This is a genomic window from Streptomyces fractus (genome assembly GCF_049844455.1).
Lineage (GTDB): Bacteria > Actinomycetota > Actinomycetes > Streptomycetales > Streptomycetaceae > Streptomyces > Streptomyces fractus.
This window is the reverse complement of record NZ_JBMYHI010000002.1, coordinates 8,694,875-9,538,431: the sequence shown is the minus strand read 5'-3', so window position 1 is coordinate 9,538,431 and position 843,557 is coordinate 8,694,875. Positions and strand designations below refer to the sequence as shown.

781 protein-coding genes, 7 pseudogenes and 3 riboswitches (1 of these 791 cut by a window edge) are annotated in these 843,557 nt (G+C 70.9%); of the genes and pseudogenes, 341 read left to right on the top strand and 447 right to left on the bottom strand.

The window, feature by feature from the left end; genetic code table 11:
* Positions 1–203 precede the first annotated feature (203 nt).
* Positions 204–488, top strand: a complete 285-nt coding sequence (locus ACP4E5_RS45555; RefSeq protein WP_425841025.1) for a hypothetical protein — start codon at positions 204–206, stop codon at positions 486–488.
* Positions 489–1,223: 735 nt separating this feature from the next.
* Here ACP4E5_RS45555 and ACP4E5_RS45550 read toward each other — a convergent pair.
* Positions 1,224–1,832: a hypothetical protein gene (locus ACP4E5_RS45550; protein ID WP_425841022.1), complete on the bottom strand. Its 609-nt coding sequence runs from the start codon at positions 1,830–1,832 to the stop codon at positions 1,224–1,226.
* Positions 1,833–2,019: 187 nt separating this feature from the next.
* Entirely contained in the window at positions 2,020–3,108 is a 1,089-nt protein-coding gene (locus ACP4E5_RS45545) for an LmeA family phospholipid-binding protein (RefSeq protein ID WP_425841019.1), read from the bottom strand.
* Between the two features lie 297 nt (positions 3,109–3,405).
* Here ACP4E5_RS45545 and ACP4E5_RS45540 point away from each other — a divergent pair, with 297 nt between their 5' ends.
* A complete protein-coding gene (locus tag ACP4E5_RS45540) occupies positions 3,406–3,720 on the top strand; it encodes a hypothetical protein (protein ID WP_425841017.1) in 315 nt (104 codons plus the stop codon).
* A 38-nt stretch (positions 3,721–3,758) separates the two neighbouring features.
* Here the strand turns inward: ACP4E5_RS45540 and ACP4E5_RS45535 are convergent, their stop codons facing one another.
* From ACP4E5_RS45535 to ACP4E5_RS45520, 4 genes are all read right to left on the bottom strand, one after another.
* Entirely contained in the window at positions 3,759–5,177 is a 1,419-nt protein-coding gene (locus tag ACP4E5_RS45535) for an MFS transporter (RefSeq protein ID WP_425841015.1), read from the bottom strand.
* Positions 5,178–5,400: 223 nt separating this feature from the next.
* Complete coding sequence (locus ACP4E5_RS45530) at positions 5,401–5,937, bottom strand: hypothetical protein (RefSeq protein WP_425841012.1); 537 nt, start codon at positions 5,935–5,937, stop codon at positions 5,401–5,403.
* A gap of 65 nt (positions 5,938–6,002) precedes the next feature.
* A complete protein-coding gene (locus ACP4E5_RS45525) occupies positions 6,003–7,130 on the bottom strand; it encodes a DUF4037 domain-containing protein (protein WP_425841010.1) in 1,128 nt (375 codons plus the stop codon).
* Between the two features lie 118 nt (positions 7,131–7,248).
* Positions 7,249–7,665 carry an STAS domain-containing protein gene (locus ACP4E5_RS45520; protein ID WP_425841007.1) on the bottom strand — a complete coding sequence of 139 codons (417 nt, stop codon included), beginning with the start codon at positions 7,663–7,665 and terminating at the stop codon, positions 7,249–7,251.
* Between the two features lie 236 nt (positions 7,666–7,901).
* On the opposite strand from ACP4E5_RS45520, the gene ACP4E5_RS45515 reads away from it, so the two are divergent.
* Positions 7,902–8,645, top strand: coding sequence for a VOC family protein (locus ACP4E5_RS45515; RefSeq protein ID WP_425841005.1), 744 nt, complete (start codon positions 7,902–7,904; stop codon positions 8,643–8,645).
* Between the two features lie 40 nt (positions 8,646–8,685).
* Here ACP4E5_RS45515 and ACP4E5_RS45510 read toward each other — a convergent pair whose 3' ends face one another.
* Entirely contained in the window at positions 8,686–9,888 is a 1,203-nt protein-coding gene (locus ACP4E5_RS45510; RefSeq protein ID WP_425841002.1) for a Gfo/Idh/MocA family protein, read from the bottom strand.
* Between the two features lie 265 nt (positions 9,889–10,153).
* On the opposite strand from ACP4E5_RS45510, the gene ACP4E5_RS45505 reads away from it, so the two are divergent.
* The 4 genes from ACP4E5_RS45505 to ACP4E5_RS45490 all read left to right on the top strand — a co-directional run bounded on the left by ACP4E5_RS45505 (position 10,154) and on the right by ACP4E5_RS45490 (position 14,352).
* Complete coding sequence (locus ACP4E5_RS45505; protein ID WP_425840999.1) at positions 10,154–11,362, top strand: ROK family transcriptional regulator; 1,209 nt, start codon at positions 10,154–10,156, stop codon at positions 11,360–11,362.
* A 30-nt stretch (positions 11,363–11,392) separates the two neighbouring features.
* Entirely contained in the window at positions 11,393–12,955 is a 1,563-nt protein-coding gene (locus ACP4E5_RS45500; protein ID WP_425840996.1) for a purine-cytosine permease family protein, read from the top strand.
* Positions 12,956–13,024: 69 nt separating this feature from the next.
* The gene (locus tag ACP4E5_RS45495; RefSeq protein ID WP_425840993.1) at positions 13,025–13,813 is read left to right on the top strand and encodes an SAM-dependent methyltransferase; all 789 of its coding nucleotides are present in this window, start codon (positions 13,025–13,027) and stop codon (positions 13,811–13,813) included.
* 62 nt (positions 13,814–13,875) lie between these two features.
* On the top strand, positions 13,876–14,352 hold the full coding sequence (locus ACP4E5_RS45490) for a nucleoside deaminase (protein ID WP_425840990.1): 477 nt from the start codon (positions 13,876–13,878) through the stop codon (positions 14,350–14,352).
* A gap of 34 nt (positions 14,353–14,386) precedes the next feature.
* Here the strand turns inward: ACP4E5_RS45490 and ACP4E5_RS45485 are convergent, their stop codons facing one another.
* The gene (locus ACP4E5_RS45485; protein WP_425840988.1) at positions 14,387–15,433 is read right to left on the bottom strand and encodes an enoyl-CoA hydratase/isomerase family protein; all 1,047 of its coding nucleotides are present in this window, start codon (positions 15,431–15,433) and stop codon (positions 14,387–14,389) included.
* 172 nt (positions 15,434–15,605) lie between these two features.
* Here ACP4E5_RS45485 and ACP4E5_RS45480 point away from each other — a divergent pair, with 172 nt between their 5' ends.
* The 5 genes from ACP4E5_RS45480 to ACP4E5_RS45460 all read left to right on the top strand — a co-directional run bounded on the left by ACP4E5_RS45480 (position 15,606) and on the right by ACP4E5_RS45460 (position 21,560).
* Positions 15,606–16,478, top strand: a complete 873-nt coding sequence (locus ACP4E5_RS45480) for a MurR/RpiR family transcriptional regulator (RefSeq protein ID WP_425840986.1) — start codon at positions 15,606–15,608, stop codon at positions 16,476–16,478.
* Between the two features lie 63 nt (positions 16,479–16,541).
* Positions 16,542–17,411, top strand: coding sequence for an NAD(P)-dependent oxidoreductase (locus ACP4E5_RS45475; protein WP_425840984.1), 870 nt, complete (start codon positions 16,542–16,544; stop codon positions 17,409–17,411).
* A 13-nt stretch (positions 17,412–17,424) separates the two neighbouring features.
* Positions 17,425–18,981: an aldehyde dehydrogenase family protein gene (locus ACP4E5_RS45470; RefSeq protein WP_425840981.1), complete on the top strand. Its 1,557-nt coding sequence runs from the start codon at positions 17,425–17,427 to the stop codon at positions 18,979–18,981.
* Between the two features lie 10 nt (positions 18,982–18,991).
* Positions 18,992–20,209, top strand: coding sequence for a M20 family metallopeptidase (locus tag ACP4E5_RS45465; RefSeq protein WP_425840978.1), 1,218 nt, complete (start codon positions 18,992–18,994; stop codon positions 20,207–20,209).
* 4 nt (positions 20,210–20,213) lie between these two features.
* Positions 20,214–21,560, top strand: coding sequence for a DUF3100 domain-containing protein (locus tag ACP4E5_RS45460; RefSeq protein ID WP_425840975.1), 1,347 nt, complete (start codon positions 20,214–20,216; stop codon positions 21,558–21,560).
* 73 nt (positions 21,561–21,633) lie between these two features.
* On the opposite strand, the gene ACP4E5_RS45455 is transcribed toward ACP4E5_RS45460, so the two are convergent.
* From ACP4E5_RS45455 to ACP4E5_RS45445, 3 genes are all read right to left on the bottom strand, one after another.
* Complete coding sequence (locus ACP4E5_RS45455) at positions 21,634–21,945, bottom strand: WhiB family transcriptional regulator (RefSeq protein ID WP_425840972.1); 312 nt, start codon at positions 21,943–21,945, stop codon at positions 21,634–21,636.
* Positions 21,946–22,104: 159 nt separating this feature from the next.
* Positions 22,105–23,823: an adenine deaminase C-terminal domain-containing protein gene (locus ACP4E5_RS45450; RefSeq protein ID WP_425840969.1), complete on the bottom strand. Its 1,719-nt coding sequence runs from the start codon at positions 23,821–23,823 to the stop codon at positions 22,105–22,107.
* 48 nt (positions 23,824–23,871) lie between these two features.
* Positions 23,872–25,233, bottom strand: a complete 1,362-nt coding sequence (locus ACP4E5_RS45445; protein WP_425840966.1) for an NCS2 family permease — start codon at positions 25,231–25,233, stop codon at positions 23,872–23,874.
* 292 nt (positions 25,234–25,525) lie between these two features.
* Between ACP4E5_RS45445 and ACP4E5_RS45440 the strand changes: the two genes are divergently transcribed.
* Positions 25,526–26,503, top strand: coding sequence for a LacI family DNA-binding transcriptional regulator (locus ACP4E5_RS45440; RefSeq protein WP_425840963.1), 978 nt, complete (start codon positions 25,526–25,528; stop codon positions 26,501–26,503).
* Between the two features lie 58 nt (positions 26,504–26,561).
* On the opposite strand, the gene ACP4E5_RS45435 is transcribed toward ACP4E5_RS45440, so the two are convergent.
* The 5 genes from ACP4E5_RS45435 to ACP4E5_RS45415 all read right to left on the bottom strand — a co-directional run bounded on the left by ACP4E5_RS45435 (position 26,562) and on the right by ACP4E5_RS45415 (position 31,335).
* Positions 26,562–27,374, bottom strand: a complete 813-nt coding sequence (locus ACP4E5_RS45435; RefSeq protein WP_425840960.1) for an MOSC domain-containing protein — start codon at positions 27,372–27,374, stop codon at positions 26,562–26,564.
* Between the two features lie 20 nt (positions 27,375–27,394).
* A complete protein-coding gene (locus ACP4E5_RS45430) occupies positions 27,395–28,381 on the bottom strand; it encodes an aliphatic sulfonate ABC transporter substrate-binding protein (RefSeq protein ID WP_425840957.1) in 987 nt (328 codons plus the stop codon).
* A gap of 68 nt (positions 28,382–28,449) precedes the next feature.
* Entirely contained in the window at positions 28,450–29,259 is an 810-nt protein-coding gene (locus tag ACP4E5_RS45425; RefSeq protein WP_425840954.1) for an ABC transporter ATP-binding protein, read from the bottom strand.
* A complete protein-coding gene (locus tag ACP4E5_RS45420) occupies positions 29,256–30,068 on the bottom strand; it encodes an ABC transporter permease (protein ID WP_425840951.1) in 813 nt (270 codons plus the stop codon). The genes ACP4E5_RS45425 and ACP4E5_RS45420 overlap by 4 nt, the downstream gene beginning before the upstream one ends.
* Positions 30,069–30,087: 19 nt before the next feature.
* Positions 30,088–31,335: an ROK family transcriptional regulator gene (locus tag ACP4E5_RS45415; RefSeq protein ID WP_425842166.1), complete on the bottom strand. Its 1,248-nt coding sequence runs from the start codon at positions 31,333–31,335 to the stop codon at positions 30,088–30,090.
* 301 nt (positions 31,336–31,636) lie between these two features.
* Between ACP4E5_RS45415 and ACP4E5_RS45410 the strand changes: the two genes are divergently transcribed.
* The 4 genes from ACP4E5_RS45410 (at position 31,637) to ACP4E5_RS45395 (ending at position 34,632) form a co-directional block, all read left to right on the top strand.
* Positions 31,637–32,971 (top strand): family 43 glycosylhydrolase, encoded by a 1,335-nt coding sequence (locus ACP4E5_RS45410; RefSeq protein ID WP_425840948.1) that lies wholly within the window; start codon positions 31,637–31,639, stop codon positions 32,969–32,971.
* A 107-nt stretch (positions 32,972–33,078) separates the two neighbouring features.
* On the top strand, positions 33,079–33,285 hold the full coding sequence (locus ACP4E5_RS45405) for a DUF2180 family protein (protein ID WP_403841876.1): 207 nt from the start codon (positions 33,079–33,081) through the stop codon (positions 33,283–33,285).
* Positions 33,285–33,734, top strand: coding sequence for a Fur family transcriptional regulator (locus ACP4E5_RS45400; protein ID WP_425840944.1), 450 nt, complete (start codon positions 33,285–33,287; stop codon positions 33,732–33,734). The genes ACP4E5_RS45405 and ACP4E5_RS45400 overlap by 1 nt, the downstream gene beginning before the upstream one ends.
* Positions 33,735–33,873: 139 nt before the next feature.
* Positions 33,874–34,632 (top strand): class I SAM-dependent methyltransferase, encoded by a 759-nt coding sequence (locus ACP4E5_RS45395; RefSeq protein WP_425840941.1) that lies wholly within the window; start codon positions 33,874–33,876, stop codon positions 34,630–34,632.
* A gap of 6 nt (positions 34,633–34,638) precedes the next feature.
* Here the strand turns inward: ACP4E5_RS45395 and ACP4E5_RS45390 are convergent, their stop codons facing one another.
* Both ACP4E5_RS45390 and ACP4E5_RS45385 read right to left on the bottom strand, forming a co-directional pair.
* Positions 34,639–35,619, bottom strand: a complete 981-nt coding sequence (locus ACP4E5_RS45390; RefSeq protein ID WP_425840938.1) for an MASE1 domain-containing protein — start codon at positions 35,617–35,619, stop codon at positions 34,639–34,641.
* 108 nt (positions 35,620–35,727) lie between these two features.
* A complete protein-coding gene (locus ACP4E5_RS45385; protein ID WP_425840935.1) occupies positions 35,728–36,573 on the bottom strand; it encodes a PP2C family protein-serine/threonine phosphatase in 846 nt (281 codons plus the stop codon).
* 211 nt (positions 36,574–36,784) lie between these two features.
* Here ACP4E5_RS45385 and ACP4E5_RS45380 point away from each other — a divergent pair, with 211 nt between their 5' ends.
* Positions 36,785–36,862 carry a 50S ribosomal protein bL37 gene (locus ACP4E5_RS45380; RefSeq protein ID WP_370443954.1) on the top strand — a complete coding sequence of 26 codons (78 nt, stop codon included), beginning with the start codon at positions 36,785–36,787 and terminating at the stop codon, positions 36,860–36,862.
* 60 nt (positions 36,863–36,922) lie between these two features.
* On the opposite strand, the gene ACP4E5_RS45375 is transcribed toward ACP4E5_RS45380, so the two are convergent.
* Positions 36,923–37,582: a GNAT family N-acetyltransferase gene (locus ACP4E5_RS45375; RefSeq protein ID WP_425840932.1), complete on the bottom strand. Its 660-nt coding sequence runs from the start codon at positions 37,580–37,582 to the stop codon at positions 36,923–36,925.
* 207 nt (positions 37,583–37,789) lie between these two features.
* On the opposite strand from ACP4E5_RS45375, the gene ACP4E5_RS45370 reads away from it, so the two are divergent.
* Complete coding sequence (locus ACP4E5_RS45370) at positions 37,790–38,122, top strand: hypothetical protein (protein ID WP_425840929.1); 333 nt, start codon at positions 37,790–37,792, stop codon at positions 38,120–38,122.
* 5 nt (positions 38,123–38,127) lie between these two features.
* On the opposite strand, the gene ACP4E5_RS45365 is transcribed toward ACP4E5_RS45370, so the two are convergent.
* Complete coding sequence (locus ACP4E5_RS45365; protein ID WP_425840926.1) at positions 38,128–38,946, bottom strand: phytanoyl-CoA dioxygenase family protein; 819 nt, start codon at positions 38,944–38,946, stop codon at positions 38,128–38,130.
* Between the two features lie 163 nt (positions 38,947–39,109).
* Here ACP4E5_RS45365 and ACP4E5_RS45360 point away from each other — a divergent pair, with 163 nt between their 5' ends.
* A complete protein-coding gene (locus ACP4E5_RS45360; RefSeq protein WP_425840923.1) occupies positions 39,110–40,000 on the top strand; it encodes a helix-turn-helix domain-containing protein in 891 nt (296 codons plus the stop codon).
* 31 nt (positions 40,001–40,031) lie between these two features.
* Here the strand turns inward: ACP4E5_RS45360 and chcC2 are convergent, their stop codons facing one another.
* From chcC2 to ACP4E5_RS45340, 4 genes are all read right to left on the bottom strand, one after another.
* Positions 40,032–41,750 (bottom strand): 4-oxocyclohex-2-ene-1-carboxylate 5-dehydrogenase, encoded by a 1,719-nt coding sequence (gene chcC2 / locus ACP4E5_RS45355; RefSeq protein ID WP_425840920.1) that lies wholly within the window; start codon positions 41,748–41,750, stop codon positions 40,032–40,034.
* An 86-nt stretch (positions 41,751–41,836) separates the two neighbouring features.
* Positions 41,837–42,643, bottom strand: coding sequence for an IclR family transcriptional regulator (locus tag ACP4E5_RS45350; RefSeq protein WP_425840917.1), 807 nt, complete (start codon positions 42,641–42,643; stop codon positions 41,837–41,839).
* A gap of 57 nt (positions 42,644–42,700) precedes the next feature.
* Positions 42,701–42,997: a YciI family protein gene (locus ACP4E5_RS45345; RefSeq protein WP_425840915.1), complete on the bottom strand. Its 297-nt coding sequence runs from the start codon at positions 42,995–42,997 to the stop codon at positions 42,701–42,703.
* 38 nt (positions 42,998–43,035) lie between these two features.
* Positions 43,036–43,761 carry an SDR family NAD(P)-dependent oxidoreductase gene (locus tag ACP4E5_RS45340; protein ID WP_425840912.1) on the bottom strand — a complete coding sequence of 242 codons (726 nt, stop codon included), beginning with the start codon at positions 43,759–43,761 and terminating at the stop codon, positions 43,036–43,038.
* Between the two features lie 275 nt (positions 43,762–44,036).
* Here ACP4E5_RS45340 and ACP4E5_RS45335 point away from each other — a divergent pair, with 275 nt between their 5' ends.
* The 8 genes from ACP4E5_RS45335 to ACP4E5_RS45300 all read left to right on the top strand — a co-directional run bounded on the left by ACP4E5_RS45335 (position 44,037) and on the right by ACP4E5_RS45300 (position 53,303).
* Complete coding sequence (locus tag ACP4E5_RS45335) at positions 44,037–44,801, top strand: SDR family NAD(P)-dependent oxidoreductase (protein ID WP_425840909.1); 765 nt, start codon at positions 44,037–44,039, stop codon at positions 44,799–44,801.
* Between the two features lie 2 nt (positions 44,802–44,803).
* On the top strand, positions 44,804–45,598 hold the full coding sequence (locus tag ACP4E5_RS45330; RefSeq protein WP_425840906.1) for an IclR family transcriptional regulator: 795 nt from the start codon (positions 44,804–44,806) through the stop codon (positions 45,596–45,598).
* Positions 45,599–45,910: 312 nt separating this feature from the next.
* The gene (locus ACP4E5_RS45325; protein WP_425840903.1) at positions 45,911–47,434 is read left to right on the top strand and encodes a cellulose binding domain-containing protein; all 1,524 of its coding nucleotides are present in this window, start codon (positions 45,911–45,913) and stop codon (positions 47,432–47,434) included.
* Between the two features lie 117 nt (positions 47,435–47,551).
* Positions 47,552–48,316, top strand: coding sequence for an IclR family transcriptional regulator (locus ACP4E5_RS45320; RefSeq protein ID WP_425840900.1), 765 nt, complete (start codon positions 47,552–47,554; stop codon positions 48,314–48,316).
* Positions 48,317–48,362: 46 nt separating this feature from the next.
* Positions 48,363–50,057, top strand: a complete 1,695-nt coding sequence (locus ACP4E5_RS45315) for a hypothetical protein (protein WP_425840897.1) — start codon at positions 48,363–48,365, stop codon at positions 50,055–50,057.
* A 2-nt stretch (positions 50,058–50,059) separates the two neighbouring features.
* Positions 50,060–50,803 (top strand): hypothetical protein, encoded by a 744-nt coding sequence (locus tag ACP4E5_RS45310; protein ID WP_425840895.1) that lies wholly within the window; start codon positions 50,060–50,062, stop codon positions 50,801–50,803.
* Between the two features lie 4 nt (positions 50,804–50,807).
* On the top strand, positions 50,808–51,782 hold the full coding sequence (locus ACP4E5_RS45305) for a dipeptidase (protein ID WP_425840892.1): 975 nt from the start codon (positions 50,808–50,810) through the stop codon (positions 51,780–51,782).
* Between the two features lie 111 nt (positions 51,783–51,893).
* Positions 51,894–53,303: an MFS transporter gene (locus tag ACP4E5_RS45300; RefSeq protein WP_425840889.1), complete on the top strand. Its 1,410-nt coding sequence runs from the start codon at positions 51,894–51,896 to the stop codon at positions 53,301–53,303.
* 8 nt (positions 53,304–53,311) lie between these two features.
* Here ACP4E5_RS45300 and ACP4E5_RS45295 read toward each other — a convergent pair whose 3' ends face one another.
* Genes ACP4E5_RS45295 through ACP4E5_RS45280 form a run of 4 tightly spaced genes read right to left on the bottom strand, consistent with a single transcriptional unit; the run spans position 53,312 to position 57,779 of the window.
* The gene (locus tag ACP4E5_RS45295) at positions 53,312–54,709 is read right to left on the bottom strand and encodes a GH1 family beta-glucosidase (protein ID WP_425840886.1); all 1,398 of its coding nucleotides are present in this window, start codon (positions 54,707–54,709) and stop codon (positions 53,312–53,314) included.
* 8 nt (positions 54,710–54,717) lie between these two features.
* Entirely contained in the window at positions 54,718–55,542 is an 825-nt protein-coding gene (locus ACP4E5_RS45290) for a carbohydrate ABC transporter permease (protein ID WP_425840883.1), read from the bottom strand.
* A 5-nt stretch (positions 55,543–55,547) separates the two neighbouring features.
* Complete coding sequence (locus tag ACP4E5_RS45285) at positions 55,548–56,498, bottom strand: carbohydrate ABC transporter permease (protein WP_425840880.1); 951 nt, start codon at positions 56,496–56,498, stop codon at positions 55,548–55,550.
* A gap of 15 nt (positions 56,499–56,513) precedes the next feature.
* On the bottom strand, positions 56,514–57,779 hold the full coding sequence (locus ACP4E5_RS45280; protein WP_425840877.1) for an ABC transporter substrate-binding protein: 1,266 nt from the start codon (positions 57,777–57,779) through the stop codon (positions 56,514–56,516).
* A 332-nt stretch (positions 57,780–58,111) separates the two neighbouring features.
* Between ACP4E5_RS45280 and yicI the strand changes: the two genes are divergently transcribed.
* Complete coding sequence (yicI, locus tag ACP4E5_RS45275) at positions 58,112–60,340, top strand: alpha-xylosidase (RefSeq protein WP_425840874.1); 2,229 nt, start codon at positions 58,112–58,114, stop codon at positions 60,338–60,340.
* A gap of 39 nt (positions 60,341–60,379) precedes the next feature.
* On the opposite strand, the gene ACP4E5_RS45270 is transcribed toward yicI, so the two are convergent.
* Both ACP4E5_RS45270 and ACP4E5_RS45265 read right to left on the bottom strand, forming a co-directional pair.
* Positions 60,380–61,141 (bottom strand): sulfite exporter TauE/SafE family protein, encoded by a 762-nt coding sequence (locus tag ACP4E5_RS45270; RefSeq protein WP_425840871.1) that lies wholly within the window; start codon positions 61,139–61,141, stop codon positions 60,380–60,382.
* 58 nt (positions 61,142–61,199) lie between these two features.
* A complete protein-coding gene (locus ACP4E5_RS45265) occupies positions 61,200–61,925 on the bottom strand; it encodes a GntR family transcriptional regulator (protein ID WP_425840868.1) in 726 nt (241 codons plus the stop codon).
* A 327-nt stretch (positions 61,926–62,252) separates the two neighbouring features.
* On the opposite strand from ACP4E5_RS45265, the gene ACP4E5_RS45260 reads away from it, so the two are divergent.
* From ACP4E5_RS45260 to ACP4E5_RS45250, 3 genes are all read left to right on the top strand, one after another.
* A complete protein-coding gene (locus ACP4E5_RS45260) occupies positions 62,253–63,047 on the top strand; it encodes an SAM-dependent methyltransferase (RefSeq protein ID WP_425840865.1) in 795 nt (264 codons plus the stop codon).
* Positions 63,048–63,200: 153 nt separating this feature from the next.
* A complete protein-coding gene (locus ACP4E5_RS45255; protein ID WP_425840862.1) occupies positions 63,201–63,953 on the top strand; it encodes a hypothetical protein in 753 nt (250 codons plus the stop codon).
* Between the two features lie 78 nt (positions 63,954–64,031).
* A complete protein-coding gene (locus ACP4E5_RS45250; RefSeq protein ID WP_425840859.1) occupies positions 64,032–64,685 on the top strand; it encodes a dihydrofolate reductase family protein in 654 nt (217 codons plus the stop codon).
* Positions 64,686–64,711: 26 nt separating this feature from the next.
* Here the strand turns inward: ACP4E5_RS45250 and ACP4E5_RS45245 are convergent, their stop codons facing one another.
* The 3 genes from ACP4E5_RS45245 to ACP4E5_RS45235 form a co-directional block, all read right to left on the bottom strand.
* Positions 64,712–65,950: an NADH:flavin oxidoreductase gene (locus tag ACP4E5_RS45245; protein ID WP_425840856.1), complete on the bottom strand. Its 1,239-nt coding sequence runs from the start codon at positions 65,948–65,950 to the stop codon at positions 64,712–64,714.
* Between the two features lie 26 nt (positions 65,951–65,976).
* Positions 65,977–66,570, bottom strand: coding sequence for a TetR/AcrR family transcriptional regulator (locus ACP4E5_RS45240; RefSeq protein WP_425840853.1), 594 nt, complete (start codon positions 66,568–66,570; stop codon positions 65,977–65,979).
* A 72-nt stretch (positions 66,571–66,642) separates the two neighbouring features.
* Positions 66,643–67,866, bottom strand: a complete 1,224-nt coding sequence (locus tag ACP4E5_RS45235) for a styrene monooxygenase/indole monooxygenase family protein (RefSeq protein ID WP_425840850.1) — start codon at positions 67,864–67,866, stop codon at positions 66,643–66,645.
* 185 nt (positions 67,867–68,051) lie between these two features.
* Here ACP4E5_RS45235 and ACP4E5_RS45230 point away from each other — a divergent pair, with 185 nt between their 5' ends.
* The 3 genes from ACP4E5_RS45230 (at position 68,052) to ACP4E5_RS45220 (ending at position 70,085) form a co-directional block, all read left to right on the top strand.
* Entirely contained in the window at positions 68,052–69,041 is a 990-nt protein-coding gene (locus tag ACP4E5_RS45230) for an LLM class F420-dependent oxidoreductase (RefSeq protein WP_425840847.1), read from the top strand.
* 7 nt (positions 69,042–69,048) lie between these two features.
* The gene (locus ACP4E5_RS45225; RefSeq protein WP_425840844.1) at positions 69,049–69,624 is read left to right on the top strand and encodes a cysteine hydrolase family protein; all 576 of its coding nucleotides are present in this window, start codon (positions 69,049–69,051) and stop codon (positions 69,622–69,624) included.
* 134 nt (positions 69,625–69,758) lie between these two features.
* Positions 69,759–70,085: an aminotransferase class I/II-fold pyridoxal phosphate-dependent enzyme gene (locus tag ACP4E5_RS45220; protein ID WP_425842161.1), complete on the top strand. Its 327-nt coding sequence runs from the start codon at positions 69,759–69,761 to the stop codon at positions 70,083–70,085.
* Positions 70,086–70,093: 8 nt separating this feature from the next.
* On the opposite strand, the gene ACP4E5_RS45215 is transcribed toward ACP4E5_RS45220, so the two are convergent.
* The 4 genes from ACP4E5_RS45215 to msrA form a co-directional block, all read right to left on the bottom strand.
* Positions 70,094–70,249, bottom strand: coding sequence for a hypothetical protein (locus ACP4E5_RS45215; protein ID WP_425840841.1), 156 nt, complete (start codon positions 70,247–70,249; stop codon positions 70,094–70,096).
* A 116-nt stretch (positions 70,250–70,365) separates the two neighbouring features.
* Positions 70,366–72,102, bottom strand: coding sequence for an MFS transporter (locus ACP4E5_RS45210; protein WP_425840839.1), 1,737 nt, complete (start codon positions 72,100–72,102; stop codon positions 70,366–70,368).
* A gap of 59 nt (positions 72,103–72,161) precedes the next feature.
* On the bottom strand, positions 72,162–72,626 hold the full coding sequence (locus ACP4E5_RS45205) for a MarR family transcriptional regulator (protein ID WP_425840836.1): 465 nt from the start codon (positions 72,624–72,626) through the stop codon (positions 72,162–72,164).
* Between the two features lie 131 nt (positions 72,627–72,757).
* A complete protein-coding gene (msrA, locus tag ACP4E5_RS45200; RefSeq protein WP_425840833.1) occupies positions 72,758–73,267 on the bottom strand; it encodes a peptide-methionine (S)-S-oxide reductase MsrA in 510 nt (169 codons plus the stop codon).
* 250 nt (positions 73,268–73,517) lie between these two features.
* On the opposite strand from msrA, the gene ACP4E5_RS45195 reads away from it, so the two are divergent.
* Positions 73,518–74,882 (top strand): FAD-dependent oxidoreductase, encoded by a 1,365-nt coding sequence (locus ACP4E5_RS45195; protein ID WP_425840830.1) that lies wholly within the window; start codon positions 73,518–73,520, stop codon positions 74,880–74,882.
* Between the two features lie 131 nt (positions 74,883–75,013).
* Complete coding sequence (locus ACP4E5_RS45190) at positions 75,014–75,430, top strand: 5-carboxymethyl-2-hydroxymuconate Delta-isomerase (protein WP_425840828.1); 417 nt, start codon at positions 75,014–75,016, stop codon at positions 75,428–75,430.
* Here ACP4E5_RS45190 and ACP4E5_RS45185 read toward each other — a convergent pair.
* From ACP4E5_RS45185 to ACP4E5_RS45140, 10 genes are all read right to left on the bottom strand, one after another.
* Complete coding sequence (locus ACP4E5_RS45185; protein ID WP_425840825.1) at positions 75,427–76,800, bottom strand: FG-GAP repeat domain-containing protein; 1,374 nt, start codon at positions 76,798–76,800, stop codon at positions 75,427–75,429. The genes ACP4E5_RS45190 and ACP4E5_RS45185 overlap by 4 nt on opposite strands.
* A 76-nt stretch (positions 76,801–76,876) precedes the next feature.
* Positions 76,877–77,470, bottom strand: coding sequence for a bifunctional 4-hydroxy-2-oxoglutarate aldolase/2-dehydro-3-deoxy-phosphogluconate aldolase (locus ACP4E5_RS45180; RefSeq protein ID WP_425840823.1), 594 nt, complete (start codon positions 77,468–77,470; stop codon positions 76,877–76,879).
* 29 nt (positions 77,471–77,499) lie between these two features.
* Entirely contained in the window at positions 77,500–77,763 is a 264-nt protein-coding gene (locus ACP4E5_RS45175) for an HPr family phosphocarrier protein (protein WP_425840820.1), read from the bottom strand.
* Positions 77,760–78,863, bottom strand: a complete 1,104-nt coding sequence (locus tag ACP4E5_RS45170) for a DgaE family pyridoxal phosphate-dependent ammonia lyase (protein WP_425840817.1) — start codon at positions 78,861–78,863, stop codon at positions 77,760–77,762. The genes ACP4E5_RS45175 and ACP4E5_RS45170 overlap by 4 nt, the downstream gene beginning before the upstream one ends.
* Before the next feature lie 25 nt (positions 78,864–78,888).
* Complete coding sequence (locus ACP4E5_RS45165) at positions 78,889–79,632, bottom strand: DUF4310 family protein (RefSeq protein WP_425840814.1); 744 nt, start codon at positions 79,630–79,632, stop codon at positions 78,889–78,891.
* A gap of 13 nt (positions 79,633–79,645) precedes the next feature.
* Entirely contained in the window at positions 79,646–80,434 is a 789-nt protein-coding gene (locus ACP4E5_RS45160) for a DUF4311 domain-containing protein (protein ID WP_425840811.1), read from the bottom strand.
* 4 nt (positions 80,435–80,438) lie between these two features.
* Entirely contained in the window at positions 80,439–80,774 is a 336-nt protein-coding gene (locus tag ACP4E5_RS45155) for a DUF4312 family protein (protein WP_425840808.1), read from the bottom strand.
* Positions 80,771–81,139, bottom strand: a complete 369-nt coding sequence (locus ACP4E5_RS45150; RefSeq protein WP_425840805.1) for an SFCGS family glycine-rich protein — start codon at positions 81,137–81,139, stop codon at positions 80,771–80,773. The genes ACP4E5_RS45155 and ACP4E5_RS45150 overlap by 4 nt, the downstream gene beginning before the upstream one ends.
* 22 nt (positions 81,140–81,161) lie before the next feature.
* The gene (locus ACP4E5_RS45145) at positions 81,162–81,557 is read right to left on the bottom strand and encodes a hypothetical protein (protein ID WP_425840803.1); all 396 of its coding nucleotides are present in this window, start codon (positions 81,555–81,557) and stop codon (positions 81,162–81,164) included.
* 45 nt (positions 81,558–81,602) lie between these two features.
* Complete coding sequence (locus tag ACP4E5_RS45140) at positions 81,603–82,763, bottom strand: amidohydrolase/deacetylase family metallohydrolase (RefSeq protein WP_425840801.1); 1,161 nt, start codon at positions 82,761–82,763, stop codon at positions 81,603–81,605.
* A gap of 173 nt (positions 82,764–82,936) precedes the next feature.
* Here ACP4E5_RS45140 and ACP4E5_RS45135 point away from each other — a divergent pair, with 173 nt between their 5' ends.
* Positions 82,937–83,683 carry an IclR family transcriptional regulator gene (locus ACP4E5_RS45135; RefSeq protein ID WP_425840798.1) on the top strand — a complete coding sequence of 249 codons (747 nt, stop codon included), beginning with the start codon at positions 82,937–82,939 and terminating at the stop codon, positions 83,681–83,683.
* 105 nt (positions 83,684–83,788) lie between these two features.
* Here ACP4E5_RS45135 and ACP4E5_RS45130 read toward each other — a convergent pair whose 3' ends face one another.
* From ACP4E5_RS45130 to ACP4E5_RS45120, 3 genes are all read right to left on the bottom strand, one after another.
* The gene (locus ACP4E5_RS45130) at positions 83,789–84,073 is read right to left on the bottom strand and encodes a hypothetical protein (protein WP_425840796.1); all 285 of its coding nucleotides are present in this window, start codon (positions 84,071–84,073) and stop codon (positions 83,789–83,791) included.
* Positions 84,074–84,185: 112 nt separating this feature from the next.
* Positions 84,186–84,659: an SsgA family sporulation/cell division regulator gene (locus ACP4E5_RS45125; RefSeq protein WP_425840793.1), complete on the bottom strand. Its 474-nt coding sequence runs from the start codon at positions 84,657–84,659 to the stop codon at positions 84,186–84,188.
* 262 nt (positions 84,660–84,921) lie between these two features.
* Positions 84,922–85,128 (bottom strand): hypothetical protein, encoded by a 207-nt coding sequence (locus ACP4E5_RS45120; protein WP_306321985.1) that lies wholly within the window; start codon positions 85,126–85,128, stop codon positions 84,922–84,924.
* 111 nt (positions 85,129–85,239) lie between these two features.
* Between ACP4E5_RS45120 and ACP4E5_RS45115 the strand changes: the two genes are divergently transcribed.
* Positions 85,240–85,734 (top strand): peroxiredoxin, encoded by a 495-nt coding sequence (locus ACP4E5_RS45115; protein ID WP_425842158.1) that lies wholly within the window; start codon positions 85,240–85,242, stop codon positions 85,732–85,734.
* 13 nt (positions 85,735–85,747) lie between these two features.
* On the opposite strand, the gene ACP4E5_RS45110 is transcribed toward ACP4E5_RS45115, so the two are convergent.
* From ACP4E5_RS45110 to ACP4E5_RS45100, 3 genes are read right to left on the bottom strand one after another with little or no spacing between them, the layout of a single operon-like run.
* Positions 85,748–87,802: an iron ABC transporter permease gene (locus tag ACP4E5_RS45110; protein ID WP_425840789.1), complete on the bottom strand. Its 2,055-nt coding sequence runs from the start codon at positions 87,800–87,802 to the stop codon at positions 85,748–85,750.
* Positions 87,803–87,806: 4 nt separating this feature from the next.
* A complete protein-coding gene (locus tag ACP4E5_RS45105) occupies positions 87,807–88,790 on the bottom strand; it encodes an ABC transporter substrate-binding protein (protein ID WP_425840786.1) in 984 nt (327 codons plus the stop codon).
* Positions 88,787–89,659 carry an ABC transporter ATP-binding protein gene (locus tag ACP4E5_RS45100; RefSeq protein WP_425840783.1) on the bottom strand — a complete coding sequence of 291 codons (873 nt, stop codon included), beginning with the start codon at positions 89,657–89,659 and terminating at the stop codon, positions 88,787–88,789. The genes ACP4E5_RS45105 and ACP4E5_RS45100 overlap by 4 nt, the downstream gene beginning before the upstream one ends.
* A gap of 143 nt (positions 89,660–89,802) precedes the next feature.
* Here ACP4E5_RS45100 and ACP4E5_RS45095 point away from each other — a divergent pair, with 143 nt between their 5' ends.
* From ACP4E5_RS45095 to ACP4E5_RS45075, 5 genes are all read left to right on the top strand, one after another.
* Positions 89,803–90,360, top strand: coding sequence for a Dps family protein (locus ACP4E5_RS45095; RefSeq protein WP_425840780.1), 558 nt, complete (start codon positions 89,803–89,805; stop codon positions 90,358–90,360).
* Between the two features lie 131 nt (positions 90,361–90,491).
* The gene (locus ACP4E5_RS45090) at positions 90,492–90,656 is read left to right on the top strand and encodes a hypothetical protein (protein WP_385761637.1); all 165 of its coding nucleotides are present in this window, start codon (positions 90,492–90,494) and stop codon (positions 90,654–90,656) included.
* Between the two features lie 157 nt (positions 90,657–90,813).
* The gene (locus ACP4E5_RS45085) at positions 90,814–91,302 is read left to right on the top strand and encodes an HPP family protein (protein WP_425840776.1); all 489 of its coding nucleotides are present in this window, start codon (positions 90,814–90,816) and stop codon (positions 91,300–91,302) included.
* Between the two features lie 214 nt (positions 91,303–91,516).
* Entirely contained in the window at positions 91,517–93,151 is a 1,635-nt protein-coding gene (gene abc-f, locus ACP4E5_RS45080) for a ribosomal protection-like ABC-F family protein (RefSeq protein WP_425840773.1), read from the top strand.
* A gap of 83 nt (positions 93,152–93,234) precedes the next feature.
* Positions 93,235–94,884 (top strand): ABC-F family ATP-binding cassette domain-containing protein, encoded by a 1,650-nt coding sequence (locus ACP4E5_RS45075; RefSeq protein WP_425840770.1) that lies wholly within the window; start codon positions 93,235–93,237, stop codon positions 94,882–94,884.
* A 9-nt stretch (positions 94,885–94,893) separates the two neighbouring features.
* On the opposite strand, the gene ACP4E5_RS45070 is transcribed toward ACP4E5_RS45075, so the two are convergent.
* Complete coding sequence (locus tag ACP4E5_RS45070; protein ID WP_425840767.1) at positions 94,894–95,628, bottom strand: nitroreductase family protein; 735 nt, start codon at positions 95,626–95,628, stop codon at positions 94,894–94,896.
* 173 nt (positions 95,629–95,801) lie between these two features.
* Here ACP4E5_RS45070 and ACP4E5_RS45065 point away from each other — a divergent pair, with 173 nt between their 5' ends.
* From ACP4E5_RS45065 to ACP4E5_RS45055, 3 genes are all read left to right on the top strand, one after another.
* Positions 95,802–96,161, top strand: a complete 360-nt coding sequence (locus ACP4E5_RS45065) for a hypothetical protein (RefSeq protein WP_425840764.1) — start codon at positions 95,802–95,804, stop codon at positions 96,159–96,161.
* A 77-nt stretch (positions 96,162–96,238) separates the two neighbouring features.
* Positions 96,239–96,820 carry a carbonic anhydrase gene (locus ACP4E5_RS45060; protein WP_425840761.1) on the top strand — a complete coding sequence of 194 codons (582 nt, stop codon included), beginning with the start codon at positions 96,239–96,241 and terminating at the stop codon, positions 96,818–96,820.
* Between the two features lie 8 nt (positions 96,821–96,828).
* The gene (locus ACP4E5_RS45055; protein WP_425840758.1) at positions 96,829–98,310 is read left to right on the top strand and encodes a SulP family inorganic anion transporter; all 1,482 of its coding nucleotides are present in this window, start codon (positions 96,829–96,831) and stop codon (positions 98,308–98,310) included.
* A 63-nt stretch (positions 98,311–98,373) separates the two neighbouring features.
* Here the strand turns inward: ACP4E5_RS45055 and ACP4E5_RS45050 are convergent, their stop codons facing one another.
* From ACP4E5_RS45050 to ACP4E5_RS45040, 3 genes are all read right to left on the bottom strand, one after another.
* Complete coding sequence (locus tag ACP4E5_RS45050; RefSeq protein WP_425840756.1) at positions 98,374–98,781, bottom strand: RidA family protein; 408 nt, start codon at positions 98,779–98,781, stop codon at positions 98,374–98,376.
* 60 nt (positions 98,782–98,841) lie between these two features.
* Positions 98,842–100,179 carry a lipase family protein gene (locus tag ACP4E5_RS45045; protein WP_425840753.1) on the bottom strand — a complete coding sequence of 446 codons (1,338 nt, stop codon included), beginning with the start codon at positions 100,177–100,179 and terminating at the stop codon, positions 98,842–98,844.
* Positions 100,180–100,357: 178 nt separating this feature from the next.
* A complete protein-coding gene (locus ACP4E5_RS45040; RefSeq protein ID WP_425840751.1) occupies positions 100,358–101,215 on the bottom strand; it encodes a Cof-type HAD-IIB family hydrolase in 858 nt (285 codons plus the stop codon).
* A 180-nt stretch (positions 101,216–101,395) separates the two neighbouring features.
* Between ACP4E5_RS45040 and ACP4E5_RS45035 the strand changes: the two genes are divergently transcribed.
* The 5 genes from ACP4E5_RS45035 (at position 101,396) to ACP4E5_RS45015 (ending at position 105,202) form a co-directional block, all read left to right on the top strand.
* Positions 101,396–102,208, top strand: a complete 813-nt coding sequence (locus ACP4E5_RS45035) for an alpha/beta fold hydrolase (protein WP_425840748.1) — start codon at positions 101,396–101,398, stop codon at positions 102,206–102,208.
* Positions 102,209–102,217: 9 nt separating this feature from the next.
* Positions 102,218–102,985 (top strand): IclR family transcriptional regulator, encoded by a 768-nt coding sequence (locus ACP4E5_RS45030; RefSeq protein WP_425840745.1) that lies wholly within the window; start codon positions 102,218–102,220, stop codon positions 102,983–102,985.
* Positions 102,986–103,080: 95 nt separating this feature from the next.
* Positions 103,081–104,094, top strand: a complete 1,014-nt coding sequence (locus ACP4E5_RS45025; RefSeq protein WP_425840742.1) for an aromatic ring-hydroxylating dioxygenase subunit alpha — start codon at positions 103,081–103,083, stop codon at positions 104,092–104,094.
* Positions 104,091–104,261 carry a hypothetical protein gene (locus tag ACP4E5_RS45020; protein WP_425840740.1) on the top strand — a complete coding sequence of 57 codons (171 nt, stop codon included), beginning with the start codon at positions 104,091–104,093 and terminating at the stop codon, positions 104,259–104,261. The genes ACP4E5_RS45025 and ACP4E5_RS45020 overlap by 4 nt, the downstream gene beginning before the upstream one ends.
* Positions 104,258–105,202, top strand: a complete 945-nt coding sequence (locus ACP4E5_RS45015) for a PDR/VanB family oxidoreductase (RefSeq protein WP_425840737.1) — start codon at positions 104,258–104,260, stop codon at positions 105,200–105,202. The genes ACP4E5_RS45020 and ACP4E5_RS45015 overlap by 4 nt, the downstream gene beginning before the upstream one ends.
* Here the strand turns inward: ACP4E5_RS45015 and ACP4E5_RS45010 are convergent.
* The 7 genes from ACP4E5_RS45010 to ACP4E5_RS44980 form a co-directional block, all read right to left on the bottom strand.
* Positions 105,186–106,733, bottom strand: coding sequence for an MFS transporter (locus ACP4E5_RS45010; RefSeq protein WP_425840734.1), 1,548 nt, complete (start codon positions 106,731–106,733; stop codon positions 105,186–105,188). The genes ACP4E5_RS45015 and ACP4E5_RS45010 overlap by 17 nt on opposite strands.
* Before the next feature lie 106 nt (positions 106,734–106,839).
* Positions 106,840–107,325 (bottom strand): GNAT family N-acetyltransferase, encoded by a 486-nt coding sequence (locus ACP4E5_RS45005; protein WP_425840732.1) that lies wholly within the window; start codon positions 107,323–107,325, stop codon positions 106,840–106,842.
* 137 nt (positions 107,326–107,462) lie between these two features.
* Positions 107,463–108,920: an aldehyde dehydrogenase family protein gene (locus ACP4E5_RS45000; protein ID WP_425840729.1), complete on the bottom strand. Its 1,458-nt coding sequence runs from the start codon at positions 108,918–108,920 to the stop codon at positions 107,463–107,465.
* Between the two features lie 310 nt (positions 108,921–109,230).
* A complete protein-coding gene (locus ACP4E5_RS44995; RefSeq protein WP_425840726.1) occupies positions 109,231–111,516 on the bottom strand; it encodes an ABC transporter permease in 2,286 nt (761 codons plus the stop codon).
* Positions 111,513–112,196, bottom strand: coding sequence for an ABC transporter ATP-binding protein (locus tag ACP4E5_RS44990; RefSeq protein ID WP_425840723.1), 684 nt, complete (start codon positions 112,194–112,196; stop codon positions 111,513–111,515). The genes ACP4E5_RS44995 and ACP4E5_RS44990 overlap by 4 nt, the downstream gene beginning before the upstream one ends.
* The gene (locus tag ACP4E5_RS44985) at positions 112,193–112,717 is read right to left on the bottom strand and encodes a PadR family transcriptional regulator (protein WP_425840720.1); all 525 of its coding nucleotides are present in this window, start codon (positions 112,715–112,717) and stop codon (positions 112,193–112,195) included. The genes ACP4E5_RS44990 and ACP4E5_RS44985 overlap by 4 nt, the downstream gene beginning before the upstream one ends.
* A gap of 99 nt (positions 112,718–112,816) precedes the next feature.
* Positions 112,817–113,257, bottom strand: a complete 441-nt coding sequence (locus ACP4E5_RS44980; protein WP_425840717.1) for a tautomerase family protein — start codon at positions 113,255–113,257, stop codon at positions 112,817–112,819.
* Positions 113,258–113,420: 163 nt separating this feature from the next.
* Here ACP4E5_RS44980 and ACP4E5_RS44975 point away from each other — a divergent pair, with 163 nt between their 5' ends.
* Positions 113,421–113,879 carry a hypothetical protein gene (locus tag ACP4E5_RS44975; protein ID WP_425840714.1) on the top strand — a complete coding sequence of 153 codons (459 nt, stop codon included), beginning with the start codon at positions 113,421–113,423 and terminating at the stop codon, positions 113,877–113,879.
* Positions 113,880–113,925: 46 nt separating this feature from the next.
* On the opposite strand, the gene ACP4E5_RS44970 is transcribed toward ACP4E5_RS44975, so the two are convergent.
* Positions 113,926–116,319 (bottom strand): ATP-binding cassette domain-containing protein, encoded by a 2,394-nt coding sequence (locus ACP4E5_RS44970; RefSeq protein ID WP_425840712.1) that lies wholly within the window; start codon positions 116,317–116,319, stop codon positions 113,926–113,928.
* 347 nt (positions 116,320–116,666) lie between these two features.
* Here ACP4E5_RS44970 and ACP4E5_RS44965 point away from each other — a divergent pair, with 347 nt between their 5' ends.
* Positions 116,667–117,542: an SGNH/GDSL hydrolase family protein gene (locus tag ACP4E5_RS44965; protein WP_425840709.1), complete on the top strand. Its 876-nt coding sequence runs from the start codon at positions 116,667–116,669 to the stop codon at positions 117,540–117,542.
* A gap of 39 nt (positions 117,543–117,581) precedes the next feature.
* Here ACP4E5_RS44965 and ACP4E5_RS44960 read toward each other — a convergent pair whose 3' ends face one another.
* Positions 117,582–118,793, bottom strand: coding sequence for an alpha/beta hydrolase (locus ACP4E5_RS44960; RefSeq protein WP_425840706.1), 1,212 nt, complete (start codon positions 118,791–118,793; stop codon positions 117,582–117,584).
* Positions 118,794–119,076: 283 nt separating this feature from the next.
* Here ACP4E5_RS44960 and ACP4E5_RS44955 point away from each other — a divergent pair, with 283 nt between their 5' ends.
* The 5 genes from ACP4E5_RS44955 to ACP4E5_RS44935 all read left to right on the top strand — a co-directional run bounded on the left by ACP4E5_RS44955 (position 119,077) and on the right by ACP4E5_RS44935 (position 124,799).
* Complete coding sequence (locus tag ACP4E5_RS44955; RefSeq protein WP_425842156.1) at positions 119,077–121,281, top strand: FUSC family protein; 2,205 nt, start codon at positions 119,077–119,079, stop codon at positions 121,279–121,281.
* 96 nt (positions 121,282–121,377) lie between these two features.
* Entirely contained in the window at positions 121,378–122,151 is a 774-nt protein-coding gene (locus tag ACP4E5_RS44950) for a nucleoside phosphorylase (RefSeq protein WP_425840704.1), read from the top strand.
* Positions 122,148–123,443, top strand: a complete 1,296-nt coding sequence (locus ACP4E5_RS44945) for an amidohydrolase (protein ID WP_425840701.1) — start codon at positions 122,148–122,150, stop codon at positions 123,441–123,443. Before ACP4E5_RS44950 ends, ACP4E5_RS44945 begins: the two co-directional genes overlap by 4 nt.
* On the top strand, positions 123,440–124,051 hold the full coding sequence (locus tag ACP4E5_RS44940; protein ID WP_425840699.1) for a sulfite oxidase-like oxidoreductase: 612 nt from the start codon (positions 123,440–123,442) through the stop codon (positions 124,049–124,051). The genes ACP4E5_RS44945 and ACP4E5_RS44940 overlap by 4 nt, the downstream gene beginning before the upstream one ends.
* Positions 124,044–124,799, top strand: coding sequence for a ferredoxin reductase (locus ACP4E5_RS44935; protein WP_425840696.1), 756 nt, complete (start codon positions 124,044–124,046; stop codon positions 124,797–124,799). Before ACP4E5_RS44940 ends, ACP4E5_RS44935 begins: the two co-directional genes overlap by 8 nt.
* A gap of 3 nt (positions 124,800–124,802) precedes the next feature.
* On the opposite strand, the gene ACP4E5_RS44930 is transcribed toward ACP4E5_RS44935, so the two are convergent.
* From ACP4E5_RS44930 to ACP4E5_RS44920, 3 genes are all read right to left on the bottom strand, one after another.
* A complete protein-coding gene (locus tag ACP4E5_RS44930) occupies positions 124,803–126,125 on the bottom strand; it encodes a S28 family serine protease (protein WP_425840694.1) in 1,323 nt (440 codons plus the stop codon).
* A gap of 163 nt (positions 126,126–126,288) precedes the next feature.
* On the bottom strand, positions 126,289–126,780 hold the full coding sequence (locus tag ACP4E5_RS44925; RefSeq protein WP_425840691.1) for a peptidylprolyl isomerase: 492 nt from the start codon (positions 126,778–126,780) through the stop codon (positions 126,289–126,291).
* 130 nt (positions 126,781–126,910) lie between these two features.
* Positions 126,911–127,372: a DUF4188 domain-containing protein gene (locus tag ACP4E5_RS44920; protein WP_425842153.1), complete on the bottom strand. Its 462-nt coding sequence runs from the start codon at positions 127,370–127,372 to the stop codon at positions 126,911–126,913.
* 118 nt (positions 127,373–127,490) lie between these two features.
* On the opposite strand from ACP4E5_RS44920, the gene ACP4E5_RS44915 reads away from it, so the two are divergent.
* The gene (locus ACP4E5_RS44915; protein ID WP_425840688.1) at positions 127,491–128,132 is read left to right on the top strand and encodes a MerR family transcriptional regulator; all 642 of its coding nucleotides are present in this window, start codon (positions 127,491–127,493) and stop codon (positions 128,130–128,132) included.
* A gap of 76 nt (positions 128,133–128,208) precedes the next feature.
* On the top strand, positions 128,209–128,493 hold the full coding sequence (locus ACP4E5_RS44910) for a zinc ribbon domain-containing protein (RefSeq protein ID WP_425840685.1): 285 nt from the start codon (positions 128,209–128,211) through the stop codon (positions 128,491–128,493).
* Positions 128,494–128,709: 216 nt separating this feature from the next.
* Here the strand turns inward: ACP4E5_RS44910 and trpS are convergent, their stop codons facing one another.
* From trpS to ACP4E5_RS44895, 3 genes are all read right to left on the bottom strand, one after another.
* A complete protein-coding gene (gene trpS, locus ACP4E5_RS44905) occupies positions 128,710–129,792 on the bottom strand; it encodes a tryptophan--tRNA ligase (protein ID WP_425840682.1) in 1,083 nt (360 codons plus the stop codon).
* A 189-nt stretch (positions 129,793–129,981) separates the two neighbouring features.
* On the bottom strand, positions 129,982–131,205 hold the full coding sequence (locus tag ACP4E5_RS44900) for a cytochrome P450 (RefSeq protein ID WP_425840679.1): 1,224 nt from the start codon (positions 131,203–131,205) through the stop codon (positions 129,982–129,984).
* An 82-nt stretch (positions 131,206–131,287) separates the two neighbouring features.
* On the bottom strand, positions 131,288–132,322 hold the full coding sequence (locus ACP4E5_RS44895) for an NAD(P)-dependent alcohol dehydrogenase (RefSeq protein ID WP_425840676.1): 1,035 nt from the start codon (positions 132,320–132,322) through the stop codon (positions 131,288–131,290).
* Positions 132,323–132,650: 328 nt separating this feature from the next.
* Between ACP4E5_RS44895 and ACP4E5_RS44890 the strand changes: the two genes are divergently transcribed.
* Positions 132,651–133,643 (top strand): Dyp-type peroxidase, encoded by a 993-nt coding sequence (locus ACP4E5_RS44890; protein ID WP_425840673.1) that lies wholly within the window; start codon positions 132,651–132,653, stop codon positions 133,641–133,643.
* Positions 133,644–133,648: 5 nt separating this feature from the next.
* Positions 133,649–134,473: a family 1 encapsulin nanocompartment shell protein gene (locus tag ACP4E5_RS44885; protein ID WP_425840670.1), complete on the top strand. Its 825-nt coding sequence runs from the start codon at positions 133,649–133,651 to the stop codon at positions 134,471–134,473.
* A 4-nt stretch (positions 134,474–134,477) separates the two neighbouring features.
* Here ACP4E5_RS44885 and ACP4E5_RS44880 read toward each other — a convergent pair whose 3' ends face one another.
* From ACP4E5_RS44880 to ACP4E5_RS44860, 5 genes are all read right to left on the bottom strand, one after another.
* Positions 134,478–134,981, bottom strand: a complete 504-nt coding sequence (locus tag ACP4E5_RS44880; protein ID WP_425840667.1) for an FBP domain-containing protein — start codon at positions 134,979–134,981, stop codon at positions 134,478–134,480.
* 56 nt (positions 134,982–135,037) lie between these two features.
* Positions 135,038–135,916 (bottom strand): universal stress protein, encoded by an 879-nt coding sequence (locus ACP4E5_RS44875; protein ID WP_425840664.1) that lies wholly within the window; start codon positions 135,914–135,916, stop codon positions 135,038–135,040.
* Positions 135,917–135,961: 45 nt separating this feature from the next.
* On the bottom strand, positions 135,962–137,254 hold the full coding sequence (locus ACP4E5_RS44870; RefSeq protein WP_425840661.1) for a polysaccharide deacetylase family protein: 1,293 nt from the start codon (positions 137,252–137,254) through the stop codon (positions 135,962–135,964).
* Positions 137,255–137,462: 208 nt separating this feature from the next.
* The gene (locus ACP4E5_RS44865; protein ID WP_425840659.1) at positions 137,463–138,848 is read right to left on the bottom strand and encodes an FAD-binding oxidoreductase; all 1,386 of its coding nucleotides are present in this window, start codon (positions 138,846–138,848) and stop codon (positions 137,463–137,465) included.
* Positions 138,849–138,989: 141 nt separating this feature from the next.
* A complete protein-coding gene (locus ACP4E5_RS44860) occupies positions 138,990–139,439 on the bottom strand; it encodes an ATP-binding protein (protein ID WP_425840656.1) in 450 nt (149 codons plus the stop codon).
* 166 nt (positions 139,440–139,605) lie between these two features.
* Between ACP4E5_RS44860 and ACP4E5_RS44855 the strand changes: the two genes are divergently transcribed.
* From ACP4E5_RS44855 to ACP4E5_RS44845, 3 genes are all read left to right on the top strand, one after another.
* A complete protein-coding gene (locus ACP4E5_RS44855) occupies positions 139,606–141,564 on the top strand; it encodes a hypothetical protein (protein WP_425840653.1) in 1,959 nt (652 codons plus the stop codon).
* Between the two features lie 99 nt (positions 141,565–141,663).
* Positions 141,664–143,175 (top strand): SDR family oxidoreductase, encoded by a 1,512-nt coding sequence (locus ACP4E5_RS44850; RefSeq protein WP_425840650.1) that lies wholly within the window; start codon positions 141,664–141,666, stop codon positions 143,173–143,175.
* Between the two features lie 77 nt (positions 143,176–143,252).
* Complete coding sequence (locus ACP4E5_RS44845) at positions 143,253–144,614, top strand: cryptochrome/photolyase family protein (protein ID WP_425840647.1); 1,362 nt, start codon at positions 143,253–143,255, stop codon at positions 144,612–144,614.
* On the opposite strand, the gene ACP4E5_RS44840 is transcribed toward ACP4E5_RS44845, so the two are convergent.
* Entirely contained in the window at positions 144,589–145,587 is a 999-nt protein-coding gene (locus tag ACP4E5_RS44840) for a MerR family transcriptional regulator (RefSeq protein ID WP_425840645.1), read from the bottom strand. The genes ACP4E5_RS44845 and ACP4E5_RS44840 overlap by 26 nt on opposite strands.
* A 151-nt stretch (positions 145,588–145,738) precedes the next feature.
* On the opposite strand from ACP4E5_RS44840, the gene ACP4E5_RS44835 reads away from it, so the two are divergent.
* Both ACP4E5_RS44835 and ACP4E5_RS44830 read left to right on the top strand, forming a co-directional pair.
* The gene (locus tag ACP4E5_RS44835) at positions 145,739–146,341 is read left to right on the top strand and encodes an RNA polymerase sigma factor (RefSeq protein WP_425840642.1); all 603 of its coding nucleotides are present in this window, start codon (positions 145,739–145,741) and stop codon (positions 146,339–146,341) included.
* A 173-nt stretch (positions 146,342–146,514) separates the two neighbouring features.
* Positions 146,515–147,747, top strand: coding sequence for a GNAT family N-acetyltransferase (locus ACP4E5_RS44830; protein ID WP_425840639.1), 1,233 nt, complete (start codon positions 146,515–146,517; stop codon positions 147,745–147,747).
* A 23-nt stretch (positions 147,748–147,770) separates the two neighbouring features.
* Here the strand turns inward: ACP4E5_RS44830 and ACP4E5_RS44825 are convergent, their stop codons facing one another.
* The 4 genes from ACP4E5_RS44825 to ACP4E5_RS44810 all read right to left on the bottom strand — a co-directional run bounded on the left by ACP4E5_RS44825 (position 147,771) and on the right by ACP4E5_RS44810 (position 149,589).
* Positions 147,771–148,139, bottom strand: a complete 369-nt coding sequence (locus tag ACP4E5_RS44825; RefSeq protein ID WP_425840636.1) for a peptidase inhibitor family I36 protein — start codon at positions 148,137–148,139, stop codon at positions 147,771–147,773.
* A 22-nt stretch (positions 148,140–148,161) separates the two neighbouring features.
* Positions 148,162–148,680, bottom strand: coding sequence for a hypothetical protein (locus ACP4E5_RS44820; protein WP_425840633.1), 519 nt, complete (start codon positions 148,678–148,680; stop codon positions 148,162–148,164).
* A 7-nt stretch (positions 148,681–148,687) separates the two neighbouring features.
* The gene (locus ACP4E5_RS44815) at positions 148,688–149,059 is read right to left on the bottom strand and encodes a hypothetical protein (RefSeq protein WP_425840630.1); all 372 of its coding nucleotides are present in this window, start codon (positions 149,057–149,059) and stop codon (positions 148,688–148,690) included.
* Between the two features lie 95 nt (positions 149,060–149,154).
* Complete coding sequence (locus tag ACP4E5_RS44810) at positions 149,155–149,589, bottom strand: hypothetical protein (RefSeq protein ID WP_425840627.1); 435 nt, start codon at positions 149,587–149,589, stop codon at positions 149,155–149,157.
* A 245-nt stretch (positions 149,590–149,834) separates the two neighbouring features.
* Here ACP4E5_RS44810 and ACP4E5_RS44805 point away from each other — a divergent pair, with 245 nt between their 5' ends.
* Together ACP4E5_RS44805 and ACP4E5_RS44800 are read left to right on the top strand one after the other, a co-directional pair.
* Positions 149,835–150,335, top strand: coding sequence for a mycothiol transferase (locus ACP4E5_RS44805; protein WP_425840624.1), 501 nt, complete (start codon positions 149,835–149,837; stop codon positions 150,333–150,335).
* A 169-nt stretch (positions 150,336–150,504) separates the two neighbouring features.
* Positions 150,505–152,208, top strand: a complete 1,704-nt coding sequence (locus ACP4E5_RS44800; protein ID WP_425840621.1) for a chitinase — start codon at positions 150,505–150,507, stop codon at positions 152,206–152,208.
* Positions 152,209–152,246: 38 nt separating this feature from the next.
* Here the strand turns inward: ACP4E5_RS44800 and ACP4E5_RS44795 are convergent, their stop codons facing one another.
* Together ACP4E5_RS44795 and ACP4E5_RS44790 are read right to left on the bottom strand one after the other, a co-directional pair.
* Complete coding sequence (locus tag ACP4E5_RS44795; protein ID WP_425840619.1) at positions 152,247–152,774, bottom strand: OsmC family protein; 528 nt, start codon at positions 152,772–152,774, stop codon at positions 152,247–152,249.
* Positions 152,775–153,036: 262 nt separating this feature from the next.
* Complete coding sequence (locus ACP4E5_RS44790) at positions 153,037–153,516, bottom strand: cupin domain-containing protein (protein WP_425840617.1); 480 nt, start codon at positions 153,514–153,516, stop codon at positions 153,037–153,039.
* A 227-nt stretch (positions 153,517–153,743) separates the two neighbouring features.
* Between ACP4E5_RS44790 and ACP4E5_RS44785 the strand changes: the two genes are divergently transcribed.
* From ACP4E5_RS44785 to pgm, 3 genes are all read left to right on the top strand, one after another.
* Positions 153,744–154,778 (top strand): aldo/keto reductase, encoded by a 1,035-nt coding sequence (locus ACP4E5_RS44785; protein WP_425840615.1) that lies wholly within the window; start codon positions 153,744–153,746, stop codon positions 154,776–154,778.
* 63 nt (positions 154,779–154,841) lie between these two features.
* A complete protein-coding gene (locus ACP4E5_RS44780) occupies positions 154,842–155,585 on the top strand; it encodes a Clp protease N-terminal domain-containing protein (RefSeq protein WP_425840612.1) in 744 nt (247 codons plus the stop codon).
* Positions 155,586–155,670: 85 nt separating this feature from the next.
* Positions 155,671–157,305, top strand: coding sequence for a phosphoglucomutase (alpha-D-glucose-1,6-bisphosphate-dependent) (gene pgm / locus ACP4E5_RS44775; RefSeq protein WP_425840609.1), 1,635 nt, complete (start codon positions 155,671–155,673; stop codon positions 157,303–157,305).
* Here pgm and ACP4E5_RS44770 read toward each other — a convergent pair.
* Together ACP4E5_RS44770 and ACP4E5_RS44765 are read right to left on the bottom strand one after the other, a co-directional pair.
* Positions 157,298–157,987, bottom strand: a complete 690-nt coding sequence (locus ACP4E5_RS44770; RefSeq protein ID WP_425840607.1) for a phosphonatase-like hydrolase — start codon at positions 157,985–157,987, stop codon at positions 157,298–157,300. The genes pgm and ACP4E5_RS44770 overlap by 8 nt on opposite strands.
* The gene (locus ACP4E5_RS44765) at positions 157,984–158,772 is read right to left on the bottom strand and encodes a GntR family transcriptional regulator (protein ID WP_425840604.1); all 789 of its coding nucleotides are present in this window, start codon (positions 158,770–158,772) and stop codon (positions 157,984–157,986) included. The genes ACP4E5_RS44770 and ACP4E5_RS44765 overlap by 4 nt, the downstream gene beginning before the upstream one ends.
* A 127-nt stretch (positions 158,773–158,899) precedes the next feature.
* On the opposite strand from ACP4E5_RS44765, the gene ACP4E5_RS44760 reads away from it, so the two are divergent.
* From ACP4E5_RS44760 to ACP4E5_RS44750, 3 genes are all read left to right on the top strand, one after another.
* The gene (locus ACP4E5_RS44760) at positions 158,900–160,087 is read left to right on the top strand and encodes a TIGR03364 family FAD-dependent oxidoreductase (protein WP_425840601.1); all 1,188 of its coding nucleotides are present in this window, start codon (positions 158,900–158,902) and stop codon (positions 160,085–160,087) included.
* A gap of 261 nt (positions 160,088–160,348) precedes the next feature.
* Complete coding sequence (asnB, locus tag ACP4E5_RS44755) at positions 160,349–162,190, top strand: asparagine synthase (glutamine-hydrolyzing) (RefSeq protein WP_425840598.1); 1,842 nt, start codon at positions 160,349–160,351, stop codon at positions 162,188–162,190.
* 134 nt (positions 162,191–162,324) lie between these two features.
* On the top strand, positions 162,325–162,714 hold the full coding sequence (locus ACP4E5_RS44750) for a VOC family protein (protein ID WP_425840595.1): 390 nt from the start codon (positions 162,325–162,327) through the stop codon (positions 162,712–162,714).
* Positions 162,715–162,808: 94 nt separating this feature from the next.
* Here the strand turns inward: ACP4E5_RS44750 and ACP4E5_RS44745 are convergent, their stop codons facing one another.
* The 3 genes from ACP4E5_RS44745 to ACP4E5_RS44735 all read right to left on the bottom strand — a co-directional run bounded on the left by ACP4E5_RS44745 (position 162,809) and on the right by ACP4E5_RS44735 (position 164,033).
* Positions 162,809–163,153 carry a VOC family protein gene (locus ACP4E5_RS44745; RefSeq protein WP_389276215.1) on the bottom strand — a complete coding sequence of 115 codons (345 nt, stop codon included), beginning with the start codon at positions 163,151–163,153 and terminating at the stop codon, positions 162,809–162,811.
* 32 nt (positions 163,154–163,185) lie between these two features.
* Positions 163,186–163,422: a hypothetical protein gene (locus ACP4E5_RS44740; RefSeq protein WP_425840592.1), complete on the bottom strand. Its 237-nt coding sequence runs from the start codon at positions 163,420–163,422 to the stop codon at positions 163,186–163,188.
* A 74-nt stretch (positions 163,423–163,496) separates the two neighbouring features.
* Positions 163,497–164,033, bottom strand: coding sequence for an SRPBCC family protein (locus ACP4E5_RS44735; protein ID WP_425840590.1), 537 nt, complete (start codon positions 164,031–164,033; stop codon positions 163,497–163,499).
* 148 nt (positions 164,034–164,181) lie between these two features.
* On the opposite strand from ACP4E5_RS44735, the gene ACP4E5_RS44730 reads away from it, so the two are divergent.
* The gene (locus ACP4E5_RS44730; protein WP_425840587.1) at positions 164,182–165,153 is read left to right on the top strand and encodes a glutathione S-transferase family protein; all 972 of its coding nucleotides are present in this window, start codon (positions 164,182–164,184) and stop codon (positions 165,151–165,153) included.
* 37 nt (positions 165,154–165,190) lie between these two features.
* Positions 165,191–166,339, top strand: a complete 1,149-nt coding sequence (locus ACP4E5_RS44725; protein ID WP_425840584.1) for a dihydrofolate reductase family protein — start codon at positions 165,191–165,193, stop codon at positions 166,337–166,339.
* On the opposite strand, the gene ACP4E5_RS44720 is transcribed toward ACP4E5_RS44725, so the two are convergent.
* Positions 166,253–167,212 carry a DMT family transporter gene (locus tag ACP4E5_RS44720; protein ID WP_425840581.1) on the bottom strand — a complete coding sequence of 320 codons (960 nt, stop codon included), beginning with the start codon at positions 167,210–167,212 and terminating at the stop codon, positions 166,253–166,255. The two genes, ACP4E5_RS44725 and ACP4E5_RS44720, sit on opposite strands and share 87 nt — an antisense overlap.
* Before the next feature lie 95 nt (positions 167,213–167,307).
* Between ACP4E5_RS44720 and ACP4E5_RS44715 the strand changes: the two genes are divergently transcribed.
* From ACP4E5_RS44715 to ACP4E5_RS44705, 3 genes are read left to right on the top strand one after another with little or no spacing between them, the layout of a single operon-like run.
* On the top strand, positions 167,308–167,928 hold the full coding sequence (locus tag ACP4E5_RS44715) for a TetR/AcrR family transcriptional regulator (RefSeq protein ID WP_425840578.1): 621 nt from the start codon (positions 167,308–167,310) through the stop codon (positions 167,926–167,928).
* Complete coding sequence (locus ACP4E5_RS44710) at positions 167,925–168,353, top strand: protein-tyrosine phosphatase family protein (protein ID WP_425840576.1); 429 nt, start codon at positions 167,925–167,927, stop codon at positions 168,351–168,353. Before ACP4E5_RS44715 ends, ACP4E5_RS44710 begins: the two co-directional genes overlap by 4 nt.
* 55 nt (positions 168,354–168,408) lie before the next feature.
* A complete protein-coding gene (locus ACP4E5_RS44705) occupies positions 168,409–169,077 on the top strand; it encodes a DUF4230 domain-containing protein (RefSeq protein ID WP_425840573.1) in 669 nt (222 codons plus the stop codon).
* A 16-nt stretch (positions 169,078–169,093) separates the two neighbouring features.
* On the opposite strand, the gene ACP4E5_RS44700 is transcribed toward ACP4E5_RS44705, so the two are convergent.
* The 6 genes from ACP4E5_RS44700 to ACP4E5_RS44675 form a co-directional block, all read right to left on the bottom strand.
* Positions 169,094–169,834 carry a dienelactone hydrolase family protein gene (locus ACP4E5_RS44700; RefSeq protein ID WP_425840571.1) on the bottom strand — a complete coding sequence of 247 codons (741 nt, stop codon included), beginning with the start codon at positions 169,832–169,834 and terminating at the stop codon, positions 169,094–169,096.
* Positions 169,835–169,996: 162 nt separating this feature from the next.
* Positions 169,997–171,514 (bottom strand): GMC oxidoreductase, encoded by a 1,518-nt coding sequence (locus ACP4E5_RS44695; RefSeq protein ID WP_425840568.1) that lies wholly within the window; start codon positions 171,512–171,514, stop codon positions 169,997–169,999.
* A 70-nt stretch (positions 171,515–171,584) separates the two neighbouring features.
* Complete coding sequence (locus ACP4E5_RS44690) at positions 171,585–172,493, bottom strand: carbohydrate ABC transporter permease (protein ID WP_425840565.1); 909 nt, start codon at positions 172,491–172,493, stop codon at positions 171,585–171,587.
* 2 nt (positions 172,494–172,495) lie between these two features.
* The gene (locus ACP4E5_RS44685; protein WP_425840563.1) at positions 172,496–173,461 is read right to left on the bottom strand and encodes a carbohydrate ABC transporter permease; all 966 of its coding nucleotides are present in this window, start codon (positions 173,459–173,461) and stop codon (positions 172,496–172,498) included.
* 27 nt (positions 173,462–173,488) lie between these two features.
* Positions 173,489–174,889, bottom strand: coding sequence for an ABC transporter substrate-binding protein (locus ACP4E5_RS44680; protein WP_425840560.1), 1,401 nt, complete (start codon positions 174,887–174,889; stop codon positions 173,489–173,491).
* Positions 174,886–175,833, bottom strand: a complete 948-nt coding sequence (locus ACP4E5_RS44675; protein WP_425840557.1) for a sugar phosphate isomerase/epimerase family protein — start codon at positions 175,831–175,833, stop codon at positions 174,886–174,888. Before ACP4E5_RS44675 ends, ACP4E5_RS44680 begins: the two co-directional genes overlap by 4 nt.
* Positions 175,834–176,025: 192 nt before the next feature.
* Between ACP4E5_RS44675 and ACP4E5_RS44670 the strand changes: the two genes are divergently transcribed.
* On the top strand, positions 176,026–177,213 hold the full coding sequence (locus ACP4E5_RS44670) for an ROK family transcriptional regulator (RefSeq protein ID WP_425840554.1): 1,188 nt from the start codon (positions 176,026–176,028) through the stop codon (positions 177,211–177,213).
* 13 nt (positions 177,214–177,226) lie between these two features.
* Here the strand turns inward: ACP4E5_RS44670 and ACP4E5_RS44665 are convergent, their stop codons facing one another.
* The 3 genes from ACP4E5_RS44665 to ACP4E5_RS44655 form a co-directional block, all read right to left on the bottom strand.
* Positions 177,227–178,111: a PhzF family phenazine biosynthesis protein gene (locus ACP4E5_RS44665; protein ID WP_425840552.1), complete on the bottom strand. Its 885-nt coding sequence runs from the start codon at positions 178,109–178,111 to the stop codon at positions 177,227–177,229.
* An 84-nt stretch (positions 178,112–178,195) separates the two neighbouring features.
* Positions 178,196–178,582 carry a hypothetical protein gene (locus ACP4E5_RS44660; RefSeq protein ID WP_425840549.1) on the bottom strand — a complete coding sequence of 129 codons (387 nt, stop codon included), beginning with the start codon at positions 178,580–178,582 and terminating at the stop codon, positions 178,196–178,198.
* A 74-nt stretch (positions 178,583–178,656) separates the two neighbouring features.
* The gene (locus ACP4E5_RS44655; RefSeq protein ID WP_425840546.1) at positions 178,657–179,460 is read right to left on the bottom strand and encodes a putative protein N(5)-glutamine methyltransferase; all 804 of its coding nucleotides are present in this window, start codon (positions 179,458–179,460) and stop codon (positions 178,657–178,659) included.
* Between the two features lie 272 nt (positions 179,461–179,732).
* On the opposite strand from ACP4E5_RS44655, the gene ACP4E5_RS44650 reads away from it, so the two are divergent.
* Both ACP4E5_RS44650 and ACP4E5_RS44645 read left to right on the top strand, forming a co-directional pair.
* Positions 179,733–180,467, top strand: coding sequence for a 2OG-Fe(II) oxygenase (locus ACP4E5_RS44650; RefSeq protein WP_425840543.1), 735 nt, complete (start codon positions 179,733–179,735; stop codon positions 180,465–180,467).
* 95 nt (positions 180,468–180,562) lie between these two features.
* Positions 180,563–181,342: a slipin family protein gene (locus tag ACP4E5_RS44645; RefSeq protein ID WP_425840540.1), complete on the top strand. Its 780-nt coding sequence runs from the start codon at positions 180,563–180,565 to the stop codon at positions 181,340–181,342.
* 25 nt (positions 181,343–181,367) lie between these two features.
* Here the strand turns inward: ACP4E5_RS44645 and ACP4E5_RS44640 are convergent, their stop codons facing one another.
* The 3 genes from ACP4E5_RS44640 to ACP4E5_RS44630 all read right to left on the bottom strand — a co-directional run bounded on the left by ACP4E5_RS44640 (position 181,368) and on the right by ACP4E5_RS44630 (position 183,934).
* A complete protein-coding gene (locus tag ACP4E5_RS44640) occupies positions 181,368–182,765 on the bottom strand; it encodes an MFS transporter (RefSeq protein ID WP_425842150.1) in 1,398 nt (465 codons plus the stop codon).
* 8 nt (positions 182,766–182,773) lie between these two features.
* Entirely contained in the window at positions 182,774–183,229 is a 456-nt protein-coding gene (locus tag ACP4E5_RS44635) for a MarR family winged helix-turn-helix transcriptional regulator (protein WP_425840537.1), read from the bottom strand.
* Between the two features lie 78 nt (positions 183,230–183,307).
* Positions 183,308–183,934, bottom strand: a complete 627-nt coding sequence (locus ACP4E5_RS44630) for a TetR/AcrR family transcriptional regulator (RefSeq protein ID WP_425840534.1) — start codon at positions 183,932–183,934, stop codon at positions 183,308–183,310.
* 142 nt (positions 183,935–184,076) lie between these two features.
* On the opposite strand from ACP4E5_RS44630, the gene ACP4E5_RS44625 reads away from it, so the two are divergent.
* Genes ACP4E5_RS44625 through ACP4E5_RS44615 form a run of 3 tightly spaced genes read left to right on the top strand, consistent with a single transcriptional unit; the run spans position 184,077 to position 189,093 of the window.
* Positions 184,077–185,531: a cytochrome P450 gene (locus ACP4E5_RS44625; protein WP_425840531.1), complete on the top strand. Its 1,455-nt coding sequence runs from the start codon at positions 184,077–184,079 to the stop codon at positions 185,529–185,531.
* 38 nt (positions 185,532–185,569) lie between these two features.
* On the top strand, positions 185,570–187,333 hold the full coding sequence (locus ACP4E5_RS44620) for an ABC transporter transmembrane domain-containing protein (RefSeq protein WP_425840528.1): 1,764 nt from the start codon (positions 185,570–185,572) through the stop codon (positions 187,331–187,333).
* Entirely contained in the window at positions 187,330–189,093 is a 1,764-nt protein-coding gene (locus ACP4E5_RS44615; protein WP_425840525.1) for an ABC transporter ATP-binding protein, read from the top strand. Before ACP4E5_RS44620 ends, ACP4E5_RS44615 begins: the two co-directional genes overlap by 4 nt.
* A 61-nt stretch (positions 189,094–189,154) precedes the next feature.
* On the opposite strand, the gene ACP4E5_RS44610 is transcribed toward ACP4E5_RS44615, so the two are convergent.
* Positions 189,155–189,922, bottom strand: coding sequence for an MgtC/SapB family protein (locus ACP4E5_RS44610; protein WP_425840522.1), 768 nt, complete (start codon positions 189,920–189,922; stop codon positions 189,155–189,157).
* Positions 189,923–189,977: 55 nt separating this feature from the next.
* Between ACP4E5_RS44610 and ACP4E5_RS44605 the strand changes: the two genes are divergently transcribed.
* The 8 genes from ACP4E5_RS44605 to ACP4E5_RS44570 all read left to right on the top strand — a co-directional run bounded on the left by ACP4E5_RS44605 (position 189,978) and on the right by ACP4E5_RS44570 (position 199,549).
* On the top strand, positions 189,978–190,244 hold the full coding sequence (locus tag ACP4E5_RS44605) for a hypothetical protein (RefSeq protein ID WP_425840519.1): 267 nt from the start codon (positions 189,978–189,980) through the stop codon (positions 190,242–190,244).
* A gap of 292 nt (positions 190,245–190,536) precedes the next feature.
* Positions 190,537–191,883, top strand: coding sequence for a cytochrome P450 family protein (locus tag ACP4E5_RS44600; protein WP_425840516.1), 1,347 nt, complete (start codon positions 190,537–190,539; stop codon positions 191,881–191,883).
* A 278-nt stretch (positions 191,884–192,161) separates the two neighbouring features.
* Positions 192,162–193,328 carry a substrate-binding domain-containing protein gene (locus ACP4E5_RS44595; protein ID WP_425840513.1) on the top strand — a complete coding sequence of 389 codons (1,167 nt, stop codon included), beginning with the start codon at positions 192,162–192,164 and terminating at the stop codon, positions 193,326–193,328.
* A gap of 103 nt (positions 193,329–193,431) precedes the next feature.
* Complete coding sequence (locus ACP4E5_RS44590) at positions 193,432–194,772, top strand: ABC transporter substrate-binding protein (protein ID WP_425840510.1); 1,341 nt, start codon at positions 193,432–193,434, stop codon at positions 194,770–194,772.
* Positions 194,773–194,803: 31 nt separating this feature from the next.
* Positions 194,804–195,787: a carbohydrate ABC transporter permease gene (locus ACP4E5_RS44585; protein ID WP_425840507.1), complete on the top strand. Its 984-nt coding sequence runs from the start codon at positions 194,804–194,806 to the stop codon at positions 195,785–195,787.
* Entirely contained in the window at positions 195,784–196,662 is an 879-nt protein-coding gene (locus tag ACP4E5_RS44580) for a carbohydrate ABC transporter permease (RefSeq protein WP_425840504.1), read from the top strand. Before ACP4E5_RS44585 ends, ACP4E5_RS44580 begins: the two co-directional genes overlap by 4 nt.
* A gap of 23 nt (positions 196,663–196,685) precedes the next feature.
* Positions 196,686–197,666 carry a hydroxyacid dehydrogenase gene (locus ACP4E5_RS44575; protein ID WP_425842147.1) on the top strand — a complete coding sequence of 327 codons (981 nt, stop codon included), beginning with the start codon at positions 196,686–196,688 and terminating at the stop codon, positions 197,664–197,666.
* Positions 197,663–199,549, top strand: a complete 1,887-nt coding sequence (locus ACP4E5_RS44570; protein WP_425840501.1) for a DUF2264 domain-containing protein — start codon at positions 197,663–197,665, stop codon at positions 199,547–199,549. The genes ACP4E5_RS44575 and ACP4E5_RS44570 overlap by 4 nt, the downstream gene beginning before the upstream one ends.
* Here ACP4E5_RS44570 and ACP4E5_RS44565 read toward each other — a convergent pair.
* Positions 199,537–200,148 (bottom strand): TetR/AcrR family transcriptional regulator, encoded by a 612-nt coding sequence (locus ACP4E5_RS44565; RefSeq protein ID WP_425840498.1) that lies wholly within the window; start codon positions 200,146–200,148, stop codon positions 199,537–199,539. The genes ACP4E5_RS44570 and ACP4E5_RS44565 overlap by 13 nt on opposite strands.
* 4 nt (positions 200,149–200,152) lie before the next feature.
* Entirely contained in the window at positions 200,153–201,607 is a 1,455-nt protein-coding gene (locus ACP4E5_RS44560) for an MFS transporter (RefSeq protein WP_425840495.1), read from the bottom strand.
* A gap of 114 nt (positions 201,608–201,721) precedes the next feature.
* Between ACP4E5_RS44560 and ACP4E5_RS44555 the strand changes: the two genes are divergently transcribed.
* The 7 genes from ACP4E5_RS44555 to ACP4E5_RS44525 all read left to right on the top strand — a co-directional run bounded on the left by ACP4E5_RS44555 (position 201,722) and on the right by ACP4E5_RS44525 (position 209,054).
* Positions 201,722–202,672, top strand: coding sequence for a Gfo/Idh/MocA family protein (locus tag ACP4E5_RS44555; RefSeq protein WP_425840492.1), 951 nt, complete (start codon positions 201,722–201,724; stop codon positions 202,670–202,672).
* Between the two features lie 64 nt (positions 202,673–202,736).
* Entirely contained in the window at positions 202,737–203,930 is a 1,194-nt protein-coding gene (locus tag ACP4E5_RS44550) for a DUF4032 domain-containing protein (protein WP_425840489.1), read from the top strand.
* 430 nt (positions 203,931–204,360) lie between these two features.
* A complete protein-coding gene (locus tag ACP4E5_RS44545) occupies positions 204,361–205,182 on the top strand; it encodes a helix-turn-helix transcriptional regulator (protein WP_425840486.1) in 822 nt (273 codons plus the stop codon).
* Positions 205,183–205,282: 100 nt separating this feature from the next.
* Positions 205,283–206,323, top strand: a complete 1,041-nt coding sequence (locus ACP4E5_RS44540) for a beta-ketoacyl-[acyl-carrier-protein] synthase family protein (protein ID WP_425840483.1) — start codon at positions 205,283–205,285, stop codon at positions 206,321–206,323.
* A gap of 79 nt (positions 206,324–206,402) precedes the next feature.
* The gene (locus ACP4E5_RS44535; RefSeq protein ID WP_425840480.1) at positions 206,403–207,074 is read left to right on the top strand and encodes a TetR/AcrR family transcriptional regulator; all 672 of its coding nucleotides are present in this window, start codon (positions 206,403–206,405) and stop codon (positions 207,072–207,074) included.
* Positions 207,075–207,082: 8 nt separating this feature from the next.
* Positions 207,083–207,874: an SDR family NAD(P)-dependent oxidoreductase gene (locus ACP4E5_RS44530; RefSeq protein WP_425840478.1), complete on the top strand. Its 792-nt coding sequence runs from the start codon at positions 207,083–207,085 to the stop codon at positions 207,872–207,874.
* Positions 207,875–207,986: 112 nt separating this feature from the next.
* On the top strand, positions 207,987–209,054 hold the full coding sequence (locus tag ACP4E5_RS44525; protein WP_425840475.1) for an acyltransferase family protein: 1,068 nt from the start codon (positions 207,987–207,989) through the stop codon (positions 209,052–209,054).
* Here the strand turns inward: ACP4E5_RS44525 and ACP4E5_RS44520 are convergent.
* Positions 209,035–209,730 carry a DUF2470 domain-containing protein gene (locus tag ACP4E5_RS44520; RefSeq protein ID WP_425840472.1) on the bottom strand — a complete coding sequence of 232 codons (696 nt, stop codon included), beginning with the start codon at positions 209,728–209,730 and terminating at the stop codon, positions 209,035–209,037. The genes ACP4E5_RS44525 and ACP4E5_RS44520 overlap by 20 nt on opposite strands.
* A gap of 127 nt (positions 209,731–209,857) precedes the next feature.
* Here ACP4E5_RS44520 and ACP4E5_RS44515 point away from each other — a divergent pair, with 127 nt between their 5' ends.
* From ACP4E5_RS44515 to ACP4E5_RS44505, 3 genes are all read left to right on the top strand, one after another.
* Positions 209,858–211,435: an FMN-binding glutamate synthase family protein gene (locus ACP4E5_RS44515; RefSeq protein ID WP_425840469.1), complete on the top strand. Its 1,578-nt coding sequence runs from the start codon at positions 209,858–209,860 to the stop codon at positions 211,433–211,435.
* 269 nt (positions 211,436–211,704) lie between these two features.
* Entirely contained in the window at positions 211,705–212,001 is a 297-nt protein-coding gene (locus ACP4E5_RS44510) for a hypothetical protein (protein WP_425840466.1), read from the top strand.
* A gap of 130 nt (positions 212,002–212,131) precedes the next feature.
* Positions 212,132–212,533, top strand: a complete 402-nt coding sequence (locus ACP4E5_RS44505) for an ATP-binding protein (RefSeq protein ID WP_425840463.1) — start codon at positions 212,132–212,134, stop codon at positions 212,531–212,533.
* Positions 212,534–212,584: 51 nt separating this feature from the next.
* On the opposite strand, the gene ACP4E5_RS44500 is transcribed toward ACP4E5_RS44505, so the two are convergent.
* Both ACP4E5_RS44500 and ACP4E5_RS44495 read right to left on the bottom strand, forming a co-directional pair.
* Positions 212,585–213,223, bottom strand: a complete 639-nt coding sequence (locus ACP4E5_RS44500) for an MBL fold metallo-hydrolase (protein ID WP_425840460.1) — start codon at positions 213,221–213,223, stop codon at positions 212,585–212,587.
* The gene (locus ACP4E5_RS44495) at positions 213,223–214,308 is read right to left on the bottom strand and encodes an S-(hydroxymethyl)mycothiol dehydrogenase (protein ID WP_425840457.1); all 1,086 of its coding nucleotides are present in this window, start codon (positions 214,306–214,308) and stop codon (positions 213,223–213,225) included. The genes ACP4E5_RS44500 and ACP4E5_RS44495 overlap by 1 nt, the downstream gene beginning before the upstream one ends.
* Before the next feature lie 120 nt (positions 214,309–214,428).
* Between ACP4E5_RS44495 and ACP4E5_RS44490 the strand changes: the two genes are divergently transcribed.
* On the top strand, positions 214,429–215,208 hold the full coding sequence (locus ACP4E5_RS44490) for an ABC transporter permease (RefSeq protein WP_425840455.1): 780 nt from the start codon (positions 214,429–214,431) through the stop codon (positions 215,206–215,208).
* Here ACP4E5_RS44490 and ACP4E5_RS44485 read toward each other — a convergent pair.
* Positions 215,195–215,665: a MarR family winged helix-turn-helix transcriptional regulator gene (locus tag ACP4E5_RS44485; protein ID WP_425840452.1), complete on the bottom strand. Its 471-nt coding sequence runs from the start codon at positions 215,663–215,665 to the stop codon at positions 215,195–215,197. The genes ACP4E5_RS44490 and ACP4E5_RS44485 overlap by 14 nt on opposite strands.
* Positions 215,666–215,734: 69 nt before the next feature.
* On the opposite strand from ACP4E5_RS44485, the gene ACP4E5_RS44480 reads away from it, so the two are divergent.
* Positions 215,735–216,511, top strand: a complete 777-nt coding sequence (locus tag ACP4E5_RS44480; RefSeq protein WP_425840449.1) for an alpha/beta fold hydrolase — start codon at positions 215,735–215,737, stop codon at positions 216,509–216,511.
* 5 nt (positions 216,512–216,516) lie between these two features.
* On the opposite strand, the gene ACP4E5_RS44475 is transcribed toward ACP4E5_RS44480, so the two are convergent.
* The 3 genes from ACP4E5_RS44475 to ACP4E5_RS44465 form a co-directional block, all read right to left on the bottom strand.
* Positions 216,517–217,080: a DedA family protein gene (locus ACP4E5_RS44475; protein WP_425840446.1), complete on the bottom strand. Its 564-nt coding sequence runs from the start codon at positions 217,078–217,080 to the stop codon at positions 216,517–216,519.
* Positions 217,081–217,322: 242 nt separating this feature from the next.
* On the bottom strand, positions 217,323–217,544 hold the full coding sequence (locus ACP4E5_RS44470; RefSeq protein WP_425840443.1) for a hypothetical protein: 222 nt from the start codon (positions 217,542–217,544) through the stop codon (positions 217,323–217,325).
* A 49-nt stretch (positions 217,545–217,593) separates the two neighbouring features.
* Positions 217,594–217,788, bottom strand: coding sequence for a hypothetical protein (locus ACP4E5_RS44465; protein WP_425840441.1), 195 nt, complete (start codon positions 217,786–217,788; stop codon positions 217,594–217,596).
* Positions 217,789–217,996: 208 nt separating this feature from the next.
* Between ACP4E5_RS44465 and ACP4E5_RS44460 the strand changes: the two genes are divergently transcribed.
* The 13 genes and pseudogenes from ACP4E5_RS44460 to ACP4E5_RS44400 all read left to right on the top strand — a co-directional run bounded on the left by ACP4E5_RS44460 (position 217,997) and on the right by ACP4E5_RS44400 (position 229,533).
* Positions 217,997–218,293 (top strand): hypothetical protein, encoded by a 297-nt coding sequence (locus ACP4E5_RS44460; protein ID WP_425840438.1) that lies wholly within the window; start codon positions 217,997–217,999, stop codon positions 218,291–218,293.
* A 155-nt stretch (positions 218,294–218,448) separates the two neighbouring features.
* Positions 218,449–218,679 carry a chaplin gene (locus ACP4E5_RS44455; RefSeq protein ID WP_425842144.1) on the top strand — a complete coding sequence of 77 codons (231 nt, stop codon included), beginning with the start codon at positions 218,449–218,451 and terminating at the stop codon, positions 218,677–218,679.
* A 111-nt stretch (positions 218,680–218,790) separates the two neighbouring features.
* The gene (locus ACP4E5_RS44450; RefSeq protein WP_425840435.1) at positions 218,791–219,288 is read left to right on the top strand and encodes a glutathione peroxidase; all 498 of its coding nucleotides are present in this window, start codon (positions 218,791–218,793) and stop codon (positions 219,286–219,288) included.
* Between the two features lie 74 nt (positions 219,289–219,362).
* Complete coding sequence (locus ACP4E5_RS44445; RefSeq protein ID WP_425840432.1) at positions 219,363–220,940, top strand: ATP-dependent DNA ligase; 1,578 nt, start codon at positions 219,363–219,365, stop codon at positions 220,938–220,940.
* A gap of 112 nt (positions 220,941–221,052) precedes the next feature.
* Positions 221,053–221,538 (top strand): cation:proton antiporter regulatory subunit, encoded by a 486-nt coding sequence (locus ACP4E5_RS44440; protein WP_425840430.1) that lies wholly within the window; start codon positions 221,053–221,055, stop codon positions 221,536–221,538.
* Between the two features lie 4 nt (positions 221,539–221,542).
* Positions 221,543–222,868: a cation:proton antiporter gene (locus ACP4E5_RS44435; protein WP_425840427.1), complete on the top strand. Its 1,326-nt coding sequence runs from the start codon at positions 221,543–221,545 to the stop codon at positions 222,866–222,868.
* 146 nt (positions 222,869–223,014) lie between these two features.
* Positions 223,015–224,547 carry an MFS transporter gene (locus tag ACP4E5_RS44430; protein WP_425840424.1) on the top strand — a complete coding sequence of 511 codons (1,533 nt, stop codon included), beginning with the start codon at positions 223,015–223,017 and terminating at the stop codon, positions 224,545–224,547.
* A 207-nt stretch (positions 224,548–224,754) separates the two neighbouring features.
* On the top strand, positions 224,755–225,282 hold the full coding sequence (locus ACP4E5_RS44425; RefSeq protein WP_425840420.1) for a GAF domain-containing protein: 528 nt from the start codon (positions 224,755–224,757) through the stop codon (positions 225,280–225,282).
* A gap of 230 nt (positions 225,283–225,512) precedes the next feature.
* Positions 225,513–226,163 (top strand): annotated as a pseudogene (locus tag ACP4E5_RS44420) (ABC transporter ATP-binding protein); the annotation flags it as partial.
* Positions 226,164–226,234: 71 nt separating this feature from the next.
* On the top strand, positions 226,235–227,032 hold the full coding sequence (locus ACP4E5_RS44415; protein ID WP_425840418.1) for an ABC transporter permease: 798 nt from the start codon (positions 226,235–226,237) through the stop codon (positions 227,030–227,032).
* The gene (locus ACP4E5_RS44410) at positions 227,025–228,326 is read left to right on the top strand and encodes a sensor histidine kinase (RefSeq protein WP_425840416.1); all 1,302 of its coding nucleotides are present in this window, start codon (positions 227,025–227,027) and stop codon (positions 228,324–228,326) included. Before ACP4E5_RS44415 ends, ACP4E5_RS44410 begins: the two co-directional genes overlap by 8 nt.
* 75 nt (positions 228,327–228,401) lie before the next feature.
* Positions 228,402–229,061, top strand: coding sequence for a response regulator (locus tag ACP4E5_RS44405; RefSeq protein WP_425840413.1), 660 nt, complete (start codon positions 228,402–228,404; stop codon positions 229,059–229,061).
* Entirely contained in the window at positions 229,054–229,533 is a 480-nt protein-coding gene (locus tag ACP4E5_RS44400; protein ID WP_425840410.1) for an NUDIX hydrolase, read from the top strand. Before ACP4E5_RS44405 ends, ACP4E5_RS44400 begins: the two co-directional genes overlap by 8 nt.
* A gap of 14 nt (positions 229,534–229,547) precedes the next feature.
* Here the strand turns inward: ACP4E5_RS44400 and ACP4E5_RS44395 are convergent, their stop codons facing one another.
* Genes ACP4E5_RS44395 through ACP4E5_RS44385 form a run of 3 tightly spaced genes read right to left on the bottom strand, consistent with a single transcriptional unit; the run spans position 229,548 to position 231,470 of the window.
* The gene (locus tag ACP4E5_RS44395) at positions 229,548–229,970 is read right to left on the bottom strand and encodes an arsenate reductase ArsC (protein WP_425840407.1); all 423 of its coding nucleotides are present in this window, start codon (positions 229,968–229,970) and stop codon (positions 229,548–229,550) included.
* Positions 229,963–231,060: an ACR3 family arsenite efflux transporter gene (arsB, locus tag ACP4E5_RS44390; protein WP_425840404.1), complete on the bottom strand. Its 1,098-nt coding sequence runs from the start codon at positions 231,058–231,060 to the stop codon at positions 229,963–229,965. Before arsB ends, ACP4E5_RS44395 begins: the two co-directional genes overlap by 8 nt.
* Before the next feature lie 2 nt (positions 231,061–231,062).
* Positions 231,063–231,470: an ArsR/SmtB family transcription factor gene (locus ACP4E5_RS44385; protein ID WP_425840401.1), complete on the bottom strand. Its 408-nt coding sequence runs from the start codon at positions 231,468–231,470 to the stop codon at positions 231,063–231,065.
* A 79-nt stretch (positions 231,471–231,549) separates the two neighbouring features.
* On the opposite strand from ACP4E5_RS44385, the gene ACP4E5_RS44380 reads away from it, so the two are divergent.
* Positions 231,550–231,963: an ArsI/CadI family heavy metal resistance metalloenzyme gene (locus ACP4E5_RS44380; RefSeq protein WP_425840398.1), complete on the top strand. Its 414-nt coding sequence runs from the start codon at positions 231,550–231,552 to the stop codon at positions 231,961–231,963.
* A 122-nt stretch (positions 231,964–232,085) separates the two neighbouring features.
* On the top strand, positions 232,086–233,480 hold the full coding sequence (locus tag ACP4E5_RS44375; protein ID WP_425840395.1) for an NADP-dependent succinic semialdehyde dehydrogenase: 1,395 nt from the start codon (positions 232,086–232,088) through the stop codon (positions 233,478–233,480).
* Here the strand turns inward: ACP4E5_RS44375 and ACP4E5_RS44370 are convergent.
* From ACP4E5_RS44370 to ACP4E5_RS44355, 4 genes are all read right to left on the bottom strand, one after another.
* A complete protein-coding gene (locus tag ACP4E5_RS44370) occupies positions 233,455–234,306 on the bottom strand; it encodes an oxamate carbamoyltransferase subunit AllH family protein (RefSeq protein WP_425840392.1) in 852 nt (283 codons plus the stop codon). The two genes, ACP4E5_RS44375 and ACP4E5_RS44370, sit on opposite strands and share 26 nt — an antisense overlap.
* A 32-nt stretch (positions 234,307–234,338) precedes the next feature.
* Positions 234,339–235,802, bottom strand: coding sequence for a YlbE family protein (locus tag ACP4E5_RS44365; RefSeq protein WP_425840389.1), 1,464 nt, complete (start codon positions 235,800–235,802; stop codon positions 234,339–234,341).
* Positions 235,803–236,157: 355 nt separating this feature from the next.
* Positions 236,158–237,726, bottom strand: coding sequence for an acyl-CoA synthetase FdrA (locus ACP4E5_RS44360; RefSeq protein ID WP_425840387.1), 1,569 nt, complete (start codon positions 237,724–237,726; stop codon positions 236,158–236,160).
* A 248-nt stretch (positions 237,727–237,974) separates the two neighbouring features.
* The gene (locus ACP4E5_RS44355; protein ID WP_425840384.1) at positions 237,975–239,543 is read right to left on the bottom strand and encodes a PucR family transcriptional regulator; all 1,569 of its coding nucleotides are present in this window, start codon (positions 239,541–239,543) and stop codon (positions 237,975–237,977) included.
* Positions 239,544–239,745: 202 nt separating this feature from the next.
* Between ACP4E5_RS44355 and ACP4E5_RS44350 the strand changes: the two genes are divergently transcribed.
* The 5 genes from ACP4E5_RS44350 to ACP4E5_RS44330 all read left to right on the top strand — a co-directional run bounded on the left by ACP4E5_RS44350 (position 239,746) and on the right by ACP4E5_RS44330 (position 245,502).
* Positions 239,746–240,837 carry a carbamate kinase gene (locus tag ACP4E5_RS44350; protein ID WP_425840381.1) on the top strand — a complete coding sequence of 364 codons (1,092 nt, stop codon included), beginning with the start codon at positions 239,746–239,748 and terminating at the stop codon, positions 240,835–240,837.
* 112 nt (positions 240,838–240,949) lie between these two features.
* Positions 240,950–242,095, top strand: coding sequence for an acetamidase/formamidase family protein (locus tag ACP4E5_RS44345; RefSeq protein WP_425840379.1), 1,146 nt, complete (start codon positions 240,950–240,952; stop codon positions 242,093–242,095).
* A gap of 92 nt (positions 242,096–242,187) precedes the next feature.
* Positions 242,188–243,471: an amidohydrolase family protein gene (locus tag ACP4E5_RS44340; RefSeq protein ID WP_425840376.1), complete on the top strand. Its 1,284-nt coding sequence runs from the start codon at positions 242,188–242,190 to the stop codon at positions 243,469–243,471.
* Between the two features lies 1 nt (position 243,472).
* On the top strand, positions 243,473–244,042 hold the full coding sequence (locus ACP4E5_RS44335; RefSeq protein ID WP_425840373.1) for a DUF1097 domain-containing protein: 570 nt from the start codon (positions 243,473–243,475) through the stop codon (positions 244,040–244,042).
* 89 nt (positions 244,043–244,131) lie between these two features.
* Positions 244,132–245,502 carry an esterase-like activity of phytase family protein gene (locus ACP4E5_RS44330; protein ID WP_425840370.1) on the top strand — a complete coding sequence of 457 codons (1,371 nt, stop codon included), beginning with the start codon at positions 244,132–244,134 and terminating at the stop codon, positions 245,500–245,502.
* A 31-nt stretch (positions 245,503–245,533) separates the two neighbouring features.
* Here the strand turns inward: ACP4E5_RS44330 and ACP4E5_RS44325 are convergent, their stop codons facing one another.
* Together ACP4E5_RS44325 and xylA are read right to left on the bottom strand one after the other, a co-directional pair.
* On the bottom strand, positions 245,534–245,896 hold the full coding sequence (locus tag ACP4E5_RS44325) for a hypothetical protein (protein ID WP_425840367.1): 363 nt from the start codon (positions 245,894–245,896) through the stop codon (positions 245,534–245,536).
* A 119-nt stretch (positions 245,897–246,015) separates the two neighbouring features.
* Positions 246,016–247,182 carry a xylose isomerase gene (gene xylA / locus ACP4E5_RS44320; protein ID WP_425840364.1) on the bottom strand — a complete coding sequence of 389 codons (1,167 nt, stop codon included), beginning with the start codon at positions 247,180–247,182 and terminating at the stop codon, positions 246,016–246,018.
* 117 nt (positions 247,183–247,299) lie between these two features.
* Here xylA and xylB point away from each other — a divergent pair, with 117 nt between their 5' ends.
* The 7 genes from xylB to ACP4E5_RS44285 all read left to right on the top strand — a co-directional run bounded on the left by xylB (position 247,300) and on the right by ACP4E5_RS44285 (position 256,994).
* Positions 247,300–248,739 (top strand): xylulokinase, encoded by a 1,440-nt coding sequence (xylB, locus tag ACP4E5_RS44315; RefSeq protein WP_425840361.1) that lies wholly within the window; start codon positions 247,300–247,302, stop codon positions 248,737–248,739.
* 51 nt (positions 248,740–248,790) lie between these two features.
* On the top strand, positions 248,791–249,981 hold the full coding sequence (locus ACP4E5_RS44310; RefSeq protein WP_425840358.1) for an ROK family protein: 1,191 nt from the start codon (positions 248,791–248,793) through the stop codon (positions 249,979–249,981).
* Positions 249,982–250,472: 491 nt separating this feature from the next.
* On the top strand, positions 250,473–251,078 hold the full coding sequence (locus ACP4E5_RS44305) for an N-acetylmuramoyl-L-alanine amidase (protein ID WP_425840355.1): 606 nt from the start codon (positions 250,473–250,475) through the stop codon (positions 251,076–251,078).
* 146 nt (positions 251,079–251,224) lie between these two features.
* Positions 251,225–252,514, top strand: a complete 1,290-nt coding sequence (locus ACP4E5_RS44300) for a GAF domain-containing protein (RefSeq protein WP_425842141.1) — start codon at positions 251,225–251,227, stop codon at positions 252,512–252,514.
* A gap of 53 nt (positions 252,515–252,567) precedes the next feature.
* On the top strand, positions 252,568–254,091 hold the full coding sequence (gene exaC, locus ACP4E5_RS44295) for an acetaldehyde dehydrogenase ExaC (RefSeq protein ID WP_425840352.1): 1,524 nt from the start codon (positions 252,568–252,570) through the stop codon (positions 254,089–254,091).
* A 188-nt stretch (positions 254,092–254,279) separates the two neighbouring features.
* Positions 254,280–255,350, top strand: coding sequence for an isopenicillin N synthase family dioxygenase (locus ACP4E5_RS44290; protein WP_425840350.1), 1,071 nt, complete (start codon positions 254,280–254,282; stop codon positions 255,348–255,350).
* 120 nt (positions 255,351–255,470) lie between these two features.
* Positions 255,471–256,994 (top strand): sulfatase family protein, encoded by a 1,524-nt coding sequence (locus ACP4E5_RS44285; RefSeq protein WP_425840347.1) that lies wholly within the window; start codon positions 255,471–255,473, stop codon positions 256,992–256,994.
* 31 nt (positions 256,995–257,025) lie between these two features.
* On the opposite strand, the gene ACP4E5_RS44280 is transcribed toward ACP4E5_RS44285, so the two are convergent.
* Together ACP4E5_RS44280 and ACP4E5_RS44275 are read right to left on the bottom strand one after the other, a co-directional pair.
* Complete coding sequence (locus ACP4E5_RS44280) at positions 257,026–258,432, bottom strand: sensor histidine kinase (protein WP_425840344.1); 1,407 nt, start codon at positions 258,430–258,432, stop codon at positions 257,026–257,028.
* On the bottom strand, positions 258,429–259,133 hold the full coding sequence (locus tag ACP4E5_RS44275; protein WP_425840341.1) for a response regulator transcription factor: 705 nt from the start codon (positions 259,131–259,133) through the stop codon (positions 258,429–258,431). Before ACP4E5_RS44275 ends, ACP4E5_RS44280 begins: the two co-directional genes overlap by 4 nt.
* Before the next feature lie 132 nt (positions 259,134–259,265).
* Between ACP4E5_RS44275 and ACP4E5_RS44270 the strand changes: the two genes are divergently transcribed.
* Entirely contained in the window at positions 259,266–260,171 is a 906-nt protein-coding gene (locus ACP4E5_RS44270) for an alpha/beta fold hydrolase (RefSeq protein ID WP_425840338.1), read from the top strand.
* A gap of 18 nt (positions 260,172–260,189) precedes the next feature.
* Here ACP4E5_RS44270 and ACP4E5_RS44265 read toward each other — a convergent pair whose 3' ends face one another.
* The 5 genes from ACP4E5_RS44265 to ACP4E5_RS44245 all read right to left on the bottom strand — a co-directional run bounded on the left by ACP4E5_RS44265 (position 260,190) and on the right by ACP4E5_RS44245 (position 264,725).
* A complete protein-coding gene (locus ACP4E5_RS44265) occupies positions 260,190–261,017 on the bottom strand; it encodes an SCO6745 family protein (protein WP_425840335.1) in 828 nt (275 codons plus the stop codon).
* An 85-nt stretch (positions 261,018–261,102) separates the two neighbouring features.
* Entirely contained in the window at positions 261,103–262,128 is a 1,026-nt protein-coding gene (locus ACP4E5_RS44260; RefSeq protein WP_425840332.1) for an NAD(P)-dependent alcohol dehydrogenase, read from the bottom strand.
* Entirely contained in the window at positions 262,125–262,868 is a 744-nt protein-coding gene (locus ACP4E5_RS44255; protein ID WP_425840330.1) for an iron-sulfur cluster assembly protein, read from the bottom strand. The genes ACP4E5_RS44260 and ACP4E5_RS44255 overlap by 4 nt, the downstream gene beginning before the upstream one ends.
* A gap of 1 nt (position 262,869) precedes the next feature.
* Positions 262,870–263,871 (bottom strand): amidohydrolase family protein, encoded by a 1,002-nt coding sequence (locus tag ACP4E5_RS44250; RefSeq protein ID WP_425840327.1) that lies wholly within the window; start codon positions 263,869–263,871, stop codon positions 262,870–262,872.
* A 50-nt stretch (positions 263,872–263,921) separates the two neighbouring features.
* The gene (locus tag ACP4E5_RS44245; protein WP_425840324.1) at positions 263,922–264,725 is read right to left on the bottom strand and encodes an acetoin reductase; all 804 of its coding nucleotides are present in this window, start codon (positions 264,723–264,725) and stop codon (positions 263,922–263,924) included.
* A gap of 219 nt (positions 264,726–264,944) precedes the next feature.
* Between ACP4E5_RS44245 and ACP4E5_RS44240 the strand changes: the two genes are divergently transcribed.
* On the top strand, positions 264,945–266,747 hold the full coding sequence (locus tag ACP4E5_RS44240; protein ID WP_425840322.1) for a sigma-54-dependent Fis family transcriptional regulator: 1,803 nt from the start codon (positions 264,945–264,947) through the stop codon (positions 266,745–266,747).
* A gap of 25 nt (positions 266,748–266,772) precedes the next feature.
* On the opposite strand, the gene ACP4E5_RS44235 is transcribed toward ACP4E5_RS44240, so the two are convergent.
* Entirely contained in the window at positions 266,773–268,206 is a 1,434-nt protein-coding gene (locus tag ACP4E5_RS44235) for a DEAD/DEAH box helicase (RefSeq protein ID WP_425840319.1), read from the bottom strand.
* Positions 268,207–268,487: 281 nt separating this feature from the next.
* Between ACP4E5_RS44235 and ACP4E5_RS44230 the strand changes: the two genes are divergently transcribed.
* A complete protein-coding gene (locus ACP4E5_RS44230) occupies positions 268,488–269,186 on the top strand; it encodes a phosphatase PAP2 family protein (protein WP_425842139.1) in 699 nt (232 codons plus the stop codon).
* Positions 269,187–269,188: 2 nt separating this feature from the next.
* Here ACP4E5_RS44230 and ACP4E5_RS44225 read toward each other — a convergent pair whose 3' ends face one another.
* From ACP4E5_RS44225 to rpmB, 25 genes are all read right to left on the bottom strand, one after another.
* Entirely contained in the window at positions 269,189–270,523 is a 1,335-nt protein-coding gene (locus ACP4E5_RS44225) for a glutamate-1-semialdehyde 2,1-aminomutase (RefSeq protein WP_425842136.1), read from the bottom strand.
* Positions 270,524–270,539: 16 nt separating this feature from the next.
* The gene (gene rfbC, locus ACP4E5_RS44220; RefSeq protein WP_425840316.1) at positions 270,540–271,091 is read right to left on the bottom strand and encodes a dTDP-4-dehydrorhamnose 3,5-epimerase; all 552 of its coding nucleotides are present in this window, start codon (positions 271,089–271,091) and stop codon (positions 270,540–270,542) included.
* Positions 271,088–272,314 (bottom strand): polysaccharide pyruvyl transferase family protein, encoded by a 1,227-nt coding sequence (locus ACP4E5_RS44215; protein WP_425840313.1) that lies wholly within the window; start codon positions 272,312–272,314, stop codon positions 271,088–271,090. Before ACP4E5_RS44215 ends, rfbC begins: the two co-directional genes overlap by 4 nt.
* Positions 272,314–273,270, bottom strand: a complete 957-nt coding sequence (locus ACP4E5_RS44210; protein WP_425840310.1) for a glycosyltransferase family 2 protein — start codon at positions 273,268–273,270, stop codon at positions 272,314–272,316. The genes ACP4E5_RS44215 and ACP4E5_RS44210 overlap by 1 nt, the downstream gene beginning before the upstream one ends.
* Positions 273,267–274,586 (bottom strand): MATE family efflux transporter, encoded by a 1,320-nt coding sequence (locus ACP4E5_RS44205; protein WP_425840308.1) that lies wholly within the window; start codon positions 274,584–274,586, stop codon positions 273,267–273,269. Before ACP4E5_RS44205 ends, ACP4E5_RS44210 begins: the two co-directional genes overlap by 4 nt.
* A complete protein-coding gene (locus ACP4E5_RS44200) occupies positions 274,583–275,836 on the bottom strand; it encodes a DUF4910 domain-containing protein (protein ID WP_425842133.1) in 1,254 nt (417 codons plus the stop codon). The genes ACP4E5_RS44205 and ACP4E5_RS44200 overlap by 4 nt, the downstream gene beginning before the upstream one ends.
* Positions 275,837–275,868: 32 nt before the next feature.
* The gene (locus tag ACP4E5_RS44195; RefSeq protein WP_425840306.1) at positions 275,869–276,894 is read right to left on the bottom strand and encodes an NAD-dependent epimerase/dehydratase family protein; all 1,026 of its coding nucleotides are present in this window, start codon (positions 276,892–276,894) and stop codon (positions 275,869–275,871) included.
* Positions 276,895–276,897: 3 nt separating this feature from the next.
* Complete coding sequence (locus ACP4E5_RS44190) at positions 276,898–277,575, bottom strand: PIG-L deacetylase family protein (RefSeq protein WP_425840303.1); 678 nt, start codon at positions 277,573–277,575, stop codon at positions 276,898–276,900.
* Positions 277,572–278,366: a glycosyltransferase family protein gene (locus ACP4E5_RS44185; protein ID WP_425840300.1), complete on the bottom strand. Its 795-nt coding sequence runs from the start codon at positions 278,364–278,366 to the stop codon at positions 277,572–277,574. Before ACP4E5_RS44185 ends, ACP4E5_RS44190 begins: the two co-directional genes overlap by 4 nt.
* Entirely contained in the window at positions 278,363–279,613 is a 1,251-nt protein-coding gene (locus tag ACP4E5_RS44180) for a class I SAM-dependent methyltransferase (protein ID WP_425840297.1), read from the bottom strand. The genes ACP4E5_RS44185 and ACP4E5_RS44180 overlap by 4 nt, the downstream gene beginning before the upstream one ends.
* Positions 279,614–280,834: a glycosyltransferase family 4 protein gene (locus ACP4E5_RS44175; protein WP_425840294.1), complete on the bottom strand. Its 1,221-nt coding sequence runs from the start codon at positions 280,832–280,834 to the stop codon at positions 279,614–279,616.
* A 2-nt stretch (positions 280,835–280,836) separates the two neighbouring features.
* Complete coding sequence (locus tag ACP4E5_RS44170; RefSeq protein ID WP_425840292.1) at positions 280,837–282,165, bottom strand: O-antigen ligase domain-containing protein; 1,329 nt, start codon at positions 282,163–282,165, stop codon at positions 280,837–280,839.
* 1 nt (position 282,166) lies between these two features.
* On the bottom strand, positions 282,167–283,711 hold the full coding sequence (locus ACP4E5_RS44165) for a right-handed parallel beta-helix repeat-containing protein (protein ID WP_425840289.1): 1,545 nt from the start codon (positions 283,709–283,711) through the stop codon (positions 282,167–282,169).
* Positions 283,712–283,727: 16 nt separating this feature from the next.
* Positions 283,728–285,665: a heparinase II/III family protein gene (locus tag ACP4E5_RS44160; protein WP_425840287.1), complete on the bottom strand. Its 1,938-nt coding sequence runs from the start codon at positions 285,663–285,665 to the stop codon at positions 283,728–283,730.
* Positions 285,662–287,851, bottom strand: a complete 2,190-nt coding sequence (locus tag ACP4E5_RS44155) for a bi-domain-containing oxidoreductase (protein ID WP_425840284.1) — start codon at positions 287,849–287,851, stop codon at positions 285,662–285,664. Before ACP4E5_RS44155 ends, ACP4E5_RS44160 begins: the two co-directional genes overlap by 4 nt.
* Before the next feature lie 18 nt (positions 287,852–287,869).
* On the bottom strand, positions 287,870–289,804 hold the full coding sequence (gene asnB / locus ACP4E5_RS44150) for an asparagine synthase (glutamine-hydrolyzing) (protein ID WP_425840282.1): 1,935 nt from the start codon (positions 289,802–289,804) through the stop codon (positions 287,870–287,872).
* A 3-nt stretch (positions 289,805–289,807) separates the two neighbouring features.
* Entirely contained in the window at positions 289,808–291,334 is a 1,527-nt protein-coding gene (locus ACP4E5_RS44145) for a Wzz/FepE/Etk N-terminal domain-containing protein (protein ID WP_425840279.1), read from the bottom strand.
* Positions 291,331–292,698 (bottom strand): Wzz/FepE/Etk N-terminal domain-containing protein, encoded by a 1,368-nt coding sequence (locus ACP4E5_RS44140; protein ID WP_425840276.1) that lies wholly within the window; start codon positions 292,696–292,698, stop codon positions 291,331–291,333. Before ACP4E5_RS44140 ends, ACP4E5_RS44145 begins: the two co-directional genes overlap by 4 nt.
* Complete coding sequence (locus ACP4E5_RS44135; protein WP_425840273.1) at positions 292,695–293,960, bottom strand: glycosyltransferase family 4 protein; 1,266 nt, start codon at positions 293,958–293,960, stop codon at positions 292,695–292,697. Before ACP4E5_RS44135 ends, ACP4E5_RS44140 begins: the two co-directional genes overlap by 4 nt.
* Positions 293,961–293,964: 4 nt before the next feature.
* Positions 293,965–295,290, bottom strand: a complete 1,326-nt coding sequence (locus tag ACP4E5_RS44130; RefSeq protein WP_425840270.1) for a nucleotide sugar dehydrogenase — start codon at positions 295,288–295,290, stop codon at positions 293,965–293,967.
* A gap of 74 nt (positions 295,291–295,364) precedes the next feature.
* Complete coding sequence (locus ACP4E5_RS44125; protein ID WP_425840267.1) at positions 295,365–297,005, bottom strand: sugar transferase; 1,641 nt, start codon at positions 297,003–297,005, stop codon at positions 295,365–295,367.
* A 594-nt stretch (positions 297,006–297,599) separates the two neighbouring features.
* Positions 297,600–299,606 carry a glycoside hydrolase family 84 protein gene (locus ACP4E5_RS44120; RefSeq protein WP_425840265.1) on the bottom strand — a complete coding sequence of 669 codons (2,007 nt, stop codon included), beginning with the start codon at positions 299,604–299,606 and terminating at the stop codon, positions 297,600–297,602.
* Between the two features lie 151 nt (positions 299,607–299,757).
* Positions 299,758–301,587 (bottom strand): SpoIIE family protein phosphatase, encoded by a 1,830-nt coding sequence (locus ACP4E5_RS44115; RefSeq protein ID WP_425840263.1) that lies wholly within the window; start codon positions 301,585–301,587, stop codon positions 299,758–299,760.
* A gap of 152 nt (positions 301,588–301,739) precedes the next feature.
* Positions 301,740–302,045, bottom strand: a complete 306-nt coding sequence (gene rpsN / locus ACP4E5_RS44110; RefSeq protein ID WP_425840261.1) for a 30S ribosomal protein S14 — start codon at positions 302,043–302,045, stop codon at positions 301,740–301,742.
* Complete coding sequence (gene rpmB / locus ACP4E5_RS44105) at positions 302,045–302,281, bottom strand: 50S ribosomal protein L28 (RefSeq protein WP_425840258.1); 237 nt, start codon at positions 302,279–302,281, stop codon at positions 302,045–302,047. The genes rpsN and rpmB overlap by 1 nt, the downstream gene beginning before the upstream one ends.
* Before the next feature lie 95 nt (positions 302,282–302,376).
* Between rpmB and rpmG the strand changes: the two genes are divergently transcribed.
* The 4 genes from rpmG to rpsR all read left to right on the top strand — a co-directional run bounded on the left by rpmG (position 302,377) and on the right by rpsR (position 304,271).
* The gene (gene rpmG / locus ACP4E5_RS44100; protein WP_422481768.1) at positions 302,377–302,541 is read left to right on the top strand and encodes a 50S ribosomal protein L33; all 165 of its coding nucleotides are present in this window, start codon (positions 302,377–302,379) and stop codon (positions 302,539–302,541) included.
* A 61-nt stretch (positions 302,542–302,602) separates the two neighbouring features.
* Positions 302,603–302,857 (top strand): type B 50S ribosomal protein L31, encoded by a 255-nt coding sequence (locus ACP4E5_RS44095; RefSeq protein WP_425840254.1) that lies wholly within the window; start codon positions 302,603–302,605, stop codon positions 302,855–302,857.
* Positions 302,857–304,011 (top strand): CobW family GTP-binding protein, encoded by a 1,155-nt coding sequence (locus ACP4E5_RS44090; protein ID WP_425840252.1) that lies wholly within the window; start codon positions 302,857–302,859, stop codon positions 304,009–304,011. Before ACP4E5_RS44095 ends, ACP4E5_RS44090 begins: the two co-directional genes overlap by 1 nt.
* Before the next feature lie 23 nt (positions 304,012–304,034).
* Positions 304,035–304,271, top strand: coding sequence for a 30S ribosomal protein S18 (gene rpsR / locus ACP4E5_RS44085; protein ID WP_425840250.1), 237 nt, complete (start codon positions 304,035–304,037; stop codon positions 304,269–304,271).
* Positions 304,272–304,293: 22 nt separating this feature from the next.
* Here rpsR and ACP4E5_RS44080 read toward each other — a convergent pair whose 3' ends face one another.
* The 7 genes from ACP4E5_RS44080 to ACP4E5_RS44050 all read right to left on the bottom strand — a co-directional run bounded on the left by ACP4E5_RS44080 (position 304,294) and on the right by ACP4E5_RS44050 (position 312,143).
* Positions 304,294–305,274, bottom strand: coding sequence for an anti-sigma factor RsbA family regulatory protein (locus ACP4E5_RS44080; RefSeq protein WP_425840248.1), 981 nt, complete (start codon positions 305,272–305,274; stop codon positions 304,294–304,296).
* A complete protein-coding gene (locus tag ACP4E5_RS44075) occupies positions 305,271–305,615 on the bottom strand; it encodes an STAS domain-containing protein (RefSeq protein WP_425840246.1) in 345 nt (114 codons plus the stop codon). The genes ACP4E5_RS44080 and ACP4E5_RS44075 overlap by 4 nt, the downstream gene beginning before the upstream one ends.
* Before the next feature lie 104 nt (positions 305,616–305,719).
* Positions 305,720–308,488 carry an AfsR/SARP family transcriptional regulator gene (locus ACP4E5_RS44070; protein ID WP_425840244.1) on the bottom strand — a complete coding sequence of 923 codons (2,769 nt, stop codon included), beginning with the start codon at positions 308,486–308,488 and terminating at the stop codon, positions 305,720–305,722.
* A gap of 324 nt (positions 308,489–308,812) precedes the next feature.
* Positions 308,813–309,721, bottom strand: coding sequence for a DUF5753 domain-containing protein (locus tag ACP4E5_RS44065; RefSeq protein ID WP_425840242.1), 909 nt, complete (start codon positions 309,719–309,721; stop codon positions 308,813–308,815).
* Positions 309,718–310,236, bottom strand: coding sequence for an ATP-binding protein (locus ACP4E5_RS44060; RefSeq protein ID WP_425840240.1), 519 nt, complete (start codon positions 310,234–310,236; stop codon positions 309,718–309,720). The genes ACP4E5_RS44065 and ACP4E5_RS44060 overlap by 4 nt, the downstream gene beginning before the upstream one ends.
* 129 nt (positions 310,237–310,365) lie before the next feature.
* Positions 310,366–311,154: a class II aldolase/adducin family protein gene (locus tag ACP4E5_RS44055; RefSeq protein WP_425840238.1), complete on the bottom strand. Its 789-nt coding sequence runs from the start codon at positions 311,152–311,154 to the stop codon at positions 310,366–310,368.
* On the bottom strand, positions 311,151–312,143 hold the full coding sequence (locus ACP4E5_RS44050; RefSeq protein ID WP_425840236.1) for a C-terminal binding protein: 993 nt from the start codon (positions 312,141–312,143) through the stop codon (positions 311,151–311,153). The genes ACP4E5_RS44055 and ACP4E5_RS44050 overlap by 4 nt, the downstream gene beginning before the upstream one ends.
* Before the next feature lie 178 nt (positions 312,144–312,321).
* On the opposite strand from ACP4E5_RS44050, the gene ACP4E5_RS44045 reads away from it, so the two are divergent.
* From ACP4E5_RS44045 to ACP4E5_RS44035, 3 genes are all read left to right on the top strand, one after another.
* Complete coding sequence (locus tag ACP4E5_RS44045; protein WP_425840234.1) at positions 312,322–313,221, top strand: Lrp/AsnC family transcriptional regulator; 900 nt, start codon at positions 312,322–312,324, stop codon at positions 313,219–313,221.
* Positions 313,222–313,420: 199 nt separating this feature from the next.
* Entirely contained in the window at positions 313,421–315,058 is a 1,638-nt protein-coding gene (locus ACP4E5_RS44040; RefSeq protein ID WP_425840232.1) for an amidohydrolase, read from the top strand.
* A gap of 124 nt (positions 315,059–315,182) precedes the next feature.
* Positions 315,183–316,529: an MFS transporter gene (locus ACP4E5_RS44035; RefSeq protein WP_425840229.1), complete on the top strand. Its 1,347-nt coding sequence runs from the start codon at positions 315,183–315,185 to the stop codon at positions 316,527–316,529.
* On the opposite strand, the gene ACP4E5_RS44030 is transcribed toward ACP4E5_RS44035, so the two are convergent.
* Both ACP4E5_RS44030 and ACP4E5_RS44025 read right to left on the bottom strand, forming a co-directional pair.
* Positions 316,526–317,116 carry a hypothetical protein gene (locus tag ACP4E5_RS44030; RefSeq protein WP_425840226.1) on the bottom strand — a complete coding sequence of 197 codons (591 nt, stop codon included), beginning with the start codon at positions 317,114–317,116 and terminating at the stop codon, positions 316,526–316,528. The genes ACP4E5_RS44035 and ACP4E5_RS44030 overlap by 4 nt on opposite strands.
* Positions 317,116–318,210 (bottom strand): baeRF3 domain-containing protein, encoded by a 1,095-nt coding sequence (locus tag ACP4E5_RS44025; RefSeq protein ID WP_425840223.1) that lies wholly within the window; start codon positions 318,208–318,210, stop codon positions 317,116–317,118. Before ACP4E5_RS44025 ends, ACP4E5_RS44030 begins: the two co-directional genes overlap by 1 nt.
* 193 nt (positions 318,211–318,403) lie before the next feature.
* Here ACP4E5_RS44025 and ACP4E5_RS44020 point away from each other — a divergent pair, with 193 nt between their 5' ends.
* The 4 genes from ACP4E5_RS44020 (at position 318,404) to cynS (ending at position 323,941) form a co-directional block, all read left to right on the top strand.
* A complete protein-coding gene (locus ACP4E5_RS44020) occupies positions 318,404–319,855 on the top strand; it encodes a basic amino acid/polyamine antiporter (RefSeq protein ID WP_425840220.1) in 1,452 nt (483 codons plus the stop codon).
* A 39-nt stretch (positions 319,856–319,894) separates the two neighbouring features.
* Entirely contained in the window at positions 319,895–321,157 is a 1,263-nt protein-coding gene (locus tag ACP4E5_RS44015; RefSeq protein ID WP_425840217.1) for an arginine deiminase, read from the top strand.
* A 29-nt stretch (positions 321,158–321,186) separates the two neighbouring features.
* On the top strand, positions 321,187–323,373 hold the full coding sequence (locus ACP4E5_RS44010) for a phosphoinositide-specific phospholipase C-related protein (protein WP_425840214.1): 2,187 nt from the start codon (positions 321,187–321,189) through the stop codon (positions 323,371–323,373).
* 121 nt (positions 323,374–323,494) lie between these two features.
* The gene (gene cynS, locus ACP4E5_RS44005) at positions 323,495–323,941 is read left to right on the top strand and encodes a cyanase (protein WP_425840211.1); all 447 of its coding nucleotides are present in this window, start codon (positions 323,495–323,497) and stop codon (positions 323,939–323,941) included.
* A gap of 9 nt (positions 323,942–323,950) precedes the next feature.
* Here the strand turns inward: cynS and ACP4E5_RS44000 are convergent, their stop codons facing one another.
* A complete protein-coding gene (locus ACP4E5_RS44000; protein WP_425840208.1) occupies positions 323,951–324,214 on the bottom strand; it encodes a hypothetical protein in 264 nt (87 codons plus the stop codon).
* 357 nt (positions 324,215–324,571) lie between these two features.
* Between ACP4E5_RS44000 and ACP4E5_RS43995 the strand changes: the two genes are divergently transcribed.
* From ACP4E5_RS43995 to ACP4E5_RS43980, 4 genes are all read left to right on the top strand, one after another.
* Positions 324,572–324,838 carry an FCD domain-containing protein gene (locus tag ACP4E5_RS43995; RefSeq protein WP_425840206.1) on the top strand — a complete coding sequence of 89 codons (267 nt, stop codon included), beginning with the start codon at positions 324,572–324,574 and terminating at the stop codon, positions 324,836–324,838.
* 8 nt (positions 324,839–324,846) lie between these two features.
* Positions 324,847–325,036, top strand: a riboswitch (cobalamin riboswitch).
* 36 nt (positions 325,037–325,072) lie between these two features.
* On the top strand, positions 325,073–326,128 hold the full coding sequence (locus ACP4E5_RS43990; protein WP_425840204.1) for an ABC transporter substrate-binding protein: 1,056 nt from the start codon (positions 325,073–325,075) through the stop codon (positions 326,126–326,128).
* A 59-nt stretch (positions 326,129–326,187) separates the two neighbouring features.
* Positions 326,188–327,201 (top strand): FecCD family ABC transporter permease, encoded by a 1,014-nt coding sequence (locus ACP4E5_RS43985; RefSeq protein ID WP_425840202.1) that lies wholly within the window; start codon positions 326,188–326,190, stop codon positions 327,199–327,201.
* Positions 327,198–327,974, top strand: a complete 777-nt coding sequence (locus ACP4E5_RS43980) for an ABC transporter ATP-binding protein (RefSeq protein ID WP_425840199.1) — start codon at positions 327,198–327,200, stop codon at positions 327,972–327,974. Before ACP4E5_RS43985 ends, ACP4E5_RS43980 begins: the two co-directional genes overlap by 4 nt.
* Position 327,975: 1 nt before the next feature.
* Here ACP4E5_RS43980 and ACP4E5_RS43975 read toward each other — a convergent pair whose 3' ends face one another.
* Positions 327,976–328,596, bottom strand: coding sequence for an L-threonylcarbamoyladenylate synthase (locus ACP4E5_RS43975; protein ID WP_425840196.1), 621 nt, complete (start codon positions 328,594–328,596; stop codon positions 327,976–327,978).
* Positions 328,597–328,754: 158 nt separating this feature from the next.
* Between ACP4E5_RS43975 and ACP4E5_RS43970 the strand changes: the two genes are divergently transcribed.
* Positions 328,755–329,903, top strand: a complete 1,149-nt coding sequence (locus ACP4E5_RS43970) for a hypothetical protein (protein ID WP_425840194.1) — start codon at positions 328,755–328,757, stop codon at positions 329,901–329,903.
* A gap of 55 nt (positions 329,904–329,958) precedes the next feature.
* Here ACP4E5_RS43970 and ACP4E5_RS43965 read toward each other — a convergent pair whose 3' ends face one another.
* Entirely contained in the window at positions 329,959–330,321 is a 363-nt protein-coding gene (locus ACP4E5_RS43965; protein ID WP_425840191.1) for a hypothetical protein, read from the bottom strand.
* 75 nt (positions 330,322–330,396) lie between these two features.
* Between ACP4E5_RS43965 and ACP4E5_RS43960 the strand changes: the two genes are divergently transcribed.
* A complete protein-coding gene (locus tag ACP4E5_RS43960; protein ID WP_425840188.1) occupies positions 330,397–330,753 on the top strand; it encodes a DUF779 domain-containing protein in 357 nt (118 codons plus the stop codon).
* Positions 330,754–330,791: 38 nt separating this feature from the next.
* A complete protein-coding gene (locus ACP4E5_RS43955) occupies positions 330,792–332,024 on the top strand; it encodes a phosphodiester glycosidase family protein (RefSeq protein WP_425840186.1) in 1,233 nt (410 codons plus the stop codon).
* A gap of 69 nt (positions 332,025–332,093) precedes the next feature.
* On the opposite strand, the gene ACP4E5_RS43950 is transcribed toward ACP4E5_RS43955, so the two are convergent.
* Entirely contained in the window at positions 332,094–332,288 is a 195-nt protein-coding gene (locus tag ACP4E5_RS43950) for a hypothetical protein (RefSeq protein WP_425840184.1), read from the bottom strand.
* A 111-nt stretch (positions 332,289–332,399) separates the two neighbouring features.
* On the bottom strand, positions 332,400–333,257 hold the full coding sequence (locus tag ACP4E5_RS43945; protein WP_425840181.1) for a phosphatidylinositol-specific phospholipase C/glycerophosphodiester phosphodiesterase family protein: 858 nt from the start codon (positions 333,255–333,257) through the stop codon (positions 332,400–332,402).
* Between the two features lie 143 nt (positions 333,258–333,400).
* Between ACP4E5_RS43945 and ACP4E5_RS43940 the strand changes: the two genes are divergently transcribed.
* Positions 333,401–334,204 (top strand): aminoglycoside adenylyltransferase family protein, encoded by an 804-nt coding sequence (locus ACP4E5_RS43940; RefSeq protein ID WP_425840179.1) that lies wholly within the window; start codon positions 333,401–333,403, stop codon positions 334,202–334,204.
* A 176-nt stretch (positions 334,205–334,380) separates the two neighbouring features.
* Positions 334,381–335,283, top strand: a complete 903-nt coding sequence (locus ACP4E5_RS43935; protein ID WP_425840177.1) for a Vgb family protein — start codon at positions 334,381–334,383, stop codon at positions 335,281–335,283.
* 24 nt (positions 335,284–335,307) lie between these two features.
* Here ACP4E5_RS43935 and ACP4E5_RS43930 read toward each other — a convergent pair whose 3' ends face one another.
* From ACP4E5_RS43930 to ACP4E5_RS43890, 9 genes are all read right to left on the bottom strand, one after another.
* Entirely contained in the window at positions 335,308–335,961 is a 654-nt protein-coding gene (locus tag ACP4E5_RS43930) for an ABC transporter ATP-binding protein (protein WP_425840174.1), read from the bottom strand.
* Entirely contained in the window at positions 335,954–336,871 is a 918-nt protein-coding gene (locus tag ACP4E5_RS43925) for an ABC transporter ATP-binding protein (RefSeq protein WP_425842130.1), read from the bottom strand. The genes ACP4E5_RS43930 and ACP4E5_RS43925 overlap by 8 nt, the downstream gene beginning before the upstream one ends.
* A 41-nt stretch (positions 336,872–336,912) precedes the next feature.
* Complete coding sequence (locus ACP4E5_RS43920; RefSeq protein WP_425840171.1) at positions 336,913–337,785, bottom strand: ABC transporter permease; 873 nt, start codon at positions 337,783–337,785, stop codon at positions 336,913–336,915.
* Entirely contained in the window at positions 337,778–338,770 is a 993-nt protein-coding gene (locus tag ACP4E5_RS43915; RefSeq protein ID WP_425840169.1) for an ABC transporter permease, read from the bottom strand. Before ACP4E5_RS43915 ends, ACP4E5_RS43920 begins: the two co-directional genes overlap by 8 nt.
* Positions 338,767–340,356, bottom strand: coding sequence for an ABC transporter substrate-binding protein (locus ACP4E5_RS43910; RefSeq protein WP_425840166.1), 1,590 nt, complete (start codon positions 340,354–340,356; stop codon positions 338,767–338,769). The genes ACP4E5_RS43915 and ACP4E5_RS43910 overlap by 4 nt, the downstream gene beginning before the upstream one ends.
* Before the next feature lie 112 nt (positions 340,357–340,468).
* Complete coding sequence (locus tag ACP4E5_RS43905; RefSeq protein ID WP_425840163.1) at positions 340,469–341,590, bottom strand: acyl-CoA dehydrogenase family protein; 1,122 nt, start codon at positions 341,588–341,590, stop codon at positions 340,469–340,471.
* Positions 341,587–342,771, bottom strand: a complete 1,185-nt coding sequence (locus ACP4E5_RS43900; RefSeq protein WP_425840160.1) for an acyl-CoA dehydrogenase family protein — start codon at positions 342,769–342,771, stop codon at positions 341,587–341,589. The genes ACP4E5_RS43905 and ACP4E5_RS43900 overlap by 4 nt, the downstream gene beginning before the upstream one ends.
* Positions 342,768–343,757, bottom strand: a complete 990-nt coding sequence (locus ACP4E5_RS43895) for an NADPH:quinone oxidoreductase family protein (protein ID WP_425840157.1) — start codon at positions 343,755–343,757, stop codon at positions 342,768–342,770. Before ACP4E5_RS43895 ends, ACP4E5_RS43900 begins: the two co-directional genes overlap by 4 nt.
* A gap of 117 nt (positions 343,758–343,874) precedes the next feature.
* Positions 343,875–344,447 (bottom strand): helix-turn-helix domain-containing protein, encoded by a 573-nt coding sequence (locus tag ACP4E5_RS43890; RefSeq protein ID WP_425842127.1) that lies wholly within the window; start codon positions 344,445–344,447, stop codon positions 343,875–343,877.
* A gap of 179 nt (positions 344,448–344,626) precedes the next feature.
* Here ACP4E5_RS43890 and ACP4E5_RS43885 point away from each other — a divergent pair, with 179 nt between their 5' ends.
* The gene (locus tag ACP4E5_RS43885; protein WP_425840154.1) at positions 344,627–345,697 is read left to right on the top strand and encodes an NAD(P)/FAD-dependent oxidoreductase; all 1,071 of its coding nucleotides are present in this window, start codon (positions 344,627–344,629) and stop codon (positions 345,695–345,697) included.
* Between the two features lie 88 nt (positions 345,698–345,785).
* On the opposite strand, the gene ACP4E5_RS43880 is transcribed toward ACP4E5_RS43885, so the two are convergent.
* Positions 345,786–347,219 carry an MFS transporter gene (locus ACP4E5_RS43880; RefSeq protein ID WP_425840151.1) on the bottom strand — a complete coding sequence of 478 codons (1,434 nt, stop codon included), beginning with the start codon at positions 347,217–347,219 and terminating at the stop codon, positions 345,786–345,788.
* 74 nt (positions 347,220–347,293) lie between these two features.
* Between ACP4E5_RS43880 and ACP4E5_RS43875 the strand changes: the two genes are divergently transcribed.
* Positions 347,294–348,184, top strand: a complete 891-nt coding sequence (locus ACP4E5_RS43875) for a sigma-70 family RNA polymerase sigma factor (RefSeq protein ID WP_425840149.1) — start codon at positions 347,294–347,296, stop codon at positions 348,182–348,184.
* Here ACP4E5_RS43875 and ACP4E5_RS43870 read toward each other — a convergent pair.
* Complete coding sequence (locus ACP4E5_RS43870; RefSeq protein WP_425840146.1) at positions 348,168–348,404, bottom strand: helix-turn-helix domain-containing protein; 237 nt, start codon at positions 348,402–348,404, stop codon at positions 348,168–348,170. The genes ACP4E5_RS43875 and ACP4E5_RS43870 overlap by 17 nt on opposite strands.
* On the bottom strand, positions 348,404–348,895 hold the full coding sequence (locus ACP4E5_RS43865) for a DUF2975 domain-containing protein (RefSeq protein WP_425840143.1): 492 nt from the start codon (positions 348,893–348,895) through the stop codon (positions 348,404–348,406). Before ACP4E5_RS43865 ends, ACP4E5_RS43870 begins: the two co-directional genes overlap by 1 nt.
* A 161-nt stretch (positions 348,896–349,056) precedes the next feature.
* On the opposite strand from ACP4E5_RS43865, the gene ACP4E5_RS43860 reads away from it, so the two are divergent.
* Positions 349,057–349,962 (top strand): SDR family oxidoreductase, encoded by a 906-nt coding sequence (locus ACP4E5_RS43860; RefSeq protein ID WP_425840140.1) that lies wholly within the window; start codon positions 349,057–349,059, stop codon positions 349,960–349,962.
* 9 nt (positions 349,963–349,971) lie between these two features.
* Here ACP4E5_RS43860 and ACP4E5_RS43855 read toward each other — a convergent pair whose 3' ends face one another.
* The 3 genes from ACP4E5_RS43855 to ACP4E5_RS43845 all read right to left on the bottom strand — a co-directional run bounded on the left by ACP4E5_RS43855 (position 349,972) and on the right by ACP4E5_RS43845 (position 352,422).
* The gene (locus ACP4E5_RS43855; protein ID WP_425840137.1) at positions 349,972–350,403 is read right to left on the bottom strand and encodes a PPOX class F420-dependent oxidoreductase; all 432 of its coding nucleotides are present in this window, start codon (positions 350,401–350,403) and stop codon (positions 349,972–349,974) included.
* Between the two features lie 67 nt (positions 350,404–350,470).
* Entirely contained in the window at positions 350,471–351,310 is an 840-nt protein-coding gene (locus ACP4E5_RS43850; protein WP_425840134.1) for an enoyl-CoA hydratase/isomerase family protein, read from the bottom strand.
* Between the two features lie 143 nt (positions 351,311–351,453).
* Positions 351,454–352,422 (bottom strand): SDR family NAD(P)-dependent oxidoreductase, encoded by a 969-nt coding sequence (locus tag ACP4E5_RS43845; RefSeq protein WP_425840131.1) that lies wholly within the window; start codon positions 352,420–352,422, stop codon positions 351,454–351,456.
* A gap of 64 nt (positions 352,423–352,486) precedes the next feature.
* Between ACP4E5_RS43845 and ACP4E5_RS43840 the strand changes: the two genes are divergently transcribed.
* Positions 352,487–353,044 (top strand): TetR/AcrR family transcriptional regulator, encoded by a 558-nt coding sequence (locus tag ACP4E5_RS43840; RefSeq protein WP_425840128.1) that lies wholly within the window; start codon positions 352,487–352,489, stop codon positions 353,042–353,044.
* Between the two features lie 83 nt (positions 353,045–353,127).
* Here the strand turns inward: ACP4E5_RS43840 and ACP4E5_RS43835 are convergent, their stop codons facing one another.
* The 4 genes from ACP4E5_RS43835 to ACP4E5_RS43820 all read right to left on the bottom strand — a co-directional run bounded on the left by ACP4E5_RS43835 (position 353,128) and on the right by ACP4E5_RS43820 (position 356,277).
* A complete protein-coding gene (locus ACP4E5_RS43835; protein WP_425840125.1) occupies positions 353,128–353,772 on the bottom strand; it encodes a LysE family translocator in 645 nt (214 codons plus the stop codon).
* 221 nt (positions 353,773–353,993) lie between these two features.
* Positions 353,994–354,926, bottom strand: a complete 933-nt coding sequence (hemC, locus tag ACP4E5_RS43830; protein ID WP_425840122.1) for a hydroxymethylbilane synthase — start codon at positions 354,924–354,926, stop codon at positions 353,994–353,996.
* A 76-nt stretch (positions 354,927–355,002) separates the two neighbouring features.
* A complete protein-coding gene (locus ACP4E5_RS43825; protein ID WP_425840119.1) occupies positions 355,003–355,662 on the bottom strand; it encodes an HD domain-containing protein in 660 nt (219 codons plus the stop codon).
* A gap of 36 nt (positions 355,663–355,698) precedes the next feature.
* Positions 355,699–356,277, bottom strand: coding sequence for a TetR/AcrR family transcriptional regulator (locus ACP4E5_RS43820; protein WP_425840116.1), 579 nt, complete (start codon positions 356,275–356,277; stop codon positions 355,699–355,701).
* Positions 356,278–356,448: 171 nt separating this feature from the next.
* Here ACP4E5_RS43820 and ACP4E5_RS43815 point away from each other — a divergent pair, with 171 nt between their 5' ends.
* Positions 356,449–357,018 carry a hypothetical protein gene (locus ACP4E5_RS43815; protein ID WP_425840113.1) on the top strand — a complete coding sequence of 190 codons (570 nt, stop codon included), beginning with the start codon at positions 356,449–356,451 and terminating at the stop codon, positions 357,016–357,018.
* Positions 357,019–357,036: 18 nt separating this feature from the next.
* On the opposite strand, the gene ACP4E5_RS43810 is transcribed toward ACP4E5_RS43815, so the two are convergent.
* The 7 genes from ACP4E5_RS43810 to ACP4E5_RS43780 all read right to left on the bottom strand — a co-directional run bounded on the left by ACP4E5_RS43810 (position 357,037) and on the right by ACP4E5_RS43780 (position 370,257).
* Positions 357,037–357,789 carry a PIG-L deacetylase family protein gene (locus tag ACP4E5_RS43810; protein WP_425840111.1) on the bottom strand — a complete coding sequence of 251 codons (753 nt, stop codon included), beginning with the start codon at positions 357,787–357,789 and terminating at the stop codon, positions 357,037–357,039.
* 40 nt (positions 357,790–357,829) lie between these two features.
* Entirely contained in the window at positions 357,830–359,134 is a 1,305-nt protein-coding gene (locus tag ACP4E5_RS43805) for an alpha/beta fold hydrolase (RefSeq protein ID WP_425840108.1), read from the bottom strand.
* 63 nt (positions 359,135–359,197) lie between these two features.
* The gene (locus tag ACP4E5_RS43800) at positions 359,198–359,689 is read right to left on the bottom strand and encodes a nitroreductase/quinone reductase family protein (protein WP_425840105.1); all 492 of its coding nucleotides are present in this window, start codon (positions 359,687–359,689) and stop codon (positions 359,198–359,200) included.
* 90 nt (positions 359,690–359,779) lie between these two features.
* Positions 359,780–360,808 carry a LacI family DNA-binding transcriptional regulator gene (locus ACP4E5_RS43795; RefSeq protein ID WP_425840102.1) on the bottom strand — a complete coding sequence of 343 codons (1,029 nt, stop codon included), beginning with the start codon at positions 360,806–360,808 and terminating at the stop codon, positions 359,780–359,782.
* Positions 360,809–360,900: 92 nt separating this feature from the next.
* Entirely contained in the window at positions 360,901–364,092 is a 3,192-nt protein-coding gene (locus tag ACP4E5_RS43790) for a family 78 glycoside hydrolase catalytic domain (protein WP_425840099.1), read from the bottom strand.
* A 139-nt stretch (positions 364,093–364,231) separates the two neighbouring features.
* A complete protein-coding gene (locus ACP4E5_RS43785) occupies positions 364,232–367,609 on the bottom strand; it encodes a glycosyl hydrolase (RefSeq protein WP_425840096.1) in 3,378 nt (1,125 codons plus the stop codon).
* A gap of 59 nt (positions 367,610–367,668) precedes the next feature.
* Positions 367,669–370,257: a beta-L-arabinofuranosidase domain-containing protein gene (locus ACP4E5_RS43780; RefSeq protein ID WP_425840093.1), complete on the bottom strand. Its 2,589-nt coding sequence runs from the start codon at positions 370,255–370,257 to the stop codon at positions 367,669–367,671.
* A gap of 261 nt (positions 370,258–370,518) precedes the next feature.
* On the opposite strand from ACP4E5_RS43780, the gene ACP4E5_RS43775 reads away from it, so the two are divergent.
* Together ACP4E5_RS43775 and ACP4E5_RS43770 are read left to right on the top strand one after the other, a co-directional pair.
* Complete coding sequence (locus tag ACP4E5_RS43775) at positions 370,519–373,497, top strand: glycosyl hydrolase (RefSeq protein ID WP_425840090.1); 2,979 nt, start codon at positions 370,519–370,521, stop codon at positions 373,495–373,497.
* 68 nt (positions 373,498–373,565) lie between these two features.
* On the top strand, positions 373,566–376,658 hold the full coding sequence (locus ACP4E5_RS43770) for a family 78 glycoside hydrolase catalytic domain (protein ID WP_425840087.1): 3,093 nt from the start codon (positions 373,566–373,568) through the stop codon (positions 376,656–376,658).
* Between the two features lie 108 nt (positions 376,659–376,766).
* On the opposite strand, the gene ACP4E5_RS43765 is transcribed toward ACP4E5_RS43770, so the two are convergent.
* Positions 376,767–377,495: a TetR/AcrR family transcriptional regulator gene (locus ACP4E5_RS43765; RefSeq protein WP_425840085.1), complete on the bottom strand. Its 729-nt coding sequence runs from the start codon at positions 377,493–377,495 to the stop codon at positions 376,767–376,769.
* A gap of 249 nt (positions 377,496–377,744) precedes the next feature.
* On the opposite strand from ACP4E5_RS43765, the gene ACP4E5_RS43760 reads away from it, so the two are divergent.
* The 4 genes from ACP4E5_RS43760 (at position 377,745) to ACP4E5_RS43745 (ending at position 382,471) form a co-directional block, all read left to right on the top strand.
* The gene (locus ACP4E5_RS43760) at positions 377,745–378,692 is read left to right on the top strand and encodes a quinone oxidoreductase family protein (RefSeq protein WP_425840082.1); all 948 of its coding nucleotides are present in this window, start codon (positions 377,745–377,747) and stop codon (positions 378,690–378,692) included.
* Between the two features lie 148 nt (positions 378,693–378,840).
* The gene (locus ACP4E5_RS43755) at positions 378,841–380,001 is read left to right on the top strand and encodes an alpha/beta hydrolase (protein ID WP_425840079.1); all 1,161 of its coding nucleotides are present in this window, start codon (positions 378,841–378,843) and stop codon (positions 379,999–380,001) included.
* 21 nt (positions 380,002–380,022) lie between these two features.
* Positions 380,023–380,829 carry an amidohydrolase family protein gene (locus tag ACP4E5_RS43750; protein ID WP_425840076.1) on the top strand — a complete coding sequence of 269 codons (807 nt, stop codon included), beginning with the start codon at positions 380,023–380,025 and terminating at the stop codon, positions 380,827–380,829.
* A 136-nt stretch (positions 380,830–380,965) separates the two neighbouring features.
* A complete protein-coding gene (locus tag ACP4E5_RS43745; RefSeq protein ID WP_425840074.1) occupies positions 380,966–382,471 on the top strand; it encodes an FAD-dependent monooxygenase in 1,506 nt (501 codons plus the stop codon).
* Between the two features lie 36 nt (positions 382,472–382,507).
* On the opposite strand, the gene ACP4E5_RS43740 is transcribed toward ACP4E5_RS43745, so the two are convergent.
* From ACP4E5_RS43740 to ACP4E5_RS43705, 8 genes are read right to left on the bottom strand one after another with little or no spacing between them, the layout of a single operon-like run.
* On the bottom strand, positions 382,508–382,774 hold the full coding sequence (locus ACP4E5_RS43740) for a hypothetical protein (protein WP_425840072.1): 267 nt from the start codon (positions 382,772–382,774) through the stop codon (positions 382,508–382,510).
* Positions 382,775–382,801: 27 nt separating this feature from the next.
* Positions 382,802–383,839 carry a LacI family DNA-binding transcriptional regulator gene (locus ACP4E5_RS43735; protein ID WP_425840070.1) on the bottom strand — a complete coding sequence of 346 codons (1,038 nt, stop codon included), beginning with the start codon at positions 383,837–383,839 and terminating at the stop codon, positions 382,802–382,804.
* Positions 383,832–384,152, bottom strand: coding sequence for an L-rhamnose mutarotase (locus tag ACP4E5_RS43730; RefSeq protein WP_425840067.1), 321 nt, complete (start codon positions 384,150–384,152; stop codon positions 383,832–383,834). Before ACP4E5_RS43730 ends, ACP4E5_RS43735 begins: the two co-directional genes overlap by 8 nt.
* A gap of 22 nt (positions 384,153–384,174) precedes the next feature.
* Entirely contained in the window at positions 384,175–385,254 is a 1,080-nt protein-coding gene (gene rhaS, locus ACP4E5_RS43725) for a rhamnose ABC transporter substrate-binding protein (protein WP_425840064.1), read from the bottom strand.
* Positions 385,255–385,278: 24 nt separating this feature from the next.
* Positions 385,279–386,274 (bottom strand): ABC transporter permease, encoded by a 996-nt coding sequence (locus ACP4E5_RS43720; RefSeq protein WP_425840061.1) that lies wholly within the window; start codon positions 386,272–386,274, stop codon positions 385,279–385,281.
* Positions 386,267–387,322, bottom strand: coding sequence for an ABC transporter permease (locus ACP4E5_RS43715; RefSeq protein WP_425840058.1), 1,056 nt, complete (start codon positions 387,320–387,322; stop codon positions 386,267–386,269). Before ACP4E5_RS43715 ends, ACP4E5_RS43720 begins: the two co-directional genes overlap by 8 nt.
* Positions 387,319–387,549 (bottom strand): hypothetical protein, encoded by a 231-nt coding sequence (locus tag ACP4E5_RS43710; protein WP_425840056.1) that lies wholly within the window; start codon positions 387,547–387,549, stop codon positions 387,319–387,321. Before ACP4E5_RS43710 ends, ACP4E5_RS43715 begins: the two co-directional genes overlap by 4 nt.
* Positions 387,546–389,057, bottom strand: a complete 1,512-nt coding sequence (locus ACP4E5_RS43705; RefSeq protein ID WP_425840053.1) for a sugar ABC transporter ATP-binding protein — start codon at positions 389,055–389,057, stop codon at positions 387,546–387,548. Before ACP4E5_RS43705 ends, ACP4E5_RS43710 begins: the two co-directional genes overlap by 4 nt.
* Before the next feature lie 260 nt (positions 389,058–389,317).
* Between ACP4E5_RS43705 and rhaI the strand changes: the two genes are divergently transcribed.
* From rhaI to ACP4E5_RS43670, 7 genes are all read left to right on the top strand, one after another.
* Positions 389,318–390,484, top strand: a complete 1,167-nt coding sequence (gene rhaI / locus ACP4E5_RS43700; RefSeq protein ID WP_425840050.1) for an L-rhamnose isomerase — start codon at positions 389,318–389,320, stop codon at positions 390,482–390,484.
* Positions 390,485–390,536: 52 nt separating this feature from the next.
* Entirely contained in the window at positions 390,537–392,576 is a 2,040-nt protein-coding gene (locus ACP4E5_RS43695; protein WP_425840047.1) for a bifunctional aldolase/short-chain dehydrogenase, read from the top strand.
* Positions 392,577–392,760: 184 nt separating this feature from the next.
* Positions 392,761–394,203, top strand: a complete 1,443-nt coding sequence (locus tag ACP4E5_RS43690; RefSeq protein ID WP_425840044.1) for a rhamnulokinase — start codon at positions 392,761–392,763, stop codon at positions 394,201–394,203.
* An 85-nt stretch (positions 394,204–394,288) separates the two neighbouring features.
* Positions 394,289–395,062 (top strand): (Fe-S)-binding protein, encoded by a 774-nt coding sequence (locus tag ACP4E5_RS43685; protein WP_425840041.1) that lies wholly within the window; start codon positions 394,289–394,291, stop codon positions 395,060–395,062.
* Between the two features lie 5 nt (positions 395,063–395,067).
* Positions 395,068–396,555: a LutB/LldF family L-lactate oxidation iron-sulfur protein gene (locus ACP4E5_RS43680; protein WP_425842124.1), complete on the top strand. Its 1,488-nt coding sequence runs from the start codon at positions 395,068–395,070 to the stop codon at positions 396,553–396,555.
* Positions 396,552–397,199 carry a LutC/YkgG family protein gene (locus ACP4E5_RS43675; RefSeq protein ID WP_425840038.1) on the top strand — a complete coding sequence of 216 codons (648 nt, stop codon included), beginning with the start codon at positions 396,552–396,554 and terminating at the stop codon, positions 397,197–397,199. Before ACP4E5_RS43680 ends, ACP4E5_RS43675 begins: the two co-directional genes overlap by 4 nt.
* A 23-nt stretch (positions 397,200–397,222) precedes the next feature.
* On the top strand, positions 397,223–398,386 hold the full coding sequence (locus tag ACP4E5_RS43670; RefSeq protein WP_425840036.1) for an ABC transporter ATP-binding protein: 1,164 nt from the start codon (positions 397,223–397,225) through the stop codon (positions 398,384–398,386).
* Positions 398,387–398,416: 30 nt separating this feature from the next.
* On the opposite strand, the gene ACP4E5_RS43665 is transcribed toward ACP4E5_RS43670, so the two are convergent.
* The 4 genes from ACP4E5_RS43665 to ACP4E5_RS43650 form a co-directional block, all read right to left on the bottom strand.
* Positions 398,417–399,577, bottom strand: a complete 1,161-nt coding sequence (locus tag ACP4E5_RS43665) for an NAD(P)/FAD-dependent oxidoreductase (protein ID WP_425840034.1) — start codon at positions 399,575–399,577, stop codon at positions 398,417–398,419.
* Between the two features lie 75 nt (positions 399,578–399,652).
* Complete coding sequence (locus ACP4E5_RS43660; RefSeq protein ID WP_425840032.1) at positions 399,653–400,612, bottom strand: ABC transporter substrate-binding protein; 960 nt, start codon at positions 400,610–400,612, stop codon at positions 399,653–399,655.
* Entirely contained in the window at positions 400,612–401,286 is a 675-nt protein-coding gene (locus ACP4E5_RS43655) for an ABC transporter permease (RefSeq protein WP_425840029.1), read from the bottom strand. The genes ACP4E5_RS43660 and ACP4E5_RS43655 overlap by 1 nt, the downstream gene beginning before the upstream one ends.
* Positions 401,283–401,987 carry an ABC transporter permease gene (locus ACP4E5_RS43650; RefSeq protein WP_425840026.1) on the bottom strand — a complete coding sequence of 235 codons (705 nt, stop codon included), beginning with the start codon at positions 401,985–401,987 and terminating at the stop codon, positions 401,283–401,285. The genes ACP4E5_RS43655 and ACP4E5_RS43650 overlap by 4 nt, the downstream gene beginning before the upstream one ends.
* Before the next feature lie 119 nt (positions 401,988–402,106).
* Between ACP4E5_RS43650 and ACP4E5_RS43645 the strand changes: the two genes are divergently transcribed.
* Positions 402,107–403,072: a pirin family protein gene (locus ACP4E5_RS43645; RefSeq protein WP_425840023.1), complete on the top strand. Its 966-nt coding sequence runs from the start codon at positions 402,107–402,109 to the stop codon at positions 403,070–403,072.
* 701 nt (positions 403,073–403,773) lie between these two features.
* Here the strand turns inward: ACP4E5_RS43645 and ACP4E5_RS43640 are convergent.
* From ACP4E5_RS43640 to ACP4E5_RS43580, 13 genes are all read right to left on the bottom strand, one after another.
* Positions 403,774–404,849 (bottom strand): IS630 family transposase gene (locus ACP4E5_RS43640; protein ID WP_425840020.1). Its coding sequence is split into 2 segments (ribosomal slippage): positions 403,774–404,388 and positions 404,391–404,849, totalling 1,074 coding nucleotides; the frame shifts between segments, so codons are not numbered across the junction.
* Positions 404,850–404,909: 60 nt separating this feature from the next.
* Positions 404,910–406,040 (bottom strand): LLM class flavin-dependent oxidoreductase, encoded by a 1,131-nt coding sequence (locus ACP4E5_RS43635; RefSeq protein WP_425840017.1) that lies wholly within the window; start codon positions 406,038–406,040, stop codon positions 404,910–404,912.
* A gap of 72 nt (positions 406,041–406,112) precedes the next feature.
* On the bottom strand, positions 406,113–407,669 hold the full coding sequence (locus ACP4E5_RS43630) for a GMC family oxidoreductase (RefSeq protein WP_425840015.1): 1,557 nt from the start codon (positions 407,667–407,669) through the stop codon (positions 406,113–406,115).
* A gap of 49 nt (positions 407,670–407,718) precedes the next feature.
* A complete protein-coding gene (locus ACP4E5_RS43625) occupies positions 407,719–408,537 on the bottom strand; it encodes an alpha/beta fold hydrolase (protein WP_425840012.1) in 819 nt (272 codons plus the stop codon).
* A 40-nt stretch (positions 408,538–408,577) separates the two neighbouring features.
* Positions 408,578–409,342: an amino acid ABC transporter ATP-binding protein gene (locus ACP4E5_RS43620; protein WP_425840010.1), complete on the bottom strand. Its 765-nt coding sequence runs from the start codon at positions 409,340–409,342 to the stop codon at positions 408,578–408,580.
* The gene (locus ACP4E5_RS43615; RefSeq protein WP_425840007.1) at positions 409,339–410,271 is read right to left on the bottom strand and encodes an amino acid ABC transporter permease; all 933 of its coding nucleotides are present in this window, start codon (positions 410,269–410,271) and stop codon (positions 409,339–409,341) included. The genes ACP4E5_RS43620 and ACP4E5_RS43615 overlap by 4 nt, the downstream gene beginning before the upstream one ends.
* 5 nt (positions 410,272–410,276) lie before the next feature.
* Positions 410,277–411,158 (bottom strand): transporter substrate-binding domain-containing protein, encoded by an 882-nt coding sequence (locus ACP4E5_RS43610; protein WP_425840005.1) that lies wholly within the window; start codon positions 411,156–411,158, stop codon positions 410,277–410,279.
* A 124-nt stretch (positions 411,159–411,282) separates the two neighbouring features.
* Entirely contained in the window at positions 411,283–412,458 is a 1,176-nt protein-coding gene (locus tag ACP4E5_RS43605; protein ID WP_425840002.1) for an MFS transporter, read from the bottom strand.
* Positions 412,459–412,462: 4 nt separating this feature from the next.
* Complete coding sequence (locus ACP4E5_RS43600) at positions 412,463–413,929, bottom strand: aldehyde dehydrogenase family protein (RefSeq protein ID WP_425839999.1); 1,467 nt, start codon at positions 413,927–413,929, stop codon at positions 412,463–412,465.
* Positions 413,930–413,986: 57 nt separating this feature from the next.
* On the bottom strand, positions 413,987–414,919 hold the full coding sequence (locus ACP4E5_RS43595) for a TIGR03619 family F420-dependent LLM class oxidoreductase (protein WP_425839996.1): 933 nt from the start codon (positions 414,917–414,919) through the stop codon (positions 413,987–413,989).
* Positions 414,920–415,018: 99 nt separating this feature from the next.
* Positions 415,019–415,774: a RidA family protein gene (locus ACP4E5_RS43590; RefSeq protein WP_425839993.1), complete on the bottom strand. Its 756-nt coding sequence runs from the start codon at positions 415,772–415,774 to the stop codon at positions 415,019–415,021.
* The gene (locus ACP4E5_RS43585) at positions 415,771–416,196 is read right to left on the bottom strand and encodes a RidA family protein (RefSeq protein ID WP_425839990.1); all 426 of its coding nucleotides are present in this window, start codon (positions 416,194–416,196) and stop codon (positions 415,771–415,773) included. The genes ACP4E5_RS43590 and ACP4E5_RS43585 overlap by 4 nt, the downstream gene beginning before the upstream one ends.
* The gene (locus ACP4E5_RS43580; RefSeq protein ID WP_425839988.1) at positions 416,196–417,368 is read right to left on the bottom strand and encodes an LLM class flavin-dependent oxidoreductase; all 1,173 of its coding nucleotides are present in this window, start codon (positions 417,366–417,368) and stop codon (positions 416,196–416,198) included. The genes ACP4E5_RS43585 and ACP4E5_RS43580 overlap by 1 nt, the downstream gene beginning before the upstream one ends.
* 462 nt (positions 417,369–417,830) lie before the next feature.
* On the opposite strand from ACP4E5_RS43580, the gene ACP4E5_RS43575 reads away from it, so the two are divergent.
* Positions 417,831–419,453, top strand: a complete 1,623-nt coding sequence (locus tag ACP4E5_RS43575) for a 5-guanidino-2-oxopentanoate decarboxylase (RefSeq protein ID WP_425839985.1) — start codon at positions 417,831–417,833, stop codon at positions 419,451–419,453.
* 156 nt (positions 419,454–419,609) lie between these two features.
* Here ACP4E5_RS43575 and ACP4E5_RS43570 read toward each other — a convergent pair whose 3' ends face one another.
* The 7 genes from ACP4E5_RS43570 to ACP4E5_RS43540 form a co-directional block, all read right to left on the bottom strand.
* Complete coding sequence (locus tag ACP4E5_RS43570; RefSeq protein WP_425839982.1) at positions 419,610–422,792, bottom strand: glycosyl hydrolase; 3,183 nt, start codon at positions 422,790–422,792, stop codon at positions 419,610–419,612.
* A 432-nt stretch (positions 422,793–423,224) separates the two neighbouring features.
* Positions 423,225–424,736, bottom strand: coding sequence for a GMC family oxidoreductase (locus ACP4E5_RS43565; protein ID WP_425839979.1), 1,512 nt, complete (start codon positions 424,734–424,736; stop codon positions 423,225–423,227).
* A 29-nt stretch (positions 424,737–424,765) separates the two neighbouring features.
* The gene (locus ACP4E5_RS43560) at positions 424,766–425,266 is read right to left on the bottom strand and encodes an NAD(P)H-dependent oxidoreductase (RefSeq protein WP_425839976.1); all 501 of its coding nucleotides are present in this window, start codon (positions 425,264–425,266) and stop codon (positions 424,766–424,768) included.
* 124 nt (positions 425,267–425,390) lie between these two features.
* Positions 425,391–426,800, bottom strand: coding sequence for an ABC transporter substrate-binding protein (locus ACP4E5_RS43555; protein ID WP_425839974.1), 1,410 nt, complete (start codon positions 426,798–426,800; stop codon positions 425,391–425,393).
* 198 nt (positions 426,801–426,998) lie between these two features.
* On the bottom strand, positions 426,999–428,798 hold the full coding sequence (locus ACP4E5_RS43550; RefSeq protein ID WP_425839971.1) for an ABC transporter ATP-binding protein: 1,800 nt from the start codon (positions 428,796–428,798) through the stop codon (positions 426,999–427,001).
* A gap of 2 nt (positions 428,799–428,800) precedes the next feature.
* Positions 428,801–429,742, bottom strand: coding sequence for an ABC transporter permease (locus ACP4E5_RS43545; RefSeq protein WP_425839968.1), 942 nt, complete (start codon positions 429,740–429,742; stop codon positions 428,801–428,803).
* Entirely contained in the window at positions 429,739–430,692 is a 954-nt protein-coding gene (locus ACP4E5_RS43540) for an ABC transporter permease (protein ID WP_425839965.1), read from the bottom strand. The genes ACP4E5_RS43545 and ACP4E5_RS43540 overlap by 4 nt, the downstream gene beginning before the upstream one ends.
* 108 nt (positions 430,693–430,800) lie before the next feature.
* Between ACP4E5_RS43540 and ACP4E5_RS43535 the strand changes: the two genes are divergently transcribed.
* Complete coding sequence (locus tag ACP4E5_RS43535) at positions 430,801–431,433, top strand: riboflavin kinase (protein ID WP_425839962.1); 633 nt, start codon at positions 430,801–430,803, stop codon at positions 431,431–431,433.
* Between the two features lie 268 nt (positions 431,434–431,701).
* Here ACP4E5_RS43535 and ACP4E5_RS43530 read toward each other — a convergent pair whose 3' ends face one another.
* The 13 genes from ACP4E5_RS43530 to ACP4E5_RS43470 all read right to left on the bottom strand — a co-directional run bounded on the left by ACP4E5_RS43530 (position 431,702) and on the right by ACP4E5_RS43470 (position 444,210).
* Positions 431,702–432,700: an acyl-CoA dehydrogenase family protein gene (locus tag ACP4E5_RS43530; protein WP_425839959.1), complete on the bottom strand. Its 999-nt coding sequence runs from the start codon at positions 432,698–432,700 to the stop codon at positions 431,702–431,704.
* On the bottom strand, positions 432,697–433,818 hold the full coding sequence (locus tag ACP4E5_RS43525; RefSeq protein WP_425839956.1) for an acyl-CoA dehydrogenase family protein: 1,122 nt from the start codon (positions 433,816–433,818) through the stop codon (positions 432,697–432,699). The genes ACP4E5_RS43530 and ACP4E5_RS43525 overlap by 4 nt, the downstream gene beginning before the upstream one ends.
* A 70-nt stretch (positions 433,819–433,888) precedes the next feature.
* Positions 433,889–435,073 carry a thiolase family protein gene (locus ACP4E5_RS43520; RefSeq protein WP_425842121.1) on the bottom strand — a complete coding sequence of 395 codons (1,185 nt, stop codon included), beginning with the start codon at positions 435,071–435,073 and terminating at the stop codon, positions 433,889–433,891.
* 33 nt (positions 435,074–435,106) lie between these two features.
* Positions 435,107–436,225: an LLM class flavin-dependent oxidoreductase gene (locus tag ACP4E5_RS43515; RefSeq protein WP_425839953.1), complete on the bottom strand. Its 1,119-nt coding sequence runs from the start codon at positions 436,223–436,225 to the stop codon at positions 435,107–435,109.
* A 178-nt stretch (positions 436,226–436,403) separates the two neighbouring features.
* The gene (locus ACP4E5_RS43510; RefSeq protein ID WP_425839950.1) at positions 436,404–437,045 is read right to left on the bottom strand and encodes a TetR-type transcription factor C-terminal domain-containing protein; all 642 of its coding nucleotides are present in this window, start codon (positions 437,043–437,045) and stop codon (positions 436,404–436,406) included.
* Between the two features lie 44 nt (positions 437,046–437,089).
* Complete coding sequence (locus ACP4E5_RS43505) at positions 437,090–438,370, bottom strand: LLM class flavin-dependent oxidoreductase (RefSeq protein WP_425839947.1); 1,281 nt, start codon at positions 438,368–438,370, stop codon at positions 437,090–437,092.
* Positions 438,371–438,465: 95 nt separating this feature from the next.
* Positions 438,466–439,218, bottom strand: coding sequence for an enoyl-CoA hydratase-related protein (locus ACP4E5_RS43500; RefSeq protein WP_425839944.1), 753 nt, complete (start codon positions 439,216–439,218; stop codon positions 438,466–438,468).
* Positions 439,215–440,003, bottom strand: a complete 789-nt coding sequence (locus tag ACP4E5_RS43495) for an alpha/beta fold hydrolase (protein ID WP_425839941.1) — start codon at positions 440,001–440,003, stop codon at positions 439,215–439,217. The genes ACP4E5_RS43500 and ACP4E5_RS43495 overlap by 4 nt, the downstream gene beginning before the upstream one ends.
* Before the next feature lie 84 nt (positions 440,004–440,087).
* Complete coding sequence (locus tag ACP4E5_RS43490) at positions 440,088–440,543, bottom strand: MaoC/PaaZ C-terminal domain-containing protein (protein ID WP_425839938.1); 456 nt, start codon at positions 440,541–440,543, stop codon at positions 440,088–440,090.
* Complete coding sequence (locus ACP4E5_RS43485; protein WP_425839935.1) at positions 440,540–440,926, bottom strand: RidA family protein; 387 nt, start codon at positions 440,924–440,926, stop codon at positions 440,540–440,542. Before ACP4E5_RS43485 ends, ACP4E5_RS43490 begins: the two co-directional genes overlap by 4 nt.
* A 57-nt stretch (positions 440,927–440,983) precedes the next feature.
* Entirely contained in the window at positions 440,984–442,444 is a 1,461-nt protein-coding gene (gene mmsA / locus ACP4E5_RS43480) for a CoA-acylating methylmalonate-semialdehyde dehydrogenase (RefSeq protein ID WP_425839932.1), read from the bottom strand.
* 186 nt (positions 442,445–442,630) lie between these two features.
* Entirely contained in the window at positions 442,631–442,960 is a 330-nt protein-coding gene (locus ACP4E5_RS43475; protein WP_425839929.1) for a RidA family protein, read from the bottom strand.
* An 83-nt stretch (positions 442,961–443,043) separates the two neighbouring features.
* A complete protein-coding gene (locus ACP4E5_RS43470; protein WP_425839926.1) occupies positions 443,044–444,210 on the bottom strand; it encodes a flavin reductase in 1,167 nt (388 codons plus the stop codon).
* A gap of 230 nt (positions 444,211–444,440) precedes the next feature.
* On the opposite strand from ACP4E5_RS43470, the gene ACP4E5_RS43465 reads away from it, so the two are divergent.
* From ACP4E5_RS43465 to ACP4E5_RS43455, 3 genes are all read left to right on the top strand, one after another.
* Positions 444,441–444,824 (top strand): RidA family protein, encoded by a 384-nt coding sequence (locus ACP4E5_RS43465; protein ID WP_425839923.1) that lies wholly within the window; start codon positions 444,441–444,443, stop codon positions 444,822–444,824.
* 73 nt (positions 444,825–444,897) lie between these two features.
* Positions 444,898–446,034, top strand: coding sequence for an LLM class flavin-dependent oxidoreductase (locus ACP4E5_RS43460; RefSeq protein WP_425839920.1), 1,137 nt, complete (start codon positions 444,898–444,900; stop codon positions 446,032–446,034).
* Between the two features lie 166 nt (positions 446,035–446,200).
* On the top strand, positions 446,201–447,781 hold the full coding sequence (locus ACP4E5_RS43455) for an AMP-binding protein (protein ID WP_425839917.1): 1,581 nt from the start codon (positions 446,201–446,203) through the stop codon (positions 447,779–447,781).
* A gap of 120 nt (positions 447,782–447,901) precedes the next feature.
* Here ACP4E5_RS43455 and ACP4E5_RS43450 read toward each other — a convergent pair whose 3' ends face one another.
* Complete coding sequence (locus tag ACP4E5_RS43450) at positions 447,902–448,651, bottom strand: SDR family NAD(P)-dependent oxidoreductase (protein WP_425839914.1); 750 nt, start codon at positions 448,649–448,651, stop codon at positions 447,902–447,904.
* A gap of 204 nt (positions 448,652–448,855) precedes the next feature.
* On the opposite strand from ACP4E5_RS43450, the gene ACP4E5_RS43445 reads away from it, so the two are divergent.
* Entirely contained in the window at positions 448,856–449,506 is a 651-nt protein-coding gene (locus tag ACP4E5_RS43445) for a TetR/AcrR family transcriptional regulator (RefSeq protein ID WP_425839911.1), read from the top strand.
* 128 nt (positions 449,507–449,634) lie between these two features.
* Here the strand turns inward: ACP4E5_RS43445 and ACP4E5_RS43440 are convergent, their stop codons facing one another.
* The 3 genes from ACP4E5_RS43440 to ACP4E5_RS43430 form a co-directional block, all read right to left on the bottom strand.
* Positions 449,635–450,393 (bottom strand): dienelactone hydrolase family protein, encoded by a 759-nt coding sequence (locus tag ACP4E5_RS43440; RefSeq protein WP_425839908.1) that lies wholly within the window; start codon positions 450,391–450,393, stop codon positions 449,635–449,637.
* A gap of 244 nt (positions 450,394–450,637) precedes the next feature.
* Positions 450,638–451,441, bottom strand: a complete 804-nt coding sequence (locus tag ACP4E5_RS43435; protein ID WP_425839905.1) for an SDR family oxidoreductase — start codon at positions 451,439–451,441, stop codon at positions 450,638–450,640.
* Between the two features lie 91 nt (positions 451,442–451,532).
* On the bottom strand, positions 451,533–452,546 hold the full coding sequence (locus ACP4E5_RS43430; protein WP_483030443.1) for an alpha/beta hydrolase: 1,014 nt from the start codon (positions 452,544–452,546) through the stop codon (positions 451,533–451,535).
* A gap of 98 nt (positions 452,547–452,644) precedes the next feature.
* Here ACP4E5_RS43430 and ACP4E5_RS43425 point away from each other — a divergent pair, with 98 nt between their 5' ends.
* The 4 genes and pseudogenes from ACP4E5_RS43425 to ACP4E5_RS43410 all read left to right on the top strand — a co-directional run bounded on the left by ACP4E5_RS43425 (position 452,645) and on the right by ACP4E5_RS43410 (position 456,454).
* Entirely contained in the window at positions 452,645–453,526 is an 882-nt protein-coding gene (locus tag ACP4E5_RS43425; RefSeq protein WP_425839898.1) for a helix-turn-helix transcriptional regulator, read from the top strand.
* Between the two features lie 107 nt (positions 453,527–453,633).
* A complete protein-coding gene (locus tag ACP4E5_RS43420; protein ID WP_425839895.1) occupies positions 453,634–454,791 on the top strand; it encodes a low temperature requirement protein A in 1,158 nt (385 codons plus the stop codon).
* 271 nt (positions 454,792–455,062) lie between these two features.
* Positions 455,063–455,257, top strand: a pseudogene (locus ACP4E5_RS43415) (transposase); the annotation flags it as partial.
* Between the two features lie 381 nt (positions 455,258–455,638).
* Entirely contained in the window at positions 455,639–456,454 is an 816-nt protein-coding gene (locus ACP4E5_RS43410; protein ID WP_425839889.1) for a transposase, read from the top strand.
* 81 nt (positions 456,455–456,535) lie between these two features.
* On the opposite strand, the gene ACP4E5_RS43405 is transcribed toward ACP4E5_RS43410, so the two are convergent.
* The 4 genes from ACP4E5_RS43405 to ACP4E5_RS43390 all read right to left on the bottom strand — a co-directional run bounded on the left by ACP4E5_RS43405 (position 456,536) and on the right by ACP4E5_RS43390 (position 460,620).
* On the bottom strand, positions 456,536–457,456 hold the full coding sequence (locus ACP4E5_RS43405; RefSeq protein WP_425839886.1) for an alpha/beta hydrolase: 921 nt from the start codon (positions 457,454–457,456) through the stop codon (positions 456,536–456,538).
* 195 nt (positions 457,457–457,651) lie between these two features.
* Positions 457,652–458,584 (bottom strand): NADP-dependent oxidoreductase, encoded by a 933-nt coding sequence (locus ACP4E5_RS43400; protein ID WP_425842118.1) that lies wholly within the window; start codon positions 458,582–458,584, stop codon positions 457,652–457,654.
* Positions 458,585–458,664: 80 nt separating this feature from the next.
* Entirely contained in the window at positions 458,665–459,738 is a 1,074-nt protein-coding gene (locus ACP4E5_RS43395; RefSeq protein WP_425839883.1) for an alkene reductase, read from the bottom strand.
* A 42-nt stretch (positions 459,739–459,780) separates the two neighbouring features.
* Positions 459,781–460,620, bottom strand: a complete 840-nt coding sequence (locus ACP4E5_RS43390; protein ID WP_425839880.1) for an SDR family oxidoreductase — start codon at positions 460,618–460,620, stop codon at positions 459,781–459,783.
* 194 nt (positions 460,621–460,814) lie between these two features.
* Between ACP4E5_RS43390 and ACP4E5_RS43385 the strand changes: the two genes are divergently transcribed.
* The 3 genes from ACP4E5_RS43385 (at position 460,815) to ACP4E5_RS43375 (ending at position 463,387) form a co-directional block, all read left to right on the top strand.
* Positions 460,815–461,753 (top strand): helix-turn-helix transcriptional regulator, encoded by a 939-nt coding sequence (locus ACP4E5_RS43385; protein WP_425839877.1) that lies wholly within the window; start codon positions 460,815–460,817, stop codon positions 461,751–461,753.
* Positions 461,754–462,133: 380 nt separating this feature from the next.
* Positions 462,134–462,859: an SDR family NAD(P)-dependent oxidoreductase gene (locus tag ACP4E5_RS43380; RefSeq protein WP_425839874.1), complete on the top strand. Its 726-nt coding sequence runs from the start codon at positions 462,134–462,136 to the stop codon at positions 462,857–462,859.
* Between the two features lie 342 nt (positions 462,860–463,201).
* Positions 463,202–463,387, top strand: a complete 186-nt coding sequence (locus tag ACP4E5_RS43375) for a helix-turn-helix domain-containing protein (protein ID WP_425839871.1) — start codon at positions 463,202–463,204, stop codon at positions 463,385–463,387.
* 208 nt (positions 463,388–463,595) lie between these two features.
* Here ACP4E5_RS43375 and ACP4E5_RS43370 read toward each other — a convergent pair whose 3' ends face one another.
* Together ACP4E5_RS43370 and ACP4E5_RS43365 are read right to left on the bottom strand one after the other, a co-directional pair.
* The gene (locus ACP4E5_RS43370) at positions 463,596–464,753 is read right to left on the bottom strand and encodes a tyrosine-type recombinase/integrase (protein WP_425839868.1); all 1,158 of its coding nucleotides are present in this window, start codon (positions 464,751–464,753) and stop codon (positions 463,596–463,598) included.
* A 448-nt stretch (positions 464,754–465,201) separates the two neighbouring features.
* A complete protein-coding gene (locus ACP4E5_RS43365) occupies positions 465,202–466,356 on the bottom strand; it encodes a tyrosine-type recombinase/integrase (protein WP_425839865.1) in 1,155 nt (384 codons plus the stop codon).
* Between the two features lie 93 nt (positions 466,357–466,449).
* Here ACP4E5_RS43365 and ACP4E5_RS43360 point away from each other — a divergent pair.
* From ACP4E5_RS43360 to ACP4E5_RS43330, 7 genes and pseudogenes are all read left to right on the top strand, one after another.
* Positions 466,450–466,614 (top strand): annotated as a pseudogene (locus ACP4E5_RS43360) (pirin family protein); the annotation flags it as partial.
* 173 nt (positions 466,615–466,787) lie between these two features.
* Positions 466,788–468,011: a sensor histidine kinase gene (locus ACP4E5_RS43355; RefSeq protein ID WP_425839862.1), complete on the top strand. Its 1,224-nt coding sequence runs from the start codon at positions 466,788–466,790 to the stop codon at positions 468,009–468,011.
* Between the two features lie 65 nt (positions 468,012–468,076).
* Positions 468,077–468,808 carry a response regulator gene (locus tag ACP4E5_RS43350; RefSeq protein ID WP_425839860.1) on the top strand — a complete coding sequence of 244 codons (732 nt, stop codon included), beginning with the start codon at positions 468,077–468,079 and terminating at the stop codon, positions 468,806–468,808.
* Positions 468,809–469,036: 228 nt separating this feature from the next.
* Positions 469,037–472,696 (top strand): bifunctional glycosyltransferase/CDP-glycerol:glycerophosphate glycerophosphotransferase, encoded by a 3,660-nt coding sequence (locus tag ACP4E5_RS43345; RefSeq protein WP_425839858.1) that lies wholly within the window; start codon positions 469,037–469,039, stop codon positions 472,694–472,696.
* A gap of 44 nt (positions 472,697–472,740) precedes the next feature.
* On the top strand, positions 472,741–473,871 hold the full coding sequence (locus ACP4E5_RS43340; RefSeq protein ID WP_425839855.1) for an Ig-like domain-containing protein: 1,131 nt from the start codon (positions 472,741–472,743) through the stop codon (positions 473,869–473,871).
* Between the two features lie 160 nt (positions 473,872–474,031).
* Positions 474,032–474,889, top strand: a pseudogene (locus ACP4E5_RS43335) (winged helix-turn-helix domain-containing protein).
* A gap of 336 nt (positions 474,890–475,225) precedes the next feature.
* On the top strand, positions 475,226–475,783 hold the full coding sequence (locus ACP4E5_RS43330) for a TetR/AcrR family transcriptional regulator (protein WP_425839852.1): 558 nt from the start codon (positions 475,226–475,228) through the stop codon (positions 475,781–475,783).
* An 82-nt stretch (positions 475,784–475,865) separates the two neighbouring features.
* Here the strand turns inward: ACP4E5_RS43330 and ACP4E5_RS43325 are convergent, their stop codons facing one another.
* From ACP4E5_RS43325 to ACP4E5_RS43315, 3 genes are all read right to left on the bottom strand, one after another.
* Positions 475,866–476,756 carry an oxygenase MpaB family protein gene (locus ACP4E5_RS43325; protein WP_425839849.1) on the bottom strand — a complete coding sequence of 297 codons (891 nt, stop codon included), beginning with the start codon at positions 476,754–476,756 and terminating at the stop codon, positions 475,866–475,868.
* 57 nt (positions 476,757–476,813) lie between these two features.
* A complete protein-coding gene (locus ACP4E5_RS43320) occupies positions 476,814–477,242 on the bottom strand; it encodes a tautomerase family protein (protein ID WP_425839846.1) in 429 nt (142 codons plus the stop codon).
* 137 nt (positions 477,243–477,379) lie between these two features.
* Positions 477,380–478,507 carry a hypothetical protein gene (locus ACP4E5_RS43315; protein WP_425839843.1) on the bottom strand — a complete coding sequence of 376 codons (1,128 nt, stop codon included), beginning with the start codon at positions 478,505–478,507 and terminating at the stop codon, positions 477,380–477,382.
* A gap of 315 nt (positions 478,508–478,822) precedes the next feature.
* Here ACP4E5_RS43315 and ACP4E5_RS43310 point away from each other — a divergent pair, with 315 nt between their 5' ends.
* A complete protein-coding gene (locus tag ACP4E5_RS43310) occupies positions 478,823–479,758 on the top strand; it encodes a MerR family transcriptional regulator (RefSeq protein WP_425839840.1) in 936 nt (311 codons plus the stop codon).
* Between the two features lie 2 nt (positions 479,759–479,760).
* Here ACP4E5_RS43310 and ACP4E5_RS43305 read toward each other — a convergent pair whose 3' ends face one another.
* Entirely contained in the window at positions 479,761–480,723 is a 963-nt protein-coding gene (locus tag ACP4E5_RS43305) for a GlxA family transcriptional regulator (protein ID WP_425839837.1), read from the bottom strand.
* A gap of 70 nt (positions 480,724–480,793) precedes the next feature.
* Between ACP4E5_RS43305 and ACP4E5_RS43300 the strand changes: the two genes are divergently transcribed.
* On the top strand, positions 480,794–481,630 hold the full coding sequence (locus ACP4E5_RS43300) for an alpha/beta fold hydrolase (RefSeq protein ID WP_425839834.1): 837 nt from the start codon (positions 480,794–480,796) through the stop codon (positions 481,628–481,630).
* Here the strand turns inward: ACP4E5_RS43300 and ACP4E5_RS43295 are convergent.
* Both ACP4E5_RS43295 and ACP4E5_RS43290 read right to left on the bottom strand, forming a co-directional pair.
* Positions 481,627–481,935, bottom strand: a complete 309-nt coding sequence (locus tag ACP4E5_RS43295; RefSeq protein WP_425839831.1) for a winged helix-turn-helix domain-containing protein — start codon at positions 481,933–481,935, stop codon at positions 481,627–481,629. The two genes, ACP4E5_RS43300 and ACP4E5_RS43295, sit on opposite strands and share 4 nt — an antisense overlap.
* Entirely contained in the window at positions 481,922–482,458 is a 537-nt protein-coding gene (locus tag ACP4E5_RS43290; protein ID WP_425839828.1) for a hypothetical protein, read from the bottom strand. The genes ACP4E5_RS43295 and ACP4E5_RS43290 overlap by 14 nt, the downstream gene beginning before the upstream one ends.
* 151 nt (positions 482,459–482,609) lie before the next feature.
* On the opposite strand from ACP4E5_RS43290, the gene ACP4E5_RS43285 reads away from it, so the two are divergent.
* The gene (locus ACP4E5_RS43285; RefSeq protein ID WP_425839826.1) at positions 482,610–484,592 is read left to right on the top strand and encodes an ABC transporter ATP-binding protein; all 1,983 of its coding nucleotides are present in this window, start codon (positions 482,610–482,612) and stop codon (positions 484,590–484,592) included.
* Positions 484,593–485,011: 419 nt separating this feature from the next.
* Here the strand turns inward: ACP4E5_RS43285 and ACP4E5_RS43280 are convergent, their stop codons facing one another.
* Together ACP4E5_RS43280 and ACP4E5_RS43275 are read right to left on the bottom strand one after the other, a co-directional pair.
* Positions 485,012–487,066: a phosphocholine-specific phospholipase C gene (locus ACP4E5_RS43280; RefSeq protein WP_425839823.1), complete on the bottom strand. Its 2,055-nt coding sequence runs from the start codon at positions 487,064–487,066 to the stop codon at positions 485,012–485,014.
* 207 nt (positions 487,067–487,273) lie between these two features.
* Positions 487,274–488,002, bottom strand: a complete 729-nt coding sequence (locus ACP4E5_RS43275; protein WP_425839820.1) for a TetR/AcrR family transcriptional regulator — start codon at positions 488,000–488,002, stop codon at positions 487,274–487,276.
* A 124-nt stretch (positions 488,003–488,126) separates the two neighbouring features.
* On the opposite strand from ACP4E5_RS43275, the gene ACP4E5_RS43270 reads away from it, so the two are divergent.
* Together ACP4E5_RS43270 and ACP4E5_RS43265 are read left to right on the top strand one after the other, a co-directional pair.
* Complete coding sequence (locus ACP4E5_RS43270; RefSeq protein WP_425839817.1) at positions 488,127–489,002, top strand: SDR family oxidoreductase; 876 nt, start codon at positions 488,127–488,129, stop codon at positions 489,000–489,002.
* A 182-nt stretch (positions 489,003–489,184) separates the two neighbouring features.
* Positions 489,185–490,651: a glycoside hydrolase family 43 protein gene (locus ACP4E5_RS43265; RefSeq protein ID WP_425839814.1), complete on the top strand. Its 1,467-nt coding sequence runs from the start codon at positions 489,185–489,187 to the stop codon at positions 490,649–490,651.
* Here the strand turns inward: ACP4E5_RS43265 and ACP4E5_RS43260 are convergent.
* Both ACP4E5_RS43260 and ACP4E5_RS43255 read right to left on the bottom strand, forming a co-directional pair.
* Positions 490,639–491,136 (bottom strand): nuclear transport factor 2 family protein, encoded by a 498-nt coding sequence (locus ACP4E5_RS43260; protein ID WP_425839811.1) that lies wholly within the window; start codon positions 491,134–491,136, stop codon positions 490,639–490,641. The genes ACP4E5_RS43265 and ACP4E5_RS43260 overlap by 13 nt on opposite strands.
* A gap of 108 nt (positions 491,137–491,244) precedes the next feature.
* On the bottom strand, positions 491,245–492,348 hold the full coding sequence (locus tag ACP4E5_RS43255) for a saccharopine dehydrogenase family protein (protein ID WP_425839808.1): 1,104 nt from the start codon (positions 492,346–492,348) through the stop codon (positions 491,245–491,247).
* 146 nt (positions 492,349–492,494) lie between these two features.
* On the opposite strand from ACP4E5_RS43255, the gene ACP4E5_RS43250 reads away from it, so the two are divergent.
* Positions 492,495–493,106 carry a TetR/AcrR family transcriptional regulator gene (locus ACP4E5_RS43250; RefSeq protein ID WP_425839805.1) on the top strand — a complete coding sequence of 204 codons (612 nt, stop codon included), beginning with the start codon at positions 492,495–492,497 and terminating at the stop codon, positions 493,104–493,106.
* Here ACP4E5_RS43250 and ACP4E5_RS43245 read toward each other — a convergent pair.
* The gene (locus ACP4E5_RS43245) at positions 493,077–494,225 is read right to left on the bottom strand and encodes an LCP family protein (RefSeq protein ID WP_425839802.1); all 1,149 of its coding nucleotides are present in this window, start codon (positions 494,223–494,225) and stop codon (positions 493,077–493,079) included. The genes ACP4E5_RS43250 and ACP4E5_RS43245 overlap by 30 nt on opposite strands.
* Positions 494,226–494,293: 68 nt before the next feature.
* The gene (locus ACP4E5_RS43240) at positions 494,294–494,815 is read right to left on the bottom strand and encodes a transglycosylase SLT domain-containing protein (protein WP_425839799.1); all 522 of its coding nucleotides are present in this window, start codon (positions 494,813–494,815) and stop codon (positions 494,294–494,296) included.
* 489 nt (positions 494,816–495,304) lie between these two features.
* Here ACP4E5_RS43240 and ACP4E5_RS43235 point away from each other — a divergent pair, with 489 nt between their 5' ends.
* Both ACP4E5_RS43235 and ACP4E5_RS43230 read left to right on the top strand, forming a co-directional pair.
* Positions 495,305–496,735: an FG-GAP-like repeat-containing protein gene (locus ACP4E5_RS43235; protein ID WP_425839796.1), complete on the top strand. Its 1,431-nt coding sequence runs from the start codon at positions 495,305–495,307 to the stop codon at positions 496,733–496,735.
* Positions 496,736–496,800: 65 nt separating this feature from the next.
* Complete coding sequence (locus ACP4E5_RS43230; RefSeq protein ID WP_425839794.1) at positions 496,801–497,205, top strand: hypothetical protein; 405 nt, start codon at positions 496,801–496,803, stop codon at positions 497,203–497,205.
* Positions 497,206–497,253: 48 nt separating this feature from the next.
* Here the strand turns inward: ACP4E5_RS43230 and ACP4E5_RS43225 are convergent, their stop codons facing one another.
* The 8 genes from ACP4E5_RS43225 to hutH all read right to left on the bottom strand — a co-directional run bounded on the left by ACP4E5_RS43225 (position 497,254) and on the right by hutH (position 506,263).
* A complete protein-coding gene (locus tag ACP4E5_RS43225; RefSeq protein ID WP_425839791.1) occupies positions 497,254–498,618 on the bottom strand; it encodes an aspartate aminotransferase family protein in 1,365 nt (454 codons plus the stop codon).
* Positions 498,619–498,687: 69 nt separating this feature from the next.
* The gene (locus ACP4E5_RS43220) at positions 498,688–499,794 is read right to left on the bottom strand and encodes a phosphotransferase enzyme family protein (protein WP_425839789.1); all 1,107 of its coding nucleotides are present in this window, start codon (positions 499,792–499,794) and stop codon (positions 498,688–498,690) included.
* A 168-nt stretch (positions 499,795–499,962) separates the two neighbouring features.
* Entirely contained in the window at positions 499,963–500,913 is a 951-nt protein-coding gene (locus ACP4E5_RS43215) for an SDR family NAD(P)-dependent oxidoreductase (RefSeq protein WP_425839787.1), read from the bottom strand.
* A 120-nt stretch (positions 500,914–501,033) separates the two neighbouring features.
* Positions 501,034–502,467 (bottom strand): amino acid permease, encoded by a 1,434-nt coding sequence (locus tag ACP4E5_RS43210; protein ID WP_425839784.1) that lies wholly within the window; start codon positions 502,465–502,467, stop codon positions 501,034–501,036.
* A 172-nt stretch (positions 502,468–502,639) separates the two neighbouring features.
* A complete protein-coding gene (hutC, locus tag ACP4E5_RS43205; protein WP_425839782.1) occupies positions 502,640–503,416 on the bottom strand; it encodes a histidine utilization repressor in 777 nt (258 codons plus the stop codon).
* Positions 503,417–503,480: 64 nt separating this feature from the next.
* Complete coding sequence (locus ACP4E5_RS43200) at positions 503,481–503,885, bottom strand: nuclear transport factor 2 family protein (RefSeq protein ID WP_425839779.1); 405 nt, start codon at positions 503,883–503,885, stop codon at positions 503,481–503,483.
* Between the two features lie 99 nt (positions 503,886–503,984).
* Positions 503,985–504,554 carry a HutD/Ves family protein gene (locus ACP4E5_RS43195; protein WP_425839776.1) on the bottom strand — a complete coding sequence of 190 codons (570 nt, stop codon included), beginning with the start codon at positions 504,552–504,554 and terminating at the stop codon, positions 503,985–503,987.
* 173 nt (positions 504,555–504,727) lie between these two features.
* A complete protein-coding gene (gene hutH, locus ACP4E5_RS43190; protein ID WP_425839773.1) occupies positions 504,728–506,263 on the bottom strand; it encodes a histidine ammonia-lyase in 1,536 nt (511 codons plus the stop codon).
* Positions 506,264–506,391: 128 nt separating this feature from the next.
* On the opposite strand from hutH, the gene ACP4E5_RS43185 reads away from it, so the two are divergent.
* Both ACP4E5_RS43185 and ACP4E5_RS43180 read left to right on the top strand, forming a co-directional pair.
* Positions 506,392–507,177: an IclR family transcriptional regulator gene (locus ACP4E5_RS43185; protein WP_425839770.1), complete on the top strand. Its 786-nt coding sequence runs from the start codon at positions 506,392–506,394 to the stop codon at positions 507,175–507,177.
* A gap of 72 nt (positions 507,178–507,249) precedes the next feature.
* Positions 507,250–507,714 (top strand): VOC family protein, encoded by a 465-nt coding sequence (locus ACP4E5_RS43180; RefSeq protein ID WP_425839767.1) that lies wholly within the window; start codon positions 507,250–507,252, stop codon positions 507,712–507,714.
* Positions 507,715–507,756: 42 nt separating this feature from the next.
* Here the strand turns inward: ACP4E5_RS43180 and ACP4E5_RS43175 are convergent, their stop codons facing one another.
* The 3 genes from ACP4E5_RS43175 to ACP4E5_RS43165 all read right to left on the bottom strand — a co-directional run bounded on the left by ACP4E5_RS43175 (position 507,757) and on the right by ACP4E5_RS43165 (position 509,708).
* Entirely contained in the window at positions 507,757–508,527 is a 771-nt protein-coding gene (locus ACP4E5_RS43175; RefSeq protein ID WP_425839764.1) for an NAD(P)H-dependent oxidoreductase, read from the bottom strand.
* A gap of 119 nt (positions 508,528–508,646) precedes the next feature.
* Positions 508,647–508,853 carry a hypothetical protein gene (locus tag ACP4E5_RS43170; protein ID WP_425839761.1) on the bottom strand — a complete coding sequence of 69 codons (207 nt, stop codon included), beginning with the start codon at positions 508,851–508,853 and terminating at the stop codon, positions 508,647–508,649.
* A 129-nt stretch (positions 508,854–508,982) separates the two neighbouring features.
* Positions 508,983–509,708 (bottom strand): dienelactone hydrolase family protein, encoded by a 726-nt coding sequence (locus ACP4E5_RS43165; RefSeq protein WP_425839758.1) that lies wholly within the window; start codon positions 509,706–509,708, stop codon positions 508,983–508,985.
* 142 nt (positions 509,709–509,850) lie between these two features.
* Here ACP4E5_RS43165 and ACP4E5_RS43160 point away from each other — a divergent pair, with 142 nt between their 5' ends.
* A complete protein-coding gene (locus ACP4E5_RS43160) occupies positions 509,851–510,438 on the top strand; it encodes a GNAT family N-acetyltransferase (RefSeq protein WP_425839755.1) in 588 nt (195 codons plus the stop codon).
* A gap of 229 nt (positions 510,439–510,667) precedes the next feature.
* Here ACP4E5_RS43160 and ACP4E5_RS43155 read toward each other — a convergent pair whose 3' ends face one another.
* Positions 510,668–511,726, bottom strand: a complete 1,059-nt coding sequence (locus ACP4E5_RS43155; protein ID WP_425839752.1) for an aldo/keto reductase — start codon at positions 511,724–511,726, stop codon at positions 510,668–510,670.
* Between the two features lie 67 nt (positions 511,727–511,793).
* Between ACP4E5_RS43155 and ACP4E5_RS43150 the strand changes: the two genes are divergently transcribed.
* Positions 511,794–512,330 (top strand): TetR/AcrR family transcriptional regulator, encoded by a 537-nt coding sequence (locus ACP4E5_RS43150; protein ID WP_425839749.1) that lies wholly within the window; start codon positions 511,794–511,796, stop codon positions 512,328–512,330.
* Positions 512,331–512,396: 66 nt separating this feature from the next.
* Here the strand turns inward: ACP4E5_RS43150 and ACP4E5_RS43145 are convergent, their stop codons facing one another.
* Positions 512,397–513,857, bottom strand: a complete 1,461-nt coding sequence (locus ACP4E5_RS43145) for an MFS transporter (protein WP_425839746.1) — start codon at positions 513,855–513,857, stop codon at positions 512,397–512,399.
* A gap of 207 nt (positions 513,858–514,064) precedes the next feature.
* Between ACP4E5_RS43145 and ACP4E5_RS43140 the strand changes: the two genes are divergently transcribed.
* On the top strand, positions 514,065–514,712 hold the full coding sequence (locus ACP4E5_RS43140) for a TetR/AcrR family transcriptional regulator (RefSeq protein ID WP_425842115.1): 648 nt from the start codon (positions 514,065–514,067) through the stop codon (positions 514,710–514,712).
* On the opposite strand, the gene ACP4E5_RS43135 is transcribed toward ACP4E5_RS43140, so the two are convergent.
* Together ACP4E5_RS43135 and ACP4E5_RS43130 are read right to left on the bottom strand one after the other, a co-directional pair.
* Positions 514,709–516,550, bottom strand: a complete 1,842-nt coding sequence (locus ACP4E5_RS43135) for a serine/threonine-protein kinase (protein ID WP_425839743.1) — start codon at positions 516,548–516,550, stop codon at positions 514,709–514,711. The genes ACP4E5_RS43140 and ACP4E5_RS43135 overlap by 4 nt on opposite strands.
* 232 nt (positions 516,551–516,782) lie before the next feature.
* Complete coding sequence (locus ACP4E5_RS43130; RefSeq protein WP_425839740.1) at positions 516,783–517,772, bottom strand: helix-turn-helix transcriptional regulator; 990 nt, start codon at positions 517,770–517,772, stop codon at positions 516,783–516,785.
* 93 nt (positions 517,773–517,865) lie between these two features.
* Here ACP4E5_RS43130 and ACP4E5_RS43125 point away from each other — a divergent pair, with 93 nt between their 5' ends.
* Together ACP4E5_RS43125 and ACP4E5_RS43120 are read left to right on the top strand one after the other, a co-directional pair.
* On the top strand, positions 517,866–518,264 hold the full coding sequence (locus tag ACP4E5_RS43125) for a VOC family protein (RefSeq protein WP_425839737.1): 399 nt from the start codon (positions 517,866–517,868) through the stop codon (positions 518,262–518,264).
* Between the two features lie 39 nt (positions 518,265–518,303).
* Positions 518,304–518,597 carry a hypothetical protein gene (locus ACP4E5_RS43120; protein ID WP_425839734.1) on the top strand — a complete coding sequence of 98 codons (294 nt, stop codon included), beginning with the start codon at positions 518,304–518,306 and terminating at the stop codon, positions 518,595–518,597.
* 222 nt (positions 518,598–518,819) lie between these two features.
* On the opposite strand, the gene ACP4E5_RS43115 is transcribed toward ACP4E5_RS43120, so the two are convergent.
* From ACP4E5_RS43115 to ACP4E5_RS43105, 3 genes are all read right to left on the bottom strand, one after another.
* Entirely contained in the window at positions 518,820–520,004 is a 1,185-nt protein-coding gene (locus tag ACP4E5_RS43115; RefSeq protein WP_425839731.1) for an amidohydrolase family protein, read from the bottom strand.
* A gap of 116 nt (positions 520,005–520,120) precedes the next feature.
* The gene (locus ACP4E5_RS43110) at positions 520,121–520,795 is read right to left on the bottom strand and encodes a (2Fe-2S)-binding protein (protein ID WP_425839728.1); all 675 of its coding nucleotides are present in this window, start codon (positions 520,793–520,795) and stop codon (positions 520,121–520,123) included.
* Positions 520,792–520,917 (bottom strand): hypothetical protein, encoded by a 126-nt coding sequence (locus ACP4E5_RS43105; RefSeq protein ID WP_425839726.1) that lies wholly within the window; start codon positions 520,915–520,917, stop codon positions 520,792–520,794. Before ACP4E5_RS43105 ends, ACP4E5_RS43110 begins: the two co-directional genes overlap by 4 nt.
* Positions 520,918–520,978: 61 nt before the next feature.
* Positions 520,979–521,101, bottom strand: a riboswitch (cobalamin riboswitch).
* 141 nt (positions 521,102–521,242) lie between these two features.
* Positions 521,243–521,384, top strand: a riboswitch (cobalamin riboswitch).
* Between the two features lie 30 nt (positions 521,385–521,414).
* Between ACP4E5_RS43105 and ACP4E5_RS43100 the strand changes: the two genes are divergently transcribed.
* The 5 genes from ACP4E5_RS43100 (at position 521,415) to ACP4E5_RS43080 (ending at position 525,497) form a co-directional block, all read left to right on the top strand.
* Positions 521,415–522,491: an ABC transporter substrate-binding protein gene (locus tag ACP4E5_RS43100; RefSeq protein WP_425839723.1), complete on the top strand. Its 1,077-nt coding sequence runs from the start codon at positions 521,415–521,417 to the stop codon at positions 522,489–522,491.
* A gap of 86 nt (positions 522,492–522,577) precedes the next feature.
* Positions 522,578–523,630 carry a FecCD family ABC transporter permease gene (locus tag ACP4E5_RS43095; RefSeq protein WP_425842113.1) on the top strand — a complete coding sequence of 351 codons (1,053 nt, stop codon included), beginning with the start codon at positions 522,578–522,580 and terminating at the stop codon, positions 523,628–523,630.
* A complete protein-coding gene (locus ACP4E5_RS43090) occupies positions 523,627–524,418 on the top strand; it encodes an ABC transporter ATP-binding protein (RefSeq protein ID WP_425839720.1) in 792 nt (263 codons plus the stop codon). The genes ACP4E5_RS43095 and ACP4E5_RS43090 overlap by 4 nt, the downstream gene beginning before the upstream one ends.
* 94 nt (positions 524,419–524,512) lie before the next feature.
* Positions 524,513–524,947: a hypothetical protein gene (locus ACP4E5_RS43085; protein ID WP_425839717.1), complete on the top strand. Its 435-nt coding sequence runs from the start codon at positions 524,513–524,515 to the stop codon at positions 524,945–524,947.
* Positions 524,948–525,017: 70 nt separating this feature from the next.
* A complete protein-coding gene (locus ACP4E5_RS43080) occupies positions 525,018–525,497 on the top strand; it encodes a hypothetical protein (protein WP_425839715.1) in 480 nt (159 codons plus the stop codon).
* 65 nt (positions 525,498–525,562) lie between these two features.
* Here the strand turns inward: ACP4E5_RS43080 and ACP4E5_RS43075 are convergent, their stop codons facing one another.
* Positions 525,563–526,426, bottom strand: coding sequence for an alpha/beta fold hydrolase (locus ACP4E5_RS43075; protein WP_425839713.1), 864 nt, complete (start codon positions 526,424–526,426; stop codon positions 525,563–525,565).
* Positions 526,427–526,633: 207 nt separating this feature from the next.
* On the opposite strand from ACP4E5_RS43075, the gene ACP4E5_RS43070 reads away from it, so the two are divergent.
* On the top strand, positions 526,634–527,887 hold the full coding sequence (locus ACP4E5_RS43070; RefSeq protein ID WP_425839710.1) for an amidohydrolase: 1,254 nt from the start codon (positions 526,634–526,636) through the stop codon (positions 527,885–527,887).
* 28 nt (positions 527,888–527,915) lie between these two features.
* Here the strand turns inward: ACP4E5_RS43070 and ACP4E5_RS43065 are convergent, their stop codons facing one another.
* Together ACP4E5_RS43065 and ACP4E5_RS43060 are read right to left on the bottom strand one after the other, a co-directional pair.
* Complete coding sequence (locus tag ACP4E5_RS43065) at positions 527,916–528,431, bottom strand: DinB family protein (RefSeq protein WP_425839708.1); 516 nt, start codon at positions 528,429–528,431, stop codon at positions 527,916–527,918.
* 206 nt (positions 528,432–528,637) lie between these two features.
* Entirely contained in the window at positions 528,638–530,380 is a 1,743-nt protein-coding gene (locus tag ACP4E5_RS43060; protein ID WP_425839705.1) for a phosphatidylglycerol lysyltransferase domain-containing protein, read from the bottom strand.
* A gap of 167 nt (positions 530,381–530,547) precedes the next feature.
* Here ACP4E5_RS43060 and ACP4E5_RS43055 point away from each other — a divergent pair, with 167 nt between their 5' ends.
* Positions 530,548–531,759 carry an alpha/beta hydrolase gene (locus tag ACP4E5_RS43055; protein ID WP_425839702.1) on the top strand — a complete coding sequence of 404 codons (1,212 nt, stop codon included), beginning with the start codon at positions 530,548–530,550 and terminating at the stop codon, positions 531,757–531,759.
* A gap of 269 nt (positions 531,760–532,028) precedes the next feature.
* Here ACP4E5_RS43055 and ACP4E5_RS43050 read toward each other — a convergent pair whose 3' ends face one another.
* Positions 532,029–533,336 carry a glycosyltransferase family 4 protein gene (locus ACP4E5_RS43050; protein ID WP_425839699.1) on the bottom strand — a complete coding sequence of 436 codons (1,308 nt, stop codon included), beginning with the start codon at positions 533,334–533,336 and terminating at the stop codon, positions 532,029–532,031.
* A gap of 249 nt (positions 533,337–533,585) precedes the next feature.
* On the opposite strand from ACP4E5_RS43050, the gene ACP4E5_RS43045 reads away from it, so the two are divergent.
* Together ACP4E5_RS43045 and ACP4E5_RS43040 are read left to right on the top strand one after the other, a co-directional pair.
* Complete coding sequence (locus tag ACP4E5_RS43045; RefSeq protein WP_425842110.1) at positions 533,586–534,272, top strand: response regulator transcription factor; 687 nt, start codon at positions 533,586–533,588, stop codon at positions 534,270–534,272.
* Between the two features lies 1 nt (position 534,273).
* Positions 534,274–535,740 carry a sensor histidine kinase gene (locus ACP4E5_RS43040; RefSeq protein WP_425839696.1) on the top strand — a complete coding sequence of 489 codons (1,467 nt, stop codon included), beginning with the start codon at positions 534,274–534,276 and terminating at the stop codon, positions 535,738–535,740.
* Between the two features lie 23 nt (positions 535,741–535,763).
* On the opposite strand, the gene ACP4E5_RS43035 is transcribed toward ACP4E5_RS43040, so the two are convergent.
* On the bottom strand, positions 535,764–537,248 hold the full coding sequence (locus ACP4E5_RS43035; protein WP_425839693.1) for a glycosyltransferase: 1,485 nt from the start codon (positions 537,246–537,248) through the stop codon (positions 535,764–535,766).
* A gap of 226 nt (positions 537,249–537,474) precedes the next feature.
* Here ACP4E5_RS43035 and ACP4E5_RS43030 point away from each other — a divergent pair, with 226 nt between their 5' ends.
* Positions 537,475–538,950, top strand: coding sequence for a DUF6056 family protein (locus tag ACP4E5_RS43030; protein WP_425839690.1), 1,476 nt, complete (start codon positions 537,475–537,477; stop codon positions 538,948–538,950).
* Between the two features lie 183 nt (positions 538,951–539,133).
* Here ACP4E5_RS43030 and ACP4E5_RS43025 read toward each other — a convergent pair.
* From ACP4E5_RS43025 to ACP4E5_RS43015, 3 genes and pseudogenes are all read right to left on the bottom strand, one after another.
* Positions 539,134–539,802: pseudogene (locus ACP4E5_RS43025) on the bottom strand (HpcH/HpaI aldolase/citrate lyase family protein); the annotation flags it as partial.
* Positions 539,799–540,683: an HTD2 family dehydratase gene (locus tag ACP4E5_RS43020; protein WP_425839687.1), complete on the bottom strand. Its 885-nt coding sequence runs from the start codon at positions 540,681–540,683 to the stop codon at positions 539,799–539,801. The pseudogene ACP4E5_RS43025 and the gene ACP4E5_RS43020, both read right to left, overlap by 4 nt.
* 456 nt (positions 540,684–541,139) lie before the next feature.
* Positions 541,140–542,129 carry a LysR substrate-binding domain-containing protein gene (locus tag ACP4E5_RS43015; RefSeq protein WP_425839684.1) on the bottom strand — a complete coding sequence of 330 codons (990 nt, stop codon included), beginning with the start codon at positions 542,127–542,129 and terminating at the stop codon, positions 541,140–541,142.
* Between the two features lie 165 nt (positions 542,130–542,294).
* On the opposite strand from ACP4E5_RS43015, the gene ACP4E5_RS43010 reads away from it, so the two are divergent.
* Positions 542,295–543,509: a CaiB/BaiF CoA transferase family protein gene (locus ACP4E5_RS43010; RefSeq protein WP_425839682.1), complete on the top strand. Its 1,215-nt coding sequence runs from the start codon at positions 542,295–542,297 to the stop codon at positions 543,507–543,509.
* Positions 543,510–543,578: 69 nt separating this feature from the next.
* Entirely contained in the window at positions 543,579–544,748 is a 1,170-nt protein-coding gene (locus tag ACP4E5_RS43005; protein WP_425839679.1) for an acyl-CoA dehydrogenase family protein, read from the top strand.
* On the opposite strand, the gene ACP4E5_RS43000 is transcribed toward ACP4E5_RS43005, so the two are convergent.
* Together ACP4E5_RS43000 and ACP4E5_RS42995 are read right to left on the bottom strand one after the other, a co-directional pair.
* The gene (locus tag ACP4E5_RS43000) at positions 544,723–545,100 is read right to left on the bottom strand and encodes a recombinase family protein (protein WP_425839676.1); all 378 of its coding nucleotides are present in this window, start codon (positions 545,098–545,100) and stop codon (positions 544,723–544,725) included. The genes ACP4E5_RS43005 and ACP4E5_RS43000 overlap by 26 nt on opposite strands.
* A 94-nt stretch (positions 545,101–545,194) precedes the next feature.
* Positions 545,195–545,653 (bottom strand): ATP-binding protein, encoded by a 459-nt coding sequence (locus ACP4E5_RS42995; RefSeq protein ID WP_425839673.1) that lies wholly within the window; start codon positions 545,651–545,653, stop codon positions 545,195–545,197.
* 316 nt (positions 545,654–545,969) lie between these two features.
* Here ACP4E5_RS42995 and ACP4E5_RS42990 point away from each other — a divergent pair, with 316 nt between their 5' ends.
* The 3 genes from ACP4E5_RS42990 (at position 545,970) to ACP4E5_RS42980 (ending at position 547,985) form a co-directional block, all read left to right on the top strand.
* Positions 545,970–546,839 carry a helix-turn-helix domain-containing protein gene (locus ACP4E5_RS42990; RefSeq protein WP_425839670.1) on the top strand — a complete coding sequence of 290 codons (870 nt, stop codon included), beginning with the start codon at positions 545,970–545,972 and terminating at the stop codon, positions 546,837–546,839.
* On the top strand, positions 546,836–547,087 hold the full coding sequence (locus ACP4E5_RS42985; protein WP_389277250.1) for a DUF397 domain-containing protein: 252 nt from the start codon (positions 546,836–546,838) through the stop codon (positions 547,085–547,087). Before ACP4E5_RS42990 ends, ACP4E5_RS42985 begins: the two co-directional genes overlap by 4 nt.
* 82 nt (positions 547,088–547,169) lie before the next feature.
* The gene (locus ACP4E5_RS42980) at positions 547,170–547,985 is read left to right on the top strand and encodes an SAM-dependent methyltransferase (protein WP_425839667.1); all 816 of its coding nucleotides are present in this window, start codon (positions 547,170–547,172) and stop codon (positions 547,983–547,985) included.
* Positions 547,986–548,032: 47 nt separating this feature from the next.
* Here the strand turns inward: ACP4E5_RS42980 and ACP4E5_RS42975 are convergent, their stop codons facing one another.
* Positions 548,033–549,499: a hypothetical protein gene (locus tag ACP4E5_RS42975; protein ID WP_425839665.1), complete on the bottom strand. Its 1,467-nt coding sequence runs from the start codon at positions 549,497–549,499 to the stop codon at positions 548,033–548,035.
* 294 nt (positions 549,500–549,793) lie between these two features.
* On the opposite strand from ACP4E5_RS42975, the gene ACP4E5_RS42970 reads away from it, so the two are divergent.
* Positions 549,794–550,486 carry a DUF899 domain-containing protein gene (locus tag ACP4E5_RS42970; protein WP_425839662.1) on the top strand — a complete coding sequence of 231 codons (693 nt, stop codon included), beginning with the start codon at positions 549,794–549,796 and terminating at the stop codon, positions 550,484–550,486.
* Positions 550,487–550,498: 12 nt separating this feature from the next.
* Here the strand turns inward: ACP4E5_RS42970 and ACP4E5_RS42965 are convergent, their stop codons facing one another.
* From ACP4E5_RS42965 to ACP4E5_RS42955, 3 genes are all read right to left on the bottom strand, one after another.
* Positions 550,499–550,720: a hypothetical protein gene (locus tag ACP4E5_RS42965; protein WP_425839659.1), complete on the bottom strand. Its 222-nt coding sequence runs from the start codon at positions 550,718–550,720 to the stop codon at positions 550,499–550,501.
* A gap of 194 nt (positions 550,721–550,914) precedes the next feature.
* A complete protein-coding gene (locus tag ACP4E5_RS42960; protein WP_425839656.1) occupies positions 550,915–551,796 on the bottom strand; it encodes a universal stress protein in 882 nt (293 codons plus the stop codon).
* Between the two features lie 179 nt (positions 551,797–551,975).
* Complete coding sequence (locus ACP4E5_RS42955; RefSeq protein ID WP_425839653.1) at positions 551,976–552,818, bottom strand: alpha/beta fold hydrolase; 843 nt, start codon at positions 552,816–552,818, stop codon at positions 551,976–551,978.
* Between the two features lie 194 nt (positions 552,819–553,012).
* On the opposite strand from ACP4E5_RS42955, the gene ACP4E5_RS42950 reads away from it, so the two are divergent.
* The 6 genes from ACP4E5_RS42950 to ACP4E5_RS42925 all read left to right on the top strand — a co-directional run bounded on the left by ACP4E5_RS42950 (position 553,013) and on the right by ACP4E5_RS42925 (position 561,016).
* Positions 553,013–554,815, top strand: coding sequence for a PP2C family protein-serine/threonine phosphatase (locus ACP4E5_RS42950; protein ID WP_425839650.1), 1,803 nt, complete (start codon positions 553,013–553,015; stop codon positions 554,813–554,815).
* A 186-nt stretch (positions 554,816–555,001) separates the two neighbouring features.
* The gene (locus ACP4E5_RS42945) at positions 555,002–556,609 is read left to right on the top strand and encodes an AMP-binding protein (protein ID WP_425839647.1); all 1,608 of its coding nucleotides are present in this window, start codon (positions 555,002–555,004) and stop codon (positions 556,607–556,609) included.
* Between the two features lie 33 nt (positions 556,610–556,642).
* Positions 556,643–557,836, top strand: coding sequence for an acyl-CoA dehydrogenase family protein (locus ACP4E5_RS42940; protein WP_425839644.1), 1,194 nt, complete (start codon positions 556,643–556,645; stop codon positions 557,834–557,836).
* Positions 557,833–559,191, top strand: coding sequence for a phosphotransferase family protein (locus ACP4E5_RS42935; RefSeq protein WP_425839642.1), 1,359 nt, complete (start codon positions 557,833–557,835; stop codon positions 559,189–559,191). The genes ACP4E5_RS42940 and ACP4E5_RS42935 overlap by 4 nt, the downstream gene beginning before the upstream one ends.
* Positions 559,192–559,235: 44 nt before the next feature.
* Positions 559,236–560,066 (top strand): crotonase/enoyl-CoA hydratase family protein, encoded by an 831-nt coding sequence (locus ACP4E5_RS42930; protein ID WP_425839639.1) that lies wholly within the window; start codon positions 559,236–559,238, stop codon positions 560,064–560,066.
* 35 nt (positions 560,067–560,101) lie between these two features.
* Positions 560,102–561,016, top strand: a complete 915-nt coding sequence (locus ACP4E5_RS42925; RefSeq protein WP_425839636.1) for an enoyl-CoA hydratase-related protein — start codon at positions 560,102–560,104, stop codon at positions 561,014–561,016.
* An 83-nt stretch (positions 561,017–561,099) separates the two neighbouring features.
* On the opposite strand, the gene ACP4E5_RS42920 is transcribed toward ACP4E5_RS42925, so the two are convergent.
* The 3 genes from ACP4E5_RS42920 to ACP4E5_RS42910 form a co-directional block, all read right to left on the bottom strand.
* A complete protein-coding gene (locus ACP4E5_RS42920) occupies positions 561,100–562,134 on the bottom strand; it encodes a phosphotransferase family protein (protein ID WP_425839633.1) in 1,035 nt (344 codons plus the stop codon).
* Positions 562,131–563,681 carry an acyl-CoA synthetase gene (locus ACP4E5_RS42915; RefSeq protein ID WP_425839630.1) on the bottom strand — a complete coding sequence of 517 codons (1,551 nt, stop codon included), beginning with the start codon at positions 563,679–563,681 and terminating at the stop codon, positions 562,131–562,133. Before ACP4E5_RS42915 ends, ACP4E5_RS42920 begins: the two co-directional genes overlap by 4 nt.
* Before the next feature lie 133 nt (positions 563,682–563,814).
* Entirely contained in the window at positions 563,815–564,882 is a 1,068-nt protein-coding gene (locus tag ACP4E5_RS42910) for an AraC family transcriptional regulator (RefSeq protein WP_425839627.1), read from the bottom strand.
* A gap of 206 nt (positions 564,883–565,088) precedes the next feature.
* Here ACP4E5_RS42910 and ACP4E5_RS42905 point away from each other — a divergent pair, with 206 nt between their 5' ends.
* A complete protein-coding gene (locus tag ACP4E5_RS42905) occupies positions 565,089–566,219 on the top strand; it encodes an NDMA-dependent alcohol dehydrogenase (RefSeq protein WP_425839624.1) in 1,131 nt (376 codons plus the stop codon).
* A 64-nt stretch (positions 566,220–566,283) separates the two neighbouring features.
* Here the strand turns inward: ACP4E5_RS42905 and ACP4E5_RS42900 are convergent, their stop codons facing one another.
* A complete protein-coding gene (locus ACP4E5_RS42900; RefSeq protein WP_425839621.1) occupies positions 566,284–566,967 on the bottom strand; it encodes a GAF and ANTAR domain-containing protein in 684 nt (227 codons plus the stop codon).
* A gap of 110 nt (positions 566,968–567,077) precedes the next feature.
* The gene (locus tag ACP4E5_RS42895; protein WP_425839618.1) at positions 567,078–567,890 is read right to left on the bottom strand and encodes an acyl carrier protein; all 813 of its coding nucleotides are present in this window, start codon (positions 567,888–567,890) and stop codon (positions 567,078–567,080) included.
* A 361-nt stretch (positions 567,891–568,251) separates the two neighbouring features.
* Between ACP4E5_RS42895 and paaI the strand changes: the two genes are divergently transcribed.
* Positions 568,252–568,632 carry a hydroxyphenylacetyl-CoA thioesterase PaaI gene (gene paaI / locus ACP4E5_RS42890; protein WP_425842107.1) on the top strand — a complete coding sequence of 127 codons (381 nt, stop codon included), beginning with the start codon at positions 568,252–568,254 and terminating at the stop codon, positions 568,630–568,632.
* Here the strand turns inward: paaI and ACP4E5_RS42885 are convergent.
* The 10 genes from ACP4E5_RS42885 to ACP4E5_RS42840 all read right to left on the bottom strand — a co-directional run bounded on the left by ACP4E5_RS42885 (position 568,613) and on the right by ACP4E5_RS42840 (position 579,243).
* Positions 568,613–569,113: a nuclear transport factor 2 family protein gene (locus ACP4E5_RS42885; RefSeq protein ID WP_425839616.1), complete on the bottom strand. Its 501-nt coding sequence runs from the start codon at positions 569,111–569,113 to the stop codon at positions 568,613–568,615. The two genes, paaI and ACP4E5_RS42885, sit on opposite strands and share 20 nt — an antisense overlap.
* Before the next feature lie 98 nt (positions 569,114–569,211).
* Positions 569,212–570,372: a thiolase family protein gene (locus ACP4E5_RS42880; protein WP_425839613.1), complete on the bottom strand. Its 1,161-nt coding sequence runs from the start codon at positions 570,370–570,372 to the stop codon at positions 569,212–569,214.
* A gap of 40 nt (positions 570,373–570,412) precedes the next feature.
* Positions 570,413–571,171 (bottom strand): 3-hydroxyacyl-CoA dehydrogenase, encoded by a 759-nt coding sequence (locus tag ACP4E5_RS42875; RefSeq protein WP_425839610.1) that lies wholly within the window; start codon positions 571,169–571,171, stop codon positions 570,413–570,415.
* Between the two features lie 72 nt (positions 571,172–571,243).
* Complete coding sequence (locus tag ACP4E5_RS42870; RefSeq protein ID WP_425839607.1) at positions 571,244–572,401, bottom strand: acyl-CoA dehydrogenase family protein; 1,158 nt, start codon at positions 572,399–572,401, stop codon at positions 571,244–571,246.
* Between the two features lie 92 nt (positions 572,402–572,493).
* Positions 572,494–573,435: an acyl-CoA thioesterase gene (locus tag ACP4E5_RS42865; RefSeq protein WP_425839605.1), complete on the bottom strand. Its 942-nt coding sequence runs from the start codon at positions 573,433–573,435 to the stop codon at positions 572,494–572,496.
* Positions 573,432–575,108, bottom strand: coding sequence for a class I adenylate-forming enzyme family protein (locus ACP4E5_RS42860; RefSeq protein ID WP_425839602.1), 1,677 nt, complete (start codon positions 575,106–575,108; stop codon positions 573,432–573,434). The genes ACP4E5_RS42865 and ACP4E5_RS42860 overlap by 4 nt, the downstream gene beginning before the upstream one ends.
* 23 nt (positions 575,109–575,131) lie before the next feature.
* On the bottom strand, positions 575,132–576,277 hold the full coding sequence (locus ACP4E5_RS42855; protein WP_425839600.1) for a CaiB/BaiF CoA transferase family protein: 1,146 nt from the start codon (positions 576,275–576,277) through the stop codon (positions 575,132–575,134).
* Positions 576,274–577,041, bottom strand: a complete 768-nt coding sequence (locus ACP4E5_RS42850; RefSeq protein WP_425839597.1) for a crotonase/enoyl-CoA hydratase family protein — start codon at positions 577,039–577,041, stop codon at positions 576,274–576,276. Before ACP4E5_RS42850 ends, ACP4E5_RS42855 begins: the two co-directional genes overlap by 4 nt.
* 226 nt (positions 577,042–577,267) lie before the next feature.
* Positions 577,268–578,143, bottom strand: a complete 876-nt coding sequence (locus ACP4E5_RS42845) for a universal stress protein (RefSeq protein ID WP_425839594.1) — start codon at positions 578,141–578,143, stop codon at positions 577,268–577,270.
* A 131-nt stretch (positions 578,144–578,274) separates the two neighbouring features.
* Complete coding sequence (locus ACP4E5_RS42840) at positions 578,275–579,243, bottom strand: aldo/keto reductase (RefSeq protein WP_425839591.1); 969 nt, start codon at positions 579,241–579,243, stop codon at positions 578,275–578,277.
* Between the two features lie 83 nt (positions 579,244–579,326).
* On the opposite strand from ACP4E5_RS42840, the gene ACP4E5_RS42835 reads away from it, so the two are divergent.
* Together ACP4E5_RS42835 and ACP4E5_RS42830 are read left to right on the top strand one after the other, a co-directional pair.
* On the top strand, positions 579,327–579,944 hold the full coding sequence (locus ACP4E5_RS42835; RefSeq protein ID WP_425839588.1) for a TetR/AcrR family transcriptional regulator: 618 nt from the start codon (positions 579,327–579,329) through the stop codon (positions 579,942–579,944).
* 116 nt (positions 579,945–580,060) lie between these two features.
* Positions 580,061–581,086, top strand: coding sequence for a hypothetical protein (locus ACP4E5_RS42830; RefSeq protein WP_425839585.1), 1,026 nt, complete (start codon positions 580,061–580,063; stop codon positions 581,084–581,086).
* A gap of 15 nt (positions 581,087–581,101) precedes the next feature.
* On the opposite strand, the gene ACP4E5_RS42825 is transcribed toward ACP4E5_RS42830, so the two are convergent.
* From ACP4E5_RS42825 to benA, 5 genes are read right to left on the bottom strand one after another with little or no spacing between them, the layout of a single operon-like run.
* Complete coding sequence (locus ACP4E5_RS42825) at positions 581,102–583,897, bottom strand: helix-turn-helix transcriptional regulator (RefSeq protein WP_425839582.1); 2,796 nt, start codon at positions 583,895–583,897, stop codon at positions 581,102–581,104.
* Positions 583,898–583,925: 28 nt separating this feature from the next.
* On the bottom strand, positions 583,926–584,702 hold the full coding sequence (benD, locus tag ACP4E5_RS42820) for a benzoate diol dehydrogenase BenD (protein ID WP_425839579.1): 777 nt from the start codon (positions 584,700–584,702) through the stop codon (positions 583,926–583,928).
* Entirely contained in the window at positions 584,699–585,733 is a 1,035-nt protein-coding gene (gene benC / locus ACP4E5_RS42815) for a benzoate 1,2-dioxygenase electron transfer component BenC (RefSeq protein ID WP_425839576.1), read from the bottom strand. The genes benD and benC overlap by 4 nt, the downstream gene beginning before the upstream one ends.
* A gap of 40 nt (positions 585,734–585,773) precedes the next feature.
* Positions 585,774–586,295, bottom strand: coding sequence for a benzoate 1,2-dioxygenase small subunit (benB, locus tag ACP4E5_RS42810; protein ID WP_425839573.1), 522 nt, complete (start codon positions 586,293–586,295; stop codon positions 585,774–585,776).
* The gene (gene benA, locus ACP4E5_RS42805) at positions 586,292–587,716 is read right to left on the bottom strand and encodes a benzoate 1,2-dioxygenase large subunit (protein WP_425839570.1); all 1,425 of its coding nucleotides are present in this window, start codon (positions 587,714–587,716) and stop codon (positions 586,292–586,294) included. Before benA ends, benB begins: the two co-directional genes overlap by 4 nt.
* Positions 587,717–587,904: 188 nt before the next feature.
* Between benA and ACP4E5_RS42800 the strand changes: the two genes are divergently transcribed.
* The 7 genes from ACP4E5_RS42800 to ACP4E5_RS42770 are packed head-to-tail and all read left to right on the top strand — an operon-like array spanning position 587,905 to position 593,754.
* A complete protein-coding gene (locus ACP4E5_RS42800) occupies positions 587,905–588,813 on the top strand; it encodes a LysR substrate-binding domain-containing protein (RefSeq protein WP_425839567.1) in 909 nt (302 codons plus the stop codon).
* Positions 588,814–588,860: 47 nt separating this feature from the next.
* Complete coding sequence (locus ACP4E5_RS42795) at positions 588,861–589,964, top strand: mandelate racemase/muconate lactonizing enzyme family protein (protein ID WP_425839564.1); 1,104 nt, start codon at positions 588,861–588,863, stop codon at positions 589,962–589,964.
* 32 nt (positions 589,965–589,996) lie between these two features.
* Complete coding sequence (catA, locus tag ACP4E5_RS42790) at positions 589,997–590,851, top strand: catechol 1,2-dioxygenase (RefSeq protein WP_425839561.1); 855 nt, start codon at positions 589,997–589,999, stop codon at positions 590,849–590,851.
* A 6-nt stretch (positions 590,852–590,857) separates the two neighbouring features.
* Complete coding sequence (catC, locus tag ACP4E5_RS42785; RefSeq protein WP_483030439.1) at positions 590,858–591,154, top strand: muconolactone Delta-isomerase; 297 nt, start codon at positions 590,858–590,860, stop codon at positions 591,152–591,154.
* On the top strand, positions 591,151–591,951 hold the full coding sequence (locus ACP4E5_RS42780; RefSeq protein WP_425839558.1) for an alpha/beta fold hydrolase: 801 nt from the start codon (positions 591,151–591,153) through the stop codon (positions 591,949–591,951). Before catC ends, ACP4E5_RS42780 begins: the two co-directional genes overlap by 4 nt.
* Positions 591,952–591,997: 46 nt before the next feature.
* Positions 591,998–593,173 carry a pyridoxal phosphate-dependent aminotransferase gene (locus tag ACP4E5_RS42775; protein WP_425839555.1) on the top strand — a complete coding sequence of 392 codons (1,176 nt, stop codon included), beginning with the start codon at positions 591,998–592,000 and terminating at the stop codon, positions 593,171–593,173.
* A 59-nt stretch (positions 593,174–593,232) separates the two neighbouring features.
* Positions 593,233–593,754: a hypothetical protein gene (locus ACP4E5_RS42770; RefSeq protein ID WP_425839552.1), complete on the top strand. Its 522-nt coding sequence runs from the start codon at positions 593,233–593,235 to the stop codon at positions 593,752–593,754.
* An 18-nt stretch (positions 593,755–593,772) separates the two neighbouring features.
* Here the strand turns inward: ACP4E5_RS42770 and ACP4E5_RS42765 are convergent, their stop codons facing one another.
* Together ACP4E5_RS42765 and ACP4E5_RS42760 are read right to left on the bottom strand one after the other, a co-directional pair.
* Entirely contained in the window at positions 593,773–594,087 is a 315-nt protein-coding gene (locus tag ACP4E5_RS42765) for an EthD family reductase (RefSeq protein WP_425839549.1), read from the bottom strand.
* Between the two features lie 103 nt (positions 594,088–594,190).
* Positions 594,191–594,388, bottom strand: a complete 198-nt coding sequence (locus ACP4E5_RS42760; protein ID WP_425839546.1) for an antitoxin — start codon at positions 594,386–594,388, stop codon at positions 594,191–594,193.
* Positions 594,389–594,494: 106 nt separating this feature from the next.
* Between ACP4E5_RS42760 and ACP4E5_RS42755 the strand changes: the two genes are divergently transcribed.
* From ACP4E5_RS42755 to ACP4E5_RS42745, 3 genes are all read left to right on the top strand, one after another.
* The gene (locus tag ACP4E5_RS42755) at positions 594,495–594,671 is read left to right on the top strand and encodes a hypothetical protein (protein WP_425839543.1); all 177 of its coding nucleotides are present in this window, start codon (positions 594,495–594,497) and stop codon (positions 594,669–594,671) included.
* Positions 594,672–594,725: 54 nt separating this feature from the next.
* Positions 594,726–595,121 carry a VOC family protein gene (locus ACP4E5_RS42750; protein WP_425839540.1) on the top strand — a complete coding sequence of 132 codons (396 nt, stop codon included), beginning with the start codon at positions 594,726–594,728 and terminating at the stop codon, positions 595,119–595,121.
* A gap of 175 nt (positions 595,122–595,296) precedes the next feature.
* Positions 595,297–595,947 carry a Pr6Pr family membrane protein gene (locus ACP4E5_RS42745; protein WP_425839538.1) on the top strand — a complete coding sequence of 217 codons (651 nt, stop codon included), beginning with the start codon at positions 595,297–595,299 and terminating at the stop codon, positions 595,945–595,947.
* Here the strand turns inward: ACP4E5_RS42745 and ACP4E5_RS42740 are convergent.
* From ACP4E5_RS42740 to ACP4E5_RS42730, 3 genes are all read right to left on the bottom strand, one after another.
* Positions 595,913–597,055, bottom strand: a complete 1,143-nt coding sequence (locus ACP4E5_RS42740) for a hypothetical protein (RefSeq protein WP_425839535.1) — start codon at positions 597,053–597,055, stop codon at positions 595,913–595,915. The two genes, ACP4E5_RS42745 and ACP4E5_RS42740, sit on opposite strands and share 35 nt — an antisense overlap.
* A gap of 31 nt (positions 597,056–597,086) precedes the next feature.
* Positions 597,087–600,716 carry a bifunctional glycosyltransferase/CDP-glycerol:glycerophosphate glycerophosphotransferase gene (locus ACP4E5_RS42735; protein ID WP_425839532.1) on the bottom strand — a complete coding sequence of 1,210 codons (3,630 nt, stop codon included), beginning with the start codon at positions 600,714–600,716 and terminating at the stop codon, positions 597,087–597,089.
* Between the two features lie 181 nt (positions 600,717–600,897).
* A complete protein-coding gene (locus tag ACP4E5_RS42730; protein ID WP_425839529.1) occupies positions 600,898–602,268 on the bottom strand; it encodes a hypothetical protein in 1,371 nt (456 codons plus the stop codon).
* A gap of 211 nt (positions 602,269–602,479) precedes the next feature.
* Between ACP4E5_RS42730 and ACP4E5_RS42725 the strand changes: the two genes are divergently transcribed.
* On the top strand, positions 602,480–603,181 hold the full coding sequence (locus ACP4E5_RS42725) for a TetR/AcrR family transcriptional regulator (protein WP_425839527.1): 702 nt from the start codon (positions 602,480–602,482) through the stop codon (positions 603,179–603,181).
* Here the strand turns inward: ACP4E5_RS42725 and ACP4E5_RS42720 are convergent.
* Positions 603,151–603,900 (bottom strand): response regulator transcription factor, encoded by a 750-nt coding sequence (locus ACP4E5_RS42720; RefSeq protein WP_425839524.1) that lies wholly within the window; start codon positions 603,898–603,900, stop codon positions 603,151–603,153. The two genes, ACP4E5_RS42725 and ACP4E5_RS42720, sit on opposite strands and share 31 nt — an antisense overlap.
* Positions 603,901–604,053: 153 nt before the next feature.
* Between ACP4E5_RS42720 and ACP4E5_RS42715 the strand changes: the two genes are divergently transcribed.
* The 3 genes from ACP4E5_RS42715 (at position 604,054) to ACP4E5_RS42705 (ending at position 605,759) form a co-directional block, all read left to right on the top strand.
* Positions 604,054–604,467 (top strand): GNAT family N-acetyltransferase, encoded by a 414-nt coding sequence (locus ACP4E5_RS42715; RefSeq protein ID WP_425839521.1) that lies wholly within the window; start codon positions 604,054–604,056, stop codon positions 604,465–604,467.
* Positions 604,468–604,562: 95 nt separating this feature from the next.
* Positions 604,563–604,988 carry an SseB family protein gene (locus ACP4E5_RS42710; protein ID WP_425839518.1) on the top strand — a complete coding sequence of 142 codons (426 nt, stop codon included), beginning with the start codon at positions 604,563–604,565 and terminating at the stop codon, positions 604,986–604,988.
* 81 nt (positions 604,989–605,069) lie between these two features.
* On the top strand, positions 605,070–605,759 hold the full coding sequence (locus tag ACP4E5_RS42705) for a phosphoribosyltransferase (RefSeq protein ID WP_425839515.1): 690 nt from the start codon (positions 605,070–605,072) through the stop codon (positions 605,757–605,759).
* Between the two features lie 46 nt (positions 605,760–605,805).
* Here ACP4E5_RS42705 and ACP4E5_RS42700 read toward each other — a convergent pair whose 3' ends face one another.
* Positions 605,806–607,191: a hypothetical protein gene (locus ACP4E5_RS42700; RefSeq protein ID WP_425839512.1), complete on the bottom strand. Its 1,386-nt coding sequence runs from the start codon at positions 607,189–607,191 to the stop codon at positions 605,806–605,808.
* Between the two features lie 113 nt (positions 607,192–607,304).
* Here ACP4E5_RS42700 and ACP4E5_RS42695 point away from each other — a divergent pair, with 113 nt between their 5' ends.
* Complete coding sequence (locus tag ACP4E5_RS42695) at positions 607,305–608,528, top strand: molybdopterin-dependent oxidoreductase (RefSeq protein ID WP_425839509.1); 1,224 nt, start codon at positions 607,305–607,307, stop codon at positions 608,526–608,528.
* A gap of 5 nt (positions 608,529–608,533) precedes the next feature.
* The gene (locus tag ACP4E5_RS42690) at positions 608,534–608,995 is read left to right on the top strand and encodes a hypothetical protein (RefSeq protein ID WP_425839507.1); all 462 of its coding nucleotides are present in this window, start codon (positions 608,534–608,536) and stop codon (positions 608,993–608,995) included.
* On the opposite strand, the gene ACP4E5_RS42685 is transcribed toward ACP4E5_RS42690, so the two are convergent.
* From ACP4E5_RS42685 to ACP4E5_RS42675, 3 genes are read right to left on the bottom strand one after another with little or no spacing between them, the layout of a single operon-like run.
* Entirely contained in the window at positions 608,893–609,681 is a 789-nt protein-coding gene (locus ACP4E5_RS42685) for a class I SAM-dependent methyltransferase (protein WP_425839504.1), read from the bottom strand. The two genes, ACP4E5_RS42690 and ACP4E5_RS42685, sit on opposite strands and share 103 nt — an antisense overlap.
* Positions 609,657–610,295: a TIGR04282 family arsenosugar biosynthesis glycosyltransferase gene (locus ACP4E5_RS42680; protein ID WP_425839501.1), complete on the bottom strand. Its 639-nt coding sequence runs from the start codon at positions 610,293–610,295 to the stop codon at positions 609,657–609,659. The genes ACP4E5_RS42685 and ACP4E5_RS42680 overlap by 25 nt, the downstream gene beginning before the upstream one ends.
* A complete protein-coding gene (locus ACP4E5_RS42675; RefSeq protein ID WP_425839498.1) occupies positions 610,292–610,984 on the bottom strand; it encodes a glycosyltransferase family 2 protein in 693 nt (230 codons plus the stop codon). Before ACP4E5_RS42675 ends, ACP4E5_RS42680 begins: the two co-directional genes overlap by 4 nt.
* Before the next feature lie 134 nt (positions 610,985–611,118).
* On the opposite strand from ACP4E5_RS42675, the gene ACP4E5_RS42670 reads away from it, so the two are divergent.
* Positions 611,119–611,859: a response regulator transcription factor gene (locus ACP4E5_RS42670; RefSeq protein ID WP_425842102.1), complete on the top strand. Its 741-nt coding sequence runs from the start codon at positions 611,119–611,121 to the stop codon at positions 611,857–611,859.
* A gap of 2 nt (positions 611,860–611,861) precedes the next feature.
* Complete coding sequence (locus tag ACP4E5_RS42665) at positions 611,862–612,980, top strand: sensor histidine kinase (RefSeq protein ID WP_425839495.1); 1,119 nt, start codon at positions 611,862–611,864, stop codon at positions 612,978–612,980.
* Between the two features lie 10 nt (positions 612,981–612,990).
* Here ACP4E5_RS42665 and ACP4E5_RS42660 read toward each other — a convergent pair whose 3' ends face one another.
* Entirely contained in the window at positions 612,991–613,989 is a 999-nt protein-coding gene (locus tag ACP4E5_RS42660; protein ID WP_425839493.1) for an NAD-dependent epimerase/dehydratase family protein, read from the bottom strand.
* 214 nt (positions 613,990–614,203) lie between these two features.
* On the opposite strand from ACP4E5_RS42660, the gene ACP4E5_RS42655 reads away from it, so the two are divergent.
* Positions 614,204–615,949, top strand: a complete 1,746-nt coding sequence (locus tag ACP4E5_RS42655) for a chloride channel protein (protein ID WP_425842099.1) — start codon at positions 614,204–614,206, stop codon at positions 615,947–615,949.
* Between the two features lie 587 nt (positions 615,950–616,536).
* Here the strand turns inward: ACP4E5_RS42655 and ACP4E5_RS42650 are convergent.
* Both ACP4E5_RS42650 and ACP4E5_RS42645 read right to left on the bottom strand, forming a co-directional pair.
* Positions 616,537–617,076 (bottom strand): MarR family winged helix-turn-helix transcriptional regulator, encoded by a 540-nt coding sequence (locus ACP4E5_RS42650; protein ID WP_425839490.1) that lies wholly within the window; start codon positions 617,074–617,076, stop codon positions 616,537–616,539.
* Entirely contained in the window at positions 617,069–617,755 is a 687-nt protein-coding gene (locus ACP4E5_RS42645; protein ID WP_425839488.1) for a TetR/AcrR family transcriptional regulator, read from the bottom strand. The genes ACP4E5_RS42650 and ACP4E5_RS42645 overlap by 8 nt, the downstream gene beginning before the upstream one ends.
* A 162-nt stretch (positions 617,756–617,917) precedes the next feature.
* On the opposite strand from ACP4E5_RS42645, the gene ACP4E5_RS42640 reads away from it, so the two are divergent.
* Genes ACP4E5_RS42640 through ACP4E5_RS42630 form a run of 3 tightly spaced genes read left to right on the top strand, consistent with a single transcriptional unit; the run spans position 617,918 to position 621,431 of the window.
* A complete protein-coding gene (locus tag ACP4E5_RS42640; RefSeq protein WP_425839485.1) occupies positions 617,918–619,078 on the top strand; it encodes an FAD-dependent oxidoreductase in 1,161 nt (386 codons plus the stop codon).
* Positions 619,079–619,116: 38 nt separating this feature from the next.
* Positions 619,117–619,626 (top strand): nitroreductase family deazaflavin-dependent oxidoreductase, encoded by a 510-nt coding sequence (locus ACP4E5_RS42635; RefSeq protein ID WP_425839482.1) that lies wholly within the window; start codon positions 619,117–619,119, stop codon positions 619,624–619,626.
* Between the two features lie 26 nt (positions 619,627–619,652).
* Positions 619,653–621,431, top strand: coding sequence for a tetratricopeptide repeat protein (locus tag ACP4E5_RS42630; protein WP_425839480.1), 1,779 nt, complete (start codon positions 619,653–619,655; stop codon positions 621,429–621,431).
* A 90-nt stretch (positions 621,432–621,521) separates the two neighbouring features.
* Here ACP4E5_RS42630 and ACP4E5_RS42625 read toward each other — a convergent pair whose 3' ends face one another.
* The gene (locus ACP4E5_RS42625) at positions 621,522–621,761 is read right to left on the bottom strand and encodes a hypothetical protein (RefSeq protein ID WP_425839478.1); all 240 of its coding nucleotides are present in this window, start codon (positions 621,759–621,761) and stop codon (positions 621,522–621,524) included.
* Positions 621,762–621,849: 88 nt separating this feature from the next.
* Positions 621,850–622,671, bottom strand: a complete 822-nt coding sequence (locus ACP4E5_RS42620; protein ID WP_425839475.1) for a class I SAM-dependent methyltransferase — start codon at positions 622,669–622,671, stop codon at positions 621,850–621,852.
* 68 nt (positions 622,672–622,739) lie between these two features.
* On the opposite strand from ACP4E5_RS42620, the gene ACP4E5_RS42615 reads away from it, so the two are divergent.
* Positions 622,740–623,330: a TetR family transcriptional regulator gene (locus tag ACP4E5_RS42615; RefSeq protein WP_425839472.1), complete on the top strand. Its 591-nt coding sequence runs from the start codon at positions 622,740–622,742 to the stop codon at positions 623,328–623,330.
* 16 nt (positions 623,331–623,346) lie between these two features.
* Here the strand turns inward: ACP4E5_RS42615 and ACP4E5_RS42610 are convergent, their stop codons facing one another.
* Entirely contained in the window at positions 623,347–624,060 is a 714-nt protein-coding gene (locus tag ACP4E5_RS42610; protein ID WP_425839470.1) for an SDR family NAD(P)-dependent oxidoreductase, read from the bottom strand.
* Positions 624,061–624,182: 122 nt separating this feature from the next.
* Between ACP4E5_RS42610 and ACP4E5_RS42605 the strand changes: the two genes are divergently transcribed.
* The gene (locus ACP4E5_RS42605) at positions 624,183–624,791 is read left to right on the top strand and encodes a TetR/AcrR family transcriptional regulator (protein ID WP_425839467.1); all 609 of its coding nucleotides are present in this window, start codon (positions 624,183–624,185) and stop codon (positions 624,789–624,791) included.
* A gap of 30 nt (positions 624,792–624,821) precedes the next feature.
* Here ACP4E5_RS42605 and ACP4E5_RS42600 read toward each other — a convergent pair.
* A pseudogene (locus tag ACP4E5_RS42600) lies at positions 624,822–625,322 on the bottom strand (GntR family transcriptional regulator); the annotation flags it as partial.
* 162 nt (positions 625,323–625,484) lie between these two features.
* On the opposite strand from ACP4E5_RS42600, the gene ACP4E5_RS42595 reads away from it, so the two are divergent.
* Complete coding sequence (locus ACP4E5_RS42595; RefSeq protein ID WP_425842096.1) at positions 625,485–626,753, top strand: phytase; 1,269 nt, start codon at positions 625,485–625,487, stop codon at positions 626,751–626,753.
* Here the strand turns inward: ACP4E5_RS42595 and ACP4E5_RS42590 are convergent.
* Positions 626,731–627,201, bottom strand: coding sequence for a MarR family winged helix-turn-helix transcriptional regulator (locus ACP4E5_RS42590; protein WP_425839464.1), 471 nt, complete (start codon positions 627,199–627,201; stop codon positions 626,731–626,733). The genes ACP4E5_RS42595 and ACP4E5_RS42590 overlap by 23 nt on opposite strands.
* Positions 627,202–627,338: 137 nt before the next feature.
* On the opposite strand from ACP4E5_RS42590, the gene ACP4E5_RS42585 reads away from it, so the two are divergent.
* The 3 genes from ACP4E5_RS42585 to ACP4E5_RS42575 all read left to right on the top strand — a co-directional run bounded on the left by ACP4E5_RS42585 (position 627,339) and on the right by ACP4E5_RS42575 (position 629,993).
* Entirely contained in the window at positions 627,339–627,896 is a 558-nt protein-coding gene (locus ACP4E5_RS42585) for a quercetin 2,3-dioxygenase (protein WP_425839461.1), read from the top strand.
* Positions 627,881–628,765: an alpha/beta fold hydrolase gene (locus ACP4E5_RS42580; protein ID WP_425839459.1), complete on the top strand. Its 885-nt coding sequence runs from the start codon at positions 627,881–627,883 to the stop codon at positions 628,763–628,765. Before ACP4E5_RS42585 ends, ACP4E5_RS42580 begins: the two co-directional genes overlap by 16 nt.
* A gap of 70 nt (positions 628,766–628,835) precedes the next feature.
* Entirely contained in the window at positions 628,836–629,993 is a 1,158-nt protein-coding gene (locus ACP4E5_RS42575) for an alpha-hydroxy-acid oxidizing protein (RefSeq protein WP_425839456.1), read from the top strand.
* On the opposite strand, the gene ACP4E5_RS42570 is transcribed toward ACP4E5_RS42575, so the two are convergent.
* Positions 629,980–630,792 (bottom strand): N-formylglutamate amidohydrolase, encoded by an 813-nt coding sequence (locus ACP4E5_RS42570; protein ID WP_425839454.1) that lies wholly within the window; start codon positions 630,790–630,792, stop codon positions 629,980–629,982. The two genes, ACP4E5_RS42575 and ACP4E5_RS42570, sit on opposite strands and share 14 nt — an antisense overlap.
* 148 nt (positions 630,793–630,940) lie before the next feature.
* Here ACP4E5_RS42570 and ACP4E5_RS42565 point away from each other — a divergent pair, with 148 nt between their 5' ends.
* From ACP4E5_RS42565 to ACP4E5_RS42545, 5 genes are read left to right on the top strand one after another with little or no spacing between them, the layout of a single operon-like run.
* Positions 630,941–632,956, top strand: a complete 2,016-nt coding sequence (locus ACP4E5_RS42565) for a CocE/NonD family hydrolase (RefSeq protein WP_425839451.1) — start codon at positions 630,941–630,943, stop codon at positions 632,954–632,956.
* A 2-nt stretch (positions 632,957–632,958) separates the two neighbouring features.
* Positions 632,959–633,855 (top strand): ABC transporter substrate-binding protein, encoded by an 897-nt coding sequence (locus ACP4E5_RS42560; protein ID WP_425839448.1) that lies wholly within the window; start codon positions 632,959–632,961, stop codon positions 633,853–633,855.
* Positions 633,856–633,878: 23 nt separating this feature from the next.
* Positions 633,879–634,847 carry an ABC transporter ATP-binding protein gene (locus ACP4E5_RS42555; RefSeq protein WP_425839445.1) on the top strand — a complete coding sequence of 323 codons (969 nt, stop codon included), beginning with the start codon at positions 633,879–633,881 and terminating at the stop codon, positions 634,845–634,847.
* Positions 634,844–635,593, top strand: coding sequence for an ABC transporter permease (locus ACP4E5_RS42550; protein WP_425839442.1), 750 nt, complete (start codon positions 634,844–634,846; stop codon positions 635,591–635,593). The genes ACP4E5_RS42555 and ACP4E5_RS42550 overlap by 4 nt, the downstream gene beginning before the upstream one ends.
* Positions 635,593–636,237: an ABC transporter permease gene (locus tag ACP4E5_RS42545; RefSeq protein WP_425839439.1), complete on the top strand. Its 645-nt coding sequence runs from the start codon at positions 635,593–635,595 to the stop codon at positions 636,235–636,237. The genes ACP4E5_RS42550 and ACP4E5_RS42545 overlap by 1 nt, the downstream gene beginning before the upstream one ends.
* Here the strand turns inward: ACP4E5_RS42545 and ACP4E5_RS42540 are convergent.
* Positions 636,234–639,482: an amidohydrolase family protein gene (locus tag ACP4E5_RS42540; protein ID WP_425839436.1), complete on the bottom strand. Its 3,249-nt coding sequence runs from the start codon at positions 639,480–639,482 to the stop codon at positions 636,234–636,236. The two genes, ACP4E5_RS42545 and ACP4E5_RS42540, sit on opposite strands and share 4 nt — an antisense overlap.
* 261 nt (positions 639,483–639,743) lie before the next feature.
* On the opposite strand from ACP4E5_RS42540, the gene ACP4E5_RS42535 reads away from it, so the two are divergent.
* Positions 639,744–640,085, top strand: coding sequence for a tetratricopeptide repeat protein (locus tag ACP4E5_RS42535; RefSeq protein ID WP_425839433.1), 342 nt, complete (start codon positions 639,744–639,746; stop codon positions 640,083–640,085).
* A gap of 114 nt (positions 640,086–640,199) precedes the next feature.
* Positions 640,200–641,399 carry a methyltransferase gene (locus ACP4E5_RS42530; protein ID WP_425839431.1) on the top strand — a complete coding sequence of 400 codons (1,200 nt, stop codon included), beginning with the start codon at positions 640,200–640,202 and terminating at the stop codon, positions 641,397–641,399.
* Between the two features lie 6 nt (positions 641,400–641,405).
* Here ACP4E5_RS42530 and ACP4E5_RS42525 read toward each other — a convergent pair whose 3' ends face one another.
* Together ACP4E5_RS42525 and ACP4E5_RS42520 are read right to left on the bottom strand one after the other, a co-directional pair.
* The gene (locus ACP4E5_RS42525) at positions 641,406–642,041 is read right to left on the bottom strand and encodes an HAD family hydrolase (RefSeq protein ID WP_425842094.1); all 636 of its coding nucleotides are present in this window, start codon (positions 642,039–642,041) and stop codon (positions 641,406–641,408) included.
* A gap of 46 nt (positions 642,042–642,087) precedes the next feature.
* Positions 642,088–643,203, bottom strand: a complete 1,116-nt coding sequence (locus ACP4E5_RS42520; protein ID WP_425839428.1) for a PP2C family protein-serine/threonine phosphatase — start codon at positions 643,201–643,203, stop codon at positions 642,088–642,090.
* A gap of 158 nt (positions 643,204–643,361) precedes the next feature.
* Here ACP4E5_RS42520 and ACP4E5_RS42515 point away from each other — a divergent pair, with 158 nt between their 5' ends.
* A complete protein-coding gene (locus ACP4E5_RS42515) occupies positions 643,362–644,039 on the top strand; it encodes an AIM24 family protein (RefSeq protein ID WP_425839425.1) in 678 nt (225 codons plus the stop codon).
* 72 nt (positions 644,040–644,111) lie between these two features.
* Here ACP4E5_RS42515 and ACP4E5_RS42510 read toward each other — a convergent pair whose 3' ends face one another.
* The gene (locus ACP4E5_RS42510; RefSeq protein WP_425839422.1) at positions 644,112–644,570 is read right to left on the bottom strand and encodes an SRPBCC family protein; all 459 of its coding nucleotides are present in this window, start codon (positions 644,568–644,570) and stop codon (positions 644,112–644,114) included.
* A 176-nt stretch (positions 644,571–644,746) separates the two neighbouring features.
* Between ACP4E5_RS42510 and ACP4E5_RS42505 the strand changes: the two genes are divergently transcribed.
* Positions 644,747–646,264 carry an MFS transporter gene (locus ACP4E5_RS42505; RefSeq protein WP_425839419.1) on the top strand — a complete coding sequence of 506 codons (1,518 nt, stop codon included), beginning with the start codon at positions 644,747–644,749 and terminating at the stop codon, positions 646,262–646,264.
* Between the two features lie 87 nt (positions 646,265–646,351).
* On the opposite strand, the gene ACP4E5_RS42500 is transcribed toward ACP4E5_RS42505, so the two are convergent.
* The 3 genes from ACP4E5_RS42500 to ACP4E5_RS42490 form a co-directional block, all read right to left on the bottom strand.
* Positions 646,352–646,549: a hypothetical protein gene (locus ACP4E5_RS42500; RefSeq protein ID WP_425839416.1), complete on the bottom strand. Its 198-nt coding sequence runs from the start codon at positions 646,547–646,549 to the stop codon at positions 646,352–646,354.
* 164 nt (positions 646,550–646,713) lie between these two features.
* Positions 646,714–648,186, bottom strand: coding sequence for a sensor histidine kinase (locus ACP4E5_RS42495; RefSeq protein ID WP_425839414.1), 1,473 nt, complete (start codon positions 648,184–648,186; stop codon positions 646,714–646,716).
* Entirely contained in the window at positions 648,183–648,917 is a 735-nt protein-coding gene (locus ACP4E5_RS42490; RefSeq protein WP_425839411.1) for a response regulator transcription factor, read from the bottom strand. The genes ACP4E5_RS42495 and ACP4E5_RS42490 overlap by 4 nt, the downstream gene beginning before the upstream one ends.
* 127 nt (positions 648,918–649,044) lie before the next feature.
* Here ACP4E5_RS42490 and ACP4E5_RS42485 point away from each other — a divergent pair, with 127 nt between their 5' ends.
* From ACP4E5_RS42485 to ACP4E5_RS42475, 3 genes are read left to right on the top strand one after another with little or no spacing between them, the layout of a single operon-like run.
* Positions 649,045–650,415 (top strand): ferredoxin reductase family protein, encoded by a 1,371-nt coding sequence (locus tag ACP4E5_RS42485; RefSeq protein WP_425839408.1) that lies wholly within the window; start codon positions 649,045–649,047, stop codon positions 650,413–650,415.
* A gap of 7 nt (positions 650,416–650,422) precedes the next feature.
* Entirely contained in the window at positions 650,423–650,851 is a 429-nt protein-coding gene (locus ACP4E5_RS42480) for an FMN-binding protein (RefSeq protein ID WP_425839406.1), read from the top strand.
* Complete coding sequence (locus ACP4E5_RS42475) at positions 650,844–651,587, top strand: FAD:protein FMN transferase (RefSeq protein ID WP_425839403.1); 744 nt, start codon at positions 650,844–650,846, stop codon at positions 651,585–651,587. Before ACP4E5_RS42480 ends, ACP4E5_RS42475 begins: the two co-directional genes overlap by 8 nt.
* Here ACP4E5_RS42475 and ACP4E5_RS42470 read toward each other — a convergent pair.
* From ACP4E5_RS42470 to ACP4E5_RS42455, 4 genes are read right to left on the bottom strand one after another with little or no spacing between them, the layout of a single operon-like run.
* On the bottom strand, positions 651,559–652,110 hold the full coding sequence (locus ACP4E5_RS42470) for a hypothetical protein (RefSeq protein ID WP_425839400.1): 552 nt from the start codon (positions 652,108–652,110) through the stop codon (positions 651,559–651,561). The two genes, ACP4E5_RS42475 and ACP4E5_RS42470, sit on opposite strands and share 29 nt — an antisense overlap.
* 36 nt (positions 652,111–652,146) lie before the next feature.
* Positions 652,147–653,154: a 3-hydroxyacyl-CoA dehydrogenase NAD-binding domain-containing protein gene (locus ACP4E5_RS42465; protein WP_425839397.1), complete on the bottom strand. Its 1,008-nt coding sequence runs from the start codon at positions 653,152–653,154 to the stop codon at positions 652,147–652,149.
* Positions 653,151–654,263 (bottom strand): NAD/NADP-dependent octopine/nopaline dehydrogenase family protein, encoded by a 1,113-nt coding sequence (locus tag ACP4E5_RS42460; RefSeq protein WP_425839395.1) that lies wholly within the window; start codon positions 654,261–654,263, stop codon positions 653,151–653,153. The genes ACP4E5_RS42465 and ACP4E5_RS42460 overlap by 4 nt, the downstream gene beginning before the upstream one ends.
* Before the next feature lie 17 nt (positions 654,264–654,280).
* Complete coding sequence (locus ACP4E5_RS42455) at positions 654,281–655,681, bottom strand: spinster family MFS transporter (RefSeq protein WP_425839392.1); 1,401 nt, start codon at positions 655,679–655,681, stop codon at positions 654,281–654,283.
* Between the two features lie 274 nt (positions 655,682–655,955).
* On the opposite strand from ACP4E5_RS42455, the gene ACP4E5_RS42450 reads away from it, so the two are divergent.
* The 3 genes from ACP4E5_RS42450 (at position 655,956) to ACP4E5_RS42440 (ending at position 658,786) form a co-directional block, all read left to right on the top strand.
* A complete protein-coding gene (locus ACP4E5_RS42450; RefSeq protein ID WP_425842091.1) occupies positions 655,956–656,162 on the top strand; it encodes an EF-hand domain-containing protein in 207 nt (68 codons plus the stop codon).
* A 306-nt stretch (positions 656,163–656,468) separates the two neighbouring features.
* Entirely contained in the window at positions 656,469–656,987 is a 519-nt protein-coding gene (locus ACP4E5_RS42445; protein ID WP_425839389.1) for a lytic polysaccharide monooxygenase auxiliary activity family 9 protein, read from the top strand.
* Between the two features lie 332 nt (positions 656,988–657,319).
* Complete coding sequence (locus ACP4E5_RS42440) at positions 657,320–658,786, top strand: MFS transporter (RefSeq protein WP_425839386.1); 1,467 nt, start codon at positions 657,320–657,322, stop codon at positions 658,784–658,786.
* A gap of 21 nt (positions 658,787–658,807) precedes the next feature.
* On the opposite strand, the gene ACP4E5_RS42435 is transcribed toward ACP4E5_RS42440, so the two are convergent.
* The 7 genes from ACP4E5_RS42435 to ACP4E5_RS42405 form a co-directional block, all read right to left on the bottom strand.
* Entirely contained in the window at positions 658,808–659,335 is a 528-nt protein-coding gene (locus tag ACP4E5_RS42435) for a VanZ family protein (RefSeq protein WP_425842088.1), read from the bottom strand.
* A gap of 73 nt (positions 659,336–659,408) precedes the next feature.
* Positions 659,409–660,266 carry a M23 family metallopeptidase gene (locus ACP4E5_RS42430; RefSeq protein WP_425839383.1) on the bottom strand — a complete coding sequence of 286 codons (858 nt, stop codon included), beginning with the start codon at positions 660,264–660,266 and terminating at the stop codon, positions 659,409–659,411.
* A gap of 28 nt (positions 660,267–660,294) precedes the next feature.
* Positions 660,295–660,801: an ArsR/SmtB family transcription factor gene (locus tag ACP4E5_RS42425; protein WP_425839380.1), complete on the bottom strand. Its 507-nt coding sequence runs from the start codon at positions 660,799–660,801 to the stop codon at positions 660,295–660,297.
* A 94-nt stretch (positions 660,802–660,895) separates the two neighbouring features.
* On the bottom strand, positions 660,896–661,186 hold the full coding sequence (locus tag ACP4E5_RS42420; RefSeq protein ID WP_425839378.1) for a VOC family protein: 291 nt from the start codon (positions 661,184–661,186) through the stop codon (positions 660,896–660,898).
* Positions 661,183–661,767, bottom strand: a complete 585-nt coding sequence (locus ACP4E5_RS42415) for a dihydrofolate reductase family protein (protein WP_425839376.1) — start codon at positions 661,765–661,767, stop codon at positions 661,183–661,185. Before ACP4E5_RS42415 ends, ACP4E5_RS42420 begins: the two co-directional genes overlap by 4 nt.
* A 160-nt stretch (positions 661,768–661,927) precedes the next feature.
* The gene (locus tag ACP4E5_RS42410; RefSeq protein WP_425839373.1) at positions 661,928–663,115 is read right to left on the bottom strand and encodes a PucR family transcriptional regulator; all 1,188 of its coding nucleotides are present in this window, start codon (positions 663,113–663,115) and stop codon (positions 661,928–661,930) included.
* Between the two features lie 47 nt (positions 663,116–663,162).
* Positions 663,163–664,428, bottom strand: coding sequence for an RNA-guided endonuclease InsQ/TnpB family protein (locus ACP4E5_RS42405; protein WP_425839370.1), 1,266 nt, complete (start codon positions 664,426–664,428; stop codon positions 663,163–663,165).
* Positions 664,429–664,482: 54 nt separating this feature from the next.
* On the opposite strand from ACP4E5_RS42405, the gene tnpA reads away from it, so the two are divergent.
* Complete coding sequence (gene tnpA / locus ACP4E5_RS42400; RefSeq protein WP_425839368.1) at positions 664,483–664,911, top strand: IS200/IS605 family transposase; 429 nt, start codon at positions 664,483–664,485, stop codon at positions 664,909–664,911.
* A gap of 291 nt (positions 664,912–665,202) precedes the next feature.
* Positions 665,203–666,420 (top strand): FAD-dependent monooxygenase, encoded by a 1,218-nt coding sequence (locus ACP4E5_RS42395; RefSeq protein ID WP_425839365.1) that lies wholly within the window; start codon positions 665,203–665,205, stop codon positions 666,418–666,420.
* A gap of 59 nt (positions 666,421–666,479) precedes the next feature.
* On the opposite strand, the gene ACP4E5_RS42390 is transcribed toward ACP4E5_RS42395, so the two are convergent.
* The 4 genes from ACP4E5_RS42390 to ACP4E5_RS42375 form a co-directional block, all read right to left on the bottom strand.
* Positions 666,480–667,307 carry a family 43 glycosylhydrolase gene (locus tag ACP4E5_RS42390; protein ID WP_425842085.1) on the bottom strand — a complete coding sequence of 276 codons (828 nt, stop codon included), beginning with the start codon at positions 667,305–667,307 and terminating at the stop codon, positions 666,480–666,482.
* A complete protein-coding gene (locus tag ACP4E5_RS42385; protein WP_425824813.1) occupies positions 667,261–668,334 on the bottom strand; it encodes an IS110 family RNA-guided transposase in 1,074 nt (357 codons plus the stop codon). Before ACP4E5_RS42385 ends, ACP4E5_RS42390 begins: the two co-directional genes overlap by 47 nt.
* A gap of 222 nt (positions 668,335–668,556) precedes the next feature.
* Positions 668,557–669,621, bottom strand: a complete 1,065-nt coding sequence (locus tag ACP4E5_RS42380; protein ID WP_425839362.1) for a family 43 glycosylhydrolase — start codon at positions 669,619–669,621, stop codon at positions 668,557–668,559.
* A 65-nt stretch (positions 669,622–669,686) separates the two neighbouring features.
* Entirely contained in the window at positions 669,687–670,208 is a 522-nt protein-coding gene (locus ACP4E5_RS42375) for a hypothetical protein (protein ID WP_425839359.1), read from the bottom strand.
* Between the two features lie 90 nt (positions 670,209–670,298).
* Between ACP4E5_RS42375 and ACP4E5_RS42370 the strand changes: the two genes are divergently transcribed.
* From ACP4E5_RS42370 to ACP4E5_RS42360, 3 genes are all read left to right on the top strand, one after another.
* Entirely contained in the window at positions 670,299–670,544 is a 246-nt protein-coding gene (locus ACP4E5_RS42370) for a hypothetical protein (protein WP_425839356.1), read from the top strand.
* A gap of 91 nt (positions 670,545–670,635) precedes the next feature.
* Positions 670,636–670,773, top strand: a complete 138-nt coding sequence (locus ACP4E5_RS42365) for a hypothetical protein (RefSeq protein ID WP_425839353.1) — start codon at positions 670,636–670,638, stop codon at positions 670,771–670,773.
* A gap of 114 nt (positions 670,774–670,887) precedes the next feature.
* Positions 670,888–671,688, top strand: coding sequence for a hypothetical protein (locus ACP4E5_RS42360; protein ID WP_425839351.1), 801 nt, complete (start codon positions 670,888–670,890; stop codon positions 671,686–671,688).
* 467 nt (positions 671,689–672,155) lie between these two features.
* Here the strand turns inward: ACP4E5_RS42360 and ACP4E5_RS42355 are convergent, their stop codons facing one another.
* From ACP4E5_RS42355 to ACP4E5_RS42325, 7 genes are all read right to left on the bottom strand, one after another.
* Positions 672,156–673,334 carry a hypothetical protein gene (locus tag ACP4E5_RS42355; protein ID WP_425839348.1) on the bottom strand — a complete coding sequence of 393 codons (1,179 nt, stop codon included), beginning with the start codon at positions 673,332–673,334 and terminating at the stop codon, positions 672,156–672,158.
* Positions 673,335–673,338: 4 nt separating this feature from the next.
* Entirely contained in the window at positions 673,339–673,872 is a 534-nt protein-coding gene (locus ACP4E5_RS42350; protein ID WP_425839345.1) for a hypothetical protein, read from the bottom strand.
* A gap of 89 nt (positions 673,873–673,961) precedes the next feature.
* Complete coding sequence (locus ACP4E5_RS42345; RefSeq protein WP_425839342.1) at positions 673,962–675,212, bottom strand: putative T7SS-secreted protein; 1,251 nt, start codon at positions 675,210–675,212, stop codon at positions 673,962–673,964.
* A gap of 20 nt (positions 675,213–675,232) precedes the next feature.
* Positions 675,233–675,535, bottom strand: coding sequence for a WXG100 family type VII secretion target (locus ACP4E5_RS42340; protein ID WP_425839339.1), 303 nt, complete (start codon positions 675,533–675,535; stop codon positions 675,233–675,235).
* Positions 675,536–676,979: 1,444 nt separating this feature from the next.
* Complete coding sequence (locus ACP4E5_RS42335) at positions 676,980–677,327, bottom strand: hypothetical protein (RefSeq protein ID WP_425839336.1); 348 nt, start codon at positions 677,325–677,327, stop codon at positions 676,980–676,982.
* 12 nt (positions 677,328–677,339) lie between these two features.
* Positions 677,340–678,593 carry an IS256 family transposase gene (locus ACP4E5_RS42330; RefSeq protein ID WP_425839333.1) on the bottom strand — a complete coding sequence of 418 codons (1,254 nt, stop codon included), beginning with the start codon at positions 678,591–678,593 and terminating at the stop codon, positions 677,340–677,342.
* Positions 678,594–678,720: 127 nt separating this feature from the next.
* Positions 678,721–679,947, bottom strand: coding sequence for an IS110 family RNA-guided transposase (locus ACP4E5_RS42325; protein ID WP_425824645.1), 1,227 nt, complete (start codon positions 679,945–679,947; stop codon positions 678,721–678,723).
* A gap of 342 nt (positions 679,948–680,289) precedes the next feature.
* Between ACP4E5_RS42325 and ACP4E5_RS42320 the strand changes: the two genes are divergently transcribed.
* Together ACP4E5_RS42320 and ACP4E5_RS42315 are read left to right on the top strand one after the other, a co-directional pair.
* Positions 680,290–681,069: an MAB_1171c family putative transporter gene (locus ACP4E5_RS42320; protein ID WP_425839330.1), complete on the top strand. Its 780-nt coding sequence runs from the start codon at positions 680,290–680,292 to the stop codon at positions 681,067–681,069.
* Entirely contained in the window at positions 681,066–681,686 is a 621-nt protein-coding gene (locus ACP4E5_RS42315; RefSeq protein ID WP_425839327.1) for a hypothetical protein, read from the top strand. Before ACP4E5_RS42320 ends, ACP4E5_RS42315 begins: the two co-directional genes overlap by 4 nt.
* Positions 681,687–681,959: 273 nt before the next feature.
* Here the strand turns inward: ACP4E5_RS42315 and ACP4E5_RS42310 are convergent, their stop codons facing one another.
* From ACP4E5_RS42310 to ACP4E5_RS42270, 9 genes are all read right to left on the bottom strand, one after another.
* Positions 681,960–682,847 carry an aldo/keto reductase gene (locus ACP4E5_RS42310; protein WP_425839324.1) on the bottom strand — a complete coding sequence of 296 codons (888 nt, stop codon included), beginning with the start codon at positions 682,845–682,847 and terminating at the stop codon, positions 681,960–681,962.
* A 175-nt stretch (positions 682,848–683,022) separates the two neighbouring features.
* Positions 683,023–683,592 (bottom strand): TetR/AcrR family transcriptional regulator, encoded by a 570-nt coding sequence (locus ACP4E5_RS42305; RefSeq protein ID WP_425839322.1) that lies wholly within the window; start codon positions 683,590–683,592, stop codon positions 683,023–683,025.
* 202 nt (positions 683,593–683,794) lie between these two features.
* Positions 683,795–684,991 carry a glycoside hydrolase family 1 protein gene (locus ACP4E5_RS42300; RefSeq protein WP_425839319.1) on the bottom strand — a complete coding sequence of 399 codons (1,197 nt, stop codon included), beginning with the start codon at positions 684,989–684,991 and terminating at the stop codon, positions 683,795–683,797.
* Between the two features lie 22 nt (positions 684,992–685,013).
* On the bottom strand, positions 685,014–687,692 hold the full coding sequence (locus ACP4E5_RS42295; RefSeq protein ID WP_425839316.1) for a family 78 glycoside hydrolase catalytic domain: 2,679 nt from the start codon (positions 687,690–687,692) through the stop codon (positions 685,014–685,016).
* A gap of 37 nt (positions 687,693–687,729) precedes the next feature.
* The gene (locus tag ACP4E5_RS42290) at positions 687,730–689,085 is read right to left on the bottom strand and encodes an MFS transporter (RefSeq protein ID WP_425839314.1); all 1,356 of its coding nucleotides are present in this window, start codon (positions 689,083–689,085) and stop codon (positions 687,730–687,732) included.
* A 154-nt stretch (positions 689,086–689,239) separates the two neighbouring features.
* Complete coding sequence (locus tag ACP4E5_RS42285) at positions 689,240–690,010, bottom strand: SDR family NAD(P)-dependent oxidoreductase (RefSeq protein ID WP_425839312.1); 771 nt, start codon at positions 690,008–690,010, stop codon at positions 689,240–689,242.
* A 31-nt stretch (positions 690,011–690,041) separates the two neighbouring features.
* On the bottom strand, positions 690,042–691,577 hold the full coding sequence (locus ACP4E5_RS42280) for a class I adenylate-forming enzyme family protein (RefSeq protein ID WP_425839309.1): 1,536 nt from the start codon (positions 691,575–691,577) through the stop codon (positions 690,042–690,044).
* A complete protein-coding gene (locus ACP4E5_RS42275; RefSeq protein WP_425842082.1) occupies positions 691,574–692,656 on the bottom strand; it encodes an MFS transporter in 1,083 nt (360 codons plus the stop codon). The genes ACP4E5_RS42280 and ACP4E5_RS42275 overlap by 4 nt, the downstream gene beginning before the upstream one ends.
* Positions 692,641–692,931 carry a hypothetical protein gene (locus ACP4E5_RS42270; protein WP_425839307.1) on the bottom strand — a complete coding sequence of 97 codons (291 nt, stop codon included), beginning with the start codon at positions 692,929–692,931 and terminating at the stop codon, positions 692,641–692,643. Before ACP4E5_RS42270 ends, ACP4E5_RS42275 begins: the two co-directional genes overlap by 16 nt.
* 211 nt (positions 692,932–693,142) lie before the next feature.
* On the opposite strand from ACP4E5_RS42270, the gene ACP4E5_RS42265 reads away from it, so the two are divergent.
* Positions 693,143–694,060, top strand: coding sequence for a LysR family transcriptional regulator (locus tag ACP4E5_RS42265; RefSeq protein WP_425839304.1), 918 nt, complete (start codon positions 693,143–693,145; stop codon positions 694,058–694,060).
* An 18-nt stretch (positions 694,061–694,078) separates the two neighbouring features.
* Here the strand turns inward: ACP4E5_RS42265 and ACP4E5_RS42260 are convergent, their stop codons facing one another.
* A complete protein-coding gene (locus ACP4E5_RS42260; RefSeq protein WP_425839301.1) occupies positions 694,079–695,719 on the bottom strand; it encodes a tannase/feruloyl esterase family alpha/beta hydrolase in 1,641 nt (546 codons plus the stop codon).
* Positions 695,720–695,906: 187 nt separating this feature from the next.
* Complete coding sequence (locus tag ACP4E5_RS42255; protein WP_425842079.1) at positions 695,907–696,899, bottom strand: LacI family DNA-binding transcriptional regulator; 993 nt, start codon at positions 696,897–696,899, stop codon at positions 695,907–695,909.
* A gap of 320 nt (positions 696,900–697,219) precedes the next feature.
* On the opposite strand from ACP4E5_RS42255, the gene ACP4E5_RS42250 reads away from it, so the two are divergent.
* From ACP4E5_RS42250 to ACP4E5_RS42215, 8 genes are all read left to right on the top strand, one after another.
* Positions 697,220–698,731 (top strand): ABC transporter substrate-binding protein, encoded by a 1,512-nt coding sequence (locus tag ACP4E5_RS42250; RefSeq protein ID WP_425839298.1) that lies wholly within the window; start codon positions 697,220–697,222, stop codon positions 698,729–698,731.
* Positions 698,731–699,681 (top strand): ABC transporter permease, encoded by a 951-nt coding sequence (locus ACP4E5_RS42245; protein ID WP_425839295.1) that lies wholly within the window; start codon positions 698,731–698,733, stop codon positions 699,679–699,681. The genes ACP4E5_RS42250 and ACP4E5_RS42245 overlap by 1 nt, the downstream gene beginning before the upstream one ends.
* Positions 699,678–701,564 carry a dipeptide/oligopeptide/nickel ABC transporter permease/ATP-binding protein gene (locus tag ACP4E5_RS42240; RefSeq protein WP_425839293.1) on the top strand — a complete coding sequence of 629 codons (1,887 nt, stop codon included), beginning with the start codon at positions 699,678–699,680 and terminating at the stop codon, positions 701,562–701,564. Before ACP4E5_RS42245 ends, ACP4E5_RS42240 begins: the two co-directional genes overlap by 4 nt.
* Complete coding sequence (locus ACP4E5_RS42235; RefSeq protein ID WP_425839291.1) at positions 701,561–702,589, top strand: oligopeptide/dipeptide ABC transporter ATP-binding protein; 1,029 nt, start codon at positions 701,561–701,563, stop codon at positions 702,587–702,589. Before ACP4E5_RS42240 ends, ACP4E5_RS42235 begins: the two co-directional genes overlap by 4 nt.
* Before the next feature lie 25 nt (positions 702,590–702,614).
* A complete protein-coding gene (locus ACP4E5_RS42230; RefSeq protein WP_425839289.1) occupies positions 702,615–703,772 on the top strand; it encodes a serine hydrolase domain-containing protein in 1,158 nt (385 codons plus the stop codon).
* A 58-nt stretch (positions 703,773–703,830) separates the two neighbouring features.
* Positions 703,831–704,787, top strand: a complete 957-nt coding sequence (locus tag ACP4E5_RS42225; RefSeq protein WP_425839286.1) for an alpha/beta hydrolase — start codon at positions 703,831–703,833, stop codon at positions 704,785–704,787.
* A gap of 160 nt (positions 704,788–704,947) precedes the next feature.
* A complete protein-coding gene (locus tag ACP4E5_RS42220) occupies positions 704,948–706,513 on the top strand; it encodes a carboxylesterase/lipase family protein (RefSeq protein ID WP_425839283.1) in 1,566 nt (521 codons plus the stop codon).
* 297 nt (positions 706,514–706,810) lie between these two features.
* Positions 706,811–707,992, top strand: coding sequence for an alpha/beta hydrolase family protein (locus tag ACP4E5_RS42215; RefSeq protein WP_425839281.1), 1,182 nt, complete (start codon positions 706,811–706,813; stop codon positions 707,990–707,992).
* Between the two features lie 76 nt (positions 707,993–708,068).
* Here the strand turns inward: ACP4E5_RS42215 and ACP4E5_RS42210 are convergent, their stop codons facing one another.
* The 8 genes from ACP4E5_RS42210 to ACP4E5_RS42175 all read right to left on the bottom strand — a co-directional run bounded on the left by ACP4E5_RS42210 (position 708,069) and on the right by ACP4E5_RS42175 (position 720,549).
* Positions 708,069–709,010 carry an alpha/beta hydrolase gene (locus ACP4E5_RS42210; protein ID WP_425839279.1) on the bottom strand — a complete coding sequence of 314 codons (942 nt, stop codon included), beginning with the start codon at positions 709,008–709,010 and terminating at the stop codon, positions 708,069–708,071.
* 61 nt (positions 709,011–709,071) lie between these two features.
* Positions 709,072–710,499, bottom strand: coding sequence for an MFS transporter (locus tag ACP4E5_RS42205; RefSeq protein ID WP_425839276.1), 1,428 nt, complete (start codon positions 710,497–710,499; stop codon positions 709,072–709,074).
* A complete protein-coding gene (locus ACP4E5_RS42200) occupies positions 710,496–712,829 on the bottom strand; it encodes a glycoside hydrolase family 78 protein (RefSeq protein ID WP_425839273.1) in 2,334 nt (777 codons plus the stop codon). Before ACP4E5_RS42200 ends, ACP4E5_RS42205 begins: the two co-directional genes overlap by 4 nt.
* 33 nt (positions 712,830–712,862) lie before the next feature.
* Positions 712,863–714,020, bottom strand: coding sequence for a serine hydrolase domain-containing protein (locus ACP4E5_RS42195; protein ID WP_425839270.1), 1,158 nt, complete (start codon positions 714,018–714,020; stop codon positions 712,863–712,865).
* Positions 714,017–715,879, bottom strand: coding sequence for an AMP-dependent synthetase/ligase (locus ACP4E5_RS42190; protein ID WP_425839267.1), 1,863 nt, complete (start codon positions 715,877–715,879; stop codon positions 714,017–714,019). Before ACP4E5_RS42190 ends, ACP4E5_RS42195 begins: the two co-directional genes overlap by 4 nt.
* A 56-nt stretch (positions 715,880–715,935) precedes the next feature.
* Positions 715,936–716,856, bottom strand: a complete 921-nt coding sequence (locus ACP4E5_RS42185) for an alpha/beta hydrolase (protein WP_425839264.1) — start codon at positions 716,854–716,856, stop codon at positions 715,936–715,938.
* A 106-nt stretch (positions 716,857–716,962) separates the two neighbouring features.
* The gene (locus ACP4E5_RS42180; RefSeq protein WP_425839261.1) at positions 716,963–718,069 is read right to left on the bottom strand and encodes a serine hydrolase domain-containing protein; all 1,107 of its coding nucleotides are present in this window, start codon (positions 718,067–718,069) and stop codon (positions 716,963–716,965) included.
* Positions 718,066–720,549, bottom strand: a complete 2,484-nt coding sequence (locus tag ACP4E5_RS42175) for a beta-glucosidase family protein (RefSeq protein ID WP_425839258.1) — start codon at positions 720,547–720,549, stop codon at positions 718,066–718,068. The genes ACP4E5_RS42180 and ACP4E5_RS42175 overlap by 4 nt, the downstream gene beginning before the upstream one ends.
* Positions 720,550–721,026: 477 nt before the next feature.
* Here ACP4E5_RS42175 and ACP4E5_RS42170 point away from each other — a divergent pair, with 477 nt between their 5' ends.
* Both ACP4E5_RS42170 and ACP4E5_RS42165 read left to right on the top strand, forming a co-directional pair.
* Positions 721,027–721,638 (top strand): TetR/AcrR family transcriptional regulator, encoded by a 612-nt coding sequence (locus ACP4E5_RS42170; protein WP_425839255.1) that lies wholly within the window; start codon positions 721,027–721,029, stop codon positions 721,636–721,638.
* A gap of 743 nt (positions 721,639–722,381) precedes the next feature.
* Entirely contained in the window at positions 722,382–722,543 is a 162-nt protein-coding gene (locus ACP4E5_RS42165; RefSeq protein ID WP_425842196.1) for a hypothetical protein, read from the top strand.
* 150 nt (positions 722,544–722,693) lie between these two features.
* Here the strand turns inward: ACP4E5_RS42165 and ACP4E5_RS42160 are convergent, their stop codons facing one another.
* From ACP4E5_RS42160 to ACP4E5_RS42150, 3 genes are all read right to left on the bottom strand, one after another.
* Positions 722,694–723,260 (bottom strand): recombination directionality factor, encoded by a 567-nt coding sequence (locus ACP4E5_RS42160; protein WP_425839252.1) that lies wholly within the window; start codon positions 723,258–723,260, stop codon positions 722,694–722,696.
* A 261-nt stretch (positions 723,261–723,521) separates the two neighbouring features.
* Positions 723,522–724,973, bottom strand: coding sequence for a recombinase family protein (locus ACP4E5_RS42155; RefSeq protein ID WP_425839249.1), 1,452 nt, complete (start codon positions 724,971–724,973; stop codon positions 723,522–723,524).
* Between the two features lie 105 nt (positions 724,974–725,078).
* The gene (locus ACP4E5_RS42150) at positions 725,079–726,506 is read right to left on the bottom strand and encodes a dihydrolipoyl dehydrogenase family protein (protein WP_425839247.1); all 1,428 of its coding nucleotides are present in this window, start codon (positions 726,504–726,506) and stop codon (positions 725,079–725,081) included.
* A 151-nt stretch (positions 726,507–726,657) separates the two neighbouring features.
* On the opposite strand from ACP4E5_RS42150, the gene trxA reads away from it, so the two are divergent.
* Positions 726,658–727,077: a thioredoxin gene (trxA, locus tag ACP4E5_RS42145; protein WP_425839245.1), complete on the top strand. Its 420-nt coding sequence runs from the start codon at positions 726,658–726,660 to the stop codon at positions 727,075–727,077.
* Between the two features lie 101 nt (positions 727,078–727,178).
* Here trxA and ACP4E5_RS42140 read toward each other — a convergent pair whose 3' ends face one another.
* Positions 727,179–728,216 (bottom strand): LacI family DNA-binding transcriptional regulator, encoded by a 1,038-nt coding sequence (locus ACP4E5_RS42140; RefSeq protein ID WP_425839242.1) that lies wholly within the window; start codon positions 728,214–728,216, stop codon positions 727,179–727,181.
* 75 nt (positions 728,217–728,291) lie between these two features.
* The gene (locus ACP4E5_RS42135) at positions 728,292–729,365 is read right to left on the bottom strand and encodes a glycosyl hydrolase family 18 protein (RefSeq protein ID WP_425839239.1); all 1,074 of its coding nucleotides are present in this window, start codon (positions 729,363–729,365) and stop codon (positions 728,292–728,294) included.
* Positions 729,366–729,436: 71 nt separating this feature from the next.
* Here ACP4E5_RS42135 and ACP4E5_RS42130 point away from each other — a divergent pair, with 71 nt between their 5' ends.
* Positions 729,437–729,892 carry a type II toxin-antitoxin system PemK/MazF family toxin gene (locus ACP4E5_RS42130; RefSeq protein ID WP_425839236.1) on the top strand — a complete coding sequence of 152 codons (456 nt, stop codon included), beginning with the start codon at positions 729,437–729,439 and terminating at the stop codon, positions 729,890–729,892.
* Here the strand turns inward: ACP4E5_RS42130 and ACP4E5_RS42125 are convergent.
* The gene (locus ACP4E5_RS42125) at positions 729,877–730,737 is read right to left on the bottom strand and encodes a TIGR02452 family protein (protein WP_425839233.1); all 861 of its coding nucleotides are present in this window, start codon (positions 730,735–730,737) and stop codon (positions 729,877–729,879) included. The genes ACP4E5_RS42130 and ACP4E5_RS42125 overlap by 16 nt on opposite strands.
* 275 nt (positions 730,738–731,012) lie before the next feature.
* Here ACP4E5_RS42125 and egtA point away from each other — a divergent pair, with 275 nt between their 5' ends.
* Genes egtA through egtD form a run of 4 tightly spaced genes read left to right on the top strand, consistent with a single transcriptional unit; the run spans position 731,013 to position 735,392 of the window.
* Positions 731,013–732,311 carry an ergothioneine biosynthesis glutamate--cysteine ligase EgtA gene (gene egtA, locus ACP4E5_RS42120; RefSeq protein WP_425839230.1) on the top strand — a complete coding sequence of 433 codons (1,299 nt, stop codon included), beginning with the start codon at positions 731,013–731,015 and terminating at the stop codon, positions 732,309–732,311.
* Entirely contained in the window at positions 732,308–733,657 is a 1,350-nt protein-coding gene (egtB, locus tag ACP4E5_RS42115; protein ID WP_425839227.1) for an ergothioneine biosynthesis protein EgtB, read from the top strand. The genes egtA and egtB overlap by 4 nt, the downstream gene beginning before the upstream one ends.
* Positions 733,657–734,421, top strand: coding sequence for an ergothioneine biosynthesis protein EgtC (egtC, locus tag ACP4E5_RS42110; protein WP_425839224.1), 765 nt, complete (start codon positions 733,657–733,659; stop codon positions 734,419–734,421). Before egtB ends, egtC begins: the two co-directional genes overlap by 1 nt.
* Positions 734,418–735,392: an L-histidine N(alpha)-methyltransferase gene (gene egtD, locus ACP4E5_RS42105; protein WP_425839221.1), complete on the top strand. Its 975-nt coding sequence runs from the start codon at positions 734,418–734,420 to the stop codon at positions 735,390–735,392. Before egtC ends, egtD begins: the two co-directional genes overlap by 4 nt.
* Before the next feature lie 29 nt (positions 735,393–735,421).
* Here egtD and ACP4E5_RS42100 read toward each other — a convergent pair whose 3' ends face one another.
* On the bottom strand, positions 735,422–736,288 hold the full coding sequence (locus ACP4E5_RS42100) for a class I SAM-dependent methyltransferase (protein WP_425839218.1): 867 nt from the start codon (positions 736,286–736,288) through the stop codon (positions 735,422–735,424).
* Between the two features lie 138 nt (positions 736,289–736,426).
* Here ACP4E5_RS42100 and ACP4E5_RS42095 point away from each other — a divergent pair, with 138 nt between their 5' ends.
* The gene (locus tag ACP4E5_RS42095) at positions 736,427–737,014 is read left to right on the top strand and encodes a TetR family transcriptional regulator (RefSeq protein WP_425839215.1); all 588 of its coding nucleotides are present in this window, start codon (positions 736,427–736,429) and stop codon (positions 737,012–737,014) included.
* A gap of 29 nt (positions 737,015–737,043) precedes the next feature.
* Here the strand turns inward: ACP4E5_RS42095 and ACP4E5_RS42090 are convergent, their stop codons facing one another.
* Both ACP4E5_RS42090 and ACP4E5_RS42085 read right to left on the bottom strand, forming a co-directional pair.
* Positions 737,044–738,324, bottom strand: coding sequence for an extracellular solute-binding protein (locus ACP4E5_RS42090; RefSeq protein ID WP_425839212.1), 1,281 nt, complete (start codon positions 738,322–738,324; stop codon positions 737,044–737,046).
* A gap of 160 nt (positions 738,325–738,484) precedes the next feature.
* On the bottom strand, positions 738,485–739,009 hold the full coding sequence (locus ACP4E5_RS42085; RefSeq protein WP_425839209.1) for a hypothetical protein: 525 nt from the start codon (positions 739,007–739,009) through the stop codon (positions 738,485–738,487).
* A 153-nt stretch (positions 739,010–739,162) separates the two neighbouring features.
* Here ACP4E5_RS42085 and ACP4E5_RS42080 point away from each other — a divergent pair, with 153 nt between their 5' ends.
* Positions 739,163–739,381, top strand: a complete 219-nt coding sequence (locus ACP4E5_RS42080) for a dodecin (protein ID WP_425839206.1) — start codon at positions 739,163–739,165, stop codon at positions 739,379–739,381.
* Positions 739,382–739,428: 47 nt separating this feature from the next.
* On the opposite strand, the gene ACP4E5_RS42075 is transcribed toward ACP4E5_RS42080, so the two are convergent.
* Positions 739,429–739,917 carry a phosphatase domain-containing protein gene (locus ACP4E5_RS42075; RefSeq protein WP_425839204.1) on the bottom strand — a complete coding sequence of 163 codons (489 nt, stop codon included), beginning with the start codon at positions 739,915–739,917 and terminating at the stop codon, positions 739,429–739,431.
* 74 nt (positions 739,918–739,991) lie between these two features.
* On the opposite strand from ACP4E5_RS42075, the gene ACP4E5_RS42070 reads away from it, so the two are divergent.
* On the top strand, positions 739,992–740,999 hold the full coding sequence (locus ACP4E5_RS42070; protein WP_425839201.1) for an MsnO8 family LLM class oxidoreductase: 1,008 nt from the start codon (positions 739,992–739,994) through the stop codon (positions 740,997–740,999).
* On the opposite strand, the gene ACP4E5_RS42065 is transcribed toward ACP4E5_RS42070, so the two are convergent.
* Both ACP4E5_RS42065 and ACP4E5_RS42060 read right to left on the bottom strand, forming a co-directional pair.
* A complete protein-coding gene (locus ACP4E5_RS42065; RefSeq protein ID WP_425839199.1) occupies positions 740,996–741,988 on the bottom strand; it encodes an alpha/beta hydrolase in 993 nt (330 codons plus the stop codon). The genes ACP4E5_RS42070 and ACP4E5_RS42065 overlap by 4 nt on opposite strands.
* Before the next feature lie 31 nt (positions 741,989–742,019).
* A complete protein-coding gene (locus ACP4E5_RS42060; protein ID WP_425839196.1) occupies positions 742,020–743,630 on the bottom strand; it encodes a phosphodiester glycosidase family protein in 1,611 nt (536 codons plus the stop codon).
* A 170-nt stretch (positions 743,631–743,800) separates the two neighbouring features.
* On the opposite strand from ACP4E5_RS42060, the gene ACP4E5_RS42055 reads away from it, so the two are divergent.
* Positions 743,801–746,185, top strand: coding sequence for an ATP-binding cassette domain-containing protein (locus tag ACP4E5_RS42055; RefSeq protein ID WP_425839193.1), 2,385 nt, complete (start codon positions 743,801–743,803; stop codon positions 746,183–746,185).
* Here ACP4E5_RS42055 and ACP4E5_RS42050 read toward each other — a convergent pair.
* The 5 genes from ACP4E5_RS42050 to ACP4E5_RS42030 form a co-directional block, all read right to left on the bottom strand.
* Complete coding sequence (locus tag ACP4E5_RS42050; RefSeq protein ID WP_425839190.1) at positions 746,170–746,991, bottom strand: lysophospholipid acyltransferase family protein; 822 nt, start codon at positions 746,989–746,991, stop codon at positions 746,170–746,172. The two genes, ACP4E5_RS42055 and ACP4E5_RS42050, sit on opposite strands and share 16 nt — an antisense overlap.
* Positions 746,988–747,764 carry a GNAT family N-acetyltransferase gene (locus tag ACP4E5_RS42045; RefSeq protein WP_425839187.1) on the bottom strand — a complete coding sequence of 259 codons (777 nt, stop codon included), beginning with the start codon at positions 747,762–747,764 and terminating at the stop codon, positions 746,988–746,990. The genes ACP4E5_RS42050 and ACP4E5_RS42045 overlap by 4 nt, the downstream gene beginning before the upstream one ends.
* Positions 747,765–748,015: 251 nt before the next feature.
* On the bottom strand, positions 748,016–748,762 hold the full coding sequence (locus ACP4E5_RS42040) for a succinate dehydrogenase/fumarate reductase iron-sulfur subunit (RefSeq protein ID WP_425839184.1): 747 nt from the start codon (positions 748,760–748,762) through the stop codon (positions 748,016–748,018).
* Positions 748,759–750,717, bottom strand: coding sequence for a fumarate reductase/succinate dehydrogenase flavoprotein subunit (locus ACP4E5_RS42035; protein WP_425839181.1), 1,959 nt, complete (start codon positions 750,715–750,717; stop codon positions 748,759–748,761). Before ACP4E5_RS42035 ends, ACP4E5_RS42040 begins: the two co-directional genes overlap by 4 nt.
* A gap of 5 nt (positions 750,718–750,722) precedes the next feature.
* A complete protein-coding gene (locus ACP4E5_RS42030; protein ID WP_425839179.1) occupies positions 750,723–751,394 on the bottom strand; it encodes a succinate dehydrogenase in 672 nt (223 codons plus the stop codon).
* A 132-nt stretch (positions 751,395–751,526) separates the two neighbouring features.
* Here ACP4E5_RS42030 and ACP4E5_RS42025 point away from each other — a divergent pair, with 132 nt between their 5' ends.
* A complete protein-coding gene (locus tag ACP4E5_RS42025) occupies positions 751,527–752,417 on the top strand; it encodes a LysR family transcriptional regulator (RefSeq protein WP_425839176.1) in 891 nt (296 codons plus the stop codon).
* Positions 752,418–752,506: 89 nt separating this feature from the next.
* On the opposite strand, the gene ACP4E5_RS42020 is transcribed toward ACP4E5_RS42025, so the two are convergent.
* The 3 genes from ACP4E5_RS42020 to ACP4E5_RS42010 form a co-directional block, all read right to left on the bottom strand.
* Complete coding sequence (locus tag ACP4E5_RS42020) at positions 752,507–754,603, bottom strand: putative bifunctional diguanylate cyclase/phosphodiesterase (RefSeq protein ID WP_425842076.1); 2,097 nt, start codon at positions 754,601–754,603, stop codon at positions 752,507–752,509.
* Between the two features lie 140 nt (positions 754,604–754,743).
* Positions 754,744–755,559, bottom strand: a complete 816-nt coding sequence (locus ACP4E5_RS42015) for an SAM-dependent methyltransferase (protein ID WP_425839173.1) — start codon at positions 755,557–755,559, stop codon at positions 754,744–754,746.
* Between the two features lie 295 nt (positions 755,560–755,854).
* On the bottom strand, positions 755,855–756,814 hold the full coding sequence (locus ACP4E5_RS42010) for an SCO0930 family lipoprotein (protein WP_425839170.1): 960 nt from the start codon (positions 756,812–756,814) through the stop codon (positions 755,855–755,857).
* 258 nt (positions 756,815–757,072) lie between these two features.
* Here ACP4E5_RS42010 and ACP4E5_RS42005 point away from each other — a divergent pair, with 258 nt between their 5' ends.
* From ACP4E5_RS42005 to ACP4E5_RS41985, 5 genes are all read left to right on the top strand, one after another.
* Complete coding sequence (locus ACP4E5_RS42005; protein WP_425839167.1) at positions 757,073–757,615, top strand: hypothetical protein; 543 nt, start codon at positions 757,073–757,075, stop codon at positions 757,613–757,615.
* A 27-nt stretch (positions 757,616–757,642) separates the two neighbouring features.
* Positions 757,643–758,404 carry a bestrophin-like domain gene (locus ACP4E5_RS42000; protein WP_425839164.1) on the top strand — a complete coding sequence of 254 codons (762 nt, stop codon included), beginning with the start codon at positions 757,643–757,645 and terminating at the stop codon, positions 758,402–758,404.
* A 46-nt stretch (positions 758,405–758,450) separates the two neighbouring features.
* Positions 758,451–758,705, top strand: a complete 255-nt coding sequence (locus tag ACP4E5_RS41995; protein ID WP_425839161.1) for a hypothetical protein — start codon at positions 758,451–758,453, stop codon at positions 758,703–758,705.
* 141 nt (positions 758,706–758,846) lie between these two features.
* Entirely contained in the window at positions 758,847–759,359 is a 513-nt protein-coding gene (locus ACP4E5_RS41990) for a hypothetical protein (protein WP_425839159.1), read from the top strand.
* A 16-nt stretch (positions 759,360–759,375) separates the two neighbouring features.
* Positions 759,376–760,035: a class F sortase gene (locus tag ACP4E5_RS41985; RefSeq protein WP_425839156.1), complete on the top strand. Its 660-nt coding sequence runs from the start codon at positions 759,376–759,378 to the stop codon at positions 760,033–760,035.
* A 36-nt stretch (positions 760,036–760,071) separates the two neighbouring features.
* Here the strand turns inward: ACP4E5_RS41985 and ACP4E5_RS41980 are convergent, their stop codons facing one another.
* The gene (locus ACP4E5_RS41980) at positions 760,072–760,893 is read right to left on the bottom strand and encodes a polysaccharide deacetylase family protein (RefSeq protein ID WP_425839153.1); all 822 of its coding nucleotides are present in this window, start codon (positions 760,891–760,893) and stop codon (positions 760,072–760,074) included.
* 99 nt (positions 760,894–760,992) lie between these two features.
* Here ACP4E5_RS41980 and ACP4E5_RS41975 point away from each other — a divergent pair, with 99 nt between their 5' ends.
* From ACP4E5_RS41975 to ACP4E5_RS41960, 4 genes are all read left to right on the top strand, one after another.
* On the top strand, positions 760,993–761,454 hold the full coding sequence (locus ACP4E5_RS41975) for a universal stress protein (protein ID WP_425839151.1): 462 nt from the start codon (positions 760,993–760,995) through the stop codon (positions 761,452–761,454).
* Between the two features lie 109 nt (positions 761,455–761,563).
* A complete protein-coding gene (locus tag ACP4E5_RS41970) occupies positions 761,564–762,985 on the top strand; it encodes an amino acid permease (RefSeq protein WP_425839150.1) in 1,422 nt (473 codons plus the stop codon).
* A gap of 129 nt (positions 762,986–763,114) precedes the next feature.
* Positions 763,115–763,651: a sigma-70 family RNA polymerase sigma factor gene (locus ACP4E5_RS41965; protein WP_425839148.1), complete on the top strand. Its 537-nt coding sequence runs from the start codon at positions 763,115–763,117 to the stop codon at positions 763,649–763,651.
* Between the two features lie 147 nt (positions 763,652–763,798).
* Complete coding sequence (locus ACP4E5_RS41960; protein WP_425839145.1) at positions 763,799–764,320, top strand: hypothetical protein; 522 nt, start codon at positions 763,799–763,801, stop codon at positions 764,318–764,320.
* Between the two features lie 10 nt (positions 764,321–764,330).
* Here ACP4E5_RS41960 and ACP4E5_RS41955 read toward each other — a convergent pair whose 3' ends face one another.
* The 4 genes from ACP4E5_RS41955 to ACP4E5_RS41940 all read right to left on the bottom strand — a co-directional run bounded on the left by ACP4E5_RS41955 (position 764,331) and on the right by ACP4E5_RS41940 (position 768,520).
* Positions 764,331–765,524 (bottom strand): sensor histidine kinase, encoded by a 1,194-nt coding sequence (locus ACP4E5_RS41955; protein ID WP_425839142.1) that lies wholly within the window; start codon positions 765,522–765,524, stop codon positions 764,331–764,333.
* Positions 765,521–767,266, bottom strand: coding sequence for a sodium/solute symporter (locus ACP4E5_RS41950; RefSeq protein WP_425839139.1), 1,746 nt, complete (start codon positions 767,264–767,266; stop codon positions 765,521–765,523). Before ACP4E5_RS41950 ends, ACP4E5_RS41955 begins: the two co-directional genes overlap by 4 nt.
* Positions 767,263–767,604, bottom strand: coding sequence for a hypothetical protein (locus ACP4E5_RS41945; RefSeq protein ID WP_425842073.1), 342 nt, complete (start codon positions 767,602–767,604; stop codon positions 767,263–767,265). The genes ACP4E5_RS41950 and ACP4E5_RS41945 overlap by 4 nt, the downstream gene beginning before the upstream one ends.
* Before the next feature lie 172 nt (positions 767,605–767,776).
* Positions 767,777–768,520 carry a LytR/AlgR family response regulator transcription factor gene (locus ACP4E5_RS41940; protein WP_425839137.1) on the bottom strand — a complete coding sequence of 248 codons (744 nt, stop codon included), beginning with the start codon at positions 768,518–768,520 and terminating at the stop codon, positions 767,777–767,779.
* 79 nt (positions 768,521–768,599) lie between these two features.
* On the opposite strand from ACP4E5_RS41940, the gene ACP4E5_RS41935 reads away from it, so the two are divergent.
* On the top strand, positions 768,600–769,253 hold the full coding sequence (locus ACP4E5_RS41935; protein ID WP_425839135.1) for a zf-HC2 domain-containing protein: 654 nt from the start codon (positions 768,600–768,602) through the stop codon (positions 769,251–769,253).
* Between the two features lie 4 nt (positions 769,254–769,257).
* Here the strand turns inward: ACP4E5_RS41935 and ACP4E5_RS41930 are convergent, their stop codons facing one another.
* Both ACP4E5_RS41930 and ACP4E5_RS41925 read right to left on the bottom strand, forming a co-directional pair.
* Positions 769,258–770,121 carry an Fpg/Nei family DNA glycosylase gene (locus ACP4E5_RS41930; protein ID WP_425839132.1) on the bottom strand — a complete coding sequence of 288 codons (864 nt, stop codon included), beginning with the start codon at positions 770,119–770,121 and terminating at the stop codon, positions 769,258–769,260.
* A 13-nt stretch (positions 770,122–770,134) separates the two neighbouring features.
* Entirely contained in the window at positions 770,135–772,237 is a 2,103-nt protein-coding gene (locus ACP4E5_RS41925) for a SpoIIE family protein phosphatase (protein WP_425839129.1), read from the bottom strand.
* Positions 772,238–772,312: 75 nt separating this feature from the next.
* Between ACP4E5_RS41925 and ACP4E5_RS41920 the strand changes: the two genes are divergently transcribed.
* A complete protein-coding gene (locus ACP4E5_RS41920) occupies positions 772,313–773,722 on the top strand; it encodes a lipase maturation factor family protein (protein WP_425839126.1) in 1,410 nt (469 codons plus the stop codon).
* On the opposite strand, the gene ACP4E5_RS41915 is transcribed toward ACP4E5_RS41920, so the two are convergent.
* The 8 genes from ACP4E5_RS41915 to ACP4E5_RS41880 all read right to left on the bottom strand — a co-directional run bounded on the left by ACP4E5_RS41915 (position 773,683) and on the right by ACP4E5_RS41880 (position 781,754).
* Entirely contained in the window at positions 773,683–774,546 is an 864-nt protein-coding gene (locus ACP4E5_RS41915; RefSeq protein WP_425839124.1) for an amidohydrolase family protein, read from the bottom strand. The two genes, ACP4E5_RS41920 and ACP4E5_RS41915, sit on opposite strands and share 40 nt — an antisense overlap.
* The gene (locus ACP4E5_RS41910; protein WP_425839121.1) at positions 774,543–774,857 is read right to left on the bottom strand and encodes an L-rhamnose mutarotase; all 315 of its coding nucleotides are present in this window, start codon (positions 774,855–774,857) and stop codon (positions 774,543–774,545) included. Before ACP4E5_RS41910 ends, ACP4E5_RS41915 begins: the two co-directional genes overlap by 4 nt.
* The gene (locus tag ACP4E5_RS41905; protein ID WP_425839118.1) at positions 774,854–775,852 is read right to left on the bottom strand and encodes an aldo/keto reductase; all 999 of its coding nucleotides are present in this window, start codon (positions 775,850–775,852) and stop codon (positions 774,854–774,856) included. The genes ACP4E5_RS41910 and ACP4E5_RS41905 overlap by 4 nt, the downstream gene beginning before the upstream one ends.
* Positions 775,853–775,857: 5 nt before the next feature.
* Positions 775,858–776,637 (bottom strand): SDR family NAD(P)-dependent oxidoreductase, encoded by a 780-nt coding sequence (locus ACP4E5_RS41900; protein WP_425839115.1) that lies wholly within the window; start codon positions 776,635–776,637, stop codon positions 775,858–775,860.
* Positions 776,634–777,998, bottom strand: coding sequence for an L-fuconate dehydratase (locus tag ACP4E5_RS41895; RefSeq protein WP_425839113.1), 1,365 nt, complete (start codon positions 777,996–777,998; stop codon positions 776,634–776,636). The genes ACP4E5_RS41900 and ACP4E5_RS41895 overlap by 4 nt, the downstream gene beginning before the upstream one ends.
* 54 nt (positions 777,999–778,052) lie before the next feature.
* On the bottom strand, positions 778,053–779,006 hold the full coding sequence (locus ACP4E5_RS41890; RefSeq protein ID WP_425842070.1) for an ABC transporter permease: 954 nt from the start codon (positions 779,004–779,006) through the stop codon (positions 778,053–778,055).
* Positions 779,007–779,100: 94 nt separating this feature from the next.
* Positions 779,101–780,633: a sugar ABC transporter ATP-binding protein gene (locus tag ACP4E5_RS41885; RefSeq protein WP_425839110.1), complete on the bottom strand. Its 1,533-nt coding sequence runs from the start codon at positions 780,631–780,633 to the stop codon at positions 779,101–779,103.
* Positions 780,630–781,754 carry a sugar ABC transporter substrate-binding protein gene (locus ACP4E5_RS41880; protein WP_425839107.1) on the bottom strand — a complete coding sequence of 375 codons (1,125 nt, stop codon included), beginning with the start codon at positions 781,752–781,754 and terminating at the stop codon, positions 780,630–780,632. Before ACP4E5_RS41880 ends, ACP4E5_RS41885 begins: the two co-directional genes overlap by 4 nt.
* 209 nt (positions 781,755–781,963) lie before the next feature.
* Between ACP4E5_RS41880 and ACP4E5_RS41875 the strand changes: the two genes are divergently transcribed.
* Positions 781,964–782,647 carry a FadR/GntR family transcriptional regulator gene (locus tag ACP4E5_RS41875; RefSeq protein WP_425839104.1) on the top strand — a complete coding sequence of 228 codons (684 nt, stop codon included), beginning with the start codon at positions 781,964–781,966 and terminating at the stop codon, positions 782,645–782,647.
* 18 nt (positions 782,648–782,665) lie between these two features.
* On the opposite strand, the gene ACP4E5_RS41870 is transcribed toward ACP4E5_RS41875, so the two are convergent.
* Together ACP4E5_RS41870 and ACP4E5_RS41865 are read right to left on the bottom strand one after the other, a co-directional pair.
* The gene (locus ACP4E5_RS41870) at positions 782,666–783,277 is read right to left on the bottom strand and encodes a dihydrofolate reductase family protein (protein WP_425839101.1); all 612 of its coding nucleotides are present in this window, start codon (positions 783,275–783,277) and stop codon (positions 782,666–782,668) included.
* Positions 783,278–783,398: 121 nt separating this feature from the next.
* The gene (locus tag ACP4E5_RS41865; RefSeq protein WP_425839098.1) at positions 783,399–784,100 is read right to left on the bottom strand and encodes a TetR/AcrR family transcriptional regulator; all 702 of its coding nucleotides are present in this window, start codon (positions 784,098–784,100) and stop codon (positions 783,399–783,401) included.
* Between the two features lie 149 nt (positions 784,101–784,249).
* Here ACP4E5_RS41865 and ACP4E5_RS41860 point away from each other — a divergent pair, with 149 nt between their 5' ends.
* Positions 784,250–785,734 (top strand): APC family permease, encoded by a 1,485-nt coding sequence (locus ACP4E5_RS41860; protein WP_425839095.1) that lies wholly within the window; start codon positions 784,250–784,252, stop codon positions 785,732–785,734.
* A gap of 46 nt (positions 785,735–785,780) precedes the next feature.
* Positions 785,781–787,439, top strand: coding sequence for an amidohydrolase (locus ACP4E5_RS41855; protein ID WP_425839092.1), 1,659 nt, complete (start codon positions 785,781–785,783; stop codon positions 787,437–787,439).
* 50 nt (positions 787,440–787,489) lie between these two features.
* On the opposite strand, the gene ACP4E5_RS41850 is transcribed toward ACP4E5_RS41855, so the two are convergent.
* The 4 genes from ACP4E5_RS41850 to ACP4E5_RS41835 all read right to left on the bottom strand — a co-directional run bounded on the left by ACP4E5_RS41850 (position 787,490) and on the right by ACP4E5_RS41835 (position 790,161).
* On the bottom strand, positions 787,490–787,666 hold the full coding sequence (locus ACP4E5_RS41850) for a hypothetical protein (RefSeq protein ID WP_425839089.1): 177 nt from the start codon (positions 787,664–787,666) through the stop codon (positions 787,490–787,492).
* A gap of 469 nt (positions 787,667–788,135) precedes the next feature.
* The gene (locus tag ACP4E5_RS41845) at positions 788,136–788,978 is read right to left on the bottom strand and encodes a cytochrome c biogenesis CcdA family protein (protein ID WP_425839086.1); all 843 of its coding nucleotides are present in this window, start codon (positions 788,976–788,978) and stop codon (positions 788,136–788,138) included.
* Entirely contained in the window at positions 788,975–789,733 is a 759-nt protein-coding gene (locus ACP4E5_RS41840) for a DsbA family protein (RefSeq protein WP_425839083.1), read from the bottom strand. Before ACP4E5_RS41840 ends, ACP4E5_RS41845 begins: the two co-directional genes overlap by 4 nt.
* 59 nt (positions 789,734–789,792) lie before the next feature.
* Positions 789,793–790,161, bottom strand: coding sequence for a hypothetical protein (locus tag ACP4E5_RS41835; RefSeq protein WP_425839080.1), 369 nt, complete (start codon positions 790,159–790,161; stop codon positions 789,793–789,795).
* Between the two features lie 129 nt (positions 790,162–790,290).
* On the opposite strand from ACP4E5_RS41835, the gene ACP4E5_RS41830 reads away from it, so the two are divergent.
* Together ACP4E5_RS41830 and ACP4E5_RS41825 are read left to right on the top strand one after the other, a co-directional pair.
* Positions 790,291–790,854: an HD domain-containing protein gene (locus ACP4E5_RS41830; protein WP_425839077.1), complete on the top strand. Its 564-nt coding sequence runs from the start codon at positions 790,291–790,293 to the stop codon at positions 790,852–790,854.
* A 104-nt stretch (positions 790,855–790,958) separates the two neighbouring features.
* Positions 790,959–791,804, top strand: a complete 846-nt coding sequence (locus ACP4E5_RS41825) for an SDR family oxidoreductase (RefSeq protein ID WP_425839074.1) — start codon at positions 790,959–790,961, stop codon at positions 791,802–791,804.
* On the opposite strand, the gene ACP4E5_RS41820 is transcribed toward ACP4E5_RS41825, so the two are convergent.
* The 5 genes from ACP4E5_RS41820 to ACP4E5_RS41800 form a co-directional block, all read right to left on the bottom strand.
* Entirely contained in the window at positions 791,783–793,297 is a 1,515-nt protein-coding gene (locus ACP4E5_RS41820) for an SDR family NAD(P)-dependent oxidoreductase (RefSeq protein WP_425839071.1), read from the bottom strand. The genes ACP4E5_RS41825 and ACP4E5_RS41820 overlap by 22 nt on opposite strands.
* Before the next feature lie 165 nt (positions 793,298–793,462).
* Positions 793,463–794,830, bottom strand: a complete 1,368-nt coding sequence (locus tag ACP4E5_RS41815) for a wax ester/triacylglycerol synthase family O-acyltransferase (protein WP_425842067.1) — start codon at positions 794,828–794,830, stop codon at positions 793,463–793,465.
* Between the two features lie 176 nt (positions 794,831–795,006).
* On the bottom strand, positions 795,007–797,370 hold the full coding sequence (locus tag ACP4E5_RS41810) for a GH92 family glycosyl hydrolase (RefSeq protein WP_425839068.1): 2,364 nt from the start codon (positions 797,368–797,370) through the stop codon (positions 795,007–795,009).
* Between the two features lie 80 nt (positions 797,371–797,450).
* Positions 797,451–799,853: a beta-L-arabinofuranosidase domain-containing protein gene (locus tag ACP4E5_RS41805; RefSeq protein WP_425839065.1), complete on the bottom strand. Its 2,403-nt coding sequence runs from the start codon at positions 799,851–799,853 to the stop codon at positions 797,451–797,453.
* Between the two features lie 67 nt (positions 799,854–799,920).
* The gene (locus ACP4E5_RS41800; protein WP_425839062.1) at positions 799,921–802,566 is read right to left on the bottom strand and encodes a PA14 domain-containing protein; all 2,646 of its coding nucleotides are present in this window, start codon (positions 802,564–802,566) and stop codon (positions 799,921–799,923) included.
* Positions 802,567–802,827: 261 nt separating this feature from the next.
* Between ACP4E5_RS41800 and ACP4E5_RS41795 the strand changes: the two genes are divergently transcribed.
* Together ACP4E5_RS41795 and ACP4E5_RS41790 are read left to right on the top strand one after the other, a co-directional pair.
* Positions 802,828–803,805 carry an ATP-binding cassette domain-containing protein gene (locus ACP4E5_RS41795; RefSeq protein ID WP_425839059.1) on the top strand — a complete coding sequence of 326 codons (978 nt, stop codon included), beginning with the start codon at positions 802,828–802,830 and terminating at the stop codon, positions 803,803–803,805.
* On the top strand, positions 803,802–804,599 hold the full coding sequence (locus ACP4E5_RS41790) for an ABC transporter permease (RefSeq protein ID WP_425839056.1): 798 nt from the start codon (positions 803,802–803,804) through the stop codon (positions 804,597–804,599). The genes ACP4E5_RS41795 and ACP4E5_RS41790 overlap by 4 nt, the downstream gene beginning before the upstream one ends.
* 139 nt (positions 804,600–804,738) lie before the next feature.
* On the opposite strand, the gene ACP4E5_RS41785 is transcribed toward ACP4E5_RS41790, so the two are convergent.
* The 6 genes and pseudogenes from ACP4E5_RS41785 to ACP4E5_RS41760 all read right to left on the bottom strand — a co-directional run bounded on the left by ACP4E5_RS41785 (position 804,739) and on the right by ACP4E5_RS41760 (position 813,415).
* Positions 804,739–807,843: an ATP-binding protein gene (locus ACP4E5_RS41785; protein ID WP_425839053.1), complete on the bottom strand. Its 3,105-nt coding sequence runs from the start codon at positions 807,841–807,843 to the stop codon at positions 804,739–804,741.
* Positions 807,844–807,878: 35 nt separating this feature from the next.
* Positions 807,879–808,784, bottom strand: coding sequence for an MFS transporter (locus tag ACP4E5_RS41780; RefSeq protein WP_425839050.1), 906 nt, complete (start codon positions 808,782–808,784; stop codon positions 807,879–807,881).
* Positions 808,785–809,080: 296 nt separating this feature from the next.
* Positions 809,081–809,227, bottom strand: a pseudogene (locus ACP4E5_RS41775) (MFS transporter); the annotation flags it as partial.
* Between the two features lie 98 nt (positions 809,228–809,325).
* Positions 809,326–810,573, bottom strand: coding sequence for a M20 metallopeptidase family protein (locus ACP4E5_RS41770; protein WP_425839047.1), 1,248 nt, complete (start codon positions 810,571–810,573; stop codon positions 809,326–809,328).
* 78 nt (positions 810,574–810,651) lie between these two features.
* Complete coding sequence (locus ACP4E5_RS41765) at positions 810,652–811,851, bottom strand: acyl-CoA dehydrogenase family protein (RefSeq protein WP_425839044.1); 1,200 nt, start codon at positions 811,849–811,851, stop codon at positions 810,652–810,654.
* A 13-nt stretch (positions 811,852–811,864) separates the two neighbouring features.
* The gene (locus tag ACP4E5_RS41760; protein ID WP_425839041.1) at positions 811,865–813,415 is read right to left on the bottom strand and encodes an acyl-CoA synthetase; all 1,551 of its coding nucleotides are present in this window, start codon (positions 813,413–813,415) and stop codon (positions 811,865–811,867) included.
* A 143-nt stretch (positions 813,416–813,558) separates the two neighbouring features.
* Here ACP4E5_RS41760 and ACP4E5_RS41755 point away from each other — a divergent pair, with 143 nt between their 5' ends.
* Positions 813,559–814,182, top strand: a complete 624-nt coding sequence (locus ACP4E5_RS41755; RefSeq protein WP_425839038.1) for a TetR/AcrR family transcriptional regulator — start codon at positions 813,559–813,561, stop codon at positions 814,180–814,182.
* Here the strand turns inward: ACP4E5_RS41755 and ACP4E5_RS41750 are convergent.
* The 3 genes from ACP4E5_RS41750 to glgA are packed head-to-tail and all read right to left on the bottom strand — an operon-like array spanning position 814,131 to position 816,973.
* Positions 814,131–814,532 carry a hypothetical protein gene (locus tag ACP4E5_RS41750; RefSeq protein ID WP_425839035.1) on the bottom strand — a complete coding sequence of 134 codons (402 nt, stop codon included), beginning with the start codon at positions 814,530–814,532 and terminating at the stop codon, positions 814,131–814,133. The two genes, ACP4E5_RS41755 and ACP4E5_RS41750, sit on opposite strands and share 52 nt — an antisense overlap.
* 48 nt (positions 814,533–814,580) lie before the next feature.
* Positions 814,581–815,798: a glucose-1-phosphate adenylyltransferase gene (gene glgC, locus ACP4E5_RS41745; protein ID WP_425839032.1), complete on the bottom strand. Its 1,218-nt coding sequence runs from the start codon at positions 815,796–815,798 to the stop codon at positions 814,581–814,583.
* Positions 815,799–815,815: 17 nt separating this feature from the next.
* On the bottom strand, positions 815,816–816,973 hold the full coding sequence (gene glgA, locus ACP4E5_RS41740) for a glycogen synthase (protein ID WP_425842064.1): 1,158 nt from the start codon (positions 816,971–816,973) through the stop codon (positions 815,816–815,818).
* Between the two features lie 299 nt (positions 816,974–817,272).
* Here glgA and ACP4E5_RS41735 point away from each other — a divergent pair, with 299 nt between their 5' ends.
* Complete coding sequence (locus ACP4E5_RS41735; RefSeq protein WP_425839029.1) at positions 817,273–818,274, top strand: DMT family transporter; 1,002 nt, start codon at positions 817,273–817,275, stop codon at positions 818,272–818,274.
* 31 nt (positions 818,275–818,305) lie between these two features.
* Here ACP4E5_RS41735 and ACP4E5_RS41730 read toward each other — a convergent pair whose 3' ends face one another.
* Complete coding sequence (locus tag ACP4E5_RS41730) at positions 818,306–819,376, bottom strand: transglycosylase family protein (RefSeq protein WP_425839027.1); 1,071 nt, start codon at positions 819,374–819,376, stop codon at positions 818,306–818,308.
* A gap of 87 nt (positions 819,377–819,463) precedes the next feature.
* Positions 819,464–820,435 carry an acetylxylan esterase gene (locus tag ACP4E5_RS41725; RefSeq protein WP_425839024.1) on the bottom strand — a complete coding sequence of 324 codons (972 nt, stop codon included), beginning with the start codon at positions 820,433–820,435 and terminating at the stop codon, positions 819,464–819,466.
* A 149-nt stretch (positions 820,436–820,584) separates the two neighbouring features.
* Between ACP4E5_RS41725 and gndA the strand changes: the two genes are divergently transcribed.
* Entirely contained in the window at positions 820,585–822,024 is a 1,440-nt protein-coding gene (gndA, locus tag ACP4E5_RS41720) for an NADP-dependent phosphogluconate dehydrogenase (RefSeq protein ID WP_425839022.1), read from the top strand.
* 9 nt (positions 822,025–822,033) lie between these two features.
* Here gndA and ACP4E5_RS41715 read toward each other — a convergent pair whose 3' ends face one another.
* From ACP4E5_RS41715 to ACP4E5_RS41700, 4 genes are all read right to left on the bottom strand, one after another.
* The gene (locus tag ACP4E5_RS41715) at positions 822,034–822,243 is read right to left on the bottom strand and encodes a hypothetical protein (RefSeq protein WP_422429231.1); all 210 of its coding nucleotides are present in this window, start codon (positions 822,241–822,243) and stop codon (positions 822,034–822,036) included.
* A 91-nt stretch (positions 822,244–822,334) separates the two neighbouring features.
* Positions 822,335–822,778 carry a nitroreductase family deazaflavin-dependent oxidoreductase gene (locus tag ACP4E5_RS41710; protein ID WP_425839019.1) on the bottom strand — a complete coding sequence of 148 codons (444 nt, stop codon included), beginning with the start codon at positions 822,776–822,778 and terminating at the stop codon, positions 822,335–822,337.
* A 120-nt stretch (positions 822,779–822,898) separates the two neighbouring features.
* A complete protein-coding gene (locus tag ACP4E5_RS41705) occupies positions 822,899–823,549 on the bottom strand; it encodes an aspartate/glutamate racemase family protein (RefSeq protein WP_425839017.1) in 651 nt (216 codons plus the stop codon).
* Positions 823,550–823,593: 44 nt separating this feature from the next.
* A complete protein-coding gene (locus ACP4E5_RS41700; RefSeq protein ID WP_425839013.1) occupies positions 823,594–823,938 on the bottom strand; it encodes a GNAT family N-acetyltransferase in 345 nt (114 codons plus the stop codon).
* A gap of 177 nt (positions 823,939–824,115) precedes the next feature.
* On the opposite strand from ACP4E5_RS41700, the gene ACP4E5_RS41695 reads away from it, so the two are divergent.
* From ACP4E5_RS41695 to ACP4E5_RS41685, 3 genes are all read left to right on the top strand, one after another.
* A complete protein-coding gene (locus ACP4E5_RS41695; protein ID WP_425839010.1) occupies positions 824,116–825,315 on the top strand; it encodes a glycosyltransferase in 1,200 nt (399 codons plus the stop codon).
* An 88-nt stretch (positions 825,316–825,403) separates the two neighbouring features.
* Positions 825,404–826,423: an NAD-dependent epimerase/dehydratase family protein gene (locus ACP4E5_RS41690; RefSeq protein ID WP_425839008.1), complete on the top strand. Its 1,020-nt coding sequence runs from the start codon at positions 825,404–825,406 to the stop codon at positions 826,421–826,423.
* Complete coding sequence (locus ACP4E5_RS41685; RefSeq protein WP_425839005.1) at positions 826,420–827,736, top strand: D-arabinono-1,4-lactone oxidase; 1,317 nt, start codon at positions 826,420–826,422, stop codon at positions 827,734–827,736. Before ACP4E5_RS41690 ends, ACP4E5_RS41685 begins: the two co-directional genes overlap by 4 nt.
* Here ACP4E5_RS41685 and ACP4E5_RS41680 read toward each other — a convergent pair.
* Positions 827,715–828,485 (bottom strand): bestrophin-like domain, encoded by a 771-nt coding sequence (locus ACP4E5_RS41680; protein WP_425839002.1) that lies wholly within the window; start codon positions 828,483–828,485, stop codon positions 827,715–827,717. The genes ACP4E5_RS41685 and ACP4E5_RS41680 overlap by 22 nt on opposite strands.
* A gap of 66 nt (positions 828,486–828,551) precedes the next feature.
* A complete protein-coding gene (locus ACP4E5_RS41675) occupies positions 828,552–829,499 on the bottom strand; it encodes a LysR family transcriptional regulator (protein ID WP_425838998.1) in 948 nt (315 codons plus the stop codon).
* A 132-nt stretch (positions 829,500–829,631) separates the two neighbouring features.
* Here ACP4E5_RS41675 and ACP4E5_RS41670 point away from each other — a divergent pair, with 132 nt between their 5' ends.
* From ACP4E5_RS41670 to ACP4E5_RS41660, 3 genes are all read left to right on the top strand, one after another.
* On the top strand, positions 829,632–830,231 hold the full coding sequence (locus ACP4E5_RS41670) for a hypothetical protein (protein WP_425838995.1): 600 nt from the start codon (positions 829,632–829,634) through the stop codon (positions 830,229–830,231).
* A 10-nt stretch (positions 830,232–830,241) separates the two neighbouring features.
* A complete protein-coding gene (locus ACP4E5_RS41665) occupies positions 830,242–831,633 on the top strand; it encodes an MFS transporter (RefSeq protein WP_425838993.1) in 1,392 nt (463 codons plus the stop codon).
* A 168-nt stretch (positions 831,634–831,801) separates the two neighbouring features.
* Positions 831,802–833,079 carry a hypothetical protein gene (locus ACP4E5_RS41660; RefSeq protein ID WP_425838990.1) on the top strand — a complete coding sequence of 426 codons (1,278 nt, stop codon included), beginning with the start codon at positions 831,802–831,804 and terminating at the stop codon, positions 833,077–833,079.
* On the opposite strand, the gene ACP4E5_RS41655 is transcribed toward ACP4E5_RS41660, so the two are convergent.
* Positions 833,054–833,926 (bottom strand): fumarylacetoacetate hydrolase family protein, encoded by an 873-nt coding sequence (locus tag ACP4E5_RS41655; RefSeq protein ID WP_425838987.1) that lies wholly within the window; start codon positions 833,924–833,926, stop codon positions 833,054–833,056. The two genes, ACP4E5_RS41660 and ACP4E5_RS41655, sit on opposite strands and share 26 nt — an antisense overlap.
* Positions 833,927–834,006: 80 nt before the next feature.
* Here ACP4E5_RS41655 and ACP4E5_RS41650 point away from each other — a divergent pair, with 80 nt between their 5' ends.
* The 5 genes from ACP4E5_RS41650 (at position 834,007) to ACP4E5_RS41630 (ending at position 839,022) form a co-directional block, all read left to right on the top strand.
* Positions 834,007–834,753, top strand: a complete 747-nt coding sequence (locus ACP4E5_RS41650; RefSeq protein WP_425838985.1) for a FadR/GntR family transcriptional regulator — start codon at positions 834,007–834,009, stop codon at positions 834,751–834,753.
* Positions 834,753–836,003, top strand: a complete 1,251-nt coding sequence (locus ACP4E5_RS41645; RefSeq protein WP_425838982.1) for a DUF3500 domain-containing protein — start codon at positions 834,753–834,755, stop codon at positions 836,001–836,003. Before ACP4E5_RS41650 ends, ACP4E5_RS41645 begins: the two co-directional genes overlap by 1 nt.
* Positions 836,004–836,019: 16 nt before the next feature.
* Positions 836,020–837,288, top strand: coding sequence for an MFS transporter (locus ACP4E5_RS41640; protein WP_425838979.1), 1,269 nt, complete (start codon positions 836,020–836,022; stop codon positions 837,286–837,288).
* Between the two features lie 88 nt (positions 837,289–837,376).
* The gene (locus ACP4E5_RS41635) at positions 837,377–838,570 is read left to right on the top strand and encodes an FAD-dependent monooxygenase (RefSeq protein WP_425838977.1); all 1,194 of its coding nucleotides are present in this window, start codon (positions 837,377–837,379) and stop codon (positions 838,568–838,570) included.
* An 86-nt stretch (positions 838,571–838,656) separates the two neighbouring features.
* The gene (locus tag ACP4E5_RS41630; protein ID WP_425838974.1) at positions 838,657–839,022 is read left to right on the top strand and encodes a DUF1330 domain-containing protein; all 366 of its coding nucleotides are present in this window, start codon (positions 838,657–838,659) and stop codon (positions 839,020–839,022) included.
* Positions 839,023–839,036: 14 nt separating this feature from the next.
* Here ACP4E5_RS41630 and ACP4E5_RS41625 read toward each other — a convergent pair whose 3' ends face one another.
* The gene (locus tag ACP4E5_RS41625) at positions 839,037–840,386 is read right to left on the bottom strand and encodes a TIGR02679 family protein (protein ID WP_425838972.1); all 1,350 of its coding nucleotides are present in this window, start codon (positions 840,384–840,386) and stop codon (positions 839,037–839,039) included.
* Positions 840,377–843,557, bottom strand: partial view of a TIGR02680 family protein gene (locus ACP4E5_RS41620; protein ID WP_425838969.1) — the 3' portion only. 1,061 nt of this gene lie beyond the right edge of the window; the window shows 3,181 of its 4,242 coding nt (coding positions 1,062–4,242); its start codon lies beyond the right edge, outside the window; it ends in the stop codon at positions 840,377–840,379. The genes ACP4E5_RS41625 and ACP4E5_RS41620 overlap by 10 nt, the downstream gene beginning before the upstream one ends.

Genomic DNA, 843,557 nt, shown 5'->3' with positions numbered 1-843,557 from the left:
TGACGCATGGGGCACCGGCCACGCGGACACCCCGCCCCGCACGGACACATCCCGAAACAGCCGCTCGACACCCCGGCGGTCGAAACCATGAACTGCTCCTCCAGCTGGCGGGCCTACTGGAAGCAGCGGATCACACCACACGCATTCACCTGGATCGGCTAACCAACGCGACCACAACGCACACACAGCGCGATCGTGGACCCATGCCCCTCTGGTACCGAAGACACCGCCACCCCCACGCCCAGCACCTCAACAACCCCACCCTGAACCGCACCGCAGTCCTCGAACACGACACGCTGAACATCGAACCCGAACCAGGAACACCCGCAGCGTACGCCGCCCTCTCCCACCCCCTCGACCACGACACCTGCCCACACGAAGACGCCACCGACGTCATCCCCCTCAGCCAGAACCGTTCAACCGGGATCTGCGCAACCTGCCACATCGACATCATCGAAACCGACGAAGGACTCTGGGACCACCCCTGACGCCGGCGAGACACCGCCACACCCCACACCCCACACCCCACCGGGTGGACCGGGCTGTGCACTCCATGTCTGTGGCGACCTTGTCGTCGACTTCCAGATACACGCCGACAGTATCGACCAGGTTGCGCGACCCTCCCTGACCGCCCTTCGTCAGTCCTTCACACCCACCACCCCCGTTCGCAGAAACCGCCAACTGCGGCGCTCAGCACCTGCGTTCCCCACGGCATCAGCGTCCCTGCCGACGTTCTCTACGCTGCGGCCATACAGCAAGACGGAACCCCCGCGCCCCAAGCCCTCGCACTCCAAGCCGCCGGCCGAGAAGGCACGTCACGCCCCGGCCGGCGGCATCGCCCTGCCAGGACCGGACACACCAGCGAGCACAGCCGCGCCCACGGCGTCGCCCTCACCGACACGGAGGACGGCGCCCTGTTCGTGGACTGGTTCACCTCCCGCAACCTGCGCGAGACAGCACCCCACGAGCAGCCTGAGGCCATCGCCGCAGTGCAGCGCGGATACGGGAGCGCCTGCAGCAACGAGCAGCCGGCCCAGGGGCGGGGAATCGGGCCGTAACCGAATGACGACGTGTGCATCACCGGCATGGCCCCAGTCCAGCAGTCCATGCCGCCCCGCTCACCCCGGTACCGATGACCGGATCACTTCGGGTACGCGCGCAGAAGGGAGGGGCCGGCCCCAACGGGACAGCCCCTCCCGATCACCACGAGACGCCTCAGACGCCTACAGCGACGGCAGCGTCTGCGCCGGCGACACACCCGGCAACGAAGGCAACTTGGGCAGGCCCTTCAGGTCCGGCGCCGGCAGGTCACCACCGAGCACGATCGCGACCACCACGTTGACCGTGCCGGTCAGGGTCGCCTGCAGCGCCGCGGCGGTCGCCTTCGCATCTCCCGCGGCCGAGGCCTTCACCAAAGCATCCACCTTGACCTGCAGGTCCGCCGCAGCCTTCGCGACAAGCTCGGGACCAGGATCCTGCGCACGGGCCGCCTTGCCGGTCGAAGCCTTCGCGTCGGACTTCAGGCCGTCCAGAGCCTTCTTCACGTCGGCCGCGTGCTTGGTGGCCTCGTCCTTGGGCAGCTTGCCGTCGGGTGCCTTGAGTACCCCGGCGACGAGGTCGGTCACGGGCTGCACGACGGCGCCCGCTCCGGCCAGTGCCGTGTTCTGCTTGGCCAGTGCGTCGGCGCCCGGGAGCGGGGCGGCGGACGCGCTGTGGGCCGGTGAGTCCGTGACGGCCGAGAATGCCGGGCCGGCCGGGCCGGCTACGCCGAGGGCGAGGGCACCGCACAGCGTGCTGGAGGCGAGGAGGCCGGCTTTCCGGGAAATACGCATGAATCAGTCCTTCTACGCGGTTGTCGAGTGGTGCTCTCAGCAACCGTGCGAGGGGTGCATACGGTACGCAATCGGGACAACACGTTCGGCTGCATCCAGTCGGCCCAGCGAAAGGTTCCTGACCTCGTAATTCCTGGGGCTTCCGGGCGTGTCGAAGGTGCATCCGAACGGGGGCGTCTTCCCTCCGTCAGGTACCCAGCGGGACCTCCTCGCCGGTGACCCGGGCATGGATACCGTCGTGCCTCACCGAGATGTCGCGCAGGCGCAGGTCGCCCGGCAGGTCCTTGGGCAGCTGCGCCGAGAACTCCATCTTCTGCGCGACCTTCGGCTCCCGTACCTTCTGCAGGCCCTCGATCAGCGACGGGTCGATGCCGGCGGGCTTGAGCAGTGACGGGTGGTCGGCCAGGGCGTTTAGTGCGCCGCCCTTCAAGAGGGTGTTGGGGCGGAGTTGCCGTCCCGTGGCCTGTTCAGTCTGGCGTTCGTCCATCTTGTCGATGGTGGGTGCGGCCAGTTGCAGGCCGCCTCCCTTGCCCGGGGTGTAGGTGAGCAGGCCCGGCACCACGATCCGGGTGTCCTCCACCGAGAGGGCGAGGCCGTGGTCACCGGTACGTTCGAGGTGTGCCCGCGCCCGGATCTTGGCCTGTTTGCCGGCCACCGGCAGGTCGCCCTTGGCCCGCACCGTGTTCCTGTGTGGGCCGGGGGACAACTTCACCTGGGATGCGCCGACTTCGCGGTTCAGGTCGTCGAAGTCGAGGAGTATGTCGCCGCGTACCTTGCTCAACACCGCGCCCTTCACGGAGGACGGGAGGCTGCCCACGATCCGGATGTCGTCGATCGAACCCTTCACCTGCGCGATCGAGACGGGGCCCGCGGGGACGTGGGGCACGTTGACCTCCACGTGGTCGATGTGCCCCATGGCGACCTGTCCCAGGAAGGGGAAGGCGTCGATGTGCACCTCGGGCTCGGCGTGCAGCTTCAGCGCCTCCTGCACCTTCTTCGCCGCCATGTTCTGCGCGTAGAGCACCGCCCAGCGGTCGCCGAGCGCGAGAAAGCCGAGCACCACGCCCAGGGTGATGAGCACCTTCACCGTCGTGCGAGCGGGCGAGCGGCGCGCCCTGCGGGCCTTGCGGTCCTTGCGGTTCCTGCTGCGGTCCTGCGGCGTGTCGGTGTCGCCCGGGGGTGAGTCGGGGGCGTCGTCGGCCGGTTCGCCGCCGGTGGCGGTGCGGGTGGCCGGGATGTGGGCCGTGGAGTCTTCGGAGGGGCCGTTCTCAATCACCAGCACATCCGAACACAGGACCGCCGTCAGACCCAAGTGCCGATCCCGGCCCCGGCGCGGGCAGAGCGTGCACGGCGGCGCGCATCAACTGGCTTGGGCGTCGCACCTGTTGGGCGCAATCTACGACAGTGGCACTCACACCAAGTTCGCCGGTCCGGGACCCGTGCCGCACCCGTGAAGATTACGTATCGACCCCACGCCCGACAAGAAAGACCGCAGTTCACGATGCTTACCTGCGGGGGTACGGCCGACCAGCCGTTGGAAGACCGACCGACCGTAAGAACGGGGAGCGACAGCATGGCCAACCTCCACCTGAAGACGCTCAAGTGCATCAAGACCGAGGACTGGCTCCGCCACGACGAGCCCCAACTCGCCGTGAACGGACAGAACATTCTGCTCCCGAGCATGAGCGAGGGCCAGAAGTACGCCATCGACGAGTACTACGCCTTCGACGCCGAGGTCACCATCACGCTCCACGAAGTCGACGGCCTCCCGGGCGACGGCAACGACTTCCTGGGATCGCACACGCTGTCCGAAGAGGGCAGCGGCATCCTGAACTTCACCAAGGACGGCGCCGACTACCAGCTCTCCTACACCCTCACGCGGTCCTGACACCCCGGCACTTCGGCCTGCCTGGCCGCGCCCGACACCTACGCCTGTGCCGCCCGCGTGGGCGCGATCAGGTGGCGGCCGCGCTGTGCGCGGTGGCCGGTGTCCGTGAGCAGGCGGCCGTTCGTCTCCGGGGCCCAGGCGAGCGCGGTCACACCGCCGATGAGGGAGACCACGCCCATGCCGGCCATGCACCAGCCCAGGCCGAGGTGTTCCAGGCCAAGAGGCAAGAGGAAGGTGCCGATGGCCGCGCCGATCCTGCTCGCCGCGGAGGCGAGGCCCACGCCCGAGGTGCGGATCGCGGTGGGGAAGACCTCTTCGGGGTAGACGCCCGGCAGGATGCTCATGATCCCGTACGAGAAGAGGTAGCCGAAGAAGCACGTGGTGCCCGCCCACAGCGGCAGCCGGTGGCCGAGGGCCACCAGGAAGAGGGCGATCGCGCAGCCGAACATCGGCCAGATGAGGATCTTGCGGCGGCCCACCCTGTCGACCAGGAACCAGCCGGTGACGGCCCCGACCAGCGCCACGATCGTCCCGAGCAGCGCGCCGGCCAACGCCGAGCCGCCCATGCCGATCGCGGTGAGGACGGTCGGCTGGAAGAAGGTCAGGGCGAAGTACGGCAGCACGATGCATATCCAGAACGTGCACACGAACACGGTGCGCAGCAGGTAGTCCGGGGAGAACAGCTTCGAGTAGCGGGTGTCCTCGGCCTGCTCGGCGTGGATGTCGGCCGTGTCGGCGTCGAGGGCCGTGCGTGTCCCGGTGGCGCCGAAGGACTTGTTCAGGACCTCAAGTGCCTCTTCGCGGCGGCCCTTTGACATCAGCCAGCGCGGCGACTCCGGCAGTCCGTGCCGCAGCATCAGGCAGATGACCGCGGGTACGGCGCTCGCGGCGAGCGTGATGTTCCAGGCGGACGGCCAGTGGCTGTTGATGAGGTATCCGATGAGGTACGCCACCACGTAGCCGACGTTCCACAGGATCTCGAGGACACCGAGATAGTTGCCGCGCCGTACGCGCGGGGCGAATTCGGCGAGCAGCGGGGAGCCGATCGAGTAGTCGGCACCCACCGCTAGGCCCATCACCAGGCCGAGGACCATGACCTGCCAGGGGGCGGTCACGAACAGCATGAGCACGGCGCTGGCGAGGAACACCGACAGGTCGATCGTGAACATCGGGCGGCGGCCGACCCTGTCGGTCAGATAGCCGAGGAAGAGTCCGCCGAAGAAGGTGCCGATGAGTGTCGACGACGAGATCAGGGTGGCCCAGGTGAGGGTGACACCGATCTCGCGGGACATCGCGCTGCCGGCCAGCGCGGAGGCGACGGAGGCGAACACGAACCCGTCGATGAACATGCCGCCGCCGGTGGCGGCGGTCAGTCGCCACAGGAAGCGGCGGGTGTCACGGGAGCTGTCCTTGGGGCGGGAGAACCCCTCGGCTGGGTGCGCGGCTTGAGAGGACAAGACGGCGTGGGTCCTTTCCCTGTGCGATGGCCGGGTCGGCCCGGCCACCCAGTTGGATGTAGGACGCACGTGCCCCGAAGTCGCCGGGGCATTCCCGTGCTTCACGGGATCTCCCCGTGGTGACGAGCCGGGACATGCCGCGCATGCCGCGGGGCGGGGCACATCCACGCACAACAGGGTGTACGAGGGCGACCCGCCCCGGAGTCGTGTCAGCCCGCGTCCGTCAGTCCGTCAGCTCCAGGGCCAGCCGGGAGGCCACCGCGTCCGCGAGTGCCGTCGCCGCGTCCTCTCCGAGGCGTGCCGAGCGTGCGTGGGCGCGTACCAGATGGCGTACGGCGTCGAGTTGGGTCGCGGTGAGGGAACGGATCGCGGGAGGAGGCTGGGGCCGGCGGCGGAACAGCCGGCGCGCAAGCGGTGTGCGGTCGCGCGAGCGGCGGGTGGTGCGACGGGCCGCCTCGTCCAGTGCCAGCCACACCACTGGGGTGACCGGTGCGGTGACATCGACGTAACCGCATTCGAGTGGCTCCGTGTGCGGCTCCGTGTGTGGCCCTCTGTACGGCTCCATGGGTGGCCCTATGGGCGGCGCCATGGGCGGCTTCGTGGGCCGTTCCGCGTGCGGTTGTGTGTCTCGAACTCGCCGCTGGAATAGGCGAGTTACGCGTCCCTCGTCCAGGCGCGTCAGCTGGTCCAGCAGCAGGACCTCGTCCGGCGCCACCTCGGCGACCACGTCCCGCACCACGTCACGCACCTTCGCGCTCACGACGGTCCTCCCGTACGACCACCGGACCATGGTGCCCGGTGGCCCCCGGCTTCGTAAGGGCCAGTTCACGCCGCTCCTGCGCGGGTCCCGGTCCGTATCGCGTGCGTCGCCGCGCGCACGGCCCGGGGCTGGTCGAGCAGGTCGGTGCTGTCCGCCCACTGGTCCACTGCTCCCACCAGGGGCAGTTCGCGAAGAGCCGGGTGTGTGAGGGTGCGGGCCAGTGCCTGGGCGAAGCGTTCGGCGTGCAGCACCAGGAAGGGGCGGGAGTGGTAGGGGCGTCGGTGCGGGTCCAGTGGGGTGGCCAGTCCGGTCGCGTTCTGCAGCGTGGCGACGGCCTCGTAGGCGTCGCACAAGTGTCCTTCCCTGGTGGGATGATCCGTGGCGGTGAGCGCGCCGCGCAGTGACGGGGCGAGCTTGGCCGCCGCCGGCAGCCGGTTGAAGGCGCTCCCGAGCCACTTGCTGTACGGAACGTAGCGTCGGTCCAGGAGCAGGCACAGGCGCATCAGGTCGCGCACGATGCGGCCTGCCACCATGGCTGATCCGATGTCGTCGCCGCTCTCCGCGCAGCGTCCCACGAACGCCTCTTCCTGGGAGATGCGCTGCCACTGACACGCCAGCACGTACCGCCACACCTGTTCCGGGTACCACGCGAGGGTGCGTCGCAGGGCGGTGAGGGTGCCGGGCCCGTCGTGGAACACGGCGCCGCCGGTGGTCTCGGCGAGGCGCTGCTGGGGCATGGCCAGCCACTCGCCAACGCCCGGTTCCACGTCGGCGGCGGGCAGCCCGAGGCGTACGGACGCCCACTCGTCCACGGTGTGTACGTCGACGCGGTGGTTGACCGGGCCGTCGGTGGTTTGCATGCGGCCGACCGGGTCCAGCGGGTTCCCGCTCTCCTGGAAGTGTGTGGGCCAGCCCCGTACGTGCTTGGGCAGCCGTTGCGCGAGGACGTCGTGGATGCGTGTGCCGTGCTCGGCCCGGTCCTCGGGTGACAGGAAGAGTTCCAGCCGCGGGCCCCACTCGTGGTCCGCCGACCGTGGTGTGTCGAAGCCCAGGACCTCGGATCCGCTGCCGATGCGGGCGGCCGCGTGGCGCAGCCCGGGGAACGCCTCCCGCAGGATGGGCCGGACAGCCTCTTCGTACAGGGCCCTGGACAGTTCGATGCCGGGGATGAACCGGGCGTCGGGGTTCGTCATGGAACCACTGTGCTGTACGTCCATCGGTGACGGTGCCGGTCCGGGTGCCGGTATCGGTGTGGGCCCGGGTGTCGGTATCGGTGTGGGTCCGCGTGTCGGGCCTGTCCGGGGCGTGTGCCTATCGCAGTGCGGAGCCAGATCCCGCGTCCGCGTCCCGGTCCCCCAGTGGGTCGGCCGAGAGGTCCGAGACCTGTTCGAGGGCGGCGGCGACATCGTTGTGCACGCCAAGGGCCAGGCGGTCCGCCCCGGCGGTGCGCAGTACGGCCTGCTGGGCGGTGTCCGCCACGACGGTCAGCGCGCCGCCGTCCGCCGCCATGCTCAGGGCCGCTTCGACGAACTTCTGTGCCCCGTCGGCTCCGCAGTGTTCGGCGTCCTGGAAGTCGACGACGAGGCCGGAGTGGCCCGTGGCGTCCAGGCGTCCCATCAGCGCGCCCAGCTCTGCCGCGGCATCGGCGTCGAACCGGCCCACGACCTGTACGACCAGGACCCCTCCGTCCTCCCAGCGCACAGGGAACCGAACCCGAGCCTGCCCCATAACCGTCCCTTCAGCCGACGAGGTGCCCCTCACACGCGCACCGCTTCCGGCGGCGCGCCTACCCCCTCCCCGCCACTCCACGCATGCCGAAGGCCGTCCCTGCGCCGCTCCCCCGGCACACGGGTCTCATCATGCCCGCGTCGGGGCAACCACAACTCTGATGTTCTCGCTGCTCGCCGTGCTGTCCGGTGAGCGGATCCGGCCCGTGTGGCGGCGAGGTGCATAGGGTCTCCGGTATGGCATTGAGACCTGTTCAGGTGAACATCAAGGCGGTTGACGACGCGGTGGTCGGGCGGTTCTGGGCGGACGCGCTCGGCTGGGGTGTCTCCAGTGAGGCTCCCGGCGTGACCAATGTGGAACCCGGCGGCGGCTTCGTCTGGCCGGACGCGAGCGCGCTGTGCATCGACGTGGTGACCGTCCCGCACGCCAAGACGGCGACAAAGAACCGTGTGCACATCGATCTCGCGACGACCTCCGACGCTCACCACGCGGAGCTGGTCGCGCGGTTGCGGGGGCTCGGTGCGACGCCCGCCGATGTCGGACAGGGCTGTGTGCCGTGGACGGTGCTCGCCGACCCGGAGGGCAACGAGTTCTGTGTGCTGGAGCCCCGGAAGATCTACCAGGACACCGGGCCGATCGCCGCCGTGGTCGTCGACTGTGAGGATCCGCGGGCCATGGCCCGGTTCTGGGGCGGGGCGACGGACTGGGTTGTGTGTGAAGTGGCCGACGACCGGGCGGTGTTGCGTTCCTCCCAGGGCGTCGGCCCGTACCTCGAGTTCCTCCGCTCGGCCGACGGCAAGACCGTGGAGGACCGCGTCCACCTCGACCTGCTGCCGTACGCCGGTGACGACAGGGAGGCGGAGGTCGCCCGGCTGAGGACGCTCGGCGCCACTGACATCGACCTCGGTCAGGGCGACGTCCCGTGGACGTGCCTGACCGACCCGGAGCGCCACGACTTCTGCGTCCTCGGCCGGGGCTGACACCGTCCCGGCCCACGGGGCCCGCCGGGGGGCCTGGCGCTCAGGTTCCCGGCGCGTCCCCGAAGTCCGGGATCTGAAGGCGTGCCCCGCCCTGGCGCGCCGAGTCGTGGGCGACGATGCCCGGCAGGGTGTAGCGGGCCGCCACCCACGCGTTGACCGACGGCAGGGTTCGGGTGTTGACCGCGGTGACGAAGTCGTCCACCAGGAAGTGGTGGCTGCCCTCGTGTCCGTTGGGCATGTCGTCATAGACGCGGGGCAGGCGGGAGCGGTCGTGGACGGGGGCGGAGCCCGAGGTGAACGCGGCGCGCAGCGCGGGCGCGATCTTCTCGAGGGACGGGTCGTCCGGGCTGAGCGAGGGCTTCGGTTCGAGGAGTTCGGTGATGTCCCGCACCCCCTTCTTGTCCTGCCAGAAGCTGACCGTGGCGAGCTGCTCCATGCTGGCGTCGGTGCCGAAGAACCGGAAGCGTGACTCCCTGATGTGCGAGGGGTAGCCGACCCGCCGGAACTCGTTCGTGCGGAACGATCCGCCGCCGGCGACCTCGAACAGTGCGGTGGCGTTGGAGATGTCGTTGCCGAACTGGCTGACCTCGGTGTCGAAGACGCCGTCGCCGCGCCCGTCCTTCACCCCGATCGCGGACACACTCACCGCGTGTGTCCGCCACGCGCCGAGCACTCCGCCGACCGCGTGTGTCGGGTAGAGCAGCGGCGGATAACTGGCGGTCTCCTTCCAGCGTTCGCCGCCGCTGTACTGGTACGCCTCGTAGAAGCCGAGGTCCATGTCGTGGACGTAGTCGCCCTCCGCGTAGAAGAGCCGTCCGAAGGCGCCGTCGGCGATCTGGTTGCGGGCGTGGACGGTCGCCGGGTTGTACTCGCTGGTCTCGCCCATCATGTAGGTGAGTCCGGTGCGGCGGACGGCGTCGATGATCGCGGCGATCTCGTCCCGTGTGATAGCCATCGGGACGGCCGAGTAGACGTGCTTGCCGGCGTCGAGGGCCTGGACGACGAGCGGTCCGTGCGTCCAGCGCTGCGTGAAGATGGCGACGGCGTCGATGTCGCGGGACTCCAGCATCGCCTCGTACGAAGGGAAGGTCCCGGCGAGGTTCTCTTTCGCGGCCAGTTGCTCCGCTCGCTCCGGCAGCAGGTCGGTGACGTGGACGGCGTCGACGCCGGGGTGGGCGAGAAACAGCTTGGCGAAGCCGCCGGCGAACTGTCCGGCGCCGACGATGCCGAGGGTGAACGTCATGTGCGCATGCCTTTCGGTACGTGCTGGGTGGTCACTGGTGCGCGGTCACTGGTCACAATCACTGGTCACAGTCACTGGTCGAGCAGGAGAGTGAGGGCATCGCAGACTCCCTCGTCCGGGTTCGGCCTCGTCCTCGGCTCGGTTACTTTCGCGGCAGAACTTTCGGGTCGTCAAGATGCGTGCAGCGACTACCTGGAAGGGGTTGCTGCGGCTTACGGTGACGTAATTCCTTTTGCAGTGGAAGGAATGGGGAGAGGGGTTGGTGATGAACACGAAGGCGGACACCTGGGTGCCGCTCAGTTCGGGTGAGCGGGCAGTGGCCTTGGAGGTGCTGACCCGGGGGCCGTTGTCGCGCAGTGAGCTCGCGCGGCGTCTCGATCTGTCCGCGGGCAGTCTCACGCGGCTGACGAAGCCGTTGATCGAGTCGGGGCTGCTGGTCGAGGCGCCGGAGGGACCGGCGCGGGGGGAGTCCCGGCAGGGCCGGCCGTCGCGGCCCCTGGACATCGTCGCCGAGTCGCGCGCCTTCGCCGGGTTCAAGATCACTGAGGACACGGTCTACGGCGTCGTCACCACGCTCAGGAGCGACATCGTGGCTTGCCGCGACGTGCCGCTCGCGAGTCGCGAACCGGATGAAGTCGTGGCGGCCATCGGTGAGTTGAGCGACGCGTTCGCCCGTGAGTTTCCTTCGCTGTGCGGTATCGGGATCGGGCTCGGCGGCCGCGCGCAGGACCGCTCGGTTGTCGACGAGTCGGCGTTCCTCGGCTGGCGGGACGTGCCGCTCGGGCGGCTCGTGCGCGAGCGCACGGGGCTGCCCGTCGTCGTCGAGAACGATGTGAGTGCCCTCGTCGAGGCCGAGAGCTGGTTCGGGGCGGGCCGGGGCCTGGACCGGTTCGCCGTGCTCACCATCGGCGCCGGGCTCGGGTACGGCCTGGTCAGCGGGGGCCGGCGGGTGGAGACCGCCGAGGACGGGCTCGGTGTGGGGCGCTTCTGGATCGTCGATCCGTCCGGTCCGCTCTCCGCCGACGGCCGGCGCGGCAGTGCCGTCTCGCTCCTGACGATCCCCAGCATCCGTCATCAGGTGCGGGCCGCCACGGGCGAGGACGCCGGGTACGAGGAGATCCTCGCGCGCGCCGTCGAGGGCGAACCGCTCCCGGCCCGGGTGGTCGACGAGGCGGCCCGCGCGCTCGGCACGCTCGTCGCGCAGATCGCGAACTTCGCGATGCCGCAGAAGATCCTGCTCGCCGGGGAGGGCGTCGGCCTCGTCGACGTCGCGGCTCCCGTGATCGAGGAGGCGATCCGCGCGAACCGCCATCCGCGGGCCGACCCGGTCAATCTGGAGACCAAGGTGTCCGACTTCCACGACTGGGCGCGGGGCGGCGCCGTGCTGGCGATTCAGGTGCTGGTGCTCGGGACCGCCGGTCCGGGACCCGGCCCGCGGGCCGCCGGGCAGGCACGGATACCGTCTCCCAGTTGACGTCCGGCAAGATCCAGAAGGCGGTTACGCATGGTCGACGCGACACCCGAGGACGCAACGTCCCCCGGCCTCACGGAAGTTGAGACCCATGGTGTCGAGCGGATTCCCGACGCGGACCGCACGGCCCGCCCCCTCGACCTGTTCCGGCTCGCCTTCGGCGGCGCCAACACCTTCGCCACGTGTGTGCTCGGCGCGTTCCCGATCCTGTTCGGCCTGTCGTTCTGGCAGGGGCTGGCCGCGACAGTCCTGGGGCTCGTGGCGGGCGCCCTGCTGCTGGCGCCGATGTCCGTGTTCGGCCCGGCCAACGGCACGAACAACGCGGTCTCGTCGTCGGCACACCTCGGCGTGCACGGCCGTGTCGTCGGCTCGTTCCTGTCGCTGCTGACGGCGATCGCGTTCTTCTCGATCTCCGTGTGGTCATCGGGCGACGCGCTGATCGGCGCGGCGCACCGGCTGGCGGGGCTGCCCGAGTCGGATGTCTCGTACGGGGTCGCGTACGCGGTGTTCGCAGGGCTCGTCCTGACGGTGTGCGTGTACGGCTTCCGGTTCATGCTGTTCGTGAACAAGATCGCGGTGCTGGCGGCGTCGGCGCTGTTCGTGCTCGGTGTGTTCGCGTTCGCCGGTGACTTCGATCCCGGGTACACCGGCTCGTTCGCCTCGACGTCCACGCCCATGTTCTGGCCGTCGTTCATCGGTTCGGCGCTGATCGTGCTCTCCAATCCGGTGTCCTTCGGGGCGTTCCTCGGCGACTGGTCGCGCTACATCCCGGCGTCGACGCCGCGCGGGCGGGTCATGGGCGCGGCGTTCCTCTCGCAGCTCGCGACGCTGCTGCCGTTCCTGTTCGGGCTCACCACGGCATCCGTGATCGCCGCGAAGGCGGGGAAGTACCTGGATCCTGCGGCCCCGAACTACGTGGGCGGGCTCCTTGCCATCTCGCCCGGCTGGTACTTCCTGCCCCTGTGCCTGATCGCGCTGATCGGCGGCATGGCGACGGGCACGACCGCGCTGTACGGCACGGGCCTCGACTTCTCCTCGGTGTTCACCCGCTTCAGCCGTGTGCAGGCGACGGTGTTCATCGGTTCGCTGTCGATCGCGTTCATCTTCGTCGGCCGGTTCGCCCTGAATCTCGCCCAGTCGATCTCCACGTTCGCCACGCTCATCATCACGTGCACCGCGCCGTGGATGGTCGTCATGACGCTCGGCTACGTGACCCGTCGCGGCTGGTACGACGCGGAGGCCCTCCAGGTCTTCAACCGGCGCCAACGCGGCGGGCGTTACTGGTTCACGCACGGCTGGAACTGGCGCGGCCTCACGGCATGGCTCGTGTCGGCCTGCCTGGCGCTGCTGTTCACGAATCTGCCGGGGCAGTTCGTCGGCCCGCTCGGCAATCTCGCGGGCGGCACGGACATCTCCCTCCTGGTCGGCCTCGTCCTCGCCGCGGCCGTCTACGTCGCCCTGCTGTTCCTGTTCCCGGAACCGCGCGCGGTGTACGGGCCGGACGGGCCGCGTCTGGTGCGTGCCTCGGACGCGGAGGTGCCGCCGATCACGGGTGACGCCGGCCAACCCGTCGTACCCTCGGGCCAGTTGGGGTGACGACACACTGAGCGGCGGCGGGCAATGACATAATCGCGGAACCCCTTCGAGCACACGCTGGAGTCAGGCATGGCGGCACAGTCCTCCGAAAGGCGCATCGACACGAGCAGGCCGCACCCGGCCCGTGTCTACGACTGGCTGTTGGGCGGCAAGGACCACTACCCGGTCGACCAGGCGGTGGCGGAGAAGCTGCCGCCGGAGGCGCGCCACAACGCGCTGCGGAACCGGGCGTTCATGCACCGCGCCGCCGCCTGGCTCGCGGGAAACGGCGTCGACCAGTTCCTCGACGTCGGCACGGGCATCCCGACCGAGCCCAACCTCCACCAGATCGTGCAGGGCATCGTGCCGTCCGCCCGGATCGCGTACGCCGACAACGATCCGATCGTGCTGCGGCACGCGGAAGCGCTGCTGGTGAGCCACCCGGAGGGGGCCACCAGTTACATCGAGGCGGATGTCCGCCGGCCCGACGTCATCCTCGAACACGCGCGTACGTTCCTGGACTTCTCGCGGCCCGTCGCCCTGTCGATGATCGCGCTGATGCACTTCATCGGCGACGACGAGGACCCGTACGGCCTGACCCGGACCCTCGTCGACGCGCTGCCGCCGGGGAGTTTTCTGGTGCTGTCGCACGGCACCACGGACGAGCATCCGCATCTGGCGAAGTCGGTGACCGACACGTACCGCAAGGGCGAGATCCCGCTGCGGATGCGCACGCGGGCCGAGGTCGAGCCGTTCTTCGAGGGGCTTGAGCTGGTGGAGCCGGGGCTGGTGACCGCGACCCGGTGGTACAGGTCCGGGCCCGCGCCCGCCGAGGAGCTGAGCGGGTTCTACGTCGGTGTGGCCCGCGTTCCGCACTGACAGGATGGCGACGGACAACGGACAACGGACAAGTGGCTGTGGCATGAGTGGGAGAGGCCGCCGTGGAAGAACGTGAACTGGTCCATCTGCGCCGGTGCGTGGAGCTGGCCGCCGAGGCGCTGGACGCCGGTGACGAGCCGTTCGGCTCCGTGCTGGTGGACGGCGCGGGGACGGTGCGGGCCGAGGACCGCAACCGGATCGCGGACGGTGACTCGACCCGGCACCCCGAGTTCGAGCTCGCCCGCTGGGCGGCCGGACACCTCACCCCCGAGGAGCGCGCCGCCGCCACCGTGTACACCTCCGGTGAGCACTGCCCGATGTGCTCGGCGGCACATGCCTGGGTCGGCCTCGACCGGATCGTGTACGTGGCGTCGTCGGCGCAGTTGTCCGGCTGGCTGGCCGAGTGGGGGCGGCCCCAGGGCCCGGTGAACTCCCTGCCCGTGCAGGAGGTCGCCCCGTCGGTGAAGGTCGAGGGGCCGGTCGACGAGTTGGTGCCTGCCGTGAAGGAGCTGCATCGGCGGCTCGCCCAGGGCTCCTGAGGTTCGCCCCGGGGACGCCCCCGCCCCGCCGCTCTCAGCCCAGGCCCAGTTCCCGCTCCCCCAGCGGCGCGAAGTAGCGCTCCACGTCGGCGGAGTCGACCTCGGGCAGGGTCGCGGGGGCCCAGCGGGGGTCGCGGTCCTTGTCGATGATCTGCGCGCGGATGCCCTCGGGCAGGTCGTGGGTGTGCAGGGCCGCGCAGATCACCCGGTACTCCTGGTCGAGCGCCTGCTCCAGCGAGTCGAGGCGGGCCGCCCGGCGCAGGGACTCGAGCGTCGCCTTCACGGCCATGGGTGACCGGGAGAGGATCAGGTCCGCCGCCTCCTTGGCGGCGACGTCACCGGTGGCGAAGAGCCGCTCGACGATCTCCTCGACGGTGTCCGCGGCGTAGCACGCGTCGATCCATGCGCGCTGCTCGGCGAGGACTCCGGGCGGCGCCTGCCGCGTGTGGCGTGCGACGGTCTCGTGCGGCTCGGCGCCGGCCAGCTCGTCCAGGAGCCGGGGCAGTGCCTCGGACGGTACGTAGTGGTCGGCGAGGCCGCACAGCATCGCGTCGGCCGCGCCGACCGCCATGCCCGTGAGCGCGAGGTGGGTGCCGAGGTGCTCGGGGGCGCGCGTGAACAGGTACGTGCCGCCGACGTCGGGGACCAGGCCGATGCCGACCTCGGGCATCGCCACCTTCGAGCGTTCGGTGACGACACGGATGCCGCCGTGCGCGGACAGGCCGACGCCGCCGCCCATGACGATGCCGTCCATGACGGCGACGTAGGGCTTCGGGTAGTGCGCGATACGGGAGTTGAGGCGGTACTCGTCGCGCAGGAAGGCCTGCGCCGCATCGTGGTCGCCGCTGCGCGCGCAGTCGTGGAAGAGCCGGATGTCGGCGCCCGCGCACAGGCCCCGCTCCCCCGCCCCCTGGAACACGATCGTCTCGACGGCGGGGTCGCCCGCCCAGGTGTCGAGCGCCTCGGCGATCGACCGCAGCATGACGTGGGTGAGCGAGTTCAGGGCCCGGGGCCGGTTCAGGGTGAGGTACGCGGCGCGTCCCTCCACGGCCCGCAGGACAGGGGCGGCGTCGGAGCTCAACGGTGGTTCCTTCCGGTGAAGATCACGGCAGGACCATCTCTATCACCTGGGGTCGCGCGTACGACGGGCCGAACGCGGGGGTTCCCGCATGGGGGTTTCCGCAATTGAAATTGCGATGTACGTTTGTGCAATCGCACTTGCAGATTGCTCGCTCTCCCAGAAAGCAACGCCCGTGCCCTCACCTCGCACCCCCAGGAATCCCGGCCAGGCCGACTGGCTGGGCGACGCCCTGCCCGACGTGCCGCTGTCCAAGGCGCAGACCCGCGTCGTCGATGTCATCGTGCGCAACCCGCAGCTCGCCTCGTACGCCGAGATCGCGCAGATCGCCGAGCGGGCGGACGTGAACAGCTCCACGGTCGTCCGCGCCGCACAGACCCTCGGCTACCAGGGCTGGCCCGATCTCCAGCGGGAGTTGCGGGCCCGGTATCTGGTGCAGATCTCCACCGAGGACACGCTGACCGAGCACGGCGAGCACCGCAGCCCGCTGCACGACGCGCTCACCCACGACCTCGAGAATCTCCGCCAGACCCTCGAGAGCAACTCCGCGGCGGAGGCCGAGGCCGCCATCGCGGCGCTGGCCGGGGCCCGATCGATCCTCGTCGTCGGGGTCGGCTCCTTCGCGGGCCCCGCCACCGTGATGGCACACCTCGGCTCCACCATGGGATACCCGATCGCGCTGGAGAACCGGGCCGGTGTGCATCTGGCCTCGGCCGTGAACAGCGTGGGGCCGGGCGATGTGCTTCTGGTCGTCAACATGTGGCGTTCCACGAAGCAGGTCATCGCCGCCGCGGAGGCCGCCCGCGAGGCCGGAGCCACCGTCGTCGCGATCACGGACATGCGCCGTGGGCGGCTCGCCACGTCGATCGCCGATCACCTGCTGATCGTGCCGTCCGAGGGCATCTCGTTCTTCCAGTCCGTCACCGCCGCCACATCGGTGGTCTACGGGCTGCTGGCCGGCATGCAGGAGGCGCAGCCGGAGCGCAGCCGCGCCGCGATCCGCCGTACCCAGCAGCTGTGGCGGGACCTGGACATCTATCTCGACTGACATCCCGGGCGAAGGGGGCCTCACACCTGATTGCCCCCCCTCCCCCTCGCGCAAGGAGCACAGATGAGCAAGCACATCGCCGTCGTCGGACTCGGGTCCATGGGCGGTGCCATGGCCACGGCTCTGGTCGCCGCCGGCTGGCAGGTCCGCGGGTACGACCCGTCTTCCGCGGCGCGGGCCACGGCGCAGGAGGCCGGGGTGGACGCCGTCGACACACTAGAGGAGCTCGCCGGCACCCCGTACGTGGTGCTGTCGCTGCCGTCGGCCCAGGTCGTCGAGGCGAGCCTGCCCGTCCTGCTGGCCCGGCCCGGGACGGTGGCGGTCGTCGACACCACGACGTCGCGGCCCGACACCTCGGCGGCGTGTGCGGTGCTCGCGGCGGAGCATGGTGTGTCCTTCGTCGACGCGCCCGTCTCCGGTGGGCGCACCGGCGCCGTGGCCGGTCGGCTGACCGCGTTCGTGGGCGCCGAGCCGGACGCGCTCGACGCCGCGCGGCCCGTGCTCGACGCGCTCACCGGCGGACAGTTCCGGCACCTGGGCGGCCCGGGTTCGGGCAACGTGGTCAAGCTGCTCAACAACATGCTGGCCGCGGTCAATCTGGTGGCGGTCGGCGAGGCCCTCGCCGTCGCGCAGTCCTACGGCGTCGACCCGGCCGCGTCCGCCGCCGGCATCAGTGGCGCGTCCGGTGCCAGCAGGGCGTCCGCCGCCATGTATCCGGACTGGGTGCTCAGCGGCACCTACGACTCCGGCTTCTCGCTCGGGCTGATGGCGCGCGACGCCGCCCTGGCCGTCGAGACCGCACAGCAGCGCGGTGGGACACCCCAGCTGCTGGCCGCCGCGAGCGAGCGGTGGCAGGAGGCGCTGGCCGAACTGGGCCCGGCCGCCGACTTCTCCGAGATAGCCCGTACCGTCGCACCGACCCTCACGCGTTAAGGACCGACGCACCATGAACAGCACGACCTTCTCGATCGGCTCGGCAATGTCCGGTGCCGCCACCGCCCGCGCCGCCCTGGACGCCCATTTCCCGCAGGGGCTCGGCTCGTTCGTCGACGGACATGTCGTCGCCGGCCGCGGCGAGGCCGTCCGGCTCACGTCCGCCGCCACCTCGCAGTGGGTGGCCGACTACGCCGACGCCGGTACGGAGGGCGCCGACACGGTCCTCGCGAGCGCGGTCCGCGGCGCCGCGGTGTGGGCCGCCACGGATCCCTTCGAGCGGGCGGCGATCCTGCGCGAGGTCTCCCGCACCGTCGCCGAGCACGTCGAGGAACTCGCGGCGCTGGAGTCCGCCACCACCGGCAAGCCGATCCGCGACACCCGCGGAGAGGCGGCCAAGGTCGCCGAGATGTTCGGCTACTACGCGGGCTGGGCGGACAAGCTGCTCGGACACACCATCCCGGTGCCGGGCAACTGGCACACGTACACCGAGCGGGTCCCGTGGGGTGTCGTCGTGGCGATCACCCCGTGGAACGCGCCGCTGTTCACCGGCGGTTGGAACTCGGCGGCGCCGCTCGCCGCGGGCAACGCGGTCGTCGTCAAGCCCAGCGAGTTCACGCCCGCCTCCACGGTGCGCCTGGCGCAGTTGGCACACCAAGCCGGGCTGCCGGACGGTGTGTTCAACGTCGCCACGGGCCTCGGTTCCACCGTCGGTGCCACGCTCACCAGTGACCCGCGCGTCGGGAAGGTGTCCTTCATCGGTTCGGTGGGAACGGGGCGGCGGGTGGCCGTCGCGGCGGCGGCCGCGGGCATTCCCACGGTGCTCGAACTCGGGGGCAAGAGCGCCAACATCGTGTTCGCCGACGCGGATCTCGACCGGGCGGCGGACGGCGCCGTGTCCGCGATCTTCTCGGGGGCCGGGCAGTCGTGTGTGGCCGGTTCGCGGCTCCTGGTGGAGCGGTCCGTGCACGCGGAGTTCGTGGCGCGGGTCGCGGAGCGGGCGGCCCGGCTGCGGGTCGGCGATCCGCTCGACCCGGACACCGAGGTCGGCCCGATCATCACCGAGGCCCAGTTCGCCACGGTCACCTCGCTCGTCGAGGCGGGCATCGAGGGCGGCGCCCGCCGCGCCACGGCGGCGACCCTTCCCACTCGCGTCACCAACTCGGCTCTCGCGCAGGGGCGTTGGGTGCTACCCACCGTGCTGGACGGGGTCAGCCCCGCCAATGTACTGGAGACCACCGAGGTGTTCGGCCCGGTCGTCGGCGTGGACTCCTTCTTCACGGAGGCCGAGGCCATCGAGCGTGCCAACGCCACCACCTTCGGGCTGGCCGGCGCGGTGTGGACCCAGGATGTCGCCCGGGCCCACCACGTCGCACGTTCCGTCAAGGCCGGTACCTTCTGGATCAACTCGTACAAGACGATCCATGTGGCCGTGCCCTTCGGCGGCTTCGGCGACTCCGGGCACGGCCGGTCCTCGGGCCCCGGCGTGCTGGACGAGTACACCCAGACCAAGGCCGTGTGGACGCCCACCCGTGCCGCCGGTTCCCCGTTCCCTTCGCTGAGCTACTGAGGAGTCCTCGATGAGCCAGATCCACACCGTCGCCGAAGGCGACCGACTCAAGAAGGACACCTCGGCCGGTGTCACCGCCTGGGAGAGCCAGGTGCTGTCGCTGGCCCGCGGCCTGCACGCCCGCCCCGAGCTCTCCTTCGAGGAGACCGGGTCCGCGGCGGCGATCACGGCGCTGCTCGCCGAGGGCGGGCTCACGGTCGAGCAGGGCACGGGTGGTCTGCCCACCGCGTTCACGGCCACCGCGGGCAGTGGCGACCTGACGGTGGCGCTGTGTGTCGAGTACGACGCGCTGCCCGAGGTCGGCCACGCCTGCGGGCACAACCTCATCGCAGGTGCGTCGGTGGCCGCGGCCCTCGCCCTCGCCCCGCACGCCGACGAGTTGGGCATCACCCTCAAGGCCATCGGCACCCCGGCCGAGGAGCACGGCGGCGGCAAGTCGCTGCTCCTCGAGGCGGGCGCGTTCGACGGGGTGGGCCTGGCCCTGATGGTGCACCCGGTGCAGGACGGTGTCTCGTACAACCCGGCGGGGACGACCGCGCAGGCGGTCGGCCGCTACCGTGCCGTGTTCACCGGCCGTGCCGCGCACGCGGCGGCCGCGCCCCACCAGGGTGTGAACGCCGCCGACGGCGCCACCATCGCTCAGGTCGCCATCGGGCTGCTGCGCCAGCAGATCCCCGGTGACCATCGGGTGGCCCTGTTCGTGTCCGAGGCCGGTGTCGCCACGAACATCATCCCCGAGCGCGCAGTCGTCGACTTCGAGTGCCGGGCGTTCACCCTGCCCGAGTACGAAGCGCTCCTCGCCCGCGTGCGGCGCTGCTTCGAAGGGGCCGCGCTGGCGAGCGGCACCGACGTGGCGATCGAGGCGACCGAGCCGCTGTACGAACCGCTCGTCCAGGACGACGCGTTGGCCGCGTACTGGACGGCCGCGATGGAGTCGTTCGGGCGTGACACCACGTCGGGCGGCCGACTCGGCGGCGGGTCGACCGACATGGGCAACGTCAGCCAGGTGATCCCGAGTCTGCACCCGTGGCTGAGCATCCCCGGCGCCGAAGTACCCATCCACTCCCACGGGTTCGCCGCGGTGGCCGACACCGACGCGGCGTACGAGCTGATGCTCGAGGCGGCCCGCGCGCTCGCCTGGACCGTCGTCGACGCGGCACGCGATCCCGAGCAGCGTGCCCGGTTCGCGGCCGCCGCCTACCACCGTGACATCAGAAGGGCCGGGTGACGACATGTCCACCCTCGTGAAGCCGAACGACCCCGGCACGCGGACCCGTCAAACGCTGCCCATCGCGGGGCTCGCCCTGGTGATCGCGCTGGTCGTGCAGTTCATCGGTGAGCTCGACATCGACCTGGGCATCGGCTCGATCATCGTCTTCCCCATGGTGTGGGGCCTGTTGCTGGGCCTGCTGGTGTCGATCCAGAAGTTCCGGCCGCTCGGCATCGACCTGCAGAAGGTGGCGGCCGCGCTCGTCGGTGTCGCCGTGATGATCCTGGTCGCCCGGCTGGCGTTCAACATCGGCCCCAGCCTGCCGACGCTCGCCGACGCCGGTCCCGCGCTGCTGCTCCAGGAGATCGGGCATCTGCTCGGCACGGTCGCCATCGCGCTGCCGCTCGCCGTGCTGCTGCGCATGGGCAAGGCCACGGTGGGCGCGACGTTCTCGCTGGACCGCGAGCCGTCGTTCGCGATGGTCTCGGAGAAGTACGGGCCGGACTCCGATCAGTACCGCGGCGTGCTCGCCATGTACGTGTTCGGGACGATGTTCGGCGCCGTGTTCATCACGCTGCTGACGTCGCTGGTGTCCAACTGGAACATCTTCGACCCGCTGGCCCTGGCGATGGGCGCCGGTGTCGGCTCCGGGTCGATGATGGCCGCCTCCTCGGCGAGCATCGTGGCCGCCTATCCCGGTGACGAGCAGGCCATCCTGGGCATGGCCGCCGTGTCCAACCTGATCACGACGATCCTCGGTGTCTACGTCGGCATCTATCTCGCCCTGCCGCTGGCCGACCGCTTCTACCGCTTCCTGACGCGCCGTGGCCGCGCGGAGGAGAGCCGGCCCGCGCAGGCCACACCGGACGAGGTGGAGCGCGACGCCGCGGAGAACCGGGCCTTTCGCGAGCAAGTGGCCTCGGCCGCGGGCGAGATCAAGCTCCCGCTCTGGCTGTCGCTCGGTGTGCTGACGGTCCTCGGCATCGGCACCGCCTCCGTCGCGGCGGGACACATCAGCCTGGACATCATCGGCGGTTACGCCGTGCTGCTGGCGCTGGTGCTTGTCGGGATCGTGCTGGCCAAGGTCAGCCGGAAGATCTCGGCGATCGTGTGGATCACCACCGTCGGCGCGTACGTGTCCAGCCCGTGGTTCTTCGCCTCGGACACGCTGAACCGGCTTGTGTCGTCTGTGGACTTCCTGTCCATCGCGACGATCATGCTGACGCTGGCGGGGCTCTCCCTCGGAAAGGACCTGCCGCTGCTGCGCCGCATCGGGTGGAAGATCGTCCCGGTCGGACTCGTGGCCATCACGGCGTCGTTCCTGCTCTCGGTCGTCATCGCCGAGTTCACGCTCGGGGCGTGGGGTTAGCGGCCCGTCAGTCCCGTCAGACCTGCCAGAAGGGCCCGAGGGCCTGTCGTGTGGGCGTCCCTGACGGCGGCCCTCACGACACCCCCGCGTGCTCCGCCCGTACAGGCCGCTCGTGCTCGGCGCGGGCGGCCTCGAGCAGCCGGCGCCACGAGGTGACGGTCGGCCGCCGACGCAGCAGCGCGCGACGCTCGCGCTCGGTCATCCCGCCCCAGACCCCGTGCTGGATACGCTGATCCAGCGCGTGGGCCAGGCATTCGGTCTTGATCACGCATCCGCCGCAGATGCGCTTGGCGCTGCTCTGCGCGGCTCCCTCGACGAACAACTCGTCGGGGTCCGCTGTGCGGCATGCTGCCCGATCCCACCTGGAAACCTGCTCTTCGCGCACTGCTGCCGCCCCCTTTTCCGTGTCGCCTCTCAGCGTAGTCGAGTCGTCACTTTAGGCCATACGTGCAGCTCGCGCACCCCACCCCCTCTGAACACATGGTCAATTGCGGATTCGAAACGGACAAAAGGCGTGCAGTTATGGGCAGTTGCGCCTCGCCGGTCAGGCGCCCTTCGTCGCCCCCACGGCCTCGCGGCGCACGACGTCGACCAGGGAGCGGTCGGTGATCTTGAGGGCGGGTGAGACGGCGAGGGTCAGGGTCGACACGCTCATGAACGGGTTGAGGTGACGCCAGCCCCAGTTCTCCAGCGCCGCCCGCACCGCGGCCGCCTGGTCGGCGACGTCCCCGGCCGGGCGGGCCGACAGCACCCCGCCCACGGGCAGCGGCATGCGTGCCGCGAGCGACTCGCCCTCGGGTCCGGCGACGACGGCGACGCCTCCCCCGTCCGCGACGACGGTCGCCGCGGCGGCGGCCATGGCGGCACGGGAGGTGCCGATGGTCAGGAGGTTGTGGCTGTCGTGGGCGTACGTCGAGGCCACCGCGCCGTCGGTCAGTTCGCGGCCGAGGAGGGGTGCGAAGACCGCGCCGTCGCGTCCGTAGCGGTTGCGGACGCGGACGAGGGTGGTGCGGCCCTCCCACTGCACCTCCCCCGCGTGGACCGGGAGTTGGATCTCCGCGGCCTCGGTGTAGGTGTCCCGTTCGTTGACCCGCATGGCACGGAAGGTGTGTTCGCCGTCGGGCAGGTCGACGGTCCAGCGGAACGTGTCCGCGTCCTGGGGCTCGACGTCGACGCGGCTGTCGAGCGGTGCGACGGCAGAGGCCGCGGTGTCCGCCGTCGAGCGTGCGGGCGCACCGTCGCGGCCCACCACGTGCCCGCCGGAGAGCACCAACGCCGGGTCGAACGAGGCGAGTTCGCCGCGCAGCAGCACCAGGTCGGCGCGCTTTCCCGGCGAGACGACGCCGCGGTCATGGAGGCGCAGGCGCTGGGCCGGCGTCCACGTGAGCGCCTTCAGGACGACGTGCGCGGGGAATCCGGCGGCCACGGCCACCCGTGCGATGTGGTCGAGGTGGCCCTTGTCGACGATGTGGTCGGCGGCGAGGTCGTCGGTCACCAGGCACAGCGGCGGGAGCTGCGGCAGCGCGAGGAGTGCCTCGGCGACCTCGCCGCTGAGGCACTTCTCCTGGAGCATCATCGTCATGCCGAGGCGGGCCTTCTCCAGGACCACCTCGGTGCGGTTCTTGGTGTGGTCGGAGTCGACGCCGGTGGCCAGGTAGGCGCTGAGTTCGGCGCCGGTCAGGTTCGGGCAGTGGCCGTCGAGGACGACGTCCTGGGCGCGGGCGGCGGCGGTGATCTCGTGCATCCTGCGGTCGCCCGCGACGACGGCCCGGTAGTCCATGACCTCACCGAGCGCGATCACTCCGGGCCAGCGCAGCATCTCCGCGATGTCTTCGGCGGACAGTGCGGCCCCGGCGTGCTCCAGGCCCTCCAGTGCGGGCACGCACGAGGGCACACCCCAGAGTTGGGTCTGGGCGGTCTCCCGGCCGGCGTCGATCATCCAGCGCATGGCGTCGCGCCCGGCCACGTTGACGATCTCGTGCGGGTCGGCGAGGACGGTCGTGGTGCCGCGCGCGAGCGTCACCGCGGCGAACTCCTGCGGCGTCAGGAACGCGCTCTCGATGTGCATGTGCGCGTCGACGAAGCCGGGGACGACCAGCATGCCGGCCGCGTCGATCTCCTCGCGGGCGTCGGCCGGGGTGCCCGGGGGCAGCACCGCGCTGATGGTGTCACCCCGTACGAGGACGTCCGCGGCGAACTCCTCGCCGGTGAAGGTGGACACCACGCGCCCGCCGCTGATCCGGAGGTCGTGCTGCTCACTCATGGGGTCGTGCTCCTTCGCAAGGGGGTCGTCACGTGGGGCGGGGCGCCGTTACGGAACGAGTGTGTAGAAGTAGTAGCCCAGCGGGACCATGACGATCCACAGCGGCCAGGGCACCTCGCGGACGCGGCCGCTGACGGTCTTGACGAGGACGTGGGCCGCGAGCCCGACCGCGATGCCGGTCCCGAAGTTGCCGAAGAACAGGGTGGTCGCGACGGTGAGGGCCGCCGGGATCGCGTTGGTCGGGTCCTTGAAGTCGACGTTCTTGAGGGCGCCGAGCATGTTCAGGCCGATGTAGATCAGCACGGGTGCGGTGGCCGCCGAGGGGATCAGCGTTGCGAACGGCGTGAGGAGCAGCAGCAGCGCGAAGCCGCACGCCGCCCACACGGAGGCGAGGCCCGTCTTGCCGCCCGCGTCGGCCGCGGCGGAGGACTCCAGGTAGGCCGTCATCGACGGGGCGCCGACGGCCGAACCGCCCATCACGGAGACGGAGTCGACGAGGAAGGGGCGGCGGGAGCCGGGAATGTTGCCGTCCTTGTCGAGCAGCCCGGCGCGGCCGGAGACGGCGAGGAGGGTGCCGGTCATGGAGAAGAACTCGGACACGAAGAAGGCGAAGATGTACGGGAAGTACTCCGGCTTGAGCGCGCCGAGGATGTCGATGTGGAAGAGCAGCGGCCCGGGCGAGTCGGGGGCCGAGAAGAGGCTGTCCGGGACGTCCGTGACACCCAGCGGGATGCCGACGACCGTGACCGCCGCGATGGTGATGAGGAACGCGCCGGGCACCTTGCGCGCGGCCAGCGCGGTGAGCAGCAGCAGGCCGGCAAGGGCGAGCAGTCCGGCGGGCTTCGACAGGTCGCCGACGGCGAGTGCCGCCTTGTCGGCGTTGCCGACGACGAGGTCGGCGTCGCGGAAGCCGATGAGGGCGATGTACAGGCCGAGGCCGCCGCTGATCGCGTACTTGAGGTTCATCGGCATCAGGCGCGTGACGAGGTCACGGATGCCGAGCAGGGTCAGCACCAGGAAGGCGACGCCCGACCAGAACACCATGCCGAGCGCCGTGTCCCAGGGGACGTGGTCCTGGCCGACGATGGTGAAGGCGATCAGCGCCACCCCGCCGAGGCCGGGTGCGACGACGAACGGGAGGTTCGCGATGAGACCCATCGCCAGGGTCGCCAGCGCGATGGCGATGATGACGGCGGTGGTCGCGGCGCCGTGCGGCACGCCCGCGCCCGCCAGTTGGCCGGGGACCACGACGACGGCGTAGGCGGCGGCCATGAACATCGAGGCGCCGGCGACGAGTTCCGTGCGGGGTGTGCTGCCGCGGCCGCGGACGCGGAAGAGCCGCTCGACGAGCGAGGCGGGCTCGGGGGCGGCGTCGGCCTGCTCGCCGGAGGGCGGAGCGGTGGTGGACATGGGGACCTCGGCGGGATGAGGGGTGGGCAGGGCGGTCCGCGACGGCGTCGGCGCGAGGATGTGGCGCGGGGCGTGCGGGCACCCGGCTGGGTACGGTCTCTGCAACCGGTCTCTGCAACCGGTTGCAGAGACCGGTTGCAGGTATCATGGCACGGCATAAAGCGAAAGTGAACAGTGGCCCGGACAGAACCTCGGGACACCGGGCCGGACACACCGGCCGATAGAGACGGCCGGACCGTCGGCCGGACGGACGGCCGCGGCAGACGGTCGGGACGGCGAGCAGGGGGCAGCAGTGGCGACGCTCATGGACGTGGCGCACGCGGCGGGGGTGTCGAAGGCCACCGCCTCGCGGGCGTTGCAGCGCCCCGACATGGTCGCGGAGGGCACCCGGATGCGGGTGCGGGAGGCCGCGGACCGGCTCGGTTTCCAGCCCAACGCGGCGGCCCGCGCCCTGACCACAGGACGCACAGGACTGGTCGGCCTGATCGTGCCGACGCTCTCCAACCCCTTCTTCGCTCCCCTGGTCACGGGCGCGCAGCAGGCGGCGGAGGACACCGAGAGCCATCTGCTCATCGCCGTTTCCGAGTACGACGCGGAGCGCGAGGCCGCCCTCGCCGACCGGCTGTCCGAGCAGGCCGACGGGCTGATCATGGTGACTCCGGTGGGCACGGACGCGGCGCTGCGCGAGCGCTTCCGCCGTCGGCCGCTGGTGCTCGTCGACCGCCAGGTGGGGCGGCTGCCCGCCGTCGTGGCCGACACCGCGGCGGGCCTCGCCGAACTCCTCGGCCACCTCCTGGACCTGGGCCACCGCGAGATCGCCTACGTGTCCGGGCCCGCGGGCTCCTGGGCGGACGAGCAGCGTCGTTCGGCGCTCACCGCGCAGGCCTCGAAGGCGGGCGCCCACGTCCATGTGCTGGGCCCGCTGCCGCCCACGTTCGACGCGGGCATCGAGGCCGCGTGCTCACTGCCCGGGGCCGCGACGGCCGTTCTCGCGTACAACAGCTATCTCGCGCTCGGGCTGCTGCACGGGCTCGGCACGGCCGGGCGGCGTGTTCCGGGGGACATCAGTCTGGCGGCGGCCGACGACCTGAGTACGCTCGGCGCGACGACCCCGCCGGTGACCGCGCTGGACGTGCCGTTGCGGGAGGTCGGTACGCTCGCCGTCACCCGCCTCCACGAACTGGTCGCCGGGCAGCGGCGCACGGTGACCTCACGCGTGCCGGCGGCGCCGGTGCTCCGCGCGTCGACGGCGCCGCCGCGGCGGTCCTGACGGGGTGTCACCCACGGGTCGGCGGCGGTGGGGCGTCGTTCACAGGTCGGCGGCCGGCTCAGTCGTTCAACGCCGCCGTATCCGCGTCCAGTTCGAGTGTGTCGCCGACCCTGATCCGGCCCGGTGTCAGGACGTCCGCGTACACGCCGAACAGGACGCCGCGGCCCAGGGTGCTCCGGCCGAGGCCCCGGTAGCCCTTGATCAGGGACAGTGCGCGCACTCCCCCGGAGCCGTCGACCGGGTCGCGGTTCACCGCGCCGCACCGTTTCACCGGGCCCTCGACGCGCAGCACCGCCGAGCCGACACGCAGCGTCCGGCCCTCCCACGTGTCCTCGGCGTGGGGTTCGCCGCCGGAGAAGCCGAGCGTCATGCGGAAGCGTCGTCCGTCGACCGCGTCGAGGTCGGAGCGGTGGGCGAGTTCGGCCACGGAGGCGTCGCCGAGGAGTGTGACGGGCCGCAGGTCGACGCCGCCGTTGTCGGTGTCGGGGCGTATCAGCCGCACCGGTTGACCCACGCGGTCGGAGAAGAGCTCGGCCCAGGGCCCTTCGACCACGCGTCCGGGCACCGTGTGATGCCGGAAGAAGTCGACCTCCAACGGGTCACCGAGGCGCACGTCGCCGGTGACCTCGGTGCCGTCCGGGCAGGTCACCGTCAGGGTCCCGGACTCCGCCGCGTAGTGGGCGGTGTGTCCGGCCCAGGCGCCGGTGCGGGTCATGGACAGCAGGTTGCCCTCCGCGTCCACCAGGAGAAAGGCCCGGTCACCCGCCACCCCCGTCCTCGTCAGCTCGACCTCGTCGCGCCGCACGACCCCGAGTCCCTTGATGGCGGTGGTCGTCAGCGAGGTGACCTGGAGTGCCGGAACGGGTGTCATGGCCCTGTGCTCCCCTGCTTCTACTTCGCGTACGTCTCCGAGTACAGATCGGCCCCGTAATACTTCCCCGGGTCGGTGTTGTCGTCCAGTTGCTTGTTGCGGACGAAGAAGTCGCCGAGCTTCTTCAGCCACGTGTCCACCTCACCGCTCTTGGTCTTGGCGACCAGGTCCTTGGTGGAGAGGGTCTCGACGTGGGAGGCGTCGGCCTTGGCCTGGGCCTCGGTGACCTGGAGCATCTTGGCGGTGAGGGAGATGGTCTCGTCGGGGTGTTCCTGGCGCCAGTCGTTGGCCTGCTGGAGCACCTTGACGACCTTCTTGTTCTTGTCCTCGGGCACCTTGTTGCCGGCGACGAACGCGGTGGGGAACGAGTCCTTGGTGTCCTTGGTGCTCGCTATCTCGTTCAGGCCCGGGACCTTCTTCTTGATGGTGTCGATGGCGGGGTAGAAGAAGCCGGCGCCGTCGATCTTTCCGGAGGAGAACGCGGAGACGATGGTGGACGGGTCCATGTTGACCTTGGTGATGTCCTTCGTCGTCATCCCCGCCTTCGCCAGGGCGATGTTCAGGATCATGTCGCCGGAGGTGCCCTCGGGCACGCCCACCTTCTTGCCCTTGAGGTCCTTCATGGACTTCATGCCCGGCTGCCCGATGACACGGTCGGCGTAGGTGAGGGTGTCGATGGCGATGACCTTGGACTTGCCCGATGCGGGCAGCCACATGGCGCCGGGGCCGATGTAGCCGTAGTCGAGGCTGCCGGCGTTGAGCGCCTGGATCTGCACCGGGCCGTTGTTGAACGACTTCACCTTCGCGGTGAGGTCGGCCTTCTTCCACAGGCCCTGCTTCTCGGCGATGGCCAGCAGGCTGGCGCCGTTGTAGTCGGCGATGTAGCCGAAGCGGACCGTGTTGTCGTCCCCCGAGGAGCTGCCGGAGCAGGCGGTGAGGGAGAGCGGGAGCATCAGGGCGGCGGGCAGCACGGTGAGGGTGGTGCGCCTGATCCTGCTTCTGGGCATGCTGGATGTCCTCTCAGGTGGTGCGCGGGGAGTTCTGCTACGGGGAGCGAGTGGCGGGTGACGAGGCGTCAGGCGGCCTTGGGCGGTGTGTCCTGGTGGTAGACCGAGGTCCACACCTCGTTACGGATGCGCCGGAACTCGGGCGAGAGCCGGATCTCCTCGGTGCGCGGGTAGGGCAGGTCGACCTCGACGACGCGGTGGATGCGGCCGGGGCGCGCGGCCATCACGACGACGCGGCTGGCGAGATAGACGGCCTCGTCGACGTCGTGGGTGATGAACAGGACGGTGCGCTTCTCCTGGCTCCAGGTGGCGAGGAGCTGGTCCTGCAGCTGCACCCGGGTCAGGGCGTCGAGCGCGCCGAACGGCTCGTCCATCAGGAGGACTTGGGGGTCGACCGCGTAGGCGCGGGCGATGGCGCAGCGCTGCTTCATCCCGCCGGACAGCGTCTTGGGCAGGGCGTCGGCGAACTCGTCCAGGCCGACGAGGGCGATGGCCGCCTCGGCGCGGCGGCGCCGCTCCGCGGTGGGCGTGTGAGCCAACTTGAGCCCGAACTCTACGTTTTGACGGACCGTCAACCATGGGAAGAGTGCGTACTGCTGGAAGATGACGCCGCGGTCCGGACCCGGCCCCGACACGGGGGTGCCGTCGACCAGGACGGCGCCCGAGTCGGCCTCCTGGAGTCCGGCGGCCATGCTCATCAGGGTGGACTTGCCGCAGCCGGAGGGTCCGACGACCGTGACGAACTCCTGGTCCGCGATGTCCAGGCTGATGCCGTCGAGCGCGGTGAAGGTGGCCCCCTTGAGCGGGAAGGTCTTCACCACATCCCGGAAGCTGATCTTGCTGTCCGTCACCCTGTCCTGCACTGCCTTGCTGTTCATCGACGCTCCTGCCAGCCCGTGAGGCGTCGCTCGGCCAGCAGCAGGAGCCGGTCCATGACGAGCCCGAGGACTCCGATGGTGATCAGGGACACGAAGATCGTGTCCATTTCGAACCAGGTGGACGCCTTCTGCATCCGATAGCCCAACCCCTCCTGGGCGCCGATGAGTTCGGCGGCGACCACGGTCGCCCAGGACGCGCCGAGACCGATGCGCATGCCGACGAGGATGAACGGGGTGGAGGCGGGGACGACCACCTTGGCGAAGATGGTGCGGTCCGAGGCGCCGAGCACCCGGGCCGCGTTGATGAGTGTCTTGTCGACGTCGACGACCCCTTGGAAGGAGGAGACGACGCAGGCCATGAACGACGCCAGGAAGATCACGGCGATCTTCGGCACCTCGCCGATGCCGAGGAGCACCACGGCCAGCGGGATCAGCGCGAGCGGCGGGATGGTGCGGAAGAACTGGATGTACGGCTCGACCAGGGCGCGCACCGTCGGGTACCAGCCCATGAGGAAGCCGACCGGGACCGCCGCGAGCACGCCGAGGGCGTAGCCGGACAGGACGCGGCGCAGGCTGGCGAGGGTGTCGTCGGCCAGGGTGCCGTCGGAGATCATGGTGCCGGCCTTCTCGGCCACGGCCGCCGGTGTGGGCAGGTTCTCGACCCAGCCCAGGGTGGCGACGACGGCCCATAGGGCGATTCCCGCCGCCACGGCCACGACGTTGAGGATCAGGGGTCGGCCGCGGCCGCGGCGCGGTTGCTGCCGCCGGGTCTCGGCGGTGGTCTTCTGGGCGGGGGTGATCACAGCCATGGATTCCTCGCTGATGGCTTCACGCGTGCTCCTCGGAGACGGGCTGCGGGTACTGGGTGAGCAGGGGGGATTCGTGGAGGACGAGGGCGATGCCGCCGAGCGCGCTGCCGGCCTCGCCGAGCGTCGCGCGGCGCAGGTCCACGTGGTGGTGGGCCATCGGCATCAGGTGCCGGCGCAGGGTGCGTTCGACCGGGTCGAGGAGGGCGGGGCCCGCTTCGGCGAGTTCGCCGCCGACGACGATGACGCCCGCGCCGACGACGTGGCAGACCGCCGCCAGCACTCCGCCGACATCGCTGCCGACGCGTTCGAGGACCGACAGGGCCACCGGTTCCGCCGCGGTGACCGCTTCGAGGAACCCGGCCAGGTCCTCGGCCCGGCCGCCGGATTCGCGGTAGCGGGACAGCACCGCCTCGAGCGAGGCGCGGGTCTCCAGGCAGCCGGTGCCGCCGCATTCGCAGGTGCGGCCCACGGGGTCCACGGTGATGTGCCCGAACTCGCCGGACAGGCCGTACCGGCCGCGGTGCAGCGTGCCGCCGACGACCAGGCCGCCGCCGACACCGTGCGAAAGGCGCAGGTAGAGCACGTCGCTGCTGTCGGCGGCCGCGCCCCAGACCGCTTCGGCGAGGGCGGCGAGCCGGGTGTTGTTGTCCAGCAGGACCGGCACACCGAACCGCTTGCGCAGCAGGTCGGGCAGGCCGTCGATGCCCTGGGCGTGGGCGTGCTCGCTGCCGGGGTCGGCGATCGGTCCGACGACGCCGACCCCGATGGCGGTGAGCGCGTCGAGGTGTACGCCGCAGGAACGACCCTGGCCGTCGGCCGCGTCCGCATCGGCGTCGGGCGGGCCGGTGGCCAGGGCGTCGAGGAGCCGTTCCGCGAGCGCGACGCGTTCGGGCCAGGAGAGGTCCGGGGCGTGTGGCTCGCTCGCCGAACCGACTACCTCGTGGGCGAAGTTGACGGCCGCCACGTGCACGGCGCGGCGTGCGAAGTCGATGCCGACGGCCTCGCCCGCGGCCGGGTTGAGGCTGAGCTTCTCCACCGGTCGGCCGCGCTTGCGTGTCTCGACCTGCGGGGTGCTCGCGACCACGGCGCCGCGGCCCAGCAGGTCGGCGACGATGTCGTGGAGCGTGGTGCGGGAGAGTCCGCTGCGGATGCCCAACTCGGCGCGGCTCAGCGGGCCCTGCTTGCGCAGCAGCTCGAGAACGGACTGCTCGTGGCCGCGCCGGAGCCGCGTCAGCGGGCCGTCGTGTTCGTGCATGCCGCACAGCATGTGAGGGCCGACGATTTTCGTCAATGAGTCGGACTGAAATATCCGCGAGGCCTCTTTCCGCAACTGCACTACCCCGCAACGGACTTGACCTGCGACGACACAAGGGTGCGCCGTGCGCGACCGGGTCACGTCACGTTCGGGGAACGCCACACGACTGCAACATTCGCCGCTGACCAGCACCCTCGCCGCTCCCGGAGCGCCACTCCCGCGCCCATTTTTGTAGGAGCTCTTGACTTAAATGTTGGCCACGCTGAAGCATGCAGCGCACACCCGAGACCGACCAGCCGAGGAGCCACGCCTGATGACCCGGGAAGAGACCAACGCAGCGCACATCGGCCGCCGCGGAGTGCTGGCCGGCATCGCCGGGACGATGGGGGCGGTGGCACTCCCGGCGGGCTCCGCGCTCGCCGCCCAGTCCGCCCGGCCAGCCCGGCCTGCCCCGGGGCGGCCGTATCCGCCCAACTGGCCCACCCTCGAACCGTACGGGGTCGCGGACACCCGGAAGGATCTCTGGCCGCGCGAGGACAACTCCTTCGTCCTGCCGCTCGAACTCCGCCCTCGCGACAAGGAGTTGGGGCGTGTGTGGATGCGCGACACCTACGTCAACTGCTTCGTCGTGGACGGCCGTCCGCTGTACGTGGCCACCGGAACCACCCGCGTGCCCGGCCTCGCGGCGGCGGGGCCCTGGAACGACGGCATCTTCGTGTGGACCGCCCCGTCGCTGCACGGCCCGTGGCGCCTCGCCGACACCACCGGCATCCGGCCCGGCGCCGAGCGCGGCAAGGTCTGGTCGCCGGAGTTCGTGGACGAGAACCGGCCGGGGCGCACGGTGGTCGCGCCGTGGCAGGAGTACTGGTACGACGAGCAGTTCGGCAAGCGCGCCAACGCCTGGGCGCCCGAACTGCACCGCTTCCGCGGCAAGTGGTACATCGTCGCGTGCATGGGCGACCACTCCAAGAAGGTCGGCTCCTTCATGCTCGTGAGCGAGGGCGGGGTCGCGGGTCCCTACCGGCTCGTCGACGGCAATCTCGACAAGCCGTTCGGCGACCCGGTGCCCGGCGGGCCCGCCTTCATCGAACCCGGCGCGTACCACCACATCGACGGCGGGCTCTACAGCGAGGGCCCGGACGCCTGGCTGGTGCTGCACAACAACGTCTACGCGAAGTTCCGCGACGACATGGAGGACATCGTCCCGACGACGAACCTCCCGGCGTTCCAGCAGACCCCGTACGCGCCCGAGCCGTACCTGGAGGGCGCGTACGTCTTCAAGTACGGCGGCAAGTACTTCCTGGTGCACGCGGCGTGGGACCGCGCCTCCACGACCACCGACGGCGGCACACGCCACGCCTACGACCCGCCGGGCACCGGCCGCACGCAGTACCAGTACGACGCGGTCGTCGCCGTCGCCGACCGCCTCGAGGGCCCGTACTCGAAGCGGTGGACCGCGGGCGTCGGCGCCGGGCACAACAACTTCTTCGAGGACCACCACGGCGGCCTGTGGGCGACGTTCTTCCGCAATCCCGCCTTCGGCTACTGGGCCGACCCGTCCCGTTCCGGCGACGCCGCGGTCGCCGGTGTCGTACGCCTGGAGTGGACCGGACCGAAGGGCAACCGTCTGTACGTGAAGCGGACCTAGATTGGACTCGATCCAAACTGGGACGTACTTTGGAAGTGACCGAGGTACAAATCAGTGCAGCCAGTGACGCCTGCCACCTCCGGCAACAAATCACCACGGAGGCCCCCATGGCTTGCTACGACTGCATTCAGGAGAACCGTCCCGACTCGACCGGCATCGGCATCTGCACCCGCTGCGGCCTGGCCACCTGCCACGACCACTCGCGCGTGCTCGCCACGCACGTACAGCGGGCCAACGGCATGAGCCGCTCGACCAGCCGTCTCGCCGGACGGCGCGTCGTCTGCCGCACCTGCCTGGCCGCCGAGGCCGCGTAATGACCGGCCAGGACGCGGGCGAGCTGCTCAAGCGCAAGGGCCTGCGCAGTACGGCGCAGCGGCGCGCCGTACTGGCCGCGCTCCAGGGCCGGCCGCACGTGTCCGCGGCCGAGTTGGAGGAGCGCATCGCACGGTCCGGGCCCGAGGGATCCTCCGCGGGCCTGTCGCGCCAGGGGCTCTACAACGTCCTGGAGGACCTCACCCGGGTCCGCCTCGTGCGCTGCATCGAGCCGGCGGGCTCTCCCGCCCGGTTCGAAGTGCGCGTGGGGGACAACCACCATCATATGGTGTGCCGGTCCTGCGGCCGGATCGAGGACGTGGACTGCGCCGTCGGCGCGGCCCCCTGCCTCGAACCGGCCCGGGACAGCGGCTTCACGGTGGACGAGGCCGAGGTCACCTGGTGGGGCCGGTGCGCGGACTGCCGCAGCGCGTCGGAGCTGCCCGCCTGACACCAGGGCCCCGGTGTGCGGGCCTTGTGCACGCGCCCGAGCCGGCGCCGAGATCTTTGTGGCTCCTGCCAGTCGGCCCCTGTGGTGTTCCGCGAGAAGACTGCTCGCAGACATCACCGAGCCCTTACGGGGAGGCATCGTGAGCACGAGCGCGGAGCAGCAGTACGACCGGATCGGCGAGGCGTTCGAGGGCTTCAAGGCCCTCCATCTGGCCCGTTATGTGGAAGTGCCCAGCTTTCTGGAACTGGTCGGCGATGTGACCGGCAGGTCCGTCGTCGACCTCGCATGCGGCACCGGTTTCTACAGCCGCCTGTTCAAACGGCGCGGTGCCACCGAAGTGTGCGGCGTCGACGTGTCGGGCGAGATGGTCGACGTCGCCCGCCGCATCGAGGACGCCGACCCGCTCGGCGTGCGCTACGCCGTCGGCGACGTCGCCACCACCGACGTGCTCGGCGGGCGCCGCTACGACATCGCCACCGCGGTCAACCTGCTCAACTACTCGGAGACGGTCGACGCGATGACGGCCATGTGCCGCACCATCCACGCCGCCGTCCGTCCCGGCGGCACCTTCTACGCCCTCAACCAGAGCCCCGACTACGACTTCGACGGCCCGAGCCCGCGCCCGTACGGCTTCCACTGCGAGTTGGAGGGCAGCAGCATCGAGGTGGGCCCGCGGGTGCGCGTCACCGCGTATCTGGATCCAGAGCCGGTCTCCTTCGTCGCCGGCCTGCCGCGCCGCGAGGTCTACGCCGAGGCCCTGACCGGGGCCGGTTTCACCGACGTCGCCTGGTCGCCGCTGGCCGTCTCGGCCGGGGGCCGCGCGGCGTTCCCCGCCGGGTTCTGGGACGACTACGAGGCCAACCCGCCCTTCGAGCTGCTCACCGCCCGGCGCCCCTGACGCCGGTCAATCGTCGGACTCCTCGGGCGGGCGTCTGCCGGAGGACTCCGTCGGGTCCTCGCCCGCCGCGAGGTGTTCCAGCAGTTCGGCGAGTTCGTTGCAGGCGTGCTGCACCGAGTGCCGGGTGGCGCGCTGCTCCGTGACCAGCGCGGACAACAGGAGGGCCGTCAGCGCGGCGGCCCCGTTGAAGGCCTGGAGCTTGGTCAGGACCTCGATGTTGGTCAGGTCGAGGAACGAGCCCCGCTCCACGTGCGCCGCGTAGGTCGTGACCACGGAGGAGAACAGCGCGCACAGCATGCTCCCGGCGAGCTCGAACCGCAGAGCCGCCCAGATCAGCAGGGGAAACACGAGGAAGAGCATGCTCGGCGAGCTGAGCACGGAGAACGGTACGAGCAGCAGGACCGCGATCCCGAGGCACACGGCCTCCGCCCAGCGCTGGACGGGTATGCGCCCCGCCGCCCGCCGGCGGGGCAGGAGCGTGCCCCGGAACAGCACGAGCAGCAGCGGGGTCACGACCAGTACGCCCATGGCGTCGCCCACCCACCAGGCCAGCCACACGGGCAGGAAGTCCCCCGGGGCGAGCGATCCCGTCCACACCTGTGGCGCGACGCCTGCCGTCGCGCTGATCAGCATGGCGCCGAGGCCGCCGAGGAAGACCAGGCTGGTGCCGTCGCGCAGCCGTGACACATCGGGCCGGAATCCGACCGCGCGCAGCAGCAGAAGGGCGCAGAGCGGGCCCGCTGTGTTGCCGGCGACGGTGACGACCGAGATGAGATCGGGTGTGGTGAGCGAGGCGATCGCGAGGAAGGAGCCGAGGGCGATGCCGGGCCAGACGCCCACGCCGAACACCAGGAGGCCGGCGACGGCGACGCCGGTCGGCGGCCAGATGGGGGTGACCACCACGCCCTCGACGCCGACCCGGCCGAGCAGGCCGAGGCGCCCTGCCGCGTAATAGCAGGCAGCCACAGCGAGTGCCTTCAGGGCCATCTCCATGGCCGGCCGGAACCGCCGAGAAACCACCACAGCAGCCATCAGACACCGCCCCCGTCCCGTCGGCCACGTGAAGCCATCCGCCCGTGTGGGTGTGCGCGCCCCTCAGCCGGGCGGTGGCCGCCGCCCCACCGAGCCGACGTCGTGGCCGACGACGAGGACGGCGGCGTCGTCCTCGTGACCCACCGAATCCGCCAGCTTCATCACACCCGCGGCGAGTGTGTCGACGCCGAGACCGGCCGCGGCGGTGACCTCGGCGAGCCGCCGCACCTTGCCGAGTCCCTCGTCGAGGTCGAGGGAGGGGCCCTCGACCACGCCGTCGGTGGGCAGCACGAAGACACCACCCGTGGTGAGCCGGTGGCACGCGACGGGAAAGGAGGCGCCCTCCAGGACGCCGAGCGGGGGTCCGCCCTCCTCTTCGTCGATGCCGGACCGGCCGTCGGCGGTGGCCCAGATGTGCGGGATGTGGCCGGCCCGCGCGCACTCCAGGGTGCCGCTGGCCGGGTCGAGCCGCAGGAAGGTGCACGTGGCGAACAGGTCCGTGTCCAGGGAGACCAGGAGGTCGTTGGTGCGGCCGAGCAACTCCCCCGGATCCCCGGTGACGGAGGCCAGCGCGCGCAGCACGACACGGACCTGTCCCATGTACGCGGCGGCCTGGATGTTGTGCCCCTGGACGTCGCCGATGGACAGACCGATGCGGCCGTCGGCCATGGTGAAGGCGTCGTACCAGTCGCCGCCGACGTTGAGCCCGTGATTGGCGGGCATGTAGCCCACGGCGAGGCGGACGCCGTCGGGGCGGGGCAGGTCGCGGGGCAGCATGCCCCGCTGGAGGGCCACCGCCAGTTCGACCCGTGAGCGTTGCAGCTGCGCCAGTTCCCGAGCGCGGGCGGTGAGCGCGGTGAGCTTGGCCAGCAGCTCCTGACCGTCCTCGAGGGACTCGCTGCGGAACATCGTTCGCCCCGTTCCAGGAGATTTTTCCCCACTGTGCCCGCGCGCCGCCCCCATCGCACGTCAACGGGCCGTCCGTTCCGGCTGTCCCAGCCTCAAAAAACATGTGACCCAGAACACACATTAGGCACGCATGATCACGGGTATGAGCCCGTGCGCTGCCTGGACAGATCCAGGGAGAACGACAAGAAACACCACACCCTGGGAGGTATCGATGTCCTCGAAGCGACGCCGTAAGAAGAAGGCCCGCCGCAAGAACGGCGCCAACCACGGCAGCCGTCCGCAGTCCTGACGACTGACGGCAGCGAGAGAGCGGGGCGGCGGAGCACTTCCGCCGCCCCGCTCTCACATGTCAGGCGGAGCGCCCGGCGCGGCGTCCGTCCGCATGGCGGGCGACGCGCTCGGTCAACCCGGCCTTGACCCGCTGCCACTCCGCGGCGACGACGGAGTACATGGCCGAGTCCCGCAGCCGCCCCTCCTCCCCCGGGGCCCATGACATCGACCAGTTCCGCAGTACGCCCTCGAAGGTGGCGCCCAGGGCGCCCAGGGCATGTCGTGAACGTTCGTTGCGGGCATCGGTCTTGAGGTCGACCCGCGCCGCCCCGAGCGTCTCGAAGGCGTGCGTCATGAGGAGGAGCTTGGCCTCGGCGTTGATCCCGGTGCCCTGCGCGGACGCGCCGAGCCACGTGAAGCCGATCTCGACGGCGCGCAGCTCCCTATCCCGACCCGGCTCCGGGCCCGGCCAGAACCGCGGGTCCCAGTACGCCGTGCACCCCACCGCGCGTCCGTCGTCGCGCCGGATCTGAGCGAACGGGACGAGCCCCTGTGCGACGCGGGCGAACTGGCTCTCGATGTAGGAGCCGACCTGGTCGCCACGGGGAACCAGCGTGAAGTCGTAGCTGCCGCGGTGCTCCTCGGCCGCGCGAGCCAGGTCGTCGGTGTGTGAGGCCGACAGCGGCTCCAGAGCGACGAGGGTTCCTTCGAGCGCGGGCACCTCCAGCCAGGGACGCATGGCATCAAGCTCCTCTCGACGGCGTGGCTCTGAGGCCGCGACGCTATCGGAGCCCGCGCCGCCGCTCATCTCCTTTCCGCGCCTACCACCCACCGCCTACCGCCCATCGCGTCGGTGCGGAGGCTGAACGGGTCTGCCGGGGCGCGCGTATCTCTGTGCGACGCACTGCTCGCTACGCGCCGTGAGGCGTGGAGGAGGACCGTAGAGATGTCGGAATCCGGCCAACTACCGCTGCACGCACTGCCGGACGGTGAGGCGGAGCTCGCCGTGGTGTTGCGGTTGACGTGGGAGGACGTCGCCGCGATCGGGCAGGAGGCGAGCAGGCTCGCCGCGCGGGCGCAGCGGGCCGTGACGCTGGACGAGGCGGTGAGCCACCGGTTGCGCTCCCGTCCGCCCGCGCCGCCCGCCTCCCACGCGAAGCCGGCGCAGACCGGCGCCACGGCCCTTCCGGTGTCCGTCCCGAACGGGCGCGCTCCGGGCGAGCAGGCACGCCAGGCCATCGACAAGATCAACGGAAGGTCGGGGCCTGAGACGGCGTGAGGGTGTCAGTGCGGGGCCGGAGCGAACTCGTTTCCGCACGGGCCGCCGCCGGTGCTCTCCGCCGCCTCGACCGCCTGCCCGTCCATCGTCCGCAGGCCGTAGTAGCCGGCGATGCGCTCGGTGGACCGGCCGACGTAGTGGCAGATGAACGAGCGGCGGAAGCGGTCCGCCGTCCGGTTGGGGCCCGATCCGTGGACCAGTGTGCCGTTGAAGAAGAGGACGTCGCCGGGTTCCATGTCGACGGGCTCGGGGACGAGGCCCGGGGGCGGTGGCACGTACTCGCGTGCGAAGGACACGCTCGCGTCGGCCTCCTCCGGGCAGAACAGGTCCATCAGGTGGGTGCCGGGGACCACTTCGAGGCCGCCGTTGTCCCGGCCGATGCGGTCGAGGGCGACCCAGGCGGCGATGCAGGTTCCCGGTTCGACCCGCAGATAGAAGTTGTCCTGGTGCAGGGCCTGGCCGCGGGCGCCGGGCGGCTTGAAGTAGAACATGCTCTGCGCGGCCAGCGGTTCCTCGCCGAAGAGGCCGGCCAGGATGCGCGCGAGGCGGGGGTCGAGCAGTCGGCGCCGCGCCAGGTCGTTGAAGCGGTGCGGCTGCATGACGCGGGGGTACGCGAGGAGAGGGTCGAGGGGGCCGTCTGCCGGCTGCCGCGCGGGCTCGAAGTGGCCGGGCACGGGGCCCGAGGCCTGCAAGCGCATGAACTCGTCGGTGAGTTCGCGTGCCTCGGCGGCGTCGAAGAGGGCGGGGGCGATCGCGTAGCCACGGGTGCGGAACTGCTCCTCGAAGGCGACCGGGTCGGGGACGTCGAACTCTCTGGTCTGCACTGGATGTTCCTCTCGGCCGTCGGGCATCTCATGGAGCACACGTCTTGAGCACACGCGGACCGTGTGCTGCACTGCTGCGGACTCGCGGTCCGCGAGGAAGCGGAACCGATCCGAAACTACGGCCGGGGGCGGCAGACACCGAATGACGGGCACCAGCGCGCACATGCCTGAAACTGCTGCGGACACTCCGTCTCCGCCGGCGCAACTGCTCGTCGCCTCGCGGTTCTCGGAGCCGGCCGACTACCGGGTGACCCGCGCCGCGGGCGCCGCCAACTGGCTGCTCATGTGGACCTCGCAGGGGCGCGGCCAGGTGCGGGGAAGCGGTCCCTGGATCGCGCAGCGGCCCGGCGACCTCGCCGTGCTCCCTTCCCACCGCCGGCATGCCTACCGCACGGACGCCACCGTACGTTCCTGGGGCGGCTGGTGGGTGCACTTCCAGCCGCGCGCGGCCTGGCCCGCCTGGCTGCGCGGCCATGGCCGGGACGGCGGGGTGTACTGCGTCACGGGCGTGCCGGGAGCCGCGCGCGGCCGGGTCGACGCGGCCTTCCGGCGGCTGCACACCGACGCGCGCTGGGCCGGCGGGGAGGCGCCGCCCGCGCAGGACCCGGCGGGCATCGCGATCGCCTCCGCCGGGCCCGGCCGGGAACTGGCGCTCGGCGCGATCGAGGAGGTGCTGCTCCTGGCCACCGGGTCCACCGCCGCGGCGGGCCGGGCCGCCGCGGCGCCGCACGATCCGCGCGTGGGGCGGGCCGACGCGATCATCGCCGCGGACCCCGGCGGCCCGCACACGGTCGACTCCCTCGCGCGTCGAGTCGCCCTGTCCCCCTCGCGGTTCGCGCACCTCTACGCCGAGCAGACCGGCCGTACGCCAATGCAGGCCGTGCGCGCGGCGCGCCTCGGCCACGCCCAGCGGCTCCTGGACGCCACCGATCTGGACATCGGCCAGGTCGCCCGTGCCGCGGGTTTCGCGAGCCCCTTCCACTTCAGCCGCGCCTTCCGGGAACGCTTCGGGGTGCCGCCGAGCGTGTACCGGGCGGGCACGTCGGAGGGGTGAGGCAGCTGGCGAGGGGCGCGGCACCGCGGGGTCACGCCTTCGCCGCGCGCTCCGCCCGTTCCCGCGCGTGGTCCGCGATGTCGCGGCCGACCTGGTGGCCGAAGACCATCGCGGGGCCGATGTTGGCTCCGTAGCCGGGGTAGCCGCCGCCGAACACGGAGACGGCGGAGGTGCCGACCGCGTACAGGCCGGGGACGGCCTCGCCGGTCTCCGTGAGGACCTCGCTGCGGGTGTTGACCGACAGGCCCGCGTAGGTGCCGAGGTCGCCCATTTGGATCTTCACGGCGTAGAAGGGGCCCTTGTCGATGGGTGCGAGGTTCGGGTTGGGCTTGTGCTCCATGTCGCCCTTGAAATGGTGGAACCAGTTGGAGCCACGCCGGAAGGCGGGGTCCTCGCCGCGCGCCGCGCCTTCGTTGAACACCTCAAGGGTTCGGCCGAGGGTGCCGGCGGGGACGCCGATGCGGGCGGCGAGTTCGGCGACGGTGCGTCCCTGGACGAGGTACCCGACCTTCTTGAAGTACCAGGTGGGCAGCGGCCAGGGCTTCGCGTAGCCGATGCCGTAGGTGTGCATGGCCTTGCGGTCGGCGATGATCCAGCCGTGGGTGTCGCGCTCCCCCGCGTCCTCCTTGATCATTTCGACGCCGAAGTCGTGGTACGAGTACGACTCGTTGGCGAAGCGTTCGCCGCGGCGGTTGACGGCGATGAGGCCGGGCAGTCCGAAGGCGCGCAGGTGGGGGAAGATGCGGTCCTGTCCGCGCAGGTTCTTCCAGACCGTCACCGGGCCCCAGGAGGCGGGCTGGTGGGGCGCGGAGTTCATGACACCGCCGACGGCGTGGGCCAGCCGGTAGCCGTCGCCCTGGTGGCCGACGGTGGGCGTGATGTGGTTGTCGCCGCGCGGGTCGTGGCCGAAGTGGCGGCGCCGCAGTTCGCGGTCGCCGGAGAATCCGCCTGCAGCGATCACGACGCCGAGCCGGGCGTGCACCGTCCCGGTGCGGGCGCCCTCGATCTCGGCGCCGGTGACGACCCCGTTGTCGTCCTTGAGGATGCGTGTCGCCCGGGTGCGGGTCCACATCGGGATGCCGGCATCGGTGGCGGCGGCGATCAGCCGGGTCATCAGGGCGTTGCCGTTGGTGCGCACCAACGAGCGGCGGAACAGCAGGCTTTCGGCCCAGGTGCGGGTCAGCTTGCGGGTGACGTGGGCGAAGGCCTTCAGGGATCGGTTGGCCTTGATGAAGGTGGCGATGTCGGGGCCGATCTCCGGCATGTAGCCGAAGACGGTGTACGGGTACAGGTAGGGCTGCACGCGCAGCCGGTTGCGGCCGAGGATGCGGCCGTTGGTCGCGGCGACGGTGACGGCGCGCCCCGACTTGCGGGCGCCGGGCGTGTCCATCTGGTAGTCGGGGGCCATCTGCGGGTAATGCAACTCGATGCCCGCCTCGTTCTCGAAGAAGTCCATGGCGCGCGGCACTTCGTCGAGGAACGCGGCGACGGCCTCGGGGTCGTGGGACGGCCCGGCGAGAGCCTTGATGTACGTCTCCGCCTCCTCCCGGGTGTCACCTTCGGCGACGCCCTGCCGGTTGCCGGGCAGCCAGCCCCAGCCGCCGGAGATGGCCGAAGTGCCGCCCAGGTAGCGGTCCTTGTCGATGACGAGTACGTCGAGCCCTTGGCGCTGCGCCCTGAGCGCGGCGCAGATTCCGGCGGCTCCGGACCCGATGATCAGCACGTCGTACGTGACAGTGGCGTTGCCCATGATGTTCCCTCTCCGAGGTGCGGCCCTGGCGCTTGAGGCGCCGTGAACACCCTGCTGACATGCGGGAGTTGGGAACAACGACGCTTTCATTCAATGGAAAGCCGGGACGCTCCGCGGGTACGCACCGGCCGCTCGCCGGGCGCGGGGGCGCCGAGGGTGCGGGAGATGCCGCGGGCGGCGGCGAGCAGCGCGGGCACGCAGGCGCGCGGGTGCGGTTCGTCGCTCGGGAGCACGACGGAGAGTGCCGCGGTGACGTGTCCCCGTTCGTCGCGGACGGGGGCGGCGACCCCGGTGGATCCCACGGTGATCATTTCGGGGGCGACCACGTGTCCCTCGCGGCGGACCTGTGCGAGCAGGCGGCGCAGTTCCGCGGGGTCGGTGACGGTGCCGGGTGTGTGTCGCTCCAGGGGGCCCGTGAGCGCCTGCTCCCACACCTCGGGCGGGCTGTAGGCGAGGAGGACGAGGCCGGTGGAGATGGCGTGCGCGGGCAGGCGGCCCGCGATGCGGGCGACGTTGGAGACGGCACTGCGCGCGGAGAGGCGTTCCAGGACGAGGACGTCGGTGCCTTCGAGGACGCCGATCTGTGTGTGGTGGCGGACGACGGAGAGCAGGTCCTCCATGAACGGCATGGCGGCCTGGCGCAGGTCGAGGGTGCGCGAGGAGCGGGATGCCAGTTCCCACATCTGGACGCCCATGCGCACACCCTTGCCGTCGGTGCGGTCCAGGGCGCCCAGGTCGACGAGCTCGCCGACGAGACGGTGCGCGGTCGCCACGGGAAGGTCCGCGCGCCGGGAGATCTCCGAGACGGTGAGCACGGGGGCGGCGGCGGTGAACAGGCGCAGGATGCGCATCGCGCGGGTCAGCACCGACTCGCCGGATTCCGATCTTGCCATGAGGGTCATCCTCGGTATCCGGGCCCGGTCTGCCAAGACCCGGACGCCGAGGAGGGGTCAGCCGAGCCGCTCGGCGAGCGGGCCGAGCACGGGCGTCCATGCGCGGGCCTCGACGGCCGAGACGAGCCCCTGGACGCGGAAGGGATCCTGTGCGGTGGCGGCGAGCGCGGCCGCCTTGTCCGCGGCGCGTATCAGCAGCAGCGCGCCGGGGTCCTCGTCCTCGGCGAAGGGCCCGGAGCACAGGTTGACGCCCTGCTCGGCGAGGGCGCCGAGAAATTCCTTGTGGGCGGGGCGGTGGGTGTCGCGGCCGGCGGTGTCGTCGGTGTAGGTGTACGTCACTGCGTAGAGGGGCATGGGGCGTTCTCCGGTTCGTGGTGGGCGGGCAGGGTCGATCATCCGGCAGTGGTGTACCCGCCGTCGACGTACAGGGTCTGGCCGGTGATGAAGCCGGAGCGTTCGCCGTCCAGCAGGAAGAGGACGGCCTGCGCCACGTCGTCGACCGTGCACAGGCGGCCCAGCGGGACCTGCCGGATCATCGCGTCGAGGTCGAGGGCGCCGCGTTCGACCATGTCGCGGATCAGCGGGGTGTCGACCCAGGCGGGCCCGACGGCGTTGACGCGCACGCCCGCGCCCGCCCACTCGGCGGCCAGGGAGCGGGTGAGGCCGACGCCTCCGGCCTTCGCGGCGCTGTAGGCGGTGCGTCCGGGCAGGCCGCGGGCGGCGGCGATGGAGGCGACGTTCACGATCGAGGGAGCGTCGGCGAGGTGTGCGTACGCGGCCTGGCAGGCGAAGAAGGTGCCGTCGAGGTCGACGTCGACGACGGTGCGCCAGTCGTCGGCGGGCAGGGTTCGCGAGGGGCCGGGGCGGGTGAGGCCGGCGCTGTTGACCAGGCCGTGGACGGGCCCGAGCCGCCCGGCCACGGTGGCGAAGGCGGCGGCGAGTTCGTCGGGGCGGGTCACGTCGGCGGTGACGGCGAGGGCGCCGAGGTCCCGGGCGGCGGCGGACACCGTGTCCTGGTCCCGGTCGAGCAGGGCGACGCTCCAGCCGTCGGCGGCGGCGCGGGCCGCGAGCGCTCTGCCGAGTCCTGAGGCGGCACCGGTGATCACGACCGTACGCATGGGGTCTCCGAAGGTTCGTGGCGAAGGGGTCGCTCCGAGTCTCGGAGGGGCCGTCGACCGGCTCCACAGGAATTCCACTCAATGGAAAACGTGGTTCCCGCACCATTCCCTTTCCTCTACCGTCCCGCACAGAAGGACAAAGCCGAGGCGATCAATTCAGGGTGCCCGGCCTCGGGTGTACGGTCGAAATGAAAGAGCAATTCGATCCGAGAACACCGGATTCCAGCCTGTCCCGCACAGAGGGACAATTCGGCGGCGTCGATCGACTCGGAGGAATGGGAGAGCTGACGATGGGCGAGGGACGCGTGCAGGGCAAGGTCGCCGTGATCACGGGAGGCGCGCGCGGCATCGGTGCCGCGATCGGTGACGCGCTCGCCGAACAGGGCGCCACCGTCGTCGTCGCCGACCTGGCGCCGGCCGATTCGTACCGGGGCGATGCCGCGTACCGACAGGTCGACGTGGTGGACGAGGAGTCGGTGCGCGCGGCGTTCGACTCGATAGTCGAGGCCTACGGGCGCATCGACATCCTGGTCAACAACGCGGGCGTGCCGGGTCCGATGAAGCCGGCGCACGAGGTCGAGGAGAAGGAGTTCGACCTCGTTTTCTCCGTCGACGTCAAGGGGGTGTGGCTCTCCACGAAGCACGCGGTGCGTCACATGCTGGAGACCGGTGGCGGCTCGATCGTCAACATGTCGTCCATCTACGGTCTCGTCGGCGGTGCGCGCATTCCGCTTTATCACGCGGCAAAGGGAGCGGTTCGGTTGATGACGAAGGCCGATGCGGCGACGTACGCGAAGTCCGGAATTCGCGTGAACTCCGTTCACCCGGGTTCCATCGAGACCGAGTTGAGCAAGTCGCTGTCGGCCGACCCTTCCCCGGAGGCGGCGGCGTACGCGCAGCGCATGCTCGACAACACCCCTATGGGACACCGTGGTTCACCCGCGGACATCGCGAACGCCGTGGTGTTCCTGGCCGGCGACGAGTCCCGCTTCGTCACCGGCACCGAACTCGTCGTCGACGGTGGCTACACGGCGATCTGACCATGAACGAACCCGAGCGCTCGCAGCGCTATGTCATCGAGTCCCTGGATACCGGTCTGCGCCTGCTGCTCCTCTTCATGGAGCACGACTCGCTGTCGGTGACGGACGCGGCGCGCTCGCTCGGGGTGGCCCGTTCCACCGCGCACCGTGTGCTCAGCACGCTGGAGGGCCGCGGGTTCGTGATCCGCGAGTCCTCGGGGCGCGGCTACTGCGCGGGGCCCGAACTGGTGCGTCTGGGCAGGCCGGCGGGGTACGGGCCGGAAGCTCGGCGGGCGCTGGCCCCCGTCCTCGACGACGCGGCGGCCCGGACCGGCGAGACCGTCACGAGCGTCGCGCTGCTGGGCGACCAGATCCTCATCACGGACGGCCGCGAGTCCCGGCATCCGGTCCGCGTGATGCTGGAGGTGGGCCGCACGCACTCGGCCCACGCCACGTCGGGCGGCAAGATCCTCCTCGCGCACATGACGGACGACCAGATCCTGTCGCTGTACCCCGAGGAGCGGCTGCCGGAGGTCACCCCGCACACGATCACGTCGCGCACCGCTCTCCTCGCCGAACTCGCCCTCGTGCGCGAGCGCGGCCACGCGGTGAGCCGGGGCGAGTCCGTGTGGGGCATGAACGCGGTGGCCGTGCCGCTTCCGGGGCGCAGTTGGCGCGACCGGATGGCGCTGATGGCCGCGGTGCCCGCCGACCGGGGAGACGACGACGCGCTGGACCTGCTTGCGCGGCGGCTGCGGCGCGCGGCGTTGCTGTTCGGCGACGCGGCGACGCCCTCGAACGCCGAGGGTCCGTCCTGACCGGCGGATCGGCAAGGACGTTCAGCCGGTCGGCTATGTGACACATCCCTCACCCCGCGAGTCTGTACGGGTTGTGCAGCCCGGCGCGGATTCAACGCGCCACCGCCTGGCACATCAGCATGCCGGACATGCCCGATGTCGCACGTACACAAGACGATTCGCGCCAAGCATCCCGACACGTCACGCATGCCGCGTCAGATAACTCACAACAAGAAACGGGTAGTTGTGCGCGGAGCGCACCGGGCGGGCGCAAGTCGAACACAGCGCCTACGATGTGCCGCCGTGCCCCGCACCCGATCGTGAAGGACCCGCATGGCGCCCCCGCCCCGAGGCCCCGCCGGAAAGCGCCGCAGGCCGCGCACCTCGCCCGCCGCGTGGCTGTCCGCGCGCTCGGCCGCCGCGACGGAGCGCACGCGGGCGGCCCTCGCCGCTCACCGCACCGGTGCGTTCGTGGCGGGCGGCGCCGTGCTGGTGGCGGCCACGGCAGGCGGCATCCTGCTGAGCACGGGCGGCGACGAACCGGCCTCCTTCACCGCTCGCTACCAGGGCACGGCCACCGCGCAGAACGCCTTCACCGGCCGCTACGTGATTCACAACGGCGGCGGGTCCGCGGCCTCCGGCTGGAAGTTGTCCTTCACGCTACCGAAGGGCGCGACCCTCTCGTCCCTGTCGCACGCGCACTACGTGGTGCAGGGGCGACACGTCACCGCCGAAGCCCGCCAGGACGACACCCCGGTCGGCGCCGGGAAGTCCGTCACTCTCGCCCTCAAGGCCCGCTCGACGTCCGGCACGCACCGCCCCACGGACTGCTCCGTCGACGGCACCCCGTGCACCATCGACGCGGTACCCGCCCCGAAGCCGTCCCACTCCCCGCCGAAGAAGCACACCCCGGAACCGAAGCCGACCCACTCGCACTCCACCGCCCCACCCAAGTCCACATCGTTCGCCCCCTACGTCGACACCTCCCTCTCCCCCGCCTTCGACCTGCCCCGGGCCGCCCGCACCACCGGCGTGAAAACCTACACCCTCGCCTTCGTGAAGCCCAAGGGCGACTGCACCCCGCGGTGGGGCAGGTCGACGCTCGACGGGAACCCGGTCGCCGCCAGGATCGGCGCGCTGCGTTCCGCGGGCGGCGACGTACGTGTCTCCTTCGGCGGCCAGAGCGGCAGCGAACTCGCCCGCACCTGCACGTCGGTGTCCCGGCTCACCTCCGCGTACGAGAAGGTCATCGACCACTACAAGCTGACCAAGGTCGACTTCGACATCGAGGGCGACGCGCTGACCGACCGCGCGAGCGTGGACCGGCGTAACCGGGTCGTCGCCGCGCTGCAACGCCAACACCCGGGCCTGGACGTGTCGTTCACGCTGCCGGCCCTCCCCCGCGGCATCACCGCCGACGGCCTCGCCCTGCTGCGGAACGCGAAGAAGCACGGTGTCGACTTCGGCTCCGTCAACGCCATGGCCATGAACTTCGGCTCCTCCCCCGCGCCGCACCCGCGCGACCGCATGGGCAAGTACGCCATCGACGCGGCCGAGGCCACCCACGCCCAGCTCAAGGACATCGTCGGTGGCTCGGACCGCGCGGTGTGGAACCGTGTCGCCGTCACCCCGATGATCGGTGTCAACGACATCGACGAAGAGGTCTTCACGCTCTCCGACGCCGCCGAGCTCGGCGCCTTCGCCAAGTCGAAGGGCATGGCCTGGGTCTCCCTGTGGTCGGCGACCCGCGACCGCGCGTGCCCCGACGGCCCGGGCGGCCCTGCGGCGGCGACGTGCAGCGGGGTGGGTCAGTCGACCGGCGCGTTCATGAAGGCGTTCGTGTCACACATTCGTTGACGTGCGACGACGCACCAACCATCCCTGAACATTTGGCCGTTGTTTGCCTCTTGACTCAACTCCGGCGGTGGTCTTCATAATTGGCGTCACGAAATACGGGATGGTGTCCTACATTTTATGACGACCAATGAAGCGAACAACACGACCAAGCCCATGAGCTCCGCCCTCAAGCTGCTGCGCCTCCTGGACGTGGTGGGCGAGACCACCGACCCGGTACGGGTGGCCGAGCTGGCCCGCGCCGTCGGTGCCACACGCTCCGAGGTGCACCGCCAGCTGGTCACGCTCGTGGCCGCGGGCTGGATGGAGCAGCTGCCCGACGGCGCGTATCAACTCACCGTGAAAGCAGCCCACTTGGGGAACGCCGCGCTTCAGCACGCCGGGTTCGGCGAGCGGGTCTCGCGAGTCCTCGCCGACCTCGCCGAGCGCATCGGCCAGTCGGTGTGTCTCGCGGTCCTCGACGACGACGCGACCCGCGTGGTGAAGCGCGCAGAGCCTGGCACCGCCGCCCATGTGACGCTCGCGCTCGGCCGCCGGATGTCGCTGCGGGGCGGCGCGACGGGGCGGGTGCTCATCGCCCACGCCGACGACGACACCCTGGCGGCGCTGCGCGCACGCGGAGTCCCGCTCCCGGACGACGAGGAGCTCGTCGAGATCCGGGAGGCGGGCTACGCGCTGATCCCCGAGTACGCCGACGAGGGTCTCGCCGCCATCGCCTTCCCGCTCGTCGGCCGCACCGGCCGCCCGACCGTGACGCTCTGCGCGGTCGGCCCCGCGACCCGCTTCGACCCGCTGTCCGCCAAGGACGTGCTCGCGGACGGCGCCACCGACCTGGCTCGGCTCACCGCCGGCCTCGGCGACGGCCACGCCTCTTGGACGGCCTGACCCACCCGCTGCGTACCGCGCAGTCATCCCCTCCGAAGGGAGTCACATGACCACCCGGAGCGAACTCCGGCCCACCGAGGACGACCCCGAACCCGCCGCGGCCTTCATGCGCCCCGAACGGCTCGCCACCCTCGCCCCGAGCAGGCTCAGCGCCAGCCGCTCGCTCATGCACCTGATGACGCGGAAGCGGTGGACGGTCGACCTCGTCCGCTTCGACATCGACGACCGCGCCAGGGGCGAGGCCGTGTACCGCGTGCGTACGCCCTCGGCCGTCTTCGACTTCATGGTGTTCTCCTTCGAGCCGAAGCTCGAGGGGCGCACCGGACGCATCATCGGCACAGACTGGGACATGATGGGCGCGCTCGTCGAGGGCGAGACGGACGACGAGGACCTGCGGGCGACCCGCGAGGAGATGCCGAAACTGTACGCGGGGCGGGCCACGCCCGGCAGTCTCGTGTGGTGCCGCTCCAACCGCAGCCTGCGCCTGTTCGACCATGTCATCGACCACCTCGCGACCGGCCGCCAGCCGCGCGTCGCGGAGCTGTGGCCCGTCGGCTACCTGATGCGCAACACGGGCCTGGACGGCAACGGCACCTTCGGCACCCGCTCCTACGGGGCCCTGGAGGACGACCATCCGCTGCGGCTGCCGTACCACGCGCAGATGCTCGCCGCGTATCTGATGCGCGAGTTCTCCGTGGACCTGGTCGAGCACCTCGCCCGCTGCCGTGATCCGCGCGCCGCGCGGCTCGACCCGGAGCTGCGGCGCTTCCTCGGCCTCGGCAACGGCTCGGCGCTCGGCCTCGTGTTCTTCGCGAACAACCATCCGGTGCTGCTCGACCGCTGGCTCACCCTGCGCCGCACGGCGGTGACCGAGGCCCGCCGCATCCCGGTCGTGCCGGGCTCGGCGGAGGCGGACCGGGCCGCCGAACTCCTGGCGCGCGCCGTCGACTTCCACGATCAGGACCCGCTCACCTATCACGACTTCACCGCCCCGTCGGTGGTGGCGGACGGGCTGCGCGTCCTCGTCGAACGGCTGGCGGGCGCCGGGCCCGACGCCGTCTTCGGTGATCTGCTCGCCGGGCTTCCGGACGACCGAGTGTGTCAGGAGGCCGTCGAGGTGTTCGACGCCGTCCTGCTCGAACTGCGCCCCGAGCACACGGACGCGCTGCTGCGCCACCAGCCCGCGGACGAGACACTGCGCCACCGCCCGCAGGACACCGTCAGGGAGCTCCGGGACCTGCTCACCCGCGAGTACGCCTGGGCCCTCGCCCACGACCTGACCGACCCGGACCAGCGGCACTTCCGCTGGTACAAGTCGCGGGACGCCGAGGAGCCGCGCCGCGGTCCCGTCGATGAGGTGCCAGGCGGCTTCGAGTGGGCGCTGGACCTGCCCGGCGACATCCAGCGGCTCGCCGCCGCCCTCGACGAGGTACCGGGTGACACCCTCGTCGGCGAATTCCTCGCCGAGCACCCCGAGGAGCGGTGGACGGTGACCCGGGCGCAGGGCCTGGCGGGCCGTCACCACCACTCGCCGCACATGAACATGCTGGCGAAGGACTTCGTCCCCGTGCACATCGTGCGGCTGATGAACGCCGCGTTCCACGGCCTGGACAAGACCGTGGACGCGTTCGGCCGCAGCGTGCTCGGTCTCCTCTTCCACGGCGCGCCGACCCGCACGGATCTGGCCGAGGGGCGCGCCTTCGACTGGATCTACCCCCGCCGCCCCGAGGAGCGTGACTGACCGTGACCTCAACTGCCCCTGCCCGTAAGGACACTTCAGCCGTCAATGTGTCGCTGCGCGAGTGCCGCCTGGTGACCGGTCGTGTGCTGCGGGCGCTCGGTGTGCCGCGCGGCGCGGTGCCCGCCGCCCGTGACACTACGGTTGTCGCGCAGGCCCTCGGCCTCGACGCGCTGCGCCGGCTGCACGACGACGCGGACACACTCCGCGCGACAGCGGCGCTGCGGGGCCGCCGTCGCGCGGACGGCCCCGACACCGCCGTCGACGCCCGCGGCCGGCACGCGCTGGTCGCCGCACCCGACCTCCTCGACCTGGCCGTGGCGCTGACCCACCGCCATGTGAAGGCCCGCGTCACGGTCACGGATCTCGTACGACCGGAGCTGCTCGACGTCCTGCCCGTGCAAGCGGCCGACTTCGGTGTCGCCCTCACCGTCGGCGGCGGCGCGGGGCGCGGCGAGCGGGTCCTGGACTGCGCCCCGCTCCAGGACCCGGCGCCCGGCACCGAGCCCCCCTTGGACCACGTGCTGCGCCACGGACTCGACGTAGCCGCGGACCTGTGGTGGAGCCTGTTCCACCTCGGCAGCGAGGCCCTGACCCCGGACTCGGACCTGTCGCGGCAGCACACCGGGCGCTCGGTGTTCGACGAGAGCGGCCGGATCGTCGGCGAGGTCGGCGAGGACTGGGCCGACAAGGAGGCCGACCACGCAGTCGGCGAGGGCCCGGCCCCCATACTCAGCGACGGAAGGTGACCGCGTGCTCTACATCGACGGCCTCGAATGCAGCCTCTACGACCGTGAGATCTTCCAGGAGCTGAGGGCGGGTCAACTCGCCTGCGTGACACCCACGTTGGCGTTCTGGGAGAACGCCACGGAGACGATGGACGAGATCGGCCGCTGGCGCGACCTGGAGCGCGAGAACGCCGACCTGATCCGCATCGCCCGCACCGCCGACGACATCGAGCAGGCCCACCGCGACGGCCGCACCGCCATCCTCCTCGGCACCCAGAACTCCTCGCCGATCGAGGACCGCGTCCGCTTCCTCGAACTGTTCCACGACATGGGCCTGCGGGTCATGCAGCTCACCTACAACAACCAGAACGCCATCGGTGGTTCCTGCTACGAGCCCGAGGACAGCGGCCTGTCCCGGTTCGGCCGCGAGGTCGTCCAGGAGATGAACCGGCTCGGCATGGTCGTGGACCTCTCCCACGTCGGCGAGCGCACGGGGCTCGACGCCATCAGGGCGTCCGAGCGGCCGGTCGCCGTCACCCACGCCAACCCGCGCTCCCTGTACGACCACCCGCGCAACAAGGGCGACGAGCTGCTCAAGGCGCTCGCGGCCGGCGGCGGCATGCTCGGCCTCGCCACGTACCGCAACATCAGCGGGCCGTGGGCGGGCAGCCGCGAGGAGTGGTGCGACATGGTGCGCCGCACCGTCGACCTGATCGGCATCGACCACGTCGGCATCGGGACCGACCTGAGCCGCAAGAGCGGCGAGCCGGAGCTCCAGTGGATGCGCAAGGGCCGCTGGACGCGCACCGAACAGCGCGGCGCCGCCCTGTCCGGCACACCCGGCAAGGCTCCCGCGATCTCCTGGATGGAGTCCACCGCCGACTTCCCGGCCCTCGCCCAATGCCTTTCGGAGCACGCCGGGTTCGACGACGAAGAGGTCGCCAAGATCATGGGCGGCAATTGGCTCCGCTTCTACCGCCAGGTCCTCAAGCCGGCCTGACGCCCCACGTCTCGTACCACCCGCACCACCCGCACCACCGCAAGGAGACAGCCCCACCCCTCCCCCATCCCGTGCCGGGCTCGTCCGGCGTGGCCCCGAAGGGCGGTCACCGTGACCCCACAGACCTGCACCCCACCCCATCAACTGACCGGCGCGGCGCGGGAGGTGGCGGCCCGGCTCGACCGGCTGCCGTTCACCCGCGTGCAGCGCGGCATCCTCCTCAAGGGCGGCTTGAGCACCACCTTCGACGGCATGGACAACGGGATCGTGTCGTTCCTGCTGCCCATCGTGGGCGGTGTGTTCGCGCTGTCCGGCCTGGAACAGGGCCTGCTCGGCAGTTCCTCGCTCATCGGCGCCGTGATCGGCGCGCTGCTCGTCGGATTCATCGGCGACCGCACCGGCCGGCGGAACCTCCTCGTCTGGTCGATGACCTGCTACAGCGCCGCGATGATCCTCGGCGCCTTCTCGCCCGACGCGTTCGTGCTGGTCGCCACCCGCATCGTCGGCGGCGTCGCCATCGGCATCAACGCGAACATCGTGATGCCGTACCTGGCGGAGTTCTCGCCGCCGTCCCGGCGCGGTCACTTCGTCGGCTCGCTCGCCGGGTTCTTCGCGTTCGGGTACGTACTGGCCGCGCTGATCGGCTACTTCATCATCCAGGCCTTCGACGGCGGCTGGCGGATCGCGCAGATCGTCGTCGGGCTTCCGATCATCCTGGCCGTGTTCTGGCGACGCAGCCTGCCCGAGTCGCCGCGCTATCTGGTCTCGCGCGGGCGGGTGGACGAGGCACTGGCCGAGGTGGAGCGCCTGGAGGACAAGGTCCGCGGGGCCACCGGCAAGCCACTGCCCGAACCCGCTCCCGCGGGACCTGCCGCCACGGCCGAAACCCCGGCCGTGGACCGACCACGCGGCCTGCGACGGTTCCTGGCGCTGTGGAGGCCGCCGCTGCTGCGGCAGACCGGTCTCGTCTGGGTGCTCTGGTTCTGCTTCAGCTTCGTCTACTACGGCTTCCTGGTCTTCCTGCCGACGCTCCTCGTCGACCGGGGCTTCTCCATCAGCGAGAGCTTCGGCTACTCCATCCTCATCGAGGTCGCCCAGGTCGTCGGCTACTACCCGGCGGCCGTACTGTCCGAGCGTCTCGACCGCAAGTGGAGCATCGTCATCTTCCTGCTGGCGGGCGCGCTGGCCGCGCTCGGCGCCGCGACGACCCACAGCGACGCGGTGGTCATCGGGTGCAGTGTGGCGCTCGCGTTCTTCCTCAACGGCGCCTACGCGCCCCTGTACACGTACACACCCGAGGTCTATCCGACGTGGATCCGCGGCACCGGCGTCGGCGCGTCCGCCGTCTTCAGCCGCATCGGCGCGGCCCTGGCCCCGATCATTCTCGGCGCCGCCTACACCTCGCTCACGTTCGTCGGCGTGTTCCTGCTGCTGTGCGCCGTGATCGTGATCGCGGTGGTGGCGGTCGCCGTGTTCGGTACGTCGACGCGGGACCGTAGCCTGGAGGACATCACCGCCTGACGGGGAGCTCAGCCACGGTGCGCCGCGATCAGCTTCCGGTACCAGTGGTAGCTGTCCTTGGGGGTGCGCTCCTGGGTGTCGTAGTCGACGCGGACGACGCCGAACCGCTTCGCGTAGCCGAGGGCCCACTCGAAGTTGTCGAGCAGCGACCACACGTAGTAGCCACGCACGTCGACGCCCGCGTCCATCGCCGCGCGCAGCGCCGTGAGGTGGCTGTGCAGGTAGGCGACGCGGTCGGGGTCGTGGACCGCGCCGTCGGCGGCCGGTTCGTCGTGTTCGGCGGTGCCGTTCTCGGTGATGTGGAGGGGCGGGAGGGCGTCGCCGTAGCGGTCCTTCAGTGCGGTCAGCAGGTCGGTGAAGGACTCGGGGACGACGGGCCAGCCCATCGCGGTGTGGCGGACGTCGGGGTAGGGGCGTTCCTCGTACCGGTTGTCGGTGGCGACGCGGCGTGCCGGGTCCGGCTCGCGGTGTGCGGCGTCGGCGACCACGGTCGGCCGGTAGTAGTTCACGCCGAGGAAGTCGAGCGGCTGGCCGATGAGTTCGAGGTCGCCTTCGCGGCGGAAGTCCTGGCGTGCGATCAGATCGCCCCAGGTGTCGTCCTCCGTCGTCGGGTACCGGCCGGCGAGGATCGGTTCCGTCCAGACGAGGTTGTGCTGGGTGTCGGCGCGGGCGACGGCCGCACGGTCGGCGGCCGTGTCGGTGGCGGGGACGTTGCGGTCGAGGTTGAGGGTGATGCCCGCCTCTCGTACCCCTGCCGCACGGAGTGCCTTCATCGCCAGGCCGTGGCCGACGAGCAGGTGGTGGGCCGCCGCCAGCGCGCCGGTCCCTTCCTGTGCTCCGGGCGCGTGGCGGCCCACCGAGTAGCCGAGGAAGGCGCTGCACCAGGGCTCGTTGAGGGTGATCCAGCGCGGGACGCGGTCGGCGAGGTGCTCGGCGACGAGTCCCGCGTACTCACCGAACCGTTCGGCGGTCTCGCGGACCCGCCAGCCGCCCTTGTCCTCGAGGGCCTGCGGAAGGTCCCAGTGGTAGAGCGTGGCGGCCGGTTCGATGCCCGCCTCGAGGAGTGCGTCGACGAGCCGCGAGTAGAAGTCGAGGCCCTTCTGGTTCGCCGGGCCCTCCCCGGTCGGCTGGATGCGCGGCCAGGCGATCGAGAAGCGGTACGAGTCGACGCCGAGGTCGCGCAGCAGTGCCACGTCCTCCGGGTAGCGGTGGTAGTGGTCGCAGGCCACGTCCCCGGTGTCACCGTCGTGCGTGCGGCCGGGCGTGTGGCTGTAGGTGTCCCAGATGGAGGGGCCGCGGCCGTCCTCCTTCGCGGCTCCCTCGATCTGGTACGAGGCGGTGGCCGCGCCGAACACGAAGCTGGGCGGGAAGGCGGGGACGGCGGGCAAAGGGGTGAACTCGCTCATGTGTGGCCTTACTTGATGGATCCGCCGGTGATTCCGGCGGCGATGTACTTCTGGGCGAGGACGAGCAGCACGGCGGCCGGGATCGCCGACAGGACGGACGCGGCCATGACGGACCCCCAGTCCCCGACGTGCGCTCCGATGTACTGGTAGATGCCCAGTGTGACGGGCTTGACGTCGTCGGTGGTGTTCAGCGTCAGCGCGAACATGAAGTCGCTCCACGCGTACAGGAAGGAGAACAGACCCGCGGTGATCAGGGAGTTGCGGCTCATCGGCAGGACGACCTGCACGAAGGTGCGCAGCTTGCCCGCGCCGTCGGCCTCGGCCGCCTCGATGACCTCCTTCGGGATCGCCACCATGAAGGAACGCATGAGGACGATGGCGAAGGGAATGCCGAGCGAGGCGTCGGCGAGCATCAGGCCGAAGTAGGAGTTGACCAGGCCGAGATCGACGTACGCGCTGTAGAGGGCGTTGGCGATGACGATGCCCGGGACCATCTGCGTGATGAGGGTGCCGAAGACGATGGTGCGGCTGCCGCGCAGCCGGAACTGGGCGAGGCCGTACGCGGCGGGCGCGGCGATCGCCAGGCAGATGACGACGGCGCCGAGCGCGACGGCGAGCGAGGTGAGCAGGTGTCCGCCCTGCTCGGTGATCGCGGAGGTGAAGCCGGACAGGTCGAGCGAGTGCGGCACGGGTGAGACCTCGAGCAGTCCCGACTCCGGCTGCAGCGCCGTGTTGATCATCCAGTAGAGCGGGAACAGCATCACGGCGAGGATGACGATCCCGGCGACGGTGGCGCCCCAGCGGCGCCCGGACGTGGTGGCGGCGTTCGCCATGCCGGTCACTTCCCCTCGGAGCGGTTGGCCCGCAGGTAGAACACCGCGAAGACGGCGGAGATGAGAATGAGGACGTTGCCGACGACGGCGCCCGCGCCGAAGTCGAGCTGCACGAAGGAGTTCTGGTAGGTGAGGGTGCCGAGCGTCTGGGTGGCGTCGGCGGGGCCGCCGTCGGTGAGGGCGAGGATCAGGTCGAGGATCTTGACCGTCGACATGAAGCCCAGGACGAGCACGACCGTGATGACCGGCTTGAGCAGCGGCAGCGTGATCGAGCGGAAGGTGCGCCAGGCGGACGCTCCGTCCAAGGAGGACGCCTCGTACAGCTCCTTGGGGATCTCCTGGAGGCCGCCGTAGAGGATCACCATGTTGAACGGGATGCCGATCCAGATGTTCACCATGATCACGGAGAACAGTGCCATGCCGGGGCTGGTGAGCCAGGGGGTGTGGCCGCCGAGGCCGAAGAGCTCGGCGAACGAGTTGAGGACGCCGGTGTCCTGGTCGAGGATGCGGCGCCAAACGATGCCCGAGACGACCATGGGGACGAGCCACGGCAACAGGATCAGGGAGCGCAGGAACCCGTTCAGCGGGAACCGCTTGGTGAAGAAGACGGCGAGCGCGAGCCCGATGCCGAACTGGCCGATCAGCGAGCCGACGGTGAAGACGATGGTGTGCCACAGGGCCTTGCCGAAGAGGTCGTCGTGGAAGACCTTGCTCCAGTTGTCGGCTCCGTTGAAGGGGGACTTGCCGTCGAAGAACGTGGACGGCGAGAAGTCCTGGAAGCTCATCACGACGTTGCGGACGAGCGGGTAGCCGAAGAACAGCAGCATGAAGACGACGGCGGGGGCGATGAACCCCCACTGGCTCAGCCTGCGGCGGCGCCTGGCGCGGAGGGGGTCGGTCTTCTTCTGAACTGCCGTGCGCCGGACGGAGGGCGCGGTGGCCGTGGTGGTCGACATGGTGGTTGATCCCCCTCAGTTCCCGCTCGTGGCGCGGGTCTGCGCCTTCTTCAGCGCGGCCTCGCTGGACTGCCCGGTCAGCGCCGACTGGAAGGCGCTCTGCAGGGCGAGCGACACGGACGACCAGCGCGCGCCGACCTTCGCGGTGCGGGAGCGGGCGGTGGCCACCTGGTCGGCGAGCGCGTCGAGTTCGGGCACTTCCTTGCGCCAGGTCGCGGCGGCCTTCTCGTCGGCGGGGACCATCCAGCTGTTGCGGGCGTAGGTGATCTGCTCGCGTTCGGAGGCCATGCAGCGGATGACCTTCGCCGCGGTCTTCTGGCGCCCGGTGTCCTCGGTCTTCGGGACGGTGAGGACGGCGCCGCCGAGCGGGGCGACGGACTTGTCGCCGCTGTGCGGGACGGGTATCCGTGCGATGCCCCAGTGCAGGTTCTTCTTGGTGTTCAGCGTCTCCACCTGCCACGGGCCGTTGATCATCATCGCGGCGTTGCCGGCCATGAACTGGTCGTTGACGTCGGCCTGCGTCCAGTTGACGGTCGACCTGGACAGCGAGCCGTCCTTGATGAGGCCCTTCCAGTAGTCGAGGGCGCCCGCGACCTTCGGCCCGGCGAGGTTCGTCTCGTCGCCGCCGTTGGACCACATGAACGGCGCGAACTGGAAGACACCGTCCTCGGCGCCGCCCGCGCTCAGCGCGATGCCGTACTGGCTGCCCCGCGTGAGCTTCTTCGCGGTCGCTCTCATCTCGGCCCAGGTGGTGGGCACTTCGAGCCCCGCCTTCTTCAGGATGTCCTTGTTGTAGAAGAGGGCGAGGGTGTTCACCGTGCGCGCGGCCCCGTAGTACGTCCCCTTGTACGAGCCGAAGTCGACGATGCCCTTCGGGATGCCCTTCGTGGACAGGCCGAGGGAGCGCAGGTCGACGAGGCCGCCGGCCTCCGCGAACGTCGGCATCTCGGAGGCGTCGAACTGGATGACGTCCGGGAGCGACTTCGACGACGCCATGCGCAGCGACTTCTGCATGACCTGCGCGGCGGGCACGCTCTGCTGCTCGATGGTGAGGCCGAGCTTCGCGCTGCACCGCTTCAGCGTGGCGGCGTCCCAGCCGTGGTACGAGTCGTCGGTCGAGGAGTTGAGGACGGTGAACACACCGGGGTCGCGCCCCGCGCCGCAGCCGGTGAGGGCCGCGCCGGCGACGAGTGCGGAGCAGACGGCGAGTGCCGCGGTGGTGCTTCGGCCGCGGCGGCCGCGCCGGGGGCGCGGCGCGTCCGGTGGAAGTGCTGCTGTCACGGTGGATACCCAAGCCTTGAAGGTGTGGCCGGCCCCGACGGGACTCCCGTGTCCCGGCGAGGTGTTCGCATCAAGCGGTACGGCTCCGGCCCGCGCCGCACACGCAGAGCGCGTTTTTGTTTTCCGCCATGACTATTACGTCATCAAGCGCTTCGACACCAGACCCTGCGGCCGACTTCCTCACTCGTACACAGCCTGCTACACCGCGTTGTGATCGAATCGAAGCGCTTCGACGATTCCTGGTTCCGACCTCTTGATCTTTCGACGCCAGTGGGCTCAAATGCCGTGTAGAGGCGGCTTGCCCACGCACATTGCCCACCCCGAGGAAGATGATGAAGTTCACCGACGGCTTCTGGCTGATGCGCGACGGGGTCACGGCCTCGTACGCCACCGAGGTCCGTGACCTCCGCGTCGACGCCGACCGGTTCACCGCGTTCGCGGCGGACAAGCGGATCGAGCGGCGCGGCGACACCCTCAACTCCCCCTTGCTGACCGTCGATTGCTTCACCCCCGCCGAGGGCGTCATCGGTGTCCGCGTCACCCACCACGCGGGAAAGCGGAGCACGGGGCCGGACTTCCGGTTGCCGGGCGAGGGCGCGGGGACGGGTGCGGTGCGCCGCGACGGCACGCGGATCGAGCTGTCGAGCGGCCCGCTGTCCGTGTGCCTCGACGAGGCGGCGCCCTGGGAGCTGTCCTTCCGTGACGCGGACGGCCGCGAGGTCACCTCGTCCGGCCGCAAGGGCACCGCGTTCTTCCGGACGGGCGACGGCGGGCACCACATGGGCGCGCAGCTGTCCCTCGGCGTCGGCGAGCATGTCTACGGGCTCGGCGAGCGCTTCACCCCGTTCGCCAAGAACGGCCAGGTCGTCGACATGTGGCAGGCCGACGGCGGCACGAGCAGCGAACAGGCCTACAAGAACGTCCCGTTCAGCCTGCACGTCTCCCCCGCGGGTGCCTACGGCGTGTTCGTCGCGCACCCGGGACGGGTGAGTTACGAGATCGGCTCGGAGTCGGTCGGCCAGATGCAGTTCAGCGTCGAGGACCAGTCGCTGGAGTACTACGTCGTCGCGGGCCCGACCCCGAAGGACGTGCTGCGCCGCTACACCGCGCTCACCGGCCGACCCGCGCTGCCGCCGGCGTGGTCCTTCGGGCTGTGGCTGACGACGTCGTTCACCACGCAGTACGACGAGGAGACCGTGACGTCGTTCGTCGACGGCATGGCGGAGCGGGACATCCCGCTGAGCGTCTTCCACTTCGACTGCTTCTGGATGCGCGAGTACCAGTGGTCGGACTTCGAGTGGGACCCGGCCGTGTTCCCCGACCCGGTGGGCATGCTGGCCCGGCTCAAGGAACGCGGTCTGCGCATCTCCGTGTGGATCAACCCGTACATCGCCCAGAAGTCGGCGCTGTTCGACGAGGCCGTGACCCAGGGGTACCTGGTGAAGCGGGCGAACGGCGACATCTGGCAGTGGGACCTGTGGCAGGCCGGCATGGCCCTGGTCGACTTCACGAACCCGGAGGCCCGCGCCTGGTTCCGCGGCAAGCTCAAGGTGCTGCTCGACCAGGGTGTCGACTGCTTCAAGACGGACTTCGGCGAGCGCATCCCCACGGACGTCGTCTGGCACGACGGATCCGACCCGGAGCGCATGCACAACTACTACACGCACCTCTACAACCAGGTCGTCTTCGGTCTCCTGGAGAAGGAGCGCGGTCGCGGCGAGTCCGTCCTCTTCGCCCGCTCGGCGACGGCGGGCGGGCAGCAGTTCCCGGTGCACTGGGGCGGCGATTGCTGGTCGTCGTTCGGCGCGATGGCGGAATCGCTGCGCGGCGGCCTGTCCCTCTCCCTGTCCGGCTTCGGTTTCTGGTCCCACGACATCGGCGGCTTCGAAGGCACCCCGGACGCCGCGGTCTTCAAGCGCTGGCTGGCCTTCGGCCTCCTGTCCTCGCACAGCCGCCTGCACGGCTCGTCCTCGTACCGGGTGCCGTGGGAGTTCGGCGACGAAGCGGTCGACGTGGCCGGCAAGTTCACGAAGCTCAAGCACCGCCTGATGCCGTATCTGTACGGCGCCGCCGCCGAGGCCCACACGACGGGCGTGCCGCTGATGCGCCCGATGCTGCTCGACTTCCCCGGCGACCCCACGGCGCGCGCCCTCGACCGCCAGTACATGCTCGGCCCCGACCTCCTGGTGGCGCCGGTGTTCTCCGCGGACGGCGACGTCGAGTTCTACGTCCCCGAGGGCACGTGGACGCACCTCCTCACCGGCGAGCGGGTCGAGGGCCCGGCCTGGCGGCGCGAACGCCACGGCTTCGACAGCCTGCCGCTGTACGTGCGTCCTGGCGCGGTCCTGCCCATGGGCGCGGACGCCTCACGCCCGGACGGCGACTGGCTCACCGGCCTCACGCTGCTCGTCACCCCGGACGCGGAGGATGTGACGGTGACGGTGCCCGATCTGCACGGGAGCATGGCCGCGACGTACCGGGTGGTGCGCGACGGCGCGACCGGAAAGGCGGCGGTGACGGAGGGACACGGGACCGAAGAGGTGACGGTGCGCGAACTCTGACGCACCGTCACCCGGCTCGGGGTGGCTGTGGGGGGCGGGCTAATGCAGGGCCAGGAACGGTGCCGACGCCAGGAGGAACGCGACCATCGCGTACTTCAGGCGTCGCGCCGGGAGTGCGTGTGCGATGCGCCAGCCGATGAGCACGCCGACCAGCTCCGGAATGCCCACCAGCGCCGCGAGCCGCCAGTCGACGGCGCCGTGCAGGACGTACGCCACCGTGCCGACGCTCGCGATCACGATCGACTGGGCCTGGGCTGCGGCGAGCGACGACAGGACCGGCAGCCCGGCCACCACGAGCAGTGGCACGCTCAGCATGGGGCCGCCGAGCCCGAAGAGGCCCGCGACGACCGCGACGACGACGCCGATCAGGACCGTGCGGCCCAGCGGGACGTGCGCGCGCTCGGCCCCTTCCGGGGCGCGCCGGTCGCGCACCCACACCAGGATGCCGGTGACGACGACCGCGCAGGCCAGCAGGATCCCGAAGCCGCGTCCCGCGACCAGGGTGTTGCACAGCACGCCCACCGGCGCCCCCACGAGGGCGGCGCCGGCGAGCGCGGCTGCGCAGCGCCGGGTCCCGGGGTCGCGCAGCTGTCCCGACCGGGCGTACGCCGCCGTGCCGAGCAGGCCCGTGGCGACGTGGGTGACGATCGCGGTGCCCGCCACGCCCGAGGGCGTGAGGCCCGAGAACAGGAACAGGCCGATGGTGGGCAGCACGCCGCCGGGCCCGATGGCGGTGATCCCGATGCCGCCGAGCAGCCCTGCCACCGCCAGGAGGACGAGGTGTGTCGTGTCAAGCGTCATGTCCGTTCCCGCCCGCTCCACTGGTCGTTTCGTCGTTCGCTGCGCACGTGCGGTCCCTTCAGTCCCTCGGCAGGACGGCCCGCAGGGCGAACCGGTCCGCGCGCACCCGCAGTGACTCGGCGTCGACCGGTCGGCCGTCCGCGAGCCGGGTCAGGCGGTCGATGGTGAACAGCGCGGCGCCCTCCACCACGTCCAGCAGGCGCGCGGTGTCGGGGTCCGCGGTGACGGCGTGCACGGTCACCTCGGCGCTGCCGAGCCGGGTGCCGCTGGTCTCCTCGATGAGCGCGAAGAGATCGCGGCCCGCCAGGTGGCGGTCGAGCAGCGGGCGGCCGATGTCGGGGGCGAGCCAGGTCGAGTCCAGGGAGAGCGGAGTCGCGTCGAGTGATCTCAGGCGCTCGATGTAGACCGCCTCGGAGCGCTCCGGGAGGCCGAGGCGCTGAGTGATGGCGGGCGGTGCGTGCGGCACGACACGTGCCTCGCGCACCTCGTTGCTGACCGTGCCGTACGTGGTCAACTCCTCGGCGAGACCGACCAGTCGGGCGAGTCCGTGCGCGGCCTTGTGGCCGGTCACGAGGGTGCCGACGCCGCGCCGCCGGGTCACGACACCCTCGTCCCGCAGCAGGTTCAGCGCCCCGCGCACGGCGTTGCGGGTGGCGCCGAGGGACCGACCCAGGGCGCGCTCGTCCGGGAGCACACCCTCGTACGCGCCGTCGACGATGCGCTGCCGCAGCACGTCGGCGACGCGGCGTGCCCGGTCGGCCCGCGATCCGTCACGGTCTTCCATGCCCGTCCCTTCTCCGTTCTCGGTGGAGCATCCGCGGTGCTTCCGTGGTGCCTCCGTGGTGCATGTGACGGCAGACCGTACGCCCCCTGATGTTTCGCGGGTGTTACGCCACCGGCTCCGACCTGCACAAACGCCTGACCTGCGACGGAGCGGCAGCAGTCGGCGGCAACGCCGGTCACCGCCGCCACACCCACCGCGCGCCCCGCGCCCGGGCCGCCAGCCGCGCACACCGAGCGGCCCTGCACCACGCCGACGTATCAACTCCCGCATGGAATACCCTGGTTGACGCATGATCCACGGTGACCCATCGACCCTTCGGAGCGACTCGTGCCCCAGGACCGTCCGCTGATCGACAGTGACTCCCCGCATTCGGCCCGCATCTGGAACTACTGGCTCGGCGGCAAGGACTGCTACGAGATCGACCGCCAGGTGGGTGACGCGATTCAGCAGGTCAACGCGGAGATCGTGCACGTGGCCCGGGCCCAGCGCGCCTTCCTCGCCCGCACCGTCTCCCACCTCGTACGCGACGTGGGCATCGACCAGTTCCTCGACATCGGCACCGGGCTGCCCACCATCGACAACACCCACGACGTGGCGCAGCGGCACGACCCCACGGCGCGCATCGTGTACGTCGACCACGACCCGGTCGTGCTGCGGCACGCGGAGGCCCTGCTGACCAGCACTCCGCAGGGAGTCACCGACTACATCGAGGCCGATCTGACGGACCCCGCCGACATCCTCCGGCAGGCCGGGGACACGCTGGACTTCACGCGTCCCATCGCCCTGATGCTGCTCGGCGTCGTCGCCCATGTCACCGACGACCGGGCCTACGCGATCGTCGAGGAGCTCAAGAGCGCGCTGCCCAGCGGCAGTCACCTGGTCCTGTGCGACAGCACGGAGGTGTATCACCCGGAGGCCACGCGCGCGATGGTCGAGCAGTGGAACAGCACCAGTGACAACCCGCGGACCAATCGCACCCCCGAGCAGATCGGCCGCTTCTTCGAGGGACTTGAGCTGGTGGAACCGGGTCTGACCTCGGTGTCCCAGTGGCGCCCCGAGGTCGAGGGGGACGAACTCCCGGACCCTGTCAGCAGCTTCGGTGGCATCGGACGCAAGGCATGACCGGCGTCAACGCGCCAACTCCCGTACCGTAAAAGGTGACCGATCTGTGCTGACGTGCCACGCGATGGGCACCCGGGTGAGTAGCATCCGGCCCTACAGCACACACACGTACACACACCGACAGATCTCTCCTTGCCACGAAAGCGAGCCACCATGTCGGACACCACGCCCCAGACCGAACTCAAGTCCCGCTACGCCGACCGGATCCGGGACGACATCGCGCAGAACGAGAGCGAGTTGAAGCGCATCAGCGGGGAAATCTCCGCGCTTCAGGCCCAGTTGGGCACGCTCGAGGAGAATCGCGCGCTGCTGGAGAGCATGCTGAAGTCCCTCGGCAGCGGCGACGTCCTGCCGCCCCTGCCGGCGCCCGCCACCGAGAAGGCGGCCGGCAAGGCGGCGGGCAAGGTTCCGCGCCAGAAGGCACGGGACACGACGACCCCGAAGCCCGCGCAGGCCAAGAAGGCCCGCGAGACGGCCGCTGCCCCCGCCAAGGCAGCGAAGTCCGCGAAGCCCGCCAAGGCCGCGGCGGCCACCAAGCCCACCGCGTCCGCCGCGCCTGCCGCAGAGAAGACCGAGCCGCAGGGTTCCACGCTGGTCGAGCTCATCGTGTCCCAGCTGGGCGCCGAGACCAGCCCGCGCTCGGCCGCCGAGATCACCTCGACGCTCCAGAAGGCGTACCCCAAGCGGGAGTTCAGCACCAAGGTCGTCCGCAACACGCTGGAGGCCCTGGTCGCCAAGGCCCGCGCCGAGCGCACCCGGCAGCAGCGCTCGGTGTTCTACGTCGCTACGCCCGGCTCCGCCGCGCCGGCGAAGGAGGCCGCGGACACCAAGTCCGAGGCGGGCGCCAAGGCCGGGAAGGAGAAGGCGGTCGAGACCAAGGACGGGGCGAAGGACGGCGCCGCGTGACACCCCGCCCCGCGCCTGCGCGATGAGTCTCGTTCGCCGTGGCAGTCTCACAGTTGTCGATCACGCAGGAGGAGCGCCGTGACAGAGCAACTGTTGAAGGTCCAGAATTTCAACGTGTCCGCGGACGGGTTCGGTGCCGGTGAGGGCCGGAGCCTCGAGCGGCCGTTCGGCCACGCCGACCCTGGGCACATGTTCGCCTGGGCCGGGGCCACGGCGAGCTGGCCCAATCGCACGGATCCCGGGGGTTCCCGCGGCCTCGACGACTACCTGACGCGGGACTTCTCCCACAACATCGGCGCCGAGATCATGGGGCGCGGCAAGTTCGGACCCCAGCAGGGGCCCTGGCAGGATCACGAGTGGCGTGGGTGGTGGGGCGATGAACCGCCGTTCCACACACCGGTGTTCGTCATGACCCATCACACGCGCCCGTCGTTCACGCTCTCGGACACGACGTTCCACTTCGTCGACGCCGACCCTGGCACCGTCCTGAAGCAGGCCAGGGTGGCGGCGGAGGGAATGGACATCCGGCTCGGCGGCGGGGCCACCGTCATCCGCGAGTTCCTCGAGGCCGATCTCGTCGACACCCTGCACGTGGCGGTCGCGGACGGTGTCACGCTCGGCGCAGGATCCAAGCTGTGGGACTCCCCCGACGAGCTGCTCGACCGCTTCCACCTCGATGTCGTGCCGAGCCCCGCGGGCGGCGTGCGGCACCATCTGTTCTGGCGGAAGTGACACCCGGCGCGCGTGGGGTCACCTCGTCAGTGGCCGCGCGCGTGGAAGGGTTCCGGCTCGATCAGGACGCAGCGCGTACCGGTGTAGATGGTGGGCATGCAGCGGTTGCAGTGGATGCACAGCGAGTGCGTGGGCCGGTCCGCGGCGCGGTCCTTCGCGAAGCGGTCGATCAGGTCGGGTTCGCGCAGCAGCGCGCGGCCCATCGCCACGAACTCGAAGCCCTCGGTCATGGCCTGTTCGGCGGTCTCGCGGTCCGCGATGCCGCCGAGCAGGATCAGCGGCAGTGTGAGCGCGGCCCGGAACTGGCGTGCCGAGGACAGCAGGAACGCCTCCTCGTAGGGGTAGGCGCGGATGAACTTCTTGCCGACGCGCTCGATACCGAACCGCTGGGGTTGGGGGAATGTCGCGGCGAACTGTCGCACGGGCGCGCCCCCGCGGAACAGGTACATGGGGTTCAACAGGGAGCTGCCCGCGGTGAGTTCGAGGGCGTCGACGCTGCCGTCGGCCTCCAGCCAGGCGGCGGTGCGCAGGCTCTCGTCGAGCCAGATGCCGCCGGACACACCGTCGTCCATGTTGAGTTTGGCGGTGATCGCGATCTCGTCGCCGACCTCGTCGCGCACGGCGCGCGCGACTCCGCGGGCGACCTTGGCGCGGTTCGCGAGGGTGCCGCCGTACTCGTCCTTGCGCTTGTTGAGTTTCGGGCTGAGGAAGGCGCTGGCGAAGTAGTTGTGGCCGAGGTGGATCTCCACCGCGTCGAATCCGGCCTCGACGGCGGTGCGGGCCGCGCGGGCGTGGGCGCGGGTGACGCGCGCGATGTCGTCGCGGGTGGCCGGGCGGGCGAAGCGGAAGGACTGAAGGTTCAGGAAGCGGCTGGGCGCGAGGGCGGGCAGCCCGTTGGAGACCGGGTCGGCGACGGGTCCCGCGTGGCCGATCTGCGCCGAGATCGCGGCGCCCTCGGCGTGCACGGCCTCGGTGAGACGGCGCAGGCCTGGCACGGCGTCGGGGCGCATATGGATCTGGTCGCGTTCGGTACGTCCCTCGGGGGCGACGGCGCAGTACGCGACGGTCGTCATGCCGACGCCGCCGGCCGCGGGTCGCCGGTGGTACTCGATGAGTTCGTCGCTGACCAGTGCGCCGCGCGTGACACCTTCGAAGGTGGCGGCCTTGATCACGCGGTTGCGGAGGGTGAGGGGTCCGAGCCGCGCGGGGGCGAGCAGGTCGGGCGCGGCCTCGGCGGTGTCGCGGGTGGAGTCTGCTGTGCTCATGGCTGTGCAACTCCTCAACTGTCGGTTCACGGTGGGGCGTTGAGCCCCGCCGCGACGAAGGCGATGACCGTGTCCGCCGGCGGGCGGGGCGTGCCGCCGAGCTCGGCGGTGGCCAGTTGCGGCTCGCCGTAGAGCTGGAGCAGCAGGTCGAACGTCATGCGCAGGCGGTGTGCCGCCTGCGCCCGGGAGAGGCCGGGCCGTGCGGCGCACAGCAGCTCGCGCCACGAGCTGTGCCCGAACCACCGCTCGTCGAAGGGGAGTTCACGGCGGCTCAGCACGACGCGGGCGAGCAGGTGCAGCAGCATGCGGCCGTGCGGGGTCCTGGTCAGTTCGTCGAGCGGCCTGACGAGTACGTCGACGAACTCCTCGACGCGCGGAGCCTCCCCGGTGGCCGCCCTGCGCTCCACGTCGGCGAGCGGCGCGGCCCACAGCGGGCCGAGCCGGCTCTGCAGCAGCGCGGCGACCAGGTCTTCCTTGGTGCCGAAGTGGTAGTGGACCGCGGCCGGGTTCATGCCCGCCGCGGCGTTGACCGCGCGGACCGACACCTGCTCGTACCCCTTGGCGAGGAAGAGCCGTTCGGCGGCGTCGAGCAGTGCCGCCCGCGTGGTGTCGGTGGGCATGGGCACAGGACAGCACGGCGCGGCACACTTTTCAATCAGTGATGGGAAACTTCCCGCACCGGTCCGGGTCGGCTACGCGGCCTTGTGCCGCCGCAGGAAGGCGTGGGTGCGCTCCGGGGTCGCCACGACGCTCCATTGTCGGTCCGGATAGCCGAAGTTGTCGGTGAACTCGTCGGCCGCGCTCTTGTGGGTGCTCATCGCGCCGAGGAGTTCCAGGATGTGCTCGGCGGGCGGGCGGACCATGAGTTCGGACCAGCGGGCGGCCCCGAGGACGACCTCGGCGCGGCGCTGGGCGACGCGCCGGCAGAACAGTTCGTCGAAGGCCAGGTCCTCGGCGATGGCGTCGGCGACGACCTGGGCGGAGTACGAGGCCGCGTTGGCGCCCTGGCCGACGATCGGGTCGACGGTGATGTGCGCGTCGCCGAGAGCGAGCGCGTAGCGCCCCGAGGGCAGCTGCGTGTAGTCGGCGCGCACGGTCGGCACGATCGCGGTGCGCACCACGTCGAGGGGGCCGGTCAGGCCGAAGGCTGCGAGGTCGACGCGCTCGAACACGGTCGGGTGGTGGTGCGCGAGTTCGTCGAGGACCGCGCGCAGGAAGCGCCCCTCGTCCTCTCCGGCGTCCGCCGCGCACAGGCCGTCGGCCCCGCCGCCCGGCACGCACTCGAAGAGCAGCGCGGTGACGTGTCCGGCGGCGGAGTAGAGCGGGATCTCGATGACCTCGCCGCGGCCCGGTGCGATCGACAGGGTCACGCCCTTCGGATCGTTCGGTGCCACGCCGTGGTAGAGGCCGGCGCACAGGAGTCGGCGCGGCGCGTCGGCCGTCGCCGAGTCGGCCACCGTCGGGAAGAGCCCCGCGAGGGGGCCGCGCCCGGACGCCACGACCAGCAGGTCGTGCCGGGCCGCGACGTGCTCCAGGTCGGCGGGCGTCACCTGCCGCACCACGAGTTCGCCGCCGCGCTCCTGGAGGTCCGCGGCGAGCGCGGGCAGGTAGAGGCGGTTGTCGACGGCCCGCGAGGGCGCGACGAAGTCGCCGCGGAAGATCAGCGGCGTGGGTCCGCCCACGTAGTGGTGGTGGCAGCCGTAGCCGTACGTGTCCCCGGGCCAGCGCTGCACGCCGAGCGTCTCCTCCCGCAGCAGGGTCGGCGCGTGGTGGGCGACGGTGGCCGGGAGCCGCCCGGACGCGGCGGCTTCGGGGGGCCGGTCCGTGTAGAGGGTGACGTCGATGCCCCGTGCGCGTAACAGCAGCCCCAGATGCAGGCCCGCCACTCCGGTTCCCACGATCCCGATGTCCGGCATGCGCGCTCTCCCCCACGACGAGTTCGACTCGGTGACAGCTGCCACCGTTCCGGCGCCTGTGCCCCTACCCGACGCCGGGGCCCCACATGCGACACGGGCCGCACGGGAGCGCCTCGGCGTGGTCACGGGCCGTGCCCTGAGGTCGACAATGCCGAACAAATCATCCGAAATTGTTAGATCCGCGGATGATCGGGGACGCGGTGGTCATGGACATCGGATACACCTTGATGACCGAGCAGGCCGGGCCCCGCGAGCTGGTGGGCCATGCGGTCGGGGCCGAGGAGACCGGGTTCGACTTCTCGGTGACCAGCGACCACTACTTTCCCTGGCTGCGTTCCCAGGGCCACTCCCCGTACGCCTGGAGCGTGCTCGGGGCCGTCGCGCAGGCGACGTCGCGGCTGCCGCTGATGACGTACGTGACCTGCCCGACCTTCCGCTACCACCCCGCGGTGGTGGCGCAGAAGGCGGCGACCCTGCAGCTGCTCTCGGAGGGCCGCTTCCGCCTCGGGCTCGGCTCCGGGGAGAACCTCAACGAACATGTGGTGGGCCGTGGCTGGCCGGCGGTGGACGTGCGGCACGAGATGTTCGAGGAGGCCGTCACGATCATCCGCGCGCTGTTCGAGGGCGGTCATGTCACCCATCACGGCAAGCACTACGACGTCGACTCGGCCCGCCTGTGGGACCTGCCGGAGACCGCCCCGCCGATCGGCATCGCCGTTTCGGGCGAACAGTCCTGCGAACTGGCGGGCCGCCTCGCCGATCTGCTCATCGCCACCGAGCCCAAGGCGGAGCTGCTGACGGCCTTCGACCGGCACGGCGGCGAGGGCAAGCCGCGCATCGGTCAGCTGCCCGTCTCCTACGACCCCGACCGCGGGGCCGCCGTCGCCCGCGCGCACGAGCAGTTCCGCTGGTTCGGCGGCGGCTGGAAGGTCAACTCCGAGCTTCCGCACCCCGATTCGTTCCAGGGCGCGACCCAGTTCGTGCGGCCCGAGGACGTCGCCGCGTCGATTCCCTTCGGCGACGACGTGGACGAGTTCGTGAAGGCCGCACGGCCCTTCGCGGAGGCCGGGTTCACCGGTCTCGCCCTGGTCCAGATCGGCGGCGACCAGCAGCGCGGCTTCCTGGAATGGTCCGCCGGGAAACTGCTGCCCGCCCTGCGCGACGCCTTCGGATGACCGGGCGATGACCGAGCACGCACCGGCGCCGTCGGCCGGGAACTCCGCGCTCGTCGTGATCGACATGATCAACACGTACGACCACGACGACGCGGAGCTGCTGCTGCCCGCGTCCCGCGCCGCCGTCCCGGCCGTCGTGGACCTGCTCGGCCGGGCCCGCGCGGCCGGTGTTCCGGTGATCTACGTCAACGACAACTTCGGCGAGTGGCGTTCGCACCACGGCGAGTTGGTGGACACGGCGCTGGCCGGCCCGCACGCCGAACTGGTGGAGCCGCTGCGGCCCGACGAGGACTCCCTGTTCGTCGTCAAGGCCCGCCACTCGATCTTCTACGAGACCCCGCTCTCGTACCTGCTGTGGGAACTGGACGTCGGACACATCGTGCTGTGCGGCCAGGTCACCGAGCAGTGCGTGCTCTACTCGGCGCTCGACGCGCACATCCGTCATCTGCGAACCACGGTGCCGCACGACGCGGTGGCCGCCATCCATCCGAAGCTCGCGGACGCCGCGCTGGAGATGATGCGGCGCAACATGGGGGCGCACATCGTGGCGGCCTCGGAGGTGACGTTCGACGGCCGGGGCTGAGGGCGGGCGAGATTGGCCACGGACATGGCCTGCCCGACCTGCTGTGATCTCATCCGTGTCGGCGAAACGGACACCCTCGGCGCCGCTCGGCGGGCGATCCCTTCCCCAAGACGGTCGCCGCGCGCGAACGGCGGCTGCTCACCTGCCCGTTGGGCGACTGGGCGGAGCTGGAGCGGCTGCTGTCGCTGCCGGACAACGTGGCGGAGCGCCTGAAGGAGGCGTTCCCCGAACTCGGCTGGGCGCCGCCCGAGGCCGGCTATCTCGCCTGGATCGACCTGCGCCCCCTCGCCGTGGACGAGGAGGCGCTCCAGCGCGAGCTGGTCGAGCGGCAGCGGGTCGCGATCATGCCGGGCACGGCGTACGGCGCGGCCGGTCATGTGCGGCTCAATGTGGGCTGCCCGCGCTCGAAGGTGGAACGCGGGGTGAGCGCCCTCATCGACGGCCTGCGCGCCGTCCGCTGAGGGCCGGTTCAGCGTACGAAGGCGTACACGGCCCAGCCGATGAGGAACAGCACCACGATCCCGGTCAGGATCGCGGTGCCCTTCCCCGGCTCCTTCGCGCGCTCCCGCTCGAGTTCCTTCTCCTTGAGGAACGCCTTGGTGTCTGCCTCGGTGCGTGTGCGCACCCAACCGTTTCCAGGACCGAACATGCCCTTGTGCCTCCCCGTTTTGGCCTTCCTGACCTTGTTCCTTGCCGAACGGGGTCCCGGCAAACGCGTGTCACCTGCCGGGGCCCTTCGGCTCAGGCTCCGGCGCCGCGCAGTTCGGCCAGCGCCGCCGCGTTGAGCGGGCGCGGCGCGGAGTCCGTGCCGGTGCCGACGAGGACGACCGTGCACGCGCAGGCGTGGGTGAGGGCGGTGGTGAAGCTGCCGTCGGCGAACTGGGTGAGCGGGCCGCGCGGCGAGTGCCCGACGGCCACGACGCGGGCGCCGACGTCCGCCGCGTGCCGGGCCAGCGCGCGCCCTGCGGCGGCGTGGTCCCCGACGCTGTTGAGCACCTGTCCGGTGGCGGCCGTCCCCTGACCGGCGAGCCGGTCGAGGTGGTCCTGCACGGCGGCGCGGGCCTGGGCCAGGTCCTCGGCGTCGGCGGCCTGGTCGTCGACCACCGCGGTCTGCCGGACGTGCACGACCTCCAGCGGGCTGCCGGTGTCCCGGGCGAGGCGCGCGGCCGCGTCGACGATGGCGGGGGCCCGGTCGTGGTCTCCGACGGCGACGACGACGCGCGGGTCGGTACTCCGGGCGACGGCGCCGACGGGCGTGAACGAGGGCCGCACCGGCTCGCCCTCACCGAGGTTCGCCTCGGCCTGCCGCAGCAGCCGGTGCCCGCTGGCGAGGACCGGGATGGCGAGGACGAAGGTGAGCGCCGCCAGGTAGAAGGGCACGCTCAGATCCATGGCGTCGGCGAGCTTGCCCGCGACGTAGGGGGCGAGGCCGCCACCGATGAACCGCAGGAAGCCGTACGCGGAGGAGGCGACGGGCCGCTCCACCGGCGAGACCAGCATGACGGCCTGCGTGGTGAGCGTGTTGTTGATGCCGATGAAGGCGCCGCTGACGATGACCGCGACGATCACCACGGTCGGCGTCGAGACCCCGACGGCGATGACCGCCATCACCACGCCGAGGCAGAACAGATTCGCGTACAGGACGGCGGCGGTGCCGTAGCGGGCCTGGAGGCGCGGCGCGAAGTAGACGCTGAACAGGGCGACCAGGAGCCCCCAGCCGGTGAAGACGAGGCCGAGTTCGTGGGCGTCGAGTTCCATGGGGTACGGCGCGTACCCGAGCATCGTGAAGAAGCCCCAGTTGTAGAGCAGCGCCATGATGCCCATGGTCAGCAGGCCGCGGTGGCGCAGTGCCTTGAGCGGGGCGAGGGGCGACGTGATCTTTTTGGGCCGGGGCAGGTCGGGCACGAACGCGATGGTGGCGACCAGTGCGATGGCCATCAGGACGGCGACGCCGAAGAACGGCCCGCGCCAGCTGATCGCCCCCAACTCGCCGCCCAGCAGCGGTCCGACGGCGATGCCGAGGCCGAGCGCGGTCTCGTAGAGGATGATCGCGCCGCCGAATCCGCCGCTCGCCGACGCGACGATGACGGCCAGGGAGGTGGCGATGAACAGCGCGTTGCCGAGCCCCCAGCCGGCGCGGAAACCCACGATGCCGTTGATGGAGCCGGTGGCCCCGGCGAGCGCCGAAAAGACGACGATGACGCTCAGGCCTATGACGAGGGTGCGTTTGGCGCCGAAGCGGCTGGAGAACCAGCCGACGACGAGCATCGCGACCGCGGTGACGATCAGATAGCTGCTGAACAGCAGGGAGACCTGGCTGGGCGTGGCGTGCAGGCTGTCGGCAAGGGCGGGCAGGATCGGGTCCACGAGGCCGATGCCCATGAAGGAGATGACGCAGGCGAACGCGACGGCCCAGACAGCCTTGGGCTGCTTGAAGGGACTCGCTGACTTCGCCGCCTTCGCGGTGGGTGCACTCATGTGTGCTTCTCTTTCGCGACGTATGGACGAGTGGGACGACGCGGGTGTGCACGGCGTGGTCAGGGCCCCTGGTGCCGCTCCTGGATCACGCGCGCAAGGGCCGGCAGGGCGAGCCGGACGGCGGTCTGCTCGGCCGGTGTCAGCTCCCACACCAGGTCGTTCAGTGCCTGATCCCGTTCGGCCCTGCGCTGCCGGAAGACCTCCATGCCGCTGTCGGTGACGTCGACGAGGACGCCCCGGCCGTCGCTGTGGTCAGCGGTGCGGCGGACGAGGCCCGCGCGCTCCATGCGGGTCACCAGTTGCGACATGTTCGGCTGGGAGACGCCTTCCGCGCGGGCCAGGTCGGTGAGGCGCTGAGGCCCCTCGCGGCCGAGGCGGGCGAGGGCGGCGGACGCCGCGGTGCTCAGGCCGCCGGTGACGGCGCTTCTGCGGACGTGGCGGACCAGCTGCTCCACGGAGCCGATGAGGCTCTCCTGCGGGGCAGCCGCACAGCCGCCGCCGGGGTCCATAACCCGCTTATGCATGTAGCCATCATGCATTTACGTGTACGCGGAAACAAGATGTCGCCACACTTCTTTCCTGCCCAGAACATGTCAAGCCTCAAGGCAAGAAAACGGGCGCCACCCCCAAGGGGCGGCGCCCGGAATCCGGTCGCTCAGGCAGCCCGCTTCGGCAGCGTCCAGTTCGGCCGCGGGAAGTGGCAGGTGTACCCCTCGGGGTACCGCTCCAGGTAGTCCTGGTGCTCCGGCTCGGCCTCCCAGAAGTCGCCGACCGGCTCCACCTCGGTCACGACCTTCCCGGGCCACAGGCCGCTCGCCTCGACGTCCGCGATGGTGTCGACGGCGACCTGGCGCTGCGCGTCGTCGACGTAGTAGATCGCCGACCGGTAGCTGCGCCCCAGGTCGTTGCCCTGGCGGTCCTTCGTGGTCGGGTCGTGGACCTGGAAGAAGAACTCCAGCAGATCGCGGTAGGTGATCACGGAGGGGTCGTAGACGATCTCGATGGCCTCGGCGTGGTCGCCGTGGTTGCGGTACGTCGCGTTCGGCGTGTCACCGCCGGAGTACCCCACGCGCGTCGACAGCACGCCGGGCCGCTTGCGGATCAGGTCCTGCATACCCCAGAAGCAGCCGCCTGCCAGCACTGCCCTCTCGGTTACCTCCGACATACGCCACTCCCTGCACTACCTGACACGACGAACAGTTCCTACGGGTCCAACAGAGCGCGACCCACAGATCTTCCAGCTTAGGCCGAACCCCTCAAGCGAAGCTATCGACCCCCATAAGGCAGCCTTATGTGCCCATAGACCGGACCCGCCTACTTTCTAAGGCTTGCCTTACTTTAGGCTTCCCTCCAAGCACTCGTGGCCCGACCAGCACATACGGACCGCGGGAACCCACTCGAAGGGAACCTGAACCATGTCTCGCCCCCTGAGGGTCGCCATCGTCGGAGCCGGCCCCGCCGGCATCTACGCCGCCGACGCCCTGCTCAAGTCCGAAGCGGCCTCCGAGCCGGGGGTGTCCATCGACCTCTTCGAGCGCATGCCGGCTCCGTTCGGCCTGATCCGTTACGGCGTCGCGCCGGACCACCCGCGCATCAAGGGCATCGTGAAGGCCCTCCACCAGGTGCTCGACAAGCCGCAGATCCGCCTGTTCGGCAACGTCGACTACCCGCGCGACATCGACCTCGACGACCTGCGCGCCTTCTACGACGCGATCGTCTTCTCCACCGGAGCCACGGCGGACCGGGCGCTGGACATCCCGGGCATCGAGCTCGAAGGCTCCTACGGCGCCGCCGACTTCGTCTCCTGGTACGACGGCCACCCCGACGTCCCGCGCACCTGGCCGCTGGAGGCGGAGAAGGTCGCCGTCCTCGGTGTGGGCAACGTCGCGCTCGACGTGGCGCGCGTCCTCGCGAAGACGGCGGACGAGCTGCTGCCGACCGAGATCCCGGCCAACGTCTACGAGGGCCTGAAGGCGAACAAGGCCCTCGAGGTCCACGTCTTCGGCCGTCGTGGCCCCGCTCAGGCGAAGTTCAGCCCCATGGAGCTGCGCGAGCTCGACCACTCCCCGTCCATCGAGGTCATCGTCAACCCCGAGGACATCGACTACGACGAGGGCTCGATCGCCGCCCGCCGCAGCGAGAAGCAGACCGACATGGTCGCCAAGACGCTGGAGAACTGGGCGATCCGCGACGAGGGCGACCGCCCGCACAAGCTGTTCCTGCACTTCTTCGAGTCGCCGACCGAGATCCTCGGCGAGGACGGCCGCGTCGTCGGTCTGCGCACCGAGCGCACGGAGCTGGACGGCACCGGCAACGTCAAGGGCACCGGCAAGTTCACCGACTGGGACCTCGGCGCCGTCTACCGCGCCGTCGGCTACCTCTCCGACGAACTGCCCAAGCTGCCCTGGGACATCAAGTCCGGCACCGTCCCGGACGAGGGCGGCCGCGTCATCCAGGAGAACGGCGAGCACCTGCAGTCGACGTACGTCACCGGCTGGATCCGGCGCGGCCCCGTGGGCCTCATCGGGCACACCAAGGGCGACGCCAACGAGGCGATCGCGAACCTGCTCGCCGACCACGCGGGGGGCCGCCTGCAGACGCCGTCCGCGCCCGCCCCGGAGTCCGTCGTCGCGTTCCTCGGCGAGCGCGGCGTGCGGTACACGACCTGGGACGGCTGGTACAAGCTGGACGCCGCGGAGAAGGCGCTCGGCGAGCCGCACGGCCGTGAGCGCGTGAAGATCGTGGAGCGCGCGGAGATGCTCGACGCCAGCGAGGCGTGACACGACGGGGCCCGGCCGGGCTCGGCCGGGCCCTCACCCATACCCGTGGGTTCGAGGCACGACGGGCGACGGGATAAAGTGGCGTTCAGGTAGATGTAAAACCCACTCACCTTGTCCGCCGCGGAGGCGCCGTGCCTCAGATCACCGTCGACTACTCGCCCCGACTCACCGACACCCTCGACCGGGCCGCGCTCGCCACCGCGTTGCACGCCCTGATCGTCGAGGGGTCCGGCTCGCGCGGCACCTGCAAGACGTTCTTCCGCGCCGCCACGGAGACGTACGTCGTCGGCAGCGAGTACGACGACGTGCCGGTCGTGCACGTGGAGGTGGCGCTGCTCCCGGGGCGCAGCGAGCGGACCATGACGCGCCTGTCGCAGCGGATCCTGGCGCTGCTCCTGGAGCACGTGGGCGCGGACTCCGGTGCCGACGTGGTGTGCTCGGTGGAGGTGCGTCCCCTCGCGGCCTACAGCCTGTACCCGACGCGCCGCGCATGGAGCGCAAGGACGGGTCCCCGCCCCGAGCACCACGGGTGCACACCTGCCGCCTAACGTCGCGGCCGCGCCACCTTCCGTACGTCGAACGACTCCAGCCGTTCGCCCGAGCCGTCGACCACTCGCCAGGTCTTGTGCAGGGCGAGGACGAGTTCGTCGCGGCCGTCGCCGTCGACATCGGCGACGTCGATGAGGCGACCCGACGGCCGCGGCAGGGTGCGCCAGGGCTCGGAGCCCAGGCCCGGCGAGGAGCCGCCCCGCAGGATGTCGACCCGGTCGTGCCCGCCCTCCAGGTCGCCGTCGCTGCGCACGGCGAGGTCGTCGCAGCCGTCGCCGTTGACGTCGGCGGCCATCAGGTTGATGCCGAAGCCTCCCTTGCGGGTTCCCCCGTCGAAGACGACCGGGGCCTCCGGCGCCTTGCCGTAACGGATCGTCACCTTGCCCTTGCGGTCGCGCGGTGCGAACTCCTCGTCCATCGGGATGCCGCTGTCGCCGAGCGCGATGTCGGGCCTGTCGTCGCCGTCGAAGTCACCGACGGCGATGTTCCCGCCCGTCGGCAGTGCCACGGGCCGCGAGGCCAGGCCGCTCGCGGTGTCCGCTCCCCCGGCGAGCAGCAGGGGTGTCTTCGGCTCTCCGGGGTCGTGCACCAGCAGATCGGTGGCGCGGTCGCCGGTCACCTCCGCCGCGGTCAGCCCCAGTATGGTGATGAGCTCGGCGGCGTCGCCGTAGTGGTCGGCACGTTCGGTGATCCGCGCGGGCTTGCCGGTGCGGGTGAACGGGCCGTTCAGCACCACGAGATGACGCTTGTACATGCTGGTGCGGTAGGTGGCCAGGTCGATCCGCCCGTCCCCGTTGAAGTCACCGGCCACCGGCGGCGCCCGGTAGACGTCTTCGCTCTTGCTGATCCGGACCGGCTGCCACTTTCCCATGTGTGGCAGCGGGATGCGTGCGGGCTTGTTCCCGGGGTCCGGCCCATCGGGTCCACCCCACTGCACATGGGCGCTGCCACCCGCGACGAGGTCGAGGTGGCCGTCGGCGTCCAGGTCGGCGAGGAGCGGGCCGGTCCGCCGGTCGGTCATGGGGTCGTGCTCGGGCAGGTCGAAGTCGCTGGGCGTGAACACCGTGCGGTCCCCCGGCCGCGCGCCGTGCAGCAGGGCGATCCGGCCGGTCTGGAAGACGTCCCCGTTGCTCGCCGGCAGGGCGAGCGGCAGGTCCGGGTGGCCGTCGCCATCGAGGTCCGGTGCGGGCCTGCCGGTGTTCTTCGCGGTCGCGGCCGACGCCGCGCAGGGGCTGTCCGGGACCGGCGGATAGCCCTCGTGGTGGCGGGCCCCGGTGGCCGTGCACAGTAGCAGCGCGGTGGCGATGAGGGCCCTGCCTCGCCGCCACCGCGGACCGCCGCGCGCAGGTGCTGCCGGCTCGGATGTCATGCGGCCACTAGAACCGATGCGCCCCCGCGGATTCCAGCGACGAGATCGCTCCGTTACGTGGGACCGACTCCCGGCATCAGCCGATGCGTTCCTTCAGCCGCGCCACGTTCGCCGCTACGTCGCCGCGCGTGAGGTCGCTGCCGATGCTCACCGTGAAGGCGCCCGCGGCGAGCCACGTGGCGGCGTCGTCCACGCTCACGCCGCCGGTCGCCATGATCCGGGCGCCGGGCAGCACGGACAGGACCGACTTCAGGTAGGCGATGCCTCCGACGTGTGCGGGGAACAGCTTGGCGACACCCCGGTCCGCCGCGGTGCGCAGTTCGCTCGGGGTGAGGCCGCCCTCGACCAGGAGCCGGCCCGCGGCGTCGGCGACGGGCCGCACCTCAGGCACCTGGAACGGGCTGACCAGGAACTTCGCCCCGGCCGCCAGGGCGCGCTCGGCGATCTCGGGCGAGGTGACCGTGCCGAGGCCGAGTGTCACCTCGGGGAACTCCTTCGACCAGGCAGCGACGAGGCCCTCCCACCCCGGGGTGGTGGCGGTGAACTCGAAGGCGGTGAGGCCGCATTGGACGAGGGTGCGGGCCACCGCGTCGGCGGTGTCCGCGTCGGCCTCGCGCACGGTGGGGGTGACGCGCGCGGCGCGCAGGGCGTCGATGACTTCGGCGTGCATGGTGTGCTCCGGTCGGGTACGGGGTGTGGTCATGCCGGGGCCGCGATCTCGGCGAGGGCGTCCAGGGTCGACTCGGCGTCGGCCCCGCTGGCGCGCAGCACGATGGCGTCGCCGCAGCGGATGTTGAGTGTCATCAGCGACAGGACGCTGCGGGCGGGGACCTCGTGGCCGTCGTCCCGCGCGACGGTCACGTCGGAGGAGGCGCGGGAGGCGATCTGGGCGAAGGCGGTGGCGGGGCGGGCGTGCAGGCCGGCCTCCTCGGTGACCACCAGGCGGCGTTCGACGACGGTCATCGGTTGTTCTCTCCGTCCAGCAGTGCGGTCAGCCGGTCCACGAGCTGTTCCTCTTCGTCGGTGTTCATGGGGCGCGGGTCGATTGCGAGGCGTCCCGTCGCGGCGTGATGGTCCCTCAGATACACGCCGCTCGCGGCGAGTTCGGCGGCGAGAGCGGAGGCGTCGCGGCCCGCCGTCTCGGGGTCGACGGTGAGTTCGGTGCGGTGGATGTCGCGGCCCGCCTCGTCGCTGACGACCCGGGTGGTGAGGCCCGGCAGGTCCGCGAGGCGTGCGGCGAGCTTCTCCATGCGCGGCCGGTGGCCGCCGCCCTGGGCGCTGCCGTACTCGCGCAGGGCCTGAACCAGCCCGAAGAGGGTCTCCTTGCCGACCTTCATCGGGCGGGCGATGCCGCCGTACTGGGCGCGGCACGCCGTCATGAGCGCGGCGCTGCCGCAGATCATTCCGGAGGTGGGTCCGCCGACCGCCTTGCCGCCGCTGTAGACGACGAGGTCGGCGCCGGTGGCGGGCCAGTGGCGCAACTCGCCCTCGGCGGCGGCGTCGACGATGACCGGGAGTTCGTGGGCGCGGGCCACCTCGATGGTCTCGGCCAGGGAGACCATGCCCTTCTGCACGGCGTGGTGGGACTGGACGTACAGCAGGGCGGCGGTGCGCGGTCCGATCGCGCCTGCGAGGTGGGCGGCGCTCACCTTGTTCGCGGAGCCGACCTCGACCGGGCGGCCGCCGCCGAGCGCGACCATCTGCCGTACGGGCGCGCCGAAATGGACGGAGTGGCCGCGCGGAAGGATCACCTCGCAGGGGGCGTCGCCCGCGTCGGGCAGCGCCTCGATGCGGGACAGGTCGGTGCCCGCGATGACGGCGGCGACCGCGATGGCGATGCCGGAGGCGGCGCCCGTGGTGGGGCAGCCGTCCTCGGCGCCGGTGGCGCGGCCGATCTCGCGGCCGACGGCGGCCATCAGGTCGTCCATGACGACGTGGTGGCGGGCGGCCTCGCCCATCGCGGCGACGACGCCGTCACTCAGGACACTGCCGCCGAGCGCGGTCATCTTGCCGCTGGCGTTGATGGCGGGCGGTGTGCCGAGGTCGTGGTGGAGAGATTGCACGGTACTTCCTAAGGCCTGGGGGCGGTCACTTGCCGGGGATCGGGAAGAAGAGGCCCGCGACCATCGCGCCGATGATGGCCCCGCCGGTCAGCGGCTTCTGCCACTTGTAGAAGAGGGCGGCGCCGATGGTCGAGCCGATGCCGACGGGCAGCGACGCGGTGGCGGCGGAGATGATGACGAGCGGGCCCAGATAGCGTCCGGCGGAGTTGCCCGCGCCCATCATCACGTCGGCGCCGAACGTCGAGGTGCCGCCCGTCGAGTTCACGGTGGCGCGCCGGATCGCGAGGATGGCCACGCCGATCAGGCCGCCGAGCAGCGCGCCCACCGGGATCGCGAGCCAGAAGTGGTCGAGCGGCGCGGTGAATCCGGCGCCCAGCAGCATGGCGGGGATGCCGATGCCGACGCCGGTCTGGAGGGAGCCGCCGATGTCGAGGATGCCGACCATGGGCCCCTCGATGACACGGGCGAACAGGAAGCCGGCGCCGAAGGCGGCGGCCGCTCCGTAACTGCCGTTCTCGATACCGGCCTTGAGCATGGAGGCGACGGCTACGTCGCTGAACACGCCGGTGTGGTAGACGTAATAGAGGTGTGTGCCGGTGAAGATGCCTGCGGCCAGGCAGGCCACGAAGACGGGGAAGGCCCACTCGGCGAGCCAGAAGCTGCCTTCGCCCGGCACCTTGGTCAGGAATCCGCCCTTGGACCGCTCTTCGCCGGAGCCCGAGTTCTGCGCCGGTATGCCGCCCGATGCGGTGGTGGATGTCTCGGTCATGTCGCTGCCTGCCTCACTCGGGCTTGGTGCCGGTGGCGTCGTGGAAGTGCGCGAGCCAGTGCGGGATGTGCACGTTCATCTGCTCGAGCAGGGTGAGGTCGGCGCCGCGCAGGATCGTGCTGGCCGCGAACAGCGCGATCACCACGCCCGCGAGGGACTTGGTGACCTTCGTCCAGCCGAGGTCGTCGACACCCTTGCCGATGACGATGCCGAGCACGATGCCGGGGACGGCGTTGCCCATCACGAGGTGGCCGAGGCCGCCGAGGACGGTGCCCCAGGCTCCGGCCCGCCGGCCCGCGTCGACGGCGGCCATCCAGAAGATGATCGGCATGACGGGGTTGATCAGCCACTCCGAGGCGGGCCCGAGGACCTTGGCCGCTACGTCCTGCAAGGAGTGCGGGATCGAGGCGGCGGTGGTGTTGAGGAGGGTGACGAGGACCATGCCGACGACGGTGCCGGTGAGCGCCATCCGCCGGGGGTTGTGCAGGGTCTCGGCAAGCCTGCGGTTCTTGATCATCGCGACCGACGCGGTCCAGTGCGGGACGATGCGGTGGTCCACGTCGGAGGTGAGCGCACCGGTGCCGACCGCGCTCGACCAGGCGTTGAACAGGAAGCCGAGGCCGAACGAGAAGTGGGCGACCGGGTCGTTCTGACAGGCGTTCAGCTCGCCGAGTGTGCGGAAGGCGCCCATGCCCTGGACCTTCGGCGCGTGGAACATGCGGGCCACGCCCGCGGAGGCGCCGAAGCCGATGAGTCCGCCGATGACGAGGGACTCCAGCAGGACGGTGAGGGTCTCGTTCATCGGGTCACCTCATGTGCAGGGCGTGCTGGACCGGCGAGAGCCGCTCCTCGCGCACCGTGAAGTCGACGGTTTCCAGGTCGAGGGAGGCCACCTGCACCTCGACGCGCAGGGTGAGTTCGAAGCGCTGCCGGGGGCGGGGGAAGAGGAGCCCGAGGAAGCGTTCCGTCCAGCGGTGTTCGACCGCCGAGACGACATCGAGTTCGAGGGGCTCGACGCGGAAGCACACGCCGTCGGTCAACTTGTCGACCGACGACTGCACTTGACCGATGGCGGTGGCGAACGCCTTGTCCCTGGTGGGCCCCGAGCCGGTGAGCCGCAGGGTGTGCCGGGTCTGCTTCACGAGGCGCTCTCCCCCAGCTTCTTGAGGAGCGCCTCGGTGACCTTGAAGCCCAGTTCCTCGCTGTCGAGGAAGCCGAAGCCGAGGACGGTGCGGCCCTGCTCCACGGCGGTCACCCCGGCCTGCGCCGAGCGCATGCCGAACTCGATGTCGTGGCCGTACTTGGCCTTGGCGGTGACGGCTCCGGCGCCGCCGCTGCCGCAGAAGGAGATGCCGAGCGCGGCACCCTCCGCGGCCATCACGTCGCCGACCTTCATGTCGGCGCCGGGGCCCGCGATGAGGACGGGCTCGCCGCCCGCGGCACGTACGCCGTCGGCGACGGCCTGGCCCTTGCCGAGCCGGTGTCCGATCACGATCTTGACTGTCATGGCGGTGCTCCCTGGTGTGTGGTCAGGCCTGCGGTGTGGACTGCTGCTGGAGTTGGGCGGCCGCCTCGAAGTGCAGGGCGAGCAGCAGGACTTCGGTGTCCCCGGCGAGGAACTCGCGCGGGGCGCAGTAGGTGTCGATGAGGGTGCGGGCGGATTCCATCCGGTCCGCGGGCAGTTCGGAGGCGAGTTCCGGGTCGAGCGGGTCGAGGTGTTCGGCGGTGCGCACCCGGCGGACGAAGGCGAGCGCGTGCACGGCGAGGGCGAGCACGCGTGTCTCGTCGAAGTCGATCCCGGCGACCTGCGCGTGGGCCCGCGCGAGCGGCAGGAACTCCGCCAGGTCCGTCCGGTCCTCGTCGGTGACGGGCTGCGTGGTGTCCTGGACGGCCGTCGCGAGCCGTTCGATCAGGGGCGTGCTCATTCACGGGCCTCTCGGTGGTTCGGTGGTGCGGTCGATGGGCGGGACTCAGCCGGTGGCGGTCCCGGGGGTGTGGACATGTCCGGCGCGCACTGTCGCGACCGCCTCCAGGCGGGTGCGGGCGGCACGCGTGTCACCGTCGGCGTCGGTGAGTACTGCGGCGCTCTCGGTGAGGCGCAGCAGCGTCAGGTCGGCTACCGCACCGACGCGTAGCGTGCCCAACTCGTCGTCCAGGCCGAGCACTTGGGCGGGGTGCAGCGTCGCGCACCGGATCACCTGGTGCGGCGTGAGCCCGAGCGCGAGCAGCTTGTCGAGCGTGGTGACGAGCGAGTGCACCGGTCCCCCGACATTGCCCACGTGCACGTCGGTGCTGATGGTGTACGGGGAGAAGCCCGCGGCGAGGGCCCGTTCGGCGGTCGCGAAGCTCAGGCTGGCGCTGCCGTGGCCGACGTCGAGCCGCACCCCGCGCGCCACGGCCCGGCGCGCCGCGTCCTCGCTGCCGAACAGGCCGCCCGGCTTGCCGTGGAACGCGTGGGTGACGACGTCGCCCTCGCCGAGCAGGTCCAGCACGTCGGCGAGGCGCGGCGGCTCGTTGCCGACGTGCACCATCACCGGCCGGCCCACCCGCGCGGCGACCCGCTTCGCGGCCTTCAGGGGTTCGAGGCCGCTGTCGCCGAGCACCGAGGAACTCATCCGCACCTTGATGCCGCGCACCCGGTCGGGGTGCTCGCGCAGCAGCTTCTCGGTGGCGGCCTCGTCGATATCGCCGGGGCCGCCCGCGAGTTCGGTGCGGCCGTGGACGAGGCCGTGCCGGGAGATGTTGAGCCAGCTCAGGACGCGGGTCGCCGCGGCGTTGACAACGTTTTCCGCGAAGTCGTCCCAGTGGTCGCTGCCGCAACTGCCCGCGTCGACCACGGTGGTGACACCCTGCTCGACGCCGACCGTGTCGGCGGACACACCGAGCGAGGTGCCGGGCGCGTAGACGTGGGAGTGGAGGTCGATCAGGCCGGGTGCCACGAGCAGCCCCGTGGCATCGACGCGCCGCCCGCCGACCAGCGTGCCCGGCTCCCCCGTCGCGACGATGCGGCCGTCGCGCACGGCGAGATCGCCTGCGAAGGGCTCCGGGCGCAGGGGGTCGGCCAACAGCCCGCCCGAGACGACGAGATCGAATCGTTGCGGACCTGCGGCAGGAGCTGTGTGCACGGCCATGGACGGCGACCTTTCCCTGGCATGAAAGTGGTGCGTACGGGCGCGGCGGGGCGCGGCTGGGCACACCGTTGCTGGACACCCGGGCCGAGGACCCGAGTTCGTTCCGTGGAGTAGAATGGCGTTCCGCTCGGCGGATCGAGTGGAAACATAGCCCGCGTCTCCTCGGAGGGTCAATGGAACCGAGCAAGCCCGCGAATTCCGTCGTCAAGGCACTCCGTGTGCTGCACGCCGTGGCGCGTGCGGACGGACCGCACCGGCTCGGCGACATCGCGGATCGCTCCGGCGTCTCCAAGGCCAGCACGCACCGGGTCCTCGCCACGCTCGTCGAGGAGGGGTACGCGGCGGCAGACGGCGAGGGCCGCTACGGCTGCGGCAACCAACTGCGCGCGATGGCCGCTCAGGTACTGGCCGACGACGCGGTCGGCATCGACGCCGTGCTGCGCGCGCTGCAGCAACGGCTCGGACAGGCCGTGCACCTGGCGGTGCCGAGCGGGGACCATGCCACGTACACGCACAAGGTCGACCCGGGTCACGCCTACCGGATCGCCACCGACGTCGGCGCCCCGCTGCCGCTGCACGCGACCGCCGCGGGGAAGGCCCTCCTGGCCCATCTGCCGGCCGACGAGGCCGCGGCGATCCTCGACCGCACCGGACTGCCCGCCCGCACCCCGCACACGCACACCGATCGGGCGGCCCTCACCGGGGAGTTGGCCGCGATCCGCGATGCCGGGTACGCCACCGACTACGAGGAGGCGGACGCGTCGATCTGCTCGATCGCGGCCCCGGTGCTCGACGCGGACGGCTCACCGGTCGCCGCCGTCTCGGTATCCTCGCTCACGTTCCTCGTCACCGAGGAGCAACTGGCCGGGTTCGCCCCGGCGGTACGACAGGCGGCGCAGGACGTGTCACGGCGCCTGTGACGACACACCGGAGAGCGACGACACACCAGGGCCCCTCCACACCCGGTGTGGAGGGGCCCGTCCCAGTGGTGTCGTCAGTGTCGCCACCCGGTGTCACGGCGGGGCTCAGACGTGACATCCGCACTGCCCGCAACATCCCAGCCAGCGGCGCAGGGTGGTGTGTACGGCGTCCGGGAGCGCGCTGAGCTGCTCGATGGCCTCCGTGTCGCCGGGCGAGGGTGCGATGCCCGACGCCGTGAGCACCGCGTGCAGTTCGAGGCGGCGCATGTCCTTCGGGTCCACCCGGGAGGGCAGGCGGTGCGCCGGGTTCGGCGGGGCCAGCAGCCAGTCGTCGGCCCAGTCGGTGGCGTAGGTCTGCTCTTCGTCCAGCCCGGTCGTGATGGTGTGCATGCCGGCCTCCTTCGTGGCGTACGCCGTTGTCTCGAAGGCAGAGAGCGACGGGGGCCGTGCGCCGGTTGCGGTCGGGGCCGAGGATCACACGAAGGGCTCAATCCGCGGGTTATCACGTATTCCCCGCCTCCCCGGGCCGGTCCTTCTCGTCGAGGAAGAGCTCCAACTCCCGGTCCATCGCGCCCTGGTCGGCCTCTCTCCCGAACGGGACGAGGGCGTGGCTGCGCTCCAGGTACGTGAGCAGCGCCCGGTGCCCCATCGCGAAACGGGCCGGCGTGCCGATGTGCGCGTCGCCGCGGATCTCGATCTCCACGCCGAGCGGTTCGTTCTCCTGTGCCACGGGGCGCACCGTGACGTCGCCGATGCCCGCCGCGCCGGTGAGTCCGGCGGAGAGCAGATCGCGCGACAGCACCCAACTCCCGCCGCGCGCCGGACCGTTGGGGACGACGAGCCGGACGACCAAGGGGTCGTCCGCGCTGTACCGCAACTCGACCTGACATGCGAGCCGCTCGCCGTCCGGGTAGGCGAGAACTCCGGTCACCAGCGCCTCGAGGCGCCCATGCGTGTGCCGTTCGTCAGGGCTCACCCTGACACACCTCATCCCTGCTGTCGCACCTGCGCGGGAGCGCTCATCACTCCTTGCCCCGCGCCCGGCGGCACTGCCGGTGCGTGAGGTCGCCCGGCCCATCACCGCTCCCGCCGGACTGTGCTGCCGCCCGACATGGGCGACATTCCAAACCTTAGGCCAAGGGGCATACACCGGGTGGCATATGCGCGAATGACCCGACGGCCTTCACAACCAGTTCGACGCGAGGAGCCGACTCCGCAGGAACGTTCGACCGCGTCGCTCAGACGTCGTCCTCCGCTCCGGGCAGGTGGGTGTCACCGTCCGACCAGTGGTTGATCCAGCCACAAGCGCCGCACGCATAGCGGCCGTTGATGCCTGCCACCACGGTTCCGCAGCCACCGCACTGCTTCTCGGTGACCTGCTGCCCGGAGAGGAAGGCGGCGGCGGCCACCGCCGTCTCCACGTTCTGGTCATGCGACACATCCATGAGCGGCCCCTACCCAGCTCGCACCGGCTCAACATCCCTGGGGCACATTCTGTTCGGTACGACTTACCGTCCGGTATACGTGCCGGTATACGTGAATGGCACACGCGTCCACTGCCGAACCCTGGGAGGCCCCATGCCCACGTCCACCCGGATCCAGCCGGTTCCGTCGTCGAGGACTTCACGCTGCCCGACGAGACGGGGGCGCCGACGTCGCTGTCGTCGCTGCTCGCCGAGGGGCCGGTCGTGCTCTTCTTCTACCCGGCCGCGCTCACCCCCGGCTGCACCGCGGAGGCCTGCCACTTCAGGGATCTGGCGGCGGAGTTCGCGGCGGTCGGCGCGCGCCCGGTGGGGATCAGCTCCGACGCCGTCGAACGCCAGCGGGAGTTCACGCAGCGGCACACCCTCGGGTTTCCGCTGCTGTCCGACCCGGAGGGCGAGGTGCGCGGCCGGTTCGGGGTGGCGCGCGGCTTCGCCCCGTTGCCGACCAAACGCGCCACGTTCGTGATCGGCACCGACCGCCGGGTCCTCGAGGTGGTCCGCAGCGAGTTCAGGATGAGCGCGCACGCGGACCGGGCCCTCGAAGCGCTGCGTACGAAGGCGGGCTGAGGGCCGCCCGACCCTACCGGCGTCCGCGCACCAGCAGGTACACGAAGTACGGCGTGCCGACGACGGCCGTCATCAGGCCCGCGCCCAGCTGGGCCGGGGCGATGACGGAGCGGCCCAGCAGGTCCGCGACGCAGACGAGGACCGCGCCCAGGAGCATCGCGACGGGCACGACGCGCACGTGCTTGCGGCCCACCAGGGCGCGGGCCGCGTGCGGCGCGACGAGACCGACGAAGCCGATCGTGCCCGCCGCCGCGACCGCCGTGGCGCTGAGCAGCACGCTCAGCACCAGGAAGCCGAGGCGTCCGCGCGCGAGGTCCAGGCCGAGGAGGCGGGGCGTGTCCGCGTCGAGGGAGACGAGGTCGAGTTCCCCCCGCCGGGCGACCGCGATGATGGCAGCGACGACGAGCACGGCCGCGACCGGCAGCACGTCGGGGAAAGTGCGCCCGTACGTCGAACCCGACAGCCACACCAGGGCCTTGGTCGCGCTGAACCGGTCGGTGAGCACGATCAGGAGGCTGATCAGGGCCGCCGTCCCCGACGCCGCGCCGACGCCGACGAGGACGAGCCGGCTCTGCTGGAAGCCGCCCTTGGCCGCGAGGCCGAACACGATCGCCGCCGTGACGCCCGCGCCCGCGAACGCCGCGCCGGCGATGGTCCACGAGCCGGCGCCGGGCACGGTGGTGACCAGCAGGACGGCGCCGAGGGCCGCGCCGCCGGAGACGCCGAGGACGCCGGGTTCGGCGAGCGGGTTGCGGGTCACGGACTGCACGAGGGTGCCGGACAGGGCGAGCGCCGCGCCCGCGCACAGTGCGGCCAGGACGCGCGGCACCCGGGTGTCCAGGACGAACGTGATGGCCTGACCGGCCTGCCCGCCCGCCCAGTTGACGACGTCGCCGAGGAGCAGGGTGCTGTCGCCGAGGAGGACGCCGGCGACGGCCGTGCCGGCCAGCACCGCGACCAGGGCGACCACGGTGACCGTGAAGACCTTGCGGCTCGGGATGCGCATCCGGTCCGGCGGCGCGGCGGCGTCCCCGTCGCGCAGGCGCAGCGCCATCACGACGAGGAACATGGCGCCGACGACGCTGGTGACCACGCCCGTCGGCACGGTGACGGCCACCTGGGCGGAGGTCACGGCGCGCAGCAGCACGTCGGAGCCGAGCACGAGGGCGGCGCCGACGAGGCCCGCGACGGGGATGCGCACCCGGTGCCGTACGAGCGAGCGCACCCGGCGGGCCACCGGCCTGACCAGAGCCGGGGCGCACAGGCCCACGAAGCCGATCGGTCCGGCCAGGGTGACCGCTGCCGCCGAGAGCAGCGCGGCGAGCACGACGGCGGTGACGCGGGTGCCGCGCACCGGGATGCCGAGGCCGCGCGCCGCGTCGTCGCCGAGGGTCAGCCCGTCGACGCGGCGGGCGAGCAGCATCAGGCCGACGAGCGCGGCGAGCACGATGGGCGCCATGCGGGCCACACCGGCGAAGCCGTTCTGGGCGATGCTGCCCTGGCCCCACTGGTAGAGGCCGTCGGTTTGTTCGGGGAAGAGCAGGAGCAGCGCCTCGGTCACGGCGTTGAGCCCGAGGGCGAGGGCGCTGCCCGCGAGGACGAGGCGGACGGTGGTGGCGGCGCGTCCGGCGAGCCCGAGCACCACGGCGGCAGCGGCGAGTCCGCCGACGAAGGCGACCGCGGAGGACGCGAGCACGGAGGCGGTCGCGCCGGTGGCCGTGAGCACGCCGAGCGCGAGGTACGAACCGGCGTTGACGGCGAGGGTGTCGGGCGAGGCGAGCACGTTGCGGCTGACCGCCTGGAGCACGGCGCCCGCCGCGCCGAGCGCCACGCCGACGAGCAGCCCGGCCGCCATGCGGGGCAGCCGGGAGGCGACGACGACGGAGGCGTCGCCCGCCTCGGCGTGCCCGGTGAGGGCCTGCCACACCTGGCGCGCGCCGACGTCGGCGGTTCCGTAGGTGATGTCGACGACGGCGAGCACGGCGACGAGCAGCACGAGCCCGCCGGTCACCCCGACGGCGCCGATCGACGGCGCCGCCAGGGTGCGGGGAGGTGCGGTGACGGCCACGTGCCTACTTCTTCGTCAGGGCGGCGACGACGCCGTCGATGTAGTGCTCCATCGACTTCGGCCCGCCGAACAGCCAGGTGCCGTCGGGCAGTCGGTGCACGTCGCCGGCCTTCACGAAGGGCAGGGACTTCCACACGGAGTTGTCGGCGAGGTCCTTGGTGAAGACATCGGAGCCGCCGGCCTTCTTGTTGCCGATGTAGGTGAACCGCACGTCCTCGCCGAGTCCGGTGAGTCCCTCGACGTCGGTGGTGGCGAGGCCGTAGTCCTTGTCGCCCTTGACCTTCCAGGCGTTCTTCAGGCCGAGGTCCTCGTTGACGGAGCCGAGCAGGGAGCCGCTGGTGAAGGCGCGTACGGACACCTGGTTGGAGGCGGCATAGCCGTCGGCGGTGGCGATCCTCGAGCCGTCGGCGCCCGCGTCCTTGAGCGCCTTCTTGCCCTCGGCGAGCTTCGACTCGTACGCCTTCTTGGCGGCCTTCGCCTCGTCCTGCTTGCCGGTCGCCTTCGCGAGGACGTCGAGGGTGTCGAACATCTGGCCCACCTGGTCGGCTCCGTCGGCCGACTTCACCTGGAGGACCGGGGCGATCTTCTTCATCTGCTTGACCGCGGACGCCGACAGGTCGGTGGTGGCGACGATGAGGTCCGGGGTGAGGCCCGCGATGCTGTCCATGCTGGGCTCGCCCCGAGTGCCGATGTCCTTGGGCGAGTTGGTGAGCGGCGCGGCGGTGTCCCACGCCTTGTAGCCCTTGACGTCGGCGACGCCCGCGGGGTCGACGCCGAGCGTGACGAGGGACTCGACGACGTTCCACTCGGTGCCGACGACCTTGGTCGCCGGGCCGTCCAGGCTCACCTCGGAGCCGTTGGCGCCGGTCAGGGTGATCTTCTCGGACGTGGCGGCGGAGCCGGCCTTCGCGGGCTCGGAGGTGCCGCAGGCGGACAGGACGAGGGCCGCGGCGGCGGCCGTCGCCGCGGCGATCAGGGTGCGTCTCATGAGGTGCTCTGGAGCCTTTCGCTTCTGCTGTGGTGACGGCCTATCGCGCGGGTGCGCAGCCGTCCGGTGAAGGGGTCGGTGTCGACGTCGACGCGGATGCCGTACGTCTCGGTGAGGCGCTCGGAGCGCAGGACGTCCTCGGGGGCGCCGTCGGCGATGACGCGGCCCTCGCTGAGCAGCGCGATCCGGTCGGCGACGGCGGCGGCCTGGTCGAGGTCGTGCAGGACGACGCCGACGGCGATGCCGCCGTCGTCCGCCAGGTCCCGCATGAGGTCGAGAAGTTCGATCTGATAGCGCAGGTCGAGGTAGGTGGTCGGCTCGTCGAGGAGGAGCACGCCGGTCTGCTGGGCGAGGCAGCTCGCCAGCCACACGCGCTGCAACTGTCCGCCGGAGAGCTGGTCGACGCCCCGGTCCGCGAGCGTCTCGACGCCGGTCATCGCGAGGACCCGGTCGACGACCTCGGGCCCCTCCGCGTCGGCCTGCCCCCACCGTCCGCGGTAGGGATAGCGGCCGAACTCGACGACGTCGCGCACGGTGAGCCCGCCCGGCGTGGGCCGACTCTGCGTCAACAGGGCGACGCGGCGGGCGAACTGACGGGCGGTGAGGTCGAAGCCGTCGGCGGCGTCGGACGTTCCCGCGTCGAGGCTCAGCGTGCCGTGCCGGGGCTTCTGGAGCCGAGCGACGGTCCGCAGCAGCGTCGACTTGCCGCTGCCGTTGGGGCCGACGAGGGCGGTCACTTCGTCGGGCCTGAGGACGAGGGCCGCGTCGTGCACGACGTCGACTCCGTCGTACGACACGGTCACATGCTCGGCCGACAGTTCGTGACCGCGCGGACAAGGGGCGCTACCTGCGCGTTCACCAGATCTCACGCCCCGAAGGTTAGCCTAACCTAACCTTTTGTGGAACCCCGGGCGCCGCCTTCCGATCGGCGCCGACCATGAATGGATCTGTCATGCGGGGTAGTCCGGGAGTGCGGCTCATTCCGCTCGAAGTCCGAAGGGAGACACGCACCATGGCTCTGCGGAGCAACCCGAAGTACACCGTCCCCGGCCTGACCGTCGCCGAGGCGGGCGAACTCATCGACATCCTGCAGCTGCGCCTGCACGCCCTGAACGATCTGCACCTCACGCTCAAGCACATCCACTGGAACGTCGTCGGACCGCACTTCATCGCCGTCCACGAGATGGTCGACCCGCAGGTCGAGAAGGTCCGGGACATGGCGGACGAGGTCGCGGAGCGCGCCGCCGCGCTCGGCGGCGTCAGCCACGGCACGCCCGGCGTGCTCGTCGCCGCGCGGACCTGGGAGGACTACAGCGTCGGCCGGGCGGACGCGATCGCCCACCTCGGCGCGCTCGACGTCGTCTACACAGGCCTCATCGAGGACGTCCGCAAGGCGGTCGAGCAGACCGGCAGGATCGACGTGGCCACCCAGGACCTGCTGATCGGACAGCTGCGCGAGCTCGAGAAGTTCCAGTGGTTCGTCCGCGCCCACCTGGAGACGGCGGGCGGCGCCCTGCGCACCGGTGACGCCGACACCGAGGCGGAGGCAGCACACCAGGCCGTACGGTGAGGTCCACGGACCCGATCGTGTGACTGCGCCCCGCCGGTGCGCCCCGCGCACCACCGGGTGTGCCTACCGTGGGAGTTCGTCAATTGTTGAGTCGACGCGGCACAGCGCCGCGTCGACCGTGAGGAGCTCTCATGTCCGACGAAGAGCCGCAGCGCACAAGGAAGTTGGGCGTCGAGATGCGGCAGGTGTCGCTGGACGACGGCAGCGTGATGACGATCGTGTGCGACGCGGGCCTGTCCGAGGCGGACGTACGCTCGCGGGCGACACGGATCGCGGAGGACAACCGACGGCAGTAGTGGTCCGGCCGGCGACAGCCGCGCCGGCGGGCGGGGCAGGCGGGCAGGGCAGGTGGGCAGGGCGGGCGACCTTTTGCCCGAGAGGCAAGCAAAATGCCCGGGCTTCAACATTCTGTTTATGATCACCGGGTCCCCGCCCGCCCTGCCCGGAGATCGCATGTCCACGCCCCCGTCCGCCGTCCCCCGCCCCCATCCTCTGCACGCCCTGCGGGCCACCGTCTTCGCGATCGGCGCCCTGCTGGTCCTCGTCGGCGTCGGCGTGCTGCTGCGGCAGCCACTCCTGATACCCCCGCTCGCCGCGAGCGCCGCCCTGGTGCACGGCGCGCCCGGGCTGCCGATCTCGCAGCCCCGCAACCTCGTCGGTGGCCAGCTGATCTCCGCCGCCATCGGATTCGGGACGCTCGCGGTGACGGGGAGCAACGGATGGGGCGCGGCCGTCGCCGCCGGGCTCTCGCTCGGGGCGATGATGCTCACGCATCTCTCCCACTCCCCCGCGGCCGCCACCGCGGTGATCGTCGTGCTGCAGGCCCCGCACCCCGTCCCCTTCCTGTCTCTCCTCGCGCTCGGCACCGGGCTGCTGGTCCTGTGCGGACTGCTGCCGGGGCGGATCGGCGGACACCCGGTCCGCTATCCATTGAGCTGGTGACGGGACACCCGTAGCTGTTAGTGTTCTTGGACCTTTCGCCTCTTGAGGAGAACGAACATGGCGGTGGACGACGACATCTCCGGGTGATGACCCGGCTCTGACAGGCCAGTGGCCGGTGCGCTGACGCACCGCCTCGGTGGCCTCACAGTCGTCCCCTTTTCCTGTTCCGGGCAGCCGTATCGGTCTGCCCGTCTCCCACGCGAGGTCTGCTTCCGTGTCCGACGCTTCCGTCGTCTGCTCGAACCTGTCCTTCTCCTGGCCCGACGACACCCCGGTGTTCGACGGCCTGTCCTTCTCCGTGCCGTCCGGCCGCACTGGGCTCGTCGCCCCGAACGGCGCGGGCAAGAGCACGCTGCTCAAGCTGATCGCCGGTGAGCTGAGGCCCACCGGCGGATCGGTGACCGTGCACGGTCTGCTCGGCCATCTCCCTCAGACCCTGCCGCTGGCCGGCTCGCTCACGGTGGCCGAGGTGCTCGGTGTCGCCGAGATCGTCCGGGCCCTGGACGCCGTCGAGTCGGGGGACGTGAGCGAGGAGCACTTCACCGTCATCGGCGACGACTGGGACATCGAGGAGCGCACCCGCGCCGAACTCGACTCCCTGGGCCTCGGCGCCCTCGGTCTCGACCGGCGTCTCGACACGCTCAGCGGCGGCCAGATCGTGTCCCTCGGCCTCGCCGCCCAACTGCTGCGCCGGCCCGATGTGCTGCTCCTCGACGAGCCGACCAACAACCTGGACCTCGACGCCCGTCGCCACCTCTACGACGTGCTGGAGCGCTGGAACGGCTGTCTGCTGCTGGTCAGTCACGACCGCGCGCTCCTGGACCGGATGGAGCGGATCGCCGAGCTGCACCACGGTGAACTGCGCTGGTACGGGGGCAACTTCACCGCGTACGAGGAGGCGGTGAGCGCGGAGCAGGACGTCGCCGAGAAGAACGTCCGCAACGCCGAGCAGGAGGTGAAGCGCGAGAAGCGGGAGATGCAGCAGGCCCGTGAACGCGCCGAACGGCGCGCGAGCAACGCCGCGCGCAACCTGAAGAGCGCCGGACTGCCCAAGATCTTCGCCGGGACCATGAAGCGGGGCGCCCAGGAGTCCGCGGGCCGGGCCGGACAAACGCATGCGGCCCGCGTCGGCGAGGCCAAGGCGCGGCTCGACGAGGCGGAGCGCGCCGTGCGCGACGATCCGCGCCTCGTCCTCGATCTCCCCGACACCAAGGTGCCCGCGGGCCGCACCCTCGTCCTCGCCGAGCACGCGCAGGTCCGCCGGGGCGAGCAGGACCTGTTCGCCGCCGCGGGCGTGGACTTCGCGGTGCGGGGCCCCGAACGAATCGCGCTGACGGGGCCCAACGGGGCGGGGAAGACCACTCTGTTGCGGCTCGTGAGCGGCGATCTGGAGCCGAGCGGGGGCAGCGTGAAGCGGTCCGAAGGACGGATCGCCTATCTCTCGCAGCGCCTCGACCTGCTCGACCCCGAGCGCACCGTCGCGGAGAACTTCGCCGCGTTCGCGCCGGGGCGACCGGAGGCGGAGCGGATGAATCTGCTGGCCCGGTTCCTGTTCCGCGGCCCGCGCGCCCAACTGCCGGTCGGGGTCCTTTCCGGCGGGGAACTGCTGCGGGCCACCCTGGCGTGCGTGCTGTGCGCGGAGCCGGCCCCGCAGCTGCTGCTCCTTGACGAGCCGACGAACAACCTCGACCTGGTCGGCGTCGGCCAGCTGGAGAGCGCGCTCGGCTCCTACCAGGGAGCGTTCATGGTGGTCAGCCACGACGAGCGGTTCCTCGCGCGGATCGGAGTGGAGCGCGGGCTGCGGCTCGCGGACGGCGAGCTGACCGAGGTGGGTGCGCCCGAGATGTGATCCGTCGGCGTGACGACATTGGCCCGCCCCGAGGCGTACGTCCGGCGGGCCCCACGGCTCTCACGTCGAACGGAACACATCTCATGGCTCAGCCCGCCCTCATCGCCCACGACCTGACCCGCACCCTCGGCACCCGCCGCGTCCTCGACGGTGTGTCGCTCACCGCCGCCCCCGGCCGCCGCATCGGCCTGATCGGCGAGAACGGGGTCGGTAAGTCGACGCTGCTGCGTCTACTCGCCGGCGTCGACACCCCCGACTCGGGCAGCGTCGTGCGGCCGCCCGACCTCGGCTTCCTCCAGCAGGAGGCGCCGTACGACACCACAGCGACGATCGCGGACGTACTGGACGACGCGCTGCGCGAGACCCGCGCCGAACTCGCCGAGCTCGACCGGCTCGGTGACCGCCTCGCCCGGACACCGGAGGACTCCGCCGCCTACCCCGAACTGCTCGACACCTATGGGCAGTTGCTCGAGAGCGCCCGGGAGCACGAGGCGTGGGACGCGGACCGGCGCGCCGGGATCACCCTCGCCGGTCTCGGCCTCGGCGCGCTCGCGCACACCCGCACCCTGGGTTCGCTCTCCGGCGGCCAGCGCGGGCGGCTCGCCCTGGCCGCGCTGCTCGTGCGCCGTCCCACCGCGCTGCTTCTGGACGAGCCGACGAACCATCTCGACGACGACGCCGCGCTGTTCGTGGAGGAGCAACTGCGGGCGCTGCCCGGTGTCGTCGTCCTCGCCAGCCACGACCGGGCGTTCCTCGACGCCGTCTGCACGGACCTCGTCGACCTCGATCCGGCGGTGGAGGGGCCGGTGCGGTTCGGCGGCAACTACAGCGCCTACCTCGCCGAGAAGCGGGCCGAGCGGGAGCGGTGGGAGCGCCGATTCGCCGAGGAGCAGGAGGAGTTGGCGGAGCTGCGGCACGCGGCCGGTGTCTCGGCGCGCCGTGTCGCCCCGGACCGCGGTCCGCGCGACAACGAGAAGATGGGGTACGGCGTCCGCGCCAACCGGGTGCAGAGCCAGATCTCACGCCGGGTCCGCAATGCCACACGCCGCCTGGAGGAGCTGGAGCGCGCACAGGTCGCCGCGCCTCCGCCGCCGCTGCGCTTCCGCCCCGAGCGCCTCACCTGCGCCTCGGCCGACGAAGCCTCCGCTGACGTCGACGAGCCGCTCGTGTCCCTGCGGGCGGCGCATGTCCCCGGGCGGCTGACCCTGGACCGGCTCGACGTGACACCCGAGGACCGCCTCCTGGTCACCGGCGCCAACGGCAGTGGAAAGTCAACCCTGTTGGCGATTCTTGCCGGGCAGCTGACGCCCCGCGGCGGGACGCACCGGCGTACCGGTCTGTCGGTGGGGCTGCTCGCCCAGGACTCCGTGTTCGAGCGGCCCGAGCGCACCGCCCGGGACACGTACGCGCGCGAGCTCGGGTTCGCCCGGGCCGAGGCGGTGCCACTGGGTGGGCTCGGCCTGCTGCGCCCGGCCGACCTCGACAAGCCCGTCGGCCTGCTGTCGGTCGGGCAGCGGCGCCGGCTCGCGCTCGCGCTGCTCGTGGCGAGCCCGCCGGAGCTGCTGCTGCTCGACGAGCCGACGAACCATCTGTCCCCCACACTGTGCGACGAGTTGGAGGACGCGCTGGGCGCGGGGCCCGGCGCCGTCGTCGTCGTCTGCCACGACCGCTGGTTGCGCGAGCGCTGGAAGGGCCGCGAGATCCGGCTCGCGCGGGGCGCGGGCGACGACTGACCGCGTGACCTACCAGCGGTTCCGGTGCAGTACGTCCGCGACGGGCCTGCGGCGCACCGGGCCGAAACGGCCGAGCGGCCATCCGATCGGGATGGCGGCGAACGTCCGCATGTCGTCGGGGATGCCGAGCGCGGCCTTCCACTCGTCCTCCAGCATCAGGTGCCAGATGGTGAGGTTGGCGGCGAGGCCGAGGCCGCGCGCGGCGAGCAGCAGGTTCTGTACGCCGGGGTAGACGCAGGAGCCCTCCGCGAGCGCGGCGAAGCGCTCCTGCGTGCTCGCCATCGTGGCCGCCGCCGCGGGTCCGAGCGCGGCGACCGAGGCGCGCAGCCCCTCCTCGTCGACGCGCGACGGCGGGAACCGGTAGCAGGGGATGACGAGCGCCGGTGTCTCCGCGAAGTGGTCGCGCTGGTACTCGATGGCGGCGACCATGCGCCCGTACGCCGCCTCGTCCATGCCCTCGGGCGCGTGTTTGCCGGTGGTCGCCAGGTAGGCGTCCACACAGCGTGTCCACAAAGGTGACAGTTCCGCCATGACTGCCGGGTCGGTGACCACGACGTACTCGTAGCGCTGCATATTGCCCCCACTGGGCCCCCACACGGCTGCCTGAATCAGCCGTTCGAGCAGCTCGTCGGGAACGGGTTCCGGGCGCAGCCGGCGCATGGCGCGCATCGTGGCCATGGTGCCGAACAGGGCGGTGTCGTCGGCGATTTGGGGTGTCGGGGTGACGGTGGTGGCATCGGTCATGATCGTGAGTCTAGGGGTGCCATTCACGCCAAAACACCCCCACGTTTCACGCATCCTTCGACCTGAAACACCCAGTTAACCTACGAGCCACCTTTGCAGAGTTAACCTGTCTCTTGACCATCAGTTGACCGTACGTTGGCTATCTCTTGGTGAGAGATACGCGAGGGGGGAACATGTCCCGAGGTGGGAGCAAGCGCACGGCGGTGGCTTTTGTCATCGCCCTGCTGCTGTCGCTCCCCCTGCTCGCGTCCGGACATTCGTTCGCTTCCGCACATGGCCCGGTCGCGGCACCTGCCGACGCGAAGGCCTGTCACGGCGACGGGACGGGCCCGCAGGGGCCCGCCGAAGCGGTCCGCACCCGCGACCGTCATCGCACGGCGTCGGGTTCGTCCCAACTCCCCTGTCCCTACGCCGAGTCACCCGTGCCGGACCCCACGGCCGCGCCGGCGACCGCGCCGTACCCCGCGTACGTCCGCCCGGAGAGATCCATCGACGAGCTGACAGCGGCGTCCCTACAGGTCTTCCGCTGCTGATTCCCGACAGTTGTTACCCCCCACCTGTCCTGCCCGTCCGACGCGCCCTGCCGGCGCGCCAGGAGGAATCACCACACATGCAGCCCCTCATCGACAACGCCCGCACCTTTGGCCAGCGCCCTGAGGAGTTCGCCAGTCACGCCGACGGCCAGTCCCCGCAGGTCCTCTTCATCACCTGCTCCGACTCTCGCGTCGTGCCGGCCCTGATCACGGGCGCGCGCCCCGGTGAGCTGTTCGAGCTCCGCACCGCGGGCAACATCGTGCCCCCGTACACCAGCGGCAGCCCCAGCGGGGAGACCGCCACCATCGAGTACGCCGTGGAAGTCCTCGGCGTCCAGGACATCGTCGTGTGCGGGCACTCGCACTGCGGGGCGATCGGCGCGCTGGTGCGCGGCGACGACCTCGCGGCCGTGCCCGCCGTCCGGGACTGGCTCGCGCACGCCGCGGACGAGCCCGGCGCGTGCGATCCGGCCGACGTCACCGTCGGTCCGGCCGTCCAGCAGCACGTCCTCGCCCAGCTGCTCAGGCTGCGCTCCTACCCGTGTGTGGAGCGCCGGCTCGCCGACGGCCGCCTCACCCTGCGCGGCTGGTACTACGAGGTGCACACCGGCGCCGTCCGCGAACACCGCGTCGACACCGACGCGTTCGAGACTCTGTGAGCGCCGCCATGACCGAAACCGCCCCCCACACCCCATCCCCCAAGTTCCCTCATCTCAAGGCGGACTTCACCGCCTCGCTCGTCGTGTTCCTGGTGGCGCTTCCGCTGTGCGTCGGCGTCGCCGTCGCCTCCGGTGTGCCCGCCGAACTCGGCCTGATCACCGGCATCGTCGGCGGCATCGTCACCGGCCTGATGCGGGGCAGCAGCCTCCAGGTGTCCGGCCCCGCTGCCGGGCTGACCGTTCTCGTGTACGAAGCGGTGCGCGAGTTCGGTCTGCCGGTCCTCGGTGTCATCGTGCTGGCGACCGGCCTGCTTCAGATCGCCATGGGCGCGCTGAAGGTGGGCCGCTACTTCCGGGCCATCTCGGTCTCGGTCGTCGAGGGCATGCTCGCCGGCATCGGCCTGGTCCTGATCGCGGGCCAGATGTACTCGGTCCTCGACGCCAAGGCCCCGGAGTCGGGTCTCGGCAAGATAGCCGGGCTTCCGGAGGCGTTCCTCGACGCGCTCGGCAGCACGAGCGCGCTGGCCTCGCTCGCCCTGGGCGCCGGGACCGTCGTGGTCCTGGTGTGCTGGAAGTACATGCCCCGCAAGGCGCGTGTCGTTCCTGGGCCGCTCGCCGCGGTGGGCCTGGCCATGCTGGCGGCGTTCGTGTTCGACGCGCCCGTCACCATGGTCGAGGTCAACGGCCTGATCGGCTCGATCCAGCCGCCGCCCCTCGACGCGTTCGGTGAACTCCTCACCGTCGGCCTGCTCGGCACGCTCGTGGCGTTCACGCTGATCGCCTCCGCGGAGTCGCTGTTCAGCGCGGCCGCCGTGGACCGGATGCACGACGGTCCGCGCACCGAGTACGACAAGGAGCTCCTCGCGCAGGGCGCGGGCAACGCGGTGTGCGGTGTGCTCGGCGCGCTGCCGATGACCGCGGTGATCGTGCGCAGTTCGGCCAATGTGCAGGCGGGTGCCAAGACCAAGGCGTCCCGTGTCATGCACGGTGTGTGGCTGCTGCTGTTCGCGGCGCTGCTGCCCGCGCTGCTCGCGTACATCCCGATCCCGGCCCTCGCGGGTGTGCTGGTGCACGCCGGTGCGAAGCTGGTGCCCGTGCGTCCCTTGGTCCAGCTGTGGCGCGACCATCGCGGTGAGGCGCTGATCCTGGTCGTCACCGCGGTGTCGATCGTGGCGGTCAGCATGTTCGAGGGTGTGCTCATCGGCCTCGCCCTGTCGGTCGTGAAGACCGCCTGGGACGCCTCGCACATCAAGCTGGAGGTCATAGACAAGGGAGCGGGTCCGGTGCAGGCGCACCTGTCCGGCAACGCGACGTTCCTGAAGCTGCCGAAGATCCTCGACAGCCTGGAGGCACTTCCGCAGAACCGTCCCGTGGAGCTGAACCTGTCCGGCCTGCACCACCTGGATCATGCGTGCCGCACGGCCCTGGAGAACTGGGCGGAACGGCACAGCTCGGCGGAGACGGAGCCGGTGAAGGTGACATCGGCCTGATCCCGCTCGTACTGGGCCCCGACTTCCGTGCGCCGCACGGGAGTCGGGGCCTTCGCACGTCGGTCAGTCGACGACGGCGGCGACCGCCTCGACCTCGACGAGCTGGTCGGCGTAGCCGAGCACGGTGACACCCATCAGCGTGCTCGGCACGTCGTGTTCACCGAAGGCGTCACGCACCACTTCCCAGGCGGTGACCAGGTCTTCCTGCCGGTTCGACGCGACGAGGACGCGGGTGTTGATGACATCCCCGAGACCGGCGCCGGCGGCTTCGAGCGCGACGCGCATGTTCGCGACACACTGGGCCGCCTGCCCCGCGTAGTCGCCGACCGCGACGGTCGAACCGTCCTTCGCCAGCGGGCACGAGCCGGCGAGGAAGACGAGCCGCGCCTCGGCCGGCGCGGTGGCCGCGTAGGCGTACTCGGCGACATCGGAGAGTGCGTCGGAGCGGATGAGGGTGACGGCGCGGGGCACGGGGTTCCCTTCGGGCGGATGCGGTGGGACGTCATCGTGCCACGGCATCCGCCCGTACGCTCAGCGCTGCGACGGGAGTTGGGCGCAGGTGGACGTCGCCGGTTTGCCGGAGAGGCGGTCGGTGAGCCAGCTGATCGCCGGACCCTGGTCGGTGAGCAGCGGGGCGAAGTGGTTGATCAGGGCGCGGCCGACGTCCGGGATGTTCACCGGCTTGTACGTGACCTGGGCGCCGCGACCGCACCAGTCGACGGCCAACTGGCGTGCCTGGCCGTGCGGGACGAGGTTGTCGCTGACACCGGTGGCGACGCGGACCGGGCTCTGTGGCTTGATGGTGCCGATGCGCTGCTGGGCGAGGAACTCCTGGAGGCGCGGCTCGGCCTTGATGATCTCTTCGAGGGTCTCGCCGTCCTTCGTCCAGGCGGAACTCTTCTTGGACGAGTAGCCGAGGATGGCGTCACCGACGCACGCCGTGGAGAGGTCCTTCAGGGCGGCCCGGCCCTTGTCGTTGAGGTGCTTGTCGGCGATCGACCGAAGCTCCGGGTCGGACTGCAGGAACCCGTTGAGCGACCAGCCGAGCGCGCCGACGAGGTCGGTGCCGTCGATGGCCTTGGTGGTCGCGGCGAGGTCGGCGGGCGGCGCGCCCGCGTAGGTGCCGGAGAGGGTGACATCCGGCGCGTACGTCGGCTGGAGTTCGGCGGCCGCGGCGGTGGCGCCGCCGCCCTGGCTGTATCCGAAGAGCCCGACCCGGGAACCGCTGGTGATCGTGGCGTCCTTGAGGGCGCGGGCGGCGCGCACGGCGTCGAGCACGGCGTGCGCCTCGTCGAGCCGGTTCACGTAGGTGTGCAGGCGGTCGGTGGAGCCCAGGCCGATGTAGTCGGTGACGACGACGGCGACGCCCTTGGCGAGGAGCCGGTAGATCGCCAGATCCTCGTAACCGGCCACCAGTGTCTGCCCGTTGAAGACGATCGGGTGCTCCAGGCCCATCGACGCGGCGCACTGGTCGCCCTGGCCCTGCGTGCCGGGGGCGAGCGCGACGAGCGGGCGCGGCCCCGAGCCGCGCCACTTGGCGCTGGGCTCGATGTACGCGCCCGTGGACGCGGCGGGCTTCCCGTTCGAGTCGGTGGTCCTGTACATGATGCGGGTCGCCTTGCCGGGCAGCGGTCCGTGCAGGCCGGGCAGGCTGAGGGCCAGCGGGAGCCCTTCGCTGCGGATCAACGCCCCGTTGTCGCCGGGTAGTTCGGCCGGCGGGTTGTAGAACGCGGGGATCGTGACACCACGCGAGACCGTGTCGCCGGAGCTGTCCGCTCCGGTGGCCGCAGCGGCGGGCGCGGCCTGGGCTCCGACACAGGCGGCGACGGTCACGGCGGCGGCCAACAGACGGGTGGGGGCGGCGGGCATGGCGAACCTCCGGTCTACGGGCGGGGGGCGACCCCCGCCTGGCGGCTGTCGGCCGGAAACTTCGGGCAGGCCGACGGCGCGCTCGAGGCGGACGTCCCACCGCCACCACGCGCCTTGCCGGACGGTATCCACATCACCGTTACCGCGGGTAGCACCGGGAAGGTTACGGTTCAGTAATTTACGGCTGCACCGGAAGTCGCAGCAGGTCACGGACCGTGCGGACGACGCCGTTCTCGGTGTTGGCCGGGGCGCGCAGGCGGGCGCGGGCGAGGACGTCGGGGTGGGCGTTGGCCATGGCGTAGGACCAGTCGGCGGTGTCCAGCATCTCCAGGTCGTTGCGGTAGTCGCCGAACACCATGGTCTGCGCGGGCGTGATGCCCAGGGCGTCCTGGAGCCTGCGAACGGCGGCGCCCTTGTTCGCGGCGGGGTTCATGACGTCGATCCAGTGCTGACTGGAGACGACGACCTGGTGTGTGTCCGCGAGGGGTGCGAGGAGCGGGGCGGTGGTGTCCTGCGCGTTGCCGAAGTCGAAGAGCGCGACCTTGACGAACTCGTCCTCGACGGCGGTGGCGTCGTCCACGATCTGGTGGGCGGCGTAGTACTTGCGGACCTGCGTCATGAACGCTTCGTCGGAGCGCTCCACGTAGGCGGACCGCTTCCCGCAGACGACGACGCCGGCGTCGACCCCGCCCTCGTCGACGAGCCGTCGCGTCTCCTTGACGATCCACTCGATGACGGCCGGTTCCAGCGGGTCGGAGCTGACCTCGGCGCCGCCGCGCACGACGTACGCGCCGTTCTCCGCGACGTAGACCATGCCGCCGTCGTCCACGGCGTCGAACTGTGCGGCGAGCGTGGCGTACTGCCGGCCGCTCGCGGGGCAGAAGGCGATGCCGCGCTCGTTCAGCTCGGCGAGGAGCGGCCAGAGGGAGTCCGGCACCCTCCCGTCCCCGTCCAGGAGCGTGCCGTCCATGTCGGTGACGACCAGGCGGATGTCGGGCGGGGCGGCGGCGGTCGCCTGGTGGTGCTGGGTGTTCACGGTGGTTCCTGGTTCAGTGGTGCGGGCTGCCGTGCCACGGGACGAGGGCCCGGCGCCACCAGTCTAGGAGGGCCGTTCTCCCCGCTCTGACCGGCCAACACTCTTGATCATGCCCACGCCCGCGCCGTACGGTTCCGGCACTCACCCCGCGCGGGGTACCGATCCGACCTGGAGCACGTGATGCCCCGATTCACGCTGAACGGCACCGTTCTGCGGTACGACGACTCCGGACCCGCGGACGGCGTGGCGATCGTGCTGATCCACGGGCATCCGTTCAACCGGACCCTGTGGGCCGCCCAGTCCGAGGCGCTCGCGGCGGCCGGGTACCGGGTGCTCACGCCCGATCTGCGCGGGTACGGCGAGAGCGATGTCACTCCGGGGCAGGTGCCGCTCTCGCGCTTCGCGGACGACACCGTCGCGCTCCTGGACGAGCTGGGCATCGACACGGCCGTGGTCGGCGGTGTGTCCATGGGCGGCCAGATCGCCATGGAGTTCCATCTGCGGCATCCGGACCGCACCCGCGCGCTCGTCCTGTCCGACACCTCGGCGCCGGCCGAGACGCCCGAGGGCAAGGTGTACCGCAACCGGCTCGCGCTGCGGCTGCTCGCCGAGGGCATGGGCAAGTACGCGGACGAGGTCATCGACAAGATGCTCGCGCGCTACAACGTGGCCGCGCTGCCGGAGGTCGCCGCGCAGGTGCTCGGCATGATGCAGGTCACCGACCCGCGCGGGGCCGCGGCGGCGCTGCGCGGGCGGGCCGAGCGCCCCGACTACCGCGACAGCCTCGCGGCGGCCCGGGTGCCCACGCTCGTCGTGGTCGGCGCGGACGACGTGTACACGCCGGTCCCGGACGCCGAGGAGATCGTGAAGCTGGTGCCGGACTCCGTACTGAGGGTGATCGACGGGGCCGGGCATCTGCCGGGCGTGGAGCAGCCCGAGCTGTTCAACGGCGTGCTCCTGGACTTCCTCCGCGACCGCTGCCCGACCGGATAGGGCGACGCCGTGACCCGTTCCGCGAGCGACCGGCTGCTCGACGCCCTCGGCGCCTTCGACCAGGACCACCCCTCGCTCACCCTGACCCAGCTCGCGCACCGCGCCGATCTGCCGCTGCCCACCGCGCACCGGCTCGTCGCCGCGCTCTCCCGCTGGGGCGCCCTGGAGCGCGACGAGGCGGGGAACTACCACGTGGGCCTGCGCCTGTGGGAGATCGCGGCGCTCGCCCCGCGCGGTCTCGGCCTGCGGCAGGCGGCGTTGCCGTTCCTGGAGGACCTGTACGAGTCGACGCACGAGAACGTGCACCTCGCCGTGCGTGACGGCCGGGAGGTCGTCTACATCGAGCGCCTGTCGGGCCGTTCGGCGGTGGGCGTGCACTCGCGGGTCGGCGCGCGCTGGCCGCTGCACGCGACGGGCGTGGGTCTGGTGCTGCTCGCGCACGGCGGCCTCGAGCTGCAGGACGGCTACCCGGAGGGCGGGCTCGACGCGTTCACCCCCTACACCGTGACCGACGCGGTCCGGCTGCGCCGGATGCTCGCCGAAGTGCGGCGCAGCGGCGTCGCGGTGAGTGACCGTCAGATCACCGACGACGCCCTGTCGGTGGCGGCGCCGGTGCGCGGGCCGCGCGGGGAGGTCGTCGCCGCGGTCTCCGTCGTCGTACCCGTGGAGGGCGCGCGGACGCCCGCGCTGATTCCGGCGGTGCAGCTGGCCGGACGTGGCATTTCTCGGGCGCTCGGCTGGCAACCTGCTTCGAGCGTGCCCCCGGCTTCCGTCTGACGGAAGTGGCGTTGTGGGGCTGTGGTCCAGCTCACCAGGGTGGTCGGTGACGCGCGGCGACGGTGCCGCGCGCGGTGACTGGAGGGACACCCGTCATGACCGCTTACTCGGCCTTCGCCCGCAACCAGTGGTACGTCGCCGCGTGGTCGAAGGAGGTGGGCCGGGAGCTGCTCGGCCGCACGATCCTCGGCGAGCCGATCGCCTTCTACCGCACCGAGGCCGGCGAACCTGTCGCCCTCGCGGACCGCTGTGCGCACCGCCGCTACCCCCTCTCGGAGAGCGGGCTCGACGGGGACCGGGTGGTGTGCGGGTACCACGGCTTCACCTACGACACGACGGGCACATGCGTGTTCGTGCCGGGACAGAAGCGGGTTCCCCGTACCGCGCGGGTGAGTTCGTACCCGGTGGCGGAGGTCGACGGGATGGTGTGGGTGTGGGTCGGTGACCCGGAGCTGGCCGACACGAGCGTGATCCCGCGCGCCCCGCACCTGGTCGAGGACGGATGGGTGACCGTCGAGGGCATGGAGCCGATCGACGCCGACTTCATGCTCCTGGTCGACAACCTCATGGACCTGTCCCACGAGACGTATCTGCACGGCGGTTACATCGGGACGCCCGAGGTCGCCGAGACACCCATCGCCACGGAGGTCGACGAGGAGTCCGGCATCGTGCGGGTGTCCCGGCACATGAAGGACGCCGAGTGCCCGCCGTTCTACGCCCGTTCCACCGGCATCGAGGGCCGCATCGACCGGCGTCAGGACATCGAGTACCACGCGCCGTGCCTGTATCTGCTGCACAGCACCATCACCCCGTCGGGGCAGGAGACCCCCGCGTTCCGCACGGAGATCACGTACGCGATCACCCCCTCGTCGCCCGGCAAGGTGTACGACTTCTGGGCGGTGTCGCGGAACTTCGCGACCGAGGACGCCGAAATCACCACGTTCCTGCGGGAGTTCAACCACAAGGTCGTGATGCAGGACGTGGACGCGCTGAATCTGCTGCAGCGCACCCTGGACACCGAGCCCGAGGGGTACCAGGAGCTCAGCATCAACATCGACACCGGTGGCCTGGCCGCCCGCCGCATCCTCGAGAAGCTGGCCGCCGGATGACCCGGCCCGTCTTCCGCATCGAATGGCTCCCCGGCACCGACGTTCTCGACGGCCACTGCCACTGCGGTGAGCGGCACACCAGCGAGGACCCGGTCGCCATGTGGGAGTGGATGCTCGCCCACCCGGACCACCCGCAGGCCACCGACCCGAAGGACCGCACCCCGTGAGCGACCCGCTCGACCCCCTCGACACGCACGACCTCGTCGTCGCCGAACGCCGCCAGGAGGCCGACGGCGTCATCTCCCTGCTCCTGCGCCGCCCGGACGGCGCGCCGCTGCCCGCGTGGGAGGCGGGCGCCCACATCGACCTGATCCTCTCCGCGGCCGAGGGACTGGAACGCCAGTACTCGCTGTGCGGCGGCGACGCGTGCTCCTGGCGGATCGCCGTGCTGCGCGAGCCGGACGGTCGGGGCGGCTCGGCGCATGTGCACGGCCAGCTTCAGGAAGGGGCGGCGGTACGTGCCCGTGGGCCGCGCAACCACTTCCGGCTCGAACCGGCACCCGCGTACCGGTTCGTCGCGGGCGGCATCGGCATCACGCCGATCGTGCCGATGCTGGCCGCGGCGGCCGACCAGGGCGCGCGGTGGTCCCTGCACTACGGGGGCCGTTCCCGCGCGACGATGGCGTTCGCCGAGGAATTGACCGCCCGGTATCCGGGCGGACGGATCGAACTGGTCGAGGGCCTCCTTGACCTCCCCGCGGTCCTCGCCGATCCGCGCCCCGGCGAACTCGTCTACGCCTGCGGCCCCGAGCCGCTGCTCGCGGCCGTCGAGGAGCTGGTTCCGGCGGAGACGCTGCGCACGGAACGCTTCACGCCGACCACCACCGACACCAGCGGCGACACGGCCTTCGAGGTCGAACTCGCCTCTTGCGGCCGGACGTTGAAGGTTCCGGCGGACAAGACGATCCTCGCCACGCTGCAGGAGGCCGGGATCCAGGTGCTGTACTCCTGCACCGAGGGTACGTGCGGCACCTGCGAGACGGATGTGCTCGCCGGGGAGGTCGACCACCGGGACAGCGTGCTCACGGCCGCCGAGCGGGACGCCAACGAGACGATGATGGTGTGCGTCTCGCGGGCGAAGGGCGAGCGGCTCACGCTGGATCTGTGACGGTGCCCCTGTCCCGCGGCGCTGCCTGCGGGGCCTCCCGCTGGGCGCGGCGCAGCAGCGTGGCCGCCACCAGGCCGCCGGTCAACACGGCTGCCGCGCCAACGAGTTGACCGGTCTCCAGGGCGGAGCCGAACGCCCGCGTCACCGTGTGGCGTTCGGCCGCCGAGTCGGTCGCGGCGAGGGCGGCGGGCAGCGAGGCCGCGGCCACCGGCACGAGCGCGGAGAAGCGGGCGCTGAGCACGGCGCCGAGGACGGCGACGCCGAGGCCGCTGCCGAACTCGGTGACCGTGCCCTGGATACCGGCGCCCGCCCCCGCCTTGTCGCGGGGGATCGCGCCCATCACGGCGACGGCCATCGCCGGGTTGGCGAACGCGCAGCCGACGCCCATGAGGACGAGCCCGACGAGCAGCCCCCCGTACCCGTCCACGACCCGCCCGGCGAGGGCCACCGCGGCGAGCCCGCAGGCGAGCAGGGTCATGCCGACGGCCACGGACCCCGGGATGCCGAGCCGCTTGCTGAGCCGGGCCGACACTCCGCTGAAGTTGAGCAGCACGACGGTGAGCGCGAACGGGGCAGTGCGCAGCCCGGCCTCCAACGGCCCGTATCCCAGGACGAATTGGAGCTGCTGCGTGAGCAGGAAGAGCGCTCCCCCGCTGCCGAAGGTGATCAGCACGGCCCCGATCACGGCCCCGGTGAACGTCCGGTTGCGGAAGAAACTCATGTCGAGCATGGGGTCGGGGACGCGCCGCTCCCACAGCACGAACCCGGTCAGCGCGCACACGCCGAGCGCCGCGCCCGCGAGCACGTACGGGGAGGACCAGCCGTGGTCGGGTCCCGAGACGACGGCGTACACGAGGGATGCCATCGCGACCGTCGACAGGAGCGCGCCGAGCACGTCGGGGCGGTGGCTCTGCTCGGCCCTGCTCTCCGGCACGAGGACGCTGACGGCGCACAGGCCGAGCAGCACGACGGGCACGTTGACGATGAAGAGGGAGCCCCACCAGAAGTGCGCGAGGAGGACGCCGCCGACGAGCGGTCCGGCCGCGAAGCCGAGGGCGTTGACGGCGGCCCAGACGCCGATGGCGCGGACCCGTTCGTCGTCGTCGAAGACCTGCACGGCCACGGCGAGGGTGGTGGTCAGCAGGAGTGCGCCGCCCACGCCCATGCCGGCCCGCGCGGCGATCAACTGGCCGGTGCCGTGGGCGAGTGCGGCGGCGAGCGAGCCCGCGCCGAACAGCACGAGACCGGTCAGGAGCAGCTTCTTGCGGCCGTAGCGGTCGGCGGCGGCCCCGGCCGCGAGCAGCAGTCCCGCCTGCACCAGGACGTACGCGTTGATGATCCACTGGACGTCGGCGGTGCCCGCGCCGAGGTCGGCGGTGAGGGTGGGGACGGCGACGTTGAGGATCGTGTTGTCGAGGATGACGACGAGTTGGGCGAGGCAGATCACGCCGAGGATGAGCCAGCGGCGCGGGTCCCTCGGCCGGGCGGGCGCGAGGGCGGTCGACTGCTCGGCGGCGGGCGTCGCCGTCATGCGGGCTCCTTGTAGGCAGGCGGAGGACGCGGGGGCCGGGACCACCCCGCTGGTTAGGTAACCCTAACTCAACGGATGGCCCGCGTCCGCCCCACCCCACCCGGGTCTAGAGAGCGCGGTGCATGATGTGCAGGCCGACCCTTCCGTGGCGCGGATGGTCGTAGGCCTCGGGCACCGTGCCGAGGATCGTGAAGCCGAGTGAAGTCCACAGCCTTACGGCCGGGTTGGTCTCGACGACGGCGTTGAAGACCATGGCCCGGTAGCCGTCCCGCTCCGCCACGGTCAGTACGTGTTCGGCGAGGGCGCGGCCGTGGCCGTGGCCGCCGTGGTCGGGGTCGACCATGAACCCGGCGTTCGCGGTGTCCCGCGCCGGGCCGCCGTAGTTGGGCTTCACGTAGGCCGTCGCGACGAGGGTGCCCGCGTCGTCCTCCATGACGAGGACGCGCTTGCCCGCGCCCTCGGTCCACAGGGCGCGGGCCTCGGGCTCGCTGGTGTCGGGGTCCCAGGCGTAGGTCTCGCCGGCGCGCACGATCCGCCGCCAGAACGGCCAGATCCGCTCCCAGTCCCCGTCCCGGATGTCTCTGATCTTCATGGGACCGAGTCTGGCACGGGGCCCGGCCGCCCTGCCGGGGCGGCCGGGAGCAGCAGTTGGGGCAGCCAGTTCGGCCTCGGGCTGCCGCTTCGGGACTTCCCGAAGGAACCTGCCGTGCCCTGACCCTTCCTCGGGGATCAGAAGGGATACGGCGCGATCTGCGGGCGCACGGTCACCCACTGGGTCTCGGTGAACGCCTCGATGTTGGCCTGCGCACCGCCGAACCGGGATCCGTTGCCGGAGTCGCCGACGCCGCCGAAGGGCGCGGCGGGCTCGTCCATGACGGTCTGTTCGTTGATGTGCACCTTCCCGGAGCGAATCCGGTCGGCGAGGGTCATCGCCGTGCCGACGTCGCCGAGGATGCCGACGGACAGGCCGTACGGCGATGCGTCGACGATGCGGGCCGCTTCGTCGAGGTCGCGGTAGGTGCGCACGGGGGCGACGGGCCCGAAGATCTCCTCGCGCCAGGCGGGGCTGTCGTCGTCGAGGCCGGTGAGGACGGTCGCCGGGTAGTACGGGGCGTCGGCCTTGCCGCCGGCGGCGATCGTCGCGCCCGCGGCGACGCTGTCGGTCACCACCTTGTCGATGTGGGCGAGTTGGCGGCCGTCGATGATCGGGCCGAGCGCGACGTCGCCGGCGGCGGGGTCGCCGACGGGCAGCCGGTTCGCCTTCTCCGCGAGCAGCGCCACGTACTCCTCGGCCTGCGACTCGTGGACGAGGTGGCGTCCGGTGGCCATGCAGATCTGGCCCTGGTGGAGGTACGAGCCGAACGCCCCGGCCGAGGCGGCGGCGGGCAGGTCGGCGCCGGGGAGGACGACGAGGGCGTTGTTGCCGCCGAGTTCGAGGTGGACCTTCTTGAGGTTGCGGGCGGCGGCCTCACCGACCTTGCGCCCGGCGGCGGTTGAGCCGGTGAAGGAGACGACGGAGACCTCGGGGGCCTCGACGACGGCGGCGCCGACGCTCGCGTCGCCGGGCAGCAGGTGGAGCAGGCCCTCGGGGAGGCCCGCCTCCTCGAGGACGCGGACGATGGTGACGCCGCCGCACACCGCGGTGCGCGGGTCCGGCTTGAGGAGCACGGCGTTGCCCAGCGCCAGGGCGGGCGCCACCGAGCGGATGCCGAGGATCAGCGGGAAGTTGAACGGCGCGATGACGGAGACGACGCCCGCGGGCACGCGGCGCGCGAACGACCAGCGCGGTTCGCCGCTGCTGAGCACGTCGCCGAGCGGGTGCGAGGGGAGGGCCGCGTCCTCGTAGCACTCGGCGGCGGCGAAGTCAGTCTCCACGGTGGCCTTGGCGCGGGTCGATCCGGCCTCGCGGACGATCCAGTCCTTGATCTCCTCGGCGTGCTCGGCGAACAGGTCGCCTGCCCGGCGCAGCACGGCGGCGCGCTCGGCGGGCGAGGTGCGGGCCCACTCCTGCTGCGCCTCTGCGGCGCGGGCGGCGGCGCGCGCCACGTCGTCGGCGGTGGCGCTGCCGATCGCGCCGAGCCGCTGCCCGGTGGCGGGTTCGACGACGTCCGACGTGCCTCCGCTTCCCGCGGTCCAGCCGTCGAGGTGGATGCGCTCGTGCCATACGGGATTGTCGAGGAGAGTCATGTTCACTCCGGTGAGGTGGGGTGGGTGTCGACCTGGACGAGGCGTGGCCCGTCGGCCGCGGGTGTCTTCAACTCTCGCGCAGATCGGCGAGTTCGGTCACGGCGGTGGCGGGCACCCCGCAAAGCCCTCCTTGACCGGCGCTGATGTGGTTGAGCGTAGAAAGAAAGCCGACCTCGCTCCAATCGACGTTGCCTACCCGCTTCATAGACAGAATCGATAACACGCCCCCTGGACTTCACGCGGAGGACGTGGGTCGACGCGACGGAGACATGAGGCGCGGCGCCCGCCGTGACGGGCGGGCGCCGCGGTGTCAGTCGTTGCGCGCCGTTTCCGGCCCGGTGATCCGCCGCAGCAGCGGCAGCGTCGAGGCGATGACGGCGAGGGAGACGACGAGCCCGGCGAGGGTCAGGCCGTAGTAGCCGACGCCCGGGGGCCGGATCGAGTAGCCGTACTGCGCCTGGAGGAACAGCTGCGCGGTCAGGAAACCGATCGCGATGGCGAGCGCCGCGACGATCAGCAGCGGCGCGGCGCTCTCCAGGAGCACCACCCGGCGCAGTGTCCTCAGCGGCACTCCGCTCAGCCGCAACAGGGCGAAGGGGCGCTTGCGTTCGTTGAGCCCGCCGGCGAGGGCCACCGCCAGGCTGCATCCGGCGATCGGGAAGCTGATCGCGATGACGACGGTGGCCAGTTGCCGGTACGCCTCGATGTCGCCCCACCGCTGCGCGTAGTCCTCGGCGACGGTGTACGGCGGCAGTTCGTACGGGCACGCCGTGGAGAGGACCGTGCGGACGCGCTCGACCGCGGCCGTGGAGCCGTCCGTGGTCACCACGATCTCCTGCACCGGCAGCGTACGCAGCCGCTCCGCGCCGATGGGCGCCGCGGGCCACACGGCCGGCCAGGACCGGTCCTCCTGTGTGCCGAAGTGCGAGAAGTCCGGCGGGATCGCGGCGGCCTCCGCCCCGGCCCGGCATGTGTGGTGGGCGGGCATCGCCGCGAGTTCGGCGCAGGAGACGAGGCCCGCCAGGATCTTCCGCTCCCCCTTCGGCGGGTGCGGCTCCGTGGGGTCCGGGATGCCGAGCGGGTTCGTACGGACCACCATCACGCCCCGGACGCCGGGCACGGACCCCAGCTCGGACCGGGTCGCGTCGGGCAACGCGGGTGGCGGATGGGCGTTGCGGGGCCCGAACTGCCGGCCGTAATCACCGACCACTGAGCTGCCGAACGCCGCCTTGTCCTCGGGCACTCCGCTCTCCGCGACCACCGCGGTGATGATCCCGACCGCCGTACTGGTGACACAGAGCGCGAGTACGAGCCCGCTGACGGCGCGGAACCCGGCTTTCGGGTCGTCAGCGAGGCGCCGCCCGGCGACGAGCAGCGCCGGTCGCCGCGTGAAACGGACCAGGAGGCGCGCCCCGGCCATCGTCAGCCACGGGCCCGCGAGCACGATGCCGACGAGGATCAGCAGGATGCCGGGGACGAAGGCGAGTATCTGGCCCCCGCTGCCCTCGGGCACGCGTCCGATGACCCACCACAACTGCCCGATGCCGAGCGCCGACGGGATCAGCCGCCAGGCGCGCGGTGGGCGGGGCGTGGTCCGGCGGGTGACGCCGAGCGGTGAGACCCGCACGCGGCGCAGCGCGACACGCGCGGCGATCGCCGCGGCCACCGGCACGCCCACGGCGATGCCCAGCACCTCGACCGCGCCGAGCGACAGGTCCGCGGTGAAGAACGGGGTGCCGGTCAGGTCGGCCCGTGCCACCAGGGGACGCAGGGCGTACCAGAGGGCGAAGCCCAGCGCCGTACCGGCGACGGCGGCGACCGCGGACTCGATGGTGGAGATCAGTGACACCTGGCCCGGTGTCGCGCCGATCAACCGCATGGCGGCGAAGCGCTGTTCGCGGCGGGCGGCGGCGAGGCGGCTCGCCGTGCCGGTCAGGATCAGCACGGGGAAGATGAGCGCCAGCGCGACCACGGAGAGGATGAGCGCCATGCCTTCGGCGTTGATGCCGACGGCGACGTCGCAGTTGGGGCCGTTGCAGCTGCTGGGCGACTTGGTCTCGATGGTCGTGACGCGGCGGACGCCCGCCTTCCCCGCCAGTTCGCCGGGCCGGTGTCCGACCACGACGATCAGGGAGTCGGGCCCCGGAAGCGCGGACCTGCCGATCGTGCCCGCCCGGCGGCCCGGGTAGCGGTCGGCCAACTCACCGGCGGGCGTGGCGCGCAGCAGGTCGGCGAGGGCCGGGGAGGCGTAGTACTCGCCGGGGGCCGGGAGGCGCGGCAGGCCCGGAGGTACCGGCGCGTTCGGTCCGGTGGCCGCCACGCCGACGCGGCCGATGAGCCCGCCGTCGTAGTGGTCGGCCCGCAGCAGCCACCACAGTGGGTCGACGCCCGCGGCGCGTGCGCCCCGGCTGTGCGTGAACTCGGCTCCGGTGTTCAGCCAGGCGTTGCGGTCGTTCTGCGTCCGGGTCGCCTCGATGGCGGCGAACGTGGAGAGCAGCAGCGCGACGCCCACCGCCACCGCGGCGGCGATCACGGTCAGCCGCACCAGGGCCTCGCGCCCGCCCGCGACGGTGAGGCGGAGCGCGAGCCGGATCATGAGGCTGCCCGTTCGACGGAGAGCGGGGTCACCTTGCCGTCGCGGACGATGACCTCCCGGTCGGCGTAGGCGGCGACGCGCGGTTCGTGGGTGACGAGGACGACGGTGGTGCCCTGCTCGCGGACGGAGCCGACCAGCAGGTCCATCACCTGTTCACCGGTGAGCGAGTCGAGGGCCCCGGTGGGTTCGTCGGCGAAGAGCACCTGGGGATGGGCGACCAACGCCCGTGCCAGCGCGACCCGTTGGGCCTGCCCGCCCGACAACTCGCCGGACCGGCGTCCTTCGAGGCCGGCCAGGCCGAGCCGCTCGAACCAGGCGTGGGCCTCGCGCAGTGCGGTGGACCGGCGGCCGCGCGCGAGGAGCAGCGGCAGCGCCACGTTCTCCTCGGCCGTCAACTCCGGTACGAGCTGACCGAACTGGAAGACGAACCCGAAACGGTCCCGGCGCAGCGCGCTGCGTTCGGTCTCCCGCAGCGTGTCGACGCGCCGACCGTCGTAGTGGATCTCGCCGTCGTCGGGCACCAGGATTCCCGCGAGGCAGTACAGCAGCGTCGACTTGCCGGAGCCGCTGGGCCCCGTCACGGCGACGATCTCGCCCTGCGCCACGGACAGTTCGGCGCCCCGAAGGGCGGGGGTGCTGCCGAACGACAGCACCACGTCGCGTGCCTCGACCAGGCTCATGTCCCCACCTCTGCCGCGAGGGCGCCGAGCCGGGCCACGGTCATGTCGATCCAGCGCAGGTCGGCCTCGAGGTGGAAGAGTCCGTGGTCGGCCAGCAGCCTGTCGACCAGTCCCCCGGTGCGGCGCAGCTCGGTCAGTTCGCGCATCCGCTGCATGTGGGCGGCGCGCTGGGAGTCGAGGTACGCCTGGGCGTCCCGCTCCAGGAGCAGGGCCAGTACGACCTTGGTGAACAGCACGGTCTGTAGGTGCTGTTCGGGCGCGACCGGCTCGATGAGCCAGGCCTCCACCTCCGTGACCCCACTGTCAGTGATCACGTACCGCTTCCGGTCGGGCCCCTCCCCCGGCTCGGACTCACCGACCGCCACCTTCCCGTCCCGGGCGAGGCGGCGCAGCGTCGAGTAGACCTGGCCGTAGGGCAGTGGCTTTCCGCGGCCGAAGTAGGTGTCGTAGTTCCGCTTGAGGTCATAGCCGTGGCTCGACTCACGTTCGAGGAGCCCGAGGAGCGCCAGAGGAACGGTCATACCTTGGTGTATACGTCGGGTGTATACCCCCGGTCAATACGCCGACCAACGTGCCCCGAACCCGCCCAACTATCCGATCATGCCGTGCAGTTGGGACCGTCAGGCCTCGCGATCCGCGTAGGGCATCGCGTCCACGGGACCGACCACCTCCGCCTCACCCGGCGCGTACTGGGCGACGCCGTCCCCGAACGACCAGTCGATCGACTGGTTCTCGGTGAGCGTGACGAGCACGTTGCGCGGCTCGGTCCCCGCGTAGGCGTGCGCGAGCTCGGCGATCCGCCGGTACAGCGCCCGCTTCTGCTCGTCGGGCCGTCCGGCCCGCAGCGTGATTCCGACGAACACGATGTCGTCGTCGCGCCGCACCCCCAAGTAGTCGTCATACCGGATGGTGCCGCGCGTCCCGTCGTGACTGGTGAGCACCTGGAACAGGTCGTCGGGCGGGAAGCCGAGCGTCTCCCCGAGGGCGTCGTGCACGGCACGCCCCAGCGCATGGAGGCGTTCTGCGTCGGCCTTCAGGGCGTCTATGCGGACGAGCGGCACGGGCGTACTCCTTCGCGGCGGGGCGTGCCGTACATACTAGTAGTTACAGAGTGAGGTTTCTCAACCCCACCCCGGATGTACCCACGTCACCCGATCGACGTAGGGTCCCCTTTTGTTCACCCTCAGGGTGACATCAGGACCCCGACGACCAGGAGCTCTTCCCGTGCCCGCACCGTCCACCGCCCCGGCGCCCATCTACGACCGACTCGTCGACGAGCAGGGTGATGTGCTCGCCGACGCGCGTGAGGCCGCGCACAAGGCCGAGCGCACCGCGGAAGGCGTGCTCGACTTCGGGCACGCGGAAGCCCCCCAGTCCCAACAGACCGCCCAGTCCCAGCTGACTCCCCAGTCCCCGCAGGGCCAGCAGCCCTTCCAGGACCAGCGCCCCTTCCAGGACCAGCAGGCCCCCCAGGCCGCCACGCCCGACCAGGCGCAGGCACCGCACGACCAGCAGGCCCCGCAGGGGCAGCAGGCCCCCCTCGGGCAGCACGAGCCGCAAGGACAGCAGGCTCCGCAGGAGCAGCAGGCCCCGCACTTCCCGCAGGCCCCTCAGTCCCAGCAGCAGTCCCACCAGGCCCAGCAGCAGACCCCGCAGTCCCCCGCGCCCACGCAGGAGGGCTGACCGCGACCGCGATCGGCCCTCCTGCCGGCCGGTCCGCGTCGCCCGGTCAGGCGCCCACGTACTGCGCCAGGTGCTCGCCGGTGAGGGTGGAGCCGTCGGCGACGAGGTCGGCGGGGGTTCCCTCGAAGACGACCTGGCCGCCTTCGTGTCCCGCACCGGGGCCCAGGTCGATGATCCAGTCGGCGTGCGCCATCACGGCCTGGTGATGCTCGATGACGATGACCGACTTCCCGGAGTCCACGAGCCGGTCGAGCAGCCCGAGCAGTTGCTCGACGTCCGCCAGGTGCAGACCCGTGGTGGGCTCGTCCAGGACGTAGACACCCCCCTTGCCGGCCATGTGCACGGCGAGCTTGAGCCGCTGCCGCTCACCGCCGGAGAGCGTCGTCAACGGCTGGCCGAGGGTGAGGTAGCCGAGCCCGACGTCCTCGAGCCGCTCCAGGATCTTGTGCGCGGCCGGCGTGCGCGCCTCCCCCGCGCCGAAGAACTCCACCGCCTCGGTCACCGGCATCGCGAGCACCTCGCTGATGTCCTTGCCCCCGAAGTGGTAGTCGAGCACCGAGGCCTCGAACCGCTTGCCGTCGCACTCCTCGCAGGTGGCGGCCGCGCTCGCCATGATCCCGAGGTCGGTGTAGACGACTCCCGCGCCGTTGCAGGTCGGGCAGGCGCCCTCCGAGTTGGCGCTGAACAGCGCGGGCTTCACGCCGTTGGCCTTCGCGAACGCCTTGCGGATCGGCTCGAGCAGCCCGGTGTACGTGGCCGGGTTGCTGCGCCGCGAGCCGCGGATCGGGGTCTGGTCGACCGCCACCACGCCGTCGTCGGCGGGGATGGAGCCGTGCACGAGCGAGCTCTTGCCGGAACCCGCGACTCCGGTGACCACCGTCAGCACACCGAGCGGGATGTCGACGTCGACGTTCCTCAAGTTGTGCGCGGTCGCCCCGCGGATCGCGAGCTTGCCGGTGGGCTCACGCACGGTGTCCTTGACCGCGGCCCGGTCGTCGAGGTGGCGCCCGGTGATGGTGTCACTGGCGCGCAACTCCTCGACGGTGCCCTCGAAGCAGACGCTGCCGCCGCCCGTACCGGCGCCGGGGCCGAGGTCCACGACATGGTCGGCGATGGCGATGGCCTCCGGCTTGTGCTCCACGACCAGCACCGTGTTGCCCTTGTCCCGCAGCCTCAGGAGCAGGTTGTTCATCCGCTGGATGTCGTGCGGGTGCAGGCCGATGGTGGGCTCGTCGAAGACGTACGTGACGTCGGTGAGCGAGGAGCCGAGGTGGCGGATCATCTTGACGCGCTGCGCCTCGCCGCCGGACAGCGTGCCCGCCGCCCGGTCGAGCGAGAGATAGCCGAGGCCGATCTCCTCGAACGACTCCAGGGTGTGCCTCAGCTTGGCCAGTAGCGGGGCCACCGAGGGCTCCTTCAGGGCGCGCACCCACTCCGCCAGGTCCCTGATCTCCATCGCGCACAGATCCGCGATGCTCTTGCGCTTGATCTTCGAAGAGCGCGCCAGCTCGCTGAGCCGGGTGCCCCCGCAGTCGGGGCAGGTCTGGAAGGTGACCGCCCGGTCCACGAAGGCCCGGATGTGCGGCTGCATCGACTCCCGGTCCTTGGACAGGAAGGTCTTCTGGAGCTTCGGGATCAGGCCCTCATAGGTGAGGTTCACCCCGTTGATCTTCACCTTGGTGGGCTCGCGGTACAGGAAGTCCTGCCGCTCCTTCTTGGTGTACTTGCGAATCGGCTTGTCCGGGTCGAAGAAGCCCGAGTCCCTGATGACCCGCACCACCCAGCCGTCCCCGGTGTACGTGGGGATGCTGAACGGGTCGTCGTTCAGCGACTTGGAGTCGTCGAAGAGCTGGGCCAGGTCGATGTCCGAGACCGTCCCCCGGCCCTCGCAGTGGGTGCACATACCGCCGGTGCGGCTGAAGGACACCTTCTCCGTCTTGGTCTTGTCGGCGCCGCGGTCGATCGTGAAGCCGCCCTGCGCGGAGACCGAGGCGACGTTGAAGGAGTAGGCGCCCGGCCCGCCGATCTGCGGCTTGGCGAGCCGGCTGTAGAGAATGCGCAGCATCGCGCTGGCGTCGGTGGCGGTGCCGACCGTGGAGCGCGGGTCGGAGCCCATCCGCTGCTGGTCGACGGTGATCGCGGTGGTCAGGCCGTCCAGCACGTCGACCTCGGGCCGCGCGAGCGTCGGCATGAAGCCCTGGAGGAACGCGCTGTACGTCTCATTGATCATCCGCTGCGACTCGGCGGCGATCGTGTCGAACACCAGCGAGCTCTTGCCGGACCCCGAGACACCCGTGAACACCGTCAGCCGCCGCTTGGGCAGTTCGATGCTGACGTCCTTCAGATTGTTCTCCCGCGCGCCGTGCACACGGATCAGGTCGTGGCTGTCGGCGGGGTGCGCCGTGGTCGACGGTGTCCCCGTCCTCGCGACCTTGCTCATCATGTCTCCATCGTCCGTGGCCGCCGATGAGCGTGCTCGGCGTCGCCTGTCTCGAATCAGTGTGTTCGATTGTCGCCGTCCGCGCGGCCCCTGCCACCGCAATCGATGAACACGCCGGGCCGGCATGCCGACGGGTCCGCCAACCGTCTGTGAGGCTACCGAGCACCACTGACAACCCGGTGTTGCACGACTCTCCCCTGGTCACGACCCCGTGCACACCTATTGACTCAAATTCAAACTCGTCGGTAGCTTCAACTACCAGCGCGCTGAACCCCCTTGCCTGAAAAGGAACTTGGCCATGCCCCGGCCCGGTTTCGCAGCTTCCGAAGGCTTAGAAGGAGCATCAGATGGCGATCCGCGCGTTCAGCGGCAGACTCACCGCCCTCGCGGCCACGACCGGCGCCGCCCTCGTCACCCTCTCCGCGCCGGCCCACGCGGCCCCCGGGCCCCTCTCCTACGTCGCCCTCGGCGACAGCTACAGCGCCGCTTCCGGCGTGCTCCCGCTCGACCCGAAGGCCAGCCCGCTGTGCGCCCGCTCCACGGCCAACTACCCGCATGTCATCGCGAAGCGCACCGGCGCCGCGCTCACGGACGTGACGTGCGGTGCCGCGCAGACGAAGGACTTCGCCGGGTCCCAGTACCCGGGCGTGCCGCCGCAGCTCGACGCGCTCGACAAGGACACCGACCTGGTGACCCTCACCATCGGCGGCAACGACAACAACACCTTCATCAACACGATCCTGTCCTGCGCCACCGCCGGTCTCGCCTCCGCGGGCCAGGGTCACCCGTGCAAGTCCCTGTACGGCAACAAGTTCAGCGCCGACATCGATGCCAAGACGTACCCAGCGCTCAAGTCCGCGCTCCAGGCGGTCGCGGACAAGGCGCCGAACGCGAAGGTCGCCGTCCTCGGCTATCCGTGGATCATGCCGGCGGCCGCGCAGAAGGGCTGCTTCGTGAAGATGCCGATCGCGTCCGGCGACGTGCCGTACGTGCGCGACATCCAGACGCACCTCAACCAGGCGGTGCAGCGCGCGGCCGGCGAGACCGGCGCCACCTATGTGGACTTCTCCCGGTCCTCCGAGGGCCACGACGCCTGCCAGCCGCTCGGCACCCGCTGGATCGAACCGGCCGTCTTCGGCACCAACTTCGTCCCCGTGCACCCGAACGCGATGGGTGAGTCGGCGATGGCCGACGCCACGATGGGCGCGCTCGGGATGCGCTGACGGCCGGTCCGCGGCCCCCTTTCAGCGGCCCTGCTTCCTTCATATGAAGGCGATCTCCGGGTACTTCGGCGACGGCGCGTCCAGGAGCGCGCCGTCCCCGCCGCGCAGCCAGCGATCGAAGAAGGCCGCGAGATACGCCCGTTGAGCCGCGACCGCCCGGTGCGCGGGCACCGTTCCCACCCATTCCTTCAGTGTCCCGGGCTGCAGGTCGAGGCGGGCCGCGATCTGTGGCAGCAGTGTCGTCGCGTCCGTGTACGTGGCGTGCCGGGAGCCGCGCAGGGTCAGGTCGCGTCGCCATCCGCCGCTGTGCCGCCACAGCTCCCGCCACGAGGGGACGCTCGTCCGGTCGTTGCCCTCGCTGCCCATCAGGAGCACCGGCCGGTCCACCCCCTCGGCCGCGACGGTGGAAAGCTCACCCTCGTCGTGGTCGTCCTGTACGTACGCGAGCACGCCGTCGAGGTTCGCCGCCGCGGCGAGCCGCTCGTCGTCGTGCAAGGTCTGCACCGCGGGGAAGCCGCCCGCGGACTGCCCGAACATGCCGATCGGCGCCCTGCACAGCCGGTGTGTGTCGAAGGCCCGCTGCACCACATCAAGGACGAAACGGGCGTCGGCGACGCGTACGGCCTCCGTCTTCTTCAAGAGCGCGGTCACCGCGGCGGCGCCCGACCGCTGCGCCTTCTCGAACTCCTGCGGGAGCCGGGAGACGGCCACACGCCCGTCGGGAAATTCGACGGCCGACACGTCGTAGGGATGGTCGATGGCGATCACCACAAAGCCGCGCGACGCCAGGTCGTCCGTGAGCGTCGTGCCCAGGGAGCGCGGGTCCACGACACCCGGCGAGTACAGCACCACAGGGTGCGCCGCGCGACGGTCCAGGGGCGCCGCGGTATGGGCGAAGGTGCGGGTGGCCGCCCAGTCGACGCGGCCCGCGGGCAGGCCCTCGAAGTTGTTGAGCCGGTCGAAGCCCGCCGCCTCCCGAGCCGTCATCTGAGGCGCCCGCCCGTGCCCGGCCACCGTGCGCGCCGGGTAGCGCACGTCCACCATCAACTCCCGTGCGGGAGCCGCCGTCCACGGGTCGCGGCGGGAGCGGTCCACCAGGCGCAGCGCCACCCTGCCCACCGGGTGCGGGCCACTCGGAGCCGGTAACCGCAGCCTCACCCGCCGCGGCGCGGCGGCCACCGCGGGCGCCGCGCCCAGCGCCAACAGCGCCGCACCGGCCGCGAGTACGCCCCGCCGGGCCGGCCTGCTCATCGAAATCGTGCCGTGATCGTCCATGGCTCAAGATTCGTGGACCCGTCCCCCGCACACCATCCGGCCCACCCCCACTTCTCGTTGGGGGCAATCCCCCAGAAGTCACCATCTGGCCAGGTCGGGGGCCGTCCACCTGTCGATACTCGTGTCAAGACCGCGCCCACCTCCTCGTATGCTCGGGGGCGACGCCGACGGACCGATCTTGGAGTGAGTACTGGTGGCGCGACGGCCGAGGGACACCTGGGACCGCTTCATTGCATCCGATCCGGGGCTGCTGCGCCTGATGGCCGGGCTGCGGATCGTCGCGGCCATCGGGCTGACGCTCGCCGTGCTCGCGCTCCTCGGCACGGACGTGACACACATGGTCGCGGGCGCGATGGCCGCGATGGTGAGCACGTTCGCGATCCGGGAGAAGAACCTGCGCGGGCAGGCGATCACGCTCGCGTGGGGGTTCCCGGTGGCGCTCGCCGCCGTGACCCTCGGCGCGCTGCTGCACAGCAAGGTCATCGCCGGTGATCTCTTCTTCATCGCGCTGATCTTCGGCGCGGTCTACTTCCGCCGATTCGGCGACCGGGGCACCGCCCTCGGTCTCATGGGCTTCCAGGTCTACTTCGTGTCGCTGTTCGTGAACGCGACCGTCGATCAACTGCCGGAACTCACCGGCACGTTGGCAGTCGCCTTCGGTTGCAGCGCGGTCGCCCGGTTCGCGCTGGTGCCCGAGCCCCCGCAGCGCGTACTGGAGCGGTTGCGCGGGGCGTTCCGGGCGCGGCTCGCGCAATTGGTGACTGCTCAGACGAGGCTGCTCGACGCCGCGCCGGAGGATCTGGACGACGTACTGGACGACCTGCGGCACCACACCTCGCGGCTGCACGAGACGGCGCTGATGATCCAGGGCAGGCTCGAGGACGGCGCCCGGGACGCGGCGACCGCCTCGCTGATCCAGCGGCGCATCGCCGACGCGGAGGTCTCGGCCGAGCGCCTCGGCATGCTGCTGTTGAACGCGCGCAGCGCCGAGCGTGCCGACACGCTCACCCTGCATCTGCCGTTCGCGCCCGCGCCCGCGATGGGCAAGCTGCTGCGCAAGGAGGACGAGTCGACGGCGACGCTGCGCCGCGATCTGGGCGCCCTGCACCTGATGGTGGCGCGCCCCGCCGACGACAACCGGGGCACGGCCGTCGCCCAGATCCGCAACCGTCTGCTCGGCTACCGCGACGAGGAGCGCATGCCGCCGGGCGCCACGCTCGCCGTGCAGGACGTGTTCCGCGGTATCGGTGAGGCGGCCCGCGCGGTGATGGGTCTGCGGATCGCGCTCGACGGCCCGCAGGACGAGTCCGACGACTCCCCCGCCACGACGCGTTCGCGTGAGGAGCTGGAAGCGGAGGACATGTCCATCACCGGCACCGTCGCCCTGTCCGCCACGGAGGAGGAGACCGACGAGGAGGAGGACGACCGCTCCGGTCTCGACCGGCCCACCACGCGGGCCGCATTCCAGGTCGCCGTCGGCTCCGCGCTCGCGATCGTCGGCGGCGAGTTCCTGTCCAGCCAGCGCTGGTACTGGGCCGTCCTGACCTGCTGGGTCGTCTTCCTGAACACCGCGTCCACGGGCGAGATCGTCATCAAGGGCTACCGCCGCGTCCTCGGCACGGTGCTCGGCGTCCTCGCCGGGGTGCTGCTCGCGGGAGCGGTCGGCAATCACACCTGGCTGGCGTTCGTCCTGGTGCTGCTGTGCGTGTTCGCCGCGTTCTTCACCGCCCCGCTGTCGTACGCGCTGATGTCGTTCTTCGTGACGGCGATGCTGGGCCTGCTGTACACGCTCCTGAACACCTACAGCTTCGACGTGCTGGTGCTGCGCATCGAGGAGACCGCGCTCGGTGCGGCGTGCGGCATCATCGCGGCGATGCTGGTGCTACCGGTGCGCACCGACCGGCGCACCGACGAGCTGCTCGCCACCGTCCTCGAGCGCCTCGGCGATGTCGTGGCGGGCGCGGTGGAACAGCTCAGCGGCGGCCCGGCCGCGGACCTGCTCGACCGGGCGCGGGACCTGGACACCGCCCTGGACGACCTGCGCGCGTCCACGAAGCCGCTGACCCATGCGATCGCCCCGCAGCGCGAGCGGCGGCAGACCGTGCGCTATCTGGTGGCGCTCCTGGAGACGTCCGCGTACCACGCGCGTTCCCTCGCGGCGACCGCCGAGCTCGTCCCGTACAGCAAGCATGTGGCGGCCGATCCGCGGCTCGGCAGGGCGGCGCGGCGCATCGCGCACAACATCGACGTCCTGTTGGAGCAGGTGACCGCCGACAACGGCGATACCACGACGCGCGTCGTCGAGTCCGGCGCGAGCATCGCGGCGATGCTGGAGACGGACGGCCAGGGGGTGCCGGCCGCGAACACCGTGACGTTCCGTGTGCTGCGTCACCTCCAGCGGCTCGACGAGGGGATCTCCGGTCTGGCCCGGCCGCTCGACGTTCCTGTGGGACCGCGCACATAGCGATGCCCTGGCTTCATACCCGCTCCGACCTGGGGATACGATCCCCTGAACCCCTTCGAACCCGATGCAGCGCCGACGCATGACTGGAGCCACCTCGTGAGTGCCAGTGTCCCCGCACCCGATCCCCACTCCTTGCTCCCGCTGAGCCGAATCCCGCGTACGGGGCTGCCGCCGCGCGCCGTCGTCGTCGGGGACCCGGCCCGCGCCGCGTCGGTCGCCGCGCTCCTCGACGACGCCGAGGAGGTGTCGTACAACCGCGAGTACCGCGTGTTCAGCGGGACCTGGCGCGGTGTGCCGGTCGTCGTCGCCTCGCACGGCATCGGCGGGCCCGGCGCGATCCTGCTGTTCCAGGAGCTGGCGGACGCGGGCGTGAAGACGTTCGTACGGTTCGGTACGGCGGGTGCCATGCGACCGGGGATCGGCGACGGCGACCTCGTCGTCGCGGAGGCGGCGGTGCGCGACGACGGCGTGACCGGGCAGCTGGTGCCCGCCGAGTACCCGGCGGTGTCCGCTCCGGAGGCCGTGCTCGCCCTGACGCGGGCGGCCCGCGAGGCGGGTGCGCCGCACCACCGGGGAATCGTGTGGACGCGGGCGGCGTTCCAACCAGGGCTGATCCCGTTGAACCAGTACGACGGGGCGGGCCTCGCGGCCATCGAGATGGAGGTGTCCGCGCTGTTCGTCACGGCGTCGCTGCGCGGCCTCGTCGCGGGCGCGGTGCTCGTCGTCGACGGTGTGAACGCGGACGACCTGGTGGACCACGAGAGCACCGGCGGCTACGACCCGCACCGCGAGGTCGTCGCGGAGGGCGTCGCGCGCGGCAGCGTCGTGGCCCTGGAGGCCTTGCGCATACTTACTGAGGAGCAACTGTGACCGAGTCCGTCGATCTGCTGGTGCACGGCGGCACCGTCCTCACCGTCGACGACGCGTCGACCGTGCTCGCCGACGGCGCGGTCGCCGTACGCGACGGGCAGATCGTGGCGGTCGGCCCCGCCGACGAGCTGCGGGCCCGACACACGGCCACGGACACCCTCGACGCGTCCGGCGGGCTCGTGCTGCCCGGCCTGATCAACACGCACACGCACCTCGCGATGACGCTGCTGCGCGGCACCGCCGACGACGTGACGCTCCAGGAGTTCCTGGGCCGTGTCGTCCCCGCCGAGGCACGCCTCCTCGACCCGCGCACCGTCGCGGCCGCCGTCCGCGTGGCCGTCGCCGAGAGCGTGCGCGCCGGGGTGACCTCGGCGCTCGACATGTACTGGTTCCACGAGGCCGCCGAGGAGACCGCGCGCGCGGCGGGCTGGCGGCTGCACACCGGGCCGCTGTTCATGGACGTCCCGGAGCCGCCGGACGGACGGCCGTACAAGGACCGCATCGAGTGGGCCCGCCGGTACTTCGAGGCCGCCCGTGCCAAGCACGAACGTCCCGTCCTGTTCGCGCACTCCACGTACACCCTCTCCCCCGAGCAGCTCGCCGAGTGCTTCGCGCTGGCCCGTGAGTTCGGCGCGCTCATCCACCTGCACGCCGCGGAGAACGCCGCCGAGGTCGCGGGCGTCGAGGTGGCGCACGGCAGGCGGCCCGTCGAACTCCTCGAATCCCTCGGCCTGTTGGGCCCCGACGTGGTGCTCGCGCACGCCGTCGACCTGACCGGCGGCGAGATCGCGGCGATCGCCCGCGCGGGCGCCTCCGTCGCCCACTGCCCGGTGTCGAACCTGAAGCTGGGCTGCGGCATCGCGCCGGTCCCCCGGCTGCTGAGCGCGGGTGTCACCGTCGGTCTCGGCACGGACGGCGCCGTCAGCTCCAACACCCTCGACCTGCTCGGTGCCGTACGACAGGCGGCGCTGGTGCACAAAGCGGACGGCGATCCGACGGCGGTCGGCGCCGAGCAGGCCGTGCGCATGGCGACCATCGAGGGCGCCCGCGCCCTGGGCCTCGGCGACCGCCTCGGCTCGCTGGAGGTCGGCAAGCGCGCCGACCTGGCCGTCCTGGACCTGAACCGGCCGCACCTCACGCCGCGCCACGACCCGTACGCGATGCTCGCCTATGCCGCGCAGGCCTCCGACGTGCGGGACACCGTCGTCGATGGCAGGGTCCTCATGCGCGACCGTACGCTCACGACCCTCGACGAGGGCGCGGTCCTCGCCGATCTGGAGGCCCTCGTATGACCGGCCACGCGACCCGCGGCTTCGTCGGCCGCCCCCGCGTCCACAACCCCGGCCTGCCGCCGGGCCAGTACGACGCGGGCGACGACTGGCCGGTCCTCTCCGCCGAGGTGACGCCCCAACTCGACCGCCGGGACTGGACGTTCACGATCGACGGCCTCGTCGCCGAGGAGCGCACCTGGACGTGGGACGAGGCGCGGGCGCTGCCCACCTCGACGTACAGCGGGGACATCCACTGTGTGACGACCTGGTCGAAGTTCGGGGTGCGCTTCGGCGGTGTCACGCTCGACACGTTCCTCGACGCCGTGCGTCCCTCCCCGGAGGCGACGCACATCATGGCGTACTCGCACACCGGGTACTCGGCGAACCTGCCGCTCGCCGAGGTGACGGGCGGCAAGGCGTGGATCGCGTTCACCTACGAGGACGAACCGCTGCCGACCGAACACGGCGGCCCCGCCCGCCTGTTGGTGCCGCACCTCTACTTCTGGAAGAGCGTGAAGTGGGTCGCGGGCCTTCGGCTCCTCGACCGCGACGAGCCCGGATTCTGGGAACAGAACGGGTACCACGCGCGGGGCAACCCCTGGGAAGAACAGCGATACGCAGGTGACTGAGACCGTGCCGCAGACCACCACCTTCACGCCGCCGACCCGCTTCGCCGTGCCGGGCCGCATCGCCGCCGGGCAGGGCGCCGCCCTGTGGCAGCGTGCCGTGCTCGCGGAGATCCGCCGGGAGACGGCGAACGCGTCGACGTTCCGTTTCGCGGTGCCCGGATGGCAGGGGCATCTGCCCGGCCAGCACCTGATGCTGAGACTGACCGCAGAGGACGGGTACACCGCCCAGCGCCACTACTCGCTCGCCTCCGCGCCCGACGACTCGGGTCACATCGAGCTGACCCTCGACCATGTCCGGGACGGCGAGGTGTCCGGGTACCTGCACACCATCGCGCGCGTGGGCGACGAGGTGGAGCTGCGCGGCCCGCTCAGCGGTTTCTTCGCGTGGCCTGGCGACCGGCCTGCGCTGCTGCTGGGCGCGGGTTCGGGTGTCGTGCCCCTGATGTCGATGATCCGCCATCACCGCCAGCGCCAACTCGACTTCCCCCTGCGGCTGTTCGTGTCGGCACGCACGCGTGCGGACCTGATCTACGCCGAGGAGTACGGGGCCGAGACGACGCCGGTGCTCACCCGTGAGGGCGAGCGCCGGCGCCTGGCCGCGGATCATCTGGAGCCGTGCTTCACCGAGGGGGCGCCACAGTGGGAGGCGTACGTGTGCGGGTCCAACTCCTTTGCGGAGCACGCCTCGCAGCTCCTTGTGGGCCTCGGTCAGCCGGTGGACCGGATCCGTATCGAGCGCTTCGGCTGACGCTTACCGGACGCCCGCCCACCGCTTGATCGTCGCCGTGGCCGCGTCCCGCTCGTTCGCGGGCAGCGCGGAGATCCGGGCGCCGTGGTTGGACTTCGGCACGATGTACTTGTACGAGTCGTTCCGGCTGGGTGTGAACTGCTCGGCGCTCCACGGGTCGTTCTGCCCGTAGACGAACAGCATGCGCTGGGATTTGGTGCGCACCCATTTGTCGACGCCCTTGATGACGGTGCCGTCGTACGTGGTGCGCATGTCGGCGGGCAGCACGGAGTTCGGCTGGTAGATGTCCGGGTAGTGGCGCACACCCTTGAGGTTCTTGAACTTCAGGTCGGCCCAGCCGAGTTGGGCGGCGGCCTGCCGGTAGTAGGGGCCCGAGCTGTTGGCGCCGAGCGTGGAGTCCTCGTAGATGGACAGGCCGTGGTCGAGGGACCACTGGTAGAGGTCGTCGTCGGAGACCTTCTTCGCGTCGGGAACGGTGGGGCAGTTGTCGACGGAGCCGGACTGCCAGAAGTTCCACACCTGGTCGAGGACCGCGAACTCGTAGGCCCGGTCGGTCGTTCCGAGGGTGTTGGTGAAGGTGTAGCCCTCGTCCTTGGCGGTCTTCTCGAACTTGGGCAGCAGGGTGTCGCGGCGCGCGAGCATCTCGCGCTGCACGGCGGCGAGCGCGTCGCGGCACTGCTGGGTGCCGACCCGCTCGAAGAAGTCCTCGTAGCCGCTGTCGTCCTGGTTGTTGGCGTCGTTGGGGGCGACGTAGGCGACGACGCCGTCGTAGTCCTTGGGGAAGAAGCGGTAGTGGTACGTGGCCGTCATGCCGCCCTTGGAGCCGCCGGTCGCCAGCCACTTCGACGTCTTCTCGTACAGCGGCCGCACGGCGCGCACGATGCCGTGTTCGTCGGCGGCCTCCTGCTGGACGGTCATCTTGCCCCAGGGGGTGCCGCCGGACGGCACGGACGGGCCGAAGAAGCGGTGCTCGACGCTGAGTTGGTTGGCGTCGAGGAGGGTGGTGGGCTCGCGGGTCGAGGAGGACAGTTCGTAGCCGCCGGTGTAGAGGACGACGGGCTTGGCCGTCGACTTGTGCCAGAGCGTGAAGCGCTGCTGGAACGTGCCGAGGCCGGGTCTGGCGTGGTCGACCGGCTGCGTGATCGACAAGGAGTAGAGCGGGAAGCCCTCCTTGTCGGTGACGCCGGTGACCGTCACGCCGGGCAGTGCGCGCAACTGGTCCTCGAACGAGGCGGGCGCGGCGGTCGCCGGTGCCGCGGTGGCGGCGAGGGCGCCCGCCGTGAGGGCGGCGGACAGCAGCAGCGTGGGTATGGTGCGCAGGCGCACGGGTGCCTCCCTGGGTCGGGGGAACGGTGCGGCGGATCGGTGATCCACCGACCGAGACCCTAACCCGTGCCGCGCGCAGGGGAGTTGGGCTCATGCCGAAAACGCAAGGAGCCGGGACCCCGCTGCGGGGTCCCGGCTCCTTGCGCCGGTTGATCGGCCTGGATCAGAGCTGGCCGGACTCGGCGATCGTGATCTTCGCGGAGGTGGCGCCGCTGCGCGAGCCGAGGGACTCGATCTTCTTCACGAGGTCCATGCCGTCCTCGACCTCGCCGAAGACGACGTGCTTGCCGTCCAGCCAGCTGGTGACGATGGTCGTGATGAAGAACTGCGAGCCGTTGGTGTTCGGGCCCGCGTTGGCCATCGAGAGCTGGCCCGGCTTGGTGTGCTTGAGCTGGAAGTTCTCGTCGGCGAACTTCTCGCCGTAGATGCTCTTGCCGCCGGTGCCGTTCCCGGCGGTGAAGTCGCCGCCCTGCAGCATGAACTCCGGGATGACGCGGTGGAAGGACGAGCCGGCGTAGCCGAAGCCCTTCTCGCCCGTGCACAGGGCACGGAAGTTCTCCGCGGTCTTCGGGACGACGTCCTCGAAGAGGTTGAACGTGATCCGCCCGGCGGGCTCGTCGTTGATCGTGATGTCGAAGTAGGTCTTGATTGCCATGGGCGCAATCCTTTCATCACGAACCCCGGATTGCCGATTCGGCCCGTCGGGATGGCCGTTTTCGTACGCCATTCGCACGCTGCGTGACGGTCCACTTGCGGAGCGCATACGCCTTGTGGGGCGGATACGTTCAGACCGCGAGCCGGTCCCGCGCCCGCACGCCCTCGCCCAGCGGCCGCACGCCGTGGGCCTTGCCGAGGCCGTGCACCGGCATGTCGCCGTAGATCGTCTCGTACGCGCCCGCGGGCACGACGTAGGTCTCGTGCCAGATGCCGACGTGCCCCTTGCTCTTGCGGGCGTAGCGGTTGACGCGGGCCCACCAGGGCTGGTGCCGCTTTCCGGAGGCGGTCGCGAAGGCGAGCAGCTTCTCCTTCGACTCCCAGTACTGGATGACGTAGAAGTTGCGCGGGTCGGACGTACCCAGCACGTGGTGGAGCAGCCCGGCCGTGCGATCCTTGCCGAGTTCGCGCAGCATCATGGGCATCGCGTACATCATCGGGACCCAACGGTGGACCGCCCAGAACCGGTTGATCCGCATGCCGACGACGAAGAGCACGACGTCGCCTTCGGCAGCCGCCGTCATCCGCCCCATCTCCAGTTTCGTGAACACAACTCCCCCAGTTCCGTCGGACATTGGCGGCGGGTCAGGGGTCCCCCGGTCCCCTGACCCGTGTTTGGATAGTGGCACTTTCCAAGGAGGTGCACAAGAGATGCGACTGGCGGAGTTGAGCGAGCGCAGCGGGGTGCCGGTCGGCACGATCAAGTACTACCTGCGCGAGGGCCTGCTGCCGCAGGGAGAGCGGATCAGCGCCACTCAGGCCGACTACGGCGAGGCGCATCTGCGGCGGCTCGGCCTGATCAGGGCGATGATCCAGATCGGGCGGATCCCGGTGGCCACCGTGCGGGAAGTGCTCGGACATGTGGACGACGAGTCCTTGGGGACGACCTTCCGCCTCGGCGCCGCCCTGTGGGCGCTGCCGCAACCACCGGAGGCGCCCGCGGACGATCCGCTGACGGTGGAGGTGACCGAGGCGGTCGACCGGTTCCTCGGCGACATCGGCTGGCACAACGCGCGCGAGATCGGCGTCCTCTCCCCCACCTACCGCACCCTGGTGAGCACGATCGTCACGATGACGCGCCTCGGCTTCTCGCGCGGGCCGGAGGTCCTCGCGCAGTACGCGCACCTCATGGAAGGGCTGGCCCAGCTGGACCTGGACCAACTCGACTCCTACGAGAACGACTCCGAGAAGGTCGAGCTGGCGGTCGCGTCGACGGTCCTCTTCGACCCCTTGCTGCTCGCCCTGCGTCACCTCGCCCAGGAGGAGCACTCCAAGCGCCGCTACGGCTGGTGAGGCTCAGGGGATGGCCGCATACGATGACGGCCGGACGCCGAACGCTCTGCGGCGGCCACACAACGGGAGGGACTCAATGATCATCTTCGGCACGCGGGGCTACGCGTACCAGCTCGCGATCCTCACCTTCGTCTGCGGCAACTGCGGCAATCCCGCGGCGCACACGCTGCGCAAGTTCGTCACGAAGTTCACGCTGTTCTTCATCCCGCTGTTCCCGATCTCGACGAAGCACCAGACGCAGTGCACGTTCTGCGGCATCGCGCACCAGGTACCGAAGGAGCAGGTGGACGGCTTGCTGGCGCAGGCCGCCGCCGGCCCGCAGTCCGGAGCGCCGCAGCAACAGCAGCACTACCAGGGCTAGTTGACCGGGCCGGGCGACTACCCGCCGACGACCGGCGGCAACCGGTCACAAGAAGGAGGCCCTGCCGCCTCCCAGGGGGGAGAGGGGGCGACAGGGCCACAGGCTCGAGCGCCCGGGGGGGGTGGGCTGCTTGAGCGTCTGTTGTGCTGCTTCCCGGGATCGCGCCGGGCATGCACGCCGAGAGAAGAATCGTCCCGGCGGATTTCGGCGCTCTTGTCAGTAGTCGGCGTTCATGGCGGCCCGCACCTCCCTGAGCGTCGCGTCGGCGACCGCGCCCGCCCGCTCGTTCCCGGCCCGCAGCACGTCTCTGACCAGGCCGCGGTCCTGCGCGTAGCGCTCGCGGCGGGCCCGGATCGGCGCGAGATACTCGTTCACGGACTCGGTGACGCGCCGCTTGAGCGCGGCGCCGCCCCCGTCGCCGATCTCCTGCGCCACGGCGTGCGGGTCGACGCCCTCGCACAGGGCGGCGAGCAGGACGAGCGAGGAGACCTCGGGGCGGGCCTGTGGGTCGTAGGTGATGTGGCGTTCGGCGTCCGTCTTCGCGCCGCGGATCAGGCGCGCGGTCTCGTCGGGCGTCGCGGACAGCGCGACGGCGTTGCCGCGGGACTTGCTCATCTTGGTGCCGTCGGTGCCGAGGAGCAGAGGCGCCGAGGACAGCAGGGCCTCGGGCTGCGGGAAGACCGGAGTGCCGTTGCCGTAGCGGTCGTTGAAGCGGCGGGCGACGGTGCGGGTGACCTCCAGGTGCGGCAGCTGGTCCTGGCCCACGGGGACGAGGTTCGCCTTGCAGAAGAGGATGTCGGCGGCCTGGTGCACGGGATAGGTGAACATCAGGCCGCTCACCGCGGACTGCCGGGAGTGCGCGATCTCGTCCTTGACGGTCGGGTTGCGGCCGAGTTCGGCGACGGAGACGAGACTGAGGAACGGCAGCAGCAGCTGGTTCAGGGCCGGCAGGGCGCTGTGCGTGAAGATCGTGGAGCGCTCGGGGTCGATGCCGATCGCGAGGTGGTCGAGGACCAGTTCCTCGACGTGTCCGGTGAGGTTCTCGGCGATGTCGCGGTCGGTGAGGACCTGGTAGTCGGCGATCAGGACGAACGTCTCGACGCCGAGGTCCTGGAGCCGGACGCGGTTGTGCAGAGTGCCGAAGTAGTGCCCGAGGTGCAGGCGCCCGGTGGGCCGGTCGCCGGTGAGGATGCGGAACCGCCCGGGATCCTTGCGGATCAGCTGTTCCAGCTCGGCGCCGCGTTCCTGCGCGGCGGAGGTGCCGAGGGCGTCGGTGCTGCTCATGTCGGTGTTGCTCATGGTGTCTCTCCCCTGGGTCACGGGCGTCCTCGGGACGGCGCGCCCCCCGGTGGGAGGTCAGCAAAAAGGGCCGTCCGGGGACGGCCCTTGTACGTGCTTGACTGTGCGGCCGCCTCTATGCGAGGCGCCACCAGTTCAGACACGAAGAACGATGCATGACGCAATCGTACACCTGACGGATGGTGCGGCTCAGGCCTCCACGGGCGTGAACCGCACCGGCAGCGCCTGCGGCCCGCGGGTGAAGACACCCCGCTCGACCGGGTCGAAGCCATCGGCGAGCCGCAGGTCGGGCATCGCGTCGAGGAGCTGGTTCACGCCGGTCTCCACCTCCGCCTTGGCGAGCAGCGCTCCGACGCAGAAGTGCCGGCCGAGCGCGAAGGCGAGGTGGTCGGCCGCGGCCGAGAACGCGGTCGTGGTGGTCAGGTCCTCGCGGAACAGGTCGAAGCGGTCCGGATCCTTGTACCGGTTCTCGTCGCGGCCCGCCGCACCGATGAGGCAGGTGACGGTGGCCCCGGCCGGGACGGTGCCGCCGGTGAGCTCCACGTCGACGGCGGACTGACGCATGATCATGTGCACGGGCGGGGTGACGCGCAGCGTCTCGGCGAAGGCCCGCGGGATCAGCGAGCGGTCGGCGCGGACGGCCGCCAACTGGTCCGGGTTCGCGAGCAGGTTGGCGAAGATGCTGGCGATCGCCTTGTCGGTGGTCTCGCCGCCGGCCGCGAGCAGCAGGCTGCAGAACGCCTTGATGTCCTCGTCGCTCATCCGCACCCCGTCGACCTCGGCGGCGCACAGGGCGGAGAGCAGGTCGTCGCCGGGGTTCTCGCGGCGCTCCCGGATGACCGGGATCATGTACTCCGCGAACTCGACGCGGGTCCGCTCCCCCGCCGCGGCGACGTCCGGGTCGCCCGCCAGGTTGCCGAGGAAGTTGATGACGGCGGTGTACCAGCCGTGGAAGCGGGCGTGGTCGGCCTTGTCGAGGCCGAGCATGTCGGCGATGACGTTGACCGGCAGGCGGGTGGCGTAGTCGGCGACGAGGTCGGCCGAGCCGGTGGCCCTGAACTGGTCTATCAGCTCACGGGAGTTGCGCTCGATGACGGGCAGGAACTTGTCCTGCAGTTCGCTGCCGCGGAAGGCCGGCGCGACGAGCGCGCGACGCACCGCATGCTCGCGCCCGCTCATCTGCAGGATGGTCCGGCCGTGCACGGGTTCGAGCTGCCAGTCGTAATTGTCGGTGGTGAACGTCGCTTCTTTGTCCTTGAAGACGCGCTCCACATCGGCGTACCGCGACACGATCCAGCTCTGCATCCCCTCGTGCCAGAGGAGCGGGGCGGACTCGCGCATCGCGCGGTAGGCGGGATACGGGTTCGCGGCGAATTCCGGCGAGAGGATGTCGGGGACCTGCGCGGTGGACATGGGGCTCCTGGGGGCGTAACGGGCGGTACGGGTCAGCCTATTGACCGCCCGTCAGCCCGTACACCCCCTCCCGGCGCCATCCCTACGGCACGATCACCGCGCGCCCGTTGATCTTGCCGTCGTGCAGCAGCTCGTACGCCTTGGGGGCGTCGTCGAGCGAGAACGTCTCGGTGTGCACGGAGACGGCGCCGGCCCGCGCCAGGTCGAGGACCTCGACGAGTTCGGCACGGCTGCCCCAGTACGGGGCGGTGACGTTGACCTCGAAGTTCGTGGCGCCGAAACCGACGGGCAGGGTGCCGCCGCCGATCCCCACGATCGTGACGTCGCCCTCGACGGCGGCGACAGCGCCCGCGGTCTCGACGGTGGGCTGGACACCGACGAAGTCGAAGACGGCCTCGGCGCCGCGCCCGCCGGTCAGCTCCTTGACCTTGCCGGCGGCCGCGGCGTCCGACAGGACCGCCTCGTGGGCGCCGACGGTCCGGGCCAGCGCGAGCTTGCCCTCGGACACGTCGAGCGCGATGACGCGGGCGGCGGTCATGGCGCGCAGCAGCTGGATGGCGACGTGGCCGAGGCCTCCGGTGCCGATGACGACGGCGGTCGAGCCGGGCACCAGCTTGGGCAGCGAGCGCTTGATGGCGTGGTACGGAGTGAGGCCCGCGTCGGTGAGCGGCACGGTCGCGACGGGGTCGAGGCCCTCGATCGGCGTCAGGTGCCGCGCGTCGTCGACGATCATGTACTCCGCCATCGAGCCGGGGGCGCCGAGTCCGGGCGGGCGGATGCCGAGCTCCTCAGCACGCAGGCAGTAGTTCTCCTTGCCCTCCGCGCACTTGGCGCAGGCGCCGCAGCCCCACGGCCCGTACACGGCGACCGCGTCGCCCTCCACGAAGCCGGTCACGCCGGCGCCGAGCGCGGCGACGGTGCCGACGCCCTCGTGCCCGAGGGTCAGCGGCAGTTCATACGGGAAGTTCTCGGCCGGCCAGCTCATCACGGCGATGTCGGAGTGGCACACGCCGGCGGCGGTGACCTTCAGGAGAACCTGGCCGGGGCCGGGCTCAGGGGTGGGGACGGTGACCACCTCGGGGGCTGACCCGATGGTCCGGTACTGCAGTGCCTTCATGGCTCGACTCCTTCGTCGCTCTCTCCGACCCCCGCTTCCCCACCGTAACTCGTTTACGTCTCAACGAGACACATGTCCCAATGGGACACGAGTAAAGAGACAAAAAAGGACCCCGACCGTACGGGGGAGAACGGTCGGGGCCTGGTTCAAAGTTTAACAGCATGTGGCCGGCGTCCGACGCCGGTTCGACGGCTGGCCGGGAGTGAGGTGGGACACATCACTTCATCTGCTCTTTAGAAGGTTCATTTCGGACGCGAGTGCCACGAGCCGCCGCAGCCCATATGGTGTCAACAGCCAACTGACGCCCTCCCTCGTCATCGGAGCACTCGTGGCCGAACCCCAGCCCGTCCTCCTCGCCCCTCCCGCGAAGGCCGCCGTCTTCCTGGTCGTCACGGTCGCGCCGGGCGGCGAAGCGGCCGTCCGCGACACGCTCGAGGAAGTGTCGGGGCTGAGCCGCTCCGTCGGCTTCCGCGACCGCGACGCCGCACTCAGCTGCATCGTCGGCATCGGCTCGACCGCGTGGGACCGCCTGTTCAGCGGTCCCAGGCCGCGCGAGCTGCGCCCGTTCCAGGCGCTCGCGGGCCCCCGGCACCTGGCCCCCGCGACCCCCGGCGACCTCCTCTTCCATCTGCGCGCGCGGCGCATGGACCTCTGCTTCGAGCTGGCCCGCGTGATCATCGGCCGGCTCGGCTCCGCCGTCACCGTCGTCGACGAGGTGCACGGCTTCAAGTACTTCGACGACCGCGATCTGCTCGGCTTCGTGGACGGCAGCGAGAACCCGACCGGTCGGGCCGCGGCGGAGTCCGTGTTCGTGGGCGACGAGGACCCGGACTCCGCCGCCGGCTCCTACGTCATCGTCCAGAAGTACGTGCATGACATGGCCGCATGGGAGGCACTGCCCGCCACGGAGCAGGAGAAGATCATCGGCCGCACGAAGACCGCGAACATCGAGCTGGACGACGACGTGAAGCCCGCCGACTCGCACGTCGCGCTGAACACGATCGTCGACGAGGACGGCACGGAGCGGCAGATCCTGCGCGAGAACATGCCGTTCGGCAGCGTCGGCCAGGGCGAGTTCGGCACGTACTTCATCGGCTACGCGCGCACTCCTGACGTCACCGAGCGGATGCTGCGCAACATGTTCCTCGGCGACCCGCCCGGCACCCACGACCGGATCCTCGACTTCTCGACCGCGGTCACCGGATGCCTGTTCCACGTGCCCAGCGCCGACTTCCTCGACGACCTGCCCGAGCCGCCGGCCGGCGCCGCCACCGACCCCGCCGTCGGCTCCCTCGGCATCGGCAGCCTCAAAGGAGCCTGAAGACCATGAGCACCGCCCCGAACCCCACCCCGAGCAACAATCTGCACCGCGAGCTCGCCCCGATCACGCCCGCCGCCTGGGCGGAGATCGAGGAGGAGGCGTCGCGCACCTTCCAGCGCCATGTCGCGGGCCGCCGCGTCGTGGACGTCACGGGCCCGGACGGCGCCGAGCTCTCGGCCGTCGGCACTGGCCACCTCGCCGAGATCGCCCCGCCGGCGCCGGGCGTGACGGCCCGCCTGCGCGCCGTGCAGCCGCTGGTCGAACTGCGGGTGCCGTTCACGGTGAGCCGGGAGGCCGTGGACGACGTGGAGCGCGGCGCCAAGGACTCCGACTGGCAGCCGGTGAAGGACGCGGCGCGCGCCATGGCCTACGCAGAGGACCAGGCGATCTTCGACGGGTACGCGGCGGCGGGCATCGAGGGACTGCGCGAGCGCACCTCGAACCCGGTCCTGAGCCTGCCGGCCGAGGCCCGCGACTACCCGGACACGATCAGCCGGGCCCTCACCGCGCTGCGCCTCGCCGGTGTCGCGGGCCCCTACGCGCTGCTGCTGGGGGCGGACGCGTACACGGCGGTCAGCGAGACCTCCGACCACGGCTACCCGATCGCGAACCACCTGGGCCGGATCCTCGACGGCGAGCTGATCTGGGCGCCGGCACTGAACGGGGCGTTCGTGCTTTCGACGCGCGGCGGCGACTTCGAGCTGCGGCTCGGCCAGGATCTGGCGATCGGTTACAGCGGGCACGACGCGCGCGGCATCGAACTGTACTTCCACCAGACCCTGACGTTCCTGCCCTACACGGACGAGGCCGTGGTCGCGCTCAAGGCGTGAGCCCTCAGCGCCCCTGGATCTTGGCGACGAACGCGTCCAGGTTGCCAAGCGCCCGGTCCACACGCTCGTCCAGCGTGAGGGACTCCTCGTAGCGGCCCGCGCGCAGCTTCGGCTGCTTCTTGCCGCGCAGGTACAGGGAGCAGGCCAGGTCGGCACAGACGTACAGGCCGACCGTGTTCCCGTCGCGGCCGCGGGCACCCGCCAGCGGCGCCGCGAACAGGGAGACACCCGACGAGGCGTGTCCGGTGAGGCAGATCTGACACAGGCTCGACTTCATCGCGCTGGTGCGCCCGCTCTGCGGGACCCGCAGGGTGATGCCGATCGGTCCGTCGTCCGTGGGGCGCACGAGGTGCGCGCGCAGCGGCGCGCCCGGGTCCACCCAGCCGAGGAAGTCCAGGTCGTGCCAGGGCAGCTCGGCGAAGTCGAGGGGCAGCCGCATGCGGGTCGCCTCGCCCTTGGTGCAGTTCACGAAGGACGAGCGGATCTGTTTGTCGCTGAGTGGTTCCACGTCCTGGACCTTACAAAGCCGCTCGCCGATCATGCATCCCGATATCCGCGCACCGGTCAGCCGGCGTGCGGGATCACCGCCACCGGGCACGGCGCGTGGTGCAGCACCGCGTGGGCGACCGAGCCGATGCGGGAGCCGATCGCGGTGCGACGCGCGCGGCGGCCGACGACGAGCAGCTGGGACTCGGCGGCCACCGAGAGCAGTACCTGTCCCGCGCTGCCGATCTCTACGTGCTCGCGGACCGGCACATCCGGGAAGCGCTCGCGCCACGGGGCGAGCGCCGCGCCGAGGGCCTTCCGCTCGTACGGTTCCATGCCGCCCGCGTCGTCGAGCAGGGCGAACGAGCTGGGGCTGTAGGAGAACACCGGCGGCAGGCTCCACGCGCGCACCGCCCGCACGGCGACGCCGCGGGCCCGCGCGGTGGTGAAGGCGAACTCCATCGCGGCGGCGCTGTCCTCCGGTTCGCCCTCCTGTCCGACGATCACGTCGCGGGCGCTCGCCTCGGCTGGCGCCGCGTCGTCCGCGCGGACGAGGACGACGGGCCGCTCGGCCTTGGCGATCACCTGCTGGCCGACCGAGCCGACGATGAATCCGACGATCACGCCGTGCCCGCGCGATCCGAGCACCAGGGACTCCCCGTCGCGCGCGGCCGCCACCAGGGCCTCGGCGGGCCCGTCCCCGTCGAGGACGTCGGTGGTGACCGCGAGGCCGGGGTGGCGTTCGGCGATCTCCTGCTCGATGTCCGCGAGCAGATCGCCGGCCCACTGCGTGAGCGCGGACTCGTCCGCGGCGAGCGCCAGGCTGTCGGGGGCCGGCTCGCCCACGTGTACCAGGCGCAGCGGCAGTCCGCGCCGCACCGCCTCGCGCGCCGCCCAGGCTGCCGCCGCCGCGCTCTCGGGGGATCCGTCCACTCCCGCGGTGATGGGCCGGGTCATCGCACCGCCTCCTCGTCTGTCCGGTCTCGGATGGTGAGCTGTCCGTCAGTGGGCTGTCTGTCCGGGAGCGCCCGCTCTACTCGTCGCCCGGGGCGTCGCCGGGCTCTTCGACGGTCGCAGATACCGGTTCCAGCCGCCTGCCGGACGCTCTCCCACCTGGAGCGAGCGCAGCCGGGCGAGGACGGCCGGGTCCTGTGCGTCGAGCCAGTCGACGAACTGCCGGAAGGACACGAGCCGGACGTCGCCGCTGCCCGCCTTGTCGGCGATCCGCTTGAGCGCCTCCTCGACGGCGTCCATGTAGATGCCGCCGTTCCACTCCTCGAAGTGATTGCCGATGAAGAACGGCGCCCGGTTCGTCTCGTACGCGCGCTGGAACCCGGTGAGGTACGCCTGTGTGGCCTGGGTGCGCCAGCCCGGATAGTTGTACGAGGGGGCTCGGGTGGAGTTCTTCGACTGGTTGGCGAGGATGTTGTAGTCCATCGAGAGGACCTCGAAGCTGTGGCCGGGGAACGGGATGCCCTGGAGCGGCAGGTCCCAGATGCCGTGCCGCTTGTCCGGCCAGCGCTGGAGTCCGCCGGGTGAGGAGGCGTCGTAGCGCCAGCCGAGTTCGCGGGCCACGGGCAGCAGGTTCTCCTGGCCGAGCAGGCAGGGCGTGCGGCCGCCGATGAGTTCCTTGTCGTAGTCGAAGGGCAGCGCCGGCTGGTCGTGCCAGCCGGTGTGGGTGCGCCAGGACTTGACGAAGGTGCGGGCCTGTTCGATCTCGCTGCGCCACTGCTTGGGGCTCCAGTTGCCGACGGAGCCGGGGCCGCCGCAGAAGTGCCCGTTGAAGTGGGTGCCGATCTCGTGCCCGTCGAGCCACGCCTGGTGGACGGAGCGCAGGGTCTCCTTCAGGTGCGGGTCGCTGAGGTAGCCGATGTCGGAGGCCCCGACGGGGTTTCCCGGCGGCTGGTAGCGCCGCTTCTGCGCCTCGGGCAGCAGATAGAGCCCGGACAGGAAGAAGGTCATGCGGGCGTCGTGCTGCCGGGCCAGTTCGAGGAAGCGGGGGAACAGGCCGTTGCCGACCTCGCCCGCGCCGTCCCAGGAGAAGACGACGAACTGCGGCGGCGTCTGGCCGGGTTCCAGCGCGGTGGGCGCGGTGGGCTGCTTCGGCTGCGCGCCGGTGTACGAGGTCGAGCCGTCGCCGATCAGCCGGGGCAGCGCCTTCTTCTTGGCGGGGCGCTCCGGGTGGCGGGCGGGGCCTGCCGGGGGCGGGCTCTCCTTCTCGCCGCCGCTCGTCCCGCATCCGGCGAGCGCGCCGGCCGCGGCGCCGAGGCCGACACCGAGCCCCAGACGTGCCACGCGTCTGCGGCTGATTCCAGTGGACCGACCGGATTCTTCGAACTCCATGGGCAACCCAATCCGCGCCCCGGGCGGGGGCGTTGTGCGTCCCCCCGCACGGACACCGACCCCCGCACCGTAGGGCGGATAAACGGACAATTGCCTCATTTAGGGCGGCGTGCCGTGGAAAGGGGTGCCACGTGGTGGGCTGCCGGGAGAGGGCGGCTCCTCAGTCCTCGCCGACGACCTTGCCCGGGTTGAACAGGTCCAGCGGGTCCAGGGTCTCCTTCACGGCCCGCTGCAACGCGCAGACGGCGGGCCCGAGTTCGCTGCGCATGCCGCCGCGCTTGAGCAGGCCGACACCGTGCTCGCCGGTGACCGTGCCGCCCGCGGCGATCGCGGCCTGAAGGAGTTCCTCGAAGGCGGCCTGCGCGGCGACCCGTTCGGCCTCGTCGCCCGGCTCGGTGATCAGGAGCGGGTGCAGATTGCCGTCGCCCGCGTGCGCGATGGTCGCGATGCGCACGCCGTGCCTGCGCCCGATCTTCTCGATGGTGGCGAGCATCTGCGGCACGGCGGAGCGCGGCACGCACAGGTCCTCGGTGAGCACCGGCCCGAGGCGCTCCAGCGCCGGATACGCGAGGCGCCGTACGTCGAACAGGGCCTCCGCCTCGACGGCGTCGGTGGACTGCTCGGCCCACAGCGCCCCCGCCTCGCGGAAGGCGTCGGCCACCGCGCTCGCCTCGGCCTCGCCCGCGTCGCCCGGGGCGTCGACGCGGGCGAGCAGCATCGCCTCCGCGCCCGGTTCGATGCCCAGGTGCTTCCAGTTCTCCACGGCCTCCATGCAGGCGCGGTCGAGGAGTTCGAGGGCGGCGGGCGCGAGGCCGCGGCTCGTGACGAGGGCGACGGCGGCGCCCGCCGCGACGAGGCTGTCGAAGTTGCCGACGACGGTGCGCGGCTCGGCGGCCGGCGCGGGCCGCAGCTTCAGCGTGATCTCGGTGATGACGCCGAAGGTGCCCTCGGAGCCCACGAACAGGCTCGTGAGGTCGTAGCCCGCGACGCCCTTCGTGGTGCGCCGGCCGAGCCGGACCCGGCTGCCGTACTCCCCCGCGGGCCCGCCCATGACGACTTCCATGCCGAGGACGTAGTCGCGGGTGACGCCGTACTTGAGGCAGCACAGACCGCCCGCGTTGGTGGAGACGTTGCCGCCGATCGTGGACCAGGGGGCGCTGGCCGGGTCCGGCGGGTACCACAGGCCGTGCTCGGCGACGGCGGCCTTGAGGTCGTTGTTGACGACGCCGGGCTGGACGACGGCGATCAGGTTCTCGGTGTCGATCTCGATGATGCGGTTCATCTTCGACACGTCGAGCACGAGGCAGCCGTCGACGGCGTTGGCCCCGCCGGAGAGGCCGGTTCCCGCGCCCCGCGTGACGACCGGTATCCGCCGGGCCGCGCAGGCCCGCACCACGGACTCGATCTCCTCGGCGGACGTGGCGCGCACCGCGGCGAGCGGCCGGCCCATCGGCGCCCACTCGGCGTCGTCGTGGCCGAGGGACGCGAGCACGTCCGGGTCGGTGACGAGGGTGCTGTCCGGGAGCGCGGCGGCGAGTTCGCCCACCGTGCCCCTCGTGTCTGCGGTGTCGATGTCGTCCTCCTGAACAGATGTCCCCGACCGGCGCGTTCACTGGTCAGGGACACCATGATGGAACACCGCTCCGCGCCGTCACACGGCGCGGGTCGCTCAAGGCGTGCGGGGCGTTCAGGAGGCGAGGGTCAGCACGGCGCGCACGCGCTTGCCGACCGGCACCTGCTCCACGGAGACGACGGCGAGCGCGTCCACGATCTCGAGGCCGTGTCCGCCGATTCGTGCCGGGTCCCGGGGGAAGCGCACCGGCACGGCGGCGCTGCTGTCGTAGACGGTGACGGTGACGTACCGCGAGGTCCCCTCGAGTTCCAGGACGAACGGGCCGGCGCTGTGCCGGTCCGCGTTCGTGATCAGCTCGCTGACGACGAGCAGGACGTCCCCGGCCGTGCGCGGGTCGACGTCGACGCACCACTCCTGGCGCAGCCGTGTGAGGAACACGGCGGCGAACCGCCGCGCGTCGGCCAGGCACCCCTCGTCGCCCGCGTAGTGGGTGGCCTGCATCAGTGGCCCGACTGCCTCGTCGAAGCCGGTGGGGAGCACTGCCCCCTCCATGTACTCGGTCATTCGTGTCTCTTTCACGCCTGCGGGACTCCGCGATGGACACCCGCAGCCTGCTGATACCCCGGTTGAGGCTGAGCAGTCCTGCCGGATTCAACCGGGTGACCGGCGATCCGGCCCGTCGTTTGAAGGACGACACCGCATCCCTTCGCACAACCGGGAGAGGCCTGCCATGCCCCGACTTCGCCGCGACAGCATTGTCCCCCGCTCGCGGACAGCCAGTGACCAGGCGGAGGCGGCCCTGCTCGAGCAGTACACCGGGCTCGTACGGCTGGCCTATCTCACGCTCCCCGCCGCCTTCACCCGCCACCGTCGGGTGCTGCTGGCGCACACCGCCGTCCAGCGCGCCCTGCCGGGGCGTCAGGTCTCCCTCGTGCCCGCGCCCCGCTTCCCCGGCGACGGGGCCGACACCGCCGCCGACTCGCTGCGCGTACGAATTCTGCGGACCGCCCTGTCCGTCGGGCACCGGCCGGCCGGCTGGCCCGGCGCGCTGCCGCCACCCCGCGTCCTGCTGCCCCGTCTCCCCGTCGTCTGGGGATTACGGCTGTTCCCGCGCTCCGGTGGCACAGAGGAGGTCGCGCTCGTCCGTGCCCTCGCGGGCGCGTCGGCCCCCGCGCGTGCCGCGTTCGTGCTCCGGCACATCGACTCCATGCGAGCGGACCGGGCGACGGCGCTGCTGGCCGCGGCCGGGGTGGCGGACGCCGGGTCGGCCGTGCGGGAGTCCGTCCGGCTCGACGCCGAAGCCGGGCCCGCCGCCGCGGCGTTGCTGCGCTCCCAGGAGTTCGACGCCTGCTCGGTGCAGACGCGTCCCACCGACCTGCTGCGCCGCGCACGGCGGACCCGCGCCGCACTCGCGGTCGGTGCCGTGGCCGTCGTCGCCGCGGCCGCACTGCTCGCCCCCGACTCCGACCCGGGCCGTCAAGCGCCGGGAGGGGACGCCCCGGTCCGGGCGTCGTCCGTATCCGGTGACCTGACTCGCGCCGGGCGGGACACCTGGGCCGACACCTCGCGGGTCGACTTCACGGCCTGGCCCGCGCGCGGTGACCGGACCGACGACACCGCCCTGCTGGACCGGGCGCTCGACGCGTGGACCGCACCCTCGGGCGCCGTACGCGTCAGCAGGACACCGGACACGCCCGCCGACGCGCCGCCGCGTGCCCCGCAACTGCTGTTCGCGGGCGATATCGACGGGCGCACCGTGGTTCTCCTCAGCGACGGCGAACGGCTGGCCCGCTACACCGCGCCGGTCGGCGACGGCCTGGCCGGCCTCGCGCTGGCCCGGGTCGACGACGCAGACGTGACCACGGCGGCTGCCGTCGTCCTCGACCGCGACCAGGGCTCCGCCCGCTATCTGACGGCGCCGTGGATCACTGATGTGACCACCCGTGACCTCCTGCGGCCCGACTCTCCGGGACGGCCGCTGCACGTGTCGGACGACGGGGTGACCGGTCCCGTGCCCGTCGCGCCGGCGGACGGCTGCGCGCGCCGGCCCGTGCTCCAACTGCGCTCCTCGCCGCGCATCGTGGAGAACCACTCCTTCCTCCTCGCCGACCTCGGCGGACTGTCGCCCGTGCACCTCACGTACACGCCGCCGCCGGGACACGGCACGCCTCCGCCGCGGCAGCCGCGCGAGGCCACCGGCGGCCAGGCGCTGGTCGCTTGGGCGCGGACGGCCTGCCGGATCGAGCCGTGGCGGGGCGGCGCCGTGCGCGCCGTGAACGCGTGGGACTTCGCCGAGCAGCAGCTGCCGAAGGACGCGGGCCGGGCCGTGTGGTCCTGTGTACGCGCCTCCACCTGGCGGGGGCCGGGCGATGTCGCTCTCCTGTTGCGGGCACCGGGCCCGGCCGCCGAGCCGGCGCGGTTGGTCGGCCGGGCCCGGGCCACGGCGGCGTGCAGCCGGTTCGGCCAGCACGTCGTGGCCGGCACCCGGTGGAGGTCGCGGGACGGCCAGTGGTACCTCCTGGCGGCGGGAAGTCGCGCGGTCACCCGGATCGAGGCGAGCGGTGCGGTGACCACGTCCCGCCGGGGCCGCACCCTGGCTGTACGCGCGCCCGAGCACGGCACGGTCCGGGTCGCCGCCCGCCTGGACACCGGGGAGCCGCTGAAGGAGGCGGCACCCGGACAGCCCTGACCGTGCGGGCCTGCTGCATCCACCGCGCTGTTGATGCGGAAGTCGGTCATGGGGCGGACGGTGGTGGAGTGATGGACAGGGGGCGAGCGAGGGAGACCCATGGACGCGGAACGTGCCGGGCAGCGGTGCCTGGTCACCGGGGCGAGCGGCTACATCGGCGGCCGCCTCGTGCCGGAACTGCTCGACGCGGGCCATCACGTGCGCTGCCTGGCCCGCTCCCCCGCCAAGCTCCGTGATCACCCGTGGGCCGGCGACGTCGAGGTCGTGCGGGGCGACGTCACGGACCGCGACTCGCTCGGCGCCGCGCTGGACGGCATCGACGTCGCGTACTACCTGGTGCACGCGCTCGGCACCGGCAAGGACTTCGAGCGCACCGACCGCGAGATGGCGACGGCCTTCGCCGAGGAGGCCCGCCGGGCAGGCGTGCGGAGGATCGTCTATCTGGGCGGCCTGACGCCCGCGGGCGTGCCCGAGCGGGAGCTGTCGCCGCATCTGCGCTCGCGGGCGGAGGTCGGGCACATCCTGCTGGCCTCCGGCGTGCCGACGACCGTCCTGCGGGCGGCAGTGATCATCGGGTCGGGCTCCGCGTCGTTCGAGATGCTGCGCTACCTGACCGAGCGCCTGCCGGTGATGGTGACGCCGAGCTGGGTGCACACGCGGATCCAGCCGATCGCGGTCCGCGACGTGCTGCGCTGCCTCGTGGACAGCGCGGCGATGCCGTCGCGGGTGTCCCGCGCCTTCGATGTCGGCGGCCCCGACGTGCTCACCTACCGCGACATGATGCTGCGGTACGCGGAGGTGGCGCGGCTGCCGCGGCGCGTCGTCGTCGGGGTGCCGATGCTCAGCCCCGGCCTGTCGAGCCACTGGGTCGGCCTGGTGACGCCCGTGCCCGCCTCCATCGCCCGCCCGCTCACCGAGTCGCTGCGCCACGAAGTCGTCTGCCACGAGCGCGACATCGAGGAGTGGGTGGCGTATCCGCCGGGTTCCCCGATCGGGTTCGAAGAGGCGGTGCGGCTGGCGCTGCGCCGCGTCCAGGAGGCGCAGGTGGTCACGCGCTGGTCGTCCGCCGCGCTGCCCGGCGCGCCCAGCGATCCGCTGCCCACCGACCCGGACTGGGCGGGCGGCAGCCTGTACACGGACGATCGGGAGCGGCTCGTCGAGGCCTCGCCGCAGCGGCTGTGGGACGTGGTGGAGGGCATCGGCGGGGAGCACGGCTGGTACTCGTTCCCCTTGGCGTGGGCGGTGCGCGGGTGGCTCGACCGGTTCGCGGGGGGCGTGGGGCTGCGGCGCGGGCGGCGGGACGCGGCGCGGCTGCGGGTCGGCGACTCGCTGGATTTCTGGCGGGTGGAGGAGATCGAGCCGGGCCGGCTGCTGCGGCTGCGCGCCGAGATGCGGTTGCCGGGTCTGGCCTGGCTGGAGCTGTCGGTGGAGCGGGCGGACGGCGGGCGCTCCCGCTACCGTCAGCGGGCGCTGTTCCATCCGCACGGTCTCGCGGGCCAGGCGTACTGGTGGAGCGTGGCGCCGTTCCACTCCGTGGTGTTCGGCGGGATGGCCCGCAATATCGCGGCCACGGCCGAGCGCGGTCCCGGCGGGGGCGCCCCGTGCGGGTGATCGTGCATCCGTGGGCGGCCTCGGCCGGGAAGGCCTGACGTAGCCCGCTCGCCTCCCTGCCCACCAGGAGCCTTTCCGTGCGTGTCCACGTCGTCCTGTTCACCTCCGATCTCCGGGTGCACGATCACCCGCCGCTGCGGGCGGCGTTGACCGCGGCGGACGCCGTGGTGCCGCTGTTCGTCCGGGACACGGGGGTCGCGGGGTTCCTCGCCCCGAACCGGGAGGCGTTCCTCGCCGACTGCCTGCGGGACCTGGACGCGGCGCTGCGGGAGCGGGGCGGGCGGCTCGTGGTGCGCTCGGGCGCCGTCATCGACGAAGTGGCGAAGGTGGTGACCGAGACGGACGCGTGCACGGTGCACGTGGCGGGCGGTGTCTCCGCGTACGCGCACCGCAGGGAGGACCGGCTGCGGGACACGCTGCACCGCCTCGGCTGCGACCTGGTGGCGCACGACGGGGTCGTCACCTGCGTTCCGCCGGGCGCCGTCACGCCCGGCGCCCGGGATCACTTCGCGGTGTTCACGCCCTACCACCGGCACTGGGCCCAGCACGGGACGCGGGCCGTCGTGCGGGCGCCGCGCGCCGTCCGGGTGCCCGACGGCGTCGGCGGCGAGGTGCTGCCCGAACGGGCCGATGTGGCGGGGGTGTCGCCCGGGCTCGCCGAGGGCGGCGAACGGGCGGGCCGGGCGCTGCTGACCTCGTGGCTGCGTTCGGGGATCGCCGCGTACGAGGACCGGCACGACGATCTGGCGGGCGACGCGACCTCGCGGCTCTCCCCGCATCTGCACTTCGGCACCGTCGGGCCCGTCGAGGCGGTGCATCGGGCGCGCGCGGCGGGTGGCCCCGGCGCTGAGGCGTTCGTGCGTCAGCTGGCCTGGCGGGACTTCCACCACCAGGTGCTGGCGGCGCGCCCCGACGCCGCGCACGCCGACTACCGCACGCACCACGACCGTTGGCGCCGCGCGCCTCGGGAGGTCGAGGCATGGCAGGAGGGGCGGACGGGATACCCGGTCGTGGACGCGGCGATGCGGCAGCTGCGCCACGAGGGCTGGATGCACAACCGGGGCCGGCTGCTCACCGCGTCGTTCCTCGTCAAGACGCTGTACGTGGACTGGCGGGTGGGCGCGCGACATTTCCTGAGCCTGTTGGTGGACGGCGACGTCGCGAACAACCAGTTGAACTGGCAGTGGATGGCGGGCACCGGCACGGACAGCCGTCCGAACCGGGTACTCAATCCGGTGACGCAGGCCAAGCGGTACGACCCGGACGGCGCCTACGTACGGCGCTGGGTGCCGGAGTTGGCGGACGTCGCGGGCTCCGCGGTGCACACGCCATGGAAGGCGGCCGGCCTCGACCGGGCCGCCCTCGGCGACTATCCGGACCCGATCGTCGACCTGCCGGACGCTCTTGCCCGGTTCAGGCGGGCCCGGGGGCTCGACTGACCTCCGGGTAGTGGCGCCCGATCTGGTCGAGGGCCTGCGGCAGCGTCACCGGATGCAGCGCGCCGCGCACACCACGGCCCGCCCAGCCGGGCCCCGCCAGCATCACCGCGGGCTTGCCTCGGGCGCCGCGCACGCCCCAGCGGGTCTCGGCGAGGTGCCGGGCCAGCGGCAGGCTCGCGGTGGATCGGGCCTGCGCCCACAGCACGACGACGCGCGGCCCGATCCGACGGACCGCGGCCGACACCGCCTCGACGGGCACGGCAGCCCCGAACATCCGCTGCGGCACGCCCAGTTGGCTCAGCCCGGCACTGAGCGCCTCCAGGGCGAGCACGTGCTGTTCGGCGGGGACGCAGGCGAGGACCAGCGGCGGCAGCTCAAGGGTCGACTCGGCGGGGGCGGCGGCGCGGTGCAGGGTACGCGAGACATGCCAGGACAGCAGGTGCTCGACCTCGACGTACCGGTCGCCCGCCTCCTCCCACTTGCGGCCCACCGCGTGCAGCACCGGCGCCATCACGTCCTGCCAGGCGGTGACGAGGCCGTGCTGCGCCACGGCTTCGGTCAGCAGGTTCTGCACGGTCGGCGCGTCCATGCGCGTCGCGGCGCGGGAGATGCCCCGGCACTGGCGCTCCAGCGTGGCCGGCTCGGCGGGCGCGGCCGGTGCGGGGCGCTGGAGCGGCAGCCCGGCGGGCTCCGTCGCCAGTCGTTTCCCCGCGAGGAGCGCGGCCTCGGCGGGCGGCAGGCCCGTCGTGGTCAGCCGGCACATCTCCTCGACGACCGCGATGTCCTCGGCGGTCCAGCGCCTGTGGTGTCCCGCCGAGCGCTGCGCGGGCCCGAGCCCGTAGCGGCGGTCCCAGCTGCGCAGGGTCGTCGGGGAGACCCCGAGCCGCCTGGCGAGGGCGCCGGTGGTGACGCCCGCCTCCGCTGACGCCGCTCGTGGTTCTGCCGCGTCGCGCACGTTCCGCCCCTCGTCCATCGGCCCACGATACGACGCACAACCGATGCGGGTTGTCGTGCGGCGGGAGTCGTTTCCAGGATGACCGGGCCGTGACCCGGGAGCGCTGCGCGCGTCCGGTCCTGGCCATCACGAGTCGAATTCCGGATCGTTTCGAGGAGTTGACGGGGCGTTGAGGATCCCAGGGTTGCTGGCGCGGGACATCGACCCGCGCGAGGTGTCGGAGACCGCCCTGGCGGACGGTCTCGCCGCGGGGGATGTCGCCTGCCTCGCCGAGGTGTACCGCCGTTGGGCGCCGCTGGTGCGGGGCCTGGCTCAGCGGGCGCTCGGTGACCGCTCGGAGGCGGAGGACGTGATGCAGCAGGTGTTCCTCGCCGCGTGGCGCGGCCGGTCCGGGTACCGGCCCGAACTCGGCCCACTGTCCGCCTGGTTGACGGGCATCGCGCGGCACCGGGTCGCGGACGCGCTCGCCGCCCGGAGCCGTCGCGCGGCGCTGTTCGAGGCGGCGGCCGGTCGGCACGCGTCCTCGGTCGGCCGCGAACCCGCGACCGACGCCGGCATGGACGCGGTCGTCGAACGCCTGGTGCTGTCCCAGGAGTTGGCGCGCCTGCCGAGCACCCAGCGCACCGTGCTGCGTCTCACGTTCTACGAGGACCTGACGCAACCCCAGATCGCCGAGCGCACCGGTTGGCCGCTCGGCACGGTCAAGAGCCATGCCCGACGCGGCATGCGGCGGCTCGGCGACAGGCTGCGCGGCCGGGGCGAACCCGGGTGAGATTCATCGGGCCCGGGTGCATCCGTCCGGCCCCTTCGGACGGAAGCCCGGGTGTGCGGCGCACGAGCGCGGCCGCACGCACCAGGGCGGCCCGGACCCCGCCGCCCGCCCATCTCAACGGAGTCGGTGCCGCTGAGGTGGGTACCGGCGGGGCGCCGCTACAGTCGATGATCATGATCATTGGTTCCGTCCGCCTCCGCGACGTTCCCGAGTCCGACATCGACCGCGCTCTGGCGCTCGCCCATCTCGTCTTCCACGAGTCGCCCGACGACGAACGCCGCAAGCAGCAACAGCAGATGCTGTCCGGCTGTCTGCGGATCGGCGCGTACGACGGCGAAGAACTGGTCGGGTTCGCCGCGGCGCATCCCTTCACCGTCTCCGTGCCGGGCGGCGCCGACCTGCCCTCCCCCGGCCTGTCGTACGTCTCGGTCGCGCCCACGCACCGCAGGCGCGGCATCCTGTCCGCGATGATGGCCGAGCTGTTCTCCCGCTGGGCCGAGCAGGGCGCACCGCTGGCGGCGCTGTGGGCGTCCGAGGCGTCGATCTACGGCCGGTTCGGCTTCGGGCCCGGCACGTACGGGGCGACCGTGGAGATCGACTCGCGGCGCGCGCTGGCGCTGCGTATTCCGCCCGACGAGCGTCCGCTGCACCTGCTGGACGCCGATTCGGTGCCCGCCGTGCTCGCGCCGTACTTCGAGAGGACGCGCGGGCTGCGGGCGGGCCGGCACGCGCGCACGCGGGCGTGGTGGCGCGAGCAGTGGATGGCGCGGAAGGACGAGGAGGACGAGCACCTGTCGCCGCCGCGCGTGGTGACGCTCGGCGACCCGCTCGCCGGTTACGCGATCTACCGGACGAAGCCGGGCGTCTGCGTCAGGGATGTGCCGGGCCTGGTGAGCGTGGAGGAGCTCGAGGCCGACGGGCCCGAGGAAGCGGCGGCGCTGTGGCGGTATCTCACGGACATCGACCTGACGGGCACGGTGCGCGCGTACGGCAGGGCCCTCGACGATCCCCTTCTGCTGTTCGCGGCCGACCGCGACCAGGTGAGCGTGAAGAGTCTCGAACCGGCGCTGTGGGTGCGCCTGGTGGACGTGCGCGCGGCGCTCGCGGCCCGCGCGTGGGCGGCGCCCGTGGATGTGGTGCTGGAGGTCCGTGACGCACGGCTCCCGGCGAACGCGGGGACGTTCCGCCTGATCGCTTCGCCGGACGGCTTCTCGTACGCGCCCACGGAAGACGCCCCCGACCTAAGTCTGGAGGCCCGCGATCTGGCGACCGCGTACATGGCGGCGACGCCGGTGGCGGCGCTGGTGCGCGCGGGTCTGGTGACGGAGCACACGCAAGGCGCGGCGTCGATGCTCGACGCCGCGCTGCGCACGGAGCTAGTGCCGCACACCGGCGACACGTTCTGACCTCACCTCACTGTGACGGGAGTTCAGCACTCCATGGTCCACGTGTGGGAGTCGCCGCTGTCGTTGGCCCAGCCGTTGGACGGGATCTCCTGGCCGGGCGACAGACAGACGGTGCCGAAGCCGACGAGGCCCGGGTTCTCGTAGACCTGGACGTGGTCCTTGATGCCTGGTCCCGAGATTCCGTGGTTGGCCCAGGAGGAGTCCTCGTCCTGGATTCCGTCCTCCCAGTCGTGGTCGTCGCCGGACCAGTTCCAGCGCATTCCGGTGTAGTTGGCGTCGGTCCAGGCGCAGAACTCGCCGCTGGGGCACTGGGCCGCGAACGCGGTGGCGGGGAGCGCGGCGCCGCCGAGGGCGAGGACCGCGGCGGTGACCAGGGCGATCGGGTGCTTCATGTGGTCTGTTCTCCTTGCTGGGTCAGTGGGTGGGGATGTGCAGCACGCGGTTGGACGCGTCGAGCGCGCGGGCCCGCAGACGCTGCCAGTCGGTGAGTTCGGCGCGGTGTCGTGCGCGCACGGAGGCGAGGCTGAGGTCGCGGTGGGCGGCCTCGGGCTTGAGGTTGTTGACGACGGTCGACACCTGGAACCAGCGCTTCTGGTCGCCGTAGAGGGTGCGTTGGGCGGCGGCCAGGCAGCCGTCGGTGTGGGCGCGTACGGGGATGCCGTTCGCGAGGGTCAGGGAGAGTTCGGCGGGCGGCCGGCCGAAGAGGGCGGCCGCGACACGCTGTTCCTCCGCCCGGTTCGCCGGGCGCTGTCCCGGCCGGGGCGGTGTGAGGCCCTGGCGGGTGAGGCAGCGGTCGGTGAGGGCCTGGGTCGCGGCCCCGATGGTGTCGTCGGGTGTTCGGGAGGGCCTGTCGGTGTGCTCGGTGGTGCAGCCCGTGAGCGGGAGCAGCAGGGCGCAGGCCAGGACGGTGAGGGCGCGGGTTCGGCGGTTCATGGCGGGCTCAGCCCTGCTCGCACCCCATGGTGGTGTCGGAGACACCGTCGAGTTTTCCGGCCCACTCCCAGTTCTCCGAGTAGTCGTCGCGCCGGATCTCCCGGTAGACGCAGCCGGTCGAGGTGTAGCTGATGGCGTAGACGGTTCCCGTGACCTTGGAGTCGAACGAGGCGGCGTGGCGCGCCGTCCCGTTCTCCGCGTCGGCGTAGCCGGGCGGTCCGTAGCACCAGGCCTGGCCGTGCATGCCGATCTCGGTCCAGAAGCAGACCTGGCCGGGCGGTACGGCGGCGGGCGCGGCGGAGGCGGTGGGTGCGAGGGAGGTCGTGGCGCCGCCGAGGAGGGGGAGCGTGAGGGCGAGGAGCACGGATCTGTGCTTCATGAAGGGTTTCATTGCGTGACCCCGGAGTGATCGTTCTTAACTGAGCGTGATCAGACTGCCCCGGAGTCGGTGCGATCAAGCGCCGTTCACCCTTGTCAGTGACTATTGGTAACTGTCATACGACGCCGTGGGCCGCGACGGCGCGGCTGGGTGCGGGCCATGCGGACCGCGTCGACGGACTCGGCGAGGAGTTCGTACTCGGTGGTGTCGTCGCGGGTCACGATCCTGACGAGCCGCCCGGAGGCCAATTCCTCCGCGATGTTCTCCTGTTGGTCCGCGTCGGCGCACCAGGTCCGCAGTTGTTCCGGCACATCGGGTGCGTCATCGGCCATGGGCGTCAGCGCACCCTCGGGTAAGTGACTCAGGCCGGGGCGCGGGTCGAGGCGGTCGGCCATCCACATGGCCCGGTCGCGCAGCCACCACAGGGCCAGCGCGAGCGTGGGGGCGCGATATGTGCCGAGCGGAACACCCACGCGCCGGCCGCCGCAGATTCCGTACGCGGTGACATGGCACAGGAATTCGTCGTGCACGGTCTCCCCCATTGTCTGGCGCCCGACTGCATTGACTGTTGTGCCAAACGATCAGTGATCCACCGCAACGGCGATTATTGACAGGGCAATTGGCCCGTGGGACGCCGCTCACGAACAACGTTCAACCGTTCCCCTGTCAAGTATCGGCACTTGGGAGGTGGTGTCACCATGGCTTTCACGCCAGTCTCCGGGCATATTCACGGCGTTCGTTGGCCGAAATCCCCGGCGTCGGGGAGACTGCACGCATGCGCTCACATGACGTACTCGTGGACGGTTACCACCGTATTCAGGAAGAGGTGCACGCGGCCGTCGAGGGACTTTCCGTCGACGCGCTGCACGAGCGCCCCGAGGACACGGCGAATTCCATTGCCTGGCTGATCTGGCACCTCACCCGCGTTCAGGACGACCATGTCGCCGACGCCGCGGGGCTGGAGCAGGTGTGGCTCGCGGGCGGCTGGGCGGAGCGGTTCGGTCTGCCGCTCGCCGACTCGGACACCGGGTTCGGGCACACGCCGAAGCAGGTCGGCCAGGTGCGGGTCGCCTCGGGCGAGCTCCTCGTGGGCTATTACGACGCGGTGCACGAGCAGACGATCGGGTTCCTCGGCGGCCTGAAGGACGCCGATCTCGACCGCGTCGTCGACGAGGGCTGGGATCCGCCGGTCACCCTGGGGGTCCGGCTCGTCAGCGTCCTCTCGGACGACCTACAGCACGTGGGGCAGGCCGCCTACCTGCGCGGACTCAGCTGAATCCTCCGACCTTCCACCTTCCTCAGCGGCGCCGGACCTCCCGTCCGGCGCCGTTCCCGTGCGTGCCAGAGGTCTTGACAACTCGATTGGTCTGAACCAACTTTGGCGCACACAGCGGTGGCCACCGTTCACATCCGCAGCATCCCCACCTCTTCCCAGGAGGCTCCCCGTGGACCGTGCACGCCATCGCAGACCCAGACCCAGACCCGGCCTCGTGCTCGCCGTCGTGGCGGCCGCGTCGCTCGGCGTCACCGCGCTCGCCGCCCCCGCGCAGGCCGCCGACACCAACGTGGCCAAGAACGCCGGCTTCGAGTCGGACCTGGGCAACTGGACGTGCACGGCGGGCAGCGGCTCCGTGGTGACCTCGCCCGTGCACGGCGGCGCGAAGGCCCTCAAGGGCACCCCGTCGGGCCAGGACAACGCGCAGTGCAGCCAGACCGTCAAGGTCGCTCCCAACTCGACTTACTCGCTGAGCAGTTGGGTGCAGGGCGGTTACGCCTATCTCGGCGCGAGCGGCACCGGCACCACCGATGTGTCGACGTGGACACCGGGCAGCTCCTCCTGGCAGCAGCTGACGACGAGCTTCAAGACCGGCGCGAGCACGACGTCCGTGACGGTGTACACGCACGGCTGGTACGGGCAGAGCGCGTACTACGCCGACGATGTGAGCGTCTTCGGTCCCGACGGGGGCGGCGGCACGGACCCGGTCGTGGTCCCGGCCGTGCCCGGCGGGCTCACGGCCGGCACGGCCACCTCGTCCTCGATCGGCCTGTCCTGGACGCCGGTCTCGAACGCCACCGGCTACAACGTGTACCGGAACGGCACGAAGGTCGCGGCCGTCACGGGCGCCTCGACGACCGTGACGGGGCTCGCGGCAGACACCTCGTACAGCTTCCAGGTCACGGCGACGAACGCGGCGGGCGAGTCCGCGAAGTCGCCGGCGGTGACCGCGAAGACGGCCGCGTCCGGTGGCGATCCCGGCGGCGGCTCCGTGCCCAAGCACGCGCTGACGGGGTACTGGCAGAACTTCGACAACGGCGCGACGGTGCAGAAGCTGCGGGACGTGTCGTCGCAGTACGACATCATCGCGGTGTCGTTCGCCGACGCCACGACCACGCCCGGCCAGATCGCCTTCAACCTGGATCCCGCGGTCGGCTACGCGTCCGCGGCCGACTTCAAGGCCGACATCGCGGCGAAGCACGCCGCGGGCAAGTCCGTGATCCTGTCGGTCGGCGGTGAGAAGGGCAGCGTCTCGGTCAACAGCGACGCCTCCGCGACCGCGTTCGCGGACAGCGCGTACGCGCTGATGCGGGAGTACGGCTTCGACGGCGTCGACATCGACCTGGAGAACGGGCTCAACTCGACGTACATGTCGAAGGCGTTGCGCCAGTTGTCGGCGAAGGCGGGCGGCAAGCTGGTCCTGACGATGGCGCCGCAGACCATCGACATGCAGTCGACGTCCGGCGAGTACTTCAAGACGGCGCTGAACGTGAAGGACATCCTCACGGTCGTCAACATGCAGTACTACAACAGCGGTTCGATGCTGGGCTGCGACGGCAAGGTCTACAGCCAGGGCACCGTCGACTTCCTCACGGCGCTCGCCTGCATCCAGTTGGAGGGCGGCCTCGACGCGTCGCAGGTCGGGCTCGGCGTGCCGGCGTCCACGCGCGGCGCGGGCAGCGGCTACGTCGCTCCGTCGGTCGTGAACAACGCGCTCGACTGCCTGGCACGCGGCACCGGCTGCGGCTCCTTCAAGCCCGCGAAGACGTACCCGGGGCTGCGCGGCGCGATGACGTGGTCCACGAACTGGGACGCGACGGCGGGCAACGCCTGGTCGAACGCGGTGGGTCCGAAGGTGCACGCACTGCCGTAGGGCACTGGCCGGTGACGCATCGCCACCGGCCGGCCGGGTCAGCCGCCCATGAAGAGCATCGTGCCGTCGGGGCCCAACGCCTCGACGCGCGCGCCGTGTTCGACGGTGCGGCTGACCGTGCAGTACTTCTCGTGGGTCAGTCGGATGCCGCGTTCGAGCGCCTCGGCGGCGTCCTTGTCACCCTCGGGCAGCTCGATCTCGTACGAGACACGGACGGCCCCGACCCGCCCGTCGTCCTCCGCCCGTGACACGGACTCGACGGTGATGCGCAGCTCGTCGTGCGGCACGGTGCGGGCCGTGCGGTCGACGACGAGGCCGCCGCAGCCGCCGAGCGCGGCGAGGAGCAGTTCGACGGGGGTGAACGAGGGCTGGGCGCCCTCGCTGTCGGCGGGGGCGATCCGGACCTCGGCGCCGCGGTCGTTGCGGGCGGTCCAGTCACGGTCGCCGTTGCGGACGGTCTCAATGCGGTAGTCGGCCATGCCGGAACCGTAACCAGCGGCGGGCTCCGTGCCGCGCAGCATTTCCGGGGTGTCGGGGCGGCGGGTCGGGGAGTCCGCGTGCCCCACGCCCGCGGACTCCCCGATGGTGCTCCCTCCCCTGGCGACCGCTGCCCGAGTACGCGGCCGCCGCGCCGCAGAGTCTGCCGGGGACGGCCGCGGACTTCATCCCGCACCCCCGGATTTCGGTAACTTCGCGTATTGAATCAGTGGCGAGAAGTTACGGGGATGTGACGCCGCATCCCGCAGATTCGGCGGGAGTCGAGGCGCGGACCGTGCCGTCTGGCGTGATCCCTTCGACTCAAGGAAGGCCGGATCACTGCGGCTCGCGCTACCCCTGGAGGCGCTCCCCGCACCGGGCGCAGTACTGGGCGGCGGCGTCGTCCGCGGCCCGGCCGCAGGACGCGCACACGCGGGGCAGCAGGCAGGGCGCTTCGCCGCCCTCTGCCGTCACCTGCGGTTCGGCGCGGCGGATGGCCATGCCGGGTCGCCTGCGGTGCGCGGTGAGGTAGACGAGCCCGTCCTCGCCGGCGCTGACCGCGCGCCGCTCGCCGCGCGGCACGAACACGAGGGTGCCGGGCGCCACTTCCTCGTCGACGCCGGCCCGGTGGAGCGTGCCGCGACCTTCGACGACGACGAGGAGCACGTCGAGCTCGGCCTCCACGTAGGCGTCGCCGCCTCCACCAGGGCGCAGGCGGACGACGTTGGCGTCGAGTTGGCGGGCCGCTCCGTCGAGCCGCCAGAGGGCGCCGGTCGCTTCCGGCGCGGCGGTGCTCAGGACGTCGGCGAGGGTGACGTGGGCAGCGGGCATCGGTCTGGTTCCCCTGACGTGGTGCGGCGGTTCCTGCCCGTTCAATTCTCCATCACCGCGACCTTCTGACCGGATCGGGCTCTGCGACCGAGCCTGCGAACCGTTAAAGGGCCTGTGGTTCCATTACGAATCCCCTCTCTGCTACTGTCACGACACGCCCTAACGGGACACCTACCCCGTTAGAGCGTGCAGAGCTTCCAATCGACCGAGCGCGCGAGGGGTTCGTCATGGAGTACCGACAGTTGGGGACGTCCGGCCTGAAGGTTCCGGCGCTGAGTTTCGGGGCCGGGACGTTCGGCGGGCGGGGTCCGTTGTTCTCCGCGTGGGGCACCGCCGGGATCGACGAGGCGCGGCGCATGGTGGATCTGAGCCTGGAGCACGGGGTCACGTTGTTCGACACCGCCGACGTGTACTCGGACGGGGCGTCCGAGGAAGTGCTCGGCGCGGCGCTCAAGGGGCGGCGCGACCAGGCGCTCATCTCGACCAAGGCCGCACTGCCGACGGGCGAGGGACCGTACGACGCCGGGGTGTCGCGGTCGCGGCTGATCGCGTCCGTCGACGCCGCACTGCGGCGCCTCGACACCGACCACATCGACTTGTTCCAGCTGCACGCCTACGACGCGAGCACGCCGGTCGAGGAGGTGCTGGCCACGCTCGACGACCTGGTGCGTGCGGGCAAGGTCCGTTACACCGGCGTCTCCAACTACGCGGGCTGGCAGCTGATGAAGGGGCTCACCGAGGCCGACAAGCACGGGCGGCCGCGGTTCGTCGCGCACCAGGTGTACTACTCGCTCGTCGGCCGGGACTACGAGTGGGAGTTGATGCCGCTCGCCAAGGAGGAGGGCGTGGGCGCCGTGGTGTGGAGCCCGCTCGGCTGGGGTCGACTCACCGGGAAGATCCGGCGCGGACGGCCGCTGCCGGACGACAGCCGCCTGCACCGGACGGCGCAGTTCGGGCCGCCCACCGAGAACGAGCACCTGTACCGCGTGGTGGACGCGCTGGACGAGATCGCCGAGGAGACCGGGAGGGCGATCCCGCAGATCGCCATCAATTGGCTGCTGCGCCGACCCACCGTGTCCACGGTGCTGATCGGGGCGCGCAACGAGGAGCAGTTGAAGCAGAACCTCGGGGCCATCGGCTGGGAGCTGACGCCGGAGCAGGTGGCGAGGCTGGACGCGGCGAGCGAGGTCAAGGCCCCGTATCCGTACTACCCGTATCGGACGCAGGACGGGTTCCGGCAGTTGAATCCGCCGCTGGTGTGAGCCGGACCGGACAGGTGTCAACGTTGGGTTGACAGTCGGGCGCTGTCAACCTACGGTTGCATCATGACCAATTCCGGCGGCACCACACCTTCCATTCGTCTCGACGACCTGATCGACGCCATCAAGAAGTCGAACACCGACGCACTCGACCAGCTCCAGAACGCCGTCATCGCGGCGGACCACCTCGGCGACATCGCCGATCACCTCATCGGCCACTTCGTCGACCAGGCCCGCCGCTCGGGCGCCTCCTGGACGGACATCGGCAAGAGCATGGGAGTCACCCGGCAGGCCGCGCAGAAGCGCTTCGTGGCCAAGGGCTCCGAGAACGATCTGGACCCCAGCCAGGGCTTCAACCGCTACACCGACCGCGCCCGCAACGTGATCGTCTCCGCGCAGAACGAGGCCCGCGCCGCGAGCAACGCCACCATCACCCCCGCGCACCTGGTGCTCGGCCTGCTGCACGAGCCGGAGGGCCTCGCGGCCCGGGCGATCCTCGCGCAGGACGTACTCCTGGACACCGTGCGGCAGGCCGCGACGGCCGAACTGCCGGAGGAGTCCGACGACGTACCGGCCCTGATCCCGTTCGACGCCGACGCCAAGAAGTCCCTGGAGCTGACGTTCCGAGAGGCGCTGCGCCTCGGCCACAACTACGTCGGCACCGAGCACATCCTGCTCGCCCTCCTGGAGCACGAGAACGGCTCGGGGCTGCTCACCGGCCTCGGCATCGGGAAGGACCAGGCGGAGTCGCAGGTCCTCGCGGTTCTCTCGGAGATCGTGAAGAACCAGCAGGAGTCCGGGGAGGACTGAGCGCCTCCCGCGAAAGGGGGCCGGAACCCGTCTCCCGCCTGTGCCGCCCACTTTTCTTCATAGGCGCAGGTGGGAGACTGCTTCCATGACTGCTGAGCGCTCAGGAACCCCCGCCCTGCCGGGCGATCTCGTCGACATCGACGAGCTGATCGAGGCGTATTACACGCGCGAGCCCGACGTCACGCGCCCCGAGCAGCGCGTCGTCTTCGGCACGAGTGGCCATCGCGGCTCCAGTCTCGACGGAGCCTTCAACGAGAAGCACATCGCCGCGATCACCCAGGCGATCGTCGAGCACCGCGCCGCGGAGGGCATTACCGGCCCCCTCTTCATCGGCCCCGACACGCACGCCCTGTCGCATCCCGCCCTGAAGACCGCCCTCGGCGTTCTCGCGGCGCACGGCGTGCGGGTGCTGGCCGACGCGCACGAGGACTTCGTGCCGACGCCCGCGCTCAGCCACGCGATCCTGCGCTGGAACCGCGGGAAGGCCGGCGACGCGGCCGACCGCGCCGACGGCATCGTCATCACGCCGAGCCACAACCCGCCCCGTGACGGCGGCTTCAAGTACAACCCCCCGCACGGCGGCCCCGCCGACTCGACGACCACGTCATGGATCGCCGAGCGCGCCAACGAACTACTGGAGGACAGCAGTTGGGTGCCGCGCTCGGTCGACAAGGCGGCCTGGGAGCCGTACGACTTCCGTGAGGCCTACGTCGAGGACCTCAAGGACATCATCGACATCGACGCCATCCGCGCCTCCGGTGTGCGGGTTGGCGCCGATCCGCTGGGCGGCGCGAGCGTGCACTACTGGGCGCGGATCGCCGAACGGTACGGGCTGGACCTGACCGTGGTGAACCCGGAGACCGATCCGACGTGGCGTTTCATGACGCTCGACTGGGACGGCAAGATCCGGATGGACCCGTCGTCGGCGCCCGCGATGGCCTCGGTGCTGGCCCGGCGCCACGACTTCGACCTGCTGACCGGCAACGACGCCGACGCCGACCGGCACGGCATCGTCACCCCGGACGCGGGCCTGATGAACCCGAACCACTATCTGGCCGTCGCCATCCACTACCTGTTCAGCCACCGGCCGCAGTGGTCGGCGTCGGCGGCCATCGGCAAGACGCTCGTGTCGTCCGCCGTCATCGACCGGATCGCCGCCACCCTCGGCCGCGAACTCGTCGAAGTCCCCGTCGGGTTCAAGTGGTTCGTGCCGGGCCTGGTCGACGGCTCGGTCGCGTTCGGCGGCGAGGAGAGCGCGGGCGCGAGCTTCGTCCGCAAGGACGGCAGCGTGTGGACCACCGACAAGGACGGCATTCTGCTTGCCCTGTTGGCCGCCGAGATCACCGCCGTCACCGGGAAGACGCCTTCCGCGTACTACGCCGAACTCGCCGCCGAACACGGCGCGTCGGGCGCCGCGTACGCACGCATCGACGCCAAGGCGACGAAGGAGCAGAAGGCCCGACTCGCGAAGCTGACCGGCGACGCGATCACCGCCGACACCCTCGCGGGCGAGCCGATCACGGCCCGGCTCACCGAGGCGCCGGGCAACGGCGCGGCCATCGGCGGCGTCAAGGTCACCACGGAGAACGCCTGGTTCGCGGCCCGGCCCAGCGGCACGGAGGACGTCTACAAGATCTACGCCGAGTCCTTCCACGGCGCCGAACACCTCGCCCAGGTACAGAGCGAGGCACAGGCGATCGTGGACGCGGCCCTCAGCTGACGGGGGCGGTCTCCGGGATGCCGGGGAGGTCGGCGACGCCGTCGAGGACGTAGGTGTGCGGGTGGGCTTCGAGTTGCTCACGGGTGAGCTGGCCCGTGAGCACGCCGACCACGACCGCCGCGCCCGCGTTGAACCCGGCCTCCAGGTCGACGACCGTGTCGCCGGCCACGAGGACCCCCCGCACGTCGACCGTCCCGGTCTTCTCCATCGCGCGCTGGATCATGTAGGGGGCGGGGCGGCCGCGCGGCACCTCGTCGGAGGTGACGACGGCGTCGAGGTTGCCGCCCTCGCCGGTGGACCAGCCGAGCGAGTCGAGCAGGGGAAGCGCCACGTCCGCGCTGAATCCTGTGGTGAGGGCGACCTTGATGCCGCGGGCGCGCAGCTCTTCAAGTGCCTTGTCGGCGTGGGCTATCGGCTCCGGCGGCTGCTTCGCGTAGCTCTCGCGCAGATAGGCGCGGAACGTCTCGTACTGTCGCTCGACCAGCTCCGCGTCGGGGGCGCCGCCGCCGATGCGGACGAGCGCGGCGATGGCCTCGCGCTTGTCGGTGCCCATCCAGGTCTGGAGGTCGGCCGGGTCGACGCGGACGCCGGTGGACTCGACGGCGTGCCGCAACGCGTCGTATACGGCCCCGTGCTCGTCGATGGTGGTGCCTGCCATGTCGAAGACGGCGAGTTCGATCACTGGGCTTCCTCACGTGTGGTGCGGGTTTCTGCGGTGCCGCCGCGGGCCGCGACGGTGCGACCGTCCATGGTGTTCTCGATGGTGAACGTGGCCATGGACGGCAAATAGCGGTCGTCCGCGTACTCGACGGGCCTGCCGTCGCCGGTGTGGGCCAACCTCCGTACGCGGAGCAGGGGTTGGCCGGGATCGACGCCGAGGAGCTCGGCGTCCTGGGCGTCCGCGGCGACGGCGTCGATGGTGTGCCGCGCACGGTGCAGGTCGACTCCGCACGAGGTGAGGGCGTCGTAGACCGAGCCCTCGTCCGGGTCGAACGCGAACAGGTGCAGGCCGACGTCGAGGACGAACGTGGACCGCTCGACCATCGCGGGCACCCCGTCGAGATGACGCAGGCGGACGAGGTCGACGCCCGGCGCCCCCTCGTCGAGACCCAGGCGCGCGGCGGCCTCGGGGCTCGCGCGACGCCGGGCCACCTCCACGGTGTGCTGGCCGGGGGTCCGCGCGATCGACTCGGCCCACTGCGTGAACGACATCAGCGAGGCGAACGGCTGCGAGGGCGTGACCCTGCGGGCGACGGGCGGCTTGCCGCGCCCGCCGACCAGATGACCGTCCGCCCGCAGCTGCGCGAGCGCCTGCCGCACGGGGCCGCGCGAGGTCCCGAACTCCTCGCACAGCTGTGCCTCGCTCGGCACGGGCGCCCCCTCGGGCCACTCCCCCGACTCGATGCGTCGCCGGAACTCGGCGCCGAGCCGCTGGTGCAGCGGCCCCTCGTCACTACTTGTCTTCACAAGTCGAGTGTCGCAGTTCGGCGACGAGCTGGGCAAGGGCAGATCCGGCGCACAGCTGGTAAACAACGAGGAAACTTGTATAGACAACCCTTGCGGGTGACGGCAGACCGTCCGCAGGCTTGGTGTCATGAACAACGCATCAGCGCCATCCACCGCCCTCCCCCGCGACCGCAGCGACCTCGTCGTGGTCGGCGCCGGCATCGTCGGCCTCGCCCACGCCTTCGAGGCGGTGCGCCGGGGCCTCAGCGTCACGGTGGTCGAGCGGGACCGGCGGCCGGTGGGCGCCTCCGTGCGCAACTTCGGCCACTGCTGCGTCACGGCACAGCGCGGCGAACTCCTCGACCTCGCGCTGCGCTCGCGCTCCGGCTGGCTGGACGCCGCCAAGTCGGCCGGACTGTGGGCGCCGGAGGCGGGCGCGCTCGTGGTCGCCCGGTCGGAGACCGAGCTGGCGGTCCTTGAGGAGCTGCGGGACGAGCGCGGCACGGACGCGGTGCGGCTGCGCACGCGCGACGAGGTGGGCGAGGAGCTCGGCCGGTCCGCCGGGGACCACGCCGACCTGGCCGGCGGCGCGCTGCTCCCCGCGGACCTGCGCGTCGACCCGCGCGAGGCGGCGCCGCGGCTCGCCCAGTGGCTCGCCGAGCAGCCCGGTGTGACGGTCTCCTGGGGCACGAACGTGGTCGGCGTCGAGTCCGGCACGGTGCACACCAGCCGCGGCCCGGTGCACGGCGACCGGATCCTGCTCTGCGTCGGCCACGACCTGGACCGCCTGTATCCGGCGGAGGCCGAGGCGCACGGCATCGAACGGTGCCGCCTGTCGATGGCCCGGGTCGCCGCGCCCGACGCCTTCCGCACGGACTCGGCGGTCCTCACCGCGACCTCGATGCTGCGCTACGACGGTTTCACCGCGATGCCGTCGGCCGACCGCCTGCGCGCCGAAGTCACCGCACACAGCCCCGAGTTGCTGGACGTGGTCGCCAACGTGATGTTCACGCGGCTGCCCGACGGCACGGCCCTGGTCGGCGACTCGCACGCGTACGACGCGACGGAGATCCCGTTCCAGGACGAGGCGACGACGGAGCTGCTGCTGCGCGAGGCCTCCCGCGTCCTGGGCGTCCCCTCGGTGCGGGTCACCGAACGCTGGCAGGGCGTGTACGCCAGCAGCGGCCGCGGGCCGCTCCTCGTACGCGAACTGGCGCCGGGCGTAAGGGCGCTGTCGGTGACGTCCGGGATCGGCATGACGCTGTCGTTCGGACTCGCGGCGGCGACGTTCGACGGATCGCTGACTGAGACGACAGCGGGTTCCCGGCAGGATTGATCAAATCTTTGCCTGTGGCCGGATCACTCTGGTCGCCCAAGGCAACTTTCTCCAGGAGGCCCCCGCCGCAAGGGATTTGCGAAGGGAATCATTCCGGTTGACGCCCCGACCGGCGGCTGAAACCGCTCGGTCGGCCACCTTCGGGAGGTTACGAACGCATTGACCCGCCCCGCCTCCATGACACACGCTCGAAACATAGATGCCGTGTACAACTTGTTCACCCGGTTGTGCGCGGCCGTACGGCGAGCAGGAGGAAGCGCTATGTGTGGCATCACCGGCTGGGTCTCCTTCGACCGTGACCTGCGGGCCTCGGCCGAGACAGTGGATGCGATGACCCAGACCATGGAGTGCCGCGGTCCGGACGACCGCGGCACCTGGATCGAGGGCCCCGCCGCCCTCGGTCACCGCAGGCTCGCCATCATCGACCTGCCGGGCGGCCGGCAGCCCATGACCGTCGAGACACCGAGCGGGAACGTCGCCCTGGTGTACTCGGGAGAGACGTACAACTACACCGAGCTCCGCGCCGAACTGGCGGGCCTCGGGCACGAGTTCCGCACGGACTCCGACACCGAGGTGGTGCTGCACGGCTACCTCGAGTGGGGTGAGGACCTGCCCGAGCGGCTCAACGGCATGTACGCGTTCGCCATCTGGGACGGCCGCACCGACAAGCTCGTCATGATCCGCGACCGGATGGGCATCAAGCCCTTCTACTTCTACGAGACCCCGGACGGCGTACTGTTCGGCTCCGAGCCCAAGGCGATCCTCGCCAACCCGCTCGCCGCGCGCCGTGTCACGCTGGACGGCCTGCGCGAGTTGTTCACGTTCGTGAAGACTCCCGGTCATGCCGTGTGGGACGGGATGAACGAGGTGGAACCGGGCACCGTCGTCACCGTCGACCGTTCCGGACTGCGGCAGCGCGCGTACTGGACGCTGGAGACGAAGCCGCACACCGACGACCAGGAAACGACCATCGCCAAGGTGCGCGAGCTGCTCGACGACATCGTGCGCCGTCAGCTCGTCTCGGACGTGCCGCGCTGCACGCTCCTGTCGGGCGGCCTCGACTCCTCCGCGATGACGGCGATCGCGGCCAACCAGCTGGCCGGGAAGAACGAGACGGTGCGCAGCTTCGCCGTCGACTTCCTCGGACAGGCCGAGAACTTCGTCGCCGACGAGCTGCGCGGCACGCCCGACACCCCCTTCGTGCACGATGTGGCGCGGGCCTCGGGCACCGACCACCAGGACATCGTGCTCGACTCGAACGCGCTCGCCGACCCCGAGGTGCGCGCCCGCGTCATCCGCGCACGCGACATCCCCGCCGGGCTCGGCGACATGGACGCCTCCCTGTACCTGCTGTTCAAGGCGATCCGCGAGCAGTCGACGGTCGCCCTGTCCGGCGAGTCGGCGGACGAGGTCTTCGGCGGTTACCTCCAGTTCTTCGACGAGGAAGCCCGCAACGCGGAGGCGTTCCCGTGGCTGGTGAGCATGGGCAAGCACATCGGTGACGACTCGGACGTGATCAGGCCCGAGCTCACCAAGCGGCTCGACCTGGAGGGGTACACCGCCGACAGTTACGCCGAGGCCGTACGCGACATCCAGCGTCTGGAGGGCGAGAGCGACTTCGAGTACCGGATGCGCCGCATCTGCTATCTGCACCTGACCCGCTTCGTGCGGGTCCTGCTCGACCGCAAGGACCGGGCGAGCATGGCGGTGGGCCTCGAGGTGCGCGTCCCGTTCTGCGACCACCGGCTCGTCGAGTACGTCTACAACACGCCGTGGGCGCTGAAGTCGTTCGACGGACGCGAGAAGAGCCTGCTGCGCGAGGCGACGGCGGACGTGCTGCCGAAGTCGGTGTACGACCGGGTGAAGAGCCCCTACCCGTCGACGCAGGACCCGAAGTACGCGGTCGCGCTGCAGGAACACGCGAAGGAACTGCTCGCGAAGCCCTCGCACCGGGTCTTCGAGATCGTCGACCGGGAGCGGCTCGCCGTCGCCGCCCACCGCGAGGCCCCGCAGATCACGCAGGCCTCGCGGCGCGGCCTGGAGCGCGCCCTCGACCTGGCGCTCTGGCTCGACATGTACGACCCGGAACTGGTCCTGGACTGACGCCGGAACGGGAGCCGGAAACGGACTGGCCCCGAGCGCCACCTCATGTCTAAGATCCACGGCAGCATCGCGTGCCGGTCACCGACCGGGTGAGGCATGGAGGTGCCGGAGTTGCCTTCTGGAGGCAATCCACCATGGCGGTTCAGCTCAATCACACCATCGTTCACTCACGGGACAACCGGGAGTCCGCGGAGTTCCTCGCGCACATCCTGGGGCTCGAAGTGGGTGATGAATGGGGCCCGTTCATCCCGCTCGTCCTCAGCAACGGCGTGACCCTGGACTTCGCGACAGTCCCCGCCGCGTCCATCGTCACGCAGCACTATGCGTTCCTCGTCACCGAGGAGGAGTTCGACGGGATCTTCGGACGGATCAAGGACGCGGGGCTCACGTACTACGCGGATCCGCACCGCAAGCAACCGGGCGAGATCAACCACAACGACGGGGGCCGTGGCGTGTACTTCATGGACCCCGCGCACCACGGCATGGAAGTGATCACGCGTCCCTACGGGGGCGGTGACCAGTAGCACCGGGATCGGGTGGGGGTCGTGGCCTTCGGGCCGCGGCCCCCACCGCTCGTGGTCGCGCCGCTCGTGTGCGTGCCACTCCTGGTCGTGGCGGTCAGCTGTCCTGGAGCACGCCGAAGACGTTCCCGTCAGCGTCCTTGAGGGATGCGATCCGTCGGCCGGGGCCGACCTCCGTGACGTCCTGGACGACCTCGGCGCCGGACTCCACGAGGGACTTGACGGTCCCCTGGATGTCATCGACCGTCCAGTAGCCCACGGGACCGGTCATTCCCTGCTGGTGCCCGTTCGGATTCAGGCCGAAGTGCTGTCCCGCCACGTCGTAGCCCACGTAGTACGCCTCGTCCGAGGACGGCTCGACACCGAGCAGCTTCGTATAGACGGCCTTCGCGGCGGCGAGGTCCCGGACGGGGGCGATGATCGTGTGCTGACCGCTGGTCATGCAGTACTCCTTCACTCGTTCTCCGGCCGGGCTCAGCCGAAGTTCGTCACGTCCAGAAACAGGAACACCGTCCCGACGACGAAGGCCGCGATGCCGAGCGCACCGAGGGCGAGCGCCGTCCTCCTGGCCGGGCGGCAGACCGCCTCGGCTTCCTCCTGCCGGACCGAAGCCCCGCACGGCAGCGTCGCAAGACCGTAGGTCACCAGTCCCGCGGTACCGACCGTGAGGCCGAGTCCGAGCCACGTCACACTCGCGGACATAAAGGACATGCGTCCGATTTTGCGCCCGTTCGTGGGATCCCGCTATTCAGACAGTGACCGTGCGCACACGCGGTGCGGGCGCCTCAGGACTCCTCGTCCATGCCCGGCACGGGCGCGCCGGACGGGAAGCCGGCCGCCGTGTAGGCCTCGTACAGCTCCTTCCACGCGGGCGTCGCTCCCGTGTGGTCCTCGGACAGGGCCTCACCGCGGTCTGCCGCGTCGAGGGCCAGCAGGCAGATCTCCCAGCCCGCGGCGTTGCGCGCTGCCGCGTCCACGCTTTCCAGCACGTTCGTGAGCGTCAGATGGGTGCCGCCGTCACCGCGCTCCTCGAGGTCGTACTGAAGCTCGTCGCCTCCCCACGTGAAGGAGAAGTGGCGCGGGGGTTCGGCCGCGACGACCGTGCCCACGGATTCCGGCATGTGCGGGTCGTCGAAGAAGCGGATCGTCGCGCCGGCGCTCAGCTCTCCGGCCTCGAACTTGGACGGGAACCAGTGCGCGAGGTCGGCCGGGTCCGTGACATAGCGCCAGACGCGGTCGATCGGCTTCTCGTACGTGCGGGTGAACCGGACGCCGGGACGGCCGTCGTCCAGGGTGAGGTAGCTGCCGGTCGTGGTCGTCATGCCTGCGCCTTCCTTGCCTTCTCGGTCAATGCCCACTCCGAAGCCTCTCATCGGCCACTGACAGTCGCCTCCGCCACGGTGGTGTGCGGGCCGTTCCTCGGGCAGGCTCGGGGCGCACGGTCGTGTCCGACCCCGGAGGGAGACCCACGTGCCCGGCAACGCCTCGTACGGCAAGAAGGCCTTCAAACGGTCCCGCAGTCATTTCACCGACCGGATCACCGCCGACGGCCGCGACGGCTGGCCCGTGGAGGCGGGCCGCTACCGGCTCGTCGTGAGCAAGGCCTGTCCCTGGGCGAGCCGCGCCCTGGTGGTGCGCCGCCTCCTCGGCCTGGAAGACGCCCTGTCGCTCGCGGTCGCCGATCCGATCCAGGACGACCGCAGTTGGCGCTTCACGCTCGACCCGGACGACCGCGACCCGGTGCTCGGGATCCGCTACCTCAGTGAGGCCTACGACGCGCGGGAGACCGGGTATCCGGGCGGGGTGAGCGTGCCCGCGATCGTCGACGTACCGTCCGGGAAGCTCGTCACCAACGACTACCAGCAGCTGACGCTGGACCTGGAGACCGAGTGGACGGCGCTGCACAGGTCCGGCGCGCCGGACCTGTACCCGGAGCCGCTGCGCGACGAGATCGACGAGGTGATGGACGGCATCTACCGGGACGTCAACAACGGCGTGTACCGGGCCGGTTTCGCGAGCGAGCAGGACGCATACGAGAAGGCGTACGGGGACGTGTTCGCGCGGCTCGACACGGTGGCGCGGCTACTCGCCGGGCAGCGGTATCTCGTCGGCGACACCATCACGGAGGCGGACGTCCGCCTGTTCACGACGCTGGTCCGCTTCGACGCCGTCTACCACGGCCACTTCAAGTGCAACCGCAACAAGCTGGCCGAGGACCCGGTGCTGTGGGCGTACGCGCGGGACCTGTTCCAGACGCCCGGCTTCGGCGACACGGTCGACTTCGACCACATCAAGCGGCACTACTACCAGGTGCACACCGGCATCAACCCCACGCGGATCGTGCCGCTGGGTCCCGACCCGTCCGGCTGGCTGACCCCGCACGGCCGCGAGAAGCTGGGCGGGCGCCCGTTCGGGGACGGCACGCCGCCGGTGTCTCGATAGGCTCTGCGCGTACGTCCCGCCCGGTCACGGAGTCGCCATGTCCCGCCCGCACGTGTTGTTGTCCGCCGCAGTCTCGCTCGACGGATGCCTCGACGACACCGGTCCCGAGCGGCTGCTCCTGTCCGGCGCGGAGGACTTCGACCGGGTGGACGCGGTGCGGGCCGCGAGCGACGCGATCCTCGTCGGGGCGGGGACGCTGCGCGCGGACCGGCCCCGGCTGCTGGTCAACTCCCCGGAGCGGCGCGCCAAGCGGGTCGACGACGGTCGTTCCGCCTACCCGCTGAAGGTGGCGGTCACCGCCTCGGGGGACCTGGATCCGGGTGACCCGTTCTGGACGACGGGCTGCGAACGGCTCGTCTACACAACGGAATCGGGTGCCTCGCGCGCCCGCACGCGCGTGGGCGGCGCGGCGGACGTGGTGGTGCTCGGCCCCCACCTCGACTGGGCGGCGCTCCTGGACGACCTCGGGACGCGCGGTGTGCGGCGGCTGCTCGTCGAGGGCGGCGCGCGCGTGCACACGCAGTTGTTGCAGCTGGGGCTCGCGGACGAACTGCGGCTCGCCATCGCGCCGTTGGTGGTCGGCGAGCCGGGCGCGCCGCGCCTGTTCGGGCCGGGCTCGTACCCGGGCGGGCCGCGCAGCCGGATGCGGGTGCTCGGCACGGAGCGCGTCGGGGACGTGATCGTGACCCGGTACGCGCCGACCGTGCCCGGCCCCGGGGCGACGGCCACCGCGGCGGACCGGCACTGGCTGCGCCTCGCCTGCGAACTGGCCGCCGAGTGCCCGCCGTCGGAGACCGCGTTCAGCGTCGGCGCCGTGGTAGTCGCCGACGACGGCACGGAACTGGCGCGCGGTCACTCGCGCGAAGGCGGGGATCCGGTGGTGCACGCCGAGGAGGCCGCGCTCGGCAAGCTCGCCGCCGACGACCCGCGCCTCGCCACGGCCACCGTCTACAGCAGCCTGGAGCCGTGCGCCCGCCGCGCCTCACGGCCGAAGCCGTGCGCCCGGCTGATCGTCGACGCGGGGGTGCGCCGCGTGGTGACGGCGTGGCGGGAACCGGACACGTTCGTGCCGGGCGCCGACGGGATCGGGGTGCTCGCGTCAGCGGGCGTCACCGTGGTGGAGGTCCCGGAGCTGGCCGACGCGGCCGTGCTCCCCAACCGCCACCTTGTCACGGCGGTCCCGTAGCGGGTACGCGCGCGTGCCGAGCCGCACGACCACGACGGCCGCGAGGCCGAGGACGAGTCCCAGCGCGGTGCGGACCCCGAAGGGCTCGCCGAACATCAGGGCTCCCCACACGGCGGTGACGGGCGCCATCAGGAACATCAGCGTGTTGACCTGGGTGAGGCCGCCCCGCCGCAGCACGATCCAGTAGAGGCCGTAGCCGCCGAACGTCGACAGGCCGACGAGCCAGGCGATCGACAGCCAGAAGGACGGCGCGGCGGGCGGCGCGGCCTTGCCGAACGCGACGGCGAGGCCGGTGAAGACGACGGCGCTGGTGGCGCAGTGCACGGTCAGCCCGACCATCGGCTCGACGCGGGTGCGCGAGCGGCTCTCCACGAAGGTGGCCGCGACCAGCGACAGCATGCCGAGGAACGGGACACCGTAGGCCCACCACGGGACACCGCCGACGGCGCCCGCGTCGGCGGTGGTGACGACGACGACCCCGGCGAGGCCCAGGCACAGACCGAGCCACTGCCGCGCGGTGACGTACTGCCGCAGCAGCGGTCCGGCGAGGGCGCCCGCGACCAGGGGCTGGGTGCCGTCGATGAGAGCGGTCGTGCCGCTGGAGACGCCGAGCTCGATGGCGTAGTAGACGGTCAGAAGGTAGCCGCTCTGCGAGAGGGCGCCGATGACGGCCTGCCGTCCGATGACGCGACCGCCGAGCCCGCGCCACCGCTTCCGGCCGGCCACCACCGCCACGGCGCCCAGGACGAGCGCCAGCGGCAGGAACCGCCACATCAGTGTGGTCACGGCGCTCGCCTCGCCGGCGCCGAGCTTGGCCCCGATGAAGCCGGAGCTCCAGGTCAGGACGAATCCGATGGACAGAAGAACGTTCATGGCGCGGCCACCGCCTCGCGTGATCGGGTTCAGGGAAAGAGCTATACAGATCGGTATACCTGGCACCACTATACAGATCGGTATAGTCTTGAGGCATGCGTACGACGACGAACCCCGCCCCGCCGGCCGTCGACCCGGACCGCCCCGACCTCACGCCGGCCGCGCGCAAGGTTCTGGAGACCGCCTCGCGGCTGTTCTACGAGCGCGGCATCCACGCGGTCGGCGTGGATCTGATCGCGGCGGAGGCGGGCGTCACGAAGAAGACGCTGTACGACCGCTTCGGCTCCAAGGAACAGATCGTCGTGGACTACCTGGCGACCCGCGACGCCCGCTGGCGCACCTACCTCGCCCACCACCACGACGACGCCGAACTCTCCCCCACCGACCGGGTACTGGCCGTCTTCGACGCGTCGCAGGAGTGGATGAGCGCCAACAGCGGCAAGGGCTGCAGCATGGTCAACGCGCACGCGGAGATCAGCGACCCCGCGCACCCCGCGTACGCGGTGATCACCGGTCAGAAGCGGTGGATGCTGGAGCTGTTCACCCGGCTCGCGGGGGACGTGGCGCCGGACTCCGCAAGAGAGTTGGGGCGTTCCCTGATGCTGCTGCACGAGGGCGCGCTGGTCTCGGACGGCCTGGATGTGTTCCCGGACGCGTTCGGGCGGGCGCGCAGGATGGCGGCGTTCCTGCTGTCTGCCGCAAAGGACGCGCGGTGACGTGGGAGGCCAGGGCGCCGGGTGTGCTGCGGTTGCCGTCGGGGCGGCTCGTGCGCGGCAGGGGGCTGCGCGATCCGCTGCCCGCCGGTCCCCCACCGGCGTACGGCATCTACCTCCTGGGCGCTGAACCCCCGCCCACGGACTGGGAGTCGACGTGGCTGCGCTGGCCCGACTTCCGGCTGCCCGCCGACCGTGCACGCGCGCGTGCGGTGCTCGCCGAGGCGTGGCGGCGCTGCGCGGACGAGCGGGTCGAAGTGGCGTGCATGGGCGGGCGCGGTCGTACGGGGACGGCGCTCGCGTGTCTAGCGGTGCTGGACGGAGTACCGGTCGGCGGGGCCGTCGCCTACGTACGCGAGCACTATGCGCGTGGGGCGGTCGAGACGCCGTGGCAGAAACGGTACGTACGGCGTTTCGCGGCTTGTTGAAAGGGAGTGATCAGCGCTCCCCGTGGCATCCGTAGTCATGGGAAGGAGGTCCCCCATGACGCCGAGGACCGTATTGCCCCGGTGGGCGAGGGCCGCGCGGGCGCCCCTGTGGACGAAGGCGGCGGTGGCGCTGCTCGTCGTGCTCGCGATCGTGTTCGCCGGGCTGAGCATGGTGCACCGCCTCGACGACCTGTTCGGCACCGAGACGCACGACCGCTCGGGGCCCGCGCTGCTCAAGTCCGTGCGTGACCTGAGCCGTTACGACGCCGCAGCCGGGAACTACCAGGTGGTGGTCGACCTGGACAAGGACTCCAAGTATCTGCCGGACGCCATCCAGGGCACGCGCACGCTGTACATCGGCGCGGGCACGGTCGACGCGTACGTGAACCTGGGCGGGATCGGCTCCGGCGACGTGCGGGTGAACGACGACCGCACGTCCGCGACGCTGCACCTGCCGCACGCCCGGCTCGCGGCTCCCGTGCTCGACACGGACCGCTCGTACGCCGTGGCGAAGCAGCGCGGCCTGCTCGACCGGCTCGGGGACCTCTTCTCCGACAACCCGGGCGACGAGCGGGCGGTACGCCAACTCGCCGCCCGGCACATCGGCGAGGCCGCGCGGGACAGTGAACTCACGGCGCGCGCCGAGCGGAACACGACGGACATGCTGCGCGGTCTGCTGCGGTCCCTGGGGTTCCGCGACGTGAACGTCTCCTACGGGACGTGACTAGTAGGGGACGTGACTAGCGCAGATGCCGGGCGAAGAACCGGGCCGCGTCCTCCCCCGCGGACTGCGGGACGCCCGTGTGTCCGCCCATGTTGGCGAGCAGCGTCTTCTCCTTGGAGCCGAAGGCGTCGAACAGATCAAGGGCGGCCTGCCGGTCGTTTCCCTCGTCGTCCCATTGCAGGAGGACGTGCAGTGGGATGGTGACCCGGCGGGCCTCCTCGAACATGACGCGGGGCACGAAGCTCCCGGCGAAGAGACCGGCCGCCACGATGCGCGGCTCGACGGCCGCCAGCCGGACGCCGATGGAGATCACCCCTCCCGAGTAGGCGACGGGGCCGCCGATCTCGGGCAGCGCGAGGAGGGCGTCGAGGGCGGACCGCCATTCCGGGACGGACTGCTCGACGAGCGGGAGGATCACGGCGTCGATGATCTCGTCGCCGACCGGCTCGCCGGCCTGCAAGGTCCGCCGAAGGTCCGCACGTCCCCGCTCCAGGGTGTCCAGGCGGGGCCGGTCACCGCTGCCGGGGAGTTCGATGGTGGCCGCGGCGAAGCCCTCCGCCGCGGAACTCCGGGCCCGGGCCGCGAGCCGGGGGTACATCTTGCGCAGCCCGAGTGTCGGGTGGCCGAGCAGGATCAGCGGGACCGGCGCGGAGGCCGACGCGGAAGCGGGCGTCCACAGGATGCCGGGGATGTCACCGAGGGTGAACGCGCGCTCGACGACGCCGTCGTCGAGGCGTTGTTCTGAAGTGAAGTGCATGGTCGTGCCTTTCGGGAGAGCTCATGAACGGCGCTCCCGGACGACGACCTATCGCCCGACCGTGACCCCGGAGGAGAGCACCCATGTCGATTCGTTCACGGGTACCACCTCCTCGTTCTCTCGCACGGCCTCCGGAAGGTTAGCACTGGGCCCTGTGAGGTCCTAGTTCGAGGCCGTGTCGGCGAGTGCCGCGCGGGCTGCGCGGACCGCGGTGACCACGCCCGTGAGCGTGGCGTTGGCCGCGAGAGCCGTCGGGATGACGCTGCAGCCCGCCAGGTAGAGGTTGGCGGTGTGCCAGACGCGGGAGTGGGGGTCGCAGACGCTGGTGCCGTCGCTGTCGGGCCCCATCCGGGCGGTGCCGGTCATGTGCAGCGACGTTCCGGGGGCGAGGGTGAGGCTTTCGGTGGCGGGGTGGGATCCGCCGAGGCGCCGGCCCGCGCGCTCCTGTTCGCTGCGCGCCTCCTCGATGCGTTGCCGGTCGGTGTCGGTGTAGTCGAAGACAATGCGCATGGCGGGCATCCCGGTGGCGTCGAGGTCCGTCTCGGAGAACTCGACGCGGTTCGTCTCCTGGATCTCGGTCGGGACGTAGAGGCCGAGGCCTGTGGAGCAGTCGGTGATGCGGCCGCGTCCGTCGAGGCGGGCGCTGCCGCTGAACTGGCCGTTGAACGGCTGCGCCTTGTCGCTGTGCGGCAGCCAGTACTGGACCTGCAGCCACTCTCCCGCCGCCACCTCCCCGGCGAGGGCCGCCCCGTCCAGGCCGATCGCCTCCGGGTCGACCTCGGCGCGGCCGGTCTGGAAGACGTGCTCGTTGAGGTAGCGGCCCAGCGCGGCCGGGCGGATCCCGGACGCGAACAGCAGCTGAGGGGTGCGGAAGACGTCCGCGCAGACGAGGGTCGCGTCCGCCGTCGTCTCGTACTCCTCTCCGGTGGCGATGTCGCGGACGAGGGCGCCGCGCACCGTTCCGTTCTCGTGCAGGAGGCGGATCGCCTGTGCGCGGGTGCGCAGTTCGAAGTGCGGGTCGTCGCCTGTGGCGATCGGTTCGAAGATGCGGTTGGGGCCCGTACGGAGCGGGTTGCCGTTGTCGTCCGGGTTGATGGCCATCGGCAGCGGCTTGACCTCGCGCCCCGGCGCGGCCTGTGCGCCGAAGACGTCGCCCAGGGCGGAGATGAGCGCGGTGCGCAGGGCGGACTCGCCGTCCGGGTCGGGGTTGACGTGCAGCAGTGCGGAGGCGGTGGCCATGTCGGCGGCCCACTCGTCCGGGTCGATGAAGTCCGGTATCTCGCTGCCCCAGGCGGCGGGCGTCGCGGCGGTCCAGTGGATCCCCATGCCGCCGGTGTTCCAGGCGAGTGCGGCGGACGGCATCGCGGCGGAGTCCTGGCCGAAGGTGGACAGCCGGTACATGCCCGGCTCGGTCCCGGCGAGGGGGCCGCCCAGGTCCTCGGCGACGTCCTGGGCGCCGACGTACATGCCCTGGACGCCGGAGGAGGTCTTCTCCCGGTAGCGCTCCTGGACCTCCTCGTCCTGGATGTCGAGGAGGTGCTGGCCCGGGGTCGAGCCGAGGACGGGGCCTGCGTCGAGCATCAGGATGCGCGCTGTCGGCCGTGCGTCGCGGATCAGCCGGGCCGTGCACGCGCCCATGATGCCGCTGCCGACGATGAGGAAGTGATGGTCGCTCGACAAGGGTGTTTCTCCTCTGGAGTTCTGGGGTGTTGATGAGAAGTGGGACGGATGGGCTGCCGCCGTCGCGCCGTCAGCCCTTCACGGAGCCGCCGAGGATGCCGCGTACGAAGAACTTCTGCAGGGACAGCAGGACCGCCAGGGGCACCACGACCGACAGGAACGCGGAGGCGATCAGGAGGTTCTCGCCGGCCCCCGTGGACTGCACCATGCCGGCGACCTGCACCGTCAGCGGTTGCGCCGCCGAGCTTCCGCCCAGGAAGAGCAGCGGGATGAGCAGGTCGTTCCAGGACCACAGGAACTGCAGGATGGCGAGCGCGGCCAGGATCGGCCCCGAGGTGGGGAGCACTATCTGCCAGAAGATGCGCCACTCGGAGGCGCCGTCGATCCGGGCGGCCTCGAGGAGGGATTCGGGGATGTCGGCGAAGAAGCCACGCAGCAGGAAGACCCCGAAGGGGACGGTGCTTCCGACTTGGTAGATCCAGATCGAGGTGAGGGAGCCGGTCATGCCGATGCTGTTGAACAGCTGAAGGACCGGGACCAGGGTCAGTTGCGGCGGCAGGGCCTGCAGCGCGACCATCGCCGCCGCCAGAGTGAGGCGGCCGGGGAAGCGCATGCGGGCCAGGACGTACGCACCGAAGGCGGACACGAGCACGGTGCCCAGCGTGGTGGGCACGGCGATCGCCACCGTGGACAGCAGGCTGTCGCCCAGGCCGAGGGTGGCGAAGACGTCGGTGTAGTTGGAGGTGGTGAGCCGCGGCTGCAGGAAGACGTGCCACCAGCCGCTCGCGGTGATCTCCGCGACAGGCCGGAAGGACGAGGACAGCAACGCGAGCACGGGGGTGAACCAGCAGGCGCACAGCACGAAGACGGCGGCGTGCAGCGCGATTCTGGCAGGGTGCAGCCGGGCGCGGGTACGCCGTCGTGGACGGGCCGCTGTCACAGCAGCCGTCTCTACGGATGGAGTTGCGGTCGCGGTCATGGTCAGGGCCTCGCTTCGGCGCGCATCTGGCGGATGTTCAGAGCCACGACGGGCAGCGAGACCAGGAGCAGGATGACGGCGATGGCGCCGGCGTGCCCGAAGTCCCGCGAGAGGAACAGCTCGGTGTACATGCGGTTGGCGACGACGTCCGTGCCGAAGGAACCGTTGGTCATCACGTACACGATGTCGAAGATCTTCAGGGCGAAGATCACTTGGGTGGTGAGGACCACCAGCACGGTCGGGCGCAGGGACGGCAGCAGGATGTGCCAGAAGATCCGCCACTCGCCGGCGCCGTCGACCCGCGCGGACTCAAGGAGTTCCCCGGGCACGCCCTTGACCCCGGCGGACAGGATCATCGTGGCGACGCCCAGGCTCATCCAGACGGCGACCAGCATCAGGGCGAAGTTGGCGGTGCCCCTGTCCACGAGCCAGGGCACCGGATCGATGCCGAGCGCGCCGAGGATCGCGTTGAAGGTGCCCGTCTGCGTGCCGCCGGGTGCCCGGTACTCGTAGAGCATCCGCCAGACCACGCCTGCCGCGACGAAGGACAGCGCGCTGGGCAGCAGGATGAGGGTGCGGGCGAGGCGCTCGTAGCGCACCCGGTCGAGCATGACCGCCGCGGCGAGTGCGAGGGCCACGGTGACCAGCGGGAAGCAGACGGCCCACAGGAGGTTGTTGCGCAGCACGGGCAGGACCGCGTCCGACACCGCCCAGGTGAAGTTGCGCAGCCCGGCCCATGAGGCGCCGTCGGCATCCTGAAAGGCCATCACGAGGGTGCGGATCAGCGGGTAGCTGAGGATGGCCGCCGTGGTGACCAGCATGGGCGCCATCCACAGCCAGGGGCGCACCCTGGCCTGCAGTACGGGGGCCGCGCGGCGCAGGGCGAGCTCCCCGCCGCCCAGGACGAGCATCAGCAGGAGCGGGACGCCCACCACACCGACTGTCAGCATGATCAACTCTGGAGTCATCGTGATCTCCTCGCTTTCGGGTGCGGGCTACCTGGCGTCACGCGTGGTGGCGTCAAGGCCGGCGAGGACGGTGGTGAGGGTGGCGGGCGTGGGGTCCTGCAAGTAGCTGACGATGCCCTTGTCGTAGGCGTCCATGACACCGGGCAGCGCGGTGAACGACGGGCCCGCGACGAGCTGCTTGCTCGGAGCCAGCAGGGTGCGTGCCGCCTTGGCGAGGGCCGGGTCGGTGTAGACGGAGGCCGGGACGCGCTGGTTGCCGACGGTCCATTGTCCGGAGGAGGCCAGTAGGGACTGCGCCTCGGCCGACGCCCAGTAACGGGCGAAGGCCCGGGTCTGCGGGGAGTCGGTGAAAGCGGAGAGTAGGTGACCTCCGACGTTCTCGGCCCGCGCGGCGCGGGCACTGGCCGCGGGGACGGGATAGAAGTCCATGTCCGTGAGCGACTTGACCTCCGGGTGCGCGACCCGGGCGAGACCTGCCGCGTAGGTCCCGAAGACCGACATGTCGCAGCGCGCGGGGCGGTCGAAGAGCCCGTCGGAGTAGTTCACGAGATTGGTGACCAGGGTGTTCACCGGGCCGCCCGCGACCATGTCCGGGCTGCCGGAGATCTTCCCGAAGGTCTCCCAGGCGTCCCGCACTTCGGGCGAGGACCAGGACAGTCGGTCCTCGGACCAGGCGCGGAGCTTGGCTGCCCCGTACTTCTTGGCGAAGAGGGCCTCGATCACGTTGCCGGCGGGCCAGCCGGTCCCCGAGCCCGACTCGAGGCCCATGCAGAACGGGGTGTGGCCCGCCGCCGCGCGCTGCTTCGCCCAGCGCAGCCAAGAGGCCTGGGAGGCGGGGCGCTTGGAGCCGGTGTAGCGGTGGGTGTTGTACCAGACCATGAAGTTGTCGACTTCGCTCCAGATGCCGTAGACCTTCCCGTCCAGGCGGGAGGAGTCCAGCAGGCTGGAGTTGAAGTCGCGGCGCAGCGTGTCCTCGCCGATCCAGGAGCCGACGTCCTTCAGCTCGCCTTCGGCCTGGTAGCGGCGCATCTGTCCGGCGTTGGCCGCGTCGATGAGGTCGGGCGGGTTGCCGGCCTGGACGCGGGACTGGATCAGGGCCTGGGAGTCGGCCGAGCCCTGGTAGCGGACCGTGATGCCGGTGGCCTTCTCGAAAGGCCGGATCGCGGCGTCGATGATGGCGCCCTCCGTGCCCCCGTTGACACCGATGATCTCGATGCTGCCGCCGGGCTTCTTGCCGTGCGCGGCGCGGGCCGCGGCGCGTTCGGCTGCGGAGGTCAGCTTCTCGGGGAAGGAGACGGCAGCGGTGGAGTTGGCGGCGGTGGACTCGGCCGACGCTCCGGTGCAGCCGGTCAGGAGGGAGGCGAGGGCCAGTGCCGTGCCGGTGAGGAGGCCGCGCCGCCGGTCGGCCCGGCGCAGACGCGCCCTCACGGGTAGACCGTGGACAGGGCCGACTCGACGTACTCGCGCGCGGCGGTCATCTCGGCGACCGGGTCGGCCACGGCGTCGAGTTCGAGCAGGGCGAGTTCGGTGACGTTCATCTCGCGCATCAGGCGGCCCCAGGCGAACCAGTCGACGGACCCCGCACCGACCCGCCGGAAGTACTCGCGGTGCTGGTCGTGGATGGTCTCGTCGATCTCGGTGCGCAGGGGCACGGGCCCGGTCGCGTCCTTCCAGTGCGCGAGCATCACGCGGTCGCGGTGCCGGGACGTGACGAGGCTGGGCTCGGCGCCCGACAAGGTGAGATGCCCGGTGTCCGGGCAGAAACCGACGTACAGCGGGTCGGTGAGGGTCAGCAGCAGGTCGACGTCCCGCGCGGTGCAGAAGGTGGAGTGCGCCTCGGTGTGCAGGGCGGTCTGCACACCCTCTTCGAGGGCCGCGAAGCCGACGACGTGGGCGAGGTCGGCGATGGTCTTGAGCGCGTCGAAGTCGTTGAACCGCACCGGGCGGGCGTTCCAGGTGCGCCGCATGGGCGGTGAGGCGACGAGGGTGTCGCCTCCCGCTTCACGGATGAAGCGCGCGTAGGAGGCGGCCGATTCGGCGATCTGAGCGCGGTCGAGCTCGACGTCCCAGCTGCCGGAGGGGAAGAAGCCGCTCTTGAGGCGCATCCCACGGCTGTCCAGTTCCTTCTTGAACGCGGCGGCGGAGCCGAAGGCGCGCAGCACGCTGTGCCAGTCGGCGGCGCCGAAGGTTATCTCCAGGACCGAAATGCCCGCGGCTGCGCAGCCGTTGAGGATCTTCTCCCACACGGCCTCCGGCTTCGCGGCGGCGTAGGCGTTCAGTTCGGCCTCGCTCGACAGCCCCCAGAACGCGGGGTTGTAGAAGGTGATCAAGTCGACGCCGAACTCCGGGCGGGGAGGGGGTGTCGGATGCATGCAGGGCCTCCAAGTGCGGTGATCGGGAGGGTGATCGCATCACTATCAGCGGCCGCCGATCGCCAATTCAAGGCAGAACTTCCACCAACTTCGACGAAACCTCGCCGACATCAGGCACGACCCGACAGAAGTCATCGCGTTCCAGCGCCGTATGGTGACCCGTATCGAACGAGGATGAATCGGGGGCGGCACATGGCAGGCATGGACAGCGCGGTGGCGTCCGGCATACGGGAGTACAGCGAGCTGCTCACGCTCGTCGCCGGCGGGCAGGCCATTTCCAAAGCAGGCCTCGCCCGGCACACGGGCCTGTCACGCGCCACCGTCACCAAGCGCCTGGACTCCCTCGGCCGCCGCGGACTGATCACCGGTCAGACCGGCGCCTCCACGGGCGGCCGGCCCGCGGTGGAGATCGCTCTGACCGAGGCGGTCGGCGTGGTGCTGGCGGTGGACATCGGCGGCGAGCACTGCACCGCGGGCGTACTCGACGCGAGAGCGCAGGTGCTGGCCGCCGACCCCGTGGAGCTCGACCCCGCGGCGGGCCCCGGCGCGGCCATGAGCGCCATACGCGACGCGCTCGCCGCGCAGTTGGAGGCACTCGGTCGCGGCTGGGAGGAGGTACGCGCCATCACCGTGGGCGTCCCGGGACAAGTGGACGCGGCCGACGCCACCCCCCGCCACTCGATCAAGCTCCCCGGCTGGGAGGGCTTCCCCGTCGCCCAGGCGTTCCAGGACCTGTGCGCCGCGCCCGTCCTCGTGGAGAACGACGCCAACCTGATGGCACTCGCCGAGTACCACCGACGTCCCACACCGATCGACCACCTGCTGTACCTCAAGCTCGGCAGCGGCCTTGGCAGCGCCTTCGTCGCCGAGGGCCGCCTGCACCGCGGGGCCAACGGCTTCTCCGGGGAGATCTGCCACACCCGCCTCCCCGGCACCGGCTACCAGGACCTGCACTGCCACGCCTGCGGCAATACGGGGTGCCTGGGCACGGTCGTCGGCGGCCAGGCGCTGGTCACCCGGCTCACCGAGGAGGGCGTCACGGCGCACAGCACGGAGGATGTGATCCGCCTGGCGGAACGGGGCGACGCGCATGCGCTGCGCGCCGTACGGGAGTCGGCGGAGCGGCTGGGCGAAGTCCTCGCGGCGCTGGTCTGCTTCGCGAACCCGGACGCGATCGTCATCGGCGGCGCCCTGGCCACCCTCGGCGACGATCTCCTCGCGGGCATTCGCGCCGTCGTCTACGAGCGCGCCCTCCCCCAGTCCACGCGCAGCCTGTCGATCGAGACGACCGTGCTGGGCCCGGAGGCGGGGCTGTTGGGCGGAGGCCGCCTGGCGGCAGCCCACGCCCTCTCGCCCGAGGGGCTTGCCGGCTGGATGTAGTGCTGGCGGGCTTCTAGGTCATGTCGGCCTGGATGCGGACCGCCGCGCCCGACACCCGCACTCGCGGGTCTCCCGCGCGCACGTCGACCTCCAGCAGTGACGGGCGGCCCATGTCGTGGCCCTGATGCAGCGTCAGGTGCGCGTCGTCGGGGACGAGGCCCAGTTCGCGGGCGTACGCGCCGAAGGCGGCGGCCGCGGCGCCGGTGGCGGCGTCCTCCACGACGCCGCCGACCGGGAAGGGGTCGCGCACGTGGAAGGTGGTGGCGTTCTCGCGCCACACCAGTTGCACGGTCGTCAGGTCGAGTCGGCGCATGAGCGTCAGCAGGGCGTCGAAGTCGTAGTCCAGATCGGCCAGTCGGTCACGGGTGGCGGCCGCGAGGACCAGGTGGCGCACGCCCGCGTAGGCGATCCTCGGCGGCAGGGCGGCGTCCAGGTCGCCGGTCTGCCAGCGCAGCGCGGCGAGTGCTTCGGCCACGTCCTCAGGGGCGGCGTCGTGCACGCGGGGTTCCACGCTGGTGAGTGTGGCCTTGAGGACGCCGTCCTCGCGGCGGACGACGACCGGCACGCGTCCCGCGGCGGTGTGGAAGTCAAAGTCACCTGTGCCGAATTGCTCGCCGAGTGCGACCGCGGCGGCGACGGTGGCGTGGCCGCAGAAGTCGACCTCCGCCTTGGGGCTGAAGTACCGCAGCGTGAAGGACCGCTTGTCGTCCGCGTCGGGCCCCGGCGTGAGGAACGCGGACTCGGAGTAGCCGAGTTCGGCGGCGATCCCGACCATCTGCTGGTCGCCGAGCCCGGCCGCGTCGAGCACGACCCCGGCGCCGTTGCCGCCGTCCGGGGTCGTCGAGAACGCGGTGTAGTGCAGCACTTCGGGGGCCGGGGTGGGCGCGGTGTTCGTCATGGGGGCAGAGCCTTTCACACGGGCGGGCTGTCCTGGGTGCGATCTCCATGACGAACATCCGCCGCCCCGCGCCGAATTCCCCGCTCAGGGCCGCGTCGACAGACGCAGATGAAGCTCCTCTTCCTGGTCTCCGGAGGCTGCGGTCGCGTCGGTGACGGTGAACGCGTCCGACAGGGCCGCGCGGACGTGGTCCAGGGCCTCGTGGCCGCCCTGGATGTCCGCGGAGACGGTGTCGGACAGAGCCGTGTCGGACAGGGCCCTCGCTTCGCTGGGCGCCGCCTTGGACGCGGCGTCCACCGTGGTGAGCCAGACCGTCGCGTCGCCGTCGGGGCGCTCGGTCGGCGTGCGGTCCGATGGGAAGGCCGTGGACAGCACGCGCAGGACCGCGTCGGCGTCCTGTGGTGTGCAGTCGCTGAGGGCCACGCCCACCACGGTGGGGGCGAAGCCCTGGACGGGAGGCGTGTCGGTCATGGTGGCTGCTCCCTCTACGTCGCCGGTGTCCGGATCTTCCGGGTACCGACGCCGCGCGGGGTCAAACCCCGAGGTCAGGATGGGCGCGTGCCGACGACGATCGTGGCGTACAGGTCCTCGTTCGCGACCACGCGCGCGTGCAGGCCGGCCGAGCGTACGGCCGCCTGCGCCGCGGCGGCCTGCCGCTCGCTCGTCTCGACGAAGAGGTGTCCGCCGGGCGCGAGCCAGTCCGGGGCCTCGCCCGCGACCCTGCGCAGTACGTCGAGGCCGTCGTGCCCGCCGTCGAGGGCGAGGCGCCGCTCGTGGTCGCGGGCCTCGGGCGGGAGCAGCGGGACGTCGCCCGTGGGGACGTAGGGCCCGTTCGCCACCAGGGTGTCGACGCGGCCCTTGAGGTCGGCGGGCAGCGGCGCGTATAGGTCGCCTTCGTGGACCTCGCCGCCGAGCGGGGCGAGGTTGTGGCGGGCGCAGTCCACGGCCGCGGGGTCGAGGTCGGCCGCGTGCAGCCTGGTGGGGCGGCGGCCTGCGAGAACGGCGGCCACGGCTCCCGTGCCGCAGCACAGGTCGACGACGACGGCGCCGGGCGGCGTGTGGGCGTAGGCCTGTCGGGCCAGGAACTCGGTGCGGCGGCGCGGCACGAAGACGGTGGGGTCGACGGTGACCCGCAGCCCGCAGAACTCGGCCCAGCCGACGACGTGCTCCAGCGGCAGTCCGCTCGCGCGGCGCTCGGTCATGGCCGCGAGGTCGGCGGCGTCGCGGGCGGTGGACAGCAGGATGTGCGCCTCGTCCTCGGCGAAGACGCAGCCGGCGGCGCGCAGCGACTCGACCACGGAGGTGGGGTCGAGTGGGAGGGGGGATCCGGTCGACGGGGAAAGCGGCATAAGGGGTGGCCTCTCGGGATGCCGAGGGGGCTCCCGGTCACCGGACGGCCGCGGCCTCGCTCAGCGCGAGCGGGCGGGGCGTACGGCGCGAGAAGGGAGCTCCCGACCTGACACAACGGTGATCGGACTCACCTCCTCGTTCCCTCGCGGTGCTGCACGGAGCGGCCACATTACCGCACCGAACACCGCGTCCGATTGCCGCCAGCACACCGGGCCGGGGCCGACAAGGCTGGGTCGTGGCCGCTACCGCCCACGTACGGAGACGCACCGCGATGACCAGCACGACCAGCACCACCACCGCCCCGCACGCCCGCGTGGAGGCCCTCGACTGGGCCGCGCTGGGTGCGGAGCTCGACGCGTTCGGCCATGCCCTCACACCTGAGCCGGTGCTCACCGCCGACGAGTGCCGGTCCGTCGCCGCGCTCTACGACGACGTGCACCGGTTCCGGTCGACGATCGACATGGAGCGCTACCGGTTCGGCCGCGGCCAGTACCGCTACTTCGACCATCCGCTGCCCGAGCTCGTACAGGAGCTGCGTGCGGCGTTCTATCCGCGGCTGCTGCCCGTCGCACGGGAGTGGGCGCGGCGCATGAACCGGGACGCGCCGTGGCCGGACACCCTCGACGACTGGCTCGACCGGTGCCATGCGGCGGGCCAGAAGCGGCCGACACCGATCCTGCTGCGCTACGGGCCCGGCGACTGGAACGCGCTGCACCGCGACATCTACGGCGAGTTGGTCTTCCCGTTGCAGGTGGTGATCGGGCTTGACGAGCCGGGCCGCGACTTCACCGGCGGCGAGTTCCTGATGACCGAGCAGCGGGCGCGCGCCCAGTCGCGCGGCCACTCGACGACGCTGCTCCAGGGGCACGCCCTGGTGTTCACGACGCGTGACCGCCCGGTGCGCTCGGTGCGCGGCTGGTCGAACGGCCCGATGCGGCACGGCGTGAGCACGGTCCGCTCGGGCCGGCGTCACACGCTGGGGCTCGTCCTCCACGACGCGGAATGAGCCGTGGTCCCGTGGACCGTGCACCCCCTCGACTACACCGCATACCGGGCATATCGTTGAGGGTGCGGAGGACTCGGGCACCTGGGGGTGTCGTCATGGTCCAGGAACTCACGATCGCGGGTGTGGCGCTGGTCTGTGTCCTGCTCGTGTACGCGGCGGCCGCGGCCCGCGTGGTGAAGCAGTACGAGCGCGGTGTCGTGTTCCGTCTCGGTCGCCTGGCGGGGAGCGTGCGCGAGCCGGGGTTCACGATGGTCGTGCCGATGGTCGACCGGCTGCGCAAGGTCAACATGCAGATCGTCACGATGCCGGTCCCCGCGCAGGACGGCATCACGCGGGACAACGTCACGGTGCGGGTGGACGCCGTCATCTACTTCAAGGTCGTCGACGCGGCGAACGCGCTGGTGCAGGTCGAGGACTACCAGTTCGCCGTTTCCCAGATGGCGCAGACGTCGCTGCGTTCCATCATCGGCAAGAGCGACCTCGACGATCTGCTGTCGAACCGCGAGAAGCTCAACCAGGGCCTGGAGTTGATGATCGACAGCCCGGCCGTCGGCTGGGGCGTCCAGATCGACCGGGTCGAGATCAAGGACGTGTCCCTGCCCGAGTCGATGAAGCGCTCGATGGCCCGGCAGGCCGAGGCCGACCGGGAGCGCAGGGCCCGCGTCATCAACGCCGACGCCGAGCTGCAGGCCTCGAAGAAGCTCGCCGAGGCGGCGGGCGTGATGTCCGAGCAGCCCGCGGCCCTCCAACTCCGGCTGCTCCAGACCGTGGTGGCGGTCGCCGCCGAGAAGAACTCGACGCTGGTGCTGCCCTTCCCGGTCGAGCTGCTGCGCTTCCTGGAACGCGCGCAACAACCGCAACCACCGGCGCCCTGAACGAGTTCAGCGCACCATGGCGTTCTCAACTCCTGCGCAGCGCCCGGTCCGTCACCGTCAGGACCGCCAGCAGAAGACCGAGCACGACGGAGACGCCGGCCATCAGGTGCAGGCCGCTGTCACTGGCCCGCTGTCCGTAGGCGAGGGCGATCAGGCTCGACGCGGTGATGGCGCCGATGTACTGGGCGGTCCGCTGGAGCCCCGCGGCGGAGCCGATGTCGGCGGCGGGGGCGTACTCCTGGACGGCGGCCTGGTTGCAGGTGCCGACGAACCCCTGCGGGATGCCGAAGCACGCGCCCGCGATCAGCAGCAGCGCCAGCGGGGTGTCGCCGTCGAGGAAGACGAGCAGCCCGGCGCCCGCGATGAGCAGCACGCACGCGGCGACGAGCGGGGCGCGGATGCCCTTGGTGCGGGCGCCGAGGAGCGAGCAGACCAGGGCCGCGAGCGACATCGGCAGCATCAGCAGCCCGGTGTGCCCGGAGGAGAAGCCGCGCCCCTCTTCGAGCCACTGGGTGAAGCCGTACATCACGCAGTAGATGAGCAGATAGCTCAGGCCGTGCCGGAGGTAGGTGCGGGCCAGCGGGCCGTTCCCTGCGAGCATGCGCAGGTCGATGAACGGCGTCCTGCTGCGCAACTGCCACCACACCAGCGCACCGGTGAGCACCGCGAAGGGGGCGAGCAGCCACCACATGGGGTGGGACAGGTCCAGGAGGAAGAAGACGAGCACGGTCAGGGCCGTGGCGAACAGGCCGATGCCGAGGGGGTCGAGGGCGGCGCGCGGCGCCGGTTCGCCGTCCGTGGAGCGCGGAGGGTCGCGCGGGATCCACAGCAGGGCGGCGCCGAGCGCGATCGCCGCCACCGGCACGTTGACCGCGAAGATGCCGCGCCAGCCGACGACCATGACGAGCAGTCCGCCCAGCGTCGGTCCGACCGCCGCGCTGCCGAGCGCCGCGAAGGAGAGGCGGGCCATGACGGGGCGCGGCGGGCGACGGCCCACCCGGCGGCCCTCGTCGCGCAGCACGGCCATCGCCGCCGGGTAGGCGGCGGAGGTGCCGATGCCGAGGAGCAGCCGGGAGACGATGAGCCAGCCGAAGGCGGGGGCGAGGGCCCCGACGATCCCGGAGAGGCACACGACGACGAGTCCCGCGAGGAACACGCGGCGCGGGCCGAGGATGTCGGCGAGCTTGCCGAGCACGGGCTGGGCGACGGCGCTCGCCAGGTAGAGGACGGAGATCAGCCAGGCCGTGTCGGCCGCGCCGATCCCGAAGTCGTGCCCGATGGCCACCAGGGCGGTGGAGATCATCGTGGTGTTGAGCGGATTGAGCACCGAGCCGAGGAGCAGGGGCGCGGTGAGTCGGGCCCTGAACCCCTGCTGCCGCGCGGAAGCCTCTCCTTCGCCGGCGACGACGGCCGGCTCCCCCACGCCTTGCGTCACTTGCGCACCAGCCGCTCGAGGAGTGCGGTGGCCTCGGTGAGGGTGCGCCGCTCGTCGGCGTCGAGTTCCTCGGTGAGCGCCTGGGTGAGCCAGCCGTGCTTCGCGGCACGTACGGCGTCCAGGGTCGCTCGGCCGCTCTCGGTGATCGACACGACGGACTGTCGCCCGTCGTGCGGGTCCGGCTCGCGGGCCACGAAGCCCTGCTCCTCCAGGGCGCCGAGGGTGAGCCGCATGGACTGCGGGCGTACGTACTCGCCGCGGGCGAGGGCCGCGGTCGTGCCGGATCCCTCGGTCTCCAGGCGGGCGAGGACGGTGCGCTGGGTAGGGGTGAGCAGGCTGTCCGGCGACGCGGTGCGCAGCCGGCGCGAGAGCCGGCCGACGACGGTGGCGAGGTCGGCGGCGACCTGCTCGGTGGGCGGCTCGTCCTCTTCGGCTGACTGCGTTCCTGACATGCCGCCACCGTACGAGGTAGACAGGAAGCCTTGCAAGTTACCCTTATGACCCTGCGGGGCGCGCGCCCCCGGCGCCCGTCACAGGCCGATCGCCCCCACCAGCGCCCGCGCGCACAGGTCCCGCACCTGCTCCCGCGTGAGCTCCGCGGCGTCGAGCCAGTCGAGGCAGACGGCGACGAGGAACGCGAGCCAGCCGCGTACGGCGAGGCGCAGTACGTCGGGAGCGGGGAGACGGTCGGCGATGTGCGGGTCCGCGGCGAGGGTGGCCATGATCTGCTCCTCGTGCGCGGCGAGCCCCTCCCTGTAGGCCGCGCGCACGGCCGGGTCGCCCGCCGCCTCCGCGCGGTGGAAGGCGCGGAAGCCGTGCGCGTGCGTGGCGACGTACTCGAGGAAGGTGTCGAGGCCGGTGCCGAGCTGGTCGCGGACGGGGATGCCGGGCACGGCGGCGGTCAGTCGCAGCATGCGCCGGCTCTCGCGCTGCACGACGGCGGCGAAGAAGTCCCGTTTGTTCGGGAAGTAGTGGTAGAGCAGCCCGCGCGAGACGCCGGCGATCTCCGCGACCTCTTCGATCCATACGTCGCCGTAGGGGGCCTGCGCGAACAAGCTCGCGCCCACGGCGAGCAGTTGCTCGCGGCGCTCCTCCGTACTGAGTCTGCGCCGGGTGCGCTCCCCCGACGCCGACACTCCCCCTCGCTCCCTGGTCATGAGGCGCACCCTACTGGACACACCACTCCTTACTTGACGTGAGTTCAATAACAGGATCAGACTGTGGCGCGTTATTGAATCCACGTCTAACAGTGTGGTCCGGGTGCTCCAACAGGGCATCGGTGCAAGGGAGATGGACACGATGACGACGACGCCGCAGGCGACACAGGCTGCGGGAACCCCGCTGCCGCGAGGCTTTCGCAGTGCCGAGCAGGGGTGGCCGCGCCTGGACCGCATCCCGCGCCCGTCCCGCCGGGTCCCGTTCCTCGGCGACGTGGTCGGCGCGAACGTCCGCTCTCCGCTCCAGGATTCGATGAAATTGGCCGCCGAACTCGGGCCGATCTTCCGGCGCAAGGGGTTCGGCAAGGAGATCGTGTTCGTGGCGGGCGCGGACCTCGCGGCGGAGCTGGCCGACGAGTCGCGGTTCGCCAAGCACGTCGGGCTCGGCGTCGCGAATCTGCGTCCCGTGGCGGGTGACGGCCTGTTCACCGCGTACAACCACGAGCCCAACTGGCAGCTGGCGCACGACATTCTGGCGCCGGGCTTCAGTCGCGACGCGATGGCGGGCTACCACCCGCTGATGCTGGATGTGGCGGGGCAGTTGATGGCCTCGTGGGACACGAGCGAGGCGGCGGGCCGCACGGTGGACGTGCCCGCCGACATGACCAAGCTGACCCTGGAGACGATCTCCCGGACCGGTTTCGGGCACGACTTCGGGTCGTTCGAGCGCGATCGCCCGCACCCGTTCGTCACGGCGATGGTCGGCGCGCTGACGTTCGCGCAGCGCCGCAATGTGGTGCCGCCGCTCCTGTCGTCCGTGCTGCTGCGGGGCGCCGAGAAGCGCAACGCGGCGGACCGCGCGTACCTGAACCGCACGGTCGACGAGGTGGTCGCGGCGCGCCGCGCCTCCGACGGCGGGCCCGGTGACCTCCTCGACCGGATGCTGGAGGTGACGCACCCGGAGACCGGCGAGCGGCTCTCGCCGGAGAACATCCGCCGCCAGGTCATCACGTTCCTGGTGGCCGGGCACGAGACGACGTCGGGCGCGCTGTCCTTCGCGCTGCACTACCTCGCGCAGAACCCGGAGGTGCTCGCCAAGGCGCGCGAGGAGGTCGACCGTGTGTGGGGCGACGCCGATGTCCCCGCGTACGAGCAGGTCGCCAAGTTGCGTTATCTGCGGCGGGTGTTGGACGAGTCGCTGCGGCTGTGGCCGACCGCGCCTGCGTTCGCGCGCGAGGCGCTCGCGGACACGACGCTCGGCGGTACGCACCCGATGCGGCGCGGCGCGTGGGCGCTGGTCCTGACGACGATGCTGCACCGCGATCCGGACGCGTGGGGCGAGGACCCGGAGTCCTTCGACCCGGAGCGGTTCACGCCGCAGGCGGTGCGTTCCCGGCCGGCGCATGTCTTCAAGCCGTTCGGTACGGGGGCCCGTGCCTGCATCGGCCGCCAGTTCGCGCTGCACGAGGCCACGTTGGTGCTCGGCCTGCTCCTGCGCCGCTACGATCTGCGGCCCGAGCCGGACTACCGGCTCGCGATCACGGAGCGGCTGACGCTGATGCCGCGCGGCCTGCGGCTGCACCTGACCCGCAGGTGATCTACCCCCTGCCGCGGCGCCCCGCATAGGGTGCGTCAATGAGTGACACCACCACGGACCTGCCCGGCGACGGTCCCTCCGGAGTCGATCCCGGTGTCCCGGAACTGCGCGGTCCGGCCCGCTACTTGGGGTGGCTCATCGCGCGCCAGCGCGGCCGCGTCGCCGCCGGGGCGCTGTTCGGCAGCCTGTGGATGGTGGGGCTCGCGCTCCCGCCCTACGTCCTGTCGCGCGCCGTCGACGACGGGCTGCGGGCCGGTGACACCGGGGCGCTGTACGGGTGGTGCGGCGTCCTCCTCGCGCTCGGCGCGGTCAACGCGTGGCTCGCGATCATGCGGCACCGGACGATGACGCGGGTGCGCCTGGACGCCACGTACCGCACGACGCGGCTCGTCACCCGGCACGCCACCGTGCTCGGGGCGGCGCTGCCGCGGCGGGTCGCGGCGGGTGAGGTCGTCACCATCGGCGTCGGCGACGTGCAGCGCATCAGCCAGACGCTGACGATCGCGGGGCCCGGGGTCGGCGCCGTCGTCGCGTACGCGGTGGTGGCCGGGCTGTTGCTGTCGATCTCGGGGCTGCTCGCGGCGGTGATCCTGTTGGGCGTGCCGCTGCTCGCCGTCGCGCTGGGGCCGCTGCTGACGCGGTTGCAGGGCGCGGAGTCCGGCTACCGGGAGCGGCAGGGTGTGCTGGCGTCGCGGCTCGCGGACCTCGTGGGCGGGCTCGGGGTGCTCGCCGGGCTCGGCGGCAAGGACGTGTACGCGGGCCGGCTGCGGCAGGACACGGCCGGGCTGCGCGAGGAGGGGTACCGGGTGGCGCGCGTGATCAGCTGGATCCAGGCGCTCGCCGTCGGCCTTCCCGCGGTGTTCCTCGCCGTCGTGACGTGGCTCGGGGCGCGGATGGCCGCCCAGGGGGAGCTGTCCATCGGCGAGTTGGTGGCCGTGTACGGGTATGTGGCGATGCTGGTCGTGCCGGTCGAGGCGTTCATCGAGGGCGGCTACGACCTGGGGCGCGGTCTCGTCGCGGCGCGGCGGGTGCTGCGCTTCCTGTCCCTGGAGCCGGAGTCGGGCGGGCACCACTCCCCCGTTCCGGGGCCTCCGGAGGGCGCGGCGCTGCACGATCCGGTGTCCGGGGTGACGGTCCGACCGGGGCGGCTCACGGCTCTGGTGTCGGCGCGGCCCGGGGAGGCGGCGGCGGTGGTCGACCGGCTCGGCCGGTTCGCGCCGACGTCGGCGACATGGGGTGATGTCACGTTGGACGCGGTGAACCTGGCGGAGGTGCGGCGCCGGATCCTGCTCGCGGCGCCCGAGGCGGATCTGTTCGCGGGGACGGTGCGGGAGGCGGTCGCGGGGCGGCAGGCGCCGGACGAGCGGACGGTGACGGCCGCCCTGCACGCGGCCGCGGCCGACGACCTGCCGGGCGGCCCGGACGCCGAGCTCCTCGCGCAGGGCCGCAACCTCTCCGGCGGCCAGCGTCAACGGGTGCGCCTGGCACGTGCGTTGCACGCGGCTCCCGAAATCCTCCTCGCCATCGAGCCGACGTCGGCCCTCGACGCCCACACGGAGGCACGCGCCGCGGACCGCCTACTATCGGCGCGCCACGGCCGCACCACCGTGGTCACGGGCACGTCCCCTCTCCTCCTCGACCGGGCGGACGAGGTGCACTTCCTCCACGACGGAACCCTCCGCTCCACAGGCACCCACCGCGACCTACTGGCCCACGACGAGGAATACCGACACCTGGTGTCACGCGGCACGGCCACGACGTCGGAACCGGGGCGGGTACCGGCGGCGGGAGCCGAGTCATGAGTGCTGTCCGATCCTTCTCGCTCCCCGTCGCCGATCGGGCCGCCGTGCGGCGGGCGGTTTTTGAGATTGTGCGTGGTGATCGGCGGGCCTTCGGTGTGACGCTGGGGCTCAACTGTCTCGCGGCGGGTGCCGGGGTCATCGGGCCCTGGCTGCTCGGTCGGATCATCGATGATGTGCGGGGCGGCACGAGTGTGGGGCACGTCGACCGGGCGGCCCTGGTGATTCTGTGTTGCGCGGTGGCCCAACTGCTGCTTCTGCGCTGGGCGCGGCTGGTGGGGCACCGGTTCGGGGAGCGGACCGCGGCGCGGGTGCGGGACCGGTTCGTGGACCGGGCGCTCGGGCTGCCCGCCTCCGTGGTCGACCGGGCGGGACCCGGCGACCTGACGAACCGGGGCACGAACGACGTGGCGGCCGTGGCGAGCGCGCTGCGCGACGCGGGGCCCGACGTGTTCGTGTCGGCGGCGCAGGTGGTGTTCCTCGCGGGCGCCGTCGTCGTGGTCGAGCCACTGCTCGGCCTGGTCTCCCTGTGCTGCCTGGCGGGCATCCCGGTGGCGGTGCGCTGGTATCTGCGCCGGGCCCGCACCGCGTATCTCGCGCAGGGCGAGGCGGACTCGCGCCTCGCCGAGCAACTCGCGGCGACGGCGTCGGGGGCCCGCACCGTGGAGGCCTTCCGCCTCCAGGAACAGCGCGTCGAGGCATGCGAGCAGGGCATCCGGCACAGCTACCGCACGCGCATGCGCACGCTGTCCCTGCGCAGCGTGCTGTTCCCCTCGGTCGACTTCTCGTACGCCCTGCCGGTCGCCGCCGTTCTTCTCGTGGGCGGCACCCTGCACGCACGCGGCGGCCCGAGCCTCGGCGCGATCGTCACCTGCGCCCTGTATCTGCGCCAGCTGTCGGGGCCACTGGACACGATCCTGTTCTGGGTGGAGCAATTGCAGAGCAGCGGCGCCTCGTTCGCCCGCGTCGAGGGCATCGGAGGGACGACGGCACGCGCGCCCGCGCGCGAGGAGGCCGTTCCGTCCGGCGACGCCATCCAACTTCGCGCAGTGCACTACGCGTACGAGGGCGGCGGCGATGTCGTCCACGGGGTGGACCTGACCGTGCGGGCGGGCGAACGGCTCGCCGTGGTCGGCCCGTCCGGGGCGGGCAAGACCACGCTGAGCAAACTCCTCGCGGCGATCGACGCCCCGCGCACCGGGACGGTCAGCGTCGGCGGCGTCCCGGTCACCGCGCTCGCGCCCGAACAGCTGCGCCGCCACATCGTCCTGGTCACGCAGGAACACCACGTGTTCCTCGGCTCGGTCCGCGACAACCTGCGCATCGCCGCGCCCGACGCGGACGACGCCGACCTGAGCGCGGCGCTCGCGGCGGTCGGCGCCGACGACTGGGCGGACGCGCTCCCCCAGGGCCTGGACACGGAGCTCGGCGCCGGCGGCCTGCACCTCGAAGGCCCGCAGGCGCAGCAGTTGGCGCTGGCCCGCGTGGTGCTGGCCGATCCGCACACCGTGGTCCTCGACGAGGCGACCGCCCTGCTCGACCCGACGACGGCCCGGCACACCGAACGGGCCCTCGCGGCGGTGCTGCACGGCCGCACCGTCATCGCGGTCGCCCACCGCCTCCACACGGCGCACGACGCGGACCGGGTCGCCGTCATGGAGGACGGCCGACTGACCGAACTCGGCCCGCACGCGGAACTGGTGGCGGCGGACGGCGCGTACGCGGCGCTGTGGCGGTCGTGGCACGGGACGACGCGGACGTAGACCCGGCGTGTATCCCGGCCTGCCCTGTGTCCCGGCCTGCCGTGTGTCCTGGCCCTCTGGGCTATTCGTCCGGCGCCGCCGCCAGTGACGCCACGTCCAGCACGCCGTCCAACTCCGCGAGCACAGCGACGAGTTCCGGCACGTCGGACGTCCCCTCGATCTCCATGCGTACGGCCATCGTCCCGCCCCGGCCGCGGCCTGGCTCCCAGTCTGCGCTGTCGTTGCGCAGCTCGACGACCCGGAACCCGCGGCTCGTGCACTCCTCCAGGACGCGGGTGAGGACGCTGGAGCCGACCCGGTAGGCGAGATGCAGGCCCGAACGCCGCTCCGAGGCCAGGGCCGGCACGCGCCGCGTCAGCCACGGGTAGCCGCGGACGACCAGGAAGTGACAGGCGGTCGCGGCGAACGCGAGCAGCGGCAGTCCACCGCCGCAGGCCATCCCTATGGCACACGTCAGCCAGACCGTCGCCGCGGTGGTCAGTCCCCGCACCGCGTCACGCCGCACGAAGATGAGTCCTCCGCCGATGAATCCGATGCCGGAGACGATCTGCGCGGCGACACGTGACGGGTCGAGCGCCACACCGCCCATGCCGAGCACGGAGTTGAACCCGTGCTGCGACACCTCCATGAACAGCGCGCTCCCCACGCCGACGAGGGTGTGCGTGCGCAGCCCCGCACTCTTCTGCTGGACGGCGCGCTCCGCCCCGATCAACGTGGAGAGCACCAGCGCGAGACCCAACTCGGCGAGCTGCCTCAGGCCTTGCCCGGCGGCCGGATCGAACAGGGAGAACGCGAGCGGGGACGACAAGAGCGGGTCCCTCCTCTCCATCGGGTTGATCTTCCCGAGGGTAGTCCCGCGTCGGCTCGGCGGGATTGTCAGACCCATGCGCAAGAGTGGAGTCATGAACGGGACCAGGAATCACGGACAGCTGACCATGCACCCCGAGTTGGCCGCGGCGCAGGCCTGCCTGCGCCTCATGCACACGGCACGCGCGGCCCTCTCCGGCTCGGAACCGCCTGGGACGGCGGCGGTGCTCACCGTGCCGATCGCCGAGGCCGACGAGGCACTGAGCAGGGCGGGCCTCGCGGGCAACGAGGCGTGGTTGCTCGAGCGGATCTACGGTCTGGGATTGAGCAGCGAGTCGCCCTAGGGTCCTTCTGACGGATCAGGCTGGACTCGGTGGGCCAGATCATTCGGCTCCCCGAGCGGGGTCTGGTGCGTGCAGCTGCAAGGCGGAGGAGGGCGTCAACGCGGAGCGTTGGCAACCGACGACAACGCCGCAGATGTGCGTGCCAGACCCCGCGACTCCAGCAAGATCCGTCAGAAGGGCCCTACGATCCGAGGTCACGGCCAGGGGAACCGCCGGTACAGCCAGCGCCGGACATGTGCTCCGTGGCCGCGCCGACCGAGCTGTCGATCTGCCGATCTGTCAGGAGCGCGCCTTGACCTCCCCCATGCCCGGCGAACCCGCCCGTCTCGTGCACCCCGTCGAGCCCGATGGGACGCCGGACGGGCGGGAGGCGCACCGCCCCCAGGAGGCCGGCCCGAGCACGCGGACACCGCACCGCATCGACCCGACGGGCGGCTGTCCGCACGCGCGGAACCTGATGCTGCGCGAGCACGGCGCGGTTGCGCCCGTGGTGCTGCCCGGCGAGGTGCCCGGGATGCTCGTCCTCGGGCACGACGCTCTGCGGGAGTTCCTGGCGCACCCCGACGTCGGCAAGGATCCCCGGCACTTCGCGGCGCTCGCCGAGGATCGGATACCCGAGGGCTGGCCGTTGCGTACGTTCGCGACGGTGCGGGGCATGACGACGGTCGACGGCGAGGACCACCGGCGGCTGCGGTCCCTCGTGAGCCGGGCGTTCACGGCGCGGCGGGTGGAACGGTTGCGCCCACGGATCGAGGAGCTGACCAGGCGGCTGCTCGACGACCTCGCGGGGGCCGCCTCGTCGGGCGACGGCACGGCCGATCTGCGCGCCCACTTCGCGATGCCGCTCCCGATGGGCGTCATCTGCGAACTGTTCGGCGTGGACGAGGAGTTCCGGGGCCGCCTGCACCATCTGTCCAGCCAGATCGTGTCGACGCACATCGAGCCGGAGGCCGCCCTCGCGGCCAACCAGGAGATGGTGGACATCCTCGGGCGGATCGCCGCGGCGCGGGCGAAGGCGCCGGGCGACGACCTCACCAGCGCGCTGCTCGCCGCCCGCGAGGCCGACGGCGACCGGCTCGCGCAGGAGGAGCTGATCGGCACGCTGATGCTGTTCGTCGTCGCGGGCCACGAGACGACCCTTAACCTGATCACGAACGCGGTGCGCGCGCTGTGCTCCCACCCCGAGCAGCTCGCCCTGGTGCGGGCCGGGGAAGCGACGTGGTCCGACGTCGTGGAGGAGACCCTGCGCTGGGACACCCCGGTGAGCTACTTCCCGTTCCGGTACCCGAAGCGGGACCTCGTCGTCGACGGAACGGTGATCCCGAAGGGCACTCCTGTGCTCGCGGGCTACTCGGGCGCGGGCCGCGACCCGTCGGCACACGGCCCGGACGCCGACCGCTTCGATGTGGGGAGGGCGGCGAAGAACCGGCATCTGTCGCTCGGGCACGGCGCCCACTACTGCGTGGGCGCCCCGCTGGCCCGCCTGGAGTCGACCATCGCCCTGGAGCGCCTGTTCACGCGGTTCCCCGACCTTGCTCTCGCCGCCCCGGAGGAGGAACTGCGCCAGCCGACGGGGTTCGTCGGCAACAGCGTGCTCGAACTCCCGGTCGCGCCCGACCCGTCCGCCGTGCGCCGCTGACCGTTGGTCGATCCGGCCGTCGTCCTCGGTGAGGAGTGCGGTCATACGCTCACGGTCTCCGCCGACATCGCGCGCACGCCCGCCGGGCTCCCCGCTGACGCCTCCACCCTCGGAGCCCACGACCAGCGCTTCGGCACCGTCCTCGATCACGTACCGCTGGAACCGAATCCGGTGGAGGCCTCACGCCGGACGCGTCCCGCTGGTTATGCTCGGCCGAAGCGTTCAGCGAAACGCTCAAACGAACAGCGGGACCAGCGGGTCACGAGGGGGCCATCAGCATGCGCGAACCGGTCGATCTCAGGCGGCAGCGGATCCTCGCCGCCGTGCAGGCGCGCGGCGCGACGCGGGTCAGCGATCTGGCCACGGAGCTCGCGGTGTCGGTGGTGACGCTCCGCCGCGACGTGGAGGAGCTCGCGCGCGCGGGCAAGTTGCGCCGCGGCCACGGCATCGCGCGACCGATCCTGCCGGAACAGGACGAGGGCCACGACCAGCGACAGGAGCAGAGCGACACCCGGGCGGCGAGGGCCGACCCCGGCGCGGACGGCGGCCCGGTCGCCGTCGTCGTCCCGGAGCGGCACGCGTACCTGTACGAGATGCTGCACGGGGCCCGTACCGCGTTCGAGGAGGCCGGGGTCCGGATCGCCCTGCACATCGCGCCTGCCGCCCCGGGCGCCGAACAGCCTCTTGTGGAGCGGGCGTTGGCGGACGGGGCCCGCGGGCTGCTCATCGCCCCGCGCTGGCGCAGCCTCGCCACCGAGGAGGCCGACTACGCCTGGCTCGCGCGCGTGGACGTGCCCACGGTCGTGATGGAGCGCAGGCCGCGCAGAGGCAGCGCGCTGCACGCCGTGGACACCGTGTGCACCGACCACTGGTACGGCGTGCACCTCGCCGTCGAGCACCTCACGGGCCTCGGCCACCGCCGTATCGTGCTCGCGGCGCGCGACGACAGCCCGACCGCGCGGGCGGTGCGTGCCGCATTCACCGAGATCGCCGCGGAGCATCCCCAGGTCGACAAGTGGGCGGTGGCTCTCAGCTCCCCGCGGGCCGTCCCCGAGCCGGAGGCGGAGGACGACGAGAAGCCGCTCGAACTCCCGCCTCTGCTGGACGAGTTGGGCGCCACGGGCGTCCTGCTGCACGGCGACGTCGACGCGCTGATGCTCGTCCAGTCGCTGCGGGACGCGGGGGTGCGCGTCCCGGAGGACTGCTCCGCGATCGCGTACGACGACGTGGTCGCCGGACTCGGCAGCACCCCGCTCACCGCCGTATCGCCACCCAAGGCGGAGGTCGGACGGGCGGCGGCCGAGCTGCTGTTGCAGCGTCTCGGCCGGGGCGCGGGGGCCGGGCCGGCGCACCGGGTCGAGCTGCTGCCGACGCTCAAGGTGCGTGGTTCCACCCGTTCCGCCCCGTATCGCGAACCGTCGTTCTCAACCCCCGCCGCACACTGAGCGTTTGATCGTTTCATTTTCTTCTGATCGATCTATTGACCGGATCTCGTGAACCGATCAGGATTCCCGTGACTCGAACACGCAGGAGCCGCGGGAGGCGCCCATGCCTGGTCGACAGAGCCGTCGATCGGTGCTCGCCGCGATTACCGCGCTGCCGCTGACGGGCGCCCTGAGCGCCTGCAGCGGGAACGACAGCGCGTCGTCGGCAAGCTCTAGCTCAAGCAGGACAGGCAAGACCACGATCACCTTCTGGTCCGCCCTTCGCGGCAGCCAGGAAGTGGTCGACGAGTTCAACAAGACGCACGACCACATCCAGGTCAATTTCGAACAGATACCGTCAGGCACCGCCGGCGGGTACGCCAAACTCAGCAACGCGGCTCGGGCGGGCAACGCCCCGGACGTCGCGACGCTCGAGTACCCGCAGCTGCCGGGTTTCGCGATCGACGGTGTGGCCCGTGACATCACGGGCCTGGTCAGCGACAAACTACGGGCGCGGCTGCTGCCCCAGGCGCTGAGCCTCACCACGTTCGAGAACCGCATCTACAGCGTGCCACTCGACGTCGAACCAATGGTGCTGCACTACCGCAAGGACCTGTTCGACAAGTTCAACCTGGACGTCCCGACCACCTGGGACGAGTATCTGGACCTGGCCCGCGCCGTGCGCCGCACCGGCGGCAATCGCAAGGTGACCTACTTCGCGGTGGACATGGGCGTGTTCTCTGGTCTGGCCTGGGCGGCCGGTGCCCGCTGGTTCGACACGTCCAAGGGGGCGTGGAACGTCTCGCTGGCCGACGCCCCCACACGGCGCGTCGCCACGTACTGGCAGCGGCTCATCGACGAAGACCTCGTCTACGTCAACTCGCCCGGCAGCCGCGCGATCGACGCCGAGAACTCGGGCGGCTTGATCCTGACCAGGCACAGCGGCGCGTGGGAGGCGGGCGCTCAAATGAACGCCCACCCCGAAGGCAAGGGGAAGTGGCGCATCGCCCCGCAGCCCCAGTGGGACCCCTCGAAGCCCGGGCTGGGCACCAACGGCGGTTCGACGTTCGCCATCACCAAGGACAGCCGGCACCCCGAGGCCGCCATGGAGTTCATCGAGTGGCAGGTCTCGCACCCCGACGCCCTCAAGGCGCGCCTGTCCAGCGGCGCGAGCAGCCAGTACCCGGCCGCCACTGATCTGATCAAGGTGGGACGCGCCGCCTTCGACCGCGCGTACTACGGAGGGCAGGACATCTACACCCTGTTCGAGCAGGAGGCGCACAAGATCCGTGACGGTTGGGTGTGGGGCCCCCGGATGACGGCGACCGCTCAGGTCATGCAGGACGCGTTCGCCCGCGCGGCGGCCGGCTCCGGGACGCTCGAGTCATCGATGCGCGCGGCGCAGGACGGCTCGATGCCGGACCTCAAGGCACTGGGCCTGAAGACCACCGAGCACTCCACGTGAACGCCCGTCCCCGAAAGGCAGGTGACTTCTCATGACCGCGACGGCCCATGCCCCCGTCACGACATCCACGCCGCCCCGTGACTCGGACGACCCGCAGCGCAAGGCCCAGCGTGCTGCCAAGCGCCGCCGAGGCGGTGCCGCGGGCGTTCTGATGGCCCCGTTCTTCGTCCTCCTCACGCTGGTGTTCCTGATTCCGGTCGGCACGGCCGTGTGGTTGAGCTTCTTCAGCGACGACCAGCCCGGCCTCGGCTTCGGCCCGGAGCGCACGGTCTTCGTGGGCCTGCGCTCTTACGCCTCCGTCATCACGGACCCGTCGTTCCTGTCCGGGCTCGGCACGGTCGCGCTGTACTGCGTGATCTACATCCCGCTGATGACCATCGGTTCGCTCGCGCTGGCTCTGCTCCTCGACTCGGGCGTCGTACGGCTGAGGTCCTGGGCCCAGTTGGGGCTGTTCCTGCCGCACGCGGTGCCCGGGATCATCGCCGCCCTGATCTGGCTCTACCTCTACACACCCGGCATCAGCCCCATCATCGAGGTGCTCGGCAAGGCAGACATCACGATCGACTTCCTCGGCCTGCACACGGCATTGCCCTCCATCGTGAACATCGCCCTGTGGAGCAACCTCGGCTACAACATGGTCATCTTCTACGCAGCTCTGCAGGCCGTCCCTCGTGAGGTCCTTGAGGCGTCGGTGGTCGACGGCGCGGGGCCGGTACGTACCGCGATCCAGGTCAAGGCACCCCTGGTGCGCTCCTCTGTCGTCATGGTCTCGATGTTCACGCTGATCTGGGCACTGCAACTGTTCACGGAGCCGATGCTGCTGCATCAGGGCTCGCAGATGATCGGCGCGCGCTTCTCTCCCAGCATGTACATCTACGACGCCGCCTTCAGCCGCAACAACTACTCCCTCGCGGCCGCCGCCTCCGTGATCCTGCTGATCATCACCATCGCCGTCTCCTACGGGGTCACCCGCTGGACCAACCGCGTCAACTCGGCCGAGGAGGACGCCCGATGAGCGCCACCGACTCCACGCTGCTGCGTCCCCGGACGTTGCGTCCCCGGATGCTGGGGCGCGCGACGGTCAACGTCGTCGTCGCGATCTCCGTGCTGTACACGCTGCTTCCCGTCCTGTGGCTGGTCCTCGCCTCGACCAAGTCCCGCGACGCCCTGTTCAGCAGCAGCATCCTGTCCTTCAGCGACTTCTCCCTCGTGCAGAACCTCAAGGATCTGTTCGCGATGGACGGCGGGCTCTACAGCCGCTGGTACGGCAACAGCCTGCTGTACGCGGTCGTGGGCGCGGCCATCGGCGCGCTGATCAGCGTCGCCTGCGGCTACGCCTTCGACAAGTACCACTTCCGGCACAAGGAGAAGCTTTTCGGCCTGGTGCTCGCGGCGGTCATGGTGCCCCAGACGGTGCTCGCGCTGCCGCTGTACCTGATCGCGTCGGCGACCGGCGTCGTGAACACCTTCTGGTCGGTGTTCATCCCCGTCCTGTTCAACCCGTTCGGCGTGTACCTGGGCCGCATCTTCGCGCAGGGCTACGTGCCGAACGAGGTCCTGGAGGCCGCGCGCGTCGACGGCGCGAGCGAACTCGCGACGTACTTCAAGGTCGCCCTGCGGATGCTCGGCCCCGGCCTGGTCACCGTGTTCCTCTTCCAGCTCACCACGATCTGGAACAACTTCTTCCTGCCGATGGTCATGCTGTCGAACCAGGATCTGTATCCCGTCAGCCTCGGCCTGTTCCAATGGAACAGCCAGGCGACCGTCTCGCCCGAGTACTACCCGGTGGTGATCATGGGCTCGCTCCTCGCGGTCCTTCCTCTCGTCCTCGCGTTCATCTTCCTCCAGCGCTTCTGGCGGTCCGGCCTGACGGCGGGGGCGGTCAAGTGAGCAAGCCCCGCGTGGCGTTGGCCATGTCCCCCCAGGCCGCGGCGGCCGTGTTCACGCCGCGGTCCATGGCCGCGCTCACCGAGGTCTGCGAGCTCGCGCCGCTGCCCGTGCTCGACGATCTGACGACGGTGCGGGCGAAGGAGGTGCTCGCCGACGTCGATGTGCTCGTCACCGGCTGGGGCTGCCCGCCGCTCGACGCCGATGTGCTGGCGGCGGCGCCCGCGCTGAAGGCCGTGGTGCATTCGGCCGGTTCGGTGCGCGGGCACGTCACCGACGCCTGCTGGGAGCGTGGCATCGCGGTGTCCTCGGCGGCAGCGGCCAACGCGCTGCCGGTCGCCGAGTACACGCTCGCGATGATCCTGCTGCACGGCAAGCACGTCCTGGAGCGGGCCCGCGACTTCCAGCGGACCCGTGCGCGCGGCGACTGGCTGCTCACGTCGCACGAGGTGGGCAACTACCGCCGCACCGTGGGCATCCTGTCCGCGTCGCTCATCGGCCGCCGGGTCATCGAACTGCTCCGCCCCTTCGACGTCGAGGTGCTGCTGCACGACCCGTACGTCTCCGAGGAGGACGCTTCGGAGCTCGGAGTGGAACGGGTGGGCCTGGCCGAACTCTTCACGCGCAGCGACCTGTTGAGCGTGCACACACCTCTGCTGCCCACCACGACCGGCCTGGTCAGCAGGGAGCTGCTGGGCTCGATGCGGGAGGGCGCCACGCTCATCAACACGGCGCGCGGCGCCGTCGTCGACCAGGACGCCCTGACCGACGTGGTCCGCGCCGGCCGCATCCGCGCGGTTCTCGACGTCACGGACCCGGAAGTGCTGCCCGCGGACCACCCGCTGTGGGACTGCCCGAACGCGCTGATCACCCCCCATCTGGCCGGTTCCCAGGGCAATGAGTGGCAGCGCCTCGCCGACACCGCGGTCGGCGAGCTGACGCGCTGGGCCGCGGGCGACGGCTTCGCCCACCCCGTACGACCCGAAAGGCTGGCGTTCCTCGCATGAGCACCGTCCCGTTCGAACTGCCCGAGGACAACCGGGGGTTGAGCCCCCGCACCGGCTTCACCCGCGCGCACTGGGAGGCCGTCGCCGACGGGCTGCTCGGGGCGGCCTGGCGGTGGGCGACGCCCGAGGGCGCGCTGCTCGATCTGCCGGGCCGGCCCTCCGGGTCCGGTGTCCGCTCGGACGGGCTCGAGGGCTATGCCCGTACGTTCTTGGCGGCCGGTTTCCGGGTCGCGGGCGCGGGCGGCAAGGACCCGCACGGCTGGCTCGACCGGTACGCGAGCGGTCTCGCCGCGGGCACCCGCACGCCGGGGCGCGACGACGCCGAGTCCTGGCCGCTGATCCTCGACCACCACATCCAGGGCCAGCCCATGGTGGAGTCCGCCTCGGTGGCGCTCGGCCTGTCGCTGACCCGGCCGTGGCTGTGGGACCGGCTCGACGGCGACGTGCAGGACCGGGCGGAGAAGTGGCTGCGAGGTGCGATCACGCACACGCCCGCGCCGAACAACTGGTACTTGTTCCCGTTCATGGTGGCCTCGTTCCTGGAGTCCGTGGGCCGGTCCGACGCGGCGACGACGCGGGCCATTCAGCGGGCCCTCGACCTGCTGGAGACCTGGTACGAGGGCGACGGCTGGTACCGGGACGGCGACGGGCGGGCCTTCGACCACTACAACGGGTGGGCGCTGCACCTGTATCCGATGCTGCACGCGCACCTGACGGGCGACTCCGCGCTGTCGGAGCGGGTGGGGCCGCGCCTGCGCGAGCACCTCGAAAGCTTCTCGCTGCTGTTCGGCGGCGACGGGGCTCCGATCCACTTCGGGCGTTCGCTGACCTACCGGTTCGCGGCGTCGGCGGCCGTCGGCATGGGCGCGGTCACCGGGCACACGCCGCTGTCCCCGGGGGCGTCGCGCCGTCTGATCAGCGGGAACCTGCGCTACTTCCTGGACCGTGGCGGCGTCACGGACGAGGGTCTGCTCAGCCTCGGCTGGCACGGCCCGCACGACGCGACGTTGCAGCACTACTCGGGCCCCGCGTCCCCGTACTGGGCGTCGAAGGGCTTCGTCTCGCTGCTGGCGGGCGAGGACCATCCGCTGTGGACGGCGACCGAGGAGCCGGCGCCGAGCGAGGGCCTCGACCGGGTGCTCGCGCTGCCCGCTCCGGGTCTGCTGGTGCAGTCCACGCGTGTGGACGGGATCGTGCGGCTGCACAACCACGGCAGCGACCACGTCCGCCCGTTCGAGGGCGAGAGCGCCGCCGACGAGGACGTGCTCTACAGCCGCCAGGCCTACTCCACGCACACCGGTCCCACGCCCCGGGCCAACCCGGCGGACAACCACCTCTCCGTCGAGTGCGGCGGCGTCGCCAGTGTGCGGCGCCGCATCCACCCGCTGGGCGCGGGCCAGGGCGACGGCTGGGGCTGGGCCGCGTCCTGGCACCGGCCGGTGTTCACGTCGGGTCCGCCGATGGTGCCCGGACTGCGCGTCGAGAGCCTGACCGTGGCGCGCGCCGCGTACGAACTGCGGGTGCACCGCGTGGTCGGCGCCCCGCACGGCGCGCGGGTGACGCTCACCGGCTGGGCGACGGACGCCTTGCACTCGGAGCTGGTCGGGCTGCGCGGCTGGGACCGGCGTTCCGAGAAGGACGCGGTGCGCGCGCCGCAGGGCACGGCGTACGAGCCGTGGGTGCGGGTGCCGCGCCTCGTGGCGGACGTGGACGGGACCGCGGTGTTCGTGGCGCTGGCCTCACTCGCCGCGGAGCGGCCGGAAGCACCCCTCGCGGACGCCGTGTCCGATGTCGCCTTCCTGGACGGGGAGTTGACGGTCCGCTGGAGCGACGGCGCCCGCACCGTCGTCGACTTCGAGCCGCTGCGCGTTCAGCACGGCTGAGCCGTGTCGGTCCGCGCCGCCGCGAGCTGCGCCTCCACCGCGGGGGCGTAGCGGTCGACGACCGTCTCGATGTCCGCGGCCCGTACGTGCGGGCCGCGGGCGATCCCGTACATCACGCCGAGTCCAAGCAGCAGGGACACGGCGAGTTCGGCGCGCAGGGCGGCGTCGTCGCCGGGCAGGCGCTCCGCGAGCCGTTCGCAGACCTGTGCGCGGAAGTTGGCGCGCAGGATGTCGCCCTGCTCGCCGTGGAGCGGGGCGAAGACGATGCGCAGGATCGGGTCGCTGCCCCGCTCGGCCTGTCCGGTCAGGACGTGCCGGACCATGTGGCGGCCCAGGTCCGGCAGCGGCGCGTCGAGGAAGGACTCCACGTCGTCCTCGAAGTCCATGACGCGGGAGAACAGGCCGTCCTTGCTGCCGAAGTACTTGAGGACGAGGGGCGGGCTGACCCCGGCCCGGTCGGCGACGGCCTTGAGGGTGATGTCGCCGTGCGCGTGCCGGGCGAGCAGGTGCCGGGCCGCCTTGACGATGTCGGCCCTGGTCGTCCCGGCGTCGCGCCGGCCGTTGCCGGGCCGCCGCTCGTCGGCGTGGGCCGCGCCCATCGCCTCACGCTCCCTTCGCGGTGGGCACCGGGGCCGGTGCGCCCGTGACGGCACGGCCCGTCGCGCCGTCGGAGGGGACGGCCAGCGCGACCACGGCGGCCATCAGGGCGACCGTGCCCGCCATGGCGAAGGCCAGCTGATAGCCGTGCAGGGACGCGACCTGGGCGCGGCCGACCCAGGTGGTGTGGTGGACGAGCACGGCGGCGACGGCGGCGCTGGAGACGGCCTGGCCGATGGTGCGCATGAGGACGTTGACGCCGTTCGCGGAGGCCGTCGCGTCGGCGGGGACGGCGCGCAGGATCAGGGTGGGCAGCGCCGAGTACGCGAGGGTGGTGCCGGTCGAGACGACGGCGGCGCCGACGAGGATCACCCACAGGTCGGTGCTGTCGACGATGCGGACCGCGTAGCCGACGGCGAGGATCACGCCGCCGATGGCGAGGGTGATCCGGGGCCCGCGGGCGGCGGAGATGCGGGCCGACACCGGAGAGAACAGCAGCATGATGACGCCGCTGGGCAGCATGCACAGCCCGGTGGCGACGATGGACAGGCCGAGCCCGTAGCCGGTCGCGACGGGGGCCTGTACGAGCTGTGCGGTGACGAGCGAGTTGGCGTAGAAGGCGAAGCCGGTGAGCAGCGCCGCGAGGTGGGGCAGCCCGACGCGGCGGCCGAGGGCCAGGCGCAGGTCCACCAGGGGCCGTGCGGCGCGCAGTTGGTGCCACGCCCACAGGCCGAGGACCACGACGGCGCCCGCGAACAGGCCGAGCACGGCGGGGCTCCCCCAGCCCCACTGGCCGCCCTGGGAGACGCCGAGCAGCAGGCAGACGAGGCCCGCGGCGAGTCCCAGCGTGCCGAGCGCGTCGAAGCGGCCCGGGGAGCGGACCGGGGACTCGCGCACCGCCCACCAGGCGAGGGCGAGGCCGAGCGCGCCGAGTGCGCTGGTCGCCCAGAACATGACGTGCCAGTTGGCGTACTGGACGATGAGCGCGGCCAGCGGCAGGCCGAGACCCGCGCCGATGCCGACCGTCGAGCTCATCAGGGCGACGGCGGATCCGGTGCGGTGCGGCGGGAGTTCGTCGCGCAGGATGCTGATGGAGAGCGGCACGACGGCGGCCGCGGCGCCCTGCAACGCGCGGGCGGCGATGAGCAGGTGGATGTCGGAGGTCAGGGCGCACAGCACCGATCCCGCGGTCATCAGGGCGAGCGCGCACAGGAGCACGCGCCGCTTGCCGTACATGTCGCCGGCCCGGCCGAGGACCGGGGTGAGGACGGCCCCGGCGAGCAGGGTCGCGGTGACCATCCAGGACACGGCGGCGGGTGAGGCGCCGGTCAGCCGCGGCAGGTCCGGCAGGAGCGGGACCACGACGGTCTGCATGACCGCCATGAGAATGCCGCCGAAGGCGAGTACGGGCACGGCGAGACGTTCGCGCGGGCGCGTCGCCGATATCGGGGCAGAATTCATGTGTCTCCGGTTCACCAGTTCGGTGAATCAGTATTCACCGAACCGCACGTCCTGTCTCCACTCTCGGCCAGGCCCTCTGTGCGTGGGACACCCGGCGGGCCGATACTGCGGCTCATGACCTCTTCGACCACCCCGTTCACCGATCCCGGTCCTGTGCGCTTCGGTCTCGTCGGCACCGGCTCCTGGGCCGGGCGGACGCACGCCCCCACGCTCGCGGCCCACAAGGCCGTCGACCTCGTCGGGGTGTGGGGTCGCCGGCCACAGGCGGCGGCCGAACTCGCGGCCGGGCACGGCACGACGGCGTACGACGACGTGGACGCACTGTTCGCGGCGAGCGACGTCGTGGCGTTCGCGGTGCCCCCGGACGTCCAGGCCCCGCTCGCCGCGCGGGCGGCCGCGGCGGGCTGTCATCTGCTGCTCGACAAGCCGCTGGCGACCCGCCCCGAGGCGGCCCGCGCCGTCGTGGAGGCGGCCGACACCGCGGGGGTCGTGTCGACCGTCTTCTGCACGCTGCGGCACGCGCCGCTCACCGCGGCCTGGGTCGCCGAACAGGCCGGGACGGACGGCTGGTTCACGGGCCGCGCCGACTGGTACGGCGCGCTCTACACGCCCGGCGACGACGCGCACGTGCGGGCCACGACTCCGTGGCGGGCGGAGAAGGGCGCCCTGTGGGACGTGGGCCCGCACGCCCTCTCCGTGCTGCTGCCGATCCTGGGCGAGGTCCAGACGGTGGCGGCGCACGGCGGCCCCGGCGACACGGCGCATCTCGTGCTCCAGCACGCGGGCGGCGCCTCCAGCACGGCGACGCTCAGCCTGACCACTCCCCCGGCGGCGAGCGGCATCGCCGTCGAACTGCGCGGCACACAGGGCATGTCGGCGATGCCGACGGGCACCGGCCCTGCCCAGGAGTCGCTGGCCGCCGCGGTCGACGCCCTGCTGGAGGCGGTGCGCGGCGGCACGCCGCACCCCTGCGACGCCCGGTTCGGGCTGCGGCTCACGGAGACCCTCGCGGCGGCCGAACGCTCCCTGACGTCGGGACGGGCCGAACCGGTCCCCGAACAGTAGGCCGCCAGGGCCCGCTCCGGTCCGGGCCCCATCACCCTGTCCGGGCCCCTTTACGCTGGTGGTCATGCCGCTCGAGATCAGCGCCACCAACCCCGAGCACCCGGTGCTCCTGCTCGCCCTGCCCTGGCACATCCCGCTGGAGGAGTGGCCCGAGGACTACCTGGTGCCGCTTCCGCGCGGCATCTCGCGGCACGTGGTGCGCTACGCGCGCGCCGGCGACGAGGTCGTCGCCGTGAAGGAGCTGGCCCAACGCCCGGCGCTGCGCGAGTACGAACTGCTGCGCACGCTCGACCGGTTGGGGATTCCGGCCGTGGACCCGCTCGCGGTCGTCACTGGCCGCGAGGACGCCGCGGGCAACCCCCTCGAACCGGTGCTCATCACGCGACACCTGGGCGGTTCGCAGCCGTACCGCTCGATGTTCGAGACGACGATGCGCCCGACGACGGTGCACCGGCTGATGGACGCGCTCGCCGTGCTGCTCGTCCGCCTGCACCTGTCCGGCTTCGCCTGGGGCGACTGCTCGCTGTCCAACACCCTCTTCCGCCGCGACGCGGGCGCGTACGCCGCCTACCTGGTGGACGCCGAGACCGGCGAGCTGCACCCCCAACTGAGCGACGGGCAGCGGGAGTACGACATCGATCTGGCGCGGGTGAACATCGCGGGCGAGATGCTCGACCTGGAGGCGTCGGGGGCGCTGCACCCGTCGATCGACCCGATCGAGTTCGGCACGGAGATCGTGCAGCGGTACACGGACCTGTGGACCGAGCTGACCCGTACGTCGGTGTATCCGGCCGGCAAGCACCACTACATGGAGCGCCGCATCCGCCGCCTCAACGACCTGGGCTTCGACGTGGCCGAGATGCAGATCTCCCACTCGCCGCACGGCGACACCGTCACGTTCGTCCCGAAGGTCGTCGACGCGGGCCACCATCAGCGTCAACTCCTGCGCCTGACCGGCATGGACGCCGAGGAGAACCAGGCGCGGCGGCTGCTCGGCGACCTGGAGAGCTGGATGGCGACCCAGGAGGACGCGCCCGACGCCCGCCCTGAGGTCCTCGCCCACCGCTGGGTGCGTGACGTGTTCCGCCCCACGGTCCGCGCCGTCCGCGACCGCGTCTCCACGCCGATGGACTCGGCCGAGCTGTACCACCAAGTCCTGGAGCACCGCTGGTACTTGTCCGAACGCGCCCAGCACGACATCGGCCTCGACGCGGCGGCCGACGACTACGTACGTCACGTGCACAAGGACGGCCGGTGACACGCTGCGGGACCGGGCGCGGCCGGTGCCGTGGCCGCTACGTGATGGCGAGTGACGGCACCGACCGCAGCCAGTGACCTCCACCGGCCGCCCGGACGAGCGTGGGCGTTCGCGTCTCGCAACGCATTTTCCGGCCACATGGAACGCAATTGGTGGCCCGGCCCCACTCGCACCTGCGTGAACGGTCGCAGAGGCTTGTGGGTTACCCGCAGCGGGAAATTTCAGCCATTTTCGAGCGGCCCGGCACATGTGCCGCAACTCCGCGCCCACATGCGCGCGAATGAGGGAACCAGCAGGTGGGCAACCCAACTCTCCCCATCATGACGCACCGTCTGATCGTTTTCTTCGGGCAATGTTTATTACCAAAGACCTTGGGACTATTTAGACTGCTCACGCTCAACTAGGCGTGAACAACGAGGGATTACCCACCATGAACAAGACGGCGCTCCGCGCCCTGCTCCGTGAACGGCGCGCCCTCATAGCCCCCGAATCCCATGGCTTCAGCAGACCGACGGGACAAGGGCGCCGCGCCCCCGGACTCTCCCAGCACCAGGTCGACCAACTGCTGCACCGCACGCTCGGTACGTATCACCGCCTGGAGTCGGGTACGTACCCGAACGCGCCGACGGAACTGCTGCGCGATGTGGCGCGGCTGTTCGGGCTCAACGAGCAGGAGTGGGTGCTGCTGTGCCGCTACGCGCTGCTTCAGGACCCGCCGGGACCGCTGTACCCGACGTCGGGCAAGGAGATTCCCGGCGTGTGGCAGGAGGCGGTCGACGGCATCGACCACATCGCGTACGTATCGGACTCGTCCTGGGATCTGCTGGCGTGCAACCGGGCGTTCACGGAACTGTTCCCCGACCACCGGCCCCCGGCGAACACCATGCGCTGGATGCTGCTCGATCCGCACGCCCGCCGGATGCTCGTGGACTGGGAGAACGCGTGGGCGCCGCTGCTGCTCCCCCAGCTGCGCGCCGCTCTCGCCTCCTGCCCCGACGACGACACGCTCGCGCAGATCGAGAAGGAGGTGCTGGCCGACCCCGAAGCGGCCCCGATCTACGAGTCGGGCGGATCCGCCATGCACCCCGACGGCGACGAACGGCCGCTCCTGCACGCCCGCCTGGGCCCCGGCTGGGCGACGATGTGCGCCGCGCAGCCGCTCACCACACCGGGCGCCCGCCTCATGATCCTGGTCTTCCATCCGGGCGCACACCGCGCGCACCCCAGGAAGCCCGCCCTGCGCGCAGGCTGAATTCTGCCCCTCGCGTCACAGGTCCCCGTGGCAAACGCGTCGCCTCGACGTAGGTTGAGCGGACCCCCCACAGCCCCCTTGAGCCCCGTGGGAGACACCCATGCCCGCTTACGTCTCGATGCCGCACACCGTCCTCGGCGCCCACAAGGTGACCACCGACGAGATCGCGGACGACATACACGCCCGTCACCCGGGCCATCCGCGGATCGCCGCCGCGGTGCGCGCCGTTCAGGGATGCGGCGTGCGGACCCGCTACTTCGCCCGGCCGCTCGACTCCCCCACCGTCGCGGGCGAGGCGGGCATCGCGGAGCGCGCCCGTACCGCGTTCGCCGACGCGCTCGAACTCGCCGAACAGGCGGCCGTCTCGGCCATCGCGGCGGCCGGCCTGAGAGCGAAGGATCTGGACGGCCTGGTCACCACGCACTCCACCGGGTGGGCGGCGCCCAACCTGGACGTCCACCTCATGACCCGGCTCGGCCTGCGCCCCACCGCCCGTTCCCTCGCCCACACGACGCTGGCCTGCACGGGCGGCACCAAGTCGCTGATCCGGGCGGCGGACATGGTGGCGGCCCGCCCCGGCAGCAAAGTGCTCGTGGTCGCCGCGGAGGTGATCTCCGCCGTCTACCACCACAGCGACACCGGCATCGACGCGATGATCTACAAGGCGCTGTTCGGCGACTCGGCCGGAGCGGCCGTGGTCAGCGACGAGCCGCTCGGCCCCGGCTTCGCGTGCGAGGACAGCTTCGAGCACGTCCTGCCGGACACCGCCGGTCAGTTGGGCGGCCGGATAACCGCCGACGGCCTGCACTTCGACGCCACGAAGCAGGGCCGCGCCGCGTTCGGCGTGAGCCTGCCGAGCGTCACCGGCTGGCTCGGCGCGCGCCCCACCGGTTTCGCCGTGATCCACCCGGGCAGCCCGCGGATCATCGCGGACACGGCGACGGCCCTGGGCCTGACCGCGCACGACACCCGCCACTCCACGGCCACGCTCACCGACGAGGGAAATCTGGGCGGGGTCAGCGTGCTGCGCGTCCTGGAGCGCACCCACGAGGAGCCGCCGCCCGCAGGGGCCCGCGGCACGATGGTCGCGTACGGCCCGGGGTTCACGACCGCCGCGCTGCACGGTCACTGGCACGCCTGACGGGTCGGGTCGGGGCACCGTAAAAATGTCTCACTGGGACACGTGTCCCAGTGAGACATAAAGGTGTAGTGTCGAAGACATGAAGGCGAACGAGGCCAGCAGCTCCCGGCCCGCCGGCGACCGCCGGCAGGCCAAGGCCCGCCGAACGCGTGAGGCGCTCGCGGAGGCCGCCGTCGAGCTTGTGCTCGAGCACGGACTCGGTGAGGTGACCGTGGAGGCCATCGCCGACCGCGCGGACGTCACCCGCCGCACCTTCAGCCGGCACTTCGCGGGCAAGGAGGACGCGGCGCTGGACTTCACCCGCGCCGACGGCGCGGGGATCAACGCGGCGCTGCGCGCCCGCCCCGCCGACGAGCCACCGCTGCTCGCCTACCGGGGCGCGGTCGCGGACTACCTCACCGACCGGGAGACGCCCGCCTGGCACCACCGTCCGCGGCTGCGCGAGCTGTACGCCGTCGTGGACGCGGAGCCCGCCCTGTTCGCCGCGTACGAACGGATCCGGGTCGACGCCCAGGACGAGTCCGTACGCATCATCGCCGACCGGCTCGGCACCGACCCGGCCCGGGACCCGCGTCCCGAGGTCGTCGTCGGAGCCGCCGCCGGAGTGCTGACCGCCGCGCTGCGCACCTGGGCGCGCGGTACGGGCGGCACGGACGCCGCAGACCTCGCCGATCTGGTCGCGCGGGCCTACGACGCCCTCATCGAGGAGGCCGCCCGCGCGGCGGCCCCCGACGTCGCTACCAGAAAGTGAATCGCACCATGAGCACCACCCCCACCACCGGCACCGTGACCGACTACGCCGCCGAGTTCGCAGGGAAGACCGCCCTCGTCACCGGCTCCGCCTCCGGCATCGGCCTGGCCACCGCCCGCCGCCTCGGCCGCGGCGGCGCGAACGTCGTCATCGCGGACTACAACGAGAAGGGCGCCCAGGAGGCCGCCGAGTCGCTGAAGGCGGAGGGCCTCAAGGCCGCCGCCGTCGCCCTCGACGTGACCGACCCGCCCTCCGTCGAGGCGGCCGTCCGGTTCGCCGTCGACACGTTCGGCGGGCTCGACCTGGCCGTGAACAACGCCGGCATCGGCGGCGCCAGCGCGCCCACCGGCGAGTACGACATCGACGTGTACAACCGCGTGGTGCGCACGAACCTCGACGGCGTCTTCTACTCGATGCGCTATGAACTCCCGGCGATGCAGGCCGCGGGCAACGGCGGCGCCATCGTGAACGTCGCCTCGATCCTCGGCTCGGTCGGCTTCGCGGGCTCCCCCGCGTACGTCGCCGCGAAGCACGGCGTGGTCGGCCTGACGAAGACGGCCGCTGCCGAGTACGCCGCGCAGGGCATCCGCGTCAACGCGGTGGGTCCCGGCTTCATCGAGACCCCTCTGCTCAAGGAGATGGACAAGGCCGCGTACGACGGCCTGGTCGGGCTGCACCCGGCGGGCCGCCTGGGCACGTCCGAGGAGGTCGCCGAGCTGATCGTGTTCCTGCTCTCGGACCGCGCCTCGTTCATCGCGGGCAGCTACCACCTCGTGGATGGCGCGTACACGGCGGTCTGACCCACCGCGCCGCATACGCCACTTGTGTCGCACCTCCTCGTCATGGAACGGTCTGGGAGGGGTACGGGCAGGGAACCCGGACCGTCCCGAGATGGAGGGCGCAGCGAACGCAATGGCAGGGCAGGCACGCGAGTCGTATTTCGACAACGTCAAATTCCTGACGATCGTCCTTGTGGCCTGCGGGCACGCGTGGGAGCCGCTGACCTACGGCTCCCGCGCGGTGACGGCGACATATCTGACCGTCTACGCCTTCCACATGCCGGCGTTCGCGCTGGTGTCGGGGTACTTCTCGCGCTCCTTCGACATGGCGCCGCGCCGGATCAAGCGCCTGGTGACCGGGGTCGTCGTGCCGTACCTCGTCTTCGAGGTGGCGTACACGCTGTTCTACCGGTGGGCGCAGGACGATCCGGGGTATCCGATCAGCCTGCTGGACCCCTGGTATCTGATGTGGTTCCTGGTGGCCCTGTTCATCTGGCGCCTGTCGACGCCGCTGTGGCTCCAGTTGCGCCATCCCGTGCTGGTGGCGCTGGCGGTGGGCACGGCCGTGTCGATGTGGCCGGGCGTCGGCGGCGACCTGGCGCTCCAACGGGTCCTGCAGTTCCTGCCGTTCTTCGTGGCGGGTCTCGTGCTGCGGCCCGAGCACTTCGCGCGGTTGCGGACCTGGCGCGTGCGGTGGGTGGCGCTGGGGGTCGCGGGCGTGGCGCTGCTCGCCGCGTACTGGGTGGCGCCGTGGTTCGACGCGGGCTGGTTCTTCCACCGGGGCGCCGTGCAGGGGCGGGGCGTGCCGGGGTGGGCGGGCCTGTTCGCGACGCCCGCGCTGTTCGTCCTCGCGCTCGTGCTGACCGCGTGCTTCCTGGCGTGGGTGCCGGGCCGCAGGCTGTGGTTCACGACCCTGGGCACGGGGACGATCTACGCGTATCTGCTGCACGGCTTCGTCATCAAGTCCTCCCGGTTCTGGAACTGGTACGACCACCCGTGGCTGCACAGCCCGCTCGGTGAGCTGGCCGTGACGGCGGCGGCGGTCGGGCTCATCACCGTGCTGTGCACGGAACCGGTGCGGCGGGCGTTCCGCTGCGTCGTCGAGCCCCGCATGGACTGGGCGTTCCGGCGGCCGCGACAGCAGCGGTCCCTGCCCGAGCAGGCGACGCCCCGGGAGAAGGTCACCTCCGGCGGCGGCTGACGGTCTGCGCCGAGGCGAGCAGGTGGTGCATGCGCTCGGTGAGCGAGCCCAGGTCGTCGGCAGGCCGGTGGAACGCGAGCCGCACGTCGGCCTGGCCGCGCGTCCGCTCCAGACGCAGCGTCAGGCCGTGCCGGTCGACGGCGAGCGGCTGGACCCGGACGACGCCGTGCAGGCTGTCGGAGGCGACGAGCCGGGTGAGTTGTTCGACGGCCTGGGGGTGGGCGTCGGCGAGATGGGTGAGCAGGCGGGGCTCGGCGAGCGCGAGCGGGTCGGGCGCGGCGGCGGCGAGTTCGTCGAGTTCGATGCCGGTGCGGACCGTCCGGGTCTGCAGGACCGCCCGTTCGGGCCGCAGCACCAACTCCTCACCGTCCGGGACCAGTTCACCCGACAGCCACACCCGCGCGCGCACCCGGTCGCGTACGGGGACGGGCGCCGCGTCGGCGAACTCCAGGAGCGTGGTGGGCCGTCCGTGCGGCGAGCAGAGCACGGCGGCGGCCAGCACGCTGTCGGGCGGCGGCGTGATACGCACCGCGCCGTCGTCGTCGACGCGGTGCGCGCCGACGAGGTCGTCCTGCCCCACGTCGGTGGTGACGCCGCAGGTCCATGCGGCGGCGAGCACGGAGCGTGCGTGGGCCGCCGTGCTGGGCACGGCGGCAGCGATCTGTCGGACACCCATCCCGAACCTCCATTAGGTAAGTCTTGCCTAACTTAACCGAGATGATCGACGGCGGTCCACCCCGCCCTCCCTGTGTCTTCCTGTGTCGCCCGCTGACGTGAGCGGCCCCGTGCGATTGACTCGACGGGTGCGCAGATTTCTCGTGTTCCTCGTCGCGGTCGCCGGTGCGGCCACCGCCCTGGCCCTGTCGCTGCTGTTGTCCCCGTGGTGGTGGTTCGCCGCCGCCCCGCTCCTCGCACTCACGGCGCTGGGCGTGTGGGACCTGGCCCAGTCGCGCCACTCCGTGCTGCGCAACTACCCGGTCCTCGGGCATCTGCGCTTCGTGATGGAGTCCCTCCGCCCCGAGATGCAGCAGTACTTCGTCGAGCGCAACTACGACGGGCGGCCCTACGACCGGGACGTGCGCAGCATCGTCTACGAGCGGGCCAAGCAGCAGGAGGCCGAAGAGCCGTTCGGCACGGAACGCGACGTGTACGCCTCGGGGCACGAGTTCCTGGTGCCGTCCCTGCGTCCGGTCGACCCGCCCGAGCGGCCGGCCACCGTCCGCGTCGGCGGCCCCGACTGCACCCGGCCGTACGACATGGCGCTGCTCAACGTATCGGCGATGAGCTTCGGGGCGCTGTCCGGCAACGCGCTCCGCGCGCTCAACAAGGGCGCGGCCCTCGGGGGTTTCGCCCACGACACCGGCGAGGGCGGCCTGTCCGACCATCACCTGGCGCACGGCGGCGACCTGGTGTGGGAGATCGGTACCGGCTACTTCGGCTGCCGCACGAGCGAGGGCCGCTTCGACCGCGCCGAGTTCGCCGACAAGGCGGCGCACGAACACGTCAAGTGCGTCTCCCTGAAACTGTCGCAGGGTGCGAAGCCGGGCATCGGCGGCGTGCTGCCGGGCGGCAAGGTCAACGCGGAGATCGCGCGCGTACGGGACGTTCCGGAGGGACAGACCGTGGTGTCGCCGCCCTACCACCGCGAGTTCGAGACGCCGCGCCAACTGGTGCTTTTCCTGGCCGAGTTGCGGCAGCTCGCGGGCGGCAAGCCGGTCGGGTTCAAGCTGTGCCTGGGTTCGCGTACGCAGTTCCTCGCCGTGTGCAAGGCAATGGTCGCGGAGGGCGTGACGCCGGACTTCGTGATCGTGGACGGCTCGGAGGGCGGCACGGGAGCCGCGCCCCTGGAGTTCGCCGACCACCTCGGCACGCCGCTCACCGAGGGCCTGATCACGGTCCACAACGCGCTCGTCGGCACGGGGCTGCGCGACGCCGTCCGGATCGGGGCGAGCGGCAAGGTCGCCACCGGTGCCGACATCGTCAAACGCCTCGTCCAGGGCGCCGACTTCACGAACGCGGCGCGCGCCATGATGTTCGCGGTCGGCTGCATCCAGGCCCAGCGCTGCCACACCAACACCTGCCCGGTGGGCGTCGCGACGCAGGATCCGCGCCGGGTGCGGGCCCTGGACGTCGCCGACAAGGCCGAGCGCGTACGCCACTACCAGGAGGCGACGGTGCGCGGCGCGGCGCAGATCATGGCGGCGATGGGGGTGCGGCACCCGCGCGAGCTGCACCCGAGCCAGCTGATGCGGCGCACCACGGCGGACATGCCAGTCTCCTACGCGCATCTCCACGACTGGCTGGAACCGGGCCAGTTGACCAAGCAGCCGCCGGCGACCTGGGCCGCGGACTGGGCGGCCGCGGACCCCGACCGCTTCTAGGGCCTGTCGTTTGGATCAGGCCGGATCAGGGAGCGGGGGCTGGTGCGTGCGATCGCAAGGCGGAGGAGGGAGTCGACGCGGAGCGTCGGCGACCGACGACAACGCCGCGAGCGTGCGTGCCAGCCCCCGCGAGCCCGGCCTGATCCAAACGACAGGCCCTAGTGCCGCCCTCCCCCGCGCCCGCCATCGAACAACGCCAACTCCACGCGAACGGGGGGTGAATATGCCAACCTGCCCCGCGGCGCGACGCCGGGCGGCATCATGCCGACATGGACGGTAGTACTGCGCTCCTACGGGAGCTCTTCACGCCCGATGAGTACGCCGCGGTCCGCAGTCATGCGGACCATCTGGGCGTGACACTGGCCGAGTACGTACGCTCCTCAGCCGCCGAACGGGCCCTGGAGCGGCTCCATTTGACGCGGGCCCTGGAAGCCCGTGCCCCGAATCTGGGCAAGTTGCCGATACCACAGGTGGAGCGCTCCCACTGCGCCGACGGGGCCTCATCGCCCGCCATCGACCGGTTCCTCGACACGCTGGCCCATCCGCACCCCACGGAAAGCGGCTGACACGGCCTGGACCGGCCGGTGCGGGGCACTCGGTGCACAGGAGCAGGAGTGGCACCGCGGTAAGGCGGGAAGGGGGACCGTCACCGAGGTACGACTCGCGCACAGTCCACCAGGAGAGGAAGTGGTCGTCATGCGTGCGTCGAGGGACGCCGACCGGCGTGCCGCGCGCGTGGAATTCCTGATGCCGCCCGGTTCGGGCGCGGCCCGCTGGGCCCGGCGGCTCACACGAGGTTTCCTCGCCGGACGCGTCGGCGAGGACACGACGGACGCCGAACTGGTCGTGTCCGAGCTGGTCGCCAACGCCACAGAGGCACAGAGCGGCAGCTGCCGGATGAGCCTGTGCCTGCAGTCCGGCGAGCTGACCGTGGCCGTGCACGACGACGCGCCGGGAGTTCCCCGCCTGATGCCGGAGTCCTGGACGGCCGAGTCGGGCCGGGGCATCGCACTGGTCCAGGCGCTCGCCCGCCGCTGGAGCGTGCGGGCCGATCCGCGGGGCGGCAAGACGGTCCGTGCGGTGCTGACACCCTGCTGAACCACGTCCCGGCCGCGGCGACGGCAGGGCCGCCGCGGCCGGGATCCTGGATCAGTGTCCGCGCGCGATCCACTCGTCGAGGTGCGGTGCCTCCGCGCCGATCGTCGTGCTGTCACCGTGTCCGGTGCGGACGACGGTCCCGGCCGGCAGCGTGAGCAGCCGGTCCTTGATCGATTCCACGATGGTCGGGAAGTCGCTGAAGGTCCGCCCGGTGGCGCCGGGACCGCCCTGGAACAGGGTGTCCCCCGTGAACACGGTGCCGAGTTCGGGTGCGTACAGGCTGACCGCGCCGTGGCAGTGGCCCGGCGTGTGCAGCACGGTCAACTCGACGCCCGCGACCCCGATCCGCTGCCCGTCGGTCAGCTCGCCGTCCGGCGCGCGGTCCGGGTGCGTGCGCTTCCACAGCCCGGTGTCGGCCGAGTGCAGCAGGATCGGGGCGCCGGTGCGCGCGGCGAGCGCGGGCGCGGCGTCGATGTGGTCGTCATGGGCGTGGGTGCACACGATCGCGACGAGCCGACGCTCGCCGACGGCCTCGGCGATGGCGTCCGCGTCGTGGGCGGCGTCGATGACGATCGCCTCGCGGTCGTCCCCGACGATCCACACGTTGTTGTCGACGTCCCACGTGCCCCCGTCGAGGGAGAACGTGCCGGACGTGACGAGGTGGTCGACGCGTGCCGTGGTCCCCGTCATCAGAACACCACCACCGAACGCAGCACGTCGCCGTGGTGCATCCGCTCGAACGCCTTCTCCACGTCGTCCAGGGCGATCGTCTCGGTCACGAACGCGTCGAGGTCGAGGCGCCCCTGCAGATACAGGTCGATCAGCATCGGGAAGTCGCGCGAGGGCAGGCAGTCGCCGTACCAGGACGACTTGAGCGCGCCGCCGCGCCCGAACACGTCGAGGAGCGGCAGCTCGATCTTCATCTCCGGGGTCGGCACGCCGACGAGAACGACCGTGCCCGCCAGGTCGCGCGCGTAGAAGGCCTGCTCGTACGTCTCCGGGCGGCCGACGGCCTCGATGACGACGTCGGCGCCGAAGCCGCCGGTCAGCTGGCGCACGGCCTCGACCGCGTCGGTGGAGCGGGAGTTGACGGTGTGGGTGGCGCCCAGCTCCCGCGCGGTGGCGAGCTTCGCGTCGTCGATGTCGACGGCGATGATCTTCGCGGCACCGGCGAGACGGGCGCCGACGACGGAGGCGTTGCCCACGCCGCCGCAGCCGATCACCGCGACGGAGTCCCCGCGGCCCACATTGCCCGTGTTGATCGCGGCACCGAGCCCGGCCATCACACCGCAGCCCAGCAGGCCCGCGGCGGCCGGCGACGCCGCCGGGTCCACCTTGGTGCACTGCCCGGCGGCCACGAGGGTCTTCTCGGCGAAGGCGCCGATCCCGAGCGCGGGCGACAGCTCGGTGCCGTCCGCCAACGTCATCTTCTGCTTCGCGTTGTGGGTGTCGAAGCAGTACTGGGCGCGCCCGCGCTTGCAGGCGCGGCACTGCCCGCACACCGCACGCCAGTTGAGGATCACAAAATCACCGGGGGCGACCTCGCTCACCCCGTCACCCACCGATTCGACGACACCGGCCGCCTCGTGACCGAGCAGGAACGGGAACTCGTCGTTGATCCCGCCCTCCCGGTAGTGCAGATCGGTGTGGCAGACCCCGCACGCCTGGATCTTCACGACGGCCTCGCCCGGACCCGGGTCCGGCACCGTGATCGTCGCGATCTCCACGGGGGCACCCTTGGCCCGCGCGATCACGCCCTGCACCTGCTGTGCCATGACGGTCAGCCCTCTTTCTCAATCGCGGTGTCTTCACGCTTTGTTACGCGCCCATCCTCGCTCACCGGTCAACCGGAGAACAGCACCGGTGCCCAGGTCGGGGCGCTCTACTGTGTTCCCGTGCGCGTTCGAACCCTGGCTGCGGCCGGCCTCCTGCCCGTCAACGGAACTCTCGCGGCGGTACTCGTCGTTCTCCTCGTGATCGCGACCGCGGTGGCGGCGGTGTACCGGCTCTCCCCGGACGGCTCGCGCCGCCGGGCCCGCGACATCGCGATCGCCGGGGTCCGGGCTACGGTCCAACTGGCCGTGGTGTCGCTCCTGATCGGCTCGGTGGTGCGCCACGGCGCGGCGCTCCTCGCCTTCCTGCTGCTCATGCTGGCGGTGGCCGCGCGCACGGCCGGCCGCCGCCTCACCGCGAACCGGACCTGGATCTGGGCGGCGCTGCCGGTCGCGGCGCCGGTCGTCCCGCTCGTGGCGGCGCTCATCGCCTGCGGCCTCCTCCCGCTCCGGGGCATCGCCGTGATCCCGGTGACGGGCATCCTCATCGGCGGCGCGCTCACGGCGACCGTGCTGGCGGGGCGCCGCGCCCTCGACGAGCTGACCGCGCGCAAGGGCGAGGTGGAGGCGTGCCTGGCCCTCGGCCTGCTCCCCCACGAGGCGCGCCTGGAGATCGCCCGCCCCGCCGCCTCCGACGCCCTCCTCCCCGGCCTCGACCAGACGCGGACGGTGGGCCTGGTGACGCTCCCGGGCGCCTTCGTCGGCATGCTCCTGGGCGGGGCGTCACCGGTGACAGCCGGGGCGGTGCAACTCTTCGTCCTGGTGGCGCTGATGGCCGTACAGGCGATCGCGGTGGCGACGACGGTGGAGCTGGTGGCGCGGGGGCTGCTCAGTCGTCCATGACGGCGAGGAGGCCGGCGAGGACGCGCAGGCAGGTGTCGACATCGCCCTCGGTGAGGTCTCCGTCGACCCCGCGCAGGACTTCCCGCTCGCGGTCGAGCACGGATCCGATGACGGTGCGCCCCTCCTCGGTCAGCCGGATCAGGGAGGACCTCTTGTGGGCGGGATTGGGGGCGGCCTCGACGAGTCCTCGCGCGGCGGCGTCGTTCACCATCCGCTGCACGAACTGACGGCTCAGCGCCTGGAACCGCCCCATCTGAGGAACCGTCATGGGGCCCCGCCCGTGCAACATGCTGAGCACGGCCCGCACGCCCACCGACAGCCCTTCGGCGGCGACGTCGCGCTCGACCTTCGTGTACGCGCGCCGGTACAGCGGCCCCACGAGGTCGAACACCTCGGAGAGCCGGCCTGCCACGTCTGCGGACAGCGGACTGCCGCCTGTCTTCTCGCTCTCGCTCACCCCGCCATGATGACACCTGGGTTGTCGTTCGGCTTGTGAGTGAACGTCGGACATGACAACCTGGTTGTCATGTCCGACCTCTTCTGGCTCGACAAAGGCACCGGCCGCCCGCTCGTCCTGCTGCACGGCGGCTTCCTCGATCACCACATGTGGGACGACCAGGTTCCGCACCTGAGCGCGGATCACCGTGTCATCGCACCCGACGCCCGCGGCCACGGCCGGTCCCCCAACGCCACGGGGCCGTTCCGGCACACGGACGATCTCGCCGCGCTGCTACGCCACTTGGACACCGGCCCGGCCGTCCTGGTGGGTGTCTCGATGGGAGCCGGCATTGCCATCGACACGGCGCTTGAGCGCCCGGACCTGGTCGACGGCGTGGTGATCAGCGGCGCCGGCACCAGCGAGCCGTACTTCACGGACCCCTGGACGACCGGGACGTGGACCGCCTGGCAGTCGGCGATGGCCGCGGGCGACGTGACCGCCGCGGTGGAGGCGTTCACCGCTTTCGCATCGGGCCCGCACCGCGCCCTCGGCGATCTGGATCCCCAAGTCGTCGACCGCCTGCGCACGATGACGTGGGGCACGATGACGAAACACACCGCGGAGGAACCCGACTGGAGCGTCCCGCTCCAGGACACCTGGCCTCGCGCCGCCGCGCTCACGGTCCCGGTCCGCGCCGTCAACGGCGCGCTCGACTCCCCCGACCACATCGGCATGGCCGAGCGCCTGACGAGCAGCGTCGCGGACGGCCGGGCGGTCTCGATCCCCGAGGCCGCGCACTACCCGAACATGGAGCGACCGGAGGCCTTCAACCGGGCGCTCACGGAGTTCTTGCGCGAGATGTGACGACGTCACGCCGCCGGCTCGGGACGGCCCGCCCAGGCGTCCGCGCGTGCGGCCGACGCCCGCCGCCTGCGCCGCACGGTGAGCCAGTGCGCGCCTCCGGCCAGGGTCGCCACGACTCCCGAGATGGCCAGCCCGAGAAGCGCGCCGAAGAACGGCCCGCCGGCGGCGATCCCACCGAGCACCCCCACCCCTATCGAGTACGAGGCCCAGAGCGCCTCGGCGACACCCGACGCCACGAGGAACCGGCCTGGCCGGAAGCCGACGAGCCCGGCCGCGACCGCGCCGACGAGCCGCCCTGTGGGCAGAAACCGGATGCCGATGATGAACGGCACCCCGTGCCGACGCACCCGTACAGCAGCCCAGTCGAGCAGGGCAGCACGTCGCCGCTTGCGTCGCAGCCGCCGCAACACCTGCCCGCCGAACCGCCGCGTGGACCGAAACACCAACAGGTCCCCGAGGACGGCGGCGCCCGACACCACCAGCAGCACCACGGCGAGTTGGAGACGCCCGTCGGCCGCCATGGCCCCGGCACTCACGAGCAGCCATGAATTGGGCACCAGCGGGGGCATGACGCACAAAACAAGGAGGCCGTAAATCAAGTAGTCGGGCATACCCGCAGATAACGGGAGGAAAGTTAAGAAAACGAGAGCGGCCGACGTATCTCCGGGAAACCTCTGGGCGCCACCCCTAAGGGTTGCGAAGCACGACTCCACACCCGAGAGTCCCGACGCCCAGAAACCGACCCAGTTCACCACGATGCCCGCGCCTGACGCGCCGCGCGCTGGGGCGACCACCCGGATCGGGGGTGGTGCTAGCCCCCGGCGGCCTCGTACTCGTGCGCGCGTCCACCGCGCCACTGGATGATCGGCGAGTCCCCGGCCACCAGTTGATCGGCGTCGTCGAGCCCGGCCCGACGCAGGAACTCGACCAGGTCGTGGTCGTCACAGGCGACACCGAGATCCACACCGCCGACCGTCACCCGCCGCCCCCGGCTCGACGGCGACGGCCGATGCACGACTATCTCCGCGGCCATACACCCACCGCACCACCACACCCGGTCGACCGCCGGGTCAGAGGCGGCGTCACGCCGACCCCCGCGCCCGCCGGCGCAGCTCCGCCTTCTGTGCCGGAGTGAGTTTCTCGCCCGCCAGCACCCGGGACAGATACAGCAGACGCCGCCGAAGAGCGGTACGACCGGGCCGATCGGCAAGCTGCCGGTAGGTCGCGTCCCACTCCCGCTGTGTCTGCACGAGGTCCTCAGTGATCGTGTTCCGCATACGACAGATTAGAGCGCGTGTTCGATTTCCTGCGCAAGCTGACACGCGAGCACCCGATGCGCGCACCGAAGGACCGCATCGACGCGGTTCCTCACGTCAGCGCCACGCGCTGCGCCCGCCGCACATCATGTGACCAGCGGGATTGACGTCACGTCACCTCACGCCGACGCGCGCGTGACCATCTCACTCGGCGCCCGTTGACTCGTCCATGAACCTTCGCCGCGTCACCACCGCGCTCGCCACCACGGCGGCAGCCGCCCTGGTCGCCCTGTCCGTCCCTGCCTCCGCCTTCGCCGCCGAGGGCGCCCTCACCGTCAACGGCGTCACGTACGAGAACCCGAGCGGCTGCTACCCCGTGGACTGGTTCCCGTCCTCCGTGAGCAACGACACCGACGCAATCGCGGAGGTGCACTCGGGCCCCGGCTGCACGGGCCAGGTCGAGTGGCTCGTGTACCCCGGCGAGACCTACCGCACCGAGACCGCGCAGAGCGTCTTCATCCTCTGAGCGGGCGAGGGGCGGCGCGCTCGCCGGACCAGCGAACGTTCGCCCGGTGCGACCTCCCGAGAGGCGCGCGGGCGAAAACTGTGAGTGCCTGAGTGGTGACGGGATGTGTGTCCGTCATCAAGCTTCGTCTCACTCAAGGAGTCTTCATGAAGCCCATGATCAAGCTGGGTCTCTCGGCAGCCGCGGCCGGAATCGCCGTCCTCGGAACGGCCGGCATGGCCGCCGCCGACACCGACCCGTTTGGCGTGGCGGAGAATTCGCCCGGCGTGGTCTCCGGCAACGTGGTTCAGGTCCCCGTACACCTCCCGGTCAGCGCCTGTGGCAACACCGTGAATGTCGTGGGCCTGCTCAACCCGGCCTTCGCGAACACCTGCCTCAATAAGTGACACGAAGAAGTCCCCCTCTGCCGCGACGGCAGAGGGGGACTTTTTTGTGGTGTCGAGCAGGCCGTGCACCGGGTCGCGGTCGCTACACCATGGCGGCGTACGCTCCGCTGCATGACCATTTACGACGCAGTGCAGATCGACAAGCTTCAGGGCGGCTCCGCCGACCTCACCCAGTACCAGGGCAAGGCCGTCCTGATCGTCAACGTCGCTTCGAAGTGCGGGCTCACGCCGCAGTACTCCGCCCTGGAGGAACTCCAGAAGCAGTACGAGCCGCGCGGGTTCACCGTGCTCGGCGTGCCGTGCAACCAGTTCATGGGCCAGGAGCCCGGCAGCGCCGAAGAGATCTCCGAGTTCTGCTCGGCCACGTATGGCGTCACGTTCCCCATGACCGAGAAGGTCGACGTCAACGGCGACGCGCGGCACCCGCTGTACGCGAACCTCGTCGACACGGCGGACGCGGAGGGGCACACCGGCGACATCCGTTGGAACTTCGAGAAGTTCCTCGTGGGCCGCTCCGGCGACGTCGTCGCCCGCTTCTCGCCCCAGACGACACCGGACGCCCCGGAGGTCGTGGCGGCCATCGAGCGGGAGCTCTCGACGGAGAGCTGAAGCCGGCGGCAGCGGAGCGGGTGCCCGGCGCCCGCCCCGCTGCGCCACCACTCCCCCCGTAGCACCATGGCTACATGCTGTTCGCCCGGCTCGCTCAGGTGTCCCAGGACGTCGCCGCCACCTCGGCGCGGTCGCGGAAGATCGCGTTGCTCGCCGAGTTGTTCCGGGACGCCGATCCGGACGACGTGCCGATCGTCATTCCGTATCTGGCGGGTCGACTGCCCCAGGGGCGGCTCGGGGTCGGGTGGCGGGTGCTGAGTGAGCCGGTCGAGGCGGCGCCGGAGCCACGGCTGAGCGTGCAGGACGTCGACGCGCTGATGACGGAGCTCGGGGACGTGTCCGGCGCCGGGTCGCAGGCCGAGCGCAAGCGGCTCGTCGGGGAGCTGATGGGGGCCGCCACCGAGGGTGAGCAGCGGTTTCTGTTCGGGCTCGTGACCGGTGAGGTGCGCCAGGGCGCCCTGGATGCCGTCGCGACCGAGGGTCTCGCGCAGGCGACGGGCGCCGCCCCCGCCGACGTACGGCGCGCGGTGATGCTGGCGGGTGGGCTGCAGGACGTCGCGCAGGCCCTCCTCGCCCGCGGGCCCGACGCACTCGACGACTTCCGGCTCACCGTCGGCCGGCCCGTGCTGCCGATGCTCGCGCACAGCGCCGGTGGCGTCGGCGAGGCGCTCGACAAGTTGGGCGCCTGCGCCGTGGAGGAGAAGCTCGACGGCATTCGCGTGCAGGTTCATCGGGACGGCGATGTCGTCCACGTCTACACGCGGACGCTCGACGACATCACCGATCGGCTTCCCGAAGTGACCGACGCCGTACTGGAGTTCCACGGTGAGCGGTTCATCCTCGACGGGGAGGTCATCGCGCTCGGCGAGGACGGGCGGCCGAAGGCGTTCCAAGATGTCGCGGGGCGGGTCGGCTCACGGGTCGACGTCGCGCGTGCGGCCAAGGCGCTGCCGGTCTCCCCCGTCTTCTTCGATGTGCTGTACGTCGACGGGCGGGACCTGCTGAATCTGCCCTTCGCCAGGCGGCACGAGCAGTTGGCCCGGCTCGTGCCGGAGGCGATGCGGGTGCGGCGCGTCGTCGTCCAGGACGAGGACGAGGGTGACGGTGACGGCCACGGCGAGACCGCGGGGGACGCCGGGCAGCGGGGCGCCGCCGAGGCGTTCTTCGCTGACACCCTCGCGCGCGGTCACGAGGGTGTCGTCCTGAAGGGGTTGGAAGCGCCGTACAGCGCGGGTCGTCGCGGCGCGTCCTGGTTGAAGGTCAAGCCCGTGCACACGCTCGACCTGGTCGTGCTCGCCGCCGAGTGGGGGCACGGGCGGCGCACCGGAAAGCTGTCCAACCTGCACCTGGGCGCGCGCCGCCCCGACGGTACGTTCGCGATGCTCGGCAAGACGTTCAAGGGGCTCACCGACGCGCTGCTGACCTGGCAGACGGAGCGGCTGCTCGCGCTGGCCGTCAGTGACGACGGTCATGTCGTGACCGTGCGGCCCGAGTTGGTCGTGGAGATCGCCTATGACGGGTTGCAGCGCTCGACGCGCTACCCGGCGGGCGTGACGCTCCGCTTCGCGCGCGTGGTGCGCTACCGGGAGGACAAGTCGGCCGGGCAGGCGGACACGGTGGAAGCGGTGCTCGCCGCCCACCCCCACCTCTGACCGTTTCTTTGCCAAAGCTTGGCGCGTATAGGGTGGCGGGCATCCATCTAAAGTTGCATCTGCCATCTATTGGCCGCCGGGACAGCGGCCACGCACGGACAAGGGGAGAGACGTGCCCGCTTCACGCCTGAGCAGGACACCATTGCCGGGGATCGGCTACCGCTACGACCTCACGACCCGCGAGCAGCGTCAGCTGTCTGTCGTCGCCCACAGGGAGGGGGGCCGCACCCTCAGCGCGTACCGGGCTGACGACCCGGACGCCTGCGACCTGTCGCTGAAGCTGACGTCGGGGGAAGCGGCGTATCTCATCGACGCGTTGGCGCCTTCGCACCACAGCCCGAACCTGTTGCACACCACCGACCTGGGTCTTGTCGCCGAGCGCATCGAGGTGCCCGGCACCTCGATCTGGAACGGGCGACTGCTCGGCGAGACGAAGATGCGCACCGATACCGGCGCGTCCATCGTGGCCGTACTGCGCCGCGCCGACGCGATTCCGTCGCCGACGCCGGACTTCCGGCTCGCGGGCGGCGACACGGTCATCGTCATCGGTACCCGCGAGGGCGTCGACGCGGCGGCCGCGATTCTGGGGCGGGAGTGACCGTATGCACAGTGCTGTCTTTCTGATCGAATTCGGTGCCATCACGCTGGCGCTCGGGCTGCTCGGGCGGCTCGCGGGGCGCCTGCGGTTCTCACCGATCCCGCTGTACCTGCTGGCAGGGCTCGCGTTCGGCGAGGGCGGTCTGCTGCCGCTCGGCGCCAGCGAGGAATTCGTGGCCATCGGCTCCGAGATAGGCGTGATCCTGCTCCTGCTGATGCTGGGTCTCGAATACACGGCCAGCGATCTCGTCACCAATTTGAAGACGCAATATCCGGCCGGCCTTGTCGACATGACGTTCAACGCGCTGCCCGGCGCCGCCGCCGCGCTGCTCATGGGGTGGGGCCCGGTGGCCGCCGTGGTGCTCGCCGGTGTCACCTGGATCTCGTCCTCGGGCGTCATCGCCAAGGTGCTCGGGGACCTGGGCCGGCTCGGCAATCGCGAGACGCCGGTGATCCTCAGCATCCTGGTGCTCGAGGACCTGGCGATGGCCGTGTATCTGCCCATCATCACGGCGCTGCTCGCCGGGGTCGGCTGGGCGGCCGGCGGGCTCACGCTCGCCATCGCGCTCGGCGCCGCGGGTCTGGTGCTGTTCATCGCCGTGCGGTTCGGGCGGCACATCTCGAAGTTCGTGTCGAGCGACGACCCGGAGAAGCTGCTCCTCGTGGTGCTCGGCCTGACCATCCTGGTCGCCGGCCTCGCGCAGCAGCTCCAGGTGTCCGCGGCTGTGGGCGCGTTCCTCGTGGGCATCGCGCTGTCCGGTGAGGTCGCCGAGAACACGCACACCCTGCTGTCCCCGCTGCGCGACCTGTTCGCAGCCGTGTTCTTCGTCTTCTTCGGCCTGCACACCGACCCGGCGAGCATTCCGCCGGTGCTGCTGCCCGCGCTGCTGCTCGCCGTCGTCACGGCCTGCACGAAGATCGCGACGGGCTACTGGGCGGCGCGCCGCGCCGGGATCTCCGTCAAGGGACGCTGGCGGGCCGGTGGCGCGCTGGTGGCGCGCGGCGAGTTCTCCATCGTGATCGCGGGCCTCGCGGTCACCTCCGGTATCGAGCCGCGGCTCGGCCCGCTGGCCACCGCGTACGTGCTGATCCTGGTGATCGTGGGCCCGCTGACCGCACGGTTCGTCCAGCCCCTCGCGCAGCGGCTGTTCCCGCAGCGCGCGGCGGTGGCTGTGGGCGTGGTTCCGGAGCCGCGGGCGGCCGAGCAGTCCGAGCCGCAGGTCGCGACGCCGGACGAGAAGCCGGACGAGAGGGCAGAGGAGAACGCGGAGGAAAAGGCGGAGGAGGCGTCGGACGCGACGTCGGCCGCCGTGGACGGGCACAGCCGCTGAGTCCCCGCCACTGAACCTCGGCACCCGACGGGGCCGTTCTCCAGGCTTGGAGAACGGCCCCGTTCTCTCTCCAGTCGCCCGCCATGACCAGGGCGCTTAGCGTGGTGGGCGAAGTCGATCGGGGGGCCGGTGGTTTGGAGGCCACGATGGATCGCTCGCCCGACACCTCGCAGGCAGGCGCCGAACCCGGCATACAGAGCTCCCCTCCCGGCGGCGGCTCCGTGCCGTACGCCGGCGGGGGCAAGCACGAGCACCGATGGCTGATCCTCGCCGTGATCGGCCTGGCTCAGCTCATGGTCGTCCTCGACGCCACCATCGTGAACATCGCGCTGCCGTCGGCCCAGCAGGACCTCGGGTTCTCGGACGGCGACCGGCAGTGGATCGTCACCGCCTACTCCCTGGCGTTCGGCAGCCTGCTGCTGCTCGGCGGGCGGATCGCCGACCTCGTCGGCCGCAAGGCCGTCTTCCTGACGGGTCTGGTCGGCTTCGCGGTCGCCTCCGCGCTGGGTGGCGCCGCGAGCAGCTTCGAGATGCTGGTCGCGGCCCGCGCGCTGCAGGGCGCGTTCGGCGCGCTGCTCGCACCGGCCGCGCTCTCCCTGCTGACGACGACGTTCACCGACCCCAAGGAGCGGGCCAAGGCCTTTGGCATCTACGGCGCCATCGCCGGTGCGGGCGGCGCGGTCGGGCTGCTGCTCGGCGGTGTGCTGACCGAGTATCTGGACTGGCGCTGGTGCCTGTTCGTGAACCTGGCCTTCGCCGCCTTCGCGTTCCTGGGCGGCCTGCGCCTGCTGCACGGCGGGCGCCCCGTGGACCGGCCGAAGCTGGACGTGCCCGGCACGATCCTGGTGTCGGCGGGCCTGTTCTGCATCGTCTACGGGTTCTCGAACGCCGAGACGCACGACTGGGGCGACTTCGCGACCTGGGGCTTCCTGTTGATCGGCGTGGTGCTGCTCGCCGCGTTCGCCTGGTTCGAGACACGGGCCGCGCATCCGCTGCTGCCGCTGCGCGTGCCCCTCGACCGGGACCGCGGCGCGTCGTACCTGGCGATGTTCATCGCCGGTGCGGGCATGTTCGGCGTGTTTCTCTTCCTCACGTACTACCTGCAGCAGATCCTGGAGTTCTCGCCGGTGTCGACCGGTGTGGCGTTCCTGCCGATGGTCGCCTGCATGATCTTCTCGTCGATCGTCACGCAGAATTTCCTCGCGCCGAAGTTCGGTCCGAAACCGCTCGTGCCGCTGGGCATGGCGCTGGCGGCAGTGGCGATGATCTGGCTGACCTTCCTCGATCTGGGCAGCAGCTACGCCGCCCATGTGCTGCCGCCGACCATGGTGCAGGGCCTCGGCATGGGCCTGATCTTCGCCACGGCCATGAACCTCGCCACGTCCGGTATCGCGACGCACGACGCGGGGGTGGCCTCGGCGATGGTCAACACCAGCCAGCAGGTGGGCGGTTCAATCGGCACGGCGCTGCTGAACACGCTGGCCACGACCGCCGCGACCAGCTACCTCGTCGGCAAGCGGCCCACGCCGCTGGTGCGCGCGCAGGCCGCGATCGAGAGCTATTCGACCGCCTACTGGTGGTCGGCCGCGTTCTTCGGCGTCGGATTCGTGGTCACGCTGCTCCTGTACCGGCCGGGGCCGCCGAAGGTGATGTCCGGCGAGGGGGCCGTGCACATGTGAGGCGGGACGTGCGGCGGTCCCGGCGCAGTCGGCTCGCACGACGTCGGTTCGCGCGGTATCGATTCGTCCGGTATCGATTCGTCCGGCACCGGTTCGCGCGGCCCATCCAGGGGGCATACCCCCTGAGCACAGTCCGCCCGTCGGGCAGTTGGCGGGGCGGGAGGCTGCGTCGTGCGGGGCGGACGGGACAGGGACGAGGGGGCCGTCATGCGTGGCGTGCCGTGCGAGGCGTACCAGGTGGACAGCGAGCGACTGGCGACGGCGTTCGTGGAAGTGGCCGACGCCGCCGTACGGGGTGGTGCGCAGGCCCTCGGCGCGCTCGTCGGCAGCTGTGTGTCACTGCTCGGGGTGGCGTCGGCGGTGGCGGTGCTGAATCCGCCCGCGACCCGGGTCGAGGTCGCGGCGTCGGACCCGCGCGGGCTGCGACTGGAGCGGGCCGCACTGACCTGGGGCGAGGGACCCGGCCTGGACTGCCGCAGCTCCGCCACGGCCATCAGCGGCGTTCCGCTCGCGCATCCGTACGCGCGCGCCAATTGGCCGTCGTACACGGCGATGGCGCGCAGCATGGGCTTCGCGTGTGTGGTGGCGGTGCCGCTGCGGGCCTCGGACCGGGCGGTGGGCTCGCTGAGCTTGCTGTCGGAGCGGTCGGGGCCGATCGGGCCGCTGCGCTTGCGCCTGGGTCAACATCTCGCGGACGCGACGGCGTTGGGGGTCGTGCCCCGGGGGCGCCCCTGACCGAGCGCGCGGCTCGACCTGGCTCGGGCTACGTCTACCGATACGGCCCCGGTCCCGGCTCTGGCTCCTGCCCTTGCCTCGGCCCGGATCTTCGCTCTCGCGTCCGCGGCCTGGGGGTTTTCCCCCAGCAGGGTCGGAGGACAACCTCGTTCCGACGGATCGCTCCGGTCCATAGCGTGGATGTCACACGAAGGACGCGACGGCAGAGCGCGCCGGCAGAGGGAGTCGTGATGATCGAGGCCAGGGGTCTCACCAAGCGGTACGGCGAGACGGTCGCCGTGGAGGACCTGAGCTTTCGGGTGCGCCCCGGGAGCGTCACGGGCTTCCTCGGGCCGAACGGGTCGGGGAAGTCCACGACCATGCGCATGATCATGGGCCTCGACCGGCCGGACGCCGGTCACGCCACGATCGACGGCCGCCCGTACGCGGATCTTGACTGGCCGCTGCGCCGGGTCGGCGCGCTCCTCGAGGCCCGCACGTTCCATCCGGGCCGCAGTGCGCGCGGCCATCTCGCGGCGCTCGCCGCGGGCGGCGGTATCGACCCTGCGCGGGTGGATGCGGTGCTGGAGACCGTCGGACTGGCGTCGGTCGCGCACAAGCGGGCGGGTTCGTTCTCGCTCGGCATGGCGCAGCGCCTCGGCATCGCGTCGGCGCTCCTGGGCGACCCGGCGGTGCTGCTGTTCGACGAGCCGGTGAACGGGCTGGACCCCGAAGGCGTCCGCTGGATACGGGAGTTGCTGCGCTCGCTGGCCGCCGAGGGTCGTACGGTCCTGCTGTCGAGTCATCTGATCAGCGAGATGGCCCTGACGGCCGACCATCTCCTGGTGATCGGCCAGGGCAGGCTGCTCGCGGACACCTCGGTCGCCGAACTGACGGCGAACGGACGGTCGTTGGAGGAGTCGTTCTTCGCGCTCACCGGGGGCGCGGCCGAGTACCAGGCAGGAGGAGCCCGATGAGCGCGACGACGTACGCACCCGCCTTCGCGGGGCACTACGGCTTCCGGCAGGCCGCCCGGATGGAGTGGATCAAGCTGCGGAGCCTGCGCTCGACGATGTACGCGCTGCTCCTCACCGTGGTCGGCATGATCGCCATGGGGATCGTGACGATGGCCAACACCAAGGCGCCGCAAGGCGCTTCGAAGGTGGCGTCCTTCGACCCGACGAACAATGTTCTGGCGGGGGTGGCCCTCGGTCAGCTCATCATCGGCGTGCTGGGTGTCCTCGTGATATCCGGCGAGTACTCGTCGGGGACGATCCGCTCGACGCTGGCCGCGGTGCCGGACCGGCGGCTCGCGCTGGCGGCGAAGGCCGCGGTGTTCGGCGCTCTCGCGCTGGTCATCGGCGAGGTGGTCACGTTCGTGACGTTTCTCGCGGGGACGGCGGCGCTCTCCCCGGGTGTGCCGCGGCCCTCGCTCGGAGACCCCGGTGTGCTGCGAGCCGTGCTCATGTCGGGCGCGTATCTGGCGATGGTCGGCCTCATCGGCCTCGGGATCGGCGCGATCACGCGGCACACGGCGAGCGCGATAGGCGTCCTGGTCGGCATCACATATGTGCTGCCCGCGCTCCTGTCCGGGACCACGGGGACGGCGGTCGCGAAGTTCTTCCCGACGATGATCGCGGGCAATTCGCTGGCGGTGACGGTGCCGGTCGACGGGATGCTGTCGCCGTGGGCCGGGTTCGGGGTGCTGTGCCTGTACACAGCGGCGTTCCTCGTCGTGGGCGACCGGTTGTTGGCGCGCCGCGATGCCTGACTTCCCCTTCATCGACCTGCCGACGGTACGCGCTGCGCTGACGGCCTGTGTGACGCGGCGGGCGTGGGCGGAGGCGGCGTACTGCCTCCTGTCCTACGCCCCCGCACTCGCGGGATTCCTCCTCGTCGTGGTCGCGCTGGCCCTGGGGTCGGCGCTGACGCTGACGGTGGTCGGGGCGGTGCTCGGCGCGGTGTTCCTGCTGGCGGGGCTCGGCCTGGCGCGCGGTCTCGGCGCGCTGCACCGGTGGCTGGCGGGGGCGCTGCTCGGGGAGCGGGTGGCGGCGCCGGGTCCGCCGTCGGCCGAGGGCGGGACGTTCGCGCGCGTGGAGGCGCGGCTGCGGGACGGCGCGTCGTGGCGGGCGGTGGCGTACGTGCTGGTGAAGCTGCCGCTGGCGACGGTGGGCCTGTACGGGGTGCTGTGGTGGGTGATCGGCGCGGTGAACATGGCGGCGCCGGTGCGGTGGGCGTTCACGCCCGAGGATCTGACGCTGGTGACGCCGTTGCCGTGGGGTGGGCAGCCGCATGTGCATTCGCTGGCGGAGGCGTTCGGTGTCGCGCTGCGGGGGCTGCTGATCGTGGTGGTCGCGCCGTGGCTGACGCGGATCGCCGTCAAGGCGGATCGCACGCTGATGCCGGCGCTGCTCGGCCCCGGTGAACTGGCCGACCGGGTCCGCGACCTGGAGGAGAAGCGGGCGCTGGCGGTCGAGGACGCCAATGAGCGGCTGCGCCGGCTGGAGCGGGATCTGCACGACGGGGCGCAGGTCCGCCTGGTGGCGCTCGCGATGAGCCTGGACATGGTGCGCGAGCAACTGGACGACCGGGACCGTCCCGAGCTGCACCGCATGGTGGAGACGGCGCGGGACAACGCGACGGAGGTCCTCACGGAGCTGCGCGACCTCTCGCGGGGCCTGCATCCGCCCGCGCTCGACGGCGGGCTGGGGGACGCGTTGGGCACGCTCGCGGCGCGCAGCACGCTGCCGGTCGATGTGAGTGTGGATCTGCCGGAGCGGCCGGCGCCCGCGATGGAGAGCCTGGCCTACTTCTGCGTGGCGGAGTTGTTGGCCAACGCGATAAAGCACAGCGGGGCGAAGCACTGTGGGGTGGAGGTAGCCGCGGGGGACGGCACGTTGCGGCTGCGGGTGACGGACGACGGGAAGGGTGGTGCACGGATGGAGCCGGGTGGCGGGCTCGCGGGGTTGGTGCAGCGGGCGCGGACGGTGGACGGGTCGTTGGAGGTGACGAGTCCGGTGGGCGGGCCGACCGCGGTGACGGTGTCGCTGCCGTTACGCACGTAGCCGTGGGCGACGGGTGTGGATCATGGACGAGGGAGCGAAGTGAACGCGGAGCGGGCTCATGAGACGATCCCGGCCATGCGCGTAGTGATCGCCGAGGACGCCGCAGTGCTGCGGGAGTTGCTGGCCCAGATGCTGTCCATGCGGGGGCACGAGGTCGTGGCGGCGGTGAGTGACGCGGAGGCGCTGCGGGCGGCCGTGGCGGAGCACCGACCCGACGTGACGGTCGTCGACATCCGGATGCCGCCGACGCACACGGACGACGGGTTGCGTGCGGCGATCGACATCCGGCGCGAGTATCCGGGGACCGGGGTGCTGCTGTTCTCGCAGTACGTGGAGACGAAGTACGCCACGCGGCTGCTCGCACAGGGGTCGGCGGGCGTCGGGTATCTGCTCAAGGAACGGGTGGCGAACGTCGCGGAGTTCACGGACGCGCTCGGCCGGGTCGCCGCGGGCGGCACGGCGCTCGACCCGGAGGTGGTGACCCAGCTCGCCGGGGCGGGCCGGTCGGCCGAGGAGCTGAGCGCGCTCACGGAGCGGGAGCGGGACGTGCTGGAGCTGATGGCGGAGGGCCGGTCGAACGCGGCGATCGCCGAGTCGCTGCATGTGTCGGCGGGCACGGTCGAGAAGCACGTCGCGGCGGTCTTCGGGAAGCTGGGGCTGCCGGCGTCGGAGGATCACAATCGGCGTGTACTCGCGGTCATCCGGTTCCTGCACCGAGACTTGACGCATGGCTGACGGGACGAGGCGAGCGAAGCGCAGCGCGGGCCTGCTGCTTTTCCGGCGCGCGCCGGAAGGGGTCGAGGTGCTGCTCGGGCACATGGGCGGCCCGTTCTGGGCGCGCAAGGACGCGGGCGCGTGGGGCGTGCCGAAGGGTGAGTACGAGCCGGGTGAGACGCCGTGGGCGGCGGCGCGGCGCGAGTTCCAGGAGGAGCTCGGCCTGCCGCCGCCGGAGGGAACCGCGCTGCCGCTGGGTGAGACGGTGCAGTCCGGCGGCAAGCACGTGACGGTGTGGGCGATGGAAGCGGATCTGGATCCGGCGGAGATGGTGCCGGGGACGTTCACGATGGAGTGGCCGCGCGGCTCCGGTCGCACGGCGGAGTTTCCCGAGCTGGACCGGGTGGCCTGGTTCGGCCTGGACGCGGCGCGGACCCGGATCGTGAAGTCCCAGGCGGTGTTCCTCGACCGGCTCGCGGCTCAGGTGTCCTGAGCCGGACGGCTCCGTCAGGCGTCCGGCACCGGGGCGATGTCGTCGATCAGCGTGCGAACGCGTTGTTCGATCTCGTCGCGGATGGGTCGCACGGCGTCGACGCCCTGGCCCGCGGGGTCGGGAAGTTGCCAGTCCAGGTAGCGCTTGCCGGGGAAGACGGGGCAGGTGTCGCCGCAGCCCATGGTGATGACGACGTCGGAGGCCTGGACGGCTGCCGCGGTGAGGACCTTGGGGACCTCGGCGGAGATGTCGATGCCGACCTCGGCGAGTGCTTCGGCCACGGCCGCGTTGACCGTGTCCGCCGGGGCCGAGCCCGCCGAGCGTACGTGGACGCGCTCGCCCGCGAGGTGGGTGAGGAAGGCGGCCGCCATCTGCGAACGTCCGGCGTTGTGGACGCAGACGAACAGCACCGACGGCTGCCGGGCGGTGTCAGACACGGGTCGCCTCTTCCTGCTGCGGTACGGCGGTGGTTGTCGGGGCGGGGAAGTAGCGGCGTGCGTACAGCGCGACGTAGACCAGGCCGATCAGTACGGGCACCTCGATGAGCGGGCCGACCACCCCGGCGAGCGCCTGCCCGGAGGAGGCGCCGAAGGTGGCGATGGACACGGCGATCGCCAGCTCGAAGTTGTTGCCCGCGGCGGTGAAGGCGAGTGTGGTGGCGCGCGGGTGGTCGAGGCCGACCGCCCTGCCCAGCAGCATCGATCCGGTCCACATGAGCGCGAAGTACACGAGCAGCGGCAGCGCGATGCGGAGCACGTCCACGGGCCGGCTGGTGATGGCGTCGCCCTGGAGCGCGAAGAGGATGACGATGGTGAACAGCAGCCCGTACAGGGCGAAGGGGCCGATGCGCGGGATCAGTTTCGCCTCGTACCAGGTGCGGCCCTTGGCCCGCTCGCCGATGCGGCGGGTCAGGTAGCCGGCCGCGAGCGGGATGCCCAGGAAGATCAGCACGCTGCGGGCGATCTCCCACACCGACACGTCCAGGCTGGTCTGTTCAAGGCCGAGCCAGCCGGGCAGCACCTGGAGGTAGAACCAGCCGAGGGCGGAGAACGCGATCACTTGGAACACCGAGTTGAGCGCGACGAGCACGGCGGCGGCCTCGCGGTGCCCGCAGGCCAGGTCGTTCCAGATGATGACCATGGCGATGCAGCGCGCGAGACCGACGATGATCAGGCCCGTGCGGTACTCGGGCAGGTCCGGCAGGAACAGCCAGGCCAGGGCGAACATGAGCGCCGGGCCGACGATCCAGTTGAGCAGCAGCGAGGGCAGCAGCATGCGCCGGTCGCCGGTCACGGTGTCGAGACGGTCGTATCGGACCTTGGCGAGCACCGGGTACATCATCACGAGCAGGCCCAGCGCGATCGGCAGGGACACCCCGCTGACGGTCACCGTGGCCAGCGCGTCCCCGAGTCCCGGGATCAGGCGTCCGAGGCCCAAACCGACGGCCATCGCGGCGAGGATCCACAGGGCCAGGTAGCGGTCGAGGAAGGAAAGGCGTCCGGCCACGCTCTGTTCGGGTGCATTCATGCTCACGAGGCGGCACCGGCCGTCTCGCCGCGGGAGGACAGCGGGGTGCCGGCCGGGCGGGTCAGGATGCCGGCCAGGCGGTCGGTCATCTCCGGCAGCAGCCAGTAGTAGACCCAGGTGCCGCGCCGCTCGCAGTCGATCAGCCCGGCCTGCCGGAGCAGCTTGAGGTGATGCGAGATGGTCGGCTGCGACAGCTCGAAGGCCGGCGTCAGATCGCAGACGCAGACGTCCCCGCCGTCCCGCGAAGCGATCATCGACAGCAGCCTCAGGCGCACCGGGTCACCCAGCGCCTTGAAGACCTTCGCCAGGTCAACGGCCTGTTCCTCGTCCAGCGGGGCGGTCAGCAACCCCGGACAGCAGGCGTCGGCGTCGCCGCTCTGCCCCCACACCACAAACTCTTGCTTCGACATACTTCTATGTTGACAGTCTTCGATCCAGGGCGCAATGTTGCATCGACATACATCAATACAAGCGAATGGGGGGACTGCCATGTCCCGTGCTCAGCTCGCCCTGCGGGTCAGCGACCTGGAAGCGTCGATCACCTTCTACTCGAAGCTGTTCGGCACCGAACCGGCCAAGCGCCGCGAGGGATACGCCAACTTCGCCATCGCCGAGCCGCCGCTGAAGCTCGTCCTCATCGAGGGCGAGGCCGGGCAGGAGACCCGCCTCGACCACCTCGGCATAGAGGTGGAGTCCACCGACCAGGTCAGTGCGGCGACCGGCCGGCTCAAGGACGCGGGCCTCGCGACGTTCGAGGAGAACGACACCTCCTGCTGTTACGCCCTCCAGGACAAGGTGTGGGTCCACGGCCCCGGCCGGGAGCCCTGGGAGGTGTACGTGGTCAAGGCCGACGCCGACGACCTCGGCAAGAGCGCGCAAGCGGCGTGCGTCTGCGGTCAGTGATCCGCCGCGCGGACGTCTGACGGACCTCCCCGCGGGTACCCGGCGAGCGCCCCGCAGCCCGCGTTGCGCGCGTCCGTGGCGCGCGGGAAGGTCGAAGGAACCGCGCAGAGGAGGTCGGCAGCATGCCCATCGCGACGGTCAACCCGGCGAACGGCGAGACCCTCAAGACGTACGAGGCCCTGTCCCCGGAGGAGATCGAGCGCAGGCTCGCCCTGGCGGCCAGCGCCTTCGACTCGTACCGCACGACGACGTTCTTCGACCGGGCGAGGCTTCTGCAGCGGGCCGCCGACCTGCTGGAGGCGGACGCGCCGGACATCGCCCGCGTGATGACGACCGAGATGGGCAAGCCCGTCGCGGCGGCCCGTGCCGAGGCGTTGAAGTGCGTGAAGACGATGCGCTGGTACGCGGAGCACGCGGCGGAACTGCTCGCGGACGAGCATCCGGCGGAGCACGACGTGAAGGACTCGGGCGGGGTGCGCGCGCATGTGCGTTACCGGCCGCTCGGCCCGGTGCTCGCGGTGATGCCGTGGAACTTCCCGCTGTGGCAGGTCGTACGGTTCGCGGCGCCCGCCCTGATGGCCGGGAACGTGGGCCTGCTCAAGCACGCGTCGAACGTGCCGCAGACCGCGCTCTACCTGGAGGATCTCTTCCGCCGGGCCGGTTTCCCGGAGGGCTGTTTCCAGACTCTGCTCATCGGCTCGGGCGCGGTCGAGGGCATTTTGCGCGACGAGCGTGTGGAGGCGGCGACGCTCACCGGCAGCGAACCGGCGGGCCGGTCGGTGGCGTCGATCGCGGGCGACGAGGTGAAGAAGACGGTCCTGGAGCTGGGCGGCAGCGACCCGTACGTGGTGCTGCCGTCGGCGGATGTCGCGAAGGCGGCGAAGACGGCCGTCACGGCACGCGTGCAGAACAACGGGCAGTCGTGCATCGCGGCGAAGCGGTTCATCGTCCACGAGTCGGTGTTCGAGGAGTTCCGGGACGCGTTCGTGGCCGGGATGCGGGAGCTGCGGGTGGGTGATCCGCTCGACGAGAACACGGACGTCGGCCCGCTCTCCAGTGAGCAAGGGCGCAGCGATCTGGAGGAGCTGGTCGACGACGCCGTGGAGAGCGGCGCCAGCGTGCTGTGCGGCGGGCAGCGGCCGAAGGACTTCGCGGACCGCGGGTGGTTCTACGAGCCGACGGTCATCGCCGATGTGACGCCGGAGATGCGCATTCACCGGGAGGAGACGTTCGGCCCGGTGGCGACCCTGTACCGGGTCGCGGACCTGGACGAGGCGATCGCCGTCGCCAACGACACGTCCTTCGGCCTGAGTTCCAACCTGTGGACGCGCGAAGAGGACGAGATCGAGCGGTTCGTCCGGGACAGCCAGGCCGGTGGGGTCTTCGTCAACGGCATGACGGCCTCGCACCCGGCTCTCCCCTTCGGTGGCGCGAAGCGCTCCGGCTACGGGCGCGAGCTGTCGGACCACGGCATCAAGGAGTTCTGCAACATCACCACGGTGTGGATCGGAGCCTGACAGCTGCGCCTCGGCGGCTCACTCCGGCGGCTCGCCGGGGTGGGCCGCCGACACATGGGCGGGTCACCCCGGCGAGGCGGGCGCCCGCGCACAACCCGTGCAGCAGGTCGCTCCCGGAGCTGTGGCCGACGGCCAGCAGGTCGGCGACCGGGGCGGTCAAGTCGGTTCCGGTGGATGCCGCGTGCAGCAGTGCCGCCACCTGGGGAATGCAGTGACCGTCGGCGGCGTGCCGCAGGAGCGCGGCCGAGACCGGGGGTGTGCGTGTTCCGGCCTGTTCGGCGGTGGCTACGAGGACGGGCAGCCAGGTGGGTGGCAGCGGGGAGAGTCGGGCGGCGAGCAGCAGCCCGCACAGGAAGTCGTCGCCGGACGGGGTGGCGCCGGCGCCGAGCCCCAACAGGGCGTCCGCGGTGCGTCGTTGAGTGTTCGGTGTTCCGCGCGCGAGGCCGCGGACCAGCGCAGTCGCGGCGGGGCGGACCTCGGCGGCGAGGGGTCGGGGCGGACGCAGGCGGGCGAGCCGGGCGAGGGCTGGGCCGTGCGGGGTGTCCTGGGCGCGGGGCGGTTCCCAGAACTCCCCGGCGGTCAGGGACAGTTGTCCGACCGCGACGCGACCGCCCCCGATCCGTCCCGCGTCGCCGACCGCCATGCCGTCAAACGGCCGCTCCCCCGCCGCGCGCGGCAGCACCACGGCGGTCGGCACGCGCACGGCCTGCGGGACGACCACGGCGAGCGGGAGGTCACCGCCGTACGGCAGTAGGTACAGGGCCTGCCGGGCGACGGCCAGGACACGGGCGGGACGCGGTGGCCCGGCCAGCAGGGTGCGCGCCAAGGTGCTGACCGTGCAGGGTAGTTGGGCGGGGCTCATGCGCTGGGGGCCACGACTCGTACGGCTGATGGCTCCGGGACCGGGAACGCGTCCAGTGCCTTCAGGAAGCACTCCAGCGGTGCGTGTGCCAGGCCGGCGCCGATCTGTCCGATGCCGGGTTCCCGGTGGGCGATGCCTGTGGTGACGACCGGTTCGATGCCGGTGTCCAGGACGGCCCGCACGTCGATGCCGACCGGTGAGCCGATGCCGCCGAGGGCCGGCAGGCGGTAGGCCTCGTGCCGGGCCAGCGTGATGCGCGCCATGTCGCGGCTGGTGCGCAGTGCCTCCTGCACGGTGCCGCCGACGAAGCCGGTGATGGCGGGCGCGGCGGCGAGGGCGAAGCCGCCGAGGCCGTTGGTCTCGGTGATGGCGCTGTCGCCGATGTCGGGGTTGGCGTCCTGCGGCCCGTATCCGGCGAAGTACAGGCCCCGTACTTCGGCGGCGGGCGCCGTGAACCAGGCGTCGCCGAGGCCGCTGACGCGGATGCCGACCTCGACGCCGTTGCGGGCGAACGCCGTGACGAGCGTGGAGTGGTCGACGCCGTGGGCGGCAGATGTGGCGAGTTTGGCGGCCGCCATCGAGAAGTTGAGGAACCAGTAGTGGTTGTCGGCGAGGAAGTCGAGGACCTCGGGGCCGTTCGGCACGCGGGCGAGCGGCGCGGCGAGTTCCCGCAGCAGCAGGGCGGACGCGGCGGTGTTGCGGCTGTGGCACTCGTCGCCCATCTGGAGCGCCTGGGCGACGACGGAGCGCAGGTCCACGCCGTCGGGCCGGTCGGCGAGGGCGGCGCGCAGCGCGGGGGCGAGCACGTCGGCCATCCAGCGCAGCCGGTCCATCACGTCGTCGCCGAGCGCCCCGTAGCGCAGGCAGCGGCCCGCGCCCTCGTTGAGGTTGGCGTAGGCACGCCGTCCGGTGGCCGGGTCCTCGACGACGAGTACGGGCATCGACGGGGAGGTGATGCCGCCCATGGGACCGACGGCCTCGTGGTGGTGGCACGGCTCGAAACGCAACGCGCCCGTGTCCGCGAGGAGTTCGGCCTGTTCCGGGGTATCGGCCCAGCCCTCGAGCAGCGCGGCGCCGATGACACCCGCGCGCATCGGGCCGCACATGTCGGCCCAGTCGACGGGCGGCCCGGCGTGCAGCAGAACGCGTTCGCCGGTGGCCCGGTCGTCGAGCACCGGCAGGACGTCGCGTGCGGTGCGCACATCGCGCCACACGGGTCGCACGGCGAGCAGCCGGTCGACGGCCGTGCGGTTGGCGGCCTCGACGGTGTCGTGACCGGTGAGCTCCGCCAGCTTCCAGGCGAGTTCGGGGTCACCGCCCGCGGGCGGCCGCCAGTCGAGAGTGCTGACGTGGGCACCCGCGGTGCGCGGCACATCGGCGAATCCGGGCACACCGACGGCAGCGATCCGCACCGGAGCGTCACCCGCACCGAGCAGGTCGGTCACAAGGTGAGGGGTCATGTACGGCCTCCTGGGCGGGTGGTTGGGGTGGGGGTGAGACGGGCGGGGGTGGCGCGCGTCACTCGATGGTCGACGCGAGTCGGCGACGCGGCGGGCGTCGGTGATCCGGCAAGCGTCGGTGTTTCGTCAGGCGCCGTCGACGGCATCCGGAACGTCCAGGGCACCACGACAGCCCACCCGCCGGAACCCCGCGTCCGCCCAACACCACCGGCACGAAGGGCATCGGGCCCGCCGGTGGGCCGGCGGCAGGCACGACGCGCCGGACACCACGGCAGGGTTCTCGCCAGAGACCCGCGCCCCCGGCACCACCGGTACGAAGGGTGTCGGTCGCGGTCTCTGACGCGGCGAGGCGCTCTCACCGACCCGCCCGCCCCGAAGACGTCAACTCGGCCGTGGTCCGGCCTGGTTCGCGGGACGCGTCCGTCAGGGACACCGCCCACTCCGCCGCGTCCGTGCTGGTCGGTGCCAGCAGGGCTCCCGCTCCTGAAAGGCGGGCCCGCACCGCGTCGACGTCCTGCGGGTCGCCGTCCGTGCCGACGACGAACGCGATGACCGGTGGCCGGCCCCGCTCCCCCACCCGTTCCAGCTCGGCGGCGAGCGCCCCGGCCGGGTCCGTGCCCGCTCCATGGCCGAGGACGACGTCCAGGACCACCACCGCGGTCCGCGGGTCGGTCAGGGCGGCGCGCAGATGGGCGGCGCGCACCGTGGGGTCGATCATCGGGTGGGGGCGGCCCGCGGTGTAGGCGTCGTCGCCGAGGTCGAGCACCAAGTGGCGTTCCGGCAGGGCGATGTCGCGTCCGGGAACGTAGGGGTCGACCGCCGTCGCCGCCCCCGGCAGCAGTTGTCGCGCCTCGTACGCGAAGGTTCCGCCCGCGTACAGGGCGCGCAGGTACCGTCCGGGCACCCCGTCCACCGCGGGTGGCGCCCACCCGGGTGCCGGGACGCCGCCGAGGGTGCGCACCACCGCGCGGGCCGCGTCGCGCAGCGTGGCGACGACGGTGACGGCCCCGCGCGGCGCCGGTCGGTCGGTACCGAGGAACGCGGCGACGACCGGCTTGCCGGTGCGCCCGGCGCGGGCGAGGACTCGTTCGGCGACCTCCGGCGCCGGCGGCTTCGACACCAGAACGATCAGCTCGCAGCCGTCGTCGGCGGCGAGCAGGTCGAGCGCGTCGAGCGTGGTGCGCGCGCCGACCTCCGCGCTGAGGTCGCGGCCGCCGGTACCGATCATTTGCCGGACCCCTTCGCCGGCCGCGTCCAGGAGGCACGACACCTGCTGAAGTCCCGTTCCCGATGCGCCGATCAGGCCGACGCGGCCGGGGCGAAGCACGTTGGCGAAGCCGAGCGGGACACCGTCCAGGACGCCGGTCCCGCAGTCGGGCCCCATGGCGAGGAGGCCCAGGCGATGCGCCTCCTCCTTGATGCGGATCTCCTGCTCGACGGGGACGTTGTCGCTGAAGACGAAGGCGTGCATGCCGCGGCGCAGCGCCTTGAGCGCCTCGGCCGCCGCGTACGGGCCGGGGGTGGAGATCAGCGCGAGGGCGGTCGCGGGGTCCGCCTCGCCGAGGGCGCGCGGCACCCACGCGTCGGCCTCCGCGCTCCCCGCCGCGGCGGGCTGTTCGAGCAGCGCGGGCACTTCGCCGAGGGCGTGCTCGATGGCGTCGGCCGTACCGCGCAGCGCGACGATCAGGTCGGCGGGGCGTGCGGCGCGGCCCTCGCCGGTGAGGAGTCGGGCGTCGGCGAGCAGCCGCAGATTGGGTTCGGTCGCCATGACGAGGCTGGCTGCCGTGATGCCGGGCAGCCCGGTGAGGTGCTGCGCCGCGCGCATCAGGGCGACGGAGTCGGCGTAGGCGTCGCACCGCACGGAGTTCGACGTCAGGGTGTCCGGGGCGGGGTGGCCGTCGGTGGCGGGCGGGGTGGGCTCCATGGCATCGACGCTACGACCGCCACCCGGGCCCGGTCTTCGGCGAGCGTTGCCAGCGCGCGGGTGTGGATCACCGGCAGCGGCTGACAGTGACCGGGCCGCCGGGCGGGCATCAGCATGGTCGGGGACGCCCACGGCCGTGGCCCGGCCGGCCGCTCACGGCGCTGACGCGGCTACGCCGCCGGGGTCGGACCGTCAGGCCACCAGGCCACCAGGCCACCACCGGCGTCGGCGCGCGGGTCCGGCGACCGTCAGTGAGCGCGGGCGCTGAGCAATCGGTGGGCGTGGACGGCCAGTTCCGTCTGGAGGCGGCGCATCGGGTCCTTGTCGGGTGCGCCGGTGAGCCGTTCGATCTGCTTGAGGCGGTAGCGGAGCGTGTTGTAGTGCACGTGGAGTTCTTCGGCCGCCTCGACGCCGTTGCGGTCGTGCCGCAGGTACACGGTGAGGCTGTGCACGAGGCTGCCGTCGTGCCCGGCATCGTACGCCAGCAGCGGGCCGAGGGCTTCGTCGACCAGTGCCTGGAGCTCACCCGCGGGCAGCTGGTCGAGCAGTCGGTACACCCCGCTCTCCTCGTGGAGCCGGATGAACGAGCGGGCGGGGCCCTCCAGTTCACGGCCGAGGGCGAGCGCGCTGAGCGCTTCGCTGTGGCTGAGGTGCAGTTCCGTGAAGTCGGCGCGGATCGTGCCCGCCGCGACAGCCACGGCGCGTCCCGGGCAGGCGGCGGCGACGGCGCGGCGCAACTCCTCGCAGTGGCGGCGCAGTTCGGCGCGGTCGGGTGCCACGAGCGCGGTGAGGCCTCCGGGGGTGCCCCAGGCGGGCGTGTGGGCGCCCAGTGCGGTGCGGGCGGCGGCGAGCAGGCGCTCCTCCGTGAGGCGGACGCCGCCGCCGTCCGGGGGCGCCGCGGCCTCGACGACCACGGCGGCGCGCGGCTGCTCCAGGTCCCAGCCGAGCGCCGCAGCACGCCGTGCCGACTCCGCGCGGTCGCGCGGCGGGTGGGAGACGAGTTCGGTCAACAGCAGGGTGCGGTAACGGCGTTCGCGTTCGGCCAGTACGCGTTCCTGGACGGCGAGCATCCCGGCCAGGCTGGCCACGTGGTCGGCGGCGGTGCCCCACTCCTCGTCGGGCGCGCAGCCGGGCCCAGCCCACAAGGCGACCTCGCCGCCGCTGCGATGCCCGACGGCGATCGGCCGCGTCACGGACGCGGGGGTGCCATCGGGCACGTCTCCCGCCGCCGCGAGGAGGGTGCCGTCCGGGCCGCGGATCGCGGCGGGGCAGCCGGTCTCCGCCGCGAGCAGGACGACGAGTTCGCCGTAGGAGCCGCCCCCGAGGACGGCCTGCGAGAGCCGGTCGCGCAGCGCCTGCGAGCGCTCCAGGCTGAGCGCCTGCCGGTTGAGTACGGTGCCGATGACCTCGGAGAGGATGTCGTTGAGCATGACGTCACCGGGCAACTCGACGATGGGGAAGCCCAGTTCGTCGGCGCTGCGCAGCATCGGGTCGGGCAGCCTCGGCAGGTAGGGGCCGACCTTGACGCCGAGGGCCGCGAGGCCGCGGTCGGCGAGCTCGGGCACGAGGCCGGTGAGCGCCTGCTCGTCGTCGCGCACCGCGTAGGCGGTGGTGAGCAGGAACTCGCCGCCGCGCATCCAGCGGATGATGTCCGGCACTTCCATGATGTTGGCGACCCTGATGCCGCGGCGCGCGCCCGCTTCCCCGGCCGCCAGGCGGGCGCCCGCGAGCGCGGGCAGCTCCAGCGCCTGGGCCACGGTCAGGGCCGTGGCGCCTGCGGGTCGGGGCGCCGTAACGGCGTGCGGAACAAGGGTCACGCCGCTCACTATGGGCGCCGCCGCGGGGGCTGTAAACGCTCGTGACACGAGGTTGTATACGATTGCCGCCCAGGGTGGTGACGGGCCGGGCGGCCCCCATCGGGCGGGCCCTGAAGCACTGTCAGCGAGCGTCAACGACCCCGCGCACACGCTGGCACCGGCTGCCCATGACCGCCGCGTCCGGCGTTCCTATCGTCCTGACATGCCTCCAGGAACCGCGCCCTCACCAGCCGCTTCCCCCGTCCGGCCACCAGCCGTCACGCGCCCCACCGCCCCGGTCACGGTCCTCGCCATCGGCGGCAACGCACTCCTCAGCGGCGGGCCGCGCGCCACCATCGCGGAACAGTTCGCCGCCGCACGGCAGTTGGCGCGCCCGGTGGCCGAACTCGTCCGCGCGGGGCTCCGCGTGGTCGTCACGCACGGCAACGGGCCTCAGGTCGGCTTCATCAAGCGGCGCGCCGATCTCGCGGCCGAGCTGGCCCCCGAACTCCCGCTCCTCGACCTCGACATGTGCGTCGCCGACTCCCAGGGCAGCATCGGCTACATCCTCGTACGCGGCCTGTCGGACGCCCTGCCGCCTGCTTCCCGGCCCGTCGCGCTGCTCACGCACACGGTCGTCGACCCGGCCGACCCGGCGTTCGCCCGGCCCACCAAGCCGATCGGCGCGCACTACGAGCGCGCGGAGGCGGAGCGGCTCGCCGCCCGGCACGGGTGGACCGTCGCCGACGACGCGGGGCGCGGCTGGCGCCGCGTCGTCCCCTCGCCGGCGCCGCAAGCGGTCGTCGAACTGGACGCCGTCGCGGCCCTGTTGGACGCCGGGCACGTCGTGGTGGCGGGCGGGGGTGGCGGCATCCCCGTCACGCGCGGGGCCGACGGGGCGCTGTGCGGCGTGGAGGCGGTCGTCGACAAGGACGCGACTTCCGCGCTGCTCGCCTCAGCTCTCGGCGCGGACGAGCTGATCGTGACGACCGGAGTCGAACGGATCGCCCTCGACTGGGGCACGCCGCGCCACCGCGACCTCGACCGGATGGACGCGGCGCAGGCGCGCGAGCATCTGGCGGCGGGGCAGTTCCCCGAGGGCAGCATGGGGCCGAAGGTGCGCTCGGCCCTGGACTTCCTCGCGTCCGGCGGCCACCGTGTCCTGATCACTTCGCCGGACGCGTTGAGCGAGGCGCTGCGCGGCACCACGGGCACGCGCATCGTCCCGACGGATCGGGCGACCCGGACGGATCGGACGACCCGGACTGTCCGGTCGGTCAACAGCAATGGCAACACGACGGCTCCGGAGCCGTAACACGACGGCAGCAAGATCGTCTCCCCTGCCACTCCCGCACCGCCGCCCTCACCACCTCACCGACTCACTGCCTCGCCGCCTACCCGCACCCCTCACGGCCGAAGGACCCCATATGACGCCGACCTCCACCGACCCCTCCTCCCCCTCCTCCCCCGACGCCCTTCCCGTCGACGGCCGGCACCACCTCGCCACCACGCCCGACACCGCCCGCTGGGGCGTACTCCCGCGGGCGGACGACGCCCCGGTGCTGAAGGTCGACGACGGTGACACGGTCACCTTCGACCTCGTCTCCCACGAGGGGATCCTGCCGGACCAGGGCCGCGACCCGGTGGAGTTCTTCGGCTCGTACGGAGTGCCGGCCCACCAAGTGCCGCGCGACGCACAGGAGATCGCGGCGTCCGGCCTCGGGCGCGAGCCGGAGGGCCCGCTCGGCCCGCACATCGTCACGGGCCCCGTCGCGGTGCGCGGCGCGCGCCCCGGCGACGTGTTGTGTGTCCGCACCCTGAGCCTGCACCGCCGCACGCACTACGGCATCGTCTCCAACCGGCACACCCGCGGCTCACTGCCCGACGAACTCCCGGACCCGGACGCCGAGTTCACGAGCCCCGACACCAGGCGCGCCGCGGAGGGCACGGTCTCCTCGTTCTGCACGGTCGAGCGGGACGGCGACGGCGCCGAGTTCGGCGTGCTGCGCTGCACGCCCACGCTGAGCGCGCGTTTCCCGCTCGGCCCGTTCGTCGGGATCATGGGCGTGACGGACGACGGCGCGGACACGCGCAGTTCGGTGCCGCCGGGCCCGTTCGGCGGCAACCTCGACATCAAGCACCTGACCTGCGGTTCGAACCTGTACCTGCCGATACGTACCGACGGCGCGGGCTTCTACGCCGGTGACCCGCACTTCGCGCAGGGCAACGGAGAAGTGGCACTCACCGCGCTGGAGGCGCCACTTCGGGCGACGGTCCAACTGTCCGTGGTGCGCGGCGCGTCGGCGCGCCGGGTGACCGGGCTGCTCGCGGAGCCGTTCGCCGAGACCCGTACGCACTGGATCGCGCTCGGGCTCGACGCCGACCTCGACGAGGCGATGCGCCAGTGTGTGCGCTCCGCGCTCGGCTTCCTCACGGCGCGCACCGGCATGGACCGGGCCACCGCGTACGCGTACCTGAGCGCGGCGGCCGACTTCGAGGTCTCACAGGTGGTCGACCAGGTCAAGGGCGTCCACTGCCTGATCCGCAAGGCGGACTTCCCCGCCGAGACGTAACCACCACGAACCCACCCCAGGTCGCGCCCGCACGCACCGCACCCGCACCCGCACTTGCCCGTCACGCGTCCCTCGACCGAAGGAGAACCATCGTGACCGCTCTGCTGCTGCGCCACGCGCGTGTGGAGGACTCGCCCGACCCAGCCGACATCCGCGTCCGTGACGGACGGATCGAGGCCATCGGCCCCGGTCTCACCGCACCGGACGACGTCGGCGCCGAGGTCATCGACTGCGCGGGCCGCGTCGTCGTGCCCGGTCTGATCGAGGCACATCTGCACCCGGACAAGGCCCTGCTCGACGGGTTGACCCCGGAGGGCACCGGCTCCCTCGCGGACGCCATCAGGATCACCGCACAGCTCAAGGCGGGATTCACCTACGACGAGGTACGCGCGCGTGCCGAGCAGGTGCTGCGCATGTGCGTCCTGAACGGCACCACGGCGATCCGCGCCCACCCCGACGTCGACCCGGTGGCGGGCCTGACCGGGCTCAACGTCCTGCTGGAACTGCGCGAGAAGTGGGCGGCCCTGGTCACCCTCCAGGTCGTCGCGTTCCCCCAGGAGGGCATCTTCAAGGCTCCAGGCACGGAGAAGCTGCTCCGTGAGGCGCTCGACTCGGGCGCCGATGTCGTCGGGGGCTGTACGTACAACGAGGCGTCCCTCTCGGACTGCCACCGGCACGTGGAGATGGTCCTCGATCTCGCCGCCGAGTACGGCGTACCGGCCGATCTGCACGCGGACTTCGGCGACGACGCGGGCGACTCCCGCTTCGCCCTCGCCGAGTTCATCGCCGCCCGCACCGCCGAGCGCGGCCTTCAGGGGCGGGTGGCCCTCGGCCACGCCACCTCGCTCGCCGGGCGCCCGCCGGCCGAGCGGCGCGCGGCCCTCGCCGCGCTCGCGGCCGCCGGGGTCGCCGTCGTGCCGCTGCCCGCCACCGACCTCTTCCTCGGCGGCCGGGGCGACGACACGTCGCCGCGCCGGGGCCTGGCCCCCGTACGCGAACTCTGGGAGGCGGACGTCCTCACCGCCTGCGCCACCAACAACATCCGCAACGCCTTCACCCCGTACGGAACGGGCGACGTCCTGGAGACCGCGCTGCTGCTCGCCCGCATCGCGCAGCTGTCGGGCCCCGCCGACCTGCGGCGCGTGCTGCGCATGGTGACGTACGACGCCGCGCGCGTGATCGGCGTACCGGAGGCGGACTACGGGGTGCGCGAGGGCGCCGTCGCCGACCTCGTCGTCCTGGACACCCGCGACCATGCCACGCTGCTCCTGGACCGGCCGGCGCGTACAGCGGTGGTCAAGTCGGGGCGGGTGGTGGCCCGTTCGACGGTGTCCGCGGAACTCGACGGTTCCCTCGTCGCGGGCGGGGTGGCGTGACATGGCCGACACGACGACCGGGACGACCCCGGCGGACCAGGCGGCGCCCGTACTCCGGGAGCGGATACCGCACGAGATCGTCGCGTCGGTGCTCGCCGCGACGACCGCCTTCGTGGGCGGGACCGCGCTGCATCTGCCACCTTGGGCGATCTTCATCTCGTGGGCGGGCATGTTCCTGATGGGCGGACCGAGCCTCGCAGGAGCGCGCCGCATGTGGTGTGCGATGCCGGTGGGTTCCACGTACGCGCTGCTCATAGTGCTCCTGGAGACACACGCGGGTACGGCGTTCGGGGAGAGCCAGTTGGCCCGGAACACGTTCGGGGCGCTGTGCATCCTCGTCCTGAACAGCGCGCTCATGTACACGGGCCGGGTGCGGTTCTTCGCGCTCATCCCCGGCATGTTCTTCGGTTTCGCCAGCTACTTCGCGACGTTCTTCGGCGGGTTCGGCTTCGAGGCGGGCAACCCGTGGTCGGCCTGGGTGTGCGTGGTCGCCATGAACGCGCTCGGCCCGGTGTACGCCTGGCTGTCGAACTGGCTGACGTTCCCGGTGGAGATCAAGTCGCCTTCCTGAGCCGACCTGTTCACCCTGGCGTCACTCCGTGTTCGGGGCGGGGGCCGAGCGTGTGCGCTGTACACCGTATCCGCGCCTCAGGAGGCCCCATGTCCCCGCTCGTCCCCGGCAAGCGCCGCGCCCTCGGTCGTTCCGTCGCCGCGGGTGTGCCGCTCGCCGCGCTCGTGGCACTCGGTGTGGCGCCGACGGCGGCGGGCGCGCCCGCCGGGCACGGGGAAGCCTCCGGGCGCGGGGCGGCCGAGGTCACCGGGAGTGCGACGCTCGGCGACATCCCGCTGGGCGGGTTCAGCAACGCCCTGCTGCCGGGCACGGTCGACAACGACCGGGGCGTGAACCTCGGCGGCATCGGCTCGGACCTCTACCCGGCCGGTCGCAAGGGCGAGTTCTGGACGGTGACCGACCGCGGCCCGAACGGTCAGATCAAGGTCGACGGCACGAAGCGCCGCACGTTCCCCGTGCCCGGCTTCGACCCGGCGATCGTGAGGATCCGCGTCACCGGGGACCAGGTGAAGGTCCTCGACGCGATCCCGCTCACCACGAAGTCCGGCAAGCCCGTCACCGGCCTGTCGAACCAGGAGGCACGCGACGAGAAGCCGTACTCGTACGACGCCAAGAGCCCGCTCTCGTACAACCCGAACGGTCTCGACACCGAGGGCATCGTGCGCGCGGCGGACGGCAGCTTCTGGCTCGTCGACGAGTACGGCCCCTCGCTCGTGCACGTCTCCGCGGACGGCCGGGTCCTCGCCCGGCACGTGCCCAAGGGGCTGAATCTCCAGGGGGCCGACTACCCGGTCGTCGAGTCGCTGCCGTCCGTGCTGCTGCACCGCAAGGTCAACCGCGGTTTCGAGGGGCTCGCCCAACTGCCGGGCGGGGACCTGGTGCTCGCGGTGCAGAGCCCGCTGTCGCTGCCGGACAAGGACGCCGGCGAGGCCTCGCGGACGACGCGCCTGCTGCGGTTCTCGCCGAAGAGCCAGGCGGTCACGGCGGAGTACGCGTACCGCTTCGACCCGGTGGACGTGGTGGATCCCGGCGAGGACGACCCGTCCGAGCTGAAGATCTCCTCCATCGTCGCGGTCGGCGGCGACCAGCTGCTCGTCGAGGAGCGCACCGACAAGGCGGCCCGTCTTCAGGAGGTGCGGCTCACGCGCGGCGCGGACATCCTGGGCGGGCGCTGGGACGACGACACCACGTCCCCGTCCCTGGAGCAGCTGGACGACCCGGTGGCGAAGGGTGTCCCGGTCCTCGGCAAGCGTCTCGTGGTGGACCTTCACAAGGTCGACGGCGTCCCCGACAAGATCGAGGGCATCGCGCTCGCGGGACGCGACACGCTCGCCCTGATCAACGACAACGACTTCGGGATGACGGACGGCGACGGGGCGTTCGACGCGGACGGCCGACTCGTGGACAGCGGGGTCAAGACGAAGGTGACGCACGTGAAGCTGCCGAAGGGCGCCCTGTAGCGCGCAGGTCGCGGCCGTCCGACCCGTGAGTTCAGCCGCCCAGCCCGCTGGGCAGTTCGCTCGGAAGTCCGCTGGGCAGCTTCGAGGGCAGTTCGCTCGGCAGCTTGCTGGGGAGCTCGCTCGGCAGGTTGCTGGGCAGCGAGGACGGCAGCTTGCTCGGGATGCTCAACGACGCTGAGGGCGTGGCCTGTTCGCTGCTCTTGTCGGGGGACTTCTTCTCTTCCTTGGAGTCGAGGCTGCGCGTCACCACGAGGGCCCCGACGCACGTGATCACCACGACGGCGAGGACCACGGCGATCAGCAGGAACCCGAGCCGCCGCTCCCGGCGTCGCGGCCCGTCCGGCGGCGGCGCGCCGAAGCCACCGCCCTGCGGCGGGGGCGGCTGCGGCGGCATCGGAGGAACGGACACTCCTCCAGGATTGCCCTCCTTACCCCAACGCGCGAGCGTCTCGGGCAAGTTGACCGGCCGGACGCGCACGCCCGGCCGGTCCTGCCTCCCCTACGGGGACGGTGTCAGCTACGCACGCCCAGCAGGTGGTCCATCGCCAGCTGGTCGAGGTGCTCGAAGGCCATGCCGCGCTCGGCGGCGGCGTTCACGTCGAACTCCTCGAACGCGCTCTTGTCGGCGAGCAGCGCCGCCAGGCCGTCGGCGGCGGTCGGCTTGGCCAGCTCGTCCAGGCGAGAGGCGGCCAGGGCGGCCTGCACCTCCGGGTCGTCGCGGAAGGCGGCGGCCCGGTCCTTGAGGATCAGGTAGTTGCGCATGCAGCCCGCGGCCGAGGCCCAGACGCCGTCGAAGTCCTCGGTCCGCGGCGGCTTGAAGTCGAAGTGCCGCGGCCCCTCGTAGCCCGCCTGCTCCAGCAGGTCGACGAGCCAGAACGCGGCGCGCAGGTCGCCGGCGCCGAAGCGCAGGTCCTGGTCGTACTTGATGCCGGACTGGCCGTTGAGGTCGATGTGGAACAGCTTGCCCGCCCACAGCGCCTGGGCGATGCCGTGCGGGAAGTTGAGGCCTGCCATCTGCTCGTGGCCGACCTCGGGGTTGACGCCGAACATCTCGGGACGCTCAAGGCGCTCGATGAACGCGAGGGCGTGGCCGACGGTCGGCAGCAGGATGTCGCCGCGCGGCTCGTTGGGCTTGGGCTCGATGGCGAACTTGAGGTCGTAGCCCTGCTCGACGACGTACTCGCTGAGGAGGTCGAAGCCCTCCTTCATGCGGTCGAGGGCGTCGCGGACGTCCTTGGCGCCGCCGGACTCGGCGCCCTCGCGGCCGCCCCACGCGACGTACGTCTGCGCGCCGAGCTCGGCGGCCAGGTCGATGTTGCGGATGACCTTGCGCAGGGCGTAGCGGCGCACGTCGCGGTCGTTGGCGGTGAAGCCGCCGTCCTTGAAGACCGGGTGCGTGAACAGGTTCGTGGTCGCCATCGGGACGACCATGCCGGTGGCGTCGAGGGCCTGCCGGAAGCGCTTGATGTGCGACTCGCGCTCGGTCTCGGAGGCGCCGAAGGGGATCAGGTCGTCGTCGTGGAAGGTCACACCGTGGGCGCCGAGCTCGGACAGGCGCTGCACGGACTCGACCGGGTCGAGCGCCGGACGGGTGGCGTCGCCGAACGGGTCGCGTCCCTGCCAGCCGACGGTCCACAGGCCGAAGGTGAACTTGTCGTCAGGGGTGGGCTGGTACGTCATCTTGCGGCTCCCTCGCCTATTTCGTCATGGCGCTTTACAAATTAGTATGCGGGAACGCCGCTGGGAAGAGCCGACCGCCCCACAGACACAGATTTCCCGAGATTTCAGGAGAGCCGCATGTCCACTGCCGATGGACCCCTCGTCGTAGGAGTCGACAGTTCCACGCAGTCCACGAAGGTCCTGGTCGTCGATGTCGCCACGGGCGCGACCGTGGCGAGCGGGCAGGCGCCGCACACGGTGTCCTCGGGCGCGGGCCGCGAGAGCGACCCCGAGGAGTGGTACCGGGCGCTGCGCGAGGCACTGGCCCAGTGCGGCGACGCGGCCCGGCGCGCCTCGGCGGTGTCGGTCGGCGGGCAGCAGCACGGACTGGTGACGCTGGACACGCGGGGGCGTCCGGTGCGGCCCGCGCTGCTGTGGAACGACGTGCGCTCCGCTCCGCAGGCCGCCCGTCTCGTGGACGAGCTGGGCGGCGCGAAGGCGTGGGCGGAGCGGTTCGGCAGCGTGCCGGGCGCCTCCTTCACGGTGTCGAAGTGGGCGTGGCTGGCCGAGCACGAGCCGGAGGCGGCGCGCGCCACGGCCGCGGTGCGGCTGCCGCACGACTACCTGACCGGTCGACTGACCGGCGACGGCACGACTGACCGGGGCGACGCGTCCGGTACGGGGTGGTGGGCATCGTCGACCGAGGCGTACGACGAGGACGTGCTCGGGCGCGTGGGGCTCGACCCGGCGCTGCTGCCGCGGGTGGTCGGACCTCGCGAGGCGGCCGGCACCGTGCGCGCATCGGATGGTGAACTGCCCTTCGCTGACGGGACATTGGTGGCGGCGGGTACCGGGGACAACGCGGCCGCCGCGCTCGGCCTCGGCCTGCTGCCGGGAACTCCGGTGCTGAGCCTCGGCACGTCGGGCACGGTGTACGCGGTGTCGCGGAACCGGCCGGCCGACCCCTCGGGCACCGTCGCCGGTTTCGCGGACGCGCGCGGCGACTGGCTGCCGCTGGCCTGCACGCTGAACTGCACGCTCGCGGTGGACCGGATCGCGGCGCTGCTCGGCCTGGACCGGGAGGCGGTCGAGGCGGGCGGCACGGCGACGATCCTCCCGTACCTGGACGGCGAGCGGACGCCCAACCTGCCGGACGCCTCCGGCCTGTTGACGGGCCTGCGGCACGACACGACCGGCGGGCAGCTGCTCCAGGCGGCGTACGACGGTGCGGTGCATGCCCTGCTCGCGGCTCTCGACCAGGTACTCGACGCGGACGCCGACCCCGCGGCGCCCCTGCTGCTCATCGGCGGCGGGGCACGCGGCACGGCCTGGCAGGAGACGGTGCGGCGGCTTTCGGGGCGGGCGGTGCAGGTGCCCGAGGCCGGCGAACTGGTGGCACTGGGGGCGGCGGCGCAGGCGGCGGGCGTCCTGACCGGCGAGGACCCGGGGGCGGTGGCCCGCCGCTGGAACACGGCACGCGGCCCACTCCTCGACCCAGTGGAGCGCCGGGACGAGGCGACGATGGAGCGGATCTCGGGGGTGCTTGCGGGGGCGGGGGCGCTTCTCGGGGACGGGTGAGGGTCGGGGTTCCGGAAGAAACCATCGCACCGCCCCTGGGAGCATGAGTACATGACCGCACCCCTGCACCGGCCGCGACCGGGCACGTCCGACACGCAGCAGGCCATGCGCCGCCGCAATCTGTCCCGCGCCATGTACGCGGTCGCCGCCGAGGGGCCGCTGTCGCGGGCCGCGGTGGCGCAGCACATCGGCTTGACCCGGGCGGCCGTGTCCTCGCTTGTCGACGAGTTGATCCGGGCGGGCCTCCTGGAGGAGCTGGGGCCGCAGCGGCCGGGCGGTGTCGGTCGGCCGGGCTCGGCGCTCGCTGTGCGCGGACAGGGCCTGGCAGGTCTCGGCGCCGAGGTGGGCGTCGATCATCTCGCGGTGTGCGCGGTGGACCTGCGGGGCGAGGTGCGGGCGCGGGCACGGCGCCGCGTGAGCAACCGGGGGCGTGCGTCGAAGCCCGTACTGGACGAACTCGCGGAACTGGTGCGGGAGGTGACCGGTGAGGCGCAGGTGGCCGGGTTGCGGCCCGCCGGGCTCGCTATCGCCGTGCCGGGCCTCGTCGCGCGCGGCACCACGACCGTCGTACGCGCTCCCAATCTCGACTGGCACGACACTGATGTCGCCTCCCTGCTCCCGGACGACGTGCCGGTCACCGTCGAGAACGAGGCGAACTTCGGCGCCCTCGCCGAACTGTGGCTCGCCGACGACTCCCCCGCCGACTTCCTCCACGTGTCGGCGGAGATCGGCATCGGCGCGGCGCTCGTCGTGGACGGCCAACTCCTGCGCGGGACACGGGGGTTCGCCGGGGAACTGGGTCACGTGCCGGTACGCCCGGAGGGCCCCGCGTGCCCGTGCGGCGGGCGCGGATGCCTGGAGCAGTACGCGGGTGAGGAGGCGGTACTGCGCGCCGCGGGCATCGAGCCTGGCCCCGACCGGGTGTCACTGCTCGCCGAGCGGGCCGCCGACGGTGACGCCCCGACGCGCCGGGCGCTGCGCTCGGCCGGCACCGCGCTCGGCATCGCGCTGACCGGCGCGGTCAACCTCGTGGACCCGCGGGCGGTGGTCCTCGGCGGCGCACTGTCCCGCCTCTCACCCTGGCTCCTACCCTCCCTGGAGCGGGAGTTGACCCGCCGCACGGCGTCCCCGGAGGACGGCGTCATCGCCTCCGGGCTCGGCTCGGACGGGCCACTGCTGGGGGCGGCGCACTCGGTGGTGCGGGCGGTGCTGGACGATCCGATGGGGGCGGTCGCCGGCTGAGGTCGGGGCGGGTCCCACGGTGAGGCTCTGCCCGGGCACCACTCCCCCTGGCGTCATTTGGTTCGGCCGTCCGAGACCTCTGACGTGCGGTTGTTCACAATGCGGGGGTTGTCCACAGATCTTCCGCGCCCCCTTCCGCCCCAACCGGCGGGCCCCGTACCGTAATTCACGCGAGGCGCCGCACTCCCGTCCGTCCGATGGGTGGCGGCGTACGCACGGGGAGGGGGAATTCCTGTGTCGGGGGACGTCACGGAAAACATCGGGCCACGACCGAAGCCGCGCCAGGTCTACGCGTGTTCCGTCGCGGGCATATGGCTGGTGCCCGTCACACGTATCTCCTCGGGCGAGGCGCCGCTGCCGCGTCCCGAGCACTGAGCCCCCGCCACCCGTCCTCGTCCCGCACGCCCGCACCACACCCCCGCGGCACCCCCACAGCACCACCCCGCCCCACAGAGTTCCGCCCCACCGGTGACCCGAGAGGCAGGATCGACATGGACCGAGCACATGGATCATTCCCGAGCCGCCGCCGACTGCTCCAACTCGGCGCGCTCGCCGCGGCACCCACCGCACTGCTGGCCACGGGCCGGGCCGACGCCCTGTCGCTGACGGCGGTGGACTACCCGAAGGCCCAGTCCGTTCCGGCGAGCAAGTCCAACTACACGACGTCCCAGCGGCCGTTGTCGTACCCGGTCGAATTCGTGGTCGTCCACGTGACGCAGGAGTCGTACGCGACGACCCTCGACATCTTCAAGAACCCGGCCAAAAAGGTCTCCGCGCACTACGTCGTGCGCTCCTCCGACGGGCACATCGCCCAGATGGTGCGGGAGAAGGACGTCGCCTGGCACGCGGGGAACTGGGACTACAACACCCGCAGCGTCGGCATCGAGCACGAAGGGTGGGTCGACAAACCGGAGTACTTCACGGCGGCGATGTACCGGGAGTCGGCGGCGCTGACCGCGTCGATCTGCACGCGCTACGGAATCCCGAAGACCCGCGATCGAATCATCGGCCACGTCGAGGTGCCCGGCACGGACCACACGGACCCGGGCCCGTACTGGGACTGGGACCGGTACATGCGGCTGGTCGCCGCTTCCTGATCCCGGCGGGCCCGGCCGTCTCCACACGCGTGCGTGGCATGTGCCGAATCGCCCGATCCATGTTCGGCTCCTTGTCGGCCCGCGCCCCCGGGGCGACGATGGTCGCGCCACCGCACCGTCGCGAAGGATCCCGCCTGGAGGCCGCGTTGACCGAACAGTGGGTCGCCCTGGAGCCGGGCACCGACCCGTCCGAGCGGGTCCGGGCGCTGCGCCGCGCGCACGACCGGTTCACCGCGGCGGGCACGGTGGCCCGACCCGTGCGCCCCGTCGTCGCCGCGTCCTGGCGCCGCTCGGCGGGCGCACACGTCAGCCCGGACGCGTCGGCATCCGTGGAGATGCCGGAGGGCGACCTCGACAGCTACCGGGCGGAGCACCCGCTGGCCCGCGTGATGCCGCTGTTCCGCGAGCTGATGGGCACGTTCGCCGCGGACGGCGAGCACCTGCTGGCGGTGTGCGACGCGAACGGCCGGCTGCTGTGGGTGGAGGGGCACACGCGTACACGGCAGGCGGCGGACCGGATGAACTTCGTGCCGGGCGCCCGCTGGTCGGAATCGGCGATGGGGACGAACGCGCCGGGCACGGCCGTCGCCGTCGACCGGCCCGTACAGGTCTTCGCGGCCGAGCACTTCATCCGCAAGGTGCAGCCGTGGACCTGTGCGGCGGCCCCCGTCCACGACCCGCACACCGGGCGCCTGCTCGGTGCCATCGACATCACGGGCGGCGACCGCCTGGCGCACCCGCACAGCCTGGCGTTCGTCCAGGCGGTGGCACGCGCGGCGGAGTCCCAACTCGCCCTTCTGGCACCTTCGCGGGCGACCGAGCCGGCCCTGCGCCTGACCGCGCTCGGCCGCGACGAGGCCCTCCTCCTCACCCCGGAAGGACACAAACTCCGCCTCAGCCGCCGCCACAGCGAGCTCCTCGTCCTGCTCGCCCGCCACCCCGAGGGCCTCACCGGCGACGAACTCCTCTGCTTCCTCTACGAGGACGAGACGGTCACGCCGGTGACCCTGCGCGCCGAACTGGCCCGGCTGCGCCGGGTGCTGGGCCCCGACGTGCTGCGCTCGCGCCCCTATCGCCTGTCGGCGCCGGTCGACTCCGACCTCACCACCGTCGAGCGCCGTCTCGCCTCGGGAGCGGTCACCGCCGCGGCGTCCGCGTACAGCGGACCGCTCCTGCCCGCGTCGCAGGCGCCCGCCGTGGCCCGCATCCGGCAGCGCCTCGCCGGCGAACTCCGGGCCGCGCTCATCGCCCGCGGCGACCCCGACCTGCTCGCCGACTGGGTGCACGCCCCGTGGGGCGAGGACGACCTGGACGTGTGGCGCGCGCTCGCGGCGGCCCGCCCGACGCCGCCGGTCCTGGCCCGCCTCGCCGCGCTCGACGACGAACTGCGCTCCCCGGCCCCGTACGCAACGTCCCTGCAACGTCCGGACTTCTAGCCTCCCTGCGAACGCTGCCCAAAGGCGGGCAGCCGCACAGGAGGCAAGCCAACATGACCCGCTACGCAGCACCCGGCACCCAGGGCTCCGTCGTCTCCTACCAGGCCCGCTACGACCACTTCATCGGCGGCGAGTACGCGCCGCCCGCCCGCGGCCAGTACTTCGAGAACCCGAGCCCGATCAACGGACAGCCGTTCACCGAGATCGCCCGCGGCACGGCCGAGGACGTCGAACGCGCCCTCGACGCCGCGCACGCCGCGGCGCCCGCCTGGGGCCGGACGGCGCCCGGTGCCCGCGCGGACGTCCTCCTCAAGATCGCCGACCGCATGGAGCAGAACCTCGAACTCCTCGCGGTCGCGGAGAGCTGGGAGAACGGCAAGCCGGTCCGCGAGACCCTGGCCGCCGACATCCCCCTCGCCATCGACCACTTCCGCTACTTCGCGGGCGCGGTCCGCGCGCAGGAGGGCTCCCTCTCGGAGATCGACGACGACACGGTCGCGTACCACTTCCACGAACCGCTCGGCGTGGTCGCGCAGATCATCCCGTGGAACTTCCCCATCCTGATGGCGACTTGGAAGCTCGCCCCGGCGCTGGCCGCGGGCAACGCGGCGGTCATCAAGCCGGCCGAGCAGACCCCGGCGTCCATCCACGTCTGGATGGACCTGATCAAGGACCTGATCCCGCCGGGCGTGGTCAACATCGTCAACGGCTTCGGCGTGGAGGCGGGCAAGCCGCTCGCGTCCTCGTCCCGAGTGGCGAAGGTCGCGTTCACGGGCGAGACCACGACGGGCCGCCTGATCATGCAGTACGCCTCGGAGAACATCAAGCCGGTCACCCTCGAACTCGGCGGCAAGTCCCCGAACATCTTCTTCGACGACGTCTGGGCGAAGGACGACGACTTCCGCGACAAGGCCCTCGAGGGCTTCACGATGTTCGCCCTGAACCAGGGCGAGGTCTGCACCTGCCCGTCCCGCGCGCTCATCCAACAGGGCCACTACAGCGAGTTCCTCGAGGCGGCGATCGCCCGCACCGAGGCCATCAAGCCGGGCCACCCCCTGGACACCGACACGATGATCGGCGCACAGGCCTCCAACGACCAGCTCCAGAAGATCCTCTCGTACCTGGACATCGGCCAGCAGGAGGGCGCGAAGGTCCTCACGGGCGGCCAGCGCATCGAGTACGACGGCGAGTTGGCGGGCGGCTACTACGTGCAGCCCACCATCTTCGAGGGCCAGAACCGCATGCGCGTCTTCCAGGAGGAGATCTTCGGCCCGGTCGTCTCGGTCGCGTCCTTCGCCGACTACGACGACGCCATCAAGATCGCCAACGACACGCTGTACGGCCTCGGGGCCGGGGTGTGGACCCGCGACATCAACACGGCGTACCGGGCGGGGCGTTCGATCCAGGCGGGCCGCGTCTGGACCAACTGCTATCACGCGTACCCGGCGCACGCGGCGTTCGGCGGCTACAAGCAGTCGGGCATCGGCCGCGAGAACCACAAGATGATGCTGGATCACTACCAGCAGACGAAGAACCTCCTGGTGAGCTACTCGGCGCAGAAGCTCGGGTTCTTCTAGAGGCACCCAAGAAGGTGCCTGACCTGGACTTTTCCAGGTCAGGCACCTTCCGCGCGACCTGCTCGAACCGATGCCCGGTACATGGACGCTCACCCCGCGGGAAGGGTTCTCCTGCCGTGACCTGCCTTCCTCTGTCGCTCCTCACCGGGCCGAGGAACGAGCCGCCCCTCCGATCAAGGGAGACACCCGTGCCACAACCCGCCGTCGCGCCGTTCGAGGTTCCCGTCGTCGACATCAGCCCCTACGTGGAGGGCGGGACGGCCGAGGACCTGGCGCGCGTCGCCCGGGCCCTCGACGACGCCTGCACCCGCGTGGGCTTCGTGCAGATCCTCGGGCACGGCATCCCGGACGCGGTGGTCGACGGCCTGGCCGGTGCCGTGGACGACTTCTTCGCGCTGGCGCCCGAGCGCAAGAACGCCTACCGGGTCACCGGCGCCAACCGCGGTTACAGCCCGCCCAAGAGCGAGTCGCTCAGCCTCAGCCTCGGCGTGGAGGCGGCGTCACGCATGAACGACTTCTTCGAGGCGTTCAACATCGGCACCGAAGCACGCTCGTTCCCCGGCCTGGACCTCTCCGAGGACGACTACGGCCGCAACATCTGGCCCGCCGAACTGGCCGACTTCGAGCCGCGCGTGCAGGCCTACTTCGCGCACGCGGGCCGGGTCGCCCGCGTTCTGACCCGGGCCTTCGGCGACGCCCTCGGTCTGGAACCCGGCTATATCGAGGCGCTGACCGACCACTCCGTCGACGTCCTGCGCATGAACAACTACGCGTTGCCGGAAGGGACCGTGACCCTCGACGGTGACCTGACCGGTATGGGCGAGCACACCGACTTCGGCCTGGTCACCGTGTTGTGGGCAGACCGCGTCGCCGGCCTTCAGGTGCTCGACGCGCACGGCGCCTGGCACGACGTGTCCCCCGTCGAGGGCGGCCTCCTGGTCAACCTCGGAGACCTCACCGCCCGCCTCACCAACGACCGTTGGATGTCCACCCTGCACCGGGTCAAGCCGCCGATCGTCGATGGCACCATCAAGCGGCGCCGCTCGGTGGCGTACTTCCACGACGGCAACATCGACGCGGTCATCGCCACGCTCCCCGACCACCTCGACGCCGACGGCGGCCTCGCCTACGAACCGATCACCGTACGCGACCACATCAAGGCCAAGCTGGCCGGCTCCCGTCAGGGCAAGGCCAACACCGCGGCCGTGCGGGAGGCGGCCCGCGTGCTCGCCGCGGCCGGCCGGGAGGGCAGCGCATAAGGCATGGCGTGCCGGCCCGTTTCCCACGCCCCGCTCGCCCCGTTCACACGGTTCTCCCACCCTGGTGCGGCACAGTCGGACGTTCCCAGTCGTCCGTCACGCCGCCCAGGAGGAGAACCGTTGAGCATCGCAAGTGTGCGCAGGAAAGTCGCGACGTGGCTGGCCGTTGTCGTCCTCGCGGCCGGCCTGTTCGCGTGCAGCAACGACAGCGGCGGCGCGAACGCGCCGGAGGAGAGCGGGGGCACGTCGAGCGCCGCTTCGTCGCGGCGTCCCAACATCGTGTGGGTGCTGACCGACGACCTCTCGTCGGACCTGGTGAACTACATGCCGCACGTCAAAGCCATGCAGCGGAACGGCATCTCCTTCTCCAACTACACGGTGACGGACTCGCTGTGCTGTCCTTCCCGCTCGTCCATTTTCACCGGCAAGTTCCCGCACAACACAGGGGTGTTCACCAATATGCCGCCCGACGGCGGTTTCGACACCTTCCACGAGAAGGGCAATGAGGACAAGACCTTCGCCACCGCGCTCAAGCAACAGGGCTATCGCACGGCGATGATGGGGAAATACCTGAACGGCTACGAGCCGGACATGACGGTGAACAGCAAGAAGAACTATGTGCCTCCGGGCTGGGACGAGTGGAACGTTGCCGGGAACGGCTACAAGGAGTACGACTACACGCTCAACCAGAATGGCCGGACGGTCGACTACGGGCACGACCCGAAGGACTACCTGACCGACGTCGTCAACGAGAAGGGCCAGGATTTCATCGAGAACTCGGTGAAGGCCAAGAAGCCTTTCGTGCTCGACATCTCCACCTTCGCTCCGCACGGCCCCGCCACCCCCGCGCCTCAAGACAAGGGCACGTTCCAGGACCTGAAGCTGCCAAGGCCACCGGCCTTCGACACGACACCCACGAACGCCCCGCAGTGGCTCAAGGACAAGAAGTCCTTCACTCCCCAGCAGATCAAGAAGATCACCCGTACGTATCGCAAGCGCGTACGCGCCGTGCAGGCCGTCGACCGGATGATCGGTGACCTTCAGGAGAAGCTGAAGAAGGAAGGTGTCTACGACAACACGGTGTTCGCCTTCGCCTCCGACAACGGCTTCCACATGGGCCAGTACCGTTTGATGCCGGGAAAGCAAACGGCCTTCGACACGGACGTCAACGTGCCTCTGGTGGTCACAGGGCCGGGCGTCGAGCGGGGCTCCACCAGCAAGGCGGTCGCCTCGAACATCGACATCTGCCCCACTTTCACCGAGTTGGGCGGCGGAACGCCCGACCCGGCGGCCGACGGCCGCAGCCTGGTGCCCTTGTTGAAGGGGGAGACCCCGAAGGACTGGCCACGGTCCGCGCTGGTGGAGCATCACGGGCCCAACACCTCCGCCCAGGACCCCGACAAGCCCCGCAGGGGCAGCGGCAATCCGCCCAGTTACGAGGCGCTGCGCACCGACCGGTACACGTATGTCGAGTACAAGGACGGCGCGCGCGAGTACTACGACCGCGGCAAGGACCCGGACATGCTGCACAACATCTACGCGCGACTGTCCTCGGGTACGAAGAAGCAACTCGCGGCGAAGACAAAGGCGTTGGCGGACTGCAAGGGTGCGAAGGAGTGCACCACCGCCGCCCGAACCGACTGACCGCGGCCCCGGCCCCGACCCCGGTCCGACCTCACGACAGCGTCGGCAGCCGGACCGTCGCGCAGGTTCCCCCGGGCGTATTGGCGATGTGCACGCCGCCGCCGTGCGCCTGGGCGACCGCCGCCACGATGGCGAGGCCCAGGCCGGTGCCGTCGCCGCTGTGTGCGGGGTCGCCGCGGTAGAAGCGGTCGAAGACGCGCGGCAGGGCCTCCTCGGGTATCCCCGGGCCCTCGTCGGCGACCGTGACGACCACCTGCGGGGCGGGCGCGCCTTCGGTTGTCACGGTCACCTGCGCGGCGGTTCCGGGCGGCGTGTGCTTGCGTACGTTCGCCAGCAGGTTGTCGATCACACGCCGCAGTTGCTCGCCGTCCCCGTACACCGTCGCACTCTCCTCGGCCCGCACGGTGAGAGGGCCCTGCGGGGCGACGACGCTCGCGGCGGACACCGCGTCGCGCACGATCACGACCAGGTCCACGGCGCCGTGGCCGCGGGCCGGAGCGCTGTCGAGCCGGGCGAGCAGCAGGAGGTCGTCGACGAGCCGCTGCATGCGCAGCGCTTCGGTGGTGATGCCGTGCATCACCCGCTCCCGCTGCGCGGGGAGGGTGACAGCGCCCTGGTGGTGCAGATCCGCGTAGCCGAGCACGGCGGTGACGGGCGTACGCAGTTCGTGGGAGGCGTCCGCGACGAACCGGCGCAAACGGTCCTGCGTCTCGCGTTCCGCGGCCAGCATCGTATTCAGTGCCAGGCCGAGACGGCCGACCTCCGTGTCGTCGTCGGCCGGTGCGACCCGGCCGGCCCGATCCCCCGACGCGATAGTGTCCGCGTCGCGGGCCATCGACTCCAGCGGGCGCAGGCCGCGGCGCAGGACCCACAGCCCCGAGCCCGCGAGGAGGGCGAGCACGCCGCCGGTCGCCGCGGCCTCGACGATCAGCACCTGCCGCAGCGTTCCCTGTACCTGGTCCATGGGCACGGCCGCGAACAGCGTGCCGCGGCCCGGAATCCGCTGCGCCAGCAACCGGTAGTCGGGGCCGCCCGGCTCCGAGGGACCCACCGTGACCGGGTCGGCGCCGAGGGCCCCGGCCGGCGACCGGGGCAGGTGTGGCGCGGCATCGTCCGGTGCGCGCAGCCGAGGTGCCAGATCCCGCACGCTGCCGTCCGGCCGGCGCAGTTGGAGGGAGAACTCCGAGGCGCCGAGCAGCCGGACGTCGTTGCCGAGTTTTCCCGCCGGCCCGGCTTGCTGGAGTTGCTGCGCCGCGCGCTGGCGCACCGCGCGCAGGGTGACGTCGGTGCGATGGACGAGGTCGTTGTTCAACGCCCCGTACACGACGGCGTCCAGGGTGAGCAGGGCGACGGCGGCGAGGGTGAGCAGCGCGAGCAGGAGGCGGCCGCGCAGCGAACGGGGGCGCAGGGTACGGCGCCGGGGGCCGATGCGTTTCACGAAGTTCCCTGCTGGCGGAGGATGTAGCCGATACCGCGCCGGGTCTCGATCATGCCCGGTCCCAGTGCGTCGAGTTTGCGGCGCAGGTAGGAGATGTAAGTCTTCAGCACGCCGTGGTCTCCCTCGCCGAATTCCCATACGTGTTCCAGCAGTTGCTCATGGGTGAGGACACGGTTCCTGTTCAGCAGCAGGTGGTGGAGCAGCCGGTATTCGGTGGGTGAAAGTTCCACGCGCACGCCGCCGCGGCGCACCTCGTAGGTCTCGGTGTTCATCTCCACGTCCCCGCAGACGAGGAGCCGGGCGTCGGGGCGGCTCTCGCCTCGGCGCAGCACGGCACGTACCCGGGCGGCGACCTCGGCCAGCCGGAAGGGCTTGGTGATGTAGTCGTCGGCGCCCAGGTCGAGACCGCCGACGATGTCCTGCCCGCTCTCACGGGCGGTCAGGAAGATCACCGGGGTCGGCGCTCCGGCCTGTCGCAACCGGCGCACCACCTCGAACCCGTCGATGTCCGGGAGCATCACGTCGAGCAGCACGAGGTGCGGTGCGTGCTCCCGGACGGCCGCGAGGGCGGCCCTGCCGGTCGCCGCCTCCGACACCTCGTAGCCGAGGAACCGCAGTGAGGTGGCGAGGACGTCCAGGATGGCCGGCTCGTCGTCGACGACGAGCAGTCGTGTGCCGGGCGGGACATCTGATGCGTTCATGCCCGCATCCTGGCATCACCGTCCGGCTCCCCCACTCCCCCCTTACTCCGTTACTCCCTGACTCCATTACCCCGTCAGCCGATGTTCGTTGGGCCTGGTGACCGTTGCCCTGCTTCAAGGAGTCGCCTGCTCATGCCTGAGGAATTCGTGCGTCGGATGCATTTCAAAGGGTTCGACTATGGGTGCCGTGTCGTCGAGAACCCCGCGCCCGTGACCGAGCCCATCGTTTTGCTGGGCGGCTCATTCCAGGACATGTACGCGTTCCGGCGCCTGGAGAAACCCTGGACGGAACTGGCGACGGTCATCACCGTCGACCTGCCCGGGTCGGGCATTGCCGACGACCTGCCGGCGCACTACGGATTCGATTTCCTCGCCGAGGTGCTGGGGGATCTGCTGGCGCAACTGCGATTGGGCCCCGTCAACCTGTTCGCGGCCTCCTACGGCGTCCCCATCGCGTATCGGCTGGTGCAACGGCGTCCCGAGCGTGTCGAGCGGCTGATGCTGGCCGGGGCCTCCGTGGAATATCCGGCGGAATGCCGGACCGCGCTCAAGGCGATGATCGACAGCCTTGCCGCCGGAGACATTTCGAGCGCCTACGGGCGGGTGACCGTCGAGGCGCTCATGGCCCACCCGGACCGTCCCGTGCGCAAGCGTGCGGTGACGGCCCGGCTGTTGGCGTGCACGATGGGTGCCATCACCGCGGCCGATGTGCCCCGGCACGTGGCCATCCTGGAGCGGGTCCTGGCCACGCCAGGTCTTCCCCCTGGCGGGATTCCCGACGTGCCGGCCCTGTGCTTCACGGGCGAGTTCGACGAGTTCTCCACCCCCGACCGCGTACGTGAGGTCGCGGCAACGATCGAGCGGGGACAGTTCTCCCTGATCCGGGAGTCCGACCACCTGCCCAACCTGGAACGGGGCAAGGAGTTCTCCCGGCTCATCGCCGACTACTTCACCGACCAGCCGCTCGACGCGCTCGACTTCCTGACCCCGCTCGAACGTCCGGCCCGGGAGCGGGTGCCGGTCGACGCCGTGTCGTAGCCACCAGGTCGGGGCCTGTCACCGCGATCCCGCGGCCACCAGCGTCGCGGTGACGGGTTCGAGCACGGCGATCAACTCGTCGAGTTCCGCGGGCGGGAGAGCGTCGTACGGCGGCGCGGCGAGTTCGTCGGTGAGGGCCTCGATGCGCTGCTTGGTGTCTCGCCCCGCGTCGGTGAACCGTCCCTCGGCGTCGACGAGTCCGCGCTCGCGCAGGCCGTCCATGACCGCGGCCAGCCGTTCCTTCGGCAGATGATGGATGCGCCCGAACGACTCCGGCGGGTGGATGCCCATGTCGAGCGCGGACAGCACGTGCGCCTCCGTGCCGCCGATGCCCGCGCCGAGGAGAGCGGCGATGTGACCGTCGGCCCGGTGCTCGCGCAGCATCGTCGCGGAGTGCCACAGCCGGGCGACCGGATCGCTCGGCACCGGCAGGCCGCGCATCCCGGCGTACATCACCCGGCCTGTCGTGGGCGCGCTCGTCGCCGCCTTGGTGGTCAGGTCGGCGGCGCGCACCAGGCCCGGGGAGCCGGCCGCCTCGGCACCGAGGATCCGCCGAAGTGAGGCCGCGCTCCCCCGCTCCCGCGCGGCGACGGACGCCTCGGGCGGGATCGTCTCCCACGCGCTGGGGATGTGGCGCGCGGCCTCCCCGTCGGCGAAGGAGTAGAAGGCCGCGTCCACGACCTGCGCCGGCACCCGCCCCAGCGGCGCGGCACGGCTGGCGAAGTAGCCGTCCCAGTAGGTGCGGTGGCCGAGCGCGGCCAGCTCCTCGTTGCACTCGTCCGCGAAGAACGTGACCAGGCAGATCGGCTCCAGGAGCTCGAACATGCGACGGGCGGTGTGAGTCATGGCCCCCATCATGCCGGGGGCCACGCAGGCCCGCCGGATTCTCCGCGACAAGCCGGGGCGCGCGTCCGGCGCCCGTCCGGCGCGGTCAGGGCGTCAAGATCGCCCTTCCCCGAATGCGTCCGCCCTCCAGGTCGTCGAGCGCGTCCTGGAAGCGGTCGAGAGGGTACTTCGCGGTGTGCAGGCGGACGCGGCCCTGCGCGGCCAGGACCATCAGTTCGCACAGGTCGTTATAGGAGCCGACCAGGTTGCCGATGAAGTTGATCTCGGCGGAGATGATGTCGATGGTCGGGACGTCGATGTTCTCGCCGTAGCCGACCACGTGATAGTCGCCCGCCTGGCGCAGCATGCCGACGCCGTCCTTGGTGGAGCCGCCCTCGCCGACGAAGTCGATGACCGCCTCCGCCCCCTGTCCGCGGGTCAGTTCGCGGACCCGGTCGACGTGGCCGCCGTCGGCGATGACGCCATGGTCGGCCCCGATGGACGTGGCCAGGGCCACCGCGTCGGGGTTGCGGTCGACGACGAGGAGCTCGGCGGCGGTGAGGGCCCTCAGGACCTGTACGCCGATGTGGCCGAGGCCGCCCGCGCCGATCACGACGCAGCGGTCCCCCGGCCGCAGCTTGCGGGCCGCCTTGGCCGCGGCGTGGTACGCGGTCAGGCCGGCGTCGGCGAGCGCCGCGACGTCGGCCGGTTCAAGGGAATCGTCGATCCGCACCACGCTGCGCGCGGAGGTCTTCAGGTACTCGGCGTAGCCCCCTGCCGTGTCGATACCCGGGAATTGGTTGTTCTCGCAGTGGACGTCGTCGCCCGCCCGGCAGGCCCGGCACAGCCCGCAGGTGATCAGCGGGTGCACGATGACCTTGTCGCCCTCGGCGACGTTGGTGACGGCGCTGCCGACGGCGTGGACCCAGCCGGCGTTCTCGTGGCCGATCGTGTAGGGCAGCGTCACGCCGGACTTCTGCGCCCACTGCCCCTCGAGGATGTGGATGTCGGTGCGGCACACGCCGGCGCCGCCGATCCTGACGATCACGTCGAACGGGCCGGTGACCTCGGGGGCCGGGACCTCGGCCATCTCGAGGTTCTTGCCGTAGCCCACGACCTGGACTGCCTTCACGAGACGTTCTCCTTCGATTTCGACTGCGACTGCGACTGCGACTTCGACGTGCCGGAGTGCGCGTAGCGGGTCCGCAGCAGCCCCCGGCAGAAGTGCGCGTTGCCGTCGATCGACACCCGGACCGCGCGGGCGAAGCGCAGCCGCAGCGGGATCTCGCCCGGCGGGACACGCCGCCCTTCCTCGTCCACCAGCACCGGGTCGGACGGCGCCACGCCGAGGCCGAGCGCCTCCCGTCGCCGCAGCAGCGCACCGGATGTCGCCGCGTCGGGGAGGTCGCCGAGGACCACGTCGTGGAGGTCCTCCTCGGCGAGGTCGGGGTTCTGCCGCAGCAGGAGCGTCAACGCCCGCTCCATCGCCGCGGTATGGGCTTTGCGGCGGAACGTCAGCCGCAGCGCTTCGAGGTCCTTCTCCGCCTCGGCGCCGAACGTGCCGCGGTAGCCCGCGTCGGCGGCGAGGCCTTGGTTGATGAGGTCGGAGTCGTGGTGGTCGTCGAGCAGCACCACGACGTCGCGCGTCCAGGGCAGCGCCGTGAGCGCGTCCTTGGAGTCCGAGGCCATCAAGTAGGCGAAGTTGGGCGAGCAGAACGAGGTGGGGAGCCTGAGGCGGACGGTCAGCGCCCCGTCGGGGGTCAGGGTCACGGATTGTACGAAGCCCAGGTCGGTGATCGGCTCGTCCAGTTCCGGGTCGAGGACGGCGTCCAGTGCGGAGCGGGCGGAGCGTTCCCGTGCGTCGGCGTCCATGTCAGGCCACCGCCGGTGCGTCCACGCCGAGGCCGGCGGGGACCTCGATGTCGTACATGGCCGCCGCGTTGAGGCCGAGGATCTTCTTCTTCTGCGCGAGGGTGATCGGCGCGTACTCGGGCGTCATGTCCTCGGGGATCTGGAAGTCGACGAACCGCTCGATCAGCCAACGGGGCGTCCAGAGCGCGTAGTCGCTGGAGAACTGGATGCGGTCCTCGTCCAGCCAGTAGAGGAGTTCGCCGATGATCTGCGCGAAGTACCGCGGCCTGCTGTGGATGAAGGGGATCGCGACGGCGAGGCCCGCGTGCACGTTGGGTTCCTGCGTGGCGATCCAGCAGAAGTCCTCGAGGCGGGGCAGCCCGCAGTGCTCGACGACGAAGTTCATCTCGGGGAACCGCGTGGCCACCTTGTCGACGTCCGCGACGTCGAAGGCGTCCCTGTCGAGCGGACGGATCGTCGGCCCCTTGTGGACGTGCACGTTGTTGATCCCGAGTTCCTGGCACACCTCGAGATAGCGGTACGTCCACGGGTCGTCGAGCTTGTAGCCGCGGCTGTCGCCCTTCCACTCGGCGGTGTACAGCTTCACGCCCTTGAGCTGGAACCGCTCGGCGTCACGCCGCAGTTGATCGAGCCCCTTCTGCTCGTACCGGGGGTCCCAGGAGTGGTTGTACGTCAGCTTGTCGGGGTGCCGTCGGGCGAGCGCGAAGGCTTCCTCCGTCTGCCCGAAGCCGCTGCGGTAGAACGCACCCAGGCGTGCGGGCTGGAAGATGGCGTGGTCGACGTACCCGTCGACGAAGAGGTCCTTCATCAGGCGCTCGCCGCCGTAGTAGAGGTACTCCTCGTACGGCCACAGCTCCGATTCCGGGCTCAGGTTGCGGTGGTAGTCGTAGAAGCAGTCGATGAACTGCTTTCCGTGGATGTTGAGTTGGTTCTCGGGGCGCGCGTCCCAGAGCGCGATGTGCGCGTCGACGATGAAGTAGTTCTCGCCGTCCTTGGAATACATCTGTCTCCTCCGGTCCTCGGTTCCTCGGTTCCTGGATTCCTCGGTGCGCGTCAGGAGAACTGGATGCCGCCGTCGATCATGACGGACTGGCCGGTCATGTAGTCCGAGTCACGCGAGGCGAGGTACGAGACGAACGACGCGACGTCCGTGGGCTCCTCGACACGGCCGAGCGCGATCGCCTCGGCGTACTTCTTGATGGCGTTGCCCTTCTGCAGGCCCTCCTCCTGCGCGAGGCGCTCGTCGATCAGGTCCCACATGTCGGTGCCGACGATGCCCGGGCAGTACGCGTTGACGGTGATGCCGTGCCGCGCCCATTCCATGGCCGCTGCCTGGGTCAGACCGCGTACGCCCCACTTCGACGCCGAGTAGGTGCCGAGCAGCGCGAACGGGCGGTACGCGACGATCGACGCAGCGCCGATGATCTTTCCGCCGCCGCCCTGGGCGATCATCTGCCGTGCGGCGGCCTGGTAGGAGAGGAAGACGCCGCGCAGGTTCACCGCCATGACCTGCTCGAACTCGTCGACCCCGGTGTCGAGGAGCGGAGTGACCCTGGCGATACCGGCGTTGGCGACGTAGACGTCGACCTTGCCGAAGCGTTCCGCGACCTCCGCGACCAGCGCGTCGGTCTGCTCCTTGTCCGACACGTCGGCGTGCACGGCGAGGGACCGGCGGCCGGTCTTCTCGATGCCGGCCGCCACTTCGCCGAGCTCCGCGCTCATGCCGGGGAGGTCGGCGACGGCGACATCGAGTCCGTCGGCGGCCAGCCGCTCGGCGATGGCGCGCCCGATGCCGCGGGCGGCGCCGGTGACGATCGCGGTACGGGGTGCGTTCTCGGCGGAAGTCAGAGAAGTCATTGGGGGCTCCTGTGCTCGACGGCGAGCGGCCGCACCCGTTGTGCGGCGCCGGTCATCAGCGTGGAGGCCGCGGGCTCCGTCGAGTTTTTCAATGTGGAACACACCGGGCCCCACTCCCGTATCAGCGCACGGAAAACGCACAAGGAGTCTTGGCGAACGGCCTGGTGTCGGGTACGAACACGTTCGTAATATGGCGGAAACACGCCCATCGGAGACCCCATGCTCAGTGACAGCACGGAGCGGGACCGGACCATCGCGCGAGCGCGCCTCCAGTTCCTCACGCACGCGGAACCGCCGGCGCAGATCGTGCCCGAGGGCATCCGCAACTCCTGGCAGCGCTCCAAGTACCTGGGGGTCGGAACGGATGAGGTGGTCGTCCCCTATCAGCCGGACTACGACCGGGAGAGCCGCCTGGTCCGCGCCGCCGCGCCCGTCCTCGACCGGCTGGAACAGGCGCTCGCGGGTGAGGACGCCTCGGTGATCGTGACGGACCGCAAGGGCTGGGTCCGCGACCGCCGCGTCGGGGAGAAGCGGCTCTCGACGCACCTTGACCGGGTTCACCTGGCCCCCGGCTTCAATTACGCCGAACAGTTCGTCGGCACGAACGGCATCGGGGTCGCCCTGGAGGAGCGCCGGCCCAACGTGGTCCTCGGCACCGAGCACTTCAACGAACGCCTGCAGAACGTCTCCTGCGCGGCCGCCCCCATCCGCAACTCGGTCACCGGACGCGTCGAAGGGGCCATGAACCTGACGTGCTGGAACGGTCCGGCGCGCACTCTCATGGCGGCCCTCGTGCAGGAGGCGGCCGGTGACATCGAGCGCGTGATGTACGAGTTCAGCAGCTCGCACCAGCGTGCTCTGCTCGAAGCGTTCCAGCAGGTGAGCCACTACGGTGACCGGCCGGTGCTCTGTCTCGGCCAGGATCTCGTGCTCGCCAACTCGGCCGCCTCCGCGCGCCTCACGGGCGACGACCACCGGCTGCTGCACGAGGCCGCCGCCGAACTGGGGCACGCGCCGCGCACCCGAACACAGGTGCAACTGACCGGTGGGGAGAGCGTGTTGATGCGCTGCCGCCAGGTCGACAGCTCAGCGGGCGCGGCCGGCTACCTGCTGGAGCTGGCCTTCGCGGACCTCCCCTCCGGCGGGCACCGGCCGCGTTCCGGATCCCGTACGCGGACGGAGCAGGACGCGAGCCGGCCGTGGCCGCTGCCTGGACTCGCGGGAACGGACCCGGCGTGGAACACCGTCTCCCGCACGGCGTCCCGCTGCGCCCGCGATCGGACGCCGCTGCTCCTCCACGGCGAGGCCGGAACGGGCAAGTCCGCGCTGGCCGGTGCCGCTTACGCGCTGACCGGGGCGGCCTCGGCTCCCGTCATGATCGATGCCGCGACCATCGGGGCCGATGCCGGGGGCGACTTGCCTGCCGCGCTGCGCGAGGCATCCACGGGGGCGGGCCGCGCGCTGGTCCTTCGCCACGTCGACGCCGTGCCCACGGAGCAAGGACCCGCCGTCGCCCAGGCCTTGGACGCCGCGGCGGCACAGGGCACCTGGGTCGTGGGCACGCTCCGCCACGCGCACGGTGTGCCGGAGCCCCTGAGGCGCTGTTTCGTCGAAGCGGCGGGCGTTCCCGCCCTGCGGCACCGTCTCGCGGACCTTCCCGCCCTGGTCGGCTGTCTGCTGCGGCGCGTCGGCGCGGACGTCGAGTGCGCGCCGGAGGTGCTGCCGCTGCTGCGCCGGCACGACTGGCCCGGCAACATCCGCCAACTGGACGCCGCCCTGCGCGAGGCCGCCGCGGGCCGCCGCACCTACCGCGTCGAACTGAGCGACCTGCCGCCGTCCCTGCACAGCGCGGGCGGCCGCTCACTCAGCGCCTGGGAGGCGTCCGAACGCGACACCCTGGTCCAGGCCCTGCTGGCGGCCGACGGCAACAAGTTGTTGGCGGCGCAGCGGCTCGGCATCTCCCGGACGACCATCTACCGGAAGATGAGGTCCTACGGCATCACACTGCCCGCGCGCGGCTGAGTCGGAGACGCCGGGCGCGCCGGTCTCAGCCTCCGCGCCGTACCCGCGCCGCCTTGCGCGCCTCCGCGAGCTTGCGGGCCTCGTTGGTCTTGCGGGAGCCGCGGGAGCCCGAGCCGGAGGAGCCGGTTCCGGAGCCCGAACCGGAGGCGTTCTTCGGGTCCTTGGTGCTGCCCAGGCCGCGGAACGGGGTGTTCTGGTTCTTGGGGCGCTGGGCGGGGCCGCCGTCGAGGGGCTTGCCCGAGGGGGCCCTGGCGCCGGTGATGCGGCTCAGCTCCGCCTCGCCGGACCGCACCTTGGTGACCTTGGCGGTGACGTCGGCGTCCGCCATGACCTGGCTCGTCTCGCGGCGCTGGCCCGACAGGACGAGCGAGACGACGGTGCCGGAGCGGCCGGCGCGGGCCGTGCGGCCGGCGCGGTGCAGGTAGTCCTTGGGGTCGGTCGCCGGGTCCACGTTGACCACGAGGTCCAGGTCCTCGACGTGCAGGCCGCGTGCGGCGACGTTCGTCGCCACCAGCGCGGTGATCTCGCCGTTCTTGAACTGGGCCAGGGTCCGGGTGCGCTGCGGCTGCGCCTTCCCGCTGTGCAGCGCGGCCGCGGCCACACCGCTGGCCCGCAGATGCCGGGTGAGCTGGTCGACGCCGTGCTTGGTGTCCAGGAAGAGCAGGACGCGGCCGTCGCGTGCGGCGATCTCCGTGGCGACGGACCAGCGGTCCGGGCCGTGCACGACGAAGACGTGGTGCTCGATCGTGGAGACGGAACTGGAGGACGGGTCCACGGAGTGGACGGCCGGGTCGCGCAGGTAGCGCTGGACGAGCTGGTCGACGTCGCCGTCGAGGGTCGCCGAGAACAGCATGCGCTGGCCGTCGGGACGCACCTGGTCCAGGATCTCGGTGACCTGCGGCAGGAATCCCATGTCGCACATCTGGTCGGCCTCGTCCAGGACCGTGATGCCCACCCGGCCGAGGCGGCAGCCCTTGCGCTCGATCAGGTCGTGCAGCCGGCCGGGCGTGGCGATGACGACCTCGGCGCCGTCCCGCAGCGTGGCGGACTGTCGGCCGATGGACACGCCTCCCACCACGGTCGCGAGCCGCAGCCGCAGCGCCTCGGCGTACGGGGTGAGCGCCTCGGTGACCTGCTGCGCCAGCTCCCGGGTGGGCACCAGCACGAGGGCGAGGGGCTCCTTGGGCTGCGCGCGCCGCCCGGCGATCCGGGCAAGCAGCCCGAGGCCGAAGGCGAGCGTCTTGCCGGAGCCGGTGCGGCCGCGGCCGAGTACGTCGCGGCCCGCGAGCGCGTTGGGCAGCGCCGCCGCCTGGATGGGGAAGGGCTTCGTCACGCCCTGCTCGTCGAGCGTGCGCAGCACGGTGGCCGGAAGTCCGAGTTCCGCGAAGGACGTCACGGGAGGGGTGCCCGGCGCGTCGTCCTGCTGCCGGGCGTCGTCGGCACGTGCTGATTCGCTCACAGAGAGTCTTCCTCCGAGGATGGGACCGTACCGGGGAAGGCGCGGCGGGGACGCGGCGGCCGGCCGACGGCCCTCGACGGGGCACCGGCGCGGCTGCGCTGCAAACGCTCAACGCTAGCACGGGGCGCCGACCGCCCGTCACTCGTCACACCGGCGGCCCGCCTCTCCCCCGGTGCAACACCCCTCCCTACTTGGGGAGTTGAACCGGTGACACGGCCACGGGGCGGATAGGGTCGCCTAAGGGCGGGTGGGACACCACGGGGGGAGTCGCGTTGGAACACCTGGCTGAAGCGGGGCCGGACAGCGGCCGCCACGGCGACGCCGATTCCGGGCCCGTGCCGGTGCTGCCGGGCGCGCTGCGCGCCTGGCTCGGGTCGGTCGCGGCGCTCTCCGTGCTCGTGGTCGCCCTGATCGGGGTCATGTACGCCGGGCACAGCGAGTCCGGCCGGGTGGACCGTTGGTTCGTTCTGCCGACGGACGACCGTGTGCGGCCGCCGTGGCTGGGCGTCGCCCTGGCCGTGGACTTCCTGGGGGAACCCCTCGGCGCGGTGCTCCTTGTGCTGGCCGCCGTGGCGTGCTGTCTGGTGCTGCGCCGGCCGCGCGCGGCGGTCCTGGTGGTCGCCGCTGTCGTCCTGACCACGGGAACGGTGATGGTCATCAAGTCGGTGGTGGGGCGCACCATCCATGGTCCGGAGAACCTGTCGTATCCGAGCGGGCACACCGCCTTTCTGACCGCGCTCGCCCTCGTGGGGGCGCTGGTCGCGGTCGGGCGGCTCGGGCTCGGCAGAGCGGCCGGGGCGTGTCTCGTGTTCGGCGCGGCGCTGGTCGCGGGCGCGGGCATGGGGTGGGCGCAGGTCGCCCTGAGCGCGCACTATCCGACGGACACCGTCGGCGGCTGGTGCACCGCCCTTGCCGTGGTGCCCGCCACCGCGTGGCTGGTCGACCGCGTGGCGGACGCCGGTCGACCGGCACGCCGCTGACGTCAGACCAGGTGGCGGAAGACCGGCTTCACGGGCCGCCCGCCCAGCCACGCCGTGGGGTCGCCTGCGTCGAGCGCCTTGCGGTACACCTCGCAGGCCTTCGCCACGACGTCGACGGTTCGGTCGATGTCTGCGTCGCTGAGCGCACTGCTCACCACGAACGACGGGGCGAGCACCCCGCCGGCGAGAAGGCGGCGCAGGAACAGGGTGCGGTACAGCTGCGACGGCTGACCGTTCTCGTCGAGGGTCGCGAAGACCAGGTTGCTGGCCCGTCCCCGTACGAGGACGTACTCACCGATGCCCGCGCTCGACGCGGCGGCGCGGACCCCGGCGGCGAGCCGCTCACCGAGGGCGTGCAGGCGCGCGGTGATGCCCTCCTGCACGTAGGTGCTCTGGACGGCCATGGCGGCGGCCAGGCAGTGGGTCTCCGCGCCGTGTGTCGTGGAGAGCAGGAAGACGCGCTCGCCGGAGTGGCGCAGTCCGCCGTGCTCCATCAGGTCGCGGCGCCCGGCCAGCGCCGAGACGGCGAAGCCGTTGCCGAGCGCCTTGCCGAACGTGGAGAGGTCGGGGACGACGCCGTACAGCCCCTGGGCGCCCGCCGCCGACCAGCGCAGGCCGGTGATCATCTCGTCGAAGATCAGGACGCAGCCGTACCGGTCCGCCAGCTCGCGCAGTCCGGCGAGGTAGCCGGGCGGCGGTTCGACGTGGGCGGCGGGTTCGAGGATCAGGCAGGCGACGTCGTCGGCGTACCGGGTGAGGAGCTCCTCCGTGGCGGCCAGATCCCCGTACGGGAAGGAGACGGTGAGGTCGGTCGTCGACTCCGGGACGCCCGCGGACATCGGTGTGGTGCCGATGAACCAGTCGTCCGTGGAGAAGAACGGGTGGTCGGCGCAGATGGCGACGCGGCGGCGCCCCGTGGCGGCGCGCGCCAGGCGCACCGCGGCGGTGGTGACGTCGGAGCCGTTCTTCGCGAACTTGACCATGTCGGCGGTCGGCACGGTGGCCAGGAAGCGCTCCGCGGCCTCGACCTCGACGATGGACGGCCGCACGAAGTTGCTGCCGCGGTCGATCTCACGGCGCACCGCCTCGTTCACGCGCGGGTGGGCGTGGCCGAGGCTGACGGAGCGCAGCCCGGAGCCGTACTCGATGTAGCGGTTGCCGTCGATGTCCCAGACGTGCGCGCCGTGGCCGTGGCTGATGACCGGGGCGAGGTGTTCGGGGTACTGGTCGTCGCCCTTGGCGTAGGTGTGCGCGCCGCCGGGGATCATCGCGTGCAGCCGTTCGTTGGCCGACCGCGACCGCGGCAGCTGGAACTCTTCGGTCTCCGACCTGTCCATGGTGGTCACGCCGATCTCAACTCCCCTTCTGTTCAAGGACTTCGGCGAGGCGCGGCGCCTCGCGGTCCCGCTGCGACATCGAGGTGACCGGGAGCGGCCACGGGATGGCAAACTCCGGGTCGTCGAAGGCGATCGTCACGTCCTCCGCGGGATTGTGCTCCCGGTCGATCCGGTACGAGGTGTCGGCGGTGTCGGTCAGCGCCTGGAAGCCGTGCGCGCATCCCGCCGGGATGTACAGCGTCGTCTGCTCCTCGCCGGACAGCTCGAAGAAGGCCCGGTTGCGGTACGTCGACGAGTCGGGCCGCAGGTCCACGACGACGTCGAAGATCCTGCCGTACGAGCAGCGCACCAGCTTGGCCTCGCCGGCGCCGGAACGCAGATGCAGTCCGCGCAGCACCCCACGGACCGAGCGGGACACGCTGTCCTGGACGAAGGCGTGCGGGTCGAGGCCCAGCGAGCGGAGCACTTCGGCGTCGAAGGTGCGGCAGAAGAAGCCGCGTTCGTCGGCGTGCGGCGTCGGCTCGAGCAGGAACGCCCCGTCGATCTCAGGAACTTCGATCGCTCTCATGATGTCTCCCGTGTGATGTGCGTGCGGCCGGCCGGCGCGAACAGGGCGGCGGTCAGGGCGGTGAACTGGTCATCGACGCGCCGGGCGACGTCCTTGTTGCGTTCGGCGAGTGTCCGCCGCAGTTCGACCGATCGCTGTTCCAGGTCCCGGAACTGTTCGAGGAGCCGGTCGGCGTCGACCTCGCGGGCCGGGTGGCAGTACTCGCCGAGTCCCATCAGCGCCATGAGGTCGTCGCTCTTCGCCGAATAGCTGACGGCGAGCGTCGGTGTGCCGACCTTCAGCGCACTGACCAGATTGTGGTAGCGGGCGGCCACCACCGAGTCGGCGGCCGCCACCTCCTTCATCAGGTCGGCGAGCGAGGCCGCCTCGGCGGCGGTGACCAGCGGTGAGTCCACCGCGTCGATGATCGCGGAGGCCACCGGCCGGTCGAGTTCGTCCCCGGTGAGCAGCCGGACCGGCCTGCCGTCCTCGACCAGCGCCCGGACGAACCTGGTCGTTCCGTCGACGTAGCGCCGGTGGATCTCCTCCGCCCGGTCGCGCTCTTCGCTGCTGCCGTGGAAGGCCATCACGCCGACGCAGACGGTGCCCGGGGAGTCCGAGGGCGTGCTCGGCGGCGTCGGCAGCGCGAAGGTGAGGTCCGGGTAGACCTCGTCGCGCGTCGTGTTCACGCCCATCGCCCGTACCGCGGCGCGGGATCCGGCGCCCCGGAACGACCGGTATCCGGCCAGCCGCGCCGACCACCGCACCAGAGTGCGGGTCGCCCGCTCACCGATCTCGGAGGAGCCGACGGTGACCAGCGCGACCCGGGTACGGAACAGCCGCCCGCCGGCGCAGAGCAGGAACAGCGAGTACGGCAGACCCCACGGCCGCAGCGGCAGCGTGGACTCCAGGACGCCCGTGCCCGGGACGATCACCACGTCGTGCCGGCGCACCCAGGCGACCGTGCGGACGGCGTCGACGAGTTTGCCCAGCGCCTTCGCCACGATCGCGCCCGGGCTCGACGCGGTCCGGTACTCGCCGCGATACCAGTTCAGCCGCGTCGCGGGGACCCCGTACCGGCTCGCGACGATATCGGGGACGCCGCACATCGCGTCCAGGCTCGCGTCCGGGTGCTCGGCGTGCAGAAACGCGAGTATGGCCTCCAGCGACGCGTCGTTGCCGTGGTTGCCGGAGCCGAACAGGCCGAACAGGCCGACGCGCACCGGAGTTCTGTCGACGGACATCACGACTGCCCCTCTTCACGGCCCTCACGGCCGGCGACGACCGCGTCCACGGAGACCGTGTGCAGGTCCGGGTCGACCGGGGCACGATCCTCGACCCGCTCGCCGGCCCCCGACCTGGTCCGGCTGGACATCCACGCCGCCAGGTGGCCGTAGCACGCGCGCCGGTCGGCCACGGACAACGGCGCCCGCCGGATCGCCGAGACGAAGCCGAGGACGTACTCGGCGAGCAACCGTGGCGTCGGGTGCAGCGGCCCGGCCCGGCGCGGGTCCAGGTTGACGCACCGGGCGCGCTTGGAGGGGTTCGCCCGCTCGGCGCGGGTGGGGTGGTCGCGGCGGAAGTACAGCAGCTCCGGCACCTGGTGGAAGCGGCCGTGCAGCGCGATCTCGGCGACGAACGTGCGGTCCGCGTGGTGGTAGCTGCCGAGCGGCTTCACCCGGCGCAGCGCGTCGGCCCTCAGCACCCCGTAGAAGTCGTCGCCGCCGGGCTCGAACAGCAGGCTGCGGAAGCGCTCGGGCGGTCGCTTCGAGTCGGTGTCGAGCGTGTACGTGTACGGGACCTTCACCTTCCCGTTCTCGTCGATGACCGCCTGGTCGGCGTGCGCGAGGATGACGTCCGGCCGCTCGTCCAGCGCCTCCACGCAGCGCCGCAGCAGGTCGCGGGCGTACAGGTCGTCGTGCGAGGCCCACTTGAACAGCTCGCCGCGGGACTGGGTGAACACGTGGTTGTGGTTGGGCGTGGCCCCCACGTTCCGCGACAGCCGGATGTAGCGGATGCGGGAGTCCTTCGCGGCGTACTTGCGGCAGATGTCCTGCGTCGCGTCGGTCGAGGCGTTGTCGGAGATGACCAGCTCGAAGTCCTCGTAGGTCTGGCCGAGCAGCGCGTCCAGCGACTCGGCGAGGTACTCCTCGCCGTTGTAGACGGGCAGACCGATGCTCAATCGGGGATGGGCGGTCATGCGGTCCTCACTTCACTGGTGGTGTTCTGGTGGCGCTCGCGCAGGGCGGACCGCAGTTGCAGCCACCACACGGCCGAGGCGACGAGGTTCGCGGCGGCGACCCCCCAGGCCGAGCCGGTCGTGCCGGCGAGGGCCGCGCCGCCGAGCCCGCCGCTGACGTAGCAGGCGGAGGCGAACAGTTGGCAGCGCAGGCTGCGCCGCGCCGCGGCGAGTGCGCGCAGTCCGGCTGCCGCGCCGACGCCGAGCCCCGCGCCCGCGACACCGACCGAGATCGGCACGATGAGGTCGGAGGACGCGTACCAGACGGCTCCGAGCACGTGTTCGCCGAGCTGGTCCGGCACCAGGAGGAGCGCCCCGCCCCACAGCAGCGCGGCGGCGGCGAGTCCACCACCGAGCAGGGAACAGAACCTGGCCAGCCGGTGCGGCGCCTGCCGCAGCACGCGTGCCGCTTCGGGGACGGTGACCAGCGAAAGCCCCATCAGCACGGCGAGGAACGGGCCCATCAGGAGCTCCGCGCCCCGGATCACACCCACCGCGCTGACCGCGACGATCAGGCCGAGCCCATACGCCCGCAGCAGGCTCGCGCCGCTGACGCCGACGTTCTCGACCAGGTACCGGTAGCCGAGGTCACGCTGCTCGCGAAGCCATGCACGCGCCTGCGTCGGCCGGGGCAGGATGCCGGACTGGATGCAGCCGTACGCCCCGGCGACCGCCGCCGCACCGCCCCAGGCGAGCACGAATCCGGCCACGCTGCCCGCGCGCGCCGCCATCACCAGGGCCGGGACGAGCGCGACGCCCCACACCACGTCGTTGACGAACGCCTTCCGGCCGGTGCCCGCGGCGAAGAAGGTGAACCGCCACGCGTCCTGCAGCAGCAGCCCCGGCATCACCACGCCGAGTCCCACGAACGCGTTCCCGACGCTGTCGCCGAGACCGAGGCCGATCACGACGGACGCCGCTCCGAGGGCGGTGCCGACGCCGAGCGCGGTACCCGTGGACCGGGCGGTCGCCGCGCGCCAGGACGCCTCCGGCACGCCGCTGAAGCGCACCACGAGCGGGTCGGTGGCGAGCCCGCGCGAGACGTTGAGCACGACGCCGTACGTCACCCAGACCAGGCTGAACGCGCCGAACGCGGACAGTCCGAGCGAGCGCGCTACGTACATTCCCACCAGGAAGTTGGACATGCTGGAGGCGGCCTGGTCGGCGAGTCCCCAGGACAGCCGCCCGGCGATGGCCCGCCTGGCGCTCGGCCGGGCATGTCCGGCCTGGGCCGGCGCTGCCGTCATCTTGTCCCCCTTGGCGGTCGTCGGTGTCATGCCTTGACCAGCCCGGCGCCGTGCAGGGCGTCGGCCGCGTCGGCGACGGTGTCGAACGGCAGCCCGGACCGCTCGGCGATGTCCAGGAGGCTGTGCTCGCCGTCGGACAGGTTGAGCACCCAGAGCATCGCCATCTGTGCCTGCTTGGTGTCGCTGCGCCCGCCGAGCGCGTCGTAGAGCCCGCGTCTCCCCAATTGCGGTTCTCCATAAGGACTTTGGTTCAGGTAGCGGCGGTTGCGGTCGAGGACGGTGAACGCCTCGCGGCAGACGGCGAGAGTGTCCGCCATCGCCTCCGGGGAGACGAAGTCCAGGTCGTCCGCGGAGGTGTGGTACTCGGGGTATCCGGCGTACGGCGTGCGGGTCAGCGAGCCCACCCCGAGGTCGAACCCGGGCGAGCAGTACTGCCGCTCGTCGTAACCGTACGGGGTGAACTCCTTGACGGTGTGCGCCCGTTCGGAAGCGGTCAGCACGTGCCGCAGCACCCGGTCGATCTCCGCGTCGCCCTGCCTGCTCTGCTTGTACGTGAGGTCGCCCCGGTCGCCCGCGCAGGCCAGCACCAGACCGTGCTTGACGTGCGCGACCCGCTCCTTGTTGCGGGCGAGCCAGGTGATCGCCCCGATGGTGCCGGGCGCGAAGATGAACCGGTAGGTGTAGTACGGGGTCTGCTCCGCCAGTGCGCGGGCCAGGTAGGTCGCCACCGCGATGCCGGCCAGGTTGTCGTTGGCCAGCGAGGGGTGGCAGACGTGGCAGGAGACGATCACCTCGTCGGGCACCTGGCCGGGCACCACGTGCTCGGCGTAGGTGAGGTGGCCGTCCTCCAGCGTGGAGTCGACGCGCACCTCGTACTCGCCGTCCGGCAGCGCGTCCAGGGTTTCCTGGGCGAGGCAGAAGCCCCAGTCCGGCTTGTAGTAACTGGTGCGGTACGGCACCCAGTTCGGGTGGTCGGGCAGCGTGTGCAGGTGGGCGCGCAGCTCGGCCAGCGGCATCGTCGCCGACACCGGGACGCTGTAGCCGAGTACGTGCAGGCTGGACGCGGCGAAGTCGACGACGCGCTTCCCGGACGCGTCGGCGATGTACGCGTCGCGGATGTTCCACTCCTGCGGCACCGTCCAGTCGAGGACCTCGGTCCCCGTCGGCACCTCGTGCACGTCGAGCGGGAGGTACTCGCCGACGATGGCAAGGGTGGCGCGCACACCGTCGCCGGTGATGCTCCGGCAGAGCGGATACATCCGCTCCACCAGCTCGTGCATCGCCTCGCCGACGCCTTCTTTCACCTGCGGGGTCACGGGCGCCACCGCAGGGTGTCGTCGACGGCGCCGGTCTCTGACGCGGCGCGCAGCACGGCGAGGCGGGTGAAGCGGTTGTCGAAGTCGTCCTTGGTGAGGTCGAACTTCCGGTAGGCCTCGGCGAGTTCGAGCGCGCCGCGCAGCACCGTCCACTCGCAGTCGAAGCCGGGTATCGCGGCGCGGAAGCGGGCGAAGTCCACCCGGTAGGAGCGCGGGTCGGCGCCGTTCTCCCCGGTGATCCGCACCTTCGCGCCGGTCACCGCCTCCGCGACCTGCTCGGCGATCTCGGCGACCGTGACGTTGTTGGTCTCGCTGCCGATGTTGAACGCCCGGTCGTGGACCGCCTCGCGGGGCGCGGAAAGCGCGGCCGTGAAGGCGCGGGCGATGTCGGCGGCGTGCACGAGCGGGCGCCACGGCGTGCCGTCGGAGAGGACGAGCACCTCGCCGGAGAGCAGCGCGTGGCCGACGAGGTTGTTCAGGACGATGTCGGCGCGCAGCCGGGGCGAGTAGCCGAAGGCGGTCGCGTTGCGCATGAACACCGGCGTGAAGTCGTCGTCGGCGAGCGCGTGCAGGTCGTCCTCGACGCGCACCTTGGACTCCGCGTACGGGGTCACGGGGCGCAACGGGGCGTCCTCGCCGACGAGTTCGTCGCCGCCGGCCGCGCCGTACACCGAGCACGTCGAGGCGTAGAGGAAGCGCTTGACGCCGGCCTCGCGGGCGAGGCGGGCCAGGTGGACGGAGGCGTGGTGGTTGATGTCGTAGGTGAGTTCCGGCGCCAGGGAGCCGAGCGGGTCGTTGGACAGCGCGGCCAGGTGGATCACGGCGTCGACACCGGCCACGTGCTCGGCGGTGACGTCGCGCAGGTCCACCCGGTGCCCCTGCGGGTCGTCGGGGGTCGGGCCGAGGACGCAGTCGGCGAACAGGCCGGAGTCGAGGCCGACGACGTCGTGTCCCGCGGCCTTCAGGACCGGGGCCATCACGGTGCCCAGGTAGCCCTGGTGTCCGGTCAGTAGTACGCGCAAGGTTCAATCCCCCAGAGTGAGAGCGCCCGCAGCGGGAGCGCCCAGGTCGAGCGTGAGTTTGGTGACGGCGAACGCCTCGGCGTAGCGCTCGTGGCATTCGATGCCGCGGATGCGGGCGAGGCCGAGGAAGGCCTCGCGGTCGTACCAGGGGCGGTGGCGCTGCGAGGCGTAGTGCTCCTGGAGCAGCCGCACCTTGTCCTCGGCGGTCTCCGGGGACAGCGGCTGGTACGCGGACATCCGGCCGAGGTCGCCGTCCCACTTGACGATCTCGTAGCCGAGCACGAGGTGGTCGCGGAAGGCGGTGGGTATCAGCCGCGCGAGGCCGCGGTGGTCCTGGTGCGCGTCGTCGGCGCGGGGGGCGAGGACGAGGTCCGGGTCGCTCTCCAGGCGCAGTTCCTCGACGGCGGACTTGGCCTCCTCCCAGTACGCGGGCAGCCGCCCGTCGGGCAGCTTGTGCACGGTCAGGCGCAGGTCCGCGCCCGGGCAGAAGGCGGCGAGCGCGGCCCGCTCCTCCTGCTCGCGATCGGTGCCGCCGCCGGAGAGCACCAGCGCGTCGACGCGCAGGCCCGGCCGCGCCCTGCACAGCGTGAGCAGGGTGCCGCCGGCGCCGAGGGCGATGTCGTCGCAGTGCGCGCCCACCGCGACGATCCGGTCCGGGCGCCCCGCGCCGAGGCGGATCACGCGCTCACCCCTGCTTCGTCCCGCTCCCACACGGCCCAGGGGCGGTCGCCGTGCGCGTAGCCCGCGTCGAGCGCGGCCCGCTCCTTGACGGTGTCGGTGGGCTTCCAGAAGCCGCGGTGCTGGTGCGCCACGAGGCGTCCCTGCTTGGCCAGTTGGGCGCATCCGTCGGCGACCAGGTCCCCGTTCTCCGGTATGTGGTCGAAGACCTCCTGGCGGAGCACGAAGTAGCCGCCGTTCTCCCACAGCGGCAGCTCGCTGACCGCGGTGATGCCGCCGACGAGGCCGTCCGCGCCCAGGTCCACGCAGTGGAACGAGGACTGGGGCGGCACGACCATCATCGACGCCCCGGCGTCGCGCACCGCGAACCGGTCGACCATCTCGTCCAGCGGCGCGTCGGTGAGGACGTCGGCGTAGTTGGCGAGGAACATGTCGTCGCCTTCGAGGTGGTGGCGGACCCGGCGCAGGCGTTCGCCGATCGGTGACTCGATGCCGGTCTGCGCGAACGTGATCGTCCAGTCGGAGATGTCGTTGGAGAGCAGCTCGGTGCGGCCGCCGCGCAGCACGAAGTCGTTGGACGTCGTCTCCTCGTAGTTGAGGAAGAAGTTCTTGATGTGGTGCGCGCCGTAGCCGAGGCACAGGATGAACTCCTTGTGCCCGTAGTGCGCGTAGTACCGCATGACGTGCCAGATCAGCGGCCTGGGGCCGACCATCGCCATGGGCTTGGGCACGTCGTCGTCGGCGCCGCTGCGCATCCGCATCCCGTAGCCGCCGCAGAACAGAACGACCTTCATGCTGTTACCTCTTTCCTGGGCGCCTCGACGATGCTCAGTTCCGGGATGGGGAAGACGAGGCGGCCGCCCCAGTCGTGCACGAACGCCAGCTGCTCGGTCAGCTCGGTCCGCAGGTTCCACGGGAGGACCAGGACGTAGTCCGGCTTGTCCTCGGCGATCCGCTCGGGCGGCAGGATCGGGATGCGGGTGCCGGGGGTGAACCGGCCGTGCTTATAAGGGTTGCGGTCGACCGTGTACGCGAGCAGGTCGGGGCGGATGCCGCAGTGGTTGAGCAGCGTGTTGCCCTTGCCGGGGGCGCCGTAGCCGACGACCGTCCTGCCCTCTTCGGCCGCGGTGATGAGGAACTTGAGGAGGTCGCGGCGGACCTTGGCCACGCGGGCGGAGAACTCGGTGTACCCGGAGAGCTCCTGGAGCCCGGCGGCCTTCTCGCGGGCCAGTACGTCGACGACGCGCTGCGAGGGCTCGCCCGCGACCTCGGCGGGCCGGGCCCACAGCCGGATGGAGCCGCCGTGGGTGGGCAGCAACTCGACGTCCACGAGGGCGAGTCCGCCGCTGGCGAGCGCGCGGACCGCGGAGGCGACCGTGTAGTACTGGAAGTGCTCGTGGTAGATCGTGTCGTACTGGTTCTCCTCGATCAGCGTCAGCAGGTGCTGCACCTCGATGGAGACCCAGCCGTCGTCGGCGACCAGGGCGCGCAGGCCCTGTGTGAAGCCCACGACGTCGGGGATGTGCGCGTACACGTTGTTCGCCGTGACCAGGTTCGCCGGTCCGTGCTCGGCGCGGACGGCCGCGGCGGTCTCGGGCGACAGGAACTCGGTGAGTGTGGGCACGCCCTTCTCGCGCGCGCTCGCACCGACGTTGACCGACGGCTCGATGCCCAGGCAGCGGATCCCCCGGTCCACCACGTGCTTCAGCAGATAGCCGTCGTTGCTCGCGACCTCGACCACGAACGCGTCGGCCCCCAGGCCCGCGCGCCGGACGGCGTCGGCGACAAAGGTCCGCGCGTGCTCCACCCAGGACGTCGAGAACGACGAGAAGTACGCGTACTCCTTGAACGTCTCCTCCGGCGTGATCAGCGGCGGGATCTGCGCCAACCAGCAGTCCGTGCAGACACGCAGGTGCAGCGGGAACGCGGGCTCCGGCGCGTCCAGTCGGTCCGCGGCGAGAAAGCTCTCGCACGGCGGTGTCGCCCCCAGATCGACGACGCTCGCCAGCGTCGACGAGCCACAGAGTCGGCACTGAGTCATTTACTGCCCCCCATTGTTTCCGTCCCCCATTTGTTCCGACCGGCCCGCGATGGCGGAGCGGTACTCCTCTTCCAGGCGCTCCAGGCCGATGGCCGGGCTGAAGTGCTTCTCGTAACGGCGCCTGGCCGCCTGGCCCATGTCCCGGACCAGGTCCGGGTCGCGCGTGATCCTGCGGATGCAGGACACGAGCGAGGTGATCTCGCCCGGCCGGTGCAGCAGCCCGGTGGCCCCGTCCTCGACGAGTTCGACGAAGGCGCCGTGGCCGGAGGCGACGGCCGGGACCCCCGCCGCCATCGCCTCCACGACGACCAGGCCGAACGCCTCCATCCACGTCGAGGGAGCCACCACGGCGACCGACCGCGCGACGACCTTGCGGCACTCCGCCGGGTCCAGCAGGCCGGCGAAGTGCACGTCGTCCCGGCCGGCCGCCCAGGCGGTCACCTCCGCCTCCAGCGGCCCCGCCCCGGCGATGACGAGCGGCACGCCCACCCCGCCGCCCGCCCTGACCTCGTCCCACGCGGCCATGAGCAGCCGTACGCCCTTGGCCTCCGCGAGGCGGCCGAGGTAGAGCAGATGCTCGCCCTCGCCCTCTCGGTAGACACCCGGGTCCGGCACGAAGTTGTGCTTCAGCGCCAGCCGTTCGGCCGGCATCCCGGCCCGCATCAGGACGTCACGCTGCGACGTGGAGATGCAGAAGAACCGCGTGACGCCGGACCACCACCGCCGCCGGTTGGCCGACAGGCTGATCGCGAGCGGCACCGTCGCGAGGCGGGAGTCCCGGTAGCAGCCGTGCCGGACGGCGGGCAGCGGCGTCCCGCCGACGCACTCGGTGCACGGTTTGCCGTCCCGCTGAAGCGTGCCGGGCGGACAGACCTGGGTGTAGTTGTGCAGCGTGGCGACGGCGGGCACCCCGGCGTCCGCGCAGGCGGCGAGGACGGAGGGCGACAGCAGCGGGAAGACGTTGTGGACGTGGACCACGTCGGGGCGCGAGCTGCGCAGCAGGGCGGTGAACTCCTTGCGGACCGCCGGGTTCCACGGCACGAGGAGCGGCACCGCGACCTTGCCGAGCAGGGACCGCGCGGCGATGTCGTCGCTGCGCCGTTCGAACAACTCGACCCGGTGGCCGGCCGCGCGCAGCAGCTCCACCTCCTGGTCGACGACCTTGTTCTCGCCGCTCGGCTGCCCCGAGGAGTAGCGGTTGTGCACTACGAGGACGTGCATGCTCACGTCACCTCCGATCCACGGGCCCAGCGCGGGACGCGCCGTCGGCGGGTTTCGGGCGCCGGAAGCCGGAGGGCCTCGGGCGATGACAGCGGGATGACCTCGGCGGGCATCGCCAACAGCGAGGCGGCCAGGGCCAGATGCAGCAGATACGGCGAGGCGTCGCCCAGACCCGCCTCGGTGTACGACGCGATCGCGCAGTAGCTGATCAGGAAGATCGCGCAGGCCCTCTGCAGCGAGGGTGGCCGCAGCAGCGCGACACCGCCGAGGACGAGAACGATCACCGCGACGAGGGCGACACCGATCAGGCCCTGCTCGTTGTAGACGGCCAGCCAGCTGTTGTCGATCGGCAGCCCGCCGAACGACTTGTCGCCGAGGCCCACGCCGAAGAACTGCTCCGTGTTCGTGCGGGGCGCCGCCAGCAGGGCGTCCCAGACCTTGGCCCGGCCGGTGAGGCTGGTGAAGTACTCCTGGGTCTGTCCGCGCAGGAACCACGACTGGAGCGCGGAGGCGAAGCCCACCGCGGCCACCACGCCGCACGTCACCGCCCAGACGAAGAACCGGCGCGCGGCGGCGCTGGTCAGGACGAGTGAGCCGATCGCCAGCGCCAGCCCGATGAACATGGCGAGCATGGCCGTGCGGGTGTGGGTCATCGCGAGCAGCACGAACGCCGGCACGATGACCACCGCCGCGCTGGCCCGGTCGGTACGGCGGCCCACCAGGAGCAGCACCGTGAGCCCGATGATCACCGCGGCGTACTGCCCGATCTGTGGCGGCGTGAGCGGCCACAACGCGCCGACGAGGCGTCCGCCGTAGACGTCCGGCATCGCCGCGCCGGGCGAGACGACCAGGCCGACGACCACCGAGCCGAGCACGATCGCGTACATGCGGATGTGGCTGCGGACGAACGTCGTACTGCCGTCCCACCAGCGGCTGAGCAGCCACAGCGTGGCGACGAACAGGGCGAACCGCACGCAGCGGAACAGCGCCCCGAAACCGGACTCCAGATGCAGGCTGGAGATCACGCTCGGCACCAGGAGCAGGGTGAGCAGGAACACGTAGGCGCTGGAGCGGATGCGCAGGCGGAGATTGACCGCGAGCGCCAGCCCGAACGCGGCGACCAGCGCGCCCATGGTGACCATTTGCACGAGGGAGCGTGGCAGCGGGATGACGGTCTTCGCTCCGGTGGAGCCGAGCGTGTTGAGGACCAGCAGGGCCCAGGCGACGCGGGCGGGTTTCGGTGTGCCGACCCTGCTCGGTTCGGCGCCGGGACGGGTGTCCGCCGCGTCCGGTCCGTCCGGCAGCGCGGCGCGCCGCAGGTTCGACGCCATCTCAACCACCCGCCCGTCGGTCGAGGGTGCTGCCCGCGTCCTGCTCGGAGGACGTGCCCTGCCAGCGCCTGAAGTCGAGCACCCGGCTCGGGTCCTCGGAGACGAACTTCCACGGTCCGACGTAGGTGTTGTCGTGCCATCGGTTGTCCTGGTCACGGGTGATCGCCCGGGCCACCTTCGAGCCCTTGTAGGGCGACCAGTCGGGATAGGTTCCGTAATTGGCGAGCAGGGCCATGCGGTCGCACTTCTCCTCGCACTTCACGACGGACTTCTTCAGGACGAACTGGTTGTCGTGGATGTCCACCCGCTGGGTCTTCCAGCGGCAGTCGGCGTAGAGCGGCGCCTTGGTGATCGCCGGCCTGGCGCAGCTGTCGGTCTTCTTCACGAGCAGCGTGCAGCCGCCGGACGACGTGTTGGCCGGGCTGTTGCAGAACCGGTCGGCGTTCTCCCACAGGGTGATCCCCGACCAGTTGTTCTCCAGCAGGTTCCCGTAGATCTCCAGCTTGTCGGTGCGGGCCTTGATCCGTGGTTCGCCGCCGGACTCGGACACGTAGAGCGTCGCGAAGGGGAAGCTGTCGCCGCCCTGCGTCTGCTCGCGTCCTTCCACCCAGTTGTTGCGCCGGATCGTGTTCTTCCTGATGACCGCGTTGTAGCTGGTCTCGTAGATCAGCGCGGCGCCGTCGTTGTCCTCGATCACGTTGTTCTCGAGGAGGAAGTCGTTGTTGTTGGTGTCCGCCCACAGCCCGGTTCCGCGGTTGTCGTGCACCCAATTGCCGCGGATGTCTGCGCCGTTGACCGCCCAGAACTTGACGCCGCCGGTGCAGCCGCAGCCTTCCTTGCGCCGTTCCCAGTCGCCGGTGTTGTTGCCCACGATCTCGTTGCCCTCCAGCACCAGGCCGGTGATCCGGCCGGTGGGCTTGTACGCGTTCATGCCGTACTGGCCGTTGTCGCGCAGGCAGTTGGCGCGGACCTTCTGGTGGATGCCCGCCATCAGTCCGGCGCCCAGGTTGTTCTGGATCGTCGAGTGCTCGATCTTCCAGCCGTCGGCCGAGTCGTGGTTGACCACGCCCTGGTCCTGCGGCGCCACGAAACGCTCCACGGTCAGGTAGCGGATGGTGACGTCGTGGGCGCTGCCGCCGAACGCGTACTGGTTCTTCTTCCCGCCGTCGAGCACCGCGCCCGGCGCACCGATGTAGCGGTTTCCCGCCTTGGGGATGACCTGGGAGTAGCGGTCGGGGTCGAGCCTGTGCTTGCCCGGACGGAGCCAGAACGTCGTGTGCGCGGGGTTGCTTTTCGTCTTCGCTGTCAGGTCGCCGACCACCCCGGGGTCGACCGTCACCGCACCCGCCGGCGCTTTCGCGGGTCCGGCCGGGGGCTTGGCGCACACCCGGGCGACGGTCGAAGGGGCCGCCCCGGCCCCGGCCGCGGACGGCGAGGCCGTCCGTTTCCCCTGTGTGTCAGGCGTGCCGGTACAGCCGGTCGCCGCCAGCAGCGCCAGCGTCAGCGGTGCCGCAGGCCATGCCCAGTGCCGCCACTTGATTCCCATGTGTCCCCTCCCCCCTTCAGTCCCGGAACCTGAGCACGGTGGTGAACTCCCCCACGCCGTCCGCGTGTCCCGTGCCGATCAGCGTCGTGGCGGGTTCCTTGCGCCCGAAGCCCGCGGAGTACCAGCCCAGCGGCGGTTCGCTCTCGCCGCGGTGCGCCCGCCAGGACAGCTGTCCCGGCAGGTCGAGCGTCGCCGAGCGGTCCTGGCCGTCGCGGGTCCAGGTGAGCACGGCCCGGTCGCCGTCCAGGTCCGCGGCGATCGCCGGGCCGAGGTGGAAGGCCAGGCGCACGTCCCGGCGCGGGCCGCGCACCTCGTCGACGACCGTCAACTCCTGTGCCTCGGCGACCAGTTCCACTCGGCGGCGGTGCACGGATGGCTGGTAGCCGTCGTGTTCGGCGGACCAGCGGGCGGCGCCCGCTTCGAGCACGCGGCTGCGCGCGTGCCGGGTCCACAGGAACGGGCCGCCGGAGACGGACTGGTCGGCGCCGTCGAGTTGCAGGGTGTTGTGGCCGAGCGTCGAGCGGAAGTACTCCCGCCACTCGGGCTGCCCGTGGTAGCAGTACGTCCCCGGGTCGGCCAGCACGTCGACGCCGTCGTGCCGGACCTCCACGGACAGCGCGTCGGCGTGGCCGTGCGCAGCGATGGACAGGAAGCCGTGCGGCCCTCCGTCGCAGCGGCACCAGATCTCGCCCGTACTCCCCTGTCCGCGCAGGATGGTCAGCCCCGCGTCCGCGAAGTGCGCGGGTCGCTGTGCGGGGCGCCGCACGGTCGGCGCTGCGGGCTTGATGAGCGCGGCGAGCAGCGGCGTCCGCACATCGCTTCCGGTCACCGTCGGCCACCAGTCGAGGCGGCCGAAGACGGCGTCCCCGGTGGCGAGGAGTGAGCCCCAGCGGTCGGTGCCCGCGCCGTCCACGATCAGGCCGTGCCCGTCGTCCGCGTCCCCCTGGCGCGGCGGCCGCAGCCGGTCGTCCACAACGGCCGCGAGCGCGTCGGCCATCCGCAGCAACACGATCCGTACGGTCGCGGGGAGCGGCACCCCGGCCGCGTCCGCCTCAGCGACCGCGGCGAGGCCCAACTCCAGGACAAGGCCGTGGTACTCGGTGGCCAGCTCGCGGTTGAGGCCGGAGTGGAAGGTGTTGCGCCGCAGGTGCCGCTCCAGCGACGTGAGGGCGTCCCTCCGCCACCGCTCCGACGTCGGGAACCAGTCGAACGCGCAAGACGCGGCGAGTTGCCCCGCGGCCTCGGCGATGACGTGGTTGTTCGCCGAGGAGCCCCTGCTGGGGAAGGCGGCCAGCCAGCGCTGGTGGTGCCAGATCTGGTTCAGCGCCACCGGGTTGTCCTCGAACAGGCCGGCCGCGCCCGTCCAGCCGTCGAGCAGCCGCCGGATCCACACCCACGAAAGGAGGCGGATGCCGAGTTCGATGCCGCTGACCCAATGGACGCCGCGCAGCGGTGGGTTGGCCGCCCACCACGAGCGCAGGTGCCCGGCGACGCGCTCGGCGTACCGCTCGTCCCCGGTGAGGGCGTAGGCGGTGGCGAGCACGGTGAGGTACTGGTGCCGGGACGGCTCCCAGATCTGCTTGATGTCCCCCACCACGTCTTCGTCGCGGTACGGCACGTCGAAGGCGTAGCCCCAGGGAGCGCGGCGCCCGGTCTTCGGGTCGTGCCACCAGTCCGGGTCGACCAGGTCGTCGCGGACCACGCCGAAGAACTCGGCGTGCCCGTACATCAGCCGGTCCGCCTCCGCGATCAGGCGCTTCGCGGCGTCCGGCGGCACCGCGTCGAGCGCCCCGGCGGGCAGGGCAGCGGTGAACCGGGCGCCGGTCACGCCCGGGGAGGTGGGCCGCGCGGAGCGCCACCGGCGCCTGCGCACCGCGTCGCCCGCCCGGCCCGCGACCTCCTGCGGCCCCATCCGGGACAGGCGCCGCAGGTACCAGCCCGCGCTCATCGTCATCGCGCCCCCGTCAACGTGACGGGAGCCCCGCCGGCCAGGCCCGCCTGTACGGCGAGGGTGGCCGCCGTGGTGGCGACGAGCGACTCCAGCGGCACGGGCATCGGGCCGCCGGACCGAACGGCCCTGATGAACGAGGCCAGTTCGGCGTTCTGCCCCTTGTCGCGGGCCTTCGGCAGCCGCGAGCTGACCCACCGCTTGGCACCGGCTGTGTTCTTGTCGAAGTACAGCGAGGCGCGCACGAAGTCGTCGAGGCGCAGCGCCCTGCCGTCCGCGACCAGGTCGAGCGTCTCCTTCGGGAAGGCGGCCGGGCCGGTGGTCACGTAACTGATGGTGGCGGTGGACCCGTCCGCGTAGCGCAGCACGACCTGGAGGTCCTCGTTGCCGGACGTGGCGGTCGCGTACACCGAGACCGGGTCGGCGTCGAGCAGCCAGCTCGCCGTGTCGATGAAGTGGCCGCCCTCGCCGGCGAACCGGGAGCCCTCGGTGCCCTGTTGGAGATACCAGCTGCCGTGGTCGAGGCGGCCCGCGTTGACCAGGTAGCGCAGGTGCGCCGGTCCGGTACGGGCGCCGAAGCGCTGCTTGGCCTCCCGCAGCAGCGGCGAGAAGCGGCGGTTGAAGCCCACCTGGAGGCGGTCGTTGCCGGACTCCTCCACCGTGGCGAGGACGCTCGCCAGCTCGTCCTCGCTGAGCGCGAGAGGCTTCTCCACGAACACGGTCTTGCCGGCGAGGAGTGCCTGGCGCGTCAGGTCGGCGTGCGAGCTGTGCCGGGTGACCACGAACACCGCGTCGATGGATGTGTCGCCGAGCACGGCGTCGAGGTCGGTGGTCGCCTCGGCGAAGCCGAACTTGCGCTGGGCGTTGGCCGCGGACAGCGCCGTCGTGGTGACGACGGTCGCCAGCTCGACGCCCTCGCGTCCGGTCAGGTGCGGCAGCAGCATCGACGTCGCGTAGTTGCCCGCGCCGACGAACGCCAATCGCACCGGCGTCCTCACGGCCCGCGTCGGGCCGGGCCGTACGGTCACCGCGGGCACGGTCACCGCGGGCGCCTCGGCCGCCGCCGTCTGCTCGGGGTAGCGGAACAGCGCGGTCACGGCCTTGAGTTCGCCGTCCTTGAGGCGCTGGTACGTCTCGACGGCGTCGTCGAAGTCGGCGACGTGGGTGATCAACGGCTCCACGTCGACGCTGCCGCGCGCGAGGAGGTCGAGGAAGCAGGCCAGGTTGCGGCGCTCGGTCCAGCGCACGTAACCGATCGGGTAGTCGCGCCCTTCCAGTTCGTACGACGGGTCGTAGCGGCCGGGGCCGTAGGAGCGGGAGAACCGGACGTCGAGTTCCTTCTCGTAGTACGCGTTCCAGGGCAGGTCGAGGCGGCACTTGCCGATGTCGACGACGCGGCCGCGGTCCCGGCACAGCTTGGCGGCCAGCTCGACGGGCTGGTTGCTGGAGCCACCGGCCGCCAGATACACCTGGTCCACTCCGTGACCGTCGGTGAGTTCGGCGACGGCCGCCACGACGGCGGCGGACTCCGGGTCGCCGCAGGCGTCGGCGCCCTGCCGTTCGGCGAGTTCGCAGCGCGCCGGGTCGGGGTCGACGCCGACGACGCGGACGCCGGAGGCGGTGAGGAGCTGCACCACCAGCTGGCCGATCAGGCCGAGTCCGATGACGAGGGCCGACTCGCCGAGCTGCGGCTCGCCCTGGCGGACGCCCTGCATGGCGATCGAGCCGACGGTGCCGAAGGCCGCGTGCCGGGGCGCGAGGCCGTCCGGCACGCGCGCGTAGAGGTTCTTCGGCACCCAGTTGAGCTCGGCGTGCAGCGCGTGCTCGTTGCCCGCGCAGGCCACGAGGTCGCCGACCTTCACGTCGTCGACGCCCGGGCCGACCTGCTCGACGATCCCGCACAGCGAATAGCCGAGCGGCGTGTAGGAGTCGAGCTTGCCCATCACCTTGCGGTACGTGGCGGGGACTCCGTTGGTGGCCACGCTCTGCACGACCTTGGCCACCTGGTCGGGCCGCGAGCGGGCCTTGCCCAGCATCGACATGCCGGCCTCGGACACCTTCATCAGCTCGGTCCCCGTGGAGATCAGCGAGTACGCGGTGCGGACCAGGACACCGCCCGGCTTGCACCCCGGCTCCGGAACGTCGAGCACCGCCAACTCGCCGCTCTTGTAGTTCTGTACAACCTGCTTCACGCGAACTCCTTGATGTTTCTAAGCCGTTGACCGAGTGCTCTGGCCGGAGCCGGAGGTCGCGTCGCGATACCAGTACTCGAGGGTCAGTACGTGCCAGAGATGCTTGGAGTAGTCCGCCTGCCCGGCGGCGTCCGCCGCGGCGAGCCGCAGCAGTGCGTCGCGGCGCAGGAACCCGGACCTGACCAGCTCGCCGTCGTTGATGACCTCGCGCACGAGCGGTGCGAGGTCGCGGCTCATCCAGGCCCGCAGCGGGGCGCTGAACAGGCCCTTGGGCCGGTGGACGATCTCGCGGGGCAGGATCGAGGTGGCCGCCTCCTTGAGCACGGCCTTGCCCTGCCGTCCGACGATCTTGCGGTCGCCGGGGAACGCGAACGCCGCTTTGACGACCTCCACGTCGACGTAGGGCACGCGCACTTCGGTGGACGCGGCCATGCTGGAGCGGTCCGTGTAGGTGAGGTTGAGGCCCGGCAGGAACATCCGGGCGTCGCCCAGGCACATGCGGTTGACGAAGTCGTCGAGGTCGTTGTCCTCGTAGACGTCCGCGTGCTCGGTCAGCACGTCGTCGACCGTCCCGGCGAGATCCGGGTCGATCAGCGAGAGCAACTCCTCCTGGTCGTACATGGTGTAGCTGCGCCGGAACGCGGTCTCCTCCGGCAGATCGGCGAAGGACAGGAACCGCTTCGCGAAGCGCACCGAGCGGAAGCCGCGGCGGGACGTGGCGACCGGCAGCCGGTCAACGGCCGCGGACACTCCGCGGCGCAATGGCCGGGGCACGCGCTGGTAGCGCAGGGCGAGCATGTTGGCCAGGTGCTTGCGGTAGCCGGCGAACAGTTCGTCGGCGCCCATCCCCGAGAGCATCACCTTGACGCCGGCCTCGCGGGCGGCCTGACAGATCAGGTACGTGTTGATCGCGGCGGGGTCGCCGATCGGCTCGTCCAGGGAGTACGTCATCTGCGGCAGCAGGTCGAGGACGTTCGGCGCGATCTCGATCTCGTGCAGGTCGACGCCGAACCGCTGGGCGACCTGCCGGGCGTAGCGCAGATCGTCGGGCATCGCCTCGAATTTGGCGTCCTCGGCGCGGAATCCGATCGTGTAGGCGGAGATCCCCGGCTGGTTGCGGGCCGCGACGGCGGTCAGATAGCTGGAGTCGAGGCCGCCGGAGAGGAAGGTCGCCACGGGCACGTCGGACATCAGGTGTCGCTTGGTCGACTCCTCGACAATGGCGGCCAGGTCCGGCTGTTGGCCGCTGCGCGCCCGGTCGCGGCCCTCGGTGGCGACGTCCTTCAGGTTCCAGTACCGGCCCCGGTCCACCCCGCCGTCGGGCCGGAATCGCATCCAGCTGCCCGGCTGGAGCTTCTCCGCCTCGCGGAACGCGCAGCGGGAGTCCGGCACCCAGTAGTACAGCAACGAGGCCACCAGGGCCGCGTGGTCCACCTCCAGCCGTTGACCGGTGGCGGCGGCGAGCGCCTTCAGCTCGGAGGCGAACGCCAGGCCCCCGCCGCGCCGCAGCAGGAACAGCGGCTTGATGCCCAACTGGTCGCGCACCAGCACGAGTTCACCGGTGCGCTCGTCGAAGATCCCGAACGCGAACATGCCGCGCAGCCGGGGCAGGCAGTCCGTGCCCCAGCGCCGCCAGGCCTCAAGGAGCACCTCGGTGTCGGAGGTCCCGCGAAAGCGCACGCCGGCGGACTCGAGCTCGGCGCGCAGCTCGGGCGCGTTGTACAGCTCGCCGTTGTACGTCAGGGCGAGCCCGTCGCGGACCATCGGCTGGGCGCCGGTCTCTGACAGGTCGATGATGGACAGACGGCGGTGCCCGAGCTGCACGTCGCCGTCACCGACGGGGTGGCCGTAGCGGCCGGCCCCGTCGGGACCGCGGTGGGCGAGGGTGTCCGTGAGCCGGTCGGTCACGGCCTTCCCGTCGGGCCATCGGTAGGTGCCTGCGATGCCACACATGTGCTAGCGCGCCTCCTGGTCGTTATCGGCGCCCCGTGCGGCCCACGCCGGCATCCGCTCCGACGGCAGCTGGCCCGTCCCGTTCTGCTGGGCCGGGCGTTCGCCCCGGCCGCGCAGCGCGGTGTGCAGGCCGTCCCACAGCGTGCCGTCGGTCCGGTCCCGCGGATCGGGGTCCATCAGCACCACACCGATGACCGGAATGCGCTGGTCCGCGAGCTGTCGCGCCACCGTGTGCAGCCAGGCGGCGCTGGCGTGCCCGGCCCGTACGACGAGCACGGTCCGGGTGCCGAGGTACTGGAGGTCGGTCCACGCGGTGCCGGGTGCCACCGAGCCGACGCCGATCCGGCGGTCGTGGGTGGACGCGGCGGAGGCGTGCTCCCCGCTGACCACGGTGAGGTCCGCCTGCTGCGGGCCGTGGTTCGCGAGCTGTCGGCCGGGCAGGCCGTCGATGACTAGGACCGGCCCGTCCGCCGTCATCTCCTTGGCGAGGTCCAGGGCGATGGCGCTCGCGCCGCGCGCGGAGCCCAGTTCGAGCAGTGACACCGGTTCCATGGAGCCGCGGACGGTGCGGGCGAGGTGCACGACGAGCCGTGTCCGTACGGCCCGGGTCCTGCGGCGCCGCCACAGCTTGCCCGAGCGGCGGGGCAGTTCGGCGATGACCGAGGCGCCCAGGTTGGCCGAGATGTCGCGGCGCAGCACGGGGCGGTCCGCCACCACCGCGGTGACCGCGGCGAGCCCGAGCCCGAGGACCAGTCCGATGGCGAGCCCGATCGCGCCGTTGGTGACGACGGACTTGGGCAGGGAGTGCCGCAGCGCGCGCGGGGCGTCCACGATCCGCGTTCCGGCGGTGACCGTGGGTGTGCCGGTGCGCGCGTCCGCGGCCCGCTGGTCGAAATCGGCGATCCGCGAGTTGAGTTCGGACCGGCGCGCGAAGAGCGATTCGAGGCTCGCCGCGGCCTTCGGGTCGCTCGCCGTGTCCGGCGAGCGGTTGCCGATCTCCTTGTTGACCTCGGCGAGGTCCTTGCGCATCCGGTCACGCTGGTCCAGCAGTGCCTGGGCCTCGGCCTTGGCGGTGTCCCGCATCCGTCCCACATGGTCGGCGACGAACGCGTCGGCCAGCGCCTTGGCGCGGGCCACCGCCTGCGCGTCGCTGTCGCCCGTCACGTTGATCTGGAGCAGATTGTTGGTGACGCCGGTGCCCCGGTAGTCCTTCATGAAGTCTTCCGGCTTCTCGGAGGACTTGAGGGCCTTCAGCGCCTTGTCGGCGACGCGCGTGGTGCGCAGCACTTCGACGTCGGTACGGATCAGTGTTCCGGTGTCGTTCGGCTGGTCCTCGGCGTGCGCGACCAGCAGCTTGGTCACCGCGCTCGGCGGCGGGGGCAGGACGAACGCCATCGCGGCGCCGGCCAACAGCCCGAGCAGTGCCAGGGCGCCCCAGAGGCGGCGGCGCCTGCGCACCGCCACCACGAGGCCTTGCAGATCGAAGAGCGGAGTGCTTGCGGACGACTCCGGCGTCTTGCTCGTCGTCATGCCGAGCCTCCCTTCGCGTGGCCGCCGACCGCGAGCGCCGGGGCGGCGCGGTCCGGCTCGTGGTCGACGGTCGTCGTGGGACGGGCCTGGACCGGTCCCGCGACGACGATGCCGACGAGTTCCTGCCTGGCGTCCGCGCAGGCCCGTGCGATGCCGGTGAGTTCCTCCGCGGTCCAGTTCCCCGCGCTGAGGACGACGACGGCGCCGGATTCGGCGCCGCGGTCCGGCACGGTCGGCCGGTCCATCGGAACCACCACGGCCCGCAGCACCGGATCGCCCTGGGCCTCGGCGACGAGTTGCCCGGCGGCCCGGAGCGCGAGCTCGTCACCGTCCGGGACGATGGCCAACAGTTGTCGTGGGGCGTTCAGTTGAGTGCGCAGGCGGGCGCACACCCGCCGGTAGCGGATGCTCCTGTCGGACTCGTCGCCGGACCTGTGCGGGCTCGGGACGTCCCACCGGATGTCGGTGCGCAGGAACCGGCGGACGCCGGACAGCGCGCCGTCACCCTGTGGCCGGGGCGTACGCAGTTCTCCGGGCACGTCGACGGTGCCGAGGAGCGTCGAGCCGAGCGCCGCGGCGATCTCCGGTTCGGTGCGCAGCCGGCGGTTCATCCGCGCGGCGGCGAGATGGCCGATGATCGCGACCAGGAGGAACAACAGCGCTCCGGCAACGGCGAGTTGCGTCGTGGTCGGCGGTGCCTCGCCGGTCGGCCGGGCGGAGAGACCCATGACGACCGGACCGGCCTTGTCCGTCGCCGGGGTGGTCTCGTCCAGCTTCTTCATGGCCTCCTCCAGGGAGGTGCGCAGCTTCTCCAGCGCGGTGCGGGCCTCGACGCTCGCCACGGTCTGTCCCGGGTCGGCCTTGCTGGCCAGCTCGGTGATGCGGCGGTTGGTCTCCTGCACCTGCTTGCGCAGGGCCGCGGGCCGCGTGGCCGCTTCGGCGCCGGTGTCGCCACTGGCGATCCGTGCGGCGAAGGCGACGTACTGCTCGGCCACCCGGTCGGCGAGCCGCTGCGCGTGCTCCGGGGTGTCGGCCGCGCCGGTGATGATGACGATGTTCCCGTCGGCGGCCTTGACGCTCACGTCCTTCCGCAGTCCGGCCCCGTCGACGCCCTTCCAGCGGAGCTTGTCGGCCGCGCGGTCGAGCACGGTGGAGCTGGTCGCGACGTCCGCCTGGGTCAGCAGCTCGCGCTCTTCCCACGCTCCCGGCAGCAGGACCGACGCGGACGTCGTGTACTTCGGCGGGAACACGGCCGAGACGCCGTATCCGACGAGTGCTCCGATCACGGCGAGCGCGGCAAGCAGCCGCCACCGCCCTCGGAAGATCTGCCCGATCGTGACCAGACGTATCGTGTCGTCGCTCACCTGCCCCGCCTCTTCCCTGTCCGAACCGGGACGTCCCCCGACACCGCGACGCGGCGCCGGCAGGCGGCGTCGTACGCGGCGAGCAGCGATTCCTGCGAGTTCCGCCAGGACAGCGGACCGCCGATCCGCTCCTGGCCGAGCTTGCCCATCCGGGCCCGCCGCTCCGGGTCGTCCAGCAACTGCGCGACGAGCCCGGCGAATTCGGCCTCGTCGTTGGCACGCGCGTAGACCGCAGCGTCACCTGCGGAAACACGCGCCTCTCTCAAGTCGAACGAGACGATCGGCTTGCCCATCGCCATGTACTCCAGAACCTTGTTCATCGTCGATACGTCGTTGAGCGGGTTGCGCGGGTCGGGCGAGAGGCAGACGTCCGCGGTCGACAGGTAGCGCACCAGGTCGGCGTCGGGGATGCGTCCGGTGAACTCCACCTGGTCCGCGAGCCCTAGTTCCCGGGACAGCTCCACCATCGCGTCGAAGGCGTCACCGGAGCCGACGAACACCGCGTGCCAGTCGGTCCGCCCGAGCCCGTCGCGCAGCTTGGCGAGCGACCGCAGGGCGTAGTCGACCCCGTCCTGGGGTCCCATCACGCCGAGGTAGCACAGCAGATGGGGCTTGCCGCGCTTCAACTCCGGTTCGGACGGCACCGGTTGGAAGCGGTCGACCTGGGGCGCGCTGCGCACCACGAAGACATCCTTCGGCCGCTTGCCGCCGCGGTCGAGGGCGACGTCCCGGTAGCTCTCGTTCGTGGCGAGCACGACGTCCGCGGCCCGGTAGGTGCGCCGTTCGAGCGCGCACACGCCGCGGTAGAGCAGGTCCTCGCCGCGGTCGAAGCGCGAGAGGTACAGCTCGGGCACCAGGTCGTGCTGGTCGAAGACGAACTGTGCGCCGCGCCGCCGCAGCCACCGTGCCGCCAGGAACAGCAGGTCCGGCGGGTTGCAGGCGTGGACGACGTGGACCGGGCCGACCTTGCGGGCGAGCCGGGCCGTGTGCCACAGCGCGGAGCCGTACTCCCGCAGGTAGCCGGCCGGTCCCCCGGTGGCGGCGCGCAGCGGGTAGCGGTGGATCCGCACCCCGTCGATCACCGTCTCCGCCTCGGTGTCCCGTTTCGTGCCCTGTGGGCAGATGACGTGCACCGTCCAGCCCGCGTCGCGCAGCGTCGTGCATTCCTGCCACACCCGCCGGTCGAAGGGGACCGACAGGTTCTCCACCAGGATCAGTGCGCGCCGGTTCGGCGCGTCGCCGCCGGCCCTCGCATCGTTCATTGCGTTACCAAGCAAGGCCCACGTACCCCGGTTCGGCCCGACGCGCCTCGGCGTCGGGAAGGCGGACGAGATCGACAATCACGGGGCCACCACTGACCGGTAGCGCCGACAGCACGGCCGGGTCCTTGGTGCCGACCAGGCATACCTCGGCGTGTTCGAGCACGTCGTCGACGGAGTCCGCGAGCAGTTGCGCGAGGTGCGGAAGGCGGCTCTCGATGTACTCGCGGTTCGCGCCCATCAGCCGGGACAGGCTGACGTTGGCGTCGTAGATCTTCAGCTCGTACCCCTTGCCGAAGAGCCGCTCGGCCAGCTCGACGAGCGGGCTCTCGCGGAGGTCGTCGGTGCCGGGCTTGAAGGACAGGCCGAACAGGCCGACCTTGCGCTTCCCGGTGCGCTCGACGAGCTCCACCGCGCGTTGCAGGTGGTCGGCGTTGGACGCCAGCACATGGGACAGGATCGGCACGGACACGTCGGCCCGCCGCGCCGCGTGGACGAGGCTGCGCAGGTCCTTGGGCAGGCAGGAGCCGCCGAAGGCGAAGCCGGGCCGCAGATAGGCGGGGCTGATGTTGAGCTTGCGGTCGGCGAGGAACACGTCCATCACCTGGTGCGAGTCCACGCCCAACGCCTGGCACACGGCGCCCAGTTCATTGGCGAAGCCGATCTTGAGGCCGTGGAAGGAGTTGTCCGCGTACTTGATCGCCTCGGCGACCGGGACCGGCACACGGAACACCTCGCCGGGCAGCCCGTCGTACAGCTGCGCCACGACGTCGCCGCTGGCCTGGTCGAGCTGGCCGATGACGGTCTTGGGCGGGTCGAAGAAGTCCCGCACGCTCGTGCCCTCGCGCAGGAACTCCGGGTTGACCGCGACGCCGAAGTCGACGCCCGCCGTCCCTCCGAAACTCTTCTCCAGGATCGGCACCAGCAGGTTCAGGCAGGTGCCCGGGAGCATGGTGCTGCGGAACACGACGGTGTGCCGGCCGCCGCTCCCCCCGCGCTCGGCCAGAGCGGCGCCGATCTGCTCGGCGACCCGCTCCAAGTACGTGGTGCACAGGCTGCCGTTGGGCTCCGACGGCGTGCCGACACAGATCAGCGACACATCACTGCCCATGATCGCCTCACGGACGTCGCGGGTGGCGCGCAGGGCGCCGGTCCGCACGACCTCGGCGGTGAGTTCGCCGATCCGCTCCTCGACCACGGGCGCCTTGCCGTCGTTGACCAGGTCGACCTTCGCCTGGTTCACGTCCACACCGATGACCTCGTGGCCCAGGCTGGCCAGGCACGCGGCCGATACGCAGCCCACATAGCCAAGCCCTAAGACGCTTATTCTCATGACCGTTCCTCCCCCTCGGCAGGCCCTGATGGCCTGCCGTTCCGTACGCCGATCGAAGTGCGCCCCCCGGCGCTTCAGTAGGCCCCTTGCCCGTGGAGCACGGCCCGCAGCGTCTTCCACAAGATCACCGAGTCCAGTGCGAGCGACCAGTCCTCCACGTACCGCAGGTCGAGGCGGACCGCCTCGTCCCACGGCAGATCACTGCGCCCGCTGATCTGCCACAGGCCTGTGAGCCCGGGCTTGACCAGCAGCCGCCGCCGGATGTCCGGGCCGTACGCCGCGGACTCCTCCGGCAGCGGAGGCCGCGGGCCGACGAGCGACATCGACCCGGACACCACGTTGAACAACTGCGGCAGCTCGTCGAGCGAGTACCGGCGCAGCACTTGTCCCACCCGGGTCACCCGCGGATCGCTGCGTAGCTTGAACAGCAAACCCGCGCCCTCGTTGCGCTCGGCGAGGTCGGCGCGTACCCCGTGGGCGCCGGGGACCATGGTGCGGAACTTGAGAATGGTGAACTCGCGGCCGCCCTTGCCGACCCTGCGCTGACGGTAGAACACCCCACCCCGGCTGTCCGTCAGCACGAACAGCCCGATGAACACCATCAGCGGCGCGAACAGCAGTATCAGCACGGTCGCGCCCAGCCGGTCGACGACCTCCTTTATCGCCCGGCGTCCCCCGGTGAAGGCGGGCATGCTGACGCGCAGCAGCGGTATCCCGAGCACCGCGTCGACATGCAGCCGCGGTCCCGCCACCTCCATCAGCACGGGCGCCACGACCATATCGGCGTCGCTGCCCTCGAGGTTCCAGGCGAGCCGCTGGAGCCGCTCCGGCGACCAGTGCGGATCCGGGGTGACCGCGACGACCCGGTACCCGTCGCGGTGGACGTGGCCCGCCACATCCTTCAGGCGGCCGACGACCGGCACGCCGTCCAGATGGTCGCCTTCGAGCCCGTGCCCGTCCGGCATGCACACGGCCTCCACCCGCCAACCGAGGTGCGGGAACTTGCGGGTCCTGGAGATCAGGTCGCGCACGGTGGCCGGGCTCCCGGCGGCGAGCACCGGTCGAAGGCAGCGTCCCTCCTTGCGCTCCCTGTGGAGCCAGAGACGCAGCAGATACCGCGCGATCATGGTGACGAGCGCGATCGTGGGAACCGCGACGAAGATCCAGAGCTTGATGTTCCGCGAGGTGAGGGCGATCCCGCCGAGCGCCAGCACGACGGTCGTCATGAACAGCGAGCGTCCGAGCCGGCGGAATTCCTCGGCGCCCTGACCCAGCACGGCCGGAGCCCACGAGCGGCTCACGGCGAGCATGGCCAGCACCAGCAGTTCGGTGCCGAAGGCGAGGATCTTCCACTTCTCGTGCCAGTTGGCCGCGTCGCGGACCCCGAAGAAGCCACCGAAGGTGGCCACCACGACCGCGGTGGCCACGGTATCGCTGATGATCACGATCCGGCGGTACCGCTGCTCCCAGTCGCTCGCGGGCTGACGGAGTGCCCCGTTCACCGGGCGCCCACGCCCCGGCGGAAACAGGTTGATCAATTCCCCATGCTGTACAGCCCCGTCCGGGTCGCCGGCGGGCTCGGCGTGCTCGCTCAACACGATTACTCCCCCCTCGGGAGGCCCCCCGGCCTCCCGCGCTGTCCCCTCCTCAGAAGGCCCCCAGCCTCCCGCGCCGCGCTGCTCCTCCCCCTCGGGAGGTCCCTGCCTCCCGTACATGACATGCTCGGCTGTTTCAGCGCTTCCCCAGCGGTCCGCACACTCGGTTCAGCCGGCGGCGGACTCGCATGTTCTGCTCCACACTCGACGCTCGAGGTTCGCGGAAATCCGCGAAGACCCCGGGTGCTCCCCGCACCCAAGGCCCGTCTCGGGCACCAGGAAGTGATCACCCCCGTTCGGCGCCGGTGACGTGGCTGTCAACTGCCCGTCGAACCGGACCTATAGATCGTCATTTGTCGCCTGGTGTCCCAGCATGTGAAGCACGGTCAATCTAGACCATTGAAGCCGTCCATAGAGAGGGATGTGTGGAATTTGTGGTCAAGATTTGGAGCAGGGCACCCAGACCGGCCACGGCCTGCGGATTCCTCGGCGAGGGAGAGATTCCGCGTGACCTGCGACGACGGGTTCGCCCCGACCGTGAACACCGGCGATTCCAGGACGTTCCGGAACGCCGAACCGACCCAACTCTGGTCTGCTCAAAGGGTATTGGCGATGGCGGTGGGACGGATGTGAAGGGTGCGGATCCAGCCGCCCGTTGCATACGAAGGCGCCCGCTCCGACCATCGGGCCGGAGCGGGCGCCTTCACAGGAGCATCACATGTGTGACGCCTGCTCGATGAACGTGTCCAGCACCCCGTCGGCCACCTTGACCGGCCCCTGCGGCCGGGTGGTGCCGGGGATGGTGGTGACGGCCGAGGCCTGCTTCGCCAGGTCGGCCGCCTTCGCGAAGTCGGCTTGCCCGCTACCGGAGTTGAGCTGGGCGCGCAGTCCGTCCAGGGTCGCGTTCAGGGCGCCGCCCCACAGGTCGAGCGCGTCGAGCCACGGCTTCGTCTGCGCCAGGAAGGCCTCGTCCCGCATCCCGGCGCGAATCCGCTCCGGGGCGCCGGCGAGTACGTCGGCGTAGGCCGAGAGCTTGCGCAGTGCGGCGCGCCGCTCGGTGGTGTTCCCGCCGTCCCACGCCTTGCGGAACTCCGCGATCCGCGCGGCGAGTTCGGGTGCCTGCGGCTGCCAGTTCGTGTCGCCGAAGGTCGGCGCGAGGTGCTCGGTGTCGAAGAAGGCGAGCAGGGCCCGCGCGGTGCCCCGGTCGCCGCCCGCGAGATAGTCGGCGGCCGCGCGCCAGGTGCGGTCGGGGTCGTAGTTCTCGTCGTTCCAGGCGAAGGACGCGCCGCCGAAGAGTGCGACCTTGCTCGGTGCCGCCTGGTTCATCGGGTTGAGCACGATGCCGCTCAACTCCTCGTGCAGACCGGCCTCCCGCTTGTCGTACGGGGCCATCAGGAGCCGTCCCGTGGTCTGCCCGTAGTCGTTGACCGGATAGTTGTCCCAGAGGAACACCTTGCGCCCCCACACCGTGGACGCGGCCTTGGCGTCCGCGAGGCTGATGGCGGGCGGTACGACGGCGGTGCCGGTCCACTGCACGACGACCTTCGGGTCCAACTGCTCGCGCAGCACCGACTTGTACGCGGAATCCGCCGTGTCGGAGTACTCGGTGGGCACGAACTGGAGCGGCTTCGCGCCCTCATGGGTGTCGATGAAGTCCTGCTGCACCGCATTGAGCAGATCGGCCTGCGCCTGCCCCGCGGCGGCGCGCCCCGGCGCCCCGTACTTCGCCTGGTCGGCGTCGCAGTTCCACTTGGTGTAACTGATGTCGTCGAGCGCCACATAGAAGCTGCGGGCCCCCTGGTCGTACAGCGAACCCAGCTTCTCCTTCAGGGCCTTCACGTCATCGGGGTCGCTGTAGCAGACGGACAGCCCGGGAGAGACCGCATACGTGAAGTCGACATGGTGGGCGACCGCCTGCTCGATCAGTTCGTGCAGGTCGGCCAGCTTGTCAGCGGGGTACGGGGTGCGCCACTTCTCCCGCAGATACGTGTCGTCCTTCGGGGTGTAGATGTACGTGTTGGCCTTTACGTCGCCGTAGAAGGCGAGTTGGTCGACGCGGTCGCTGTGCGTCCAGGGCGCGCCGTAGAAGCCCTCAATGCTGCCGCGCAACGGCATGCTCGGGTAGTCGGTGATCGCCACGGAGGCGATGGTGTGTTTGCCGGTGACCAGTTGACGCAGCGTCTGGGCCGCGTAGTAGACGCCGTCGCCGTCGTTGCCCGCGAGGACAACGATGTCAGAGCCGGCGGCGCCGCGGGACGCGAGGGAGTAGCCCTCCGGCTTCAGAGTGCCGGGCACGCTGCCGCCCGCGGTCTTGAGCGCGGCGGCCACCGAGGTGTCCTTGATGGAACCGGCCACGACGGTCAACACCCCTGGCGCCGGTGCCTTCTTGGCCGCGTCGCCCGCCTTGACGGTGGAGACGGAACGGGCCCCGGCGGCGGCCAGCGCCCGCTTGATCACGTCGATGCTCGACGCGTCGACGCCGTCACCGAGGACGAGACGCGCCCGGTCCGGTACGCGAAGGTCGGCGCCCGCCGATCTCATGTCCTGCGGGGTGGGCGTGACGACGGGCAACGTCGCCGCCGGGCCGGCGCCGACCGCGGCCGGCGCGCCGTCGAGCGCCTGGGCGGGCCCGGCGAACGTGCCCAGGGTCAGCAGGAGCGCGGCGCCGGCGAGCACGGGGCGGGGAACACGGGGAAGACGGGACGAATGACGTTCCGGCATACGGGACACGACACCTCCACGGAAGCGGACCCTCGCCTTCGGGCGAGGGGTGTGGTCTAAACCACCACCCATCCATGACGGTGTCAAGATCCCCCGTTCGAGGAGGAGTTGCTCGGCTGGGCCGTCCGGACGGTGCCGCGGGAGGGCACCGTCACGGTTCCTCCGGACCGTCCTCGTCCAGTTCGAACCACACCGTCTTGCCCTCCGGCTCGGGGCGGAGGTTCCAGCGGTGGGCCAGGAGGTCGAGGAGGACGAGGCCGCGGCCCGAGGACGAGAGTTCGCCGGGGGCTCGGCGGGCGGGGACCTCGTCGCTGCGGTCGGAGACCTCCACGCGCAGCAGGCGGTGCCCCTCGGCGCCGCTGATGTCGGCGCGCAGGACGGCGGCCTGCTCGGTGTGGATGAGTACGTTGCCGAGGAGTTCGGAGACGAGCAGGAGGACGGTGTCGACCTGTTCGGGGCGGGCCCAGTCGTGGAGCAGCCCCTGGAACTCGATGCGGGCGTCGGCGATGCCCTGGGCCTGGTCCTGTTCGAGGGTGAACCGCAGGTGCCGTCCGGGCCGGTCCGCGTGGTCGTCGAGTGGGTCGCGGCGCAGGAGCAGCAGGGCGATGTCGTCCTCGGTGAACGAGGTGACGGGACGGTCGCCCGGCTGCGTGGTCTGCGGGGCGACCACGGCGTTCAGGAGCCGCTCGGCCATGCCGTCGATGTCGTCGGCGCCGCCCGGTGTCAGCGCGCCGCGGACCCGGAGCCAGCCGGAGTACATGTCGTGGCCGCCGGACTCGATCAGGCCGTCCGTGCACAGCATGAGGATCTCGTTCTCACGCAGTGTGACGACACTGACGGGGTAGTCGTCCTCGCCGAGGTCGAGCCCCAGGGGCAGCCCGCCGCGCACGTGCTTGAGCAGGCACGTGCCGTCCGGCAGCCGCAGGACCGGGTGCGGGTGCCCGGCGCGGGCGATGCGCAGCGTGCCCGTCAGGGGGTCGGCCTCCAGGTAGATGCAGGTGGCGAAGCGGTCCTCCTGAAGCGACGCCAGGAAGTGGGAGGCGCGGACGAGGACGGCGTCGGGGCCGTGCCCCTCGGCCGCGTAGGCGTGGATGGCGGTGCGCAGTTGCGACATCAGTCCGGCGGCGTGCACGTCGTGGCCCTGGACGTCGCCGATCACCACGCCGAGGCGCCCGTTGGGCAGGGTGATGCTGTCGAACCAGTCGCCGCCGACCATGAGCCCGCCGCCGGTGGGTACGTAACGGGCGGTGACGGTGAGCCCCTCGGGGCTCGGGCCGACGCGCCCCATGCTGCTGCGCAGGCTCTGGGAGAGGGTGCGGTCCGCCTGGCCGTCGTAGGTCTGCTCGATGCACTGGCCGAGGAGCCGGGCGAGGGCCACCAGGAAGGTGCCGACCCCGCCGGTCATCTCCACCGGGGCGTCGAAGGCGGCCATCCATACGCCGGTGAGCTGGCCGTACGTGGTGAGCGGCAGGAACGCCCACGCCTCGTACCGCGCCGGCTCGGCGTTCCCACCGGCGGACGGGAACCGGTCCCGGTATTCCTGCGGCGACGTCAGCACCACGGGCCGCCCCGTTCTCGCCACCTGAGCGGCGGGGTGGGCGGTCCGCAACGGCAACCGGAACGCCTCGGCCTCACCCTCGGCGAGCCCGAACTGGCCTACGCAGTGCAGCACTTCGCGGTCGGCACGGAAGACCGCCTGCCCGCGCAGCGGGAGCGTGGTGTCGGCCAGCCGGGAGATCAGCGTGAGGGCCTCCCCCAGTGACGCGACGCGGGCCAGCGCGTGTCCGGTGACGAGCAGGTCGGTGCCGCGGCCACCCGTACGTCGTGGAGCCCGGTCCGAGCCCGCGCCGGGCCCTCCGGAGGCCGGGCCCGCCATCCGGTTGAGCACGTCGACCTGGCGGACCTCGGCGTCGTACGCCTCGGGTTCCTCGTGCTCCTCGGGCTCCTCTTCGGGGATTCCGTGCTCGCGCCCGCCACCCACCTGCGGCACTCCCCTCGGCTCGACGCACTCCGGCTTCCCCCATCGTCCGCCGGTCCGCCGTGCCGCGCCTGCTCTCGCACGCCATGCGGGCGACCGCGCGGCGCGCCCGACCGAGACGGGGCCCGGTCGGGCGGCCTACCGCGGCTGCGTCGTCACCAGGAGGACTTGGTGACCCCCGGCAGGTGTCCCGCGTGCGCCTCCTCCCGGAGCCGCACGCGGGACAGGCCGAACTTGCGCAGATGCCCGCGCGGCCTGCCGTCCACGCTGTCGCGGTTGCGGACCCGCGTGGCGCTGGCGTCGCGGGGCTGGCGGCGCAGTTCGGCCAGGGCGGCGGCGCGCTCGGCCTCCGGGGTGCCGGGGCGGCGGAGTGTCTCCTTCAGCGCCGCGCGCCGGGCGGCGTACCGCTCGACGACCGTCTTCCGCTTCTCGTTCTTCGCGATCTTGCTCTTCTTCGCCATCAGACCTTCTCCCCTCGCGCGCGGATCCGCGCGACCGCGGCCTCGACGCCGATGACGTCGACCGTCTTGACTCCCCTGGCGCTCAGGGTCAGCCGCACGGTGCGGCCCTCGCTGGGCAGCCAGTAGCGCTTGCGCTGGATGTTCGGGTCGAAGCGGCGCGAGGTGCGCCGGTGCGAGTGGGAGATGCGGTTGCCGAAGCGCGGTGCGGCGCCGGTCAGTTGGCAGTGGGTGGACATGCGGTCCCTCTCCGTCGTGCTGTGTCGTGCTCGCTGCGCCTGTGTGAACGTGGCCCCGTTATTGAAAATGGAAACCATTGCCATATACTAGCGCCATGGCACGCAACGAACTGCGCCCGATCCTCAAGCTCCGCTCCACGGCGGGCACGGGCTACACCTACGTCACCCGCAAGAACCGCAGGAACGACCCGGACCGCCTGGTCCTGCGCAAGTACGACCCCGTGGTGGGCCGCCACGTCGACTTCCGCGAAGAACGCTGAAGCCCACGGCCCGCACGGCCGCTCGAAGAACCCGAAGAACCCGAAGAACCTGGAGTCCGCCATGAAGCCCGGCATCCACCCGGCCCACCGGCCCGTCGTCTTCCGCGACAAGGCCGCCGGATTCGCCTTCCTGACCCGTTCCACGCTCACCACCGACCGCACGATCGAGTGGGAGGACGGCCACACCTACCCCGTGTACGACGTCGAGGTCTCCTCGGCGAGCCACCCCTTCTACACCGGCACCGCCCGCGTCATGGACACCGCGGGACGCGTCGAGCGCTTCGAACGTCGCTTCGGCCGTCGAGGGGCCCGGTGATGGGCGGCCGCGACCGGCTGCCCGTCGTGATCGTCGGCGGCCTGCACAGCGAGGCCCGCCGGGAGGTGGTGCGGGGCCTGCTCGACGCGGTGCCGTCCAGTGTGGCCCTGCACCACGACCTCGGCACCGCCCCGTCGGGGACCGTGACCCGCACGGTCCGGGACGCCTCCGGTGAACTCGAGCGCGGCGAGGCGCCGTTGGTCAACGACTGCGCCTGCTGCGCCCTGCGCGAGGACCTCGTGCCGGAGCTCGAACGGCTCGCGGAGGACGGGCTGACCCGGCTCGCCGTCGTGGAGCTGTGGGACTCCGTGGAGCCGCAGGCCATGGCGGACGTCGTCGCCGCGCACGGCGCTCCGGCGCTGCAACTGACCGGTGTCGTCACTGCCGTCGACCCCGCGCTCGTCCTCCCCTACCTGGGCAACGGCGACGACCTCGCCGAGGCCGGACTCGCGGCGGCCGCGAGCGATCAGCGCACTGTCGCGGACACCTGGGCCCGGCAGCTGGAGTACGCGTCCGTCGTCGCCGTCACCGAGAGTCCGGAGGCGGACGCGGAGGACCGGGCCCTGCTCGCCCAGCTCCACCCGACGGGGCGGCAGGTCCCGGCCCGGTCGACCGAACTGGCCCGGCTCGCCCTCGCCGGGTTCGACGTCGAGGCGGCCCGCACCGCCCAGCACCCGGCCAGCGCCCGGCTGCCGCAGGAGGCGGAGGAGGCCGGGGTCGGCACCCTCGTCTGGCACCGTCACCGGCCGTTCCATCCGCAGCGGCTGTTCGACGCCCTGGAGGACCTGTGCTGCGTCGCGGCCCGCAGCCGGGGGCGGTTCTGGCTCGCCGACCGGCCCGACACGCTGCTGTCCTGGGACGCGGCGGGCGGCGCCCTGGGCGTCGACGACTGCGGGCCCTGGCTGCACTCACTGCCCGACGCCGCCTGGGAGTTGGTGCCGCCCGAGCGGCGCGCGGCGGCGGCCGTGGACTGGCATCCGGAGCACGGCGACCGCTGCCAGCACCTCGTGTTCACCTCCCCAGCCCTCGACCGCGAGGGCCTGGCCGCGCTCCTCGACTCCTGCCTGCTCACCGACGACGAGTTCCGCGCGGGCCCGGCCGGCTGGAGCCGGCTGCCCGCCGCCTTCGACCCGCTCCTCGACCCGGCACGCTGACCCCCGAAAGGAACCGAACCGACATGCCCCGTTCCCGCACCCCACGGGGGCCCACGAAGCCGCGCCCGAACCCGCTCGACGCGGCCGGCATCACCTACGTCGACTACAAGGACACCGACCTGCTGCGGCAGTTCGTCTCCGACCGCGGCAAGATCCGCGGCCGCCGCGTCACCCGCCTCACGGTGCAGCAGCAACGCCAGGTGGCGGCGGCGGTCAAGAACGCCCGGGAGATGGCGCTGCTGCCGTACGCCGGCAGGTGACGCGCGGACGGCCGCGGGCGTGTCAGGCGCACGTCCGCAGCCGTACCGTCGTCCCCTTCGCCCCCGGCCTCACCTGCACCGTGTCGCACAGCATCCCGGCGCCCCACAGTCCGAAGCCGGCGTCCGCGGCGGAGTCCGGCGGGTCCCAGCTGAGGTGGGCGTCGGGCCGCCAGTCGCCGGAGTCGGTGATCTCGCAGATGAGGCCGTTGTCGGGCCAGGTGCGCAGGGTGACGGGGGCGTCGCCGTGGCGGATGGCGTTGGTCGCCACCTCGGTGACGGCCACCAGCAGGTTGTGCAGGGCCTCGCCCGTCACTCCGCAGCCGCGTGCCTGTTCGGCCACGAAGGCGCGCACGGCGTGCAGGTCCGCCGGCAGGATCCGCATCGACGCGGTGGTACGCGGCGAAGCGGGCAGGGGCCGTCGGTCGAGGTCCGCGAGGAGGGCCGGCTGGTCACCGTACACGGGGCTGTCCCGCAGGGCCTCGCCCTCGAAGACCTCCGGGTGGGTGCGCCGTACGTAGTCGACGACCTCCGACGTCACCACGCGCGTGTCGTAGCAACAGCGGGAGTGGAAGCGCTGGTTGGGGAAGCTGACATTGAGCAGCGACTCGTAGCGGACCCACTCGATGGGGTCCGGGTAGCGCTCCCAGTCGTCGGTCGCCACCACCCAGGCGGGGCGCGGGCCGAGCGTCCGCGCGACCGCCGATATCGCGGCCATGGCCCGTACGGGGTTCGTGTAGACGTCCAGGGGGTTGATGAACTGCACGGCGGGGGCGTCCTGGCCGAGCGCCTCGCGCAGCGCGTCGGCCTCCCGCGCCGGGGCCACGGCGAGCGTCGGCGCTCCCGCCCCGATGCCCTCGCGCAGGTGCGGCACGGTGCCCGCGAGGAACTCCGGCATGTCGCCGTACAGCACCGCCTGGTGCTGGTGGACCAGCGGCTCGTCGAAGCCCGGGGCGTCCGCCGGGCCGAGCCGGTCCAGCGCCTCGATGATCTCGTCGACGGTCATGCCGTCCCCTCCGTTCCCTGCGCCAGGCCCGGCAGCCGGCCCCAGCCCACGATCGCGATGACCCCCGCCACCTCCGGTGCCACATGGTCGAGGACCAGCCCCCGGCGTGGTCCTCGGCGGTGGCCGACGCCGGCGAGCAGGCGCAGCGCCCCGAGGTCGATGAAGGTCAATCCGCCGAGGTCGAGGTGGAGTTCGCCGTCCACCTCCGCGAGGTCCGCCAGCGCCTGTGCGACGACGCGGTGCCGGGTGGCGTCCAGTTCCCCTTCGAGGCTGAGCCCCGGCGGGTCGTCGGTGCGGGTGATCCGCAGGATGCGCTGCTCGCCGGGTGCCGTGGCGTCCATGAGGCCTGCCGAGTGGTGAGGTGGGTCCTTGTGCAAGGCGTCCCTGAAGATAGAGGGGTTCGGTAGAGCGGCGGTAGATCCGGTCGCCGCCGGCCCGACACCGTTCACAGCGGTGGCGGGCCGAGCGTTCCCGGCCCCATGCGCAGGCTCAGGCACGCGGGGAAGAACGCGCTCCACGCGTGCCCGCGCCAGCGGACGTACGCGGTGAGGTCGCTGCCCAGACTCGCGGCGCGTTCGAGGAGTTTCGCCGCCTCCGGGGTCCTGCCCTCGTACAGGAGGATGCGGCTGATCTCGTGCAGCGCGAAGCACTGGAGGCCGTCGTCGCCGACCCCGTCCGCGATGCGTGCGCTCTCCTCGTAGGCCTCCAGGGCGTCGACGGTGCGGCCGAGTCCGCGCAGGGCGCGGCCGAGGTCGCCGAGGCCGACCACCAGGGCCGTGCGGTCGTCCGCCGCGCGGGCCAGGGCGAGATGCGTCCGCTGCACGGCGAGGGACTCCTCGTATCTCTCCGTCTCCGTGAGCGCGTCCGCCAGGCAGTACAGGGTGCGCCGCTCCCCCTTGGCGTCGCCGATCGCGCGCCAGATGTCGAGCGCCGCGTCCAGGCACTGCCGCATGTGGTCGAGCCTGCCGTGCAGCCAGTACACGGCCGCCAGGTTGTGCAGCCCCTGGGCCTCGCTCCTGCGGTCGCCGAGCCGGCGGGCGGTGCGGATGGCGAGCTCGCCGAGGACGCGCAACTCCCGTGCGCGGGCGTACGGGTAGAGGTACCAGTGCAGGAGTCCGGTGAGGCGGACGGAGTGGCGCGCCGCGTCGTCGGACGCGGTCGCGGCGTGCGTGATGGTGGCGATCAGGTTGGCGCGCTCACTGTCCAGCCATGCCTCGGCCCGGCCCAGGTCGTCGATGCGTACCGGCGTCGGGTCGTCGGCCCGGCGGGCGAGGCCGGGTGGTACCTCCAGGTGGGCCACGGCGCGCCCGGTGGTGGCTGCGTAGAACCGAAGGACGCGTGCGAGGGCCTCGGTGCGTTCGGTCTCGGGCTCTTCGGCGCACACCTCACGGGCGAACAGGCGGAGCAGGTCGTGCATCTGGTAGCGGCCGGGGGCGGGGCTGTTCAACAGGTGGGCGTCGACGAGGCGTTCGAGCGCGTCCTCCGCGCGGGCGGCCGGGACGCCGAGCAGCGCGGTCGCGGCGGGCAGGCTGGTGCTCGATCCCGGTACGACGCCGAGGAGGCGGAAGGCGCGGGCGGCCGCCTGGTCGCTGGGGTGGGCCCCGTGGCACAGGGCCTGGTAGCCGGCGAGGAAGCTCGCGCGGACCGACACGTCACCGACGGAGATCTCGTCGAGCCTGCCCTGCGCGTCGCCGAGCCGTTCGACGAAGGCGCTCAGCGGCCAGCTGGGGCGGGCGGCGAGGCGGGCGCCGACGATCCGCAGGGCGAGCGGGAGCCCGCCGCACATCCGGATGATCGCGTCGGCCGCCTCGGTCTCGGCGCCCACCCGCTCCGCGCCGAGCAGCCGTTCCAGGAGTGCCATCGCCTGGTCGTGGAAGAGGACGCCGAGGTGGAGGTGGGTGGCGCCCTCCAGTGTGGTGAGCATTTCGCGGCTGGTGATGAGGACGGCGCAGCCGGGCCCGGCGGGCAGCAGCGGGCGCACCTGTTCCACGCCCGCCGCGTTGTCGAGGACGACCAGGACGCGCCGGTCGGCGACCATGGAGCGGAACGCGGCGGCCGCCTCCTCCGTGTTGGTGGGGACGGCGACGCGCGGCACGCCCAGCGTGCTGAGGAACCGGCCGAGCACCTCCCCCGGTTCGAGGGGCGTGAGGCCGGCGGTGGCGCCGTGCAGATCCACGTAGAACTGGCCGTCGGGGAAGCGGTCGGCGAGGCGGTGGGCCGTGTGGATGGCGAGGGCCGACTTGCCGATGCCGCCCGTGCCGTCGATCGCGGCGATGGCGAGGCGGCCGCGGCCCGTGCCGCCGATGATCTCCTGGAGGACGGATGCCTCGCCCGTGCGGCCGAGGAACTCGCCGCTGGTGTGCGGCAGTTCGCGCGGGACGCGGGCCGGCGTCCCGGCCGGGGCACGGTCGGCCTCCTCGGGCTCGGGTGTCTCGGGCGGTCCGGGTTCCAGGAGCAGGGACGGGTCGCCGGTGAGGATGCGCTGGTGCAGTTCCCGTACCGGTGGGCCCGGTTCGATGCCCAGGTCGTCGGCGAGGCGCCTGCGCAGGTCGCGGTAGGCGGTCAGGGCGTCGGCCTGGCGGCCCGAGCGGTACAGGGCGAGCATCAGCCGGCCCCGCAGCGCCTCGCGCAGGGGGTGTTCGGCGGACAGTACCTGGAGTTCGTCGAGGACCGCCTCGTGGTGGCCGAGCCTCAGGCGCGCCTCGATGAGGAGTTCGCGGGCGTTGGTGTGCGCGGCGACGAGCCGGGTGGTCTCGGCCTCCACGGCGGGGGTCGGCGGCACGTCGGCGAAGGGGGTGTCGCGCCACAGGTCGAGGGCCTCGGCGAGCTGTTCGGCGGCGGCCTTCGCCGCGTTCCGCCCGAGGTCGCGGCCGGCTTCCTTGACGAGGTCGGCGAACCGGTGGGCGTCGACGGCGCCGGGCTCGACGACGAGGCGGTACCCGTGGGCCCGGTAGCCGTGCACATGCGTGACCAGGATGTCGCTGGAGGTGTCACCGAGCGCGCGGCGCAGCCGCGAGACGTAGCCCTGGAGCAGTTTGTGGACGCTCTGCGGCGGGTGGGGGCCCCAGAGTTCCTCGACGAGACGGTCGGTGGAGACGAGCTGGTTGGCCTCGCACAGCAGCACGGCCAGGAGCATGCGCCACTTCGCCGGCGGGAGCGGCACCTGGACGCCGTCACGCCACAGGCCGAGCGGCCCGAGCAGCCGATACCTCATGACCTCGCGTCACGTTCCGTTTGTCGTCGCCTTCTCCCTGGGGCACTTCTGACGGATCTTGCTGGAGTCGCGGGGCCTTGGACGCCCATCTGCGGCGTTGTCGTCGGTTGCCAACTTCCCCAAGCTCTCGGCTTCGTTCGAGCAGGGGAGACCCCATTCGCGTTGACGCCCTCCTCCGCCTTGCACCTGCACGCACCAGACCCCGCTCCCAGGCACCGCACGTACACGGCCCCCCGCGTCCAGCCTGATCCGTCAGAAGGACCCTGTCGGCCGGGCGTGGTGGTCCCCGATTGTGGTGCGAACCTCCATGCGGGGCAAGGGGGTTCACCGGGGGCCGTGGCCGTCGCGGTCGAGTTCCGCCTTGAGTGCGCGGATCAGCTCCCGTGAGTCGTCCCGTGACAGGGCCCGGGACCGGATCTGCCGGAAGGCGAGCCGGTGTTCCCTGAGTTGCCCGGCGTCGAGCGTGCTCTGCACGCCGAGGGAGGACTCGCCGCACAGCACGTCGGGTCCCTCCCCGAAGCCCATGAGCCGGAAGGGCGGCAGTTTGCCGGGGTGGTCGGGTACGTCGATGGGGAGCACCTGGAGGTGGATCCGGGGCAGCGCGCCCCGTTCGAGGAGGTGCCCCAGCTGCCCGCTCATCACCCGTTTCCCGCCGACGCGGTGGCGCAGGACGCCCTCGTCGAGGACCGCGACGAGGTGCGCCGGTTCGCGCCGGGCCAGGACGCGTCCGCGCCGGGCGAGAGCGGCGAGGCGCTGTTCGGTCCGCAGCGGCGGGTCGAGCGGGTGGGCCGTGGCGCACAGGGCGCGCGCGTAGTCCTCCGTGCGCAACAGCTCGGGGACGGCGGCGGACGCGAACTCGTGGATGACGGCGGCCCGTTGTTCCAGTTCGGCGATGTGCGGAGCGCCGTCCTGCTGGACGGGGAGAAGCGCCGTCGCCCCGTGGGGCAGCCAGGCGACGGTGCCGTCGGGTCCCGGCGCGGCCCACGCGATCGGCGTGCGCGGGCCGGCCGCCGGTGACTCCGACGCCCCGGATGCCCCGGGCGTCTCGGAACGTACGCGGCTGAGCAGACCCCAGGCGTACGTGTCGGGGTCGGCGGCGCCGGAGAGGGCCGCCTCGACGCAGGCCCGCGCGCCGTCCTCGCTGCCGCTGGTGCCGCAGGGGCCGTGCTGGTGGCGGCTGCCCGCGACGCGGTGGATGTCCCACCGGTAGAGGCTCGCCCGCGGCGCGTTCATCGGCCCGGCCGCGCCGTGTCGCCGCCGTCCAGGGCGAGCGTGCACCAGGTGGTCTTGCCGCGGCCCGGTTCCCTGCGTGAGCCCCAGGCCGAGGCGACGGCCTCCACGAGCTGCATGCCGCGCCCCTGTTCGTCCTCGGGCCCCGGCGCGCGCAGCGCGGGGCGGACCGGGGAGGAGTCGGTGACCTCGATGAGCAGCCGGTTCCCGAGGTGCGCCACGGTCAGGGCGACCGTGGTGTCGGCGGTGTGCACGACAGCGTTGGTGACGAGTTCGCTGACGAGCAGCTCGCCGTCGTCGACGGCGCCGGGCGGGCATCGCCAGGAGGTCAGCGCGGCGAGCACCGCCGCGAGTACCCGGACGACCTCCGCGGGGACCGCGCGGACGTGCCGGTGCAGTTGTCGGCCGACGCCGAGGTCGCACTCGGCGCAGGGGCGCCGGGTGCGGGAGTACGCGTACGGGGCCGCGACCAGCAGGGATGTGCGGGAGTGCGCGGACGTGCCTTTCGAGGAACCCATGGCCCTCCCCTTTGAGGTACCGCCGCTGCGGGCGGTGTGGCTGCGCGCAGCGTGCACGGTGAGGGGAGAGCGGCGGTGCAGCGCCGGTAGACGGGGCGGGGGTCCGGCCCCGCCCCGTCCACCGCCAGCTCAGTCCTTGTAGTCGGGCGCGATCCGCTCCACGAGGCGCAGCAAAGCGCCCCAGGCCAGGTCGTACGCGATGTCGTCCTCGACGTCCGAGGAGGCCTCGCCCTCGCCGGTGAGCTGCTGGGCGGTGTACTCGGCGACCTTCTCGGAGGGGATGATCAACGGGCCGCCGGCCTGGGCGGTGACCTGGATCTCGCAGGCCTTCTCCAGGTAGTACATGCGCAGGAACGCCTGCTTGGCGCTCTCGCCGACGGTCAGCAGGCCGTGGTTGCGCAGGATCAGCGCGGAGTGGCCGCCGAGGTCCTCGACGAGGCGCTCCTGCTCGTCGAAGTTGAGGGCGACGCCTTCGTAGTCGTGGTAACCGACGCGGTTGTGGAACTCCATCGACATCTGGTTGACGGGGAGCAGCCCGCCCTGCTGCGCGGCGACGGCGCAGCCGGCCTTGGTGTGGGTGTGCAGCACGCAGTGGGCGTCGGGCCGGGCCCGGTGGATCGCACTGTGGATCATGAAGCCGGCCGGGTTGACGGGGTGCGGGCTCGGCTCGACCGCGTTGCCGTCGAGGTCGATCTTCACCAGGTTCGAGGCGGTGATCTCCTCGAAGAGCAGGCCATAGGGGTTGATCAGGAAGTGGTTGTCCGGACCCGGAAGGCGCTGCGAGATGTGCGTGAAGATCAGGTCGGTCATCCGGAAGTGCGCGACCAGGCGGTAGACGGCGGCCAGTTCGCGGCGCAGGCGCAGCTCCTCCTGGGCGGCGTCCTCGGCCGTGACGGGGGCGGTGAGGGTGTCGGTCACGCGAGTGCTCCTTGCGTACGAGAGGCGTCGGAGGAAGTGGGGTCGACGACGGGGGTGTGCGGGCGGCCGATGGTCCACCAGGCGATGACGTTGCGCGCGGGCTCGGTGACGTAGGCGCGCAGCGAGGCGTCGGAGAGGAAGGCGCTGTGCGGGGAGAGCAGCAGGCGCGGGTGGCTGCGCAAGCGGTCGTCCGGCGCGGGCGGTTCGATGGGGAAGACGTCGAGCGCCGCTCCGGCGAGCCGCCCGCTGTCGAGCGCGGCGAGCAGGGCCGCCGGGTCGACGAGGTCACCGCGGGAGACGTTCACGAGGACGCTGCCCGAGCGCATGCGGGCCAGCAGGCCGGCGTCGACCATGCCCTTGGTCTGCGGCGTGGAGGGGACGTGCAGCGACAGGACGTCGGCGCGCTCAGCGAGGGTGTCCAGGTCGACGCGTTCGACACCTTCGGGCCAGTCGGTGGCGCGCGGGTCGTGGGCGACGATCGCGCCGAAGAGGGGTGCGGCGATGCGGGCGAGGGTGCGGGCGATGCGGCCCATGCCGACGAGGCCGAGCGTCAACTCGCTCGCCCGGCGCGGCACTTCGTGCAGCTCGGTGTTCCAGCCGCCGGAGCGGACCACGGCGTCGGCCTGCGGCAGGCGGCGGGTCAGGGCGAGCGCCTGGGCGAGGGCGTGCACGGCGACGTCCTCCGTCGCGGAGTGCGGCAGGTTCGCCACCCACAGGCCGCGCCGCTCCGCCTCGGCGATGTCGATCATGTCGTAGCCCGCGGACATGGTGGCGAGCATGCGCACCTTGGGCAGCCGGTCGAGCAGGGCCGCGTCCACGCGCGCGTACCCGACGATCAGCGCGTCGGCGTCCTGCGCGGCGGCGACGATCGCCTCCGGGTCCCGGCTTCCGACGACCCGCACCTCCCAGCCCGCATCGGCGAGGAGTCGGACGCCCGGTTCGGGGTCCAGTTCCTCGGTGTCGGTGATCACGACGACGGGTCGCGGCACACCATCCTCCAGAGGTCATCAGAAATGATTCGATCGCCTTACGGGAACGAAACCTACGTTTCGACTGCCACACTTGTCCAGACCGAACGAGACGGTTGCCCATCCGGTGACCGACAATGAGCGGGCATCCGGCCGGTCCACGGCCGGACCGTAACCGAACCGCCGAGGGGAACTGCACGTGGATCTCGACGAGACCGATCTGGGCATCGTGCGCGAGCTGCAGAGCGACGGCCGCCTCACCTACGAGACCCTCGCCCAGCGCGTGGGCCTGTCCCGGCCCGCGGCACGGATGCGCGTGCAGCGACTCCAGGAGTCGGGCGCCGTGCGAGTCGTGGCGATCGTGCACCCGGCGGTGCGCGACCTGTCGGCCTCCGCGCATCTGTCGATCGACACCGACGGCGCCGCCGGTCCGGTGGCCCGCGCGATCGCCGCGCTGCCCGAGGCGCCGTTCGTCACGCTCATCAGCGGGCGGCGGGCGATCATGACGGAGCTGCGCACCGCGGGCTTCGGCGCGCTCGACCGGACCATCGAGCGGATCCGGGCGCTGCCGGGCGTCCGCGCGGTGGACGCGCTCGTCGCGACCCGCCATGTGAAGGACCCCTACCTCCTCACCCGGGAGCCGACCGTGAGCGCGCTCGACGCGGTGGACGAGCGGATCCTCGCCGAGCTCGAGTACGACGGACGCCTCGCCTTCGCGGAACTCGCCGCGCGCGTCGGCCTGTCCGCGGGCGCGACCCGCGCGCGCACCCTGCGCCTGCTGGAGGGCGGGGTCGCCAAGGTGGTGGCCCTGGTCCGGCCCGACGTGCTCGGCATGGGCTACCTGTGCGGGTTCAGCCTGCGGGTCGACGGCGCGGCGGCGGACGTCGCCGAACGCGTCGCCGCCTTCGGGCGCGTGACGTTCCTGTCGACGTGCCTGGGCGGCGCCGAACTGGTCGGCACCATCACCGCGGAGTCGTTCGCGGCGGTGCGCACCACGCTGGAGGAGATGCGCGAGCTGCCCGCCGTACGGGAGGTGGAGAGCTGGCTCCACCTCGAACTGATCAAGGAGCGCTACGACCTGGGGCCGCGCACGCGGTGACCGGACGGACCGGACGCACGCACCGATCACCGGCCCGCACAGGGGTGCACAGTCGATCCGTAACCCAACTGGCGATTCGACTTTACAAACATTCTTCACCTGACCCTCTGGTCAATCAGTCGTTCGCTATCTATGGTTCAGCGAGCCGAATCGTCTGTCGGCGCACCCCCGTACGTTCCCGGTCGAAAGCAGTCCTGCCATGCCCCGCTCCCCCGAGCACACGCTCCTCGTCACCGGCGCCGCCGTAGCCGCCGCCGGCACCACCGTCCGCGCCGAGGCCCTCGCCGTGCGCGGCGAGCGCATCGTGCACGTCGGCACCGTCGAGGAGGCCCGCGCCGCGCTCGGCGGCCAGGTCGACGAGGAGCTGCGCCTCGACGGCGGCCTCGTCCACCCCGGCTTCGTCGACGCCCACTGCCACCCGGTGATGTACGGGCAGGCGCTCGCCTGGGTCGACCTGCGGCCCGAGCGCGTACCGGACATCGACACGCTGGTCGAGGTGCTCCGCGAGGCCGCCCGCGAGCTGCCCGCCGGGGTGCCGGTGCGCGGCTTCGGCTACGAGCACCGGCGGCTCGCCGAGGGCCGCCACCCCAGCTGCCACGACCTGGACCGCGTCGCCGAAGACCGCGAGGTCTACGTCATGAACGCCTCCGGGCACGGCGGCGTCGTCAACTCCCACACCCTGCGCACCTGCCGGATCACCGCCGGCACCCCGCAGCCCGAGGGCGGCAGCATCGGCCACTTCGAGAACGGCGAGCCCGACGGGCAGCTGTGGGACGCGGCCTGTGACCTGCTCACAGGCCCGGCCGGCGTGAAGATCGGCAACCACGGCCCGAACTTCCACCTCTCCGAGCCGGACGACATCATGGCCGACCATCTGCTGCGCGCCCAGGAGGTGTTCCTCGCCGCGGGTGTCACCACGATCGGCGACGCGCAGGTGTCGCGCCGCGAGATGGAGACGTACCTGCGGGCGCGGGCGGACGGTTCGCTGCGCATGCGTGTGAGCGCCTACCTCACCTCGGCACTGCTCGACACCGCCCTCGAACTCGGCGCGGTCCGCGGCTTCGGCGACGACCTGTTCCGTATCCAGGGCGTGAAGTTCTACGCCGACGGCACGCTCGGCGGCTGGACCGCGTACTTCCCCGAGGGGTACGCCGCCGACTGCTGCCACCACGGGCAGCTGTACCACTCGGTCGAGGAGTACGCGGAGATCGTCCGCCGCGCCCACGCGGCGGGGCTGCAGACCGCGACGCACGCCCAGTCCCCGTACGCCATCGGCATGGTGCTCGACGCGATCGAGAAGGCGCAGGCCGACCGGCCGCGCGACGACATGCGCCACCGCATCGAGCACTCCGGTCTGCCGACCGACGAGCAGATCGACCGCATGGGCACGCTCGGCGTCGTCCCCGTCATGCAGCCGCAGCACCATCTGCGCACCGGCGACGGCACGTTGACCGCGATCGGCGAGATGGGCAACCGCTACAACCCGGCGGGCCGCTGCCCCGAGGCCGGTGTCCCGGTCGTCTTCTCCTCGGACGCGCCGGTCGCCCCGCCCGCCCCGCTGGAGGCGGTGTCCGCGGCGGCGACCCGGCGCACGGTCCTCGGCACCGTCCTCGGCGACGAGTCGCTGCGCCTGCCGGTCGAGGCGGGCCTGCACGCGCACACCGCCGCCGCGGCGAGCGCCCTGCACCGTGAGGACGCCGTCGGCGCGCTCGCCCCGGGCATGCTGGCGGACTTCGTCGTGCTGGACGCCGACCCGTTGACCGTGCCCGCGGACGAGCTGACCGGGATCCGGGTGCGCGAGACGTGGATCGGCGGCAGCCGGGCCTGGTCGGCGTAACGCACTTCGGGGGGCGGGTCCCCAACCCCATGCCCCGCCCCCTTGCCTCCCTCACCTGCCTCACCCCCTCCCCCACGCCTGAGCACGTCCCGTCCCCGACCGCACTCACCTGCCGGAGGTCCCCTTGTCGGACCGCACCACACCCCGCTCGCCACAGAGTCCCTTCAGGACGGCGTTCGCCGCTCTGTCCGGTACCTCCATCGAGTGGTACGACTTCTACGCCTTCGCGACCGCCGCGGCGATCGTCTTCAACGACGTCTTCTTCCCCGCCGACATGCCGACGGCCCTGAAGACGATCTCGTCCTTCGCGACGTTCGCCGTCGGCTTCCTGCTGCGCCCGCTCGGCGGCATCGTCTTCGGGCACATCGGTGACCGCGTCGGCCGCAAGAAGACGCTCGTCATCACGCTCCTGATGATGGGCATCGCCTCGTTCGCGATCGGCCTGCTGCCGACGTACGACCAGGTCGGCGTCCTCTCGCCGATCCTGCTGATCACGCTGCGCCTCATCCAGGGCATCGCGATCGGCGGCGAGTGGGGCGGCGCCGTGCTCATCGCCGTCGAGAACGCGCCCGAGGGCAAGGCGACCTTCTTCGGCTCGTTCGCCCAACTCGGCTCGTCCGTCGGCGCGTTGCTGTCGACCGGCATGTTCAGCCTCATGAACCTGTTCGGCGACTCCGCGTTCCACAGCTGGGGCTGGCGCGTGCCGTTCCTCGCGTCCGCGGTCCTCGTCGTCATCGGCCTGGTGGTGCGCACCAAGCTGGAGGACTCCCCGGTGATGGACGACATCCACGCCGCAGAGGCCGAGAAGGAGACGCCGAGTCGGCTGCCCGTCACCGAGGTGCTGCAAAAGGACTGGAAGACGGTCCTGACCGGGGTCTTCGCGCTCGCCACGGCGACCGGCGGCTACTACGTGGTGACCAGCTATCTGCTCTCGTACGGCACCGACTCGCTGCACCTGTCGGACTCGATGCTGCTCAACGGCCTCTCGCTGGCCGCGTTCCTGGAGCTCCTGGTCACCCCGCTGCTCGCGCTGCTCGGTGACAAGGTGGGCGCGCACAAGGTGGTCGTCGCGGGCCTCGCGGGAGTCGTACTGCTGTCGATCCCGCAGTTCATGGTGCTCGGCGGGGGCAGCGTCGTGCTGATCTATCTGATGATGCTGGCGATGCGGCTGGTGATGTCGGCGCTGTACGGGCCGATGGCCGCGATCCTGGCCGACGGTTTCGCCCCGCACGTCCGCTACACCGGCATCTCGCTCTCCTACCAGGTCTGCAACATGCTCTTCGCGGGCTTCGCCCCGGTCACCGCGGTCTGGCTGTCGTCCCTGGCCGGCGGGGCGTACTGGCCGCCGGCCGCCGCGCTGATGGCGGTGTCCGTGATCGGCATCTGGTGCACGCTGCGCCTGCGGGTGCACTTCGAGAACCGGGTCGCGGCCGAATCCACGGCCGCGACCCAGGACGCGGTACCCGCCTAGTAGCGCTGTGCCTTCGCCACACTCGCCTTGAGGTGCGGCTCGGGGGGCTTGGTGCTGATCGCCAGCGGTTGCGCCCTGTCCCCCGCCTTCAGGTCCTCGGCTCCGACGACCTTGGTCTCGACCACCTTGCCGTCGGAGTCGCTGAAGTCGACCTGCACCGCGTACGAGGCGGTCTTGTCGGTGGTGTTGGTGATGTGGACGACGACGGCGCGCACGCCCTTCGTGTCCGCGAGGCGTTTGCCGGTCAGTTCGACGTCGCGGACCGCGTTGCCCTGCCCGTCGACCTTGTCCAGCTGCTTGGTGAACTCCTGCCGCTTGCGCTCCACGTCGGCCGAGACGGACGCCTCGAACTGGCTGGCCCGCGCCGAGGCCGACTTGGCGGCCTCGGACGCGGAGGCCTTGATCGACTCCTTCTTCGACGCCAGCGCCGACGGCGGCGTACCGGAGAACCTCGACGCGTCCGGTGAACTGGCCGACGCGCTGGCACTCGCACCCGTGTCCTTCTCGGTCCCTGAGCCGCACGCCGCGAGCGCGAGCACACCCGCCAGTGCGCAGGCGATCGGCGCGACCGTCGTCCGCCCGCGCATCAGAACCTCAACACCGCGGCGACGCGCCCGGCGTCCGCGAGGGTGTCGTCGGGGACGAACACCACCTCCGCGCCGGTCTCCAGGGCGGACTCGACGACCTCGTCGACGATGTCGTGCACGGCGTCCAGATCGTCATCGGCGGCCGGTTCAAGATGTCCCTCGCCGGCCCGCACGGTGATCCGGTAGTTCTCCTCGACGACGAGCCGGCGGATCCGCCCGTCCTGGGCCTCCTGCCACACCTCGTCCACGCCCGCCGCGTACTTCTTCTCGCCGCGCGCCTGCTCCAGCTGGTCCAGCGCCTCCGCGACGGCCAGCCGCGCCGCTTCTTCCCGGGCCGGGGCCACCGCGTGCGCGACCTCCTCCGGGGTGCCCTGCGCGAGCCCGCCGACCGGCAGCTCGATCGCCCCCTGCGCGGCGCTGCCGACCTCCGTCAACAGGGTCAGCGCGGCCGACTCCCCGGTGACGTACAGCGGCCTCGGCTCCTCGCCGAGCACGTCGCTGAGCTCCGTGTCCGCGTCACGGAAGAACTGGCGGGTCTCCTCGTCGCGGAAGGTGCTGGGCAGGTCGCCGACGCGTTCCTTGCGTTCGGCGTCCGGGTCCTCGAGGCTGCGGGTCAGCGGGAAGCCGTGCTCCGTGTTCTCGGTGACGCGGTCGCCGCGGCCGTCCCACAGCGTGATCCGGTCGGCGGCCAGGGCCAGCACCCAGTAGGGGCGACGCGCGGCGTCGGCGGCGACCAGGTTCCGGGTCAGGAAGGTGTCGGCGACCACGACCCGCTCGGGGACGCCGCGGTCGACGACCCATGCCTGGTGCTCGCCCGGCGCCGCGAAGACGATGAGGCCGTCGCGCACATGGGCGAGATCGACCTCCTGGACCGCGGCCCGCAGCTGGGCGACGACGTCCTCCTGGCGTTCCTTCGTCACCGCGGGATCCGCCGACAGCTGGCGCTCCGCCTCGCTGACGAGGTTGCCGAGCCGTACCGGGTCCTGGCTGTTCTCGGGTCGGCGCCGATGGGTGGGCATCGCCAGGGACACGGCGGGATAGGAGCGTGGCTCGCGCAGCTCCTGAAGGATCACCGGGGTCAATGAGGAATGCATGGCTGCTTGTCCTTCTCCTGAGACGGCTCGCACCATGCTGCCCATATCTCGCACGATCGGCCATTTGGAATGAATGTCCAGTGATCCACCCCTGATGCGTAAACACCACTAAAAGGTGCACTTCTCAACGTGTTGGTAGAAAACTGTTCCCCGAGCGTCCCAGCTCCCCCGCACCGCAACCGAAGGGGACGTGATGGAGCAGCAGGCCTCTACGGAGCCCCGGACCTCCCCACCGCCCGCGAAACTGGCCCTGTTCACCCTCACCACCATGGTCATCGGCTCCATGGTCGGCGCCGGGGTGTTCTCCCTCCCGGCACGCTTCGCCGAGCAGACGGGGGTGGCCGGCGCCCTCATCTCCTGGGCGATCGCCGGTACGGGCATGCTCATGCTCGCCTTCGTCTTCCAGTCGCTCGCCGTGCGCAGGCCCGACCTGGACGCGGGTGTGTACGCCTACGCCAAGGCGGGCTTCGGGGAGTACGTGGGCTTCTTCTCCGCGTTCGGCTACTGGGCCAGCTCGTGCGTCGGCAACGTGACGTACTGGGTGCTGATCATGTCGACGGTCGGCACGATCTGGTCCGGGCTCGGGGAGGGCGACACCGCGCTCGCCGTGATCCTCTCCTCCGTGGGCCTGTGGGCGTTCTTCCTGATGATCCGCCGCGGCGTGAAGGAAGCCGCGGCCATCAACAAGATCGTCACGGTGGCCAAGGTCGTGCCGATCGTCATCTTCGTGATCCTGGCGCTCGTCTTCTTCGACCCGAGTGTGTTCGCCGAGAACTGGGGCGGCGCCGACTACGCGGGCTCCCTGTTCAGCCAGGTCAAGGGAACGATGCTGGCCACCGTCTTCGTCTTCCTCGGCGTGGAGGGCGCCAGCGTCTACTCGCGGCACGCCAAGCGCCGCGAGGACGTCGGCAGGGCCACGATCCTCGGCTTCCTCAGCGTCTTCGCCATCTTCGCCTCGGTCGTGATCGTCAGTTACGGGATCATGCCGATGGGCGAGATCGCCGAGCTGCGCCAGCCGTCCATGGCGGGCGTCCTGGAGGAGGCGGTCGGCACCTGGGGCAAGGTCTTCATCAGCGTCGGCCTGATCGTGTCCGTGCTCGGCGCGTATCTGGCGTGGACGCTGATGGCCGCGGAGGTGCTGTTCGTCGCCGCGAAGGACGACGACATGCCGCGCTTCCTGCGCCGCGCCAACCCCGCGGACGTGCCGGTGCCCGCCCTCCTGATGACCACGATCCTGACCCAGGTCGTGCTCGTGATCACCGCGTTCTCCGACGACGCCTTCAACTTCGCGCTCGATCTGACCAGTGCCCTCTCCCTGATCCCGTATCTGCTCGCGGCCGCGTTCGCCGCGAAGATCGGCATGCGCGCCGATCCGCTCACCGCGGGCGGGCGCACCTCGAACCGTGAACTGACCATCGCGTGGATCGCCGTGATCTACACGGCGTTCCTGCTGTACGCGGCCGGGCTGAAGTTCGTCCTCGTCTCGCTGATCTTCTACGCGCCGGCCACCATCCTCTTCGTGATGGCCCGCCGCGAGCAGGGACGCCGGCTGTTCTCGCCGCGTGAGCTCGTCATCCTCGCCGTCTCCGTCATCGGCGCCGTGCTCGGCATCGTCGCCCTGGCCGCCGGCTGGATCAGCCTCTGACCGACCCGTTCCCGTCCCACCCCTTCCGGGAGGCACCCCGTGACCGACCCCGACAGCTCCGCTCCCGCCTCGTACGGCGTCCACTCCGAGGTGGGCCGGCTGCGCAAGGTCCTCGTCTGCGCGCCGGGGCTCGCGCACCGCAGGCTGACCCCGACCAACGCGGACGACCTGCTCTTCGACGACGTGATGTGGGTGGAGAACGCCCAGCGCGACCACGCCGACTTCGTCAACAAGCTGCGCGGACGCGGCGTCGAGGTCGTCGAGCTGCACGAGCTGCTCGCGGAGACGATGGCGATCCCGGACGCGAAGTCCTGGCTCCTGGACCGGAAGATCGTCGCCAATCAGGTGGGGCTCGGCCTGATCGACGACACCCGCGCGTTCCTGGAGGGCCTCGATCACCGGCAGCTCGCCGAGTACCTCATCGGCGGGCTCGCCACCACCGACCTGCCCGACGACTACCGCTCCCCCTATGTCTCCCTGGCCCGCGAATCGACCGGCGTGCGCGAGTACTTGATGCCGCCGCTGCCCAACACCCTCTACACCCGCGACACCACGTGCTGGCTCTACGGCGGCCTCACCCTCAATCCGCTGTACTGGCCCGCGCGGCACGACGAGACGCTGCTGATGAAGGCCGTCTACCGGTTCCACCCGGACTTCGCGGGCTCGACCGTGTGGTGGGGCGATCCCGAACGGGACTGGGGGCAGGCCAGCTTCGAGGGCGGCGACATCATGCCCGTCGGCAAGGGCGTCGTCCTGATGGGCATGAGCGAGCGCACCTCGCGGCAGGCCATCACACAGGTCGCGGCCTCCCTGTTCGAGCGCGGCGCCGCCGAGCGCGTCATCGTCGCCGGGATGCCGAAGCTGCGTTCCGCGATGCACCTGGACACCGTCTTCACCTTCGCCGACCGCGACATCGTCACGCTCTACCCGAAGATCATGGACGCGGTGCACACGTTCTCGCTGCGCCCCAGCGACAAGGCGCCCGGCTTGGAGATCACCGACGAGGGCTCGGCCGCGTTCACCGACGTCGTCGCGAGCGCCCTCGGCATCGGCGATCTCCAGGTCATCGAGACGGGCGGCGACGTGTACGCGTCCGAGCGCCAGCAGTGGGACAGCGGCAACAACGCGGTCGCCCTCGAACCGGGCGTGGTCTTCACCTACGACCGCAACACCCAGACGAACACGCTGCTGCGCAAGGCGGGCGTCGAGGTCATCACCATCGTCGGCGCCGAACTCGGCCGGGGGCGCGGCGGCGGCCACTGCATGACCTGCCCCATCAGCCGGGACCCGCTCGACTACTGAGGCGGCCCCGGGACCGGTACCGTCGAGGCATGGAGAAGGTCGCGCTCCATACGCTGCTCCGCGTGGTGGCCCTCGTCGTGGCCGCCGTCGCCACACTGACCGTGTGCGTCACGGCCAGTGTCCGCGGCACGCTGCTCGACCCCGGCTTCCACGCCGCCGTCCTCGACGAACAGCACGCCTACGACCGGCTCTACAACGAGGTCCTGGTCGACCCGAAGGCCTCCCCGGTCACCCGCGACCTGCTGGCCGGGCTCGCCGTGCCGGAGGCCCAGATCACCTCGAACATCAAGCTGGTCCTGCCGCCCGACACACTGCGCGACCTGACGCGGCAGCAGATCGACGCGGTGGTCGGCTACCTCAACGGCGACCGTGCGGACCTGCGTCTCGTCGTCGATCTGCGCCCCGTCCTCGCGAACCTCGGCGACCTGGCGCACACCTACTTCGGTGACCTCGTCGCGGGCGTGCAGGACCGCTCGGAGCCCGACTTCGACCGGTTCCGCTCGGAGCTCGCCGACGGGGTGCGCGAGCTCGCCGCCGGGCACGCGCCCGAAGGCCTGCCGAAGCTGCCGCTGACACCGGACCAGGCGAGCCGCGTCGCCGACACGCTGCTCGCCCTCGTACCGGCCGGGGAGCGTGCGGGACTGCGCCCCGAGGTGGAGACGGCGCTCGCGGACGGGGACCTCGGCACCGCGCTCGCCGCCGTCGCCCCGGCCACCGTCACGGACCGCACCCGGGGCGCGGCGGACCAGCTCCGCGCCCTCGCCGACGGCGGCACCTGGGACCTGACCGACACCCTGAAGGCATCCGGCAACGACCTCTCGGGGCTCCGCGAGGTGCACCCGTACACGGCGGTCGGCCTCGGGGTGCTCGAAGTCGTCGCGGCGGGGCTGCTGTTGCTGTCCCTCACGGCGCTGTGGCTGCTCGGTCCGCAGCAGCCGGGGCGCCGCCTCGTCCTGCTCGGGATGCCGCTCGCGGCGGGCGGAGTGCTCACCGCGCTGGCCGCGTGGGTGACGCGCCTGGTCACCGACGGCCGGCTCGTCGCGCCTCCCGACTCGTGGCCGCCGAGCCTGACCCGTCTCGTCGACGACGTGCAGCGCGCCGCCGTCGGCCACCTCACCGGCACCGTGCTGTGGGTCGCGCTCGTCCCCGTGCTCGCCGGGGCCCTGCTTGCCGGGGTCGGCCTGCTCGCCCGCTCGGAGCTGGCGGGCCGGGTCCCGCGGGTGGCGCGGGAGCGGCTCGGGTCGCCGCGGCGGGCGGTGGGCCTGGGCTTCGGGGCGGCGTGCCTGGCGGTCGCGGGGATGGTGCTGATGCCGCTGGCCGCCTCCCCCGCGGCGGCCCGCGAGTGCGAGGGCAGCACCGAACTGTGCGACCGCCCCTACGACGAGGTCGCGTATCTGACCTCGCACAACGCGATGTCGACGACCGCCGACCACTTCATCGGGCCGCTCCAGGACCCGCGTATCAGCACGCAGTTGGACCACGGGGTGCGCGCGCTGCAACTGGACACCTACCGCTGGGAGACGCCCGAGCAGATCACCGGGCGCCTGGACGGCTCCGACTTCACGGCCGAGCAGCGGGCCCTGGTGACGTCCGCGGTCAACCGGATCAATCCGCCGCGCGAAGGGCTGTGGCTGTGCCATTCGGTGTGCCGGGCCGGGGCGATCGCCCTGGTGCCGGCGCTGCGCGAGATCGGCGACTGGATGAAGGACCACCCCCATGAGGTGGTCACCCTGATCGTCCAGGACGCGATCTCCGGCGAGGACACCCAAAAGGCCTTCCAGCAGGCCGGGTTGGAGAAGCTGGTGCGACGGCCGGACGCCGATCCGGCGATGCCCTGGCCGACGCTCGGCGAGATGATCGACAGCGGCCGGCGCCTGGTCGTCTTCGCCGAGAAGGCGGACGGCCCGGCCCCCTGGTACCGCAACTTCTACCGCTACGGCATGGAGACGCCGTTCACGTTCCGCTCCCCGGACCAGATGAGCTGCGTCCCCCACCGCGGCGGCGACGACAAGCGGCTGTTCCTCCTGAACCACTTCATCACCAACAACGGCGGCAGCCGCATCGACGCGGGCACCGTCAACGCCCGCCGCTACGTCCTGGACCGGGCGCACCGCTGCGAACGGGCGCGCGGCAGGCCGGTGAACTTCGTCGCCGTGGACTACGCGACGATCGGGGACGCGCAGGGGGCCGTGGACGCGCTCAACAACGAGCGGTGACGTGCTGCCGGGCGCGGAGCGCGCCTGCGTGTTACGCGAGTCGAACACACCGGAACGGCTGCCGAAACAGGGGGCCGGTAGTTGTCGGCCGAGACCGTCCGCCCCACCGCAGGGAGTCGCCGTGATCGACCGCAGCGAAGCAACCCGTCGTGCCCTGGCCGCCAAGGAGTCCGCCGGGCTGACCTTCGAGAAGATCGCCGAGGCCGTCGGCGCGCACGAGGTGTGGACGGCGTCCGCACTCCTTGGCCAGAACACCATGACCCGCGACCAGGCGGCACGCGCCGGGGCGTTGCTCTCGCTGGACGAGGAGACGGTGGCCGCGCTGTCCCGGGATGCCTCGCGCGGATCGCTGGACGCCCCGGTCCCCACCGACCCGTTGATCTACCGCTTCTACGAGATCGTGCAGGTGTACGGCACCACGCTGAAGGGAGTCATCGAGGAGAAGTTCGGATCCGGGATCATGTCGGCGATCGACTTCTCGATGGACATCGCGCGCAGGGAGGACCCGAAGGGCGACCGCGTGGTCGTCACGCTGGACGGCAAGTTCCTGCCGTACCGGACCTGGTGAGCCGCGAGGTCAGCGCGGCGCGGGGGCGGTGAGGGTGTCCCAGAGGAGGTCCTCTCCCGAGGCGACGGCCAGCCGCCCCAGGGCGGCGTCCCTCGGCTCGGACGCGTCCGCGCGGTAGGTGTCGCGGGTGTGGTTCAGTGCGGCCTCGGTCTGGAGGAGGTGGACGCGCATGGTGGCGAGGCGGGCGCAGATGCGGGCGGGGGACGGTATGCCGGGCGGCGGCGCGGTCACCGGCGCCGCGGTCAGGTCGACGGCCTCGTACGGGTGTCGCACAGGGCGGGTCGGGACGGGTGGCGGGTGACGCCCGGGCCGGTGAGGTCGATGGTCCACGGGCCCGCGCCGGCCTCGTCTCCGGGACCAGGAGCAGGGTGTGCGCGCCGGACGCCCAGGGAACGGCGGGCAGTTGGGCGGTGACGGTGCCGTCGTCGACCGGTCCTGCGGCGTCCGTGGGGAGGAAGGCGATGGTGGGCGCCCCAGCGGGGAGTGGGCCGCCGGACGCGAGGCACCAGTCGGCGGTGGCGTACTCGGCGACCGGGGTGGTGACGGCATGCGAGGCGAGGGCGCGGGTCAGGGCGAGGAGGTCGTCGAGGGTGCCGCCAGAGCCGCCCGCCGGTTCGGGGACTCACCGCCATGGCCCGCCTCAACTCGGATTTCCACTTCCGCATGTTCACCGCGTCGGGCCTGGACCTCGTCGTCGCCGAACCGCGCCGCGTCTGGCGGCTGAGCGACGGCTACCGAGCCTGTCTCCTGCACGACCCGATGTCACAGAAGCGGATCGTCGACGAGCACGCGGAGATGGTCGAGGCGCTCCGCGTCCGGGACCACGAACGCCTCGTCTCCCTGATGGACCACCACAGGGACGGAACCCGGCCCCAACTGGAGTCGGTCCTCACGTGATAGTTTCGCCGAGCCAGTCGTACCTTTGTGTGTTTTTCTACGCACACGGGTCAGGGAATCCGGTGCGAACCCGGAACTGACGCGCAGCGGTGAGGGTGACGGGCGGAGCCACTGCCACTGGGCCGGTACATCGGCCCGGGAAGGCGCTTCGCGCGGACGACCCCGAGTCCGAAGACCTGCTGGCGGCCTCCAGTGCCGCGTGGCGTGGGGGCGGACCGTAGGCCGGCTCCGCGTATGAGCCCTGGACGCGAAGGAACCTCCGTGCTGTTCGCACGTCAACTCCGCCGATGCGCCCCGCTGTTGGCGGGCGCCCTGCTGCTCACCGGGTGCGGCACGACCGCCGCCACCGAGGACAGCGCCGACAAGCGCGGCGGTGTCACGCTCGACAACTGCGGCGAGAAGGTGCGGGTCGAGCACACCCCGCGCCGCGCCGTCGCCCTCGACCAGGGCTCCGCCGAGATCATGCTGTCGCTCGGCCTCGAGGACCGGATGGCGGGCACCGGCACCTGGACCGACCCGGTCCCCAAGAATTTGGCGAAGGCCAACGCGAAGGTGCCGCGTCTTGCCGACCGCTACCCGTCGTTCGAGAAGGTCCTCGGCACCGAACCGGACTTCGCCGCGGCCTCGTTCACGTACACCCTCGGCAAGGGTGGCGTGGCGCCACGCGAGGAGTTCGAGAAGCTCGGCGTGCCCACCTACCTCTCCCCCAGTGACTGCGCCGGCAAGGACAACGGCGGGGACGGGGACGGCGTGCGGACCGAGCCCCTGGGGCTCGACGTCGTGTACGGCGAGATCCGCGACCTGGCGCGCGTCTTCGACGTGGAGGAGCGCGGCGAGAAGCTGATCGACCAGCTCAAGTCCAGGGTCCGCAAGGCCACTTCAGGGATCGACGCGCACGGCGTGGACGTCCTGTACTGGTTCGCCAACTCCGACTCGCCCTACATGGCGGGTTGTTGCGGCGCTCCGGGCGTCGTCACCAAGGAGCTCGGGGCGCGCAATGTCTTCGACGACACGCGTGCGGAGTGGCCGCAGGTCAACTGGGAGACGGTCGCGGACCGCGATCCGGACGTGCTGGTCATCGGCGATCTGACGCGCCGCTCGCAGTCCGCGGAGTCGGCCGCGCAGAAGATCGGGTTCCTGGAGTCGAACCCGGTCACGAAGCACATGACCGCCGTGAAGAAGAAGCGGTACGTGCGGCTGAGCGGGCAGGCCATGAACCCGACCATCCGGACGGTCGACGGTGTGGAGCGGGTGGCCGCGGGGCTGCGCGAGTTCGGACTCGCGCGGTGACGGCTCGCACGGTCTCTGGGCAAGCGGTGGCGGCGGGGCACCCGAAGACCCCCTCCCGGATGTCCGTTCGCGCGACGCTCGCCTGGGCGGCCGGTGTCGCCGTGCTGTGCGCCTCCGTGGCCTTCGCGATCACCCTCGGCCCCGCGCAGATCGGGGTCGGCGACGTGTGGGCGGCGGTCGGCGAACGGATCGGCCTGGCGACCTCGGACCTCTCGCCGATCCGGGACGGCATCGTATGGAATCTGCGGCTGCCGCGGACGCTGCTCGCGGCGGTGTGCGGGGCCGGGCTCGCTGTGTGCGGCACGGTGTTGCAGGCGCTGTTGCGCAATCCCCTCGCCGACCCGTTCGTGCTCGGCGTCTCGTCGGGGGCGTCGACCGGGGCCGTGCTCGTCGTCGTGCTCGGGCTCGGCGGAGGCGCCGTGTCGGTGTCGGGCGGCGCGTTCGTCGGCGCCGTCTGCTCGTTCGCGCTGGTCCTCGTGCTCAGTCACACGCTGGGCGGCAGCACGGACCGGGTGGTGCTGTGCGGGGTCGCGGCGATGCAGCTGTTCTCGGCGCTGACCTCGTTCGTCGTGCTGACCTCCGCGGACGCGGAGACGACGCGCGGCGTGCTGTTCTGGCTGCTCGGCTCGCTCAGCGGGGTCGGCTGGACCGAGGTGTGGCTGTGCCTGGCCGTGCTCGCCGTCGCGCTCGTGGTGTGCCTGACGTACGGCCGCACCCTCGACGCGTTCGCGTTCGGTGCGGAGGCCGCGGCCACGCTCGGCGTCCGGGTGGCCCGGACCCGGATCGTGCTGCTGTGCGTGACGGCGCTCCTTACGGCGGCCCTGGTGAGCGCGGCGGGGGCGATCGGCTTCGTCGGCCTGGTGCTGCCGCACGCGGCGCGCGCACTGGTGGGCCCGGGGCACACCAGGCTGCTGCCGGTGACGGCGCTCGCGGGAGCGGTGTTCCTGGTGTGGGTGGACACGGTGGCGCGGACGGTCCTCGAACCGCAGGAGGTTCCGGTGGGTGTGGTGACGTCGCTGATCGGTGTGCCGGCGTTCGTGCTGGTGCTCTACCGCGGACGGGGTGTGCGGTGACGGCGGGGCTGCGCGCGGAGCGTGTCTCGTGGTCGCCCGGCGGAGCGCTGGTGCTCGACGGGGTGAGCCTGACGCCGGAGCCCGGCACCGTCACCGGTGTGCTCGGCCCCAACGGCTCGGGCAAGTCGACCCTGCTGCGCCTCCTGTCCGGGGTGCTCGCCCCGGACAGCGGTGTCGTCACGCTCGACGGTGACCCGCTCGCCTCGGTGGGCCGCAAGCAGGCCGCGCGGCGCATCGCCATGGTGCAGCAACAGTCCGACGCGCAGGTCGAGTTGACGGTCGCCGATGTCGTACGGCTGGGCCGGGTCCCGCACCGTCGCGCCTGGCAGGCCGCGTCGGCGACCGACGAGGCGGCCGTCCGCGACGCCCTGGAGCGCAGCGGGCTCGCCGACCGGGCGCACCGCCTGTGGCACACCCTGTCGGGCGGTGAGCGCCAGCGGGTGCAGATCGCGCGGGCGCTCGCGCAGGAGCCGCGTGAGCTGCTGCTCGACGAGCCGACGAACCACCTCGACATCCAGCACCAGCTCGAACTCCTCGACCTGATCGGCACGCTGGGCATCACGTCCGTCGTCGCCCTGCACGACCTGAACCTCGCCGCCGGCTACTGCGCGCGGGTCGTCGTGCTGAGCGAGGGCCGGGTGGTGGCGGCCGGGGAACCGGGCGACGTGCTGACCGAGGAGCTGATCGCCGACGTGTACGGGGTGCGCGCCGAGGTCACCCGCCCCGGCGCCCGCCCGCACATCCGCTATCTGGGCACGACCCGGCCGGCGTGAGTCACTCGAAGCGCTCGGTGTCCCCCGCCCCCTGCCGCACGATCTCGGCCTCCCCGCCGGAGAAGTCGATGACCGTGGTGGGCACGGTGCCGCAGTCGCCGGAGTCCACGACGGCGTCGACCGCGTGGTCGAGCCGCTCCTTGATCTCCCAGCCCTGGGTGAGCGGCTCCTCCTCGCCGGGCAGCAGCAGCGTGCTGGACAGCAGCGGCTCGCCGAGCTCGGCGAGCAGCGCCTGCGTCACCACGTGGTCGGGGATGCGGACGCCGACGGTCTTCTTCTTCGGGTGCTGCAACTGCCGCGGCACCTCGCGCGTCGCGGGCAGGATGAAGGTGTAACTTCCGGGCGTGGCCGCCTTGATGGCGCGGAACACGTCGTTGTCGATCTGGACGAACTTCCCCAGCTGGGCGAAGTCCTGGCACACCAGTGTGAAGTGGTGCCGATCGTCGAGCTGCCGGATGGTGCGGATCCGGTCCACGCCCGCCCGATTGCCGAGCCGGCAGCCGAGCGCGTAGCAGGAATCCGTGGGGTAGGCGACGAGCGCGCTGTCGCGGATGCCGTCGGCGATCGCGGAGATGAGGCGCGCTTGCGGGTTTGCTGGGTGCACGTCGTAGTACCTGGCCATTCGGCGAGCGTACGGGATCGGACACGCCACGCCGGGGTACACGAAGGGCGAATCGGGCACGTACGCGCGACAATCCCGACACCGGCCCACCCTGCCCTGGCCCCCGCGCGCCCACGGACCCATACTGGTCGCGCCCCGATCACTCACAGAACGACTCCATGGCGAAGAAGAACTCAACCCCGACCCCCGTCCCCGACACCGTGTGGCTCGGACGCGGACGCCACCTCGGGCCCGAGCCCGAGCGCGACGTCCGTCGTAATCTCATCGCCCTCAAGGCGGCGGGTGTGCTCGACGACTTCCTCGACCTCGACCCCGAGGACGCGGCGCGCTCCACGGTGCTGCACCCGCGCGAGGAGGAGGCCGGTCCAGGACCCGGCGCCCGCCGGGTGTTCGAGGCGCGCTGGCGCGTCGCCGAGAACGTCACCGTGCGCGGCCAGCTCACGACGTACGACCCCGACACCCGCGCCAGGGACTCCGAAGGCGTCACCTGGATCCTCGCCGCGGAGGCGGAGCGGGCCTGGGAGCTGTCCTGGCCGTCGCCCGCGCCGATGTTCTGGCCGGACAGCGAGCGGGTGCCGTGGGACCACGACACCGTGGCGGGGCTTCGACTGCGGGCGCCGAACCACCTCCCCAAGGACGACGACGCGCTGCGCCGCCTCCTCAAGGACTGCTCGCGCTCCAGCTGGTACGTGCATGTCGTCATCCACGAGGCGATGACACCGGACGCGCGCGGCCAGCGGTCCATCACGCAGCATCTGCCGCCGAGCCTTCAGCACCGCGTGATCGAGCACCGGGCGACGCCGGACCAGGCACAGATCGTCGACTTCGGGCTGCGCAAGGACTTCAAGGCGGGGATGCCGCGCGGCGGCGCCGTCGTGCTGCCGACCACGCCGGCGCACCCGGACTACGTGGCGGACCGTTTCACCGTGCGCAGTGTGTTCCTCGACGGCAGCGAGCCGACCGAACTGGTCGACCGGATCCGGGAGTTCACGGCCTTCCCGCGGCCGCTGACCGAGGAGGCGGCGCAGGCCCTCACGCGGCTGCGCGACGGCTGGCATCTGCTCACGTCCGACGAGGAGCTGACGCACGCGCAGGACATGGTCACGAAGTACGCCGAGGCGCTCGACGCGATGACCAGGTCCCGGGACAGCTACCGCGAGGCGGCGGAAGCGGCCCGCGCCGCGCTCGCCGAGGCGCCGCGCGCCGACAGCACGCCGCACGCGCCGACGGACCCGGAGTCGCGGGACGCCTCACCGTTCGGCACGCTCGGCAAGGCGTTCGGACGCTTCCGGGGGCCGCACAAGTAGGTTCACGGCCGGCAGGTTCCGGCGCCCGCGCACCGGCGGGCGCCGAGCCTCCCCCTCATTCCTCCTCCGCCTCCTGGGCGCCCGGGTCGGACATCCGCAGCGCGATCTCCTGAAGCAGTTCGCTGGAGTTGACGTCGATGCGGCCCTCGTCGTGGACCTTGGCGAGCTGCGTGAAGAGGAACGCGAACGCCTCCACGAGTGACACGCTCGCCGGCATCAGCGCGGCGATGGCCAGTTCCGCGGCCTCCTCCGCGCTCGCCCCCGACGGGATCTCGATGGTCGGGAACACCTCCGACACGAGCCGTCCCAGCTGCGTCAGGTCGGTGTCGAGTGCCTCGCCGTCGCTGAGCCTGCGCACCATCTCGTGCGTCTCGGTGAGCACGCCGATGGCCCGCAGAATGATCTCCCTCTGTTCCATGTGCGGAGCTTATGCGGCCGGTCGCGTCGCGCGTGCAACGTGGTCGCAACGTCCCGCCCGTTTAACTGGCCCGTCATGAGCGACGTACCCCGCGTGGAGCTGACGGACGCGGCCGCCGAGCTGGTGCGGCGGCTGCACGAGGCCCACGGTCCGCTGATGTTCCACCAGTCCGGCGGCTGCTGCGACGGCAGCGCGCCGATGTGCTACCTGGCGGGCGAGTTCCGCACGGGCTCCTCCGACGTGCTGCTCGCCGATCTCGCGGTGGAGGGGGTGGCGGAGCCGGTCTCGTTCTGGATGTCCAAGAGCCAGTACGAGGTGTGGAGCCATACGCGCCTCATCGTCGACGTCGTCGAGGGGCGCGGCAGCGGCTTCTCCCTCGAGGCACCGGAGGGCGTACGTTTCCTGATCCGTTCCCGGCTGGTCTCCACATAGCCATCGACGTGCGACCCCACGTCTGCTGAACTCCCCGCATGCAGACGAGAGTTGGCAAGCGAGGCAGAAGAGTCCTTGCGGCCCTGGGGGTCGCTTCGATGCTGGCCGGTGCCGCCCTGACGGGTGCGGCACCGGCCGGCGCGGCTTCGGGCGAGCGGGTCGCCCCTGGCGTCACCTACACGGAGTTCGACGTCCCCGCCGCCAAGGGCACCGCACACGCCCACGTCCTCACCGTCGATCTGACCGACCCGCACGTGCGGGTCGACCTCCTGCACCCCGGCGCCGTCGGGGCCCGCGCCACCGTCTCCTCGATGTCCGACGCGGCCGGCGCCGTCGGCGGGGTCAACGGGGACTTCTTCAACATCACGGAGAGCCAGCATCCGGGCGTCGAGGCCACCGGCGCCTCCGTGGGCCCGGCCATCGCGAGCGGGCACACGCTCAAGGCGGCCGTGCCGGACGGGCAGCGCTTCGGCCCGGCCCTCCCGCCGGACACCTCCACCCGGGACGTCCTCGGCGTCGGCGTCGACCGGCGGGCCCGCCTCGACACCCTGGACCTCGACGGCTCGGTACGCACCCCGGACGACCGGTTGCCGCTGGGCGGGCTCAACCAGTACGCGCTGCCGGTCGGCTCGGTGGGGGCGTTCACGTCCGACTGGGGCAGCGTGTCGCGGGTGCGGGCCACCTGTGGCACGGACACCCAGCGGGCGGCTCCGTGCAGCACGGACACGTACGAGGTGACGGTGCGGCACGGGCGGGTCGTGTCGTCGGCCGACACTCCCGGCAGCGGGCCCATAGCGGCCGGTTCGACGGTTCTGGTCGGCAGGGAGGCCGGCGCGCAGTGGCTGCGCAAGCTGTCGCAGGGTGAGCCGGTCGCGGTCCATCACCGGCTCGTCGCCGCCCGCTCGCACATCCCGTACCGCTTCGCGGTCGGCGGCTATCCGGTACTGCGCGACGGCGCGCCGCTGCCGGGTCTGGACGCGACGACGTCGGCGGTGCGCACGGCGGCGGGCATCGGGGACTCCGGACACGAGCTGATCCTGCTGGCCCTGGACGGCGCTCCCGCCTACCGTACCGGCATGTCGATGACCGAAGTCGCCGCCACGATGCGGTCCTTGGGCTCGGACGACGCGTTCAGCCTGGACGGCGGCGGTTCATCGACCCTCGTGGCACGCGCCCCCGGCGCCTCTACGGTCTCGGTCCGCAACCACCCGAGCGACCCACCGGAGCGCGCCGTCGCGAACGGGATCGGGGTGTTCTCGGCCACGAAGTAGCGCGGCGCCGCGATGCGGTCCGCGCGATGTCCAGAACCTTCAATTGACCGGCGTGCTGTGCCGGTTGACTCATGGGCTCAGGCTGCTGACCAGCCCGGCGGTGGACGTGATGCCGTCGTGGATGGTCGGCGCCGCGTCGGTGCCCGCGAGCAGGAAGCCGAGCAGGACGCAGACGAGCGCGTGCGAGAACTTCATGGCTCCGTTGCGCAGGAAGATCACCGCGACGATGAGCAGCAACAGCACGACGGAAATGGACAGAGACATCGCCGAACCTCCTCCGCCACGTCAACACCGTGGCTATCGGCCGCAAGTGTGACGCAGCGGAGGGCGCCGACCGGGGCATGACCTGTCCCCCGAACGGGTGTTAACAGCCGGTCACCGTTCGTGCGTCTCCAGGAAGGCGCGCAGCCCGGCGAGGTCGTCGGTGTTCAGGTGGTCGACGTCCGCCGCCACCAACTCGCTCCAGACGGCATCGCGTTCGGGACCGGCGACGTCGGGTGTCGCCCAGAAGCGGACGCGCTGGCCGCGGGCGTGGGCGGCGCCGACGATCCCGCGCAGCTTGTCGCGCTCGGCGGCCGGGATGGGCCCGCTGCCGAGCCAGGTGAAGTTATTGGTCCAGTTGTCGCTGATGAGCGGCACGAACGAGGCGGGCGCGGGGCTGCCGAGGTCGGTGAGGCGGCCGTCGTAGAAGGCGCTGCGCCTGGTCTGCGCCTCCATCGGCGGGCGGGCGGCCCGGTCGCCGGAGACGACGACGGTGATGGCACCGTCGCGCACGCGCCCGTGGTCGTACGTGGTGAAGAGGCGGCCGTAGCGGCGCAATTGGCGGTCGAGCTCAAGGTATGTCGCCGCGCCGTCGGTCTTGATGTCGACGAGGAGTTGCAGCGGGGTGCGCCACCCCCGGTACACCGCACCGTGGTTGGCCTTCACACGGGCGGCGAGCGGGGCGAGGTAGAGGGAGGTCAGGGTGCGCGAGGGGTCGAGATCGACGGGGTCGTGGGCGACGAGGAGGTCGCCGTTCACGAGGTAGACGTCGGCCTCGACGCTGTTGAACCGCTGGTCGAGGGCGTCGAACAGGGGCCTCGGGTGCTCGTAGTCGTTGTGGGCGTGCGCGCGCCGCAGCGGCGCGGGACCGCGCTTGGACCCGGCGGCCTGCGCCAGGCCGGGGATGGTGACACCGACGGCGAGCGCGGCGGCGAAGGTGCCGAGGGCTCTGCGGCGGGTGGTCGGGGCCATGTGTGCCTCCCGTGGTGGGCCGGTGGGACACGGCGAGTATGCGGGGCGCGGGTCATGAACCGGCAGAGCTGGGACAGGAGTTGGCGCGACCGGCACCCCCGGTTCACCGCGGGGCCACCCCGCACCGAAGGTCACCGGCGTGCATGATGGCGCAGGAGCGGAAGATCGACGGCGAGCGAAGGGAGCGGGCCGTGCGCCAGGCGGAGTGCGTGGTGGAGACGTTGGGCGAGGTGCTCGGGCCGGATCTGGTGGCCGCGTATCTCTACGGCTCGGCGGTCTCCGGCGGCCTGCGCCCGCACAGCGACGTGGACGTGTTCGCCGTGACCGGCGCACCCACGTCACACCGGCAGCGCGCACGCCTCGTCGCCGCGCTCATGGAGGTGTCGGGGCAGGGTGCGGCGCACGACCCGGACCGTCGTCCGGTGGAGTTGACGCTCGTACGGCTCGCGGATGTGCGGCCCTGGCGGTTCCCGCCGAGGCGGGAGTTCCAGTACGGCGAGTGGCTGCGGGACGCGTACGAGCGCGGGGAGACGCCCGGCCCCGAGCGGGACGAGGACCTGGCGCTGCTGGTCACGATGGTGCGGCAGCGCGGTGTCGCCCTGCTCGGGCCGCCTGCCGGCGAACTGCTCGAACCGGTTCCGGCGGCCGATGTGCGCCGCGCGACCGTGGCCGGGATCCCGGCGCTCCTCGACGAGTCGGAGACGGACACCCGCAATGTGCTCCTGACGCTGGCCCGCGTCTGGGCCACCCTCGCCACCGGGGAGATCCTGGCGAAGGACGCGGCGGCGGACTGGGCCCTCGCCCGGCTCCCGCAGGAGGACCGCGCGGCGCTGGCGCACGCGCGTGCCGTGTACCTGGGTGAGGCGGAGGAGTCGTGGGAGCGACTCCGGCCCCGGCTGCGGCGCGACGCGCAGACGCTGGTGGCCGAGATCGAACGGGCCACGTAGCGGCCGACCGGCCACAAGCCGGTCCGACAGCGGCCGGGTCCGGACAGGGCCGCGAAATCCCTCCAACAGGCCGGGCCGACTTTACGTTCGTCGTAGGTTTGCGGCGAGATCCCACGGAGGTCCCACAGAGGACCGCCGTCCCGCACCGCCACCCAACACGGTCTGGAGAAGCCCCTTTGACCCACGTAGCCCGCCACCCCTCCATCGAGGAGCGCACGGTGGCCGACAGCGCGGCCGGTCCCTACGCCCTCGCCACGGGCCCGGACGGCGCCCTGTGGTTCACCCTCGTGCACAGCGGCGAGATCGGCCGGCTCGTCCCGGGCGAGGAGCCGACGCGCCACCGCCTCGACGACCCCGACTGCGGGCCGACCGTCATCACCCCGGGACCGGACGGTGCCCTGTGGTTCACCGAGTACCGGGCGGACCGGATCGGGCGGATCACGGTGGACGGCCACGTCGCCGCGTTCGACGTGCCCACGGCCGGCTCCGGTCCGTTCGGGATCGCGTCGGGCCCCGACGGGGCGCTGTGGTTCACCGAGACGGCGGCCGACCGGATCGGCCGGATCACGGTGGACGGTGACATCACCGAGTTCCCCCTGCCGGCCTCCGGGGCCTTCCCCTCGGCGATCACGGCCGGTGCCGACGACGCGATGTGGTTCACCCTCAACCAGGCGAACGCCATCGGCCGGATCGGCATGGACGGCGCGATCACCCTCCATCCCCTGCCGACGGAGGCGGCGGCGCCCGTGGGCATCGCCGCGGGGCGCGACGGGGCACTGTGGTTCGTGGAGATCGCCGCCGGGCAGATCGGCCGGATCACTCCGGACGGCCGGATCACCGAGTTCCCGCTGCCCGACCGCACCGCCCGCCCGCACGCGGTCACGGTCGACGACGACGGCACCGCCTGGTTCACCGAATGGGGCGCCAACCGCGTCGGCACGATCACCCCTGAGGGCTCGATCACCGTCCACGACCTCCCCACCCCGAACTCCGAACCGCACGGCATCGCCGTCGGGCCGGACTGCGCCCTGTGGACGGCGCTGGAGATCGGCGCGCTCGCCCGCGTGACCACCTCGTAGTTCGTAGAGCGACCGGGCGCGCGTCTACGTGCCCGTCAACTCGCCCCATTCCACCGTCCGCCCGCACCACCGCTCCAGGAGCACCCGGTCGTGCCCCACGGCCAGCAGCCCCGCCCCGGTCTCCCGCCGGTAGTCCTCGACCACGCCCACCAGCGCGGCCGTGGTCGACGCGTCGAGCATCGCGGTCATCTCGTCGCAGATCAGCCAGCGGGGGCGCAGGGTGAGGGCGCGGGCGAGGCAGGCGCGTTGGAGCTGGCCGTCGCTGACCTCGTGGGGGCGGCGGTTCAGGAGGCCGGTGGACAGGCCCACCGTGTCGGCCAGTTCCCGTACGCGGTCCGCGTGTTCGGCCCGGTTCGCGCGCAAGGGCTCCGCGATCAGGTCGGCCAGGCGCAGGCGCGGATCGGCGGACAGACGGGGCTGCTGGAAGACGACGCCGAAGGCGGTGCGCTGCGCGCGCGGGGCGCGGTGGCGCCAGCCGTCGGCCACCTCACCGTCGATGACGACGCGGCCGGCGTCCGGGGCGTGCAGCAGCGCCGCGACGCGGGCGAGGGTCGACTTTCCGCAGCCGCTGGGGCCGAGGAGTCCGACGCTGTCGCCGGGGCGGACGGTCAGGGTCACGTCACGGATGACCGGGGCGCGCCGGTCGTAGCCCGCGGTGATGGAGTGCAGTTCAAGCACGGGTGGCCTCCTGGTGGGCCGGTACAGGGTGGTGGCAGGCCACACCGCCCGTGAGCGTCGGCAGTGCCCCGCACACGGCGTCGGCGCGTGTGCAGCGCGCGGCGAACGCGCAGCCCTCCCCCAGCGCGCTCAGTTCCGGCGGCATCCCGGGGATCGGGGTGAACTCGCGGTCGGGCAGCGCGTTCAGGAGGCCACGGGCGTACGGGTGGCGGGGGCCGGGCGTCCCGAAGAAGGCGTCCGCGTCGGCGAGTTCGACGATGCGGCTCGCGTACATCACCGCCACCCGGTCCGCGATCCGTTCCGCCGCCGCGAGGTCGTGCGTGATCAGCAGCAGCGCCCGGTCGGTGCCGATGTGGCGGCGCAGTTCGTCGACGGTGCGCTCGACGAGGTCGCGGTCGAGGCCGGTGGTCGGCTCGTCGGCCAGGAGCAGCGGCGCGTCCCCGACGAGGGCGAGCGCGGTCGCGGCGCGCTGCGCGAGTCCGCCGGAGAGTTCGTGGGGGTGGCGGTCGAGGTGGTCGAGCGGGAAGGCGGCCCGTTCGGCGGCCTGCCGGACGGCTTCCTCCAGCCGCGGCCCGCGGCGCGGCGCGCCCGTCAACTGCCGAAGCGTCTCGGCCAGTTGGGAGCGCACGGTGCGGACCGGGGTGAGGTGCGCGGCCGGGCTCTGCGGCACCAGGCCGATCCGGCGGCCGCGTACCGTGCGCGCGAGCGTCGCCTCGTCGGCCGCCATCAGGTCGAGGTCGCCGAGGCGCGCCGCGCCGGCCGTCTCGGCGTTCCGCGGCAGCAGGCCGAGGAGCGCGGAGGCCAGCACCGATTTGCCGCAGCCGCTCTCGCCGACGAGGGCCAGGCACTCCCCCGCCCTCAGCTCGAACGAGGCGTCGCTGACGGCCCGTACGTACGCGCCGTCGCGCATCCGGAACCGTACGGACAGGTCGTCCACCGCAAGCACCGTGGTCACAGGGTCAGCTCCGATCGGCGGCGCGGGTTGAGCCGTTCGCGCCAGGCGCCCGCGAGGCCCGCGATGGCGAGGGTCGGCACGATGATGAACAGGCCGGGGAAGAGGGTCGGCCACCAGTCGCCCGCGAGCAGCGAGCCGCGGGCCGTCTGGACGAGCGTGCCGAGGCTCGCCTGGTGGGTGGGGAGCCCCAGGCCGAGGAAGGACAGGGCGGATTCGTGCCAGATGGCGTGCGGGACCATCAGCACCGCCGCGAGCGCGGCCTGCGGCAGGACGCCGGGCAGGAGGTGTCTGGCCGTCACCCGCCACCGTGAGGCTCCGCCGGAGATCGCCGCGTCCACGTAGGGGCGCGAGCGCAGCGACAGTACTTCCGCGCGCACGATGCGGGCCGTCGACAGCCAGTGCGTCAGGCCCACCGAGATCACGACCGGCCATACGCCCGGCCGGAACATCGCCACGATGAAGATGCCGAGCAGCAGGTGCGGCACGGACGAGAACGTGTCCACGACGCGCATCACGCCCCGGTCCACCCAGCCGCCGAGCGCGCCCGCGAGGGCCCCGACGGCGGTGCCGATGACGGTCGCGACGACGGCGGCCACCACGCCGACGAGCAGCGAGACCCGGAGCCCGTACACGCTGCGCAGCAGCAGGTCGCGGCCGACGTCGTCGGTGCCGAACGGGTGCGCCCAGGTGGGCGGTTGGAGTTTCGCGGCCAGGTCGACGGCCTGCTGGTCGAGCTGCGTGAGCGGCGGCACGAGCAGCACGGCGAGGACGACCACGGTCACGATCACCGCGGACGTGCGGATGCGCCATGCGCGCGTGGAGCGGCGCCGCATCCCGTGTGTGAGCCAGGAAAGGGTCAGGTCAGCCATCGAAGCCCACCCTCGGATCGGCGATGCCGTACAGGAGATCGGCGGCCCAGTTCCCGGCCAGCACGGCGAGCGTCGCGAGGACGGTGACGGCGGCGAGCAGCGGGAAGTCGACGGACGTGGCCGCCTGCACGGTCGCGGCGGCGATGCCCGGCCAGCTGAACACGGTCTCCACGAGCAGTGCCCCGGTGATGAGTTCGGGCACCCGGGAGCCGATGAGCGTGAGCACGGGCAGTGTCCCGGAGCGCAGTGCGTGCCCGAACAGGACGGTGCGCGGGGCGAGTCCGCGGGCCCTGGCCCCGCGCACGGGGTCCTCGTCGAGCGCGTCGCCGACGCCCTGACGGACGTACAGGATGAACCACGGCAGCTGCGAGATCGCCAACACGGCGGCGGGCAGGGCGAGATGGGAGAGGACCTGTCCGGCGGTGACGGTCGACGAGCCGGTGTCGGTCAGGCCGCCGGCCGGCAGCACGCCGAGTTTCAGCGCGAACAGCCATACGGCGAGCAGCCCGAGCCAGAACGGGGGCGCGGCCTCCAGGGTGTACGCGAGGGAGGTGATCGCCCGGTCGAGCCGGCCGCCCTGGCGGCGCGCGGCCAGCACACCCAGGAGCGTGCCGAGGACGACCGCGACGAGGAACGCGGTGGCGGCGAGGAGCACGGACCAGCCGAGCCGCTCCCCGATCACCTGCGCGACCGGTTGCCGCATGACGGCCGAGTCGCCGAGGTCGCCCGTGAACGCGGACGTCAGCCAGTCCCACCAGCGGGAGAACAGGGGTTGGTCGACGCCGAGGTTGACCCGCAGCTGGTCGAGGTTCTCCTGTGACGCGGTGAGCCCGGCGGTGCCCGCGTACGCCTTGACGGGGTCGAAGGGGGAGGCCGCGGCGATCGCGAACACGCCGAAGGTGACGGCGGCGAGGACGGGCACGGCGAACACGATCCGCCGGCCCGTCAGGCGCGCCATCGGCCCCCAGGGGAGCCGCCTGCTCATGCCTTCCAGTCCTCCACGTTCCACCACGGACCGGAGGCCAGTCCGTGGTCGTGCGGTTCGACCTGCGTGGAGAGGTCGCCGAACTTCTTGTCGACGACGTAGAGGTGGTCGATGTGGGTGAGGAAGGTGTATCCGGGGTCCTTCACGAGTTCACGCTGGATCGTGTCGTACGCGGCCTGCCGCTTCGCCTTGTCGTCGGTGCGGCGGGCGTCCTCCAGGGCGGCGTCGACCTTCTTGTTGTCGTAGTGCGCCATGTTGTTGAAGCCGTCGCCCGCGAGGGAGGACTTGAGCAGCGAGTACTGGTCGAAGTCGGGGTCGGCGGGTGCGCCGCCGCCGGCGAGGACGGCGTCCTTGGGCATGCGGGGCATGATGACTTCCCAGGTGCCGCTCTCGACCTTGATGTCGATGCCGAGCTTCTTGGCGTCGGAGGCGTAGGCGAGGGCGTGGTCCTGGCGGAGCTTGTCGCCGGTGAGGTACCAGAGCGGGAAGGCGGCGCGGACGCCCTCCTTGGTGCGGATCCCGTCAGCGCCGGTCCTCCAACCCGCCTGGTCGAGGACCTTCTTGGCCTGGGTGAGGTCGTGCTCGCGCTCGGTGCCCTTCGTGAACCAGGGGCTGTCCGTGGGCACGGGACCGTAGGCCGCCTTGCCGGCGCCTTCCAGGATCTGGCCGACCATCGCCTTGCGATCGACGCCGATGTCGAGGGCGCGACGGACCGCGGCGTCACCGGCCACTTTGTTGCCGGTCGGCAGGGTGACGACGCGGTAGTCGAAGGTCTTCGCGGCGTACGTCTTCTTGGCCGCGTCCGCCTTGAAGGTCTTGGCGAGGTTGGGCGGCAGGATGGCGCCGTCGAGGTCGCCGGAGCGCAGCCGGGTGGCGCGCACGTCGTCGTCCTTGATGATCGCCATGGTGAAGTTCTTGATCTTCGGCGCGCCGCCCCAGTAGCCGGGGTTGGCCTTGAAGACGAGCTTCTCGCCCTTGGACCACTTCACCAGCTCGTACGGGCCCGTGCCGATGGGCCTGGTCGTGAACCGGCCGTTGTTCACGTCCTGTCGGCCCGCGACGTGCTCGGGGGCGATGGGCAGGACGGTGCGCTCGGCGAACGGCGCGTAGGGGTACTTGAGGTGGAAGACGACGGTGTCGTCGCCCTTCGCCTCGACGTCCTTCACCGCGTCCAGTTCGGTCTTCGAGGCGTTGTTGGTCTGCTCGTCGAGGATGGTCTCGTACGTGAAGACGACGTCCTTGGAGGTGAACGGCTTGCCGTCGCTGAACTTCACGCCGTCGCGCAGCTCGTACGTGTAGGTGCGGCCGCCGTCGGTGACCTTCGGCAGCTTCGCCGCGAGCGCGGGCTTGAGCTTCATGTCGGCGTCGTGGGTCAGCAGTCCGTCGAAGATCTTGGAGTTGCCGTCCTTGCCGTAGCCGAGGAGCGGGCTGAGGCTGTCGGGCTCGTAGGCGATGCCGACGACGGCCCTGCCCTTGGCCGCACCGCTCTTGGCGCCGTCGTCCGGCGCCGCGCACGCCGCAGCGGTCACCGCCAGTGCGGTGACCGCTGCCCCTGTTATGGCGCCCCTGCGTACGGGACGTGCCACGCCACCCACCCCTATTCAAGATCGACAGTTATTGCGAATAGGTCGCAATAATGTCATCTCCTCAAGGAGAGGTAAAACCCGGCTGTGAAGTTGTGTGTGCGCGGGCCGTGGCTCAGGGGGCGCGCAGGTCGACCAGTTCGGCCAGTTCCTCCCGGTGCCTGCCCGCCGTGCCGAGCGCGATCGAGTCGGCCTTGGCGCGCTTGAGGTACAGGTGGATCGGGTGCTCCCACGTCATGCCGATGCCGCCGTGCAGCTGGAGCGCCTCCTCGGCGGCGTGCACCGCGACGGGCGCGGCGTACGCCTGGGCGACGGCGACCGCGATGTCCGCGTCGTCACTGCCGTTGGCCAGCGAGTCGGCCGCGTTGCGGGCGGCGGCCCGGGTGTTGACGGTCTCCAGCCAGAGCTGGGCGAGGCGGTGCTTGAGCGACTGGAAGGAGCCGACGGGCCGGTTGAACTGGTTGCGCTCCTTCGTGTAGCGCACGGTCTCCGTCAACAGCCAGTCGGCGAGCCCCAGTTGCTCGGACACGAGCAGCCCGGCCCCGGCGCGCAGCGCACGCCGCACGGCCGTCGCCGCGCTCCCGGTGAGCAGCCGCCCGGCGGCCCCGGCGAACGTCACGACCGCCAGCGGACGGGTTCGGTCCAGCGACACCTGCGCCTCGACCGTGACACCTTCGGCACCCGCGTCGACCGCGAACAGGCCGCTCGCGGTGGGCACGAGGAACACGTCGGCGGTGCCCGCGTCCGCGACGCCGGTGACGCGCCCGGTCAGCGCGCCGCCCTCTTCCCGTACGTCCCTGAAGTCCTGCCCGGGCGTGGCCGAGAGCGGCACGGTGAGCACACCGATGGACCGCCCCGAGGCGAGGGAGGCCAGCACGGCGGCCGCCTCGTCGCCCTCGCACGCGAGCAGTGCTTCCGTGGCGATGACGGCGCTGGTCAGGTACGGCACCGGGGCGACGGCGCGCCCCAACTCCTCCAGCACGACGGCCGCTTCGCGGTGCGAGGCACCCTGGCCGCCCTTGTCCTCGGGGACGAGGAGACCGGCGAGGCCCATCGTCTCGGCGAGGTTCTTCCACAGCTCGCGGTCGTGCGGCTCGTCCGTCTCGACGCGGGCGAGGACCTCGGTGGCGTCGCAGTGGTCGGTGAGCAGGTCGCGGACCGCCGAGCGGAGCGCTTCCTCCTCCTCGGAGTAGAGAAGGTCGGGCTCGGTGTTCGCGGTGGTGGTCGACGGGGTCATCGGGCGAGGTCCTTCCAGGCGACGTCCTTGTCGGTGCGCGGCTCGGACGGCAGGCCCAGGACGCGCTCGGCGACGATGTTCAGCAGGATCTCGCTCGTCCCGCCCTCGATGCTGTTGCCCTTGGCGCGCAGGTACCGGTAACCGGCCTCGCGGCCCGCGAAGTCGACGATCTCGGGCCGCCGCAGGGTCCAGTCGTCGTACAACAGCCCCTCCTCGCCGAGGAGTTCGACCTCCAGGCCGCTGATCTCCTGGTTGAGGCGGGCGAAGCCGAGCTTCATGCCGGCGCCCTCGGGACCGGGGTGTCCGGCGACGAGCTGCTGGCGCAGCCGTTCGGACGTGAGGCGGGCGACCTCGGACTCGACCCACAGCTTGACGAGCCGCTGGTGCAGATCGTGGGTGCGCAACTCGGGGCGCTCGCGCCAGGTCTTGGCGACGATGCCGACGAGCCCGCCCTCGCGCGGCACGCGCATGCCGCCGATGGAGACGCGCTCGTTGTTGAGGGTGGTCTGGGCGACCCGCCAGCCGTCGCCGACCTCGCCGAGCCGGTGGGCGTCGGGGATGCGGACGTCGGAGAGGAACACCTCGTTGAACTCGGCCTCGCCGGTGATCTGGCGCAGCGGCCGGACCTCGACGCCGGGGTCGGTCATGTCGCACACGAAGTACGTCATGCCCTTGTGCTTGGGCACGTCCGGGTCGGTGCGGGTGACGAGGATCGCGAAGCGGGCGTTGTGCGCGTTGGACGTCCACACCTTCTGGCCGTTGACGACCCAGGTGTCGCCGTCGCGGACGGCGCGCGTGCCGAGCGCGGCGAGGTCGGACCCGGCGCCCGGCTCGCTGAACAGCTGGCACCAGATCTCCTCGCCGACCCAGAGCGGCTTGAGGAAGCGCTTCTTCTGCTCGTCGGTGCCGTAGCGGAGGATGGTGGGGGCGGCCATGCCGAGCCCGATGCCGTTGCGCCGCGGGTTGTTGTCCGGGGCGCCGGCCGCCGTCAGTTCGGCCTCGACGACGGCCTGGAGGGCGCGCGGCGCGTCGAGGCCGCCGAGGCCCTCGGGGTAGTGCACCCAGGCGAGCCCGGCGTCGAAGCGGGCGCTGAGGAAGTCCTCGCGGGGCGTGGTGGCGGGCGGGTGCGCGGCGAGGAACTCCTGGGTCTTCGCGCGAAGTTGAGCGGCATCGACGGTCATGCGCCGGCTCCTTCCTGCTGACGGACGTTCAGGCCCGGTACCACCACGACGCGGCCCGTCGTGACCCCGTCGGCGACGCGCTGCACGGCGGACGCGGCGTCACTCAGGTCGACGCGCTCGCTGACGAGGGGCTTGATGGCGCCGGACGCGGCCAGCTCGGTGAGCTTCTGGTGGCAGTGCGGGATGAGCTTCGGGTTCTTGGTGGCGTACAGACCCCAGTGCAGCCCGACGATCGAGTAGTTCTTCACGAGCGCGTGGTTGAGCGCGGCGGTCGGGATGGCACCGGACGCGAAGCCGATGACGAGGATGCGGCCCTCGAAGGCGACGACCTTCGTGGACTGCCGGTAGGCGTCGCCGCCCACCGGGTCGTAGATGACGTCGGCGCCGCGGCCGCCGGTGGCCTCCTTCACGGCGGCGATGACGTCCTCGGAGCGCCGGTCGATCACGACGTCGCAGCCCAGTTCGGCCGCGACCTTCGCCTTCTCGGGACCGCCGACGACGCCGATGACGCGGGCGCCCGCGGCCTTGCCGAGCTGCACGGCGGCGCTGCCGACCCCACCCGCGGCGGCGTGCACGAGCAGCGTCTCGCCCTCCTGGAGGTGGGCGCGCTGGTGCAGGCCGAACCAGCCGGTCTGGTAGCCGATGTGCAGGGCGGCGACCTCGGCGTCGTCGAGCGAATCGGGCGCGGGCAGCAGGGACTTCGCGTCGGCGACCGTGTACTCGGCGAGGCCGCCGCGCGGCAGCGTGGGGTTGGCGATGACGCGGCGGCCGTCCTCGGTCTCGCCGCAGATCTCCACGCCCGGGGTGAACGGCAGCGGCGGGGTCACCTGGTACTGCCCCTTGCACAGCAGGGCGTCCGGGAAGTTGATGTTGGCGGCGCGCACCTTGAGCAGAACCTGCCCCTCACCGGGCTCGGGACGCTCCACCTCTTCGAGGCGCATCACCTCGCTCGGCTCGCCGTTCTCGTGCACTTGCCATGCCTGCATGCGGAGCCTCCACGGGACTGCTTCGTCAAACCGGGTTCGGCCGCATACTAAGCGGTCGCTTGCCGATCTGTGAATGCCCCGGAGGGATGGGATGGCAGTCCGCGGGCGCGGTGGCGGCTAGTTCTTTTTCCGGGCGGGCCGCGCGCGTACGTGCATGCGCTCGCCCTGCGGGCCGAACAGGACCAGGAACTCGGCCGGGCCCTCCCCCGTCGACCCGAACCAGTGCGGCACGCGCGTGTCGAACTCGACGGCCTCTCCCGGCTCCAGCACCACGTCGTGCTCGCCGAGCAGCAGCCGGAGCTTCCCGGACAGCATGTACAGCCACTCGTAGCCTTCGTGCGTCTTCTGCTCGGGTTCGAGCCTGCGCTGCGGCTCGATCACCTTGTACGCCTGGAGCCCGCCCGGCTTCCGCGTCAGCGGGATCATGGTCCGGCCGCCCCGCATGATCGGCTTCGCCTGCACCCGCGGGTCCTCCACGGGCGGGGCGCCGACCAGCTCGTCCAGCGGCACCTTGTGCGCGCGGGCGATGGGCAGCAGCAGCTCCAGGCTCGGCTTGCGCAGGCCCGATTCCAGGCGGGACAGCGTGCTCACGGAGATGCCGGTGGTCTCGGAGAGCCCGGACAGGGTGGCACCGCGGTCCTTGCGCAGCGCACGCAGCCGGGGTCCGACGCCGGACAGGACGGCGTCCATGTTCGCGTCCTCGGACTGCTCGCCCTCGTGCTGGTCTTGGTGCTGGTTCTGGTGCTGGTGACCTTGCCGATTCATGGATCCATTGCAGTTTCGGCAAGCTTGTTTGTCAATCCGGCAGGCACGGGTGCACCTTCGGATTCAAGAGGTTCCCGCGTACGCGCACTCCCGAGGTGGTCCCCATGCAGAGCAACACGCAGAACAACACGCACAGCGACAGGCACAGCACCACGCACTGCAAGCAGGACGCGTACGAGGTCGTGATCGTCGGCGGCGGGGCGGCGGGCCTGACGGCCGCACTGATCCTGGGCCGCTCGCGCCGTTCGGTCCTCGTGGTGGACGCGGGCGAACCCCGCAACGCACCGGCCGCCCACATGCACGGCTTCCCTTCGCGGGACGGCGTGCCGCCCGCCCAGTTCCTGGCGGAGGTGCGGCGCGAGGTCACCTCGTACGGCGTGGAGCTGGTGCGGGACCGGGTGACGGCGGCCGAGCCGGACGGGTCGGGCGAGTTCGAGGTGACCCTGGCGGACGGCGGCAGGGTGCACGCCCGCCGCCTGATCGTCGCCACCGGCCTGGTGGACGAGCTCCCGGACATCCCCGGCCTCGCCGAACGCTGGGGCGACGACGTGATCCACTGCCCGTTCTGCCACGGCTACGAGGTGCGCGACCAGCCCATCGCCGTCCTGTACCGCAAGGCGACGGGCATCCACCAGGCCCTCCTCTTCAGCGGCCTCTCCCCCGACGTCACGCTGTTCCTGAACGGCGCGGACGAGGACGACCTCCCGGACGAGCACTGGCAGACGCTCGCCGCGGCCGGGGTGAGCGTCGTGAGCGGCAAGGTCGACGGCATCGAGGTGACGGACGACCGGCTGACGGGCGTACGCCTTGAGGGCGGTCGGGTGTTCGCGCGTTCCGTGCTCGTCGTGCCGACGGTGATGGTGCCGCGCGACTCCCTGCTGAGCGGGCTCGGGGCCCGGACGAAGGAGACACCGGCGGGGCCGTTCGTCGAGGTGGACCCGACCGGGCTGACCAGCGTGCCGGGCGTGTGGGCGGTGGGAAACGCGACCGGCCCCGCGGAGCAGGTCGTCAACGCGGCGAGCGCGGGCTACCGGGCGGGCGTCACGATCCATGGGCAGCTGCTGAACGCGGACCTGGCGCGCGAGGTGGCCCGCCGCCGATCCGGGGTGTTCTCGCCGGAGGGCGAGCGGGCGGTGGCCGCGGCGCGGGCACGCCGGGAGGCGGCGGGCGCGTGATTCCCTCAGGGCTCCCGGCGTCCCCTGCGCACCGGAGATGCGGCTCGCCACACGGCGAAGACGAGGCTCACCGCACAGATTCCGAGGGCTACGTGATACCCCGCCTCGAACGCGTCGCGGGCCGCGGCCGCATCGGGGAGGGCACGGCGTGAAGGTCTCCCGTGGCGATGGAGCGGGAGGCGGCTTGCGTGGCACCGAAGCGCGAAGACGCCCAGCTGCGGTGGGTCGCCGCCGCTCCGATGGCGCCGACGAGCGCGAGCCCCACGGCGGTGCCGAGCTGGCGGGAGGAGTTCAACACCGCCGAGGCGGCCCCCGCGACGGACGCGGAGACGTCGTGCATGGCCACGTGGGTGATCCCGGGCACCAGCAGTCCGAAGCCGACTCCCGCGACCAGGTACCCGAGGCCGGCCACGGCGAACGGAGTTGAGTGCGTCAGGGTGCTCAGCGTGCCCACACCGAGCGCCCCGGCCGCACAGCCCGTGCTGACGATGGCCCGCGCGGTGAAGCGTTGAGCGAGCTTGCCGGCCATCTGCGCGGAGATCAGGAACGGGGCGTTCATCAGCAGCCACGACAGGCCGGTGTGCAGAGCGGACCAGCCGAGGAGGTTCTGGAACATCAGGGTGACGTAGTAGAGCGTGCCGCTGAAGGCCACGTAACTGGCGAAGTAGATGACGCAGGCACCGATGAACGCCGGGTTGCCGCGCACGGCTCTCGGCACCAGGGGGTCGCGGGCGCGGCGTTGCCATCGCACGAACGCGGCGAGGACGAGCCCACCGACGACGAGCGGCACGAGGGTTCGTACCGGCTTCCAGGGGACATCGGTCGCGGTGATCAGCCCGAAGGTCACGGCCGCCAGGCCCCCGGACGCGAGCACGACCCCCGGCACGTCGAGCGGCCGCGCCTCGGAGGCCGGGGCGGCCCGCGGGACCGTCAGGAGGATCAGGACGACCGTGACGGCGACGACCGGGAGGTTGACCCAGAAGATCATTGACCAGCCGAGGGCCGACAGCAGCAGACCTCCGACGATGGGGCCGGCGCCGAAGCCGATGCCGCCGATCGCCGCCCACCAGCCGATCGCGTGACCGCGCCGCTCCGGCGGACAGGTGTCGGTGAGTACGGCGAGGGTGAGCGCCAGGACGGCCGCTCCGCCGACGCCTTGACCGACGCGTGCGCCCACGAGCGCCGTCGGGTCGGGGGCCAGCGCCGCTCCCACGGAGCAGAGGCCGAAGAGAACGAGTCCGGCCACCAGGACGGGCCGGTGGCCGAGCCGGTCGCCGAGCGCGCCCATCAAGGGGATCAGCGCGGCAAGGCCGAGGGCGTAACCGCTGATGATCCACTCCAGCGCGCCGGGGGCGGCCCCGAGCTCGTGCTGGATGGTCGGGAGGGCGACGTTGACGATGGTGACGTCGAGCTGGATCACGAACCCGGCCAGGCACAACGCGGGCAGCGCCGATCGCCGTCGTCGTTGCCGCTGTCGCTGTCGGGTATCTAGGGTTGCTGGTGATGGGTTCGGGGCCGTCACTTCGTGCTCCTGTCACGTTCTCGGTCGTACACGTGTCACAGGCACTGACACCCCGCGACACGAGGACGTGACCGATGGACCCCGCCGAGCAGCTCGGCCGACACTTCGAGGACAGCCGTCAACGGCTGACGGCGCTGGCCCACCGGATCCTCGGCAACAGCGCCGACGCCGAGGACGCCGTCCAGGACGCCTGGGTCCGCCTCAGCCGCCCCGGCGCGACGGACACCGCCGCCATCGCCAACCTCGACGGCTGGATGACCACGGTCGTCTCACGCACATGTCTCAACAAACTCAGAGCCCGAGCATCGCGCCCCGAGAGCCCCGCGGACACGACCGGGCCCGAACTCCGCGTGCGCCCTGACCAGGCACTGGGCCCGGAGGACCAGGCCCTGCTCGCCGAGCAGGTCACCTTGGCGCTGCACATCGTCCTCGAAAGCCTGACGCCAGCCGAGCGCCTCGCATTCGTGCTGCACGACTCCTTCGGGATGTCGTTCAGCGGGATCGCCGCCGTCCTCGGCAAGTCGACCGAAGCCACCCGCAAGCTCGCCAGCCGTGCCCGTCGACGCGTGCACGCCGTGGATCCGGCCGAGATCGAGGCCGACCCGGCCGGTCAACGCAGCGTGGTCGACGCGTTCTTCGCGGCGTCCCGCGACGGCGACCTCGACACGCTCGTCGCCCTGCTGCACCCCGAGATCACCTTCCACGCCGACGGCGGGACCACCAGGCCCTCCGCGACCGCCACGATCCACGGCCCGGAGAACGTGGCACGGCGCGCGGCGGCGTTCGCCGTCCCGGAGGCCGCCTTCCAGCCCATCACGCTGAACGGCGGCCCGGCGGTCGTCGTCCGCACCGCCGGCCGACCCGTGTCGATCATGGCTTTCGTGATCTCCCACGGCCGCGTCGTCCAGATCTACTCGCTGCTCGACGGGCCGCGCATCGACCACCTGGTCAGCGGGCTCGGGTAGGCCCGGTGGGCCCGGTGGGCCCCTCCCACCGCAGCAGGTCACCCGGCTGGCAGTCGAGTACCTCGCAGAGTGCCGCGAGTGTCGTGAAGCGGACCGCCTTGGCGCGGCCGTTCTTCAGGACCGCGAGGTTGGCGGGGGTGATGCCCACGCGCTCGGCCAGTTCGCCGACGGACATTTTGCGTTTGGCCAGCATCACGTCGACGTCGACGACGATCGGCATCAGATCACCTCGTCCAGTTCGGCCCGCATCTCCGTCGCCTCGACGTCGCGCGCGACCGCCTGCGCGAGCAGCATCCGCAGGACGAGCACGATGAGCGCGACCCCGAGGATGGCCAGGCCGATCCCGCCCATGATGAGCGTGACACCCGGGTCGTCCCGCTGGCCGGGCGCGTTGACGGCGGTGACCGCGAACCACAGGAGTCCGACCGCGACGATGGCGCCGATCACCCCGTCCACGTACCGGAAGGCGGCGTGCGAGAACACGGTTCCGCGGCGCACCATCGCCACCAGCCGCCATACGCAGACCAGGGCGACCTGGGCCGCCGCCATCCCCAGGATCGTGATCACGCGCAGCGCGGTCAGCGGGAGCGTCCCGTCCTCCGGATCGCTGCCACTGATCAACAACCACGCCATCGACACCTGTACGAACACGGTGCCCGCGAGCACCACCACGAGCACGGCGCGCAAGGCCCGTACGGTCCACTTCCCCATGACCCACCCTGACTCTTCCATTGAATTGCGATGGGAATCTATCGAAAATCGATAGATGAAGCAAGCGCGGTGTTGCCGGCGCCGGGATTCCCGGACCCACCGGTACCGAACTGCCGTCAGACCATGGAAGGTTGAGCGTTCAGGCGGTATCCATGTGCGCCATGACGCACTCCTCGCCCGCCCCTCGCGGCCTCCCCACGCCTCCCCCGCTCGGCGCGTCCGCGCTGCCCCCTGACACGTACGACGGCCGGCTCGTGCTGGTGACCGGGGGTGGTACGGGGCTCGGGCGGGCCGTCGCGGCGGAGTTCGCGCGGCTCGGGGCCGGCGTGATGATCGTCAGCCGGAAGGCGGAGCATCTGGCGCCCGCGCGCGAGGAGTTGCAGGCGATCGAGGGCGCCGGGCTGATCACGGCGGCGACCTGCGACATCCGGGACGCGGCGCGAATCACGGAGGTCTTCGACGCGGCGTTCGCGGCGCACGGGCGGATCCCGGACGTCCTCGTGAACAACGCGGCCGCCAACTTCCCCGTACCGGCCGAGGAGTTGTCGCCGAACGGCTGGCGTTCGGTCGTCGACATCACGCTCAACGGTACGTACTTCATGACCCGCGAGTTCGGGCGCCGCCACCTCGCGGCGGGCACACCCGGCTCGGTGATCGCCGTCGGCGCCTCGTACGCGTGGACGGGCGGGCCCGGCTTCGCGCACAGTTCGGCGGCGAAGGCGGGTGTGAAGAACCTGGTGGAGACGCTGGCCGTGGAGTGGGGGCCGTACGGGATCCAGGTCAACGGTCTGGTGCCGGGCCTCATGCCGCACGAGGACATGACGCCCGACATCCGCGACAACCTCGACCGCGCCGAGGACCCCGCCGCCCGCCAGCCCGCGCTCCGGGTGGGCGCGCCAAGGGAGTTGGGCTGGGCGGCGACGTTCCTCGCCTCTCCCTACGCCCGTTTCGTCAGCGGTCACACGCTGGTGGTGGACGGCGCGAACTGGCAGCGGCGCGGCCTGGTCAGCGCGCCGGTGACGCCGGTGCGGGAGCAGATGGGGCGCGGCCCGTTCGAGGGCGGGTGACGGACGGCGTCAGCCGAGCCGCTGCCCGTACACGTGGTCCACGGCCATCGCCATCAGCACCCGGCGGTCGGACACCATCACCGACCGGTACTCGTCCCAGTCCGGGTGTTCACCGGCCGCCTTGCGGTAGTACTCGACGAGCGCCTCGACCTCCGGTCCCTTGGGGTCGGTGCCCGGCCCTACGAGCGTCACGGCGCCCTCGGCGGTGGCCCAGGCCCGGCCGTCGGAGGCGGTCACCTCCAGTGCGGCGCGCGGGTCGCGGCGCAGGTTGGCGGTCTTGGCGCGACCTTCGGTCATCGACACGTAGAGCGTCTCGGTCGCGGGGTCGTAGAACGGCTGGACCGGCGAGAGCTGCGGCCGGCCGTCGGCCTTGAGGGTGGCGAGGACGCCGAGTCGGCTCTCGGCGAGGAGGGTGCGGGGGTCGAAGGGTGCGGTGGTCATGGTCACCTTTCGGGCGGGGACGGACGCTGCGGCGTCGACGCGGTCCGCCGACACCTTTGCGAACATCTCACGCGCCCCGGTATTCCGGCGGCCTGCGCCGCGCCTTCGCCGTGAACCCTTCGGTCGCGTCCTCGGAGGTGAGCGTCAGCGCGGCGCTCATGGCGACCCGGTCGAGCGCCGCGTCGAGGCCGGCGTCGGCGTACGCGTCGATGTCACGCTTGACGGACTGCACGGCGAGCGGCGCGTTCCCGGCGATCTCGGCGGCCACGTCGCGCGCGACACGCTCCAACTCTCCGACTGGAACTACCTGTTGAAGGAGGTTCAGCCGTTGGGCGGTCTCCGCGTCGATCCGCCGTCCGGTCAGCGCGAGGAACTTCGCCCACCCGGCGCCCGCCTCGCGCGCGATCCGCAGATCCCCGCCCCCGTCGACCGCGACCCCCAACTGGGCCTCCGGCAGGGCGAACACGGCGTCGTCGGCCGCGATCCGTACGTCCGCCATGAGCGCCAGCTCGAACCCGAAGCCCAGGCAGTACCCCTGCACGGCGGCGACCACGGGCTGCGGCAGCCGCGCGAAGACGGCGAACCGCTCGTGCACCCACCGGATCCCCTCGTAGTACGCCCGGTGCCGCGCGGACCCGCTCTCCCCTTCGATGCCCCCGCCGGGCGCGGTCACATCGATCCCCGCGCAGAACGCCCTCCCCTCGGCGCGCAGCAGCACGACACGTATCCGCTCGTCGAACCGGATCCGGTCGGCCATGACACCCAACTGCCGACTGGACTCCCAGCTCCAGGCGTTGAGCTTGGCCGGACGACACAGCGTGAGCACCCCGACGCCACCCTTCTCGACGTCGAGACGCATCCGCCGCTCGTCCCCTTCGGGGATACGGGTGTCGATGGTGTCGATCATCCGCGCAGGGTAGCGGCGGAGCCGCGGATCCTGAAGACACGGGACGCGCCCATCCGCCGCGCATCCGAGGTGCGCGGCGCGGCCGACCTGTACCTCTACGAGCTGCTGCCCGCGAACTCCGTACGCGCGCCGGGCGCCGGCCCTTAGCGAACCAAGTCGGTCGAGACGGCCCAGAGGCGCTCGGCACTCGCAGGGTCGAGTGCCCACTGCTTGACGCCGTGCGGGTGGCGGGCGAGTTCGGCGTCGTTCGGCACCGTGTATGCCTCCTGCCCGTCGTCGAGGTAGTGGCCTCCGGCGTGGGCGAACTGCGGGGCGACGGCCGCGACGACGCTCGTCGCGGCCCCCTGTTCGACGCTCTTGTACGTGAAGGTGCCGGCGGCCTCGGCCGCGTCGAGCGACGCCTTCTGTGCGGGCGTGAAGTTCCGTTGCAGTCCCGTCGCGACCCCGCCCGGGTTCACCGCGTTGGCCACGATGCCGTCGGAGGCCCAGAGGCGGGTCGCCTCGACGGCGAAGAGCGAGTTCGCCGTCTTGGACCGGGCGTAGGCGAGCTGCGGATCGTAGGCACGGCGCTCGAAGTGGAGGTCGCCGAAGTCGACATCGGCACGCATGTGGGCCGTGGAACTGACCGCGACGATCCGCGCCCCGTCACGTTCGGCCGCTCCCCGCGCCAGTGCGCCACGCAGCCCGGCGGCCAGCGCGAAGTGACCGAGATGGTTCGTCGCGAACTGCAACTCCCAGCCCTCCCGCGTGCGTTCGAGGCCAGCGGTGACCACGCCGGCGTTGTTGATCAGCAGATGCAGCGGGCCGTCCCACGTGTCGACGAAGCGCGCGACGGAGGCCCTGTCGGCGAGGTCGAGCCGGGCGACCCGAGGTCGTGTCCCGACGGCCGACTTCGCGATCCTGTCGGCGACGGCCTCGCCCGCGACCGTGTCGCGAACGGCGAGCGTCACATCCGCCCCGGCGGCGGCCAGCGCACGCGCCGTCTCGGCCCCGAGCCCGGAGGACGCCCCCGTCACGACCGCACGGACACCGGCGAGGTCGACGCCGCGCAGCACCTCATCCGCGGTGCTGGAAGCGGTGAAGGGCGTGCTGATGAGGGCGCGAGCATCCATGCGGCCGACTATACGCGCTGGACTGGATTTGTATAGTTCGCTCAGCGGTCCTACGCTCACCGTCATGAGCAGCCCCGCCCCCTCCCCCGACGACGGCGACCGCCGCACCCTGGTCCTGGAATCGGCCATGGCCACGTTCGCGCGCTTCGGATACCGGAAGACCTCGATGGAGGAAGTGGCACGGGCCGCGCACATCTCCCGGCCGGGCCTCTACTTCCTCTTCTCCTCGAAGGAGGACCTGTTCCGTGCGGCGGTCACCCGGACCCTGGAGCGGGACATCAGCGCGATCGAACGCATCCTGGCCGACACCGACCGCCCCCTTCCGGAACGCGTCGTGGAAGCGTTCGACCAGTGGGCAGGCCGCTACATCGGCCCGCTGTCGGGCGACATCACGGCGGTCATCGAGGACAACCCTCGCCTCCTCGGCGAAATCGTGACGACGGCGCCGAGACGCTTCGAGGAAATGCTGACCAGCGCGATCGCCCACGAGTCGGCACGAGAAGCCGCCGTCCCCATCGCCCAGACACTCATCAGCACCTCGATCGGCCTCAAGTACCAGGCAACGTCAAGGGAGTTCTACGTGGACCGGATGACGGCCGCGGTCGCGTTGCTGGTGCACTGAAGACGGTCCCGGGCGTGGCACAGGGCGCGCCCGCCATCGGGCGCGTACGACAACGAGCGCACGAACGCCCCGAGTGAGCGGGCTCAGCCGGAGACAGGCGTGCGGGACAGCGCGGTGCGCAGCGCGAAGACGCCGAGCAGGCCGCCCGCCGTGAACCTTTGGGCGGTCATGGCGCGGGGCCGGGACGCCAGGAATCCCGACACCCGTGCGGCGCCCAGCATGATCAGGGCGTTCACGGTGATCCCCACGACGATCTGTACGCCACCGAGTTGGAGCAGTTGCCCCCAGGCCGGCCCGGCGTGCGGGTCGAGGAACTGGGGCAGCAGCGCGGCGTACATGAGCGCGATCTTGGGGTTGAGCAGGTTGGTCAGCAGCCCCATCGAGAACAGGCGGGCGTCGGAGACCGGAGGAAGGTCCGCCGCCGGGGCGAACGGCGAGCGGCCGCCGGGCTTGAGCATGTTCCAGGCCAGGTAGGCGAGGTACGCGGCCCCGGCGAGCTTGACCACGAGGAACGCCACCGGCACGGCGGCGAACAGCGCGGACAGTCCCGCGGCAGCGGCCACCAGATAGGCCACGAAGCCCACGGCGGTTCCACTGAGGCTGACCAGGCCCGCCCTGCGTCCCTGGGTGATCGCGCGGGAGGCGAGGTGGATCATGTTCGGTCCCGGCGTGAGGGCCATGCCCAGTTCGACCAGGGCCACTCCCCCGACCGCGGTCGCACTGATCACCGTTCACCCTCCAGGTCGCTCGTCCGGCGCCTGATGGGCATACGGGCACCCGGGTGCGACGGACGACCGCGACGCATGGTCGGCGTGCTGCCCGAACACCCGTGCCACAGGTTACGCGATCAGGAGAACCCGCCGGTCAGGGCCTCGGTCTTCAGTGCGGAAACCCGTCGGTCAGGCCTTCGGTCCTGAGTGCGGAAACCCGCCGGTCAGGCCCTCGGCCCTCAGTGCGGAATCCCGTCGATCAGCTCCCGCGCCCCCTGCCGCAGCAGTGCCACCGCCACCGACATCCCCAGCGTCGCCGGGTCCAACGGGCCCGCCCACTCCTGCGCGTTGAGCACCCGCTTGCCGTCGGGGGTGAAGACGCAGGCCCGCAGCGACAGGTCGCCGGAGCGCTCGGCGCGTGCGTATCCGGCGATCGGTGAGTTGCAGTGGCCCTGGAGGACGTGCAGGAACATGCGCTCGGCCGTCGCCTCGCGCCAGGTGTCGCGGTCGCCGAGACCGGTCACCGCCTCCAGTGTCGACGTGTCGTCCTCGCGGCACTGGAGCGCCAGGATCCCGGCGCCGATCGGCGGGCAGATCGTCTCCGGCGAGAGGACCTCCGTGATGACGTCGGTGCGCCCGATCCGCTCAAGTCCCGACAGCGCGAGGAGGAGTACGTCCGCGTCGCCCGCCGCCATCTTCTCCATGCGACGGTTGGCGTTCCCGCGCATCGGGACGCATTCCAAGTGCGGGTGGGACGCGGCGAGTTGGGCGACGCGGCGGACCGAGGACGTGCCGACGCGGGTGCCCTCGGGCAGCTCGTCGAGGGTGCGGCCCGCCGGGTCGATCAGCGCGTCCCGCACGTCGTCCCGCTTGAGGTACGCGCCGAACGTGCACCCCTCCGGCAGCGGCCTGTCGGCCGGAATGTCCTTGAGGCAGTGCACGGCGAGGTCGGCCTGCCCGTCGAGCAGCGCCCGGTCGACCTCCTTGGTGAAGGCGCCCTTGCCGCCGAGCTTCGACAGGTCACCCATCCACTTGTCGCCGCTGGTCGTGACCGGCACGACCTCGGTCCGGATCCCGGGGTGCAGCGCGGCGAGTTCGGCGCGGACACGCTCCACCTGGGCCAGCGCCATCGGCGACGAACGGGAGACGATACGGATCAACTCGGCTGACATGCCGACACGATAGCCCCTTCGGCGTCGAGGAGCTCGACACACCCCCGCCGATGCCCCCGCACACAGCGGGCCTTACTCACCGGGGCTCGGCGGGCCTCGACCAGCCGCGTGCCTCGCCCTCGTCGATGAGCCGTTGCCCCGCCTGCCACAGGGGCGCGGAGGCTTCCCCGATCACGGCTTTGCGGGCGCGGACGTCGTCGGCGGTGACGCCCGGGGTGCGCCATGTGCCGCCGCGCGCCATCCAGTTGAGGAGGAGGGGCTGAAGCCGGTCCATCGCCTTGGCGAACGCCGCTTCAGGGGTGCGCCGCTCCTCGAACTCGTCCCACAGTGCCCTCATGCGCCGACCCTGGTCCGCCGGAAGCAGGCCGAACAGCTCGTCGGCCGCGGCACTCTCCCGCTCCTCCTGATCCTCGCCCGCGGCACTGTCGTACAGGGGTGTGTCGCCGGCGTAGATCTCCACCAGGTCGTGCAGGAGCACCAGTTGGACGGTGTGCCCGACGTCGATCGGCCGGTCGGAGTGCTCGGCGAGGACGACGACCATCATCGCCAGGTGCCACGAGTGCTCCGCGTCGTTCTCCCTGCGGTCCGCCGCGGCCAGGGGCGACTGCCGCAGGACGGTCTTGAGCTGATCCACCTCGACGAGAAACGTGAGTTGGTCCCGCAGCCTTTCGTCGAGGCCGTCGGGGAACGGCGTCTTGTCGGCAAGCAGGCCGCGGCGCTCGTGCTCGTCACTCATGCCTTCATCGTGGCATGCGCCCCGGCCGGCCCGCCCTCATTCAGGACGCAGAATGCCTTCGACTCCGTGCAGGAAGGTCTCGGAGATGAGCACGGGATCGAAGAGGCAACCGGCGGCCATCGCGCCGTCCCGGAGCATGACGAAGTGCCGGCCCGCCGCGTCCGCGGGCGTGCAGCCGGCCTGGTCGAGCAGCTCGACGGCCGTTTCCAGGAACCAATGGCGATGCGCCAGCACGGCCTGGTGGACCGGATGCGACGGGTCGGGGTACTCCGCCGCGGCGTTCAGGAAGGCGCAGCCGCGAAAGCCCGAGGACCGAATGCCCTCGGTGATCGTGCGGGCGACGGCGCGGACCGTGTCGGGGGCCGACAACTCCTGGGCGCGGACGGCCTCGACCTGCCCCCGGATGCCCAGATCCGCCTGCTTCAGGTAGGCGGCGACGAGCTCTTCCTTGCCCTTGAAGTGCCGGTACAGCGTGGCCCGGGTGACCTGGGCCTCTTCGATGATCCGGTCCACGCCGACCGAGTGGATCCCCTCGGTGTAGAAGATGCGGGTCGCCGTGGAGAGCAGCCGCGTCCGCGCCTCGGACGTCCTGCCGCTTGTCGTGCTCGCGCTCATGGCGCCACCGTACCAGGCGCACGAGGGAGAACGTTCGGTCTTGACGACGGCCCCCGGTCGGCCTTAGATGGAAAGAGACCGAACGTTCTCCCTCGGTCGGGCGCCCTGTCTTCCTGCTCTTCACCGTCCTCTGAATCCGTCCCCTGAATCCGTCCTCTGAAAGGGACCCACATGGAATCCGTCGTCTCCACACCCGACCCCGCACCCGCCGCCCCCGCATCGAGCCCCGCCGCGTCGCTGCGCCGCCTGTACCTGCTCCGCTTCGCTTTCGCCGCCGTGTGGGCCGGCCTGCTGTTCACGAGCGCCGACACGCTGGGGCCCCTCAGCAAGACGCTGCTGGTGCTCTATCCCTTGTTCGACGTGGCCTGCGCGATCGTCGACGTCCGCTCCGCGAGGGCGGGACGCGGGCCGGTGCGCGGCCTCTACGCGAACATCGCGCTCAGCGTCCTGACCACCGCGGGGCTCCTCGCGGCCGTCGCCTCCGGCATCCCGGACGTGCTGCGCCTGTGGGGCGCCTGGGCCATCACCGCGGGCCTCGTCCAACTGACCGTCGGTGTCCTGCGGCGTGGCATGGGCGGACAGATCCCGATGATCGTCAGCGGTGGCATCTCCGCCCTCGCCGGGGCCTCCTTCATCGCCCAGGCGGCGAAGGACGGCGCTTCCCTCACCAACCTGGCCGGATACGCCTTCCTCGGCGGCGTGTTCTTCCTCGTCTCCGCGCTCCGGCTGCGCCGGCGGTGAGGGAGAACGGTGCGTGACCTACCGGCTGAACACCTCGAACGGCACCGCGGGCTTCCCGCCGAACCGCTCGGCCGCCGCCTGCGCGTTCCCCGTCAGGAAGGTGCGGCAGTACGTCTCCGGGTCCTCGCTCGTCAACACCTCGATGTACGTACGGTGTTCGAGCAGGGAGCTGATGGAGCGCTCGAGCCCGGCCGTGGCGTCGACGGCGTGCGTGGGCTGTGCGGAACCGGCGATGGCCACCCACCGCACCCCGTTCCACGGCTCAAGGCCCTGCTCGGTCAGCTCGGGGAAGATCCACCGGTTGCCCGCGTCGCCCGCCGCGTCGAGCGTCGCCCGGCCGACGGCGACGTGGTCGGGCGTGTTCCAGTACACGCCGCCCCACGTGTCGCGGTGGTTGAGGGTGATGACGAGTTCCGGGCGGTGGCGGCGGATCGCGGCGGCGATGTCGCGGCGCAGCGCCGTGCCGTACTCGATGACGCCGTCCCGGTGGTCGAGGAACTCGACCGTCTCCACCCCGACGACGGCCGCGCTCGCCCGCTGCTCCTGCTCGCGCAGCGGGCCGCACTTGGCGGGTTCGAGGGTGTCGATGCCGGCCTCGCCGCGGGTGGCGAGCACGTAGGTGACCTCGCGGCCCGCGTCCGTCCAGGCCGCGATGGCGGCGGCGCAGCCGTACTCCAGGTCGTCCGGGTGGGCGACGACGGCGAGAGCGCGCTGCCAGTCCTCCGGCATGGACTGCAACGGGGCTTGGTTGTCCGGTTCGGGCAAGGTCATACGGGCATCGTATGGCCCCGCCCGGTCCGACGGCAGGCTCTTACGCCTCGCCCCGCGCCATCGCCAGCAACCGGTCCAGTACCCGCGGTCCGCCCGCCCGCAGGCCGTCGTGCTCGAACTCGTTGGTCACCCACGGGCGGAGCCCCCGGATCGTCCGGGCCGTGTGCAGCGCGTGCTCCGTGTCGACGTACATGTCGTCGTGGTAGACGGCGGCGACCGCGGGGACCTCGTTCGCGGCGAGCCGGGTCGGGTCGTAGAGCGGCGCCCAGTCGGCGCGGGCGGCGACCCGCTCCGCGACCTCGCGCAGCGGGCGCAGCGCCGGGTCGCAGTCGAACTGCCACGGGTGGATGGTCTCGCCGGTGAACAGCAGCGGCCCGCCGTCCGCGAGGGCCTTCTCCCCGTCGAACTGCGGGAATTCCCCGCGTACGCGCTCCGCGGACCAGTCGGTGGCCCGGCCGCCCTGCGCGTAGATGGCCTCGTGGAGGACGGCGTACAGCGGGTGGGGGCGGTACGAGAGTGCGCCCGCGAGTTGTTCCTGGAACGCGTCGGACAGCTCCAGCCCACCCGGAGTCCGCACGAACGCGTCCTCCAGCAGGTAGTGCAGCCGGTCGCTGCCGTCGCCGGCGCCGAGCCAGATGCCGAGGGACTGGAAGGCGGGGACGGTGAGCCGGTAGCCGTTCGGCAGGACCGGCTCGTGCTCCTGCACGTACGCGGCGATGTCCCGCGCCCGCTCGACGTCCATCGGGTAACGGGCGTAGTGCGCCCTGACCTTGCGCTCGACGCGCGGGTACGCGGCCCGGTAGACGTCGTCCGCGTGACCGTCGAGGGTCGGCAGGCCGCCCGTGATGATCGCGGTTTCCAAGCCCTCCGGCGCGGACGACAAATAGCGGACGGCGCAGAAGCCGCCGAAGCTCTGGCCGAGGATCGTCCAGGGCGCGCCGCCGGTGACCTCGCGGCGGATGAACTCGCAGTCCCGCACGATCGAGTCGGCGCGGAAGTGCCCCACGTACGCGGCCTGTTGCCCGGCGTCGCCGCGCAGCGGGAGCGTCTGGCGGTTGACGGTGGCCGAGGCGCCGGTGCCGCGCTGGTCGAGGAGGAGGACCCGGTAGTCCTTCAACGCGCGGCCGAGCCAGGCCTGCGGGCCGGAGAAGCGGTTGGCGCCGAAGCCGGGGCCGCCCTGGAGGTAGAGCAGCCACGGCAGGTTCTCGTGCGCGCGCCCCGGAGCGACGGCCTCGCGCGCGAAGAGCTCGATGCGCTCCCCGTCGGGACGGTCATGATCCAGGGGTACGGAGAACCGACGGTCGGTGAGGACGACCCCGGCCTGTCGGTAGCTGGCGGCGCTCAATGCGGCTCCTGTGCGGCGGTGCGGACGGTACGTCCGCCCAGTTTCCCACCCTCCCCCACGCGGCTACGGACCGGCTGGTGAGCGCTGTCCCGGTGCGGTCTCCAGGACGACCACCGTGGTCTCGAACGACCGCTTCGCCGCGAACGCGTCCAGGTTCTTCTCGATCTCCCGCCAGCGGTCCCACAGCCGGGCCCGCTCGTCGCCCGTCGCGGCGCGCGCTCGCACCGTCCGCCGCCCGGTGACCAGGTGGACGGTCGCCTCGGGGTGCGCCTGGAGGTTGAGCCACCAGGCGGGCTCTCCTGGTCCCCATCCGTTCATGGCCAGGGTGACCAGGTGCGGGCCGTCCTCGACGTAGGCGACGATGACGCCGCGTCGACGTCCGGTACGGCGGCCCGTGGTGGTCAGCCGCAAGGTGCCCCACTTGTCGGGGCGCGGCTTCCACAGTCCGATCCGGCCGCCGAAGGCCCGGTACGCGCCCCGGTGCACCGACCAGGCCAGGCGGATGAACCAGCGTGGCGGGAGCCACGGCGCTTTCGTACGGTTCTGGGCCGGCATGACGACCTCCCCACGCACGGTTGGCGGCGGTTCCGCAGCACGCTAGCCGCGGGCGGCCGCCCCGGATAGGGCCGAACGGTCCGCCGGCACTCAGCGCGCGCCCAGGCTCGATCCGCGCACCACCAACTCCGGCTGCAGCACCACCCGTCGGTGCTCGTGGGGGCGTCCCGGTTCGTCCGCCGCCTCGATCTCCTCCAGGAGCAGGTCCGCGGCGAGCGCGCCCATGTGGACCGCGGGCTGGCGCACCGAGGTGAGCGGGACCGCGGCCGCCGAAGCGAACTCGATGTCGTCGTAGCCGACGATCGCCATGTCGTCGGGCACCCGGACGCCGGCGGCGTACAGGGACTGCAGGACGCCGAGGGCGAGGAGGTCGTTGGCGCAGAAGACGGCCGTGGGGCGCTCGGTGAGGCCGAGGAGGCGGGCGCCCGCGTCGCGGCCCGCGGCCACGTCCAGGCGCTCGGTCGGGAGTTCGCGCAGCACGGAGGCCGGGAGACCGGCCTCCTTCAGGGCGCGCAGGGCGCCCTGGCGGCGGTCCTCGACCTGGTTGAGGGTGCGCGGGCCGCTGACGTAGGCGATGCTGCGGTGTCCCGCGTCGATGAGGTGGCGCACGGCGAGCGCGCCGCCGTTGACGTCGTCGACCGAGACCGAGCATTCCGTGGCGCCTTCGGCGACCCGGTCGACCAGGACGAACGGGATGTCATGCCTGCGGAAGGCCTCCACGGTGGGGCCGGTCGCCTCGGCGGGTGTCAGGAGGACACCGCGCACCCGCTGCTCGGCGAAGAGCGACAGGTACTCGGCCTCTTCGGCGGGGCTCTGCGCGCTGTTGCACACCATCACCCCGAGCCCGGCGTCCCGCGAGGCGCGCTCGGCGCCGCGCGCGACATCCACGAAGAACGGGTTGCCCATGTCGAGGACGAGCAGGCCGATGATGCGGCTGCGTCCGGCGCGCAACTGCCGCGCGGACTCGCTGCGGACATAGCCCAGCCGCTCGATGGCGGCGAGCACGCGCGCCCGCGTCGCGTCGGCCACGGCGTCGGGCCGGTTGATCACATTCGAGACCGTGCCCACGGACACCCCCGCTTCGCGGGCGACATCCTTGATCCCCACGGACTGTCCCATCGGGTGTGGTCCTCCTGGTGAGCTGGTGCGGCAGTCGGAGTGTACGTGGGCGTGTCCGTCCGGCGTCCGGCCGGCCGAACATGCCGTGCGTGTCACTCCGCCTTGTCGTACGTGGAGCGGAACGTCCAGGTGCCGGGGCCGACGTCGTAGAGCGCCTTGCCGCCCTCCGTGCCCACGAGCCGCGCGCCCTGCGGTGCGTCGACCCGGCCCGAGGTGACCGGGACTTCCACGCGGGCCGTGCTGCCCGCCGGGACGGTGGCCTTCAGTGCGAGGCGGCCGTCGGCGCGCTGCCACTGGCTCGCCGACCTGCCGTAGGGCGTGGTGTACGTGGCGCGGGCCGAGGTGAGGTCGCCGACGACGGCCGGGGCGATGCGCAGCGCGCGGTAGCCGACGGAGTCGGCGCGCTGGCCGAGTCCGGCGAGGCGGGTGCTGAACCAGGCGTCGATCGCGCCGAGCATGAAGTGGTTCTGCGACTGGCCCGAGCCGCCGTCCCAGCTCTCGCCTAGCGCGGTGTTGCCGTGCACGACCTGGTAGCCGTAGCTCGGGGACGTGGTCCGGGTGGCGATCTTGTAGACGATGTCGTCGCGGCCGGCGTCCGAGAGCACGCGGAACGCGGCGGGCAGGGAGATCTCGCCGAGCAGCAGGTGATGGTCGGCGGCCTGGATCGCGGACACCAAGTGGGCGAGCAGGCGGGCGCGTTGGCCCTCGGGGTAGGCACCCATGTCGAGGGCGAGGGCCTCGGCGCCCTGTCCGCCGCCGCCGAAGGTTCCGGTGGCGTCGTCGTAGTAGGTGTCGGACAGGGCCTTTGCGCTGATGTCGGCCTTGGCCCTGTACGTGGCCGCGTCGTCGTCGTGGCCCAGGACGCGGGCGATGTCGCTGAGGGCGTTCACCACGCGCCAGTAGCCGTAGGTGCCGGCTACGGCCTTGGGGAAGGTCTTGTCGGGGGTGAACCAGTCGCCGAGGGAGTAGTCGAGGATGCCGCCGGAGACCTTCTGCTCCAGGAACGTCACGTACTGCTTCATCCGCGAGTAGTAGGCGCGCAGCGTTTCCGTGTCGCCGTACTGGGTGTAGAGCTGCCACGGTACGAGGACGAACGCGCCGCCCCAGTTGGCGTCGTTGCGGTAGGTGCCTGCCAGCTCCACGTAGTCGGGAACGGTGGAGGGGATCAGGCCTTCCGGTGTCTGGGCGTCCGCCATGTCGCGCACGATCTTGCGGAGGTAGGAGCGCATGTCGTAGTTGGCGGCGAGAGTGGGGAAGACGAGCTGGTCCTGTTCCAGCCAGCCGAGTTTCTCGCGGCTGGGGCAGTCGGTGAGGACGCTCATCATGTTGCCCTCGACGGCACGGCGGGTGATCCGGTGGATGCCGTTGATGAGGTCGTTGGAGCTGTCGAAGGTGCCCGCGGAGGCGTTGTCGGTGCGGAGCACCTTTCCGCGCACGGAGACCGTGGCGCCGGCGGGCAGTCCGCGGATCTCCACGTAACGGAAGCCGTGGTAGCTGAACTTGGGGTGCCAGGTCTCGGTCCGCTCGCTTGCGGTGGTGTAGCTGTCCCACAGGGGTGCGCCGACGTTGCTGATGGACTGGTCGGCGTGGCCGTCCTTCAGGCTCTCGGCGGGGTAGGCGCGGAGGGTGGTGCCTCTGGGGGCGGTGACGGTGAGTTCGGGCCAGCCCGCGATGTTGCGGCCGAGGTCGAAGACGCGGCTGCCGGAGGCGGCGCCGGGCACCTCGGTGCCCTTGAGGGTCTCCACGGCGCGGACGGGTTCGGTCTCGCGGGCGCTGAGGGTGGCGGGGGTGTCGGAGGCGTCGACCTTCGTCGCCTTCGCCCAGGTGGTGTGGTCGCGGCTCGGCTCGCGGCGGGCGTCGTAGTCCTCTCCGCCGTACCAGTTGGAGGACGTGGTGGCGCCCAGCGTGGTGCGCCAGTCGCTGCCGGTGGCGATGCGGCGGACGCTGCCATCGGCGAGGGTGACCTCCAGCTGGGCGATGAGCTTCGGGTCGGCCTTGTTGCCGTACAGCTTGCGGTAGCGGTCGGCGGTGGAAAGCTGATTGGAGATACCGTTGCCGAGTTCGACGGCCAACGAGTTGGCGCCGCCGCGGAGTTGGCCGGTGACGTCGTAGGTGGCGTACTGGACGCGGTCGGCGAAGTCGGTGTTGGCGGGTTCGAGAACGGCGTCGCCGACGGCCTTGCCGTTGAGCTTCGCGTCGTAGACACCGAGCCCCGCCATGTAGAGGCGGGCCTTGCGGATGCCGGCCGGGAGGGCGAAGTCCTTGGCGAGGACGGGGAGTCCGGAGGGGAGGTAGGGGGTGGGCGGCCGCTGGTCGGTGACGGTCGCGGCGGCGGCGAAGGGCCCATCGGCGGCGTCCGCGGTGCCGATCGTGTAGTCGACGGGGAAGCTCGGTACGCGGCCGTCGTCGGTGAGGACGTCTGCGCGTGGGTAGAGGGTGACCTGGTCGAAGGACTTCGCGTCCTTCAGGTCGAGGGTGAGCGTGATGTGTGCGTCGGTGTCGGCGTGGGGTGCGCTGGAGTAGCCGGCGGCCTGGTTCCAGGCGCTGTTGGTGAGGCCGTCGGTGGCCAACTTCGGTTCCCACACCTTGCGTTCGGTGTCGGATTCGGAGGCGGTGACGGTGGCGCCCTGGGCGAGGTCGACATCTGGATCGGAGCCGGAGTCCCTGACCTCGATCTCGGCGAGCTGGAGTCGGTGGGAACGGGTGAGGGTGTCGTCGGCGAGCGGCAGGCCCAGCTTGGTGACGTCGAGGCGGACGTAGCGGGCGGTGGTGCGGGGCAGGTGGACGACGACGGGCTGGACGGCACGCTTGCTCAGCTGCCAGTCCTTGTGGGTGATCCAGTCGGCGGACCAGTCCTTGGCATGGGTCAGTCCCGTCTCGAAGACGCCGGGCGCGCTCCACGCGGAGGGAGTGCGGGCGCCCGGCGACCACGACTGGACGCGCCAGTACACGCGGGTACGGGAGTCGAGGGCGCGGCCGGCATAGGTGGCCTGCGGAACGGCGGACGCGATCTCACCCGAGTCCCAGAGGTCGGGGCGGCCCGCGGCGAGCGCGGCGGGGCTGGTCGCGGCCTGCACACGGTAGGCCCGCTGGGCGCTGCCGCGCGGCTGCCAGCTGAGCTCGGGCGTGGTGTCGTCGATACCGAGGGCCTGCTTCAGGTGCTGCGCCCGTAGGCCGATGGCCGCCGGGCCCGCGTCCGCGGGGACGGCGACGGCGGAGGGCGCCACCGTGATCAGCACGGTCAGCGCGGCGGCGAGCAGCAGGGTACGTCTGGGGCGGGGCATGGCGGTAGTCCTTCCGGGGGCGTACGCGCGGAGAGGCGATCAAGCGGAGCGATCGGGCGGGGGCGGGTGCGGCCGGTGTGCGCTGGGCCTGTCACGCGGGCCCCAGCTCGACGGGCAGCGGGCAGCGGGCCGAGCGCCGTCACGCACGAACCAGGTCGACGGCCAGCGGGCGGCGCGGGCGCAGCGCGACCGGCCCGAGCAGGCCGGACGGGAGGGGTTTCTTGCGTTCGTTGGAGAGGGTGTTGGAGACGCGGACCGCGATCCGGTTCACGCCCGCCTTCAGGCCTTCGGTCACGTCGACGAGGTACGGCGACCACAGGGCCGGGCCGAACTCCTTGCCGTTGATGGTCACTTGGGCCACCTCGCGAACGGTGCCGAGGTCGAGCAGGAGGCGGCGGCCGGTGAGGGCGGCGGAGTCTAGCGTGACGTCCTTGGTGTAGGTGCCGCTGCCGGAGAAGAGGGGGTCGATGTCGCTCCAGTCCCCCAGCGGCCGGGTGACGGGCTCGGCGCCGTCCTTGGCGAGGGTCAGCGTCCAGTCGCCTTCGACGGGGATCGGGGCGAGGGTGTCGGTGACCTTCGCCGTGCCCGTGTACGTGGTGTCGCCGTCGCGGCCGGTGAGGCGGTGGGTGCCGGGGGCGTCGGCGAGCGCGGTGACGCGCAGCGTGCCGCGGCGGCGGGTGACGGAGGTGACGGGCAGGCCGTCGGCTTCGGTCAGGTAGGGGGCGGCCGGGGCGTGCGCGCGGACGACGACGGCGAGGGTCTCGTACGGCTTGAGCTCCAACGGGAGGCGTACGCCCTGCCGGGTGGGCCGCGCGCGCACGGGGGCGGGGCGCACGGTGCCGGTGGCCGGGTCCCACAGTTCGGGTTCGCCGTGCGCGGGCAGCAGAGCGGTCGTACTGACCGGGCTTCCGCTCTCGTTGTTGAAGAGGAACGCAGTGTCGGCGCCGCGCGTGGTGCGCAGCACGCGGACGGCGTCGGCGGCGGGTTCCAGGACGGTTGCCCGGACGCCGCTGCCGTCGGCCACCGCGCGCAGCCCATCGGGGTCGGTGACGCGTACGGCGCGCCCCTTGCCGAGGCGACGGGCGCCGCGGTCGGTGAGGAGTGCGCTCCACGCCTCGGCGAGGGCGGCGTCGTCGCCGTCGGCGGCGAGCGCGGGTGCCGCGCCGACCGCGACGACGGTGCCACCAGAGCGTACGAACGCGGTGAGCGTACGCACGGCCGCCGTGTCCAGGACCGGCGTCGCGGGCACCACGACGAGTTCGTACGCCGCGTGTCCGACGCTCAGCCGGCCGCCGTCGGTCCCGGCGTGCGCGAGCAGCGCCTTGTCGCCGGTGAGCGCACCCTCATGGACGAGGTCGAAGTCGACCTGGGCGCGTTCCAGGGCGTAGGCCGCGTCGGCGAACGCGCCGTCCACCTCGCCCTGCCGGTCCGTCGCGGTGAACTGCTCGGCGGCGCGCTGCGGTTGGAGCACGGCGGTGCGTGCGCCGGAGGTGCCGCGGGCCAGTTCCATCACGCGGCCGATCCACGCGGTGATCGGCGGCATCGACCACCACCACGGGTTGCGGGGGCCGAACGGCGGCGCGAAGTAGACGTGGGTCTCGTCGGTCCACAGGGCGTGCAGCACGGCGAGGTTGACGCCGCGGGTGGCGAACGCGCCGACGAGTGCGCGCATGAAGTCGGGGGCGATCTGCCAGCCCATGTTGCCGAACATCTCCATCAGGACGCGCGGCCGGCCCGTCTGATGGGCGACGGACGCCGGGTTGCGCGGATCCATCGTGGGGGTGGCCAGCTCGTACTCGGCGGTGATGCAGTCGCCGCCGGGAACCTGCGCCCACTGGTTGATCTTGTGCAGGTCTCCGGTGGAGGCGATGCGTTTGGAGGGTGCGGTCTCGTCGTAGAGCGGGTTGGTGATGAGGCGGACGCCGCGCTCGGCGTACCACTCGGACTGTTTCTCGAAGTAGCGCGAGAACCGGTCGGAGACGGCCCGCCAGTAGCGGCCGCGCAGCACCCGGCCGCGTTCGCCGAGGTCGTCGTAGGCGCTGGCGTAGGCGGCTCCCGGCTGGGCGCCGACGCTGTCGAGCGCGGCGGCCAGGGTGGGCGACCAGGGGCGGCGCTTGAAGGAGTGCGGCTGGGCGGAGGCGATGAACGGTTCGTCGTCCCAGAAGCCCTTGACGACGGTGCCGAAATGGCGGCCGAAACGGCGGTGGTACTCGCCGGGCACGATGTCGAGGAACAGGTCCACCGGTTCGTCGTCGAGCAGGTCGAGATAGCCTCGGGAGTAGCCGGAGGAGTCGTCGGTGAGGGTGGCGCCGCCGAACAGGTCGATCTGCCAGCGGCCCGCCGGGACCTGCCAACTCCCCTCCCCCAGGCGCCCGGTGAGCTCGACGAGCTCGTCGGCTTCCGTGGCGTCGACCGGGCGGGCGGTCGCCGCGGCGGGGCTCGGCGTCCCCTTGGGTGCGGGGCGGGTGGCGAAGTCCCCGGCGGCGGACGAGGTGTCGAAGGTCTGCGCGTAGAGGCTGCCGCCGTCCGCGCCGGCGACCTTCAACTCCTCCCACAGGGAGCGCTGTCCGTCGCGGGCGTGCACGCCGACGCGGTGGCCGGTGAGGGTGTCGTCGCTGACGCCGCCCTTGTCCTTGCCGTCGAGGGTCACGGAGACGGCGGCGCCGCGCACGGTGACGGCGAGCGTGTGGAACTTGGTCTTGTTGAAGCCGTCGGTACGGGTCGACCTGGCGAGCTGGGCCGGGGCGCCGCCGGCGATCCGTGACAGCGTGACGACGCCGGTCTGGTCGAACTCGACGAGCAGGGCGTCGCGTCCGTCGGCCGAGGCCCGTACGAGCAGGCCCGCGGCGGCGACATCGGCCTTGGCGGCGGCGGTGACGGTGCAGTCGCCCCAGTCGGCGCCGGTACGGAGCACGGCGGGGCCCGCCAGGACGGTGTCGTCGACGACGAGTTGGCCGACGTCGACGCCGACGCCGGTGGTCTCCGCCAGGTGTACGGTGCCCGGGCCCTCGACGACCGCGGTGGACCGCCACAGGCCCTTGAGGCGCAGGTCGGGGCGGGGCTCGTAGGTGCGGGAGCCGACGGTGCCGCCGTTGGCGACGAAGTATCCGGCGCGGCCGCTCGGGAAGTGGTTGTCGTTGAACAGCCACACCTTCATGCCGGTCCGCTCGGCGACGTCGATGACGTGTCCGACGACGTCGAACCAGTCCTCGGTGAAGAAGGCGGGCTGCATCTCGGCGTTGTCGTACGGGAAGACGACGACCTCGTACATGCCCTTGTCGCGCAGGTCGGCCAGTTGGGTGTCGATGAGTTCGTGGGTGACGGGGCCGTTCCAGTACCAGTAGACGGCGGGCCGGCTGTCGCGGCGCGGATCGGCGAAGCCGGCGGCGTCGAAGCCGGCGGTGCGGGCGGTGTCCGCGACGGCGGCCGAGGGCAGACCGCCGGTCACGGCGGCTGCGGTGAACGCGGACAGAGCGACGAAGCCGCGTCTGGACAGGGCGGGGCGGGGTCCGAGCATGGCGGGGGCCTTCTGGTCGGTGTGCGGGCGGGTTTGGGCGGACGCCGATTCGGGAGGGGTCAGGTGCGGGCGAGCGTGGCGAGCGTCTCACCGGTCAGCGCCCGGTTGTGGACGCGGAAGTCGGCGACCACGCCGTGCAGGTAGGGGTGGCTCGGGTTCTGTGAACGGCCCAGGTAGTTGCGGGTGGTGGCGCCCAGGAGCAGCGGCGAGGTGACGAGGGCGTCGTTGCGTCCGGCCTCGGCGCCGTCGACGTAGAGCACCGCGCTGCCGTCGCCGATGGTGAGCGCGACGTGGGCCCATCTCCCGGTCGGCAGCGGCGCGTCCGCGTCGACGAAGTCCTCGCCCTCCATCCCGGCGATCTTCAGCGCGGCGCGGGGGCGCCCGGTGCCGGTGCGGGCGGCGAGGAAGAGGTAGGTGGACTTGTGGTAGCCGAGGTCGAAGACGCGCGCAGAGTCGGCCTGGGTGTCGACGCGGACCCAGGCGCTCAGGGTGAGCGCGGTCAGTCCGCTGACCAGCCCCTTGGGCAGGGCGACATGGCCGCCCGCGCCGTCGAGAGCGACGGCGGGGGTGTGTCCGTCGCGGCCGGTGGCCCAGGTGGCGCCCTCGGCGAGCGTGGCATCCGCGAAGGTTCCGGTCGTGTCGGACGCGGCGGGGCCGCGACCCTCGTCGAGCGGGTAACGGGCGAGTTCGCGGGCGCGGGTGGGGCGCGGCACCGTCGCGAAGTAGACGTTGTAGTGCTGGTGGTGCACTTGACGGAAGGGCCGCAGGGCGACGTCCGCGCCACCGGCCTCCGTGGCCGTGAACTGCGCCTGCGCCGCGACGACTTGGCGGACGGAAGAGTGGTCGAGCGCGGGGATGGTGGGCGAGGCGGTGTTCCCGTAGGCACCCGCGAGCACCAGCGGCCCGTAGGAGAGGGCCTGGACGTGCGGATTGTCGGGCGCGGGCCGCCAGGTGACGGCGCGCGGCAAGGTCAGCTCGACCGTGTCGCCCGCGCGCCAGGCCCGGTCCAGGGCGAGGTAGCTGCCGGGGCGCGCGTGCGCGGCGTCCACGGCGCGCCCGTTGACGGTAACGCGCGGGACCAGGCGCCGGTCGGCGTCGCCGAGCCAGGCCGGGATGCGCAGCATGAGGCGGAACCGGGCACTGCCACCGGTGACGGTGAGCCGCACCGTGCCGGAGCTCTCCGGATAGCCGCCCTCCTGGCGAAGCGTCACCCCGTGGGCGCGCCAACGAACTTCGGACGGAATGTACAGATTCACGTACAGCTCGGCGGGGGCGCGGCCCGGGGAGGCGAAGTAGATGGTGTCGGCGAACTTGGTGTGGGTCTCCAGGCCGGTGCCGTGGTCGCAGGAGAAGTTGTCGTAGTCGCCGCTGTAACTGCCGGGCGCGGCACCGAGACCACCTTTGGGCTGCCGCTGGGAGCCGGCCCACAGCCCGGTGTAGTAGGTGACGAAGCCGTGCTCCGAGTCGGGGTCCTGCTCGCCGAGCATCTGGTTGTGCAGCGCCCACTCGTAGTGGTCCATATAGGCGGCGGTGCCAGGGTCGCGCAGGAAGAGCCGGCGGCCCAGCTTGAGCATGTTGTACGTGTTGCAGTTCTCGCAGGTGACGTCGGACAGCCGGCTGACGATCTCGCCGGGCGGGCCGAAGAACTCCTGATTGGAGTTGCCTCCGATGATGTACGAGTGGTCGTGGACAACGATGTCCCAGAAGTGCGCGGCGATGGCCCGGTAACGCGCGTCGCCGGTCGCGTCGTACAGCCGGGCCACTCCCACGATCTTGGCGATCTCGGTGTTGGCGTGGTGCCCGTCGAGCTCGTCGCGCCCGGCGGCCAGCGGCTCGAACAGGTCCTCCTGGTCGAAGCGGCGCGCGGTGCGCAGCGCGGTGGCGTCGCCGGTGGCCAGGTGCAGGGAGGCGAGGACGTCGTTCATGCCGCCCCACTCCACGCGCAGCACATTGCGCAGCCCGGTCTCGTCGAGCGGCGCCATCCGGCTCTCGACCCAGCGGGCCATGCCCTGGACGACGTCGAGTGCCTGCTCGTTGCCGCTGAGCAGGTACTGGTCGAGCAGCCCGGCCATGATCTTGTGAATGGTGTAGTACGGCGCCCAGGGCCGACCGCCCGCCTCCAGGTCGGCGAAGACCTTCTCGGGGAACGCCGACAGATAGCCCGCGCCGAATCCGGCGGCGGGTCCCGCCTGTTGACACTCGGCCAAAGCCCTCACCAGGCGGACACCCTTGTCGGCGTACTCCCGCTCACCGGTGTTGGCGTGCGCCTGGGCGAGGCCGGACAGCAGGTGTCCGGTGGTGTGGCCGCGCAGTTGGACGTCCGGGGCCTCCCAACCGCCGCAGGGCTCGGCATCCGAGGGGAGGCCGACGTTGACGCGGAAGGTGTGCAGCAGGCGGTCGGGGTCGACGGCCTTCAGGTAGGCGCAGGTGCGGAGCATGTTCGCCCGGAAGGGGCTGTCGAGCAACGTCACGTCGCGCAGCGGGACTTCGGCGAGCCCGGCCGCCGCAGTGCCGTCGGCGCCGCCGGGTGGCACCTCCGCGGCGAAGGCGTCCCTGCCGAATCCGGGGGCCGCGCCGAGGACCGCCGCACCGGCCAGCACCCCCGATCCGGCGGCGAACCGGCGTCGCGTCAGCTCAGGTCCGGGCATGCGGCAGCTCCTTTGCGTGCGCGTCCGTGCGGAAGGGGCGAGGGCACGGCGCCGGTGCGCTGAGGACACCAGGCACTTGAATCGTTTCGCCCCGATGTTCTCGGCAACTTTCGGGGAGCCGACACCGCCTGTCAATGTGCTTGCACGGACGGCCTGTTGCGCAATCTCTTGCCTCCGCTTCCGCGGACGCGTACGTTCCTGCAACCGCTATTGAATCGTTTGAACCGTTCAACTGCCCTGCGAGCAGGGCGAGGAGAGCCGATGACCTCGAAGGGCCCGCACAGACGCACCGTGTTGAGAACGGCCGCCCTCGCGTCGGCGGCATCGGCCTTGCCGCTCGGCGCCGCGACCGGGGCGCTCGCCGAGGGTGCCGCGAGCCCGGCACCGGCGCTGCCCGCCCCGCCCGCGTCCGTGCGCCCCAAGTTCCGCTGGTGGTGGCCCGACGCGCGCGTTGACACCGGTGAACTCGCCCGGGAGATCCGCTCGATCGCCGACGCGGGCTTCGGCGGCGTGGAGATCGCCGCGGTCACCCACAGCATGGACCAGCAGCTCGACACGGTCCGCTACGGCTGGGCCACCGAGGCCTGGCGCGCCGCGGTGGAGGCCGCGCTGCGCGAGGCGAAGAAGCGCGACGTGACGGTGGACCTCACGATCGGTCCGGCGTGGCCGGCCGCGGTGCCCTCCCTGACCCCGGACAGTCGGGGCGCCGCGCAGGAACTCGCCCATGGCACGGCCGTGGTGGCGCCGGGCGGACACTTCGAGGGACCGGTCCCCGCCGCCGTCGTCGAGGCATCGGACGGCGTGCACGAGCAGCGGCTCCTGCTCCTACAGGCGGTGCGGGTGACGGCGGGCAGCTCGCCGACGGCCGTCACCGTGCGCCTCGACCAGGGCACCGTCACCGATCTCACCGACACGGTCGCGGGCGGGCGCGTCACCTGGAGCGCCCCGCACGACGGCGGAACCTGGCTGCTCGTGTCGTACTGGGAGCGCGGCTCGGGCCAGCGCCCCGAGGGCCGCGACCACACCACTCCCCTCGCCTATGTCGTCGACCACTTCAGCGACGCGGGCACCCGCGCGGTGACCGACTTCTGGGAGAAGCACCTCCTCACGCCCACGATCAGGGGGCTGCTGCGCGAGACCGGCGGGACGCTGTTCGAGGACTCCATCGAGCTCGAGACCGACGCGACGCTGTGGACGCCCGCGCTGCCCGCCGAGTTCGAGCGGCGCATGGGCTACGCGCTCCTGCCGTACCTGGCCGCGTTCGTCGAGAAGGACGAGAAGTACGTCTTCAGCTTCGAGCCATCACTGGACAGGGCCGTGCGCCGGGACGTGATGGAGGTCGTCACCGAGCTGTACGTGGAGCACCATCTGCGGCCGGTGCAGCGGTGGGCCCACACGCTCGGTCTGAAGCTGCGCATCCAGCCGTACGGCCTGGAGACCGACGCCGTCTACAAGTCGGCGATCCTGGACGTCACCGAGGGCGAATCGCTCGGCTTCAAGAACCTCGACGACTTCCGCTGCCTGGCCGGTGGCCGCGACATGGGCGGCAGGCCGCTGGTGTCGAACGAGGCGGGCGGCACGGCGGGCGGCGCCTACTCCACGACCTGGACGGAGACGCTGAAGAAGCTGGTCACCCAGTACGCGGCCGGAGTCAACCAGGCCGTCTTCCACGGCTTCGCCTACGCGGACGCACCGGGCGCCCAGTGGCCGGGCTTCGCCGCGTTCTCCCCGTACAAGGGGGCGGCCGGATACGGCGAGGCGTGGGGCCCGCGCCAGCCGCTGTGGCGGCACACGCCGCAGGTCGCGGGATTCCTCACGCGGGTGCAGCAGGTGTTGCGGAGCGGCGTGAACCGGGTCGACGTGGGCGTGCTGCGGCAGAAGGGGTATGCGGGTTCGGGCCTCGGCGCGCCGTGGTTCTCCAGTGACGGTGTGCCCGTCGGCTGGACGCACACCTTCCTCAGCCCGCGCCTGCTGTCACTGCCGTCGGCCGTGGTGCGCGGGGGCCGTCTCGCGCCGGACGGGCCCGCGCTGAAGGCGCTGGTCGTCGACGGCGACATCATGATCGGCCGCGAGCACACACTCCAGCTCGACGTCGCCGAGAAGCTCCTCGACTACGCGCGTGCGGGGCTGCCGGTGATCCTCATCGGCGACTGGTCCGACGCCCATGTGCCGGGCCTGGCCGGCCCCGGCGACAACGACCGGCTGCGCCAACTCCTCGTCCAGCTCCAGCGGTTGAAGAGCGTGCACACGGTCGCCGACCGGCCGGACGTGCCGGAGGCGATCGCCGCGCTCGGTCTGACCCGCGACGTCGAGTACGCCCAGCCCTCGATGCTCGTGCACGCCCACCGTGCCGACCGGGACGCCGACCACTACTTCTTCGCCAACGACGCCGTGAGCAAGAAGGGTTCGACGGGCAGCCGCATCACGCACGACGTCACGCTCACCGCGCACGTCGAGGGTGCGGTCCCGCACCGCCTCGACCCGTGGACCGGTGACCTGGCCCCGCTCGCCCTGTACACCCGCACCGACGACGGCCGGTTCCGCCTCGCCGTGGACCTTCAGCCGGGCGCCGTCACCGTGATCGTGCTGGCCCGCCCGAGTGGCGCCGTGCCCCGTCGGCACGCGATCGCCACCGAAGCCGACGAGTTGCGCGTCACCGGGGGCGGCCGCATCGAGCTGCGGGCCTCGCGGCCGGGCACGTACACGACCACGCTCGACGACGGCAGTACACGGCACACGACGGTCGGCGCCGTCCCGGCCCCGGTCGACCTCGCGTCCTGGACGCTGACGGTCGACGACTGGCGGCCGGGCGCCACGGCCACCGAAACATCCCACGAGCAGCACACGTTGACGGTGGACGCCCTCGCCGCCTGGACCTGGCTGCCCGGCCTCGAGGACGTCTCCGGGATCGGCCGCTATCGCACCACGGTCGAGGTCGGCGACGACTGGGATCCCGATGCGCACGGGGCACTGCTCGAACTCGGCGGCGTCTTCGACACGTTCACGATCCGCGTCAACGGCCGGGACCTGCCGCCCGTCGACCAGCTGACCCGCGTCGCCGATCTGGGCGGGAGGCTGCGGCGCGGCTCCAACACGATCGAGATCGAGGTGGCCACCACGCTCCTCAACCGGCTCCGTGTCGCCCGCCCGGACGTGTTCGGCGCGGCCAAGCGGCAGGAGTACGGGCTGACCGGTCCCGTACGCCTCGTGCCGTACGCCCGGCTGCCCCTGCGCGGCTGACGCCGGGCCGCGCCGCACCACCGTCACACACCCAGCGGTTCACCCGCATCGTCGAAGGGACACGACAGATGACCAGTGACATCCGCCGCCGAACCGTCCTCGCCGCGAGCGCGGGCGCGGTGCCCGTCATCGCGGCCGCGGCCCCGTCCGCCGCCGCGGCCCCCACCGGACCGGCCGGCCTCCCCGCTCCCCCGGACGGCGCGGTCACCGGCCTCACCACCGAACACCGCGTCGACCCGCTCGGCACCGACGCCGCCCGGCCCCGTTTCGGCTGGCGGCTCGGCTCGCGCAAGCGGGGCCTGGCGCAGGGCGCGTACCGGATCCGGGTGGCGTCGAGTGCCGCGCGGCTCGCTCGCCCCGACGTGTGGGACAGCCGCCGCGTGACGTCGCCGGACTCGGTGGCCGTGCGCTACGCCGGCCCCGAACTGAGGCCGTCCACCCGGTACTTCTGGTCCGTGACGGTGTGGGACGCGGACGGCCGCGAGGTCGGCACCTCCCCTGCCGCCCGCTTCGAGACCGCCCTGATGAGCAGCGACGGTGTCACCGGCTGGGACGGCGCCCGGTGGATCGGCATGAAGGGCAAGCAGCCGGGTTCGGCGGGCGCGCCGCTGCTGCGGAGCCAGAGCGCGCTGCGCAAGGGACAGGTCCGGGAGGCCCGGCTGTACGTGACGGCGCTCGGTGTCTACGAGGCGTACGTCAACGGCGAGCGCGTCACGGTGCCCGAGGGCGACGGCCGCACGGCCGAGCTGCTCACCCCGGGCTGGACGAACTACGACACGAGCGTCAACTACATGACATACGACGTGACGGAGCTGGTCGGGCGCGGCGGCGCCCGTGATGTGACGCTCGCCGCCGTGCTCGGCAACGGCTGGTACAACGCGCGTGTCTCCGAGGGCAGCAAGTACTACTCCAAGGACGGCAATCCGCTCGCCCTCAAGGCCAAGCTCCTCATCCGGTACGCCGACGGCGGCACGCAGAGCGTCGTCACGGAGCCGGGCGCCGGCTGGAAGGCCACGGACACCGGCCCGTACCGCGCCGACGACATCTACGACGGCCAGACGTACGACGCCCGCAAGGAGTTCACCGGCTGGACGGCGAGCGGCTTCGACGCCGCCAAGTGGTCGGACGTGGAGGAGGTCGGCTACGCGGCGAAGTACCCGGACGCGCGACTCATCGCGTACCCGGGCGAGACGGCCCGCCTGATGGAGAAGTGGGACCGCACCCCGCAGTCGGTGACGGTCTACTCCGAGGTCACGGGCGAGGAGTCGAGCGCCAACGGCAAGGGCCGCATCGTCCCCGACCCCGCCCGCTCCACCACCGGCACACCGGGCCCGGTCACGCTCCGCGCCGGCGACACCGCGGTCTTCGACCTCGGCCAGAACATGGTCGGCGTCCCCCGGTACACGCTGCGCGGCCCGGCCGGAGCCGAAGTCGTCGTCCAGTTCGGCGAGATGCTGAACGACGACAGCAAGGGTGCGGACGGCCCGGTGGGCTCGCTCTACCGGGCCAATCTGCGCTCGGCGAAGGCCACGAGCACGTACGTCCTCAAGGGCGCGGCCGACGGCGAAACACACCAGGACTCGCTGACCTTCTACGGCTTCCGCTACGTGTCGGTGGTGGTGACCACGAAGGACGCCGAGGTCACGGTCTCGGGCCTGACCGGCAAGGTCGCCACCTCCGCGATCCGCGAGACGGGCAGCGTCACGACGAACGACGCGGACGTCAACCAGCTGATCAGCAATGTCCATTGGGGCCAGCGCGGCAACTATCTGTGGGTGCCCACCGACTGCCCGCAGCGCGACGAGCGGCTCGGCTGGACCGGCGACACCCAGGTCTTCTCCAACACCGGCCTCTACAACACGGACTCGGTCGCCTTCCTCAGCCACTTCGAGGACATCCTGATCGAGTCGCAGAAGACGTACGGCGTCGACGGCGCCCAGTTCACGGCGGTCGCTCCCGGCAACCGGTACAACGCGGCGGCGCCGTGCAGCGGTTGGGCGGACTGCGGGGTCGTCGTGCCGTGGACGGTGTGGCAGATGAGCGGCGACCGCACCATCATCGACCGCAGCTGGGACGCCATGGTCAGCTACATCGACTGGATCAAGAAGAAGGGCGGCGACAGCTACGCGGGCCAGGGCGCGATCTTCGCCGACTGGCTCGCCTTCCAGAACACCGGCACCCAGCTGATGAGCGACGTCTACTACGCGTACAGCGTCCGCCTGATGGCACAGATGGCGCGCGCCACGGGCCGCACGACGGAGGCCAAGTCCTACGAGGACCTCTTCACCCGCGTCCGCCGCGCCTTCATGACGAAGTACGTGACGGTCGACGGCGACAAGATCACCGTACGGTCCAGCCTCGGCGGCAAGCCGTCCATGGGCGGCGACCCGGAGGACAACAGCCAGTCGGCCCTCCTGTGGGTCCTCAAGCTCGGCTTCTACGACACACAAGCCCAACGCCGCACGCTGGTCGGCCTGTTGGCGGACAACATCGGCAACGACGCGGCGTACAAGGCCGCGCACCCCGACAGCGCGCGCGTCGACTACGCCGAGAACACCCTGTCCGTCGGCTTCCTCGGCGTGAACGTCCTCGCCCCCGTCCTCACCGACGAGGGCCGCCCCGACCTCGCGTACGAACTGCTGCACCAGGACGCGATGCCGTCGTGGCTCTACTCCGTGAAGAATGGTGCGACGACGGTCTGGGAGCGCTGGAACTCGTACTCCAAGGACGACGGTTTCGGCCCGGTGGAGATGAACTCCTTCAACCACTACTCGTACGGCGCGATCATGGAGTGGATGTACGCCTACATGGCCGGCATCGCCCGCGACCCCGACCACCCCGGCTTCCGCCGCTTCCGCCTCCAGCCGCACCTCGACCCGACCGGAAGGATCACCGAGGTGGAGGCCCACCACCTGTCCCCCTACGGCGAGATCACCAGCACGTGGTCACTGGCCGACGACGGCACGCTGTCCTACGAGGCGGTGGTCCCGGCCGGCACCGAGGCGACCCTGACCCTCCCGGCCGTCTCCCCGGACACGGTCCGCGAGGGCCGCACGCCGCTGGCGCGGGCCGAGGGGGCGCATTTGGAGAGCTTCGCCGACAAGGTCGCCACGTATCGGCTGTCGCCGGGGAGCTACCGGGTGACCAGCTCGGTGCGTTGACCCCGCGCGCCTGGCGCTGAGCACCGCGGCGAGGCAACACAACACCCGGTGAGGTTCCGTCCGTTCCGTGCGAGACCCGCGGGACGAACGGAACGTCGGCGCCGGCGGCTACGCGGATTTTCGCGCGAGGCCGGAGATGAGGCAGTCGAGGCCGAAGCTGAATTCCTCGCCGAGCGGTACGACCGTGAGGGCGTCGGCGGTCTGGGTGAGAGCCGGGTATTCGTCGGGACCCAGATTGCGGTAGAAGGCGGCGAGTTGGCGGCCGGCCGCCGGGTCGGCCGCGGCCGGTCCGTGTTGCTGGATCGTGAAGCCGATGACGTAGTGGCCGACGGCGGTGAAGGCGCGGGCGGCGAAGGCGGGGGGCAGTCCGCGGTCGAGGAGCGCGTGCAGGACGCGTTCACGCTGGGCGAGCCCGTTGGGGCCGACGGGGATCTGGGCCATGAGCGGGGGCACGACGGCAGGGTGCCGGCGCAGCGCCTCGTACAGGCGGTTCGCCGTAACGGTGAGGGTTTCCTGCCAGGTGGCGAAGGTGTCGAGGTCGCGGAGGTCGGGTTCACCCAGGACGCGGTCCACGATGTGGGCGAGAATCTCGTCCTTGCCGGCGAAATGGCGGTAGAGCGTGGCGGTCCCGGAGCCGAGGTGGTCGGCCAGCATGCGCAGGGAGAATGCCTGGACTCCGTGCTCGTCGACGAGTTGCAGGGCGGCCTTGACGATGTGGCCGGGGTCCACGGAGGGACGGCCGCGGCGCGGGGCGCTGGGCGTGCCGGGGCGGGTGGCCCACCACGCCGGGCTGCCGGGTGCTGCCGGGCCGTCGTGCGTGTTCGAGTGGGCGGTCATCTCCTGGAGCCTTTCCGGTGGGTGGGGGGGCCGGCCCGATGGGGGACGGCGTCGGGTCACGGTAGCCGCTGGCAGGGCGGACCTACGACGGGGACCCAAAGATGCCCGGTCCGAGTGTCGCAAGAACCTCATAAGTCCGACATAGATGTCAATAAAGATTGATTTGCGGATCTTATCTTTACGGCTACAGTGTAACCGTAAAGGGTGGCCGAAGTGCGGCGACCGCGGCGCGTACGCCGGGAGGCAGCGATGAAGGCAGCAGTAGTGACGGCCGCAGGAGCCGTTCCCCAGTACCAGGACTTCGCCGAGCCGGAGGCGGGCCCCGGCCTGCAGCTGGTCGAGCTGGTCGCGACCGCGATCCATCCGGTCGTACGCGCCAAGGCGGACGGCGTGCACTACAGCAGCACCGACCAGTACCCGATGATCCCCGGCGTCGACGCGGTCGCCCGCACCGAGGACGGGACGCTGGTGTACACCGGCGAGGCGCAGGCGCCATGGGGAACCTTCGCCGAGCGGATGGTCGTGCCCATGACTGCCCCGCTGCCCGAGGGAGCCGACCCACTGGTCGTGGCGGCCGCCATGAATCCAGGCATGTCCTCATGGATGCCACTGACGGCCCACGCCGACGAACGCGGTGTACCCGACACCGTCCTGATCCTCGGCCCGACCGGCGCGGCCGGAGGCCTGGCGGTACAGAACGCACTCGCCTTGGGGGCGGGCCGGGTCATCGGCGTGGGCCGGGGCGCGGCCGGCCTGGCTCGGGTCGCCGGGCTCGGCGCGGAGACCGTCGAGCTGACCGGGGAACGGGACCCTGACGCGCGCGCGATCGCCGCCGCCCTCGACGGCGTCACGCCGAGCCTGGTCCTGGATTACCTGTGGGGCACACCCGCCGAGTCCGCATTCCAGGCCCTGCACGAGCTGCCCGGCACGGAACCGACGGACTATGTGGAGATCGGCTCCGTCGCCGGCGAACACGCCGCTGTTCCCGCGGCGCTCCTGCGCAGTCGGCCCTTGCGACTCTCCGGCAGCGGCATCGGCTCCTTCGACATGCACCGCTACCTCATTCAAGGTCAGGCGTACCTGCAAGTGATCGCGGACGGCAAGATCACGGTGGAGACGGCGCCTCACCCCCTTGCGCAGTGCACCCGGGCGTGGACGACCAAAGCCGGGCCCCGACCCGTCCTGACGGCCGAGTAGCGGACCCCCCGCTCCGGCGGGAGTACAGGATTGCGGCCCGCTCTAATTATGGCTACGGTGTAGCCGAAATGAGGGCCGTGTGCGGCTCCGCGAACCCGGCAGTGACGCAGACGCCGCCGCGTGCAGGACTGACACCAGGAGGCGGGACATGAACCCATCCGGTCCGGACCCGGCAAAGGAAGCGGAGGTCCGCGTCTTCCACGGACGGCGCACCGAGGACGAGGACGCCCCGAGCGGCCTGTCCGGTGAGTCCCGGGCGGCGCTGCGCCAGTTCTCCTTCGAGCGGATGCTCGGGTACGGCGTCGAGTATGCGGATGCCGTCGAGCTGCGGGCCCGGGTGCTGGACGGCCAGGACTGGAAGGGCGCGGCGATCGCGCTGGCCCAGGTCTGCCAGGACCGGGCCGCAACAGCGGCGGGCGCAGCGGGCGGGCCCACCCGGGCCGTGTACCTGCGCCGCGCGTCGGCGCTGACGCGGATGAGCCAGGTGATGATGCTCAGCGACACCGATGAACGTCGCGAGCTCTACGCCGGTGCCGTCCGCCTCTACGACCGCGCAGCGCATATCACCGGTGACCGCGAGCGGTTCACGGTGGCTACCGGCGAGGGTGTGCTGACGGGCCGGCACCTGCCGGCCGGCCCGCAGGCGGTCGGATCGGCGATCGTGATCGGCGGCGTCGAGGGTTGGGCGATGGACTTCGACGAGATGGGCGCGGCGCTCGCGGCCCGTGGCGTGGAGACATTCCTGCTGGACGGCCCGGGCCAGGGCGAGTCCCGTATGGCCAACAGCGTCTACCTGACCCCGAATTGGCTGAGCGGCTACCGGCAGGTGGTCGACGAGGTGGAGGCACGGGCGCCAGGACGACCGATCGGCATGGTCGGGAACAGCATGGGCGGATCGTTCGCCATGGCGCTCGCCGCCGCCGACACCCGGATCACGGCCTGCTGCGACAACGGCGGCATCGCCGCCCCGGGGCTTGTCCCGCCCGAGATCGGCACCTTCTTCACCAAGATGATGGCCTTCTGCGACCGTGACACCCCCGAGGAGAGCGCCGCGGTGTGGAGCAGCGTCGACCCCACCATGCCGGGCCCGAACTCCGGCTACCCGCTGCTGATCGTGCACGGCGGCAAGGACCCGCTGGTCTCCGACGCGCGGGCCCAGGAGGTCCTGGACCTCGTGCCCGCCGGAGACCGCGAGATGGTCGCCTTCTCCGACGGTGACCACTGCATCTACAACCACCGCGAAGACCGCGACCTGCTCGTCGCCGACTGGATGCGCGCACGCCTTGCCGCCGCCGCAGTTTCTGTCTGACGACGAGGAGAAGGAGTCACCATGGAGATCATCGACGCGCAGATCCACCTCTGGCAGGGAAACGGCGCACCGCCCCACCACCGCCAGGCCCCCTTCCTGATCGAGGACGCCCTGGCCCAGATGGACGAGGCGGGTGTCACGGGGGCCGTCAACTGCCCGGCCATCTGGGACCCGGAAGCCAACGACTACGCCGTCCAGGCCACCACCCGGTACCCCGACCGGTTCGCCACCCTCGGCTGGTTCCCCCTGGAGGGCCCGGCCGACCCCGCGGCGGTCGACCGGCTCCTGGCCCGGCCGGGCACGCTCGGCATGCGGTTCATGCTCGCCGCCCCCGGCCTCATCGACCGGCTGGCCGGTGACGAACTGGACTGGCTGTGGGCTCGCGCCGACCTGCGCGAAGCACCGGTCGCCCTGATGGTGCTGCCCGAACAGGTTCCCCTGCTGGGCGGCATCGCGACCCGCTTTCCGAAGATGCGGATCCTCGTCGACCACCTCGCCGTCCTTCCCTTCCTCACGCTCCCTCAGGCCGCCGACCACCTCGACGACCTCCTGGCGCTGAGCAAGCACACCAACATCGCGGTCAAGGCCTCGGGCGTGCCGAGCATGGCGAACGACCCCTACCCCTTCCCCAGCACGCACGAGGTGCTCCACCGCACCGTCGACGCGTTCGGCCCAGGCCGCGTGATGTGGGGAACCGATATCACGCGCATGAGCTGCGACTGGCGCGCCTGCGTCACCCACTTCACCGAGCACCTGCCCTGGCTCACCGGCAGCGACCTCGAACTCGTCATGGGCCAGGCCGTACGCAACTGGATCGGCTGGCACTGAGCCGGTCCGCCCCGCCCCGGTGACCTGTTCACCGAAGACCCCGGGCGAACTCCGCAGGATCACAAGAGCACACCCCGACCACATTTCGGCTACGCAATAACCGAAATGGATTTCCAGAAGGCCACAGGTGCCACAGATGACCAGTACCGACGTCGACGTCCTTATCGTGGGAGCCGGGCCCGCCGGGCTCACCCTGGCCTGCGACCTCCGCCGGCGCGGGGTGAACCACCGCGTCATCAGCGCCGCGGCCGACGGATTCGAGGGCTCGCGCGCCAAAGCCGTCCAGCCGCGCACCCTGGAGATCCTCGACGACCTCGGGGTACTGGCCGCAATCGAGCCCCACAGCACCCTGTACCCCAAGCTCGGACTGCACCTGGGCCCCGTCACCGCCCCCCGGACGATGATCAAGCACCACCGGGCGACCGAGGACATACCCCACCCCAACACCCTGCTGATCGCCCAGTACGACACCGACGCGGCCCTGCGCGGCCGCCTCGCCGAACTCGGCGGCGAGGTCGAGTTCAACACCCGCCTGCTCTCCCACACCGACGCCCCGGACAGCGTGCTCGCCACAGTTGAGCGCCCCGGCGGCGGCACCGAGCAGATCCGCGCCCGCTACCTGATCGGGGCCGACGGCGGCTCCAGCACCGTCCGCTCCGGTGCCGGTATCGGCTTCACCGGCACAACCGACGACAGCGACCGCATGATCGTCGCAGACGTGACCCTCGACGGGCTCTCCACAGACCGCTGGCACGTCTGGCCGCGCAACGCCGGCAGGTTCATGGCGCTGTGCCCCCTGCCCGGTGGCACCTTCCAACTGATGCTCAAACTCCGGCCCGAGGACCCGGCCGACCTCGACCAGCCCGCCGTCGAACGCCTCGCCAAGGACTTCACCGGCAAGGCCAAGGTCATCCTCCGCGACATCCACTGGTCATCCCTGTGGCGCCCCAACATCCGCCTGGCCGACCGCTACCGCGCGGACCGCGTCCTGCTCATCGGCGACGCCGCCCATGTCCACCCGCCCACCGGCGGCCAGGGCATGAACACCGGCATCCAGGACGCCTACAACCTCGGCTGGAAACTCGCCCAGGTCCTGGCCGGCGCCCCCGACAGCCTCCTCGACACCTACGAAGCCGAACGCCGGCCCGTCGCCGCCCGCGTCCTGGGCCTGTCCACCGAGATCTACCACGCCATGAACGGCCGCCCCCTCGCCGGAACCAAGCGCGGCGACGAAGAACGCCAACTCACCCTCTCCTACGCGCGCGGTCCCCTCGCCCCCACCGACGACAGCAGCCCCGGCCCGCGCGCCGGCGACCGTGCCCCAGACGCCGCGTACAACGACGCCGACGGCCTCGCCGGCCACCTCCACGACGCATTCCGAGGAACGCACTTCACCCTCCTCGCCCTCGGCGACGGCGCGGCGGACGCGGCCAAATCCGTGCAATGGCCGGACACCGGCAGCCCCTTGCGAACACTCCTCATCCCCCACCCCGGCGCCGGCCTGAAGCGCATCTACGCCCTCACCGGCCCCACCTTTGTCCTCGTACGCCCCGACGGCTACATCGCCGCCGTCGACCAGGACGCCACCCACCCCGCCATCAAACGCTTCCTGGACCTCGCCACCCCCACCCACACGACGTGACCCTCGACCAGTAGCGCCGACCGCCCAGCTGCGGGCTCAGCACTTCTTCTTCAGTACGTTGTAGAAGTCGTCGGCGAACTTGTCCCTGGTCTCTTCCGACGCGTACGTCGGGATGCTGATGGGGTGCTGCGGGTCGTGGGCGCGGTAGGCCTCGCAGTACTCGTGGCGCTCGGACTTGGTGCTCTCGTACCAGGCGCCCTCCCCGGCCGACCGGGTGGGGCGCAGTTCGGGTTTGTCCTGGGCGCAGCCCGCGAGCAGGGCGGCCGACAGGGCCGTCACGGCGAGTATGGATGCGTGTCGCATGGGGCTCCAAACGTTGACGCCATGATCCTAGGCAGGGCCCGCGCCGGGCGACAGGCTCGATCCGCGTACCACCAACTCCGGGCGCAGCACGATGTGTTCGTGGCGGTGGTCCGCCGCGTGGGGGCCCGTTTCCTGGAGGAGGAGGTGGGCGGCGATGGTGCCGAGGGTGGTGGCCGGTTGGCGGACCGAGGTGAGGGGGACCGTCGCGGCCGAGGCGAATTCGATGTCGTCGTAGCCGACCAGGGAGAGGTCCTCGGGGACGCGGACCCCGGCCGCGTACAGGGACTGGAGGACGCCGAGGGCGAGGAGGTCGTTGGCGCAGAAGACGGCCGTGGGGCGGTGGGCGAGGCCGAGGAGGCGGGCGCCCGCGTCGCGGCCGGCTGCCACGTCGAGGCGGTCCGTGGGGAGTTCGTACAGGTGGGAGGGCGGAAGGCCCGCCTCGGCGAGCGCCTTGTGGGCACCCTCGCGGCGGTCCTGCACCTGCTTCAGGTGGGGTGGGCCGCTGACGTAGGCGAGGGAGCGGTGGCCCGCGTCGACGAGGTGGCGGATGGCGAGCGCGCCGCCCGCCACGTCGTCGACCGCCACCGAGCAGCCCGGTTCGTCGCCCGCGACCCGGTCCACGACGACGTACGGGATGCCGTGGCGGCGGAAGGCGCGCAGCGTGGCGCCGCTGGGGTCGGCGGGGGTGATGAGGGCGCCGCGTACCCGCTGTTCGGCGAACATGGAGAGGTATTCGGCCTCCACGGCCGGGCTCTGCGCGCTGTTGCAGACCATCACTCCCAGGCCGGCCTCGCGCGCGGCACGTTCGGCGCCGCGTGCGAGGTCCACGAAGAACGGGTTGCCCATGTCGAGGACGAGCAGGGACATGATCCGGCTCTGCCCGGCCCGCAGTTGGCGGGCGTACTCGCTGCGTACGTAGCCGAGGCGGGCGATGACCTGCCGGACGTGGCGGCGGGTGGGCCCGGAGACCCGGTCGGGCTGGTTGAGGACGTTGGAGACCGTGCCGACCGACACCCCGGCCTCCCGTGCCACGTCCTTGATTCCCACCGTGGGGCGCTCACGCAAGGTGGAAGACCTCGGTGAGCGGACGCATCGCGGCGTCGGGCGCCTGCCCGTCCAACGCCTCGAAGAACTCGCCCATTTCGGCCTGCCACCGCGCGTTCACCTCGGTGGCGTCCATCGCGGCGCGGGCCTTGTCGAAGTCCTCCGTCTCCAGGTAGCCGACGAGCAGTCCGTCCTCGCGCAGGAAGAGCGAGTAGTTGTGCCAGCCGGTGGCCGAGAGGGCTTCTTGCATCTCCTGCCATACGTTCGCGTGGCGGGCGCGATACTCCTCGATGCGGTCGGACCTGACCTTCAGCAGGAAGCAGACGCGTTGCATGGTCCTCGGTGTCCCTTCCCGCTCAGAACTTGTAGTCGTCGATGTTCGACTTGTTGAAGACGGTCGGCTTGCCGAGGGTGACGACACCGTCCTTCTCGATCGTGTACTCGCCCATGTCTCCGGCCTTGAACTTCTCGCCCGCCTTGCCGGTGATCTGCCCGGACTCCAGGGCGACGGCGGTGTGCGCGGCGAGCGCGCCGAGCTTCGCCGGGTCCCACAGCTCGAAGGCGTCGACGGTGCCGTTCTTGACGTAGGCGCGCATGTCGTTGGGGGTGCCGAGGCCGGTCAGCTTGACCTTGCCCTTGTACTTGGAGCCGGAGAGGTACTGGGCCGCCGCCTTGATGCCGACCGTCGTCGGGGAGATGATGCCCTTCAGCTTCGGGTGTTCCTGCAACAGCCCCTGCGTCTGCTGGAACGACTTCTGGGCGTCGTCGTCGCCGTAGGCGGTCGTGACGAGCTTGATGTCCTTGTAGGCCGGCTTCTTCAGCTCGTCCTTCATGTACTTGATCCACGTGTTCTGGTTGGTGGCCGTCTGGGCCGCCGACAGAACCGCGATCTCGCCCTTGCCGCCGATCTGCTTGGCGATCTGCTGCACCTGCGTTCGGCCGAGGTCCTCGGCGGAGGCCTGCGAGACGAACACGTTGCGGCAGTCGACCTTGGTGTCGGAGTCGTACGTGACGATGCTGACGCCGTTCTTCATCGCCTGCTTGAGCGCGGTGCACAGGGCGCCCGGGTCCTGCGCGGACACGGCGATGGCGTCGGCCTGCTGCTGGGTGAGGGTGTTGACGTACGAGACCTGCCCGGAGGTGTCGGTGCCCGAACTGGTGCCGACCTCCTTGTACTTGGAGCCGAGCTGCGTGAGCGCCTTCTTGCCGCCCGTGTCGGAGGTCGTGAAGTACGGGTTGTTGACCTGCTTGGGCAGGAAGGCGACCGTGAGGCCCTTCTTGGTCTTGGCGTTCGGGTCGGCCTTGCCCGCGGCGGCGGACTTGGCGTCCTCCTTGTTGGAGTCCGACTTGGTGGTGCCGCCGCAGGCGGTGGCGGCCACCATGAGGGCGGTGGAGACGGCGAGCGCGGCGGACAGCCGGCGGGTGCGTGCGTTCATGGCGTTTCCTTACGGGAAGTGGGGCTACGGAGCGACGGGGGCGGCTGTTGCCGTCTTCTTGCGGGACCTCGCCTGCGCGATCTGCCGGCCGACGCGCGGCGCGAGCACGGAGATCACGAGCAGCACGCCGGTGACGACGATCTGCGACTGCGCGGAGACGTTGAGCAGGCTCATCACGTTCTGCAGCGAGCCGAGCAGGAACACCCCGGCGATGGCGCCGCCGAGCGTGCCCTTGCCGCCGTCGAAGTCGATGCCGCCGAGCAACACGGCGGCGATGACGGAGAGTTCGAGCCCGGTGGCGTTGTCGTAGCGGGCGCTGGCGTAGTGCAGCGCCCAGAAGACGCCGGTGAGCGCGGACAGCAGTCCGGTCGTCACGAACATCGACAGCTTGAGCCGCTTGACGCGTACTCCGGCGAACCGGGCGGCCTCCTCGTTCGCGCCGATCGCGAAGAGGGAGCGGCCCATGCGGGTGGCGTGCAGGACGACGACGGCGATGGCGAGGAGGACGACGAAGGGCAGGGCGGCGTACGGGATGAACGTGTCGCCGATGCGGTTCGCGCCGAAGTCCAGGTACTGGGAGGGAAAGTCGGTGACCGAGTCGGAGCCGAGGACGATCTGGGCGATGCCGCGGTAGGCGGCCATGGTGCCGATGGTGACGGCGAGGGACGGCAGGCCGAGGCGGGTGACGAGCAGCCCGTTGACGAGGCCGCAGACGACGCCGAGCAGCAGGCAGATCGGGATGATCGTCTCGATGGCCATGCCGTTGTTCCACAGCGCGCCCATCACGGCGCCGGACAGGCCCACCGTGGAGCCCACGGAGAGGTCGACCTCGCCGGAGATGACGAGCATCGTCATGGGCAGCGCGATGATCGCGATGGGCAGCGTGTTCCCGATCAGGAACGACAGGTTCAGCGCGTTGCCGAAGTTGTCGACGAAGGCGAACGAGCAGAGCAGCAGCACGATCAGCAGGGCGCCGACGGCGGTGTCCCAACGCACCCCGTTCTTGATGGAGTCAGGCATGGCGGGCGCTCCTCATCTGTGCGGCCTGCTTGCGCAGCACTGCGGCGACGCGCAGCGCGACGATCCGGTCGACGGCGATGGCGAGCAGCAGCAGGATTCCGTTGATGGCGGTGACCCAGACGGAGCTGACGCCGATGGCGGGCAGCACGCTGTTGATGGAGGTCAGCAGCAGGGCGCCGAGGGCCGCGCCGTAGACGGTGCCGGCGCCGCCGGTGAAGGCGACGCCTCCGACGACGACGGCGCTGACGACGGTGAGTTCGTAGCCGTTGCCGGTGCCGGAGTCGACGTTGCCGAAGCGGGCCAGGTACAGGGCGCCGGCGAGTCCGGCGAGCGCGCCGCACAGGACGTAGGCGGTCATGATGCGCTTGCGGACGGGGATGCCGGCGAGGTTCGCGGCCTCGGGGCTCGAGCCGAGCGCGTACATCTCGCGGCCGCTGCGGTAGCTGCGCAGGTAGTAGCCGACGCAGAGGAGGACGGCGACGGCGAGCAGTGCCAGGTAGGGCACGACCCAGATGCCGTTGTGGCCGAAGCCGACGAAGCCGTCGGGGAGGTCGGCGGCGACGATCTGCTGCGAGCCGACCCAGATGGAGTCGATGCCGCGGACCACGTACAGCGTGCCGAGGGTGACGACGAGTGCGGGCACCTTGCCGAGGCTGACGAGCGCGCCGTTGAGGACGCCGAAGACGGTGCCGATGGCGACGGCGTACAGGACGGCGATCAGTGAACTGCCGCCGCCCTGAAGGTAGTCACCGGCGGCGAAGGCGGAGATGCCGAGCACGGAGCCGACGGACAGGTCGACGTTGCGGGTGATGACGACGATCGCCTGGCCGGTGGCGACGAGGACGAGGATGGTGGCGTTCAGGAGGAGGTCCTTGACGCCCTGCTGCGACAGGAACTCGGTGTTGGACACCTGCGTGGCGAGCAGCATCACCACGAGCACGGCGGCGACGGCGAGTTCGCGGGCCTTGAACACCTTGTCGAGCAGCCGACGCCCCGCGGTGGGCGGTGGCGCCGCGTCCTCGCGTACGGGTGGTGCGGTGATGGTCATGGGGTGCTCCTTGCGATGTGCACGGGTGCGGGCAGCGCGTGGTCCGCACCGGCCGCGGCGGGCCGCGAACGCCCCTTGCCCGCCGTGGCGGGCCGCGCGGGCCCGGCGGTCGCGTCCGCTCGGGGTGCCACCTCCGACGCGGGGCGCGGTCGCTGAACGCGGGCGGTGCGCGTGGTACGCACCTCGGCGTGCCGGGAGGCGGCACGCGGGTTCCTCGCGGAGTTCACGCCGCCCTCCCCGTCGCCGCCGCCATCACGGACTCCTCGTTCGCCTCGGCGCGCGGCAGTTCCGCGGCGAGGCGTCCCTCGTGCATCACGAGGACCCGGTCGGCCATGCCGAGGATCTCGGGCAGGTCGGAGGAGATCATCAGGACGGCGACGCCCTCGGCGGCGAGCGAGGACAGCAGGCGGTGCACCTCGGCCTTCGTGCCGACGTCGATGCCGCGCGTGGGCTCGTCCACGATCAGCACCTGCGGGCCGGTGGCCAGCCACTTGGCGAGGACGACCTTCTGCTGGTTGCCGCCGGACAGTGTCCCGACGACGTCGGCGAGCCGCGCGTACTTGACCTGCAACTTCACCGACCAGTCCAGGGACCGGCTGCGTTCCGCCCTGCGGTTCATGAGGCCCGCGCGGGACGTGTCGGCGAAGCCGGTGAGGCCGATGTTGCGCTCGATGGACATGTCCATCACGAGTCCCTGGGCGCGGCGGTCCTCGGGGACGAGCGCCAGGCCCGCGTGCATGGCGAGGCTCGGCGCGCCGGGCTTGAGCTTCCGCCCGAGCACCTCGACCTCGCCGCCGTCGAAGCGGTCGACGCCGAACACGGCGCGCGCCACCTCGCTGCGGCCCGCGCCGACGAGCCCGGCGAGGCCGACGATCTCGCCGCGCCGCACCTCGAAGGAGACATCGGTGAACACACCCTCGCGGGTCAACCGGCTGACCTTGAGGGCCACTTCGCCGAGTTCGGTGTCCTGCTTGGGGTACAGCTCGTCGAGGTCGCGGCCGACCATGCGGCGCACGAGGTCGTCCTCGGTGAGCCCGTCGACCGGTTCGCTCGCCACCCACGCGCCGTCGCGCAGCGTCGTCACCCGCTGGCACAGCTCGAAGATCTCCTCGAGTCGGTGCGAGATGAAGAGGACCGCGGCGCCCTGTTCGCGCAGGGTGCGGACGACGCCGAAGAGGCGGGCGACCTCGCTGCCGGTGAGCGCGGCGGTCGGCTCGTCCATGATCAGCACGCGGGCGTCGAAGGACAGCGCCTTGGCGATCTCGACGAGCTGCTGGTCGGCGATGGACAGACCGCGGGCCGGCTGGTCCGGGTCGAGCTCGACGCCGAGCCGCTTGAAAAGGGCCGCCGTGGCCTCCTTGACGGAGGTGTGGTCGACGCGCCCGAAGGAGCGTCGCGGCTGGCGGCCCATGAAGATGTTCTCGGCGATGGACAGATCAGGGAAGAGCGTCGGCTCCTGGTAGATGACGGCGACACCGGCGTCGCGGGCGTCGGCGGGGCCGTGGAACTCGACCGGGGAGCCGTCGAGCAGAACCGTCCCGGTGTCCGGGCGGTGCACCCCGGCGAGGGCCTTGATGAGCGTCGACTTTCCGGCGCCGTTCTCACCGGCGAGGGCGTGCGCCTCGCCCGCGTGCAGGCTCAGTGACACACCGCGCAGGGCGCGCACGGCACCGAAGGATTTGCTCACCCCCTCCAGGGCGAGCACCGGAGTGGTCTCCGGTTCAGGTGGCGTCATGACAGGTCTCCAGGGGTCGAAGGGCACCCGACGTGAAATGTTTCAGTGAAACGTTCCGGAAGCTAGCCACGCCCAGGCATCCTGGTCAAGGGGTCTGAACGGCCGGAATACGTCGACGTACGAAACGATTTCGTAACGCACGGGAGTCGGCGCCCACCCCCTTGACGCGCCCCACGAGGAGGACTAGCTTCGCTGCACAATGAATCGATTCACAGACGATTCAGCTGACGGCTCGCAGACCCGTGTACTCAGAGGTGGACATGCCTGACATCGCTGCCGTGAAGGCCGCACTCGCCAACCAGCGGATCGAGACGCCGTCCTGGGGCTACGGCAACTCCGGCACCCGGTTCAAGGTGTTCACCCAGGCCGGTGTGCCGCGCACACCCCACGAGAAGCTCGACGACGCGGCGAAGGTGCACGAGTTCACCGGCATCGCACCGAAGGTCGCGCTGCACATCCCGTGGGACAAGGTCGACGACTATGCGGCGCTGTCCGCGTACGCCAAGGAGCGCGGTGTCGAGCTCGGCACCGTCAACTCCAACACCTTCCAGGACGACGACTACAAGTTCGGCAGTGTCTGCCACCCGGACCCGAAGGTCCGCCGCAAGGCGCTCGACCACCTCCTGGAATGCGTCGACATCATGGACGCGACGGGCTCCAAGGACCTGAAGATCTGGCTCGCGGACGGCACCAACTACCCGGGCCAGGACGACATCGTGGCCCGCCAGGACCGCCTCGCCGAGTCCCTCGCCGCGGTCTACGAGCGGCTCGGCGACGACCAGCGGCTGCTCCTCGAGTACAAGTTCTTCGAGCCGGCCTTCTACACGACGGACGTGCCGGACTGGGGCACCTCCTACATGCAGTGCATGAAGCTGGGTGACAAGGCGCAGGTCGTCGTCGACACCGGCCACCACGCGCCGGGCACGAACATCGAGTTCATCGTGGCGCTGCTGCTGCGCGAGAAGAAGCTCGGCGGCTTCGACTTCAACTCCCGCTTCTACGCGGACGACGACCTGATGGTGGGCGCCGCCGACCCGTTCCAGCTGTTCCGTATCCTGCACGAGGTCGCGAAGAACGGCGGCTTCGACCCCGCGACCAACGTGGCGTTCATGCTCGACCAGTGCCACAACATCGAGGCGAAGATCCCGGCGGTCATCCGCTCCGTGATGAACGTGCAGGAGGCCACCGCGAAGGCGCTGCTCGTCGACCGCGAGGCGCTGAGCGCCGCGCAGGCCTCGGGCGACGTCCTGACCGCCAACTCCGTGATCATGGACGCGTACAACACGGACGTGCGGCCGCTGCTCGCCGAGTGGCGCGAGGAGCAGGGACTCGCGGCGAACCCCGTCACCGCGTACGCCGCCTCCGGGTGGCAGGAGCGGATCGTGGCCGAGCGGGTCGGTGGGGAGCAGGCGGGGTGGGGCGCGTAACCACCTCCCGGCACGCCACCGCACTCAACTCACCAGGGATTTAGGAACTTTCATGGCTACGCACCCCCAGGTCGCCGCCCTCATCGACCGCTCGAACCGGCTCGGCGCCGACCCCCGCAACACCAACTACGCCGGCGGCAACACCTCCGCCAAGGCCACCGAGACGGACCCGGTCACCGGCGGCGACGTCGAACTGATGTGGGTCAAGGGCTCGGGCGGCGACCTGGGCACACTCAAGGAGTCCGGCCTCGCCGTCCTGCGCGTGGACCGGCTCAAGGCGCTCACCGAGGTGCACCCGGGCGTCGAGCGCGAGGACGAGATGGTCGCCGCGTTCGACTACTGCCTGCACGGCAAGGGCGGCGCCGCGCCGTCCATCGACACGGCCATGCACGGCCTGGTGGACGCGGCGCACGTCGACCACCTGCACCCGGACTCCGGCATCGCGCTCGCCTGCGCGGCCGACGGGGAGAAGCTGACCGCCGAGTGCTTCGGCGAGAAGGTCGTGTGGGTGCCGTGGCGGCGCCCCGGCTTCCAACTCGGCCTGGACATCGCGAAGATCAAGGCCGCCAACCCGGAGGCGATCGGCTGCGTTCTCGGCGGCCACGGCATCACGGCGTGGGGCGACACGGCCGAGGAGTGCGAGGCCAACTCCCTCCACATCATCCGCACCGCGGAGGCGTTCATCGCCGAGCGCGGCAAGGAGGAGCCGTTCGGTCCCGTCATCGAGGGCTACGCGGCGCTCGGTGCGACCGAGCGCCGGGCACGCGCCGCCGAACTCGCCCCGCTCATCCGGGGCCTGGCCTCCACGGACCGCCCGCAGGTCGGCCACTTCGACGACTCGGGCCCGGTCCTGGACTTCCTGGCGTCCGCCGAGCACCCGCGGCTCGCCGCGCTCGGCACGTCCTGCCCGGACCACTTCCTTCGTACGAAGGTCCGCCCGCTCGTCCTGGACCTGCCGCCCACGGCCGAACTCGACGCCGTGGCCGACCGGTTGAAGGAGCTGCACGCCGACTACCGCACCGAATACGCGGCGTACTACGAGCGGCACGCGAGCCCCGACTCCCCCGCGATGCGCGGCGCGGACCCGGCGATCGTGCTGGTGCCCGGTGTCGGCATGTTCTCGTTCGGCAAGGACAAGCAGACGGCGCGCGTCGCGGGCGAGTTCTACCTCAACGCGATCAACGTGATGCGCGGCGCCGAGGCCGTCTCCACGTACGCGCCGATCGAGGAGTCGGAGAAGTTCCGCATCGAGTACTGGGCCCTCGAGGAGGCCAAGCTCCAGCGGATGCCGAAGCCGAAGCCGCTCGCCACGCGGGTGGCCCTGGTGACGGGCGCCGGCTCCGGCATCGGCAAGGCCATCGCCCACCGGCTCGTCGCCGAGGGCGCGTGCGTGGTCGTCGCCGACCTCAACGCGGACGGCGCGGCGGCGGTGGCCGAGGAGCTGGGCGGCCCCGACAAGGCGGTCGCAGTGACGGTCGACGTCACGTCCGAGGAACAGATCGCGGACGCCTATCGGGCGGCGGCGCTGGCCTTCGGCGGCGTGGACCTGGTCGTCAACAACGCGGGCATCTCCATCTCGAAGCCGCTCCTGGAGACCACGACGAAGGACTGGGACCTCCAGCACGACATCATGGCGCGCGGCTCGTTCCTCGTCTCGCGCGAGGCGGCGCGGGTGATGCGGGCGCAGGACATGGGCGGCGACATCGTCTACATCGCCTCCAAGAACGCGGTGTTCGCGGGCCCGAACAATGTGGCCTACTCGGCGACGAAGGCGGACCAGGCGCACCAAGTGCGGTTGCTGGCCGCCGAGTTGGGTGGCGACGGGATCCGGGTCAACGGGGTCAACCCCGACGGCGTGGTGCGCGGGTCCGGGATCTTCGCCGGGGGCTGGGGGGCGAAGCGCGCCGCGGTGTACGGGGTGGAGGAGGAGAAGCTGGGCGAGTTCTACGCGCAGCGGACGCTTTTGAAGCGGGAGGTGTTGCCGGAGCATGTGGCCAACGCGGTCTTCGCTTTGACCGGGGGCGACCTTACGCACACCACGGGTCTGCACGTCCCCGTGGACGCAGGTGTAGCGGCAGCGTTCCTCCGCTAAACCCGGGGCTCCGCCCCGGACCCCGCTGGCTCTCGTCCCAGAGCGGGGCTCAAAGGCCGTGCCCCGCCGCCTTGGGCAATCTGCCGCCTTGGGCGGCAGGGTGGGCAAGGCGGCCCCCGGGGCGGCGCACCAGTGACACGGGCCCCGGCCACCCACCACACCGCACACTCGCGAAGGCAACCACATGCCCACCACCCCCTACGCCGCGATAGACCTGGGCGCCTCCAGCGGCCGGGTCATGACGGCCCGCGTCAGCCGGGACACCCTCGCCCTGACCGAGGTCCACCGGTTCCCGAACACCCCCGTCCGCACCCCCGACGGCCTGCACTGGGACATCCTCGGCCTGTACGCGGGCATCCTGGAGGGCCTCCGCAACACCGGCCAGGTCCGCTCCATCGGCATCGACAGCTGGGCCGTGGACTACGGCCTGCTCGACGCGGACAACGTCCTCCTCGGCAACCCGTACCACTACCGGGACACCCGCACGGACCACACCGCGGAGAAGCTGTGGGCGACCATTCCGCCCGAGGAGCTGTACGCGGCGACCGGCCTCCAGTACGTCCCGTTCAACACGATCTACCAGCTCACGGCGGCCCGTGGCACAGCCCAACTGAGCTCCGCCCGCCGCCTGTTGATGATCCCGGACCTCCTCACGTACTGGCTGACCGGACAGCAGGGCACTGAGCTGACCAACGCCTCCACCACCCAGCTCATCGACCCCCGCACCGGCGACTGGGCACACGACATCGCCGCCCGCGCCGGCATCGACGTGAACCTGTTCGCCCCGATCCGCCGCCCCGGCGACCCCGCGGGTGACCTCCTCCCCCACGTCCTCGACGCGACGGACCTGACCGACCCCGTCCCGGTGACGACGGTCGCCTCGCACGACACCGCGTCGGCCGTGGCCGCCGTCCCGGCGACCGAGGCGAACTTCGCGTACATCTGCACCGGCACCTGGTCCCTCGCCGGCCTCGAACTGGACGCGCCCGTCCTCACGGAGGAGAGCCGCGCCGCGAACTTCACGAACGAGCTCGGCATCGACGGCACGGTCCGCTACCTCCGCAACATCATGGGCCTGTGGCTGCTCCAGGAGTGCCAACGCGCCTGGAACGAACCGGACTTGACGACCCTCCTCGACGAGGCCGCGAAGGCGGCCCCGCTGCGCTCCGTCGTCGACGCGGGCGACCCCACCTTCCTCGCACCCGGCGGCATGCCGGACCGCATCGCCGCCGCCTGCCGCGCCACCGGCCAGCCGGAACCCCGCACCCGCGCCGAGACCACCCGCTGCATCCTCGACTCGCTCGCCCTCGCCCACCGCCGCGCCATCGAGGACGCGGCCCGCCTCGCCGACCGCCCGGTCGACGTGGTGCACATCGTCGGCGGCGGCGCCCGGGGCGCCCTGCTGTGCCAACTGACCGCGGACGCCTGCGGGTTGCCGGTCGTGGCAGGGCCCGCCGAGGGCGCCGCGCTGGGCAACGTACTCGTACAGGCGCGGGCCGACGGGGTCGTGGGCGACCGGGCCACGATGCGCCGCCTCGTCGCGGACACCCAGCCGCTCGCACGCTACGAGCCGAGCGGCGACCGGGCGGCCTGGGACGCGGCGGCGGCACGCGTCCGCACCCCGTGACCAGCCCCCGTTCACGACGTACGCTGCTCCCGTCCGATGATCACCGTCGACCGAACCGCACCACCCACCACACGAAGGGGCCCCGATGCGTGTCGCGCTCTTCCTGACCTGTGTCAACGACACGCTCTACCCGGACACGGGCCGCGCCGTCGTCAAGCTCCTGAACCGGCTCGGCGTGGAGGTCGACTTTCCCACCGCGCAGACCTGCTGCGGCCAGCCGCACTACAACACCGGCTACCGACGCGAGGCCGAACCCCTGGCCACGCACTACGCCGACACGTTCGGCCCCGGCCTCGCCGCAGGTGATTACGACGCAATCATCACGCCGTCCGGATCATGCGCGGCGATGGTCCGCGAACTGTACCCGCGGATGGGCGAGCGGGCCCGTTCGGAGGGCCGCGGCGGCCGCCTCGCGACGACGCTCGCGCCGGTGATCCCCAAGACGTACGAGCTGACCGAGTTCCTGGTCGACGTGCTGAAGGTGACGGACGTCGGCGCGTACTACCCGCACAAGGTGACCTATCACCCCACCTGCCACGGCCTGCGCTCCCTCGGACTCGGCGACCGGCCCACCCAACTGCTCAGCAAGGTCAAGGGACTTGAGCTGGCCGAGCTGCCGGGCGCGGCCGAGTGCTGCGGCTTCGGCGGCACCTTCGCGGTGAAGAACGCGGACGTCTCGTCCGCGATGGGCACGGACAAGGTCCGCAACGCCGAGTCCACGGGCGCGGACGTGCTGTGCGCCGCCGACAACTCCTGCCTGATGCACATCGGCGGCACCATGTCCCGCCTGAAGGTCGGCATGCGCCCCGTCCACATCGCCGAGATCCTGGCCAGCACGGAAGAGGGACCCCAGTCATGACCGGTATGAGCGGTACAAGCGTCACGCATCTGGGGATGCCGGCCTTCCCGAAGGCCGCGCACGACGCCGTACGCAACACCACGCTGCGCGCGAACCTGAAGCACGCCACCCACACCATCCGCGACAAGCGCGAACGCGCCGTCTCCGAGCTGGACGACTGGGCACGCCTCCGCCAGGCCGGCAAGGAGATCAAGGACCACACCCTCCACCACCTGGAGCACTATCTGGTGCGGCTGGAGGAGTCGGTCACTGCGGCCGGCGGCACCGTGCACTGGGCGCGCGACGCCGACGAGGCCAACCGCATCGTCGCCGGCCTCGTCCGGGAGACCGGCGAGTCCGAGGTCGTCAAGGTCAAGTCGATGGCCACCCAGGAGATCGGCCTCAACGAGCACCTCGAGGCCGAGGGCATCCACGCCTACGAGACCGACCTCGCCGAGCTCATCGTGCAGCTCGGCGACGACCGCCCCTCACACATCCTGGTGCCCGCCATCCACCGCAACCGCGGCGAGATCCGCGACATCTTCCAGAAGGAGATGGGCAGTTGGGGCCGCCCGGCCCCGGACGGACTCACCGACACCCCGGCCGAACTCGCCGAGGCGGCCCGCCTGCACCTGCGCGAGAAGTTCCTGCGCGCCAAGGTCGGCATCTCCGGCGCCAACTTCATGGTCGCCGAGACCGGCACCCTCGTCGTCGTCGAGTCCGAGGGCAACGGCCGCATGTGCCTGACCCTGCCCGAGACACTCATCTCGGTCGTGGGCATTGAGAAGATCGTGCCGACGTGGCAGGACCTGGAGGTCTTCCTCCAGACACTGCCCCGCTCCTCGACGGCCGAGCGCATGAACCCGTACACCTCGACCTGGACGGGCACCACCGACTCCGACGGGCCGCAGACCTTCCACCTGGTCCTCATCGACAACGGCCGCACCGACACCCTCGCCGACGAGGTCGGCCGCCAGGCCCTGCGCTGCATCCGCTGCTCGGCATGCCTGAACGTCTGCCCCGTCTACGAGCGGGCGGGCGGCCACGCCTACGGCTCCGTCTACCCGGGCCCCATCGGCGCCATCCTCAGCCCCCAACTCCGGGGCACGGGAAGCGAGATCGACGCCTCGCTCCCCTACGCCTCGTCGCTGTGCGGCGCCTGCTACGAGGTGTGTCCGGTCGCCATCGACATCCCCGAGGTCCTCGTCCACCTGCGCGAGCGGGTCGTGTCGGGCGGCCCGGCCACCCGCCAGGGCAACAAGGTCATGCTCCGCCCGGCCAAGGGCCACGCCGCCGAACGCGCCGCGATGCGCGCCGCGACGTGGGCCTTCACCCACCCGGCTGCCCTCGCCACCGGCCAGCGCCTCGCCTCGCGCACGCGCCGCTTCCACCCGCGTACGGTGCCGGGCCCCGGCAAGGCGTGGACGGACACGCGGGACCTGCCGAAGGTGCCCGCGGAACCCTTCCGCGACTGGTGGAAGCGGACCAACGGCGGCAAGGAGACGAGCAAGTGAGCAGCAGGGACGTCATCCTCGGCCGAGTGCGCCGCGCCCTCGGCGGCCCCGTCGAGGCCCCCGAGTCGTACGCCGAGGACATCGACCGCGGCTATCTGCGCGAACACGGCAACCGGACGACGGAACAGACGGTGGAACTCCTCGCGGAGAACCTCGCGGACTACCGGGCGATCGTGCACCGGGCCACCGGCGACGAACTGCCGGCCACCCTCGCGCGGCTCCTCGCCGGGCACGGGTCGCGGACCGTGGTGGTACCGCCCGAGCTGCCGGCCGCCTGGCTGGGCGACGCCGACGCGACGCAGGTTCCAGACAACCCCGCGAGCACCCCCGCCGAACTCGACGAGGTCGACAGCGTCGTCACCGCCTGCGCGGTCGCCGTCGCCGAGACCGGCACCATCGTCCTCGACGGCTCCCCCGACCAGGGCCGCCGCCGCATCACCCTCGTCCCCGACCACCACATCTGCGTCGTACGCGTCCCCGACCAGGTCGTCTCCTCGGTCCCGCAAGCCCTCGAACGGCTCGACCCCGCCCGTCCCCTGACGTGGATCTCGGGCCCGTCCGCGACCAGTGACATCGAACTCGACCGGGTCGAGGGTGTGCACGGACCGCGCACTCTTGAGGTGATTCTGGTGAGCGGCGGCTGAGGGGCGCGGCTAGCGTTGGTGGCATGATCCGGTTCGACCATGTCACCAAGCGGTACGCGGACGGCACGACGGCGGTGGACGACCTCTCGTTCGAGGTGAACGAGGGCGAACTGGTCACGCTCGTCGGCCCTTCGGGCTGCGGCAAGACCACCACGATGATGATGGTGAACCGGCTGATCGAGCCGACGTCGGGTCACATCCACGTCGAGGGCGAGGACATCTCCGGCGTCGACCCGGTGCGGCTGCGCCGCCGTATCGGCTACGTGATCCAGCAGGTGGGGCTCTTCCCGCACCGCACGATCCTCGACAACACGGCGACCGTGCCCGCGCTCATCGGCTGGAAGAAGTCCAGGGCGAGGGCGCGCGCCGCCGAGCTGCTCGACCTGGTGGGCCTGGACCCGGCCACGTACGGCAGCCGCTACCCGGAGCAGCTCTCCGGCGGTCAGCGTCAGCGCGTCGGGGTCGCCCGCGCCCTCGCCGCGGATCCTCCGGTCCTCCTCATGGACGAACCGTTCGGCGCGGTCGACCCGGTGGTGCGCGAGCAGTTGCAGGACGAGTTCCTGAAGATGCAGGCGGCCGTCCGCAAGACGGTCCTCCTCGTCACGCACGACATCGAGGAGGCGGTGCGGCTCGGCGACCGGATCGCGGTGTACGGGCAGGGCCGCATCGAGCAGTACGACACCCCGGGCGCGGTCCTCGGCTCGCCCGCCACCCCCTATGTCGCCGAGTTCGTCGGCGCGGACCGGGGCCTGAAGCGCCTGTCGGTCACCGAGATCGAGCCGGACGACCTGGAGCAGCCGTCGGTGGCGCACTTCGACGAGCCGCCCGCGCGGGCCGCCGCCCGGATGCGCGAGGAGGGGGCCCGGTGGGCGGTCGTCCTCGATGAGGGCGGTGACCTGCACGGCTGGGTCGGCATCGACGAGGCGTCACTCGCCGGTCCGGACGGCAGAGTCGGCGACCTGGCGCACCGGATGCGGGCGTGGGTGCCCGTCGGCGCACCGCTCAAGCAGGCGTTCGGCGTGATGCTCCAGCACGACGCGGGCTGGGTCGCGGTCCTCGACGGCGCCCGTTTCCTCGGCGTCCTGACCCCGGCGAAGCTGCACGAGGCGCTGCGCCGGTCGGTGGACGCGGACGCGCAGGGCGTGGGCCGGGACGAGGTGGAGTTCGACTCGGTGGCCGATGCGTGACCTGCCGGGGCAACATCGACCCGGGTAACCCTAAAGTTGAGGTTGAGAGTCCGCCCCGTGGCTGTTCATCGTCCGCAGATTCTCGTCCTGTACGTCGCCGTTGATCGACCGCCCCGGACGGTACGCGTCCAGTTCCCCGGCCGCCCGCCCGCTCGTGATCTCCTGCGCGGCGAGCCGGCCGAGCACCGGGGCCAGCGTCACCGCACTGTGCGAGACCAGGTGGTACAGGCCCGGCGCCTCATCCACCTCGCCGACCAGCGGCAACCCGTCCCGCGGCACCGGTCGTACGCCGATCCGCGCGTCGGCGATCCGGGACCCGCCCAGGCCCGGAACGACCGTGCTGGCGCGCTGGTGCAGCTCCTGCGGCAGCCCTTCGGTAGCCGTCCCGTCCAGGCGCGCGTCGACCTCCCACGACAGGGCGAGCACGCCGCCGTCGGCCGTGGGCCGCAGGTCGATGCCGGGCGCCGAGAGGATCGCGGTCAGCGGCTCCTCGGGCAGTGGCGCGCTCTCGGCGACGAGTCCCGGCACGTGCCGCAGCGGCAGCCGTGTCCCGGCGAGCGCGGCGATCTGGTCGGAGGCGGGCCCGGCACAGTTCACGACGACGTCCGCGCCCCAACTGCGCTCCCCCGCCTCCGCGCCGACGATCCGTGCGCCGCTGCGGAGCAGGCCGGTGACGCGGGTGCCGTAGTGTGCCGCGGCGCCGAGGCGCACGGCCGCGTCCAGCAGGGTGTGCACCAGGCGCGGGGCGTCGAACCAGGCGGTGCCGGAGTGCACGACGACCTCGTCGACGGCGCAGGCGGCCGGGTCGACGGCGGGCGCGAGTTCGCGCAGCACGGAGGCCGGGGCGCTGCGGCAGTCGTGGCCCCATTCCCGTACGCGTGACGCCCGTTCGTGCAGGGTGCGCTGCGCGTCGTCGCTGTCGGCCCACTGCACGAGCGGCGCCGGATGCCGCCAGGTCGGACCGTCGAGTTCCTCGGCGAGGGCGCGGTGGCCGTCGGAGCCCTTGCGGTTCAGCCGGTAGTACGTGTGCGGGGTCTTCAGGTGGGTGACGTCGGCGGCGAAGGTGGCGCTGGAGGTGCCGGACGCGGGCCCCGCCTCCTCCAGGACGACCACTTCGACGCCCGAGCGGGCGAGGTGGTACGCGACGCAGGCGCCCAGGACGCCCGCTCCGACGACGACGGCTCGATTCATACGGCTTCCTGTACGTGTCCCTGGTGCGGCGTTCGGTCAGTCCCCGGTTGCCCGCCGAATCAGGACACACACCTCTCAACCGCCCTGCCGCAACAGCCCCTTGTCCTCCAGGTACGTCCTCGCGACATCCTCCGGGAGCCGACGCCAGCTGTCGACCTGCTGGTTCATGGAGGCGAGGTCCTCCGTGGTGAGCACGGAGTTGAGCGCGCCGAGCGCCCCCGCGACCTTCTCGTTGCCGGCGCGTGAGCGGTTGACGACGGGCACGAGGTAGTCGGCGTTCTGCAGCTTCTTGTCGTCGTCGAGCAGCACGAGCCCGAAGCCCGCGAGGGTGGCATCGGTGGTCGTGGTGAGCACCATCTGGTCCTGCCCGTTCTGCACGGCGTTCTTGGCCTGGGTGGTGCCGACGCCCTTGGGGTCGATCCCGGTGACGTCGATGCCGTAGACCTTCTCGAGGCCCGGCTGGCAGTACGGCCGCTGTACGCACTCGTCGCCGGCGGCGATCCGTACCTTGAGGCCGGAGGCGCCAAGGTCGCTGAGCGTCTTGAGGTCGTACTTCTTCGCGTAGGCCTCGGTCACCGCGAACGCGTTCTGGTCGACGGCCTTCCCCGCGTCGAGCACGTCGAGCCCGCGCGGTGCGGCGAGGGACCGCAAGCTCTTCATGGTGGCGGCGAGGTCGGGCGAGCCGACGGGCTTCGCGTCGGCGCCGTGGGCCTTGGCATTGAGCCAGTCGGCGAAGGTGGCGGCGTACTCGGGCACGACATCGATCTGCCCGGACTCCAGGGCGGGCTCGTACAGTTCGCGGTTGCCCACGGACAGCAGCTCGGTCCCGTACCCGGCCTGCTTGAGCAGCAGCGCGTACATGTTGGCGAGCAGGTCGCTCTCGGTGAACCCGGCGGACCCGATGACGAGGTGCTTGCTGTCACCGGGCGGCGCCGTCACCTCGCCGCGGTCCTCGAGCGAGGGCCCACTGGCGCACCCGCTGACGAGCAGCACAAGACCCAGGAACAGGGCCACCCGACGCAGCACCCCGCTCATCAGGCCCTCCTCCCCCGCAGCCACCCGGGACCGAACCGTTCGGCGAGCTCGAACAGGCCCTCGACGATGAGCGCGAAGACGGCGACGAGCACGGCGCCCGCCACGACCTGCGGCGTACTGGCGAGATTGAACCCGGCGGTGATGATCCGCCCGAGCCCGCCGCCACCGGCGATGGCGGCGATCGTGGCGGTGGCGACGAGCTGCACGGCGGCGATCCGCACACCGTTGAGAATCATCGGCAGCGCGAGCGGCACCTCGACCCTCAGCAGCATCTGCCGCCCCGTCATCCCCATGCCCCTCGCGGCCCGCACCACTTCCCGGTCGACGCCGCGCATCCCGACGTACGCGTTGGTGAGCAGCGGCGGCACCGCGAACAGCACGAGGGCGACGACGGTGGGCCCCTCGCTGTACTGCCCGAGCGGCGTGAGCAGCAACAGCACGAGCACGGCGAAGGTGGGCACGGCGCGCCCCACGTTGGCGATGTTGACGGCGAGCGCGCCGCCCTTCCCGAGGTGCCCGAGCACGAGGGCGATCGGCAGCGCGATCAGACAGCTGATGACGAGACAGACGACGGTCAGGGTCACGTGCTGGGCGAGCCGGTGCCAGACGCCGTTGTCGCCGGCCCAGTGCGCGGAGTCGGCGAGCCAGTTCCAGGAGTCGGAGAGGAGCTTCACGCGCGACTCGCTCTCGTCCAGGGGGTGAGCAGCCGCCCGATGCCGAGGAGCACCACGTCGGCGACGAGCGCGATGACGACGCACAGGACGGAGGCGGTGAGCACCTGGGCCTTGAAGTACGTGTTCATGCCGCTGTAGATCAGGTTTCCGAGGCCTCCGTAGCCGACGATGGCGCCGACGGTCACGAGCGAGACGGCGGACACGGTGGCGATCCGCAGCCCGGCGAGCGCGGCGGGCAGCGCGAGCGGCAACTCGACGGTGAGCAGCAGGCGGATCGGCCCGTACCCCATGCCGCGCGCGGCCTGCCGGGTGTCCTCGGGCACGGAGCGCAGCCCGGCGAGGATGTTCCGTACGAGGAGGGTGAGCGAGTAGAGCACGAGCCCGGCGATCACCAGCGTGGCGGACAGTCCGTACACGGGCAGCAGCAATGAGAACATCGCGAGCGAGGGGATCGTGTAGAGCACGGTGGTCAGGGCGAGCACGGGCCCCGCGGCCCACCCCCAGCGCCGTGCGAGCAGTGCGAGCGGCACGGCGATGACGACCGCGATGGCCACGGCGACCAGCGTGATCTCCAGGTGCTGCACGGTGGCGTCGACCAGAATGTGCCGACGCGTGCTCAGATACTCGCCGCAGATCCAGTCGTTGCGGGCGAGACAGTCGTCGGGCGGCGAAGTACCGGACCCACCGTTCACGAGGCGCACCAGACCATTCCAGTGCCTGTCCCCCGGCTCGGCGCGCCGGGTGACCCGTACGGGCGGCGGCGCTGCCTTCCATGCGCCACACACCTGACGCGGGGCGAGGCCGGGGCTAGTGTCGCGTCATGAGCAATCTTGACCGTGAGCCAGTGCCATCGGTGTGCGGCGGACGCGGGTTCGTCGTGGCGGAACCGGTCCGTGAACTCCTGAGCCCGCGCCGGGTCCGGCTCGGCGAGTCCACGGAGGTGCGCAGGCTGCTGCCGAACCTGGGGCGCCGCATGGTCGGCGCGTGGGCCTTCGTCGACCACTACGGCCCGGACGACATCGCGGACGAGCCCGGCATGCAGGTGCCGCCGCACCCGCACATGGGGCTGCAGACGGTGAGCTGGCTGCACGACGGGGAGGTCCTGCACCGCGACAGCACGGGAAGCCTCCAGACGATCCGGCCCCGCGAGCTGGGCCTGATGACGTCGGGCCGGGCGATCTCCCACTCCGAGGAGAGCCCGCGCGCCCACGCCCGCTTCCTGCACGGGGCGCAGCTGTGGGTGGCGCTCCCCGACGCCCACCGCCACGTGGACCCGCACTTCGAGCACCACGGCGCGCTGCCGACGGTGACGTCGCCGGGCCTGACGGCCACGGTCATCCTCGGCTCACTCGACGGCGCGGCGTCCCCCGGCACGACGTACACGCCGATCGTGGGCGCGGACCTGGCCCTCGCCCACGGCGCCGACCTCCGCCTCCCCCTGAACCCGGACTTCGAGTACGCGGTCCTTGCGATGTCCGGCGAGGCCCACGTCGACGACGTCCCCCTCGTCCCCGGCTCGATGCTCTACCTCGGCTGCGGCCGCACCGAACTCCCGCTGCGGGCGGCGTCGGACGCGGGGCTGATGCTGCTCGGCGGAGAGCCGTTCGAGGAGGAGCTGGTGATGTGGTGGAACTTCATCGGGCGGTCGCAGGACGATATCAGCCAGGCGCGTGAGGACTGGATGACGGGGTCTCGGTTCGGTGAGGTGAAGGGGTACGACGGAGATCCTCTGCCGGCGCCTGGGCTTCCGTCTGTCCCCTTGAAACCAAGGGGACGCGTACGCTGAACAGCGGTTATACAAGTGCAGTAGAGGTGGATTCGGCCCTCCAGCAGGGCACCCCAAGGTCGATGCGGTGCCCTGCCGTCCAGCGCCTCACCGACTGCTAGTTTCACCTTCAACTGCATGCGAGCGCAGCCAGGTGCGCTCAGGCCTAGTCAGACGGATGCTGGCTCAATGCTGGGTCAACTGATGACTCGTCAGGCCAGCCTGCGCCTGGCGTTCGGGTCTGAGCAAGCCTGGGCGACAGAATGACCTGGCTCACATTCGCGAGCGTCTCCTTCTCTGCGTAAGTCCTTGTGAGGACGCTTCCCCTGATGCGACGTGGGGGGCTACTCGTTATCGGTGACGAGATCGCCGTAGAAGTCGACCAGGGCATTGATAGCAGGCCTCCAAATGCCGGGCCGACCGGTCGCGTTCGGCTGGTTTCGCGACCGGTCTCGGATTACGAGGTTGAGCACCCTCAGGAGGCTGGAGGGGCATTGCGCGCCGTCTCGCTCCGCTCCAGCGACCCAAGGGGCGCACAGCCGGATAGGCACTGCCCACCGGGCCCCATGGGCAACTTGGGCCTACCGAACCCGGTACGCCGAACTATCCCCGAGGACCATGCGAGCTACGACGTCGCATGCTTGCTCGACGCGTCTCGCCTGACTCAGTCGTCGCTCCCGTGTCGTGCGAGCATCACACCGATTGCCAGACGGTTACTGACTTTATGGCCGTGTTGTCGTGAGGGTGAGTCCGGTTGCGGTGAGACACCCATCGATGAGGTCGGGCCGGTACTGGATGCGACGGAGGTGGGTGCGCAGGACCCGCATCAGGTGGTCGGGGTCGTCGAAGGCGGTGTTGCACTGCCCCGCACGACGAAGTAGTGACCACACGCCTTCGACGGGGTTCAAGTCGGGTGCATACGGAGGGAGTTGAAAGGAGGTGATCCAGTCGCGAGTGTCGATGAAGTGTCTCAGCCGGGCGTCCAGGTGCACGTTGAGATTGTCCCAGACGAGGACCAGCGGGGCGTCGAGCTGTTGGTGTGCGCAGATCAGCAGGTCGCGGTACTCGGTCCAGGTGAAGCTGCGGCGGCCTCCATGTTTGTGGTCGGTGTGCCGCTTCGGCCGGTAGAGCAGGCGGGAGCGGTGGCCGGGCTTGTAGCAGGTCAGGGCGGCAATCGAGATGCGGCGCTGGGAACGTCCCCGCACGCGGATGACCGGAGTATGTCCGCGGCGGCCCCAGGTGCGGGAGGTCGGCGGCGTCATCGAGAAGCCGGCCTCGTCCTCGAAGACGAGGTAGCCATCGAGCGCCGCCCGGGCGCTTTTGCCTGCGGCCATGTCTCCTTCACCCAGCCGGCCACCCTCTGCTCGTCACGCTCGGTGGCACGGCGGGCCGGGAGCTGGTGGCTCCAGCCGTGCCGGTGCAGCATCTGCGCGATGGCCGACAGGGTCATCGTCTTGTGGAACCGGCGTCCGATCAGCGTCTTGATCCGTTCCAGCGTCCAGACCTGACTGTCCCAGCCGTGCGCGAGTGGCCCCTTGGCCAGCTCGCCCTCCAGGGCCGCGAACAGTGCTTCGCTCAGCTTCGGTCGGGCCGCCGAGCCTGCCGAGCGCAGGGACTCGTCCCCGCGCTCCTGCCAGACGCAGCGCCAGCGCTGCACGGACCGGACGCTGACCCGCAGCTGTTTGGCCACCTCGGCGTTGTCGTTGCCATCGGCGAACATCCTGGCGGCTTCCAGGCGGATGCCCTCGCGAAACGCCCGCCGCTCGGCCGTCAGGCCACCCCCTTGCGGATACCTCATACACGCGGCATACCGCTCCAGAGGCCATCTGTCAGCCCTCACGACAACACGCCAACAAAGTCAGTAGAGCCACTTAACCGCCGGAATTACCTCAGTCGCGCACAATCGCAGCGAGGCTTCCACGGCCTGCTCGTCCTCGGTGAGATAGGGCGACATCACAAAGTGGTCGACGTGGCGGTCCCGCACCATCGACGTCATCTTTTCGGCAACGGTCTCGGGCGAGCCGACGAGCAAGTGGTCACGTTCGAAGAGCAGATCGAACGGGGCTTTTCCCTGGACAGCTGGGTCATCCACGCTCTCTCCTTCATCGAGCCAGATGCCCAGGCCGCGGACCTTGGAGATGTATTCGACAGTACTGGTGACGGCGCCCTCGACAGCGGCCCGTGCCTCCTCGTCGGTCCGCGCCACATGCATCCGTCGCAGCACCGCACACGATCTCGGGGCAGCTGAGGCCGGACCACCATTCCCCGCCACAGTCTCGGCGTACACCGTATTGAGTCGGTCCAGCACGCCGCCGGTCGGGAACCACGTGATGACGTCGAGCCCTTGTCTAGCTGCCGTCGCGAAACCGTCCGGCGTGTCGGTAACGCTGTAGAGGCGTGGGCCATCCGTCTGAGCCGGCCGCGGGAGGATGGCAAGTCCGGTGGCTCGCCCCTCGTCATCTGTGTAAGGCCCCGCAAGCGCGCCGGGCCAGTTGGTATCAGGGTTGGGCACTTCGAAGCGCTCGCTCTTCCAGGCGAGCGGATCCTGACTCCAGGCTGTCCTCAGGAGGCCGAGGAACTCCTCAAAGATCGCCTTGCTCCTCTCGGGATCCTTGCGGTCGGCCTCAGCATTCAAGTTGATGATCTCCGCCTGGAGGATGCCGCGACTCAGCGCGACATCCAGGCGTCCGTCGACCATGTTGTCCAGCGCCGCGAGATCCTCGGCCAGCCTGAGCGGGTGCCACAGCGGCAGGATCACCGCGGCGGTCCCGACCCGGATCCGCTCGGTCCGGCTAGCCAGGTCAGCAAGGAGCAGGACCGGGTTCGGCGACTGATCCTGGCCTGCGTGGTCGAAATGGTGCTCTCCGAGCCAGAATCCATCGAGACCCAGTTCGTCGGCCAGGGCGATACGTCGCCGCCCTCGCTCGAGAACCTGTCGCCAGGGAGCGCCAGCGGCATTGGCGAAGGTGTGCAGCAGGTCGAACCTCACGAGCTTCCTCTTTCGTTTCGGGCTCCAGCACACGGACTGGCATCACTTACCGAGAGGTCAGGCCGATGCAATTCAGGCAGGGATGCCGGCGGCCCCAACCGCCGGGAGCTCGATATCGGACCGCAGCGAACGGCCACGTATCAGGTCGGCCGCCTTCTCCCCGATCATCACTGCTGCCGCGTTGGTATTGCACGAGACAGCGGTGGGTTGTATCGAGGCATCCGCGACGCGAAGTCCGTTGATGCCGCGGACCCGCAGCTCCGGGTCGACGACGGCCCCTTCGTCCGTACCCATCCGGCAGGTACTGCTCAGGTGGAAGTAGCTGGTCACTGCGTCGCGAACCTCCGCTTCCAGGGCGGCTCGATCGAGCTTGAGCAGTTCCGCAGTCTCGGAGAAGCCGCCCCACTCGCCGAGAGCGCCAGTCGAGACGATCTGATCGACTGTCTCGATGCCCCTGATGAGCTGATCGACATCCCACGGGTCGGCCACATATGCCGGGTCGATGGCAGGCTGCACCGTCGGGTCCGACGACACGATGCGCACGCTGCCGCGACTGCGTGGTCGCATGTGCCCGATACCAAAGGTCATGCTGTTGGGAGCCGGCTGTTGCCAAGGCATGTGGTAATCGAAGTTCATAGCCGACAAGTGCAGATCAGGACCGTGCGCACCGGGGTTGATACGAGCGAGTAGCGTCGAGCCGTCCATGCCGGTCGACACCAGCTTCTTGTCCGCGCGATAGCGGATGCCCGTAAGCATGATGTGGTCCTGCAAGTTGGCCCCCACCTGCGGGGCATCGTGCATCACCTCGATGCCGACGGCCGCCAGGTCTGCGGCTGGGCCGACGCCGGAGAGCATCAACAGGTGTGGCGTGCCGACCGCGCCGCTGGTGAGGACCACTTCGCCGGCGGAGACTGTTTCCGGGCCGCTCTCCCCCAGATAGTCGAGGCCGGTGCAGCGGCCCTCCTGTATGACCAGCCGGCGCACAGTGGCGCCACTGATGACAGTCAGGTTGGGCCGTCCCATCGCCGGACGCAGGTATGCCGTAGCTGTGCTCTCACGTCTGCCCTGCCAGATGAGGGAGTCCGTGACACCCGCGCCGACCATGTCGGCCGCGTTGAAGTCCGTGACACGGTTGTGCCCCAGCGCCACCGCGCCCTCCACGTATGCCTGGGCGAGTGGGTGCGGCCTGCCAGATCGGCGTGGGTGGAGAGGCCCGCCGACCCCACGATAGCGAGGGTCCCCGTCGGGCACGTCCTCTGAGCGCTTGTGATACGGCAGAACGCCGTTGTAGTCCCAGCCCGTGGCTCCCTGAGCAGCCCACTCCTCGTAGTCGAAGGCGTGGCCTCGCAAGTGGGTCATGCAGTTGATCGATCCGGAGCCACCAAGGATCCGGCCACGAGCGGCCGGAAGGACACGGCCGGGGCCGTTCTGGAACACAGTCTCGTAGTTCCAGTCGGCCTCTGTGCCCAGCAAGTTGGACCACGCGCCCGGGTTCTCGACATCGGGGCGACGTTCGTCGCCGCCAGCCTCGAGCAGGAGCACCGAGACATCGGGCTCCTCACTCAGCCGGGTCGCCACCACACAGCCGGCGGTGCCACCACCGACCACGACGTAGTCAAACGTGCGCATTTGGTTCATCGTCGCTCCACCCTCCTGTTGTGACGATCAGCATCGGGTCTCACGCAGTCACGTGAGGCGTCCGGTCGAGCAAGAACTGCTCGATGGCAGTCGTGGTCTCCTCGTAGGCTGTCGTGAATACGGCATGCATTCCTGGCACCGGCACGACGCGCTCAACATGCGGTTCGTAGGCCGCAATGTGTTCGGGGGTCACCATCCCGAACTCAGGCGAGTACAGCAGTAGCGTCGGTACGGTGATCGTGTCCGGGGGCGGGGCCGGCTGTGCGAACTCACTGAAGATCGCTACGATCGCGGCCTGATTCGTCCGTCGTCGAACACGGCCGTCCTCAGTGGTGATGAAGTGGTCGCCGAGATCTGCCAAGTACTTCTTGGGGTCTACGTCTCCGGTGTTCTCACGGCTGGCGGCGAACGCTTCGAGCGAGTCCCAGACACCGCCAAGTCGCTCCTGCTCAGCCCGGTGCATGGCCAGTTCAGGGCTGATCTGGATCACCGGCTCCGTGACAGCGGCGCGGGCCACACGCTCGGGATTCCGCGCAATCAGTTCGAGTACCAGGCGGCCACCGAAGGAGTGACCCACCCAGTGAGCCTGCTCAATGCCCAGCGCATCGACAGTCTCGAGCAGGTCGTCGACGTACGTCGAGTTGGTCCACGGCGGCTCGTAGCCCGAGTCGCCGTGACCACGCAGGTCGACCGACCATATGTCAAAGTGTTCGCCCCACCGCTCCTTGGCCACCCGCTCAAAGTTGCCGTGGTAGCCGCCGACGCCGTGAACGCAGATCAACGGGGCTCCCTCAGGGTTACCCCAGCGCCAAGTCGCGAGTTTCATCAGGCCTCCTATGCCGTTCTTCTGTTCCGCCATGTCGCAGTCCGCGCAAGCTGGCGTCATATCGCAGGTTCGGTCAGAGCACGCGCTCCAGGAACGTGGCGGTGCGTTCATGTGTCGGCTTCTCCAGCACCTGCTGGGGCGGGCCCTGCTCGACGATCACACCACCGTCCATGAAGACAACGGTGTCGGCGACATCGCGAGCGAACTTGACCTCGTGGGTAACAATCATCATCGTCATGCCTTCGGCGGCTACACCGCGGATGACCTCGAGGACTTCGCCCACCAGTTCCGGGTCCAGCGCACTGGTCGGCTCATCAAAGAGGATCAGCTTAGGGTCGATCGCCAATGCCCGGGCTATGGCGACCCGTTGCTGCTGACCACCGGACAGTTGACGCGGGTACTTGCCCGTCATCGCCCCCAGACCGACGCGCTCAAGAAGCCGGGCCGCACGCTCCCTCGCCTCCTTCTTCGGGACCCTGTGCACGGCGATGGGCGCGAAGGCGACATTGTCGAGAGCTGTCATATGGGGAAAGAGGTTGAAGTGTTGGAAGACCATCCCCACCGCAGCGCGCTGGCGCCCGACCTCACGGTCGCTCATCTCGAGGTAACGACCACCATGTTGGCGATATCCGACCACTTCACCGTCAACGGAAAGGGTGCCGCCGTTGATGCGTTCCAGGTGGTTGACGCACTTGAGGAACGTGCTCTTCCCAGCGCCCGAAGGGCCGAGCAGCCCGATCACCTCCCCGCGCTGAACGTCGAGGGTGATGTCCTCCAGCACGCGGAGGCTCCCGTAGTGCTTGCGGACTGACCGGGCAGACACCATAGGGGTGCTCATGCCGTCACCTGCCTTCCACGAAGAGCCCTGAGCTTCTTGCTGAGCGACGACTGCTCATGCGCACGTTGCGACCCTCGGTTGAACCGTTTCTCCAGGAACCGCTGGCCGATCGTGAGCACTGTCGTGAGTGCGAGATACCAGATCGCAGCGACCGTCAGCAGCGGGATGACCTCATAGGTGCGGTTGTAGACGTCCTGAACGCTGTGGAGCAGTTCGGAGTAGGCCACCACGCTGGCGAGCGAGGTCCATTTGAGCATGCCGATCAACTCATTGCCGGTCGGCGGGATAATCACCCGCATCGCTTGCGGCAGGATGATGTGACGGAGTGTCTGGACTCGAGTGAGGCCGTAGGCCTGGGCGGCGTCGGTCTGGCCGTCGTCGACCGAGAGGATGCCGGCCCGGATCACCTCGGAGTAGTACGCCGCGAAGTTGAGCCCAAGTCCCAACAGGGACGCGAGGAGTGGGGTCATCACGTCGTTGGTCCCGACGTCGATGACGTCGACGCCCAGCACTGTCATCCGGAAGTGCGGGAAGATCGAGGCAAGGTTGAACCAGAAGATGAGCTGTACCAGCGTCGGCGTACCGCGGAAGAACCACTGGTAGAGCGAGGCCATGGCGATGAGTACCGGGTTGACGGAGAGCCGCATGACCGCAACCAGAGTACCGAGCGCCATGCCGATCACCATGGCCAGCACGGTCATCAAGAGGGTGTTGCGCACGCCCCTCAAGACGTCGGCGTCGAACAGGTAGTGGCCCACGACGTCCCATCGCATGGCGGGCGCGGTGGCCAGGATCCACACGACGCTCACGAGGAAGACGGCGACAGCGGCGGCACCGACCCAGCGCCATGGGTGGCGTCGGGGTACGAGGTCCAGCTCAAACGCCGGCTGCGAAGCCGTGGTGTCGTTGTTGATCAGATAGTTGGCCATCTCACTCACTCCACTGGCTTGCCATTGATCAGGGACTGTTTCAGCGCGCTCTTGTCGAGGCCGTACTTGGCCATCAGCTTCTGCCAGGTGCCGTCCTGGATGAGGTTGTTGATTGCCTTGCCAAACGCGTGCTGGAGTTCGGTGTTGTTCTTCGCGACGATCCAGCCGTTGACCTGCTTCGGCCTTGGTGTGACCCGCTCCTTGAGCAGGTCCACACCGGCGTTGGTCTTCGCGGTGTACACGGCGACCCCTGGGGCTTGGAGCGTGAAGTCGGCGCGGCCGTTCACCACGCCCAAGAAGGCAGCGCCGGGATCGGAGATCACAATCTGCTTGATTGGCTTCTTGCCATCCGCCACGCACTCCTTGGACATCTTCTTGACCACGTGCTGTTGGTAGTTGCCCGCAGCGTCGATCGAAGTGTGGCCGCAGAGCTCCGCTGTCACGCCTTTGGGATTCCCGGCCTTGACTATGACGCCCAGATCCGCGCTGAACACGTCGACGAAGCTCACCTCGTCGCGGCGGTCCGGGGTGTCCGCCAGCGCCCCGATCATCACGTCGTTGCGCTTGTTGACGATCGACGGGATCATCGCCTCGAAGGCAAGGTTGTGAAAGCGGGCCTTCACGCCCAGTTCGTCGGCGACAGCGTTGATGAGGTCGTATTCGATCCCACTGAGCTGTCCGTCCTTGACTTCCGTGTACGGCGGATAGTTGTAGAACGCCGCGACGTCGAAGGTACCGGCTTTGGCGATATCGGCCGGCAGTGCAATGTCGGAGTCGTCTCCGGGCGTGCTGGCCTTCTCGTCAGCGGTCGAGATGGTGCACCCAGAGGCCGCCATCACGAAGGACGCGACGGCGGCGCCTACGCGCCATGGAATTCGAACGGACATGGGACCTTCCTCATCCTTCAGTACTTCCTCGGAGCGACTCGGACGCGCCGCTGCATATGAGTCGAGGCGAACGGACCAGTCAGTACTTACGGTCGATGAGCCGCAGAGCAGTAGGCCGACGGCCTTACTCGGCCCGCAGCCTGGCAGGACGGAGCACAAACAGCAGAAGCGTCATCAGGAATGCGATGACCAGGCCGGGAAGTGCCACACCCAGGGTGCCTGCGACACCACCCAGCAAGGCGCCGACCACGTAGCCCGACGCCCACGTGATGTTGGTGAGCCCGAATGCCACGCCCTGGCCGAGACCAACTCGGTCGCCGACCACCGCGAAGAGGGCGAAGCTGGGCACGAGGAACACATAGACCACACTCATCAGCGCGACTACGAAGGCTGCGAAAACCAGAGGCCGATCCGGGAGCACGATCAATGAGGCAATGACAGCACTGAGTAACAGTCCGATTCTGATCGGCATCGCGTACCCGTACCTGTCCGAAACCTCACCGGCGAAGCGAGAGATCAGCGTCTCCGCCAGCGCCGCACAGACGAAAGTCGCACCGATGAAAGCGGCCCCGGCGCCGAAGCGGGCCAGCGCGAGTGGTGCCACCACCGTCACAGTGCCGAAGGCAACGCCGGCAACGGAGACGAGCACGGCTGCAGGCAAGATGGCCGGCCGGGTCATCGCCGCGAAAAGCGCTGGTGCAAGGACTTGCTTCCCCGAGCCGGAGCTCGGCTGACGACGCACCAGCAGGCCGAGTATCACGAAGAGTACGGCGATGGCGGCGAACGCACCGATGATACTGGTCGCCTCTGCCGCCGCCCCGATGACCGGACCGATCATTCCGCCGACAGCAGAGGCGCCCATACCCAGGCTGAGAGCGCGGCCGCGATGACTGCGCGGTGCGACCTCGACCAGCCAGGCGAACGCCGCAGCCCAAATACCCGCACCCACAACCCCGTTCACGAAGCGGGCCGCGAACAGCTGCGCGGCATTCGCGCTGACGCCAAGCCCAATACTCGCGGCCGCAGCCAACAGAGCCGCCACCAGAACTGTGGTACGAGATCCGACCCTCAAGACGACCAACCCGGCCGGCACCGAGGCCAGGATCGACGCAACCGGGTGCAGCGCCACGAAAACGCCGGCCGCGGCGGGCGAGATGCCGAATCGATCAACGTAGTGCGGGATCAGCGGCGTCACCAGCGACAGCTGAGTATTGGACACCAGCACCACCAGAACCGCCACCCATACCGCGAAGGGCAGACGACTGCTGCAGTGCCGGTCTGTCGTCATCCCCTCGGGCATTGACTCAGCCGAAGTTCACGACGACGAGCTTGAGTTCGGTGAAGATCTCCTCCATCGGGTAGCGCCCCTGCACTCGGCCGATGCCACTCTGCTTGCCAGCCGCCCCTCCGACGGGCAAGTGGCCCTCCACCTCGCCGCCTCGGGCGTTGACGTGGACGGTGCCTGACGCCGCCCGCTCCGCAAAGCGGATACCGGCTCCGATGTCCCGGGTGTAGATGGAAGCTGAGAGCCCATACGGCGAGCGGGCCAACTTCTCAAGTGCCTGCTCAGCCGAGGAGATCCGCTCCAGTGGAGCAATGGGCCCGAACGTCTCCTCCACCGCAACCGACATCTCTTCCTGCACGCCGGTCAGCACGGTGGGCTCGAAGTAGAGGTCGGTCGGGAAGCCAGAGGCACGGCTACCGCCGATCGTCGCGACCGCACCGGCATCGACGGCCGACTGAATGTGACGGTCGACCCTCGCAGCCAGTGGCGCGTTGTTGAGCGGTCCCATCGTCGTCTCTTCGTCGAAGGGCCGACCGAGACGTACCTGCTCCTTCACCGCTTCGGTGAGCCGGCTGGCGAATTCGTCGTAGACGGCGTCGTGTACCAGGATGCGGCTGCCCGCCAAGCAGGACTGGCCGGCCGCACCGAAACAGGACTGCAGTACGGCCGGCACTGCGAGTCCCAAGTCGGCGTCGTCCATGACGACCATCGGGCCGTTGCCGCCGAGCTCGATGAGCTGAGCCTTTCCGGCCGCTCGGGCTTGGACCACCTGCCCGGTGGCAACCGATCCGGTGAAGGCGACGGCCTGAACATCGGGGTGGCCGGTCATCGCGTCACCGACCACCATCCCGTGGCCGGTGATGAGGTTGAAGACCCCAGGCGGGAAGCCTGCGGCCTCAAAGCACTTGGCCCACTCGTACTCGATCAACGTCGTCGAGGGCGCTGGGAGAGCCACCACGGTATTGCCAGTGGCGAGGGCAGGGGCGATCTGCGCGGAAGCCGTGCCCAGCGGGAAGTTCCAGGGTTGAATCGTCGCCACCACGCCACGCGGGACCCTGTAGACATAGGCCCGGCGGTCGGAAGCGGCAAGTTGCGGCATGGAGCCTTCGAGGTGTTTCGCCGTCTCGATCGTCACCCGAAAGTTCTCGATCGTCCCGTCGATCTCGGAGAGCGCTTCGAGCTCGTAGGGCTTTCCCTGCTCGATGGCCAGAAGTTGGCCCAGCTGCTCCCGGCGCTCTGAAATCTCGGTAATGAGTTTCTCGAGGTAGCGACAACGGTCGAAAACGGTGAGCGCCCCCCACTCTTTGAACGCGTCACGGGCGGCGGCGACAGCCCGGTCCACGTCGGCGCGCGTGCCCAAGGGGAAGCTTCCGACCTCCTCGCCGGTCGCTGGACTGACGGCGGTCTTGCGCTCCTTCCCGGCGGACTTCACGAACTCGCCGTTGATGAACAAGTCGGCGTGGACTGGGGCAGGCAATGCGGACATAGTGATGCGTCCTTCCTCGGACGACGGTGGAATACGGGATGAGCGTGCCCCGGGCGGTCAAGAAGCTGCCAACTCCATGCGCTCACCCATGGTTTCCGCAGTGGACTTGTGGACCGTCTCGGCCTCGCCGGTCATCTCGGTAACAGCGGCCTCCCATCGGTCCAGCTCTCGCTCCACGCCGGCCGGGCCAGTCGCAGGGAGCCAGTGGACCGCTCGACGAACGCCCCCCTTGGCGAGCCGCTCGAGCACAGAGGGATCCGGCGGCACGCTCACGACCACGACGTCGACAGAGCGGTCGGCGCGCGCCCGGAGTTGCTCAACCCGGTCAAGGATCTCCTGGCCCTCGCGCGGATCACGCGCAAAGTTGGGCAGCCAGCCATCGGCGTACCCGAGGACGCGGTCGAAAACCGTCGGGCCATCGCCGCCCACGTAAATTGGCGGGTTTGGCCGTTGAACGGGCTTCGGCCAGGCGCGGATGCGCTCGAATTGGACGAACTCCCCATCGAAGCTCGCCTCTTCCTGCGTCCAGATCTCCTTCATCGCGCCGACGTACTCCCCCATCCGACGCAGCCGCGTACGGGGGTCGATCCCGTGGTTGACCATGGCAGGCCGCAGCCAACCCGATCCGATTCCGAACTCGAAGCGTCCACCGGACAAATGGTCGAGGGAGGCGACCTGCTTCGCGGTCGTGATCGGGTCCCGCTCGGCGACCAGACAGATGCCAGTGCCGACCCGTAGCCGCGAGGTGGCGCTTACGGCTGCCGTGAGGGCGACGAATGGGTCGTACAGGTGACTCAGGCGACGCGGTACCTCGCGCTCCTCGTATGCCACCGCCGGCACATGCGAGTGCTCGGCGAGGAAGAGGGAGGTGTTGTGGGCTCGCTCCTCGACCATCCGCGCGAGCGTTGCCGGATGGATCGAATCGTGTGTCGGGTAAAAACCTATGCCGAACTCCACCGTGGCCTGCTCTCTCTCGATGTATCGGGGCATGTGTCGTGGGCCCGTTGACGCAGTGGCGTCCATGCGACGGGCGCAGTCTCCGTGCTGTCAGGTCGAGGCGGACTCACCGAGGTGCGGTGTCGAGGCTCCTCAACGCGCGGCGACGATGTCGATGAGTACGCGCGCGTCGCCCGCCAGTCCGCCGACCTGAGTGAGCCGTACAGGGTACGGACCAGGGGCCAGCATCTCGTCGAACGTCTGCCAGAACTCTTGGCGATAGGAGTCGTCGGTCAGGTAGCAGTTGGCCTTCACAATGTCCGACAGTCCGTAGCCCGCCTCCTCGAGCGTGACCCGGATTCGGCCAAGGCAGACCCTTGTCTCCTCGCCGATCGAGTCGGTGCCCGATACACGCTCGAGTCCAGGGTGATCAAGCGCCGAGGCATCGGCATACACGAGGTCGCCAAGAGTGACACCTGCGGAGAAGCCCGTCTCACGCCCCGCCAGGCCCGCGGTCAGCTGTGTGGTCCGCGTGTTGACAGGGTGACGAGCTGCGATCACATCGAGCTGCACCCGGCAGTCGCCCGGCAGGCCAATGGCGAAGAGCGCGCGCGACGGGTAGGGGCCAGGGGCGAGCAGGTCTCGGTAGGCAAAGGCGAAGTCGAGCCGGAACGCTTCCTCACCGACCCAGGCGGTCAGCTTCGTGAGGTCCTTCAGGGACAAGCCATCCTCGGCCAGTGTCTTCTCGACGCGCTTTAGACACACCCGCACTTCGTCATGCACGGTGACTGCCTCGGGCACGCGACGCATGGTCGTCGGGTCGATGGCAGAAGCAGCCGTGAAGACGAAGGAGTCGGTGATGGCGCCGCCCGACGGTCCTGAGTCATTGGGGCGTATGAGTTGCTTCACGAAGCTTCTCCGTTCTCCAGTACCGCCATGACCTCGAACTCGACTCGGCAGTCACCGGCAATGCCGGCGCCAAGGGTGATGCGCTTCGGCCGGGCCGGAAGAATTTCGTCGACAGTGCGCCACATCTCGGTCGTGTACTCCTGGTCGGATACATAGGCCGTGATCTTCACGATGTCTTCCAGTCGCCCGCCCGCCTGGCCGAGGATGCCGCCGACACGTTCGAAGCAGAGACGCGTCTCGTCGGCGATGGTGACCGCCTCTGGAACCCGACTCAGCCCCTCAAGGTTGATCGCCATGCCGCCGGCGAACATCGCATTGCCCACCTTGGCAGCGCCGCCCAGGCCGTACTTGGCCATCATCTCGTGGTCGGCCTTCGGACCGAGGACGAACTCGGTGGGCCGAATCTCCGGAGTCCCCCTCATCAGGCTGCACCCTCCTGCTCAACCGCGGCCTTGACGCGTGGGATGACTTCCTCGGCCATGAGCCTCAGGCTGCGCTCGACCTTGTCGGTCGCCCCGTTGCCCTGCTGCAGGATGAAGTGGCCGAAGTTCTCTTCCCTGGCCAGGCGGATCATCCTCTCCGTCACGGAGTCCGGCGAACCGATGAAGAGGTAGTCGCGCTCCATCATCAGGTCGAAGCCGTTCATCGCCTGCAGCTTCTTGTCCTCGGGGTCCTCGTCGATGTCGAGCCAGGCGCCGAGACCCCGCACGCGTCGGATGAGGTCGAACCGCGCGGTGACGAACTCCTCCATCATCTCCCGCGCCTCGGCATCAGTCTCGGCGATACAGAACTCACGCACCGCCGGCGCCATCGATCCGACGTGTGCCGGCCTACCGACCTTTTCGCACTCCTCGAGGTAGGCCTCGTTGAGACCGCGCAGCTTCTTACCGGCCGGGTGCGATGTGATGACACCAAGTCCCTGGTGAGCCGCCAGCCTCCAGCCCGCCTCTTGCTGAGAGACGGCGTACATGGGGATGGGCGACTGGACCGAGTGCGGCAGCACCACGAGCCCCGTCATATAGCCATCGGGACCGTGATAGTCCTTGTACGCGGGAGAGTTCCAGGTCAGCTCCGGCTGCGGGATCTGGTACCGCTCGCCCTTCCAACTGAAGGGGTCATCGGTCAGAGCCGACTTCACGATGTCCAGGTGCTCCTGGAAGATCGCGCGACTCTTTTCCTCGTTGGAGCGGTCGGCCTCGGGGTTGAGGTTGACGATCTCACCGCGCAGGATGCCACGGCTGAACGCCACGTCCACACGGCCCTTGCTGAAGTGGTCCAGCATCGAGAGGTCCTCGGCCAGGCGGATCGGATGCCACAGCGGCATTCCGACAGCGCACATACCGAATCGGATGTCAGTGGTTCGTGCGGCAAGGTCCGCCGCCATCATGATCGGATTGGGCAGTTGGTCGGCACCCTCACGGTCGAAGTGGTGCTCGCCCATCCAGAACCCGTCGAACCCGAGCTCGTCGCCCATCTCCGCGCGCGCCCGGGTTTCGTCGAGCAACTCGTCCCAGGAACGCTTGTTGCCTCGGTTCGCTAGGACGTGGAACAGATCGAATCGCATTGCGCGAAATCCCCTTCCAGTGCCTGTCACGCAGGCCTCACGAGATGTCGGATGATCGGTGTCCCGGCCCGCGCGGCTGGACAGCCGACTTCAGCGGCCACCGCTCCGTGACGAACTTCTTCTCAGTAAGTGCGCCGGCTCCAAGGTGTCTTCCAGGCTGACCAACCGGCCGACCCGACCCTTCAGTCCGACCGGTTGGTCTGTTGATGAGACATTAACTGCAGCAGGAAGGCTCAGCAACCCCCCTCACGCACGACAGGCGCCAGCCGCACGCCACGCTCTCGTCATCGAGACCTCCGGTTCGAACGAGCCCTAGCCAGCGCCGAATTGCAATCGAAGGCGACTCCAACCCCCGAGAGGCCGAGCCAATGTCGTGGCGTTGACAGTCGCACCAAATAGCTACTACTTTCCGTGAAACTAGAGACCGATCGGTCTGTACCTGAGCCGCACCTTCTTGGGCTCCTCCAACTCGCCACATCCGACGGGAAGTTCATGACTCATCCCCTGAATGGCGCCGCGGCCGCCGTCCAAGCTCTGCGACAGAACGGTGTCGACACCGTCTTCGGTATCCCCGGTACTCACAACCTCGAGCTCTACCGCCACCTCGCCACATCGGGGGTTCGACACATTGCACCCCGTCACGAACAGGGAGCGGGCTATGCCGCGGACGCCTATGCGCGAGTGACCGGCCGCGCCGGTGTGTGCATCACCACCTCCGGCCCGGGACTGACCAACATCTCGACAGCCGCTGCCACCGCCTATGCCGACTCCATCCCGATGCTGGTGGTATCCCCGGCCGCACCGGTCGGACGGGAGCGAGCCGACGTGGGCTGGCTGCACGAAGTCAAGGACCAACGGGCCCACATGGATGCCCTCTTGGCGCGCAGTATCCGGGTCTCCACCCCGGACGAAGCCGTCGATGCCATCCATCAGGCCTTTGCCCGCTGGCGGGTGGAACGTCCACGCCCAGTGCACCTGGAAGTCCCCGTCGACGTGCTTGAAGCTCCGTGGACTTCGGGCCCCGATCGCCGACTGCCAAACGTCGCCGGTCAGCTGCCGGTTGCCGATAGCCTGTCGGCCGCAACCGACGCACTGCGTACGGCGACCGCGCCACTCCTCCTCCTCGGCGGCGGGGCATGCGACGCCGCCGAGGAGGCGACCCGACTCGCCGAATTGCTCGACTCTCCTGTGATCACGACCGTGAACGGTAAAGGAGTGGTACCGGAGAGCCACCCGCTGTCGGTCGGCGCGACGCTCAGTCAGGCGCCTGTGCAGGAGGCCGTAGAAGCCGCCGACGTACTCCTCGTGGTGGGCAGCGAGTTGGCAGAAGTGGACACCGCCGGCACCGTTCTCGCCCCTCGTGGCACAGTCGTCCGGGTCGACATCGACATCTGCCAATTGCACAAGAATGTTGCAGCCGGAATCACTGTCCACGGCCCCGCACGCCAAGTACTTACGGAGCTGGCCTCTCTGCTCGGCAAGTTCGCGGATGAACCGTCAAAGCACCGGGAACCAGGGGCCGCTCGTGCCACCGCTCTGCGGGCGCTGGCACAAGAAGCGGCTCTGACCGTGGGGGAACCGTGGCGGCGCGTTCAGGAGATCCTCCGTGCCTGCCTACCGGCTGACGCGATCGTGGCAGGCGACAGCGCCCAGGTGTCCTACTCCGGCACCGTGCCGTTCTGGCCGATGGACAGTCCGCGCTGCTTCCTCCACCCCACCGGCTACGCAACGCTCGGCTACGCCATCCCGGCAGCCATCGGAGCCAAAGTCGCGTTCCCTCAGCGCACGGTGTGCGCACTCGCCGGGGACGGTGGGTCACTGTTCAGCATCCAGGAGTTGGCAACCGCCGCCGAGCACGGCCTCCCCATCCCCATCATCATCATGAACAACCATGGGTACGCCGAGATCCGCGAGGAGATGCATGCCCGCGGCATCCCTCCCTTGGCCGTCGACATCCGCGGCATTGACTTCGCCGCCCTCGGCCGCGCCTTTGGTGGACACGGCGAATGCATCGCCGACCTGGAGCACCTCCCCGACGCCGTTTCGCGAGCGCTTGCCGCCGACGGACCCACCGTGATCGAGTTCATCGTCGACGCTCCGAAGGAAACATCGTGATGGGCGGCGCACCCGCAAACCAGGCACCGTAGCGCGCCTCACGGCGCCCGGCCCCTGGCTGGCGCAAGAGGGAGACACGGTGCCCCACGCGCGGCCGGTCCAGCGCGAGTACCGTGGCGACGGCCACTGGTCGGTTCAGTGTCCGCCGCTGGGGTCTCAGCCGACGGACGCGTCTGCAACCGTGTACGGCACGATCGACACCTCGCCGGTCAACCCGTAGTCCTGCACGCCGCCCTGCGTCTCGTAGCCGCGCTGGAGGAGGCGGTTGGTGAGGGTCGTTGCGACGATCACCTTCACCGTGTTCTCGGCGTCCGTGCGCAGCAGGTCCGTGACATCGACCTGAAGGGTGCGCAGGTCGAGGCCGGGGGCCTGGTGGCCGTTGACGAGGATGCGGGCCTGGTCGCCGTTGGTGGAACCGATGCGGAGGTAGGCGCCGTTGGACCTGGTCCAGCCGCGTGGCAGTCGGAACGTCGTCTCGTACGTGCCGATGCCGGAGACGTGTGACATCGACGGGTTGTCGCCCGCGAGACGTGACAACTGCGCTTCCGTCGCCGGGAGGTCCTTCCACGGGACGAGGCGGCTGTCGGGGAAGGACAGGTCCGTCTTCTTCGTCGTGTAGTAGACCTCCTTCGTCTCGTGGCCGAACTTGGTCTCGATGTTGACCTTGCGCTCGCCCTCGTTCCAGTCCTGAACGGTGATGTCCCAGCGTTCGAGCGGGATCGGGTCCGGGACCCGGACTCGGGTGCTCGCCCGGCGGCCGTTGCTGAGCGTGGTGGTGTACGTGCCGCTGCGGGTGGCCAGGACCGAAAGGCGTGACCCGTCCTCGATCACGCGGTCCGCGGTGGTGGCAACCGCGTGGGTGTGCGGCGTGCGGTCCTTGAGGTCGAGGGCGAGGACGGCGGCCTCGCCGGGCTTCAGCGACAGCTCGACCTTGGTGTGTCCGCCGTCGGTGGCGTAGGTGCCCACCGGATCGAGGGCCCCGGCCCAGGCGTCGACGGTGTACGGCTTGCCCCGGCCGGTCATGGAGAGGGTGAAGATGGTGGCGTCCTTGCCCTTGTTCTTCTCGAACTTGAAGTTGTAGGCGAAGGTGTAGAGGACGTTCGCCTTCGCGTCGAGCCGGGAGATCGTCATGATGGTGTCGTTCGGGGCGGCGTAGGCGACGCGCGGCTCGACGCCCAGCCGCTTCAGCGCGGCGAGGGCATCCTCGGCCCGGTCGACCTCGGCGACATTGCGCAGCTTCTTGATGCGGGCGACGACCCGGTCCAGCTCCTCCTCGCTGTCCCGCGTGAACCGCGTGGTCGAGGCGGCCTTCTCGTACGCGATCTCGGGCCCCTCGTGGGACCGGATCTCGGAGGTGTTGTTGACGAACAGCACCGGCAGGCCGCTCTTGGCGATCGTCAACAGTCGCTTGGCGGCGGAGAGTTCGAGCGAGTCCTGGTAGAGGATGACGGCCTGGTACCCCGGCCCGTCGGGCTGCAACTCGTCCCGCGTCCACCGGACGTTGGCCTCGTCCTCCAGGAGCTGCGGCGAGAAGTAGTCATAGGTGTAACCGGCGTGCTGCAGCGCCAGATCGCGCCAGAAGTACGGCTTGTCGTTCATGAAGTAGCTGTTCTCGGCCGGGGTGTTGGCGCGCGGCTGACCGTAGGAGATGAACGCGTTGTCCGTTCTCAGGATCGCGAGGTCCCGGCGCGGCTTGCCCTGCCGCAGCACCTTCTGGATCCGGCCGAGCATCTCCGTCCACTCCGGGTACATCATCGACGCCGGCTGCCGGCCGCCGAACCGCTCGGAGAAGAACGAGTACATGCCCTCGTGCCCCGGCCAGTGGGTGTCCGCCTCGGAGCCCTCGATCGCCGAATAGCCGTGGAAAACCGTGCGGTTGACGCCCCCGGCGAACTGCAGATAGGCGATCCGCGTCCAGTAGTCCATGTCGTAGTAGTAGTTGCGGCCGCCGACGGCGCCGGTCTCGCTGGAGAAGTGGCGGCCGTACATGTGCGCCGATCCGAGCATGCCGCGGTAGACGTCGAGGTCGCCGTTCTGCGCGAACGTCTCCGTCTCGACGCCGTCGAGGTACTTCGCGGGCGTCGAGATCTCGTACACCATCCCGTACGACGGCTCGGCGCGCAGCTTCATGCCGAGCCCGTGAAGCCACGCCTGCAGCGGCTTCAGGACGTTCTCCTCGTAGAGTTCGGAGAAGGTCTGGTTGACGTCATTGCGGATTTTCTGGACGCGTGCGGTGTCCGCGTCGCGCGCCACCGCGTAGTCGAACTGCGGGGGTGTGTTGGAGTCGTGGCGAGTCTTGTCCCAGGACACGATGGGGAGGTACGGCGTCACGTCGTAGCCGCGTCGCGTGCGGAACTCGTCCTTGAAGTGGTGGCCCCACAGCACACCGGCCGCGCCGTAGCTGGCGAGTTCCAGGGAGTCCATGTAGATCTCCCCGCGGCCGTTCTTGCGCATCGTCTCCCTCAGCTCAGGCGTGAGGACGTTGGCTTCCCAGTAGTCCTTGAGCGCGTCGATGCCGTACCGGTCGACGTAGTTGATCGTGTAATTCTTGCTGGTCGAGGGCTCGAAGGTCTCGCCGGTGCCGTGCATCCAGTAAGCGAAGAGGGCGTACTGACCGTCGTCGGGCGCAGTCCACTTCAGCGAGTACGTGTCACCGTCGCGCACGACCTTGTCGGAGAGATCGGTGAGCGAGGCGAAGTCGAGCTCCCCGGTGCCGGTGCCCTGGCCGTACCCGGGCGCCTGGCCGCTGTCCGGGCGGGCCCGGGTGATCCTGGCGGTGACGACGCCCTCGAAGACGTTCTCCTTCGAGTCCGCCGACTCCTTCGGTTTCACTGCGCGCGGCAGCGCACCCTCGAAAGCCTGACCCGCGTCCAACAGCACGGTGGCGTAGTCGAGTTCCTTCGAGGCGGCCTTGTTGTCGTAGTCGAACGTCGCGCCGTCCCAGGTGAACGTGTCGGGGAGGTTGGCCGTCGCCCAGTGCGTGCCACTGGTCAGGCTGAAGCCGAGCCCGCGTGCGGTGGCCTCCTCGATCACGAGCCGGGAGTCGTGCGTCCACTCGTCCGAGCCCCAGCCGTAGGTCTTGTCGTCCGCGCCCTCCTCCGGCATGGCAAGGAACTCCGCGGCGCCGAAGCCGAGATCGGCGATCTGCTTGACGTTCGCGCGCAGCGTGGCGTCCGTGTTCAGCCCCTCGGCCAGCCACCACCGCACCTCGGGCCGGAACTCGACCCCAACGGCGCGATACGCCTGCCGCATCCGGCCCGCGAAGGTGCACAGGGACGGGGAGCCTGCGGCGGCCGCGGCGCCGGCTGCGGGCAGGGCCCCGACAGACCCGGACGCCATGACCCCCAGGACAGCGGCGGTGCCTGTCAGGACGCTCCTTCTACTGATCACAATGACCTCGCAGCATAGGTGAATCGATTTAGACGGACGGTATGGGTGAGGCTGCGGAGCGTCAATGAGATGGACAGAAGTGACTAGCAATTTGGTGAACTCTGGCGCGGAACACGAGAGTTGACAGCAAACCAGGTCCCCAAATCGCAATTGAACGCTTTCAATTCTGCTTCTGAGTGGCACCGAGCGCAGTCGTGCGCTCAGACACACGTATAGAGCCTGGCGAGACTGTGCCCGCGCACGGCGCAGTGCCGTGTCCCTGGCCTTACTGCGATGCTCCGAACCGTCGAGGAGTTGAGCGGCGACTCTGCGCCTCGGTCTCCCCAGCATGAGATCGGGCCGTCATCGCGACAGCCCGAACGACGCCTTCTCTCGAGGGCTTCAAGTCCTGTTTCGCACCAGGTCGGCCGCCCTCTCCGCGATCATCACCACGGCCGCGTTCGTGTTGCTCGACACAATCGTGGGCATCACGGACGCATCGGCCACGCGCAGCCCCGCGATGCCGTTCACCCGTAGCTGAGGATCGAGGACCGCTCCGGGGTCACTCCCCATACGGCAAGTGCCGGACAGATGAAAGTAGCTGCTCACGGCTGAGCGGATCGCCCGCCGGATACCAGCACGGTCCTGTTGGAGAATCAGCGAGGTCTCCGACACACCGCCCCACCTGTCGAAGACACCGGTGCCCACAATCCGGTCGACGTGCTCCACACCCAGAATGAGCTGCTCCAAGTCGTACGGGTCGTCCAGATAGGCCGGATCGATCAGCGGGGCCGCCGCCGGGTCGGCCGACCGGAGGCGGATGGTGCCCCGGCTCCGCGGACGCATATGGCCGATGAGGAACGTGAATCCGTGCTCGACCGGCTCCTGCCAGGGCATGCTGTAGTCGCCCACCATTACCGTGAGATGGAGGTCGGGCCCGCGCGCGGGCGAACCGGTGCGGACGAAAAGCGTGGGGTCGCCGCCGTCGTCGGACTCCGTGAGCGGCCGGTCCGCCCGGTAGCGGATGCCGGTCAGCAGGATGTGGTCCTGGAGATTGCGCCCCACCTCCGGGAGGTCGACCTGCGGAATGATCCCCGCTCTCGCCAGCTCCTCGGTCGGCCCCAGGCCGGAGAGCATGAGCAGACGCGGAGAGCCCACCGCCCCGGCGCACAGCACCACCTCCGCCGCGGCGCGAGCGCGTCCCGACACACCTCCGTGTTCATAGTCCACCCCGGTGCAGCGCCCGTACTCGACAATCAGCCGGCTCGCCAGCGCGTCCGTGAGCACCGTCAGGTTCGGCCGGGTCATGGCAGGCCGCAGAAACGCGGATGCCGTACTCTCCCGTCTGCCCTCACGCACCAAGGCGTCGGTCTCCCCAATGCCCAGCATCTCCGCTGCGTTGAGATCGCTCACCCGCTGATGGCCGAGACTGACCGCTCCCTCCAGGAATGCCTCACCAATCCGCCCCGGTGCCGCGCTCGGCCTTGGGTGCAGCGGCCCGCCAAGGCCACGGTAGGAGCGATCGCCGTCGGGAACGTCCTCCGAGCGCATGAAGTACGGCAGGACGTCGTCATACGCCCATCCCTTCGCACCCAGTGAAGCCCACTCGTCGAAGTCGAGCCGGTGGCCGCGCAGGTGGGCCATACAGTTGATCGATCCAGAACCGCCGAGGACCCTGCCCCGCGGCGCCGCGTGTGCCCGCCCGGTGCCGGGCTGCCGCACCGTCTCGTACGCCCAGTCCGCGTCAGTGCCCAGCAGATTGGACCACAACGCAGGGGTCTCGACGTCCGGACGGCGCTCGTCCCCTCCTGCTTCGATGAGCAGGACGGACACATCCGGGTCCTCGCTCAGCCGAGCGGCCACGACGCAACCGGCGCTGCCACCACCGACCACCACGTAGTCGAACTCGCCCATGTCTCCTGTGCCTCCCTTGGCGCGTCGATTCATGCCTGCTTGCCAGTGAGTGCCTTGACGATGGGCGCCCAGCGCCGCGCGTACGCCTCCATTGCCGGGTCTGTCGTGTAGGCGGAGTCGAGTAGATAGAGGCCGGGCAGCGCGCAGACAGCACCGAGCTCGGACAGCAAGGGGCGCAGGGTGTTCTCGGGAGCGAGTGCGTGTGCGGGGTTACTACCCAGCATGAACGGCAAGGCAAGGACTCCCTCCCACGAGGTGTCCCCCTGAAAGCGATCGAGGAACAACTTCAGCAGGCCGCTGTACGTCGCCTTGAATGTCGGGCTCGCGACGACGACAAGCGACGAGGAGCTGACCGTGTTCATCGCGCGCGTCACGGCGGGGTCATCCGCGTTGAGCACGCCTGCTCCGAGACCGGCCAGGTCTATGACGTGGTCTGGTGGCGCGCCCGTGACGGCACTGGCCACCATGGTGGCCGCCTCCCGCGTCCGGGAACCTGGGCGTGGGTTCCCGACGAGAACGGTGACACTCATAGCAGCCTCCCGGGCGTGAGAAATCATGCTCGTACGAATCGGTTTGTTGCATGCCAGGACGCAATGTCCAAACGGAAGTGGCATGTTGGGGACGCCTACCTGAAGGCGCACCTCCCCTGCGCGGTCAAGCGAGAGAGATTTCCTCCCAGCGGTAGCCGTTAAAACCGAGGCCCGACGCATCCGCTACCGGCCCGGTGAACTTGTGGCTGTAAGCGTCGGCTATGTCACGGCGCCCCCAGACGATCCATGGGCCCTCCTCGTGGATGATCCTGGCCAGCTCGCCCATCAGCTCCTCGCTCTTCGCTCCTGTGGTTGCGAGAGCCTGCCGATACAGCGACGCCACTTGGGGGTGGTCGAATCCGGTGTTGTTGAATGAGCCGGATGGCAACCAGCAGTACGACGCGTTGTCGTAGATGGACTGGGTGAAGTTCCAGTCGTTCTTCAGCTGGGAGGTGCTGTAGCTCGCACTGCCGTAGAACTGCGCAAGGTCGGCGACGACGTCCAGTTCAAGCTTCACTCCGGCGGCCTTGGCGTACTGCAACATGAGAGAGGATGCGGTCATCGCTCCCGACTCCACGTCACCGACTCGAAACTTCACGCGCATGCCATCCTGGCCGGCGGCCTTGAGCAGCGATCGCGCCCGATCGAGGTCCTGCTCGATCCGCGGCAGTGAGGTGTCGTACGTCGGGTCGAACTTGGTCCACACGCCGACGTCGTTGCCCACGTCTCCAAGGCCTCCCATGGCGACATCGACCATCTGCTTGCGGTCGACCATGAGTTTGAATGCCTGGCGGACCCGGTTGTCCTCGAACTGCGCTCCCTTGTCGCAGCGCATGGCGATGAATTGAAACGCGCCCGATGGCGAGACCAGCACATGCATGTCCTGGCGCTGTCGGAGCTGGCTGAGCTGGCTCGGCGGGATCCGGTCGATGCCGTCGATCTGCCGACTCAGCATGGCGTTGACCCGGGCCACATCGGCATCCGCAAAGCCAAGGAGTTCGAGGCGGTCGAGGTAGGGCTTCTCCCCCTGCCAGTAGTTCTCGTTCCGGACGCCGACCCACCGCTGACCAGGCGTGAAGCTCTGATGCTTGAACGGCCCGGTACCGACGGGCCTCCTCGGGTCGAACCCGACGGGCACGATACCCGCCGGTGCCTCCGAGAAGCCTTCCGTCAGCCGCGAATTGGGGTACTTCAGACGGAGTCGCACAGTGCGCGCATCCATCCTTGTCAGTCGTTTCGGGTCGACGGAGTCGAGAAGACCGGCGATCCAGCCGGGACTCTTCGGGTCCAGGTTGCGCCGGATGGTGAACATGACATCGTCGGCGGTGAGAGGCTTACCGTTGTGAAACGTTACGTCGTCACGCAGCCGGATCGTCCACGTCGTCAGGTCCTTGCCTTCGGGGGCGAACTCCTCGGCGAGTGCGGGGCGTTGTTCCCAATGGTGGTCCCGTCGCACAAGTGTGTCGGTGAAGGCTGCGGCCATTGCGAAGGAAGAGCCGTTCGTCTGCGGGTCGGTGGAGACCGTGCTACCCATGTCCGAGGGCGCGAAGCGGAAGGTTCCACCACGCCTGCGCGGGCCGCTGGGCGGCGGAGGCGGCGCCTTGATCGGGGCGACGGCACTGGTGCAGCCGGTCAGGGCGGCCCCACCCGCAAGAGCCGCACCGAGTAGCGCTCTGCGCGGAAGGAATGCGCTGGGCGGGATACTCACAATCTTCACCTCTTGGTGTCGGGTTCAGGCGGATATGAGACTGGGGGTGTCGCCCAACAGCTGTCGCGTGTACGGGTCCTGGGGGCGGTCCAGGACCCGGCCGACCGGCCCTTCCTCGACGATCCGCCCCTCGCTCAAGACGACAACGCGGTCGGCGATGGCGCGCACGACGGCCAGGTTGTGCGTGACGAAGAGCATCGTCAGCCCGCTGTCCGCGCACAGACGCTTGAGCAGGAGCAGGATCGCGGACTGCACTGAGACATCCAGGGCTGAGGTGATCTCGTCGCAGATGAGGACGCTGGGGACGGTGGCCAGGGCGCGGGCGATAGTGACCCGCTGACGTTCGCCACCGCTGAGCCGGGCGGGATAGGCATCCGCTGTATTGGCCGCGAGTGCGACGTCGGACAGCAGGCTCTCCACTCGTTCGTCGAGGGATCCGCGTGCGCCTCCAAGGGTGCGCAGAGGCTGTTCGATCGAACGGCCAACCGTCTTACGCGGGTTGAGTGCCTCCGAGGCGCTCTGGAAGATGTATTGAACGGCACGCCGGTCCTTGGCCGAGCGGGTACGCGCACCAAAGCCGAGTCTGTGCCCGTCGAGCACCACTTCCCCGGTCGCCTCGTCGTGAAGCCCACCCAGACAACGCGCGAGTGTCGTCTTGCCACTGCCCGACTCCCCCACAACCGCCGTGACGACGCCACGCGGGAGGGAGAGGTCGATGCCGTGCAGGACCTCCGCGCCCCGATAGGCAGCCCGTAGATCGCGTACGGCCAGATACACGTCGCCCGCATCGTCCCCGACCTCCGAGGCCGGGATGCCCTCCTCCTGCACGGGCTTTGGAGCCGGCAGTGCATCGGTGCGTCGGCAGAGCGCCGTATGAGCTTCGCCCACATGTACAACATCGATCGGCCGGTGACAGTCCGGTTCGACGAAGTCACAACGCTCCGCGAAGACGCAGCCGTCAGACCTCTCGTGCAGTGGCGCGACGCTTCCTCGGATCGTACGTATCTCGCGACGCCGGTGCGGATCGGGCACGACGTCCAGGAGGGCCCGGCTGTAGGGATGGGCAGCCTCCTGGGTCACCTTGGCCGCCGAGCCCACTTCCACGAGTCGCCCCGCATACATGACCGCGATCCGGTCCGCCAGGTCTGCGACGACGGCGAGATCGTGACTCACGTACACGGCAGCCGTGTCATGGGCACGGCACAGGTCTCGCACGGTCCGCAGCACATGTGCCTGCGTGGTCACGTCGAGTCCGGTCGTGGGCTCGTCCAGGACTACAACCTTCGGGCGGCAAATGAACGACAGTGCCAGCACAACTCGCTGCTGCTGGCCGCCGGAGAGCTCGTGCGGATATCGCTTGAGAAAACGGTCGTCGTGGGGGAGTTTCACCTCCCTCAGCACCTGCCGGATTCGGTCGAGCCGCTCGCTCCGGTCTGCCTCGCCGTGTACAGCGAGGGCTTCGTGCAACTGGGAACCGAGCCGCATGGCGGGATTGAGCGAGGCGCGCGGGTCCTGCGGCACGTAGGAGACGACACGGCCGCGCCACCGGCGCAATTCCTTCGAACCGAGGGCCAGCAGGTCCACACCGTCGACGGTCACCCGGCCGCCCGAAATGGTCGTTCCAGGCCGCACGTGCCCGAGGATCGCCGATCCCACGGTGGTCTTTCCCGAACCGGATTCGCCGATAAGGCCGAGGATCTCGCCCGGCGCGAGCGCGAAGGCGATATCGCGCACCACATGGGCACTTCCGTTGGTCAACTCGACGGCGAGTTCTGCCACTTCAAGGACGGGCTTCCTGGGACGCTGTTCAGTGATGGTCCCCATGGTCAACCTTCCATGCTGCGGTCGATGCCGACAGCCCGGCCAAAGCTGTCGGAGAGCAGGTTGGCTCCCACAGTGACGACGGTAATCGCGAGCACCGGGAGCAGGACTGGCAGCGGACTGCTGACCACATTGGACTGGTTCTGATTGATCATCATTCCCCAGTCGACCGCCGGGTCCTGGCGCCCGAATCCGAGGTACGCAAGCGAGGCGATGAGGCTGATGGAATACGTCAGACGCAGCCCGAACTGCACGGTGAGCGGGGCCACGATGGCGGGCAGCACCTCGCCGGAGAGGATGCGGCGGCGAGGGACGCCGATCATCTCGCAGTACTCGACAAAGCCACGCCCGGTGACAGAAAGAGTGGAGCTCTCTGCGATCCGGGCGACGTACGGCACATGCGACACCGCAACAGTCACGAGGATCAGCCAGGGGTCGGTGCCAAGCAGCGACATGAACAGAAGCGCGAGCAGCAGCGGCGGGAAGGACAGGACGATGTCGAGTGAGCGCATGATCAACTCGCCGCGCACACCTCGTCGGTAGCCCGCCGTCAGGCCGAGCACGATCCCCAACCCGACTCCGACCACGGTGGCTACTAGGGCCAGGAACAGGATTAGGGCTCCACCGTCGAGAAGGCGGCTGAGCACGTCGCGCCCGAGCAGGTCCGTGCCCAGCAGAAAGTCACCGCCGGGCGGTGCGTACGGGGCACCGAGCGTGATGGTCGGGTCGTGCGGAACGAACAGCGGCCCCAGGAAAGCGAGTGCCGCCACGAGGAGGACGAGCACTAGGCCGACCTTTGCTCCTGGTGCGCGCAGGGTGCGTCGCACGAGGGCACGGACGCCGTCGGCCGGGGCCGCTACCTTCGGCGCGGACGGTTTGCTCGAGCCTTCGGTCTCTGTGGCCGCGGCCGCGGGTGCGGCGATCGCGACGTCGTCGGAAGGGGTCATCGTGCTCCTCCGCGCCGAGTCGGAGTCATGGCCACCGTCCCGATGTCGGCCAGTAGATTGACAAGGATGTAGAAGGTGGCGAGCAACATCGCGAAAGCCTGGATGACAGGAAGGTCCCGACTCTCGACCGAGTTGACGAATGCCTGCCCAACACCTGGGAACTGGAAGACCGACTCCACCACGACGACTCCGCCCGCCAGGTAGGCGAGCGACTGAGCTACGACCTGGAAGGTGGGGCCGGCCATGTTCGGCAGCGCGTGCCGCAGTACCACACGGACCTCGGAGACTCCCTTGAGCCGTGCCATGGTGACGTACTCACTCTCGAGTGCCTCGACCATGCAGGCGCGCACCGTGCGTACGACGTAGGGCAGCACGAGCAGGACGAGGGTCAGGGTCGGCAGTACGAGCAAGCCGGGCTGCTGGAGGAGAGGCGTGTCGGGATCGACCGGCGAGACCGCGGGCAACACCTGAAAGACGTTCGTCGCGAACAGGACAACCAGCGCGACGCCGAGCACGAACTCCGGCAAGGCCGAGACAATCAACATCACGAGCGAGGTCGCATGATCGCTCACACGGCCCCGGCGGATCGCTGTATAGATCCCCAGGGCTATCGCGGTGGGGATGGCGACGATGGTCGTCGCGGCCACCAGGATCAAGGAGTTGACCACTTGGTCACCGATCAGTGAGCTGACGGAGAAGCCCGTGGCAAACGAGGCTCCGAGCCGGCCCTGCAGGATGTTCCCCAGCCAATTCACGTACTGCGCGGGCAGGGAATCGTTGAGGTGGTACATCGCGCGAAAGCTCTCGAGAGCCGCCGGCGTCGCGTTCTTGCCAAGCCTGGCGACGGCAGCGTCGCCAGGCAAAGCCTGAGTGGCCACGAAAACCACCACGGAAACGACGAACAGTGACGCAATTGCGAACAGCGCGCGCCAAAGGATCATCTTCAACATCGAGACACCCTCCACCATGAGCCGGAGCGCCATCGGTGGCGCCGCCCGTGGGCGGTATCGGGGCGAGCGGCAGCTGCACCCACGGTAGATACAGACCAGTCGGTCTCCATGGAGGATGACCGTAACCAGTCGCCAAAATGCCTGTCAACGCTCTTACATGGGCCGAATTTACTCGGTGAGCCACCAGGGAAGTCCAGAATCACTCGCTTGACGCACCCCCAACATCCATGTGAGATGGATACCGACCAGTTGGTCTCTAGCAGCCGGAGTCGAGATGCACAGCTCAGAGCCAGAGAGTCGCTCCACCAGTGTTCTGGCAGCCGTCCTGTCCGCCCACAAACCCTCACAGGTCACCACCGGCCACGTGCGGCCTGGTGTCGCGCGCGGCAGACTCCTGGGCATCCCCACCACAAACGTCCACCAGGCCAGACCAGGGCCCCGCCCGGCGTCTGGACTGCTGCTGCCACAACCACGGACGACGACATGAGTCGACCAGCCGCCGTGTCGACCGGCCGCAGAAGGACTGTCTGCGACACCACCGGCCCGCTGTTTCTCGAAGCACATCTCCTGGGCGTCGACGAGCTGGACCTGAACGGCCGTGAGCTACGGGTTCAACTGTTCACGCTCCTGCGTCCGCAACGCCGCTTCGTGGGCGTCGATGACCTCACGCGCCAGTTGACCGAGGACGTCGCTGCGGAGCGTGGCTGGGCCCGCCCCTTGGTCTCCTCGGACGCACGATGACGGGGCGACGGCCGCCCCGCTGGGCGTTGGTACGCGTGGCCCAGGCCCTGGCAGCGCAGCAGCCGCCAGCGACCAGCGTTGACGTGGGCTCTCTCTCGCGCCGTCTGGGGCTGAGTCGCGGGCTCACTGCTGCCTGCGTGCGGGCGCTTCCGTCTGTGTCCCCCTCACGAGGGCCTACCTCAGCGCGGCCATGAACTCCGTTGTGTGTACGGAGGCGTGGGTTTGAGCCGAACCCCATTGAGGTTCGGCTCAAACCCGCAATGGACGCTCAGGCGGGAGTCAGCAGTTCCCAGATCTCTTCCTCTCCGAGTGCCGCTGCCCGGCGGCCCAGCTCGTGCGACCAGTGCCGTTCCGAACCCACTGCGTCCCGCCATGCCCACAGCCGGCGGGTGAAGCGGTGCAAGGCGTACTCCTGGGTGATGCCCAGGGCGCCGTTCAACTGGTGCGCAATCCGGGCCACGGCGGTGGCCGTCGTCGTGGTGGTAAGCCGCGCAGTCTCAGCCGCAAGGGCCGTGGAGCCCAAGGAGCAGGCAAGAGCGAGAGCCGCATCGGCCTGCACCACTTCGACCCGCATCAGGGCCAAGTTCCCAGCAACCGCGGGGATCTTCAGCAATGGGCCGCCGAACTGGGTGCGCTCGGCTACGTAACTCTTCGTGAGGTCCAACGCCCCGTGCGACGCTCCCGTCACCGCAGCCGACCACAACACCGCGAGCCGTGCTCGCATCAGGGTGAAGTCCGGTGCACCGACGAGGGTTTGAACAGGGGTGCCGTCGAGGTCAACGGTGTCACGGGCCTCTCCAGCGAGGTTCTTCCCCCGAGACACAGTGACCGACGGATGACCAAGGTCCACCAGGATCGGCGCCGTGTCCGGTGAGTACACAAGGAGCGATTCGCTGTCACCCGCCCAAGGTACTGCGGTCAGCTGCGCTGTCAGCACCCCCGCGCTACTGTCGAGCGGGCGTTCCTGCAGCAGCACAGTTGTGCCGCCGTCATTCAGGACGGCGCTGTGGCTCAGCGCCCATTCCGCCGTAGCACTCTCAATGAGCGGCAGGCTGACACCGTTGCGTCCGAAGGCCTCCGCGAGGACCGTCAGGTCCTCGAAAGCTCCGCCGGATCCACCTTGCTCCTCGTCGATGCCGATGCGATGCAGGCCCAGTTCACATGTCTGGCGCCACAGCTCCCGCTGTTCCTCCGCTGAGTCACCGCTGCCGATGCGTCGGACCAAATCGTCCGCCAAGTCGCGTAGTTCCTCGGCCATGTTGCTCATGAGCGGGTCTCCTGCCGGGCGATGAGGGAGAGCAGCACCTCGGCCGAACCGCCCCGCAATCCGAAACCGGGGGACGCGAGCAGTGCCTGGCCGAAGACTGAGTCGGGGGTGGGTTCGCGGTACAGCTCCGTTCTGCGCAGCGCCTCTATGGCATCGCGTTCGAATGCATTGCCCAGATACTTCAGCGCGGCGGACTGGCTCACCGGGGCTCGACCGGCGTCCATGGCAAGCGCCACCTCGAAGCACAGGCGACGCAGCACGGCCAGTCGAGCAACCAGCCCGCCGAGCACGCCATACAGTTCACGATCGCCGTCGTGACTTACTGCCTCGTCCAGCAAAGCAACCAGCGCCGGGTAACTGGACAGCACACGCTCGGCTCCGCCGCGCTCGAACGACAGTTGCTCAATGACCTGCCGCCATGCTCCGCCTTCGGCTCCGATCACCCTGCCTGAGGGGACGGAGACACCGTCGAAGTGGACCTCGTTGAAATGGTGCTCACCACTGAGATCGCGGATGGGGCTGACCGTGAGGCCCGGGGAGTCCATGTCGACGATGAACTCGGTGAGTCCATGGTGCCGATCCTCGCTCCACTCGCTGCGGGCGAGTAGATAGATGTGTGTGGCTCGATGGGCCTGACTGGTCCAGATCTTATGGCCGTCGATGCGCCAGCCGTCTGCGGTCCGTGTGGCGGTGGTACGTACCGCAGCAAGGTCGGAGCCGGCCTCCGGCTCACTCATCCCGAGACAGAAGACAGCCTCACCGGCAGCGATCTGCGGCACGATCTCCTCTTGGAGTGCGCTCGTGCCGTGGCGCAGCACCGCAGGCCCGATCTGGCGGTCGCCGATCCAGTGCGCGGCGACGGGAGCTCCGGCACGCAACAGTTCTTCGGTGACGGCGAGGCGTTCCACATGGGTGCGCCCGCCGCCGCCCAGATGTTTCGGATAGGTCATCGCAACGAGACCACGTGCTGCGAGTTCCTTGCTGAAGTCGAGGTCGAAGGAGCGCAACCAGGAGTCGCTGCGCGGTGTGTAGCGGCCGTCCGACCGCCATTGGGCCGTGAGTTCTCGGACCTGCCCGCGCAGATCAGCGCAGGTATCCGTTGTTGGGGAGGTGTCCATAAAGGCCTTTCGGGTGACGCAACGCGGCCGTGACCAACACTCGGCCCGGTGGCCCCGTCGGCGTCCGCGGCTAGTCGCGTTCCAGGATCAGGGCGTTGGCCATGCCGCCGGCTTCACAAACGGCTTGCAGCCCATAGCGCTGATCGGCGTCCTCCATGGCATGGAGCATCGTCGTCAGCAGACGGCACCCCGTTGCGCCGAGTGGGTGCCCCAGGGCGATGGCGCCGCCCCGGGGATTGAGGGTGTCAATGGACGCTCCCAACTCGGCCTGCCAGGCGAGCGGCACAGAGGCAAACGCCTCGTTGATCTCCACATGCTGCATCTGGTCCAGCCGAAGTCCGGTGCGGGCCAGGATCTCCCGAGTGGCCCGGATGGGGCCGGTGAGCATCAGGAGAGGGTCGTCGCCACATGCGCGGAAGGCGCGGAAGCGGGCCCGGGACGGCAGCTTCAGGCGCCGGGCCATCCGATCGCTCGCGATGAGTACCGCGCTCGCGCCGTCGGTCAGCTGAGACGAACTGGCTGCTGTGATTCGCCAGTCGACTTCGGGGAACCGTTCGGCGAGCGCGTCGGTGCGGAAGGCCGGGCGCAGGCTGGCGATCGTCTCGGCCGTGGTGGCGGGCCGGATCGTCTCGTCCGTATCCACAGGCCTCACGGCACCCGGCACACGGATCGGCACAGTCTCGCGTGCGAAGGCTCCGCCCACGGCCGCTTCTGCTGCGCGCTGATGCGAGAGGGCCGCGAACGCATCGAGTTGTTGCCTCTCCAGCGCCCAGTTGTTTGCGATCAGTTCGGCCGATACTCCCTGCGGGACCAACCCAGGCGCGTACCGCCGTTCCACCGAGGGGCCGTGAATGTCCGCACCCTGCCGGTTGGAACCGATGGGCACACGGCTCATGGACTCCACTCCGGCGACCACGACCAGGTCATAGCCACCGGCCATGACGCCCTGCGCGGCGAACTGCAGTGCCTGCTGGCTGGAGCCGCACTTGCGTTCGACGGTCACAGCCGGAACGTGTTCCGGGCCGTCGGCTGCCAGCCAGGCCATCCGGCCAACGTTCCCGGACTGTTCGCCGGACTGGGTGACGCACCCCACGACCACGTCGTCGACCAGAGCGGGGTCCACTCCCGTGCGGTCCAACAGGGCACCGATCACCTGCGCGAGCAGCTCGACCGGGTGCAAGCCAGCCAGCGCACCATCGGCTCGAGCACGCCCCATCGGAGAGCGCAAAGCTTCGACGATTACGGCCTCATGCACCGCGGTCACCGCCTTCCACTCCGCTGTGCACGATCATGATCCGGCCGGCAGCGTCTCAGGGGCGTAGCAGACCCCAAGGTCCCCGCCGACATCATGGGCGCGCAGACGCGGAACGACCTCACGCGTGAGCAGTTCGAAGTTGTTCGCGGCTACCTGCGGTGGCATTCCGCCGAACGATGGCGCCAGCAGTACCCCGCCGGCGTCGAGCCGCTCCACGTAGCCCAGCAGGCGCTCCACCACCTGATCCGGGGTGCCCCAGACCTGGAGGTCGGCCAAGAAGTCGCAGAAGCCGTCGACACCGTGCTTCTCAATGTTGCGGCTCAGGCCGGCGTAGTACTCGTAGCCGGGGATCTGCGCGAAGCCCACGTTGTCGAACTCGTAGTGTTCCATGGTGGATTCGGCGTAACGCCGCAGGTAGACCTCACGCATCCGCTGCGCCTCTACCTCGTCGGGCGCGACGCCCACGAATACGCAGATGACAGGCTTGGGCGCCTCGTGCCCATTGATCTCCCTGAACCGCGCCCGGAAGGTACGCAGCTCCTCTTCAACCTTGTCCCAAGGCTTCTGCGCAATGACCATCACGCCGATGCCGAGCTGGGCCATGAGGTCGATCGATTGCGGCGACACCGCTGACGCGAACGTGCGTCCACGGAACGAGGCGTACGGCTCAGGCCGCAGCTTCACTCGAGGCTGCTTGTACAGCTTGCCGTCGTATTCCATCGTCCCCGACTCAAGACCTTGGACGATCGCTTCGCTGTACTCGCGGAACAGCTCTCGCGACTCCCCCATCTCCAGCCGGAAGCCGTCGAACTCGACCCTCCCCAGCCCGCGACCGACACCCATCACCGCACGCCCCTGTGACAGGTGGTCCAGGATGCAGAACCCCTCAGCGGTCCGAATCGGGTCCTGCCAGGGAAGCACGGAGACCATCGTCCCCAGCTTGATTGAAGACGTCTTGCCGGCCAGCCACGACAGCACCTGCGGAACCATGGGGGTCATCCCGTACCCGGTGAAGTGGTGCTCAGGAACCCACACGGAATCGAACCCGGCTCCCTCCGCACGTTCCGCAAGCGCCAGCTCGTTCCGGACCGCATCGGCGTCCGACTGAGCATCGTCGAGGTTCTGGAACAGAAGACTCAGACCTGTGTGCACGTGCTTCTCGCCCCCTTCTATGGAATCGTTCCACTGTCGACCCCTTACAGACCGACTGGTTGGTACCTTACAGATATGGAAAGCCGTTGCCAATGAAACGAAGCGTTTTCAATCCGGGGTACGACCCACTCGCACGTGATGGCGGGTGGGACGTACCCCACCCGCCATCAGGACAGCATCAGCCCTCTGTGCGTAGCCCGGAAACGACCATCTCGGCGTACGTCCTACCGATTTCAGCCGGCGAGACCGGCCCCCCGGCGTCGAGCCATGAATACGTCCACGCACCCATGCCGATGATGCCGAACGCCATGATCCGGGGCGGCCCCAGCGGACGAAACACGCCTTGCTCAATGCCCCGCTCGATGACGTCGAGGAAGTAGCGCTCAAACTCCTCGCGCTTTTCCCGGATCCCCGCGAAGACCTCACCGGAAAGGTATCGGCGCTCCTGCAAGTACACGGTGATCTCAGACTTGTAGATCGCCATCGGCTCCAGCAGCGCTTCGACGATCAGTCGACGCAGCACCTCATCCGCAGAAAGTTCTTGGTTCGCGACCACACGGCGCGCTCGGTAGAGCTGATAATCGATGAACTGGTCATGGACCAGGACGAGCACGTCCTCCTTGGTCTTGAAGTGATGATAGAACGCACCCTTGGTCAAATCAGCACCATCGATGATGCTCTGCACCGACGTCCCCGCATAGCCATTTTTTTCGAACAGCTGGACGGCGCTGGCCAGAAGAGCGCGACGGGCACCCTCCGGGTCGCGCACGATGGTGCGGCCCCGCTGGTTGCTCCGCCCTTTGGAAGCTTGCTCGGCCACGTCACCACTCCATAATTCGACCGCGTTTCAGACCGATTGGTATCTTACCGTGGGTCAGGTGACGGGAGAAACCGGTTGTAGCCACGCTCACGCAGGATCGGCAACACGTGGTTGCGCATCTGCTGGACGCCACGTTCCGGATCGAAGAAGGACAGCGCCAACTGGCCGACTCCTGCTTCATAGAGCTCGATCATCTGGTCTGCGACGCTTTCGTAGGAGCCGAACAGCTTGTAGGCCCCCATGCCCATGCCGAGGCTCTCGTACTGTTCTTTGCCAATACCCAGGTACGGATCCTGGCGGGCCCCCGACGCGGCCCGCCCCTCGCCGAAGGCACCTTCAGTGACTGTGCGGGACTCACTGTTGAGGACATGACCGCTTCGCGTGAGCCAGGTCTCGATCGCCTCGTGATCGATCTCTTCTGTCATCCATTCGGCCGTCTCTCGCACTTCGGCCTCGGACTCCTCCATCACCACGTAGCACATGGCAGCGATGCGGACCCTGCGGCCATGCTCGGCGGCCATGTCATGGATCTTGGCAGCCTTCTTCCTGTATCCATCGATGGAGTTGTCACCCGATGTGACGAAGAGCGCGTCACACTGGCGGGTGGCGTAGTCCAGGCCTATGTCAGATCCCGCCGCACAGATCAGTAGCGGGCGCGGGGTACTCGTAGCCCGCGGATTGATCTGGGCACCGTACATCCGGAAGTGCTCGCCCTCGAAGTCAACGGGCTCCTCAGAGGCCCACAGCAGCTTCAGGGCAGTTGTCATCTCATCGGCAATCGCATAGCGAATCGCTTGCGACGGCGGGCCTACCAGGCCGAACTGGGCGTAATCGACAGCGTTCTGGCCGGCCACGATGTTGACACCGAGACGACCGCCCGAGACGTGGTCGATGCTGGCGAACTGCTTCGCCAGAAGAAGTGGCGAAACACCATATCCGACGTGGACGGTGGAGTAGATGCCGATTCTCTCGGTGACAGCTGCGGACGCGGTGGCAGCAGAGGCGAAGTCCAGGCCCGAGTCGTTCCATCCGGTGGCCCCACCGTATCCGCTCCACATCCCGTACTGAAGCTGGCTGTCGAAGCCGGCATCCTCGATGGCACGCAAGAGACGGGACGCGCTCGGCCACTTCCAGAAGTCCCGGTGCCGCTCGACATCGCGGAGCACGGCCTTGCTCGCAGAAAGACCACTGGAGACGTTCCATGCGAACAGGGACAGATGCAGATGGCGGTCGACCGTCAGCGGTGGCTGACCACCCGGGTCGAACGGGCCGCGCAAGGTCGGAGCTGTTACGCCCGGGCGGGCGCCAACTGGGCGGCTGGGCATCGTGTACTCCTCTTACTGTGCGAAGGGCAGCGACAATCTGCATACGGACCAGTTCGTTCGAAACCTGCGCGGCGTGGAAGACCAATCGCCGACAGCTACGACTGCGAGCCACGGCGCATCGACCACATCTGGGCGGTCCGCTCGACCTGTAGAGCGGTATCCCAGGACATCGGAGTGGCCCCCGTCTCCCGCCGAAAATTCGCCACAGCCGCTCGCGCGAGAGCTGGGTCCCACGCAGCACGCCGTGCCAATTCCCACGCCCGGTCGTCGAGAGCAGCCGGAGAAACGGACTCCCAAGCAAGCCCGGCCCGCACCGCCTGCTCGCCGTCCAGTTCCTCGCCGAACAGCGCCATGGCCGCTGACGCGTCGCGCCCTGCGACCCGGTCGAGCAAAGTGAAATGGCCGCCGCCAGGGTGCAGCCCTCTCTTGAGGAAGCCGCTGATCAGGCGTGCGTCGCTGCTGACGATCCGCAGGTCCGCGGCGAGCATGAGGTTCATGCCCGCGCCGACCGCCGCCCCGCGCACGGCCGCGAGCGTTGGCACGGTGACCCGGCCGAGGCGGACGAACGTCTCGTACAGCGCGCTCAGGTCCGCGAACGCGCCGGGCTCAAGCGGGTCGTTGCCGGCGGCGCTGAGCGTCTGCAGGTCGGCGCCTGCACAGAAGGCCTTTCCCGCGCCGCGGACCACGAGCACGCCTACGTCGGGGGTGGAGTCGACCTCATCCATCGCCGCGACCAACTCAGCACACATGGGCAGGGTCAGCGCGTTGTACCGCTCAGGCGCGTTGAGTGTCAGAACGGCCACGCTGTCCCGGATCTCCAGTGCTGTCTCAGCGTGCGATGCGCTCATGCAGTGCTCCTCTTCGGATGCATCGGCGCGGTCAGGAAGTCGGTCACCGCGACCGCCGTCTGCTCGTAGGCGTCATGGAAGATGTCATGCAGGCCAGGCACTTCGACAATCGACTCCACATGGGGCTTGTAGGCAGCAAGTTGTTCTGGAGTGATCAGCCCCGACGCCGGCGCGTACAACAGCAGCGTCGACATGGTCAGCGACTCCGGGTGAGGGGCGGGCCCTGCGAATTCGCTGAAGACGGAGACGATCGCCGCCTGACATGTGCGTCGCCGCACGCGACCGTCGGGCAGGGGCTCGAAGTAGGCCTCGATCTCGGCCAGCTCCTGGGCCGACGCCTCGCCGACGGCACCGTGCCCGCGTCTAAAAGCGTCGATCGAGTCCCAGACATCGCCCGTCAGTTCCTCAGTCGCCCGGCGAAGGGCCAGTTCCGGCGGGATCTGGATGACGGGCTCCAGAAGCACTGCACGGTCGACGAGTTCGGGGCGCGCCGCCGTCAGGTCTAGCAGGAGACGGCCGCCGAAGGAGTACCCGGCCCAGTGGGCGCGGTCGATACCGAGGGCCGTGACCGACTCTACGAGGTCGGAGAGGTAGGTCGCGTGGGTCCAGGGCGGTTGCCAGCCCGAACGGTTGTGTCCCCGCAAGTCGAAGGCAATGACGCGGAAGTGCTTGCCCCACTCCTCCTCGGCCACGCGCCGGAAGGACTCGGCACGGGAGCCCACTCCGTGGATGAGCACCAGCGGCGGGGCGGACGCGTCACCCCATTCATAGCGTTCGAGGATCATGAGCAACGTCCTCCGATATTGCGTGCCCGTCCGACGCGCGCCTGTGCGGAACTTCATACCCTTCGGCCCCCGCAGCAGGCGCTTTCATGCCAGCCCTCTGCGCTTGACCATGGTGACCATCTCTCCTGTCTGTACGACGACGCCTTCCTGATTCATGACGTCGACCCGCTGGTCCATGAGCCCGCGGTCAGGCTTCGAGGTGTCTCGAAGGGCGACGATCTCGTTGGTCGCGTAGATGGTGTCGCCGATGAACACAGGAGCGGCGAAACGCCAGCTTCGTATCTCGGCAAACGCGACGATCGACTCGTCGAAGATGCCGAGCCGACCGCGCAACCCTGTGACCATCGACAGGACCAGCGCGCCATGGACAAGGCGTGCGCCAAAAGGGCTGTCTCGCATTCGCTCGGCGTTCGTGTGCACCTCGTGGTAGTCCCCCGAGAGACCTGCGAAATTGACGACATCAGTCTCGGTGACGGTGCGCGCTGCCGTACGAAAACGCATACCGACACGGGCCTCGTCGAACCAGAGGGTGTCCGTCACGGCATCGCCGCGACAGCGTCCAGTTCGACCCTGCATCCGCATGCGACCCCCGCTACCTGGGTCAGCCGGACGGCCTCGGATCCGATATCCGCGAAGAAGTCGTCGTACGTCTGCCAGAACTCCGTGCGGTAGGCATCATCGGAGAGATAGCAATTGATCTTGACGATGTCCTGGAGCCCGCAGCCGGCTTCCTTGAGGATCCCGTCCAGCTGTTCTAGGCAGATGCGTGTCTCGTCGGCGATTGTGGCGGCGGTGCTCTGCCGCTGCATCGTCGCACCGTCCAAGGCCATTGCTGCGGCGAAGACCACGTTTCCCGCGACGACACCCGACGACAGGCCGTACTCCGCGAGATCGGATCCTTCCCCGTTGAGGAATCGGTTCATGACACCTTCCTGTTCATCCGTCTTGCCTGCTGCTCTGTCCCGCCGTGTAGCTGCCGGTCACCAGCGCGAGACAATGAGCTTCTCCTCGGTGTAGAAGCGCAACGGCGCGTCTCCGCAGATGTGGGTCTCGCCGTAGAACGACGTGCCCAGGCCGCCCATCGGGAAGTTCGCCGGCGGCGCCGGGAAGGAGTTGATCCCGACGTTGCCTGAGCGGACCCGCCGGGCGAACGCTCGCGCAGTGCTCCCGGACCGGGTGTAGATAGTCGCCGCGTTGCCGAACTCGGTGTCGCTGGCGATGTCCACTGCTTCCTCGACGGATGCCGCCCGGTGGATGACGATGACGGGGCCGAAGGTCTCCTCACGGTCGGCCTGTTCGGTGTGGCTCAGGCCGGTAATGATCGTGGGGCCGAAGAAGTAGCCCTTCGCGCCGGCCGACGTGCCCTGCGGAACAACGCCGCGGCCGTCGCGTACTGCCGTCGCACCGGCCGCGACGGCCCGCTCGACAAGATCCTCGAGGCGCTGCCGAGCGGCCGCGCTCACCACCGGGCCGAGCGAGGATCCGGCGTCGGCTCCACCGCCCACGACAAGCTTGTCGCTCAACGCGGCGACCTTCTCGACTATCTGCTCGTACGCGGTGTCCACCGCGATGATGCGGGTTCCCGCGAGGCAGCGTTGCCCGGCCATGCCATATGCAGAGGTAACGATTCCCTCAGCTGCCAGGTCCAGGTCCGCGTCGGCCGCCACAACGATGGGGTTCTTGGCACCGCCGTTGGCCTGAACCCGTTTGCCGAGGGCCGAAGCACGCTCGTAGACGGCCTTGGCCACAGGCGAGGACGTGATGCAGGAGACAGCGGCCACGTCCGGATGGTCGATCAGTCGTTGCGCGACATCCGCCCGACCATGCACCAGGTTGAGCACACCGTCCGGCAGCCCCGCCTCCTGCAGCAGGCGGATCACAGCGGTCGAGGCGAGCGGGTCCTGTTCGGACGGTTTGACGACGATCGTGTTCCCGGTGACCAGCGCCCAGGCGGTGAACTGACTGGGGTTCATCACCGGGAAGTTGAAGGGGGTGATGGCCACGCAGACACCCAAGGGCTCCCGAACGTGCTGCGCGTCGATGCCCGAGGCGATGTTGCCCGCCTTGGAGTGGTACAGCATCGGCGCAGCGATCGCGGTCTCGATGAACTCCCCCGCGCGCAACACTTCGCCGCGCGCCTCATCGAGGGTCTTGCCCTGATCCAGGGTGATGGTGCGGGCCAGCGACTCGGCATTGTCCACGAGGAGCTGGCGCATCTTGTACAGGAACTGGACGCGTCGCTGGAGCGACATCTCACTCCAGCCCTCGAACGCGGCCGCCGCAGCAGCGACCGCCGCGTCCACCTCGTCCGGCGTGGCTGCGGTCACCTCGGCGACCTGTTCTCCCCTGGAGGGATCGAAGACGGCAATCCGATCCGTCCCCGCCCCCGTCTGCCATATGCCGTTGATCAGATGTTGTGGCGACTTCTCTTCCACGGACATGCTGGAGAACCCTTCTCGACTGTGCGGTCTGGTACTGCGAACGGCTGCAGAAGCAGGCTGAGGAATGCGATGACAGCAGCCTCGTAGGAGGGCATCGCCTCGCCCTGACACTTCCTTCCGACCGGTTGGTCTGTAGCGACCCTAGCGAGTCCCCTCAGAGGCGGGCAAGACCCGCGAGGCGACAGTTCACCGGGCAGCGACGACCTCGATCTGGACCCGGCAGTCACCGGCGAGCCCGAGGACGACCATCGTCGTCACCGGCAGGGGCGCCGACGCGAACGCGGTGTCGTATGCGTCGATGAACTCGTCAAGGTGCGCCTCGTCGCTCAGGTAGCACGTCGCCTTGACCACGTCGCCCAGCGTCAGTCCATGTCGGGACAGGCGGGCCGCTACACGGTCAAGGACCACACGCGTCTCGTCGGCGATGGTCACCGCCTCTGGGACGAGCCTCATGGTGGCCACATCGATCGCGAGGCTGGAAGCGTGGACGAACGGGATCTTGTGAGTGGCAGCCATCAAAAGGTCTCCTTCGTAATTCGGTGCTGTACACCCACCCCTTCCGAGCAGGTGCCGCGTTCGCTACTTCGCTGGCGGCTGACTCAACGCACGGCCGACGCCAACCCGTCAAGGGCGTCGCTCGCCTGTCGGCCGGCCTCTCGTACGCGGTCGATGTACGAGTCGATCCCTCCGTTGCGGTCCGGCCTGGAGAAGCCGTAGAGCGTCAAGGCAAGTTCGGCCTCGCCGCCGCTCCCCCGGACCGGGACAGCAATCACCCGCACATCCCGTTTCGCGTCCGAGGTCTGCCCGGCAGGGTCGTAGTTGAGTCGGGTCACGAGCGACCGCAGATCCTCGGCCGCCATCGCCTGAGGATCTGCGGCCAAGCGGTCGAGCGCGCTGGCAAACTCCCGTTGCGCCTCGTTCAGCAGGCCGAGTGAGCAGCCGCGCTCACGCACTCGCGACAGCCGTCGGCGCTGCTCAGCGCGATCAGCATCGTCGGGCAACTGCTCAAGCCAGCGCTCGAGGCGGATGTCGTCGAACCAGGCGGCAAGAGCGTTGCCGTTGGGCGGCGCGAAGGGCAGGCGCAGACCTACAAGCGTCGCGCGCGATCCCGCGTCGGGACTGCCGGCTCCCGCGAGAACGGCCAACTCGTCATCAACTACGGCGGTCGCGATGCAGCGCGCCGAGAGGTCTGCGGCGAGACTCTCCATCACTGGACGCACGAGATCCACTGTGCGCAGCAGCTCGGCGGGCATACCCCGGTCGTGAGATGCCGCCATCGACAGCGGGGCGAAGCGCCCATAACCGCCCTGAAAGAAGAGCAGCGGCAGCCCAGAGCTCCCAATGTCGAGTTCCCGTACGCGGCCGATGACGATGTAATGGTCACCCGCCTCCTGGACCGACTCGAGGTCGCAGTCAATCCAGGCCACGGCCCCCTCAATAATTGGTGACCCCGAGCCGGTCACTCGCGTCGCCACGCCCTCGAACTTGTCCTCGGCCTTGGATGCGAACTGGCGGCACAGATGCTCTTGTTCGGCGCCCAGGACGTTCACACAGAACCGTCCGGCCCGTTCGATCCTGGGCCAGCTCGTCGACCGCTTGTCTGGGAAGAACGCCACGAGCGGCGGATCCAGCGACACCGACGTGAAGGATCCCACCACGAAGCCCGCACGCGAGCCGTCCGTCTGCGCCGCGGTGACGACGCAGACACCTGTCGGGTACTGCCCGAGCACCTCTCGGAACCACCGCGATGCGGAGGGTTCACTCACGGTCATCTCCCACCTCTCTACCGTTACAGACCAATGGGTTGGTAGATTAGGCGCCGAAATCCCGGCTGCCAAGGGCCTCTTCACCTTCACAAGCTGGATATTGCTGGACAATTGGCACCTCAAGAGGCCCGTCCCCGACTCTTGACTTACATACCGAACGGTTCGCTACCGTTCCTGCTCAAGGACCAGCCTCAGGCGCGCTGGCCCCAACCGTCGAACGAGGAGCAGTCGTGCCCACCTTCATCAGCAGCACATCCCAGGATGAGAGGCGCCCGCGTCGCTCGTCAGGCGTCACCGTCGACAACTTCACCTTTGCCACCGTCACTGCGACCGATCCGGCGACCGGCCGGCGCGCGGCAGACGCTGCCACTGTCACTGACGAGGTTCGCCGATGCTTCGCCTCTCTCGACGATGTTCTCCGTCAGGCCGGACTCAGTCGCGGTGACCTTGTCAAGACCACCTGTTGGTTGAGCGACGACGCCTACCGCGCCGAGTTCATCGATGCCTATCGAGCCGAGTGTGCCCCTGGCGTCCACCCCCAGCGCGTGACGATGCGCGCCGGCCTCCCCGGGGGCTGTCGCGTCGCGATCGAGGCGGTCGCGGCACGGTCGTGAACCCACTCACCGACGACCACAGGAACAGGAGCGGCGGCTCGTGCCGGCGCTTCCACCGCGAGGGAGATGCTGCGTGAGAGTCGACATCCTGCACTCGTTCTCGAACTCAGGGAACTCCCGGCCCTGGCGGGAGGTCCTGGAACAGGCCCGCCGCCGGATCCAGCTCGCCGATCAACTGGGGCTGGACGGCTTCTGGCTCGGTGAGCACCATTTCGACCACGCCGGCATCGACCAGTCCCCCAACCCAGCCATGCTGATGGCCGACCTGGCAAGCCGCACGTCCCGGATACGTATCGGCATCGCCGCCGTCATCCTGCCGCTGTGGCACCCGATCCGGCTGGCCGAGGACCTCGCGATGCTCGACCACATGACCGACGGCCGCCTCGACGTGGCACTCAGCCGGGGCATCCTGCAGGCCGAGATCGTGAACCTGAACGCCGAGGCCGACCGAGCCGACGACCAGCGCAGCAAGAAGATCTTCAGCGAGCGCCTGGCCCTCCTGAGAGCCGCCTGGAACGAAACACACCTGTCCTGGTCCAGCGAGCGGTTCCAGATTCCGCACCCGGATACCAAGTGGCCCGGAGTGAGTGAGGAGTACACCGACGAAGACGGACGTGTCACGAGCCTGAGTGTCATACCCCAGCCTGCTCAGGCGGGTGGCCCCCCGCTGTTCAGCGTCACCGATACGGCGAGTGGGTTCGTCACCGCAGCGCAGCAGGGCCTGAATGTCATCACCTGGTTCCCCACCCGGGGCGTTCTCGACGGCCTCAACGCGGCCTATCAGGAGGAATTGGACCGTGCCGGGCCGAAGCCGCCCGGACTCGCTCGCTCCTCCGCGCTCCTGCGCGGCTGCTTGGTCGCGCCGACCGACGCGGAGGCGAGGGAACTCACTGAGGCGCAAGTGGAGGAAAACTTCGCCTTCATCGACAAGGTGCGCGGTCTCAAGATCTGGCTGGACCAGGGCGAGGACGCGGACGACCCGGCCATTCGTGCCCAGAAGCCGTTCGACATGCTCTTCGAGAGGGACCATCTACTCGTCGGCTCCCCCGACACCGTCGCCGAGAAGATGATCCGCATAGCCCGCAACCACGGAGTAGATCACTGGCTGCTCTCCCCGTATCTCGACGAGGACGACGCCCACGTCGACCGTTCCCTGAGCCTGATGGCTACCAAGGTTCTGCCCAAGGTCCGAGCAGCGCTCGGCACTTGACCCACTTGTGGCCCCTCTGTTCCAGAGCTGACGCGCTCCATCGATGCGCTGATCTCAATGGCTTGACGTCAGAGGCTGATCAAGAACGCCAAGCCGGTGCAGAATGGCCCCTACCACACACGAACTACCGCGGTCGTTACCCCTGCTGCTGCCGATCGGAGTCCGAGTGCGTCATGACCAGGAATTCGCCAGCATCCCCAACGCCGTGCACGCCGCTGCAGGGCGCTTCGGCGATGCCCCGGCAGTCGTCGACGGCGTCATTCGCTGGAGCTTCAGTGAGTTGGCGGACCAGATGTGCCGCGCCGTGCGGTCCGCACTGGCCCTGGGGATTGGTCCCGGCGACCGAGTTGGACTGTGCGCCCCCAACTCGGCGCGGTGGATAGTCGCTGCCCTCGGCATCCAAGGTGCCGGCGGCATCGTCGTCCCCCTCAACACTCGCTTCAAGGCCGCCGAACTCGCCTATGTACTGCGTGTCTCCGGCGCCAAGGCACTCGTCGCAACGGAGTTCCTGGGCACCGACTACGTAGCCGAACTGCGCCGCGTCGAACCCGGGCTGCCCGCCCTGAACACCACGGTTTCACTCTCGTCCGATCGTGGTGCCGCGGACCTCACATGGCGGGAGTTCCTCGACGCCGGCTCGCAAGTCACCGAGGCGGAAGCGCACGCCTCGATGAGCAAGGTGACCATGGCCGACGTCTGCGACATCATGTTCACTTCGGGCACCACTGGGCGCCCCAAGGGCGTCACGCTGACCCATGGCCAGTCGTTGCGCCTGTACGGCTGGGTCGGACAGAACTACGGCTACACCGCGGACGACATCTCCCTGATCATTCCGCCCTTCTTCCACTGTTTCGGTTCCAAGGCGGGCTGGCTGACTTCCTTGCTGTACGGGGTCACTGTCATCCCTATGGCCGTCTTCGACCCTGCCCTGACATTGCGCCTGGTCGAGCAGGAGAAGATAACCGTTCTGAGCGGCCCGCCGACCCTTTTCCAGGACCTCATCGCCCACCCCGACCGCACCCGCCGCGATCTGTCCTCGCTGCGTTTCGCCATGACCGGAGCCACCACCATCCCGGAAGCACTGGTCCACGCCATGCACGACGAGTTGTCGTTCGACGTGATCATGAGCGCCTACGGGCTCACCGAAGCGTGCGCGCTGGCAACGACCACACGGGCAGGCGACGAGGCCGGCACGGTCGCCCGGACCAACGGACGCGCGATTCCCGACATAGAGGTTCGCGTGGTCAGTCCCGAAGGCGGCTTCCTGCCGGTCGACCGCCCCGGCGAGGTCGTGGTTCGGGGCTATTCCGTGACATCCGGTTACTGGGCCGACCCTGAGGCCACCAGCGCGCTGGTGGATGCGGACGGTTGGTTGCACACCGGCGACGTGGGCGTCCTCGACGCAGCGGGCAATCTGTCGATCATCGACCGCCTCAAGGACATGTACATCTCCGGCGGCTTCAACGTCTCTCCAGCCGAGGTCGAAAGACTGCTGATGACATCGGAATGGGTGGAGCATGCCGCTGTCGTCGGCGTGCCCGACGCGCGGCTCGGCGAAGTGGGGTGCGCCTTCATCGTGCTCAGGGACGGTGCGCGACCCACCGAAGCCCAGCTCATCGAGTGGGCACGTGAGCGGATGGCGAACTTCAAAGTGCCACGCCACATTCGCCTGGTCGACGACCTGCCACGCAACGCCAGTAACAAAGTACTGAAGTACCAGCTGCGCGCCAATTTCAGCACTTCCTGACACCTGCAGCCCCGGGGGAGAGAACGCCCCCGGGGCTGCAGGTGTGCATGAGTCGAAGCCACTCTCGGCCCGTGGCGGCTTCAGACGACCCGACCCTGCCCATTCGTCGCAACCCCGGCCCTACAACGCAGAAGCTCCGCCGTCGACGGCGAGGAAGGCGCCGTTGATGAAGGTCGCGTCATCGGAGACAAGGTAGGCGACAGCGGCAGCGATCTCTTGGGGCTGGCCAGCACGGCCGGCGGGGGTGCTGGCGAGGAAGGGGCCGGGCTCGTCCCCCAGGGCGGCCTTGGAGCCCTCGGTCACGATGATGCCGGGTACGACGGCGTTGACGCGCAGACCTGCGGGGCCGTACTCGGCGGCCCAGACACGAGTGAGCTGGTCCACAGCAGCCTTGCTGGAGGCGTAGGCGGTAGATCCGGGCACGCCCTTGGTCGAGGCGACGGTTCCGATGTTGATGACGGATCCGGCCCCCTTGTTGACCATGGCCGGGATGAGGGCGGTGGCAAGGAAGAAGGGAACCTTGACGTTGGTGTCGTAGACCTGATCGAAGACATCTTCTGTGGTGTCGGCGCTGGCGACAAAGGGGTAGATGCCAGCGTTGTTGACCAGGATGTCAATACCGCCGGTGATGTCAGTGGCAGCGGCGGCCAGGGCCCGGGCGTCAGCTGCGCCGGCGAGGTCGGCCCGGATGAAGTCAGCCTTGCCACCCGCCGTGCGGATGGCCAAGACCGTCTGTTCGCCGCGCTCGGCGTTGCGACCCGAGACGATGACATGTGCGCCTCGCTCCGCGAGAAGCTGCGCGGTCGCGCGACCGATGCCGCTGGTCGCTCCGGTGACGAGGGCCGTCTGGCCGTTCAATGAGTGAGACATGAGATTCCCGAACCTTCACATTGGAATGAGTTTTCCAATCAACAACGGGGTGAACTGGAAAGATCATTCCAACGGGATGGGTGACCTATGACACCCTGCGGAGAGCGGGACATCGCCGCGCAGCGCCACGGCTCAGGTTTGTTTCCCGGGTCGATCGCTCATGCGATCGGAGGCCAGCATCGAAGTCGGATTACCCTGGCTCGTATGTCTGCGACCGCACAAGCTGCTCCAGCCTCTACCGCGCCAACCCTGACGGGGCGCGGCAGCCGAACCCGGGAGCGAATCGTCGAGGCCGCGGCAGAGCTGATGTTCCAAAAGGGCGTGGCAGGAACCAGCATCCCTGAGGTGCAGGAAGCCGCGCATGCCAGCGCCTCGCAGATTTACCACTACTTCGGGGACAAGCACGGCCTCGTGCAGGCGGTGATCGGTTTCCAGATCGAGGCCACTCTGGACGATCAGCGGCCGCTCCTCGATCATTTGGACAGCTTCGAGGCCCTGCGCGCCTGGTGCGACGCACTGGCTGCCGTGCAGGAGCGTCGCTATTGCGCGGGCGGCTGCGCAGTCGGTTCACTGGCCAGTGAGCTTGTGGAGGGGGATGACATCCATCGCGCGGGCCTCGCTGCGGCGTTCGAGCGCTGGGAGAAGCCCATTCGTGATGGGCTCGACCGGATGCGACAGCGTGGAGAGCTGGTACCGGAAGCTGATGTCCACGACCTGGCAACAGCGCTGCTGGCGGCCGTGCAAGGGGGTTCCCTGCTGGCGCAGATCCACCGCACCATCCGCCCGTTCAATGCCGCGACGGAGGCTGTCGTCGCCCACGTCGAGTCCTTTTCCGCGCAGCCGAAACGGGTGTAGCCGAAGACAACTGACAGTGGCCCGGCGCGGACCACGCAGTGCGTCGGGCCGCGAGCCGATCTCTCGGCTCGCGGCCCGGCCTGTTCACCCTCAGGGTCTTCTCGATTGCGTCGAATGCGAGCCCGGCTTCAGAGACTGCGGTCGAACAGAGCCAGCAACGCCTCCCAATGGCGTTCGGCGGCCTCCTCGTTGTACGAGGCTGTGTCGGCCTGTGTGTAGCCGTGTTGGGCGCCGGTATAGGTCTCGCTCCGATGGCGGACTCCCGCCGCGCTGAGGGCCTGCTCCAAGCGACTGATCTGCTCGGCCGGGTTGGCTGCATCCTGGTCGGCGTGGCCGAAGTACAGCTCTGCGGTGATGCGCGGCGCGAGCAAGTGCGGGCTTTCGGGTGCGTCGGTGGCTAGGTACGCGCCGTGAAATCCCCCCGCGGCGGCAACGCGGTCCGGGTAGGTACCGGCAGTGCGGAATGCGAGTCCGGCGCCCATGCAATAGCCGGTGAGGCCGACAGGGCCGTCGGTGGCCAGCTGGGACCCCGCCAGCCAATCGAGATACGCCGCGGCGTCCCGCATCGCCCGCTCGGGCGTCAGCGTCTGTGCGGCGGGCTGAATGTTCTCGAGGATCTCCGGGCGCTCTGCCAGGTCGATGAACTCCGGCAGTTCCACGACCGGTGCCTTCCCGTAACGATAGAAAACATTGGGCACCAGCACGACGTATCCAGCTGCGGCGAGCCGGTCGGCCATGGACTCCAAGGGGGGCCGCGGCCCGAACGCGTCCATGTAGAGCAGGACGGCCGGGTGAGGACCGCCATCGACAGGGTGAGTCAGGTAGGCATCGGCGGTTCCGTCCGGGGTGGGGATGTCTACGGACGCCCTCTGTACGACTGCGCTCACAGCGGTCCTTTCTCCTGGGGTTTTCGGTCTCGGCAAGGAGGGGTGTGTAGGGCCAGGCGCCCCGCACGGCGCCGTGCGGGGCGCCTGGCCCTGACGTGCTCAGCAGCACCCGTCCGGCCCACTCGGCGAGACGAACATCGGTCGTCGACGGTGCCTCGGTCGATGGCGAGCCCAGGCGCCCCCTCCCCACCGGAGGTCTGGGTGGGCGGGGGCGATCGGCTTCAGCGACTCGGGACGGTGCCCGTCAGAGGGTGCGGCGGGTCAAGTGTTCCTGTTCGGCCCACTGGTCGAGGTGGTCCTGGTAACGGCGGCGTACGGAGTCGAGGCCGTGTCCAACGTAGAGGCGCATGGGCGCCTTGTCCGCGTCGGAGATCTCGACGACAGCTTCAGAAGCAGCCTTGAGGTTGCCAGGGGTGAAGTCGAACATGTCGGGGAGTGCCTCGGCTGCTGGGGCGTAGGCATCGATGCGTTGCTCGGGGACGTCTCCCTTGGTGGGGAGCTGGGTCTCGAAGACGCCTGGTTCGACGATCGTCACCTTGACCCCGAGGTGCGTCAGGTCGAAAGCGAGGGCTTCGAAGTAGCCCTCGATGGCGGACTTCGAGCTGGAGTACGCAGGAAGGCTCGGCATCACAACGAGGCCGCCCGCCGAGGAGAACGTGAGGATGTGTCCGGTGCCGCGTTCGCGCATGCCGGGCAGCACCGCCTTCGTCACGGCAAGGGTGCCGAACACATTGGTCTCGTACAGCCGCCGGATCTGGTCGATGCTGGTTTCTTCGAGCGTGCCGCTGAGGGCGTAGGCGGCGTTGTTGACGAGTACATCGAGAGGGCCGAAACGGTCCTCACTCGCAGCGAGCGCGCTGCGGATGCTCGCCTCGTCGGTGATGTCCAGGCGCTCGACCAGCACGCTGTCGAGTTCGGCAAACGCTGCCGGCGCCTTGGCGGTGTCGCGCATGGTGGCTGTGACGTTCCATCCGGCCCCGGCATAGGCGTGGACGAGGGTTTCGCCGAAGCCCGATGCGGCGCCGGTGATGAGAACGTTCTTGCTCATGGAGTGTTCCGTTCCTAACGGGGAGGTACGGAGGGTGGCACAGCTGCTGGTGCCACCCCTCCGGTGGTATGGATCGAGGGTGGTACGCCGGTCAGGCGGCCAGGTGCTTGCCAAAGAAGTCGACGATCTTCTCCGAAGCCGGGTCGACGTACTGCGGCTTGTCGTACATGTCGATGTGGGTGGCGCCGTCGATGATGACGACCTCGCCCGGGCCGCTGTACGCGCTGACGGCGTCCTCACTGAAGTAGCGGGTGTCGGCCTCGGAGCCAGCGATCATCAGAAGCGGCCGGGGCGCGAGGAGGTCGATCAGGCCATAGGCGTCGAACTGGGCGACCTGGTCGATGGTGCGGAACAGCCACCAGTTCGGGGAGTTGGGGTGCTGGCCGCGCGGCGTGCGGTAGTAGTCGTACGCCTCGTTGTACATCGAGCCCTTCGGGAACGCGTCCGCGTCCTCGGGGGTGTTGGGGACGCCGCGCTCCAGGTGCGGCTCGGCGCCCTGGGCCTCGGCGGTGCGCAGCTTGGCGGCCGTGTCGAGCATGCCCGCCAGGACGGCCGGGTCCTGGCCGCCGCCCATGCCCTCACGGAACAGCTTGCCGATGTCGGCGCCGGAGACGGTGGCGATGGCCTTGATGCGGTGGTCGGTCTGCGCGGCGAACGGCACGTAGCCGCCGGAGGCGCAGATGCCGAGTGCGCCGATCCGCTCGGCGTCGATGTCGTCGCGGGTGGTCAGGTAGCTGACCGCGGCCCGCACGTCCTCGGCGCGCTGGAACGGGTCCTCCTTGAAGCGCGGCTCGCCGCCGCTCTCGCCCTGGTAGGCGGCGTCGAAGGTGAGGGCGGCGAAGCCCTTGCGGGCCAGACGCTCGGCGTAGTTGGCCGGGCTCTGCTGGCGCACACTGCCGAACGGGTGGCCGACGACGACGCCGGGCAGCGGGCCGCCGGTGTGATCGTCGGGCGTGTACAGCGTGCCGGCGATGGTGATGCCGTTGCTGGGGAAAGTGACGTCGGTCTGCATGACGTGATCGCCTTCTGGGTTGGTTCTCTGGGGAGTGGCGGGGCTGATGCCGGCGCCGGGCCCGGTGTCCGGGGATCCCGGCGGCTTGCCCACTACCGAGGAAACCGCTTTGCGCGGGCAGGCGGAAGGACCTGCTGATCCATGCACTGCCAGTACAACCCAGACCGTTTGCGACGGATAACCTGGTATGCGTGGGCACCAAGAGTGACATCAGAGATTTCCTGGTCTCCCGTCGCGGCAAGATCAGGCCCCAGGAGGCGGGGCTTCCCGTCTACGGCGGATCCCGGCGCGTGCCCGGACTGCGCCGCGAAGAGGTGGCGATGCTGGCCGGCGTCAGCGTCGACTACTACGGCCGCCTTGAACGGGGCGACCTCAATGGCGTCTCCGACAGTGTGCTGGACGCGCTCGCCCGCGCCCTGCGGCTCGACGAGGCCGAACGCTCCCATCTCTACGACCTGGCCCGCGCCGCCAATACGACACCCCGAGCCCGGTCCCGCTCCCGTTTGCCCGCCCCCCAAGAGATCCGGCCGAGCGTGCAGTACCTGCTCGACTCGATGCCCACTACTCCTGCGGTCGTCATCACCGGACGCCTCGACGTGCTGGCCACGAACCGGCTGGGCAAAGCCTTGTACGCACCGTTGGACGACGCGCCCGAGCTCGGCGCGAACCTCGCCCGCCTCTGCTTCCTCGACCCGCGCGGCACCGACTTCTACCCCGACTGGGACGCCACCGCGGACACCGCCGCGGCCATCCTGCGCACCGAGTCCGGACGCACCCCTGACGACGAGAAACTCACCGACCTGGTCAAGGAGCTGTCCACGGGCAGCGAGGAGTTTCGCGCACGCTGGGACGCGCACGACGTCAACCTGCACCGCAACGGCGTCAAGCGCTTTTGTCACCCGCAGGTCGGCGGGCTCGACCTGCTCTTCGAGGCCCTGCCGCTCCCTGCGGACCCCGGCCTGACCCTGGTCGTCTACACGGCCGAACCAGGCACAGCGGCCCACGACGGCCTCGCCCGGCTCGCGACCTGGGCGGCAAGCGAGCACCTGCATGACCGCGACCGGCGCCCGTAACCGTCCTGTCGAGGACGAGGCTCCACAGGACGGGCGCGGACACCATTCATGGCCGAGGCTTGTCCGTACGTCGCCCTTACCCTCGCCCGAGCGGAGGAGAGCCTGGCATGAGCGTGCCCGAGTCGGTGAGCTTCCGGCGAGCGGTGTCGCCGCTGGAGCTATTCTTCGACCTCGTCTTCGTCCTAGCGGTGTCGCAGCTCTCCCATCACCTGCTGGAACACACCTCGTGGCGGGGTGCCGCGGAGACGGCGGTACTGCTGATCGCGGTGTTCGGCGCGTGGGCGTACACGAGTCTCGAAGCGACCCTGCTCGACATTCAGCGCAGCACCACGCGCTGGATGGTCGTCATCGTCATGGGCCTCGGGCTGTTCATGAACTCCTCGATCCCACACGCCTTCGACAACCGGGCCTGGGCGTTCGTGGTGCCCCAGCTGATCATCCTGTACTTCACAGGCCTGTTGACAGCCCTGACCGCATCCACCGGTCAGCTGCGCGAGCACTTCCGGCGCACGCTGGTATGGACGACACTCTCCGCCCCGCTGTGGATCGTGGGAGCCGCAGTCGGCTCCGGACCACGCCTGTGGTGGTGGAGCGCCGCCGCACTCATCGACGTCACCGGCACCTGGCTCGCCCACCCGCTGCCCGGCCGCGCGCTCAGCAGCCGGAGCCTCGTCTTCGACGCCGAGCACATGGTCGAACGGCTCCGGCTGTTCTTCATCATCCTGCTCGGCGAGACCGTCCTGACTGCAGGCCGAGCGATGTCCGACGCGCCCCTCGACGTTCCCAGCGTGCTCGCCACGGCCGGAGTGTTCACGGCGCTCGTGTGCCTGTGGGCGGCGTACTTCTCTGGTGGCGAGGAGGTCGTCACCGCCGCTGTGTCCACCGCCACCGACGCAATGCGATCGGTGCGATTGGGCGTGAACTGCGCGTACGTGATTGTTGCGGCGCTGGTGGCGCTTGCCGTCGGCAGCGAACTCGTCATCGCCCACCCCACCGGCCACGGCTCCACCACCCTCGGCCTGCTCCTCTTCGGCGGCCCCGCGCTCTACCTCGCCGCCACGGCCTGGTACTTCCATGCCACTGCCCACGGGGCCTGGGCCGAACGACTAATCGCCATCGCCGCCTGCGTCGTCGGCGGCATGGGCGCGATCTGGATGCCCCCGCTCGTCTCGCTCGCGGTGCTCGACCTGATCCTGATCCTGACCGCCGTTGTACTGTCCCGCAGTCACCGGCGGCTGGCGGACTCCCTGACCGCCACCGGCTAACACACCCAAGGGCCCGGCTGGTGACACTGTTGGTTAATGCCGGGCCCTTGCTTGACGCCGGCCCTCACTCCCTGGCTGTGGCGGTGAGGACCGGCGTTCGGTTTGGGGGTGGTGTCGGTGTCGTTGCACGCACAGGGGTCGGGCGTGCTCCCGGTAGAGACGCCAGGGGTGGCGCGTGCGGTCTGTCCTCGGGGCGTTCGCGATGCGGCTGAGGGGTGTGTTCGCAGAGGTCCTTTCCGGTGAGGCGTTCGCTGACGTCTTTCCGCGTCGGGGGCGTCCAGCGGTAGCTCCGGGGGGCTGGCGTTGGTCACGATGTTGCAGTTCACCGAAGGGCTGTCGGATCGGCAGGAGGCTGCCGCGGTGCGTACGAGGATCGACTGGAACTACGCGATCGGGCTGGAACTCACCGCCCCAGACTTCGACTTCTCCGTGCTCAGCACGTTCCGCTCCCGGCTGCTGGCGGGAGGAAAGGAGGAGGCGAACTTCGAGCCGGTCCTGTGACGGGCCCGGGACCGCAGGCTGCTGAAGACCTTGGGGCAGCAACGGACCGACTCTGCCCGGGTGCTGGCAGACAGGTTGGAGCTGGACTCGTTCGACCGCTATGGCCACCGAGTTGAAGAGTCTCGGCTCCCGCGGGGCCGGGACCGGCAACGCGAATGGGCCGCGCAGGTCGGGGTCGACGGAATGCGGCTGCTGTCTGCGGCCTTGGCCGCCGATGCCCGCCAAACGTCCGGCACCTGGATGCGGTGGAGGTCCTGCGGCAGGTCTGGGTGAAGAACTACCAGGTCATTCAGGGGTGCCGTGCTGGCGGGACGAGAAGAATGCACTGCAGGGGCCTATGCGGCCCGTGTCTCCCTATGATGGGCAGGCCCGCCGGGCTGCCAAGGGCGGCAGCGGCTGGGTCGGCTATCTGATCCAGCTGACGGAGACCTGTGAGCCGTCAACACCGAACCTGATCACCCACGTCGCCACCACCGACTCCGCGGCCGGCGACCGCAAGATGACCCAGGTCATCCAGGCGGATCTGGCCGCCCGGGGCAGACTGCCCTCCGTGCACCTGGCTGACGGGAATGCCATCGACGGCCGGAACTTGCTCGTGGCACGGGCCCAGGGCTTCGAACGGCTGGGGCCAGTTGAGGGCAACACCAGCAAGCAGACGGCAGGTCAGTACGCCCTCGATGCCTTCGCCATCAACTGGGACGCTCGGACGGTGACCTGTCCGGCCGGCAAGGCGACCACCCAGTGGTACCCCAAGACCGACTCGAAGGGTCTGTCGGTCATTCGGGTCCGCTTCCGCCGCTTCGAGTGTCTGCCCTGCCCGTACCGGGGCGAGTGCCTGGAGTCGGGCACCGCCCCGCGCCGGGAGGTCGTGCTGCGGCCCCGCGCCGAGCACGAGGCCATCCGGCAAAACCGCTCCGCCCAAAGAGATCCTGCTTGGCGACGTCGCTACCAGCAGCGCAACGGGATAGAGGCGGCCGTCTCCCAAGGCGTCCGCGCCTTCGGCATGCGGCGGTCCCGCTATCGAGGCCAGTCCAGAACCTACCTCCAGCACGCGTTCACAGCCGCTGCCATGAACCTCGCCCGCCTCGACGCATGGACCCTGGGTACACCCCGCGAAACCACTCGCAACGCCCGCTTCGAAGACTTGCGCCCCACCGCCTGACGGCAGCGGTACGCAAGTCTGACACACCCGGCATTAACCAACAGTGCCCGAAGCCGGACCCCTCGGATCTTGCCCTACTTGTCAGGCGGCGAGGTGCTTGCCGAAGAAGTCGGCGAGCTTGTCGGACGCGGGGTCGACGTACTGCGGCTTGTCGTACATGTCGATGTGCGTGGCCCCCTCAACCAGGAACAGCTCCGAGGGTCCCTTGGCACGCTCGGTGGTCTCCTCGCTGAAGTACCGCGTGTCCGCCTTGGTGCCAGCGATCATCAGTAGCGGCCGCGGAGCCAGCAGATCCACCAGCGCGTACGCGTCGAACTGGGCGATCATGTCGACGCTACGGAAGACCCACCAGTTCTCCGAGCGCGGGTGCTGACCACGCGCGGTGCGGTAGTACTCCGAACCTTCCCGATAAAGGGCCGGCATCTCGTCCAGGCTCACGCCCGGCTCGGGCTCGGGCACGGCCCGCTCTAGATGCGGCTCGGCACCGTGAGCCTCAGCAGTGCGCTGCTTGCCGGCCGCGTCGAGCATGCCCGCGATGACGGCCGGGTCCTGCCCACCGCCGAGCCCCTCACGCATGATCCGGCCGAAGTCGGCGGCGGACACGGTGGCGATGGCCTTGATGCGATGGTCGGTCTGCGCGGCGAACGGCACGTACCCGCCCGAAGCGCAGATGCCAAGGGCGCCGATCCGCTCGGCGTCGATGTCGTCGCGGGTGGTCAGGTAGCTGACCGCGGCTCGCACGTCCTCGGCGCGCTGGAACGGGTCCTCCAGGAACCGCGGCGTGCCCTCGCTGGCGCCCTGGTAGGCGGCATCGAAGACGAGAGCGGCGAAGCCCAGCCCAGCCAGACGCTGCGCGTAGTTGGAGGGGCTCTGCTCCTTCACACTGCTGAAGGGGTGGCCGATCACAACCGCAGGCAACGGGTCGCCCGTGTGATCGTCCGGGGTGAACAGGAGGCCGGAAAGGGCCATGCCATTGCTGGGGAAGGTGACATCCGTCTTCATGACGTCATCGCTTTCTGAAGGGGTGATCAAGGGAAGTGGTAGGGCGGCTCGCGGTAGCCCGCCGGGGCCGGAGCGTTGGCTCCGCCTTCCGGCCCGATATCGATGTAACCGCTCGCCGTACGCGGGCGGAAGGACCCGATGATCCATGCACTGCCAGACCAACCCAGCCGGTCCGGTGCCGGGACATGCGGGACCTCAACGGACGACGAGCACCAGCTTGCCGGTCGTGCGGCCCCGCTCACCGATCTCGTGCGCCTTGGCCGCCTCGGCGAGCGGGAAGGTGTCGGCGATCGTCGCGCGGAGTTCGCCGGCCGCGGCGAGGGCGGCGATCGCGTTCATGCCCGCGTGATCGGATTCGACGGCCATCACCATGGCCCGGACGCCGAGCCGCTCGGCCGCGGCGACCATGTCCGCCTCACCGGCGGGCTTGAGGGTGACCAGCAGGCCATCCGGCCGCAGGGTGGGCAGGGAACGGCTGCGGGTGTCACCGCCCATGGTGTCCAGGACGACATCCAGGTCGCCGACGGTCTCGGCGAAGTCGGTCGTCCGATAGTCGATCAGCTCGTCGACGCCCAGGGAGCGCAGGAAATCGTGCTTGCCGGCACTGGCCGTCCCAATGACGTACGCGCCGCGGGCCTTGGCGATCTGCACGGCCAGATGGCCGACGCCGCCGGCCGCCGCGTGGATGAGGACCCGCTGCCCCGGCTGCACCTGTGCGGTGTCGACCAGGGCCTGGTAGGCGGTCAGCGCGGCGAGCGGAAGGGCACCCGCCTGGACATGGGCGATCTCGGGCGGCTTGAGCGCGAAGGTGCGCGAGGGCGCCGTGACGTACTGGGCGTGCGAGCCGGCACCGTGCGGGTAGGGCAGCATGCCGAACACCTCGTCCCCCGGTTTGAACAGGGTCGCGCCCATACCGGTGGCCTCGACGACGCCGGACACGTCCCAGCCCAGGACGAACGGCGGTTCACCGAGGGACCCACCGGTCCTGCGGTGCGTCCAGTCGGTCGCGTTCAGCCCCGCAGCATGGACCCTGACCAGCAGTTCCCCGATGCCCGGCGCCGGGCGTGGCAGTTCGATCTCCTTGAGGACCTCGGGGCCGCCGAGGACGTCCTGGCTGATGGCCCGCATGGTGGCCGCGGACGCGAGAGCCGCCGACGTACTGCCGGGGCCGACATCCTGCTGCCGGCCGACAGCGTGCTTGTGCGGTGTCACGACGCGAGCGTGGGGTAGTCGATGTACCCCTCGTCGCCGCCGCCGTAGAGCGTGTCGGGGTTCACCTCGTTGAGGGGGGCGTTCTCCTGCCAGCGTCGTACGAGGTCGGGGTTGGCGATGAAGGGGCGGCCGACGGAGACGAGGTCGGCCTGACCGGTCTCCACCAGGGTGCGGGCGGCGTCGGCGTCGGTGACCGCACCCCACCCGTTGTTGATCATGTAGGGGCCGTCGAAAAGGGCGCGGAGGTCCTGGAACAGCGGGATGTCCGGCTCGCCGAAGACGTGCAGGTAGGCCAGGCCAAGCGGGGCCAGGTCGTCGATGAGCTCCCGGTAGGTGGCGGCAGTGTCTGCCGGGTCGTCCTCGATGGCGCCGTTGAGGTTGATGCCCGGGGAGATCCGGATACCTACCCGTTCGGCGCCGATCGTCTCGGCCACGGCCCGCGTGACCTCAATGACGAACCGGGCCCGCGCGGCGGGAGAGCCGCCGTAGGCGTCGGTGCGCTGGTTGGTGGAGGGGGCGAGGAACTGGTGCAACAGGTAGCCGTTGGCGGCGTGCACCTCGACTCCGTCCAGCCCCGCTTCCACTGCCGACCGCGCGGCCTGCGCGAACTCCTCGATCACGGACGGCAGTTCAGCCGTGTCCAGGGCGCGGGGCGTCGCATGCGGCTTGGGCCCCTGGGCGGTGAACATCTCACCCGGCCCGGTGATCGCGCTGGGGGCGACGGTCTCGAGGCCGTGCTTGTTGTCGGGGTGCGCCATCCGCCCGGCGTGCATCAGCTGGGCGACGATCCGTCCGCCCTCGCGGTGCACGGCGTCGGCGACCTCACGCCAGGCTTCGATCTGCTCCGGCGTGTAGAGGCCGGGCGTGTTCAGGTACCCCTGGCCGACACCACTGGGCTGAACACCCTCGGTGATGATCAATCCGGCGCCGGCCCGCTGCGCGTAGTACGTCGCCGTGTTCGGGGTGGGCACGCCCTCGGGGGTGGCCCGGTTGCGGGTCATGGGGGCCATGGCGATCCGGTTGTTCAGCGTCCACTTGCCGACGCTCACCGGCTCGAAAAGATCAGACATGGGAAAGCTCTCTGGGTGGGGTGGTTCTTGTGGGGGTGGGGTTCAGGCGTCGTCGTGGGCGAGGTCCATGCCCAGCTCGCGCGATGCCTCAGCCTGGGCCAGCAGCTGACGGGCCTTGTCCTCGGCGAGCGGGATGGCATCGGCGCCGGCGACGAACCGCAGCGGCGGCTGGTCCTGCTCGGCGAGGGTGACCAGGGTCCGGGCGAGCTTGGCGGGGTCGCCGGGCTGCTTGCCGTTCATGGACCGGAAGGCGGCCTGCGCTGCGGCGGAGCGCTCGGCGTAGTCCTCGATGGCCACGCCTGACCAGGTGGTGGAGGAGTCCTCCATCAGCTGGGTGCGGAAGTATCCGGGCTCCACCAGGGTGACGCGGACGCCGTACGGCTCGACCTCGGCCTTGAGGGACTCGGTCCAGCCTTCCACGGCGTGCTTGCTGGAGGAGTAGATCCCGGTGGTCTCCCAGCCGACCAGGCCGGCGATGGAGGAGATGTTGACGATGTGCCCGTCGCGCTGGCGGCGCAGGACCGGCAGGACGGCCCGTACGACGTTCATCGGACCGAACACGTTGGTCTCGAACTGCTGACGGATCTGATCCGTGGACAGCGTCTCGAAGTAGCCGGCATACACGCTGCCCGCATTGTTGATCAGCGTGTCGATCCGGCCGAACCGATCCACGGCCGCCTGCACCGCGGCCTGCGACGAGTCAACGTCGGTGACATCCAGGGCCGTGACCAGCAGGTTGTCCTGCTCTCCGCCGAGGATGTCGAGGACCTTCTCGGGGCGGCGGCCGGTCGCGACGACCTGGTGACCGGCCTTGAGGGCCTCTCGGGCGATGTCGGTGCCCAGGCCGCGTCCGGCGCCGGTGATGAAAATGACCTTGCTCATGAGCGTGCTCCGCTGAATAGGTAGAAATCGTGGGACCGGGGGGTCGCGGTCGAGCCGTCCGGAACCGGTGCTCGGTCCTCCCTGCTGACCCCGCCATCGAGAAAACCGCTTGTCACGCACATAGGGAAGGATCTGCTGATCCATGTACTGACAGGGCAACCCTGCTCAGGCAGCGGGCGCTTACCTTGGAATGCATGGACAACAGGAACGACATCCGAGAGTTCCTGGCCTCACGCCGGGCCAGGATCACCCCGCAGCAAGCGGGCCTGCCGGCATTCGGCGGCGGCAAGAGGCGTGTGCCCGGACTGCGCCGCGAAGAGGTGGCCATGCTCGCCGGCGTCAGCGTCGACTACTACGGCCGCCTGGAACGCGGCGAACTGAACGGCGTCTCCGACAGCGTCCTCGACGCCCTCGCCGGCGCGCTGCAGCTCGACGAAGCCGAACGCAGCCACCTCTTCGACCTGGCGCGCGTCGCCAACACCGTGCCCCGCGCACGGGCCCGCGCCGCCCGCCGCAAGGCCGCCCAGCAGGTGCGCCCCGGCGTGCAGTACATGCTCGACGCAATGACCGACTCCGCCGCCGTCGTCCTCAACAACCGCCTCGACGTCATCGCCGGAAACCAGCTCGGCAAGGCGCTCTATGCGCCCCTGTTCGCCGCACCCCAGCACGGCGCGAACATCGCCCGCCTCACCTTCCTCGACCCGCGCGCCGCCGACATCTACCCCAACTGGGACGCTGTGGCCGACAACACGGTGGCAGCGCTGCGCACCGAGGCAGGCCGCACCCCGTACGACAAGGGCCTGACCGACCTGGTCGGTGAACTGTCCACCCGTAGCGAGGAGTTCCGTGTCCGCTGGGCCGCACATCATGTCTACCTCCATCGCTGCGGCACCAAGCAGTTCCACCACCCGCAGGTCGGCGACCTCACCCTGCTCTTCGAGGTCCTCCCCCTGCCGTCAGACCCAGGCCTGAGCATGACGGCCTACGTCGCCGAGCCCGGCACGCCGGCCCACGACAGCCTCAAGCTGCTGGCGAGTTGGGCCGCCACCCGCGACAACGCCACTGCCCTGCAGGAGGAGGACGAACAGGAGGAAGCTTCGTCCGCCGACGCGCCAGGCGCACAACGCCCCTGATCGAAATGCCGGGCTGTGGAGGCAAGCGGCAAGCCGGGCGGTCTGCCGCGTGATCGTGGCTCAGCAGAGCCAGGAACACACGCACATCACTCCGCTGCTCGGCGGCCCGATCCGAACGACGTCACCGGGATCGAAACCACAGCAGCAGTCACCCGCCCCGCTTCTACGCCGGCCGCCCCTGGGCCACGGCCGCTGTCAGGGTCACGAAGCAAGCGTTCTCGACCCGAGCCATCACCTCAACCACGAGCGGAAAGACGGAATCTCATGCGAAGCGCATACGCGCACGGAACCGACGACGACCTCGCCGACGGACGGGACAGGACGAACGTCCGTGCGCCCCACGACGTGAACACCAGTCATGGCGTAGGCGTGGTGGGATGGTGAGCCGCGTTCTGGTGACCGGCTCCGCGGACGGCCTGGGGCGTGCCGCGGCGGAATCCCTGTTGTCCGCGGGACACGACGTGGTGGTGCACGCCCGCAATCTGCAGCGCGCTGCAGACCTCACTCCGCTGGTCGACCGCGGAGGGCACGTCGTTGTCGGCGACTTCGCCGATCGTGACGCCGTTCGCCGCATCGCTGCCGAACTGGGCGACATGAGACCGCTGGACGCGGTGATCCACAACGCTGGCGTATGGAGCGGATCGGCCGTGATGCCAGTCAACATCATCGCTCCCTACCTCCTCACAGCCCTGCTCCGCACACCGCGCAGGCTTGTGTATCTGAGCAGCGGATCGCACTACGACGGGAGCCCGTCGCTCGACGGCATCGACTGGCGGGGCACCAGTGCGGGTTCGTATGCAGACAGCAAGCTGTTCGTGACCACGCTCGCCGCCACTGTGGCACGCCTGCGCCCCGATGTACGCAGCAACGCCGTGGACCCCGGCTGGGTGCCGACCAAGATGGGCGGACCCAGCGCACCGGACGACCTCGAACTGGGACACCGCACGCAAGAGTGGCTCGCAACCGACGAGGATCCCCAAGCCCTGACCACCGGCGGGTATTGGTACCACCGGAAGCGCCAACAGCCGCACCACGCCGTCCACGACAAAGCATTTCAGGACCGCCTCCTGCAGACGCTGGCGGCAGAGACAGGTACCGATTTCTAATGGTCGCGTTCAGATCCCCAGCGACGGCCGCGCTGATGAACGACCTGCTGGCACGAGGAGCGAAACCCGTCAATCCTCGGAGTCAGGCGTGGTGTGCCTCATTGCCTCCGGGCGTGCCCTACTTTCTTGGTCGTAGGTTCGAACTGGTCACTCGCAAGATCAGCGGGACGGGTCTGCCGCACGATCGGGTGACAGGTCGACCTGTCGCCCAAAGCTGCATCAGACCCGGTCTCAGGCCCCAGGACCGCGTGCCCCAACCTTCGCCGCTATCAGGCCTATCGCTGCACAGCCAAGCCGCATGTCGGACTCACACTGGTCACCCACGCCCGACCTGGAGGTCCGATGCCCCCGCAGTTCATGGATGCCAAGCAGACCGCCGAGTACCTCAACATGTCCGTCACGTGGCTCTATAGGGACGCCCCCCGGCTGGGCCTGGCTCCCTACAAATTCGGCACCGGACGCAATGCAAAATTGCAGTTCAAGGTCTCTGATGTGGTCACATGGGCTCGACAGCAACGTCTCGCCTGATACCGCGGCTGCTCCAGAGCTTGCAGCTCTGGAGCCCTCGTACCGCTCACTACTACGCGGCCTCCTGACGCGGATCAGGGAGCTGCGCACTCGCTAATCGTCGAGCACGCAATTGAGTTGGGCCAAGCATCAGGTACTTGCGAGATGACGCTCGGCCGCGTCGGGGCGTTACTCAAAGATCGGGCCGAAACCGTTTCACCGGCCCTCTTCAAGCGGCGAGGTCGTGTAGCCCTCGGTCAAGGAGCCTCGCCGCCCGCCCGATCGAAGCCGGCATGAGATGCCGGTAGATCCGGAACGTGACCTCGATGCTCTTGTGGCCCATCCACTCGGCGACGTCCGTGATGGGGATGTTGTGTGCCAGGCAGTTCGCCGCGAAGAAGTGCCGGTACCCGTAGATGGACATGCCTTTGGGGACGTCCACGTCCTTGCCGGGCAGCTTCCGGTACCAGATGTAGTTGATCGTGCTGTGGTTCATGTGCTTCGCACGGGTCCCTTGAAGGACGTAGCCGTCGTGGGTGGTGCCGTGCTTGTCGACGAAGCGCTCGATCGCTTCGCGGGTGCTCCGAGGTAGCGGGACTTCGCGGAACTCCCCTGGCTTCCGGTGCTTCAGCTTCTCAAGCTTCCTCGTCCGGTAGTGGACCTGCTCCGTGACGCGGTAGACGTCGTCCGCCACGATGTTGTTCACGTTCAGAGCCAACGCCTCCCCGTTGCGCAGGCCGCAGCCGACCATCATGTCCACGAACATCGAGAAACGGTCGTGGTTGGCTGCCGCCTTGATTCCGGCGATCTGTTCGTTGGTAGGCACGATGGCCCGCTCGGCCTCGTACTGCGGCGCGTCGACGTCCTGCAGCGGGTGCTCGTTGATCGCCCCCTTGCGGTGGGCGTCGAGCAGCAGCGTCTTGAGGAGGACGTAGACCTTGAACTGGGTGGGGTCCGGTGTTCCCAGGCGGTCCATCGTCGCGAGGAAGTTCTCCACCACCATCGGACTGAACGTCTCCACACGCCGTGATCCGAGTTCCGGGATCAGGTGGTTGCGGGCGAGGTGCTCGTACTCGTACGTCGTGCCGTACGCGAGCCGCCGCTGTCGGCCCATGTAGTCGCCGATGAAGTCCTCGAACCGCATCTGGCCGTAGTGACGGATGAGTTCGGCCTTGGACGCGGGCGTGTTGGACTTCCGCACGTACAGCTCGACGAGCCGCTCCTTGGCGGCGTCCTGCGTGCGGAAGCCGGACTCCTCCCGCTGCTTGCCGGACGCGTCGCGGTAGCGGATGACGTACGGGTGCGGGCAGCGGGTCGGCTGGCTGCAGCTGCACGGCTTGGCGAAGGTGCCCATGCCGCGGGCGAGCTGCTTGGGGATGGAAGGCAATGTACTGACCTCGGGCTCTTGCTGACTTTTTGCTGACTCAGCGCCCGTGATTGTGGTTTCGATCTACGGCCGCACCAAACGGCACGTCCGGTCGTCCGCGGTGGGACGGCCCGGTTGACGGGAATGTTTCGACTCCGTCAAACCGCGTGTGAGCAGGGGATTTACCGGGTTAGCGTCAGGATCATGACAGAGACGATCAAGACCTCGGCGCCGCCCCGGCACCCCGTTCGACAGCTGATGGCCGCCTCCGTCGGCAATGCTGTCGAGTGGTACGACTGGTACGCGTACACGTTGCTGACACGGGTTCAGCGGAAACAGCGGGATCCTGTCTCCCACAAGATCGGGCCGATCCAGAACGGCACTCCGCCGTTCAACGTCTTCAAAGTCGGCACAAGGGCGCGCCTCAGCGGCGGCTCCGGAGCCTCGTCCCTCCAGAGCCGCCACCGAGCTACGCAGCCAGTGACATGTCGAGCACCTTCGCCGCCGCCCCAATGGATCCGGGCATCAGGTGCCTGTAGATCTTGAACGTGATGTCAATGCTCTTGTGTCCCATCCACTCCGCCACGTCGGTGATCGGGATGCCGCTGCTCAAGCAGTTCGACGCGAAGAAGTGCCGGAATCCGTAGACCACCATTCCATCCGGGATGTCCACTCCCCCGGCGGCCTTCATGCGCTGCCATTGATTCCACAGGCCCCAGTGCGGATATGGCCGACTCACGTCCGTGGGTTGACGCAGCAAATAGCCGTCCGTCGTGCCGTACTTGTCGGCGTACCACTCGATCGTCGACCTGATACGGGCCGGCAAGGGAACGTCCCGGTACTCTCCCGCCTTCCGATGCTTCAGAGGGCCGTACCGCATCGTCGACATGACGACCTGTTCACTCACTCGATAGACGTCGTCCGCGACGATGTTGTTGAGGTTGACGGCGGCAGCCTCGCCGTTGCGCAAACCGCAGCCACTCATCATGTCGATGAGCAGCATGAAGGCATCGTCCCCGGCCGTGCGTAGCTTGCGCAGCTGCTCCAGTGAGGGAATCACAGCGCGCGACGGGTCGTACTGCGGCGCCTTCACTCCATCCATCGGATTCTCCGGGTAGAGCCCGAGACGGTGGGCGTCCAGGAGTATCGCGCGCAGCTTGTCGTAGGCGTTGGCCTGCGTAGCCAGTCCGGCCTGCGCACGTTCCATACTGCGGATGAACGTATCGACGACCTTGAAGTCGAAACTCATCATCTTGCGGCTGCCGAGTGCTGGGAACAGATGATGTTCCAGCAGCGACTCGAGGTGGCGTACGGAGGACGGCGCCAGGTGACGCTGCCCTGCTTTCCACTCCGCCGCGAACTCCTCGAGCCGCATTGCACCGTACTTCTCGATGCGCTCAGCGCGAGCCTGCGCACGCGGCTGCGCCTTCTTGTCCTTGTAGATCTCCGTAAGACGCTCGATCGCAGCGTCCTGGGTAGCGAACCCCGACTCCTCCCGCTGCCGACCCGACGAGTTCCGATACCGAATGTGATACTCGTGCTGGCACTTCGACCAACGAGACTGCTGGTGCTCGCAGGTCTTGTACAGGGACCCCATGCCACGCATGAGCTTCTTGGCTGGCACTGACTCCGTCTCCCCGGGACTCTTGCTGGCTCATTGCTGGCCGCCCAGGGTCAGGGACACTCCTGACCTGCGAAGAACCGTAACTTCGGTGATATGTGGTGGAACTTCATCGGCCGCAACCAGGACGAGATCACGCAGGCGCGGGAGGACTGGACGACGGGGGGCCGGTTCGGTGAGGTGAAGGGGTACGACGGTGATCCGCTGCCGGCGCCGGAGCTTCCGGCTGTGCCGTTGAAGCCGCGGGGGCGGGTGCGCTGACGCGGCCGGGCGGGAGCTCGGGGCGCTGCCCGTGGATGGTCATCGTCACCGAGGTCGGACTGAACGCTGGCGCTGGTACCCAGTACCTGGCCGCGCCAGTCGTAGTCGATCCGGCCCGTGTGCTCCACGCTTGACGATCGCCCCTGACGCGGAAGGCTGCATACGATGCCTACATGTCCGACAAGGGGCGGAAATATCCCGTACAGGGCAGGACGGCCCGTCACGCCATGGGCCAGTCGACGGGCGAGCTGCCGACCGGGCCGCTGGACCGCCCGCACACCGTGGACACTCTCGTGGCGCTTTTGTTCTGCGCCTTCGTGGTGGTGGACGTCCTGACCGTGCCCGCCGAAGGGCTGCACCGGCGGGAACTCAGCACGGCGCCTGCCGTCGTGACCGAACTGGCCGTGATCGTCCTCCTGGCCGTCCCCCGCTGCCCGAACCTGCTGCTCGTGCCCTTGGGTGTCGTGACGCTCTACTTCACCGGTGGCGACGTCGCCCTCGCCTTCGCCTGCTATCTGATCGCCGTACGCGGCCGGAGGCACTGGCTGACCTGGCTCGTCGTGGCCGGCGTCTGCGAGCTCGCCGCGAGCGCTGTGAGCGTGCCGGGAACCGGCCTCAGCCTTCCGGTACGGGTCGCGGTCGTGGTGGGACTGCCCGCCTTCATCGGGCGCACGCTCCACGGCCAGCAGCGCACCCGAGAGTTGCTCGTGCGCACCGCGGAGCTCCGCGTCGACCAGGCCACCGCTCTCGAACGTGCGCGGATCCAGCGGGAGTTGCACGACACGGTGGCCCACGGGGTGACCCTGATGATGCTGCGGGCCGGCGCCCTCGAGGTGAGCACCCAGGACGCGGCCGCCCGGCAGGCGGCCATCGATCTGCAGGACCAGGCCCAGAACACCCTGGACGACATCCGCGTGTGGTACGCGGTGCTGCGCTCCGCCCCCGACGACGGTACGGACGACCGGGCCGAGCCGTCGGCCGTCACGGCTACCGACCTGGCCGAACTCGTCCACCGGGTACGGGCGACGGGCGCGCACGTCACCCTGTCCGGACCGCCCGACGCCCTGGCGCACACCGGCCGGGCCACCCGCCTCGCCGCCTACCGCATCGCCCAAGAGGCCCTCACCAATGCCGTCAAATACGCCCCCGGCGCGCGCGTCGAGGTCGGCACGCGCATCGACGGCGACCGGCTGCACCTGCACGTACGCAACGACAGCGCGAGCGAACCGCCCGCCCGCCCCGTACCCGGCACCGGCCTCGGTCTCATCGGGCTGCACGAACGGACCCGGCTCATCGGTGGCACTCTCCTGTCCGGTCCGACCGACGACGGCGGCTTCCTGGTCCGGGCCGACCTGCCACTGCACGCCCAAGAAACACCGGCGCCGAACGCGCGATGACCGCGCGCCCCGCTCCCCGACGCCGAAAGACCACCACAGGAAGGCCGATGGACCCCACGGACCCGATGAACCGACCAGACTCGACGCCCCCGTCCTCCCCGGCTCACACCCCGCCCCCGTTCCCTCCGGCCGCCCCACTCCCGTCCACGATCCGCGTCCTGCTCGCCGACGACGAGCAGCTCGTGCGGGCAGGTCTTTCGGCGATCCTCTCGTCCGCCCCCGACATCGACGTCGTCGCCGAAGCGGCAGACGGCAACGAGGCCGTAGCCCTGACCCGCACGCAGGTACCCGATGTCGTCCTGCTCGACCTCAACATGCCGCGCGCCGACGGACACGTCACGATCCCCCGGCTGCGCGCCCTCGCGCCGCGCCCTCGGATCCTGATCGTCACGACGTTCGGCGACGAGGAGAACCTGGAGCGGGCCATGCGGGCCGGTGCCGACGGGTTCATGCTCAAGGGCAGCAGACCCGCCCAGCTGATCGCCGCCGTCCGCGCCGTCCATGAGGGCGACCCGGTCCTCGCCCCGCCCCTCATGCGCGCCCTCATCGAGCGTGCCTACTCCGCTCCGCCCCCGCCGCCCGTCCTCACCGCCGCCAACGACGCGCTGAGCGTCCGGGAGCGCGAGATCCTCGCCTGCCTCGGGCGCGGCCTGGGCAACCGGGACATCGCCGCCGAACTCGGGGTCGCCGAGACCACCGTGCGCACCTACGTCTCCCGGCTCCTGGCCAAACTGGGCCTGGCCAACCGCGCCCAGGCGGCGCTCTACGCCCACCGCGCCGGACTCGGCGGCCGCTGACACCAGCACGGCCCGAACGGCCCGGCGCCGCACCTGCCGCAGGTCCCGCGCGCCGCGGGCCGGACGACCTTCGCGGCGTGGTCCGGGGACCCGGCGACACGTTCCGTCCACACCGGATCGACATCCGTCCACAAAACGGCCGCCCTCCGCTCCCTAGCGTCGAGATGCGCCCCGGACCGACGGGGCCGCCGTCTCGAACCGATCCGGGGATCGAAGGAGTCCGTTCCGATGTCGCCGCAGCTGAGCATCGTCGTGCCGTTCCAGAACGTCGAGCAGTACCTCGACGAGTGCCTGCGGTCCATCGCCCAACAGACCTTCGAGGACTTCGAGGCCATCCTCGTCGACGACGGGTCGACGGACGGCTCGACGGCGATCGCGGCCGAGTTCTGCCGCATGGACCCGAGGTTCCGGCTCATCAGGCAGGCTGCCCACGGTCCGGGCCACGCCCGGAACACCGCGATCCGCGCGGCGGATCCGCAGGCCGAGTTCCTGGGGTTCGTGGACGGCGACGACGTCATCCCGGACTACGCGTACGAGCTGCTGATCGGCACGCTCAAGGAGAGCGGCTCGGACTTCGTCTCCGGCAATGTCCGGATGATGAACTCGCAGACCTCGTGGCCTTCCAGCCTCCACCACGACCTGCTCCGCCGTGACCGCCGGCGCACCCACGTCACCCGCAAGCACGACTTGATCTACGACCGGACCGTATGGAACAAGGTCTTCCGGCGCTCTTTCTGGGACCGGCACCGGATCACCTATCCCGAGGGCGTCCTCTACGAGGACATCTGGGTCAATCTCTACGCCCACTACAGCGCGAAGTCCGTCGACGTGGTCGGCACCCCCGTCTACTTCTGGCGCCGCCGTGACGGGGGCGCCGCCCCGTCGATCACCCAGTGCAACCACGAGCTGGGCAACGTACGCGACCGCATCACCGGAGTCCAGAAGGTGAGCCGGTTCCTCGGCGACCAGCAAGGGGCCGAGTTCGCCGACCACAAGCGCCGCTACGACCAGTCCGTCCTGAAGTCCGACCTCATGATCCACCTCAAGGCCCTGCCGGAGGCGGACGACGAGTGCCGCACCTACTTCCTGGAGCACGCAGGCACGTTCCTCGCCGAGGCTGCCCCGGACATCATCGACGGCCTGTGCGCGGCCGACCGCGTCAAGTGGCACCTCGTCCGTGCCCGCAAACTGGACGAGCTCCTCGAACTGCTCGTGTGGGAACGCAAAGGCGGGCCCATACCGGTGCGCCGGCGGGTCCACCGCTATCTCGACCACCCGTATCTGGACGACCGCTCGGTCGGGATTCCCAAGCGCGCCTCCCGCCTGGGCAAGGAGTTCTCGATGCGGGGTTCGCTGACCTCGGCCGTGTGGGACGACGGCAAGCTGAAGATCTCGGGGCGCGCCTACATCCGCAACCTCAACATCCACAAGCGCCATCACTCGGTCAAGGCGATCGCCCTGCGCAACAAGAAGCTGTCCGGGCGGATCATGGTTCAGCGCGCCAGGACGACCTACACGCCGGAGGCCACCGAGCACTCGGGGCAGAACCGCTACTGCTACGACTGGTCCGGGTTCGAGACCGTCATCGACCCGCGCCGGTTCCAGCGCAAGGGCAAGTGGGTCGAGGGCACGTGGGATGTGGCCGTGGGCGCGCTCAGCCGCGGGCTGTTCCGGTACAAGAGTGTGATCGCGGGCGATGCGTGCACCGCTTCCCACCCGGCCCCCTTCTACGTGGAGAAGAACACCCGCGTGGTGCCGCTGTTCGTCGACGGCGCACTGAAGATCCGGGTCGAGCGGGTGCGCTGCCGCGTCATCGGGCACAGCCTGCGCGGCGGCCACCTGGAACTGCGCGGTGTGCTGCTCACCGACGAGGTCCCCGCATCGGGAACGCTGCGCCTGCGCGCCCTGTCCGGCGCGGCCGAGCACCACTCCGACGTAATGTTCACGCCCGGCGGCGAAGGGTGGTGCCACTTCCGGACCCGCCTCCCGGTCCGTGAGCTCGCCCCCGCGTCCCGGCGCGGGAACCATGACGCTCTCCCGCAGATGTGGGGCACGGGCGCGAGCGGCTGGAAGACCACCCTCCACCTCCCGGGCCGCAAGCGCCCCTACTACCCCGTCGTCGCCGCGGAGACGCCCGACGGCAACTACCCCGCGCCCTCCCTGGCCGACGGGACCTCGGCAGGCCGGGAGGTCGTCGTCCACCGCAACGCCCAGGGGTTCCTCGTCCTGTTCGAGCGCGTCGAGGCCCCCGTCGCCGATGCCTGCGACTGGGAGGCGGACGGCACCCTGACCGTCACCGGAGCGTTCCCCGGCCATGAGCGCCTCACCCCGCAGCAGCGGGCGGGCCTGCGTGTGGTGGTGCGTTCGCGGGCCAAGCGTGAGGAGAAGACCTTCCCCGTGCGCTGCGCGGGCGGACGCTTCCGGATCTCGCTCGACCCGGCGCACGTGGAGAGCCTCAATGGTCCCGCGCCACTCGCCTCGGGCCGGTGGGACCTCGACTTCCGTGTGCCGCAGACCGGCGGTCGCCCCTCGCACGATGTGGCGATGAGGGCCCACAGGACGTTGATCGCCGATATGCCCTCGCGGGGTTCGGTGGACGGCCGCGGTTACGAGGTGCAGACGCAGTGGCACGATCGGCTGACGCTGATGGCACACTCCGCGATGCCGGTGGAGGGGCGCGGCCCGTACCGGCAGAAGCTGCTGCGCACGCGGCACTATCCGGACAGCCGCGGTCTCCCGCTGCGGGAGGCCGTGCTCTTCGACAGCTTCCGTGGCACCCAGCTCTCGGGCAGCCCCCGTGCCGTCTACGACGAACTCGTGGACCGCGGCACCGATCTGGAACTGCTGTGGGTGGTCCGCGACGACCAGATCCAGGTGCCGGCGAACGCCCGCGCCGTCCGTATGTGGTCGCCGGAGTGGTACGAGGCACTGGCCCGCAGCCGCTACCTCGTCTTCAACAACCACCTGCCCAACTGGTTCCGGCGCCGCGACGAACAGGTCGTCGTACAGACCTGGCACGGCACGCCGCTGAAGAAGATCGGGCACGACATCGACTCGCCGCAGTTCGCGGACCGCGACTACCTGGAGCGGCTGCCCACCGAGGTCGGTCAGTGGTCGATGCTGGTCTCGCCGAACCGGTTCTCCACGCCCATCATGCGCCGTGCCTTCGGCTTCGACGGCGAGATCCTGGAGACCGGCTACCCGCGCAACGACATCCACTACGCCCCCGACCGGGCCGAGCGCGCCGCGCAGGTGCGCCGCAGGCTCGGACTGCCGGACGGCAAGCGCGTGGTCCTGTACGCACCGACGTGGCGGGACCACCTCTTCTACGGCGCCGGCCGCTACAAGTTCGACTTCCGTATCGACCTTGCCGAGGCCCGACGGCAGCTCGGCGACGATCACATCCTGCTGGTCCGCCGCCACCCCAACGTGGTCGACCCGGTGCCCGGCGCGGGCGACGGATTCGTCTGGGACGTGACCGCCTACTCCGACATGGCCGACCTCATGCTCATCACGGACGTGATGGTGACGGACTACTCGTCGCTGATGTTCGACTTCGCGAACACCGGCCGTCCGATGCTGTTCTTCACGTACGACCTCGACCACTACCGGGACACCCTGCGCGGCTTCTACTTCGACTTCGAGGCCGACGCCCCCGGGCCGCTGCTGTCCACGTCGCAGGAGCTGATCGAGTCCATCCGCGACGTGGACCGCTCGCAGGAGCAGTACGCGTTCCGATACCGCCGGTTCCAGCGGGACTTCTGCGACCTCGACGACGGCAACGCGGCGGGCCGTGTCGTCGACCGCCTGCTCGGCGGGCCGGTCGGTGCCGGCACCGGGCCGACCACCCCGCACCGTCACGCCCGGCCCCGCCACCGGGCCGCATGACCCGCATGACCTGCGTCAGAAAGGCAACCGCTCCGATGGCCCGCATGCCCTCCACCAACGGCCGCCCCTTGTTCACCGGCACCGACACCGCCGCCCAACTCCCCGTCGACTACCGGTTCTTCGAGGCCCGCAACGGCAACCGGCACCTCGTCGTCGTGTTCGCCAACTTCGACGCCCCCGAGGACTACGGCTGGTCCAACGGCGTGCTGGACAAGCTGCGCGCCAACGTCCTGTGGATCCGCGACCGCTTCGACGGCCACAACGCGTACTACCTGTGCAGGGAACTGGACTTCTCCGTCGAGCAGTCCGTCGCCGCGCTCATCGAACGATTCCTGACCGCCCTCGCGCTCACGCCTCGGGACTGCACCCTGCTCGGCAGCTCCAAGGGGGCCAGCGCCGCCCAGTACTTCGGGCTGAAGTACGGCTACCAGAACGTGGTGGCCATCGCCCCGCAGTTCGCGATCGGCTCATACGTACAGCAGGTCCACCCGAAGGTCGCCCGCTTCATGCTGGGGGACCAGCCCGACGACGCGGCCGTACGAGAACTGGACGCCTGCCTCCCCGACCTGGTGCGCGAGGGCCGTCACCGCGACGTCAACATCTACCTGTTCTCCTCCCCCGCCGACGCCCAGTACCGGAATCAGGTCGAGCCCTTCCTGCTTCTCTTCCACGACTACGAGAACTTCAACTTCGTGTTCACCGACTCCCCGTTCGTGACCGACCACACGCAGGTGGCCGGCCGGAACGTGCCCGTCATCATGGGTGTCCTCAACCTCCTCATCGACGGGATCGCGCCGCGCCTCGGATTCGTACGCAACGGCTACGAGGACCCGCAGGCCGACCGGTCGCCGCTCCACGCCCACCTCGCGGCCACCGCCCTCCCCGGCACCTGGGTGGCTCCCCCGGTGATCACGTCAGCCCCGGCCCACCCGCCGCAGCCCGCGCTTCTCGCAGGAACCGCCCGCGACGCGGTAGCGGTGCAGTTCTGGGAGCACGGCACCCTGGGCACAACCGACGTCGCGCCCGACGGCACCTGGTCCTGGACTCCCCAAAAACCCTGGCCCGCCGGTCGCCACACCGTCCGGACCTTCGCCGTGAACACACACGGCGCCGAATCGGAGCGCACCACAACCGTCCTCACCTTCGACACCCCGTGCCCCGGGCGGACTCGGTGAGCAAGGAGGGTCCCGCCGCACCAGTCTTGAACGCCGGCTCCGTCGTAGGTGTCCCGGAACTGAGGATGCGCGATCAAAGCAGCCAGCACATCTCGGTCGTCCAGCACCTCGGGCGATGGCGAGAGCTGACAGGTGGTGGCTGTAGCGGTACGCCCGGTGTATGAGGTACCCGCAAGGTGGTGGCCTGACGGCCGAGCGGCGGGCGTTTCGCGAGGGTATCCGTTTGGAGGCGGCCGGGGTGCACTCCGCAGGTTGGGCGGCCCGGCCGAAACTGACCGAGACTCTGTTCGCAGCACTGGAAGCCGAGTTGGCCAAGGGCCCGCTCGCGCACGGCTGGGACAGCCAAATCTGGACACTGGAACGGATCAAAACGCTGATCGGGCGCCGGTTCCACAAGACGATGCCCCTGTCCGCCATCACACAGAAGCTGCACCGCCACGGATGGAGCCACCAACTCCCGGCCCGGCGGGCCACTGAACGCGACGAGACCCGGGTGACGGGCTGGGTGAAGGACACATGGCCGTCGGTGGAATCGCCCGGGCGGCGCTCGAGGCCTACCTCGTCTTCGAGGACGAGGCCGGCTTCTCGATGACGCCGCCGACCTCCCGTACCTGGGCCAGGCGCGGACACACCGCCATCATCCGGGTGCGGGGACGTTCCCAGCGCCGCATCTCCATCGCGGCCCTGACCAGCACAAACCCGGCCACCGCTCCCGCCTGATCTACCGGCCGAAACGGCACGCCGACCCACAAGCGCGGCGGCCGCCGCAGCTTCACCTGGACCGAGTACCGCGACCTGCTGACCTGTGCGCACCGGCAGCTCGACGCCCCGCTCGCCCTCGTCCGGGACAACCTGAACGTGCACCTGGACACCCGCCTTCACCGACCCCGACCAACCGATGCGGGTCCTGCGCACCCACCTTCGGGAAATCCAGTACCGGCCCGGTCTCATCGACGGGTGTCTCAGAGTGGCCGGAGCTGCGACGCCTCGGCGGACGCCATCGCACAGGATGTGGTAGCACCAGCGGTGTAGAGGTCTGCCGCATGGGGCACCTCCCGCGACGCAGCGAAAGTTCGTCCGGGCGTCTGCAGCAAGGTAGGGATGGGCCTGCCGCACCAACAGCCGGGGCTGCGGACCACACTGGCGCCACGAGGAGCAGGCGATGAACGACCGCGGCCGTGAAGGGAGCCGGCGGCATACCCCTTCGCCCGATTCTCCGTGCGCCAGCGATGGCCTTAATATCGTTACACAACTGGCAAGTAATGAAATGGCGAGGTGGGTGCAGGGCATGGCCGAAAGCGGCGAGAAGAGGGCCCCGGGGGGCAGGGGTCCCGGGAGACCGCGTGACCCGTCCGTGGAGAAGGCGATCCTGCGGGCGACCGTCGGGCGGTTCATTTCGGACGGCTACGCCCGCATGACGATCGGTGACATCGCCTCCGACGCGGGCGTCACCAGGCCCACCGTCTACCGGCGTTGGGCGAACAAGCACGACCTCGTCGTGGACGCCCTGGACTTCAACTTCCAAGAGGAGCGCGAGAGCGAGCCGCTCGGCCCGCTGGACGACTTGCCGCCCGTCGAGGCACTGGGGAGGGCCTTGCGGTACTCGGTTCCGTACGCCCCGCCAGGCCGTGGAATGACGGTGGTGGGACATGTCCTGACCGAGACGGAGCACAATCCGGGCCTCCTGGAACTGGTACGAGGCCATGCGATCGGCCCCCGGATGCAGCCGCTGCTCGACACTCTGCATCGGCTGCGCGAGGAAGGGGAACTGCGCACGGACATGGACGTGCTCGTCGTCGCGGACATGATGATCGGCAGTATTTACTCGTCCTACCTGCGCACGGGCGACCGGGACCCGGGTCTCGCGGACCGGGTCGTCGCGGCGCTGTGGCCGGTTCTCTCCGAGGGCTAGCCGGTAAGGGGCCGCCGGTGGCCGGCCTGATCCGAACGGTCAGACCGGCGGGGAGAGGAATGGCGGCGGCTTCGCTATGGCGCTACCCGGTCCGGCTTGCTGTTCCCGCATGGGGACAAGCTCGTACAGATGCCTGGCGGCGTTCGGTGTAGGTGGTTGTGGGGTCGGCGAGAACTCGTTCGCCGGTCAAGAAGATCCCCTTCGTCAGCGCGCGATAGGCGTTGACGGCCCACTTCGGCGGCCGCCGCAGCCGATAAGCCGCGATCATGTGGTCATCGAAGAGGCTCACGACCCAGGCGCGCGCGAGGGGGTGCAGCGGCTTGGCGAAGTAGCGGTCGGCGAACTGCTGGATGAACGCGCGGGCGACCTGCGGACTGATCTCGTTGACCGGAACGTCCTCGGCCTCGTAGCGGTCGAGGAAGGCTTCGAGGTCTTCGAAGGTCTCGGGGAAGTCGGCAATCGGCTCACCGGTCGTGGCGTTGCGGAAATGTGTGGCCACGTTCCGCGCGTATGTCACGGCCGCGACTTTCTGCTTGTCGGTGTAGCCGGGGAGTCCGATCTTCCGCTGCAGGCGGTGTACGCCGGCCGCTTCGTAACCGAGGGTGGCGACGTAGGTGTCGTTGGGCTGGAAGCTGTCCGGGTACTTGCGGGCGTAATGGGCGTGCAGCCGATTGACCGCCTCCACGCTCTTCCGCGTCTTTTCGTGTTGTGACCCGTAGTGCCACCACAGCTGCGGCTTCCAGATCGAGCCGTCCGCTCGGGCGTGCGGATCGGTCAGCACCTTCCCCTGGCCGCCGTCGAGTACCGGGACTGCATCGCGCTCGCGCGTGCATACGTGCAAGATCCCGAGGACGAAGTTGAGGTTCGCCAAGAAGTCGTTGGGCCGGTGAGTGGCGGTCAGCCTCCAGATCTCGTCGTAGTCAGTGTGCGGGTCGAGCTGTTCGATCCGCTCCGATATCCACTTCCTGGGCATGGGGACCTTCCTGGTTGAGTTCCGATTGACGTGGCGGAGTGCGTCGGGCCCGGGCCGCTATTCGCTCGACAAGACCTCGCCGAGCGCCTCCCGATTGCGCTCCAGCCAAGCCGCCTCTTCTCCGGGGGCGGGCATGACCAGGCCGGCTTCCATGACGGAGGTCGAGTCGATTTCGTTGAGGCCGATGACCACGCTGCGGGGGTGCTCTCCCGTGATCGCGGTCCACGCTTCGCACAGCCCGGCCAGGAGCTCGGCCCGCGACGCACGATCGCGGCCGGCCCGGATCGTCCCGTTGATCACCGACAGCGTGTTGGGCCTACCGGCGGTGAAGAACTCGGACGGCTGGTACTCGGTGAACACGACGTGGACGAACCCCCGGGGAGCTCCGGTGACCGAGGCGTGCACGGTGGTGATCGCGTCCGCCAGGTCGGCACGGCGGTCGGCATCGACGGAGTCGGCAGGCACGAGACATTGATAGATCGGCATGTGTTTTCCCTGAGCTCTCATTCGTCATATGCGCTTCTCTTGGGCAACGCGCGCGATGGCCGTCGGGCGGTCTCGAATGCGTTGGGCATCGACGCAGGGCGTCCGTCCGCCGTGTTGGCGCACGACCATCGTCCTAATTACGTTACATGACTGTCAAGTAACGTAATAGCAAGACGGGTGCAGAGGAGGGGCGGAAGCGACCGGGGCGCCCGGTCCTCGTCACCGGCTCGCTCCTGAGTAGCCTGGCGACGCCAGAGGATGCGACGGTTCCCGTACGGGACGGACTCGAACGGGACGGCGCCCGGCGGCGGCAACAGCTGAACAAGGCCACTGAGGATCTCGGGGTCTACTTCCGGCAGTCCGAGGTAGGCGCGTACGGCCGCGGCGTCGAACGAGTTTCCGGCGATGCGGTCGATCAAGTGGTCGACGCGGGAGCGGAGTTCGGCGAGTTGCGGGGCGGTGTTGAGGGTCGACATGCTGCCGCCGTCGGCGAGCTGCCACACGGTTCCGGCTTCGACGGCGACCGGGAGTGGCTGGCCGGTGGCCCGGTCGACGGGCAGGCGTGCACCGGCCAGGCCGATGATCGGGGTGCCGGTCGTTGCGGATGCGGACGCGGAGTCGGTGTCGGTGGCGGCGAGTTCGTCGAGGAGTTGCAGCACGGTGACCAGCGTCGACTTGCCCCAGTGCTCCCCGCCGTCCGGGATCGAGTTGGGTACGTGGACGACGGGGATGAAGTCGACCATCAGGTCCAGGCCCTGCAGGACTTCGCCGTCGGAGCGGACCCGGTAACGGGCCTTGTCGGCGGGCAGGTTGTAGACGTCGTGGTGGCCCTTGAGGTCGTCGAGGAGCCATTCGGCGTCGGTGAGGTAGCAGGCGACGGTGGACGGCTTGCCGGGCGCCCACGGGTAGCTGCGGGTGATGTGCCCGCTGTCCGGGTCGAGACTGTCGCCGCTGGTCAGCAGCCACGACCCGTCCTCTGCGGTGAGGATCTCCCGGTAGGGGTCGCCGTCAGGTGTGCTGGCGGGGGCGGTGGCCGGCCGAAGCGGCGCAAGCTCGTAGGTGATGCGCCGTACGCGCGGCTTGAGGCCGCGGCGGGCGTCCTCGGGAAGCTCCCAGGCGAAGTACACGCGCGTCGGGTACTCCTGTGCGTCCTGCTCGCCTTCGTCCCACTCGGGGTAGTAGAAGCCGGGGTCGAAGGTGCGCAGCACGACCCGCTGTTTGGCCGGGTCCCAGGCCAGCGTGTAGACGCCGTCCCCGGCCCGCACGGCACAGCGTTCGGCTTGCTGGACCCGCAGCGGCAGCAGCTCCTTGTCGGCTCATCGCGCAGCCGCTCCTGCAGGTCGGCGGTCTGCAGGACGTCCGGGGCCGCCGAGTTCGCGCCGCTGCGCCACCTTGTCGTCTCCGGCGACGGCGGCGAGCTGCCCGGCCTGGTTCGAGTCATAGGCCGCGAGCTGCTTGTAGCAGACGCTGACGCGGGCTAAACAGGGTGCAGTTGGAGCCCTACCGGCCATAAGTTCTGTACCACGCAGCCCGCACAACGGGCTTGAGTCTCCCGTAGGAGGAGGCGCGAAGGTATGCGCATGGACGGCGACACGTTTTTCACGATCGGGGATCTGGCCCGGCGGACCGGGCTGACGGTCAAGGCCATTCGGTTCTACGCCGATTCCGGGATCGTGCCGCCGACGGACCGTAGCCCAGCCGGCTACCGGCTCTACGACATCGGCGCGCTGGCGCGTCTGGACCTGGTGCGCACCTTGCGTGACCTGGGGCTCGACCTTGCCGTCATCCGGCGGGTACTGGACCGGGAGGTCTCGGTGCCCGAAGTCGCGGCGGCGCACGCCGACGCCCTGGAGGTGCAGATTCGGACGCTCCGATTGCGGCGCGCGGTGCTGCGAGCGGTGGCCAAACGGGGCTCCACTCCCGAGGAAATGGACCTCATGCACAAGCTTGCCAAGCTCTCCGACGCCGAACGCCGGCGCCTCGTCACCGACTTCGTCGACGACACCTTCGGCGGGGTCGACGCCAACGCCGAGTTCGTGGACATGATGCGCTCGGCCATGCCCGAACTGCCCGACGACCCCGAGCCCGAGCAGGTCGACGCCTGGGTGAAACTGGCCGAACTCACCCGGGACCCCGACTTCCGCGCCGCCGTCCGGCGTATGGCCAAGTACCAGGCGGCCGAACGCGCCCGCGGAGACTCCACCGGTTTGCACCACGAGCTGACCGAGGCCGTCCGCGACCACGTCGGCCGCGCGCTCGACACCGGCGTCGCTCCGGCCTCGGCCGAGGCGCGGGTGATCGTCGACGCCCTCACCGCCCGTTACGCGCAGACCTTCAGCCGCGCCGACGACGCCGGCTTGCGCAACTGGCTGCTCACACGCCTTGAGATCGCCGGCGACCCCCGCGCGGAGCGCTACTGGCACCTGCTGGCCGTCATCAACGGATGGCCCGTCCCGCCCAGCCTGACACCGGTGTTCGCGTGGTTCACGGCGGCCCTGCGCGCTCACACCCCGTAGCCTCATCCGGTGTGGCCGAAGACGCGTCGGTAGGCCCCGGGGGTGGTGCCCAGTTGGGCGCGGAAGCGGCGGCGCAGGTTGACCGCTGAGGTGAGTCCGACGCGGGCGGCGACGGCTTCGACCGGCAGGTCGGTCTGTTCCAGCAAGACCCGTGCCGCGTCGATGCGTTGGTCGAGCAGCCACTGTCCCGGGCTGGTCCCGAGTTGTTCGGTGAAGCGCCGTGCGAGGGTCCGGCCGGACAGCCCGGCGTGTTCGGCGAGCCGGTCGAGGGTCAGCCGGGTGTCGAGGCGGGCGGTGGCCCACTCCAGCAGGGGTGCCAGCGACTCGTCGGCCTTGGCCGGCGCTGGGCGTGCGGACGGTGCGGCGTACTGGAGTTGGCTGCCCTCGCGGTGCGGCGGTAGGACCATGCTGCGGGCGATCTGGGCGGCGTACGCCGCGCCGTGGTCGGCGCGTACCAGGTGCAGGCACAGGTCGATGCCCGCGCCGGTTCCGGCGCTGGTGGCCACGTCGCCGTGGTCCACGAAGAGCACCTCCTGGTCGACGTCCACCTCGGGGAAGGCGGCGGCGAGTTGGGCGGTCCTGCGCCAGTGCGTGGTGGCGCGGCGGCCGTCCAGCAGTCCGGCCTGGGCGAGGACGAACGCTCCCGTGCAGATGGCGACGGTCCGCGCCCCGCGCCGGTGGGCGGTCCTCAGCGCCGCGATGACGGCCGGAGAGGCAGGGGCCCCGGGCGGTTGCCAGCCGGGGACGATCACCGTGTCAGCCTGCTCCAGTGCCTCAAGACCGGCGTCGACGAGCATCTCGTAGCCGGCGGTTGTTCGCAGAGGGCCGGGGTGCTCGGCGCAGATCGTGACGCTGTAGCGGGGCGGCTCGCCCGGTGGGGCGGTGCCGAAAACCTCGGTGGCGCAGGAGAGCTCGAAGGGCGACTGAGGCGGATTGAGCAGAGCCACCACCCGATGAGTGCGCATGGCAGGATTGTACCCACGGATGTCTTTCTGGACTCTCGGCCGGATGACCCGCACAGGACACAGTGGACTCATGAGCCTTGTGACCCGAACCAGCGAGACGACAGTGCGGCGGACCACAGTCCAGGTCGACGGCGAGCCGGCCAGCTACCTGACCGCAGGGCGGCCGGACGCCCCGCCGGTGCTCCTGCTGCACGGCACGTACTGGAGCCGTGTCTGGCTCCCCGTTCTGGACCACCTCGCCGACGCGGGGCTGCGTCCTCTCGCCGTCGACCTCCCCGGCCTCGGACGCTCGGGAGGCCGGCTCACCCCGGAGACGGCCACGGTTCCGGCCCTCGCCGACTGGGTGACGCGATACGTCGCCGCGCTGAACCTCTCGGGCCCCGTCGCCCTGGCGGGACACGACATCGGCGGCGCCATCGCCCAGCACCTCCTCGCCCACGACCGGCTCGACGTGTCCCGGCTCGCCCTGGTCAACTCGGTCCTCTACGACTCCTGGCCCGCGCCCCACGTGGCCCGGTTCCGGGACGCGGACACGGGAGAGGGCGTGCTGGCCGCGCGCCGACAGGCCGTGACGAGGGTGTTGGCCGGTGTCGCGACCGAGGCGTTGGTCGCGGAGTACGTGGATCCGTGGACCGATGAGCGGGTACGCCGCTCCTGGCTGGCCCTGGCGGGCGCCGCCGACAACCGGTACACCCTTGACCTCGTTCCCGCGCTGCGGCGATCCACCACGCCCAAGCTGCTGATCTGGGGCGAGGACGACCTGCACGAGACGGTGGATTTCGCCGAGCGGTTCGCCGCGGAGATGCCCCGGACCAGCCTCGTCCGCATCCCCGACGCCGATCACATCCCCACGGAGAACGCCCCCGGCCGGATCGGCAGGTCACTCGCCGACTTCTTCACGGACTAGCGGCTGCGGGGCCGCCGCGACGCCTCGACGACCTGTTGCAGGGCCGCCACATGGTGCTCCAGGGCGCCGCGGCCGGTTCCGCTCAAACTCACCCACGTACGCGGGCGCTTGCCGACGTAACCCTTCTTGACCTCGACGTACCCCTTCGCCTCCAGGGTGCTGACCTGCTTCGACAGGGCGGACGCCGAGACGCCGGCCTCGTCGCGGAGCCAGCCGAACTCGGCCCACTCCACGCCCGCGAGCAGCGAGACGATCGTCAGCCGCGTCGGGTCGAGGAGGACGGCGTCATACTCAAATGTGGCCATTGAGGGTGCTTCCCGTCGTGTGCCGCTCGCGTGTCGCCGACGATGCCAGAGCGCGCTGCATCCGTCCCCCGAAGAGGATCAGCGCGCCGCCCAGCAGCACGCCCAACGCCGTCCGCCAGTACGGCACATGCACGCCGAGGTCCGGCTGGAGCAGGGCGAGCGCGATGCCGATCGCGGCGAACGCGAGGATCACCACCCGGGCGACCAGGGCGAAACGGCCGGAGATCTCGCTCCTGCGCAGCCGGGCGCGCTGCCCGAGCAGCGCCGAGCCGCGGCGGGTGTTCAGCAGGACGACGTAGCCGACGGCCAGCGCCGAGAACGCGGGCGTGGTCCAGCCGGTGACATCGGAACCGAAGAAGTCGGGGGCGGCGAGCACCGCGAAGGTCAGGACGCCGAACACCACGTCCACCCAGCGTGCCGCGCCGGTTCCGGCGTGGGCCTGTGCGCGGCGCCGCTCGACGCTCCGCAACGTCCGGGCAGCGTTCGCGGCCTCGTCGGCTGTGGGCTCGTGGGGCTCGGGCATGGGACCCTCCATCGATGTGCTCCAGCAGAACTTGTTTCCTGAGAGGAAAGTAGTTTCCCTTGCCTCGCTCGTCAAGCGCCGGCTGTGAGGCTGAACAAGGAGGCCGCGTGCGGCGTCGAACGAAGGTGGCTGCGAAACAGGAGGCGGACGCATGAGGACACTGGGGCGCCCGCGGATCGAGGAGCCGAAGGTCTCGGAGTCCGAACTGGAGCTGTTCGGCGGCCCGTTGCGCTACGACATGGGCTGGAGCAAGCACGAGTACTCCCGCCTCGACCTCACCTTGTGGGGTGCGCTCAAGTCCCTGCCCGGCCTGGTGGGGCACACCGTCACCCTGGCGTGGCGTACGGACCGGCGCTCCCTGGTGACCGTGGGCGTCACCGAGGTGGGACAGGGCATCGCCACCGCCCTGAAGCTGCTCGCCGTCAACGCCGCCCTGCACGCGGTGCTCGCGGCCGGCACCGACGTGCACGGCCTGCGCCACGCCCTGCCCGCGGGAGCCGTGCTCGTGGCCGTCAACAGTGTCAACGCCGTCCTGGCGTCCTTGTCGACCTCGGCGGCGGGCAGCCTGGAGCCGAAGGTCGAACGTGCCGCGTCCGAGGAGTACTTGGCGGCCTGCGAACGCGTCGAGATGGCGGCCATCGAGGACGGCTCTTTCCGCGAGTTGATCGACCGGGCGCAGTACGGGGCGAACGAGGCGCGGCTCATGATCGGCTCCAGTGTCGCGGCGATCAACAGCGTGTTCTCCCTGGTCGCCTCCGGCGGGGTGCTGCTGGCCCTCAACCCGGTTCTGCTGCCGATGCTGGTCCTGATCGTGGCGCCCCGTGGATGGGGCGTGATGCGGGTGGCGCAGCAGCGGTACTTCTCGACGATGACGTGGATCGAGCACGTGCGGGCGAGCCGGGTGCTGTCCACCCTCCTCACGTCGGTCACGGCCGCGTTGGAGGTGCGCGTGCACGGCGTGGGCGGCTTCCTGCTGGGCCACTTCCACCAGATGTCGCACACCGCCGAGTCCGAGCAGGAGCGCCTGGCCAAGGACAAGGCCCGTACCGAACTGGCCGCGTCGGCCCTTCAAGGGGTCGGCTACCTGCTGACCTTCATGTTGATGATCGGCCTGTGTCTGTCGGGGCACATGAGCGTGGCCGCGTTCGGCACCGCCGTCATGGCGCTCAACTCGGGCTCCGCCGGGATCGGCGCCCTGGTCAGCACGATGAGCCAACTCCACGAGCAGTCCCTGTACGTGCACGACCTGGCCGACTTCCTCGTGAAGGCCGAGGAGCCGGCCATCCCGGAGGGCGGTCTTCCGCTGCCCGAGCGTCCCCGGTCCATCCGCCTGGACGAGGTCGGGTTCCGCTATCCCGGCCGCGACGAACCGGCCGTCAAGGACGTCTCCTTAACCATCCCCCTCGGTAGCGTCATCGCCCTGGTAGGGCCCAACGGCTCCGGCAAGTCGACCCTGGTCCGCCTGCTGTGCGGGCTTCACCTGCCCGGCGAGGGACACATCCACTGGGACGACGTCGACATCGCCGAAGCCGACAGACACCAGCTGTTCACTCACGTCAGCCTGCTCACGCAGAGCTTCGAGCGCTGGCCGTTCACGGCCGCGGCGAACATCCGCATCGGCCAGTCCGACCGCGCGGCCACGGAGGACGAACTGCGCGTCTCGGCCGAGTACGCGGGCGCGGACCGTGACATCGCGACGCTCCCCCGCGGCATGAACACCCTGCTGGGCAAGCAGTTCCGGGGCGGCAGCGACCTCTCCGGCGGCCAGTGGCAGAAGATCGGCCTGGCCCGCGCGCACTTCCGCGACGCCTGCATGATCATCGTGGACGAGCCGACGTCCGCGCTCGACCCGGACGCCGAGCAGCGCGCCTTCGACCAGATCCTGGGGCTCGCGGGCCCGGACCGCATCATCGTCCTGGTCACGCACCGCATGGCGGCGGTGCGGCACGCCGACCGCATCTTCGTCATGGACGACGGCCGACTGATCGAACAGGGCAGTCACGCCGAGCTGTTCGCCGCCGAGCCCGCCAGCCGCTACGCGCACATGTACCGCCTCCAGGCGGAGCAGTACGAACACCTCCCCCACCACCCCGTGCCCGGCCCCGCGCGCCCGGCCGTCGCCGAGCCCAACTGACCGCGCTCCGCCACCCGTACGCGGTCTTCGAGCGGAGGTTCCGTGACGGTCACGCGCGCTGATCCGTGCGCTCTTCCGATCAGGGCGAGAGCGGCAGTACGCTCCGATTGCCGACGCCCAAGTCCCCGGATCGACAGACCCGCCCCAGGAGCCCGCTGGTGTCGCGCATCGCCGACGAGGCGCGACACCAGCCCCTGCCCTACTGCGTGATTGCAGCGGGGTACCTCCCGCGCCCTGCTGCCGCAGTGGGCACCCGCGCGAGGAGTGGAGGGGAGCTACCGCTCCTCGCGCCCGACGGCCGCCGCTGACCGTACCGGTCGGCGGTGGCCGTCCCAACAGTCGGTGCCCCAAGCCGAGTTGAACTGATTTTCGATACTCAGCCTACTGCCGGAGCAGGTAGGTGGCCGTGCTTACGGCGCTCAGGCCGTCGCGATGCCCGGGTCGCTCACTCCCGGTGTGCCGTTCTCCACGTGTCCTGCCAGGCGGCGCAGATACCCGGTGACACCCTCGGCGGCCACCGTCAGGTCGTACCAGCGCCGGGTGCTCGTCAGGTCGACGGTCTGTTGGACCGTGCCGCCGGCGGGCACCGTGTACGTCTTCTCGCCACTGCCGTACGCGTTGGTGACGGTGAGCCGGACGGCGGCGGACGTCGGGTTCGTCAGGGTGAGGTCGAGGTTGCCGGTGCCCGCGTTGTGGCGCGCGGTCACCTCGGGCCCTGCGGTCCTGTTGTCGCCCTTGAAGGCGCGCAGGAAGCCGTTCGGCCCGTGCACCGTGAGGTCGTAACGGCCCCCGGAGTAGGACGAGTTCCAGCTGTCCGCGATCGACTTCCCGGCCTCGGCCGTGTACGTCCAGGGGCCGTCGCCGCGGCTGAGCGAGCGCACCTGGAAGGCGGCACCGGCCCGCTCGCCGCCGCTGAAGGTGAGCCGGTACTTGCCGGTCGCGAGGTCGGCCGCGCCGTCGACGTACGGGGCGTGGGCGAGCGGGCGGCTGGGGCGGGAGCCGGCCTCCTGGCGGGGCAGCGTGCCCTGCGCGGGCGGCTTCGGGACATAGCTGGGGTGGCGGTCGCGGTCCGGCGGGGCGTAGCCGGAGGTGTCGGGGAGTTCGGCCGGGTCGGTGACCTTCATGGAGAAGTCGAAGGCCGAGGTGAGGTCGCCGCAGATGGCGCGGCGCCACGGCGAGATGTTGGTCTCCTCCACCCCGAACCGCTGCTCCATGAACCGCAGGATCGAGGTGTGGTCGAAGGTCTCCGAGCACACGTAGCCGCCGGTGGACCAGGGCGACACGACGATCATCGGGACGCGCTGGCCGAGCCCGTAGGGGCCTGCGGCGCGGGTTCCACCGGGGTAGTAGTCGAGCTTGGTGTCCACGGTGGACAGGCCCTGGTTCGCGGAGGCCGGCGGGTAGGGCGGCACGACGTGGTCGAAGTAGCCGTCGTTCTCGTCGTAGGTGATGAACAGGGCGGTCTTGCTCCATACCTCGGGGTTCGAGGTGAGCGCGTCGAGGACCTGGGAGATGTACCAGGCGCCGTAGTTCGCGGGCCAGTTGGGGTGCTCGGAGAACGCCTCGGGAGCGGCGATCCAGGAGATCTTCGGCAGCTTCCCGGCCTTCACGTCGGCCTTGAGGACGTCGAAGTAGCCGTCGCCCGCCTTGGCGTTCGTGCCGGTGCGCGCCTTGTCGTAGAGCGGGTCGCCGGGCTTGGCGTTGCGGTAGTTGTTGAAGTAGAGGAGCGAGTTGTCGCCGTAGTTGCCGCGGTAGGCGTCGTCGATCCAGCCCCAGCCCCCGTCGGCGTCGAGGCCGTCGCCGATGTCCTGGTAGACCTTCCAGGAGACACCGGCCTTCTCCAGGCGCTCGGCGTAGGTCGTCCAGCCGTAGCCCGCCTCCTCGTTGCCGAGGACGGGGCCGCCGCCCGTGCCGTCATTGCCGACGTAGCCGCTGAGCATGTAGTAGCGGTTGGGGTCGGTCGCGCCGATGAACGAGCAGTGGTAGTCGTCGCAGACCGTGAACCGGTCGGCGAGGGCGTGGTGGAAGGGGATGTCCTCCCGGGTCAGGTACGCCATCGTGCCGGTGCCCTTGGCGGCGATCCAGTTGTCGTACTTGCCGGCGGCGAAGGCGCTGTGGCCGCCGGCCCAGTCGTGGTCGAGCCCCGCGATGAACTGCATGCCGAGGTCGTCCGCGTCCGGGTGGTAGGGCAGGGTCTCCTTGCCGCCGCTGGACTGGTGCCAGACCGGCTTGCCGCTCGGCAGGGTGACCGGGCGCGGGTCACCGAAACCACGGACGCCCTTCATCGTCCCGAAGTAGTGGTCGAAGGACCGGTTCTCCTGCATGAGCACCACGATGTGCTCGACGTCCTGGACGGTGCCGCTGCGGCGTGCTGCGGGGATGGCGGCGGCGCGGTCGATGGAGCCGCTCAACGCCGTGAAGGCGGCGGTGGCTCCGGCGATCTGCAGGAAGCGACGCCGGTTCAGTTCGGTCATGGGTGGGGGGATCTCCTGTTCTTCGCGGGTGACGCGTCAGGACTGATGACGAGTCAGTGGGGTCACGAGTCAGAGGTGGTGACGAGCCAGGCTGCCAGCGCAGGCTACGTCGCGGATCACTCCACAACCTGTCGTTTCCTGGCAACTCTTGCTGCACTTGCGCCCCAAGTTGGCCAAGAATTAAGGACGAAGGCGGTCGACGCAGGGTCAGCCCTGCGGCCTGCCGCCGTCCGCCGCGAGGCGGGTGAGCCACTCACGCAGCAGGCTCTGCTCGGCCTCGCTGAGGGCATCCGCCTTGTCGGGCAGCGCGGCGCGCAGCGCTCGGGCCGCCGGGGCGGGGCCGGACTCCGCGGCGGAGAAAGCGGGTTCGGCGCGGGTGATGGCTGCGATCATGGATTCGCGCAGGACGGTCAGCAGCGCCGGGTCACGGCGTTCCGCCGGGGTGGCCTGCCAGGTGATGACCGCGCCCTGGCCGGTTGCCTGGATGATCTGCGCGGCCAGCTCCTCGTCGACCCGCAGCCAACCCGAGGCCGCCAGGCGGCGCACCCGGGCGTGAAGGATCTCCAGACCGGCGCGGTGGGCGTCGGCCGTCTCCCGGCCGGTGGACCTGTTCATCACCGCGAAGAGCTCGGGGCGCGAGACCCCGAACTCCACGACCATGTCCCAGCCGCGACGCAGCTCCTCCACCGGATCCTCCGGCGCGGGGTCGAGCTGGGCGCGCTTGCTCTCCAGGAACTCCCTGTAGCCGTGCTCGGCGACCGCTTCCAGGAGGCCGTCCTTGTCCCCGAAGAGCCGGTAGATCGCCGGTGGCTGCATTCCGGCAGCGGCGGCGACCGCGCGGGTGCTCACCGCGTCCGCTCCCCCGCTCTCCAGCAGCTCGACGGCCGCTTCCACGATGCGGCGGCGGGGGCTGTCTGCGGTGTCACGGCTCGGCATGTATCGATGATAGCGAGATTTGGCTTCCATCGTTAGTTCCAGTGTTACCGTTGAAGTGATTCCACCGGAAACGCGTGAGCGGTTCCACCGGAAGCGCCATGAGGAACAACGTTGGGAGAACCCCGTGATCATCGTGACCGGAGCCACCGGACAGCTCGGCCGCCGCGTCGTCGAGCGGCTTTTGGAGCGTGTCCCCGCCGAGCGCGTCGGCGTCAGCGTCCGCGACCCCCGCAAGGCCCAGGACTTCGCCGACCGCGGCGTCCGCGTACGGCAGGGCAGCTTCGACGACCCCGCCTCGCTCGCGCACGCCTTCGAGGGCGCCGAGCAGCTGCTCCTCGTCTCCCTCGACCGCGCCGGCGAGGAGTGCGTCGCGGGCCACCGCACCGCCATCGACGCCGCCGTGAAGGCCGGCGTCGGCCGCATCCTCTACACCAGCCAGATGGGGGCCGCCCACGACTCGCGCTTCCAGCCGTGCCGCGACCACGCCAGGACCGAGGACCTGCTGCGCGCCACCGGCCTGCCCTGGACGTCGCTGCGCAACGGCTTCTACGCCGCGAGCGCCCTGCAGTTCCTGGAGTCCGCCCGCCGCGGCGGCGACATAGCCCTGCCCGCGGACGGCCCGGTCGCCTGGACCGGCCATGACGACCTCGCCGAGGCCACCGCCGCGATCCTCACCGACGAGGGGCGGTTCGAGGGGCCCACGCCGCCGCTCACCGGTCCGGCGGCGCTCGACTTCGACGCCGTCGCCGAGCTCGCGGCGCAGGCCACCGGGCGGCCGTTCACCCGCACCGTCGTCCCCGACGACGCCTTCCGCGAGCAGGTCGTGTCACACGGCGTCCCCGGCCCGACCGCCGACCTGATGCTGAGCATCTTCGCGGCGGCGCGAGGCGGCGAGTTCAGCGCGGTCGACCCGACGCTCCGCGAACTGATCGGCCGCGAGCCCGCCGACTTCCGCGCCCTGTTGGGGCGCGCCTGGTCCGAGGAGGCCTCGGGCCGGTGACGTGAGTGTCGCTCAACTCCCCGTGCTCTCCCGCGCGATGAGCTCGCGCCCGACGACATGACCCCTGAGCGGGGCCCGCCCCACCCGCCGACTCGCCGTCCAAGCCGCCGCGTTGACACTCCTGAGCCCCTTCCATACCGTCCTGAAGGCCTTGGGATGTACATCGATGCAAGGAGTCGCTCATGCGCGCACGCTCCCGTGCCGCCTTGGTCGCCGCCCCGGCCGCCGCGTTACTCGCCGTGCTCGTCGGTGCGGTCGGCGCGTCTCAGGCCACGGCGGAGCGGACCGCGGACAGGTCCGCACCGGCCGCGGCCGCGTCGAGCACGTTCCGCAATCCGCTCAACACGGGCCCGGACCCGTTCCTGTCCTACGCGAACGGGGCCTACCACCTCACCACCACTCAGGGCGACAGCATCAAGATGTGGAGCTCGCCCTCCCTTGCCACCCTGCTCGACGCCGACCCGAAGACGGTGTGGAAGGACAGCGACACCTCGCGCAATCAACACATCTGGGCGCCGGAGTTCTACCGTTTCGGCGGGCACTGGTACATGTACTACACCGCCGACGACGGCACGGACGACCACCACCGCCTCTACGTCCTGGAGTCGGAGGGCGACGATCCGACCGGCCCGTACCACTTCAAGGCGAAGCTCGCCCCGCCCAACCACGCCGACGACTTCGCGATCGACCCGGGCATCCTCCAGCACGACGGCAAGCTCTACCTCGCGTACAGCGGCATCAACCAGTACCAGCACAACGGCCTCAACATCGCGCCGCTGTCGAACCCGTACACCGTCTCGGGCGACGCGGTCGCCATCGACGGTGCGGGCGGTTGCCCCGAGGTCCGCGAGGGGCCCGAGTTCCTGAACCGGGGCGGCCGCACCTGGATGACGTACTCGACCTGTGACACGGGCAAGCCCGACTACCAGGTGTGGATGATGTCGCTCGCGGACGGCGCCGACCCGCTCGTCCCCGGCAACTGGAAGCAGCACGACGGGCCGGTCTTCAAGCGTGCCGACGACCGCGGTGTGTTCGGCCCCGGGCACCACGCCTTCTTCAAGTCCCCCGATGGCAAGGAGGACTGGCTGGTCTACCACGCCAAGACGACGTCGACGAACACCTACAGCAACCGCACCACCCGCGCCCAGAAGATCAGTTGGAACGCCGACGGCAGCCCGAACCTCGGCACCCCTCTCGCCATGGGCGCCACCCAGGACCTGCCCTCCGGCGACCCCGGCTCCGGCAACCACTGGATCAACGACGACGGCCGCTCCAGCGGGTCGGGATCCGTCACGTACACCGGCACGTGGAACTCCGGTACGGGCTGCGCGGCGCAGTGCTTCTGGAGCGACGACCACTGGAGCGACAAGGCCGGCAACACCGCGACGTTCTCCTTCACCGGCACCCGCATCGCCCTGTTGTCCGTGAAGGACACCGGCAACGGCATCGCCGCGATCAGCGTCGACGGCGGCCCCGAGCAGCGTGTCGACTTCTACGGCCCGATCCGCACCGGCGAGACCCTCCAGTACCTCAGCCCACGCCTCACGAACGGCCCGCACACACTCCAGGTCCGGGTGACCGGCGACCGCGACGCGTCGTCCACGGGCGCGTTCGTGAGCGTGGACCGGGCGGAGGTCTACACGGACTGAGCCCCCGCGTCCACCGCTGCCGGGGCGAAGCCGTCCGGCAGCCGCGGGGGCGGGCCCTGCGTCCACACCACCCGCAGGGCCGACGCGGAGATCCGCCAACCGTCGGCCGTCCGGACGAGCCCGGTGTCCGCATGAGCGGCCGAGATGAAGACGCTGCCCGAGCCGTCGGCCAGCACGTGGGTGCTCAACTGGGCGCCGCGGGCCGTGGCCCGGTCACCGTCGATCTCGACGACGGCGTTGGTGATCAGGTGCACGGTCCGGTCGAACATCGCCATCCCTTCCCGGATACGGGCCAGTAGAGCGTTCCGCCCGTGGACGGTGCCGATGGGCATGTCCGCGCTGACGTCCTCGGTGTGGAAGGCCCGCGCCCACTCCTCGTCGAAAACGCCGTCGTCCAGGGACCGCACGTACCGGTCCAATAGATCGGTGATCTCGGCCCGGTCGGTCAGAACCTGTACCTGCCGCTGCATCTCTTCGGTATCCATACCGAGAGCTTTCTGCCTCAAGCGCACTTGAGGTCAAGGAGGTCCTCGTCGGCGGGGGACGGCCTCGGGAATGTCGTCGGCTCCTGGGTACACCGCGGGCCGAGATGTTCAGGCCGCCGCCCGGTCGAGGAGGAAGGTGCCGCCGGCCGCGGTAGCGAGGTCGGGGCCGAAGGCGGCCGCGGGAGTGTGGGCGCCGAGCGCGCCTTCGCCGCGGGCGAGCCGGACGGCCGTTTCGGCGGCGACCGCGGCCGTGTAGTCCATGCCGTCGTCCGCGCGCAGCCAGCCTTCGCGGCGGGTGCCGTCAGCCCAGTCGACGACCACGTGCCCCCAGGAGTGCTGCCGGGGCCGCGGCGCGGCCTTGATCTTCAGGCCGGCCATGCGGCGGACCGCGAAGCGCCGCACGGCCGGAAAGGACAGCAGCTTGCCGACCGGCGGCAGCACGGCCCGCGCGAGAGGTGACGTCGGGGCCAGGGCGGTGGTGACGGTCACGTCGGGTGCCCCGCCTGCCCGGTGCGCGGCAAGGAGCTCGCCCGCCGGGGCGCCCGCGGACGTGACCTGCTGCCCGTCCGGGAGGGTGAGCTTTCGCGGGGTCGCGCCGAGCCGGGTCGTGACCATGCGGCCGTTGCTGTACGCGCGCCCGCCCATGGTCAGGGCGTCGACGATCGAGGCCGCGTAGGCGGTGCCGATGACACCTCCGTTGATGGCCACGGAGGCCAGGGCGTCGACGTGTACGCGGTCCGGGGTGGGGCGTCCTTCGCACAGCTTCACCACTACGGCTTCGGTGGCCAGGACGCCGAAGCCGGCGCCCGTGATCAGCGTGCTGCCGGCCGCGACGGCGTCCTGGTGCAGGTCCAGCAGGCGAGACACGGAGGTGAGATCGGCCGCCAGGTCCAGATAGTGCCCGCCGGGCAAGCAGGCACGGGCGACGGTGGTCGCCGTGTGGGCGTAGTCGCCGATGGCGTTGACGACGACGGAGGGGCGCTGCCGGGCGATCTCGGCGGCGATGGCGTCGGCTCCGTCGGCGATGACCACCCTCGCGTCCCGGCCGCCGGCGGCCTTGCGCAGCCTGTCGCGGTCTCGCCCGACCGGCACCGGGTCGATCCCCCGCGCGACGAGGCGCGCGGTGACGTCGCGGCCGATCCTGCCGGTGGCGCCCAGAATCCAGACCTCACCGGAGCGTGCGTGGCTCGTGTCGCGCGCGTTGTCGACCATGGGGAACTCCTCCTCGGTGGGGCCCGGCGCGTTCGGCGCGGCAGCTCCTGCGGCCCGTCGGACGGCGACCCCAGTGATGTCTCACTGTGTCATCACCAAGGCTAGCACCGACGACACAGTGAGACATCGATTGTTATGCTGCGGCCATGGCCAGATGGGACCCCGGCACGCAGCAGCGCCTCACGAAGGCCGCGCTCGAGCTGTTCACGGAGCACGGTTACGACGACGTGACCGTGACGCACATCGCCGAGCGGGCCGGGATCACGCGGCGCTCGTACTTCCGCTACTTCCCGGACAAACGCGAGGTCCTCTTCGCGGGTTCGGAGCAACTGCCGCCGGCGGTGCGCGAGGCCGTGCTCGCCGTCGACGCGTCAACTCCCCCTCTCGCGGCGGCCTTTGAGGCACTCACCGAGGTGGGCTCGCTCCTGGTGGGCAGCATCGAGCACGCGGCCGAGCGCCGCGCGGTGATCGACGCGAGCCCTGAACTCCAGGAGCGCGACCGCACCAAATTCGCCGAGGTCTCCGCCGCGATCCGTTCCGCGCTCGCCCAGCGCGGAACGGACGAGGAAACCGCACGGTTCGTGGCCCAGATCGCCACGGTCACCTTCGAGAACGCCTTCGCCCGCTGGGTGGCCGCACACGGCCGCGAGACCTTCGCCGCCTGCGTCCACGCGGTGACCACGTCGCTGCGGGCCGCGGTCACCGAGGAGGCCGAGGGACGTCCCGCGTCAGACCCCGGCCCCCGACACCACCGGTGAGTCCGTCCGGTCGCCCACCGAGCCCTGTGTCGCCTTCTTCGGGATCGGCCGGTCGTGGCGCAGGGCCTTCCACACCTTGTGCGAGGCCTTGTCGAGGGGGAGGACGCGGCCCGGGTCCTGCGCGTCGTAGGTGACCGGCAGGGTGACCATGGTGGTGCGGTCGGGGCTGATGCCCTTCAACTCCTTGGCGAGGCCGAGGAGTTTGTCGGCGGACGCCAGCTCGGAGTCCGCGCTGATGCTCTTGGTCGCCGTGTCCGCCAGGGCGTAGGACTTGCTGGGGCTGCCGAGCGGGTCGACCGTGTCGGCCCGGTGGATCAGGGCCTTGATGAAGGCCTGCTGGAGCTGGATGCGGCCCAGGTCACTGCCGTCGCCCACGGCGTGCCGGGTGCGGACGAGCGCGAGCGCGTCCTTGCCCTTCAGGCGGTGCTTGCCGGCGTCCAGGGAGAGGCCGCTGCTGCTGTCGTGGATGGCGTCGCGGGTGGTGATGTCCACGCCGCCGAGCTCGTCGATCAGCTTCTGGAAGCCCTTGAAGTCGACTTCGAGGTAGTGGTCCATGCGGACGCCCGACATCTTCTCGACCGTCTTCACGGTGCAGGCGGGACCGCCCAGCGCGTACGAGGAGTTGAACACGGCCTTGTGGTCCGCCTGGACGTCACCGTGCGACGTCTTGCAGGTGGGGCGGTCGACCTCGGTGTCGCGGGGGATGCTGACGACGGAGGCCTTCTTGTGGGTCTTGTCGACGTGCAGGACCATCGCCGTGTCCGCGCGGGCGCCCATGACGCCGCTGCCGTACTCGCCGTGGGTTCCCGCCCGGGAGTCGGAGCCGAGCAGGAGGATGTTCATCGCGCCGTCGTGCTGCTGATCGGGCCGGTTGGAGCCCAGGGCGGCGTCCACGTCCGTGCCCTTGATATTGCCGTCGAGGTGCTGCCAGGCGTAGGCCACGCCGCCGCCACCGACCAGGGTCAGCCCCAGGGCGCCGCCCGCGATCCAGCGCAGGGCGCGCTTGCGCTTGCGGTGCTTGGAGCGGCGCAACCGGGCGGGGCCGTAGGAAGGCACTGCGGGCGCCGCGGGCTCATCGGCCGGGTGCGCCTGGTGCTCGTTCCCGCTCTCGTGCGGCATGGGGGTCTTCCTCACTGCTTCGTGCTGCGTGCGTGGTGCTCGGTGCTCGCTGTTCGCTGACCGGTGGCTCAGTACGCGGAGTCGACGTTGTCGATGGAGCCGTAGCGGTCGGCGGCGTAGTTGGCGGCCGCGGTGATGTTGGCGACCGGGTTCGTGATGTCGTTCGAGGTGCCCGCGACGTGGTACGTGTCGAAGGTGGGCTGGATCACCTGGAGCAGGCCCTTGGACGGGGTGCCGGCCTGGGCGTTGACGTCCCAGCCGTTCTCGGCGTTCGGGTTGCCGGAGGATTCGCGCATGATGTTGCGGTGCAGGCCCTCGTACGTGCCGGGGATGCCCTTGGACTTCATGATGTCGAGGGACTGGCGGATCCAGCCGTCGAGGTTGTCCGGGTAGGTCTTGGCGGACACCGCGGCCTTCGTGGTCGTGGCGGCCGTGCGGGGGGCGGTGCCGGTGTGCTCGGCGGCGTGCGCCTGCGTGGGGACCAGGGTGAGGGCCGCCGCGATGGCGCCCGCCGTGGCGATGCCGGAGACGGAGATCTTGCGCATACGGGTGGTGCGGTCGGCGTTCGCCGGCGTCTGGACGAGGAACATGAGGGTGGTTCTCCAACGGTTCTACGGGGGGGGTGCGGCACGAAGTGCGTCGTGCGCGGCGAGCAGGTGCCGGAGCCTCCCGGTCGCTCCCTGCTGTTTCGGGACTCAGTAAGGGTTAGCGGCGCTCATCGGCGGGACGCAAAGATGTGACGTACTACCCGGGTACGAAGAACCGGCGGATCGGGCACTTCGGACATGCCCCGGTCCGGACCCCTGGCGGCGCATCTCTCCGTCCGCCGCGGCTACTACCGCGCCTAGCATGTGCCGTGGCTCATATGGGTGGGCTCACAGAGTGAGCGGCCCGCGAGGGGTTTCAGCGGCTTCGTCGGCGCGACGACTTTCGCCGTTCACACCTCCTCCACCCCGGCGTGGGCAACCAGTCACCCGCCCCGGAGGTCTGCTGTGATGACGATGCGCCGGATTCCGCAGGGAATCTGCACGGAAACCTCCGCGCACCGGCACCACAGCGACAGGACAACGGGAGTGCGTGTGAACGGCAAGAGACGGCAACGGATGCTCGCGGCGTGTGCGACGGCCCTGGCGGCGACAGGAGGAGTGCTCGTGGCGGGACCGGCCGCGCAGGCGCAGCCCGAGCCCCGGGCCGCGGCCTCCCGCGCGGGCGACTTCGACGGCGACGGCTTCGGTGACCTCGCGGTCGGCGCACCGGAGGGGACGATCGCCGGGTTCGCGAAGGCCGGCTACGTCTCGGTGGTGTACGGCACCGCGCAGGGCGTGCGCACCAGCCGCCACAAGGGCATCACCCAGCGCACCGCGGGCATCCCCGGCACCCCGGAGGCGGGCGACCGGTTCGGTTCTGCGACAGCCGTCGGGGACGTGGACGGCGACGGGTACGCGGACCTGGTCATCGGGGCCGGCGGGGAGGCCATCGGCTCCGTGAAGGGGGCCGGTTCGGTCACCGTCGTCTTCGGCGCGAAGGGCGGGCTGAGCGCGCACGCCATCGCCTTCCACGCCCCGACCCCGACGGCCCGCCAGGCCTTCGGCGACAGGCTGGCCGTCGGCGACTTCGACCATGACGGCCGCGCCGACATCGCGGTCGTGGCCGGGACGAAGGTGCAGGTGGTGAAGGGCGCCGCCAATCTGCGCGACACCCCGACGCCCGCCATGAAGGCCCTCAATCCGCCCGGCGGCGGCGCCGGGACCGGGCAGATCGCCGCGGCCGACGTCAACGGTGACGGGTACAAGGACCTCGCCACGGTCGCCTACTCCGACGACGGTGCGGACGAGGGCACCCTCGGCGTCCTGGCCGGGTCGGCGAAGGGCCTCACCGGTACGACTCTGGGCGAGACGGGCCTGCCGTTCGCGGGCTACAGCATCGTCGCCGGTGACGTCACCGGCGACGGCAAGGACGACATCGTCGTCGACACCGGCTTCTCGGACGGCCCGGACGACTTCCTGCTGCGGATGTTCCCGGGCACCGCTTCGGGGATGGGCAAGGGTGTCGCGTACGAGGGCCAGGCGCAGCCCGGACGGGCCGGTGTCCTCGCCGACCTCGACGGCGACGGCCACGCGGACCTCGTCACCGCCGACACCACCGCCACCGATCCGGACGGGTTCAACAACGCCGGTGCGGTGACGGTCGTGCCCGGCGCCGACTCCGGCCTCGACGCGCAGGGCGCGCACACCATCACCCTGGCCACGCCCGGCGTGACCGGTTCCAGCGAGGGCAACGACCTGTTCGGCTCCGCGGTGGCCGCCGGCGACTACGACGCGGACGGCACGGCCGACCTCACCGTCGGCGCGCCCGGCAAGTACCTCGGCACCGGCGCGGTCAGCGTCATCCCCGGCTCGGCGGACGGCCCGACCGGCAAGGGCTCGATCCTCTTCACCCCGGAGGACCTGGACCACCCGGCGACCAAGGCCCGCTTCGGCTCGGCACTGGGCGCGACAACCCGCCGCTGACGCATCCGCGGTGCGGTGGGGTGGTGGGGATCGACCACCGGTCACCCGCTCGCCACAATGGGCGGGTGACCACACCTCCAGCCCCTCGCGACCTCCTCCAGGCCGTTCTCTTCGACTCCGGCGGCGTGCTCATGCGGCCGATCGGTGGCCGCTGGAACCCACGGGCGGACTTCGAGCAGACCGTCCTCGCCCACGCCCCGTCGATCACGCCGGAACAGCTCACCACGGCGATCAGCGCGGGCGACCACTTCCTCGACGCCTCGCCCTCGACGCCCGACCACGACGACTACCACCGGGTGATGCTCCACCACCTCGGTGTGAAGCCGACCCACCAGCTCCTGACCGACCTGCGCCGCGACGTTGCCCCGTCCGTCCGGCTCGGCTACGCAGGGCGCGCGCTGTGCCGCGACACCGCCGTTTCGGACGTGCCGTCCATCGCCTCCCTGACCGAACTCCTGCAATTCTTCTGACACATGCGGCACGGCCTTCGTCGGTTGGCCGCTGTGCGGCGACGGGTGTCACGGCCGGGCGCAGTCCGTGAGGACCTCCCCCAGGGTGCTCAGCAGGCGGTCCGCGTCGTTCGTGTCGAAGACCAGGGGTGGGCGGATCTTCAGGACGTTGCCGTGCGCTCCCGTCGCCGAGATCAGGACCCTGCGTTCGCGCAGGCCGTTGACGACCGCGGTGGCGAGGGCCGGGTCGGGTGTCCTGGTGTCTCGGTCGGTGACGAGTTCCACGCCCACGTACAGGCCCGCCCCGCGGACGTCGCCGATCGCCGGATGGCGTTCGCTCAGGTCGGCGAGGCCGGCGCGCAGGAGCTCGCCGACCCTGCGGGAGTTGTCGAGCAGGTGCTCGTCACGGATGACGTCGAAGGTCGCCTGGGCGGCGGCGATGGCGACCGAGTTGCCGCCGAAGGTGTTGAAGTACCGCATGTCGTGGCCGAATTCGGCGACGGCGTCGTGGGTGACGGCGATACCGGCGACGGGGTAGCCGTTCCCCATGGGCTTGCCCATCGTGACGATGTCGGGGTGTACGTCGTGGCGCTGGTAGCCCCACATCCGCTCGCCGGAGCGCGCGAACCCGCACTGCACCTCGTCGGCGACGAACAGCCCGCCCGCCTCCTGTACCGCTTTGACGGCCGGCCCGAGGAGGTCCGTCGGGTGGGCGTACAGGCCGTCGGAGCTGAAGAGGGAGTCGACGACGAACGCGGCCACGCCCACCCCGTGGCGTTCCAGATCGCGTATCTGCTCGCGCACATGGTCGGCGAACCACTCCCCCATCCCCTCGTGGGGAACGCGGTACGAGTCCGGGGTCGGCACCCGGCGTGTCCAGGTGCCCAGTACGGCGTTCTCCCCCATCGCGGGCGAGATCCCCGCCACCTGGTCGGAATTGCCGTGGTACGCCTCGGAGGTGACGATGACGCCCTGGTTTCCGGTGCGGTACTTGGCGATGCGCAGCGCGAGGTCGTTGGCCTCGGAGCCGGTGCAGGTGAACATGGCGTGGCCGTCGGCGACCGGCCCGCTGAGAGTGGCCAGCAGATCCTCGGCGTAGTCCAGGACGCCTTCCTGGAGGTAGCGGGTGTGGGTGCACAGTGTCTGCATCTGCTGGTGCACGGCCTCGACGACGCGGGGGTGGGCGTGGCCGACCGAGACCACGTTGTTGTAGGCGTCGAGGTACTCGTTCCCCTCGTCGTCCCAGAGCCGGCAGCCCTTGCCGCGCACGATGTGCAGCGGCTGCTGGTAGAAGAGGCGGTAGGCGGGCCCCAGCAACTTCTCGCGGCGTTCGATCAGTTGGCGGGAGGACGGGGAGAGTCCCTCCGCGGCGTTCGGGTCGAACGCGTTGTTCATCTTTCCGCGGGCCTTGCTCCTGGTCTCAGGGGTGCTCATGCTCGTCCTCGTTCTTGGTGGTGGTGCGACCTTGGTGGTGTTGCGACGGGCCGGTGATCTGCTGCTCGGTCAGAGGAACGTCGAGGTGATCTCGTCAGGCGTACGGTCCAGGAACCACGCCAACTGGCCCCATCCCGGGGCGGTGTTGCGCAGGATGTACGTGGTGTTCCCGGGGATCAGTGATGCGCGGTGCAGGGTGATGAGCGCGCGGGCGACCACCCGGCCCATGACGAGGTGCGGGAGCAGGGCCAGTTCGTCCTCGGTGAGGTCGGCCGAGCGCAGGTATCCGCGCAGTACGTCGCGTGCCTCCGCGAACAGGTCCGGCACCGGTCGTCGCGCCGCGTCCCGTGGCAGTTGATTGAGGAGCGCGGTGGCGACATCGATCGCGATCGCAGTGTGCACGGCGTCGCCGAAGTCGATGACACCGGTGACGAATCCGGCGGCGTCGTGGTCGACGAGGAGGTTGGACGTGCTGAAGTCGTTGTGCAGCACCTGGCCACGCAGGGACGGCAGTTGCGGTGCGACCAGGTGCAGGTAGCGGGCCAATCCCTTGTCCAGGGCCCGGCGTTGCGTGGCGTCCGGGACGTCGTCGAGCAGCGGGGCGAGTGCCGGGAGGTGGCGGACGTCCCAGGCGCACAGCCGGCCGTCCGCCGGGTGCCGGAAGTCGGCGGTGGCGTGCCGCAGTCGGGCGAGCATCTCCCCCACGCGCTCCCGTTCCGGCGCGGAGGTTCCGGTCGTGTCGAGAGGTACGCCCGGGGCGAAGGTCATGACGCGTGCCAGGCGGCGCCGGCCGGACCCGTCCCGCACCGGTTCGAGCAGTCGGCCGCCGCGCGAGGGCAGCAGCTCGGGGACCGGTACCCCGTACCCGGACTCGTGGACGTGCCGCATCAACTCGGTCTCGAAGGCGACTTCGTCGTCGTCCTCGTCCGGGTGGGAGGCCTTGACGACATATCGCGCGCCTTGTGCGGTGTCGAGCCGGAACGTGTCGTCCTTCTCCGTCGCCAGGCGGGTCGCGGCGACGACGTCGAGGGACCATCGTGCACGGGCCAGGGCGACCGCTTCGGACTCGCTCATGACCGCGTGGGCCGCGGCCAGGCGCCCGCTCCCCAGGCCGAGCTGGTCGAGCGTCACACCGGGTCCCACGCCCTCGATCTTCCGTGCAACCGCGTCCGTCATGCCACCGTCCTCCCCCGGCGCGCAGGTCACCGGTGATCTCCGTAATGACGTACTCGACGTTCGTGCGCTCCTCGTGCCCCGCGCTCCCCTCACACCTCGTGTCGCTCGTACTCCTGTGCCTCCTCGAAGGAATACGCCGACACGCCCTCGCCAAAACCTGCTGCCCGCCTACCGGAAGCCGAGGTCCGGATCCGTACCGGTGAACTCTCCGCTGGCGGCCCACAGTCGTGCGGCCACGTCCGCGTCCGCCATGTGCGCGGGAACCGGCTCCCGCCGTGGCGTGCCCCGCAGCCCGAAGACCCGCGGCCCCCACAACTCCCCGCCCCGCACCAGCGGATCGAGCACGGCACGCACGACGGGCCATGCCCCCGCCTCCTTGCCCTGCACCACGAGCGCCGCGGGCAGGGCACGCAGCCGCTCGCCGGCGGTGGTCACGGACACGGGCGGGCGGGACGGAGTGAGGGAGTCGAGTGCGCCGCCGGGGTGGGACACCACGCTTTGCACCGTGCTGTCGATGGCACGCAGTCGGCGGTCGAGTTCGAAGCCGAAACACATCTGCGCGAGCTTCGAGCGGCCGTAGGTGCGCTTGGGCCGGTAGTCCCGGGTCGACTCCAGGTCGTCGAGGTCCAGCCGCTCGGAGCGCGCCGCGAAGCTTCCGACCGTCACGACGCGGCCCGCCGGCGCCGCGGAGAGCAGCGGGGCCAGCCACTGGGTCAGGGCGAAGTGGCCGAGGTGGTTGGTGGCGAACATGAGCTCGTGGCCGTCGACGGTCTCCCGGCGCGGCGGGTCGTCGAGCGCGACGCCCGCGTTGTGGACCACCGCGTCGAGCCGGTCGAGTTCCAGCCTGTCCACGGCCGCCTTCAGGGACGTCAGGTCGGCGAGGTCCAGCGGAAGGTGGCTGAGGTGCGCGCCGGGGACGTGCGAGCGGATCGAGGCCATGGCGGCGTCGGCCTTGGCGCGGTCCCGGCTGCCGAGGACGACGTGCGCGCCGGTGGCGGCGAGCCGTTCCGCGGTGAAGTAGCCGATCCCGGCGTTTCCCCCGGTGACCAGGAAGGTGCTGCCCTCGGCGGACGGCAGCCGGTGAACGTCCCACGGCCGGGGCCGGGTTGCGGAAGACACGGTGTCGGACTCCTTGCGGTCTGGGGCGGGTGCCCATGAGGAGCACCCGGGGCCCCAGGATGGCAAGCTCTACCGACATGTCGCCGACAGGTCTCCGACACACCGCCGCGGCCCGGCGGGTCAGTGTGCGGCGTCGGCCCGTTCCTCCGAGGCCGTAGCGGCCTCCGCCTCGACCGGTCCGGGCTGCGGGCCCGTGCCGGTCCGGCGGCGCACCGCGAAGGCGTGGATCGCCGTGAGCAGTGCGAGCCAGACCGCGCCGACCTCGAGCGCCACGCGCGTGCTCTCGTGGAAGCCGAGCAGGACCAGCACGGCGAACATGAAGACGAGCGTGACGATCTGGGCGTAGGGCCAGAACGGGGCCGGGAACCTCAGGGCCGCGGACTCCTCGGCCGACATCGAGGCGCGGGCCTTCATGTGAGTGAGCATGATCATCACCCAGACGAAGACCGTGGCGAACGTGGCGATCGAGGAGATGATCAGGAAGATCTCGCCGGGGACGACGGCGTTCATCACGACGCCGACGAGCAGGGCGCCGATCATGACGAGGGTGGTCACCCAGGGCACGCCGTTGCGGGTCGTGCGGCGCATCGCGGCGGGGCCGTGACCACGCTCGGCGAGCCCGTACATGGTGCGTCCGGCGGCGAAGATGTCGCTGTTGATGGCCGACAAGGCGGCGGTCAGGACGACCACGTTGAGGACGGCGGCCGCCGACTTGAGGCCGACCCCGGCGAAGATCTGCACGAAGGGGCTGCCGGAGTCGTCGATCTGCTGCCACGGGGTGATCGACATGATCACGGCGAGGGTCAGCACGTAGAATAGGATGATGCGCAGCGGGATCGAGTTGACCGCGCCCGGGATCGTCTTCTCCGGGGACTGCGCCTCCCCTGCGGTGACGCCGATGATCTCGGTGCCGCCGAAGGCGAACATGACGATGGCGAACGAGATCACGAAGCCGTCGACGCCACCGGCGAAGAAGCCTCCGTGGCTCCAGAGGTTGTCCAGGCCGACGTGGACATGGCCGCTGCCGAGGCCGAAGCCGATGACCGCGATACCGACGAGGATCATCGCGACGATGGCGACGATCTTCACGAGGGAGAGCCAGAACTCCAGCTCGCCGAAGACCTTGACGCTGACGAGGTTGAGCGCGCCGACGATGACGACGGCGGCGAGCACCCAGATCCAGCGCGGCACTCCGGGGAACCAGAAGCCCATGTAGACGCCGATGGCGGTGACGTCGGCGACGGCCACGATGACCATCTCGAAGGCGTACGTCCAGCCGGTGACGAAGCCGGCCAGCGGGCCGAGGTACCGGTTCGCGTACTCGCCGAAGGAGCCGGCCGTGGGGGACGCCACGGCCATCTCACCCAGGGACCTGAGGACGAGGAAGACGGCGGCCCCGCCGATCAGATAGGCGAGCAGGACGGCCGGGCCGCCCGCCTGTATGGACTCCGATGAGCCGTAGAACAGCCCCGTGCCGATGGCGGAGCCGAGCGCGATGAAGCGGATGTGCCGTGAGTTGAGCCCTCGGCTCAGGCCGGCCTTTTCGGTACGCAAACGAGTGTCTCCCTCTTCGGGGTGGGGGCCGACGGACGTTCCGAAGGGACCTCTCGTCCCGGCTCCCAATGACGAACGGCAGCCTGTATATGCCTGTCTATACAGGTGCGTCAAGAGGTGGTCCGCCGAGTGAGCGCACGAACGCTGTACCCCGCCCGCCGTCAGTCGTCCGTCAGTGCGTGGCGAACGCGCCCTCGAGCCGGTAGCGGGTGCCCGGGTGGAGGAGCCGCGCGATGCTCACGAGGGCGTCCCGCGACCAGGTGCGGCGCTGGATCAGCAGACACGGCTCGGCCGGGCCCACGTCGAGGATCTCGCACTCCCCCGGCGAGGCCAGGACCGCCTCGACGATGTGCTCGCCCCGGCCGAGCGGCGCGACCTTCGACAGGAACGTGGACGGCGTCTGCAGCGTGAAGTCCTGCTCCAAATAGCCGGGCGCGAAGGCCGGGTTGACGTACCGGTCCTCCAACTGGAGCGGCACCCCGTCCTCGTAGTGCACGACCTGCGAACGGAAGACCGGCCGCCCCTTGCCGAGGCCGAGGTGCGCGCCGGTCCGCTCGTCGGCCCGCTCCTCGCCCAGGGACAGCACCCGGGCCGAGTAGCGGTGGCCGCGGTGGCGCACCTCGTCGGCGATGTTGTGGACCTCAAGGAGCGCGGAACTGGCCTTGCGTTCGGCGACGAAGCTGCCGACGCCCATGACGCGCCGGATGACGCCGTCCGCGGCGAGCTCGCGCAGCGCGCGGTTGACCGTCATCCGGGACAGACCGAGCGCGTCGACGAACTGGCTCTCCGAGGGCAGGGCGTCGTCCTCCCGCCAGCGGCCGTCCCTGATCTGCCGCTCGACGAGCTCCTTGACGCGCTGGTACGCGGGCACGGGACCGCTCGCGCCCTCCGCGTACCACCGGGCCAGCTCGGCCTGGTCCACCGCCGCATCGCCCACTGTCCTCGCCATCCGCTCCCCGTTACCGGATCCGCCTGCGTCCATCGAATCCTATGGGAGCGGCCGCGCCGGACGGTCAGTCGCCGAAGTAGGCCCTGGCGACGGCGTAGCTGTCCTCGTACAGGTGGTAGCGGGTGATCCGCCCGTCCCGGACCGTGGCGTGCAGGGCGAACGCGGTGTCGATGTCCCGGCCCGTCTTCCTGACCTCGGAGACCATGCGTCCGATGAGGACGACATCGTCGCCCTCGGCGACGACCTGGCTCAGCTCGAACTCCTTGGCCCGCACATGGGTGCGCAGCAGCTCGAAGAACGTCCGCATGCCGTCCGCCGAATCGACGTCCGGCACCCACGGGATCCCCGGCGGGTGCGGCACGGAGAACGACACCGAGTCGGCGAACAGCGCCGCCGCCTCCGTGGTCTTCCCTTCGGCGAGCAGCGGGAACAAGCGTTGCACTGTCTGCGTCGGCGACTCTGCTGTCATGTGTGCCGACGTTACCGGCCTTGCGGGTCGCATGTGTGGTGCGAGCCCATCTCAAGAGGCCGCGGCGGAAGGCCGGTTGAGCCGGCGGGCGGGCCGGGCTCAGCGGACCTCGGTGAGGGACACGACCGCCAGGACGCCGTCGACGGCGATGTCGGCGGGGGCCTCGTCGTCCTGGAGCAGGACCGCGTCCAGGCGGTCGAGGTGGACGGAGTCCTCGCGCAGGGTCGCGGTGCCGTCGAGGACGAGCGCCAGGACGCGGGTGCCGGGGGCCGGTTCGAGCCGCGGCGCGCCGCGCTCGATGCGTACGTCGCCCTTCGCGTCGGTGCGGCGGAGCATGACGTTGAAGTCGACGAGTGGGCCGCCGAGGAGGCGGCAGTCGGTGGTGGCGTCGCCGGAGAAGGCGAAGGGCGCGAAGCGGGTGTCCACGACGTGCTCCGTGCCGTCGACGGTGAGGGCCATGCCAGGGCCTTCGACGACGGTGATGATCCGGTCGACGCCCTCGAACGCGGAGAAGGGCCCGCTGTCCGCGACGTCGGCGAGGCTGACCCGCCACGCGAAGTCGTCCGTGCCGGAGCCCTCGGGGTGCGCGAGGACCTCGGTGGTGACGCCGCCGCCGTTCTTCCACGGTGCGGGGGTGCGGGCGTGCGCGCGCAGGATCTGAGGTGCCATGAGGGTGAGTTGCGTCCTTCCCGTACGGGTGGCCGGGGACGGGAGCCCGGCCGTGTGCGGAGATGACTGTACGTACGTCGACGTCATAGGCCCTCGCAGGGGACCGCAACGCGCGACGTGCCGCACCTCCGGGGTCCCGCGGGACCCCGGAGGTGTGAGGGAGAGCGGCCGGGTCAGGCCAGGGAGCCGGTGACCGACTCGGCGGCGGCCAGGGCGCGGCCGGAGGCGACGTACTGGACGGCCTCCTCGATCTCGGGGGCGAGCCAGCGGTCGGTGCCGGGGCCCTCGACGGTCTCGCGCAGCCCGTCGCGCACCGCGGCGGTGGCCGGGGCGGGGGTCAGCGGCGCGCGCAGGTCCAGGGCGCGGGCGGCGGTGTAGAGCTCGACGGCGAGGACGCGGCCGAGGCCGTCGATGGCGCGGCGCAGCTTGCGGGCGGCCGACCAGCCCATGGACACGTGGTCCTCCTGCATGGCGCTGGAGGGGATCGAGTCGACGGACGCCGGGGTGGCGAGCCGCTTGAGCTCGGAGACGATCGCGGCCTGCGTGTACTGGGCGATCATGTGGCCGGAGTCGACGCCCGGGTCGTCGGCCAGGAAGGCGTTCAGGCCGCGATTGCGGGCCGGGTCGAGGAAGCGGTCGGTGCGGCGCTCGGAGATCGAGGCGACGTCGGCGACGGTGATGGCGAGGAAGTCGAGCACGGCGGCGACGGGCGCGCCGTGGAAGTTGCCGTTGCTCTCGACGCGGCCGTCGAGGGTGACGACCGGGTTGTCGACGGCGCTGGCGAGCTCGCGGGAGGCGACGAGCTCGGCGTGGCCGAGGGTGTCGCGGGCGCTGCCGTGGACCTGCGGGGTGCAGCGCAGCGAGTAGGCGTCCTGGACGTAGGTGCAGTCCGGGCCCGCGTGGCTGGCGATGATCGCGGAATCGGCGAGCAGGGAGCGCAGGTTGCCCGCGCTGTCGCCCTGGCCGGGGTGCGGGCGCATGGCCTGAAGGTCGGCGGCGAACACGGCGTCGGTGCCGAGCTGGCCCTCGACGCTCATGGCGGCGGAGATGTCGGCGGTGCTCAGCAGTCGGCGCAGGTCGTGGGCGGCGAGGACGAGCATGCCGAGCATGCCGTCGGTGCCGTTGATGAGGGCGAGGCCCTCCTTCTCCTCCAGGACGACCGGGGTGATGCCGGCCGCGGCGAGGGCTTCGGCGGCGGGCCTCTTCTCACCGTCGGCGGTGCGCACGACGCCCTCGCCCATGACGGCGAGCGCGCAGTGCGCGAGGGGGGCCAGGTCGCCGGAGCAGCCGAGGGAGCCGTACTCGTGGACGACCGGGGTGATGCCGGCGTTCAGGACCGAGGCGTACGCCTCGGCGGTCTCGGTACGGACGCCGGTGCGACCGGTGGCGAGGGTGGAGAGGCGCAGCAGCATGAGGGCGCGCACGACCTCGCGCTCGACCTCGGGTCCGGAACCCGCCGCGTGGGAACGCACGAGGCTGCGCTGCAACTGGGCGCGCAGCTCGGTGGGGATGTGGCGGGTGGCCAGGGCGCCGAAGCCCGTGGAGACGCCGTAGTGGGGCTTGACGTCGTCGGCGAGGGCCTTGATGACCTCGCGACTGCGGGCGATCTCCTGGAGGGCCTCGGGGGCGAGGGCCACCTGGGCGCCGTGACGGGCAACGGACACAACTTCGTCGGCCGCAAGGGCGCCGACACCAACAACAACGGTCATGCACCAATGAAGCCGCAGGCAGGCAGGGGTTCGCGAGTCGTACGACACGTCTTGTGTCTGGTATCCGAGACACTTCATCTGGGATCCCAGACAGATGGTTTGCGACATCACTGGTCTACCCTCGCCGCATGAGCATCGTCCCGGCCGCCGCCCAGGTCCTGGCCGTCCTGCGCTATCTGGCCCGCCAGGCGGCTCCCGTCCCCGCGGCCGCCATCAGCCGCGACGTGGGGCTGCCGCGCTCGACGACGTACCACCTGCTCGACACCCTGGCGGCGGACGGCTTCGTGGTCCACCTGCCGGAGGAGCGGCGCTACGGACTCGGGGTCAGCGCCTTCGAACTCGCGTCGGGCTACGAGCGCCAGGCCCCGTTCCAGCGTCTGGCCCGGGCCCCGCTCGCCGCGCTCGTGGACCGCACCGGGCACAACGCGAACCTCGCCGTGCTGCACGGCCGGGAGGTCATCTACGTCATCGAGGAGCGTGCCCCCGGCCGTCCGCCGCTGATCAGCGAGGTCGGCGTCCGGCTCCCCGCCCATCTGACGGCGAGCGGCCGGGCGGTGCTCGCTCTACTGCCGCCCGCGCAGGTGCGGGCACTGTTCCCCGACCGTTCGGCGTTCGTGCAGCGGCACGGGGCGGGCCCCGCGACGCTGACCGCACTGCGCACCCTGCTCGCCCAGGCGCGACGCCGCGGCTACGCGACGGAGGAGGGCGAGGTCACCCCTGGCCTGTCCTCGGTGGCCGCGCCCGTCCTCGACCACCACGCCCACCCGATCGCCGGGATCGCGGTGACGTTCCCCGACGACACGGTCGACGAGGCGGAGCAGGGGCGGATCGCGGGGCATGTGGCGCAGACGGCGCGGGAGTTGACGCGGCGGGTGGGTGGGGCGACGCGGGGTCCGGGGGCGCCGGCGACGTAGACCGGGCGGGGTGTCCCGCGCCGTCGCGATGACTTCTCGCCGCCGCGACGGTCAATAGGTACGGACGGATGGATGGACGTACTGACGATGGACGTACTGACGATGGACGGACTGACGATGGACGGACAGGCGGCAGTACTGCGACACCTCGAACTCGACCCCACTCGACCCCACTCGACCCACACGGAGAACGCCATGCCCCTGGACCTCTTCGCCGGCATCCCTGTCACCGACTACGCCGCGGCCCTGCCCTGGTACGAGCAGTTCTTCGGCGGGAAACCGTCGTTCCTGCCGAACGACATCGAGGCGGTGTGGGAGGTGGCCGAGCACCGCTACGTCTACATCGTGGAGGACCCCGAACGTGCCGGGAACGCCCTGGTGCTGTCGTTCGTCGACGACCTCGACACCCGCGTCGCCGAGATCGCCGGGCGCGGCCTGGAGCCCGCGAAGCGCGAGACGTTCGACGGTGGCGTGACCAAGATGATCTACCGGGATCCGGACGGCAACGAGATCAGCTACGGCGGCGGACCGGGCTGACACTCCCGGCACGCGTGAGCGTCACCGCACGGCTCGGCGTGCTCACCGCTGGTGAACCCCCAGCCCCTCGCGGCCCGGCGCGAGTTCGGGGCGCAGGACGAGTTCCTCGTCGTAGTCACCGCCCGCCTCGGACCGGTACGCCAGCGGTTCCTCGTCGGCCAGAGTGCGCAGCCGGTCCCGCAGGGCGGCGGACGTACGGGCGTAGTCCGCCGCGTCGTGCCGGTCCGCGCCGTACGCGACGAACGGCCGGAGCGGCGCCATCCCCGTGTACCAGAACGTGCCGTGCAGCAACGGGAACAGCACCTCGTCCACGTGCCCGTGGATCCCGCGCGGCCCGAACCCGGAGGGCCTCGCCCCCACCGAGGTGACGACCAGGGCCCGCTTGCCGGCCAGGCCGCCGTCGCCGTACCGGCGGGTGTGCCCGTCCGGCGCCTTCACGCCGAACCCGAGCCCCTGCACCAGGACCCGGTCGAACCAGCCCTTGAGGATCGCCGGGGGCCCGAACCACCACAGCGGGAAGTGCAGGACGAGCACATCGGCCCAGGCCAGCTTGTCGATCTCGGCCCGGATGTCGGCGCTCAACCCGCCCGCCCGGTACGCGCGTTCCTGCTCGGCGCCGACGAACAGCCGCTCACCGCCGGGTGGCCCGCCGCCGAAGTCGTCGGCGTCGACGACGGCCTTCCACTTCATCGCGTACAGGTCGGACACCTGGTACGCGTGCCCGAGCCCGTCGAGGGCGTCGAGCGCGTCGGTCATCAGGGAGCCGTTGAGGGAGCGCTGTTCGGGGTGGGCGAAGACCCAGAGGATGTTCATGTCCTCGAGCGTGCGCTCCCACCCTCGTACGGCGTCAGTGGCCAGACGGCCACGGGGTGAAAGAATCTGGCCACGGCGGGCGTCCCGCGGATCACGTCGTCCAGGACCACCTGCCCCGGCTACTGCATCAGCGCCAGCGCGAGCCCCACGACGATCAGCCCGCTCGCCAGCCCGACGAGAACGAGGCGCAGGGTCGCCGCCCGGTTCCACGACGGCGTGGAGACGTCACACTCACAGATCGCCGGCCCGTGCCCGAGCACGGGCGAATCGAGCCAGTACGGATCGGTCAACTCGGCCGGTTCCCCGGCCCGCACGGGGTTGCTCATACCGGGAAAACGACACTGCACCGCCGACGGTCGCGCACCTGCCCGAACCGTTATGCCGCCCTCACCGAATGGTCACAGTCGCCCGAACCTCGAACGGCCCGGCCCCGGCGTCAGATCGGACCCACCAGATCACTCCGCCACCGGCAGGCACTCGGCGAGCAGGTCGACGACATCGCGCCAGGCGCGCTGTGCGTGCCGTGGGTGGAAGCCGACGCCGGGGCGCACGGGATGGTCGACCGGCGGGTGGTGGAAGGCGTGCAAGGCGCCGCCGTAGACGACGAGGCGCCAGTCGACGTCCGCGGCCTGCATCTCGGCGGCGAACGCGTCCCGTTGCGCGGGCGACATGATCGGGTCCTCCGATCCGACGCCGGCCCACACCGGGCAGCGGATGCGCGCCGCCTCGCCCGGTCGGCCCGTGGTCAGTGCGTTGACGGTCCCGATCGCGCGCAGGTCGACGCCGTCGCGCCCGAGTTCCAGCCCGATGGCGCCCCCGGTGCCGTAGCCGACGGCGGCGATCCGGTCGTGGTCGGTACGCGGTTCGGCGCGCAACACGTCGAGCGCCGCGTGGCCGATGCCCCGCATCCGGTCGGGGTCGGCGAGCAGCGGCATGCAACGGGCCAGCATCTCCTCGGGATCACTCAAATAACGCCCACCGTGAAGGTCGAAGGCCAGCGCTACGTATCCCAACTCGGCGAGCGCGTCGGCCCGGCGACGCTCGACGTCGCTGAGCCCCGTCCCCTCGGGCCCGAGCAGCACCGCGGGCCGGCGTCCTGCACCGTCCGGGAGCGCGAGGTGCCCGATCATCGTCAGACCGTCGGCCGGGTATTCGACCGTGCGCGTGGTAATCACCGTCATGAGACGGGACTGTAGTGATCGTCGAGCCCGATCGGGCCGCTGTTCTGCCGCCGGCAGAACAGCACCGGTGCTGTAAGGAGTGCCGGTCCACTGCACGGTGAGTCACATGTCGAGTGCTTCTGACCGTCGAAGAGGGAAACACATGAAGCAGACGAAGCAGACGGAACCACACGAGTCCCTCGCGTCCTTCGCACTGGAGCGCATGGACGGGGAAGCGGCGGTGCAGGCCGCGAGCGCCTTCAAGCTGATCTACGCCGAGGCGTTCGCCGGTCCCCCGTACGACGAGTCCGAGGACGACGTCGACGCCGCCTTCCGCCGCTTCCCCGCGCAGGCCGGCAAACGCGGCTTCCGTGCCGTCCTGGCCCGGACCGGGGACGGCGAGCCGGTCGGCATGGGGTACGGCCACCTCCTCGGACCCGACACGGTGTGGTGGGACGAACTGACCGTGCCCGTGCCCGAGGACATGCGGCGCGAGGACGGCCGGCGCACCTTCGGGCTCATGGAACTCGCGGTGCGCGGCACATGGCGCGGGCGCGGTTTCGCACGGCGTCTGCACACGACGCTGCTCGACGGCATCGACGCCGAGCGGGTACTCCTGAACGTCCACCCTGCGAGCGGGGCGGCACCGACCGCCTACCGTTCGTGGGGCTACCGCAAAATCGGCCAGGCCCGGCCCGGAGGCCAGGCGGCCGTGGCCCTCCATGACGTGATGCTGCTCGACCTGCGCTGAAGCGGGTCGCGCTGACGGCCGGCGTCTCGTGCAGGTCGGCCTCGTCACGCATCCGCTCAATACGCGGACCGCCGCATCGAGTTCTCGCCCTGACCGCACGTGTCCCACCGTTCCTCCAGCGCCTCCGGAACGGCAACGGGCTGTGAAGCCGTCCGTTCTGGTGGTGCGAGGGACCGCCTGAGGTGACGGCAGTCGCGGATCCGGAACCCGTGGCCGACCGGCCGACGTTTCAGGCCACCGGGACCAGTGGGGCGTCGAGGAGGCTGCGGTCGCCGTCGATGCCGTGGGACAGTGCGGCGGCCACGGACTCGTGCGGGGCGCCGAGCCGGATCGCGCTGACCTCGTCCAGCTTCTGGTAGTGGTGCGGGGCGAGTTCGACGTTCAGGGCGTCGAGGTAGCCCGCCAGGTGGGCCGGGGTGCGGGGTCCCACGATGGGGATCAGCGAGGTGTGGGCGCGCGCCGCGCGCTGCCGCAGCCAGGCCAGTGCGACCTGGACCGGGCCGGTGCCCAGCTCCTCGGCCACGGCGAGGACGGCGTCGAGCGCGGCGGTGCGCTGGGCACCGTCCTCGCCTGCCGTCCCGTCGGCCGCGGCCCGCGCGCTGAGCCGACCCCGCTCGCCGTGCCGGTACTTCCCCGTCAACAGGCCGCCGGCCAGCGGGGAGTAGAGGACGACGCCAAGACCGTGCGCCTCGGCCATCGGGAGGAGTTCGCGCTCCGCGGAGCGTTCGGCCAGACTGTACTCGGTCTGGATGCCGACCAGCGGCACGCGTCCGCTCAGCTCCGACCGGACGGCGGCGCCCGCCACCCGCCAGGCCGGGAAGTTCGACAGTCCGCCGTGACGGATCTTGCCCGCCCGGATCAGGTCCTCGAAGGCGGCCAGGATCTCCGGCAGCGGCGTCACGCCGTCGGGGAGGTGCGGCATGAAGACATCGACGTAGTCGGTCCCGAGTCGCCGCAGGCTCTCCTCCAGGGACCGGATCATGGTCTTGCGGCTGTTGCCCGTGGTGCCGGGGCGGACCTGGGCGCTCCTGGTTCCGCTGTATTTGGTGATCACGACGTAGTCGTCGCGCTCGCGGCCCAGCAGTTCACCGAGGACGGTCTCGGCCTCACCGTTCTGGTAGATGTTCGAGACGTCGAAGGTGGTGCCGCCGGCCGCCACGAACGACTCGAAGATCTTCCCGGCCCCCTCCCGGCCGGCCGCGGTCGGGGCCGAGCCGAAGTTGGCCGTGCCCAGGACAAACTCCGACACCCGCAGGCCGCTGTGTCGTCCGAACGTCTGGTAGCGCATGGGAGCCTCCTCGCATTCTGCGGTACGGTCGACGACACTAACACGTAAAACGAATGGTCATTCTCTTATGCCGAAGGTCAGCCAGGCCCATCTCGACGCCCGCCGCCAGCAGATCATCGACGCCGCCCGCGCCCGCTTCGCCGCGCACGGCTTCGCGCGGACGTCCATGCCGGACATCGTCAAGGCCTCCGGGCTCTCCACCGGCGCGATCTACCGGTATTTCAAGAGCAAGGACGAGATCGTCGCCGCGATCTGCGAACAGTCGAGCCAGGCGTTCCCCGCGGACCTGACCTCCGCGTCCATCCAGAACTTCCTCGAGCACATCCGCACGCTGGCGCGCGAGGAGGGCCACGCCCGGCTGGTCGCGCAGATCTACGCCGAGGCCGCCGTCTCGCCGAGCCTGGCCGCGCTCGTCCACCGTCAACTCGAGGAACTGCGCGCGGCGGTCGCAGCCTTGCTTCCCGGCCACAAACCTGCGCACGCGGCCCGGGTCGCCGAGGCGTTCGTCGCCCTCTGCCAGGGATACAGCCAACAACTCGCCGTACGGGAAGACGTCGATCCCGCGCCCTTCACGGAGGCTCTGGTCGCGATCACGGAGTCGTAGGCCGTCTACCTGGTGGACGATCCCAGGCTCCGCGGCGCCGATCCGACAAGGGTCGGCGCCCGCCCGTCAGGCCGGCTCTTCGGTGGAGTGCGAGTTGGTGAGGGTGAGCGCACCGCCCGCCGCGATCAGGCCGACGAGCACGGCGAGCACGGCGTAGGTGATGCGCTCGCCGTGGAAGAAGGACTGCACCAGGTCGCTGCTCCAGACGCCCGCGGGCAGCTGGGTGGTGACCAGTGCGGCGATCAGGGTGCCGACGACGGCGGTGCCGACGCTGGTTCCGACCTCCTGGGCGGTGTCGTTGAGCGCGGTGCCGATCGAGGTGCGGTTGGCCGGCATCGCCTCGACCAGGGCGATGGCGCAGATGGTCATGACCGTGCGCAGCCCGATGGTCATCACGACCATGCAGACCGCGATGACGGCGTACCCGTGGTCGACGCCCCAGGCGAGGCCGGCCAGCGCCACGGCCAGGCAGGCCGCGCCGACGAGGCAGGCGACGCGGTGGCCGAACCTCTTGGCGAGCCACTCCGAGAGAGGGGTCGCCACGATCATGGTCACGATGAGCGGCAGGTTCGCCAGGCCGGCCCGCACGGGGCTCCACCCGTAGGCGTACTGGAAGTGGAGGATCAGCCCGAACATCACGCCGGCCATCGCGATGGACGTGCCGATCTGGGCGAGGACGGCGCCGCGCACGGTGCCGTTCGAGAAGATCTTCAGATCCAGCATGGGGGCCTTGCTGCGGTGCTCGTGCCACACGAACGCGAGGCCCGCGGCCACGGCGCCCAGGACCGAGGCGAGCGTGGCCGCCGAGAGCCAGCCGTGCTCGACGCCGCTGGTCAGCGCGTAGCAGGCCAGGCCGATGGTCAGCACGCTCAGGATGGCGCCCGGCAGGTCGAGCTTGTCGTCGGTGAGGTCCTCGCGCCGGTCGGGCGCGACGCCGAGCCGCACGCCGATGGCCGCGATCAGCGCGATCGGCGCGTTGATCAGCAGGAGCCACTGCCAGCTCACGTGGGCCAGCGCGGTGCCGCCGAGCAGTGGGCCGAGGATGAACCCGGACATGCCGACGACGATCATCAGGGTCATCGCGCGCATCCGCAGCGCCTGGTCGTCGAACAGGCGGAAGACGAGCGAGTTGGTGATGGGGGCCATGGCCGCGGCGGCGACGCCGAGTCCGGCCCGCAGCGCGATGAGCTGCCCGGTGGAGTCGACGGCGACGACGGCCAGGCTCAACGCGCCGAAGGCGGCGAGACCGACCAGCAGGACGCGGCGGCGTCCGAGGCGGTCGGCCATGGAGCCCGCCGTGAGCAGCAGGCCGCCGAACGTCAGCGAGTAGGCGCCGGTGACCCATTGCAGGGCGGTCGTCCCGCTGCCGAGGTCGCGGCCGATGGTGGGCAGCGCGATCGAGAGCAGCGTGTTGTCGACCATCTCGACGAAGAAGGCCAGGCAGAGCGCGGCCAGCGGGATCCACGCCGCGCGCAGTGATCCGTAGGTACGGGTGGAAACGGGCCCGGTGTCAGTGGTGGCAGTCATGACCGGCCTCCTTTCTGAGGAGCGAACACCGTCGAGCATCGAACGGCATTCGGTAATGGAACATGGTTCGATGTTCGAACGTGGTTCCACAATAGAACCACGTTCGATCGGGAGGCAAGTTGTGCTTGGATGGATGTCATGACACCCCCGCCGACCCGCTCCGCCTCCGCGTCGACCCCTCGGGGGCGCCGACGCGCCTCGCACTCGATGGAGGCCGTGCTCAACGCGGCCGTGGCCCTGCTCGACGAGGCGGGGGGATCCGCGCTGACATTCCGCGCCCTCGCCGCCCGGCTCGGCACGGGCGTCGGCACGATCTACTGGTACGTCCAGAACAAGGACGAGCTCCTGGACCGCGCAACCGATCACGCGATCGGCGGGGTCCTGGCCGTCGTGGAGGAGCGTCCGGACAGCGACGACCCCATCGCCGACCTCCGCGCGATGGCCATCACCTTGTTCGACGCGATCGTGGACCGGCCGTGGCTGTCCGCGTACTTCATGCGCAACACCGACGTCCAGGGCAACTCGCTGCGGCTGTACGAGAGGATCGGCCGGCAGACACTGCGCCTCGACCTCACCCCGCGGCAGCGGTTCCACGCCGCTTCGGCGATCACGGGTGTGGTGGTCGGCACGGCGGCCGATCTGGGGATGGAGCTTCCCGAGCGGCTGCTGGACGGTGGGGTGGACCGGGACGAGTACCTCGACCGCTTCGCCGAGACATGGCGGTCCCTCGACGCCGAGGAGTTCCCGTTCGTGCGGCAGATCGCCGACGAGTTCGCCGGGCACGACGACCGGGACCAGTTTCTCGCCGCGCTGGACCTGACGCTGGCGGGACTACGCCTCCAGTCCGGAACCTAATCTCGCTCGTACGCGATCCCTTGAGGGTTGGACGAGTCGTACACGCGGGTCAAGGTGGAGTTCTTCACGGTGAACGTGGATGCCGCCACCGGGTTGCAGGAGCTGCCGGAGTGGGCGGGGTCCACCGTTCCCGATGTCACGTAGATGGGGCTCCCGTTGGCGCCCACCGAGTCGAGCCGTGCCGTGTACTCGCAGTGGCCCATGCCGGGGACGTCCCAGAGGTAGCGCACCGCGCTCTGGCCCACGGACGCTCGGGAGATCGTGAGTTTCTGCGGCACGTTGCCGTAGCTGGTGCCGTATCCGCTGACGGCCCAGGCCCCGACGAAGCCCGAGGGCACAGCGCTGGACGACGAGCCGCCGGTGTTCCTGGACCCGGCGGAGCCCCCGGAGGAGCCGGAACCGCCCGAGCTGCCGGCGCCGCTCCGTCCCGACGCCTCGCCCGAGTCCTGCCCGCCGGTGCGAGCCGTGCCGGCGGTGTCCGGTACCGCCGCTGCGCCACCGTCCCCGCCCTTGCCCTTGCTCTTGTCGGACGAAGCGCGCTCGCCCTTGGCGGGTGACGGGCTGGGGGAAGGAGCCGGGGAGCCGTGCCGCGGTTTCGCAGGCGCGTGGCTGGTGTGCGGGGCGGACGCCCAGGGGATGCCGCCGAAGCCGGGGGTCAGGACCATGGCCGTGCCGCCCCCGACCACGACCACCGGCACCACGACAAAGGCCACGAGCCGGGAACGTTTGTGCGGGCGCCCCGGCTCGTCCTCCTTGCCGCCGCGTTTCCGCGTGGCAGAGGCGGAGTCGGGGCGCAGCAGTGGGGGCGGCCGGTCCACGTTCTCCGGTGCGGGGGTCTCGGGTTTCGGCTCCAGGTCGAGGAGTTGGGCCGCCCGGCGTGCGAGGAGGGAGCTCACCGCGTGCGGCAGATACTGCTCACCCGCCGTGGGGCGTGGCCTGTTCGGCTCCGCCAGCAGGTCGTCGACGTCCGGTCGGGCGCTCATGTCCTTGGTCAGACAGTGCGTGATCAGCGTGAGCAGCGCCTCGTCCTGTACGCCGCCGAGTTTCGGCTCTTCATGGACCACGCTGTAGGAGATGGCGGCCCCGCTCGTCTTCCCGTGCCCGAACGGGAGCCGGCCGGTCGCCGCGTAGGCGAGCACGCACCCCAGGGCGAACACGTCGCTGCGCGGCCCGGAGTCTTCGTCGAGGATCTGCTCGGGCGCCATGAAGCCGGGTGAACCGACGACCAGGCCAGCACTTGTCAGCGGGGTCTCGGCGAGGGTGTCGACGGCGCGGGCGATGCCGAAGTCGATGACGCGGACGCCGTCCTCGGTGAGCATCACGTTCGACGGTTTGAGGTCGCGGTGCACGATGCGGGCCGCGTGGATGTCCTTCAGGGCGCGCAGCATCCCGTCCGCGAGCGCGAACACCGAGGCGGCGGGCAGTGGACCGGCCAGGCGTACCACCTGCTCGAGCGAGAGCCCGGCGACGTAACCGGTCGCGACCCAAGGGCACTCGGCGTCCGGGTCGGAGCCGAGTACCGGGGCGGTGTGACGATCGTCGACGCGGCTCGCGGCGACGATCTCGCGGCGGAAGCGGGCCCGGAAGTTCTCGTCGCCGGCGTACTCGTCGTGCACGACCTTCACGGCGACCGTGCGCCCGCTCTCGGCGCGGGCGACGTACACCTTGCCGAAGCCGCCTGCGCCGAGGCGGCCCAGCAGCCGGTACGGTCCGATCCGCGGGGGGTCCGCCGGCTTCAGCGGCTTGATGCGACTTTCCGCGGAATCCGCCCGTGCGTTCCGCGGCCGTCCACCATCGTTCACGGCTCCCTCACCGCTGTGGACCGGTTCGCCACCCATGCATCCCCCTGATCTCGCGACGGCCGCGCGTAGCGCCCGCGGGGTACCGGCCCCGCGGAACGTGCGCCATCCCACATTGGGTAGCAACGCTATCCAATCCCTCCGCACGCAACACCCGAACGCCGAAAAGGTCCGGCTCGAATCGCGCGCGGGCTCCCGTACGGCTGACGTCGAAGACCTACGTAGCCCGTTCATCGTCGGAGGACGGCAGGGCCCGACGGAAGCAGCTCGGTCAGGCTCGGCGGGCGTAGGACGTGAGGCGATCGGCGAACTCGGTGACGAGGTTGCGCAGCTCTTCGGGGCGCTCTACAACGAACGGCCGGTCAAGTGAGGCGAGCACCGCAGGCAACCAGTCGAGCCGCTCCGCCCGCATCTCGACACGCAGCCAGCGCTCGGTGGCCGGATCCTGGCCCGCCGGCGGCTCGGGCTCTTCCAAGCTCGCGACACTGGCGGGAAGGCGGGCGCGGATCTGCTCAACGGTCCCGTGGACCCGCAAGGTCACCTCGTGCCGGTACTCGGCCGTGGCGAACCCCGACAGCACGCGCTGTGCCGGATCGGGGCCCTCGGGCGCTTCGAACGACCCGGGCAGGGTCCGCGCGTCCACGATGCGGTCGAGCCGGAAGGTTCGCTCCTCGCCGATCCGGGCGTCCTCGCCCGTGACATACCACCGGCCCGCATGGGAGACGATCCCGTACGCGTGCAGTGTGCGTTCGCTGGGGCGTCCGACGCGGTCGGTGTAGCGGATCGAGACCGGTCGCCGGTGGCGCACCGCATCGGCGAGGGTGAGCAGGACCTCGGCGTCCGGGGTGTCGAACTCGCCGGCCCTGTCCGTGAAAGCGAGAGCCTCCAGGAATGTGTCGAGGCGGCGGGCCATGTGCTTGGGCAGTACCCGCCGGATCTTCGCCGAGGCCGTCTCGTTCGCCGTGTACTGCGCCGTCGTCGGTCCCGCGCGGCGGCCGGCGACCAGGCCGAGCAGTACGGCCAGCGCCTCGTCCTCGCTGAGCATGAGCGGAGGAAGACGGTAGCCGGGACCCAGCCGGTACCCGCCGTAGCGTCCGCGCACCGATTCCACGGGCACGTCCAGGTCGATCAGCTGGTTCACGTACCGCCGCACGGTGCGGCCTTCGACGCCGAGCCGGTCGGCGAGTTCGGCCACCGTCCGGGTGCCGCCCGACTGCAACAGTTCCAGGAGGGTCAGCACGCGGCCAGTGGGTCGAGGCATGTTCGCACCCTAACGCGAATACAGGACCGATTCTGTCCCCTATTTCTCCTAGCCTGCGACGTGCACGCCTCCAGCACAGCCAAGGAGATCTCCATGGACTTCGTCTCGATCCGCATCATCACCGGCGACGTCGCGCGCCTCGTCGAGTTCTACGAGCGGGCCACGGGCGCACGGGCCAGGTGGGCCACCGAGGACTTCGCCGAACTCAGCACCGGGGGTGCCACGCTGGCGATCGCCGGCACCCGCACTGTCCCGTTGTTCGCCCCGGGCTCTGCCCGCCCGGCGGACAACCACAGCGTGATCACCGAGTTCCTCGTCGACGACGTGGACCGCGTTCACCAGAACCTCACCGGCTTCGTCACCGACTTCGTCAGTGGGCCCACGACGATGCCGTGGGGCAACCGGTCGCTGTTGTTCCGCGACCCCGACGGCAACCTCGTCAACTTCTTCACCCCCGCCACCCCGGCGGCCATCGAAAAGTTCGCCCTCTGACGCCCTTCGAGTCCGCCCCGGCGCTCGTAGGATGCCGGGGTGCCGAGACCGATACCGAACAGCCGCCGCGCCTGGATCGCCACGTGGGCGGTGCTGTGCGCGACCGGCCTCGCTGCCACCTATGGGCTCAACAGATCCTCGGAACCCGAGGCGCCGCCCGAGAAGCCCGTCAGTGCCCAGTGCGCCGAGCTGATCAGGAGCATCGAGGGGCAGTTGGCCAAGAACCAGCGGGAAGGCAAGAAGGGCGGAGTGGTGGCGTTCTCGCGCATCCGGAATCCCGGCGAGGACGACTGCGACGACGCACTCCACGACCATTTCGGCGGTGAGTGGTGACCCGCCGCGCCTGGCTCTGGCTCGCCTCATCGGCGGTGCTGGTTGTCGTTCTCGCTGCCGCCGGGTTGACCGTCGCCCTGGTCGCCCCATCGGAACCGGAACCGGAGCCGGCGCCTACGCGTGTGTACTCCTCCTGCCTGGCGGCGGACACCCGGCCGCCGGCGGAGGACGACGACCCGTGCGACCCCGAGAACTGACCAACTCACCTTCATCGGCGGCGCGTTACCGTACGGGTTCGTGGCGGCTGCCCGCCGCGATCACGGTCTCCACGGACTGCAGTGCCCCGAGGTCCGTGAGCGGGTCGCCGTCCACCACGAGGACGTCCGCGGTGTAGCCGGGGGTGAGTTGTCCGGTCGTCTCGTCCAGGCCCAGCGCGCGAGCCGCCTCCGTCGTGGCCATCGCGAGGACGCGGTCGTTGGGCAGGCCCAGGTGCTCGTAGAACGTGAGACCGGCGGGCAGGCCGTCGAACCCGGCGCGCTGGACGCCCGCGTCGGTGCCCGCGATCAGCCGCGCGCCGGCCTCGGCCATCCGACGTACCGCGTCGAACATGGCCTCGGCGCGCTCGGCGCCGAAGAACTTCGGCAGCATCCGCCAGTGCGGACCGACCGTGGGGCACACGTAAATGTTCCGCTCGATGATCTGGGCGAGCACGTCCTCGCGGACCTCGAATCCGTCGGCCGTCATCCACGTGCAGTGCTCGATGGTGTCGACGCCCGCCGCGACCGCCGCGGTGATGCCGTCCGCGCCGTGCGCGTGCGCGGCGACCGGCAGCCCGGCGCGGTGCGCCTCGTCGACGAGCGCCGCCAACTCCTCGTCGGAAAACTGGGATTCCCAGCTCTCGGCACCCTCCTTGGTGAGCCCGCCGCCGGTCGCCATGACCTTGATGACCTGGGCGCCGCCCTCCGCGTTGCGCCGGACCAGCTGCCGGACCTCGTCGGGTCCGGAGACCTCACCGCCGAGGAACCAGCAATGGCCACCGGGCGGGGTGACGGGCGTCGCCGCCGGGACGACGCGCGGACCGACGGCTGAGCCCTCCTTGATGTCCTGGGCGAGCCGTACGGCGAGGCCGTTGCGGTCGCCGAGGTCGCGGGCCGTCGTGACACCGGCGCTGAGCAACTGCCGCGCCCGACCGGCCATCGCGGCGAACAGCGCCTCGTCATCCTGCTCCTGGAGCGTGGCGACGGGGTCCGGTCCCGCGTCGAAGCACAGGTGCACGTGGGCGTCGATCAGGCCCGGGAGCACGGTCCCGGAAGGGAAGTCGAGCCGCGGCTCGTCGGGGTGTGCCTGGCGCTCGACCTCTGCGCGCGGGCCTACGCGGGCGATGACACCTCCGCGTACGAGGACGGCCGCGTCGGCGACTGCGTGACGATCAGGTCCGGCCAGGACTTGCGCGGCGGTGATCAGCATGAGGCGCGGCTCTCTTTCGCGTGCGGTGGACGTCGGTTGCTGGAACGCAGCACATCAGAAAGAGCGAGGAGCTCTCGGCTGCACGCGCCACCCGGCGCCGCTGTGTCTTGTCATCGTCAGCGCACCAGACAGCAGTCCCCGCACATGCCGCCGTTGGGGGCCCGGTAGAACAGGCAGCAGCTACGGCGCCGGAATGTCAGATCCGGGCCGGTGATCCGGCCCGTGTCCCGCAACCGGCCGGTCTCCAGCAACTCCCGTGTCAGGCGCGTGAGTTCCGTCCGCAAGTCGGGCCGGGATCTCAGGAGTTGAGCCGCCGATCCGACGAGTGCGGACGCGGAGTTGCCGGCCAGGAGGCGCGGCGCCACCTTGACGGTGAGGCCGTTCTCGACCCGCTCCAGGACGCCGTCGACCTCCGCGTGGATGGCCTCGGCGAGGGACGGGAGTTCCGCCGCGCGTCGTCCCTCGGGGCGGGGGAGGCGGAGGGCCGAGCCGTCCCCGGACCACTCCACCGTGCGCATCGTCGGCACGATCCCGTGGACGAGCGCGCAGGCGAGGACCGGTGACCAGAGGCGGGCCGCGAGTCCCAGGTGTGCGATGGAGACGCCGATGCGGGGTTCGGCTGTCGCGTAGCGGTCGTTGACCGTCCGGGCTCGTTCGGCGAGACCGGCGCGGGTGAGCGGTGCGTCGGGAAGCCGCCGCGTCGCGGTGGTGTCGAGGGCGAAGAATCCGCCGAGTCGCGACGCCACGTCGTGCAACGCCTCGGTGACGTGTTCCGACGGCACCTCGTTCATGAGGTCCTGACCCGTCGCGGCGCGTCGGCGCGGCACACGACCACGTGGCGGGGAACTGCCTGGTCCGTGACGGTGACGGTGACGGTGACGGGGGCCAGTATTTCGGCGAGGCGTTCAGCCATGCCGCATCCTCCCTCTCGCCGGGGAGTTCCGCCCCGGATCGCTTCGAGGAGGCGACGGCGTGAGTCTCCTGGCTCTCGGGTCCGCGCTCGTCCCGGCCTTCCCGCCCCGCGGGGCAGTGGCTCTTCCGGGATCCGCTCGCCGATCACAGTGGCGGTACCGCACCGGATTCGCACCGGTTTCCTCGGGCCGCCGTCGCCCGTGTTCACGGACATCATGCCATCGCGTCGCCGCCCGGGCCGCGTGGGGCGGAGTGGGCCGCGTGGGCCGCGTGGCCAACTCCCCTGAACGCCACCCCACTTTGCCTCGCCTTTGCCTTTTGCCCTTCACTGCGTACTATCGCCAGGTCATCGCCGCGACGGGAGACAGGAAGCCGGTGCGAATCCGGCACGGTCCCGCCACTGTGACCGGGCAGCGCGAGTCAGCGCTGCCCGGGAGTCAGGTCACTGACCCGTCGCGGGCCCATTCCGAGGAGCGCGGACTCCGCAGGAGGCTTCACGTGTACGACGGTCCGAACCGTCCCCATGCCCTCTCACTCCCCCATGCCCTGCCACGACCCCGTGCGCGACGGCGGCGCCTCGTCGTGCGCGTCGCCGCCGTCGTCGCCGCGCTGTCGACGACGACGGTGCTCGCCGCCGGCTGCGGCCCGTCCGGGCCGGCCTCCGAGCACGCCGACGGCCCGCAGTCGTCGATCACAAAGGGCTTCCCTGTCACCATCGACGACTGCGGCGTCAAGACGACGTACGACAAGCCGCCGTCCCGCGTGGTGACCATCCATCAGCATCCGGCGGAACTCATGCTCGCCCTCGGCCTGAAGGACCGCATGGTCGGCACGTCGTTCCCCGACTCCGCCGTCCTGCCGAGCCTGCGCAAGGACTACGAGTCCGTTCCCCAACTGGCCGCGCGAGCACCCTCGTTCGAGAAGGTCCTCGAATCCGAACCCGACTTCGTCTACGGCGGCTACTCCAGCGCGTTCGACGAGAAGGAGGGCCGCTCGCGCAAGGCGTTCGCCGACGCGGGCATCGACACGTACCTCAACCGCGAGTACTGCGGCGAGAAGAACGTGACCATGCGGGACACCTACGCCGAGATACGTGCCATCGGCAAGATCTTCGGGGTCTCCGACCGCGCCGACGCCCTCGTGTCCGACCTGCGCGCACGGGTCGCCGAGGCGAACGCCGCCGTGCGGGGCGAGCCGGCCGTCCCCGTGTTCGTGTACGACAGCGGCGACAAGTCCGCCTTCACCGCCGGCGGCAAGGGCCTCGGCACGCAGCTCATCCACCAGGCGGGCGGTCGCAATGTCTTCGCCGATCTGGACGACGTGTTCGGCGACGTCTCCTGGGAGCAGGTGGTCGCCCGCAGGCCGGAGGTCATCGCGATCTACGACTACGCGGGCGACAAGAGCGTCGAGCAGAAGAAGCGGTACCTGCTCGCGCAGCCCGCGCTCGCGGACGTCCCGGCCATCAAGCACGAGCGGTTCGTGGTGCTGCCGTTGACCGCGACGTTGGTCGGGGTCCGGTCCGCGTACGCGGTGGAGGGCCTGGCGCGCGGGCTGCACCCGGAGAGCTTCAAGTGAGGGCGCCCGTGGTGGCCGACGAGCAAGCGACGGACGTGCGGCGGCGACGCCCGGGACAGGGAGCGCGCCCAGGACAGGGGGCTCTCCTGGGACAGGGAGCGCGCCTGACCGCCACACTCACCCTGCTCACCGCCCTGCTCCTCGTCTCCCTCACCGCCGGGCTCGCCATCGGCTCGGTGCGTGTGCCGCCCGGTGAGGTGTGGGGCATCGTCACGCACGCGCTCGGCGCCGACTGGTGGGGGGACGCGGACTGGTCGCGGGCGCGGGAGACGATCGTGCTGAACGTGCGGGCGCCACGTGTGCTGCTGGGCGCGATGACCGGGGCGGGGCTCGCGGTCGTCGGCACCGCGCTCCAGGCCCTGGTGCGCAACCCGCTCGCCGAGCCGTACCTCCTCGGTGTCTCCTCCGGTGCCTCGCTCGGCGCGGTCGCGGTCATCGTGTTCGGCATCGGCGTGTTCGGGGCGATGTCGCTGTCGGCGGCCGCGTTCGCGGGGGCACTCGGCGCGCTCGTGCTCGTCTACGCCACCGCGCGTACGGGCGGACGCATCACGTCCGGCCGGCTGATCCTTTCCGGTGTGGCGGTCGCGTCGATTCTCAGCGCGCTGCTCAATCTGCTGCTGCTCACCACGGACAGCGGCAACGAGGCGCGCACGGTCCTCGCCTGGACGTTGGGCGGTCTGGGCGGGGTGTCCTGGAGCTCACTGTGGCTGCCGGGGCTCGCCCTGCTCCTGGGGGTCGGCGTGCTCATGGTGCAGGCGCCGAACCTGAACCTGCTGCTCGCGGGCGAGGAGGCCGCCACGACGTTGGGCCTGGACGTGGCACGCTTCCGTGCGCGCATGTTCGTGCTTGTCTCGCTCGTCACCGGCGTGCTGGTCGCGGCGGCCGGGCCGATCGGTTTCGTCGGTCTGATGCTGCCGCACATCGTGCGTCTGCTCGTCGGCGGCGACCATCGGCGCGTGCTGCCGACGGCCGCGCTCGGCGGTGCGGTGTTCCTCGTGTGGGCGGACGTCGCAGCGCGGACGGTCGCCGCGCCGATGGAGGTCCCGGTCGGTGTGCTGACGGCGCTGTGCGGAGGCCCGTTCTTCCTCTGGCTGATGCGCCGGGACGCCCGGCGCACGTACGCGGGAGGCGTCGGATGACGGCGGCCGACCTCCACGTCGAGAACCTCACGCTCACCGCGGGCGTGCGACGGCTCGTCGACGACGTCTCCCTGACCGCCCGTCCCGGCGAGACGGTCGGGCTCGTCGGCCCCAACGGCAGCGGCAAGTCCACGTTGCTGCGGGCGGTCTACCGGGTGCTGCGTCCGGACGCGGGGACGGTGCGCGTGGACGGCGCCGACGCGTGGTCGCTGCCGGTGCGCCGGCTGGCCCGGACGGTGGCCGCCGTCGTGCAGGACGCGGGGGCGGACGTCGACCTGACGGTGAGCGAGGTCGTCGCGATGGGCCGCGCCCCGCACAAACGCCTCCTGGCCGGCGACACGGCCGAGGACGCCGCCCTGATCTCGACGGCACTCACCTCTGTCGACGCCGCCGACCTCGCCCACCGCCCCTTCGCCCACCTCTCCGGCGGCGAACGCCAACGCGTCCTCATCGCCCGCGCCCTGGCCCAGCAACCATCCCTCCTCGTCCTCGACGAACCCACCAACCACCTCGACATCCGCCACCAGTTGGAGATCCTCTCGGCCCTGCGCCGCCTGCCCGCAACGGTCCTGGTGGCCCTCCACGACCTCAACCTGGCGGCCCACTACTGCGACCGCCTGTACGTCCTCCGCGCGGGCGAGGTCATCGCCTCGGGCCCACCGGAAGAGGTACTCACCCCACAACTCCTCTCCGAGGTCTACGAGGTGACCGCCGAGGTCACCGTCCACCCGCGCACACGTCGGCCACAGGTGACGTATCTGCCGGAGGAGGAAGGGGCCTTTCGATAGGTCAGCCGGTACGGCACAGCTCAACCACAAAAGTTCACACATCCCCCGCAGATCAGCGATGATGCCCCGTCAGCACTTCGTCATGGGGGGAACCATGAACCGCCGCTACACCACCACCGCCGTCGGCATCCTCGCCGCCGCGGCCCTCGCGCTCACCGGCTGCACCGCCGACAACACCAACGAGGGCAAGGCCAAGTCGAGCGCCACACCGGTATCGCCCCAACCGAGCGTCGCCAAGGTGGAAGAGGGAAAGCCTGCGGGAGAGCCTCTCGTCATCCCGCCGGAACCGACGGGTGCCAAGCGCGCCACGCTGCTGCGTGCGCTCGCGGCCGCCAATCCGGCGGTCGTGAAGTACGAGGACAAGGCCATCGACGCCGCACGCAACCAGTGCGGCGCCTTCGGCGAGGGCGTAAAGCGGCCGGACCGGCTGGCCTCTCAACGCTTCACGTACAAGGACGTAACGACAACAGAGGCCCAGGGCAAGCAGATCAACGAGGCGCTCAAGGGCCTCGGGTTCTGCAAGGTCTGACGCACGACGCACGAGCCGAGCCCGGCGCCGCAGATCATCGTGACCGCGACGCCCTGGAGAAAGGATCGTCTTGATCCTCCTCATACCGGTGGTGTTTCTCGCTGCCGTTGTACTGGTCCTGTTCCTACTGTTCCGGAGCCTCGGAGTCGCCCTGCCAGGCGACGCGCGCTGGTCCGGACATGGATGGCGCCGTCCGGTCGCGGCCGCCGCCTTCGCCTGCGCGGCCGCGACCACGGCCGCGTACTCATGGGGAGCCATGGGGCTGATGTCGACCGTGGCGGTGGCTCAGGACGGCGGGGCGGACTCGGCACCGTTTCCGTACAACCACCCATGCAGGGAGCAGTTGAAAGGGGCGGTGGACTATGACGTCCAGTTCCTCACCCTGCGCACCGTGTGCGTGATGGACGACGGAACGCGCAGAGCGGTGGATGACGTGCCGCAGGGCGTTCGGGCAACGGCCGCAGGATCGGCGGCCTCGGCCGCCGTATTGGCGGGGATCCTGTTGGCCACCGGGGCCTCGCGCGCACGCCCGTCCGTCCCCAACCAATAGCGGGCGTGGGCCTCGACGAGGTGACAAGCCTCAATCGCGCTGTCGCCCCGTAGGCGCTCCCCCCTTCACACGCGTGGCAAGAAGGCGGCGATCTCCGCCGCCACTGCGTCCGGGACCAGGGACGGAGCGAAGTGCATCTGGCCGGGGAACGTCCGGTACGTGACCTGGGGCAGCGCGGTCGCGAGTCGGTCGAGGGTCGACGGCATCGGTTCCCAGGTGTCGGCGCCCCGCATCAGCAGGGTCGGGACGGTGACATCGGACCAGCGTTCCACGTCCGACGAATCGGCGATCAACGATTCGAGGTCGCGGCTCCAGCCGGACGCCTCATCGGGTTCGGCATTCGGTTCGGTGTCTGGGTCGGTGTCTGGATCGGTGTCGTCCGGGTCGCCGGCGTCCATCATGTCCAGGAGTGCGGCAGGGATGCGGGCCACCTTCTCGGCCAGTAGCCGGTCGGCGCACCGCTGGTCGCCCTTCGCGGTCAGTTCCTGGAACTCCGCGAGTACGGGCGCCAGTTCGTCCCCCACCGCGTACAACGGCGGCTCCCACAGCACCAGCGAGCGAACCGGAAGGTCGGCCGCCGCCGCGTGCAGGGCGACGTTGGCGCCGTAGGACACGCCGGCCAGGTGCACGGGGCGGCCGATCATCGTGATGAGTGCCTCGAGGTCCGCCACTTCGTCGGCGAAGCGCTTGGGTGAGCGGCCCGGGCCGCTCGGGGCGTAGCCGCGACGGGCGGGCGTCCACAACTCGTAGCGGTCGGCGAGGAGTTCGGCCACCGGTTCCCAGGAGTGCAGTCCACCGCCGGAGCCGTGGACCATGACGATCGGTGGGCCGGAACCGAACCGCCGGTAGGCGAGGGGCGTCCCGTCGGTGGAATCAATTGATGCGACCGGCCCGAAGCCGGACTCGGGTGGCGCGAACTCGCTCGGCATGCGTGGACCGTCGCACGACCCGCCCGGAACGGTCCACCCAATTTCGCCGCTCCCGGCGAGCACCAGAAGCCCGATCATCCTTCAGGGCCCGCGGCCGGGCGTCGGACGCGCTCGCGCTCGCGGCGGCGGAACGGGCCGCCCTTGCGCCGCTCTCGCCGCCCCGGTGGGTGACACTGAACCGACCATACGGAGTGGAGAGGTTGGATCATGGCGCACGCGGTTGTCGCAGGGCTCGACGGGATTCGGGACGAGCTGGCCGACCTTTACCGGGACCTGCACGAGCACCCGGAACTGTCACTCCAGGAGGTGCGGTCGGCCGGCCTCCTCGCGCGGCGGCTGCGGGACGTCGGCGTCGACGAGGTCGTCGAAGGCGTCGGCACGACCGGGGTGGTCGGGGTGGTGCGCAACGGCGAAGGGCCGGTGGTCATGCTGCGCGCCGACTTCGACGCGCTCCCGGTGGAGGAGAAGACCGGGCTGCCCTACGCCAGCGTCGCCCGCGCGGTGGACCGCGAGGGCAAGGACGTGCCGGTGATGCACGCGTGCGGGCACGACATGCACGCGACGTGCCTGATCGGAGCGGCGACCCTGCTGGCTCGGACGCGCGATCAGTGGCGCGGCACGCTGCTGCTTGTCCTCCAGCCCGCGGAGGAGCTGGGGTGTGGCGCCCGCGGCATGGTCGACGACGGGCTGTTCGAGCGCTTTCCCGTGCCGGAGGTCGTACTGGGCCAGCATGTGGGGCCGCTGCCCGCCGGGTTCATCGGTCACGGCAGCGGCCCGGTGATGGCCGCGTCGGACTCCCTCGATGTCACCCTGCACGGTCGCGGCGGGCACGGCTCGCGCCCGGAGGCCGCCATCGACCCGGTCCTGATGGCCGCCCATGTGGTCACCCGGCTGCAAGGTGTCGTCGCCCGCGAGGTGCCCCCGGCCGAGACGGCGGTCGTCACGGTGGGCCGCCTTCAGGCCGGCACGAAGGACAACATCATTCCCGACGACGCCGAGCTGGGCATCAACATCCGCTCCACCACGGCGGCCACCCGCGCCCTCCTCCGCTCGGCGACCGAGCGCGTCGTCCGGGCCGAGGCCGTGGCAGGCGGTGCCACCCGCGATCCCGACCTCGCCTGGACCGGGAGCGTTCCCGCCCTGGTCAGCGACCCGGACGCCACCGCGACCACGCTGGCCGCGTTCGTCGGCCACTTCGGGGACCAGCGCATCATGCCCATGCCGCCGGTCAGCGCCAGCGAGGACGTGGGTGTGTTCGGCGAGGCGCTCGGGGTGCCGACCGTCTTCTGGTTCTGGGGCGGCCTCGACACCGGGACCGTCCTGGCCGCGCTGCAGGCCGGCAAGCTCGACGACCTCCCGGCCAACCACTCCCCGCACTTCGCCCCCGAGATCGAGCCGACCCTCAGCACGGGTGTGGAGGCGCTCACCGTCGCCGCGCTGACCTGGCTGGGCACACCGTGACGTGGGGTGTCCACGACCGCGGGACCGGCTAGTAGTACCCCTTCGCCCCGTCGATCAACTCCCGCACGATGTCCGCGTGGCCTGCGTGGCGTGCGGTTTCCTCGATGAGGTGGATGAGCATCCAGCGCAGATCCAGCTCGCCGTCGCCGTACTTGGGGTGGCGGCCGGTGTCGTCGAGGGAGGCCGTGGCCACGATCTCGTCGCTGCGGGCGCACTGGGACTCGTAGTCGACCAGGAGTTGCTCGAGGGGGACGCCGTCGGTGCGCCAGTCGGGGTCGTCGTCCGATTCGCCGAAGGCCGGGTTCCGTGTCTCGTCGCCGCCGAGGAACAGCACTTCCAGCCAGGTGTGTTCGACCCAGCGCATGTGGCTGATGAGACCGGCCATCGTCATCGCCGGTGATGTCGGGACGACGCTGCGGCGCGCGTCCTCCTCGCTCAGTCCTTCGCACTTCCATCGCAGGATCCGGCGCTGGAGGTCGAGCCATCCGATGAGCGCTGTGCGCTCGTCGGCCTGGAACGGCGGGCGTTCGAGTGTAGGGGCCATGCCCGTCGACGCTAGCGTGCCGGATTCCCGGATGTCCCCAGGTTTTCGGTCGACGTGAGGGACCGTCAGGTGCGTGTAACACCCATCGTCCGATCGGCGCAGTCCCAAGAGGGGGCTCCCCGGCAGTCGGCGGCCGGGGAGCCCCCATCGGTGTCACGGCTGGGGCCGCCCGAACCGCACGACAGGTGCTGCGTCCAGCCCTCCCCCTACGTCCAGGCCCTGCGCACCTTCGGCTCGTCGCGGGTCTGCGCGGAGCGGTGGTGTGCCCATTGGCGTAGGCGTTCCGCGGGTTTCGGCAGCACGACGAAGGCTTCGGCCTGAAGGCATGCCCAGCTGATGCGCGGGAGGTCGCGGGCGGTCGGGTAGACGACGAAGCGGGGTTGCCACTGCGGGCGGAACTTGGCGTTGAAGCGGTACAGGGACTCGATCTGGAACCAGCGCGACAGGAAGACGAGCAGCCCCCGCCACCCCTTCAGGACCGGCCCCGCACCGATCCGCTCGCCGCGCGCCAACGCTGCCCGGAACACGGCGAAGTTGAGCGAGACGCGGGCGATCCCGAGGCCGGGTGCTTCACGCAACGCGGCGACGATGAGGAGTTCGTTGAGGCCGGGTTCCGCGGTGCGGTCGCGGCGCATCAGGTCGAGGGAGAGGCCGTCCTCACCCCAGGGCACGAAGTGCAGGAGCGCGCGGACGTGTTGGGTTCCGTCGGCGTCTTGCTGGTGGGCGGTGACGACCACGCAGTCGCTGTCGGCGCGGTCGCCGAAGCGGCCCAGCGCCATGGAGAATCCGCGTTCGGTGGCGCTGCCCCGCCAGGCCGCGGCGGCCTCCCGCAGTTGCTGCTTCTCGTCGTCGGAGAGCTCGCGCACGCGGCGTACCCGGCATGAATAGCCGCTGCGTTCGATGCGGTTGACCATCTGGCGTACGTTGCGCATGGAGCGGCCCGCGAGGCTGAAGTCGGCGCAGTCGACGATGGCCTCGTCGCCCAGCTCCAGGGCTTTGAGGCCGCCTTCGCGCATCCAGATCTGGGCGCCCAATTCGCTGCAGCCCATGACGGCGGGCGTCCAGGCGTGCCGGGCGCACCGGTCGAGGAACTCCTTGATGGCGCCGGGCCAGGCCTCCGGGTCGCCGAGGGGGTCGCCGCCGACGACCGCGACTCCGGAGACGACGCGGTAGGCGACGGCCGCCTTCCCGGTGGCCGAGAACAGGACGCCCTTGTCGCCGCGGAGCGCGAAGTAGCCGAGCGAGTCCCGTCGCCCCTCGCGTGCGAGGAGGGCGCGCACCCGTGCGTCGCTGTCGCCCGGTTCGAGGCGGACGGGGCGCAGCGCCAGGTAGACCGTGGTGGAGGCGGTGAGCAGTCCGAGGGCGAGCAGGGACATGCTCACGGCGTCGCCGATCCGGTCGTTGTCGTACGTGAGCGGGCCCGCCATGCCGACCAGGCCGTACGCGACTTGCTTGATCCGGTCGACGAGGGAGATGCCGTGACCTGCCTCGTGGTCGGCGCGCACGCCGACGATGAGCAGGCCGAGGCCGACGCTGATGGTGCCGAGCAGCAGCAGGTTCCCCAGGGCGCGGGCGCGCCCGCGTGGATCGCTCAGGGCGCGGAACTCGCCCCGCAGCAATACGAGTGCGGCGCACAGCAGCGCGGAGACGGCGGCCGCGACGAACGCGTGGTGGCGCAGTGCCTGCACCAGGGCGCTGACGGCGAGCAGGGCGACGGCCGCCTCCCACGCGCGCCGTTTGCGGCGCCGCAGGCCGCGCGCGAGCAGGACGAGGAGGACGCCGGAGACCAGAGCGGCGGCGCGTGCCACGTCTTCGGTGAGGCCGGGGACGTAGGGCGCGAGGCGTTCGATCCGGCTTGCGCGCATGTGCGGTGAGACGGCCGTCGCGATGTCGACGAGCCCGATGAACAGGCAGGTATGACCGGCGATGGCGGCAGGGCGAGGTGTCACGGCCGCTGAGCGTAGGCCCGCCAGTCATCAGCGGAGTAAGGGCAGGTGAGGAGGAGGGTAAGAATGTGCGGCGCCGCCAACCCGGCTCGGCGTCCGGGCCTCTTTCCCGGTGGAGGCTGCCGCGTGGCGGCTTTTTGCACACGACCCCGGGGAGGGGTGGAGGAACGATGGGCCTGACGGGCCGGCCGGTGGAGTGCGCGACGGCGTTGCTGGCGCTGATGTGCGTGGGGGTCACGGTGTGGGCATGGCCACGGCTGGCCCGGCGCGGCACGGTGGCCGTGCTGGGCCGACTCGGCGTCATCGTGGTGACTCAGCTGGCGCTCCTCGCGGCGTGCGCGGTCTCGGTGAACGCGTACTTCGACTTCTACGGCTCGTGGGGCGAGCTGCTGGGCCATGTCCCCACCACACCCGCGCGGGTCACGGACGGGGGTGTCGGGCCCCGTGTGTACGCGGGGAGCGGTGGCCTCGTGCGGCCCGCCGGGCCGCAGGGCCTCGACCAGGTGCCGGGGCTGCCCGCCGGGCCGCCGGGGAAGGCGGGACGTGTCGAGTCGGTGCGCATCTTCGGGCGGCGCACGCATGCCATCAACCCCGCGTTCGTGTACCTGCCTCCGCAGTACTTCCAGCACCAGTACCACCGGCAGCGTTTCCCGGTGATGGTGGCGATCAGCGGCTACCCGGGCGGCATCATCAACCTCGCCCGGTTCCTCCATGTCCCGCAGACCGCGGGCCGGTTGGAGGCGTCGGGCCGTATGCAGCCGACGGTGGTGGTGATGGTCCGGCCCACCATCGCGCCGCCGCGCGACACCGAGTGCGTGGACGTACCGGGCGGCCCGAAGGCGGAGACGTTCTTCACCAAGGACCTGCCCGAGGCGCTCAAGTCCGCCTACCGGGTGGGGCACGACGCCAGTGCGTGGGGCGCGCTCGGTTACTCCTCGGGCGGCTCCTGCGCCCTCCAACTCGCCTTGCGCGACCCGCAGGTGTACTCATCCGCGGCCGCGCTGTCCGCCGACTACCGGGTGACCGACGACCTGACGACCGGCAGCCTGTTCGGGAGTGGGCCGGACGCGCGGCGTCGCCGGCTGGGACACGATCTGGTGTGGCGTCTGCGGCATCTTCCGGTGCCGCGGGTGTCGGTCCTGGCGGCGACCTCCCGGCAGGGCGAGCCGGGCTACGGGCCGACGATGCGGTTCCTGAAGGCCGTCAGGCCGCCGATGACATCGGCACGGATCGTCCTGCCGCACGGCAGCCACCACTTCACGACCTGGCGCCGGGAGATCGGCCCCGCGATGGAGTGGATGGGCAGGCAGCTGACGTTCCCGCAGGACACGACGCCGGGCACGAAGCCACACGGCTCGGCGCGGGCGGCGCGGGGGCGGTGACCCGGACATGGGTGCGGGGCGGGTGGTGGGCCGCCACCGACAGGTCGACCCACCACCCGCCCCGCGGAAGCTCGCGCCCACCGGCACGCGGGGGAGGGCGGCCATGATGGGCGCGAGCGGTTCGGGAACGGCCCGAGCGGACCCGGGCCGGCAGGGCCCGGGTCGAGCCGTCACACGCCCGTCAGCGTCCGTCCGGAGAGCGGCTCCGCGACGTCCAGGGCGAACGCCCGCAATACCCCGCAATACACAGACGAGGTGTGTCGGAGGAGCTACGGCAGTCGGGGCCGCGCGGCGCCCTGTGCGCCCGAGCCGCGGCGTCCACCGGGGGAAGCGCTGTCGCCGCCGGACGGCGCACCGCGCACCGAACGGGCCTTCCTGCGGGCCCAGTTGGCCGTACGTGCGGTGAACCGCTGCCAGGTGCGGGCGCGCCGGGACGCCCGGAGGTCCGCGAAGAGGGTGTCGTAGCGTTCCACGACCGGGGCCGGGTCGTAGCGGTGTGCGGACGCCAGGGCGGCAGCACTCATCTCCTTGCGGCCCGCCTCGTCGGCGATCAGGTCGAGCATGGACGCCGCGAGCGCACGCGCGTCGCCGACCGGGACGAGCCGTCCGTCGACGCCGTCGGTGATGATCTCGCCGGGGCCGAGCGGCGCGTCCGTGCTGATGACCGGGACGCCGCAGCGCATGGCCTCGACCAGGGTCATCCCGAAGGACTCGGCGTCGGAGGCGCTGACCACCAGGGAGGCGCGGGCGAACTCGGGCTCGATCGGCGTGACCGCGCCCATCAGGCGGGCCCGGCCGGTCAGGCCGAGGCCGGCGATCATCTCGCGCAGCCGCTGCTCCTCTCCCCCGGCGCCGTAGATCCGCAGCTCCCAGTCGGGTGCCTGCGCCGACACCGCGGAGAACGCCTCGAGGAGCAGGTCGTAGCGCTTGCCGGGGGCGAGGCGGCCCGCCGCCGCGATGATCTTCGACGTGCCGTCGGAGGCCGGGACGGGCACCGACGGCACGATGTTCGGCACGCACCGGACGCCGACACCGGGCAGCGACATCCGTTGCCGGTACACCTGCGCGTCCGCCTCCGTCATCGTCACCACCGCGTCGAGGGAGCGGTAGTGGTGGCGCAGGACGGCCCGCAGCTTCTTGCTGTGCGCGTCGTGCCGCAGGTGTTCCTGCGCGATCCGCAGTGCCCGCTTGGGGCCCCACATGGACAGGTAGACGTTGATGCCGGGCCGGGTGCCGATGACGACATCCGCGTCGCAGTGCTGTTCCAGGTACTCCCGTGCCCGCTGGTCGTGCAGGAGCGTGTACTGCTTGTAGCGTTTTTCGGCGGCCGGGAAGTCCTGCGCGGGCCTGCCGAACTCCGCCAGACGGGTGTCCTCGCTGTCCGCCCGCGAGTCCACCAGCGGTACGAGCGTGATCCGCGGGTCGACCGAGAAGCGGGGGTTCGCCCGGTGCCGTGACAACGAGACGATCTCCACCTCGTGGCCGCCGTGCTCGACGAGCGCGGCGGCCAGGTTGAGCGTGGTGCGCACCGTTCCGCCTATGGCGTACGCGTTGTGCAGCAGGAACGCGATCTTCATGTGCAAATGCCTTCCTCGGCGGGCGCACGGTGCGAGCCCGTACCGTTCCCGATATCACTCGACATCGGTGACAGCCTGCGTGCCGTGGGTAAGGGGGCCGTCCCCCGCCGGTGAGAGGCGGGTAAGAAGCCCTCCGGTCGGCGGCCGAGCGATCGATCCGGGCAGGCCACGGGGGGCAGACTGGGGCATGTGTCGCAACGAGCCGTTTCCCCAGCCGCCCCGTCGTCCGTGACGCCCGCCGCGCCCACGGTGCTGCTCGCCGAGGACGACCGGGCGATCCGGCACGCCCTCGAGCGCGCCCTGACCCTGGAGGGCTACACCGTCACCGCCGTCGCCGACGGCGTCGAGGCCCTGGCCGCCGCGCACCGCGCACGGCCCGACATCCTCGTCCTGGACGTGATGATGCCGGGCATCGACGGCCTCCAGGTCTGCCGCGTGCTGCGCGCCGAGGGCGACCGCACCCCGATCCTGATGCTCACCGCCCTCGTCGAGACCCCGGACCGGATCGCGGGGCTCGACGCGGGCGCCGACGACTATGTGGCGAAGCCCTTCGACGTAGAGGAGGTCTTCGCCCGGCTGCGCGCCCTCCTGCGCCGCACCACCCCGCCACCCGACGAATCCGGCGCACCGGCCGACCACCAGATCACCGCCGCCGACCTGCGCATCGACCCCGCCGCCCGCCGCGCCTGGCGGGGCAGCCGCGAACTCGAACTCACCCGCACCGAGTTCGACCTCCTCGAACTCCTCGCCCGTAACAGCGGCATCGTCCTCGACCACGCCACCATCTACGACCGCATCTGGGGCTACGACTTCGGTCCCGGCTCCAAGAACCTCGCCGTCTACGTCGGCTATCTGCGCCGCAAGGTCGACGAGCCCGAGGGCCCGCCCCTCCTCCACACCGTGCGGGGCGTCGGATACGTCCTGCGGGAGGCATGAGATGCGGGACCTCGAGGGCGCCGGGAGCGGCGAGGAGACAGGCGTTCCCGACGGCCGCCGCCGCAGGCGGTGGCGGGCCCGCAGCCTGCGCACGACGCTCGCCATAGCGTTCGCCCTCGTCGCGGCCGGTGTCACGGCGCTGGTCGGTGTCCTGTCCTACGACTCCGCCGCGCGGCTCGTCCGTGTCGACCAGGAGGCGGTGTTCGACGAGGTCGTGCACGACCTGCGCGCGCAGGTGCGCCAGCAGACCCTCACGCCCGAGGACTTCACCTCCGGCGATCCGGACCACGACGGCCCCCGCGACGATCTGACGCGCCCCGTCGGCACCGACGTCCAGGTCCTCGGCCCCGGCGGCACGATCATCGACAAGGGCAGCCCGCCGCTCCCGGTCGACTCCGGCGCCCGCCGGATCGCCGACACGAACACCGCCGGCACCCACATCGAGGACAAGGACGTACAGGTCGGCGACGACGAGTACCGGGTGGCGACGGTCGCGCTCGGCAATGGCCGCGGCGCCGTCCAGGTGGCCCAGGAATTCAGCGACACCGAGGACCTCCTGAAGGAACTGCAAAAACGCACCCTGCTGTTCGCCGCGGCCGTCGTCCTCGCGGCGGGCCTGTTCGGCTGGTGGCTGGCGCGCCGCATCACCTCACGCCTCGTCCGCCTCGCCGAAACCGCCGAACGCGTCGCCTCCACCGGACAGCTCGACGTCGCCGTCCCGGTCACCGGCCGCGACGAAGTAGGCAGCATGGGCCGCTCCTTCGACCGCATGCTGGGCCGGCTCGCCCGCTCCAAGGAGGACCAGCGCCGCCTCGCCCAGGACGCGGGCCACGAACTGCGCACACCCCTCACCTCGCTGCGCACCAACATCTCCCTCCTGCGCCGCATCGACGAACTCCCGCCCGCGTCCCGCGACGAGCTCGTCGCCGACCTCACCGACGAGTCCCGCGAACTGACTGATCTGGTCAACGAGTTGGTGAACCTCGCGGCGGGCCATCAGGACGACGAATCACCCGTCGAGGTGTCGCTCGCCGAGATCGCCGAGGACGTCGCCGTCCTGGCCCGCCGCCGCACCGGCCGCACCATCACGGTCCGCGCGGAACCCGACACGACGATCACGGGCCGACCCACCCAGCTCCAGCGCGCCCTGACCAACCTGGTCGAGAACGCCGCCAAGTTCGACCTCGACGGCACCACCCCCATCGAGATCGCCGTCACCCGCATCCCGGGCACCGGCGTCCGCATGGAGGTCCTCGACCGGGGCCCCGGCCTCGCCGAGGTCGACACGGAACGCATCTTCGACCGCTTCTACCGGGCCCCTGCCGCCCGCAGCAGCCCCGGCTCCGGCCTCGGACTCTCCATCGTGCGGGAGGTCGCGACCGCCCACGGCGGCGTGCCCTTCGCCGCACGACGCGAAGGCGGCGGCGCGGTCATCGGCTTCACCGCCCGCGAAGCGGCCACGGACTGAGCGGCGGGCGAAGGGCCCTCGGCTCACAGGTTCTGGTGCTCCTTCTGTCTCACGACGTCAGCCGAACTGTCCGTCATCGGCGGCCAGTTGGGCTCCTGCTGCCGGGCGGGCTCGCTGCCGGAGTCGATGGCCCAGCGGGCGATCACGAACGAGAGGGGCGTGGCCAGCACACCGGCGAGCAGCGCCGTGACGTTCTTCCCCATCCCCAGGGAGTGCACGCCGAGGTAGAGGAGCATGCCGCTGAACACCAGGTTCACGAGGCTCGACAGGGGGAATCGGAAGAAGCCCCGCCAGGTCGGCTTCGTGCGGCAGGTGAGGTAACTGTTCAGTAGGAAGGAACCGATGACGCTGACCATGAACCCGATGACGTGGGCTACCAGATACGGGATCAGGCGGTTCAGCGACACGTACACGGCCATATACACGGCCGTGTTGACAATTCCGATCAACCCGAAGGTCACGAACTGCCGAAAGGTACGAAGGGTGGCCTTTCCGCGGGCCGGGTCCTTGGGTCGCACGATCGTATCGACGGTAAGCGGAGGCTCGATTCCGGAGGCGGCGGCGCAGCTTTCCCCCAGTGCGCTCTCTTCGGTCTCTCGCACCACATAAGGCGGGCGGCGCTTTGTCTCGCCGTAGATGCGGCCGACGTATTCACCGATGACGCCGAGGGTGGCGAGCTGGATTCCACCCAGGGCCACAATGGCGATCAGCAAGGTGGCGAATCCGGGGACGTCGACTCCGTGCATGACCACATCCGCGGCGATCCACAGGGCGTACGCGAACGCCGCGAAGGCGAGCCCCAGGCCCCCGTAGATGACCAGCCGCAGCGGTCGGCCGTTGAAGGAGATCAGCCCGTCGATGCCGTAGTTGAGCAGCCGTCGACCGCCCCATTTCGACCGGCCCGCCGCGCGGTTGACATTGTGGTAGGTGAAGCTGACGGTGTCGAAGCCGATCCACGAGAAGATGCCCTTCGAGAACCGGTTGGCCTCCGGCAGGGCGAGCACCGCGTCCACGGCGCGGCGCGACAGCAGCCGGAAATCCCCCTCGCCGTCGACGACGTCCACGTCCATGCAACGCCCCATGGCCCGGTAGTACGCCGAGCTGACGCTCCTGCGCAGCAGCCCTTCGCCGGAGCGGTCACGGCGGGCGACGACCTGGTCGTAGCCGTGTCGGCGCAGTTCCAGCATCCGGTAAAGCAGCCCTGGAGGGTGTTGCAGGTCGGCGTCCATGAGGGCCACGGACTCACCGCAGGACATGCGAAGACCCGCGAGCATGGCCGCTTCCTTGCCGAAATTCCGGCTGAAGGACGTATAGCGAACACGCTTGTCCTCTGCGGCCAGGGCGCGCAGTTGGGCGCGGGTGGTGTCGCGGCTCCCGTCGTCGACGTAACAGATCTCGAAGGAGCGCCCCGTCCCTTCCAGGACTTCCATCAACGCACAGTGAAATGTGTTGATCACTTCTTCCTCATTGAAGCACGGCACGACAACTGAGATCTGACACGCTTCCATTCGCCACCCCGGCAGGTGTGAGTCCAGCATTTACGACCAGGTCACCACCATGACGCATCAGGTCAAGACAACGGTAAGAAGGCTGGGCCGAACGCGCCGAGAGCCACCCGTGCCGCGATATCTTTCGATCAGGCCGACCTGCGGAACCGCTCGCCGGCCGACCGCAAACCGTATTTTCGTGTAGGGAAACATTCTTCCCGACGCTCAATGGGGAAGGAGGCAGCCTGTGGTGCACGCACCGGAGAAGGCTGTTCAGGACCGGCACACCGACGACGCTGCCGGACCACGGGCGGCATGGTGGCGGACGGCCGCACCGCTGGGACTGCTCTCCCTGCTGCCGATCGCCGTGTTCGTCTACGCGGCGTGGAACGCCCGCCTCGTGCGTACCGGCGGGGATGACTGGTGCTTCCTGCCGGTGGCCCACCACGGCGGACTCTCCGCGATGGTGGGCAAGTTCTACCTCCACGACAACGGGCGGATCGTCAACGCCCTGCTGGTGTGGGCGTATGCGCGCTTCGGTGAGGCCGGTCAGCAGTGGTTCGCGCCGGTCACCGGTGCGCTCGTCCTCGGGCTCCTGTGGGCGTTCACCGTCGCCGTCCTGCGCGCCGCGCGGCTGCGGGCTCCACGGGGTGTCCCGCTTCTGGTGGCGTCGATGGTGACGGCCCTGTTCCTGTTCGGTTCACCCAACACCTACAAGACGTTCTACTGGCCTGCCGCCTCCGTCTCGCACACCTTGCCCCCGGTGTTCGCGTGCGCGATGGCCGTCCCCGTGCTGCTGGCGACGACGCGACGGGGCAGGGTGCTCGCACTGGGCGCCGTCGTCCTCGCGGGTGTGTCCCTGGGGCTTCTGTCGGAGGAGACGAGCGTCGTCACGGCGACCGTCCTGGGGTGTGCGCTGCTGATCAGCGGACGTGTCTTCCCCGAAGCTCGGCGGCGGTTCCTGCGCCTGTGCTGCGCGGCCGGTATCGCGAGCATCGTGATCGGCACGCTGATCCTCTACACCTCCCCCGGCGCCCAGCGCCGCCGGGAGCGCAAGCACGCATCGACGATGTTCACCCCCGACTCCCTGCTCGGCGCCCTGCACGGATTCGCCGAGATCTCCGCCACGCTGCTCACGACATGGTGGTACCTGGGAGCCGTCGTGGTGGGTGTCGTCCTGGGTGTGATGTCCCCCGGCCTCATGAGCCGCGCGTCCCTCACGAAGAGGCACGTGCCGGTCCTTCTCGCGGGCATCTGCGCGCTGTTGGTCGCCGGCTACGTGTGCACGGTCATCACGTACCCCGTGTTCAAGCACCACGTGGCGACGTCGACCCGCCTGTGGAACGACTACCTGCTGCTCTACCTCCTGCTCCTCGTCTACGTCGGCGCCCTCGCCGGGCACGCCGCGCGGGGCCGTGTCCGGCGGACGGCGCCGGTCCTGGCCGCCGGGGGTGTGCTGTACGCCGTCGTGTGCGTCGCCCTGGCGGTGTCACTCGCGGGCCTCGGGTCCACCATGCAGTCGCACGCCCGGGACTGGGACCGCCAGGATCGCTGGATGAGCGGTCAGGCCGCGGCCGGCGCTCAGGTCCTGCCGTACAAACGGCTTCCGCAGAGCAAGATGACGGAGCCGTTCCGTCACGGCGGGAAGGCGAAGTGGCCCGCTGCCTGCATTGCCAGGTACTACGGCGTGCAACACATCAAGCAGGCCCACGAGTTGCCGTGACTCAGCCCGCCCGGCCGGCGTGAGGAGTCGTCGGGCGCGTTCCAGGACCGGCTTGTCGACCATCTGGCCGTCGACGGTGGTGACCGCGTCGCCCGCGGCAAGTACGGCTCGAGCCCAGGACAGTTCGGCGTCGGTTGGCGTGAACCCCGCGGCGACGGACTGCAGTTGGGACGGGTGGACGCACAGCTTGCCCGCGAAGCCGAGGCGGCGACCGTGCGTGACGTCGCCGGTGAGGGTGTCCGTGTCCCGTACGGCGGTGGTGACTCCGTCGATCGGCGGGCACAGGCCGGCGGCCGCGGCCGCGAGCACCACCTGGGACCGTGCGTGTGCCAGCGCGAGGTGGTCGTCGTGCGCGACACCGAGGTCGGAGGCGAGGTCCACGTTGCCGAAGGCGAGGCGCACCACGCCCGGCTCCTGGGCCACCTCGTGGGCGCGCAGCACCCCGCGCGCCGTTTCGATGAGTGCGACGAGCGGGCAGCGGCCGGCCGTCCGTGCCGCGATCTCCGAAAGGGCCGCCGGATCCTCGGACTTGGGAACCATCACCGGGCAGCCGTGCTCCGCCGCCACGGCCAGGTCGGCCTCGGCCCAGGGAGTTCCGGGGGCGTTGATCCGTACGACCGGCCGGTGGCCCGCGGCCAGCCAGGCTGCGACGTGGGCGCGCGCCTCGTCCTTGTCTGCCGGGGCGACCGCGTCCTCCAGGTCGATGATGACCAGGTCGGCGCCGGAGTTGTGGGCCTTGGCGTAACGGTCGGGGCGGTCGCCGGGGACGAAGAGGAAGCTCCGCGCGGCGGCGATCGCCTCGCGGCCGTCGGAGGCGTCGGATGCGTCGGCGGCCTCGGTCACGTCCGTCATACGAAGGTCACCTTCGCGGAGGCGTGCCGCGCCTCCCGGTGGGTGGCGACGCCGAGTTGGGCGCCCCGGCCCTCGTCCGTCGGCGTTCCGGTGGCCAACAGGTGTTCCCCGGCGAAGACGGGCCGGTGCAGGCGGTAGGAGAGCGAACCGATCTGCCGTTCGGGCGCGTTGCGGCGCACCAGGTCCAGCATCAGGAGCGCGAGCAGCGGGCCGTGGACGACGAGGCCGGGGTAGCCCTCGACGTCGCGGCAGTACGGGGCGTCGTAGTGGATGCGATGGGCGTTGGCGGTCAGCGCGCTCACCCGGAACAGCTCACGCTCGTCCGGCTGGTCCCGCAGCTGCCAGGGGGCCTCGGAGTGCGGGAGGGTGGCGCTGTCGACCGTGGTGGGGTGGCCGGCCGCCGCGCTGCGTCCTGAGCGGTAGACGATGTCCTGTTCCTCGACGAGGCAGGTGCGGCCCGCCTGGCGGAACTCGCGGCGCTCGGTGACGAAGAGCAGTTCGCCGCTGCGGCCACTCTTGGGCGTGACGGAGGCGAGGCTGCAGACACGTTCGGCCGGCTCGCCGAGGCGCAGCGGCTCCTCGACGCTCACCCGGCCGCCCGCGAACATGCGCTGCCGGTCGGGGATCGGCGGCAGGAAGCGGGCGTCGGCGAGGTGTCCGTCGGGGCCGAGTTCGTGCTGTGCGGGCCACTCCAGGAAGTACAGCCACTGCCACAGCGGCGGCAGCGCGTCACCCGCCTTAGCGGCCGGCTCGGGCAGGTCGAGGACGGCCGAGAGTGCGGCGGCCGGGCCCGAGGGCAGGGCGTCATCGTCGGTCGTCGCGGAGGGCGCCCACGACTCCACGTAGGAGCTGAGGGGTGGTGTGGAGGCGGCGGGTTCCATGCTGGGGCTTGCCTTCCGTTGAGGGACGGGTGTCCGTGAGGGCGACGCCCAGGGCACGCACCTTCCCGGTCGAGTTGGGGATGCCCCCGGTGTTCACCAGGTACTTCTGGAGGTAGGTGGTGTACATGGTGCGCCGCAGGTACATCAATCGACACGTACTGGAAGCTGGAGTAGAAACCGCGCCGACCGGGCGGTGCCACCTCGGAGAGATACGAGGCACTGGGGCCGGACTCGCCGCCGACCGAACCGGTCCGCGTGGGCGCCGAGCAGCCAGCCGCCGATGAGGTTGCCCAGGCAGCCGCGCACGACGTTCGCGGTGACGCGGGAGGGTGGGCTCGTGGCCGGTGTCTGGCTCATCCGTGGCGTCTCCGTACTCAGTGCTCGTCAGGCGTTGGTCGGGCGGCTCGAAACGCCACTCATCATGAGCGCTGATGCGGGATGCGGAACAATAGAAATTCATGATGTGTCCATGCGTCGGGCGCATGGCACCCGGGGCACATCCGGTGTCTGGTCCTCCGCCTCGGGGAGCCGTGCCGAGGGCCATCTGCCGCTCTCCACCGCGGCGTTGACCTGTCGCACCAGCTCTTGCGCTACGACGTTCACGGCGGGTGGTGTGCGGCCGGTGCGGGGTGTGCCGAGCACGATGGAACGCCACGCGGCGGGCTCGCACAGCGGCGCGGCGCTGAGCTCCCCCGCCGCGACATCCTCGGCGATGCCCACGCCGGGCAGCACCGTCCAGCCGTGTCCGGCCCGGGCGAGCTGCTTCTGTACGGGCATCGAGTTGGTCTGCGCCGCCACCTCGATGCGAACACCGGCGCGGGCCGCGGCCGAATCAATGAGCGCGCGCAGCGCGTGCCCAGATGTCGGCATCACCAGCGGGCGCGCCGCCGCCTCTGCGAACGGCACGGGCCGCTCGGCGCGTAGCCCGGCCGACGGCGGGGCCGCCACCCACAGCCGCTCGCGCACCAGGGGCCGTACGTTCAGGGAGGGCGCACTGTCGAGGTTGTAGAGCAGCGACAGATCGAGGTCGCCGTCGTCGAGCCACTGCTGAAGATGGCCCGAGTACGCGGTCATCACCCGCAGCTGCACGCCCGGATGGGCCTCGTGCATGGACGTCACCAGGGGTTCCGCGAGCAGTTCGAGGGTGCTCTCCAGCAGGCCGACGGTCACGATGCCGGACACCTCGCCGGGCGTGGGCCGCACCTCCGCGCGGGCGCGCTCCAGCTCGTGCAGCGCGCGCCTGGCCCGCTCCACGACGGCCGATCCGGCCTGGGTCGGCCGCATGCCCTGCCGGGTCCGCTCGAAGAGGGCGACGCCCAACTCCTCCTCCAGGGTGCGGATCTGGCGGGTGACGGCGGGCTGCACCAGGTGCAGGACCGTCGCGGCCCGCGTGACGCTGCCGACCTCGGCCACCGTCACCAGCGCCTTGAGCTGTTTGATGTCCACCGCGCCCCGCCCCTCGCCTGCCATCCGCGCCGCGCATGGCGGCATCACGATTTGCTATTTCCCGAGCATTGCCATGAAGACCCATGATGTCAGTCGGTGCGAAGCAGCCGACTGTCGGCCACCTCGCGCGCCCACATGACCACTCCCGCTCCTGGAGGTCACCGCATGACCGGGACGACCGACCGTGCCACCGCACCGCCGCGGCACCCGCTGTCCGGGATCACCGTCGTCAGCCTCGAACAGGCCGTGGCCGCGCCCTACGCCACACGCCAACTGGCCGACCTCGGCGCCCGCGTCATCAAGGTGGAGCGGCCCGACGGCGGCGACTTCGCCCGCCGCTACGACACCACGGTGCACGGCGAGTCGAGCTATTTCGTCTGGCTGAACCGCGGCAAGGAGTCACTGACCCTCGACGTGAAGTCGCCGGCCGGACGCGAGCTCCTCGACGAACTCCTCGCGGACGCCGACGTGTTCGTGCAGAACCTCGGCCCCGGCGCCGCCGCCCGCCTGGGCCTCGACGCCGCGACCCTGACCGCGAAGTATCCGCGCCTGATCCCGTGCACCGTCTCCGGCTACGGCACCGACGGGCCCTGGGCCGACCGCAAGGCGTACGACATGCTGGTGCAGTGCCAGACCGGTCTGGTCTCCCTCACCGGCACGGCCGAGGAGACCGCGCGGGCGGGCGTGTCGATCGCCGACATCGCCGCCGGGATGTACGCCTACACCGGCGTCCTCACCGCCCTGTTCACCCGTGCCACCACGGGCGTCGCGCACGCCGTGGAGGTGTCGCTGTTCGAGGCGCTCGCGGAGTGGATGGGCCAGCCCGCCAACTACACCCGCTACGGCGGAACGCAGCCGCCGCGCATCGGCACCCAGCACGCCACCATCGCCCCGTACGGCGCCTACACCGCACGCGACGGCAAGCAGATCCTGATCTCCGTACAGAACGAACGCGAGTGGCGCGCCCTGTGCGAACAGTTCCTGAAACGCCCTGAGTTGACCGACGACCCGCGTTTCGCCACCGGTTCCGTCCGCGTCACCCACCGCGACGAGCTGAACGTCATCATCGCCCAGCGCTTCCAGCAGTGCGAGGGCGCCGACGCCGCCGAGGCGCTCGACGCGGCGGGCATCGCGAACGCCGGCGTCAACGACGTCGCCGAGTTCCTCGACCACCCGGTGCTCGCGGGGCGTGGGCGCTGGCACGAGGTCGGCACGCCCGGCGGCCCCGTCCAGGCGCTGCGGCCACCGGCCGACCTGGCCGGAATCGCCCCCCGGATGGACCCGGTCCCCGCCCTCGGCGAGCACACCGAACGGCTCCTGACCGAGCGGGGACGCACCGCCGAGCAGATCGCGGGCCTCCGCGCAGCGGGCACGATCTGACGCCCAGCTCCCCCTACCCGCCTCCCCGGACATCGCGACAAGACAGCAAGAAGCAGAGGAGAAGGCCCCGTGAGCACCCTGGACGCCCTGGACACCGACGAGCGGTTCGTGGTCGAGACCGTGCACGACTTCGTCGACAAGCACGTCAAGCCGGTCGTACAGGAGTTGGAGCACTCCAACACCTATCCGGAAGCCCTCATCGAGCAGATGAAGGAGATGGGCATCTACGGGCTGGCCGTCCCCGAGGAGTTCGGCGGCACCCCGGTCTCCATGCCCGCCTACGTTCTGATCACCGAGGAGCTCGCGCGCGGCTGGATGAGCCTCGCGGGCGCCATGGGCGGCCACACCGTCGTCGCCAAGCTGCTCACCCTCTACGGGACCGAGGAGCAGAAGGCCGCGTATCTGCCCCGCATGGCGACCGGCGAGCTGCGCGCCACCATGGCGCTGACCGAACCGGGCGGTGGCAGCGACCTCCAGGCGATGCGCACCACGGCCCGCCACCAGGACGACGGCACATATGTCGTGAACGGCTCGAAGACGTGGATCACCAACTCCCGCCGCTCCGGCCTCATCGCCCTGCTGTGCAAGACCGATCCGGACGCCACGCCGACCCACCGCGGCATCTCGATCCTGCTCGTCGAGCACGGACCGGGCCTGACCGTCTCCCGCGACCTGCCCAAGCTGGGCTACAAGGGCGTCGAAAGCTGCGAGTTGTCCTTCGAGGGGTACGTCGCCGCCGCCGGCAGTGTCCTCGGCGGGGCGGAGGGCAAGGGCTTCGGCCAGATGATGAAGGGCCTGGAGACGGGCCGGCTACAGGTCGCCTCGCGCGCCCTCGGCGTCGGCCGCGCCGCCCTGGAGGACTCGCTCGCCTACGCGCAGGAGCGGGAGTCGTTCGGCAAGCCGATCTGGCAACACCAGGCGATCGGGCACTACTTGGCCGACATGGCCACCAAGCTCACCGCGGCCCGCCAGCTGACCCTGCACGCGGCCCGGGAGTACGACGCGGGCCGGCGGGTCGACATGGAGGCGGGGATGGCGAAGCTGTACGCGTCCGAGGCGGCGATGGAGATCGCGCTCAACGCCGTCCGGATTCACGGCGGTTACGGCTACTCCACCGAGTACGACGTCGAACGCTACTTCCGCGACGCGCCGCTGATGATCGTCGGCGAGGGGACGAACGAGATCCAGCGGAACGTGATCGCGGCCCAGCTCGTCAAGCGTGGGGGCCTGGACGCGTGAGCGGTGCCCAGGTGTAGCGGACGCGCACCCCGTGGTCCCGGAGCCAGCTGGTCTCTCTGTGCCGGAGTTCGTGCGCGGACTCCGGGGCGATGGCGGAGGGCCAGCGGACGAGGACCGAGGTGACATCGCCGGTCTGGACCAGCTGTCGCACCCGCCGCCAGCCCGTGCGCCGGGCCGGGTCCGGCTCGCCGTAGGTGTCGGTGACGACCTCGGCGATCGTCAGGCCGCGTTCCTGTGCGAACGCGTGGCCTTCCGTTCGCGCGCACTGCGTGGCCTGGCCGGACGCGCTCGGGGCCCGGTCGGCGCATACGTACAGCACGGCGGGTGAAGCGGTGTCGCCGTGGGGGGTCATGGGCGCCTCCTGTAGGTGGATCGAGGAGAATGGATTCCTCGCCGCGCGAAGGTGAAAGTGGGGGGCCGAGCGGCCCCTGCCGGTCTGCATGGGCTCAGGAGAAGGCCGTCAACTCGGCCCAGACGACCTTGCCTTCGGCCCGCGTCGAGCGTGCGGAGCCCCAGCGGTCCGCGAGCTGCCGGACGAGGAACAGGCCCCGCCCGCCCTCCTCGCCGGGTCCGGCACGGTGCTCGGCCGGCGGGACCGGCGCGGGGCTGTCGTCGTGGAGTTCGATGCGCAGACTCCGCTCGCCCGCGGTCAGCTTGAGGCCGCACAGGACCTGATCGCTGTCGGTGTGGAGCAGCGCGTTCGTGGTCAGCTCGGACACGAGCAGCACCGCGTCGCAGCAGGTGTCGCCCGGTACGCCCCAGGATCGGAGTCGTTCGCGCACGGTGTCGCGGGCGAATCTCGCGCTCGTGCGCAGCGTGGGCAGGCCGAACCAGTACTCCCGGCCCGGCGCCGTGTTGGCTAAGGCGGGGGACGGTGCCGGGGTCAGGGGCATGGGGAGAGTCACGAATGTCGCCTTCCGGTGCCTTCCGCGTGGCGGGCGCGGTGTGGGGGTGCGGGCTACAGCTCGAGCCGTGAGAGGCACGGGCCCGGGCGGGCGCCCGGCGCGGGGGTACCGACGACGGCAGCGGCATCGCGCGCCCCCGCGGGGCCGGATGCTGCGTCAGAGCCGTGACGTGACCGCTCACAGTGCAACTATGCGCGTGATCAGGTTCATGCTGCAACCGACTCCCTGATAATTTCAGCAAGACGTCTATCACTCTGGCGTCATCATCAAGTCACTGCAAGAATGGTCTTGTTGATGAATCCTCAGGAGGTTGGGCGTGAGTGAGGCCCGTTCTGCCACCAGCGCGCCGACAGTGCTGCGCATGATCCTCGGCCGCCGGCTGCAGGACATGCGACTCGCTGCCGGTGCCTCGCTGGAGGACGCGGCCAGAGCACTGCGCGTGAAGACCCTGACGATCCGCCGGCTGGAAAAGGCCGAAGTCGCGCTGAAGCCTCTCTATGTGGAGAAGCTCCTGGAGACCTTCGGCGCGGACCGCCAGGAGATCGACGAGTTCGTCGAACTGGCCGAGCGGGCCAACGAGCCGGGCTGGTGGCACTCTTACCGGGACGCCGTCCCCAGCTGGTTCACCGCCTACGTCAGCCTGGAGACCGACGCCAAGACCCTTCGCACCTACGAACCCCAGTACGTCACGGGCCTCCTGCAGACCCCCGCCTACGCGCGCGCGGTGCTGCGCGGCGGGCTGCCGAACGGCACGGAGGAGGACCTCGAGCGCCGCGTGGAGCTGCGGCTGCGCCGCCAAGGACTCCTGGACAAGGAGGACGCCCCCACGCTGTGGGTGGTCATGGAGGAGGCCGTCCTGCACAAGGAGGTGGGCAGCGCCGACGTGATGCGGGAGCAGATCGAGCGCCTCCTGGAGCTGTCCGAGCGGGCACACATCAGCCTGGACATCGTGCCCTTCTCCGCGGGCGCGCACGTCGGGGCATGCGCCCCGTTCACGTACTTCCGGTTCGAGGAACCCGAGCTGCCCGACATCGTCTACAGCGAACTCCTGTCCGCATCCGTCTATTTGGACCAGCGCGCGGACGTGGTCGCCCATCTGGAGGCGCATTCGCGTTTGGCGCTGCTGACGTCGTCGGATGACAGCAGGGCGCTCTTGAACCGTATGCGCAAGGAGTACTCAACATGACGGTCGTCGAAGAGGGCGTCTACAACGGGATGCCGGCCCGCAACCTCGGGGAGCAGGGCTGGGAGCGTCCCTGGAGCGGGCCCAACGGTGGTCAGTGCGTCGAGACGAAGCTGCTCGCCGACGGCCGCGTGGCCGTACGGCAGTCGACCGATCCGGCCGGTCCCGCGCTGATCTACACGCCGGAGGAGATCGCCGCGTTCGTCCGCGGTGTCAAGCAGGGCTTGGCCGATCACTTGGCCGCCGGATGAACCGGCGGCCGGCGGGAGGGACGCCGACACCGGTCGCGTTCCTGGCCACGGGAGCGACAGTCACACCTACGAAGGGGAGCACATGACCACCAGGCAGTCCGGCCGGGACCTCGACACGAGCAAGGCCCACTCGGCCCGGATGTACGACTACTTCCTCGGTGGCAAGGACCACTTCGAGGTCGACAAGGAGGCGGCCATGGTCGCCGCCAAGGCCCACCCCGGCCTCCCTGTCACCGCCCGCGAGAACCGCGCGTTCATGCACCGGGCCACCCGCGTCCTGGCGCAGGAGCACGGCATCCGCCAGTGGCTCGACATCGGCACCGGCATCCCCACCGAGCCCAATCTGCACCAGGTCGCCCAGTCCCTCGTGCCCGAGGCCCGCGTCGTGTACGCCGACAACGACCCGCTCGTCCTCAAGTACGCCGAGCGCCTGATGCGCAGCACGACCCAGGGGCGCACGGCCTACATCGAGGCCACCGTCACCGACCCCGACTCGCTCCTTGACGCCGTGCAGGACGCCGAGGTCCTGGACTTCACCCAGCCCATCGCGCTGTCCCTCAACGCGCTGATGCACTTCGTCACCGACCCGCACGACCCGTACGCCATCGTGCGCCGGCTGCTGGAGCCGCTGCCGCCTGGCAGCGCCCTCGCCATGAACCACTGCACACCCGACTTCGACCCCGAGACGTGGAACGGGGTGGCGGAGGCGTACACCAACTCCGGGACGCCGGTGCAGTTCCGTTCGCACAGCGACGTCCGCCGCTTCTTCGACGGCCTCGACCTGATCGACCCCGGCATCATCTGCTGCCACCGCTGGCGCCGCGACAACCCCGAGGACGGCACGGAGATCGCGGACGCCGAGATCAGCCTGCTGGCGGGCGTCGGCATCAAGCACTGAGCGGGTGGGCGGGGCCGGGTGGCTGGTGCCGGTCGCACACACGCGCGTCAGCCGCGCCGGTTCCCCCGGTACCGGCGCGCCAGCACCAGACCGCCCAGCACGACGACGGCACCGCCCGCGACCGCCCCGCCGATGACGAGCGGAGAGGCCTTCGACACACGGCCATTGATGTCGGTCGCCAGCGCGGCGGTGTCGTTGCCATGGGTGCGGTCGTACTTGCCGACGACACGGACCGTGCCGCGCGCGCCGGGGACCTTGTCGTCGATGCGGAGGCGGACGGTCACGGTCGTGCGTGCCCCCTTGTGGCCGTCGATCGACTCGAACGCCTCGCTGCCCAGGGAGCATCGCCACGCGCGCGAGCCCTTGGCCGGCCGTTTGCACGCGTCGTCGATCGGGTCGCCGTCCACCATGTAGGGCGTGCCGGTGATGGTGGTTCCCTTGGGCGGGACGATCTCGACGCGGCCCGGGCCGATGCCGGGCAGCTTGCCGCCGTTGACGTTGCGGGCACCGATGCGCACCTTCACCGTCTGCCCGATCTTTCCGCGGACCGTTCCCTCGACGACGGGGGCGAGGTCGACCTGTGCGGTCCCGCGCACGATCAGTGAGCCCCAGGCGTTCTTGTCGTCACCGGCCTTGATGTCACTGACGGGAGCGCGTTCGAGCTTCAGCTCCGGACCGCTCCCCCGGCGCGGGTACACCGCCTTGTCCCGCACCGCGTAGAGCAGTTGATAGCGGACGCTCTCCGCGGGCATGTCCGCGTCCAGATAGCCGGTCATCGGCTGGGCGATCCGCCAGGCGGTGTGCGGCGGAAGTGGTGTGTCGAACTCGCACCAGACGAGTTCGGTCCCCGCCAGTCCCGCGTCGGAGGCGTCGTCCTCGGGGTCGGGGTACCAGCAGTTGCGGTACTTCTGGTCCACCGACAGATGACGGTTGTAGGCGCTCATCCTCAGCGCGAACTTCTCGACCGGCCAGCGGCTCTCGTTGGCGAAGCCCGGCCGCAGCGCGACCGGCGCGTTCGGCTCGACCAGGCCGGGCACCCGCTCCGTTCCGGCCGAGGTCAGGTCGGGCGGCTGGACGTCCATCCGCATGTCCGCGCGCACGGTCGCGGCGTTGTCGGCGCGTGCGGCGAGGTGCACGGTCCCGCCGTCCCCGGGGGCGGCACCGTCCGTGCCGAGCAGGTGGAACGGGCTGAAGTGGGTCGCGTAGCGCAGGGAGCGCGGGTCGAAGCGGCAGCGGAACACATCGTCGTCGCCGGTGCAGCGGTGCCCGGGCGTCATCGTGCCGACGCTTTTCAACTCCCGTGCGTCCACGGTGATCTCGACGTTGCGGGCCACGCCGCCGTGCGGCCACACCAGCAACTTGGGGGCGTCGAACCGCGCTTCGGCGCCCTCATCGGCGTCGTACAGCCCGGTGGCCTCGGGCACGTCGAGCGTGAGCCGGACCTGTCCTTGCGTCCCCTGCGCGGCGACGGCCGAAGCCGCCGCCCCGGCCACGGCCAGCAGCGCCCCGGTCACCAATGCGGCGGCCCGCCCACCGAAACACCGACCGTGTCCACGCCCGCGTATACGCAATGCCACTCCCCCGTGCTCGGCCCTTCACCGGCCCCGTGGGTCGACGGGGCCCGGAAGGCACCCTACGAGACACCTCCCGGGACACCGAGCCGGGCACGAGGACGCCGCCGGGCTGCCGGACGTGGCGTTCCGGGAATCTCGACGTCCACCGATGACTTTTCGCGCCCCGGACGGTCTCCACTCACGAAAGGCAGAACGCGCAGCACCGCGCACCGCACCTCACCGTCCGGAGGCTCCATGTCCACCACCGGCAATGCCCTGCCGCCCGTCGTCGACCGCGCCACGTGGGAGAAGGAACTGGAGGCGCTGCGGGTCCGCGAGAAGGCCGCCACTCGGGAGCTCGACGCCATCGCCGCGCAGCGGCGCCGGCTGCCCATGGTCGAGATGCCCGACTACGTGCTGGAGGGCGAGGACGGCCCGGTGCGGCTCGCCGAAGTCTTCGGTGAGCACCCGCAGTTGATCGTCTACCACCACATGTGGAGCGAGGGCGCGGAGTGGCAGTGCGGCGGCTGCACCGGGTTCACGTCCCAGTTCACGCGGCTCGCGGGGCTCGAGAAGTTCGACGCCCGCTTCGTGATCGTCACGCAGGGGCCGATCGACGAGGCGCTCGCGTACCGGAGCAAGGTCGGCAACACGATGACCTGGTACTCCACCGCGAACAGCCCGTTCGGCGCCGACGTCGGCGCGCCGCCGAACGCCGGGTTCGCGGTCAATGTGTTCCTGCGTGACGGCGACACCGTGTACCGCACCTGGCACACGGACGGCCGCGGCACCGAGCAACTGAGCTATCTGTTCGGCCTCGTCGACCTGCTGCCGTACGGCCGTCAGGAGGAGTGGCAGGACTCCCCCGCGGGTTGGCCCAAGTCACCGACCTACAGCCGGTGGGCGTCGCCGCAGGAGATCGCGGCGGCGTACGGCGAGCGCGGCTGAGGTCGGGCGAGGTCAGGCGTCCTCGACACCGAGCACGCGGTGCACGGTCTTGCGGGCTTCGTAGAAGTCGGTGTCGGAGACGTCCGGGTCGTCCTCGGTCTGTTCGAGCCAGTCCGACATCTCGTCGGGCGACCAGCGGTCGAAGTCCTTGGGGATGTCGAGCGTCGTGGTGTTCATGCGCAGCCGGGCGACGGCTGTCGCTTCCTCGACGCTGATGGTGTTCACTTCGGTCATCGCGCCCCTCCCATCGGGTCTTCACGGGATCGGACCGGCGACCTTGCCAGACGGTCCCGGGCAGTGTCCAACCGTGACGTCACACACAGTGAGGACACCTCACCAACTCCTGTGCCGCAGTGCCCGGTTGACCTCCGCAAACGTCACGCGGGCACGTCCGTGAAGAAAGGTCCGCGGCTCCGGCCGCGGACCGCTCACGCGCCCTCCGTCCCGCCGTCCCGTACGACGAGGACCGGGCAGTCCGCGTGATGCAGCAGGGCCTGGCTGACCGAGCCCATGATCAGTCCCTTGAACCCGCCCCGGCCCCGGGCGCCCACGACGATCATGCGGGCCTCCTTGGACGCCTCGATCAGGACCGGGCGCACCCTGCCCTCCAGCAGACGCCGCTCCACGGAGACGTGCGGGTGCGCGGCCAGCCCGGGGGCGAGGGCGTCGGTGAGGGTCTGCCCGGCCTCCTTGCGCAGGTCGCTGATGTTGGAGACGAGAGGGGCCAGCGCGCCGTGGCGGTCCGGGCCCTCGGCGGACCAGGTGTTCCAGACGTGCAGGGCGAGCAGTCCGGTGCCGAGGCGCTCGGCCTCGCCGAACGCCGCGTCGACCGCGACCCGCGCGTCTCCGGACGAGTCCACGGCGACGGCGACGAGTCCGTCCGCGTGGGCCCGGCCCCGTACGACGAGGACGGGGCACTCGGCGTGGGCGGCCAGGTACACGGCGACCGAGCCGATCAGGAGCCCGGTGAAGGCGCCGAGGCCGCGGCTGCCGACGACGACCAGGTCCGCGTCCGCCGAGCGCACCGTCAGGATGGTCAGCGGCTCACCCGTGACGACCTCGCCGTCGATGTCGGTGAGGTCCGGCTCCGCGGCGCGGGCGTGCTCGACGGCCGCCGACACCACGGTGTCGGCCTGTCCGCGCAGCGCTTCCGCCGCCGCCGCGAACCCGGCGGCGCGCATCATCGGCCAGACGAAGGCGTGCACGATACGCAGCCCGAGGCCGCGCTGCCGCGCCTCCCGGGCCGCGACCGACACGGCCTCCAGACTCGAATCGGACCCGTCGGCCCCGACCAGCACGTGGCCTGCCATGCGTGCGCTCCCTGTCGTTCCCGGTCACCGCCCGTGACCGCCTGTGCGGCCCGATTCCAGCGTGACCCGGTCTGCCGGGCGGCGCACGGCGAGCCTTGGACGGCCGCGTTCAACGACCGAGCGCACAGTCACGTGACCCGGCCGCCGTCCGCAACCCGCACGCCGCACCCCGCACCCCGCTACCCGAGGGCGCGCATCGCCTCGGCGATCTCGTCGACATCCGCGTCGCGGAGCGCGGTGGCGGTCTCCTTGAGGACGAGGAGCCGAGCCCCGGGGATCTCCCGTGCGATCGCCTCGCCGTTGCCCACGGGGAAGAACGGGTCACGGAGGCCGTGGACGACGAGCGTGGGGATCTCGATCTCGGGCAGACGCTCGCGCCAGCGGGGTGTGCAGTCGATCCGGGAGAACACCATGCCCAACTGGTTGGCCATCTGGACCTGGGGCGCGGTGCCGGGCGTACGGTCCCAGACGCGCGCGGCGACCGAGCGCGCGGCGACGGGGTCGTTGCCGAGGACCTCGGCGCCGGCCGCGGCGAACTCAGCGACCGCCTCCCGGTCGGCCCAGTCGGGCATCGGGCTGGAGAACAGGCGGCCCATCGTCGCCTGGTCGTGGTCGGGGAGGTCGTCGTCGACCGGGCCGGGGGCCACCGCCCGCGTGCCCACCAGGGTGAGCGCCGAGAACGCGCCCGGATGATCGAGCGCGGCCACCTGCGCGACCATCCCGCCGACGCCTATCCCCGCGAGGTGCGCGGGACCGCCGCCGAGCGCGTCGGCGAGAGCCGCGGCGTCGGCGGCCAGGTCCCGCAGCGTGTAGGCGGGCGCCTCCGGGTCCCCGGTCGTGGACTCCCCGCTGTCGCGCAGGTCGTAGCGCACCACCCGGCGCCCGCCCGCGGCGAGGCGCTCGCACAGCGCGTCGGGCCAGGAGAGCATCGTCGTCCCGCCCGCGAGCAGGACGAGCGGCGCGTCGTCGGCACCGAAGGACTCGATACCCAGAGTGACATCATTGGCTTTGACAGTGGTCATACCAGGGCAGACCCTATCCGCTTCCCGAATTCATCGGTCGGTGTGATGTCTGCCTGGCGGCCTGCGGCGGCACCGTGCGAGCGCCCGCCACACCGCACACCACCGCTTGGCGTAGGCGGACTGGCCCGCCCCCGGGCCGCCGCCGAGGCTGATGGGCACCGGTCACGTCGCGCGCAGAGGAGGCACTTCCCCGTATGGACGCCACCTCACCGGTGCCCGACGCCCGCACCCACCTGGCGCTCCAGTCGATCAGGGAACTGCTGCGGGCCCAGCGGAGACGGATCAGGAAGTACGCCGAGTCGTACCGGGAGCAGGACGAGTTCGCGGGCGCGCCGGCGGCCGTGGTCACGTTCACGTCGCTGCCGCCCTCGCCCTCGGGGCGGGAGGTCCTCGACGCCCTGCCCGCGCCGGCGCTGCTGGTGGCCCCGCTCCGGGACGACGACGGACGGATCCGGGACGCCCTCTACGTCGCCCAGAACGCGGCGGCCCGCGCCTACGCGGCCGAGCGCCTCCCCCACGGCAGTCTCCCGCGGTGGCAGGGCCCGATGTCGTTGTTCGAGCGGTTTCCCTCCCTGACCGGCACAGCGCTTCCGGGCATGCTGGCCGACGCCCTGCGCGAGCGTTCCCCGCAGGGGCCCACGTTGATCGAATGGGTCGTGCGCACCTCGCACGGCCCGGTCCGGATAAACGATCAGATCCGGGTCGCGCCGTGCGGGGAGCACCTGCTGATCAGCTGGGAGCGCGGCCACCGCCTGCACATGGCGGCGGCCGCGCAGCAATTGGTGCGCACCTGCTGGGCGGAGTGGAACCTGGGCGACGGCGGGGTCGATCCGTCGCGCGGGTTCCGCCAGGTGCTCGGCCTCGACGGTCACGCGGAGATCCCCACCCTGTCCGGCCTGGCCGCGACCGTGGCCCCGGAGAGCCTGCCCGAGCTGTACCGGACGCTGTACGACGTCATCCTGCGCAAACGCACCGGCGTCTGTGAGCTGCGCCTGAACGGGGCCGGTTCCCGGGTGATCCGGATGACCGCCGAACCGGTGCGGATCGCCCCCGGCAGCCTGGTGTGGGCGCTGCGCGCGGTGCTCACCGACGTGACCGCGGAGCGGCGCCGCCGCATGACCGCCGAGCGCGCGGAACGCGAGGCGCGGCGTCAGCGCGAGCGCGCCGAGGCCGTCGCCGAGGTCGCCGGCGCCCTGCGCGAGGCCGTTCTCCCCCACTTCCAGGGCGAACTGGCCGCCTACGGACTGGAGGCCACCGCCGTGTACCGGCCCGACGCCCGCGAGGCCGGGGTCGGCGGCGACTGGTACAAGGCCCGCAAGGTCCCCGGCGACCGCCTCCTGGTCGCGCTCGGCGACGCCCGCGGGCACGGACTCGCCGCGGTCACCCTCATGGCCAAGCTCCGCTACGCGCTGGCGGGCCTCGCCTACACCGAGCAGAGCGTCGAGCAACTCACCCAGTGGCTCAACGAGTTGGCCTGCGCCGACGGCGACGAGTCCACCGCGACCGCGATCATCGCCTGCTACCACCCGCGGCGGGGCCTGCTGCGCTGGACCTGTGCGGGCCATCCGCGCCCGGTCCTCGTGCGCGACGGCGTGGCCCGCCAGCTCCCGGACCCCGAGGGCGGCCCCGGTCTTCCCCTGGGCGTTCTGCCGGGAACGCCGTACACCGCGGCGGAGGTGTCGCTGCGGGTGGGTGACATCGTCCTGATGTACTCGGACGGGCTGACCGAACGCCGCGACAGCGACCCCGACCTCGACACGCTGCGCTTCCTCGACGCGGCCCGGCACTGCCTGGGCGGCGCCGTGCCCGGTGCGGGACACGAAGCGCTCCAGGAGTACGCCGAGCGCGTCGTCGGCGAGCTGGACGGCCCGCACCGGTCCGACGACGCGACGCTCCTGGTCCTGCGACGCACCTCCGCGTCCCTCTCCACGTCCGTCTCCAATTCCCTCAACACGGCCACCTCGACGTCTCCCTCGACGTCTCCCCCGGCGCCTTAACGACCGCTCAGCACCCACCCCCGCCACGACGGCGCACCTGACCGGAACAACCACGTTTCGCGCCGCGGGGGTTGTCGAAGGACCGCGGGCCTCTTAACGTTCGATCAGTCCTGGATCGGGTCCCCGCACAGGCCGCAGCGGCCGGGGTGACCCGGGCCGCCCGGCAGCCGTCGACGGGAGCCCCGCGTGTCCAACTCGACCCACGCTACTGACACATCCGGTCACACCCCCTCGCCCGACGCGTCCCTGCGGGCCGGGCGCCGGCTCTCGCTCGCCCACCAACTCGCGCGCCAGGCACGGCGTACGCCCACCGCCCCTGCCCTGCGCCACCAGGACCGGGAGATCACGTACGCCGCCCTCGACGCGCGCGTGAACCGCCTCGCGCGCGCCTACGCCGCGCGTGGCGTAGGCCCCGGTGACCGGGTCGCCGCACTGACCACCAACCGGACCGAGACGGTGGAGGTGTGGTTCGCCGCGCTGCGGCTCGGCGCGATCGCCGTACCGATCAACTTCCGCCTGGTGCCCGCCGAAGTGGCCCACGTCCTCGGCGACTGCACACCGACCCTGTTCGTCATCGACGAGCCGCTGACGGAACTGGGCCTGGAGGCACGCCGCCTGGCCGGCTCCGACTGCCGCGTCCTGCACCTCGGCGAGGGCCCCGCGCCGGACGGCACGGAGGGCCTCACCGCCGTACGCGACACGTACGACGACGGGCCCGTCGAGGCCGACGTCGACGAGAACGACCCGGCGTTCCTGATGTACACCTCGGGGACCACGGGCCGCTCCAAGGGCGCCGTGCTCAGTCACCTCAACCTCTTCGTGAACACCCTGCACATGGTGGAGGTGCAGCCGCCGAAGCCCACCGACCGCGGCCTGTTGAACATCCCGATGTTCCACATCGCGGGAGTCGACTCGGTCGTCGCCTCCATGCTCTACGGCACCTGCACCGTCATCGGCGCCACCGTCGGCTTCGACGCCGCCGAGACGGTCGATCTGCTGGAGCGGGAGCGGATCACCGGCTGCTTCCTCGTGCCCAGCCAGTGGAAGGCGATCTGCGAGGTGCCCGGCATCCGGGACCGCAAGCTCGTACTGAACAGCCTGAGTTGGGGCGCGTCCGTCGCCCCGCCCTCGGTCCTGGAGGCGATGAACGACACGTTCCCCGGCGTCGTCATCCGCAGCGCCTTCGGCCAGACCGAGATGGCCTCGGTGACCTGTTACCTCGACGGCGAGGACGCGGTGCGCAAGCTCGGCTCCGTCGGCAAGCCCGTGCGGCACGTGGACGCGCGGATCGTCGACGAGGACATGCGGGACGTGCCCGTGGGCGAGGTCGGCGAGATCGTCTACCGCGGCGGCAACCTCATGCTGGGCTACTGGAACAACCCGGAGGCCACCGCCGAGGCCTTCGAGGGCGGTTGGTTCCACTCCGGTGACCTGTGCCGGATGGACGACGAGGGGTACATCTACGTCGTCGACCGCAAGAAGGACATGATCATCTCGGGTGGCGAGAACATCTACTCCGCCGAGGTCGAGGCCGCCGTCGACCAGCACCCCAAGGTCGCCGAGGTCGCCGTCGTGGGTGTGCCGCACCCCCAGTGGGTGGAGACGCCGCGCGCGTACGTCGTGCCGAAGGATCCGGCCGACCCGCCCACCGAGGCGGACATCATCGACCACTGCCGCGAGCGGCTCGCCTCGTACAAGAAGCCGACCTCCGTCGTCGTCATCGAGGCGCTCCCGCGCAACGCCGCCGGGAAGGTGCTCAAGGTGCGGCTGCGCCAGGCCGCCGCCCGCGACTGACAGGACGCACCCACCCCGACTGGACGGATCCTCATGCCTGACCGGACACATGAAGACCTGACGGAACTGCGCGCCCGGATGGCCGCCTTCATCGACGATGAGGTGATCCCCGTGGAGCGGGCCCTCGGCGGCCGCACTCCCGAGGCCCGTGCCACGCTCGCCGCCCTTCAGGAGCGGGCGAAGAAGCTGGACCTGTGGATCCTCGGCCACCCGACCGAACTCGGCGGCAGGGGCCTGCCGTTGTACGACTTCGCGCTCGTCAACGAGATCATCGGGCGTTCCGAGTACGGCCAACTCGCCGTCGGCACGTACACCATGCAGGACTCGATCATGCTCGACCTGTACGCGTCCCGGGCGCAGCGCGAGCGCTGGCTGAAGCCGCTCGTCAACGCCGAGATCAGCCCGAGCGTCGGCCTCACCGAACCGGAGGTGGCCGGCTCCGACCCCACCCGGATCGCGACGACCGCCGTGCTCGACGGCGACGAGTGGGTGATCAACGGCCACAAGTGGTTCACCACCGGGGCCAGCCGGGCCGCCTTCACCACGGTCTTCGCCCGCACCGAGGAGGACGCCGCGAGCCCGCACGGCGCCGTCTCCGCGATCATCGTCCCGGCCGGCACGCCGGGCCTGGAGATCTCCCGCGTCCTGGAGACGATGGGCGACACCGAGGGCGACCACTGCGAACTGCGCCTGACCGACGTACGGGTCCCCGCCGACCATCTGCTCGGCGAGCGCGGCGAGGGGTTCACCATCGCGCAGCGCCGCCTCGGCCCCGGCCGCATCTTCCACTGCATGCGCTGGCTCGGACAGGCGCAGCGCGCCTTCGAGCTGATGGTCGAGCGTGCCAACTCCCGGTACGCGCATGGTTCGTTGCTCGCGGAGAAGGGTGAGATACGGCGCTACGTCGCCGAGTCGGCCGCCGAGATCCAGGCGGCCCGGCTGATGACCCTGGACGCGGCGCGCCGCTACGACCAGGACGGGCAGGCCCGCCTGGAGATCAGCATGGTGAAGTTCTGGGGCGCGCAGGTCCTGCACAATGTCGTCGACCGAGCCATCCAGGTGCACGGCGCGCTCGGCGTCACCGCCGACACGCCGCTGGAGGCCATGTACCGGCGCGCCCGCTACGCGCGCATCTACGACGGTCCCGACGAGGTGCACAGGATGGTCGTCGCGCGCAAGCTGCTCGCCGACCCGAGCAGGGCGCCGTGGGCGGGGCTACCCGCGTGAGTGAACCGTTGCGGGACGAACTGCGGGCCCGCCTGGCCGAGTTGTGGGGCGAGCCCGTGACCGTCGAGGGCTGGCGGCGGCTGTCCGGTGGCGCGAGCCGGGACACCTTCTCCCTCGACGCCACGGCCACCGACGGCGCCTCGCACCCGCTGATCCTGCGCTGCGACCCGCCGGTCAAGCCGGCTCCCGAGGTGATGGCGCGGGAGGCCGCGGTCCTGGCCGCGGCGGCCGGGGCCGGGGTGCCCGTGCCCCGCCTGGTCGACCACGGCGCCGTCCTGGGCCGGGCCCATCTGCTCATGGAGCGCGTCGAGGGCGAGACGATCCCGCGGCGCCTGCTGCGGGACGAGCGGTTCGCGGCCGTGCGCCCGAAGCTGGCGCGCGAGCTCGGCCGGATCCTCGCGCGCGTCCACACGATCCCGGCCGCGTCCGTCCCGGACCTGCCCGAGGCCGATCCGCTACACCAACTGACCGGCCTGTACCGGCAGTTCGACGACCCGAGCCCGGCGGTCGAACTCGGCCTGCGGTGGCTCGCCGACCACCGGCCACAAGCCGCCCGCCCGGCCCGTGTCGTGCACGGCGACTTCCGCAACGGCAACCTCATGATCGACGAGACGGGTGTGCGCGCGGTCCTCGACTGGGAGCTCACCCACATCGGCGATCCCGTCGAGGACCTGGGCTGGCTGTGCGTGAAGGCCTGGCGGTTCGGTTCGGCCGAGCCGGTGGGCGGCTTCGGCCCGCGCGAGGAGCTGCTCGCCGGGTACGCCGAGATCGCCGGCACCCGCCCCGGCGAGGGCGAACTGCACTGGTGGGAGGTGTACGGCACGCTCCGCTGGGCGGTGCTGTGCCGCATGCAGGCGGAGCGGTTCCTGTCCGGCGCCGAACAGGCCGTCGAGTACGCCGTGTTGGGGCGCAAGGTCTGCGAGCAGGAGTACGACGTGCTGCTGGCGCTCGGTGTCACGGAGCCCGGCCCCGTGCCCGATGTCCTCGCAGGACGCGACGACACGACCGCCGCTCCCCCGCACGACCGGCCCGGCGCGGACGCGCTGCTGCGCGCCGTCCAGACCTTCCTCACCGAGGAGACGGCGGGCGATCCCCGGCGGCGCTTCCTGTCGAAGGTGGCGGCCAACGCCGTCGCCATCGCCCGCCGCGAGGCACTGCTCGCGCCCGCCCTGGCCGAGGCGCACGCCCGCCGCCTCGCCGTGCTCGGCGTCGCCGACGACCGCGCCCTCGCCGCGGCGATCCGCGACGGGACCGCACCGGTCGACGACGCGGCGGCCCTCGAAGCCGTACGAGGCGGCGTCACGGACAAGTTGACGGTCGCCAACCCGGCGTACGCGGCGCAGCCGGCGCGGTGAGCGCCACCCCGAACCCGTAGGAACGAGAACCGAGGAGCACACGCATGACCAGCACAAGGACCGGCCCCGAAGCGGCCCAGCGGGTGACGGTCACCGTGACCGACGGCGTCGCCGACGTGCGGCTCAACCGGCCCGAGAAGCGCAACGCGCTCGACCCGGCCATGTTCGAGGCGCTCGTCGCCACCGGCGAGCGGCTGAAGACCGAAGCGGGCGTCCGGGCCGTGGTGCTGTCCGGTGAGGGGCCCGACTTCTGTGCCGGGCTCGACTTCACCTCCTTCGAGGCGATGCGGGACGGGCAGCGGCTTTCCGGGCTCGCCGAACTGCCTCCGTCGGAGGGGCCGGCGCAGGCGGCCGGGCAGCGGGCCGCGTACGTCTGGGCCGAGTTGCCCGTGCCGGTGATCGCCGCGCTGCGCGGCAACGCGCTCGGCGGCGGGCTCCAGGTCGCGCTCGGCGCCGACATCCGCATCGTCGCGCCGGATGCCCGGCTCAGCGTGTTCGAGGTGGCGTGGGGCCTGGTGCCGGACATGACGGGCACCCAGCTGCTGCCCGAGCTCGTGGGCCGCGACGTCGCGAAGGAACTGACCTTCACCGCGCGGGTCGTGGGCGGCGAGGAGGCCGCGCGCATCGGCCTGGCGACGTACACGGCGGACGATCCGGTGGCCGCCGCGCTGGAGACGGCGGCCCGGATCGCGGCGCAGAGCCCGCACGCCGTACGCGCGTCCAAGCGGCTCCTCGACCTCGCGGGCCGCACCGACCTCGCGACCGGCTTCGCCGAGGAACAGAAGGAGATCGGCGCGCTCATCGGCAGCCCGAACCAGGTCGAGGCGGTCGCCGCCCGCTTCGGGAAACGGGCGCCGCGCTTCACGGACAGCTGACCTTCCTACGCCACCGAAAGCTTGAGGACCCGCACATGACAGACGCCCAACAGGCCTCCACCGCAACCGACTTCACGGAGATCCGGTTCCGGGTCGCCGACCACATCGCCACCCTCACCCTGCACCGGCCCGAACGGCTGAACGCCTTCACGCACACCATGGCCGCCGAACTCATCGCCGCCTTCGACCTGACCGACGCCGACGACGACGTGCGGGCCGTGGTCGTGACCGGCTCGGGGCGCGGCTTCTGCGCGGGCGCGGACCTGGCGGGCGGCGCCGACACGTTCGACCACGACGCCGTGGGCCGGGCCGGCGGGCGCACGGACTTCGGCACCATCGACGGTGTGCCGCGCGACGGCGGCGGCTGTGTGGCGCTGCGCATCGCCTCCAGCGTGAAGCCGGTCATCGTGGCGGTCAACGGGCCCGCGGTGGGCGTCGGTTCGACGATGACGCTGCCCGCGGACATCCGGATCGCCGCCGAGTCGGCCCGCTTCGGCTTCGTCTTCGCCCGCCGCGGCCTGGTGCCCGAGGCCGCGTCGAGCTGGTTCCTGCCGCGGGTCGTGGGGATCTCGCAGGCGATGGAGTGGGTGGCGACCGGCCGCGTCTTCGACTCCGCGGAGGCCCTCGCCGGACGCCTGGTCTCACGCGTGGTCCCGGACGCCGAACTCCTGCCGACCGCGTACGCGCTGGCCGCGGAGATCGCCGAGAACACCTCCGCGGTGTCGGTGGCCCACTCGCGCCGCCTGATGTGGTCGATGCTGGGAGCGGCCTCGCCGTGGGACGCGCACCGGGCCGACTCGGCGGCCATGCTGCGACTCGGCCAGGGTCCCGACGCGGCCGAGGGCGTCATGTCGTTCCTGGAGAAGCGCCCGGCGAAGTTCCCTGCGGTGCTCGCCGACCACGCGGACACCCTGCCGTCCTGGCCCGACGCCCCCGACGACGTCCGATAACCCCCGCGTCCCGGTCGCCCGGGCCCCCGCCCGGGCGCTGACCATCGGCATCCGGTACGAACTCGCCGGGCCATGCACTCAGGTCACCGCGCTTCCCCGCCGCGGCCGAGGTCGCGTACCGCCTCGTACGCGGCCTCGCTCTGCCGCAGCACCTGACGCTCCAACTCCTTGACCGGAAGCTCGTTCTCGCCCATCACCCCGGCCGCGAACCGGGCCGCGACACCGGCACCGATGCACGCCGAGCGCCAGCGCGAGAACGCCACGTAGTACGGCAGCGGTGACACGTCCAGCCCGGACGCCTTCGCGTAGGCGTCGACGAGTTCGGCCCGGGTGCAGAAGCCCTGGGCCGCGCTCGGGCCGGCGGTCGTGGGCGGGACCGTGTCGCCCGGCTGCTCCCAGGTGGAGACGAGCCAGCCCAGGTCCGCCAAGGGGTCGCCCAGGGTGGCCAGTTCCCAGTCGAACACGGCGACGACCGTGCCGTCGGGGGCGAAGGACAGGTTGCCCGGGCGGAAGTCGCCGTGCACGATGCCCGACGCCTGTTCCGGCACCCGGGCGAGCAGCGCGTCGTGGACCGTGTCGAGGAGGTCCAGGTCGGGGGCGCCGGAGCGGTGCACCTGGCGCTGCCAGCGGTGCAGTTGGCGTTCGACGTAGCCGCGCGGGCGCGCCATGTCGCCGAGGCCGACCTGCGCCGGGTCGAGGCGGTGCAGAGCGGCGAGCACCTCGACGAGGCTCGTGCCCGCACGGCGCCTGGCATCCGTCGGCCAGTCCGCGACGGCGTCCCGGTCCGCGCCCACCGTGCCGTCGACGAAGTCCATGACGTAGAACTCGGCCCCGCTGACCGAGGTGTCGGCGCAGTAGGCGAGCGGCTCGGGCACCGGCACCCCGGTCGGTGCGAGGGCGGTCAGGAAGCGCCACTCGCGGCTCATGTCGTGCGCGGTACTCAGGACGCCGCCCGTCGGCGGCCTGCGCAGCGCCCGTACGGTGCCGGTCGCGTCGGTCACCCGGTAGGTGAGGTTCGAACGGCCGCCGGAGACGAGGTCGAAGGTGAGCGGTGGGACGATGCCGGGGACGTGCGCGGCCAGCCATGCGTCGACCGCGGGCCCGACGCCGGTCGTCATGCCGTCCCCGGCTGTACGTACCGTGCCTTCAGTTTTCCCTTGACCAGCTTGCCCGTTGGCGTACGCGGCAGTTCGTCCACGAAGTCGACGCTGCGCGGCGCCTTGTAGTGCGCGATCCGCTCCCGTACGTACGCGATCAGGCGCTCTTCGAGGTCGGGTCCCGGTGTCACGCCGGGTGCGGGCTGTGCCACCGCCTTGACCGCCTCGCCCATCTCCGGGTCGGGGACGCCGATCACGGCGACGTCGGTGATGTCGGGGTGGAGGGCGAGGACGTTCTCGATCTCCTGCGGGTAGATGTTCACCCCACCCGAGATGATCATGAAGGTTCTGCGGTCGGTGAGGAAGAGGTAGCCGTCCTCGTCGAGATGGCCCATGTCGCCGAGCGTCACCCAGTCCGTGTGTTCCGGGTGCTGTGCGCCCTTGGTCTTGTCGGGGTCGCCGAGGTACTCGAAGGTGCCTTCGCCCTCCCGCGCGAAGTAGACCGTGCCGGTCTCCCCCGCGGGCAGCACGCGCCCCTCGTCGTCGCAGATCCGCGGCTGACCGAGGATGGGCCGGCCGACCGAACCGGGCTTCTTGAGCCACTCCTCGGAGGTGATCAGCGTCATGCCGATGCCCTCGGTCGCGGAGTAGTACTCGTACAGCTTCGGACCCCACCAGTCGATCATCGCCCGCTTGACGTCCGGCGGGCAGGGCGCGGCGGCGTGCACGACGACGCGGTGGCTGGAGAGGTCGTAGGCGGTGCGGACCTTCTCGGGCAGCCGCAGCAGGCGGATGAAGTGCGCCGGCACCCATTGGCTGTGCGTGACGCGGTAACGCTCGATGGCGCGCAGCGCGTCCTCAGGGTCGAAGCGCTCCATCATGACGACGGTGCCGCCGAGCGCGTGCACGGAGGCGCCGTAGCGCAGCGGCGCGGCGTGGTAGACGGGCGCGGGCGACAGGTACACCGCGTCCGCGTCGAAGCCGTAGAAGAGGCGGAGGAGTTCGACCAGGGTGTCGCCGGGCTCGCCGACCTGGCGGTCCGGGAGTTCGGGGCGGATGCCCTTGGGGCGGCCGGTGGTTCCGGAGGAGTAGAGCAGGTCGGCGCCGCGCGGCTGGTCGGCGGGTGGTTCGGCGGATGCCCCGGCGAGGGCGGTCGCGTAGTCGTCGAAGCCGTCGACGGCGCCGCTGTAGGCGAGCCGCACGCGGACGGTCGCGGGAAGCTGCGCCGCCGCCTCCCGTGCGAGGTCACCGAGGGCGCCCGAGACCACCAGGGCGGCGGCGCCCGAGTCGCTCACGATGTAGGCGATCTCGGACGCGGAGAGGTGGTGGTTGACGAGGGTGATGTACAGGCCGGAGCGGACCGCCGCCCAGTAGACCTCGTACGCGTGGATCGAGTTGTCGGTGAGCAGCGCGACCACGTCGCCGCGGCGCAGGCCCGCCTCGCGGAACACGTGGGCGAGCCGGATGGAGCGTTCGTCCAGCTCCCCGTATGTCAGCTGTTCGCCGGTCGACGCCATGATGACGGCGGGGCGCTGCGGATCGCTCTGAGCATGGGCACCTGGATACACGTGACGCCTTTCGCAGGGACGTGGACGTCTGTGGCCGTGGACTCTTTCTAAGTCACCGTTCGAGGGGGCAGCAAGACGTACGACGACACGAATTGATCGTTCGTTCAGGGCGTCGCCGCCGGGGGCGTGCCGCTCAACTCCCCTCGCGCTGGCGCGAGTCGGCTGCCGTCCAGCGGCGGAAGGCCCGCATGAAGCTCGACGGCTCCGAGTAGCCGAGCCGGTGCGCCAACTCGGCGGCGGACAACCGCTCGTGCCGCAGTCCGTCCTGTACGAGGGTGAGCCGTACGTCGTCGAGCAGGCGCCGGTAGGTGGTGCCCTCGGCGGCGAGCTTGCGGCGCAGGGTGCGCGAGGTGATGTTCATGCGGCGGGCGATGTGCTCGATGCCGGGGTCGGGGCCGCCGCCCGCGAGCAGCTGCCGGCGCACCGTACGGGCCGCGCCGCTGCCGCTCGCCCGCTGCGCCACGAGGCGTTCGCACAGCTCCCGACAGATCTGCGCGGTGTGCGGATTCCCGTGCGGCAGCGGGCTGTCGAGGCAGTCGCCGTCGTAGACGAGGGCCGTCGTCGCGGCGCCGTAGCGGACCGGCACGTCGAGGACCGTGGGCGGCGCGGCGCCCGGCGGCCCCGGGAAGGCGAGGTCGACGCGGCGCAGCGGGACGGGCGGGCCGCCCGCGAACACCTGGCGGCCGAGGACGATGTTGGCGGCGCAGTCCCGCTCGACGAGGAAGCGTCGTACGTCGGCGGGGATCCGGCCGCCGTCCATGCGGTGCAGGACGTCGCCCGCCTCGTCCACCACGGCGCTGTGCCGGGCGAAGCCGAAGGTCAGCGCCGAGTACCGCAGCCCGTACCGGAACACCTCACGCATGGTCGGCGCGCTGAGCATCGCGTAGCCGAACAGGCCGAACGTGGTGACGCGGTAGCGGGCCCCGACCTCGATGCCGAGTCCCGGGCGGTCGCCGAGCCCGTGCAGCAGATTGCGGACGACGGCGATCTCCTGCGCGGCCTCGACGAGGTGGTGCGGGTCGCCGAGGGCGGCCGCTTCGATGCCCGAGCCCGCGAGGCAGTCGGCCGGGGCGAGGCCCCGCTCCGCCGCGAAGTCGAGCAGCAGGACGACGCCCGATGCGGCGCGCGGAAAGTCCCAGTCGGTGAATCCCTCGGCGATGACCTGCGGCTGCGCGGCAGCCGTGTCCACCGACACGGTCATGACCGGCCCTCCGTTTCCCGCCGTCACGCTGCCAACGCCCGCACGCGTCAAGGGAGTTCATGACAGCACGGCGCTCTCGGCGGCCACAACCCGGCTGCGTGTCCGAATCTGTCCCGGCGTTGTCCGCTTCGGTCATGGAGGCGTCCGGGCGTGCCGCCATAACTTGGGGCAAGTGTGGCAACGTTGCCGAAGCAGGGAGGACGCGCATGCAGACCAGGGGAGCCCTACTCCACAAGCCCGGCGAGGACTGGACGGTCGAACCGATCGAGGTCGGCGACCCGGTCGCGGGAGAGGTGCAACTGCGCCTGGCCGCCTCGGGCTTGTGCCACTCCGACGAACACTTCCGCGTGGGGACGAACCTCACCGCCTCCTACCCGTTCCTCGGCGGGCACGAGGGCGCGGGCGTCGTGACGAAGGTCGGCCCCGGTGTCACGGGCGTCGAGGTGGGCGACCACGCCGTCCTCGGCTTCATCCCGGCCTGCGGTGTGTGCCGGCCCTGTTCGCAGGGCTTGCAGAACCTGTGCGACCAGGGTGCCAACCTGCTGACCGGGCAGTCGATCGCCGACAACACCTTCCGCACGCGCACCGCGGGCGGCGCGCCGGTCACGCCGATGTGTCTGCTGGGCACGTTCGCCCCGTACGTCACCGTCAGCCAGTCGTCCGTCATCAAGATCGAGAAGGATGTGCCGCTGGAGACGGCGGCGCTGCTCGGCTGCGGCGTCTCCACGGGCTGGGGCTCCGCCGTGTCCATCGGCAACACCCGGCCCGGCGACACGGTCGTGATCGTCGGTGTCGGCGGCGTCGGCATCAACGCGGTGCAGGGCGCGGCGGCGGCCGGCGCGCGGTTCGTGATCGCGGTGGACCCGGTCGAGTTCAAGCGGGACAAGGCGCGCGAGTTCGGCGCCACGCACACCTTCGCCTCCATGGAGGAGGCCGCGGGGCCGGTCGCCGAGCTGACCTGGGGCACGCAGGCCCACACCGTCATCCTGACCGTCGGCGAACTCCAGGGTGACCAGCTGGCCCCGGCGCTCGCCATGACCGCCAAGGGCGGCCAGGTCGTCGTGACGGCGATCGCGGACATGACGCAGATCGACGCCAAGGTCGGCCTGTTCGACCTGGCGCTGATGCAGAAGCGGATCCAGGGCGCCATCTTCGGCGGCATCAGCCCGCGCACCCAGATCCCGCGCCTCCTTGAGCAGTACCGCACCGGGCAGCTCAAACTGGACGAGCTCACCACGCGCACGTACCGCCTGGAGGAGATCAACCAGGGTTACCAGGACATGCGGGACGGCAAGAACCTGCGCGGCGTGGTCCGCTACACCGACGCGGACTACTGAGCCGCCACCGGCCCGGTACGGGGGCGGGGCGTGTCCTGGAAGGTCACACGCCGCCCCCGCTCACTCACACGCCGCCCCGCTCACTGACCCGACGGGCCACCTCACGGAGCTTGACGTTGTTCTCCTGCGAGTACCGGCGCAGTGTGGCGAACGCCTCCGCTTCGGTGAGGTTGTGGCCGGCCATCAGGATGCCCATGGCTTCGCCGATGATGTGGCGGCTCTCCACGGCGCGGCTCAGGGCGGCGTTCTCGCGAGCGCTGGAGAAGGCCACCGCGGCGTGCGAGGCGAGGAGCCAGCCGGCGGTCTCGCTGGCCTCCGTGAACTCTCCGGGCTTGGCGGAGTAGAGGTTGAGGGCGCCGAGGTCGCCCTCGTCCTCGGTGTAGAGCAGGAAGCCCATCATGCTGCCGATGCCGAGCTCGTGGGCGCGCGGTGCGTACGAGCGCCAGCGCGTCGTCTCGGTCGAGAGGTCCTTGATGCGGAACACGGGGTGCCGGGTGCGGGCCGCGTCGAAACAGGGCCCCTCGCTCAGCCGGCCCTGGAGCCGGTCGCTGTCGATGACGAGCTGATCGGTGGCGGCCAGCGTTTCGACCTGGCCCTTGCGCAGGACGAGAATGCCCGCCGCGTCGCAGCCCTCGACCTGGTCGACGGCCCATGCGGTGATCTTGTGCAGCGTCGCGTCCACGGACTCCTGCGCCAGGAGCTCGCGCGCCATCGCCGCCATGTTCAGGGCAAACTCACGCCATTCCACTTCGCGCTCCTCGGGCTTCGATTACGTCCGGCCGATGTGATGAGCCAAGCCTGCCCCGCCCGCCCCGGCCGGAACCTGTCATATGCCGAGGCGGGTGGGGCAGGTGCGGGTCAGCCGGTCGGGGCCGAGGTGTTGGTGACCGGGAGCGACTGCTCCGCCCCGGTCACGTAGAGATCCCGGGGAGCTGTGCGCAGCACGAACTTGTTGTCGTCGCTGTCGACCCGCACGGACATGACGAAGAATCCGTCGTGTTCGGTGGTCGTCTTCACGTCGTACTGGCTCTCCCAGTACGTCTGCAAGAAGACCTCGGTGTCGTAGGGGTCGACTCCCTTGGGTGTGGTGACCCGGCCCTGGACGGTGAGGATGTCACCTGCCTTCACCTTGCGCTTGTTGACCTTGTAGCTGACGGTGCTGGACTTCTTCTGGAGGCCCACGGTGGTGTCCGCGAAGTAGCCGTCCTGCGGGGTGTTCGGGTCTCCGTCCTCGTCGTACGTGGCCGAGATCTGCACTTCCTGGTCGGCGTTGAGCAGGCTGCTGGCGCCGACGTGGTCGATGTCGACGTTGGGGATGGTGAACTTCCCGTCGGCGTCGCTGACCGGTGTGCCGATGTCCCGCGGCTCGTAGTAGTTCGGGTCGATCGGATCACCCCAGGGGTTCCAGGTGGTGAAGCGGACGACCTCCTGGACGGTGACGGGGATGTTCGGCGCCGGGGTGCCGTCGGCCTTGGTGACGGTGCCGGTGACATCGACGCGGCGGTTGTCGTAGTCGGTGCTGGTCGGGTCGGTGGTCACGTGCAGGACGTAGGCGTCGCCGGATGCGGCGTCCGCGCTCTGCGCCGAGGCGGCGGGCACGGACAGGGCGCTCGCGGCGAGCAGGAGCGCGGCGACGGCGGCCGTCCGCGTCGGCAGGGTGTTTCTGGGCACGGTACAACTCCAAGTTCGGTCAGTTCGTGAGGAGTTGCGCCGGGCGGTACCGGTCCCGCCGCGGCGCGTGTGTGCATCACACATGGTTCGATCGGCGGGGCGGGGCGGGAGTTGCCCGCGGTACGGGTGCCGTTACACGGCTGTGGCGGGGGACCGTTTTGCCCGGGTTTCGTGTTCACCTCGATGTCGCTCGCGGGACACGCCCGCGGGGCCGCCCCCGGCCGACGGCCTTGACAAGCTTTCCGGACCTTGATTGCTTGGGCCCACCACGCACCGAATGGTCGGTCGGTGCGTCGTGCGATGTCGAGCGAGAGGGGAAGCCGGCGTGAGGGAATCCGTCGAACCGGGGCCCGCGGAGCGCATGTTCGCCGCGGACCTGGCCTCCCAGGCCCTCGGCATCGAACTCCTTGAGCACGGCGCGGGGCACGCCACGCTCCGGATGACGGTGACGGCGTCCATGGTCAACGGCCACGGCATCGCGCACGGCGGCTACGTCTTCCTCTTCGCCGACACGGCCTTCGCCTGCGCCTGCAACAGCGAAGGCCCCGTCACCGTGGCTTCCGGGGCCGACGTCACCTTCGTCGCGCCCGCGTACGAGGGCGACGTGCTGGTGGCCACGGCCCGCGAGGTCACCCGCTTCGGCCGCAGCGGCCTGTACGACGTACGGGTGACGCGCGGCGAGTCGGTGATCGCCGAGTTCCGGGGGCGCAGCCGCAGCGTCGCTACAGACCCAGGTCGCTGAGCCCGGGGTGGTCCTCGGGGCGGCGGCCGAGCGGCCAGTGGAACCTGCGGTCCGCCTCGGCGATCGGCAGGTCGTTGATGGAGGCGTGCCGCCTGCTCATCAGGCCGTTGTCGTCGAACTCCCAGTTCTCATTGCCGTACGCGCGCTTCCAGTCGCCCGCGTCGTCGTGACACTCGTACGCGAAACGGACCGCGATGCGGTGGCCGTCGAACGCCCACAGTTCCTTGATCAGCCGGTAGTCGAGCTCCTGGCTCCACTTGCGGGTGAGGAAGGCGACGATGTCGACGCGCCCGGCGGGGAACTCGGTGCGATTGCGCCACTGACTGTCGGGTGTGTAGGCGAGCGCGACGCGCTGCGGGTCGCGGGTGTTCCAGGCATCTTCCGCGAGGCGCACCTTCCGCACGGCCGTCTCGCGGGTGAACGGCGGGAGCGGCGGGCGTTCGGTGGCGGGCACGGACGCCGGGGCCGTGTGGTCGGTCATGCTGTGGCTCACTCCTTCTGTCGTGGCCGGCATGCGCCCACACCGCCCCGCGTTTCCTCACCGGGCCGACGTGTGTGCCCGTCTCGGGCCGAGGCGGCTCAAAGGAGTTCGAGCACCGTCGCGTTGGCCATGCCGCCACCCTCGCACATGGCCTGAAGCCCGTAGCGGATGCCGTTGTCCTTCATGTGGTGCACGAGCGTCGTCATGAGGCGGGCGCCGGAGCCGCCGAGGGGGTGGCCAAGGGCCATGGCGCCGCCGTTGGGGTTCAGGCGCGCGTAGTCGGCGCCCGTCTGGCGCTGCCAGCCGAGGGAGACGGAGGCGAAGGCCTCGTTGATCTCGTACGTGCCGATCTCGTCGAGCCGCAGCCCCGCGCGCTCAAGGACCTTGGCGGTGGCCGGGATCGGGCCCTTGAGCATGGTGATCGGGTCGACGCCGGTGACGGTGCCGGTGTGGAAACGGGCCAGCGGCGTCCAGCCGTTGCGCGCGGCCACCTCTGAGGTGGTGACGAGCAGGGCCGCGGCGCCGTCGGAGATCTGCGAGGCGTTGCCCGCCGAGATGACACCGTCCTCCTTGAACGGTGTCTTGAGCCCGGCCAGTTTCTCGACCGTCGTGCCGCGCCGTACGCCCTCGTCGGTGTCGAAGAGGGTGCCGTCGGCGAGGGGCACGGGGGTGATCTGGTTCTTGAAGCGGCCCTCGTCGATGGCGCGGGCGGCCTTCTCGTGCGAGTCGGCGGCGTGCTGGTCGAGTTCGGCGCGGGTGAGCCCGAACTCCTCGGCGATCATCTCGGCGCCGACGCCCTGGTTGAACACGACGTGGTCGTAGCGCTCGCCGACGAGCGGGCCGAAGGGCTTGCCGACCTGGCCGCCCGCGCGCGTGGAGCCCATCGGGACGCGGGACATGGACTCGACGCCGCCCGCGATGGCGATGTCGTACTGCCCGGCGATGACCCCGGCGGCGGCCTGGTGGACGGACTGCTGCGAGGAGCCGCACTGGCGGTCGATGGTGAGGCCCGGCACGGACTCGGGCCAGCCGGCGGCGAGCACGGCGAACCGGCCGACGCCGCCCGCCTGTTCGCCGACCTGGGACACGCAGCCCCAGATGACGTCGTCGACGGTGGCCGGGTCGAGGCCGTTGCGCTCGGCGAGGGCCTTCAGGACGTGGGCGGAGAGGTCGACGGGGTGGATGTCGGACAGCGCGCCGCCCGGCTTGCCCTTGCCGACGGGGGTCCGCAGGGCGTCGACGATGACTGCGTCACGCATGGTGAACTCCTAAGCCAGATACGGAGGTTGAATGAGTGGCCTACTTGGGGGCCATGCGGATGGCGCCGTCGAGGCGGATCGTCTCGCCGTTGAGCATCGGGTTGGCGACGATCGACTCGACCATGAGGGCGTACTCGGACGGCTGCCCGAGGCGGGCCGGGTGCGGCACCTGGGCGCCGAGCGAGTCCTTGGCCTCCTGCGGAAGGCGGCCGAGCAGCGGCGTCTCGAACAGGCCGGGCGCGATGGTCATCACGCGGATGTTCATGCGCGCGAGGTCGCGGGCGATCGGCAGCGTCATGCCGACGATGCCGCCCTTGGACGCCGAGTACGCGCACTGGCCGATCTGCCCGTCGAACGCGGCCACGGAGGCGGTGTTGACGATGACACCACGCTCGCCGTCGACCGGTTCGTTGCCGGTCATGGCCTGGGCGGCGAGGCGGATGACGTTGAACGTGCCGATCAGGTTGATCTCGACGACCTTGCGGAAGGTGTCGAGGACGTAGGGGCCCTCCTTGCCGACGGTGCGCCCGGCGGAGCCGATGCCCGCGCAGTTCACGGCGACGCGCAGCGGCGCGAGCGCGACGGCGGCCTCGACGGCCGCGGTGGCGTCGGCCTCGCTGGTGACGTCGCCCGCGACGAAGGTGGCGCCGAGTTCCTTGGCGACGTTCTCCCCGTCGGAGGTGGGCAGGTCGAAGATGACGACCTTGGCGCCCGTGGCGGCGAGCCGCTCGGCGGTGGCGCGGCCGAGGCCGGAGGCGCCGCCGGTGATCAGGGCGGAGGACTGTGCGTCGATCTGCATGGCAGGTCCCTTCGTGGGGCCGGTGGTGGGAGGGAGAAAGAGGTGTGGGAGGGGGAAGAGGAGTGGAGGAGTTCAGAGGCCGAGCGACTTGGCGATGATGGTCTTCATGACCTCGTTGGTGCCGCCGTAGATGCGCGAGACGCGGGTGTCGGCGTACAGGCGGGCGATCGGGTACTCGGTGACGTAGCCGTAACCGCCGTGCAGTTGCAGGCACTTGTCGATGACGCGGCCCGCGACCTCGGTGCAGAACAGCTTCGCCTTCGCGGCGTCGGCGACGGACAGCTCGCCCTCGTCGTGCAGTTCGAGGGCGCGGTCGGCCATCAGCTGCGCGGCCTCGACCTCGGTGGCGCACTCGGCGAGGACGAACTTGGTGTTCTGGAAGTGGGCGACCGGCTTGCCGAAGACGGTGCGCTCCTTCACGTAGTCGGTGGCGAAGCGCAGCGCCGCCGCGGCCGTCCCCGAACCGCCCAGGGCGATCATCAGCCGTTCCTGGGCGAGGTTGTGGGACAGGTAGGTGAAGCCCTTGCCCGCCTCGCCGAGCAGGTTCTCGGCCGGCACCTTGACGTCGACGAAGGCGAGTTCGGCGGTGTCGGAGGCCTTGAGCCCGATCTTCTGGAGCTTGCGGCCGACGGAGAAGCCCTCACTGGCGGACTCCACGACGAGGATCGACAAGCCGCCGCGGCGGTCCTCGGGATCGTAGGGCGCGGTGCGCGCGACGACGAGGACCAGGTCGGCGAGGGCGCCGCCGGTGATGAACGTCTTGGCGCCGTTGAGGACGTAGTGCGTGCCGTCGGCGGAGAGCTCGGCCCTCGTCTGGATGTTGGCGAGGTCGGAGCCGGTGCCGGGTTCGGTCATGGCGATCGCCGTCATGAGGTCGCCGGAGGCGAAGCCGGGCAGCCAGCGCTCCTTCTGCTCCCGCGTGGCGTACGTCATCAGGTACGGCAGGATCAGGTTCGCGTGCACCGAGTAGTTGCCGAAGGTGACACCGGCGCGTGTCGTCTCCTCGACGGCCACCGCCGCGAACTTGAGGCTGGCCTCGCCCGCGCCGCCGTACTCCTCCGGTACCTGGATGCCGAGCACGCCCAGCTCGCCGAGCCGGCGGTAGAAGTCGCGCGGCGGGTGCCCCTGTTCCTCCCACTCCTGGTGGACGGGCGTGACTTCCTTGGCGATGAAGTCCCGCAGCATCCGGCGGAACGCCTCGTGGTCCTCGTTGAACAGCGTACGGCGCACAGCGGCCCCTTCTGCCTGTGTAGAACGATCGTTAAGCTACGTCGGTCCGGCGGGGCCTGACAACCCGTCCCCGTGGACCTTTCACCCGCGCGTCACGAGACCCCGCGCGACACATGGAGCAGCGCCTCCTGGGTGACCGAGGCGACCAACTCCCCTCCCCCGGTCCAGAATTCGCCCCGCGCCAGGGTTCTGCCGTCCCCGGCGACGACGCTGTGGCACGCGAACAGCAGCCACTCGTCGACGCGCGCCGGCCGGTGGAACCACATGGCGTGGTCGAGCGAGGCGAGCGCGATGCCGCGGGGCCGTGGCTCGCCGTAGGCCACCAGGGCGGTGGGGGCGAGCGGGGAGTCGCAGATGTAGGCGAGGACGCAGGCGTGCGGGCCCGGCTCGTCGGGCATGGCGCCGACCGTGCGCATCCAGGCGTAGCGGTCGATGCGTCCGCCGTCGGCCGGTCCGGCGTCGACCCGCGATCCGTCGGGGCGTCGCTCCAGGGGCACTTCGCGGTACTCGACCGAGGTGCGCAGCGGATGGTCCTGCGGGCGGTGCGACCAGGCGTTCGGCAGCCGCTCGGGACCCGGCACGTCGGGCATGCCGGGCTGGCGCCAACTGCCGCCCGGTTGCGGCTGTTTGAACGAGACGCTCATGGTGAGCGACTCCTTGCCGTCCTGGACGCCGGTCACCTGCCGCATCGAGTAGCTGCGCCCGTCGCGCACGACCTCGGGCGTGAAGCGCACCGGCCGCTGCGGCGACAGGGCGCGCAGGAAGTAGGCGTGCAGCGAGTGCACGACCCGGTCCTCGTCCACGGTGCGGTGGGCGGCGTCCAGGGCCTGGGCGAGGACGGCGCCGCCGTAGCTGCGGTTGGCCGCGCGGCCCGCGTGGCAGTAGCCCTCGTAGGCGCCGTCTTCGGTCGCCTCGACCCGGACATGTCTGCCCTTCCCGAGTTCGCCGAGCGCGGCCGGGGGCGCGTCGTGCGGGTTGTCCGTCTCCCGGGGCGTTCCCCGGCCCGTCGCCTCGTGGACCATGCCGCCGCTCACGTCCGTGCCGCTCCCGCTTCGTCGGCGGCCGCGTACCGCTGCCGCAGGTCCGTCTTGAGGATCTTCCCGGCGGCCGAGACCGGAAGGGCGTCCAGGAAGTGGATCTCCCGCAGCCGCTGGTACGGGGCGACGTGCTCGGCCACGAACGCCATGAGTTTCTCGGCCAGTTCGGGGCTCGCCCGGTGCCCGGCGCGCGGTACGACGTACGCGACGGGGATCTCGCCGACCCCGGGCCGCGGCGCGCCGATGACGCTGGCGCCCGCGACGGCGGGGTGCCGGTGCAGCAGGTCCTCCAGCGGGGAGGGATAGACGTTGTACCCCTTGTAGATCAGCATGTCCTTGGCCCGGCCGACCAGGTACAGCCAGCCGTCCTCGTCGACGCGTCCCAGGTCGCCGGTGCGCAGCCAGCCGTCCTGGAACTGCTCGGCGGTCAGCTCGGGGTGGCCCTGGTAGCCGTCGGTGATCTGCGGGCCGCGCGCCCACACCTCGCCGGTCTCCCCGACGGGCAGGGCGGGGCCGCAGCCGAGGTCCCGAATCTCGACCTCGGTGTCGAATACGGGGGCGCCGACGCTGCCCTCGGGCACGGGGTTGTCGTCCACGAGCGGGTGCGCGGCGAGCGCCATGGTGGCCTCGGTGAGCCCGTAGCCCTCGACGATCGTGGCGTTCGGGAAGAGCGTGCCCAGGCGCCGCATGGTGTCCGTATCGACGGGCGCGGCACCGGAGTTGACGCTGCGTACCGAGGACAGGTCGAGGTCCTCGACGCCGGGCAGCGCGAGCAGGGCGTGGAAGAGGGCGGGCGATCCGGGGACGGACGTGACACCGTGTTCCTCGATGAGCCGCACGAAGCGGCGGGGTTCGAAGCGGCCCGCCATCACGACGGTACTGGCCACCGCCACGCTGACGGACTGGCCGACGAGGCCCATCGCGTGGAAGAGCGGGGCGAGCGCCACGACGGTCGACGTGCCCAGGTCCATCGAGTGCGCGGTCCGCGCCGCGGGCACGGTTTCGAGCGCCACCCGGCCCTCCGCGTCGATGCCGGGCACGGCGGCGCCGCGCCAGCAGGACATCTGCAGGGCGTTGGCGAGGACGTTGCGGTGCAGGACGCGCACCGCTTTGGAGCGCCCGGTGGTGCCGCCGGTGAAGGCGAGGTGGGCGAGATCGTCCCCGCTGACGTCCGCGCGCTCCCCCGGTTCGGCCGCCAGCACTTCCTGAAGGGGTACGCCGACGGGGACGGCGGGCGCGGTGGCCGTCGCTGTCGCCGTCTCCGGGACCAGGACGGTCAGGCGGACGCCCGGCGCGGCGGCCTCCGTGAGCGCGGGCGCGGTCGCCGGGTGGGTGAGCGCGGCGACGGCGCGCGCCTCGTCGAGCTGCTCGCGCAGCGCCGTGGGCGGCAGGGCCGGGTTGAGGGGGACGACGACCGCTCCGGCCAGCAGGATGGCGTAGTACGAGACGGTGAACCAGGCCGAGTTGGGCTGGTGCAGCGCGACGGCCTCCCCCTTGCCGACCCCGCGTGCGCGCAGTCCGGCGGCGAGCCGCAGCGCGGTGTCGTACATCTCGCCGTAGGTGAAGGTGAGTTCGCCGTCGCGCAAGGCGGTGCGGTCGGGGTGGTGGTGGGCGGTTCCGGCGAGCAGGTCGCCGACGGCTGCGTCGGGGTAGCTGAGGCTCTGGGGCATGCCCGGGGGCACGTAGCGCGTCGTCAACCGACGATTCCCTTCTCGCGGAGTGTGTCGATGTCGTCGGGGGCGAGCCCGGCCAGTGTGGTGAGGACCTCCGTGGTGTCGGCACCGACGCGCGGGGCGGGAGCGGGCTCGCCGGGCGGTGTCGTGGTGAAGCGTGGCGCGGGCGAGGGTTCGGGGCCGCCGTGGGGGCCGCGCCGGAAGGTCGAGCGGGCGGTGTTGTGGGGGTGCTCGGGCGCCTCGTTCAGCGACAGGACCGGCGACACGCAGGCACCCTGTCCGTCGAAGGTCCGGGCCCACTCGTCGCGGGTGCGCGTGGCGAACAGGCGCGCCAACTCGTCTTTCATCACCGGCCAGTTGGCGCGGTCGTGCTGACGCGCGAAGCGTTCGTCGCCTTCGAGGTCCAGGACGCGCAGCAGCGCCGCGTAGAACTGCGGCTCGATGGCGCCGACGGCGACGTGCCGGTCGTCGGCGCAGCGGTACACGGCATAGAAGGGAGCGCCGCCGTCGAGCATGTTGACGCCGCGCCGGTCCTGCCAGGCGCCGTTGGCCAGGAACCCGTAGGTCATGGCGAGCAGCAGCGCGGTGCCGTCGGTCATGGCGGCGTCGACGACCTGTCCGACGCCGCTGGTGCGGGCGTGCAGCAGCGCGCTGACGAGGCCGAGCGCGAGCAGCATGCCGCCCCCGCCGAAGTCGCCCACCAGGTTGAGCGGTGGCGCGGGGTCGCCGTCGGCGGGCCCCATGGCGTGCAGGGCGCCGGCCACGGCGATGTAGTTGATGTCGTGTCCCGGCTCCTGGGCGAGCGGCCCGTCCTGCCCCCAGCCGGTCATCCGCCCGTACACGAGCTTCGGGTTCGCGGCGAGCAGGACGTCGGGGCCGAGGCCGAGGCGTTCGGCGACGCCGGGCCGGAATCCCTCGATGACGGCGTCGGAGCGCGCGATCAACTCCCGTACGACGGCGGCCCCTTCGGCGTCCTTGAGGTTGACGGCGACCGAGCTGCGGCCCCGCAGGATGACGGGGTGGGGGCTGTCCATTCCCGCTTCGGCGGGGCGGTCGACGCGGATGACCTCGGCGCCGAGGTCGGCGAGCAGCATCCCGCAGAACGGGGCGGGCCCGATGCCGCCCAGCTCGACGACGCGTATCCCGGCGAGCGGCCCGGCACTCACCGGCCGGTCCAGCGCGGGGCGCGCTTCTCGGCGAAGGCACTGGCGCCTTCCCGCGCGTCGTCGGATGTCATCACCGGGCCCGCGATGTCCCGCATGCGCTGCCACTCCTCGTCGGCGGTCCAGTTCGGCGCGTTCGCGACGATCTCCTTGGTGGCGCGGACGGCGAGCGGCCCGTTGGCGGCGATGGCGCGGGCGAGCGCGAGCGCGCCGTCGAGGGCGGCGCCTGGTTCGGTGACCCGGTTGACGAGGCCGTAGGTGTGGGCGCGGCCGGCGTCGAGGAAGTCGCCGGTCAGGGCGATCTCCAGGGCGACGGAGTACGGGATGCGGCGCGGCAGCCGCAGCAGTCCGCCCGCCGCGGCGACGAGCCCCCGCTTGACCTCCGGAATCCCGAACTTGGCGTCGCTCGCCGCCACGACCATGTCGCAGGCGAGCGCGATCTCGCAGCCGCCGGCCAGCGCGTATCCCTCGACTGCGGCGATGACCGGCTTGCGCGGCGGCGCCTCGGTGATGCCGGCGAGGCCGCGCCCCTCGATGGTCGGGGTCTCGCCCTTGAGGAACGCCTTGAGGTCCATCCCGGAACAGAAGCTGCCGCCCGCTCCGGTGATGACGCCGACCACCTGGTCGTCCCTGCGGTCGAGTTCGTCGAGCGCGGCGGCCACTCCTTCGGCGACGACACGGTTGACCGCGTTGCGGGCCTCGGGGCGGTTGAGCGTGATGACGGTGATCCCGTCGGCGCGGAATTCGCTGAGCACGGCGTCGGTCATTGCGTGGCTCCCGGAGTGGGTCGCGGACTGCGTACGCTGCGACGGAGCGGCCGACGACCGCTTCGCCCGGCACGGCTCGGCCTCGCCCACCCCGCATTGAACATTCGTTAAGCTACGAGGGTGGGTGCGGGCCTGTCCAGACCCTTGATCAATTCCGGGATACGGCAGGGGTGTTCGCGCCGCGCGCGACCGCGCGGACGACCGCGACGTGTTCGTTTGTGGCTCGTCAGCGGCGCGTGACGAGGACCGGGCAGTCCGCGTGGTGCAGCAGTGCTTGGCTGACCGAGCCGAGCAGCAGCCCGTGGAAGCCGCCCCGGCCGCGCGCGCCCACCACGAGCAGGCTCGCCTCCTGCGACGTCTCGAGCAGGCTCTGCCGCACGCGGCCGTGCACCGAGCGCGCCTCGACCTCGACATCGGGGTGACGGCTCCGGCCGGCGGCCAGCGCCTCCGACAGGGTCGCCTCGCTGTCCTCGCGCAGCTTGTCCGTGTCGAACCAGAGCGGCGCGGGGGCGCCGGGGCCCGCGGGCCCGGTGCCGCTCCAGGTGTTCCACACATGCACGGCGAGGAGGTCCGTGCCGCGGCGGGCGGCATCGTCGAAGGCCTCCTCGACCGCCGCCTTCGCGATGTCCGAGCCGTCGACGGCGACCGCCACGGGGCCTTCCGGCCGCGATTCGGCGCGCACGACGAGGACGGGGCAGTCCGCGTGCGCGGCGAGGTGCACGGCGACCGAGCCGATCAGCAGGCCGGAGAAGGCGCCCAGGCCGCGGCTGCCGACGACGACCAGGTCCGCGTCGCGCGAACGGGCGGCCAGGACGGTGAGGGCTTCGCCCGTGACGACCTCGCCCTCGACCGGGGCGAGATCCGGTTCCTCGGCCCTGGCCCGCTCGACCGCCGCCGCCACGATCTCCTCGGCCCGGCGGCGCAGGCCCGGCTCCGCGGTGTCCGCGGACGACGAGCCGTGCCGGATCTTCAGCATCGGCCACGTGAACGCGTTCAGGATGCGCAGGCCGAGCCCGCGGCGTCGCGCCTCGTGCGCGGCGACCGCGACCGCCTCAAGGCTCGACTCCGACCCATCGGCTCCGACCAGCACGTGGCCCGCCATGTTGTGCTCCCTCGTCGGCTCTGCCGTCCTGCCCGGCCTGTCCGTCCTGCCCGGGTGGCTCCACTCTCCAGACTGACCCGGCGAGCGGCCCGTCGCACGGCGGGGCGGTCGGACCCGCCGCCGTCACCCGCTCACTCGTGCCCCTGGATCTCGATGTCGCCCGAGCGTGTCGGCACGGCGTCCAGCTCGGCCAGGGTCGCCGCGTCGAGGGTGAGCGCACCCGCCGCGACGTTCGCCGCGAGGTGGTCGGGGTCGGCGGTGCCCGGGATCAGGAGGACATTCGGGGCATGGTGCAGCAGCCAGGCGAGGCCGACCTGGGCCGGCGCCGCGCCCAGCGCCTCGGCGGCCGCGGCGACGGCGGGCTCGTCCGTGACCTTGGGCATTCCGGGGAAGGCGCTGCCCAGCGGGAAGTAGGGCACCCAGGCGATGCCCTCGGCGAGGCAGAGCCGCAGCAGCTCCTCGTCGTCGCGGGCCACGAGGCTGTACGCGTTCTGTACGCAGGCGATCCCGGCGGGCAGGCCGCGGCGCAGTTCGTCGAGGCCCACGTTGCTGAGCCCGATGGCGCCGATCTTGCCCTCGTCGCGCAGGGCGGTCATGACGGCGAGCTGGTCGTCGATGTCGACGGCCTGGTCGCCCTCGGCCCGCAGCCCGGGGCCGTTCTCCGCGCGCCGCAGGTTGACCAGCGGGACCTGGTCGACGCCGAGGCTCTTGAGGTTGTCCTCGACGCCGGCCCGCAGTTCCTCGGGCCGCTGGGCGAGCCGCAGGGGCAGCGGTCCACCCGAGTCGGGGGTGGCGCCGACCTTGCTGACGACGAGGACGTCGTCCTCGGGACGCAGCGCCTCGCGGATGATCTCGTTGGAGAAGCCGTCCCCGTAGAACTCGGCGGTGTCGATGTGGTCGACACCCAGCTCGACGGCGCGGCGCAGCAACGCGACGGCCGAGGAGCGGTCCGGGGCCAGGCGCGGCAGCTGCATCGCGCCGAACCCGACGCGCGAGACGTCCCGGCCGAGCAGCCGGCCGGCGCCGCCGGGGCGCGGGGCGCCGCTCGCCGTGACGGCGGCGGAGGGTGAAGAAGCAGAAGAAGACGCGGAAGAGGTCATGGGAATCCCGCCTCGTGCGAAGATAGAGAAAACGGAGGAGCCTCCGTTACGTCGAAGGTAGCACAACCGGAGGAGCCTCCGCTTTGCCTGCGTCCACATCCGACCCGAACCCGGCGCCCACCGGGGCCAAGGCCGAGCGCCCCGCCCGCGCCGACGCGCGCCGCAACCGCGAGAGACTCCTCGCCGCCGCCCGGACCGCCTTCACACGGTTCGACACATCGGTGCCGCTGGAGACGATCGCCCGCGATGCGGGAGTCGGGATCGGCACCCTCTACCGCAACTTCCCCACCCGCGAGGCCCTCGTCGAGGCCGTCTACTCCGCCGAGCTGGACGCCGTCACCGCCGCCGTCGAGCCCCTGCTCGGCGAGCTGCCGCCGCAGGACGCGCTGCGCGCGTGGATGGACCGGTACGCGGACCTCGTCACGACCAAGCGCGCGATGGCCGGCAGCCTCACCCTCGCCCCGGCCGCCGGGCGCGGCGTCACGGCGAACACGCGGGAGCGCCTGACCGCCGCGGTCGCCGCGTTCCTCGACGCCGGGGCGCGCACGGGCACGCTGCGCGGCGACGTGCCCGCCGACGACGTGATCACCATGCTGCTCGGCGTGTTCCTGTCCACGGCGGCGGGCGACCGCGCGGACCGCGTCCGTCAGCTGCTCGACCTCGTGGTGGACGCGCTGCGCCCGGGCGAGGCGTCGGCGTAGCCCCACCGCCGGAGCCGCGTGGCCGATCAGCACCGCATGCGTCGCCCGCACACGTTTCACCACCCAGCCGTCGGCAAGGCACCCCACGGAGAATGATCACTGCGTGGGGAGGCCAGATGCGGACAGTCGGTCACAGCGCCGGCCGCAACGACAGCAAGGACCCCGGAGCGGGCGGTTCGCGGCGGCGGGCGCTGCTCGCCGCGGGGGTCACGTCCGCCGCCGCCACGCTGCTCGGCGGATGCGGCACGTCCGGAGCCGACGACCGGCCCTCCGGTACCGAGAGGGCCGCGCGCGGCCCGTCGAAGTCCTCGCGGTCCCCGTCGCCCCGCCCCACCCGCCACCGCCCCGAACTGCCGCGCGGCGGGCGCCGGTTGTTCCCGGAGCACCGGCTCGTCGGCTACTGCGGTCTGCCGGGCGCGGCGGCGCTCGGCCGGCTCGGCACGGGTGACCTCGACGACCGTGTCGCGGAGCTGGAACGGCGTGGGCGCGCGTACGCCGACGGCCGCCGCGTGCTGCCCGTCCTGGAGCTGCTCGCCACGGTCGCCAACCCCGGCGCGGGCCCGGACGGCACCTACCGCACGCGCACGCCCGACGCGACGATCCGCACCTTCCACGAGGCCGCGCGCCGGCACAAGGCGCTGCTGCTGCTCAACATCCAGCCCGGCCGCGCGGACGCCCTCGGCGAGGTGAAGGCCCTGGACAAGTGGCTCGTCCGGCCGGACGTGGGCATCGCCCTCGACCCCGAGTGGGAGATGGATACCGACCAGATCCCCGGCGACACCTACGGACACACCACCGGCCCCGAACTCACCCGGATCGCCGCCCACCTCGCCTCGCTCGTGGACCGCCACGACCTGCCGGAGAAGCCCTTCGTCTACCACCAGGTCGCCGAGTCGGTCGTCCACGACGAGGGGGCGCTCGACGTCCCGGAGGGCGTCGCCGTGATCAAGAGCGCCGACGGCATAGGCAGCCCGGAGCTCAAGCGGCACACCTGGGACCGCCTGGTCGACCCGCTGCCCGACGGCCTCCGCACCGGCTTCAAGCTGTTCTTCCAGGAGGACACCGAGGCCGGGTCGCACCTGATGTCCCCCGACCAGGTCCTCGGCCTGCGCCCGCGCCCGTCGTACGTGATGTACGAGTGAGGGCGCACCGCCACGTCAGGGGTGATCGTGGCCGCTCTCGCCCGACTCCCGGAAACGCGCGGCCAGTTCGCTGCGGGAGCGGATGGCGAGCTTGGAGTAGACGTGCGTGAGGTGGTACTGGACGGTCTTGACGGAGATGAAGAGTTCCAGCGCCGCCTGCTGGTTGGTGGCTCCGGCGGCGACCACCTTCGCTACGGCCCGTTCCTGCGGCGTGAGCCGCGCCAGGCCCGCGGCGCTCCTGCCTGATTGCAGGCCGCCCGCCTGGAGTTCGCGCTCGCACCGCTCGACGTAGGTGCGGGCGCCCAGCGTGGCGTAGGCGTCCCGCGCGTTCCTCAGGACGGTGTCGGCCTCGCGCCGCTTGCCGACCCGGCGCAGGGTCTGTCCGTACGCGAAGTTCACGCGGGCCCGGTCGTACGGCAGCGGCAGCCCGTCGAGGCGTGCCAGGGCCCGGTCGAACTGGCCGCGGGCCACGTCGATGTCACCGCGCGCGGCGGTCAACCGGCCCCGCGCCAGGCCGAGTCGGGCCTGCGCCGAGCGCTGACCGCGTGCGTCGGCGCACTGTTCGTGCGGGCGCAGGAAGCGGTCGGCCTCGTCGAGGCGGCCCGTCATCACCAGCGCGTTGGCGTAAACGTCGGGCCAGGGCCAGAAGCCGGGTTCGTCGACGGAACCCCTGGGGTCGAGTTGGACCACCGGTGTCAGTGCCTCGACGACCCGCTCGTACTCGCCGCGCGACTCCGCGACCTGGGCGCGCGCCAGGCAGGAGGGCACGAGCATGCAGGCGTACGGGTGGACGTCGGCGAGGGCCTCCCCGAGGTGGTGGTCGGCGGCGGCCGCGTCGCCGCGCAGGGCGTGGATCTGCGCGGCGGTCCAGTGCACCAGCGGGCGTACGAGTTCGATGCGTACGACGGCGAGCCGTTCGGCGGCGCGCTGGGCCGTCTCCAGGGCCTCCGGCCACGCGCCGAGGGCGAACTGGGTGCGGGCCAGCCAGCCCTGCGCCCACAGGGAGATCCGGGTCGAGCCCATCCGGTATCCGGTGGGGACGGCGGCCTCGAGCCTGCGGCGGGCGGACTCGGGGGCGTCGGTGGCGAAGTCGACCCAGCCCAGGCCCAGTTGGAAGCGCTGCGGCTGGGCGCCGGCCGGGTGTCCCGCGGCGGCCTCCTCGTAGGCGGCCGCGGCTTCGTCGTGCCGTCCCGTCATCGCGAGTCCGAGGCCGAGGACCGCTTCGGACTCGATGCCGGACGGGTCGTGCGCCTGTGCCAGGCCGACGGCGCGCCGGGCCCAGGTGACGAGTTCCTCGCCGTCCCAGCGGGCGAGGGCGTGCAGCACGCGCCGCTGGCTGATCTTCGCCATGAGTTCCGGTCTGCGCGCGGCGTCGCAGTGCGCCTCGGCGGTGTCCAGGAGCGACTCGGCCTCGGCGGGCCGGCCGCGCATGATGGCGAGGTAGGCGAGCACGGTGTCGCGCAGGGCGCTCGCCGGGAAGCTCTCCAACTCAGCGGCGAACATGGCGGCTTGGGGGATGTCGCCCGCCCCGATCATGGCGTCGACGGCGCGCAGCAGCCGGTCCTCGCGGCTCGCGCGCCCGGTGCTGAGCCGCCCGGCCCGCACCAGGGTGTCGGCCACGGCGGACCACTCCCCCGCGCTGGCCCGCCGGGTCGCGTACCGGTCGAGTTCACCGGCGAGGGTCTCGTCGGGGGCCGCGAGGGCGGACACCCGGTGCAGCAGGGCGCGCCCCGTGTCCTGGACGAGTTCGGCGGCCCGCCGGTGCAGGGCGGCCCGGTCCGCCAGGTCGATCCCGCCGAGGACGGCGGCGCGTACGAGCGGGTGGGAGAAGGCGAGTTGGGCGCGTCCGGGGTCGACGGCGGCGGTGAGGAGGCCTGCGGCGCGGGCCTCGTCGACGGCGGGCAGTGCGTCGCCGGTCAGCCCGGCGAGCGCCGACGCCTCGCTCAGGGACGTCTCGTCGCCGAGCACCGCGCAGGCCTCGACGAGGCCGCGTGCGGCCGGGCCGCAGCGGTCGAGGCGGTGGCGCACGGCGTCGGCGCCGCGGGCGGGCGCGGGGAGTTCGGGGCGCCAGTCGCGCCAGGTGTCGCGGGGCAGTTCGGCGAGGAGCCGGGACATGTGGCGGGGGTTTCCGCGCGTGCGCTCGCACAGGTGCCGGGCCGCGGGCAGTTCCAGGGCGAGGCCGTGTCCGTCGCGTGCGAGGGCGCGGGCGTCGTGGGCGTCGAGCGGGCCGAGGCGCAGGGCGGATCCCTGGCGGCCGTCGAGGAACTCGCGGGTGCGAAGCAGGGCCGCGGGCGGCGCCTCCGTCACCCCGCCGAGTTCGTCGGGGCGGTCCCGCGCGACGAGGACGACGAGGACGCGCTCGTCGGACATCCTGCGCAGCGCGGAGTCGACCGCCCGCAAGCTCTCCACGTCGGCCCAGTGCGCGTCGTCGACGACCACGACGACGGGGTCGCGCTCCTGCCGGGCCGTCCACTGCCGCCGCAGCAGGTCCGCCACCTCCAGGACGGCCGCGGGGTGCTTCGGGTCGGGCAGTGCGGCTCCGAGGGCGAGGGCGAGCTGTCCGGCGAGGCCGAACGGCAGCTCGCACTCCCACGGGACACCGGACACGGACACCGGACGGACGCGGGTGCCGTCGGCGCGGAAGGTGTCCAGGACGTGCTGGACCAGGGCGGTCTTGCCGATGCCCGCGGGCCCCTCGACGAGCAGCAGCCCCGGTCGCCCGGAGCACGCCGCGGTGAGCGCCCGGGTCAGTGCCGCGGCCTCGCGGGTGCGTCCGACGAGGCCGCGCCGCAGTTCAGGGCGCCCGTTCATGGTCCAGCACGCTAGCAGGGACGCCTCGTCAGCCAAGATCGCCACCGGCGACCGGCAGGACGCTCCCGGTGATGTACGAGGCCTCGTCGGAGGCCAGGAAGCAGATGGCGGCGGCCTGCTCGTCGAGGGTCCCGTACCGCTTGAGGAGGCTGGAGGCGACGGTCTGGTCGATGTGTGCCCGGAACCAGGCCCTCTCCCGCTCGGTGTCGTGCGCCAGTGTGCCGCGCGGGACGCGGCGGGGCGGGGCGTCGGTGCCGCCGGGCGCGGTGGCCACGACGCGGATGCCGGCCTCTGCGTACTCGAAGGCCAGTGAGGCGGTGAGGGCGTTGATGCCGCCCTTCGCCGCGGAGTACGGGATGCGGTGGATCCCGCGCGTGGCCGCCGACGACACGTTCACGATCACGCCGTGCCCCTGCGCCGTCATGCCGGGCAGGGCGGCGCGGCAGGACCACAGGGTCGTCATGAGGGAGCGGGTGATCTCCGCCTGGATCTCGGCTTCGGTGAACTCGGTGAACGGTTTGAAGTTGATCGCGCCGCCGACGTTGTTGACCAACACGTCGACCCCGCCGAGGAGTTGGGCGGCCTCGTCCAGCGCCGTGTGCGCGCCCTCGTAGGTTTCGAGGTCGGCGAGGACGGCGTGCGCCTTCAGCTCGTCGGCGGCCTCGCGGACGGTGTCGGCTCGGTCGACGAGGACGACGTCCGCGCCCTCTGCGGTGAGACGGTGGGCCACGGCGAGCCCGATGCCCTGGCCCGCGCCGGTGACCACGGCCCGCTTCCCGGCGAACCGGTCGGTGTGCACGCTCACGCGGCGTCCTCCGCGGTGGCACGGGCGGTGGCCGGGGTGAACTTCTCGTAGTGGAAGCCCGCCGGTGTCACCCCGAGGGCGGTGATGTGTGCGCGGACGGCCTCGACCATGGCGGGCGGGCCGCACAGGTAGACGTCGGCGGAGCCGTCGTGCAGGGTCGCCGCGTCCATCAGACCGGTCACGAAACCCTTGTTGCGGGCGGTCGACGCGCTGTCGGCGACGCAGTGGTCGAAGGTGAGGCCGGGGATGACCTCGGCGTAGTCCTCCAGGGTGTCCAGGTGGACGAGGTCCTCGTCGGTGGTGACTCCGTAGAGCAGGTGCACGGGCTGTCCGGCCGGGTGCTGGGCCATGCGCTCCAGCATCGACAGGAGCGGCGCGAGGCCGGTGCCGCCGGCGAGCAGCAGCGCGGGGCGGGACTGTTCGCGCAGGTAGAAGCTGCCCATGGGGCCGGTGAGTTCGAGCCGGTCGCCGACCCGGGCACGCTCGGCGAGGTACCCGGACATGGCGCCGCCTTCGACGACGCGGACCAGGAAGGACAGCTGCCGCTGGTTCGGTCCGGAGCTGAAGGAGTACGAGCGGGTCTCGTCGGTGCCGGGGACGGCGATGTTGACGTACTGGCCGGGCAGGAAGTCCAGGGCGTCGCGGTCGTCGACGTCGAGGGTGAACTCGACGGTCGTGGCGGAGTGCCTCGTCAGGCCGGCGAGGGTGGCGGCGTGTGTGGCCGCCCCGGTCTTCGCGGCGGCCGAGGACGTCGGGACGCTGAGCACGAGGTCGCTGTGCGGGGTCATCTGGCAGGGCAGGCAGTAGCCGGCCGCGGCCTCGTCGTCGGTGAGGGCTTCGTCGATGTAGTCACCGCCGTCGTAACCCCCGGACTCGCAGCGGGACTTGCAGGTTCCGCAGGCGCCGTCGCGGCAGTCGAGCGGGATGTTGATGCGTGCCTTGTACGAGGCCTCGGCGACGGTCTCGTCGGGGCGGCACTCGATGAATCGGGTGATGCCGTCCTCGAAGTTCAGGGCGACTTGGAAGGACATACGGCGGCTCTTTTCGGCAGCGCGGACGGTGGGCGGCGGATCAGACGTGGTAGATGTCGACGACGTGGTGCACGAAGTCGTTCTTCAGGACGACCTTCTTGCGGGCGATCAGCGGCTCGGGCCCGGAGACATCGAGCGTGTAGTACGAGGTGCCGAAGTACGTGTCCGTCGTCTGGTAGCGGTAGTAGAGCGTGAACCAGTTGAACCGCACGTGCACCAGGTCGCCCTCGCGGCCGGTGACCTCGACGTTGCTGATGTTGTGGCCGGTACGGGGTTCGGGCAGGCTCGTCGCGCTGGAGCGGTCGGTGCGGATGCGGAAGACGCGGTCCTCAAGGCCTGCCCGGCTCGGGTAGTAGACGAGGGAGATCTCGGTCTGCGGGTCGCGGGTGAGCGCGTCGTCGTCGGCCCAGGCGGGCATCCAGAACTCGGCGTCGGGGCGGTAGCAGTCGAGCCACTTCTCGAACTCGCGGTCGTCGAGGTGGCGGGCCTCGCGGTACAGGAACTGGCGGATCCCTTCGAGACCGGGTCCGGCGGCGGTCAACCGCTCGTTCGCCGTGGTCACTTGGCCGCCTCCTCGAGGTCGAGCGCCTTGTTCAGGGTGTCGAGCCAGTAGCGGTGCTGGATGGGGTAGAGGCCCTCGTCCTCGGTGCGCACACCACTGGCGATCGGGTTGATGCCGATCTTCTTGGCGTCCTCGTCGGGGCCCTCGATCTGGTGCACGGCGCCGCGGCTGAGGTCGTTCCACGGCATCGACTCCGCGAGGTACGTCTTCTGGCAGGAGCGGAACTCCTCCAGGTCGTCGGGGGTCGCCATCCCGGTGGCGTTGAAGAAGTCCTCGTACTGGCGGATGCGCTGCGCCCGCTGCTCGGCCGGCTCCCCCTTGGGGGCGATGCAGTAGATGGTGACTTCCGTCTTGTCGACGGAGACGGGCCTGAAGTGCCGGATCTGGGAGCTGAACTGGTCCATCAAGTACACGTTCGGGTAAAGACACAGATTGCGGGAGACGCCGATCATCCAGTCGGCCCGCTCGGCGCCGACCTGCGCGGCGAGCTCCTCGCGCCGCTCGTACAGGGGACGGTTCGCGGGGTCGAGCCACCGCGTCCACAGCAGCAGATGGCCGTGTTCGAAGGAGTAGAAGCCGCCGCGCTGCTTGGCCCAGCCGCCGGCGTCCATCGTCCTGGTGTCGTTCTCCGACTCGCCGGAGGTGCGGCGGGCCTGGGTGGCGGCGTAGTTCCAGTGCGTGGCGGACACGTGGTAGCCGTCGGCGCCGTTCTCCGCCTGGAGCTTCCAGTTGCCGTCGTAGGAGTACGTGGAGGAGCCGCGCAGCACCTCAAGTCCCTCGGGTGACTGGTCGACGACCATGTCGATGACGACGGCGGCGTCCCCGAGGTGTTCGGCCAGCGGCTTGACGTCCGCGTTGAGGCTGCCGAAGAGGAACCCGCGGTAGCTCTCGAAGCGGGCGACCTTCTTCAGGTTGTGCGAGCCGTCCTTGTTGAACTGCTCCGGGTAGCCCGCCTCGCGCGGGTCCTTCACCTTCAGCAGCTTGCCCGTGTTGTTGAACGTCCAGCCGTGGAACGGGCAGGTGAACGTGGTCCGGTTGTCGGTCTTGCGCCGACACAGCATGGCGCCGCGGTGGCTGCACGCGTTGATCAGGCAGTGCAACTCGCCCTGTTTGTCACGGGTGATGACGACGGGCTGGCGGCCGATGTACGTGGTGAAGTAGTCCCCGATCTCCGGGACCTGGCTCTCATGGGCCAGATAGACCCAGTTCCCCTCGAAGATGTGCTTCATCTCCAGCTCGAACAGTTCCTCGTCGGTGAAGACGCCGCGCCTGATCCGGTGGACCCCGCGGGCGGGGTCCTCCTCCAGGGCGTCCGCGAGGATGCTCCGAGCGCGGCTGGTGCCCTCCGCCATGTTCCCGTCCCTTCGCCTCGGCCAGGCCTGCCCGGTGGCGGCCGTGTTGCGGCTGCTTTTCAGCACCATGACAGCCGGGTGAAGAGTCGGCCCCGGACATTCCCCCAGGGTTGACCCAGGGGGGTATTGATATCGCCGTCATCTCAATAGCCTGCAACAAGATATTTGTGGGGTATGGGGTCCGCTCCCTACGCTGAAGCGCAACGAGGGCCCCGCCGGAACCGCGACAACCGGAACCGCAACGAAGGGGCAGTCGGATGGAATTGAGGCACTTGCGGTACTTCGCGGCCGTCGCCGAGACACGTCACTTCGGCAAGGCCGCGCAGGCGCTGCACATGGCTCAGCCGCCGCTCTCCCAGGCGATCCGCCGCCTGGAGACGGAACTGGGCGTGGAGCTGTTCACCCGCACCACCCGGCAGGTGTCCCTGACCGGCGCCGGCGAGGTGTTCCGCACCGACGTGGAGCGCATCCTCAAGTCCGTCGACGAGGCGGTGGCCCGCGTGGGGCGGTTCGCCACGGGAGTCGAGGGCGTGCTCCGGGTCGGCCTGACCGGATCCGCCTCGTACCGCCAACTGCCGACCCTGGCACGGCTGGTGAAACACGAGATGCCGCACGTACGGATGGAGGTGCACACGGAGATGCTGACGCCCGCCCAGGAGCACGGCCTCGCCGAGCGGCGCCTCGACGTCGGGCTGCTGCGCCCGCCCATCCGCCAGGAGGGCATCGCGCACCGGCTGATCGCCGACGAGCCGCTCATCGCGGCCGTCCCCGAGGGGCACTGGCTCGCCGACGCCCACACCGTCCGCGTCGAGCAGCTGCGGCACGAGGACTTCATCATGTACGGCGCCACGCTCGGCTCCGTCGTCAACGACGCGGTGGTCCGCAGCTGCCTGGCCTCGGGGTTCTATCCGCACAGCGCGTACGAGGTCACCGAGACCTCCGCCGCGCTCGCCCTGGTGGCCGCCGGACTGGGTGTCGCGGTACTGCCCGCCTCGATCCGCTCCGCGCCCCGCGAGGGGGTGGTGTGCCGGTCGATCGAGGACGCGCTGACCGTGCCGCTCGCGCTGGCCTGGCGCCACGACGACGAATCGCCGCTGATCCGGCAGCTGCTTGACGTACTGGAGCGGCACGACCTGTTCGTGAGAGAGATCGAGGGAATGCCATGAAGAAGGCGATGCAGTGAAGAAGGCGATGCAGTGAAGAGGGCGAAGCCATGAAGATCGTCAAGGTGGAGGCCGTTCCCTTTGCCATTCCCTACGTCAAGCCGCTGCGGTTCGCGAGCGGCGAGGTGCACACCGCCGACCACGTGCTGGTCCGCGTGCACACCGACGAGGGCCTGGTGGGGACGGCCGAGGCGCCGCCCCGCCCCTACACGTACGGCGAGACGCAGGAATCCATCGTCGCGGTGATCGAGAAGATCTTCACGCCGCAGATCCTGGGGCTCACTCCGCTGGAGCGCGAGGCCGTGCACGCGCGCCTCGACCGGACCGTGGGCAACCCGGCCGCCAAGGCCGCGATCGACATGGCCCTGTGGGACCTGCTCGGGCAGGCCGCGGGGATGCCGGTGTCCGGGTTGCTCGGCGGCTTCGGCGACCGGATGCGCGTCAGCCACATGGTGGGCTTCGCCCCGGCCGACGTGATGGTCGCCGAGGCCGAGCGGGTCAGGGACACGTACGGCATCACCACCTTCAAGGTGAAGGTGGGCCGCAACCCGTACACCGAGGACGTCGCCGCCTGCCGGGCGTTGCGTACGGCCCTCGGCCCGGACGTGGAGCTCTACGTCGACGGCAACCGCGGCTGGTCGGCCTCCGACGCGGCCCGCGCCCTGCGCGAGATGGCCGACCTGGATCTGACGTTCGCGGAGGAACTCTGCCCCGCCGACGACGTGTTGGGGCGGCGGTGGCTCGTCTCGCAGAGCCGGGTTCCCTTCATCGCCGACGAGAGCGCGACCCGGGCCGCCGAGGTCACCCGCGAGCTGCTCGGCGGCTCCGCGACCGCCATCAGCATCAAGACCGCCCGCACCGGGTTCACCGCCTCCCAGCGGGTGCTGCACCAGTGCGAGGGCCTCGGCGTCGAGATGGTGATGGGCAATCAGATCGACGGCCAGATCGGCACGTTGTGCTCGGTCGCCTTCGGCGCCGCCCACCGCTCCTCCTCGTTGCACGCGGGCGAGCTCTCCAACTTTCTCGACATGTCCGACGACCTGCTCACCGAGCCGCTCACGATCGCGGACGGCACGCTGCGCGTCCGCGAGGGCGCGGGTCTCGGGATCGACATCGACCCCGAGAAGCTGGCCCGCTACCGCCAGGACGCCTGACACCCACCACCCCATCAACGACGGGACACACCATGACGGACACCGCCACCGAGCAGGCCACGGCCGCCGCGTCGGGGAACGCGGCCACCGAGCAGTTCCGCAGCAAGCAGCGCGCCGGGGCCCCGGCCTCCGACACCGCGCGGGTGAACACCCTCGTCTCCGAACTCCTGGGCGCCACCCACGACATCATCCGCCGCCACAAGGTCACCTACGCCGAGTACGACGCGCTCAAGTCGTGGCTGATCCAGGTCGGCGAGGACGGCGAGTGGCCGCTGTTCCTCGACGTGTGGGTCGAGCACGTCGTCGAGGAGGTCGCGAACGAGGACCGGGAGGGCACCAAGGGCACCATCGAGGGCCCCTACTACGTTCCCGACGCTCCGGAGCTGCCCGCCGAGGCCACCCTGCCGATGCGCGAGGACGAGGCCGGCACGCCGCTGCTGTTCCAGGGCCAGGTGCGCACCGTGGACGGCACCCCGCTGGCGGGCGCCACCATCGAGATGTGGCACGCCGACGACGACGGCTTCTACTCCCAGTTCGCGCCCGGCCTGCCGGAGTGGAACCTGCGCGGCACGATCGTCGCCGACGACCAGGGCAACTTCAAGATCCACACGATGCAGCCGGCCCCGTACCAGATCCCGACCGACGGCTCCTGCGGCAAGCTCATCTCGGCCGCGGGCTGGCACGCCTGGCGCCCCGCCCATCTGCACCTCAAGGTGTCGGCGCCGGGCCACCACCGCATCACCACGCAGCTGTACTTCCAGGGCGGCGAGCACGTGTCCGACGACATCGCCTCCGCCGTCAAGCCCGAGCTGATCCTCGATCCGACGCCGGTCGCCGCGGGCGTCGGCCGCGAGGTGACGTACGACTTCGTTCTCGACAAGGTGTGATGCACTGTGCTGTTCGCTGTACGCATGGACGTCGACATCCCGCGCGACCTCGCGCCGGACGAGCGCGCCGACCTGGTGGCCCGCGAGAAGGCCTACTGCCACGAACTGCAGAAGTCCGGTGAGTGGGTGCACATCTGGCGGTGTGTCGGCCAGTACTCCAACCTCAGTGTCTTCGACGTCGCCGACAACGAGGCGCTGCACACCATCCTGTGGAGCCTGCCGCTGTTCCCCTTCATGTCCATCGAGGTGACACCGCTGGCGCAGCATCCCTCCGACCTCGCCGCGGCCGGGGGCGGTGCGTGAGGAACCCGACAGGGGTGCGGCTGCACCACGTCACGGGCGGCCCGGCCGACGCGCCGCCCGTGATCCTCGGCCCGTCCCTCGGCACCTCCACGGCGGTGTGGGACCTCCAAGCCGCCGCGCTGGAGCGGGAGTTCAGGACGATCCGCTACGACCTCCCCGGTCACGGCGGATCACCGTCCGCCGTGCTGCCCGACAGGGCGCCGGGCCGCACCACGGTCGCCGATCTCGCCTCGCTGGTCCTCGACCTCGCGGACCGGCACGGCGCGGACCGCTTCCACTACGCCGGGATCTCCCTGGGCGGCGCCGTCGGAGTCCACCTCGCCGCCCACCACCCGGACCGGGTCATGTCCCTCGCCCTGGTGTGCACCTCGGCCCACTTCGGCCCGGCCGACCCCTGGCACGACCGGGCCCGCCTCGTCCGCGATCACGGCACGGCCGCGCTGTTCGAGGCCACGCCGCGCCGCTGGTTCGCCGACGAGTCCTTCGCGGACACGCCCACCGGGCTGCGCCTGTTGTCCGCCCTCAAGGAGGACACGGACCCGGAGGGCTACGCGGCGTGCTGCGACGCCCTCGCCTCCTACGACCTGCGCGACCGTCTGGCCGACATCACCACACCGACGCTCGTCGTCGGCGGATCACGGGACGTGGCGACACCACTGGACCACGCCCGCGAACTCGCGTCCGGTATCCCGCACGCCCGGCTCGAAGTGCTGGAGTGCGGTCATCTGGCCGCGGAGGCGGGACCGGCACTCCTTGCGGCGGTGAGGGGGCACCTGGGTCGCGTCCCCGGCCGCTGAAATAGGATCACACCATGCCCGACGCGATCGAGACGGAGGTCGAGGCATGAAGGTCTCGCAACGCGCGCAGAACGTCGCCCCTTTCTACGCGATGGAGTTCGGCAAGCAGGCCGCGGCGCTGGAGGCCGAGGGCCACCACGTCGTCAAACTCAGCATCGGGGAACCGGACTTCGGGGCGCCGCCCGCGGTGCGGGAGGCGATGCGCGAGGCCATGGACGGCCGGCCGCTGCCCTATACGGAGGCGCTGGGGCTGCCCGCGCTCAGGGAGGCGATCGCCCGCTTCTACCGGGAACGTCACCACGTCGACGTCGACCCGTCCCGCGTCGTCGTGACCGCCGGCGCCTCCGCCGCGCTGGTGCTGGCCACCGCCGCCCTGGTCGACACCGGCGACGAGGTGCTCATCGGGGACCCCTCGTACCCGTGCAACCGGCAGATCGTCGAGAGCTTCGGCGCGCAGGTCACCCTCGTACCCACCGCCGCGGAGACCCGCTTCCAACTGGACGCGGCAGCGGTGCGGGAACACTGGAAGGACCGGACCTCGGGCGTCATGGTCGCCACGCCGTCGAACCCGACGGGGACCTCCGTGCCGATCGACGAGCTCGACGCGATCTGCCGGTTCGCGCGCGAGCGCGGCGCGTGGCGGATCGTCGACGAGATCTACCTGGACCTCAGCGACCACGACGAGCACGGCCGGCCGCCGCGCAGCGCGCTGTCGGTCGACCCCGACGCCGTCGTCATCAACAGCTTCTCGAAGTACTTCGGCATGACCGGCTGGCGGCTCGGCTGGTGCGTCGCGCCGCAGGCGCTCGTCCCGGCGATGGAGCGGCTCGCCCAGAACTACTTTCTGTGCGCCTCGGCCCCTGCCCAGCAGGCCGCTCTGGAGTGCTTCACCCCGGCGTCCCTCGCGGTGTGCGAGGAGCGCCGCGCCGAGTTCGCCGAGCGGCGCGCGCTCGTCCTCGACGGTCTGAGGCGCATCGGCCTGGCCGTCCCCGTCCCGCCGGACGGCGCTTTCTACGTCTACTTCGACGTCGGCGGCACCGGTCTCAGCTCCTGGCAGTTCTGCGAACGGGCCCTGCGGGAGGCGCACGTGGCGCTCACCCCGGGCCGCGACTTCGGAACGCACACGGCGGACACGCACGTACGGCTGTCCTACGCGGCGTCGGCCGATGAACTCCGCGAGGGCATCGAGCGGTTGGGCAAGTTCGTCGCCACCTTGCGGTGAACCGGCCCCACCGCGTCGCCCGGGAACGATTCCCCGCAATGCCCCTATAGGGTTCGATCATGAGCGAAAGCACACCTCCGGAGGCTGCCGGGTACGACCGCGCCGCGGTGCTGGGTGAGCGCCTCAAGGAGCGCATCTACGCGTCACTGACCCTGCTCGCCGTGATGGTGGGTCTCGCGCAGGGCGGGCACAGCACCCACAAGGGGGCGACGGTGGCGGTGGCGGCCACCGCCCTCGGCCTGTGGCTCGCAACGCTGGTCGCCGACATGCAGGCCCACCCCGTCGTGCACGGCAGCCGGCCCACCCTGCATCAGATCCGGCACGAGCTGTTCACGAGCAGCCCGTTGCTGACCAGCGCGATCGGACCGCTCCTGCTGATCGGCGTGTCCGCCCTGGGAGCCGTGGACCTCACCACGGCGCTGTGGATCGCCGCCGGCAGCGAGGTCGCCACGCTGGCGCTGTGGGGTTTCGTCGGCGGCCGCCGGGCCGGTGCCGGAGCCGTGCATGCCACGGTGACGTCGGCGCTCAACGCCGCGATCGGCCTGGGTGTGGTCTTCGTGAAGCTGCTCGCCGGTCACTGATCCCCGTACCGCGCGTCCTCAGAGCGGGTACGTGATGACCTCCGAGAAGCTCATGCTGACCCCGCCCGGCGCGACGAAGTTGGCGATGTCCTCGGCGCCCGCCTGGCCGGCCGGTGTGGCGAGCGCGGCGAGCGCGTCCTCCTTGGAGTCCCAGTCCAGCGCCGCCACCACGAAATGCGGGGGCCGCGAGCCGTCGGGCATCTCGGCCACGCTCCACTGGAAGGAGCGCAGTCCGGGCGTCTGCGAAGCCAGCGGCGCGTGCACCTCCCGGTAGTGCTTCAGGAACTTCTCGGGGTCGGCGGGGTGATCGTAGATGACGGTCATCCGGTACATCGGTCGGCCTCCTCGTGGCACGGTGCGTTCCGGGCGCGGGCCGCGTCGGCCGGCCCTCCAGCACCAGTGTCACCTTCCCCGGCCGGGGGCGGAGCAGTCCCGACTACTTCGGCGACTCGTCCTGCCCCTTGCCCTGGTCCATGCCGAGGTGCTTCTTGGCCTGCTCCTGGGCGGAGTCGACCTGGGAGCTGTACTTTCCGCCCGTCTTCTTGTCCACGGCGTCGCCCGCCATGTCGACACCCTTGCCGGCCTGGGCCTCGTGCCCCTTGATCATCTGCTTGATCTTGTCCAACGCAGACATGGAAACCTCCTCGTGGGCCTCTCCTACGCTTCCAGGATCCCGCCTGCGGCCACGGCTCGCATTCGCGCGGCGGCGGGGCGGCGGGGAGGAGCGGTGCGGTCCCGCCGTGCACCTGGTGCGCGACCGCTTCCCCGACGCCCGCGCCGCCTTCCCCGCGGCCCGCAGATCCCCGCTCCTGGCCAGGTCCGGCTCCGGCGGCGCCGTGGATCGCTTCGCCGGTGTGGTGCGCGAGATCCTGGAGTCGGCGGGCGGGCCGTGCTGGGCGGGATACCGCCGCGGCTGAACCGTCGGACCCACGGGGTACGGTGAGCCCTCGTCCACACCACATGGGGAGCAAATGACCAGTAGATTCACGGAGTTGGTCGTCGACTGCCACGACCCGGAGCGGCTCGCCGCCTTCTGGTGCGAGGTCCTCGGCTTCAAGGTGATCGACCGGGGCGAGGACAAGGTCGAGATCGGCTCGTGGGAACCGACCGTCGAGGAGGTCCGGGCCCGACAGACGCCGCCCACCCTGGTGTTCATCCGGGTACCCGAGGGCAAAACCGTCAAGAACCGGCTCCACCTGGACGTCAGCCCGATCGACGCCAGCACCGAGGACGAGGCGACCCGACTGCTCGCCCTCGGCGCCACGAAGGTCGACGTGGGCCAGGGCCCCGGCCGCAACTGGGTGGTCATGGCCGACCCCGAGGGCAACGAGTTCGACGTCCTGCGCACGCTGGCGCCGTCCGACTGAAGCCACTCCGACCAGGGCCACCGCACACCCCGCCCCCACCGGCATCCCCATATCGGTCATACTCGATGAAACACGCACAACGTCGCAGATCGAGGAGTCCGTCATCACCATCACAGGACCCGCGCCCGCAGCAGCCGTTGACCGAAATCCCGGCCTTTCCCGGCCGTGGCACGGCGTGTTGGCCGTCGTCGTCGCGGCGGCGCTCGTCACGCAGTTCGTGCTCGTGTTCAGCGGTGGGTCCGCCGCAGGGGCCGGGGACACGACGGGGGACGACGCCGGCACGTTCACGCGACTGGTGCGCATGCTCAGCTACTTCACCATCCAGAGCAACATTCTCGTGCTGGCCTGCGCCGTGTCCCTGGTGCTGCGCCCGGGACGGGACGGCCGCGGGTGGCGGGTGCTGCGGCTCGACGCGCTGCTCGGCATCACGATCACCGGCCTGGTGTTCGCGATCGTCCTCGCGCCGCAGATCCACCTCGAGGGCGTCTCGCTGTGGGTCACCGTGGGGCTGCACTACGTCGCACCGCCGATGACACTCGTCGGCTGGCTGCTGTTCGGGCCGCGCGGGCGGATCGACGGCGTGAGCGTGGCGTGGGCGTTCGTATGGCCCGCGCTGTGGATCGCGTACACGCTGGTGCACGGCGCGGTCACGGACTGGTATCCGTATCCGTTCCTCGATGTGCACGCGCGCGGGTACGGCGTCGCGCTGCGGAACATCGCCGGGGTGCTCGTGGTCTCGGCCCTACTGGCCTGGCTGTTCGCGTGGATCGACCGGCGGCTGGGGCGCAGGATCAAGCGACCGCTGCCACTTCCCGGGCGCTTCTGACGCGGCAGCGCACCACGGTGCGCTCCGAGTCGGCGCCGTGCGCATTCAGTGCCAGGACCTTGACGACGTGTTCGCCGCTGGCCAGCGGGGTGCTGGGCGTCCAGGCCCACGCGCCGTCCTCCGCGACCTGTGCCCTGCCCAGGAACCGGGCGTTCTCCCAGAGCTGGACCTGCGCGGCGCCCGCCGCGACCCCCTCGAACCGCACCGGTTCATGGCCCGGCTCGGGCGCCGTGACCCGCGGTGCGTCGACCCAGGTTCCGGGGGCGGCCGTGGACCTGAGGTAGGCGTCGACGGCGCGACGGCCGGTGTCGGGATCCTCGTAGCCGTTGCGGGCGAAGCCGATGCGGGGTGCGATGCCGTCGATCAGGAGGTTGACCAGGGCCATCACGACCGGGACGTTGCGGCGAGCCACTCGGTCGTGGGCGGGGGCGTGCGGGGAGTCGGTCAGGATGAAGTTGAAGTTGTCGTGGTCCGCGAACAGCGTCAGGTGCGGCTCGATCTCCGTCCTGTACTGGGGGTCGCCGACCGCGGAGACCAGGTAGATGTTGGCGTCGCGGTGCTCGCCCTCGCGCACCAGCGTCGGCAGCGCCTCGTCGAGCGCGCGCACATCGGCGTCGGTCGCGTGCCGGCCCAGCATGAAGGCGGCGGTGCGCGGGTGGAGGTGCTCGACGTAGGAGCCGATCCTGAACTGCGGCACGACCGACACGATGTTCCGGTAGCCGTACTTGAGGCCGAAGTACAGGGCCGCGCTGCCGCCCTTCGACGTGCCGAGCAGGACGCAGTCCTCGCGGGTCAGATCGAGTGCGGTGACGAAGCGGTCGATCAGCGCGGCGACGGACGCCTCGATGCCGAAGTCCCCCTCCCTGCACAGGTAGTAGCTGTTGTGGCCGTCGAAGCTGTCCCGGATCCACAGGACGTTGGCGCGGAGGGTGTCCAGGACGCCGGTGGACCAGCCGTACTCGTCGGGGGCGTCGAAATTGGCGAAGACGACGACCAGGCGCCGGTTGCCGCCCCGGGCGTGGAAGAAGCGGTAGTCGACGGGGACGGCGCCGCCGGTGTCGGTGCCGGTGTACATGCGGCGGCCGTGGGCCGTGGAGGTGCGGGACATGCGGGGGTCGTTCCTCTGCTCGTTGGTCGGGTCAGGCCGCGCGGCGGAAGCGGGTGCGGGAGGGCAGGGCCGGTGGCGTCGGCACGCCCAGCATCCGGTCGACGACACGGGCCGCGGCCGAACCGTCCTCCAGGTCGCAGTACCGCTCCGTGAAGCGGCGGTATTTGAAGGCGTACGTGCCGCTCAGCGCGTCGATGTCCCGTACGGCGTCGACGAGTTGGCGGGAGGTGTGCAGCAGTGGGCCGGGGGCGGAGCGCTCGAAGTCGAAGTAGAAGCCGCGCAGGGTGTCCCGGTAGTGGTCGAGGTCGTAGGTGAAGAAGAGCATCGGCCGGCCGGTGTTCGCGAAGTCGAACATCAGGGACGAGTAGTCGGTGACCAGCACGTCCGTGACGAGCATGAGGTCGGCCATGTCGTTGTACGTGGACACGTCGAAGACGAATCCGTCGCCCGCGCCCGGAACCGGGTCCACGACGTTGGGGTGGCGGCGCACCAACAGGACGTGGTCGTCGCCGAGCCGGGACCGGGCGTCGTCGAGGTCGATGCGGAAGTCGAGCGTGTACTTGCCCGCCGCGTGGTACTGGTCGTCGCGCCAGGTCGGCGCGTACAGGACCACCTTCTTGCCCTCGGGCAGGCCGATCCGCTCCCGGACGACCGCGGCGCGCCGGGCCTGCTCCTGCCGCGTGTGATGGTGCACATCGTTGCGCGGGTACCCGGTCTCCAGCATCTCGCCCCGGAACCCGAAGGCGCGCCGCAGGATCGGGGTGCTGAAGGAGTTCGGCGAGATCAGCATGGACCACTGGCCGACCTCTGTGGCCAGGCGGTCCAGATAGCCCTGGTCGGAGAAGTGCACCGACTCGATGTCGTGGCCGATCTTCTTCAGCGGGGTGCCGTGCCAGGTCTGGACGACGGTCTGGCCCTCGCGGCGCCGGAACCAGGCCGGGAAGTGGTTGTTGTGGACGAGGTACCGCGAGCGGGCCAGGGCCTCGTACCACTCCGGCGACCACATGCGTACGGCGCGGGCCCCCTCGGGGACCTGGACCTGGTCGTCGCGGACGACCCACAGGAGGTCCAGGTCGGTGCCCCGGCGCACCAGTTCGTCGAAGACGGCGCGCGGACTGTCGGCGATCTGCGTGCCGCGGAAGCTGTCGAAGAGGACCGCGGGGCGCACCGGGCGTTTGCGGCAGTCCGGGTAGTGGCGCGTGCGCAACTGCCGCTGTGCGTAAGGTCCCCGTGCGGAAGCCGGGATCCCCGAGTGGGAGCGGAGGGTGAACCGGTCGTGCTGCTGGGCCTGCACCTCGAAGCGGCGTCCGGCCAGGGTCCGTTCGCTGGGCAGGTCGGCGACGAGTTTACGGCGGGCCTTGAGCACGAGGTCGCGGGTGCGGCCCGGCACACGGAACGCGAAGTCCCAGCGGCCCGCCGCGAGCGGCACCGCGCCGCTCAGGCCCTCGACGCGCGCGGGGTCGAGCGAGAACCGGAATCGGCCGGCCACACACTCCACGGGGAAGACCCGCTGATCGCCCTTGGCGCGGGAGCGCACGACGAGGCGCAGGTCCGCCAGCTCCTCGGCCGACAGGTTCTCCTGGCCGGGGAAGGCGCCCTCGACGGTGAGGCTGCCTTGGTCGGACCAGGTGCAGCGGTCGGCGACGGGCAGTTCGTCGCGGACGAAGAGCACCAGGTAGCCGGACGCGTTGCGGAGGACGACGACCTCGCGGTCCGCCGCGATCCGGTCGGGCAGCGGGTGGAAGCCGTCGGCGGTACCGGGCGCGACGACCGGGTACAGCGGGCGCCGTCGGCCCGGTATGTGCAGCGAGGTCTTCCAGCCGTTGCTGCCCATGCCCCGCACTTCGGGGGTGTCGTCGCCGGCCGTCGGCGCGAGCGCGCGCAGCGGGATCCGTGTGCGGAACGTGCACCAGCCCTCGCCGCCGTCCTTGAAGTCGACCGGCGCGTCGTGCTCGGCGGCTCCCGTGAGGGCGCGCACCCGCAGGGTGGCGCTCGCCGGTGTCTCGGGGGCCAGCAGTACGCCCCGCAGTTCCAGGTGCTCGCCGCTGACGCGGTGTCCGGTGATGCGGGCGCGAACGATTTCCACCCGGAGCTTGAGCGCGCCGTTGACGAAGAGCGGGACGACGCGGACGTTGTTGTCGACGTAGAAGTCGCGGGGGTGGGAGGCGCTGCCCGCGTCACCGGCGATGAGCGACTTGTACCGGAACAGGCCGCGGCTCAGCGCGCCGACCGCGAGGTCCCACGTGCCCTCGACCCACTGACCCTTGTGCTTGAGGCGCTCCGGGTCGATGGTGGCCTCGAATCCGGACCAGTCGTAAGAGTAGCGCTGCTGGCCCGAGTGCTCGGTGGCCTCGGGAGCGTAGGTGGTCCGCGCGGGCAGCGCGAGGAACCGGCCCTGCTTCTTCTGCCGAAGCGCGACCGCCTTGAGCGAGTGGCGGCGCTTGCTGACGTCGAGGTTGCGGATGTAGGCGCGGCCGGCGAGCCGCAGCTTGCCGTCCTGCCACTCCGCGCTGACGAGGGAGCCGCGCAGGGTGAACTCGCGGCCCATGCGGTAGGCGCTCTTGGGCACGCCGGTGCCGCGGTCGCGCAGGTGCGGGTAGGCGAGGTGACGGCGCAGCCGGCGGCGGACGGGCAGGGAGCCGCGGTTGCCGCGCTCGAATTCGAGCACGGACAGCAGTTCGTCCAGCTTGCCCGCGCACACCAGGCTCCACTTCACGCGGTCGACCGCACCCAGCTCCTCGACGATGCCCTCGGACGCCGCGGCGACGAACGCTGCCGCGTGCCGCATGAAATGGGCGCGGGTCTCGTCGTCGGCGTCAGTCAGCACGTTCAGGTGGATCATGAGGTCGGACTCGAGGCAGGACCGGTCGTAGCGCCGCTTGTGCTCGACGTATTCCTCGGACTCCCGCGCCCGCTCGGCGAGATAACGGCTCACCGAGTCGACGGCGGTGAGGCGGTCGCGGACGTTGCCCAGGGCCTGGTTGGTCTGCGTGATCGACGGTGCGGCGCCGCGGTCCCTGCGCCGCCAGAAGTAGACGGGCGCGGCGACGACGTCGACGCGTTCGGCGCTGTAGTGGGCGACGAGGTTGACCCACACGTCCTCGTACAGGATGCCTTCGGGGTACGTGATGCCGGTGCGGTCCCAGAAGGAGCGGCGGAACACCTTGTTCCACACGGTGCGGTCGAAGATCAGGCCGTGCTGCCGGGTGATGTGGGTGCGGCGCCGGTCCCGGCCCAGGTGCTTGTGGTGCAGGGTGGAGGGCCACGACGTGCGGGAGTTCATCATGCGCACGTTGCCGGAGACGAAGTCGGAGCCGCTCTTCGTGAGCGTGCCGATCAGCAGCTCGTACGCGTAGTCCGGGATGACGTCGTCGCCGTCCACGAAGGCGAGGAACTCGGCGTCCGGGTGGATGGCCCGCAGGCCGGTGTTGCGGGCGTGCCCGGGGCCGTGCGGGTCCTGCCGGACGAGGCGGAAGCGCGGGTCGGCTGCGCAGTGCCGGGCGGCGAGTTCGGTGGAACCGTCGGTGGAGCCGTCGTCGACGAGGACGACCTCGAAGTCCGTGAAGGTCTGGAGCGAGATCGACCGCAGACACTCCTCGAGATAGGTGTCCACGTTCTGGAACGGTACGACGACGCTGAGTCGCGGGGCGGTCTCGGCCATGGTCCCTCCGGGTTCGACGGGTGTCGGTCGCGGGCAGGAGCCGAAGCTCTACGACCAGCCATATCCATCGAACCGGAACATTTCGGGACCACTGTGGGAGACGTCGGGGCGGACGCCGGGAGTCCTCCGGGAATCGCGCGGCGGCGATTCCCGGAGGGCGCCGGAAGGCTCCTCCCCCTGCTCAGGCCGCCGGGCAGCCTCGCTTCTCGAAAGCGGCGGTGCCGGTGTGGCTGCCGTCGGGCAGATACGGACCCATCACCCGCTTCTCGTCGTCTCCGGTCCTCGTGTTCTGCGGGACGTGCGTGAAGCCCTTCGCCGGGAGCATGTTGCGCATCAGCACATATCCGTCGTTCACGTGACCGGCGCCGTCACCCTTCTCCGGCCAGGCGATCCAGTCGACGCCGCACGCGGCCGTGGCATTGCGCGGCCGGTCCTCGGGCCGGCTCACGACCACCGTGTAGTACCCGTCTTTGTCGGGGTGCAGTTGCTCGTCGTACAGGCAGCTCCGCTTCCCCTCGACGCGGGTGCTCCACGCCTCGTACGAGCACATCGACCAGTAGCGCAGCTGTCCGGTACCCATCCGCTTGTCGCCGTCGTGCGTGGCCGGGGTGGTCGGCAGCCTGCCGTGCAGGACGGCGACCGGGCCGAGGTCGCGGCTGAGGCGGGCGGAGACGTACGCGTTGTCGAGGTTGGAGTACTGGCCGACGGAGCGGGGCGGGGCAGGCGTGCACCGGTCGTGGTAAGTGCAGTCGCGCAGCCATTGCGTGGTGTACGAGGCGTGCCAGCGCACCGGGTCGGAGGCCGGGAAACCCACCGGTTTGCCGGGCTGTTCGCGCAGCGCGTCGTACTCGTCGATCGGCTGGACGCGCGGGCCGCCCGACTCGCCGGGCTCCAGGGCGTCGCAGACCTTCGAACCGGTCAGCTTGGTTCCGTCGGCCAGGGTGAGCACCGGCTCGGGCAGGCCGACGCCGCCGCTCGCGTCGCGGCCGCGGTCGGGTACGTACACGCGGTAGACGAGCGACTGGGCGTTGCTGCCCGGCTTGCCCGCGTACAGGGTATTGGGCTGCTGGTCCCCCGGATCCTTCGGCGGCGTCCGGGGATCGACCTGGACGGTCCAGGAGCGCTTGGGGAAGGTGCGCCTGGCGCCCGCCAGGAACGGGTTGCGGGAGCCAGGATCGGGCCGGATCTGCTGGTCGTTGAGGGCGGTCAGGGGTGTCGCCGCGACCGGTTCGTAGGAGTTCAGCGACTGGTAGCGGGCGTGCGCATAAGCGCCGTCGAGGGTCAGCTTCGCCCCCGCGGGGAGCGTGTAGTGGCTCGACCAGTACAGGGCGCCCGTGTCGAGATAGGCGAAGTTGAACTTGTCCTCGTCGGGGGTGAACGGGCCCGTCCAGAAGCAGGACGAGGCGCTGTGCGCGGTGGCGGGCTCGTGGCGCTCGGCGGCGGCGGAGCCGAGCGGGGCGAGGACCGCGGCCGGCAGCAGGCAGGCCGCGGCGGCGAGCAGCAGCCGGTGCCCGCGCCGCCCGGAAGGTCTCGCCAGGAATCTCAAAGGCATGGCGCTCCCAAATCACGTCATGTGGACCGCCGGAGAGTCGGTCCGACGGTGGCGCGAATCTAGGCAGCGTTTAGCGTTCCGTCAATGATTTGTGCAAGGTCAGACCCGTTTACGGGTGTCGGGATCACCGGGACCCGGCCCGCACGCGGGCCCCGCGTCGCGTACGGTGTGCGCAGCTCAGTGGAGTGGCGAGGCGGCACCGGAGGCGGACTTGGCGGACAGCGGCAACGGCACGGCGGGTGCGGCGGCGCCCCGCGAGAAGGCCGTCGAGAAGGCAGGCAGGAAAGCCGCCATGGACAGCGAGGCCACGAGCAAGCTCCTGGAGCACGCCGCACTCGAACTGATCGAGCGCGACGGCGTGCTGGCGGGCCTGAACCTGCGCGAGGTCGCCGACCGGGCCGGAGTGAACCGCGGCCTCGTCTACCACTACTTCGGCTCCCGTCGCGATCTGCTGCGCGCGGCCCTGCAACGCACGGCGGCCGAGCGGCGGAACCGGCTCCTCGTCGAGGAGGGGCCGCGGCGATTCGGTGACCGGTTGGCCCGCTCGGTGCGCGGCTGTGTGCGGCTGGCGTCCTCGGTGCGGCTGCTGATGCTGCTGATGCTGGACGGGGACACGAAGCTCAAGGCGATGCCGTTCCGCGAGCGGACCCAGGAGCGGCTGCGCGGCGACATCGACAGCGGATACGTGGCGGGCGACGTGGACCCCATCGCGCTGCACGCCTTCCTTCAGTCGGTCAACTACGGCTACGTACTGGCGCGTTCGTCGCTGGCCAAGGAGTTCGGCATCGGGGTCCGGGACCTCGACGAGCGGTTCGTCCGGCTCCTCGAGCGCATGAGCGCGGGGGTCGACGGGCCGGCCGTGGCGGCGGACGACGACGCCGGTCAGGCCTCGCGCTCGGGGTCGAACACGTAGCCGTAGCCCCGCTTGGTGTGGATCGCGGGCGGGCCCAACGGGTCGAGCTTGCGGCGCAGATACCGGATGTAGGTGTCGACGGCGTCCCTGCCCTGGTGGTGCGGGCCCCACACCGCGCCGAGGATCTGCTGCCGCGACAGCACCTGCCGGGGATGGGCCATGAGGAATTCAAGCAGCCCGTACTCGGTGGGGGTCATCTCCACGGCCGTCCCGTTGCGGGTGACGGTGCGGGTCTCCGCGACCAGTGCGATGTCGCCGACGCGTACGCCATCGGCCTCGGGCTCCTCCGGCCGCGGCTCGGCCTGCGCCACAGCGGCCTCGCGTTCCCAGACGCAGCGCCGCATGAGCGCCCTGATGCGCATCTGGATCTCGGTGGCGTCGGCGGGTACGACGATGTAGTCGTCCGCGCCCGCCGCGAACGCGGCCACGCGCCGGTTGGACTCGGTGTGCCGGGTGAGGAGCACGACGGGCACCGTGTCACCGCCGCCGCGCAGTTCCCGCACCGCGTCGACGGCGCTGCCGTCCGGCAGATCCGTCACGCTGATCACCAGGTCGGGGGCCGCGTCCCCGGCCCGCTCGACGAGCTCTGCGGCGGTCACCGCCGTCACGGCGTCCAGGCCGAGGATTTCCTTGCACAGCGCGGCCGCCCGCTCGGCCGGGACGCTCTCGCCGCACCCCAGGAGAGCCTTGTGAAATCTTCCGTTATCGCCGGAATGCACGAATTCAGTCTAGGCAGAACACCAATGAGGGGGCCGCCGGACCGGCGCGCGGGCAGGCCCGGACCACCCCGCGCACCCCCTGTCGTCACGACCCCTCCGCGTGACAGGATGCGCGGGCACATCTCCGACACAGCACGCCCGCTGGAGGCCCGCATGCGTAGGAGGACGGGCGGGCTGTTCACGACCGGTGACGGATCCGTGGTGACGCTCGCCGAACAGCGACCCGGCGCCGACGGTCAGTGGCGGATCGACGCCCGCACCCAGGCCGGCCGGCAGATCGCCGAGGTCCGGTTCCGGCTGTGCGGGGACTGTGCGGTCGGGCGGATACAGGCGATCTGGGTCGACGAGTCGTGGCGCCGCGAGGGGATAGGCCACGAGTTGCTGCGCGGCGCGATCGCGGTGGGCGAGGGCTGCCGCTGGACCACCACGTTGCAGTCGTCCATGGGCCGCCGCTTCTTCGTCGCCACGGGCGCCACGGAGGGTGTCGAACTGCTGCACGGCCGGCCGCTGTGCCCGCACATGATGGGACGGTGGGGCCGGGCCTGGGCGAGACGGGCGGCGGCCTGAACCGGTCGCCGTCCGCCACCGAATCTCTGCTGCATGGACCGGCACCCCCTGGGTACGCGGGGCGCCACCCGACATCCACCAGAGGCGACTTGATCATGGATTCCCACGCAACCCCGCAGAACGGCCCCTCCCCCGCGCAGCAGGCGCTCAGCGCCCTCACCCTGAACACGGAGGACCAGGGCGCGCTCGACGCGCTCGCCGAGTGCGAGGTTCTCGTACCGGTCCCCGACGAGGCGGGTGAGTCGAGTGAGGCGGGCGAGGAACAGGATGCGGACTCCTCCTCGCTGTCCCTGCCGGTCATCGAGCAGCCCGGCGGCGAGCAGCTCGTCCCGGTGTTCACGTCCGAGCTGCGCATGTCGGAACTGCTTCCGTTCATCTCGCGCTGCACACCGGTCCCGCTGGGCGCGCTCGCCGCGCGCTGGCCGACGGAGCTGTCCATGACGATCGACGCGGGTTCACCGGACGCCCTGACGCTCAACGGCGAGGGCGTACGGGAGTTGCTCGGCCACCGGGCCGCCTGAACCAGCCCCTCCGCCCGACCCGCGACATCCCCGTACCCGTACCCCCCACCGAGAACAACTGACGACCACAGTGGAGGCCACGTGCCCTTCCGTGACCGTACGCACGCCGGTGAAGAGCTGGCTCTGCGCATGCTGGAGTGGGCCGATTCCAGCGATCTCGTCGACCCGGTCGTGCTCGCGCTGCCACGCGGTGGCGTCCCCGTGGCGGCGCCCGTCGCGCACGCGCTGCACGCACCCCTCGACGTCCTGGTCGCCCGCAAGATCGGCGTGCCTGGCCGGCGCGAGACCGCGATCGGCGCCATCGTCGGTGAGGAGCCCCCGCTGTTCGACCGGGTGGCCCTGGAACTCCTGGGCCTGAGCGAGGACAAGCTCGGCTCCGACGTCGACGAGGCCCGCGCCGAACTCCACCGCCGCACCCGCCTGTACCGCACCGACCGCCCCGCGCCGCCGGTCGAGAACCGGACGGTGATCGTGGTCGACGACGGGCTCGCCACCGGGCTCACCGCCACCGCGGCCCTCCTCTCGCTACGCAGCCGGGGCGCGGCCCGCCTCGTCCTCGCGGCGCCCGTCGGCAGCCCGCAGACCGTCGCGGACCTGCGGGGGCACACCGGCGACGTGATCTGCCTGGAACAGCCGGCGGACTTCCAGGCGGTGAGCGAGGGCTACGAGCGGTTCGCGCAGGTCACGGACGCCGAGGTGATGGACGTACTGAACGCGTTCCACGCCCAGGAGGAGCGTCAGGACCATGAGAGGTGCGGCCGCGGCGGCTGACCGTCGCGGCCGCACGCTCCAGAGCGGGACCCCGGTGTCCGCCGCGTCACCACCCGGTCAGCAGCAGATGGTTCACGAGCAGGGCGAGCGTCACCTGCGCGGCGAGCCATGGCCGCGCCCGGGGCAGGAAGGCGCAGGCGGGGACGAGCCACATCGCGAAGGGCAGCCAGATGCGTTCGGTCTCCGCCTTGCTCATGCCGGACAGGTCGGCGGCGAGCAGGGCGAGGAGTGCGGCTCCCGCGAGGAGCGCGAGCCGGGCCTGCCCGCCTTCCCTGTCGTCGGGCCGCACGAGCTGCCCGACCGTGCGCCGCAGGCCCGCGACCGTCGCCACGCCGACGACGAGGACGGTGCACGCGAGATTGGCCCACACCCAGTAGCCGTACGGCCGGATGCCGCCCGCGCCCTGGTAGTAACGGGTGGTCAGCAGGTGGTACGCCTCCCACCAGTTGAACCCGGCGAGCGTGAACGCGAGGGGCACCACCACGAGTCCGGCGCAGAACAGCGTCGCGAGCACCACCGGCCGCTCCCGCACCCTCCCCCGCCCGAGGAAGAGCACCGCGAGACCGATCACGGCGAACAGGGTGAGCCCGTACGAGAGGTAGCAGGTGAGGCCGAACAGCAGCCCGGAACCCGTCGTCCACCAGACCGGTCGTCCGCTGACCGCGAGCGCGAGGAGGGCCACCGCCCAGGCGGCGACGGCGGCGAAGTAGGCGTCGGCCGAGGCGCCCATCCACACCGCGCCCGGCATGGCGACCAGGAACGGGGCGGCCCTGCGCGCCAGTTCCTCCCCGGCGAGTGCGCGCACGGCGACGAGCACGGCCACGCACGCCGTCGCGCCGACGGTGATGCACCACATGCCCGCCCATCCCCCGCCGCCGAGCCCGATGCGGTCGAGGAGGACGAAGGTGAGCGGGGCCGCCGGGGGGTGTCCCGCGGTGTGGGCGGGCCAGTGGTCGGGCGAGCCGATGAGGATGTGCCGCGTGTAGCCGCGCAGGGTCGCCGGGATGTCGTGGAAGCGGTCGATGACCTGGAGGTACTCGTACTTGGTGGTGAGCCGTTTCGCGATGCCGCGGTGCCAGCCGTCGATCAGGGCGAGGGAGAGGATCCAGGCGGTGGCCGTCGCCCAGGCCGTGGCGAGCAGCGCGCGCCATCGCAGCCGGGCGGCGAGGGCCGGCCCGTAGGCGATGACGGCGGCGGCCACCGCGAGGGCGGCGGGTGTGCCGGGGCCGAGGTGCGGGAGCCACTTGCCGTACAGCGGTGGTACGCCGACGTGCAGGGTGCCGTAGGTGTCCTCGATGTGGCGGCCGACGAGCGCGGCGGCGAGCACAAGGAGGAGCGCGGCCGCGGCAGCGTACAGGTCGCGGCGCGTGCCGCGCGGTCCGGTGCGGGGTTTCGTGCTGGGCTTCGTACGGGATTTCGTGCGGGGGGTCACACCGGAACGCTAGGCCGAGAGGCGTCCCGCACTGCGCCGACCGGCCCTGATGTCAGCGTTTCGTCATGAGTCGCACACCCTGATGCACCCCGGTTCCGCTCTACGGTCGAGGCATGCGCGACACTCCCGCCTCGCCCTCCTTCTGGCGCAGCCCGCTGCGTGGCCCCCGGTTCACGTCCGTGCTGGGCCTCGTGCTGCTCGTCGGCATCACCGTCCTGTTCGTGACGGGCCTCGTCTCGTACGCGGCGTACAACCCGGGCCTCGCCCCGGTCAACGACAAGACCCCGGACAAGGGGATCCTCGGCTTCTACCTCTTCGCCTGGCCGACGGACCCGCACTGGCTGTACCGGCTCACGCAGGGCGTGCACGTCACGCTCGGCATCACGCTGATCCCCGTACTGCTGGCGAAGCTGTGGTCGGTGGTGCCGAAGCTGTTCGCGCTGCCGCCGGCCCGTTCGCTGACTCATGCGCTCGAACGTGTCTCGCTGCTGCTCCTGGTCGGCGGCGGGCTCTTCGAGTTCGTCACGGGTGTGCTCAATGTGCAGCTCGACTATCTCTTCCCCGGCTCGTTCTATCCGCTGCACTTCTACGGGGCGTGGGTGTTCTTCGCCGCGTTCGTGGCGCACGCGGTGCTGAAGGTTCCGGCGGCGCTGCGCAATGTGCGAAAGGCGCGCGAGGAGGGCGAGTTGGTGGCGCCGCGACCGGATCCGCCGACGGTGTCGCGGCGGGGCGCGCTGTGGTTCGTCGGGGGCGGTTCGCTGCTGTTGTTCGCTACGACGGCGGGGCAGAGCTTCGACGGTCCGCTGCGCCGCACCGCGCTCCTGGCCCCGCACGGCGGCGCCGACCCGGCCCAGGGCCCGAACGGCTTCCAGATCAACAAGACGGCCACGTACGCGGGGATCCATCGCGCGGAGACGGCGGAGGACGCGTGGCGCCTGGTCGTCGTCGGGCGCGCGGGCCGCACGGTCCGCCTCAGCCGCGCCGAACTGGCCCAACTCCCCCTGCACAGCTCGGCGTTGCCCATCGCCTGTGTCGAGGGCTGGTCGACGTCCGACCAGTGGTGGCGCGGTGTGCGGCTCCGGGACCTGGCGGCGCTCGTGGGTCACGACGGAGATCCGCCGGACGTGTTCGTCGAGTCGCTGCAACGTCGTGGCGCCTTCCGCCACGCCGCGCTGCGCGCCAACCAGGTCGCCGACCCGCGCTCGCTGCTCGCCCTGAACGTCAACGGGGAGGCGCTCTCCCCCGATCACGGCTACCCGGCGCGCGTGATCGTGCCCGCCGCGCCGGGCGTGCTCAACACCAAGTGGGTCGCCCGGCTCACCTTCGGAAAGGTGTGACCGCGATGCTCCTGCGCCGCGTTCCTTTTGGCAGTCCGCTTCAACTGCTGTTGCTGCTCTGCTCGTTCGCGCTCGCCGGGTACGCGGGGGTGCGGCTCCTGGCGGACGACTGGTTCGGGGTGGCGCTGTGGTTCGTGGGCGCCGCCCTCGTGCACGATCTCGCGCTGGTTCCGCTGTACGCGGGCGTGGACCGGCTGCTCGTCCGCGGGTTCGCGGCGGCCGGGCGGCGGGAGTGGGTGGGGCACGTGCGGGTTCCCGCCGCCCTGTCGGGGCTACTGCTGCTCGTCTGGTTCCCGCTGATCAGCGGGTCGGTGAACGAGCGCTTCCGGTCGGCGACCGCCCGCTCGGCCGATGTGTACCTGGGTCACTGGCTGCTGGTCACGGCCGCGCTGTTCGCGGGTTCCGCGCTGCTGCTCGGGGTGCGGGTGCGTAGCGCGGCGAAGCAGCGGCCGCCCACGGACCACTGACCGACGGGGCGCAGGCCGGCCTCGGCCGCGTACCGGAGCAGGGCGGGGGTGCCGAGCCGGGCCCACGGGAAGAGGTGCTCCTCTGACTGGGCCGCCTCCCCCGCCTGCCCCACCTGTTCCATGCGTCCCGGTGAGTCGGTGACCTGCACGCTGGCGCGTTCGTCCACGTCGACGGGCGCCGACTCGGCCATCAACAGGCCGCCGGGGGCGAGGAGTTGGGCGACCCGGGTGAGCAGGGCGTGCGGTTCGCCGCCGATGCCGATGTTGCCGTCCATCAGCAGCACCGTGTTCCAGCGGCCCTCGCCGGGCAGCGGGTCGAACACCGAGCGACACAGCGCCTGCCCGCCGAGGCCCCGGCTGTGGGCGACGGCGGCTTCGCTGACGTCGACGCCGAGCGCGGTGCGGCCCCGCGCGGCGAGTTCCGCGACGAGCCGTCCGGGACCGCAGCCGACATCGAGCACGGCGCCCTCGCAGCGGTCGAGCACCTGCCGGTCGACGGCGTCGGCCCGCGCGCACCAGCGTTCGACCTCGAGCGGCAGCAGCCAGCCGTCGGTGCGGCGCAGGAAGAGGGGGCCGCGGCCGGTGCGCAGGGCGGCGGCGTACGGGTCGGCGCCCGCCCACGGGGCGGTCGGCGCGCTCACTGGGGGGCTTATGGGCGCTCTCACTGGTGCACCCCCGTCGTACATCGCGCCAGGCGCGCGGCGAACCGGCCGTGCGGCGCCTCGGCGGCCACGGCCTCGGCGTCCTCTGCGGTGTCGACGTCCCGAAGCGGGGGCAGGTCGCTCACCCTGAGCCCGGCCTCGACGAGGCGGGCGCGCTGCGCGGCACCGGTGTGCGCCGTCGACATGGGCACGCCGCGCAGCAGCCCCGGGTCCGGGTCGGCCAGGCCGAGGGCCCAGAAGCCGCCGTCGAGCGCCGGGCCGAACCAGGCGTCGCAGTCGGCGAAGTCGACGGTGAGGAGGTCGGGGCGGACCTGCGGGGTGTCCATGCCGATGAGGAGCGCGGGCCCGGCGCATCCGGCGAAGGCGGCCGCGAGGCGCTCGTCGAGGCCGCCCGCGCACTGCGGCACGACCTCGAAGCCGGGCGGCAGCCAGGGGCCGGGCGCGCCGTCGAGGACGAGGACGCGGCGGGCGGCCGGGGCCTGCGCGACGGCTTCCAGGGTGTCGGCGAGCGCGGCCTCCGCGAGCTCGGCGGCCTCCTGCGGGGTGAACGGCGGGGTGAGGCGGGTCTTGACCCGGCCGGGGCGCGGCTCCTTGGCGATGACCAGGAGGTCGACCGGCCGATGGTGGCGTGTGCTCACCGTGCGCTCCCTTCCCGTACGGGCGTCTCGTTCAGCACCCGGCTCATGTCGCGCACGGCGTGCCAGGTGCCGCGCCAGGTGCCGGTCACCTTGGAGGCGCCGGTGCGCGGCAGGTACGGCACGTCGTGCTCGGCGATCCGCCAGCCGGCGTCGGCGGCGCGCACCACCATCTGCAGGGGGTAGCCGCTGCGCCGGTCGCTGAGGTCGAGCCCGAGCAGCGCCTCGCGGCGTGCGGCGCGCAGCGGCCCGAGGTCGTGCAGGCGCAGTCCTGTCCTGCGGCGCAGCATGCGGGCGAGCGCGACGTTGCCCGCGCGGGCGTGCGCGGGCCAGGCGCCGCGCGCCGTCGGGCGGCGGCGGCCGAGCACAAGGTCGGATTCTCCGTCGACCACTTCGCGTACGAAGGGGACGAGCAGGCCCGGATCGAGGGAGGCGTCGCAGTCGCAGAAGCACACGATGTCGGCGTCGGACGCGGTCAGTCCCGCGTGGCAGGCGGCGCCGAATCCGCGCCGCTCCTCGCGCACGACCTGGGCGCCCAGCGAGCGGGCGATCCCGGCGGAGCCGTCGGTGGAACCGTTGTCGACGACGAGGGCGCGCCAGTGCGGCGGGATCCGGTCGAGGACCCAGGGCAGGGCCTCGGCCTCGTTCAGGCAGGGGAGGACCACGTCGACGGTGGTGGGTGGGCTTGTCACGGGTCTCACCCTACGAGCCCGATTCCGACATTTCGGGTGCGAGATCCTTACGAAACACGGACGTCGGCCGCTCGGTCGCCGCCGGGTGTCCGCGCGGGCCCCGCGCGGTGCGAGGCTGGTGGCATGCAGCAGTCATACGAGCCCACGGGGCCGGCCCCGACGGCGGCGCGGCCCGCGTCCTCGTCGTCGACGACGATCCGACCGTCGCCGAGGTGGTGGCGGGATACCTGGACCGCGCCGGCTACCGCGTGGACCGCGCGGACGACGGCCCGGAGGCGCTCGCGCGGGCCGCCGCGCACCGGCCCGACCTGGTGGTGCTCGACCTGATGCTGCCCGGCATGGACGGCCTCGAGGTGTGCCGCCGAATGCGTGAACGCGGCCCCGTCCCGGTCATCATGCTCACGGCGCGCGGCGACGAGGACGACCGGATCCTCGGCCTCGAGGTCGGCGCGGACGACTACGTGACGAAGCCGTTCAGCCCGCGCGAGCTGGTGCTGCGCGTGGACTCGGTGCTGCGCCGCGCCCGCCCGGCCGCCGCCCGGCAGCGTCCGCTGCGCGCGGCGGGCCTCACGGTCGACCCGGCGGCGCGCCGGGTCACCCGGGACGGCGCCGAACTCGCCCTGACCCTGCGGGAGTTCGACCTCCTGGCGTTCTTCCTGCGCAATCCGGGGCGGGCGTACAGCCGGGAGGACCTGATGCGCGAGGTGTGGGGCTGGGAGTTCGGCGACCTGTCGACGGTCACGGTCCACATCCGCCGGCTGCGCGGCAAGGTGGAGGACGATCCGGCGCGCCCGCGCCTGATCCGGACGGTGTGGGGCGTGGGCTACCGCTTCGAACCCGCCACCCACATCGAACCCGCCCCGCAGGAGGTCTGACCGTGCGCGACATCCTCCTCATCGCTCTGTACGCCTTCGCCGGCGCGGCCGCGACGGGCCTCGCCGGGGCGGGCGCGCTGCGGCTGCTGCGGCGGCGTTCTCTCACCGCGTCGATCGCCGTGGTCGCGACCGTCGGCGTGGTCGCGATGCTGGCGGGCACGCTCGCCGTGGCGTGGGCGATGTTCCTGTCGCCGCACGACCTGACCGTGGTGACGCTGGTGGTGGCGATGGCGGCGGCCGTCTCGCTGGCGACCGCGCTCGTCCTCGGCCGCTGGGTGGTGGCCCGCAGCCGCGAACTGGCCGTCGCCGCGCGCTCGTTCGGCGACGGAGGCGACTTCGCCGCGCCTGCCGCACCGGCCACCGCCGAACTGGAGGAGCTCAGCCGGGAGCTGGCGGCGACCAGCGCCAAGCTCGCCGCGTCCCGGGAGCGCGAGCGCGCCTTGGAGACGTCGCGGCGCGAGCTGGTCGCCTGGATCTCGCACGATCTGCGCACGCCGCTCGCGGGCCTTCGCGCCATGGCGGAGGCCCTCGAGGACGGCGTCGCCGCCGACCCGGACCGCTATCTGCGGCAGATGCGCACGGACGTCGAGCGGCTCAACGACATGGTGGGCGACCTCTTCGAGCTGTCCCGCATCCACGCGGGCGCGCTGCCCCTGGCCCCGGCACGGATGTCCTTGTACGACCTGGTCAGCGACGCACTGGCGGGCGCGGACCCGCTGGCGCGCGAGCACGGGGTGCGGCTCGTCGGCGAGCGGGTGGAGCCGGTGCCGGTGGAGGTCGACGGCAAGGAGATGAGCCGGGTCCTCGGCAATCTCCTCGTCAACGCGATCCGGCGCACGCCCGCGGACGGCACGGTCGCCGTCGCCGCGCACCGCTCGCCGGACGGCGTCGTCGTGTCGGTCTCCGACGCCTGCGGCGGCATCCCCGAGGACGACCTCCCGCGCGTCTTCGACACCGGCTGGCGCGGCACCCACGCCCGTACACCCCCGGCGGGTGCAGGCCTCGGCCTCGCGATCGTGCGCGGCATCGTGGAGGCGCACGCGGGCCGGGCGACGGTCCGCAACATCCCCGGCGGCTGCCGCTTCGAGGTCACACTGCCGAGCACCGCCGCACCGTCCTGAGCCCCGGCGGTCACCGTTCCATCGCGGCCCGCGCGAACTCCCGTACGCCGTCGTCGAACTGCACCTCGGGCTTCCAGCCCAGCTCCGCGCGCAGGCGCGCCGAGTCCGCGGTGATGTGCCGGACGTCGCCGAGCCGGTACTCCCCCGTCACGACGGGCTCGGGCCCGCCGTACGCCGCCGCGAGCGCCGAGGCCATCTCGCCGACGGTGTGCGGTGTGCCGCTGCCCGTGTTGTAGGCGCGCAGCGCGCCCGGCCCGGCGTCGGCCTCGAGTGCCACGGCGTTGGCCTCGGCGACGTCCCGTACGTGGACGAAGTCGCGGCGCTGGCGGCCGTCCTCGAAGACGCGGGGCGCCTCGCCGCGGGCGAGCGCGGAGCGGAAGAAGGAGGCGACACCGGCGTACGGGGTGTCGCGGGGCATCCGGGGCCCGTACACGTTGTGGTAGCGCAGCGAGATCGCCGTACCGCCGCTCGCGCGAGCCCACGCGGCGGCCAGGTGTTCCTGCGCGAGCTTGGTCGCGGCGTACACGTTGCGCGGGTCGACGGGGGCGTCCTCGCCGACGAGGCCGGGCGCCAGCTCGGATCCGCAGTCGGGGCACCGGGGCTCGAACCGACCCGCGTCCAGGTCGGCGACGTCGCGCGGTCCGGGCCGTACGACGCCGTGCCGCGGGCAGACGTAGCGCCCCTCCCCGTAGACGACCATCGACCCGGCGAGCACGAGCCTCGGCACACCGGCCTCGGCCATGGCGGCGAGCAGCACCGCCGTACCAAGGTCGTTGCGCGAGACGTATTCGGCGGCGTCGGCGACGCCGTTGCCGAGACCGACTCTCGCCGCCTGGTGGCACACGGCGTCCACGCCGGCCAGGGCGCGGGCGACCGCGTCGGGGTCGCGCACGTCGGCGCCGGGGTCCTCCCGCACGTCGAACACGACGGGGTCGTGCCCGCGCGCGGTCAGCGCCTCGACGACATGGGACCCGATGAACCCGGCACCGCCGGTGACCAGTACTCGCATGCCGCCACGCTAGGTCCCCCGGCCCCGCGCACCACGGCAACGGGCCGATGCGTCATCACTCCGTAAGACCCGCCCGCAAGCCCCCTTGACACGTTTTGCATAATGCAAAGGTAAGGGTTTTGCATGGTGCAAAAGTAAGGTAGGGAAAAGAGTGAGCGGCACAGGAGGCGGCCTGCGGGCCAGACGATTGGTGCTCGGCGGCCGGGGTTCGACGATGGTCCTCGCGGTGCTCGTCGGCGCGGGAGCGGGGCTCGGCTCGATCGTCTTCCGCTGGTGCATCCAGACGTTCACGCGGCTGTTCTCCGGGCACGCGGACTACGCGGCGGCCCCCGGCAGCGCCAACCCGCACGTGCCGTGGCTCGGCCCCTTCTTCGTCCTCGTCACGCCCGTCATCGGCGGCCTCCTCTACGGCCCGCTGGTCAACCGCTTCGCCAAGGAGGCCCGCGGTCACGGTGTGCCGGAGGTGATGCTCGCGGTCGCCAAGCGCGGCGGCCGGATCAGCCCGAAAGTCGCCGTGGTGAAGACGCTCGCGTCGGCGCTGACCATCGGCTCGGGCGGCTCCGTGGGGCGCGAGGGGCCGATCGTGCAGATCGGCTCGGCGCTCGGCTCGACGCTCGGCCGGGTCACAGGACTCTCCGAGGAGCGGCTGAAGCTGCTGGTCGCGTGCGGCGCGGCGGGCGGTATCGCGGCGACGTTCAACGCCCCGCTGGCCGGTGTGTTCTTCGCGATGGAGCTGATCCTGCGGACCTTCACCGTTGAGGCGTTCGGCGCGACGGTGCTGGCCAGCGTCACCGCGAGCGTGATCGGCCGGGCCGCGTTCGGCGACGTGGCGTTCCTGAGCCTGCCCGACTTCCCGGTCCAATACCTCGGCCAGTACGCCCTGTTCGCGGTGCTCGGCGTCGTCGCGGGCGCGGTCGGCGTCGGCTTCTCGCGCGTCCTGTACGCGATCGAGGACGCCTGCGACTGGCTGTGGCGCGGCCCCGAGTGGCTGCGCCCCGCGGTCGGCGGACTCGCGCTCGGCCTGGTCCTGCTCGCGCTCCCCGAAATGTACGGGGTCGGCTACCCGGTCCTGGAGAAGGCGACCGAGGGCAGCTACGCCATCGGCTTCCTGCTGCTCCTGCTCGTCGGCAAGATGATCGCCACGAGCCTGACCATCGGCATCGGCGGCTCAGGCGGGGTGTTCGCGCCGAGCCTGTTCATCGGGGCGATGCTGGGCGCGGCGTTCGGCGCGGTCGCGCACGGCCTGCTGCCCGGCACGGCGGGGGCCGTCGGGGCGTACGCGCTAGTGGGCATGGGCGCCGTCTTCGCGGGCTCGTCCCGCGCGCCGATCACGGCCGTGGTGATCCTCTTCGAGCTCACCGGCGAGTACTCGATCATCCTGCCGCTGATGCTGTCGATCGTCCTCGCCACCGCCGTCAGCCGCCTGCTCACGCGCGACACCATCTACACGCTCAAGCTGCGCCGCCGCGGCATCGACCTGGACGGCCCGACACAGGACGCCCCGCTCGGCGGCCAGCAGGTCGCCGCGGTCCTCGAACCGCTGCCCGACCCCCTCCCCGCGTCACTCCAACTGGCCGACGCCGCCGAGCTGTTGATCCGATCGGGCCACGGCGCCCTGCCTGTACGCGACGACCGCGGCGCGCACCTCGGCGTCGTCACGGCACAGGCGGTGGCCGAGACCCTGACGGAACAACCGGAGGGCACACCCACCACGGTGGGCGAACTCGCCCTCCCCACCCCCCGCGTGACCACGGACCAGCCCCTCGCCACAGCCCTGCACACACTCCTCACGGCCCCCGGCACCGGCCTCCCGGTGATGCCCACCGAGGGAAACGAGCCGGTGGGCTGGCTCAGCCACCAGGGGGCACTGCGCGCACTGCATCACCCGACACCCACGCAGACACGGCCGGAGCAGATGCGGCCGCCACAGGACCAGCTTCCACAGGGCCAGCCGGCGTAGGCCGTGGCGCGCCCGCGCGGGTGGGTGCGGGTCGGGGCGGGTCGGTGTGAGGCGGGGCAGCCCGGGGCGGCGCGGGCGGAGCAGCCCGGGTCGGGGCGGGCCGGGTCAGTGCGGCGCGGGACAGCGCGGCCCGGGTCGGGGCGGGGCGGAGCAGCGCGGCCCGGGTCAGTGCGGCGCGGGCAACGCGGGCCGGGTCGGCGCGGGACAGCGCGGCCCGGGTCAGTGCAGCGCGGGCCAGCACGATGCAGGTCGGTGCGAGGCGGCGCGACACAGGTCCAGCCCGCGCAGGGCAGCCACTCACCGGCCGGTGCCCGCGCAGGTCCGGCACGCACAGGCCGAACCTCACCGGCCGGTGCAGCGCAGGTTCGGCTCAGCGCAGCACAGGACGATGTAGGCAGACCTGGCCCAACACAGGCCCGTGCAGCACAGGTTCAGTACTGCACAGGTTCCGTACTGCACAGAACGATGCCGCACAGTTCAGCACACGCAAGATCCAGCCCGCGGTGGCCGAGCTCGCCCGGACCGGTGCAGCACACCATGGCCCGGCCCCCACCGGACGGTGCCCCGCAGCTCCGGGCCGCCCGAGGTCAGCCCACCGCGCCCGGCGGCAGGTCGGTCCAGCCCAAGGGGTGCAGGGTCGGGTCGGGGGTGGCGGTGGCCGAGGGTTCGCCGCCGGCCTCGTTGAACGCGTCCAGCGCGTCGATCAGTGAGGCGCGCTGTTCCGGGGCGAGGCGCTCCACGATCCCCGCGATGTCCTGGCGGCGCCGCGCCGTCACGTTCTCGACGGTGCGGCGCCCCTCGTCGGTCAACTGCAGGAGCGTCTCCCGGCGGTTGGCGGGGTTCGCGCGGCGGTCCGCGAGTCCCGCCGCGATCAGCCGGTCCACCATCCGCATCGCCGTGGACGGCGCCACGTGCAACTGCTCCGCGAGCGTGACGAGTTTGGTGGCGCCGCGCGTCGAGAGCACCACCAGCATCCGGAACTGAGCCAGCGTCACCCGGTCCTCGACCTCCGCGAGCGACCGGGCCGACACGGCGACGAGCAGCCGCGACGCGGTGAGCACCGCGGCGGTCACCGCGTCCACGTCGTCCCGGCCCTCGGCCCGGGCCCCGTTCCCGCTCTCAGCCATGCGCCCTCCTCGCGGTGTCGATACCCGCCAGTATGAGGTCGATGCCGGCCAGGAACTGCGCACGGTCCTCATGCTCGGACAGGTCCGCCGCCACCTGCCGCAGAAACGGGTGGCGCGCGGCGTCCAGTTCCGCCCACCGCGCGGCGATCCCGCCGAGGAACGCCGCGCGGTCGGTCGCGCCCGGGAGCACGAGGCGGGCGTTCGCGGAGTTCTGGGCGGCGGCCCCGAGTACGTAATTCAGCAGCGCGGAGGCCGCGTTGAACTGCTCGGCCCGCGGAACGCCCAGCTCCTGGAGCCGGCTCCCAAGGCCCTCGAAGATCTGGAGCAGTGCGGACCCCCACGGCTCACGGGAGAGCTGGGTCCCCACCCACGGGTGCGCGTCGATCGCGTCGAACACGCCGAGCGCCAGGACCCGGATCCCCTCCCGCGGCTCCGCCCCGCACACGACGTCCGCGACGACGCGGGTGACGACCCCGTCGGTCGCCGCCGCGAGCAACTCGTCCTTGTTCGCGACGTGCCAGTAGATCGCCCCGGCACCGGTCGCGAGACGCGCCGCCAGCGCGCGGAAGGTCAGCCCCTTCTCGCCCTCGGTGTCGAGGATCTCGATCGCCGCCTCGACGATCCGCTCCTTCGAGAGCGCGTCGCTGCGCCGCTCCACCCGCTGTGCCCTGGTCGCCATGACCCCCATTTTGACACGGCTGGAACATTGTTCCAAACTGTCGGAGGATCGAATGGAACAACGTTCCAGACTCGTCACCGCAAGAACTCTCGAACCAGATCGCTCGAACCAGAACCCTCGAACCAGAACCCCGAACCGGAACTCTCGAAACGGAGCAAGATCATGAAGACCACCACCCCGATCACGATCGTCGGCGCGGGCCTCGGCGGCCTCGTCCTCGCCCGCGTCCTGCACGTTCACGGCATCCCCGCGACGATCTACGAAGCCGATCCCTCCCCGGACTCCCGCACCCAGGGCGGCCAACTCGACATACACGAGGCCGACGGCCAGGCCGCGCTCGCGGCGGCCGGGCTCACCGAGGAGTTCCGCGCGATCATCCACGAGGGCGCCGAGGCGATGCGCGTGCTCGACCAGCACGGGAAGGTGCTGCTCGACGAGCCCGACGACGGCAGCGCGAAACGCCCCGAGGTGCTCCGCGGCGACCTGCGCCGGATCCTGCTCGACTCGCTGCCCGAGGGCACGGTCCGGTGGGGACACAAGATCACCGGCGTCCGGCCGCTCGGCGACGGCCGCCACGAGCTGGCCTTCGCCGACGGTTCGACCGTCACGACGGGGCTCCTCGTCGGCGCCGACGGTGCCTGGTCGAAGGTCCGCCCGCTCGTCTCTGACGCCACGCCCGCCTACACCGGGACGACGTTCGTCGAGACGTACCTGTACGACGCCGACGCGCGGCACCCGGCGGCCGCCGAGGCGGTCGGCGCCGGCGCCCTGCTCGCCCCCTCCCCCGGCAAGGGGATCAGCGCGCACCGCGAGTCCGGCGGCGTCCTCCACACATACGTCCAACTGACCCGCCCCGCCTCCTGGTTCACCGGCATCGACTTCACGGACGCCGACGCGGCGAAGGCCCGCGTCGCGGCCGAATTCGAGGGCTGGGCCCCCGAGTTGACGGCGCTGATCACCGACGGCGAGTCCGCCCCGGTCGCCCGCATGATCCACACGCTGCCCGACGGACACCGCTGGGACCGCGTGCCGGGCGTGACGCTCCTGGGCGACGCCGCGCACCTCATGCCGCCGTCCGGCGACGGCGCCAACCTCGCCATGTTCGACGGCGCGGAACTCGGCAGGGCGATCGCCGCGCACCCCGGTGACATCGAAGCTGCTCTCGCGGCCTACGAAGCGGCGATGTTCGCCCGCACCTCCGGCTTCTACGAGGACGCTCGTGACATCTTGGACCTCTGCCTCGGCGACCGGGCGCCGTACTCCCTCGTCGACTTCTTCACCGGAGCCGGCCGGGCGGAGGACACCGCCGCCGCGGGATCCTGACCCCGACGAAGTCCACCGGAAACCGGAAGGCGCCGTCGATGCCCCTGCCCCGCACCCCCGAAGGACGACCGGCCCTCCCCACCGGCGTCCAGCGCCGCCTGGCCCGCCTCCCCATCGCCCTGTACCGCGCGGGCCTCGGCCCCCTGCTCGGCAAGCGGCTCCTGCTCCTGCACCACAAAGGCCGCGTCTCCGGCCTGCACCGCCGCGTGGTCCTGGAGGTCGTCGCGCACGACGCCGAGCGGGGCACCTGGACGCTCGCCTCGGGGTTCGGCCCCAAGTCCGCCTGGTACCAGAACCTCCGGCACACTCCGCGCACCTTGATCCAGTACGGCGCCCGACGCCAGCTCGTCGACGCGCGATTCCTCACCCCCGACGAGGGCGCCGTCGTCATGGCCCGCTACGCACCCGAACACCCGCGCACCGCCCGCAAACTGTGCGCCTTCATGGGCTTCGAGTCCGACGGCAGCGAGGAGTCGTTCCGGGAGATCGGGCGGCAGATCCCGTTCGTGCGTCTGGAGCGTGTGCCCGACACCCAGCGGCGCCCATAACCCCACCCGCACCCGCGGCACCGCCCATGGTGCGGCGCCGACCGCGGCGGGACAATGTGCCGCATCCGCCCCTCCCCGGGACGGACCCGGCACTCTCGTCGAAGGTGGCGCCCGTGAACGACGACGGCTATTACGACCTGGGAACCTCCCACCGCGAGATCACCACCGGCTCCCCCGAGGCCCAACTGTGGTTCGACCGCGGCCTGGTGTGGGTGTACGGCTTCCACCACGAAGAGGCGGCCCGCTGCTTCGAGCGCGCCATCGAGGCCGACGAGCGGTGCGCCATGGCCCACTGGGGACTCGCCTACGCCTTGGGGCCGAACTACAACAAGCCGTGGGAGGCGTTCGACGAGCGCGATCTGACGTCGACCGTCGAGCGCACTCACCACGCCGTCCAGCGGGCCACGCTCGCCGCCGCCCGCGCGACACCGGTCGAGCGGGCGCTGATCGACGCCCTCAAGTCCCGCTACCCGTCGGCCGATCCGGCGCCCGACCAGTCGGTGTGGAACGAGGAGTACGCCCAGGCCATGGGCAAGGTCTACGCGAACCACCAGGGCGACCCCGATGTCGCGACGCTGTACGCCGACGCTCTGATGAATCTGACGCCCTGGCAACTGTGGGACCTGCCCACGGGCCGCCCCGCCGAAGGCGCCCGCACCGTCGAGGCACGGGAAGCGCTCGAACGCGCGCTCGCGCGGCCCGACGGCCGCGACCACCCCGGCCTGCTGCACCTCTACCTCCACCTCATGGAGATGTCACCGACGCCCGAGCAGGCGCTGCCGGCCGCCGACCGGCTCCGCGGCCTCGTCCCCGACTCGGGCCATCTGCACCACATGCCCTCGCACATCGACGTGCTGTGCGGCGACTACAGGCGCACCATCGCGGCCAACACCCGCGCCATCGAGGCAGACGAACTGGCATCGGCTCGCGACGGCGCGATGAACTTCTACACGCTGTACCGCTGCCACAACGTCCACTTCCGGCTCTACGCCGCGATGTTCGCCGGCCAGGCGGAGGTGGCCTTCGACTCCGTGGACCGGCTGGAGGCGGCGGTCCCCGAAGCGCTGCTGCGCGTCGACTCCCCGCCGATGGCCGACTGGCTCGAGGGCTTCCTGGGCATGCGGGTGCACGCCCTGGTCCGCTTCGGCCGCTGGCGGGACCTCATCGACCTGCCGCTGCCCCGCGACCCGGAGCTGTACTGCGTGACGACGGCGATGACCCACTACGGCAGGGGCGTCGCCCTCGCCGCGACGGGCCGCACCCGTGAGGCGGCCGCCGAACGCTCCCGCTTCACGGCGGCCGTCGAGCGGGTCCCGGAGTCGCGCACCCTCTTCAACAACACGTGCCTCGACCTCCTCGCCGTCGCCGCGGCGATGCTCGACGGCGAACTCGCCTACCGGACCGGCGACTTCGACCAGGCCTTCACGGACCTCCGCCGCGCCATCCAGCTCGACGACACCCTCCCCTACGACGAGCCGTGGGGCTGGATGCAGCCGACCCGGCACGCGTACGGGGCGCTGCTCCTGGAGCAGGGCAGGGTCACGGAGGCCGCCGCCGTCTACGCCGCCGACCTGGGCCTGGACGACACCCTCCCCCGCTCCTTGCACCACCCCGACAACGTATGGGCGCTGCACGGCTATCACGAGTGCCTGCTCCGGCTCGGCCGCGACGCCGAGGCCCGGATCATCGCCCCGCAGCTGACGACGGCGCTCGCGGTCGCGGACGTCCCGATCCGCTCGTCGTGCTACTGCCGCCTCGACACGCCGGAACCCGAGGCGGACGACTGCTGTTCAGGCCCCGCGTAGCGCCGCCCTGGCCGAACTCCCCGTCTACTCCCGCTCCTCCATGCCGTCCATCTCCTCCCCCTCCTCAACTTCCCAACTTCCTCCACCCGCTCACTCCTGTTCCTCCAGCAGACAGAACCCGCCGCCACGGCAGTCACCGCACACCTCCCCCTCGCGCCGCCCGCTCCCATGACAGGCCCCGCACAGCCCGTCGTGCCACGTCGTCCCGTCCAGCGCGTGGTGCGGGCGCGGATAGTGCGTGTCGGGGAGTACGCACTCCACCTGTGTGTCCGGGTGCCGCCGGACACACAGGTCCCGGCCGGGCGGTCGGCGCCGAGGTTCCTGACTCATCGCTCCTGCTTCCCCTTTCCGTACAAGTCCAGGGAAGCACCCGCCACTGACAATCAAGCCCCGCCGGGCCGCGCCGCCTGTTTCGAGGTCAGGCATCGGAACGCTCCGCGGTGACCACCACCGCCGTGTACGGCAGGGTGAACTCGCCGCCCAACGCGTCGATCGCGGCGCCCGTGCGCGCGAGCAGGTCCGCCAACTGCTCCGGCCGGTACGTGCCCGCCTCCCCGCTGGTGCGCATCTGTTCCAGCCACGCGTCGCGGGTGTACGTGGCCTCCCAGTCGAAGTGCCACTGCTCGGGTTCGCCGAACTGGGCGGTGTCGCGCAGCCCGTCGGCGACCTTCGCGAAGATCGCACCGTACGCGTCGAGGGTGGGGCGGGCCCAGGGGTTGCGAGGCGAGTCAGGAAGGGCCTCGCGGTGCGCCGCGGCGAAGGGGTCGGCGAGCTCGGGTCCTGGACGGAAGACGTTCCAGAAGAGGGCGAGGCGTCCGCCGGGCCGCAGCACCTCGGCGGCCTTCGCTGCTCCGGCCACCGGGTCGACCCAGTGCCAGGTCTGTCCCGCGACGACCGCGTCGAAGGTGCGGCCCGCCGCGTCCCAGGTCTCGAACGCGCCGATCTCCACGTCGAGGCCGTGGCCGCGGGCGTACGCCGCCATGCGCGCGTCGACGTCGACGCCGAGGACAGTGCTGCCCGCCGCACGGAACTGGCGGGACACGATGCCGGTGCCGCAGCCGACGTCGAGGACGTCCGGGCCGGGCGCGGCGGCGGCGATCCGGGCCACGAGGGCTTCCGGGTAGCGGGGCCGGGTGCGGTCGTAGCGCTCGGGGTCGGCGCCGAAGGACTCGGCCATGTGGCGGGCCTTGTGCGGTTGGTCCGCGGCGGCCTCGGAGGACTTCACGTCACGAGTGGGCATGCGCCCACCATAGTGGGCAGTTGCCCACTCTTCTAGTCTGGCCCGAGCCGAACGAAGGAGAAGCGCAGGTGCCGACCGGTGTGGCCATACGCGATGTGCGCGAGCAGCTCTTCGACGCGGCCGAGCGCGTCCTCATGCGTGACGGGGCCGCCGCGCTCACCAGCCGGGCGGTCACCACGGAGGCGGGCTGCGCCAAGGGCGTGCTGCACCGCCATTTCGCCGACTTCGACGCCTTCCTGGCCGACCTGGTCATCGACCGCGCGGGCCGCATGGAGGAACGGTCCTCCGCGCTCGTCGCGTCCGCCGGTACCCGCACCGTCGTCGACCTGCTCACCGACGCGCTGACGGATCTGTTCACCCCGGTCGTCGTCGCCATGGTCGGCCTGCTCACCTTCCGCGACGGACTGCGCGCGCGGCTACGGGCGGCCGGGCGCCCCGGTGTCACGGTCCTTTCGGACGCCACCGCCATGTTCCGCTCGTACCTCGAAGCGGAGCGCCGGGCGGGCCGGTTGGCGCCCGGCACCGACATCGACTCCCTCGGCCTCACCCTCATCGGCTCCGGCCATCTGCTGTACGCGAACCGGGAGGACGGCCCGCCCGGGGAAGCGGATGTCCGCCGGGTCGTCACGTCGGCGGTCGCCGGGGCACTTCCCCGCTAGCAAGCGGAATGGCCCGTCAGGCTCCGGCGTGCACGCCGATGCCTCCGGAGACGGCGAGGTTCTCGCCGGTGATGTAACCGGCGGCGTCCGAAGCGAGGAAGGCCACGGCTTCGGCGATGTCGGCGGGGGCGCCGACGCGGCCGAGCGGGACGCCCTCACCCCAGGAATCGATCATCTCCCGCGACACGCCCATCTTGGCGTAGGCGGGAGTGTCGATCAGCCCCGGGCTGACGGCGTTGACGCGGATACGGCGAGGGGCGAGTTCGAGCGCGAGGGACCGCACAAGAGGCAATAGAGCGCCCTTGGCCGCCGTCATCGCGGCCCCGAGCCCTTCGCCCGCCCCCACGGTGAACACGACCGACGCCCCTTCACCGAGGAGCGGGAGCGCCTTTTGCAGGGCGAAGAAGGTGCCCTTGACGTTGACGTCGAACAGGGCGTCGAAGGCCTCTTCGTCGGTCGACTCGATCGGCCCCGGACGGGAGATGCCGGCGTTGAGGAACAGCACGTCGAGGGAGCCGAACTCCCGGCGCGCCCGGTCCATCACCTGGTCGAGGTCGGCCAGGGAGCGCGCATCCGCCCGGACGACCGCGACGTCTTCGGGGAGTCCGGCATCGGCGACGTTGCTGACGCCGGTGACCATCACGCGGTAGCCGCGCGAGCGGAGCAGTTCGGCGGTCGCCTTGCCGATGCCGCTGGTTCCACCGGTGATCAAAGCTGCAGGTGCAGACATGGTGCGCCCCTTTACGTATTAGGTACTGCCGGAGGTTGGACTTGACAGCCTACGCCAGCCTGTCAGCGACTGCCAACTGTCGGGTTAATGCCACCCTGGCAGCGCTGGGATACCCTGACGACATGAAGCAGGAAGCCAAGACGGCGGCGGGCGCACCGGCCACCCTGTGGGACCGGACGCGACAACTGGCCTCACAGGAAATCCTCGAAACGGCCCTGCGCCTGTTCACCGAGCAGGGCTACGACGAGACGACCACCACCCAGATCGCCCGGGAGGCCGGTGTCTCCCAGCGCACCCTCTTCCGCTACTTCGGTACCAAGGAGGACCTCCTCGGCGGAGGCCAGGAACAGTTCGGGCAGGTCCTGACCGACACGATCGACGCACAGCCCGCCGGCGCCGACGCCTGGGACACCCTGCGCGCGGGTTTCGCCGCCGTACTGGCACTGCACGACAGCCGCGAACAGGCCCTGGAGCGGTTCCGTCTCCTGCACAACACGGCCTCGCTGCGCGCCGGTTGGCTCGAGAAGCGCATGCGGCTCCAGGAGGGCGTCCTGCCGCTCATCGAAGCACGCATGGGCGTCGCGCCCGGCGGCGCGGACCCGAGGGCCCGCGCGGTGATCGCGACGGCATTCGCGTGCCTGGACGCGGCATCGATGACATGGGTCGACGACGACGGCAAGGGCGACATCATCGACCTGTACGACGCGTGCCTGGCCGCGGTGCGCGGCTGAGCTGAGGCCGCCCCCACGAGAGGGCGGGTCCACGGCGTCGTACGGACGGATCAGCCGGCTAGGGCGCCCCGGGCGCAGCGTCAACTGGACGCGGTGGCGCACCAGTTGGGTATTGAGCCGCTCCAGGAGCCGCACGGCCGTGTACTGGCCGGAGATCTCCCGGACGCGGGCGGGCAGTTCGTGGTTGAGGTCGGAGCAGATGAGCGGGTCACCGTCCGCGACCGCCTCGGCCATGGCGTCGCCGAGCCCGGCGAGCTCGTCGAGCTCGTCGAGCTGCGCGCCGGTGGCCTCCTCCGCCGCCTTGCCCGCGCACAGCCCTTCGAGAGTCATCCAGCACTCGGTGATCTCCACGGCCTCCTCGACGGTGACGACCCGAACCCGCGAGCCGCGGTTGCGGATCCGCTCGACCAGACCTTCCGCGGCCGGCTCCAGCCGCCCCGCGCGGACACCCGCCCGGGTCACGCCGTCCTGCTCGGCGAGTTCACTCCCCACCGGCCGCAGGGCCGGTGACATCTCGCCGCTCAGAATGCTTCCTTTCGACGTCCGTGCGACCCAACTTCCCTAGCCACGCCGTGAGTTCACCCCTTGTACGCTTCCGCTTCGGGCACCACTCCCCTCCCCCTCACACCAAGATCACAGGATGCATCCGCCATGTTCGCGACATGAAGGAGCTTTCACGTGGCCACTCCACGGATGTCCCTGGCGGTTCTCGCCACCGCCGTCGCCACGCTCGCCGTGACCGCGGGCGGCCCGGCGCAGGCCGCCTCCCGGGCGCTGCCCGCCGTCCAGCCGCGCGCCGAGACCCCCGCCCTGCACGACGACACCGCGGGCGGCGACGCGGACGCCGACGACCCGGCGATCTGGCGGGACCCCGCGGACCCCGACCAAAGCCTCGTCGTCGCCACGGCCAAACAGGGCGGCCTGCGCGTCTACGACCTCGCCGCGCACGAGGTGCAGTCACTGCCGGCCCCCGCGGGACCCGGCGCCGACGACGCGCCCGGCCGCTTCAACAACGTCGACCTCGTCCACAGTTCCCGTCTCGGCGAGCTGGCCGTGACCTCGGACCGGGGCAACGACCGGCTGCGCTTCTACCGCATCGACCGCGACCGGGCCGGCGGACCGCTCACCGACGTCACCGACCCGAAGGCGTCCCCGGTCTTCTCCGGCTCCCAGGACGAGATCAACGAGCAGCGCACGGCGTACGGGCTGGCCACCTGGACGGACCGGGCGAGCGGCCGCTCGTACGCCCTGGTCAGCCAGCGCGAGCGCACCCGCCTGTCCCTCCTGGAGCTCAAGGCGGGCGCCGGCGGCACGGTCGGCTACACCCGGGTCCGCACCCTCGACCTCCCGTCCGCCTTCCGCCTTCCGAACGGGACCTCCTGGTCACCGTGCGGCGAGCCCGGCGAACTGCCGCAGGTCGAGGGCATGGTGGTGGACCCGGCGACCGGCACGCTCTACGCCGGCCAGGAGGACGTCGGCATCTGGCGGCTGCGCGCCGACCTCGGCGGCACGCCGAAGCTGATCGACAAGGTGAAGGGGTACGGCGTCCCCGGCACCTACGACGAGGCGAGCGAGGAGTGTGTCGCGGGCGCCGATCCGGGGTTCGGCGGCAAGCACCTCACCGCGGATGTCGAGGGCCTGACCCTGGTCACCGAGAAGGACGGCGACGGCCTGCTGCTCGCCTCCAGCCAGGGCGACGACACCTTCGCCGCCTACGACCGCGAGGTGTCCGACGCCAACGCCTACGAGGGCGGCTTCCGCGTCACGCCCGCCTCGGCCGGGCTCGACGGATCCGAGGAGTGCGACGGCGCCGCCGCGCTGAACGAGCCGCTGGGCCGCCGCTACCCGCACGGCCTCCTCGTCGTGCAGGACGGCCACGACGCGCCGGGCGATACGGACCGCCCGTCCACCAACTTCAAGTTCGTCGACCTGGCCGCGGTCACGGACGCGGTCGACGACTGACGGCCGTGTCGGGCCGCTCGTCGAACGGCCCACCCCACGGAGCCTCCAGCGCCGCACGCAGCGCGCTGAGCGCCTCCTCGCCGATGCGCTCCGCCAGGCGGGCCTCGAGCCCGTCCAGCGCGCGCCGCGCCCGCTCGTGGGCGCGGCGCCCCTCCGCCGTGCGGCGCACCAGACGCTGCCGGGCCGACGCGGGGTCCGGCACCTGCTCCAGCAAGCCGTCCTCGACCAGCGCGCGCACGGCCTGGTGGACGGTCTGCCGGGTGACGCCCATGCGGCGGGCCAGTTCGGAGACGGTGGTGCCGGCCGCGTCGAGCATCGCGAAGAGCTGCACCTGGGTGGGCGATATCGGCGCCACTCCCTGCGCCTCCAACTCCGCGAGCAGCCCGTCCTCGAACCAGCGGCGGGCGTCGCCCAGCAGCTGCGGCAGATCACGTCGGCCCTGACTCATCGCTTCTTCGTCCTCCCGGACACCCACACTCCCGAACACCTCTGCACGGACCTCACTCTTGCCCGTCGGCCGTTCCACGTGTCAGGCTACCTGACACGTAAACGTCAGGCACCCTGACACAGGCAAGGATGATCCGCATGACCATGGAGTTCGCGACGCGCTATCGCAGCGCCTCCCGCATACCGGCCGACCCGTCGAAGCCGTACGTGATCGAGAAGGGCGAGGGCGACCGGGCCCACCTCTTCGGCGATCTCGTCACCGTCTACGCGGGCGGCGAGCAGACCGACAACACCTTCAACTTCTTCACCGTCGAGGGCCCGAAGGGCGACATCATCCCGGCGCATGTGCACGCGGACACCCACGAGGTGTTCTACGTGACGCAGGGCGCGGTCCGGCTCTTCGCCGAGGACCCCGAGGGCGAGCAGCTGGAGCGCCTGCTCTCGCCGGGCGACTTCGGTTTCGTGCCGAAGAACTGCGCTCACGCCTACCGCATGGAGCGTCACCACTCCCAGGTCGTCGGAGTCGCCGCGGGCCCCGGCGGGACCTTCGAGCGGTTCTTCGAGTCACTGGGCACCCCGGTGGAGGAGATGGGCCTGCCGGCCCGGCCGTTCATCCCCGAGCCGGGCAAGTTCGGCACCGTGCCGCAGGAGTACGACGTGCGTTTCCTGCCCGACCACCAGTGGCGGACCTCGTGACGCCGGGCGAACTGCGGCAGTTGATCGCCGCGCCCCATCCGGACGTCGCGCCGCTGCCACGGGCGACCGGGTACGCGGACGGTGTGCGCGCGCTGCGCGGCGTCCCGTTCGCGGACGTGGAGGGCGCCCGCCCGCTGGAACTCGACCTGTGGCTGCCCGCGTCGACCGCCCCGGCTCCGCTCGTGCTGTTCGTGCACGGCGGCGCGTGGCGGCGCGGCCGGCGCGACGACATGGGTGTGCGTACGCGTGGGTGGACTCCCGGCCCGTTCGAGCAGCTAGCGGCGGCGGGGTTCGCGGTGGCCTGCGTGGACTACCGGCTCAGCGGCGAGGCGACGTTCCCGGCGCCGCTGGAGGACCTGCGGTCGGCGCTGCGCTGGCTCGTTCTGCGGGCCGACGAGTTGGGGGTCGATTCCGAACGCGCCGTCGTCTGGGGCGAGTCGGCGGGCGGCCACTTGGCCTCGCTGCTCGCGCTCACACACGACGGGCCGCGGCTCGCGGGGGCGGTCATCTGGTACGGGCCGGCGGACCTGACGACAGAGCGCGCCCCGTTCGATCCGGCGGACCCGGCCACTCCCGAGGCACTGCTGCTCGGCGGCGCACCCGCCTCGGCGCCGGAAGTCGCCGACGCCGCAAGCCCGTTGAAGCGTGTGCACGGATCCGCGCCGCCCTTCTTCGTCGTGCACGGCGAGGCCGACTCGATGGTGGCGTGCTCGCACGGCCGTGACCTGGCGGGCGCGCTGCGGGCCGCCGGAGCTCCGGTCGAGCTGCGGACCGTTCCGGGCGCCGACCACGGGTGGCAGGGCGCGGGCGACGCCGAAGTCCGGCAGATCTTCGCCGCGTCCCTGGACTTCGTACGGCAGCACACTTGACCACCCCTTTTCCCCGCACGGTCGAGCTGGCAGATTGGTGTGTCCCTGCCCCCTGGCGATGAGGTGCGTGATGAGCCCGCAGTTCGGCGACTACCAATTCGAGATCTACCTCGACGGACTGCGGGGCGTCACACCCTCGCAGCCGATGGACTTCGCCACCCTCGAACAGCGGGCGCAGTCGGCCCTCTCGCCCTCCGTCTGGTCCTACGTCGCCGGGGGCGCGGGCGACGAGCAGACGCAGCGCGCCAATATGCGGGCCTTCGAGCGGTACGGACTCGTGCCCCGGATGATGGTCGGTGCCACGCAGCGCGACATGTCCGTGGACCTGTTCGGGATGCGGCTCGCCTCTCCGCTGTTCATGGCGCCGGTCGGCGTGATCGGGCTGTGCGCGCAGGACGGGCACGGGGATCTGGCGACGGCGCGGGCCGCGGCGCGCACGGGCGTGCCCATGGTGGCGTCGACCCTGACGGTGGACCCGCTGGAGGACGTGGCCGCCGAGTTCGGTGACACACCCGGCTTCTTCCAGCTCTACACACCCACCGACCGGGCGCTCGCGGAGAGCCTCGTCAAGCGGGCGGAGGCGGCGGGCTACAAGGGCATCGTCGTCACGCTCGACACGTGGGTCACCGGCTGGCGTCCGCGCGACCTGTCGACGTCCAACTTCCCGCAGCTGCGCGGCCACTGCCTCGCCAACTACATGTCCGACCCGCGCTTCCAGGAGATCGCCGCGAGCACCGACCCCACGGATCTCGTACGGTCCTGGGTCGGCATCTTCGGCAACCCGCTCACCTGGGACGACCTGCCGTGGCTGCGCTCCCTCACCGATCTGCCGCTGATCCTCAAGGGCATCTGCCACCCCGAGGACGTGCGCCGCGCCAAGGACGGCGGCGTGGACGGCATCTACTGCTCCAACCACGGCGGACGCCAGGCCAACGGCGGGCTTCCCGCGCTCGCCGCGCTGCCCGGGGTCGTCGAGGCGGCCGACGGCATGCCGGTGCTCTTCGACTCCGGAATCCGCTCGGGCGCCGACGTGATCAAGGCGCTCGCCCTCGGCGCGACGGCGGTGGGCGTCGGACGCCCGTACGCGTACGGGCTCGCGGTCGGCGGCGTCGACGGGCTCGTGCACGTGCTTCGCTCACTGCTCGCCGAGGCCGACCTGATCATGGCGGTGGACGGGTATCCGAGCCTCGCGGACCTGACACCGGAGTCGCTGGTCACGCTGGGCTGAGCCCGCCGTCGCGGGACACCGTGTCGACGAGGTTCGCGAGCGCGTCGGCGGCCTTCGCGAGGCCCCCGTGCGGGGTGACGGGTTCGTCGAGGTAGCGGTCGCGGCGCAGCTCCAGCATCAGGGCGGTGACCCGCGGTTCCCTGCCGTAGTGCTCCAGTGGGACGTACGCGCCCGCGAACGGTGTGTTCTCCGTCGAGTCGCCGTACGCGACGAAGGCCTCGCGGGCCCGGGCCACGAGGGCGTCCGGGGTGTGGAACGGGTCGACACCCAGGCAGACCGGCGGGCGCGGGTCCGTGCCGTGCAGTTCGTAGGGCAGCGCGCGGCTCGGGTAGGAGTGGACGTCGATGACGACCGCCCGGCCGGTCGCGGCGAGGCGGTCGGCCACGGCTCGTGTCATGGCTCGCGCGTAGGGATGGAAGTAGGTGTCCAGCAACTCGCGCTCGTCCGCGGGCGGCTCCGGGCGCAGTGGCTCGCGGTGTGTGGTGCGTGTGTAGACCGCGCCCATGCCGACCGCCCGCATCTCCTCGCGTTCGTCGGGGAACCGCTCCGGGTCGACGACCAGGCGCGACCGTTCGTTGACGAACCGCCAGGGGGTGACGGACGCGGCGTGCGCGGCGCGTTCCGCGATGACATCGGTGTGGGCGTCCGTGATGAGGTCCAGTTCCCGTTCCAGGGCCGGCCCCTCCAGCAGGAGGCCCTCCCGTACGCGCGCCGGGATCGCGCGGGAGGCGTGCGGCACGTGCAGGAGCACAGGGGAGGCCGGGTCGCCGGGGAGCAGCCGGAACGGCGGGGTGTCCATGTCTCCCACTGTCCCATCCCCCACGTTCCCGCCTCGCCCGTCCATTCTCTGGGACAGGTGGTTTCGAGGTGTGGTCGGGGGGTAAGGAGCCCAGCCGCTACTACTGAATGAACGGTGAGTAGCTGGAGCGCGACAGGAGTACCTCACCTTGCCCGAAGCACCTTCAGAACTCGTGCGTCACCTGTGGATTCCGCTCGCCGACGGCACACGCCTCGCCGCCCGCGTCTGGCTTCCGGAAGGGGCCGCACGCCCGGCGCCCGCGATCCTCGAGTACATCCCGTACCGCAAGAACGACGGGACGGCCGACCGCGACAACGGCCTGCACGCCCGCTTCGCCGCGGAAGGCTACGCCGCCGTCCGCGTCGATCTGCGCGGCAGCGGCGACTCCGACGGGCTGATGCTCGACGAGTACGCGCAGCGCGAGCTGGACGACGGCGTCGAGGTCATCGCCTGGCTCGCCGAGCAGGAGTGGTGCGACGGCGCCGTCGGCATGATCGGTAAGTCGTGGGGCGGCTTCAACGGCCTCCAGATCGCGGCGCTGCGCCCGCCCGCGCTGAAGGCCATCGTGACGGTCTGCTCGACGGACGACCGGTACGCCGACGACGTGCACTACACGGGCGGTTCGCTGATCGCCTCCGAGATGCTGCCGTGGGCGTCGACCATGCTCGCCTACAACGCGCGGCCCGCCGACCCCGCCGTGGTCGGCGACGACTGGCGCGAGCGGTGGCTGGAGCGGATGGCGGACACCCCGGTGTACGTCGAGGAGTGGCTGCGGCACCAGACCCGCGACGCCTTCTGGAAGCACGGCTCGGTGTGCGAGGACTTCGGGGCGATCGAGGCCGCCGTGCTCGCGGTGGGCGGCTGGTACGACCCGTACTGCGGCGCTGTACTGCGCCTGCTCGAGGGCATCGACAACGCTCCCGTGCGCGCGCTCGTCGGCCCGTGGGCGCACACGTATCCGCACCAGGCGGCGCCCGGACCCGCGATCGACTTCCACGGTGAAGTGGTGCGCTGGTTCGACCAGTTCCTGCGCGGCAAGGACACCGGGGCCCTCCAGGATCCGGCGCTGCGTGCTTGGCTGCCGGAGTGGTCGGCGCCCGGCGCCGACCGGGAGCGGCGTCCGGGCCGGTGGGTCGCCGAACAGCGGTGGCCCTCGGAGCGCATCGAGCGGCAGGAGTTCGCGCTCGCCGGGGAGTCGGCGGGCGAGGCGGTCGGGCACGACCCGCTGCGCTTTCGCGACGCACACCTCGACAGCACGCGCGTGCTCGGCACGGCGGGCGGCAGCTGGCTCCAGTTCGGCGACGCCGCCGGGCAGTTCGGCCCGCAGGGCGGCGACGACGGGCTCGCGCACTGCTTCACCACGACGCCGCTCGACGAGCGCGCCGAGATCCTCGGCGCGCCGTCCGTGACACTGCGGGTGAGCGCCGACCGGCCTGCCGCGCAGCTCGCGGTGCGCCTCAACGACGGTGCCCCGGACGGCAGTTCGCGGCTCGTCACGCGCGGCCTGCTCAACCTCACGCACCGCGAGGGGCACGAGGAGGCGCTGCCGCTGGAGCCCGGGCAGGCCTACGACGTGACCGTGCCGCTGGTGGCGACCGCGCACGCCTTCGCGCCAGGACACCGCATCCGGGTCGCGGTCTCGGCCTCGTACTGGCCGCTGGCCTGGCCGTCCCCCGAGCCGGTCACCGTCACCCTGCACGCCTCCCCCGGCGCCGCGCTCCACCTGCCCGTACGGCCACCGGCGGACACGGACAGCGAGCTGCGCCCCCACGGGGAGCCGCGGCCGGACCTGCCGGTCGAGCTGTCCACGTCCGGCGAGGGCTCGTCGCGCAAGGTCGTGCACGATCCCGTCGCGGGCCGCACCGACATCGAACTCGTCATCCGTGACGGCGAGTTCAAGGACCTCACCGACGGGCTGTGGAAGCGCGGCGACGCCGTCGACCGCTTCTCGCTCACCGAGGGCGACCCGTCCTCCGCCGCCGTGGAGTGCGAGCGCACCGAGGAGGGCGGGCGCGGCGACTGGCACTGGAAGGTCGTCACGCACAGCCGGATGACGGCCGACACCTCCGCGTTCACCGTCGTCAACACCCTCACCGCCTACGAAGGGGACACCCGCGTCTTCCACCGCACCACGGACGCCGTGATCCCCCGGCAGGGAGTCTGAGCATGCGCAGACGCACATTCCTGACCGGCTCGCTCGGTGTCGTCGCGGCCGCCGGGGTGGCCACGGCCACCGGGTCCGCCGCCGGCACGGGCCCCGTGATCACGGTCGGCTCCAAGCAGTTCACCGAGTCGTGGGTGATGGGCGAGCTGTACGCCCAGATCCTGCGGGCACACGGCTTCGACGTCGTCCTCAAGTCCAACGTGGGCAGCGCCGACCTCATCGACCGCGCGCTGCGCAACGGGCAGATCGACCTGTACCCCGAGTACACGGGCGTCGTCCTCCAGACGTTCGCGATGCCGAAACACATGCCGGCGACAGCGCGCGGCACCTACGAGGCGGCGAAGAAGTTCGAGGCGGGGCGCGGGATTTCACTGCTGGCGCCGACCCCGTTCCAGAACCGCAACGCCGTCGCCGTACGCACCGCCGACGCCCGCAAGCACAACCTGAAGACGGTCGGTGACCTCAAGCGCCTCGGGAAGATCTCCTACGCCGAGTACCCCGACAACATCACGGGACCGCTCGGCTTCGACGCCATCGTCAAGGCGTACGGGCTGCACGACATGAAGGTCCGACCGCTCAACATCGGCCTGCAGTACCCGGCGTTGAAGAACGGCGACGTGGACGCGGCCGACGTGTTCACCACCGATCCGCAGCTGCGCCGCTACGACTTCACCATCCTCGACGACGACCAGGCCATCTTCGGGTTCCAGAACGTCTCCCCCGTCGTGCGCACGTCCCTCGTCGAGCAGCACGGCAAGCGGCTCACCGAACCGCTCGACGCCGTCGACGAGTTGCTCACGGAGGAAGCCATGCAGGCCCTGAACGAGGCCGCCGCGATGATGCGGCTGAGCCCGGCGAAGGTCGCCGACCGGTTCCTGAGAGCGAACGACCTGATATGACCGTGACCGAGGAGCATTCCCCCATGCAGACCGCCGGCGCCGCAGCAGACATCGTCTTCGACGCGGCCACCAAGACGTACGACGGCACCGACGAGGCAGCCGTCGACGCGCTGTCCCTGACGGTGCCCGCAGGCGAGATCTGTGTCCTGCTCGGCGCCTCCGGGTGCGGCAAGACGACCGCGCTGACCCTCGTCAACCGGCTCACCGAGCTGACCAGCGGCGACATCCGCATCGGCGGCAGCAGCATCCGCGACCAGGACGTCATCGAACTGCGCCGCGGCATCGGCTACGTCATCCAACAGGCCGGGCTCTTCCCGCACTTGACGATCGAGGAGAACGTCGCGACGGTGCCGCAGGTACTCGGCTGGAAGAAGCCGAGGATCGCGGAGCGCTCGCGCGAACTGCTCGAACTCGTCGGCCTCCCGCACAAGGAGTACGCCCACCGCTACCCCTCGCAGCTGTCCGGCGGGCAGCGCCAACGCGTCGGCATCGCACGGGCGTTGGCGGCCGACCCGCCCATCATGCTGATGGACGAGCCGTTCGGCGCGCTCGACCCGGTGACGCGCGAGCACGTGCAGGACGAGTTCCTGCGCCTCCAGGAGCAGGTGGGCAAGACGACGCTGTTCGTCAGCCACGACATCGACGAGGCCGTCCGCATGGGCGACCGCATCGCGATTCTCGCCAAGGGCGGCAAACTGCTCCAGTACGACACCCCGGAGCGGATCCTGCGCGAGCCCGCCGACGACTACGTGGCCCGCTTCGTCGGCACGGACCGTGGGCTGAAGGCGCTGACGCTGCGCACGCTCGCCGATCTGAAGCTGGAGCCGGCCGACGAGTCCGTCCCGGGCGACGACGCGTTGCGCACGACCGACACCCTGCGCACCGCGCTCTCGGAGTTGATGGCGGGCGGCGCCGAACGGCTGTCCGTCACGGACGAGGCCGGCAAGCCGGTGGGCTCCGTCACCGTCGCGCTCATACGGGAGGCGGCGTGAGCGGCCTGCTGTCCCTGGCGGCCGGGTCCTTGGCGGCCGGCCCCGATCCCGTCATCCCCGACTTCGGCACGGTCAGTTCGTGTGTGCGCGACAACGGGGTGTTCTGCGTGGACTGGTTCACCGCGAACTTCTCCAGCGTGTTCGGCCCCGCGCTCGTCCAGCACGTGCGCCTCACGGTGATCGCGGTGGGGATCGGCTTCCTGATCGCGTTCCCGCTGGCGCTGCTCGCGCACTTCCGGAAGTGGCTGGTCAAGCCGCTGGGCGGGCTCACCTCGTTCCTCTACACGATCCCGCCGATGGCGCTTTTCACGCTGCTCGTCCCGGTGTCGGGCCTGTCCGTGCTGACCGCCGAGATCGCCCTGGTCGCGTACACGCTGATGGTGCTGTTCAAGTCGACGGTGACCGGGCTCGGCGAGGTACCGGAGGACGTACGGCGTGCCGGTGTCGGCATGGGGCTGACCCGGCGCGAGATCCTGTGGCGCATCGAGCTGCCGCTCGCGCTGCCCGCCGTGATCAGCGGGCTCCGGGTGGCGACCGTGACCACGATCAGCGTGGTCGAGATCGCCGCGTTCATCATCGACCAGGGCCTCGGTTCGCCGATCATCCAGGGCCTCCAGTCGCCGTTCAACACGCAGTTCATCGGGGCAGGTCTGCTCGCCGTGGCGCTCGCGCTCGCCGCCGACGGACTGCTCGTGCTGCTCGGCCGGGTGCTCACTCCGTGGGCCAGGACGCGGAGGACCGTCTGATGCACACCTTCCTCGCGAGTTTCTCGTTCATGGCCGACCACTTCGGCCTGCTCCTGAACCGCACGGTCGACCATCTGCTGCTCTCGGCCGCGGCCGTCGCGGTGGCCCTGGTGATCGGGGTGCCGCTCGGTGTGTGGCTCGGACACCGCGGCAATGGCTCGTTCCTGACCGTGAGCATCTCCAACATCGGCAGGGCGCTGCCCTCGCTCGCGCTCATCGCGATCTTCCTGGGGCTGCTCGGCATCGGCTTCGTGAACGTCATGACGGCACTGGTCGTCATGGCGATACCGCCGGTGCTCACGCACGCGTACCTGGGCGTGGAACAGGTCGACGCGGACCTGGTGCGCGCCGCGCGCGGCATGGGACTCACCCAGTGGCAGATCCTGTGGCGCGTCGAACTGCCCCTCGCCCTCCCGGTGTTGTTCACCGGCATCCGGATCGCCGTCGTCTACGTGATCTCCAGCGCGACCCTGGCGGCCGTCGCCGGGGGCGGCGGTCTCGGCGACATCATCCTCAACCAGGTGTCGTACGGACTGTCCGGCGTCATCGCGGCGGCGCTGTGGGTGGCGGTCCTGGCGCTGGCCGCCGACGGCCTGTTCGGGGCCGTCGGCAACCGGCTCGCGCCGCGGGGGACGAAGGCCTAGACTCCCGCGTCGCAGCAGCCCTCGCGGCGCATGAGGCGGCCCACTTCCAGCCAGTCGTCACCGGTGGCCCTCAGCGATCTGGAGGCCACCGGTTCGAACGAGCCGACGAGGTCGGCCTGTTGGAAGGGAACGCCGCCGCGCAGCACGGCCGTCGTACGCATCAGGTCGTCGAAGTCGGTGAACGGGTCGCCGTCGACGATCGTGAGGTCGGCGAGCTTGCCCTCCTCCAGGGTGCCCAGGTCCGCGTCCGCCCCGAAGATCCTGGCGGGCATCAGCGTCGCCGTGAGCAGCGCCTGCGCCGGGGAGAGGCCGCCGCGATGCAGGGCGCGCAGCGCGAGATGCAGATGGAGACCGACCGGGACGAGCGGCTGGTCCGTGCCGAGCGCGATGTTTCCGCCGGCGGCGAGCACACGGCGGTAGACCGCGAGTTCCGTGTCCAGGGTGGCGAGTTGAGCGGCGGTGGGCGGGGTGCCGGCCAGTTTCTGCACGGCGGCGGTGTCCCACGGCGGCATCAGCCGCGTGACACGCGGGTCGTCCGCGATCCGCTGATCGGCGCCGATCAGCGGCTGCGCCGTGAACGGCGTGGCGATGAGATGGAAGTCGCCGGTCTTCGAGTAGATCTCCTGGACGTCCTGCCCCGAGTGCCCGGTCGCCGTCGTGGCGTGCCCGAACTCGAGCCGCTGCGTCGCCTGCAGATGGGTCGTCAGGTCCTGGCCGAGCTGGATTCCCGGTGTGCACAGGTGGCTGCCGCTGCGCACGCCGAGCCGCTCGTGCGCGAAGGAGGCCGCCTCCTTCATCACCCAACCCGGCGCCCGCACATAGGTCTTGACGAAGTCCCAGTCCAGGGCCGCGGCACGGTCGAGCGAGCGGCGCAGGCCCGCGCGGGTGCGGTGGGCGCGGCCCATGCTGTAGGCGACGCGCGGCCCGTCGAGGAGTTCACCGGTGGCGAGGAGCCGCGGCCCCGCGAGCGCCCCCGCGTACACCGCCTCGCGGATGCGGGCCTGCTCGTAGGCGAAACCGCCGAGGGAGACCGCGGTCGTGATGCCGTACGCGAGTTGCAGCGCGGTCTGGCGGCCGCCGTAGGTCGACTGCCAGGGGTGGGTGTGGGCGTCGAAGAGGCCGGGGATCACGGTCTTGTCGGAGGCGTCGACGCGCTTGGCGGACGCCTTCTTCGCCGCGCGGTGCGGGGAGACGGCGGTGATCCGGCCGCCCTCGATGGTGAGGTCGACGTCGTCGCGGACCTCGGACCCGGCGCCGTCCCAGAACCGGCCCGCGTGCACGACGGTGTCGGCGGGGCGCGGGCGGCGGTGGTCGAGCGGGATCCTGACCGTGCGGGCGGAGCCCTTCGCCACGTCGAGGAGGCGGAGTCGGCCCGCGCTCAGGTAGAGGAGCTGTCGGCCGTCGGCGGACCAGCTCGGGTGGTCGGCGGCCTCGTCGGTGACCTGCCGGAGGTCGCCGTCCGGTGTGCCGTCGGGGCGGACGGGCAGCAGCCACAGCGCGGACTCGACGACCACGGCCATGGTGTGTCCGTCGGGCGACCAGGCGGGCCCGGAGTCGTACCGGTCGGCGATCGAGACGTGCGGGGCGACCTGGTGGACGACGGCCTTGCCGGACGTGGTGTCGACGACGCGGATGAGGTTGTAGCCCTCGCGGAAGCGCTGGTTGAGGCGGCCGCGGTCGCACAGCGCCACGTATCTGCCGTCGGGCGACCAACAGGGTCTGCCCGGCAGTCCGCCGCTGCCCATCGGCGCGGCGAGGACGCGTTCGGAGCCCGCGGCGAGGTCGCGCAGGACGAGGTTGCCCGACATGTCGACGCACGCCAGGCGCCGCCCGTCGGGCGAGAGGGCGGGGAACACCCGGCCGCCCTCGGCGAGCACCGTCTCCTTGCCGGTGTCCAGGTCGTGGCGGCGTACGGAGAAGAGGCCCGCCCGGTCGTCGGCGTAGACGAGCGCCTTGCCGTCGGCGGTCCAGGTCGGGCCGAGGACGTAGCGGGTCTGTGGGGCCTGGACGACCTTGCGCGGGGCGCGGCCGCCCGAAGTGGCGCCGATCCACAGCGAGTTGAGGGCCGCGAAGGCCACCTGCTTCCCGTCGGGCGATAGGGCCGGCAGGTGCGGGGAGCGGACGGGGCGCACTCCCCCGGCCTCGAAGTCGTAGCGCTTGACGCGGTAGCGGGGGCGGTCGACCGGGAGCGTCGCGGTGAACGCGATCTCCTCACCCGTGCCCGGGGCGGCCGGGCGCACGAGGCGGAAGCGGCCGTCGACGGTGAGCAGCAGGGTGTCCGGGCCGGTCCAGCGGGGCGGCACGGGGGCGACGTCGCCGGGCACGTCGACCGGCTTCCCGTCGACGACGAGGGTGCAGGTGGCGGCGGGTGCGGCGGTGGTCCGCAGATGGGCGAGGGTGCCTCCTGGGGACACCGCCGGGGTCATGACCTGGGCGCCGGAGTCGTCGGTGCGCTCGGTGGTGACGGCTCCGGTGCCGTCGGCGGCGACCGAGGCGACGGTGGAGGCCTGGAGGGTTCCGGCGTCGGTGAGCACCCCTCGTACGAAGAGCACGCGCGTGCCGTCGGCGGACCAGGTCGGGTCGAAGTCCTCCCAGGCGCCGCCCTGCCCGGGGCCTTCCTGACCGGGAGCGCCGGTGAGGCGGGTGAGGGTTCCGTCGCGTACGTCGATGGTCCAGATGCGGTACGGGGCGGCGTGTTCGGGGTCGCCGCCGCGCTCGGAGGCGAAGGCGATGCGGTGGCCGTCCGGGGACCAGGCGGGTCCGCGGTCGTCCCACGGCCCGTCGGTGAGCTGCTTCGGCGTGCCGCCGTCGGCGCCCAGCAGCCACAGGTGGAAGCCGCCGCCCTGGTAGGCGCAGACGACGAGTCGCTTCCCGTCCGGGGCAAACTGGGGGCGGGTGGGCTCCAGTTCGGGGGTGGTGAGCGGTCTCGCGGTGCCGCCCTTGCGCGGGATCGACCACAGGACGTTCTGGATCTCGGCGACGAAGCGGTCGCCGGACGGGGCGAGGGTGGCGGCGCCGTTGGTGGCGGCGGTGAACGACAGGGACGCCGGGGCGGCAGCGGCGGTCGCGGCGGCTGCGGATGCCGCCGGTCCGAGGAGTGCGCCGGCGCCCGCGGCGACGGCACCGGCCGTGGCGGTGGTGGTCTGGAGGAAACGGCGGCGGGTGAGGGAGGGTCCGTCGGAAGGCGCGGAAACAGGGGTGGGGACAGAGGTGGTCACGGGGGTGGTGACGGGGCTGGTGTCCATGAGGCTCCCATTGCGCGGAGGGCAGGTGGACCCACGGGACCGAGGGGGCCCGTGGGCCGTGCGGGACCGAACTGTGCGCGAGTCGGAGAGGGGACGCACAGCAACATACGTGGCACCCGCAGTGAGTCAACATGGCGACGGCGCGAACCGGCCGCTGGACACACCCGAGCCGCCCGCCGGGTGGCGGCTCACCACCCCTGTCGAGTGCGGGGAATACCCCACCCCTTGCCCCGGTTGAAGGCGTCGAGCAAGGAGGCACCAGTGGAGCAGAAGTACTACACGCACGGGACGGCCGCGGAGCGCTGGGACCGTGCCCAGATGTTCTTCGACGCGAAGGAGTACGCGAACGCCGCCCGGATCCTCGACGGCCTTGTCGACGAGGTCCCCGAGCAGACCGGCCCCCGCCTCCTCCTGGCCCGTTCGTACTACCACTCGGCCCAACTGCGCCGCGCCGAGACCGAGTTGCGCACCATCGTGGAGCGCGACCCGGTGGAGCACTACGCCCGCCTGATGCTCGGCCGCACGCTGGAGCGGCAGGGCCGGAACGATGAGGCGGCGCCGCACCTGCGGATGGCGTCGGCGCTCGCGGGCGAGTTCGACTAGCCGGATTCGGCACACGCGGGCCCTGCCCACTGGGCAGGGCCCGCCCCTGTGCGGCCCGGCCGCGGCGCACCGGCGCGCGCTGGTGAGCGGTGACTCGGCTAGCCTTGCCGGACGATGAACCGCACAGATCAGCCCGCGCCGGCCCCCCGACTGACCACTCCCTGGGGAGAAGTCGACCTCACCCGCTTCCCGGAGAACCCCCGCGAGCTTCTGCGCGCGTGGGACGCCGCGGACACGTACCTGCTGCGGCACCTCGCCGAGACAGGTGCGGACCTGACCGGCGCGGTGACGGTGGTGGGCGACCGCTGGGGCGCACTGGCCACCGCGCTCACGGGTGTCCCCGGCTGCACGCCGACTCTGGTCTCGGACTCGTACCTCGGTCAGCAGGCGACGTACGCGAACCTGACCCGGAACGAACGCACCGGCGCACACCTCCTCACCACCCAGGACGCCCCGCCGCCGAGCATCGACGTCCTCCTCGTCCGTGTCCCGAAGAGCCTCGCCCTCCTCGAGGACCAGCTGCACCGTCTGCGCCCGGCCCTGCACGCGAACACGGTGGTGGTCGGCACCGGCATGGTGAAGGAGATCCACACCTCGACGCTGAACCTGTTCGAGCGGATCATCGGCCCGACGCGTACGTCGCTGGCGGAAAAGAAGGCGCGCCTCATCTTCACCGAGCCGGACCCGGCGCTCGCCCCGGCCCCGAATCCGTGGCCGCACACCTATCGACTCCCGCCCGACATCGGCCCGTTGTCGTCGCGGCCGGTCGTCAACCACGCGGGCGTGTTCTGCGCGGAGCACCTCGACATCGGCACCCGTTTCCTCCTCGAGCACCTCCCCCAGGGCACGAACGCGCGCAGCATCGTGGACCTGGGCTGCGGCAACGGGGTCGTGGGCACGAGCGCCGCGCTCACCCACCCGGACGCGGACGTCCTCTTCACCGACGAGTCGCACCAGGCGGTGGCCTCGGCGCAGGCCACGTACGCCGAGAACGTGGGCGACCGCCCCGGCAAGGCGGACTTCCGCGTCGCCGACGGGCTCGCCGACACGCCTCCGGCCTCCGTGGACCTGATCCTCAACAACCCGCCGTTCCACAGCCACCAGGCCACGACGGACGCGACGGCGTACCGCATGTTCACCCAGGCCCGCGCGGCGCTCCGCCCCGGCGGCGAACTGTGGGTGGTGGGCAACCGCCACCTCGGCTACCACGTGAAGCTGCGCCGCCTGTTCGGCAACAGCCAACTGGTCGCCGGCAACGCCAAGTTCGTGATCCTGAAGTCAGTCAAACGGGAGCCGAGCGGCCGGCGCGGCTGAGGGCGTTCAGGCGGACCGGACGATGTGGCGGATCGCGGACGCGACGTCGACGGCGACATGCGTGGGCCGGTAGTCGTCCGTGTCCCAGGGCCGCCCGTCGGAGACCCATACGCTCCGCAGCCCGAGCCCGTGGGCGCCCGCGATGTCGGCACCGGGCGAGTCGCCGACGATCCACGCTCCTTCCAAGGGCATGCCGACGGCCACGGCGGCCGCCCGGAAGATCGCCGGATCCGGCTTCTTGCGGCCGACGGCCTCGGAGACGACCCACCCCTGAACCAGGCGGTCGAGCCCGGCGTTGCGGATCTTCGCCTCCTGTTGGCCGGTGCGGCCGTTGGTGACGATGCCGCAGGTCCAGCCGTCCGCCCGCGCCTCACCCAGCGCGTCACGGGCGGCCTCCGTCAGGACGACGCGATCGGCGCCGCCCTCGTGCAGCAGCGCACGGACGGCCGCGGGCACCACGTCGCCGTATCTCTCGACCATCGCCGCGGCGACGGCCGGCCGCGCCGCGTATCCGCCGGCGTCGAGGCGCATCACCCATGCGACATCAGCGGCAGCCAAGCCATGCCCGTCGAGGAAGTCGGCGACGGCGGCACGGAAGGCGGCATCGCGGTCGACGAGAGTGTTGTCCAGGTCCAGCAGCATCAGCGGCACGGCCGACAGCACATCACGGTTTCACGTGTGCGGGCGATCAGGCCCAGGGCCCCGCAGGGCGCTCGATCACGATCATCACCGCGTCGTCGTCCAGGTCACCCCCGACATGGCGGAGCAGATCGCGTCGGAAACGGTCGAGGAAGGCCTCGCAGTCGGTTTCGGGCCAGCCGGTGATGCGCTCGGTGAGCGGGTAGAACGTGCCGTTGCGGTCGCGGGCCTCGGTGACACCGTCCGTGTACAGCAGGAGGAGGTCACCCGGCTCGAAGTCGAAGCTCTCGACGTGGTGGCTCGGGTCCGTGACCTCGGCCAGCCCCATGGGCGGAGCGGGATGTTTCGCCTCCATCGTCAGCGCTCGGCCGTTGCGCAGGACAACCGGCGGAGGGTGCCCGCAGGACACCATGTGGACCGGCCCGCCCCCGTCCGGGACATCGAGGATGGTGGCGGTGATGAACGTTTCCGCGTAGCGACCCGCCTCCCCCGGCTCCATCAGGCCCCAGCACACGCTGCGCTCGAGATAGGCCACCAGTTCCCCCAGGCCCGCCTCGCGGTGCGCCGCGCCGCGGAACGCCCCGAGCAGCAGCGCGGCGTCCCCGACCGCGGTCATCCCCTTGCCGCGCACGTCGCCGACGATCAGCCGAGTGCCGCTGGTCGTGCGCACCGCCGCGTACAGATCCCCGCCGATCCGGGCCTCGGCCTCCGCGGCGAGGTAGAAGGACGCGGCGCGCAGTGGGCCGAGCCGCCGGGGCAGCGGCGGCAACACCACCCGCTGGGCCACTTCGGACACGTACCGTACTTGCGTCAGCTCCTTCGCGTGGCGCTCCCGCAGCACGCAGAAGATGACGAGGCTGGTGCCGACCACCAGTAGGGCGATGATCTGTGCCTCGTGGTTGGCCGAGAGCAGGTCGTCGCGATCACGCAGCAGACCGATGACCGTCTGTGCGATCACCGCCAGCGCGGCCACCAGCCCCACCGTCCGGGGCCCGCCGAACAGCGGCGTGATCGCCGGGGCCGCGACGAGCAGCGGTCCCAGGTGAATATGGGGCGGCGAGAGCACGTCGACGATGGACACGACGACGATCCACGCGACCGGGATGGCGACCAGGGCCCGGCCGGGTCGCACCGGCGGGCCGAGCACATCGTGGCCTTCGGACATGTCTCCTCTCTACACCGCCCCTGTCACACGCGCAGCGGCAGCCGCAGGCGTGCGGTCTGCCGCGGGGCCGACGCCCCACGGCACGGGGTCGGCACGGGCCCCCACCGGCCCTTGCCTGACCCTTGTAGGAATCATTCCCTCCGGGCCACGATGCCCGGATGAAGGGTGATCTTTTCGCGAGTGAGTACATGGTGCAGCCCGCCGTCGCGCCGGGCATGACCGTTCAGAACGCCAAGTCGATCCGGTATGTGATCGACGGCGAGATGCTGGCTCGGCAGGGGGCGATGGTCGCCTACCGGGGGAATCTGAAGTTCGAGCGGAAGGGGCAGGGCGTCGGCGGCATGCTGAAGCGCGCCGTCACCGGGGAGGGGCTGCCCGTGATGAAGGTGCAGGGGCAGGGCGAGGCCTGGTTCGCGCAGGAGGCGCAGAACGTGTTCGTCGTGGACATCGAGCCCGGCGACGTGTTCACCGTCAATGGCCGCAACGTGCTGTGCTTCGACGCCACGCTGTCGTACGAGATCAAGACCGTGAAGGGCGCCGGGATCAGCGGCGGCGGGCTGTTCAACAGCGTGTTCACCGGGCAGGGGCGGCTCGGACTGATCTGCGAGGGCAGTCCGCTCGTGTTCCCCGTCTCCCCGCAGCAGCCCGTGTACGTGGACACGGACGCGGTCGTCGGGTGGAGCGCCGACCTGCGCAGCTCACTGCACCGTTCGCAGTCGCTGGGCTCGATGATCCGCGGTGGATCCGGGGAAGCGGTGCAACTGATGCTGGAGGGTGAGGGGTTCGTGGTCGTACGGCCCAGCGAGGCGACACCACAGAAACCGCAGCAGCACTGACACCAGAGATGTCGACAGAGATGTCGACGAGATCTTCCGGATGGTCGAGGCCGCCTGGGAGGCCGGCCGTCCCTAGAAGGCGGTGCGTGGCGCGTTCGCGTGTTCTTCCACCGCGATCCGCGCCAGCTTCGTCAGCATCATTCCGTTGCGGACCGCGACCAGGTAGTCCACCGGGAGTCCGTGCATCCGTGTGCCGGGGCCCCTGAGCGGGTGCCAGTCGAGGACGAGGAGGGTGTGTTCGGCCCACGGGATGAGGTTCATCGCGATGCGGGCGGCCCCGAACGGGTCCGCCTTCGCCTCGAGTTCGAGGCGCTGTTCCGGCTCGCAGATCCTGACGGTGCTGGTGTCGTCGAGGGTCAGCGGGCCGACACCGACCCGCACCTTCAGGGCGGAGCCCACGGCCGGCCAGGCGGGGTCGACGTCGAGCACCCGGCGGGTTCCCGTCACCCACTCCCCGTAGCGGTATCCGTCGGAGAGCAGCGCCCAGACCTCGGAGGGTGAACTCAGGATCAGTCGACGGGTCCTGGCCATGGGTTCCGTCACGCTCCTGTTCCCACGTTCCCAGCGGCTACGGCTGGGACGACTACGGCAACCGCATTTCAGGACAAAGCTAACAGCGGGCTCGTCGCCGCGCCTGCGAAAGTGTGCCGCGGCCGGATCGGTTCCGAGGGTCGCGCAGGTACGGGGGCTCCGGGAGAATGTGCCCGATGACAGCGACCGGCGACCCCTCTCCCGACGCCGCCCCAGGCGTCCGGCTCTCGTCGGCGCGCGGGCGGTGGATCCTCGCGTGCGTGGTCCTCGCCTCCGGTATGGCGATGCTCGACGGGACCGTCGTCAATGTCGCCCTCCCGACCATGGGGCGCGACCTCGGGGCCTCCCTTTCCGCCCTGCAATGGGTCGTCAACGCCTACATGCTGACGCTGTCCGCGCTGCTGCTGTGGGGCGGCGCGATGGGCGACCGGATCGGGCGGCGGCGGGCGCTGGTGCTGGGCGTGGCGTGGTTCGCGGTCGCGTCCGCGGCGTGCGGACTCGCGCCGAACGAGGGCACGTTGATCGCGGCGCGGGCGCTCCAGGGGGTCGGCGGGGCGCTGCTGACGCCCGGATCGCTCGCGCTGGTGCGGTCGGTGTTCCATCCCGACGACCAGGCCCGGGCGGTGGGCGCCTGGTCGGGACTGACCGGCGTGGCGGGCGCGCTCGGGCCGTTCCTCGGCGGGTGGCTGATCGATGGGCCGGGGTGGCGGTGGATCTTCCTCATCAATGTGCCGATCGCCGTCGTCGTGCTGGTCATCGCGGTGCGGTACGTGCCCGAGAGCCGGGACGCCGCCGCCGTGGACGCACCCTTCGACCAGGCCGGCGCCGTGCTCGCGGCGGTGTGTCTGGCCGGGGTGAGTTACGCACTGATCGGGTCGTCGGGCGGCGCGTTCTCCGTGGCGACGGGCCTCGCCGCGCTCGTCGGTGCCCTCGCCGGTGTCGCGTTCGTGGCCGTGGAACGGCGGCGGGCCGCTCCGATGCTGCCGCCGTCGCTGTTCCGCTCGCGCCTGTTCAGCGCCGCGAACGGGATGACGCTGTGCCTCTACGCGGGGATCGGCGGCATCCTGTTCATGCTGCCCGTCCAGCTTCAAGTCGCCCTGGGATACGACGCGTTGGAGGCGGGCGTGGCGACTCTGCCCATCACCGCGCTGATGCTGCTGCTCTCGCCCAGGGCCGGTGATCTGGCACGCCGGGTGGGGCCGACGCCGCCACTCGTGGTGGGTCCCGCCGTCGCCGCGGCCGGGGTGCTGCTCATGCTGCGGATCGGTCCGGGGTCGCCTTACGCGGCCGATGTGCTGCCCGCGGTCGCCGTTCTCGGGCTCGGCATGAGCCTCTTCGTGGCGCCGCTGACGACGACGGTCCTCGCGTCGGTGGAACCGGAACACGCAGGTCTCGCGAGCGGCGTGAACAACACGGCGGCGCGCGTCGCGCAGCTGCTGGTGGTCGCCGCGCTGCCGCTGGCCGTCGGCCTGTCGGGCGACGCCTATACGCGGCCCGAGGCGGTGGACACGTCGTTCCACCGGGCGGCGGTCGGCTGCGCCGTACTGTTCGTCCTGGGCGCCACCACGGCGGCCCTGTTCATCCGGCCCCGCGCGGTGCGCCCGCGCCTCGAGGACGCGCCCCGCCCGCAGTGCCGGTCCCATCTCGGCGTCTCCGCACCGGCGTTGGAGCCGGGCGACGGGCAACGCCGGTAGGGCGGCAGGGCGCCCACAGACGGCGGCGTCGGCCTTCGGGGCCCGGGCAACCGGTCCTGAAGGCCGACCCCGTGTCGAAGCCGCGCGTCAGCCCAGCGGGATGTCCGAGACGGTGATGCTGAGGGACTTCACGGAGCCGCCGGTCAGGACGGGCAGACCGTTGGGGCCCTGGCCGAACTCGGCCGTCAGGCCCTTGACCGTGCCGCCGACGGAGAGGCCGCCCGCGACGCCGTCGAGGTCGTCATCGGCTATCTCACGGGTCTCGATACGAGAGTTGTCACTCACGGTGATGGGAATCCTTACTTCTGTGAAGGCCGCGGTGCGCGGCGGCGGCAGCCCCCGCTGGGCTCCGCGTTGCGTCAGATTGCCCGTCCCCGTGCGGCCCCGCGGATCAATCGCCCCACCCTTCACACCCCGGGCACCACACTTCTCGAAGCGGAGGGCACACCTCAGCCGGGTCCGTGTTCGCGGGCGCGTCGCGGGAGCCGCACCGCGAAGGCGGTTCCGCCCGGCTCGCTCCGCACCGCGACCGACCCGTCGTGTGCGGCCGCGACCGCCGCGACGATGGACAGCCCCAGGCCCGTGCCCGCGGCGTCGTCGCGCGGTCCTTCGCCGTGCACGAACCGTTCGAAGAGGTGGGGGCGCAGGTCGGCGGGGATGCCGGGCCCGTCGTCACGGACGGTGAGTTCGACGGTGTCGTCGCCGAGGTGCAGGCCGGCGGTGACCTGTGTGCCGGGCGGTGTGTGCCGGCGGGCGTTGGTGAGCAGGTTGGCGAGGATCTGCTGGAGCCGGTGGGCGTCCCCGGGCACCGTGACGGGCTCCTCGGGGAGGTCCAGCAGCCAGCGGTGGTCGGGCCCGGCCGCCCGGGCGTCGGTGACGGCGTCCAGGACGAGGCGGGTCAGGTCCACCGCCCCGCGCTCCAAGGGGCGTCCCGCTTCGAGGCGTGCGAGCAGCAGCAGGTCGTCGACCATGGCGCCCATCCGGCCCGACTGCGCGGCGATGCGCTCCAGCGCGTGGGTCACTTCGGGCGGGACGGGCCCCCGGTGGAGGAGGGCGAGTTCCGCGTGGCCGCGCACGGAGGCCACCGGGGTGCGCAGTTCGTGGCTGGCGTCGGCGGAGAAGGTCCGCAGCCGCTCCTCGCTGCGCTGACGTTCGGTGAGCGCGTTCTCGACGTGGCCCAGCATGCGGTTGAACGCGAGGGTGACCTGGTCGACCTCGGTGCTGCGCGGCCGGGTGTCCGGTGCCCGCGCGGGCAGGGCCACCTCGCCACTGGCCAGCGGGAGCTCACTGATGTGCGTCGCGGTGGAGGCGATGCGGCTGAGCGGGCGGAGCGACCAGCGCACCCAGAGCCCGCCCGCGACGCCCGCCCCGATGAGGACCAGGCCGAAGACACCGCCGGCGACGAACTCGAGTCGGTGCACCGCCGCCTCCACGGGCTCCAGCGGGAGGCCGGTGAGCAGAACGTCTCCGTCCCGGCCCGACCAGGCCATCACCCGGTAGTCGTCGATCGAGGACAGGTCCACGCTGTGGCCGCGCCCGTCGACGGGGACGTCGGCCAGCGCCCGTTCGTCGCCCGTGTCGAGGTCGACGCTGACCATGTCGCTCGCGTCGCTTCCCTGGCGGACCACGGCGGCGCTGGTGACGGACCCGTCGACCAGGCGGACCCCGAGGGTCCCGGTCGCCTGTCTGCGGGTGTCGCCGTACTCGTCGCCGTCGTGGTCGTCATGGCCGGACGCCGGGTGTTCCAGGCTCGCGGGGAAGGCGCTGCCGGTGTCGGTCAGCTGCTGGTCGAGGCGGTCCGTGAGGAAGCCGCCGAGTTCGAGGACCGCGGCGAGGCCCACGGCGGCGGAGCCGACGGCCAGCAGCACCAGGAGCCCCGCCGTGAACCTGGCCCGCAGGGTGTGCAGCCTCGGGTACCTCACCGGCCGTCCGCCGGCTTCAGGACGTAGCCCGCTCCCCGCACCGTATGAATCATGGGTTCGCGCCCCGCGTCGACCTTCTTGCGCAGATACGAGATGTACAGCTCCACCACGTGCGCCTGGCCCCCGAAGTCGTAGGACCACACGAGGTCGAGCAGTTGCGGCTTGCTCAGGACGCGGCGCGGGTGCCGCATCAGGCAGCGCAGCAGCTGGAACTCGGTCGGCGACAGGTCGACGGGGGCGCCGCCGCGGGTGACCTCGTGCGCGTCCTCGTCCATCTCCAGGTCGCCGACGACCAGCAGAGAGGCGGTGGCCCGCTCCCGGGTCATCCCCGCGCGGCGCAGCAGTCCGCGCAGCCGCGCGACCAGTTCGCCGAGGCTGAACGGCTTCGTCACGTAGTCGTCGCCGCCTGCCGTGAGCCCGGCGATGCGGTCCTCGACGGTGTCGCGTGCGGTGAGGAACAGCACGCACACGTGGGGCTGGACGGCGCGCAGGTCGCGCAGCACGGAGAGGCCTGTCCGGTCGGGGAGCATGATGTCGAGGACGACGGCGTCGGGGCGGAAGTCCTGGGCCTCGCGCACGGCGGCCCGGGCGTCGGCCGCCGTGCGCACCTCCCAGCCCTCGTAGCGCAGGGCGCCGGAGACGACCTCCGCGAGGTCGGGTTCGTCGTCGACGACGAGGACGCGCACGGGAGTTCCGTCGGGGCGGGTCAGGGCCGCTGGGCGTGAGGTCATGGCCGCTCCAGCATCTCTCGGTTCCCTCTGAGTTTCCTTTGAGCCTGCCGCTCAGGTTCCCCGTTCAGAGCGTGCTCAGAGGTTCCCGCACCACAGTGGGCAGCCCACCGCTCGTGAGGAGCCGCCCATGGCCACCGCCACCCACAGCCCGCCGCCGGTGCGGCACCGGCCGACCGACTCGCGTCGACGCCGCTCCCCGGCCGTGCCGCTGCTCGTGGCCGCCTGGGCGGGCGGACTGTCCGTGCTCGCCCTGTGGTGGCACGACACGGGCCCGGTCATCGGCCAATCGGGCTGGCTGACCGGCGCGGGCCGGATCACCGGGCTGCTGTGCGGGTACATGTGCGCCCTGCTGGTCGCGCTGATGGCCCGGGTGCCGTGGCTGGAGAAGGGGGTCGGCAGCGATCGCACCGCCCGCTGGCACGCCTCGGCCGGACGCTGGACGATCGGTCTCCTGCTGACCCACATCGTGCTGATCACGCTCGGCTACGCCGCACAGGCCCACCTGAATCCTGTGCGGGAACTCGGCACGATCGTGTTCGACCTGCCGGAGATGCTGAAGGGCACGGCAGGCGCCGTGATCCTGCTCGTCGTCGGCTACTCATCGGTGCGGGCGGTACGCCGCCGGATGCGCTACGAGACCTGGTACTACCTGCATCTGCTCACCTACGCCGCCGTGTTCCTGGCGTTCTGGCACCAACTGGCCCTCGGCGCCGACTTCGTGGGCAGCGCGGCGGCCCGTGCGGCCTGGTACGCGCTCTACATATCGGCGGCCTGCCTCGTCGCGTGGTTCCGTCTGCTGGCACCTCTGCGGCTCAATCTGCGGCACCGGCTCCGCGTGGAGGCCGTCGTACGCGAGGCACCCGGCGTCCACTCGGTGTGGCTGCGCGGCCACCGTCTCGATCGGCTGGGCGCCGAGCCGGGACAGTTCCTGCGCTGGCGCTTCCTCTCCCCCGGCCTGTGGAGCGCCTGCCATCCGTACTCGCTGTCGGCCGTGCCGCGCAACGACTTCCTGCGGATCACGGTCAAGGCGCTCGGCGACCACAGCGGGGCCGTCACCACGCTGCGGCGCGGCACCCGCGTCTGGGCGGAGGGCCCCTACGGGGCGCTGACCGCAGGCCGGCGCCGCCGCGGCAAGGTGCTGCTGATCGCGGGCGGCACCGGCATCACACCGCTGCGCACGCTGTTCGAGACCTTGCCCGCGTCGGCCGGTGACCTGACCCTGCTCTACCGGGCGCGTACCGCCGAGGAGTTGGCGCTGCGCGGCGAACTGGAGGCCATCGCCGCGCAGCGCCGGGCCCGTCTCGTGTATGCCCTCAACGGCCCGGACGGCGCTCGCACCGCGATCACCGCCGACGGGCTGCGGGCCCTGCTGCCGGACATCGCCCGGCACGACGCGTACGTGTGCGGCCCGCGCGGCATGTCGCTCGCCGCCTACGACGCCCTGCGCGCCGCCGGGGTCCCCGCCGCGCGCATCCACTACGAGTCCTTCGAACTGTGAGCCCCGCATGCGCGCCCATTCCGTCCGCCGCACGGTCCTGACCTGCGTGGCCACCGTCACCGTGCCGGTCCTCGCCCTGTCCCTCAAGCCGCACCACGCGGCCCGGGCGGTCACCCCGTCCGCCTCGGCCCCCTCCACGAACGGTTCCTCCGGTTCGCACACCGTCACGGTCACCGGGTCCACCGTCCAGACCCGGTACGGCCCCGTCCAGGTGCAGTTGACGCTCGACGGCTCGAAGATCACGGCCGCCCGCGCCGTGCGACAGCCGAGCGGCGATCCCCGCAGCCGGCAGATCAACGGGTCCGCGATACCCACTCTCGTGCAAGAGACGCTCGACGCCCAGAACGCCCGCATCGACGCGGTGTCCGGAGCCACCTACACCAGCGAGGGATACATCAACTCCCTGCAGAGCGCGCTGGACCAGGCCCATGCCTGAAGCCGACACACTCCACCGGGTGGTGCACACCATGGGCACGGTCTTCTCGTGCACCGTGCGTGGCACACCGACACCTGTGATCACGCGCGCACTCGACGAGGCCGAAGCCCTGCTTCACCACGTCGACGCGGTCTTCTCCCCGTTCCGCGAGGACAGCGCGGTGTGCCGGGTCCGGCGTGGCGAGCCCGTACCCGTGGCGTGGCAGGACGAGCTGAGCGAGGTCCGCACCCTGTGCGAGGACGCCCGTCGACGCACCGACGGCTGGTTCTCCGCCCGCCATTCGGGAGACTTCGATCCCAGCGGCCTGGTCAAGGGCTGGGCGGTGGAGCGGGCGGTACGCCTCCTGCGGGAGGCCGGCGCCGACGACATCTGCCTCAACGGTGGCGGTGACATCCAGCTGCACGGCGGCCCCTGGCGCGTCGGGATCAGCCATCCGCTGCTGCCCGGCAGGATCGTCGCGCACGTCGGGTCCGCGGCGGGCCCGCTCGCGATCGCCACCTCGGGCCCGGCCGAACGCGGCTGCCACATCGTCGACCCGCACACCGGGGAGCCGGCCGCCACTACCCTGGCGTCGCTCACCGTGGTCTGCGACTCCCTCACCGAAGCGGACGTCCTCGCAACGGCCGCGTACGCACGGGGAGTTGACGCCAAGGAGTGGCTGGAGCAGCTCCCCGGCGTCACGGGGTTCGCGGTCACATCCGGCGGCACTACGTGGACGACACACCAGGGACCGTGAAGGCGGCCGAGCCATCGACGTAGGACAGTATCCGGTCGATGTCCCAGGCGTGATGAGCGGCATCGTGGGCGTTGTTGCGGGCCACGTCCTCGGCCCGCTGCACCCCACGCTGGGCATGCTCCAGCACGACGTTCGCCTCCAGCGCGGCGGACACCGAGTCCACCCAGGCGTCGGCCGCCCGCTGGAGTGACCACAGGGCCCCGGCGAGGGGAATGTCGTTGTAGTGGCGGGCCCGGGCGAGAAGGTCCTGGTCGTAGCCGGGTACCTGGCGCGCACCGGTCAGTCTCGCCGCGGCGAGCCGCTCGGCCCAGTTGCGCAGGTTGTCGGTGACGTGGCTGACGTAAGCCGCCGCGTTCCAGTCGAGCTCCGGATGCCGCTCGTCGCCCCGGCGCCCCTTCACCAGTGCCGCGTACCGCGCCGGCACGTCCCCGACCTGCGCGATCGCTTCTTGTGGCGTCAGCGACCAGTCGAACGCGCAGTCCCGGCAAGGGTTCCCGTAGAGGCGTGCTCCCCAAAGTTCCATGGGACACCAACCTATCGCCCCCTCAGCGGCCCCCGCTCACCGGTCGTCGTCCGGAGGCGGAGCCGGACGCTCCGACAGGACGGGGTCCGCGCGGAGTTCGGACCCGCGAAGCCTCAGCAGGTCCTCGAACTCCCGCATGCGGCCCGCCTGGTACGCGGCGACGGTCTCGGGGTCGTACTCGTAGAAGCCGGTGTGGTCCTGGAGACCGCGGCGGCGCGACGTCATGTTCTCCTCGACCAGGGCCGGCGCGCGGAACCGGTCGCCGAGCCGGTCGGTCAGGTAGCGGGAGGCGTAGTAGAGGATGTCGCCGCCGCCCCAGTCGATGAACTCCAGCGGTCCCAGCACGGAGAAGCGTGTGCCGAGGCCCGCGCGTACGGCCAGGTCGATGTCGGTGGCCGTCGCGACGCCCTCCTCGACCATGCGGGCGGCCTCGTTCATGACGAGGGCCTGGAGGCGGGGCACGATGTAGCCGGCCGCGGGACCGCACACGACCGGTATCTTGCCGATCCACCGGAGCAGCCCAGTCGTCCGCTCCACCTGCGCGGGGTCGGTGGCCTCGCTGCGGCTGACCTCGACGAGCGGCATGAGGTCGGCGGGGTTCAGCCAGTGCGCGTTCAGGACGCGGCTCGGGTCGTCGACCAGGTCGGCGATCTCGGTGACGAGGAAGGTCGAGGTCGTCGACGCGATGACCGCGTCACGCGCCGTGTGCGTGTCGACCCACGACAGGACGGCCCGCTTGACCTCGATGACCTCGGGCACGGCCTCGAACACCACATCCGCGTCGGCGAGTTGGGCTTGCGCGGATTCGCGGTCGCAGACGACGAGTCGGGGCGCCCGGCCGGTGTCGGCCCCGGAGGGGCGCAGGCGTTCCAGGACCTGCTGCTCGGCCGCCTTCCGGTACCGCGCCCGGTCCTCGTCCGTCTCCTTGACGTCCGCGAGGGTGACATCCATGCCCGCGGCGAGGAAGGCGCGTGCGATGCCCTGCCCCATGCGGCCGGCGCCGACCACCACCACCGCGTCGGTACGTCGTTCCGTGTCCGTCATGTCGGCAACCCTTCGTGCAGCAGTTTGGCCAGTTCGGGGCGGGAGAGCCGGGCCAGACCGAGGGAGTCAAGGGTGCGGCCCTCGGCGTACAGGTCCCTGCCCGTGACGGCTGACGCGACGCTCAACAGGCCCTGCGCGACCGGGGTCGGGACGTCGGCCCAGCGCCCCACGGACACGAGGAACGACAGGCCGAGGCGGGTGTCCTCCAGCATGTACCGGTGGTCCAGCAGGTCGATCCTCTCCCGCCAGTCGCCGCTGTCCGTGAGCCGTTCGTGGGCGGCGCGGCCGTACATCCACTCGTCGCCGTCCGTCGCGTAGTGGTCGGCGAGCGGGAAGTGCGGGGCCGCGTACCCGAGCGCCTCGCGGACCGCGATCCGTTCGGCGTCCAGCGCGTCGGTGACCCTGCGGATCGACGGCTGGGTCCCTTCGTTGTGGATGTCCCAGGACGAACTGTGCTCCAGCGGACCCGCGTTCATGAGGATCAGCGGCGGATGGATCACCGGTCCCGCGTTCATGAGCGCGCCGCTGAGGCAGTCCTCGACCGGCTCGACCGACGGATAGGCCTCCCGCAGGACGCGGAACGCGGCGTCGGACGAGCGGGCCGGGAGGACGCCGGTGGGCAGGCGCGTCGCGTACCCGCTCACGACCACCTCGGACGGTCCGTGCGTACGCGCCAGATAGGGCAGCGTGCCGGTCTCGGCGAACGCGACGTCCGCCGTGTTGCCCGCCTCGGCCATCGCCTTCGCGAAGAGCACCGAGCCGAAGGTGCCCGGCGGCAGGAACACCACCTGGCCGCCTTGGAGCAGCGGTGCGACCTTGGCCGCCAGGTCCTGGTGCGCGGTGGCCGGCAGCGGTACGACGACGAGTCGCGCGCCGCGTAGGGCCTGCGCGAGGTCCGCGACCGGATGGATCGCCCCGGGGCGTGCGGTGTCGCTCACCGGTACGTTCCTGCTGCCGCGATGGTCGCGGACGCGGACGGCGCCGAGATCGCGCAGCGCGTGCAAAGCGTTGGTGTCCCGCCGCCACCAGCGCACGGTGTGTCCGTTCTCCGCGAGTTCCGCCGCCGCGGCGAAGCATCCGTGCCCGCCGCCGAGGATGGTGATGTCCATGTGTGCTTCCGTTCCCTTCAGTTGAGCGTACGAAGCGCGCTGTCCGGTGTCCGGTCGGCGAGCCGCTCCTCGCGCGCGAGGCTCTGGCGGAAGTGTGCGCAGCCGCGCCACAGCAGGACGATGCTGCCGACCGAGGCGACGCCGTACACGAGGGAGAGGGACGTACCGATGCGCCGGCTCGATCCGAGCAGCTCGTCGGTGACCAGCGCGACCAGCGTCGTCCCGAGGCCCACGGCGGCCAGGTTCGAGATGAGCAGGAAGACGGCGGACACCTGGGCGCGCATCTGGTTCGGGCTGAGCACCTGCATCGCGGCGGTGGACGCGGGCATCGGGAACGAGGCGAAGAACATGGTGACCGCGAGCAGCGTCAACGACAGCCACAGCGGCCGGACTTGAGGGAAGACGACGACCGGGACGAGCATGCCGCTCGCCCCGATGACCCCGGCACGCATCGCCCCGTCCGGGTGCCCGAGCCGGGTGAGCCGGTCGACGAGCCACCCGCCGAACAGCACTCCGGAACCGTTGGCCAGCAGCACCACACCACCCAACACGTAGCCGACCTCGGTCGCACTCAGCCCGAACGTGCGCATGTAGAAGGCCGGCACCCACGCCATGAGGCCGAGCAGCACCATCGCGTAGCAGGAGAAGCCCGCGTAGTGGCAGAAAAACGTGCGCGCATGGCTGCGCAGGAAGGTGAACACATCGCGGATGGCCACCTTGCGCACGGCCCCCGCGGAATCCCGTGCCAGCCCGCGCCGCACCGGGTCCCGGACCGTCAGCAGGAACACCAGCGCGACGAGCAGTCCGGGCAGACCAATGATGAAGAACGTCAACTGCCAGGCGTGCACGTCGCCCACGAGCGGCAGGGACACCCGGTCGACGTCCTTGAGCAGCCCGATGACGTACCCGCCGATGAAGAACGCGGCGCTGCCACCGATGAACGAGCCCAGCGAGTACATCCCGGCGGCCCGGCCCAGCCTGCTCCTCGGGAACATGTCGCTGAACATCGAGTACGCGGACGGGGTGAGCGACGCCTCGCCGACCCCCACCCCGACCCGGGCCAGGAACATGTGGGCGAACCCCTTGCTCAGCCCGGAGAGCGCGGTGGCGAGGCTCCACAGCGCGATGCCGATGGAGATGATCACGGGGCGCGAACGGCGGTCGGCGAGCGCCGCGATGGGCAGCCCCATCACCGAGTACAGGACGGAGAAGGCGAGCCCGCTCAACAGACTGAACTGCGTGTCCGTCAGGCTGAGATCGCGCTTGATGGGCTCGATCATCAGCGCCAGCGCCTGTCGATCCACGAAAGACAGGACGTACGCGGCCGTGCAGATGCCGACGATGTAGGCCTTGCACCGCTCGGACATCCGCGGTCCGGCTTCGACGTCAGGTTCGGGCAGCTGTGATTGCTCGGTCATGGAACGGCGCCTCATCGGGGTCGGGTGGTGCCCGGTACGAGATGGAGCTGGCCAGCAAGCGGAGCGACGAGATCCGAGGCTATCCACGCCCAACTCACCCGGCCATCCCGGGAATCCCGGTGCGTCGTCGGGGATTTCCCGCATCGCCTGCCGCCGTGGCCCCCGTGGATGCGCCTGCCGCTGCCGGACACCTTCGCCGTAATCCCCCTTCAGGGCAGGCCCTAGAGTGGGGGCGGTCTTGAAACAGCAAGGAAATGGGGATCAAGTGGTCGACATGGCAGCCGCGGCGCGGAAGGTCTTCGACCGGTACGACGTCGACGGGGACGGGCAGTTGACGGCCGAGGAGTACCGGAAGGTCGTCGCTGAGCTCGGTGACACGGGTGTCACCGCGGAGGCCGCGCAGGACCTCATCGACACCATCGACACCGACGGCGACCGAAAGGTCTCGTTCGAGGAGTTCAGGGCCTCCATGGGACTCTGAAACCCGCACCACCACGTGTGCCCCCGGATCCTCTGATCCGGGGGCACACGTGTGTGCGCCTCAGCGACCCCCTGGGACACCGATTCCCCGCGGGCACCTTGACACGCTCACGACCACTTGTATGGTCTAGTCCAAGCAACGGCCGTTCAGCACAAGGGAGTTCAGGAGTTCACCCACGCCCCGCGTCGGGTGAACTCCCTCCTGCCCCCACCTTCGCGCCTCTTGGCCCCACCCTCGAGAGGCCGGCCCGAGCGTGCGCCCCCACTTCACGCACGCCCCGGGAAGACCTGAAGTGAAGGAGTACGCATGAACGCCAGAAGGAAGACCGCCGCGCTCATCGGCGCGGCCCTGGCCCCGGTCATCGCCGTCAGCCTTCCCGCCGGTTCGGCGAGTGCGCACGGCTACATCTCCACTCCGCCCAGCCGGCAGGCGCAGTGTGCGGCAGGCACCGTGTCCTGCGGTGACATCACCTACGAACCGCAGAGCGTCGAAGGCCCCAAGGGGCTGACGAGCTGCAGCGGCGGGAACAGTCGGTTCGCCGAGCTCGACGACGACTCCAAGGGCTGGGTCGCCACTCCGGTATCCCGCAACGCCACCTTCGAATGGAAGCTGACGGCGCAGCACGCCACCAGCACGTGGCAGTACTTCGCCGGCGGCCAGGAGATCGCCGAGTTCAACGACAACGGTGCGAAGCCGGGCGCCACGGTCAGCCACCAGGTGGACTTCGGTTCACTGACAGGCCGTCAAAAGGTGCTGGCCGTCTGGAACATCGCCGACACGACGAACGCCTTCTACGCCTGCATCGACGTGAACGTCGGCGGCTGAGCGAGCGCCCCGGTACGGCGGCGCCGCGGGTCTTCCCCCCACGGCGGGCTCCGGCCCACCACGGCCCGCGGCGCCGCGCCCCCACCCCTCTCGACGCCAGGGTGACCCGGGCGCGAACCTGAGCTGCTGAGCCGGAAACGTCACGGAATGGTGTGCCGAAGCCATCGCCGGGAAGTCGTCCTCGAGGTGCGCCGAGTGATCAATGTGCGGAGACTCGGCCTGACGAGAAGAGATGAGGACGACAGGGAAGGCGGCATCGGCACGTGGCCCACACACCTTCGGACGGCCCGCCCACCAGAGGCCGCAGGCGTATGCCGGAGACCGTCGCGGGCATGCCCCAGCATGTACGGGAGGAACTGGCCCGCCGGCTGCGACGCACCAAACGGGCCTATCGCAAGCAGGACGTCCAGGTAGTCGAGAAACCCCTGCTCAAGCGGGCTGTCGGCGCGTCGGCACTCGGCAACTGCATGGAGTGGTTCGACTTCGGCGTCTACAGCTATCTCGCCGCCACCATCGGCAAGGTCTTCTTCCCCGGCGCCTCCCCGGGCGCCCAGCTGATCTCGTCGTTCGCAACATTTGCTGCCGCGTTCGTGGTGCGACCGCTCGGCGGCCTGGTGTTCGGCCCGCTCGGTGACCGCATCGGGCGGCAGAAGGTACTCGCCACCACCATGATCATGATGGCGGCCGGAACGTTCTCGATCGGCCTCATCCCGAGCTTCGAGACGATCGGTATCGCCGCTCCGATCCTTCTGCTGATCGCCCGAATGGTGCAGGGCTTCTCGACCGGTGGCGAGTACGGCGGCGCCACCACCTTCGTCGCCGAGTACTCGCCGGACCGACGGCGTGGCTTCCTGTCCAGCTGGCTCGACTTCGGCACCTTCGTCGGCTACGCCCTCGGCTCCGCGCTGGTCACCGTGTTGAACCTGGCGCTCACGGACGACCAGATGCTGTCCTGGGGCTGGCGGCTGCCGTTCCTGGTGGCGGGGCCGCTGGGTGTCATCGGCCTGTACATGCGGCTGAAGCTAGAGGAGTCCCCCGCGTTCCAGCAGCAGCTCGACGAACACGAGAAGCACCTCGCCCAGGACTCGGTGGGCAGCGAGTTCAAGACCATCGTCCGCAACCACTGGCGCCCCCTGCTGGTGTGCATGGGCATCGTCCTGCTCTACAACGTCACGAACTACATGGTCACCGGCTATCTGCCGACCTACCAGACGGAAACGCTCGACCGCTCCAGCAGTTCAGCGGACATCCTCGTCCTGATCGGCATGGTGTGGATCGTCGTTCTCATCACCTTCCTCGGACGCCTCAGCGACCACATCGGCAGGCGCCCCCTGTACGCGGGCGGGGCCATCGCCATGATCCTCCTCGCCGTACCCTCCTTCCTCCTCATCAAGGCGGAGGGCACCTGGCCGCCCATCTTCGGCGTGCTGATCCTTTCGACGCTCCTCGCGTGCTTCGCCGCGCCGAGCGCCGCCACGCTGCCCGCGCTGTTCCCGACGGCGGTGCGGTACGGGGCGATGGGCATCGGCTTCAACTTCGCCGTGGCGGCGTTCGGAGGCACCACCCCGCTGGTGACGGAGGCGCTGGTGAACGGGACCGGCAACAAGTTGATGCCCGCCTACTACCTGATGGCGGCCGGGGTCATCGGCCTGGTGACCGTCAAGTTCCTGCCGGAGAGCGCCCAGTTGCCGCTCAACGGCTCCCAGCCGATGGTCGGCTCGGCGGCGGAACAGAAGGAACTCATCGACACGTCCCAGGACCTGTACCGCTACGCCAAGGAACAGGCCTCGACGCACTGACCGCCGCCGTCCCGCGCCCCCTCAAGCATCCTGAGACGGCGCGGGCCGGGGCCGCCGACCCGGCCGGCTCCGGCCACCCGGCTTGCCGACCGCCTCCTCGCCGGCCCCTTCGGCGCGCGGACGCCACCAGTGGTGACGGCGCGGGTGCAACGCCCGGCCGAGCCTGCGACCGATGAACAGGTACCCGAAGAACGCGCCCGCCGCGTTCAGGATCACGTCATCGATGTCGAACGCCCGGCCCTCGACCAGGAGCCCCTGGGCGACCTCGACGGTCAGCATCACGAGCGCCGTCATGAGCACCACCCGCACGAAGCCCCGGGTGCGCGGGAAGAGCACCGGCAGCAGGACTCCGAACGGCACTCCGAGAACTACGTTGCCGCCGACCTGCTTGATCGTGTCGCGCCAGTCGGGCTGGTCGAAGTACAGGCGAATCGAACTGCCGGGGTGCAGGTTGGTGTGCGTCAGCGATTCCGAGCTGGGCGAAGGGACGAGAGTGGCCTTCGCCAGCGCGACGGCGAACGCCACCATGCAGACGAAACCGACCGCCATGACGAAGGCGCGGATCAGCCGCCGACCCCACGAGTGCCGCCGCGTGCGGGATTCAGGTTCCATGTACCGCCGGTTACCACGCAGTTGACACCGCACACGCGCCGCGGCCCTCCTCGCCGACGGCGAACGCCTCACCGGCGGCGGGCACTCCGACGTCGTGCCAGCTGAAGGGCACTCCGCGCGCCGTGTCCAGGTCCGGCCCGTCCATCAGCTGGAAGTGCACGTGCGGCTGGGTGGAGTTGCCGGAGTTTCCGCAGCGGCCGAGCACCTGTCCGGCGACGACCTTGTCGCCCGCCCGGACCGCGAGCGAGCCGCGCTGGACATGCGCGTACAGGGCGTACGTCCCCTCGCCCAGGTCGAGGACGATGTGGTTGCCCACGACGCGGCGGCTCCCTCCGAGCGTCCGGCAGACACCCTCAACGAGCCAGAAGTACAGAACTCCCGCAAGGGAGCTACGACTCAGGTGGTCGCGCTGGCCGTCCTCCGCGTGCGCGACGGTGGCGTCCGCCACCGCATGCAGGGAGGCGCCGAAGGCGGGGTAGTCCCGATTGCGGTGGGCGACGGGCCAGAACCAGACGGGGGCGGGACGCGCGGGCCCCTCCCCCGGTTCGGCCACGATGTCGATGGCGTAGGTCTGGGCGAGGTGGTGCGTTCCGTGGCTCGGCACCTTGTCGGCGGGGCTGTTGAGGGCCGACCAGCGGCCGGTGACCGGGGGCGCGACCCAGACCGGCGCCGGGGCCCGGGTCTCGATTCGCCTGGCGGCGGAGCGCGACGCCACCAGGCTGATCGCGATCGCACCGACCGCCGGCAGCCAGCTCACCCAGTAGTTGTACGGCAGTTCCACGAAGAATCTGATGACGATCTGGGCAAAGAAGATCAGCCACAGTGCGTGCTGGATCCTGGCAGCGATCTTGCGTCGGTCCGCCGACATGATTCCCCCTCGTACGTACGGCAAGTGGTCAAGTCGCGGGGCGCGCGGCGGCGAGCACCACGAGCAGCGGCACCACGCGGCCCGCGGGCACCTCGTAGCGGCCGCGCTCCGGAGTGTGGAGCCAGCCCGCTCCGGTCAGTTGGCGCAGGTGGTGGTAGATCTGGCCGGTCGTGCCGATGTCCTCGAGGGCGGCGAGTTCGGCCGCGGTGCGCAAGCCGCCCAGAATCTCCCTCAGCAGCCTCAGCCGCACGGGGTTGCCGAGCGCGGCGAACGACTCGGCCGTGTCCGACCAGTCGCTGTCGAACAGCGGCTCGGTGAGCGAACCGGACTGCCACTCATAGCGATGCCCCGTCGGCACGCGCACCGCTCCGGTGAACAGGACGGCGCCGTCCGCGTCCCGCGTCACCGGGTGACGCTCCTTCAGGGCGTCGAGGGCCCAGAAGTCACCCTCGCCCACGGCCGACGCGGGAGCGCCCGCATTCTCCAGGCCCGCCATGCGTCGCTCGAGCTCGGCGACCCGCTCTTCCAGATCCATGCGCCGAGATTACGTACTTACGTAATCCCGTGCAAGCGGGTGATGTGGGTCCGTCCTCACCTGACCGTTCCACCGGGCCGTTCAACCGGTTCACTCAGGAGAAGTCCGCGGCGGTGATGCCGCCGGGGTGTCCGGGCGGCCACTCCACCAACTCGATCCGGTAGCCGTCCGGGTCGGTGAGCCACGACGTCTTCGGGCCGCGCGGGCCTCCCGGGTATTGGACCGGGCCAGGCTCCAGGGTGGCGGCCAGCGTGTCCACCTGGATCGCGAGGTGGTCGAATCCGGTGCCCTGGACCCTGCCCAGTTCGACGTAGCCGAGGGCGGTGTAGAAGCCGAGCGAGCGGTCCAGGTCAGTGACGCGGTAGGAGACGAAGAGCGTCTTCACGCGGCCTCTCCGGGGCGGCGCACCCGGTAGCGCAGGTGTGTGACGTCTCGGTCGTCGAGCCGTCGGACGAGGTCGAGTTCGATGTGGTCGCCGCCGAGGTGGTCGAACAGCCGTCGGCCCTCGCCGAGGAGCACCTGAACCAGGTGGATCTCCATCTCGTCGATGTGCCCGGCCCGCAGGAGCGCTTGGGCGGCGCCCGCCCCATGGACCATGACCGGCCGGTCGCCGGCGGCGGCGCGGGCCTGGCGGGCGCAGTCGTCGACGTCGGTGACGAATCGCGCGTGCCCGGGTGGCACGTCCCCGTCATCGACCTGGTGGGTGAGGACGAAGATCGGTACACCGTCATGGTGGTCGCCCTTCCAACGCCCCGCGAGTTCGAAGGTCCGACGGCCGGAGATGACCGCGCCGGTCGCCAGCGCCTCGCGGTAGACCTGTCCGCTGGGACCGTCGGATTCCCGGTCGTCGAGCCAGTTGAAGAGGCGTCCACCGGCGCGCCCGAGCTCCTGGCCCGGCCGGTCGTCCGGACCGGCGACGTAGCCGTCGAGCGACATCGACATGTACAGCCGAATCGGATTGCTCATGTGCGGCCTCCGCATCTCCGCTTCTCGACCCCGGCAGGGCGGGAATGTCGAGGGGAAGACTTCGGGCGGCGGGCAAACTCATCGTCCCGGCGGGCGTGCGGCGATGCCGGTCGACCGGTCGCGGCACTTTCTCCCCCGCTGAAAAGGCCGTGATCGCACGCTACGAGCCACCCCACGGCCCGAGACCGGCGAGTTGGGCGATCCGCAGGCCCGTGTGGAGCTCGCGGCGCAGTCGGCCGTCGCCGAGGTCGCCTCCGAGGTCGTCCCCGACGGCGGCGCGGATCTTGTCGAGCCGGTAGTACAGCGTCGAGCGGTGGATGTTGAGCGCCCGAGCGGTCTGCTGGGCGTCGCCGCCCCGGTCGAGGTAGCAGTCGAGCGTCCTCAGGAGGTCACGGCTGAGACCCGCGGTGAGCAGGCGGTGGACCGATGGTGGAAGGTCGTCGACGTCGAGTGTCTCCAGCGGCAACCGCGCGAGCGTGCCGTCGAGGCCCACCTGTTCCCAGTCGGTGACGGTCGCGTGGTCCCCCGGTACGAAGCAGGAGGCCCGCCAGGCGAGCCGTGCGCGCTCGAAGGAGCGGTGGACGTCGGGGAGTTCGACCAGTGGGCCTATGCCGGCGCGTACGCCCGCGACCTGCGGCTGTTCGAGTATGCGGGTCAGCCGGTGCTGGACGACCGGCCGCGGGAAGAGCAGGACTCCCAGCCCGCCGGGCAGCGGCGCACCGGCCGCGGAGGCGGTCGAGGCCTCGGCCACGAACCTGAGCGTCACCGTGACGGCCAGGGCCGCCCGTTCACCGTCGCGGGGTGACGCGGTGCGCGGGTCGGTGCCGAGCACGACCGGGCAGTATTGTCCCGACGCGCTGAGGATCCGCTCGGACACGAGCGCCTCGGCGGCGGCCGCCCGCCGCTCCGGGCCACCGGTGATCAGGTCGACGGTCAGACTCCGCGAGCGCGCGAGCTCCCGCTCGGCGCGCAGGCCGCGCAGCGCCAACAGGTCACCGAGTGACGGGCCGGCCGCGAGCAGCGTGTCGAGCACATCGGCCGGTACGCGCTCCGTGCCGAGTACGAGAACCAAGTGGCCGGTGATCCGGTGGTTCCGGTCGGCGAGTCGTAGGAAGAGGCACTCGCCGAGCGCCGGGACGGGCTCGACGCGGTACGCATGAGTGGCTGTTCGCGGCAGTTCCCACGCGTCGCTGTGTGCCAGGACGTGCGAAAGACGTCGGCGGTCGGTGTCGCTCTCGTGCATGGAGTAGCCGACCACCCGCATCGTCTCGTCGAGGACGATGAGCCGCCGCCCGACGGCCTCGGAAAGGTCCTGGACCGCGTCGTCCAGGTCGGGTGTCCGCTGCATGGACGCATCTTGAAGTGCTCTCCCGGATGAATCCGGGAGATTCCTGCCTACCTTGCGGTGGTGGGTTTGACGCCGCTGGTGGCACGCCTGACGACTGCCCTTCCGGCAGCCGGGACGAGCGCGTGGCCCGTCCGGTATCGGTGAAGCACGGTGCGTGCGGCGTTGTGGTCGGCGTTGCCTTCCCAGCCGCAGGCGGGGTTGTTGCACACGAACTCCGCCTGACTGCGGCGGCTGCCCTCGGTGACGGTGTGGCAGGCCGAGCACTCCAGGGAGGTGCCCTGGGCGGGGACCTCGGCCAGGGTGCCGCCACGGTCGGCGACCTTGTAGGCCAGGAGTTCGACGGTGCGTCCCCATGCCTCGCCCAGGATGGACCGGTTGAGCCCGGCCTTCTGGGCAACGTTGCGGCCGGGCTGTTCGGCGCTGCCCTTGGCGGAGCGGGTCATGTTCGTGATCCGGAGTGCTTCGACGACCACCGTGCCGTACGTGTTCGCGATCGCGGTGGTGGCCTGGTGCTGCCAGTCGTCGCGTCGGCGCTTGGCTGTCGCGCGGAGACGAGCGATCTGGTCATAGGTGTGCTGCAGGCGATGGCTGGTGCGCTCGCCCTTCGTGCGGTGCGCCTTGCGGCGCGCGGCCCGCTGCTCGTAGTGCAGCAGGCGGGCCTGTTCCTGCTTGCTGAGCCACTCGCCGTGGTCGACGGTCTCGCCGTCGGACAGGGCCAGGGGGACGGTGATCCCGGCGTCGATGCCGACCTCAGGACCCCGATGGGCGGCGGGCTCGGGGACCTGGGTGGTGATGCGGAAGGCGATGTGCCAGCCCAGCGCGTCCTTGACCAGACGGGCGCCGGTGATGCGGTGCTGACTGTCCGCCCGTTTCCCGACCGGGAGGTCCTTGGTCCAGCGGAAGCGCACGCGGCCGACCTTGGGAAGGTTGACCATCCCCCAACGCCGGTGGACACGCTGCACGTTCAGGTCGCGGCCCTGCGGGATGTCGATGCTCACCTTCGTGCGGAAACGCGCCTTGAACGCCGGCGCGCAGGCCCTGCCCTCCCAGCAGTTCTTCCACGCCTGAAAGTACGTCTTGAGGACCGCCTGGGAAGCCTGCGCGGGCAGCACACCCAGCCAGTCAAGATCCGCCCGGCCCTGCCGGATGGCCGCGTCGGCCGCGGCCAGGGTCCGCTGCGCCTTCGGCAGCATCGTCCACCAGTCGTGCAGCAGATTCCACATCGTGCGCGCCGCGTGCCCCTGCGCGTCCAGGAACGCCGCCTGGGCCGGGTCGAGCGCGAGGCGGGCGCGGTGCCCGAACTTCCGCTCCACCAGACCCGGTTGACTCTCCTGTCGCTTCACAAGGACGGACGCCAGCATTGGTTTATGTCACCCCGCTGGACCCATAACAGTGATGTCAGAACCGGTCGTCACGTGGTCTACAACCTTCACGCACACTTGGTGTTTGTCACCAAATACCGTCATGACGCGTTCACCGAGGCCATGCTGGAGCGCTGCGAGGAGATCATGCGGGAGGTCTGCGCGGACTTCGAGGTCGAACTGCGCGAGTTCAACGGCGAGCACGACCACGTCCACCTGCTCGTCCACTACCCGCCGAAGGTCGCCCTGTCGAAACTGGTCAACTCCCTCAAGGGCGTCTCCTCGCGCCGCCTGCGCCAGGAGTTCGAACCCCACGTGCGCCGCCACCTGTGGGGCGGACGCTTCTGGTCCGGCTCCTACTTCGCCGCCTCCTGCGGCGGCGCACCTCTCCCCGTGGTCAAGCAGTACATCCGACAGCAGCAGCGTCCCACCTGACCCGGTAAAAGTCCGGCTCCGCCGGAACACCACCCTTGACGCTCCGCGTCGGCACTTGAAACAACCCACCGCTGCGGCACTCCGCACCACTGTCACCAGATCGGTTTCACCTCCGCCGTGAACGGCGGAGCACTACCGATGAGGTTGGTAGACACGCTCCGACAGACTGTCGGAACGCGGTGGTGGAGGTTGCCACTGCGGGCCGATGCCGGCCGCCGCGCACCCGGCCTAGCGTCGCACCGACCGACCGATGGACAGAGCGACCGACCGACAGAGCGAGCGGAGTCGAGCATGACGGGTGTGAACTCAGGGCGCAGGATCGCCATCGTGGGCGCGGGAATCGGAGGACTGACCCTCGCCGTCGAGCTGCGCAGACAGGGCCTTGAACCGCAGGTGTACGAACAGGCCGAGGAATTGCGGGAGGTGGGCGCGGCGGTGGCGCTGTCGGCGAACGCGACCCGCTTCCTCCGCGACCGGACCGGCATCGGCGCGGGGCTGGCGGAGAAGTCCGCCGACGTCGACGGGTTGGTCTTCCGTGACGGCCGGGACGGGCGCGTGATCGGCAGGGTGCTCTCGCGCGAGGCCTACCGGGCGCGGTGCGGGGCTCCGTACTACGGCATCCATCGCGCCGACATCCAGCAGCTCCTCGCGGGCGCCCTCGGCGGTGTCGGCCTCCACCTGGGGAAGCGCCTCGTACGCATCGACGACAGCGGTGCCACGGCGGCGGTCCTGCACTTCGCCGACGGGGACCGCGCGGAGGCCGACCTGGTCATCGGCGCCGACGGCGCGAAGTCGTTGCTGCGCCGTGAAGTCGTCGGCTACGACGATGCCCGCTTCTCGGGCTGTTACGGCTGGCGCGGCATCGTGGGGCCTCAGCATCTGGATCTTCTCCCGGACCCCGAGGCGATCCAGTTCTGGATGGGGCCGGGCGGTCACCTGCTCCACTACCCGATCGGGAGCGGCGAGCAGAACTTCCTGCTGGTCAAGCGACTTGAGGGGCCATGGCCCGAACAGGCCTGGCTCGCGCCCGGCGCTCCCGGAGAGCATACCGCGGCTTTCGAGGGCTGGCACCCCGCCGTCCTCCAGATGATCAACTCGGTGCCGGCCGGGAATCGTTGGGGACTCTTCCACCGGCCGCCCCTGCACCGGTGGAGCAAGGGACGCGTCACCCTGCTCGGGGACGCCGCGCATGCGCTCGTACCCCACCACGGCCAGGGCGCCAACCAGTCGATCGAGGACGCGATCGTGCTCACCGACTGCCTGACCGACGCACTCGCCGCCGGCGAGGACTGGGAACCGGCGCGGCTGCGCTACCAGGAGCGGCGCCTGGAGCGCACGCGCAAGGTGCAGGTGGCCTCGATCACGACCGCCGACGTCCTTCACCTTCCCGACGGCGCCCGCGCCGATGCGCGCAACGGGCGGCTCGGCGCGCCCGACGTCTGGGAGCGCCACCTCGCCTGGATCCACGAGTACGCGGCCGACCGCGACCGGTCACCCGCGCCCGCCTGACTCGCTCGGGGACGCCCGCATCCGCCGCCGGACACATCACACAGAGAGTCCTGTCGACCTCACCGCACCACGACCGGCACCGTCACCGTCACCGCCTCCGGCCGTGCCCCGTGGCGCGTCTGGTGCACGTCGCGGTACGACCCGTCCGCCCGGCGCCGCTGGTACACAAGGGTCAGCCGTGCCGCGCCCCTGCGCAGCCCGTGGAGCGTCACCGTGCCGTCCTCGACGCGTACGGACGCCGGGCCGGCCGGGCGCAGTTCGGCCCGTACCCGGTTCTCCGGCGCCGACAGGTCGAACGCGGCGCCCGCGGCGCTGCGCACCGTACAGGCGACGTCGGCCGTCCCGCCCACGCGCACCGCGGCCGGTCCGGCGGTGAGCGTGAACGGCGCGGTTCCGGCGGGCACGGGTTCGTCGCCGGTGGACTGGTCGATGGAGAGCAGCGGGTGGCCGGCGGCGTCCACCCGGTGGTCGTCGATACGCAGCCGCTCGGTGTAGACGGCACGGTCGGGTGACGTGGGCGATGTGCGGCCGTGGTGCACGTAGTACAGCTCGCTGCCGTCCGGTGAGGAGGTCAGGCTGCCGTGGCCGGTGGAGTACATCCCGGCGTCGGGATTCTGCGAGAGCACCGGGTTGTCCGGGTACTTGCGCCACGGGCCCAGCGGATGGTCCGCGACGGCGTAGCCCACCCCGTAGTACTGGTTCTCGAAGTTGTTGGCCGAGTAGGTCAGGTAGTACAGGCTGCGCCGCTGACCGGCGTGGACGTACGTGTGCCGCCAGGCCGTGGAACCCTCCTCCCAGCGGCGGTCCTTCTTCGAACCGCCCGACGTCGCATGGACTCTCCTATGATGCGCAAGTCGATGGGGGTGGGCTGTCGGCTCTGTTGAGATGGCGGTAGATCTGGCGTGCGAGATAGCGCTTTAGGCTCCGCCGAATCTCCTTGCTGGTGCGGCCTTCAGCGGTCCGGCGTTCGACGTATGCGCGGGTGTCGGAGTCGTGGATCATGCGGCTGACTGTGGCCATGTGCAGGGCTCGGTTCAGGCGTCTGTCTCCACCGCGGTTGAGTCGGTGGCGCACGGTGTTCCCCGAGGAGGCAGGGATCGGGTTCACGCCGGCCAGGCAGGCGAAGGCGGCTTCGGAACGCACCCGCCCGTGGTGGGACCAGGCCGTCATCACGACAGCTGCGGTGACGGGCCCGATCCCGGGTTTGTCCAGCAGCCCCGCGGCCGGCGTTGCCCGCACCAACGCTGTCATCGACTTCACGTTGGCGCTCAGTTCCTCGTCGAGGGCGACGATGCGCTTGGCCAGGCGCATGGCTTCCGCCCGAGCAGCCATCGCTGCGACAGGCTCTTCGCGGGTGCGCCAGCGGGAGATTTCGAGAATTTGCCGACCGTTTAGTGCCCGACGCCCATCGATGCCGAGGTCCACGGCCCGGACCAATGCGTTCAGCGCGTTGACGTGCGCGGTCCGCTCGTCAGTCATCTGGTCTCTGGCAGTCACCAGAACGCGTAACGCGGCGCGTTCTCCCTCGTCGGCGCGAGGGTGGCGCAGCTCGTGCTCCTCGAGCGGGAGCGCGGCCTCGGCCATGCGCCGTGCGTCGATCGGGTCGGACTTGCCCTTGCCGCGATGTACCCCCATCCGAGGTGCTTCGATGACCTGGTAGCCGGCGTCGGCGACGGTGCGGGCGAACTGAGCGCCGTAGGTCGCGATGCATTCCATGACCCATAGTGCGGTGAGGTCGCCGCCGGTGCGGCGAGCGGCCCAGGCAACCGCCCGGGTCATGCCGGATCTGCTGGTGGGAAACTCGGCCGTATCGAGCAGTTCGCCGGTCGGGGCGGCCAGGACGACCAGGACATGGTTGCGGGCGTGGGTGTCTACGCCGATGACGTACGGGTGGCTGTGCGCGACGATCGTCACGGTGGTCGGGTGCCTTTCCCTCCGGGGACCAACGGTTCGGCCGCTGACGGCCGGCGTCGGTCTGGGTGAGAGTCACTCCGGGCCAGGACTGTGACGGGCCACGCCGTGAACGGCGGGCAATCTCCTGATCAGGACACCGAGGTGGGCCAGAGCGGCGTCGGCTCCCACCACGTCGGACAAGTCCATGCGAAGGCACCTTCTGAGGGCCACCGTTGACAAGAGTCACGACACGGCGGGACGACCGACACCACCCTGGCAGCCGATCCCAGACCGGCCACCCCGAGTCTCACAGTCGTTGACATGTGCGTCCTCCCAGGCCTGTGGGTCGGCCGCGTAGGTGAGGACGGGCACGAACCCGTCGCGCCGCCGGGCGTCTCCGGATCCATCCCGCGCGTTGGCGTCCACGTAACGGGGGTGGACGGTGGGCATGGTGGCGCCCTCGGGGTCCCGCCACCAGTGCGTGGTCAGCTCGACGGCTGCGATGTTGGATTCCTCGACGTACTTGCCGAGGCCGGTGTCCCACACCCAGTTGCGGTACGCGTTACTGGAGAAGTAGAGGTAGATCCGCTCTTCGTCGAAGAGCAGGTTCGGGTCGATCATCGGTATGTAGGAGCCCAGCGGCGCGGTCCGCCCCTCCTCCTCGGTGGCCGGCGGGGTGAGCTGGTCGGCGCCCATGATCAGGTTGACGTCGTGGTAGTCCGGTTTGTACGGGTGGTAGTCCAGTGGCCGGTCGGCGATGTTGCGGAACGGGCCCTCGGGTGTGCGGGACACGGCGATGCCGATCGAGCACGGTTCCTCGAAGTCCGCGTAGCGGAAGTACTGTTCGGCGAGGGCGCTGCCCATGCGGGCCGCGTAGAACAGGTAGTACAGGCCGGTGTCGGGGTTGTGGTAGACCTCCGGCGCCCAGAACCAGTCCTTGCCCCACTGCTTCGGATCGTCGGCGCGCAACGCACCGCCCGGCAGGCGCTCCCACGTCGACAGGTCGGGAGAGCGGTGCACGCCGAAGTAGTAGCCGTCGTCCGAACCGCCCGTGCAGTACGCGTAGTAGTAGCCGCTGGGCTCGTCGAACAGTACGTAGGGGTCGCCGCCGGACGTCGTCGCGTCGTTGGCGTACGTGGCGTCGGTGGCGGTGGCTGTCGACGTGCGGGCGCCGCGGTCGGGTCCTCGCGGAGAGGCGACGGCGGCGCCGGAGGTCAGGGCCGCGGCGGCCAGGGCCAGCGTCCCGCCGAGGACGGCACGTCTGGCGGGCGGGAGAGAGGGGCTTGCGGGCCCTGGCTCGCGACTCATGACAGCGACACCTTCTTCAACTTGACGACGACCAGAGGGGTTTGGGGTGCGCCTGCACGACTCGGTCAGCAGCCGCCGCAGTTGTAGAACGTCACGTCCCAGTGACTGCCCTCGTCCGCGTACACGTTGCCGGACGCGGCCTTGTACTGCGGGGCGCCGTCGCCGCGCAGACCGATGTAGGAGAAGTGGCTCTTGATGTAGTTCGTGAGGCAGGTGCTCTTGCCGAAGTCGAGCTTGTAGCCGTTCCAGTGCGAGTACGTGCCGCTCGCGTGGCCGGTCTCGGTGCCGCCCGTGATGTTGAGCGCGCACCCACTGGCCGACTTCAACGTCTGGGCACCCTGGGCGGTGGCGAGATTGAGCTGGTCGAACGAGGTGCACGTGGACACGTTCCGGTCGGAACAGCCGCCGGACGACGACCAGGTGATCCCGGCCGAACGGAACATCGACGTCGCCGTCGCATGCGAGATCTTCGTGGCGGCGAACGCGTCGGTCGAGGTCGCCAGCACGCCGAAGCCGGGGGCGAAGAGAGCGCCCGTGGTGAGGGCGAGCGCGGTGAACGCGGAGCGGATACGGATACGCATACGCATGGGGATCGCGGTCCTTCCTGCCAGTGCTGAATGGGGTGTGACAGCTGTGACGCAGGTGGATCGGCACAGATCGTGCCAGGGTCTACGCGCGTGCGGAAGACCGCGGACGTCCGGGGACGCGGCGAACGACCGGACGACTCGATGCCGTCGCTTGCCGCCGTTCAGAACGAAGCCCGTCACCTGGCGCTCCTTCAGTGGGGGCCGGAGCGGAGCATGGACGGCGCGGACGCGAGCGAACTCGAACACCAGCGACGCATGGTCTCGCTGCGCGCCGAGGGAGTGATCGCGATCCTGTGCCCGGTCACTCAGACACCCTGGCCGGCGCCGCGAACATGACCGTGCCGACCGAGGAAGCCAAGGAGATCATGGCCGGGGACCCCTGTGTGCGAGCCGGGTTGATGCGCTTCGAAGTTCGACGGTCGTCGTCGTGGGCCGCGGCCCGAACCGGGGCATCGAGCCGAACTGGCGGATCGCCTGGTGGGTCCCCCGTGCCGCGGCGCCGGTCGGCCGAGCGCCGTTCGCCCCGTTGTCTCAGGGCCACGCCGAGATCGTCATCACCTCGTAACTGCACTTCCCCCGAACACATCCGATCAGGCAGGCTCAAGATCGACCAAGGGCAGACAGCCCGACCGAGCAACCGACCTGCCGCACATCCGCACACCCACGGGGGAACCACATCATGTTTCGCAATCACCGCCGCAAGGCCGTCCTCACCGCCGCCGCTCTGATGGCCACGACCACGCTGCTCACGGCCTGCCAGGGAGGCGCGGACGCCGGCGACAAGTCGAGCGATTCGGCGTCGTCGTCGACCGCGGCCTCGGACGCGAAGGACAAGGGTGGCAAGGCCGGTTCGGGTTCCACGGACGGCGCGGAGTCGCGGTCGCAGACCGGCAGCGGCTCGGGAGGCACGTCTGGTGGCAAGGGCGTGAGCGGCACCTGGTTCGGCACCGTCTCCTACCTGGCTCCCGGCAAGTACACCGTCTCCGACCTGAAGGACACCGAGCAGGCGTTCTTCACCTCGACCGACACCGATATCGAGGGTGCCGGTGACATCTGCGGCGACGCCGAGGGCCAGGCAGCCACCCCGTGCACCGAGCAGCAGCTCGAGGCCGCGGCCAAGAAGGGCGTTTCCGCCACGGTGAAGATCAAGAACGGCACGGCCGTCAGCATCGTCGAGGACCGCGCCAGCAGTGGTGGCGGCGACTCGGACACCGGCAAGCCGAGCGGCCTCCGCTCCGGGGAACTCGGCTACCTCGCCCCGGGCAAGTACTCCCTGCGCGACAGCGACGGAAACACCCTCTCCTTCTATAGCGCCACCGCCACGACCATCAACGGCAACGGCTGGATCTGCGGCGAGAACGGCGACAACAAGCGCTGCACCGAGGGCGAACTCGAGGCCGCGGCCAAGAAGGGCGGCGTGCGAGTGGTCGTCAAGCTCGACAACGGCGCCGCCGTCACCATCGACGAGGAGCACAACTAGCCTCCACCAGGCATCCGGTGGCGTACGCCGCCTCCACGCGTCGGCCCAACACCAGCCGCTTCCGGAGCGCTTCGACCTCCGACGCGTGGCGGCTCCCTGCGCTGGACTCGTGTGCCGGGGGTTCGGCGAGAGGCGGCCACGTCCCTGATCACTTCTGACGCATGCGGGTGCAGCGCCACTTCTTGCACGGCAGCCGTCGGTGCCGGCCGTTTGTACTCGTAGCCGTGCGACGACCTGCCCGGACGATGTCCACGACGTTGTGGCGCTGCCGCTCACGGGACGAGCTCGGAGTTGAATGCCCGCCGGTGACCTGCCGGTCGGCTACTCCGCCCAGCCCGCTGGCCTACGTACCGGTCCCACCCGGCCAACATATCGCGAACGCCGGATGCGGCATCCGCGAGCAACCAGGATGGCCCACCCCCGTGGCACCCCACCGCTCAACTTGCGGTTCCCCCAACCTTGTTGCCCTACGACCGCCACCCCGCCCTCGCTGCGGCCCGGCCGATGAGGACGGTCCCGAAGTCCGGATCCGACATCGGATCCGGCGCCACGCCGTCCGCGCCAGACGAGCCGCGGTGGCCAAAGCCGCCTCTTGCGAACTCGCCGCCCAGACTCAAAGTAAGCCCCTGGGCCGGGTTTCCACTGTCCGTGACGGTCACTCGGTGGTGCCGCAGACCGACCCTGAACTTCTTCGTCTGCCCATCGCAGGTGGCCTTCCACACGTACACCCTGTCCTGCCCGCCTTCGCCCAGAACCTGCCGCCAGCGCGGATCGGTCAGGTCGGGTACGACGTCCAGACGTGACTGACTGACCTCAACTCGATACGGGGCTCTGGTGGCGGCAAGTTCTTCGCGCGCGTGCCAGATCAGCGCGTCACCCGCGAAACTGCCTGCCCCGACCGTCGCGACGCCGGCGCCCCCTCCCGTAGTGAGCAACGAGGTCTGGGCCGACGGCACGACGGCGGGTACGGGAAGACAGTCCGCGATCTCGCACAGGAACCGCAGCACGGCTTCGATCTTGTCGGGAGACTGCTCGCCCTTCTCCCACGCCATCACCTCATTGTCGATGAACCGCAGCCCGAAGTCCCTGCTGCGCGGGTCGGCCAGCAAGAACTCGGCCAGAGGCCCCTGCAGGGCAGCGACAGCGGCGCCTTCCTGCAGCCCGCGGACCGTGAACTGGTCGTCGAACTCCGGGTTCCCGATGCGCACGTCGTCAGGAACGCCGACGGCACGCGAGACCCGGTTCGTGCGACGCACGGAAAAATCGCCGACTGAGTACGGGAGCTGAACAGCCCACAAAGCCACGACGATCGATTTACCGCTGTTGTCGTCGCCCGCACCAGGTGACGACACCCGGGGCACGGTGGCCTCGAAGGAGCAAGCGGGGCGGCCACCGTAGGTGCCGTGGCAGTAATCGGAGGCGAGTTGTTCCGGAGCCCCATCGGACGTGAACGGCTCGTCACGCATCAGCCTCGCGACTTCCCCGTTCCGGGGACGCTCGATGTGTTGCCAGCCGAGCCGCTTCGTGAACTGGTGATACTTGCCCAGTTCCCGGCGCCGCTTCCGGCGTCGCCATAGCGAGGAGACGACGCCGAGCAGCACGACGAGAACCGCCGTAACGATGAACTCCTGCACGCCTTCTGACATAGCGTCAGCCATCTCCTTGCCCGGCACCGCTCCGTCCGGCAGGGCCGACGGTACGCAGAAAGTCCTGGAAGTCATCAAGTACACCCGACAGCTGGTCGAAGCGCGCGGTAAGCGCGATCTCGATCTCCGCCAGCCGGCGCGGCTGCTTCGGGTCCTCAAGGAGCAGAATCAGCTGGCTCTGGGCGAGCTTCTCCGACCGGCCGTTGACGTGTGCATCGATCCGGATGTTCTGCACGACACCCGGTGCCTCGAAGAGGCTCGGTTTGAAGTGAGTCCCCACATCGGTGCGCTTGACGAACGTGACCGGACCGACCGTCTCTTGCAGCCGCTGAACCGACTCATCAGCAACGCGGTACAGACTCGCGCCGTCCTCGCGGACCGTCCCGGTCACGGTGATGTTCGGTGTGAAACCAGAACCGTGCGACGCGACATGCAGGGCCACAAAGGCGGCTTGCGGCGCACCGACTTCATCGGGCGGCGCCGCCCGCCAGCCCTCAGGGACCTCGCAGGTCAGCGGCACCGGAAGCGTTCCCGGCATGGTGGATCAACTCCTATAAATGTACGGGCACGTGGAGCGAGGGCTCGTGTCCAGCGAATGGCGAGACGCACTTACCTGGCGTCGACGCGCTAGAACCACGAATCGAGCGTATCGGTCGCGCCCCCACCCCAGTCCTTGACCGCATCCACTCCATCGCCCACGGCATCCACGACCTTGCCCGGGTCGACCTCGACCTGCCCGCCCAGCTTGCCGCCCAAGCCGAGCCCAGCACCCACGTCGGCTCCGATCACCACTTTGCCCTCCTCCATGCCGGCGTCGACATGCGCCGAGACGCCGGCGCCGGCCCAGCCCTCAGCCGTGGCACCGACGCCGACACCGGCCACCGAGGCGTGCCCCTCCGCTGAGGCCTTCGCCCCGGCAAAGGCCTCCCCTCCGAGGTGGCCACCGTCCGTGCCGACACTTGCCTTGGCACTCGCATCGGCGCCGGCGAATACCTGCGCCTTCCCTGACGTCTCGAAGAGCCCAGCCTCGTACCTTCCCTCTGCTGTGGCTTGGCCGAGGTAGGCCTTCCCCGAAGCCTGTGCCTGGACTCTGCCGTCTTCCATTCCGGCCCCGGCACTGCCCTCCGCTCCGAGGGCGGACAGACTCACCCGGCCAGCGACATCACCTCCGAGGACCTCCCCGCGCCCCTCTACTGCCGCTTCCCATGCCTTGGCCTCGCCAGAGACGGAAACACCGGCCACTTGAACGCCGTGCGCGCCCTGCTGCCGTCGTTCCTCGGCGGCTGCCTGATGTCGGTTGGTGCCCCGGCCTCGATACGCCTCCACATCCTCGCCCTGATGGTCCCTCAGGAGACGCTCATACTCGCGCACCTGGCCCACCTGTGCGCCCAAAGCCCACGGCGACGTATTGGCATCCTGCCCCGCCCAGCAAAGCCAGGCGGGGGCGCCGGGGCCGGAACCGCCTTGGACTTTGAACCGCTCGGCTGCAGTCTTTCCCGCCTCGTCCAACTGCTCTCGCGCCGATTGCAACGTGACGACGGCGCCGAGTTGGTCGCCGCCCTCGTGTTGAGCGATGGCGTCTACAGCCTTCTCCTGTGCCCACGCGATGGTGCCGGCATACGCACGCAGTGCCTCCGCCGTCGCGTTCAAGGAGTCCGCGCCTCGGAACCACTTCCCCGCCTGCGGAGCGAAGCCTTCCCAGAAGCCTTCGCTCGCCGCCCCGCTCCAGCCGTTGACGCGTACGGCCTTCAGGTCGTCGCCGATACCCTCCACCGTCGTCGACCACGTGGTCAGATGGTCGGCTTGCTCGTGGAGCCCCGGCACATCGCCTGGGATGAGCTCCTTGGGATCCTGGGTCTCTCCCAGTTGCGCTGCCACCGCCGCTACTGCCCCTCGACTCACTGATCGCCGGTACGTTGCGCAACAATCTCGGCCGTGCGCCCCTCGTTCCGCTCATAACGATCGGCCACATCCTTCAGGCCGTCCGCGGAGCCCTGGGACTCATCCTTCAGTACCTTGGTGAGGGCCTGGTGCCAGGTAGCCAGGAGCTCCTGGTACGCGTCGGAGGCATCGCCATGCCCGAACTCCGGTGTGTCATCGGCGAGTTTGTCCAAGTGGATCCTGTCCACGGCCTCTACGGCATCCCTGATCAACGTCGCTGACGCGCGCAGCACCTCAGGCTCGACGGAATAGCCCGTCATGTAGGTCCCCCGACTCTTATTCACCCCGGATGCACCACTGCCCGCCCCGGATCCAATGCTCGACAGGCGGGAGTATGGCATCGACGACACAGGCTGGCCGCGTGTAGCGAGGAGCCCTCACCGTGGCTCAACGACTCACCTGGCCACTGAGCGACGCCTGACACGGCGCATCCGCCCAGGGGACTGTCCTCCATCCCCAACGCACTCGGATTGCCTCGAACGGAGCTCTGGCTCAAGCGAGTTGACCGCTGTCGAGGCATTGGGGACGGGCGGGAGGTGCCGAGAGGGCTCCGGTCACCGCGAGGTGACGGCTGAACACCTGAGACAGGTGACGCGGTTGCCCATTACCTTCGTTCGTAGAGTCCGATACGTTCCCGGCAGCCGCCGTTAGGTACAAACCTGCAGAGACGACAGGTTGGCATCATGCGCATGGGCTCCCCAGCGGCAACAGAGGAGCGTGCACTGCAGTGTCCCGCAAGCTGTGATCTCGACATTGCCCATCGGTTTGCGCCGGGGACACCAAACGCCATCCAGGGAGCACCCGCTTGCGCGTTGACCGAAGGCTGGAGGGTCTCGATGATGTTGTCGAGTCGGGCGAGAAGGCCAAGGTGGCCGGGAAGGCTGCCAAGGTCACTCGCAGTCTGGAGGTTCCACAGTCGCTGCACGGTGCGATGGTGGATGAGCTCGAAGCCCTACTCAAGGCGGCTTCAAGGTCAGGGTTCCCGGCGCAATGATGATCTTCGAGGCCGACAACAGCGCCGAGAGGGCCGATGGCACGTACGAACCGCGACATCGCCCCCTGTGCGGCGTACCCGTTCGTGGGAGTACCAGGAGGCACCCACCCGCTGGATCTGTGTCGCCCCAGGCGACCGGGACATTCACGAACTGGAGGATGGCATGTGCGCCCCAGAGCGTTGACCTCCACTTCCTGAAGCCACCTGGTCCTGGCCGACTGGAGTCGGCCAGGACCAGAACCGCATTCGCGCCTTCAACATCACGACCCTGCAGGCACCATGGCAGTGGAAGCGGAACGATCAAGTGCGAGAACACTGGGGCGGATCACGCCGGGCGATGGCTGCCGCCTGCGCCGTTCGCACTTAACAGCGGTCGCCTAGCCCCGATACGTCTCCAGCAACCGCCGTTAGGTACAAACCTACCGGAGCGAATGAACCGTGCCGTGAAGGTGAAGCGACACCCATCAGTCCCTGAAGATCCACCCGCCGGCCGTGCTGACCTGTTCGCTGAACACCGAGTGTCAGCGGGGCACTTGACCGTAATTCATTGCCTGGTCAGTGATCTAGTGGGCCAGCCCATCGATACACATTGTGCTCTCACTTCCGGCCCGGCCGGTCGTCCAGCGTACGATGTACGACCCAATACTTGAATCAACCAGTCGTTACAACCTTGGATCCGGATCTATGAGAAGAGGACGCTGGAGTAATTGTCAAGAGTTGTGGGTCAGCAGCGGCTCACCACGATTCGCGGCCCAGGTGCACGAGACCTTGGATGGTGCCCAGGCGCGTGTGCAGGTGGGTTCTGGGGCCGGGGTGTTGGTGAGCAAGAGGACCCGGACCGCCGGGTGTTCCGGGGTGTAGAGGTCGTCCTGGCCATCATCGCCGGGGATAGCGTTCGGCTGGATCTCAATGCGTCCGTAAGTGCCCTGGGCGAGGTGGTAGACGCCCCGGTAGTCACTTTCGCGCTCGGTGAAGACCACATCGAGGTGGCCAGTGACGAGGCGGACCAGTTCACTCGCGGTGTGTGTGCTGGTGCCGTAGGTGTCGTAGTCGGTCATGGTGGTCTGACCTTATGCCGCGAGCGTCTCGGGGCGTTCGAGGAGCTCGCCGCGTTCGAAGTGGGCTCCGGCCCTCACCAGGGCGACGAGATGGGGTGCGTTCACGGCTCGCCAGCGGGCCTGGGCGGACTCGACGAGCTTGAATACCATCGCCAGGGCGGCCGCGCGGGAGCCGGCACCCTTGGTGACCCTCGTCCGTAGCCGCACGGTCGCGAAGGTCGACTCGATCGGGTTCGTGGTCCGCAGATGGATCCAGTGCTCGGCGGGGAAGTCGTAGAACGCCAGCAGCTGGTCCTCGTCATCGACGATCTTCTTGACGGCCTTGGGGAACTTTGCCCCGTACTGCTTGGCGAACGCCTTGACCGCGGCGGCCGCGTGCTCCTTGTCCTCGGCGTTGTAGATGTCCTGGATGGCCTTCTTCGCCGCGGGCTGGGCCGACTTCGGGAGGCTGTCGAGGCAGTTGGCTGTTTTGTGAACCCAGCATCTTTGGTGGCGGGTTTCGGGGAAGACCTCGTTCAGCGCGTGCCAGAAGCCGAGGGCGCCGTCGCCGACGGCAAGGACGGGAGCGCGCATGCCGCGCCGCTGGCAGTCCCGCATCAGGCTCGCCCAGGACTCCGAGGACTCGCGGTAGCCGTCGGCCATCGCGATCAGCTCCTTGGTGCCGTCCGCGCGCACGCCCATGACGACCAGGACCGCGGCCTTCGCCTCCTCCAGGCGTATCCGCAGGTGAATGCCGTCGGCCCAGACGTAGACGTAGTCCGTGGCGGACAGGTCGCGCTCGCTGAACGTCTTGTGGTCGGCCTGCCACTGGGCGGTCAGCCGGGTGACGGTGGCCGGTGACAGGCCGGCCGAGGAGCCGAGGAACTGCTCGAGCGCGGGCACGAAATCCCCGCTGGACAGCCCGTGGAGGTAGAGGAGCGGCAGCACCTCGCTGATCTTCGGGGACTTTCTTGCCCAGGGCGGCAGGATCGCCGAGGAGAACCGCTTGCGCTCGCCCGTCTCCTCGTCGATGCGTTTGTCATTCACGCGGGGAGCCTTGACCTCGACCGTCCCGGCCGCGGTGGTCACGTTCCGGGGCTGGTGGTGTCCGTTGCGGACCACGAGCCGCCGCCCGCGCTCGTCCCTCTCATCGGCCAACTCGGCTATGTAGGCGTCAACTTCGGCCTCCAGAGCGGCGGCCAGCATCCGCCTGGCGCCCTCCCGGACGATCTCGTCGATCAGGGACCCGCCTCGCGTCGAGCCGTCCTCGGTGACTACCGTGAGCATGGGCGTACCTTCCCAGCCGACGGGCCAACGTCGGCCTACTCGATTCCAGTCAATCGATCACCCGGGAAGGTACGCCCTTCGCGTCCAACCCGGGTCCGATCCACAGACATCCGAGCTTGGTAGGAAGTCAAGTTGCCGCTGGTGCGAGGGCTGGAAACGCCTTGGCCGGATCGAAATTCTGGCCGGTGGCCAGGCAGTGGTGCAGGCAGCCCAGGAGCCGGTTGAACACGTGGCGCATGGCGGCGGTGTGTCGGTCTCCTCGCGCTCTGCGCCGGTCGTAGTGCTCCTTGACTTGAGGGGTGGGGAGGGCACCGAAGATCCAGACGTAGCCGGCGGCGGCCAGGCGCTGGTTCTTCACGCGTCGATGGTGGACGGCGTGGCTCTTGCCGCTGGCGATGGTGATCGGCGCCGCGCCCGCGTATGCCTTGAGGGCCCGGGCATCGCGGAAGCGGGAACGGTCATCGCCGATCTCGCCCAGCACGCGGGCGCCGGTGAGCGGCCCGATGCCGGGAAAACTGTTGAGGACCTCGGCATCCGGGTGCTGGGCGAAAGCCTCGGCTGCCGCTTCGGCCAGGTCGTCTGCGGCGCGGCAGGCGGCATCCAATTGTGCTACCAGGGCGGCGGTCTGGCGGCCCATAGCCTGTTCGACCAGGGGGAGTTGGTGGAGGTAGTCGTCGGTGAAGACGGTCCGGAGCCGTTCGGTCCAGGTGTCGATGTTGCGCTGCCGTCCCGACTTGCGCAGCAGTGACCGCAGTTTGACACGAGTCAGTCGTGCGGCCGTGGTGGGCTCTGGCGCCGCTGCGAGGACCATCCGTGCTTCTCGGGAGTCCAGGCCGATGCCGCGGACCTGGAAGGCGGCCAGAGCTGCCGGGAAGTACTGCTTGAGGTGCGAACGGAGCTGGTTGTTCAGCTGGGCCCGGTTCCAGACCGCGTCCTGCTGGGCGCGGGCGAGCACCGAGATGGCCTGGGCCAGCTCGGAGTCGGCGGGCAACGGCCGGTGGAAGTCGGCGTCGGTACGCAGGATGTTGGCCAGCGCCATCGCGTCGGCGTGGTCGGACTTGGCCCGGGCGACGCGGTGACGCTCGCGGTAGCGGGCGACCGCCATCGGGTTGATCGAGTACACCTTTCGGCCGGTGGCGCGCAGGCAGGCGAAAAGCAGCCCGCGCGCAGTCTCGACGGCAACGGGGATGGGGTCCTGAGGGGTGTCTCCGGCCTCGATTAGGATGCCCAGCAGCTGCCGGTAGCCCTCCGCGTCGTCGCCGATGTGCCGCTTGGCGACGAGTCGGCCGGCCTCGTCCACCAGGGCCACGTCATGATGGTTCTCCGCCCAATCGATCCCGCAGGTGATCGTCAATCCTGGTCCTCTCTCCCGGTGTTTGCCCAGCGTGTGAGCCTGTGCGGGGACACGCAGCGACCTAATAGGAGGGCTCGGCGGCCCAACATCCGATGAGCTGTTCGTGGCCCCAGCTGACCGCACGGCCCCGGTCTTCAGAGAGAGCTCTACGGCTCGCGTGTCGAGGAGCGGGTGATCGTACGGGCGGCTCGGATCACGATCATGAATGCCCCCGCGGGAGTGATCGACACCTGCCCTCCGCGAGGGCACGGCGGCGGGGCCCTCTGCCTGTGGACAGGAGTCTGGCTCCGAGTCTTGAGTAGGGGTCACCCGTCACCGTGCACTGCTATTAGGTCTTGAGCATTGCTCCTCGGCTACCTGGGAGCCTCGCTGTACAGCGGCGCCCGCACCAGCTGGAAGTCGGCGGGCGACGCGAACAGCAAGTCACTCGCACGTGGCCTCCGCCTCATCGGGCTCGGGCTGTCGCTTGGCATCGGCTACTCCGTCATCCGAATGACGGCCCTGATCACAGGGTTCCTTGGAGCCGACGCAGTCTTGCCCGGCCTACAGGACCGGATCGGCAGCCTGCTTCTGTTCGCATCACTTGCTCTCGTCATCACCGGAAGCACACTCCCGGCACTCGACGCCTTCCGCTTCTGGCACGGCGACAGACAAGCGCTGCTGCGCCTGTACCCCCTGTGGTCCTCCCTCACCGAGGCCGTACCCACTGAACTGCTCTCGGCCCGCCCGCGCCGATTCACCGATCGAATCGATCCCCGCGCCATGCGCAACCGGCTCTACCTACGCACCATGGAGATCCGGGACGCCGCCCTCGACCTCAACGCCTACGCCCCCGATCAGCTGCACGACCGCGCCCAGGAGTACGTCTTCGCCCACGGACTGATCGGCACCCAGGCCGAGACCGCGATCGAAGCCTGCCGCCTCGCCGCCGCCCGCCAAGCTCGACTACGCGGCGACGCCCCCACCGGCCGCGCCCTGGAACCCTCCGGCGGCGGCCGCGATCTGGCCAACGAGATCAGCGCCCTGACGCATCTCTCCGCCGCTTACCATTCCGACCTCACCCGCGCCTTCCTCGCGACCGAAGCGACAGCCCCGAACGACCAGCTGGAGAACCACCGATGAGCACCTTCATCCCCCCGGCCCCGCCCACCTATTCCGAAGCGTCTTCTCGGGTCAAGGCCGCAATGCTCATCACTGACGTGCTCGCCCCCGCCAACCTCGTCATTGCGCTGCTGCTGCTCATCGGCTGGCACAGCACCCACAGCTTCAGCGGCATCGGCTGGGGACTTTTCGGCGCACTGTTCTGCGGGATCATCCCCATCACCATCGTGCAGCTCGGCGTACGCCGCGGTCGCCTCACCGACAAGCACATCCGGGTCCGCAAGCAGCGCATAGTGCCACTCGCCGCGAGCCTGGTCTCCGTCGTCGTCGGCATTGTTCTCCTGTACGGGCTCAACGCACCCCGCGACGTATCCGCGCTCGTCGTCGCCATGCTGGCCGGCCTCGCCTCCACCCTCGCGGTGACCATCTGGTGGCAGATCTCCGCGCACAACGCGGTGGCCGGCGGCACCGCGATGATCCTCTTCATCGTCTTCGGATGGGCAGCTCTGCCCGCCGTACGCATCGTCCTGGCCGTCGGCTGGTCCCGGCGGGTCCTCAAGGCTCACACCCTGACTCAGCTGTGCTTCGGCACCGCGTTGGGGGCCGTGTCAGCCGTGGTTTTCGCGTTGCTGCGGTAACTGGAACGACGAGTGACGGCCTCAGAAGTCCGAGGAACCTTTGCCTGCGGTGCCGTATGTGGCTGGACAGCGAGGACCGTGGGGGTGTCGCCGCCAAAGCGGCGGGCCGCCCCAGCTTGCTGCCCGAGGGCTTCGAGCCGTCGGGGCCTGGTTGAGGGCCGGGTACTCCTCGCTCAATGCATCAAGTCGTACTGCACCGTGGCGGAGCAGTCGCGTCAGCAACGCGGTTCACACGGCTGGTGGGCGTCGTCCACACACGATGAGCCCCTGGCTTCACTCGCTGGCGAGCCGGTTCAGAAGGTTCAGGTGTTCCGGTTCGATGGTCAATCGAGCGGCTGCCGCTGAGTCGCGGACAGTCGCCGCTCTGGTGGCACCGGATATCGCTACGAGGGACGGGGCCTGAGCGAGTAGCCAGGCCAGGGCGATCTGTGCCTTAGTGGCGTCGTAGTGCGCCGCCACCGCGTCGAGCGTGCGCGCGAGACTAGCGCGGGCAGCGGTCATGCCCCGCAAGGGAGAGTGGGCGAGGAAGGCAATCCCGTGGCGTTCGCAGTGCGCGAGGACCTCCTGGTCGCCGGGTGAGAAGAAGGAATAGGGGTTTTGCACGGCCGCGATGCCTGCAGAGTCCTGGGCCTGGGCCAGTTGGTGAACATCGACGTTGGACAGGCCGATGAGGTCGATCTTTCCTTCCCGTTGGAGGTCGGCCAGGGCACCGACGCTTTCAGTGATCGGAACATCCGGGTCCGGCCAGTGCAGGTGGTAGAGGTCGATCCGCTCGACCTGTAGGGCGCGGAGGCTCGCCTCACAGTGGCGCCGCAGGGTCTCGGGGCGGCCGTCGATACGAACGGTGTCTTCGCTGCGGTAGTGACCACCCTTGGTGGAGATCAAGGGACGGTCAGCAGGGGAAACGCCCTGGAGTGCGCGGGCGACGAGGCGTTCGTTGTGATTGTCATCGGTCGCAGTGGTGTAGGCGAGGGCAGTGTCCACGAGTTGGATACCGGCCTCGAGGCCCGTAGTGATGGTCTGCAGGGCTCGGGCGGGGTCATCGGCGTGCTCGAAGGTGAAGGCCACCAGGCCGAGGCCGACGGGGTGGACTTCGCTCTGGCCGATACGGCGCAAAGGTGGATGGGATGCGGCCTGTTGTCCGGACGCGGTCGTGTCCACGATGTACTCCTCTGCGGTTATGTGTGGAACGTCGTGCTGGGCCCTCAGCGTGGCGGGCTGCGGGGCTTCACGCTCTTGTGGGCACGCCGAGCTCAACGGTGAGGGGGCCGGATTCACTACGAACGGCCGGGAGCGGAGTCCCTCTACCGATGCACGGCACCGAAAGGCCCGTACCTCACTCCGGCTTTGGAGGCGCGAGCAGGTCGGAAAGGAAACTCCGCACCGTGTCCTGCATGTCGACTTCGTCCGCGTCGAGCAGCCACTGGAGTTGCACGCCGTCCAGCACGCTCAGCAACAATGTCGCCAGCATCCTGGGCGGGAGTGAGGAACGGATCTCCCCGTGTGCGGCCGCTGCTTCGAAGGCGTCGCTCAGGAGTCGGCGGCCCGCGCGGTACCTGTTTCGGAAGTACTCGTGCGCCGGGTGATCGCAGGAAGTCGCCTCCGCCGAGACCACGCAGTGCAGTTCGGCCAGGCCCGCGTGCGCAATGTTCTCAGCCAGGACTCCCATCACGTACTCGATGAGGTCGTCACGTGAGGGCGAGGCGGGGATCGCGGTTTCAGCGTCGGAGGCGCGGCTGTCCCGCTCCTGGAGAACCGCCGCCAGGAGCGAGTCCTTGTCCGGGAAGTAGTAGGAGAGGCCCGCGCTCGTCATGTCGAGCTTGGCCGCCACGTCCTTGAAGGTCGCTGCCCGGTAGCCGACGCTTCCGAAGATCTCGGTAGCGGCCTCGATCGCGGCCGCCCTCACGCGGGCGCTCTTCGCGTACGGTCCCCTCGAAGTCGCCACTGCTGATCCGGCCTCCACCCAGGTGATCTTCCACTGCCGCGCACAAAGCTTACTGCTCGCAGAAATTGGAGACGCCCGCGAGAAGGTGTCCGGGCTCGTCGCGAGACGCACGCACCGGCCGCGGCCGCCCGGCAGGCGACCGCGTTTGTGGTGCGTACGTGCCTCAGGCCGGCAGTCGTACCCACCCGGCTCCCCGGCGTGCGCGCTCGCCGAGCCAGCTCAGGCTGGGCTTCGGCGTGCGGACAAACGTCTTCCGGTCGACGGCGATCAGGCCGAAGGTCGGCCGCCAGTGCCCCCATTCGAAGTTGTCCAGCGCCGACCAGTGCAGGTATCCCCGTACGTCGATGCCGTCGTCCACGGCGGCGAACAGGGCCTGCAGGGCCTCGTCCGTGTAGCGGATGCGGCGCTCGTCGTCGTCCGTGGCGATGCCGTTCTCCGTGACGAGGACGGTCGTCCCGCCGGTCACTTCCGCCGCGTTGCGGATGGCGATACCCAGAGCGTCAGGCCGGTAGGCCCAGCCGGTGAGGGTGTTGTCCGGGGCCTTCGGGTGTGGGACCACTCCGTTGGCGTTGACGGTCTGGCTTGTGTACGCCTGGACGCCGACGAAGTCGTCCTCGCGCGACTGCTCCAGGTAGAAGTCCTCCCAGGCGTGCTTGAGTTCGGCGAAGACCTCCTCGTTGCCAGCCGTGGGAGTGAGGGCCTGGCATGCGACGCTCCATCCCGTCTTCGCGTCCGTGCGGGCGCGCAGGACCTTCCGGGCGGCGGCGTGCGCTTCGGCCAGTTTGGCTCCCATGACCGGGTCCGGCGTGCGCAGTTTGGCGCCGGATTCACCGGCGACGGTCAGCGAAGCCGATCTCCCGGAAGCGAGCGAATTCATCAGGCGTGTGGCCAGCGTCAGGATGTTGGGTTCATTGATCGTGCACACCCACGGCACGTCCCCGAGGATCGTCGACACCTGTTCCACGTATCGCGTGAACCACTCGACGGCCTGCGGGCTCTGCCAGCCACCGGCATCGGCGAACCAACGGGGGTGGGTGAAGTGGTGGAGGGTGACGACGGGAGTGAGGCCCAGGCCGATCGCCGTGTCGATCATGCGCCGGTAGTGGTCCAGCTCCGCCCGGGAGAACTCCCCGGGAGTGGGCTCGATACGAGCCCACTCCACGCCGAAGCGGTAGGCGTTGAGGCCGGCCTCGGCCAACAGGCGCATGTCCTCGGGGTAGCGGTGGTAGCTGTCCACCGCGTCGCCGCTGCGTTCGAAGGAGCCGTGCCCCTGGGACTCGAGCCACCACCAATCACTGTTGACGTTGTTGCCCTCTGTCTGGTGGGCGGACGTCGCCGCACCCCACAAGAAGTTCTGCACGGTTCTCTTCCGCTCGTTTCGGCTATCGCATGGTGGCGGCAGGGCTCCGGCCCGTGTCCGCTGCTGTCGTACAGGTGAAGTGGTGTGTCCCAGGCCCCTTGAGGTGCGAGGTGCCGTCGGGCAGGGTGATCTCGCCCATGGCCGTGGGAGGTACCTCGACATCTAGGTCGAAGTGGGTGCCGTCGCGGGTCCAGCGGACCTCGATCGGGCCGCGCGGGGAGAGATGAAGGAAGCGCGCCGAGGTCAGTCCGCCGCCGAGCACCGGGTGGACGGTGAAACGCTCCCAACCGACGGACGACGGGTGTTGTCGCAGACCGGCGACGTATCCGTGCAGGAACTGGATGACGGCGCCCTTGCTGTAGTGGTTGAGCGAGGCACTGGCGTCGCCCTTCTCGTCCACTCCCTCCCACTCTTCCCACAACGTGGTGGCGCCCCGGTCGAGCATCTCCAGCCACGAGGGGATGCCTCGCCGCGTGAGCAGGGTGTACGCCACGTCGGCATGCCCGGTATCGGTGAGGACCGGCAGAAGGAGTCCGCTGGTGAGGAAGCCGGTGGCGAGGCGGTCGTCGTTCTGGTGGATCAGCTCGACGAGCCGGTCGGCGGTCGCGTGCCGCAGGACCTCGGGGATGAGACCGAACGCCAAGGCACGTACGTATCCTGCCTGGGAGTCGGCCGTGGTGTGTCCGTTGGGCTTGAGGAACTCCGTCCGCCAGGCATCACGCACCCGGTCGGCGAGGGCGGCGCGGCGTTCGGACTCGCTGGCGTGTCCGAGCACGGACGCGGCGGCGCTGAGCCGGGTCAGCGAGCGGTACAGGTAGGCGGTGGCGACCTCGCCCTGGTCGCGGGCCATCAGATCGGCCAGGGTCGCCAAGGGCTCCCCCGGAGTGCGCGGCTCGCACCATTCCCCGAAGTGGAACGGGCCATCCCAGAGGTACTTCTCGTGGGATGCCGGTTCCGTGGCACGAGCCGCCCTGGACGGGTGACGAGTCGAGGCAGCGCAGCCCAGGGCGTAGTCCGCCCACGCGTTCATGCTGTGCCAGCTCTCGGACAGTACCTGCGGGTCACCGTATGCGGTGTACAGAGTCCACGGCACGTCGATGAGCGCATCGCCCCAGGCCGCGGATCCGCCCGCGAAGCGGCCGGGGTGGTTCGGGTCGAGTTTCATGCGCTCGGAGTCGGGCGAGAACATGGCGGGCAGGCCGTCGTCGGACTGGTCATCCCTGACGGACTGCAGCCACTTGCGGCTGAAGCCGTCAATGTCGTAGAGCATCGCGGCGACGGGCGCGAATACACCGTAGTCGCCGGTCCAGCCGGAGCGTTCACGGGTCGGGCAGTCGGTGGGAACGTCAACGATGTTGCCGCGGAAGCTCCATTCGGCCGCGCGGTGGAGGCGCTCCAGGTCGGGGCTGCTGCATGCAAACCAGCCGTGCTGCTCCAGGTCGGAGTGGACGGCGACGACGGTGATGTCGTGTGGGGTGAGAGTTCGGCCCAGGTGTTCGACGCGCACGTACCTGAACCCGTGGACGGTGTGCTGCGGTTCGAAGACATCAGTGCCAGTTGCGGCCGTGACCTCGTCCACCTGGCTGAAGATGACCTTGCGTCCGTCGGCCGCTGTCATGTCCAGGTGTTCCGTCGTCAAGTCGCCGGTGGTGTCGAGGTGTTCGCCGAAGGTGAGCCTGGTCCGGTCTCCCGGCCGCCCCAAGTGCGCGAGCCGGATCCACCCGGAGATGTTCTGTCCGGCGTCCACGATCGATACACCGGGACGCAGTTGCACGACGGATTGGGGCTGCCATTCGGCCACGCGACGGACCGGCGGTGCCGGCGACCAGGTCGGAGTCGGGGCGGTGACGGCATCGACCAGCACTGGAGTGCCAGGGTCGTGTTCCGGCTGGATACGGAAGTCGGTTGCCTGGCCTCGCATGAGGTCGGCGCGGGTCACGGAGGACGGGCGCGCGGTCCAGTCGGATCCGGTGGCCGCCAGGATACGTGCGTTGCCTGGCGCGGTATCTGCTTCCAGCTGCGCACGTACACCAAGGGTGTCGCCCCAGACGCCGCGCTTCTGGGGGCCGCCGTTGCGGCCGCGATACCAGCCATTGGACACCGTGAACGCCAGAGTGTTGGTGCCAGGCCGCAATGCGTCGGACACTTCGTAAGTCTGGGCGTCCAGGGTGTCGCCGTAGCTGGTCGACCCGGGGGCCAGCTCGATGTCACCCACGCCGACGCCGTTGATGCTGACCTTGTAGACCCCGAGGGCGGTGGCGTACAGCCGTGCCTGCCCAGGGACTTCGGCGAGTTCGAACTCCGTCCGGATGTCCCAGGCGCCGTGGTCGGCTTCGTCCGAAGCGGGTTCCTGGGGAGAGACCCACCGAGCCTCCCAGTCCTCTTCGCGCCACAGCGGCGCACTCACCTGCAATGGCGCCGACCAGGGCGACCAGGCGTCACCCGCCGACACACGTACGCGAAGTACGACGCGGGTGCGGCTCGGGAGTGGCTTCCACGGCCAAGCCGCACGTGGGGCCGAACCGTTGCCGCGATGACGCTGGGGCGAGGCGTCTTCCACCCTGGCTTCGATTTCGTACGACGTCTGCTCCTTCCAGCCGGTGGGTGGCAGCCAGCTGAGCGTGGGAGTGGCCGTCGCGAGTACGCGGCCGGGAGACTGTTCACCTGCGGAGAGGTGTGCGGGGGCGATGAGAGACTCCATCTCTCTTCCTTCCTGCGTGCCGTAGTTCCTGGTGCTGTCAGCGCACGCTGCGGATGCGTCGCACGAGCACTCCGCCGACGATCGCCACGACTCCACCCGCGAGGTAGAGGAACGGGTAGCCGCCGAGCGGTGTGAGTCCACCGAGGGAGATGACGGCCGGCGCGATCATCGGGCCGACCGCGCGCGGAAACTGGTCGGCGATGGTGACGAGAGACATGTACTTGGCGACATGGCGGTCACCGCCCGGGAGGACGGCCATGACCAGCACACCATCGGTGGGGATGAACACACCCGCGGCGAAGAAGAGCAGCGCGCTTCCGACGATGAAGACCGGAACTGTCGCGGAGAAGGCAACGATGATGCCGCCGGCGGCCATGAGCAGGGCTGAGGTGAGGACGAGGCCCTTCCTGCTGCGGACCCGGTCCGTGACGATGGAGCCGACGATCGTGCCGACGCAGGTCATGGCCATTCCCAGCACGCCGTTGAGCGAGATGAGAGACGGCAGTTCGGACTTGGTCACGCCCAGTTCGTCGGTGAGGAAGTAGATGGTGAACGAGCCGGTGAAGGCGATACCGAGGGTGACGAAGAACCGGCCGACCCACACCCAGGCGAAGTCCGGGGCGCTCTTGGGGTTGAAGCGGTAGCTGTCGAGCACGGTGCGCACAAGCGAGGTCCGCGGCGCGTCCTTCGGATCGAGCACCCGGTCTCGCAGGAGCGGGAGGCCCACCACCAGGGTCAGGACGAACAGGGGAGTGGCGCCAGCGGCCAGAATCATCTGGTGGTCGATGAACTTGGGGCCGACGATGCTGCCGATCAGCCCACCCATCACGCCAAGGAGCGACCCGAAGCCGAGCACCTTTCCCCGCGAACGCTCCGGGATCATGTCGGGGATCAGTGCCGAATGGGCGGCGGTGTAGGCGGCGGCCCCGACCGCGGTGATGAGAACGGCTGCGTAGACGGTCGCGAGGTTGTTGGCGAGACCCAGTGTCACGAGTCCCAGGATGATGATCACGGGCCCCACGATCATGGCGGGCTTGCGCATCCCCATGCGTGACGTGGTGCGATCGCTCAGCGCTCCGAACACCGGGGCGAGGAGCATCGCGCCGAACGCCTGGATACCGAGCGCGAGGCCGAGGCCGGACGCTTTGTCCTCGGGGGCGATCCTCGCCACGATGATCGGCAGGCCCACCATGGTCGGCATCAGCGTTGCGGTGGCATTGCCGAAGGTCGTGATCAGAATGGCGAAGACGGTCTTCTTTGACGCCTTCTCCGTCGCTTCGACGGTCGTCTCGTCGTCGGCGATCAGTGGTGGTTCAACCCCCTGCGCATCGACGGAAGTTGAGGGGGAGGCGTCCCGCGGGGCCACCTCGGACTGCGGCTCGTTCATGGTCATTCGCAGATCTCCTGTGACCAGCGAGTGGAAAATCTAGTCGCTGCTAGATATTGATGGTGGGACCGTAGCAGCAAATTCTCACCGCTACTAGATTTTCAACGAGTGGAAGTTCTCGCAGGTCCCGCGCTTCCCGACGTCGTACGGAGGGGTGTGGTTACGCCAGCACGTGCCCGCCGTCGACGTGGAGGCAGGCGCCCGTGGTGAAGGCTGCTTCAGGGCTCGCCAAGTAGGCGGCGGCCGCCGCCACTTCGGAGGGCTCTCCCATTCGCGGTATGGGCGCCTCGGACACGCCGTACTCGGCTCCTGCCGCCATGGGGGACGCGATGGGGCCTGGTGCCACCGTGTTGGCGGTGATGCCCCAGGCGCCGGTCTGGCGGGCGATCCAGCGGGTCAGGTTGATGGCTCCGGCTTTGGCGGAGGCATAGGCCGCCCCGGAGCGCCCGCCCGTGCCCGACGGGTCGACCGGGCCGATGCCGCCGAGTTTGCCGGAGACCGAGACGATGTTGATCAGGCGACCGCTTCCCTGCTCCTTCATGTGAGGGAAGACCGCCGCCTGGCAGGCGAACGCCGTCGCGGTGAGGTTGGTGTCGATGTCGCGGTGCCAGGTGTCGAGACTGAGGTCCTCGAAGGACTCGCGTCCACACGTACCAGCACAGTTGACGAGCACGTCAAGCCGGCCGAACCGTTTAGCGACCTCGTGCACGGCCGACTGCAGTGCGGGGATGTCTCGTGCGTCAACGCGAAGGGCGTCCGCCGCCCCGATGCGGCTGGCGGTGTCCTTGACGGCGGAGGCGATGTCCAGAAGGACGACGATGTCTCCATCGGCGACAAAGCGGGTGGCGATGGCCTCGCCGATGCCCTGTGCGGCTCCGGTGATCAGTGCGACGCGACCGGGCTGTTCCTGTGGTGCGGAGATGGCGTTCACGGTGGTGCTCCTGTGAGGTGGTGGGTGTGTGTCAACGGCCGACGCGGAAGCGGCGGACCTTGCCGACACTGGTGCGGGGAAGTTCCTCAATGAGGTGCCAGGCGCGTGGCCGGGCGGCGGGCGCGAGGTTGCGCGTGGCCCACCGCACCAGCTCTTCCTCGCGCGGCGGTTCGGCCGGGTCGCGGGCGACGATGTAGGCGACGGGGACCTTGTCGCGTACGGGGTCCATGGCGCCGACGACTGCCGCTTCAAGGACGCCGGGCGCCTGTGCCACCGCGGCCTCGACCTCACTGAGGCTGACGTTCTCCCCCGACACCTTGATGACGTCGTCGACACGGCCGGTGAAGCGCAACACCCCGTCGGCGTCGCGGGAGACCAGGTCACCGGTCGCGAACCAGGTGCCTTCCGGCGCAGGACTGAAGGCCCTGGTCGTGGTCTTCTCGTCGTCGAGGTAGCCGGAGAACAGGTCACGCCCGGGCGTTCCGAGTACGTGGAGTTCTCCTGGAGCACCCGGAGCCGCCTCCTCTCCGGTGACCGGGTCCACGACGTGAATGTGCCGGCCCGCGACCGGCGTACCGATCACGTCATGGACTGCTCGCGCACCGGCATCGGCGCTGACGATCGCGACGGTCTCGGTCATGCCGTAGAGCTGGCGGGGCCGGGTGCCGACGAGGCGGGCGAACTGCTCGTAGTGCTCGACTCCGAGGCTCTGTGCGTACCAAAGGTGCTCCAGGTGGAGCGGTGTCTCGTCTGGTGCGGTCCGTGCCAGGATCATCCGGATCGGTGCGGCGAACAGACTCGCGTGGGTGACCTCCAGTTCGCGGGCGTGCCGGAGCCAGCGGGAGGCGCTGAAGGTGGCGCTCAGGGCGACGCTCGCGCCGACGGCGATCGCTGGTGCGAAGCAGTAGTACTGGGCGTTGGCATGGAACAGGGGCAGGGTGACGTGCCATCGGTGGTGTGGCCGCAGCTGTGCCGCCTCGGCCATGACGGTCGCGACGTGCGCGTAGTTGGCCTGGGTGAGGTCCACGCCCTTGGGCTCGGAGGTCGTGCCGGAGGTGAACATCACCGCCATCCGGTCCTCGGGCCGCACGGGTGCGGGGCTCGTCACCGGGTTCGGGCAGCTCAGCGGGCCGTCGCCGGCGGCCACGTCGGAGGCGTCCTCCGCCAGCGCCAGGACGGTGGGAACCTGGTCGCCCGCCCCCTCACGGTAGGCATCCGCGCGGGCCGTGGCGCACACCCCGACGGCAGGGCGCACCCGTCGGACCTGACCGGCGATGTCGCGGGGCGCGGACGCCGGGTCGACGGGCACCAGCCAGGCGCCGAGCCGCGCCGCCGCGAGCCACAATGCCACGAACGCCGGGCAGTTGCGGAGCGCCACGTGCACCGGGGACGCGGGCTCGACTCCAATGGACCGCAATGCACCCGCAGTTCGGGCCACCACCGCGTCGAACTCCCCGTACGTCCACGTGGTCACGTCTCCGGACTCGGCGCGGAAGATGAGGAAGGGACGGTCGGTGTGGTGCTGAACGGCCGAGTCCCAAGTGTGCTGAAAGGTGCGGGAGTTCATGCGCGGACTTCCTTGTGTGCTTCGGGTGTGATGTCACGGTCGAGGGACGCGAGCGAGATGCCACGCGTCTCACGAGCGGCGATGACGGCGACGAGCGTGAGAACGGACCCGGCAGCCAGGTAGAGGGCGATCGGAGTGGAGCTGTCGAACCGTTCCAGCAGGGCGACCGCAATGATCGGCGCGAGCGAGCCGGCGACGATCGAGGTGACCTGATAGCCGAGCGAGATCCCGGAGTAGCGCATCCGAGTGGGGAACATCTCCGCCATCAGCGCCGGCTGCCCCGCGTACATCAGCGCGTGCACGAGCAGGCCGAGAATGATGGCCGCGAGAATCACCGCGTCGTGTCCGGTGTCCATCATGGGGAAGGCGACGAAGCCCCACCCCGCGGCCAGGACGGCGCCCGCCCCGTACACCGGGCGGCGGCCGATCCGGTCGGTCAGGGCGCCGGCCAGGGGAACCGCCACGAAGTGCACCGCGTGGGCGATCAGCAGCAGCCGCAGGATGCGCTGCGTTCCGGTCTCCACGACGACGGACAGATAGGTGATCGAGAAGGTGACCACCAGGTAGTACATGAGGTTCTCGGCGAACCGGAGTCCCATCGCGGTGAGCACGCCGCGCGGGTAGCGCCGCACGGCCTCGAACACACCATGCCCAGCGTCGGCCCGCTTCGCAGCTTCGGCCTGTGCGGCCTGGAACACGGGGGCGTCAGTGACGTGTGTGCGGACGTAGTAGCCGATCAGCACGATCACGGCGGAGAGCCAGAAGGCGAAGCGCCAGCCCCAAGAGAGGAATGCCTCGTCGGAGAGCGTTGAGGTGAGGACCAGCAGGACGACCGTGGCCAGCATGTTCCCGACGGGGACGGCCGCCTGCGGCCAGCTCGCCCAGAAGCCGCGCCGTTCATCGGGGCTGTGTTCGGCGACCAGCAGCACGGCCCCGCCCCACTCACCGCCCACCGCGAAACCCTGCACGAAGCGCAGGACGACGAGAAGCACAGGCGCCCCGTAGCCGATGGAGTCGTAGCTGGGGATGCAGCCCATCCCGAACGTCGCGACGCCGACGAGGATCAGACTGACCTGCAGGAGCGTCTTGCGGCCGTAGCGGTCACCGAAGTGGCCGAAGACGAGTCCCCCAGGGGGCGGGCGGCGAAGCCGATGGCGTAGGTGATGAACGCGGCGAGGATTCCGTCCAGCTCACTCTCGCCCGGCGGAAAGAACAGCTTGCCGAAGACCAGTGTCGCTGCGGTTCCGTAGAGGAAGAACTCGTACCACTCGACGACCGTGCCGGCCATGGACGCGTATACGACGCGCCGCAGGGCGGGGCCGCGGGCGGCGGCCGGTGCGGATGAAGAGGACATGGGGATTCCTGTCCGTGGTCGGGTGCCAGGGGCGCCGTCCGGGCGTGTCGCGGCGGTGGAGAGCGGGCCGCGATCGGACGAGCGGCGCGGCTGTGGGGAGCGGCGGGAGCCGCCAGCCGGGGCTATGCGACTGAGTGTCGATCGACAGGAATGTGTGGTCAATGTGTCGTGAGGCGCCTGATTCGCAGTGTCGCCCTGCAATAATGTGCATATGCAGACCTCGCGACCGAGCGCCGACGACCTCCTCGTCCTTCTGGAGGTCGCGCGCAGCGGCAGGTTCAGCAGGGCGGCGGAGACGCTGCGCGTGAATCAGGTGACCGTCTCGCGCCGGATCACCGCGCTGGAACGAGCGGTCGGTGGGCGGCTGCTGGTGCGTGCGGCCGCCGGATGGGAGCTCACCGAGCTCGGGCAGCGTGCGGTCGCCGCCGCGGAACAGGTCGATGGCGTGCTGCAGAAGCTGGAGTCCGGGTCCGAGGTCGGGGCGGAGATCGAGGACGTAGTCCGGCTGTCCGCCACGGACGGGTTCTCCACGTTCATCGCGGCACCCGCGGCGGCCCGCCTGCACCAGGCGCACCCGGGGATCAGTGTCGAGATCGTCTCCGCGACTCGGCGCGCGGCCCAGAACCGGTCCGGTGTGGACATCGAGATCGTCGTCGGCGAGCCGCGGGTGGTGCGCGCCAAGGCCCTTCGGCTCGGCGGCTACATTCTCGGCCTGTACGCGACCCGCGACTACCTCGGCCGCCACGGTTCACCGAGCGGCCTGGATGACCTGGCCCGGCACCGCCTGATCTACTTCATCTCCTCGATGCTTCAGGTCGACGACCTCGACGTGGGCCGCCGCTATCTCCCGGAGATGCGCGACGCGGTGACCTCCACCAATGTGTTCGCCCACATCGAGGCCACGCGCGCCGGGGGCGGCATCGGACTCTTGCCGACCTTCATGGTGGCCCGCTACAGCGACCTCGTCAGGCTCTTGCCCGACGAGGTCGAGTTGGAGATGGACTACTGGCTGGTCACCCGTGAGGACACCCTCCGTCGACCGGCAGTGGCCGCCATGGTGGACCAACTCATGCACACCATGCGGAAGATGGAGGCAGGCGTCTCCCTTCCGCGCTCTTCGGACGCGTGACGACCGCGCGGGCCACGCTCAGGAACGGACACAGGTGAAGCTTCCGGCCTGGTCGGGGTCGCCCGATCCGTCGTACTTGGGCCACTCCGGGTACGAGCACAGGGGCCGAGTGCGGCCGGCGGTCGCGGTGCTGGTGTCGGACACGACAGCGTTGTGCGGTGCTCGTCCTTCCTCGCTCCACCGCTGCACGGCTGTCACCGAGTCCCAGCTGGGCGAGAAGGGCGTGAACCCGCCGTGGCCCGCACCGGGGATGGTGTACATCCGCAGGAACTTCGAGGTCGCCCGCTCCCCCATCGTCGAGCGAACACGCTGGTAGTACTGGGCGGTGGACCGGTGACTGGCGATCGGGTCCGCAGTGCCGTGCAGGAGCAGCAGCTTCCCTCCGGCCTTGGCAAAAGCGGAGAGGTCGGAGTCGTTGACGTCCTGCATGCCGGCCAGTTCGCTGATGCGCGCCTTCCATTTCCCGGGGTTGCGGGGGTCGAGTTTCAGGGAGTCGTAGCCGGGATCGCGGGTGACGAAGTACTTGACCCACTGATCCCAGAAGTGGATGCCGAAGCTGTTGAGGATGTCCACGGGCTGCGATGGTGGCTTGTTACCGATCGAGAACACCGGCGTCGCCACGTTCGCGCCCGACAGGTAGGGCAGGCCGGGGTATCCGCGCTCGCCGCTGCCGAGTTTGTACCCCCAGTCGACAGGTGAAGACAGGTCCTGGATCGCCTTGATCTGGGGGTCCGACAGGCACTGGTCACCGGCGTCCTCGCCGTCGGGGCACCGCAGTACGCGCGGATCGAAGTCGCAGCCTGCCTCGTCGGAGATGATGCCGTCGCGCACTCCGTCGTCACCGTCGCAGGTCTGCATGACGTGGTCGTAGACCAGCTGTTGTTTCGCCGTATTAGGGAAAGCGCCGGGCCGTTGAAGGACCTGCGCCATGTAGCCGAACCAGAGGTCGAGGCTGGCGGCGTTGCCCGCGGGGTACACGGAGATCACCCCGTCGAAGTCGCGGGGCCAGCGCTGCGCCACCGCCAGTGCCTCCCGGCCGCCGCTGGATCCGCCCGCGAAGTAGGAGTGCTCCGCCCGCATGCCGTAGTGCTTGGCGATGAGGAACATCGCTGCGTCGCGGGTCTTCTTGAGGGCGTCTCCTGAGAAGTTGCGAACTGCCTCGTCATTGACACCGAAGGAGCCGGAGTTGGTGTCTCCCGGCACGTTCTGGTGGCCGGAGTCACTGGCGAAGACGGCGAAGCCGCGGCCGAGCGGAGTGGCCTTGTCCGTCGCTCCGAAGGGAATGTTGTCGGTGAGCGGCGGAATCGACCCGTCGTATCCGCCCCCTCCGAACATGAAGGCCCTGCGGTTCCACTCGGCCGGCAACGCGACCCGCATCTGGATGCTCGGGGCTTCGGGGTCCACGGGAAGCAGCTCCGCGTCGACCTGGCAGTACTCACCGATCGACGCGGAGCCGGTCCCCGAGGCAGGCACCGTCTTCGCCCCCGTGACGCGTCCTCCTGAAGTGGGAAGCCCCAGCGACTTGGCGGGGATTGCCGATCCCGCGAGTGCCGCACACGCCTCGGGGGCCCGGGCGGTGGCGCCGACTGCCGGGGCGGAGAATGCGGCGGGCACCGTGAGTACGGCGAGTGCTGATGCGGCCGCGATGACGGATCTCATGGCCTCTCCTCGGAATCTGCCATGACGGTGCCGGGGCCGCGCGCGGAACGCGCCCGACGCACCGTCGAAAGGTGGCGGTGACTGTGGCCGCCGCAACGTTAGGCACCGGCAGCAGTGCATGAGAATGCGCTGACAATGAACACTTGCGCAGCCACCAACTGCACTTCTGTTCAAGCGCTTTGATCCGTCAGGCCGACTCGCGGATGACCACTCGGGCGACTTCGCTCTGTCGGCGCGGAAATTGGTTCGGGTGTTCCAGACCGTGCAGGACCGACTCGGCCAGCTCGGCGGCCACCGTCGCCAGGTGCTGGTTGACGGTGGTCAGCGGTGGTGCGGCGAATGGCGCCAACGGGATGTCGTCGACACCGATGACAGCCAGGGCATCGGGCGCTGACAGTCCCGCGGCCCGCATCCCTGCCAGCAGCGCAAAGGCAACCTCGTCGTTGAAGGCACAGACTGCCGTGACGCCTTCGGCGACCCATCGCCGGGCATGTTCGGCCGCCGAGACGACGTCAAGTGGAACCTCGCGTACGGCCGGTGGGAAGAGGCCGCGTTCAACGCAGGCGCGCCGGACGCCTTCCAGACGCAACTCGTAGAAGTCATGCAGCCGACGGTCCGTGGGCGCGCCGTACCCGATGGCTTGGTGGCCACGCCCCGCGAGGTGGCCGACTTGGAGCAGCCCCACCCGGGACTGCGAGCGAGCCAGAGGGTCGTCCTCTCCGTTGTCGAGTCCCGGGTGCCAGACGTTGACAACGTGAGTGCCGACGGCCTCCATCTGAGCGCGCCGCTCGGCGTCGAGCGGGGCGAACAGCACCACGGCGCGGGGCGCGACATCCGCCCACAGCGTGTTGGTCGACTGTCCGGCTTCGATCCGCGTGATGACGGTCAGACCGTGACGTTCCAGGTCCTCGGTGAGGTGCTCGATCAGCTCGATCGCCGTGTGGCCGAGCGGTACGTCCGCCAGCAGCAACAGCACGACGTTGCTACGCCCCAGACGCAGGGTGCGAGCGGCAGCTGAGGGCGTGTATCCCAGCTTCGCCACCGCGGCGTAGACGCGCGCCTTGGTCTCGGCGGAGATTTTCTGGTTGCCGACGTTGTTGAGCACGTAGCTGACGGTCGGCTGTGAGACTCCCGCCTCCCGGGCCACGTCCGTGGCCGTGACGCGTCGTTCCCTCGCCATCGAGTCTCCCCCGGGATTCTTCGAGCCGACCTCTTGTGCCACTTCTAGCGGGCAGCTACGTTACCCCCACGTTTCGCTTCTACGTATAAGTAGCGCACTCCACGGTCCGCTAGACCTTCCGCTCCCCGGGCCTTGAGCACACCGCCACCTCGGCGCACCACTCTCCGCGGAGCCTCGAAAAGCACCCCACCAGTGCTCCTCCGCCTGCCTCGTTGAATCGTTCCACCCCAACCGCACACCGGGTCCCACGACGGGACAACCCCGCCTCGCCCCCGGACACCACGATGGAAAGAACGGAAACCATGCGCAGAATTCGGCTCTTGGCAGCGACCGCCACCGCGGCCACACTCATCGGCGTCTCCGCCTGCACGGACGAGTCAGGAGCCGCCGCGAACAAGTCCAACGCGGGCAGCCTGGCGTTCGCCACGACGTTCGGGCCGCTGATCTCGTTCGATCCCTGGTTGTCACCGTCGGGCGACAACCCGACGATCATCATGAACCAGATGGTCTACGACTCTCTGACACACGTCACACCGAATGGCAAGGTCACCCCGAGCCTGGCGACGTCGTGGAAGTACACGGACCCCAAGACCATGGTGCTGAAGTTGCGCAAGGGGGTGAAATTCGATGACGGCACACCACTCGACGCCGCAGCAGTGAAGGCGAACTTCGATTACGCCAAGAAGGCCGTACCTGCTGGCCAACGCACCGGCTACATTGCCGCGTTGACGAGCACGGTGGTCGACCCGACCACGCTGGAGCTGAAGTCCCCGACGCCGCAGCCCGATCTGCCGACGGACTTCGCCACCGGCGGTGGCTACATCGTCAACCCCAAGGCGCTCAAGCATCCGAGCTCGCTCAAGGCGAAGCCCGACGGGAGCGGTCCGTACAAGCTGACCCAGGCAACGTCCGGTCAGGAATGGAACTTCTCCCGGCGGGCCGGCCACTGGGACGCGAACGACTACCCGTACCAGAAGCTCACGATGCGCAACTACAGTTCCGTTCAAGCCCTGGACAACGCGATGAAGGCAGGTCAAGTACAGGCCGGAGTCGGACAGATGTCCTTCCTCGGCAGCGACCGCGCCGCAGGGCTGAACATCCACACGTCGTCGCCCACCACGGTCAGCGGGGTCTGGCTCAATGACCGGGCCGGCAAGATCTCGCCGGCGCTCGGCAAGGTGAAGGTGCGCCAAGCGCTCAACCATGCCGTAGACCGTGCCGCGATTCAGAAGGCCGTCTTCCACGGCATCGGCAAGCCGGCCTCTCTGATCGTCCCCAAGGGAATCGATGGCTTCGACGCCACGGCGAACGCCAAGTACACGTACGACCCCAAGAAGGCCAAGAAGCTGCTGGCCGAGGCCGGTTACCCGAACGGCTTCTCCTTCACGTACATGAGCGGCGCCGACGATCCGATGGCCCAGGCCGTCGCCGGCTACCTCCGCAAGGTCGGCGTCAAGATGAAGATCGCGACGCGCACCAGTGACTACGCGCAACAGCTGCGCTCGGGCAAGTGGGCTGCGTCCGGCTTCAGTTACACCATGGTGCCGCCCCTGCAGTCGATGTCGGAGCTGCTCGCTCCCAAGGGCCCGGGCAACTTCAATCGCTCGACAGATCCCGAGATCCAGGCACAGCTCAAGACCGCGCAGGAAGCCCCGGCCGACACCCGAAAGTCGGCCGCCGAGAAGTTGGTGACCACGGTCAACGACAAGGCCTGGTTCATGATCCTGAGTCACAACCCGACGATCTACGTCACCGGCAAGAAGGTCACGTGCGAGATCGGACAGCGCTCGGTGTGTCCGCTCTACACGTTCCGGCCGACGCAGGAGAAGTGATGCGGCCCATGCCCCGGCTGGCCCTCACCCGACTCGGACTGGCCGTTCCCATGCTGTTCGTGGTCGCGACGGCTACCTTCTTCCTCGAACAGTTGGTGCCTGGCGACCCCGGTAGTTTCATTCTCGGTCAGGACGCGAGCCACGCACAGATTGCCGACTTCAACGCGTCGATCGGCGTGGACCGGCCGATCCTCACCCAGTACGGAACGTGGCTCGGCAACGCCGTGCAGGGCGACTTCGGCGCGTCGTGGGTCAGCCGGTCGCAGGTCGTGGACACGCTCACCGGCGCGCTGCCCGTCACTCTGTCCCTGGCGGCACTTGCCCTGTTGGTGATCGTGGTGGGAGGCATCGCGCTCGGTACGTACGCGGCGCTTCGCCCCGGCTGGATCGACCGCTTCGTCCAGGGCGCCGCCGGGCTCATCATCGCGCTGCCGAACTTCTGGCTCGGTCTGGGCCTGATCCTGGTGCTCGCGGTGAAGGCCAGTCTGCTGCCGCCGGCCGGTTACGTGTCGCTGACATCGCCGGGTCAGTGGCTGCAGTCGTTGATCCTTCCGGTGGTGGCTCTGGCGATCGGCCCGCTCGTCGTCCTGGCTCTTCAGGTGCGCAGCGCGATGGTCGACGTTCTGGCCAAGGACTACATCCGCACGCTCCGCGCCGCCGGCCTCCCTCACCGTTCGGTGCTCTACAGGCACGCGCTGCGCAACTGCATGCCACCAGTCCTGACGACGATCGGCTTCCAGCTGCTGGGGCTGCTTGCCGGAACGGTCATCATCGAGCAGATGTTCAACCTGCCGGGTCTCGGCAGCGTGATGCTCAACAGCGTGAACCAGCATGACGTGCCCGTGGTGCAGGGCATTGTGCTGCTGCTCGCCGTCTTCGTCGTGCTGGTCAATCTTCTGACCGACGTGGGGGCGACTGCCCTCAACCCCCGCGCGAGGGAGCGCACATGAAGCCCCGCACATGGCTCGGCATGTTCCGGTCCCCGGTCGCCGCGCTTTCCCTGCTCTGGATCGTCGCGCTCTGCGTGGTCAGTGCCTTCCCCTCCTGGTTCGCCCCGCACGATCCGCTGACTCAGGATCTCGCCGACGTCCATCAGCTGCCTTCCGCCGAGCATCTGCTCGGCACGGACGGCCTGGGCCGCGACGTGCTGTCCCGGCTGATGTTCGGCGGCGGTGACCTCCTGTGGGGTGCAGCCCTGGCCACTGGTGTCTCGCTGGTGGTCGGCGTGCCGGCCGGACTGGTCGCCGGATTCTCCGGAAAGGCAACGGACCGCGTGCTGTCCTGGCTGGCAGACCTGAGTTTCGCGCTCCCGGCATTCGTCGTGCTGATCGCGCTATCCGCCATCTATCCACAGAACACCGCACTGTTGATGGCCGTGCTCGGCTTCGTTTCGGCCGGCGGGGTCCTGCGGCTTACCCGAAATCTGGCCCGGGCCGTGAGGAACGAGCTGTATGTCGATGCCGCACAACTGGCCGGGCAGCCGCGGCGGCGGATCTTGTTCCGCCACATCCTGCCGGTCGTCGCTGCGCCGATCCTGGTGCAAGCCGTGATCGGGATGGCCGCCGGAGTGGTGGTTCTGGCCTCGCTGTCCTTCCTCGGACTCGGCAGTGATCCCGAGCAGCCCAGCTGGGGTCAGATGATCTTCGAGGCGAGCCAGAACATCACTCAGGAACCGTGGCTCATGGTGCCCGGCGGCTTGGCTCTGATTCTGACCGTGATGGCCCTGAACTTCCTGGGAACCTCGGCGCGTTCGCTGATCCCCGGAACGCGAACCTCGGCCCGAGTCCGTCCCGTACCGCCCGCCCGTGCACCGTCCCCGCCCGCTTCCCATGCGACCAGGGCCGAGCCGCTGCTGGCGATCCAGGACCTCACCGTGTCCTTCCCCGTGCCGGGGCAACGTACGGTCCAACCCGTACTCGACCACGTCAACCTGGAGGTTGCCGCCGGGCAGACTGTCGGCCTGGTCGGCGAGTCCGGGTGCGGCAAGTCCATGACCGCCCTGGCGATCCCCGGTCTGATACCCAGCCCGGGCGCCGTCACCGGCGGCTCGGTCCGGTTCTCCGGTGAGGAGCTCGTCGGACTGCGGGACCGTCAACTGGCGCGCGTACGCGGGCGTCGAGTCGGCCTTGTATCGCAGGAACCCATGACGGCGCTGGATCCCTCCTTCACCGTGGGCAGTCAGCTACGGGAAGTGCTCCGACGTACTGCGGGTATTCCACGAGCCGACGTGCATCGTCGCTGTCTGGAGTTGCTCGACGAGGTGGGCATCGCCGCCCCCGAAAGAACCGCCGCCAGCTACCCGCACCAGATATCCGGCGGCATGGCTCAGCGCGTAGCCATTGCCATCGCGCTCGCCGGCGAGCCGCAGCTCCTCATCGCCGACGAGCCCACGACCGCCCTCGACGTCACGGTCCAGGCCGAGATCCTCGACCTGCTGCGCGCTCTCAAGGACAAAAGGGGCATGGCCCTGCTGTTGGTGACTCACAACTTCGGAGTGGTGGCCGATGTCTGTGACCGAGTGGCTGTCATGTACGCCGGCCAGGTCGTCGAACAGGGCGAGGTCTCGGAGGTGCTGTCCACACCTCAACATCCCTACACGGCCGGCCTGTTGGCGGCCACCCCCGAGGCGGCCGCCGGAACGCAACGACTGCGGGCTATCGCCGGCGTGGTCCCACAGCCGCGCGACTGGCCCACGGGGTGCCGATTCGCGGGCCGGTGCGGCTTCGCGCAGGACCAGTGCAGGTCGGCTCCGATCGAGCTACTGACGACCACCGACGACCATGCCGCGCGCTGCGTCCGCGTTCGGGAACTCACCATGGAGGCACAGCGATGAGCGATCTGCTCTCGATCGAGCGGGTGACCGTCGCCTATCCCGGACGGCCGCCCGCGGTGGACGCCGTCTCGCTCACCGTCGCACGCGGCGAGACGGTCGGACTCGTCGGCGAGTCCGGGTCCGGCAAGACCACGCTCGGCCGGGCCGTGCTGGGCCTGGTACCGGTCACTGACGGTCGGATCGTTTTCGACGGGGCCGACATCGGCCACCTGCCCGCGGTCGACCGCGGGCAGGCCGTGCGACGGATCCAGACGGTCTTCCAGGACCCGAACGGCTCCCTGAATCCGGCCCGCATGGTGGGCGAGAGCGTGGTGGAGGCACTCGCGGCACGCGACCGGCTGTCACGCGCCGAACGCCGCGGCCGGGCAGGCGAGTTGCTGGATCGGGTCGGACTGCCCGCTGCTGCTGCCGACCGATATCCGCACGAGTTCTCCGGCGGTCAGCGGCAGCGCATCGCCATCGCCCGGGCCCTCGCAGCCGAGCCCGACCTGATCGTTTGCGACGAACCCACCAGCGCACTGGACCTGTCGACGCAGGCGCAGATGCTCAACCTGCTGGCCGACCTGCAGGCCGAGCGGGGCCTTGCCTACCTGTTCATCAGCCACGATCTGGCCGTGGTCCGGCACATCGCCGACCGGATCACGGTCCTCTATCAGGGGCGGACGATGGAGAGCGGAACCTCGCAATCGGTCAGCGTTGAACCTCAACACCCATACACGCAGGCATTGCAGGCGTCCGCCCCCGTGGCCGATGTCGCCACGCAGCGGGCTCGGCGGGAGACACGGATCGCGGCAGCCACAGCTGCGCGCGGGCAGATTCACGCTGACGGAGCCGACAGTTGCCCCTTCGCTTCGCGCTGCCCGCAGGCGGAAGCCATCTGCGGGACACGGCGTCCACGTGAGGTCGCCCATAAGGAAACCCGGCTCGCCTGCCACCTCTTCGACCCGGCCTCCGGCCATTCCGGCGAACCGCACACTCTGCGCCCCGCGAAGCCCTCCGGCAGCTGTGACGCCCTCACCGGCTGAACCCATAAGGAGACAAGTGCCACTCATGAATCTGAACAACCAGCATCTGACCGCGCTGCGGGCCTGCGTGCAGTCCGCCGTCGACGACGGCACCTGGCCGGCGGCCCAGTTCGCGGTGGCCCGCGACGGCGAACTCCAGGCAGTCGAATCGTTCGGCCAGACTTCCGACTCCGACCGGTTCTGCCTGTTCTCGGCGACGAAGCCGGTCTTCGCCTCCCTGGTGTGGCAACTGATCGGTGAGGGACTCCTCCGTCTCGACACCCGAATCGCCGACATATGGCCGCGCTTCGGCGCCAACGGCAAGGACGACATCACGCTCGAGCAAGTCCTGCTGCACACCGGTGGGTTCCCCACCGCCACTATCGACCGGGACCTCATCACCGCGCGCGACAGCCGGGCCGCGCAGATGGAGGACTGGAAGACGGAGTGGGAGCCCGGCACCCGCTACGAGTACCACGGCACCTCCGCGCACTGGGTGCTGTCTGAAGTCGTCAGCCGGGTGACAGGCCAGGATCATCGGCAGGCGCTGCGAAGCCGTGTCCTGGATCCGCTGGGCCTGGACCGGCTTGAGCTGGGCGTGGCGGAGTCGCGGCAGAACGACTTCCATCGTGTCGTCGCCACCGGTGCACACGCGGTGGAGGCCATGCAGGAACTGACGGGAGCGCCCGTGGACGCCGACGCCATGGAAGCCAACATGCAAGAGGCGATGCTCCTCGCCAACGACCCTGAACTGGTCGCGGTCGGCGTTCCAGGCGGCAACGCGTTCTCCAGCGCCGCGGACGTGGCGATGTTCTACCAGGCCCTGCTGCATGACGAGTTGGGGCTGTGGAACCCAGACGTACTCGCGCAGGCCACCGGTGAAATCCGCAACTCCTTCCCCGACCCACTACGAGGCGGCGCCGGCGCCAACCGGACCATCGGCGTGATGGTCACGGGGCCCGACGACGGCTCCGTACTGGAATTCCCCTCGCTCGGGCTCACCGTGCCGATGCGACCATTTGGGCCGACTGTCTCGGAACGCGCCTTCGGACACGGCGGATTCGGTGGACAGACCGCGTGGGCCGACCCCGCGACCGGGCTGTCGTTCTGCCTGCTGGTCAACGGCATGGCCCGTGACGCCCTTGCCGATTTCCAGCGGCACATCGAGATCGAGTCCCACGCCGCACGGTGCGCCACGGACTGAACGGCGTCCACGTCCAAGCATTCGGCCCCACCTGCACGACCACGAAAGCCAGGCCCTCATGAGTACGACCGACAACGGCACCAGCAGCGCATCCTCGCAGCCGGAGCAGTCCGCCCTCGACTCCCTGTTCACCCCCTTCACCGCCGACGAGACCGCATCGTCAGCCAAGCACGCGGCCACGTTCCCCCTGTGGCCGGGTGCCGCTCCCGGCTCCGAGGACTGGCCCCACGAGGAACAGGCCCTCCACGGCCCCGACGGCAGCCTCGCCCTGCGCAATGTCGTCGTCCCCACCCTCACGCCGTACCTGCCCAGTGTCGCCAAGGCGACCGGTGCGGCGGCCGTCGTGGCGCCTGGCGGTGGATTCATCATGCTGTCGGCGCAGAGCGAAGGGGCTGACGCCGCCGAGTGGTTGTGCCGGCGCGGGATCGCCGCCTTCGTCCTGAATTACCGGCTTGCCTACAGCGGCGCGACACCTGCCGAGTTCGTACGGCACATTCAGTCGCACCTGGCTCCCGAGCACGTGGGCCCCTCCCCCGCACGCACCATCACCGATGTGTCGCGGGGCGTGCCTGCCCTGGCGCTGTCGGACCTGCACCGCGCTCTCGCGACGGTCCGGCAGCGTGCCGGCGAGTGGCACATCGACACCGACCGGGTCGGGGTCCTCGGTTTCTCCGCAGGTGGCTACCTGGCCACGAACTCGGTCCTCGGTGAAGACCCCCTCCAGAACCCCGATTTCGTCGCCGGAATCTACTGCGGGTTCACCGAGCACAGCCCGGTTCCCGAGCAGGCACCTCCGCTGTTTTCGATGGTGGCTGCCGACGACCCGCTGGTCTTCCCCGACGCGTTGCGGACGATCGGGGCCTGGCAGTCCGCGGGCCGTCCCGTCGAGGCGCACGTCTACGCCGACGGCGGCCACGGATTCGGCCTCAACAAGACCGGCAAGTCCGTCGACACCTGGCTGGACCGGTTCGAGGACTGGCTCACCGGACTCGGGCTCACAGCGCCCCGGACCTGACCGACGGGCAGGCACACCTCAGCCCCGCCACGACCGACCATCTCCTACTCTCCACCGCGGGTCCAGCTCGCGAGGAAGGACGACCATGCCGAACGCGCCACGTCGAACCGTGTTAGTGCATCGCCGCAGACCGGCAGGTGAGCGGCGGGCCGGGCGATTGGTGGAAGCCGCCGCACTCGTGATCGCCGTGCTCGCCGCCCTGCTGACAGCCTCGCCGGCCGGTGCCCAGACCGCTGCCGACCCATCGGTCGTCTCCACGGACAAGGGCGCGGTGCGCGGGAACGTCACCGATGGCTACCGCACGTTCAAGGGTATTCCCTTCGCCGCGCCGCCGACGGGCGACCTGCGCTGGAAACCGCCGCGGCCCGCCACTGCATGGAGCGGGATCCGCGACGCCACCCAGAAGGGCAGTTCCTGTGTGCAGGGAAGCGCGGAGGCCAGTACGGGCTCCGAGGACTGCCTCTTCCTCAATGTCACCACTCCGCTGTCCGCCGAGAGTTCGCCGACTGGACGACCGGTCATGGTGTACATCCACGGCGGCTCGTTCACCGGAGGCAGCGGCGACATCGACGCGAGCCGCCTCTCCACGGACGGGAACGTCATCGTCGTCTCCCTTAACTATCGGCTCGGCGTCTTCGGCTTCCTGGGCCATCCCGGTCTGGACACCTCCGAGAGCAGCTCAGGCAACTTCGGGCTCCAGGACCAACAGGCCGGACTGCGCTGGGTGCAGCACAACATCGCGGCATTCGGCGGGGATCCTGACAACGTCACGCTTTTCGGCGGCTCGGCCGGCGCCATGAGCGTCTGCTACCAACTCGCCTCACCGGACACGGTGGGCCTCTTCGACAAGGCCATCATGGAGAGCGGCTCGTGCACCGCCAAGATCGGCACGCTTCCCGAGGCCGAGAAGTCCCACGCCCGGTTCACGGAGCAGGCCGGCTGCACAGGTTCTGGCGCCGAGACAGCCGCGTGTCTGCGCGGCAAGAGCAGCGCGGAGATCCTCAAGGCGTCGGTCACCGGCGACAATTTCAACTGGTCCCCGCTCGCGGGGACCAGCACCCTTCCTCAGCAGCCGGCGGAAGGGATCGCCGACAGACCGGGACCACCGATACCCACCATCTACGGCGGCAACACCGACGAGGCGAGCGTGTTCATGGCGCTTCAGTTCGACCTCGCGGGCAATCCCGTCACTGCTGACAGCTACAAGAGCCAAATCCGCGCGGGGTACGGCGACGACGCCGACGCAGTGCTGGCGAAGTACCCGGTGTCCGACTACTCCTCGCCCCTCACGGCACTGTCCACCGTGATGAGCGACTGCGGAATTCCGTCGCTGCTGAGTTGGTGCTCGTACCTGCGGAGCGCAAAGGTGCTCAGCCAGAAGGCGCCCGTGTACGTCTACGAGTTCGCCGACACCACGGTGCGCCAACTGTTCCCCGGCCTGAACCTCGGCGTGTACCACGGCGCCGAGGCCAGCTACGTCTTCCCCGGCCTGCTGGGGGAAATGACGCCGGAACAGCAGGCTCTGAGCGATCAGATGGTCGACTACTGGACCCGCTTCGCGGCGACGGGCGACCCCAACGGTCACGGGTCGCCGGCCTGGCCCGCCTATCGGGAGTCGAACGACGCCCTGCACCTCGCGACCGGGTCGAACGGCATCCGCACATTCGACGTCGCGGAGCGGCACAAGATCGGCTTCTGGAACAAGCACCCGGTCCCCGGAATCTGACCGACCCGCCGAACCTCCACTGGAGCGGCAGCCGGCCTGACGCTGCCCACTCGGCGTCTTGGCGGCTGCCGCTCGTCACTCGTGCATCAACCAAAGGAGATCCTTGTGCGACTTCGGAGAAGCGCGTCCATGTTCGCGGCCTGCGCAGCGACCGTCTTGCTCGTCGGGGCCGGCGGACAGGCGACGGCCGCGGATGATCCGGGCGACGGATCCCAGCCTCTGCCTGGCTACACCGTCAACAACCCACCCCTGGCTCCGATACAGACCGACAGCGGTCCCACCCGTGTCATCCAGGGCATGCACCAGCACGCCGCGTTCGACTTCGAGGTACCACCGAAGTGGAACGGCGAACTGGTCATCTGGGCGCACGGATTCACCGGCTCGAACAAGGTCCTCACGGTCGACGCGCCGCCCTTCGGTCTGCGCGAGTCGCTCCTCAAGCAGGGCTATGCCTGGGCTGCGTCGAGTTTCCCGACCACCGGATACGACGCGGGTTCCGGTGTCAGCAGCTCACGGGCGCTCGCCGAGTACGCGGCAACGAACATGCTCGGTCACCGGCCCAGCCGCACCTATATCGTCGGTGGCTCGATGGGCGGTCACGTGGTGGCTCGCTCCCTTGAGGAGTACCCGGACTACTACGCCGGAGCGCTGTCCCTGTGCGGTCAACTCGGCGACAACCGCCTTTTCGACTACTACCTGGACGCGAACGTCACCGCGCAGGCGCTCTCCGGGGTCGATGCCTATCCGGCCGGCGAGGACTACGCGAGCACCGCGCTCCCCCTCATCCAGAAGCGTCTGGGCATCACCGACCTCAAACCGGGCGGTAACCCGACGACCGTGGCGGGCCAGCAGTACCAGAAGATGGTCACCGACCTTTCCGGTGGCCAACGCCCTGGCGCGGATGGGGCGTTGGGCATGTACGCCACGGCGCTCCTGGCCTTCGCCCCCGGTGGCCCGTCGGTGGCCCAGAACCTGTCCACGCGCTACACACCAACCTCGCCGGTGAACATCAACAACACCGTCGAACGTGTGGCGCCCGCCAGCTGGGACGAGCGCAACAGCATGGACCTCAACGGCATCCCGCGCATCACGGGGAACCCGCGCGTACCGGTGATGTCACTGCACGACATCGGCGACCTGTTCGTACCCCTGTCGATGGAGCAGACATACGCGAAGGAGGTCGCCGCCAACGGCCAGTCGCGCCTGCTCGTGCAGCGCGGAATCCGGGCCGCCAACCACTGTGACTTCACCAACGCCGAAGTAGGCAAGGCATGGAAGGACCTGACGGGGTGGGTCAAGGAGCGTACCGCCCACGGGAACAAGGCCGTTCGCCCCAAGGGCGACGACTTCACCGACCGGAGCGCCGTCGCGTCGCCCACCTTCGGCTGTCGCTTCAGCGACTCGTCGGCGCCGCAGAGCGAATCGCGAGATCTCTTCGCCACATGCCCCGACGGGGACACCAAGGGTGCCTCGCGGTGACGACACCCCGCTGACACGATCGAGCCCGGCTCCCCGTACCTCGCGAGGGAGCCGGGCTCGTCGCCGTAGGGCCTTCTTACCCCTTGCGCAGACGGGCGGCCATCCGGTCGAGCGTGGCGTGGGCAGGAGCGAAGCCCGCGATGTTGAGATGCCCATGCAGGGCCCCGGGCGTCGTGACCTGCTCCACCTCCACGCCGGCCGCTCGCAGTTGGTCGGCGAACTGCTCCCCGCTGCTGCGTAGACTGTCGAACTCGTCCATGTCGATGTACGTGGGTGGGAAGCCACGCAAGTCGCCGGCCAGACCGGGGAACGCGTGCGGCGGGATCCTGTCGACGGCGGCGCCCAGGTAGTGGTCGAGCACCTGCCGCACAGCGTCGGACGGGAGACGTATGGCTTCGGGCAGCATGGCCAGCGCGGCACCGAGTTCAGCCGAAGGCTCCGGGATCGGCGCGTGGACCAGCGGGTAGGCCAACAACGTCTGCCAGACGGTCTCGCCGTCCTCACCCAGATGCAGCGCTGCTCCTGCCGCCAGGTTTCCACCGGCACTCGCCCCGCCCAGAGCGATTCGAGCGGGGTCGATGCCGAGCTCCTGAGCGTGGTCCCGGACCCACCGGTAGGCCGAGATCACATCGTCGTGCGGGGCGGGAAAATGCACGTCCTCTCCGCACAGCCGGTAGTCGACCGAGACGACGACCGCGTCGGCACGGCCGGCGATGCCGCGTGCCGTCTCGTGCGCCTCCGGCATGTCGATGTCTCCGGCGACCCATGCACCACCGTGCATCCAGACCAGACAGGGCCGCGCAGGGGCATTCGCCTGCGGGCGGTACACGCGCAGGGGAATCGACGTCCCTGCCCCAGGGATGTCACGGTCCTCGATGAGGAGATCCCAGCCCTCGGCGGGCCCGACCGGGTCTGTCAGGCGCCCCACGGCCTCCGCGTCAACCCGCGGCGACGCCGCCAGGTCACCTATACGGCTGGCAAGTTCGGGATGGAGTCGATGGTTCGGTGTCGTGGTCATCACGCATCCTTCAAGAGGCGAGCCGAGTTCGAGCGAGTGTGGAGCGCAGGCGTACGTGCGGTCACTTGATCTTCTTGACCGGGACGATGGCCGCGGCAGCGATCAGCACCAACACCATGGCCACCGGCCACACGATCCGGTAGCCGCCGGTGAGAGCCACGATCTGGCCGCCGACCAAGGGCGCCAGCGCCTGCCCCAGATTGCCCGCCAGACCACCCATGCCCAGATCGCGTCCTGCCGCCTGCTTGTCGGGCAGGACATCGATGAAGAGCGCCTGGTCGACCACGAGATAGCTGCCGATGGCCACACCTCCGACAATGCTCTGGATGAAGAGCGCCGGCAGCGACGGCCAGATCAACGGCACCAGCATGGAGGCGGCGCACAACACGGAAGCCCAGATGACGAACGGCTTGCGGCGTCCTATCCGGTCGGACCACCGACCGGCGACGACCATCGCGATCAGGGTGCCGGGCAGCGCGACCATGGTCATGATGGGTGTGAGCCTGGTGGCCTCCTCGGCGCTGAGGGCCGGCTGGACGTAACTCTGCATCATGTAGATGCCGAAGGCCGTGGCGACCCCGTACCCGAAGAGCATCACGACCTTGGCGATCCAGACCATCCGGTAGTCCGCGTCACGCAGTGGGATCAGGAAGGACTTGAGAATGTCGGTCCACTTGGCGGCGGGCACCTCAAGCTCGGTCGAGGAGCTGTCCCGGACGGTCAATACGAACAGGACACCCATGACGGCCAGGGCTATGGCGAAGACGTAGTAGCTGTCAAGCCCGATGGCCCCGAACAGAGCGCCCGCCACGACGGCCCCAAAGGCGATTCCCGCCCATCCGCCCAATCCCGCCAACCCGGAAACCGCCCCGATCCGCTGCTCGGGAACACGGTCGGCCACAGTGGTGGTGAGCGGGCCCTGGCCCATATTGAGGACCACTTGGGCGAGGGACCAGAACGCGATCATCAGGCCGATGCTCGTCGAGTAGCGCAGGCCGAGCACGAGGGCCGCCCCCAGGACGGCACCACATGCGATCCATGGCGCCCGGCGACCCCACCGGGAGCGGGTCCGGTCGGAGAGGACACCGACCACCGGCTGAATGAACATAGTGACGAATACGCCGATGCCGGTCACCAGGGATAGCCCGCCGGCCTTGGCCGATTCGTACTTCGCGAGCAGGTGGAGCTGGTGCTCCTGCGTCGGGGTCGCAGTCGCGGCCCCGCGGGCGATCTGCGCCTTGAGGTTGGTCAGTTCCTGCAGGTTGGCCGAGGCATCGGGGCCGGTGAACCACCGGGTGAACTCGATGTCCTGGATCTGCCTCGGCAGAAGGATGTTGCCAAGACCCGAGTACAACGCTCCGAAACTGATCGTGGTCAGGGCGAACAGCAGCATGTAGTGGCGCATCGGAGGACCGCCGAGATACTTCGCCGATGTGCCCGGCACTGACGGGACGTCAAAGTGCGGCTCTGCGGGCTTCAGCGTGGTCATGCCGTCAGCGCCTCCTCCACTGTGCGATAGGGAGTCCGGAACGTGTGAGTTCCGGCGTCGGCGGAGAACGGCTCGGTGCCGGGAAGGTCGATGGTTGCATCGGTCCCGGGTGGGACACTCACATCGACGACAAGTTCGTTGCCGTCCAGTCGCCAGGCGACTTCGGCTGTTCCGTGCGGGGTCTCATGGACGGCGCGAGCGTACGTGAGGCCGCCACCGGGTCGGGGGCGGACCAGGATCCGGCTGTAGCCAGGTCCGGCGGGGGCCAGGCCGGCGACCACACGGTGCAGGAAATCGCCGATGGCGCCGAGCGCGTAGTGGTTGAAGGACGTCATCTCGCCGGGGTTGATGCTGCCATCGGGCAGCATGCTGTCCCAGCGTTCCCAGATGGTGGTGGCGCCCATGGTCACTTGGTAGAGCCAGGACGGGCAGGAGCGCTGGAGCAGGAGCCGGTAGGCGGTGCCGAGGTGACCGGTGTCCGCGAGGGCGTCGCAGATCAGCGGGGTGCCGAGGAATCCGGTGCCGATCCGGTGGTCGTGCTCGGCGACCAGGGCAGCCAATCGGTCGCCTGCTGCCCGCCGCTCGTCGGCGTCGGTCAGCAGGTCGAAGGAGAGGGCGAGGGCGTAGGCGGTCTGCGTCTCCTCTTCCAGGATCCCTGCCCCGGTGTGGAAGTGTGCGCGCCAAGCGTCGCGTACCGCGTCGGCGAGTGCCCGATAGCGCGCGGCGTCGTCCTTCCTGTCCAGGAGGGCGGCCGTGCGGGCCAACACGTGGGCGCTGCGGGCGAAGTAGGCGGTGGCGACGAGCGCGTTCGGCGTCATGGCCTGGAGCGGTTGGTCCGCGGGCGCTGTCGGGTCGAGCCAGTCGCCGAGCTGGAAGCCCTTGTCCCACACGCGCTCTTCGGGAGTGGTGAGGTGTTCGACGGCGTCCACCCAGGCCCGCATGGACGGGTACTGCTCGGCCAGCACGCCGGCGTCCCCGTACCGCTCGTACATTACCCAGGGCACGATGACCGCGGCATCGCACCAGCCGGCGACCGCGAGTCCGCCGGTCGGCAGGCCTCCGGGTACGGCGAGGGGGAGGAATGGGGTGATGATGCGAGGGATTCCGTGCTCGTTGGCGCTCTGGTCTGCCGCAAGGTCGCGCAGCCAGGAGCGTAGGAAGGCGCGCATGTCGAACAGAAAGCTCGCGGTGGGCGCGAACACCTGAATGTCACCGGTCCATCCGAGGCGCTCGTCGCGCTGGGGGCAGTCGGTGGGTACGTCAAGGACGTTGCCGCGCATGCCCCAGACGATGTTGTCGTGCAGCTGGTTGAGTTCCGGGTCGGAACACTCGAACCAGCCGGTACGGGTCAAGTCGCTGTGCAGCACCTGGGCAGTGACGTCGTCGGGCGTCAACTCGCCGGGCCATCCGGCGAGTTCGGCGTAGCGGAAGCCGTGGAAGGTGAAACGCGGCTCCCACTCCTCGCCGTCGGCTTCACCGCGCAGGGTGTACCGGTCGGTGGCGGCGGCCTCGCGCAGGGGGCGGGTGCACAGCTCGCCGTTCTCCAGGACCTCGGCGTGGCGCAGCGTGATGACCTGTCCCGCCTCACCGTGTACACGGATCCGCAGGCGGCCGGTCAGGTTCTGGCCGAAGTCGACCAGGGGGTGGCCATGCGGCGTGGTTGTGATCGACGCCGGTACCAGGGATTCGATGCGCCGTACGGGCGGACTGTCGGCCTCGAACAGCGGCGTGGTGTCGAAGTCCAGTACCTGTACGGGCGCCCAGGCGGAGTCGTCGAAACCGGCGCGACTCCATCCGGTGCGTTCCCTGCGGGCGTCGTGATGCTCCCCCTCGTACAGGCCTGCGGCCGTGACAGGTCCGTCTGACGAGCGCCATTCGGGTCCGGTTCGGAAGGTCTCGCGGGTGCCGTCGGCGTATGTGACGTGGAGTTCTGCGAGGAGCCCGGTTTGCGATCCATAGATGTCGAACTGCCCGCCACCGAAGCCGAGTCGGCCCCGCCACCATCCATCGGCCAGGTGGGCGCCCCAGGCGTTGACTCCCTGGCTGAGCAGAGCGGTCACGTCGAGGCGGTGGAAGCGGTGACGGTGCTGGTAGCTGGTCCACCCCGGGGCAAGGACGAGGTCCCCGGCCAGCTGCCCGTTGAGCTCGAACTCGTACACGCCCAGCGCTGTGACCAACAGCTCCGCCGAAGCCACGGGGCGCCGGACGGTGAACTCGGCTCGCAGCAGCGCCGCCGGTCGGCCGACGGGCGCGTCCGGTACTGGCATGTCCTCGGCAGGGGCGATGACCTGCGCGGTCCAGTGGTGTCGCATTAATACCTTCCAGGTCATGGGAGAGAATGGAGGGGGCTGCGGGCCGGTTCGTCAGACCTTCACGCAGCGGGCTGCGAGAGTGGAGAGCGTCGTGTCCCTTTCCAGTCCGGCGAAGGTGTCTCGGTCCATCCCGTTCGTGAGAAACGCGAAGGACAGGCCGGACTCCGGGTCGGCCCACGCGATCTGCCCGCCGGCGCCGGGGTGGCCGAAGGTTCGCGGGGAGGTGAGACGCCCGAAGAGCCGCGTGGACAAGGGCTCAGGCCGAGACGGCAGGGACAGTTCGCGCATGTCACTGCCTGCGACGCAGAGTCCGACGGTCCGGCGCGTCTGCGGATTGTCGGGGAGTGGGTTGGTGGGGAGGTCGCGGGCGTCACCGGTGGCCTTGCGGAGGACCTTCGGGCGCCAGATCTCGTCCGGGTTGTGCAGGAGCCCTTGGTAGAACAGGGCCACCTGTGCGGCGTCGGAGATCCCGCTGGCCCCTGGCACGCCGACCTCGACCAGCTCGGCATCGTTGGCGTACTTCACTCCATCGCCGAGCATGGCCTCAAGCATGGAGGCATCGACCGTCACTCCGAGGATCTCTTGCAGCGCGTCCAAGTCCCCGTACTCACCCGTGATGACACACCTCTTGATGTCACCCTGCCGCTCGGTGGGCACACCCACTTCGAGGCGGTCCACACCGAGTGGATCGAGTACGCGCGTCCGCAGGGCACTACGGAAGTCCTGTCCGGTGACGCGTGCGACGAGTTCCGTGAGCACCCAATGGGCCGAGGTCGCGTGGTACTCGTACCGGCTGCCAGGCTCGGATTGCAAGGTCCAGTCCTGCATCTGTGCGGCACGTGCCTCACGGGTGGTGATGTGCTGCTGGTCGATCGTGGCATTGGGGAACCCGCACATGTGCAGAAGTACATGCTCCAGCGTGATGGCGTGCTTGCCGTGCGCACCGAACTCCGGCCACACGTCGGTGACTCGGTCGGCGAGGTCGAGCAGCCCCTCACCCATCAGCTGCCAGACGAGCGCGGCGACGACGGGTTTGGTGGCTGAGAAGAGGCAGAAGCGATCACTATTGTTCGCCTCCCCCAGTGTCTCGAACTCCAGCAGTTCGCCGTTCTGGGCGAGCGCGAACTGAGCTGCGGGGGCGCGACCTTCGTCGATGGTCTTCTGTACGCAGTCCCGCAGCGCGGCGACTCGTTGCCTGTCCAGCGTCACGTTCTCGACTCCTCTCGGTCGTCATACATGGCGGAGATCTGCTCGGCGTAGCTGTGGGCCACGACGGCCCGCTTGACCTTGAGGCTCGGGGTCAGCTCGCCGTGTTCGACGTCGAGGTCGCGGGGCAGCAGGGTGAACTTCTTGATGGTCTGCCACCGTTGGAGCCCCTCGTTGAGAGTGACTATGTGGCTGTCGACGAGGTTGCGGGTCTCGGGAGCGGCCACCACGGCGGCGTACTCGCCCGCGATGCCCCGTTCAACGGCCCAGGGCATCAGTGCGGAAGCGTCCAGTGCGATCAGAGCCGTGCAGTAATTGCGCTGGTCTCCGATGACGACCGCAGTGCTGACGAAGGGGCAGAGGGCCTTGAGTCGGCCCTCTATCTCGCTCGGGGCGATGTACTTGCCGCCGGAGGTTTTGAGGAGGTCCTTCTTGCGATCTGTGATCCGCAGGTATCCATCGGCGTCCAGTGCGCCGATGTCGCCGGTGTGGAACCAGCCGTCGGGTTCGAGCACTTCGGCGGTCTGGTCCGGCAGTTGGTGGTAGCCGCGCATCACGCTGGGGCCGCGGAGGAGGACCTCCCCGTCCTCGGCGATGCGTGTCTCGGTGCCGGGGTAGGGAGTGCCGACCGTCCCGATTCGGATCGCGTGGTCCCGATTGACCGTCGATCCGGCAGCTGTCTCGGTGAGCCCGTAGCCCTCGACGATCGGTACGCCGGCGCCGATGAAGAAGTAACCGATGTCCGGTGCGAGCGCAGCGCTACCGGAGACCGCGACACGAAGCCGCCCACCGAAGACCGCGCGGACGGATCGATACACGAGTCGGTCGGCCAGGGCATGCTGGGCACGCAAGATCAGGGCGACACTGCCGCCGCGCGCGCCGGCTTGGCGAGACCGGGCGTACGAGCGCGCGATCTGCGCGGCCCAACGGAAGACCCGTTCCTTTCGCGCTCCCTGACTCCGTGCCCCGGCCACGATGCTGTTGTGGAGCTTCTCGAAGATGCGCGGCACCGCTGCCAGCACGGTGGGACGGATCGTGGCGAGGTTCTCCGCGATCCGGTCGACCCGTCCGTCGACCGCCATGACGTGCCCGGTGGCGATCTGCCCGCAGATGAGCGTCTTCCCGAAGACGTGTGACAGGGGCAGCCAGAGGTACTGGATGTCATCAGGCCTCAGCATGCCGGTGATCACCGGGGCTGCGGCCTGGTAGGACCAGCAGTCGTGGACGAGGCGAACGCCCTTGGGGCGTCCGGTCGTTCCGGAGGTGTAGATCAGGGTGGCGAGTTGGTCGGCGTCCAGTTCGGCGACGCGCTTCTCGACGGCGTCCGGCTGGTCGGCCAGGTACTCCTTGCCGCGTTCCTCCAGCTCGGCCAGCGTCAGGACGATGAGCCGGTCGGACGCGGCCTCCTCCTCCGGCTCGTCGAATACGACCACGGTCCGCAGGTCGGGAAGGCGTTCCTGCTCCGCGAGGACCTTTCCTAGCTGTGTGCAGTCCTCAGCGAACAGGACGCGACTGCCCGAATCGGCAAGGATGAACGCTGTCTCGTCGGAGTTGGTCGTGGGATAAACAGTCGTCGTCGCCAGACCCGCACACATGTTGGCCAGGTCAGCGAGGATCCACTCGATACGAGTGCTCGATGCGATGGCGACGCGCTCGGCCGGCTTTGTGCCCAAGGACATCAACCCCGCGGCGAGCGCTCTCACACGCTCGGCTGCCTGGGCCCATGTCAGGTCGTCCCACTCTTCCCCTCCGGAGCCGGGGAACCGATACGCGACAGTATCGGGGGTCGCCCTGACCCGATCGAAGAACAAGTGGGCGACTGTGGGCGGGCGGTTCTCAAGCGTCAGGGGCAGAGAACTCATAGGGCCTCCGGAAGGGGCGGAGTGGGTGCGGCGGGTCAAGGGGGAGCGCGATGACCTCACGCGAGATGACCGAGGGTTCGGAGCCAGTCCTCAAGCCGGTCCGGCCAGCTGTCGACGGCCTCGCCAGTCGGGTTGAGACCGAAACCGTGGGATCCGGCGGGATAGATGTGCGCCTCGACGGGACGCTTGGCCGCTCGCCACGACCGGATCGCCCTCACGGCCTCGTCGAAGCACTGAGCATCGTCGACGGTGACCGTGACGAACAGTGGGGGCGCGTCGTCGGGTGCGGTCTTGTCCCCGGCGTAACCGCCGTAGACACAGGCGATGAAGTCGGGGCGTTCGTCCGGCTCCTTGGCGTCGGCGCTGTTGGTGGCGAGGAAGCCGCCCGCCGAGAATCCGATCAGCCCGATCCGGTTGGCGTCGAGGTTCCAGTCGGCGGCGCGTTCCCGCACGAGCGCGACGGCGCGGCAGGTGTCCTCAAGGGCGAGGCCCGGCCCGGTGCGGCTCATGTTCACAACAGTGTCTGCCACGGTCGTGTCCCCGGTCACCGACGCGAAGGCGGCGATGGACCGTTCGGCGAAGTCGGCTGTGGTCGGACCGGTGTCGTCAAGGCGGTACTTCAGAAGGAAGGCAGTCACTCCCCTGTCGCGAAGCCACTCGGCGACCGTCGTGCCTTCGTTGTCCATGGACAACATCAGGAATCCGCCGCCCGGAGCGACGATGACCGCGGCGCCGGTCGCTCGTCCGGGCTCCGGCAGGTAGGGCGTGAGCGTCGGCACGACGACGTTACGGATCCGAAGCCCGCCCTTCGGGTCACGGAACGCCGACTCCTCATGTGTGGCGTCCTCGGAGCCGGGCGCCGTACCGGGCCACAGGCGGATGGCTGCGGCCGGGTCGGTCACCACGGCGGGGTCGATGACCTGGCTGGCGGACATCATTCTGGTCACGACGGACCGGACATCGTCATTGTGCGGCACGTGCGCTCTCCTTGGGACAGGCGGGGGAAGGGGGTGTTCATCGTGAAGCCGCACTCATCAATCGCACTGTGGCCTCCGGTGGTTGGCGTGCGAATCGCGAGCTTGTTCAGGCGACGCAGTGGTACGCGAGCGCGGTCAGGTCTCTGCTGCGGCGGGACTCCCGGATGAAGTCCCGGTCGATGCCGTTGGTCAAGAACGCGAACGACAGTCCTGTCGTCGGGTCTGCCCAGGCGAGCTGCCCGCCCGCGCCTCTGTGGCCGAAGGTGTTCGGTGGGGTCACGCCCGACCCCACGCGGAAGCGGGCGCTCGCGTCGTCGCCGGCGATCTCCAGGCCGCGCGTGCGCAGGCCGACGGTGCCAGTGGGATCGGTGAGGCGGCTGTGGATGACGGATGTCCCGTCGTGCAGGATCTCCGACTGCCAGACCCCGTTGGGGTTGTGGAGCAGGGCTTGGTAGAAGAGGGCCACCTGAGACGCGTCCGACACCCCGCCGCCACCGGGCACGCCCGCCTCCAGGGCGGCAGGGGTGGCGAACACTCGGAGATCACTCACGGGGCTTTCCGGCATCTTGTCCGTGCCCAGCGCGGTCATGAGCGCTTCGGATGTCGGCTGTTCCATCGTGTACTGCACCCGCGCGATGTCGGTCTGGTTCTCCACAGCCGTACCGAGTTCGACGCGGTCGAGCCCGAGCGAGTGGAGCAGGCCGCGCACCGCCTCCCGGTGGTCCACTCCCAGGCGACGGGTGATCAACTCCGAGAGCACCCAGTGGGCCGACAACGCGTGATATTCGTACATGGCGCCAGGCGCCCATTCCAGCGTCCAGCTTTCCATCTGGGCGACGCGAGCGGCCCGGTCGCCAGCCACTTCGAAGCCGACCATGGCGCGTGGAAACCCGGCGGTGTGCAGAAGTACGTGGTCGAGGGTGACCTGGTCCTTGCCGTTGCGGGCGAACTCGGGCCAGTAGGTTGCGATCGGGGCGGTGTAGTCGAGGAGTCCCTGGGCCACCATCTGCCAGACGACGGAGGCCACAATCGGTTTGGTCGCCGAGAAGAGCACGTATCGAGAGTCCGGAGTGGCCTCACCGAGCGTCTCGTTGACCAGGACCTTGCCGTCCATGGCGAGGGCGAACTGACACGACGGCAGGTGCCCGGCCTTGATCTCGGACAGAGCTCGCAGACGCAGGGCGTCGACCCTCTCGGGGATCACCCGGTTCACAACTCGTCCTTGCTCAGCGCGAAAGGAACCTCCACCGGCAGCGTGACCACGTCCGTTCCGACCCTGAGGCGGTAGTCGCCCGGCTCGTAGCGCCATCCTTCGTCCCAGTGCGCGAGCAGCCTCGTGTCGACACGGACCGACGCCGTGACGGCCTCGCGGGCGGGCACGCGGACGCTGGCGAATCCGACCAACCACCTCCGGGGGCGGCACACCGTCGACTCCGTGCGCTCCGCGTAGACCTGCACGACCTGCTTACCGCTCCGGTCACTGCGGTTGTGCAGAGTCACATGCAACGTCGCCGCCGCGCCTCCGTGAACGGCGGCCGCCCCGCCCTCGACGCGGGCATCGCTGACCTCGATTTCGGCATAGCCCTGACCGGCACCGAACCAGTACGCGGGTGTGAGGTCATGTGCCAGCCAGGCGCGGTGGCCGACATGGATGTCTTCGTCGTACTGCAGAACGCCGTCGTTCGGGACGGTGTCGAGGACCGGTGCGTCCGTCTCGGCGGTAGGCCAGGTGGTGGGCAATCGCCCTCCAGGTTCAGCCTTGCCCAGCAGTACGTCGGCAATGGCATGCCCGAACTCCTGCCCGCCGAAGTGCCCCACCAGAACACCCGCGACGTCCTTGCGCCACGGCATAAGCACCGGAGCACCGGCGTTGACGAGCACGACGGTGTGGGGGTTCGCGGCCGCCACTGCCTTGACGAGGTCGTCCTGCCTGCCTGGCAGTGCGAGAGACGTACGGTCGTGGCCCTCGGACTCGACGCGGGCATTGGTGCCGACGACGACGAGCGCGACATCCGCCTCGGCGGCGGCGCGCGCCGCTTCGGCGATCAGTTGGTCCTCGTCCGCTTCCGGCGGCTCGCTGCCAAGGCGTACGGACATCGCGTTCATGGCGAAGCTGCGAGTGGTGAGGTGGTAGACGAGGCGCAGGTCCACGGACTCGCCTGCCTGCAAGGAGATATCGGCTGTCGCCCGTGCCAGAGAAAGGAGGTTCGCCCCGAGGGCGTCTCCGATGGGGGCTGGCATCGAGTCGACGAGGACGGCACCGTCGGCGTACAGCGTGGCGTGTCCATCGAGGGCAAACCCGAGTCGGACGGGGCCCGTGGTTGCGGGAGTGTACCTGGTGTGGATCTCGAAGCACGCCGCTGCCGCCACGGGCGCGTCGCCGCCGAAGTACACCAGATTGGTGGCGCGTCGGTTCTCACCGAAGATCTCGTCGCCTTCGACGTTCAGGAAGCGGGCCCGCACACCAGGTTCGCCGGTCACCGGGTTTGTCAGGTGGCTCAGTTCGAGCGGGGTGATTTCGTCGCGGGTCACCGAGCCGAGGGCGTACGTGACTTCAGCATTCGACAGCGCGGTGCGCAGGCCTTCCAGCGGTGACACCGTGTACTCCGGCACCACGGTGGCGCTGCCGCCGCCCTGGGTGCGCGCGACGGCGGCGTTGTCACCGATCACGGCGATGGACTTCAACAGGTCCTGATTCCAGGGGAGTTCCCCCTGGTTCTCCAGCAGCACGGCACCCTCGACAGCCACCTCACGTGCCAGCGCCGGCCCGTCCTCCACGACGGCGGGATCGGCCGCCAAAGTCCCACTCAGGGCACCAACCCGCCGAGCGAGGCGCAGAACACGCAGGACCTTCTCGTCGAGGACAGCCTCGTCGATCTCACCGCGCCGTATGGCCTCCGTCAGAGCGTCACCCCATGGCCCCTTGGGGCCAGGCATGACCAGGTCCTGCGCCGCACGGGCGGACTCCAGAGATCGGACGGCCGTCCAGTCGCTGACGACCACTCCGTCGAAGCCCCACTCCTTACTGAGCGGTGTCGTGAGCAGCGCGTTCTCGGTCATGGTCGTGCCATTGACGCTGTTGTACGCCGACATCATCAGCCAGGCGCGCGCCTCGGTCACCGCCTTCTCGAACGGCAGCAAGTACACCTCACGCAGGGCGCGTTCGGACACACGCACGTCGACGCCGAGCCGCTCGGTCTCCGAGTCATTGGCAACGAAGTGCTTCGGCGTAGCGCCGACGCCGTTCGCCTGCACACCCCGTATGTATGCGACAGCGAGCTCAGCGGTAAGCACCGGGTCCTCACCGAAGGACTCGAAGTTCCGGCCCGCCCGCGGCGATCGGGTCAGATTGATCGTCGGGCCGAGCACGACATCAACATCCTTGCGGCGTGCTTCGGCAGCAAGAGCCGCACCGTATCGGCGAGCCAGGTCGCGGTCCCAGGAGGCGGCGAGAGCAGTCGGTGACGGCAGGTTCAGGGACGGCTCGCGCTCGTCCCACACCGCGCCGCGCACCCCCGAGGGCCCGTCGGACATGCGCAGAGAACGCAGTCCCACATCCTCGATCGGGGCAGTGGACCAGAAGTCCTGCCCGGTGACCAACCGCACCTTGTCCTCAAGCGTCAGCTTGCCGATCACCTCGGTCAGCTGGGTTTCTGCCTCTGCGTCGGTCACATCGTCTCCATCAAGGTTCATGACACTGCCTCCCTGTCACCGCCGAACAGAACTCGACCGAGTCGCGCGGAGCTCCCCGTGGGAGACCTACCGGTTCGGGCCTACGCCCGTTGGTGTCGGCAACAGGGGTTACGTGTGGGGTGTCGAAGCCAGGAATCGCCTGGCACAGGACGCATCAGTTGGTGCTCCCCCAGCGGCGAATGTCAGCCGCCGCGGGCTCAGATTCCGGACCTCGGGGAGGCCATGGGGAGCGGAGGGGCCGCGCCGGCGGCGATCGTCAGGGTTTCATCGTCGGCGCGGCCTCCCGGCCCGCCTCCCCAGACGCCAACGGCGAACGACAGCACGGTCGTCATCGCCGCAATTCCATCCTCAGAACCACGCATGGAATTCCCTTCAACTCGACATTGAGTGGGGCGCCGCAGGGGTGCTACCTGGTCGGGAGCCTAGGATCAAAACCGACCGAGCGCAAGGTCGGTTTTCGCGACTATACTGATCGCCATGGCGGCGACCACGAACAAGACCGGACCACGCGGCGACTACGCGAAGACCGAACAGCGGAGGACAGAGATCCTCACCGCAGCCCTGGAGGTCTTCTCAACCGCCGGGTATCACAAGGGCTCCCTCCGGGACGTGGCCACACAGGCCGGGCTGAGCCAGGCCGGCCTGCTGCACCATTTCCCGAACAAGTCCGAACTGCTCATGGGGGTCCTCGAATGGCGCGACACGGTCGACCGCCAGCGCTTTGAGGGCGTCGATGGAGGCCTCAGCACTCTGAAGAAGCTGCTGGAGCTCGTCGAGCACAACCAGACCGTCCCGAATCTGATCGAGCTGTTCGTGACCGTGTCCGCGGAGGCCACATTCCCCGGACACCCGGCCCACACCTATTTCCTGCGCCGCTACGACTGGTCGATCGCCACGGTCCGGAAGGCCCTGGAACAGGCAGACGCCGCCGGGCAGCTTCGCGCGGGCGTCGACTGCACGAGCGCAGCGCGGAAGGTGATCGCCGTGACAGACGGATTGCAGGTGCAGTGGCTGTACGACCGTTCAGCCGTGGACATGGTCGCGGAGCTCCACGGTCACATGCAGTCGCTGCTCACTGTCGAACTCTGACCGAATGCCTCGGCCACAGGCGATGTGGAGAGCCTTCAGTAGTTGCTACCGACCTGATGTCCTCGCGCGGCGTCACTACCAAGCATTCCCCAGCAGGACCAAGTCGAGCGTCGCGATGACACTGGCCACCCGCGACGTTCTGGAAGTCCCATGCGCCCGCAGTTCATGGATGCCAGGCAGACCGCCGAGTATCTCAACATGTCCGTCTCGTGGGTCTACCGTGATGCCCCTCGGTAGGGGCTGGCCGCCCACAAGTTCGGTGCAGGACGGAACGCCAAGTTGCAGTTCAAAGTCTCGGAGGTAGATGCATGGGCTCGACAGCAGCGTATTGAATGATCCGGCGGCGGCTCCGAGGCCCGTTCCAGAGCCGCCGCCCGTCACACGCTCAGCGTCAGGACGCCCGCCTGCGTCGCTCCAGGTCAAGCGCCGCCGTATCCCTCCAAGGCTCACACCGGGAACCGCCCGGGCCGTCTTCTTCAGACGGCGAGGTCATGAAGCCCTCGGTCGAGGAGCCTCGCCGCGCGCCAGATTTACGCAGGCATGAGGTGCCGGTAGATCCGGAACGTGACCTCGGGGTCTTGCTGACCTTTTGCTGACTCAGCGCCCGTGATTGTGGTTTCGATCTACGGCCGCACCAAACGGCAGGCCCGACCGGCGACAGCGAGGCGGCCCCCGTGACGGCAATGTGTCGACTCGGTCAAACCGCGTGTGAGCTGGGAGTTTCCGGGGTTAGCGTCAGGATCATGACAGAGACGATCAAGAGCTCGGCGCCGCCCCGGCACCCCGTCCGACAGCTGATGGCCGCCTCCGTCGGCAATGCTGTCGAGTGGTACGACTGGTACACGTACATATTGCTGACGCGGGTGCATCGGGGCGCAACTGCAGTCCAACGTCTGCACCGTTGATACGGATGCACCGCCTCAGCCGCCAGTGAAATGTCGAGCACCGTCGCTGCCGCCCCGATGGGGCTAGACAGAGCAAATGGCGATGTGGCGGAGCTGATCGGACGCTGAGGGACTCAACGTCACGTTCAACGTGTACCGGAATCTCCCACATCAGGCCGCCAACCCGAGGACCCGTCGGGTCGAGCACGGTCCGACGGTCACCACTGCCGGTCGCGTATACGCAACCACGTCCCCGGTTCGCGTAGTCATCCGCGAAATATCTAGGCTCAACTTGAGGAGGGCCGATCCGGATAGGCGGCCCAACTCCTGGGCCACGAGTGAGAGTTGCTCCGAGAAGGACCACCCCCCAGAGTCGAACGAGAGCCGTCCCAGTTCCGGCGCTTCACGCAGCCTGAAAGTCAACCGGGACCTCGGCGAGGGCCCTCGCCCGAGACGAGCGGCAGCCTTCCGCTCTGCCATGACCGTCGGGCACCCACACGGGGCGCCCGCCAGCCCCGCCGGCTCCAATAGCCGTTGCCCGTCGCAGACATGCGCTGTTCCTGGATCCCCGGCTAGTACAAACCTGTTCGCGACGACGTCGCGCCGCGTCGCGACAACGTCCAGTTCACTGCGACCGAGCATCACCTCGTACGGGCCGTGCTCCGTTGCGGTTTCCTGCGGCCGACCACCGCACAGCTCAGTGATTCCGTCACGCACTACGCGATGTTCCGTGGTCACCCACCACGTGGAGCCGTATGCCGCAGTTTTCCTCCACGGCTCTCCCCCGCTGAGACGCGCTACCACCTCCCGCCCGTCGACAGCAGGTGCCGCGGGCGATGAAGCGTCATCAATGGCTGCCGTACGGCCGGGACCTGCACTAAACAATTAAGCCTCCGCATCGTTCCCATCCAATGGTGAGAACGATGCGGTGGGCTCAAGCATTTTGCAGCGCCGTGCCTACGGGTGTAGCGACGCGCCCGTCACAGTTCCTTCTTGTGCTCAGGACCGTGAACGATCCCGGCGTGCCAGCGCCTCGGCGCCGTCGCAGGGCCAGATCGTCACACGGACGCCGAACTCGCGCAGGATCTCCTTCTTCGCCTGGTTGTCGGGAGCCTTGAACCATCGGTCCTCGACCGTCTCGCCCGTCGGGCGCGTGACCATGCCGGGCTCGCGTACGGGCTCGCGTTCCAGCTTCTCCAGCTCACGCCCCATGGCCGCATATCGGCTCCGGAACCACTCCGCGTCATCTGGGGCGTCGTACAACCCCGAGTCGCGGTCGGAGCGCAGCCGTTGACGGGACGCGTGCAGTTCGGCGATGCGTTCCCGGACTCCGTTCCCCTGCTCGTAGACGCGCTCCATGATCATCCCCTCGCCGAACTCGGCAAGGAACCAACTTTCTATCCACTCATCCAGGTGCGTCTTGTTGATCGATGGTGCGGGGCGGCAATTCGCAGCCTGTGGAACTCCAGCTACGCGCGCCTTGCACAGATACCGTTGGCCGCCGCTTTTCGGTTTGCTCTCGGTGTGCATGCGCAGCGGTTCGTGGCACTGGCCGCAGTACGCCAGGGAAGTGAGGAGGTACCCGTGGCTCGTCTGCCGGTCCTGTGCCGGCTGGGCAAGCCCCCGCTGCTGCACCACGCGCTTCAATGCCTCGTGCGTCGAGCGGTCCCACAGTGGTTCGGCCACCTTCCGTGGATGGCCCTCGGCATCGAGCACCGGCTTACCCCCGTGCATCAGATACCCGAGCGCCGCTTCCGACGTCAGGATGTCGCGAATGCTGGACGACCTCCACGGCGCACCGGTCGGCCTTCGCCCGTACATCACCGCTCGGTGATCTCCGGGGGACAGCTCGCGTTGGCGGGTCAGACGTGCCGCTTCAGAGGACGGTGTCACCTTGTCCGGGTCGGCAAGGATCCGGCGGGCCACTTCCCTGATCACTTCTGACGCGTGCGGGTGGAGGACCACCTCGTCCACGGCAGCCGTAGGCGCCAGACGCTTGTACTCGTAGCCGTACGACGGCCTGCTCTTCACCCGACCGGCTTCCCGGGCCTTGAGCGTTGCCTCCCGGTTACGGCGCTGGATGGCGCGCAATTCCATCTGCGCGCCCCACGCCTCCATCGTGAACCGGTTCTCGTCGTTCGGGTCGTCCAGGTCCCACGGACCGTCGTGCCCGTACGTGAGCAGGAGCTTGCCGGTGTCCCGCATCATGTAGCCGGTGTTGAGGCAGTCGACGAGATTTCGTCCCAGCCGGTCCACCGCGGCACCCGCAATGCCGTCGTACGCGCCCCGTTCTCCCCTCAGCCACGGCCCCAGCTTGGGGCGCGTCATGGGGTCCGTCGCCCCGGACACCTCCCAGTCGTCCGCCCAGGCAATGACGTGCCCGCCAACGGACTCGACGATGTCCAAGACGTTGTGGCGCTGCCGCTCAGGGGACGAAGTGGCTGCTGACATCTGGGACAGGCGACGGACCCCGACGAAGCATCGACCACATCCGTCGTAGGGACGTTCGATCATGCTTCGATCCATACCATGCACTGTGACCTCCGCCGTTTGTACTTAACGGCGGTAGGTCTCCAGCAACCGCAACCACACCTCGCTGATCGTCGGATACGCCGGGACCGCGTGCCACAGGCGGTCGATCGGGAGTTCGCCTGCGATGGCGATCGTCGCCGAGTGGATGAGTTCGCCGACGCCGGGGCCGACGAACGTGACGCCGAGCAGGATCTCGCGGTCGAGGTCGACGATCATGCGGGCGCGGCCCGTGTAGCCGTCGGCGTAGAGGCCGGTGCCCGCCACGTTCGCCATGTCGTAGTCGACCGCGCGGACACGGTGGCCCGCCGCCTCCGCCTCGGCGAGGGTGAGGCCCGCGCTGGCGGCCTCCGGGTCCGTGAAGACGACCTGCGGGACCGCGTCGTGGTCGGCCGTCGCGGCGTGCGCGCCCCAGCGGTCGGTCTCCAGGAGGGGGACGCCCTGGGCGCGGGCCGCGATCGCGGCGCCCGCGATCCGGGCCTGGTACTTGCCCTGGTGGGTGAGGAGCGCGCGGTGGTTGGCGTCGCCGACCGCGTAGAGCCAGGCGCTGTTCGTGACGCGGAGGGAGTCGTCGACCTCCAGCCAGGAACCCGGTTCCAGGCCCACCGTCTCCAGGCCGATGTCGTCCGTGCGCGGCGCGCGGCCCGTGGCGAAGAGGATCTCGTCGGCTTCGAGGGTCGTGCCGTCGGCAAGGGTTGCTGTGACCGTGCCGGCGGGTGACCGGGTCACCGACTTGACCGAGACTCCCGTGCGGAGTTCCGCGCCCGCTTCCCGCAGCGCGTCCGCCACCAGTTCGCCCGCGAAGGGTTCCATGCGTTCCAGCAGGCCACCCCCGCGTACGAGCACCGTGACCTGCGAGCCGAGGGCCTGCCAGGCCGTGGCCATCTCGGTGGCGACCACGCCGCCGCCGACCACGATGAGGCGGCCCGGCACCCGGTCCGCGCTCGTCGCCTCCCGGCTGGTCCATGGCTTGACCGCGTCGATGCCCGGGAGTGGTGGGAGGGCGGCGCGGGTTCCCGTGCACACCGCGACCGCGTGGCGTGCCGTGAGGGTGGTCACCGTGCCGTCCTCGGCGGTGACCGTGACGCTGCGCGGTCCGTCGAGGCGGCCGTGGCCGCGGTACAGGTCGATGCCGATGGACTCCAGCCAGCCGACCTGGCCGTCGTCCTTCCAGTGAGAGGTGTAGTCGTCGCGGTGCGCGAGGACCGCCGGGGCGTCGAGCGGGCCCTGGACCGCCTGCCGCAGGCCGGGCACCCGGCGGGCGTCGGCCCGGGCGATCACCGGGCGGAGCAGCGCCTTGCTGGGCATGCACGCCCAGTACGAGCACTCTCCCCCGACGAGCTCGCTCTCCACGATGGCGGCGCTCAGTCCCCCGGCCCGTGCGCGGTCGGCGACGTTCTCGCCGACGGGTCCCGCTCCGAGCACTACGACGTCGTACGCGATGGCTTCCGTCATGCGGCCCAGTCTCTCAGTGTGGTCGGATGTGTGCGTGCCGAGCACATGGGTACGAGCGCGGAATACGTCCGACATCCGGACGGTTGTGCACAGCGGCTTTGCCCCCGACGGCTTCGCCCCGAACCCCGGAAGCAGGAAGAGGGAAAACACCATGAGCAGCACCACCACGGAGCTGACCAAGGAGAACTTCGATCAGACGGTTACGGAGAACGAGTTCGTGCTGATCGACTTCTGGGCTGACTGGTGCGGGCCTTGCAAGCAGTTCGCCCCGGTCTACGAGCAGGCCGCCGAGGCCAATCCGGACCTGGTGTTCGGCAAGGTCGACACCGAGGCGCAGCCGGAGCTTGCCGCCGCTTTCGGGATCCAGTCGATCCCGACGCTCATGATCGTGCGTGACCAGGTCGCCGTGTTCGCGCAGCCGGGCGCGCTGCCGAAGGAGGCGCTCGAGGACGTCATCGGCCAGGCCCGCAAGCTGGACATGGACGAGGTCCGCGCGTCGGTCGCCGAGCAGCAGGCGAAGGCCGAGCAGGAGGGCCAGGGTCAGGGTCAGGCTCAGGGCCAGGAGGGCTGAGTCCCCTTCCCTCCCCCGTGAATCGGCTGTCCCCGAGGCGGTCGCCCCTGCGGCGGCCGCCTCGCGGCATGTCCGGACGCGGGCGGCGGCCGCCGTGGCTGTCAGGCCGACTCGCGTGCCACTAGGGTCACCGCCAGCGCCTCGTACGGTTCCGGTTCCGCGTCCTGGTCAGGGTCCCTGACCAGGCGGTCCACCAGTTCGGCGAGCTCCCGGCCCGACGGCAGCTCGAGGCGCACCGTGCTGAGGCGCGGGCGCAGCAGCCGCCCCAGCATCAGGTCGTCGGCGCCCATCACCGCGACGTCGCCGGGGATGTCGACGCCCGCGTCCTGAAGCGCACGCATCAGCAGCATGGCGTACTCGTCGTTGTACGCGAACACGGCACCGAGCCCCAACTCGCCGACCTGGGCGGCCACTTGGGCCGCGTCCTGCTCGTCGTACGCGAGCGGCAGCGGCACCGTCTCCGCGCCCGCCGCTCGCAGGCCCTCCAGGCGCGGCACGGCGAAGGTGTCGAGGCCCGGTTCCTTCGGCATGACGACGCCGATGCGCCGGTGGCCGCCGTGCATGAGGTGCGCGGCGGCGACGCGGCCGACCTGGCGGTGGTCCGTGAGCAGGGCGTGCGCGCCCTCGACCGGCTCCGGGCCGAGCGTGATGACCGCGCGGGCGCCGGAGCGGCGGAGCACGGCGATGCCGTCGGGACCCATGCCGACCGGGCCGAGCACGGCGACGGGGCGCAGCTCGGCCCAGGCGCGCGCGGCGGCGTCGCCGCTCAGGCCCATCCCGCCGTACTGCACGACGGTGTAGTCGAGCCGGCTCAGTGCCCACTGCAGTTCGTTGAGGAAGGCGCTGTACAGAGGCCCGATCGGCACGTCGGGGGTCGGCACGAGGACGATGCGGGTGTGTCCCGCGCGCAGGCTGCGGGCGGCGGCGTGCGGGACGTAGCCGAGTTCCTTGGCGGCCTCGTGGACGCGCCGCCGGGTCGGTTCGCTGATGCGGACGGCGCTCGTGTTGTTGAGGACGTAGCTGACGGTGGCGCGCGAGACCCCGGCGAGGCGTGCGACATCGGCGCTCGTGGGCAGGGCGCCGGGCGCCGGCTGGGGCGCGGACGGCTGGGCGGACTGCTGCTTCGGTATCTGCACCATGACGTACGGCATCCTTGCAGACGCCGCCCAGCGGCCGCGCCTCACCCTGTCCCCTCCCCGGACTGCCCCCCCGGGCTACCCCCGCGCCAGGGTCTTCCACAGTTTCGGGTCCTCGAAGTTCAGGGCCCACAGGACCGTGTTCCGTACACCGTATTTCCGCAGGACGGGGAGGTGCGCTGCGGTGCCGGCGGCGTCCTGGTACCAGACGGTGCGGCGGGTCGCCTTCTTGCCCTTGCCCTCCTTGTACGTGAAGTGGGGGGTGCGGGAGTCCGGGTCGAGGGCGTAGCGCGCGCCGACCTTGCGGCGCAGCGCCTCGGCCGACTTCGACGTGACGTGCCGGGCGCGCTCCTTGCCGGCGCCGCGGGCGCCGCCCACCCTCCAGTTCCAGCCGTACGCGGGCAGGCCCATCTCCAGCTTGGCGCGCGGGACTTGGGTGGTGGCGCGAGACAGGATCTCGTCGTACCACTGGGGCGAGGCCAGCGGTCCGGGCTTGCCCACCGCGGAGTGCAGGTTGTACCCCATGATCCGCAGGCGGTCGGCGGCGGCGCCCAGCTTCTCGTAGTCCCAGATGCGGCCCGACGAACGGGTCTTGGGCAGCACGGTCAGGAAGCACTGCTTGCCGGACGCGTGCAGGCGCGCGCAGAGTTCGGTGGCGAAGGCGGTGTAACCGGCGCGCACCGCCCGGTACTTGTCGTCGGGTGCGGTGGCGATCGATTCGTAGTCGATGTCGAGGCCGTCGTAGGCGCGGCTGCGGGCGACGGAGAGCAGCGCGTCGATGTGCCGGGTGCGGGACCTCTCGCTGTTCAGGACCTTGGCGAGCGCGTTCGGCTTCATCTGTTCCATGACGGTGGGGACGACCTGGATGCCGCGAGCGTGCAGGCCGTTGATGACGCGGCGCTCGCCCGCTCCGGTGTGTCCTGCGACGCGGGTCGCGGATTTCGTCTCGTACCAGAAGGGGCTGATGGTGCGGATCTGCGCCGCGTGGTCGAGGGCGTCCTGGTAGGAGGCCTCCTGGTCCCAGTACGGGAGCCACGCGGAGACGGTGCGCGGGGGCGCGGCCTCGGACGCGGCGGGCCCTGTGGGCGCGGCGGCGGTGAGGGCGAGGGCCCCCGCGAGGACGCAGAGAACGGTGGCGTGACGTCGTTTCATGGGGCGAGCCTGCGGTCCATGCGGCGTACCCGCCGCAGGGATTGGGCCGGTCGGCGTCTAACGTGACCCGCGTGACTGCCTACACGGATGACCCCGCATACGAACACCCCGGCCGCGGCGGCGCGACGGCCACGGTGGAGGCCGAGCCGACACGGGTCGGCACGGTGCACACCGAGTACGCGCCCGCGCACGACGGCGATCCGGACCCCGGCGAGATCGTGTGGACGTGGGTGCCGTACGAGGAGAACGACGGGCGCGGCAAGGACCGCCCGGTGCTCGTGGTCGCCCGGGAGGCGGCCGGCACGCTGCTGGCGGTGCAGCTGTCCAGCAAGCGGCACGACGGCGACCGCGAGTGGGTGGCGCTCGGCTCGGGTCCCTGGGACCGGGAGGGCCGGGACTCGTGGGTGGACCTGGACCGGGTGCTGCGCGTGCACGAGAAGGGCATGCGCCGCGAGGCGTGCGCCCTGGACCGCGGCCGGTTCAACACGGTGGTTCTGCGGCTGCGGGAGCGCTACGGCTGGCGCTGATCGGGCCGTCTGAAGGCGCGCTCGAACGCGGAGCGGGTGGGCGCGCCCTCCGCCCGGTCGAGGACGGCGAACACGACCTGCTCGAAGCGGCCCGCGAATCGCCCTTCGAGCAGGGCACGGAAGGCCTCGGCCACCTGCCCCGGGTCGTTGCGGAACACCCCGCAGCCCCAGGCCCCGAGGACGAGCCTGCGGTACCCCTCGGCCGCCGCGACCTCCAGTACCCGCTCGGCGCGCGCTGCCAGGGCCGCGGGTATCTCGTGCACCCGCTCCGGGGTGCGCTGCGCGATCACTCCCGCGTTCGGCGCGGGTGACGTCAGGAAGCCCGCCTCGAACGGCGCGTCGAGCAGCCGGCCCCGGTCGTCGCGGAACACCGGGACTCCCGGCGCGTGAATGACGCGGTCGGTGTAGAACGCGTCGCGGTGCTCGCGGTGGTGGGCGTAGAACCCGGGCACCCCGATCAGGCACGCGTACAGCGCGGAGCAGCGGCAGAGCGCCTCCTCCTGTGCCTGCGCCCCGTTCAGGTACCCGCCTCCCGGGTTGCGCGCCGAGGCGAAGTTCAGGACGGCCACCGGCTGCGGCCGCTCCTCCGTCATGCGGCGGGCCGCCTCCAGGCTGCTCTCGCCCGTGACCTCGACCCATTCCCGGTCCACGGGCGATATCGGCGGCACAGGTGCAGACACGGGTACGGGCACGGGCACCGGGTCGGGCCCGTACATCCTGGTGCCCGCCCGCGCCCGCGCCACCGCGGCGCCGATCGTCACCACGCGGCCCCCGTCGCCCGCGTACTCCCCTGACTCGACGATCTTCTCCGTGCTCCGCGCGAGCTCGCGCAGTCGCGCGCTCACGCGGCCTCCCCCGTCGTCTCCCCCGTGGTCTCCCCCGTCGTGTTCATGAATCCATCGTGTACGCACAGTGACCGCTCGGGCAACAGGTTTTCGCTGCGTCCGGAGAAGTCCGGGAGAAGCCCCAGGGATGTCCAGAGGCACTCTTGTGCGAGGCGCTCGAACCGTCTTGGGTGGAGGATCTGCGTCGCCCGGAAGGGCCCGGACCACGGGCCGAATCGACGGCATGGCCCCCACCAGGGACCATGGAGAACGTGCGAACCAGGAGGAATCCCCCCATGAGCGAGGGAGACTGTACGGCGCTCGGTGAGCTCATCACCGAGGCCGAGGCGGAGGCCCTGGTACGGGGCATCTGCTTCAAGACCGGACCGCCGCACAAGGTCGGGGTCGAGCTGGAATGGATCGTGCACGAGCCGCGCCCGCTGCTGAAGCCGTGGCTCCCCTTGGCACCCGAACGACTGGACGCGGCTTACGTCGCACTGCGCGCCCTGCCCCTGAGCTCGGCGCTCACCGTGGAACCCGGCGGCCAGCTGGAGCTGAGTTCGCTCCCCGCCGCCGGCCTCAGCGAATGCGTCGCGGCCATGAGAGCCGATCTGAGCGCCGTCCGCACCGCGCTCCGCGGCCACGGACTCACCCTGTCGGGACACGGCACCGACCCGTGGCTCCCGCCTCGGCGCGTCCTCCATCAACCCCGTTACGACGCCCTGGAGGCATCGCTCGACCGGGCCGGGCCCGCCGGCCGCTCCATGATGTGCTCGTCCGCGTCCGTGCAGGTGTGTCTGGACGCGGGGCACGAGGAGCCGGGCCCGCAGGGACTCGGCAGGCGCTGGCGCCTTGCACATCTGCTGGGCGCGGTCCTGGTGGCCGCGTTCGCCAACTCGCCGATGCTGTCCGGCCGTCCGACCGGCTGGCGCTCCACACGGCAGCTGCTGTGGGAGCGGATCGACGTGGGCCGTTCCGGCGGCGTATCCCTCGACTTCGATCCGCGCGAGGCGTGGACGCGGCACGTGCTCGACGCGCCCGTGATGTGCGTGCGCACCGACGACGGGCCGTGGCAGGTGCCGGACGGGCTGACGTTCCGGGAGTGGGCGCGCACGGGCGCGCCCAGGCCACCCACCCGCTCCGATCTCGACTACCACGTGACCACCCTCTTCCCGCCCGTGCGCCCGCGCGGGCACCTCGAACTCCGCATGATCGACGCACAGTCGGGCGACGACGGGTGGGTCGTGCCGCTCGCCGTGACGACCGCACTGTTCGACGATCCGCAGGCCGCCGAGACCGCGTACCGCGCGGTCAAGCCGCTCGCCGAGCGGGCGGGTCCGCTGCCCGCCCCGCACAATCCGCTCTGGCGCGACGCGGCCCGGCTCGGCCTCGCCGATCCCGAGCTGCGCGAGGCCGCCACGGCCTGCTTCACGACGGCGCTGGAGGCGCTGCCGAGGCTCGGCGCGGGCCCGGACGTGCGACAGGCCGTCGCGGACTTCACGCACCGCTACGTCCTCCGCGGCCGCAGCCCCGCCGACGACGTGCTCGACCTGCTCACGCGACAACCCGCTCAGGGGAGGACCGTCACATCATGACCGCTGAGGAGAACGTCACCACGGACCCGGAGGCGCTCCGCGGCCGCGCCGCGGACGCCCTGGAGGCGGCCCGGCGCCGCACGACGCTGCTGACGAGCTGCGTGGACGAGGACCAACTCACCGCCCAGCACTCGCCATTGATGTCGCCGCTCGTCTGGGATCTCGCACACATCGGGAACCAGGAGGAGCAGTGGCTGCTGCGCGCGGTCGCGGGCCAGGAGGCGATCCGTCCCGAGATCGACCCGCTGTACGACGCCTTCGAGCACCCGCGCTCGGAGCGGCCGAGCCTGCCGCTGCTGGCGCCCGAGGAGGCGCGCGGCTACGCGGCGGACGTCCGCGGCCGGGCCTTCGACGTACTGGAGAAGGCCTCGTTCGAGGCGACGGGGGCGCAGCGCCTGACCCGCTCGGGCTTCGCCTTCGGGATGATCGCCCAGCACGAGCAGCAGCACGACGAGACGATGCTGATCACCCATCAGCTGAGGAAGGGAGGCGCGGCGCTCACCGCGCCCGACCCCGAGCCGCTGGACCGGCCGCACGACGGCCCCGCCGAAGTGCTCGTCCCCGGCGGCCCGTTCACGATGGGCACGACGGCCGAGCCGTGGGCCCTGGACAACGAACGTCCGGCGCACACGCGTCTGGTGCCGCCGTTCCACATCGACACGACGCCGGTGACGAACGCCGCGTACATGGAGTTCGTCGAGGAGGGCGGCTACCGCGAGGAGCGCTGGTGGGCGCCGGCCGGCTGGGCAATGGTGCGCGAGCGCGACCTGGAGGCGCCACTGTTCTGGCGCCGTGAGGGCGGGCAGTGGCTGCGCAGGCGGTTCGGGGTGACCGAGCCCGTACCGCCGGACGAGCCGGTGCTGCACGTGAGTTGGTACGAGGCCGATGCCTACGCCCGGTGGGCGGGGCGCCGGCTGCCGACCGAGGAGGAGTGGGAGAAGGCGGCCCGCCACGACCCGGCATCGGGCCGTTCGATGCGCTACCCGTGGGGCGACGCGGACCCGACGCCGGACCGCGCGAACCTGGGCCAGCGCCATCTGCGACCCGCCCCGGCCGGCAGCTACGAACTCGGCGAATCCCCTCTCGGCGTACGGCAGTTGATGGGCGACGTGTGGGAGTGGACGTCGAGCGACTTCCTGCCCTACCCGGGCTTCGTGGCGTATCCGTACCGCGAGTATTCGGAGGTGTTCTTCGGGCCGGAGCACAAGGTGCTGCGGGGCGGCTCGTTCGCCGTGGACGCGGTGGTGTGCCGGGGCACGTTCCGCAACTGGGACCTTCCGGTGCGGCGGCAGATCTTCTCCGGGTTCCGCACGGCCCGCGACGCCGAGCCGCGGGAGCGTGCCTGATGTGCCGTCACCTGGCCTATCTGGGGCCGCCCGTGCCGCTCGGTGAGGTCGTCGACCGGCCGCCGCACAGCCTGTTCCGCCAGTCGTGGGAGCCGCGCAGGCAGCTCCACGGCACGGTCAACGCCGATGGTTTCGGGGTGGGTTGGTACGCGGACGGCGACCCGGTGCCGGCCCGTTACCGCCGCGCCGGGCCCATCTGGGGCGACGCGGCGTACCAGGACCTGGCCCGCGTGGTCCGCTCCGGGGCGCTGCTCGCGGCGGTCCGTGACGCGACGCTCGCCGGGGCGGACGGAGAGGCCGCGGCGGCCCCGTACGCCACCGGCCCCTGGCTGTTCAGCCACAACGGGGCGGTGCCGAACTGGCCGCAGTCCCTGACCTCCCTGGCGCCCACCCTGCCGCCGACGGACCTGCTGACCATGGAGGCCCGCTGCGACGCGGCGTTCCTGTGGGCGCTGGTGCTGCACCGGCTGCGGGCGGGTGCCTCCGAGGACGCCGCGGCGCAGGCGCTCGCCGACACCACCCTGGAGATCGCCGAGGCGGCGCCCACCGCCCGCCTCAACTTCCTTCTCACCAACGGCGAGACGATCACCGCCACGGCCTGGGGCGACACCCTGTGGTACCGCACCGAGCCGGGCCGATCCGTCGTCGTCGCCTCCGAGCCCTACGACGACGATCCGCACTGGATCGAGGTCCCCGACCGCACGCTGCTCGCCGCGAGCCGCACCGACGTCCTGTTGACCCCGCTCAAGGAGCCCTCCGCGTGAGCCCGTTCCGCATGACCCGCACCCTGCCCGAGGACGCGACCGAGGCCGCCCTCCGGGCCGACGTCCTGCACGGCCTGACCAGCACCCCCAAGACGCTCCCGCCGAAGTGGTTCTACGACGCGCGCGGCAGCGAACTCTTCGACGAGATCACCCGGTTGCCCGAGTACTACCCGACCCGCGCCGAGCGCGAAATCCTGCTCGCGCGCGCCCACGAGATCGCGGCCGCGACCGGTGCGCGCACGCTCGTCGAGCTGGGCTCCGGCTCGTCCGACAAGACGCGCCACCTCCTCGACGCGCTCACCGGTCTCACGACGTACGTGCCCGTGGACGTGAGCGAGAGCGCGCTGCGCGGCGCGGCGGACACGCTCATCGCCGAGCGCCCGGCCCTCGACATCCACGCCATGGTCGCCGACTTCACGGCCGCGTTCGACCTGCCGGAGACCCCCGGGCCGCGCCTCGTCGCCTTCCTCGGCGGCACGATCGGCAATCTGCTGCCGAAGGAGCGGGCGGCGTTCCTGACGGCGGTACGCCGCCTGTTGGCGCCCGGCGACTTCCTCCTCCTCGGCACGGACCTGGTGAAGGACGAGGCGACGTTGGTGGCGGCGTACGACGACGCGGCGGGCGTCACGGCCGCGTTCAACAAGAACGTCCTGTCCGTGATGAACCGCGAACTCGGCGCCGACTTCAGCCCGGACGCGTTCGAGCACGTCGCCCTGTGGAACGCCGAGTGCGAGTGGATCGAGATGCGGCTGCGCTCCACCACGGCGCAGACCGTGAAGATCCCGCCCCTCGGCCTCGCGGTCGACTTCGCGGACGGCGAGGAGGTGCGCACGGAGGTCTCGGCGAAGTGCCGCCAGGAGGGCGTGAAGGCGGAACTGCACGATGTAGGGCTCGAGTTGGAGCACTGGTGGACGGACACGGAAGGACGGTTCGCACTTTCACTGAGCAAGGCGTCGACCGACCTGCCCTAGAGCCCGGTCTCCCTTAGAACCTGACCACTCTAGAACCCCACCGCCGGGTCGGCGGGGCGGTCCGCTGTGACCAGCCAGCACGTGCTGCGCAGCCGGACCGTCCCGTCCGCCGCCTCGAACCCGCGCAGGTGGTCCGTCAGGACCCTGCGGGCTCGGGCGCCCGCGCTCGCGTCGGCCTGCTCCATCAGGTGGCGGCCGGGCCCCGTACCCAGCAGGAACTCCGCCACGTCACCGGCTCCGCTCCCCCATGTCCCGTACGCCTGCTCCTGGTTGGCGGTGATGCCGGTGAACCCGGCCGCGGCGAGGACTTCGCGGATGCGGTCCGGCGAGGCGAGGGAGAACATGCCGGGCAGCCCCGGCCGCCCGAAGTCACCGACCGGCAGGACGTCCCGCAGGGACGCCATCGCCGCGACCCAGTCGTTGAGTGCGGCGTCGGCCGGACACACGAAGGCCAGGCGGCCGCCAGGACGCAGCGCCCGTCCGACGTTCGTGAAGGCCGCCTCCGGATCGGCGTAGAACATCACCCCGTATCGGCTGATCGCGGCGTCGAACGCGCCCGCCCCGAAGGGGTGCACCTGCGCGTCGCCCTGCGTGAAGGAGGCGTTGGCGATGCCCTCCTGTGCGGCGCGGGCGCGGGCCTCGGCCAGCATGGGGTCCGACAGGTCGAGGCCCAGCGCGTGCCCCTGGGGCGCCCGGAGCGCGGCGAGGCGCGTGGTCTGCCCGGAGCCGCAGCCGAGGTCGAGGACGCGGTCGTGCGCGGTGAGGGCGGCGGCGTCGAGGAGCGGCTCGTTGAAGCCCTCGTTGACGGCGTTCCAGCGGTCCTGGTGACGGGCCCAGTGGACGCCTTCCGGACCGTTCCACGCCTGCGCCTGCTCTGTGTTGACGATGTCCCGCATGGGTGCCTCCTCGGGTGGAACACGGAGTATGGGCGTATGCCCAAACAGTATGGGCATGCGCCCAAACTGGCAATCCCGGCTACGATCCGAGGGGTCGTGCCCCTCGCGGGCAGCGGAGCCGGAACGGAAGAGGGGCCCATGTCACCGCGCGGAGTGGCGACGCCTGACGTACGCGAGCGACTGTTCGCGGCCGCCGAGCGCGTCGTGCAGAGGGACGGGCCGGGCGCGCTCACCAGCAGGTCCGTCACCACCGAGGCGGGCTGCGCCAAGGGGCTGCTGCACACGCACTTCGCGGGGCTCGACGAGTTCGTGGCCGAGCTCTGCCTCGACCGCTTCGCGCGGACCGCGGCGAAGGCGCGGGCGCTGCCGGGGCTCGCCGGGCAGGGCACGGTCACCGGGAACGTCCACGACGTCGCCCTCGCGCTGTTCGACTCCGGCGGCCCCGCCATCTCGGGCCTCGCCATGACGCGCCCCGCCGCCACGCTGCGCGTCCGCGAGGCCCTGGAGAGCGGGGCGCCCGGCTTCGCGGCGATCCAGGAGGCCGTCAGCGCCTACCTGGAGGCCGAGCGCGGGCTCGGCCGGGTGGCGGGGACCCTCGACGCGGACACGGTGGCCCTGGCCGTCGTCGGCACCGCCCACCATCTCCTGATGACCAGCTGGCCGGGCGCACCCGACCCGCGACCGGCGATGACGCGCCTGGTGGCGTCGTTGGTGGAGAGACCTTGAACGGGCCCTGCTAGCAAGCGAGTTGGGCCCTAGTTCCGCTCGTCGAGCCGGTCGGTGATCTCGCGAGAGGCCCGCTTCGCCTCCGTCGCCGGGTCGCCGCCGGCGAGGACCTTGGACATGTACTCCTTGATGGGGTTGTCGCCGGCCTCCACGTTCGGCCACAGGGGCGAGCCGGGCGTCGCCTTGCCGTGGGCGGCGCCGACGGCCATGGCGGCCACTCCGGGCTCGGCCGCGACGGCGCCGGCCAGCGTGGTCTTGTTCGGTACGTAGTTCATGGTGCGGGCCAGGTCGGTGTTCCACTTCTCTCCGGCCAGCGCCTTCACGACCTCCACGGCGCCCTCGCGGTCGTCGGTGTTCGCCGGCACGACCAGGTCGGAGCCGCCGGTGAACACCGCCCCGGGCCTGCTCGACGTCTTGCCGGGGATCGGGAAGTAGCCCAGTTCGCCCTTGAGTTCCGGGTTCTTCTGGAGGATGCGCTGGGTGGCGCCCGGCACGGAGATGATCTGCGCGATGTCGCCGCGGGCGAACCGCTCGGCCTGCGGCGGGTGTTCCTCGTCGGCATCCTTGGGGCCCCCGCCGAGCGCCTGGAGCTGCTGGTAGAAGGCCATGCCGCGCAGCGCGGCGGGCGTGTCCAGGGTGCCGGACCAGACGCCCGAGGTCTCCTTGGCGAGGCGGCCGCCCTCGTCCCAGATGAATCCGGAGAGCGTGTACCAGTCCTGTCCCGCGAGGTAGATGCCCTGGGTGCCGCCGGAGTTCAACTCCCGGGTCATGTGCAGCCATTGGGCGCGCGTGGTGGGCGGTTCGTCGATGCCGGCCCGCCGGAAGAGGTCCTTGTTGTAGATGACGACGCGGTTGGCCGCGTACCAGGGAATGCCGTACTGCCGGGAGGCGTCGACGCCGGGTTCGGCGAGGCCGGGCAGCCAGTCGTGCATGCCGAGGTCGCGCGCGGACTCCAGGGAGAGGTCGAGCAGGCCGTCCCCCTCGACGTACTGCGGGACCTGGGTGTTGCCGACCTCGATGACGTCGGGCGCGCCGGGCTCGCCGCCGCGTTTCCCGTCGAGCGCCTTGGTGACCTTGGCGCCGATCCCGGTCCAGTCCTGGATCCGGATGTCGAGCGTGACGCCGTCGTGCCGGGCCTCGAAGTCCCGCGTGAAGCGTTTGAGGAAGTCCTCGGACGCACTGCCCCGCATCAGCCACACGGTGACCGACCCCTTGTCCTGTGCCGTGCCGGGGAGGGCCCCGCACCCGGTGAGCAGCGTGCCGGTGGCGAGGAGGGAACCGAAAGTCAGGGCGATGCGGCGGGAGTTCACGTCGGTCACTTTCTGCCTGCGGACAGGGAAGGTCGACCCGACGTGGGGGAAGAGCACACGGCTCGTACGGGTGTTCAGGGAGTTTGGTATAGACCAACGGGAGGGTCAAGGGGTTCGACCCGCCCGAACCCCTCGACCCTCCCGTCACAACGCGCCGCGGTCAGGCGGTCTGCTTGGCCAGACAGGTCGCCAGACGCTTCTCGGCGGTGCCCAGCAGCCGCTTGGCGCGGGCGCGCTCAGCGAGCAGCTGCGGGTCGACCTCGACGCCGTTCAACGCCTGGGAGGCCGCGGCGGCCTCCGTCCGGGCCTGCGCGAGCTCCCGCTCGGCCGTGTCGCGGTCCTTGACGGCCTTCACGTAGTCGGCGCTGTTGGGGTCGAAGCTGTCCTCGTGCTCCAACTCCCGCACCCAGTCGCGCGCTTCGGTGTAGACCGTCGCCTGGTACTCCACCGCGCCGTGCGCCACCTGGTAGGCGTGCTCCAGCTTCTCGATCCGCGCTTCCACCGGCGTGATCCGGGCGTCGAGACGGTCGATCGTGTCCTGGTGGCGGTTGACGGTCGCCTGGTAGCGGTGGCACGGCGCGGGCGCCGCCGTCGACGCGATGGCCTGCGCCGCGCCCGTGGCCCCGAAGGCCATCAGGGTCAGGGTTGCCAGGACAGCGGCGCGGGTGTGTCGGCGGTGAGTCAAGATGAGCCTCTTTCACGGACGAGCGCGCGGACGGGCCGCGCGCGGACAGTTCGGGCGAGACCATTCATGACCGGCGGCCCCTGTCCGCTACGCGGGGTGAACGATGGCGTCACACGGATGGCGGTCCCCGTCTCCCTGCGGCACGGTGGAGGCATGTCGAACCACACGTATCGCGTCACCGAGATCGTCGGCACCTCTCACGAGGGCGTGGACGAGGCGATCCGCAACGGCGTCTCGCGCGCCTCGCAGACCCTGCGCAACCTGGACTGGTTCGAGGTCACGCAGGTCCGCGGGCAGATCGTCGACGGCCAGGTCGAGCACTACCAGGTGGGCATGAAGGTCGGCTTCCGCCTGGACGACGGCGAAGCCTGAGCACGCCCCGCGCTCAGGGCCTGATCGAAACGACCCTAACGACGGGCCTAGGTCCGCCCTTGACGCTCCTGCGCGTCCTTCAGCGCCGCCGACGTGCTCGCCCAGCGTGCCCGTACGACGGTGAATCCGGCGCGCTCCGCCTCGTCGCAGACCAGCTCGTCGTCGTCCACGAGCACCCGGACCTCGCGGTCGCGCGCGAGGCGGCGCAGAACGTCCAGCTTGGTGCGCCGGGCCGGCCTGCGGTCGTCGTCGCGCCGCATGTGGACCGGCCCGTCGGGCAGTCCGTGCGCGGCGAGCCAGGCGACGGTGTCGGCGCGGCACCGCTCCGGGCGCCCGGTCAGATAGACGACGCCGCATTCCCGCGCGTACGAGCGGACGAGCGCGACGCCCTCGGTGAGCGGCGGATCGTGCGGCGCGGCGGCGAAGAACGCGTTCCAGGCGCGCGGCCTGCGCTCCAGGAAACGCTGCCGGTGCGCGGTGTCGGCGAGGGTGCCGTCGAGATCGAACACGGCGAGGGGGCGCGGGTCGCTGGCCATGCCGTTCACCATAGGCGGACGGGACGCGGGCCGGCCCCGGGAATCCCTGGGGCGCCACGGCGTTGAACCAAGGTGTGAGCACCGTGATCGAATCGACCCGTTTCTCCGTCCTGGACCGCTCCCGCACCCGCGAGGGGCACAGCGACCAGGACGCGCTGCGCGACACCGTCTCGCTGGCCCAGGACCTGGAGCGCCTCGGCTACCACCGGCTTTGGGTCTCGGAACACCACGGCGTGCCCGGCGTCGCCGGTTCCGCGCCGACCGTGCTCGCGGCGGCCGTCGCCGCGGCGACGCGCACCATCCGCGTCGGCACCGGCGGCGTCATGCTGCCCAACCACCAGCCGCTGGTCGTGGCCGAGCAGTTCGGGGTCCTCGAGTCGCTCTTCCCCGGCCGGATCGACATGGGGCTCGGCCGCTCCGTCGGGTTCACGGGCGGCGTCCGCAAGGCGCTCGGCCGGGACAAGGACGATGCCGACGACTTCGCGGCGCAGCTCGACGAACTGCTCGCGTTCTTCACCGGCACCTCCTCCACGCGCGTGCACGCACGCCCCGCCGAGGGCCTGGCCGTCCCGCCGTTCGTGCTCGCGATGGGCGAGGGCGCCTCGATCGCCGCCCACGCCGGTCTGCCGATGGTGATCGGCGACTTCCGTTCCCGCGAGAAGATGCTGCGCGGCATTGACCGCTACCGCGCCGAGTTCCGCCCCTCCCCCTGGGCCGCGGAACCGTACGTCGTGATCTCCGGAACGGTCGCCGTGGCGGGCAGCGAGCCGGAGGCGCGCCGGATCCTCGCCCCCGAGGCCTGGTCGATGGCGCACTCGCGCACGCACGGCACGTTCCCGCCGCTGCCGCCCGCCGGGCGCATCGCGGGTCTCGACATGACCGAGAAGGAGCGGGAGCTGTACGAGGCCGGGCTGCGCGGCCACATCGTCGGCACGGAGCAGCAGGTCACCGACGAGCTGGAGAGGGTCATCAAGGAGAGCGGGGCGCAGGAGGTGCTGGTGACGACCAGTACGTACGACCGTGAGGCCCTGCTGGAGTCGCTGCGCCGGCTGGCCAGGATCGCGCGCCTGACGCCCCGCTAATCGCCTGCCTCGAGGGCGTGCAGCAGCATCGGCAGCGACGCGTGCAGTTCGCGCTGCCAGTACGGCCAGGCGTGGGTGCCGGGGCCGTAGAAATTGGTGGTGAGGTGCTTGGCTCCTGCCTTCCTCAACTGGGCGGCCAGGGCGTGGTTCTGGCGGTTGAAGTCGGCCTCCAGGGCGTTGGTGGCGCCCGGCGGGTCCAGCGGGCCCGCGGTGCCGTCTCCGCAGGAGAGGTAGACGGGGAGCGACGTGAGGCGCTTGGCCAGGTAGTACGGGTCGTGGGCGGCCCAGATGTCGCGCTGGGCGACGGGGTCGCCCCAGACCCGCAGGGGATCGTCGCCCTGACCGGCGAAGAAGCCCATGATCCGGCTCGTCGACTCGTCGTTCAGGAGCGGGTGCGCGGAGCCGGAGTACGCCGCGGCCGCCTTGAACATCCCCGGGTGCCGGGCCGCGTACAGGAGCGCGCCCTGGCCGCCCATCGAGAGGCCGGCGACGACGCGGCGGGGGCCCGCGCCCCAGTCGCTCTCCAGGAGGCGGCGCAGATCGCGGGTGTGGAAGGTGTCCCAGGCCGGGTCGCCGCCCCGGCCGTGGTTCCACCAGTCGCTGTACCAGCCGTTCCAGCCCGCCTCGGGCATCACGACGAGGACGTCGCGCAGGGTGTCGACGGAGGCGACGTCCGTCATGTTCGTCCAGGACGTGTAGTCGCCGCAGCAGCCGTGCAGCAGCCACAGGGTGGGCCAGTGCTTGCCGCGGTCGTCCGGGTTCCAGCCGTCGGGGGTGAGCAGGCGGACCTTCACCGTGCGTCCGCCCAGGGCCGATGCGCGTACGGAGAGGTCGACCTGGCGGGCGGCGACCTGGGTGACGTCGACGACCTCCGCGGCGGGCCGGGCCCGCGTGGCGGCGACGGCCGACGGGGCCGGGCCCAGAGTGAGCAGCAGGGCGGCCAGGAGGAGAAGCAGGCGTCTGGTGCGGAGGGTCAGGGCGGCGGTCATGGCGGCTCCCTCGAATCGTCCGGCACGTGCGTCAGTGGGTGTCGGGCAGCACCAACAGGGCGTCCCCGACGGGGCGTTCACCGGTCGCGTCGGACGGGTCGTTGATCACCTGATCGTCGACGACCATCGTGGTCGAGCCGCCACCGTCGAGGTTGATGGCGTCCCGCAGGCCGAGGGACCGGGCGACGTCGGCACTCTCGTTGATGCTCAGGCCGAGGGATCCGGTACCGCGGCCGTCGGCGGTGACGAGCACCGTGCGACCGTCGGCGTCCGTGCCGGCGAGGGTGCGCGGGTTCCGCTTGTGCACCCAGCCGTAGTAGAAGCTCGGGTTGCCGGGCTGGACCATGCCGTCGGTGGCGGGGGTGACGTGGCGGCGGCCGTCGCGGACGAGTTCGGGGCCGCCGTTGAGGATGCCGGTCGAGCGGGAGGCGGTGACGGCGCGCCCCTCGGCGTCCTTCAACCCGCTCTGGATCCGCAGGGGTTGGCCGCTCTTCGCGAGGGCCGCCAGTTGGGCCGTATACGTTCCGGTGGCCTGGACGCTGCGGCCTCCGGCGGGCAGGGCGCCGCCGCGCGGCGAGCGCACCTCGACGACCCGGCCGGTGCGGTCCAGGACGGCTTCCGTGCCTTCGCCCTGCGGGGTCCGCTTGCCGAACTCCGGGGTGAACGCGACGAGTTCGTCGGGGTCGGTGCAGGTGGTGTCGTGCAGCGGACGGGCGGTCGGGGTGTCGTCGGCGGTGCCGCCGCAGTTGCGGATGAGGCCGGGGACGCGGTCGATGCCGTCGAGCGGCAGCTTCGTGCTGCCCGCGCGGACGCTCCCCTGCCAGGTGAACCGCTCGACCCCGGTGCCGCGCGCCGAGTCGTGGACGACGAGGCCGGGCCGGCCGTTCACCGCCTCGCTCAGCAGGCGGCCGTCGTAGACGCCGACGCCGGCCGGGTCGCCGGGTGCGCCCGCCTTGGGGTCGAGGACGAAGAATCCCGCGTTGACCCCGGCCGTCGCGCCCTCGGCCGCGGCGAGCGCGCTGGTCGTCTCGCGGTTCTCCAGGTCCGGTCCGTACGACGCCTTCAGGCCGCCGTGGAACTTCTTCGGGTCGATGGTGAGGACGTCGACGCGCCAGGGCCCGCGGTCCCCCGCGTTCCCGTCCCAGCCGGTGTACCAGGCAGATCCGGTGTATCCGGCGGCGCGCAGGCGGGTGCGTTCGGCGGTCGCGGCGGCCTCGGTCGGGAACGTGCCGACGCGGACCCGCCAGCCGAGGGTGCCGCCCGCGTAGTCGGCGGTCGCCGCGGTGGTGACCTTCTCCGACCGGGCTTCGAAGCCGCCCGAGCGCAGGCCGGAGGCGAGTTCGGCGGCGCTGACCTCGTCCTTGAGGGCGGTCGGTGGCGCGTCCGGGTCGGGCGATCCGGCGCCGCCCGGGATGGAGACCTCGACGGTCCACGCCATGGCGGGGGCGTCGGCGCCACGCACGATCCGGGTGAGCGTGACGCCCGGCTGGAGGGTGCGCGTCGTGCGGGTCTCGGACAGGTCGGAGGCGCCGAGCGGCAGCCCGCCGTGCCGGGCCCCGGAGGAGGTGGCCGGTGCGGGTGCCGCGCCCACGAGGGCGAGAGCGCACAACGCCGCGCCCGCGCCGAACAGTCTGCCGTTCACACGCCCCCCACTGCTCGAATGACGACCTCCGTAACCGTGCGTGAGCCCATGACAAGCAGTCAAGGCATGTGCACATCATTCATCGGGCGTTCTCCGTGCCGCCTCCCGCACGCCCGTGGTGGATCATGGGGTAGGCAGCAGCGACAGCCGTACGACCGGGAGCCCGCCCCATGCACCACCCCACCTCGCCCGACCCCCGCCACGACGGTCTCGTGCGGGTGCGCGGCGCCCGCGAGCACAACCTCAAGGGCGTCGACGTGGACGTCCCCCGGGACGTCCTCGCGGTCTTCACGGGGGTGTCAGGATCGGGCAAGTCCTCGCTCGCCTTCGGCACGATCTACGCGGAGGCGCAGCGCCGCTACTTCGAGTCGGTCGCCCCGTACGCGCGCCGGCTCATTCACCAGGTCGGCGCGCCGAAGGTCGGCGAGATCAGCGGGTTGCCGCCCGCGGTGTCGCTGCAGCAGAGCCGTTCGGCGCCGACGTCCCGTTCCTCGGTCGGCACGGTGACGACGCTGTCGAACTCGCTGCGGATGCTGTTCTCTCGGGCCGGTACGTATCCGGCGGGCGCCGAGCGGCTGGATTCCGACGCCTTCTCGTCGAACACGGCGGCCGGGGCGTGCCCCGCCTGCCACGGGCTCGGTCAAGTGCACCGCACCACCGAGGAGTTGCTGGTTCCCGACCCCTCCCTGTCGATCCGCGAAGGGGCCATCGCGGCGTGGCCGGGCGCCTGGCAGGGCAAGAACCTGCGCGACGTCCTCGACGCGCTCGGATACGAAGTCGACCGGCCGTGGCGGGAGTTGGCGCAGGCCGACCGGGACTGGATCCTGTTCACGGACGAGCAGCCGGTGGTGACCGTGCACCCGGTGCGGGACGCGGGCCGCATCCACCGCCCGTACCAGGGCACGTACATGAGCGCGAACCGGTACGTGCTCAAGACCTTCTCGGACTCCAAGAGCCAGTCGCTGCGCGCCAAGGCGGAGAAGTTCCTGGAGAGCACGCCCTGCCCGTCCTGCGGAGGTGCCCGGCTGCGCGCGGAGGCCCTCGCCGTCACCTTCGCGGGCCGTACGATCGCCGATCTCGCCGGTGTCCCGCTCGCGGACCTCGCCGAGCTGCTGGCCGCCGAGGGCGACACGTCCGAGACGGCGCGCGTACTCACCGAGGATCTGCGGGCCCGCATCGCCACGGTCACGGAGCTCGGCCTCGGCTATCTCAGCCTCGACCGGTCGACCCCCACCCTGTCGGCGGGCGAGCTCCAACGGCTGCGCCTGGCCACTCAGTTGAGGTCAGGGCTGTTCGGTGTCGTGTACGTTCTCGACGAGCCGTCGGCCGGACTCCACCCCGCCGACACCGAGTCCCTGCTCACCGTCCTGGACCGGCTGAAGTCGTCCGGCAACTCCGTGTTCGTGGTCGAGCACCACCTGGACGTGATGCGGCACGCCGACTGGCTGGTCGACGTCGGCCCGCGGGCCGGGGAGCACGGCGGCCGGGTGCTGCACAGCGGACCGGTGGACGGGCTGCGCGAGGTCGCGGAGTCGGCGACGGCCCGTTACCTCTTCGACGACACACCGCCCGCGGAACGCCAAGTCCGCTCCCCCGCCGGATGGTTGAAGGTCGGCCCGGTGACCCGGCACAACCTGCGCGGGGTCAGCGCCGAGCTCCCCCTGGGCGCCTTCACCGCCGTGACGGGCGTCTCCGGGTCCGGGAAGTCGACGCTGATCGGCGAGATCACCGAGGATCTGGAGGGTGTCGGCCGGCTCGTGGTCGTCGACCAGAAGCCGATCGGGCGCACACCGCGCTCCAACCTGGCCACCTACACGGGCCTGTTCGACGTCGTCCGCAAGGTGTTCGCGGCGACCGACGAGGCGAAGGCGCGCGGCTACGGCGTCGGCCGCTTCTCGTTCAACGTCACCGGCGGGCGCTGCGAGACCTGCCAGGGCGAGGGCTTCGTCAGCGTGGAGCTGCTGTTCCTGCCGAGCACGTACACGCCGTGCCCGGACTGCGCGGGCGCCCGCTACAACCCCGAGACACTCGAAGTCACCTACCGGGGGCGGAACATCGCCGAGGTCCTCGACCTGACGGTGGAGTCGGCGGCGGAGTTCTTCGAGGCGGCGGACGACAGGACGGCCGCCGCGGCGCGGCCCGTGCTGCGCAGCCTGCGCACGCTGCTCGACGTCGGTCTCGGCTATCTGCGGCTCGGGCAGCCGGCCACCGAGCTGTCGGGCGGCGAGGCCCAACGCATCAAGCTGGCCAGCGAGTTGCAGCGGGTGCGGCGCGGCCACACCCTGTACCTGCTCGACGAGCCGACGACCGGCCTGCATCCGGCGGACGTGGAGGTGCTGCTGCGCCAGTTGGGCGGGCTCGTCGACGCGGGGCACTCCGTGGTCGTCGTCGAGCACGACATGGCGGTGGTCGCCGGGGCGGACTGGGTGATCGACATGGGTCCCGGCGGCGGGGCCGCGGGCGGGCGGGTCGTCGTGGCGGGTCCTCCGTCCGTAGTGGCCTCCGAGCCCGCGAGCCGCACCGGGGTCTACCTGCGGCGTCAGCTGGGTGTCTGAGTAGTGGTGAGTGCCGGTGGCCCGTGCGGTGCGCGCCTCCCCGACGCGTCCTGCGCCGCGCCGGCCAACGCCCTGCGGTCCGCGTGGAGGCCCGCGGCGAGCACCGGGCGGACCTCCACGTGGGCCACGATCCGCCGCGCGGAGGCGACCCGCCACAGGGCCGCGAACAGGGTGTCGTCGCCGACGAACGCGGGGGCGGTGCTGACCGTGCCGTCCGGCAGGAAGTAGCCGAGCCGCACCGGCTGCACCGGTGTGCCCGCGTCCAGGGCGGCCTGGAACGCGGCCCGGCGGAAGGTCCCCCGGGCCCGGCCGCACCAGGTACTGCCCTCCGGGAACACCGCCACCGCGCCGCCCCGCCCGAGGACCTCGGCGAGCCGGGCCACCGTGCCGGGCAGCGCCCGCAGCCGGTCGCGGTCGAGGAAGACCACGCCCGCCCGCGCCGCCAGGAAACCGGCGACCGGCCACCGCCTGATCTCCTTCTTGGCCACCATGCGGGCCGGCCGGACGGCGGCGAGCAGCGGGATGTCCATCCACGAGATGTGGTTGGCGACCACCAGCAAGCCGCCGGTGGGCGGCGCCGCGCCGGTCAGGTGCAGCCGCACCCCGGTGGCGCGCACGACCGCCCGGGCAAACAGGCGCACGCCGCCCGCGGGCACCCACCGGCCGACCGGCAGGAACACGACGCCCACGAGCAGCACCGCGAGCAGCGCCGCGAGACGCAGCACCGCACGCGGCACCCGCACGCCCGCGCTCTCGTCCCCCAGGCACGCGCTGGAGCAGGGCGCGGTGGGCAGCCAGACGCTCATCGGGCCGGGGCGAGCGAGAGGAAGTGGTTCAGGTAGCGCGGATTCATCCGGCGCATCGACAGGAGCACGTACAGGTCGGCGACCCCGAAGTCGGGGTCGTGGGCGGGCGCTCCGCACACCCAGGCGCCGAGCCGCGTGTAGCCGTGCAGCAGGGCCGGGAGCGCGGTGCGTCCGGCGGGGCGGGCGACGTCGTCAGGACGCCAGGCCCGCAGCGGGGTCACCCGGTACTCCTCGGGCGCGAGGTGTGCGGCGCGCACCCGGTCCCAGGTCGCCGCGGCCAGTGCGCCGCCGTCGGCGAGCGGGATCGAGCAGCAGCCCGCGAGCCACTCGTGGCCGCGGTCGACCATGTAGCGGGCGATGGCCGCCCATATCAGGCCGATGACGGCGCCGTCGCGGTGGTCGGGGTGCACACAGGATCGCCCGACCTCGACGAGGTCCGGGCGAATCGGGGCGAGCGACCTGAGGTCGAACTCGCCCTCGGAGTACAGCCGGCCGACCTCGGCGGCGCGCGCTGGCGGCAGCAGGCGGTAGGTGCCGACGACGTGTCCGGTGGGCGCCTCGCGCACCAGCAGGTGGTCGCAGTGGGCGTCGAACATGTCGACGTCGAGTCCGGGTCGCGGGGTGTCGAGCCGGGCGCCCATTTCGAGGGCGAAGACATCGTGGCGCAGCCGTTGGGCGGCGCGGACATCGGCCGCGTCCCGGGTGAGGGAGACGGTGTAGCGGGTGGGGGTGACGGGGCGTGCGGGGCGGTCGAGCGTACGTGCGCCGGTCATGACTGACTCCTGGTCACGTGCCTGTCGGCGGAGTTGGGGGCCGACGTGGTGCGGCCTTCCCCTCAGTTCTTCCGATCCCGGTTGGCGTGTACGTGACCAGCGCATCGTGCGCGGATGTGGGGAGGTTGAATGCCCGGGGTGGCCCGGGCGCCCGGCGTGGCACGGAAAGCGATGACGGGACCGGAGGTTGAGCACCACGCCGGTCCCGCCCACCCCGCGCTCTTCGCGGGACGCTTGTCGCGCTTTCCGGATCAGCGGCTGACCTTGCGGTTCGCGCGCAGCCACTCCTTGTTCATGCTGGTGATGGAGAACAGCGGGATGCCCTTCGGGCAGGCCGTCGCGCACTCGCCGGTGAGCGTGCAGCCGCCGAAGCCCTCCTCGTCCATCTGACCCACCATGTCGAGGACGCGGGTCTCGCGCTCGGGCGCGCCCTGCGGCAGCACGTTGAGGTGGTTGATCTTCGCCGAAGTGAACAGCATGGCCGCGCCGTTGGGGCAGGCGGCCACACACGCGCCGCAGCCGATGCACTCGGCGTGCTCGAAGGAGAAGTCCGCGTCGGGCTTGGGCACCGGTGTGCTGTGCGCCTCGGGGGCGGCGCCCGTCGGGGCCGTGATGTAGCCGCCGGCCTGGATGATCCGGTCGAACGCCGAGCGGTCCACGACCAGGTCCTTCACGACCGGGAAGGCGGAGGCGCGCCACGGCTCGATGTCGATCGTGTCGCCGTCCTTGAAGGACCGCATGTGCAGCTGACAGGTGGTGGTGCGCTCCGGGCCGTGCGCGTCGCCGTTGATGACGAGCGAGCAGGCGCCGCAGATGCCCTCGCGGCAGTCGTGGTCGAAGGCGACCGGGTCCTCGCCCTTGAGGATGAGCTCCTCGTTGAGGGTGTCGAGCATCTCCAGGAACGACATGTCCTGACTGATCCCGTCCACGTCGTAGGTGGACATGGCGCCTTCGGCGTCGGCGTTCTTCTGGCGCCAGACGCGCAGGGTGAGCTTCATGCGTAGCTCCGCTGAGTGGGGTGGACGTACTCGAAGACGAGGTCTTCCTTGTGCAGGGTGGGGGCCGCGCCGGTGCCGGTGAACTCCCAGGCCGCCGCGTAGGAGAACTCCTCGTCGACACGGGCGGCCTCGCCGTCCGGGGTCTGCGACTCCTCGCGGAAGTGGCCGCCGCAGGACTCGGCGCGGTGCAGCGCGTCGAGGCACATCAGCTCGGCGAGTTCGATGTAGTCGATGATGCGGTTGGCCTTCTCCAGGGACTGGTTGAACTCCTCGCCGGTGCCGGGCACCTTGATGCGGCGCCAGAACTCCTCGCGGATCTGCGGGATCCGGTCGAGGGCCTTGCGCAGCCCGGCGTCGGTGCGGGCCATGCCGCAGAACTCCCACATGAGCTCGCCGAGTTCACGGTGGAAGGAGTCGGGCGTGCGGTCCCCGTCGACGGCGAGCAGCTTCGCGAGCCGCTCCTCGGTCTCGCGCACGACCTCGACGGTGGCCGGGTGGTCGGCGTCGACCTCGTCCTTGTGCGGGTGCTTGGCGAGGTAGTCGTTGATGGTGGCCGGGAGGACGAAGTAGCCGTCCGCGAGGCCCTGCATCAGCGCGGAGGCGCCGAGCCGGTTGGCGCCGTGGTCGGAGAAGTTGGCCTCGCCGATCGCGAACAGGCCGGGGATCGTGGTCTGAAGGTCGTAGTCGACCCAGAGGCCGCCCATCGTGTAGTGCACGGCGGGGTAGATCCGCATCGGCGTCCTGTACGGGTCCTCGTCGGTGATCCGCGCGTACATGTCGAAGAGGTTGCCGTACTTGGCCTCGACGGCCTTCTTGCCCATCCGCTCGATGGCATCGGCGAAGTCGAGGTACACACCCTGACCGCCGGGGCCCACTCCCCTGCCCTCGTCGCACACGTTCTTCGCGGCGCGGGAGGCGATGTCACGGGGCACGAGGTTGCCGAACGCCGGGTAGATGCGCTCCAGGTAGTAGTCGCGCTCGTCCTCGGGGATCTCGCCCGCGGGACGTGTGTCGCCCTTCGCCTTCGGCACCCAGATGCGGCCGTCGTTGCGCAGCGACTCCGACATCAGCGTCAGCTTCGACTGGTGGTCGCCGGTGCGCGGGATGCAGGTGGGGTGGATCTGCGTGAAGCACGGGTTGGCGAAGTAGGCGCCGCGTCGGTGGGCGCGCCAGATGGCAGTGGCATTGCTGTTCATGGCGTTGGTCGACAGATAGAAGACGTTGCCGTAGCCGCCGGATGCGAGCACGACGGCGTCCGCGAAGTACGTGTCGATCTTGCCGGTGATCAGGTCGCGGGCGACGATGCCGCGGGCCTTGCCGTCGACGATGACGAGGTCGAGCATCTCGGTGCGCGGGTGCAACTCGATGTTCCCGGCGGCGACTTGGCGGCTGAGCGCCTGGTACGCGCCGAGCAGCAGCTGCTGTCCCGTCTGGCCGCGGGCGTAGAACGTACGGGACACCTGCACACCGCCGAAGGAGCGGGTGTCGAGGAGGCCGCCGTACTCGCGGGCGAACGGCACACCCTGCGCGACGCACTGGTCGATGATCTCGACGGAGATCTGCGCGAGCCGGTGGACGTTCGACTCGCGGGCGCGGAAGTCGCCGCCCTTGACGGTGTCGTAGAAGAGGCGGTGCACCGAGTCGCCGTCGTTGCGGTAGTTCTTCGCGGCGTTGATGCCGCCCTGCGCGGCGATCGAGTGGGCGCGGCGCGGCGAGTCCTGGTAGCAGAACTGGACGACGTGGTAGCCCTGTTCGGCCAGTGTGGCGCCCGCCGAGCCGCCGGCGAGTCCGGTGCCGACGACGATGACGGTGTGCTTGCGCCGGTTGGCCGGGTTGACCAGCTTGGCCTCGAAGCGGCGGGTGTCCCAGCGCTCGTTGACCGGCCCTTGCGGGGCCTTGGTGTCGACGACGGGTTCGCCGGTTGTGTAGTCCGCGTATTCCCTGGACGTGGTCATGTTCTTCAGCTCACCAATCCGGTCATGACGCCCACCGGCACGGCGATGAAGCCGAGGGTGAGCACTACGGCGAGTACGTTGCCGACGGTCTTCAGGACGCGGTCGCGGGTGCGGCTGCCGACGCCGAGGGTCTGCGCGGCGCTCCAGAACCCGTGCTGGATGTGCAGGCCGAGGGCGAGCATCGCGACGATGTAGATGACGTTGCTGTACCACGTCGAGAACGTGTCGATGAGGTTCTGGTACGGGTGCAGGTGCTGGTAGCCGCCGGGGTGCACGGTGCCGGTCGTCAGGTCGAGGATGTGCCAGACGATGAACAGGCCGAGGATGATGCCGCCCCAGCGCATGGTGCGCGTGGCGTAGCTCGAACCCGCCTTCTTGTGCGCGTACTTGCTGGGGCGCGCCTTGATGCCTCGGCGGCTGAGCTGGTACGCGGAGGTCGCGTGCGCCACGACGGCGACGACGAGCACGATGCGTACGAGCCACAGGCCCCACTCGTAGTGCAGGACCGGCTCGCCCATGGTGCGCAGCCAGTGCGCGTAGTGGTTCATCTCCGGCGGGCCGAAGAAGACCTTGAGGTTTCCGATCATGTGCGCGACCAGGTAGAGCAGCATGACGAGCCCGCTCACCGCCATGACTGTCTTCTTGCCGACGGAGCTGTCCCAGACAGTGCGTGCCATGGACGGCCGTCGGTCCGTCCGCGTTGCCAGAGCCATGGGTCAAGACGCTAGAGCCCAAAGGCCCGATCGGTCCAAGACATGGTCCGCCTCATTTCGATAGGCATTCGCTATCGAGGGTCTATGGTGGTCGGTATGCAGTTCCAGCAGCTCCAGTACTTCGTCGCGGTCGCGGAGACCCGGCACTTCACGCGCGCCGCCGAGCTGGTGCATGTCGCCCAGCCGTCGCTGTCCCAGCAGATCCGGGCGCTCGAGCGGGAGCTGGGGGTCGACCTCTTCCTGCGGGCCCGCGGCAACATCTCGCTGACCGACGCCGGGGAGGCGCTGCTCCCGCTCGCCCGCCGCATCCTCGCCGACGCGGACACGGCGCGGCACGAGGTGCAGGAGCTGGCGCAGCTCAAGCGGGGGCGGGTGCGGCTCGGCGCGACGCCGTCACTGTGCACGGGCCTGCTGCCGGACGTGCTGCGGTCCTTCCACGACCGCTACCCCGGGATTCAGCTCATGATCGAGGAGGGCGGTTCGCACGACCTCGTACGTGAGCTGGCGCGTGGCGCCCTCGACCTCGCGCTCGTCGTGCTCCCGCTGCCGGCGCCGGCGCCCGCCCTCACGACGGTGGAGCTGCTGCGCGAGGAACTGGTGGTGGTGTCGTCACAGGACGCGCCCACGCCGGGGCGGGGCCGGAAGTCCGTGCGGATCTCCGACCTGGAGGGCGAGCGGCTCGTCATGTTCCGGCACGGGTACGACCTGCGGGAGCTGACCGTCGCCGCGTGCCGGGGCGAGGGGTTCGAGCCGGACTTCGCGGTCGAGGGCGGCGAGATGGACGCGGTGCTCGGGTTCGTGCGGGCCGGGCTCGGGGTGGCGGTGGTGCCGTGGATGGTGGCGCACCGGGCCGGGGCGGATCTGCGCGTGACGCCCTTGGCCAAGCCCGGCCTGAGCCGCACGATCGCGCTCGCGCACCGCTCGGACGTGGCGCCGCCACGCGCTGCGCGCGAGCTTCAGCGGATGCTCTTGGAGGGGCGGGAGTGACGGGTGCGGTCACCCGGCGCACGGTCGCGGGGCTCCGCCCCGGACCCCGCGCCTCAATCGCCGGCGGGGCTTGATTTGCCCGGGCTTGATCACCCCGTCGCGTCCGCCAGGGCCAGTTCGTGGAGGCGGTCCGGAGGACCTGGCCGGGCGTAGTACCAGCCCTGGGCCGTGTCACACCCGAGGTGGCGGAGCTGCTCGGCCTGCGCACCCGTCTCGACGCCCTCGACCGTGACCGAGAGGTCGAGGCTGTGGGCGAGCGAGACGATGCCCTCGACGATCTTCAGGTCGACGGGGTCCGCGGGGAACTGCTGCATGCCCTGCGTGAAGGAGCGGTCGAGTTTCAGGACGTTGACGGGCAGCCGGCGCAGGTTCGCCAGGTTCGAGTAGCCGGTGCCGAAGTCGTCGAGGGCGATGTCAACGCCCATCTCGGAGAGCCGCCTGAGGGGCTTGAGGAGGTCGTCGTCCGCGCCGATCAGCGCCGACTCCGTCACTTCGAGGCACAGCGCGTCCGGTTCGAGCCCGAAGCGCTCCAGGATGTCGACGGTGTCCGCCACCAGGCCCGCGTGGGTCAACTGCATCGGGGACAGGTTGACGTTGATGCGGAACGGGCCCGCCTCCTCGTACCGGTCCTGCCAGACCCGCGCCTGCCGGACCGATTCTTCGAGGACCCAGCGCCCGAGCGGCACGATCAGTCCCGTGTGCTCGGCGAGCGGGATGAAACGGTCGGGGCCGAGCACGCCGTGCTGCGGGTGCAGCCAGCGGACCAGGGCCTCCGCGCCGCGCACGCTGCCGTCGCCGAGGTGCACCAGAGGCTGGTACTCGATGAAGAACTCGCCGCGGTCCAGGGCCGCGGGCAGCGCCGTCGTCAGCCCGTGCCGCGTGATGGCGCGGGCGTCGGCCTCGGGGTCGGCCAGCTCGTAGCGGTTGCCGCCCGCGGACTTGGCCCGGTACATCGTGATGTCGGCGCTGCGCAGCACCTCGGCGGGGCTGCGCTCGGCGGCCGGGCCCTCGACGATGCCGACCGAGCCGCGCACGGTCAGCTCGCGGCCGTCGATGCGGATGGGGGTGGCCAGGGCGTGCATGATGCGCTCGGCCAGCTCGTCGACCTCGGCCTGCGTGTCCTTGCCGGTGGTCAGCGCCACGAACTCGTCGCCGCCGAGCCGGGCGACCATCTCGCCGGGGGCGGTGGCGCAGGCCTGGAGGCGGTCGGCGACCTCGACGAGGAGCCGGTCGCCCGCCGCGTGGCCGAGGCTGTCGTTGATGGTCTTGAAGCCGTCGAGGTCGAGGTAGCACAGGCCGAAGCGCATGCCCTCGCCCGCGCCGAGGACCTTCTCCAGGCGCTCGAAGAACAGGGTGCGGTTGGGGAGCCCGGTGAGCGCGTCGTGGGTGGCCTCGTAGCGCAGCCGCAGGTTCAGCAGGCGGCGCTCGGTCACGTCCTCCATGAGCGCGAGCTGGTACTGGGGGGCGCCGTCCGCGTCGCGCAGCAGCGAGACCGTCAGGTTCGTCCACAGGGCGGTGCCGTCCGGGCGTGAGTACGCCTTGTCCACCCGGTAGTGCTCGCGCTCGCCCTGCACCAGCTCGTGGTACATGCGCCAGATGTGCGGGGCGTCCTCGGGGTGGGTCAGCTCGTGGGCCTTGCGCTTGAGCAGCTGCTGCCTGCTGCCGCCGAACATCCGCACCATCGTCTCGTTGACCTCGAGGATGGTGCCATCGAGGTCGGCGATGCCGATGCCGATCGCGGCGCCGTGGAACACCGCGCGGAACTTGGCCTCGCTCGCGTGCAGGGCTTCGGCGACGGCGCTGCGGGCGTCGAGCGCGGCCCGCGATATGGCCTCCTGTTCGGCGCGGGTGCGCTCCCGCAGCGCCGTCGCGAACCCGGCGGCCAGCGCGTGCTGGATGCGGACGCAGCGCGAGCGCAGTTCCTCCGCACGCTCCGCTGAGGGCGCCTCTTCGCCGCAGTGCCGGACGAGATGCGTCTCCACCACGTCGAGGGTGTGGGTGAGCGCCTCGGGGTCGGTGCAGTGGGCGGCGACCAGAGCCGCGCCGACGGCCCGCGCCTCCGCGCCGTCCAGGGCGCGCGCGGCCAGGACGGTACGCAATCGGCGTGCGAGCGGCACGAGTTCCGCCTCGAACTCGTGCCGGGTCAGCGAGGTCGCCGTGACCGGGAAGATCGCCCGGCTCCAGATCGTGGCGAACCCGCGGACTCTGTCCTCCGGACCGCCCGACGCCTCACCGCCGGCGCCGTCGTCGGTCCGCGCCGGCCTGCCCTTGCGGCCGGATTTCCCGGCCGGGGGTCCGGGGTTCGTGCCCCGGGAGGATGCAGCACTCACGCTTTGCGCCCCACTCCCACATAGCCCGCGAAGGTGTACGGGTCCTCGTCCTCCGGGGCGGTGTCGGGCCGCCACACCGGCATCGCCACGATGCCCGGTTCGACGACCTCGTACCCCTTGAAGAACCGTTTGACCTCGTCGCGGTTCCGCATGATCAGCGGATTGCGGACATCGTTTCGATAGACGTCGACCATCCCGTCCGCCCGCTCCGTCTCTATGGGCATGCCCTCATTGGAGGCATGCGTCACGATGAGCAGGCTGCCCGGTGCGAGCGCCTCGCTGAGTTCGGCCACGGCCGCGTACGGGTCGTCGGCCTCCTCGATGAAGTGCAGTACGGCGACGAGGAGCAGGGCCACCGGCCGCTCCAGGTCGATCAGTTCGGCGACCTCGGGGCTCTCCAGGATCTCCCGCGGCCTCCGCAGGTCCGCCGTGACGACGCCCGTGTGCGGGACGTCCTCGAGGACCGCCCTGCTGTGCGCGACGGCGACCGGGTCGTGATCGACGTACACGACGCTCGCGCCGGGGCTCGCCTGCTGGGCCACTTCGTGCACGTTGCCGAACGTCGGGATGCCGGAGCCGATGTCGAGGAACTGCGTGATGCCGAGGTCGGCGGCGTACCGCACGGCCCGGCGCATGAACGCCCGGTTCGCCTGCATGATCTTCGGCAGCCCCGGCAGGAACTCGATGGCCTTGCGGGCGGCCTCCCGGTCGACCTCGAAGTTGTGCGAACCGCCCAGGTAGAAGTCGTAAATACGGGACACACTGGGCACCGTGATGTCGATGCCCTGTGGGGCCCAGGCGGGACGCTGCATCAAGGTCTCCATGGCGTAGGCGAGCCGGTGTTCGAGCAGAGGCTACTGATCCACCGCCAATGGAGCGAGTCAAAACGGAAATTGACCGTCCGTTCCCGGTCACTGCCTCCGTCACGTGCCAAACGGCAACGATCCGAAACCATCCCGAAACCTTCTCTTTCCTCGACGAAAAGAACCGGCCCGCTCCCTCCACACGGCCTGACCTGGCCTTGCGGGGAACGGACCGGCAACGAGCCAATTCCGTTGACGACTCTACTGTGAGCGCCTCACCGAACGCACTGGACCCACCTGGTTGTTACTTGGGCGCGCCTACGGGCTTTCCATCCGGAGCCGCCGCATACCAAGTTCCTCCGACGCCCTGACCGTTCGTGTCACCTGCCTTTTTGTCACCGGAGAAGGTGTAGACGGGCCAGCAGTTCAGGGTCTGTTGCTTCGTTCCGTCGGGCCTTGTGAAGGCCATGTAGCCCTTCAGTGGAATGTTCTGCGTGTCGTTCTTCGCAACCGGAGCGAGTGCCGGCCACTTCTGGGCGCAGGCGCCGACGCAGTTCGACTTGATGGGCCACGCCGAGTCCTTGAGGAAGCGGTAGACCGTCATGCCGTTCTTGTCGACGACGATCTCGCCGAGCTTCGGGTCCTTGCGCGTGGACAGGCCCTTGAGGTCGGCGGGCTGGGCCCCGGCCTCCTGCTCGGCCTTCTTGTTCGCCTTCTTGCCGTCGGGGGCCGCGGCCCACCAAGTGCCGCCCACGCCCTGGCCCTTGACGTCGCCGGCCTTCTTGTCCATCGCGTAGTGGTACATGGGCCAGCCGTCGACCGTCAGTTGCTTCGTGCCGTCGGCGGCGGTGACCTCGCCGAGCAGTGAGGCGTCGACCCCGGGCGCGGCCTTGGCGCCGCTCGCCGGAACGGCCGGCCACGCCTTCAGGCAGGCCGCGTCGCAGTTCGACTTGGGCGGCTCGGCGGTGTCCTTGTCGAAGCGGTACAGCGTCATGCCGTCGCTGTCGGTGAGTACCTTGCCCAGCTCCTTGCTGTCCCACGAGGCGAGCTGCCCCGCGGACTTGGTCTCGGCGGCGCTCTTGTCGGTGCTGCCGGACGAGCCGTAGCCGTCGGAGGACCCGTATCCGCCCTGCGCGTCGGCCGCGCTGCCCACGTTCTGACCCGTGGCCGCCTGGTCGCCCTGGTCCTGACCGCACGCCGTCGTCAGCGCCAGCAGGGCCGCAGCTGTCGCTACGAGCGAGGCGCTCCGCCAGGAGGTCTTCATCTCAACTCCCGCACATTGCTTGGGTGTTGTGCGAACCGGGGCGGCCCGCACATGGCCCTAGGTACGCGCGGCGGTGACGGCTGTGTTCAATGCGCGGGAAGATTTCTTCGGGTGCGGCAGAGGCGGGCGCCGTGGGACACGGGTTGCGGTGGCGGGCCCGCGCACGCGCGCAAACCCGAATGCTCCCGCGCCCCACCATCGGGCCATTCCGGGTCCGCCCCGGCGTGCCGGGTCCCTCCGCTGCCCAGGATCTTGGTCGTGCATCGAACCAAGCGCTCCGGGTCGGCCCTGGTCACCCGCGTCATCGCGGTACTCGCCACCGCCTGGCTGTGCGGCGCGCCGAGCGCAGCCGCCGCCGCGGCGCCGTTCGCCGCCCCGGCCGACAACTGCGCGTACGCGTCCGTCGACGGCGGCTCGTCGGGCGACGCGGTGGCGGTCTCCGGCAGCGGCGTCGTCTGCCGCGCGGGCCCCAGCACTCCCCCGCCGAAGAAGCCCGCGCCCAAGCCTCCGCCTCCCAAGCCGGCACCCCCACCACCGCCACCACCCCCTCCGCCTCCGCCGCCTCCACCTCCTCCGCCGACCCCGACGCCTCCCCCGCCTCCACCACCCGCTCCCGAACCGCCTCCGAAGCCGAAGCCGACCCACACGAAGCCGAAGCCCAGCCCGAAGCCGGTGCACTACCCGGCCTACCGCGCCACCGTCCACCGCGCCCCGCCGAGCGGCGGCCCGTCCCTGGTGACGCTCACCCTCCTCATCACCGCGCCCGCGGTGCTCGCTGTCGCCGCACTGCGCCCCCGCTGAACTTGTTGAAACTTTGTGGAGCTGTCGATGTCGGAATGGCTTGTTCTCGCCCTCGCGATGCTCGCGGTCTGCGGTGTCGTCCTCGTCGTCCTGGTCCTGCAACAGCGCAGGATCGGCGATGACGACGACCCGTCCGAAACCCCCGACGTCATCGAGTACATGACGATGATGATCGGGGTGGTCTACGCGATCGTCCTCGGCCTCGCCATCGCGGGCGTCTGGGAGGGCCGCAGCGCCGCCCAGGACCACGTACGCAATGAGGCGCAGGCGCTGCACGAGGTCAGTGAGCGCGTCCGGGTCTACCCGGCGGACGTGCGGGACCGGATTCGCTCGGATGTCGACAGGTATGTCAGCCATGTCGTCACCACCGAGTGGGACTCGATGCGCACCAAGGGCGAACTGACCGCGAAGGGCGACGCGCTGCTGCAGAAGGTGCGCGAGGACGTCACGGACTACGAGCCGAAGAACGACTTCCAGGCGCAGGCCTATCAGCCGCTGCTCGACCAGGTGACGGCCGCCGACGACGCACGCGGCGCACGCGCGGACTCGACGGGCGCCACGATGCCGGGCGTCGTCTGGTTCGGCCTGATCACGGGCGCCCTGGTCACCATCGGCATGATCTTCGCCCTCCAGATCAGGCGCACCGCGCGCGAACTGGTCCTCGCCGGGCTCTTCTCGTCCCTGATCGCGTTCCTGCTCTTCCTGATCTGGGACCTCGACGCGCCGTACAGCCGCGGCGTCGCGGCCACCGCGGAGCCGTTCCTCATGCTGTTCCCCGGCGCCCACTGACCGATTCGGGCTGCGGCACGCCCCGGCGCCCCGCACTCTGTGGTGCATGACCCGATGGCACACCCCGATCGTCGTCCACCCGCCCGCACCGGCGGGTGGGCGACATGTCTCCGTACGCGGACAGGCGCTCGGCCTGGCGCACAGCGACGCGGACCTCACCGAGCTGCTGCGTCGCGCCGGGTTCGGCGAGTCGGACGTGACGCTCGACGATCCGCACCTCGTCGAGTGGCGCGGCGCGGGCCCGCACGTGTGGCACACCGGTGGGCGGACGGAGCGTCAGCACGGCCCGCCAGCCACCTGACCGGCCCACACGTGTGCCCCGTTCGTACGACACCGATCGCGGCCGTACGGGGGTGTCCTTAGCGTTTCCGGCATCGAGGTGCCTGTCCCCTGCGCGCGGAAACGGTCCGCTGCCGCTCCTCGTGGACCCGGAGGAACCCTCATGCACGCGATACGTGCCGCATCCGCCGCCGTGCTCTCGCTCACCGCGCTGACCCTGACCGCTCCCTCGGCGCACGCCTCGGACTCGGACTCCGACTCGTTCCGACCGAGCATCTCCCCCACCACGATCGCCGCGGGCGGCAAGGTGACCCTGTCGGCCACCGGCTGCAAGGGAGACACCAAGGTGTCGGCCGGGATCTTCGACAACGTCACGATCGCCCCCGGCGAGGGATCCCGCACCGTCCCCGTCGACTGGGACGCGAAGCAGGGCGCCGCCTACACCGTGACGTTCACGTGCGACGGCAGCCAGCCCCGACGCGTCGACCTCACCATCGCGACCGGCCGGCCCGACACGTCGCCGAGCCCCGTCCCGCAAGGCGTCAAGGCCGGGATCGGCGGCAGTGCCGGTGGGTTCGATCTTCAGGAGGTCGCCCTCGGTGGCGCCCTGATCGCGGGCGCGCTCGGCACCGCGTACGTCGTGGCGCGCCGCCGCACCGGCGACAAGAGCGCCTGAGCCGCCCCCGCCTCCCATGTCGAACTGGCGCTTCGCGGACGAGGAACGGCCGAGAGGGCGCGCCCCGTGGGGTGTGCTCGCGCTGGTGCTGCTCACCGGGCTCGCACTCGTCCGCAGCGGTTCGGGGGAGCTCGACCCGGGGCCGCCGCAGCCCGCCTCCGCCGCGGCCGCCGAACGACGTGCGCCGGAGCCGGCGCGGGTGGCGGCCGCCCGCCCGTTGGCCTTCTCGCCGGTCGAGCGGGTGCGGATTCCGGCGATCCGGGTCGACGCCCCGGTGGCGGAGGTCGGTCTGGACGCGGAGGGCTGGATCGACGCGCCGCCGCCCGAGGAGGCGAATCTGGCGGGCTGGTTCTCGGGCGCGGCGGCGCCCGGTGAGCGGGGCACCGCGGTCGTCGTGGGCCACGTCGACAACGCGCGCGGCCCCGCCGTCTTCTACGGCCTGGGCTCGCTGCGCGAGGGGCACCACGTGGAGATCCGGCGCAAGGACGGCAGGACGGCGGTCTTCCGGGTCTACGGGGTCGAGGTGTTCGCGAAGTCCCGCTTCCCGGGCCGCAAGGTCTACCGCTCGCACGGCACACCGGAGTTGCGGCTCATCACGTGTGGCGGCCACTTCTCCCAGCGGCACGGCTACGAGGGGAACGTCGTGGCGTTCGCGCGCCTGGTGTCGACGCGCTGATTCGATGGCTCCCGGTGTCACGTCCCCGATGCCGTGTCACACGCCGTAGGGACGCGGCACCGTCATCCGGTATCCGGCGTCGAGCAGGCGCGGCAGGTAGCTGCGCACCGCGGTGAGTGTCTGGGAGCGGTCGCCGCCGGCATCGTGGTTGAGCACGATGACGCCCGGCGCCGCCCCGTGCACCACCCGGGAGATCACCGTGGGGGCGCCGGGGTTGTCCCAGTCGAGCGAGTCCACGGTCCAGGCGAGGGGCTCCATGCCGAGTGCGGTCCCCAGTTCGAAGACGTTCCGGTTCCACGCTCCGTAGGGCGCGCGGAACCAGATCGGGGGCTCGCCGATCGTCCGCTCGATGAGTTCGCTGGTGCGCTCGATCTCGGCGCGGATCCGTGTCCTGTCCAGCTTCAGGAGCAGGGGGTGTGTCCAGGTGTGGTTGCCGATGACATGCCCCGCGTCGGCCATGCTGCGCAGCAGGTCGGGGCTCTCCGTCGCCCGGTCTCCGCACACGAGGAACGTCGCGCGCACGTCGTGTGCGCGCAGGATCCGCAGGATCTCGGGGGTGTACGCGGGGTCGGGGCCGTCGTCGAAGGTGAGTGCCATGGCGCGGTCGCCGGGCTCGGTGTCCAGCCTCAGGACGGGCGCCGTGCGCACCTTCGGGGCGGGTCGCCGGGGACCCGGTCCTGCCATCGGGCGCAGCCGGTACGAGGACGACTCGCGCACGGGGCGGACGGGACCGCCCGCCGGGGCCGGGGCGGCGCCCTGTCGGTCGGTGCCGGCGCAGCCGGTGAGCGCGGCCAGGCCGACGGCGCCGAAGCCGCGCAGCAACGCGCGCCGACCCGTGGTGTCCTGATGCTTTGTCATGATTAATGCGTGACACGGCACGCGGGCGCCGCGCACGGAACCACCGGATGGGACGCGGGAAAGCACCTGATCGGCGGCTTCTCGGTTAACCTCTGCCGCGTGACCGAAGAGCACCCACATCAGTTCGAACGCGGCACCGACGGACCGAAAGTGATCGTCGTCGGTGTCGACGGCTCCGATTCCTCGTTCCGCGCGGCGGCCTACGCGGGGGGCCTGGCCCGCAGGCAGCGGGCTCTGCTCGCCGTGGTCTATGTGCAGCCCGTGATGACGGGCGGGGCCGCGCTCGGGGTGCCCGTCGCCGAGACGACCGACGAGATCGCGGAGGGGCTCATCAAGGAGATCCGCGCCTCGGCCGCGCGCGTGAAGGGGATATACGACGTGCGCTGGGAGTTCCATACCTTCCGCGGCGACCCGTTCAACGGCCTGGTCACGGCCGCCGACGAGTTGAAGGCGGACGCGGTGGTGGTCGGCGCCTCGGAGCAGGCGGGCCACCGCATCGTCGGCTCGGTCGCCGTACGTCTGGTGAAGGCGGGGCGCTGGCCGGTGACGGTCGTGCCGTAAACATTTCCGTGGGTGCCTCCACGGCGCTGCCGTCTTCCGTCCCTGCTGCCGCACGGGCATCATGATCGGCCGTCAGCCGTCGTCGCAGCAGCGAAGAGGTGAGGTCCCCATGACCGTCCCCCCGAAGATCTCGAGAGGGCAGGGCGTACTGCGCCGCAAGCCCATCGAGCAGATCGAGGACACGGAGTCCGGCGGAAAGCTCACCCGTTCCCTCGGGCTGTGGCAGCTCACCTCGATCGGCGTCGGCGGCATCATCGGCGCCGGCATCTTCACCCTCGCCGGCACCGTCGCCAACGGCACGGCGGGCCCCGCGGTCCTCGTCTCGTTCCTCATCGCGGGCATCGCGAGCGCGGCGGCCGCCCTGTCGTACGCGGAGTTCGCCGGGCTCATCCCGAAGGCCGGGTCCGCGTACACGTACGGCTACGCGGTCCTCGGTGAGCTCGTCGGCTGGTTCATCGGCTGGGACCTGCTCCTGGAGTACACGGCGATCGTCGCGGTCGTCGCCATCGGCATCTCCGGCTACTTCAGCTTCCTGCTGGGCGAGATGGGCCTCGACCTGCCCCGCTGGATGCTGGGCGCGCCGGGCACGGGCAGCGGCCACAAGGTCGACCTGTTCGCCGCCGCGCTCTGTCTGCTCATCGCGTGGCTGCTGAACATGGGCATGAAGAACGCGGCCCGCTTCGAGACCTTCGTGGTCGTCCTGAAGGTCCTCGTCGTGCTGCTCGTCATCGGCGTCGGCGTCTTCCACATCAACACCGGCAACTACACGCCGTTCTTCCCGTTCGGCGTCAGCGGCGCGTTCACCGGCGCGGCCACGGTCTTCTTCGCGGTGTTCGGCTACGACGCCATGTCGACGGCGGCCGAGGAGTCGAAGGACGCGCAGCGGCACATGCCGAAGGCGATCATCTACTCGCTCATCATCTCGATGGTCCTGTACGTGCTCGCCTGCCTGGTCCTGACCGGCATGCAGAACTACAAGCACATCGACCCGGAGAGCGGGTTCTCGACCGCGTTCAAGTCGGTGGGCCTGAGCGGCCTCGCGGACGTGATCGCGGTGGGCGCGATCATCGGCATCCTCACCGTGATGTTCACGTTCATGCTGGGCGTCACGCGCGTGTGGTTCTCCATGTCGCGCGACGGCCTGCTGCCGAAGTGGTTCGCGAAGACCCACCCGACGCGGCACGTGCCGACCCGCGTGACGTGGATCGTCGGCGTCTGCTCCGCAGCCATCGCCAGCTTCCTGCCGATCGGCGAGGCGGCCGAACTCACCAACATCGGCATCCTGTTGGCGTTCGTCGTGGTCTGCGTCGCGGTGATCGTGCTGCGCTACCGCCAGCCGGAGCTGCCGCGCACCTTCCGTACCCCGGCGATGCCGGTCGTGCCCGCTGTGGGCATCGTCTTCTCGATCTGGCTGATCACGTTCCTGCAGTGGCAGACGTGGGTGCGGTTCGCCGTGTGGTTCCTGATCGGTCTGGTCATCTACTTCGGCTACTCGTACCGGAAGTCCGAGCTGGCCCGCACAGCCGACTGATTGCGCACAGGACCGCCGGGGCTCCGCCCGTCCCGCTCACCGCACCGCTCGTCGACGGCTTCGCCCCGCCCGCCGCAGATCCCCGCGCGTCCCCTGGGCGCGCGGGGCGGGCTGCGTTGCCATACGCCCATGACGACGGCGTTCACGACACCCACGACGACGGAGGAGGACCTCGCCCAGGTCCAGCGGGAGCACGGCGGTCCGCTGTTCTCGTTCCTGCTGCGCCTGTGCGACGGTGACGCCCAGCGCGCGGAGGACCTCGTCCAGGAGACGTACGTACGCGCCTGGCAGCATCCCGAGGCCCTCGACCCGCGCTACGAGTCGGTGCGGCCCTGGCTGTTCACGGTCGGGCGGCGGCTCGCCATCGACGCCCGCAGGGCCCGGCTCTCGCGGCCCGCCGAGGTGGGCGACGCCGTCCTGGAGAACGCGCGGGTGTGCGCGGACCACGCGGAGCGCTCGGCGGCGGCGCTCGACGTGCGGGACGCCGTGGCGACCCTCACCCCCGAACACCGCGCCGTCCTGCTCGAGGTCTACTTCAAGGGCGCCAGTGTGGCGGAGGCCGCACAGACCCTCGGCATTCCCACCGGTACGGTGAAGTCCCGTGCGTATTACGCGTTGCGTGCGTTGCGACGCGTCCTTCCGGGTTACGCACCCGACCTGCGATGAAACCGAAGCCCGGGTCAAGCATCGGTAAAGCGCCTTGCTCCGCACACCCATTCCTCGATTGAGTAATCCGCTGTCCTCCCCGGTGAGTTGGGACGGGTGGGTCCGGGGGCCGATGCAGCACGCGGACCGGAGGAAGGCAGGAAGGCGATGCGGTACGGGAGCGAAGAGGGCACGGGCGGCACGTCCGGCGCCGAGGGTGGACCGGGCGGCGGCCTCGTCGTCCCCATGGCGTGGTTGTACGCGGAGTACATCGCGGACGAGTTGCTGCGGACCGGCGACCTGATGCCGCCGACGTCCTTCGAGTTCAAGGCGGGGCGGGACGCGCTCGCCCTGACGATCTACCTGTCCGACGCGGGCGACGAGCTGTCCGGCATCCGCGTCGTGTCCCAGCTGGAGAACTGGCTGTCGCTGACGGCGTACGACCAGCCGTGGCAGTCGTGGGTACGGGACCGCTTCGCGGAGCGGCTCGACCTGGACGCGGCCACGCGGCGGTCCTCGCCCGACCTGCTGCTCGCCGAGGCGGCGTGGAGATGGCTGGAGGAGACCGAGCTGCTCGCCCCCGACCTGGACGCGGTGCCGGTGCCGGACGAGGAGGACGGGCCCCAGGTGTGGACACCCGCATGGCAACTCGGGTTACCGCTCGGCCACTTGGCGATCTCACTCTTCTGAGCGGGGCGTCCTACGGCGCGTACACGCCCGCCCGGTACTTCGGGATACGGATGGTGATCTTCATGCCCGCGCCCTCCGCGGTCTCGATCACCAGGCCGTAGGCGTCGCCGAAAACCTGGCGCAGGCGTTCGTCGACGTTCGATAGGCCGATGCCGTGGCCCTGGCCGCCCTCTCCGCGCAGGATGGCGCGGAGTTCTCCGGGGTTCATGCCGACGCCGTCGTCCTCGATGACGACCTCGGCCTCGGCGCCCGCGTCGGTGGCTCCGATGGAGATGCGGCTGCGGGTGACGGCGCCCTCCAGGCCGTGCTTGACCGCGTTCTCGACGAGCGGTTGCAGGCACAGGAACGGCAGCGTGACCGCGAGGACCTCCGGGGCGATCTGAAGGGTGACGGAGAGACGGTCGCCGAAGCGGGCGCGGACCAGGGCCAAGTACTGGTCGATGGAGTGGAGTTCGTCGGCCAGCGTGGTGAAGTCGCCGTGGCGGCGGAACGAGTAGCGGGTGAAGTCGGCGAACTCCAGGAGGAGTTCGCGGGCCCGCTCGGGGTCCGTGCGGACGAACGAGGCGATCGCCGCGAGGGAGTTGAAGATGAAGTGCGGCGATATCTGCGCGCGCAGCGCCTTGATCTCCGCCTCGATCAGCCGGGTGCGGGAGCGGTCCAGCTCGGCGAGTTCGAGCTGGACCGAGACCCAGCGGGCGACCTCGTCGGTGGCGCGGGCCAGCACCGCGGACTCGCGGGCGGCGTAGGCGACGACGGCACCGAGCACCCGGCCGTCCGCGACCACGGGCGCCGCCACCGCCCACCGCAGCGCGCAGTCGTCGTCCGGGCAGCCGCAGCCGAACGCGGCGCTGCGGCCTCCGGCGAGCACCGGGGCGACCTGCTCCATCACCTGGGCGGCGTGGGCGTGTTCGGCCGTCCCGTCCCAGGCGAGGACCGCGGAGCGGTTGGTGACGGCGAGGGCGTCGGTGCCCAGCAGCGTGCGCAGGCGGCGCGCGGACTTGCGGGCCGTGTCCTCGGTGAGGCCCGCGCGCAGCGCCGGTGCGGCGAGCGAGGCGGTGTGCAGGGTCTCGAACGTGGCGCGCTCCACGGGCGTCCCGACGTCGCTGCGCCCGGCGGGGTGGGCGGTGCGCCGCCCGAGCAGGAACCCGGCGCCGAGCAGCAGGGGGCACAGGGCGATGAGGACCGCGGTGACGGTGCCGCTCACGGGGCGCCTCCGGCGGTGGGCGGGCGCGGCTCGGGGCGGGGACGGGGCGCGGGTGGCCGCTCCCCCGCCCGGGCGTCCGGTGTGGTGGGGCGGGCGCGTGGGGGCCCCGGCCGCGCACGATCGTGGCCTCTGGTGGAACGTCCGTCTTCGGCCGGCGACACGCTCGCCCGCCCGCGCTCCCCGGCGGAGCCGATCGCCGTCGCGGCCTCGCGGTCCCCCGGCCCGCGGCCGGGCAGCGCGCCGGACCAGAGAGCCTCCGGCAGGTGCAGGCGCGTCATCGTCGCCGTCGTGTGCGGCGGGATCGCGTCCCGCGTCGCCAGGGACACCAGGATCATCGCCAGGAAGCCGACCGGCACCGACCACACGGCCGGCCAGGCGAGCAGCGTGTGCAGCCAGCCCGATGTGACCGGCCCCGCCACCGTCAGCGTCACCGCGACGAGGGCCGATCCGCCACCGAGGAGCAGGCCCGCGAGCGCCCCCGGCGGAGTGAGGCGGCGCCACCAGATGCCCAGGATGAGCAGCGGGCAGAACGAGGACGCCGACACCGCGAACGCCATGCCGACCGCGTCCGCGACCGGCACCCCGTCCACCAGGAGCGCCCCGCCGAGCGGCATCGCGATCGCGAGCAGCACGGCGAGCCGGAAGTGCCGTACGCCACGCGCCTGGAGCACGTCCTGGCTGACGACCCCGGCGACCGCCACCGTCAGGCCCGACGCGGTGGACAAGAACGCCGCGAACGCGCCGCCCGCCACCAGCGCCCCCAACAGGTCGCCCGCCACGCCGTCGAACACGCGCCCCGGCAGCAGCAGCACGGTGGCGTCGGCGTCCTGGGTGGCGGTGAGTTCGGGCGCGTACAGGCGGCCCAGCCAGCCGTACACGGGCGGCAGCAGATAGAAGAGGCCGATCAGGGCGAGGACCACGACGGTGGTGCGGCGGGCCGCGCGGCCATTAGGGCTGGTGTAGAAGCGGACGACGACGTGCGGCAGGCCCATCGTGCCCAGGAACGTGGCCACGATCAGGCCGTACGTGGCGTAGAGCGGGTGGTCGGCGCGGCTCGTGGCGAGCGGCTGGCCCGCGCCGACCCCGGCGGACGGCGGGGCGAGGGTCGCGGCCTCCGGCGGTGGAGCGCCGTTGCCGTGCCAGGCCAGAAGCAGGAAGAACGCGGGCACCAGGAGCGCCGTGAGCTTGAGCCAGTACTGGAAGGCCTGCACGAAGGTGATCGAGCGCATGCCGCCCGCCGCGACCGCGAGCACGACGACCGCGGCGACGAGCGTCGCGCCGAACCAGCGGGGCGCCCCCGTGAGGATCTGCAACGTAAGCCCGGCGCCCTGGAGTTGGGGCACCAGGTACAGCCAGCCGGCCCCGACCACGAACAGGCTGACCACGCGCCGCACTTGACGGGATTCGAGCCGCCCCTCGGCGAAGTCGGGCAGCGTGTACGCGCCCGAGCGGCGCAGGGGCGCGGCGACGAAGACCAGGAGGACGAGGTAGCCCGCCGTGTAGCCGACCGAGTACCAGAGCATGTCCGGGCCGTGGATGAGGAGCAGCCCGGCGATGCCGAGGAAGGAGGCGGCCGAGAGGTACTCGCCGCTGATCGCCGCCGCGTTGAGCCGGGGTCCTACCGTGCGGGACGCGACGTAGAAGTCGGACGTCGTACGGGAGACGCGCAGGCCGAAGCCGCCGATGAGGACGGTGGCGAGGACGACGACGGCCACCGCGGGGATCGCGTACGCCTCGTTCACGGCGTTCCGTGGTCGGTGGGGCGGCCGCGGACGAGGTCGGCGAAGTCGCGCTCGTTGCGCTCGGCGCGGCGCACGTACCACCAGCCGATGAGCACGAGGAACGGGTAGCAGCCGAAGCCGAGGACGAGCCATTGGACGGGGGCGTTGCGCAGGGCGCCGAAGAACAGGGGCAGGGCGGCGACGGGGACGGCGAGGAGCATGAACGCGGTGATGCCGGCGCGGAGTTGGCTGCGCATGAGGGAGCGGACGTAGGCGGCGCCGAGGGTGGTCTGTTCGTCGATCTCCCACTGCGTACGGGGGCCTGCCGGGCCGGGGACCTGGCGGGGTTCGCCGGTCACGGTTTCGCGTTGCGGGTGATCGGACACGGGCGGAGTTTAGGCAGGTGGGGTGGTTCGGCGGAAGGGGTTCACTGGTTGTGGCCCGACGGGGTTGCGGCCTCGGGGCTCTGCCCCGGACCCCGCGCCTCAATCGCCGGCGGGGCTTGATTTACCGGCACCGGGCTTGAGCGACCTACGGTCTGCGCATCAGGAGTTCGCGGACGCGGCTGGCGTGGCGGCGGCTTACTGGGATTTCGGCTGTGCCGATGCGGACCGTCATTCCGGCGCCGGCCCCGCCGTCGATGCGGAGTTCGTCGATGCGGTGGAGGGCGACGAGGTGGCTGCGGTGGACGCGGACGAAGCCGAGTTCCTGCCAGCGTTCCTCCAGGGTGCTGAGCGGTATCCGCACCAGGTGACTGACGCCGTCGTCCGTGTAAAGCCGCGCGTAGTCGCCCTGCGCCTCGGCGTACGTGATGTCGGCGACGGCCACGAGGCGGGTGACGCCGCCGAGTTCGACGGGGATCCGGTCGGCGACGGTGGCCGGCGGCGGGCTGCTCGCCACGCGCTCGGTGACCCGGCCCACAGCCTCGGCGAGGCGCTCGCGGCGCACCGGCTTGAGGACGTAGTCGACGGCCTTCAGGTCGAAGGCCTTGACCGCGAAGTCCTCGTGGGCGGTGACGAAGACAACGAGCGGGGGTCGGGCGAAACCCGCGAGGAGCCGTGCCACGTCGAGGCCGGTGAGGCCCGCCATCTGGATGTCGAGGAACAGCACGTCGATCGCGCCGTCGCCGCCCTCCAGGGCCCGGCCGATGCGGCGCAGCGCCTCGTTGGCGTCGGTGGCGCCCTCGGCGCTGCGTACCCGCGGGTCGGCCCGCAGAAGGTAGAGGAGTTCGGCGAGGGCGGGTTCCTCGTCGTCGACGGCCAGTACGCGCAACATGCGGCGGAGTGTAATCGCGCGGTCGCTTGAATGAATCAGCCGCCTCCTGCGTACCGGTAACCGACAGCAGGAGGAAGGCATGTGGTCCCTGGAACGGCATCGCGACGTAGGCGCCTACGCGCTGGGGGTTCTCGACCCCGCGGAACGCTTCCGCTTCGAGGACCACCTGCCCGAGTGCGCGGCGTGCGCGTCCCTGGTCGGTGAACTGGCGCCCACGACGGGCGCGTTGGCGGTATACGCGCGGGCGACGCCGCCGCGTGTGGAGGTGCTCGCGCGCCCGGCGCCGTCGTTCCTCGACCGGGCGGTGGACCGGCTGGGTTCGCTGCACCGCAGGACGCGGCGCCGGCTGTGGGGTGCGGCGGTCGCGGGGGTTCTCGTGCTCGCGGCGGCGGGCCAGGGCGTCGCGCTGCTCACCGGGGCCGGTGCGGGTTCCGGTCACTCGGCGACGCTGCGCGGCCATGACGCGGCGACGGGTGTCGCGGCGACCGTGACGGCGGACGACCGGGACTGGGGCACCCAAGTGGCCCTGGACGTACGGGACTCGGGCGGCCCGCGGGTGTGCGAGCTGGTCGCGGTGGGCCGTGACGGTTCGGAGCAGACGGTGGCGACGTGGACGGTGCGCGGGGCCCCGGTGGCGCTGGACGGCGGGGTGGCGGCACGCCCCGCGGACCTCACGCGGTTCGAGGTGCGCGCGACGGACGGCCGACCGCTGCTGACGCTCCCGATGCGTTGATCCCCTATTTGAGCAGCCGCGACATCCGCCGGTCCGCGAGCGGTTTGCCGCCTGTCTGGCAGGTCGGGCAGTACTGGAGTGCGCTGTCGCTGAAGCTGACCTCGCGGACCGTGTCCCCGCACACGGGGCACGTCTCCCCGGCCCGTCCGTGCACGCGCAGGCCGCTCTTCTTCTCGGCCTTGAGTTTTCCGGCGGCGACGCCGCGCGAGCGTTCGACGGCTTCGGTCAGCGTCGTGCGCATCGCCTCGTACAGGGTGTGCACGTCGTCGGTGGTCAGTCCGGACGTCGGCTTGAACGGGGACATGCGGGCGGCGTGCAGGATCTCGTCGCTGTAGGCGTTGCCGATGCCCGCGATGAGGGACTGGTCGCGCAGGGCGCCCTTGATCTGGCGCCGCTCTCCCTTCAGCAGGCGCGCGAAGGCCGCCTCGTCGAAGTCGTCGGCGAGCGGGTCGGGGCCGAGGCGGGCGACGCCGGGGACGTCGCCGGGGTCCTGGACGACGTACACCGCGAGCTTCTTCGTGGTTCCGGCCTCGGTGAGGTCGAAGCCCTCCCCTGTGTCGAGGGCGACGCGCAGCGCGAGGGGGCCCTTGCCGGGCTTGGGCGGGCCGTCCGGGAGCCGGTCCTTCCAGTGCAGCCATCCGGCGCGCGCGAGGTGGGTGACCAGGTGCGGGCCGCCGTCCGTGCTCACGTCGAGGAACTTGCCGTGCCGCGCCACGGCCGTGACCGTGCGGCCCTCCAGGGCGGTGGGCGGCGGGTCGTACGTCTTCAGGACGCTCACCGCGACCGGCAGGAGGCGCACGATGTCGCGTCCCACCAGGTGCTCGGTGAGGAAGTCCTTGAGCGCTTCGACCTCGGGGAGCTCCGGCATGCCCTCCAGCCTCTCACTCGCGCGCGGGCACCACGAATTCGCACCAGACGCACTTGCCGACGCCGCGCGCCTCCACCCCCCACACGTCGGCGAGCTGGTCGACGAGGAGCAGGCCACGCCCCGAGACCCCGTCCTCGCCCGCCTCGCGGCGGCGCGGCAGGGCGCTTGAGGTGTCCTCCACGTCGACCCTGAGTCGTCGGTCGGCGCCGGTGAGGACGCGCAGGGTGACGATGGCGGGGCCTTCGGTGTGCATGAGGGCGTTGGTGATCATCTCGTCGGCGACGAGTTCGATCTCGTCGGCGCTCTCCTTGGCTCCCCAGGCCCGGACGGCGTGCCGGATCATGTGGCGGGCGGCCGTCAGCGCCTCCGGGTCGCCGGGCGGCACATGCTCGGTGAGCCGGCCGCCGCTCTGCACCGCGCCCGCGCCGCGGCGGCGCAGGAGCAGCAGCGCGACGTCGTCCTCGACGTCGCGTTCCTCGCACGACGCGACGAGCCGGTCCGCGAGCTCGTCGAGGTCGTCGGGGCCCGTGCCGATGAGCGTGGTGAGGGTCTGGAGCCCGTCGTCGAGGTCGGCGCCCGGCTGTTCGACGAGGCCGTCGGTGCACAGCACCAGCGCCTCACCGGGGTCGAGTTCGGCGGCGGTCACCGGGTATTCGAACCGCCCAAACTCGGCGGACAGGCCGAGCGGCAGCCCGCCCTCCACGGCCAGCCTGCGGCAGTTTCCGCCGGTCAGGCGCAGCAGCGGGTCGAGGTGCCCGGCGCGGACGAGCTGGACGACGCCGGTCGACAGGTCGGCCTCCGCGTAGAGGCAGGTCGCGAAGCGGTCGGTGTCGAGTTCGTGCAGGAAGGAGGAGGCGCGGGCCATGACGGTGGCGGGCGTGTGGCCTTCGGCGGCGTAGGCGCGCAGCACGATGCGCAGCTGTCCCATGACGGCGGCGGCGTGCGTGTCGTGTCCCTGTACGTCGCCGATGACGACGCCGACGCGGCCGCCGGGCAGCGGGATCACGTCGTACCAGTCGCCGCCGATGTCGCGGCCGAGGGACGCGGCGCGGTAGCGGACGGCGACGTCGGCGCCCGGCACGGCGGGGATGGTGCGCGGCAGCATGGCCTGTTGCAGGCCCTGGGCGAGGTCCTTCTCCATCTCGTAGAACATGGCGCGCTGGAGGCTCTGCGCGATGCTGCTGCCGAGGGCGACGAGGACGTTGCGCTCGGACTCGGTGAAGCCCTCGCGGTCGTGGTAGAGCAGGCCGACCGCGCCGATGGGCCGGGCCTGCGCGATGAGCGGCAGGTAGGCGGCGGAGCTGATCCCGAGGTGGGCGATGTGCGGCCACAGCTCCGGGTACGCGTCGGCGAAGTCCCGCGCCGACTCGATGAAGCGCGGCTTGAGGGTGCGCACGACCTCGCTCATCGGGTACGGGGCGTCGATGGGCGTGATCCCGGTGCCCGGCACGAAGCTGCCCTTGGGGCCCTCCGCGAGGAGGTGGATGCGGCCGGCCCTGACCCGGCCCATCACGAAGCTGGTGGCGCCGAGGTGTTCGATGCCGTGGGTCTCGCGGAGCACGTCGATGACCTCGTCGACGGTCCGCGCGTGGGCGAGCGCGGCGGTGGTGTGCTGGACGACGCTGGTCTCGCGCCTGCGGGCGGCCTCGCGGGCCTCGCGTTCGTGCTGCACGGTGGCGTCGTTCAGCTCGTCGGTGGCGTCGCGGACGATGCCGACGATGCGGCGTGGGCGGCCCCGCTCGTCGCGGCGGATGTAGCCGCGCGTGTGGGTCCAGCGCATCTCGCCCGAGCGGGTGCGGACGCGGAAGTACGTTCCGAAGGTCTCGTCGCCACTCTTGAGGGCCTGCGAGACGAGGGTGTCGAGGCGCGCGCCGTCGGTGGGCGGCACCCGCACGCCCAGGGTGGCGGGCCGGTCGTCGTACTCCTCCGGCAGCAGGTCGAAGACCTCGTGGGCCTGGGCGTCCATGGCCATGAGGCCGGTGTCGAGGTCCCAGTCGAAGCTGCCCATGCGCAGGCCCCGGCCGTAGGCCTCCAGAAATCCGCGTGGGGCGTCCTCCGGGCCCTCCCCGTCCGGGGCGGTCCCGGGCTCATCGCCGCCCCCGCTACCCGCGCCCATGGGGCCCACGCTAGGCCGAGGCCCCTCCGCCCGCACGTCGTGACCTTGCCGCGAAACGGGGCACACACTGGAGGCATGGACTGGTTCGGCGCTTCGGACTACTGGCTCGCCCGCCTGGTGTTCCAGCGGGGCCTCGCGGCGCTCTACCTCATCGCGTTCGTGGCGGCGGCGCTCCAGTTCAGGGCGCTGCTCGGGGAGCGCGGGATGACGCCGATCCCCCGGTTCGTGGCGCGCGTGCCGTGGCGGGCTGCGCCCTCGCTGTTCCGGCTGCACTACTCGGACCGGTTCTTCGCCGGGTGCGCGTGGGGCGGCGCTGTGGTCGCGGCCGGGCTGCTCGCGGGGGTGGACGGGCTGCTGCCGCTGTGGGCGGCGATGGCGCTGTGGCTGGTGCCGTGGGCGCTGTATCTGTCGATCGTGAACGTCGGGCAGACCTGGTACGGCTTCGGCTGGGAGTCGCTGATCCTGGAGGTCGGCTTCCTGGCGGTGTTTCTCGGGAACGACGAGGTGGCGCCGCCTGTCCTGGTGCTGTTCCTGCTGCGCTGGGTCCTGTTCCGGCTGGAGTTCGGGGCCGGGCTGATCAAGATGCGGGGCGACGAGTGCTGGCGGAAGCTGACCTGTCTCGACTTCCACCACGAGACCCAGCCGATGCCGAACCCGCTGAGCTGGTTCTTCCACCACCTGCCGCGCCCGCTGCACCGGGTCGAGGTCGCCGCCAACCACGTCACCCAGCTGGCGGTCCCCTTCCTCCTCTTCACGCCGCAGCCGGTCGCCACCTGGGCGGCGGCCATCATGATCGTCACGCAGCTGTGGCTGGTCGCGTCGGGGAACTTCGCGTGGCTGAACTGGCTCGCGATCGTGCTGGCCGCCTCGGCGCTCGACCTGTCGTCCCTGCACACACCGCCCGCGCTCCCCGGGGCACCGCGCTGGTACGAGGTGGTGGTCATCGCCCTCACGGCGGTGGTGGCGGCGCTGAGCTATCAGCCGGTGCGCAATCTGCTCTCGCGCCGCCAGTCCATGAACCGCTCCTACGACTCCCTGCACCTGGTCAACACGTACGGGGCGTTCGGCTCGGTCGGGCGGGTCCGGCAGGAGATCGTGATCGAGGGGACGGCGGAGGAGGTGCCGCGCCTCGAATCGGGCTGGCTGGCCTACGAGTTCAGGGGGAAGCCGGGCGATCCGCGCCGTCTGCCGCGCCAGTTCGCGCCGTACCATCTGCGGCTCGACTGGATGATGTGGTTCGCCGCGCTGTCTCCCGCGTACGCCAGGTCCTGGTTCGAGGGTCTCGTCGAGCGGCTCCTGGAGGGCGACCGGGACACGCTGCGGCTGCTGCGCCACTCTCCGTTCCCCGCCGACGCGCCGCCCGTGCACATCCGGGCACGCGTGTACCGCTACCGGTTCACGTCGTGGCGGGAGCGGCGGGAGACTGGGGCGTGGTGGGAGCGGACCTACGTGCGGGAGTTCCTGCCGCCGACGCGGCTGAGGTAGACGCGGCGGGCGGTCTCCCCGAAGACGTGCGGGTCCGGTCCGCCGACCAACTCCCGTGCGGTGTCGACGACTTGCTGATACGTGGCCGCGAGCGTGCACACCGGCCAGTCGGAGCCGAACATCACGCGGGCGGGGCCGAAGGCGTCGATGACGGTGTCCGCGTACGGCCTCAGGTGGTCGATCCTCCAGCCCGCCCAGTCGGCCTCGGTGACCATGCCGGAGAGTTTGCAGACGGTATTCGGGAGTGCGGCGAGCGCCCGGACGTCGTCCCGCCAGGGGGCGAGCTCCCCCGCCGCGATCGGCGGCTTTCCCAAATGGTCGAGAACGAAGGTGAGTTCTGGGTGCTCGGCGGCGGCCTTCACGCAGGTCGGCAGCTGGTGCGGCAGGACCACCAGGTCGTACACGAGCCCGGCGTCCGCGACGGCGGCGAGCCCGCGCCGCACGTCGGGCCGCAGCAGCCACTCGGGATCGCGCTCGCCCTGCACCTGGTGCCGGATGCCCACGAGGTGGCGCCCGCCCGGCAGTTCCCGCAGCCGCTCCAGGGTGTCGCGGACGTCGGGACGGGTGAGGTCGGTCCAGCCGACGACTCCGGCGATGAGTTCGCTGCGCCCGGCGAGCGCCAGGAGGTCGGGCGTCTCCTCGGGCATCGTCACCGTCTGCACGAGCACGGTGGCGTCGACACCGGCCGCCCGCAGCTCGGGCGTCAGCTCGTCGAGGGTGAACGTGCGGCGGATCGGGGCGAGTTCGGGCCCGGTGATCCAGTCCTGGTCGCGTACGGAGAGGTCCCAGAGGTGGTGGTGCGCGTCGACGATCCCCGGTGTCACGGCAGCTCCCACACGACGGGCAGTCCGGCGTCCGCGCCCGCGGCGGAGTAGTCGTGGACGACGTCGAGGAGTTCGTCCATGCGGGCCTGCCAGGCGATGTTCACGGGCAGCTTGTCGAGTTCGGCGAGCATGCGGGCGTAGTCCTCGCACTCGATGAGGTGGAACAGATCGACGCCGCTGCGCCAGATCGTCCACTGCCGCGCGCCCGCCGCACGGATCGCGGCGACCAGTTCCTCCGGCACCTCGCGGTGGGCGGCGTCGTACTCGCCTATTCGGTCGGCGCGGACCTTGGTGTGCAGGGCGATTCTCACGCGGGCGGCTCCTGTGGTGACGGTACGGGCACGTGGGCCGGGAGGAGGTGGCGGTCGCGGGCCTCCTGCCAGAACGCGGCGGGCACCTTCGCGGTGAACTGCTGCACCGTGTCGGCGACTTCGGCCGCCGAGCGGGTTCCGACGAGCACGCTGGTGACGCCCGGATGCCCGAACGGGAAGGCCAGCGCGGCGGCCCGCAACGTGATGCCGTGGCGCTCGGCGAGGTCCTTGAGCCGCCGGGCGCGGGAGACGACCTCGGGCGAGGCCAGGGCGTAGTCGAAGGTGCCGCCCTGCTTGGGGTCGGCCAGCAGACCGGAGTTGAAGACGCCTCCGATGACGACGGAGACGCCGCGTTCGGCGGCCGCGGGCAGCAGCAGCTTCAGGGCGCGCTGGTCGAGCAGGGAGTAGCGGCCCGCGCACAGCACCACGTCCACATCGGTGTCCCGGACGAACCGCGTGAGCATCGCGGACTGGTTCATGCCCGCGCCGATGGCGCCGATGAGCCCTTCGGCGCGCAGCCGCTCCAGCTCGGGGTATGCCTCGCCGAACGCCTCGTCCGCGTGGTCGTCAGGGTCGTGGATGTAGGCGACGTCGATGTGGTCGACGCCGAGCCGGCCGAGGCTCTCCTCGATGGAGCGGCGCACCCCGGCCGCGCTGAAGTCCCACACCCTGCGCGTGGTGGCGGGCACGGCGAAGCCGTGGGCACTGTCGTCGCCGCCTCCGTCATTGGGTTCGAGCAGCCGGCCGACCTTGGTGGACAGGGTGTACGAGCCGGTGGGCCGGGTGCGGAGGTACTCGCCGATGCGGCGCTCGGACAGGCCGAGGCCGTAGTGCGGTGCGGTGTCGAAGTAGCGCAGGCCCGCGTCCCAGGCGGCGTCCAGGGCGAGGTAGGCCTCGTCGTCGCGGACCGGTGTGTAGAGGTTGCCGATGGCCGCTCCGCCGAAGCCGAGTGCGGTGACCGGGACCTCGCCGCGGCCGAGGGTACTGGTGCGCATACGGATCACTGTTCCACGGGGCGAAGGCGCAGCCCCTGCATGCCGCCGTCCACGGCCACGGACGTGCCGGTCGTCGCGCCGGACAGCGGGCTCGCCAAGTAGGCGATGGCGCCCGCGACTTCGGCGGCGGAGACCAGGCGACCGGTGGGCTGGCGGGCTTCGAGGGCGGCGCGTTCGGCGGCCGGGTCGGCCGCCTTGTCGAGGAGCCGGCCGACCCAGGGGGTGTCGGCGGTGCCGGGGTTGACGCAGTTGACGCGGATGCCCTCGCGGATGTGGTCGGCGGCCATGGCGAGCGTGAGGGAGAGGACGGCGCCCTTGGACGCCGCGTACAGGGCCCGCTGCGGGAGCCCCGCGGTGGCGGCGATGGAGCAGGTGTTGACGATCGCCGCGTGCTCGGAGGCCCGCAGCGCGGGCAGCGCCGCCCGGGCCACGCGGACCATCCCGATGACGTTGACGTCGAGGACCCGGTGCCATTCGGCGTCGTCGTTGTCGGCGACGGTGCCCTGGGCGCCGATCCCCGCGTTGTTGACGAGGACGTCGAGGCCGCCGAGCTCGCCGGTCGCCGCGGCCACGGCGGCCCGTACCGCGTCGTCGTCCGTGACATCGGCGGCGTACCCGCGCAGCGGCTTCTCGACGTCGGTGATGTCGCGGTCGAGCACGGCGACGTCGGCGCCGCGCGCGGCGAGCAGCTCGGCGGTGGCCCGGCCGATGCCGGAGGCGCCACCGGTGACGAGGGCCTTCAGGCCGGCGAAGTCCTGGACGCTCTGGACGCTGGCATCGCTCATGCGGCGGCTCCGTTCGGGTCGGTGGTGCCCTGCACGTGCTGTTCGGCGAGGTCCTTCACCCAGAACTCGCCGTCCGGGTACGTGAATTCGGCGATGGAGGCGGCGTGCATGGTGGCGGAGAAGCCGGGGGCCGCCGGGGCGGCGTAGTGGCCCTGCTTGACGACGACCGGGTCGACGAAGTGCTCGTGCAGATGGTCGACGTACTCGATGACACGGTCCTCGGTGGTGCCGGACAGCGCGACGTAGTCGAACATCGACAGGTGCTGGACGAGTTCGCACAGGCCCACACCGCCCGCGTGCGGGCAGACGGGGACGCCGAACTTCGCGGCGAGCAGCAGGATCGCCAGGTTCTCGTTGACGCCGCCGACGCGCGCGGCGTCGATCTGGAGGATGTCGATGGCGCCGGCCTGAAGGAGCTGCTTGAAGACGACGCGGTTCTGCACGTGCTCGCCCGTGGCGACCTTGACCGGGGCGACACCCCGGCGGATGGCGGCGTGCCCCAGGATGTCGTCGGGGCTGGTCGGCTCCTCGACCCAGTACGGCGCGAACTCGGCGAGGGCGTTGGTCCATTGGACCGCGTCGCCGACGTTCCAGCGCTGGTTGGCGTCGATGGCCATGCGGATGTCGGGGCCGACGACCGCGCGGGCGGTGCGGCAGCGGCGGATGTCGTCGTCGAGGTCGGCGCCGACCTTCAGCTTGATCTGGGTGAAGCCGTCGGCGACGGCCTGCCGGGCGAGGCGGGTGAGCTTCTCGTCGCTGTAGCCGAGCCAGCCGGGCGAGGTGGTGTAGCCGGGGTAGCCGCGCTCGACGAGGCGCGCGGTGCGCTCGGCTGCGCCCTGCCGACCCGACCGCAGCAGCTCAAGCGCCTCCTCGGGGGTGAGGGCGTCGGCGATGTAGCGGAAGTCGACCTGGGACACCAGCCACTCGGGGTCGGCCTCGGCGAGCAGCCGCCACAGCGGTCTGCCGGCGCGCTTGGCGGCGAGGTCCCAGGCCGCGTTGACGACGGCGCCGATCGCCATGTGCATCACGCCCTTCTCGGGCCCGAGCCAGCGCAGTTGGCTGTCCCCGATCAGGTCGCGGTTCAGGCTGCCGGGATCCGCGCACAGCGCGTCGAGGGGGCGGCCGACGACGTGGTGGCTCAGTGCGCGGATCGCGGCGACCTGGACGTCGTTGCCGCGCCCGATGGTGAAGGTGAATCCGTGCCCCTCGTGCCCGTCGGCGTCGTCGGTGCGCAGCACGACGTACGCGGCGGAGTAGTCGGGGTCGGGGTTCATGGCGTCGGAGCCGTCCAGCTCCCGGGAGGTCGGGAACCGGATGTCGTACGTGTCAACAGCGGTGACGCGGGGCGTGCTTGAGGACAACGGGCTGCCTTTCGGGCGAGGGCGAGGGCGGGCGGGGTCAGTCCTGGGCGAGGCTCAGTCCTGGGCGCGGCCGGTGGTGACGCGGGCGACCATGAGGGCGAGCAGGATGATTCCGCCGTAGATGGCCTGGATCCAGAAGGACGGCACCTGGGCGAGGGTCAGCATGTTCTGTACGACACCGAGCAGCAGCACGCCGGTCAGGGCGCCGAACATGGTGCCCTTGCCGCCGTCGAGGCTGATGCCGCCGATGACGGCGGCGGCGAACACCGTGAAGATCATGTTGTTGCCCTGGTTGGCGCTGATGGCACCCACGTATCCGGTCTGCATGATGCCGCCGACCGAGGCGAGGACGCCCGCCACCACGAAGACACCGAGCATGACGCGCTCGACACGGATACCGGCGGCGCGCGCGGCCTCGGCGTTGCCGCCGATCGCGTACAGGGCGCGGCCCACGCGGTGGTACTTGAGGACGAGCCCCGCGATGCCGAACGCGATCGCGGCGAACCACACCGACATCGGGACCCGCAGGAACGTCGAGGTGGCGAGCGCGAAGAACGCGTCGGGCATGCCGAACAGCGTCTTGCCCTTGGTCGCGCCGACGAGCAGCCCGCGCAGCACGATCAGCATCGCGAGCGTCACGATGAACGCGTTGAGCTTCAGCTTGACGACGAGCACACCGTTGAAGGCGCCGATGCAGGCCCCGGCCACGAGCACCGCCAACAGCGATACGGCGACGGGGAATTCGGTGCCGAACCCGGACTGCGCGACCGGCAGCACGAGCAGGGCGCCGAAGGCGGGTGCGATGCCGACGACCGATTCGAGCGACAGGTCGAACTTGCCGCTGATGAGGACGAGGGACTCGGCGAGCACCACCATCGCGAGGGCGGCGGAAGAACCGAGGATGGAGATGATGTTCTGCTCGGTGAGGAACGAGTCGTTGAGGACGGCGCCGAGGATGAGGAGCAGCAACAGGGCGGGCACGAGGGCGAGTTCGCGGGCGCGGCGCAGGAGGACGTTCTTGGTACTTTGAAGCCCCTGCGGCGCTTCAGCAGCGGGGTCCGGGGCAGAGCCCGGCGACCTGGGCACCGAAGTGACCGCGACTTTACGGGTGGACGTCACTGGAAACCCCTTCGATCGACGCGATCAGCGCATGGTCGGCCCACCCGGCCGCGTGCTCCGCGACCACGCGGCCGTGAAACAGGACGAGAACCCGGTCGCAGCGCCGCAGATCATCCAGCTCGTCGGAGACCACGAGGACCGCCGTCCCGTCGTCCCGCGCGCTGTCGACCCTGCGCAGCAGCGACTCCTTGGACTTCACGTCGACCCCGGCCGTCGGGTTGATCAGCACGAGCAACCGCGGGTCAGAGGCGAGCGCACGGGCCATCACCACCTTCTGCGCATTGCCACCGGACAGATCCGACACGGGCTGGTCGGGCCCCTCCGTATGGATGTCGAGCCGCTCGATCAGCTCCCGGGCGAACCGTCGGCGGCTCTCCGTGCCGATGAATCCGCGCCGGCCGAGTCGCCCGAGCACGGACAGCGTGGAGTTGTCGCCGACTGACATCCCCGTGACGAGCCCCTGGTCGTGCCGGTCGCGCGGGACACACCCCACGCCCGCGGCGAGCGCGGCGGACACGTCCCCGAAGGGCAGCGGACGCCCGTCGAGCCGGGCCGTCCCGGAGATGGGTGTGTGCAGTCCGGCGAGGGACTCCGCGAGCGCGATCTTCCCACTGCCGCTGGAGCCCGCGAGCCCGACGACCTCGCCGCGCCGCACGGTCAGGTCCACGTCCTCGTACGTGTCCGAGGTCAGCCCCGCCACCTCCAGCACGACCGGCTCGGCCTCCTCGGCGGCCGCCTGCTCGACGACCGCCTCCGCCGCTGCCGCCGCCTGCTCCGCGACCGCCTCCCCCGCCATCGCCTCGACGAGGGCGGGCCGCGGCAGTTCGGCGACCGGGGCGGTGGTGATCCAGCGGGCGTCGCGCAGCACGGTGACCGTCTGGCACACCTCGTACACCTCCTGGAGGTGGTGCGAGATGAACAGGAAGGTCACGCCCGAGTCCTGGAGGGCGCGCATGCGGGCGAAGAGGCGCTCGATCTCCCGGTTGTCGAGCTGCGCGGTCGGCTCGTCGAGCACGATGAACCGGGCGCCGCCGCTCAACGCCCTCGCGATTTCCACCATTTGGCGGTCCTCGACCTTGAGGTCGGCAGTGCGGGCGCCGGGATCGACTCGGACGTCCCACGTGTCGAGCAGGTCCCGGGCCTCGGCGTCGAGCTTCTTCCAGCTGAAGAAGCCGCGCCGGGCGCCCGGCTGCCGGTTCAGGAACAGGTTCTCCGCGACGGTCAACTCGGGTATGACGGTGGGCTTTTGGTACACGCAGGCGACCTTGGCGCGCCACGCCTCCCGGTCGCCGAGCGGCGGCGCGGGCTCCCCGTCGTAGGTGAGCGTGCCCGCGTCGGCGGCCTGCAGCCCGGTGAGGACCTGGACGAGCGTGGACTTGCCCGCGCCGTTGCGCCCGACGAGCGCGTGGGACTCGCCCGCGCGCACGGTGAGCCGGCCGTCGGCGAGGGCGACGGTGGGCCCGTAGCGTTTGACGATGCCGTGAGCCTCGACCAACGGCGGTGCGGCCGCGTTCACTTGACGGAGTTTCCCCACAGCTCGGAGTCGTCGACGTTCTTCTTGGTGACCAGCGGGGCCGGCAGCTGGTCCTCGAGGGTGCCGTTGGGCAGCTTCACGATCTTCGAGCCGTGGTCGGTGGGGCCGGGCTTGAACTTCTTCCCCTGCATCGCCGCCTTGATGTAGTACATGCCGTACTTGGCGTACGTGTCGGCGGGCTGCGAGACCGTTGCGTCGATCTGGCCCTTGCGGATGGCGGCGAACTCCTGCGGGATGCCGTCGTTCGACACGATCGTGATGTGCTTGGCGGAGCCCGCCTTCTCCAGCATCCCCTTGGACTTGAGGGTCTGCAGGGTCGGCGCGAGATAGACGCCGCCGGCCTGCATGTAGATCCCCTTGATGTCGGGGTTGGCGTTGAGGAGGGTGTCGAGCTTGGAGGCGGCGGTGTCCGACTCCCACTTCGCCGGGATCTCCAGGACCTTGAGCTTCGGGTACTTCTCCTTGACGCAGTCCCGGAACGCCTTGGACCGCTCACGCCCGTTGACGGACGCGAGATCGCCCATGATCTGGACGACCTTGCCGGACTTCACATGGTCGCCGAGGTAGGCGCAGGCCTTCTTGCCGTACGCGACGTTGTTGGCCCGTACGACCATGGCGACCTTGCCCTTGTCGGGCGCGACGTCCACGGCGACGACCGGTACGCCCTTGCGCTCGGCCTGGTCGAGCCCGGCGCCGATGGCCGCGCTGTCCAGGGGCGCGACGACGAGGCCCTTCACGCCCTGGTTGAGCTGGTTGTTGATGTCCGTGATCTGCTGCGAGGGGTCGCTGTTGGAGTTGACGGTCTTCAGCGCGTCCACGCCCTCGGACTTCGCCATCTTCGGCACGTAGTCGTTGTACGACTGCCAGAACGGCGAGGTCAGCAGCGGCAGGATGACACCCACCTTGCCCTTGCCGTCGCCGCCTCCGCCACCGCCCGCGCCGGCCGCGGTGTCCTTGGTGCTGCCGCAGGCCGCGAGGGCGAGGGCGAGGGCGGCGCAGCCGAGCAGGGCCACCGCGCTCAGCCCTCGCCTTCGGGAACTGCGGGCGCGCGCCGCCCTGTTCCTCCGGGTCGTTCCCTTCTGGTCCTTCGTGGTGCCAGTCATCGGACTGCTCCTCGGCTCCTGAAGTCATGGGCGCGGCTCCGGTCCCCGCCGCTCCGGTTCCGGCCCGCGCCGAGATATTTATCAGACCACTTCGGCGCCCCAACACCCTTCGTAGGCAAGTTTTCTCGCTATTTACGCCCTCTGGCGTCGCGAAGAGGTCCGACTTTCCTGGTAGTGGTCGGACCACCTCGCTGGTTACACTGCGCGGCATGCAGAAGGCCACCGTCACCCAGCGGGCCATTGAGCAGCTCAAGGCGATGATCGGCAGCGGCGAGCTCCAGCCGGGCCAGCGGATGCCCACCGAGCGGGATCTGGCGGCGCAGCTGGGCATCTCGCGCAGTTCCATGCGGGAGGCGATCCGGGCGCTCACCGTGCTGGGCGCGCTTGAGGCGCGGCACGGATCGGGCATCTACGTCACGCAGTTGGAGGCCGGCGACCTGCTGGAGACGTTCGGGGTGGTCGCCGACCTGTCGCGCGGACCCGGCCTCGTGGAACTCCTGGAGGTGCGCCGCATCCTGGAGTCGACGGCCACGGCGCTCGCCGCGGCACGCATCTCTCGGGCCCAACTCGCCGAGGTGGCCGACCACTTGGCGGCGATGGAGGCGACGGACGACCCGGACGAGATCCTCTCCCACGACCTGGCGTTCCACCGGACGATCGCCGTGGCCGCGGGCAACGACACGATGGCGGCGATCCTGGAGGGCCTGTCCTCACGCACCTTCCGCGCCCGCGTGTGGCGCGGCTACGAACAGGAGGGCGCCTTCGAGCGCACCCGCCGTGAGCACGCGCGCATCCTCCGCGCCCTCACCGCTCGCGACCCGGAGGCCGCGCGGGCCGCCGCCGCGGCGCACGTGGGTGAGGTGGAGGAGTGGCTGCGGGGACAGCTGGGCTGAGGCACGCCCGGTTGCCGCTCAGGCGGCGTCGCGCTTGCGGTACCGGATATGGGTGCTCAGCGGTGAGTGGAGCACCTCGACGGGCTCGAAGTCGAAGGTCTCGACGCCGTCGAAGATGCGCTCGCCGCCGCCGAGGAGGACGGGTGCGACGTCGAGGGCGAGTTCATCGACCACGCCCGCGTTGAGCGCCTGTCGAACCGCCGAAGCGCCACCGGCGATGTCCACTCCCCTGCCGTCGGCGGCGTCGAGCGCCTGCGCGTAAGCAGCGTCGAAGCCTTCGGTGACGAAGTGGAAGGTGGTCCCTCCCTCCATCTTGATCGGTTCGTGGGCGTAGTGAGTGAGCACGAAGACCGGGGCGTGGTACGGGGGCTCGGGGCCCCACCAGCCGTCCCACGCCTCGTTCCACTCGCCCCGGATCGGCCCGAACATGTTTCGGCCCATGATGTACGCGCCACGCGGGCGCATCAGCCACTTGTTGGCCGCCCTGTCGGCTTCGGTCGCACGCGGGTCGCCGATGTGCCAGCCGTGCAGCTCCTGGCCGCGCTTGCCCAGCGGATCGTCCCGGCTCTGCTCGGGTCCGGCGACGAAGCCGTCGAGCGAGATCGACATGTGGCAGGTGGTGTCGGACATCAGCTTCTCTCCGAAAGCAGCAGTGGGTGACCGCACGGCCATCGGACCGCACGACACACGTACAGACTGCCAGAGACGACGAAACTCATCGCCGCATCGCGGCATCGCGCCGTCCAAGACCTCAGGTCCGCTCCGCCGCCGCGACCTCCAGCGCCGTCAGCAGCAACTCGAGTGCCACCTCGAAGGAGCTGCCCGCCATCAGCGGCAAGTACTCGCGGGACAGGCCGAGTTGGGGGTGGGTCTCCGGCGGGAGGCTCGCGTACGCTCCCGTCCACGCCCGGTCGTCCGCCTCCCGCCGCTCCGCGGGCAGCGCCAGGTACGCGGCGTCGAGGGCGGCGTGGCCGAGGACGGTGTCGACGAAGGCCGAGTAGTGCCGCACCGCGTCCTCGGCGTCGAAGCCGGGGCGCCTGAGCAGGCCGATGCCCGCGTCCACCGCCCGGAACTCGTGCGCGCGCCGTGTCACCCGGTACGCCGCGAGCGCCGCCACCCGCGGGTGCGCGCGGTACCCGCGGTGGATGCGCCGACCGAACTCGCGCAGCCCGTCGCGCCAGGGCATCCGCTCGGGGTGGAAGCCGTCCATGGCCTCCCCGATGATCCGGTCGGAGACGGCGAGCAGCAGGTCGTCCGTGCTGTGGAAATAGCGGTACAGCGCGCTCGGATCGCAGCCGAGGGCCGCGCCGAGGCGGCGGACGCTCAGCGCGTCGGGGCCGTGCTGCCCGACCAGGCGCAGCGCACAGTCGACGATCACGTCCTCGGACAGCACCACCCCCGACTTCGTCGGCTTGCGGCGCCGACGCTCCACCGGGATCCGCCCTTCCGCCACGGCCCTCTCCCCTCCCTCGTCCGGCACGGTCCGCTTATGACAACACCATTGACGCAAGCTGACAAGGCCGATTTGATCGCGGTCGCCTCCCCTCGCGCACCGCCTCCTCTCCGCCCGCCCCTGTCTCCACCGTCCTCAGGAGTCCGACCATGAGAAGCGAACCACCGGGCCTGCGCCGCTCCCTCGGTGTCGTCGACGGCATCGCCATCGCCGCGTCCAGCACCGCCGCGACCACGAGTATCGGCATCGGGATGGGTTCCCTCGCCGCGACGGTCGGGCTGCACGCGCCGGCGGTCCTGCTGGTGGCGTTCGTGCCGATCCTGGGCATCGCGACGGCCTACGCGCGGCTGAACCGGCACGAACCCAACATGGGCAACGGCTATGTCTGGGTGGGCCGTTCGCTCGGCCCGTGGCTGGGCTTCCTCACGGGCTGGGTCACACTCGTCGGCACGCTGGTCTTCATGGCGTACACGAGCGCGGTGACCGGCTCCGTGTTCCTCCAGTTCGCCAACAAGGCCCATCTGCATACGGTGTTGGGGATCGGGCTCGATCCGAACTCGACGGCCCTGTCGACCGTCGTCGGCCTGCTCGTGCTCACCGCCGTCACCGTCACCGCGGTCACCGGCGTCCGCAAGGCGACCAGGCTCCAGGCGTGGCTGCTCGTCTTCGAGTACGTGGTGCTGCTCGGGTTCTGCGGCTGGTCCCTGGTCACCGGCTCGCACGCCTTCCAGTGGTCGTGGTTCAACCCGTTCGACATCCACGGCGGCACGGCCTTCGCGCAGGGCCTGGTCCTCGCGGTGTTCTTCTTCTGGGGCTGGGACGCGGCGTTCACGGTCACCGAGGAGACGAAGGACGTGCGGGACGCGGGGCGCGGCGGCCTGATCGCCCTGTTCGCGATGCTCGCGCTGTTCCTCTACGGTTCCGTGGCCTTCCAGCGCGAGATGTCGCTGCCGGAACTGGTCGAGCAGGGCCCGCAGGCCCTCACCTACCTCGGCGCGAAGCTCGCCGACGAGCCGGTGGCGAGCCTGCCGCTGCTCGCCCTGCTGTTCTCGGCGGTGGCGTCGTTGCAGGCCAGCGTGATCCCGACGGCGCGCGGGCTGCTGGCGATGGGCCGGGACCGCACGATGGGCCAGGTCTGGACGCGGGTGAGCCCCCGCTACGGCTCGCCGGCCGCGGGCACCGTCGTCGTGATGTCGATCGCGGCGGCGGTGGCCGTACTGGCCCTGGCGATACCGAAGTTGAACGAGATGATCCTCGCCGCCGTGAACTCCATCGGGCTCACCGTCGCCCTCTACTACGGCCTCACGTCCCTCGCCTGCGCGGTCCGTTTCCGCTCGCTGCTGCGCACCGCACCCCGGGAGGCGGTGCGCGCGGTCCTCGTGCCGGGGCTCAGCGCCCTCGCCCTGCTCGGCATCGGCGCGTACCTGGCGTACTCCTACGCGACGATGAGTGACCACTTCGAACTGTCGCCGGACAATGGCTGGTTCATGCTGGCGGTGCCCGCGGCGATCATCGTGACCGGTCTCGTGATGGCCGCTGTCGCCAAGTACGGGCGCCATTCCCCGTACTTCAGGACCGGGCGCGGCACGGACGCCGACGCCGTCGAACTGGCGGCACCCGAGGCCACCAGCTGAGCGCCACATCCACGTAACACCCTTACCAACACTGGGAGTTGACACCATGTCCACACCCGCCGACCTCGTCCTCACCGGCGGCCCCGTCCACACCGGTTCCCCCGCCCGTACGCGCGCCACCACTGTCGCGGTGCGGGGCGAGCGGATCGCCGCCGTCGGCCACGACGAGGTGCGCGATCTGATCGGACCGCGCACCGAAGTGGTCGACCTGGCGGGGAAGTTGCTGATCCCCGGCTTCCAGGACGCGCACGCGCACCCCGTCGGGGCGGGCATCGAGATGGGCCAGTGCGACCTGAGCGGCGCGACGACGCTCACCGAGTACCGGGAGCGGATCGCCGCGTACGCGAGCGCGCACCCGGACGCCGAGTGGATCACCGGGGGCGGCTGGGCGATGGAGGCGTTCCCCGGCGGGCTGCCGACGGCGGCCGAGCTGGACGCCCTCGTCCCCGACCGGCCGGTGTATCTGGTCAACCGCGACCATCACGGCGCCTGGGTCAACTCCCTTGCCCTGCGGGCCGCCGGGCTCGACGCCCGCACTCCCGACCCGTCGGACGGCCGCATCGAGCGCGAGGCGGACGGCACGCCGACCGGCATGCTCCAGGAGGGCGCCGCGAACCTCGTCGGCCGCCTGCTCCCTCCGGTCACCCGCGAGGAGAGGATCGCCGGACTGCTCCGCGCCCAGCAGCACCTGCACTCCCTGGGCGTCACGGCCTGGCAGGACGCCATCCTCGGCGACCACGCCAACCTGACCGACCCCACGGACGCGTATCTGGCGTGCGCCGACGACGGACGGCTCACCGCGCGCGTCGTGGGCGCGCTGTGGTGGGACCGGGCGCGCGGCACCGAGCAGATCGAGGAACTGCTCGCCCGGCGCGCGGCCGGCACCCGCGGCCGCCTCCGCTCGACGACCGTGAAGATCATGCAGGACGGGGTGGCGGAGAACGGCACGGCTGCGCTGCTCGGCCCGTATCTCGACGGCTGCGGCTGCCGCTCGGACAACAGCGGGATCAGCTTCGTACCGCCCGAGGCGCTGAAGAAGTACGTGACCGAGCTGGACGCGCACGGTTTCCAGGTGCACTTCCACGCGCTCGGCGACCGGGCCGTCCGCGAGGCACTCGATGCCGTGGAAGCGGCACGGGGGGCCAATGGCTGGACGGATACGCGTCCGCACCTCGCGCATCTTCAGGTGGTGCACCCCGATGACATCGGCCGCTTCCGGGAGCTGGGCGCGACGGCGAACATGCAGGCGCTGTGGGCGGCGCACGAGCCGCAGATGGACGAGCTGACGATCCCGTTCCTGGGGGCGGAGCGGACGGCCCGGCAGTACCCGTTCGGGGCGCTGCTGCGGGCCGGGGCGACGCTCGCGGCGGGCAGCGACTGGCCGGTGAGCAGCCCGGATCCGCTCCAGGGGATCCATGTCGCGGTGAACCGGGTGCTGGCGGACGCGCCGGCGGGGACGCCGGTGTTCCTGCCGGACCAGCGGATCGGCCTGGGCGAGGCGCTCGCGGCGTACACCTCCGGGAGCGCGTACGTGAATCATCTCGACGCGGAGACGGGGGTGATCGCGGCGGGGTACCTGGCGGACCTCGCCGTCCTGGACCGGGACCCGTTCGCCGGCCCGGAGACGGAAATCGGCACCACCCGGGTCACGCAGACGTTCGTGGGAGGCCGACGGGTCTTTCGTTCAAGCCCCGCCGGCGATTGAGGCGCGGGGCCCGGGGCAGAGCCCCGCGACCCCGACCACGGCGCGGCGAACTAATCCACGCTGGGCAGAATGTGCGGCTCCGCCAGATCGTCCTCGTAGCCCGCGAGGCGGATCGGCGCCGACCTCGCCCAGACGTCGAGACTGCCGAGCTTCTCCGGCCTGCGACGACCGGACCGCTCGGCTCGGTCCTTGGGGATCTGTTCGCGATTCGTCTTCTCTGGTGTCACCGCGCACTCCTTGTGTGTCGGGTAACCCGCTTCGGCGGTCCGGCCCAGCGTCTCGCGGGGTCCGGCGCCCGATCGGGCTTGTGTAGAGGGCCAGTTCGGGCGCGGTGGCGCCGGTGTGTCGCTGGTGGGATCGGCCGTGGTTCTCGGTCTTGCCCTGTACGGCCACCATGGGTCAGGGTGTCGGACCCACTTGCGGTAACCGTGCGGCTACAGCCTAACCATTTGAGCGGGGGCCCGCTCACTGGGGCTGAAATCTCTGGGTCTTTCGGAGGTCGCCTGGCGTTCATTCAGCCATGAGTGCCCGCCTGCGCGCGACAGGTTTTCGCTCGTACGAGGGCACTTCAGGACATCACGGCGTGTCGCCGCGCGATGTTGGCGCGGCCCCGGGCGTGGCCCGGGGCCGACGGGGCGCGTGGGGCGGGGCGGCCGACGCGGGAGATTGGCGTCAACTCGCCCCCGCCTCCGCGCGCTACTCGCCCTCGACCGGCACGCTCTCCGCGCGCCCGCGCAGCGCCCGTACGAGGAAGAACGCGGCCACCAGCACGACGGCCGCGACGAGTACGAGCAGGTCCGGCACGCGGTCGCCCAGGCCGCGCGCCCACTGCTCGGCGGCGAACGAGTCGTCGACGTCGAGGAGTCCGGGCAGCGCCGTCGTCCCGTCGAAGACGAGGAACAGCGTGCCGAGCGCCAGGAAGAACAGGCCGGAGGCGAGTGACGTCGAATGCGTCTCGAAACGGCCGATGCGGACCGGGCGGCCGCGCAGCCAGCGCTTCCCGCCGAGGTCGAAGCGTTCCCACAACAGGGCGAGCAGGAACAGCGGTACGGCCATGCCCAGGGCGTACACCGCGAGCAGCGCCCCGCCGTACACCGGGTGCCCGCCGAGGGCCGCGACCGTCAGGACGCTGCCGAGGATCGGGCCCGCGCAGAATCCGGCGAGGCCGTAGACCGCCCCGAGCGCGTACACCGACAACGCGTTGGTGGGGCGGATGCGGCCGGAGAGTTCCGACATGCGGCGCGAGGCGAAGCCGCGGCCCGCGATCTGGAGCACGCCGAGCACGATGATCAGCCAGCCGCCGAGGGAGACCAGCAGGTCACGGTTGCCGTAGAAGAAGCGGCCCGCGTACGAGCCGGCGGCGCCGAGCGGGACCAGGGTGGTGGCGAGCCCCAGGTAGAAGACGCCGGTGCGGGCGACGAGGCGTGTCGGGCTGTCGATGGAGTACGCGAAGAACGCGGGCAGCAGCAGGGCGCTGCACGGGCTGAGCAGGGCGAGCAGGCCGCCGAGGAACGCCGCGAAGTAGCCGATGTCGCTCACTTGCCGCCGCCGGACTTCGTCGCCTGCGCCTTCGCCGCCTCGATGACCTGCTCGAAGGCGGCCTCGGGCTGCGCGCCCGCGAGGGGCTGCCCGTTGATGAGGAAGGACGGCGTGGAGGTGGCGCCGAGGGCGTACGCCTCGTCGCTGTCCTGCTGCACCGCCGCCTTCGCGGCCTTGCCGGCGCGGTCGGTGCGGAACCGGTCGAGGTCCTTCACGCCGGCCTCGCGGGCGAGCGCGTCGAGGCGGTCCGCGCCGAAGCCCTTGTCCTTCGCGCCCTCGGCGTACGCCGCCTTGTGGAACTGCCAGAAGCGGCCCTGCTGTCCGGCTGCCCACGCGGCGCGCGCGGCGGACTGCGAGTCGGCGCCGAAGATGGGGAAGTTGCGCCACTCGATGCGCAGCGTGCCGTCGTCGACGTACTTCTTCACCAGGTCGGGTTCGGTGTCGCGGGCGAACTTCCCGCAGTAGCCGCACTTGAAGTCGGCGTACTCGATGAGCACCACGGGCGCGTCGGCGCGGCCCTGTGCGAGCGGGTCCTTGGCGTCGCGCCGGGCCAGCTTCGCGAGCTTGTCGGTGAGTTCGTTGTTGGCGTCGCCGCCGTCGGCCTGCTGGTCGGACACGTCGGCCACGTCGGTACGGTCCTCGGGCCTGGTCGCGGTGTACGAGACGGTGCCGAGGAGGATCGCGGCCACGGCGACGGCGGCGGCGATCGCGGCGGAGCGGCGCTGCTTGGTGCGGGTGGTGGTGTTCTTGGGCATGACGAAGTCGTCCTTGCGTGCGTGAGAGATGCGTGATGACGGGTGGGACGGGGCGTCATCTACACGCGCAGGACGGACAGTTCGACGGGTGAGGGCGGGTCGTTGGGCGGCGGCGGGCCGCGGCCCGCCGGGGTCGGCGGCACGATGCCCGCGAGCGGCGCCGTGGCTCCCTGCCCGTGCGCGTACGCGAGCGGGGCGAGGAGTTCGTGGGCGCTCGTACCGCGCGAGGGCACGCCCTGGCGGCTGTCGGGGGCGTGCTGTCCCTCCGGCGCGCAGTCGGGCGTACCGGAGGGCGATGCCACCTGCTGCGCGGACGCGAGGGCCGGCGCCGGTTCCACGGGCGCGCCGCCGAAGCCACTGCTCCATGCCACGCCCAGCACGGTGACCAGGAGGGTCACGAGCAGTGCGGGAACGGTGAGGCGGCGCATGCGGCAATTCTGCACCATGGGAGAAAGAGGACAGCGTTCACGTCCTGTTGACCGGTGGGTCGGTTCGGCCTCAGTTCGCCATGGTCTGCTTCCGGACAGGCTGCGGAAGATCTTCGGGAGGAGTCGTCCATGGAACGCGTCGAACTGCGCACCGTCGAGGAGCTGATGGCCTCGTTGAACGCCTGCCGGGGCGCCTGGGACACCCCGGACCGCAGCGGTGACCCCGTCGATCTGCACGATCACGCGCTGCAGACGGCGGCGCTGCTGCGCCGCTCCCGGCCCAGCGACAAGGAGTTGCAGGTCGCGGGCCTCGTCCACGACCTCGGGCATCTGCTGTGCCCGGGCGACGACGCGGGGCACGCGGACCGGGCGGCGGACGCGGTGCGCGGCCTGCTCGGCGAGCGGGTCGCCCAGCTCGTACGGCTGCACGTGCCGGCGAAGCGGTATCTGGCGGCGACCGAGCCCGGGCGCGGCCTGTCCGCGCAGAGCGCGCTGACGCTGGGCGTCCAGGGCGGGCCGATGACGCCGTGGGAGGTGGCGGCGTTCGAGGCGGACCCGCACGCCGAGGACGCGCTCACGGTGCGGCAGGCGGACGACGCGGGCAAGGTCGTGGGCCTCGACGCGGGGGTCCTGGAGGACTGGCGGCCCGTGCTCGAACTCGTGGCGCAGACCCACGCCTCGTACGTCCGATAACCCCTGTCGCCGGTCTCCCGTGTCCCCCGCCTCCACAAACGGCCCACGAACCGTCCACGGCTGACACATCGTCACCTGACGGCCGCCCGTGAGACCGTACGCGCATGGCTGCGTCCTCGATGGCTTCCACGGCTCCCCCGCGCGTGCTCGACGGCAGGGCGGCCGTCGTGACCGGTGCCTCGCGCGGCATCGGTCTCGCGATCGCGGAGGAACTCGCCGACTGCGGCGCCCGGTTGTGCGTGACGGCGCGGGATCCGCACGGGGTGCGGGAGGCCGTCGCGGCGCTGCGGGCGCGGGGTGCGGACGCGGTGGGTGTGCCCGGGTCCGTGGCCGATCCGGCGCATCTGTGGGAGGTGACGGAGCGGGCCATGGCCGAGTTCGGGCGGGTCGACGTCGTCGTGAACAACGCGGCGACGAACCAGCCCTACGGCCCGCTCATGGACGCCGACCCGGACACCTGGCGCACCGCCTTCACGGTCAACGTGGAGGCGCCGCTGCGTCTGGTGCAGTGCGCGTGGCGGGCGTGGATGAGCGAGCACGGCGGCGCCGTCGTGAACGTGTGCACGGAGGGCGCGGGCCATGTCGGTCCGAACGTCGGCGCGTACGGCACCAGCAAGGCGGCGCTGCTGCACCTGACCGCTCAACTGGCGGGCGAGCTGGGCCCGTTGGTGCGGGTCAACTCCGTCTCCCCCGGCCTCGTGCGCACCGAGATGGCCCGCTTCGTGTGGGAGCGGGCCGAGGAGTCGGTCGCGGCGGGCCTCCCGGCCGCACGGATCGGGGAGCCGGAGGACGTGGCGCGGGCGGTGCGCTGGCTGGTGTCGGACGAGGCGTCCTGGATCACCGGCGCGGAGCTGCTGGTGGACGGCGGCACGCGGGTGCGGGCCGCCTCAGCGGACGGTCCCGCGAACGCCGTCCACCAGCAGCTGCGTCACCACTTGCCGGGCTCGTAGTCCTTCAGGAAGACCCCGTACACGTCGTCGCCGGCCTCGCCGCGCACGACGGGGTCGTAGACGCGGGCCGCGCCGTCGACCAGGTCGAGCGGGGCGTGGAAGCCCTCCTCGGCGAGGCGCAGCTTGTCGTAGTGCGGGCGCTCGTCGGTGATCCAGCCGGTGTCGACGGAGGTCATGAGGATACCGTCGGCCTGGAACATCTCGTGGGCGCTGGTGCGCGTCACCATGTTCATCGCGGCCTTGGCCGCGTTGGTGTTCGGGTGGCCCGCGCCCTTGTAGCCGCGGCCGAAGACGCCTTCCATCGCCGAGACGTTCACGACGTACGCGCGCCCCCTCTCGGCCTTCTTCGCGGCGTCGGCCATGGCCGGGCGCAGCGCGCTGATGAGGATGAACGGCGACGTGTAGTTGCAGAGCTGGGTCTCCAGGAGCTCGACCGGGGAGATCTGGTCGATGGTCTGCACCCAGGTGTTGGAGTCGACGACGTCCGGGACGAGGCCGCCCGCGTCGATCGCGGAGCCGTCGAGGTGCCGCTCGACGCTCGCGTTGCCCGCGACGAGCGCGAGGTCGGCGACCTTCTGGGCGTCGATGCCGCTGGTGCCGATGGGCAGCGCCTGGATGCCGTCGACCGAGCCCGAGTTGAAGGCGCCGATGACGGTGTGCGGCGGCAGCTCGCCCGCGGGCAGCGGCGCGCTCTCGCCGTCGACGAGGGCGGCGTAGGCGGAGGGCAGCCGGCGTACGGTCTGCGTCGCATTGTTGATGAGGATGTCGAGCGGGCCCGCGGCGGCGACCTGCTCGGCGAGGGCGACGGCCTGCCCCGGATCACGCAGGTCGATGCCGACGACCTCCAGGCGGTGGATCCACTCCGCCGAGTCCTCCATCGCCTTGAAGCGGCGGATGGCGTCCTTGGGGAACCGGGTGGTGATCGTGGTGTGCGCGCCGTCGCGCAGCAGGCGCAGCGCGATGTACATGCCGATCTTGGCGCGGCCGCCGGTGAGCAGGGCGCGCTTGCCGGAGAGGTCGGCGCGGGCGTCGCGCTTGGTGCGGTTCAGGCGGGCGCAGTCGGGACAGAGCTGGTGGTAGAAGTAGTCGACTTCCACGTACCGGGTCTTGCAGGTGTAGCAGGAGCGGGGGCGCTGGAGTATCCCCGCGAGCCTGCCCTCCTCGGTCTGCGAGGAGGGCAGGATGCCCTCGGTCTCGTCGTCGATGCGCTGCGCGGACCCGGTCGCCGTCGCCTCGGTGACCGCCTTGTCGTGGGCGGTCTTCGCCGCGCGGCGCTCCTGGCGGCGGCGCTGCTTCACGGTCCGGTAGATGCCGGCGGTGGCCCTGCGGACGGTGATCGCGTCGGGGTGGTCGACGTCGATCTCGTCGAGTTCCTCCAGCACGCTGAGGCAGACGGCGAGCCGCTCGGGGTCGATGCCGGGGCCGAAGTCGGCGGCGCCGTTCTCGACCGCCTCCGCGCCTTCGGCGGCCTGGTTGTCCTCTGTCACGGTCATCGCCGCTGCTGTTCCTCGTGTCGCTCGTGCCGCGAGGAATCTCAGGTGCCGCGCGGCTGCCAAAAGGCGGCACCTTACAGGTCACTCGGTTGATCCCGCCAGATCCGGAGGATACTGGCGGGAGTGGGGTCGGCCAAATGACGGGCGTCACTCCGCCCGACCGGTTCAGGCGTTCGCCTGCTCACAGGCGGCCGTGAGCTCGGCCACTTCGTCCCGCACCGCCCGCGCCAGCACGTCCAGGTCCGGCACCGCGTCCGCGTCGGCGACGAGGCCGTAGTGGACCCGGCCGCGGTACGTCGACACGGCCACGGCGAGGGACTGGCCCTGGGCCAGTGGTGCCAGGGGGAAGACCTCGGTGAGTGGGCAGCCGCCGAGTTTCAGGCCGAGGCTGGGCAGCGGGACGCTCGTGACGAGCAGGTCGAAGAGGAGGCGCGCGTTCTGGCCGACGAGGCCGCCGCCGAGGCGAAGGCCGAGCGGCGGCACATGGTCGGCGAGGAGCGCGACGGCGCCCGCGCCGCGCGTGGGCCCCGCGTCCTTGCGGCGGTTCATGGCGGCCCGTACGACCCGCAGCCGCTCCACGGGGTCGCCCTCGGAGACGGGGAGGCGGACCAGGTAACCGGAGAGCCGGTTGCCCTGCGGGTGGGCGGTGCGGGGCCTGCGCCGGGAGACCGGGACGAGGGCGCGGGGCTCGACGCCCTCGCTGCCGTCGCCGCGCTCGTCGAGCCAGCGCCGCACGGCCCCTGCGACCACGGCGATCAGTACGTCGTTGACCGTGCCGCCGACCGTCTTGCGGATGCGGTGCACGTCGTCGAGGTCGAGCACGACCCCGGCGGTGCGCCGGGTGCCGCCGGCCTTCGAGGTGAGCGCGGGCGAGGTGCGTACGCCCCAGGTGGCGCGGGCGACGGACGCTCCGATGGACACGGCCTGCGTGGCACTGGCCGCCAGCGTGCGCACATGGTCGGGGTAGCGGCGCGGGTCGAGGTCACCGAGCGTGATCTCGCGCATGCCGGGGAACGGCAGGCGCAGTCCGCGGCGCGGGGCGGGCGCGTCCTTCGGGGCGCGGGCGGGCGGCAGGTCGATGGGGTCCATGACGCCGGCGGCGAGGGTCAGGGCGCGCAGCCCGTCGGCGAGGGCGTGGTGGAACTTGAAGAGCACGGCGAACGACGCCCCGTCGGCGGCCGGCAGCACATGCGCCTCCCACGGCGGGCGGTCGCGGTCGAGCGGGCGTTCCATGAGCGCGCCGGCTGCGGCGTGGAAGTCGTCGACGGCACCGGCCATCCAGACATGGTCGAGCGGGTCGAAGTCGGCGGCGGGCACGCGGGCCGCGCCGCCGACCGGCACGAGCACGCCGGCGATCCGCATCCGCAGGCCCGCGACGCCGGCGGCGCGAGTGGCGAGCAGCTCGAAGGCGTGCTGTGCGGCGCCGGGCCCTTCGGCCTCGAACACGCCCAACGCCCCCAGGTGCATGGGGTGTTCGGCGGTCTCGATGTTCCAGAAGGTCAGGTCGAGTGGAGCGAGCAGATCCGAACTCACAGAGGTCATGGAGGACTCTCGCGTCGACAACGGGAGTTGGCAGTCAACCCCCAGCGGTCGATTACGGTCAAGTATGATCTGTACACGGTGCGTTAACAACTGATGAAGACCCGCCCCTCTGGGAGGGACGGGTCTCATGTGACTCAGAAGCTCACCCAAGTAGCGTGTCGTTTACGTCACTTGAGGGCGGGCGGCGCCGCGTCGGCTCCGGTCCCCCACGCCGACGGCTCGGCGCCGACGGTGAAGGTCAGGTTCCGCACGCCCCGCAGATCGTCCGTCGTCAGATACGTCTTGTCGTACGCGGCGCCGTCCGTCCGCGCCGACTGGATGTACCGGTCGCTGTCCGAGGTGCCGGGCGCCTTCACGGTCAGCGCGCCCTTCGGGTAGTAGCGCCGGTCGAGCTTGACGTCGACCCGCTCGAAGACGGGCGTCGACAGGCTCCATGTGTCCGTGCCGGGCTGCACCGGGAAGATGCCGATCGACGACAGGACGTTCCAGGCGGACATCGTGCCCAGGTCGTCATTGCCGGTCATGCCGGTCGGGGTGTCGGTGAACAGGGTCAGCGCGGCGTGCACCACGTCGGTGGTCTTCCACGGCTGGCCGGTCGACAGGTACGTGTAGGGCGCGATCAGGTCGGGCTCGTTCTGCGGGTTGTACTTGTCCGCGTTGTAGTAGTCGTACGGGCCGTTGACCCACACCTCGCGGGCGGTCTTCGCGGGGTCCTTGACCAGCTGGTCGTAGGCGAAGAAGGAGTCGAGCCGCTTGTTGGCGGCGTCCTTTCCGCCGATCAGGCCGACCATGCCGGGCAGGTCCTGCGGCACGAGCCACTGGTACTGCCAGGCCGTGCCCTCGTGGAAGCCCTCGCTCTTGGCCGGGTCGGCCGGGCCGGTGAAGGCGCCCGACGCGTCGCGCGCGCGGAAGAATCCGGTCGAACCGTCGAAGATCTTCCGGTAGTTCTGCGCCCGCTCGGTGTACCGCTTCGCGTCGTCCTTGTGCCCGAGATCCTTCGCCATCTGGCCGAGCATGGCGTCGGACAGGGCGTACTCCAGGGTGGCCGAGCCCCCGTGGTCGTAATCGGAGTCGCCGGGCTTCACGTGTGCGCGGTCCTTGATATACGGCGCGAACCCGTCGGCGAGGTACTCCTTGTTGGCCTCGCGGCCCACGGGAGCGGAGTCGGCCGGCGGCACGCCGTCGGCGTTCTTCTTCAGCGCCCGGTAGGCGTCCTCCTCGTGCCCCTTGAGCAGGCCCTGCTGGTAGGCGTTGGTGAGGAACGGCGTGACGGGGTCGCCGGTCATGATGTTCGTCTCGACCGTGCCGTAGCCCCACTTGGGCAGCCAGCCGCTGTCCTTGTCGATGCGGATCACCGACAGGGCCATGTCCCGTGACTCGCGCGGGGCGAGCAGCGAGAGCAGCTGGGCCTGGGTGCGGTACGTGTCCCAGAGCGACCAGTTCTGGTAGTAGGTGAACCCGTCGGCGCGGTGGATCTTCTGGTCCCAGCCGGTGTAGCGGCCGTCGACGTCGCTGCCGATGTTCGGCGCGAGGAACGACCGGTACAGCGAGGAGTAGAAGGTGCGGCGAAGCGTCTCGCTGCCGCCCTGCGCCTTGATGTCGCCGAGCCGGTCCTCCCAGGCGGCCTGGGCCGAGTGGCGCACGGCGTCGAAGGAACGGCCGCCCTCCTTATGGAGGTTGAGCTCGGCGCCGCGCTCGTCCACGTAGGAGATCGCGGTGGTCGCCTCGACGGTGCGGTCCTTGCTGGTGTCGAAGCGGAGATACGCGCCGTTGCCCTCGGCGTCCGCGGCCGAGGTCCTGGAGCCCTCGGTGACGGTGTCGCCCTTCCAGGTGCCCGCCGTGGTGAAGGGCCGGTCGAACTTGGTGATCGTGTAGAGCGTGTACTGCTTGGTGTCCTGGCAGAAGCCGCTGCCGGTGATGGCGGTGCGCACGGTCCGGCTGTCGAGGATGTCGACCTTGGTGTGCACGGTCTTGTGCAGCGACTGGCCCGCGTTGATCATCACGTTGGCCTTGTCGGTGGCCGGGAACGTGTACTTCTGCACGCCGGTCCGCTTCGTGGCGCTCAACTCGGCCTGGACGCCGGACTTCAGGCCCACCTTGTAGTAGCCGGGCGACGCCTTCTCGTCGTCGTGGCTGAACTCGGCCGCGTACTTCGCGTAGTCCGTGCTCCCGATGTCACCCACGGTCGGCAGCACCGGCAGGTCACCGCCCAACCCGCAGCCCACGCCCGAGAGATGGACGGTGGAGAAGCCGCGGATGTGGGTGTCCGAGTGGTCGTAGCCGGTGTTGTGCCCCGTGTCGGGCGAGAACTGCACCATCCCGAAGGGGACGGCGGCACCCGGATAGGTGTTGCCCTCGTTCTCCGTCCCGATGAACGGGTTGACGAGGTCGGTGAGTTGACCGCCCCCGGCGGCGGGCGAGGCCGCGGCGGGCGTCGCGAGCCCCGCGCCGAGGAGGGCGGCGGCCGCCAGAGCGCCCAGCGCCCGGCGGATGGGTCTGGTGAGGGGTCTTCCCGTGGTGCGTCTTCTCATCGTCCACCCTTCGACAACGTTGTCAGCGTGCGCGGTCATTCTTCGCAGGCCCGGTCGGCCCGTCAAGACTCCAGCAGCTCTCAGGGCGCCAGGCGCCACAGGTGGTCCTCCGTCCCGTTGTCGGCGAACTGCACGACCTGGGCGCTGTCGGCGGTGGACATGGCGTCGACGCCGAGGACCTTGCCGCTGTGCCGGTTGCGCAGCAGGAACCAGCCATCGTCCCGGTCCTCCCGCTCCCACAGCAGGTCCTCCCGGCCGCTGCCGTCGTCCTCGTACTGCACGACCAGCGCGCTGTCGGCGGTGGAACTCGCCTTCACCGCGAGGTACTTGCCGCTCTGGCCGTTGCGGATGCGGAGCGCTCCGCCGTCGGCCGCGAGGAGCTGCCACGCGTGATCGCCGGTGCGCGAGTCGCGGAACTGCACGACGCGCGCGTCGTTGTCCGTGGACATCCCGTCGACGGCGAGGACCTTGCCACTGTGTTTGTTCAGAACGCGGTGGAAGGGCGGTTCCGGTGTCCACAGCGTGCCGTTCGGGGTCGCTGTCGGGAAGGCGGTGATCCGCAGCCGGGCCGCACCCATCGGCACGAGCGTCACGTCCTCCACGGCCGCGCGACTGCGTGCCGGGCTCGGTTGCAGGGGTGCGACGACGTTCTCCTCGTCGGCGATCCACTCGGGGATGCGGCGGGCCCGTGCGGTGAGCGTCAGCGGTGCGCCGTCCAGGGTGAACGGGTTGTCCGCGAGGGGCCCCTTCTTGCGGTGGACGGTGGTCGAACTCCCGGGCAGCAGACCGTAGTTCCAGGGCGTGGTGGCGTGCACGTCGTACTCGGGGAACGTGTCGTCGCCGCCGGTGCGCACATATCTCTCGCCGACCTTCAGCGAGTAGGTGAGCGGTCCGTGGTCGACGCTGACGCTGTCGTGGTTGCCGTGCCAGGTGCGCAACGTGGTCCTCTGGGGCAGGCGCAGCCGCACCACGTCGCCGTCCCGCCAGGTGCGCCGGATCTCCGCGAACGAGGGCCCCTTCGCGGCCTTCACCTGGCGGCCGTTGACGGTCAGGCGTGGGGCCTCGCACCAGCCGGGAACGCGCAGTCGCAGCGAGAATTCCACGGCGCGTTCCACACCTATGTGCAGCGTGACGGTCTCGTCGAACGGGTAGTCCGTCTCCTCCCGCACCGTGGCCCTGACCCCGTCGTCCACTTCGGCGCGCACCTCGCACGGCGCGTACATGGCAGCCACGAGACCACCGTCGGGCCCGGCGAGCCACAGTTCCTCGGTGAAGTAGGGCCAGCCCATTCCGTAGTTGTGCGGGCAGCACCGGTACTGGTCGACGCCGGGCTGGTAGGACTGCATGGCGAAACTGTTCTGGAACTGCCCGTTGGTCTTGCGGGAGTTGTCGAGGTCGACGCCGTTGGCGCTGGTGGTGTAGTGGATTCCCTTGCCGGTGGAGTCCAGGGCGGCCGGGAGCATGTTGAAGGCCAGGTCCTCGCAGCGGTCCGCCCACACCGGGTCACCGGTGATCCGGGTGAGCAGCTCGTGGCTGGCCATGAACTCGACGATGCCGCACGTCTCGAATCCCTGGCGCGGGTCGCCGAATCCGGGCCGCGCGTTCTCGTCCCCCGCCATGCCGCCACCGGGGAACTGCCCGTACTCCCCCAGCACTTGGTCGTACGTGCGGTAGGTGGCGCGGGTCAGTTCACCGGCGCCTTCGCCGGCCCACTGGGCATATTGGGCGGGTTCGCGGAAGCCCTGGGCGATGTTGACGTTGTGCGGGGTGGGGAGCTTGCCCGTCCAGTCGGCGCCGTAGCGGTGCATCTTGTCGACGAGACGGACGAGGAACGCGTCGCCGGTCCGCCCGTACAGCCAGCGCGCGGTGTCGATGCCGTCGCCCCAGCGCACGGAGACCCAGCTGCTGTCGAAGGCACCCTTCCCCTGGGCCTCCATGTACGTCATGAAGCGGGTCAGGAACGGGACGATGCGCTTGTCGTGGGTGTGCTCCTCCCACGTGCGCAGCGCCATGAGGAGCGGCAGGAAGGGCCAGAAGTCGGGGCCGCCGTTCAAGGCGGTGCGCAGGGAGCGCGGGCCGAAGAACCCGTCCGACTGCTGTGTGGCGAGGATGGGATCGATCCACCGCTCGCAGGTGGCGAGCGCGTCGGCGTCGCGCGTGGCGATCGCGAGGGGCACGAACCCCCGTAGCCAGTACGGCACTTCCTCCCAGCCGTCCAGCTCCGGGTGGATCCAGCCGCAGGTGTCCATGTTCAGGAAGTGGGACTTCTCGTCGTAGCGTCCGCACAGCCCGGCCAATTGCAGGCGCAGTTGGCCGGCGAGCCATCCGGCGGCGGTGACGCTGCCGACGGGCAGGCGCGTGAACGCGTCGGGGGACGGTCCTGCCGCGTCCGCGCGGGCGGTCGCGGTCGCGGCGCCACCCCAGGCGGTGGCCGCGCAGGCCACCGTCGCGGCCTGGAGCACGCCGCGTCGAGTCACAGTCATGAGCTGCCTCCTGCGAGAAGAGGGGCGGGCCCGCGGGGGGAACGGGCCCGCCCCAGGGGCGGATGGATCAGGAGCAGTTCGCCACGGTGTCCTGCGAGGCGTCATGGATCAGCGACTGCTGGGCGTCGTGCACCCGCTTCACGTCCGGCTTGACGACCCGGCGGTCGTAGGTCAGCAGACCGTTCAGCTCGCCCTCGACGTCGGAGATCTGCGTGTAGACGGCGCCGTTGCCGCCCTTGCAGGCCAGCTTGTGCACCTCGTCGACCTTCTTGAGGTAGTCGTCCGTGTACGTCGCCGGGTCCACGTCGACGTACGACTGCTGCACCGACCAGGCGTGGCCGGGCACCGCGAGGCCGAGGCCGCCGTACTCGCCTGCGACGAGGGCCCGTTCGCCGTCCGGCTTGGGTGGCAGGGCGGGGCTCGGGTAGCCGTGTTCGTCCATGATGTCGCCGGTGCCGCCGTCGCGCCCAAGGTTGAGTCCGGACATCGAGTTGACCAGACGCGTGGGGTCCCAGGCCTTCGCCTGGTCGGCGATGCGGGCCTCGTCGTACTGGCCCCAGCCCTCGTTGAAGGTGACCCACATGACGACCGACGGGTGGTTGATGTGCTGGTCGATCATCGTCTTCATCTCGCGCTCGTACTCGGCGCGCGCCGCGGTGGACGGGTCGCGCCCGGCCTCCATCGCGGGCATGTCCTGCCAGACCATCAGGCCGAGCTTGTCGGCCCAGTAGAACCAGCGGTCGGGTTCGACCTTGATGTGTTTGCGGACCGAGTTGAAGCCCATCTTCTTGTGCATCTTCAGGTCGTACGCGAGCGCGTCGTCGCTGGGCGCGGTGTGCAGTCCGTCCGGCCAGAAGCCCTGGTCGAGGGTGGCCATCATGAACATCGGCTTGCCGTTGAGCATGGTGCGCGGGGTGCCGTTCACCTTCTCGACGGAGACCGAGCGCATCCCGAAGTAGCTGCCGACCCTGTCGTCGCCGACGCTCACCTTGAGGTCGTACAGGAACGGGTCGTCGGGCGACCACAGATGCGGCTTGGCGATCTTCAGAGTGAGCGGTCCGCCGGAGGTGCCGGTGGCGGTGGCCACCTTCTGCTTGCCCGCGTACGCCGTCGCCATGACGGGCAGGCCGTCGCGAACTCCCGTGGCGGACACGGCCACTTCACCCGTCTTGACGTTCGGCGTCACCTTCAGGTCGGTGGCGTGGTCGCCGGCGACCGGCTCCATCCATACGGTCTGCCAGATGCCGGAGGACGGGGTGTACCAGATGCCGCTGGGGTCGAGGCGCTGCTTGCCCATGGGCGGGTTCTCGCCCTTGTCGGCGTCGGTCGGGTCGTAGACGCCGACGATCAGCTCCTGGGTGCGGCCCGGCTTGAGGGCGTCCGTGATGTCGGCGCTGAACTTGTCGTAGCCGCCCTTGTGATCGGCGACCTTCTTGCCGTTGACGTAGATCTCGGACTTCCAGTCCACGGCGCCGAAGTTCAGCTGGAGGCGCTTGCCGCTGCCGACCTTCCAGTCGGCGGGCACGGTGAAGGTGCGCCGGTACCACATGCGGTCCTCGTGGCGCTCGATGCCGGAGAGCTGGGACTCGACCGGGTAGGGCACGAGGATCTTCTCGCCGAGGTTCTTGCCGACCGGCGGCTGCTCGCCCTCCTTGGCGGCGGCGAACTGCCAACTGCCGTTGAGATTCTGCCACTTGTCGCGGGTCAGCTGGGGGCGCGGGTATTCGCGGTGGGCGTTGGCCGGGGTGACGTCGTCGCCCCACTTGGTGGTCAGCTCGTGCGTGGAGTGGTTGGGCCCGCTCGACCAGAAGCTGCCGACGGCCGTGCCGTCCGCGCCGGTCAGTCCGCCCTTGCCGTCGTACGTGACATCGGCCTGGCCGGAGGCGTCGCCGTTCTTGTTGCCGACGACCGGTTCGTCGAGGCCCACCAGCAGGGCGCGCGGGTCGTCGGGGTCGGCCTTCACCTTGCCGAGCGGCCACTTGGCGCCGCCGATGATGCCCTTCAGGTGATCGTTGATGTCACCGGGGACCGCGCCCAGTTTCTGCGCGAAGTCCAGCTTCAGGGTGCGGCCGTCGCCGAGCACGGTGGTGCCGATGGCGCCGTCGTACTTCCAGTCGTCGGGCAGCCGGAACGCGGAGGCGGGGATGGCTTCCTTCTGCGCGCCCGGTTCGGTCCAGCGCAGATGGAGGTTGGAGCCGCCGTAGTGCTCGAAGTACTCGACCTTGATGTCGACCGCCTTGCCCGCGGTCAGGTCGACGGGCCGGGAGGTCTGTTCCTTGTCCCAGTCGTCGACCCAGTGGTCGATGACCAGCTTGTTGTCGACCCACAGCCGGAAGCCGTTGTCACCGATCATTGACAACGTTGTCGGCCCGGACTTCTCCGGCACCAGCTTTCCGGTCCAGCGCACGCTCGCGTCGTCCGCCTGGCCGGTCGCGGACGACAGGCGGGACTCCAGGCTGTTGAAGTCGATCTGCGGGTCGAAGCCGGTGGCCTTGAGCTGGTCGAAGTCGAAGGCGCCCGGGGCGGACTGGGTGTAGTACTCGCCCTTCAGGCCGTGCGGCACGACGGTGTCGTCGTCCGCGGTGGTGGCCGCGCCGGACGGGGCCACCGCGAGCACGCTGAGGCCCAGGGCCGCGGTGAGGAGCAGGGACAGATGTCTCGCGTGCTGTCTGAGTCCGAGGGTTCGGGGTTCTCTGGGGTTTCTGGTGCGCACGGATCCTCCATTGCCGAAACGCGTCGTACGCGTCGAGGAAGAGTGGCGGCTCGCCGCTCGGGTCTGTGCAACTGCGGTGGACTACGTTGAACTTCGTTGAGCTTCGTTGAACATTGTTGCCTAGAGGGGCAGTTGGCATCACAGCATGGGTGGGCGCGTCCGGCAAGACCGCGGGAACGAGCCATCGGCTCCACGGCCGGATGTCCCGGCTGAAACCACGGTGAAACCGGGCTGAGTGCGCCGTGCCGCAATCTCTGCGGCATGACCACCACGACAGCCACCTCTCCACCCCTCGCCATCGAAGCGCGCGGCCTGCGCAAGGCATTCGGGGGCAAGACCGTCCTCGACGGCATCGATCTCGCGGTGCCGGCCGGCTCCGTCTTCTCACTGCTCGGGCCGAACGGCGCGGGGAAGACCACCGCCGTCCGGATCCTCTCCACGCTCATCACCGCCGATGCCGGCGAACTGTTCGTCGGCGGCCACGACCTGTCGGCCGACCCGCAGGCCGTGCGCGCGGCGATCGGTGTGACCGGGCAGTTCTCGGCCGTCGACGGGCTGATCACCGGCGAGGAGAACATGCTCCTCATGGCGGATCTGCACCATCTGCCCCGCCGCGAGGGCCGCCGGGCGGCCGCCGAGCTCCTCGACCGGTTCGACCTCACCGAGGCCGCGAAGAGGCCCGCCGCCACCTACTCGGGCGGCATGACACGCCGCCTCGACATCGCCATGACACTCGTCGGCTCCCCGCGGATCCTCTTCCTCGACGAGCCGACAACCGGCCTCGACCCGCGCAGCCGGCACACGATGTGGCGCATGATCCGCGACCTCGTCGCCGACGGTGTCACCGTCTTCCTCACCACGCAGTACCTGGACGAGGCCGATGAACTGGCCGACCGCATCGCCGTGTTGAGCGAGGGCCGGATCGCCGCCACGGGCTCCGCCGACGAGCTGAAGCGGCTCGTGCCAGGCGGGCACGTGCGGCTGCGGTTCACCGACCCGGCCGGCTACCGGGCCGCCGTCGCCGCGCTGCGTGATGTCACCACGGACGACGAGGCGCTGACGGTGCGGGTCCCCAGCGACGGCACGCAGGCCGAACTGCGCGCCGTTCTCGACTGGTTGGACGCGGCAGGCGTCGAGGCGGACGAGCTGTCCGTGCACACCCCCGACCTCGACGACGTGTTCTTCGCCCTGACCGGCGGCGTCGAGCAGACTTCCCGGCCCGAGGAGGCCCTGCGATGAGTAGCACCGCCCTCTCCCTCGCCGTACGCGACTCGTCCACGATGCTGCGCCGGAACCTCCTGCACGCCCGCCGCTACCCGTCCCTCACCCTGAACATCCTGCTGACGCCGATCGTTCTGCTGCTGCTCTTCGTGTACGTCTTCGGCGACGTGATGAGTGCGGGGATCGGTGGCGGGTCCGCGGACCGCACCGCGTACATCGGCTATCTCGTGCCGGGCATCCTGCTGATGACGATCGGCGCCACCCCGGCCGGGACCGCGATCTCCGTCACGATGGACATGACGGAGGGCATCATGGCGCGTTTTCGTACGATGGCGATCCATCGCGGGTCCGTGCTGATCGGGCATGTCGTGGGCAGCGTGCTGCAAGCGGTCGCCGGCGTGCTCGTCGTGGGCGCCGTGGCGGTGGCGATCGGCTTCCGTTCCACGGATGCTTCCGCCCTGGAGTGGCTCGCTGCGTTCGGCCTGACGGTGCTCGTGGCCGTCGCGCTGAGCTGGGTGGCCGTCGGGCTCGGCCTGGCGAGTCCGAACGCGGAGGCGGCCAGCAACAACGCGATGCCGCTGATCATCCTCCCGTTCATCTCCAGCGCGTTCGTGCCGATCGACGCGATGCCGGGCTGGTTCCAGCCGGTCGCCGAGTACCAGCCGTTCACGCCGCTCATCGAGACGCTGCGGGGGTTGCTGCTCGGCACGGAGATCGGTCACAACGGGTGGCTGGCAGTGGGCTGGTGCGTGGCTTTGACCGGGGTCGGGTTCTTCTGGTCGAGGGCGTTGTTCAGGCGCGATCCGGAGTAGGGGCTTCCGGGGGCGTCGGGCCGCAGCGGGGGCGTGGTCGCGGGGCTCTGCCCCGGGCCCCGCTGCTCAATCGCCGCAGGGGCTTGATCGGCTCAAGGGGGTTGATTGGCTCGATCGCCGCAGGGGCTCAGGAGAGTGCTCAAGGGAGACGGATCTCGTCCCGGAGGTCGTGCACGTCAAGAGTGGCGTACTCGGCCAGCGCGTGCGCGTACGCCGTCCCGTCGGCGGACTCGGCGGCCCGGCGGGCCCGGTCCGCCGACATCGTGGGGTGGAAGTCCCGTAGCACCCAAAGGTGTTCGGCCAGGGCGAGCGTCCGTACGGCCTCGGGGGCACGGCGGTCCGTGAGGCCTGCCGTGCCGAGTGCGTGCAGCACGGTGCCCAGGACGGGGAGGCCGACGGAGGCGGCGGCCGGACCCGCGAGCAGCGCCCGCAGCCGGTCGACCGTGTCCGCGACCGGTTCGAGCCGGCCCGCGTACGCGTGCGCCGTCACCGCCGTCGCCTGGATCTGCAACGCCCACGGGTCGTGCCACAGCTCTCCGGCGTACTCCGCCCCGGCGACGGGCAGCCGGGCGACGGCGCGGCGCCACAGTTCGAGCCCGGCCTCCGTGTCGCCGCGGGCGAGCGCGATCTCGGCGCGTACGCCCAGGTCGGGGCTGTAGAACGGGTCCTTCTGCGCGGAGCCCTCGGCCTCCGCCCGGCGCCGCCACGTCTCGGCCTCGGCCGGATCCCCGCGCTGCAGGCAGGCGAGCGCGAACCCCCAGCGGATGCCGACGTAGTCGTTCTCGTCGCCGAACCGGGGCAGTGCCTCGCGGGCCGCCCGCAGGTACCGGTAGGCGTCGTCGCCGTACCCGTTGGTCAGGCACATCTGGCTCAGGCGTGAGTAGCCCATGACCTCCAGAGGCGGACTGTCGACCGTCCCGAGTACGTCGACGGCCCGCCGCGCCGAGGCGAGCGCGCGATCGATGTCATGCTCGTACTCCCACACGTAGGTGGCGACGCTCTCGGCGACGGAGACGACCAACGGGCTTTCGTCGGCGCACAGTTCGCGCAGCACGTCGTACTTCGGAGGCAGCATGTCGGCCACGGCGCCCAGCACGACGGCGATGGCGCGCAGCAGGGTGTCCGGCGGGGCCGGGGGCAGCCGGCGCAGGGTGACGAGGTGGCGTACGACGCGCGGGGCGTGGTCCACGATGAGGCTCGCCGCGCACAACACCGCGGCGGCGCGGGCGACTTCGACGTACGCGGGTTCGGGCCGGTAGTGCGAGAGCGGGACTCCGGTGTCGGCCGCGAGGGTGGCGAGGCGGGCGAAGTTGGAGTCGGTGGACCACAGGGCGGCGAGCACGGCGGTGACGGCGGCGGTGGTGGGACCATCAGCGCGGTCCAGGGCGTGGCGCAGGGCCGCCACGAGATTGTCCTGCTCGGCCTTGATCAGCTCCCAGGCATCCGGGGAGCGCGGCCCCAGCAGCGTCGCGTGGTACTCGACACCGAACTCCCGGGCCCAGTCGGTGAGTTGCACTACGGCCCGTTCCTCGTCGCCTGCCTCCGCGCGACGGGCCGCGCTGAACTCCCGTACGGTCTCCAGCATCCCGAACCGGACACCTGACGGGGTGTCCGCGACGGTCAGCAGCGACTGCTCGACGAGCTGTTCCAGTACGCCCAGCGCGTTCTCGCCGAGGACCCGTTCCGCCGCGTCGCCGGAGAACCCGCCGGGGAAGACGGACAGCGTGCGCAGGGCGGCGCGGGCCTCGTCGCCGAGCAGGTTCCAGCTCCACTCCACGACGGCGTACAGGGTGCGGTGACGTTCGGGGACGTCGCGTACGCCGCCGCGCAGCAGGGCGAACCGGTCGCCGAGGCGGCGGGCGATCTCGGGGACGGACAGGGCCCGTACCCGCGCGGCGGCCAGCTCGACGGCGAGCGGCAGCCCGTCGAGGTGCCCGCACACTTCGGCGACCGCGTCCGGGGGCAGATCGACGCCGGGGCGCGCGGCCCGGGCCCGCTGGCCGAACAGTTCGACGGCGGTGTCGGGGCCGAGTTCCGGCAGTGCGTACACCGCCTCGGACGTGAGGCCGAGCGGCGACCGGCTGGTGGCGAGTACGCGCAGGTCGCGGGCGCGGGACAGCAGTGCCTGGACGAGGTCGGCGACCCCCGCGACGACGTGCTCGCAGTTGTCGAGGACCAGCAGCGCGGGCCCGGCGCCGAGCGTCCCGACGATGCCGGACACCGGGTCGGCCGGGGCGTGCCCGCCGACGGCGCCGTGCCGCCGCTCCCCCGCGCCGAGCGCGGAGGCCACCTCGGCGGCGACGTCCGCGTCCGCGGTGACGCCGGCCAACGGCACGACGTGCACGGCGCGTTGCCCGGCCCGGCGGGACACGGCGTACGCGAGCCGGGTCTTGCCGAGGCCGCCGGGGCCGACGACGGTGACGGCGCGGGAGGCGTGCAGGAGCCGCTCCACCGCGGCGATGTCCTGGTCGCGGCCGAGGAGTTGGTTCGGTTCGTGCGGAACGCCGTGGCGGACCACGGGCGCCTCGTCGTGCAGCAACTCCTCGTGAATGGCGCGGAGTTGGGAACCCGGGTCGGCGCCCAGTTCCTCGCGTAGAGCACGGCGGTACGTCTCGTAGCGGGACAGCGCGGCGGGCGGTCCCGTCGTGGCCGCCTCGGCGCGCAGCAGTTCGGCGAGCACCTCCTCGTCGCGTGGCAGCCGCGCGGCGGTCTCGGCCAGCGGCCCGGTCGCCTCCGCGTGACGGCCGAGCCGGGCGAGCGCGAGAGCCCGCGCGCGGGTGAGATCCCGGCGGACCGGGGCGCGTTCGGCGCGGAGCGCGGCCACGGGACCTTCCGCGCCGCCGTCCTCCTGCGCCGTCCCCTCCCACAGGGCGAGCCCGGCCTCGGCCGCGGCGAGCGCGCCGGCCCGGTCCCCGGCCCTCGCCCGCTCCGCGCACTCGGCGGCGTGCCGCAGCAGCAAGGAGCTGTCGACCTGGTCCTCGGTGAGGCCGAGCCGGTAGCCGGTCGGAGTGCTCACGATGACGTCGGCGCCGAGCTGGGCCCGCACCCGCGCGACGAGGACCTGTACCGCCTTGCCCGGCCGCTGCGGCAGCGCCTCGGGCCACAGCCCCGCCACCAGCCGCTCGACGCCGCACCCGGTGCGCGGCCCGCCCGCGAGAAGGGCGAGCAGGCCGCGCAGGCGGGGTGCGGTGACGTCCTGCCCCCGGTAGGCGACGCGGGGCAGGAGGGTCAGGTCGGTGGTCATCCGTGCAGGTTAGCCAAGGTCGCCTGGCGCGAGCCTCATGCCGACGAACGCGGTGCCGACGTGACCGGCGTGGCGGGCGTCGTGGGCGTGGACCGGCTTGGTCGCGCCAGGAGTTGGATGCCGACCGCCGCCAGGCAGGCCACGGCGGCGCAGGTCCAGATCGTCACGTACGCGGACAGCGTCGGGGTGTCGGTCGAACCGATGACGAGGGTGCCCAGGGCGACGGCGAACGCGGCGCCGCCGACGCTGCCGCCGAGTGTCTTGAAGTTGTTGTAGACGGCGGTGGCGCTGGCCGTGCGGTCCGCGGCGCTGCTCTCCACGATCACGGTGGGGAGACCGCCGAGCCCGAGGCCGACGCCGAAGCCCACCAGGGCGTTGGCGACCGTGAACGGCACGAGGCCGGTGTGCAGTGCGATCAACCCGCCGTATCCGCAGGTGAGCAGCGTGAACGCGAGCAGGAGGAGGCGGCGGTAGCCGATCCGGACCGCGAGGTTCGCGCACAACGACGAGCCGAGGAACGCCATGAGGTGCGGGATGACACCGCACAGACTGATCTGCCAGGCCGCGAGGTCGAACCCGTAACCCGTCTCCTTGGGCGCCGTGGCCATGAAGCTGACCGCGACGGTCTGTCCGCCCAGCAGGACGGCGCCGAGCACGAACCCGGAGGCATAGTACGGGGCGCTCTGCCGGCGGCCCAGGGCGCGTACGTCCACCAGGGCCTCGGGGCGGCGCAGTTGGAGGCGGGCCCAGACGTACAGGAGGGCCGCCGCCAGGGCGAGGCCGCCGAGCGTGGGCGCCGACACCCAGCCCCAGGTGGAGCCGCGGGAGACCGTGCCGAGCAGCAGGACCAGGGACACGGCCAGCAGGGCCGCCCCCGACCAGTCCATGCGGCCGCTCGCACGGGTGCGGGACTCGGGGATCGCGGTGAACGACAGCGCCACGCACGCGACGGCCAGCGCGGCGAGGGCGAACAGGGTGGGCCGCAGTTCGCCGAGGAGTGCGAGCAGCGGTCCGGCGAGCGCGTGGCCCAGGACGGAGCCGAGGGTGACGAGCCGACGAGGAGGCCGACGGCCCGGCGCCCGCCGTCGACGCTGAGCCGGTCGCGCACGAGGCCGATCTCCAGCGGCAGCAGCGCGGCGAGCGGACCCAGCAGGGCGCGGCCGAGGAGCAGTACGGCGAGGTTGGGCGCGCAGGCCACGAGGAGGGTGCCGACGGCGATCGTGCCGAGCGCGAACCGGATCATGCGCCGGTGTCCGTACAGGTCACCGAGGCGGCCGAAGGCCGGGACGCTGACGGCCGCGGCCAGGAACTGCACCGTGGTGATCCACTGGGCCTGGCCCGTGCCGATGCCCTGCCAGTGCTGGATCTCGGGGACCAGGGGCACGGTGGCGCCCTGGAGGAAGCCGCTGATCAGCTCGAAAGCGACGAGCAGGCCGACCACGGCGCGCACATTGCCGCCCGCCGTCGGCGCGGTGGGCGCGCTCACGCGGCGGCTCCCCGGGCGAGGCGTCCCTCGGCGAGCGCGGCGAGCAGCGCGGCCTGGCGCGGCAGCACGCGGTCGTCGAAGACGGCGCGCGGCGAATGGTTCACGGCGGTTTTCGCCGGGTCGGCGCCCTCGGGGGCGGCGCCGACGAGCAGCATCGCGCCGGGCACGCGCTGGAGGACGAACGCGAAGTCCTCGGACCCGTTGGCCGGTTTGGGCGACTCGTGGACCTGCCCGTCGCCGAACAGCGCGCGGGCGGTGTCGAGCGCGAAGGCGGTCTCGTCCGGTTCGTTGACGGTGACCGGGTACTGCACGGTGTACGTCACCTCGGCCTCGACGCCGTGCGCCTCGGCGATGCCGCGCACCAGGCGGGGCAGGCCCTCGATGAGGCGGGTGTGGACGGGCTCGGAGTAGCTGCGCACGGTGGCCTCGAACGTCGCGGTGTCCGGGATGACGTTCTGCTTCGTGCCCGCGTGGAAGCTGCCGACGGTGACGACGGCCGGGTCGAAGATGTCGAAGCGGCGCGTCACCCAGGTCTGGATCGCGGTGACGATCTCGCAGGCCACCGGTATGGGGTCCCTGGCGCCGTGCGGGGTCGAGCCGTGGCCGCCCTGCCCGCGCACGGTGACGCTCAGCACGTCGGACGCGGAGGTGACGGTGCCGGCCCGGCTTGCGATCATGCCGCCGGGCAGCCGGTCGGCGGCTACGTGCAGCGCGAACGCCGCGTCGAGGGGCTTTCCGGCCGCGTCCAGAAGGCCCTCGTCGATCATCACGCGGGCGCCGCCGAAGCCCTCCTCGCCGGGCTGGAACATGAACACGACGTCGCCGTGGAGGTGTTCGCGGCGCTCGGCCAGCAGCCGTGCGGCGCCGACGAGTGCGGCGGAGTGCAGGTCGTGGCCGCAGGCGTGCATGGCGCCCGGCAGCTCGGACGCGTACGCGACGCCGCTGTTCTCGGTGATGGGCAGGGCGTCCATGTCGGCGCGCAGCAGGACGGCGCCGCCGGGCCTGCCGCCGCGCAGCACGGCGGTGACCGAGCTGAGGTCCTTGCCGGTGGTGATCTCCAGGGGCAGTCCGTCGAGTGCGGCGAGGATCTTTTCCTGGGTGCGGGGCAGGTGGAGGCCGAGTTCGGGCTCGCGGTGCAGGGCCCGGCGCAGTGCGACGAGTTCGGGGTGGAGGTCGTGGGCGCGCTCGGTGTACGAGGTGGGCGGAGTGGACGAGGTGGACGACGGTGCGGTGGTGGGCGGCATGCGGGAGGTACCTCCTGAGGGGAAGAGCACACGGAAAGAGCACAGCGGACCTGCGGTGGTGCCGTGGTGCCGCGCCGGTCAGCCGGACATCAGCAGCTGCCGGGCGATCCCGTTCTTCTGGATCTCGGAGGAGCCGGTGAGCACGCGGAACATCCTCAACTTCCGGAAGATGGACTCGACTTCGGCGCCGCGCACGAGGCCCGCCTTGCCGTGGATCTGCACGGCCTCGTCGGCGATCCGGAAGGCGCTCTCGGCGACGAAGAGCTTGCACATGAACGCCTCCGTGCGCGGCTCGGCCCCCGCGTCGAGGTCGGCGAGCGCGTCGTACGTCATGCTGCGCGCCGCGTAGTACGAGGTCGCCATGTCGGCGAGCTTGTGCTGGATCGACTGGAGCGCGCCGAGCGGTGCGCCGAAGACCTGCCGGGTGCGGGCGAAGTCGACGGTGAGGGCGAGGGCGCGGCGGGCCTGGCCGAGAACGCTCGGGCAGTGCAGGAGCCGGTTGGTGGTGACGCGGCCGAGCCCGATGCGCAGCCCGTCGCCGACCTTGCCGAGCAACTGGCCTGCTTCCACACGGCAGTTGTCGAGGACGATGTCGCTCTCGATGTGCTCTCCGGACATCGGCGTCTCCCCCGGCAGCACCTCGCAGCCGGGGGAATCGAGGTCGACGAGGAACGCGGAGAACACCGGCTTGGCATCCTCGGGCGCGTCCGGCTCCGGGGCCATCCGCGCGATGAGGACGGAGAAGTCGGCGAACGGTCCGGCGGAGGAGAACACCTTGTGCCCGGTGATCCGCCAGCCGTCACCGTCGGGCGTGGCGATGGTGCTCATGGCGCGCACGTCGGAGCCGGCGTCGGTCTCGGTGAGCGAGAAGCAGCAGGCCCGCTCGCCCCGGACGACCGGCTCCAGATATGTCTCGATCTGCTCGCCGGTGGCGTACTGGAGGATGGACCCGGCGCGCAGCGGGCCGCCCATGTCGCCGAGGACGCTGTGCTGGAGGATCCGCCCGGAGGCACCCACCTCCTCCTTCAGGGCGGCGAGTTCGGTGTACGTGAGGTCCTGGCCGCCGTGCTCCTTCGGCAGGTGGATGCCGTAGAAGCCGAGCTCGCGGCTGCGCCGCCAGGCGGGTTCGAGCTGGGCGCGGGTGTAGCCGCTCTCGGGCGCGAGACCCAACTCGGTCTCGTACTCGGCGAGTTCGCCGTCGAGGTACGCGCGCAGGCGGCCCACGAGGTCCTGGAGCCGCGGGTTGTCGTCGTACGTGGGGGTGAGGGTGAAGGTCATCGCGTTCTCCTGTTCAGTGGACGCGGCGCTCGGCGCCGGTCCAGTGGCGCGCGCGGACGGCGCGGCGGTCGATCTTCCCGTTGCGGTTGACGGGCAGCGCGTCCACGAACTCCACGGACCGCGGCTTCTTCACGCGGGCGAGGCGTTCGGCGCAGAAGTCGACGATCTCGTCCTCGCCGACCTCGACGCCGGGCCTGCGCACGACGACCGCCTTGACGGCCTCGCCCCACTTCTCGTCGGGCACGCCGACGACGCAGGCCTCGGCGAGCGCGGGGTGGGCGTACAGGACGGCCTCCACCTCACTGCAGTACACGTTGTAGCCACCGGAGATGATCATGTCTTTCTTGCGGTCGACGATGAACAGGTAGCCGTCCTCGCGCAGATAGCCGAGGTCACCGGTGTGCACCCAGCCGTTCTTGAACGTCTCGGCGGACAGCTCGGGTTCGTGCCAGTACTCGGTGACGCAGTCGGGCCCGCGGGCGATCACCTCGCCGATGCTCCCGGCGGGCAGCGCGGTGCCCGCCTCGTCGACCACCCGTATCTCCGTGTCGAACACCGGCCGGCCGCAGGACAGCAGCAGGTCGGGGTCGGTGGTGGTGCCGGCGAGGACGTCCTCGCGGGTGAGCACGGTGATGCCGCTGGTCGTCTCGACCTGCCCGTACCCCTGCATGACGATCGGTCCGAACGCCGCGACGGCCTCGCGCAGCCGCTGCGGCGAGACCGGGGCGCCGCCGATGTGGAGGGACCGCAGGCAGGACAGGTCGGCGGTGGCGGTCTTCGGGTGGGCGAGCAGCATGCCCAGCATGGTCGGGACAAGGAACGTCGCGGTGATCCGCTCGGTCTCGACCGTGGCGAGGAACAACTCGGCGTCCCAGCGCGGCAGTACGACGACGGTGGCACCAGAGGCGAGGAGGGCGAGCAGCGGCATGCCGGGCGCGTGGGTGATGGGCCCGGCGGCGAGGTAGCACTCGCGGGTGGAGGGTGAGGCGTCCGAACTCATCATCCGCTTGCGCATGTTGGCGAGCCGGTTGCCGTGGGTCTGCACGGCGGCCTTCAGTTTGCCGGTGGAGCCGGAGGTGAAGTTGAGGACGGCGGCGTCGTGCTGGTCGACCTCGACGGCGACCGCCTCCTCGCCCCCTTCGGCGAGCAACTCCGCATAGGTGAGCGCCTCTTGGTCCCCGTAGTCGACCAGAAGGCAGTCCACGGACGCGCGTTCCAGGGCGGCGCGGGCCGCGTCGAGCCGGTCACTGTCCACGAACAGGACGCGGACGTCGGCGTCGTCGAGGATGTGCGCGACCTCGTCGACGGAGAGCCGCGGGCTGATCGGCACCCGTACGAGGCCGCTCTTGGACAGGGCCATCTCGGTCTCGACGGCCTGCGCGCAGTTGCCCGCGTACGTCGCGACGGCCTGCCCCGGCACGAGCCCGCGCCCGATGAGCGCGGAGGCCAGACGGTTGGTGACCCGCTCGAGGTCCCCGTACGTCAGCCTGCGTTCACCGCAGATCAGGGCCTCGCGCTGCGGCCAGAAGGTACTGCTTCGAGTGATGTACGTGCCCAGGTTCACGGACTGCTCCCACGCTCGACGGCTCAAATCATCATGACGGCCAATAGTGGACAGCGTGTCTATAAACCTTCGGGGTGTCAATGATCCGGTGTACTCTTCCGGCACCGGCCAGGGACCGACCTGGGACGCGAGAGGAGCCGGACATGCCGCCGGAATCGGGCGATCGCCGAGTACGCCGCACCCGACGCCTGTTGCGCGACGCGCTGGTGTCGCTGTCGCTTGAGCGGGGCTACGCGACCGTGACCGTGGAGGACATCACGGAGCGGGCCGACCTGGGCCGGGCCACCTTCTACAAGCACTACACGGACAAGGACGACCTGCTCGACCGCGTGGTGACCGACCTGCTCGACGAGTTGCAGGACCGGCTGCGCCCGCTCGTCCAGGCCTCCGAAGTGGGCTTCACCGGCAAACCGGCCCTGGAGATCTTCCGGCACGCCGACGAGGAGCGGGACGCCTACCGGATGGTCCTGCGCGGCGAGGGCGACGGCCGGGCGCTGCGCCAGTTCACGCGGGCGCAGGCGGAGGCGACGGCCGCGGTCTTCCGGGCCCGCGCCGAGCACGAGGGCGTCACGCCCCGGATCAGTGTCGACGTCCTGGCGCGCGCCTGGGTCGGCGAACAACTCGCCGTGCTGGGCTGGTGGTTGGAGGAGGATCCACGCCCGATGCCTCCGGAGGAGGCCACCCGCATGCTGCTCGACCTCTCACTGCGCGGCCGCTACTGGGCGAACGGCTTCGAGGGCGAGCCACCTGTGCCCGATCCCGCGTGAGCGGCGAAGGGCATCGAGGCGGCCGTACCCAGGGCGAGCCAGAACACGAACTTGCCCAACGGACCGTTCACCGTCCGCAGTTCGCCGTCGTCGTGCCGGCAGAACGAGTCCGGCGGGAAGTAGCGCGAGACCGGGGTACCGGCGCCGTGACAGGGCGAGGCCTCCGGGAACAGGCCTGGTTGCGCGCGCTGCGAGAGGAAGCCGCCGACGAGCACCGCCAGCCACCCGGCGACCAGGAACACGGTCAGCACCCAGGCCGGGACTTTCGCCCGTCGCCCGAGCAGCCACAGGCCGCCCGTCGGCAGGGCGAACACCATGAGCAGCACGGACAGCACCAGCAGCGCCTTCATGGCCCCAGTACAGCACCGGCCGCCGGTACGCCCCGCCCGACCCCACGCTCAGTGCACCGACTGCCCCTTCCCCAGGGCGATCACCCCGCCCTTCGACACGGTGTAAAGCTCCGCGTCCCGGCTCGGGTTGACGCCGATGGTCGCGCCGACCGGGACCTCGACGTTCTTGTCGAGGACGGCGCCGCGCACCACCGCTCCCCTGCCGACCCGCACGTTGTCGTGCAGGACCGAGCCCTGGACGACCGCGCCGTCCTCGATCACGACGCCGGGTGAGAGCACGGAGCGGGTGACCTGGCCGCGGATGACGCAGCCGGGGCTGACGATGGACTCGGCCGCGATGCCGCCCGCGCAGAACTTGGCGGGCGGCAGCTGGCCGGGGTGGGTGTAGATCGGCCAGCGCCGGTTGTCGAGGTTGAAGACGGGGGTGTCCGAGATGAGGTCCATGTGGGCCTCGTAGTAGGCGTCGAGGGTGCCGACGTCGCGCCAGTAGCCGTGGTCGCGGTCCGTCTCCCCCGGCACGTGGTTGCCGTCGAAGTCGTAGATCTGGGCGACGCCGCGCTCGGTGAGCATCGGCACGATGGAACCGCCCATGTCGTGCGCCGAGTTGACATCCTCCGCGTCCATCTGGAGCGCGTCGACGAGGACCTTGGTGGTGAACAGGTAGTTGCCCATGGACGCGAAGACCTGGTTCGGGGTGCCGGGCAGCGGCGGCGGGTCGGTGGGCTTCTCCAGGAAGGCGTCGATGCGCGTGCCGTCGCGGGCCGGGGTGATGATGCCGAAGGACGAGGCCTCGCCGCGCGGCACCCGGATGCCCGCCACTGTGACGCCCGCGCCGGACTCGATGTGCTGGGCGAGCATCTGCCGGGGGTCCATCCGGTACACATGGTCGGCGCCGAACACCGCGATGTAGTCGGGCTGTTCGTCGTGGACCAGGTTGAGGGACTGAAGGATCGCGTCGGCGCTGCCCTTGTACCAGCGCGGGCCGAGCCGCTGCTGGGCCGGGACCGGCGTGACGTAGTTGCCGAGCAGGCTCGACATCCGCCAGGTCGTCGTGACGTGCCGGTCCAGCGAGTGCGACTTGTACTGCGTCAGGACGCAGATGCGCAGGATGTCACCGTTGACGAGATTGGACAGGGCGAAGTCGACCAGGCGGTAGGTACCGCCGAACGTCACCGCGGGCTTCGCCCGGTCCGCGGTGAGCGGCATCAGCCGCTTGCCCTCCCCGCCTGCCAGTACGATCCCGAGCACCGAAGGTCCGCCGCGCATCCCAACCCCCCTGTGATTCACGTGCCGTTGAGGATCTCCTCGTACATGTCGGCCGTGCGCCGTGCGATCGCGTCCCAGCCGAATTCCGCCGCGGCCCGCTCCCGGCCCGCCTCACCCATCGCGCGCGCCGCGCCGGGGTCGGCGACGACCCGGTTCAGGGCGTCCGCGAGCCCCGCCTCGAAGCCTTCCGGGTCCGCGGCCGCGTACGGGACGAGCAGTCCCGTCTCGCCGTCCGCGACGACCTCGGGGATGCCGCCGACCCGCGAGGCGACGACCGCGGTGCCGCAGGCCATCGCCTCCAGGTTGACGATGCCGAGCGGCTCGTACACGGAGGGGCACGCGAACACCGAGGCGTGGGTGAGCAGTTGGATGACCTCGGTGCGCGGCAGCATGGACGGGATCCAGCGCACCCCGTCCCGCGAGGCCTTCAGATCGTCGACCAGATCCCGGAATTCGCGGCCGATCTCCGGGGTGTCGGGCGCGCCCGCGCACAGCACGATCTGGACGTCCTTCGCCAACTGCTTCGCCGCGCGCAGCAGATGGGGGACGCCCTTCTGCCGGGTGATGCGGCCGACGAAGAGAATGTAGGGGCGCCGCGGGTCGATGTCGTAGCGGCGCAGCACGTCCGTGCCGACGTCGGCGTGGTAGAGCGAGACGTCGATGCCGTTGTGCACGACGCGTACCTTCTTCGGCTCCAGGGCCGGATAGCAGGCGAGGATGTCCTTGCGCATCGCGTGCGACACGGCGATCACGCCGTCGGCGGCCTCGATCGCGGTCCGCTCCGCCCACGCCGACAGCGCGTAGCCGCCGCCCAGCTGCTCCGCCTTCCAGGGGCGCAGCGGCTCCAGGGAGTGGGCGGTCATGACGTGCGGTATCCCGAGGTGCAGGGCCGCCAGGTGCCCGGCCAGGTTGGTGTACCAGGTGTGGGAGTGCGCGAGGTCGCGGCCTTCGAGGGCGGCGGCGATGGACAGGTCCACGGAGAGCGTGCGCAGCGCGTCGTTCGCCCCGTCGAGCGCGGGCCAGGCCCGGTGCCGGCGCACGCCGTCGGCCGTCCCCTCGCCCCAGGTGTGCACCTCGAGGTCGACGAGGGGGCGCAGCTCGCGCGCCAGGAACTCGACGTGCACTCCGGCGCCGCCGTAGACATCCGGCGGGTACTCCCTGGTCAGCAGTCCCACACGCACGCGCGGCCCCCGTAGTCGTCGGTCGGCGACTCTCGCTCTGGATCGCTGTTCGAAAGCGCACCTCATGGTCACCCATGGAGGGGTCCCTGCGGAAGGGCGCGGACGGCACCGGTGCCCGAGTCCCCCGCGGGCCCCTGGGGCACCCGCCCTGGGGATGAAACAGGATGCGGCCTACTCCAACGGGAGTAGGACCCATTGCGTGCTCAGGTCGGACGACGCGAAGGGCAGGGAAGAGCGATCGTAGAGAGTATGAGAAGCGACCGTGCGCCACGCCGCACCTCCAGGGGCGCCTCATGAGCGACCTGGTGCTTTCCGTGCTGCTCTCGCTCGTCTCCGCCGTCGCGTACGCGGGCGGGGCGATCGTGCAGGAGCGCGTGGCCGCGACGTCGCCCCAGGCGGCGTACGCCCCGCTGCGCCGGCCCGCCTGGTGGGGCGCCGGATGCCTGAACGGCCTGGGGGCGCTGCTGCACGTCGCGGCGCTCGCCTTCGGCCCGCTCAGCGTCGTGCAGCCGCTCGGCGCGCTGACGATCGTGCTGGCGCTGCCGATGTCGGCGCTTCTCGTGGGGCGCAGGACCGGGGCGACGGCCTGGCGTGGCGCGATCATGGCGACGGTCGGGCTCGCGGGGCTGCTCTCGCTGACCGGGGCCACGACCGAGCAGTCGCTGGACGGGGCGCAGCGCCTGCTGGTCGGCCTGATCACGGCGGGCGGTGTGCTGGCCCTGATGTCGTCGGCCCGCGTGGCGCACCGGCACCCCGTGGTGCGCGCGGTGCTGCTCGCGGTGGCGGCCGGTGGCGCGTTCGGCATGGCGTCGGTGTTCACGAAGTCCGTGACCGAGGACTGGACCGGGGAGCCGCTGGAGCAGCTCGCGACGCTCCTCGCGATCGCGGGCCTGGCCGCGGCCGGGATGCTGCTGTCGCAGGCCTCCTACCGGGGCGCCGGGCTCGCCGCTCCGCTGGCGACCGCGACGGTCGTGAACCCCGTGGTGGCGGCCACCGTCGGCATCACGATGTTCGGCGAATCGTTCCGGTACGGCACGACCGGCACGGTGCTCGCGCTCGGCTGCGGTGTCGTGGCGGCGGGCGGCCTGATCCTGCTGACGACGGAGCGCATCGGGCGCGGACGCCGGGCGGGCGCCTCGGTGGTCACGCACGGAGTGTCACCGGTGATCCCGCCGGTGGTGCCGAACAGCCCGGCCGGGCTCGACTCGGTGCCGCTGCCGCCGCGCGCGCCGGGATCCCGGCAGAAGCCGCCGTGCGAGGGCTGGACGGCCGAGAACATCCGCTCCCGGCCCTGACACTCAGGCGGCAACAAGGACGCCGTGACGCTCAGATCCTGACGCCGCGGGCCCGCAGATACGCCAGCGGGTCCACGTCACTGCCGAAACCGGGCCCCGTCCGCACCTCGAAGTGCAGATGCGGGCCCGTGCTGTTGCCCGTGGAGCCGGAGCGGGCGATGCGCTGGCCCGCCAGGACGCGCTGGCCGCTCTTCACGGACAGCGCCGACAGATGCCCGTACTGGCTGTACTTGCCGTCGGCGTGCCGGATCACCACTTCGTAGCCGTACGCGCCGCCCCACCCGGCCGAGACGACGTGGCCCGCGGCGACGGCCTTGACGGAGGTGCCGGTGGACACCGCGAAGTCGACGCCCGTGTGGTAGCCCTTCGACCACGAGGAACCGGCGGCCCGGTAGGGAGTGCCGAGCGATGCGGCGACGGGGGCGACGGCGTTGTGCGTGGTGGCCTTCGCCGTGTCGGACTTCTTGGCGACCGGCTTGGCGGCCTTCTTCGGGGCCGGCGCCGACGTCTTGCCCGGCATCGCGAGGCGCTGCCCGGGGGTGATCAGGTCCGGGTCGGCGCCGATCGTGGCGCGATTCGCCGCGTACAGGGCACGCCAGCCGCCCTTCACGGACCGCTCGGCGGCGATGCCGGAGAGGCTGTCCCCGTTGATGACGCGGTACATCCGGGCGCGCCCCGCGCGTGACTGCGGTGTGGACTGCGGCCGGACGTCGGGGGCCGCGCTCGCGCGGGCGAGGCCCGCGCGCTGCGAGCACACCGGCCAGGCGCCGGGGCCCTGCCCCTTGAGCACCTTCTCGGCCACGGCGATCTGCTGGTCCCTGGTGGCGAGGTCGGCGCGCGGCGCGTAGGCGGTGCCGCCGTACGCGGCCCAGGTGGAGCGGGTGAACTGGAGGCCGCCGAAGTACCCGTTGCCGGTGTTGATGCTCCAGTTCCCGGAGGACTCGCACGCGGCGACCTTGTTCCACGTGTGCGCGTCCGCGGCCTGCGCCGTGCCCGCGCCGATGATCGGGATGGCCATGCCGACGCCGCCCACGGTCACGGTGAGCGACGCCCGGTTGACCCGGCCCGCCTTGTACCGGCGGTGCCGGCCGCGTAACGCCATGAATGCCCCCTCAGCCACACGTAGGAGCGGCAAATTAGCCGCTCCCCCGCATGTGGACAAGAGTGCCGGGGGCCACCTTGGCGGGATTCAGCCCCTCAAGTGACCAGGAATCCACCGGAGTTGGGCGGCCTGCTGGAAGGGGCCGCCGCCCTCGTGGTCGTTGAAGGCGTACACCTCGATGGACTTCTCGGTGCCCGCCCAGTGGTTGTACGCGGCGAAGACCGTGGACGGCGGGCAGGTCAGGTCCTCCAGGGCGGCGGAGAACAGGGTCGGCGCCGTGGCGCGCGCCGCGAAGTTGATGCCGTCGAAGTAGGAGAGCGTGCGGAAGGCGCGCTCGTCGTCGCCGATGTGCGCCTTGAGGTAGAGGGCGATCTCGCGGTACGGGTGACGCTCGGTGAGCGTGGCCGCGCGCCGGAAGTCGCACAGGAACGGCACGTCGGGCGCTGCCGCCTTCAGTCCGGGCACGAGTCCTGCCACGGCGATGGTGATGCCGCCGCCCTGGCTGCCGCCGGTGACGGCGATCCGCGAGGCGTCGACGAGCGGGTGCGAGCGGGCGGCGTCGACGGCGCGCACGGCGTCCGTGTAGACGCGGCGGTAGTAGTACTCGTGCGGGTCCCGGATACCGCGCGTCATGAATCCCGGCTGCGACGGCGTGGAGCCGACCGGGTCGGGGGTGTCGCCGACGCTGCCGCCGCTGCCCTGCCCGCGCGTGTCCATCACGAAGTGCGCGAACCCGGCGGCCGCCCAGCGCAGGTGGGTGTGCGGAAGGCCGCGGCCGCCCCCGTAGCCGATGTACTCGACGACGGCCGGAAGCGGCTCGTTCGTGCCTGCCGGAAGGATCAGCCAGCCCTTCACGGGATGCCCGCCGAAGCCCGCGTACGTAACGTCGAATATGTCCACCGCCGTGTACGGGACGTCGACGGGCTCGAAGCGTGCGTCCAGGTCGTGCTCCCTGGCCTCGACCAGGGTCTTCTCCCAGAAGGCGTCGAAGTCGTCGGGGGCGGTCAACTCCGGCCGATACGTACGCAACGCATCGATTGACAGGTCGAAATGAGGCACGCACGGCTCCAGATTCGTAGAGAGTCCACGGTGTGTAGAGAATGCACGGTGGGTCCGGATCGCCAACCTAACCCGCCTGCCCGCCAGGAATGAACAAGATCTTTCATCTTCCGCATACGGATACGACAGACTCGACAGGAGCGACAGGCATGAGCACTACAGCCCAGATCGGTGTCACGGGCCTCGCTGTGATGGGGCGCAACCTCGCCCGGAACTTCGCCCGCAACGGCTACACGGTCGCCCTCCACAACCGCACGGCTTCCCGTACGCACGCGCTGGTCGAGGAGTTCGGCGAGGAGGGCATCTTCGTACCGACCGAGACGGCCGAGGAGTTCGTGGCAGCGCTCGAGCGGCCGCGGCGCCTGGTCGTCATGGTGAAGGCGGGCGAACCGACCGATGCGGTGATCAAGGAGTTCGCGCCCCTCATGGAGGAGGGCGACATGATCATCGATGGTGGCAACGCGCACTTCGCGGACACCCGGCGCCGTGAGAAGGAACTGCGCGAGCAGGGCATCCACTTCGTCGGCACGGGCGTCTCCGGCGGCGAGGAGGGCGCGCTGCACGGGCCGAGCATCATGCCCGGCGGCAGCGTCGAGTCGTACGCCTCGCTCGGCCCGATGCTGGAGAAGATCTCCGCGAAGGCGAAGGACGGCGCGCCCTGCGTGACGCACGTCGGCCCCGACGGGGCGGGCCACTTCGTGAAGATGGTGCACAACGGCATCGAGTACGCCGACATGCAACTCATCGGCGAGGCCTACCAGTTGCTGCGCGACGTGGCCGGGTACTCCCCCGCGCAGATCGCCGACATCTTCCGCACGTGGAACACGGGCCGCCTCGACTCCTACCTGATCGAGATCACGGCCGAGGTCCTCTCCCACGTGGACGAGGCCACCGGGAAGCCGTTCGTGGACGTCGTCCAGGACCAGGCCGAGCAGAAGGGCACCGGCCGCTGGACGGTGCAGATCGCGCTCGACCTGGGCGTGCCGGTGTCCGGCATCACGGAGGCGGTGTTCGCGCGCTCCCTGTCCGGGCACGCGGAACTGCGCACCGCGTCACGCGAGTTGGCGGGTCCCAAGGCCGTGACGCTGAGCGAGTCGGAGGCCGCGGCCTTCGCCGACCGCGTCGAACAGGCCCTGTACGCCTCGAAGATCGTGTCGTACACGCAGGGCTTCCACGAGATCTCCGCGGGCAGCGAGGAGTACGACTGGAACATCGACTCCGGCGCCGTGGCCCGGATCTGGCGCGGCGGCTGCATCATCCGCGCCGCGTTCCTCGACCGGATCACGGCGGCGTACGAGGCCGAGCCGAACCTGGTCTCGCTGCTGTCCGACAAGGGCTTCGCCGACGAGATCGCCGCGGCGCAGGACGACTGGCGTTCCGTCCTGGTCGCGGCGACCATCCAGGGCGTGCCCACACCGGGCTTCGCCGCCGCGCTCGCCTACTACGACGCGCTGCGCGCCGAGCGCCTGCCGGCCGCGCTCACGCAGGGCCAGCGGGACTACTTCGGCGCGCACACGTACCGCAGGGTCGACCGGGAGGGCTCGTTCCACACGCTGTGGGGCGGCGACCGCTCCGAGGTCGACGCGTAGCCGTTTCGGCTAGGCGGGTGACGGTTCGGGCTCCGGCGGGTGCGGGTCGGGGTCCGGGTCCGGCAGCGGCGGCGTCGGGGACGGCGAGGGCCGCGGCGTGGGCTCGGGCACCGGCGTCGGGAACGGGTCCGGCATCGGGCCGGGGTCCGGCCGGTCGGGCCCGGGTCCGGGTCCGGGCGTGGGGGTCGGCGGGACGGGATCGGGAAACGGATGGGTCATCGTTGGATCCTCCAGCGGTTCGGAGGGGACCTTTCCACTGTCTCCCGGCTCGCGTGCCCACGCCCGCCGAGTCCACGCGTGCGGCGGCCTCTCAGCCGCCGGTGCGGCTCAGCCGTACGACGGGAATGTCACGGCTTGTCTTCTTCTGGTAGTCCGCGTACGGCGGGAACACCTCCACGAGGGAGTCCCAGACGCGCGCCTTCTCGTCCCCGCTGAGCGTCTCGGCGCGCGCGTCGAACCGCTCGGTGCCGACCCGCAGGCGTACGTCCGGGTTGTCCTGGAGGTTCAGGTACCACAGGGGGTGCTCGTCTGCGCCGCCCTTCGAGGCCACGATGAGGTAGTCGTCGCCGTCCGTGCCGTAGATCAGGACGGTGCGCCGCCACTGGCCGCTCTTGCGGCCCTGGTAGTCGAGGAGCAGGCAGGGGGCGCCTTGCAGGGTCGTGCCCTCGGTGCCTCCGGACTCCTCGTAGGTGCGGGCCTGCTCGGCGACCCAGCCGCTGGGGCTGACGACGACGTCGGTGTCACGGTCGGTCATGTGCGCTGCCTCCTGTTCGAGATTCCTGCCGTGGATGTCTGTCCGTGGACTGCTTGTCCGGGGACTTCTGTCCGGGGACTTCTGTCCGGTGCGGACGACTCCAGGACAACTCCCTTCAACCTAAGCCCTCTTGGCGCGCGCGCATTCCGAGGCGGCGGCGCCGAGTCCGGGGCGCGGGCTGGAGAGCACGGGCAGGGTGGTGCGGGCCCGCTCGGCGGCGTCGGTCAGGGAGGCCTGCGCGAGGACGACGACGTCCGCGTCGGCGATGCCGTCGATGGCTTCGGCGACGAGCGCGAGATAGCCGTCCCTGTCGCCCGCGAGGAATCGGTCCCAGGCCCGCTCGACGAACACGGTGCGCACCTCCACCGCGCGTCCGGCCCGCCCGGCCTCCTCCTCGACCAGGCCGACGGTCGGCCCGAAGGTGCTGCGCAGCGTGGCGACCACGGCGATCCGCTCCCCCTCGGCGACGGCCCGCGCCGCCATCGGCCGGTCCACGCGCAGCACCGGCAGGCCGACGTCCGCGGCGAGCCCCTCGGCGACGGCGCCGAGCGTGGAGCACGTGCACAGCACGGCGTCCGCCCCGTCGGCGGCGGCCGCTTCGAGCAGCGCGCGGACCTCGCCGGTGACGGACTCGGGCCCCTCGGCGCCGGCCCGCACCAGCAGCTCCTCGCGTACGACGTGCCGCAGTTCCAGGTCCGGGTGGTCGGCGTCGCGCAGGGCGTCGAAGACCGGCACGTGGACGGGCGAGGTGTGCACGAGCGTCAGGTTCATGACCGGCACCCTACGCACGGATGATCACCGCGCGCGGGGGCGTCTCACCACTTGTCGGGGTCGGCCTCGAGCGCGGCCTTCGCGGCGAGCAGCAGGTCGGCGGAGGCCTCGGGCGCCTCGCCCGGATGGCGCTCGGCCCACCGGACGACGAACGGGCACAGCGGCGCCACGGCCACCGCTTCGGCGGCGGCGATGCCGTACAGCTCGCGGGCGAGCGAGCCCGCGATCCCCTTGCCCTCGTGCGCCGGCTCCACGACGGTGTGCACGGGGACGAGCGCCCGCTCGGGTTCCTCCAGTACGAAGTACTGGATGTGGCCGACGACTTCGCCGCCGGAGCGGGCCCGCAGCAGCCCGTGCTCGCGGTCGTCGCGGATCTCGATGTCACTCATGGGCTCTCCCTGCGTCGTGGCCGGTTCCGGTACCGGCCCGCGGGTACCGCGTGCGGGCCGCGCCTCACCTCGCCGCCGGGCACCGGCTCGGCGTCCTCGATCCGACAGTAGCCAACCTCGTGCACTGCGGATCCGCCGAAGTCGCCGCGTACGACGGCTCGCCATAGCGTGGACGGCGTGAACTCCCGCACTCATGGTGTGAGCCCGGAGGCGGATGAGCGCGTACTCGTCGTCCATGACTTCCTGGGGCATCCGTTTCCGGTGGGGCTCAGCCATGAGCTGGCCCGGCGCGGACGGCGCGTCACGCACCTGTACAGCGGCGACCACGTCGGTCCGCACGGCCCGCTGGAGGAGCGGCCGGCGGACGGTGCCACGGTGCGGGCCGTGCGCGGCGGGGAGCGTGCGCCGTACGGTGCCGCCGCCCGCGACGCGTGCCTGACGGCCGTACGGGAGTGGCGGGAGTCAGGCGCCCGCGGGCCCGTGACCCTGCTGTCCGCGAACGCCGCGCCCCACGTGCAGGCCGAACTGCTGGCCGTCGCCCGGGAGCGGGGCTGGCGGTATGTGTACTGGCTCCAGGACCTGTACGGCGCGGCCCCGACCGTGGATCCCGGCACGGCGGCGCGGGAGGCGGCGGCCGTCCGCGCCAGTGACCATGTCGTCGCGGTGACCGAGGGTTTCGCCCGCTCCGCGCGAGCGCTCGGCGTGCCGGAGGACCGGGTCACGGTGATCCCGAACTGGGCCGCCCCGCCGGGCGCCCGCGCGCCGGACGCGCCCGTCTGGGAACCGGCCGCACGGTTCCTCGCCCGCGGCGAGCCGATCCTGCTGTACGCGGGCACGCTCGACGAACGGCACGCCCCCGAACTGCTCGTCGAGCTCGCGGACGCCTGCGCGCGGGCTCGTCTGGGGCAGGTCGTCGTGGTCAGCCAGGGCGGCGGCCGTGCGTGGTTGGAGCGTCAGCGACGCCTGCGCGGGCTGACGCGGCTGACCCTGCTGGATCTTCAGCCCTACGAGGACGTGCCCGCCATGCTGGCCGCCGCGGACGTCACGCTGGTCACGCTCGCCCGGGAGGCGGCCGCCGTGTCCGCGCCGTCCAAACTGCTCGCCTGCCTGGCGGCGGGCCGCTGTGTGCTCGCCGCGGCGCCGGACGGCACGGAGACCGCGCGCGTGGTGCTCGCGTCGGGCGGTGGTCTCGTGACGGATCCGCGCGACGCGGCGGGCTTCACGGCCGCCGCGCTGCGCCTGTCGCGCGATCCGGCGCTGCGCGCGTCGTACGCGCGGTCGGCCCGCGTCTGGTCGCGGGACGCCTTCGATGTGCCGGCTGTCGCGGACCGCTTCGCGCGCGTGCTGTGGGGACGCCCGGCCGAGGACGCCCCCTGACCGAACAGGCACTGCTGGAAGCCGGCAGGCCCGGACAAGACCCGTCATGCCCTGATGGGCACCGCTCGCACCCGACAGGAGAAGTCTCGTGAGTGCACGCAACCACCACCCCCGCAGACCCGCGCTCGTCGCCGGAGCCGGGGGATTCATCGGCGGCCATCTTGTCGCCCGGCTGCTCGCCGAGGGGCGGCCCGTGCGGGCCGTCGACGTCAAGCCGCTCGACGCCTGGTACCAGCTCCATCCGTCGGCCGACAACCGGCGCGCGGATCTGGCGCTGCGTGAGGAGTGCCGGCGCGCCGTCGCGGGCGTCGGCGATGTCTACAACCTGGCCGCCGACATGGGAGGCATCGGCTTCATCGAGAACAACCGGGCGGCCTGCATGCTGTCGGTCCTCATCAACACGCATCTGCTGCTCGCCGCACGGCAGCACTCGGCCGACCGGTACTTCTACGCCTCGTCGGCCTGCGTGTACCCGGCCTACCGGCAGGACGACGCGCGGGTCGAGCCGCTGCGCGAGGACATGGCGTACCCGGCACAGCCGGAGGACGGCTACGGGTGGGAGAAGCTGTTCTCCGAGCGCATGTGCCGCCATTTCGCCGAGGACTTCGGGATGACTGTGCGCGTCGCGCGCTTCCACAACGTGTACGGTCCGCACGGCTCGTGGGACGACGGCCGCGAGAAGGCGCCCGCCGCGCTGTGCCGCAAGGTGGCGCGTGCCGTACGGGACGGCGCGGACGAGATCGAACTGTGGGGCGACGGTTCACGGACCCGTTCGTTCATGTACATCGACGACTGCGTCGAGGGCATCGGGCGGATCATGGAGAGCGATGTGGCCCGGCCGCTGAATCTCGGCACCGGTGAACTGGTCACGGTCAGCGGCCTCGCCCGGATGATCGAGGACATCGCGGGGCGCCGCCTGAGCCACCGTCACGATCTCTCCGCGCCCCAGGGCGTGCACGGCCGCAACAGCGACAACGCGACGATCCGGGCCGCGCTCGGGTGGGAGCCCCGCATCCCGCTGGCCGAGGGGCTGCGGCCCACGTACGCGTGGATCGCCGAGCGCGTACGGCAGGAGTCGGCGACGCCGGTGCCGGTGCGCGGGGCATGACGCGTTCCTGGACGAACTGGGCGCGTACGGCCCGCTGTTCGCCCGCCTCCTACGCCCTCGCGCGCGATGAGGACCATGTCGCCGCTCTCGTCCGCACGGCGGGCCGTCGCGGGATCGGGGTGCGCGCGGTCGGTGCCGGGCATTCGTTCGCGCCGCTGGCCGCTTCGACGGGGTTGCTCATCGACACGCGTGCGCTGCGGGGCCTCGCCTTCTCCCGGCGCGAAGGCTCGGACGGCGTCGAGGTGTCGGTGGGCGCGGGCACGTCGCTGGGAGAGCTCGCCGAAGGACTCCACCGGAAGGGGCTCACGGTCGTGGGCCTGGCGACCACGACCGCTCCGACCGTGGCGGGCGCCGTCGCCACCGGCACCCACGGCGGCGGCCGGCACGCGTCGCTGTCCGCGCAGGTGACGGGGGTCCGGGTGGTGACCGGCTCGGGCGACGTCGTCGATGTCGGCGACGCCGACCCCCGGCTGCCCGCGCTGTGCCTGTCCCTGGGCGTCCTGGGCGTGCTCACCCGGGTCACCCTGCGCTGCGTCCCGGGCCATCTGCTCACCCGCCACGAACGCGACGTCGGGTGGGACCAACTCGTGGAGGATCCGGTGGGGTGGGCCGGTGCGGCGGAGCATGTGTCGACGTTCTGGTTCCCCTGGCAGGACCGCCTGCTGCTGCGCACGCTGGACCGCCCCGGCCACCCGGAAGCCGCCAACCCGGCGTCCCGCATCCCCCGCGAACCGGTCCGCACGGCGCTGCGCTCACTGCTGTGCCGCGCGCCGCTGACCGGTGCGGCGGCCCGGTACGCCGCATCCGCGACCCGGCCGGGCCCGACGCCTCCGCACGTCGCGGCCGCGCACCGGAACGTCGTCTTCCCGCAGCGGCTGCGGTTCGCCGCGCTCGAGTACGCCGTGGCGCTGCCCCGCCTGCCGCAGGCGCTCATCGTGTTGCGCGGGGCGCTGCGTGACACCGGGTTCGTCAGCCCGCTGCCGCTGGAGATCCGGCCGGGGCCCGCCGAGCCGACCTGGCTGAGCCCGGCGCACGACCGCGGCACCGCCTGGATCAACCTGGCGGCGCCCCGTGCGGCCGGGCGCGAGCGGTGGCTGCGCGCTGCTGAGCAGGTCCTCGCGGGGATGGGCGGGCGCCCGCACTGGGCCAAGCAACACGGTCTCGACGCGTCCGTGCTGCGTGACCTCTATCCGCGCTGGGACGACTTCCACCGTGTGCGGGAAGCCCTCGATCCGGACGGCCTGTTCCTGTCGCCGTACACCCGCCGCCTCCTGATCGGCCCCTCCGCGCCTCACCGTCCGGCGGACCGCTGAGCGTCGATCTGCTCCATCCGCACCAGGGCGTCACGGAAGCTGTCCGGAGCGATCCGCACGCCGCTGCCGTAGGGATGGTTGAGCTGGAGGACGATCCAGATCCCGAACGCGCACAGGGCCACGATCGTCCCCATGCCCAGTACGGGCCGGACGCCGGACGGCCAGCCCATCAGCAGGAAGAAGCAGGGCACGGCGAACGCCGTGGTGATCAGGAAACCGAGCAGGAGGCCCGGAACATGCTCGGCGGCCGCCGCCACGCGCAGGCGGCGCTGGGCGTAGACGTCATCGACCGCGGCACGCAGATCACCGTGCAACCGGCTGTCCTCGCCGCTCCCCCTGTACATCCGGGAGTTCAGGGCATCGAGCCGGTTCCAGGCCTCGGGTGCGGCCTTCTCGCGGGAGAGCGCGGGCCACTCCTTCGTGATCACGGTGTCCGTGTAGTCGCGCACCGCCGACTGCAGGTCCCGCCGCTCGGCGGTAGGAAAGTACTGGGCCACGAGGTACGCGTTGCGCAGGGCTCCGGCCTCGGCCTCCGCTTCGTTCTGCGCGTCCCGCAGACTCGAACTGGCGCTGACGATCAGGAACGCGATGGTCAGCACGTACATCGACGCGACCGTGCCGCACGCGGCCGCCATCAGCGGCAGCCCTTCAGAACTGGCGCGCGGGCGGACGAGGCGGTGCCAGAGCCAGGTGAGGCCGGCTCCGCACAGGAACGCGGCGAGCACCACCAGGGCGCCTTGCAGATACATTCCGCACCACTCCGACCGCTACGACCACACAGAGTCACCTGACGTAGATCGACAGTAACTCTGCGCTCATGGCGTGGCATCCTCGCGCCGCCGCCCGGCCGATGCGCCCGGGACCAGCCTCGACGCGGAGGCCGTGATCAGGTCGAGGGCCTGCGCGACCACCGGGTGGCGGGCGCCGCCCTTGCGGGTGGCGGCGAGGATGCGGCGGGCGGGGGCGGGTTCGCCGGAGAGGGGGATGCGGGCCACTGGCCATTCGGTGTCGATGCGGGCGAGGCGCGGCACCAGGATCACGCCCAGGCCGTGCGCCACCATCGCCGTGCCGGTGTCCCACTCGTCGGACTGGTGGCCCATGTCGGGCATGAACCCGGCGGCCATGCACGCGGTGACCAGCAGGTCGTGGTACGTGGTGCCCGGCGTGCCCACGATCCAGGTCTCGCGGGCGGCGTCCGCGAGGACCACCCGCTCGCGCGCCGCCAGCGGGTGGCCGGCCGGGACGACCAGGTCGAGGGGGTCGTCGAGGAGCGGCTGCTGTTCGAAACGCTCGTCGGTCAGGGGCGGCGAGTCGGCCGTCACGACGACCAGGCCGAGGTCGGCCTCCCCGGTGAGCAGCAGCTCGAAACAGCGCGCCGGCTCCGCCTCCACCAGCCGGACCCCGAGCTGCGGATGCCGCTCGCGCAGGGTCGCGGCGGTGGACGGCAGCAGGTGCGTGGCGGCCGTGGAGAAGCCGCAGAGCGTGAAAGAGCCGGTCTGCACGTCGGCCATCGCCGCGAGGTCGCTGCGCGCCCGCTCCCACTGCGCCTGAAGGACGGCCGCGTGCTGGAGCAGCGTACGGGCGGCGGCGGTCAGCTTGACGCCTCGACCCGCGGGCTCCATGAGCACCACGCCGACCTGGTCGGCCAGTTGACGCAGTTGGTACGAGACCGTCGACGGCTTGAGCCCCATGGCCTCGGCGGCCGCGGTCACGCCGCCGTGGGCCTCGACCATCTGCAGCACCTTGAGCTTCGGATCGATCATCCAAATATTCTGCACGGTCTCATGCAAGATCGTGTAATTGTGTCGATGAGTGAGGGGTGGCACCCTTCCCGGGTGTTGTCCAAGAGTCCTTCCCTGCGCCCGAATCGGGGTGTCCCGACGGGAACGCGCGCCTTGTTCGCCATGGTCTCGGCCGTCCGCTTCCTCGCCTGGGCCACGGCGGGCCTGTTCCTCGCCGTCGTTCCCGCTGTCCTGATCGTCTCGGGGCGGAGCGATCCGGCCGTCGTCTTCGGTGCTCCGCTGGCCGTTCTCGTCTGCTCGGCGCTCGCTCGGCCGCTCGCCGCCGAACTCGGCAGCCGTTGCGCGCAGTTCGCCGGTCTCACCGCACTGCTGGTGAGCCTTGCCGCGCTGTCGCTGACGGCGGGAACGTCGGCCTGGGCGACCCTGGGCGCCGCCGTGTTCGCCGGACTCGGTCACGGGCTCGGCCGCGCGGGAGCGAGCGCCGCCCTCGGCGTGCGTACGCCCCGCGCCGCTCACCTGGGCCTCGGCCTGCCGGTCCTCGCCACGGCGCTGCTCGCGCCCGCGAGCTCCCCGGAGACCGCGACGGCCGTGGTGGCGTCGGTGGTCGCGCTGCTCGTCTTCCCGGCGACCGGCGCCGTCCTGGAGGTCGGCCGCACCGCACGCCGGCCGAGGCAGCACCTTTCGCAGCCCGTTCACTGGGTGGACCCGACTCCCCTGTCCGGGAATCCCGCCCGCCGCACCGCGCAATTCTGAGGAGTAGTACGTGCCAGCCGCGCACACCGTTTCCGAGCTTCCCGATACCAAGGGCGGCCCGGCCGGCGAGACATTGGTGACCGACCCGAAGGTGACCCGGAGGGCCGTGGGCGCCGCGGCCATCGGGAACATCACCGAGTGGTTCGACTTCGGCGTCTTCGCCAATCTGACCCCGGTGCTCACCGCGGTGTTCTTCACCGGCGCGAGCCAGGCCGTCGGCACGATCGGAACCCTCGGCCTGTTCGCGGTCGCCTTCCTGGTGCGCCCCATCGGCGGCATGTTCTTCGGCCCGCTCGGCGACCGCATCGGCCGCACCAAGGTGCTGTCGATCACGGTCATCATGATGGCCGCCGGCACGTTCGTGATCGCGTTCATCCCCGGCTACGAGACATGGGGTCCCGCCGCCCCGCTGCTGATGCTGCTCGCCCGCCTCGTGCAGGGCTTCTCGACCGGCGGCGAGTACGGCGGCGCGATGACGTTCATCGCCGAGTACGCCCCCGACAAGAAGCGCGGATTCCTCGGCAGCTGGCTGGAGTTCGGCACGCTGACCGGTTATCTCCTCGGCGGCGTCGCCGGCCTGGTCATCCAGCTGCCGGGCGTCATGTCCCACGAGGACCTGCTGTCCTGGGGCTGGCGCATCCCGTTCCTGATCTCCGGGCCGATCGGCATCATCGGGCTCTACCTGCGCCTGAAGCTGGAGGACACCCCCGCGTTCAAGGCCGCCGTGGCCGAGCAGCAGGGCCGTGAGGGCAATCAGACCCTCAAGGAGATCCGCCGCGTCTTCACCGACCACTGGCGTCCGATGCTGATCTGCATGGGCCTGGTCCTCGTCTTCAACGTCACGAACTACATGCTCACGACGTACATGCTGGAGTACATCGACAAGTTCGCCCCGTCGGTGAGCCCCACGTGGGCGCAGCTCCTGGAGATCGGGGTGCTCGCCGTCGGCATGGTCCTGATCACCTTCGTGGGCCGGCTGTCGGACCGGATCGGGCGCAAGCCGGTGCTGTTCTTCGGCTGCGGCATGCTGATCGTGCTCGGCGTTCCCTCCGTGCTGCTCATCCAGCAGAACACCCTGATGTCGGTCTTCCTCGGCCTGGTGCTGATGTCGCTGATGCTGCTCTGCTTCAACAGCACCATCCCCTCCACGCTCCCGGCGCTGTTCCCGACGGACATCCGTTACGGGGGTCTGTCGATCGCGTTCAACATCTCGGTCTCGCTGTTCGGCGGCACGACCGCCGTCGTCAACGCCCTTCTGGTGGAGGCCACCGGCGACGTCAACGTGCCGGGCTACTACCTGATGGCGGCGGGCGCGATCGGCGCCGTCGCCGCCTATTTCGCGGCGGAGTCCGCGGGACGGCCGCTGCCGGGTTCGGCCCCGGCGGTGGAGGCCCGCGCCTGAGACGCGAGCTCCGTACGGCCCCGGTCACATCTGTTGAAATTTGTGTGACCGGGGTTTTGACGTTGTCCGGATGATGTCGCGGGGCTGTCACAGGGCAACAGCTGCGCGCACGACCGTGCCTACGGTGTCGGTGCAGTGGACAGCGATCCCCCCACGGATTGGACAGCAGTGACTCGCCACACCACCTCTCGCCGCATGCTCCTGGGCGCCACCGGCGCCACCCTCCTCACCGCGGCGTGCTCACCGTCGTCCGACACCACGTCGTCGGGTTCGTCCGGCTCGTCCGCCTCGAAGACCGCGCCTTCGACGTCGGCATCGGTCGAGGGCAAGGCCGCGGCGGCCGAGGGCGGGGCTCCCGGTGGCGCGCCCGACGGCGCGCTCGGCGTGAACTTCAACGAGGACCCCGCGGGTCTCGGCGCGGCCCAACTGCGGGCGCTCTCCGCCACGTGGGTGCGCGGCTTCGTCCCGATGACGCCGGGCGATCTCGGCGGGGACGTCACGCGGCAGCGCGCCGTCAAGGCGCTCCTGAGCGCGCACGGTGACGGCCGCAAGACGATCCTCTCGCTCAAGTTCCCCTATGCGCTGGGCCCCACGAAGGGCCCGCTCCCCGCGCCGGGCAGCACCGAACTGAAGGACCTGCTGGCACTCGTGGACCGGGTCCTGGCCGCCGTCATCGGCAAGGTCGACATCCTCACGATCGGCAACGAGCCGTTCCTGGAGACGCTGAAGGAGGAGCGTGACAAGACGCTGAACGTGTTCTACGAGACGCTGGCCCGCCACGTCATCGAGTACCGCGAGCGGCACGGCGGCGCGAACTCCGGCACGAGCCTCTACATGGGCGCGCTCAACAACCTCGACAGCCCTCAGGGCCGCACGCCCGCGACCGAGCGGTGGCTGCGCTTCGTCAACAAGACACCCGAGCTGGCCGGCGTCGACATCCACCCGCACGTCACGTCGCTGCAGAACGCCGCCAAGTTCATCAACTACGTGATGCCGTCGCTGCGTCCGGACCAGAAGTTCCTCGCCACGGAGTTCTCCCTGGTGCAGTTCTGGGCGGGTCACATGCACGACCCGGTGTCCCCGGCGTTCGCCAAGCGCTACCACGTGGACCCGGGGCGGCAGGTCTGGCAGGTGATCGGGGACGCCATCAAGCAGCCGTTCCCGCAGCAGAAGTGGGACGACTTCGTCTCCCTGACGCAGTGGTTCGACCACAGCAGGAACTACCTCACCGAGCAGATGAAGGCATTCCGCGACACCGGGAAACTGGCGGTGGCGACCTACGGGGGCCTCCAGATCGAGTCGATGGCCTCGGGATGGGACGGCAAGAAGACGCCGTGGATCCTCAACCCGCTGTACGCCAACCGGACCGTGCGGCCGGGCAAGGACGGCGCCCTGGGCCGCAACGTGTGGTTCGACCAGTTCAAGGCCCTTCAGGGGAACGCCTGACGATCGTGTTGCGCAGCCGCCCGAGGCGCTCCACCTCCACCTCCACGACGTCACCGGGGTGCAGCAGCCACGGGGGCGTGCGCGCGTAGCCGACGCCGGAGGGGGTGCCGGTGGCCAGCAGGTCGCCGGGGCGGAGGGTGAACGTGCGGGAGATGTGGGCGAGCGTGTCGCCCACCCCGTACACCATCTCGTCGGTGCCGGCGTCCTGGACGATCTCGCCGTTCACCCGGGTCACGACGCGCAACCCGGCGCGCAGGTCGCCGACTTCGGCGGCCGGGACCATGGGGCCGAGCGGCCCGGAACGGTCGGCATTCTTGCCGAGGATCCACTGCGAGGTGAGTTTCTGGGCGCGGCGCGCGGTGAGGTCGTTGAACGTGGAGTAGCCGACGACCGCGGCCAGCGCCTCCTCGGGCGTGGCGTCCACGAGCGGCGCCCCGACCCACGCGACGACCTCGCCCTCCCAGTCCAGGCCGTCCTCGCCGGTCGGGACCGGCACCTCGGCGCCGTCGACGGTGAGCGACCGCGTCCACCGCGCGAACAGCGTGGGGAACTCGGGCAGTTCCTGGTCGCGGAAGGTGCCCTCCGCCGCGTGCTTCAGGTAGTTGAGCCCGATGCAGATGACACGGGCGTCGGGCCGCACCGGCGGCACGAACGTCACGGTCGGGGCGGCGAGCGTCGGCCCCGCGGCGTCCGCGGCGAGGTGTCCGGACGGGTCGCGCCAGAAGTCCTCCAGCGGAGCCAGAACCGTGACCTCCCGCCCGTCGTCGGAGAGTTGGGCGACGTCCGTGCCCGCGTACGTGCCCGTGCCGATGACCTTGCCCGGCCGCCGGATACCCACTATGCGCATGCACTGCTCCCAGCCGTTGCCGTACGGAGAGAACCTCCTATCCCTTTAAAGGTTCGGAGGTTTGTGTTTCGATGGCGACTATGCCTGACGAACCAGCGACCCGACAAGCGGTCATCGGCGGCCTGGGCGCCGCACCCCGCCGTACGCGCGCCGAGCAGCTCGCCGCCGACCTCGACGCCCGGATCCGCGCACTGGGTCTGGCGGCCGGGGACCCGGTGGGCACCCTCGACTCCCTGCGGGAGGAGACGGGTTACGCGTATTCGACGGTCAGCGAGGCGGTGCGGATCCTGCGGGACCGCGGGGTGCTGCACATCCGGCCCGGCCGGGGCGGTGGCCTCTTCGTCGCCGACCGGGGCCCGGTCGTACGGCTGCGTCACACGCTGCTCGACGTACGGGACGAGCCGGAGACGGTCGCCGACGCCATCGAACTCCGGGACCATCTGGAGGTGTTGGTGAACATCGGCGCGGCCCGCTGCCGTACGGACGCGGATGTCGCCGAGCTGCGCGCGCTCCTGGGCGGGCTGCGCGAGGCGCCGGACTGGGACGGCTTCATGCGGGCCAACTGGGCGCTGCACGAGCGGATCGCGGCGATCTGCCCCAACCGGATGGCCGCCGCCGTCTACACCGGAACGCTCGGCCACCTCAACTCCTCGGCCTCCTCCCGGCTCGACGAGGACACGGAGGCGTCGCGGCACTACCGGGACGAGCGGTGCCGGGCGCACGAGAACCTCGTCGAGGCGATCGCCGCGGGCGACGAGTCGGCCGTGCGCGCGGCCGTGGCCCGGCACAACACGACTGCGCAGGCCCCGGCCGGGAGGGACGCCTGATGCCGTCCGCCGAGTTCCGCCGCTACCTCTTCCCTCCGGGCCACCCCCGTATCGGGGGGCTCAAGGGCCTTGATCCGTACGCCTATCGGGAGTTCGCGCAGGCCGAGGGCACGTTCACGGGCGAACTGATCCGGGGCTGGCGGCCTCTCTACAAGAACGACTTCCGGGGCGTCACCGAGGACGGTTCACTGCGCGAGGGCCTGTACCCCCTCGAACCGGCCGAGCGGGGCGAGAGGGCACCCGTCGCCGAAATGGTCGCCGCGGCACGGGAGTTGCTCGGCCGCCTGGACGACGCGGGCCGGGACCGGATCCGCCACCCCGTGGACGCCGTGGAGTGGCAGACGTGGGCCAACCCGGAGTTCCTCCAGTTCGACACGGGCCTGCGGCTCGAGTTCCAGCCGCCCGAGGTGCGCCGTGCGGCGCTCGGCCTCGTCCGGGCATCGCTCAGCGCGGAGGGGTACGAGGAGGTCCGCACGATGATGCGGATCAACGGTTTCCTCGGCGACGTCGTGGGCCTCGAGAACATCCTCAACGAGTTCAGCTACAACATCGCCCTGTACGGCACACCCGACGAGCACGCCCCGTGGGGCTGGCAGCTGTTCGGCCACCACTGCGCGGTCAACTGCCTTGTGGTGCAAGGTCGTTCAACAATCGGCCCGCTCTTCCTCGGGGCGGAGCCCAACCAGATCGACGCCGGTCCGCACGCCGGGACGACCGCGTTCACCGAACGTATCGCCCTCGGCAGGCGGATCATGGACGCGCTCACTCCCGAACTGCGCGCGAAGGTAACGGTGTTCGAGCGGATGGTCGACCCGGAGATGCCCGAGGGCCGCGTGCACCCCGGTGACGAGCGGCACCTCGCCGGCGCCTTCCAGGACAACCGCGTCATCCCCTTCGAAGGCGTGCGTGTGCGCGACATGTCACACACGGCAAGGGAGTTGACGTGGGCAGCAGTGGAGGAGTTCCACAAGGCGCTGCCCGCGGGGCCCCGCGCCGCCCGGATGCGGGAGATCCGCTCGCACCTCGACGAGACGTGGTTCTGCTGGATCGGGAGCCACGAACCCGACGACGTCTTCTACTACCGCATCCAGTCCCCCGTGGTCGTCGCCGAACTCGACCACCACTGCGGGGTGTTCCTCGACTACGACTCCCCCAAGCCGTTCCACGTCCACACCGTGCTGCGTACGCCGCACGGCAATGACTACGGCCGCAGCTGGGTGCGACAGTGGCAACAGGGGCGTCACCGGTAACCAAGGAGGGCGCACGATGAGGGCCAGGCTCGGCATGCCCGCCGTGAAGGCGGGAGCGAACACGTCCGGCGCACGCACCACCGGGGCGCGCACGGCCACGGCACTCGGCCTGGCCATGCTGTGCATCGAGGGCTACGACCTGTTCATCCTCGGCGCCGTCGGCCCCGCTCTTCTCAACCATCCCGGCTGGGACGTCACCAAGTCGACACTGGGCTTCCTGGGCAGCCTCACCGCGCTCGGCATGCCCATCGGATCGGTGGCCGCGGGCTGGGCAGGAGACCTCTACGGCCGACGCCTCCCGATGATGATCGGCCTGTCGTGGCTCTCCCTCTGGATGCTCCTCAGCTCGGTCGCCGGCACCCTCGGCTTCTTCGCCGCGACCCGCTTCGCCACCGGCATCGGCCTGGGCGCGCTCATCCCGCTCGTCACCGCGTACGTGAGCGAATCGGCCACGCCGGCACGCCGCAATCTCCAGGTCGGCACCGCCCTGACCGGACTCGCCTTCGGCGGCATCATCACGGGCGTCCTGGGCCGCGCACTGCTGCCCGCATGGGACTTCCACACCCTGTTCCTCTTCGGCGTCTTCCCGCTGATCCTCATTCCTGTGGTGTGGCGCCTCGTCCCGGCGGCGCTCCCCACGGCGACGCGCGGGACCGCGGAATCGGCCACCTCCGCCAACCGCCTGGGCGAAATCCTGGTCGCACGGCACCGCAGAGCCACCCTCCTCTTCTGGGCGGCCACCTTCACCGGCCTGGTACTCGTCTACGGCGCGGGCACCTGGCTGCCGACGCTCATGGTCAACAGCGGCTACGACCTCGGCTCGTCCCTGGAGTTCTCCATCGCGTTCAACGTCGGCGCGGTCGTCGGCACACTGGCGGCGGTCCTGTTCGCCGACCGCGGCTTCCTCAAGGCCGCCACGGTGACGAGCTTCGTCCTCGCCGCACTCGCGATGATCACGCTGAGCACCCCGCAGCCGCGCCCCGTGCTGCTGCTCGCGTGCGCGGTCGCGGGGCTCGGCGCGCTGGGCACGCAGAACCTGGTCAACATCGCGGTCGCCCACTACTACCCGGCCCAACTGCGCGGCACCGGACTGGGGTTCAGCCTCGGCGTCGGCCGCATCGGGGCGATCGTGGGCCCGAGCTACGTCGGCGCGGTGACCGTCCTGTTCACCTGGCCCAAGGCCGGCTTCTACGCGTTCGTGGTGCCGGCGGTGCTGGGTGCGGTACTCGCGGCGATGTTCAAAGGGACAGCCCGGGACGATCCGGCGGAGGCGGCCGGAACGTAGCCGTAGCCGCAGCCGCACCCAGCAACACGTCGGCGGTGCCGCGGCGCCGGGAACAAGGACGTACACAGCGAGGACCCAGGAGGAATCAGTGCGCGACAGGCAGCAGACCGGGCCGCGGATCGCGATCGTGGGCGGCGGGATCGGCGGCATGGCGGCCGCGGCCTTCCTCCACCGCGCGGGCCTGGCCGTGACCGTCCACGAGCAGGCGTCCGCGCTCACCGAGGTCGGCGCGGGCCTGGTGCTCGCACCCAACGCGGTGCGGCCGCTGCGCGCGCTGGGCGTGGCGGAATCCGCGCTGCGCCGGGCCGTACCCCTGGACTGGGGCTGGGAGTTCCGCCGCTGGCAGGACGGCACAGTACTGTCCGCGGAACGCCTCGACGGGGTGTGCGAGCGCCTCTACGGCGAACGCACCTACACCGCCCACCGCGCCCACCTGCTCGACGCCCTCCGGTCGGCGGTCCCGGACGGGGCGGTGCGGCTCGGGGCGCGCTGCACGGCCGTCGAGCCGCACGCCGACGGGGTGCGGCTGACCTTCGCCGACGGCACCCGCACCGACGCCGACCTGGTGATCGGCGCGGACGGCATGCACTCCCTCGTCCGCGAGACGGTCGCCGAGCCGCAGCGCCCCCGCTTCTCGGGCCTGTGCGCGTTCCGCACCGTGGTCCCCGCCGCCGCGGCCCCCGCCTTCGCCCTGCGCCGCGCGCAGACACTGTGGCTCGGCCCCGGCCACCACTTCGTGCACTATCCGATCTCCGGCGGCGCGGGCGTGAACGTGGTCGCGTTCGCCCCGGCGACGGACGAGGCGGAGGAGTCGTGGAGCGCGAAGGCCACGGTCGAGGAGTTCCACGCGGAGTTCGCCGACTGGGATAACCGGGTGACCGCACTCATCAAGTCCGGCTCGATCCCCGGACGTTGGGCCCTCTACGACCGCCCGCCCCTGCCCTCGTGGACCCGCGACCGCATGACACTCCTCGGCGACGCCGCGCATCCCATGTTCCCGTTCTACGGCCAGGGGGCGGCGCAGGCGCTGGAGGACGCGGCGGTCCTGGCCCGCTGCCTCGCCACCACCCCGGACACCCCGGCCGTCGCCCTCGCCCGCTACGAGACGGAACGCATCCCGCGCACCACCCGCCTCCAACAGGTGAGCCACGCCCGCGCCGAGGCCAACCACCTCCCGGACGGCCCGGAACAACGGGCACGGGACGCGGCGCTCGGGGACGCGGATCCATTGGTGGGCAGTGGGTGGATCTACGGGTACGACGCGGGGGCGGTTGCCCTCTAGGGCTCTCACCATGCAGGGTTCTCGGGCCGACGACGTCGATGAGAACTGCAACTGGACACGAAGCCGAACAGGAAGAGGAGTTGATCGTGGCGGTCGATCCGAAGGGTACCGATCTGAAGCGACTGCTGGCCGAGGATCCGGGCGGGCCGGTCGTGATGCTCAACCTGCTGCGCTTCGCGCCGGACGGCCGCGCCCTCTACCAGGAATACGCCCAGCGCGTGGAGGACACATTCCTGCCACGCTACGGCGGCGAGGTCGTCTACTCCGGCACGGGCGGCAACCCCTTGGTCGCCGACGACGGACAGGCCTGGGACGCGGTCCTGCTCGTGCGCTACCCCAGCCGCGAGGCCTTCGCCCGCATGGTCGCCGACCCCGAGTACCAGGAGGTCACGGACTTGCGGACGCGGGCGTTGAGTGAGGCGGTGCTGCAGCCGCTCTCGGAAGGGGTGTGAGCCCTCGCCGAGCGTTACGGCGCCGCCCGCCCCGGCGCCAGGTCGGCCAGCAGGTCGTCCAGCACGGCCTCCTCCTCGACCCGCACGCCCAACTCTTCGAGCGCAACTGCCAGTTCCGGATCCCAGGGCGCGGCGGCGGGGCTGCCGACCAAGGGCTCCGCTCCTGTCAGTCGGGCGGCGGCACGCCGGTAGTCCGCGGCGACGTAGCGCCAGGGGCGCCACGTGATGTGCCGAGCGAGAGTCGCAGCGATCCGGAGGCCACCCCAGTCGAAGTCCCCGTGGTAGCGGAACTCGACGGAGGGCCCCGGGGACACTGTGCGCATCCCCGCCAGCAGGGTGAGCGCGGCCGTCGACGGCTGCCCCTGCAGACATACCAGGGGCGGACAGGACGGTCCGTAGGCCTCCGCCGCCGCGGACAGGACGGTGGGGTTCTCGCAGATGTACACCGGACCCGACGCCTCGACTCGCTGACCACGCACCAGTTGCCGAAGCGTCAAGATGGCGGGTTCTCCGGCGTCGGCGAGCCAGTCCAGGGCCGGGGTCCCGCGCAGATTGAGAGTCAGGACGGTGGAGGAAAGGTCGTCGCGCAGCAGTCCGGCGGACGCCCACGCCTCGCGTCGCCATCGAGAGCCGCTGCCATCGGGGAATTTGGTCAGCGCGCGGATCCCGGACAGGACGAGGGTCGACAGCGGTGTCCCGTCGTCGAGTGCGTGGGCGGAGCCGAGTACGCGGGCCGCGTAGGCCGGCAGGGAAACGGGCGGGTCGGCGGGCAGGTGGCGCAGCGCCTCCACCGCGTCGGCCGCCAGTCCGCGCGCCGACTGCGGGTCGCCCGACAACCGCCGCACGAGTCCTGAGGCGGACAACTGCCCTACCCAGGCGCAGAGTTGCGAGGCGGCTCCCGGTGTGCCCGCCAATCCGTCCAGCGGTGCGAGCGCCCACCGCCAGGCCCGCTCCTCGCGCATCCGGGCCTCTGCGAGCGGAGTGACAGTGCCGGTGAGCGCGACGACGGCCGGGGCGAGGCCGTCCGGGCTGACGCCGGAGCGCCGCAGGAGGCCGTCGACAGCGTCGAGGCGGACGCTGAGGCTGCGCCCGCCGACGCGCGGCGCCCGCCCCATGAGCCGTTCCGCTGCCGCCTGTTGAGCGGGCGTGGGAGATGTCAGACTGACGCTCCCCGTGAGGGGCTCGTCCCGTTCGAGGCGTCGTCTGGCGCGGTCCAGCAGCCAGGCCAGGTCGGGATCGCCGAGCAGACGCCGCAGGCGGGCGTCGTCGACGGGAGGCGCCGCCGCGGTGACGTCGAGCTGTGTCGAGGGCGTCGGTTCCGATTCCCTGCCCGGCCGGCGTCCGGGCTGCTCACTCAATCCCACAGGGACTCCTGGGCCACTTCCTCGTCGACTGTGTCGCCGGGGCCACTGCCGGGCTCCGACGCCTCGGTCCCTGCCGACACGCTGCGGGGAGCGGGTACGAAGGGCGTGAACGACGGGCCCGGCTCCGGCCCCTTGTCCCTTCGCGCCCCATCCCACTCCCACCGGCTGACCAGCACCGCGGCGATCTCGTCGATCCTGGAGAGCTGTGCGATGGCGATCCCCGGCACCTGCGGGTAGCACGCCCACTCGCGCTCGCTGGTCATCACCACGTCCAGGTCGAAGGCGTGCAGCAGGCCGAGGCACTTGGCGCGCGAGTCGTCGTCGACGCCCGCGAACGCCTCGTCGAGCGTGACCAGGCGCGGCGCATGCGCGTTGGCGGCCGTCCGGTAGTGCGAGGAGGCCGCGGCGAACAGCGGCACCGACACGGCCAGGACACGCTCGCCGCCGGAGGCGGGGCCGGTCGCGGGCACCCACTTGCCGTGCTGGTGACGCTCGACGCCGAACTCGTGCCAGGCGCGGTAGTCGAGCGCCTCGGTCAGGTGCTCCAGCCAGCTGCCCGCGCTGTCGCTCTCCTGTTGAGCCGCGATCTGTGCCTGGAGGAACTCCCCCACAACGGCACGATCCTCGGTCGACCACGCGTCGGCGGACTGACGCAGACACATGCGAGCCCTGGCGAGCCCGGCCGGAGCCTTGCGGGAGGGGCGCCACACCAGGCGCAGACGCATTCCGGTGGATGTGGGCCGGTGCTCGAGTTCGGCGTTCATCGCCGCCGCCTGCCGCTCGGCCGCGCCGATCATCTCCTGGAGTGTCCCGGCGACTTCGGTGAGCAGGTGCGTCTCCAGGATCTCGCGCTCGTGCGCGGACAGAATGCGCTGGAGTTCGGCCACCTCGGAGGTGAGCGCCTCGGCGAGATCCGGCACGGCCCGTTCGCGGCCCTGGTAGACGATGTCAACGACCATTCCGTCCTCGATCATGCGGGCGGAAGCGGAGTGGCCGTGCCGGGAGAGGGCGTCCTGAAGCGCCTTGTACTCCTCGTTCAGGCGCTTCTGCACGCGTTCCCAGGCTCCGTCCGAGCTGTCGACGGAGGTCAGCTCCTGCTCGACGGCACGGGCGAGTGCGATCGCCGGAGTCGGCGCCCAGGGGCCGCTGTCCCGGTCCGGGATGTCGAGTTCGGGCAGTGCGACGGTGAGCAGGCCGGTGCCGACGAACCGCTGGAACGCGGCGATGGCGTCGGCGCGCTGCGCCGTGGCCGCCGTGATGTCCTCCTGGAGTTGCTCGATGCGCCCCTCTGCCTTGTCTGCCAGGCGCTGTGCGGCGGTGTGCGCGTCCCGCGCCGCCCGCTCGTCGTGCGCGCAGGTGCGCAGTGCAGCCGCAGTCTCGGCGAGGCGGCGCTGCAGATCGGCGACGGCCGCGCCGACCGTGGCGCGCAGGGTGGTGTGGCGTTCGTCAGCAGCGGCCGCCAGGTGCGCCGCTTCTTCGGCGCGCGCGGCGAACGACTCGACGCGTCCGGCCGCCTCTTCCGTCTCGGTCTGTTCCCGTGCCAGCGTGCTCGCGCCCTCGGCGCGTTCGTTCAGGGCCGGCCACAGGGCCGCGAGGACGAGGGCGTGGTCGGTGAGCCCCTGCCGGACAGCGGCGAGTCCCGCACGGTCCGCGGGGAGCCCCACGTCGGCCGCCGTGTCTTCGAGTTCGCGCGCCGCCGCCTCGGCCTCTTCGGTGGCACGGGCCAGTCTCTCGGCCTGCTCGGCGTGGCGTGCCACGGCCCGCTGGGCTGCCTCGGCGGCCGCGGCGGCGAGGGCGTATGCCTGGCGCAAGGGAGCGTCGTCGGGCAGCGCGGCGAGTTCGGCGTCCAGGGTACGGCGGCGGGCTGCGACGTGTCGGGCGGCTTCCTCGACGCGGCTCAACTTCCCACTTGTGTCCTCCAGTTCGGCGAGGACGACCGCGAGGCGTGCACGGCGGGCCGTCTCGCGGGCCCCCTCCCCCACGTATTCGGCGGCCGGCTTGGTCCAGCGGCCGGTGAGCGCGCCCACCCGAAACCGGCCGTCGGTGCTCACCACGGTGTGGGCGCCGGTGTTCTCGGGGGAATCGGCGACGGCCCTCGCGCCCAGCGCTACGGAACGCAGGAGCCGGTCGACGGCTGCTTCGGACACGGTGGTCGCGCCCGCGTCGCCATGGTCGACGGCGGGCCGCAGCACGTCGGCGAGTGTCGGTCCGGCAAGCGGGAACGAGGCACGTACCAGAACGTCCTCGGTGTCGACGGTGGTGACGGCGCTGCCGTCGGGCAGCACCCAGGCGTCCAGCAGTCCCGAAGCCTCGAGGGCGGCTTCGAGTCCGGCTCGGGCTTCGGCTGCGAGTGCCGGGGCGATCCCGCTGTCGTCGCGGAAGTCCACGAGCCGCCAAAGCGGCGCGCCCTCTCGCCCGTCCCGCGCGCCGTCGCCGCGCGTGTACGGCGCGGCCGGGCCGCGCTGACCTCCCGCCTCCAACTGGGCGCGCTCGCGATGCAGTTCCGCTTCCGTCAAGCGCAGGGAGTCCCTCTGTTGCGCGTGGTCGGCCGCCGCGTCGGCGAGTTCGGCGGCGCGCTCGCGGTGGGCGGCGCTCACGGCGGTCCGGGCGGGGGACGGGCCGTCCAGGTGACCGGTCCAGTCCTGCAAGCGGTCGAGGGCCCCGGCCTGGTCGCCGACCGTCAACTCCGTGCATCGGGCCAGGTGTTCACGTACCGCGTCGACAAGTCCCCGTCCGGCGGTCTCGGCGGCGCGGTCCGCCTCGGCGCGGCGCTCGGCGGTGTGCGTGGCCTCTTCTTCGGCGTCGTCGGCGCGGCGGGCCGCGGCGAGCCGCTCCGCCGACGCGTTCTCGACGCGTGTGGCGAGTTCGTCGATGTACGCGACGGTGCGCTGTCTCCGCTCCGTTTCCGCCTCTGCGGCCCTGCGCAGCACCGCGACCGGGTCGCCGTCAACCCGGATCTCGGCGGTGATACGGGCCGCTCGGGCCGTGTCCGCGGCGCGCGACAGCGTCTCGGTCACGCGTTCTTCGACGGCCCGCAGCCGCCCGGCGGCTTCGTTCTCTCGTACGAGGGCACGCTGGTGGAGGTTGGCGGCCTCGTCGCGGTCGCCCGCCGCCTGGGCGGCGAGGCCCGCTGTGCGCTGGGCATCGGCGGCCGCCTGTTCCAGTGCGCGC

Excerpts from the sequence above, each read along its gene's own strand:
- ACP4E5_RS45555 (WP_425841025.1), top strand. The coding sequence starts at position 204 with ATGCCCCTCTGGTACCGAAGACACCGCCACCCCCACGCCCAGCACCTC.
- ACP4E5_RS45550 (WP_425841022.1), bottom strand. The coding sequence starts at position 1,832 with ATGCGTATTTCCCGGAAAGCCGGCCTCCTCGCCTCCAGCACGCTGTGC.
- ACP4E5_RS45540 (WP_425841017.1), top strand. The coding sequence starts at position 3,406 with ATGGCCAACCTCCACCTGAAGACGCTCAAGTGCATCAAGACCGAGGAC.
- ACP4E5_RS45525 (WP_425841010.1), bottom strand. The coding sequence starts at position 7,130 with ATGACGAACCCCGACGCCCGGTTCATCCCCGGCATCGAACTGTCCAGG.
- ACP4E5_RS45520 (WP_425841007.1), bottom strand. The coding sequence starts at position 7,665 with ATGGGGCAGGCTCGGGTTCGGTTCCCTGTGCGCTGGGAGGACGGAGGG.
- ACP4E5_RS45515 (WP_425841005.1), top strand. The coding sequence starts at position 7,902 with ATGGCATTGAGACCTGTTCAGGTGAACATCAAGGCGGTTGACGACGCG.
- ACP4E5_RS45510 (WP_425841002.1), bottom strand. The coding sequence starts at position 9,888 with ATGACGTTCACCCTCGGCATCGTCGGCGCCGGACAGTTCGCCGGCGGC.
- ACP4E5_RS45505 (WP_425840999.1), top strand. The coding sequence starts at position 10,154 with ATGAACACGAAGGCGGACACCTGGGTGCCGCTCAGTTCGGGTGAGCGG.
- ACP4E5_RS45500 (WP_425840996.1), top strand. The coding sequence starts at position 11,393 with ATGGTCGACGCGACACCCGAGGACGCAACGTCCCCCGGCCTCACGGAA.
- ACP4E5_RS45495 (WP_425840993.1), top strand. The coding sequence starts at position 13,025 with ATGGCGGCACAGTCCTCCGAAAGGCGCATCGACACGAGCAGGCCGCAC.
- ACP4E5_RS45475 (WP_425840984.1), top strand. The coding sequence starts at position 16,542 with ATGAGCAAGCACATCGCCGTCGTCGGACTCGGGTCCATGGGCGGTGCC.
- ACP4E5_RS45470 (WP_425840981.1), top strand. The coding sequence starts at position 17,425 with ATGAACAGCACGACCTTCTCGATCGGCTCGGCAATGTCCGGTGCCGCC.
- ACP4E5_RS45465 (WP_425840978.1), top strand. The coding sequence starts at position 18,992 with ATGAGCCAGATCCACACCGTCGCCGAAGGCGACCGACTCAAGAAGGAC.
- ACP4E5_RS45460 (WP_425840975.1), top strand. The coding sequence starts at position 20,214 with ATGTCCACCCTCGTGAAGCCGAACGACCCCGGCACGCGGACCCGTCAA.
- ACP4E5_RS45450 (WP_425840969.1), bottom strand. The coding sequence starts at position 23,823 with ATGAGTGAGCAGCACGACCTCCGGATCAGCGGCGGGCGCGTGGTGTCC.
- ACP4E5_RS45445 (WP_425840966.1), bottom strand. The coding sequence starts at position 25,233 with ATGTCCACCACCGCTCCGCCCTCCGGCGAGCAGGCCGACGCCGCCCCC.
- ACP4E5_RS45435 (WP_425840960.1), bottom strand. The coding sequence starts at position 27,374 with ATGACACCCGTTCCGGCACTCCAGGTCACCTCGCTGACGACCACCGCC.
- ACP4E5_RS45430 (WP_425840957.1), bottom strand. The coding sequence starts at position 28,381 with ATGCCCAGAAGCAGGATCAGGCGCACCACCCTCACCGTGCTGCCCGCC.
- ACP4E5_RS45425 (WP_425840954.1), bottom strand. The coding sequence starts at position 29,259 with ATGAACAGCAAGGCAGTGCAGGACAGGGTGACGGACAGCAAGATCAGC.
- ACP4E5_RS45420 (WP_425840951.1), bottom strand. The coding sequence starts at position 30,068 with ATGGCTGTGATCACCCCCGCCCAGAAGACCACCGCCGAGACCCGGCGG.
- ACP4E5_RS45415 (WP_425842166.1), bottom strand. The coding sequence starts at position 31,335 with ATGCTGTGCGGCATGCACGAACACGACGGCCCGCTGACGCGGCTCCGG.
- ACP4E5_RS45410 (WP_425840948.1), top strand. The coding sequence starts at position 31,637 with ATGACCCGGGAAGAGACCAACGCAGCGCACATCGGCCGCCGCGGAGTG.
- ACP4E5_RS45405 (WP_403841876.1), top strand. The coding sequence starts at position 33,079 with ATGGCTTGCTACGACTGCATTCAGGAGAACCGTCCCGACTCGACCGGC.
- ACP4E5_RS45400 (WP_425840944.1), top strand. The coding sequence starts at position 33,285 with ATGACCGGCCAGGACGCGGGCGAGCTGCTCAAGCGCAAGGGCCTGCGC.
- ACP4E5_RS45390 (WP_425840938.1), bottom strand. The coding sequence starts at position 35,619 with ATGGCCCTGAAGGCACTCGCTGTGGCTGCCTGCTATTACGCGGCAGGG.
- ACP4E5_RS45385 (WP_425840935.1), bottom strand. The coding sequence starts at position 36,573 with ATGTTCCGCAGCGAGTCCCTCGAGGACGGTCAGGAGCTGCTGGCCAAG.
- ACP4E5_RS45380 (WP_370443954.1), top strand. The coding sequence starts at position 36,785 with ATGTCCTCGAAGCGACGCCGTAAGAAGAAGGCCCGCCGCAAGAACGGC.
- ACP4E5_RS45375 (WP_425840932.1), bottom strand. The coding sequence starts at position 37,582 with ATGCGTCCCTGGCTGGAGGTGCCCGCGCTCGAAGGAACCCTCGTCGCT.
- ACP4E5_RS45370 (WP_425840929.1), top strand. The coding sequence starts at position 37,790 with ATGTCGGAATCCGGCCAACTACCGCTGCACGCACTGCCGGACGGTGAG.
- ACP4E5_RS45360 (WP_425840923.1), top strand. The coding sequence starts at position 39,110 with ATGCCTGAAACTGCTGCGGACACTCCGTCTCCGCCGGCGCAACTGCTC.
- chcC2 (WP_425840920.1), bottom strand. The coding sequence starts at position 41,750 with ATGGGCAACGCCACTGTCACGTACGACGTGCTGATCATCGGGTCCGGA.
- ACP4E5_RS45350 (WP_425840917.1), bottom strand. The coding sequence starts at position 42,643 with ATGGCAAGATCGGAATCCGGCGAGTCGGTGCTGACCCGCGCGATGCGC.
- ACP4E5_RS45345 (WP_425840915.1), bottom strand. The coding sequence starts at position 42,997 with ATGCCCCTCTACGCAGTGACGTACACCTACACCGACGACACCGCCGGC.
- ACP4E5_RS45340 (WP_425840912.1), bottom strand. The coding sequence starts at position 43,761 with ATGCGTACGGTCGTGATCACCGGTGCCGCCTCAGGACTCGGCAGAGCG.
- ACP4E5_RS45335 (WP_425840909.1), top strand. The coding sequence starts at position 44,037 with ATGGGAGAGCTGACGATGGGCGAGGGACGCGTGCAGGGCAAGGTCGCC.
- ACP4E5_RS45330 (WP_425840906.1), top strand. The coding sequence starts at position 44,804 with ATGAACGAACCCGAGCGCTCGCAGCGCTATGTCATCGAGTCCCTGGAT.
- ACP4E5_RS45325 (WP_425840903.1), top strand. The coding sequence starts at position 45,911 with ATGGCGCCCCCGCCCCGAGGCCCCGCCGGAAAGCGCCGCAGGCCGCGC.
- ACP4E5_RS45320 (WP_425840900.1), top strand. The coding sequence starts at position 47,552 with ATGACGACCAATGAAGCGAACAACACGACCAAGCCCATGAGCTCCGCC.
- ACP4E5_RS45315 (WP_425840897.1), top strand. The coding sequence starts at position 48,363 with ATGACCACCCGGAGCGAACTCCGGCCCACCGAGGACGACCCCGAACCC.
- ACP4E5_RS45295 (WP_425840886.1), bottom strand. The coding sequence starts at position 54,709 with ATGAGCGAGTTCACCCCTTTGCCCGCCGTCCCCGCCTTCCCGCCCAGC.
- ACP4E5_RS45290 (WP_425840883.1), bottom strand. The coding sequence starts at position 55,542 with ATGGCGAACGCCGCCACCACGTCCGGGCGCCGCTGGGGCGCCACCGTC.
- ACP4E5_RS45285 (WP_425840880.1), bottom strand. The coding sequence starts at position 56,498 with ATGTCGACCACCACGGCCACCGCGCCCTCCGTCCGGCGCACGGCAGTT.
- yicI (WP_425840874.1), top strand. The coding sequence starts at position 58,112 with ATGAAGTTCACCGACGGCTTCTGGCTGATGCGCGACGGGGTCACGGCC.
- ACP4E5_RS45270 (WP_425840871.1), bottom strand. The coding sequence starts at position 61,141 with ATGACGCTTGACACGACACACCTCGTCCTCCTGGCGGTGGCAGGGCTG.
- ACP4E5_RS45265 (WP_425840868.1), bottom strand. The coding sequence starts at position 61,925 with ATGGAAGACCGTGACGGATCGCGGGCCGACCGGGCACGCCGCGTCGCC.
- ACP4E5_RS45255 (WP_425840862.1), top strand. The coding sequence starts at position 63,201 with ATGTCGGACACCACGCCCCAGACCGAACTCAAGTCCCGCTACGCCGAC.
- ACP4E5_RS45245 (WP_425840856.1), bottom strand. The coding sequence starts at position 65,950 with ATGAGCACAGCAGACTCCACCCGCGACACCGCCGAGGCCGCGCCCGAC.
- ACP4E5_RS45240 (WP_425840853.1), bottom strand. The coding sequence starts at position 66,570 with ATGCCCACCGACACCACGCGGGCGGCACTGCTCGACGCCGCCGAACGG.
- ACP4E5_RS45235 (WP_425840850.1), bottom strand. The coding sequence starts at position 67,866 with ATGCCGGACATCGGGATCGTGGGAACCGGAGTGGCGGGCCTGCATCTG.
- ACP4E5_RS45230 (WP_425840847.1), top strand. The coding sequence starts at position 68,052 with ATGATCGGGGACGCGGTGGTCATGGACATCGGATACACCTTGATGACC.
- ACP4E5_RS45225 (WP_425840844.1), top strand. The coding sequence starts at position 69,049 with ATGACCGAGCACGCACCGGCGCCGTCGGCCGGGAACTCCGCGCTCGTC.
- ACP4E5_RS45210 (WP_425840839.1), bottom strand. The coding sequence starts at position 72,102 with ATGAGTGCACCCACCGCGAAGGCGGCGAAGTCAGCGAGTCCCTTCAAG.
- ACP4E5_RS45205 (WP_425840836.1), bottom strand. The coding sequence starts at position 72,626 with ATGCATAAGCGGGTTATGGACCCCGGCGGCGGCTGTGCGGCTGCCCCG.
- msrA (WP_425840833.1), bottom strand. The coding sequence starts at position 73,267 with ATGTCGGAGGTAACCGAGAGGGCAGTGCTGGCAGGCGGCTGCTTCTGG.
- ACP4E5_RS45195 (WP_425840830.1), top strand. The coding sequence starts at position 73,518 with ATGTCTCGCCCCCTGAGGGTCGCCATCGTCGGAGCCGGCCCCGCCGGC.
- ACP4E5_RS45185 (WP_425840825.1), bottom strand. The coding sequence starts at position 76,800 with ATGACATCCGAGCCGGCAGCACCTGCGCGCGGCGGTCCGCGGTGGCGG.
- ACP4E5_RS45180 (WP_425840823.1), bottom strand. The coding sequence starts at position 77,470 with ATGCACGCCGAAGTCATCGACGCCCTGCGCGCCGCGCGCGTCACCCCC.
- ACP4E5_RS45175 (WP_425840820.1), bottom strand. The coding sequence starts at position 77,763 with ATGACCGTCGTCGAACGCCGCCTGGTGGTCACCGAGGAGGCCGGCCTG.
- ACP4E5_RS45165 (WP_425840814.1), bottom strand. The coding sequence starts at position 79,632 with ATGACCGAGACATCCACCACCGCATCGGGCGGCATACCGGCGCAGAAC.
- ACP4E5_RS45160 (WP_425840811.1), bottom strand. The coding sequence starts at position 80,434 with ATGAACGAGACCCTCACCGTCCTGCTGGAGTCCCTCGTCATCGGCGGA.
- ACP4E5_RS45150 (WP_425840805.1), bottom strand. The coding sequence starts at position 81,139 with ATGACAGTCAAGATCGTGATCGGACACCGGCTCGGCAAGGGCCAGGCC.
- ACP4E5_RS45145 (WP_425840803.1), bottom strand. The coding sequence starts at position 81,557 with ATGAGCACGCCCCTGATCGAACGGCTCGCGACGGCCGTCCAGGACACC.
- ACP4E5_RS45140 (WP_425840801.1), bottom strand. The coding sequence starts at position 82,763 with ATGGCCGTGCACACAGCTCCTGCCGCAGGTCCGCAACGATTCGATCTC.
- ACP4E5_RS45135 (WP_425840798.1), top strand. The coding sequence starts at position 82,937 with ATGGAACCGAGCAAGCCCGCGAATTCCGTCGTCAAGGCACTCCGTGTG.
- ACP4E5_RS45130 (WP_425840796.1), bottom strand. The coding sequence starts at position 84,073 with ATGCACACCATCACGACCGGGCTGGACGAAGAGCAGACCTACGCCACC.
- ACP4E5_RS45120 (WP_306321985.1), bottom strand. The coding sequence starts at position 85,128 with ATGGATGTGTCGCATGACCAGAACGTGGAGACGGCGGTGGCCGCCGCC.
- ACP4E5_RS45105 (WP_425840786.1), bottom strand. The coding sequence starts at position 88,790 with ATGAGACGCACCCTGATCGCCGCGGCGACGGCCGCCGCCGCGGCCCTC.
- ACP4E5_RS45095 (WP_425840780.1), top strand. The coding sequence starts at position 89,803 with ATGGCTCTGCGGAGCAACCCGAAGTACACCGTCCCCGGCCTGACCGTC.
- ACP4E5_RS45090 (WP_385761637.1), top strand. The coding sequence starts at position 90,492 with ATGTCCGACGAAGAGCCGCAGCGCACAAGGAAGTTGGGCGTCGAGATG.
- ACP4E5_RS45085 (WP_425840776.1), top strand. The coding sequence starts at position 90,814 with ATGTCCACGCCCCCGTCCGCCGTCCCCCGCCCCCATCCTCTGCACGCC.
- ACP4E5_RS45075 (WP_425840770.1), top strand. The coding sequence starts at position 93,235 with ATGGCTCAGCCCGCCCTCATCGCCCACGACCTGACCCGCACCCTCGGC.
- ACP4E5_RS45070 (WP_425840767.1), bottom strand. The coding sequence starts at position 95,628 with ATGACCGATGCCACCACCGTCACCCCGACACCCCAAATCGCCGACGAC.
- ACP4E5_RS45065 (WP_425840764.1), top strand. The coding sequence starts at position 95,802 with ATGTCCCGAGGTGGGAGCAAGCGCACGGCGGTGGCTTTTGTCATCGCC.
- ACP4E5_RS45060 (WP_425840761.1), top strand. The coding sequence starts at position 96,239 with ATGCAGCCCCTCATCGACAACGCCCGCACCTTTGGCCAGCGCCCTGAG.
- ACP4E5_RS45055 (WP_425840758.1), top strand. The coding sequence starts at position 96,829 with ATGACCGAAACCGCCCCCCACACCCCATCCCCCAAGTTCCCTCATCTC.
- ACP4E5_RS45045 (WP_425840753.1), bottom strand. The coding sequence starts at position 100,179 with ATGCCCGCCGCCCCCACCCGTCTGTTGGCCGCCGCCGTGACCGTCGCC.
- ACP4E5_RS45035 (WP_425840748.1), top strand. The coding sequence starts at position 101,396 with ATGCCCCGATTCACGCTGAACGGCACCGTTCTGCGGTACGACGACTCC.
- ACP4E5_RS45025 (WP_425840742.1), top strand. The coding sequence starts at position 103,081 with ATGACCGCTTACTCGGCCTTCGCCCGCAACCAGTGGTACGTCGCCGCG.
- ACP4E5_RS45020 (WP_425840740.1), top strand. The coding sequence starts at position 104,091 with ATGACCCGGCCCGTCTTCCGCATCGAATGGCTCCCCGGCACCGACGTT.
- ACP4E5_RS45010 (WP_425840734.1), bottom strand. The coding sequence starts at position 106,733 with ATGACGGCGACGCCCGCCGCCGAGCAGTCGACCGCCCTCGCGCCCGCC.
- ACP4E5_RS45005 (WP_425840732.1), bottom strand. The coding sequence starts at position 107,325 with ATGAAGATCAGAGACATCCGGGACGGGGACTGGGAGCGGATCTGGCCG.
- ACP4E5_RS45000 (WP_425840729.1), bottom strand. The coding sequence starts at position 108,920 with ATGACTCTCCTCGACAATCCCGTATGGCACGAGCGCATCCACCTCGAC.
- ACP4E5_RS44995 (WP_425840726.1), bottom strand. The coding sequence starts at position 111,516 with ATGATCCGGCTCGCGCTCCGCCTCACCGTCGCGGGCGGGCGCGAGGCC.
- ACP4E5_RS44990 (WP_425840723.1), bottom strand. The coding sequence starts at position 112,196 with ATGAGCCTGGTCGAGGCACGCGACGTGGTGCTGTCGTTCGGCAGCACC.
- ACP4E5_RS44985 (WP_425840720.1), bottom strand. The coding sequence starts at position 112,717 with ATGACCGTTCCTCTGGCGCTCCTCGGGCTCCTCGAACGTGAGTCGAGC.
- ACP4E5_RS44970 (WP_425840712.1), bottom strand. The coding sequence starts at position 116,319 with ATGAGCAAGGTCGCGAGGACGGGGACACCGTCGACCACGGCGCACCCC.
- ACP4E5_RS44965 (WP_425840709.1), top strand. The coding sequence starts at position 116,667 with ATGGCGATCCGCGCGTTCAGCGGCAGACTCACCGCCCTCGCGGCCACG.
- ACP4E5_RS44960 (WP_425840706.1), bottom strand. The coding sequence starts at position 118,793 with ATGAGCAGGCCGGCCCGGCGGGGCGTACTCGCGGCCGGTGCGGCGCTG.
- ACP4E5_RS44955 (WP_425842156.1), top strand. The coding sequence starts at position 119,077 with ATGGCCGGGCTGCGGATCGTCGCGGCCATCGGGCTGACGCTCGCCGTG.
- ACP4E5_RS44940 (WP_425840699.1), top strand. The coding sequence starts at position 123,440 with ATGACCGGCCACGCGACCCGCGGCTTCGTCGGCCGCCCCCGCGTCCAC.
- ACP4E5_RS44925 (WP_425840691.1), bottom strand. The coding sequence starts at position 126,780 with ATGGCAATCAAGACCTACTTCGACATCACGATCAACGACGAGCCCGCC.
- ACP4E5_RS44920 (WP_425842153.1), bottom strand. The coding sequence starts at position 127,372 with ATGGGGCGGATGACGGCGGCTGCCGAAGGCGACGTCGTGCTCTTCGTC.
- ACP4E5_RS44915 (WP_425840688.1), top strand. The coding sequence starts at position 127,491 with ATGCGACTGGCGGAGTTGAGCGAGCGCAGCGGGGTGCCGGTCGGCACG.
- ACP4E5_RS44910 (WP_425840685.1), top strand. The coding sequence starts at position 128,209 with ATGATCATCTTCGGCACGCGGGGCTACGCGTACCAGCTCGCGATCCTC.
- trpS (WP_425840682.1), bottom strand. The coding sequence starts at position 129,792 with ATGAGCAACACCGACATGAGCAGCACCGACGCCCTCGGCACCTCCGCC.
- ACP4E5_RS44900 (WP_425840679.1), bottom strand. The coding sequence starts at position 131,205 with ATGTCCACCGCGCAGGTCCCCGACATCCTCTCGCCGGAATTCGCCGCG.
- ACP4E5_RS44895 (WP_425840676.1), bottom strand. The coding sequence starts at position 132,322 with ATGAAGGCACTGCAGTACCGGACCATCGGGTCAGCCCCCGAGGTGGTC.
- ACP4E5_RS44885 (WP_425840670.1), top strand. The coding sequence starts at position 133,649 with ATGAGCACCGCCCCGAACCCCACCCCGAGCAACAATCTGCACCGCGAG.
- ACP4E5_RS44875 (WP_425840664.1), bottom strand. The coding sequence starts at position 135,916 with ATGACCCGGCCCATCACCGCGGGAGTGGACGGATCCCCCGAGAGCGCG.
- ACP4E5_RS44860 (WP_425840656.1), bottom strand. The coding sequence starts at position 139,439 with ATGACCGAGTACATGGAGGGGGCAGTGCTCCCCACCGGCTTCGACGAG.
- ACP4E5_RS44855 (WP_425840653.1), top strand. The coding sequence starts at position 139,606 with ATGCCCCGACTTCGCCGCGACAGCATTGTCCCCCGCTCGCGGACAGCC.
- ACP4E5_RS44850 (WP_425840650.1), top strand. The coding sequence starts at position 141,664 with ATGGACGCGGAACGTGCCGGGCAGCGGTGCCTGGTCACCGGGGCGAGC.
- ACP4E5_RS44840 (WP_425840645.1), bottom strand. The coding sequence starts at position 145,587 with ATGGACGAGGGGCGGAACGTGCGCGACGCGGCAGAACCACGAGCGGCG.
- ACP4E5_RS44830 (WP_425840639.1), top strand. The coding sequence starts at position 146,515 with ATGATCATTGGTTCCGTCCGCCTCCGCGACGTTCCCGAGTCCGACATC.
- ACP4E5_RS44825 (WP_425840636.1), bottom strand. The coding sequence starts at position 148,139 with ATGAAGCACCCGATCGCCCTGGTCACCGCCGCGGTCCTCGCCCTCGGC.
- ACP4E5_RS44820 (WP_425840633.1), bottom strand. The coding sequence starts at position 148,680 with ATGAACCGCCGAACCCGCGCCCTCACCGTCCTGGCCTGCGCCCTGCTG.
- ACP4E5_RS44815 (WP_425840630.1), bottom strand. The coding sequence starts at position 149,059 with ATGAAGCACAGATCCGTGCTCCTCGCCCTCACGCTCCCCCTCCTCGGC.
- ACP4E5_RS44805 (WP_425840624.1), top strand. The coding sequence starts at position 149,835 with ATGCGCTCACATGACGTACTCGTGGACGGTTACCACCGTATTCAGGAA.
- ACP4E5_RS44790 (WP_425840617.1), bottom strand. The coding sequence starts at position 153,516 with ATGCCCGCTGCCCACGTCACCCTCGCCGACGTCCTGAGCACCGCCGCG.
- ACP4E5_RS44785 (WP_425840615.1), top strand. The coding sequence starts at position 153,744 with ATGGAGTACCGACAGTTGGGGACGTCCGGCCTGAAGGTTCCGGCGCTG.
- ACP4E5_RS44780 (WP_425840612.1), top strand. The coding sequence starts at position 154,842 with ATGACCAATTCCGGCGGCACCACACCTTCCATTCGTCTCGACGACCTG.
- pgm (WP_425840609.1), top strand. The coding sequence starts at position 155,671 with ATGACTGCTGAGCGCTCAGGAACCCCCGCCCTGCCGGGCGATCTCGTC.
- ACP4E5_RS44760 (WP_425840601.1), top strand. The coding sequence starts at position 158,900 with ATGAACAACGCATCAGCGCCATCCACCGCCCTCCCCCGCGACCGCAGC.
- asnB (WP_425840598.1), top strand. The coding sequence starts at position 160,349 with ATGTGTGGCATCACCGGCTGGGTCTCCTTCGACCGTGACCTGCGGGCC.
- ACP4E5_RS44750 (WP_425840595.1), top strand. The coding sequence starts at position 162,325 with ATGGCGGTTCAGCTCAATCACACCATCGTTCACTCACGGGACAACCGG.
- ACP4E5_RS44745 (WP_389276215.1), bottom strand. The coding sequence starts at position 163,153 with ATGACCAGCGGTCAGCACACGATCATCGCCCCCGTCCGGGACCTCGCC.
- ACP4E5_RS44740 (WP_425840592.1), bottom strand. The coding sequence starts at position 163,422 with ATGTCCTTTATGTCCGCGAGTGTGACGTGGCTCGGACTCGGCCTCACG.
- ACP4E5_RS44735 (WP_425840590.1), bottom strand. The coding sequence starts at position 164,033 with ATGACGACCACGACCGGCAGCTACCTCACCCTGGACGACGGCCGTCCC.
- ACP4E5_RS44725 (WP_425840584.1), top strand. The coding sequence starts at position 165,191 with ATGTCCCGCCCGCACGTGTTGTTGTCCGCCGCAGTCTCGCTCGACGGA.
- ACP4E5_RS44720 (WP_425840581.1), bottom strand. The coding sequence starts at position 167,212 with ATGAACGTTCTTCTGTCCATCGGATTCGTCCTGACCTGGAGCTCCGGC.
- ACP4E5_RS44715 (WP_425840578.1), top strand. The coding sequence starts at position 167,308 with ATGCGTACGACGACGAACCCCGCCCCGCCGGCCGTCGACCCGGACCGC.
- ACP4E5_RS44705 (WP_425840573.1), top strand. The coding sequence starts at position 168,409 with ATGACGCCGAGGACCGTATTGCCCCGGTGGGCGAGGGCCGCGCGGGCG.
- ACP4E5_RS44700 (WP_425840571.1), bottom strand. The coding sequence starts at position 169,834 with ATGCACTTCACTTCAGAACAACGCCTCGACGACGGCGTCGTCGAGCGC.
- ACP4E5_RS44690 (WP_425840565.1), bottom strand. The coding sequence starts at position 172,493 with ATGACCGCGACCGCAACTCCATCCGTAGAGACGGCTGCTGTGACAGCG.
- ACP4E5_RS44685 (WP_425840563.1), bottom strand. The coding sequence starts at position 173,461 with ATGACTCCAGAGTTGATCATGCTGACAGTCGGTGTGGTGGGCGTCCCG.
- ACP4E5_RS44675 (WP_425840557.1), bottom strand. The coding sequence starts at position 175,833 with ATGCATCCGACACCCCCTCCCCGCCCGGAGTTCGGCGTCGACTTGATC.
- ACP4E5_RS44670 (WP_425840554.1), top strand. The coding sequence starts at position 176,026 with ATGGCAGGCATGGACAGCGCGGTGGCGTCCGGCATACGGGAGTACAGC.
- ACP4E5_RS44665 (WP_425840552.1), bottom strand. The coding sequence starts at position 178,111 with ATGACGAACACCGCGCCCACCCCGGCCCCCGAAGTGCTGCACTACACC.
- ACP4E5_RS44660 (WP_425840549.1), bottom strand. The coding sequence starts at position 178,582 with ATGACCGACACGCCTCCCGTCCAGGGCTTCGCCCCCACCGTGGTGGGC.
- ACP4E5_RS44655 (WP_425840546.1), bottom strand. The coding sequence starts at position 179,460 with ATGCCGCTTTCCCCGTCGACCGGATCCCCCCTCCCACTCGACCCCACC.
- ACP4E5_RS44650 (WP_425840543.1), top strand. The coding sequence starts at position 179,733 with ATGACCAGCACGACCAGCACCACCACCGCCCCGCACGCCCGCGTGGAG.
- ACP4E5_RS44645 (WP_425840540.1), top strand. The coding sequence starts at position 180,563 with ATGGTCCAGGAACTCACGATCGCGGGTGTGGCGCTGGTCTGTGTCCTG.
- ACP4E5_RS44635 (WP_425840537.1), bottom strand. The coding sequence starts at position 183,229 with ATGTCAGGAACGCAGTCAGCCGAAGAGGACGAGCCGCCCACCGAGCAG.
- ACP4E5_RS44630 (WP_425840534.1), bottom strand. The coding sequence starts at position 183,934 with ATGACCAGGGAGCGAGGGGGAGTGTCGGCGTCGGGGGAGCGCACCCGG.
- ACP4E5_RS44625 (WP_425840531.1), top strand. The coding sequence starts at position 184,077 with ATGACGACGACGCCGCAGGCGACACAGGCTGCGGGAACCCCGCTGCCG.
- ACP4E5_RS44620 (WP_425840528.1), top strand. The coding sequence starts at position 185,570 with ATGAGTGACACCACCACGGACCTGCCCGGCGACGGTCCCTCCGGAGTC.
- ACP4E5_RS44615 (WP_425840525.1), top strand. The coding sequence starts at position 187,330 with ATGAGTGCTGTCCGATCCTTCTCGCTCCCCGTCGCCGATCGGGCCGCC.
- ACP4E5_RS44610 (WP_425840522.1), bottom strand. The coding sequence starts at position 189,922 with ATGGAGAGGAGGGACCCGCTCTTGTCGTCCCCGCTCGCGTTCTCCCTG.
- ACP4E5_RS44605 (WP_425840519.1), top strand. The coding sequence starts at position 189,978 with ATGCGCAAGAGTGGAGTCATGAACGGGACCAGGAATCACGGACAGCTG.
- ACP4E5_RS44595 (WP_425840513.1), top strand. The coding sequence starts at position 192,162 with ATGCGCGAACCGGTCGATCTCAGGCGGCAGCGGATCCTCGCCGCCGTG.
- ACP4E5_RS44590 (WP_425840510.1), top strand. The coding sequence starts at position 193,432 with ATGCCTGGTCGACAGAGCCGTCGATCGGTGCTCGCCGCGATTACCGCG.
- ACP4E5_RS44585 (WP_425840507.1), top strand. The coding sequence starts at position 194,804 with ATGACCGCGACGGCCCATGCCCCCGTCACGACATCCACGCCGCCCCGT.
- ACP4E5_RS44580 (WP_425840504.1), top strand. The coding sequence starts at position 195,784 with ATGAGCGCCACCGACTCCACGCTGCTGCGTCCCCGGACGTTGCGTCCC.
- ACP4E5_RS44575 (WP_425842147.1), top strand. The coding sequence starts at position 196,686 with ATGTCCCCCCAGGCCGCGGCGGCCGTGTTCACGCCGCGGTCCATGGCC.
- ACP4E5_RS44570 (WP_425840501.1), top strand. The coding sequence starts at position 197,663 with ATGAGCACCGTCCCGTTCGAACTGCCCGAGGACAACCGGGGGTTGAGC.
- ACP4E5_RS44565 (WP_425840498.1), bottom strand. The coding sequence starts at position 200,148 with ATGGGCGCGGCCCACGCCGACGAGCGGCGGCCCGGCAACGGCCGGCGC.
- ACP4E5_RS44560 (WP_425840495.1), bottom strand. The coding sequence starts at position 201,607 with ATGAATTCTGCCCCGATATCGGCGACGCGCCCGCGCGAACGTCTCGCC.
- ACP4E5_RS44555 (WP_425840492.1), top strand. The coding sequence starts at position 201,722 with ATGACCTCTTCGACCACCCCGTTCACCGATCCCGGTCCTGTGCGCTTC.
- ACP4E5_RS44550 (WP_425840489.1), top strand. The coding sequence starts at position 202,737 with ATGCCGCTCGAGATCAGCGCCACCAACCCCGAGCACCCGGTGCTCCTG.
- ACP4E5_RS44545 (WP_425840486.1), top strand. The coding sequence starts at position 204,361 with ATGAACAAGACGGCGCTCCGCGCCCTGCTCCGTGAACGGCGCGCCCTC.
- ACP4E5_RS44540 (WP_425840483.1), top strand. The coding sequence starts at position 205,283 with ATGCCCGCTTACGTCTCGATGCCGCACACCGTCCTCGGCGCCCACAAG.
- ACP4E5_RS44535 (WP_425840480.1), top strand. The coding sequence starts at position 206,403 with ATGAAGGCGAACGAGGCCAGCAGCTCCCGGCCCGCCGGCGACCGCCGG.
- ACP4E5_RS44530 (WP_425840478.1), top strand. The coding sequence starts at position 207,083 with ATGAGCACCACCCCCACCACCGGCACCGTGACCGACTACGCCGCCGAG.
- ACP4E5_RS44525 (WP_425840475.1), top strand. The coding sequence starts at position 207,987 with ATGGCAGGGCAGGCACGCGAGTCGTATTTCGACAACGTCAAATTCCTG.
- ACP4E5_RS44520 (WP_425840472.1), bottom strand. The coding sequence starts at position 209,730 with ATGGGTGTCCGACAGATCGCTGCCGCCGTGCCCAGCACGGCGGCCCAC.
- ACP4E5_RS44510 (WP_425840466.1), top strand. The coding sequence starts at position 211,705 with ATGGACGGTAGTACTGCGCTCCTACGGGAGCTCTTCACGCCCGATGAG.
- ACP4E5_RS44505 (WP_425840463.1), top strand. The coding sequence starts at position 212,132 with ATGCGTGCGTCGAGGGACGCCGACCGGCGTGCCGCGCGCGTGGAATTC.
- ACP4E5_RS44500 (WP_425840460.1), bottom strand. The coding sequence starts at position 213,223 with ATGACGGGGACCACGGCACGCGTCGACCACCTCGTCACGTCCGGCACG.
- ACP4E5_RS44495 (WP_425840457.1), bottom strand. The coding sequence starts at position 214,308 with ATGGCACAGCAGGTGCAGGGCGTGATCGCGCGGGCCAAGGGTGCCCCC.
- ACP4E5_RS44480 (WP_425840449.1), top strand. The coding sequence starts at position 215,735 with ATGTCCGACCTCTTCTGGCTCGACAAAGGCACCGGCCGCCCGCTCGTC.
- ACP4E5_RS44475 (WP_425840446.1), bottom strand. The coding sequence starts at position 217,080 with ATGCCCCCGCTGGTGCCCAATTCATGGCTGCTCGTGAGTGCCGGGGCC.
- ACP4E5_RS44470 (WP_425840443.1), bottom strand. The coding sequence starts at position 217,544 with ATGGCCGCGGAGATAGTCGTGCATCGGCCGTCGCCGTCGAGCCGGGGG.
- ACP4E5_RS44465 (WP_425840441.1), bottom strand. The coding sequence starts at position 217,788 with ATGCGGAACACGATCACTGAGGACCTCGTGCAGACACAGCGGGAGTGG.
- ACP4E5_RS44460 (WP_425840438.1), top strand. The coding sequence starts at position 217,997 with ATGAACCTTCGCCGCGTCACCACCGCGCTCGCCACCACGGCGGCAGCC.
- ACP4E5_RS44455 (WP_425842144.1), top strand. The coding sequence starts at position 218,449 with ATGATCAAGCTGGGTCTCTCGGCAGCCGCGGCCGGAATCGCCGTCCTC.
- ACP4E5_RS44450 (WP_425840435.1), top strand. The coding sequence starts at position 218,791 with ATGACCATTTACGACGCAGTGCAGATCGACAAGCTTCAGGGCGGCTCC.
- ACP4E5_RS44445 (WP_425840432.1), top strand. The coding sequence starts at position 219,363 with ATGCTGTTCGCCCGGCTCGCTCAGGTGTCCCAGGACGTCGCCGCCACC.
- ACP4E5_RS44435 (WP_425840427.1), top strand. The coding sequence starts at position 221,543 with ATGCACAGTGCTGTCTTTCTGATCGAATTCGGTGCCATCACGCTGGCG.
- ACP4E5_RS44430 (WP_425840424.1), top strand. The coding sequence starts at position 223,015 with ATGGATCGCTCGCCCGACACCTCGCAGGCAGGCGCCGAACCCGGCATA.
- ACP4E5_RS44425 (WP_425840420.1), top strand. The coding sequence starts at position 224,755 with ATGCGTGGCGTGCCGTGCGAGGCGTACCAGGTGGACAGCGAGCGACTG.
- ACP4E5_RS44415 (WP_425840418.1), top strand. The coding sequence starts at position 226,235 with ATGAGCGCGACGACGTACGCACCCGCCTTCGCGGGGCACTACGGCTTC.
- ACP4E5_RS44410 (WP_425840416.1), top strand. The coding sequence starts at position 227,025 with ATGCCTGACTTCCCCTTCATCGACCTGCCGACGGTACGCGCTGCGCTG.
- ACP4E5_RS44405 (WP_425840413.1), top strand. The coding sequence starts at position 228,402 with ATGCGCGTAGTGATCGCCGAGGACGCCGCAGTGCTGCGGGAGTTGCTG.
- ACP4E5_RS44400 (WP_425840410.1), top strand. The coding sequence starts at position 229,054 with ATGGCTGACGGGACGAGGCGAGCGAAGCGCAGCGCGGGCCTGCTGCTT.
- arsB (WP_425840404.1), bottom strand. The coding sequence starts at position 231,060 with ATGAATGCACCCGAACAGAGCGTGGCCGGACGCCTTTCCTTCCTCGAC.
- ACP4E5_RS44385 (WP_425840401.1), bottom strand. The coding sequence starts at position 231,470 with ATGTCGAAGCAAGAGTTTGTGGTGTGGGGGCAGAGCGGCGACGCCGAC.
- ACP4E5_RS44380 (WP_425840398.1), top strand. The coding sequence starts at position 231,550 with ATGTCCCGTGCTCAGCTCGCCCTGCGGGTCAGCGACCTGGAAGCGTCG.
- ACP4E5_RS44375 (WP_425840395.1), top strand. The coding sequence starts at position 232,086 with ATGCCCATCGCGACGGTCAACCCGGCGAACGGCGAGACCCTCAAGACG.
- ACP4E5_RS44365 (WP_425840389.1), bottom strand. The coding sequence starts at position 235,802 with ATGACCCCTCACCTTGTGACCGACCTGCTCGGTGCGGGTGACGCTCCG.
- ACP4E5_RS44360 (WP_425840387.1), bottom strand. The coding sequence starts at position 237,726 with ATGGAGCCCACCCCGCCCGCCACCGACGGCCACCCCGCCCCGGACACC.
- ACP4E5_RS44350 (WP_425840381.1), top strand. The coding sequence starts at position 239,746 with ATGCCTCCAGGAACCGCGCCCTCACCAGCCGCTTCCCCCGTCCGGCCA.
- ACP4E5_RS44345 (WP_425840379.1), top strand. The coding sequence starts at position 240,950 with ATGACGCCGACCTCCACCGACCCCTCCTCCCCCTCCTCCCCCGACGCC.
- ACP4E5_RS44335 (WP_425840373.1), top strand. The coding sequence starts at position 243,473 with ATGGCCGACACGACGACCGGGACGACCCCGGCGGACCAGGCGGCGCCC.
- ACP4E5_RS44330 (WP_425840370.1), top strand. The coding sequence starts at position 244,132 with ATGTCCCCGCTCGTCCCCGGCAAGCGCCGCGCCCTCGGTCGTTCCGTC.
- ACP4E5_RS44325 (WP_425840367.1), bottom strand. The coding sequence starts at position 245,896 with ATGCCGCCGCAGCCGCCCCCGCCGCAGGGCGGTGGCTTCGGCGCGCCG.
- xylA (WP_425840364.1), bottom strand. The coding sequence starts at position 247,182 with ATGACGTACCAGCCCACCCCTGACGACAAGTTCACCTTCGGCCTGTGG.
- xylB (WP_425840361.1), top strand. The coding sequence starts at position 247,300 with ATGTCCACTGCCGATGGACCCCTCGTCGTAGGAGTCGACAGTTCCACG.
- ACP4E5_RS44310 (WP_425840358.1), top strand. The coding sequence starts at position 248,791 with ATGACCGCACCCCTGCACCGGCCGCGACCGGGCACGTCCGACACGCAG.
- ACP4E5_RS44305 (WP_425840355.1), top strand. The coding sequence starts at position 250,473 with ATGGACCGAGCACATGGATCATTCCCGAGCCGCCGCCGACTGCTCCAA.
- exaC (WP_425840352.1), top strand. The coding sequence starts at position 252,568 with ATGACCCGCTACGCAGCACCCGGCACCCAGGGCTCCGTCGTCTCCTAC.
- ACP4E5_RS44275 (WP_425840341.1), bottom strand. The coding sequence starts at position 259,133 with ATGAACGCATCAGATGTCCCGCCCGGCACACGACTGCTCGTCGTCGAC.
- ACP4E5_RS44270 (WP_425840338.1), top strand. The coding sequence starts at position 259,266 with ATGCCTGAGGAATTCGTGCGTCGGATGCATTTCAAAGGGTTCGACTAT.
- ACP4E5_RS44265 (WP_425840335.1), bottom strand. The coding sequence starts at position 261,017 with ATGACTCACACCGCCCGTCGCATGTTCGAGCTCCTGGAGCCGATCTGC.
- ACP4E5_RS44255 (WP_425840330.1), bottom strand. The coding sequence starts at position 262,868 with ATGGACGCCGACGCACGGGAACGCTCCGCCCGCTCCGCACTGGACGCC.
- ACP4E5_RS44250 (WP_425840327.1), bottom strand. The coding sequence starts at position 263,871 with ATGTATTCCAAGGACGGCGAGAACTACTTCATCGTCGACGCGCACATC.
- ACP4E5_RS44245 (WP_425840324.1), bottom strand. The coding sequence starts at position 264,725 with ATGACTTCTCTGACTTCCGCCGAGAACGCACCCCGTACCGCGATCGTC.
- ACP4E5_RS44240 (WP_425840322.1), top strand. The coding sequence starts at position 264,945 with ATGCTCAGTGACAGCACGGAGCGGGACCGGACCATCGCGCGAGCGCGC.
- ACP4E5_RS44225 (WP_425842136.1), bottom strand. The coding sequence starts at position 270,523 with ATGGACAGGTCGGAGACCGAAGAGTTCCAGCTGCCGCGGTCGCGGTCG.
- rfbC (WP_425840316.1), bottom strand. The coding sequence starts at position 271,091 with ATGAGAGCGATCGAAGTTCCTGAGATCGACGGGGCGTTCCTGCTCGAG.
- ACP4E5_RS44215 (WP_425840313.1), bottom strand. The coding sequence starts at position 272,314 with ATGTCCGTCGACAGAACTCCGGTGCGCGTCGGCCTGTTCGGCCTGTTC.
- ACP4E5_RS44210 (WP_425840310.1), bottom strand. The coding sequence starts at position 273,270 with ATGACCGCCCATCCCCGATTGAGCATCGGTCTGCCCGTCTACAACGGC.
- ACP4E5_RS44205 (WP_425840308.1), bottom strand. The coding sequence starts at position 274,586 with ATGACACCGACGACCGCCAAGGGGGACAAGATGACGGCAGCGCCGGCC.
- ACP4E5_RS44200 (WP_425842133.1), bottom strand. The coding sequence starts at position 275,836 with ATGCACGAGCTGGTGGAGCGGATGTATCCGCTCTGCCGGAGCATCACC.
- ACP4E5_RS44185 (WP_425840300.1), bottom strand. The coding sequence starts at position 278,366 with ATGAAGGTCGTTCTGTTCTGCGGCGGCTACGGGATGCGGATGCGCAGC.
- ACP4E5_RS44180 (WP_425840297.1), bottom strand. The coding sequence starts at position 279,613 with ATGACTCAGTGCCGACTCTGTGGCTCGTCGACGCTGGCGAGCGTCGTC.
- ACP4E5_RS44175 (WP_425840294.1), bottom strand. The coding sequence starts at position 280,834 with ATGCACGTCCTCGTAGTGCACAACCGCTACTCCTCGGGGCAGCCGAGC.
- ACP4E5_RS44170 (WP_425840292.1), bottom strand. The coding sequence starts at position 282,165 with ATGGCGTCGAACCTGCGGCGCGCCGCGCTGCCGGACGGACCGGACGCG.
- ACP4E5_RS44165 (WP_425840289.1), bottom strand. The coding sequence starts at position 283,711 with ATGGGAATCAAGTGGCGGCACTGGGCATGGCCTGCGGCACCGCTGACG.
- ACP4E5_RS44160 (WP_425840287.1), bottom strand. The coding sequence starts at position 285,665 with ATGACGATGAGCGCGGGCTGGTACCTGCGGCGCCTGTCCCGGATGGGG.
- asnB (WP_425840282.1), bottom strand. The coding sequence starts at position 289,804 with ATGTGTGGCATCGCAGGCACCTACCGATGGCCCGACGGGAAGGCCGTG.
- ACP4E5_RS44145 (WP_425840279.1), bottom strand. The coding sequence starts at position 291,334 with ATGACGACGAGCAAGACGCCGGAGTCGTCCGCAAGCACTCCGCTCTTC.
- ACP4E5_RS44135 (WP_425840273.1), bottom strand. The coding sequence starts at position 293,960 with ATGAACGATGCGAGGGCCGGCGGCGACGCGCCGAACCGGCGCGCACTG.
- ACP4E5_RS44130 (WP_425840270.1), bottom strand. The coding sequence starts at position 295,290 with ATGAGAATAAGCGTCTTAGGGCTTGGCTATGTGGGCTGCGTATCGGCC.
- ACP4E5_RS44125 (WP_425840267.1), bottom strand. The coding sequence starts at position 297,005 with ATGTACGGGAGGCAGGGACCTCCCGAGGGGGAGGAGCAGCGCGGCGCG.
- ACP4E5_RS44120 (WP_425840265.1), bottom strand. The coding sequence starts at position 299,606 with ATGCCGGAACGTCATTCGTCCCGTCTTCCCCGTGTTCCCCGCCCCGTG.
- rpsN (WP_425840261.1), bottom strand. The coding sequence starts at position 302,045 with ATGGCGAAGAAGAGCAAGATCGCGAAGAACGAGAAGCGGAAGACGGTC.
- rpmB (WP_425840258.1), bottom strand. The coding sequence starts at position 302,281 with ATGTCCACCCACTGCCAACTGACCGGCGCCGCACCGCGCTTCGGCAAC.
- rpmG (WP_422481768.1), top strand. The coding sequence starts at position 302,377 with ATGGCACGCAACGAACTGCGCCCGATCCTCAAGCTCCGCTCCACGGCG.
- ACP4E5_RS44095 (WP_425840254.1), top strand. The coding sequence starts at position 302,603 with ATGAAGCCCGGCATCCACCCGGCCCACCGGCCCGTCGTCTTCCGCGAC.
- ACP4E5_RS44090 (WP_425840252.1), top strand. The coding sequence starts at position 302,857 with ATGGGCGGCCGCGACCGGCTGCCCGTCGTGATCGTCGGCGGCCTGCAC.
- rpsR (WP_425840250.1), top strand. The coding sequence starts at position 304,035 with ATGCCCCGTTCCCGCACCCCACGGGGGCCCACGAAGCCGCGCCCGAAC.
- ACP4E5_RS44080 (WP_425840248.1), bottom strand. The coding sequence starts at position 305,274 with ATGACCGTCGACGAGATCATCGAGGCGCTGGACCGGCTCGGCCCGGCG.
- ACP4E5_RS44075 (WP_425840246.1), bottom strand. The coding sequence starts at position 305,615 with ATGGACGCCACGGCACCCGGCGAGCAGCGCATCCTGCGGATCACCCGC.
- ACP4E5_RS44070 (WP_425840244.1), bottom strand. The coding sequence starts at position 308,488 with ATGAGGTATCGGCTGCTCGGGCCGCTCGGCCTGTGGCGTGACGGCGTC.
- ACP4E5_RS44065 (WP_425840242.1), bottom strand. The coding sequence starts at position 309,721 with ATGAACGCGCCGCGGGCGAGCCTCTACCGGTGGGACATCCACCGCGTC.
- ACP4E5_RS44060 (WP_425840240.1), bottom strand. The coding sequence starts at position 310,236 with ATGGGTTCCTCGAAAGGCACGTCCGCGCACTCCCGCACATCCCTGCTG.
- ACP4E5_RS44040 (WP_425840232.1), top strand. The coding sequence starts at position 313,421 with ATGCCCCGCTCCCCCGAGCACACGCTCCTCGTCACCGGCGCCGCCGTA.
- ACP4E5_RS44030 (WP_425840226.1), bottom strand. The coding sequence starts at position 317,116 with ATGCGCGGGCGGACGACGGTCGCGCCGATCGCCTGCGCACTGGCGGGT.
- ACP4E5_RS44025 (WP_425840223.1), bottom strand. The coding sequence starts at position 318,210 with ATGCATTCCTCATTGACCCCGGTGATCCTTCAGGAGCTGCGCGAGCCA.
- ACP4E5_RS44020 (WP_425840220.1), top strand. The coding sequence starts at position 318,404 with ATGGAGCAGCAGGCCTCTACGGAGCCCCGGACCTCCCCACCGCCCGCG.
- ACP4E5_RS44010 (WP_425840214.1), top strand. The coding sequence starts at position 321,187 with ATGGAGAAGGTCGCGCTCCATACGCTGCTCCGCGTGGTGGCCCTCGTC.
- ACP4E5_RS43995 (WP_425840206.1), top strand. The coding sequence starts at position 324,572 with ATGGCCCGCCTCAACTCGGATTTCCACTTCCGCATGTTCACCGCGTCG.
- ACP4E5_RS43990 (WP_425840204.1), top strand. The coding sequence starts at position 325,073 with ATGAGCCCTGGACGCGAAGGAACCTCCGTGCTGTTCGCACGTCAACTC.
- ACP4E5_RS43985 (WP_425840202.1), top strand. The coding sequence starts at position 326,188 with ATGTCCGTTCGCGCGACGCTCGCCTGGGCGGCCGGTGTCGCCGTGCTG.
- ACP4E5_RS43975 (WP_425840196.1), bottom strand. The coding sequence starts at position 328,596 with ATGGCCAGGTACTACGACGTGCACCCAGCAAACCCGCAAGCGCGCCTC.
- ACP4E5_RS43970 (WP_425840194.1), top strand. The coding sequence starts at position 328,755 with ATGGCGAAGAAGAACTCAACCCCGACCCCCGTCCCCGACACCGTGTGG.
- ACP4E5_RS43965 (WP_425840191.1), bottom strand. The coding sequence starts at position 330,321 with ATGGAACAGAGGGAGATCATTCTGCGGGCCATCGGCGTGCTCACCGAG.
- ACP4E5_RS43960 (WP_425840188.1), top strand. The coding sequence starts at position 330,397 with ATGAGCGACGTACCCCGCGTGGAGCTGACGGACGCGGCCGCCGAGCTG.
- ACP4E5_RS43955 (WP_425840186.1), top strand. The coding sequence starts at position 330,792 with ATGCAGACGAGAGTTGGCAAGCGAGGCAGAAGAGTCCTTGCGGCCCTG.
- ACP4E5_RS43950 (WP_425840184.1), bottom strand. The coding sequence starts at position 332,288 with ATGTCTCTGTCCATTTCCGTCGTGCTGTTGCTGCTCATCGTCGCGGTG.
- ACP4E5_RS43945 (WP_425840181.1), bottom strand. The coding sequence starts at position 333,257 with ATGGCCCCGACCACCCGCCGCAGAGCCCTCGGCACCTTCGCCGCCGCG.
- ACP4E5_RS43940 (WP_425840179.1), top strand. The coding sequence starts at position 333,401 with ATGATGGCGCAGGAGCGGAAGATCGACGGCGAGCGAAGGGAGCGGGCC.
- ACP4E5_RS43925 (WP_425842130.1), bottom strand. The coding sequence starts at position 336,871 with ATGCGCGACGGCGCGTACGTACGGGCCGTCAGCGACGCCTCGTTCGAG.
- ACP4E5_RS43920 (WP_425840171.1), bottom strand. The coding sequence starts at position 337,785 with ATGGCTGACCTGACCCTTTCCTGGCTCACACACGGGATGCGGCGCCGC.
- ACP4E5_RS43915 (WP_425840169.1), bottom strand. The coding sequence starts at position 338,770 with ATGAGCAGGCGGCTCCCCTGGGGGCCGATGGCGCGCCTGACGGGCCGG.
- ACP4E5_RS43905 (WP_425840163.1), bottom strand. The coding sequence starts at position 341,590 with ATGACCCCGTCGACCACCACCGCGAACACCGAGCCCGACCTTCTCTAC.
- ACP4E5_RS43900 (WP_425840160.1), bottom strand. The coding sequence starts at position 342,771 with ATGACCGTCGATGCCGCTCAACTTCGCGCGAAGACCCAGGAGTTCCTC.
- ACP4E5_RS43895 (WP_425840157.1), bottom strand. The coding sequence starts at position 343,757 with ATGCAGGCATGGCAAGTGCACGAGAACGGCGAGCCGAGCGAGGTGATG.
- ACP4E5_RS43890 (WP_425842127.1), bottom strand. The coding sequence starts at position 344,447 with ATGGACGCCGTCCTGTCCGGCGTCGGACCCCGGCTGCGTGCGCTGCGC.
- ACP4E5_RS43885 (WP_425840154.1), top strand. The coding sequence starts at position 344,627 with ATGCAGAGCAACACGCAGAACAACACGCACAGCGACAGGCACAGCACC.
- ACP4E5_RS43875 (WP_425840149.1), top strand. The coding sequence starts at position 347,294 with ATGGACCCCGCCGAGCAGCTCGGCCGACACTTCGAGGACAGCCGTCAA.
- ACP4E5_RS43870 (WP_425840146.1), bottom strand. The coding sequence starts at position 348,404 with ATGCCGATCGTCGTCGACGTCGACGTGATGCTGGCCAAACGCAAAATG.
- ACP4E5_RS43865 (WP_425840143.1), bottom strand. The coding sequence starts at position 348,895 with ATGGGGAAGTGGACCGTACGGGCCTTGCGCGCCGTGCTCGTGGTGGTG.
- ACP4E5_RS43860 (WP_425840140.1), top strand. The coding sequence starts at position 349,057 with ATGACGCACTCCTCGCCCGCCCCTCGCGGCCTCCCCACGCCTCCCCCG.
- ACP4E5_RS43855 (WP_425840137.1), bottom strand. The coding sequence starts at position 350,403 with ATGACCACCGCACCCTTCGACCCCCGCACCCTCCTCGCCGAGAGCCGA.
- ACP4E5_RS43850 (WP_425840134.1), bottom strand. The coding sequence starts at position 351,310 with ATGATCGACACCATCGACACCCGTATCCCCGAAGGGGACGAGCGGCGG.
- ACP4E5_RS43845 (WP_425840131.1), bottom strand. The coding sequence starts at position 352,422 with ATGGATGCTCGCGCCCTCATCAGCACGCCCTTCACCGCTTCCAGCACC.
- ACP4E5_RS43840 (WP_425840128.1), top strand. The coding sequence starts at position 352,487 with ATGAGCAGCCCCGCCCCCTCCCCCGACGACGGCGACCGCCGCACCCTG.
- hemC (WP_425840122.1), bottom strand. The coding sequence starts at position 354,926 with ATGTCAGCCGAGTTGATCCGTATCGTCTCCCGTTCGTCGCCGATGGCG.
- ACP4E5_RS43825 (WP_425840119.1), bottom strand. The coding sequence starts at position 355,662 with ATGAGTGACGAGCACGAGCGCCGCGGCCTGCTTGCCGACAAGACGCCG.
- ACP4E5_RS43820 (WP_425840116.1), bottom strand. The coding sequence starts at position 356,277 with ATGAGCGCGAGCACGACAAGCGGCAGGACGTCCGAGGCGCGGACGCGG.
- ACP4E5_RS43815 (WP_425840113.1), top strand. The coding sequence starts at position 356,449 with ATGGAATCCGTCGTCTCCACACCCGACCCCGCACCCGCCGCCCCCGCA.
- ACP4E5_RS43810 (WP_425840111.1), bottom strand. The coding sequence starts at position 357,789 with ATGACCTTGCCCGAACCGGACAACCAAGCCCCGTTGCAGTCCATGCCG.
- ACP4E5_RS43800 (WP_425840105.1), bottom strand. The coding sequence starts at position 359,689 with ATGCCGGCCCAGAACCGTACGAAAGCGCCGTGGCTCCCGCCACGCTGG.
- ACP4E5_RS43795 (WP_425840102.1), bottom strand. The coding sequence starts at position 360,808 with ATGGGACAGTCCGTGGGGATCAAGGATGTCGCCCGCGAAGCGGGGGTG.
- ACP4E5_RS43790 (WP_425840099.1), bottom strand. The coding sequence starts at position 364,092 with ATGCCCCGCCCCAGACGTACCCTGCTGCTCGCCGCCGCGCTGACCGTG.
- ACP4E5_RS43785 (WP_425840096.1), bottom strand. The coding sequence starts at position 367,609 with ATGCTCGGACCCCGCCCCGCCCTGTCCAGACGCGGCTTCGTCGCTCTG.
- ACP4E5_RS43780 (WP_425840093.1), bottom strand. The coding sequence starts at position 370,257 with ATGCCCGGACCTGAGCTGACGCGACGCCGGTTCGCCGCCGGATCGGGG.
- ACP4E5_RS43775 (WP_425840090.1), top strand. The coding sequence starts at position 370,519 with ATGACCTCGAAGGGCCCGCACAGACGCACCGTGTTGAGAACGGCCGCC.
- ACP4E5_RS43770 (WP_425840087.1), top strand. The coding sequence starts at position 373,566 with ATGACCAGTGACATCCGCCGCCGAACCGTCCTCGCCGCGAGCGCGGGC.
- ACP4E5_RS43765 (WP_425840085.1), bottom strand. The coding sequence starts at position 377,495 with ATGACCGCCCACTCGAACACGCACGACGGCCCGGCAGCACCCGGCAGC.
- ACP4E5_RS43760 (WP_425840082.1), top strand. The coding sequence starts at position 377,745 with ATGAAGGCAGCAGTAGTGACGGCCGCAGGAGCCGTTCCCCAGTACCAG.
- ACP4E5_RS43755 (WP_425840079.1), top strand. The coding sequence starts at position 378,841 with ATGAACCCATCCGGTCCGGACCCGGCAAAGGAAGCGGAGGTCCGCGTC.
- ACP4E5_RS43750 (WP_425840076.1), top strand. The coding sequence starts at position 380,023 with ATGGAGATCATCGACGCGCAGATCCACCTCTGGCAGGGAAACGGCGCA.
- ACP4E5_RS43745 (WP_425840074.1), top strand. The coding sequence starts at position 380,966 with ATGACCAGTACCGACGTCGACGTCCTTATCGTGGGAGCCGGGCCCGCC.
- ACP4E5_RS43740 (WP_425840072.1), bottom strand. The coding sequence starts at position 382,774 with ATGCGACACGCATCCATACTCGCCGTGACGGCCCTGTCGGCCGCCCTG.
- ACP4E5_RS43730 (WP_425840067.1), bottom strand. The coding sequence starts at position 384,152 with ATGCAACGCGTCTGCTTCCTGCTGAAGGTCAGGTCCGACCGCATCGAG.
- rhaS (WP_425840064.1), bottom strand. The coding sequence starts at position 385,254 with ATGAACGCACGCACCCGCCGGCTGTCCGCCGCGCTCGCCGTCTCCACC.
- ACP4E5_RS43720 (WP_425840061.1), bottom strand. The coding sequence starts at position 386,274 with ATGCCTGACTCCATCAAGAACGGGGTGCGTTGGGACACCGCCGTCGGC.
- ACP4E5_RS43715 (WP_425840058.1), bottom strand. The coding sequence starts at position 387,322 with ATGACCATCACCGCACCACCCGTACGCGAGGACGCGGCGCCACCGCCC.
- ACP4E5_RS43705 (WP_425840053.1), bottom strand. The coding sequence starts at position 389,057 with ATGACGCCACCTGAACCGGAGACCACTCCGGTGCTCGCCCTGGAGGGG.
- rhaI (WP_425840050.1), top strand. The coding sequence starts at position 389,318 with ATGCCTGACATCGCTGCCGTGAAGGCCGCACTCGCCAACCAGCGGATC.
- ACP4E5_RS43695 (WP_425840047.1), top strand. The coding sequence starts at position 390,537 with ATGGCTACGCACCCCCAGGTCGCCGCCCTCATCGACCGCTCGAACCGG.
- ACP4E5_RS43690 (WP_425840044.1), top strand. The coding sequence starts at position 392,761 with ATGCCCACCACCCCCTACGCCGCGATAGACCTGGGCGCCTCCAGCGGC.
- ACP4E5_RS43685 (WP_425840041.1), top strand. The coding sequence starts at position 394,289 with ATGCGTGTCGCGCTCTTCCTGACCTGTGTCAACGACACGCTCTACCCG.
- ACP4E5_RS43680 (WP_425842124.1), top strand. The coding sequence starts at position 395,068 with ATGAGCGGTACAAGCGTCACGCATCTGGGGATGCCGGCCTTCCCGAAG.
- ACP4E5_RS43670 (WP_425840036.1), top strand. The coding sequence starts at position 397,223 with ATGATCCGGTTCGACCATGTCACCAAGCGGTACGCGGACGGCACGACG.
- ACP4E5_RS43665 (WP_425840034.1), bottom strand. The coding sequence starts at position 399,577 with ATGAATCGAGCCGTCGTCGTCGGAGCGGGCGTCCTGGGCGCCTGCGTC.
- ACP4E5_RS43660 (WP_425840032.1), bottom strand. The coding sequence starts at position 400,612 with ATGAGCGGGGTGCTGCGTCGGGTGGCCCTGTTCCTGGGTCTTGTGCTG.
- ACP4E5_RS43645 (WP_425840023.1), top strand. The coding sequence starts at position 402,107 with ATGAGCAATCTTGACCGTGAGCCAGTGCCATCGGTGTGCGGCGGACGC.
- ACP4E5_RS43630 (WP_425840015.1), bottom strand. The coding sequence starts at position 407,669 with ATGCGCACGTTTGACTACGTCGTGGTCGGTGGTGGCACCGCCGGCTGT.
- ACP4E5_RS43625 (WP_425840012.1), bottom strand. The coding sequence starts at position 408,537 with ATGGCGGAACAGAAGAACGGCATAGGAGGCCTGATGAAACTCGCGACT.
- ACP4E5_RS43620 (WP_425840010.1), bottom strand. The coding sequence starts at position 409,342 with ATGAGCACCCCTATGGTGTCTGCCCGGTCAGTCCGCAAGCACTACGGG.
- ACP4E5_RS43615 (WP_425840007.1), bottom strand. The coding sequence starts at position 410,271 with ATGGCCAACTATCTGATCAACAACGACACCACGGCTTCGCAGCCGGCG.
- ACP4E5_RS43610 (WP_425840005.1), bottom strand. The coding sequence starts at position 411,158 with ATGTCCGTTCGAATTCCATGGCGCGTAGGCGCCGCCGTCGCGTCCTTC.
- ACP4E5_RS43605 (WP_425840002.1), bottom strand. The coding sequence starts at position 412,458 with ATGCCCGAGGGGATGACGACAGACCGGCACTGCAGCAGTCGTCTGCCC.
- ACP4E5_RS43600 (WP_425839999.1), bottom strand. The coding sequence starts at position 413,929 with ATGTCCGCATTGCCTGCCCCAGTCCACGCCGACTTGTTCATCAACGGC.
- ACP4E5_RS43595 (WP_425839996.1), bottom strand. The coding sequence starts at position 414,919 with ATGCCCCGATACATCGAGAGAGAGCAGGCCACGGTGGAGTTCGGCATA.
- ACP4E5_RS43585 (WP_425839990.1), bottom strand. The coding sequence starts at position 416,196 with ATGAGGGGGACTCCGGAGATTCGGCCCACCGAGTTCGTCCTCGGTCCG.
- ACP4E5_RS43575 (WP_425839985.1), top strand. The coding sequence starts at position 417,831 with ATGACTCATCCCCTGAATGGCGCCGCGGCCGCCGTCCAAGCTCTGCGA.
- ACP4E5_RS43570 (WP_425839982.1), bottom strand. The coding sequence starts at position 422,792 with ATGGCGTCCGGGTCTGTCGGGGCCCTGCCCGCAGCCGGCGCCGCGGCC.
- ACP4E5_RS43565 (WP_425839979.1), bottom strand. The coding sequence starts at position 424,736 with ATGGGCGAGTTCGACTACGTGGTGGTCGGTGGTGGCAGCGCCGGTTGC.
- ACP4E5_RS43560 (WP_425839976.1), bottom strand. The coding sequence starts at position 425,266 with ATGAGTGTCACCGTTCTCGTCGGGAACCCACGCCCAGGTTCCCGGACG.
- ACP4E5_RS43555 (WP_425839974.1), bottom strand. The coding sequence starts at position 426,800 with ATGGGTAGCACGGTCTCCACCGACCCGCAGACGAACGGCTCTTCCTTC.
- ACP4E5_RS43550 (WP_425839971.1), bottom strand. The coding sequence starts at position 428,798 with ATGGGGACCATCACTGAACAGCGTCCCAGGAAGCCCGTCCTTGAAGTG.
- ACP4E5_RS43545 (WP_425839968.1), bottom strand. The coding sequence starts at position 429,742 with ATGACCCCTTCCGACGACGTCGCGATCGCCGCACCCGCGGCCGCGGCC.
- ACP4E5_RS43540 (WP_425839965.1), bottom strand. The coding sequence starts at position 430,692 with ATGTTGAAGATGATCCTTTGGCGCGCGCTGTTCGCAATTGCGTCACTG.
- ACP4E5_RS43535 (WP_425839962.1), top strand. The coding sequence starts at position 430,801 with ATGGAGGATGACCGTAACCAGTCGCCAAAATGCCTGTCAACGCTCTTA.
- ACP4E5_RS43530 (WP_425839959.1), bottom strand. The coding sequence starts at position 432,700 with ATGAGCAACATGGCCGAGGAACTACGCGACTTGGCGGACGATTTGGTC.
- ACP4E5_RS43525 (WP_425839956.1), bottom strand. The coding sequence starts at position 433,818 with ATGGACACCTCCCCAACAACGGATACCTGCGCTGATCTGCGCGGGCAG.
- ACP4E5_RS43505 (WP_425839947.1), bottom strand. The coding sequence starts at position 438,370 with ATGCCCAGCCGCCCAGTTGGCGCCCGCCCGGGCGTAACAGCTCCGACC.
- ACP4E5_RS43500 (WP_425839944.1), bottom strand. The coding sequence starts at position 439,218 with ATGAGCGCATCGCACGCTGAGACAGCACTGGAGATCCGGGACAGCGTG.
- ACP4E5_RS43495 (WP_425839941.1), bottom strand. The coding sequence starts at position 440,003 with ATGATCCTCGAACGCTATGAATGGGGTGACGCGTCCGCCCCGCCGCTG.
- ACP4E5_RS43485 (WP_425839935.1), bottom strand. The coding sequence starts at position 440,926 with ATGAACCGATTCCTCAACGGGGAAGGATCCGATCTCGCGGAGTACGGC.
- mmsA (WP_425839932.1), bottom strand. The coding sequence starts at position 442,444 with ATGTCCGTGGAAGAGAAGTCGCCACAACATCTGATCAACGGCATATGG.
- ACP4E5_RS43475 (WP_425839929.1), bottom strand. The coding sequence starts at position 442,960 with ATGGCTGCCACTCACAAGATCCCGTTCGTCCACGCTTCCAGCCTCGCG.
- ACP4E5_RS43450 (WP_425839914.1), bottom strand. The coding sequence starts at position 448,651 with ATGTCTCACTCATTGAACGGCCAGACGGCCCTCGTCACCGGAGCGACC.
- ACP4E5_RS43445 (WP_425839911.1), top strand. The coding sequence starts at position 448,856 with ATGTCTGCGACCGCACAAGCTGCTCCAGCCTCTACCGCGCCAACCCTG.
- ACP4E5_RS43435 (WP_425839905.1), bottom strand. The coding sequence starts at position 451,441 with ATGAGCAAGAACGTTCTCATCACCGGCGCCGCATCGGGCTTCGGCGAA.
- ACP4E5_RS43420 (WP_425839895.1), top strand. The coding sequence starts at position 453,634 with ATGAGCGTGCCCGAGTCGGTGAGCTTCCGGCGAGCGGTGTCGCCGCTG.
- ACP4E5_RS43405 (WP_425839886.1), bottom strand. The coding sequence starts at position 457,456 with ATGAAGACGGATGTCACCTTCCCCAGCAATGGCATGGCCCTTTCCGGC.
- ACP4E5_RS43400 (WP_425842118.1), bottom strand. The coding sequence starts at position 458,584 with ATGCGGGCCATCAGCCAGGACGTCCTCGGCGGCCCCGAGGTCCTCAAG.
- ACP4E5_RS43395 (WP_425839883.1), bottom strand. The coding sequence starts at position 459,738 with ATGTCTGATCTTTTCGAGCCGGTGAGCGTCGGCAAGTGGACGCTGAAC.
- ACP4E5_RS43390 (WP_425839880.1), bottom strand. The coding sequence starts at position 460,620 with ATGAGCAAGGTCATTTTCATCACCGGCGCCGGACGCGGCCTGGGCACC.
- ACP4E5_RS43385 (WP_425839877.1), top strand. The coding sequence starts at position 460,815 with ATGGACAACAGGAACGACATCCGAGAGTTCCTGGCCTCACGCCGGGCC.
- ACP4E5_RS43375 (WP_425839871.1), top strand. The coding sequence starts at position 463,202 with ATGCCCCCGCAGTTCATGGATGCCAAGCAGACCGCCGAGTACCTCAAC.
- ACP4E5_RS43355 (WP_425839862.1), top strand. The coding sequence starts at position 466,788 with ATGTCCGACAAGGGGCGGAAATATCCCGTACAGGGCAGGACGGCCCGT.
- ACP4E5_RS43350 (WP_425839860.1), top strand. The coding sequence starts at position 468,077 with ATGAACCGACCAGACTCGACGCCCCCGTCCTCCCCGGCTCACACCCCG.
- ACP4E5_RS43345 (WP_425839858.1), top strand. The coding sequence starts at position 469,037 with ATGTCGCCGCAGCTGAGCATCGTCGTGCCGTTCCAGAACGTCGAGCAG.
- ACP4E5_RS43340 (WP_425839855.1), top strand. The coding sequence starts at position 472,741 with ATGCCCTCCACCAACGGCCGCCCCTTGTTCACCGGCACCGACACCGCC.
- ACP4E5_RS43325 (WP_425839849.1), bottom strand. The coding sequence starts at position 476,756 with ATGCCCAGGAAGTGGATATCGGAGCGGATCGAACAGCTCGACCCGCAC.
- ACP4E5_RS43320 (WP_425839846.1), bottom strand. The coding sequence starts at position 477,242 with ATGCCGATCTATCAATGTCTCGTGCCTGCCGACTCCGTCGATGCCGAC.
- ACP4E5_RS43310 (WP_425839840.1), top strand. The coding sequence starts at position 478,823 with ATGGACGGCGACACGTTTTTCACGATCGGGGATCTGGCCCGGCGGACC.
- ACP4E5_RS43305 (WP_425839837.1), bottom strand. The coding sequence starts at position 480,723 with ATGCGCACTCATCGGGTGGTGGCTCTGCTCAATCCGCCTCAGTCGCCC.
- ACP4E5_RS43300 (WP_425839834.1), top strand. The coding sequence starts at position 480,794 with ATGAGCCTTGTGACCCGAACCAGCGAGACGACAGTGCGGCGGACCACA.
- ACP4E5_RS43295 (WP_425839831.1), bottom strand. The coding sequence starts at position 481,935 with ATGGCCACATTTGAGTATGACGCCGTCCTCCTCGACCCGACGCGGCTG.
- ACP4E5_RS43290 (WP_425839828.1), bottom strand. The coding sequence starts at position 482,458 with ATGCCCGAGCCCCACGAGCCCACAGCCGACGAGGCCGCGAACGCTGCC.
- ACP4E5_RS43285 (WP_425839826.1), top strand. The coding sequence starts at position 482,610 with ATGAGGACACTGGGGCGCCCGCGGATCGAGGAGCCGAAGGTCTCGGAG.
- ACP4E5_RS43280 (WP_425839823.1), bottom strand. The coding sequence starts at position 487,066 with ATGACCGAACTGAACCGGCGTCGCTTCCTGCAGATCGCCGGAGCCACC.
- ACP4E5_RS43275 (WP_425839820.1), bottom strand. The coding sequence starts at position 488,002 with ATGCCGAGCCGTGACACCGCAGACAGCCCCCGCCGCCGCATCGTGGAA.
- ACP4E5_RS43265 (WP_425839814.1), top strand. The coding sequence starts at position 489,185 with ATGCGCGCACGCTCCCGTGCCGCCTTGGTCGCCGCCCCGGCCGCCGCG.
- ACP4E5_RS43260 (WP_425839811.1), bottom strand. The coding sequence starts at position 491,136 with ATGGATACCGAAGAGATGCAGCGGCAGGTACAGGTTCTGACCGACCGG.
- ACP4E5_RS43255 (WP_425839808.1), bottom strand. The coding sequence starts at position 492,348 with ATGGTCGACAACGCGCGCGACACGAGCCACGCACGCTCCGGTGAGGTC.
- ACP4E5_RS43250 (WP_425839805.1), top strand. The coding sequence starts at position 492,495 with ATGGCCAGATGGGACCCCGGCACGCAGCAGCGCCTCACGAAGGCCGCG.
- ACP4E5_RS43245 (WP_425839802.1), bottom strand. The coding sequence starts at position 494,225 with ATGCCGCACGAGAGCGGGAACGAGCACCAGGCGCACCCGGCCGATGAG.
- ACP4E5_RS43240 (WP_425839799.1), bottom strand. The coding sequence starts at position 494,815 with ATGTTCCTCGTCCAGACGCCGGCGAACGCCGACCGCACCACCCGTATG.
- ACP4E5_RS43225 (WP_425839791.1), bottom strand. The coding sequence starts at position 498,618 with ATGAGCACCCCTGAGACCAGGAGCAAGGCCCGCGGAAAGATGAACAAC.
- ACP4E5_RS43220 (WP_425839789.1), bottom strand. The coding sequence starts at position 499,794 with ATGACGGACGCGGTTGCACGGAAGATCGAGGGCGTGGGACCCGGTGTG.
- hutC (WP_425839782.1), bottom strand. The coding sequence starts at position 503,416 with ATGGCGAGGACAGTGGGCGATGCGGCGGTGGACCAGGCCGAGCTGGCC.
- ACP4E5_RS43200 (WP_425839779.1), bottom strand. The coding sequence starts at position 503,885 with ATGACAGCAGAGTCGCCGACGCAGACAGTGCAACGCTTGTTCCCGCTG.
- ACP4E5_RS43195 (WP_425839776.1), bottom strand. The coding sequence starts at position 504,554 with ATGGCACCTCAGATCCTGCGCGCGCACGCCCGCACCCCCGCACCGTGG.
- hutH (WP_425839773.1), bottom strand. The coding sequence starts at position 506,263 with ATGACCGTTGTTGTTGGTGTCGGCGCCCTTGCGGCCGACGAAGTTGTG.
- ACP4E5_RS43185 (WP_425839770.1), top strand. The coding sequence starts at position 506,392 with ATGAGCATCGTCCCGGCCGCCGCCCAGGTCCTGGCCGTCCTGCGCTAT.
- ACP4E5_RS43180 (WP_425839767.1), top strand. The coding sequence starts at position 507,250 with ATGGACGTACTGACGATGGACGTACTGACGATGGACGGACTGACGATG.
- ACP4E5_RS43175 (WP_425839764.1), bottom strand. The coding sequence starts at position 508,527 with ATGAACATCCTCTGGGTCTTCGCCCACCCCGAACAGCGCTCCCTCAAC.
- ACP4E5_RS43170 (WP_425839761.1), bottom strand. The coding sequence starts at position 508,853 with ATGAGCAACCCCGTGCGGGCCGGGGAACCGGCCGAGTTGACCGATCCG.
- ACP4E5_RS43165 (WP_425839758.1), bottom strand. The coding sequence starts at position 509,708 with ATGACGGTGATTACCACGCGCACGGTCGAATACCCGGCCGACGGTCTG.
- ACP4E5_RS43160 (WP_425839755.1), top strand. The coding sequence starts at position 509,851 with ATGAAGCAGACGAAGCAGACGGAACCACACGAGTCCCTCGCGTCCTTC.
- ACP4E5_RS43155 (WP_425839752.1), bottom strand. The coding sequence starts at position 511,726 with ATGCGCTACCAGACGTTCGGACGACACAGCGGCCTGCGGGTGTCGGAG.
- ACP4E5_RS43150 (WP_425839749.1), top strand. The coding sequence starts at position 511,794 with ATGCCGAAGGTCAGCCAGGCCCATCTCGACGCCCGCCGCCAGCAGATC.
- ACP4E5_RS43145 (WP_425839746.1), bottom strand. The coding sequence starts at position 513,857 with ATGACTGCCACCACTGACACCGGGCCCGTTTCCACCCGTACCTACGGA.
- ACP4E5_RS43140 (WP_425842115.1), top strand. The coding sequence starts at position 514,065 with ATGGAGGCCGTGCTCAACGCGGCCGTGGCCCTGCTCGACGAGGCGGGG.
- ACP4E5_RS43135 (WP_425839743.1), bottom strand. The coding sequence starts at position 516,550 with ATGGGTGGCGAACCGGTCCACAGCGGTGAGGGAGCCGTGAACGATGGT.
- ACP4E5_RS43130 (WP_425839740.1), bottom strand. The coding sequence starts at position 517,772 with ATGCCTCGACCCACTGGCCGCGTGCTGACCCTCCTGGAACTGTTGCAG.
- ACP4E5_RS43125 (WP_425839737.1), top strand. The coding sequence starts at position 517,866 with ATGGACTTCGTCTCGATCCGCATCATCACCGGCGACGTCGCGCGCCTC.
- ACP4E5_RS43115 (WP_425839731.1), bottom strand. The coding sequence starts at position 520,004 with ATGCTGATCACCGCCGCGCAAGTCCTGGCCGGACCTGATCGTCACGCA.
- ACP4E5_RS43110 (WP_425839728.1), bottom strand. The coding sequence starts at position 520,795 with ATGAACGAGGTGCCGTCGGAACACGTCACCGAGGCGTTGCACGACGTG.
- ACP4E5_RS43105 (WP_425839726.1), bottom strand. The coding sequence starts at position 520,917 with ATGGCTGAACGCCTCGCCGAAATACTGGCCCCCGTCACCGTCACCGTC.
- ACP4E5_RS43090 (WP_425839720.1), top strand. The coding sequence starts at position 523,627 with ATGACGGCGGCCGACCTCCACGTCGAGAACCTCACGCTCACCGCGGGC.
- ACP4E5_RS43085 (WP_425839717.1), top strand. The coding sequence starts at position 524,513 with ATGAACCGCCGCTACACCACCACCGCCGTCGGCATCCTCGCCGCCGCG.
- ACP4E5_RS43075 (WP_425839713.1), bottom strand. The coding sequence starts at position 526,426 with ATGCCGAGCGAGTTCGCGCCACCCGAGTCCGGCTTCGGGCCGGTCGCA.
- ACP4E5_RS43070 (WP_425839710.1), top strand. The coding sequence starts at position 526,634 with ATGGCGCACGCGGTTGTCGCAGGGCTCGACGGGATTCGGGACGAGCTG.
- ACP4E5_RS43065 (WP_425839708.1), bottom strand. The coding sequence starts at position 528,431 with ATGGCCCCTACACTCGAACGCCCGCCGTTCCAGGCCGACGAGCGCACA.
- ACP4E5_RS43055 (WP_425839702.1), top strand. The coding sequence starts at position 530,548 with ATGGGCCTGACGGGCCGGCCGGTGGAGTGCGCGACGGCGTTGCTGGCG.
- ACP4E5_RS43050 (WP_425839699.1), bottom strand. The coding sequence starts at position 533,336 with ATGAAGATCGCGTTCCTGCTGCACAACGCGTACGCCATAGGCGGAACG.
- ACP4E5_RS43040 (WP_425839696.1), top strand. The coding sequence starts at position 534,274 with ATGCGGGACCTCGAGGGCGCCGGGAGCGGCGAGGAGACAGGCGTTCCC.
- ACP4E5_RS43035 (WP_425839693.1), bottom strand. The coding sequence starts at position 537,248 with ATGGAAGCGTGTCAGATCTCAGTTGTCGTGCCGTGCTTCAATGAGGAA.
- ACP4E5_RS43020 (WP_425839687.1), bottom strand. The coding sequence starts at position 540,683 with ATGGAACCCGCCGCCTCCACACCACCCCTCAGCTCCTACGTGGAGTCG.
- ACP4E5_RS43010 (WP_425839682.1), top strand. The coding sequence starts at position 542,295 with ATGACCGGGACGACCGACCGTGCCACCGCACCGCCGCGGCACCCGCTG.
- ACP4E5_RS43000 (WP_425839676.1), bottom strand. The coding sequence starts at position 545,100 with ATGACCCCCCACGGCGACACCGCTTCACCCGCCGTGCTGTACGTATGC.
- ACP4E5_RS42985 (WP_389277250.1), top strand. The coding sequence starts at position 546,836 with ATGACGGTCGTCGAAGAGGGCGTCTACAACGGGATGCCGGCCCGCAAC.
- ACP4E5_RS42980 (WP_425839667.1), top strand. The coding sequence starts at position 547,170 with ATGACCACCAGGCAGTCCGGCCGGGACCTCGACACGAGCAAGGCCCAC.
- ACP4E5_RS42970 (WP_425839662.1), top strand. The coding sequence starts at position 549,794 with ATGTCCACCACCGGCAATGCCCTGCCGCCCGTCGTCGACCGCGCCACG.
- ACP4E5_RS42965 (WP_425839659.1), bottom strand. The coding sequence starts at position 550,720 with ATGACCGAAGTGAACACCATCAGCGTCGAGGAAGCGACAGCCGTCGCC.
- ACP4E5_RS42960 (WP_425839656.1), bottom strand. The coding sequence starts at position 551,796 with ATGGCAGGCCACGTGCTGGTCGGGGCCGACGGGTCCGATTCGAGTCTG.
- ACP4E5_RS42955 (WP_425839653.1), bottom strand. The coding sequence starts at position 552,818 with ATGACCACTGTCAAAGCCAATGATGTCACTCTGGGTATCGAGTCCTTC.
- ACP4E5_RS42950 (WP_425839650.1), top strand. The coding sequence starts at position 553,013 with ATGGACGCCACCTCACCGGTGCCCGACGCCCGCACCCACCTGGCGCTC.
- ACP4E5_RS42940 (WP_425839644.1), top strand. The coding sequence starts at position 556,643 with ATGCCTGACCGGACACATGAAGACCTGACGGAACTGCGCGCCCGGATG.
- ACP4E5_RS42930 (WP_425839639.1), top strand. The coding sequence starts at position 559,236 with ATGACCAGCACAAGGACCGGCCCCGAAGCGGCCCAGCGGGTGACGGTC.
- ACP4E5_RS42925 (WP_425839636.1), top strand. The coding sequence starts at position 560,102 with ATGACAGACGCCCAACAGGCCTCCACCGCAACCGACTTCACGGAGATC.
- ACP4E5_RS42920 (WP_425839633.1), bottom strand. The coding sequence starts at position 562,134 with ATGACGACCGGCGTCGGGCCCGCGGTCGACGCATGGCTGGCCGCGCAC.
- ACP4E5_RS42910 (WP_425839627.1), bottom strand. The coding sequence starts at position 564,882 with ATGACCGTGTCGGTGGACACGGCTGCCGCGCAGCCGCAGGTCATCGCC.
- ACP4E5_RS42905 (WP_425839624.1), top strand. The coding sequence starts at position 565,089 with ATGCAGACCAGGGGAGCCCTACTCCACAAGCCCGGCGAGGACTGGACG.
- paaI (WP_425842107.1), top strand. The coding sequence starts at position 568,252 with ATGTTCGCCGCGGACCTGGCCTCCCAGGCCCTCGGCATCGAACTCCTT.
- ACP4E5_RS42885 (WP_425839616.1), bottom strand. The coding sequence starts at position 569,113 with ATGACCGACCACACGGCCCCGGCGTCCGTGCCCGCCACCGAACGCCCG.
- ACP4E5_RS42880 (WP_425839613.1), bottom strand. The coding sequence starts at position 570,372 with ATGCGTGACGCAGTCATCGTCGACGCCCTGCGGACCCCCGTCGGCAAG.
- ACP4E5_RS42875 (WP_425839610.1), bottom strand. The coding sequence starts at position 571,171 with ATGCAGATCGACGCACAGTCCTCCGCCCTGATCACCGGCGGCGCCTCC.
- ACP4E5_RS42860 (WP_425839602.1), bottom strand. The coding sequence starts at position 575,108 with ATGCCCCAGAGCCTCAGCTACCCCGACGCAGCCGTCGGCGACCTGCTC.
- ACP4E5_RS42850 (WP_425839597.1), bottom strand. The coding sequence starts at position 577,041 with ATGACCGACGCCGTGCTCAGCGAATTCCGCGCCGACGGGATCACCGTC.
- ACP4E5_RS42845 (WP_425839594.1), bottom strand. The coding sequence starts at position 578,143 with ATGGCGGGCCACGTGCTGGTCGGAGCCGATGGGTCGGAGTCGAGCCTT.
- ACP4E5_RS42840 (WP_425839591.1), bottom strand. The coding sequence starts at position 579,243 with ATGACCTCTTCCGCGTCTTCTTCTGCTTCTTCACCCTCCGCCGCCGTC.
- ACP4E5_RS42830 (WP_425839585.1), top strand. The coding sequence starts at position 580,061 with ATGCGGACAGTCGGTCACAGCGCCGGCCGCAACGACAGCAAGGACCCC.
- ACP4E5_RS42825 (WP_425839582.1), bottom strand. The coding sequence starts at position 583,897 with ATGAACGGGCGCCCTGAACTGCGGCGCGGCCTCGTCGGACGCACCCGC.
- benC (WP_425839576.1), bottom strand. The coding sequence starts at position 585,733 with ATGTCCTTCCAAGTCGCCCTGAACTTCGAGGACGGCATCACCCGATTC.
- benA (WP_425839570.1), bottom strand. The coding sequence starts at position 587,716 with ATGGTGCTGAAAAGCAGCCGCAACACGGCCGCCACCGGGCAGGCCTGG.
- ACP4E5_RS42800 (WP_425839567.1), top strand. The coding sequence starts at position 587,905 with ATGGAATTGAGGCACTTGCGGTACTTCGCGGCCGTCGCCGAGACACGT.
- ACP4E5_RS42795 (WP_425839564.1), top strand. The coding sequence starts at position 588,861 with ATGAAGATCGTCAAGGTGGAGGCCGTTCCCTTTGCCATTCCCTACGTC.
- catA (WP_425839561.1), top strand. The coding sequence starts at position 589,997 with ATGACGGACACCGCCACCGAGCAGGCCACGGCCGCCGCGTCGGGGAAC.
- ACP4E5_RS42775 (WP_425839555.1), top strand. The coding sequence starts at position 591,998 with ATGAAGGTCTCGCAACGCGCGCAGAACGTCGCCCCTTTCTACGCGATG.
- ACP4E5_RS42770 (WP_425839552.1), top strand. The coding sequence starts at position 593,233 with ATGAGCGAAAGCACACCTCCGGAGGCTGCCGGGTACGACCGCGCCGCG.
- ACP4E5_RS42765 (WP_425839549.1), bottom strand. The coding sequence starts at position 594,087 with ATGTACCGGATGACCGTCATCTACGATCACCCCGCCGACCCCGAGAAG.
- ACP4E5_RS42760 (WP_425839546.1), bottom strand. The coding sequence starts at position 594,388 with ATGTCTGCGTTGGACAAGATCAAGCAGATGATCAAGGGGCACGAGGCC.
- ACP4E5_RS42750 (WP_425839540.1), top strand. The coding sequence starts at position 594,726 with ATGACCAGTAGATTCACGGAGTTGGTCGTCGACTGCCACGACCCGGAG.
- ACP4E5_RS42740 (WP_425839535.1), bottom strand. The coding sequence starts at position 597,055 with ATGTCCCGCACCTCCACGGCCCACGGCCGCCGCATGTACACCGGCACC.
- ACP4E5_RS42735 (WP_425839532.1), bottom strand. The coding sequence starts at position 600,716 with ATGGCCGAGACCGCCCCGCGACTCAGCGTCGTCGTACCGTTCCAGAAC.
- ACP4E5_RS42730 (WP_425839529.1), bottom strand. The coding sequence starts at position 602,268 with ATGCCTTTGAGATTCCTGGCGAGACCTTCCGGGCGGCGCGGGCACCGG.
- ACP4E5_RS42715 (WP_425839521.1), top strand. The coding sequence starts at position 604,054 with ATGCGTAGGAGGACGGGCGGGCTGTTCACGACCGGTGACGGATCCGTG.
- ACP4E5_RS42710 (WP_425839518.1), top strand. The coding sequence starts at position 604,563 with ATGGATTCCCACGCAACCCCGCAGAACGGCCCCTCCCCCGCGCAGCAG.
- ACP4E5_RS42695 (WP_425839509.1), top strand. The coding sequence starts at position 607,305 with ATGCGCGACACTCCCGCCTCGCCCTCCTTCTGGCGCAGCCCGCTGCGT.
- ACP4E5_RS42690 (WP_425839507.1), top strand. The coding sequence starts at position 608,534 with ATGCTCCTGCGCCGCGTTCCTTTTGGCAGTCCGCTTCAACTGCTGTTG.
- ACP4E5_RS42685 (WP_425839504.1), bottom strand. The coding sequence starts at position 609,681 with ATGTACGACGGGGGTGCACCAGTGAGAGCGCCCATAAGCCCCCCAGTG.
- ACP4E5_RS42660 (WP_425839493.1), bottom strand. The coding sequence starts at position 613,989 with ATGCGAGTACTGGTCACCGGCGGTGCCGGGTTCATCGGGTCCCATGTC.
- ACP4E5_RS42655 (WP_425842099.1), top strand. The coding sequence starts at position 614,204 with ATGGTCCTCGCGGTGCTCGTCGGCGCGGGAGCGGGGCTCGGCTCGATC.
- ACP4E5_RS42650 (WP_425839490.1), bottom strand. The coding sequence starts at position 617,076 with ATGGCTGAGAGCGGGAACGGGGCCCGGGCCGAGGGCCGGGACGACGTG.
- ACP4E5_RS42645 (WP_425839488.1), bottom strand. The coding sequence starts at position 617,755 with ATGGCGACCAGGGCACAGCGGGTGGAGCGGCGCAGCGACGCGCTCTCG.
- ACP4E5_RS42640 (WP_425839485.1), top strand. The coding sequence starts at position 617,918 with ATGAAGACCACCACCCCGATCACGATCGTCGGCGCGGGCCTCGGCGGC.
- ACP4E5_RS42635 (WP_425839482.1), top strand. The coding sequence starts at position 619,117 with ATGCCCCTGCCCCGCACCCCCGAAGGACGACCGGCCCTCCCCACCGGC.
- ACP4E5_RS42630 (WP_425839480.1), top strand. The coding sequence starts at position 619,653 with ATGGTGCGGCGCCGACCGCGGCGGGACAATGTGCCGCATCCGCCCCTC.
- ACP4E5_RS42625 (WP_425839478.1), bottom strand. The coding sequence starts at position 621,761 with ATGAGTCAGGAACCTCGGCGCCGACCGCCCGGCCGGGACCTGTGTGTC.
- ACP4E5_RS42620 (WP_425839475.1), bottom strand. The coding sequence starts at position 622,671 with ATGCCCACTCGTGACGTGAAGTCCTCCGAGGCCGCCGCGGACCAACCG.
- ACP4E5_RS42610 (WP_425839470.1), bottom strand. The coding sequence starts at position 624,060 with ATGTCTGCACCTGCAGCTTTGATCACCGGTGGAACCAGCGGCATCGGC.
- ACP4E5_RS42605 (WP_425839467.1), top strand. The coding sequence starts at position 624,183 with ATGAAGCAGGAAGCCAAGACGGCGGCGGGCGCACCGGCCACCCTGTGG.
- ACP4E5_RS42595 (WP_425842096.1), top strand. The coding sequence starts at position 625,485 with ATGTCCCTGGCGGTTCTCGCCACCGCCGTCGCCACGCTCGCCGTGACC.
- ACP4E5_RS42590 (WP_425839464.1), bottom strand. The coding sequence starts at position 627,201 with ATGAGTCAGGGCCGACGTGATCTGCCGCAGCTGCTGGGCGACGCCCGC.
- ACP4E5_RS42585 (WP_425839461.1), top strand. The coding sequence starts at position 627,339 with ATGACCATGGAGTTCGCGACGCGCTATCGCAGCGCCTCCCGCATACCG.
- ACP4E5_RS42575 (WP_425839456.1), top strand. The coding sequence starts at position 628,836 with ATGAGCCCGCAGTTCGGCGACTACCAATTCGAGATCTACCTCGACGGA.
- ACP4E5_RS42570 (WP_425839454.1), bottom strand. The coding sequence starts at position 630,792 with ATGGACACCCCGCCGTTCCGGCTGCTCCCCGGCGACCCGGCCTCCCCT.
- ACP4E5_RS42560 (WP_425839448.1), top strand. The coding sequence starts at position 632,959 with ATGCGCAGACGCACATTCCTGACCGGCTCGCTCGGTGTCGTCGCGGCC.
- ACP4E5_RS42555 (WP_425839445.1), top strand. The coding sequence starts at position 633,879 with ATGCAGACCGCCGGCGCCGCAGCAGACATCGTCTTCGACGCGGCCACC.
- ACP4E5_RS42545 (WP_425839439.1), top strand. The coding sequence starts at position 635,593 with ATGCACACCTTCCTCGCGAGTTTCTCGTTCATGGCCGACCACTTCGGC.
- ACP4E5_RS42540 (WP_425839436.1), bottom strand. The coding sequence starts at position 639,482 with ATGGACACCAGCCCCGTCACCACCCCCGTGACCACCTCTGTCCCCACC.
- ACP4E5_RS42530 (WP_425839431.1), top strand. The coding sequence starts at position 640,200 with ATGAACCGCACAGATCAGCCCGCGCCGGCCCCCCGACTGACCACTCCC.
- ACP4E5_RS42525 (WP_425842094.1), bottom strand. The coding sequence starts at position 642,041 with ATGCTGCTGGACCTGGACAACACTCTCGTCGACCGCGATGCCGCCTTC.
- ACP4E5_RS42520 (WP_425839428.1), bottom strand. The coding sequence starts at position 643,203 with ATGTCCGAAGGCCACGATGTGCTCGGCCCGCCGGTGCGACCCGGCCGG.
- ACP4E5_RS42515 (WP_425839425.1), top strand. The coding sequence starts at position 643,362 with ATGAAGGGTGATCTTTTCGCGAGTGAGTACATGGTGCAGCCCGCCGTC.
- ACP4E5_RS42510 (WP_425839422.1), bottom strand. The coding sequence starts at position 644,570 with ATGGCCAGGACCCGTCGACTGATCCTGAGTTCACCCTCCGAGGTCTGG.
- ACP4E5_RS42505 (WP_425839419.1), top strand. The coding sequence starts at position 644,747 with ATGACAGCGACCGGCGACCCCTCTCCCGACGCCGCCCCAGGCGTCCGG.
- ACP4E5_RS42490 (WP_425839411.1), bottom strand. The coding sequence starts at position 648,917 with ATGACCTCACGCCCAGCGGCCCTGACCCGCCCCGACGGAACTCCCGTG.
- ACP4E5_RS42485 (WP_425839408.1), top strand. The coding sequence starts at position 649,045 with ATGGCCACCGCCACCCACAGCCCGCCGCCGGTGCGGCACCGGCCGACC.
- ACP4E5_RS42480 (WP_425839406.1), top strand. The coding sequence starts at position 650,423 with ATGCGCGCCCATTCCGTCCGCCGCACGGTCCTGACCTGCGTGGCCACC.
- ACP4E5_RS42475 (WP_425839403.1), top strand. The coding sequence starts at position 650,844 with ATGCCTGAAGCCGACACACTCCACCGGGTGGTGCACACCATGGGCACG.
- ACP4E5_RS42470 (WP_425839400.1), bottom strand. The coding sequence starts at position 652,110 with ATGGAACTTTGGGGAGCACGCCTCTACGGGAACCCTTGCCGGGACTGC.
- ACP4E5_RS42465 (WP_425839397.1), bottom strand. The coding sequence starts at position 653,154 with ATGACGGACACGGAACGACGTACCGACGCGGTGGTGGTGGTCGGCGCC.
- ACP4E5_RS42460 (WP_425839395.1), bottom strand. The coding sequence starts at position 654,263 with ATGGACATCACCATCCTCGGCGGCGGGCACGGATGCTTCGCCGCGGCG.
- ACP4E5_RS42455 (WP_425839392.1), bottom strand. The coding sequence starts at position 655,681 with ATGACCGAGCAATCACAGCTGCCCGAACCTGACGTCGAAGCCGGACCG.
- ACP4E5_RS42450 (WP_425842091.1), top strand. The coding sequence starts at position 655,956 with ATGGCAGCCGCGGCGCGGAAGGTCTTCGACCGGTACGACGTCGACGGG.
- ACP4E5_RS42445 (WP_425839389.1), top strand. The coding sequence starts at position 656,469 with ATGAACGCCAGAAGGAAGACCGCCGCGCTCATCGGCGCGGCCCTGGCC.
- ACP4E5_RS42440 (WP_425839386.1), top strand. The coding sequence starts at position 657,320 with ATGCCCCAGCATGTACGGGAGGAACTGGCCCGCCGGCTGCGACGCACC.
- ACP4E5_RS42435 (WP_425842088.1), bottom strand. The coding sequence starts at position 659,335 with ATGGCGGTCGGTTTCGTCTGCATGGTGGCGTTCGCCGTCGCGCTGGCG.
- ACP4E5_RS42430 (WP_425839383.1), bottom strand. The coding sequence starts at position 660,266 with ATGTCGGCGGACCGACGCAAGATCGCTGCCAGGATCCAGCACGCACTG.
- ACP4E5_RS42425 (WP_425839380.1), bottom strand. The coding sequence starts at position 660,801 with ATGGATCTGGAAGAGCGGGTCGCCGAGCTCGAGCGACGCATGGCGGGC.
- ACP4E5_RS42415 (WP_425839376.1), bottom strand. The coding sequence starts at position 661,767 with ATGAGCAATCCGATTCGGCTGTACATGTCGATGTCGCTCGACGGCTAC.
- ACP4E5_RS42410 (WP_425839373.1), bottom strand. The coding sequence starts at position 663,115 with ATGCAGCGGACACCCGACCTGGACGACGCGGTCCAGGACCTTTCCGAG.
- tnpA (WP_425839368.1), top strand. The coding sequence starts at position 664,483 with ATGTCACCCCGCTGGACCCATAACAGTGATGTCAGAACCGGTCGTCAC.
- ACP4E5_RS42395 (WP_425839365.1), top strand. The coding sequence starts at position 665,203 with ATGACGGGTGTGAACTCAGGGCGCAGGATCGCCATCGTGGGCGCGGGA.
- ACP4E5_RS42380 (WP_425839362.1), bottom strand. The coding sequence starts at position 669,621 with ATGAGTCGCGAGCCAGGGCCCGCAAGCCCCTCTCTCCCGCCCGCCAGA.
- ACP4E5_RS42375 (WP_425839359.1), bottom strand. The coding sequence starts at position 670,208 with ATGCGTATGCGTATCCGTATCCGCTCCGCGTTCACCGCGCTCGCCCTC.
- ACP4E5_RS42360 (WP_425839351.1), top strand. The coding sequence starts at position 670,888 with ATGTTTCGCAATCACCGCCGCAAGGCCGTCCTCACCGCCGCCGCTCTG.
- ACP4E5_RS42355 (WP_425839348.1), bottom strand. The coding sequence starts at position 673,334 with ATGTCAGAAGGCGTGCAGGAGTTCATCGTTACGGCGGTTCTCGTCGTG.
- ACP4E5_RS42350 (WP_425839345.1), bottom strand. The coding sequence starts at position 673,872 with ATGCCGGGAACGCTTCCGGTGCCGCTGACCTGCGAGGTCCCTGAGGGC.
- ACP4E5_RS42340 (WP_425839339.1), bottom strand. The coding sequence starts at position 675,535 with ATGACGGGCTATTCCGTCGAGCCTGAGGTGCTGCGCGCGTCAGCGACG.
- ACP4E5_RS42335 (WP_425839336.1), bottom strand. The coding sequence starts at position 677,327 with ATGACCGACTACGACACCTACGGCACCAGCACACACACCGCGAGTGAA.
- ACP4E5_RS42330 (WP_425839333.1), bottom strand. The coding sequence starts at position 678,593 with ATGCTCACGGTAGTCACCGAGGACGGCTCGACGCGAGGCGGGTCCCTG.
- ACP4E5_RS42315 (WP_425839327.1), top strand. The coding sequence starts at position 681,066 with ATGAGCACCTTCATCCCCCCGGCCCCGCCCACCTATTCCGAAGCGTCT.
- ACP4E5_RS42295 (WP_425839316.1), bottom strand. The coding sequence starts at position 687,692 with ATGGAGTCTCTCATCGCCCCCGCACACCTCTCCGCAGGTGAACAGTCT.
- ACP4E5_RS42290 (WP_425839314.1), bottom strand. The coding sequence starts at position 689,085 with ATGACCATGAACGAGCCGCAGTCCGAGGTGGCCCCGCGGGACGCCTCC.
- ACP4E5_RS42280 (WP_425839309.1), bottom strand. The coding sequence starts at position 691,577 with ATGAACTCCCGCACCTTTCAGCACACTTGGGACTCGGCCGTTCAGCAC.
- ACP4E5_RS42270 (WP_425839307.1), bottom strand. The coding sequence starts at position 692,931 with ATGTCCTCTTCATCCGCACCGGCCGCCGCCCGCGGCCCCGCCCTGCGG.
- ACP4E5_RS42265 (WP_425839304.1), top strand. The coding sequence starts at position 693,143 with ATGCAGACCTCGCGACCGAGCGCCGACGACCTCCTCGTCCTTCTGGAG.
- ACP4E5_RS42260 (WP_425839301.1), bottom strand. The coding sequence starts at position 695,719 with ATGAGATCCGTCATCGCGGCCGCATCAGCACTCGCCGTACTCACGGTG.
- ACP4E5_RS42255 (WP_425842079.1), bottom strand. The coding sequence starts at position 696,899 with ATGGCGAGGGAACGACGCGTCACGGCCACGGACGTGGCCCGGGAGGCG.
- ACP4E5_RS42245 (WP_425839295.1), top strand. The coding sequence starts at position 698,731 with ATGCGGCCCATGCCCCGGCTGGCCCTCACCCGACTCGGACTGGCCGTT.
- ACP4E5_RS42240 (WP_425839293.1), top strand. The coding sequence starts at position 699,678 with ATGAAGCCCCGCACATGGCTCGGCATGTTCCGGTCCCCGGTCGCCGCG.
- ACP4E5_RS42235 (WP_425839291.1), top strand. The coding sequence starts at position 701,561 with ATGAGCGATCTGCTCTCGATCGAGCGGGTGACCGTCGCCTATCCCGGA.
- ACP4E5_RS42230 (WP_425839289.1), top strand. The coding sequence starts at position 702,615 with ATGAATCTGAACAACCAGCATCTGACCGCGCTGCGGGCCTGCGTGCAG.
- ACP4E5_RS42225 (WP_425839286.1), top strand. The coding sequence starts at position 703,831 with ATGAGTACGACCGACAACGGCACCAGCAGCGCATCCTCGCAGCCGGAG.
- ACP4E5_RS42215 (WP_425839281.1), top strand. The coding sequence starts at position 706,811 with ATGCACCAGCACGCCGCGTTCGACTTCGAGGTACCACCGAAGTGGAAC.
- ACP4E5_RS42210 (WP_425839279.1), bottom strand. The coding sequence starts at position 709,010 with ATGACCACGACACCGAACCATCGACTCCATCCCGAACTTGCCAGCCGT.
- ACP4E5_RS42205 (WP_425839276.1), bottom strand. The coding sequence starts at position 710,499 with ATGACCACGCTGAAGCCCGCAGAGCCGCACTTTGACGTCCCGTCAGTG.
- ACP4E5_RS42200 (WP_425839273.1), bottom strand. The coding sequence starts at position 712,829 with ATGACCTGGAAGGTATTAATGCGACACCACTGGACCGCGCAGGTCATC.
- ACP4E5_RS42190 (WP_425839267.1), bottom strand. The coding sequence starts at position 715,879 with ATGAGTTCTCTGCCCCTGACGCTTGAGAACCGCCCGCCCACAGTCGCC.
- ACP4E5_RS42175 (WP_425839258.1), bottom strand. The coding sequence starts at position 720,549 with ATGAACCTTGATGGAGACGATGTGACCGACGCAGAGGCAGAAACCCAG.
- ACP4E5_RS42170 (WP_425839255.1), top strand. The coding sequence starts at position 721,027 with ATGGCGGCGACCACGAACAAGACCGGACCACGCGGCGACTACGCGAAG.
- ACP4E5_RS42165 (WP_425842196.1), top strand. The coding sequence starts at position 722,382 with ATGACAGAGACGATCAAGAGCTCGGCGCCGCCCCGGCACCCCGTCCGA.
- ACP4E5_RS42155 (WP_425839249.1), bottom strand. The coding sequence starts at position 724,973 with ATGTCAGCAGCCACTTCGTCCCCTGAGCGGCAGCGCCACAACGTCTTG.
- ACP4E5_RS42150 (WP_425839247.1), bottom strand. The coding sequence starts at position 726,506 with ATGACGGAAGCCATCGCGTACGACGTCGTAGTGCTCGGAGCGGGACCC.
- trxA (WP_425839245.1), top strand. The coding sequence starts at position 726,658 with ATGAGCAGCACCACCACGGAGCTGACCAAGGAGAACTTCGATCAGACG.
- ACP4E5_RS42140 (WP_425839242.1), bottom strand. The coding sequence starts at position 728,216 with ATGGTGCAGATACCGAAGCAGCAGTCCGCCCAGCCGTCCGCGCCCCAG.
- ACP4E5_RS42135 (WP_425839239.1), bottom strand. The coding sequence starts at position 729,365 with ATGAAACGACGTCACGCCACCGTTCTCTGCGTCCTCGCGGGGGCCCTC.
- egtA (WP_425839230.1), top strand. The coding sequence starts at position 731,013 with ATGAGCGAGGGAGACTGTACGGCGCTCGGTGAGCTCATCACCGAGGCC.
- egtB (WP_425839227.1), top strand. The coding sequence starts at position 732,308 with ATGACCGCTGAGGAGAACGTCACCACGGACCCGGAGGCGCTCCGCGGC.
- egtC (WP_425839224.1), top strand. The coding sequence starts at position 733,657 with ATGTGCCGTCACCTGGCCTATCTGGGGCCGCCCGTGCCGCTCGGTGAG.
- ACP4E5_RS42100 (WP_425839218.1), bottom strand. The coding sequence starts at position 736,288 with ATGCGGGACATCGTCAACACAGAGCAGGCGCAGGCGTGGAACGGTCCG.
- ACP4E5_RS42095 (WP_425839215.1), top strand. The coding sequence starts at position 736,427 with ATGTCACCGCGCGGAGTGGCGACGCCTGACGTACGCGAGCGACTGTTC.
- ACP4E5_RS42080 (WP_425839206.1), top strand. The coding sequence starts at position 739,163 with ATGTCGAACCACACGTATCGCGTCACCGAGATCGTCGGCACCTCTCAC.
- ACP4E5_RS42075 (WP_425839204.1), bottom strand. The coding sequence starts at position 739,917 with ATGGCCAGCGACCCGCGCCCCCTCGCCGTGTTCGATCTCGACGGCACC.
- ACP4E5_RS42065 (WP_425839199.1), bottom strand. The coding sequence starts at position 741,988 with ATGACCGCCGCCCTGACCCTCCGCACCAGACGCCTGCTTCTCCTCCTG.
- ACP4E5_RS42055 (WP_425839193.1), top strand. The coding sequence starts at position 743,801 with ATGCACCACCCCACCTCGCCCGACCCCCGCCACGACGGTCTCGTGCGG.
- ACP4E5_RS42050 (WP_425839190.1), bottom strand. The coding sequence starts at position 746,991 with ATGAGCGTCTGGCTGCCCACCGCGCCCTGCTCCAGCGCGTGCCTGGGG.
- ACP4E5_RS42045 (WP_425839187.1), bottom strand. The coding sequence starts at position 747,764 with ATGACCGGCGCACGTACGCTCGACCGCCCCGCACGCCCCGTCACCCCC.
- ACP4E5_RS42040 (WP_425839184.1), bottom strand. The coding sequence starts at position 748,762 with ATGAAGCTCACCCTGCGCGTCTGGCGCCAGAAGAACGCCGACGCCGAA.
- ACP4E5_RS42035 (WP_425839181.1), bottom strand. The coding sequence starts at position 750,717 with ATGACCACGTCCAGGGAATACGCGGACTACACAACCGGCGAACCCGTC.
- ACP4E5_RS42030 (WP_425839179.1), bottom strand. The coding sequence starts at position 751,394 with ATGGCACGCACTGTCTGGGACAGCTCCGTCGGCAAGAAGACAGTCATG.
- ACP4E5_RS42025 (WP_425839176.1), top strand. The coding sequence starts at position 751,527 with ATGCAGTTCCAGCAGCTCCAGTACTTCGTCGCGGTCGCGGAGACCCGG.
- ACP4E5_RS42015 (WP_425839173.1), bottom strand. The coding sequence starts at position 755,559 with ATGCAGCGTCCCGCCTGGGCCCCACAGGGCATCGACATCACGGTGCCC.
- ACP4E5_RS42010 (WP_425839170.1), bottom strand. The coding sequence starts at position 756,814 with ATGAAGACCTCCTGGCGGAGCGCCTCGCTCGTAGCGACAGCTGCGGCC.
- ACP4E5_RS42000 (WP_425839164.1), top strand. The coding sequence starts at position 757,643 with ATGTCGGAATGGCTTGTTCTCGCCCTCGCGATGCTCGCGGTCTGCGGT.
- ACP4E5_RS41995 (WP_425839161.1), top strand. The coding sequence starts at position 758,451 with ATGACCCGATGGCACACCCCGATCGTCGTCCACCCGCCCGCACCGGCG.
- ACP4E5_RS41990 (WP_425839159.1), top strand. The coding sequence starts at position 758,847 with ATGCACGCGATACGTGCCGCATCCGCCGCCGTGCTCTCGCTCACCGCG.
- ACP4E5_RS41985 (WP_425839156.1), top strand. The coding sequence starts at position 759,376 with ATGTCGAACTGGCGCTTCGCGGACGAGGAACGGCCGAGAGGGCGCGCC.
- ACP4E5_RS41980 (WP_425839153.1), bottom strand. The coding sequence starts at position 760,893 with ATGACAAAGCATCAGGACACCACGGGTCGGCGCGCGTTGCTGCGCGGC.
- ACP4E5_RS41970 (WP_425839150.1), top strand. The coding sequence starts at position 761,564 with ATGACCGTCCCCCCGAAGATCTCGAGAGGGCAGGGCGTACTGCGCCGC.
- ACP4E5_RS41965 (WP_425839148.1), top strand. The coding sequence starts at position 763,115 with ATGACGACGGCGTTCACGACACCCACGACGACGGAGGAGGACCTCGCC.
- ACP4E5_RS41960 (WP_425839145.1), top strand. The coding sequence starts at position 763,799 with ATGCGGTACGGGAGCGAAGAGGGCACGGGCGGCACGTCCGGCGCCGAG.
- ACP4E5_RS41940 (WP_425839137.1), bottom strand. The coding sequence starts at position 768,520 with ATGTTGCGCGTACTGGCCGTCGACGACGAGGAACCCGCCCTCGCCGAA.
- ACP4E5_RS41935 (WP_425839135.1), top strand. The coding sequence starts at position 768,600 with ATGTGGTCCCTGGAACGGCATCGCGACGTAGGCGCCTACGCGCTGGGG.
- ACP4E5_RS41930 (WP_425839132.1), bottom strand. The coding sequence starts at position 770,121 with ATGCCGGAGCTCCCCGAGGTCGAAGCGCTCAAGGACTTCCTCACCGAG.
- ACP4E5_RS41925 (WP_425839129.1), bottom strand. The coding sequence starts at position 772,237 with ATGGGCGCGGGTAGCGGGGGCGGCGATGAGCCCGGGACCGCCCCGGAC.
- ACP4E5_RS41920 (WP_425839126.1), top strand. The coding sequence starts at position 772,313 with ATGGACTGGTTCGGCGCTTCGGACTACTGGCTCGCCCGCCTGGTGTTC.
- ACP4E5_RS41905 (WP_425839118.1), bottom strand. The coding sequence starts at position 775,852 with ATGCGCACCAGTACCCTCGGCCGCGGCGAGGTCCCGGTCACCGCACTC.
- ACP4E5_RS41900 (WP_425839115.1), bottom strand. The coding sequence starts at position 776,637 with ATGAGCGATGCCAGCGTCCAGAGCGTCCAGGACTTCGCCGGCCTGAAG.
- ACP4E5_RS41880 (WP_425839107.1), bottom strand. The coding sequence starts at position 781,754 with ATGACTGGCACCACGAAGGACCAGAAGGGAACGACCCGGAGGAACAGG.
- ACP4E5_RS41875 (WP_425839104.1), top strand. The coding sequence starts at position 781,964 with ATGCAGAAGGCCACCGTCACCCAGCGGGCCATTGAGCAGCTCAAGGCG.
- ACP4E5_RS41870 (WP_425839101.1), bottom strand. The coding sequence starts at position 783,277 with ATGTCCGACACCACCTGCCACATGTCGATCTCGCTCGACGGCTTCGTC.
- ACP4E5_RS41860 (WP_425839095.1), top strand. The coding sequence starts at position 784,250 with ATGAGAAGCGAACCACCGGGCCTGCGCCGCTCCCTCGGTGTCGTCGAC.
- ACP4E5_RS41855 (WP_425839092.1), top strand. The coding sequence starts at position 785,781 with ATGTCCACACCCGCCGACCTCGTCCTCACCGGCGGCCCCGTCCACACC.
- ACP4E5_RS41840 (WP_425839083.1), bottom strand. The coding sequence starts at position 789,733 with ATGCCCAAGAACACCACCACCCGCACCAAGCAGCGCCGCTCCGCCGCG.
- ACP4E5_RS41835 (WP_425839080.1), bottom strand. The coding sequence starts at position 790,161 with ATGCGCCGCCTCACCGTTCCCGCACTGCTCGTGACCCTCCTGGTCACC.
- ACP4E5_RS41830 (WP_425839077.1), top strand. The coding sequence starts at position 790,291 with ATGGAACGCGTCGAACTGCGCACCGTCGAGGAGCTGATGGCCTCGTTG.
- ACP4E5_RS41825 (WP_425839074.1), top strand. The coding sequence starts at position 790,959 with ATGGCTGCGTCCTCGATGGCTTCCACGGCTCCCCCGCGCGTGCTCGAC.
- ACP4E5_RS41820 (WP_425839071.1), bottom strand. The coding sequence starts at position 793,297 with ATGACCGTGACAGAGGACAACCAGGCCGCCGAAGGCGCGGAGGCGGTC.
- ACP4E5_RS41810 (WP_425839068.1), bottom strand. The coding sequence starts at position 797,370 with ATGAGAAGACGCACCACGGGAAGACCCCTCACCAGACCCATCCGCCGG.
- ACP4E5_RS41805 (WP_425839065.1), bottom strand. The coding sequence starts at position 799,853 with ATGACTGTGACTCGACGCGGCGTGCTCCAGGCCGCGACGGTGGCCTGC.
- ACP4E5_RS41795 (WP_425839059.1), top strand. The coding sequence starts at position 802,828 with ATGACCACCACGACAGCCACCTCTCCACCCCTCGCCATCGAAGCGCGC.
- ACP4E5_RS41790 (WP_425839056.1), top strand. The coding sequence starts at position 803,802 with ATGAGTAGCACCGCCCTCTCCCTCGCCGTACGCGACTCGTCCACGATG.
- ACP4E5_RS41785 (WP_425839053.1), bottom strand. The coding sequence starts at position 807,843 with ATGACCACCGACCTGACCCTCCTGCCCCGCGTCGCCTACCGGGGGCAG.
- ACP4E5_RS41770 (WP_425839047.1), bottom strand. The coding sequence starts at position 810,573 with ATGCCGCCCACCACCGCACCGTCGTCCACCTCGTCCACTCCGCCCACC.
- ACP4E5_RS41765 (WP_425839044.1), bottom strand. The coding sequence starts at position 811,851 with ATGACCTTCACCCTCACCCCCACGTACGACGACAACCCGCGGCTCCAG.
- ACP4E5_RS41755 (WP_425839038.1), top strand. The coding sequence starts at position 813,559 with ATGCCGCCGGAATCGGGCGATCGCCGAGTACGCCGCACCCGACGCCTG.
- ACP4E5_RS41750 (WP_425839035.1), bottom strand. The coding sequence starts at position 814,532 with ATGAAGGCGCTGCTGGTGCTGTCCGTGCTGCTCATGGTGTTCGCCCTG.
- glgC (WP_425839032.1), bottom strand. The coding sequence starts at position 815,798 with ATGCGCGGCGGACCTTCGGTGCTCGGGATCGTACTGGCAGGCGGGGAG.
- ACP4E5_RS41735 (WP_425839029.1), top strand. The coding sequence starts at position 817,273 with ATGAGCGACCTGGTGCTTTCCGTGCTGCTCTCGCTCGTCTCCGCCGTC.
- ACP4E5_RS41730 (WP_425839027.1), bottom strand. The coding sequence starts at position 819,376 with ATGGCGTTACGCGGCCGGCACCGCCGGTACAAGGCGGGCCGGGTCAAC.
- gndA (WP_425839022.1), top strand. The coding sequence starts at position 820,585 with ATGAGCACTACAGCCCAGATCGGTGTCACGGGCCTCGCTGTGATGGGG.
- ACP4E5_RS41715 (WP_422429231.1), bottom strand. The coding sequence starts at position 822,243 with ATGACCCATCCGTTTCCCGATCCCGTCCCGCCGACCCCCACGCCCGGA.
- ACP4E5_RS41710 (WP_425839019.1), bottom strand. The coding sequence starts at position 822,778 with ATGACCGACCGTGACACCGACGTCGTCGTCAGCCCCAGCGGCTGGGTC.
- ACP4E5_RS41705 (WP_425839017.1), bottom strand. The coding sequence starts at position 823,549 with ATGAACCTGACGCTCGTGCACACCTCGCCCGTCCACGTGCCGGTCTTC.
- ACP4E5_RS41700 (WP_425839013.1), bottom strand. The coding sequence starts at position 823,938 with ATGAGTGACATCGAGATCCGCGACGACCGCGAGCACGGGCTGCTGCGG.
- ACP4E5_RS41685 (WP_425839005.1), top strand. The coding sequence starts at position 826,420 with ATGACGCGTTCCTGGACGAACTGGGCGCGTACGGCCCGCTGTTCGCCC.
- ACP4E5_RS41680 (WP_425839002.1), bottom strand. The coding sequence starts at position 828,485 with ATGTATCTGCAAGGCGCCCTGGTGGTGCTCGCCGCGTTCCTGTGCGGA.
- ACP4E5_RS41675 (WP_425838998.1), bottom strand. The coding sequence starts at position 829,499 with ATGATCGATCCGAAGCTCAAGGTGCTGCAGATGGTCGAGGCCCACGGC.
- ACP4E5_RS41655 (WP_425838987.1), bottom strand. The coding sequence starts at position 833,926 with ATGCGCATAGTGGGTATCCGGCGGCCGGGCAAGGTCATCGGCACGGGC.
- ACP4E5_RS41650 (WP_425838985.1), top strand. The coding sequence starts at position 834,007 with ATGCCTGACGAACCAGCGACCCGACAAGCGGTCATCGGCGGCCTGGGC.
- ACP4E5_RS41645 (WP_425838982.1), top strand. The coding sequence starts at position 834,753 with ATGCCGTCCGCCGAGTTCCGCCGCTACCTCTTCCCTCCGGGCCACCCC.
- ACP4E5_RS41640 (WP_425838979.1), top strand. The coding sequence starts at position 836,020 with ATGAGGGCCAGGCTCGGCATGCCCGCCGTGAAGGCGGGAGCGAACACG.